The organism is Yersinia hibernica (assembly GCF_004124235.1).
Lineage (GTDB): Bacteria > Pseudomonadota > Gammaproteobacteria > Enterobacterales > Enterobacteriaceae > Yersinia > Yersinia hibernica.
Window position 1 is genome coordinate 3,110,640 of sequence record NZ_CP032487.1, and the last position, 922,746, is coordinate 4,033,385.

Consider the following 922,746-nt stretch of genomic DNA (forward strand, 5'->3'; position numbering starts at 1 on the left):
ATTGCCCTCCACTACTTTACCTGTGGCCAAATCCACCACCACCATGTCATTAACACTCATCACATCATATTCAACGCCGGAGGGTTTAATCACCACCAATCCGTGCTCGCGATCAATTCCACTGACATTTCCCCAAGTAAACGTCACGAGCTTATATTTTGGTAACGCTAAATTAGCGTCAAAAACCTGTTGTTTTAACTGTTCTAACATGATGCCACCTCATGAAATAATATTCAGCACGGCAATTAACCATCAGAAAAGTTGATATCATGAGGATTAAATAACCGCACTTGAACACACAACTCGTTATAAAGAGTTGTCATTGGCAATTGAGCTTATGAATCAGAGAAGTTATTAATTAAAAAAATAATTAACTGAAACATTTCACTCAACGCCATTATTTGCCGGGAGTTCATATATTCCAAATATAATACCCGGCGGCAAACTAACCTAACCTTATTGATGGCTAAATTAAAGCGGATGGCGGCTAGCTTATTAGCAAACAGAAGGATTCAATCATACTCAGGCAAGTTCGGGCATTTCCACAATGCCCGAACTTGTGTTTTTATTACCAGTATTGACCATCAGCAAGACAAATAAGCCTTTTATGTTAGATGTAAGTCACACTTACTGTGAAACAACAAGCAAGGTAAAATAAATAAATGCGACATTATTCACATTAAGTCAGCGAGAAATCCCCCTTAAAGCAATACTTGAATTCAGTCACTGTATAAACAGCAGATAAATACCAATATAGCAGCATGAATGTTATAGGTGCTTTTTAGCTTTAAGCACGAAGACAACTGCTGAGGTAAGCATGTTACAAGCCGAACGTTATAAAATCATTTGTAACCATGTGCAGCAGCACGGCTCAGCGCTAGTGACGGAATTATCTGTCTTATGCCAAGTCTCGCAAGAAACTATTCGCCGCGACCTGACAGTGCTGGAAAAAAAGCAAAAACTGATCCGCAGCTTTGGGGGCGCGGTGGCGCTGGATGGCCCTGACCTTTCCGTCATTGATGTCACCGAGACCCACTACAGCCTTAATGCTATTGACCGGGCCGAATCTTTCCGTAAACGTACGGAGGAACATCCTGATATTAAAATGAAAATTGCTAAAGCGGCACTACAATTTATTCATCCGGGTGACTGTATTTTACTGGATAACAGTAGCTCTTGCTGGTTTTTGGCGCGGCAAATACCGGACATTGAAATTACCGTCGTTACTAATTCAGTGAAGATTATTCAGGCCTTGGCCTGCCGTGATAAAGTTCGGATTATTGGCATCGGCGGTGAATACTCGGCACGCCATGATGATTTCCATGGCCCTGTAGCAGAAAATGCCATACGCAACTTCCAGATAAATACTTTTTTCTTCTCTTGTCAGGGGATTAATCAGGAAAGTGGGGTGCGCGATGGAAACGACATTAACGCGAAATTAAAGCAAGTTATGTTGCAAGTCTCGGGGCAAAAAATATTACTGGCGGACTCCAGTAAATTTGACCAGTACGCATTTTGTAAAATATGCATGTTAGATGACGTCGATATTCTTATTACCAACCGATTAAGCTCGCAAAATTATCGAAGCGACAATCCAAAATTAAATATCATTGAATCAGATAAGTAACAAAATTATTCATCGGAATAATAGCGTCAACACCAGAGAAATAGTCACACAATAAGAATAAGCCAAGTTGCCTTATATATATTCAATATAAGGCTGGATGTCTTGATGCTTACCAATGGTTCTTTCAGAGGATTTAATAATGAAAAAGTTAATCTTACCTTGTTTAATAACCGCATTATTTGCTTCCCATTCAGCTTGGGCTGATGACAGTAAAGTGCCACAAAAAGCCAATAAGCCGTTCACGATGGGCGTTGTGGTCAAAGTGGGCGGGATCCCGTGGTTTAATGTGATGGAACAAGGCATTAAAGAAGAGGGTCAAGCTTTGGGTGTCAATGCTTGGCAGGTCGGGCCAACCACCGCCGACCCAGCGGAGCAAGTCCGTGCAATTGAAGACTTAATTGCCAAAAAAGTCGATGTCATTGGTGTTGTTCCAAATGATGCCAAAGTGCTGGAGCCGGTGCTGAAACGCGCTCAGGAAGCAGGCATTAAAGTCATTACTCATGAATCACCAGGCCAAATCAATGCTGACTGGGATTTTGAATTGCTCGACACCCAAAGCATGGGCGCTAACCATATGAAAGATATGGCGCAATGCATGGGTGAAGAAGGCAAATATGCCATGTTTGTTGGCAGCCTGACCGTGCCATTAGTCAATGAGTGGGCGGATGCCGCTATTGCTTACCAAAAAGCACATTATCCGAAAATGGTGCTGGTTGAAGACCGTTTCGGTGTGGCTGAGTCAGTCGATGATTCCATGCGTACAGCCAATGACTTGCTATCTAAACATAAAGATCTGAAAGGGATTATGTCATTCGGCTCACAAGGCCCGATTGGCGCAGGCCGTGCCATTGATAAACGCAAGAAAAATGACACCACTTGCGTGTTCGGTACCTTCACTCCAGGCCAGGGTATCAAACTGTTAGAAAAAGGCGCTATTGATGGTGGCTATATTTCCAACCCAATGGTGGCCGGTAAGGTCTTCGTGCAAGTCGCCACCGCCATGATGAACGGCGAACCAATTAAAGATGGTGTCAAGCTGGGTGATATGGGTGAAATCAAAACTAAGGGGAATACCATCCTCAGTGATAACCCGGAAAAACTGGACATTGAAAACACCAAACGTCTGGTCAAACTTGGTTTGTAAACCAAGCCCTATCTAGCCAGTATCGCCGGGTACTGACCTGCCCGGCTCTTATTTCGGCCCGTGGTCTTAAGGCCGTTTTCCGGGGAACTGCACGATGACTTATATTTCTGATGCTGATAAAGAAGTGCCGCTTATTACGCTGAAACAGCTCTCAAAAAGCTTTGGCGGACATCAGGCACTTAAAAATATCACTCTGACGTTGAATAAAGGCGAAGTGCACTGTTTGGCCGGAGCCAATGGCTGCGGCAAAAGTACGCTAATAAAGACCATCAGTGGCGTGTATGCCCCTGATGACGGCAGTGAAATTATTATCGACGACAAATCACACTCGCGGTTAACCCCAGATCGCGCCCGCGATTTAGGCGTGCAGGTTATCTATCAAGACTTGTCGCTGTTCCCTAACTTGACGGTTGCGGAAAATATTGCCTTTGAATACAACCTGAAAGGTTATTTTGGTTGGTTCAGCAAGACCAAAATCAAGCAGAAAGCCGGTCAGATTTTACAAGAACTGGCATTTACCATCGACCCTGACGCGCTGGTACAAAACCTCCCTATTGCGCAACGCCAGCAAGTCGCCATCTGCCGCGCGCTGGTCGCCGATGCCCGCTTGGTGATTATGGATGAGCCAACCGCATCTTTGACACGAACAGAAGTAAATCAGTTGCTGCGCACAGTCAATTATCTGCGCGACAAGAACATCACCGTGGTGTTTGTCAGCCATCGGCTGGATGAAGTGAAAGAGATTTCAGACCGCATTACCGTCATTCGTGATGGGGAGAAAGTCGGCACCTGGCCGGCGAGTGAACTTTCCGTGGGGCGAATTACCGAGCTAATGACCGGTTTAACCATCACCCACCAACAGAAATTACCGAATGCCGAACAGGGCAAAGTGGTCTTGCAGCTCGCTAACCTCAGCCGCAAAGGGCAGTTTGAGAATATTTCCTTTAGTCTGCATCGCGGCGAAGTTTTGGGGCTGTGTGGTTTGCTCGGCTCCGGGCGAACTGAACTGGCCTTGAGTCTGTTTGGCATCACCCATCCTGATAGTGGTGAAATTGCTATTGATGGCAACCGCGTTCACCTCAAAAATAATACCCGCGCCATTGAACTGGGTATCGGCTATGTCTCGGAAGACCGCCTGACTCTGGGCGCGGTGCTGCCACAATCGGTCGCCGACAATATGATGCTGTCGATCTTGCAGCGTATCCGCACCCCGCTCTATCTCATTGATGAGGCTAAGAAAGAGGCTCTGGTGCAAGAGTGGGTAAAAGATTTAGACATTAAAGTCACCCACCCGGATAACCCGCTGTCGACCTTATCTGGCGGGAATCAACAAAAAGTGGTGCTGGCGAAATGGATTCTGACCAAGCCGAAAGTCTTGATTCTTGACTCCCCGACGGTGGGGGTGGATATCGGCGCGAAAGACAGTATTTATAAACTGATTCACCGCCTGTCTGGGGTCGGTATCTCGGTGCTGCTTATCTCCGATGAAGTGCCGGAAGCCTATTATAACTGTGACCGTATCCTGCATATGAAACAGGGGCGCATCGTCAATGAATTGATCCCAAATCAAATAACTGAACAACAGCTTGCGGAGGCTATCAATGCCTAATATCAGCAGACTCAAACCGCAATCCGTTGAAGGGTGGCTGGCCTGGGTTATCGTCATTATGCTGGCCCTGTTCTCCCTGCTTAGCAGTGAGTTTCTCTCCATCCAAAACTTATTAGACCTGACTGAAAGTTATGCTGTTACCGGCGTTTTTGCCTTGGGGCTTTTTGTGGTGCTGGTCACCGGCGGTATTGATATCTCCTTTGCTGCCGTGGCCTCGGTGGTGCAATACGTGGTGGCATCCTTGCTACTCAATGATGTGATTGCCAGCCCAGTCTTGTGCCTGGTCATCGCCATCTCCATCGGCATATTGCTCGGGTTTGTTAATGCGGTACTGATTTACTACCTGAATATTGTTTCCATCATTATCACCATAAGTATGCAATCGCTGCTGTTTGGCCTGCTGATGTGGATAACCAATGGCCACAGCATTTATGACTTACCGGACTGGTGGATAACCCAACGCGCCATTCTGCCCTTTACCTTTAACGGCGAGAGTTACCAGATTGGCTTGCCACTGGTCATTATGCTCACCATCGCCCTGCTCACCTGGCTACTGCTGAATAAAACCCATATTGGCCGTCAATTATATGCCGTCGGCGGTAGCCCGGAATCGGCGCGCCGCATCGGTATCCGCGTGTCACTGCTTTACCTGTTTGCTTATGGCTATTTAGGGGCAGCCGCTGCCATCGGCGGCATGTTACAAACTTACCGAATGAGTGAAGTGGTGCCAAGCGCGCTGGTGGGTGGCGAATTGGATGTTCTGGCCGCGGCGGTCTTAGGTGGGGCCAGTTTATCAGGGGGGCGTGGCTCGGTGATTGGCACACTGATGGGCGTCTTCCTGATTGGTATCCTGAAAAATGGCCTCAACCTGATCGGCGTTTCCAGTTACTTCGTCAACATTGTGATTGGCATGGTTATCATCGCCGCCATTTGCGTCACCCATTACAAAAAACGTAAAGAAACTGATGTTGGCTTTGTCTGACAGGGGCATGTTATGAAAAAGAATACGTTTTTCCATATTGACGGCACCATCGCTGGCCTACTGAGCATTTGCGCACTGGCAACACTGGCATTCAGTTTGGCGATGCCCGGCCGCTTCTTTAGCGAAAATACTTTTTTAAGTATCGCATTCCAGCTGCCAGAGCTGGGGCTGCTGACCTTCGCGATGTTTGTGCCGATGCTCAGCGGCGGGCTAAATCTGTCCATCATCGGCACCGCTAACCTCACTGGGCTGTTTATGGCTTGGCTGCTTATCCAATATGTTCCGGCAGATGCCAGCAGCGCAACACAGCTGATGTGGCTGACCATCGCCCTGCTGGGGGCCGCAATGATTGCCGTCATTATCGGAACATTGACCGGACTGATGATTACCCGCATCGGCGCGCATCCGATTCTGGTGACATTAGGCAGCATGACCATCATCAGCGGTATTGGGGTTTATCTGACCAAAGGGGCCGCACTCAGCGGTATGCCGCCGATTGTCCGCAGCATGGGCTCCGAGGTGGTGATGGGCATTCCTATCCCAATGATTATTTTCATCATCGCCTCACTCGTCTTGGCACTGTTACTTGGCAAAACCCGGCTGGGTAAAACCATCTATATGTGCGGCAGCAACATCAACGCCACTTGGTTCAGCGGCATCCGCACTGACCGCGTGATGATTGCCATCTACTCCATCTCCAGCCTGTTATGTGTGCTGGCGGGCCTGATTATGATGTCGCGTTTTAACTCAGCGCGCATGGGGTATGGCGACTCTTATCTGTTACTGACCGTGTTGGCTATTGTGCTCGGCGGCACCAACCCGTTCGGCGGTGTTGGCAAAGTCAGCCATGTGTTTTGTGCGCTGCTGGTGTTGCAGGTCATCGCCACCGGCCTGAGTCTACTGGGCGTCAGTTTGCATTTTAATCTGGCGGTCTGGGGTATCACACTTATCTTCGCACTGGCCTTTAAATTCTTTAAAGAGAAATGGAAAGCGCAACGCGCCATGAAAAATAACAGATTGAAAAACTTCAGTAAGATTGCAATAGGGAAAACAGAATAATGCGAATTCACCCATTAGGAATCTATGAAAAGGCGCTGCCTGCGGGCACCAGTTGGGTTGAAAAGCTGGCGCTAGCAAAATCCTGCGGTTTCGATTTTGTCGAGATGTCGGTTGATGAAAGTGACGAGCGGCTGGCGCGGCTAAATTGGAGTGGTGAGGAGCGCATGGCTATTATCACCGCCATCCAACAAACCGGGGTGAGGATCCCAACACTTTGTTTGTCGGCACATCGCCGCTATCCGTTTGGCAGCCGTGATGCCCAGACCCGTGAGCATGCGCGTCATATTATGTTGCAGGCTATTCGTTTGGCGCAAGACCTTGGTATCCGCACCATTCAACTGGCGGGTTATGATGTTTATTACGAGCCACAAGACAGCGAAACCATCAGCCGCTTTGAAGAGGGCATGGCGTGGGCAGCCCAACAAGCCGCGGCCGCCCAAGTGATGTGCGCGGTAGAAATCATGGATACCCAGTTTATGAACTCCATCAGCAAGTGGAAGGCGCTGGACAGTAAAATTGGCTCGCCATGGTTTACCGTGTATCCCGACATTGGCAACCTCACTGCCTGGGGCAATGAGGTCGATACTGAACTGGCCAGTGGCATTGACCGAATTGCCGCCATCCATCTAAAAGATACTTTTGCTGTCACCGCAGATTGCCCGGGGCAATTTCGTGATGTACCTTTCGGCGAAGGCTGTGTCGACTTTGTTAATCTGTTTAAAACCTTGCGGCGTCTGAATTATCGCGGCACCTTCTTGATTGAGATGTGGACGGAGAAATCCGCCGAGCCGTTGCTAGAAATTATCCACGCCCGCCACTGGATTGAAGACAAAATGCGCCTGGCGGGCTGGGGTCACGATGCTTTACCGGCGACGAGCTAAGGAGCCATCATGAGCCACTATTTTCTCGGCATTGATCTTGGCGGCACAGTCACCAAAGCCGGGGTTTACACCGCCACGGGCGGCGAGATTGCGGTGACAGAACAGGCTCTACCGGTGCTTAGCCCACAAGCCGGGTTTTGTGAGCGCAATATGGCGGAGTTGTGGGTGGCGACTTGCCAGGTTATCCGCCAAACACTGCGCGATGCACAAACCGTGGCTGGCATCTCGGCTGAAAATATTCACGGCGTCAGTTTCTCCGCTCACGGCAAAGGGCTGTATTTGGTGGATAAACAAGGCCAGCCGGTGCGCCATGGCATTGTTTCCTCCGATTCGCGGGCGCAAGCTTTAGTGAGCCACTGGCAACAAGCGGGCAAAGCTAATCAGGCTTATCAGCTCAGCCTGCAACAACTGTGGCCATCACACCCAGCAGCGCTGCTGCATTGGCTCAAGGAAAACGAGCCAGAAAACTATCAGCGCAGCGGTTATGTGCTAATGGCGCATGATTATATCCGCTACCGCCTAACGGGTGAGTTCACCACCGAAGAAACTAATATCTCTGGCAGCAATCTTTATAATCAATACAGCGGCAATTTTGACTCGCAATTGATGAAAATCTTTGCCATTGAAGAAGTTGCTGAGAAAACTGCGCCGATTATCGGCTCGGCGGATTTGGCCGGATATGTCAGCCAACAGGCGGCGCAAGATTGCGGCTTAAAAAGCGGGACGCCGGTATTTGGCGGCATGTTTGATGTGGTCGGTGCGGCATTAACCTCTGGCTTACATGACAGCCACCAGCTCAGTGCCGTGGCCGGAACTTGGTCAATCGCCACCCGGGTCTTCGCCGGGGTTCAGCCCTCCGACTACCCTTATGTATGGGGGAAATATTGCATCCCCAACAGCTATTTCGTCCACGAAGGCAGCCCCACTTCCGCCAGTAATCTGGCCTGGTTTGTGAAGCAATTTTTGCCAAATGTGCCAAACAGCTATCAGACGCTGAATCAATGGGCCGAATTAGGTTATGAAAAGTCAGAGGATATTCTGTTTTTCCCGTGGCTGTATGGCTCCAATCACAGTGCCAATCTCAGCGGTGGCCTGTTAGGACTCAGTGGGCACCACACGATTCAAGATATTGTTTACGCGATTTATCAGGGAATTGTCTTTTCACATCTGTTGCATCAGGACAAAATTCTGGCGCTGGGGGATAACACTGACTGCATTCGCTTTACCGGTGGCCCAACGCATTCCGCCATCTGGATGCAAATGTTTTGTGATGCCAGTAACTTACCATTGGAAATTGTTGATATTCAGCAATCTGGCTGCCGGGCTGCGGCCCTGTGTGCCGCGGTAGGCAGCCACTATTACTCTGGTTTTGCACAAGCTATCGCCGCCAGCCCACCGCCCATCACTCGCCTACTGCCCAATGCTGAAAAACATCAGATACTCCGCGCGCGTTTCGCCAAATTTAAGCGCATTGCCGAGGCCTTAAGTTCGGTGCTGTAGCCGCACAATATTCAGAATTTCGCGGTAAAACTCCCCTAGATAGCAGAGCTATCTGCTGGCGGTCGGCCAGTGTCCCATCATCATGCTGCCAGAGCCATCGATAAGTACGGAAAATGAGATCCACCCTTTATAAAGAGGGTGGAGCCGTCGCTTAGCGCTGACAATTTATAGTAAGATCATGACCAAAGTCATAGACCCCGTTTTTTGGGGCATTGCTAAAAATAGACCGGCTTAGTTCTGCTAATGATTGTTTCTGTTATCGAACGCTTTCGCTAACTGATGTTGAATGTGAGAAAAATATGTCAAACAAACCGTTCCACTATCAGGATCCCTTCCCGCTCAAGGAAGACGATACTGAGTATTACCTTGTCAGTAATAATCATGTCTCGGTTGCACAGTTTGAAGGCCACGACATGCTCAAAGTCGAGCCAGAAGCCCTGACTCTCCTCGCCCAACATGCTTTCCACGACGCCTCATTTTTGCTCCGCCCCGCTCACCAAAAACAAGTTGCCGCGATTTTGGATGACCCACAAGCGAGCGAAAATGACCAATATGTTGCTCTGCAATTCCTGCGCAATTCAGAGATCTCGGCCAAAGGGATTTTACCGACCTGCCAGGATACCGGCACCGCCATTATCGTCGGGAAAAAAGGCCAACGTGTCTGGACTGGCGGTAATGATGCCCAAGCGCTTTCCCGTGGCGTGTATAACACTTTTATTGAAGATAACCTGCGCTACTCGCAAAACGCGGCGTTGGACATGTACAAAGAAGTGAATACCGGCACCAACCTGCCCGCACAAATCGACCTGTACAGCACTGAGGGCGAGGATTACAAATTCCTGTTTGTCACCAAAGGCGGCGGCTCCGCGAATAAAACCTATCTGTATCAGGAAACCAAAGCGCTGTTGTCTCCGGGCAAGTTGAAAGACTATCTGGTTGAGAAAATGCGCAGCTTAGGAACAGCGGCCTGCCCGCCATACCATATCGCCTTTGTTATCGGCGGCACCTCGGCTGAAAGCACCCTGAAAACCGTCAAGCTGGCTTCAACCAAATATTACGATGGTTTGCCAACACAGGGGAATGAGCACGGCCAAGCATTCCGCGACATTCAACTGGAGCAAGAATTGCTGGCAGCCGCGCAGGATTTAGGTCTGGGCGCGCAATTTGGCGGCAAATACTTTGCTCATGATGTGCGGGTGGTGCGGCTGCCGCGCCATGGCGCATCCTGCCCGGTCGGCATGGGGGTATCTTGCTCCGCCGACCGCAATATCAAAGGCAAAATTAACCGCCAAGGTATCTGGCTGGAAAAACTGGAGCAAAATCCAGGCAAATATATTCCTGAGCATTTGCGCCACAGCACTGAGGGCAAAGTGGTTAAAATCGACCTTAACCGCCCAATGCCGGAGATTCTAGCAGAGCTGTCGCAGTATCCGGTTTCGACCCGCTTATCATTAACCGGCACGATTATTGTTGGCCGTGATATTGCCCATGCCAAATTAAAAGAGCGGCTGGACAATGGCGAGGGTTTGCCGCAATACATTAAAGACCACCCCATCTACTATGCAGGGCCGGCCAAAACCCCAGAAGGTTATGCTTCGGGTTCACTTGGCCCAACCACTGCCGGGCGCATGGACTCGTATGTCGACCTGCTGCAATCCCATGGCGGCAGCATGATAATGCTAGCAAAAGGTAACCGCAGCCAACAAGTGACAGATGCCTGTCACAAGCACGGCGGCTTCTATTTAGGCAGCATCGGCGGCCCAGCCGCAGTTTTGGCGCAAAACAGCATTAAGAGTCTGGAATGTGTGGAATATCCTGAATTAGGGATGGAAGCCATCTGGAAAATTGAAGTGGAAGACTTCCCGGCCTTTATCTTGGTGGATGATAAAGGTAATGATTTCTTCCAACAGATTCAGGCCTCGAAATGTAACCGCTGCGGTTAACATCAAAAATCCAGCCTCGGTGGTGGCGCCGGGGTTGGATTCATGAAAGATAAAAAACTGACTAAAAAGCAGACAAGCATTGGAATAATTTTCAAGCACCCTACTGGTGCAATTTATTAACCTGCACCGCCATACTTCGCCGGCTCCGCGACAACAATCCCCCAGCTTTATCATTACTCACCCGCAGTTAGCACTCACGGCCCTGGATGGGATTCATGAGCCATTTTTGTGCAACACAAAGCCCTGATTTAGTGCAACAGTTTTCAATTTTACTATTTGATTTTTATTGAAAATTCTTCGTTGACAACCACGCGAAATGCTTTTTATAGTGACCCTGACTTCTCCGCAAGAACGCCAACGTTGTCGGCTTGTGGTTATGGCAATAGAGCCCTCGCAATGTCATCTGACTTTGCCGGGCTTTTTTTTTGGCTTTTTTTCAGACCCACATTTTTTAACCAATGCCAGGGGTATTTACTTATGTCTAGAATAAAATGGTCCAGAATAAAATGTCATCACGCCGCACTCTCAATCGCGATGGCCGCAGCCTTTGCTGTGACCTACTCAGGAATGGCCACGGCGGCAGAAAAACCGGTAAAAATTGGTTTATTGGAAGATGCATCCGGTAACTTTGCCTTACCGGTTATCCCCAAAATTCATGCCACAGAACTGGCGGTAGAAGAAATTAATGCCAAAGGCGGCATACTCGGACGCCAAATCGAATTGGTCAAATACGATACGCAATCCGATAACACCCGCTTTCAACAAATGGCGCGCCGCTTAATTAAAAATGACAAAGTGGATGTGATATTCGGGGCATTCTCCAGTGCTTCGCGTGAAGCTATTCGCCCGATAATGGATCGCGAAAAACAGCTTTATTGGTATAACAATCAGTATGAAGGCGGAGTATGTGACTCCAATGTTTTCGTCACCGGCGCAGTGCCAGAGCAGCAATTCTCAACTTTGATCCCGTGGATGATGGAGAAATACGGCAAAAAAGTTTACACCATTGCCGCTGACTATAATTTTGGGCAAATCTCTGCCGAATGGGTGCGCAAAATTGTTGAAGAGAATGGCGGCACCATGGTCGGTGAAGAGTTTATCCCACTGAGTGTGTCGCAATTTGGCCAAACCATTCAAAACATTCAGAAAGCCAAACCTGACTTCGTGATGACCTTGCTGGTTGGGGCGAACCAATCCTCCTATTATGAGCAGCAAGCAGCGGCAAAACTGAATTTGCCGATGGGCAGTTCTGTTAATGTCGGCCAAGCTTATGAGCATAAACGTTTTAAAGCCCCAGCACTGAAAGACATGTATATCACGGCTAACTACATTGAAGAGGTGGATAGCCCGGCCAGTAATGATTTCAAACAACGTTTCCACGCCAAATTCCCGGACGAGCCTTACATTAATCAGGAAGCCGCCAATGCCTACGACGCGGTTTACCTCTACAAAGCCGCAGTTGAGAAAGCGGGCAGCACTGAGATGGATGCCGTACGTAAGTCACTGGAAAGTGGCGATATCTGTACTGACGGCCCATCAGGAAAAGTCTGTATCGATCCGAAAAGCCATCATTTAAGCCACACCATTTATCTGGCTCACGTCAAAGACGACCACTCCATTGAAATCCCTAAAGTCTGGGCGGACATCAAGCCGTATTGGTTAGGTGAAGCTGGCTGTAACTTGCCGGTGAAACCGGATAACAGCCAATACACCCCATCATCTCCGCCGAAAAAAGCCTAAATCTGGCTTCTTTGTAGGGAAGTGACCGTCAGTGGCGGGCTTCCCTGTGTTCTCCATTTTCAATGGTGTCATTCAGGACACCGGGGATTGCCAAACGATGTTAACGCTATCCTTTCTTTATTCGGTGATTTATCAGTTTGGCGATAACTTCGCCTATCTGGTGCTGGCAGCACTGGGGCTGGCGGTTATTTTTGGCATGATGGGCGTGATTAATCTGGCACATGGCGAATTCATTATGTGTGGGGCTTACGTCACCATTCTGATGAATAAAGCGGGCCTGCCGCTGCCCTTTGCCATGCTGGCCGGCACCTTGGCTGCGGCGTTCTTTGGCGGGGTAGTCGAGCGCCTGGTGGTGCGCCATCTCTATGGCCGATTGTATGACTCAGTGGTCGCAACCTGGGCTATCAGCCTGATTGTACAGCAAAGTATGCTGCTGATTGCCGGCCCCTCATTAGAGGGGTTGTCAACGCCGTTCGGCTCTTTCACCCTCGGTGAATACTCCTTTGCCACTTATCGCGCGTTGCTGCCCTTCTTCGCCATTGCCATCTTAATGGTGCTCTATTGGTTGTTTTTCCACACCAATTACGGCGTCTGCGCCAGGGCCACCATCCAAAACGCCCGCATGGCCTCCTGCCTGGGGTTAGAAACGGGCCGTATTTATACACTGACATTCGCACTGGGTGCGGGGCTGGCCGGGCTGGCGGGAGCAATTTATGCCCCAACACTGACCGCCGTTCCCACCATGGGCAGCAGCTTTATTGTGCAAGCCTTTGTTTCGGTTGTGGTTGGTGGCGCAAATGTGCTGGTTGGCACCATTCCTGCAGCGATTGCCTTAGGCGCGATACAGACCGGGCTGAATTCCTGGTATGGGCAACTGGCCGGGCAAATTGGTTTACTGGTCACCGCAGTGTTGGTTATCCGCTTATTACCCAACGGGGTTGGCAGCCTATTTACCCGTAACCGCTAGGAGCTGAATGTGACTACGAATTCTTTTCATTTATCGACGGCAAAGCACCGCTCGCCGTTCACTACTCGGCGGATGGCACTGCTTATTCTGGTGGGTGCACTGGCGCTGCCGTTAGTGGTTGATAGTGCCATGATAGGCGATTTCTCCTACTTCCTGCTGTGGACTTTCTGTGCCATCGGGCTGGCCGCAATGTGGGGGCATGGCGGTATTTTATCTTTCGGCCAAACCGCGTTCTTTGGTCTTGCCGGTTATACCTACGGCGTGATGACGCTGAATTTTGGCGACGGTGTGCTCGCCACCTGGTCAGGCCTCGTCATGGCATTGTTGGTGGCCGCAGCCGTGGCCGCCGCTCTGGGCTATTTGATGTTTTACGGCGGGGTAACCGGCATTTTTATCGGCATTGTGACCCTGTCTTTCACTCTAGTCTTGGAAACCTTTATGTCACAAACTGCAGGCCCGCAGTGGGCTATCGGTAGCGCGCGACTGAATGGTTTTAATGGCATGTCAGGCATGCCGCCCCTCTCCCTGCCATGGTTTGACGGCGAGTTACTGACACTGGAGGGCAATGCATTCTATTACCTGATTATCTTGTTACTTGCCGGGGTCTATTGGGGGGTGCGGCGGTTATTGCGCTCTAATTTTGGCCTGACGCTGGCCTCTATTCGTGAGAACCCGCGCCGGGCAGAAATGCTTGGGATTGATATTCGCCGCTACCAATTACTGGTGTTTGTGCTCGGTGGCGTGCTCTCCGGGCTATCCGGCGCGCTATATACCCTGTGGGGGTCTTACATTACGCCATCGTCCATGGGGCTGACTGCCGCAGCCATGCCGGTTATCTGGGTGGCAACCGCCGGGCGTAAGAATATTTTCGGCACGGTGGTCATCACCGCCCTGTTGGTGTGGTTATCCCAATGGTTGGCGATTTATGGCAGTGAATACGCCATGATTTTACTCGGTGCCATTCTGCTGTTTGTGGTGCTGGCCGCACCCAATGGCTTATTACCTTGGCTGGCCGAGAAAATCACCCGCTGGTCTGCCCCCCGCCTGAAAAAAGGGGAATCGCTATGAATCAGCTAGCACCAGAGTTGATCCTCGAAACCCGTGGCCTGAGTAAGCGCTTTGGTGGCATTCAGGTTATCAATCAAGTTGATTTACAAATACGTCGCGGTGAAGTGCGTTGTGTCATTGGCCCGAATGGCGCGGGGAAAAGCACTTTTTTCAAATTGCTGACCGGTGAACACATTCCCAGTGATGGGGATATTCGTTTCTTCAATCGCCGGCTGAATACCTTAGCCCCCTTCCAGCGCATTCGAATGGGCATGAGCATTAAGTTCCAGATCCCCGGCATCTTCCCTGAACTGACGGTGGAACAACATTTGCAATTATCACTCAGCCATTTACGCCCTGAAGTTCGCGCGCAAGCAGTCAGTGTCGATGAGCTATTAGAGCGCTTTAAACTCACCACGGAATACCACCAGCTGGCCGGTAATTTGTCTCACGGTAAAAAACAGTGGCTGGAAATTGCCATGGCGGTGTCACTCCAGCCAACTTTACTGATGCTCGATGAACCGGTGGCGGGCTTATCTATCGATGAAACCTATCTCACTGGCGAGTTGATTAAGCAGATGCAAAGTGACGGCCTGACACTGATGGTGGTGGAGCACGACATGACATTCGTGCGCCAGATTGCCTCGCAGGTCACCGTCCTCCATGGCGGGCAGGTTTTTGCTGACGGTAATGCAGCTGAAGTGCTGGCGCGCGAGGATGTGGCGGATATCTATTTGGGGAAAGCGGTATGAATAACGTGGTGTTACAAATAGAGGCGCTGACCGGCGGTTATGGCGGCGGACAAGTGCTCAATGGCGTCACCCTGCAACTGCATGCAGCCGAGGTCTTGGGCCTGATTGGCCGCAATGGGGTGGGGAAAACCACACTGATGCGCGCCTTAATGGGTGCCGTGCCCGCCAAACAGGGCCGCATTATTTTAGCTGATGACATTGATATCACCCAGGCCACACCGCAGCGCCGTGCTCGCCTGGGTATTGGCTATGTGCCGCAAGGGCGCGAAGTGTTCGCCGGTTTGACTGTAGCGGAGAATCTGCAAGTGGGAATGCAGTTTGTCCGTGAACACCGTGAGTTTGCTAAAGACCTGTTAGAGCGGGTGCTCGACTACTTCCCCATTTTGCGCCAAAGACTCAAACAAAAAGCCGGCACCATGAGTGGTGGCGAACAACAGCAATTGGCTATCGCCAGAGCATTGGTCGGCTCCCCCAAAGTCTTGCTGCTCGATGAGCCCTCCGAGGGGGTTCAGCCCTCTATCGTCAATATCATCGCCGACACATTAGTGCGAATTGCGCGCGAGCTACATGTGGCGGTGATTTTGGTCGAACAGGATATCGCGATGATCCAGCGGGCTGCACAACGTTGTGCGGTGATGGATAAAGGTCAAGTGGTAGAAACCCTGTCACAACAACAACTTTCTGATGATCTTTTAATGCGCCGTCATCTGGCTCTGTAACCAAATGCCCTTATTACGTGGAGAATTACTAATGAAATGGCTAGAAGAATCAATCATGGTCAAACGCGGTGTCGGTGCGGGACGTAAACCGGTGACTCACCATTTGACGGAAGAAATGCAGAAAGAATTCCACTACACCATCGGCCCCTACTCGACGCCAGTGCTGACCATTGAGCCCGGTGACCGAGTCATTGTGGATACGCGCGATGCCTTTGAAGGGGCGATTAACTCCGAGCAAGATATCCCAAGCCAACTGCTCAAAATGCCGTTTCTCAACCCACAAAATGGCCCAATCATGGTCAACGGAGCCGAGAAAGGGGATGTGATTGCGGTCTACATTGAATCCATGCTGCCACGTGGTGTTAATCCGCACGGTATCTGCGCCATGATCCCGCACTTTGGCGGGCTAACCGGCACAGATTTGACCGCCATGCTCAATGACCCGCTGCCAGAAAAAGTGCGCATGATTAAGCTCGACAGTGAAAAGGTCTACTGGAGCGAGCGCCATACCCTGCCCTACAAGCCGCACATTGGCACCTTAAGTGTGTCACCGGAAATTGACTCCATCAATTCACTGACTCCGGATAATCACGGCGGGAATATGGATGTGCCAGATATCGGGCCGGGCAGTATTACCTATCTGCCGGTGCGCGCCCCTGGTGGCCGTTTATTTATTGGCGACGCCCATGCTTGCCAAGGGGATGGAGAGATTTGCGGCACCGCGGTGGAGTTTGCCTCAATAACCACCATCAAAGTGGATTTGATTAAAAACTGGCAGCTCTCCTGGCCGCGCATGGAGAATGCCGAAACCATCATGAGTATCGGCAGCGCCCGCCCCTTAGAGGATGCCACCCGCATTGCTTATCGTGACCTAATTTACTGGTTAGTAGCCGATTTTGGCTTCGAGCAATGGGATGCTTACATGCTGCTCAGTCAATGCGGCAAAGTGCGGTTGGGTAACATGGTCGACCCTAAATACACCGTCGGCGCGATGCTTAATAAAGCGCTATTGGCACCATAATTCCTACCCCGGTGTAAGCCGGGGCCTTTTTCACGTTTGCTCAATCGCCATTTAAACTGACATAAGCAGGTGCATATGGGTTCAGAGACACCGGTCAATATTGGCTTGCTGTACTCCTTCAGTGGTGTCACAGCGGCCCAAGAACTATCGCAATGGCGCGGTGCGACACAGGCTATTGCCGAAATTAACCAACATGGCGGCATCAATGGCAGGCCACTAAAAGCAATTCATTTTGACCCACAATCTGACGATGCACAGTTCCGCGCCCTCGCCGAGCAATTAATCGTCGAGCACGAGGTGAATGTGATTTTTGGCGGCTATACCTCCAGCAGCCGCAAAGCAATGTCACCGGTGGTAGAAAAATATCGTCGGCTGCTGTTCTATTCGCAACTGTATGAAGGATTTGAGTTTTCCGAGAATATTTTCTATGGCGGCGCGGCTCCCAACCAGAACTGTGTGCAATTGGCCGACTATCTGAGCGGGCAGTTTGGCGCGCGGGTCTATTTGATTGGCTCGCGCTATATTTACCCCTACGAATGTAATCGCAATATGCAGGAGTTAATTCTGCAACGCCATGACGGCGCAGTGATTGGCGAGCGCTATCTGGATCTGAATGCGCCTTATGAGGCTTTTTTGCCCATCATCGAGGAGATAGCCAAAAAGCAGCCCGATTTCATCTTCAGCACCGTGGTCGGGCAGACCGTTCCTTTCTTATATCAAGCTTACCAAGCTGCGGGATTAGACCCTAGCCGCATGCCTATTGGCAGCCTGAATACATCAGAAACTGAGATTGCCATTATGGGGGCCGAAGCCGCACAAGGCCATTTCAGCTCTGCCCCCTACTTCCAAAGCATTTGCACGAAAGCGAATCAATCAGCGCTCAAGCAATTCCATCAACAATTCGGGCCAGAATTCACCACGGATATGAATTGGGAAGCCACTTACAGCCAAGTGCATCTCTTCGCTAAAGCCATGGCCGAGTGTGGCAGTGACCACATCTATCCGCTGTCTGCCGCACTGCGCGGGAGCCAATTTGATGCCCCACAAGGTCGCATTCGTATTGACCCGCTGAATCAACACACTGGCTTATATCCGCGCATTGGTGTGGCGAATGAAAATGGGCAATTTACCATCGTGCAAGAGTCGCGCCGTATTGTTGAACCCGACCCCTATATGACCAACCAGATTCAGGGCGATTGGGTGACGAAACTCACGACAGTGGGGTATCCGCATGCGACCTAGCGACAGCAGAATCAGTGCGACAGCCTTATTACTCAGCCGCGGGATCCGCTGTGTGGTATTACACCCCGATGACGAAGACGGCGAGACACTCACGAATCATTTACGCCGCATGGGGTTTAAGGTGCAAGCCTTCTGGCCCATCCCTGAGCAGCTGCCCGCAGATACTGACCTGATTTTCTATGCATTACAGTCAGATAACCCCGAGCCGGACGTGTCATGGCTCGACCACCATAAGCATGCCCTGATAGCGGTAATTGCTTATGAAAACCCAACATTTATTGATCAAGCCCTCAATATGGGGGCCGGAAGCACCATCACCACCCCGATTCGAGCCTCTGGTTTACTGTCAGCCATGGTGCTTGCTTTGCATCATGCCCAACAGCAGCGGCAGATGAGCGCCCAGATTGAACGGCTGGAAAAAAAAGTGCTGGGGATCCGCCAAGTCAGTGAAGCCAAAGCCATCCTGATGCGGATGCACAGTATTGGTGAAGAACAAGCTTATGAAATCCTGCGCCATCAGGCCATGGATAAACGCATTACCGTCGAAGAGATCTCATGCTCATTAATTCAGGCCAATGATATTTTTTCCTGGACGACACCCGGCGCGGCCAACAGCCGAAAGAATTGAGTTTAAATTGCCCGGTATTTTCTCAACATAGTATTCATTATTTATGAGGATAATCATGTCAATAGCACCGTATCTTGCCGCTGCAATCCAGTTCGAACCCTTGATGTTTGCCAAAGAAGCCAATGTGCGCCAATTACTGGCATTAGTAGAACAAGCAGCACAAAAAGGTGCACGCCTGATTACCACGCCAGAAATGGCGACCACCGGTTATTGTTGGTTTGACCGGCAAGAAATCGCGCCCATGGTGGAAACCGTACCGGGAGAAAGCACCGCCCGCTTTACTGAATTAGCACAGCGTTATCAATGCTATATCGTGCTGGGGATGCCGGAAATTGACTCACAAACAGCCCTCTATTACAACAGTGCCGTCCTTATCGGGCCACAAGGTGTTGTTGGCTGCCATCGTAAAAGCCACCCCTATATTTCAGAACCCAAATGGGCAGCCGCAGGGGACGTCGGGCATCAAGTCTTTGATACCCCGCTGGGGCGTATTGGCATGCTGGTCTGTATGGATATTCATTTTCCCGAAACTGCGCGCTTGCTGGCACTGGACGGTGTTGACGTCATTTGCCACATCAGCAACTGGCTGGCAGAGCGCACGCCCGCCCCTTACTGGATAAGCCGAGCCATGGAAAATGGCTGTTATCTGCTGGAAAGTAACCGCTGGGGATTAGAGCGCGGCGTCCAATTTAGCGGGGGCAGCTGTATTATTGCACCCGATGGCAACATTGCTGCCGTGGTGGACAATGGCGATGGGATTGCCTACGCCAAGATTGATATCAACCGCAGCCGTCAGCGCCAAGTGATGGGCGAGTTAGTATTCGAGCAGCGCCGCCCAGACCATTATCACACACTACTAAGTGACAGTTTTTTGTGGAACCCACAAGATTTCTTTGGCCTTTACGGGCAACAGCCCCTCCCCCCGGGCAAACAGAGCCGTATCACTGTGGCGCAGTTCTCCTCAACCGAACAAGTGGCGGACAACTTGGCGACCATTACCGCCATGACGGAGGAGGCGGTTGCACAACAAGGTAGCGAGCTAATTGTATTCCCAGAACTCGCCCTGACCGGTTATCACTCTGGTGCGGCTCATGCTCAAACCCCGCAAAGCCCCGCAGTGCAAGCATTAGCCCGTTTATCTATGAAATTGCGAGTGTATCTGGTGGTGGGAATGGCCGAAAAACAACAGGATAAATGCTATAACACCCAGCTGCTGTTTGGGCCAGAGGGCGTCATTGGCTGCTATCGGCAAATACATCTTTCTCAAGCATGCCGGCAGTGGGCCAGTGCAGGGGATCACTGGCGCGTATTTGACACCGCCCTCGGCAGGATAGGATTACTGTTGGGCCATGACGCGCTGTTACCCGAATCGGCCCGTATTTTAGCCCTAATGGGATGCGATATTATTGCCTGTTCCGCAGCACTCTCGGCCGGTTTCACCGCCGCCCATACGGGCAGTTCCGTCGTGCAAAATTACCCCATCCCCACTGGGGCCGACCCGCTACATTGGCACTTATTCCGAACCCGTGCGGGGGAAAATAATCTTTATTTGGCCTTTTCTAATACCATTGATGGCACCACTGGACAAGGAGGATATAGCGGAATATTCGGGCCAGAAACATTCACTTTCCCGCGCCTTGAACGGCTGCTTTGGCAAGAGTCACGCGCGGTCACGCAAATCATTGATACGCGGTCTATGGCCGGCAGTGCTTATCCAACCAATGTGGTGCGCCGAAAAGATTTGGTCGCCATGCGCCAGCCCCATCACTATAAGCCGCTGCTAAATTAAGCGGCTGTCGCGAAAACTCCCGGTTAATGATGCCGGGAGTTGTAAGTTATAATCTCAATCTGCACATATGTGCAGAGCCCACCACATCACACAAAATAAAAATGTGATCAAAATCCAAAATTTGTTCAGAATAAAGTGGGTGAACACAAAAACCACTTTCCTATTTATTTAATATAAATCAATCCATTAAATATATTTGCACAGGTGTGCAATATCTGAAATTAATTCCAGTGCCGATATTAGTGAATTATTGTGCAACTTAGATAGAGGGCATTATTTTGTGCTTTTGACTTAAAAAATAGAAAGTGATTATATCAAGTCATAGATAACTTAATGACATTTGCACAAATGTGCAAGAGGCTGAAATGGAAAAGAGCGACGATCTGCGCCTAATGGTGAAAATTGCACAAATGTATTACGAGCAAAATTTCACACAAGCGGAGATAGCGCGGGCGCTGGGAATTTACCGCACCAGCATCAGCCGAATGCTTAAAAAAGTACGCGAACAAGGTATTGTGACTATTTCAATCAACTATAACTATAACGAGAATTTGTTGTTGGAACAGCAGTTAAAATCGCGCTTTAAATTGCGGGAGGCAATTGTCGTCTCTTCAGAGCAGGATGCATCACCGGAACATCAACTAATACTAATGGCCAAACAATGCAGCGCACTGCTGAATAGAATTATTGAAAATGGCGATATTCTGGGCTTCTCTTGGGGTAGTGCGATTGCCACATTGGTTGAGCAGATGGATACCTCCCCAGTGTCGCGCCAATTGACTTGCATCCCGATGGTCGGTGGCCCCTCCGGTAAATTGGAAAGCCGATTTCATGTGAATACACTGGTCTACAGCGCAGCCATGAAATTAAAAGGCGAATCATTACTGATCGACTTCCCGGCAATTCTGGAAGAAAGTGTTATCCGCGATGGTATTGTGCAATCTCAGCATTATCAGGCTATTGCGGATTATTGGCAGCGGCTGGATATCGCTATATTCGGCATTGGCTCACCCAATATTTCTGGCAATTCTACCTGGCGCGCCTTTTACGGTAGCGATGTTATTGACCACTTTAATGACCGACAAGTGGCGGGTGATATCTGCTCACGCTTTTATGACTTACAAGGTCATCCGGTTGAAACTTATATTTCGGATAAAACCATTACTATTCAATTAGAAAAAATTAAGAGAGCCCGTTATTCGATTGGGATTGCCCACTCCCACGAAAAAATCAGCGGGATCATCGGTGCTATTAAAGGAAAGTACATTAACAGTTTGGTGACCACTAAAGAAACCGCCGAGGAGATATTAAAACTCACGGCTTAATATATTCAGTAATAATAAGACAGGGGGGATTCCCCTTAAAACTTAAAGACAGTTTAATAAATTATACTTTCGGTATGTGGCCGAGTATTACCCAAAATTAGATAAGCAGGAAAATATCATGAGTGATTGGCTAAATTTAAAAGATAAAGTCGTTATTGTCACCGGTGGTGCATCAGGGATTGGCTACGCAATTGTCGCAGAATTATTGACAGCAGGTGCCAAGGTACAATTAGCTGATATTAATCCGCTCGAGGGTGAGATTAAAAACAATCCACAACTGAGTTTTATTCAGCTCGATATTTCTGACCGTAATAGCGTACAAACAGCAATAGATAACATCCTGACTCAACATGGGCATATTGACGCACTGGTTAATAATGCAGGGATTAATCTTCCGCGCCTGTTGGTCGATCCGAAACAAAGTCATAGCCAATATGAGCTGAAAGATAATGAGTTTGAAAAAATGGTCAATGTGAATCAGAAAGGGGTATATCTGATGTCGCAGGCTGTAGCGCGCAATATGGTGGAGAACAAAAACGGCGTCATTATTAACCTCTCCTCGGAAAGTGGATTAGAGGGCTCAGAAGGCCAAAGTTGTTATGCCGCCACTAAAGCTGCGCTATATAGTTTTACCCGTTCATGGGCTAAAGAACTGGGGAAATATGGTATTCGCGTAGTGGGAGTAGCACCCGGAATTCTTGAAAAGACCGGGTTGCGGACACTCGATTATGAAGAAGCTCTGGCCTATACCCGTAATATTACGGTAGAGCAATTGCGCGACGGTTATACCAAGAATGCCATCCCAATTGGCCGGGCAGGGAAATTATCAGAAATTGCTGATTTCGTGACCTACCTATTATCCGAACGCGCCAGCTATATCACTGGAGTGACCTATAACATTGCTGGCGGCAAAACTCGCGGCTAACAGGAGAAATAATGGTTAACGTCATTTTTTGTGCTCACGGCGATTTAGCGGTTTCGATGCTCAACTCAGTCAATATGGTGTATGGCGAAACACAAAATATTACCCCGCTGCTGTTTAACCGTGGTGAAAACGCCGAAGACTTAGTGATAAAGATGCAGGAGGCTATGGCAAATAACCCAAATGATACCTGGCTGATTGCAGTAGATTTACAAGGTGGTAGCCCTTATAACGCGGCTGCACGCCTGGCATTCAGTAATAATCATATCCATGTTGTGAGTGGATTATCTCTCCCCTTAGCACTGGAAATTGCGGATAACCAGCAAGTAATGGCGGCGGAAGAACTGACCGAATATTTACTCGATATCGGTACACAGTGCGTGCAGTCATTCCGTCACCAACAAAGTAGCGCAGAAGAAGAGGCTGACTTTATATGAAAATCAATCTGGCAAGAATTGACGACCGGCTAATTCATGGTCAGGTCACTACAGTTTGGGCTAAAGAAGCCAAAGCCGAGCGCATTATTATTTGTAGCGATGAGGTTTATAACGATGACATCCGAAAAACACTATTAAAACAGGCTGCTCCTCCGGGAATAAAAGTTAATGTCGTGAATATTGAGAAAGCAGTGGCTGTTTATCACAATCCAAATTATAGCAATGACACTGTTTTTTATTTATTTACCAATCCAACTGATGTTTTGCGACTGGTGGATAATGGCGTGAACATTGATGTAATTAATATTGGTGGCATGGCTTTTAAACAAGGAAAAACACAATTAACCAAAGCGGTATCAGTTGATCAAAATGATATTAACGCTTTTTATGCATTAGCGGAGCGTGGTGTTCATTTGGATTTACGGGTGGTCACTTCCGACCCGGATGTGGATGTGATTAAAAAATTACGCGAGCTGGAGTCTAAATAACGCCATCTGACTTGAGAGAGCAATAATAATTCAGGTTTTATTAAAAATTTAAATCCGATTACTTAATCTGGACAAAAAACCATTTTTATCTCGTTCAATCCGAGCGGTTTTATATTGTCCAAAGGGGACACCATGGAAATAAGTTTACTACAAATAATCTTAATCTTTATTTTCTCATGTATTGCCGGTATCGGCAGCGTGCTGGATGAATTCCAAACTCATCGGCCATTAATCGCCTGCACTATTACCGGCTTGATTCTTGGCGATATGACCACCGGCGTTATCCTCGGCGGTACTCTGGAATTAATTGCTCTCGGCTGGATGAATGTGGGGGCGGCGCAATCTCCTGACTCCGCGCTTGCCAGTATTATTTCAACTATTTTGGTTATTGTCGGCCACCAGAATATTGCCACCGGGATTGCCATTGCTCTGCCAGTGGCAGCAGCAGGTCAAGTCCTGACGGTTTTTGCCCGCACAATTACGGTGGCATTCCAACACGCGGCAGATAGAGCGGCGGAAAAAGCTAATTTTGCCATGATTGATTTTATGCATGTGTCGGCATTGCTGGTTCAGGCCATGCGAGTCGCCATTCCAGTCTTGATAGTGTCTATCTTTGTCAGCGCCGATACCGTCAGCCACATGCTTAGCGCCATTCCCACCGTGGTGACCCATGGGTTGCAAATTGCTGGCGGCTTTATCGTCGTCGTCGGTTACGCCATGGTGCTTAATATGATGGGCGTGAAATACCTTATGCCTTTCTTCTTCCTCGGTTTTATTGTCGGAGGCTACCTCGGTTTCAGCCTCCTCGCATTCGGCGGTATCGGTCTAATTATTGCTTTGCTGTATATCCAGTTAAACCCGCTTTATCAGAAACCGGCGGCACCTGTCGTCCAAGCCAGCCAAGCCAAACTCGATGAATTAGAAGATTAGGAGATGCCGAAATGACCATATTAAACAAACGATTAACCCGTTCTGATCTGTTTAAAATGTTTTTACGCAGTAACTTGCAACAGGCCTCTTTTAACTATGAACGTATTCACGGCCTGGGCTTTTGTTATGACATGGTGCCAGCAATCAAGCGTTTGTATCCATTGAAAGAAGATCAAATTGCCGCCCTGAAACGCCATTTAGTGTTCTTCAACACCACCCCGGCAGTTTGCGGCCCGGTCATTGGCGTAACTGCGGCGATGGAAGAGGCGCGTGCCAATGGTGCGGATATTGAAGAAGGGGCAATAAATAGTCTGAAAGTTGGGCTGATGGGGCCGTTGGCTGGGGTTGGTGACCCGCTAATTTGGGGAACCTTGCGCCCAATAACGGCTGCTTTGGGCGCTTCTTTGGCACTAAACGGCAATGTACTGGGGCCAATTCTATTCTTCCTGTCCTTCAACTCGGTGCGCTTGGCATTGAAATGGTTCGGCCTGCAATACGGCTTCGTCAAGGGAATCAATATCGTCAAGGATCTTGGCGGAAATTTACTGCAAAAATTGACCGAGGGTGCCTCAATCCTGGGCTTGTTTATTATGGGGGTATTGGTCACCAAATGGACAAGCATCAATGTGCCGCTGGTGATATCGAAAACACCCGGCCACGACGGCACAACCGTGACCATGACCGTGCAAAACATTCTGGATCAGCTTTGCCCTGGTTTATTGGCGCTGGGATTGACTCTATTAATGATGCGCTTGCTCAAACGCAAAATTAACCCTATCTGGCTCATCTTCTCCCTGTTTGGCCTCGGAATTGTAGGCTCATGGCTTGGCATTCTGTCCTGATTTAATGCCGGGGAGTTTTTTTATTCGATCGGCTGTTTTTATATTTAAAAAATAATTGAGGTGGTTCCAAATGAAAACTAAAGCACTGCGTTTATATGGCAAAAATGATCTGCGCCTGGAAAGTTTTAATTTACCGGAAATGGGCGATGATGAAATTTTGGCCACAGTGGTGACTGACAGTATTTGTCTCTCTTCGTGGAAAGAAGCTAATTTGGGTGCTGACCATAAAAAAGTACCTAATAATGTAGCTGAGAATCCAATTATTATTGGCCATGAGTTTTGCGGCGATATTCTTCAAGTCGGTAAGAAATGGCAACATAAATTCAAACCCGGCAGCCGTTATGTCATTCAAGCCAATCTACAATTGCCAGACCGCCCAGATTGCCCCGGATATTCTTTCCCTTATGTGGGCGGTGAAGCGACCCATGTGGTTATTCCCAACGAAGTCATGGAACAAGATTGTTTACTGCCCTATGAAGGTGAAAGTTATTTTGAGGGTTCACTGGTAGAGCCACTTTCTTGCGTTATCGGCGCATTTAATGCCAATTACCATCTAATTCCTGGAACTTATCAACATAAAATGGGGATCAAACCTGGCGGTAATGTGTTAATTCTTGGCGGCACGGGCCCGATGGGATTATTAGCCATTGATTATGCTTTGCACGGGCCGATTAATCCGCAATTATTGGTTATTACAGACCGCCATCAGCAAAAACTGGATTATGCCGCTCGGTTGTACCCGAGTGAGCCGCAGACTCAGGTACATTATCTTAATACTAAACAAACTGCTGACCAGTTTGAACGTTTAATGGCCCTGACGGATGGCAAAGGCTATGACGATATTTTTGTTTTCGTGCCGTCAGCAGAATTAGTCACATTGGCATCTAGCCTATTGGCACCGGATGGCTGTTTTAATTTCTTTGCTGGCCCGCAGGATAAGAATTTTATGGCGTCGGTTAATTTCTACGATATCCATTACTCCTTTACTCATTATGTCGGCACTTCTGGGGGCAATACCGATGACATGCGGGAAGCGGTGAAGTTAATTGAAGCGAAGAAGGTCAATGCCGGGAAAGTGGTCTCTCATATTCTTGGACTAAATGATGCGGCGGACACCACATTGAATTTACCGCAAATTATGGGTGGTAAGAAGTTGGTTTATACCGGCAAAAATATGCCACTGACCTCATTAAGTGAACTGATGAGCACAGAGCAAGACTCGCCGTTATTACAAGAGCTACAAACTATTTTGCGGAAAACCGACGGGTTGTGGTCAAAAGAAGCTGAAGATTTTGTTTTGGCGCGCGCCCAAGAGATTTAGTTTTTTAAGCAAGGGCGGTCAGACACTACCGCCCTCAACTCACGGCTCTGGCAGATGTTTTGCCGTCGACTCATCGGTGTTGGCATCATTGGCCACCGCATTAAGCAGCACATCCAATAGGCCCGGGAAACGGGCATCAATATCGTCGCGCCGCAGTGATAACAAACTCTCACGCCCACAGGGCCGTTGCCAAATAACACCACTTTCCCGCAGCACGCGCCAATGGTGGGTTAACGTCGATTTAGACAGCCCCTGAACCAGAGTGCCACAGGCATGTTCGCCCCCCGCAGCCAGCCTACTCACCACCGCCAGCCGCAGTGGGTTACCTAAAGCCGTCAGCACATCTTCCAAACGGATCTGCTCACGCTCAGGGTGATTTGCAATCATAGTGTTCCTATTGATAAGTGACAATTCGCGGGGAAACGCCCCTGCAAACTGCCGAATTGGGTCATATCGAACAACCTCAGGCGGCGGCAATATAGCCTATACTGCATTTTGACCCTACTAATAATTCTAGTGCAATGATGAGAGCCATCTCAATCATTACCCACCGCTATTATTGCACACTTTCAGAACAAATAATCCAATTGTACGTGTATATTCGTACGATTGGATTATACTGATGGCGATCACATGATCATCGGCAGTTATGCTGAACATAAACTCACAACTTCCCGGCAGAGCATCAAACCGCCCGCCCCGAAATTGCCATCATCTTTAAGGACTTAATATGGCACGTAAAACTCCTATCGAGCGCTATCGCAACATTGGTATCTCAGCCCACATCGACGCCGGTAAAACCACCACTACCGAGCGCATTTTGTTCTACACCGGTGTCAGTCATAAGCTGGGTGAGGTACATGATGGCGGCGCGACTACTGACTGGATGGCACAGGAGCAGGAACGTGGCATTACCATTACATCGGCTGCCGTGACCTGCTTTTGGAAAGGTATGGACAGAACCTTACCCGAGCACCGTATCAATATTATCGACACCCCTGGGCATGTGGATTTCACCATTGAGGTGGAACGTTCCATGCGGGTACTCGACGGTGCCGTCATGGTGTATGACGCGGTTGGCGGTGTACAGCCACAATCCGAAACGGTTTGGCGTCAGGCCAATAAATACCGCGTTCCACGTTTGGCATTCGTCAATAAAATGGATCGTCCCGGCGCTGATTTCTTCCGCGTGCGGCAGATGATGATTGACCGCCTGAAAGCTAACCCGGTGCCGATTGTGATTCCAATCGGCAGTGAAGAGCACTTTCGCGGCGTGGTGGATTTGCGCTTGATGCGCGCCATTATTTGGGATGAAGCTTCCCAGGGCATGACATTTAGCTATGAGCCAATCCCAGAAAACTTACTCGCGACCGCCAATCAATGGCGCGAAAAAATGGTCGCCGAAGCCGCTGAAGCTTCAGAGGCGTTGATGACAGAATATCTGGAAACCGGCGACCTTACGGTAGATGAAATTACTCAGGGTCTGCGTATTCGCACCATTGCCGGTGAAATCCAGCCAATGATGTGCGGCAGTGCCTTTAAAAACAAAGGCGTGCAGCGCATGTTGGATGCGGTGGTTGAACTCATGCCATCACCGGTGGATATTCCGCCAGTCAGGGGCACAGATGAAGACGGTAACGAAGTGAGCCGCAAAGCCGATGATAATGAAAAATTCTCGGCGCTGGCGTTCAAACTCATGACCGACCCGTATGTCGGTCAACTCACTTTCGTGCGCGTCTATTCTGGTGTTCTGAGCAAAGGCGACAGTGTTTATAACCCGATTCGCGGCAAAAAAGAGCGTATTGGTCGCATCGTTCAGATGCACGCCAATAACCGGATTGAAGTGGATGAAATCCGTGCCGGTGATATCGCCGCTTGTGTTGGTTTGAAAGATGTCACCACCGGGGAAACACTGTGTGACCCGGATGCGGTGATTACGCTGGTGCGCATGGAGTTTCCAGAGCCGGTGATCTCACAAGCGATTGAACCGAAGACGAAAGCTGATCAGGAGAAAATGGGGATCGCGCTGCAACGGTTGGCATCGGAAGACCCGTCGTTTCGTATCCGTACGGATGAAGAGTCCGGCCAGACCATTATCTCCGGCATGGGTGAATTGCATCTGGAAATCATTGTCGACCGCATGAAACGTGAGTTCGGCGTGGAAGCCAATATCGGTAAGCCGCAGGTGACTTACCGCGAAACCGTGCGCAAGACCGTGACAGATGTCGAGGGGAAATTTGTTCGTCAATCCGGTGGTAAAGGGCAGTATGGCCATGTGGTCTTTACTCTCGAACCACAGGAACCCGGGAGCGGCGTGGCCTTTGTCGATGCGACCAAAGGCGGCGTGGTGCCTCGTGAGTTTATCGGAGCCGTCGAGAAGGGGGTGCTTGAAGCGACCAATACCGGGGTTTTGGCCGGTTATCCGGTGGTGGATGTGAAAGTCACCTTGACGTTCGGCTCCTACCACGAGGTGGATTCATCCGAGCTGGCGTTTAAAATGGCCGCCATCTTTGGTTTCAAAGAGGCCGCCAAACGCGCTTCTCCGGTTATTCTGGAGCCGGTCATGAGTGTCGAGGTGGAAACACCGGAAGAATATGCCGGTAATGTGATGGGCGACCTTTCCTCTCGCCGTGGCCTGGTTCAAGGGATGGAAGAGATGGTCGGTGGCGGGAAAATAATTCGGGCGGAAGTACCGTTATCTGAAATGTTTGGTTACTCCACGGTATTGCGCTCTATGTCACAGGGTCGTGCAACTTATACCATGGAATTCAAGCATTACGCCGAAGCACCGCGCAATGTTGCCGATGCCATTATTGCCGCGCGAGGCACGAAAGCTTAGCTCAATCCGACCAGTTAAGTCATAAACCCAAGCGCCAGCGGATAATCATTCTGCTGGCGTTTTTTATTAACGACTTGTTTATCAACTAAATGGCGACCCGCCGGCTTATCTCTACCACCTGATTACTCGGTAAATGATAGTAGTTGGTCACATGAGTACAATTTCTGACCATAAAAGCAAAACTGCTCCGCTGCCATGCCGGTAACCCCCTGCCATCCTCACGCCCGACAATGGTTTCGTGGCCTAAATAGTAGGTCACATCATCTAGCTCAAATTGGCAATCCATACCGGTAATACTTTGTAATAACAGCGGAATATGTGGCCGCTCCATGAAACCATATTGTGCCGTGCCACGCCAATAATCCGGCGCTTGCTCGGTCACCACCAGCCGCTCCGTCACATCCACCCGGGGGACATTCAAAATAGTGATAGTCAGTGATAATACCTTCTGCTGTAGGGCACGATTGCGGGCCACATGCCAGCGCATCACTGGAGGAATATCATTCTGAGTTCGAGTTAAAAACACGGCCGATCCCGGTACGCGAGGGATGTTTTTATCGCGAATGTGAGTAAAAAATTCGTCAATGCTCATCACTTTTTCGCTAATAGCTTGCGAGGTTGCTTTGACCCCACGGTGCCACACCAGCATCACGGTGCAGACCACCGCCGCCAATAGCAGAGGAATGTAACCGCCTTCGAGCACTTTAATCAGATTGGCAATAAGGAAGCAGGCATCGATAACTAAAAATCCCCCGGCCACTAAAGCACTTGCCCACAAATTCCACCGCCATATTTTGCGCATCGCCACAAATAACAATCCGGAAGTCATCAACATAGTCAGCGATACGGCAATACCGTAAGCTGCCGCCAGATTTTCAGAGGATTTAAAAAACACCGCCAGAAAAACAGTCACTATCATTAATAGCCAATTTATCGTGCCAATATAAATTTGCCCATAACTCTCTGCCGCCGTCTGTTTTATTCGCAAACGTGGTAACCAGCCCAGTTGAATAGCCTGACGGGTCATGGAAAATGCCCCAGTAATAATCGCCTGGCTGGCGATAATAGTGGCAAGAGTGGCCAAAATAACCAACGGAATTTGCATTATCGGCGGGCACAAGCGGAAAAAGATATTATGTGAAATATCTGCACCCGCCAAAATTAGAGCGGACTGACCGGCATAATTCAGTAATAAACTGGGAAATACCAGGCCAAACCACGCCATCCAAATCGGCTTTTTGCCAAAATGCCCCATATCGGCATACAAAGCCTCCGCCCCGGTGACACAGAGGAAAACACCACCCAAGACAAGAAAACTGATAAAACCATTAGAGAACAAAAAGTTAATGCCATAGTAGGGGTTAATCGCCAGCAGAACAGCAGGATGTTGCACTATCCCCCATATCCCCAGCCCTGCAATAGCAAAAAACCACAGCGCCATGACCGGGCCAAAAATTTTGCCTATTTTCGCGGTACCAAAAGGTTGAATGGCGAATAATACCACCAGAATAATGACTGTCGCGGGTAAGATATAGGGTTGTGCATGTGGAATAACAATATTGAGCCCTTCAAGGGCGGAAAGTACCGATATCGCCGGGGTAATGGCACCATCGCCGTAAATTAGCGCAGCACCAAGTAAGGCGGAAAAAATAACCCACCGCTGCCCTTTCCCCTTCCGCACTAATAAGGACATGAGAGCCATAATGCCCCCCTCACCATTATTATCAATGCGCATGGCGAAAATGGCATATTTTATTGATGTCACCAGAATTAACGTCCAAATAATTAGTGACAGCAATCCCAGAATAACCATGGGAGTTGGATTATTGCCCGATAATAATAAAACGGTCTTTAAGGTATAAAGTGGGCTAGTCCCGATATCACCGAAAACCACACCGAGCGCGCCCCCTACCAGCATAATATTGCCAGAAGGTTTTTGAGGGATAACTTTATGGGTAATCAATGCCATTTTGTCCATAACAACATCCCTTTAGCGGTTTTTTACGGTGATTTGTTTGAGTTCCTCTATGAATAATATAGACCCAAAGATGGTGCGCCACATGCTGCCGATGGCAAAAGAACTGGTCTGGACACCATATTGGCAATTTGCAAAATAACAGAATTAGAAAGTGACCGGCGTATTTACCCACAGCACTTTGGCCACAGACTCGCCAATATTACGGTAACCATGGGGGACATGACTGGGGAAATAAAAAGAATCACCTACACCGAGGGTATAAATCTCTTCACCTAAATAGAGTGCAATTTCCCCCTCCAACACATATCCCATCTCCTCGCCATGATGCTCTATCTGCCCATCACTGGCGACACCCGGCTCAATAATATGAATATTCCCCTGCAATAACCCGCCTTTATGGTGATGCGTTAGATTTTCCAACGCAATTCCTCCTTTTTTATTCCGGTGAACAAAGCGCTTACGCACCCGCTGCTCCGGCTGCAAGACTGGTGAGTCAGCTACCCAACTTTCTGCCATCAAATCTGAGATATTGGTTTCCAGTGCGCTCGCCAGCCGGTGCAACATCGCCAGTGAGGGGGACGCCACTTCATTTTCCAATTTGGACAATAAACTCTCTGAGCATCCCACTTTCAGTGCCAGCTGCTTTAGCGTGATGTCTTGTGCCAAACGGGCATGACGTAAACGCATTCCTAAATCAGATAAAACAAAACCGCCGCTATCACCGTTTTTTTTCATAAGTTGCTATCTGCTCTGCTCAAAGAGACTCAAACGCCCGGCGTATCCGTGCCGGGCCACATGCTGAATATGCTGATTTGGTGCTTATTCAGTGACACTAAAATGCACATCCTGCGGGTTACACCCATTGATTGGAACAATGTCTTGCGGGCAAGCTGACATCACGACGATGCAATCCAACTCGGCGCGGATCTCAACATAATCGCCCGCTTTACTCACCGTGGGTAACCAGGAAATGGTGTAATCCGGGTTGACGGGGGTATTCATCCACAAATTCAAAGGTTGTGGCACTTCTTTAGCCCTCAACCCGATAGCATTCAGCGCCAGGCGCATATTATCGGCACAACTGTCGTGGTAATCAGTGATCCCCATATTGCTATAGCGATAAAGGTCACAAGCCGCAATCAGGGTATCGTGCACGCCCGGCGAGGTATCAGTCAGTAGTGTGCCAATGGCACGGCGCTGATTGGTCACTAGGGCATCTCCCGGTTGAGGAATGATTTTATCAATAAATGCGCGAGTATGTTCCATTGATGAAAACTCACTCAGATCAGCGCTATTGAATAACCAGGTATCACACACCTGACTGCCGTGGGTGTTCGTGATGCGGATAACCTGCCCTTTGCTCAAGCGCACCGCCCGGCCACAGCGGGCCGGTACTGTATAGGTTTCGCCGAGAACCGGCGTGCCGTCGGCGGAGATTGGTGCGGATAAGGTGGCATTAGTGCCCAGTGCGCTACCGTTGTCTTTTTCACAGCAAGCGGGGTAAGTGTGGGTGCTCATGGTAACTCCTATGGGTTGATTTGCCAGTTCTGTCAGGCAGCAGGCGAGTGCCTTCGCGCCAAGGTACAGATACTGAGGGTCTGTATATTCAGCCGGGTTATGGCTGATGCCGTTATGGCTGGGGACAAAAAACATGCTGGTCGGACAATGGCTGGCCAGATGCATCGCATCGTGAAATGCACCGGAAATCAGGGTCGCGGCCTCTATCTGTAGCGCCTGAGCACAAGCATATTGTTGCGCCAGTAACTCAGAATTGAATGCCACCGGTGGGTGAGCGAAAATTTGCTCAACCACCACGTTACATGCAGAAATTTGCTGCATCCAATCATCAAACTGCGCCAATATCAGCGGGTCGGCATGGCGAAAATCGAGGGTGAAAGTGGCACGTCCGGCAATGGTATTAATGGCATTGGGCTCAATCTCCCAGCGGCCAAAAGTCAGGCGCAGCTGTTCCGCTGGCAATGTGGCAGTCAGTTGCTCCAACTGAGAAACCGTCTGGCGTGCCAGTGACATAGCATCTTTGCGATCCGCCATCGGGGTGGTGCCGGCATGAGCGGACTGCCCCAGACAGGTCACTTGGTACCAGCGCACCCCTTGAATACCCTGCACCACGGCCAAAGGTTGATTCGCCTGCTCCAGTATCGGCCCTTGCTCAATATGCAGCTCGACAAACGCCGCCATTGGCACCGTAGTGCGCCGCGGCAATTGCGCAAAACGTTGATGACAGTTTGCGAGTGCTTGCGCCAACGTCATCCCTTGCGCATCCTGATTATGCAGATAACCGGCCAGGCGTTGCGGCTGAACAAAAGCACTGGAGCCCATGGCCCCGGGAGAGAAACGGCTGCCCTCCTCGTTCATCCATACCGCCACTTCAATGGGGCGCAAGGTGCTGATACCCGCTTCAGCCAAGGCACTCAAGCACTCCATACCGGCAATCACGCCATAGCATCCATCAAGATTACCGCCGCAAGGCTGAGTATCAATATGGCTGCCAGTAACCACCGGTGGTAAATCTTCGCGCCCCGCGCGACGGATAAACAGGTTGGCGCTGTCATCGGTCATCACTTCGCAACCCAAGGTATAGGCCCAATCAATGAGCCAAGCTCTGGCATCTAATTCCTCGGCAGATAAAGCCTGCCGATTCACTCCGCCATGCGCTAATGCCCCAAAGCGAGCCAATTGTGCCAATTTATCCATCAACCGCTGTTGGCTGACATAACCGGCTAAGCGCACACCAACAGAATTAAGCATGCCCGGCCTCCGCTTCATCCAGTTGCAGCGGGCGTTTAAACCACGGCGCTAGGAATGATTTCAATCGGTCGGTTTGTGGTTGGCGAAATAGGGTTGCTGGTGCGCCGGCTTCAATAATTGAACCGTCCGCCATAAACACCACGCGGGACGAAATTTTGGCAGCAAAGGACATTTCGTGCGTCACCATCACCATAGTCATCCCATTGTTTGCCAACACTTTAATCACATCGAGCACCTCTTCTACCCGCTCGGGATCAAGGGCGGAGGTCGGCTCATCCAGCAACAGCAACTCCGGCTCCAGCGCCAAAGCTCTGGCAATGCCCACCCGCTGCTGTTGTCCACCGGATAGCCGTGCTGGGCGAGCCTCGGCTTTGTCCGACATCCCCACCTGCGCCAGCGCCGCCGCCGCTTTTTTTCGCGCAACTTCACGCGGCAGTTTTGTACCCAAAATCAGCGGGGCACAAACATTTTCCAGCACCGTCATATGCGGCCACAGATTAAATTGCTGGAAAACCATCGCCAGCGGGCGGCGCACTTCAGCAATTAATGCCGCACTGTCACGGTGCTTCGGCTCACGCCCAGCACTGCTGTAACCCAGCAATTGCCCCTTAATCAGCACTTCGCCCTCGTCATAGGCTTCGAGAAAATTCATGCAACGTAATGCGGTGGTTTTCCCCGATCCGGAAGGGCCAATTAAGGTGACAATTTCACCGGCCTTTACCGTCAGATTGATGCCGCTAAGCACCCGATTGCCCGCAAAGGATTTACCCAGATGACGTAATTCAATAATAGGTTCGGCATTCATGATGTTATCCCTCGATGGCCCGCTGGCTAAGTAGGCGAATTCCGACACTGACACCTTGCGCCAGCAGCCAATAACTGAGGATAAGCAAGGTATAAGGCACGATATAAGTGTATGTATTAGCGACGATTTGCCCGGTAGTCATGGTCAGCTCTGGCACCGTGATAATCGATGCCACCGCACTCTCTTTAATGGTTAAAATGAACTGGTTCCCCAACAGCGGCAGACTAAAACGCAATGCTTGCGGGGTTTGGATATACCAAAAACTCTTCCATGCTGAAATATCATGCACTTGCGCGGCTTCTAGTTGCCCGAGCCCAATGCTTTTCCATGCTGTGCGAAAGATTTCACCAAAGTAGGCCGAGCTGTAAATGGCCAGTGACAACACGGTGGCTTCGATGGCACTGAGCGTGATGCCAATGGCGGGTAAACCAAAATAGAACACCGCCAGCTGTGCCAAATAGGGTGTGCCACGAATCAGCCACACATAAGTGCGCCACGGCCAGAACAGCCACCGGCGATGCCGACACACCGCGTGTAAAATGAACCCGGCGAAGGCCCCGATGAGCGCCGCACTCATGCTGATTGCCAGTGTGACCCCCAATGCACGGGCAAAGTCCGGCACATAAAGAAAGAAGTCGTTCATCGGCTCTCCTTATGCCAGCACCGTTCCACATAGCCGCCTAGCAAGGCCAGCAGGCTGGTCAACACCAAATAAGACAACGCAATCGCCACATAGACCTCCAGCGGGCGGTAGGTGGCCGACGCCAATTGCTGCCCTACCCGCATCAAATCGGTAATGGCAATCACCGATACCACCGCAGAGGCTTTGATCACATCGATTAACTCTGAAATCAATGACGGCATGGTGATGCGCAACACTTGGGGGATCTGGATGTGCCACAGCATCTGGCGCGGGCTGAGTCCACACATGGCGGCGGCCTCCAACTGCCCCGGCGGAATGGCATTGAAACCGCTGCGTAAAATTTGCGATTGATAGGCAGCGGTGTTGAGTGTTAAAGCCATCACCGCCGCCAAAAAGCCGGGCAGCGACAGCCCCAATTCTCCTGGCAGATAGAAGCACAATAAAACCTGCGCCAGCACCGGGGTGCCACGGAACAAACTGATATAGACACGGGCGAATCCTCGGCCCAATCGTGAGCGGCCACTTTCCATCAGGTAGACAACCACACCGATAAAAAAACCGGCAACAATGGCTACCATACACAGCGAGGCGGTGGTCAGCGCGCCGTCTATCAACATCGGCAACCAAGCCGTCAGCAATTGGAAAAATTCCCCCATCATCAATCCTCTTACAAGCTCGGTGCTGGCATCTGATCCGCTGGAACATCCATCACGAAGCCGAACCATTTCTGCTGCAATGCTTTCATGGTGCCATCGCGGTTGGCTTCACTGATGCCGTCGCTGAACAGTTTGACCAAAGTGGCACTGTCATCCCCTTTACGTCCGACCCAGCCAAAATAGGTGATTGGCCCTAACATCGGTTTTAATGTGGTAAACACCCCCGGACGGGTTTTGATTAATGGGCCAAGATTCGCCAGTGACTGGGCGACGCCATCCAGCCGTTTGTTCGCCAAGTCAGCATAAGCTTCATCGAAAGAGACATATTGCTTGATCTCCTTGATACCCGGCTTACCGCTGGCTTTCAGTTTGTCATTAAATTCTTGCAGCACCTGAAGCTGGCCAGAGCCGGCTTGAGATCCCACCACTTTGCCACTCAAGTCATCTAAGGTGCTGATAGAATTGTCATTATCACGTTTGAGCAATGCCACGGTGGACTCAGCAATTGGGACGGTAAACGCGAAATGGTCCACGCGCTGCTTATTCACTGTCACCGCGGTGACAACAAAATCGAACTTCTTGGCATCAAGGCCGGGCAATATGCCCTGGAAAGGCAGATCAAGTTGCTTAACCTCAACACCCGGCAGTTTTTTCTGCAAAATATGATTCATTAAATCAACGTCATATCCCACAATCTTGCCATTCTCTACTGACTCAAAAGGCGCATAACGCGCTTCGGTGGCGATGGTTATCACCTTGTCAGCTTTAATTTTGTCCAGCAAATCTGCGCTGTGAGCAGTGGCAGAAAATACGCTGGCAGCACACAGCATTGCCCAGCACAAAGGTATTGCCTGTTTACGTCGTGTCATGATTGCCGCCTCATTTAAAGTGATGTGAAGTGTATTCAAGTGACTTGAATGTAATGACATAAGCATGAACTATGCCAGCGGGCATAAAGTGAAAAGAGTAAATGGCGGAAAGTGATATAACTAACTGAAATTAAATTAGTCTTTTTGGGTTATTGCTTGATAACTAACACGGGCAGGACAGCAAGAAGAGAAAAAGTCATCGACCAATACACACTCAGCGCACAGAAAAAGTGCAAATTTGTGCTTTTTCTGTGCATCACATGAAAATCCAATTTAGACATTCAATCGTGGGCGGGAGGAATCGGCTTTTCTGCAGGGGGAATAGAGGGAATTAGGTTTGCATCATTAGACGTACTTTTTCTAACATCATCCTTGCCAAGCAGGTAACCCGCGATCGCACCAAATAAACCAAGGATCGGTGCTAATTGGTTGTTATCATACCCAGTCACACATAAATAGGCAGAGAAGGAAATGATTAGAATGATGGTATACATCTTTAAAATATATCCGCCACGTAATTTGCATTTAATCAAAATATAAGTAATCAAAACAAGAATAAATGCAGTAAATACCAATATACTCGTAGACAATGACATCACCAGCTCTGCACTCCAAATCGGCTTTGTATTGTTTGCCATATGGCTCACCGTGTCAGCATTAAAGGTTTTTGCCATCTCTTGCGAGGCTGAATTAAGAGTATCAATAGCATCAGTCATGATTATTCCCCTACTATCACTTTTGTTCCTTTGACTCAATCTTAGCTATCCTCTGATTGAGTTCATTAATAACGCGAGTTTGAGCATCAACAGTTTTTTTCATGCTATCCAATCGTGCTGATATATTAGCCAGAGTTTTATTATCCTCTGGCGATTGAATAAGATGACTTATTCCAGGAGCACTGAGCGGAACCGCGGGTACAGGTACCATCACCACATTACCGAGATTGGGGGCTTTAGGTGTTGTTATAGCCGCTGGCTCACAACCACGGCATTTGGTCGAATCAGAAACTACGCCAGAGATTTTCGTAGTGTCTTTATCATCAGTGTTATCTTGCCCATAAAGTAAGGAAGGAGAAATAAAAAACATGACATTAAATAGTAAGAATAATAATCTACGCATATTCCCTCCAGTAACTTAGACACAAAAAGAGCATGAACAGTAAGTTAACAACAGTCATACATTTAAAAATAATGTTTACCGAACAAAATCACCGGACAGTTAGGCGGTTACGATAAACTACTTAAACCATAATAGTATTTTTGCAGCGAGCTTTATCAATTTTGCCGCTTTGTCGATAACCACAGCGACATCATTAATATTGTTTATAGCTTCATTAACGGCATCGGTTATTTTTTGCGATGAATTTTTTATGTCGGATATAATAGCCACATCCGCCGGGGATATTTTATCCAGCTGAGCGAGAGCCGTGCTTAGTTGATTATTTTTTGATACCAATGTCCAATATTCCTCAGGATCAATGACAACATTTTTATCATCAACAGGCCATTTGGCAATCAGTAAACTATTCTTCCCCATAGCTGAAATCAGTGCATTTTCTAAATCATCATTTAGTGACATTTTTATTACCTCGCTTTATTAAAAAATAATTATACTTAACAATTAGTTGGCATTAACTGAACTGTTGAATTTTTTATACTGGTTAACATAAGCACTGATTTGCTCTATCAATATCAATAAATTAGCATCAGAGAGACTGTTATCATTGACTTGATCGGTTAATTTTTGGTGCGCATCTTTTATGTTATCTAGATTTTTTATTAATCCAATTTTGAAATTACTCTCACTTGCCTTACTTAGTTCACCTTCTTTTTGATAAAAATAATTAAGCTCATCATAGCGGCTATTAAATTTTGTATATGTTTTTATGTAATTATAATCTATAACTTCCTTTGCAAAAATGTCTCTTCTTGTGTAATACACCTTGCTAATAACATCACCATTGGCTAAATCATTAACCAGAATTTTATGAATATTTCCTATTAGCACATTAGCTTCATTGACAACTTTCTTAATCTTTTGATTCCTATAGTAATCAATACTTGCTATCGCAGCAGTATCAATAGTTGATGAGATAGCGGCAATTTGCTTTGCGGTAATCACCTCATCCTGTCTATTAAAGGTTGTTTTCAAACTGTTGTTTATCTGAGTCAGTGAATGATTAAAATTCGTCGATGCCTTATTGATATCCTCAACATTTCCCGCTGCAGCCAACTTAACCAATAATACCGAGTACAGAGCAAGTACGTCATTAACAGTAGTCAGTTGCTCTGACGTTTCAATAATTTTTTGCTGCTCCTCGCTCTTGCTATCAAGGGCTATATTTAGCTCAGGAATATAGGGGGTATCTTCGCTAAACTCGATATTTAAAGTAGTATTAGCCTTTGCAATTTCAGCTATTTTTCTTACTTTAAACGTGTTTTTATATTCAGTAATCAACTGTCGATTTATTTCTGCCGAAGAATTGGTCACTGTGGCAAAGTCTTTGATTGCTCCACTGGTTTGATCTGCACAAGCTGCTATTAATAGTGACAATATGATGATGAGTATTCTCATTTAACACCTCTGACTTATAGATTATATAAATCAAATAAACCATCTCGCATATCAAACAAGATAGAACAGGAGTTACATTAAGACTCTTTATAGTTGGATTTAAGTATATGGCTAAAAAACAAACAATATAAACCTAAAAATAAAATAATATTTAGTGACCTGCTTTTAGCACTAAAAGTAGGTTTTAATTCTTACGAAAAAGAAAAGTAATGAATTAACAGCGGGGGAGTTTCTATAATTCAGAACAAAATAACCATGTAAATAAAATGGCTATTGCGCGCTAGTAACTTGATGATCCTGCTCAATATAAAGTTATTTCATTAGCACTGCTGTTAATAGCGGACGGTGATTTACTCTTTTTTAAGTTCTACAGTAGAACTTCAGTAGAAAATCTTGCGTTGCTGATAACAACAGTGCTTTTGCTATTTTTACCCCGTTATGGCATCAAATCTTCGCCGTCGCGAGGTATTTCTCCATCTCTTCAGCAGGTACCATCCCGCCGCCAGTTGCCCACACTAAATGAGTGGCATTCTGCATTTTCTCGGCACTAAAATGATTGTCTTGTAAATAACCGCTACTGGCGCTGACCCGCACCGGGCCTGGCATACCCGCCAGTGCTGAAGGCTCCAGTTGGATACCTTCATGCCGGTTAAGCAAACCCAGCAGGTCATACATTTCACCATCACTTAAGGTATAAAAACCATCCAGTAAATGCGCCATAGCGCGGCCAACAAATCCGGATGCCCGCCCGACCGCTAGACCATCTGCTGCAGTAATATTATCGATACCGATGTCTTGCACAGAAATATCATCATGCAAACCGGTGTAAACGCCCAATAACATGCAAGGTGAATGGGTCGGCTCAGCAAAAATACAATGAACATGATCACCGAATGCCAGTTTCAAACCGAAAGCCACGCCACCGGGGCCGCCCCCCACGCCACAGGGGAGATAGACAAATAACGGGTGATTTTCATCAACCACTATCTGCTGCTCGGCAAACTGTTTTTTCAGTCGACCGCCCGCCACCGAGTAGCCGAGGAATAAAGTGGATGAGTTTTCATCGTCGATAAAGAAACAATTTGGATCAGATTCTGCCTGTTTACGCCCTTGTGCCACTGCTACGCCATAATCTTGCGCATACTCCACCACATTGACACCATGTTCTCGCAGTTTGCGTTTTTTCCATTCACGGGCATCAGCTGACATATGCACACTAACACTGAACCCCAATTTGGCACTCATGATGCCAATCGACATGCCCAGATTGCCAGTAGACCCCACGGCAATGCGGTACTGGCTGAAAAACTGGCGGAAATCATCAGAAAACAACTTGCTATAATCATCAGTTTCCGCCAGTAAACCAGCCTGTAATGCCAGTTTTTCCGCATGAGTTAAGACTTCATAAATGCCGCCACGCGCTTTAATAGAGCCGGAAATCGGCAAGTGGCTGTCTTTCTTTAACAGCAAACGGCCGGTAATTTCTACCCCATAGCGCTGTTGCAAAGCCTGTTGCATGGCTGGAATGGCCACAATCTCAGACTCGATAATGCCTTTTGTCTGCTGTGTTTCAGGGAATGCCTGGCACAGATAAGGGGCGAAACGCTGTAAACGAGCCTCAGCATCCGCAACATCGCGTTGCGTTAGCCCGACGTAAGGCAGCCCTTTTTCAAGAGTGGTCGCCTGCGGGTTAAACCAGGTCACCTCCTCTAAATTGATAAGATTTTTGACCACAGGATAATCGGTAACTAATTTATCAATTTCAGTGCTTTTCATAGAATGTCTCTTTGCGATCATATGATGTAAGAAAGTAGGAAAGTGGTGCCTAATGCAATTACCGACGCGATAAAGGTCGCGGTGGTATAATATTTAAATGTCTCGCTCAATGTTGCGCCGCAATATTGTTTTACCAGCCAGAATAGCGAGTCAGTGACAATGGTGAAACCAATAGCACCAGAGCCAATAGCCAGAGTAATAATTTCGGGACTGACATTGGGATACATTGGTAATATTGGAGAAACAATGGCTGTTGCCCCCATCATCGCCACTGTCGCCGAGCCCACCGCCGCATGCAGAATCAGCGCCACCAGCCATGCCAATAGAATTGGGTGCATATCTAGGTTTGATAAAATCACTGCTAATGAATCTGCCAGCCCACTGGCTTTTAATATTCCGTTAAATGCCCCTCCGGCACCAATGATTAACAGAATATTGGCAATAGAAGAAAAACTCTCTTCAGTTTTTGCCAGCAATGTACTCATAGCCATATTTTGTCGGATGCCTAATGTGTAATAGGCAACAAACGCCGCAATGAACATGGCAGTAATCGGATTACCGATGAACTCTAATATTAAATATGTCGGCGTGCCCTTTTCCATATTCAGCTCTGCGGCAGTTTTCGCCAGCATCAGAATAATCGGCAGTAAAATGGTAAATAAAGTGGCACCGAGTGACGGCAGTTCATCCTCATTACGCACTTTCACTTCAGAGAATGCTTGCGGCACGGTTTTAAAGGGCAGCCGCTTGCCGACAATACGTAGGAACAGTGGCCCGCCAATTAAAGATGCAGCCAGCCCGACCACCAGCCCATAAACAATCACGGTGCCAATATCAGCCCCTAAAGCATTGGTCACATACATGGCCGCCGGATGTGGTGGCACCACACAATGCACCGCCATCAATGCGGTACACAGCGGAATAGCCAATTTCAGCAGTGAGGTGTTGGTTTTTTTGGCAATGGAAAATGCTAATGGAATCAATAAGACAACACCCACTTCAACAAAGAGGGTGATACCGCAAATAAGCCCAACCAGCACCATGGTCACATCCGGTGATAGCCAGCGGCAGCGCTGTAAGGTGATGCCGATGCGCTCAGCTGCACCGGATATTTCCATCATTTTCCCTAGGATAGTCCCCAACCCAATCACTGCGGCCAGGAAACCCAAAGTGCCACCAATTCCGTTTTCAATGGCGCTCACCATCTTCAGCGGGTTCATGCCCATTAATAGCCCGACATAAAAACTGGCTAATAGGAGCGCAAGAAAAGGATGTATTTTCAGTTTTACAATGGTGAAGATAATGATAATGATGCTCGTTAATAACGTCCCCACCACCCATATTTGTGAGTCCATAGCCAACCTCTTCTAATAATAAGTTCTGTACTTATTGAATAAGAATTAGCCGATACTGACAAATGATAAAAAACAGCTTTCAGATGATCCAGATTGAATCAAATATGTAATATTGGTCAAAGTTTTGTGGATGATTCAGATTTGAATCACACCAGCTAATCCTAAGCGCGTACTTTGCTGGCCATTGCGCTAAACTATTTAGACAAGTAAGAGTGTTTGAGAAGCCGCTATGTACCGAGAAAAAAGCTATATCGCCCGCAATAAATTACTGAATGGCTATCAGTTATCTAAACTCTACACCTTTGAAATTGCCGCACGACATAGTTCGTTTGCGCTAGCGGCCGATGAGTTATCCATTAGCCCCAGTGCCGTTAGTCACCGGATTAATAGCCTCGAAGACGAATTGGGGTTCAAACTGTTCCAGCGCTTTCATCGCAAAGTCGAACTTACCAGCGAAGGCGAGCGGGTATTTTGGGTGCTGAAATCATCATTGGAATACCTTAATCAGGAAATCCTGGAAATAAAAAATCAGGAACTGTCTGGCACACTTACGGTGTATTCTCGCCCCTCAATTGCCCAATGCTGGTTAGTCCCCAAACTGGCCGATTTCGCCCAGCACTATCCCGCCATCAGCCTGAATATTCTGACCGGTAATGAGAATGTCAATTTCCAAAGTGGCGGCATTGATTTAGCTATTTATTTTGATGATAAAACCCCGGAAAAATTGTCCTACCAACACTTGATGGATGAATCTATGGTGCCGGTATGCAGCCCGGAATATGCAGAGCAACATCAGCTGTATGGCAATCTGAATAATTTGCGGCAATGTACCTTGCTGCATGACCGGCAAGCCTGGAGTTATGATTCCGACAGCTGCGAATGGAATACTTGGAGCCAACAAGTCGGTTTTGATCTCGACCCGCTGCAACGCAGTATGGGTTTTGACCGCTCCGATTTAGCGATTATTGCTGCTATTAATCATGTGGGTATCGCCATGGGGCGCAAAAAACTGGTGACTAAACGGTTGGAAAACCAAGAGTTAATTATGCCGTTCCCCGGCATGGAAGTGAGGTATGAGCAGCGCTACTACATCTCGACTCTCTCTGACCGGCAGTGGCCTAAAATTAATGCTTTTATTCAGTGGCTAAAGAAGATGGCTGAAGAGTCTTGAAAATTAGGCGCTCCCTAGCAGAAGCGCCCAACAACATTATGACATTTGGGCCGCTTTCTGTGCCAAGTCACGGCTGTACTGACGACTGGCATCGACCAGCATATGGGTATAGGCGGTTTTTTCGCAGTCGGTGGTTAAATCGGTAGTATTCAGGGTTTCTAATATTCGGCCGTGTTGCATCACTGCAACGCGGTGACACAGATGCGCAATAACACCCAAATCATGAGTGACCATCAAATAAGTTAGCTTCTCCCGCTGCTGTAATTCCGCCAGCAGATTCAGAATCTCAGCCTGTACTGACACATCCAGTGCCGAGGTGGGTTCATCCAGCAGCAAAACCCGCGGTTCGAGGATTAATGCCCGCGCGATAGCCACCCGCTGGCGCTGCCCCCCCGATAGTTGGTGCGGATAACGTTGGCGAAACAAGCGGTTAAGGCCCACTTTCTCTAAAATACTGTCAATCCGTTGGTCGCGATCACCAATGCCATGGATAACCAGCGGCTCGGAAAGAATGTATTCGATAGTATGGCGCGGATGCAGCGAACCATAGGGGTCTTGAAACACCATCTGGACATGACGACACCGGTCACGTTCAATTCGATGCGCCAGAGGAATTTGGTTCAGTGTGAGCTGCCCAGTCCAGTGGTTAAATAGCCCTGCCAAGCATTTCAGGACGGTGGTTTTACCCGAGCCAGATTCCCCCACCAAACCAAAAATTTCGCCGTCGTTCACCGCCAAATTCACATCAAACAGCACCTGATTTTGCAGGCTACCCTCGCCAAAGATAAGGTTAAGGTTATTGATTTCAATCATCGGATTTGCAGACATAACGGGCTCCTTAACCATTCATCCAGGCCGGATCGCGCACCATCACCGGCAAACGGTCGCGGCGATTATTCAGATCCGGCAAAGCATTGAGCAGGCCACGGGTATAGGGGTGCTGCGCATTATCAAGGTCACAAGCAGCAATAGATTCCACCACCCGGCCGGCATACATCACCAGCACCCGGTCACAGAAACTACGTACCAGATTGATATCATGACTAATAAAAATCAGCCCCAGCCCGCGCTCTTGCACTAAATCATCCAGCATCGCCAAAACTTGTAACCGCACCGATACGTCCAGCGCCGAGGTGGGTTCATCGGCAATCACCATTTCTGGCCCGGTGATAAGCATCATAGCAATCATGATCCGTTGCCCTTGACCGCCAGAAACTTCGTGTGGATACAAGTTATATACTCGCTGGGGTTGACGAATACGCACCACTTCGAACATGGATAACACCCGCTCCTTGGCCTCTTGGCGCGACACTTTATGGTGCGCCAGATAAGCCTCCGCCACTTGATCTCCGACACAAACCACCGGGTTCAGCGAGTATTTGGGGTCTTGCATAATCATCGACATCCGCTTGCCGCGCACTTCACGCATTTTAGCTTCACTGGCGTGCAGTAAATCCACTTCGGCAAAGCGCAATGTGTTGGCATGAATCTGTGCACTGGCCGGATGCAATTTAAGTAGCGCCCGCCCGACGGTGGATTTCCCCGACCCGGACTCTCCCACAATCGCCAATTTCTCTTTGCCAAGCGCGAATGAGACTCCGCGCACCGCATCAGTCACCTGTTTACCATTGACGAAGCTCACCCGCAGCTCGTCCACCTCTAACAAGGACGCTGACTTATTCTGTTCTGGGATCGAGAATGTCACGTAGGCCATCTCCTAAGAAGTTAAATGCCAGGCTATTCAGCAAGATAGCTAAGCCAGGGATAGTCACCAGCCACCAGCACTCCATCATGTAGCGCCGGCCACTGGAGATCATCGCCCCCCACTCAGGATCCGGTGGCTGAGCCCCCAAACCGAGGAAGCCAAGCCCCGCTGCGGTCAAAATAATCCCGGCCATATTCATCGTGATACGGATAATCACCGACGGCAGACACAGCGGCACGATGTGGCGCAGCAAAATACGCAGTGGCGAGGCCCCCTGCAATTTCACCGCCGAGACAAAATCTGCATTGCGCAACGAGAGGGTTTCGGCGCGCGCCAAACGGGCAATGGGTGGCCAGGCGGTCAATGTTATCGCGATAACCACGTGTTCCAAGCCGGGGCCTAAAGCGGCGACGAATGCCAGCGCCAGCACCAAACTGGGGAAAGAGATGAAAATATCGGTAATGCGCATCAAGATGCTATCGACCTTGCCACCAAAGTAACCCGCCACCACGCCGAGCAGCAAACCGATGGGTCCAACAGTCACTGATACCAATGCCACAATATATAATGTGGTACGCGCGCCATAAATCAGCCGGCTGTATTGATCCCGACCAAACTCATCAGTGCCAAACCAATGTTGGCTGCCGGGGGCTTGCAATGCATTGCCGAGATCTTGTGCCAGCGGGTCATGAGTTGCTAGCCATGGAGCAAAAAAAGCCACCACTAATAACAAACCGATAATAGACACGCCAATGGCAGTCAGGGGATTTCGCATTAAAGTGTGGAAGAAATTAACAACCCGCCGTAGCCCGCGCTTCCAGCCCTGAGTTTTTATTTCAAGACGCGCTACGACATTATCGGGTTCAGAGGAAAGCATCATTGATTCGTCCTCGGGTCAAAGATCTGATACAGCATGTCAGACAGTAAATTCAGCGAAACAAAGATAAGCCCAACCAGCAAGACACAGCCCATCACCGCATTCATGTCGCCGAGTAATAAACTGCCGGTCAGATAAGAACCAAAACCAGGCCAAGAGAAGACGGTCTCGATCAATACCGCGCCCTCCAGTAATGAGCCGTAAGCCAGCGCCACCACCGTCAGTAATTGCACCAAAATATTGCGAAATGCGTGGCCCCATAACACCTGAAACTCAGACAACCCTTTCACTTTGGCGGTAATAATGTATTCCTGTGATAACTGCGCCAGCATAAAGCTGCGAGTCATGCGGCTGATATAGGCCAATGAGTGGAATCCCAGAATAGTGGCGGGGAGCAAGAGGTGGTTGACGGCGCTGCGAAATACCTCCCATTCACCAGCCAGTGCCGAATCAATCAGTAATAATCCGCTACGTCTATCCACCAAACCGTCATAGGCCATATCAACCCGCCCGGCTCCACCGACCCAATTAAGCCAAGCATAGAACACCAGCAGCCCCATCATCCCGACCCAAAAAATCGGGGTTGAATAGCCAGCCAGACTGATAAAACGCACCATATAATCAGCAAATTTGCCGCGTCGTGCTGCTGCCATCACCCCTAATGGGATACCCAGGCCCGCGCCGACCAGAATCGCCATGGTGGCCAACTCAATCGTGGCTGGGAACACGCGGATAATGTCATCGGCTACCGGCCGGCCGGTAAGTAAAGCATTGCCGAGGTCACCGTGGATGAGTGAGTTAAAGTAGATAAAGAACTGTGTCCAAAGCGGCTTATCCAACCCCAGTTGCAGGTAAACCTGCTGATAGGTACTTTGGTCCGCGTCTTGGCCGACAATCGCCAAAACTGGGTCAATCGGCATCACCCGACCAATAATAAAAGTCAGAATCAATAAGCCAAATAAGGTCACGGCCACCTGCAAAAAGCGCTTGGATAAACGTCGCGCCATGCCATGCGGTGCAAACCAGTCTGAAACCTTCATGCTATCCTCCCAAAACGGGCAAAGCCTACTGACCCCCTGCCCACGGTTTAGGTTACGTGCCGTGAATTATCGCTGCTTATACACCTGTAGCAGGCGGGTAGTGGTTGATGGATGCGGCACGTAATCGACCACATCTTTGCGCACAACAACCGAATCAACCATTTGTGAAATCGGCAAAATGGCCGGGAACAGTGCGTCGTAGCGCTCCTGTACTTCCACGTACATTTGCTTTTGCTTGGCCGGGTCTTTCTCGATTAATGCGTTATCAATCAAATCATTCAGTTGCTTATCATAGAAAGAGGTGCGCCAGCCTTGGAAGTTAGTCAACTTAGCGGCATCACTGTTATCTGGGTTATAAGCAACCGAGCGCAGGCTGGAGTGCGGATGCGGATCAACGCCACCACCACCACGGCCGACCAACATGTCGAACTGGCGATCACGCATTGCACCGTAAACCTGATTACCAGTGCCGGTCAGAATTTTGGCCTGAATCCCCGCTTGGGCCAGAGTGGATTGCACCGAAGTGGCAACATTGATGAACGGCGGGTCAGACAACACCCGTAGGGTCGTGGTGAAACCGTCTGGATAACCCGCTTGTGCTAGCAATTCCTTGGCTTTCGCCACATCAAGTTTATAGCCCGGGTCCGGCAGGGTGACATCCATTCCTTTCTGGATTGGGCGCTGATGGAAAATCCCATAGCCCGGCATTATGGTTTTATTAATTCCATCATAATCAATAAGATAACGTACTGCCTCGCGCACTTTCGGGTTAGCGAAATGCGGTTCTTTCAAGCTCATTGCGACATAATAAAGGGTGCCACGCTGTACTTCGTCTACTTGAATGTCAGGATTACTTTTCAGTGCGTTGATATCGGGTACCGACATACCGCTGGCAATATCAATATCCCCTTTTTCTATCATTAATCGCAGCGCTTGTGACTCCGTCATATGGCGGAATATCACGCGCTTCATTTTGGCATCACCCTGCCAATAATCGTTGACTCGGCTGATGCGCAACACATCTTTCGCCTGCCAAACATCCAACTTGAATGGGCCAGACCCGGCCTCATTGGTGGTTAGCCAACCATTGCCCCAGTCACCGTTTTTCTCATGTTGTATGACAGTCGCGCTATCCAGAATTGACCCACTGCCTAACGTCGCCAGTGAATAAATCACCAATTTCGGATCCGTCGGTTTCGGTAACTCAATCTCCACTGTGAGAGGGTCTTTGGCGCGAATCAATTGCTGCACATTATCAGCGGTGAAACCGTAGGATTTCCAGGTGGTGGCTTGCGCCAAGTTCAGGTGCATCAGGCGCTTCATTGACCAGGCAAAATCGGCAGCGGTCACCAGATTACCTGAGTGGAACTTCATGCCATCGCGCAAGGTAAACGTAATTAACTTGCCATCATCACTGATTTTCCATGCAGTCGCTGCGCCCGGCAAAATCTTGCTGGGAGTGTGTGGGTCTAATTCCACCAGCGAGTCATACATATTAACAATGATTGAAACTGCATCATTGCCCGTCATCGCCGCAGGATCGAGTGACAGTAAGTTATTCATATTCATGCCAACAATCAGTTGATCATCGGGTGTTTTGGCCACACTGACGCCAGTCGACGTCAGTGTGATCAGTAGGGTAAGGAGGAGTGTTCTTACTATTATTATCGCGTTCATGGACCATCTCCGGTAAGAAAAGGCTAGATCTGAATGCTTGTTTTTATAGGTCGATACCGCGTGTTATATGTCCCTTAAGTCCTGAGTGCTGCCGCTAATATCTGGCGGTTTCAAGAACGGAGGGTATGAGCGTCGATATAGTCGAAATTAATATCTTCACCGAGTCCCGGACGGGTCGGTAAAGAGACATAGCCATCGTGGTCCATCGGGTCAATAATGCTATTTAGATAAGCGGCAGGCTCTTCGTAATCAAGGAATGGATGCAGCAACCCGCGCTCATACCAACGGCAATTACGGATAGCCCCGACGACCGCCAAATTAGGCGCGCCGTTACCGTGGATTTCACAATCCATACCGAAAGATTCCGCCAAATGCGCCACTTTCAGGCAAGGAGTTATCCCCCCAACGCCCTGAACACCGGCGCGTAAAATGTCGCACGCCCCGGCTTTCACCCAGTCAGCACGGCTAAAGTATTTACCCGCCAGACTTTCCGGCCCAATGATGTCTATTTGTAGGTTTTCTCTCAGCCAGCAATAAGACGCCATACTCTGTTCTTCCATCGGCTCTTCAAACCAACTGAAATTCAACTTTTGCAATTCACGGCCGATGTAAAGTGCGTCGCTGCGGCTATACCAATGGTAACCATCCAGCATCAGCGCAATATTTGGCCCGACGGCTTCACGCACCGCAGCACATGCGCGAACATCCATTTGCGGACTTGGCGCAAAGGAGACCGGAGGCATCCAGGTATGCAGCTTAATGCCCTTATAACCACGAGCGACCAACTGCTCAGCAAAGCGCGCATATTCATCCGGCGTGGATAATCCCCCGGCGAGTTCATCACCACACATGGTGCTGCCGTAGGCCAATACTTTATCGCGATACCCACCCAGCAACTTATAAACCGGTTGGCCCAACTTGCGCCCCAACAAATCCCAGATGGCTTGTTCAGCAATCGCCAGCGCCCGGTCGGTTAACTGATTGGCACTGCCCCGCTGCCAATGCACCAAATCATTCCACAGCCGCTCGCGATCAAATGGGTTCTGCCCTAGCAAAACCTTTTTAAAGAAACTGTTGATAATGTGTGGGCGAATCACTTCCGGTGGGGCAAATGCATAACCACAATCCCCCTCGTCAGTGGTTAAGGTCAGCATGGCCATTTTTGCCAATGATTCCTCGCCGGGATGTGAATGCCCTGCGGTATCAGAAACACGCCGGGTTGGATAAGAAAAAACGGTTACATCTACGGATATTATTTTCACCTAATTACCTACCTTTAGAGTTCATCTGGTTTCAGTCAGCTCAGGAGTGACTTCACTGATTTTTCCTGACTAAAAGGTCGCCATCCCTGTGAGTTCAAAAAGCTAATCACTTATTTTTAATAATGTTTTAAACACCTAAATTATTAGAACGTCAGATCTTTTAAAATGGAATGCAATTTCACTCAACCAGTATTGAAGATAAAGGTAAATTAGTCATTAGGAAATTGGCTGCAAAAAAAGCTAAAAAAGCAGGGTTTTTTGGGCAAGTGCATAAATTGTTGTGAGCAATATCACGATGAACTGGGGGAAGAGTGTCAGACATCACAAAAACCGACGCAATCGCGCCTGTCGTAGCTACTCGCTATTTTTATCTTGCGCCACTGTTTCATCATCAATAGACACAGGCTATATCAACGATAGGCAAAGCTGCCCTACTAGCTTGATAAAGGTCAACCACTGCTCAGCACCGCCCAGCGATAATCCCATTTTATAAATATGGTTATTGACAGGATAAAACCATAAATGTGAAAGCGAATGACCGCTTTCCACCCGACAAAGGAGTGCTGCTGTGATAAGAAAATGGCTAATTGGCGGAGGAATACTGATAGTTGCAGGTTATCTTAGTGTCGCTGGGTATATTTACATAACAGATAACGCACGCAGCCACGCATTAATCAGCGAGGAAAAAAAATTAACTCACGTTACCACCCCCTCGGTGAGCAATATAAAAATACCCCATCAACAGATAAGTGATCTGTTTTATCAAAAGGGCTGCGATTATTGTCACACTCGCAGTGCCTCATTGCCGTTTTATGCCGCCATTCCGGGTGTAAAACAACTCATGGATTACGATATTCAACAGGGTAGCCAATATTTCTCACTGGAGCCTACCTTATTAGCAATTAAAGAAAATCGCACGGTACCTGAAGCGGATTTAGCTAAAATCGAATCGGCTATTGTTCGCGAGCAAATGCCCCCACAACGCTTTGCTGCTTTGCACTGGTCTTCAGGTCTCAATGCTGAAGAAAGAAATCAAATTCTGGATTGGGTTAAATCGCAACGAGCAGAATATTACCCTGCCAATAGCAGCAGTGATATGCAACAGCTAATATTGCAACCGCTACCAGATGCCTTACCCGTCGACAGTCAAAAAGTCGCATTGGGTTCCCGTTTATTCCATGACCCACGTTTGTCCAGTGATAACACCGTTTCTTGCGCCAGCTGCCATTTACTCTCAAAAGGCGGGGTCGATAATCTGGCAACCTCAACCGGTGTTAATGGTCAGAAAGGGGGAATTAATGCGCCGACAGTATTCAATGCCGTGTTCAATGTGCATCAATTCTGGGATGGTCGCGCCGCTGATTTACAGCAGCAGGCCGGAGGCCCCCCATTGAATCCGGTAGAAATGGCATCAACATCGTGGGATGACATCATTAATAAACTGCAACAGGATGCGCAGCTCACACAGGAATTCGTTCAAGTTTATCCGCAAGGCTATTCCGAGCACACCATCACTGATGCTATTGCCGAATTTGAGAAAACTCTGACCACACCGAATAGTCCTTTTGACCGCTATTTGAAAGGTGATGCAAATGCCCTAACAGCCAGCCAAAAAAATGGCCTGGCATTATTCCAGCAAAATAAATGCGATACCTGCCATGTCGGTAAAAATATTGGCGGGCAATCCTATGATCTGATGGGATTAAAAGGTCAGTATTTTGCTGATCGGCCAAAAGATCTGACCGCCGATGACTATGGACGTTTTAATGTCACTAAAGATCCTCGCGATATGCACCGTTTTAAGACACCGGGTCTACGTAATGTGGCTCTGACGGCACCTTATTTTCACGATGCTCAAGCCGAAGATTTAAATCAAGCGGTTGAAATGATGCTTAAATATCAGGTGGGCACCAGTCTGCCACCCCAAGATATTAAAGATATTGTTGCTTTCCTCGAAAGTTTGACTGGGGAATATATCCCACATCAATAACAAGAAGTCATAGTAATAAATATCCGTGGCGTCATTCAGCTGCGGATATTCCTCTTGATAACACCATATCCTCATTACGCCCATTCAACATTAACTGACGAAGTTAGTCCTAGCCAATTTATGATAGATAGGAATTTTCTTGTAACTAACTGGTAAAAAATGAGTTTCCGATAAAAGACATTGCCAAAAAATAAGACCTCGAGCTATTCTCATCCTTACTTATAACAAAATGTAACAAAGATCACCCAAGGGAAATTAAGTATGGATCGTCGTACACTTTTAAAGTCATCAGGTTTATTACTGGGAGGATTAACGTTAGGTAGCTTTATTCCTAGCGCTCAGGCAAAAAGCACTAAAATAGCCCCAAAAATACTGATCCCCAGTGAGCAGCACCCGCTATTACTTAATTTTAATGAAAACTCGTTGGGAATGTCGCCTAATGCACATCAGGCGATTATTGATAGCCTGCCTACGGCATTCCGTTATCCAGATGCGGCCCGCGAAAAATTGATTACCAACATAGCGACAGAATACCAGCTCCAAAATGAAAATGTCTCTTTGGGTAATGGCTCTTCAGAGACTATTCAGGCAGTAATTCAGGCAATTATTCGTCAGGCTGAACAAGATAAAACCCCCATTCAGCTAGTCGTTCCAGACCCAACATTTAACTATGCCGAGCTCTATGCCAAACCTTTTGGTATCCCGATCGAGAAAGTTGTTTTAACCCAAGAAATGGCATTTAACCTACCAGCAATGCAAAAGAAAGTTGCTGATTTCAATGGCCGTTCGATAGTTTATCTGTGCAACCCTAATAACCCGACAGCCACCATCACACCATCGAATCTTATTGATGATTGGGTTAAAAATGCCACGCCGGAAACACTATTTATTATTGACGAGGCTTATGCCGAGTTTGTCAGTGATCCTGCTTTTCGCAGTGCCATTGCATTAGTGCAAGCAGGCCACAAAAATGTATTGGTGACCCGAACATTCTCGAAAATATTCGCGCTGGCGGGCCTAAGAATCGGATACGGTATTGCGCATCCACAATTGATTGCGGCAGTAGAAAACTTTGTCTCATTGGATAATACCAATACCGCAGGAGCCGCAGCGGCATTGGCCTCATTGCAGGATAAATCTTTTGTGCAACAAAGCCGCCAGTCGGCTGATCAGGCACGCCGTATAGTGACTCAGGCACTGGATCAATTAAAATTGGCTTATCTTCCCTCTCAGGCAAATTTTATATTCCACCAAGTTCCCGGGGATGTAAAAACCTATCAAAAACGCATGAAAGAATATCATGTATTTGTCGGGCGTGAATTTCCCCCGGCGGTTGGTTGGAATCGTCTTACCTTAGGAACACCAGAAGAAATGATGTCTTTCGTCACTGTGCTGAAAACGTTCCGCGCTAACGGTTGGGTATAACAACCATTATCTCGTGTCATCAACTGATAAAGGGGAGGCTATTTCCTCCCCAATCATCCTACGAACACTTTTATAAAAATAATAGGGATAAAAATGAATAAATTATCTTTGGGCATAATGGTCGTGGCATTAATCAGCAGTCAACCCGTGTTGGCAAAAAGTTGGCAAGAAATTAAACAAAGCGGGGAATTACGTATTGGTGTACCGGGTGACTATGCACCTTTAGCCTTTCACGATAAACAGGGGCAACTGGTCGGCTACGATATTGACATGGCAAAATCCCTAGGTGAAAGCCTAAAGCTAAAAGTCAATTTTGTACCCAGTAGTTGGCCAACGCTATCTGATGACTTAGCGGCAGACAAATTTGATATTGCCATGGGCGGTGTCACTGAAACGCCTGCGCGTGCAGCACAATTCGCATTATCCAGCCCAGTGGTTAAGAATGGCAAAATTGCGTTAGCCAATTGTCAGCAATCCAAAAAATTCCCCACGTTAGAATCTATTGACCGCGCAACAGTGAAAGTTATTGTCAATCCGGGAGGGACTAACCAATCTTTTGTCGATACTAATATTAAGAAAGCACAAGTTATCCGCACTAAAGATAACGTGGCTAATTTGCAGGGGGTCCGAGATCAAAGTGCAGATATTATGTTCACTGACTTAATTGAAGGGGATTATTACCAAAACAAAGAACCGGGCGTATTTTGCGTCGCAACGACTGGAATATTACCCGGCACAGGCAGCTATAAAGTGTATATGATGGCGCAAGATAATCAGCCTTTACTCAGTGAAGTAAACCAGTGGCTAAATGGCGAAACAAAATCCACATTAGCCCATAAATGGCATATTTCTGAATAAGTTATTTCTGTATGCCAGCTCACTGGGCTGGCAATTATGTGTCTGCGCAATGTGATTGCCCTCCATGGCAATGCTCATCACGATATTAAGCCGTTAATCCGCCATCTAACACCAAGGTTTGGCCGGTCATATAGCGGCTGTCATTGCCTATCATAAAGGCGCTGACACGAGCAACTTCTTGTGCATTACCCAAACGTCGTAATGGGATCTGTTTACGTAATCCTTTTAAGGCATCCGCAGGCATGTCGCGTGTCATATCACTGTCAATTATCCCTGGAAGCAAACAATTCACCCGAATATTAAAGCGCCCCATCTCAAGTGCCAGCGAACGACCAAGACCCAGCATTGCCGCTTTACTCGCGCCATACGCGCTTTGTCCAATATTGCCTTTGATGGCGGTCACTGAAGACATCAACAAAATTGCCCCCTCGCCCTGCATCATCATTGGTGGCAATAGATGTTTATTCCAGTAAAAAATGGCATTGAGATTGGTATCCAGAACATTGCGCCAATTATCACCATTCTGTTGGATATGTAAGCTATCACCGGTAATGCCCGCGTTATGAATGACCGCGCCGGGCGGGCCATATTTTTCTAACAATTGTGGGGCTAGCGCATCAACTTCCGCTTCATTACTGCCGTCACAGCGATAACCAGTGACCCTACCGGCGAGCCCTTCACAGCCGTCGATGACATCACGGCTCTGTTGTTCACCATTGCGCCAGGTAAAAACAACATCCCACTCTTTGGCCAGCTCTTCGACCAATGCGCGGCCAATGCCACGGCTTCCCCCTGTAATTAACACCCATTGCCTGCTCATAATATTATTTCTTCTGCTCGGCCAACTTCTGGCAAAGTTCGCCTAAAGTCATGTCTGGATTGTCCATAAACATCTCAGCATTTAGCGTCGCGCCAAATTCGCGTTTTGCCAGCACCATCAATTCAACATAATCGAGACTGTCGAGTTTTAATTGATGCAGGGGCATGGTTGGCGACAAAGCCGACATTTCTAAGTCTTTGGCGTCACACAACATTTCACATACGGTGTCATAAACGTGTTGATACTTTTCCATGGTCTTATCCTTTTTTAATGCGCGGCTGACGGCCACGTTTTCAATGTTACCGCGGTGGTAATTAATGGCCCTAAATCTGAACGGGCTGCAATAGCCGCACGCAAGACCCAGCCATCATCAGGGTTGCCGACGATAAGTGTCGGCTCGATGGCGTAGTGCAGTGCACTGCGGACAAATATATTCGGGTTATTAATGCGCAGTAAATCCGCACTAAAATGCACATCATGATGAGTCTGGATAACCGGCACAGACTTGAAAACATCAATCAAGGTCTCGGCTTCAATCCCCGGTAATACCTGTTTGGCGGTCGCCAATGTTTGTGGCGCGGCGACCAGCAATTTAAACAGCAGCGCATCAAAAAAACCCCAACACTCAGCAGGTTGCGATGCATCGCCCGAGAATTGCTGACTCAATTGAAAAACATCGTCCGCCGCCAAGCAAACCCAGGGTTGCTGGTCGGCCTGCACCAATGCTGGCGCACTGCGCAGCTTGCCGGTAAAACAACTTTCACCACTGCCAATATCAATCAAATTACCACTCGCCTGCCCGGCGGCTTCACCGACTTGCAATTGATACGAGGTATGGCACTGTACGGGCTGGCGTAATCTGGCATTAAAACGCAGAAATTCCACTGGCGGTAAGAGCGGTAATAACGCGGCGCTAAGCTGATATTTAATATCCAGCATCGCGCGCATCCCGTGGACGGTGAGTTGTTGCAGCCCCAGGCGCTGTGCATGTTGCAGATCAAAATGGATCGGATTGTAGTCACCGGAAAACTCAGCCCAACGTTCAGCATCACTGAGGTTGTAGTTGTAGTTAAAGGTCATATTCAAGCCAGCCCAATAACCAATGCGGCATTGGCCCCACCAAACCCGAAGCTCAGGTTTAGCGTATTGCGCAAGGCTTTTGGCCGATGCCCCTCACTGATGTAATCAAGATCACACTGCGGATCCGCATTTTTCAGATTACAGGTGGCTGGCATCAACTGATGTTGCAAAGCTTGCAGACAAATAATGGATTCGAAGCTGCCCGCGGCTGCAATCAAATGGCCAGAATAGGATTTGGTGCTGGACAGTGGCGTAGTATAAGCCGCTGCACCAAAAGCCTGTTTAATCGCTTGAGTTTCATTCAGATCATTAAGCTGAGTCGAGGTGCCGTGCAAATTCACGTAATCAATCTCATCGGCATTCAAACCCGCTTGCTGCAAGGCATGCTGAATAGTTTTTACCCGAGCCACTTTGTCTTCCGCCGGTGCGGTGAAATCAAATGCATCGGAATAGTTACCGTAACCTTTAATTTCGCCCAAAATATTGGCACCACGGGCTATCGCCCCGTCGCGCTCTTCCAAGCACAACACCGCCGCGCCTTCGGACAAGACAAAACCATTGCGATCCAAACTAAATGGGCAACTGGCTTTGCTGGCATCGTCTTGTTCGCGCGCCAATGCACCTAAAATATCGATATTCCATACCGCCGCATCACTGCGTAGCGATTCCCCCGCCCCCGCCAACATCATGGAGGCTCGCCCACTGCGAATGATTTCAAATGCATCGCCAATGGCAATCGTGCCCGTCGCACAGGCGGCAATGGGAGAGTTCTGATAGCCACGTAGCCCCCAGTACAAACTGCATGCAGCAGTACCGGCATTCGGCATCGACAAGAAACAGCCGAACGGTGTGCCCAGCCCGGTTTCCAGATAACCTTCATAGTTATCATGAGTTTCGTCTTGACCGGCCCAGCCGCTGCCAATGATGGTGCCGCAATCAAGCAAATCGTAATAATCCGCCGGGGACTTCTCAGCGAATGCCATCGCCATTGCTTCGCGGGCGGCAGCCAGTGCCAGCCGGGCATAGCGCGGCAGGCGGCGGCGGATAGCGGCAGGAACTGACTTCAGATTAGGTTCAGCATCCAGCAGGCCAAAAAAGCGCGATTTGATCCCCTGCTCAGATTTATCGTAAAAACGATAACCCAATTTGTAATCCATAATGGCGGCCCAGCTTTGTTCCGCAGTCATGCCCATCGGAGTCACACTGCCGTAACCGGTGACAACCACCCGGCGCTGTTTAACTGTATTCGTCATGATTTAATTCCTTTACTGTCCCTGCTGTTATCAACACCGCCACCTAGTGCTAACCATAACTTCATGGTGGCATTCAGATAGTTATATTGAAGTTCAAGCAAACTGGTTTCACTGGTCAGCAGGGCATCCTGCGCATCCAGTAAGGTCTGAAATGAAACGGCACCTGCTTGATATTGGCTGTTCGTCAGGCTGAGTCGACGTTGACTCAGTTGCAGGTTCTGCCACTGATTTTGTTTTTGTTGCTGATAACTCAACCGCGCCGTCATGGCGTCATCGACATCCTTAAGCGCGCTGTAAACTTTGCTGCGAAAATCTACCGCCGCCAATTTCACATCCAGCTTTGACTGCTCGATGGTGAGCTGCACCGTGTTCCACTGTAAGAAAGGCAAGGCGCTGTTAACACTGAGTGTTCTGCTCGGGTTGCTAAACCATTGGGAAAACACCGCGCTACCGGCATCCAACGTCGCGCCCAGCGAAAGTGTCGGGTAGAAATTCAGTTTCGCCACATCCGAACCGGCTAATGCCGCGCGCAAACGCCACTCGGCGGCCTGCACATCTGGGCGCTGAGCAATGATTTGTAATGGCACACTTTCCGCTATCGCCACTTGCTGCTGTAAATCCAGGGATTGGCGCTCGGCCTGACGATAATCGGGCGCGCGGTTAAACAGTAATGCCATGGCATTACGTGCAGCTTCGCGCTGTTGTTCGAGATTTTGATACTGATTCTGGCGCTCCAGTAGGGTCTGTTGTGCTTGCAACAGTTCAATTTCACTGGCATCCCCTGCCGCCAATCGTGAGCGCACTATCTTGAGCGTATCTTGTGAGATAGCCAGTGCGGCCTGCTGGTAGCCCAACTGCTGATTGAATTTAGCAATCTGCCAATACAGGTCAGCGGTGGTGCCAATCAGTGACAGTGCGGTCTCCTGCCTATCTTGCTCGGTTGCATTGACCAACCAGGCAGATTGCTCACGGGCACGGGCCAGTTTGCCCCACAGATCCAACTCATAACTCAGCCCAAGCGAGGTGCTGTAGCTCTCTCGCGGCTGAGTATTTTCATGCAGCGAGCGCGTGTTACTGCCCGCGCCGGTCAAGGTGACATCCGGAGTCAAGTTGGTATTGGTCAACCCCGCCGTCAAACGCGCCTGCTGTAACTTCAAGCCCGCGGCCGCCAAATCGTTATTGCTCACTAACATGCTACTGATGCTGGCTGACAATTGCGGGTCATCGAAATTCTCCCACCAGTGCACACTGTGATGCAGGTATCCACCGCCCGTATCTTTAACCCGCCATTCATCGGGAACTGATAGCATGGGCCGCTGATATTCACTTTTCAGTAATGAACCACAACCCGCAATCACTAGGCTGCTCAATACTAAGGCGATAATCCTGATGTTGATTAATTTCCTCATTCTCGAGCCAATGCCTCCGTGGGATGCAAACGAGCAGCATTGCGCGCTGGGAAAAAGCCAAATCCCAACCCGATAAGCGCAGAGAAACTGCAAGCCAAGACCAACGGCGGCCAAGTGAAAATCATGGTGAATTCTTGCGTGGCCCAGGAGAAAACCACCCCCGCCAGCGCCGAGCCAATAATCCCAATCAGGCCACCGAGGGTGCAAATTACCACCGCTTCAATCAGGAACTGGGTCATGATGTCGCTCGGGCGCGCACCGACCGACAAGCGAATGCCAATTTCATGGGTGCGTTCAGTCACCGACACCAACATGATATTCATCACGCCTACCCCGCCCACCAGCAGTGAGATAGCAGCTATCGAGGTTATCAACAGTGTCATTGAGTCAGATGTTTTTTGAATCGCTTTGCTCATCTGGTCATTGCTCAGAATGAAAAAATCCCGCTGCCCGTGGGCGCTTTCCAGCACCTTTTCAACATCATGTTGCACATCATTCAGCCTGTAACCATCGCGGACCCGCACAGCTATTGATTCCAATGGAATATCACCTGAAATCCGCTCAGTCAGTGAGGTATAAGGCATCCAAGCGGCCAACAGCCCGCCGAATGACGATCCGCCGCGTTTGGCCACCCCAATCACACGCAATGGAATGCCATCGAGTTGAACAATCTCGCCAATCGGGTTTTCCCCGCCAGCAAACAGGGTATCGCGCAGTTCAGGTTGCAAGATAACCACCGGCTCACGCGCATTAACGTGGTGTTGGGAAAAACCATCGCCCGCCATGAAACTCAGCCCTTTCGCCTGAAAGAAACCGTTGCTGACCCCGGAGAGTGAAATCATCACTTGCTTGTCGCCACGAACAGCGGCGACCATTTTACTGACCACCGGAGACAGACTGTCGACGTAAGGTTGGTGACGTAGCAGCTCAACATCCGCCAGCGAAAGAGAACGCTCAAAATCAGGGCGCGGTTTATCCCACCCTAGCCCCGGGCGAACATCCAAATTACTGGTACCCAATTGACTAATTTCATTGAGAATTTCCTGTCGAGCGCCCTCACCTACCGCCATAGAGGAGACCACCGACGAAATGCCGATAATGATGCCAAGCATCGATAAAAAGGCACGAATTCGATGCCCAAGCAGCGCGCGCCACGCCATTTTGATAGCCTCTCTAACACTCAGCCACCAGTGCGGGCGGCCAGTAGCCACCGGGCTTGGCAATGCGCTCTGAACGACGGTCGTACCCACAGCCTCATTATTGTTATCAGCAATAATTTCACCGTCACTAATTTCGATAATGCGCTGCGCCTGATTGGCAATATTGCGGTCGTGGGTGACGATAATAATGGTGTGGCCGGACTGGTGCAGGCTATGCAAAATCCCCATCAGCTCCTGGCCGCTGCTGCTGTCGAGCGCACCAGTGGGTTCATCCGCCAGAATAATACCGGCACCATTCATCAAGGCACGGGCAATACTGACCCGCTGCTGTTGACCACCGGAGAGCTGCGCCGGTTTATGCAGCAAATGCTGGCCCAGCCCCAAACGGCGCAACAGATATTCCGCCCGCTCTTGGCGCTCGGTCGCCGTCATGGCGGTATAAAGCGCCGGGATAACCACATTCTCAGTGGCGGTTAAATACGGCATCAGGTGGTAGCGCTGAAAAATAAAGCCGATGTACTGGCTGCGTAATTGCGCCAGTTGCTCACTGCTGGCCTGCCGCGTTGAGATAGAATGAATCGACATCTCACCCTCGGTGGGCTTATCCAGACAGCCAATAATATTCATCAATGTTGACTTACCCGAGCCAGAGGCCCCAATAATTGCCACCATTTCACCACGGTGAATCGACAATGAGATATTTTTGAGCACCGCCACAGATTCTGCACCAGAGGCAAAATGGCGATAAATTCCGTTGAGCTGAATCAACGGTTTACCGTGAGGATCCGCAGGATGAACCGCATTAATGTTCATTGCTAGCCCCCATTGGCGTCCCCAACAGCAGCACCTGCTCACCCTGCGCCAGCCCCGCTTTCACTTCGGCAAACTGACTATCGCGCAAACCAACAGATACCCAGCGCACCGCGGTCTGTTTGTCTTTGATAACCTGAACGCGATAGCGCTTATCAGGTTGCTGCTCACCCAATGCAGACAGTGGCACCCGCAGCACATTTTTCGCCTGTGCGGTAATAATAAATACCTGAGCAGTCATTGATGTGCGCAATAGTCGGGCGTGGTTGGCAATGTTAAATATGCCGTTGTAATACACGGCTGAGGGTTGCTGACTATTCGCTGAACCGGAGCTGTCCTCACGCAAACTTTCTGCCGACGCCTCCTGAATGGCATCCATTTGGCTCTCATAGCGGCGCTCGGGGTCAGCGACCACATAGAACCACAGCGGCTGCCCTGCTTTCACTTTGAGAATATCGGTTTCTGAAATGCGCGTGTGTACCGTCATGGTATCGACATTCGCTAACACCAAAATGGTCGGTGCAGTTTGTGAAGAGACAATGGTTTGCCCCTCTTTGGTGACGATACCCAGCACCTCGCCATCAATAGGTGCCATGATGCGGGTAAAGCCCAGATTGGCTTTTGCCGTTTCCAATGCCATTTGGCTTTGCACGATTTGTGCTTCATTAACATGCAATTGCGCGAGCTGGCTGTCGTATTGTGCTTGGGCTTTTTCCAGCGCACTTTTGACACCGGAGCCTTCCTTTGTCAACGTCTGCTGACGGCGGAACTCAAGCAAATATTGGCGCAACAGAGCCTGGCTCGCCTGCTTCTGGGCTTGCGCGCTCTGTAATTCTGCTTCCGATTTGCGCAGCTCGTTTTGCTGCAAGGTCGGGTCTATTTCCGCTAATAACTGACCACGGGTAACACGGTCACCCTGTTTGACATAAAGTTTGGTTAACTGGCCATTGACCTGCGCCCCAACATTCACCTGCAATGAGGGTTTTAAACTGCCAGTGGCCATGACATTTCTTTCGATATCGCCAAGGCCAATAGTCTCGGTTAACGGCGGCACCTCTTGCTGGCGACCTGATAACGACAGGGCAATAACACCGCTGATAATCAGTAGCAATATCATCAACAGGGCCAGGATGAGTTGCCGCTTCTTGTTCGTCAGTTTGGTACGCATTAGTTAACCGCCGCAGGTGTCAGGCGGCTTAATGCCACAGGTTGAGCATAACGCACCAATTGGCCGTCATTTAAACGGAAAACCCGGTCAAACATCGGCAAGACACTTTCACTGTGTGTCACGGTTATCAACGTTTTTTGATAGTCACGACAATGCGCAAGCAAAGCTTGCATCACCTGTTGGGCGGTATTTTCATCCAAGTTAGCGGTGGGTTCATCCAGCACCAAAACCGGGCAGTCGCTGTACATGGCGCGAGCCAATAATAGCCGCTGGCGCTGGCCCAAAGAGAGTGCAGCATGGCTTTCGCGCACCAGCGCGTTGACGCCGCCAGGCAACTTATCGATGACATGGCTTAATTGCAGCCCGTGTAATGAGCGCTCAATTCGCTGGCGTTTTTCGCTATCCAGATGCCCATCAAATAAAGTGATATTTTGTAATACCGAGGCATTGAACAAGATATCTTCCTGACTTTGCAGGAAGAACAGCGCATGTGCCTGTTGGAAATCAACCGCTTCCCCATCGACCAATACCTGCCCTTGCTGTGGCGGCATCAACCCTGCCATCACTTTCAGCAAGGTACTTTTCCCAGCACCAGATTCACCAATAATTGCCACACTCTGCCCGCGCGTGAGTGATAGCGATAAATCGCGCAATACCGGCTGGCTGGCATCGTAGGCAAAACAAATGTCCTGATAGACTAGCGAGTGGGCAAATGTCGGCGGCGCTTTGGGCACTGATGAACTCTGCTCCGGCGGTGTTGGTTGCCCGGCTGGGAACAGATCGCGCGCGCGGATATCAATGACATGTAATTGGTTTTTCTGCAAAATTGCATAGAAAATCTTGGTGATATACGAGGTAAAAATCTCGCGCACAAAACTGTAGGCAAAGAATTCGCCCAAGCTCAGCGTCCCTTGCTTCAATAGCGGCAGGGCCAGCAGCATAAAGAACACCATTTCCAAACTGCCAATCAGCTGATACAGGCTATTTTTAACCTGATCGTAGATTTTCTTTTTCTGTAACGCGCTAAACAGTGACAATGCCAAGCCGGCAAACACCCCCTGGCGTTGGCTGGACAAACCGGCAGATTTAATGGTGGAAAAACCCTGAATGGTTTCCAGAATAAAATCACTTTGCTCGGCACTTTTTACCTGTAATTGCTGGGTGTAATAACGGTCACGGTAAATAGCCCAAATACTGATAAGGCCCATGAGCATGACGCCGATAGCAGATACCATTGCTAACAGCGGGCTCATATAGCACATCACCGCCAGCGCAATCGCGCCGATTATCCAGTCAGTGCGCAGGCCGTTATCCAGTTCGATTTTTTGGGTAGCAGCCATCTGCCAGTTTGAAAACCGGCTGAAAATGTCACCCGGCGCTCGCTTATCAAAGAAATTAAGCGAATGGCTGAGTAAACGGGAGAAGCCCGCCACACTGTTGAGCACCACAAAGTGTTTAATATAACGCTCAGTGATATATCGCACACAAAAAGCGAGTGATGTGGAAACCACAAAAGCCAGCAGAAAATAGAAATAAGGGAAATCTTTATCGCCCGCCGAGGAGAACACATCATTAATGGCACTGCTTACCATGGTCGGCATAATAAACAGCGTCAGCGAGATCAAAAATGCCAGCGTCATCAGCCAGTAGATACCGCGAATACTGGCGGTTTCTTTCAAGCTCATGCAATCAAGCGCACTGAGTCGCTTACTGTGTTCAATCTTTTTCAGCGCATCAGGCGAGGCTGGCGTTTCCGTATCCAGCACCAGCGCATAGCCACTGATTTCAGCTTTTAATGCATCCAGCGGTAATAATTGCTGCCCGATAGCTGGGTTCATCACACAGACATAGTTACCTTTGCGATAAGCCAGCAGCACATAGTGGTTAGCACCATAATGCAAGATAGCGGGCAGCGGTAAAGCCGACAGTTCCTGATGTTCAAACACCACCGGATAAGCCGGTATGGCCAACTCAGACAAAATAGTACAAAGCGTGGCCAGTGACGTGCCATGCCCAGAGGCAGGATAACGCTCACGCAAGCTTTCCAGCGGTGCATTGATGCCTTGCGTCTCTGCCAGCATCGCAATACAGGCCAAACCGCATTCATTGGTTTCGCTTTGAAAAACTAGCGTTGGGATTATCTTTTCCATTTTCTACTATTCTTGGTAAGTGACATTATTCATTAATAAAAAATAACGAATGTGAGTGCCATAGCAGCCAATCCTGCGGATGCTGCGTCATTGATGTTTCAATCAATTCAGGTAATTTATTTTTCACTTCCCGCGCACTAAGTGCAGGATAAATTTGTATTTTTATTTCTTTGTCGTAATACAGATAATAAAAAACCACTTGGGCGGAAAGTGCTCTTGCCAAGCGAATAATACCGCTGTGTAAATTGGCCGGGCGATTAAACAGTTGGCAGGGCATTTTTGCCGTTTCTGCTGGCTGGTTATTGACGGTATAATCCGGCGTAATATCGGGAAAAATCATAATGTTGCGCTTATGTTCCGCGGCTTCCATGATAGCGTCCATCAGGTTACCGGCGATTGCACGGCTGTCAGCATGGATGGAACAATAGGAAATATTCACGCCACCCATCTGCCGTGCCTGCTCTTCATAAGCCTGCGCACTGGCTGAAACAACCACGGTGGCCTGCCCCGGATAGGTATTAGCGCCCACCATGCCAGCCAGTACATCAGAGACCATGTGCAAGGGCGCGAGAATAACCGGCGAACCCGCTTCATGCAGAGCTTTCACCTGGTGGTTTAAGTGCTGAGTGCACGCCGCTAACTGGGCCAAAACCTGCCGATTTTGGCCATAAGTGGCGGCCAGTTCCAATACTTGGCGGCGCTGTGCGGTACGAATAAAACGCTTGGCAGATGGGCTAATTTGGCCATTTAGCAAGCACTGGCTGTTCGCCGCCGCCACTCGCGCCAGATTTTTCTGACGCCGTGAAACCAAGCCTAAAGCCCGGCGCAAAGCACCGAGCATCAGTAAGAAACGATAATCACCGTGCCGTAGCAGCCAAACCGCTATATTGGCCTGCCCGCGGGCAAGTAAGCGCCCACTTAAAGCCAGCTTATCCAGCTGGTTTCGCCAGGCAAAATAGCCCCATACGGCTAACAGTCTCATTATTTCTCCAGCGCCTTATCGTGCTCGAGTAATGACAAGAGATGGTCTGAGAATGCAGGGAATTCACGGTCCTGCAGTGCTATCCATTTTTTGCCAACAATAAAGGACGGGGTGGCGTCTATCTTGTAATGCGCGGTCACTGCCGTCATATACGCGATCAATTCTTTGACTTCAGCCGACTGGCTCACTTGCTGATATTTAGCGACATCAATGTCATTGGCTTTTAGCCAGGTTTCGAGTTGGTTGCTGTCACTCAGGTCAATGTTGTCTTCGAGCACCGCTTTATATGCACTTTGGCGATGTTGCGGTTCAATACCCATGACGGATAAAGTAGCGAAAATAGGTGCGAAGCGCCCCAGACCCGTGGTTTTATCACTGCTGATATGCAGGCGAACAAAACGCGTCCCTTCTGGCATGCGGTTTTCTAATTGGGTGACATTCTCTTCATTAATGGCGCAGTAATGACAGCCATAAGAGAAAATCTCGATAATAGTTTTATCGTCTTTAATGGGGCTGTTTTCAATGTCACTGCCGCTGACAGCGAATAGGGTTTCCTGCGCATCTTGATTGAGGACGAAATAGTGGAAATAGGCCGTTGTTATCAATGAAGAAATAAGGATAACTAACAGTGTGTAGCCTATAAAGAATCCCTTACTCCTAAACATATTTTTTTCAGTAGACATAGTCAGTTTTATTCACAATCAGAGTTCAGGTAAGACATAAACACCATCAGATGACATATATGCCCGCAAAATAATCTTTCTAATATTCAGTTAATGCGAAAATTCTTGAATTTAAGCATCGATAACACTGGTTAAAAAACAAATCAGGCAAGTACAGTAATACCTCCCACACTTGCCTGGGATACAATTAAATATCGATAAAAACTAACGAATACTTAATTAACGGCAGTTAGCGATATTGCTAGGTGCAGAAGTGGTGCTTAATACTTTACCGTGCTTATCAGTACAAGTAGTGACTGCCTTGCAAGTTGCAGTTGTACCGCTAGTCTGCCACTGGAAAGTATCTTTACAAGTTTGACCAGTACCACCAACGATTGTATTTGCAACTGCCATGTTCATTTTTTTCATGAGAAAATCCTTAAAAGAAAAATTTATAGCCTATTTATTTAATAGCCCATTGAAGTATGCGTTTCATTTTTAGGTTATAGCTAAAACCCAATTAATCTAACGCGACAAATTTATACTATATTAATGCAATACATTACAACCTAAAAACAGTATTTATTTAATATGGATATATATAAATAAATACCACGGGAGATTCCTGCCATATATAACAGTAACCACGCCGACTGACAAATATAAAATAGCGAATTAAAGACGCTATTTTATATTCATAATAATTATGCACTCAACTGATGAGTGCATATCAATTTCAATTTAATAATATGACATAATTACCACGCCGCTACCGGAGAAATTACCTGCATCAGGTAATGCTGGAGCATGCAGTGTTGACTCAATCAGGAAAGATGAATTCCCCACTCCAGCAGTGACCGAAACACCATTAGACAAATCCTGGCCCGATACTTTCAGTGTTGATGTTAAGTTACCATTCTGCCCAAGGTTAATACTCGTTCCCCCTACCAGAGTTAATTTCACTGTTGTGCTGACCGTACAATTGATCACTATCGGTTCACTTTTTATTGCGCCATTTACATCTTGCTGATTAAGCGAACCATGGTTTATATAAACATCACCGGTAACTTCGCAGGTTTCTGGCGTCGGCGGAACCGCGCCACAATAAGAGCCTGGAATTAAATTGCCGGTAAAGTTTAAATCGCCAGCACCTTGCCAATATATGATGCCAAAACAAGTATTTGATGAGCTCAACACCGGGGTTATTGTAGCCCAAGTTCCCGAGGCTCCATTCCTGGCAACAAACGCATTCCTCATCGTTTCTGCCGTTGCCCCCTGACCAACAGTGACTCGTGTTAAAGCAGAGCTCGGGTTAACACACCGCTCACTTTCAAGAGTGGAATAGTGACATATTGCCACTGAGCAAGATGACGATGAACAAAGTACAGTATTCAGCTCCTCAGTTGGCCAAGAGAATGTTCCAGTATATTGGCCGCCGATTCGCGTTTGTGTCGACACCCAGGCACTGGCCTGGCTATAAAGCGGAAATAAAAACAGCACGCAAGCGATTAGCCAGCAATATTTATGACTTAAGCGCATATTAGGCTGTTCCATTCGTTTAAGTTCCATTGTCTCTATCCGCATTTAACCTGTTGATAATAAATTTCAGCGTTAACATATTCGTGTTGAAATAAAATTAGAGGGGGAATCCCATTAATAATATTGCAGATTAAATGTCGCGACTGCATTGAACTCACCGCGTTTAATAGTACGTTGAGATATCGCCTCGGGTTCACCGCGAACATAAGCTTTCAAGGTAATAATGTTATTCCCTGTATCAAGGGCGATATCGTCACTCGACTGATTCAGATATAAAGGTTTCCCGGCGATTGTTTCCAGACCAATAGCGATGCCAGCATCACTTTCATCAACAGCCAACAACCCAGGTAAATTAACACTATCATTACCCGTAAACATAATATTGGCAGTGGTACCTAAGCTGATATCACAATCTACCAAATGTATTTGAAACTGTTTTCCCGAAGTACGCTGATTCGAATACAAATATTTATCGATGATAGTACCAAAGTTCAAACTAATTGCTTCATCACCAGGGCGAATAGTGCAAGGCTCGGCAACTAATGCGCCGTGAAAACGCATATTGTCAGCAGCGAATGCAGGGGCCGCACCCAAAATATTTAAAATTAGAATGCTAAGAAGAATTCGCCCACGGCACATCAGTAGATTTAAATTAGCCATCATTTGATCCTATTGATAATCCACTAATAATGTAGCGGTAGCCTCAAAGCTGCCTTCACTTAATGTTGCACCGGTAGATTTAACGGGTACGGCTTTAAGTACTGGCGGGTTATTTTTGTCATAACTAATACGGGTGTTCAGTGCAAAAGGAACGCCATTTTTTAGTATCCGAATGCCCAAGTCCTGAACATCAGTTTGTATTGCAGTGGGATCAAATGTAGTGACAGATGCGCTCACTATTGTCAGGCCTAATTCCAAACTGCTACTGACCGTTTCACAAGTCATGCTGTAAGGCACATTTTGGGTATAATTAATGCCATCAATCTTGTTCACACCCAGATTTTCTCCGAATGGCACATCTATAATATTCCCGCTATTAATCACACAAGGTGGTGGATTAATTAATGTGCCGGAAAACAGCATGTTGTCTGCATAAGCCAACGTACTGCCGAATGTCAGTGCCAGCGCAGCGGTACAGTGTGAAATCAGTGAATTAATTTTCATTACTGGTACTCCACAACCAAAGTTGCTGTGCCGGAGAAATAGCCCGTGTTCAACGTGGCATTTGTTTGTTTAACCGGTACTGCCTGCAATACAGGAACATTCGGATAAGTAAAATTGGATGACGCGTTAAGTGCCAGTGGCTGTCCATCACGTATCAATTTGATTCCCAAGGCTGAGTTAGTGGTGCTCAAAACCGTGGTATCAAAATTCGCGCCATTGCCTTTAATACTCAATTTCAGCGCATTGGATGCCGCCGAAGTACAGTTCAACGTATAGGTCACAGGCGTTGTATAATTAACACCGTTAATATTCGACGTCAGAAGGTCATCACCAAAGTTGACGTTAATCGTGTTATTGCTGTTAATCACACAAGGCGGCGTGGCAAAAATAGTGACCGAGACATTGACTGCCGCAGTTTTATTTAATGCCCATGCTGAGCTACTCAAAAATGTCGCCGTGGCTACGATGGCGGTCATCCCTATGATGGACATCATGGCCATCGGGGCCAGCCGGGTAACTATTCCCCTACCAACAACAGTCATCCCATCTTCCTTATTCATCGTCCAGCCTGACATTCGCCCACTCTTTTAATGCCGTACCCGAAAACGCATTGTTATTTGATGCTTTCGACCACGGAACATGTGCTGCCCGTACAACCAAATATCAGTTTTGGACGGCCACCAAAATCATTGACATAAGTCAGCACCGGCTTACTGCCTAATGCAGCGGCGCTGACATCCAACATGCCCTGCGCTTTGGGTGCGATCATCAATGGCTTAAAATCTGCTGCTGTTTTGCCATTTTTGCTCTCACTGGCATCAACTAGCGTGATGTAATATGGCGTCGGGTTATTAACTTGGTAACGGTCACCCTGACGAGTCAGCTGTAACTTTTCCTGCCAAGGTGTCGACATATCGGCCTTTTGTGGCACGATACCGGCGGGGCGATAGAAAAGTTTGATGCGCGTTTGCAATGCAATCTGCAAGGTATTGGGCTTGTCCGAACGTGGTGGAATTTCACGCAGGTTAAAATAGAACAAGGTTTCCCGGTCTTGCGCCAATTGATTCACCGCAGGCAAGCTTTGCACTTTTAACTGGCTCATCGCGCCGGGTTCTACACGCTGAACCGGTGGAACCACCGTCAACGGAGAATTGATCTTGTTACCCTGCTCATCTTCAATCCATCCCTGTGCCAGATAAGGCAATTGCTTATTCTGGTTGCTGATATTCAGACTGATAGACTTATCGCCGCCATTAAGGATTACCCGGGTTCTGTCCAGAGCAATCGCGGCTGTTGCTTGCTGAGCCATAAGTGCCGTCACCAAAATGGCGGTGATGCGCAATTTGTTATTCAATTTCATTACCTTTTCCTTCGAATTAATCTTGTCAGAACCTGCTGGTGCCGATCGTTTTCTCTCTGTCTGAACGGGCGGTTATCCGCAGGTCCATGACCAAACCTTTCTACTGTTGTGGTGCCGGAGGCTTATCACCCGCCGCTATCGGCTGGCAAGGCAACAACAGATTCGTCAGCACTGCCGGAGAAAGTGCCTGCGGTAGGGTGATGCGGCATTGCGCCTGCCCATTCCAGTTTACTGACATGCTTTCACCGGCGTTGATCCCACTGAGATAAGTTGAGCCATCGTCGTTAACAATACCGGTCTCTTGCTGATTTTCATTTAATACGGTGGCCCCAAATGGCGGGGATGTGCCATCAGGCATGCGAATCATGGCCATCGCTTTTTCGCCGGAAATCACATTAAAGCGGCGATAACCAATAGCACCTTCAGTCAATGTGACTTGTGCTACGGTTCCTCTGGCCTCAACATCATCCGCCAGGTTGTCGATATCTATACTGGCCCGGTTGCGGTAATAACTATTCACATCACCGACTACCGCTTTACCAAACTGGTTAGTTCGTATTGATGAGCCATAACCTTGAACTGGCACACCGGCCACACCTTGGGTATCAAGCAACAACCGGGTTCCACCCAAGGTATTTACGCGGTGTAAAGCCCCGCCTTCAGCGGTAATGGTGGCCCCGCCCTGAATGCCTAAACCAACAGAAGAGTATTGCCCTTCCTGATAACTGGCATTGGCATTGATGTCGGCACTATTGCCAATGTGGTTATAGTTACCACTAACCAATGCGCCGCTACGTGCTACGCCGGTATTGATCTGGTAGTTATTGTGGGCATCCAAACGGTCGGCATATCCCACTCGCTGGCTATTTTCACGGCCACTCACCGTCGCGCTGTAACTGATGGTTGCGCTGTTACCGATTGGCATAGACATGGACAAATACACCCCGTCATCATTGCTATCGTTATAACGGTTACGGTATGCCGAGAAGGTCATACTGATATTTTTCATTTTGCCGATATCAAAATAGCGAGAGAGCGACAAGTTATAGCGGTCATTCGCCGAGCGATCCCAGTAGGTCTGGTGGCTATAGTTCAAGTACGCGCTCAGTCCCAGATCCTGAAATTGCTGGTTGAAGCTGATGGTGTACATCTCTTTATTGCCACCGACATCATTACCGCGATAGCGCGCATCAAGATATTCAGTCATGCTCATAAAGTTACGTTCAGAGAAGCGATAGCCAGCGAATGTCACCTGACTGCCTGTTTCCTGAAAGTTTTTCGAATAGTTGACCCGATAAGAGCCACCACTCAAGGTGCCGTGCTGCGGTAATGTTGCCCATGACTGGGTCATATCAACCGACACCGCACCAAATTCCATCAAATCACGGCCGATCCCCATGGATGCCGCTTGATACTCGTTTTCACCACTGATCCCACCACCAAACAGTGACCAGCCGCTGTTGATCCCCCAGGAAAACTCCCCGGTACCAAACACCGGCCCTTCAGCCCGATGCCCAATATCTGACGGTTTGCCCGCCGCTACGCGATAGCGCACCATGCCAGGGCGGGTCAGATAAGGAATACTGGCGGTATTCACTTGAAATTGTTGAACTTGTCCGTCAAGTTCTTCGACCCGCACATCCAAGGTGCCAGAAACAAAACTGTTTAAGTTCTGAATCCGAAAAGGGCCCGCCGCCACCAGAGTTTCGCTCAATACCCGCCCTTGCTGGCTGACAATAACTCGCGCATTGGTTCGTGCAACCCCTGTAATTTCAGGGGCATAGCCACGCAGATTTGGTGGCAACATATTGTCATCCGTCGCCAAGCTAGCACCGCTGAAGCGGAAGCTATCAAAGATGGCCGAGTTCAGAAAATCCTCGCCCAACGTCAACTTGGCCCCCAAACTCGGGATAGCTCGGTAGGCGTAATAACGGCTCCAATCCCATTGACGTTCTGTTGGCGATCCAGAAACCTGATCAATACGGGTCTGCCAATCAGCACGTAACCGCCAAGCACCTAAGTTAGCGCCGGTCGTCCCGTTCCCGCTCAAGGTGTTATTACTGGTATTGTTGTTTTGCTGGCGGTTCAACTGCCCTAACAGGTTGTAGTCGAACAGCACACCGGGGATACCCTCCTCCCAGCGAGAGGGGGGATCCCAATTCGGTTCGCTATATTCCAACCAAGCTTGCGGCACACTCAAATGCAACGATGAAGTTGCCAAATCACCTTCCACCGTCAGGCCGGGTAAGCTACTGATATCTAGACATTCCCCATCACGCAACCAGGTCAACTTTTTCAAGTTTTCTTCTTTCAATGCCAGTAACTCAACTAACTGGGGTGATAAACACGCCTCACTCTTTTTTGGGTCTTTCTCTGAGACGTAGAACACCACCGGCTGCTCGTTGAGTTCCTGCTTATTCATACTAACCAATAAGTTATAGTTCCCAGGCATGATGTAGCCACGTTGGGAAAACTGGCTCAGGTCAAAATTGGCGCGGTCTTTGGTATCCAGCACATCGGTATTAAACTGAATATCATCGCTGGCAAACACGCCATAAGCATTGCCACTTAATGCAACTGCAATTAAAATTCGCAATAAATCACGACGGGCAAAACCGGAGGTGATGGAACGAGCGGATACCATGGGATATGTCACCTTACTCATTGAAATCAGTAATAATCCAATTTGAAACGAACGCTGGAATGATAAGTTCCAGCACGCAGCGTCTTGCCATTGCCCACTAACCGCAGGGCATAATTGAGTTTCATATCAGCAGGGATAATATTTATCTCCGGTGACTGCACCCCAGGAGTTGAAGCATTGCCTTTATCATCAATGATTTGCATTGCTATCCCTTCGGCATCACCGTTAACCGCAAAATTATTACCATCCGCCGCTCCATCAAATGTCACGACAAAATGCTGCTGGTTAGATTTGTCGGGATCCGGGTGGACGATGGTGCAATCCAACAAACGAATCTCAAACGGGTGTTCATCTCCAACGCCGTTCTGAACCAATTGACCGATAGGCAAAGTCGCCATATCAATGGTCTGTTCCAAACTCCCCGGATCTATCGCACATGCAGTATCAGTAATACTTCCTTCCATACTCACGCGGCCCCAATCTGTTTTCATGGGATCTGCCATTACCGGCAAACTCAGCAATGACGCCATCAGTAAGGAAGGAGGCACTATCAAAAAAAATGACCTGGACATAAATCACCTAGCTCATCCAACATGTCTCTTTCTCAAGAGGAAAAGACATGCGGAAAAATCCGCATGCCCAATTAGAAAAGAGTTGCTTATTGGTAAGCCAGGGTGAAGTCAGCAACGCTTGAGAAGCTACCTGGTTTTACAGCGCCAGATGCAGTGCTACCTTGCAGGTATGCAGAGAATGCCAGAGTGTTGTTGCCAGCAATCAGAGTCTGTTCAGCAGTTGGTTGGCCCAAAGTAATAACAGAACCAGTACCGTCAACGATTGCAATACCAGCGCCTTCAGCTACGCCAGTGATCCCCAACAGGCCAGCTACTGCTGCTGATTCTGCACCGCCGAAAGTGGTGGTTACAGTGCTCAGAGTAGTGATGTCACAGTTTTCCAATCTGATTTTGAAATCTTTAGGAGTTGATTTGCCACCGTTCTGCAGAGCAACGTTAGAGATTTGGCCCATTTCAACAACTTGGTTATCATCATTAGCGGCGATTGAGCATGGAGCATCAATGATAGAACCGTTGAAAGTTACAGTGCCTTTACCTTGATCAGCAGCATTAGCTACAGAAGCAAAACCTAATACTAAAGCAGCAGCCAAGATAGTTTTATTCAGTTTCATTACGTGATTCCTTTATACACAATTAAAATTTTGCCCGCTGATTTACCTTAATGGAATCAAGGTAAATACCGCATCGAAGTAGTTTAAAAATAAAAATTCATGCAGATTCTTATCGTTAAGATACGAAAAGATAAACCGCGAACTGCACAGAGCCATAAAGTCAAAATGGAAGCATTGAAGAATGCCTGCATCTTAATAAAAAATTTAAATAACGATAGAGCCCTTTTTGTTCGACGCTGATAATACAAATATAGTGCTAAAGTTCATAGCAATTTAATTCAAACAACTAAAATTCAGAGTGTTTAACTTAATTAACTAATTTAAAACAATAATATCGATAACTTTGATCGATAAACAATGCACCATCGACATATACAACTACAAAAATGAGAAAATCGACACATTAGATCGCTAAAAGTCGTTTTTTCGAAATTAAAGATTGCTTATTCCATAGGTCAAATTATAATCGACATTAAATTCTTGTTATTTTAACGCCTAAAGCAGAAAAAGCTTTAAAATAATACATTTAAACCTCTACAATTCCTTTATAATTTCAAATTTCAGCGAGTTTTCACTATATAGAAAAACACTTAAGATATTGAATTTTATGGTGTATTTACTTTAAATTAAAATGATTACCTTCGTGATAAAACAAGGGTTTTTATTTTCAATAGGAATTAAAGAAAATACTTATTCGATACATAACTTGGGTCTAACCGTTAACTTTCGACTATCAAAAACCGAGGGGATAAAATAACAACTATAAAAACAATCAAAAATAAATAAGATGATATACCGCATTGTGTGTGAATATTCTTTTTGATTGTAAGAATAATCATACAACCAAGTGGGAAATATAAAACTCACAGTGAGAATATAAGAAATAAAAAATAAGATAATCTTAAAATATAAACATCATAAGGAATTAACAAATGAAACCTAAGGATCAACGTAAAGAAGAAGTCATGGGTATATTAGAAGAACAATGTAATTTTCTAAAAGAACAGTTCATTGAATCGCCGCCCCCGGTTATCAATTGGCCAAAGACAAGAGAGCTTGCCGACAAAGCGCAGCTGGATATTTATACGGCAAGGTTAGTATTAATGAAGCTGGTCGATGAAAACAGGGTGAAAATGTCAGAGACCAAAGTGATGAACTCATTACGCTGGTTTATTGCTCATCCGACTGAAAAATAAATCTGGCCCCCTTTATTGAGTATCTATTATTCAATGCACCGATCAGTGAGTGAACTCGATAGCAGTGAACTCAGTGTCAGAACAAAGTAACCATTTGAAAATAATGAAATTATCATTTATCAAACCCATTAAGCAGAACCTTTCGGCGAAAAACGTTAACTTTATTGTTTTGGCGCTTATGGCTGTCACATTTGCCACCATGCTGCACTATGAAATCAATCGAGGTGGAGCCGGGCTGCACCTGCCCCACAACATTGTCATCTGGGCGATGATGGCGCTGTTGGTAATAGCCCTCTACTTGCCACAAAATGACGAGGCCGAGACAGGAGATGCTCCGGGTAAGCGGTGGTTACTGTTTGGTGCGCTGATGATAACGATCCCAGGGTTGTGGCCGGCATCGTTGCCGCATGTTGGAGCCTGGTTACCTCGAATTCTCGGCTTGTGGGGCGGGATAATATTGTTGCTTGGGTTGTTTCGGCTGCAGTTCAAGCAGAGTACACAGCGGGGCTGGCTGCTGCTCATACTGCTGTCGACTTGGGGCCAAGCCATACTGACATTATTGCAATGGTTTGTTTTTACAGCAAATAATTGGATGGAATTTGATACTGCCGAGCGCCCTTACGGCATTTTCCAGCAAACCAATATCCTGGCCAGCTATCTGGCCACCGGTTATGCCATCGCAGCCTATCTGTTTATGGTATCGGGCAATCGAATGATTCGTGGCATAAGTGGCCTAACTCTGCTGGTTTTCCCCGGCATGCTAATGCTATTGCAGTCACGAATTGGCTGGCTTGGTGGCGCGATAACCCTGTTATTGCTGTCTCTCTATTACTGGCGTCAGCACAAAATGGCCGGGTTATGGCTGTGCAGCCTACTGAGTTTACTGGCCGCTTTTTATCTGCAAGAACACCTAATGGACAGTGAGCTGGTATCAAAAGACAGCAGTAATAAAGACCGCTGGCTAATACTCGAATACACCTGGCGCATGATACAGCAGCATCCATGGCAAGGTTGGGGTTACGGCAACTTTGAATCGGCCTTTGCCCAAACACTTGCGCAGGCCGGCGCGGTACCCAATCACTATACCTATCCTTCTCACCCTCATAATGAAGTGCTTTATGGATGGGTCGAGGGCGGCATCGTGGCTGTGGTGGGGATGCTGATATTGGCTGCTGGCTATATCAAGCCACTATTGATTCAGCCAAGGGCAGTTTTCCCTCTGTGGGTGCTGACTTTACCCATAGCTTTGCATCTGATGACTGAACTGCCTCTTTATCAATCTGCAGCTCACTGGCTGGTGCTTATCTTATTAGGCCGGTTGATGATGTCCGAGAACATATTGTCATCAACCATTTATCCTGCCACTCAATGGCGGCGTTGGTTGGATGGCCTGATTGTGCTCGGTGCATTATGTACTCTGCTATTTATGGTCACGGGCTTCAAAACTGGTCGGGTACTGACTCTGAGTGAAAGGCGCGGTTTGGTTGACATGCACCCATTAGATAATTTGATAAATCCCTATATTCAGTGGGAAAGATATCAATACATTCGGCATATCAATCTGTTACTGCAATTTAACCAAAACCCTGACCCTGCCTTGCTGACACAGTTCAGGGTATGGGCAGAGCAATATCTTCAATTACATAATGATCCGAATGTTTATCAAAGCCTTATCATGATTACTCAGTATCAAAATGATCTCGCCCAAGCTCATCAACTGCGCCAAACAGCACATGCTTTGTTCCCCGAAAATCCGGTGTTCAAGTAGCTATCACCCCATCTGCGGGCAGATTGCCACATAGCCCCTTAAACTAAGGGGATTATCTGCTTGGTTTGAGAAAGGTCTTGGCTTTTAGGTATGTCAGTTTTCAAGCTGCTGGGCTAGTATATTGGCTGGAAAAAGGACTTAACTAGAAAACATAACCGCATGAATAATACTGAGAAGCTAGATTCCCACACCCCGATGATGTATTGGGGTGTTACTACTGATAAATAAAGATTATTTTGATAAAATTAATAAAAACCACGTTTTAACCTACACTTACATAACCAATTGATTTATCTGTTGTTACTACCCTGCTGTATTTTGACAGATTAGTACGTGCAGTTTACAAAACACTGCACAGTGACACCAAAGGTGAATGTACAGATAAAATTCTGAACTACTTTATCCACTCGGCAAGAACCGCCTCAAGCTTCGCCAACGCCTGAATATGCTTATCTTTTGATATACGCCCGATATTTTGCAACTTCCACTTAACCGCTGGTAGATTCTGAATCTGATCTTCAGGAGCTAGACTCCAGTCCGGTTGGCCACTTTTGAAAGACATCAAAAAATCATAATCCCGTTGCGTGAATTGTGCTTTGAGAGCAGTAACCATTAATTTGGGTATCGTATTGAGTTCTTCCAGAGAGACCGCATCGAATGTCATTCCGTTAAATTCATTCGCATATAGCTCAGAAATATCTTTCCAGTGGGGATTTAGTACCTCTGATAATGGGCGTGGGTGTCCCAGTAGATAAGTGATGAAACCATTAAAGATGTGGCGATCAATACCCTGCGTTTCGAGTAGTATTTTGACGTCATAAAAATCCCGGGGATGCTGCCTGTCCATGGCGGCACAAAGCTTACCACCATAAAGGTCAGCAAGGGAGACAACCTGAATGGTAGCAAAACCGAATTCATCCTCTACTGCGTCAACAACGTCACGCTCCTCAGGAGGATACAGCGTACCTCGCGCGACAGGCAAAACTTCTATCTTTATCTTGACCCTACTCCAAAATCCTGGGGGCAGGTCAATCTGGCCTACTTTTTCATGGTATAGATGTCGAACCCCATGAATCTATAGTACACTTCACTGCTAGTAATACATGTTGTTTATGAGGAATTATGGCTACTGTGACCTGCTCCCCGTTGATTAACACACCCCGATGTTAGTAATGTCTTCATAAGCCACATGAGGACATCCCCATGAAGAAGCGTTTTTCCGACCAACAGATCATCAGTATTCTCCGCGAGGCTGAAGCCGGGGTATCCGCCCGTGAACTCTGCCGCAAGCATGCCATTTCCGATGCCACGTTTTACACCTGGCGTAAAAAATATGGTGGTATGGAGGTGCCAGAGGTTAAGCGCCTGAAGTCACTTGAGGAAGAGAACGCCAGACTCAAGAAGCTGCTTGCCGAAGCCATGCTGGATAAGGAGGCGCTTCAGGTGGCCCTGGGCCGAAAGTACTGACGACAGACCAGAAGCGGGAAGCCGTGGTGTTGATGTGTGATGCGACCGGTCTGTCGCAACGTCGTGCCTGCAGGCTGACAGGTTTGTCCCTGTCGACCTGCCGCTACGAAGCGCAGCGTCCGGCGTCGGATGCACATTTATCCGGACGCATCACCGAACTGGCACTGGAGCGCAGGCGTTTTGGCTACCGCCGCATCTGGCAGCTGCTGCGCCGCGAAGGGCTTCATGTTAATCACAAGCGCGTGTACCGGCTTTATCATCTCAGTGACCTGGGAGTAAAACGTAGACGACGTCGTAAAGGCCTGGCAACAGAACGTCTGCCGCTGCTCCGCCCGGCGGCACCTAATCTGACCTGGTCGATGGATTTCGTCATGGACGCGCTGGCCACCGGTCGCAGGATCAAGTGCCTGACCTGCGTGGATGACTTCACGAAGGAGTGCCTGACGGTGACCGTTGCCTTCGGGATTTCAGGTGTGCAGGTCACGCGTATTCTGGACAGCATTGCGCTATTTCGCGGCTATCCGGCTACGATAAGGACCGATCAGGGCCCGGAGTTTACCTGCCGCGCGCTCGATCAATGGGCCTTTGAGCGTGGCGTGGAGCTGCGACTTATCCAGCCCGGCAAGCCGACACAGAACGGATTTATTGAGAGTTTCAACGGACGCTTTCGCGATGAATGCCTGAATGAACACTGGTTCAGCGAGATCAGCCATGCCAGGAAAACCATCAGTGAATGGCGTCAGGATTATAACGAGTGCCGCCCGCACTCCACGCTGAATTATCAGACGCCGTCTGAATTTGCGGCGGACTGGAGAAAGGGTAATTCTGAGAATGAAGGATCCGACATTACTAACTGAGCGTTGTATTTAATCCTGGGGGCAGGTCAATTACCCGAGCCAGTGAGGATGCTGCCAAAGAGTCAGTACTTTATAATGGAAATAATCTAACCACTGAATTGTTGGTGAAGGCTATAAAACGTAGGCAGGAAAGTAGACAATAAGGGATGCAATGACTACCAGTAAACAGCACATTTTATTAAACGGATATGTTTCTCCCGAAAACTATCGTTCGAGAAGTACAGGTCGAAGTCCACAAATCTTGGCTAGAGATAGAATCCCCCATGGAACATCATTATTAAGTCAATACAATCATATATTAGTTCATTATGATGAGAAACCAAAGGTCCCTCCCATTACTGATGAATGTGGAATTTACGTAAAACTCGTCAGTTTCGAACTTTGTGATCTCCCTATTGATAAAATCGATAATTCATACTTTAAGCTTTGTTCTTTAGTTAGGAGAGCTAGCCGAGAAATTGCCATTCTATACATTAGTGAAATAAATAGATCTAAATTCATTAATAAATTAAATGAATATTTAGATCCTTTGAGAGATGGTGCAGAGTTCCCTAGGAACCATCTATTAATTGATAGTATAGAGGCCATTGAGTTAGCTGATATTACTTCTTTCTGGACAGACAAAGTTGAGCTTATACCTGCCGATCACAACGAAGATAAATGGTTTGGGTCACGTATTCAATGTGTAGATAGGGTCATTGCAGGTAATGCTCACGCTCAATGAACGTGCCGATTATCTTGTCATGCATTTCTGCCGATTTTGAGTACCCAGGCGTTTTGCGATTCAGTCGTTTTAACCGGTTACGAAGATTCAGGTTTTCGCGTTCAATCCGCTGGGTGTAAAGCTTACCTGTGATGTCTTTTGTAGCCGGTAACATCTCATAAGCACTGAAGTTGTCTGTACACCAGAAGGCGACTCTGAAGCCCGACAGTAAACCCAGTAATTTGCACTGCGTCATTTTGCTCCTGCGCCCAAAAGCATGAGCAACAATACGTTTGAGACGAGGCTCCCATGCATACCACAGCCAACGCTGACGCTTTTTATTGCCAACAAACGACCACATTTCATCAACTTCACAGATAAGCTGAATTTGCAGGTTATCCAGAGGAAGCGTGGTTACAACTCTCGGCGAGAGTTTTTTAGTGTGCGCACAACGGCATTAATGCTGATATGTAAAGCTCGGGCAGTGTCTCGAATACCGGCATTGTTCATTGCAAGGTCGACAATTTGTGATTTCATGCCGGGTTGGCAGGCGCGATAAGCATAATCGAGCTGGAAAGTACGGCAGCACGACTGGCACCGATAGCGCTGAAGTTTGGCCTTACCCAGGCCATGCTTTTTAACAGATTCGATTTGCTCACAAAACGTGCATTTTACGTCAACTTTAGCCATCAGATGCACACTTCAAAAAGAGTGATTCTACCGCATGATCAACACATTGAATACTTGACCGAAATTGAGGCTGTATTTGGCCTTTAATTCTTTTTTCATAGCCGGATAGTGATAACTATTCGGCTCTAGAAGGCTTACCGTAAATGGATAAAGGTTGGTTTGGTCACTTATCGACAAAGTCGCTTATATTTATCTGCAACACCGAAAAAAATAGAGAAATATACAAAGCAGTACAAACCTCATGAAATATGAAAAACTCACCAACCATCGATTACTAATACTAAATAATTTATAATTTGAAGTAATAACCTCGTTTTAATCTTCAAATAAAAAACCAATTAAATGCCTTTAAGTCGGATATTTCTTACAAATATCTTATTCTCCGTATGATATATCCTACGGAATATGTGAGTTATTTCTTGTATTTTCTTATATCGTGAAAACACATTGAAAATAACTTTTATGTGGGCATAATGCGCCGAAATATTATTTTAGCCATTATTCTGCCCCAGCCGGGCAATGAGGATGTGCCCTGTGCTGCGTGCCTATTATTATCCATTAACATCGGGTTTATTCATCCCGCTGCTGATTATTTCGTCTTCGAGCGACTCTGCAGAATTACCCTCTGCTCAGCAAAGTATCCATCAACAAGAACGGCAACGTGTTTTAGAAGAACGCCTTTCGCCTTCAGTGCCAGATGTGCGTTTATCCGAACCCACAGCGTCTTTGGGCCGACTGGTTTTTCCCATCGAGAAACCTTGCTTTGCGATTGACCATGTGACACTCACGGGTACCGAGCCCTTGCCGCGCTGGCTGCCATTACAACGCCTCGCCAATCAGGCGCAAGGCCATTGTTTGGGCGCGAAAGGCATTAACCTGCTGATGAGCGAGATGCAGAACCGCCTGATCGACCACGGTTATGTCACCACACGCGTGCTGGCTCCGCAGCAAGATTTGAACCGTGGCACGCTGGTGCTACACGTGGTGCCCGGCAAGATACGCCATGTGGCCCTGACACCCGAGAGTGATCGCCATGTCACGCTGTTCACCGCCTTCCCTGCCCGCGCCGGTCACCTGTTGGATCTGCGCGATATTGAACAGGGGCTGGAGAATCTCCAGCGCATCCCCACGGTGCAAGCCAGTATGGAGTTGATCCCCGGCGATGCCCCCGGTGAGACGGATATTGCCCTGAGCTGGCAGCAGAGCAAAATGTGGCGACTGGCGGCGTCACTGGATGACTCCGGCACCCGCAGCACCGGCCGTTATCAAGGCGGGGCGACGCTGTTTCTGGATAATCCGCTCTCCCTGAGTGACCAGTTCTATGTTTCTGCCGGCGGCTCCATTAAAAATCGCGGCGATAAAGGCACCAATAACCTGACCGGCCATTACTCGCTGCCATTCGGCTACTGGACGGCCGGATTGACTGCCAGCAGTTATGACTATCACCAGACTGTCGCGGGCCTCAACAGCGACTATCACTATCGGGGTGAAAGCGACAATGTGACGCTGCAACTCAGCCGTTTGCTGCACCGCAACGCCAGCCAGAAAACCACCTTCACCTACGATGTGCTAACCCGCTCATCGAAAAACTACATCAATGATACCGAAGTGGAAGTCCAGCGCCGCCGCACCTCGGCTTGGCGCGTCGGGCTACAACATCGCCATTTTATCGCGCAGTCCACGCTGGACGCGGGGATTAGTTATCAGCGCGGCACCCGCTGGTTTGGCGCGGTGCCGGCGCAGGAAGAATATTTTGGCGAAGCCACTGCATTGAGCAAAATTCTGCGACTGAATGCGCAACTGGATATTCCTTTTACGATCCAGCAACAAAACTTCCATTACAACCTGCAATACCAGCGCCAGAGCACCAACACGCCACTGACCCCGCAGGATCAGTTCGCTATCGGTGGTCGTTGGTCAGTGCGCGGGTTTGACGGCGAACGCACCCTCAATGCCGATCGCGGCTGGACGGTACGCAATGATCTGGGCTGGTATACCCCGCTGCCAGGGCATGAGCTGTATGTCGGTGTTGATTATGGCGAGGTGGGTGGTCGCAGTGACCCTTATCTGCTGGGCCAACACTTAGCGGGCGGTGCTGTCGGTGTGCGTGGCCACGTGTTTCATACCCAATATGACCTGTTTGCCGGTAAACCCCTGTCTAAACCCGATGGCTTCAAAACCGACTCGGTGACCCTCGGCTTTAACCTGAACTGGCAATACTAATGTACCTGATGAGTCCTGACTTTTTGAGAATGAACCATGAATAAAAACCTGTACCGAATCGTATTCAACAAGGCGCGAGGCCTGTTGATGGTGGTCGCGGATATCGCGGCTTCCGGTCGGGCGGCTTCGTCGCCCTCGTCAGGTGTGGGTCATACTCAGAGCCGCCGTATCAGTTCTTTATCAACATTAAGCTTCAGCCTGTTATTGGCATTGGGCTGCGTCTCATTATCCGTGCAGGCCAATATTGTCGCCGATACCAGTGCACCGGGTAACCAGCAGCCGACCATTATCAACAGCGCCAACGGTACGCCACAGGTCAATATTCAAACGCCCAGCAGTGGCGGGGTTTCTCGCAACGTCTACAGCCAGTTTGATGTCGATAATCGCGGGGTGATCCTCAATAACGGCCACGGTCCCAATCAAACGCAAATCGCCGGCGTCGTTGACGGTAACCCGTGGCTGGCGCGCGGTGAAGCCAGCGTTATTCTCAATGAGGTTAATAGCCGCGACCCCAGCAAGCTCAATGGTTATATCGAGGTGGCCGGGCGCAAAGCGCAGGTGGTGATTGCCAACCCCGCTGGCATTACCTGTGAAGGCTGCGGCTTTATCAACGCCAACCGCGCCACGCTGACCACCGGTCAGGTGCAACTCAATAACGGCCAACTGACCGGCTACGATGTCGAACGGGGCGAAATTGTTATTCAGGGCAACGGTCTGGACAGCAGCCGTCAGGACCATACCGATCTGATCGCGCGCTCCGTCAAAGTGAATGCCGGTATTTGGGCCAAAGAACTGAATGTCACCACCGGGCGTAATCAGGTGGATGCCGCGCATCAGGCCATTAATGCCAAAGCCAGCGATGGCAGCCCGCGCCCTACCGTGGCAGTGGATGTCGCCAGTTTGGGCGGCATGTACGCCGGTAAAATTCGCCTGATCGGTACTGAAAGCGGTGTCGGCGTGCGCAATGCCGGAAAGATAGGGGCTTCAGCGGGTGATATCACGATAACCGCCGATGGCATGCTGGTCAACAGCGGGCAGATCAACAGCGCCCAACAACTGACGGTGAAGACCACTGGCGAGATAGAAAACGCGGGGGTGCTGTATGCGCAGGGCAACACCCAACTCACCACGGCAGGCAAACTCAGTAACACCGGTACCCTTGCCGCCGCCGGTGACACTTCGCTGCGCGCCGCTGAAGTCAATAGCAGCCGCCACTCCGTCTTAGGGGCGGGCGTTAAATCCGACAACAGCCGCATTACCAGCGGCACACTGCGTGTTGAGGCCAGCGGAAAGTTACTCGCGCAAGGGAAGAATATTAGCGGGACGGCGCAGCACTTCACCGGGCAAAGTCTCGATCTCAGCGGCAGCCAAACGCAAAGCAGTGATTTGGCGCTGACCGCCCAAGGTGGGGATATCGATCTCACGGGGGCAGACTTGTCGGCCAACCAACTGTCCGCCTCGACCGCCTTGATGTTACGCACTGACAGCGCCCGTTTGGTTGCCGAGCAAATGACGCTCGACACTCATTCACTCTCCAATGTGGGCGGCGTGATAGCGCAAACGGGAGCAACAGATTTTAACCTGAATCTGGCCGGTGCGCTGGATAACCGTGGCGGCACCCTCCTCTCTAAGGGCAATATCGCCATCAATGCGCAGCGCCTAGACAGCGATCGTAGCAGCCTATTGGGCGCGGGTGTGCAAAGTGATGGTCGCCTGATGGATGCAGGCAATCTGAAAGTCACCACCCGGCAAGAATTAATCGCACAAGGGCAAACCATCGCCGCAGGCGCCATGACGTTAGCGGGCAGCCGGGTTGATCTGAGTGACAGCTACACGCAAGCCCGTGAGATAAACATCACTGCCACTCAGGGCGATATCAGCACGCAACGCGCCAATATCACATCCCTTGGCGCACTGACCATCAATGCCAACACGAATGCCGGTCAAACCCTCGATAACCAGAGCGGCACATTGGCGGCGAACACCATGTCGTTGAATCTGGGTCAGTTGGACAACCACGCAGGCAAGATAACGGCCAGCGAGGATCTGAGCATTCAATTACAGAGCGATTTCAACCATCTGGCGGGTTCTACCCTTCAAGCTGGGCGTGATTTCACTTTGACCACCGCTGGCGATGTGACCAATAGCGGGCAAATGCTCGCGGGTGGCAAACTCAGCACCGACTCAAACAGCTTACTGAATAGCGGCACGATTATTGCAACGCAAACCGATCTCAAAGCTGTGGGCGCATTGATAAATAGCGGCGATATCTTGACCAGCGGCCTGCTCAATACTGACGTTAACACCCTATTCAATACCGGCACCCTGATCAGTGCCGAAGCCACTCTCCAAGCACGTGAGCGTATCACCAATTCCGGCCCTAACGCCCTGATGGGTGCCACCGATGAGAATGGCACCTTAGCCTTGCTAGCACCGGTGATTGAAAACAGTGATACCGTCACTGACACCGACACGGCGCCAACGACCACCATTTTAGGGATGGGTAACGTCATTCTGGCTGGCGTTTTAGACAGTAATGGCCTCTACCAGCAAGCTGCTCAGGTACTCAATATCTCTGGCTTAATTGAGTCAGGCAAAGATCTGCTGGTTTACGCCAATACGCTGACCAATCGCCGCCATATTCTCACCGCTAACAGTGATTTTGTCGTGGCCGACACGGTGAATGGCTCGGCTTATTGGACGGAAGATAACCCCGATATTCCGGGGGGACGCTATGCTGAGCCCCCTCATGGTGGCTCGATGAACAGCGATTATATCGGCACAGATTATACGTCGACTATCGCCTATAACAGCATCGATAACATCAGCCCTGAAGCGCAACTATTGGCTGGCGGGAACTTGACCGCTCAAGTCGGCACACTGGAAAACTACTGGAGTAAAGTCAGTGCGCAAGGCGAGATTGATCTGACCGGTGTCACTGTGCAACAAGATGGTTGGGGGAATGCGCAACGGCTGATCGAAAGAACAACCTCCACAGGCGTGTGGCGTTATCGTACCTATAAAGGTGATTTATGGGGTACCGCTTGGGGTCCGGAGGTGAGTGAACAGGCGACCAACCAATACGCCTCCAGCCTCACCGCAAAAACCATCAGTGGCAGCGGGAGCACTATCAATAATGGGGCCAACCCCGGTGCTGTTACGCCTCCCGGAGGGAGCAGCAATACTGGCAAAGATCTGGCTGTCGAATTTAACGGTATCTCCCTGACACAACCTAATGGTGGGCTGTATCAGTTCAGTACTGACTACACCGTCAACAGCCAGTATCTGATAGAAACGAATCCTGCCTTTGCCAACCTGAATAACTGGCGCGGATCAGACTACCTTCTCCAGCAATTGAATAATGACCCGAATGTGATATTCAAACGGTTGGGAGATAACGCCTATGAACAGCGTTTAGTACGCGACCAGGTGCTGGCGTTGACCGGCCAGGCTGTGGCCAATGATTACCGTAGTGCGCAGGAACAGTTCGAAGCACTCTTTGCGGCGGGCCTGGAGTACAGCAAAGCGTTCAATATTGCCCTTGGTACTCACCTCAGTGCTGAACAAATGGCGGCATTAACCACCAATATCGTGCTGATGGAAAGCCGTGAAGTCGCCGGGCAAACCGTGCTGGTGCCGGTGGTCTATTTGGCGGGCGTGAAGCCGGGTGACCTACAGGCTAACGGATCATTGATTGCAGCAGAGAATATCACGTTAACCGATATGCAGGGGTTCAATAACTCAGGGGCGATGATCGCCACCAATAACCTGAACCTCAGCATGGCGCAAGACATCACACTCAATAACCGTGGCGGCTTACTTCAGGCCGGTGGCAATATGTTACTCAGTACACTGAACAGTGATATTGACCTGACCGGCAGCCGATTAACTGCCACCAACCTGCAACTGGACAGCGGCCGCGATATCATTTTGCGCACCGCCAGTGAGCAACTCAGCAGCGATAATGGGGCTGTCCAGCGCAACCAAACCGTGCTGGGGCCGCTGGCGAGCATCAATGTCAGTAACAACGCGGTTATCAATACTGAACGTGACTTTATCATGCAAGGCGCTGGCCTCAATGTCGGCCAGGATTTGCAGGTCAATACCGGCGGCGACTGGCTACTCAATACAGTGGAGACCCGCGACCAGATAACGGCGAATTCTGGCCGTAGCAGCTCGACCAGTGAACATATCCGCCATCTGGGCAGCGAAGTGAATGTTGGCGGTGCGCTGACCGCTAACGTCAACAATCTGACCGCCGTGGGGGCCAATATTAATGCCGATACTATTGATGTGCAGGCACAAAATATCAACCTGAGTGCCGCAGCGGACAGCCTGCAAGTGACCGGTGAATCTTCGAGCAAGCGCCATGCCAGCTCAGTGGAACTCTATGATGAAACCCTGCGTGGCAGCCAGTTGAATGCCAAGGGCGACATCAATTTACAGGCGGCGCAAGACATCACCCTCAGCGCCAGCGCGATACAAACCGACGGTGCGCTAAAGCTGGCGGCGGGCGGCGATATCACCCTCACCACCCAGACTGAGCAACATGATGAACAGCGCAATCATACCGGCACTAAAAAAGGTCTGGCCTCCAGCACCACCACCCGCACCGAAGACAGTATTAGTCAAACCTGGGCGGTAGGCTCCATGCTGTCAGCCGGCTCTATCGATGTCAGTGGTAAAAATATCGCGGTCATGGGCAGTAATGTGGTGGCCGACAACGATATCAATCTGCGGGCGCAAGAGAACATTATCGTCGGCACCGCGCAGCAGAGTGAAAGCGAGTCTCACCTGTATGAGCAGAAAAAATCTGGCCTGATGAGCACCGGCGGTATTGGGGTCACGGTCGGCAGCAACAGCACCAAAGTCACCGACACCGGTCAATCAATTTCCAATGTCGGCAGCACCGTCGGCAGCGTACTGGGCAATGTCAACATGACTGCCGGTGAAGACCTGACGGTAAAAGGTTCTGATGTGTTAGCCGGTAAAGATATCAATCTGACCGGGAAAAACGTCAGTATTCTGGCGGCAGAGAACCAAAGTAGCCAAACCCACAGTGTCGAGCAAAAATCGAGCGGCCTGACACTAGCCCTGTCTGGCGCAGTCGGCAGCGCCCTGAACACCGCGGTGACCACCGCCAAAGATGCCAGTGAAGAAAGCAATGGCCGACTGGCGGCATTGCAAGGTGTCAAAGCGGCGCTGAGTGGTGTACAGGCGGTGCAAGGCGGGCAGTTGGTGCAGGCGCAGGGAGGCGATGCCACCAGCATGTTCGGCGTCAGCGCCTCATTAGGCTCACAAAAATCCTCCTCACAGCAGCATCAGGAACAGACCAGCGTGACCGGTTCGACCCTGACGGCGGGCAATAATCTAACCATCAACGCAACCGGTGATGGCAACCCAACGAACGGCGATATCGTGGTGCAGGGCAGCCAACTCAAAGCCGGTGGCGATACCACTCTGGATGCGGCTCGTGATGTGTTGCTACTCGGCGCGGCCAATACACAAAAAACTGACGGCAGTAACAGCAGCAGCGGCGGCAGTGTTGGCGTCAGTGTAGGGTTAAATGGCGCCAGTAGTGGCCTGAGTATCTTTGCCAATGCCAACAAAGGACAAGGCAATGAGCACGGTAACGGTACGACCTGGACGGAAACACAGATTGACACGGGCGGCACACTGTCGCTCAGCAGCGGCCGTGATACCTCATTAGTGGGCGCTCAGGCGAGTGGCGAGACTGTCAAGGTGGATGTCGGCCGTGACCTGTTGCTGCAAAGCCAGCAGGACAGTGATAACTATGATTCGAAGCAGACCAGTACCAGCGGCGGTATCAGTGTCGCGGTGACCGGAGGCGGTTCAGCCAATCTGAGTATGAGTCAGGACAAGCTGCACAGCAATTATGACTCGGTGCAGGAGCAGACCGGTATCTTCGCAGGCAAAGGTGGCTTTGATATCACCGTTGGTGAACATACCCAGTTGGATGGTGCCGTGATTGCCAGCACCGCCGACAAGAGCAAAAACAGTCTGGATACCGGTACGCTGGGCTTCAGTAACATCGAAAACAAAGCCGATTTCAAGGCCGAGCATCAGGGCGGCAGCCTGAGTACCGGTGGCCCGGTGGGGTCTGACCTGCTGAGTAATCTGGGCGGCGTGGTGCTGTCGGGTCTGGGCAATGATGGTCATGCCGAGGGCACGACGCAAGCAGCCATCGCTGATGGCACTATCACTATTCGCGATACCGATAAACAGCAGCAGAATGTCGATGACCTGAGTCGCGATACCGACAACGCCAACGGCAGTATCGGCCCTATCTTTGATAAAGAGAAAGAGCAGAACCGGCTGCGTGAAGCGCAGCTTATTGGCGAGATTGGTGGTCAGGTCAGCGATATTGTTCGCACTCAGGGCAGAATAGCGGAAGAAAAAGCGCTGAAAGACCCAGAAGCGATTCAGGCGGCGAAAGAGGCACTGGCCCAAAAAGGTATTCTGACGCCAACGGAAGAACAACTGACCAATCAGATCCGTAATACCGCCATGGCCCCTTATGGCACTGGCAGTGCCCTGCAACAAGGCATTCAAGCAGCGACGGCAGCGATACAGGGGCTAGCGGGCGGTAACATGGCGCAGGCACTGGCGGGCGCCTCAGCACCGTATCTGGCGGAAGTGATTAAGAAAAGTACCGGCGATAATCAGGCGGCTAACGCCATGGCACACGCCGTGCTGGGTGCAGTCACTGCCTATGCCAGTGGTAACAGTGCATTGGCAGGCGCTGCGGGTGCAGCAACGGCAGAACTGATGGCACCGGTGATTATCGCGGCGATGGGCTGGGATAAGAACACTCTCTCGGAAGACCAGAAACAGACGGTCAGTGCACTGGCAACACTGGCAGCAGGGCTGGCGGGTGGCTTGACCGGTGACAGCACCGCTGATACGGTTGCGGGTGCGCAGGCTGGGAAGAATGCGGTTGAGAATAATGCGCTGGGTAATAAAAAGGGCTGTGGCCTTGATCCACTCGCATGTAGAGACCCGTTGATAGAGGGCGGAGGTATTCGTGGTAGTGGCATATCAGCCAAAACACCTACAGGCTCAAAAGGAAATGTGCTCAAAGTTCAAGATGGATCTAATAAACCAACTACTATTAACGATAGGCAATTTTCAGGACATGCTTTAGATCGTATGCAAAAACAAGGGATTACACCAAGTGTTGTAGAAAATGCTATCAAACCTGAAAATGCAGTTAAGGGAAAAGCACCAGGAACTACGGCATACCATGATAAAGTGAATAATATTACGATAATAGTTAATGAAAATACTGGTCGGATAGTGACTGTTGATTTTGGGCTAATAAAACAATGATAAAAATAACTGATTTTCTTGTGACTGATTATGATATGAGACAGATTAGTCTCATGAAAGAGTTGGTAGATAGCTATGAAAAAAAAGAGCTCGATCTAATTACTTTAATTAATAAACTGAGGGCTTTGCTAGATTGTTTACAAAATGTAAATATTGAATGGAAACAGTGCTTTCATGAAAATTGGTTTACTTTAGAGCAAATTTATGCGGTTTCTTTAGATGAAAGTAAGCCCGTAAGTGAATATAATGACTATTTGATTGAACCTATTGCTAATATTATAAAGTTATTAAACTAAAGAGGATAACAGACGAGAATGGCATAAAAAGACGTGGGGGAAGCCACATTTTTTATGCCGTCATTAATGGGAATATTTAATCATTGACCCACGATTTTTCATGCTCTCCAACATGAACAATTTTATCTGTTGGCTGCCTAAATAACTCGCAGCGCCACTTTTGCTAACTTCTTACGTTAATGCGACAGAGCCACAGATTTCAGCCTTGACAAAGTAACCCCTGCCCCATGAGAATCGCCAATTTTTGGCTTACAGGATATAAAAAATGCAGCGTTTCAAGTATGTTCGAGCTCTACTTTCTCTGTTGGGAGGGATGCTACTTTTAGGTTGTGGCAATATTACTCATAAGTATTACAATACTGATATAACTTACAAAAAATACAATGAAACCAAACATGAGTTCAGCCCTCTGCCAAATACATCAGGCGGTGCAATGCTCGTCATTAGATATAATTCACAATTTACATTTTGGGTAAATCATGGAAGGACTTACCGGAGTGTCGGTGGCATGGGATGGGTATCCCAAAAAAACTATAAAGACAACATGATATTATTTGAAGACTTCATCGCTTGGGCAAATTCATCTGCTGAACTGCGTGAATCAAAGCGCAGCGAATTAAATAACAGTTCGCTATTTAAAGATAAAGAGATTGCATTTGGCTATTTTAAGGATGGAACACCTGCATTCATTGATAAATATGACGGTAATATGGCTTTTGAAAGATTATACCTGCCGAGCATATATGCATATTACAGCAAAGAAAGCATAGCGGAATTACTAACGACATCCCGCATAGCTCTGAATAAGATAAAATAGCATACAGTGGAGAATAACTTCCTGAGTGTGACTCAACTTGATAACTTAGCGCAGAAAGCCAGGACGTGTGAGGGTGCAGCCTGTCAGCAGGTGATTCAGGATATGGTAGATACCAACCTGAAACAACAAAAGGAAATGCTGGAGTTCTGTAACAGTCAGCCTGATCAATGTGCGGATAAGTACGGTTATCTGGTTGATCAGTGGGATGTATTCGATCAAGCCATCAAGCAGTTGGACGCTGATGGCAAGTTGCCTAGCGAGTTCAAGAACTACCTGTCAGCGGTGTACAGCTCTGGCATGGAAGCCGAGGGGACGATTGCCAGTTTAGGGTGGCAACAGAAATTCGAAGCTCTGGGACTGGACAAGGATACAGCGGCAGCAATGGCGGCTACTGTGCCTGCGCTGATTGCAGCCAAAGGGCCGAAAGGCAGCTCATTGCCTAAGCCTAATTCGACTCCTGCAGCTAATGGACTGAATTATCAGTCCAATCCTAAACATACACCGGGGCAACCAGGTTATAGCTTTAAAGCTGGAACAGAACCTAAAAACTCGATGGATCTATTTGGATCATCAGTTGCTAGTGGGAAAAAAATGTACGCGAAAGATGCAGAAGGTAATGTTCATCAATTTACAAATACAAATGATGGAACTTGGCATTGGTCAGGTAGTACAGGTGACAAATCGGCACCGTTAAATAAAAACACAATCCCATCGGATGTTAAAAAACAGTTAGACCTACCTAAGAAGGGGTGGTGATTATGGTTTTTGGTGATCCAAATAAGTTCGCAATTTTAATGGACTATGTGCCGCTCTGGAGTTCAGAAGGTGGATACAAAAATGGTCTATTTCACTTCATTATTGATGGAAAATTTTTTCCTGATTATGCAAGCGTGGCTACTTTAAGCGGTGATATCAGTTGTTTGTCGGATGATAATGCTTTGATTACCGTTCCTGAAAATGAGTATTTATTTAAAGCGGAAAAATTAGATTCTTTCTCAAAAATAATGAGTGCAATGCTTCCTAATCTATTAGATCCGGATGCTGAGGTATCAAATGATTTTGAGGAGGATTATCGTTACCAAGCTTCGACATATAATTTAGAAAATGATACGTGTTATGTATTTTCTGTTGGTTTTATGGGTGAAGTGAGAATATTAGCTGCTCAGGTTAGCTACTTAGATGGTAATGATACTGAAGGTTATGAGTGGAAAAACTATAACAACCTTGAGGTACATGAAGTTATTTTATCTAAGGATGAAGTACATCGCATAGTTAGTGAAGTAAAAGCAAAATATGAATTAATCTAAACAAAAAATCCCGGCATTAAGGCTGTGATTTTATTTTATAGATCAACAAGTTAATGCTCTTCTGCCTCTGTTGCTGCAAAGCCAGCAAGACAGCGACCGTTACGATTCGAAGCAGCAAGACGCCAGTGTCGGTGGCAGCTTCAATTTCGGTTCGATGACCGGCAGCGCCAGCATCAATGCCAGCCAGGACAAGATGCACAGCAACTTTGATTCGGTGCAGGAACAGACCGGCATTTTTGCAGGCAAAGGCGGCTTTGATATCACTGTCGGCGAGCATACTCAGCTTGACGGCGCAGTGATTGGCTCCACCGCTACCGCCGATAAAAACACACTGGATACTGGCACGCTGGGCTTCAGTGATATTGAAAATAAAGCCGATTTCAAGGTTGAGCATCAAAGTGTGGGCATCAGCACCGGCGGCAATATCGGCGGTCAGTTTACCGGTAATATGGCCAACGGCTTGCTGACGGGCGTCAACAATGAAGGTCACGCCGATAGCATCACCCATGCGGCAGTCTCCGATGGCACCATCACCATTCGTGATACCGAGAAGCAACAGCAAAATGTTGATGACCTGAGTCGCGATGTCGAGCACGCCAACAACGCCCTGTCGCCTATTTTCGACAAAGAGAAAGAGCAAAACCGCCTGCGGGAAGCGCAGCTGATAGGTGAGATAGGCAGCCAGGTCAGTGATGTTATTCGGACGCAAGGGAAAATTATCGCCACCAAAGCGGCGAATGAAAAAATGCTGGATGTGAGTGAAAAAGATAAGGTAGACGCCAAAGCACAGTGGGAGAAAGCCAATCCGGGTAAAGTTGCAACGGCTGAGGATATCAACGGGCAGGTTTATAAAACGGCTTATGATCAGGCGTTCAATGAGTCAGGCTATGGCACAGGGGGTAAATTCCAGCAGGCGGCGCAGGCAGCAACTGCGGCTATCCAAGGTTTGGCTGGCGGAGATATGGCGAAAGCGCTGGCGGGAGCCTCTGCACCGTATCTGGCAGAAGTTATTCACAATATGACTACTGACCCGGTCACGGGTAAGGTGAACACCGAAGCTAACCTGATGGCACACGCGGTATTGGGTGCTGTTATGGCGCAGGTAAATGGTAATAATGCGCTGTCAGGGGCATCTGGTGCATTAATGGGTGAATTTATCGCACAGCAGCTTTATCCCGATATCCCACGCAATGAACTGAGCGAAGAACAGAAACAGACCATCAGTGCACTGGGCACATTAGCAGCAGGGCTGGCGGGAGGCTTGACGGGTGACAGCACCGCTGACGCAGTTGCCGGAGCGCAAGCTGGGAAGAATGCGCTTGAGAATAATAACCTTGCTATCTTGCGTACCGGTGCAGCCGCTTGTGCAGAGATAGCCGTTTGTAGCAAAGCGGTCATAGACCTTGGATTTGGTGCTCTCATCGGTGTTGGTGTTGCCACATCGGCGATTGAAGAACTTTCTGGAGTACAGAAAACCAATGTTATGCTGGCTGCAATGTCAGGTGATCAAGAACAGATAGATAAACTGTCACCTTCCGAGCGAGCAGCTTACGAAGAATTAAAAAATAGTAAGGGTTTAATTACTGTATTCCCAACTCCAGTTGATGATCCCACAGGCGGTAAGCTGATAAATCCTGCGCCCGATCAAAACAAGGGAACGGCATTGGTGACACCAGATAAAAGTGGCGAGAATGGTGCTACCAATACTGGTAATATGGATGGCAAGCCAAATACTGGAGGGAATACGACAAGTACCCCCGTTGCCGAACAAAACAAGGACGATTTGGCATATACATCAGAAGGCAGCCGCCCTGCTAATTTATCTCCAGAGGATGCTGGTAGGGCTGGTGCATTTAATGAAGCTAAACGGCAGTCTGGAATCCCTGTAAGCCAATCACCAGATAGGGTTTTACCTAATGTAGATAAACGCGGTAATCCTCAGCCTGGTCAAATATATGAGTTTGATGTTCCTAAACCTGGTGGAGGTACTCAGACTATACAAATTAGAGATGATGCTGGTGGACATTTCTTTGGTGAACAAGATACCCAGAATAGAGGCTCTCATTTCAATGATGCACAAGGTAATCACTATGACTATTGATACTATTGTCAGATATGCTGAGAATATAAATAATCAAAATGAAATAGCCAATTTTCACGTATTAGGTATACCCAGACGAAATGTTGCAGCTGTGAGCTGGGAACTACCAAATGTAAGTCGTAAAGACGGCGCTATCCATCTTTTAAGCGAGATGCTAAAAAAATTGACTCGTAACAGTTCAAATGTAACTATTTATATACATTTACAGTTATCAAGTTTTCAACCAGATTCGGCTATTGTTCGATACAAAAAAACTTGGGGATTGCTGAAGTCAAGAGGTTATGACATTGATTTCTTGTTAAACAAGGAGAGTTTTATAGCTTGTACTCCTAACGGTTTAATACTCTCTGGTGTATGTCATTGTCCGCTGCATTTACTCGCTTGCCTAAAAGATATACTAAACTCTGAAAAAAAAATATTTTTTGCTTTCACCCATTCCGACATATCAAAGGATGATGAAAGAAATATGACCTCAGAAACTGAATGGATGGATTTCTTTTGGTCAAATAATGGGGTCATTTTTATGATATTAGGATCATTTGATGAGACTAACTGTGAAGTGGTTGCCTTGGGAAGAGATCAGGATATTACTATATTAAAACAATAAGCATATGTAGTGGCTCACAAAATCAGGACATCCTTATAGCCTCTTTCCACTGATTTTCATACTCGCATGGCGATAAGCTGGCTAATTTACTGTATCACTCGGATCAATGCAGCCACTATACCAATAGGAATTTCAGGCAGTTACTGTGGAGATATAAAATAAAGCAAAGCCTGAGTTCCTGGGATAATAGCCCGCTGGAGCATTTTTTTAGAAGTCTGAAAACGGAGTGGGTGCCGGATAACGGTTACGTGAATTTTAGCGAAGCCAGCACAGCGATAACGAATTACATAACGGGATATTACAGCCAGCTCAGACCTCATCAATATAATGGTGGTTTGACGCCAAATGAATCAGAAAGATTGTTCTGGAAAAACTCTAAAGCCTTGGCCAGTTTTACTTGACCACTACACCTGTCGAAAATAAATCCTCCTGCCTCTCGCCGCTTCTCAGAGTAGAGATGGTTCGGCTAATAGTGCGGTGAACTCACACTGATGTAGGGAACTGGCTTTGCCTAATAATGACATTTTTTATCTTTTTGATTTAATATGTATTTCTAATAAAAAAGAGACCCAATAGTAACCTGCTTAACCGTCTGAGTCTTTTGGCTGCCTAAGTGCTCCATAACAGGTCTGCCAAGGGTATCAGATATAATTGTTCAATCTTTTATCGAGAATAGTGCTTTTATGATGAAACAAATATTTTTAGCCTCCACCTTAATAACCGCATTTTTATTAAGTGGATGTGCCTCTGAGTCCTCGCGGTCGTTAGAAGTGGCGAAAGTCGCCTCTTACGGCACGCAATATAACGGCCCACGCAGCCCTATTTCTGTGGGTAAATTTGACAACCGTTCAAGCTATATGAGCGGGATATTCTCCGATGGTGTCGATCGTTTGGGGAACCAGTCAAAAACCATTCTAGTGACACACTTACAACAAACTGGCCGCTTTAACGTATTAGAGCGCACCAATATGGAAGAGCTGAAAACCGAAGCGGCCATTTCAGGGCAAAGCCAGCAATTGAAAGGTGCGACATATGTCGTGACCGGTGATGTGACCGAGTTTGGTCGCAAAGAGACGGGCGATCGTCAGTTATTTGGCATTTTGGGTCGGGGTAAATCTCAGATTGCCTATGCCAAAGTGAATCTGAATATCATCAATGTGAAAACCTCTGAAGTGGTGTTCTCTTCACAAGGCGCTGGCGAGTATGAACTCTCCAACCGCGAAGTGATCGGTTTTGGCGGAACAGCAAGTTACGACTCGACCTTGAATGGTAAAGTGCTGGATTTGGCTATCCGTGAAGCCGTCAATAATTTGGTTGCTGGCATTGAGTCCGGTGCATGGCAACCAGCAAAATAAACATTAATGGTAAAATAATTTTTAATCACGAGTATGGATACCGCAACATGAAATTAGTGAAAAAGCTCTCTTTGGTGCTGGCTGCCGCTGTATTGGCGGGGTGTGCCACAACACCTAAACCTATTTACAACTGGGATAACTACCAAACAACGATTTATGATTACTATAAATCGGATGCCAGCCCTGAACAGCAAATTGCCGCTTTAAAAGAGAATATTGAAAAGTCACGCGCGAAAAACATGCCAGTTCCTCCGGGCTTACATGCTCATTTGGGCATGCTGTATGGCAATACCGGGCATACAGATTTGGCGATGGCTGAATTCAATACCGAGAAAACGGCATTCCCTGAGTCTGCTCCGTTTATGGATTTCTTGATGAGCAAGGATAAAGGGGCATTTAAATGAAATCTATTTTCGCAATCTGCGCGGTCATGATGGCGCTACTGTTGACTGGCTGTGCCAAACCAGTACAGCAGGACTATTCTGCATTTAAGCAAAGTAAACCAAAGAGTATTTTGGTCTTGCTGCCACAGAACCAATCACCAGAAGTTTCTGCCAGCCATGGCATGCTGTCTCAGGTCACTTATCCACTCTCTGAGGCGGGCTATTACGTGCTGCCCGTTGCTGTCGTGGAAGAGACATTTAAGCAAAATGGCATGACGAATGCGGGTGATATCCATGCTGCCAGCCCGGCCAAACTGCATAAAATCTTTGGCGCAGATGCGGTGCTGTACATCACTGTGGTGCAATACGGTACCTCTTATCAGATTATCACCAGTGATACTCGTGTCACAGCGAATGCCAAACTGGTTGATTTGAGAACCGGCAAATTGTTGTGGAGCGGCAGTGCTACTGCGTCCAGCAATGAAGGCGATAACTCTTCTGGTGGTGTCATCGGCATGTTGGTGCAAGCGGCGGTCACACAAATCAGCGATACACTGACTGATCGTAGTCATGATATTGCCGGTGTTACCAGCACCCGTATGCTGACGGCAGGAACGCCTAACGGCATTCTGTATGGTCCGCGTTCACCGAATTACGGTAAAGATGCTCAGTAACTCTCTTTAATGCCATGCCCCCTGATGTTGCGGGGGCATTTGTTCCCTCACCGTAACCATACAATCAGCTTTACTGGTTACCGACACAGCGATTTAACCAGTGTGTTGCATCCATCGATTGAACTCACAGCTCCTGGCGGTCTGTAATTTTTAGCTATAACTTGCTGAAGAAAAGTTCCCGTAGAACCTTAGTGTTTCTGCACTAACTCCAAATATGGGTGGTTCCAGATGATTTCTTCGCTGCTGACTACCCCATCATGCTCAATCGAGCCGCATACGCCTGGATTTTGCAAAATACACTCATACACAGCCTTACTTTCAATACCTTGGATCATATGCGAGAGGATACTGCGACGGTCGCTTGCCATAATTTTATTCGGCTTAATCATATATGACTGACGGACAGCGTTACGGATTGCCCGCCCACGCCCCGGACAATTAACGCCCTCGTCAATGTACCGTTCTACCAGCTTCTTCAGTGCTTTCTTTATAGGCCGGACAAACTCCCGCCATTCGTCGGCTTTCTCAACCGCCAGCTCATAGCCATACATTTCACATAGCGTGTTAAACGCGGCGCTGTCCTTATGTTTACGGAACTCACCAAGCGAGTAAATCAAGGTATAAATAAGCCGCTTAGCGGTTTTCTCATCAACGTTAAACCGCTGCATAACCTTCTTTTTAGTGATCTTCGCCAGGCGTTTACAACTGATGCCATACCTTTCCAGCTCATGCCGGAGGATTGTCAACTGGCTACTCTTGATATCGTAGTTATACCCTTCAAATACTGCCCACTTAATCACTGATTTCATCGCCTGGAAGCCTCCATTCTTCTCAAATGAGCGGGTTCCCGTGTCCGCCAGCTTGTACTCAGGGAAGTACTCAACCACCAGAGGAACGCTTGAGATCAAGTTGCACCCACGCTCTGCCAGATGTTGCAAGAAATGTACCTTGTGCAAGGCTTCCCGCTCATTTTTAGGCACATAGGCTTGCAACTTATCAAGGTTGATACGTAAACCGCCCATACTGAGGTATACCTGACGCATGTATTGCTGAGTTTCTCGGGATACATGGCGCGTAGCATGCTTAGGCTTATTAACCTGTTCGAGTGCTTGCTGAATCAGCTGCTCTTCCGTCATGACACCACGGTCACGCTGCCGCCTCCCAGTATTCAGGTAGATATAGCGATCCGTGCGTTGTTTGTACTCAACCGGCGATACACCAAACCAACGCTTAAGTGATGCCTTCGACAATGCAAAGATGCGACATTTCGCGTGCTCGAAACGGTGGTCCTTAAAATCAATAATGCCGGATTTTTTAAGCAACTCAAGTGCCCTCTTACAGCAGAGATATTTCTTCTGCTTAAAAACAAAAGGTAATTCCTTTTTACCCAGCTCATTGAATATTGGCGAATATTGCGTCCAGGAGTTAGTTTCTTCTGTATCTTCGGCATAAAGGAAGTTATTGCAGATTAGATGTTGTAGAAACCTCTGGATTTCAAGGTAAAAAGAAGGCGACTGACGCTGGTCTTTTCCAATAAAAGGAATACGATGAACATCTTCAATGAATTTATCATAGGTCTCCAGAGTAACAAGAATAGCACGCTTAATAATATAAGGTTCGATTTTACTTTTACTTTTACTTTTACTTTTACTTTTACTTTTACTTTTACTTTTACTTTTACTTTTCATACTGCCTTTATTATTTTTTTAATGTAAGCCATAACTGTGCCTCTTGAATATTCAATATTGAGATTAAGGTAATGATTGATTTTCCATATAACGTTAGATGCATAACACAATAAATACGCATGTATATTTACAACATAAATTACATAATATTTTTCCGAAGTTGAAACCTGGAATGCCATCTTCTACAAAGCACAAGACTAATAAATCTAGAAAATAAATATACTTGGCAACCACGCGGCCAATTTTATCTCATATTACCCATATCACCACTCACTCACGCTCTTCACGCTATATATATGTGCTGCTGCACCCTATCACTATTAATATGGCACTGACATATACATACTATATAGACAGAATAGAGAGTTATACCTGCTGGTGAGCCTGACGAATATGCTAACCGAATGATTAACCAAAGCACAGAATCTGGAATACAAACTCAGATTCTGTGCTATAGCAGAACACGATGATCCTTGCGGTTAATACCGATATTAGAATGTTGTGAAAAGAAATAAATACAATCGCCGGTTTCCCCCTACATTGTACGAGATGCCGATCTGACGCTCAACAACACCGGTAGTTAGCCGGTCAGCCACAACAAAACCTGGTCGCGTTGAGCGGTCAAAAGGCGGTCATTTCTCCTGGTAATTTGAAGAATCAACCTGGAGTACCCTCGAAATTACTCACGGTGATCTAGGATAGTAGTTAATCCAGATCACCCCAATGAGTCGGTCACGTATTCAATATGTAGATAGGGTCATTGCAGGTAATGCTCACGCTCAATGAACGTGCCGATTATCTTGTCATGCATTTCTGCCGATTTTGAGTACCCAAGCGTTTTGCGATTCAGTCGTTTTAACCGGTTACGAAGATTCAGGTTTTCGCGTTCAATCCGCTGGGTGTAAAGCTTACCTGTGATGTCTTTTGTAGCCGGTAACATCTCATAAGCACTGAAGTTGTCTGTACACCAGAAGGCGACTCTGAAGCCCGACAGTAAACCCAGTAATTTGCACTGCGTCATTTTGCTCCTGCGCCCAAAAGCATGAGCAACAATACGTTTGAGACGAGGCTCCCATGCATACCACAGCCAACGCTGACGCTTTTTATTGCCAACAAACGACCACATTTCATCAACTTCACAGATAAGCTGAATTTGCAGGTTATCCAGAGGAAGCGTGGTTACAACTCTCGGCGAGAGTTTTTTAGTGTGCGCACAACGGCATTAATGCTGATATGTAAAGCTCGGGCAGTGTCTCGAATACCGGCATTGTTCATTGCAAGGTCGACAATTTGTGATTTCATGCCGGGTTGGCAGGCGCGATAAGCATAATCGAGCTGGAAAGTACGGCAGCACGACTGGCACCGATAGCGCTGAAGTTTGGCCTTACCCAGGCCATGCTTTTTAACAGATTCGATTTGCTCACAAAACGTGCATTTTACGTCAACTTTAGCCATCAGATGCACACTTCAAAAAGAGTGATTCTACCGCATGATCAACACATTGAATACTTGACCCAAAAATCCTGTTGATATCCGTTTAAATAAACTGAACCGTAACCAGCTAATGTTTGGCTAATATTAGCTTGCATGCGCGAACGTTTATTCGCACGAGTTTGGGGATGATGATAGTCATTAGCTTCAGCAAAATCATAATATCCTTCTGTCGAATAGCGATATCCTGCCAGTGTAACGGTTGTTCCACTGGTTAATAAACTTTTTGCATACTGAAAACGATAAGATTGTCCGTTAGATTGAGACTGATCCTGCACATCAAAATTTGTTCTGGCATTAGTGACATCAACAGAAAAAGCCCCTATTTCTCCTAGATTTAACCCAGTACCTAACGCAATTGCGTTATATTTATCAGAGTACAGCCCACCACCATACAATGTCGTATTCCACGGCAGCCCGTATATTAATGTAGACTGAATAAAACTTGGTTCTTTCGCATCTGGCGTGTTGGCACGATATTTACCTGTACTCAGTGAATACTTAAACTGGCCATTCCGCTGCATAATCGGGACAGATGAAAATGGTGTAACAAACGTCTGTTCACTGCCATCCAATTCTGTCACTGTGACTTCCAAATTACCACTGACTGATGTTGGATAGAGATCATTAATCTCAAAAGGCCCTGCCGGAACATGAGTTTGATAAATAACAAACCCATTTTGTCTAACAGTAACCTTAGCATTGCTCTGAGCTATTCCCCGAATAACTGGGGCAAATCCACGCAAGCTATATGGCAACATATTTTCATCTGAGGCCAGACGAACACCTTTAAACTGAAAGCTGACGAAGATATCACCAGAGGAGTTAGTTTCGCCTAGTGTTAACTGACTCCTTAAAAAAGCAATATCCCGTTCCATATAAGTATGGATATTTTCCCATTGGTGGTGACTCTCACTTTGAGAATAGACAGAATAGTTACGTAAACGCCAAGCCCCCATATTAAGGCCATTGCGTAAGCTCAAAAACTCGGCATGCTGATCTTCTTGATCGTTATGCCATGTTTTAGAACCTGTTAAACCATAATTTAAGGTAAATGCAGATACCCCTTGATCCCAGGACTCTGGAGATATATAGCCGCGAGCCGTCGTTTTCATCGCAATCTGCGGTATATTAATAAACAATTTCTGCTGTGCGAACTCAAACTTAGCTGTCGCATCAGGAATATAGTTTTGCAGTGAAGTGATATTAGTATCATCACTTAACGTTGATAATGCAGGCGAGTCTGAATTCACTCCCCACTCAATCAACTGCCCCTTCGTCAGCTCAGGAACCAATTGATTGCTATCATCTACGATAAAGTTTATTTCATTTAGTCCAATAAAATCATTGTTGATATAAACATCAACATTGTATTTCCCCGGCAGTTGTCCTTTCGATTGTGAGAACACAGATAACGTATCAATATCAGCAATACCTTGCATGCCTCTTTTATCAAGTGAATAAGGGTTAAAGTAGTCTTCTGCTCTGGCCGCCGTACCCCACCCTCCTGACACTAATACTACTGAAATAAGTAATGAAAGTGGGAGACAGCGTATTTCCCTTTTATTTAACAAGAGCAAATAAGAATTTTTTCTATTATATGAATATCTTTTCATAATGGCTCATGATTATTATTTAAAGCGATATCGCCACCCTTTATGGCTTATCATCGGGCTATGGTATGACAGGAGTAAGGACTCAATTCGTATTTGTCTCTCTTGGCGTTGTTCCACCATAATCATTAATTGCTGACCAATTCACCTTCAATAGCGCTGAAGATGTTTGTGTTGGTAACTCCCATGACTGTTCACTCTGAGGTGCAATCATTCCGGGATTAGTTATCTTGGCACCGTTAACATTCAACTCGCTAAATGAAACATAAAATGGCGTCGGATTATGAGCATAAATTTTATTTCCATTGCGTTTGAATGTTATCTTTTTATAGGCAATCGCTGCATCTTTTGCATTTAAACTTGCCGGGCGATAAAAAAGTTTAATTCGGCTATTGACAGAAATGCTTAGCTCATTTTTAGCATTCGGATTAGAGGTTGGTATAGATTTAATATTTAACCAGTAAACCGACTCTCTGTTGTCAGGTAGATCGCCTGTTTTGACGATACGTAGCGAGTTTGTTGCATCTGCATTTAAGCGAAATAAAGGCGGTGTCACGATAAAAGGAATCGTATTATCCTGTTGAATACTATTATTCTCGGCATTTAACCAGGATTGAATAAGAAACGGATTACTGTCCGGATTGTGAATCGACACCGATGACTCTTTTTTATCACCATTATAAATAATGCGAGTTCCACCAATGACAATCCCTGCATAGGCATGGTAGGAAAACGTAATAAGCAGCAAAGGAAATATATATTTTTTAAAATTTGATAATGTCATTATCAATCCCCAGAAATTAATATTGGCCCCACTAAAAGGTCATGAGGCCATAAAATCAGTAATTACTCGTAAGAAATATCAATGGTGACATCGGCATTAGCCTCACCTTGGCCAACATCAGATCCAGTCGTCATATAGCTCGCATAAATAGTTTTCTCACCCGCTTGCGTTGTTAACGGGATTGCTAAATCGCGTGTATTCGGTGTGATAATATCGGCTGTATTAGAAGAACTATAAAGCGCGATCCCTACATTACTTGCAGCACCAGCTCCGGTTTGAATAGCAAACAATTCCGGGTTAGTTGCATTCACTGTGCCATTAAACTGGATATTAGCTTGTGTTTTAGAAGGGCAACCAGACAAAGAGATTGTGATAGGTTTTAAATCAGTCGTTGCACCAACATTACCTTTGTAATTAGCAACGTTCCAAGTATCCAATATAACACTGGCAGATGAACTACCCGTGGTTGTTGAGCCATTAACGTTTATCTCACAAGGCGAATCAGTAAATGCGCCGCTAAACTGAATAGTGCCGTCTATCGCAAAAGCTGAACTAGATAATGCTAACAGCGATATTGCGATGAATCCTTTATTCATTTTTAAAACCCATTCATAATAAATCTAATAAATAGAAATTAATTTATGTCAAAAATAATTATTGACTTGAATATCCTATGATTTGGAAGTTGAGGATAATAAACATTTCTAAGCTAATAAGATATCAGACAGGCATTATATTTTTGAAAGCAAACACCTACAAACGTAGGTAAATCCCACCATTGAAAAGCAATGATTACCAATAACACCTAAATAAATCAAATCAATTAACTAAAATAGACATCTCTAATTAATAACCACCCAAAAATCTTAACCACTTGAAAAAACAATAACTTTATTTTTAAAAATTAGAATTCACATTCTTTATAAAAAATGATTTTGAGAGTTTACATAGCACTTTAAATTTGACTACGATTCAAGTACTAAATCTTATGCTTAATTCAACGTTATTTATTAAAAATAAACTCACATCTTTTTAGATATCAAAATACAAATAACAATATTTACCCTCTCGATGACCGCTGAATCTTAGTCATCAAAATTGACGCGATTATCTTATCAGTACGAACTAATGAAAAAATAAAGCAGCCAGCCAAAACGACAGATTAATTTCTATTCTTTTGATAAACAAGCCAATCATCTCTACGGGCTCTAAACCACAAAGAATCACAAGATATAGTAAGATAATGACATTATGTCGTGGTAAATAAAACGCCTCTTACTGACTTTAATCACAGTCTGACTATCCTTTAATGTGATAAAAAGTGTAAAATAGACGAACATCAGCACAGTAGTCTTTTATTTATCACTTTTTACATTTATTAATTTTAATTTCAAGAGGTTAGCGTGATGGGTTTACCAAACTGTCCAAAATGCAATTCTGAATATACATGGCAGGAAGGGGAAAAACTGAATTGCCCAGAATGTGGCCATGAGTGGTCGGAAAATAGTGATTCCGCAGCAACCGAAGAAGGTCTGGTTGTTCGTGATGCCAACGGTAATTTGCTGGCTGACGGTGATGCCGTCACTGTTGTTAAGGACTTGAAAGTAAAAGGGAGTTCTTCAACTCTGAAGATCGGCACCAAAGTGAAGAGCATCCGCCTAGTTGAAGGTGACCACAATATCGATTGCAAAATCGATGGTTTTGGCCCTATGAAACTGAAATCTGAGTTTGTGAAGAAAAGCTAATAGCTTAACCAGCAACTTTTCCCCTTGCTCGGTGCTGTTTGCGGAGCAAGGGGCGATTTGTAGTTATCCCCATAACAGCAACTTCTCTTCTTTTTAATGCAATATTCGCATTTCCCTATTAAACAACACATAACTGAAGTTACCATTCGCGTGGGTTGAATCAACCCCAGTAAAAACCGAAAACATCTGAATGGTTTCTTCTCACCCAATCGATATATAGAGTAATATATAGCGACTATGTAATGATAACGCTATATATATGATATAAAGCACAATAGAGGGGATCATAGTGTACTTGTATATGTTTTATCTCGGTGGAAATGCGAAAAAATCCAATATTGAGGTTCATGATATTCAGTTTGTAGCTGCAAAAAATCCAGAAGATGCTTGGCCAGCACTTAGGGCCGCTTGGTTCGGCGATCCAGATAAAATACATATCGATGGATATGCACGCATTACCTGGGTCGATGGTTACGCTATAACTCTTGCTGATACATCCCCCATTGATAGCAATAAGCTGTTTTTTGTTAATGTCGGTGCTTACCATCCTTCGGTGCTTGCCGAGTTGCATGCTTTCGATCTGTTTGTGGCGCATGATGTCCAGCAAGCCAAAGTGAAAGGGCTGGCATCACTGCTTAATGGCGCTCTGCAGCAGCATAAAGACAATCTCAAAGAGGTCGATGATTGCCTACTTTTGGACAAGATTGATAACTTATATGTGCACCTTACCCCATCGGCTAGTGGTAAGAATTTCACCCCAGAATGGCAAGGTTATCAACCTATTGGAGCCTAATTACAGGTTTCTGTCTTAGCATAAAATGGAATGGCGACTGAGGGGCCTCTGTGCTACCACGCAGCCCCATTCCACTCCCAATCTACCAATCCCCTCGCTCTCCCAAATACATTTAGATATATCTTTTTTGCATCCACCTCTTGCTAATTTCGATATATCGAACTAGATTAGATATATCGAAACTGTTTCGATATATCTAAAGGAGATTTATTATGTTTGGTTTTTCAAAACGTGGTCTTCATTGTGGTGAAAATCACCATGAAGAGCAGCATCGCGGCGGCGAAAGAATGCGTCGCGGCGGCCGTCACCATATGGCAGCGGAAGCGATTGAAACGGCAAGAGGCGGCAGACGTGGGCGTGGTGAAAAAATGCAACGCCTGTTTGAACACGGCGACTTGCGCATTGTTCTGTTAGCATTACTTAATAAAAAGCCCAGCCATGGTTATGAGCTGATTAAAGCTATCGAAGAGGCATCTTCAGGTTTATATGTGCCAAGTCCAGGTGTTATTTACCCAACACTGACCCTATTAGAAGAGCAGGATTTTGTTATTCCAGTGGCCACAGGCAATGGCCGTAAAAGCTACCAAATTACTGATGCCGGTAAAGCCGAATTACAGCAAAACCAACAAATGGTTGATATTATTTTTTCGCGGCTGGCCCAAGTAAATCGCCGTCCTGAGGGTAATATGGCTGAAGGTATTTCCGATGCAATGCATCGTTTACGTCATATTCTGCGCAGCAGTATGATGCGCTCGGATGTTACGCCAGAGCAGGTTGAGAATATTAATGCTGCTTTACTGACAGCCGTCGAAGCCATTGAAAAAGAGTTAGCGCCCAATGCGGCTGAAACTCATGAGCCGGAGAAAAAATAATGCCGGGTTACCGTTATCGAATCACTATTGAGCCACTAACCGACCGCAAAGGTGAAGCCATTAATAAAGCTCCGATAACATTCGAAGCCGAGAATCACGATGAGATCCTCGGCATCATCGAGCGGTTACAGGCGCGTGAAGATCTGGACTTCGGTAAGGAGAAAACAGCCGCATTTGCACTTGGTCTGAAACTGTTTTCAGAGACAATGATGGAGAACCGCAAGCACCCGATATTTGCCCCATTGCGAGCTGCGTTTATGGATTTTATGCTCAACTTGAAGAAAGGTTCGACACGCGATCGTTCCGAGTGACACACCAAAAATATAAGATAATGCGACAGCGAATTCGCCGGGAATATAAGCCCTACACTCTATTCCCGACGAATTGTTTAACTCAAATCAGCGCCATGGCTGGCAATAACTTTTTTATACCAATAGAAAGATTTCTTTTTCTTGCGGGCCAAAGAACCATGCCCCTGATCATCACGGTCAACATAGACAAACCCATAGCGCTTACTCATTTCCCCGGTAGAGGCGGAAACTAAATCAATGCATCCCCATGAAGTATATCCAATAACCGGAATACCATCATCGATGGCATCTGCCATTGCTTTAATATGCTCGCGTAAGTAGCTAATACGATAATCGTCTTCGATCTCGCCCTGAGAGTTAATTTCATCCTTGGCCCCTAGCCCATTTTCAACTAAGAAAAGCGGCTTTTGATAGCGGTCATACATCATATTCATGGTGATACGCAGACCTAAGGGGTCAATACCCCATCCCCATTCACTGGCCTGTATATGTGGATTTTTCAAAGATTTTACGATATTAGCCGCACTGCTGTTGTGTTCATTCATATTCGCCGCAGCACAGCGCGAAGCATAATAGCTAAAAGAGACGAAATCGACGGTGTGTTTGAGAATATCGTCATCTCCCTCCTGGGTCGTAATGGCAATGCCTTTCTGTTTGAAAAGGCGTTTTGTATAAGCGGGATAAGCCCCACGGGCCTGAATATCAATGAAAAATAGATTCTCACGGTCTTTTTCCAGCGCTGCCCAGACATCCTCAGGTTTACAGGTGCGCGGATAAAAGTTTCCGCCGGCCAACATGCAACCCACCTGATTATCAGGATTGACCTCATGCGCAATTTTCGTCGCTAATGCGCTGGCGAGCAGTTGGTGGTGAGCGGCTTGATATTTTACCTGTTCCTGATTTTCATCCGATTCAAATGCCAGCCCCGCGCCAGAAAATGGGCTATGCAGCAAAATATTAATTTCATTGAATGTCAGCCAATACTTCACCAAACCATCAAAAGCTTCAAAACATGTTTGAGCATAACGAGTGAAAAACTCAACCATTTTTCGGTTGCGCCATGAGCCATATTCCGTCACCAGATGCATAGGAACATCAAAGTGACATAGAGTTACCAACGGCTCAATATTGTGCTTTTTACATTCATGAAACAGCTCCCGATAAAAAGCGATACCCTCCGCGTTAGGAGTCATTTCATCACCCTTAGGGTAAATCCGGCTCCATGCTATTGATGTGCGAAATACGGTAAACCCCATTTCAGCCATTAGCGCAATGTCTTCTTTATAACGATGATAAAAATCAATGGCTTGATGACTGGGGTAAAACTCATCCGCTCTTAAGGCAAAGCGTTTTTCCTGCCCTAATTTCACGGCTAAGCGGTGTGGCCCGTGAGGGATCATATCCACTGTTGTCAGCCCTTTCCCACCTTCAAAGCAAGCACCTTCGGCCTGGTTTGCGGCTAATGCGCCGCCCCATAAGAAACCGTCGGGAAATATTGCTGCTGGCATTTAATACCTCTTTATTTAGTTAATTTTTACTGCATGGTGCGAAACAGTAGAGTCGGCGAAAGCCGCGCGGCCATCAGCACTGTCTTCAACCGGAATATCTTCAAACCCGAGTAAGAGTGTGGTCACAAAAGAAATGACTATCGCCAACATCATGACGCCGAATACCCATACAATACTCATAGGATTTGCCGGGTCGAAGAACTGAACACTGGTAAATAATCCCGGTGATGCCATTGAATGGCTGGCTAATCCGCCAATTCCCGCCACTGCACCACAAATAAATCCACTGATAAGGCTGGCTATCAGTGGGCGTTTAAGCCGCAATGCCACACCATAAAGTGCCGGTTCAGAGATACCGGCGACAATCGCGGAAGCCGCCGCAGCCAGCGCTGTTTGGCGCAATTCTGGGTTTTTGGTGCGCCAAGCCACCGCCAACGATGAGCCACCCAGTGATAAATTGGCCCCAATTTCTGATGGCATAACCATGCCCTCTTTCCCAGTTTCGGCAATAGTTTGAATAATCGTGGGGGTAAAAACACGATGCATGCCGGTCATGACCAGCAATGGCCAAAGTGCCCCCATAATCGCCACAGAAAGCCAGCCCAGATAATCATGCACGCTATAGACCAAAGAAGAGATGCCACTGCCAATCCAGATGCCCAATGGCCCAATAAACATGATGGCGATAGGTGCTGAAATCAGCACAATCAGCATTGGTTTAAGGAAGTTTTTAGTCACTGCTGGCGTAATGCGGTCAACCCACCGCTCAATATAAGACAGCAGCCAGGTCATACAGAGTGCGGGGATAACAGTATAAGTGTACTTCACCGCAGTGACAGGAACCCCCATAATGGCGCGCGTCGAGCTAAGTAACCCTTTGTGCAGAGTGAAAGGAAGTCCCCTTATCCGCAAAATGCGTAATTAGCTATCATATTCATATAGTTATAAATAGTTTTCTGACTGGAAAGATATTGTCTTTGGTCATTTCCAGACATATAGGTAACCGGTTCCACATGAGAGTCTTAAAATACGAAGTGGATTTCAAGATATGAATTTATTCTATTTCCATTCTGTGATGCTGATCGACATCGACGTCATGAACAGCGGATGCACTCTGCCGCTGGCCAAGCCACTAATGCTGCGAACAGCTCTGCAATTTCAAGGACGAAGAGTATAGAATGACAGTAATTTCAACGTGTCAGGATGGGCCTATGTCTACAATGCAAGAAGTGGCAAAGAAAGCCGGTGTTTCAAAAGCCACGGTTTCGCGGGTTTTGTCGGGCAAAGGTTATGTCAGTGAAACAACGAAGGAGCAGGTGTTTAAAGCCATTGAAGAGACCGGGTATCGGCCAAATTTGCTGGCAAGAAATCTGGCAACCAATAAATCTGAGTGTATTGGCTTAGTGGTAACCAATACTCTGTATAACGGCAGCTACTTCAATGAAATACTGTCTCAAGCTGCACAAAAATTAGAAAATAATGGCCGTCAGTTAGTGCTGGTTGATGGAAAACACAGCGCGCAAGAGGAACAAGAAGCTATTCAGTTCCTGCTCGACCTACGCTGTGATGCAATAATAATTTATCCGCGCTTTTTAACCGTTGATGCCATGGATCTTATAATTGATAAATATAAACAGCCGATCATGGTGGTTAATAGGAAGCTGCGGAAAAATCATAGCCACTGTATTTTCTGTGACCATAAAGGCTCCAGTTATAATGCGACTAAATATCTTATTGAGCGAGGTCATCGGGATATCGCTTTTATTACCGGCTCACTTGACTCCCCGACCGCAATTGAACGCCTCTCTGGGTATAAAGCAGCATTCGCTGCATTTTCTCTCCCTGTTCAGGAGAGGCTTATTGTGCAAGGAAAATGGACACCAGCAAGTGGTACTGCGGCGGTAGAATCATTATTAACTCACCAAGTTGCCTTCAGCGCAATTATCGCCAGTAACGATGATATGGCCATTGGTGCAATGAAAAAGCTCAATGAAGCCGGCTTAAATGTTCCTGGCGATATTTCCATCATTGGGTTCGACAATATCCCTATTGCGCCTTTCCTTCTCCCTTCATTATCCAGTATCAAAGATCCCGTCAGTGGTATGATAAATGAAGTTATTAATCGCTTAGTGTCGATGCTGGATGGCGGATATTTATCCAATGAAAATATATTCCAATCCGAGCTAATCATCAGAGATTCAGTCAGCCATGGGCCTTTTTTAGCTCACTCACAGCTCAAGAGCGATGACTTAATATAAGTGATAAAAAAGGAGCCAAAGGCCCCTTTAAATAAAATACGGATATTATTTAGCTCGGACGCCTTCGACTGACAAAATCAGCTCGACTTCCTGTGAAGCAGGGCCTAAGTCAGTGGTGATATTAAAGTCTTTCAGCTTAATATTACCATTAGCTTCGAAACCGGCGCGGTAACCACCCCATGGGTCATTCCCCTGACCAGTTAACTTACTTTCTAATGTCACCGGCTTGGTTACGCCATTTAATGTCAGGTTGCCCACGACAGTATAACCTTCAGCATTTTTCTTCACTTCGGTCGATTCAAACGTCGCCTGTGGGAATTTACTGACGTTCAAGAATTCTTTACTGCGTAGGTGTTTATCACGCTCAGCATGATTGGTATCTACGCTATTTGTGTTGATTACCACTTTCACTTTATCCGCAGCAGGATCTTTCTCATCAAAAGTGAAAGAACCATCAAAGTCGTTAAAACTGCCATATAACCAGCTATAGCCTAAGTGTTTAATCCGGAATTCGATAAAGGCGTGCTGACCTTCTTTATCAATTTTATATTCGGCGGCTACGGCACTACCTGCGGTAAACATCAGTGCGCCTACAGTCAGGCCCAATAGGGTCTTATTAAACATGCTTAATTCTCCATAATACAGTTGGTTAGTCGGTGCTACGTCCCAGCATCCGTTTAAGGGTAATATCACCATCAATAAAATGATGCTTAATCGCGGCCAGCCCATGTAATAGTGAAAGCACTACAACAGCCCAAGCCAGATAAAGATGCACTGTCCCGGCAGTATCGGCCTGATCCGGTAAGTTAGTTAATGTCGCCGGCACAGTAAACCAGCCAAAGACATTGATAGGTTGCCCATCAGCCGTCGAGATCAAATAACCGCTAAACATAATCAAAAATAAGAAAATATATAAAATCAGATGCGCCAATATCGCACTGACTCGCGTAAAACGGCTATAACTTGATAGTGGCTTTGGCGGCGGAGAAATAAAGCGCCAAACTACCCGAAATAGCATTACAGCGAAAAGTATACAGCCAACACTTTTATGTATTTCAGGCGCTTGATGATACCAACCATCATAATAGCCTAAAGTCACCATCCATAATCCTAGAGCAAACAGCGCATATACAGTCAGTGCAACCAGCCAATGGACACTAATAGTGATACGCCCAAACTGCTCCTTGGTGTTTTTCCAAAGCATAATGCTTCCCTTTTGCTCAATTCATAGAACAATAGTCAAACATTATGAAACATAAAATCAACTCTTATTTGATATAAGATATATTCTCGCAACACCCGTCAGTTAATTTGCAAAAGTTTATAATTACTCGGTCAATATAACTGTCGGACTTTACTTAACCTGACATTTGCACGATAGCATGGAAATTATTCATCGAGATCGTTTAATCAAATAAAGCGAGAAAGCACAGACAATCTCGCCTCAAATAAAATCGATTACTTAAATAACCCACGCTGATTATGCGGTTCACAACGCAAATATTGTTGCGCAACTTTAATGGTGGCACCTAATTTAGCCGCCGCATGCCATGGCCATCTCGGGTCATAGAGAATACCACGCGCCAGGGCGATAAAATCGGCCTGCCCGGTCGCGACAATCGCTTCAGCTTGTTCCGGTTCAGTAATCAGCCCGACGGCCATAACCGGCGTTTTAACCGCTTCTCGCACTTTTTGTGCTAATGGCACCTGATAATTTGGGCTAATCGGAATATGTTGATCCGGCGATAATCCACCACTGGAGACATGAATATAATCACATCCTAAAATCTCTAATTGTTTTGCCAATACAATGGACTGTTCAGTATCCCATCCACCATTGACCCAATCGGTGGCAGAAATACGCACTCCGACGGCAATTTCTTTACTGAGAGCGGCGCGTATTTCACTCAATATTTCAATCACCAAGCGCATACGATTTTCCAGCGAGCCGCCATATTCATCGTCACGTTGGTTGGATAACGGAGATAAGAATTGATGCAGTAAATAACCATGTGCAGCATGGATTTCAATAAGTTCAAATCCTGAGTCCACCGCGCGTTTTGCGGCTGCAACAAATGCAGACTTTATCTCGCCAATACGCGCGACAGACAAGGCTTGCGGAGGATGGCGATCGCCAAATGGCAGCGCTGATGGGGCCACAGTTTGCCACCCGCCCTGTTCAGCGGTAATTTCCCCCCCCCCCCCGCCATCCCATGGCAGCGCCGATGATGCTTTACGGCCAGCATGCCCCAACTGGATACCTAATTTCACCGGCGAATAACGGCGAATAGCATCAATAATCGGGCGAAGCGCTTGCCCATGCTCATCATCCCAGATACCCAAATCTTTGCCGCTGATGCGCCCTTGTGGCTCTACCGCGGTGGCTTCAATAATGAGCAGACTAGCACCTGATAGCGCCAAATTACCTAAATGAATCATGTGCCAGTCGCTCGGGAAACCCCACTCAGCCGAATATTGGCACATCGGTGCCACTACAATGCGATTTTCCAGGGTTAATTTGCCCAGACTGGCCGGAGAAAATAATTGGCTCATATATTTTACCTTTAGATGAGCAACAGCCCCTTACTGAGGAGAATGTTGCAGTGTCCAGTTCAGCACCTGTGAAGCTAACTGATTGCTTGCTAAGCCAAAAGCATCAACCACTTCATTCATCTGCGCCCCTTTGATGGGTTGGCGAATATCAAAGTGGCGAGTCGCGATGATTCTACGGTCTGAAATCCTCACTAAGCGGGCATCAAAACGGATCAACACCTCACTGCTCCCCGCTTGATATACCCCCTGAAATGCTGATAAATCGCCACTCAACTCAACATCAGCTTGCAGGCTATCATCATCACTGCTGACCGCGGGAATACGGCCATCAGTGCGGAACTCCTGAATCAGGCGATTACGCACCAAAATAGGGGCGGGATCAGTCCAGCGCGAATTTTTATAGACCGCAATTTCCTGTCCTTCGGGCTGAACAGCAATACGCGAGCTATTGATAAACTGATTGGTCGCCGGTTGTGAAACGCGCAGTGACCAATTGACCGTCTGCGCGCGCGGTGCGGTTGCCGCAGCAGGCACCGGCAATAGATAAACCTGTGATACCGGCGCACTGGGTAAAATAGTGCATGCTGACAACAACATAGCCAGTGCGGATAACATCAACAGCCCGACACGACGGCGGGCGCAGTACATTATCTTCAGAGAGATCATCGAGGCGTAAACTCCTGTGTTCTTTCACGGCCGCGCAGCAGAGCCGCCGGGTTTTCTTCCAAACGGGAAACAGCAGCACGCAGTGTCGCTAATGTTCTACGCAACTCATCAACAGCTGGCCCCAACTCATTCATTCCTTGCATACCATTATTGAGTGAAGTTTGATTTTCACTCACCAGCTTATTGAGAATAATGCTGGTATTTTGCAGCGATGCCATGGTCTTAGCGGCATCAGTCATCAGCTGTTTCCCCTGCCCATCCATCAACCCATTGGCACTGCGCAGCAGGCGATTCGTTTGTGTCAATGTCTCATTGGCTTGTTTGCTGGCCTGCGCCAACTGCTGCAACAGGGTACGAATATCTTGGCGTTGATCGGCGACGGTTTGGGTGACAAGAGCAAGATTGTCCAATGTTGTCACCAGCCGCTGCTGATTATCGGGTGCTAGCAGCTGATTTAGGCGCATCAGCACTTCATTCGCATTGCTCATGAAACTCTCACCATTCGACAGTAATTGGCTCATGGGTGACGGAGTGGCAATGATAATAGGGACTTCCCCATCTTGGCCCTCTAATAACGGGCTCGACGAGGTGCTGCTGCTAAATTGGATGTTCGAGGTGCCAGTGATGCCCGCCACCGTCAGCCGGGCCTGTGTATCCTCGCGAATTGGTGTGGAAGCTGACACCCGGACACGCGCCCAAACCTTATTGGGGTTTTCACTGTCCAAACGCAGTTGGGTCACCTCGCCGACCCGAATGCCACTGTACTGCACGATACTCCCCTGAGACAGGCCACTCACCGGTTCATTAAACACGATATCGTATAGCTTGAACTGGCGATTAGCCCCGGCGTTTGTCAGCCATAGGCAGAATAACAGCGCCGCGCTGACCACAATGAGAGTGAACAAACCAATGACAACATGGTGAGCACGGGTTTCCATTTACAACCTCTCTTCAGTATTAAGTGCCGCCGCAGCCTGATAAGCAGCCCGGCCACGTGGCCCATGAAAATACGCCTGAATCCAGTCATCATCGGTTGCAGCCACCTTATCCAAGGTATCCACCACCAGCACTTTCTTTTGTGAAAGCACCGCCACGCGGTCACAAAGGGTATAGAGCGTATCCAAATCGTGGGTGACCAAAAACACCGTCAAATTTAGCGCATCACGCAAGGTGCGGATCAAGCTGTCAAACGCCGCCGCGCCAATCGGATCAAGGCCCGCTGTCGGCTCGTCGAGAAACAGAATATCTGGGTCTAATGCCAGTGCCCGAGCTAAAGCAACACGTTTAACCATGCCACCTGACAATGAGGCCGGATATTTACTGCCCGCCCCCGGCGGTAACCCCGCCAAGGCGAGCTTAACCTGCGCTAAGCGCTCAGCCTCACCACGCGGCAGCCCCGCATTTTCGATTAATGGCAACGCCACGTTTTCCGTCACTGTCAGAGAGCTGAATAATGCGCCCCGCTGAAACAATACACCAAATCGGCGTTCAACCTGGGAACGCGCTTGGCCCGACAATGTCATTAAATCCTGACCAAACACATGAATCTGCCCCGCAGTTGGCCGACGAAGCCCGACAATGCTGCGTAGTAACACCGACTTACCGGTACCCGAGCCCCCCACGACGCCAAGAATTTCGCCGCGCTGTACATCAAGATTGAGATCCTGGTGCACACACTGCTTGCCAAAACAGTTAACCAGATTACGAATTTGAATGATTGGCTGTGGCGTCATATGGCTCACCATCCCATTTCCATGAAAAATAGCGCCGCGACGGCATCAAGCAGAATCACCACGAAGATAGAATGCACCACACTGGTGGTGGTATGCACCCCGACAGACTCGGCACTGCCAGTGACTTTGAACCCCTCCAAACAGCCAATAATGGCAATCAGGAAGGCGAAAATAGGCGCTTTGCTGATCCCCACCAGGAAATGCTGCAATCCGTTACTGTTTTGCATAATCGACAAGAACATGGTGGGCGAAATATCGAGTGTCAGGGCACAGACCACCATCCCGCCAAAAATGCCGCAAACCATGCCAATGAAGGTCAGCATGGGTAAGGAAATCAACAGCGCCAAGACCCGTGGCAGCACCAATAACTCAACCGGATTTAGCCCCAAAGTTTGGATAGCATCAATTTCCTCATTGGCTTTCATCAGCCCGATTTCAGCAGTAAAGGCACTGGCAGTGCGCCCTGCCATCAAAATGGCAGTGAGCAGTACGGCAAACTCACGTAAAAATGAAAACACCACTAAATCGACGGTAAAAATACCCGCACCAAAAGTGGTTAATACCGTGGCACCGAGGAAAGCAATGACGGCCCCGACCAGAAAAGTCAGCAGCATGATGATGGGAACAGCATTCAGACCTATTTGCTGAATATTGGCAATCAACGAAGTCATTCGCCAGCGTGATGGGCGGAAAGCCGTGCTGAATAAAGTTTCAAGAGTCAGGCCGACAAAACCCAATAATGACTTAATATCTTGCCATAAATTATCGACCGAACGGCCAGTGTTCGCCAATAACTCAAGCCAAAATGACGGTTTTTTTTCTGCGGGTTCTGATGCTAAATCCGGCAATACACGGCTGACAGTTTGCAGCAAAGTGCGCCGTTCTTCGGGCAGTTGAGGGGCAAGTTCACGCAGCTTACTGATGCGATCTTCACCGAGCAACAACGCTAATAAGGTTGCCCCCGCGGTATCCACCGCGCCCAATTGGCTAAGATCAAAGACCAGCGTCTGGGGCTGATTCGCGCGAAATTGCGCCACAACTGGCTCCAAAACGCGGTAATGCGCCAGCACCCAATCTCCTTTGATAGAGACCCGGACAGGTTGAACTGAATTGTCGATATCGAGTTGTGCTGTGAACGGCCGCGCGGTCATAGAGAAAGCCTTACTCTTTATTGGAATACGGTTTTGACATCATTCACCTATCAAAACTCAAATCGCTACCTTAAATAGGTATATCACACACTTGACTAAGAGTAATGACTAAAGAGTAAGGAGTATTAACTGATGGGAGACTTAATCTCGGGCCATTAATAGGTGGCCTTGTCGCGGCGCGCTTTTTCCCACCGCGACACAGGCTTTCCCGGCATGGCAAACCAAACCACGACGGCCAGCAGAATCAGCAAACCGCTGGCGGTACCTAATACCAAACTGTGCGAGGCGGAAAAAGCCTGTTTGGCACTGGTGAGCAGGGCATCATTCCCACCGAGGCTATTCACCACCTGAATAGTTTCACTGATAGAGGCACTGGCCTGCGCCACCAAATCCGCCGGCAAATCTTCTGGCAACGCAATAGAGGCGGCATAGGCGCGTGACAGCATCAAACCAAAAATTGCTACCCCAAGCCCAGCCCCTAGTTCATAAGCCATCCCCTCAACCGCCCCTGCTGCACCGGCTTTTTCTGGCGGAGCGGCACTCATAATGGCCGCCGTGGATGCCAATAGTGAAGCCTCAATACTGAAACCAAGCACTATCATCCAGCCCCATGCCAAATAAGCTTCAGTGGCAAAATCAGTCCAAGCCAGGCCCAAAAAACTTAATGAACTGAAAGCAATCCCGGCGCTGGCAACGGTGCGCAACCCCAATTTAGCCACTAACCAACCGGATATCGGCCCGCTCACTCCGCTGGCTATCATCAGTGGGAGCAAAAACATCCCTGCCTCAAGCGGCGTTTTGCCTAACACAAACTGCAATTCTTGCGTCAGAAGTAATTCAAACCCGACCAACGTTATCATTGCCGTCATCGCCATGACCATACCGACAGCAATCACTCGCTGACTTATCAGACGAAAATCAATCATCGGGGCTGATGTCAATAATTGATGGCGCACAAAAGCCAACAACATCCCGCCCCCCAACAGCGCGGACAGGGACGTCATCAAAGGATCCCCGCCCCCGCGTATCCCCGTTTTAGCCGCATAAACCAACAGCAGGATCGCGGTTATCAAAACCAGCGCCGGCGCGACTCTCCATGTTTGTTCCGTGCGCATCGGCTGATGAGGAATAACGGCCAGCGTAGCAATAATTACGGCAATAATAATGGGGACATTAATTAAGAATACGGCCCCCCAATAAAAGTATTCCATTAATAGCCCACCGACCAGTGGCCCCATCGCCGCCCCCATGGTGCCAATTGCCACCCAAATGCCTAATGCCAATGCCCTCTCGCGTTCATCAGTAAAGATATGGCGCACCGCAGACAACGTGGCGGGTAGGATCATTGCCGCGCCAATCGCCAACAAGGCACGCGCAGCAATCAGTGCCGCCACCGAGGGGGCCAATGCCGCCGCCAGAGAGGCCAGCCCGAACAGTACCGACCCCAATAAAGCCAGGCGTTTAAAACCGATGCGATCACCGAGCGCCCCCATCGGGAGTAATAAACACGCCATCACCAGCGAATAAATATCAATAATCCACAGCAATTCACTGCCGGTGGCAGACAACGCGATACCCAGCCGTGGTGCCGCCACATGCAGTACGGTTGCATCAATAGACACAGGGAGATACATCAGGATAATAACGTAGAAAATCAACCACTTTCTAGACATACAAACACACTCAAAGAAGGCATAGGTTAAAGTTGAACACTTGTTCAATATCACAATAATAGCGTAAAGTTGAACTAACGTCCAATTCATCACATAATGATGAAAATACTTATGAGCATGATAAAGGAGCTTCTTTGGCCTATTTGAACCGCGAAGAGCGCCATGACACCATTTTGCAAGCGGCGATGCGGGTTGCCATCACCGAGGGGATAAACGCAACCACGGTGCGCCGTGTTGCCAGTGAAGCTGGAGTGGCTGTCGGTCAGGTGCATCACCACTTTGCGTCGGTTTCACGACTGCGCGCGGATGCTTTTTTATTGTTGGTGAAACAATCTTTGGCCGCATTTACGCTCAGCAGCCAAAACTTGCCAGCCCAGGAGCGGGTGCTTCGAGTGCTGGGTTATCCACAAGATGAAGCGGGTAAACGAGAAACCCGGCTATGGAATGAAATCTCCATACTGGCCGAACGCGATGAGCTGATTAGAGCAGCCTGCGCCGCCTCAATGTCTGACTGGCATCAGGCCACGCTAGACGTGATTAACGCCGGGATCGACACTAATGAATTTCGCTCTGATATCAATGCCAGTGATGTCGCATGGCGTCTGATTGGCTTGGTTTGTGGTCTGGATGGGTTGACGCAATTTCCTGAATTAGGCTGTTCGGAAGCCGAGATATTGCGCCATTTAGCGACCATGATGAAGATCGAGTTACTTAAAAACCCTTAACTTAACACCAGCCTTAGTGGGTATCTCACCGCGGGCTTTGCCAGAGATACCGGCTATAATGGCTATTTGACCCACCCATTCCCAAAGTCATTGGCGTTGCCGCGAGCTTACTCAGGCGGTGGCAACATCAAGGAAGAAAGGGATTTTTGAGAGCCAACTATGACTCAACAATCTACTGTCGCCGATGTTATCTATTACAACGGCACAATTTACACGGCCGATGCCAATAACCGGGTTTGCAGCGCAATCGCGCTGGGTCAGGGCTATATTCTGGCCACCGGCGGCGATGAACTTATCCAACAGTTTGCCGCCCCGAAAACGCAACTTATTGACCTGGCTGGCAAGTTTATGATGCCCGGTCTTATCGATAGCCATATGCACCCGTTTTGGGGTGGGAAACAGCTTATCGGTTGTAATCTGAATTATGCCGCACTGAGTGTTGAGCAGACATTGGAAATCATCCAGCAGCATCTCGATAATGACCCCTTTAAGGGCGAAAATGACTGGCTGACTGTCCGGGCCTGGCAACGCCAAGCGATGACCCCAGTGGGGGCTGATATGAGCCGAGACGCACTGGATTCACTGCGCACCCGTCGCCCGATAGCGCTATTTTCCAATGACTGCCATACACTGGCGGCCAATAGCCGCGCCCTTGAGCTGTTGGGGATTGATGAAAACACCCCCGTCCCACCGGATGGCAAAATTGCCCGTGATGCCAACGGAAAACTCACCGGCATCTTGGAAGATGCTCCGGCGATGCGGGCCTTTGACAGCATCCCTTCCGCCACGCCAGAAAAGAATGTGCAGATTGCTGCCCATGTGCAGCAAGTCCTGAATGCGCAGGGTGTCACGACAGTGATGGATACCCGGGTATTTGCCGAACAATTATTAGCTTTCCGTCAGTTATATGAACGTAATGAACTGACTTTACGGGTTCTCGGGGCAAAAGAAGTGACGCCAGATAGCCTACAAGGGCCGGAAGATGCCGCTCGCGTGGTACAGGAAGTGGTGGAATTTGGCCGCCAGTGGGGCAGTGACGAATGGGTGCCAGCACCTGGTTTTGCGGTCGATCACCTGAAACTGTTTATCGACGGCGTGCTACAGCCCCCCACCATGACAGCGGCTCTGCTGGAGCCTTATCGCGCCAACCACGGCACGGTAGCAAATCCAGACTGGCAACCCACTGATCATTATGGCGATCTCTATTTTACTGCGCCCGTGGTCAATGCGGTTATTCTGGAGTGTGCTCGTGCGGGCCTGCACCCTCACACTCACACTGTCGGTGATGGCGCAATCGAGATGGTGCTAGATGCCGTGGAACAGATGCGCGCCGCCGTGCCGGGCAAAGATATTCGCCCCGGATTAGCCCACAATGAACTGGTCGCAGCTCATCAATATCACCGTTTTGCCCAACTAGGGGCCACTGCGGTGCTCTCTTTCCAATGGGGTGGCTTGCCGGGGGTGCTGATTGATGAAGAGCGCGAAATGCTGGGCGAAACCCGCTTCCAACATCTGGAACCGGCAGCCCGTTTCCTCGATGCAGGGGCACGAATTGCTTATGGTAGTGACTGGCCAATTGATCGCTTAGATGAATGGTACAATCTACAAGTGGCAATGACCCGCCGTGCCTGGCATCTTGACGGCAGCCCAGCGGGCCCACGGCTGGATAATGACCGGGATTTGACGCTAATTGAAACCCTGCGCTGCGCCACCATTGATGCGGCTTACATGATTGCCAAAGAGCAATATATTGGTTCACTGGAAGCAGGAAAATTCGCCGACCTGATTATCTTGAAAAATAACCTGTTTGAGCAATCGCCAGAGACGATTTATCAAACTCAGGTGGAATGCACTTTAATCGGCGGTAAAGTGGTTTATCAGGGCGCATAACCGCCCGTTAAGCCAGTTCTGGCTCACTGAGTTAACTCGGTGGGCCAGTAAAATCAATGTAACAGTGCCACACCAGCAGGAAGTGATTGGCGTTCGTTTAAACCTTGTGTCAAAATCCGCTCCTTTATGTTTTACAACTGCATAAAAATGCAGCTTAGCGGTGCTTGTATACACCAGGAGATGATACGGTAATGCCACAAAATATTCAGTTGCGCAGAGTGCTTAAAACCCCCGCGCTGGTCGCTTTCGGGCTCGCCTATATGGTGCCTTTAGGCGTATTTACCACCTATGGACAGGTGACTGTATTAAGTCAGGGGCATTTACCTATTGCCTATCTGGTGACGGTTATCACCATTCTGTTTACCGCCCTCAGTTATTGCCGAATGACCAACGCCATGCCGTTATCAGGTTCTGCCTATTCTTACGTGCAGCGTAGTTTTGGTGGAAAAACCGGTTTTCTGGTGGGTTGGGCGCAAATTTTGGATTATCTGTTCCTGCCAATCCTTAATTATTTAGTGTTAGGCATTTTCTTGCACGAGGCATTCCCGGCCATTCCCGCTCCGGTGTTTATTATTGCGTCAATTATCAGTGTTAGCCTGTTAAATATTCTAGGGGTGCGTTTGCTCACCTCGGTGAATTTCTCGCTGATCGCGGCACAGATGATTTTTATCATACTCTTTATTGCTCTTTCTTTCAGTCAAGCAGATTTAAGCCCGGCGGCGCTAATGAAACCGCTGCTGGTCAATGCCGGTGATATGTCGGGCTTATTATCTGGTGCCGCCGTGCTTTGCCTGGCATTTCTCGGTTTTGATGCCATCGCCACCATGGCAGAAGAAGCACATGATGCCAAACGAACCCTGCCACGGGCGATTCTGTTTACCGTAATCAGTGCCGGCACCATCTTTATTGCGGTGTCTTATGCCGCGCATTTGGCCTATCCCGACTGGAAATCATTAATTCCTTATCAGGATACTGCCAGCCTGATTATCTCCGAGCATGTCGGCGGTAAGTGGATGTATAACTTCTTTATGGCCACTTATCTCACCGGAGTTTATGCCTCAGCGATGACGGCGCAAACCAGTGTGTCGCGCATCTTTTATGCCATGGGCCGCGAGGGAGTATTGCCGCGCAAAATTTTCTTCCATTTGCATCGCAAATTCCACACCCCATGGCGAGCCATACTCTTCGTGGCCACCATCTCGCTGCTGGCACTGTTCCTTGACCTGAACTTAGTGGTGTCGATGATAAGTTTCGGGGCGCTCGGCGCATTCACCTTTGTGAATTTGAGTGTTATAAAACACTTTATTTTCAATGAGAAACGCCGCGGTGCTGCTGCCATGTTCAAATACGGGCTGTTGCCACTGATGGGGTTTGTGATGTCAGTATGGCTGTGGGTTCACCTTGAACAGCGTGCGCTGGAGGTGGGTTTGCTGTGGTTGCTGGCGGGCTTTATCTACTTGCTTTGGCTGACTCGCGGCTGGCGTCAGTCTCCGCCATCCGTTCATCCAGATGATATTTCCCATCTGATGTGATGAGTCACATTGCCGAAAATGGCCACTTTGAGTGGCCATTTTTATGTGATGCGACTGACGAGCTGGCCGGAAAACTCCTCCACCATCCTATAGCGTTCTTGCCCGGCCTACCGACTCCCCTAGCTGCCAAACCGCCATGGCATAATGGGTGCTGTGGTTGTAGCGGGTAATGGTGTAGAAGTTGGGCAAACCATACCAATATTGATAACCGGTGCCGACATCAAGGCGCAACAAACTGGCTTCTTGATATTCACCCAGTGAACTGGTTGGACTTAGCCCTGCGGCAGACAATGTTGAAACCGGATATTTGGTCTTAAAGCCATTATCAAGATTCGGCGCTTGCCCATTGGCAGGTATCGCGACCGCCGCCCCTTTGGTCCAGCCATGAGCTTTGAAGTAATTCGCCACACTGCCGATAGCATCCACAGGGTCCCACAAATTGATATGACCATTACCATTAAAATCAACGGCATAATCTTTGAATGAAGATGGCATAAACTGGCCATAGCCCATCGCACCGGCATAGGAACCCCGCAGACTGAGCGGGTCATTGCCCTCAGCTCGCGCCATCAGCAGAAAAGTTTCCAGCTCGCCAGAAAAGTATTCCGCGCGGCGCGGATAGGCAAAGGAGAGTGTTGCCAGCGCATCAATAATGCGAGTTTTGCCCATCACCCTGCCCCAGCGAGTCTCAACGCCAATGATACCGACGATAATTTCTGGCGGGACGCCGTAGGTCTCATAAGCGCGTTGCAAGGCATCTTCGTATTGATTCCAGAAATTCACGCCATTCTGCACATTGTCTGGAGTAATGAATTGGCTGCGATAGCGCTTCCAGGCCCCATTCGGCCCAGATGGTCGGCCAGACGTCGGCGCTTGTTTATCCATTAGCCGAATAACAAAATCCAGCTTTTTAGTTTGCGCCAATACATCATGCAGCTGCTGACGTTCAAAACCATGCTCACGCACCATTTTATCAACGAAACGTGCGGTATCCGCATTGTAGGCAAAATCACCGTCTGGCACGTGCCCCACATGTTGCGGCTCAAGTAAAAAACCGCTTTGTGTCAGGCTATCTGACGGGGTCGCCGCGACCGGTGGCGTCGGTTTGCTGCTACAGGCGGAAAGCAATATGAGTAACGGAAGAGTGACAGCCAAATGACGCATCATATATCCATAAACCATGCAAAAAAGTAATGACTATGTTAAGTCATTGTCTGTTACGAACAAACAGGAAAATGCAGGATTACCACGGGTTATTGCTAAAGAAACCGCAGACAAAATAGACCTACAGACCAGAAATTACCCTACAAAACCCCTTTAATCATAAGGACTTACAGCCGCGCCAAGGAAATATTTAGTAGCAAATAACACGAATGATTTTCACTATCATTACTGATTTTTTTCTATACAATCGTGCTGTTTTGCCGTCGCATAATCCGCTCGTTTTCTTCTTTGACCTGCTAAAGGATGTCTTTATGAAGTTACGTTTATCCTCTTTCGGCCCTATCGCTCTGTTAACTTCCTCAATGGTGCTGGCGTTTTCCGCCCATGCCGCATCCACTGACGAGGGTATTGTGGTTTATAACGCCCAACACGAAAATTTGGTGAAATCCTGGGTTGACGGCTTTACCAAAGACACCGGTATTAAAGTGACCTTGCGCAATGGTGGCGACAGCGAGTTAGGTAATCAGTTGGTCCAAGAGGGCAGTGCCTCGCCGGCAGACATCTTTCTGACTGAGAATTCCCCTGCCATGGTGCTGGTCGATAATGCGAAATTGCTCGCACCATTAGATGCCGCAACACAGGCTCAAGTGGCGAAAGAATATCGCCCTGAACATGGTCGCTGGACCGGCATCGCCGCCCGCAGCACCGTATTTGTCTATAACCCGGAAAAAATCAGTGAAGCTGAACTGCCTAAATCCATTATGGATTTGGCCAAACCTGAGTGGAAAGGCCGCTGGGCTGCATCACCATCAGGGGCTGATTTTCAGGCTATTGTGAGTGCGATGTTGGAGCTTAAGGGCGAAAAAGCCACGTTAGAGTGGTTAAAAGCCATGAAAGCCAACTCTACCGCCTATAAAGGCAATAGCACGGTCATGAAAGCGGTGAATGCCGGCCAAATTGATGGCGGAGTTATTTATCATTATTATCGCTTTGTTGATCAAGCCAAAACAGGTGAGAACAGCGGCAAAACTCAGCTACATTACTTCAAACATCAAGATCCCGGTGCCTTTGTGAGTATCTCCGGCGGCGGTGTATTGGCTTCAAGTAAGCACCCAAAAGAAGCTCAGGAATTCATGAAATGGATAACGGGGAAATCTGGTCAGGAAATGTTGCGCACCAATAATGCATTTGAATATGCTGTCGGTGTTGATGCCGCCTCTAACCCTAAATTAGTGCCGCTCAATGACCTGGAAGCACCGAAAGTTGAACCGTCTAAACTGAACAGTAAGAAAGTGGTTGAGTTGATGACAGAAGCAGGATTGCTGTAATCATACCAGCAACCTGCTAATAACCTGTATTTTAGCCCGTCGCGTTCTTGAAGCGATGGGCATTTAACACGCCGAGCGCCTTAACGATTATGGCCAATATAAATCCTGATGCTATTCCTCTGCCGCTCAGTCAGGCAGCTCAACGGCACTATAACCGCCGCCCCGGCTTTGGGATTGTGGCCATTGCCGTGGCGCTTTCATTGTTATCCCTGCTGCCGTTATGGTTTGTTATTGGCATTGCGATTGATACCGGTTGGTCGACGGTCAAAGCTCTGGTGTTTCGCGCTCGAGTAGGTGAATTACTACTCAACACCGCATTATTGGTGGCATTCACCTTACCGCTCTGCGCCATTATTGGTGTCACATTGGCATGGCTTACCGAACGCACAAACTTACCTGGTCGGCGGATTTGGTCACTGCTGGCTATCGCCCCACTGGCAGTGCCTGCATTTGTGCAAAGCTATGCATGGATTAGCCTGGTGCCCTCAATGCATGGGCTTGGCGCGGGCGTATTTATCTCTGTTATTGCCTATTTCCCTTTTATTTATCTGCCTGCTTGCGCGGTATTACGTCGCCTCGACCCCGGGCTTGAAGACGCCGCCGCCTCATTGGGCAGCCCCCCGACCGCGGTATTCTTTCGGGTTGTCTTGCCACAATTAAAACTAGCGGTTTGGGGTGGCTCGATACTGATTGCGCTGCATTTATTAGCTGAATATGGGCTGTATGCCATGATCCGCTTTGATACCTTTACCACCGCCATTTTTGACCAGTTTCAATCTACATTTAATGGCCCTGCGGCCAATATGTTAGCCGGCGTTCTGGCGCTATGTTGCCTGGGATTATTGTTAATCGAAGCCAGCAGCCGAGGCTATAACCGCTACGCTCGGGTCGGGTCAGGCAGCGCGAGGAGCCAAACGGCTTATTCAATGGGAACCACCCTCACCTTACTGTGTCTCATGTTGCCACTGGTAATGACCGCCCTCTCACTCGGGGTGCCCTTTATCACGCTGACTCGCTGGCTCTACATCGGCGGCATGGATGTTTGGTTGAATGCTGAATTGTTGCCCGCGTTGAAACAAACGCTAATATTGGCATTCAGCGGTGCGCTGATTATCACCTTATGCGCCATCCCCATGGCATGGCTATCCGTGCGCTACCCAAGCCGTTTACACCGTGTGATGGAAGGTTGTAATTATGTCACCAGTTCACTGCCCGGCATTGTGGTCGCGCTAGCGCTGGTGACTATCACCATTCGCATCGCACGCCCGCTGTATCAAACTGAACTGACACTTTTATTAGCTTATTTATTGATGTTTACCCCCCGGGCCCTGATCAGTTTACGAGCCGGTATTGCACAAGCTCCGGTCGAATTGGAAAATGTGGCTCGCAGTTTGGGCAAAACTCCCGCGCAAGCTATCTGGAGCACCACGATGCGACTGGCCGCGCCGGGTGCGGGTGCGGGCGCAGCTTTAGTGTTTCTGGCAATATCCAATGAACTGACCGCAACCTTATTATTGGCCCCCAATGGTACCCGAACACTGGCAACCGGGTTCTGGGCATTGACCAGTGAAATAGATTATGTTGCCGCATCACCCTACGCGCTGCTCATGGTGATACTATCCCTGCCGCTAACCTGGCTCCTTTATTCTCAATCTCAACGTACGGCGGGATTATGAGCACGCTTGAACTGCAACAAATCAGTAAATCTTACCAATCGGTCACAGTCTTAGACGGGATTGATTTGCACATTACTGCGGGCAGCCGAACAGCGATTGTCGGGCCGTCCGGCTCAGGAAAAACCACCTTACTGCGCATTATTGCCGGTTTCGAAACCCCGGATAGCGGCTCGGTGATATTGCAAGGGAATCCGCTATTTGATAGCACAACTCAGGTGCCAGCCCATAAACGAGGGATTGGTTTCGTCCCGCAAGATGGCGCACTGTTCCCGCATTTTACGGTGGCGGGCAACATTGCTTATGGCTTGACGGGCAGCAAACAGGATAAAGCCCGGCGGGTTGATGAGTTAATGGAAATGGTGGCATTGGACAGCCGCTTAGCTCAACTTTGGCCGCATGAAATATCTGGCGGACAGCAACAGCGAGTGGCGCTCGCCAGGGCATTGGCGCAACGCCCAGTATTAATGTTATTAGATGAGCCATTTTCAGCGCTGGATACCGCCTTACGAGCATCAACCCGCAAAGCGGTAGCGGAGCTGCTGGCGCAAGCGAATATTGCCTCCATTTTAGTGACCCACGACCAAAGCGAGGCACTGTCGTTTGCCGACCAAGTCGCCGTGATGCGCGCGGGCAAACTGGCTCATGTTGGCCCGCCGCAAGAGCTCTATTTGAGGCCAGTGGATGAGCCGACCGCCACATTTTTGGGTGAAACACTGATTCTCGACGCACACATTGATGCCGGATGGGCCGATTGCGCGTTGGGTCGCATCAAGGTTGACGATGCAAAACGCCATGGTCAAACACGTATTATGCTGCGCCCCGAGCAACTGATTCTTACCCCGCTGCCCGCTGGCCACCATTATCCGGTTCACTGCTTGGCTAAGGTTATTGGCATTGATTTTGCTGGTTTTATTTCGACGCTCACTTTATCTATTATTGAACACGACCAAATCGTAGAAATCAAAACTATTAGTCGGGAAGATATCCGCATTGGCCTAGCCGTTGATTTGACGATAGTCGGCCAGGCTCATATTTTTGCTGACTAAGTGACTAACGACACATTTTTGCCAGAGCATGCCGATAAAACATGGCCATAAGCACGATTGCCACTCTGTTCGCCCCCGCAGATTGCATTATGCTATTGAAATGGCAAATATCGGAGTTGTACAAAATGGATCAAATTCACGTCATCATATTGACCGTCGGACTATTTGTACTCACATTTATCAATCCTGGAGCTAACTTGCTTGTTGTGGTGCAAACCAGCCTCAGCTCCGGTAAAAATGCCGGTTTACTGACAGGGCTAGGTGTGGCGTTGGGCGATGCGATTTACTCTGGATTGGGGTTATTTGGGATGGCCGCACTGATCACTGAGGGGGGAGCGCTATTCTCGGCAATTAAAATCGGTGGCGGTTTATATCTGATGTTATATGCCTACAATATGGTGCGCCACCGTCAGAAACTGCACCTGGGTATCGGTAGCATCGCCCCTTCGCCTGCAACCCCTTGGTATATTTACTTCCGCCGTGGTCTGTTGACTGATTTATCTAACCCGCAAACCGTGTTGTTTTTTATTAGTATTTTCTCAGTAACCCTAACCCCGACAACACCAACCTGGGCCAAAATAGTCGCCTGGCTCGGCATTGTATTGGCCTCTATCCTCTGGCGATCATTACTCAGTATGGCATTCTCTCGCCCTACGGCCCGCCGCGCTTATGGTAAAGTTCAGCATCTGTTAAGTGGTATTATCGGAGTCGCGGTAGGAGCTTTTGGCTTGCGCTTAATTTATGAAGGAATAACGCGTCGCTAATAACAAAACATTCAGTTAATTACTACCATAAAAGCCTCATTGGGGGCCTTTTTGCGCCAGCCGTAACTGTCGATACTCCAATACGGTCAGCACGATGACCGCCAGATCCAGTATGGTTATCAAAATCAAAAGCACCGAGTGGGTAAAGGTATAGCGATAGAGTTGATAGACAATAAATAAACTAAAAATCACTATCGCCGCCGGATAATAACCCAATTTTTTGCGCCACAATCCAATAATGACCCATAGCTTAACAATCCCATGAATTAATAAATACAATGCGGCGAAATGCAGACTGCTAATGGAAAGGCTCTGTGCCGCATGCAACAAATAATTGGCAACTACATCGCCACGATCTTCGATAAATTCAACTTGGGTGATGCGGTGCAGTATATTAAGCAACAACTGAGGGGTGACAAAAAAGGTTAGAATGCCCGCCATAACCTCCATGATGGCTAACATCGCTTTCAACAGTAGACTGACTTCAAACACAGCATGGATATTCTTTTCCCCGAAGAGATTATTACGCTCAAATCGGTTTTTCATATTCAACATCGTGCTGATTCCCTGCGTGGTAATACTGTAAAGAGTATTTTAAGAATAGCAGCTTACGTGGTGCCAGTTAAAGCACCACGTCATTGACATATTAACTGCTAGCTTTCGCCCACTTAGAAGGTAATGACCGTTTTTAAACCCGTTACCCATGCATCTTGCGTCTGGTTAACCCCAGCTGGAGAATGCCAATATTGTAAATCTGGCTGTAATTCCAACCAAGACGTCACTCGGAAACGGTAATAAAGCTCAGCAGTAATAGAATGTCCCGGCACTGGCGAATAAAGGGGATTTGCATAATCAGCAACATGATTAATTTGATTCTGATAGCGCTGATTATCCCGATAATAATCACTCAATTTAACCATCGAGACCCCAAACCCCAGCCAATCCTGGGGTCGGCTATCAAATAAGCCGCGATATCGAACCCCGGTAGAGGCCGCATAGTGCATATAATTCGTCCGTTGGTCTGCCAGTGACATGCTGTAAAACACACTTAAGCCACGGCTCGCATCGTCTTGATGTTTTGTGACTTGCTGATTAAACCCGCCGTAAAAGAACCAAGTATTATTGTGGTAGCGATAACCATCGGGATCGCCAGCACTAGGTACACCAGACACGCCATGATAAAGATCTCGTTGCTCGGCATTGGTATATAAAAGCCCCAAATTATAAATACCGGGCAAGCTCTGAAACGCATTAGTTTTTAATTCCAATTCCAGTGGCAATAATATGCCTTTGCTGCCCTTGGTTGACCAACTCCATGCCCTGCCACGGCTTGGTGCATCAGGGTTCTGCTCCATAACCCCGGTTTTTAGAGTCAAATTATCGGTCAGTTTATATTGCAACGTAGTCCCCCAATAATGGACATTCCAGTTAAACCAAGTCAGTGAATTTGCGGATTTACCACCACATAATCCTAACGTCTGAAAGTCACAGGGAATAACTTGATCAAAATCCTGCACTTTATTCATTAAGCCAATGCGCCAATGTAACTTCTGGTCAGCAAAGCTGCGGGCAAAAGTTAACCATCCCAGACGAGTAATAGATTGGCCACCAAAACTTTCTTGCGACAGATCCGTTATATTTACCCGAGGATCTTGTAGCCTATCACGTGTCAGGTTGTTATCGTGATTACGGTTAACAATATTCCCTTCAATGACTGCATCTGGAATACCGGTATATAACTCGAGGTCTTGTTGAAAGGTTAATGAAAACTGGTCTATATAAGAAGCTTGTTTATTATGATTATAACCACCACCGGCGTTATATGATAATTGACTCAAATAACCAAGTGAATAATTAAAACCATGATCTGATAAAATAGGCCGAATACCTAACATATTCCCCAGCAATCCTTCTTGCTGTGGTTCAAATCCTAATGCTATTCCCTGCCACTGTGGTGTTGATTGTTCAATATACTCACCACTGCCAGCTAAACCCTCACTCAATGCCGGTGAAGAGAGTAAAATTGTTGAGGTTAGTAAATAAAATGCAGCAGAATTCATCTGACGAGTCAGAGATAAAATTGGTTTCATTATTTTCCCTTTTTAGAATAATTAGCGCACCCGATATAAAGTGAGTGCGCTATACCTCAGAGGATTAGCGTTTTAGTGCCTCGCCATGACTCTGAATAACATCACGATACCAATAAAAACTCTTCTTACGGCGACGTTCCAATGAGCCGTGGCCACTATCATCACGATCGACATAAATAAAACCGTAGCGTTTGGATAATTCAGCTGTTGAAGCACTCACTAGGTCAATCGGCCCCCAACTGGTATATCCCATAACTTCAACACCGTCTTTAATAGCTTCAGCGACCTGAACTAAATGGTCATTGAGATATTCAATGCGGTAGTCGTCCTCAATATTACCATCGGCATTCGGGCTATCTTTTGCTCCCAGGCCATTCTCAACAATAAATAGCGGCTTTTGATAACGATCCCATAATTCATTTAGCAAAATACGCAAGCCATCGGGGTCTATCTGCCATCCCCATTCCGAACTGGCAAGATGCGGGTTTTGTACCATGCTGAGAATATTACCTCTGGCCTTACGATTTAATTCTTCATCAGCGGTCACACAACCACTCATGTAATAACTAAAGGAAATAAAATCGACAGTTTCTTTTAAGGCTGTTTTATCTTCAGCCGTAATCTCAATACTAATATTATGCTGTTTAAAATAACGCGCCATATAAGAGGGATAATAACCCCGCACTTGCACATCACCAAAGAATAGCCATTCGCGATTCTGCTGTAGTGTTTCCAACACATCCGCGGGTTTGCAGGTTAATGGATACATCAATCCTCCCAATAACATATTACCAATACGGCCATCAGGAATAATTTGATGTAATGCTGCAACCACTTTAGCACTGGCAACTAACTGGTGATGAATCGCCTGATAGACTTCACTTTTACTGCTTTCCTGTTCTAATCCTACGCCAGTAAAGGGTGCATGGAGTGACATATTTATCTCATTAAATGTCAGCCACAATTTGACTTTATGCTGATAACGCTGAAATACAGTGCGAGCATAATGTTCAAAGAAACCAATTGTTTTACGATTACCCCAGCCACCATAATTCTTCACTAATCCATAAGGCATTTCATAATGGGATAAAGTCACCAGCGGCGTAATATTATATTTCGCCATTTCATCAAACAACCGGTCGTAAAATGCCAGACCAGCTTCATTCGGTTGCTGTTCATCGCCTTGTGGGAAAATACGAGTCCAGGCAATAGAAATTCGTAAACATTTAAATCCCATCTCAGCGAATAGCGCGATATCTTGTGGATAGCGGTGATAGAAATCGATAGCCACATCTTTGACATAATTATCACCACTGACACGAGGAATAATGTCACCGAAAATACCGAATGGTTGTAAATCAGAGGTGGATAATCCTTTTCCATCAGTGAGGTAAGCCCCCTCTACCTGATTTGCCGCAATAGCGCCGCCCCACAGGAAGTTGTCTGGAAATGCATGTTTCATTAGTTTTCTCCTGAATTAGTATTAACGAATCACGGTTAATAACGGTGTTTGCTCTGTAATGGATAATCCTTTAGCCGGTAAAATATCTTGGTAATCTTCACTATTACTAATAATGACGGGGGTCGTCAGGTCATAACCCGCGGCAGTGATAGCCACACAATCAAATTCCAGCAACAAATCACCGGTATTTACTCGGTCCCCCACATTTACATGTGCAGTAAAATATTGACCTTCGAGCTTGACGGTATCGATACCGACATGAATAAGAATTTCAGTACCAAAATCGGACTCAATGCCTATTGCATGGTGCGTTTTAAATAAGGATGCCACGACACCAGCAACCGGTGAAACAACCCGCCCATGTTGAGGAATAATGGCAATTCCAGCCCCTAATAGACCACTAGCAAACGTCGTATCATTGACGTCGGTCAATGCTAGCAACTGGCCACTGATAGGGCTGAATACCACTTCTCCCAGCCCCTGATGATTCTCAGTTATAAACGCAGACTGAGATAAACTTTCAGTTTCTGGTACAGCAATAGGGGCTGGCAGACCAAAAAAGAATGTGCCAATCGCGGCAAAAATTAAGGCTATCAGGGTACCAATAATCGCGCCCCATACACTCGCATCAATACCTGTTGCAGGAATTATCTGGGCAAAAGAAAATATGCTGGCCAGACCGAATGAATAAACATGGGCCTGGCTATAACCGACGATAACGCCACCGATAGCCCCGCCGATGCAGCCAAATATAAAAGGTTTTTTCGTCGGTAATGTCACCCCATAAACCGCAGGTTCAGTAATACCAAATATGCCAGCAGTAAATGCCGAACCAGCCAATACCTTCATTTTTGCATCACGAGTGCGTAAGAATACGCCAAGCGTGGCCCCCACTTGCCCCATGACTGCCGGTAATAGCAGCGGCAACATGGCGTCATAACCCAGCACACTCAGGTTATTAATCATCAACGGAACCAGCCCCCAATGCAGGCCAAAAATAACGCAAATCTGCCAGATTCCAGCCAATACCCCGCCGGCAATAGGGGGGGCTGCAGAATAAATAAGCTGAAAACCTGTAGCTAATAAATGACTTAGCCAAGTCGCCAGCGGGCCAATCAACAAAAAGGTTGCCGGAACAGTTATTGCCAAACACAGCAATGGGGTGAAAAAGTTTTTAATACTACTGTGTAAGATTCGGTTGAATCCTTTTTCTAATCGGCAACTGACCCAAGCGGCTAATATGACTGGAATCACTGATGAAGTGTAATTGATAAAAGTGACTGGAATACCGAGGAAATACACCGCCGCCGCATTTGGTTGCCCCGCTGCATTAAAGGCGGCCAACATCAGGGGATGCACTAAAGCACCACCAATCGCCATGGTAATGAATGGATTGCCACCAAATTTCTTACCGGCGGTATAGCCTAATACCAGTGGAAAGAAATAGAACAGTGAGTCACTGGCTGCGAATAAAATCATATAACTGCCGCTGGTTGGCTGTAACCAGCCACAAACAACACTTAGCGCTAAAAAGCCTTTAAGAATACCGGAAGCGGCTAATATTCCGAGTAACGGAGTAAAAATGCCCGAGATAATATCGATACTATGGCTGAGTAAATTCTCTTTCTGACTTCCTGGCTGATGTTCATTTTCATCGCCATCAGATAAACCGGCTTGCCGCAATAATGCCTGATAAACTTCACTGACATGATTTCCAATAACGACTTGGAACTGTCCACCACTCTCCACCACCATAATAACGCCCGGATTCTTTTTCAGCGCTAGTGCATCTGCCCGCGAACTGTCCTTGAGTTTGAAGCGTAAACGAGTAGCACAGTGGACAACACTGTTAATATTGCTCTTACCCCCGACTCCGGCGAGGATCTCGCTGGCAACTGTTGTGTATTGCATAATATTATCCTTCGATGGAGCAATTATTTATTTAGTTAAACAAATATTCAGGTCATTAAATTCGAGCAAAAAAAAACCTGACTGTGCTCCGTATCGTAATTAAGCGATACAAACACATTCAGGTTTTGCCTGCCGTCGGCAGTAACAATCCTTTATTTTAGTCAAATTTCTCTTGCTGACAGTTTAATCTGGCAAGCTAAAACATTCCCGTCGCACCCGCTCAATATGAATAGTCAAAAACATCAATTCCTCTTTGCTCAACTCCTGCCGATATTGCAATTTAATATGTTGTTGAATTTTACCGGCACAGCGATATGCCTCGCCATAATTCTCTTTTATTGCATCATGCAGGGAATCATCATTGCTGGTAACACCATTGCGCCCTAACATTCGCTGTGAAAAAAATTTCAGGTGTGTCACAAAGCGATGATAACTCAGCCCATTCTCGTCATATTCTAATTTAAACTGATATTTCACGATGTGCAGAATCTCCTGCATCACTTTCGTGACCTGCATGACTTCGGGCATTTCGCCGTTAAGTTGCGCATTGACCAAATGTAGTGCAATAAATCCGGCCTCATCTTCACGCAATTGTACCCCTAGCCGTTGTGCAATGATTTGCACCGCTTCGCAGCCCAATGCAAACTCCTTTGGATACAGGCGACGAATCTCCCACAGCAATCCATTCGTAATATCCAAACCTTGTTTATGGCGCTCAATAGCATAGAAACAGTGGTCAGTGAGCGAGATATAGAGGTTATCTTGTAGCTTACCCAACTTAGATGTTGCCAAGGTGATAATACAATCACATGTAATCATCACTTCTAATGGAATACAGCTCAGTAACTCACTCAGTCGCGAGACCAATTCATTATTTTTCAGAGCAAACACTTTTTCTATCAATGTGTTATCCAGCAACTCGCCGGGGTGTTTTTGAAAGCCAAGACCTCGGCCCATAATCACCTGTTCTTGACCATGCTGGTCAAGAATAATAACTACATTATTATTAAGTATTTTAGCAATTTGCATGCGTTAGCCCTGAAAACAAAAAAACCCGACTCAGCAGCATTCATCAAGCCACTCAATCAGGTTTTGCCCGCCATTGACGGTAACAATCCAACTGCGATTAAATTAACAGGTTAATACCTTACTGCAAGCAGGCAGAGATAAAAATCGTGATACAGATCTCCTCTTGCGCCAGAAAACAAATCAACATGCTATTTTAGCGACGATAACTATTGCCTAATTCCATCCATAATTCATCTTATACAGGTGAAAACAGCAACGAGTAAGTGGCAACTATTTATTAGGATTTTTCTCAAAACAATTAAGATAAATTAAATAAACCCAATAAAAAACCAACAGAATTAATATACTCACCTACATGAGATTGATTCTTTATCACAAATTTTAGCGATTTTAAATATTAAATTTATGTATAGAAAATAGTTAATTCATCGCAGTAAATCATTAATAACCTTCGACAAGCTCACATAAACCACGCCCATACTTTCGTTATACCGCCTTAATTGATTTATATCATATAAAAGTAACAAATTATTTCCTAATGTGGGGCATTACAGTTCCATTCTATTTTTTATTTTCGCCAAGATAATGTCTTTCGCAAAGGTAATGTCGATGAATAACTATAAAAAACCTATCGCCGGTTTGCTGAGCCGCCGTGAATTTATTCAAACATCTGCAGCAGTGACAGGGGCGGCAGCAATTGCCGGTTCAATCACCCTCCCTTTCTCAGTACAAGCGGCACCCGAACAGACTGCGCCGGTAAATAAAGAGAGCATTAAATACAGCGCTTGCTTAGTCAACTGTGGGAGCCGCTGCCCGCTAAAAGTGTATGTCAAAAATGGTGAAATTATTAAGATTGCTAATGAGGCAATTTTTGATGATTCCACATTTGGCGAGCATCAAATTAGGCCGTGTTTACGCGGCCGTTCGGTGAGGTGGAAAACCTATAATCCTGACCGGGTAAAATATCCCATGTTGCGCGTGGGTAAACGCGGTGAAGGTAAATTCAAACGAATCAGTTGGGATGAAGCCACGACTATTGTGGCTGACAAGCTAAAAAATACTATTGAGCAATACGGTAATGAAGCAATTTATTATCAATATGGTTCAGGCTCTACCGGAGCTAATTTACAAGGCCGTAATGCCTGTAAAAGAATGCTAAGTTTACTCGGTGGTTTTTTGGATCAACACGGTACTTACTCCACAGCACAAATTAATACCGTGATGCCTTATATTTATGGTAATGCAGATGAAACGCTACTGGATGAAATTAAAAACTCAGATTTAGTTGTTATGTTCGGCCATAATCTGGCGGAAACTCGCATGTCAGGTGGTGGGCAATATATAGAAGCGGTTCATGCACTGGAGAAGAGTAAAGCTAAAGTTATTATTATCGATCCACGGATGACAGACAGTGTTACCACACTCAATGCCGAATGGATCCCGATATACCCGGGTACTGATGCTGCTCTGGTCGCCGCGTTGGGTTATGTATTAATTAAAGAAAACTTAACAGATGAGAATTTCCTGAAGGAATATTGTGTGGGTTGGGATGCCAGCACATTACCTGATTCAGCCCCAGCCAACAGTTCATATAAAGATTACATTTTAGGTTTGGGTATCGATGGAGTAGAAAAAACGCCGGAATGGGCCAGCGAAATAACCGGCATTGCTCCAACCCGTATTATCCAACTTGCACGCGAGTTAGGAAATGCCCGTGCTGCTTGGATTTCCCAAGGTTGGGGTATTCAACGTAGTGCCAATGGTGAGCAAGCTGCGCGCGCCATTATGATGCTGCCGTTAATGACCGGAAATATCGGGCGAGCAGGAACCAATACCGGTGCCTGGGGTGGTAATGTCAAATATCCGGTACCAGGATTTAATATTCCCAATCCAGTAAAAACTGCCATTCCCTGTTTTATGTGGACTGATGCTATTTTCCGTGGCACTGAGATGACGGCTAAAAATGCCCATGTGAAGAATAAAGATAAACTGGATACCAATATTAAGTTTATGTGGAATTACGCCAGTAATGTGATAGGAAATCAGCATTCTGACCTGAATAAAACTCATCGTATTTTACAAGATGAATCACTGTGTGAATTTATTTTAGTGTGGGAAAACCACATGACCAATTCGGCTAAATATGCAGATTTATTATTACCCGATGTCACTTCAGTTGAATCAAATGATTTGATTGATAACTCTTATGCCAGCGGAGCCTATCACTACGTAACTCGGCTGCAAAACGCCATTGAGCCGATGTGGGAATGCCGCCCGTCTTATGATGTTCTGGCCGAAATTGCCACCAAATGCGGGATTGGTGCCGCTTTTACCGAAGGCCATTCCCAACAAGAATGGATTGAAATCAGTTATAACAAAATGCGAGAAAAGAACCCGGCGTTACCCCCTTTTGCGCAAACTAATGACCAAGGCATTATTGACCGGATCTATGCGGATAGCAGTCAATATATTGCTTTGAAAGACTTTCGCGATGACCCGCACAATCACCCATTAAAAACACCATCAGGCAAAATTGAAATCTACTCTGAAGCCCTTGCCACCCTGGGGAAAGAGTGGCAATTGACCCCCGGTGACCGCATCACCGCCGTCGCCGAGTATAGCCCGACTTTTGAGGGGGTCAGTGATGTCGAAACCCTGAGAAGCTACCCGCTACAAATGACCGGTTTCCATGTCAAAGGCCATTGCCACTCCTCTTATTACAACGTGGCAATGTTGCGCGAAGCTATCCCTCACCAATTCTGGATGAATCCGATTGATGCAAATGCCCGCGGGCTACAGCAAGGTGACATGGCTGAAATTTTCAACGATCGCGGCCGCGTCCGTATAGCCGTCAAAATTACCGAGCGGGTCTTACCCGGTGTTATTAGCGTCCCGCAAGGAGCATGGCGCAACCTCAATAAAGAGGGCATTGATGTGGGCGGCTGTATCAATACTTTGACGACATTACGCCCTTCGCCATTGGCGAAAGGTAATCCACAACACACTAACCTCGTGGAAGTTAAACGCGTATAAGGAGTTGAAAAATGAAGCAATATGGTTTTTTTGTCGACTCCACCAAATGCACCGGGTGCAAAACCTGTCAAATCAGCTGTAAGGATGAGAAGAACCTGGATCTCGGGCCGAAGCTGCGCCGGGTATATGAGTATGGCGGCGGTCATTGGGTGCAACAGGGCAATATGTGGGTACAGAATGTTTTTAATTATTACTTATCCATCGCCTGTAATCACTGCTCGTCACCCACCTGTGTTACCGGCTGCCCAACCGGCGCGATGCACAAAAGAGAAGCCGATGGTTTGGTGGTGGTCAATCAGGACTTATGTGTTGGCTGCCGTTATTGCGAGATGCGCTGCCCATATGGTGCGCCGCAATTTGATGCCAAGAAGAAACTCATGACCAAGTGTGATGGTTGCTATCAACGGGTTGGAGAGGGGCATAAACCAGTCTGTGTCGAATCTTGCCCACAACGGGCATTAGATTTCGACGAAATCACCGTCTTGCGCGATAAATACGGCGAAGAAAATGCTGTCGCCCCCTTGCCGCATGCTCATCTAACACACCCGAATCTGGTTATCAGAGGCCATCGTGATGCCAGACCTTCCGGTGACACTTCAGGCCGTATCCAAAACCCGGCGGAGGTCTAAAAAATGCATGAATTACCCTTAGTATTCTTCACCGTGCTGGGGCAAACCGCGGTCGGGTTATTTGCTTTAGTGTTGTTAAGTCATAAGCTTGGAATGACCAGCGCACAACAACTCAAGCAGGCCAATATTGTCGGCCTGATTCTGATGTTAGCGGGCTTAGCCATTGGTGCTCTGCATGTTGGCCAGCCCTTGCGGGCGATGAACATGTTACTCGGCGTCGGCCGCTCCCCCATGAGCAATGAAATAGTGCTCAGTAGCCTGTTTGTAGCGATGGCGTGTGGCACCGTTTTTTTCTCCACTATCGTGAAAAACTCGCGGCTGGCCGCACTGTGCAATATGGCCACGGTTATTTTCGGATTGGCCTTTGCCTGGTCAATAACTCAAGTTTATCAATTAACTACAGTGCCTCACTGGGATACGGCGTACACCTCATTACAACTGTGGATGACTGTCCTGGTTGGTGGCGGTGCTTTCGCCATCCTCACGGGCGCACGTCAGCTGGGGGCTAGCGCCTTATTAGTCGGCGCTATCGTGACGTTGGTGAACAAACCGGGCTATTTAAGCTTCCTTGGCCAAAGCTCGGCGCAACTCAGTAGCCAACAGGCGCTATTTTGGGGAGTGCAAATTCTGTTGCTGACTTTGGGTATTTTCGTCGCCGCCGCCGCATTGCTGAAAGATAGCATTCCCCGAGCCACACTGGCAGTCAGTGCATCAGCGCTGGTGATGGGTGAATTGGCCGGGCGCATTGCTTTCTATAACTTGTGGCAAATCCCGATGTGACTTAACGCGTTGATAATTAAAGTAACGGATTAGCCGCCTTTCTCTGCGGCTAATCAAAACGAATATAGCCGGGCCAGAAGAGAACATATTTTGATGCTATTAGACACTACCTTGCCACGTATTCTTGGCGCGTGTTTTTACTATCCACCACAGTCCGATGCGGTACAGCGCCTGTGGCCGTTACTGTCACAAATGACCGACCTTTTCCCCTGGCCCAATCCAGCAAAAATTGCTCATGACTGCCAACAGATACCCAATATCTTGCCAGAGCAATTGGAATATGACTTCTCGGTGTTGTTTGAAGGGCAAGGTGAAATGCCCGCCCCGCCCTGGGGTTCCGTTTATCTGGCGAGAGAAAACATCCTAATGGGGGAGAGCACCCTGAAATATCGTGAATTTCTCTTCACCTTGGGGTTGGCAAGCCAGAGTGTTATTCATGAGCCAGAAGACCAGTTTGGTTTAATGCTTTTGGCTTGGGTGTATTTAATTGAGCACCCACATATATCTCCGCCACATTTATCTCAACAGCACCCCGGCGGCGCGGCCATTACACTGCTCACCGAGCACTTACTGCCGTGGGCCTACCGCTATCTTGAGTTGGTCAAAAATGCACAACTGGAGTATCCGGTTTATCCGCTATTGGCTGAAATTACCGAGTGTTACCTGAAAACGCTGCAAACGGAATTGGGTTTATTCCCGCCCCCTCATGAGCTATATCGGTGATCAAGAAAAATCGATGAACAGAGATGAGCGCTACTACAAAGCTTATATGGAAAGCCGGGTTATCAGCCGCCGCGGGCTATTTCGTGGTTTATTAAAAGGCGCGGCTGGCGACTCCCCCACGACATTACCCGCAACTGGCCCTCACCCGGTGATGAAACATCCCTGTCAAAACACCTATATTTATTGTGACAGCTGTGCCGATTACTGTGAAAAACAAGCATTATTCTGGCAACCCCACCAGCCGCCCAGCTTAATCAATGAACAATGTAACGGCTGCGGTGAATGTGTGGCTAGATGCCCGGCAATGGCGTTGGAAATGTGCGAATAAGCCCGCGGTGATACCGGCAACTCTTATCCATCATGGTATTGGCAATCTGGAAGACTGCCGCATCCAGCAACTTACCGGTTTTTAAATCAACCCGTTTTGCATGCGCGGTTGAGTGAATGTACTAAATAGATAACCTCAGTTTGCTGATGTCAGTACAATGCTCGTATCTTTACCCACAGGAGCCACACCGTGCACCATTACCCAGCCAGCTATGCCTATGATGAAACCAGCGGCGAATATCATATTTATTATCGCGACTTCCCGGAGTCAGGTTCAGTGACATACTCGGTCAATGACGTAGAGTTAGAAGCGCAAGATGGCATTAAGAATGGCATCGCGGCACAAATGGAAGAGCAGCTTGCTGTCCCTGCCCCATCAGCATTACAACCGGGCGATATTGCTATTCACGTCCCCATTTTGGTGCGCCTGAAAGCCGAGTTACACAATGCCATGCTGACCACCAAAACGCGCAAAGCGGATATGGCTCGCAAGCTGGGCCTGAATGCCGCGCAGATGGATCGCCTGCTTGATGTGTATTACGCCTCCAAAGTTGAAGCTTTAGAACAAGCCCTTTATTTACTGGGCTTTGAGGCTGATGTGGCGGTCAGCAAGATAGGAGAACCGCGCTAAGGCAGCCGTTAGCGCTTAAATTTAAGTCAAGAGAGTAACAAATTGTTATTAGGCGATAATTTAAAAAAACGTTAATAGCTTCACACTTCAATATATTGACTAATATTAGTGACTATTTTTACACGAAAGTGTGATCTGATGCATAAAATTACAGTATTGAAAATTGCTCTCTATTGGGATTACATTAGCGCCATCAACTCGCAGACAGTGGCTGAGTGACTCAGGCTGGCGAGGTAACTCCAAGGGGGAGTTGTACAATGAAATATTTCTTTATGGGCATCTCAATTATGTTGGTGGTTTGGGTTGGCACCTTCATGATAATGGTCGAGTAATACGCCGCTGATCCCACCACCTGACATCGAATAAAGGGCGCATTTGCGCCCTTTATCATTTTTAGCCGCTATATCATTTACCCGGCATCATTCTGCGCAGAGTATCATCACGGCGAATATAGTGGTGATAAAGTGCCGCCAATGCATGTGCCCCAATCACGAAGTACCCTAAATTGGCAATTAATTCATGTGTTTGTTTTAGATAAACCCGCGCCTCATCATTGGGTGTCACCCACTGTGGAACTTGCCACCCCAGGAAAAACCAGGTTTTCCCGCCATAGGCTTGCGCCAAAACACCCAATATCGGCAAGGATAAAAACATCAGATATAGACACCAATGTAAAATATGCGCACCTAATAGCTGCCAGTCAGGGAGTTTGGGGGTGATTGCCGGTGTCACATGGCGGCGGCGTAGCCAGAGCCGCGCGAGCATGAGCAGCCAGACGGAAATACCAAAATTAAAATGCAGGTTTTTCATCAATGTTCGATCTTCATCAGGCACCGAATCACTGAGTAGCATTGCTGCATAGGTTAAAATGACCATTAGCAACGTAAGCCAATGTAAGGTTATTTGTGATAATGAATAACGATTTCTCATAGCCACACGCCCCACCAACATAACTCAATGAATAATATACCCTAAATAACTCAAGTTACAGGAAAGCAGCAAGCGATTTGAACCGTATGACACCGGCAACTTGCGAATAAGTATGGTGTAAAACAAATGAAGAAAACATTAAGGGCAAATCAATAACATGTTGAAGAGTGATTTTTTATGCTGGCCAGAGCCCTCAGCTGCCAGCCAGAATAAGTTTGTGTGACGGTAAAAATGGCTCGCGGATTAAACCGTCTCTTCTGGCGCGGCGGGTTTACCCGGCATCAGTAAACCATCAGCCCGGAACATACTTTTGATTCCACGAACAGCTTGGCGAATCCTATCCTGATTCTCAATCAGTGCGAAACGGACATGGGTATCACCATAATCCCCAAATCCAATCCCTGGCGAGACACAAACTTTTGCATCAGATAACAATCGCTTAGCAAATTCCAATGACCCTAAACTTGCGTAAGGTTCCGGAATTTTAGCCCAAACATACATGGATGCTTTCGGATTTTCGACCATCCAGCCTGCCTCATGTAGCCCGCGCACCAAAGCATTACGCCGCTGACGGTATTGTTCGGCGATATCACGGACACATTGCTGATCCCCCTCTAGCGCCGCGATCGCCGCGACCTGCAATGGGGTAAAGGTGCCGTAGTCGTGATAACTCTTAATTCGCGCGAGTGCATTGACCAACTCAGGGTTACCCACCATAAAACCAATACGCCAACCCGCCATATTGTAACTTTTTGATAGGGTGAAGAATTCTACCGCAATATCTTTCGCCCCCGGCACCTGCATGATTGATGGGGCTTGCCAACCATCATAAACAATATCGGCATAGGCCAAATCATGCACCACCAGCACGTCATATTGCTTCGCCAGCGCGACCACGCGTTCAAAAAAGTCCAGTTCCACACATTGCGCCGTCGGGTTAGACGGGAAACCAAGGATCATCATTTTTGGTTTAGGAATGGTTTCACGAATAGCACGTTCCAGTTCACCAAAGAAATCAATGCCTTCGGTCAAAGGCACGGAGCGAACTTGCGCGCCCGCAATCACCGCACCATAAATATGAATGGGATAGCTGGGATTTGGCACCAGCACGGTATCACCGTGATCTAAGGTGGCCAGCATCAAATGCGCCAGCCCCTCTTTTGATCCAATGGTCACAATCGCTTCACTTTCAGGGTCAATATCCACCTGATAGCGGTCGGCATACCAGCGAGAAATAGCTCTGCGCAGGCGTGGGATCCCCCGGGAAGTAGAATAGCCGTGAGTGTCTTCACGTTGTGCAACACTGCACATTTTCTCAACAATATGTGGCGGCGTCGGGCCATCCGGATTCCCCATACTAAAATCAATAATGTCCTCACCACGGCGGCGAGCGGCCATCTTGAGTTCAGCCGTGATATTAAAGACATAGGGGGGAAGACGATCAATACGTGTAAAACGGCGTTTGGATGAAGATTCAGCCATAATTTCCTCGAGGAGACGTTAGCGCCCGGACCGTCCGAGCGACGCTGACCAACAAATGGTCTGTTGATGAACATATCCTAGCGTTTAATCACTGTCGAGTGGCTACTAGCAAATATCTCACTCATCGGAGTTCACCCTGGTAGTGCGAATTCACCGGCCAACAACCCCAATACCCAATCATCACACCACTGCCCAGCAAGCTGGTAGTTATCACGCAAAGTCCCCTCCAGCTGAAAACCACAGCGCTCCAGCATTTGCCGTGAAGCCTGATTTCCCACAGTGACAGTGGCTTTCATTTTATGAAATTGACATTGCTGAAAACCAAACGCCAAAACTGCCAACAGCGATTCTTTAGCAAAGCCCTTGCCCTGATAACACGGCAAGATGGCATAACCGACTTCGGCTTGCTGTAGCGGCAGCCATTCGGCCAGAAAACCAGTGAGCCCTATGGCCTGCCCGCTTTGTTTTTCGCGCACCACCAAGCATAACCAGTGGTTGGCAGTTTTCTCCCACGGCATTAAACGTGATTCAAAACGCGCCCTAATTTCCGTCATTTCCATCGGATCCGAGATATAACGCTGAACCACGGGGTCTTGATATAGCTGTAAGAATAGCGGCCAATCCTGTTCATTTAGACTATCTAGCATCAGCCGTGGTGTTCTCAATGAAATTGACGGACGACCAAACATGGGGATCACAGGCACTATTTTTCCCTTAATTTGAAGAGGTTGAGCAGCAAAAGGCGAGAGAAAATTAAAGAGGAAATTTCATCAAAACCTCATCCCTTTATTCTTCTCCATTTTAGCTAAATAATATTCACCTCAAGATAACAAAAAATCAACAAATGGTCAGCAAAGTGCAAACCATTACGACCGGACGGGCCAAGTCGCGAGAGCAACTAACGCCCACGCAACTTGAAATGTGATGGATATATTGGAGAATCAATATGATGGCTTCCTTACAAATAGACGATATTCCCGCGGCAATCAAAGCGGTGAAGCAACAATTACGTCAAGCACTCCCTCATTATCAACAGGCCTTCCAAGCCGTGGAAGAGAATATCCGCCAGCAAGTCACTGAAATCCGCCGTAGCTTGGCTCAAGGCGAAAATCCGATTCCGCGCATTTATGCTGATGATATTATCAATGGCAAAGTATCCGAAGAACAAAAAGCACAAATAAAACAACGAGGTTGCTGCGCTATCCTTGGTGTATTCCCGACGGCGAAAGCCGCAGCCTGGAATCGTGATATCGGTGATTATCTGGATCGCAATAATTTTGTCGAACGACTGAAGAATGCCGCCGAAGACAACTATTTCGGCACCCTGGCCGCCAGCAAACCGCAAATTTATGGCATCTACTGGTCCGCCCCACAAGTTGAAGCTCGCCAAGATGCGCGCATGAATGCGGTGCAGATATTCTTAAATAATCTGTGGCAAACCGAGAGCCACGGCAAGCAACACTTTGATGCTAATCGGGTGGTCACCTATGCTGACCGCACACGGCGTCGCCCGCCGAAATCTTCATCTTTAGGCTTGTCACCACATGTGGACGGCGGCTCCATTGAACGCTGGCTGGATGAGAATTTCCGCCATGTTTATCGCCATGTATTTTCCGGTGAATGGCAGAAATACGACCCCTTTGCGGCAGAGGGTCGCCCGGAAGTGCGGGAATTCCCATCCCCCGCTGTGTGCTCAATGTTCCGAACTTTCCAAGGTTGGACAGCGCTGACACCACAACGTACCCATGCCGGGACGTTGAATGTGATCCCGATTGCCAATGCAATGGCCTACATCCTGCTGCGTGCTTTGCAGGATGATGTGGCTGACGATGACTTATGTGGTGCCGCGCCGGGGCGTGCATTATCGGCTAGTGAACAGTGGCATCCTCTTTTAATGGAAGCCATTTCCCCAATTCCAGATTTGGAAGCTGGCGACACGGTATTTTGGCACTGTGATGTGATTCATTCAGTGGAGAATGAGCATAATGGCGAGTTTGACAGCAATGTTATGTATATCGCCGCGGCCCCGTGGTGTGAAAAAAATGCCGCTTATTTACCGCGTCAATTAGCCAGCTTTATTGATGGCCGCTCCCCACCAGACTTTGCCGCTGATGATTTCGAAGTCGATTTCACCGGTAGAGCCACTGCCGATAACTTGACGGCCATCGGCAAACAGCAGCTGGGCATGACCGAGTAAGCTGACTCAACCGAGTAGCCCGCCGGGGATTATTTCCTCGGCCGGCTCTGAGTTGTTTAGCTCAACAGCACGGATAAAGTAGCAGTCACTCCCCATTTTCCTTATAGTTAGCCGCCCATTCGCCTCAAGATTTGATAGATTCGAACTGACAATCCCAAATTGTTGCCAAGAGAAAATAGCGTGCACCAAATATTTGAAATGCTACTGGCGGTGTTTGATCGTGCCGCACTAATGTTAATTTGCTTGTTCTTTCTGACCCGCACCCATCTATTTCGCCAGTTACTGCAAAAAGAAAAACACACGCCGCTAGAATTAGCCGCCGTGACCGCAATTTTCTCGCTATTTGCTATTTTTGGCACTTATTCCGGCATCAATGTCGAAGGTTCGCTGGTTAATGTGCGAGTGATTGCCGTCATGTCCGGTGGCATTCTATTTGGCCCATGGGTGGGGATTATTACCGGACTTATCGCGGGTTCTCATCGCTACTTAATTGATATTGATGGCATTACTTCGGTTCCCTGCTTAATTACCAGTATTATTGCAGGTTTAATGTCGGGTTATATCAACCTGCACATTAAAAAAGAGCGGCAGTGGAGCATCGGCATTTTAGCTGGCATGATTTGTGAATCTCTGACGATGCTTTTGGTGGTTATTTGGGCCAAACCGACCGCTCTGGGTATCGATATTGTGTCTAAAATCGCGATTCCGATGATTTTAGGCGCAGTGTGTATCGGATTGATCGTGCTGCTGGTACAAAGTGTTGAGGATGAAAAAGAGGTTATTGCCGCCCGACAAGCAAAACTGGCATTGGATATCGCCAATAAAACCTTACCTTATTTTCGTCATATCAACGGCGAATCATTACGCAGCGTATGTGAAATTATTCGTCATGATATCAAGGCTGATGCCGTCGCCATCACCGATACTCAGCATATTTTAGCTTATGTCGGTGTCGGCGTGGAGACCTATAATATTGGTCATGAAATAATCAGCGATATTACTAAGGAAAGTATTCAACGCGGTAAAATTACTATCCGTAATAATGATGAAGTCCACCGCACCCCGCAGATTCATTCCCTTATCATTATCCCTTTATGGGAAAAAGGCGAAGTCACTGGCTCGCTTAAAATCTATTATTGCCATGCGCATAAAATCACCTATTCACTCAAAGTGATGGCGGTGGGTTTATCACAAATTATTTCGACCCAAATTGAGGTTTCCCGTATTGAACAACTGCGTGAAATGGCCAATAAAGCGGAAATGCGCGCGCTGCAAAGTAAAATTAACCCACACTTTTTATTTAATGCGTTAAATGCAATTTCCTCATCAATTCGTATTAATCCAGATACCGCACGGCAATTAATCATCAACTTATCTCGCTATCTGCGCTATAACCTTGAACTGAATGATGAACAAATTGATATTCGCAAAGAACTGCATCAAATTCAGGATTATATTGCCATTGAGCAAGCACGGTTCGGCAGCAAATTGACCGTTATTTATGATATTGATGATGATATTGCTCTAAAAATCCCCAGTTTGCTGATTCAACCACTGGTGGAGAATGCCATCGTGCATGGTATTCAACCTTGTCGCGGCAAAGGGGTGGTGGTGATTGCTGTTAAAGACTGCGGCAGCCAAATAAAAATTTCAGTGAAAGACACCGGTAATGGGATTAACCAGGAAACCATTGAGCGCGTGGCAAATAACGAAATGCCAGGTAACAAAATTGGTTTACTCAATGTCCATCATCGGGTGAAGTTACTCTATGGGGAAGGTTTACAGATACGTCGAATGGAGCCAGGCACCGAAATTTCTTTTTATATCAGTAAAAATGGTAGCAAGATCCATTTAGAGCCGAGTATTCAGCCGGAGCTTAACCCGTGAAAGCAATTATTGTCGAAGATGAGTTTCTGGCTCAGGAAGAATTAAGCTACCTTATTCGCCAGCACAGCAATATCACTATTGAAGCAACCTTTGAAGATGGGCTGGATGTGCTTAAATATCTGCAAAACCATCAAGTTGATGCTATTTTTCTCGATATTAACATTCCATCGCTAGATGGTGTTTTGCTGGCGCAAAATATCAGCAAATTTACCCATAAACCTTATATTATCTTTATTACCGCTTATAAAGAACATGCGGTAGAAGCCTTTGAAATTGAAGCTTTTGACTATATTTTGAAACCTTACCACGAGTCACGTATTGTCACTATGTTGCAAAAGTTGGAAGCGCTGCATAAACGTGATCGGCAAAATACAGAGCAAACCAGCAGCCCCAGCCATCGGGCGGCCGCGCATACCATCAATCTGATGAAAGATGAACGTATCATCGTCACGGATATCAATGATATTTATTATGCAGCGGCGCAGGAGAAGGTCACACTGGTTTATACTCGACGTGCAGAATTCATTATGCCGATGAATATCACTGAGTTTTGTAGCCGCCTGCCTACCGAGTACTTTTTCCGCTGCCACCGCTCTTATTGTGTGAATTTAGCCAAAATTCGCGAAATTGTGCCGTGGTTTAACAACACCTATATCCTCCGACTCAGTGATTTGGACTTTGAAGTCCCGGTGAGCCGCAGCAAGATAAAAGAATTCCGGCAATTGATGCGCCTTTAAATGCATTTCATTCCCTGCCGAGTGCAGCTCATTCCACTTTCGATCTATAGCGATTAGCCCGCCCGTATACTGATTTCATTCGGCGGGCTGATAACACCTCCAGACCAGATCTTCGGTGCTCCATCAGCGCGTAATTTTTAGGCTCCGACACTATTGCTCACGGTATCCCCTCAGCAATAGCCACATTCGGGCCATATGCATTGCTGTTTAAGGAGTCCGGCATGAGCAGTAAACCGGTAAATCGTTGGCTAATTGTTATTGGCACCATCATTGTTCAGATGGGTTTAGGCACTATCTATACTTGGAGCTTATTTAATCAGCCGCTAGGGGAGAAATTCAGTTGGTCATTGGGGGCGGTTGCCACCACATTTTCTATCACCAGTTTCTCGCTGGCTATTGCCACTTTATTTGCTGGCCGTCTGCAAGAGCGCATTGGTATCCGTAAACTGACACTGATTTCCGGCATCATTCTCGGCTTGGGCTTAATAGCCAGCTCCTTCGCCACCTCACTTGGGATGATTTACCTGCTGGCGGGTATTGTGGTGGGTTTTGCCGATGGCACGGCCTACATCACGACGTTGTCGAATCTGATTAAGTGGTTCCCAGAGCGCAAGGGGTTGATTTCTGGTATTTCTGTCGGAGCATTTGGCACCGGTAGCCTGTTGTTCAAATATGTGAATGCCAGTTTGATTGCCAACCAAGGTGTATCGCTGGCTTTTTTCTATTGGGGCATTATCGTGATGGTCTTGGTCGGGGCCGGTTCTTTCTTATTGCGGGAGAAAATCGCCACGCCACCCACTACCAACCTGCAATCTCCCCGGATGGGCCGTGATTTCAGTGTCAAAGAGATGCTGGCAGTCAAAGAGTCTTATTTCCTGTTTATTATCTTCTTCACCGCCTGTATGAGTGGCTTATATCTGATTGGTATTGTGAAAGATTTGGGGGTGCAACTGGCAGGAATGGATTTGGCTACCGCCGCCAATACGGTGTCGGCCATCGCCATTTTCAACACCGCGGGCCGCATTATTCTGGGAGCGCTATCAGATAAAGTTGGCCGCCTACGGGTTATCAGCTTCACCTTGCTGGTGACCACCTTAGCCGTATCAGTGCTGAGCTTTGCCCCACTGACTCACGCCCTGTTCTTCTTGTGTGTTGGCGCGATTGCCTTCTGCTTTGGCGGTAACATCACCGTGTTCCCGGCCATTGTTGGCGACTTCTTCGGCCTGAAAAACCACAGCAAAAACTATGGCGTTATTTATCAAGGGTTTGGTCTAGGTGCGCTGGCGGGGTCATTTATTGCGGCACAGCTGGGCGGATATCACGCGACTTTTATTGTTATTGCCGCGCTGTCGGTGCTCTCCCTACTATTGACCCTGATTATCAAACCACCCAAAGGGGCTACAGCTGAAGTGGCGGAGAGCTCAACCGCTCCAACCGGAATCACCGCCAACAGCCATGCATAACAGTTAATGTTGTCTAGTCATAAAAAAAGCAGAGCCTCGGCCCTGCTTTTTTGTTTTACCTGCTTCAAGGATGAAGAGTATGCCCTAACTTCTGACGTAAATATGCCCCCGCCCCCAGCAAACCGGGCTGCTGATGAGTAATCATGTAGACTGGGATATCCTGTAAGAAATCTTTGAAGCGGCCTTTATCTTCAAAAGCACCGCGAAAACCGGATGCTTTAAAGAATTCCATAAAGCGAGGCACAATACCGCCGGCGATATACACGCCGCCAAAAGTGCTGAGATTCAAAGCCAGGTTGCCGCCAAAGCGCCCCATAATCACACAAAACAGGGCCAATGCGCGGCGACAATCGGTGCAACTGTTAGCTAAAGCCCGCTCAGTTACATCTTTCGGGGCCAGGTTCTCAGGCAGTCGCCCATCAGAAATCACAATAGCCCGGTATAAATTGACCAGCCCAGGGCCTGAAAGCACGCGTTCAGCAGATACATGGCCCAGTTCCTGGCGCAATACGGCCAAAATCCGGTCTTCTTCTTCACTATTGGGGGCAAAATCCACATGCCCCCCCTCACCCGGCAAGCTTATCCAGCGGCTATCCACATGAACTAAATGTGCCACGCCCAAGCCTGTGCCCGCACCATAGACCGCAACCGGTTTACCTGGCTGTGGCGCTGTGCCGCCAAATTGCAGGACATCCTGCGCGGATAACATCGGGATCGCCATTGATACTGCCGTGAAATCATTAATGATTTCTAAGTGCTTCAACCCCAAATTTTGCTGCATTGCGGCAATAGAAAATGCCCATGTATGATTAGTCATGGCGACCCAATCACCTGTAATCGGGCAAGCAATCGCAATACAGGCGTGCTCGACAGTCACTTTATGCTCGGATAAATATTGCTTAATGACAGCTTCCAGACTGTCGTAATCCAATCCTGAATATGTTTTTGCTTGTGATATTTCGCCCGTCGCCACAGCGCAAAGCGCCAGACGGGCATTAGTGCCGCCAACGTCACCCACCAGGGCATAGCTTGTCATCAGAAACTTCTCCGTTACTGGTATTCTTAATTTCAACTATGCTCACTGTAAAATCAGGTTGCGGAAACAACAATCTCAATACTGGAAACCGTTTCGCTTTGGGATAAAGATCACATAAAAACGTTTCAGCAGCGGAATATTGCCGCTGCTGCGGGATAAAACTGCGGGGTAATAAGCCCAAAAATCAATTTGAGCCACGGCCTTTATTGGCCGCGGGGGTCAATATCGCGGACTGGCGTGGGCGGATAATTCGCGCCCGTAAACTGTCATAGGCCCAGTTATAAAACATGGTGTAAGGCAGGAAGAATAAGAAGAAACCAATCTCCAGCATAAATGCCTGTAACAGTGATATTCCCAAGGCAAAAGCCGCAATCGGCAAACCAATCAGGATAAATCCGCCCTCAAAACCCAGTGCATGCAATGCGCGCACTCGTAACGTTTTGGCCACCCGGCTCACCGGCCAGAAGTAGTCAAATAGGCTGTTGTAAATAATATTCCACAGCATCGCCACTGAAGAGAGAAGCACGGCCAATGTTCCCATTTGCAATATGGAGCGATCAAGCAGCCATGCCCCGGCTGGCGCGCAAATGGCGACCGCAATCACTTCAAAACCAATAGCATGGATAACGCGCTCAAATACAGATTTGCGATGAACTTGCATAAAACACCCACTTAATTAATCAATAACAGATTGTCGGGGGTGATTATCATCGCTTTTTAAGATAGATTAAAAATAGAACCCATCGATAAAATAGATAGTTTATGCATTACTCTCCCGAAGCCCTGATAGCATTTGTCGAAGCCGCGGCACTTGGCTCTTTCTCCGCGGCAGCCCGTAAGCTGCGCAAAAGCCAGTCGACCATCAGCACCGCAATTGCCAATCTGGAGGCAGATTTAGGGCTGACATTGTTTGACCGCCAAGCTCGCCAGCCGGTGTTAACTGACCATGGGCGTCGGGTGCTCTCTCATGTGCAGGAAATTCTGGCCGCCAGTGAACGGTTGGATAATCTATCAATCCGTTTGGCAGGCCAAGTTGAAACCCGACTGACTTTTGTTTTGTCTGATACCTATCAGCCCACCCATCATGAAAATCTGCTGCGCCGCTTTGAACAGCGCTATCCTGATATCGAATTTGAGTGTTTGATTGCCGAGGATGACGATGTCATTGATTTGCTGCAACTCAGGCGAGCTCATATTGGCGTAGTGGAAGTTCAGCATCATTATCCACCGGATATTGCTGCCACCCGATTATCTGCTCAAACTGAGATGGCAATATTTGTCAGAGCGGATCATCCACTGGCACAATGGCCGCAGGTTCACCCGGAGCAATTAGCCACCACCCGACAACTTCGTCTCAATACCTATAACCGCACCGAACGCAATCAGTCACAAGGGCTAATGTGGTCAGCTCCCAGCTATTTGATGTTGCTGGAAATGGCGGAGCAAGGCTTCGGTTGGGCTATTTTGCCGCGTTGGTTGGTTGAACAATATAGCCGTAACAAGCTGGTGTCGATTGCGGCCGTGGGTTGGCCAAAAATGATCTCAATTGATGCCGTTTGGTCGAAAAAAAGCCCACCCGGGCCGGCGGGCTATTGGCTGTTAGATCAGTTGACCGGTAATATCAATAGCCCCGAGTGAGGTCAGGTTGCCGTATTGCGGGCCTGAAGAGATTTGGCCACATTAACCAATAATTCAGGGGCATCCATTGGTGGCAAAACTACCTCGATAAATGCCAACTGTTGGCAATGGCCGATTTCTATCAATACCTGTTGCAGCTCATCTACCTGCGTAACACGACGTGTAAAGGTTTGTTTACCCAAAGCCAATGCCTGGGGTAGGTGCGTCCAATCCCACTGAGCAATATCGTTATAGTGCTGATGTGGCCCATGAATAGCCCGCTCCACCGTATATCCTTGGTTATTAAGCAGAAAAATAATAGGGGCTAATCCGTCACGCAACATTGACCCCAACTCTTGGATAGTCAATTGCGCTGCGCCGTCACCGATAAGCAAGATCACTCGGCGCTGAGGTTGTCCTACCTTCGCGCCATAAGCCGCCGGTAAACTAAACCCAATTGATCCCCATAATGATTGCGAAATAAATGTGCATCCGGTGGGTAAATGCAAACTTGCAGCGCCAAAACATGAAGTCCCCTGATCGGTAATCACAATATCGCCGGGCAGGAAAAACGGCTGGATATGATGCCAAAATGCTTGTTGGCTAAGCAAGTGATGTTGCGCAACCTGCTGTATCGGATGAGGATTAACTGGCTGCTGCCATTCATTTTGTAAAGTCTTACATAACTGATGTAATGCCGCCACCGCCACGGTCATCGGGATTTGGTTGAAAACTTTGCGCCCGATACGCACCTGCTCCGGCTGAACATCAATACAATTATCTTGATTAATATGCTGGCTAAATCCGCTAGTAATGGTATCGACAAACCACACCCCGACCATCACTAAAACATCAGCACCTTCAATATATTCTTTGACTTTGCTATCACTGGCCGCACCGGCATAGGTCCCAAGAAACAGCGGGTGAGATTCATCCAACAGCCCTTTACCCATCAGCAAGGTTGAATGTGGCAGATTCACGTCTGTCAGCCAATTATTCAGCGACTGTCGGGCACCAAATCGGTCGGCCAAGAAATCGGCTAATAGCGCCACGCGGCGTGCTGACTGCAATTTTTCACGGGCGGCATCAATAAATGCCTGCAAAGAGGATGGGGATAAAATAGGTTGAGAAAGCGCCAAAGCGCCCAAGTGCATGGTCACATCGGCCTGTGCAACATTGCTGGGAAGTTGGAGATAAACCGGGCGTCGCTGGGATAATGCAGCCACTAACACGCGGTCGATTTCTGCCACAGCATTTTCAGCCGTCAAACTGGTTTGTGCGCAGCTAATCTCTTTCGCCATATGAGCAAAATGGCCAAAATCGCCGTCACCTAATGAGTGGTGGAGCAACAGACCAGCCTGTTGTGAAGGTAAGGCCGGGGTACCGACAATATGAATGACTGGAAGATATTCAGCATAACTGCCAGCAATACCATTGATAGCACTTAACTCCCCGACCCCCACTGTGGTAAGCAATGCAGCCGCAGGCATGACTCGGGCATAACCATCCGCAGCATAGGCGGCATTAAGCTCATTAGCACATCCCATCCATTGGATAATCGGGTGGCTAATAACATGGTCTAGAAAGTGAAGATTAAAATCACCAGGAACACCAAAGAGATGCCGGATACCCACTTGTGCCAGTCGATCCAGTAAATAGTCTGCGACCTTATAGTGACTCACCATGACCACACCACCTTAATGATTATTATTGTCAAACAAGTATTATGCAAAACATAAATAAATCTAATGTTTTATAATTATTAATTAGCTTGCGTGGTGTAACTATTTTCTGACATCTCATTTCCGTTAATACTGGATATAAGCTCTGTGATCGCGCTAGCTTATGCCATCAGTGGAAACGTATACATTAAAGTGCGGTTTACTTTTATTAATAAGGAGCATCATGGTCTATCAGGCAGCGTCCTCCCGCTATCAGGAGATGGAATATCACCGTTGTGGCCGTAGCGGATTAATGCTGCCGGCCATTTCTCTTGGTCTGTGGCACAATTTTGGCGATAACACACTATATGAAAATAGCCGTAATTTGATTCATCGCGCTTTTGACCATGGTATTACCCATTTTGATTTAGCCAATAACTACGGCCCACCGCCCGGTTCAGCCGAGCTGAACTTCGGCCGGATCCTGCATCAAGATCTGCGCCCTTATCGTGACGAACTGATTATTTCATCCAAAGCGGGTTACACCATGTGGCCCGGCCCTTATGGTGATTGGGGTTCAAAGAAGTATCTGATTGCCAGTATCAATCAAAGCCTACAACGTATGGGTTTGGATTATGTTGATATCTTTTACCACCATCGCCCTGACCCTAATACCCCGTTGACAGAAACCATGGCGGCACTGGATTTGCTGGTGCGTCAGGGCAAAGCGCTGTATATCGGCCTGTCTAACTACCCCGCAGCACAAATGCGCCAAGCCTGTGACATTCTCGCGCAACTCGGCACCCCTTGCCTCATTCATCAACCCAAATACTCCATGTTTGAGCGCGGGATTGAAGCCGATTTGCAGGATACATTGGATGAATATGGCGTCGGGTCTATTGCTTTCTCGCCCTTGGCTGGCGGTTTATTAACTGACCGCTATTTAGCCGGTATCCCATTGGACTCACGGGCAGCCAGCGACAGTAAGTTCCTTAATCCTGAGCAACTTTCAGTAGAAAAGTTGGCTAAAGTTCGCCAATTGAATGAACTGGCACTGGATCGTGGGCAGAAATTGTCACAGATGTCTTTAGCTTGGGTGTTACGCGGGGGCCGGGTAACGTCAGCACTGATTGGTGCCAGTAAAACCAGTCAAATTGATGATGCCGTCGGCATGTTGGCCAATAGCGAATTCAGTGATACAGAAATAAAAACCATTGAAGACATATTAGTGTAAACGTTCTCTTTTCGTCCTCAACAGGGGTGCCAGGCCCCTGTTACCGCCTTTCATTCACTCAGCCCACAGATAAATCCTAAATAGATATTTTACAGTTTTATCCGAATCTCAGCGGGCGGCTTACTATTTAAGATAACGCCATAGCCCATAAGGTCAGGCAAGGATAAATAATGTTTACAATGCTAAAGCTAAGTGTCGTGAGGCCGAGAAGAATAAGGCCGCTGCTGCTCATAACCCTATTAGCTTGGTTCCCGCTGATTCCGATGGCCAATGCCGAGAGTATTGAGTTGCTACCCAGTATTTCTTTACACATTGGCGAGCAAGATAACAGCGGTAATTATTGGGATGGTTATGACTGGCGTGACCGCCAATGGTGGCATGACCATCAAGGGCGAGATTTAGGCGAGCGTAATCGTCATGGTCATTATTGGGATGGATACCGTTGGCAAGATAGAGATTGGTGGAAAAAAAACTATTACTATCGCGAAGGGCGCTATTGGAAATATGACAAGCATTATGATAAGCATGGTAAAAAACACCATCGCGGCAAAGGCCACGGTCATCATCATGACAACTAAATGAAATACTCCGGTGGGTTTGTATCCACAACCCGCCCGAGTGATAAATTAAAGCAGACTGATGAGCAGATAAGCATTTAATCCAATCACCACCAGTACAATCAGCTGCCCCAAAACCTGAATCAGTTTTGAGTTAGTCATATCGCCCATTAATTCTTTATTGCCAGTAAAGGCCAGCAATGGCACCAGCGCCAAAGCAATACCAAAACTCAGCAAGACTTGGCTCATGACCAATATCCGCGTCGCATCCATTCCCATCAAAATTACAATAAATGAGGGCAACATGGTGACGGAACGCCGCAGCCAAATAGGGATGTAAAACCGGACAAAACCCTGCATAACCACTTGACCGGCTAAGGTGCCGACCACCGTGGATGACAACCCGGCGGCCACTAAGCTCAGGCCAAAAATGGTCGCCGCGGCATTACCCAACAGTGGCTGTAAGGTTAAATAAGCTTGCTCAATCTCAGCAATACTGCCGTAGCCGTTGAAATGGAATGCTGCCGCAGCAGTCGCCATCATCGCCAGATTGACGAAACCTGCAATCGTCATGGCAATGGCGACATCCAATTTGGTCGAGGCATAACGATCCGCTTTAGAATTTTCCCCGGCAGTTTGTGTCAATGATGAATGCAAATATATGACGTGCGGCATAATAGTGGCACCCAATACCCCGGCGGCCAAAAATACCGCATCCCGATTAGGTAAGTCGGGGATAAGCATCCCTCTGCCTAATGCCGCTATTTCAGGGCGCGAGAAAACCAGCTCCACAATATAAGCGGCGGCAACAAACAGCAGCAAGCCACCGATAACCAACTCAAGGGGTTTTTGCCCGCGCTTTTGCAACATGAGAATAAGGAAAGTCGCGATACCGGTTAGCACCGCCCCCTCGAGTAGCGTCACTCCCAATAGCAATTTGAACCCAATGGCGGCCCCAATAAACTCGGCCAAGTCAGTTGCCATTGCAATTATTTCGGCTTGCACCCAATAAGCCCATACCGCAGGGCGCGGAAAGCGGTCACGGATATGTTCAGCCAGGTTTTTACCGGTAGCAATACCGAGCTTGGCGGAAAGAAGTTGGATAAGCATGGCCATGATATTGGCCCAAACCACCACCCACAATAGGGTGTAACCGAATGAAGCACCGGCCTGAATATTGGTGGCAAAGTTGCCGGGATCAATGTAGCCAATAGCGGCGATAAAAGCCGGCCCCATCAGGGAGAGTTTAATCCTCCTTGATGTACGGCGGGGCGTATCGACAGCACGACTATCCAACATTCAATATTACCCTTGGAGAATTTACGGCTACTTATTATCATCAATAATATATAAATGATAATAATTATCAAGCGCATTTAGAAAAGCGAAATTTATCACTCTGATAGCTAATACCGCATAATCTGCCAAGGCGTCACCGTCAGTTGCCAGTTTTCGCAAAATTGGATGAAAACTGCATCGCAATTTCCGAGACCGAACACTACAATTATTCAAACTAGCATATTTACACTATCGCTGTAGCATATTATTAACATGCTATTTTTTGTGATCAACCCCACTAATTTGTTTGCATTTATGAAAGTGAATTTCTATATTTGCAACATACATCTCGTTTTTAATGTAGCCGTTACATAAAATGACCACCGAAATCTAGACTGCCTCTAATTTGGAGCACATACATGTCCCATATTTTACAGTTTGCGTTGGCCTTAGTTGTGGTGGCCATATTAGCATTAGCGATCTGTAAGGATCGTAAAAGCATCCGCATTCGGTTTGTTATTCAATTGTTAGTTATTGAGGTGCTGTTAGCGTACTTCTTCCTTCATTCGGAAGTTGGATTAGGTTTTGTGAAAGGATTCGCCGGCTTATTCGACAAATTATTGGGATTCGCCGCTACCGGCACCGATTTTGTCTTCGGCAATATGGGGGATAAAGGTCTCGCGTTCTTCTTCTTAAGAGTGCTGTGCCCTATCGTCTTTATTTCTGCGCTGATTGGTATTCTGCAATACATTAAAGTGCTGCCCGTCGTTATTCGCATCATTGGTACTTTGTTGTCCAAAATCAATGGCATGGGTAAGTTAGAATCATTCAACGCAGTCAGTTCACTGATTCTGGGCCAGTCTGAAAACTTTATCGCCTATAAAGATATTCTGGGCAGAATGTCTGAAAAACGCATGTACACCATGGCGGCAACAGCAATGTCGACAGTCTCCATGTCGATTGTGGGTGCTTACATGTCAATGCTGGACGCAAAATTTGTGGTCGCAGCACTGGTGCTTAACATGTTCAGTACCTTTATCGTGTTGTCGTTAATCAACCCGTATAAAGCAGAAGATGAAGAAGAGTTGCAACTAAGCAATCTGCATGAAGGCCAAAGCTTCTTTGAAATGCTGGGTGAATACATCCTAGCTGGTTTCAAAGTCGCCATTATCGTTGCGGCCATGTTGATTGGTTTCATTGCATTGATTGCAGCAATGAATGCACTGTTCAGCCTGCTGTTCGGCATCAGCTTCCAGGGTATTTTGGGTTATGTCTTCTTCCCATTTGCCTGGGTGATGGGTATTCCTGCTCACGAAGCCTTGCAAGTGGGCGGCATTATGGCAACCAAACTGGTTTCTAACGAATTTGTGGCAATGATGGACTTGCAGAAAGTGGCATCTGAATTGTCACCACGCAGTGTGGGGATTCTGTCTGTATTCCTGGTTTCATTCGCTAACTTCTCTTCTATCGGTATCGTAGCCGGTGCGATTAAAGGCCTGAATGAACACCAAGGTAATGTGGTTTCTCGTTTTGGTCTGAAACTGCTGTACGGCTCTACACTGGTCAGTGTGCTGTCCGCCTCTATTGCGGGCCTGGTACTCTAAGTATCAGAAAAAAAATCCCTAAAGAGGCGCTACGGCGCCTTTTTTTATGCCTGTGATTCACAGTCAAACCATTCACTCCAATGATACCTTATGGGGAGCTAGCAGGCCGGGAGTATAAGTAAGTCAGATTGTGCGCCATGCACACTTTTATCGCGTTGATTTGTATTGGATATTGCTATTTAGATTAATGCTGATGCGTTTCACTCGAACCTGAGCGCAAGCATTGCTCAAAATTGACATGCAACTTTGTCTTGTCCACGAGATATTGGCTCGTATGAACTTCTGAGTTTAGGGGGGAATGGTTAAGATACTTGCTATAATGGTGGGTCGTGCGGGATTCGAACCTGCGACCAATTGATTAAAAGTCAACTGCTCTACCAACTGAGCTAACGACCCATTATATATAACTGAAAGTACAGAAGTGGTGGGCGATACCAGATTCGAACTGATGACCCCCTCCGTGTAAAGGAGATGCTCTACCAACTGAGCTAATCGCCCACTTCTATGACTGTAATGCTGTAAAACAATGAGCGATGAGTGGTGGGCGATACCAGATTCGAACTGATGACCCCCTCCGTGTAAAGGAGATGCTCTACCAACTGAGCTAATCGCCCTCATCTATCTCACTTAATGCTTGTATTTCATTGACTTCACAACGCGTCGAGTTTGGTGGGCGATACCAGATTCGAACTGATGACCCCCTCCGTGTAAAGGAGATGCTCTACCAACTGAGCTAATCGCCCCGCCGTGTTGTTGGAGTCGCATTATAGGGATAGTTCGAAGTGAGTCAACGGTTTTTAAAACGAAAACAATCGTTCGCCGCAAATTTAAACAGGATGCGATATTTATCGCCGCTGTAGGCACTTCTTTAGCCGGATCTATCAGTAATCATCAATTGCATGCCGGTAACATCGTTGAGGAATTACCTCATGGTGGTAGAATGTCGCCTACTTTTTCGAATTTACAGCAACAGCCAGCGTTTGTTAGCTGGCGCAGCGTAATAAGGCATCGCACCCAATGAAAATTAAAACCCGTTTTGCCCCCAGCCCTACTGGCTATCTGCACGTAGGTGGCGCACGTACTGCGCTCTATTCCTGGTTATTCACCCGCCATTTAGGTGGTGAATTTGTTCTGCGCATTGAAGACACTGACCTTGAGCGCTCAACTCAGGAAGCCATCGACGCCATTATGGATGGGATGAACTGGCTAAATCTGGATTGGGACGAAGGCCCGTATTTCCAAACCAAACGATTCGACCGCTACAATGCGGTGATTGACCAAATGCTAGAGAATGGCACGGCATATAAATGTTATTGCTCTAAAGAACGTTTGGATGAATTGCGTGAAACCCAGATGGCGAATGGCGAAAAACCGCGCTACGACGGCCGCTGCCGCGATAGCCAGTGCAGCCATGGTGCTGATGAGCCTTCAGTCGTGCGTTTTCGTAACCCGCAGGAAGGCTCCGTTATTTTCGACGATAAAATCCGTGGGCCAATTGAATTCAGCAACCAAGAGCTGGACGATTTAATTATCCGCCGTACCGATGGTTCGCCAACTTATAACTTCTGTGTGGTTGTTGATGATTGGGATATGGAAATCACCCATGTTATCCGTGGTGAAGACCATATCAACAATACTCCCCGCCAAATCAATATCCTGAAAGCGCTGGGCGCGCCGGTTCCTGAGTATGCCCACGTCTCAATGATTCTCGGTGATGATGGCAAAAAACTGTCCAAACGCCATGGTGCCGTCGGTGTCATGCAATATCGCGATGACGGCTATCTGCCGGAGGCTCTGCTGAACTACTTAGTGCGTTTGGGTTGGTCTCATGGTGATCAGGAGATTTTCTCTGTCGCCGAAATGACCGAGTTATTCACTCTCGATGCCGTCAGCAAATCAGCCAGTGCTTTCAACACTGAAAAACTACAGTGGCTAAATCACCATTATATCAATAGCTTGCCACCAGAGCAGGTTGCAGTGCACCTGTCATGGCAAGTTGAACAACTGGGGATTGATACCCGTAATGGCCCAGAGTTGGCAGAGATTGTTAAACTGCTCGGCGAGCGCTGTAAGACATTGAAAGAAATGGCCGAATCTTGCCGTTACTTCTATGAAGAGTTTGACGAGTTCGACGCTGACGCCGCGAAAAAGCATTTACGCCCTGTGGCGCGCCAACCACTTGAAGCCGTCAGAGCTAAACTGGCCGCTATCACGCAATGGACCACTGAAAACGTCCACAACGCCATTCAGGGCACTGCAGATGAGTTAGGTCTCGGGATGGGCAAAGTCGGCATGCCACTGCGTGTTGCGGTCACTGGTGCCGGCCAATCACCGGGGATGGATGTCACTGTCCATGCCATCGGTCAGGCACGGTCACTGGCGCGTATTGATAAAGCTTTGGCCTTTATTAGCGAACGCGAAGCGCAGCAATAAATCAGCCAGTTAATGCTTAAGGTGGCTCAAGCAAGCCACCTTTTTTTATGCTTGAACAGCCGCAAATAATCTCTTTATTCTGCTGTTTGCTCACTGATTTGGCGGCTTTTTCAGCGCTTAGCGCGAGAAATTGAATTAGCCGTTGACACTTTTTCAGCGGTTTCATATCATGCGCCCCGTTCACACGATTTATTATGTGCGCATTGGGGCTATAGCTCAGCTGGGAGAGCGCTTGCATGGCATGCAAGAGGTCGACGGTTCGATCCCGTCTAGCTCCACCAAATTTCTGGTTTGATAAATATTTAATAAAATTTTCAAACTTGATAAATGGGTGGCATCATAGATAAATCAGTACGAACAACCACATCTGTGGGGCTATAGCTCAGCTGGGAGAGCGCTTGCATGGCATGCAAGAGGTCGACGGTTCGATCCCGTCTAGCTCCACCACCCTTTAAAAGACCGGCTTATAGCCGGTTTTTTGCTTTTTAGCGCTGGTCATAATGACTCTCCGATTTATCCTGCTATCCTGTTGAATCTCCAGACTCATTGATGACCGAGGGAATAGCCCATGCCCCCGCAGCAACAAATTATCCACTGGCTACGTGCCGACCCTTATCGGATGCATGCATTGTTGCTTGCCCGCGAACTCGGGCTGCATCAATGGTATCTGGCGGCGGGATTTGTCCGCAATTTGGTGTGGGATAAACTGCATGGCTACTCTTCACCTACCCCACTTAATGATATTGATTTAGTCTATTTTGATGAGGAGGATGCCAGCGAACAGCGCGATTTACAGCTCGAAAAACAATTACTTCAGATGCCGCCGTTTCAGGGCATCCCCTTGCCGTGGTCAGTAAAAAATCAAGCCAGAATGCACCTGTACACTGGCCGCTGGCCCTATACCAGTACCGAAGATGCCATCAGCTATTGGGTTGAAGTTGAGACTGCGATTGGTGCCAAGCTTACAGCAAATGGCGATATTGAGCTGCTTGCCCCCCTCGGTTTGGAGGCGCTATTTGCCCACACTATCACGCTAAACCCCAAAAACGGTGAAATAGACACCTACAACCAGCGGGTTAAGAGCAAAGGTTGGCAGCGACATTGGCCGCAATTGCGCTTGGTGGTTTAGCCCCGCCAATCCTATTGTGGCACTCAAAGAGCAGGTAAGTGATAAGTTAGTGATAAGATTGTGTAAAACAGCCCTTAAGAGTTAAAGGTCAATATCTCGGCGTCGATAAGCATTATTCCACCCACGTTCTCTAAGGAATAATAATGTCGAATACCATTTCCACCGCAACCGTGTCTGTCAGCAGCAGTAGCGCTTCGGACAGCAGCAGCGCAGCACAAATTAAATCTCTTAATCAAAAAATCCAGAAACTCACTGAAAAATTAAGCACCTTAAAAGATTCGGGTTTGACTGCTGATGAGCTACAAAAACAGCAGCAACAAATTCAGAGTCAAATTGCCGCACTGCAAGCTCAAGTCGCCCGTATTGAAGCAAAAGAGGCCGAAAAAACCAAAGAGGGTGATAATAATACCGTGAGTGCAAGTGCAGCGACCGGTGATGGCGTCAACCGCCCGTCGGCCCAGAACCAGATTGATGTTTATATTTAATGCGGTTTATGCCCGATAAATATGCCCAGGGTGATGAGCGGAATGCCGCCCAGCGCCCTATTTTGCCGCCGGATTAGCTGCGTTTAAGCGGTTTGACCAAACTCTCCAGCCCTTCAATTTTAATGGCCAGCGTGATTTCCATCAGCATCCCCAGCTTACCTTGCGGAAATTCGCCCTTACGCGCAAACCACAGCAGATACTCTTCAGGAAGGTCAATTAATACCCGCCCCTGATATTTACCAAAGGGCATTCGGGTATTAGCAATCTCAAGCAAATTTTCTTTTTCCATATCACTCGCCCCTGGGATAATAATTATTCACCCAATAAACGGATCATTTCCGCCTCATCAATAACTTTAATCCCAAGTTCCTGTGCTTTAGCTAATTTTGACCCCGCAGCTTCGCCCGCAATCACCAAATCCGTTTTTTTGGACACACTGCCACTGACTTTGGCCCCCAAAGCGGTTAGGCGGTCTTTGGCGTCGTCCCGTGAGAGGAGGGTCAGTGAGCCGGTCAGCACCACTGTTTTACCCGCAAATGGGCTGTCAATCTCTTCGGCAATAATTTGCTGCGGTTCCGGCCAACTGATCACTTTCTCCAGCGCTTCTATCACTTTCTGATTGTGTGCTTCACTGAGGAAGTTCACTACGTGCTTGGCCACCACTTCGCCGACGTCGGGCACACTTTTGAGTGCTTCAATATCAGCCGCGCGTAAATTTGCCAGATTGCGGAAATGGGCGGCTAAATTGGCGGCGGTCGCCTCACCGACTTCGCGAATCCCCAGGGCATAGAGGAAGCGCGCAAAAGTGGTCTGCTTCGCCTTTTCCAGCGCCATAATCAGATTTTGTGCCGACTTTGGCCCCATCCGCTCCAGCCCTGTCAGCTTGCCTGCGCTCAATGTGAATAAATCAGCCGGGTTCTCAACATATTGTTTTTCCACCAGTTGCTCAATAATTTTATCCCCCATCCCCTCAACATCCAGCGCCCGGCGGGAGACAAAATGTTTTAGCGCCTCTTTACGTTGCGCCGCACAGAATAGCCCGCCGGTACAGCGGGCCACCGCTTCGCCCTCCACCCGCTCGATGTCAGAGCCACACACCGGGCAGTTTTGCGGGAAAGTAATGGCTTTGGCATCCTGAGGGCGCTGTTCCATTACCACACCGACCACCTGCGGAATGACATCCCCGGCCCGGCGAACAATCACAGTATCGCCAATACGCAAGCCCAGCCGCTCGATTTCATCAGCATTATGCAAGGTGGCATTGCTGACGATCACCCCGGCCACCTGCACCGGTTCCAGCCGCGCTACCGGCGTAATGGCCCCGGTACGCCCCACCTGAAATTCGACGTCACGAACTTGGGTTATCTGCTCTTGGGCCGGGAATTTAAAGGCGGTGGCCCAGCGAGGCGCGCGCGCCACAAAGCCCAGTTGCTCTTGTAAATCGAGGGAGTCAACTTTAATCACCACACCATCAATATCAAAACCTAAACTAGCGCGGTCTTGTTCAACTTGGCGATAGAAAGCAATAACTTGCTCACTGCCAGTACACAATTTGACTCGATGACTGACCGGCAAGCCCCAAGCTTTGAATTGCATCAGCCGCTGAATATGGCTGCGCGGCAGTTCGCCATCCTCCAGTAAACCGACACCGTAACAGAAGAAAGTTAATGGCCGTTTGGCCGTGATGCGCGGATCAAGCTGGCGCAATGATCCCGCCGCCGCATTACGCGGGTTGGCAAACACCTTGCCCCCTTTGCGGCGCGCTTCTTCATTGAGTTGCTCAAAACCGGCCTGTGGCATAAAAACTTCACCACGAACCTCGACGCGTCGTGGGATGTTATCCCCATGTAAACGCAGTGGAATAGCCCGGATGGTGCGCACATTGGCGGTAATATTCTCACCGGTGGTGCCATCACCACGGGTTGCCGCCCTGACCAGCTCGCCCTCTTCATACAATAAACTGACGGCCAATCCATCGAGTTTTAGCTCGCAACAGAACGTTAGCGGCTCCGCCGTTTTCAGCCGGTCATGCACCCTTTTGTCGAATGCCAGATAACTCTCTTCATCAAAAACGTTATCCAGCGACAGCATCGGGACTTCATGTTTAACCTGTTCAAATGCATCAAGCGGGGCGGCCCCCACTCGCTGAGTTGGTGAATCATTGGTAATTAATTCAGGATGTTGTGCTTCCAAATCGCGCAATTGTTGCATCAGGCGATCATATTCAGCATCAGGAATTTCTGGTGTATCCAGCACATGGTATTGATGTTCGTGATGGCGCAGTGAGGTTCTTAGTTGATTAATTTGCTGAATTATTGATTCCATAGCTCACCATCAAAGATAAAAAACCCCCGGCATGCGGGGGTTCGGGTTAATTCGATTCATTGCGAGGCAACATTATCAGGCGCTTGCGTTGGCATCCAATACTTCGCGGATGCGGGCCTTATAGGTTTCCAATTTTTGCGGGGTCATCATGCGGCGCTCATCATCCAATACCACACCACCGACATCATCGGCAATACGTTGAGCTGATTGCAGCATCAACTTGAAGTTTTGGTTAGCATCGCCATAAGACGGCACCATCATAAACATTGAGACACCCGGTGTTGAGAAGTCTGACATGGTGTCAGGGTCAAAGGAGCCGGGTTTCACCATGTTGGCCAAGCTGAATAATACTGGGCCACTGCCGGCGGGGCTAAGATGGCGATGGAAAATCCCCATTTCACCAAACTGGAAACCAGACTGCAGCACACTTTGCAGCAAGATTTCGCCGCCCAGCGCACCACCGTGGTGGGCAGCAACATGCAACACCAAAACGGTTTCTTTCAGTTTTTGCGGTTTCAGCTCACGAGCAGGTTCCGGCGGTGATTCCTCAGGCTTCGCAGCCACAACAGCTGCATGTTCAGCCACCTGTTGTGGTGCTGCGGGACGCGATGGCGAATAAGATTCTTCAACCGAGCCCAGCAAAGGATCACGCTGTGATTCATGCGGTGGTTGCTCAGCAGATAGCCCACCCAAAAGAGGGTCGTCATAATCTGTTTGCACTGAAGCAAAAGGTTTCTGGCTAGCGGCCGCCTTAACCTGTACCGGCTGAGTCTCAGTATGCTGAATAACCGGCAATACATCGTCGTCGTCATCAATATGATTAAACGAAGGCTTCTCTTGTGGATGAGCAGTGCGGACGCGCACTTCTCCCACCCCTTCATCGAGACTCTCGATCGGGGCTTCAACACGTTCTTGTTTCGGACGTTTAACTGGGCGATCGCGAAAAAGTGACGAGCGTTCTTTACGGCTGGTCCATAAACCATGCAATAACAACGCTATTATGGCGATCGCGCCAACAACGATTAATATCAGACGCAAATCCTGCATCATTACTATCTCTGTTGTTCCAATACATTGCCACCGCGGCAAACATTCACCCTTTAACTCTATTTCCCAACGAACACAAGTGCAAGTCCGCGCTCAATTTTCTTCAAAGAAAGATGATTATGCTAGATGTTTCGCTCACTTTTCATACAATATGCGACTATGCAGTGGGAAATCATACCGATATGATACACCGGTCAATGAGCTTATAGAGAATAGAATGGCATGGTATATACGCAAAAAGTGGTAAAAAAGGTCAGTGGTATCCATTATTTTGCCCAAGGATGGCGGTTAATTTCCCGCCCGGGTATTCGGCGATTCGTCATTTTGCCCTTACTGGTGAATATACTGCTAATGGGAGGGGCCTTCTGGTGGTTATTCAACCGGATAGGTGACTGGGTTCCCCAGTTGATGAGTTATGTGCCTGACTGGTTACAGTGGCTCAGTTACCTGCTGTGGCCAGTGATGGTGATTTCAGTGCTGCTGGTTTTCAGCTATCTGTTTAGCACCATCGCCAATTTTATTGCCGCTCCCTTTAACGGTTTGCTGGCCGAACAGTTAGAAGCCAGTCTGACCGGCAAACTATTGCCTGATACCGGTATCATGGGGATCGTGAAAGATTTGCCACGGATTATGGCGCGTGAATGGCGCAAATTAGCCTATTACCTGCCCCGAGCACTGGTGCTGCTGTTGCTGTATTTGGTGCCGGGTATCGGCCAAACACTGGCACCGGTTCTGTGGTTCTTGTTCAGCGCCTGGATGCTATCAATTCAATATTGTGACTATCCATTTGATAATCATAAAGTGAGCTTCCAGCAAATGCGCAGCGCTTTGCGTCAAGATAAGGTCGATAACCTGCAATTTGGCGCACTGGTCAGCTTATTCACTATGATCCCATTCCTTAACTTGGTGATTATGCCAGTGGCTGTCTGCGGTGCGACTGCAATGTGGGTTGATCGCTATCGCGACCAGTTTATTCCACCAGCACGATAATTCTGCATGGGCGCGCTCATTGCGCCCTTGTTATTGGGATTAAAACTTATTTCCTAATAACATATAGATATACCAATTACTTACTTCCATAGCCATAATGTTAGCGTATGATTTGAACGTTTCCTACATTTTCATAGAGTTAAAGGACGGGCTATGAGCAAGATATATGAAGACAACTCTTTAACAATCGGCCATACGCCGCTGGTTCGTCTGAACCGTATCGGTAACGGGCGCATTTTGGCAAAGGTTGAGTCACGCAATCCAAGTTTCAGCGTTAAATGCCGGATCGGTGCCAATATGATTTGGGATGCCGAAAATCGTGGCATTCTGACCGCAGGCAAAGAACTGGTTGAGCCAACCAGTGGCAATACCGGTATCGCCCTGGCATTTGTTGCCGCCGCGCGCGGTTATAAATTGACCCTGACCATGCCCGAAACCATGAGTATTGAGCGCCGCAAGTTACTTAAAGCATTGGGGGCCAATCTGGTGCTGACTGAGGGCGCCAAAGGGATGAAGGGGGCGATTGCCAAAGCAGAAGAAATTCAAGCGACCGACCCAGACCGCTATATCATTTTGCAGCAATTTAGTAACCCAGCAAACCCGGAGATTCACGAGAAAACCACCGGCCCAGAAATCTGGGAAGATACCGACGGTGAGGTGGATGTCTTTATTGCCGGTGTAGGTACCGGCGGGACTCTGACCGGTGTCAGCCGCTACATCAAAAATACCAAAGGCAAAGCGATTACAACGGTTGCGGTGGAACCCACAGATTCCCCAGTTATTACTCAGGCGTTGGCGGGGCAGGAAATCAAACCTGGTCCACATAAAATTCAAGGTATTGGCGCCGGTTTTATTCCCGGTAACCTCGACCTGAGTCTGGTGGACCGTGTGGCTTTGGTCACCAACGATGAAGCCATTTCCATGGCGCGCCGTTTAATGGATGAAGAAGGTATCTTGGCGGGTATTTCTTCCGGCGCAGCCGTTGCGGCAGCGGTCAAGCTTTCTGAAGAAGATGGCTTTACTGACAAAACAATTGTGGTTATTCTTCCGTCCTCGGGTGAGCGCTATTTAAGCACGGCGTTGTTTGCAGATTTGTTCACTGAGCAAGAGCTGCAACAGTAGTTAGGCCGTCGCACTAAATGCTAAAAAAGCACCCTTATGGGTGCTTTTTTTGTGGCACGCGTCAAAGTTTTTACTACATAAAGATTGATTTTACCCTCTGGGTTTAGTATTTAACCGGTCAATTATTTTGATACGCGAAATTAATCGAATACTGAGCGACTCTCTGGCTGAATCGATTTATCAATTATGCAACACAACAAAAAATGTCATCACTGAACGCTGATTGAAGACATAACGCAAAGAGAGCATTATTCTTAGTTGCAGCAGTATCGATTTTAAACCTGAATTCAGGTTGTATCGGAAACTATCTTTGTGACTTACCTGCGCTTGAGGCATAGTCATACGCGGGTTGAAAGAGAGTTATACGCGCACCAATACAGGCTAAAGTTTGGGTTTTACACTAAACTTTAGCTCCACAACATAAATCCAATAAGTTGGGGAAATACAATGTTCCAGCAAGAAGTTACTATTACTGCACCAAACGGTCTACATACCCGCCCTGCTGCCCAGTTCGTAAAAGAAGCAAAAGGCTTTGCGTCTGAAATTACTGTGACCTCTAACGGTAAAAGCGCTAGCGCGAAAAGCCTGTTCAAACTACAAACTCTGGGCCTGACCCAAGGTACTGTTGTTACGATCTCTGCTGAAGGCGAAGATGAGAAGAAAGCTGTTGAGCATCTGGTAAAACTGATGGCAGAGCTTGAGTAATCACGCGCTCTTTTTTAGTTAACACCAGTCAAGAGTAAGGTAGGGTTATGATTTCAGGCATTTTAGTATCACCGGGTATTGCTTTTGGTAAAGCACTTTTACTGAAAGAAGATGAGATTGTCATCAACCGGAAAAAGATCTCTGCTGACCAAGTGGAGCAAGAAGTCGAGCGTTTCAAAACTGGGCGGACTAAAGCTGCTGAGCAGTTGGAAGCGATTAAGACCAAAGCTGAAGCAAGTCTCGGCGAAGAGAAAGCGGCCATCTTCGAAGGGCATATCATGCTGTTGGAAGACGAAGAGCTTGAGCAGGAAATCATAGCCCTCATCAAAGATGATAAGCAATCTGCTGATGCAGCGGCTTATTCCGTCATTGAAGGCCAGGCGAAAGCACTGGAAGAACTGGATGATGAATATCTGAAAGAACGTGCGGCTGACGTACGTGACATCGGAAAACGTCTGCTGAAGAATATTCTCGGCCTGACTATTGTCGATTTGAGCGCAATCCAGGATGAAGTCATTCTGGTTGCAGCCGATCTGACCCCGTCAGAAACCGCACAGCTTAATCTGGATAAAGTGTTGGGGTTCATCACCGATTTAGGTGGCCGTACCTCTCACACCTCAATTATGGCGCGTTCGCTAGAATTACCGGCTATCGTCGGTACCAGCGATGCCACCAAACAAATCCAGAATGATGACTATTTGATCCTTGATGCGGTCAATAACAAAATCTATTTAAATCCAACTGCTGAAGTCATTGAGCAGTTAAAAGCGGTGAAAAACCAGTACATCACCGAAAGAAATGATCTAGCCAAACTGAAAGACCTGCCAGCCATCACCCTAGATGGCCATCAGGTTGAAGTCGTTGCCAACATTGGTACGGTGCGTGATATCGCCGGTGCTGAGCGCAACGGCGCTGAAGGTGTTGGTCTGTATCGTACCGAATTCCTGTTCATGGACCGCGACTCACTGCCAACGGAAGAAGAGCAGTTTCAGGCTTATAAAGCCGTGGCGGAAGCCATGGGCTCGCAGGCGGTTATTGTCCGGACTATGGACATCGGCGGTGATAAAGACCTGCCGTACATGAACTTGCCAAAAGAAGAAAACCCATTCCTGGGCTGGCGCGCCATCCGTATTGCTATGGATCGCAAAGAAATTCTGCACGCGCAGCTACGTGCTATCTTGCGCGCCTCGGCGTTTGGTAAATTGCGTATCATGTTCCCGATGATAATTTCGGTTGAAGAAGTGCGCGAACTAAAAGCAGAGCTTGAACTGCTCAAGAGCCAATTACGTGAAGAAAATAAGGCCTTTGATGAAACTATCGAGGTCGGTGTGATGGTTGAAACACCTGCGGCGGCGGTTATCGCTCGCCATTTAGCTAAAGAAGTTGACTTCTTTAGTATTGGGACAAACGATCTAACTCAGTATACTCTGGCAGTAGATCGTGGCAATGAGCTGATTTCTCATCTCTATAATCCAATGTCACCATCGGTATTGGGCCTGATCAAACAGGTAATTGATGCATCTCACGCTGAAGGTAAGTGGACCGGTATGTGCGGTGAACTTGCTGGCGACGAACGTGCTACACTGTTGCTATTGGGCATGGGGCTGGATGAGTTCAGCATGAGTGCGATTTCGATCCCACGCATCAAGAAAATTATCCGTAATACGAATTTCGAAGATGTGAAGGTGTTGGCGGAGCAGGCATTAGCTCAACCAACAGCGAAGGAATTGATGGATTTGGTTACCACATTCATCGAAGAAAAAACGCTCTGCTAATTCCACGATACTGGAACGCTGCCCAATATAAATACTTAGGAGAAGATCATGGGTTTGTTCGATAAACTGAAATCACTGGTTTCAGATGATAAAAAAGACAGTGGCACTATTGAAATAGTCGCTCCGTTGTCTGGTGAGATCGTCAACATCGAAGATGTTCCTGATGTTGTGTTTGCAGAGAAAATCGTTGGTGATGGCATTGCCATCAAACCTTCAGGCAATAAAATGGTTGCTCCTGTTGACGGCACCATCGGTAAAATTTTCGAGACTAACCATGCTTTTTCTATCGAATCAGACAGCGGCATTGAGCTGTTCGTCCACTTCGGTATTGATACTGTTGAACTGAAAGGCGAAGGCTTTAAACGCATCGCTGAAGAAGGCCAGCGCGTCAAGAAAGGTGATGTTGTTATTGAGTTCAATCTGGCCCTGCTGGAAGAGAAAGCCAAGTCAACTTTGACACCGGTGGTTATCTCTAACATGGACGAGATTAAAGAACTGATTAAACTGTCTGGTAGTGTCACCGTGGGTGAGACGCCAATTATTCGTATCAAGAAATAATTTTATACGAATGAGAAATGGCGCCTGCGGGCGCCGTTTTTTGTTTGCTAGCTGGCTATCCAGCGCGGAACTCGCAATGTAATCACTAACCCGCCCTGTTCACCGTTTCTTGCTTCAACCTGCCCGCCATGCGCCAAAATCACCTTACGGGTAATCGCCAGCCCTAAGCCGTAACCTTTACCTGATACGGCCGACATCACGCGCACGAAAGGATCGAAAATGCTGGATAACTTACTCTCATCAACCCCCGGCCCTCGGTCAGAAACTTGAATCTGAAAATTCTTATCAACCACTGAAAGCGCCACTTTGACCTGTTGCCCTTGGGCCGAGAAACGCAGCGCATTACGGACAATATTATCAAGCGCTCGCCGCATCAATTCAGCATTCCCTTTGACGGTATAGTCAACTTGCGGTGTCACCTGTAGCAGGATGTCAACCCCCGGCACCTGTGCCTCATAGCGGGCATCGTTGACTACCGCAGTCACTAACTCATGCAGATCAAAATACTCTTCATCATCGGCGATATTGTGATTTTCGGCGCGTGATAATGCCAATAACTCACCAATCATCTTATCGAGCCGTTCAGACTCATGCTCAATGCGCTGCAAAGAAGTTTCGACATTATTCGGGTTCTGATGTGCCAATCCGATAGCTAATTGCAGACGGGCCAGCGGGGAACGTAACTCATGGGAAACATCATGCAGCAGTTGCTCGCGGGCGCTGACCAACTCGCTCAGCCGCTCCGCCATTGAATCAAAATCCCGCGCTACTTCGGTCAGTTCATCATGACGACGGCGCATGACAGGTAATAGCCGCACAGATAAATCCCCCTGTGCCACCCGTTCAAAACCGGCGCGCAATAGGCGCATGGGCCGCGTTAGGTTCCAGGCCAGTAATGCGCTAAAGAATAAGCCGCCCAGCACCCCCATCCAAATCATGGGGATCGGAATGTTCAGTATTTCACGGCGATCGCCCTCTTTCGGCTGATTAACTTTCCTAACCCCATCAATATCGTAACGAATGCGGTAGTGCTGACCATCAAGGCCTGTAACCCAAGCCGTCACTTCTTGGCGAGAAAACTCAGGTTCGCGCCCTTTAGGAGGCAACGCCTTATCCGGTGATTCTACCGTCACTGGGGGTATTTCTGTTGTCGGTAAAACCGAAAAATAGTTTTTATCTGCCTCAGGCCAGTTGGCAACCATGGAATTGAGCGCAGCTAATCCCCCACTTTGTAATACTGAGGCCGCGGAGGCGACCTGTAGTTTAGCAATTTTGCGTACCATCTCGCGCTCAGGTGGTTCATGGCGATTACCGTAAAAGGAAAACACCAGCCATAACATCTGAGTCATCAAAATAAAAGTCAGCCAAAATCCTAACAGAATTTTCCAAAACAGCCGTCCGCGCATACTCTACCGACCCCACTTATGGCGATTATCTGATGCGATAGCCAATGCTGCGTACCGTTTCAATATTTAATGTGCTCCCCGGCAATGCTGCCAGCTTCTGTCTGATATTGCTGATGTGCACATCGACACTGCGGTCATACGCCTCTCGTGGCCGCCCTAGCCCTTTATCAGACAACTCATCTTTGGTGACGACACGCTCGGGTGAGCGCAACAACAGTTCCAGCAAATTAAACTCCGATGCGGTCAAATCAAAAGGTTTACCTTGCCATTCACTACTGCGAGTCGACGGGTTAAGGACTAAATCACCCTGTATAATGACACTGTTATCAGCCGACGATACATCGGGATGCTCGTCAAAACGACGCAATACTGCACGCAGCCGTGCTATCAATTCACGCGGGTAACAGGGTTTGGGCATATAGTCATCAGCCCCCATTTCCAGGCCGATGACGCGGTCGATATTATCGCCTTTGGCTGTCAGCATAATAATGGGCAAACGGCTTTTTTTACGCACTTGGCGCAACACATCAATTCCACTCATGTCAGGCAACATAATGTCGAGGATGAGGGCGGTATAGTCCCCGGACAAAGCACCTTCAATGCCCTCTTTGCCGGTTAATACCAATTCGGCATTAAACCCTTCGCCGCTCAGGTATTCTCTCAACATAGTACCCAATTCCACATCATCATCGACTAACAAGATTTTCATGTATTCACTCTCCTACCTGATTTCGGCTATTTTCATGTCTATTTCACTCGCGCGCAGCCGGTTTTACTCAATCCTTACATATCCTTGAATTTCACTTAACTCACACCCATCGGCCTTGGCGGTAAATTATCCCCGGACATTTGGCTTCACTATTTTCTTCATTGTGGTTCAAGGAATTTTGATTGATTATGCGAAAGGTTACCGGATCGAAAAAGCGCCTTATCGGGCTGGCTATTGTAATGCTGGTCGCCAACGGGGTACTGCTTTTTAGATTGCTGTCACCGCCAGATAAACCCGGCTTTATCACCGCCCCAGCAGAAATCCGCACTCTGGAACAAACCGTACTGGCAGATGGCACTATCAAAGCCCAAAAACAGGTCACGGTGGGTGCTCAGGTTTCGGGGCAAATCAAAGCTCTCCATGTCACCCTAGGTCAACAGGTTGAAAAAGGCCAGTTAGTGGCTGAAATTGATGATCTTACTCAGCAAAATGCCCTAAAAGATGCACAAGAGGCGCTGAAGAATGTTTTGGCCCAGCGCGCAGCCAAAGTGGCAACCCAGAAAAATAATCAATTAACCTATCAGCGCCAGCAGCAAATTCTGGCCAAGGGTTTGGGGGTGCGGGCCGATTTTGATAGCGCCCAAGCAACCTTAGAGAGCACTGAAGCTGAAATTAAGGCCTTGGATGCCCAAATTGCACAGGCAGAAATCGCCGTCAGTACCGCTAAACTCAATCTCGGTTACACCAAAATCAGTTCGCCGATTACCGGCACCGTGGTGGCGATTCCGGTTGAGGAGGGGCAAACCGTCAATGCGGTGCAAAGCGCCCCCACCATTATAAAAGTTGCGCAGCTCGACACCATGACCGTCGAGGCACAGATTTCTGAAGCTGACGTGGTAAAAGTCAGCGTCGGCATGCCGGTTTACTTCACCATTTTAGGCGAGCCAGAACAGCGCTTTAGCGCCACATTGCGGGCTATTGAACCCGCGCCCGACTCTATCAACGATGAAACCACCACCACCTCATCAAGCTCGAGCAGCAGCTCCAGTTCGGCCACTAGCGCCATTTACTATAACGGCCTGTTTGATGTCGCGAATCCCAATGGGGCATTACGGATTTCGATGACAGCGCAGGTGTATATCGTGCTGCATCAGGCCAAAGATGCCGTGGTTATCCCGGCCACCGCATTGGAGAGCAGCAATGGGCATTATCAGGTTCAACTTGTTGATAAAAATGGAAAAATAAGCTACCGCGAAGTCACCGTCGGGATAAACAATAATGTCGATGCCCAGATTCTCTCCGGTTTGCAAGCCGGGGACCTGGTGATTGTGAGTCAGGCGAGTGGCACCACCAGCAACAATAAGGCCCCGCGTATGGGGCCACCAATGGGGATGTAACTGATGCCCACTCTCAATCTCGGTAAAACTCTGCTCCAACTCGATAATGTCAGCCGCTGGTTTGTGACGGGTGAAGAAACGGTTCAGGTGCTGAAAAATATCAATCTGACCATCTACAGCGGTGAAATGGTGGCGATTGTCGGGGCATCTGGCTCTGGTAAATCAACCCTCATGAACATTCTCGGCTGTCTGGATAAACCCAGTTCCGGCGAGTATCTAGTGGCAGGGCGTATTCCCCAGCATTTAGATAGCAATGAATTAGCCGAATTACGCCGGGAACATTTTGGCTTTATTTTTCAGCGCTACCATTTACTCAATGATTTGAATGCTCGGGAAAATGTCGAAATTCCGGCGATTTATGCCGGTGTTGACCAGCAAGAACGCCGCCAGCGCGCCGCCTATCTACTCACCCGCCTTGGATTAGTCGACCGATTGGATTATCACCCCAGCCAACTTTCCGGCGGGCAACAACAGCGAGTCAGTATTGCCAGAGCATTGATGAATGGCGGGGAAGTGATTCTGGCGGATGAACCCACTGGCGCACTCGATACCCACAGTGGCAGCGAAGTCTTAAATATTCTCAAGGATTTACATCTACAAGGTCATACCGTGGTGATTGTCACCCATGATATGTCGATTGCCGAACATGCTCAGCGGATTATCGAACTCAGAGACGGCGAGATTATTGCTGACCGGCAAATGCCGCCAGCCGCGCAGCCAGAGCCGCTGGCCACAACCCGTGCCATAGCAGCCCCAGAGATTGCCAATAAAGCGCCACTCACCCCGTGGAAGGCGCAATGGGACCGCCTACAAGAGGCGTTCAAAATGGCGCTGTTAGCGATGTCCGCCCAGCGCTTGCGCACCTTGTTGACCATGCTGGGGATTATTATCGGCATTGCGTCGGTGGTCTGCGTCGTGGCATTGGGTAAAGGCTCGCAACAACAGGTACTGGCGAATATCAATGCCATGGGCACCAGCACCTTGGAGATTTTCCCCGGTAAAGATTTCGGGGATATGCGCTCAGCCGCCATCCACACATTGCGGGCCACTGATGCGGATGCTTTAGCCCAACAAGGTTATATCCATAGTGTGACGCCGACGGTCTCCACCAGCACCACCCTGCGCTATGGCAATCAATCAGTCAGCGGCACGGTAAATGGGGTTGGCGAGCAATATTTTCTGGTGCGCGGTTACACCATCGACCAAGGCATGGCGTTTAACCGCGCCAGTGTAGATAACTTAATGCAGGAAGCGGTCATTGATGAAAACACGCGCGCGGAACTGTTCCCTAACGGGGAGAATCCACTCGGCAAAGTTATCTTGCTCGGCTCCCTGCCCTGCCGGGTGATTGGCGTAGCCGCCAAGAAACAGAGTGGTTTTGGTAGTGACGAGAATCTCAACGTGTGGATCCCCTATACCACCGCGATGAAACGCATGCTTGGCCAATCCTATTTAAAGAGCATCACCGTGCGGGTGAATGATGATATTGACTTGGCCAATGCCGAGCAAGGTGTGACCAAGCTACTGACTCAGCGCCATGGGACTCAGGATTTTTTCGTCATGAACACCGACAGCATTCGCCAGACCATCGAGAAAACCACCTCGACCATGACATTGTTGGTATCGATGATTGCGGTTATCTCATTGGTGGTCGGTGGTATTGGGGTAATGAATATCATGCTGGTTTCTGTCACCGAGCGCACCAAAGAGATTGGGGTGCGCATGGCGGTTGGTGCGCGCGCCAGTGACATTATGCAGCAATTCTTAATTGAAGCGGTGCTGGTGTGTTTGCTGGGCGGAGGGCTCGGCGTTGTACTCTCTCTGGGGATCGGCCTGCTATTTAGCCAGTTCAGCTGCAGCTTTTCGATGGTTTACTCCGCCACATCCATAACCACCGCATTTGTCTGCTCCAGCTTAATTGGCGTTGCCTTTGGTTTTTTCCCCGCCAAGCGAGCGGCACAGATGGACCCGATCAGAGCATTGGAACGCGAGTAACTTCAGTTGTAAGAGTATTGATGCTAATTTCGGTTAATACTCAAGGAGTTATCCTTGTTGCTATGCAGCTTCAACCGAATACCTCCTACTCAAATACGCCGGTCGATAAATAGCGATCCCCGCGATCACAGATAATCGCCACGATAACCGCACCGGGGTTATCAGCCGCAACCCGTAATGCTCCGGCCACTGCCCCACCGGAGCTAACACCACAGAAAATCCCCTCTTCTGTGGCCAGCCGGCGCATGGTCTGCTCGGCAGAGGCTTGGCTGATGTCCAACACCAAATCAACCAGCTCAGGGCGGAAAATGCCCGGCATATATTGCGCTGGCCAGCGGCGAATCCCCGGAATGCTGCTGCCCTCAGCCGGCTGCAAACCAATAATAGTGACATCCGGATTCTGACTTTTCAGATATTGGCTCACACCGGTAATGGTGCCGGTAGTGCCCATGCTGGAGACAAAATGGCTAACTGTCCCGGCGGTTTGCTGCCAAACCTCCGGCCCAGTTCCGCTAAAGTGCGCGTAAGGGTTATCGGCATTATTAAACTGATCCAGCACCTTACCCTGCCCGGCGGCCTGCATTTGCAGTGCTTGATCCCGCGCGCCTTCCATCCCTTGCTCACGGCTGACCAAAATGAGCTCGGCACCGTAAGCGCGCATGGCGGCTTGGCGCTCCAGACTCATATTTTCGGGCATCAGTAATTTCAGCTTATAACCTTTGATGGCGGCAATCATCGCCAGCGCAATGCCGGTATTGCCGCTGGTCGCCTCAATCAATACATCACCCGGCGCAATTTCTCCGCGTAATTCTGCACGTTGGATCATCGCCAGTGCCGCCCTGTCTTTCACCGACCCCGCCGGATTGTTGCCCTCCAATTTGACCCAAATCTGGGCATTCAGCCCTTGGCTCAAACGTTGCAATTTGACCAGTGGAGTGTTGCCGATACAGTGTTCAAGGGTTGTCACGTTAATTACCTATTAAAATACCGTTCCTCCTTGCCGTGGTGTGCGCTGCTTTCACGAACCCGAATCACTGACTGACGTAAGCTCATCGGGACTCACTCATTAGCTGCCTGGCTACCACCGCAATGACTTTGGGTATGATTCTGTGTCTACAAAAAGAAGAAAAACTTATCAGGCACTTTGGGCTAAAGCAATGGGTTGCAATAATTGATCGCCAGAATATAAGCGGGCATTTAATCCGCCAACATAGTAGCGATTGCCGCGTACCGGCGCGTCAATATTGCCCTCTGGTAGCACAACACTGATAGGATCTTGATGCCAGCCAATAGGCTGCACTGTCAGTTGCCAGAAATGGCCACGTGGGCTGACTTCCAGTACCTGAACCGGCAGCGGGCAGCGGTCACTCGATTCGGTACTAACCTCCATCTCCCAAGGGCGCAGGAAGAGATCCACACTGCCTTGGTGCATTGGCGCTAAATCCAGCGGCCAATGATGAGCACCGATAAATAATTGCGAACCACGGATTTCACCGCTCAGGCGGTTAACTTCACCGAGGAATTCCAACACAAAACGGGTTGCAGGATAGCGCCACACTTCATCGGGTGTGCCGACCTGCTCAATATTGCCCTGACTCATCACCACCACCCGGTCTGCGACTTCCATCGCCTCTTCTTGGTCGTGGGTCACAAAAACACTGGTGAATTTCAGCTCTTCATGCAGTTGGCGTAACCAGCGGCGCAGCTCTTTACGCACCTGTGCATCCAGTGCGCCAAAAGGCTCATCCAGCAGCAGAATTTGCGGTTCAACCGCCAGCGCACGCGCGAGTGCCACCCGCTGTTTTTGACCGCCGGAAAGTTGTGATGGATAGCGGCTAGCCAGATGGCCTAATTGCACCATTTCCAGCAGTTGCGTAACTTTCTGGGTGATAGCTGCCGCATTGGGCCGCTCACGGCGCGGTAACACCGTCAAACCAAACGCAATGTTATCGAACACCGTCATATGGCGGAACAGCGCGTAATGCTGGAAAACAAAGCCAACCCGCCTATCGCGGGCATGCAAGCGGCTGACATCAGTACCGTGGAAACTTAAACGCCCCGCGTTTTGGTTCTCCAGCCCGGCAATAATGCGCAATAAAGTGGTTTTTCCCGAACCGGAAGGGCCAAGCAAAGCCACCATTTGGCCCGAGGGAATATCCAGTGAGATGTTATTCAGGACTTTGGTGCGACCAAAATACTTGCTGATATTATCAATCTCAATGCTCATGCTTTTGCTCCTGTTCGAGGCGAACAACTTGACGTGCTAAGCGCCATTGCAGGCCGCTTTTCAGAAAAAGGGTCACTATTGCCATCAGAGTCAGTAATGCCGCGGCGGTAAATGCCCCAGCGGTGTTGTAATCCTGATGCAACAGCTCAACTTGCAGCGGCAAGGTGTAGGTCTCGCCACGAATTGAACCGGATACCACCGAAACCGCACCAAACTCGCCAATAGCGCGGGCGTTGGTCAGCACCACGCCATACAGCAATGCCCAGCGGATGTTGGGTAAGGTCACGCGGCGGAACATTTGCCAGCCAGAAGCGCCGAGCAATACCGCCGCCTCATCTTCCTGACTGCCTTGGCTCATCATCACCGGCACCAGTTCTCGCACCACAAATGGGCAGGTGACAAACACGGTCACCAGCACCATGCCGGGCCAGGAGAACATCAATTGGATATTGTGCGAGTCCAGCCAGCCCCCCACCACACCGTTTGAGCCGTAAAACAGCAGATACATCAGCCCGGCCACCACGGGGGAAACCGCAAACGGAATATCAATTAATGTCATCAATAACTGGCGGCCCGGGAACTCAAACCGCGTCACCAGCCAAGCCAGTACCACACCAAACACCAAATTGACCGGCACCGTAATCAGCGCCACCAATACCGTCAGCCAGATGGCGTGCAGCATGTCTGGGTCAGTTAAATTCTGAACCACCACCTCAAACCCTTTTGAGAATGCGGTGATAAAGATCCACACCATCGGGACCACGAGCAGTAAAAATGAAAACAGCGCGCCAATGGTAATGAGTGCCCACTTACCCCAATTGATAGGTGGGCGGGCGACGCCATTAAATTCCGAGATATCAGCCATTAGTGCCCGCCTATCCGCCGACCAAAGCGGCTTTGTAAGGTGTTAATAGCAAACAACAGCACCAGTGAAACCGCCAAAATGACGGAGGCAATGGCGCTGGCGGCCGGGTAATCAAACTCTTGCAGGCGGATGAAGATCATCAGCGATGTCACTTCCGTCTTCCAGGCGATATTACCGGCGATAAAAATAACCGCGCCGAATTCCCCCAGACTGCGGGTAAAGGACAATGCCGTCCCTGCCAACAATGCCGGTGCCAATTCGGGCATCACCACCCGGCGAAAACTCTGCCAGCGGCTAGCGCCTAAGGTTTCCGCCGCTTCTTCATATTCTGGCCCCAACTCTTCTAATACCGGCTGCACGGTGCGCACTACAAACGGAATGCTGGTGAACGCCATCGCCACCGCAATGCCGAGCCAGGTGAAAGAGACTTTAATGCCAAACTCATTTAACCAAGCCCCGTACCAGCCGGTAGTGGAAAACAGTGTTGCCAAGGTTAAGCCCGCCACCGCCGTCGGTAAGGCAAACGGCAAATCCATCAAACCATCAAGCAAACTGCGGCCGGGGAATTGATAGCGGGTCAGAATCCAAGCCATCAACATGCCAAATACCGCATTGAATACACTTGCCACGCCAGCGGCCAGTAAAGTCACTTTATACGCCGCGACCACCTGAGGGTTGGTAATCACCGTCCAGTACTGTGCCCAACTCATTTGGGCAACTTGCATCACTAATGCGCTGAGCGGTAATAACAAGATCAAACAGGTGTAAAGCAGGCTGCTCCCAAGGCTGAGGGTGAATCCGGGCAGAACCCGTTTACTGGATGCCGACAACATTACTGATGACCTTCTGCTAACAATTTATCCAGCACGCCACCAGTGGCGAAGTGAGTGCTCATCACTTGTGGCCAGCTACCGAACTGCTCTTCAACCCGGAATAATTTGGTATCAGGGAATTGAGATTTAGCCGCTGCCATCGCCGCTTTGTCATTGACGCGGTAATTAAAGCTGGTAATAACCTGCTGTGCCGCTGGGCTGTAGAGATAATTGAGATAAGCTTTGGCGGCTTTTTCGGTGCCATTTTTCTCGATATTTTTATCGACCCAAGCGACGGGGAATTCCGCCAAGATATCAACCGGCGGGACAATGACTTCATATTTGTCAGTGCCATACTCTTTGCGAATATTATTGACTTCAGACTCAAAACTGATCAGCACATCACCCAAACCACGTTCCACGAAAGTGGTGGTCGCGCCCCGGCCGCCAGTGTCAAAAACCACCACATTTTTCAGAAAGCGTTTCATCCAATCGCGGGTTTTGGCAGCATCCTGACCATTGGCTTGCTGAGTTGCCCCCCAAGCGGCCAGGTAGGTATAGCGGCCATTGCCAGAGGTTTTGGGATTTGGGAACACCAGTTTGACATCTTCGCGCACCAAATCATCCCAGTTGTGAATGTTTTTGGGATTGTCCTTACGCACCAGGAAAGCCATGGTGGAGTAGAACGGCGAGCTATTATTCGGTAAGCGGGTTTGCCAATCGGCGGGGATCAAATTGCCGCGGTCATGCAGGATTTGTACATCCGTGACTTGGTTATAAGTCACCACATCGGCTTTCAAACCTTGCAAGATAGCCAACGCCTGTTTTGACGAACCGGCATGAGATTGTTTGATAGTCAGCTTGTCGCCGGGGTTTTGTTGTTCCCACTGTTGCTCAAAACCGGGGTTCAATGCGGTGAATAACTCGCGGGAAACATCATAAGAGCTGTTGAGCAGTTCAGTGGCGCAGGCGGTTGCACTGCCGAAGATTAATGCGCTAAATAAGGCAACACGGGGCCATTCATTTTTCTTTATTGAAGTCTGTCTCATTTTGCACCTTATTCACTGAGTTTATCTGGCAGAGGTATCATTCAAAAAGAATGCTGTGCCGCTAAATTTCATTCAGTGTATTTATAACTAGGTGCATACCTATAACGCTTTTATATACCGTTTAGTGATGTGCAAGTATCAAATGCTCTAAGCCAGTCACAACGCTGGTCGCCAGCCCACTATTTTACTTATATCTGGTGATTAAAAAGCCCGGCAAAGCTGCACCGGGCAATAAAAAGGGCTTATGGGCTAAATGGTTACTTCTGCGTGACAGCACTCGCGCGGGTTGTCGCAACAGCGCCACTAAATGGCTTGCCATCAATTGCGTCCACCATCCGTAAGCCAGATGGACGAACCCAGCGCTGCACACGGGATGGCATATCAAAACCAATCAGCAGAATGACCACAAATGTTAGGCTGAAGGAAAGTGAACCCAATGCGGTACCCAAGCTAAGATGCTGAGCAATTGACGCCCCCAAAATAGGGGCTAATGCTCCCCCCAGCGCGCCGACGTTATAGGTAAAGCCCAACCCCGCAGCACGTTGTTCAGTATCAAAATAGCCCCCCAACAACTTTGGCAACAATCCGGCAATCCCTTGGCCCAGCATCTGTTGCAAGAACAACAATCCCCCGAGGAACAAGATGCTGCTGCCCTGAATCGCGAACAGCGGAATTATCAATAATTGTGAAATCAGCAAACTGGTGACATAAGCTTTACGTGTCCCCAGCCAATCGCCCAAGAAGCCGCCCACACAGCACCCCACCGCGGCACCAAACCCACTGAAGAACAATACGTTGCCCACAGTATGCGGGTCATAACCCAGATCCATTTTCAAATAAGTGGGCAGCAGTGCTTGAATCGGCCACGAGTAGAGGAAAGCACAAAATACCACCATCATCAGCATCACACCGGTTGGCCAGCGGTCACCACTGGTTTGAACCATAAAGTAGATGAATATCGCGGCACAAAGAATACCGAGAATCACTACCAGAGGTATCGATACCATGCCGGTGAAACAGGCATAGAGCGCGGCCGCGGCAAAGATTGTGAGCGCAATATTCAGGTAGCTCAAGTGACTGCGATACAGAATATCCACCATATTGCGGTCTTTAGTCTGTTTAGACTGCTGTTGTTTGCTTTGCGCTTTTTCCCAATCCTCGGCTTCGGGTAGATTTTTACGCAACCACAAAGCAAAGATAATTGGCAGCAAACCAATATAGAAAAGCATACGCCAGCCGAATGCGGGAACCACGTAACTATAGGCTTGCGCGGCTAACACGGCACCGATAGAGAAGCCAGAAATCAGGAAACCACTGGCTTTATTACGCATATTCTTAGGCCAGCTCTCCATCACATAAGTGGAACTGGAGCCATACTCCCCCGCCATCCCGATACCAATAATCAGGCGAGCAACAAACAGCGTGGTATAACCTGGCGCCAAACCACAGGCCAGCGTACCAAAGGAAAACAGCATAATACTGGTGATCATCGCCAATTTACGGCCATAGCGGTCACCCATAGCACCCAGCACTAATCCACCGAACCAGCGCGAAATAAAGGCCGCTGAAATCAGGCTTGTCGCTTGAATCAGCGTCAGACCAAACTCTTGTTTAATATCAGTCAGAACCAGGGTAATAAGAACAAAATCAAAGCCATCTAGGGCATAACCAATCCAGGCGGCAATAAATGCCTTCCACTGCGCAGGGGTGAGCTGCTTGTACCAGCGCAATGTTTTGTCTCCATGAGGTGGCTTGTCCGTATGGGGTTGTACTGAAGTGCTCATATCGTCGCTCTCTCCACCACCAGCTAAGTTCACTGGCAGAAACTGTTTTCCTCGCGGCAGGTAAACCATAGCAACTGATTGTTTAAAAACACTTAATCTGTCACTGCCAGACGGTTTTCGCCACATTTATATTTATGCGGTTTTACTCCAAACATAATAATTAAAAGGAGTAAAACTCCATTTGAGTGTATAAGATCAGCCCGCTATTTCAATCACAATGTGTCTAAAACGTGACAAAGATGGCGAAATGCTAGGGTGAATAAGATAAGCAACAGAATGAGGAGGTATTTACGGCCGCTGGCGGGAGATGTTGGCAGCAGCGGCAAACTATGACAGCAGAAATGGATTACCAGTCATTCATTTCGGCTAATGGCTTGGGTGGTTTTGCGTTTAATGCTTTCAGCCTGAGCCGGATCCGCTTTGACCAACAACGCATAAATCAGATCCAAGACAAACAGTTGGGCAATTTTGGTGCCGATGGAGTCGCCCTGCAATTGCCCCTGACGGTTGCCATTGATCAGCACAAAATCTGCCAACTCTGTAATGGTGGACCCCATATTGTGTGTGAGTGCGACGGTGGTGGCACCGGCCTGCTTGGCCAGCTTTAATGCATGCACAGTTTCAGCCGAGGTGCCCGAGTGGCTAATACCTATTGCCACATCACCGGGGCGCATCAAAGAGGCCTGCATATACATAAAATGGTTATTGGTGGCGGCATCAACCCGTAACCCAATACGCATCAATTTGCCTTTGGCATCTTCCGCGGTGATACCCGATGAGCCGACACCAAAAATGCAGATACGATCAGCCGGGCGCAGCAACTTAACCACCTGCTCGACACTCTCAAGAGACAGTAAATTCAGGGTTTCAGACAGCACATTATTAATGGCTGACTGTAACTTATTGCCAATCGCCAACGCATTATCGCCCTCTTGCACATCGGCATCTAGCAAACTGTTTTCACGATGATGGCGGGTGGCCACTTCAATAGCCAAGTCCATCTTGAAATCTTGAAAACCTTTATAACCCAGTGTCCGGCAAAAACGGATAATAGTGGCTTCGCCGGCCTGTGTCAGCGCAGAAAGGTCTGCAATAGAAAGTTGAGTCACTTTCGCCGGCTCCGTCAGGATATACGCGGCAATACGCTGCGCTGAGCGAGTCAGGCTATTTTGCATAGCACCCAAGGCATCAAGAATTTTACCTGGCTTAAATCGGGGAGCACCAGTTTTCACGCGAACACCTCAAGGGAAAGAGAATTGACAGGCAGGAACGTTTCTGGGGTGCATCATGACATAATTGGCTCATTTCGTGAAGAAAAATGGCGGAATTGTGCGCGGTGAGATCAATAAAAAAACCCCGGGGGGCCGGGGAAGATGTCAAAGATAACGTGCTTTTTTATTATCTAAAAGTCATAGAAATATTTTCTTTACAGTAACGAGCGATGAACTTTTACTACCGCTTTCTTGATAGTGCTAGAGCCGGCAATTTGGCACCCCGGCTTATGGGGTTCGCCCGGTAAAAACACCGCGAACATCCCCGGCCGCATATGTAATTGGCTTTTATCTGGAATGTCAGCAATCAGTTGGTAGTCATCGTCAGCATGATAAGGTTCAAGCTGCTCAGTCGGTGTCAGCACCGAGTATTCAATCCCCTCAATGCCGCTTATCAGCAGCTGAACATCGGCATAGGTTTGGTGCATTTCGGCTTTCTTACTCTCAGCCGGTTGGGTAGTAAACTCCATCACATTCATGAAAACAAGGTCACCGTCAATTTCATGACGCCCGCAACTTAATTCTGCTAATGGCGTTTTGGTCAAATAGGTTAACACCCATTGCAAACGCTCGGGTAGCCCACTGAAAAATGCTGTTTGTGTTAATGATCCGCTGATCATATTGGCCTCAAAAATTTTGGTCTGATGTGATGACTACAGTGATGATTTGGCCCACAATGCGGCCCCCAACAGCCCACTATCCTGCCGGTGATGCGCAGCTTGCACCGGCACCCGGTAGATTGCTGGCAATATCTTTTGTGCGCCGATGACCCGCTCCAAATAGCCGACAGCTAACCCAACACTCCCCCCCAGAATGACCACCTCCAGATCCAATGCCATTTTCATATCGGCCAGCATCTGAGCAATCGCAGCCGCCGAGCGGCTAATAATGTTTTCCGCCGGAATATTACCCTGCTGCGCTAATGCAAATACCTTGGCGGCGTCCACCGGCTGTTTCCAGCCCAGAGTTTCTGCGCCGATTGCGCTACCGGAGGCCACACTCTCAACACATCCTCGCCGGCCACAGCCACACAGTAAACCATGGGGATCAGACAAAGTGTGGCCAATGTGTCCTGCCAGCCCGTTTTGACCCACCAGCAACTTTTTATTCAGCACGATGCCGCCGCCCACCCCGGTGGAAACCGTCACAAACATCATGTTATTGACTGAAATTATATGGTCACAATCACGACTTAATGCCTGATACTCAGCCCAGGCGGCGGCCTGCCCATCATTGAGCAGCACACAAGGCAAGTCAGCAATAGACTGGATACAATCTTGTAAGGGAAAATCTGCTAATCCTCCCAGATTGGCTGGATTAAGTGCCGTCAAGCGGCCACCGCTGATAATCCCGGTTGAAGCAACAGCAATAAAATCAACTAGATGGCGATAGGGCGCAATTAATGTTTCCAGTGTGATAGCCAGTTGTGCTGCCCCTCCACGTGGTGTCGCCACCTGCTGACGGCCAATCAACATGCCGCTTTCAGTCACCACTGCCGCCGCAATTTTTGTGCCACCGATATCCAATGCCAACACTTTACCCATCTGGCCTAACCTCTTGCACCTATAGTGAATGTCATGACGATGATGGCATGACTATGGCAACTTTCCCGCCAAAACTCCATTAATATTTTAAATGAGGAGTAATACTCCAATTCAAAATACCTTCATTGACTGGGAAAAACCTCAGTACGGCGCCGCCTATGGTGCCAAGCTCGCAAGGTGTGCTTCACATTTTAGCTTTCTCACCATTGCACCTCGGCAATAAAAGATCTAACATAATGGAGTGAAACTTCATTTAGAATTTAATATCGGAGCAAAAAGCCGTGAGCAATCTGACTGTGAGTGACCAGATGATGAGTAACACAAATAATCTTCGCCACAAGCTCCAAAATGGACTGATTGCTTCTTGCCAGCCAGTGCCGGGCAGTGCCATGGATACCCCAGAAATTGTAGCAGCAATGGCATTGGCGGCACTGGCGGGCGGTGCAGTCGGCCTGCGGGTGGAGGGTATTAGCAACATTGAGGCCGTGCGTAAGGTGACTGATGCTCCCATCATCGGCATTATTAAACGCGACCTGCCCGACTCCGAGGTTAGAATTACACCGTGGCTGGAAGATGTTGATGCCCTGAGTGTTGCCGGTGCCGATATTATTGCATTTGATGTCACCTGCCGCCCGCGCCCGGTGTCCGTGGCAGCGCTGTATCAGCGGGTTCGGGCAACTGGCCGTCTGGCGATGGCGGATGCCTCCAATCTGGATGATGGTCTGCTGGCATTCCGGCTGGGCATCGACTTTATCGGCACCACATTATCCGGCTATACACAAAGCCCAGTTCCCGACCAGCCGGACTTGGCACTGGTTAAACAGTTATCCCAAGAGGGCTGTAAAGTCATTGCAGAGGGCCGTTATAACTCACCCGCACTGGCGGCGGCGGCAATATCTACTGGGGCTTATGCCGTCACCGTCGGCTCGGCCATTACCCGCATTGAACATATTTGCGGTTGGTTCTGTGATGCCATTCAACAACAAGTGCCGCCAGAACACGACGCCGCAAAACTGACTGGATGTTGATTGCACTGAATATTAGTCAATGCAATTGATGGAAAAAACTCAAGATTGATAGCGCTAAAAACTCGCGTGACCGACTGGGTCACCCACTCTGATTTATTAAGGATGCGTATGAAAAAGTTAACTGGCCTGATAGCAGCTCCGCACACCCCTTTTGATGAGCAGGGTGAGGTGAATTATCCCGTCATCGACCAAATTGCAGAGCATTTGGTGAATGATGGCGTGCAAGGCGTTTATGTTTGCGGCACCACCGGTGAGGGTATTCATTGCTCAGTAGAAGAACGTAAAAAAATAGCAGAACGCTGGGTAAAAGCGGCACAAGGCCAACTGAGTATTACCTTACATACCGGCGCACTGAGTATTAAAGATGCCGTCGATCTTTCTCGTCATGCTGAAACACTGGATATCTTCGCGACTTCCGCCATCGGCCCTTGTTTCTTTAAGCCGGGTAATCTTGATGACCTGATTGCTTATTGTCAGGCCATCGCGGCCGCGGCACCGTCAAAAGGTTTCTATTACTATCACTCTGGAATGTCCGGCGTGAATTTAGATATGGAACAATTTTTAATTAAAGCTGAATCAAAAATTCCCAATTTGTCAGGAATTAAATTCAATAATGCGGATTTGTATGAATTCCAGCGCTGCCTGCGAGTAAGCGGCGGGAAATTTGATATCCCATTTGGCGTAGATGAACATTTACCGGGTGGTCTGGCAGTCGGGGCGATTGGTGCCGTCGGCAGCACTTATAATTATGCAGCGCCTCTGTTCCATAAAATTATTGCTAATTTCAATGCCGGCAATATGGCCGCCGTTCAGCGTAGTATGGATCAGGTTATTGCACTTATTCGCGTATTAGTCGAATTTGGTGGGGTGGCCGCCGGAAAAGCTGCAATGCAATTACATGGGATTGATGCTGGTAATCCGCGCTTACCATTGCGCGCGTTAACCAAAGAACAAAAACAAACGGTCCTGAATAGAATGCGCGATGCTGTTGCTATTTAGAGCGGGCCAAAAATAAAGGCCGGGTACCCGGCCTTTCATTATTACAGCGACATTAATTTAGTCAGCGACGGCGCAAAATAATAGCTGCCGGTCACCGGTTTGCTAAAACCGAGTAATAAATCATGCTTCCCATCTACCGAGCCAAACATACTCAATAATTGCTGTTCAATATTGTGTAAACGCGCGCAATAGGCAATGAAATACAAGCCATGTTTGCCACTGGCGGTACCGTAAGGCAAGCTTTGGCGCAGAATTTTCAGCCCCTGACCATTCTCTTTAAGATCAACCCGGCTAACATGGGAAGTGTCGGGGCGCTGGTCTGATGCCAACTCTTGGCTGTCATGCTTGGTACGGCCGATAATTTGTTCTTGTTTGTGCTCAGGAATACGTTGCCACTTTTTCAGGTCGTGCTCATAGCGCTGAACCAAGACATAACTGCCACCAGCATCCTCTTCACCCTCAGCAATGACCGCAACCTCTGGCCGGCTGTCACCTTGTGGGTTCTCGGTGCCATCAATAAAACCGGTAAAATCACGCTCTTCAACCCAGCGAAAACCATGGGTCTCTTCTTCAACCGCAATAGCCTCGCCAAACGCGGCAACAGCGGCTTGCGCTAGGGTAAAATTAATATCTTGCCGTAATGACTGAATATGAATCAATAAATCACGCTGGGTGGCGGGGGCAATCATCGGGGCTTTACCTAAGGCAACAAAAGGTTTTAACTCTTGCGCCCCCTGACCATTGGACAGGTCATGCCAAATATCTGAACCAAAAGCAATAACAGCGCCTAAATGCTCATTAGGGTATTTTTGTTGTAATTCTTGTAGCGCCAGACAGAATTTTTTGCACCCCTGGCGAATGGCATCAAATTCGCCTTGCACTTTTGCCTCCATGAAAATGGCAAAACGGCAATGTTCCAGCAAAATGCCACTCTGAACTTGAGTCATTTTTCTTCCTCACTAAAAAACCATACCAATTATGCCGAATATCATAGCTGAAGCGATTAAAATAACCTTGCGTCAACGCAAAATAAAATTGGGCGGGGTGCCAAGACATTGAGTGAAAGGAGATAATTAAGGCGCCAAATATAAGTCGCGCCTTAATAGAGTGGCAATAAGACGATAATAATATTTATTCGCTTTTAGCGCGCCATATAATCTTGCTGACTTTCCAGCTTTGCAAAGTATCGTCAGATGGCATTAAGCCCTCTGGGCCATGCCAGTCGCCCGCAAATAAATAGCTGACATGCTGACTGTCTGGCGCAGCACATTCTATCTGCTCACTATCATCGCCAGTGCCTTTATGACAAACGCCAAAAGCTTTTTTATAGAGCTGGCTAAATGGCGTCCCAACACTCACACCCCATTGGCTCGGAATATCTTTATCCATAACGTCAATGCGCTCTACCGTGCCTTTTGGCTGACCGGAGATAGTCAATTTAATTTGATTTTCTTTCATTGCCTGGAAGAAAGACACTAACTTGCCATCATTGGTTGCCATACCGCTGCGCAGCCGATAATCACCTTGCAACCCTTCTTTGATGTCATTCTCACTTAAGGGCGTACTGGCCGTGATACCACCGACACCTTTATCCGTAACTTGCATGCGACTGCTGCCGCCAAACCAATTAAGCGGTGACAAACTTGACCAAGAAAAGCCGGACGTGGCTGAACACCCGGCCAGCAACAAAGGGGCCCCCAGTAATAACAAGCGCGCCCCTGACAACCGTGAGCGAATATTCATCTAAAGCTCCTTAAAAAACCACTGCATCCAATGAGCTTTTCTGCAAAGAACCTTTATCTTGCGAAGAACAATGCACAGAAGCAAAAGCATGACAGTTGAAAATGATAACCAGAGATTGGAGTCCAACACGCGGAAAAAGTGCCATAGCGCTGTAGCCTTTAATTATTCTTTCCCTTAAGCGGCATATCCAAACGAATGCTACCGAAGGGAAAGAAGCCGCCAAGTAGATTGATAAAATAGACTTTATCCCCATACATACTTAACCAACAGCCATATTCGGATTAGTTGGATATGTTAATAGGTCAATTCTAACGTAGTTTTGGTCTAGTATTGGTTAACCAGACTGGCACAGTTTCTGGTTTTAAATGTAATCATTCATTCATTGAAGGAGCAATAAAATGAAGAAGCTGACCTTAGCTGCAACCTTAGTTATGTTATGCAGCACACCTTTCTTGGCGCAAAGTGCGACAAACACCGCACAAGGTGGTTTTGATGGCCCAGCAACAACACAGACGCAACCTGTAGCACAAGGTGGGTTCTCCGGCCCGAGCGCCACGAATACGACAGTAGATAAAGTGAAAAGCATGCGCGATGATGCCCGCGTTACTCTGGAGGGGAATATCGTCGAGCGCCTGGGCCATGATACTTACACTTTCCGCGATAGCACCGGCACCATCACTGTTGATATCGACAGCAAACGCTGGAAAGGTCAAACCATCACACCACAAGATAAAGTCCAAATTGAAGGGAAAGTTGATAAAGACTGGAACTCTGTGGAAGTCGATGTGAAAAATATTACTAAGATTAAATAATTTTCTTTAACCTCGGGTACTGTATTTGTATCAATGCAGTGCCCGACATTTACATTCCCTCTTCATTCCCGACCCCACAAATAAAAAACCTCTCAACAATATTGGATGTAAATATATTTAATTAAACTACTGTGAAAACATGTTTATTATTTGTTTATTTTAACTGAACTAGAAATTGATTAGATTACAATGTATCAGGCATATCAAGACAAGTCGCCTGTAGTTATAAACTATAATCTCAGCCAATAAACCAGGAAAGAAAATGATAAATAATCACCATGCAACAGAGAATTCAGAAGTCAAAGTATTAAATGGGGAGTCAGTAGATGACAATTTCGAGATAGACTTAGGAGTGAATAGTTATGTTATTAGAGATTCTGGTGGCATTGACACTTTGACATTTAAAGACACCAAAATAGAAAACTTAGAATATTCTAATAGAGGTGGCCGTGCCTATATCCGTGATAAAAAAACTCAAAACGTTGTGACATTTGATGATAGCGGTTACGCCGAACGTAAGAGAAATGTAGATAAAGCCTATGATTCATTTAACTCGACCTATCAAAGTATTGATATGGAAAAGGCTCTGGCAATGGAGTCTGATACCGGTATCACTTTCCGTCGTGAGCTATTTGAATTCCATAAACTGTACGATTTTTATCAGCAAGGAAGGTTTCCAGCCGCGCTTCTTTCAGAATCTGTTGACCATGTTAATAGTAAACTTGACGAAATGATTGGTGTAGCTGACTCACGGAATAACAAAAATAGTTTAACTCTTTACACGACAATAAAAACAGCCTTTAGTGATTACACCACTCAACTGATTGAGTTAGATACAAATCATGCAACGGTTATTGAAAAAATAAACGTTGATGGTAAGATATATGATATAAAAGATGTGTTAATTTCCCCGGCATTAAATAACCCCTACACCGAACACCCCGAAAAAACCCCAAAAAATATTTCCGAACTTGCCGATATAACTAATATTAGAATGCTTAAAGATAACATCTCCGACTATACAGAAAAGGAAGTGGAAAACCTTAATGATGAGATATACTCAGCCGACACCATGATTGAATATATGGCAGAATTCAAAGATCTAGGTCAAGAGCTAGGAATACAAAGAATGCCTAATTACTATGATTTCAATCCTATGCCCAATATTGTTACAGTCCATTAATTATACGCCACATTCGAGATAAACTTTCCCTCCGTTTGGAGGGGAAGTTTATAGCTACTCCGTGCTCTCTTCTGCCACCTCAAGAATGAACGGGGGCGGGATTAACCCATGAAGAGCCTGATAATACGCCGCCATCGATGGTAATGGCTTGCCCTGTTAAATAAGTTGAAGCGGCAGAACTTAAAAAGAGTACGGCGCCAATCAAGTCATCTGGATTACCTAATCGCCCTTGCGGAATAAAGTTCTGGAACCATTTTGAACGATATTCGTCATCCCACAGTGGGCGGGTAAATTCGGTCTTAATAAATCCGGGTTCAATGGCATTAACTTGAATATTATCACCCACCCATTCGCGCGCCATTGCCTTGGTTAATTGGCTGACTGCCGCTTTTGATGCGGCGTACACCGAAATGGTATTAAATGCATGTTTCGCACTCAGTGAGCTGATATTAACAATTTTCCCTCCCCCCTGTTTCGCCATATAAGGTTGGACGGCTTGCGCCAGAAAATAGACACTGCGTAAGTTAATATCAATGATTGCATCAAAGTCTTCGGCGCTGACATCTTTAATGGGCTTTCGACGATTAACTCCCGCGCTGGTGAGCAAAACATCAATTTGCCCCAATTGCTCATACACGGTATCGACTAATTGCCGGCAAGCGGCGACATCACTCAAATCAGCAATTATTGATAAAGCTTTGCCCCCCTCAGCTTCAATGACATCTTGAATTGGTTGGATACGTGCAATATCAATATCATGTAGCGCCACAGTCGCACCGGCATTGGCCAATGCTTTGCTCAGCACACTGCCAATTGCCCCACCCGCGCCAGAAACCAAAACCACTTTGCCCCGTAAAGAAAATAACTTATCAATAATATGACTCATAAATACCCTCAAATTGTCAGCCGTCGACGCGACAGTCAGCATTGAAATAGACAGTCAGCATTGAGATAAATGTTAACAACGCCATTTTTGACTAAAATCTAGAGCTCCACTGGCCGCGCAGGGTCGAGAATCCATTCACTCCAGGAACCCACATAATGTTTGGCATCCCCCAGCCCAGCATGCGCCACTGCCAATAGATTCTGTGCTGCTGTCACCCCCGAACCGCAGTAAAAAATAGTGCGCTCAATCGGAATCTCGCCCAATAAACGAGTGTAATGCTGGCGTAATTCTTGCGGCGAGCGGAATAGTCCATCGCTGTCTAGCGTATTGGCGCGGTCGGCCAACCTAGCACCCAAAATATGCCCACGCACCGGATCATGATATACACCGCCGCCATGAAAACCGGCTTCTGAGCGGGAATCAAACACCGCCCATTGCAGGTTCTGGCGAACACTATCGACCTGCTCCACGTTGGCCAGGTAATCAGAGCGCTCTTTGGCTATGAATACCGCAGGGGCCGGGGCTGGAACCTCGGTGGAAAGGGGGTGGCCGCCATCAATCCATTGCGGCCAGCCGCCATCTAATACCGCCACAGCATCATGTCCCAACCAACGCAACATCCACCATGTCCGTGATGCCGCCATTAGTCCCCCACTGGCGTCATACACCACGACCTGAGTGTTAGGGCCAATTCCCCACTGGGAAAGCGTTTTTGCAAATACCTCAATTGGCGGCAGTGGTCGCCGGCCGGTCTGCCCAGGAATAACAGCGCCAGCCAAATCAGTGGCCAGATTGGCGTAGTGAGCGCCGGGAATATGCCCGGCCAGATACTGGTTTTGCCCCCAATTTTCATCATCCAGTGTGAAGCGCGCATCCAAAATGACCCAATGGCTATCCTGTAGATGCGCAGCCAATTCATTGGCTGAAATTATGGTTTTGTACGTCATATAACCCCCAGGTAAAAATAATCAGTCTGCATTTAGACCGGCAGGCCGGGTAGTGGAATATGTTCTGCAATTAACCCCTGTTCTCTGACTGAAAGCCAAAACTCTACTGGGATAGCATGCTGAAAATTCAATGAATTTTGTGTGACGTCAGTTGGCCGGGATGGGCCATACAGCACACTGGCAACAGCACTGAATGCCAATGGAAACTGCAAGGCGGCAGCCGCCAGTGGGACCGCAAAATCAGTGGCGACGGCCTGCAGTTTTCTGACTCTATCAGCCACTGAAAGCGGCAATTTGCCGTAGTCATAACGCGCGTCATCATGGATACCGGTCGCCAAGACCCCGGAGTTAAATACGCCACCAATGACGATGCCAGCCCCCTGCTGCTGCGCCCGTAACAGCTCGTCGGCATAGATTTGTTGCTCAAGTAAGGTGTAGCGCGAGGCCACCAGAAACACATCTAATGGATAGCTATCCAAAAAAAGGTTAATCATGCCCGGCTCATTAATGCCAGCGCCGAATGCAGCAATCTCCCCGGCTGCTTTCAACTCCTCCAGTGCTCTGAAGCCCCCCGATTCCAGCTCTTTTAACTTGGCACGCAAATCTTGTTCTTGGGGGAAATAGCCCGTATCCAAATCATGGATATATAAAATATCGACTTTATTGATCCCCAGCCGCTGTAGGCTATCTTCATAGGAGCGTAAAATGCCGTCATAGGTGTAATCGTGAACATGGTCAAAGGCCAGCCCACCTTGCCAGGGCGCGGTTTGAAATGTTTTTCGCGCGCCAGGTGCTATCAGCCGCCGGCCCACTTTGGTCGATAGCACATAGTCATCTCGATGTTTTCTATACAGAAATCGCCCAGTTCGGTGCTCCCCTTGACCTCGCCCATACCAAGGTGCGGTGTCATATAAGCGGATACCGCTCTCCCATGCGGCCGCCAGTGTCGCCTGCGCATCCTGTTCCGCAATCTCTTCGAACAACTCACCTAATGGGCATGTCCCCACCCCGACAGTCGGTATTTGAAACCCAGTTCTCCCCAATGATCGTGTGTTTTCTAACCCCATGATTTCTCCTCGCCATGCTTAATCTCTTGCGGGCTGAACTTGCTGCGCCGTTGAAGCGGACAAATAGGCCGCCTCGAGCAAACCGTAAGTCAATAAACTGTCCCACCCTGATGTTTCCGGTTCACGATGGTGGCGCAAACACGCAATAAAATGGCGTTGGGTATGCACCACACTGTCCTGAATCTGTGTCCAGGGCTCGCGCGTCCATAAACGCGCATCATGCTCAATTTTTTCTACTCTGGATTGGCCATTGGCGTGGACGGTAAGCACCTGATTGGCACCAATTAATAATGTGCCGGCCGTGCCTTCAATCTCGACCAATGTCTGTGGGAAAAGGTCTGGATGCCGTCGCGATGCATAGCTGAAATCAAGCACCGTCGTCGCGCCATTGTCATGTGAGAGCAAGATAGTGGCCGCATCTTCACCGGCAATACCCGCCTTAACTTGCTGGGTGCGGCAAAATACCCCATGAGCTTCGCCAAATAAAAACCGTGCCAAATCCAACAAGTGGATCCCGACGTCCATTATCATGAAACGCTTAACTTTTATTAGGTAGGGTTGGTTGGCATAGACATCAATAGCGGTGCGCCACGAGAGTCGGCCAAAGGTTAATGCCCCCAACTCGCCACTGTCGATAACCTTTCTGGCAGCTCTGAATACATTCTGAAAACGAAAATCCTCATGCACCATCAGCGGCACATTCGCCGCCTGTGCCATTGCCACCATCCGGCGGCACCCGTCCAAGTCCGGGGCAAACGGCTTTTGCACAATGACTGGAATATGATGTGATAGCGCGGCTTCCACCAAGGCTTCATGGGTTTCCATCGTGGTGGGAATATCGACAAAATCGAGCGTTTGCGTCGCGAATAGCGCGTTAACATCCGCAGTGTAATGCGCAATACCAAATGCCTCGGCCGCCGCTTTGGCTTTCTCAATATCCAAATCACAGACGGACACAATCTCGACATCGGCAATATCTTGCCAACCGGCCAGGTGGTTCTGGGCAAAAAATCCGCAGCCCACAACGGCCCCTTTTAGTTTTGCAGTCATAGCTTAATTTCTCTGATAACTGATTCTCGCCACTGCATAAGCATCTAAACTGATGCCCGCAGCGGTATCCAGCACGTCACTTTGCTGACGAAATCGGTCGGGTGATAACGCCGCCAGCTCACTGTGAGCCACATCCAAAATTCGCACCTGAGCCACACCGACATCAGCGAGGGTGACACTCACCGGCTCACTCGATAGATTGGCCAGCAACAGAATGTTCTGGCGGCTCTCTTGCCAGCCAATAACCGCCAGTTTTTCACTGCTTGATGCCGTAGCAAGGCGCGGTTTCCCATGGCCTGCCGCCAAATCAGCGGCCACATGAAATAACGGATACACCGGGCCATCACCCTGCTCATCCCACCACTCTCGGGCATAATTTTGCGGCGTTGAAATCACCCCAAATGGCCCAGTCGGTGCCGCCATAACTAAAGTATCCACCCCATGTTCGGCGATGATAGCGGCGTAACCGACATGCCAGGCCGCAGCAAATAAGCCGCGCTGACGGGGATCATTTTCCGCCAATCCCACCCGGGCAGAGTCCGGGTTAGCCACCGGGCCACTGCCATAGGGGTTTAGCCGCGCACCAATCCCAATCGGGCCGATGTGATAAGGCACATTTCTGATGCTCGGTTTTTCCGAGCCAGCAATCTGTTTTGCCGTGTGAATAATGTGTCTGGCGGAACGAATAATGTGGGGCAATGATTGCAAGGTTTCGATAACCGATGCATCGTCTGCCGCATGCACCGTAGGCGCGGTGGCGTGCGTGATAAAATCGAATGTTCCCACAGCGGGGCGCTTGCGGTTGAACTCCGTAAAAAAGGCCGGACTTCCACCACCGATGGGAATCCCCGGAAAGACTTTTTTAGCCTCGCGATAGATATCTCTATCAGAGGGGGATGGCGGGCGAATTTCACCGGGCTGGAATGAGCGCTCATCAATTTTAGGGAAAATCGCCACTGATATCGGCGAAATACCAACATCTTTTAGCAATTTTGCCGCCTGCGCTATCTCCGCTGCCGGGTCATGACTGGCGGTTAGCAGTAATTCAAACTCCACCGATAAATGGGTGCGGGAGGCCAGTTGGCTGGCGGCGGCGAGATGTTCAATCTGGTGCTGAGCCGCGGGGTCATAGCGCAGTAAAAAGTGGACTGGGCCAAGATTTGCCAGCTGCGGCGCGTAGGCCAGAGCATCCGCACTTTTATCAGCAGACAGCCCCAAACCAATGGCGGGTATCCGCTGCTCAGTGGGCGCTCCCACCGCTACGTAAACAGAAGCCGCGGAGTTAATCGCCGGCACATCAGCCGGTAAAGTGGCGTTGTCGCGAATATTCATGCTTACCGACTGGTGCAACACCTGCTCTGGCAACAGCTGATAAGGGTAAGGCAAGCCAATTGGGCGGCTGTATATTTTAAAAGACGCATCTGACCAATTACGATGATCTTCGGCTTCAAACGTATCGCCATCAAATCGGGTGGTTACCGACAGGCCCTCAACCGGCTGGTGGGTAATGGCGCGAATATCAAAGATAGGCTGCCCAGGGCTAATGGCATCAGGGATAGTTAACTCGGCGCTCCCGCCCGCGGCATGTTCGACCTGCACAGCGCTGCCCGCAAATCCGTCCAAAGGATAGAGCACGACAAATCCGGTACGGTTGGTTGCAAAGGGCGAAGCAGCAATAATCTGGGCGCTTGCCGACAATACCCCATCACTGCGCCCTGCAAAGCGCAGATTAACGCTGACCTGCTCATCGCCATTTATATAATTCGCCTGATAATTCACTTCGAATGAATCATCACCCTGCTGAATATCTAACCCGCTAATCTGCGGCTCAGGTGTGCCCCAACCCGGGGTGCGCACCAGAAATGTCAGCGCACGCAATACTTCAACCCCGCGCCAGCGAATCCAGCGCAAAGCGCCATTATCAAATTCGGCAGATAACCACTTTGCAGATAAAGTGTGTTTCGGCGTCTCTGTGGCAGAGGTGCCGGTCAGGAAGACAGCTCTACTCATCTTTTTTGCCTCTTGATAAAAATATCAAATGTCACGGCGGCAACAATAATGATGCCAATTAGCAGCTGCTGTATGTATGGCGAGATGTTCAAAATGACCAGGCCATTTAGCAGCACGCCAATCAGCAGTGTGCCAATCACTGTTCCCCCAATACTGCCGGTGCCGCCATATAAACTGGTGCCACCAATCACCACGGCCGCGATGACATATAATTCATATTGATTACCTGCCACTGCCTCCGCCGAATTCAGGCGCGCGCTCAGCAAAAAGCCCCCTAACCCGGCTAATAATCCGGTCAGCACATAAACACTGGTTACTACCCCTTTCACATTCAAACCACATAACCGCGCGGCTTCAGGATTGGAGCCAATGGCATAAACCGAGCGGCCATAACGGGTAAAATGCAGTGTCACTGAGGCGAGAATTGCCACCGCGGCAAAGACAATAACCGGCACCGGAACCGGCCCAACCATGCCGCGCCCCCACCAGCCAAAAGCATCATCAAAACCACTGACCGGGCTGCCGTTACTTATCATCAATGTCAGGCCGCGAAACACCGTCAATCCACCCAATGTCACGACAAAGGCGGGCACCATCAGACGAGCAATAATCAATCCTTGCAATGCCCCCGCTAAACCACCGGTGATAATCGCGGCCAATGCTGCCCATTGCCAGGCAATCTCCCGTGCATCAGAAAACAACATAAACTGGCCTTCAATACCGCCCTTGGCGACAACCGCGGCGACCATCCCCGATAAAGCAGCAATGGCCCCAACAGACAAATCAATGCCACGGGTCAAAATAATGAATGTCATCCCCACGGCGATAATGCCGTAGATGGAGACTTGTCTGACGATATTAAAAAGATTGATTGATGAGAGAAAACGCGGAGCTAATAAGGTAAATAGCGCCATTAACAGCACAAGAAAAATAAGCGGAGCATAACGCGCCAAAATAGCTTTCTTCTTATTGCGATTTTTATTTCCAATCAGGATTGTCGAACTCATAGTCATCTCTCTAATCCAATAAATTAATTCACACTGGCGGAATATGGCGCGTCATCAATTGCATGACATTCTCTTCATTGGCCTCATACGCCGACAATTCCCCAGTCAATTGGCCCGCCCGCATGGTGAGAATACGGTCACTGACGGCAAGAATTTCTGGCAAATCTGAGGAAATCAAAATGATAGCGACGCCCTTTGCGGCCATATCACGTAACAATCGGTGGACATCGGCTTTCGCAGCAATATCAACTCCGCGAGTCGGCTCATCGACAATCAGGAGAGCGGGGTTCTGTGCCATCCACCGAGCCAATACCACTTTTTGCTGATTGCCGCCCGACAGCGTGGCAATATCAGCGCCCAAACTGACCGCGCGTAGGTTTAACTGTTTTTTAAAATCAAGGAAGGAAAGCCGTTCACGTTGCCTGTCAATAAAGTGGCTGGCGGCAGGTGAAGGCGAGTAGATAATCGCGAAATTCTCCTCTACTGTCAGAGACATAAACAAAGCTTGCTGCTTGCGGTCTTCCGGCACCAAGCCGATACCAGCGGCAATCGCATCACGCGGAGAAGACGGATGAAAAGCTTTCCCTCGGATGCGTATTGTCCCACTCCCGATGGGATCTGCGCCAAATAGCAGCCGGGCAATCTCTGTTCTGCCAGCCCCCACTAACCCGGCAAAACCGACAATCTCACCGGCCTTCACTGAGAAACTGACATTACGTACATTGGCACTTTCCCCCCCAACCGCCGCACTCGATAAGTTTTCGACAGTCAGAATATTACGACCTGTAATACCGCGCGCAGAGCGGTCGAACTCAGCTAAATCACGGCCAACCATCAGCCGGACAAGACTATCAATAGAGACATCCTTGACTTCACCCTGCCCAACTAATTGGCCATCTCTCAATACGCTGTAGGTCTCACATAAAGTTTTAATTTCCTCAAGCCGATGGCTAACATAAATAACAGCCACCCCATTTTCAGAAATGGTACCCACCACCTGTTTTAATTTTTCGACTTCTGTAGGACTTAATGCCGCAGTAGGCTCATCCATGATAATTAATTGGGGTTTGGCTGTGAGTGCGCGGGCAATTTCAACCAACTGTTGCTCAGCAATACTTAACTCAGCAATCTTGCGCAATGGATTGATAGCTACACCAAGCAATGCCAATACTTGGCGTGTATCATTCTCAATGACTTTCCTACGAATAAAACCCCAGCGATTAACCGGTAAGTGCCCAGCAAAAATAGTTTCGGCGACGGTTAAATCCGGAAATAAACTAAATTCCTGATGAATCGTTGTAATACCCGCTTGCCAAGCATCCAGTGGTTTATTAAATGATGTCGAGTGGCCTTGTAAAATAATACTGCCGCCATCGGGTTGATACACACCACTTAATATATTAATCAGCGTCGATTTCCCTGCGCCATTCTCGCCTAGCAACGCTCTTATTTCTCCAGCCCGTAAAGAAAAAGAGATATTATCCAGTACCGTCTGACCAAAAAATAATTTGGTCAGATTCCGGACACTAATATATTTACCGCCATCCCAATTTTCGCCTAAAGAATCGGGATGAGACGATAATGACAAAGTCTCGAACGACATTATTTGACGAGCCCAATACGTTCTGCATCATTAAGATTTTTACTGGTAATAGCAACTGGAGTCACTAAAACATCAGCGGTTGCTGGGCGAGCACCAGTGCGAATGTAATCAGTCAGAATCTTGACCGCTTCACGGCCTTGTTTACCTGGATATTGATCAACTGTCGCCGTTAATACACCATCGCGGACTGCTTTTAATGCATCAGTTGAACCATCGTAACCAAAGATAGCAATTTTGCCTTTCAAACCACGCGCCTCAACAGCTTGAGCGGCCCCCAAGGCGCTGTCATCATTACCTGCGACAATAACTGTTGGGGTATTTGCCAAACCGGTTAACAGATTTTCTGTTACCGATAAACCTTGATCACGGTTAAAGCGCGCAGTTTGCTCCGCAACAAATTTGTAAAGTTCAGGATGCTTATCTAATGCATCATGTACACCTTTATTGCGGTCATTAGCTGTTTTGTCACCAGGGATTCCCTGCAAGTTAATAACAGTCGCACCCTGAGGGAATAATTTTTCTACCGCCTCCCCCTGTCGCTGCGCACCAATTAAATTATCTGCGGCCACATTAGCAATAACCTCTGGTACCCCATTGACCGGGCGGTCAATAGTCACAACCGAAATACCTTCTTTAATTGCATTACGTAATACCGGAGCCAAAGCAGTGGCATCTGCTGGAGCAATAATAATACCATCAACTCCTTGGACAATAGCTGCTTCAATATCAGCAATTTGTTTAGGTGCGCTTAATTGACCATCAGAGCGAATGACTTTTACATTGCCCAATTTCTTAGCTTCATCTTCAAGTTGTTCTTGTAGAAAAACAAAATGTGGGAAGCTGTATGTCAATGCTGAAACTAGAATCGTTACCGGCGCATCCTTACCTTTCGGCGCAGCATTGGCTGAGAATGCAAAGGTGCTCAGGGTAATAGCTAATGTAGTCATTAAATAAGTTATTTTGCGCATAAGATAACACTTCCCCGTTCATATAAAATTATCTAATATATAGAAATAAGAAAAAATATAGAAAGTGATAAATTAAAATCACTGTCAGTCTTTTTGGTAAAACAATATAATTTGACTATATCATGATGATGATTATTTAAAATGAAGTTCTACATGATATTTTCACATTTAAATATGCGAAAAGTAGGATATCAATTTCAATAAAAGTATTAACTAAAGAACAAAATGATATTTACGATATTATTGCGAAAATCTTATTTGAATGGAGCTAGCAATGAGCCGGAGTCAGACCAATAATATTAGCCAAATGCTTGACGATAAGCCAAGGAGCAAAATAGTGGGAGCGCGCTCCGCTGGCGCGCCCAACTCAAGCTAAACCCTCAATACTCCTGATCGACAATCAGCCGTTTGCCCAGCATGATGCTGTCTTGGGTTTCGTAATCCAGCTTTTCATACATGCCAATTACCGCGTCGTTATCTTCGCGCACCATAATATTCAGCTTTGGGCAGCCACGGGCGATAAGTTTTTTTTCCAGGCGACTGATCAGCGCATTGGCAAAGCCACGACCACGAAAATCGGGGTGAACCCCCAGATAATAGGCTGAACCACGGTGGCCGTCATAACCGCCCATTACCGAGCCGACAATCGCGCCGCTGACTTCCGCCACTAGAAATAATTCGGGGTCATGATTCAACTTCCGTTCAATATCCATTTCCGGATCATTCCAAGGCCGCAGTAAGTCACAATGCTCCCACAGCAGAATCACTTCTTCAAAATCACTTTGCTGAAATACACGGATTTCCATGGATATTCGCACCCTTGAGTAAAATGGATATGCTGATCATTACGCAATATTATATCACGCAATAATAAAGTGATATTTCCCATAGCGATAGTACGCAATGATATTTGAGAAGCAGCAGATAAACCTCATACCGCGCCCAACGCAATAAGCATTAATCCACACCGAGAGTACAACAATGATGGCAAATCGGGGTATACTTAGCCCCTGAAAATTTCCTGGTAACAAGAACCCCTCTAATGAATTTACCCGATATCGCCCAAATCAAAATCTATCTGCTGGATTTGCAGGATAGAATCTGCACTGTGTTGACTCAAGCCGATGGCAGCGCGAAATTCACAGAAGAAAACTGGGTGCGTGAAGAGGGGGGCGGTGGCCGCAGCCGGGTATTGGTTAAAGGGGCGGTATTCGAGCAAGCCGGGGTCAACTTTTCGCAGGTCTCAGGCGCGACACTACCTGCATCCGCCACCGCCCATCGCCCTGAACTGGCGGGCCGCAGTTTTCAGGCGCTGGGCGTGTCGCTCGTTATTCATCCACTCAGCCCTTATCTGCCCACCAGCCATGCTAATGTGCGCTTTTTTATTGCGGAAAAACCCGGTGAAGACCCCGTGTGGTGGTTTGGTGGTGGCTTTGATTTAACCCCCTTTTACGGTTTTGAAGAAGATGCGATTCACTGGCATAAAACCGCCCATCATTTGTGCCAGCCATTTGGTGAGCAAATTTATCCGCGTTATAAAAAATGGTGCGATGACTATTTCTATATTAAGCACCGCAATGAAGCCCGTGGTATTGGCGGCCTATTCTTCGATGATTTAAACAGCCCCGATTTTAATACCTGCTTTAACTTTACTCAGGCGGTTGGCAATGGTTTTCTTGATGCTTATATGCCAATTGTTGCGCGCCGCAAAGCATTGAGTTGGGGAGAGCGCGAGCGCGAATTCCAGCTTTATCGCCGTGGTCGTTATGTCGAATTTAATCTGGTTTGGGATCGTGGTACGTTATTCGGCTTGCAAACCGGTGGCCGCACAGAATCTATTTTAATGTCTCTGCCGCCGCTTGTGCGCTGGGAATATAATTATCAACCGGCGACAGATAGCGCTGAAGCGGCACTGTACCGCGATTTTTTGCCAGTCAAAGATTGGCTAGCCGCAGGAGAACATGACTGATGCAAATTTGGGTTGATGCGGACGCCTGTCCGAATGTCATTAAGGACGTGTTATTTCGGGCCGCAGACCGCACCAGCATAATGGTGACACTGGTGGCGAATCAGCCACTGAAAACTCCGCCCTCAAAGTTTATTCGTACATTGCAGGTGGCATCCGGTTTTGATGTTGCCGATAACGAAATCGTGCAGCGTGTCGAAAAAAATGATTTAGTCATTACCGCTGATATTCCGCTGGCGGCGGAGGTGATTGAGAAAGGAGGAATTGCACTAAACCCTCGCGGCGAACGCTATACTCCCGACACGATTCGTGAGCGGCTGAATATGCGCGATTTTATGGACACCATGCGCGCCAGTGGTATTCAAACCGGTGGCCCCAACACCTTAAATCAGCGCGACCGCCAGCAGTTTGCCAATGAGCTGGATAAGTGGCTCCAGCAAGCTCGCAAAGCCCATGGTTAAATTTGCCCTAAAAAAGAAAAAACCCGCACGTATAAAACGGCGGGTTTGATGCACAACACCAAAAATAAATCGTTATAACGGTTGGGTTTGCGCCTCTACCACCGCTAATGCCACCATATTCACGATACGCCGCACAGAAGCAATTGGCGTCAGAATATGCACCGGTTTTGCAACCCCCATCAGCACCGGCCCGACGGTCACCCCCTCAGAAGAAGTTACGCGCAGCAAGTTATAACTGATGCGCGCAGCTTCCATATTCGGCATAATCAGCACGTTGGCGGCCCCTTTCAGTGGGCTGTCTGGCATCAGGTTATGGCGGATACTTTCCACCAGCGCGGCATCACCGTGCATTTCACCGTCAATCTCCAATTCAGGTGCCATCTGATTCACCAGCTCGAGTGTCCGGCGCATTTTACGGGCTGCCGGGCAATTCGAGGTGCCGAAACTCGAATGTGATAGCAATGCCACCTTGGGTTCGATACCAAAACGGCGCACAGTTTCAGCTGCCATCAGCGTAATCTCTGCCAGTTGCTCCGGCGTGGGATCATCATTGACGTAAGTATCGGCAATAAAAGTGTTACCGGTTGGCAACAGCAGCGCATTCATCGCGCCCGCCACATGCGCACCGTCGCGGAAACCAAAGACTTTTTCGACGACATCATAATGCTCATGATAGGTGCCAATGGTGCCACAAATCATAGCATCGGCTTCTCCCCGATGAACCATAATGGAGCCAATCAGGGTTGGGTTACCAATCACGGCGCGGCGTGCCTGTTCCTGCGAGACGCCACGGCGTTTCATGATTTGATAGTATTCGTGCCAGTATTCATTAAAACGCGGGTCAGATTCATTATTGACCACTTCGAAATCTTTTCCGGCCGTAATTTGCAGACCCAATTTTTTCAGTCGGGTCTCAATGACACTTGGGCGACCAATCAAGATTGGATATGCCAGCCCCTGAGAAACCAGCTCTTGGGTCGCATGCAATACCCGCTCTTCTTCCCCCTCAGCCAACACCACCCGTTTTATCTCTTTTTTCGCCTGTGAGAAAATCGGCTTCATAAACAGGTTAGTTTTGTAGACAAACTCCGTCAGTTTCTCGACATAAGCACTAAAATCTGTGATTGGGCGCGTTGCCACACCGGAGTCCATCGCCGCTTTTGCCACCGCCGGGGCGATTTTCACAATCAAACGCGGGTCAAATGGTTTAGGAATGATGTATTCAGGGCCAAAGGAAAGGTCTTGTTCACCATAAGCCGATGCCACCACATCACTCTGCTCAGCCAATGCCAAGTCTGCAATTGCATGCACACAAGCCAGTTTCATCTCTTCGTTAATCGTGGTCGCGCCCACGTCTAATGCGCCACGGAAGATAAACGGGAAGCACAGCACGTTGTTGACCTGATTGGGGTAATCCGAACGGCCTGTACAGATAATCGCATCTGGCCGCACGGCTTTTGCCAATGGCGGTAAAATTTCAGGTTCCGGGTTCGCCAGCGCCAGAATCAGCGGGCTAGGTGCCATGGTTTTCACCATGTCTGGTGTGAGAACACCTGGGCCGGAGCAGCCGAGGAAAATATCCGCCCCCGGCACTGCATCGCCCAAGGTGCGCTGGCCGTTGTCTTCAATGGCGTAAGCCGCTTTGGTTTGCTCCATATTGGCTTCACGGCCTTTATAGATAACGCCCTTAGAATCACACACCGTGATGTTGTGATGCTTCAATCCCAAGGCAACTAACAAGTTCAAACAAGCAATGGAGGCAGCACCAGCCCCTGAAACCACCAACTTCACATCACTAATGTCTTTCTTCACGACCCGCAAGCCATTAAGCACTGCGGCGGTACAGATAATTGCCGTACCATGCTGATCATCATGGAATACTGGGATCTTCATGCGCTCACGCAATTTCTGTTCAATATAGAAGCACTCTGGTGCTTTGATATCTTCCAAATTAATGCCACCAAAGGTGGGTTCCAGCGAAGCAATAATATCGATCAGTTTGTCTGGGTTGTGTTCATCGATTTCAATATCAAACACATCAATACCGGAGAATTTCTTAAATAGAACCCCCTTTCCTTCCATTACCGGCTTACCGGCCAATGCACCAATATTCCCCAGCCCCAGCACGGCGGTGCCATTTGAAATAACAGCAACCAGATTACCGCGCGCCGTATATTTATAAGCCGCCAAGGGGTCAGCAGCAATTTCCAGACAAGGTGCCGCAACACCGGGAGAATAAGCCAGCGCCAAATCCCGTTGGGTCGCTAGTGGTTTAGTTGGCGATACCTGAATTTTCCCCGGAGTAGGATATTGGTGAAAATCAAGTGCGCTCTGTTTTAATTGTTCGTCCATCGTAGGTTCCCTTTGCTTTTATGCTTTGAGGTGGAATGACCAGTATAGTGAGTGAATTATCACAATCTATGAAGCAGGGCATACTCTGCATAACATTTTTGCATCAACAGAAGAATTTACTTATCAATCAGAGGGGATTATCAACATTCGGAGGGTTCAGTGCCGCAGGGTCACGGCAACAGAATAGCGCGAAGCACGGAATAGGAAGAATATTAATTTAATAAGCCGTGGATTTGGGCGTATTGCAATAGCATGATGGTTTTACCATCTTTAATTCGGCCATCGGCCATCATGGCAAGAGTTTCAGTGAACGGTAATTCGACGACCTCAATCACCTCATCCTCTACCCCAACGTCATCGGTAACTTTCTGGTCCGGATGATATTGTGCAGCAAAGAAATAGATAATTTCAGTGACGCCACCCGGTGACATATAGGCTTCAAATAACTTCTGTACTTTATCAACCTGATAACCGGTCTCTTCCATGGCTTCGCGGCGAATACATTCTTCGGGAGAGTCGTTATCCAGCAAGCCGGCGCAAGCTTCCAGTAACATGCCGTCAGGATTGCCATTCACATAAGTCGGCATGCGGAATTGATTCGTTAGCACCACAGTGCCATTAGCGCGGTTATATAACAGAATAGTCGCGCCATTCCCGCGATCATACACTTCGCGAATCTGCTGTACTGCCGTTCCATTATCAGTAACTAAATCAAAAGTATATTTATGTAGTTTGAACCAGTTTTTAGATAACAATTCACTCTGAATATTTTCAATTTTGACTGACATAAGACCTTCTTTATCTGGCTAATAATAATTAGCGTAATCTATCACTTGCGAGTTTATAAACTTCATTACGATCTCTTTTGCCAACGGCAAATAGGTCTTATCATGAAAAGAACACGCCAAGATTGCAATAAAAAACGCCCGGCTGACATCATGTCTACAGGGCGTTTGATTCGGGTGGGCGAGTGCAGCTAACACCGCTGCAGCGTCAAGAACTTAGGATAAATCCACAGCCATTGGTGTTGCAGCAAGGCAGCCAGCAAGCTCATCCGATGAGCTGACTCAAGTCAGTGATTCGGGTGGGCGAGTGCAGCTAACACCGCTGCGGCGTCAAGGGCGCAGGATTTTAGAATCCGGTCGGCACACCCTTCATATCCGGCAATTTATGGGCGATACCTTTATGACAATCAATGCAAGTTTTGCCCTCTTCAATGGCTTTGCTGTGCATTTTCGCTGCGACTGTTTTTTGCGCCGTAAAGTCCATATTGTCGAAATTATGGCAGTTGCGGCACTCTTGCGAGTTATTGGCTTTCATCCGCGCCCACTCATTTTCGGCCATGGTTAGGCGGTGGGCCTCAAACTTCTGCGGCGTATCAATCAAACCAAAGGTCTTGGCATACAACTCCTTGCTGGCTTTGATTTTACGTACCATTTTCGGCCCCCATTCATGGGGCACATGGCAATCCGGGCAGGTTGCCTTCACACCACTGCGGTTGCTGTAGTGGATGGTTCCCATATATTCCTGATAAACGTTGTCTTTCATTTCATGGCAGCTAATACAGAATTTCTCTGTATTCGCCATTTCCATGCCGGTGTTAAAACCGCCCCAGAAAATGATGCCACTGACAAAGCCAATCAGCAGTAGCGTCCCGAGTGCTAGTCGGCTAGGCCGACGCCACCACTGCCATAATCGCTTGATAATGCCGGGCTTTTTAGTCTCGTTCATTATTTTCTCTCACAATAGCTATCTCGCTTACTGACCAAAACCAGGGGCTGGCTGGAAGCTATTACCGACAATCGGCGCGGCATCAGTTTGTGGCACGTGGCATTGCAAACAGAAGTAGCGGCGTGGTGAAACTTCACTCGATACCTTGCCATCGCGGTCAATAAAGTGAGTTGGGCTAACACGCGGCGCACCGGTAGTGCGATAATGTTCAACACCATGGCATTGCAAGCAGCGGTTAGTATTTTTGCTGACTTGATAACCCTCTACACTGTGTGGCACCATCGGTGGCTGGTTAACATAGTTCAGGGCCATCCGCTGCTGCTGTTTTGGCATTTTTACCGTGCCCTCAGCCGTGGCAGAGACTTCCGGTGATTGGCTTAAATCCATCTCGACATTGCTGGCTGCATTGACAACCCCCGCTATCATCCATATCGCCAGTAGCGACATCACAGATAAAACCCGGCGATTTAATGATTTAACTATCTGGTTATTCATTATTTTCTCCTGAAAAACACCGTATCACGCGACAACCCGAACCAATTTCACTGCGCATTTTTTAAAGTCAGTTTCTTTGGAGAGCGGATCGGTGGCATCCAGCGTCAGATTATTCACCAACTGGGCGGCATCAAAGAACGGCATATACACCAGCCCTTGCGGTGGGCGGTTACGGCCACGGGTTTCTACCAGCGAAATCACTTCACCCCGCCGTGAAATCACTTTCACTTTGTCTCCGCGCCGTAAGTCACGGGCTTTAGCATCCAGTGGATGAATAAATAACACCGCCTCTGGGAAAGCACGATGTAACTCAGGGACTCGGCGGGTCATGGAGCCGGTATGCCAATGCTCCAGCACTCGGCCAGTGGAGAGCCACAGGTCATATTCCTGATCCGGGCTTTCGGCGGCGGGTTCGTAAGGCAGGGCGAATATCACCGCTTTACCATCCGGTTTGCCGTAAAAACGGACGTCTTCGCCGTTCGGCACGAAGGGGTCAAAGCCCTCGCGGTAGCGCCAAAGGGTTTCCTTGCCATTGACTACCGGCCAGCGCAATCCGCGTTCCTGATGGTAGCGGTCAAATGGGGCTAAATCGTGACCATGACCCCGGCCAAAATCGGCATACTCTTCAAATAACCCTTTTTGCAGGTAGAAACCAAAATCACGAGATTCGTCATTCAATTGGTCAGCCGGGATTTCACTCAACGGGTATTTATTCACCACATTGTTGGCAAACAGCACGTCATACAGCGTTTTACCGCGATATTCCGGTTTTTTGTTAATCAGCTCAGCAGGCCACACTTCCTCTACTTTGAAGCGCTTAGCGAACTCGACCATCTGCCATAGGTCGGATTTTGCCTCACCCGGTGCTGGCACTTGTTGACGCCAGAATTGGGTTCGGCGCTCAGCATTGCCGTAAGCGCCCTCTTTCTCAACCCACATCGCGGTTGGCAAGATAAGGTCAGCTGCCAGCGCACTCACCGTCGGGTAAGGGTCTGAAACTACAATAAAATTATGCGGATCGCGCCACCCCGGCATGCGCTCTTCATTGATATTTGGCCCGGCCTGCATATTGTTATTGCACATCACCCAGTAGGCGTTGAGGGTGCCATCTTTCAGTGCCCGGTCTTGCGCGACCGCATGTAAACCGACTTTTTCCGGAATAGTGCCCGCCGGCAACTGCCATTTGGTTTCCGCAATCTGGCGATGTTTTTCATTGGTGACGACCATATCTGCTGGCAGGCGGTGGGAGAAAGTCCCCACTTCGCGCGCGGTGCCGCAAGCGGAAGGCTGGCCGGTCAAGGAGAAAGGCCCAGAGCCAGGTTTAGAAATTTTGCCGGTTAACAGGTGCAGGTTGTAACACATGTTATTGGCCCAAACGCCGCGCGTATGCTGGTTAAAACCCATCGTCCAGTAAGAAACCAGCTTCACTTTCGGGTCCGCATATAACTGCGCCAGTGACACCAATTGGTCTTGCGGTACGCCGCTCATTTGGGCGGTTTTTTCGAGTGTGTACTCGGCAACAAAAGCTTTGAAATCATCAAAGCTCATCGGCTCAGAGGCATCACTGCCCGGGTTTTTAGCCGCTTTTTCTAATGGATGGGTGGGCCGTAAACCATAGCCGATGTCGGTCGCGCCACGACGGAAATTCACATGGCGGTCAAGGAAGCCCTGATCCACAGCATTATTTTGAATAATGTAATTGGCGATATAATTCATAATCACCAGATCAGTCTGCGGGGTAAAGACTATCGGGTTATCGGCCAGTTCAAAGCTGCGGTGTTCAAAAGTAGACAGCACGGCGATTCTGACATGGTCATTGGTCAGACGGCGGCTGGTCATGCGCGACCACAAAATGGGGTGCATCTCCGCCATATTGGAGCCCCACAGCACGAAAGCATCAGCTTCTTCAATATCATCAAAGCAGCCCATTGGCTCATCCATACCAAAGGTGCGCATAAACCCCACGACCGAAGAGGCCATGCAGTGACGGGCATTAGGGTCCAGGTTATTGGAGCGGAAACCGGCTTTCAGCAGCTTCGACGCCGCGTATCCCTCCCATACCGTCCACTGACCGGATCCGAACATGCCCACTGCCGTCGGGCCTTTTTCTTTCAGTGCCTGTTTAAATTTCAGCTCCATGATAGCAAAGGCTTGATCCCAACTTACCGGGGTAAAATCGCCCTCTTTATCATATTGCCCCTCTTTCATGCGCAGCAGCGGCTGAGTCAGGCGGTCTTTGCCATACATGATTTTAGGGAGGAAATAGCCTTTCACACAGTTCAGCCCGCGGTTGACCGGTGAATCAGGGTCGCCTTGAGATGCCACGATGCGGCCATTTTGCGTGCCAACCAAAACACCGCAGCCAGTACCACAGAATCGGCAAGGCGCTTTATCCCATTTGATTGCGTTTGTTGTCTCGCCCACCACGGCCTTGGCAACCGTGGGTATGGTCAATCCGGCGGCGGCGGCCGCAGCAACTGCGGCATTGGCCTTCATAAAATCCCGGCGACTGAGTTTCATGGCATTTCCTCACCTTGGCTTTCCTGCTGGTGATAAACCAGCGATACAGCCAGCACGCCATCCAAATTCCGTGCTGACTCAATATAATTCAGGAGCACGTCTGAGCGCGCTGCCTGCATCACCACCACCAATTTACCCAGAGCGGCATCACTGGTGGGTATTTCTGTCCCCGGAATCGCCAGCAGACTGTCGATTAGCGGCGCAATGCGCGCGGGTTTGGCTTGTAACACCAATCCACAGACATGCCATTCTTTATCCATCATCGTCACTCCGGGTAAGGGTTACTGCCTGGACTGGGCAACTGGGTACACAGGCACCACAGCCGGTACAGGCAGGAAGGTCTAATTCGGGCTGAGCAATGCCATTCAGCCGCGGACGAAATGTGATAGCCCGCATTTCACAACTGTCCTGACAACTGCGGCATTCAATATGGTGAAAAGATAAACAGCGGTCTGATATGTTGACTTTAAGTGACCATGCAGGCAGCGCCGTTGACAGAAAAACGCCCGCATCACACACCTGCACACAGGCTTGGCAGAAACTGCATTCGGCGCGCTGAAAATCTATTTCGGGGAATCCGCCACTGCCGGCAACCAACACGCCAGTTTCACAAGCGGCAACACAATCATGGCAACGGGTGCAGCCAGCAATAAAATCACTTTCCATTACCGACCAAGGTGGCCGGGTAACCGAGGATGGCTGTTTACCGGCAAACCAAAAGCCAGTCAGTAATTTACGCCGTGATAAATCAGTCATGCTGATATCCTTAACATCCACTGGCGCGCCCGCGTGTGCGTGAGAATATTGTTTATTTAAAGTTCAGTGGATTACACCAAACCATTTGATAATAATTCTTATTTGTATTAATAAAGAATTCCCCAGAGTTTAGGTATTAAATACAGAATAATGAGTAATAAAATAATTACTCTTTAGGGTTAATCGCTACTAGATATTGAGCAAGATCAATTAATTTAGTGGTTATTTACGCGGTTTATCACGGTTAAATCTATTTGCGTTATCACTTTTTTTATATAACGATTTGTTTAATGAGAATTGCTGTCAATGAGAAATGATAATCTGGCTATTATTCTGCAGATAAACTACCGCGGTTAAATGAATTTGATCGACGTTTTAAGGTACACTTAAAGTGTGGTTCAGCTAACTATGATGGATAACATGGTCGGCCAAATTGGCGGCCCCAAATAATCCACGTTCAACAGCCAGTCATTTAATGCTATCGGTTACAGGGACAATACTTATTATGACCAAAAGTCACACCATTATGATCGTTGACGATCATCCCCTCATGCGCCGTGGGATCAAGCAGTTACTTGAGCTGGATAGCACCTTTGATGTGATTGCTGAAGCCAACTGCGGCAACGACGCCATTACCGAAGCGGCTAAATATCAGCCGGATGTCATTCTGCTCGACCTGAATATGAAAGGAATGTCTGGGCTGGATACATTGAAAATATTGCGCCATGAGGGCATCGATGCGCGAATTATTGTTTTGACGGTCTCAGATGCACGCAGCGATGTATATGCCATGATTGATGCCGGTGCCGATGGTTATCTGCTTAAAGACAGTGAACCTGAAATATTGCTGGAGAATATCCGCCTGGCTTCAGCGGGTGAAAAAGTATTCAGTGATGCCGTCACACAGTATTTATCATCCCGAAATGAACAGGTTAATCCATTCGCTGAATTAACCGAACGTGAATTAGATGTTCTGCAAGAAGTGGCGCGCGGCATGTCCAATAAACAAGTGGCGTTTGAGTTACACATTTCAGAAGAAACCGTGAAAGTACACATTCGTAATTTATTACGTAAACTGAATGTGCGCTCGCGAGTCGCGGCCACCATCATGTTTTTAGAAAATAAAAAGTATTAACCGCTGCTTTATTATTTAATAGCAGCCAAGCAATTAGATTACTTAATGGCTGCTAAAATAAAATCATGGTTGTCTGCTATCCACTGTTTATTCAGTGGCCCCCAGCTATCCAGCCGGTAATATCCCGCATTATTGCGCACACCATCTTGTACAAATGTCATGCTAATGCCCAAACCGGGCAAGGCTTTCAAGATATCCTGCAATGTTCGCCGCGGCCAGCCTGTCAATGCCATCAAACCCGGCACATTCAATGGCTCACCTTGACTTATCAGCCAACACAGATAGAGACGACGGGCAAATACCGGATTGAGTTCCATATAACATCCTATTTTGAGTCACTGTTAATGAGTCTACCTGATACCAGAAAAAATACCTGTTTATCCCCGGCAGGCTTCAAGCTGCCCGTCCGTGGGTGGCCTTATTGCAGCACGAATTATTTAGGATATATGACTGTTATCGCCATCAATATCACCATCAAGCCGAATTAACTCGATTTTATCGAGGTTTTTTACAGCTTCTCCATATTTTCTTCACGTTTTCTTCAGCATTCCCACGTAAAGTGCACAGTGGATTTTGCTACATTTAACTTGAGAGGCTGGCACTGCATGGCAAATTTTTTCATCGACCGCCCGATATTTGCTTGGGTATTGGCGATAATTTTGTGTCTTACTGGCGCATTGGCAATCTCAACTCTGCCGGTTGAGCAATACCCCAATCTGGCCCCGCCAAATGTGCGCATCAGTGCCTCATACCCCGGAGCTTCAGCACAGACACTGGAAAATACTGTCACGCAAGTCATCGAACAAAGTATGACTGGCCTGGATAACCTGCTGTATATGTCATCACAAAGTAGCAACTCCGGCAGTGCATCAATAACATTGACATTCCAGGCGGGTACTAACCCGAATGAAGCCATGCAGCAGGTACAAAATCAGTTGCAATCGGCGATTAAAAAGCTGCCGCAAGATGTCCAACAGCAAGGTGTTTCCGTCTCTAAATCGGGTGATAACACCCTGATGATGGTAGCATTTGTTTCCACCGATGGCAGTATGGACAAGCAAGATATTGCCGATTATGTCGCCAGTAATCTGCAAGATCCATTGAGCCGTATTGAAGGTGTCGGCAGCATTGATGCTTTTGGCTCCCAATATGCCATGCGCATTTGGCTTGACCCCAATAAACTCAATAATTATCAACTTACTACCCAAGATATTGTCGCCGCTATTCAGTCGCAAAATAGCCAGATAGCCGTGGGCCAGTTGGGTGGGACGCCCTCTGTTGATAACCAAGCGCTAAATGCCACAATCAATGCTCAATCCCAATTACAAACCCCGGAGCAATTCAGAGAAATTACCCTGAGAGTCAATCAGGATGGGTCACTGGTGACCTTGGGTGATGTGGCAAAAATTGAAATGGGGGCCGAAAAATATGATTACCTGAGCCGCTTTAACGGGCAGCCGGCATCGGGGATGAGCATCAAACTGGCATCAGGGGCGAATGAACTGCAAACCGATGAATTAGTCAAAGCCCGTATCGCCGAACTGGCTCCATTCTTTCCACACGGCCTTGAAGCAAAAATTGCTTATGAAACAACCCCTTTTGTTAAAGCCTCGATTAAGGATGTGGTGAAAACATTGCTGGAAGCCATTTTGCTGGTTTTCTTGGTGATGTATTTGTTCTTACAAAACTTCCGCGCCACACTGATCCCAACTATCGCCGTCCCAGTGGTGCTCTTGGGCACTTTTGCCATATTGTCGGCATTTGGTTTCAGTATTAATACCTTAACCATGTTTGCCATTGTGTTAGCCATCGGGTTACTTGTCGATGATGCTATCGTGGTGGTGGAAAACGTGGAGCGGGTCATGAGCGAGGAAGGGCTTGACCCGCGCGAAGCCACCCGTAAATCAATGGGGCAAATTCAGGGCGCACTGGTGGGGATTGCCCTGGTGCTATCAGCCGTGTTTATCCCAATGGCATTCTTTGGCGGCACCACCGGGGCCATTTACCGGCAATTCTCCATCACCATTGTCTCTGCCATGGTGCTGTCTGTTCTGGTGGCATTGATTTTGACCCCAGCCCTGTGCGCCACCATGCTCAAACCCATCAAACCGGGGCACCATCAAGCTAAACGCGGTTTCTTCGGCTGGTTTAACCGCATGTTTGACAGCAATGCCCACCGTTACGAGCGGGGTGTGGCGCGCGTATTACACCACAGTGTGCGGTATATGTTGCTGTATTTATTGCTCCTTGGCGGGCTGGCACTGTTGTTTATCAAGTTACCGACGTCATTCTTGCCACTGGAAGACCGCGGTGTGTTTATGGCGCAAGTCCAGCTTCCCGTCGGCTCCACTCAGCAGCAAACATTAAAAGTGGTTGAGAAAGTCGAAAATTATTTCCTGACAGCCGAGAAAAATAATGTGCTTTCGGTGTTCTCCACCGTGGGCTCTGGCCCTGGCGGTAATGGCCAGAACGTCGCGCGCTTGTTTATCCGATTATCTGACTGGGAACAGCGCAAGGATAGCAATGACTCCTCTTTTGCCATTATTGAACGCGCCACTAAAGTGTTTAATAAAATCGCGGAGGCCAAAGTCTCGGTCAGCAGCCCACCGGCCATTTCAGGTTTGGGTGGCTCATCCGGTTTTGATATGGAATTACAAGATCACGGCGGGCTAGGTCACGACAAACTGATGGCCGCCCGTGATCAATTATTACAGCTGGCCGCCCAAGACCCAGCACTGACGCGCGTGCGGCACAATGGCTTGGATGATAGCCCACAATTGCAGATAGATATTGACCAGCGCAAAGCCCAAGCGCTGGGGGTGTCATTGGATGATATCAACAACACCCTCAAAACCGCGTGGGGCTCAACTTACGTCAATGACTTTGTAGACCGCGGCCGAGTGAAGAAAGTTTATGTCCAATCTGAAGCCACCGCGCGTATGCTGCCCGAAGACGTCAATAAATGGTTTGTGCGCAATAAAAGCGGCGGCATGGTGCCTTTCTCCGCGTTTTCGACCACGCGCTGGGAATATGGCTCACCACGGTTGGAGCGCTATAACGGCTATTCGGCATTAGAAATCGTCGGTGAAGCCGCGCCAGGGGTCAGTACGGGTACCGCCATGGCGGTGATGGAGGGGCTGGTCAAACAACTGCCCAATGGATTTGGCCTGGAATGGACGGGAATGTCCTATCAGGAGCGGTTATCTGGCTCACAAGCCCCAGCCCTTTATGCTATCTCACTGTTGGTGGTGTTTTTGTGTCTGGCAGCATTATATGAAAGTTGGTCAATCCCCTTCTCGGTGATGCTGGTGGTGCCGCTCGGGGTGATTGGGGCGGTGGCGGCAACCTGGATGCGAGGTTTGGAAAATGATGTCTATTTCCAGGTCGGCTTGCTCACCATCATTGGCTTATCAGCCAAAAATGCCATCTTAATTGTCGAGTTTGCCAGTGAGTTGAATAATAAAGGCAAAGATTTGGTGGCGGCAACACTGGAAGCTTCCCGCCAGCGCTTACGGCCCATTCTGATGACTTCACTGGCGTTTATCTTTGGGGTACTGCCTATGGCTATCAGCCAAGGGGCTGGCTCGGGTAGCCAACACGCGGTGGGCACTGGCGTGATGGGGGGGATGATTTCAGCTACGGTACTGGCTATTTTCTTCGTGCCACTGTTCTTTGTTTTGGTGCGCCGCCGCTTCCCGGGCAGGCCACCGCGCGCCAAAGAATAATATCCCGCCACCACTGAAAGATTACGGGATATAAAAAAGGCAGGAACTTTACAGTTTCTGCCTTTCTGCGAGCGATTCCTCGCCCCTGGATATATAATTAAGTCAATCGATAAAACAACAAAAGATATGAACTCTTACTGCCGGTTTATTCGCTTATGCCTTACGCAACATAGCATCGATAAACTCTTTCCACGTACCTAACTCAAAATCAACCATAACTTCCTCTCTAATTATCGCAGTTAATTATACGCCTATTTTTTAAACAGTCAAAATAGGTGTCGGCCGGCGTTGCGGTTGAAATGAGATCTGCTTCAGAAATATTGCGATTAGTCTTTTTACTGTGTTGCTCTGCGGCCCCCACTTTACTTGCCTGTTAGGTGATTACGGAGTAGCGTGCTCAGATAGATAAGGGCTAACGCCGTTTTTGACACCAAACATGCTTGGCAAAATACAGAGTAAAACCATGAAACACTCTATTGATTCGCTGAAAGAGTTGGGCCGTTATGCTGATGCGGTGGCAATGGCACAAAACTTGCTGCGCAGTGACCCCAATAACCCCAGTCTGCTGTATAAAATTGCCTCCCTCTATGACGTGCAAGGGCTAGAGTTGCAAGCCATCCCCTTTTACCGCGCGGCTATTGAGCATCATCTGGCAGGTAAAGAGTTACAGGAAGCCTATCTGGGGTTGGGCAGTACTTACCGGGCGCTGGGGCTATACCAAGAATCATTAGATACATTCGACACCGCGCTGGCCCATTTCCCGCAGGCAAAAGAGATAACATTATTTCGCGCCATGACACTGTACAATCTTGGTGAAACCAAAGAAGCTGTGGCCACCTTATTGATATTACTGGCTGAAACCTCAAACTATCAGGATATCAGTCTGTACCAAAAAGCGATTCGCCACTATGCCGCAAATCTTGACCATATTGGCTAAATTCCCCGGCCACACCGGCACCTTTAGGCGCTAATCATCCCATCGCCGTCTGGATTCAAACTCTATTTTCACGCATTATGGGCGAATAGCGCCGGACAGCCGCATAAGTGGCTGGCCTGATTTGCCATTCTAGCCGAGGTAATATTTTTTCATGTCAGATAACCCAGCCACCCCATTTCTGCGCCTGTATGGCATTAAAAACTGTGACACCATAAAAAAGGCCCGCCGCTGGCTGGAAGAACAAAATATTGCCTATCAGTTTCACGACTATCGTGTGGATGGGTTGAGTGACGAACAGTTGCAAGGTTTTATCGATAAACTGGGTTGGGAGCCATTACTAAATACCCGTGGTACCACTTGGCGTAAAATACCGCAGGCCCAGCGCGATGCGATTATTGATGCGCAATCGGCTAAACTGCTGATGCTTGAACACCCTGTTATCATCAAGCGCCCACTGCTAGAAGTCACTGATGGCGAGCTGCTACTGGGCTTCAAAATTGAAAATTATCAACTATTTACTCAGCAACACCCTCCCCATAACCAAACTGCTACTGAGGTGCAATAACATGATCTGTCCGGTAATCGACCTGGCCCAACAACTGATTAAACGCCCGTCGCTCAGCCCTCATGATGCGGGTTGCCAGGAGATCATGATTCAGCGCTTGGAGGCCATCGGCTTTACTGTCGAACCGATGAATTTTGGCGATACCCTCAATTTTTGGGCATGGCGTGGTGAGGGCGAGACACTGGCATTTGCTGGCCATACGGATGTGGTTCCCACCGGTGATGAAAGCCACTGGAGTAGCCCGCCGTTTGAACCAACCATTCGCGATGGCGTGCTGTATGGCCGTGGTGCCGCCGATATGAAAGGGTCATTGGCGGCGATGGTGGTGGCGGCGGAGCGTTTTGTTAGCGCCCATCCGCATCATAAGGGCCGCTTGGCATTTATGATTACCTCCGATGAAGAAGCTAAAGCCATTAATGGCACTGTCAAAGTGGTTAACGCCTTGATGGCAAGGAATGAGCGGCTAGATTATTGTCTGGTGGGTGAGCCGTCCAGTACCGATAGCGTCGGTGATGTCGTGAAAAATGGTCGCCGAGGCTCTATCACCGCCAACTTGCGCATCCACGGCATTCAAGGGCATGTGGCTTATCCGCATCTGGCTGACAATCCGGTTCACCGCGCAATGCCCGCCCTGAATGAACTGGTTGCGACACAATGGGATGAGGGGAATGAGTTTTTCCCGGCCACCAGCATGCAGATAGCCAATTTGCACGCCGGCACTGGCAGCAATAACGTCATCCCCGGTGAACTCTATGTGCAGTTCAACTTCCGCTTCAGCACTGAGCTGACCGACAGCCTGATTAAGCAGCGGGTTGAAGCCCTACTGGAGCGCCATCAGCTCAATTACACGTTGGAATGGGTGTTATCCGGCCAGCCATTCCTCACCGCCCGTGGCGCGCTGGTTGATGCCGTGGTGAATGCTGTTGAGCATTACACTGAAATCACGCCACAATTATTAACCACCGGCGGCACCTCAGATGGCCGTTTTATTGCCTTAATGGGCGCACAAGTGGTGGAGTTGGGGCCGGTCAATGCCACTATCCATAAAGTGAATGAATGCGTCCACGCGGCTGATTTACAATTGCTCAGCCGGATGTATCAGAGAATCATGGAGCAACTCATTGCATGACAGCGAATACATTAACATCACAGATGCTTACCGGGCGTTCAACAGAACATTTAGTGATGTTAACCGGCAATCACCGCATGCAGCCACTGGCGGTGGATGCTTTTCGGGCCATGCAACAGGCGGCAAAAGTGGCTGGTTTTGATTTACAGCCGGCCAGCACTTTTCGCGATTTTGACCGCCAATTGGCTATCTGGAATGGTAAATTTCGCGGCGAGCGACCAGTATTAGATAAAGACAGTCAGCCAATAGATATTTTGCGCCTTGATGCCGCCGCGCGCTGTGAAGCTATTTTGCGCTGGTCTGCCCTGCCGGGGGCCAGCCGCCATCATTGGGGCAGTGATTTGGATATTTACGACCCGTCACTGTTACCTGCCGGGGCAAAATTGCAACTGGAGCCATGGGAATACCTGACTGGTGGATATTTTTATCCATTGACTCAATGGCTTGATGCGCACATGGGGGAATTTGGTTTTTATCGGCCTTTTAGCGAAGACACCGGCGGTGTGGCCGCAGAACCTTGGCACCTGAGTTACCGCCCTCTGGCGGCAGCAGCGCAACATTTACTGACACCCGCCATTTTGCTGGAAGCTTGGCAGTCACAGGATGTGGCAGGCAGTGAGTGGCTTACCCGCCATTTACCCATGATATTTTCACGCTTTATAGGAAGTAACTCATGCATTGGCTAGCTGATTACTGGTGGATAGTACTCATCCTGCTGGTAGGGATTATTTTAAATGGCATCAAGGAGTTACGCCGCCTTGATCATAAGAAATTCTTGAGCAATAAGCCGGAGTTGCCCCCACACCGCGATAACAATGCGCAGTGGGATGACGACGATTGGCCGGATAAAAATAAGAAAAAGTAAACGGGTGGGAGCCGCGCTCCCCCCTGATTTAATGCTCGGCCAAGTCCTGGTGCAGATGGGTAATAGCGCGCGTTAACATCGGCTGATTAATGCTATGCCCGCTATTGGCCGCCAAATCCAGAGTCACAGTATTGCCCAGCGCGGTTAAGCTACTGGCTGCGGCTTTGGCCTGTTCAGCCGATATCACCCCATCCTGTTCACCATGAATCAGATGAATCACGACGTCAGTTATGGGTTGCTGCGGCAACGTGGCGAAACGCCCACTAAACCCAATCACGCGCCCGGCTAATTGCGGCTGCGCTTTTACCCCCTCGAGTGACATAATCGTGCCCTGCGAGAAGCCAATCAGTGTCGTGTGTGACGCATTCAAGCCGCTTTGCTGCTGCCAGTGGTGCACGGTGGCAATAAACTCGGGCATCACTTCATCAATACGCCCCTGGCGGCTCTGTTCAGTTATCCCTTGAACCGAAAACCACTGCCGCCCATTCCCCATGCCACTGGCAAATGGCCCATCAATACTGATAACCAGCGCCTGCGGAAAAGCCTGTGCAAAATAGCTGCCGACCGGTGCCATCCCTGCGGCACTGTCGCCAACCCCATGAAATAACAAAATTAATTGCTCAGGTTTTGCCGGTTGCTGCACCACAATGTGTTTCTGACTCATTGCGCGACCTTTAGTATCCAAATAATGATAATGTTAACTATACGCCGCTCGTGAGAGAGAGATATTAGGTTTTATTGATGGAGTTGGTGGGAATTATTGATGATGATACTGCCATTATGTGCAGTGATAAATGCCTGCCGTCATCACCCCGCCATGCCTTCGGCCGCCTCCTGCCGCCACTTTGCCACCAATGCTTTGCGCCCTGAAAGCCCTTGATTCTTAACAATCTCTGCTTGTGAAATGCCATGCTGCAAATATTGTCGCAATGCGGGCAGGGGTAATGTTGTCTGCAAGAGCAGCCGCTGTAAGGCGGGTAAACTCGCTTCTAATGGGCGACATGCAAAAGCAAAACCGGCCAATTCGCGCCTATCGTCGTCATTTAAGCGGGTGTCGGGTTGTTCTGGCAGTGATAATGATAAGGGAGCAGGAATATCAATCCATTGCTGTAACCAATACCAATCGCGCTCTAATTGCTGCCGTGCCGCCTCACAGAGCATTTTCCCGGCCAAACTCAGCGGCAATATGGCCATGGTTGCATAACAACCGCTACTGGCTTCTCTGTGGCTGCCAATGCGCACCAGTTGAAAACCACAAGCCCGCCAAAAACACTCTAATTCGGCGGTGTAGCCAAAACTGACGGAAAGAAAATCTAGCCCTTCCTGCTGTGCCCGCGCCTGCTCAGCGGCAATCATCTGCCGGGCAATGCCCTGTTGTCGCCAAGAGGGGGTGACCGCGACCCGACTGATTCGCCGGGATAATAAGATGGGCGCTTGCCATTGCCCACTGTGGGCAGCCAAGGATTGTGCCACCAAACTGCCCTTTGGCCGGCGTTTACCCGCCCAGACCGCATGGGCTAATGCACTCGCCAAACCGCCCTCATCCACCAGCCATAAAGCCCCGACCACGGCATTCGCAACCTTTGCTGTTGAAAAATGCATTCCGGGGGCATCCATCAAACGCCGTAAATCCAATGGCGTGGTGCGGTAATGGGCACTGGAGAGCAAGCCGTAAAAGCGCCGCAGTAATTCGGTATCCGCTAACCAATCTGACTGTTCACAGGCGCTGATCTTGACAAGTGCGGTGCCAGATGGGGTCAATGGCCGCCCGTCACCCTCAAACTTGTCATTAAATAACAGGATGTTATCGATAATCCGCTCCAGCGGATCATGGCTGGCCCAGCGAATGGGGTTGGTGAGTGTTAACGGGTGCCAATCATTCAAAGTGGCGCAAAACTTCAATAAAAATCCGCGCCCAGTTCCCTCATACCCCTGCACCGTGGTGGTGAGTAATGCCCGTGGGAAGTAGGCCAAAAGTGCTGACAACAGCGCCGTGGGGATGGCCGCAGCCTCATCAATCAATAACCAGTCGACATCACTCACATCATGCTGCCGACAGTAAGCTAACAGGGCATCAGGGGGCCAAAAACGTACCTTTCCCTCTGCTCGCTGGCTTAATACTTGGGTTGCCGCCTGACCCGGCCCGGTCACCCAATAATTGCCCGGACACTGCGCCACCAGCATGCCGGCCAGTGTTGACTTACCTCGCCCACGGGCTGCCGTCAGCACCCAAACCCCTTGTTTTGCGCGCATCAAGCGCTGAAGAATGCTGTGCTGCTCGGCAGTGGCAGCCCCATCTGGCGGCTGCCACTGTGGCCGGGAATCAAACACTGGCGTTGGCGCGAGCTGGCCCTGTCGCCACACCATCACATCGGGATCCGCCAGAAGTTGGCGCTGTAGATGGTTAATAAAGTTGGGCGTGGGGATGGCGGCATCCTGTTCACTCCAGCGCAAACTGTCAGTATCCGGTAAAAATGGCCAGCAGCCCCACTCTGGCGCTAACACCACCAGCCAACTTCCCGCCCGTAATGTCCCGGCTAACACCGCCAGCGCTTGCGTATTCAGGCCCGCAGTGGCATCAAATACACTGTGCAGCTGCTCTTGGCCCAATAACGTATGGGCCGCAGCCGGGTTTATGCTTTTGATGTTTGGCGGCGGATTTTCGCCCATCCACAGCCAATCGCCGGGCAATTGCTCACTTAGCGTTAGCGCCTGCTGGCGTGACCAATCAGCACGGCCACTGAGCACCAATAAACGCCGGTGTCCCTGCTGTGCCATCAGCGCCTGGCTGGAGATAATCCCTTGAATCACGTCAAGATTTACCAATAACTAGGGAGAGTAAGCCCGCGGCAATGAGTGGCCCAACCGGCACCCCACGGAACAAGGCAACCCCCAACACGGTGCCGACGAGTAAGCCGGCCACTACCGAGGGTTGGTGGGTCATCAGTGAGACGCCCCGACCGCCTAGCCAGGACACCGCCACGCCAACCACAATGGCTAGAATCGATTTCCACTGCACAAAGGAGTGCAATACTTCACTGGCACTGATTTTCCCGCTGGCAATCGGCGTCATGACACCAATGGTCAGAATCAATATACCGATAGTCAGACCGTATTTTTCTATCCACGGGAAAAACTGATTCAGCGGGGTAATGCGAACGGCGATTAATGCCAGAATGGCGAGTGTGACTGTCATGTTGTGGCTAATGATACCGAGTGCCGCCAACACTAAGAGAATTAATAAAGTTGGATCAAGAGCGGCCATAGTTCTTCTGCCTTATCATCATAGTTATCACCACCATGCAATAAAATGCCGGCGGCCAATACGCCGGCAGAAAGTCGCCCTATGATAGTCTCTGCTTACTTGAGGTTCTAGCGCTATTAGCGGTTGGCAAAGGTGTTGCAGCTATTCGGGTCGCCACTGTCGAAACCCCGTTTAAACCAGGTATAGCGTTGCGCCGAAGTGCCGTGAGTGAAGCTATCCGGAACCACGCGGCCCTGTTGTTGTTGCTGTAACCGGTCATCGCCAATGGCTTGCGCAGCATTCAGGGCTTCTTGTAAATCCCCGACATCCAGCACCTGTTGCTCCTCCATGGCTTTCCCCCATCCCCCGGCAAAACAGTCGGCCTGCAACTCCATTTTGACTGACAGGCGATTTGCTTGCGCCTCTGAAGCACCCTGCTGCTGTTGCCGCACTTTGGTGTCAATGCCCATCAAATGTTGCACATGATGCCCAACTTCATGAGCAATGACATAGGCTTGCGCGAAGTCACCGCCCGCACCCAGTTTATTTTTCATATCTTCATAAAAAGATAAATCGATATACACCGTGCTATCTGCCGGGCAATAAAACGGCCCCATGACTGACTGCCCAGTGCCGCAACCGGTCCGCGTTACCCCGCGGTACATCACCAGTTTCGGCTCTTGATAAGCACGCCCCATCTTTTGAAAAATAGGTTTCCAAGTATCTTCGGTGTCAGCCAGTACCACCGAGGTAAATTTAGCGTATTGGTCATCTTTGGCACTCTCGGGGCTTTGTGAACGCGGGGGTGACTGAGTCTGAGACATCGGATCATTGCCATTTAACAACGGCGTCAAGTCAACGCCGTAGTAACCCGCCACCAACACCACAATGAGGATGACAAGGCCACCTTTACCACCAATAGGCGGCCTAAAACCACCGCCGCCGCCCGATGAGTCACCCCGTCGGTCTTCTACATTGTCACTTTCTCGACGACCTTGCCAACGCATAGCTTTACTCCCAGATATATTCCTTACGTATTATCGTAGGAAATCTGTAAGGCTAATACCATTAAAAGTACAAATGATTAATGCAACAGCGGGGAGAGTTAATCAGGGGTATTAAGGGAAGATAAAGCTTATCTCCCCTTAGTGCGATGACGCAAAAGAAAACGTAATCGATTGCGCGGTTAGTCTAATTTAACGCCAATACGGTGTGCAACTTCCTCGTAAGCTTCAATCAAACCACCCAAGCTTTGACGATAACGGTCTTTATCCATTTTATTGAGCGTTTTCTTATCCCACAAACGGCTGCCATCAGGAGAGAACTCATCACCCAACACCACTTCACCGTTGAACAGGCCAAATTCCAGCTTGAAGTCCACTAGGATTAAACCTGCATCATCAAACAATTTACTCAACACGTCATTGGCCAAGTAGCTCAGCTCTTTCATCCGTGCGAGTTGTGCTTCGCTCGCCCAACCAAATGTCTTGCAATAAGACTCATTGACCATCGGGTCATGCATTGCGTCATTTTTCAAAAACAGATCAAACAGTGGTGGACTCAGTTCTACACCTTCTTCGATACCCAGACGTTTTACCAGTGAACCCGCCGCGCGGTTACGGATAACACACTCAACTGGGATCATTTCCAGTTTTTTCACCAGCACTTCGGTGTCCGACAGCAAGCGCTCCATCTGGGTAGGAATACCGGCCGCTTCCAATTTAGCCATAATAAAATGGTTAAATTTGTTGTTTACCATGCCCTTACGATCGAACTGTTCAATGCGCTGACCATCCAGTGCTGACGTATCGTTACGGAACTCCAACACCAATAGGTCAGGATTTTCGGTGGTATAGACGGTCTTCGCCTTGCCACGATACAACTCAGCTAGCTTTTGCATCTTATTACTCCAAGTCTTTTGGATAGAAATAGATAAAGGGGCCGCAGCCCCTTTGGTTTTATTGGGTATTTGTCGCACTTGTCTGGCTAAGTGCCGCCTGGAACACCGCAACCAGCGCATCATTCTGCGCCTGAGTCAGGGTATGCCCTTTAGGGCTGATGAACTGTAAGCTACTGCGGTTATCAAGATCACCGACTTGCAACTTATAATCACCTTCTGGCAATTCTGGGTCTTTGGCGCCCAATGCATCCCAACTGCTGCTGCTCATTGATTTAACGGTAACGTTAATCGAGCCTTGTGGGCGACTGCGGTCAGTGACCTTCATGCCAATCTTCTCAAGAGCAGCCGGTAGACGTTCCCACAGCACGGCATAAGGTGCACGAACAATCAGTTGCGGCAGGCCAGTATCATCACTGCCACTTTGAACATCAATAGTGCCGACTTTACGTGCTGCCTGGCTGCTTTCACTATCAGAGCGAACTTTATCCAAGCCTTCGATAATGGCATTTAACATCGCGCCATTGTAGCGCTGGATTTCGGTATAGCTGGTGATAGGTTTTCCGCCTTGTTGTAACTCAAGGGATTTCACCACCAAGGCCAGTTGATAACCTTGCTCCTGCACACTTATCTGATAACGGCCTTCAAACTGGACGTCTTCATCCGCGCGATTCCATTTAACCCAATCAGTTGTCAACGTTTGGTTGGCATCCTGACGGCTGGCAATCGCCCAGTTTCTGTCCTGAAGAACGCGGGTGACTTGCGCCCAGAGATTACGATTTTGCGGGCTATTTTCTAACAACAGCTTGCTGGTATCGTTAGCATTTTCAGCACGAGAGCCGCTTAATAATGCCAATGGTTGTACCGGAGGACGGATGTCCAACTGCTTGCCCACCGCACCTTGAGTGTTGACGGAACGGACATCATACTCACCATTTTGTATCGGCAGGATCATCCCGGCCGGTGAGTTCAGCGGCTTCAGCCCCGGAGCTTCAAGGTAAGATTCGTCACCGCCAACCTGGCGTTTGTAGCGTTGGTCGGTGGTGCAGCCTGCCAACAGCATGGCCAGTGAAACTCCCACAACCGTTACCACCGTCGACTTTTGCAATGATATTGCCATCAAATTTCCCTAAGAGTTACAGCAAACCTGCGCTTTTCAGCGCGTCTTCCACAACCCGTTTAGCCGGGTCAGTCAATGGAGTCATTGGCAGACGCAAAGTGTCATTCGCCATTAACCCCAGTTTCTTCGCGGCCCATTTCACCGGAATTGGGTTTGCTTCTACAAATAAATGCTGATGCAATGGCATCAAGCGCTGATTCAAACGGCGAGCTTGCGCAAAATCGCCCTGTGCAGCTAATGCACAAAGTTCAACCATTTCACGCGCAGCAATGTTTGCTGTCACTGAAATAACACCTTTACCGCCCAGTTGGATAAAGTCCAGACCACTCGCATCATCACCACTGAGCAGAATGAAGTCTTCATCATCAACCAGCACTTGGATCTGACTTACACGACTTAAGTTCCCTGTTGCCTCTTTAACAGCAACAATATTTTTAATCTTGGCTAAGCGGGCAATGGTCGGCGGTAACATATCGCAACCGGTACGCGATGGCACATTATAGAGAATTTGTGGCAAATCGGTACTTTCAGCAATGGCTTTGAAGTGCTGATATAACCCCTCCTGCATCGGGCGGTTATAATACGGCGTTACCGTCAGGCAGCCCACCACACCGGTATCATTAAACCGCTGTGTGAGCGAAATGGCTTCGGAGGTGGCATTAGCCCCGGTTCCGGCAATGACGGGAATCCGGCCGTCGGCCAGTTCGAGCGTCTGCATGACCACATCAACATGTTCGTCATGATTCAGCGTTGCAGACTCACCAGTGGTGCCCACAGAGACAATCGCCGCCGTTCCACTAGCTACATGATAATCGACAAGTTTTTTAAGGCTCGCACGATCGACAGCACCTTTGTCGTCCATCGGCGTGATTAGTGCAACTATGCTTCCTGTAAACATTCGATTTTCTGTAAATTCTGGACTTCCCATAAACATTGCCCACCCCCTCCTTAAACAAGTTCCTCATGGTACTTTTGACCTCTATCCAAAAGCAAGCAAACAACTGTGTTGTAAGCGCTTGGCAGCAGGTTTTTTTTATGTTTACCATGGTAACCCCAAAGAGCATGACAGGAAGAGCGATTTTGCCGCAGCTTGATGAACATTATCTGGTCATTACCGCACTCGGTGCTGACCGCCCTGGGATCGTCAATACTATCACCCGCCACGTCAGTAGCTGCGGTTGCAATATTGAAGATAGCCGGCTGGCCATGTTTGGTGAGGAATTCACCTTTATTATGCTGCTTTCAGGCAGTTGGAATGCGATAACTTTGCTGGAATCGACCTTGCCGCAAAAAGGCGCTGAGCTCGATTTACTGATTGTCATGAAACGCACCAATGCTCACAATCAGAAAGCCATGCCGGCCACCGTATGGGTCAAAGTTGAAGTGAATGACTCCCCTCATATTATTGAACGGTTTACCAATCTGTTCCATTGCCACAATATGAACATTGCGGAGTTGGTTTCCAAAACTCAACCGGCTGAAGGTGACATTCCTCCTCGGTTACATATCCAGATGAGTGCGCACAGTCCCGCCAGCCAAGACAGTTCAATAATCGAACACGCTTTTTATCAGCTATGTACAGAACTCAACGCACAAGGCAAGATTAGCGTTGTGAACTATCCACAGCATGACTCACGAATGGAGAGTTAGTAATGAGCCCATTGAAAGCCGGTGATATTGCGCCGAAGTTTAGTTTGCCCGACCAAGACGGCGAGCAAATTAGTTTGGCCGACTTCCAGGGACAACGTGTCTTGGTCTATTTTTATCCTAAAGCCATGACACCTGGCTGTACAGTTCAGGCCTGCGGTCTGCGCGACAACATGGATGAGTTAAAAAATGCAGGCGTTGAAGTGTTGGGTATTAGCACTGATAAACCTGAAAAACTGTCACGTTTTGCCGAAAAAGAACTGCTGAACTTCACATTGCTGTCTGATGAAGATCATCAGGTTGCTGAGCAATTTGGTGTCTGGGGCGAGAAAAGCTTTATGGGTAAAACCTATGACGGCATTCATCGCATCAGCTTCTTGATTGGGGTTGATGGGCGGGTGGAGCATGTATTTGATAATTTCAAAACCACTAACCACCACGAAATCGTTTTGGACTATTTGCGCCAAAGTGCCTAAATCGCCACCCTGCCCTATATTGACCAAAAAGAGCGCCTAGGCGCTCTTTTTATTGGCTCAATTTAGTGATTCGGGTAAGTGAACGCCGCTAACACCGCTGCGACGGCAAGGGCGCAGGGGATAGTTAATCGGCGTCAGGGATAAACTCCTCCGGCCAAGCATGAATCACCGCTTTAACCAGTGTGGCCAGGGGAATGGCAAAAAACACCCCCCAGAAACCCCACATGCCGCCAAAAATGATTACTGACAGGATAATAACTAGCGGATGCAAATTCACCGCTTCAGAAAACAGCACTGGCACCAGCAAGTTACCATCTAGCCCCTGCACCACTAAGTAGGCAATAAAAAGTGTCCAGAAATCCGCGCCAATCCCCCATTGGAATAGGGCGACCAGCACCACCGGGATAGTCACAATCACCGCGCCAATATAAGGAATTAACACAGAAAAACCGACCAACACCGCCAGTAATAGGGCGTAATTCATCCCCATCACGAAGAACACCAAATAGGTGGCGATGCCGACCACCACCATTTCCAGCACTTTTCCGCGAATATAATTCGTAATTTGCTGGTTCATCTCCAGCCACACTTGCCCGGCCAAACCACGATTGCGCGGTAAAATACGGCGCACAGCATTCAGCATCTGCTCTTTATCTTTGAGCAGGAAAAACAGCATCAATGGCACCAAAATCAAATAGATGGCTAATGTCAGTAAGCCGATTAATGAAGCCAGCGAGATTTTCACCACTGACTCCCCCATCCCAGAGAGCTTACCGCGCAAATTTTCGGCCATCATATCGACAATACCGGCATCGACCAATGCCGGGTAACGCGCAGGTAATGTCTGAGCAAATGCATTGAATTTATTCAGCATTTTCGGCATATCCGAGATAAGATTATTGCCCTGTTGCCAGACGGTCGGGGCGACAACAAACACCGCCAGCAGCGCAATACCCGCGAAAACGACCAGCACAATACTGGCCGACCACTGGCGCGAACAACCAATCCGCTGTAAGCGGGCCGTCGGCCACTCTAGCAGGTACGCCAGGACAATAGCCGCCAATAGCGGGGCCAAAATACCGCTGAAGAAGTAGAGAATACAGAATCCAACCAACAGAATGACCAGTAACGCGATAACCTGCGGGTCGGTAAAACGACGGCGATACCATTGTAACAACAGCTCTAGCATCCGAAATTGCTCCTAAATACCATGGGAAACCCGCAAATTGGCGAATTGCTTTCATCGCCCCGAAAACAGGGGCATAACCCGCAGGTCAGTTCGACACGTCAGCGGTCTTCTTATCACCGTTGCCTTAGCCGCCATTCCTTTATATAACTATTTCTTTATACCTACAGGCTGACTAAGATAGTTGCAAGATCCAGTAATGGATGATGAGCTTAACCTTTGACCTATTTAAGACTATTTTTGTGATCTAACTCGCTTTCGTGATGATTGTACTGGAGAGCAGAGCAAGGAAGAAGAACTCTTGCACATCTCGGAGTCTAATTGTCATTACATCAGTAGGGGCAACCTCGTTTATGACATATCAGTTAAATAAAACAGGTCAGTTAAACAAAGCAGGCCGGGCAAGTAAAACCGTGATAGCCACCTTGCTCAGTAGCTTGTTACTCACCGGCCCTGTAGCTGTCAATGCTGAGACACAGACGCAAGACTTGTTGCCTGATATTGGCACCTCTGCGGGTGCGACATTAAGTATTGATCAGGAAAAAGCCATGGGGGATTTTTATGTCCGCCAGATGCGCGCCAGTGCCCCACTGATTTATGACCCATTACTGACACAATACATCAATACGTTAGGTAACCGCTTAGTCGCCAATGCTTATTCAGTTCGCACACCATTTCATTTCTATTTGGTGAATAACGATCAGATTAACGCCTTTGCTTTCTTTGGCGGCAATGTGGTACTCCACTCAGCCCTGTTCCGCTATACCGACAACGAAAGCGAACTGGCATCCGTATTAGCCCATGAAATATCTCATGTTACGCAACGCCACCTGGCGCGCGCGATGGAAGAACAGCAACGCATGGCCCCCCTGACTTGGGTGGGTGTGCTCGGCTCTATTTTACTGACGATGGCCAGCCCACAAGCGGGAATGGCTGGCTTGAGCGGCACATTAGCCGGTGCTCAACAAGGTATCATCAGCTTTACTCAGGGTAATGAACAGGAAGCTGACCGAATTGGCATTCAAGTATTGCAGAGGTCGGGATTTGACCCGCAAGCCATGCCAAACTTCCTGCAAAAACTGGCTGATCAGTCACGATATGCATCCAAACCACCCGAAATGCTGCTAACTCACCCATTGCCCGACAGCCGCTTATCTGATGCACGTAACCGTGCTAATCAAATGAAACCGCACCCGATTGCCTCGTCGCAAGATTATCTGTTCGCCAAAGTCCGTATTTTGGGCATGTATGGTTCAGCGGAAAACAGCCTGACACCAGACTTACTTGAAACCTTAAGCAAAGGAACTTCGCGCGAACAGCTGGCTGCCAAATATGGCCAGGCCATTTTGCTGTATCAAGCAAAAAAATACGATGAAGCCCGTAATCAGCTACAACCGCTGCTAACACAACAACCGGGCAATATTTGGTTCCTCGACCTAATGACTGATATTGATTTGGGCCAGAATAAAGCAGCCAGCGCGATTAGCCGCCTGCAAGCAGCAATGGCGAAACAAAATGATGAGCCGGTATTGCAGCTGAATCTGGCCAATGCTTATGTTCAGGGCGGCCAACCGGCAGCGGCCATCAAAATATTGCGCAACTATACATTCAGCAACCCGAATGACCCGAATGGTTGGGATTTACTGGCACAAGCTGCGGCAGCACAGGGTCTGCGAGATCAAGAGCTGGCAGCGCGCGCGGAAAGTCTGGCATTGAGTGGTAAATTGACTCAGGCTATCGGCTTACTCAGTGACGCCAGTGCGCGGGTGAAACTGGGGAGTTTAGAACAAGCGCGCTATGATGCCCGCATTGACCAGTTGCGCCAATTGAATGAGCGCTTTCGTAAATATCAGAAGTCCTAAGGAAAGTATGATGAAAAACGTCACGATTTACCACAATCCGCGTTGTTCCAAAAGCCGGGAAACTCTCGCGTTAGTTGAGCAGCACGGAATTAAACCGCAGGTAATATTGTATTTAGATACCCCGCCCTCAGTGGCGACGTTAAAAGAATTACTGCAACAGTTGGGTTTCAGTGACGCGCGGCAATTAATGCGCACCAAAGAGGAGCTGTATAAAGAGCTGAATCTGGCGGATAAGGCCCTGACACAAGATCAATTACTGCAAGCCATGCACCATTATCCGAAACTGATCGAGCGCCCAATCGTGGTTTATCACGACCAGGCTCGGATTGGCCGCCCACCAGAGCAGGTGCTTGAAATTTTATAACCATGATTAACTAATTGAAAAATAATGATTTAGCCCTCCCCACTGTTATTGGGGGACAGGCAGCTAACACCGCGCCAATAGCGGGATTACAACCCCAGAATCTCTTTCACGAAAGGAATGGTCAACTTACGTTGTGCAGTAATAGAGGCGCGATCAAGCTGATCTAAGGTCATAAACAGAGTGCGCATTTCCCGATCCAGGCGTTTTAACAGAAAACGCCCCACATCTTCCGGTAACTCAAAACCTCGCAATTTGGCGCGTAATTGCAAAGCCTGCAATTTCTCATCATCTGACAAGGGCTGCAATTTATAGATTTGCCCCCAATCGAGCCGAGAGGCCAAATCAGGTAAACCGAGGTTCAATTGCCGTGGCGGGCGATCACCGGTTATCAATAATCGGGTTCGGCCAGTCTCTACAATGCGGTTGTAGAGATTAAATATCGCCATTTCCCACTGTTCATCACCAGCAATACACTCAATATTATCAATACAAACCAGTGCCAGCTGTTCCATACCATCCAGCACTTCCGGCACAAAATAAGCGCGTTTATCCAGCGGAACATAACCCACTGCCTCACCTTTTTGCGATAACTCAGCACAAGCAGCATGCAACAAATGGCTACGCCCGCCACCCTCGCGTGACCAGAAATAGATATAACTGCCATGAGACTGATGAACAGCAGACTGGATAGCCGCTAATAGGGACGGGTTCTCCCCCGGATAAAAACTAGCAAAAGTTTCATCATCGGGAAGATAGAGTGGCAGTGAAAGCTGTGCCGGCGTATTCAGAAGCACCTCAACCAACAAAACGGGCGGGAAAACATGGCAAGCTTACCACAAAAAATTACAACAGCATAAAAACCTGAACTGAGGCGAAAAACTGGCCGAACCGACAAGTGCGGCGCGGCCAGAGGTAACTTTTACTTAAGTGCCGGTTCGTCTTCTGTTGTTTCAATAATCTCTTCTTCAGTGCGAACCAAACTGATCACTTTGAACAGCAAGCTCAGGCCGATGCCAACAACTGTCGCCAGCGCCATCCCTTTCAGCTCAGTGGCACCAATATTCACTTTTGCGCCACTCACCCCGATTATCAGAATAACAGAGGTTAAAATCAGGTTTTGCGCTTTGTTGTAGTCCACTTTTGACTCAATCAGCACCCGGATACCTGACGCCGCAATGACGCCGTACAGCAGCAATGAAACACCGCCCATAACCGGCACCGGCACCGCCTGGATGGCGGCAGCCAATTTACCGATACAAGAGAGCATAATGGCCAGAACCGCTGCGCCACCAATAACCCAAGTGCTGTAAACACGGGTTATCGCCATCACACCGATATTCTCACCGTAAGTGGTATTCGGTGTGGAGCCGAAGAAACCGGAAATCACGGTTGAAATACCATTAGCAAACATTGAACGATGCAGGCCAGGGTCACGAATCAAATCTTTTTTCACGATATTCGCGGTGACCACCAAGTGCCCAATATGCTCGGCAATCACCACCAGTGCTGCAGGTAAGATGGTCAAAATAGCGAACCACTCAAAGCGCGGGGTATAGAACGTCGGTAAAGCAAACCAATGGGCATCGCGGATAGGAGTCAAATCCACCACCCCCATCACGAATGACAAGGCATAGCCGACCAGCACACCAATCAGAATAGGAATAATGGCAAAAAAGCCACGGAACAGCACCGAACCCAAAATAGTGACACCCAATGTCACCATTGAAATGATGATGGTGGTTGAATCGACCGTCACCCCTGGCGCGGGTAATAACCCCGCCATACCGGCAGCAACCCCCGCCAGTTCAAGGCCGATAACCGCAACAATCGCCCCCATTGCCGCTGGCGGGAAGAGCACATTCAGCCAGCCAGTACCGGCTTTTTTTACAATCAATGCCACCAGACAAAACAGCACGCCGCACATGATAAAACCGCCCAGTGCAACTTCGTACCCCAGTGGCAACAACAGTAATACCGGCGAAATAAAGGCGAAGCTGGAGCCCAGATAAGCCGGAATTTTTCCCTTACAAATGAATAAGTAAAGCAAAGTGCCGATACCATTAAACAACAGCACTGTGGCCGGGTTAATTTTAAACAGAATAGGAACTAAAACTGTGGCACCAAACATTGCGAATAAATGTTGAAAACTCAGGGGGATCGTCTGGAGCAGCGGTGGACGCTCGCTGACGCCAATGGTGCGACGGCTCATTTCTCTATCCTCTAATTAAGATTATGTGCATACTTTTCTAACTTAACATTGCAACGGAATTCGCCACACTGACTCAGCCAACTCACTGATTTTAAGTCAGCTTATTAGGTTTCACTTGTGTGCGGCTCTGCTGCAACGCCCAGTTGTTTAGGTATGAAGGGGTTTATGCAAAAAAATTATTCAAAAAAAAGCCGACTATCGAGTCGGCTATCATCTGTTATTTCGTTCCGAAAATCTTATCACCGGCATCACCCAATCCAGGGATGATGTAACCGTGTTCGTTCAACCCTTGGTCGATGGAAGCGGTGTACAACTCGACATCTGGATGAGCGGCTTCCAATGCTTTAATCCCTTCAGGGGCGGCAACCAGCACCAAGACTTTGATGCTCTTACAGCCGGCATTCTTAAGCAAATCAATGGTCGCAATCATCGAACCACCGGTTGCCAGCATCGGGTCAACCACCAACGCCATGCGCTCGTCAATATGCGACACCAGCTTTTGGAAGTAAGGTACTGGTTTTAGTGTCTCTTCGTCGCGATAGACACCGACCACACTGATACGAGCGCTAGGGACATTTTCCAAGACCCCTTCCATCATGCCCAAACCGGCACGCAGAATAGGCACTACCGTGATTTTCTTACCTTTAATCTGTTCAATCTCAACCGGCCCGTTCCAACCTTCGATGGTGACTTTCTCAGTCTCCAGATCAGCGGTTGCCACGTAAGTCAGCAAACTCCCTACTTCAGACGCTAACTCGCGAAAACGCTTTGTACTGATATCATTCTCACGCATCAAACCAAGTTTATGTTTTACTAGCGGGTGTTTCACCTCAACGATCTTCATTATTTTTCTCCCGGTTAGGCGGCTGGCGGCCAAAAAAATCGCGAGATTATACCGCCTTTTTTTTTGAACGCCACAATGAATAGCCTGATTCAGATCAATAGAAAATCATTATTAAGTCAAGCAAGCTAAAAATCAGCGTGATATCACAAGCTACTCGCAAACGTTTGCCTGCGCTGTTAGAATTGTCGCGTTTTCTTTCTATGCTTAAACCGCCAACCGCCGTGGGGACCTCGCAGTGACCAACAAAACCTCTCTCAGCTATAAAGACGCAGGTGTAGATATTGATGCCGGCAATGACCTTGTTGATCGCATAAAAGGTGTGGTTAAACAAACCCGTCGCCCAGAAGTGATGGGAGGATTGGGCGGGTTCGGTGCCCTGTGCGCTTTGCCGCAAAAATACCGTGAACCGATTCTTGTTTCAGGCACTGATGGCGTTGGCACCAAGCTGCGCCTGGCAATGGACTTGAAACGCCACGATACCATTGGTATCGATTTAGTCGCGATGTGTGTTAATGACTTGGTAGTTCAAGGTGCTGAACCACTGTTCTTCCTAGACTACTTTGCTACCGGCAAACTGGATGTGGACACTGCCGCCAGTGTGATTACCGGTATCGCTGAAGGATGTAAACAATCAGGTTGTGCACTGGTGGGTGGCGAGACCGCCGAAATGCCGGGGATGTACCACGGCGAAGATTACGACGTTGCTGGCTTCTGTGTTGGTGTAGTCGAAAAATCTGAAATTATTGACGGCAGCAAGGTCGCTCCGGGTGATGCTCTGGTAGCCCTAGGCGCCAGCGGCCCGCATTCAAATGGCTATTCACTGGTACGTAAAATTCTGGAAGTCAGTAACACCGACCCAGAACAGACTCAATTGGACGGTAAATCTCTGGCGGATCATTTGCTGGAACCCACCAAAATCTATGTGAAATCCATCCTTAGCTTGATTGAGCAACTTGATATTCATGCTATTGCTCACCTGACCGGCGGCGGCTTCTGGGAAAATATCCCACGCGTATTGCCACAAGGGACTCAAGCCGTTATCGATGAAGCGAGCTGGCAGTGGCCGGCGGTATTTAGCTGGTTACAGCACGCCGGTAATGTCAGCCGCCATGAAATGTATCGCACATTTAACTGCGGTGTCGGCATGGTGGTGGCGCTTCCGGCAGAACTGGCCGATATTGCCGTTGAGCAACTGACCGCGTCGGGTGAAAAAGCCTGGAAAATCGGGGTGATCGCGGCGGCAACTGAAAGTGACGAGCAAGTGGTGATTAATTAATCATTATGAAGAAAATCGTGGTTTTGATTTCAGGCCAGGGAAGTAACTTACAGGCACTGATTGATGCCCAGCAACAAGGGCGTATTTCAGGCGAAATTAGTGCTGTATTCAGTAATAATCCGCAAGCTTATGGGCTCGAACGCGCTGCACTGGCGGGCATTGCACAGCAGGCGCTGGATGCGAAAACGTATGCCTCGCGGGCCAGTTTTGATCTGGCATTGGCGCAGGCCATCGACCAGTATCAGCCTGATTTACTGGTGCTGGCGGGTTATATGCGCATTCTCAGCCCGGAGTTTGTGCAGCATTACGCTGGCCGGATGTTGAATATTCACCCCTCCTTACTGCCAAAATACCCCGGCCTACACACTCATCGCCAAGCCTTGGAAAACGGTGATCGGGAACACGGTACTTCAGTGCATTTTGTCACTGAAGAGCTGGATGGCGGCCCTGTTATCCTGCAAGCCAAAGTGCCGATTTTCAGTGATGATAGCGAAGAGGATGTGGTCGAGAGAGTGCAAACTCAGGAGCACAATATTTATCCGCTGGTGGTCAGTTGGTTCACTGATGGCCGGCTATTGATGCGAGATAATGCTGCTTGGTTGGATGGTGAGCGCTTACCTGTACAAGGCTACGCGGCGGAATAACGCCATTAAGATATAAACGCTAAAGGCGCTGCCATTTTTGGGTGAGCGCCTTTTTTAATTTCCTGTGCTCATACCTTATGCTGATAGTATAATTTCTAGGGCAGCAACCGCTGTCGTCACACGAGGAATAAGCATGTCTAGCACTAGCAGCGTCCGGTTACGTCCACTGGAACGGGATGATCTGCCGTTTGTTCATCAACTAGATAATAATGCCAGCGTCATGCGCTATTGGTTTGAAGAGCCTTACGAGGCCTTTGTCGAGCTGTCTGATTTATATGATAAGCATATTCATGATCAGAGCGAGCGACGCTTTATTATTGAAAGTCAGGGTACGAAAGCGGGCCTGGTCGAGTTAGTGGAAATTAACCATATTCACCGCCGTGCTGAATTTCAGATTATTATCGACCCAGCCCATCAAGGCAAAGGTTATGCCGGTTCAGCCGCCAGATTGGCAATGGAATACGGTTTTTCCGTATTGAACTTGTATAAACTGTATTTGATTGTGGATAAAGAAAATGAAAAAGCTATTCATATCTACAGCAAATTAGGTTTTGAGTTAGAGGGTGAGTTAAAACAAGAGTTCTTTATCAATGGCGAATATCGCACTGCCATCCGCATGTGTATTTTCCAGCCACAATATTTGGCCAAATATAAAACGCCATCGATAAAGAGTGCTTAGCCGATAGCCCGGTCATCCATTGGCACTGTAGCAACCCACGTCGCTTCAGTGCCAACCTCGCCGAATCAACCGTAGCGCCCAGTAATATAGTCTTCCGTACGCCGCTGATGTGGCGAAGTAAACAGTGCGTCGGTATCATTATATTCCACCAGCGCCCCCTGATGGATAAAAGCGGTGTAATCTGAAACTCTTGCGGCCTGCTGCATATTATGGGTCACTAGCACTACGGTATATCGCTGTTTTAATTCAGTAATAAGCTCTTCAATTGTCAATGTCGAAATAGGATCCAATGCCGATGTCGGCTCATCCAGCAACAGCACTTGTGGCTCAATCGCGATGGCTCTGGCTATCACTAAGCGCTGTTGCTGACCACTGGAGAGGCGAAACGCGTTTTCGCGCAGCCGGTCTTTGACTTCATGCCACAAAGCAGCGGCCCGTAATGAGCGCTCAACGGCATCATCGAGAACCCGCCTATCACCAATGCCCTGCAAACGCAGGCCATAGACCACATTCTCATAAATAGATTTTGGGAAGGGATTTGGCCGCTGGAACACCATCCCAACCCGCCGACGCAATGCCGCAACATCAGTGGATTTATCCGTGATAACTTCGCTACCAAGACGGATCTGCCCTTCAAAACGGCAGTTATCCAGTAAATCATTCATCCGGTTAAAACAGCGTAATAACGTTGATTTGCCACAACCGGAAGGGCCAATCAACGCGGTAACACGGTGCTTGGGCACATTAAAGGAAATATCGTGCAGCACCTGTTTGTCGCCGTAGAATAAATTGAGCTTTTCGACCGCCAAGGCAGTTTGCTCGTGAGTCAGTTGCTGCACATCAAACAGTGGCAGCGCATCCGGCATCAACAATCCCATATAGTGTCCTGCGGGTTAAAAAGTTCAGTCACAGCATTAAACCACGATATTTTTCGCGCAAATGGTGGCGAATACCAATAGCCGCTAAATTAAGGCCCACCACAATGATAACCAGCAATAACGCGGTGGCGAACACTAATGGCCGGGCCGCTTCTACATTGGGGCTTTGGAATGCCATGTCATATATCTGGAAGCTTAAATGCATAAATTTACGTTCTAAATGCAGGTATGGGAAAACACCGTCGACTGGCAAGAGTGGCGCTGATTTTACCACCCCCACCAACATCAGCGGAGCCGTTTCTCCTGCGGCCCGTGCTACCGCCAAAATTAGCCCGGTAATCATGGCCGGCGCGGCCATTGGCAACACAATATGCCACAGTGTTTCAGCTTTATTCGCCCCTAGCGCAAGTGAACCTTGCCGTAAGCTGGCCGGAATGCGCGATAACCCCTCTTCAGTCGCCACAATCACCACCGGCAATGTCAATAATGCCAGTGTCAATGCCGCCCATAATACGCCCGGCGTACCGAAGGTCGGGTTGGGCAGTGCTTCGGGGTAAAACAGTTTATCCAGTGAGCCGCCGATAAAATAGACAAAGAAACCGAGGCCAAATACCCCATAAACAATGGATGGCACGCCGGCTAAATTCACCACGGAAATTCGAATCATCCGAGTCAGCCAATTTTTCCCGGCATACTCATGTAAATAAACTGCCGCAATGACCCCCAATGGCATCACCACGATGGACATCAATATCACCATCAAAATAGTGCCAAAAATAGCCGGGAACACCCCGCCCTCAGTATTGGCATTCCGCGGGTTATCGGTCAGAAACTGATAGGTTTGCAGCGCAAAATGGCGCAGTTTCTGGCCAAAACTCATCGCATTGGGATACCAAGCACGGTTGATTTGGCTAAGCGGCAGTGGGTGAATTTGCCCATTCATATCCCGCAACAGCAGTGTGTAGCGATTTTGGTCTGCTTGCAGACCGCGTAATTTCTCCATCATCGCCAGATGACTGCGTTGCAGTTCGCCCCATTCGGCTTCAATTCGGTCTTGCGATTTACTGTCAAAATCACCGGTCATTTGCAGGCGTTTTTTCTGTAGTCGCAATGTTTCAAACTGTTGATTTAGCATGTTCATCTGGCGAAACTGGATATCTTTCGACTGCCTGACCAGCGCCTGTATCACCGGAATACGTTTTTGCAGCTCCTGGGCTAAATTATCGCCCACCACTGGCTGGCCGTTATCCAGCATTCCCGCGAGAAAACCATATGCAGCCCCATTATTTTGGCGGTCTAATACCAGCAAATCTTTGGGTTGGCGGCGTTGTTGAATATCCGTGTCCAACAGCCGGTGAAAATCCTGCCCTTGTATCTCACGGTTACCGGTTTTAATCAGATAGCGGGTCACGGTGTCACCCGCCTCTGGCGGTAAAATAATGCCCGCTTGCTCTAATTGCTGGCGCGGCAGAGGCTGTTGCTGATAAATCTCGCCAATCACTCTAACCGGGCCGGCGGCAGTTTGCTTTAGCTCAAACTCATAAACCGGGCTGGGCCAGAAATAGCGCATCCCCTGCCCTGCCAATAACAAAATTACCCCCAGTAAAGCTAACAAGCTGATACTCACCGCTCCGCCAGTCAGCCAGATCCACGGCGAGCCAGATGCAAACCACTTTTTGGTAAAACGGGCCATCAGGCAATCTGCTCCATTTGATAGCGTTCACGTAAGCGCAAACGAATGGATTCGGCGAGGGTATTGACCAAAAACGTAAAACAAAACAGCACTAACGCCGTCAGGAACAGCACCCGATAATGACCACTGCCCATCACGGCCTCCGGCATTTCAATGGCAATATTGGCCGCCATCGCGCGTAACCCTTGGAAAATGCTGCCATCAATAATCGGGGTATTCCCCGTGGCCATCAGGACAATCATGGTCTCCCCGACTGCCCGGCCAAAACCTATCATCAGCGCGGAGAAAATGCCCGCATAAGCAGAGGGCAAGACAACGCGAGTCAGGGTTTGCCACGGCGTGGCACCTAGCGCCAGAGAACCTTGGCTCAGTGACGGCGGCACACTGAATAGCGCGTCTTCTGCCAGCGAGAAAATGACCGGGATCAGGGCAAAGCCCATGGCAACCCCCACAACTAACGCATTGCGCTGAGAATAATTATCGCCCAACCATTCATGCAGCGGAATTCCTAGTGTCCATATCGCCAATTTCGGCCCTAACCAGAGAGCTAAAAGCCCCGTCAGCAAAATAACCGGTAGCAAGATAATGACATCCCAGCCGGCAGGCAGTTGGCGCTGCATTTTTTCCGACACTCGCGCACTGCCCCAGCCACACCCGAGAATCGTCAACGCCAGCAATGGCGGCAGCAATAAGATACCGGTCAGATAATGCTCAATCACCGGAGCCAACCAAATACCGGCAATCAACCCAATCACCACCGTCGGGAATGCCCCCATCATCTCAATCGTCGGTTTAACGATGCGCCGCAGGCCCGCCGACATAAAATAAGCCGTATAAATTGCCCCCGCCAGTGCCAGTGGGACGGCAAATAACATGGCGTAGGCGGCAGCTTTTAAGGTGCCAAAAATAATCGGTATCAGGCTAAATTTGGCTTGATAACTTTCTTGTGCTGAACTCGACTGCCAGACATAGGCCGGCTCTGGGTAATCTTCATACCACATGCGCTGCCATAGGCTGCGCCAACTGATATCCGGGTAGCGATTATCTAATTGATAAACAGACCAGCCGGCAGCATTCTCTACCAACAGACGCTCGCCCCAAGGAGAAAATGCTGCATGGGTCATCCCCTCAGCCAACTTATACTGCAACAAAGGCGCTGACTGGGTGCTGGAGAAGAGTGATAACTCGCCTTGTGGCGACAATGAAGCAAATACCCGCCGGGCATTTTCAGTCGTCAGTAAGCCCTTACCCACAGGAGTAAAGCGGCGAATTTGCGTTAGATGATATTGATTATCTGGCGCTTTGGGCACGTCAAACCATTGCGTGACTACGCCATCCGGCGCTTGAACCAGCAGTGACTTCCCCCCCGCCAGTAAAGAGAGTTGCAATGGCCCTTGCGACGGGTGCTGGTCATCCAATAAAGGGACAATTTCACGTAAAGTCAGCTCAGCACCGAATTGATAAATATACAATTGTTGACCGGAGAGAAGATAAAGCAAACGCCCGTCTGGGGCTAATAACAGCTGATTGATGGCCTTGGGCGCATCGGCCAGTTCAGTGAGCTGCTGGCCGCCGGCAGTCAATGTCGCCGCGATTAAACGGCCATCATTAGTGGTGGCCGCCAGAGCAAAGTGTTGTGGTTGCGGCTCCGCCACCACCAAATGACTCAGATTTTGCCCTTGCAAATCCAAAGAGCGCGGCTGTTCACCCAGCGGAAATTGCCAGCGCGGCGGTGTCGTTGAGAAGTCGGGTTGCAGCAAAATAACGCGGCCATCACTCAAGCCAATACTATACAAAGATTTGCCTGGAGCACGGCTGATTGATACTGGCGCTGGGGATAACTGCTGCTCACTGATAAGGCTCCCGGCGGGAAATTCACCCTGTGCTTTGAGGCGAATGAAAAAACCTTGGCCTTTGTTATCAATACGATACCCCACTCCCCCCTGCGCATCAGTCCCCAGAGCGAGAGTCGGCGCACTGCGATTTAGCGCAAATTGACTATGCAAACTCATTGAGGCAGGTTTAAAGAGCGGCAGGACGGCGTACAATAAATAGACGAAAATCAGCATTAAGGTCAGCAAAACCAGCAGGCCACTGCCCGTGACGAGCATATGCACCAGACGTTCAATAACAGCCCGGCGCTTATCTCTCCCTGATTGTGTGACTACGCCCGCTTGCTGCATATTTTTGAATGCCCCATGCCCTTAGGCCGCTATATCCCGTCGATGTTATCAGCCCAGCCGCAATCTATAATATATAGCGCCAGATAACCGAGCATTTTATGTCAGTTTTGTGGCGTTTGCATGACAATGTTGCTGGCGGCGCTCAATCAAGTTAACTCATGATATCTGTTGGACATTCTTGTCAATATTTCGCAATAATGATTGAGGACACTAAATACTCCCACAATAATCTTACTGGAGTTGCAATGGGTCAGGAAAAGCTCTACACCGAAAAAGAACTCAGTTGGTTATCTTTTAATGAGCGGGTATTGCAGGAAGCGGCGGATAAGAGCAATCCACTTATCGAGCGGATGCGATTTCTTGGCATTTACTCCAATAATCTTGATGAGTTTTATAAAGTCCGTTTCGCTGATCTGAAACGGCGCATTCTGATCAGCGAAGAGCAAGGCTCGGCTGTCACGTCCCGCCATTTGCTGAAAAAAATCCAAAGCAAAGTGGTGAAAGCGGATCAAGAATTTGACGGGCTATATAATGATTTATTGCTGGAGATGGCACGCAATCAAATCTTCTTGATTAATGAGCGGCAAATTTCCGAAAACCAGCAAATATGGTTAAAACAATATTTTAAACAGCATCTACGCCAGCACATTACGCCAATTCTGATTAATCACGACACGAATTTGGTGCAATTTTTAAAAGACGATTACACCTATTTGGCGGTGGAAATCATCCGTGGTCAGGACATTGCATACGCCCTGTTAGAAATTCCCTCCGATAAAGTACCGCGCTTTGTTAACTTGCCACCAGAAGCGCCTCGCCGTCGCAAACCAATGATATTACTTGATAATATTCTTAGGTATTGCCTTGATGAGATTTTTAAAGGCTTCTTTGATTATGATGCACTAAATGCCTATTCCATGAAAATGACCCGCGATGCCGAATATGATTTGGTCACCGAAATGGAATCCAGCCTATTGGAATTGATGTCCTCAAGTTTAAAACAGCGCCTGACGGCCGAACCAGTACGTTTTGTTTATCAACGCGATATGCCTGATGAAATGGTGGAATTACTGCGCAATAAGCTGGGGATCTCGAATGATGACTCGGTCATTGCTGGCGGGCGTTATCATAATTTCAAAGACTTTATCAGCTTCCCAAATGTTGGCAAAAGCAATCTGGTTAATAAGCCGTTACCGCGTCTGCGCCATGTTTGGTTTGATAAATTCCGCAATGGTTTTGATGCTATTCGCGAACAAGATGTGCTGCTGTATTACCCGTACCACACTTTTGAGCACGTATTGGAATTGCTGCGTCAAGCATCTTTCGACCCCAGTGTATTAGCCATTAAAATTAATATTTATCGTGTCGCCAAAGATTCGCGCATTATCGAATCAATGATCCATGCGGCCCATAATGGCAAGAAAGTGACGGTGGTGGTGGAATTGCAGGCGCGTTTTGATGAAGAAGCCAATATTCATTGGGCTAAAAGCCTGACCGCCGCCGGTGTACACGTTATTTTCTCTGCGCCGGGCTTGAAAATTCATGCCAAGTTATTCCTAATCTCCCGTCTCGAAGGCGAGGAAATTGTGCGTTATGCTCATATTGGCACCGGTAACTTTAACGAGAAAACCGCGCGTATTTATACCGACTATTCATTGCTGACGGCAGATGCCCGTATTACCAATGAAGTTCGGCGAGTCTTTAACTTTATTGAAAACCCATACCGCCCGGTCAAATTCGATAACTTGATGGTATCACCGCAGAACTCGCGCTTGATGCTGTATCAATTGATTGATCAGGAAATTATTCATGCTCAGGCCGGTGAAAGCGCCGGGATTACCCTGAAGATAAATAATTTAGTGGATAAAGGCCTAGTAGATAGGTTATATAGCGCCTCCAGTGCGGGAGTGAAGATCCGGTTATTAGTGCGAGGGATGTGCTCATTAATCCCCAATATGCCGGGGATCAGCGATAATATTCAGGTCATCAGCATTGTTGACCGCTTCTTAGAGCATGACCGGGTGTACGTCTTTGAGAATAAGGGCGACAAATTGGTCTATCTCTCTTCCGCTGACTGGATGACGCGCAATATTGATTATCGTATTGAGGTCGCAGTTTCATTACTGGATCCGCGGTTAAAACAGCGGGTACTGGATATTTTAGAGCTGTTATTTAACGACACGGTAAAAGCCCGTTATATTGATAAAGAACTGAGTAATCGTTATGTACCGCGTGGAAATAGGCGCAAAGTACGTGCACAGATTGCCATCTATGATTATTTAAAAGCACTGGAACAACCAGAGCAGTAAGGCGAAAACTATGCCGCTAACCAATAATTCAACTACCACAAAACCGCAAGAAATTGCCGCTATCGATTTGGGTTCCAACAGTTTTCATATGGTTATAGCCCGCGTCGTCAATGGTGCACTGCAGGTTTTAGGGCGACTGAAGCAACGGGTGCATCTGGCTGATGGCTTGGATAGCAATAATATGCTCAGTGAAGAAGCCATTGAACGGGGTCTGGCTTGTCTGGCTCTGTTTGCCGAACGTTTGCAAGGTTTCTCGCCAGATAACGTCTGTATCGTGGGGACACATTCACTGCGGCAAGCGGCGAATGCCGAGACATTCCTCAAGCGAGCCGCTGAGGTGATTCCTTATCCGATTGAAATCATTTCCGGTCAGGAAGAAGCGCGTCTGATTTTCATGGGCGTCGAACACACTCAGCCGGAGAAAGGCCGCAAATTAGTGATTGATATCGGTGGTGGTTCAACCGAGTTGGTTATTGGCGAAGACTTTGAACCTTTGCTGGTCGAAAGCCGTCGTATGGGCTGCGTCAGTTTTGCCCAACAGTTTTTCCCACACGGCGAAATTAATAAAACGAATTTCAAGCGCGCTCGGCTGGCCGCTGCTCAGAAGCTGGAGAATCTAGCTTGGCAATATCGAATTCAGGGCTGGCAATATGCTCTGGGGGCTTCTGGCACCATTAAGGCCACTTACGAAGTGCTAGTGGAAATGGGCGAGAAAGACGGTTTGATAACACCAGAGCGCCTCGAAATGCTGGTGGAGCAAGTGCTGCAATATAAACATTTCTCTGCACTGAGCCTGCCAGGGTTATCAGAAGATCGCCAATCCGTATTTGTGCCGGGCTTAGCTATCTTATGTGGCGTGTTTGATGCGTTAGCTATCAAAGAGTTACGTTTATCGGATGGCGCGCTGCGTGAAGGGGTGCTGTATGAGATGGAGGGCCGCTTCCGCCATCAAGATATTCGCCAACGTACGGCAAAAAGCCTGGCCGAGCACTACAATATTGACCGGGAACAAGCTCGTCGAGTGCTGGAAACCACGGAGCAGCTTTACACCCAATGGTTGGCACAAAACACCAAGCTGGTGCAGCCGCAACTTGAAGCATTGCTAAAATGGGCGGCAATGCTACATGAGGTCGGCCTGAGTATTAATCACAGCGGAATGCATCGTCATTCTGCTTATATTTTGCAAAATACCAACTTGCCGGGTTTCAATCAGGAACAGCAATTACTGTTGGCAACCTTAGTGCGTATGCATCGAAAAGGGATTAAGCTTGATGAGCTGCCGCGCTTGAATTTATTCAAGAAAAAGTATTATTTACCATTAATTCAATTATTACGTTTGAGTACTTTATTGAATAATCAGCGCCAATCAACCACCACGCCAGAAACACTGCGGCTGATAACAGATGACAGTCATTGGACATTACGTTTCCCGGCAGGTTATCTGACACAAAATAATCTGGTGCAATTGGATTTTGAACGTGAACAGGCTTATTGGGATGACGTGGTTGGCTGGAAGCTTCTTATTGAAGAAGAAGCACCGGAAGAGGTTGAGGCTGAAGCCCCTAAAGCATAAGCGGAACAAACCCTGACGAGCTGACTCAAGTCAGTGATGCGGGGGCCTAAGGGTAGCTAACTGTTGCTGGTATCAAACAAGCTGCGATTTCAAGTACCAAGGGTAAAAATGATGAAAAGAAGGCCCTCAACACAACTCACAAAAATCATCTTGCTGGTGAGCTTTCTCATTCTGTTTGGCCGCTTATTGTATGCGGGGATTGCTTCTGTTTCCCATCATCAGGAGCGGCGTGAAGCCCAGCGAGTCGAACAGTCTGTGGATGGCGAGCAGCCTGGCCCTCATGAGGCCGACTTCACACCCTAAATTTTTTCTATCTACTGTATTTACCCCAAATAATTCGAGTTGCAAGAGCGCGGCAATTGAGCAAATCCCCGGCGCTTACACAAGTAAGTGGCTGGGGTAAACAAAAGCAGCCAACGCACATGTAATTTGAAGCATGACGGATATAAAGGACACCTTATGCCAGTGCCGATTATTCCTGCGCCACTTTCTTCCATGGTCAAAAACAAAGCTAAAAATAATGCGAAAGAACTGGCGGAAATACGCAACCGAATACTTTCCTTATTACTGAATAATAAAGCGCTGGTCGACGGTATTCTTGGCCGGCAGGAAGAGCGCGAAAAACTCAGTGATGAGCAATTAGCGGAAAAAACATTAGAAATAAAGACACTGCTCAATGACTTACACGCAGCTGACCTGGCCGACTTACTCGAAGCTTTACCCAATGACGAACGTTTGGCATTGTGGCGATTAGTCAAAAATGAGCAGCGCGGTCAAACGCTGGTCGAAGTCTCTGAAACGGTGTGGGACACGCTCATCAAAGAGATGAGTGATAAAGACTTGCTAAAAGCAATGCGCACTTTGCATGTCGATGAACAGGCTTATCTGGCCGAATACCTGCCGCGCAACTTGATGGGCCGCCTGCTCACGTCATTGGATCCGACCCAACGGGCCAAAGTGCGCGAAATTATCCAATATGGCCGCGATACCGTCGGCCAGATGATGGATTTCGAACTGGTGACGGTACGGGCCGATATCACCCTAGCCACGGTGCAGCGCTATTTGCGTTATCGGAAAAATATCCCTGATGCCACAGATAAAATCTTCGTTATTGACCGCAAAAATACCTTACTGGGCGAATTGCCGCTGACTGCTGTGCTTCTCAACTCACCCAATACTCAGGTATTCCAGGTGATGGAAAGCAACCCGATCACTTTCCAGCCAGAGCAGAAAGCCGAAGATGCCGCCGGAGCCTTTGAACGTTATGACTTAATCAGTGCCGCAGTGATTGATGCTAAAGGCAAGCTGATGGGCCGCTTGACCATCGAAGAGATAGTTGACGTGGTTAATGAGGAGAGTGATACCACGTTAAGGCGCATGGGGGGGTTAAGCCCAGAGGAAGATGTGTTCTCCCCGGTAGGCCGGGCTGTGCGAACCCGTTGGTCATGGCTGGCAATCAATCTCTGTACTGCCTTTGTGGCCTCAAGGGTCATCGGGATATTTGAAGATACCATTTCGCAATTAGTGGCATTGGCTGCGTTAATGCCAATTGTTGCAGGTATTGGCGGCAACACAGGTAATCAAACTATCACCATGATTGTTCGTGCTTTGGCATTGCACCATATTCAGCAGGGCAATGTGACCTTCCTGATGCTCAGAGAACTGGGGGTAGCCCTGATCAATGGCTTGGTTTGGGGTGGAATTATGGGGCTTGTCACCTATCTACTCTATGGTGATCCGGCCATGGGCGGCGTGATGACGTTGGCGATGATCCTTAACTTGTTAATGGCGGCGTTGATGGGCGTGACTATCCCGATGACCATGGCCCGCTTAGGTCGTGACCCGGCGATTGGTTCCAGCGTCATGATCACAGCAATCACTGATACGGGTGGTTTTTTCATTTTTCTGGGGCTCGCCACCATATTTTTAGTTTAGCGATTATGCTAATAAATAATTAATTAATTGAACAGTGAGTACCCGAATCACACTCGTCAGTGCTCATCTAGGCTAAACTATTGAATGCGGTATATTTTTATGTGGTGGGATTTTCCTATCACAATCAAAGTAATGGCGAACAAAATAAGGCGTTCTATGGATCTCAGCGCGGTCGAAAAACCGGCTCCTGACAATAAAACAATTCTACACATTACTATCACCAGCATAGTGGTGTTTTTGTTCGCACTCTTTTGTATTCGGCTTTCTGAGCAATCAGAGAATCTGGCCCCCTTATGGTTCCCGACCGCAGTATTGATGGTGGCACTATTCCATCACCCGACGCGCTATTGGTCGTGGCAATTATTGGCGGCAGGAATAGCGATTATTGTCGCCAATTTTATTTTGTATGGTATCAGTTGGTTCCCACTGCCACTGACATTGATAAATCTGACGGAATCAGCCGTTGGCGCGTGGTTACTGCGGAAATTGCTCCAACCCAAAGACCCGCTAAATAGCCTCTTCAGCTGGCTCAAATTCTCCATTTGTACTGTGATTCTGGTTCCGCTGATAAGTGGGCTGGCCGCCGCTTGGTATTTAGCGCCGCAACACGGCAATTTTACCCAAGTGCTGACCGTGTGGTTTATGTCTGAAGCTATCGGCATGTTAGCCTTAGGCCCAGTTGGCTTGCTTTATCGCCGGGGTTATTTCAATCTCACCACCAAAAGTAAAGCGCTGTTTGACATGATCTGGATGATGACAGCCTCGCTAACAGCTTGTTATATCGGCCTGATTTACCTACCTTTTCCTTTTACTTTCATCATAATGGCATTGATTTGGGCCTCCATCCGGCTGCCGCGCTTTGAAACCTTTACTATCTGTTTTCTGGCGACATTGCTGATTGCGATGATGATTAATTTCAACCTGTTTACACTTCAGGCTGATACCAAACTGTCAGTCCAGGCGTTTTCTTTTATTCCCTTATTAATGGTGCTGATCCCCCCACATGCTATGGCAATGGTCATGCACGCCTTTCGGATGGAAAAAGAGCATATTGTTGAAAGTGAAAACCGCTTTCGCAACGCCATGGAGTATTCCGCCATCGGCATGGCACTGGTCTCGCCGGAAGGCAAATGGATGCAAGTCAACCAGGCACTGTGTAAGTTGCTGGATTATAGTCAGGACACCTTACTGACTCTGACTTTTCAGCAAATCACTCACCCGGAAGACCTCTCGGCAGACCTGAAATTACTTGATGACCTGTATCATGGCCGCATCCCCAGTTATTCGATGGAAAAACGTTACATCCGCCGTGATGGCGAAGTGGTGTGGGCATTGCTGGTTGTGAGTGTGGTGCGCGACCATGAGCAACAGCCGCTCTATTACATCTCACAGGTCGAAGATATTAATGATCTGAAAAAGAGTGAAATAGTTAATCGCCGTCTGATGGAGCGCATTACGCTGGCTAACGAGGCTGGCGGCATTGGTATTTGGGAGTTGGATGTCAAAAAACAGCAAATCAATTGGGATAAACGGATGTATGAACTTTTCCATCTTCCGTTCAATACCCCGGTTGATGATGCCGCCTGGCAGCAATACATTCACCCGGAAGATATCAACCGCGTTATTCGCGAATACAGCACCGCACTGGCACAACGCCAGCCGTATCGGCTCGAATTCAGATTATTGCTCCCTAACGGCAACATTGTCCATTTGCGCAATAATGCCAATATGATTTGCGATAAAAATGGCAATACTCTGCGCCTGATTGGCACCACCTTGGATATGACGGAAGTCAGAAATTTGACTGAAGCCCTGCATGAAGAAAAAGAACGATTACATATCACGCTGGATTCTATCGGCGAGGCCGTAGTCTGTACTGACCAAGAGATGAATATTACCTTTATGAATCCGGTCGCGGAGAAAATGACCGGTTGGGCCAACACCATCGCGCTGGGTCAGCCGGTACACCAGATTATCAAACTGACTGACGGGGTGGATGGGCCCACCATTAATAACCCGATAGAACATATCCTTACCCAGCGTCCTTACTCTTCACTGAATGAATCGATGGTATTACATCATCGCAATGGGCAGCATTTCGACATTCAAGAGTCCGTCGCCCCCTTGAAAACACTGGAAGGGACTCTTGTCGGGGCGGTACTGGTGTTCCAGGATGTGGGTGAATCTCGCGCAATGATGCGCAAACTCAGTCATAGCGCATCGCATGATAATCTGACTGGCCTGCCAAACCGCGCTAACTTTGACAATAAATTGAAAGCTGCCATTCAGCAAAGTGCGGATTTTGACCAGCAACATGCGCTGGCTTTCCTTGATCTTGATTATTTTAAAGCCATTAATGATACCGCCGGCCATCCTGCCGGTGATGCATTATTGAAAGAACTCAGCCAATTAATGCGCCAACATTTGCGAAATAGTGACTGCGTCGCGCGACTCGGTGGCGATGAGTTCGGTTTACTGATGCTCAATTGCACCCTGCCCCATGCCAAAGCCATTACCCAAAGTTTGGTTTCGATGATAAATGGCTATCATTTCTACTGGGAAGATAAACTCTACCGGATTGGTGCCAGCGCCGGTGTCACTCAAATCAGTAGCAGCAACAATCAGCGCAGCGAAATTATGACGCAAGCGGATATCGCCTGTTATACCGCCAAACACAGTGGCCGCGGCCAGGTTTATCTTTATCAACCCCGGCAAAAGCAGCTGTTAGCCCGCCAGCACGAACTGCTGAGTCGAGAAGATGTAGAGAATATTCTGAGTGACGATCAGCTGTTACTCCAGATGACCCCGACAGCACCGCCGAAAACGCCGCTCTCGGTCTGCTTCTATCAGGTCAGTTTCGAGATTAATCGGCCCCAAAATATGATTGTCAGCCAGTTTGCCTTTGAAGAGGCGGCGGCGTTGTATAACATTCAGCCGAAAGTTGACCACTGGGTATGTGAAAAACTGTTAGTGGAACAAGCGCAAGCTATTCACCGCAAAGGGCTGGCACTGGCGATTCCGCTGTCAGAAGTGGCTCTGCTCAAAGAAGATTTCCGCCAATCATTACTCAGCTTGATACAACAGACTATCTTGCCGCCACAAAGCCTGTATTGGATGGTCGACGAGTCCACATTGCTGCAATATCCGTTTGCGATTGGGAATTTTCTTGCCAAACTGCAACAACTAGGCTGTAAACTCATTGTTAAGGAGTTTGGCCATAATCTGAATGATTTTGAATTACTGGCTGAACACACCATCGATTACCTGAAATTCAATAGCGATTTAATTACTCAGATTCATATTAATCAAATGGATGAAGTGCTGATATCCATCATCAACGGCACAGCCCAACGCGCTCGTATCGCTACCCTAGCGGGGCCGGTAGAATTAGCCGCCACTCTCAACAAGTTAGTGGCTATCGGGGTTGATTTAGCCGATGGCGAAATGATTGGCCGCACTACCCCGCTGACCGAGGTGCTTAACAGCGGATATTTCGCGATTAAATAACCCAATATCCTGACGTGACGATTGCCCCACTGCTCACTCTAGGGTAAAGTCGCCCCCCTTTATTTGGCTTGGGGGCGATGATGTTCATTGGATTTGACTACGGCACAGCAAACTGCTCGGTTGCCGTGATGCGGGGCAATGATCCCGAATTACTGGTGCTGGAAAATAATGATGTCTATTTGCCCTCTATGCTGTGCGCCCCGACCCGGGAAGCAGTAAGTGAGTGCCTGCACCGCCACTGGCAGGTGCCAACAGGCAGTGATGAGAATCAGCAACTGTTGCGCCGGGCCATCGCCTTCAATCGCGAAGAAGATATCCCAGTGACCGCTGACAGCCTGATGTTCGGCCTGTCGGCGCTGGCCCACTATATTGAAGACCCCGAAGAAGTTTACTTTGTAAAATCGCCTAAATCTTTCTTAGGTGCCAATGGGTTAAAACCTCAACAGTTAGCGCTATTTGAGGATTTAGTCTGCGCCATGATGTTCCATATCAAGCGCCAGGCACAATCGGTCTTAGCCGCAGAAATTAGCCAGACCGTGATTGGCCGCCCGGTTAACTTTCAAGGTTCCGGCGGTGAAGAAGCCAACCGCCAGGCTGAGGGTATTTTACTGCGCGCCGCACAACGCGCCGGTTTTCGCGATATTGCCTTTCAGTTTGAGCCCGTCGCGGCGGGGCTGGATTTTGAAGCCACACTAAAAACCGAAAAAACCGTCTTGGTGGTGGATATCGGCGGCGGAACCACCGACTGCTCAGTGCTGTTGATGGGGCCGAAATGGCAGGGCATGGCCGACCGCCAACAAAGCCTGCTGGGCCACAGTGGCTGCCGGGTCGGCGGAAATGACCTGGATATTATGCTGGCGTTTAAGCAGCTGATGCCGCTGTTTGGCATGGGCGGCGAAACCGAGAAAGGGATTGCGATGCCGTCATTACCCTATTGGAATGCGGTTGCCACCAACGATGTTCCGGCCCAAAGCGATTTCTACAGCACCGTTAATGGCCGTTTTCTGCGCGATTTAATCCGTGAGGCGGCTAACCCACAGCAAGTTGAGCGGCTACTGAAAGTCTATCAGCAGCGTTTGAGTTACCGGCTGGTACGCGCCGCAGAAGAGAGCAAAATTGCGCTCTCGGAGCAAGAGCAAGTCACCGCAGCACTGGATTTTGTCCAAGCAGAATTGGGGCAAACCATCAATCAGCCGCAGCTTGCGGAAGCTATCTCCCAGCCACTGCAACGGATTCAAGAGCAAGTCAGCCTGGCGCTGGCCACCAGCCAAGTCACGCCAGATGTCATTTACTTGACCGGCGGCAGCGCCCGCTCCCCATTGCTGCGTGCTGCTTTAGCGCAACAATTGCCGGGTATCCCATTAGTGGGCGGCAATGATTTTGGCTCGGTTACCGCCGGATTAGCGCGCTGGGCGCAAACACTTTATCGCTAATATGGTTATGTTAATCTGGAGTCGATTATCCAGTGCGGTTGCCAGAACTTCATGGCGCAATTAACCACTGATAACCACGCCACAAAAGGGCCATAAATATGGCCCTTTTGTGCAATTACGTGCAGATATTCCCTTGGCAATTAATATTACACAGATAAATGGAATACTGAACGGCTCCCCGCCAATGACCTCATTTAAATCAAAAAACACCTATTCCGAACTCATTTTAAGGGCTATTCCGAGTTATTCCGCTCGCCATAAGCATTAGCGCCTTTGTTACTTTTTATTTTAATGAAAAATTCCAAGCCACTAATAACCAACCCCCACTTATTAAATAACTTTACTTTTCTTACCCCGCATTAATTCCAAAAAAAAACCTATTATCCTGATTCTGTTAGCCACTATATTAGCGACCAGAATGAAACGGCGACAAAAACCTTTCATTGCAATATAGGTCATTAGGGCCATACAACTTAACTATTCATTATCACGAAATATTTCGGATTGGAGTTTTATTATGAACATGAAAAATAAACTGATTGTTACTTCTTTACTGGCTGCCTCAGCATTTGCCTCAGTAGCAAATGCCGGTGTTTTTAATATTACCGGTTCTATTGCAGCAACACCTTGTGTTGCAACAGCATCTGTAGTCGATATTAAAATGCCATTAATTAATAAAGATAAACTGGGTGCTAGCGCAGGTAAATTCGCTGATAATTCCGCAACGGACTTGGTTATTAAACTGACCAATTGCCCGCAAGTGAAGCAAACGGCTACGGTCACCTTTACAGGTACGGCAGATACTAATGAGACCAAAGCGTTGAAACTGACCGGTGTGAGTGGTGTTGCATTGGCGCTGTTTGAAGCAAATGGCAATGACCAAATTGCAATCAATAAGGCAGCCAAAGGGCAGGCGATGAATAACAACGTGGCTCAGGATCTGAAATACGTAGCAAAATATGTTACCACTTCAGATACTTTTAAAGAGGGCAATGCTACTGCCACGCTAAATTTTGCTGTTGCTTATAACTAATTCTGCTCCGCACTAATAAGGTTCGCTACCCTTTGTCAGCAATACCTTGATTAGCGGTTATTTGTTGTGTCTTTACCGCCCCGATATTTTATTTGTCGGGGCAGTAAGTTTTATTCTTTATTTTGCCACTCAGGCAATAAATTAATCTACTCAGAGAGAACAGCCATGCCGTGGTTAAAATCGCTATTTTTTATCGCCTGCTTAACCGGTGTGATAAATTCATCTCAAGCTGGCGTATTAGTCGGCGGCACCCGCGTTATTTATGATGGTGCTAAAAAAGAAGCATCTTTATCCGTGACCAATCAGGATAAAAATATCCCTTATTTAATTCAAAGCTGGGTTGATAATACCGAGGCCAGCAATAATAAAAAAGTGCCATTTATTATCACCCCACCACTATTCCGCTTAGATGCCGGGCAAGAAAGTAACTTACGTATTCTGTTTAGCGGCGGCAATTTGCCACAAGACCGCGAATCGATGTATTGGCTGAATGTCAAAACCATTCCATCAAGTCAAAAGAGTGATGGCAACCAGCTATTTATCTCAATTAAAAACCGCATCAAATTATTTTACCGCCCAGCCGGTTTAGCCGGTAGCGCTGCGGATGCCTATAAAGCGCTGAGTTTCTCCCGCCACGGCAAACAATTGCAGATAAGCAACCCCACCGCCTATCACGTCTCCTTCCATACCCTGAAAGTGGCGGACAGTGAGATCAAAGGCGCGCTGATGGTGGCCCCGAAAAGCACCCTGAATGTTGACATCCCGGCAGGCGCTGCCGGCACGGTGAGCTGGCAGGTGATTAATGATTTTGGCGGCACTTCCGATGTTGCCACTGCCAGCTTATAACTCCGGATGATCACTATGACGCAACTTCATTCTGCTTTCCCGCCCGCATCACGGGCGTTAAGGCTGGCTATCCAGCTGGCTCTGGGGTTGACCGCCTTGTCTGCCCCGGCCTGGGCCGAAGATTACTTCAATCCCAGCTCATTAGAAATCAAAGACGCCAGTTATGCGGCGATTGATCTCAGTGTGTTTTCGCAGTCCGGCGCACAGTTGCCTGGCACCTATCGGGTCGATATTTATCTTAACGGCCAACAGCTAGAGACACGCGACGTCACCTTTATTACTGATAACGGCAGCTTACTGGCCGAAATCACCCCGCAGCAACTGGCTGATTTCGGAGTGAAAGTGGCCGCCTTCCCGGCGCTACAACAGCAGCCAACGGATGTGCCGGTAACACAATTGGGCGAATTTATCCCCGACGCCAGCAGCCATTATGATTTTAATCAACAGCGGCTGGATTTGAGCATTCCGCAGGCGGCGCTGAACAATCAGGCCCGCGGCTATATTGACCCGAAACAGTGGGATCAAGGTATCCCTGCGCTGATGGTCAATTACAGCCTGAGCGGCGCGAATAGCTGGCAAAACAACCAGCCGGGCAGCAGCAACCACTTTCTGAACCTGCGCAGCGGGCTGAACTGGGGGCCGTGGCGCTTGCGCAACTATTCCACTTACAGCCACAGCAGCAATAGCCAGCCCCAGTGGAATAACCTGACCAATACCTTACAGCGCGATATTCACGCCATCAAAGGCCAACTGACACTGGGGGACAGCTACACCCCCGGCGATATCCTGAGTGGGGTGCCTTTCCGTGGTATGCAGTTGGCCTCTGATGACAGCATGTTGCCCGACAGCCTGCGCGGTTTTGCCCCGGTAGTCCGCGGCATTGCAGACAGCAACGCGCAGGTCACCATTCGCCAGAACAATAATGTGATTTACCAAACCTATGTGCCGCCGGGGGCTTTTGCCATTGATGATCTGTTCCCCACCTCCTCCAGTGGTGACTTAGAGGTGACCATCAAAGAGGCCGATGGCAGCGAGCGCAGCTTTAAACAAGCATTTTCATCCGCGCCCATTATGCAGCGCGAGGGCAGCCTGAAATATGCTCTGAGCGCCGGTCAATACCGCAGCGGTGGCAAAGATAGCCCCACGCCGCACTTTGCACAAACCGCGCTGGCCTACGGCATGCCCTACGGCTTTACCCTGTATAACGGCTTATTGATCTCGTCGGATTATCAGTCCGCGGCGCTGGGGGTCGGGGTAGGTTTAGGGCGCATCGGGTCAGTTTCCGCGGATGTAACCCAAGCCAAAACTCGCTTTGAAGACGATAACACCCGACAAGGGCAATCTTACCGCCTGCAATATGCCAAAAGCTTCAGTGAAGCTGGCACGAATATCTCGCTGGGTAGCCACCGCTACTCCACCGAGGGTTTTTATGATTTCAGTGAAGCCAATCAACTGACCGGGGCGGGCAACATTAACTCGCTGGGGCGTAACAATAACAAGCGCAGCCGCACTCAGTTTCATATCAGCCAGTCGCTGAATGATTTTGGCAGTCTGTACCTTTCGGCTTATCAGCAGGATTATTGGCAGCGCAAAGGTTATGAGCGCAGTGCCACGCTGGGTTACAACATTTCGCTGCAAGGTATTAGCTATGGCCTGAACTACAGCTACAGCCAAACCCCCGGCCAGCTACAAAATGATCAGCGCGCCAGCCTGAGTATCAATATCCCATTGAGCAAATGGTTAGCCAATAGTTGGGCCAATTACAGTATTAACACCAGCAAAGGCGGGGCAACCACTCAGCAGTTGGGCCTCAGTGGCAGCGCGTTGGCAGATAATAACTTGAGCTACAGCCTGCAACAGAGCCGCACCCATCGCGGCGGTGGCAACAGCGGCAGCTTAAGCAGCAGTTACAGCGGGACCTACGGCCAGCTAAATACCGGTTACAGCTATGGTGCAAACAGCCACCAGTTGAACTATGGCCTGAGCGGCGGTGTGCTGGCGCATCCTTATGGCATCACTTTGTCACAATCCCAGAGCGACACCTTAGTATTGGTGCGCGCGCCCGGTGCCAGCGGTGTCGGTGTGGGGAGTGGCCGTGGGGTGAAAACCGACTGGCGCGGCTATGCGGTGGTGCCTTATGCCAGTGCTTATCGCCAGAACAGCATCGCGCTGGATACCCAAAGCATGGGCGACAACATTGATATGGACATCACCAGCCAAAACGTGGTGCCCACCCACGGGGCGGTGGTGCTGGCGAACTTCAAGCCGCGCCTCGGTAGCCGGGTGCTGATTAACCTCAGTTACCAAGGCAAATCAGTGCCGTTCGGTGCGATGGTGAATTTGCAAGATGATGAGGCAGACAGCGCCAATAGCAGTATCGTCGGTGATGACGGCCAGGTGTATCTCAGCGGTGTGCCGGATAACGGCAACTTGCAAGTGCAGTGGGGCCATCAGCAAAAGCAGCAGTGTCAGGTGAAATTCACCCTGTCGGCGGCCGAGGCCAATACCACCTCGGCAGTGCGCATATTGGATGCGGTGTGCCGGTAAATAAACGGATCAATAGGCTGATACATTAATTAGCCTATTGCCAAGATATGAGAAATAAAATCATCAGGTCATTATGTTAAATTTAATGAAAAAATATTTACCTAATATCAGTAACACCCGCAAAATTGGGCTGTTATCCACCTTCGCTATAGTCGGCTGTTTATTTATGTCCTCAGCCGCGCATGCTAAGAGTTGTTCAGCAATGGCCGGAAGCAGCCTTGTAACCAATGATAATTTTAAATTCCCACGTGGTTCATCCCTACAAAGGAATATGCCATTATTTAAAGCCAGTCAGCCTTTTAATTACATGTGCAGTCAACCTGATCAGAGTCAACTTAATAAATTCCACTATGAAATTAAAATTAACAGCCCCAGCAACCAAGATGGGTCCTATCCGACTAATATCCCCGGAATATCAATAAAATATACTATAGACTCTGGTCGCAATTGTGTGCCGGATGCCCATAATAAGTTAAAAGGCACTTGTTCTATAGACCAGAGGTCGAGGCCGGCCAACTTTAGACCAACGATTTCTTTGCAAACCAAGCCGGGTACATATATGGCGGGAAAAGTCTCTGTCAACCATGAGATGGATATTTATTATAGCTTTGGTAATGACCCACAGAGAAAACTCGGCACCTTACTCAGCGGCAATCTGAATTTTTCTTTTCAACGCTATGGCTGCACCGTGGATAACCCCACTATCAATTTTGACTTAGGGAAACAACAGAGTGGGGATTTTACTCGCATAGGCCCCCACAAGCATGAAATAAAAAAACAGATAGCCTTAACCTGCGATCCCAATACCAAATATTTCCTTCAAATTGATGGCGATGCTGAACCGAACTATCCGGGAGTGCTTAAATTAACGCCAGAACCCGGAGCTGCCCACGGGGTGGGTGTGCAATTACTTGTCGGTTACTATAAAGAGGCAGTATTTGGCCAACCTAAACAAATGGGGACTGCTGCTGCCAACGGCACGGATATAAAAGAAACTATCGATATCATCGCCCGCTATTATCAAACTGAAAATAGTGTCATCCCCGGTAAAGCCAATGCCAGCGCCACCTTTACGCTGACTTATCAGTAGCATAAGGGACTTGGGTTGCAGTTAAGGGAGCGGAAGGGCTGGTTTGCCCTCCGCTCAGTTGAGGCCAGCGAGACAACGTGATGATGGCACACCATCAACTGAAGCCGCAATCCCCACATAGCTTGACAATATTTTCATATTTCCTCCATTTTTGTCCTCTCAATCCCCGCTAAACTAGTAACATATCAAAATCGGTCATCTTGCAAGATGTTGTTGGCCGCATGCAATAACCTGACCGCTGGCTGATGGCGGCTCAACCCAGTTATTTACTTGCCGCGCACCTATATGTCGAAATCTATTGGGTATTAATTTTTTATTTTTGCACCGGTGTACATCACCAGACCAATACCATAAAAGGGACTCACCGCCATTATGAAAGCTCAAGCCAAACGCACTTCCCGATTATTGACATTATTGGGGGCAGTGGTGGCGATTATTGTTGCCGTGTTTGTCTGGCGTCATTTCAGTGCAGCCCCGCAGAATATTGCGCCTGGCGTGCAGCCAGCCGCGAGTGGCAGCAGCACCGCGCGCGCAGGGGGAAGACGCAATATGCCAATGCCCCCCGTACAGGCCGCGAGCGCCACCGAACAAGCGGTGCCACGTTATCTCACCGGTTTGGGCACGGTTAGCGCCGCCAATACCGTCACCGTCACCAGCCGAGTTGATGGTCAGCTAATGGCTATCCACTTCACCGAAGGCCAACAGGTTAAAGCCGGTGATTTACTGGTAGAAATTGACCCGCGCCCATACCAAGTTCAACTTACCCAAGCTCAGGGGCAATTGGCCAAAGACCAAGCCACATTGGACAATGCGCGCCGCGATTTGGCCCGCTACCAAAAACTGGCGAAAACCGGCCTGATTTCCCAGCAAGACCTGGATACCCAAAGTGCTTTGGTGCGCCAGAGCGAGGGCAGTGTGAAAGCCGACCAAGGGGCCATCGACAGCGCCCAGCTGCAACTGACCTATAGCCGCATTACCGCGCCCATCTCCGGTAAAGTCGGGCTAAAACAAGTGGATGTCGGCAATTACATTACCAGCGGCAGCGCCACTCCGATTGTGGTGATCACCCAGACACATCCGGTCGATGTGGTCTTTACCCTGCCAGAAAGTGATATTCCCGCCATTATGCAAGCGCAGAAAAATGCAGCAAAAAACCATGCAACGGTGCCGGTTGAAGCGTGGGATCGCACCAATAAACAGTTGCTGGCGCAAGGTTATCTGCTCAGCATTGATAACCAGATTGATACCACCACCGGCACCATTAAGCTGAAAGCCCGCTTTGCCAATGAGGACGACGTGCTGTTCCCCAACCAGTTTGTTAATGCGCGGATCAAAGTAGATTTACTGCAAAATGCCGTGGTGGTGCCCACAGCGGCGGTGCAGATGGGTAATGAGGGCAGCTTTGTCTGGACGCTCAATGATGAAAATAAGGTCAGTAAGCACTTAGTCACCACTGGAATTCAAGATAGCAAACAAGTGGTTATCAGCGCCGGGCTGGATGCGGGTCAGCGCGTGGTGACTGATGGTATTGATCGCCTGACGGAAGGTTTACAGGTTGAAGTGGTGACCCCGCGTTCGGCCGATGCCAGCCACACTAACACGGCGGAAAAGCCAGCGGCGCAGGAGCATGGCACACATCGCCGTGGCGGGAAACCAGCCACTGAGGCAGCGGCTGGCTCAGCTGCGGCTGCGGAGAAATCCTGATGCAAGTGATGCCTCCAACACCCGGTGGCGGGCCATCACGGCTGTTTATCCTGCGCCCGGTGGCCACCACATTATTTATGGTCGCCATTTTGTTGGCGGGGATTATCGGCTACCGCGCCTTGCCAGTTTCCGCTCTGCCCGAGGTGGATTACCCGACGATTCAGGTGGTTACCCTCTACCCCGGTGCGAGCCCGGATGTGGTGACATCCGCCATTACTGCGCCACTCGAGCGCCAGTTTGGTCAGATGTCTGGCTTGAAGCAGATGGCATCACAAAGTTCCGGTGGCGCGTCGGTTATCACCTTGCAATTCCAGCTCACTCTGCCGCTGGATGTGGCCGAGCAGGAAGTGCAGGCGGCGATTAACTCCGCCACTAACTTGCTGCCAAGTGACCTGCCCTATCCCCCAATTTACAGCAAAGTGAATCCGGCCGATCCGCCGATTCTGACACTGGCCGTGACCTCCAGCGCCATTCCGATGACCCAAGTGGAAGACATGGTGGAAACCCGTATTGCGCAGAAAATCTCGCAAGTGAGCGGGGTCGGCTTGGTCACCATTTCTGGCGGCCAGCGCCCAGCGGTGCGGGTCAAACTCAATGCACCGGCGGTCGCGGCACTGGGGCTGGATAGCGAAACCATTCGCACCGCCATCAGCAATGCCAATGTCAACTCGGCTAAAGGTAGCTTGGATGGACCGACCCGCTCGGTCACCCTCTCTGCCAATGATCAGATGAAATCCGCCGAGGATTATCGCGACCTGATTGTGGCTTACCAAAATGGCGCGCCCGTGCGCTTGCAGGATGTCGCCACCATTGAACAGGGCGCAGAAAATAATAAACTGGCTGCTTGGGCCAACACCGAACAGGCGATCGTGCTGAATATTCAGCGCCAGCCGGGGGTTAATGTGATAGCCACAGCCGACAGTATTCGTGAAATGCTGCCGGAGCTGATTAAAAGTTTGCCCAAGTCAGTGAATGTCAAAGTGCTGACCGACCGCACCACCACTATCCGCGCCTCAGTCAGTGATGTGCAGTTTGAATTAATGCTGGCGATTGTCTTGGTGGTGATGGTGATTTACCTGTTCCTGCGTAATGCGGCGGCCACCATTATCCCCAGCATTGCGGTGCCGTTGTCACTGATTGGCACATTCGCCGCAATGTATTTCCTCGGCTTTTCAATCAATAACCTGACACTCATGGCCCTGACTATTGCCACCGGTTTTGTGGTCGATGATGCCATTGTGGTGATTGAAAATATCTCGCGCTATATCGAAAAGGGCGAAAAACCGCTGGATGCGGCGCTAAAAGGGGCCGGTGAGATTGGCTTCACCATTATCTCCCTGACTTTCTCATTGATTGCGGTGTTGATTCCATTGCTATTTATGGGCGATATCGTCGGCCGGTTGTTCCGCGAATTTGCGGTGACATTGGCAGTGGCTATTCTGATTTCAGCGGTGGTCTCCCTGACTTTGACGCCAATGATGTGCGCGCGGATGCTCAGTTATGAATCGCTGCGCAAACAAAACCGCCTGTCGCGCGCCTGCGAAAAGTTTTTTGACTGGGTGATTGCCCATTATGCTGTTGCACTGAAAAAAGTGCTTAAACATCAATGGATAACTTTGGGTGTCGCGGTGAGCACCCTGGTACTGACCGTGTTGCTTTACTTGCTGATCCCCAAAGGCTTTTTCCCATTGCAGGACAATGGCTTAATTCAGGGCACCCTGGAAGCACCGCAATCGGTTTCGTTCAGTAATATGGCTGAACGTCAGCAGCAAGTTGCCGCCATCATCCTCAAAGATCCCGCCGTTGAAAGTCTGACCTCATTTGTTGGGGTCGATGGCACCAATGCCACACTGAACAATGGCCGGTTGCAGATTAACCTTAAGCCATTAAGCAGCCGAGCAGAGCGCATCCCAGAGATAATTACGCGCTTACAGGCCAGTGTGGCCAGCATTCCGGGGATTAAACTCTATCTGCAACCCGTACAAGATTTGACCATTGATACCCAACTGAGCCGCACACAGTATCAATTCACACTGCAGGCGACCTCACTGGAGGAACTAAGCACTTGGGTGCCAAAACTGGTGAGTGAATTGCAGCAACAAGCGCCGTTCCAGGATGTCACCAGCGACTGGCAAGACCAAGGATTGGTGGCGTTTGTCAATGTCGACAGAGACAGCGCCAGCCGGCTGGGGATAACCATGGCCGCTATCGACAGCGCTTTATATAATGCATTCGGCCAACGGCTGATTTCCACGATCTACACCCAAGCCAACCAGTATCGGGTGGTGCTGGAGCATGATGTCAAAGCCACGCCGGGGCTGGCGGCCTTCAATGATATTCGCCTAACTGGCAGTGATGGCAAAGGTGTGCCACTGAGCAGCATTGCCACCATTGAAGAGCGCTTCGGCCCGCTCTCTATCAACCATTTGAATCAGTTCCCGTCAGCCACCATCTCATTCAATCTGGCACCGGGCTATTCTCTGGGTGAAGCAGTGAGCGCGGTGACCCAAGCTGAAAAAACCATCCAGTTGCCTGCCGATATTATGACCCGCTTCCAAGGATCAACATTGGCGTTTCAGGCCGCACTGGGCGGAACGCTGTGGCTGATTATCGCCGCGATTGTGGCGATGTATATCGTGCTCGGTGTGCTGTATGAAAGCTTTATTCATCCGGTCACTATCTTATCAACCCTGCCAACCGCCGGGGTTGGGGCATTGCTGGCCTTGATGTTAACTGGTAATGAGCTGGATGTGATCGCCATCATTGGGATAATCCTGCTTATCGGCATCGTGAAGAAAAACGCCATCATGATGATCGACTTTGCGCTAGCCGCCGAGCGAGATCAGGGCATGACGCCATATGACGCGATTTATCAAGCCTGTTTATTACGTTTTCGCCCCATTCTCATGACCACCTTGGCCGCGCTGTTTGGCGCATTACCGCTGATGCTCAGCACCGGCACCGGGGCTGAATTACGCCAGCCGCTAGGGGTCTGTATGGTCGGCGGGCTAATTGTCAGCCAAGTGCTAACCCTGTTTACCACGCCGGTTATCTATCTGTTGTTCGATAAATTGGCGCGCAACTCCCATGGTAAAAATCGATATCAGCATCAAGATATTGATGCACCAGAATTACCGAGTGGGCGGGAATAGCCGTGAAATTCTTTGCTCTGTTCATCCAGCGGCCGGTCGCGACCACCCTGCTCACGCTGGCCATCACTCTCAGCGGCATTATCGGCTTTAGTTTATTGCCGGTATCGCCGCTGCCACAGGTGGATTATCCGGTGATTGCCGTGAGTGCCTCCATGCCCGGGGCGGATCCGGAAACCATGGCGTCATCCATTGCCACACCACTGGAGCGCGCACTGGGAAGAATCGCCGGGGTCGATGAAATGACCTCAACCAGCTCATTGGGCAGCACGCGGATTATTCTGCAATTTTCTCTCAGCCGCGATATTAATGGCGCGGCGCGTGATGTGCAGGCCGCACTCAATGCGGCGCAAAGTTTGCTTCCCTCCGGGATGCCCAACCGCCCGACCTATCGCAAGATGAACCCGTCGGATGCGCCAATTATGATAATGACCCTGACGTCGGACACCTTCAGTCAGGGTCAATTATATGACTTTGCCTCGACCCAACTGGCGCAAAAAATTGCCCAAACCGAGGGCGTCAGTGATGTAACCGTCGGTGGCAGCTCCCTGCCTGCGGTTCGGGTGGAGCTCAATCCTAGCGCCCTGTTCAATCAGGGGGTGTCACTGGATGCAGTGCGCCAGGCGATCAGCGCCGCTAACGTCCGTCGCCCGCAAGGTTCGATTGCTAACAGTGAGCAACATTGGCAGGTTCAGGCCAATGATGAGATTAAAACTGCCGCGGAGTATCGCCCACTTATCATTCACTACAACAATGGATCGGCGGTGCGCCTACAGGATGTCGCCAATATCGTCGATTCTGTGCAGGATGTGCGCAATGCCGGGATGTCCGATGGCAAGTCGGCCGTGCTGTTGGTGATAAGCCGTGAACCGGGGGCAAATATTATCGCCACCGTCGACCGAATTCGGGCCGAGCTTCCGGCTCTGCGCGCCTCAATTCCGGCCTCGATTCAACTGAATATTGCCCAAGACCGCTCACCGACGATCCGCGCCTCACTGGATGAAGTGGAGCAATCGCTGGTGATCGCCGTGGCATTGGTGATTCTGGTGGTGTTCCTGTTCCTGCGATCAGGCCGCGCCACCTTGATCCCGACGGTGGCGGTGCCGGTTTCGCTGATTGGCACCTTTGCCGCCATGTATCTGTGCGGTTTTAGCCTCAATAACCTGTCACTGATGGCGCTGACCATCGCCACTGGCTTTGTGGTCGACGATGCTATCGTGGTGCTGGAGAACATTTCTCGCCATTTGGAGGCGGGAGTCAAGCCGATGGTAGCCGCTTTACGCGGGGTGCGCGAAGTCGGTTTTACCGTGCTGTCGATGAGTATTTCACTGGTGGCGGTGTTCATTCCGCTGCTGCTGATGGAGGGGCTACCGGGGCGGTTATTCCGTGAGTTTGCCGTCACATTGTCAGTGGCGATTGGTATCTCGCTAGTGATTTCGTTAACCCTGACCCCGATGATGTGCGCCCATTTGCTCCGCGCCCAACCGGCTAGTCAGCAACAACGTATTCGCGGTTTCGGTAAGGTGCTATTAGCTATTCAGCAAGGCTATGGCCGCTCACTCAATTGGGTGCTGGGCCATACGCGCTGGGTGATGGTTGTGCTGCTTTCCACTATTGCCTTGAATGTTTGGCTGTATATCAGCATCCCGAAAACCTTTTTCCCCGAGCAAGATACCGGCCGCATGATGGGCTTTATTCAAGCGGATCAGAGCATTTCGTTCCAGGCGATGCAGCAAAAACTGAAAGATTTTATGAAAATTGTTAGCGCTGATCCGGCGGTTGACAATGTGACTGGATTTACTGGCGGCTCACGCACCAACAGCGGCTCCATGTTTATCTCACTGAAACCATTGAGTGAACGCAGCGAAACCGCCCAACAAGTGATTACCCGGCTGCGGGGCAAACTGGCAAAAGAGCCGGGAGCCAGTCTGTTCCTCTCTCCGGTGCAGGATATTCGCGTCGGTGGCCGTCAATCCAACGCCAGCTATCAATTTACGTTATTAGCGGACGATTTAGCGGCGCTGCGTGAATGGGAGCCGAAAGTCCGGGCCGCCCTGAGTAAGTTACCAGAGCTGGCCGATGTGAACTCCGACCAGCAAGATAAAGGCTCAGAAATGGCCTTAACCTATGATCGCGAAACCATGGCGCGGCTGGGTATTGATGTTTCAGATGCCAATGCCTTGCTCAATAACGCCTTTGGTCAACGGCAGATTTCCACCATTTATCAGCCATTGAACCAATACAAGGTAGTGATGGAAGTCGCGCCTCAATATACGCAGGATGTGAGTTCGCTGGACAAAATGTTTGTCATTAACAGCGAGGGCCGGTCAATTCCACTGTCATATTTCGCCAAGTGGCAACCCGCCAATGCCCCACTGGCGGTGAATCACCAAGGATTATCGGCCGCCTCAACTATCTCATTTAACTTGCCCGATGGCGGCAGCTTGTCTGAGGCGACCGCCGCAGTGGAGCGGGCGATGACGGAACTGGGGGTGCCCGGCACAGTGCGCGGTGTGTTTGCCGGTACCGCGCAAGTATTCCAGGAAACCTTGAAATCTCAGCTGTGGCTGATTATGGCGGCGATCGCCACGGTCTATATTGTGCTCGGGATTTTATATGAAAGTTATGTTCACCCACTGACCATATTATCGACACTGCCCTCGGCTGGGGTCGGGGCGCTATTGGCGCTGGAATTATTCAATGCGCCCTTTAGCCTTATCGCCCTGATTGGCATCATGTTATTGATTGGTATCGTGAAAAAGAACGCCATCATGATGGTCGACTTTGCTCTTGATGCTCAGCGCAATGGCAATCTCAGCGCCCGGGATGCCATTTTCCAAGCCAGTTTGCTGCGCTTTAGGCCGATTTTGATGACCACCTTAGCCGCCCTATTCGGGGCACTACCGCTGGTATTGAGCAGCGGCGATGGTGCGGAATTACGCCAACCGCTCGGGATTACCATTGTCGGCGGGTTGGCGATGAGCCAGTTGCTGACACTGTATACCACTCCGGTGGTTTACCTCTATTTTGACCGGCTGCGCAGCCGCTTTAGCAAAAAGCCGCTGATGAGGTTGGAATAATGGAAAACCCGATAAATTTCAAGACACTGCCAACACTGCGGTGGTTTGAAAAATGACGGGGATGACTCAAGCGACCTCCATCCGCTGGCAACTGTGGATAGTCGCTTTTGGCTTTTTTATGCAGACGCTGGACACCACCATCGTCAACACCGCCCTGCCCTCAATGGCGGCCAGTTTGGGCGAAAATCCGTTGCGCATGCAGTCGGTGATTGTCTCTTATGTGCTGACCGTGGCGGTGATGCTGCCGGCCAGTGGCTGGCTGGCCGATAAAGTGGGGGTTAAATGGATATTCTTCTCGGCCATTATCCTGTTTACTCTCGGCTCCTTGATGTGCGCGCAAGCGGAAACCTTGAACGAGTTAATTTTTTCTCTGGTTATTCAAGGGGTTGGCGGTTCCATGATGGTGCCGGTCGGCCGCCTGACCGTGATGAAAATCGTGCCACGCGAACAATATATGTCGGCCATGGCATTTGTAACCTTGCCCGGTCAGATTGGGCCATTAGTCGGGCCGGCGCTGGGGGGATTTTTGGTCGAATATGCCAGCTGGCACTGGATATTTTTGATCAACTTGCCAGTCGGCGTGGTCGGCACATTAGCCACTTTATGGTTGATGCCCAATTACACTACCCGAACCCGGCGCTTTGATATCAGTGGCTTTATCATGCTGGCTATCGGCATGGCAACATTGACACTGGCATTAGATGGGCATAAAGGTCTGGGCTTGCCGCCACTGGCGATCGCGGGCTTAGTCTTGTGCGCGATATTGGCCCTGGCGGGTTATTGGTGGCATGCCAAAGGTAACAGTTCGGCGCTATTCACACTGCGGTTGTTTAACCACAAATCCTATTCTTTGGGCCTGATCGGCAGCATGAGCGCCCGCATCGGCAGTGGTATGTTGCCCTTTATGACGCCGGTTTTTCTGCAAATTGGGCTGGGGTTTACCCCATTCCATGCAGGATTAATGATGATCCCGATGATTATCGGCAGCATGGGCATGAAGCGAATTATCGTGCGCGTGGTCAACCGCTTCGGTTACCGCCGAGTGCTGGTCAGTGCCACTTTGCTACTGGCGGTCGTCAGCTTGAGTCTCCCGCTGGTGGCGCTGCTGGGGTGGATGCTCCTGCTGCCGGTGGTGTTATTCTTTCAGGGAATGCTTAATGCGCTGCGCTTCTCCACTATGAATACATTGACTCTAAAAGATTTACCCAACCGCTTGGCCAGTAGCGGCAATAGCCTGTTGTCGATGGTTATGCAACTGTCAATGAGCTTGGGGGTCAGTACCGCCGGGATATTGCTCGGTGTATTTGCCCATAATCAGGTCGCGATAAACACCCCGGCGACTCACAGCGCGTTTCTCTACAGTTACCTGTGTATGGCCATTATTATTGCGCTACCAGCCCTGATATTTAACCGCGTGCCACCGGATACAGGCACTAATCGCAACCTATCCCGCCCGCCAGCTAAACCGGCCAACCGATAAAACAGAGGGAGATATCATGAGGGTAGGCATTACCGGAAAACTGTTCATGGCCATCTTCGCCACCTGCATGCTGGTGCTAATTACCATGCACTGGGGGGTTAGAGCCAGTTTCGAGCGCGGTTTTATCGATTATATCAAGCAAAGCAATCAGCAGCGCATAACCATGCTGGGTGATGCCCTCGAGGTGCAATACCAGCACTATGGTAACTGGGATTTTCTGCGCAATAATGACCAGATGATTTATCAAATCATGCGCTCTTTCGAGCAAAGTGGCGACAACAGCCGCAACCTGCCGCCACACGGCTGGCGTGCTCAATTTTGGGTGGTTGATAGCCACAATAACGTGCTAGCTGGCCGTTCTGGCCAGGTGCCCAAAGAGGCTAGCCGCCAACCTATAACGGTGAATAAACAAGTCGTTGGCTGGGTGATGTCGACCCCACCAGAAAAACTGACCCGCAATGCCGACATTAATTTTGACCAGCAACAGCGCCGCACCAGTTGGATTATTGTCGGCTTGTCGACCTTACTGGCCGCCGCAGTCACATGGATTTTATCCCGTGGCATGCTGGCCCCGGTCAAACGGCTGGTGGAGGGCACTCATCGGCTAGCCGCGGGTGATTTCAGTGCTCGAGTGGCAGTCAGTAGCCGGGATGAGCTGGGCCGCTTGGCACAGGATTTTAACCAACTTGCCAGCTCATTGGAGAAAAATGAGCAGATGCGGCGCGACTTTATGGCCGATGTTTCCCACGAGCTGCGCACCCCACTGGCGGTATTGCGCGGTGAGCTGGAGGCGTTGCAAGATGGTGTGCGCGCACCAACACCGGAGTCATTAGTCTCGCTACAAGCTGAAGTCGGGATATTAACCAAGCTGGTGAATGACTTACACCAATTATCGCTCTCTGACCGGGGGGCGCTGGCTTACCGCAAAACCCAACTGGATGCCACCCGCCTGCTGCAAATTGCCATCGCCAGCTTCCGCGGCCGTTTTGACAGCAAAAACATCACCATCACCGCCCAATTGCCAGAACAGGCGGTGATGTTTGGCGACCCCGACCGGTTAAATCAACTGTTTCACAACTTGCTGGAAAATAGCCTGCGCTACACCAATGATGGCGGCCGGTTAGCAATTACGGCACAGCAGGAAGAACAGACATTAACACTCTGCTGGCAAGACAGTAAGCCGGGGCTTAACGACGAGCAGTTGCAACGTATTTTTGAACGTTTTTATCGCACTGAAAACTCGCGTAACCGCGCCAGTGGTGGCTCGGGGCTGGGTTTGGCGATTTGCCATAATATTGTCGAAGCCCATGGTGGGAAAATCAGTGCTGAACATTCACCTATGGGTGGCTTGCGGATTACGGTAGTATTTCCGCTATTCCATTCACTAGGGTAATTCATTTCATGCAACAACAGCTTCAGTCTGGCACCGTATTGATTGTTGAAGATGAGCCCAAGCTCGGCCAGCTCTTGGTCGATTACCTACAAGCCGCGGGTTACCATACCCAGTGGCTCACTAACGGCGCAGAAGTGGTGGCCGCAGTTCGTCAGGCACCGCCAGCTATCATCTTGCTGGATCTCATGTTGCCGGGCAGTGATGGCATCAGTATTTGCCGTGAAATTCGCCGTTTTTCTGATGTTCCTATCATGATGGTCACCGCGAAAACAGAAGAGATCGACCGGTTACTGGGGCTGGAAATTGGAGCGGATGATTATATCTGCAAGCCTTATAGCCCACGGGAAGTGGTCGCGCGGGTAAAAACTATCCTGCGCCGCTGCCAACAACAGCGCGAGCAACCCAGTGATAATGCGCCACTGCTGATTGATGAATCGCGCTTTCAAGCCAGTTATCAAGGCCACCTGCTGGAGCTGACCCCGGCTGAGTTTCGTCTGCTGAAAATTCTGGCAACCCAACCGGGGCATGTTTTTAGCCGTGAGCAGCTGCTCAATAACCTGTATGACGATTACCGCGTAGTGACTGACCGCACTATCGACAGCCACATTAAAAACTTGCGCCGTAAATTAGAATCTCTTGATGGTGAGAAGCCATTCATTCGCGCGGTTTATGGAATGGGCTATCGCTGGGAAGCAGAGATTTGCCGGTTACTGTAATTTTCCTTCACAATATTGGCATTATGTTGGGGGTGCCCTCCATTCCGGCCAAGCTTGACTACACTCATAGGAGGTATCACCACCAACAGGAGAAATACTATGGCCACAGGTCATTATGAGATTAAGAAGGCAAAGAATGGACAGTACTTTTTTACGCTAAAAGCCAGTAATGGTGAAATTATTCTCACCAGTGAGATGTATGCCAGCAAGGCCTCCACTGAAAACGGCATATCATCAGTGCAAAGTAACTCCCCGCTCGAAAACCAATATGAGCTGAAGCACAACACCAAAAATGAGCCTTATTTTGTGTTGAAAGCGAAAAACCATCAGGTTATTGGTGTCAGCGAATTCTACAGCTCCGAAACTGCGGCTAAAAATGGCATTGCCTCTGTGATGAAAAATGGCCCAACAACAATCATTAAAGATTTAACGCTGTAACCTTATTGATTAGATAGCAATATTTTACTGACCTATTTTTGTACCCAATAGATTTCAAGGTGTAGGAAGGCGGCAAATAAGTGGCAAATGGGTCGCAGGCCGATTTGAACAGCATTGATGCTAACCCCGCCACCAGACCTGTAATTTGAAAGATAATGGCGACACGCGCGGGGCTACTGACCGCGCTTATTACCCCTCAAATTGATCCAGATCATTTAAACCTTACAAAGATTGTGCAATGGCTGATTTTCAAAGTTGCCAAGGTTACAATCCCCGGCTTTTAGCCACCCCCCTCGGGCGTGGTTCTGACTTGAACTCAGACTGAGAGCCGCTATATGTCGTTAACAAAATCGTCATCATCAACATCTGGTGCAAATCTGCCTTTTACCCCGGAATTACTCTCCCCAGCCGGTACCCTTAAAAATATGCGCTATGCCTTTGCTTATGGCGCAGATGCGGTTTATGCCGGTCAGCCGCGCTATAGCCTGCGGGTACGGAATAATGAATTCAACCATGAGAATCTGGCCTTAGGTATTCAGGAGGCACATGCTTTGGGTAAGCGCTTTTATGTGGTGGTCAATATTGCGCCCCATAACTCAAAGCTGAAAACCTTCCTGCGCGACTTAAAACCGGTGATTGATATGGGGCCAGATGCCCTGATTATGTCTGATCCGGGTTTGATTATGATGGTGCGCGAGGCATTCCCTCAGATGGATATCCACCTGTCGGTGCAAGCCAATGCAGTGAACTGGGCCACCGTCAAATTCTGGCAGCAAATGGGGCTGACCCGGGTGATTCTTTCCCGTGAACTATCACTGGAGGAAATCGCTGAAATCCGCGCACAAGTGCCGGATATGGAACTGGAAATATTTGTCCACGGCGCACTGTGCATGGCTTATTCCGGCCGTTGCCTGCTCTCCGGTTATATCAATAAGCGCGATCCGAATCAGGGAACATGCACCAATGCCTGTCGCTGGGAATATAATGTCCAGCAGGGTAAAGAAGATGATATTGGTAATATCGTGCATGTCCACCAGCCTATTGCGGTGAAGAATGTTGAGCCCACCTTGGGTATCGGCGCGCCGACTGACAAAGTATTTATGATAGAAGAAGCCCAACGCCCTGGTGAGTATATGACCGCCACTGAAGATGAGCACGGCACTTATATCATGAATTCCAAAGACCTACGTGCTATTCAGCATGTGGAGCGCCTGACCCAGATGGGAGTGCATTCGCTGAAAATTGAGGGGCGCACTAAGTCATTTTATTATTGCGCCCGTACGGCGCAGGTTTATCGCCGCGCCATTGATGACGCCGTGGCCGGTAAACCTTTCGACCCGACGTTACTGACCACATTGGAGGGTCTGGCTCACCGCGGTTACACCGAAGGTTTCCTGCGCCGTCATGCCCATGAAGAGCAGCAAACCTATGAATATGGCTATTCTGTTTCGGAGCGCCAGCAATTTGTCGGCGAGTTTACCGGTGTGCGCCGTGATGGTTTGGCTGAGGTGGTGGTCAAAAATAAATTCTCGGTCGGTGACAGTGTTGAACTGATGACTCCCAGCGGTAATATCCAGTTTACCCTTGAAAGTATGCAGGATAAAAAAGGCCAACCGGTGGATATCGCACCGGGTAATGGGCATATCATGTATTTACCCATTCCACAGGACATTAATGTGGAATATGGCTTACTGATACGGAATCTGAATGGGACAAATAGCCGCAATCCCCATGAAAAAGCATAAAAAAGTGCAATAACAAATAATGCCATCACCAAGATGGCATTTTTAGCAAATATTAGAAATGGATCACATCAATTATAATAACACTGGGGTAGGATAGCTTGAGTACAATCAAGAACTAAAAAAGTTTTAAAGCAAGACTAGGAACCACCTCCTTGGCTAGCCCAATCTCCCTTGGGCTGGCCTTTTCTTTTTATGACCATAACCATTTGATTATAAGTGACTTTCATCACGCCTTTATTATTAATGATTCTTGTTATGCAGTGAGATAATAATAAGAATAGCCGCATATTATGAATAATCCTATCCTAAATAAAATTTATCTTAGCTAAATAAGTACTCCTGTAAAAATAAAACCTCTTTTTATTAAGACCAACAATTACTGATATTCTCCATTATTTGTTGAATAATCTGATAGATAAATTAAACAATTATGGGTTACTGTTACTCTTATTGCAGAAATGATCTGGAGCAAGTTATGACCTCAATGCCACATACTCTTCTTATCCTCAATGGCAAAGAAGCGGGTAACCAAGATGTTCGCAATGCAGTCAAAAACTTGCGTGATGAGGGGGTCACTCTTCATGTTCGCGTAACATGGGAGCAAGGTGATGCCAAACGCTATGTCGAAGAAGCAGCAGTGCTGGCCGTCGAGACGGTGATTGCGGGTGGCGGTGACGGCACGATTAATGAGGTTGCCAGCGCGCTGATAACCTTGCCTAAGGAGAAGCGCCCCAGCTTAGGAATCCTGCCGCTGGGCACCGCCAATGATTTTGCCACCAGCTGTAGCATCCCTGCGCAAATAGAAAATGCCTTGCAGCTGGCGGTTAAAGGTCGGGAAGTGGCCATTGATATGGCGCAGGTGAATGACAAACACTATTTTATCAATATGGCCACCGGGGGTTTTGGGACACGCATTACCACGGAGACGCCGGACAAACTCAAGGCGGTGTTGGGCGGCGCATCTTACTTTATTCATGGCCTGATGCGCATGGATACCATTAAAGCCGACAGTTGTGAAATTCGCGGCCCTGATTTCGAGTGGTCTGGCGATGCATTAGTCATTGGTATTGGCAATGGCAGACAAGCCGGTGGTGGGCAGCCTCTGTGCCCCGATGCACTGATTAATGACGGCCTATTACAATTACGTTTGTTGATAGCAGAAGAGTTGCTTCCTGCCCTACTGGCCAGTGTCTTTAGTGGTGAGAAAAACAAAAATGTGATTGAGACATCACTACCTTGGCTTGAAATCACTGCTCCACATGACATCACCTTTAATCTTGATGGCGAACCTCTGTCAGGAAAAAACTTTCGTATTGAAGTTATCCCCAATGCCATTCAGTGCCGCCTTCCACCAAATTGCGAGCTGCTAGGTTAACTATTCTTATCTGGGCTAACAATGATTAGCCCATGATTATCCTCAATTTTATTACCTCCCGCGCCCCTCAGTCTACCTCGGTTAGAATTCGGCCATAGTTTAATCCTCTGTATTTTTCATACAAAAAACTTTCATTTCAGTTCAATTTTCTTTTATTTCTAATATTCACTTTGAAAGGTTTATCTTTCAAAGTGTGATCTACATGCAATAAATAGATCTAAAAAATGATTATGGTAGTGCACGTGGCGACAAACAAGATGCTGAAGTTCATGCTGATACCTCAGTGTTTTGACCCCGCTTTAGCACGCGGAACATTACATTTATCTTTAATAACAAAATTTTATAAAAACAGCCATAACCTCGATTACAGGAGAAACAGAATGATTGAACTTATAACCCATGGAGCCGAGTGGTTTATCGGGCTCTTCCAAAAAGGGGGAGAAGTTTTTGTTGGCATGGTCACCGGGATTTTACCTTTATTAATTAGTTTGTTAGTCATCATGAATGCGCTGATCAAATTTGTCGGTCAAGACAGAATTGAACGTTTGGCACAGCGCTGCGCGGGTAACCCTGTTTCCCGTTATCTGTTATTGCCACTGGTTGGTACCTTTGTATTCTGTAACCCAATGACATTAAGTCTTGGGCGCTTTATGCCCGAAAAATATAAACCCAGCTATTACGCGGCGGCGTCATACAGCTGCCACTCAATGAATGGTTTGTTCCCACACATTAACCCGGGCGAGTTGTTCGTTTACCTCGGTATTGCCAGTGGTTTAACCACACTGGGCCTGCCATTAGGCCCATTGGCGGTGAGCTACTTCTTGGTCGGGTTGGTCACCAACTTCTTCCGCGGCTGGATTACTGATCTGACGACGTCCATTTTTGAACGCAAAATGGGCATCCGCCTGGACCGTAACGTACAACTTTAATATTTAATTCAAATACATACTGTGTGGAGCAGATCATGAGTGAATTTATCCGGATTGAAAAAGGCGAAGGCGGTTGGGGTGGCCCATTAGAGTTGCCAGTCGTCCCCGGCAAAAAGATTGTCTATATCACTGCCGGTACTCGCCCGGCCATTATTGACCGCATTAGTGAATTGACGGGCTGGGAAGCGGTTGATGGATTCAAAGAAGGCGAGCCGCCGGCTGAAGAAATCGCCGTCGCAATTATTGACTGTGGTGGCACCCTGCGCTGTGGCTTGTACCCGAAACGCCGTATACCAACCGTCAACATCCATTCAACCGGTCAATCTGGGCCAATGGCGAAATACATTCTGGAAGATATCTATGTTTCCGGTGTTCGTGAAAAAAACATTCAGAAAATCAGTAAAACCGACAGTGCAGCAGCAGCCTCTAACACTGAATCCCCAGTAGAAACCGCCCCTAAAGCGGTAGAAACCGCCGCGGCCAAAAATGGCCGTGATTACGACACCACTAAAAAAATCACCGAGCAAAGTGACGGTTTACTGGCAAAAGTGGGCATGGGCATGGGTTCTGTGGTTGCCGTGTTCTTCCAGTCGGGCCGCGACACCATTGATACTGTACTGAAGACCATCCTGCCGTTTATGGCCTTCGTCTCGGCATTAATCGGCATCATCATGGCATCCGGTTTAGGTGACTTTATTGCTCACGGCTTAACACCGCTGGCCAGCAGCCCGATTGGGTTAGTGCTCTTGGCACTGATTTGCTCCTTCCCATTGCTGTCACCGTTCTTAGGCCCAGGGGCCGTTATTGCACAAGTTATCGGGGTATTGGTTGGGGTACAAATTGGTTTGGGAAATATCCCACCACAATTGGCCCTGCCAGCGCTATTTGCGATCAATGCTCAGGCGGCGTGTGACTTTATCCCAGTCGGTCTATCTCTGGCAGAAGCGAAGCAAGATACCGTGCGCGTGGGGGTGCCGTCCGTGTTGGTGGGCCGCTTCCTGACCGGTGCGCCGACAGTATTGATTGCTTGGGCAGCATCAGCCTTTATTTATCAGTAAAACATTATCAATAAGACCACAGCACTAGATTTTCTGTAATACATTCAACGGTTAAGGATGTACGTATGAATACAATTTATCAGACAACCATTATCAATATCGGTGACAGCGCCCGCGAGGCGCTGCTGGATGACATGCTCATCACCTTCCGCGAGGGGGCACCTAAGGATATTGAAGAGTTCTGTTTTATCCACCAGCACAGCACCACCGATGGGGAATTACAGGCGGGCAACATTATGGAACTGGCCGAGCAGCGCTATGTCATCACCGCCGTAGGGGACGTGGCGACACAGAATCTGCGCGAACTGGGCCATGTCACCATTCGTTTTAATGGTGATGAGCAGCCCGAGTTCCCTGGCTCCATCCATGTCATCGGCCCGACACCGGCGGATATCCCGGTCGGCAGCGCGTTGAAATTTATTCGCTAACTTATTTATTCATTTATATCCGACGTCATTGGAGTTGCAGTTAACACGGCTGCAACTCCAAGTACCGAGGATAAATTGGGAGGTCGTTATGTCACAAGTAGCAGTAGTGATTGGTGGTGGACAAACTCTGGGCGCGTTTTTGTGCCATGGTCTGGCCGAAGCAGGGTATAAAGTGGCGGTTGCTGACTTAAATTCCGACAATGCCCAGTTGGTCGCCGAGCAGATTAATGCTGAATATGGTGCAGGCAGCGCACAAGGTTTTCAGGTTGATGCAACCCATGAAAGCAGTGTGCAAATGTTGGCTAAAGCAGTCGATCAGCATTTCCATCAAACAAATCTGCTGGTTTACAGTGCCGGTATTGCCAAGGCCGCGCCTATCACTGATTTCCCGCTGGATGATTTTGACCGCTCACTGCAAGTGAACCTGGTCGGTTATTTCTTATGTGCGCGTGAATTCTCCCGCCTAATGATCCGTGATGGTATTGCCGGACGCATCATCCAAATCAATTCTAAATCAGGCAAAGTGGGCAGCAAACACAACTCTGGTTATAGTGCAGCAAAATTTGGCGGAGTGGGTTTGACACAGTCATTAGCACTGGATTTGGCTGATTACGGCATCACCGTGCATTCACTGATGTTAGGAAATCTGTTGAAATCGCCGATGTTCCAGTCACTTTTACCGCAGTATGCCGCTAAGTTGGGTATCAAGCCGGAAGAAGTTGAAAAATACTATACCGATAAAGTCCCGCTAAAACGTGGCTGTGATTATCAGGATGTTCTGAATACTCTGCTATTCTACGCCAGTGATAAAGCCGCGTATTGTACCGGCCAATCAATTAACATTACCGGCGGGCAAGTGATGTTTTAAAGCAATAGATTGTCAAGCCCGGCCACTGACTCGCACCAGTGGCGCGGGTGACAAATCTGCCCACTGCAGCCAACACCACAGAGGCGTCAAGACAAAAGGGTAAATTATGTCTCCTACATCCGCACTGATCAGTATTGTTATCATCGCCTGGGTACTTCAGATCTTGCTCGGATGGTGGCAAATCAACCGCTTTAACCGTGCTTTTGATAGGCTCTGCCAGCACAGTAAATCAGTCGGTGTCGGCCGCTCTGGTGGTCGTTTTAAACCCAGAGTCGTGATGGCGCTGGCTTTTGATCAAGATATGCGTGTCAGTGACAGCATGATCATGCGGGGCATCAGTGTTTTTGCCCGGCCTCGCACATTACCGCAGCTCCATGGGTTACATCAGCAGGATTTAATCCCGGATGTGATCTTCCCTACGGATACAGCATGTCAAACTGCACTATCATTAGCGATTAAACCGAAATCATGATATTTTCACAATGAAAGTTATTCTTTTTCATGTAAAAGTTATGCCTGAAAAAGAGGCAATGGAAATACTTGAGCAGGAATCGTTATGAAACCAAAGCAGCGACAAGTCGCTATCCTGGAATATCTCCAGCAGCACGGTAAAACGGCAGTTGATCAACTTGCCGCCCATTTTTCGACCACCGGCACCACAATCCGCAAAGATTTGACGAGTCTTGAAAATGAAGGGGCGGTTATCCGTACCTACGGCGGAGTGGTATTAAATCGCGATGATGTAGAGCAACCCATTGATCGTAAAACTCATATTAATACCGAGAAGAAAAAACAAATCGCTAAAGCGGCAAGTCAACTGATTAAAGATGGCGATAGTCTGGTTTTTGATGCCGGCAGCACGGTACTGCAAATGGTGCCGCACCTGACCAAGTTCAACAATATTACGGTGATGACCAACAGCTTGCATATCGTCAATGAGTTGGTTGAGCTGGATAATGATCAGACAATCTTGATGCCCGGCGGCACTTACCGTAAGGGTTCAGCCTCTTTTCATGGCAGCCTGGCTGAATCTGCCTTTGATAACTTTAGCTTCGATAAGCTGTTTATCGGCGCAGATGGTGTTGATTTAAAGGCTGGTGTCACCACGTTTAACGAAGTTTATCACGTCAGTACCGCCATGTGTCGCGCCGCCAGCCGCATCATTCTGCTGGTCGACTCTTCCAAATTTGGCCGTAAAAGCCCCAATGTCGTTTGTCCGCTAAGTGCCGTCGATACCCTGATTACCGATAAAGGTATTAGTGACGAGTATTTGCAGGAATTACAGAAAATGGGCATTAACATCATTCTGGTAGATAAAGATGACTAATCCATTGCTGACCTATGCCCGTGAAACCTTAGAAATTGAGCTAACAGAAGCCCAGCGCTTGTTATCACGTTTGGATGATAATTTTGTGCAAGCTTGTGAATTATTGCTCGCCTGCACCGGCAAAGCGGTGGTTTCTGGTATGGGTAAATCCGGCCATATTGGTAAAAAGATTGCCGCTTCACTGGCCAGCACCGGGACGCCAGCCTTTTTTGTTCATCCCGCCGAAGCATTGCACGGCGATTTAGGCATGATTAGCCCACAAGATGTGCTGATTTTTATCTCATACTCAGGGCGGGCCAAAGAACTGGATTTGATTTTGCCATTGCTGGCAGACAGCCATATTCCAGTGATTGCCATCACCGGGGGTAAGGAGTCGCCATTAGCACTTGGGGCGGCGTGTGTACTGGATATCAGTGTGGAGCATGAAGCCTGCCCGATGGGGCTAGCGCCGACATCAAGTGCTGTCAACACCTTGATGATGGGTGATGCGCTGGCTATGGCATTAATGCGTCATCGTGGTTTCAATGCTGAAGACTTTGCTCGCTCGCACCCCGGTGGCAGCTTGGGCGCGCGGTTACTCAACCGAGTTCATCATTTAATGAGAACCGGTGACCGTTTGCCCATGGTGAATGAGTCAGACAGTGTCATGGAGGCCATGCTGGAACTGAGCCGCACCGGATTAGGGCTGGTAGCGGTGTGTGACGCAAACCAACGGGTCGTCGGGGTGTTCACTGATGGTGATTTACGCCGCTGGTTAGTCAAAGGCGGCACCCTGCAACAACCACTAGGGGGCGCGATAACTCGCCCAGGATACCGATTGCCAGAGCAATGGCGGGCGGGCGAAGCTTTGGAAGCACTGCATCAGCATCATATTAGTGCCGCGCCAGTGGTTAACCTTGATGGGAAGTTAGTGGGTGCTATCAACCTGCATGACTTGCATCAAGCAGGTATCGGCTAATATTCTCATCATCTCTCCCGTTGCAGGTAGGTTGCCATTTTCCTGCAACTGGAGCAAAGCATCAAAAATCAGTGCCAGTTAGGGTCTTGCTCTAATTGCTTTTTCAGCATGGCTTGAGCACTCTCACTTGGGCGGCCCAACCATTGATAAGTAGCAAATTTACTTGGATTATCAAGTGCCTCAGGTTTGTTGTCTACTGAAACTCGCATCCCCCACGCCTGCCAAACTTGCTTTTTATCCCGGCTGAAAGCAACCCACATAAAATGATTACTGCAATCATGGGGTTTACAAATCCGCCCCACTTTATATTGCTGCCCTTCCCAGTTTATTACCTCATACGGCGCGGATGTCCCGACACCTTTACGCGCCCATGCCGGCAAATTTTTCTGGCTCTTGACCATTTTTTGCCAGCTATTTTTATACACTGGCTGTTGTAAAAGGTCGGCGGCGGTAGGAAGAGGTTTAGTTTCGACCGGCTGAACCGGCGTCGGGCCTGATGAGGACGCGGCAATAATTGCCGCCGGCTGCGCGAAAGCCCAGGAACAGGCACTGAGTATCGCCGCAGCAACAAGACAATGGCGGGTTTTGTGACCTTTCATTATCGAAAATCCTTATTATCTGATTAATCTACTCGCCAGGCATTCAACTGGCCTCGGTGCAACAAATTTGCATGCGTGATATTAGTTTGCATGTCTATGACTCTTAACTGTAGAAAAAGTTGATCCATAGCACGAATTTTCATCCCAATTCTCGTTATAGCGCAATCTGTATGACAGCTTGATGTAAGATATAAACCAGACAATCTTGAATTGATAACTATACTCGACATAAATTAAGTTGTAGGACGGCGGTACACAAGTCAGCGGGCTGCGGTCAATAATGCGGTTTTTATGGGCAAGCAACAACAGCAGCCAAGTCACTTGCAGCTTGAAATATAACGAATACATTCCCGAAAGAAGGCCATGTTATGTTGACCCTTGAGTTACCTGAAGCCCCCGAGAAACTGTATTACTCCGCCGGGGATGCCCATCCACTAGACAAGCTCGAGAGTGATAAAATCGTCCAAATGGTGGTAGACCTGGATGTCGCCAACTCTGACAGTGAGCATTATGTGACGGGTTGGATGGGGCTAAATAGCGTAGTGATAATCCGGAACTATCAAAATAAACGCGGCACTGCCAACGGCTTTGTAGTGAACAAAGGGGATAGCTATCGGCTCAGCATTCAGTCGATTGAATTTCGTATCCCTAAAGTGGTGTTATGGATGAGTTTTCGCCGCAAACCCCGCACCATGGAGTTAATTACCTACGAAACACTGGGCGACCAACCAAGTGGCATGCAGCAATACCGTAATATCCTCGACGAGGAATTACGCCAACAACTGGACAGTGATTGGCGTGGTCTGAATGATTATTTGGGTGCGGCTTGTTGGCAAATTGAAAATAACGTCCCATTGTGGCAACAAGCGCAGCAAGAAATAACATTGGATGCCATCAACCAGCTCGCTGCGGCCCCAGTTTTCCGGGCCAAAAACTTACAATCTGATGAAAATTATGCTGGCTTCTGGGCGGGAGAATACTTTTTTGCCGTCAGGCAACCGACTGCAGATAACCCATTGCCAGCATTACAGATTTCCTGGCGGGAAGATGAAAAAAGCATCGGCAGCTATCAGTTCGACTGGATCAAAGATGAAGCAGATAATCCGAAACTGTTACTGTGTATTCGCCCGCGTAAAGGTGCTAAAAGTTACTTGCTTAACCGTTTTGATGCTGATCATTTGCAGCGTGCCATCGCGATGTTTGCGATGACACAGCGCTATTTACTGACGCAGTAATCGCGGTAACGCCAAGCACTCAGGGTTACCACCATTGATGGAAATGATGTACCGGCCCGACCCCCTGCCCCACCTCGAGGGTGTCTGCCTGCTCCAGCGCCCCTTGCAGATAATTTTTGGCCGCACTCACCGTGTCCGCCCAATTGGTGTGCCGCGGCCGCAAGGCGGCGAGGGCGGCCGATAAAGTGCACCCGGTGCCGTGGGTATGTCGGGTATCAACCCGGCGAGTGACAAAACGCTGTTCGCCCTGTGCGGTGAACAGCCAATCCGGGCTTTCCTCACCACTCAAATGCCCACCTTTCATCAATACCCCCTGACAACCTAATGCTAACAATGCCCGCCCCTGCTCACACATTTCATGCTCATTATGTGCAGGCTGACAATTGAGTAATGCTGCAGCCTCCGGCAAATTAGGGGTTATCAGGGCCACCTGGGGAATCAGTAAACGGCGCACCGCATCAACCGCCTCGGGTGCCAACAATGGATCACCACTTTTGGCAACCATCACGGTGTCTAGCACCACAAATGGAATCGGGTAACGGCGCAGTTGCGTGGTGACAACATCGACAATCTCAGCATTTGCCAACATGCCAATCTTGGCGCTATCGATACGCACATCACTCAGCACAGAATCCATTTGAGCAGCAACAAAATCCGGCTCGATAGAGTAAACCGACTGCACACCACGGGTATTTTGCGCTACCAAAGCGGTGATAACACTGGTGCCAAAGGCCTGTAGCGCAGAAAAGGTTTTTAAATCAGCTTGAATACCCGCCCCTCCGCTCGGGTCAGTTCCGGCGATGGTGAGTGCATTAATTCGCTTCATGAATAAGCCCCCGCAGATATATCAGCAGGTAAGCAGGCCAATAGTGTGGTGGGAATGGGCATAACTGAAGAAAAAACGGCAGGTTGAAGCAACATATTCCTCCTAACCGGCGGTCAAGAAGGCGGTACCCAGCGGTGCCGAGACTTCCCTACGCTGGCATAATCCAGATCAGGTAATACGGGTAATATCTCAGCCATCCCACAATTTGTGACAGGCACCCCGAGTCAGAATTGTTATTATCACGGGCTGATGGTAGAAGATCAATCACCTATTAGCTCATCCAATGATTAGTGCCACCGATTATTTATGTAACCAGATGATAAATATAAAAATCATCAAATTTCAAGAGAGTGAGCGGCCGCCTTACATTTGGCCGCAGGCGGGCCTCAAACACCACGAGAAATAGTCATAAATCCAAGTAAGGTATAATACTGATTTATAAAGCCCCTTATTTATTTCAATAAAATTCACATGCTATAGTGAAAATTAATTCAGCGAAAAGGATAATAAATATGACAGGATTCACGACTGCAATATCTTCAGACCGACCACCAATACTTCGATTAACTTGGCGTAACTCGCCTGAAACACTATTAAAAAATCATGCTATTCACGAATTAATATCTCACTATAATAATGGTAGTGAAAATAAAAAAGCCGAAATAGAGAAATCAGCAATAAATCATATAATTAACATTTGCAGCAACCTTAATTATGTTGCTAATGACAACATACAAAATAAATCAGTTAATACCGCCACTAAGCTGGTTGAGTTTTTTTCAGGTCAAAATGACATTCGCAATAAAATTGAGTTAGCAAAAGAAATAAAAACCATTCGTCAGCTTGATTTTTCAGTGCTAAACAAAGAGGACATCAATGGTCGCCTCCAAACTCTCAAGCGTTATATTGATGTTATCCTGCCAGAGGAGAAAACTCAGTCTAAATATCTTACTCAACCAGAGAATAAATGCGCAGAAGGAAAACCACTCACTGAAAATATGCAAACCACGGCTCCAATCCGCAAATCAATAGATAATACATTATCCTGCAGGGTCAAAACCCAAGGAGAATATATTTCATTACAACCAGATTCAGGTGAAAATAAAAATAATGAGAATATTATTGCTCGGTTTTTTCCCAATTTAATAGCTTCTTTATTTTATATAAACTCCCCGCACAGATAGATTAAAAATAAGGGAGCCTAAGCTCCCTACTACATACTTATAAATGATTGATAAATGACTCTCGCGCAATGTTTTCGCATCGCCATATTTTATATTTTGCACTGATTGGTCAAACTGTCACAAGGGCTGAAATAAGGCCATTCTTTGATCAAAACCACCTAATACCCGCCACGGCTGGAAAAATTCCAGCTAATAGTGAATAACGTACACCATACTTTAATTATGACGGTGAGTTACTCCCCCACTCGATCAATACTTCAACACGATTGAGAACATGTGCAGCTTGATACCAAATTTTGCTGTATTCAGATGAGCTATAAGTATGTAAAAATTCAACTAATAGCGCTTTTGTTTGTTCTAATACAGCACTGTCAACGGGCTTATCTTTATTTTTCTCCAGAAGAGTGTCCAGTGCTTCAATTTTTTGCAAGAAAGCAGTCAGTTCATCAGTCCATTCATCGCTATATAACCTATATACTATTCGTATCAGTAACCAAGGAATGTAATAACGACTGAGATGGGTATTCTGTACGTGATAATCAGTTGAAGACCAACTGGTATCTGCTCCTGTGCAATGAGTATCCTTGTTATCAATTATGTTTTTTAGTTCACACACCCTCTTTTCCATATCAAGGCTATAAGCCAGTGCCTGATTACTAGTCAATATTGCATCCTGAGGTTTTCGCTCATTAAAATTGATAGCTTTGCCAATGAGCACCCCTGGTTTTGGCCCAATCAATGTACCACGATAGGTTGTCCTTTGCGGTTTATCATTGGTAAAAAAGTGCAGAACTTTATTTTCATACCCATTAACTAAATAGCGATAACCTTGGTCTGCCATAAAATTCCATCGATGAGTATACATATTATAAGCGACACCGTTATCACAATGATATGTAATGGAGTTATCACTATAGCTACTGCGATCATAGGAGAAATAAACTGCCAAATGTTCTTCATCACTATTATTTAGCAATGAAAGGCAGGATGTCTCTGCTAATTTCCTATCTTGACTTAACTTATTGTAAGCAAGCAAATATTGGGTTTCAGCATTATAGTAAATATCCCACCTTTTTTTCCCTCCGGACTCTAGATAGACATTAATATCATCAATTTCATCCAGATGGTGCGAAATGATATTGTGATGACCAAGACCATCTAAAACCCCAAGTGTTTCTTTATATTGGAGAAATGGCCTTACGGCCAGTGAGTTCAATTTTTCAATATAATGTTCATCAAACCAAATAGTATCTATACTCGTTACTGGCTGATAATGCTCTAGTTTTCGATTAGGATATTGATTAATAGAACTATCTTGAGCATCTAAATAAATATAGAATCCGTCATCGTCCAATAACAAAGGAGTGCCGGTAGCTTGATTAACCAAGGTGAATTTTTCTTCTATCTTTTTAGGAAACCAACGTTGCCCAGGGTTGGAAAAATCACAATAAGAAAAAGCGACATCAGCACTCCGCCTATCTCTTCGCAAATCTGTTACATGCAAACAATAAAGATTGCGATCAAACCCTTGCCCAGAAAATGCCGACATAATCTGTCCTGCATGACTATAAAATATAGATGAGCTCTGTCCATCTATATCTCTCGGTTGGTTTTCTCGGGTTAAGATAATACTGTGCCCTCGGCTAATAAAATAATTATAGCCAACATATTTCTCTGGAAATAATTCCGAGTGATAATTAAAGTGAATGCGTTTATTATCAGGATACAATTTTTTCGGTAATACTCGATAAGAACTGATATCTGACATTAACCCATAGTTAATCAAATCAGCAGCATTAGTATCTTGATAAAGTGACTTTGATTTCCCGGTAAATGAAAAATCACTAAAAACATCAACTTGAATATTTAGCGGAACCTTAATAGAAGATATATTGTTATTCCACTGACTAAAAAGCCATTCATCTTCAGTATAAGATGGCACACAAAACTTCTTTGAATCACTTTTTTCCAAATAATTATCGCTAGAATAAAAACACGTATTATCATCATTAAAACGATCGGACATTACATTAAATGAGATGAAAACCAATACATAAAACATCTTACTTGATTTATTAATATCCATATATCACCTCTAAAACAAAGCAAAAAGGAATATGCTATTTTTACAAGCTGGTATGTAATGACTTACCTTTTCATACTCACATAGAGAGACTGGCGTGGATAGAAAAACCCTCAAATAATTAACTCATTTTTTGTCTACAATAAAATATAAAAACAAAATATAGTTTTTATCTGAGCAAAAACATAAAATAAAAAAGCCTCTGAAATATCAGAGGCTTCAATTATGTTATTGAAAATATATTATCGAAAAAAAACGATGCTTATTCCCACTCAATTGTTGCTGGCGGCTTACCACTGATATCATAAACCACGCGAGAAATGCCATTGACTTCATTGATAATGCGGTTTGAAACGCGGCCCAAGAAATCATATGGTAAATGTGCCCAATGCGCGGTCATAAAGTCGATGGTTTCAACAGCACGCAGTGATACAACCCAGTCATATTTGCGGCCATCGCCCATCACACCAACAGAGCGAACAGGCAGGAATACAGTAAATGCTTGGCTCACTTTATTGTACAAATCCGCTTTATGCAGCTCTTCAATAAAGATGGCATCAGCCCGGCGCAGCAAATCACAATACTCTTTCTTCACTTCACCCAATACGCGCACCCCTAAACCTGGCCCCGGGAATGGATGGCGGTACAACATATCGTACGGCAGGCCCAGCTCCAGACCAATTTTACGCACTTCATCTTTAAACAGCTCTTTCAGCGGCTCTACCAGCCCCAGTTTCATCTCTTTCGGCAAACCGCCGACATTGTGGTGAGATTTAATCACATGTGCTTTCCCGGTAGCAGATGCAGCAGATTCAATCACATCTGGATAGATAGTACCTTGTGCCAACCATTTCACTTGGTCCTGCTTGCAGGCCTCTTCATCAAACAGCTCGACAAATACACGGCCAATAATTTTACGTTTTGCTTCGGGCTCATCAACACCGGCCAGTGCCGCGAGGAAACGGTTTTCCGCCGCAACATGGACAATGTTCAGACCGAATTTATCGCCGAACATTTCCAAAACTTGCGAGGCTTCATTCAAGCGCAGCAGGCCGTTATCCACAAATACACAAGTCAGACGTTTGCCAATAGCACGATGCAACAACATGGCCGTCACCGAGGAGTCAACGCCACCGGACAGACCAAGAATCACATGGTCTTCACCAATTTGCTCACGTAGACGAACAATCGCATCTTCAATGATCGTCGCGGGAGTCCATAATGCTTCACAAGCACAGATATCCAGAACAAAGCGCTCCAGCAGACGTTGACCTTGCTTGGTGTGGGTCACTTCAGGATGGAACTGCACACCGTAAAAATGTTTCTCTTCGTTAGCCATAATAGCAAACGGGCAGGTATCGGTGCTGGCGACCGTGACAAAATCAGCAGGGATCGCCGTGACTTTGTCACCATGGCTCATCCAGACATCCAGCACTGCTTCACCGGCTGGATTGATAGCATCTTTGATATCACGAATAAGTGCGCAGTCAGTTTTAATTTCAACCTGCGCATAGCCGAATTCGCGCTGATTTGAACCTTCAACTTTGCCACCCAATTGCATCGCCATGGTCTGCATGCCGTAGCACACGCCGAGCACCGGGACACCCGCAGTGAAAACATAATCCGGTGCGCGCGGGCTATCATGCTCAGTGGTACTTTCAGGGCCGCCGGAAAGAATGATGCCGCTGGGATTAAATTCGCGGATTTGAGCTTCGGTCACGTCCCACGCCCAGAGCTCACAATAGACGCCAATCTCACGAACACGGCGTGCCACCAATTGAGTATATTGCGAACCAAAATCCAGAATAAGGATGCGATGTTTATGGATATTTTTTGTCATGTGCGCCGCTTTTTAAAAAATAAATTTAGTGGTTACCAGAATAATTCCAGTCGGGAAAACCAAGCAGTCAGTTAACGCCCGCAGCACTGCATGTGCAGTTGACACAACGTCAATCAGCAATGCGGGCCGCGGACGATGACCAAACTCGCCGGTTGAGGCCGGTGGCATTACCCCATACGGTAGTTAGGGGATTCTTTGGTAATGGTTACGTCGTGAACATGGCTTTCTTGAATACCTGCACCACTGATACGAACAAACTCAGCTTTGGTGCGCAATTCATTGATGGTGCCACAGCCGGTCAACCCCATACATGAGCGCAGGCCGCCCATTTGCTGATGCACAATCTCTTTCAACAAACCTTTATATGCCACCCGCCCCTCGATACCTTCAGGTACCAATTTATCGGCAGCATTGTCGGTCTGGAAATAGCGATCTGAAGAGCCTTTAGACATCGCCCCCAAAGAACCCATACCACGGTAAGATTTGAATGAACGGCCCTGATAGAGCTCGATTTCACCCGGAGATTCTTCAGTCCCCGCCAGCATAGAGCCCACCATCACGCAGGACGCACCGGCTGCAATGGCTTTAGCAATATCGCCGGAGAAACGAATACCACCATCGGCGATAACCGGAATTCCAGTGCCTTCCAGCGCCTCAACCGCATCAGCAATTGCCGTAATCTGTGGCACACCCACACCGGTCACAATGCGGGTGGTACAGATTGAGCCCGGGCCGATACCCACTTTAACCGCGCTGACACCGGCATCAGCCAATGCTTTAGCCCCGGCCCCGGTCGCCACATTCCCGCCAACAATTTGCAGGTTCGGATATTTAGCGCGGGTTTCGCGGATACGCTGTAAAACCCCTTCAGAGTGACCATGGGAGGAGTCAATAAGCAGAACATCAACCCCCGCGGCAACCAGCGCATCAATACGCTCTTCATTGCCAGCACCGGCACCGACAGCAGCACCAACACGTAGCCGGCCATGCTCGTCTTTACAGGCATTAGGCTTGCGTTCGGCTTTCTGGAAGTCTTTTACCGTGATCATGCCGCGCAGATGGAAACTGTCGTCAACCACCAAGGCTTTCTCGACCCGCTTTTCATGCATTTTTTGCAGAACAACGTCGCGAGCTTCGCCTTCCTTAACAGTCACCAGGCGCTCTTTCGGGGTCATTACCGCAGTCACCGGTTGGTCTAAGTCGGTCACGAAGCGAACGTCACGGCCAGTAATGATCCCGACCAATTCGTAATCTTCGGTCACCACCGGATAACCGGCGAAACCATTACGGGCGGTCAGTTCTTTCACTTGGCGCAGGGTGGTGGTTGGGGTCACAGTCTGTGGCTCGGTAACCACGCCACTTTCGTGTTTTTTCACCCGGCTAACTTCTTCAGCCTGGCGCTCGATGGACATATTTTTGTGGATGAACCCTAAACCGCCCTCTTGTGCCAGCGCTATGGCCAGACGAGCTTCGGTTACGGTATCCATTGCTGCGGACAGCATAGGGATATTTAGGCGGATAGTTGCAGTCAGTTGGGTACCCAGTTCTGCCGTATTAGGCAACACTGTGGAGTGGGCTGGAACCAGGAGGACGTCATCAAATGTTAGAGCTTCTTTCGCGATACGTAGCATGGGCAATATCTCACCAAGGTGAATGTAAAAAGATAAAATATTGCCGTGGCATTATACAGAGCGTAATCGGTTGCCTCCAGCACTTTCTCATTATTTTTCTTGCCAAGCAGTTTGAGGCAGGTAATATCAATCAATTAAGTGCTTGTTTAAAAACTTGATCTAGGTCACATGTCACAATCTTCTGCGTCATCAATTTTTACTGTTAGCCGCCTGAATCAGACGGTGCGACAGCTGTTGGAAATGGAAATGGGCCAGATTTGGCTCACTGCCGAGATTTCCAACTTCTCTCAACCCTCGTCTGGTCATTGGTATTTCACCTTGAAAGACGATCGGGCGCAGGTGCGCTGCGCGATGTTTCGCAACAGTAATCGTCGGGCAACATTTCGCCCGCAAAATGGCCAGCAAGTGTTGGTCAGGGCCACAATTACCCTGTATGAACCGCGCGGTGATTACCAATTAATTGCCGAAAGCATGCAACCTGCCGGTGACGGGTTACTGCAACAGCAGTTTGAACAACTCAAGCAACAATTGGCCGCCGAAGGGCTTTTTGACCAAAGTTATAAACAATCGCTGCCCACCCCGGCGAAAAAAGTCGGGGTTATTACCTCATCCAGCGGCGCGGCACTGCACGATGTTTTGCAGGTATTACAACGCCGTGATCCTTCATTGCCGGTCATTATTTATCCCACATCAGTGCAAGGTGTTGATGCCCCGTTACAAATTGTTCGTGCTATTCAATTAGCCAACTTACGCGGTGAATGTGATGTGCTGATTGTCGGGCGCGGGGGCGGTTCACTGGAAGATTTGTGGAGTTTTAATGACGAGCGAGTGGCGCGCGCCATTTTTAACAGCCGCATTCCGATTGTCAGTGCCGTCGGCCATGAAACCGACATCACCATTGCTGACTTCGTCGCTGACTTACGCGCGCCAACCCCTTCAGCCGCGGCAGAGTTAGTCAGCCGCAACCAGCTTGAGCTAGTCAGGCAAATTCAGGGGCAGCAGCAGCGGATGGAAATGGCGATGGATTACTATTTGGCGCAGCGCAGCCAGCAATTCACGCGCCTTGAGCACCGGCTGCAACAACAACATCCGCATTTACGCCTGGCGCGTCAGCAAACACTGTTGCTGAAGTTACAGCGCCGATTAACCGAGAGCGCGCAAAGCCAAATTCGTTTATTAAGCCGGCGCACTGAGCGGTTACAACAGCGCTTGGTTCAAGTGCAGCCGCAAGGACAGATCCACCGTTATAACCAGCGGGTACAGCAGCAAGAATACCGCTTACGTCAAGCCTTGGAGCGCCAACTTAATGGTTATCGCCAGCGCTTTGGTATTGCCTGCTCACAATTGGAGACGGTCAGCCCACTGGCTACACTGGCCCGAGGCTACAGTGTCACGCAGACCCCTGAAGGCACCTTACTCAAGACTACCCAGCAAGTGCATACCGGCGATAAGCTCACCACCAGATTACAAGATGGTTGGGTGGAAAGTGAAATCACCCAGATTAACGTGGCAAAGAAAAATGTCGCCAAGAAGCCGCGCCAGCGTAAAGTCGCGGAGTAACACTCAGCCAGCACGATTTTTGCCCGCTAACCAAACCGCTCTGCCGGCCCATCACACCGTCGGCAGATAACTAAAGTGAACACGGCTTTTCGAAATCAGCCCATGCCCCTGCTGGCAAAAATAATCAACCGCACCGCACGCTTTCAATACTTGCAGCGGTTTGCCGCAATCAGGACAATCCGCCTGCTGTTGATAGCTACCATGACAGTTAGCGCAATGAAAGTGACCACTCACTTGCACCATTGCCAACTGGCAAACCGGGCATAATGCATCCATAACGTCTCTCCCAAGTGTTCGTCAAAACTTACATCACGCCCCATGAACGTAAGAAGTAAATCCCCAGGGCGGTGGTGAAAAATGAACCAACGGTAGTCATAGCAATAATATTTGCGGCCAGCACTGCATTCCCGCCCATTGCGCGGGTCATCACATAGCTACCCGCGGCGGTGGGGGTTGCAGAAAAGAGAAAAATTATTCCTAAAGTGGCCCCCCGGAACCCCATTAGCAATCCGCCCAATGTCATCAATATTGGCACCACGAATAATTTTGCTGTTGATGATAACGCCGCCACATTAGAGGAGCGGAACATGGCATGCCAATCGAGGCTGGCCCCAGTACAGAGTAATGCCAGTGGCAATGCTAAGGCTGATATATAACTCCCAGTCTGTACAAGCACCTGGGGAATAGGTAGGTCCGTTCGAGCATAAACCACACCGCATAACAGGCCAATAATCAATGGATTGGTGATAATGCTGCGCAATAATGCCAATTTACTGACTTGCCCACTTTGCCCAGTTTGCAAGCTACGGGTCAGTGTTATTACCGACAACATATTGAACAATAAGACTGTCACCGTCAGATACATTGACCCCAGCGCCACGCCCTCATTACCGTAAGCCGTCATGGCGAAGGCTAACCCCATAATGGCCGTATTCGCCCTAAAGCCGCCTTGCACGAATACTCCGCGTTCTCGCGGGTCTTTTACTAGCCACTTAGCCGCAATCTCAAGTAATAAAAAAGTCACTAAGGTGCCAACCGCACCATAGATAGCCAGGGGCAAGTTATCCAGCAGGTTAACGTGATTGGTGGCGACACTGAAAAATAGCAGGCAGGGCAGCGCCAGATTAAACACTAACTTGGTTGCGCCGTCGCAGAAACGGTCATCCATCAGGCCAAAGCGCCGCAACAGCACGCCGAGCAACATCATCAATAAGCTGGGGACAGTAACACTAAATGCAAAACTCCAGGTTTCCCAAGACATGGCTGACGTTTAACTCCTGTTATTTGCCGCTACGTGGCCCAGCACAGTGATTGCCAAAATGCAAAAAGCGCGGAATACCCGCGCTTTGCTGTAATTACTTCGCTTTTTTCAGGTGCGACATCAAACGTTTACGTTTCCGCATCTGGTTTGGCGTCAGAGTATTGCGCTTACCCGCAAACGGGTTCTCACCCTCTTTAAATTGAATGCGAATCGGCGTACCCATCACTTTCAGTGAACGGCGGAAGTAATTCATCAGATAGCGTTTGTAAGAATCCGATAAATCAGTCACTTGGTTGCCATGGATAACCACAATCGGTGGGTTATAACCGCCGGCATGAGCATATTTCAGTTTCACACGACGGCCACGCACCAATGGGGGCTGATGGTCTTCTTCTGCCATTTGCATGATGCGGGTCAGTAAAGAAGTCCCCACTCGCTTGGTTGAACAATCATAAGCCTCCTGAATGGATTCAAACAGGTTGCCGACACCACTGCCATGCAGGGCAGAAATAAAGTGAATTCGGGCAAAATCGACAAAACCGAGGCGCAGGTCGAGCATATCTTTAACCTGGGCGCGGGCTTCTTCCGTCATGCCGTCCCATTTGTTGACCGCAATAACAAGTGAGCGCCCACTATTGAGAATAAAGCCAAGCAGAGACAAATCTTGATCAGAAATACCATCACGGGCATCAATGACCAACAGCACGACGTTGGAATCTTCAATCGCCTGTAATGTCTTAATAACTGAGAATTTTTCAACCGCCTCAGTTATTTTGCCGCGTTTACGCACCCCAGCAGTATCAATCAGAATATATTCGCGCTCATCACGGGTCATTGGAATATAAATGCTGTCACGCGTGGTGCCCGGCATATCATAAACCACCACCCGGTCTTCACCGAGAATGCGGTTAGTTAGTGTGGACTTACCTACGTTAGGACGCCCGACAATTGCCAGCTTGATTGGCAGACTCTGAGGATCAAAGTCATCCTCTTCATCATCATCTGCGGGGATTTCATCTTCGTCAGCTTCCTGCGCAGCCCAATAAGCCGCGTTAGCTTCCTCTTCAGTCAGCTCTGCTTCAGGTTCTTCGGCATCCATATAAGGTGCCATAACATCTTCAATCAGTTGGGTCACACCACGGCCATGTGATGCCGCGATAGCATGTACTTCACCCAAACCTAATGAATAGAAATCGGCGGTAGCAGTATCTGGGTCAATACCATCAGTTTTGTTCGCCACCAGGAAAGTGGCTTTTTCACGACTTCGCAGATGCTGGGCAATGCCCTGATCCGCCGGCATCAGCCCGGCACGCGCATCGACCATAAACAGGACAATATCCGCCTCTTCAATCGCCAGCAACGATTGACCCGCCATCTTGGTTTCTACACCATCTTCTGTGCCATCAATACCTCCGGTATCGATAACAATAAACTCATGACCCTCGACCTCGGCACGACCATATTTGCGGTCACGCGTTAGCCCGGGAAAATCCGCAACTAACGCATCACGGGTGTGCGTTAAGCGGTTAAATAAAGTGGATTTACCCACATTCGGGCGCCCGACCAGCGCGATGACAGGTATCATTGTTGAAGCCTCATTACTTAATTTTCAAAGCGTTACAGCACTGTACCAAACATTCAACAGCGCAGTTTTTAGAAGACAAACGGCCCCTGAATATCAGGAGCCGCTTTAAACCCTTCATCCTTGAAGTTGCAGCGGTGTAACTGGCTGCAACGCCAAGATACTCGGGTATTAGCCTGTAGACAGGCGCTAAATCAGAATTAACGGGTGAACGCGTATACCGTGCCGCCTTTTGCCTGAACCAGCAACTTATCACTGGCAACCACAGGCGCACTTAGGAAACCGGAACTGTCTACACTCTGTTGAGCAACAAAACGGCCATCATCGGTATTCACCCAGTGCAGATAACCCTCGGCATCACCGACCACCAGATAGCCATTATACATCACTGGCGCAGTCAAGTTACGATGTAATAAATCGCTTTGACTCCAAAGGGTTATCCCACCCTCAGCTTTTAACGCGACAATACGGTCATTCTGATCGACCAGGTAAATACGGCCACCATCGACAATGATGTCATTGACTGAGCCCATTTCGCGCTTCCACAGAATCTGGCCGGAACGCAGGTCCAATGCGGTCAGATTACCGTTGTATGCAAGAGCATAAACAACACCATCGACCACAACTGGCGTGGTATCAACATCATTCAGGCGGTCAATTTCAGTGGTCCCGGTCACTTGGGAAATACGCTGTTGCCAGATCAACTGCCCCTGTTCCAGCATTACCGCACTGACGCGGCCGTTATCACCACCGACAATTGCAGCACCAAATGCAACCGTTGGTGCAGATTCACCACGTAGAGATAATGCAGGTGTATCCAGGTTTAATGTCCACTTAATCGCGCCGTCAGACTCATTCAGCGCTTGCAGCATGCCATTTGAGGTGTGGATCAGCACCACACCATCACTGACAACTGGGCGGGACAAGGCTTCGCCCGCAACCACAGTTTGCCATGCCACCTGACCATCATCAGAATTCAGCGCGTAAACTACGGCTTTCTCACTACCGACATACACATGTGCGCCTGAGGCTGTCACGCCGCCAGACAGCATGGCCGAACGGTTGCTGGTGAGGAAGTTAGTTTTCTCGGACAGATCAGTTTGCCAAATTTGCTTACCGCTATCCACTTCCATTGCCTTCACCAGACCTTTTCGGTCGGCGGCAAACACCGAAGTCCCCTGCCAGGCTGGGCGCAGATGAGAGTAATAATCACCGATGCCACTTCCCACAGACGTGCTCCACACTTTAGTTGGCGTGAATTGATTTTCAACTTTTGGCAGTGGTGACATGGTAACCACATCTTCTTCACTGTTGAACAGTGAACAACCACTCAATAGGGCAACAGATACCAGTCCTACTAAGAGTGTTTTACGCAATTGCATGGGAATACCCCTTAGCTGGACAAATTATTCAATTTCATGCGCAGCAGTGCTTGCAACGCCTGAGAAGCATTTGATTCGATACCTTTACTGTAAGCGGCACGTGCGCCTGCGGTGTCACCTTTGCTTAATAATGCATCGCCACGGACATCTTGCGCCATCGCAGTCCAGCCGTCACCTTGCACTGCATCCAGTGTCTTCAATGCTTCATCTGGTTTTTTCAATTGCAGTTGCAGACGAGCAAGACGTAGATTAATCAGCGACAGCAGGTTTTCATCTTTTGTCTGACCCAATGCTTGGCTCAGTTGCTGTGCTGCTTTATCAAACTCGTTTTGCTCAACAAAATGGTGAGCCAGCTCTAACCCGGCCAGTACGCCGTAGTTATTTTTGTTGCCCTGAACAAATTTTTCAGCAATAGCAACACCATCAGCGCTGTTCGCTGACAAAGCATTACTGGCTTGCTGATAGGCAGAGGAGGCTTCCGTCAAGACAGTGTTTTGATGACTCTGCCAGTAACGCCAACCCACTAATGCACCAATCCCGAGCACCACACCCACGGCCAGCGCTTTACCATTTTCACTAAAGAAACGGCGCACTGCATCAACCTGGTCATTTTCAGTGGTATAGACTTCCACGGTGTCTCTCTCCTTAAACCAACATCAAAGCCAGACGCGCAGCAACATCTGCTTGCGCCAGCGTTTCTTGTTCACCATTTCGTAAATCTTTCACGACCACTTGCTGTGCGGCCACTTCGCTTTCGCCAAGTATTAATGCAACGCGAGCGCCCCATTTATCAGCACGAGTAATTTGTTTTTTGAAATTACCGCCACCATAGTTAGTCATCAACTTTAGCGCGGGTAAATCATCACGCAAGCGCTCAGCCAACTGCATCGCGGCACTTTGCGCCCCCTCACCCGAAGAAATGAGATACACATCAACAGTTGCTGGCACGCTGAATTCTGGATTAACGGCCTGCACCAATAGCACCAAGCGCTCCAACCCCATGGCAAAACCGACCGCAGGGGTGGCACGACCGCCTAATTGCTCGACCAAACCGTCATAACGCCCGCCAGCACAGACAGTACCTTGTGCGCCCAAACTGTTGGTTACCCACTCAAATACTGTGCGGTTGTAATAATCCAAGCCGCGAACTAAACGCTCATTTACGGTATATGGGATACTGGCCTGGTCTAAAAGTTCACACAAACCGGCAAAATGTTGTTTTGATTCTTCATCCAGATAATCAGATAACTTAGGTGCATCATTAAGCAACAGCTGAACATCCGGATTCTTGGAATCCAGCACCCGTAATGGGTTGCTGTACATGCGGCGCTTACAATCTTCATCCAGCACATCAACATGTTGTTCCAAGAAAGTCACCAGCGCTTCACGGTAATCTGCGCGAGCATCCAATGAGCCGATAGAGTTCAATTCAAGCTGTACATGCTCTGAAATCCCCAAAGCACGCCACCAACGGGCGGTCAGTAGGATCAATTCCGCATCAATATCAGGCCCTTGCAGACCGAAAACTTCAGCACCTAATTGGTGAAATTGACGATAGCGACCTTTCTGCGGACGTTCATAGCGAAACATCGGGCCGATATACCACAGACGCTGTTCCTGATTGTACAGCAGACCATGCTCAATGCCTGCGCGCACGCACCCTGCGGTGCCTTCCGGGCGCAGTGTCAGACTTTCGCCATTGCGATCGTCAAAGGTATACATCTCTTTCTCAACCACGTCGGTGACTTCACCGATAGCGCGCTTGAATAACGGGGTCTGTTCTACAATCGGCATGCGAATTTCGCTATAGCCGTAGCCTGCCAGCACTTGCTTTAAGATACCCTCAATACGCTGCCATATGGCCGTATCGGCTGGCAGGTAGTCGTTCATACCACGGATGGCTTGAATGTTCTTTGCCACGTCTGTTCTCTGTAGTTTTATCCCCAATTCACTGATGTTGCCGCGGTGTCAGCTGCAATGCCAATGACATTGGGATAGTGCAAATAATAAAGCCGATTATAGAGGCTTGCCGCCTAGATATTCAATGGCGACAATTTGTTACCTCTGGCAGCACCAATATAAAGCGGGCCACGCCCGCTTTTTTGTATTCATCGCTAACAAATGGCCCTGAATGCTTATTTATCATCCAGCATATTGATAACTATTCGATTATTTGCATCAAGCATAGATGCCTTGGCCCGAATTTTAGCTTCCAACTGGTCAATCATCTTTTCGTTATCAAAACGCTCTTTCTGACGAACGCCATCTTCGTAGAAACCACTTTTGTTATGTGCACCTGTCACACCAATGGTCGACACCAATGCTTCGCCCGGCCCATTGACCACACAGCCAATGATAGACACATCCATGGGAGTAATCAGATCTTCTAACCGCTGCTCCAGCGCATTCACGGTGCCAATAACATCAAACTCTTGGCGAGAACAGGTTGGACAAGCAATAAAGTTGATGCCACGGGAGCGAATTCGCAGCGATTTAAGGATATCAAAGCCTACTTTAACTTCTTCCACCGGATCCGCCGCCAGCGAGATACGCAAAGTGTCGCCAATCCCCTCTGACAGCAACAAGCCCAACCCAATAGCCGATTTAACGGAACCACTGCGCGCACCACCGGCCTCAGTAATCCCCAAATGCAATGGGTTATTAATTTGTTTGGCTAATAAACGGTAGGAATTAACCGCCAGGAAAACATCGGAAGCTTTCACACTGACTTTAAACTGATCAAAATTAAGACGTTCGAGGATATCAACATGACGCATCGCGGATTCAAGCAGGGCTTCCGGCGTAGGTTCGCCATATTTCTCCTGAATATCTTTCTCCAGCGACCCACCATTGATACCAATGCGGATAGGGATATTGTGATGACGAGCACAATCAACCACAGAGCGAATACGGTCTTCCGAACCTATATTGCCAGGATTAATTCGCAAGCAATCAACGCCGTATTCCGCGACTTTCAGCGCAATCCGGTAATCAAAGTGGATATCGGCAACCAGCGGCACATTGGATTGCTGTTTGATTAACTTGAAAGCCTCAGCCGCATCCATAGTGGGTACTGAGACCCGCACGATATCGACACCAACACGTTCCAATGCCTTAATTTGGGCAACAGTCGCATCGACATCCGTAGTCTTCGTATTGGTCATCGATTGCACTGCTATCGGCGCACCATCACCAATGGGCACTTTACCGACGTAAATCCGAGTCGATTTACGGCGGATAATAGGGGATTCGTTATGCATTTACACACTCTCCTTTACAGTCGTGTAGTTTTCGCAACCAAGTAGTCTTTCAAAACCATAATCTTTCACAAGACAATGGCTATTGGTTAGAACCACAGAGTTGTTGGTCAAAAACACAATATTACTCTACACCGACAGTCAGGCGGGCTACGCGATTAGCCTTAATAAACTTACTCAAATCTACTGGGTTACCCTGATAAGTAATCGTTAATGCGCTAGGTGCACCAATGGTCAGTTTATAGGGCGCTGTCCCTGATAGATTTAGGGTCGCGCCCCCTTTTTGGATACCGCTAAATAATGTTTTCCCACTTGCATCAACAACTTGCAACCAACAGTCAGCAGTGAAGTTCATCACTAATGAGCCGACTGATGATGCAGCCCCTGCCACTCCAGCAGCTGCTGTAGGTAAGGGGGATTGCGCGCTAGAAACATCAGGCAAAGGTGCCTGACTGGGCGAAACAACGGCAGAATCCGCTGCAGTTATTCCTTGAGAGGCTGTGGTGTCGGTACGATTATTTGCCGTATCCGCAGGTGCTGCACTGCTCGTCGCAGGCGCAGTACCATTTGCTGTTGGCGTGGATGGCTCGCTATTCGCAACCGGAGTGGTATCCGCAGCTACAGCAGCATTGCTATTATCATCCGCCAATGGCACAGATTGCCCACCATTTTGCGACAGTTGAGCAGAAGATTGATCAGCCATAGTGACTATTTCTGCTTGCTGCGCCTGATGATTTTGCCACCACCATGCCCCTGTTAGGCCTAACACAACCAACACAATAAGCCAGGTGAAACTCATCAACCAGCCATCACGTTTTTTATGCTTTTTACCTAATGAGAAGCTTTGCATCGGAGCAACTTTTGCCGCTCTGATTGGTGCTTGTTTTGCTAACATTGGCAGCAGTTCATCCTCAGGAAGATGAACCAATTTAGCGTAAGAGCGAATGTAACCACGGTGGAATGTCGAGGCGAGATTAGCTTGTGCTTTATCCTCCTCAATATCACGGATTGTGGATACTTTCAGACACAGACGTTCTGCAACCATCTGCTGAGTGAGCCCTAGTGATTCACGGGCTTGACGCAGGCGCACACCTGTCGTCTCTGGAACAGTTTGATCTTGGGAGGCTTCAGTATTCATTAGCTAGAAAATGCTGGTACTGTTTGGATTGTGGAAAACTTCGCGCAAGCTGCTTGCCATAGCGTTGTACACTATCTTGACGGCCTGCTAGCGCGGCGAAACGAATTTGTAACCATAAACTTTCAGCACTGGCTGGCAGTATATGTTGATAAACATCCAGTAATAGTTGCGCCTGAGCGCGATTCCCTTCTCCAAAATACCGTTGAGCTTCTGCAAGCAGCGGCTCACCTTTGTCCGGATCATACTTCAGTGCCCGGCTTAAAAGCACCCGGGCCTGCTCATTTTGATTCGCCCGCAAAAAGCAATATCCCGCGTTTTCCAGACTATCTGCAACCTGACCGTAATCGGGTGACAGCAGCGCTGCGCTAAACTGTTGTTGAGCCGGTATATACTGCCCTAAACTACACAGAAACGCACCGTAATTATTCAATACCGTGCCATTTCCCGGAGCCAGTTTCATCGCTTGCTGATAACGCTGCTCTGCCGCCGCGTTTTCGCCAATGCGCTGTTCATAAAATGCCATACCCAATTGAGCGCGATAATCCTGTGGATCCGCGGTTACAGCCTTCTCAAGATTCTGCCGCGCAGCATTCAAATCACCTTGCGCCAGATATTCTAAACCCAGTTGTAATCGCGTTTGCCCGGCGGCGGGTTGACTCACTTTTTCCGGCGATGAACCGGAGCAGCCAGTCAAAATCGTGGCCATCAGGCAAACTCTCCACAGTTTAGTCAGCTTCATGCTTTCTCAATTATCCTTGTATGTGAAGATAAGTACCGATATCAGGTACTCATGTTATTCCCATTACTGACGTTTGAATAACCTTTTCAGCCTCGATTACTCAACAAATTATAAGTTGAATAACAAATAGTTATATGCCGTTAGTTGGCATTAAGAATCAGACTGCTTTAATGGCGATAGGTTCACCCGCCATTTTCTTTTTCAGCGTCCGTTTAGTGCGGTCAATAACTTCGCCTGCCAGTTGACCACATGCCGCATCAATATCATCGCCACGAGTTTTACGCACTATGGTGGTAAAACCGTATTCCATCAATACCTTAGAGAAACGATCCACCCGGCTGTTGGAGCTACGGCCATAAGGCGCTCCTGGGAATGGGTTCCATGGAATCAAGTTAATCTTACACGGCGTGTCTTTCAAACATTCAGCCAGTTGATGCGCTTGCTCGGTGCTATCATTGATGTGATCCAGCATAACGTATTCAACCGTAACTCGCCCACCATTGGCATTAGATTTTGCCAAATACCGACGTACCGCCGCGAGGAAAGTTTCAATATTATATTTACGGTTAATTGGCACAATTTCATCGCGGATATCATCCGTCGGCGCATGCAACGAGATAGCCAGTGCAACATCAATCATGTCACCCAACTTATCCAGTGCCGGAACCACACCTGAAGTGGACAATGTCACGCGGCGTTTGGATAGACCAAAGCCAAAATCGTCCATCATGATGTCCATCGCCGGCACCACATTATTCAAATTCAACAGGGGTTCGCCCATACCCATCATCACCACATTGGTGATTGGGCGAGTTCCGGTGGATTTTAGTGAGCCAATAATCTTCGCCGCCCGCCATACTTGACCAATAATTTCGGATACACGTAAGTTGCGGTTGAAACCTTGCTGGGCAGTTGAGCAGAATTTACATTCCAATGCGCAACCGACCTGAGAAGATACGCACAATGTGGCGCGGTCACCCTCGGGAATATACACCGTTTCGACTTGCTGGCCGCCCACTTTGATAGCCCATTTAATGGTGCCATCGGTTGAGCGCTGCTCTTGCGCGACTTCGGGCGCACGAATTTCAGCTACGCGCTGTAACTTGGCACGTAACCCTTTGTTGATGTCCGTCATTTGCTCGAAATCATCAAAGCAATAGTGATACATCCACTTCATGACTTGATCTGCACGGAAAGGTTTCTCGCCCATCTCGGCAAAAAATTCGCGCATTTGCTGGCGATTTAAGTCCAGTAGGTTGATTTTGCCGGTGGTTGGGGCGGTGGTGTCAACCGCGTTGTCAGACTGAGGGGCAGCATCAATTGACATTGATGCAGTTAATAATTGTTCGGACATAAGTTGTCGTGGCCTCGTTATTACACTTTACGGCGCTGCGCTTTAAACCGGGTACGGCTTTCGAAACGGCGATGAAAAATAGATGAATAAATAATAGAACGCCCCGGGAGAGATGTCTCCAGCGGGGCGCGGCATTGTACGAATTTTAAAGCATGGATTCCACGATTGGAAAGGCGCTAGGTCAACTTTATTGTTTCAGTTGATTAAATAACCACCATTCCTACACAGAATCAATTAATTAGCTGCGTGGAAAAATCTCATCCGCGGCGAAGAAGTAGGCAATCTCACGTTGGGCTGATTCGACAGCATCAGAACCGTGTACCGCATTCGCAGTGAAGCTATCAGCAAAATCAGCACGTAGTGTACCCGCCAGAGCATTATCTGGGTTAGTTGCTCCCATGATATCGCGATGACGCTGAACCGCATTTTCGCCTTCCAGAACTTGAACCATGATTGGGCCAGAGGTCATAAATTCAACCAAACCATCAAAGAACGGGCGACCTTTGTGTTCAGCATAAAAGCCCTCAGCTTGTTCTTTGCTCAAATGCAGCATTTTAGCAGCAATAATTTTGAAACCAGCACTTTCAAAACGCGCATAAATGGCACCGATGTCATTATTGGCAACAGCATTTGGTTTGATAATGGAGAAAGTACGTTCTAAAGCCATGATAACCTCTATTGGATTTCTAATATTGGCCGGACTCGGAACCCGCCCTGATAAGTAGCATAGCAGCATAATTAGCTTGGCTTGCAGGGTTCCTTTACTACAAAATTGTCCCGACCCTGTACAGTGGTCGCCGATTATATGTGGGTGTTCAGCCCTTGCATACTTGATTTACAACATTTTGTTAAAAAATATTTATCTTAATTACTCATTTTTATGCACAACTCACATTTCCCATAAAAATCAGTTTGCTGTACTGAGATTAAAGCCAATTGAATAAATATCAGATCCGGTTGAAAATCAAAGTTCATTGATAAATTTAAAACCCACTTTCTTTTTTACAATGGCTGATGGTTTGCTGATGACATCCGAGATCAGAAATCGTTTACCTTTTTTGCTCAGGTGATCAGCTAATGCGCGAATTGCAGCGGTCCCCGCACCTCTTATCACCCCCTCACTATCTGGGTGCAATACGTAATTCGGGTTGGTTAACGACCCGGCAATGCCAACATCTAATTCATTGATATCTATAGCCATTGTGATGCTAATTACTTGTCCTGCTAAACGGACAACAACATAGACATATTCATCCCGACTGCTTCTTATCCAACTCTGAGCAACATCACTGACCAAGCGCGCGGCTTCAATCGAAGTATCGTCGGTAGCATGCCAAGGCAGGGAAGTGCCACTGGCCGAGCTGCTGGCCTCAATAGTCGTCTCATCAGTAGCAGTATAAGTGCTGGGCGGCTTGTCTGTTGGTTTAACCGTCACTGGCTGGTGTTCTTCCGCGGTTGAAGTTGTTGTTTGTGGTGCTGCTGGGGGTCGCGATTGCGCTTGATAATATATTCTCCGCCACTGATCAATCACTGGCAGAATATTTTGTCGAGCGGTGAGTGTCTCGCTCGTCAACCCGCTAATCACATCTATTTCAAAATGTAACTCCGGCTTTTCTACCCACTCTCCCCCACTACGTATGCGCGGGACTGTTTCAGTAAATTGGAAATTTTGCAGCACTAACTCATAACGCCCTAGCGGTAACTCTTGCGCCAGCAGCGGCGAACGAGGTTCAGGTTCAGGTTCAGATTCAGATTCAGGTTTAGTTTCAGTTTCAGTTTCAGGTTTACTCTGCTGTAAATAATCAGCATAACTGAGTTGTGAGAAATCAAATGCCGTTTTCATATGAATAAAACGGGCATCGTTTTCAGCCAGGTAAGTTTGAACATTTTCAATTAAACGCTTTTCAACCTCGTTATTTTCAAATGTATTACCGGTGTTTCCCTCTCTCATAATATGCTCAATCACCCGACCAAAATTGTCCGCATTCCACTGCGTAAGGTCATCACCAAATAACAGAGTAAAATCGGTCAATATATCTAATGTCCAATCTACACAACCAGGAGTTAAGTCTCGAGGCTGATGTACATGGCTAACTGACTCACCTTTCGTAGAAATATAACAAGCCAATGTGGTTGCTGGCATAGTTAAAGCGCCGCCAATTACATCAGTAGCAATATGGGTTAATGTCCCTTCTGCTTGTAGAGAAAAATTTTCATAATGTGCTGTAAGTCCAAGAACATCGTTAGTGTGTATTTTTGGATAAGGCTTTGCAGATCCGGATATTTGTAATATTTTATCATCGTTACTGGCAAAAAAATCATGGACATTTTTTATAAACCTATCGACTTGATTACATTCTCCCTGCACCACATAATTATAAAGATTAATAATAGGAATCAACCAACAGGCGGCTTTTTCTGTAAAACTCCGTTCAGTTCGGGTAATATTTTTCTCTGCGCTAAGAACAATTTTATTAATAATAATCGGAGCATTATTACTTATCTTTTCAACCTTTAAATTAAAATCTACACGACCAAAATCGAATAAAGAACCGATTAATGGGGAGATATATACTGAACTAGCACCAATAGATTGAATAAATTGAATCTCAAAGTATTTTTTATGGAACCTAAATAAAAATGATAATGTATCACTATTACCGTTCAATTCAAAAGCAAAGTTATTCTTTGGGTGATTTTTATGAATAAAGAAGACAAACCCCCCTACAACCTTGATAAATTTATCGCCGAAAATTTCAATAGAATAAACGTCTTGATCACTAAAGCTAAAACTAATCAATGCATTTTTATATTTAATTCTATCATCAAGCCAATAAGTCCCAAAACTTCGCCCTAATGGAATAGATAACAGTCCTTTAACCACACAAAATTGATCGCAAATGAAAAACTCTTGCTGAGAAACCTTGATGCTAGTGATATCTTTATTCATCTCGAGCTGTTCTAATTCATCAGCCAAAAAATCACTCATTAAAACAAAATATTTACCACCGTAACCGTCATCCGTATAAACAGTGACTTGAGTGTCTTTGGGTATTTTTATAGAATTAATTCCATCATTAAACGGATTCACTATATGATGCTTTTGTCCATCAGCATACAGATCTATACTTTCATTGCCCGATAAGCAAAACGAATTACCATAAAATTTATCAAGCTCATAAAAACAAGCCGCACTCCTCACTTTAAAAGAGCTAATTTCATCATTCAAATTTGTCCAATGCATTAATAATAAAGACTCCACACTTTCTTTAAAAGTGAAAGTTTTCCCTGAAAAATTGTCATCTTTAAATACTGAAACAACCATGCCATGGGGGATCTCAATAGATGAGATACTGTCATTCCATTTTCCAGGTAGTATATCTACAGCATTACCCTCTGTAGTGCAAAGTGATTCACCTTGAAAGTTTTCATCTATATAGAAACAAATTTTTGGCTCACTAGAATATACGTTAGTGCTTAATATTAAAAAAAACAGCATCAGCAATGATAAGCAGTTATTCTTTATCATTTCCCCTCCCTATTTTCATTAACATGTCAAATTAAATTAACAGAGAATTATTAGCAATTGAAAGCAATTAAATTGAAAACTAGAAAAACATTAAAATACAGACTATCGTAAATTCGGATTAATTATTAATATATTTTTTATTATAAAAACATTACATTAAGAATAAATATAATGAATGAATGGCTGATTGTAATTAATTTCACCAGAGTTTGATGCTAGTCCAAGCGAAATGTTAAATTACTCACTTGACCACTTTCATCTAATACATTGAGTTGATAACGGCCAGGCTGAGACAATGTCTGAGTCCATGATTGATTATCCCCAGTGATGGCAACTTGCTCACCATTGAGGAACCACCAATGCTGCCCATAGCCGCCCTGTACTGCCAAGCGAAGGTCGAGGCGCGGTTGACCCGACAACCGCTTCACCACAGCACCGTCACGGATGCCCAAAATCAGTAGCGGGGCCACATTCATATCAATGGGTGGCGGGCATTCGCGGCTAGCAGCAGGCAAGCGGTGACTGCGGCGTTCGGTTACGGGTAACCAAGGTTCAAGTGGCAATGGCCATAAAATGAGTGCTGCCGGGGTAGCACCAGGGCAATCAGCCGCGACGCGCTGTTGCTGTGAATTTAGCCAAACAGTGAGTTGGCTACCTTGAATATTCTCCTGCCCCGCGGCCATCAGAGTCGGGGGGAGAGTGCCATCAAGCACCCAACTTTGTCGCCGTTGTCGGCAGTTACTGTCACCCATGGCCAATGGTTGGCCGCCCGGCCAACAAATCTCTTCCCGAGTGACCGATGAGGGGCGAGGATCAAGGGGTAACTGGCGGCCATTTTGCTGTAAGCGCGTCATCAACAAATTGTTGACTTGGTTAAGGATTGGCACCGCGGTGGCGAAACCAAATTGACCGGCGACCGGGGTTCCATCAGGCCGCCCAACCCACACGCCAAGGGTATAACGCGCATTAATACCTATCGCCCATGCATCACGATAGCCATAACTGGTGCCGGTTTTCCACGCCAAGGGGACACTGGCCGGTAAAATATCATCCGGCAATGGCCGGGCCTCTCCCGCCATGATGCGCCGGGTAATCCATGCCGCTCCCGGTGAAAATAGCCGCCGCTCTTGTATCTGCTGCTGGGGTTCGAAACGCAAGCTAGCCGCCATTCCGCCACGAGCAAAGGCGCTGTACGCCGCCACTAATTGGTCCAGCCGTGAACCGGTTCCCCCAAGAATAACCGCCAGGCTGGGTTCACTGTGCAGGGGAAAACGTAACTTCAGACCAGCATTGCGTAAATTAGCGGTAAAGCGTTTTGGGCCATAAGCTTCCAGTAATTGTACTGCCGGTAAATTCAGTGAGCGCACCAATGCCTCGCTGGCGCTAACCGGGCCATGAAATCCGGTATCAAAATTGCCGGGGCGATAATCACCAAAGCGGCGCGGCACATCTTGTAGCAGTGATTCTGCATGAATTAGGCCATCATCCAATGCCATGGCATACAGAAATGGTTTCAGTGTCGACCCCGGTGAACGCCAGGCACTCACCATATCGACATGGCCGAAGCGGCTATTATCCTGAAAATCCACTGAGCCGAGGTAAGCACTCACATTCATGGTGGTGTGGTCGACGACCAGCAACCCCAGTGAAGTTTTCTCGGGTAATTGGTGACGCCAGCCGTTGGCCATATCTTCTAATTGCCGCTGTAACCCAGCATCCAATGTGGTTTTAATCACTTCCCGCTGATTGCCACTGATTAAGCGCCGGGCCAGTAATGGCGCTAACTGGGGAACCTGACGCGGTGCCAGCCAGATTTCTTCTTGCTTAATATCAGTAACTTGCGCTGTAGGCCACACTTGATAATCCGCCAGCCGATTCAACACTTTATCGCGTGCCTCTTTAGCGCGTAGCGGGTAGCGGTCCGGCCGTAATCGGCTGGGAGCTTGGGGTAATGCCGCCAGTAACGCGGCTTCTGCGGGGGTTAATTGAGAGGGAGGCTTACCCAGATAAGTCCAACTGGCAGCGCCAATCCCTTGCAACGTGCCACCAAATGGGGCGCGATTAAGATAGATTTCGAGAATTTGTGCTTTGGAGAAGTGCCACTCCAGCTGAGCCGTTCGCCACACTTGGCGCAACTTACCGGCGAATGTGCGGGGATGTGGGTCAATCAGGCGGGCAACCTGCATAGATAATGTACTGCCGCCAGACAAAATTTTACCCGCACGCAAATCCTGCCAAGCGGCACGAATCAGCGCCAATGGGTTCACACCGGGATGCTGATAAAACCAGCGGTCTTCGAAGGTCAGCAGCGCTTGCAGATAATAAGGGGAAACCTCTGACAGGGTAACGGGATAGCGCCACACCCCGTCGGCATCAGCAAAACGCCATAACGGCGTGCCATCTTCAGCCACGACCACCCGTGCAACCTGAGCCTCAGTTAATGGCAGCGGCCAGCGCTTATCCGCCAGCCATAACACCGCCGGAGAGAGCACCGCAATCAACGCCAATATCCAAATTTTGCGGCGATGACGAGCAAAAAACGTTCGTTTCATCAATAGTATTCAGCGCCCCATTACAGTCGCTGACGGCCAACGGTAATGGGGAGTGAGCATTTACTCAGAAATTTCAAGCTGCGACACCGTGCTGCCCAGCGCCCGCCAATCCGGCACATACATGGACTCCACTTGAGGAGCCGGTACTTGATAAATACCCGGTGTCACTGCTCGCGCCAGATAGAGCAAAGTCGTATGCCGATATGAGTCGACATTCACTGCGGCAACGTAGCGGTCATCACGGAATTCCTGATGCTTAATATCCGACTGTTGCATATCCTGCAATAACTCCGTCACACTGGTGGCGCTTTCCCCTAAGCTGGCGCTGCTGTCCCCTAAATTTTGGTTTTCCAGCTCCAAACCGGCAGGTAGCAAATCAACCACCAGCGCATCGGGCACCCGTTTATCAGCCCACACATCTAAATGCACCAGAACTAACTCCCCGCTTTTAAGCTGGGATAATTGCAGCGGTTGACCATCAAGCCCAATATAACTACGGCTGATATGTAAGTTATTGCTAAATGGGGCGGGTGTTTGCTGCGGATAGCCCACAATATCCACACGGCTATATAGCGCCACCTCACCACGGTTGTGTAATTGCATCCCTCCCGCCAGTTGTGGTGCTGACCAGTGTTGATTCAAGGCGGTGTTTTGTGTCACGGCCGGGCTCAGCGCGATAGATTCCTGCTGTGGCGCTATCGCCACTTGCCACGGGGTCTCAGCGCTACTCATCAGGGTGCGGCCGGCCAAGAACAGTGCATTACTCTCCTGCGTAGAGAGATAATTGCGGCTCACCAGCGCATTAGATAAATCCAACAGCCGTGTATCGCGAGCTTGCGGCAACAGATTATTGTCCGTCAGCAAGGCCAAAATCAGCGCGTCATCGCGCAGTGAGCTGCCGTAATCCTCCAGCCAATAATCTTTATCACTGCGGGAGGTATTTAGCCCCTGAGCTATGGATTCTTTGGCCCGCGGCATGTCGCCCATCAATTTCAATGCCACACCTAATTGCACCAACGGCAGGCCGGAGCGCGCATCATTACTGCGGGTGTACAATTGGCGCAATGCCCCAAGGGATGCCTGCTGCTGCTGCGCCAATACCAAGCCCGCATAAGCTTGCACCGCAAAGCGCGTGTGCCCTTTCTGCTCACTGTAGCGGATCTCAATCTGAGTGGGATCCTGCAAATAACGTTGCAAGCGGTTGTTGGCAGCAGTGAGCGCCGCCGCTGGCACACTGTATCCTTGCTGGCTGGCGCGGTAGAGGAAGTCGGTGGCATAAGCCGTCAGCCAGAACTCTTCTGGGCTGTTATTGCTCCACAAACCAAAACTGCCGTTATAGCGCTGCATACTGAGCAGATGCTCAATACCGACATCAATACTTTTGCGCCGTTTTTCATCACTGTCAGCCTTAATACCCAATGCGGTCAGTTGGGCATAATTGCTGTATAATGAAGGATATAGCCCACTCACCGTCTGTTCCAAACAGCCATAAGGATAAGCATAAAGTTCAGTAATATAGCGCGCTAAATTCAATGGCGGCCGGCTGGTTATCAGCAGTTGCCCTTGCAGGGTTTCAGGGACCAACCCCTCGATGGCCTCAGCGGGTAGATTCCAGCTATCGCCGCTGCGCAGCACATTCGCGAAATGGCGAGTTTGGGCCGGATAAGCTGGCCGCACCCCTATTTTCCAATGATGCTGGTAATCCGGCAATTTTTCATCCGGCAATATCATGCCCTTGATAGTCAGCCCAATATCACCTTGACCAAAACCATTCAGCGCCCGCACCGGAATGAGCACCGTTTTGCGCTCACCATTGGCCAGCGAAATAGATTGGCTCGGCGCGCCGGTCAATGCCAGTAAATCGCTGGCAACCCAATTGAGTGACAGTCTCTGTGGCTGGCCGGACAGATTACTCAAATCCAATGCCAGTTGGGTACTGTCGCCGCCCGCCAAAAAGCGCGGGGTAGCCAGTTGAGCAATCAGTGGGGCGGCCACCACCACTTTGGCTTCCGCTTTGCCGAAGTCTTCATCACTCCAAGCTTGCGCCATCAAGCGCAGCTCGCCATTAAAATCAGGGATAGCCAGTTCAACAATGCCCTCGCCCTGCGCGTTTAAGGTAACCGGCTGAGCTTGCTGCGCCACAATAGTCACTTCGGTTATGGGCTTTTTACCGCCACGAGACAGCGCATCTTCATCATCACCATCGCCACCAAAACGTAGGCTCGCCAAGCGCCCCTGCCCTTCAATTAACTGACCATAAACATCATATTGATCAGCGCTATAGCGTTTACGGCCAAAGAAAGCATCATAAGGGTCTGGTGTGGTGTAATCGGTGATATTGAGAATTCCGCTGTCAACCGCAGACAGCAGCACCTGCACTTTTTCCGGTAATGGTGCGCCGCTGCGGCTGGCTTTCACTTTGACAGTTAACGTCTGATTAGGACGAATGCGCTCAGGTGATGCCAACTCCAGCGCCAGCTTGCGGCTTTCATCCACCAGCGGCAAGTGCAGCAAACCAATCGCCCGTTTTGGTGTGGCCTGTTGCGACTTATCACCAGGGCGAATCACTGTTGCACTGAGATACAAATCATGGCGATTCCAGGCGGTGTTAATCGGCACGTCAACTTCAGTGCCGCCCGCCGGGATGGTCACTTCTTGCCACCACAGTGGCCCGTCGCTGGACTCCACCAGCAGATAGCCATTACCCGCCGCCGGTGCTTCAATATGCAGTTTCACTTGCTCGCCCGGGCGATAAGCCGGTTTATCCAATGTCAGTTTGACCTGATCGGGCCGAACCGCGCCGCTGCCCGCCGTATTATCCTGCCAACTATAACCGGCCCAGAAACGCGAGCTGCTCACCAATTCATTATCTGGATTACTGACCTCGATACGATAAGCGCCCCACTCCACCGGGAAGCTAACTTTGGCGCTGCCATTGGCCGCAATATTCACTGATTGCTCGGCCAGTGTCAGATCTTTTTTATCATACAGTGACTGCCAACCATCACTTTCTGACCACTGCCAATAATAGTCGCGGCGTTCGCGCACCAGCTTGACTTTCAGGCCATTAACCGCCTGTTTTTCTCCCTCAGCATTGGCATAAACAATGTCAAAATCGGCGCTAGAGTCCTGATCAACCATGGCCTGTGACTTATAACTGTCACTGCGATAATCATAAACTTGCTGTTTGTTGAACAAGGGGCGAATGCCCACCAGCACATCCGCGGGCCACAATGCTTGCTCGGCACGGCGCGTCACCGGCCGCCCACCAGATTCCAGCAAACTGGCCTGTAAAATCAGTTTCAGCGGCGATTGCGCATTCTGCCAACTGTTGTCAACGTCGATATCCGCCTGACCGTTGCTGTCCAGCGTGGTATCGAACTCATCCAAGGTGCGCGAGAGATTTTCTTCAATAACCGAACCGAATTCAAAGCCAGGTAATGAAGCTACCGCTTCGCGCTGCGGCCGCAGGAATAATTGACCTTGTAGACGATTACCTGACGCCGGAGCGCCATACAGATAGCGGCCGGTTATCGCAAAACTGACGTCGCTGTTGGTGGCAAGCGGCGCTTCACTGGCGGCAATTTCTAGTGCCATGCGCTCGGGTAGGAAGTCTTCCACTTTAAATTTGTACAGCCGCGGTTGGTTGTCACCCAGATTCAGGCGCAATGACCATTCGCCGGTCGGCCCCCCCTCGGGAATGGCGTATTGGTATTGATATAAGCCCTGTTCTGGCTGCCAGACAAAGCTGCGCACCACTTGATTGTCGGGCTTGAGGATATCCACTTTGATTGGCTGGGTCGTCAGGGGTTTGCCGTCGGCATCACGCAGTAAGCCATTGACAATTAAAGTCTCTCCGGGGCGATACAGATCTCGCGGGCCAAAAACAAACAGCTGCTTCTGGAAACCTTCTGGCCCGCCAATCTCAAACTCAGCTAAATCTAATGCTGGTGCATTGAGGTCAATAAGGCTGGTCTGCCCGTTTTGCGAGGCCAGCAGCAATTTTGCCTGGGCATTTTTTTCCAGTTGCGCATGGCCCTGACCATCAGTTTCAGCCTGTTCCAGCACTTGGCCTTTCTCATCCAACAGTTGCAACGCCACACCTTTCAAAGCGGCTCCACCCGCCAATGCCTGAGCAAAGACATCTATCCGGTCATGGTAGCGGTGTAAGGAAACACCAATATCACTAAGCGTAAATAAGGTTGCGGCGTTGGTATAACTGTAGTGCCCGGCTTGTTGCATCACGGCCAGATAAACACCAGATTCTTGCAGCGGCTTGATATCAGCTAATGGCAGTAACAGTTTTTCGCGGGTATTTGCCGCGGGATTAAGGTCAAAACGGCCGCTATAGACCAGATCAGCCATTTTCAGCAACTCGTCCGACTCCCAGTTAGACAGCGCACTGCGGTACTGCCATGTGGCCAGGAAATTCGCCAGGCTATTTTGTTTAATGCGGAAAAAGTTGACATCAACACTATCAACATTGAGTGCCATCACCGGCAACCCCTGCGCCAATTTCCCCGGCAACAAAGAGCCCTTACTGGCAAAACCGACACTCGGTTTAATCTCGCGGGTGGTGATTTGTTGCTGTTGTTGCTCACCAAGCTGAGCACCGCCAATACCTTTCAAAGCACTGTCGACGGTCAGCAGCAATTTACGCTCAGGTTTAAGGTGGCGTAAGCGCAATTCCATCAAGTTATCGGACAGCTCCCAAGCCCCATCAATTTTTCCACTGACGGTATCAACCAGATGAACTTGTGAGGAAAAGTCTTGGTGGGGATCTAATGGCTGGGAGAAAGTCAGCACCATGGCACTGGCACCATCAAGTTGCAGCTCAGAGGCATCGAGCAATGTTAGCGGCTGGCCAGCATGCTGTTTGGCCAGTTCTGCCAATTTATTGGCATCATTAATTTTGCTGACTGGCGTTTTGACCACAGACTCACTGACCTGTGTTGCCACCGGCGCAGATGACGCAGCAACATCCTTATTTTTGTTCTCATCATCACAGCCCGCTAATAATAATATCGCGCTGACCAAGAGCACCATCTGACACCCTTTCATTCTCAACATTAACCGATGCAAACTGTTGTCATTCATATCTTGCTCCCTGGTTGATGGCAAGATTATAGCATTCGGCAAACAGGGAATATAGACCATCAACCATTGAGATTATTCTTATTACAAGTTGTGACTATTTTGGAAAAAACAATATTTATCTTAATGAAACCCCGAGAGGAAATGGTATTTAATATTTTTAAGAATAAAACAAAAACTCACCCACAACAAAACAACAGGGAAAACAGAAACCAAGCAACACCATGAAATAAAACAATAAAAATAAATTAACAGCTAAATCGCCATGCACAAAGATAAATAAAACAAATACAAAATAAAAAATTAACATTTTAATAAATAGAAAATCAAACCGACTTTGCTTATATTTTCTAAAAACCGACACATCATTATTGAGCATTTATATCAATTTAATAAACACCACCTTAAAATAGGGGCTATATAATTATGAATCCTAGCAACACATTTAATGCACACTTATTGTCATTATTCATTCTTATCTCATTGCTAGTATTAAGTGGCACCATTACGGCACAAACAGCCCCGATAACTGAGTTTCAGCACAGCAATTTTATTCACGCGCTATTGCTGATGCCAATGACACAAAAGTCGGGCGGTATTCAATTACTGTCTCAAGTTGAACAGAATACTATCAATAAGTTGCAGGATTATGTGACTCAATATCCGCTGGCCACTGAGCAAGCAGAACAAAATGTTAAAAATAAGTCTGAGACAGCCAACTCAGCAACAATAGCTAAACTGGCTGTAGACAAAATGATAAAGCGAATATCCAGACAACTAAAGACCCATTAAGATTTTGTATTGGATCAATACAGCTTAAGACAAACAGTGGAAACCTTGCTGGCCATCAATCTGGCATGACTGATAGGCCCTCAATAACAGGGTAGTTTCTGCCTATAGCATGATAACTGTGGCCCATAAAAAAAGGGCCATATCGGCCCCTTTTCCCATTAATGATTAGTCGACGGAATGACATTTCTCAGCCAACTGCCCCACTTGCGCTGATAAAATGCTTGAGTATGCGTCATCAGATAATGGCTGACTCCCCGCTCTTTCTCATTCACCACACAAAAATCTACTGGGCCATCATCCGGCGCATGGTCACTGGCTACATGACCCGCCTCTTGAATCAACTGATCAATTTCATCAATGGAACCATCCACCTCCAGCCCGATCAATAAGTTAGGTTTCTCGTCTACCGCCTTATCATGCATCAGTGCCAAAAATGCCCGCCGCACCGGTTTACGTTGGCTGAATAACTGGATCAAAGCATCGACCATGGCGGCTGGATATTCTTCCGGCTGCCCTAGCAGAATTTGGCTCTCTTTATCCACCACCATTTCAGCTGGCTGCGCCAAGCCACCATTTTCTAGCAGCATCGCCACTTCTTGTGGCCAGAACTCTTTACCGTGCTCTGATTTCGGATTCAAAAACAGATGCGCACCTTGCGTCATTTCAAATAACACCCGCACTGGCATAGCAATAAATGGCTGTTTTTCACTGTCAATCGGTTGATCTTCGGCGATATCCAACGCCTGCTGGAGCACCTCGACCGAGGTAAAGAATGGAATGACTGATTCACCATCCTGCTTTTCCCAATGCAGAATATTCACGCCATTGCCTGCCGTGAAGGTCATTTCACCATCCTCACCACTCTTATCTGAATCATCCACCAGCACTAAAACTGTGGCATCTAGCAGCGCGCGAAAAAAAGCGATGCGATGAATTGACTCCGTCGCGGCCAGTTTTAGCAAAGACTCCAGATTGTGCTCTGCATCATGGTGATGGTTATCGTGGCTATCATCAGGGGATTGCGGCAAACTCATGCTCAACTCCAGAAAAACAATCAAACAAAGGGACGCAAAATGCGCCCCAAACGTCTTTAAGTATCACTAAAACTTACTGTTTTGCTTTCGCTAACAACAGATTAGCAATGGTACGCACCCCTAACCCGGTTGCCCCCGCCGACCACTGTTCAACCGCGCTTTTACGGTAGGTTGCAGAACAGTCGATGTGTAACCAACCTTGCTGATAATTTTTCACAAAGTGCGACAAAAATGCCGCTGCGGTGCTGGCACCCGCGCTGTAAGCGGCCCCCGCGACATTATTCAGCTCAGCAAAATTAGAGGGCAACTGGCTGCGATGGAATTCTGCCAGCGGCAAACGCCAGAAAGGTTCGTGCTCGCTTTGCGCGCTGCTCAACAAAGCTTGCGCCAGTGCATCATCAAAGCTGAACAAAGCATGGTAATCATTACCTAACGCAGTTTTTGCCGCGCCGGTTAAGGTTGCAGCATCAATAATCAGCGGTGCATGCTGCTCAGAGGCATCAATCAGGCCATCAGCCAATACCAAGCGCCCTTCAGCATCAGTATTCATAATTTCAACTGTCTTACCATTGCGATAGCGAATAATATCACCCAGCTTAAAGGCATTACCGCTAACCATATTATCGGCGCAACATAGATACAATTTTACCCGCTCTTTTAACCCACGAGCCGCTGCCAATGCCAGTGCACCGGTCACTGTCGCAGCCCCTCCCATATCGGATTTCATTGAATCCATGAATGCGCTCTGTTTCAGGCTATAACCGCCTGAATCAAAAGTGATGCCTTTACCTACCAGACAAGCCATTACTGGCGCATCTGGATTACCGGTTGGGTTGTAGTCCAGTGCTAACAACACCGGCGCTCGGTCAGAGCCACGCCCGACTGTGTAAATCCCGGCATAGCCTTGTTCACGCAGGTCTTCGCCTTTGGTAATGCGATAGTTGACGGCATCGCATGATACCGAGCACAGTAAATCAATCGCGTTTTTTGCCAGTTGCTCTGGCCCCAAATCTTCTGCGGGGGCATTGATGGTATCGCGCACCCAGTCAATAATCTTTATCCGTTGTTCCAGCTCGGTTTTTTCGTCTACTGGCAGTTCTGCCCACGCCACACTGCGCTGGCCTTTTGGCCCACGGAAACCTTGCCAGAATGCCCAACTTTGCTCCAGACCCCAGCCCTCTCCGGCCAGTTTTATGTGTTTAATACCTTGCCCATCTATTTTACGGGCGGCGCGTTGAATGGCACCTAATTGACCGTTATTGGTCAGGTGAATGGTTACCCCCTCAGCATTGGTACTGAGTATTGCTTTCTCGCCCCAGCGGGCATCAGCTGGCTTATCGGATAGGGTTACTTGCATCATTTCTGTTGTCATGAACTACCTCTTCATTATTATTTTTTGCTGTTATTCAGCTGCTTATATACAGGTCTAGCTTGACTGCGGCGATGACCAATCTTGCTGTAAAATACCCGCCTTCGCGGGCTGTCGCTCTAAGGTATCAGATCAGGTACAAAAAAGGGCCGCTTACGCGACCCAATCTTTATCTATTCAAATTCATCTAACCAAACCAACAAAATCGCTTCGAGTATTTTTTCATTTGACCCCTGTGGGGAGTCATCGAAATCTTCTAAGTCACAAATCCATTGGTGCATATCAGTAAAACGTACTGTTTTCGGATCCATATCCGGGAACTGGTCGTAAAGAGCTTCGCCAATCGCGCGGGTATCTTGCCACGTTAAGCTCATATCAGTGCTCCCGTGCATGGTTAATAGTATAGCGCGGGATCTCAACCACCAGATCTTCGTCGGTGACTCTGGCCTGACAACTCAGGCGGCTCTCCGGCTCCAGGCCCCAGGCTTTATCCAGCATGTCATCTTCCAGCTCGCTGCTTTCTGGCAGGGAGTCAAAACCCTCGCGCACAATACAGTGGCAAGTGGTGCACGCGCAGGATTTTTCACAGGCGTGTTCAATATCAATTCCATTGCGCAAGGCGACATCCAATATGGTTTCACCTTGGGTTGCTTCCAGCACTGCGCCATCCGGGCAAAGATCTTTATGGGGCAGAAATACGATTTTAGGCATGATTAAACCTCATCCACAGAATGGCCAGCCAAAGCACGACGGATAGAAGCATCCATCCGGCGCGCGGCAAAATCTTGCGTTTGTGTATCTAACGCTTTTATCGCAGCTTCGATAGCATGTGGGTCAGTGCCCTGCATCTGCTGCTGTAATGCCGCTATCGCCTGAGCGATGGCGGTACTTTCTTGCTCACTGAGTAATGCTGCGTCTGCGGCCAGTGCGCCCTGTAAACTCTCTAGCACACGGGAAGCTTCGACTTGTTGTTCCGCCAGTTTGCGGGCGCCAATATCACTTTGCGCATTCGCCATTGAATCTTTAATCATCTTGGTAATTTCATCGTCAGACAGCCCATAAGAGGGCTTCACCTGAATCGATGCCTCAACACCAGTGGATTTCTCCATTGCCGTGACACTCAATAACCCGTCCGCATCCACCTGGAAAGTCACGCGAATATGCGCGCCTCCAGCTGGCAGCGGCGGTAAACCCCGTAAGGTAAAGCGGGCCAGTGAGCGGCAATCTTGTACCAATTCGCGTTCACCTTGTAGCACGTGGATAGACATCGCGCTCTGACCATCTTTAAAGGTCGTGAACTCTTGCGCGCGAGCCACTGGGATGGTGGTATTGCGCGGGATAACCTTCTCCACTAGCCCCCCCATGGTTTCCAGCCCTAGCGACAGCGGGATAACATCAAGCAGAAGCATGTCACTGTCGGGTTTATTTCCCACCAGAATATCTGCTTGAATAGCGGCCCCAATGGCGACCACTTTATCCGGGTCAATTGAAGTCAGTGGCGTGCGGCCAAAGAATTGCCCAACCTGCTCACGTACCAAAGGCACTCGGGTCGAGCCGCCCACCATCACCACGGCAAGCACTTCGTCAGCCGTGACGCCGGCATCTTTTAATGCCCGGCGACAGGCCATTAATGTGCGTTTCACTAATGAGGCTATCAGAGACTCAAACTGCTCACGGGTGACCTGCCCGTGCCAACCGGCAACAGAGACGTCAGCAACTTCAGCCTGGCTCAGCGCAATTTTGGCCGCAATTGCCGCATCAAGAAGCTGCCGCTGCACTCCATGATCATCACGGGAATCAATGCCAGCTTGCTCGCGCAGCCAATCTGCTAATAAGTGGTCAAAATCATCGCCACCCAGCGCAGAATCGCCCCCCGTGGCCAAAACTTCAAACACCCCACGGCTCAAGCGCAAAATAGAAATATCAAATGTCCCGCCGCCCAAGTCGTAAACAGCAATCACCCCCTCTTGACCGGAGTCCAGGCCATAGGCGATAGCCGCCGCCGTTGGTTCATTGAGCAAACGCAATACATGCAATCCGGCCAAACGGGCCGCATCTTTGGTGCCCTGGCGTTGAGCATCATCAAAATACGCCGGAACAGTAATCACCACGCCATCCAAATCCCCTGCCAGAGCAGTTCGTGCTCGTTGCGCCAATGCTGTAAGAATATCTGCAGAGACTTGCACCGGATTGACTAATCCACTCGCCGTCTGGATAGTCGGCAAGCCGTTTTCGCTCGGCTGGAATTGGTAAGGCAGATTAGGATAGCGCTGCATGATATCGGCCAAAGAGCGGCCCATCATGCGCTTGACTGAACTGATGGTATTGACCGGATCCAATGCGGCTAAATGGCGCGCATTCCAGCCAACATCGATTCCCTCTTGTTGATAATGAACCACTGAGGGCAAAAGATCCCGCTGCTGTTCATCGGCTAGGGTTTGCGCTTTACCGCTGCGCACTGTAGCCACCAGCGAGTTGGTGGTGCCTAAATCTATCCCAGCAGCCAACCGGCGTTGATGCGGCGCAGCTGTTAAACCAGGCTCACTAATTTGTAATAAGGCCATATTGAGCTTCCATCAATCTATAAAACTTTAGCGACACGCTCTAATAAGAAATAGTCGGGCATTGCATCATTAATAAATTGAATTTTATTTATTTTTATCAATCAGATGCAATTTTACTGCCCTATTAAATTCTCATGAAAAGTCATCAAACAGGCGCTCTTCTAACTGCTCAACCTGCTGGTGTAACTTATCCAGAAAACGTAATTTTCGTACCGTCTCTGCTGCTTGCTCCCATTGTTGCTGATTCAGTTGCTCAACCATCAGCTGGCTGCGCGTTTGGGTCATGAGTACCAAGCGGCGATTAAATTCAGCGAGTTGCGTCTCAGCATCAGAATTGCGTTCGATAGCATCAAGCTCTTCGCGCAACTCTAATTGCTCCATCAGAAACGCAGTATCGCGCATAGTATGTTGTTCATTGCCTAAATCAAAACCCTGCAAAGATAGCATATACTCAGCCCGTTTTAACGGGTGCTTGAGGGTTTGGTAGGCATCATTGATGGTGAGCGCTTGCTGTAACGAGGCCAAGCGCTCGCGTTCCGGCTGATTAGCAAAACGATCGGGGTGAAATTGGCGTTGCAATTCTTGATAGCGGGTCGCGAGTTGGTTGCCATCAATCAGATACTGAGCTGGCAGCCCGAATAATGTAAAATAATCCATAACATGCTCTGGGAGTTGTCGTGTTGACTGAGCTGAGATCTAAACAGCTCTCTTTAGCCAAGAGAGCTGTATTCGGCATCAAGTGCCTGAGATAGGAACAAAAACAGGGTCAAACGTTAAAGCTTTCGCCACACCCGCACTCATTTGAGACATTCGGATTGTTGAACTTAAAACCTTCGTTTAGACCTTCTTTGACGAAATCCAGTTCGGTGCCGTCAAGATAGACCATGCTTTTGCCGTCGACTATCACTTTCACGCCTTTGTCTTCAAAAACGATATCGTCATCGTTCATTTCATCAACAAATTCCAGGACATATGCCATACCGGAGCAGCCCGACGTCCGCACACCTAAGCGCAAACCCAGGCCTTTACCACGGTGATTTAAAAAGGCGCTGACCCGTTGTGCAGCACTGTCGCTGATTGATATCGACATACACCTTCCTCAACTCTGGAACCGGCTCATATTCTCGCTATCTTGCAAATTGCAAGTCAACTGGTGCGCAGCATCTTGCAATTTTTGGAGAAATGAGCCCGTTATTAATAACCTATACTACAACTACTTGGCAGTATGCTTGCTTTTGTAGTCAGCGATAGCTGCTTTAATGGCATCTTCTGCCAATATTGAGCAGTGAATTTTGACTGGCGGTAACTCCAGCTCTTCGGCGATCTGAGTATTTTTGATCGCTTCAGCCTGATCGAGAGACTTACCTTTCATCCATTCAGTTACTAAAGAACTGGAAGCAATAGCAGAACCGCAGCCGTAAGTTTTAAAACGCGCATCTTCAATAATGCCAGCGTCGTTAACTTTGATCTGCAATTTCATGACATCACCACAAGCAGGCGCGCCAACCATGCCGCTACCAATGGTAGGGTCTGCATTATCGAAAGACCCAACATTACGTGGGTTTTCATAGTGATCGATTACTTTTTCGCTATAAGCCATGAGATTACTCCTGAGTCTTAAAATCTGGAATTAATGGTGAGACCATTCAATGCTGCTGATATCCACGCCCTGCTTGAACATCTCCCATAGCGGAGACAAATCACGCAGACGGCCAATAGATTTACGTACCAGCGCAATGGCGTAGTCTACCTCTGCTTCAGTGGTGAAACGCCCCAGAGAGAAACGGATTGAACTGTGAGCCAGTTCATCGTTCATCCCCAACGCACGCAACACGTAAGAAGGTTCCAGACTCGCGGAGGTACAGGCTGAACCTGACGAAACAGCCAGATCTTTCAGTGCCATAATAAGCGACTCACCCTCAACATAGTTGAAGCTGACGTTAAGAATGCCAGGTGCGCCATTCTCCAAATCGCCATTCAGGTAAACTTCTTCGATATCTTTGATGCCGTTCCACAGCCGCAGACGCAGTGAGCGCAGACGCGCCGCCTCGCTTTCCATCTCTTCTTTGGCAATACGGTAAGCTTCACCCATGCCCACTATCTGATGCACTGGCAAGGTACCAGAGCGCATACCGCGTTCATGGCCACCGCCGTGCTGCTGTGCTTCAATACGAATACGTGGTTTACGGCGAACAAACAGTGCGCCAATGCCCATCGGGCCATAAACTTTATGGGCAGAGAAAGACATCAAATCGACTTTCAGCTTGCTCAGGTCAATCGGTAATTTACCCACGCTTTGGGTCGCATCGACGTGGAAAATGATCCCGCGACTACGGCACATTTCGCCGATTTCAGCGATATCCTGCACCACACCGATTTCATTGTTCACATGCATGATAGAAACCAGAATGGTATCTTCACGCATTGCCGCTTCCAGCTGCTTCAGGTCGATAATACCGTTAGACTGAGGCGCCAAATAAGTCACTTCGAAGCCTTCACGCTCCAATTGGCGACAGGTATCCAGCACCGCTTTATGTTCAGTCTTACAGGTGATGATGTGCTTGCCTTTCTTCTGGTAGAAGTTAGCAGCACCTTTAATCGCGAGGTTATCGGACTCAGTTGCACCAGAGGTGAAGACAATCTCACGAGGGTCTGCACCAACTAAGGCGGCAATATCATTACGTGCAATATCAACAGCTTCTTCTGCTTGCCAGCCAAATTTGTGGGAACGCGAGGCCGGGTTACCGAAAATACCGTCCAGAGTCAGGTACTGCATCATTTTTTCAGCGACACGAGGATCTACCGGGGTCGTTGCTGCATAATCCAGATAGATCGGTGTCTTTACTTTTGATTCTGTCATTGCTCTTATGCTCCGTACATCACTTCCAAAACGTAAAATTCCGCAGATTCTGCTTATGCGCGCAGATTGACGTTAATCGTCTCTTGCGGTCGGCCATTGGCCGTACGGCGCGTATCGTTATTTTGGCGATCCGCAACCTCAAGAATATCTTGGTTATTCACCAGTTCTGCCAATGTGATGTTGTTGAGGAAGCTGCTGATGCGCTCGCTCAAATCACGCCACAAGGTGTGAGTCAGGCAACGGTCGCCACCCTGACAACCCTCTTTACCTTGGCAACGGGTTGCATCGACTGATTCGTCAACGGCAGTGATAACAGCACCGACCGCGATTGCTGATGCATCTTTACCCAGCAGGTAACCGCCACCTGGACCACGAACGCTGGCCACTAAGCCATTTTTACGTAACCGTGAAAAAAGCTGTTCCAAGTAGGATAACGAGATCCCCTGACGCTCTGAAATATCTGCCAGAGGAACTGGCCCGTCCTGGGAATGTAATGCCACATCAAGCATGGCGGTCACGGCATAACGGCCTTTGGATGTCAGTCTCATAGCTAAAATTACCTGTTGGTGAGAACAAGCCAGAATTCTGACATTCTTGACTATTTTAGTCAACTATTTAACCTAGTAATTCACTCAAGTATTATTTAACTATTTCATTTTCAATAATATTGACTGAACTCTATAATAACCGTCTGATATACAATATTAATTTTTGTCGCCGTGACCATTGATACCCGTGATGCTTCGTGGGTATTTATCTTGTTTTTCAATAGATGTCAGCATCCCACGCAAGATATTCAGCTCTTGGGCCTCTGGTCGAGCGCGGGTAAACAAGCGGCGCAATTTGCTCATAATCTGCCCTGGATGAGCCTGGCGTATAAAGCCAGTATGAGACAAAACCTGCTCCAGATGCAGATAGAAACGTTCCAAATCATCAACTAACGGATATGGGGCTTCCTCTTCTTCTACTGCTGGTGCCGCCGCTTGTTGGCGATCAAGGAATGCCACCCGCACTTCATACGCCAGAATCTGCACCGCCATGGCCAAGTTCAGTGAACTGTATTCCGGGTTTGCCGGGATAGCCACATGATAATGACACTTTTGCAGCTCATCATTCGTCAGGCCAACTCGTTCACGGCCAAACACTAACGCGACAGGCGCATGTTCAGCTTCACGCGCACTGCGAACACCGCACTCGCGCGGCTCCAACATCGGCCAAGGCAAGGTGCGAGAGCGAGCGCTGGTGCCAACCACCAGACTGCATCCTGCCAGCGCTTCATCCAGAGTATCAACGATGGTGGCATTGCCAATCACATCGCTGGCACCCGCCGACAGCGCAATAGCCTGAGAATCGGGTTTTACTAAAGGATTGACCAGATATAAATTGGTTAATCCCATTGTTTTCATGGCCCTGGCTGTAGAACCCATATTGCCGGTGTGCGAGGTCTCAACCAAAACGATACGAATATTGTGTAACATACAAACTCTGAGGATAACGGGGAATCGGCATATCTTAACACAGACATAGGCATTTATCAGACTACCTGCTATACTACGCACCGTTTCTCGTTCTTTAACATCCTAGTGGAAGATACCCATGCATCCGATGCTGACTATCGCCATACGCGCTGCGCGTAAGGCCGGTAACCTGATTGCCAAAAATTATGAAACTCCGGACGCTGTTGAAGCGAGCCAGAAAGGCAGTAATGACTTTGTTACCAACGTAGACCGCGACTCAGAAAGTCTGATTGTCGACGTTATCCGTAAATCTTATCCCAAACACACTATTATTGGTGAAGAATGCGGTCATTTAGTTGGCGAAGACGATGATATACAATGGGTTATTGATCCACTGGATGGCACTACCAACTTCATTAAACGTCTCCCACACTTCGCAGTCTCTATCGCCGTTCGCATCAAAGGCCGCACCGAAGTTGCCGTGGTCTATGACCCAATGCGTAACGAACTGTTTACCGCGACGCGCGGTCAAGGCGCTCAGTTAAATGGCTACCGTCTGCGTGGTACTAATGCCAAAGAGTTAGACGGCACGATTCTGGCGACCGGCTTCCCATTCAAAGCGAAACAGCATGCTCCGGCGTATATCCGCGTTGTTGGCAAATTATTTGAGCAGTGTGCCGACTTCCGCCGCACGGGTTCAGCAGCACTGGATTTGGCTTATGTTGCCGCGGGCCGTGTTGATGGTTTCTTTGAGATTGGGCTGAAGCCTTGGGATTTTGCCGGTGGCGAACTGCTGGTGCGTGAATCTGGCGGCATCGTGACTGACTTTGCTGGCGGCCATAATCATTTCAGTTCAGGTAACATCGTTGCCGGTAACCCACGCATTGTGAAATCTATCGTTCAAGCAATGAGCGACGAAATCAGTGATGCATTGAAGCGTTAATTCTATACAAATAACGGTTTCATATCATAAAGCCAGTCTGGGTTAGCCGACTGGCTTTTTTATTGTCAGCCTTAGCGCCCAAAGGGCCTAACTCCGCCGATAAAGTCCGGTTGGCTGGAGAGATAAAGCAGAACTCCGGCAAACAACAAAATTAAGCCGCCGGTCAATGCCAACGTCGCCCAAGCTATCGCTCCCCAGGCCGCTGGAGCCCTTTTGCGGCTTAGATGCACCGCCAATCGCCGCGCATAATGCACGAATAATGCCAGTAACGAGATGGTCAATGAGGTGCCTAGCGCCATCGCCATCGCCGAAAGAATCCCCCACCAGTAAACCCCAATCACCTTGGCAAACAGCAGCACCATAATGGCACCAGAGCAAGGCCGCATCCCCATGGCCAGCACAATTGCCAAACGGGTACGCCAGTCATCGCCAGCTTGTAACTCTTGCGCACTCGGCATATGGCGGTGCCCACAGCCGCAACTCTCACTGTGAATGTGGCCCGCGCTCAGCGGCTGAATGCTTTGGATGCTGATTTTCTGCGGTCTCAGCGCCTTTATCTGCCAATAAAGGCGCTTTATGGCCCGCAAACATAACAAAACCCCAAGCACAATAACCAACAGAAAACTGCCCTTTTCCAGCCAGAAACTGCTTTGATGCAAATAGCGAGAGGAAAGTTGCAACATGCCCAACAGCACGGTCACCAGCAGGATAGCAACCCCGCCTTGCAATATCGACGCCGCAAAAGTGAGCTTTAAACTGTTTTTTAGCTGTGCCGGATGGGTTGCCAGATAAGTCACAATCACTATTTTGCCGTGCCCTGGCCCCATGGCATGGAGTACACCATAAATCAAGCTGAACATCATCAGCGCTAAGCCGGTCTGATGCGGGTGGGCTTTCACCTGTTGCAGTAGCTGGGCCAGCTGCTGATGCATGCTTTTTTGCCAAACCACGGTTTTGAACAACAGTTCCGGCCAATAAAGCCAGGCAAGCTGCACCGCACCGGCCAGCAGCACTAAAAATGCCAGTAGCGGCCATAAGTTGATGAGCCAATGTCTGGGCCGCGCAGCATGGGTGAAACCTACTGACATTGTACGGTTACCCGTTGGGCGAATTGTTTGCCAAGTTCCATATCTTCTCCCGGTGAGTCACTCTTATCCAAGGACAGGGCATAAGCCTGTAATGAGGCATTTGGATTGGGGGTGAATAAAGTTAATTTGCAGTTTTTTTCCATTTCAGCCGACAACCTTACCGCCTTATTACCGGGGTAAGTCATATCCACAAAGTAAGTGGGGTCGTAAGTCGAGATAATAAAAGGCTTTCCAGCCAAGGGTTGCGGCTCAGCCAAAGGCAAAACAAACGTCAAAACCGCCTGATGGCCCTTACGTGACAAATGATATTCTGTCGGCAAATTTTTATATTTCATCGGCTTACCGTCACGGTATATATCCGTGAAATAGTGCTGGCCCAGCACATTGGCCATCACTTCAGCGGCCAGTTTCTTCCAGATTTCGGAGTCACTTTTGGCATTTTCTGCGTCATATAACAGATCTGCAGAAGTTATTTCATCCATCGTCCAGACCATTTTTACCCCCACTAACCTCTCTTTTTCACTAACGAAAGTCGCATCCATGTCAATAAAGCTGTGCGGGTGGGCCGCAGCAAAGTGGCTATAAATAAGAGAGCAGCTCACTAACAGCAGGACTATCAGCCGCTTAACCCTAATTTTGTTATAATGTAACATAGACCACATGAATCAATCCTTGGAAATTCTGCAATAACTGTGATGTAAGTTGTAAGTCGATGTAAAAGCCCATGACCCCAGTAAACTGAATAGAATCTCTTTTGCTATGCTTAGTGATGATGAATAACCACACATCCATCACGGAAGGTTATATGCGCTTGGACACGTCTATTGTGCCCCAGTTATCCAGTCAGCCACTATCCGGCCAACAACGCCGCTGCCATATGTTGCTGATGCTGTTTATGCCCGCCAGCACAGTAAAGCTGGACACCATCAGCCAATTTAATGGTGTCGGGCAGCCAACTACCCGGCAAGATATAGCCGAGGTTGCCAATGAAATCCAGCGTTTCTACCATTTGCAACTGAGTACCCAGGCCAATAAGAGTTGCTTGATTGAGGGTAATCGGCTTGATAAAAGATTGTGCTTAATCCACTGGCTGCGCCGGGGAGTGCGCTATTGCCCTGAGTTTGTAGAACACCATTTCGCCCCCAGCTTATATGATGCGCTCTCATGGGATAACCGACTCATTTCAGAGGATTTACCAAAGATTATTACCCAATGCGAACCCTATCTGAGCCGCCAGCTTAATGAAAAGGATCGCCAGTTTTTGCAACTGTATTTGGCTTATTGCGCTTGGGAAAATCGGCAACATACTCTGCCAGAGTTATCCCTCACACAGCAACACTGGCTGACACGCAAACCCGCGCTGGTAGCGGCTGACAGCCTATTTGATTCATTTAATCCGCTGTTAGGTCATCCACTCGATAAAATCGAACGCGACTTGCTCATTCTGATGCTAACAATGATTAAGGCGCACAGTTATCACAGTAGCCAATCAGCGGAAGATGCGCGCCTGTTTAAGGCTATTGACCAGTTAGTTCTGCGTTTTCAACAACTTTCCGCTATGACATTGAGCAGCAATGAGATGTTAATGAGCCAACTTTTCGCTCACCTCGCCCCAGCTATTGAGCGCTGTTATTTTAATATCGGTATTGATAATTCATCACTGAAAGAGGTCAATCGCCAATATCCGCGGCTGTTACGCACAACCCAGCAGGCCCTGATAGCTTTCGAACAAGAGTATCAAATCCAATTTTCTCCTGCCGAAGTGGCCCTAATAGCCATTAGTTTTGGTGCCTGGTTAATGCAGGAAAATGCCTTACAGGAAAAACAGGTGCTGATGTTGACGCAAAATAATCCAGAATTGGAACAACAAGTTGAGCAGCAAATCCGTGAGTTAACGCTTTTGCCATTACATATTAAGCACTTGCCCACTGATACATACCTGCAATCGGGCGCACCCGCCGGCACCGCCGTGGTGCTAACGCCCTATGCAATGCAACAACCTGAATCCCTCCCCCCGCTGATTCAGGTGTTGTTGCCAATGAGTGAACAGCAAAATAAGCAGTTACGCCGTCTATTAGATGTGCCCTAATCGGCGAGATCTTCTGAGTTTGCTACCACCCGAGGGCGAATAAACAGTGCCGGTATGACTATCAATGCCATCACCCAGAACACCCCGCCTTGATAATGCTCGAACAGGAAGCCCGAAATAACCGTCATTACCGCAATGCCCCCGCCCATCGCCAGTGCAGAATAAACTGACTGCAAACGAATGACATCCGCCCCACGTCGGGCAGCAATAAAGCGCATTGCCGCCAGATGGCAAACAGTGAATGAGCCACAATGCAGAATTTGAATCAAGATGAGCCACGGCAACTCCGTGGTTGAGGCCATCAGGCTCCAGCGGATAATGCCACTCACCGCTGAAAGCAGTAACAGGCTACGGGCCGTCCAGCGGCGGAACAGGATATTGCTGAATGCGAACACCAGAATCTCGGCCACCACCCCCAGTGACCATAAATAGCCAATTGTTGCGGTGGAATAACCGGCCTCTTGCCAGTAAATTGAACTGAAACTGTAATAGCCGGCATGTGCGCCTTGTAATAGGGTCACACACAGTAAAAAGCGCCATACCTGCGGCTCGGATAACAACACTTTCCATCGGGTCGCCGTCACCTTGCGCTGTTTAATCTCCCCCTGCGGCATCACACTCGGCTTCAGCAATGCTCCCAGTAACATCGCTGAGACACCGAAAAGCAAACTGTAAAGAATGGCCGGATGGCCCCAAACAGAGACCAGTTTCCCGGTCAATGCAGAACCGATAACAAACGCCAGTGACCCCCAGAGCCGGACTTTGCCATAATCCATGGTTATCTGTTTTTGCCAAGTCGCCGCCAGCGCATCCGTCAGGGGCACCAGTGGGCCAAAAAACAGGTTAAAACCGGCAATAATTATCATCAGCCAAGCCCAACCATGGCCAAACCAAAAACCCACGGCACAGGCCAATGTCAGCAACGCCAGAATGCGGATTGCCGTGACCAGATGGGAAGGGTCTTTCACACTGGGGGCGATAATCAAGCTGCCGAGAAAGCGGGAAATTAGCCCGGCTCCCAGCAAAATACCAATGGTTTCAGGCGGTATCCCTTCGCCTTGCAGCCAGATGCCCCAAAAAGGCAGGAAAATCCCATAAGAAAAGAAATAGGTGAAATAGCTGAGCGACAGCCAACGTGTTGATTGCAGTACCATGAATCCCTCCGAGGTCAGCCCGCCACTGTGACAGAGGCCTCGTCCGCTCGCAACCTTGTCATTATGCAAACACATAATTTGAGATTAGCTTCACATTTACCTGCGGAAAATAATAAAAAACCCGCATTTCGCGGGTTTTTATTAGCAAAATCAATTGGCCGAAATTATGCGTAAACCGGGAAACGGGCGCAAATAGCCAAAACTTTCTGCTTGATGCGCTCGATGGTCGCTTCGTCGTTGATGTTATCCAACACATCACACATCCAGCCCGCCAGCTCGCGCGACTCTTCTTCTTTGAAACCACGGCGAGTAATCGCCGGGCTACCAATACGCACACCAGAAGTGACGAATGGGCTTTTCGGGTCGTTAGGCACGCTGTTTTTGTTCACAGTAATATTGGCATGACCCAACGCAGCATCGGCATCTTTACCGGTGATATTTTTATCAACCAAATCAAGCAAGAACAGGTGGTTATCTGTACCACCAGACACCACTTTGTAGCCACGTTCCAAGAATACCGACACCATGGCTTTAGCATTCTTAGCCACTTGCTGCTGATAAACTTTAAACTCAGGCTCCATGGCTTCTTTCAACGCGACCGCTTTACCCGCGATGACATGCATCAATGGGCCGCCCTGGTTCGCCGGGAACACAGAGGAGTTCAGTTTTTTATACAGATCTTCATCGCCACCTTTCGCCAAAATCAAGCCGCCGCGTGGGCCAGCCAATGTTTTGTGCGTGGTCGTAGTCACGACATGCGCATGTGGCACGGGGTTAGGGTAAACGCCCGCCGCTACCAGACCGGCTACGTGAGCCATATCGACAAAGAACCATGCGCCGATGCTATCAGCGATTTCGCGCATTTTTGCCCAATCAACAATACCGGAATAAGCAGAGAAGCCGCCGATGATCATTTTTGGTTTATGAATTTCGGCCTGACGCGCCATATCTTCATAATCAATTTTGCCAGACTCATCAATACCGTAAGGCACGATATTGTACAGTTTACCGGAGAAGTTAACCGGTGAGCCGTGGGTCAAATGGCCGCCGTGCGCCAGGTTCATCCCCAGAACTGTATCACCGGGTTGCAGCAACGCTGAGTAAACCGCCACGTTGGCCTGAGAACCGGAATGCGGCTGAACGTTGGCGTAATCTGCACCGAACAACTCTTTAGCGCGGTCAATAGCCAGCTGTTCTACAATGTCGACATACTCACAGCCACCGTAGTAACGCTTGCCCGGATAGCCTTCAGCATATTTGTTCGTCAACTGAGAACCTTGTGCCTGCATAACACGCGGGCTAGTGTAGTTCTCAGAGGCAATCAGCTCGACGTGCTCTTCCTGGCGCACCACTTCTTGCTCCATTGCACGCCATAGATCTGCATCATAATCGGCAATGTTCATTTCACGCTTTAACATCCGGCTCTCCTGACTTAGCTAACAAAATAGACCTAATGAACAGCCCTTCTGGGCTTTATGACACAGTGTAAACTGTTTGCCCCCCGTTAAGATAGGTCTTGACAGAGGTTTTTACGCAAACGATTGGCTCCAGTCTGCGTAAGGCTTTGACCTGTTCAGACTTCATCCAGCGCAACGGAATTATCCTCATATTCATTATGTGATTTTTTCATCTTCTGTGAACTGACGCAGTACGCTAATCCCTTATAAGAAGGATGCGTATTTACAAGTTAAGCCGCAAACTATAAGATGCATTTAAAATACATGTATTAATTTACACACTATAAACCCCAGAATCATTGGCATTGCCACAAAGATGAAAGGGACAAAATATTTAAGGAGCACCGCATGCTGGATAGTCAAACCATCGCCATCGTTAAATCCACCATTCCATTACTTGCCGCCACCGGCCCCAAGCTAACGGCACATTTTTATGACCGCATGTTCGAGCATAATCCTGAGCTCAAGCACATCTTCAATATGAGCAACCAGTTTAATGGTGACCAACGTGAAGCGCTGTTCAACGCCATTTGTGCATATGCGGCAAACCTCGAGAATCTGGCCGCTTTATTGCCAGCAGTTGAGCGCATTGCCCAGAAACATACCAGCCTAAACATTCAGCCCGAGCATTACTCGATAGTGGGTCATCACCTAATAAGTACCCTGGATGAAATGTTCTCCCCCGGTCAGGAAGTATTGGATGCCTGGACGAGCGCCTATGGGGTGCTGGCAGATGTATTTATTGCGCGGGAAAGCCAGATTTATCAACAAGGTGAGAACAGTTCTGGCGGCTGGCGAACTTTACGCCGCTTTCGCATCCTGAAAAAAGAGATGCAAAGTGATGTTATTTGCAGTTTTGTATTAGCCCCAGAGGACGGTGGCCGGGTGCTGGATTTCAAACCCGGCCAATATTTGGGTATTTATATTGAAGATGAGCGGCTTGAGTATCAGGAAATCCGCCAATACTCCCTGACTGCCGCCCCTAACGGAGAAACCTACCGCATTGCCGTGAAGCGCGAGGAGCAAGGAACTGTTTCTAATTATTTACACCGTGAATTGCACGAAGGCGACAGTATTCGAGTCGCCCCTCCACGCGGTGATTTTTTCTTGGATATTACGCCAGACACCCCCGTGGCACTGATTTCTGCCGGCGTCGGTCAAACCCCGATGTTAAGTATGCTCAATAGTTTGCATAATCAGCAACATGCCGCGCCAGTGCATTGGCTGCATGCCGCTGAAAATGGCCGTGTTCATGCTTTTGCCGATGAAGTTGCTGCGATAGCAGACAATATGCCAAATCTTAGCCGCCATGTGTGGTATCGCCAGCCAACGGCGCAAGATAATCACGGAAAGAATTATCACAGCACCGGGCTGATGGACCTCAGTTCACATCAGTGGCTGGCCGCCGATCCCAACAGGCATTATTACTTCTGTGGCCCATTAGCTTTTATGCAATTTTCAGGCCGCCAACTATTAGCGCAAGGAGTGGCTGCAGAGCGAATTCACTATGAATGCTTCGGCCCACATAAAGTCATTTAATAACTGAATTTTATTTCATTTCCCAGGGGTGCCATTCTGGCGCCCTGCATATTCGTTATAAAAAATCTGTCTACTTATTATTTCTAAATGTAGTAGAACGTGATTTAGATCTCATATATCCTCATTTAATATTGCCACGATGGGGCATTCGGATGAATGTCTAAATATTCATATAGCTGAAAATTAATAATGTGGCTGACATTATTCCCTACTATTTATTGCCCGGTAGCAGAGGGTAAATTAAGGCTGAATTGACCTACCATGAGTAAGAAGTTCATTAAAAAAGAAGGGTTGGCATTGGTATCCATGGCCCGCTATTTAATTGGCGAGCGCTCGGGTAATCGGCTTAAAACTATCGATGAATTATCCGATGATTTCGGTATCTCCGTCGGAGTGGTGCAACACGCATTAAAAGTGTTGGAAGCTGAAGGCGCTATCATCGTTGAGCGCCGAGGCCGAAATGGAACCTTACTTGTTGACTTGAATATGCCGCAATTACTGCAACAGGCTGATTTGGGTAATATGGTGTGCGCCATGCCACTGCCTTACACCAAACTTTATGAAGGTTTAGCCAGCGGCTTAAGAGAGCAATTTACTTTACTTCCGCTCTATTTTGCCCATATGCGTGGGGCAGAAGTGCGAATTGAATGCCTGATAGACGGCATTTACGATATGGCCGTTGTCTCGCATCTGGCGGCTAAAAGTTATCTGGAGCAAGGGAAAGTTACTCTGGCACTGAATTTAGGAAATGGCTCCTACGTGGATGGCCACCAACTTATTTGCCGCCGTGGCGAACAAAATAATATCCGCCGCGTGGGGTTAGATCCGCGCTCACCCGACCAATGTCTGCTGACTGAAATTAAATTCTCCGGACAAGCTATCGAATTAGTCGAATTGCCTTATAGCGACTGTATCGCGCATATAAATCGTGGTGATATTGATGCTGCAATTTGGAATCTGGCTGATAATATTCCTCAAGAAGATTTACAGGCAATAAAACTGCAAGGCGATGAGCGCTATATTCAAGCCTCGCAGGCCGTTATCCTTATCCGGCCAGATAACCATCCAATCAAATTGCTGCTGGAAAAAGGGATTAATGAAACATTATTGCTGTGCCACCAGCGCGCGGTACAAAATGGTGAGATAGAGCCTCGTTATTAATCCTATTACTCTGGCAGCAAGCTAAGTTATTTTCGGGAGGCCACTCTTTGAAGATTTGTATTGATGCGCGTCTGAATATTCTTTGTCAGTCAGGGGTTGTTGACCACGATATTGGTCAAGGATTAGATCAGGTTATCAACCGGTTAGAAAATTTCTGGCAGTTACCCGTCAGTGGTTATCAAGGGGAAATGGCAATCACCCATATGGCGAATGCATTAATGCGTACCCGCCGCGGTGAAGAGATCCATGCGCTGGATCCCGCAATATTAGCGGAAATTATCCAAAGCGAAGATATTCATTATATCCGGGAGATAAACCAAGATTTATTGGCCTTTTTTTCACTGAAACCGGCAGAAAATGAAATCGGATATTTACTCGCGAACCTTTACGGTCTATACCTTTCTAGTGACACCCCTCTCCTGCGTTAATATGGCTTATTAGGGGGCATGTCCGAAACACAACATCAGGGTCTTTTTATTATAAATATTCAAAATAATAATAATTTAACAAATATCATTATGCCTCGGGCGTTCAGGACATATAATGTTTTTAAAAACCCTATTAAAACAAAATGGTAAGCTTGTTGATGCCGTAATCTCATTCTATCAGCAGGGAAAAATCTGCCCTGATAGCTACGTCATAGATGTAGAACAAACTGAAGCGAATGCCCGCTTGCTGCTACAAACTGCACATCATCACCAGGTAAAACTGTATTTGATGAGCAAACAGTTTGGCCGTAATCCAGAACTATGCCGCCGCCTGCTGGCTTGCAGTTATCAAGGCACCCGTTATCACGGCATGGTGGCCGTTGATTTTAAAGAAGCGCGACAACTTTACCGCCATGCTATTCCGGTCGCCCATATTGGCCATCTGGTACAACCGCCATCTGCCATGGTGGCGGAAATACTCCGTCAGCGGCCGGAAGTCATTACTGTTTATTCATTGGAAAAAGCGCTGGAAATATCACAAGCCGCGCATCGCCAACATATTATCCAGCCACTCATGTTAAAGGTTTACCAATCGGGGGATTTACTCTATTCCGGGCAGGAAGCTGGCTTCGAGTTAAATCATTTACCCGCAGTAATTGCGGCGCTGCAAGAAATGCCGGCGGTGCGATTGGTCGGGATAACACATTTTCCCTGCATGCTGTATGACTCTCAATCGCAACAAACTTCGCCGACGGCCAATATGCACACCTTGCTGACGGCACGGGATATTCTGCAAGCACAGGGAGTGGCGATTGAACAGATAAATGCCCCTTCAGCCACCAGTTGCACCACTTTACCCCAACTGGCCAAACTGGGCATCACACACAGTGAACCCGGTCATGCCCTTACCGGGACGATTCCTGCCAACCAACAGGGTAACCAACCAGAACAAATTTCCATGCTGTATCTGTCTGAGATTTCTCATCATTTCTCTGGCAACAGCTATTTATTTGCGGGCGGTTATTATCGCCGTAGTCATGTGAAGAATGCATTAATTTGGCATAATAACCACTTCAGCCAATCCACTATATTGCCGATTGATAATGACAGCATTGATTACTGTCTGGGTCTGGCCGGTCAATTTCCACTAGGTAGCCCGGTTATCATGAGTTTTCGTACCCAAATATTCGTGACGCGCAGTGATGTTGTTTTGATTGATGGTATTCAAAGTGGCGCTCCCCATATCCTTGGCTACTATGACAGCCAAGGTAATACACTGGGTTAATCTGTAAAAAAGCCTATTAGCCCAATACCTGAGTTTATTTAATGTATTCCCATGATAGTCTTGACTATTCATATTCACTTTCTTTGGAGCCTGCCCGATGATTAATCCCAATGGATACACCTACGCGCACGAACATCTCCATATTGATTTATCGGGCTTTAAAAATAATCTGGACTGCCGACTAGACCAATATCAACCCATCTGTGATGAAATGTGTGAGTTAGTGAGTCAAGGGGTGGTGAATATCGTCGAAGTTACCAACCGGTATATGGGCAGGAATCCGCAGTTTTTACTGAATTTGATGCGCGACAGCGGCATCAATATCATCGCCTCAACCGGCTATTACACTGACAGTTTCTACCCGCCGATGGTCCGTGAGAGTAGCGCGCAGCAACTGGCGCAAACCATGATTGATGAAATCGAAGTGGGCATTGACGGCACTGAACTAAAGGCGGGTATCATTGCAGAAATTGGCACCAGCGAGGGCGTGATTACCCCTGACGAGGCCAAAGTTTTTCATGCCGCAGCGCTGGCTCATCATGCCACTGGCCTCCCCATCTCGACCCATACCAGCTTCAGCACTATGGGATTAGAGCAAATAGCGCTACTGAAGAAACACGGTGTGCCGCTGGCCCGTGTGGTCATCGGGCATTGTGACTTAAAAGAGCAACCTGAGCTTATTATGAAAATGATCGATATGGGGGTCTATGTCCAATTCGACACCATTGGTAAAAATAGCTATTTCCCTGATGAGCGCCGTGTCGCCATGTTAGTCATGCTCGCCGAACGCGGGTTATTGGATAAGGTCATGCTCTCCATGGATATTACTCGCCGCTCACATTTAAAAGCCAATGGTGGCACTGGATTTAGCTATTTAATTGATTCTTTTGTTCCCATGTTACTGGCCGCAGGGATTTCCCCCGAACAGGTGGAAATAATGTTGCGCCACAATCCTAATAAATTTTTCACCACGCAAGGAAAGTGATTATGAAGAAAATTGGCATTGCCGGGCTGCAGCGAGAGTTAATACGCGAAATGATTGAGCAGACGGCACCGAATACTTTTGAAACATTTATTCTCTCGGATATGGACGCCGCAGTAAAAGTGAAAGAGGGGCAACTGGATTATTATATTGGCGCCTGTAACACCGGGGCCGGAGCCGCATTATCTATGGCTATCGCGATTATCGGTTATAACAAAAGTGCCACCATCGCCAAGCCCGGAATTAAAGCTAAACCTGAGCAAATAGAAAAGTTTGTCACTGAGGGTAAAGTGGCGTTTGGCTTATCGGTCGAACATATTGAGCATGCTATCCCACTGCTAATTATACAATTGCGCTAAGGGGCCACCGTGGATTACATTCATATCATTGTGGTTGCCCTGCTGACAGGGATGACCGCGCTGCTTTCTCACCGCAGCGTCGCCGTGTTCCATGACGGCATCCGCCCCATTTTGCCGCAATTGGTTGAGGGGAATATGAGCCGGCGTGAAGCGGGCAGTATTGCTTTCGGCCTCAGTGTCGGCTTTATTGCCTCGGTGGGTATCTCATTTACTCTCTCCACCGGTTTACTTAACTCTTGGTTGCTGTTTTTGCCAACAGACATCATTGGCGTATTGGCTATCAATAGTTATTTGGCTTTCGCACTTGGAGCTGCTTGGGGGATTTTAGCGCTCACCAGCTTACCCGCCGTTAACACCGCACTGACCTCATTACCGGTGAACTTTATTGGCTCACTGGGGGAGTTGAGCAGCCCGGTTATTTCCGCCTTTGCCCTGTTCCCCTTAGTGGCTATTTTCTATCAATTTGGCTGGAAAACGGCGGTCGTTTCTGCCTTTATCGTGCTGCTAACCCGCTTACTGATTACTCGTTTTACCGGGCTATTCCCTGAATCCATTGAAATTTTCGTCGGTATGATTCTGCTTATCGGCATCGCTATCGCGCAAGACTTAAAAGCAAAAACCCACCTGGGAGGGGGTGGCGGGCACTCTGTTTTCGAGGAGCGAACCCAGCGAATAATTAAAAACCTGCCCATGTTAGCCATCGTTGGCGGGTTAATCTCTGCGGTGGCGAGCATGAAAATCTTCGGCGGCAGTGAAGTGTCCATCTACACACTGGCTAAAGCCTATGCGCCGGGCATCACCCCTGAAGAATCATTAGCATTAATCCATCAAGCATCATTGGCCGAGTTTATGCGCGGCCTCGGCTTTGTACCACTTATAGCCACCACCGCATTGGCCACTGGGGTTTATGCCGTCGCCGGCTTTACATTTGTGTTTGTGGTTGGTTATTTGGTGCCGAACCCATTACTGGCTGGGATAATTGGGGCGGTTGTTATATCGCTGGAAGTGCTGATGTTGCGCTCCATCGGCAAATGGCTGGGCCGTTTCCCCTCCGTGCGCAATGCTTCCGACAATATTCGTAACGCGATGAATTTGTTGATGGAATATGCCCTGTTAATCGGTGCTATTTTCGCGTCAATCAAAATGGCTGGCTATACCGGCTTTACTATCACCACGGCACTGTATTTCCTCAACGAGGCTATTGGCCGTCCGGTAATGAAGATTGCCGCCCCGGTCGTGGCAGTGATTATCGCCGGCATTGTGCTAAATCTGTTCTATTGGCTGGGATTATTCGTACCCGTGTGATCAACCTAATTCATTGATTTTTATTTTTAATATGTAAAAAAAGCCCGTTTGTGTAAACACAACGGGCTTTTTATTGCTGACCAAAGATGCAGAAATTAAATCGCTTCTTCGTCTTGCTCACCGGTACGAATACGCACCACACGAGAAACATCAAAGACAAAGATTTTGCCATCGCCAATTTTACCGGTCTGGGCAGTTTGCATAATGGCTTCTACACAGGTATCGACGATATCGTCAGCCACCACAATCTCTATTTTAACTTTTGGCAGGAAATCCACCATATACTCAGCGCCACGGTACAGCTCGGTATGCCCTTTCTGGCGACCAAAACCTTTTACTTCAGTTACCGTCATCCCGGTGATGCCCACTTCAGCCAGCGCTTCACGGACATCATCGAGTTTGAATGGCTTAATAATCGCGTCAATTTTTTTCATGGTGAATCCCAGTGTTACCAATTCTTGCGGCCAAAGCCTGATGTAATCGGATAGCGTCTATCTTTGCCAAAATTGCGGGCGGTGATACGCGGCCCAACAGCTGACTGACGCCGTTTATATTCATTGATATCTACCAGGCGGATAACTTTACGCACGATAGTTTCATCAAAACCGTCAGCAACCAAATCGGCGACCGACTTATCCTGCTCGACATACCCCTCGAGGATGGCGTCCAAAATATCATAAGGCGGCAGGCTATCCTCATCTTTCTGATCTGGGGCCAGCTCCGCAGACGGTGGGCGCGTGATAACCCGCTGCGGAATCACATATGAAACAGTATTACGGTATTCAGATAATTTAAATACCAGCGTCTTGGGCACGTCTTTTAGGACGTCAAACCCGCCCGCCATATCACCGTACAGTGTGGCATAGCCCACGGCCATTTCGCTTTTGTTACCGGTAGTTAATACAATACTACGGCGCTTGTTCGACAGTGCCATCAGCACCACACCGCGGCAGCGCGCCTGAAGGTTTTCTTCGGTGGTATCACGCGCAGTGCCAACAAACATCGGGGATAATTGCCCCATAAAGGCATCAAACATCGGCTCGATGGAGAGCACATCAAACTCGATACCCAAAATTTCCGCTTCTTCTTTGGCATCAGCGATACTGATATCTGCGGTGTAACGGAACGGCATCATCAATGCCTGAACCTTATCCTTACCTAATGCATCCACTGCAATCGCCAATGTTAGCGCCGAGTCAATCCCGCCGGATAACCCAAGAACGGCACCATTAAAGCCGTTTTTAGTCACATAATCACGTACCGCCAACACCAAGGCTTCATAGACTTGCGCCAATGGCGGCAGCTCTGCGGCTGGCGCCATCATCGGCACCACTTCACACTCATTGAGCTGCAATAAGCTGGTTTGTTCGGCGAATGCCGCCAGACGGTGAGTCATATTACCCGCAGCATCAAATACTTTGGAGCAGCCATCAAAAATTAGCTCATCCTGCCCACCAATCTGGTTGAGATACACCAGTGGCACGCCAGTACGCTGGCAATGCGCGGCCATCAGCGTTTTGCGAATATAAGGTTTTTCACGGTTATAAGGTGAGGCATTGATTGACAACACAATTTCTGCACCCGCGGCTTTGACGGCATCAACCGGGCCATTGAACCAGAGATCTTCACAAATCAGCAGCCCCAAGCGGTAACCTTTTAGCTCCACCACACAACTTTGATGGCCAGCAGAGAAATAGCGTTTTTCGTCAAACACGCCGTAGTTGGGTAATTGCTGCTTGAAATAGCGCGCTTGCAATTTACCATCAGCAAACAGCGATAACGCGTTATACAGATGGCCCTCTTCACGCCATGGGTGCCCGACTAACACCGCCGTCTGCAGCGCTGCCGCCTGCAGACGATCCAACTGTGCCTCACAACGTTGATAGAAATCATCACGATACAGCAAATCTTCTGGCGGATATCCAGATAGCGCCAGCTCGGAAAACATGACTAAGTCGGCCCCCGCTTTCTGCTGCTCATGTAGGGTTTGCAACATACGTTCAGTGTTGCCTTCGATATCGCCGACCAGCCAATTTAACTGGGCTAGTACTATGGAAAGTTTTCTGCTCATTTGTATTTAAACTCGGTTTGTCAGGGAACAATAGTGATTAGTCACTAACCATTATTATTCTTTAAAATCATTCGCATCTAGCTCATGGCGCGACAGCAATTTATAAAATTCAGTGCGGTTACGCCCCGCCATTCTTGCGGCCTGAGTCACATTGCCTTTAGTGATTTGTAGCAGTTTACGCAAATAATTCAATTCGAATTGATTACGTGCCTCGACAAAGGTCGGCAATGCGGTGTTTTCCCCTTCCAATGCTTGCTCAACCAAGGCTTCGCTGATAACCGGTGCGGAGGTCAGTGCCACACATTGCTCAATCACATTGACTAATTGGCGCACATTACCCGGCCAACTGGCGCTCATCAGGCGCTTCATGGCATCAGTTGAGAAACTCCGGACAAAGGGTTTATGGCGTTTGGCTGATTCGCGTAACAGATGATTAGCCAGCAGCGGAATGTCCTCTGAGCGCTCATGCAGCGCCGGAATTTTAAGATTCACCACATTCAGGCGATAATAAAGATCCTCACGAAACTCATTCTTTGCCATCGCTTTGGGCAAATCACGGTGAGTGGCGGAAATCACCCGCACATCAATACTTAAATCACGGTTGCTGCCCAGTGGGCGCACCTTGCGCTCCTGCAACACTCGCAGCAATTTTACCTGCAAAGACAATGGCATATCGCCAATTTCATCCAGGAATAGCGTACCACCTTCAGCGGCCTGAAATAGCCCTTCGCGGCTACTGACCGCTCCGGTAAACGCCCCTTTAGCATGGCCGAATAACTCAGACTCCAGCAATTGCTCGGGTAAAGCACCACAGTTGATCGCGATAAAGGCTTTCTTCGCCCGCGGGCTGGCGGCATGAATTGCTTGCGCCAATACTTCTTTACCGGTGCCACTTTGCCCATTGATAAGCACACTGACATCCGACTGCGCCACCATTTTGGCTTGCTCAAGTAAGCGCAACATTACCGGGCTGCGGGTCACTATATCTTCGCGCCAGCTATCATCACCGGCAGGAATAGAAAGCTCCAGCGCGGCATCAATTGCCTTATATAAGGCATCGCGATCGACCGGTTTGGTCAGGAAGCTAAATACCCCTTGCTGTGTCGCAGCCACCGCATCGGGAATTGAGCCGTGGGCGGTCAGAATAATCACCGGCATCCCCGGCTGATGCTTCTGAATTTCAGCAAAGAGTGCCATGCCGTCCATTTCATCCATGCGCAAATCACTGATAACCAGATCAATTTTCTCACGCATCAATAAACGCAATGCTTCCTGCCCACTTTCAGCGGTGGTGACATTAAAACCTTCGCTGGTTAAACGCATCCCCAACAACTTGAGTAAGCTGGGGTCGTCGTCAACCAGCAGTAGATTGGCCGGTTTGCGTGGCGTCATGAGATTCCTTATTGGTCGCGGGTGGGACGTCAGTTGGCGGTGCGGCTGGTGGTGTATAAGTATCTGCTGGTTTTTCTACCGGCTGCGGCACGGGTTGGGTGTCGGCTTGCGGTGCGGCAAGTTTATGCTCAACCGGACTGACATCCGCCGGTTTGGTGGGTTCTACTTTGGGCTGAGGTTTGGCCTCGACTGGCTTAGTTTCTGCTGACTTAGTTTCTGCTGGCTTAGTTTCTACCGGCTTAGTTTCTACCGGCTTAGTTTCTACCGGCTTAGTTTCTACCGGCCTAGTTTCTGCGGGCTTGGCAGCCGTGGCGGCTTTGCCATCAGCATCGCTTTCCGGGATCTCATTTTGCAGTTGCTTACGTGATGAAAGCTGCCGCTCGATATCGGTCAGATTTTCCAGTTTGCGAGTTGTATCCAGCAAATTATATTGCAGCCGAACCTGGCTTTCCCTCAAGCGGTCAATCTGCGCGTCAGACTCTTCTTGCAAACGCTGATAACGAGTGCGCTCTTCAGCCAGCGAAATGCGCATAACCTGCTGCTCACGCCACAGTTGAATCAAAGGACGCACCGCACCGGGGAAACTTTGGCTGTAACTGTTTAGGCGCTCAATCACTTGACGGCGTTCAGCTATTGAAGGCTCGGAACTGCTGACTAAAATGCCCTGTTTAAAGGCCGCTGACCACGTGATTGCGGGCAGTGTTTTCGCGAGCGCCCGGGCTTGAGTTGACCCCAAGCGCTCGGCACAATCCATCGCCCGTAGCCAGTAAAGTGAGTTTTCTAACGTCTCTTTATCATCCAGATTCCACAACACATCACAGGATAACGTCCGATAATCAACAATTTTCGTTTCCGGGATAACCATCTGAACAGCTTGAGAAAAACGGCTACTGGTCGGGTTATCAGTACATCCTGTGAGGAATAGAGGGGCCAGCAACACGGCTCGCCAAAAAATACCCGTGCCAAATTGACCTGCCGGCATTGCTGTCGCAGTTGGCATGTTGCTTGTTAAGGAGACGGTCTTTTTCATCAAGTTGCTTATAGACCATGTGTACATTATTTATTCATTCTCGGCGGTTAATGGCAATTCCACACGGAAGCAGACTGCGGCGTAATCCACTGACACCAATTGCAAGTCGCCCTGCATACGTTTGATGCAGTCCTGAGCAATACTCAACCCCAGCCCGCTGCCTTTGACGGCCCCTTTCCGCTGATGACTTCCTTGGAAAAAAGGCTCAAATATCATGGTTTCTTCCGATACCGGGATCGATGCGCCGGTATTGGCAATATCAATTTGCACGCGGTTATTCACCTGGCGGCTACTCACCCAAATGGTACCGGATTCCTCGCCATAGTGCACCGCATTGGAGTAGAGATTATCTAATACCCGCATCAATAGTGTCGGATCTGCCCAACAAATATCCGCCTGAAGGTTAGTTTCGGTGCGAATCATCTTGGCACGCGCGGGGAGACTATGGGCCGAAATCACGTCTTCAACCATTTCGACCAATTCAACATTTTCAAGCTCCCCGGGGCCATCGGCTAATTTACGGTTATAGTCCAAGAGTTGCTCAATCAATAATTGTAGATGGCGGCTACTATTATCAAGGATAGCGACCACTTCTTTTTGATCTTGGGTTAATGGCCCAGCCACCTCATCAGCTAATAATTCAGTGCCTTCGCGCATGCTGGCCAGTGGCGTTTTCAACTCATGGGAAATATGGCGCAAAAACTCATGGCGCTGTGATTCAAGCCAAGCTAAGCGCTCACTGAGCCAGATAATACGCTGTGCCAATGAGCGCAATTCGCGTGGCCCTTTAAACAATGTAGTATTACCCAGCGGCCGCCCTTCCCCTAGGCGATTAATCATTCGTTCGATACCCTTGACCGGCCCAATAATCATGCGGGTGAATAACACCACCAACAACACACTGACCAAAAACAGTAACAGGGATTGCCAGCCAAAAAATTGCCCGCGCTCGGCGATATCTTTTTGTAGCTGTTGTCCACGAGAGAAAATCACATCACGGGTGGCTTGCACCATTTCGGCATTGGAGCGGGAAAACTGCTCTAATAAGACCGAGGCATTTTGTTCTGGGCCACTATTTTTACATTGAATATCAGAAAGTTGTGTCAATAAGCCACGCAATGTCTGGTAATAGCGCGCATCAGGCAGGATGGCGGCATGAGTGTCAAGCATTTGAGCATACTGTTTGCGCTGATGCTGATAGAGTTTTGCCAGTGTCACGTCATCTAACACGCAATATTGGCGATAGCTGCGCTCCATTTCGAGTGCCACACTGGTCATTGCCTCACTGCGCCGGGCATCTGCCAGCGTTGTGCGGTTAATATCAGCCGCCTGAGTGCTAAGATGGTCAAGACTTTGATATGCCTGATAGGCCAGCACCAAGAGAGGGAGCAGCACCAACAGAAACGCCATGAGCACCAATTGGCGTAAAGAACGGGGGAACAAACGCCATCTTTTCAACGAAATCATCTCATTACCTATCATTCTGTTGTGATGCTAACTGACTCTGTCAGGATTACAATGCCTATCAGCCAATTAATATCGCCGTAGCCGAACCCGAGATAAAAAAAAAGCACTTAGCGTTGAGCAAAGTGCTTTTTATTAAGACGGTTTGTCCATTATCACCAGAATCATCATCAGACCTGCTTTTATTGTCAGTTGCAGTAAAAACGGGAGCTTTAGCTGGTTTTTGACCATAATCAGATGTGACAACGGGGCAATAAATTGCCCCGTCGCAGAATATGTGGATGCCCTTAAACATCGTCTCCAGTTTGATGAAGCCAAGGCAATCATCGGGAGGATGAGACGAATAGCATCCAGACATGTCCAAAATTGATGAACTACTCATCACAGCAGGACATAGGCGGCACCTCACTCAACGTGTCGTCCGATGCTTGATAATGTGCATTCACACAATATCGGTTTAGGTGGACGATAGGCGCCAGTCTTAGGCATCATTCGGTGGCTTATGAAGCGCATATTCCGCTTTACAGCGGGACTATCATAAAAAGTGAATGAGCAACTGATAGAGATAATGCAGGTAGCGTGCCAAGTTAAAAAATAAAAACTTAACACCATGAATTTAATTGATATTTATTTTAAAACTCTAGTTTTAATGTGAATAACACTGACCAGGTTTAGCCATTGACTGACATTTTGTCGCTAATCCCCGACACTCAACCAGCTATAAAATAAAACACATATAAATCAATGAATTAAATGTCTCTTTTTTGAGACAGAGAATGTATTGATTGTCGCGATTTACCGACATGCTCAATTAACATGCTAATAATCAACAAGTTAAATCAACCTCCATTAACTGAAAGGCTCGTCAACTTCTCCTCGTCTTCAACCTATCACCGCCAGTGTGCCGGCTGCGGTATAAATCATTATGCCGTTATAAATTATGTGATTTCATCACCACAACAAATGAATCATGCTAATGACCTGGCTCTGGTTCCTGATAAAAAACCACCAAAGCGCAGATCGCAATACTTATTAATAATTGTACTTTGGCAGTGACATTGTCATCAGAAAGATTTGCTGCCAAAAACTGTCGTTAAGTCATTGCTTCATTAAGTTCGAGTAACAGATATGCGAATAAAACCTAACCTATAACATTAACAATGTAGCTGGCGAATATTATCTAATAAATAAAATATAATTCTGCCATACAAAGGAATATACATTATGATAAATATCATAGCCGTATTACTTCATAGCATTATTCTTTTTTCTCCCTTAGCATCATCCAGCCTTAATGGTTTGTTTAGCAGCGCCAAAGCATATAATGCCGTCACTGCGGAGACTGGCCAGTTGCTAACCATGGTGGCAAAGCAGGAAATGAGCCGTTTAGTTAGCTTCGAAAGTGATATTTTTCCCGATTTTAATATTGAATTTACCGGCTCATATTATAATAAAGACTCAGCTGAGTATGAAATTTCGTTTACCTTGGAATCACAAGGAATACTAAATTATAACGCATATATCATCAACGATAGCGATATGGTAATGGATAATGATACCGGATATATTAATAACAATAAGAAGAGCATAAAGTTAAAAATGAGCAGTGTTCAACCGGGAACGTATCAACTCATTATTGAGATTGCTGATAATAAAAAAGAAACCAAGGTAAGAACCCGTACAATAACTATTATATAATTAGCCAGATAAAAATAAGGGGGCATAACGCCCCCTTGCCCCATTAAGCCAATTGTTTACGTGCATTACGGAACATACGCATCCACGGGCTATCCTCGCCCCACTCTTCCGGGTGCCACGAATGACTTACCGTACGGAAGACACGTTCGGGGTGCGGCATCATCACTGTTGCGCGGCCAGTAATACTCGTCACTGCCGTGATACCATGGGCGGAACCATTCGGGTTAGCTGGGTATTGCTCAGTGACCACACCTTGGTTATTGACAAAACGCAAGGCCACCAGATTGCTCTGTTCGATGATGGCCAAATGCGCAGCATCACGAACTTCCACTCGCCCCTCACCATGCGAAACCGCAATTGGCATGCGGGAGCCGGCCATATCCTGCATAAACAGTGATGGGTTGTTGGTCACTTCAACCAGACTGAAACGCGCTTCAAAGCGATCAGATAGGTTGCGAACAAACCGTGGCCAGTGCTCAGCTCCTGGGATAAGCTCGCGCAAATTCGACATCATCTGGCAACCATTACACACTCCCAGCGCCAGAGTTTCAGGGCGATGGAAGAAAGCTTCAAACTCATCACGCACACGCGCATTGAACAAAATCGACTTCGCCCAGCCCTCACCGGCACCCAGCACATCGCCATAAGAGAAACCGCCACAAGCCACTAAGGTCTGGAAGGATTGTAAATCAATGCGCCCCGCCAGCAAGTCACTCATATGCACATCTACCGCATCAAAACCGGCGCGGTGGAAAGCAGCGGCCATCTCAACGTGGGAGTTAACCCCCTGCTCACGCAGCACCGCCACTTTCGGCCGCGTTTGTTTAATGATGTATGGCGCAGCAATATCATCGGCGGGATCAAAGGTCAGTTTAACATTCAAGCCAGGATCAGTTTCATCCTGTTTGGCCTGATGCTCCTGATCTGCGCAATCTGGATTATCGCGCAGGCGCTGCATTTGCCAAGTCGTTTCAGCCCACCATAAGCGCAGAGTGCTGCGTTTTTCGCTGTATACCACCTCAGTGCCACTGCGGATATCAACGATATCACCGTCAACAGCACGGCCCAGATAATGCACACAGTTTGCCAAACCATGGTCTGCCAGCACTTTTTCTACCGCCGCTTGTTGCTCGGCACGCACCTGAATAACCGCCCCCAACTCCTCATTAAATAAGGCCGCCAGTGCATCGTCACCCAAAGATTGAATATCGACATGCACGCCGCAGTGGCCGGCAAAGGCCATTTCCGCCAGTGTCACCAACAACCCGCCATCTGAGCGGTCGTGGTAAGCCAGTAAGGCTTTATCGGCCACTAAGCGCTGCATGGCATTGAAGAAACCGGCTAATTGTTGCACATCACGCACATCAGCCGGTTTATCCCCTAATTGACGATAAACCTGAGTCAATGCAGTCGCGCCTAGGGCATTATGGCCCGCGCCTAAATCAATCAACAACAGCGCGTTAGCGCCCTTATCCGTGCGCAATTGCGGTGTGACGGTGTGACGAACATCTTCGACGCGAGCAAAGGCAGTAATCACCAATGACAGCGGCGAGGTCATTTCGCGCTGCTCGTCACCTTCCTGCCAGCGGGTTTTCATCGACATCGAGTCTTTGCCCACGGGGATGGTAATCTCCAGTGCCGGGCACAACTCTTCGCCCACCGCGCGCACGGCTTCATATAAGCCGGCATCTTCACCGGGATGACCGGCAGCGGACATCCAGTTAGCCGACAATTTAATGCGCTTGAGTTCGCCAATTTGCGTCGCGGCAATGTTAGTCAGTGCTTCGCCCACCGCCAAACGGGCGGATGCAGCAAAGTCCAGCAAGGCCACGGGCGCACGTTCGCCCAGCGACATCGCCTCGCCATAGTAGCTGTCCAGGCTAGCGCTGGTGACGGCACAATCAGCCACTGGAATCTGCCACGGCCCCACCATCTGATCACGGGTCACCATGCCGGTTACGGTACGGTCGCCAATGGTGATAAGGAAAGTTTTCTCGGCGACGGCCGGTAAATGCATCACGCGTTTGACCGCATCAGCAATGCTGATTTCAGCCCGTTGCAGTGCTTCACCCTGTGCTTGCAGGCGCTTGACATCACGCAACATTTTCGGGGTTTTGCCTAACAACACATCCAACGGCATATCTATTGGCTGGTTGCCGAAATGGCGGTCATTTAGGGTCAAATGTTTTTCTTCGGTGGCTTCACCAATCACCGCATATGGCGCACGTTCTCGGCGGCAAATTTCATCAAATTGCGCCAGTTGCGCGGGAGCAACCGCCAGGACATAACGCTCTTGAGATTCATTACACCACACTTCCAGCGGGCTCATGCCCGGCTCGTCGTTAAGGATGTCGCGCAGTTCAAACCGGCCGCCACGACCGCCGTCACTCACCAGCTCTGGCATGGCATTAGATAGCCCCCCAGCCCCGACATCATGAATAAACAGAATTGGGTTGTGGTCACCTAGCTGCCAGCAGCGGTCAATCACTTCCTGACAGCGGCGCTCCATTTCTGGGTTATCGCGCTGTACCGAAGCAAAATCCAGATCAGCATCAGATTGGCCGGAGGCCATGGAAGAGGCCGCACCGCCACCCAATCCGATATTCATCGCCGGGCCGCCGAGCACCACCAGCTTGGCCCCCACGGTGATTTCACCTTTCTGCACATGGTCAGCACGGATATTGCCAATCCCGCCCGCCAGCATGATGGGCTTATGGTAGCCGCGTAGCTCAGTGCCATTATGGCTGTTGACGCGCTCTTCATAGGTACGGAAATAACCCAGCAGTGCCGGGCGACCAAATTCGTTATTGAATGCCGCGCCGCCCAAGGGGCCTTCGGTCATAATATCCAACGCGGTCACAATGCGCTCTGGCTTGCCGAAATTCTCTTCCCACGGCTGTTCAAAGCCGGGAATGCGCAAGTTAGACACCGAGAAGCCCACCAAACCGGCTTTCGGCTTAGCACCGCGCCCGGTGGCACCTTCATCGCGAATCTCGCCACCAGAACCGGTAGCCGCACCCGGCCACGGCGAAATCGCTGTCGGATGGTTGTGGGTTTCCACTTTCATCAAGATATGCGCCGCTTCCTGATGATAGCCATATACCCCATTTTCAGGTGCCGCGAAGAAGCGCCCAACCTGAGAACCTTCCATGACCGCGGCATTGTCTTTATAGGCAGACAGCACGTAATCCGGGGTATGTTCAAAGGTGTTTTTGATCATCTTAAACAGCGATTTAGGCTGCTCAACACCATCAATTTTCCAGTCCGCATTAAAAATCTTATGACGGCAATGCTCGGAGTTGGCCTGAGCAAACATATACAGCTCGATATCCGTCGGGTTGCGCCCCAGATCAGTAAAGGCCGCCAGCAAATAATCAATTTCATCCGGTGCCAGCGCCAAGCCCAATCTAATATTGGCCTGCTCCAGTGCACTACGGCCCTGAGCCAGAATATCCACCCGTTGTACCGGGGCTGGCTGGTGATGGGAGAACAGTTGCTCGGCTTGCTGTAAATCGGTGAATACCGTTTCCATCATGCGGTCATGCAGCAGCGCCGACAATTGTTGCCATTGCTTTTCAGTCAGATGCGGGCCTTGGATATAAAAAGCCAAACCGCGCTCTAACCGCAGAACCTGCGGCAATGCGCAGTTGTGGGCAATATCGGTGGCTTTGGAAGACCATGGTGAAATAGTCCCCGGCCTTGGGGTTACCAAGAGTAAACGCCCTTGTGGCGCATGTTCAGGGAGAGATGGCCCATATTGAAGCAGCCGCTGGAGTCTGGCGTGTTCATCAGCACTTAATGGGGCGCTAACATCGGCAAAGTGAACATATTCGGCGTAGATATCATCGACTGGCAGATGAGCATCCTGGCAACGGGACAGCAGTTTGGTAATACGAAAAGCCGACAAAGCGGGCGAACCACGCAGTATTTCCATAATCTAAGTTTCTCTCGTCTTCGAAGCGACTGGAACAGCACTTCATTGGGCGCAACAGGGGAAAACGCGCGCCATTATAGTGAATCTAAGCCGCCGACGAAACCGTTTGCGTAGCTATTATTCATAATTGCGTCAGAAACCTCCGTCAGAGATGGCCATTACATGCTGGGTAAATAGCACGTAATTAAAGTTGCACACTGACGATTTGTTGCGCAAAATGCCACTCCACTGGGGATTTAACCATGTCGATTTTAAGCTTCACGACACATATATAAAGAGCGCTGCCGAGAGATAACTATTTGACGCGCATAAAATTAAATTACTTTTTTATTGGTGTAGTTGCCTTACTTCTGGCCCTCGCGCTATGGCCTAATATTCCGTGGCGCAGTGACCAAGAGGGGCAACTGGACCGCATAAAAGCCCGTGGTGAACTGCGAGTTAGCACAATAAGTTCACCACTTATCTACTCAACCGGAAAGGATGGCCCTTCCGGTCTCGACTATGAGCTGGCAAAACGTTTTGCTGACTATCTGGGGGTTAAGCTGGTGATGACCCCACATCATAATATCAATGATCTGTTTGATGCTTTAGATAGCGATGATGCCGACCTGATTGCCGCCGGGCTAATTTATAACAATGAACGCCTTAATCGGGCGCGCACCGGCCCTGCCTATTATTCGGTATCGCAACAGTTAGTCTACCGGTTGGGGTCTCCACGGCCAAAATCATTCAGTGACTTAAAAGGTCAGTTGATTGTGGCCTCGGGTTCAGCCCATATGACCACCTTAAAGCAGCTGAAACAAACTAAATATCCCGACCTTAACTGGGGCTCGTCCATCGACCGCTCAGGAAAAGAGTTATTGGAGCAAGTTGCTGATGGCAAACTCGATTATACCCTCGGTGATTCCGTCACCATTGCGCTGCTGCAACGCATTCATCCGCAATTAGCAGTGGCATTTGACGTCACAGATGAAGAACCGGTGACCTGGTATTTCCCACAAAGCAATGATGACAGCCTGTATGCGGCGATGCTTGATTTCTACAGCCAGATGGTGGAGGACGGCAGTTTGGCGCGGCTGGAGGAAAAATATCTCGGCCATGTCGGCAGTTTTGATTATGTCGATACCAAAACATTCCTCTCCGCTATCGACAATGTGCTGCCCACTTTCCAGCATCTGTTTGAAAAACATGCCGGTGAAATTGACTGGAAATTACTGGCGGCGATTGCTTATCAGGAATCCCATTGGAATCCACAAGCCACCTCCCCCACTGGCGTGCGCGGCTTGATGATGTTAACCCGCGCCACCGCCAGTGGGCTAGGGGTTAAAGATAGGGTTGATCCCGAGGAGAGCATTAAAGGCGGCTCTATTTACTTACAGCGCTTGATGCAAAAAGTGCCCGAGACCATTCCTGAAGACGAGCGCATCTGGTTCGCGCTGGCGGCCTATAACTTAGGTTATGGCCATATGCTTGATGCCCGCAAGCTGACCAAAAGTCAAAATGGTAATCCTGACAGTTGGGTTGATGTCAAAATGCGGCTACCGATGTTGAGCCAAAAACGCTACTACCCGAGCACCACTTATGGTTACGCCCGGGGTCATGAAGCTTATAGTTACGTCGAAAACATTCGCCGCTATCAGGTCAGTCTGGAAGGGTATTTGCAGGAAAAAGAGAAAAAAGCCGCCCAACATGCGGCGATTGAAGCCGAACTGGGTAAAGGTTATCCGGTGGTCGGCCCCGACTGGTCAGTCAATAAGTAGCCCACTTATGATTTGTGTTGTTTATTGATTAGCCATCATCCCTTGCGGCGCGTTTCAATGCTTTTTGTTGCTCGCGCCGCAAGCGGAAAAACGCACTCAATTGGTGCGAGCAAGCATCAGCCAGCACTCCCGCAGTTATCTCTATCTGATGATTCATCCCGGGATGGCGCAAAATATCCAGCAGTGAACCCGCGGCACCGGTCTTCAAATCCTGAGCGCCATACACTAACCGGCGAATCCGGCTGTGTACCATCGCCCCGGCACACATCACGCACGGCTCCAAAGTGACATATAAAGTGGCATCTATCAGGCGATAGTTCTGCACTGCTTGCCCACCTTGGCGCAACGCCATGATTTCGGCATGGGCCGTCGGGTCATTATCACGAATAGGCCGGTTCCACCCCTCACCAATGACCTGATTATCCAGCACCAATATTGCGCCCACCGGCACTTCGCCCTCTGCTTGCGCCCGCAGCGCTAATGTTAATGCTCGCCGCATCCAGTGCTCATCGCTGTATTCCGCTGGCGCAGTACATTCAGAAGACAAATTATTATCAGTAGACACATTAACCTCTCTAGCCCTGTTGGCGGCGTGCATTATACACAGCAATCGCGGCCCTCACTAAATTCACTATAAAGTAGCTCAATACATGACTATCGGTTAATGTGCCGACAGCATAGGAAATATTTCTGATATAAATGATATGCAACTATATGGAAGCCAGATCAATGAAGCTCAGCAAGAAAAATGCGGCCATCGTGCGCAAAGCCCTTGATGGATGGGCCAAAGAAGGTGTTATTCCTGCAGAAGAACATCAGCGCTTGCTGGCCAATGTTGATGTGCAACCTTTTGACTGGCGCAGACTGGCAGGTTATGCCTTCCTTGCCGCATTGGCATCACTGGTTATCGCGCTTGGCAGCCTGATGGCCGATACATTCTTATTAGCCTGGATTAGCCAGTTTTTCCGCTTTGATGCCCCGGTTCGAGTGCTTGTCACCGGTATCTTGGCGGCGGCTTGTTACAGTTCGGGCTTTTACCGCCGCCGCCGAGATGCCAGTAAAATCTACAGTAATGAGGCCATATTATTTCTCGGTGTCATTATGACCGCCGCGGCAATCGGCCAACTCGGCATATGGCTGGATAATGGCAGTGGCCGAATCTCCGTGTTATTGCTCTTGGGCACCCTTATCTATGGCGTGGTGGGTTGGTATGGCCGCTCGCCACTGGTATGGCTATTTGCCTTACTGTCACTGGGGAATACTTTTGGTGCAGAAACCGGTTATCTGTCCGGCTGGGGCGCATACTGGCTAGGAATGAGTTACCCCGTGCGCTTTATCGCCTTTGGTTTACTGCTTTGCGCCAGCGCCTTAACCTTACAGCCCCAATTAGCGGCGCGCCGGCTGGAGAGAGTGTCTCAAGCTATGGGGCTACTTTACCTGTTTATTGCCTTATGGTTGCTGTCAATTTTTGGCAATTACGGCGATATCGACCATTGGTATCAAGTACGCCAGATTGAACTGCTGCATTGGAGTCTACTCTTTGCGCTCGCGGCCGCCGCCGCAATCTGGCTCGGGTTAAAGCGCGATGATGCCATGCTGCGTGGTTTTGGCCTGACCTTCTTGGCCATCAACCTGTACACCCGCTTTTTCGAGTTCTTTTGGGATGCCATGCCGAAAACTATCTTCTTCCTGCTACTCGGGATCAGTTTATGGTGGTTGGGCAGACATGCCGAGCGGATCTGGCAGCTCGGCCACCACGAAAATGACGTAACTCACTAAAGCGCCTACGAATAAAACGGCAGTGGGCTTAGCCCCACTGTCGCGATCCGTCAGCCGCTTATTCCAATTGCTGTAATTCGCCGGTTTTACTCACCCGCCAGCGGTGCTCACAAAAATGCAGCAGTGGGTTATCTTGCTTACTGTCACTGTAGCCACTATGAAGTTGCAACGGAGCCCCTAAGCGCTGCTCTAATTGCACCACTTTCTCCGGCCCTAAGCAACGCAGTGGCAGCACCCAGCCCCCATTACGCCGAGCCATGCGGCTGCCCACCAGCCGTAAGCGGTGAATAAAATCTGAATCGTGATAAACCTGCTCGACCAGGCGTTGCGGCGAGCCAGTGATTAACCAAACTTGAGCATCAGTGCTGTCCAGATATTGGCGCAGCCGCATCATGACCACCGGGAATTCAGTGACTTTTTGGCGAAAATCATTCACAAAAAGTAACTCCAGATTCCTCAGATGGGCTTCCCGTCGGCCAAAAGTGCTCGCCCACAGCAACAAACTCATTGGCCATCGCGCACAGCGCCCACCCAGCAATAATCCCAATCCAATCACCGGCAACAGGGGGATGACCAACAATAGATTCAGTGGTAAATGGCGCAGCAGAAAACGCAAAAAGCTGCCAAACATATCCTGTTGATGCAACGTGCCGTCTAAATCAAAGAAGACCACGCGTTTGACACCTGCCGCTTGTGGCTCTGCCGCCATGTCTGCTTGCTCGGCATTCAAATTATTCGTCATTAAAATCCCATCAATTTCATCGATAAAAATCTAGCGCTATGGTGACCATCCTCGCGGCTAAATACAATATAGCAGCACTGACCTCAGTGGCTCGCGAGCACCATCAGCCAGCAATCTTACAATGCGGCGCGCAAATAGCCATGATGCTGCTGTAAGCTCTGACGGGCTTGTTCAGCACTGACGCCTTTTAGAATCATTAAAATGGCCGGTTTAACTTCAAACTCAGTTTGCGCCAGAGCATTTTCAGCCTCCACGCGGCTGGCTCCAGTCGCTTCCACCACAATGCGGCAGGCGCGATCCACTAATTTCACATTCGTTGCTTTCACATCCACCATCAGATTTTGATAAACCTTGCCAAGCTTTACCATCGCGCCGGTGGATAGCATATTCAGCACCAATTTTTGTGCGGTTCCCGACTTCATGCGGGTCGAGCCGGTGAGGGCTTCAGGGCCGACGACGGGCGAAATCTCGACCAGTGCTTCTTGTGCAATAGGGGAGCCTGGATTACAGGAAATAGCCGCGGTCGGGCAGCCAAGTTGACGAGCATACCGCAGCGCGCCGATAACATATGGCGTGCGGCCGGAAGCGGCTAACCCGACCACCATATCCGTTGCCGTCAACTGTAAATCTTGCAAATCTCGCTCGCCGAGCGACATATCATCTTCAGCGCCCTCGACGGCTGTGAGTAACGCGCCAGGGCCGCCCGCAATTAACCCAATGACTCGGCCATGAGGGACACCAAAAGTCGGTGGACACTCGGAAGCATCTAAAACGCCAAGTCGCCCACTGGTCCCCGCCCCCAGATAAATCAGTCGGCCGCCATTCTGCAAGGCTTTAGCTGCTAAATCAACCGCTTGAGCAATATTGGGGATCACCAAGCGAATCGCCTCGGGAACTTTACGGTCTTCATCGTTGATGCGGGTCAACATCGCCAATGTGGAAAGTTTATCCAAGTCCATGGTGGCTGGATTGCGACTTTCAGAAATCAAAGCGCCCAAGTTCATGATTTTTTCCTCAGTGGATTCTTTATTCATAATGGTTTAGTTGTAACTGAAAATAGACAAAAGCGCGTGTTTTCTTGTCCCATTCACCGGACTCGCACAAAAAAAGGGTGTTATGCTCCATCACTCGGCCTTTGACTTCATCATTGATGGGTATTATTAACCAACTTGGCAGAATAACAGCCCATATTCAGGAACTGATTTATGAGTAGTCTTCTTCGCATTCGTCAGCTCTATCCTACGCTGGCACAAAATGATCGTAAGTTAGCCGATTTCCTGTTGGCTAACCCCGAGCAGGCAAGCCATCTCAGCTCACAAAAGTTGGCACAGCAAACCGGTGTTAGCCAATCCGCCGTGGTCAAATTTGCACAAAAATTAGGTTACAAAGGTTTTCCAGCACTGAAGCAAGCATTGAGTGAGATTGTTGCTGTGCCTGAACAAGTCGTGACTCTGCACAATCAAATTTTAAGTACCGACAGCTTAAAAACCGTTGGCGAAAAGTTATTGGCCGAAAAAGCCGCCGCGCTACGAGCGACTTTGGATATTAATAGCGAACAGCGCCTCACTGAAGCATTAGCGATGTTACGGGCGGCGCGAAGAATTATTTTGACCGGCCTGGGAGCTTCTGGGTTAGTGGCGAAAGACCTGGCCTATAAGCTGTTGAAAATTGGCATTATGGCCGTATCTGAAACGGATATGCATGCACAGCTGGCTGCCGTCCAGGCCTTGGATGGCCGGGATTTACTCTTGGCTATCTCCTTTAGTGGTGAGCGCCGTGAGATTAATCTGGCCGCAGAAGAAGCCCAACGATGCGGTGCCAAAGTATTGGCATTAACCAGTTTTACCCCTAATAGCTTGCAGCAGCGGGTTGATCATTGTTTGTATACTATCTCGCAAGAGCCAGCAATTCGCAGTGCGGCCATTTCGTCTAGCACCGCCCAATATGCGCTGACTGACTTGTTATTTATGGCGATGATTCAGCAAGATCTTGAAAGTGCGCAAGATCATATTAAGCACAGTGCCGAGCTAGTGAAAAGACTGGTCTAAGGATACCAGAGGGGTATAATCCCCCGCTGTTAAGAATACCCGACCTAAGATAAGAGGAACCATGGCCCTGTTGATCACTCGTAAATGTATAAATTGCGACATGTGCGAGCCGGAATGCCCTAACGAGGCAATTTCCATGGGTGCAGAAATCTATCAAATTGACCCGATGCGCTGCACCGAATGTGTCGGTCACTACGAAACCCCAACTTGCCAGTTGGTCTGCCCTATCGATAATACGATTTCTATCGATCCCGCTTGGGTAGAAACTAACGAGCAGCTGTGGGACAAGTTTGTCCAACTGCACCACGCCGATCGTTTGTAATCGCGAGAACTTGGCTGTGAAGTGAATTATCAGTGCCTTTGCAGCAGCACTGATAATAAAATCGACATCAATCTGCTCTAAATAAACAGGCTGATCAGCAACACCATCGCCAAACCCACCACAGAGTTTGTCAACTCCAGCAAGCCCCAGGTTTTAAGCGTATCTTTAATCGACAGGTCAAAATACCCTTTAAATAGCCAGAACGAAGCATCATTAATGTGAGTAAAGGTGTTAGAGCCTGCCGCGGTTGCCAGTACTAACAATGCCGGATCGACGGAGGTAATAGTGTGGGTAACGGGATCCATCACTGCGGCTCCGATAATCCCTGCCGCTGTCATTGCTGACACCACCCCTTGCCCGGTTGAAAGACGGATCAGCACAGTAATCAGCCAGGCCATAATATAAGGCGACACACCACCAGCCGACATCAGCATGCCGATGGTATCACCAATACCGGTATCAATAATGACTTGCTTTAGCGCCCCACCCGCACCGATGATCAAGATGACCATGGCAATACCTTTCACCGCCCCTTCAAATGAGTGCATGACCCATTCCATCTTATGGCCACGCCCGGTACCGAACAGAACAAAGGCAACCAGCATCGCGATAAACATGGCAATCGGCGACGACCCCAAGAAGTTGAGGATAATGTACGAGTTTGTCCCTTTCACCAGCCAGATATTGGCAACAGTGGTGAAAATCATAATGAAAGCAGGGATTAACGGCACCAGAATCGAAGTACCAAACGACGGTAAATTGTTTTCATCCAGCGGATTATCCGCTTTCAGGAAGGTTGGTACTGGCCGCTCTAGATTGCCCAAGAATTTTGGCAAGATCAGCCCAGCACAAATAACAGAAGGGATGGCCACCAAAACACCGTAGATATAAACCATCCCCATATCAGCACCATAGGCACTAACCAGCGCCACTGGCCCGGGTTGCGGGGGGAACAGGGAGTGCGCGGTAGTGGCCGCAGCCACTGCTGGGATCGCCAATTTCAGGAATGGGATCTTGGCTTCGACGGCAATAGCAATGATCAATGGCGCTAGAATGATAAAGGCAACTTCATAGAACATCGCCAAACCAAAGATCAGGCCAATGATGATGACCGCAAACTCAACATATTTAAGCCCAAAACGGCGTAATAGTGTTTGAGCTATCTGATGAGCGGCACCAGAGTCGACCATGAGTTTACCAATCACCGCCCCAAAGACCACGATGATAGCCAGCTCACCGAGTGTCCCGCCAAACCCCGCTTTAATCGTATGCAGCAGTTTCAGCAGATCCATCCCGGCGAGAGTCCCCACCAGCAGAGCCGCTAAAAGCAATGCAATCATTGAGTTAATCTGATAGCGGATATTGAGCAATAGCATTAAGCCAATGCCCAGCACCACCCATAGGATATTAATCCATTCCATCTTTTATTTTCCCCAGTCGTTAAACATCAATTTTTTGGTATTAATTTTTATATTGGTCAGACCAAATTTAGTAACTTTTCAGTAGTGTAAAATCGCCATCATGCCGTGGGTTTTGAGTCTCCCCCCTATTTACGCGACCATATTATCTGTGACACCCACTAATTTGGTATTACAAGTATCACCAATTGGATGACCAAATGAAGTATTGGTTAACCAACTTGTCGGACTGATCGCAAAAATAAGATTTATTCCAGTGAGTTTGCACACGGCGATGAAGTGTAAAGTACACAAATTCAGAACAGAAAATGAGAAAGGTATGGGAGCAGCGACTTAGCGTTGAATGGTATAAATATTAAAAAAGGGCGGCATTTTCATGCTCGCCCCTTAATCTCAATTCACTGCATCTTGGCAGCAAGATGGGAATTTAACTCTCAATAATCACAGTGGCACAGGCATAGCGCCGTTCGTCAGCCAGGGTCACATGCAACGATTTGACCCCCAGTTCAGCCGCTAACTCTGCTGCCCGCTGATGTAAACGTAACGTTGGTTTGCCCAATGCATCGTTAACCACTTCGAACTGATTGAATGCCAAACCATTACGGATACCGGTGCCGAATGCCTTAGCGGCAGCCTCTTTAACCGCAAAACGTTTGGCCAAAAAACGGATTGGCTGCTGATGTTGCTGATAATGCTGCCATTCCGCTGGGCTGAGAATGCGCCGAGCCAGTTTTTCGCCACTGCGCTCAACCACTGCTTCTATCCGCGATATCTCAACAATATCAGTCCCTAACCCAAGAATGGCCATTAACGGCGCGCTTCCCGCATTAATACTTTCATATCGCTAACCGCAGCTGCAAGGCCCGACATAACTGCTTGGCCAATGATTGCATGCCCAATATTTAGCTCGTGCATCTCCGGCAACGCGGCAATGGGTTGGACATTGTGGTAAGTCAGGCCATGACCCGCATTGACTTTTAATCCTTTGCTGGCCGCATAGGCCGCTGCTTTAGCGATCCGCACGAATTCAGCCTGACGAGCCAAATCTGAACTAGCATCCGCATAGGCACCAGTATGGATTTCGATGTAAGGTGCCCCAACCGCCACTGCGGCATCAATTTGGCGCATATCGGCATCGATAAACAGTGAAACCAGAATACCGGCCTCAGAAAGTCGGCTTACCGCGACAGTCATTTTATCAATTTGACCGGCGACATCCAGCCCGCCCTCAGTGGTCACTTCCTGGCGTTTCTCTGGTACCAAACAACAAAAATGCGGTTGTAGCTCACAAGCAATATCAACCATTTCATCGGTGACAGCCATTTCCAGATTCATACGCGTCTGGATAGTCTGGCGCAGGATACGCACATCCCGATCAGTGATATGGCGGCGATCTTCACGTAAATGGACAGTAATCCCATCAGCACCGGCTTGTTCAGCGATAAAAGCGGCCTGGACAGGGTCAGGATAAATAGTCCCGCGTGCATTTCGTAATGTCGCAATGTGATCAATATTAACGCCCAGCAACAAATCGGCCATGACAGCCCTCCAGATATGAATGCATTTTTGATAGGTCAATAAGCATGCAAAAATGCGTGCCAATAAACGCGTAAGTATTGGGCAGTTTACACCGAGTAGGCTGCTAGCGGATAGGCTACTGTAGGGGAAAGTTGATGATGAGCAGCATAAAGCGTGGCACGGCTGAGACTAGGGCAAAGGTTCAGTTGGGGGCTTAATGACAAATTGGCGGAACAGTTCGCGGCTTTTGAGTGGCTTACCGCCCAAATAGGGTTTGAGCGCAATGCGCGTAAAACGCTTGGCTGCACGTAATGTATCAGCATCAGGGAATTCGCGATTCGCCAGCGCCAATAATTGCCGGCCGGTAAAACTGTAATGATCCACAACCAAGCTGGCAATAAACCCTTTTTCTTCACGGTAGCGGTAGGTCATGGTGTCTGATACCGGCTGACCGCTGCCAGCGCAATGCAGAAAATCAACGCCATAACCAAGATGGGCTAATATCGCCAACTCAAACTGACGCAAAGTAGACTCAGGCGAACCATCACTGCCTGCCAATGATTGCAGGCAATGCAAATAGTCGAAGAATAAAGCGGAGTAATTGGTTTGGTGTTCCAGCACGCGCGCGAGCAGTTCGTTGACATATAAACCGCTGTACAGCATCGCGCCACTCAGCGGAAGAGCCAGTGATACCGGCTCAGCACTACGTAATGTTTTGACTTCGCCTCGCCCCGTCCACCGCACTAGCAATGGCGTGAAAGGCTGTAAACAGCCTTTTAGATTGGAGCGGCGACCGCGCGCACCCTTTGCCAATACCCGCATGCGGCCCTCCCCCTCAGTGAATAAATCCAGCATTAAACTGGTTTCACTGTAAGGTCGCCCATGCAGGACAAATGCGCGTTGCCACCCCTCCATCGGCGAGCCTTATTTCAGGTCGTCGGTATAACCTAAGCTGCGCAATGCACGTTCGTCATCTGCCCAGCCCGATTTCACTTTCACCCACAGCTCAAGATGCACTTTGGCCTCGAACATCTGCTCCATATCCTGGCGAGCTTCGATACCAATGGTCTTGATTTTTGAGCCTTTATTGCCGATGACCATTTTCTTCTGGCCCTCGCGCTCCACCAAAATCAGCCCGTGAATATTATAGCCACCGCGCTCATTGGGTACAAACTGTTCAATTTCGACCGTCACCGAGTAAGGTAATTCCTCACCCAAAAAGCGCATCAGTTTTTCACGAATGATTTCTGACGCCATAAAGCGCTGGGAACGGTCAGTAATATAATCTTCCGGGAAATGATGCTCAGCTTCTGGCAGAAGCTTGCGCACAATGTTGGCAATAGTATCTACGTTCATGCCTTTTTCGGCGGAGATAGGCACCACATCAAGGAAATTCATCTGCTGGCTCAGGAACTGAATATGCGGTAACAGTTTGGTTTTATCCGTCACGTTATCCACTTTATTGATAGCCAATAACACCGGGCACTTCAGACTGCGTAGCTTGTTCACTACCATCTCATCATCAGCGGTCCAGTTGGTTCCTTCAACTACAAAAATCACTAACTCCACATCGCCGATAGAGCTGCTGGCCGCGCGATTCATCAAACGGTTAATCGCCCGTTTTTCTTCAATATGCAGCCCTGGGGTATCAACATAAATGGCCTGATAAGGCCCCTCAGTATGGATCCCCATAATCCGGTGACGTGTGGTTTGCGGTTTACGTGAAGTGATGGAGATTTTCTGCCCCAACAACTCATTCAGCAAGGTCGACTTGCCCACATTTGGGCGGCCAACAATTGCAACAAAACCACAATACGTTTTTTCTACTTCGCTCATTCAAGCTCCAACTGTTTCAGCGCTTGTTCCGCTGCCGCCTGCTCAGCTTTACGGCGACTTGAGCCGGTACCGATAACCGGTTCATTCAAGCCACTCACCTGGCAGTGGATAGTAAATTCCTGATCATGTGCTTCACCACGAACCTGCACAACCAGATATGAAGGTAATGGCAGATGACGGCCCTGTAAATATTCTTGCAGGCGCGTTTTTGGGTCTTTCTGCTTGTCACCTGGGCTGATTTCTTCTAAGCGACTGCGATACCAGTCAAGAATCAGCCGTTCAATCGTATGAATATCGCTGTCTAAGAAGATACCGCCAATTAAAGCTTCGACTGTATCTGCCAAAATTGATTCACGGCGGAAACCACCACTTTTCAATTCACCCGGCCCAAGACGCAAACATTCACCGAGGTCAAACTCACGGGCCATTTCGGCGAGTGTGTTTCCTCTGACCAATGTTGCTCGCATCCGGCTCATATCCCCTTCATCAACTCGCGGGAAACGGCGATACAACTCATTGGCGATAACGAAACTTAATATAGAGTCACCCAGGAACTCCAAACGCTCATTATGTTTGCTACTGGCGCTACGATGAGTCAGTGCTTGCAGCAAGAGCTCCTGCTGTTGAAAAGTGTAGCCCAGCTTCCGCTGTAGCCTATTTATTACGATGGGGTTCATGAGTTACCAATAGATCAAGAATGCGTCAAAAACTACAGCATACGGAACAGGTCTGATGGCCAATATGACCAAAGCAAAACTGTTTCGTTTGCAGTGGCTCCCATAAAAGAGCCAACTTTTATCGCTCGATAAGGTTATTCTACAACGAGTGGAAATATAATGCTGCGTTTATATGCCCTGCGGACTTGAAGTTACAGCGGTGTTAGCTGTTCTTACTCACCCGAATCACTGACTTCTGTCAGCTCATCGGGATTTGTTCGTTTGCTGCTTTGCTGTAATTTCAATGACTCAAGATATAGTCAATATTAATGTATTCCACCAATACGACTCAAACGCACACCTGTTGGCCATTCACCTTCTTGCTTTTCAAAGCTCATCCAAATAGCGGTGGCTTTACCGACCAGATTACGTTCTGGCACAAACCCCCAGTAACGGCTATCTGCACTATTATCCCGGTTATCACCCATCATAAAGTAATGACCTTCTGGAACAACCCATACGCCTAGTGGCTGATTAGGCTGCTGATAATAGGCCCCTAGCTGCTCCTGCCGCCCAGGAACGGTCAAAATCTGATGCGCCACCGGGCCGAGAGTCTCGGTACGCTCACGCAGACGCACGCCGCCATCGGGTACCGCTTGGTTTAACGGAATTTGGAAGAAACCAGCAGAGGCCTCGCCATTACCGCTATAACGGAATGTTTGAACAAAATCACTGGGCTCGGATGTACTGTAAGTAATTGGCAATGCAGTGTCACAAGAAGTGCCAGTATTACACGCAGGTTGAACCGTCACTTCTTTACTAATCGGATTATAACTTACCCGGTCACCCGGTAACCCCACGACGCGCTTGATATAGTCCAAACGAGGATCGAGCGGATATTTAAATACCGCAATATCACCACGCTTGGGATGCCCAGTAGGAATCAGCGTAGTTTGAGTAATAGGGTCTTTAATGCCGTAAGCAAATTTCTCGACCAGAATGAAATCGCCAATCAATAATGTTGGCATCATCGAGCCAGAGGGGATCTGGAAGGGTTCGTAAATAAACGAACGCACGATAAATACCAGAGCTAACACCGGGAAAATTGAAGCACAAGTCTCAATCCACCCAGGCTGTTTTGCCGCCGGTGCCAGAGTCTTGTTATCTACTGCACTCCCCGTTTGCGCCTTGATCTCCGCAGTTTGCGCATTCACTGCCGCAATTTTTGCCTGACGGGCCGGCCCCCATTTAAACCGCTCGAAGCACCAGATAATCCCTGTCACCAGCGTTGCAATCGCTAAAACCAAGGCAAATATGTTAGCCATTAAAACTCCTTATTTACTGTCTTTTCCGACATGCAGAATAGCCAGGAAAGCTTCTTGCGGTAATTCAACGTTACCGACCTGCTTCATGCGTTTTTTACCGTCTTTCTGTTTCTGCAGAAGTTTCTTCTTACGGCTTACGTCGCCACCATAACACTTCGCCAAAACGTTTTTACGCAACTGTTTCACAGTTGAACGGGCAATGATGTGGTTACCGATGGCCGCCTGAATGGCAATATCAAATTGCTGGCGGGGGATCAGTTCTTTCATTTTCTCAACCAGATCACGGCCACGGTACTGCGCATTATCACGGTGAGTAATCAGCGCCAGAGCATCCACCCGCTCATTGTTGATTAATACATCAACCCGCACCATGTCTGAAGTCTGGAAGCGTTTGAAATTATAATCCAGTGAGGCGTAGCCACGGGATGTTGACTTCAGGCGATCGAAGAAATCGAGAACCACTTCAGCCATTGGAATTTCATACGTCAGTGCCACCTGGTTACCGTGGTAAACCATGTTGGTTTGCACCCCGCGTTTCTCAATACACAATGTAATAACATTACCCAAATACTCTTGGGGCAATAGCATATGACATTCAGCAATTGGCTCGCGCAGTTCTTCAATATTATTCAAAGCCGGCAGCTTGGAGGGGCTATCAACATAAACCGTTTCCTGAGCCGTGGTAATCACTTCATACACTACCGTTGGCGCGGTGGTGATGAGCTCCAGATCATACTCACGTTCCAGACGTTCCTGAATGATTTCCATATGCAGCAACCCCAGGAAGCCACAACGGAAACCAAAGCCTAATGCTGTCGAACTTTCTGGCTCATAGAACAAAGAGGCATCATTCAAACTCAATTTGCCCAATGCATCACGGAAAGCTTCATAGTCATCAGAGCTAATCGGGAACAGACCGGCATAAACCTGTGGTTTAACTTTCTTAAAGCCAGGTAATGATTTTTCCGCCGGGTTACGGGCCAATGTCAGCGTATCGCCGACCGGGGCACCAAGAATGTCTTTTATCGCACAAACTAACCAGCCAACTTCACCGCAGTTCAACACATCACGATCAACACGCTTCGGGGTAAAAATACCCAAACGGTCAGCGTTGTAGCTCTGGCCCGTACTCATGACCTTAACTTTATCGCCTTTACGTAACGAGCCATTCTTGATACGAATTAATGACACGACACCTAAATAGTTATCAAACCAAGAGTCAATAATCAGCGCCTGCAATGGGCCGTCCGGATCACCCTCAGGCGGCGGAATATCACGCACTAGCCGCTCGAGAATATCAGGCACCCCTACGCCGGTTTTTGCTGAACAGCGGACAGCATCAGTAGCATCAATACCAACGATATCTTCAATTTCTTCAGCAACTCGTTCAGGGTCAGCCGCAGGTAAATCTATTTTGTTCAGAACCGGCACCACTTCCAGGTTCATTTCCATCGCGGTATAACAGTTAGCTAGGGTTTGCGCTTCAACGCCTTGCCCAGCATCAACCACCAATAAAGCCCCTTCACAAGCCGCCAAAGAGCGGGAAACTTCATAAGAGAAGTCAACATGACCAGGAGTATCGATAAAGTTGAGTTGATAGGTTTGACCATCTTTTGCGTGATAATCGAGTGTCACGCTCTGTGCTTTGATGGTAATACCACGCTCGCGCTCCAGATCCATCGAATCCAGAACTTGAGCGGCCATTTCTCGCTCAGTTAAACCGCCACAAATCTGAATAATACGGTCCGACAATGTCGACTTACCGTGGTCAATATGGGCAATAATAGAAAAGTTTCTTATGTGCTTCATTTATATGAATTTTTCTCTAGTCGTTGTCTTTAATTGATTATTGGTGGACACAGCGATGGACTCAAACCCAAAACTACCCACATAAATATGCACGCATCTTACACTGTATGTCAGCCTCGTGAAAGGCATCACACTTAGCTTGTTAGCTGATTTATGCTGTTAAAATGTATCAGCGCCTTTCTGCTAGTCGTTATAGTCAGGATACTGTCCCGTTTCAAAGAGTCATGCATTTCTATTTCAATATAAATCTTTATCTAATCACTTTAGGAAAATGCTCATTTACCCTATAGGGAAATACCCTAGAGTATTAATGTGATGTTGTAATAACCAAGTGAAATATCCTCTTGGCGGCCAGATGGAGAATATTATGATTGATGAAGGAAAAATACTTAGCCGCCATGAGTTGAGAAGTAAAAACTCAAAATTAACCATTGGTATAATAATATGTGTATTAGGGATAAGTTTTATAATAATTAGTTTATCAATGGCGACATCTATTTTCTCAACACCTTCTATCCTTTCAATATTATGTGTCGCTATCGCCGGGATATCGCTAAGTGCATTACTATACTCACGCTTATATGACACACCAATATTTACCTATTTCCTTTATGAAAAAGGTATCCGAGTATTTAATCATCACAGTGGGAATGTTTACTTTATATCATTTAACAAAATAAAATATATTTATAAGTATCACGCTGGAATAAACCCTAGTGGTAAAATTAATGCCATGGCATTCCGAACATCAAAAAATCAGCATTGGAATATTATTATTAATAACATAACCAATGCATACCCCCTGATAAACACGATAACTCATCAGCAAGTCATGCATGTCGGATTAATCAGCTTAGATACATTATCTCGGGGGGAAAACATCGTATTTGATGTCGTGCGAAAGAATGAAAATTGGCTAAACTCACTGATACTTAATTTCATTTGGCTGAAAAAAATGCCGATGGACACAAGCCAGCTCTCACTCAGTGCCCACTCATTGGTTACTACAAAAGGTGCAATTAACATTGAGGATATACTGCGTATTGAAACCTTACATGAAGCACATCACGATAAAATACGATTATTTGATGCGAAAGGTAGCATACTCTTTTCAGTAGATTATTCGTCTCTCATCAGCGCAGATCTTTTTATTGCCCTACTGGAACATATGATACAGAACAGAATACCAGCCTACTATGGCGAATAAATAATGCAGAATTACTCTTGCGGGATACGTATAGCTGTTGGAGGTAAGCCAATTTGCAAAACAGCTGGTTGATAATCACTTTTCTCTTCAATTTTAATCGCCACCGTTCGGGCCAACAAAAAACCCAAACTAGCCCCAGAAATAGCACCTAGAGCTGTAAAAGCATCAGTAATAAATAAAGCTTGAAACAGCGCGCCACCCGCAATCAGCCCAATTAATGGCGTTAAATAAACTAAAGCGGCAGAACGTAATAAGCTGCTTTCACTAATTCCAACCTCAACCTTTTGCCCAGGTTCAAGAGGTTGTGAAATAGCTATTTTTAACTGATGCTGTGACTCTGGCCCCAACTCATTTAATAAATGACTGCCACATCCAGTACGCGCATTGCAACTTCCACAACCAGAATGTGGCTCACAACGTAACAGTGCTATCCCATTGTGCCAAGAGATAACTGTCGCCCATTCCCTCATCATTTTGCAGACTCCAAAACCACACTATCAGCAATACGCTTCGCAGTCGAAGGAGGCAACTCTCCAACTACAGTGATTTCGACATTATTACGGGTTTCACTATGAACAGTGCGACGCCCTTGGCGCAGGGATTGTTCTGAGGGCGCATCTTTACCTACAGGGTTCACATTCACCGAGAAACTAAACAAGCCATCAGAATAGAGTCGTGATTCAGTTGGTGTATCCATGTTGGGCAATGTACGCCGGCTGTGTGAAACCTCGGTAACTCCCTCAGGAAGCCAACGTGGGGCCCAAGCAAAATCGACTTTATTTTTTGCCGGTAAAGCAAGCAAAGGAGGCAAAGACAGTTTTAATACCCCTTGCAGAATCTCTTGAATAGGTTCACCGACAGCAAATGAAATCACCCGAAACTGCTCGAGAGTTTCACCATCACGATCCAACAGATCTATTCGCATAGGAAGTTTTGTTGTCTCATCCATCCAAATAATATAACTGTATCGCGTACTATCGCGCGCAACGACTCGAATAACCTGACATGGCCTATCAGCTACTCGGGCACGGCCTAGGGCGATATAGTTATAGTGTTTGGCTAGTTTTTCAAAATCGGGGAATACAACAGAGGGCAAAGCATCAACAATGTGCTCACCGCTCAACGTAAAAGAGTCAAAGCCTGGCTCGAAATAACTTATTTCATTGCCGCGCTGTATGATTTCTGTACGTGGGCCATCCATACGCAGCAATTGTGCTAACGTTTTTTTATCAAGGATGGCATGGCGATAGCGAAGAGAATCAATCCCCTGCTTGTTAACATTTATGTAGGATAGCTCATAATTGAGCGATTTACTGGCAGCGCTCATGTCCTGCAGCATTGCTATCGGCGGAGTCTCCGCCGAAGCAATTGTTGGCATGAGCAGGCTGCCCGCCATTAAACAGACGGAAAACCAAAGTTGCTTCATTACTGCTGCTGCATTCCTAAGGACTGAGTTCCGGGGACCTGAATAGCGGCTTGAGTTGATGCTGCAGGCGCCTGCGACACCTCAGTTTGTGGCAAACGGCGCTGCAATTCGAAATCTTGCAATTGCGTCATCATATTAACGCGGCGACGTTGCTCTTGAACCTGATGCTGTTGAGTCGTCCCAAAAGAACCGTCAGCAGGCACACCAAAACTGACTGGCGATGCTTTGCCCATCATCGGTAACGTATTAAAAGCAGGAGCCTCTGACTGTAGATTGCCAGATTCAGGTTGGTTATATTGCTGAACGCCCACAATAACGGCGAGGGAAACACATGCAGCAACCCCCACTTGCGTAATCTGGCTGGCCCACGGCCGAACTTTTTGCCAGAAAGGCATTTTCTGCCAGACATGAGGTTGTGGCTGAGATTCAGGCACAGCAATAGGAACAAAACGAGCAGGCTCATTTTTGAGCGCCTCTGCGACACGGCTGGCGATATCCAGATGCAAGACTTCACCAACATCCCCCCGCAGGGTATCACGGATTAAATGATAGCTCTGCCAGCTTTGCTGTAATCCTTTATCTTTCGATAAAGAACCTATCAGCTCACTATCAAGAGTTTCTCCGTCCATCAGAGCGGAAAGCTTTTCTTTCTGCATGCCAAATACCCTTTGTGTGTCCGCTTATCGCTGAATCAGCGGCTGAACTTTATTATCGATAGCCTCTCTGGCACGGAAGATACGGGAACGAACAGTACCTACCGGACAGTCCATAATGACAGCTATCTCTTCATAGCTTAGACCATCTAACTCCCTGAGTGTAATCGCCATCCGGAGATCTTCAGGAAGTGACTCTATGGTTTTAAAAACTATCTGCCTCAATTCTTCTGACAACATTAAGTTCTCAGGGTTCGATATTTCTTTCAATGCACCCGCATTTTCGTAATTTTCAGCATCATTTGCATCCACATCACTGGATGGCGGACGCCGCCCCTGAGCAACTAAATAATTTTTCGCCGTATTAACAGCAATACGGTAAAGCCAAGTATAAAAAGCACTGTCGCCACGAAACGACTCTAAGGCACGATATGCCTTAATAAAAGATTCTTGAACTACATCAGGGACATCCCCCTGAGGTACGTATCGGGATACGAGGCTCGCAACCTTATGCTGGTATCGAATTACCAGTAAATTGAACGATTGCTGATCACCTTTCTGGACCCGTTCAACCAGCATCTGATCCGTTAACTGCTCGCTCATCCGAGGTGAACTCTCCCGAAATCTATCCCCACGCTAAAAGTAGTACTGCCAGCCATATCTTTATTTTCCTGAGCAAGCACACGCTTGGAGTTTATAAAATTTGCAAAGTTCCATGTTGCCAGATTATTTGTCTGAATATTCTTTAGACATCTTATAGCCATAGCTTTTGCTCTGGCAGATAGGCTAACATGAATTTCACTCTTCTTCTGCACACATCATACGATATGCAATCATCATCTGAACACGTTAGCGATGTATTGATCATCGGGAGTGGCGCTGCCGGTTTGTCATTGGCTTTGCGTCTCGCGCCACATTGTAAAGTCACTGTCCTAAGCAAAGGGCCTCTAAATGAGGGTGCCACTTTTTATGCTCAGGGCGGCATTGCTGCCGTTTTTGATGAAACCGACAGCATCAGCTCACATGTCGATGACACCCTGATTGCCGGGGCGGGACTTTGTGATAAAGAAGCCGTAGAGTTTATCGCCAGCAACGCCCGTTCTTGCGTGCAATGGCTGATTGACCAAGGTGTCCTTTTTGATACCGAAACCAATGCCAGCGGTGAAGAACGCTATCACCTTACCCGAGAAGGTGGTCATAGCCATCGCCGTATACTACATACCGCGGACGCTACAGGTAAAGAAGTAGAGACCACCCTAGTGGGCAAAGCAAGAGCCCACCCTAATATTTTCGTTAAAGAGCGCTGTAATGCCGTCGATCTTATCACGTCGAATAAAGTGGGTCTGGCGGGGACCAAGCGTGTAGTTGGTGCTTATATCTGGAACCGCGAATTAGAGAAAGTTGAAACTTTTCGCGCCAAAGCCGTGGTGCTAGCAACAGGTGGTGCCGCTAAAGTTTATCAATATACTACCAACCCAGATATCTCTTCTGGTGATGGAATTGCCATGGCGTGGCGTGCTGGGTGCCGGGTCGCGAATCTGGAATTTAACCAATTCCATCCGACCTGTCTGTTTCATCCGCAAGCCCGCAACTTTTTACTGACCGAAGCATTACGCGGTGAAGGAGCCTATCTTAAACGCCCCGATGGCAGCCGTTTCATGCTTGATTTTGATGCGCGGGGTGAACTCGCACCGCGGGATATCGTGGCGCGCGCCATTGACCATGAAATGAAGCGCCTCGGCGCTGATTGTATGTATCTCGATATCAGCCATAAACCCACTGATTTCGTGATGCAGCACTTCCCAATGATTTACGAGAAATTGCTGTCTTTGGGTATCGATTTGACAAAAGAGGCGATTCCAATCGTTCCAGCCGCACATTACACCTGCGGTGGCGTAATGGTCGATCAACATGGGCGTACTGATTTAGACGGGTTATATGCGATTGGCGAAGTCAGCTATACCGGCTTACATGGTGCTAACCGCATGGCATCCAACTCACTACTCGAATGTTTGGTTTATGGCTGGTCTGCTGCCGAAGATATTCTTATGCGCTTACCTACCGCCAAGTTGGCTCAGCATCTGCCTGACTGGGATGAAAGCCGTGTTGATAACTCAGATGAACGCGTTGTCATCCAGCATAACTGGCATGAATTGCGTTTATTTATGTGGGATTACGTCGGTATTGTGCGCACCACCAAGCGCTTAGAACGGGCCTTGCGCCGCATTAATACCTTGCAGCAGGAAATTGATGAATATTATGCCAATTTCCGTATCTCAAATAATCTCTTGGAATTACGTAATCTGGTGCAAGTTGCCGAGTTAATTGTGCGTTGTGCCATGGATCGTAAAGAAAGCCGTGGGTTGCACTATACCCTTGACTACCCAGAACAAATCGACAATCCCAAACCGACGATTCTCCACCCATAATACTTTTTCTGGGCGCAAAGTATCGCGCCCGACTTCCCCGCCCCCTCAGTCTTAGCCAGCAATTACTGCAACAATCCACTAGTAATTTAGATAAAACTCGCTGATTAGCGCACAGAATTCAGGCGAATAGACCCCTTCTGATTGGCGCAAATCCAACTGTTGAAGTTCAGTCTCACCAGCTTGACGTGATAATGTTAGCAGCATGCGGTGTAAAGGCTTGCCGGAGCGATCGCGAATATCAACCTTGCAACGAATAAACCAATGTTGTTGCTCAGCAAGACGCGCAAGTTCCGCCCCCAAATCGTGGGGCAAAATCACACAAAAAATACCGTCCTCGGTGATAAGTTGCTCAACACAGTTCAATAATGCATCGTGAGTTAAGGAACCGGTATAACGTGCGGTATCCCGAGCCTCATCGCGGCAAGCAACGGCGGGGGCAAAATAAGGTGGATTACTGACAATCAGGTCATACTGATGAAGATGATTGCTGGCAAACTGATGTACATCTTGCGCATAAATACAAATTCGCTCCGCCCATGGCGATTGCGCTGCATTGCTGCTCGCTTGTTGCGCGGCCTCGGGTTCCAGCTCTACGCCATCAATCATCACCTCTGATGGCGTACGCTGAGCAAGCATCAAGGCGATAAGCCCACTACCGCAGCCGATATCCAGCACTTTGCGCGTTTTTTCTACCGGCGCCCATGCTCCGAGTAGCACACCATCCGTGCCCACTTTCATGGCACACTGGTCATGCGCCACAAAAAATTGTTTAAAGGTAAAACCACCACGGCGCAACACCGTTTTTTTTCTCAATTGCTCGCCCATATTAGCCACCAGAATCTATAACCGGCGTAGCATAGGACAATATGACTGAAGGGAAAAGACATCATTACCGCTTAAACAGGTGAAGAATTCGGCTAACCCGTCTATAATCGGCGCCCCAAGTAGAGGAAGACCATGACTGTAACCAATTTTTCCGAACTCGATCTCGATGAACGCCTGATTGACGCACTGCGCGACAAAGGCTATGAGCGCCCAACGGCCATTCAAGCTGCGGCTATTCCGCCAGCTATGGATGGCCGTGATGTATTGGGTTCGGCACCAACAGGCACTGGCAAAACTGCCGCCTTTTTGCTGCCAGCCTTGCAGCATTTGCTGGATTTTCCACGCAAAAAATCTGGCCCGCCAAGAATTTTGATCCTGACGCCAACCCGCGAACTAGCCATGCAAGTGGCAGACCAAGCCCGTGAGTTGGCTAAACATACCCAACTGGATATCGCGACGATTACCGGTGGTGTGGCTTATATGAACCACGCGGAAGTCTTTAGTGAGAATCAGGATATCGTGGTGGCGACCACTGGCCGCTTGCTGCAATACATCAAAGAAGAAAATTTTGACTGTCGGGCAGTAGAAACGCTGATTCTGGATGAAGCTGACCGCATGCTGGATATGGGCTTCGCACAAGATATTGAAACCATTTCAGCAGAAACGCGTTGGCGCAAGCAGACCCTACTCTTCTCCGCCACACTAGAGGGTGACGCTATCCGTGAATTTGCGGAGCGCATCCTGACTGAGCCGGTAGAACTGGAAGCCGACCCATCACGCCGCGAACGTAAAAAAATTCAACAATGGTATTACCGCGCAGATAACATTGAACATAAAACCGCTTTGCTCGTGCATTTACTCAAGCAACCGGAAGTACAGAAATCCATTATTTTCGTCCGTACCCGTGAAAAGGTGCATCAACTGGTCAGTTGGCTGCGTGAAGCTGGGATTAACGCCTGGTTCCTTGAGGGCGAAATGGTTCAGGCCAAACGCACCGAAGCGGTGATACGTTTAAGTGATGGACGGGTTAACGTCCTAGTGGCGACCGATGTGGCGTCGCGTGGATTGGATATCGACGATATCAGCCACGTTTTCAACTTTGACCTGCCACTGACCGCCGACGTCTATCTGCACCGTATTGGCCGTACCGGCCGTGCTGGGCGTAAAGGCGTGGCTATCTCCCTAGTTGAAGCGCATGACCACTTATTACTGGGCAAAATTGGCCGTTATCTGAAAGAACCGCTGAAGCCACGTGTTGTTGATGAGTTACGCCCAACCAGCAAAGCACCAAGCGAAAAAACCACCGGCAAACCATCTAAAAAGGTTTTAGCCAAGCGCAAAGAGCTAAAAGAAGCCAGCAAAGAAAAAGCCAAGGTTAAGGTTCGGCATCGCGATGCTAAAAATGTGGGTAAGCGCCGTCAACCCAAAGATAAACCTGATACCAAGTAGTTTGCGGTCTCATTCAGCAAGCTAATAAAAAGCCGCTTATAAATAGCGGCTTTTGTTATTTATCAGGCAAATTTAAAACTATTGCTGATAAACCTCTGCCAATTTCTTACCACGAAGCCAGACATTCAATCGCTGATATTGTTGCTGCATTTCAGCACTCTGAATGTTCAAGGGAGTCATCGCTAAATATTGTTGGAATGTTGCGCCCTGCTTATTGCGCAATTCAGGATCAGCACCGGCTTTTAGCAAACGTAATGCTAAGCTTGGTGCATTACTTTTACCTGCAAGATGCAGCGGAGTATCTCCCAGACGATCAGCCAGATTCGGGTCGACGCCCGCAACCAACAGCAAGATCACCTGGATCTCCCGCCCCGCCATGACCGCCGCAGCCAAAGGTGTTGCCTGTGTCACGCTGTTTCTGACATCAGGGCGAGTGTGGCTCTCAAGTAGAATTTGCAGGTAATGCGCATCTTGCACACTGGCTGCAGTATGCCAGGCGGTATCCCCTTGCAGCCCCGGTTGACAAGGATCAGCATGTTCTTGCAGTAATGCCGCCAGACTTGCGGGTTGCTGATGAAGAATAGCCCACTGCATTAACGTCACCGCCTGTTCACCCTGCTGTTGCAGCAACACTTTATTCGCTAACTGATGGATCTGTTTCACATCGCCTCGAACAATCGCCTCTGCCATCGGCATAACTAACGGATCGGTAAAAGCGATATTAATCTCGGTCATTGCCTGCCCCTCAAAACTCATTAATGGCATCAAAACACCGTAGAGAGCATAGCGCAACTGGCGTTTCACTCTCATCGTCAGTGTTGATTCAGGCATACTGCCGCTCCCAAGGTTGTTGTTCACTCATCGAACTGAGCACTTTATCAATACTATGTGCTGCTAGGCTGCGTTCGAGGTGTTTATGTGGTAGCCAATCATTTATTCCAGAGAGCTTATCGTTATTCGCCAGCATGATTTTACGGCCGATAGCATCAGGAGTTAGTGAGGTCGATTCCTGCGTCTCTGTCAGCAAGTCATACTGCGCGCTATAGCGCCGCACGCCGCCATTCTCTGCCGACTGCCGGGCTTGAGCTGGGTTCATACCCAAACGGTTTAAGGTGTGGTCAGAAACACCGGCGGCATTAAATGTCACCGCAAACGTTCCACTCGCTAATGCCGCCGTGGCTGCCAACCCACCGCCCAATGAATGCCCGGTGATCACCAGGGCATCACCAAATGCCATCTTGGCAGTTTTTCCCAAGGCAACCGCCTGATTATATTGCATATCATCATAACCCCTTGCCTGCCGGATATTGCTGAGCCAATCGCGCATATCATTCGTCCCGGCAAAGGATAAAACATACTGCTGGTTATCACTGTAAATCCCCGCCAGAAAACCTGAGGCGCTATCAGATAAACTTGCTGGGTCAATTCCCACACTCATCAATGCATCGTCACTCAAACGAGTGAATCCGGCCAAACTACCCGCCACTGGAGCGTAAACATCTTTAGCGAGTAATGCTAATGAATAGTCAGCTTGCTGTGACTCTGCTCCACTTGATATTGGCGCACGGCCACTCGCCGCCGTAACACCTTCAGCGCGAGGTAAATTAAGGCCAGCCAGCATACTGTAATAGAGTTCATTCGCGGCCAGAGTGGAGGCGGTGATTTCCACTTGAGATCTCGCGACTGCGGCGAGCGGCAGAGCATCCTCTTTCTGGGCTTGTTCCGATGGTTTTACTTGGCTCATCACCCCTGCTAATGAAACAGGCCCAGCCAAACTAACAGAAACACTCATGCCAACTCCTTGTCGATAGATAATGCCAATATTGAGCTAGGCTCAGTCGCTTTATCTATCGACACATCGGATGAGTTCTTAAATATAATTAGTAAGATTTATTTATATAACTTGAATATTGTGATCCTAATCTAACTTCTCGATGAGTAAATTACAGATACAAAAAAGGGAGCCAAAGCGGCTCCCTTACTATTTTAGGACTTAACTGTTATGACAAGAATTACAGACTTTCAGTGAAAGTACGAGTAATCACATCACGTTGCTGTTCTGGGGTCAGTGAGTTGAAACGTACAGCATAGCCGGATACACGAATCGTCAACTGAGGATATTTTTCTGGATTTTTAACCGCATCTTCCAGTGTTTCACGGCGTAGAACATTAACGTTCAAATGCTGACCACCTTCAACACGCACTGTAGGCTGCACTTCTAACGGAACTTCACGATATTCGATCTGGCCTAACTCACTTGCCGGAACGATTTGATCTTCAGCATAGCCCGCTTTAGCGCAAACACAGCGCAGTTCAGATTTTTCATCATCCAACAGCCAGAAAGAGTTTAGCAAGGCTTCATTGTTAGCTTTAGTAATTTGAATACCAGTAATCATTTGGTGCCTCCGTAATACGGCTATAAATTCCAAGGGGGAGAAACTATCTTGGTTATTTGGTAAAACCATTGTTGTCTTATTGTTCTGTATACCAGTCAGACAGCTGCAATTCTTTGACTTAAATCAATCTTTTGACCACCACGACAATCACGCCAGCAGCAAATTTATGTTTTATATCAATTTTATCAATCCAACCAATAGCAATTATTTTTGTAAATTTTCAACATTTTTTGCATAGAATGGTCAAAAAAACACCATCACGTCACAGACTCAGGTTTAACGGTTTCACTCACCGGTTTGAACCGGTAAGCTAGTGCACATCAATATCTTACCGACACCAAGGAGAGTGTTTATGCCCGCTTCCCTTAGCTGGCACGATGTGATCGGCCAGGAAAAAGAGCAACCCTATTTTAAAGATACTCTGGCCTATGTCGCGGCAGAGCGCCATGCTGGCAAAACTATCTATCCGGCACAAAAAGATGTCTTTAATGCTTTCCGCCTGACCGAACTGGATCAAGTTAAAGTGGTTATTTTGGGTCAAGATCCTTATCACGGCCCTAATCAGGCGCATGGATTATCATTTTCAGTCTTGCCGGGTGTTCCTGCACCGCCCTCTCTGGTCAATATTTACAAAGAACTGGCGACTGATATCCCCGGCTTCCAGCGCCCTAATCATGGCTTTCTACAAAGCTGGGCCGAGCAAGGGGTATTGCTACTCAATACGGTGCTGACTGTTGAAGCAGGCAATGCACACTCTCACGCCAACCTTGGCTGGGAAACCTTTACCGATAAAGTCATTGCTGCATTGAATGAACATCGTGATGGCATAATTTTTATGCTATGGGGAGCGCATGCTCAGAAAAAGGGCCGTATCATTGATACCCAGCGCCATTTTATTTTAAAAGCACCGCACCCATCACCACTCTCAGCACATCGTGGTTTCCTTGGTTGCAAACACTTTTCACAAGCAAACCAACTCTTGCAGCAGCATGGTCAGCAACCGATTGACTGGCAACCTAAGCTGCCAACGGCAGAATAAAACGCCGTTCCCGCAAAAAAATCAGATAAAAAAAGGCACCGCAAAGGTGCCTTTTTACTGTCAAGACACCTTAAGCTTTCGCTTTAGATACCGCGACCATCGCCGGACGCAACAGACGGCCATTTAGCGTATAGCCTTTTTGCATCACCATCATGACCTGATTTGGCTCATGATCAGCAGATTCAAGCATTGTCATCGCCTGATGAACTTCAGGGTTAAACGGCACATTGGTATCGCTGACAACTTGAATACCATACTTACCTACCGCATCGAGCAATGATTTTAGGGTCAGTTCGACACCCTCTATCATCGCGGTCAATTCAGTATTGGTTTTGTCGGCAGTATCCAGTGCACGTTCCAGATTATCGATAACCGGCAATAATTCAGATGAGAATTTTTCCAAGGCAAATTTATGCGCTTTTTCAACATCCTGCTCGGTACGACGACGGATATTCTCAACTTCAGCTTTGGCGCGTAGCAAGCTTTCGCGCTCACGCTGTACGGCGGCAGCCAATTGCGCTTCAAGCTCGGCAACACGCGGATCTACACCTTCACCCGTCTCTTGTGTCGCTTCCACTTGCTGCTCTGCTGCATTTTCCATTTCTTCCGAGACTTGCTCGTTTGGTGTTTTCTGTTCTTTACTACTCATGGATATCTCCGCGTTTTAGCATTAATCTCGCTACTTGGCTTATTATGGGGATCAAAACCGGGGATTCAAGGGAACCGGTCATAATGTGGGGTAAAAGACGCCCCAGTGAGGAAAATCACGGCAATGAATAATAAAAGATTCAATTGTATTGGTATTGTCGGCCACCCACGGCACCCGGCCGCACTTGCCACCCATGAAATGCTCTACCACTGGCTAAACGCCAAGGGTTATCACGTCATGGTCGAACAACAAATTGCTAAAGACCTCAATCTAACCGACGCGGTCACCGGTAGCTTGGCTGATATCGGCCAAAAAGCTGACTTAGCCGTCGTGGTCGGCGGCGATGGCAACATGCTGGGGGCCGCTCGGGTACTGGCTCGTTATGATATCAAAGTGATCGGCGTCAACAGAGGCAATCTAGGGTTTTTGACCGATTTAGACCCCGATAATGCTCAGCAACAACTTTCCAATGTACTGGAGGGCGAATATCTCAGCGAACAACGTTTCTTGCTGGAAGCACAAGTCACCCGGACCAATCAGCAAAGCCGTATCAGTACCGCCATCAATGAGGTCGTTTTGCATCCTGGCAAAGTGGCTCATATGATTGAATTCGAAGTCTATATCGATGACCGCTTCGCCTTTTCGCAGCGATCGGATGGCCTGATCATTGCCACCCCAACCGGCTCTACCGCTTATTCACTCTCTGCGGGCGGCCCAATTTTAACACCAACATTGGATGCCATCGTCCTAGTTCCCATGTTCCCCCATACGCTGACGGCACGCCCACTGGTTATTAATAGTAGCAGTACCATTCGGCTTAAGTTCTCCCAAATCACCAGCGACCTGGAAATCAGTTGTGACAGCCAGATAGCGCTGCCTATACAGGAGGGCGAAGAGCTTTTAATCCGGCGCAGTGATTTTCATCTCAATCTCATTCATCCTAAAGACTACAGTTATTTCAATACATTAAGTACAAAATTGGGCTGGTCAAAAAAATTATTCTAAAAAGTGCCTCAAGGACTTTACTGTATATAAAACCAGTTTATACTGTATTCAAATACAGACATGTGTTTATGTACAGGAGATTTACCATGCTGGCCCAATTAACTATCAGTAATTTTGCTATTGTGCGTGAGTTAGAAATTGATTTTCAACCCGGGATGACGGCAATTACTGGTGAAACGGGAGCGGGTAAATCTATTGCCATAGATGCATTAGGGTTATGCCTTGGCAGCCGGTCAGACGGCAGTATGGTGCGTTTGGGGGCAACACGCGCAGACATTTGCGCTCGTTTCTCTTTGGTCGATACCCCATCAGCCCGCCAGTGGCTAGAAAACAATCACCTTGATGACAGTAATGAATGCTTGCTACGGCGCGCAATTGGCACGGATGGCCGCTCAAGAGGGTTTATTAACGGCACAGCCGTGCCCTTATCTCAATTACGTGAGTTGGGCCAACATTTGATCCAAATTCACGGCCAACATGCCCATCAATTGTTGCTAAGACCTGACCATCAAAAGCAATTGTTGGATGCTTATGCAGACCAATCAACTTTACTTGCTGAAATGAAAGCCGCTTATCAAGTTTGGCACCAAAGCTGTCGTGCTCTGGCACTGCATCAACAACAATCGCTAGAGCGCAATGCTCGTCATGAACTCTTGCAATATCAGTTAAAAGAGCTGAATTCATTTGCCCCACAAGCTGGGGAATATGAACAAATTGATATCGAATACAAGCGGTTGGCAAATAGTGGGCTGTTGTTATCACTCAGCCAACAAACCTTACAGTTATTGTCTGATGATGATCAGAATAATATTCTCAGCCAGCTTTACTCAGCCAAACATCAATTGACTGAACTAGCGGGAATGGACGAACAATTTAATAATCTATTGAATATGCTGGAAGAGGCCTCAATCCAAATCAGTGAAGCCAGTGATGAATTACGCCACTATGCCGAACAATTTGATATGGACCCTAATCGTCTATATGAACTGGAACAGCGGTTATCACGCCAATTAAATCTGGCGCGCAAACATCATGTTACACCGGAAGAATTGCCACAATTTCATCAACAGTTGCTGGATGAGCAAGAACAGCTCTCACAGCAAGAAAATGATCACGAACAGCTAAGTCATGCAGTAAATACTCACTATCAACACGCATTAGCCATTGCTAAGAAGCTACATGCAGAGCGCCTGCATTATGCGAACGAATTGGCATCGCTAATCACAGAAAGTATGCATGAACTCTCCATGCCACACGGCAAATTCACGATTGAAACCCAGTTTGAACCTGAACACCTTAGTGCCGAAGGAGCCACTCGAGTCGAATTCTGCGTCACCACGAACCCAGGCCAACCACTACAGCCGCTGGCTAAAGTAGCCTCAGGTGGTGAGCTTTCTCGTATCGCACTCGCGATTCAGGTCATTACAGCGCGTAAAATGGATACCCCCGCACTTATCTTTGACGAGGTCGATGTTGGTATCAGTGGGCCGACGGCAGCCATAGTGGGCCGCCTGTTGCGCCAGCTAGGTGAATCGACTCAAGTGATGTGTGTAACTCACTTGCCACAAGTTGCAGGTTGTGGCCACCAACATTTCTTTGTAAGTAAACAAACTGATGGCACTGAAACCGAAACCCATATGCATCGGCTAGATAAAAAAGCTCGCTTGCAAGAGTTGGCGCGTCTTCTAGGCGGTAGTGAAGTGACGAAAAACACCTTGGCAAACGCAAAAGAATTGCTTGCAGCATAGAAAAGATTAACTTTTTTCCTTTCTAGAGGTCATACAGGTGCCCTGTAAAGGTTTCCAACTGCTGCAAGGTCTATTATCATCGTCATCCTACGCCCTAAAGGAATGTGATTACTATGCGCTGTAAAATGCTGACTGCCGCCGCTGTGATGCTTGCAATGCTTACTGCGGGTTGTTCAACGCTGGAGAAGGTGGTCTACCGGCCTGATATTAATCAGGGTAACTATTTATCACCTAATGACGCGTCCAAAATTCATAAAGGTATGACCCAGCAACAAGTGGCATATACCTTAGGCACGCCAATGCTTCAGGACCCGTTTGGCACTAAAACCTGGTTCTACGTATTCCGTCAGCAACCTGGTCACGAGAAAGTCACACAACAAACATTAACGTTGACCTTTGATAGCAGTGGTGTACTGACTGATATCAAAAACGAACCAACGTTAACAGGAAATTAATTTATCCGAAGATTGCAAAATTAGTTGAAGAAGCGAATACGAATCCGTGTGTTAGGCGCAAAGCCTATCATTGCTGGGGTCATTACACGATAACACACGTTTTTCTTCAGCAGCAGTCTAGGGCTACAACAAGAATAAGGCGCAGATTGTGCCTTATTTTTTTGCTTGCTCGGCGCGCTGTCGGCGTAGTTCCTTCGGATCTGCAATTAACGGGCGATATATTTCAACCCTATCACCATCATTAAGCTTATCTGCAAGCTTCACTGGGCGACTGTAGACACCCACTTTATTGTTCGTCAGATCAATGTCTGGCCGCAATTCAAGTAGTCCCGAAGCTCTGATAGCCTCTTCGACAGTGCTTTCAGCTTCAAGTGAAACAGTACGCAAGTATTGACGTTCAGGTAAGGCATAAACTACCTCTACGCGAATATCAGGCACTGTAGACCTCTTTTGCTCGTTGAGTAAAAGCTTGCACCATATTACCAGCTAATTCCTTGAATATTTTACCAAAAGCCAATTCAATCAGCTTATTGGTAAACTCAAAATCGAGATGCAATTCAACCTTACAGGCATCCGCACTCAATGGCGTAAAATGCCACCCTCCCATGAGCTTACGAAATGGTCCATCAACCAGTTGCATATTAATACTCTGGTTATCAGTTAGTGTATTTCGTGTGGTGAAAGTTTTACTAATTCCAGCCTTGGCAACATCGACGGCGGCTGTCATTTCATTTTCAGTAGCATCAAGTACCCGGCTTCCAGTACAACCCGGCAAAAACTCTGGATAAGAGCGAACATCATTAACCAGTTGATACATCTGTTCTACGCTAAACGGAACCAACGCAGAGCGGGTAATCTGTGGCATAACATTTCCTGTGAGACATAAAACGCACTGATAATACCATTTATCTACCGCCAGACAAAAAATCTGCTAGGCATGCCATATAACAAATGAAATAAAATGCATAGGCATCCTGCGGGAAAGGATTTCATTCGTCTGCACATACAGTATAATGATCAACACTATGACAAAGAAAAAAGCATACAAACCCGGTTCCGCGACTATTGCGCAAAATAAACGTGCCCGTCACGAATACTTCATTGAAGAAGAGTTCGAAGCGGGTCTTGCATTGCAAGGTTGGGAAGTAAAATCACTGCGTGCGGGCAAAGCCAACATCAGCGATAGCTACGTTACGTTTAAAAACGGTGAGGCATTCCTGTTTGGAGCCACAATTACTCCGTTGAACGTGGCATCGACCCATGTTGTCTGTGAGCCAATGCGCACCCGTAAACTGCTATTGAACAAACGCGAATTAGACTCCCTGTTTGGGCGGGTCAATCGCGAGGGGTATACCGTTGTCGCACTCTCTCTCTATTGGAAGAATGCTTGGACAAAAGTTAAAATTGGTGTAGCCAAAGGTAAGAAAGACAACGACAAACGCGATGATATCCGTGATCGCGAGTGGAAGTTAGACAAAGCGCGCATCATGAAGCACGCAAATCGTTAAGTCACTGGCTTAGCAGGACATAGTTCTGTTATACTAGCGAAGTTCTTTGGGGCTGATTCTGGATTCGACGGGATTCGCGAAACCCAAGGTGCATGCCGAGGTGCGGAGGCCTCGTAAAAAACCGCAAAAAAATAGTCGCAAACGACGAAAACTACGCACTAGCAGCTTAATACCCTGCTTAGAGCCCTCTCTCCCTAGCCTCCGCTCTTAGGACGGGGATCAAGAGAGGTCAAACCTAAAAGAGCTCGTGTGGAAGCCTTGCCTGGGGTGGAAACATTAAAAATAATCAGGATAGTTTGTCAGTGGCGTGTCCATCCGCAGCTGGCCAGCGAATGTAATGATTGGACTAAGCATGTAGTGCCGACGGTGTAGTAATTTCGGACGGGGGTTCAAATCCCCCCAGCTCCACCACTTTTTGTTTTACCGAAGTCTAGTAAAGTCTACTAAGCCCGCATGGAACCAGCCTTGCGGGCTTTTTTACGTCTATTAAGGTCTACTGAGAATTGCTAGAAACCACTACTTATGGCACCCTCCTTGGGACCCAACACAAAGGGTCCAAAACTTGAGGGTCCCAAAATGGCAAAACTCGCAAAAAAACTCACGGATACTGAAATCAAAAGCACTAAACCTGCAGACAAAGAAATCAACTTGTTTGACGGTGATGGTCTAATGCTAAGAATCGCCCCCCTATCAAGGGGGGGAAAGAAAAATTGGTATTTCAGGTATGCAGTGCCAATAACTAAAAAGCGAACAAAGATAAGCCTCGGAACCTACCCCCACCTCACGTTAGCAAGAGCAAGAGTTTTGCGGGATGAATACCTATCTTTACTTGCCAATGGCATCGATCCACAAGTCCATAACAACGATAAAGCTAATGCATTAAAGGATGCTACTGAGCACACGCTCCAAGCCGTTGCTCGAAAGTGGTTAGATGAGAAGGTAAAGACATCTGGTATATCCAAAGACCATGCAGTAGACATCTGGCGTAGTCTTGAACGAAATATCTTCCCCGGATTAGGCAATATTCCTATCAAAGAGATCCGGCCTAAGTTATTGAAGCAGCATCTTGACCCAATTGAACAACGCGGTGTATTGGAAACTCTGCGCCGAATCATTTCCCGCTTGAATGAAATCTTCCGCTGGGCAGCGACAGAAGAACTTATTGAGTTTAATCCTGCTGATAACCTCGGTCAGCGTTTTAGTAAACCTAAAAAGCAAAATATGCCCGCCCTTCCCCCCAGTGAACTACCAAGATTTATGGTTGCTCTCGCGAATGCTTCCATACGGCTGGAAACACGTATGCTGATTGAATGGCAGTTGCTTACTTGGGTTCGCCCCGGAGAGGCTGTTCGTGCGCGTTGGGCTGACATCGATACAGAAAACAAAATCTGGAACATCCCCCCTGAATTTATGAAGATGAAACGTCCTAATAAGGTGCCGCTCAGCAAAGAAGCTCTTCGTATACTAGAAAATATGCAGCCTATCAGCAGCCATCGTGAGTGGGTATTTCCCAGCATAAAAACCCCACTGACCCATATGCATGAGCAAACAGCCAATGCAGCGTTAATCCGTATGGGTTTAGGTGGTGAATTGGTTGCTCATGGGATGCGGTCTATAGCAAGGACTGCTGCAGAAGAAAGCGGTAAATTTAGGACTGAAGTGCTCGAATCAGCTTTAGCTCATACCAAAAGCACTGAGATTATAGCCGCTTACAATCGTGCAGAGTATCTGGCTGAACGGGCAACACTTATGCAATGGTGGGGTGATTATATTCAAGTGCAGAAACATAAGGCTATTGCTGCGTGATAGTGATGCGATCTTACGGCTCCAACGAGATCTGTGTTAAATGACCCAAACAGAAGGTTATGGTCTTGGTTTTCGTTCTAAGGCTTGTAGCGCATTCTGATTTGGTGTTCCTCGTTGGGATAGGGCAGGACCCGCAAGACTTCTCTGGATTGCGGAAGGAGTTAGGGTTATTTAAAGTCTTCGCAGCAATGGAAGCTACATTGCCAGATGTTTGTTTTGTATTTTACTCATGGCCTGAATGCTTATAACAGAAGTATTGATTTGGCATATGTAGAGTCAAAACCTATAATTGACACAACATATAGTTTTCATGCTAATGTTTAATGATAAATGTTCCAATAGTAGCTTAGATGTTTGCTGGATAAAATTACAGTTGATTATTTATTCAGTGTATTATGTTGAAAATAACATATAAAATAATGCTATTAGGATGTTGTGACTATTGTCCTGTATTTATCGCATAGATTGTGACCTTAATTGAGTCAGCCTATGTCAAGAATGTAATCGACCGACTGACCGATAACATATGAGGTAAGGTGAGTTTCGCTTATACAAAACCAATTCTTTCAAAACGAAAAATTATAATAAAAATTAATAGGTTATGTCATTTTTTACAAAACTTTATCCGTGAGAACGCTTCCTTACCAATCAATCTCGTTAGTTATTTATTAACGCTGTATTGTGTGCGTACTTAAAGTGCATGATACTAAGCATATTTTTAATAATTTCTATAGGAAAATCATGAGTAAAGCACCCGTGGTTGTTGATCTTTTTTGCGGATGTGGAGGTTTTGGCCTCGGCGCCGAGTTAGCTGGTTTTGATGTAATTGCTGCGGTAGATATAGATGCCACGCTTCAATCAGCTTACACTCGCAATTTTCCTAATACTAAAGTTGTTAATGGTGATCTGTCGTCTATGGACGATGAAGTATGGGCTAAAATACTTTCTTCACAAAAGGTTGATGGTGTTATTGGTGGACCTCCATGCCAAGGATACAGTCGCATGGGACATTCAGATATAAATGATCCTCGCCGATCATTGATTCGACATTTTTTCAGAACAGTAAATATAATAAAACCTAAGTTCTTTATAATGGAGAATGTCGAAGGGTTAATGGATGAAAAAAATATTTATGAACTTAAGTCAGCATTAAAAACCCTAAATGAAGATTATAAAGTATTAAACCCTATAATATTAGATGCATCTAAATATGGTGCAGCGACGAAAAGAAAAAGAGTCGTAATTATTGGCTATATACCAAGCCAAATGGTTAAACAATTAGAAGAAAGTGACTTCGCTCCTATAAACTGTAAAACTAATACAGTAAGAGATGCTATAAGTGATTTACAATCTCCTTTAGAAAAATCAAAAAATAATGATAAAAATGATTTTGGCTGGAAAAAATATAAAGAAGTTAAAGATGAAAAACTTTCCGTTTATGCTTTAGATAAGAGGAAGCTTCCGCCTAAAGGCATGGGATGGTCAGTTGCTATAGAACGCTTGATCTCGGGAGAGATCAGCGGATTTTTAAATACTCAACATTCACCAAAGGTGAAAGAAAGATATTCGTCAATTAAACCGGGATCTGTTGATTCTGTTAGTAAGTCAAAGAGATTGTCATGGGATGGTTTATGTCCAACATTGAGAGCCGGAACTGGTAGCGATAAAGGTAGCCATCAGGCAGTTAGACCACTTCACCCAGATGATGGTCGCGTTATTACTGTAAGGGAAGCTGCAAGACTTCAAGGATTTCCTGATTGGTTTGTATTTCACCATACTAAATGGCACAGCTTCAGAATGATAGGTAATAGCGTTTCACCAATAATATCAAATTATATAATGAAATTAATGATTTCTGCTATAAACTGGGACAGTATTGACAAAGCTAATGTAGGATAATTATTATGGAAAATAATCTTGAAAAAGAACGTATATTAATTGCCACTGGTGTTAGTTCCACATTTCTTGAAGAGGCATTGACTAAAGATGTTACAACGTTAGAAGCTATATTTGATTTAGTAGATAATTCTATAGATGCTGCAAGAGAGTCATTAATAAAGAAAGGTGGAAAAAGAGGGAAAGATAATCTTCCTGAGTCTTATGAAGGGTATTACGTATCCATTAGAATAGATAATGATAGTATTAGAATATTAGATAACTGTTCTGGAATTGATCGAGAGACGCTGTCAAAACGTGCTTTATATACTAACAAACCATCTCAACATGAATATGGGATCGGTTTATATGGAATAGGATTGAAACGTTCATTATTAAAAATGGGAACAGACTTTTCTTTTTATGTTGATAATGGGGTAGAAGCATTTAAATCATATTTTGATAATAATGGTATCGGAGGAAACGAAGATCATCCAATATATGCTGATATAGTTCCTTCCAAAGGAAATGCAAAGTCATTATTTTCTGTTTCTAATATTAAAAATGAAATTAAAAATGATTTTCATAATCCAAGATGGTTTAATAATGCCGAAAGAGAGTTTTCACTAAGATATGGGATATATTTAAAAAAAGGATTTAAAATAATTTTACATCATGTAAAAAATAAAAAAAGAGTAAATGTAATTGGTATCGCACCAACGCTAAGAAAGGAGTGTGAATTCCCACCAACACAAGAAATTATTAATTTCGATGGCGTTGAAGTTATTATTGAAACAGGAATCCATAGTGACTACATATTCCCCGGAGAAGAAGGGCATAGTTTATCAAATAACAGGAAACTAACAGAGTTTTTTGGTATATATTTCTCTTGTAATGATCGAGTCATAGTTTCTGCAAGCACTGAGAAAGCTTATGGATGGGCATCGAAATGGCATTCAGAATATAATGGATACGTTTGCTGGGTAAAATTTATATCAAAAAATGCTGCATTATTGCCATGGAATACTGCGAAAACAGCATTAAGGACTGATAGTTCATTGTTTTTAGAGGTGAGAGATAGATTACAGCCAATAGCAGACCACTATAGGTCTGTTATTAAACAACGATATTATGGAAAGAAGAGAATTGACGGTGCTGATAGCATTACTAATCCAAGAGTTAATCCTAAATCATCGCCTATTGGCCCGATAATAAAACCAAGTCCTATTTCAAAACCCAAAGAACGGCCTAAAATAAAACCAAAAGCAAGGCCCACTGAGGACTTACCAAGAAATAGAGATATTCTTGTTGATTGGTCAAGAAATACTGTAAATGTTCCTATATATAGAAATAAGGAATATCATATTTTTGGTGAGTTGTGTCAATTATAGGTCGTGCCGCAGATTTAGTGGTAATGGTTAATTGTCAGATACCATCCGATGATCTTATCGTGCATTTCTTCTGATTTTGAGAAGCAGATAGTCTTGCGGGCTAACCGTTTGAGATGGGTTCGCAAGTTCAGATTATGTCGCTCTATCCTCTGGGTGTATTTCTTGCTGATAACATGACTGGTTGAGGACAATAAAGTGCGGTATACCGGCCAGGCATCGGTCATGTAGAAGGCAATGCTAAACTGGCTCAGCAAAACCAGAAGACGCTTTAATGTCAAAGCATTTCGCGGGCCAAATACATGGGCGATAACGCGCTTTCGGATGCGGTCATAGGCATAAAACAGCCAGCGTTGATTGCCTTTACAGCGGACATATGACCACTGCTCATCGGCTTCACAGCAGATAACCACCTCTGCGCTAGGCTCTACGTTTTGCGCTACCTGGTGCGGCGTAAGTTTTTTAGATGACGCAGAACGGTATTGAGGCTTATCCGTAGAACCCGTGCTGTATCGCGGCATCCGGAGCCGTTCATCGCCATATCAACGATGGCCTGATGGGTTTCGGGTTTAGCTCCGTTGTAGCGATAGCTGAGCTGGAAGGTCTTCAGGCATTGGTTACAGCGATAGAGCTGCGCCCCTGAGCCGGAGTGGCCGTTTCGGATAACCCCATGAGTTTCAGAACAGCGAGGACAAACCACATCAATCTTTGCCATCAATCATCCAAAGGGTAAAGAGTACACCAACACTAAGTTTGCGTCACGACCGAAATTATCATATTTTATTCTTCTACTTGGGATTGACACCAATTGAACTTTCATTTAGTGCGGGGGTGATATGAGTGACGTTATTATTTTTAGTCAGAGTTCACTATTTCTTTTTTCACTGCAAATTATTATTCGTAACAATTTAGTTCTGGGAGGGGATAAAGACAAGATAACAACTCACTTATTTTCTTCCTACGATAAATTCTTGCAGCAGATAGATACAAATAAAGGAAGTATTGTGATATTCGATATCGATGGTATCACAAAAGAAAATCAAAGTGTTATTTTTAGTAAAATAAATAGCCAGGAAAGCAACGTTCCCCTCATCGTATTTTGTCAATACGAGATAAACTCACTTTATTATCAAACCTTAAGTGAGGTGACTCGTTTCGTGATCAGTAAAACCACATCAATAGTAGAGATCACATCAATATTCAATAAACTTTTTCTTTGGATCAAAAAAAATAATGATGATAACACTCCATTGGATTTAAATGTTCAATCACATCCAAAGTTGTCAAAACGAGAAAAACAGGTTTTATACCTGGCCTCTATGGGCATGGACTATCAAAGTATTTCAGAACATCTCAATATAACCCGAAAGACTGTAAGCCATTACATGTCAAATATACGGGATAAATATGGCTATAAGCGAAGCTCTAATGTGTACTTCAGATACTGAATATATAACCTACTTGTGAATAAATTCACTATAGAACATCTAATTTTAAAATAAACGGTTTTGAATGAAAAAATTCACATCACGGATGAAGTGTTCATTTTAAGAGCAATGTATTGCTCATTTTACATATCTGCATTCATACCGTTTATTTTAATTTATCTGTCCAAGTCTATCATTACAACAAATCGACAATCTATGCTGTTTCTCGGCAACAATGGATAGGATATATAAATGATCAATCACGCGCGGCACTATCACCATAGTATGATGAATTTAAAAGGGAAATTTATCGATGACTAACAGATTTTATATGAAAATGAAATCAATAGTATACCGAATCACGGTCAAAAAACATTTTCATACGCAATGTTAGCCACTAGCTAAAAAATACCAATCGACAGCCAGGTATAAAACCCACTTGCTGCCGATTTTTACTTAGGCCTCATTCATATATCATAACATTGCTTGAGAGGGGCCCATTTTTTCTAGCAATAAAAATAAACTATATGTTCAATGAAGGATCGTAAACACCCACAGTGATATTCTCTAAGGGTTTCAGAAATACTGATGTGTAATTTGTATTATATCCTTGAACATCACTATACCCTGCTTTTTGATAACCAAAATTTGGATATATACCAAACCATTTATCTTTTGCCATTAATGGAAGCCAGTGTGAATCAAGTGCACAATGGACTTGCTTACCACCTGCATCTAACTTTCTGACAGCTTCACTCACATCATCGATTAGAGTCTGATAATAATCTTTATTCACTAGATAAGCACAGGAACAGTGGGCTGATTTCAACCGAAGAAAATGATTATTACTAACAAAAGGCATAACATGATAGTAATTTGCCGTCAGCATGGCAACATCCCATTTTTCTATTTTTAGCATAGAAAGAAAATCATTAGCTAGAGCTATGCTCTCAATGTCTTCATTGAAAACAATATCATCTTCAAGAATCAAAACATTATTCCAATCATGATCTCTGGCCATTTTCAGAACAGCTTCATGAGATTTTGCACAACCAATATAGCCTGGTTTTTCATCTATTGCCTCAAAGCGAATAACTTTATCTTTTGCTATATTAAATTTCTGCAGTAACTCTTGGATGTTGTCATCCCGATCAGGGCGAGTTTTAAGGTTAATATAAACAACTTTTTTCGACTAAAGATAAATCCAGCACTATGTTACTCATCAGTTTTATACCACTCCTATAGTAGAGTTTGATTATAATATTGTTTCTTATAAAGAAAAATAGCACTACTAAAAATTAGGATAAACGCCCGACACATTAATATATTTCTATTCCTTGTAAGCTCAATATGACTCAACTGACCTTTCTCAAGAAAAAGGTTGTCAGCTCAACAAAGTTCATAATTAAGCAGTACACCATACCCTAATTCAACTCCGGCCAAGTAATAAGCTTTAGTGTATCAGAAGATATTAACTGTAAATTAAAGGCAACAATATGCACGCAAAAATGTGCTGACCTCTTTATACACTGCTCAAAACGTTCTTAACTCCGCTTGACTGGTTTCAAAGTCATATGCACCTTCTATTGATAGATCGATAGGGTATGGATTCCACGCTATCAGTCCTCTAATTTCAAATTGCACAAGACCATTTCTTGCATTGTGCAATTTATTCACTACCAGAGATTCTGCAAGAACCCTCGGTTCGAAGCGGATTATTGCTTCACGGATAATTCGCTCAATCGTCATCCAGTTGTAGGGGGTTGAATATCGTCCAACCAGTGGTGCAATACCGTAATTTAATACTGATTTTGCTACCCATTTATGGCGCTGTTCATCAAGCTGATCATCAATATTGGCATTATTGAGTATCTCTGCGATATTTCTCTGCACCAGTTTTCGCATAGTCCGTGAGTCATAAAAAAATTTATCTTGAGGCTCAAGCAATTTTTTAGGATCATCATCAAGCAAACGTTCTAGCAAAGTAGGCAAAAACTGTCTTTTCTTTTCCATTACTTCGTCTGTCCGTTAAACCTAAACTCTTCAATGTCGAATAACGCGTATTCATTTTGGTCGGTAATGAACATTTTTCGCCCTGAAGCAATATAAAGAGTATCCGTCAATTGTTCCCATTCAGTTTTAAGACCGAGTCTGGTGTTATTATCAGCATCAGCGGTTAATGGATAACGTGCAGGTACGTAACCGAACCAAACTTTATCATTTACGGTAAGCTGTGCTGGTGCCCAAACCAGGTCGAGAATATTTTTAGGTTTGGAAACTGTCATTAATTGCACTTCGGCAAAAGGAACCCAGCGGTAACCGCCAGCACTGATAAATTCACAAACTGGCCCGATTCTTCCATCGCTATCAGTCATCCAGGAAAACGACTCTACAGAACCACTTTCCCCTATACTTTCAGGTGCTTGTAATAATGCCATCTGACGGAGTTCTTCACTTTTCACGTTATCGCCGTCATGCAAACATTGATTGGCCTGCTGCATCAATTCAACCCATTCAGGCAGGGCATGACTCAATGTTCCGGGGGCACGTTTCCCAGCCAATACTTCTTCACGCAACTTTTCACTCAACACCAAGTTCTTATAGAGTTCTGCTTGCTTCGTCATGTCAGGAGCTAACTTAATGAGCGTATCAAGTTGCAAAAGCGCTTTTTGCCATAATCCGTCAAGACAATAAAGTTTGAATAATAGTTCTCGAGTATCTGTATCTGTCGGCTTAGTTTTCAGCTTACTAATCACATCAGCTTGTATTGCCGCTAGCGAACTACTTTTCAATAATTCACCTAAAGTTGTTGTATTCATTATGTAGTTATATCCAAAATTAAAATTTATAAATGGCTATCAAGCCCTAATTTGTACAATTCCTGAAATACCAAAGCAGGCACACTACTTTTTTCTTTTGTTATAATATGTTCCGGAGCTAGCAATTTTAATAAGTCTACTTTTTCTTCACTTTGGGATGTTTCAAGATAATCAGTAACATCTAATTCCTTGGTAACTCTTTCAATCAGTCCACCTGAGTCTAAAATACATTCCGTCAGGGTTTTATCCTTCACACATTCTCTAATATTTTCCAGGAAACCGTCGTTAGCAGACAATTTTGTTGTTTGCTGTTGCTCTTTTTCAGAGAATTTCTGCCCCTGCTCACCCCACATAAGAAACCGCTTATACTCCAGCTCCAAGTTTTTCAGAGCATCTTGCTCCTTGAGCCCTGGAGTTAACGTCTCATTAACGTCATCAAGATAAGAAATATAATGGCCACCATGGGATAAGATATCTTCAATCTCAGGTAGATCGATTGCCTCAAACAGCGATTCTTGTTCCAGCATTAACTGGTCGTCGGTAAAACTCTGACTCGCAATTTGTCCTGAGGCTTTCTTGGCAGAAATAACAAAATGACCAAACTTAATCTCTGCGCCTAATGACAAGGGGTAGTGTTCACCTGGTGTCAACTCTTTGCCGTTGACCATGCAGATGAAATCGTTGCTGTGATTAACAATCATTGATGCAAACGAATGTCGGTAAAACCTTATTTCATTTTGGCCATCCCCCGCAGAATGGGGAGTAAACTCCCCTTTCTCCATACTAAAACAGATAGCATTGCTCTCTGTAATAGCATCATGAAGCTGGAACTGTTGCGGAATATGCGGCCAAGTCAATACGAGTAACATGACAATTAGCCGCCTATAAATACGTTGGGCGATCCGCTCACAACAACTGCACCGTCTCCAGCCAAATCGCTCACACGGGCTGCCGGCAACTTATTAATAAATACGGTTCCCGAACCTGTCACCACCGCGGTCACCCCAACCAACGAGGACGATGCTGCGCTTCCACCCGCAACAGCTGCGGGTTGCGCATTAATTAATACATTGGGTGAACCATTAGATATAGCACCACAACTGGTGGCATCACCCATTCTTGCTGCACAAAACATATTCGATCTCGCTTAACAAAATTACCGTTTAACAACTAGTTACCCCTCAGCATATCGGTGCGTCATATTTTCGCACCGAATATGCTGGGCCTATTTTCCTTAGAATCAAGGCGGAGGAGTCTGTTCATCCGTCGGCGTTGGCATTGGCGTCTCGGTCGGCTCTGGCGTTTCCGTTGGCTCTGGCGTCTCGGTCGGCTCTGGCGTCTCGGTCGGCTCCGGCGTCTCGGTCGGCTCTGGCGTCTCGGTCGGCTCCGGCGTCTCGGTCGGCTCTGGCGTCTCGGTCGGCTCTGGCGTTTCCGTTGGCTCTGGCGTCTCGGTCGGCTCTGGCGTCTCGGTCGGCTCTGGCGTCTCGGTCGGCTCCGGCGTCTCGGTCGGCTCTGGCGTCTCGGTCGGCTCTGGCGTCTCGGTCGGCTCTGGCGTTTCCGTTGGCTCTGGCGTCTCGGTCGGCTCCGGCGTCTCAGTCGGCTCTGGCGTTTCCGTTGGCTCCTGGCGTTTCCGTTGGCTCTGGCGTTTCCGTTGGCTCCTGGCGTCCTCGGTCGGCTCCGGCGTCTCAGTCGGCTCTGGCGTTTCCGTTGGCTCTGGCGTTTCCGTTGGCTCTGGCGTCTCGGTCGGCTCTGGCGTCTCAGTCGGCTCTGGCGTTTCCGTTGGCTCTGGCGTTTCCGTTGGCTCTGGCGTCTCGGTCGGCTCCGGCGTCTCGGTCGGCTCTGGCGTCTCGGTCGGCTCTGGCGTCTCGGTCGGCTCTGGCGTCTCGGTCGGCTCTGGCGTCTCGGTCGGCTCTGGCGTCTCGGTCGGCTCTGGCGTCTCGGTTGGCTCTGGCGTCTCGGTTGGCTCTGGCGTCTCGGTCGGCTCTGGCGTCTCAGTCGGCTCTGGCGTCTCGGTCGGCTCTGGCGTCTCGGTCGGCTCTGGCGTCTCGGTCGGCTCTGGCGTCTCGGTTGGCGTCTGGCGTTTCCGTTGGCTCCTGGCGTCTCGGTCGGCTCTGGCGTCTCGGTCGGCTCCTGGCGTCTCAGTCGGCTCTGGCGTCTCGGTCGGCTCTGGCGTCTCGGTCGGCTCTGGCGTCTCGGTCGGCTCCGGCGTCTCGGTCGGCTCTGGCGTCTCGGTCGGCTCTGGCGTTTCCGCTGGCTCTGGCGTTTCCGTTGGCTCTGGCGTCTCGGTTGGCTCCGGCGTCTCGGTCGGCCCTCTGGCGTCTCGGTCGGCTCCTGGCGTCTCGGTCGGCTCTGGCGTCTCGGTCGGCTCTGGCGTCTCGGCTGGCTCTGGCGTCTCGGTCGGCTCTGGCGTTTCGGTCGGCTCTGGCGTCTCGGTTGGCTCTGGCGTCTCGGTCGGCTCTGGCGTTTCCGTCGGCTCTGGCGTCTCGGTCGGCTCTGGCGTCTCGGTCGGCTCTGGCGTCACGGTCGGCTCTGGCGTCTCGGTCGGCTCTGGCGTCTCGGTCGGCTCTGGCGTCACGGTCGGCTCTGGCGTCACGGTCGGCTCTGGCGTTTCCGTTGGCTCTGGCGTCTCGGTCGGCTCTGGCGTCTCGGTCGGCTCTGGCGTCTCGGTCGGCTCTGGCGTCACGGTCGGCTCTGGCGTCACGGTCGGCTCTGGCGTCTCGGTCGGCTCTGGCGTCTCGGTCGGCTCTGGCGTCACGGTCGGCTCTGGCGTCACGGTCGGCTCTGGCGTCACGGTCGGCTCTGGCGTTTCCGTTGGCTCTGGCGTCTCGGTCGGCTCTGGCGTCTCGGTCGGCTCTGGCGTCACGGTCGGCTCTGGTGTCACGGTCGGCTCTGGTGTCACGGTCGGCTCTGGTGTCACGGTCGGCTCTGGTGTCACGGTCGGCTCTGGCGTCACGGTCGGCTCTGGCGTCACGGTCGGATCTGGCGTCACTGGTGGATCTGGCGTTTCGACCGGCGGAATAATCGGTGGTATCGGCAATGGCGGTAATGGCAACGGCAACCCAATACCACCATCCAATAACAAAAGCCCAGCCAAACTTGAAAGTGCGGCTAAACCACCACCTGCACCACCACCACCACCGCCACAACAATCATCAGAGTTAAGATGAATCTCTCCTCCCTGAATGATAACTTTCTTCTTGCCGACAATTTTGATGGTATCGGCGCTGAGCACTAACTCACCACCCGCACCAATTGCCACTGCGCCACCGGCAACCAATGTTGCCGCTCCACCAGCGGCCACCTGATGTGCGCCCCCCACAGAAAGTGCGTTGTAGCCCCCGACGTTAGTCAGGTTAGCGCCACCCACATTGGTCGCATTGGCCAAAGCTACATTCAGAGAATGGGTAGCCCCGACCACGACACTGCGCGCCAATCCTACTTGTATGGCAGAAGCTAACCCGATAGATTGCGCTGATGCACCGAGGACTGTTGATGTCGAATTGGCACCCACGATAACACTACGGTTAGCACCGATATTTAAGTCCGCATTCGCGCCAATAATCTGTTTTTCATCATTTTTCGTCAAACGCGCCATGTCGCGCTCAGCTTGCTCCCAGTATTGTTCCTGACCGGGTTTATCTTCAAAACGCACGCCGTTATAGTTGGTTAATCCGCCGCCAATAGTGCGGCTGACCATACCACTTTGTGTCGCATTGGCAGGTAAATCCCAAGGCGGTCGCGTAACGTTATTGTAGAGACTGCCACTCACCAACGGACGGTCGGGGTCGCCGTTAATACAGTCGACTAAAACCTCCTGACCAATACGCGGAATATAAATCCCACCAAAACTATTTCCTGCCCATGCTTGGCTAACACGCAGCCAGCATGAGTCTGATTCGGTATTCTTACCGTAACGGTCCCAGACAAAACGAACTTTTACCCGGCCATATTCGTCGGTCCAAACCTCTTCCCCAGCTGGGCCGACCACAATGGCGTTTTGTGGGCCGCTGGTTTTTGGTTTTGGTGTCAACTGTGGGTGACGATAGATTTTGGTAACCGGCTGAACCACAAAAGTGGTTTCATAATGGAACTCATCCCCACTCGATAACTGCGCCACTTCAACAACAGATAAACGGCTGGAGATAACCATGTATTCGCGGTTTGCTTTATCAACCGGAAAACCTTGCAGTTCAAAGTTAGCGCCGCAAACAATGCCACGAACTTCACCAGAACCCACCGCACGCGAACCCAGAGCACCACGCTCTTCAATACGAACACGGGCCAGATGTTCACCAATATCTGGCTGATCGTAATCACCAGGCCATTGATAAATTTCAAGATCATTAAAACTGGTTTTACGTGGCTTGCTGTCCATGGTTAGGATATCAGCACGCGACTTAGTAAAATCGTAGTCGTTATAGACCCAACGCCCTGTTGTCAGCGTTTCCTGAGTCTGGAATTCAGTAATATATTCTTCACCCGCTTTTGGTTCATCGGATAAATATTCAATCGTATGATAGGCTTCGCTGAAATAACGTTTATGCGCGCCAACATGATCCACAAGAATTAATTTTTGTTTATGGTCATCATGCTCAAAGAACCAATAAATACCCCACTCCTCCATCAAACGCTGGAGAAAGTTAAAATCGGTTTCACCGTATTGCACTTGAAAATCAAGTAACGGATATGTCGTCGCCAATCGTTTTTCAAATGGAAAGTTATAATCGGCCAATACTTCGTCAATTATATCGACCACACTCTTGTTCTGAAAAATTTTAAAATCAGACGTTAAGTTGGTCAGATAAAACCAAGGCCTCAAGACAATTTCAAACATTGCCTGGTTAGCGTCACGACCAATGAATCTGGCTTTCTCAACCAGACCGGAAATTTCGCGCGTACCTTTACCGACACCTTTGACATAATCAAGGCCATTACCATCCAACTCCATTTCAATGGTCATCTCTTTACCAATTAAGGCCTTGAGATCAACATTAGAGGCTGTTTGCCAAGGAATAGATGGATTAGCCGGTGTCTTTGCCGTGATGGTATATGAATACAAAGTCGAGAAGGCTTCCTCTCCTTCTAACTTTGACAGTACCAGCGCAGGCTCACCCAATAAATAGGGCATAGCCGGGCTGCTCAACTTTATTGTCCTTGACATACTAATACCTAATATCTGGTTAATTTTGCAAAATGCTAATGATACTTTTAATTTAATTGTCCATTTATCATGGCAATTCAGGCCATTCCATTACCTTTTCATACCTGTGTTCTCCCAAAAGTCGAGATTCTTTAACTTACGGTTAAATCACCAAATTTCATTAGTGTTATCATTCACTGCACTTGGGCATTGGAAACCTCTAAGCAGTTCGCTAATACTTTCATTGCCATAAGTTAAACCTGAAACTTCTAGTTCAACGCGGTCTTTGCCCATTAAAAATGTCAGGCGCTGCGTACCATCAGCATCTTGCTCTACTTCATGCGCCATATCGGCCCATTTCAGTATTGCCCATGGCCCACGCAACATAATGTCAGGCATCGCCGATGCTTCTTGACGCTGAGCCGTTAAACTCACCATCGTTCCCTGACGAATACCCGGCCATTTAAAGAATGAGGGGGTGATTGGGCCATGGGAATAACGCACAACATTGCCATCGAAATTCATAATAAGCTGCGTTATCGAAGGTGCTAAATAACGGACAGAGACGGAAAAGTCTAAAGCCACTTTTCTGCCTTCATTGCCATTAAATAATGCATCTTTGATAAGGGCTGCCTGTTCAAAGAATTCAAGGCCTTCACTACTTGCGCTGCCTTTATATCGCCAAGGTGTCGTCGTGGTATCAACTTTGCTTTCTAGGTTTTTCTTGAAATAACTATCCACAGTGCCATTAGCACCAAAGAAGCGCTCAAATTCATTCAAACTGACGACTTTTTTACTATCTGCAAAGGGATAACGCCCTTGCAAAGTATTGCGACAGATTTCGCCTATCCCGGTATCAATCGCTTTCGAGGTTTGGCTAATCACTTTATTTTCGAATTTCTGCGAAGAACCGGTTAATAAAGGTGCAATAATATTGCTAAACGGGTCTGGCCAAGTTTGCGACTCAATCGCCATGCGCTCTCCGCCATTAGACATCGGAGGAATATCGCCATATTCAAACGCACTATTGAGTACCACCAAACGGGTATATTGATCGTTTAATGCGCCGATAACTCGGCTCATTTGTGTCCCTTGCAGAATCGAAAGATTGCTGTCACGGCCACCATCACTCGGCTCACCATTCACAAATGCCCGTAAAGCATCGAAACGGCTGTCGACAAATTCTTGAACCAATTTATTTTCGCGAAAGGCGATTTTTTCCTGCACCTTTTTAGCTTGGTTAATGAGGTTTCCTTGATTTCTTATCGTTACATCATCAAGCAGCGTTTTGTCTTTTTCCTTCTCCACCAATGTGGTTTCTTTTACTGCCTGCTTTGCCAAATTGAGCAAAGGCGAGTTTTCAGCCACAAGTGTTCTCAATAAGGCGATATCCATCGACAATCCTTCGGCATGCTCTCCACTGTTAGCATCAACAGAAATCAGGCGCACACTGGAGAGAAAGCGTTTCCAGTACTGGGTATATTCTTTCAAATACGCAGTCAGTACATCTTGCTGCAGCGCTAGGGGATCAAATAAAGATGAGGCGGGTTGCCCCATCACCCAGCGATCTTCTTGCTGTAACTGCATCAGCAGAGGTGTAAGCTTTTTTTTAACCACCTGATGATAACCGGCATGGGTATACAACCCAGGAACCCCTTCATGCAGTAGCTCATCATCTGACAAGGTGAAAACCTGTGTTGCGTTTTCACCTACCATTTTGCGCAATGTCAGATTGGCCGGAGCTTCTCTGTTCAACTCAGATTGAACACGGCCCCAAAGTCTGGCGGTGACCGTTTTCTCCGCCAGCATTGCTCTTGCACGCTTAATCAGTTCACTATCAGCAGGCTGACCGTATTGCCGCCATTCTTTCTGGCTAAACAACATATTTAAATGAGAAGCAAAAATACCTTTCTCTTCATACGGCTCGATTTTTCCATTTTTCTGCCAAGCATTCGTCACTTGATCAACCACAAAATGTTGATCGAAATGTTCTTCATCCGTCAGCATTAAATAGGTTTTCAACGCGCTATATACCGCTTCGTTGTCCGCTGCATTGATAGCATTTTTAAGCGCAATTTCAGATTCTTGCTCAATCATCGGGAACAGATATTTTTGTAAGAAGAACTGATACAAACTGCTCGCCCCACGAGATATTGCGCCACCGGTATATAAGCCATAGCGCCATTCAAGATCTGGGTTTTCAACATCCAACGTACCGTATTCAGGTAATTGCTGGGTAGCATTCAACAACGCAGGTAACATCTGCTCATTGGTGGTTTTAACATAGCGGCTAACAGAGCTATCTAATTGCTCAAGTTTGGTACCTACCGCCCGTAAATAACCATCGTTATGCTGGAAACTCACTAAGAATGCCCACACCAACCACACGGCAACACCAATACAAGCAACATGCCCTAACAAGTTTTGGAAACGATATTTGGACTGTACCGTCAGGTTATAACTCACTAAATCGCCATCTTTGGTGATCACGTCACGGAACAGTTTCTTAAGGAAATATTGCTTCCCATAAGCAGCTTCACTAATTAACTGACCTTCGTCTTCATTTTTCAGAGAAATAGACGCCGGAGATGCTGGTTTATTATGGCCTATAACATTGCGCCACTTCTGAATAAGAGTACTGTTATTTAACAGTGCAATATTCGCGGGCTGACAACTGCTGACGAAATAAATCCCACGTAATGTGGTATGGAATTTTGTTTCATCAAAACGCGATGCAAAGAAAACATTTTGCAAAACTTCAGTAACCCGCTGGGATAACATTCTGAAATCCTGAGGCAGCGCATACATACCTTTACGATCAATAACAGAATATTCTTCCTGCTGGCGGACATGCATGTTGCTACTGATACGATTCTCAAGTAGCGTCAACTCACTGCTAATGCGCTGCCCAAGATCCATATCTGCTTGCCCTTTTCCCTCATTATAAGGAAAAGTAACACCCCAGATTTGCTCACGTTCTTCAGCAGTTAAATTGCGAAAATACTCATCAAAACCAGATAGTTGGTCCAGTTTCGTGATCACGACATATACAGGAAAACGAACCCCCAGAGCACCGCGGACATCATCTAAACGGGCCCGCAATGTTGCCGATAAATTAAGTAACTCAGCTTTGCTTTTATCCAAAATATCAGTGACAGAAATAGCCACGATCACGCCATTAACGGCTTTAACTGGACGATACTTTTTAAGCGCCTTTAAGATACCATTCCATTCAATCTGGTTCTCTTTACCCTCATCAATGTATTTACCAGCAGTATCTAAAAACAGAGCATCATTAGCGAATAAACATTCGCAATGAGACGTAGGCAAATTATCTTTACCAACGCGGTTTAGCTGTTCTGGTAATGGAAAATCTTGTCCTGAAGACAGGATCAAAGAGGTTTTTCCGGCACTCTTAGTGCCCATCACCATGAACCAAGGCAGCTCGGAACGCCAGTGGCTAGAAACAAAGAAACGTTTCCAGGTTGGGATTCCGCTATGAATGCGGCGCACATAATTTATGCCATTACGGATCATCGCATTAATTTCAGAAAGATCAGGCCCAACTTCAGGTTGATTTTTCTTCGGATTAATAAAATTATCCAATAATGCTGGATTAATAGCTAAAGCCCGCATAAAGCGCCACACACCATAAAGAATGGTGATAAACGCGATAAAGGCGATAATAGCGCCACGGCGTAACGGATTATCTAAAGGGTGGCTATCGCCAATCAATATAAATGGGGCAATAACCCAAACTGCGGCGCAAGCGGCTACCGCAAAAATAATAAATCGGGGCACGTTAAACCAGAAACCCAATAACAGGGCCAATGCCACCAATAAGAAAATAATTCTGGGTTCATAACCTTCGAGAGGTCGCACCTCGCCAAATCCGAGGAAAGGCCCTAAAAACCATATTACTGCGGCTAGCAATATAAAGCAGCTAACCAGTAATAGTCGTTTCATGATCCAACCAGAAAGCAATCGATTAAAATAAGACATTCTGTTCTCAATAATTAACAAATATTTCTACACGGCGGTTTTGTGAGCGCCCTGCTGCATCATCATTACTACCAACGGGCTGTATATCCCCTTTCCCCTCAAACCGAATTTTGTTTGTTGGGATACCGGCTTTCTCCATAAAGTGCGCGACATTGGCAGCACGCTTTTCAGAAAGCACCTGGTTATTAGGGAATCCAGGCTTATTAATTGGCATTGAGTCGGTATGCCCCACAATCAGGACAGCACCTTGTACGCGATGCACTTCTTGAGCAACGCGTTCGATGACACTCATAATTTCCGGCCGAACCTTATCGGAACCCACCTGGAACATCGTATCGCCTTTGAAAATAACTTTGCTTTGGCTGGTTGTTTCATCAACACTGACTAATTGCTTGGCAATTTCATCTTTTAATAAAATCGCCAGGCGTAATTTCTGCTCGGCGGCGGCAAGCGGTTGTTGTGTAATAACCGGGCGCTGCAATGCTGTCATTCTCTTCAATAAGTCACTTTCAGGTACCGAGAGAAAATATTTGCTGGTAATAAAAGTAGAAGCAATTAAGAAGCCACACAGCAGCATCGACACACGAACCGGAATAAAAATCCCGCGACGTTTTCGAAATTGCTGTAATACCAAGCCGTGGGGAGAAAGTGCTGATGGCACCGTATCTCGGGTACTTTGCAGTAGCGTTAATAACCCCTGGCGGATTTTGGTTAACTGCCGGTCGCCGTCTTCAATAATGCTGTAACGACCTTCAAAACCTAGCCCTAAAATCCGCAACAATATTTCTAAACAGTCGGCATATTCATGTGGACTCATTGAAAGACGCCCCACTAACAGGAAGAATTTATTCCCGCCGTCGTTATCGCCTTCAAAGTGGTTCAATAAGTTACTTTGCGACCAGCCAGACATCACGCCCCATGACATGGTGTGAGCCGCTTCATCTAATGCGGTACACAAACAGTAACGGACGATTGCCATTTTTTTCCATGAAATATCCGCTTCATCACAGACAACACTAAATAAGGTGAGCTCGTTTTTAAGCCCATCTTTTAAAATCTGAACCTGAGAAACATCCGCTATCGTTTCTGGCATTTCACTTAGCGCACGTAACAGTGGCTGCGCGGCTTCCAGTAATGGCGTAGAAGATGCTACTGCCTTGGCTACTCGTTGCTGTACACTCTCACCTCTGAGCTGAGCAGTATCATACGGCTGGAAGCCATGAGAACTGGCAGCTTTGCGATTGAAATCAGTGCCTTGATGGATATTATCCGTACTGTCGTTACTGTCCGTATAGGCATTTTGATCATCAAGCAAAAAGTGGCCCAATGCCTGTGGATTAGTATCCGCATCTCTGCTTATTTCAAAGGGAGACATAGGGTTTCCCCCATTCAATTCACTGCTGTTACTCATGAATCTCTAATCCCCCAGAGCTCCATTTTCAATGCAGGGAAATCACCGGCAACATGCAGTGCAATAGCTCCTGCATTGGAGATTTTGTCCCAAAACGGCCCATTCTTTATTAATTCAAAATAGACATACCCTGCGCTATACGGAATTTGCCGTGGTGGTACAGGCAAACGCTGCAATTCCAAGCCAGGCAAGTGTGAGCGCACCAATTCATGTAACTGTTGAGGGGCGCTGATTTTTGTTTGCACTGAGAATTGGTGCTGTAATACATCCATTGGTAATTGCGCATGAACGGCCAATACCAGATTGGAGAATGAGCGTAATTCATTAGGCAGCACAGAGGCTGACCAAACGCCATTTCCTTTTGGTTCCAGCGCGATCATCTGTCCTGCACGTACCAGGACCTGATTAAGCAACTCATGCACATCATCCACCAATGGGCGAATTGACGAGTAAAGTTTACCGTGATCGTATCCAGGAGCAGGGCGTGACCGGCGCGTTTTGGTGCGAATGAATGTAGATAACTCACCGGAAAACTTGGCTAGCTCCTGATATAACATGATCGGAGGCAGCTCAGGAATATTGCGCAGATGGTCGAGAACCGGCTCATATTTATTAAATATTTGCAGCAGTAAGTAATCGACAATTTCTGCGCTGGCGCTGGCTTTACCATCACTATTTGATAAGCGTTTAGCCAACATATCTGCGCGCATTTTGACCAAGCCATTAAGATGCATCAGCCACTCTGACAACAGTGAACTTGCCGCATAACCCGTAACCGGAGGAATATAATCCTCCAGATGTAGCAACACGCTGCCATCAGGTTGAATAGCTCTAACTTTGGTTAATGGCAGACCTATCCAAGACTCGGTCATTTCATTTTCAGACACGAGTTTGAGACGTAACCGCGACAGTTGCACTGGCTTAGGCCCCTGGCGAATCGCGTTGGTATCGCTAAGGTTAGCTTCATAGGCGTAAAAACGTGCCAGTGAACTCATATCGTGTTCATCAAAAATAGTTTCATCGCTGTTATCTAAACGCAGTGGAACTGCCAAATAGATAAGCTTGCCCAAATGGTCAGCGGTGATGGTCAATGGCTCAGGTAATTCAGCATGGCCAGGGATGTCAAAAGGCGTGCCATCGGGTAATACACCCTTCCCAGAGCGCAAGACTAATTTGCCATAGGAGAGCGCTTCGCGATCAATTTCATATTGTGCGAATCCCCAAAAAAATGGAGTAATAGTTGCCGCTCTTTTATGGGCATAATATTCCAAGTAACGCTCTTGCTGTTGAAAAAGTTGCGGGCGAAGAAAAAGCCCCTCACTCCAAACGACTTTGTTAGTTCTCACGACTTAATCCATTTTTTTAATTGATATTGACAGGCGCTCAACACGCACTTCCACGATAGGATCGTGTTCTGTTTCCCCTGACCATAATTTTTTGTACCAGGGTTGCACGCGTTTCTTGGGTAACGGGTTAATAACCGCTTTCCAATCTGCCTGTTCAATTTCACGGTAAGCAGCAACAACGCCGATGGCAGTGACTTCACTGTTTGGCGTCAGCTCTATTTTTTTAGTCTCATTGGGTAGCATGATTCCGTCATATACTTTCTCCATCTGTTCCTTTAATGATGGTGTGTTTTCTTCGGTAATAGTGAAGAAATCACTCGACTTAAATTCATCCATGCTTTTAAGGGTATAAACCGAGATCCTTAATGGATTGGCTACACCTTTATTATTAGGATTGATATCTTTTGTCGTCGTCAGCTCAACCACCAGCTTCTCAACCGTTTCTGGTTGAGGCTTCGAGCTACATGCCATGACCAATAAAGTGGCTAACGCCACCACACAATATTGTGTAATCCGACTAAAACTACGGATACTCTCTTTCATACTCAGCCTAATCAAATAAAAACATTAAGCTTTATCCACAATAATATAGTCACTGCAGGGTTAATTATTTGGTCCAAACTCATACCATGCCCCATTTTTACATCTATTGTGGATAAAGCCTGTACTGAGAGAACTTGCCACCGTTTAAAGTGGCAAGTTTAATATCTAAACTAAAGCAGCAATAAATTAGCTCTGCTGGTTAGCTTTAACATCATAGTTAGCAGAAATAACGCCAGACTTATGGCCTTCAGCATTCTGCATAACGTAGTCTTGAGTCATCTTAGTGAATGAGAAACGAACTTCTTCACGTGGACGAGTTTCATCTTCCAGAGAACCAGCCATATCAACACGAGTGATGATCACATCAGTAAATTTGATAGTCAGGTATTCCAATGGATCGCCACCAGCTTTACGCAGTACGAATTGGATATTCTTAATGTGTTTACCAAGCAAGCAGTAGCTTAATAAGTTCGGGCTAGCTTTATCGATATAATGCGTGAAGCAGAAATCGGAAACAGTTGCTTTACCTGAACCACCGCCTGAACCACTGTGCATATTAGAGTGCTGAGAAACATCCCATTTCCAAGCCAACACCTGAATTTCGTTTTTATGATTAGCATCTAAAGATTCGCCTTCGATACCATCAATTTTAATAAACATATCTTGCGCCATAATATTCCTCTCAAGCACTTTTGTTAATATCACTCAATGTCGAACATCAAGTGTAGGAAGGCCCACGCAATAGTTACGAAAACACTTCCATTTCCTAGAAAAATAAGCATTACAAATAGTTTGTTATTGACTATTACAATACTTTACCTATAAAGGTCACTTTTACGTCACTCAATAAATTGGATGACGTAAGACCTCGTGCGATATACTGCACGAAATTTAATTTTCACTTTTGATACGATAAATATAATTATATTTGCACCAATAGCCTGGAAACTGAAAATATCATTTCACAGCATCCAGATTAGGGTTAATACATTAAATTACGCAACATCTTTCAGTGAAGGCAATTTAGCAACCATACGCAGTGACACAGTCAAACCTTCCAACTGGAAGTGAGGGCGTAGGAAGAATTTCGCCTGGTAATAACCTGGGTTGCCTTCAACATCTTCAACAATAACTTCAGCCGCGGCCAGAGGACGACGTGCTTTAGTTTCGATGGAGGAGTTTGCCGGGTCACCATCAACATAGTTCATTACCCAGTCATTCAACCAGCGCTGCATTTCATCACGCTCTTTGAAAGTACCGATTTTATCGCGCACGATACATTTCAAATAATGGGCGAAACGTGAACAGGCGAACAGGTACGGCAGACGCGCAGACAAGTTAGCGTTCGCAGTCGCATCAGCATCATAGTATTCCGCTGGTTTTTGCAGTGATTGCGCACCAATGAAAGCCGCGTAATCAGTATTTTTTCTGTGAACTAGTGGAATAAAGCCATTTTTTGCCAGTTCCGCTTCACGACGGTCAGAAATAGCAATTTCTGTTGGGCATTTTATGTCAATTCCGCCATCATCGGTTGGGAATGTATGACAAGGTAGACCTTCAACCACCCCACCACTTTCCACACCACGAATCAGGGTACACCAGCCGTATTCTTTGAATGAACGGTTGATGTTAACAGCCATTGCATAAGCTGCGTTTGACCACACATATTTGCTGTGATCAGCACCATCAGTCGTCTCTTCAAAATGGAAGGCATCTACCGGGTTAGTACGAATGCCGTATGGCAAACGTGCTAAGAAACGTGGCATAGCCAGACCAATATAGCGAGAGTCTTCAGACTGACGCAGTGAGTTCCATGCCGCATATTCAAGGTTCTGAGTGAATATTTTGGTTAAATCGCGCGGATTAGATAACTCCTGCCAAGATTCCATTTGCAGTACAGAAGGCGCAGCACCAGTAATAAATGGCACGTGTGCAGAAGCGGCAACCTTACCAATTGAAGCCAGCAAATCAACATCAGGTGCTGTGTGATCAAAGTAATAGTCTGCAACCAGGCAACCATAGGGTTCGCCCCCTAATTGGCCATACTCTTCTTCGTATACTTTTTTGAATAATGGACTCTGATCCCAAGCCACACCTTTATAACGCTTCATGTTACGGCGCAATTCATCTTTAGAGATGTCAAGGAAACGCAATCTTAACTTCTCATCAGTCTCAGTATTATTTACTAAATAGTGCAGACCACGCCATGCACTTTCCAGAGACTGGAACTCCTGATGATGCAGAATCAGATTAATTTGTTCGGACAACTTGCTATCAATTTCAGCAATAATCGAGGCAATGCTCTTATAAGCATCGTCTGAAACTGTTACTGAGTTAGCCAACGCCTGCTCTGCTAATGTTTTAACAGCACCTTCAACGGCAGCTTTGGTTTGCTCAGACTTCGCTTTGAATTCTTTGGTCAAAAGCGAATTAAAATCGCTATATTCAGTCGCGGTAGCTACGCTGGCTGATTTATTTTTTGCTTCTAAAGTAGACATTATTCTTCTCTTCTTAATCAATCTTACTGCTGAGCATCAACAGCGGATTGCTCTGCTTTCGGTGCGGACGCCAGTGTTGCCAGTAATGATTTATCTTTTAGAAGTTTCATTACCAATTCTTCTGCACCGGCCTTGCCATCCATATAGGTTTGCAAGTTAGCTAACTGGGTACGGGCATCTAACAATTGAGACAGAGAATCGACTTTCTTTGCGATTTCATCTGGAGAAAAGTCATTAAGACTCTCAAAAGTAATATCGACCATCAATTGCCCTTCACCTGTCAGCGTATTTTTTACAGCGAATGCAACACGTGGTTTCATTGCCTTCATACGCTCATCGAAATTATCGATGTCAATATCAAGCAGCTTTCTATCCGCTACTGAAGGTAAAGGTTCAAGAGGTTTACCTGATAAATCAGCCAGGACACCCATTACGAATGGCAATTCAACTTTTTTCTCACTACCATATATTTCCACATCGTATTCAATCTGTACGCGTGGTGCTCGGTTCCGAGCAATAAATTTTTGGGAATTACTTTTGCTAACCATATGTGCCTTTTATTCAAAAAATAGTGTAAATATCATCAGGAAATAAACATCCTGAATCGCTATTGGAGAGGTCAAATGTAAAAGTAATATTTAACCGTTTCCCCCTACTTATAAACCAACTCAATACCTGCAGTTGTTCTAACCTGCCCAGGGGTTACCGTATTAGTACCTTTTGCATAATAACCCGCTAAAAAATAGTGAGTGACATCTTCACCTAAACTGGAAATAACATATTCCTGTACACTATTTTCATCGCCAACTACCATTTGTTGCCCTGCAGCTTTACTTAATCTTATTTGCGCATTTTTGCTAAAATCAACACCAAGCTCATTTTGCAAATTTCCGGTTGTTGCATCCGGCATCGTGCCACCTGCGCCGATAAAACGTAATGATACCGTTCTATTGACCGGACATTTCCTCAGTGCAATTTGAAATTGCTGTTTGCCCGCTTCTGTTTTGTCAGTTTTTAATTCGGTTACCGACAAAGTTGGTAATAAAACTGCCTCTGAAGACGAGCCATCATTAATACTGATTTCACAGGTATCTTCCAAATACTCACCGGTAAATGAAACCTGAACTTTACAATCTGCCATTCCAGCACATGAACTAGCTGCCTGAGCGGGCTGACGTGCTATAAAAGCCACAATCAGCAATAGCAAAAACGAGATAAATATCACTACAACATTACTTTTTAACCACGAAGACATACGACCTCCAACTGCGTTATTTGAGTGCTTTCTGTCTTCGCTTTAGTGTTCGCTTCCGTGCCTGAATGAATACGGCATTTATCTTTACCGCCATTCCTGATGACATTCAGTGGTTGTGATCCTGGCCCCCAACCTCGAATAAATGCCATCCCACCTTGCCCAACAATTCCCAGACTCGCCCCATCTGCATCCAATAAATCAGTCCCTATTGGGAGATACTCATTGTTTTCATCCTTAACAATCAGCATCAATGGATGACCAGTAATGGTTTTCATCTTGACGGGAATCATTGCTCCTGTTCTCGGTATAACCGTTTTTTCACTCTCCAGTATGTCAACCGATTCAGGTAAATCTTTGTAATCAATGGCAACTGTATTTTCGCGGTATGCTGTCATCGACGGCATAATGGCATACCCACGACTATCAATCTTCGCCCCGCGACCGTTATACAACTTAGCGCCAGCCGCCCCCTCGGCATGTACGATGGCAAATGGTGCTTCGCCAAGCCGTGGGCCAAGTGTCAATCCACCTTGGTGAGCCACCAAGCTGCCATTGGCTGATGCTGATAATTGGCGCGACGAGCCATTATTAACTGATGCGGTCATACCATACCGACCCACTCCAGACTGGTAACTCATGTTGCCCGTCACCGTTTTACTCGACGCAGTTTCACTCTGATTGCTATAGGATGTCCCGACGCCGTAAGAGAACTCACTCTGGTCACCCTGATTACCACTAGCATTCATCTGAACCAATGTATTTCCTGCATCATCACGACTAGCCATAGAATACAATGAGTTAAATAATGGCTTTTTCGTTATGGTGCCCCCCAACGGAATACTAATTGAGGCCATATAACTGTTTTGATACTCATTACTATTACTATTGTTGCTGTAGCTGCTGCTGCCGTTACTGGTTCGCATTGCTGTCAGTGCATAAGAGAAATAACGCAGTGAATGATTAAAGGTCACTGCATACTGCTGCGAAGCATTCTCATTTCCCCAATAACTGTAAAAGCTACTGTTCAAGTTAACCGCCATATTGTCCGCTACACGTTGCGAAACATTCACTGACAGACGGTTACGGGTACGAAAACCAATATCGTCGCTACCATTAGAGCTGCCATAGTGATCCAGACTCGCTTCTCTAAAAGTATAAAACCCGTGGGATGAGTACCGATAAGCCGCTAAGGTCAAGTTGGTATCGGTCTCACCTACATATTTTGTATAGTCAATTTTGTAACTATTACCGGATGAACGTTGGTCATCAGCTAACTCACTTCTGGCGTGGGTGACATCAAATGAAACACCGCCCACTGGAGTATTAAATGCATTACCTACCCCCACCGAACTGTAGTTTTCGGCTAATTGTGCCCCGCCATACAGCGTATATGTATTGCCCAAACCGTAATGATATGCCCCTTGAACAATAGCCGGATGCGCATCTATGGTACTGTCATTTAATTGGCCAACGGCTATACCGAACTGGGATACACCTTGGTAAAGCAACATGGGCGGTGCTGAAAACGGAATTCGTTGACTACGGGTGCGACCATCAGATTCAGTCACCGTCATCTCCAAATCACCACCGTAAGACATGGTGCCGATATCATTCAGTTCAAATGCACCCGGCGTCACTACCGTTTCATATATTGTTTGCCCCCGCTGAGTCACTGTGACTCTGGCGTTAGTTTCCGCCACTCCCCGTATCACAGGAGAATAATTGCGAATCCCTTCGGCTAACATCCGGTTGTCTGACGCCAACTGCACACCACGTAAGCCGAAAGTATCAAATAAATTACCTTGGGTATCACTGTCACCTAACGTTAATTGGCTCTTCAATGAAGTTACATCCGTGGCAGCAAAACCATACAAATTTTGTGTACGCATACCGCCGGAGTTTGTCCAACTGGTATTAAGGCGTTTTCTTAACCGCCACTCACCAATGTTGGCTCCGGTAATTAAACCGATATTGCCGATATATGAATTCGACTTTGTCCCGCTGTCGTTACCACCATTAAAAACACTATAAATGTTGCTGTTATAATCTAAAAAACCTACCGGCGCTCCCGCATCCCACAAGTTGGAATTTATATAGCCGCGCGGATTTTTGACTAAATTAAACTGTGGCACCGTGATTAAAAGTTCAAAATCCCCTGAGTCATAACGTATAGCGCTGTCTTTAATTAAATCTTTTAAGTTGTAACACTGATCTCTTGCAGCTTCTTTTGCTGTATCAGATATTTTTTTCGAACCATCCAGTTCAAATTTTAGACCTAACTCATCAAGCTGTTCCAATGTAAAACAAGGTTCAGCGGTCGACTCACCTGCAATGGATTCGAAGCGAATATTATACTTTCCGCGCACCTTACCATTTATAGAAACCATCACATTATAAACACCAGGTGACACTGGGTTTTCATTCATAAACCGCGCAACATCCACCCCTGCCCCATGAATAAAATCAGCATTAAACTCAACGGCTGTAATTTCAGGCTCATTACTTTCATTCACCGATGGTGCAGCTATAACAATCTTATTTAAGAAAAAAATCGCAGTTAAGATCGTAACCCAAAATCTCAGAAAATATTTGTAGGGTAAATTCACTAATTTATTAATTCTATTTTGTAAGTAGCGCATCATACATGAATGATTCATGAGCAAAAGCTCCCTGTAATACCAACGGATTACCATCTATTTGATGGCAAGAGCCTCAGATTCCTATCCGACATGCTCACCTTGCGAACGAAGATATTTATTGTTTTGTAACAATCACTCCTTTGCCTTGAACAAAGGACAAATTCTCTTCAACCGCTGCGCCGTAATCATTTAATAATTTGTAGTTCATAGCAGAAATGCCAGAAACTTTATTCTTAGGATAAAATACCAATGTTGAATGTGGTGCCAACATCTCTGTATTCAGATCCACTTTTTTTCCACCCGCAACCACATCGCCGGAGTCAAAGGAAAAATAATAAGGCGTCGGATTTGTTACTTTCACACCCTGGCCTTTTTGATTGTCATTAATCAATTCCCATTGCAGCTTTTCTTTTTGTTGTCCGCTATTACTATCTAAAGCTGTTGGACGATAGAAAATTTTAATCCGGGTACGAAAAGCTAATTCAAGTTTATTTTTATCACTACTCTCTTTTTGAACTGCCGGTATTTCTAACATGTTAAACCAAAATACGGATTCTTTATCCTGTGGTAGTGCCATACCATTATAAATCATACGTACACTCTGCCCTTTACCACCCTCAACACGAAATACGGGAGGAGTGACCATAAAGGGGGTCTTTACATCATTAATTTTGGTATTACTGCTGCCATCATCAACCCATACTTGTACTAAAGCTGGTTCCGCGCCTTTATTATTAGTACGTATGTTGACTTCTTTTTGATCGGCAGGGAATATCACACGTGTGCCGCTTATTGTCATTGCTGCATGCGCTGGGATACTGCTAGCAATCAGCGACAAACATAAAATAATTGATTTATAGAACATCATATTACCAAATAATAAGTTAGAGCTAGAAACTCAGTGGTACAAACCATTAGTCGAAACCTATTTAACAACAATTTGTTGTTATTTTCGGCTTTGCGACCCGATTAAGATCGGGCCGCAAACCTATCGCCCAACAGGGTGATTAGTTGTATGCCAGTACGTATTGAACTTTAGCAGTTACAACACCTGGAGTTGTTGCAGCTGTTGCATAGTAACCACCAGCATAAGACAGAGTGGTTGTACCAAGCTCATTCTCATCAGCACCATGGATCACAGCAAAATCTTCACCAGTATCACCCACACGGATCTGAGAGTTGTTGCTCAGATTATACAGGCGTACTTCAGCTTGAGTTGCTGCATCAGTAACTGCGCTGTTGGTCAGGTTACCGGTAGTCGAGTTAACACCGTCACTGTTAATTGCTTCGAAGTGAGCTGCAACCTTAGTTACAGTTTTCGGGCAGTCAATTACTGAGATAGTGAAGTTAGTAGAACCCGCTTCTTGACCTGTAGCTGCCAAGCTTTTAATTGACAGTGTTGGCAGGTCGACTACTACATTTTCTGTACCAGGAGCAATCTGGCAAGTTTCATTAATCAGTTTACCATTGAAGGTAACAGTACCATTAGTTGCAGCAAAAGCAGTTGTTGAAGAAACAGCCAAAGCCAGAGCACATACTGCCAGATTTACTTTACGCATTACTTTCATCCTTTAGATTACTTTCCAAAAAAAATATTATTAATTAAACACATATATAGTTAATACCTGTATAGACTAAGAACAGATATGACCTATCCTTCTTTGTTTTTCATTTATAGATGAAAAAACAAATATTTAGTTAGATAAAAAACACAATCAAAATAGAATTAAGATGATTATTTTTATCCTTTACAACATTAATTCAGTACTGAAACTAAAAATTTACTTTCTACTTTATCTACGAAAACAATCTGATTGGGCATCATATTTTGTTCTCGTAATATAAATTTACTAATTGCCGGTGTAATATTCTGCTCAATATAGCGAATAAGCATCCGTGCACCGGTTTCAGCCACCGAACAGTGATCAACAACATCCTCAACCACTGCATCACTGTATTGTAATACCAGTTGATGCTGAGACTTCAAACGCGCCCCAATACGCTCCAGATGCAACCTAACAATATGCTGTAATGCACTTGGTTGTAGCGGTAAATAAGGAATTACTGTCACACGCCCTAAAAATGCTGCTGGGAAAACTTTCAGCAGTTCAGGTTGTAATGCACTCAGTATTCCATCTTGCTCCGGCGCAGTATCTGGATCAGCAAACAAATTACTGAGCAGTTCGCTACCAACATTACTGGTTAAGAGTAAGATGGTATTTTTAAAATCAATAAACCGCCCTTCACCATCTTCCATTTGACCTTTATCAAACACCTGGAAGAATAATTCATGTACATCAGGGTGCGCTTTTTCAATTTCGTCTAACAGCACCACACTATAAGGTTTACGTCGTACCGCTTCGGTTAATACCCCACCCTCACCATAACCAACATAGCCTGGAGGTGAACCTTTTAATGACGAAACCGTGTGCGGTTCCTGATATTCACTCATATTGATAGTGATCATATTCTGTTCACCACCATACATACTTTCTGCTATTGCCAGCGCTGTTTCTGTTTTCCCCACACCTGAAGGGCCAACCAACATAAAGACACCCAGTGGTTTTCTTGGATCAGATAAACCTGCGCGCGCTGTCATAATACTTTCACCCAATTGCACTAGCGCATGGGACTGACCAATAACACGGTCTTCAAGACGTTGCGGCAATTCCATAACCGCACGAATATCATCTTTCAGCATCTGTCCGACGGGAATACCGGTCCAATCCGCAACAATACTGGCAATAACAGTTGCATTAACTTCAGTCTGCACTAACGGTAATACACTGCGTACTTGGGACAGTTGTTCTTCTAACTGAACCAATTGCTGCTGATGCTCCTGACGCTTTTCTTCATTAGGTGCTGACTCAGAAACCAACTCATACAGTTGCGTTCTTGCTGTCGTGATCGCCATTACCAGCTCGCGCTCGGCCTGCCAGCGCCCATCAAGTTGACTTGCTGCAGCTGAATGCTCAGCAATCTCAACCTGTAATTGCTGGGTACGATCGCCCTGCTCTTTACCAAAATGCTGCGCTTTTTCCAGTGACGAAAGCTCGGTTTGCGCCGTTTCGCTCTGGAATATAAGCTGCTGCAATTCTTTTGGCTGTGAGAACTGCGCGACCGCAACTCGAGCACAAGCCGTATCAAGCAGGCTAATCGCCTTGTCCGGCAATTGGCGCGCAGGGATATAGCGATGAGACAAACGCACCGCAGCCTGCAAAGCTTCATCCATAATCCACACACCGTGGTGCTTCTCTAATGCCGGAGTCAAGCCACGCAACATGGAGATTGCTGTATTCTCGTCAGGCTCATCAATCTGGAGCACCTGGAAACGGCGAGTCAGCGCCGGATCCTTTTCAATGTGTCGTTTAAACTCACTCCAAGTTGTCGCACCAATGGTACGTAACTGGCCACGCGCCAAAGCAGGCTTTAATAAGTTAGCTGCATCGCCAGTCCCGGCATTACCGCCAGAGCCGACCAGCGTATGTACTTCATCAATAAACAGAATGACTGGTTTTTCCGAAGCCACGGCTTCATCCAGCACGTTTTTCAGACGCGCTTCAAATTCACCTTTCATGCTGGCACCCGCAGAAAGGGCGACCACATCCAAAGCCAGCAAACTTACCTGGCTTAATGCAGGTGGCATCTTATTTTCCACAATAGCCAAAGCCAGACCTTCAACTACTGCAGTTTTACCCACCCCTGCTTCACCAGTAAGTAATGGGTTGTTTTGTCGACGGCGCAGCAAAATATCCACCATCGTACTGATTTCATGATTACGCCCTAGTACCGGGTCAATCTTGCCTTCACGCGCCAATGCCGTAAGGTCTGTTGTGTACTGAGACAATGTCCCATGACTTTTATTACCCATCGCATTACTGGCTTCACCGGGTAATGCACCGTCATACATCGCACTGCCATCGGTGGCAGCTTCACTTGCTTCTGGCGATGCCTGTGTAATGAAGTTCAGGTCGCTAGTTAATTGCTCCAGTGGGATTTTCTCCATCTCTGGGGCAATAGCCAAAAATGCACGGCGCAATTCCATATTAGTCAGCATCGCCAATAAAAGATGGCAGCCGCGAATACGCGTATCTAAATACTCTAAGCTGGCATAAACCCACGCCCGCTCAATCGCCAGTTCAATATGGTATGAAAAGTCAGAGATGCTGGTAGCGCCGGTGGGTAAACGAGCCAAAGCTTGTGCCAAACCGCGTTCAATATCATCTGCATTTAAAGCAAAATAACGAACAATTTGTTTAAGGTCATTATCATCCTGATGCCAAAGTTGGTTAACCCAATGAACTAACTCTACGTAAGGGTTACCACGTAATTTACAAATTGTCGTCGCACTTTCAATACCTTTGAAAAGAGTGGCATCCAGTTTGCCGAAAAGGTTTTTCCTCGTTATAGCCACGTTGTTTATCCTGGTCTTTTAACAGTATTTAGGTCTTATGTATTTTAGGTATATGCCTGCATGTCCACACGCACACTACGTATAATCGCGGAGTATTATATGATAATAGCAACACGTATTTTCTTGGGGCCTATAATAGGGGGGTTAATTAAAAAGAGAAAGTGTAATTATTAAATTTTATCACTTTTAAGATTTTCGCTCATATTATATATCGCAGAACGAAATATATTAAGATTATACCCACCAACTTAGTAGGCAAAATGGAAATAAGCACTGGGAAATTTCCTACAAAAAGGTATTCCCATAAAGAATGAATAAATAAATACCACAAAATCACCAAGTATAACATTCAGGCAAAAATCCTAAATATTCACTAACAGGAAAAGCAACCCCATTGATTTATAAGGATAAACAACCAATTTCACATTGTTATTTTTTAAAGCAAGTTGAGCCACGAATCATAGCATGTAATAATAATCTCACTAGTTATGGTTTACTAAATATAAAAAACCCCTTCATTACATCGCAATAAAATCAATATTAACACACTGACTCATGAAATTGACAAATATTGACGTGCGAAACTGACAAATACTGACATACGAAATTAATAAAGGCTGTTATCCGCCCAGTAGGGAATACGTTAAACCAAAATAAGTTAATATAAATAAACGTATTCTTACTACTAGAGATAAATAGCATAGGCATAATAACTGAGGCTGTAAATGGATCACAAATTTCTTGACTACTATAATAAAGAACTGACATTTATGCGCGAAATGGCGCAAGAGTTCGCTGATAAGCATCCTAAAATCGCTGGGCGATTGGGCATGCGTGGAATTGAGGTGGCAGATCCTTATGTCGAGCGGCTGATTGAGTCTTTTTGCTTTTTATCTGCTAGGACACAAATTAAGCTTGATGCTGAGTTCCCAAAATTCACTCAGCGTTTGCTAGATATTGTTTACCCTAACTACAACTCACCAACTCCTTCAATGGGAGTGATTCAACTCAAGCCCAATCTTAAAGAAGGTGACCTTACTCAAGGGTATAACGTTTTACGTGGCAGCTCATTCTTTACCCATATTGCTCCAGGCGAAACTACCCGCTGTGAATTTCGCAGTGGCCAGGATGTCGAGTTGTGGCCAATAGAGATAACGGAAGCACGTTTAAGCTCAATTCCGCCTGATATGCCCAATATGGAAAAACATCGCATAGCCTACCATCGGCTAAAGGGTGCCCTGCGCATTAAATTAAAACTCGTCGGCGACCTGAAGTTTTCACAGTTAGAGGGGCTTGATCGGCTGCCAATTTATATTAATGGTGACGAAAGAATAGTCTCTAATATCTTTGAACTTCTACATGCCAGTCATGTGGCGACTATCATTCGTGCCGGCCATGCGATGACAGCAAAAGATACAGTAATCAGTGAAAATCCGCTCGCTTTTGAGGGGTTAAGCCCTGACCAAAGCTTGCTGCCGCTCTCGTGGAATATTTTTCATGGCCATAATCTTATGCAGGAATACTTTACCTGCCGCCAGCGCTTCTATTTCTTTACCCTAACTCAACTCTCTAAGAGTCTGCGCGATAATCATACCAATGAAGCGGAAATTATTATTCTATTGGATCGCCTTCCGCAGGAGCTGGTGAGCCATGTTGCGCCATCTCGCTTTCTCTTAAATTGCACACCGGTCATCAATCTATTCCCAAAACGAATGGACAAGATTGAGATCAACCGCGCACTGAATGACTTCCATGTAGTGCCAGACCGTAGCCGCCCACTAGACTACGAGGTTTTCTCAATCAATAGAGTCTTTGGTCAACAAGCTGAAAGCAGTAAAGAGGTGGTATTTAACCCCCTCTATCAGACTCGTCATTGCGATAATGGTAACTTCGGCCGCTATTTTTCGATTACGCGCAAGCCCAGAACTAGCCAGAACAATAAGAGAAAGTATGACACCCGCACGCCTTATGACAGCACCGAGGTTTTTATTTCATTGGTTGACCAACAGGAAGCACCTTATGGTGATGACCTGCGCTATTTATCTATTGAGGCACAAGTAACCAATAGAGATCTGCCGCGCCTTATCTCAAGCAGTAATAATTTTGAATTAACCATGTCGAACTCAGCGCCGGTTCATGGTGCTCGCTTTGTTTTCCAACCCAGCGCACCACGGGCTCCTTTTGCAATAGATGAATCTGCATGGCGATTAATTCGCCAACTCAGTTTCAACTATCTGCCATTGTCGGATATGTCTCACTCCAATGGCGGTGAATCACTGCGCAATATGCTGCGGCTGTTTGTTAATGCTTCTGATCTTGAATCTAATACTCAAATTGATGCATTGGTTGGCTGTAAAAGTGAGCCGGTTATCCGTCGATTGCCCGGTAATGGCCTACTGGTTTATGGCCGGGGGATTTGCTGCACCCTGACTGTCGATGAAGATGGCTTCTCCGGTGTCAGCCCCTATCTGTTTGGTTTGATTATGGAAAACTATTTAGCGCGCCATGCTGCTATCAATGTGTTTACCGAAACTGAACTGCATTCGATGCAAAGAGGCCGTGTTGGTCAATGGAAAGCCCGCCCAGGGACACGAGGAGTTCTATGATGTCCCCCGATGAGAAGCTTCATCAGGAAAGTCAGGTCAACCTTGATGCCTGGTATCAAAAATCAGAACCTTGGAATGCCGGTTTCATCAGCATGATGCGGGTTAATGCTGCCCGTACACCCGATATGCCTGCCCCTGGGAAAGCCATGCTCCCCGAGCAGGAAACATTTCGTATTGGGCAAAGTGCCAATATGGCGTTCGCCCCCCGAGAAATAGCGCATGTAGAAATGAAAGACGGGAAGATGGATCTCCAGCTTTTCAGTCTTGGTATCTGGGGGCCACATGGTGCAATGCCACTGCAAATGACGGAGTTGGCCTACACCCGCGCCGAAGTGCATGACCATACCATGACTGATTTTGTTGACCTTTTCCATCATCGGGCATTGTCACATCTCTATCGCGCATGGTTTGTCTCTCAGGATACTTCTTCACTCGATAGGCGACATGATGAAAAGTTCTCTTTTTATGTCGCCAGTCTGGCGGGGCTTGATCTCAAAGAACTGGGTCACAGTGCGCTACCAGTACATGCTCAGCTCGCCTCATCAGCACATTTGATTCGTGAAGCACGTAACCCTGAAGGTTTGGTGGGGGCGTTGCAATATTACTTCGAAGTGCCGGTGAGCATGGTGGAATACGCCCAACAGTGGATCTTTCTGGACAAAGATGATCAGACCCAGCTAGGCGATAGCTCTTCAGCCATGCTGCTGGGGGACGGTGCCATTCTGGGCAATACCGTTTTAGACAGGCAGCATAAGTTTGAACTTATTCTCGGCCCACTCAGCTTAAAACAATACCTGCGGTTTAGCCCATCAGGCCAGGATTTACCGGTATTGCGTGAATGGGTACGTAACTTTGTCGGGTTTGAATATGCTTGGGAAGTGCAGTTGCTACTCGCGGCCAACGAAGTTCCCACCGCCAGCTTAATGGGCGAAAGCCAGCTGGGATACACCAGTTGGTTGGCAAGGAACGATACATCAGCCGATGTGAGTGGCATGAGTTTTGAACCTGAAATGCACCGCTATTAAAGCATAACCGCCCGCCCATCGGGCCAAGAGCAAAAGCTTAGACCATAGCGCTCCATGGCGCTAAAAGGAAGAAACATGAGTGTACAAAACATCGCTGAAAATACAGGTTATTACCGTAACCTGATGCAGCCGATTCCAGGAGAACACCCTTGTGGCCTGGATCTCGAATATGATGCGGCATTTTTACTGCTGCAGACCAAATTACAGCCCAAACTGACTGCCGAATATGGTGATTTTATTGAAGTCGCCGAGTCAATTAATTGGACAGATACCGAGAGAAAATGCCTTGAGCTGCTGAATAAAGCTCGGGATGTACGGCTGTTTATTATTCTCATGCGCTGCCGGATGCGTCAAATTGGCGTCAATGCAGTACAAGAAGGGCTGACCGCCTTAATCTGCTGCCTGAAGCTGTGGCCTGAAGACCTGCATCCCCAACTGCTGGATGAAGGTGAATTTGAGCCCTTTATGCGCGCCAACGCTTTTGCTGACTTAGAAGACATTGATGGCTTTATCGCCGATCTTCGCAACCAAATGTTACCCAAAGCTGCTGGTATGCAAATTTCAGTTAAAGAATTTGAAAAAGCGCACTCTTTTCCACGGGAAGAAGGCGCGCTGGACGAGGGTACCATGGAGGCGATTAAACAAGAATGGCTGGCCCGATCCGACAGCACGATTGCTTCATTGCAGCAAGCCTATGCATTACTGTTGGAACTCACTGCGCACCTGCGTGACTCACTTGGCAATATCACACCGGATTTTGTCAGGCTAACCTCACTGTTGCGTCATTTTGGTCGTGACGATATTGCACCAATAGTGGCTTTTGAAACTGCGGAATATCTCGCCGTTCCTGAGGAGGAAGAGAGTCAGCCATACGAACTGACCACTGAGCCATCAATGGCAGAAGTTATCGCGCCGGTAGTCGCCGAGATAGATGCTGCGGCCCCCTCTTTTCAACCACAACTGCAACCAACATTACAAGCTGCACCTATGCCGATACCAGTGCCACCACAGCCCCGGGGGATCCAAAACCGTGCTGAAGCATTATCCAAAATTATTGAAGTACGCCAATGGTTTGCAGCCGCGGAACCCAGTAGCCCGGTCATTGCTTTATTATCCCTTTCAGAAAAAACGATCGGCAAAAGCTTTGGTGAGTTACTTCAAATCATTCCTCAAGAACTGATTTCAAAACTTGACGCAGGACAGGAGTAACACGCCATGAAAAGGGAACTTTTTCTATTATTAGTGGGTGCCGCTATCACAGGGCAGGCACATGCCATTTGCACGATTGACACAACCAGCGACAAAGGTGGAGTGCTGCCGACAACCATGACGGTGTCCGCATTAACCATCATGATTGAGGCTGATGCACCCGCAGACACGTCAAAACCTATTGCTGAAGCGAATACCGCAATCCAAGGTGACAGAGTCAGTTATGTTGATTGCGCGGTCGGTAACCCATATGGCAAAAATGTGGCCCCACTGCTAGGTGCCAGCCTAGGCAATGGGCTGTTTGCCACCAATATTGAGGGTATTGCCATTAAACCTATGTGGAATAATGGGGGCGCCTTTGGGACATTTAATACCGCAGGGAACATGAGCTTTACTACCGATGTTGGTCGATGGACTTATCCTGTTAGTTCCTACTTCAGGATTGAGCTCTATAAAATAAAGGACAACCTATTATTAGATAACCCGGCTGGCCAAGTGGTTCTGCCCGGCGGTACTGCCGCTTATAACTGGGTTAATATTAATAATTTAGCCAACTTCGCCCAAAAACTGGATATTGGTCAAATCACCATAATCAGCACCCCATCTTGTACTTTTGAGGGGACGAAAGTTGTCGATTTCGGCCTCGTTACCTCAGGTAATTTGAGTAATGGAATAGAACGAAATCTGGATTTTGATATTACCTGCAAGACAGATTATGGCCAATATTCCGCAACAGCGGCAATTACCACACAAACCCCCACTGCTGATGGAAATTACATTAAGGTCAAAGATAACAATGGCCAAGATGATCAAATGCGCATAAAGATTAGCGACAGCAATGGGAAATTAATGGCAATGGATGGCAGCACCACCGAGCAAAAAGTCAATATTGTCAGTGCCACTCCAGCTGAATTTAAATGGAAAGCAACTCTGGAACCCGCAGCTGTCAACGCCAAGCCAGCTAACGGCCGCTTTAGTGCTGCTGCCGAAATAATTTTGCAAGTTAATTAACCCATTACAGAACACTACTAATTTTACACGGAACATTTATGCAGTCTGCATCTTCTATTTTTGTGAGCATTGCAAGTTATCGGGACTCTGAATTAATTCCGACATTGCATGACATGATAAATACCGCTAAACACCCAGAAAATCTCGATATTGCAGTTTTCTGGCAGGATGATAATGACATTAATACTTTTTTAAATCAGGGTATGCAACTGAACGAAAGTAAAACCTACCTTGGGTATCCATTACATCTGCTGGAATATAACGGTGCGCGCATACAGGTTTTAAGTGTGCATTATTATGAAAGTCGAGGGGCTTGTTGGGCCCGGCATATGGCAGAACAACTATTTGAAGACCAAGCTTATTTCTTGCAAATAGACTCTCACTGCCGGTTTATACAACATTGGGATCATGAAATGATCGCGGTGTTAAATAGCCTGCGGGTTAATAGTCCTAAACCGATTTTATCCAGCTATCCTCCCGGCTATGAACCTGGCGAGAATGAGAGCAGAAAAGATTATGTCAGCCGCTTAATCTTTAATACTTTTACACCAGAGGGCATGGTGCAAATGATGTCCGTGCCTTTTACTGAAGCTGCCCCCGTCCGTTGCGGTTATTTAGCTGCCGGTTTTATCTTCAGTGATGGCAGTTTTGTGCATGACGTTGCCAACGACCCGGATATTTTCTTTATGGGTGAAGAGATTGCCATGGCTGCCCGCGCTTTTACTCATGGCTACGATACTTATGCACCACATAAAATTTTGCTCTGGCATTTCTATACCCGGACTAACCACAGCAAAGTTTGGTCAGACCACAATAATGAAGCAAAAGAATCTGGTGCTATTGACCTTGCTTGGTGGGAAAGAGACAAAATCGCAAAAAGCCGGGTTCGGGCACTACTCGAATCTGAACAACAAACTATTGAACTTGGCCGCTATACACTAGGTACAAAACGTTCTTTACAAGAGTACGAATATCGCCTTGGCCTCAACTTTAAACAACGCACTGCACATCCTGATGTGACAGGCACCAATAAAGTTAGCTATTTCAATGAGCTGCCCACATCACATTCACAGTGGTTGCAGTCTTTGATTGTAGTTAATAAAAAAACACTAAAAATAGAAAAGCATGAGGCCGATTTTACACGTGAAGATGTTGAGTGGTGGCACATTGGTGTCTATGACCCACAAAATACACAGGTCACAGCTGAACAAGTCGATCTAAGTAATATGAAGAAAATTATTACTAAAATAGACGACTCAATCGTTGAGTTGAAATTAGCTTTTAATACCGAAAAAAATGTAAAACCGCACACAATCCGGATATGTCCTTATATACGGACGCAAGGTTGGGGTGAAGTTGTGGAGAAATCCTGGTGAAGAGTGAAGATATTTTTAAACAAATTTTAATCGCTGACACTTTATTGTCATTCAATGGCATTATTCCGTCGCTATCCGATTTTCAGCAAAAGCTGATAATGTTGATCACGGAATTTGGCCAGGCGCTTAAATCAGAGCAACATCCGCCAATCGAAATCGATCGCTTATGCCATCAACTTTGTCATTATCTTGATAAACGTGTTGACAGCATAATTAAAGATAAAGGGTTAAATTGGGATGGCTACTTATTATTAGATTACTTCTACGGATATAGTATGCCGCTACCGACTGATCACGTGAGCCTGGAAGCATTATTAAACAGCGATGATAAAATAATTTATCACTATGCATTCAAGATACTTCTGCTTTCGCGTAATTTGCCAGTTCGCGATATCAAATCGCAACAATTAATTGCACGTTATAGCCACAAGTTCGTACCACTCAATTTGGCTATAACTGACGATGAAATTAACGTAGAACCCGACCTCGTCGAAGTGGCATGCGCTATCAAAGCGCCGGTCGAAAATGTGCTCACTCCAGTACCAAATAGTCACTGGCGCTCTTTGAGCATCTCCTTCTTTGTTTTGACGTTAATGCTCTCCGCATTCTGGTTCTGGTGCGCTCGTTATTTAGGTGATATGTCTTAAATGTTTACGGTTAAACTCAATAAACCGCTATTGCTGCTCTGGTTGGCGGCCAGTGGTTTCTTAATAGCAAGTATAAATTTTCAGGGAAATACGTTCTGGAATAACGTTATTTTCATTATATTTCTAACTCTATTAGCGGTGACTGTCTGGTGGCATTACACCCTGAAACCGGTACAAACTCAATCAGAGCAGTCTAATTCGGAAAAACAGCCTCTCCAAGTGGAGACTCCACAGCCTACAGCTCAGGAAAATACGGTTATTTTAATCCTTGGTCCATACGCAGCTAAATGGTTTAGCAGCGCAGGCGCTAGTGATAATACTCGCTTTTCTGACCATGCGGTCTGGATATTAATTTCTGAACCAGAGACATTACAAAAACGGCTTAAATTTATTGCTGACAATCATCCTTCAGCTCAGGTTTTGGTTTTCTTTCCATTCCTACCAGATGTGCATGATAGTACGTCAATTATAATTTCACAGCTGACCAAATGGCGAAATAGTTTTGCCACATTGCCACTGCAAAACCCCATTTCTAGTGTATTGGCTATCTATTTACAATTAAGTGGGGAACGTCTCAGCCATAATCCGGATAATGCCTATTGGACAGGCAATATTAATCTTGCCAAGAAGGAAGAAGTCGATATTGCCAGTGCTTTTCAAGTACTAAACGATAAGTTTACCTTGCAAGATAACAACAGCACAGAATTCGCTTCTCAACGTAATGCGATGGCGCACCAATTGTTTATCTGGCTGAACGAATCCGGAATCACCAATACCCTACAAGCACTATTTTCCCACACGTCATTACAGTTAACTGATGTGATTTTGTCAGACAATGGCAAAGGATTTATCAAACATGGTGCCTGGTCAGCATGGCTGGAGAAAACTATGGGGATTCTGCCTGGTTTAGCCTCTGCTGTTTCACTGCCCCCATTGCCAAAAATTATTAATTGGCAAAAAAAACAAGTGATTCCAGTGGTAGAACCCGAAGTAATAGAACCACCTGCTCCAGTAAAATGGCTGTGGAGTTTGTGCTTTGCAGCAGTGCTATTAGCCTTTCATATGGCGCACACAGTGTCGCAAGAGAAGGTTTTCTCTCAGAAATTTAGCCAGCAATTAATCCCGTTAAATAATGTTAACGAGTTGTCTATCCAACATCTTGCTGAGAATCTTAAAGTGCTCGCCGACAAAGGAAAAATATTGTCCGCATGCGTAAATTCACCTGATATAACCCACTGGGGACTATCTCAATGTGCTCCATTATTGAAGCAAATAAACCATAAGATCGAAACTTATACAGATATTCCAGTGTTTAGTTCCGCCCAAATGGCACCACTGTTTGATTCAAATAGCAGCAAACTGAAACCGAACATGCAAACTAACAAGATACTGACATCTCTATTAAGTTTGCTAGAACATAATCCGGGCAGCAAAGTTTTAGTTGTTGGCCATTCAGATAATACCGGTAGCCCTTCAATTAATATGGCACTTTCTGAGCAACGTGCGCAGGTGGTTGCTGACTGGCTAATCAAACATAGCTCACTCTCTGCTAATGATCTGATTATTAGTGGAAAAGGTGCTTTAGAACCTGTGGCATCGAATGACACAAAGATAGGACAAGACCAAAACAGACGTGTTGAAGTGCTGTTGTTACCAATTCAAGATAAGAACGCGGGAGTAAAAATTCAATGAATGCTACATCTTCAAATTATTCGATTTATGAGGGCACTTTTCTAACAACGGCCCCGATCCTAGATCAATCAGTGAATATCTTAATGTTCAGGGATCCTGATAATCACGAATATAACATTATTATCAATCGTGCTGTACTGGTTGAACAGGAAACACCTGAAGCCTTCTGCGAAAAAGAAATGGAAGCATTACGTAATAAGCTGCCGGGTTTCCAAATTGAAGGTAAGTTACTAACCCATGAACTTGGCCCAGCCAAATTACCTGTAGTACAAGTAGCAAACAATTTTTTACAAAACGGGGAAAGGACTCGCCAAGTTCAGTCTATTGTGTTATTACCGCACCACCCCATTTCAAATCCAGATAGTCGTGTTGTACTTATTTTCACTTTAACAAGAACTGGGGGCGAATTTACTGAACATCAACGTAAACATTACGTAAAAATAATCAATAGTTTTAACCCAAAAGTAATATAGCCGATTAATATAAGAAAAAAATCACTTCACATATATATAATGTGAAGTGATTCTCATCTAAAGATGCATTGGCAATACGATAATTTCATTGATAATCATGACACTATATCGTTATTGATACTGACTTTTTATTTTCAATCTGCAATCCAGGTTTTATATGATATTTCGACCATAAACGAAAGTATTAACTCACATAAAAACCCAACAAAACAGATAGATATTAGAGCACATCATTGTTAACCGACCATTTTCGATATGGCCTAAAGTATAAATTTGCAGCTATGAACCTTAACTCATCCATTTTCTGGTAAGTTATATTTATAGTCACTAATATCCAAACTATTAACGTTATACTTCTCACATATATTACGGCGGTAATCAATGATTTTTTTATGAGTCGTCGAAAGTAATTCTGCTATCTGGTCATTATTTAATCCGAAAGTAATTAACTTCAATGTTTCCTGTTCTTTTTTTGTTAACACTGGCATTTCAGAACAATCACTATCCAAATTAACAACCTGACCATTATATTCCTTATCACAAACCCGCTCTATTGTTGTTATAATATTTAATATACTCGTAGTTTTATATAAAACGGCATTGTAGAAATTAGGTAAGATACGCAAATCCATTTTATTATCACATAAAACTATGACTTTAGATTTTTTCTTTATTTTCTTGAGCAAAGAATATGCACTTATGCAGTCAATTAATGTTATATCAACCAAGACCAGCATCGTATTTTTATTTATCGAACTGATAAATGAATCGATGACATCATAAGTCTCGACAATAACCTCTTTTAAACTCGGAGTATTAAATACGTGATAAAAAATACATTCAAATGAGAATGACAGTAGTTTACATTTACTAAACACTATAACATTCATATTTCCGCCCCTCTCACTTATCAATCATTTAATAATTGTAATTAATGAAAACTGAAGTAATTAATACAACCAATTTAAGACTATATATTTATGACATCTAGAATTTAATATTAATTTACAACAAAAACTGCATTATGTTGCACCCTAAAAACGCGTTTATTTAAGATCCAGTTAATACATTCCCTGTATAAATCACATATCCTTTAGGATAAAAAAACACTAATAAATAGAGTTAGATACAAATAAAAATCGCATCATTATTACCATAACCCTTCATATTCGAGGCGTAATTATAAAACTCTAATTTATTTAAAACACCTAACTTTTTAATTGCACTTCTACGATAACTCAATATTGTTTTCTCAGAACGATTAAGCATAGTAGATATATCGTTAATGCTATACCCATTACTAGTTAATTTAACCAGCCTACTTTCAGTTACTGAGAGTTGAATATTATCCTTTAACCCTAAAAATTTAATAATATCCTTACTCGTCATATTGCAGCAGTCCAAGTTAGCAACTTTAATTATTTTATTTATCTTATAAACAATATCATCGATATCTAACCTATCACTATTAAATGGTATGTTTATAGTCAACATTGATTTATCCAAATCATTAGTGTCCTGACCTGCAACGCCATGATCTTGATAGATATTAACTATTACCATAAAATCCTCAAATATCACATTGACTTTTTTATTTCCTTTTTTTTCATAAGAATCAATTAACAAATAATCATTGCCAGATCTTTTATTAAAAATCTTCTTTAATAAAGAAGTTAAACCTAATTTATAGAAGGTATTTTTGGTTATGATTGCCACTGATAACATTCACATATCCTTTATCTTTTATTACTTAAACAATGTATTTATTGATTAAGAATAGAAATAATCATATAAACAATTAGTATGATAATTTCTATTCTTAATCAGAGTAATTTTTAGCAGAAAAACTAAAAAGCATTACAGACTATGACTTGTGGTTAATATACAAGCTAAGCGTTTTCACTTATATATGTATATCCTACTAAACTATGCTAATTTGATCTTGACCCGCCATCTCCGGACAGCTTCTGTATCTTAGGTTAACGATGCCCGCTGCCGCCGGTATTCCCTCGGAGAGTGATACCCCAGCGCACTGTGCGGGTGGTTTTCATTGTAATGCGTGAACGCTGCTGCAAGGTTTCGCAGGGCTGTCCTCACATCCGGTTTTGGCATGAACGCGATATAGTCTTCCTTCATCGTCTTCACGAACCGTTCGGCCATGCCATTACTCTGTGGGCTGCTCACCGCTGTTGTGCAGGGCTCCAGATTCAGCTCTCTGGCGAACCTCCGCGTTTCATGCACGGTATACGCTGAACCGTTATCCGTCAGCCACTGCACTGGTGTGTCCGGCAACCTGTCGCCGAAGCGCTTTTCCACCGATCTCAGCATCACATCCTGTACGGTCGAACTGTCGTAGCCTCCCGTGCTCGCCGCCCAGTCTATGGCCTCTCTGTCGCAGCAGTCCAGCGCGAACGTCACCCTTAGCTTTTCACCGTTGTCGCAGCCGAACTCGAAGCCGTCTGAACACCAGCGTATATCGCTTTCTGCCACCGCGATTTTGCCCTTGTGTTCACGCTTCGGTCGCTCTGGTTTGTCATGTAACAACAACAGATTATGCTCGCTCATTATCCTGTAAAGCCGTTTGGCGTTCACAGGTGGCTGTCCCTCTGTGCGACGTTGCTTGCGCAGGATGCCCCACACGCGTCGATAACCATAACTCGGCATATCGCTGATGATGTCGAGGATCTCCGACAATATTTCAGCGTCTGCTTCGTCATTACGCCGGCTACAGCGTCTGTCCTGCCAGCTGGCAGAACGGTTAACTCGCAGTGACAGCTGCGCACGCGACACGCCCATGGTGCGGCTGACCAGGGCTATTCCCCGTCCTTTGGCAACAAGGGCGCGTGCGCTATCCATTTTCGCGACTGACCGTACTCCACGGCTTCTTTCAGGATCTCAACTTCCATCGTCTTCTTGCCCAGCAGGCGCTGAAGCTCCCGGACCTGCTTCAGAGCAGCAGTAAGCTCAGAAGCGGGAACAACTTCTTCTCCGGCGGCAACGGCGGTGAGGCTGCCTTCCTGATATTGCTTCTTCCACTTAAACAGCAGGCTGGGCTGGATACCGTGCAGACGCGCGACATGGGAGACATTCATGCCCGGCTCCATCGTTTGCTGGATAATGGCGATTTTCTCCTGAGGAGTTTTACGTTTACGGACTTCTTGCCCTAACAGGATACCGGTCATCTCAAAATTGGCGTTTAGTGTTAGACATATATTCAAGCCTATCTCTTATCTGGAGATACAGCTACTGTCTGGTGTTTCAGGGGGCTACATCATAAACTATGCTAATTACGTTAGACAGATAAATTTTAGCTACGCTATAAAAAGCGCATACGAGAAAATTTTACTTTCATTCATCACCAGTTCACACTGAGCTGTTTTATCGCAAATGTGATTTTCCTTGAGGAAACTGCCTTATTTGTTTATTGTAGTAAATCCATTTTTCACAGCGGGAATTATATATAAATTGCCTCACCAGTGAGTGACCACCTATTTTATTAGGTAATAAATTTTGTTCTAAAAACCTACTAATAAAAAATATTTTTGACATACTTATTTATTTAAAATTCTCATAAAAATTACTAAGGTAATATAATCAGATATCCCGTATATTTAATAATGTAATTATATACGACATTAAGATTTGTTAAAGACTTTCAATTTAGACCAAATAGTGCCACAAAACACCAACAAACAGAACATTTGACTTAAAAAATTACAATTTATATGATTTTAATCCAAATAAAGTAAATGTTTAGATTAAAGATTGTTTTTAAATGAAAATATCAGTTAAAAATATTCGCACAAATTTGTTATAATTAAGCATATCCCTACATAAGAGGTTAGTGATGCCTACACTCGCTGTAATCCTTAGCCCATAAAATTTACATATAAGATATCTCTGAGGATTGGTAAAAGATGCAACCGAAGATAAAACGAATGGTTTCTCATCAATCGCGATAATCTACGGATGGCTGATTAAGGAAGCGGGGAAGAGTATTTTGTTTTATTTTCAATCTATTACAATCGAGGCGTTAATCGGGCTTAGGGGAATAACCCGCATCTCAGAGTTCGTTGGAGGGCAAAACCTATCGTTGACCTAGCATTTCTATCTAAGATGCCAGCAAGCTCCCTATGCTGGCACTGTCTATCATGTTACTCACTGTCGCAGCGGTGATTGGTAGACTTATCTTTATAGTCATTTGTCTGACCATAGCATAAAGCTAAATACCCATAACAATTATCTGCATCTACATATGCAGGTAATCCTATGAGCTTAATAATTTTAGCGATAATCGCATAAATTGAAATTTAGCAATCAAGATATGACCCCAAAAGATAGCCACGATCGGCGATAGTTTGTTTTAATATCGGCGAGGTTAGAACTTCCAGTTCGGTGAGGCGTGGATAGCAATAACTACTGGTCATCAGGATTTTATCGATAAATGCCGGGTGGCACATTACTTCAATCGAGTTAACCGCATTCTCGTCAGCACAATCCAGTAGTTGTAAAAATGATTGTTCCGTCAGATCTTCGCCATAAAAACCAGCCTCAAACCACCCAGTGCTGCGGGATTTATTAAGTACAATATTTTGTTGTTGCGCCTCGCGGCGATCAATACGTAATGGCAGTGACTTTTCGTGAGCAAAAGACTCAATCAGTGGATAAATCTGAGGCAACATATGGACATGGTGATGGCTATCAATATGCGTGGGAAGGCGACCAAAAACAGCGATAAATTTATCAAACTGCGCGGTCAGCTCTTGGGCAATTTCATCCAGACTTAATTCACCAGCTTCCGCCCGCCCCCATAACCATTTACCCAATTCCCCCTCATCATCAACCAAAGACGACATTGCCGTTAAGGGCCGGCCATAAGTTAGGACAAAGTGCATACCCACTGGAAGCAATGGATTCTGCTTGCTCAGTTCTGCGGCATGATAAATATCCGCACAATTCATCATCGCGGTGGTTGATGAGACAATACCATGCTGAAATGCTTCAATAATCCCGTAATTTTGGCCTTTGCACAGACCAAAATCATCAGCATTAACAATCAGTAACTTTTCCATTGAGCATGCCTTGTTGGTCTATTCCGGTAGCAATTATCTGACCGGAGTCTAATCGGATAAACCCTCTCTAACGCAATTGAATTTCTTGCGATAGTTGCCTGGCGTAAAAGAGGTTAATTTCTTGAAGTTTTTAATAAATAGCGTGGTATCGCTGTATCCCGCGTCAAAGGCGATATCCGAGACAAAGTAATTCGTCATTTCAAGTTGAGTTTTGGCAAAATTGATTCTGATTTCATTAATAATTTGCATCGGTGTTTTCTGGTAATAACGTCGGGTGGCACGAGTCAGGTACTCTTGAGTTTTGCCCGAAAGCTCAATCATATTCACCAGCGCTTTCTCACCAAACATCGATTTATCGTGCATTTTGTCGATGCTGGTTTTTAGCCATAGCGGAATATCGTCATTGACCTCAGTCTCTTTATAATGACTAATGCGGTTAGTGACATAAAAGGTCAGTAACTCGACCAATTCTGTTAACTCGTCTTCCCTAAAGTGCGGTGCAGAAATAGCTGATTCGATATAAGAAAGAAAATCACCTTTTAGGCGATAAGCTTGCGAGGCAACAATGGGGCTAGGCAGCAGATGGAAATAGTGCTCTTCAAAAAAAGATTTTCTGATTCCCACATTTAAAATTCGCGTGGCACCAAAGTCATAGAAACTTTGATGGTGTGAACCCATGGGGATAAAAACGAAATCACCGCGCTCTAAAAAGACACGTTTGCCATTGATCTCCTGATAACACATACCAGTGAGTATCAGGGTATATTCATAATAATCATGCTGATGTAAGCCTGTCGCACTCTCCGTTTTGTTATAAATAAACAGATGGAATTCTTTTCCGTTAAAAAAGTCTTTTTCACGTACTAATCTGACTTCCATCTTATTTACCTTCACTCTCTTATTTGAAATAACGGATAAATTGGCGTGGTTCAACTTATCTTTTGATGTAACTCAATCAGTTCTGCGATTAATTCTCGGGCCAACATTGCGTTCATCAAATGATCCTGAGCATGTACCAATACCAAGGTGACACGGGTTTTTCCCTCACCTTGATCAGCTTCAATAAGCTGAGTTTGTACCAAATGCGCCTCATTTAATGCTTTGCGAGATTGCGCCATCAGCTCTGCCGCTTGAGCAAAATCACCTGTTTTGGCATGCTGCAACGCTTTATAGGCCAAACTCCGCGCCTGCCCTGCATTGATAATCAACCCCATGACCACATCTTCCAGTTCATCAGTAGGTTGTACATCATCAACGATTTTATCTAAATCAAACATACTGTTGTGACTCCGTAAATTAAAACTGTTAATTAAAGCCGTTTTGCCTTGCGACATCCGCAAACCAATAACCACTTTTCTTTATAATCCGCGACTGATCCGCAATATTCAATCGTACTAATCCATAACGATTTTTATAGGCATTTAGCCAAGACCAGCAGTCAATAAACGTCCACAGATGATAACCTTTGCAATTACTGCCTTCTTGCAACGCTTGATGTAACCATTGTAAGTGTTCGCGAATAAACTCAATGCGATATTCATCATCAACCTGACCGGACGGGGTAATAAATCGTTCTTCTCCCTCAACACCCATACCATTTTCCGAGATATAACATGGGATGTTGCCATAATTCTGTTTCAGATCTATCAGGATGTCATACAGGCCTTTTTCATAAATTTCCCAGCCACGATGTGGGTTAACTTTTCGCCCTGGCATCTCGTAAAAACTAAACAAGTCTTCCGGTGTTTTCACCTGCTCCCGTGCAGTGGGAATATCTTTCGCCTTGACTCTTCTTGGTTGGTAATAGTTAATCCCTAATAAATCAACGATACCATTGGTGATAAGTTGGCAGTCAGCCGGTTCAATATGTGGTAACAAATCGTGCTCACGCAATAATGCTATCAACTCATCCGGGTAAACACCTTTCGTGACAGGGTCAAGAAAGCTACGGTTGAGTAGCAAATTTGCACAATTAGCAGCCGATTTGTCGGGAATACTGTCTGAGCGAGGATACGTTGGGGTAAGATTCAAAATGATGCCAATATCGCCGCCCTGTTTTAGTTCCCTATAATTTTCAACAGCTTTGGCGTGTGCCAAGACACTATGATAGGCGACGGTCACCGCACGGCTAAAATCCACCACACAAGGATAATGTAAGTCGTTCAGGTAACCAGCTTCGACCGGCACAATTGGCTCGTTAAAGGTAAACCAATGTTTTACCCGGTCACCAAACAGGGTAAAACAGATTTTGGCATAGCGGGCATAGGCATCGACGACTGCGCGACTTTCCCATCCCCCTTTCTCTTGCATACACAGCGGCATATCAAAATGGTAGAGGTTGATAAAAGGCGTGATGCCATTCGCCAATAAAGAGTCAATTATCGCGTTATAAAAGGCAACGGCTTTAGGGTTAAGATCACCATCACCACTTGGAATCAGTCTCGACCATGAAATCGATGTCCTGAAAGTATTATGTCCTAATGTTTTTAACAGCAAAATGTCCTGCTGATAATTATCGTAAAAGGTGGAGGTCGTTTCCGGGCCAATTTGGCCATGAAAACGGTCTGGAGCAATGTCATACCAATAATCGAAAATATTTTGGCTCTTCCCATCCTGCAATGACGCCCCTTCAGATTGGGTTGCAGAAGTGGCGCTACCCCACCAAAAACTCTCGGGAAATTGATATTTCATTCCAGCCTCCACCCTCGTACGTTAAATAGGTTCTACAATTAGAATTTCAAGCTATCCGCTATTTCTTCTTCACTTTGAACTTCACGGTCTATCTCGTTTTGTGCTTTATTGGCAATAATCACAAACGGTAAATAAATCATTGTTGCAATACCGAGATTGAACAAACTTAATAGCATTGCAGCAATACTGCCATTGGTGTTAAAGAAAGCCCCTAACCCGACAGGCATTGTCCACGGCGCAATGTTGGTAATTGGCGGAATAAAACCGGTGTAATACGCAATGGAAGTAATGATGGCTAATACCGGCTGCACCAGAATAAACGGAATGAAGAACAGTGGATTCATAATAACCGGTAAACCAAACAGAATCGGTTCGTTAATTTGGAAAATACTGGCCGGTGCCCCCAGTTTTGCGACCTGACGATAATCTTCACGACGAGAACCAATAAAGATAGCAATAACCAGCCCAAGTGTTGCCCCAGTGCCGCCGAGGAAAATATAGGAATCAACAAAAGGTTTGGCCCACATATGGAATTCTTTGCCGGCCGCGACTGCCGCTGCAACCGAACCATATTGGGTATAAGTTGCCACGTTCTCCAAGGCAAACGGCATCATAATGCCACTTTCCAGCGCAGATAATGCCATTGCACCATGTATGCCGAAGAACCACAGCAGTGAGGAACACATCACATACACCCAGCCCACAACACTGCCCATTTTCGATAGCGGCGCTGAAATGGTGTCCATAATAATCTGGTGGAAGTTGGTGCCATGCAATCCAAGGGCATAAGCAATCACGCCCATAAAGGAGAGGATAATAAAACCAGGAATTAATGCAGAGAAAGAGCGAGAAACTGAAGTCGGCACACTGTCAGGTAGACGGATAACCCAGTTACGGCGCACGATAAAGGCGAACACTTCCGCCACGACCAAGCCGATGATAATACCGGATATAATATTTGCGCCACCTAACCAATTAGCCCCCACAGCATAAGCATCGCCAACACTGTATGGCGTCACAGTCATAAAAGCAGCAATGGCTAGAAGCGCTGAAGCCAGAGGATCGACTCTTTTCTCTTCAGCTAGGGCCATACTGATAAAAAATGGCGTCATTAGCGACATTATCCCGAGAGTACCGTTATAAACGTTGACGCCTATTGCTTTAAAACCATTGAGCGTGGTGATGGTATCCGCATCCAGACGGATGCCCATTGAGAAGAAGAATGACCCCTCGCCAAAACTTAAGAAAACGTTATTGATAAGAACAAACATGGCACCCGTCAGAGTTAACGGCATCAACCGGATAAACCCATTCTTGATAGCATTAATATGTTGCTGTTTGCCAATTTTAATGGCGAAGGGCAATATGGCCCTTTCCAGAGAATTAATAAATGCGCTCACAGTGCTCCCCTTATTGTTTTGCTTTTTTTATTGCGGCAACAGCAGCTTTTAATACCCCTAAACCATCAACTTTGCCGTACAGAATTGAATCAATCACTTCGACGGGCTTGTTAGGGAACATTTTGGTAACTTCTGGCAACATGTAAGCAATCTGTGGCCCTAATAGGATCACGTCTGCTTCTCTGCCATGTTGTGCTGCCAGTGCTTCCGGGTAAGCATTGATTATCACTGGCACTTCATACTTCTCTGCTTGCACTTTCATTTTGGAAACCAGTAACGATGTAGACATACCGGCAGAGCAAAATAGATAAATTTTTTTCTTTTCCATACCCAACACCTTTTGATGTTCAAAAGACACAAGTTATTCATATGCCAGTGCAATGGTGAATTCCCTTTATCTGAACTTTATCGTGCCCCTTGCCCAGCTCCATTGTTTCTGGTTGTCGGCAGTATACGGAGTTGACGGCCAACCCAGTAATTCCAGTGTGATAATAATCGTCTGTAATTGACTTTTCATATTGATAGCCTTCACATTTCTTAGTTATTACAATGTGATGGTTATCGCAAAATGATTATTTTTTCGCTCGGCGAATTAAGTTTAATTCATTTGTATTTCATGTGGTTAGTTTTTATTAGTCGATTTAGGAGCAACAAGGGATCGCGATAGAATCGATTGAAACTGATAAAAGGATAAATTAGGGAATCTTATTGGTTTGATAATCGTTTCATCCAAACTTTCTCACTTTTTGGCTAGATTCAGCGCATCGGCTTTATTCGTGAAGCGAAGAGCATCACCGCAGTGCTGTTCTCGACACACGAGTTAAGCTTCTTTAGCGGAAAAAATAGCCGATTTCTACTTAATACTCTAAAGTTAACAGGTGGTTGCATATTTATGGAGTGACTAATGGCGTTATTAGAATATAAAACACCAGCTTTTCGAGTGCATTTGCAGTTATTAAAATTACTCATACTCAGTGTGTTTATCTCAACGCCAGTGATGGCTACCCCCTCAGTCACTGTCGCGGAACTACAAGATGGGCTAGATCATCCCTGGTCGCTGGCATTCTTGCCGGATAATGAGGGGATTTTAATCACTGAACGTAGCGGGCAGTTACGATTATGGCATCAAGGAAAAGCGCTATCAAACCCCCTAAAAGGGGTACCTGCTGTGTATGCCAAAGGGCAAGGTGGCTTGTTCGAAGTGGCATTATCGCCGACATTTGCGCAAGATAGGCGTATTTATCTCAGTTTTGCCGAGGAAGGAAAGGACGGGAAAGCCGGGACAGCAGTGGGTTATGGCCGCCTTAATCCGCAAGGAACTGCCATTGAGAACTTCACTATCTTTTTTCGTCAACAGCCAAAACTATCCACTGGCAACCATTTTGGCGGTAAATTGGCCTTTGATGACCAAGGCCATCTCTTTATCACCTTAGGTGAAAACAATCAGCGCCTGACAGCACAGGATTTGAGTTTGCATCAAGGTAAAATTGTCCGTCTAACCCTCGACGGTAAAGTGCCAAAAGACAACCCTTTTGCCAATAAGTCACCGACAAGGCCAGAAATCTGGTCTTACGGCCATCGCAACCCGCAAGGACTGGCTCTTAATCCATGGAGTGGCGTGATATGGTCCAATGAACATGGGCCGAAAGGTGGCGATGAAATCAATATCCCCATCGCCGGGAAAAACTACGGCTGGCCATTAGTAACCCATGGCGTGAATTATTCTGGTTTGCCGATCCCTGAAGCCAAAGGTACACATCTTGATGGGACTGAGCAGCCCGCGTATTACTGGGAAAAGTCACCAGGGATCAGTGGAATGGCATTCTATGATGCTGCGCGTTTTCCTGTCTGGCAACATTCTCTGTTTATCGGTGCATTAGCGCAAAAAGAGTTGATTCGCTTGCAACTTGATGGCGATAAAGTGATTGCCGAAGAACGCCTGCTGGGGGATCGCGGCGAACGTATCCGCGATGTGCGTGTCGGGCCTGACGGCTACATTTACCTGCTGACGGATGAAAGTGACGGCAAACTACTAAAAGTCGGTCTTGCACCTAATAAATAATCCATAAGTCGCTCATGTCTTTCAGCAAAAAGCCGGATAATCTTCCGGCTTTTATATGATAACTGTCAGTGATCAGTTATGGCCAATTAACGATCCGAAGACGCCTGCCACAAATTGAGTTTCCCATCAGTAACATGCTGATCAATAGCACGTAATTCTTCTGCACTGAAATTCAGATTACCGAGCGCGGCACAGTTTTCCTCGAGCTGTTCTGGACGGCTGGCCCCAATTAAAACCGACGTGACACGCTTATCTTTCAACAACCAACTTAAAGCCATTTGTGCCAATGATTGCCCACGCTGTTCAGCCAATTCATTCAACAGCCTGATGCTGCGTAGATTTGCCTCTGACAACATATTTTCTTTCAACGAGCCGCCAGCTTCTTTTTTCATGCGGGAATCATCTGGAATACCATTGAGATACTTACCGGTTAATAGTCCCTGGGCCAAAGGTGTGAAAGCAATACAGCCAACACCATATTTATCCAAAGTATCTAATAGATTAGTCTGTTCAACCCAACGATTAAGAATATTATAAGAAGGTTGATGGATAAGCAGAGGGACTTTCCATTCCTGCAATAACGCCACCATTTTGGCGGTTCGTTCAGAAGAATAGGAGGAAATTCCGACATACAGGGCTTTACCACTTTGTACTGCCTGCGCTAATGCTGAGGCAGTTTCTTCCATCGGCGTATTTTCATCAACACGGTGGGAATAGAAAATATCCACGTAATCCAACCCCATCCGTTTTAGACTTTGATCTAAGCTGGCCAGCAGATATTTCCGCGAACTGCCGGCACCATAAGGGCCAGGCCACATGTTATAACCCGCTTTGGTCGAGATAACTAATTCATCACGATAAGGTTTAAAATCATCCTGCAATAACTTACCGAAATTTTGTTCTGCCGACCCCGGTGGTGGCCCGTAATTATTGGCTAAATCGAAATGGGTAATCCCCAGGTCAAAAGCTTTACGCAGCAACGTTCGTTGTGATTCTAATGTATTGTTAAAGCTAAAATTATGCCAAAGTCCAAGTGACAATGCCGGGAGCTGCAAGCCACTTTTTCCACAAAAACGATATTGCATTTGGTTGTAGCGGGAAGGATCTGTGTTGTAAGGCATGATAGCTTCTATCTCCGTTTATTATATTTTTGAAACAGCATTCCTATTTTAACCCTATCCCCCATCACTGCAAGCCCGCCCTCTTTCTACATAAAATCTTACGCTACAGTTTATATATACAAATGCTCTCTAGGCTTATTTGTACTACAATTATTACCACTCTAGTGAGTCACTATGGAGAGTTTTTTATGACAGCAATCGATGTCATGTGGGTCGGATTAGGTGGTGGTATCGGCTCACTTCTACGATGGTGGATAGGGCTGGGTGTCGGCAAAATATATAAAGGTAACTTCCCCCTAGGCACTTTTCTAATCAATATCTCGGGGGCATTTGTTATTGGTTATCTGAGTATTCTTTTTAGTGTTGACTGGCGTGATCGCTATGGCGATTTAATGAATGCAGCCGTGTTAACCGGTATTTTAGGCGGTTATACCACGTTTAGTAGTATGCAATTAGATGCAGCAAAACTGTCTACAACCCGAGGCCGAGCTATTGCTGCTGGATATCTGATTATTTCTGTATTAGTCGGTTTAGCTGCCGCCGCATTTGGTGCATGGCTAGCTTATTAATCAGAGAACTGATTTATTAATCGGAGAGAATTGCTATGCCGAATCTTATTATTTTAGTTTTTGTGGGTGGTGCTTTTGGTGCCATGTGTCGTGAATTTATCATGCTGTCAGTACCTCGACTGACTGATGGCTTTCCGATGGACATCTTTGCCGCCAATATTATCGCTGCATTTTTATTAGGGTTAGTGACCTCTTTCTTTAAAAATGGAAAAATTAATCAGTACGTACATTTGATGGTGGGTACCGGTATCATGGGCGGCCTTTCGACATTTTCCAGTTTTGTATTTGGTGCCGTCGAAATGATGAAAACGCCCAGTGGAATTTTAGTTTCAATCTGCTATTTAGTTGCCAGCTTAATTGTTGGTTTTATCGCCGTCGAATTAGGTTTAATAGTTGGCCCCAAAGAGAAACCGAAAGACCCACAAGCAGCCACTGAATAATTAAAACTCAGTGAATATCTTAAGTGATATAAAAACACCCTCACGATGAGGGTGTTTTAGGCGATTGAGGCTAACCCACTAAATTTAATCTAATTTTTGACAATTGCCAAAAAACATTTCTGTAATAAGAGAGTTATTGATAGCATCGCCATTTAAAGTTCTAACCAGCAGTTCACTGCCCAGTAATGGCAGTGAGAACACCATATCAGGGTTAACCCGTTTAACTTTCTTCATATTTTGTGTTTCATTGACTAATGCCAATGTTTTCGTATTCTCACCCGCTATCTCTTTTGCAGCCAGAATGGTAAAGGTGTTATCAGCATCACTATCACACAATGCAATAATATATTTTGCCTTGGCAGCACCGGCTAGTTTCAGTGTTTGTACTGAAGAGGGATCCCCCTCGATAATATCGGCATGCGGAGGAAAATTGTGCTGGCTGCCAACTGCGCAAACAACAGTGACATCATCACCCCGGTCATGCAGACCATTATAAACGTTGAGCGCCAAAGAACTGGAACCGACAATAATAAAGTGATTTTTACGTTCCACGTGATAAATCCTACCTTTAACTATGCGTTTAATATTATTACTGATTATCGGGCCGGCAATAGAAGCAATGGAAGTAGCAAAAACAGTAATACCAGCAATAATCACCGTAAGAGTGAACATTCTCGCCACCGTGGTGTGCGGGATAATATCCCCGAAACCCACTGTGGACATACAGACAATCGCAAAATAGAACGCCGTCGGTAAATCGGTCACTACCGGTGCGAACTCATCACCCATGTAAAGAGTGCCCAACATGCTGTAGACAATTAACGAAGAAACACTCGCGATCGCAAAGAACGTCGCACTACCAAGACTGTAATGATCAAACTCACGCCAATAAAATAGCAGAGCGACAATAACAATAAGTGAATAAGTCGTCAGTTTATTCTGATCCTTCAGAATAAAGATATTGATAGCAACGAGAGTAAACAACAATAACACCGTAAGGAACCATGCCGTACGGGTTTTCATCGATACTGCAAATGCCATTAATATCAGTAGTAGACCGATCATAAATCTTGGAATTTCAACCAATTCAAGAAAACTTAGCGCCTCCTTCCAAGTACTGAAATTGCTTACGGCATCTGTTGAATGAGAGATTGCCCGGAAAAGTACCGGGCTTAGCACCAGATACCCATTAATGGCGACCAAAATAGCCAACAAAAGCGGTATCGACACCTTAGTCTTAATTTCCTGTAATATTTTCATCAATAGAGTGAATAAAATTGTTATAGGTAAACCAAGTATAGATAAAAAACGATAAAAATCATGGTCAAATATGATTATTTTTGACTAAAATCAAATGATAATTCGGTTATCACTATAAAGAATTATCAGATTAGTCATTTTACATTTTGTAAAGTTATTCATACTCAACAATGAGTGAAATAATAAGTCTATAGTTGGCATTAATAGCATTTTGGTTAATAATATATAGGTTCACTGGCATATCGGAAATACTGGTGTTCATAAACTTGAGTGATCTCTATCACCCTTAATTCAAGTGTCTTAAATATCCATTCATATTTAACAGATAAATAAGGAAATAAGCATGTCCTACAAATCACTTCGTAATATTGCATTGACTGGTTTGTTACTTTCTGCTGCCGCAACAAGTTTTGCAGCAACCACTAGCGCAACAGCGACTACCCCGAGTGATATGACCTGCAAAGAGTTCCTGGATCTGAATCCTAAGTCATTTACTCCTGTCGTTTATTGGGTATTGAATTCTGATACTCAATATAAGAAAGGCGATTATGTTGATTTACATGAGACTGACACTATCGTGACACCGAAAGTGGTCGAGGTTTGTAAGAAAGCACCTGAAAGTAAACTCTCTGAGATTAAACAAGATATTTTAGGTTTTGCTAAAAAACATATGTAACCTAAAGTTTTAGCACTAAAACAATAGGTCAGGCGCTTATTACATGTAATAAGCGCCTTTATTTTTATAACGTGATAATTAGCGAGTAATGCTTAATTTGTCATAGCCGCGAACATAATAATTAACCGCAGAAATCACCCAGCACAGTATAAACATACCAATAATCCAGTAGCCTATCTCCCCTAAGTTTTCACTGATATTATTTATTGGTGCCCAAATACCACCGGTCAAATTCAGTTTATCTGCTATTAATCCCAAAGCTTCAATCCCACCGATGAAGAATGCAATGATAACTGAAGCTGCCGTGATAGTAATGTTGTAATACAATTTACGCACTGGTTTAGAAAAAGCCCAACCATATGCACCAATCATAACAAAGTTATCAAGTGAGTCGATCAATGCCATCCCGGAAGCAAATAAAATCGGGAAGACCATAATTGACCACAAATTCATACCGTGGGTGGCACTTGCCGCTGAGATCCCTAACACCCCAATTTCAGTCGCGGTATCAAAACCCAGGCCAAATAAAAATCCCACCGGGTACATATGCCAGCTTTTACTCACCAGATTAAATACACGTTTGAATATTCTGGCGAGAAAACCACCATTATTAGTCACCAAGAGGTCAAGCTCTTCGTCTTGATAGACATGCCCCGCTTTGACCTGTTTGAACTTTTTATAGACTGAAATCAGGATAGTTAAATTGAGGAAGCCAAATAACAGTAAAAACAAGGATGAAACCAGTGTTCCAATTAAACCACCGGTTTCGTGGAACCACGTCATATTATTTTTAAATGCCATCGCAGTCGCGGCGATAGCAAGTGACGCTAATATGACAATAGTGGAATGCCCAAGGGAGAAGAATGTTCCCACTGCAATCGGCGTCTTCCCCTGCTGCATAAGTTTGCGGGTAACATTATCAATGGCTGCAATATGATCGGCGTCAACAGCATGACGCAAACCAAAGCTATAAGCCAAGAATGCCATCCCCATTAATACAGCATTATCATTAAACTCAGTAAAAGCCCAAAGCCATGCCAGCCCATTAACAACCAGTAAACCGACCAATAAATAAATGGCGCGACGTTTAGTTTGTTGGTTGCCAAATGCGCTACGTTTCTCTAGTCCAACCGTCATGTGGTTCTCCAGAATAAAATCGCTATTGTCTATGTGCCGGCATCACATCTTTATTCGGAACCAAGAATAACCATGAGGCCAGAACAAATGGCATCGTCAACGTAGGAATGCCAATAGGTGACAGTAAGATATTCAGAGCGCCCTGTACGATCACTGTAAAAATAACGCCGATGATGGTATAGGCTAAAACGCGCCAGCTGGGTTTATTAAATGTTGAGCCTAGTGCGATGGCTGTCAATACCGCACTGAAAGCATAAAGCCCGGTATCAATACTGCTTGGATTCGCACCGAGGAACATGGCGGTGAAGAGCGCAAGTAACGATCCTCCTAGGGCAAATACTGCAGCCCAAAGTGATTCTACCGCCAGACCGATGACAAAAAGAATGCCACCAATCAAGCTACTGAGTAAAAAGACCTCAGAGATACCGTTAAACATACTAACAAAAATATTGCCCTCAGCAGCCGTTCCCGCAGCTAAAACAAATGGATGAGGGAGTGCAGGTGTTGGCAAGCCACTGCTTTGTAGCCCCGTAAAGGCATAACTGGCCAGTAATATCATCCAGGTAGTCAGAACAAAGGGAGCCGTTAACGCGGCCACTTTCCAAGTGTTTAAAATATCAGCGATACAAGCCATCACAATCACTGACACGATGCTACCCAGAACAATACAAGCCCACAGGGTCGGAGTGGCAACCAAAAATGTCGGTAATGCAGCCCCCACCAAGCACCCATTATAGCCATATAATCCTGCACGCCAGGATTTACGGTCGCGCATGGTCAACCCGGTGAGTGTGGCTACCACCGTGCCGAGCACACAACCGTAGGCCACCGCCGGATTGCCCTCACCATAAGCGCCAACAAAGATGGCGGCAAAAAAGAATAATCCTGTCAACGGGTTATTCTGAAACATGACTTGAGCACAACCGCGTAGCGTTGTATCGATAAATTCAATGAAAACATTTGAAGCACTCAGTTGTGCCCAGCCGGATTGATTGCCCGTTTTCGTATTCATTATTTTACCCTTCTAACTTGAAGCTACAGCTGTGTTAGCTGCACTCATTTATAATTGTAGTTACGCATTGTTGCAGCGCTGCTTTGCTGCAACACCGTATAACGTTGAGCATGACTTCAGCGCCATAAGAATTTTTCCGGCAATGTCACACCGAGAATCTCCTCACGCGCTATTTTCCAAAACTGTCGGATTTCATCCTTAACACCGGCACTGTCAATACCCAATGCTTTAAACACCAGTCCGCAATCATTGGGTAAGCGCGTCGCGCCACTGGCAATCCCGCCTTTGATGTCAAAGTGGGCGGGTACCCGCGCCAAAATGCGATCATGGTGCTCTTTGGGTGTTAATAAAATCACATTGCCAAATGCGTCAAATGTTTGCATTACCCCAATGGCATCCAGACTTTCTGACTTCGGCTCCAGCACATACTTTTCAACAAAGAGTTCTTTACCTGCCAAATTGTGCCCAGCAACTCTGGATGAATAAACATCAAAACCAAAGCGTTCGTCCGCATGGTGATATTTACGCCCAGACATCAGCACTTCCGAATAAATCGCAGTCGCCGTAGGATGAATATTAATGGTGGTATCAGTAATAAAACGCGAATTACGGTGCGGAATAAGGGGGTCGGGCATAAACTCCAGATACCCCCCCTCTTCCACTGTGAAATTCTGTATCTGCGATGCATAGTTCGCATTCATCATATGGACTTTGGTGGCTGACTGAGTGGTGACATGGGCACAAGCGCCGGCCTCCACAATTACATCGGTGGCCAACCGGTCCCCTTGTAAAATACACCCCGACGTCGAAATCATGGTGACACAAGGTAATTCGGGCATTTCCTCATCCCAATACAGCGCCTTTTGCACCATTGATGGCACGCGTCTTTCCATTTCTGCCAAAATACTGCGATGCTCACGTTTGGCGAATCTCAGCTTGAGATAGCCGCTTTTCCCTATGGCCCCGCTACGCATTTGCGCCGGTTCATCTTGATATTCCGCTAATTCCGGCGCGTTAACACCTAATGCGTGAGCGCGAACCCGTGAAGGAGTTTCCACGATATTCTGGCTCTGCGATGTCATGCATGCTCTCCTTGCGGTTCAACATGGGTAAATAGGAAATCGCGCATAATCATATCGACCAACTCTTCAATGCCCTGACCGGTTTTGCAGTTGGTCAGAATATAAGGGCGCTCACCACGCACCACTTTGGTGTCACTTTCCATCACATCCAGGCTGGCACCGACATACGGGGCAAGGTCAATCTTGTTGATAACCAGAATATCCGCCTGAACCAAACCAGGGCCATTTTTGCGTGGGATTTTTTCCCCTTCCGCCACATCAATAACATAGATATAGAAGTCGGCCAGTGCGGGGCTGAAAGTCAATGTCAGGTTGTCGCCGCCACTTTCAATCATGATAAGGTCACTGTCAGGGAAGCGCTCTTCCATCTCTTCTACCGCAGCGATATTCATACTCGGGTCTTCGCGCACTGCGGTATGCGGGCAGGCACCGGTTTCTACCCCAAGGATTTTCTCTTCATCCAGAATGCCTTTCAGGGTGCGTTTTACCTGTTTGGCATCCTCGGTGGTGACGATGTCATTGGTAATGATCAGTGGCTTAATACCCCGCTTGATCAGAATCGGGGTGATCACTTCGATAATGGCGGTTTTACCTGAACCTACCGGGCCACCAATACCAATGCGGGTAATCTTTTTGCGTTTATCGGTTGAATGGCTATTCACGGGGTAATCCTCTTCATTTTATCTGATATTAGTTAGGTACTTGGCGAATAAACTGTACTTGGTCAATAAACCCGCCCAGCACTCAGAATTCATTTTTATCGACTGGCTATGGCCAATCAGTTACTAAACAGGCGAACGTGTGCTTTTACATGCACCGCCGCCAAAACATCGACAATAGGGACATACGAAGACATCTGTTCAATATCGCCAATTTCGGCAATATCACAGAATTTCTCGATATCGTGGTTTAATTCAAACAAGATATGCTGTGTATCGAAATGTGTAACACGCATCAAACGCATGGCTGCACTTAATATCGTCATCGCTACGCCGTATTGATGCATCACGACCACTTCTCGCTGCCCAATTCCCTGCGCCGCCATAACCACCGCCTGAGTGACCGGATAAGTCCCTGCGGTATTGCCATTCTTTATCTGCTCCAGCCACCAGCTGATCAGCGGATGTTCCACGACATGGATGGACATCTCCGCCAATTTTTTTCCCATACGGGTGGCCATCAGCCGGCTTTCTTCATTTAATTTGCGATTATTCACCGCCCAATCGGCCCGGATAATGCCGTCGTTATCATTGGCCATTACTGCCCGGTGGGCGGCAACGACCCCCATTCCATCACAACTGGCGGCCTGCTTTAACGCCGTCAAGACAAAGCCTTTTAGTGTTGCTACGTCATGCACAACGCCAGTTTGAATGGCGGACTCCACACCATTAGAGAACGTAAAGGCCCCGACCGGCAGTACGGAATCACCAAATTGCATAATACGAATGAGATCTGATGCATTCATTGCGCTGCCTCCCTGCGTGAATCAGTGTTTATGGTCGTGGTCGTGGTCGCCGTGGCTATGACTGTGGTCGTGGTCATGGCTATGCGAATGTCCGTCGCCGTGGGAATGAATCGCGTGAACATGTAAGCCGGAGCCATGGGGTTCATCCAATGGGCTGGCGACATGAACATGAGTATCGGTATCTTCCGCCCCGCCAAACAACAGTCGGGCTTCAGAATTACTGAGTAACGGTAAAATTTCCGCCCCCTTCACAAAACGGAAAGGCAAATGCTGGAAACCATGAGTTCTCATGACAGAATCCATCATGGTAGTCGCCACCGTCAGCGGGACATACACCTCATTATTTTTCGTGACCGCCTTCCAGTGCTGGTTGCCCAAAGCATGCCCCAGCTCAAAGCAGGTTTTAATCAATTCATCCGGTGAACGGCTTTTCAGCTCACTCAGGTCAATGACCATGACATCACGTAAGTTGATCTGCACCACCACGGCAACACGGTTTTTTTCATCCCATGCCAGCACATCACCATCAGCCAGAACAACGTGTCGGTCGAGTGAAATACCGAGATCCAACCCCTGAGAGCTGAGTTTACGACAGCGGCTTTTTTGCGCTTCTCGTTGATCCAAAATCAAGAGATCAAAAGTGGCGTCTTTAAGCTTTTCCTGCCAAACCGGATCCTTTTTCACATTGCCAAGAATGTGCTCTATCAAAATCATGTTATTGACTCCTTGCCTGTATTTTTGGCAAAAGCCAGTTGCCCACAGTCATGAAATCCGTTTCTATGCCCCGCATCCCAGTGATTGTTCGCGGCTCATCCTTGAGCCTGATGACACTGACCATGGGCAAGCTGAAGACTTAATAAACTGGGCGGGTATAAATCAATACGCGCCCAGACGCTGCCATTAACTAAAACCTTCGCTCACTAAATCCTTTACTAACCAAAGAAATAGCGTTGATTCATTGACGCAGTCTCAATCGGCTCACAGGTGGCATGTACGCCATCCACTTTCACCGCGAAGGTTTCAGGATCCACTTCAATGTGTGGTGTTTGGTCATTACGCACCAAGTCATGTTTAGAGATGGTACGGCAGTTTTTAACCGCCATAACCTGGCGCTCTAGCCCTGCTTTCTCTTTCACGCCATCATCCAGTGCGGCCTGAGAAACGAAGGTGACGCAGGTGTCTTGCAGGGTTTTACCCATGGCACCAAACATTGGGCGATAAAACACCGGTTGTGGTGTTGGCAGTGATGCGTTCGGATCACCCATCGCAGCCCAGTTGATCATGCCGCCTTTGATAACCAGTTTAGGTTTCGCGCCGAAGAAGCGCGGATCCCACAACACCAGGTCGGCCATTTTGCCCACTTCAACAGAGCCAATAACATGGCTGACACCTTGGGCGATAGCCGGGTTAATCGTGACTTTGGCGACATAGCGCAAGACACGGAAGTTATCGTTACCGGCAGCATCTTCTGGTAATTTGCCGCGCGATGCTTTCATCGCATTGGCTGTTTGCAGAATACGCAACCAGTTTTCGCCAACACGCCCCATGGCTTGCGAGTCACTGGAGAACATGGAGATAACCCCCATATCGTGCAGAACGTTCTCTGCCGCGATAGTTTCCGGACGCACACGGCTTTCAGCGAAGGAGACATCCGCAGGCACATTCGGGTTGAGGTTATGACACACCATAATCATGTCAAACAGTTCGGCTTGGCTGTTAACACCGTATGGCAGGGTCGGGTTAGTCGAACTTGGCAAGACGTTAGGTTGGCTAGCAACACGAATGATATCCGGCGCATGACCACCACCCGCACCTTCAGTATGGAAGGTATGGATAGTGCGGCCCTCGAAGGCATCAATGGTATCTTCTACATAACCACATTCGTTCAGACTATCTGTATGCACAGAAACCTGAATATCCATTTCATCCGCCATCCGCAATGAATGTCGTATGGCGTTTGCGGTCGCACCCCAGTCTTCGTGAACTTTATAGCCAGCAATACCAGCAATGGCTTGTTCGATTAAAGGGCCACGTCCGTAAGAGTTACCTTTACCCAGAAGACCAATGTTGACCGGCAGACCTTCAACAGAGCGCAGCATCTGACGAATGTTCCATGGGCCAGGGGTCACCGTGGTACCGTTCGTCCCATCCGTTGGGCCAATACCGCCCCCAAAGAAGGTGGTCACACCATTGGATAATGCATGGTATGCCTGCTGTGGAGAAATGAAGTGAATATGGCTATCAATACCGGCGGCAGTCAGAATCAAATGCTCACCAGAGATGGCATCGGTGCTCACCCCGACCACTAATCCCGGAGTGACGCCGTCCATAACCCCTGGGTTACCACTTTTGCCAATACCGGCAATTTTGCCATCACGGATACCGACGTCGGCTTTAATAACCCCTAAGCGGGCATCAACAATGGTGACGTTAGTGATGACTAAATCCAGTACACCGTTATCGCGGGTCAGATGGTTATTCGCCCCCATCCCATCGCGCAATGACTTTCCGCCGCCGTAAACTGACTCTTCACCATATCCGCGCAGATCTTTTTCAATTTCGATAAATAGATTGGTGTCACCCAAGCGGATTTTATCGCCAGTCGTTGGGCCAAATAGACCCGCGTATTCTTGCCGAGAAATTTGAGGCATCTGTCGCTCCTTTCTTTTTCCGGTGCGTGTAATGGATTCTCTAATTACACGTATGCGAATTTCGATGATTTTTCATTGAGATAAGGTGTTATTTAGACGATGATTTGAAACCACGTGCAGCCGCACGGCGGATAGCCTCAAGCTTGTCCGGGCGCACACTATTCGGCACCACCCCTTCACCAGTCCAACCATCCACCAGGTTGTTAAAGCCATACAGTGTTTGCTTGCCACCAAAAGGAATTAATGACACTTCAGTTTCATCACCGGGCTCAAAACGGATCGCGGTTGTTGAAGAGATATTCAGTCTTTTGCCATAAGCCGCAGTACGGTCAAACTCCAGTGCGCGGTTAGCTTCAAAGAAGTGGAAATGAGAACCAACCTGAATGGGTCGGTCACCCGTATTGCGGACTTTAACTTTAGTAACCGGTTTATTCTCATTAAAGGTGATTGGGGTATCAGCTAAAATGCAACCGCCGAGTGGGGTATTCTGTTCTGCATTATCTTTAGTGCTTTTCTTCGCGCTCATGCTTTAATCCTCTGCAATATTCAGTTCAGGTTTTACTCGCATGTTGCCGTCACTCATTTAATAGGGTCGTGTACTGTGACCAAACGGCTGCCGTCAGTAAAAATTGCTTCGACCTGAACATTTGGAATCAGATCTGCCACCCCGTCCATCACATCATCTTTAGTGAGAACTTTACTGGCTTCTTTCATCACATCTTCGACGGATTTGCCATCTCTGGCCCCCTCCATTGCAGTCACTGTGATAATAGAAACGGCTTCCGGATAATTGAGTTTCAAGCCACGCGCTTTGCGTTTGAACGCCACATCAGACAACGTGTAGATCATGAGCTTTTCAACTTCTCTTGGGGTGAGCTGCATAAGCCCTCCTGTATCTGGTTAAGAAAGTGAAAGTGAGAAAAACAACCTACTAGCCCTATAACTAGTCTTGTCTATGAAGGGTTATCCCTTGTTATTACTGATAAATATCGGTTTCTAACATCTGTTAATGAGAATATTTCAGAATTTAAACGCATCCTCCGGTCTATCTTGTTAGATTCTTCGTTTGAATTCTGATGTGACATTTTAATTACCATCAACCGGCTACCCGATATTTTTCCTGTAATCCTTAATATCGAACAACTCACTGAAAAAAACAGAACCGCCCCCCATAGCAGATAACTGCAACAGGGGAATATAGACGTTATCCCGTCGGGTTCATTTGTGTGATGATTTTTTCGGGTAGGTATTTTTTACCGCGTTTAGTTATATCAATCAATAGCAAAAGAGTATTCATTAATATTTTTTTACTAAAATAGAAAAGAGCTACTGCATTTATCCACAGTAAGCAATACATAGGAAAACCAATTAATCGTCTGCGTTCTATAGCTAATGTCATAGCTACTAAATCCCTGTATTTAATACTCAATTGTGGTCTATTTTTTTGTTGTATAGGCGCCTATAAATCAATAAATTGCTATAAAAAAATCATCTCTAACCAATATAGACCAAAAACTGTAAAATTCATCATTAATTGCAAATTTAATAAAAAGAGCTATGTGCCATCGGCATCAAAACAAAAACTTACAAATAAAATCAATCAGTTAATTGACATCTTTTGTGAGTTTCAATTTGAAAAATAAAGTATTTGTGGAGAGATTCCCGTGATGTTTTATGCTAAAAAAGCATCACGCAAAAACTAGATGGTGAGAAATACAAGGAAATCCTGCCTAAAAAATGGTGTATAGAAACACATACTAGGATTATTTTTACATCCAGAATTAAATTTAAATTCACTATAACTGAATATTTTCTGACGCCGTGGATTAAGTGGTGAAAATGTACCCACCCGTAGAAATCATGGCTATCCTTCAATCAAGTAGATATTTATTTTGGTTATTTTAAAATTACGTGATCTTAATCAAGATATTTATAACCTTAAATCCATAAAAAGCCCTACACCTTGGGCCTCTATCACGCTAAATTATTATTCCACTGTTAAGATTTCATTTACCTTCTATTATTTGTCACAATATTTATCTTGTTTTTATCATTGCTAACCCGAGGTGAGGCTTAGCCAGGCTAGGTGGATAAAGCGGCTTTTTATTCTCTCTTTGCGGGATCCAAATACGCGAACACACTTTTTCTAATAAGGATTTGTTGTGACTGAAAACAATTAATCCTAACGGGCGTCTAGCAGACTCTTCCAATAAAACTTGCCAGATTTGTGCCTGAACGCGCGCGTCCAGTTGCGCGGTAACTTCATCGGCAATCAAATATTGGGTTCGGGGATCTAAGGCCCGCAACAGCGCAATACGCGCTAATTCTCCGCCAGAAAGTTCATCAGGTCGGCGCTTTAACCAGTCCGGATTAACAACCATTCGCTCAAGCCACTGGGCATCGGGTCGCCAGGCATCGTGCAGACTTTCTCCGGTTGTCCGGTAAGGATTGAAACTTTGTTCGGGATGCTGGGGCACCAATTGTATGGGGCAATAGCCTTTTTTCGCCAGCGGCGCGCCCTCGATGGAAATTTGCCCTGATGTGGCCGACTGCCATTGCGCCAACACCCGCCCTAAGGTGGTTTTGCCAAAACCACTGGGCGCTGAAATTCCCAATCGCTCTCCCGGTGCCAAGGAAAATGAGACTGAGTCCCACAGACATTTTCCCCCTTGTTCAATGGTCAGGTTGTCGACACTAAACATATTCTGCCACCTCCGTGGGCGATATCGGCTGGCTGACGAATTGCTGCTCCGGCAAGGCCGCCCACAGTGATTGCAACCACGGGCTCCCCTCGTTGTTCTTCAGCTCATCAGCACTCAATGTTTCGTGCAATTCACCTTGATGCAATACTGCAATTTTATCAGCAAAGCGCGCCGCCAGCGCCAAGTCATGTGTAACCCATAAAATACCGCGCCCTTGCTGACAAAAAGCGCGCAAATGCGTTAATAACTGGCAAGCATGCTCATCATCCAACCATGAAGTCACTTCATCCGCTAAGATGTAGCGGGCATTGGTCAAGGTCGCACAACTGGTCAGCACACGTTTTGCCATGCCACCGGAGAGTTGGCGAGGAAAATCATGGACTAACCCCGGCGCCAGATTATAGGTTTGCAACTGCATCGCGACATCCTCCAGCTTTAACTTAACGCCGCTGAGTTGCGCCGCTCGAGTCATTTGCGAACCCACTTTTATCAAAGGATTCAGCGCACTCACCCCTTGTGGGACATAACATAAGGTTTTACCACGCCGCTCGATTTTATCTTGCGCACACAAGACTTCTCCATCCAGGATAATCTCGCCATGACAGCGCATGTTCTCCGGCAATAAGCCCAGTGCACTTTGCAATAACAGACTTTTACCCTCACCACTGCCGCCCACGAGCGCGACCAACTCCCCGGGATTCACCTCCAAAGAAATATTGCTCAATAAAGGGTGCCAGGTTTTTCGGCCTAGCCAGCGATAATGGGCAACATCAATGGCAAACCTTGAAAATTTCAACATCAGGTTATCCTCACCCAGAGTTGTTGTAGTGATCGAGCAAACTGGTCAAATATCAGCACCAACCCGACCAAAATCAGTCCTGGGAAAAATGCCAGCCACCATGCCCCGCTGCTCAGATAACGCAGTGCATCTGCCAATAAAATCCCCAGCGATGGCTCATGAGGTGACAAGCCAAACCCCAGAAAACTGAGCGCGGCGCTGTGTAACACCGCATGGGGGAACATCAGTAGCGTCCCAACAATCCATTGTGGTAGTAATAACGGTAGCAGATGGTGACGCCAACGGTAAAAATTGCTGTTACCCAGCCGATGCGAGAGCATCACATAATCAGTCTCCCGAATACGTAAAATCTCGGCACGTAAAATCAAAGCAAGTTTTGGCCAATGAGTGAGGGCCACCGCCAGAATCACCCCGTTTTTTCCGCCTCCCAGTGTGAAACAAATCAGCACTAACAATAATAAGTGCGGTAAGGCCAGCATGCTGTCAATTAATCCGCGGATCAGATAATCCAACGTTTTATTCACCGAACATAAACTGGCACTCAGCATCGCCAGCAGGCCGCTGGCAAAAGCGGCAACCAAGCCAATTTGCAAACTGGTAGTCATGCCTTGAAAACAGCGCAACCACAGGTCGCGGCCTAAGCTGTCAGTGCCAAACCAATAGGCCAATGACGGCGGCTGGCGGCGAGCCATTAAATCCATCTGAATTTCAACGGGATATATTGCCCAGCCGTAGATAATTAAAATGGATAATAGTGCCAATGAAACAAAAAGCCGGAACAAAGCTCGGTTTGGGTTATAAGTCATAATTGTCGCGCCGCCCCCCTATTCAAGCGGTGTAACAGTGCGTTGGCAATACTATTACCGCAAAAGACCAAGATGGCGCAAAACATTACAATCCCCATTAATAGCGGAATATCGCCGTGTAACCCGGCATCAATGGTGGCCTGCCCCAACCCTGGGTAGGCAAAGACTTTTTCTGCTAATAAAGACCCGCCCAATAATTCACCCACAGAGGCAAATTGCAGACACAACGCCGGTGTAATGGCATGGCGCAAGATATGGAAATTGACCAATGGCCATCCTTTATCCCCCTGCGCTCGTGCGTAGCGAATAAACTCACTGTTCATCACTTCAGCGACTCGGGCTCGGGTATGCAAAGCAATATTCCCAACCCCCAGTAATCCTAAAGCCAGCATTGGCAAGATGAGATGATGCAGTTTGTCACTCCAGCTGGCAGTTTGTGCGTTACTCCCGGGTGTCCATGCACAGCAAATAGGGGCCCAATTCAGTTTCACTGCAAATAATGACAACAGTAATAAACCAATCCAGAAAGTCGGTAATGACGCCAATAAATATGACAAACTTGAAATAACCCGATCCGGCCAACGATTGAGATAGCGGCCCGCCGTCAAGCCCAGCAGTAGCCCGACAATGCCCGAGAATAACCATGCCGAAAATAGCAATGCAAACGAGGTAGTAAAACGTTCACCAATGACTTGTGACACCGGCGCGTTGTACAACATCGAGTAACCGAAATCCCCTTGTAGAACTTGGGTAAACCAGTGCAGAAAACGCTGCCATAATGGTAAGTCCAGCCCCCAGCGCGCCGCAATCAGTGGGTACTGTTCCGGCGGCACATGCAGCAGATCACTGCCGATATAGGCACGTATTGGGTCAACTGGCGAGAAACTCAGCAGCGTGAACGTGCCTACTGCCGTCACCAGCAGCAGGCAAGCTAAACGCAGGGCAAACAGCGAAATCCCCTTCATTACTGACAGGTCCATTTCCAGCTATCAAGGCTATTAAGTAGTGACCAAGAGCCGTGAATCTCCGGCGCTGCTTTACCTAAATCGACGCAATTATTGGCCAGGTAAGTATGCTGAATATTCAGCAACCATGCCCAGGCAGCATCACCCCGGATACCAGCACCGGTCGCCCCATCCCAGTCCACTTCCTGCCAAAATGGCACCGCTTGCTCCCAGGTTGGGGCATCCAGCGCTTGTTGCAAATGTTTATCAACCACAGGGTTTTGGTAGTAGCCCGGGTTATAATATTCCACGCCAGCGGCTTTACTGCTGTAGTGATGGTACAGCTCCATCGGGTCTAGGCTGCCCCAGCCAAACAGGGTTGGATTAGCATGCATATTACGCTCTACGGTTTCCCAGCTGCCGGACTTCAAATCAACCTCAATGCCAATCGGTTTAAGCATGGAACGTACCGCCTGCGCCAAGTCACGCCGAGTGGTATCGCCGCTGGTATACCACAGTGTGATTTTGGCCGGAACACCCTGTTTTTCTCTGATCCCCGCACTGTTTAGCTGCCAGCCCGCCTGCTCCAATATCTGTTTGGCTTTCTCAATATCGCCATCTTTGATAGCGGAGTCCGGGTTATTCCATGGCAGCCCCTGAACTCCGGTATAAGCCGGAATGGCATGGCCTTCCATGATTTGGTCAGCCAGCAGTTGGCGGTTGATGGCATAGTTAATGGCGCGGCGAATCGCGACATCGGCGGTAACATCATTACCAATCGGATAACCATGCATATCCTTTTTGCCCGCTGGAGTGGTCGGGAACACAATCCCCCGGTTTTCCACACTCGGTCTGACCCATAACTTCATGTTATTCACCGGGCCAACAGCCATAGATGGAGGAATACGAACTACACCTAGTTGCCCACTTTGGGCAGCGGCAAAAGCACTGTCTTCGTCAAGGAAGACAAAAATCAACTTGTCGAAATCATTTTTATTACCCGCATAGTAAGGGTTCGCTTCAACAATCATTTGTTGACCCGGCTGGAAACTGACTAAGCGGTACGGGCCAGCACCAATCGGCTTTTGCGCATAGGTTTTAGCATTATATTTATCAGCAGAAACAATCCCCAATGAGCCCAAAACGTTCACGAAGGTACTTTGTGGCGCTTTGAGTTGAACACGAACATTGAGGGGGTCAATTTCCTCTGCGCTGAGGAAGTTCCCCATATCCACCTTACCGCCGCTGGCGGCAGCATTGTTATAGGTGAATACCACATCTTTGGCGGTCAAAGGGGAGCCGTCAGAAAACTTGAGGTCAGGTTTGAGTGTCAGAGTCCAAGTTTTACCATCGTCACTGGTTTTATAATCACTCAGCAAAAAACCCGTCCAACTTAGGTCTTCGTTTTGTTTGAGTAACGGGCTATGCAGCAGCAGATAACTACCATGACTCCACCCTAACATGGGGTCAAAACCCTCGGTCGGTTCATCACCGATAGCCAATTGTAATGTGTGATTGGCCGCGCTGGCCGGAACAGAAAAAGCACTTAATAGAGCGGCGGTTAGTAAGGTATTTCGGAGCCATAGACGTTTAGACATGAATTATCCTTTGATAAATTAGCTAGCAAATATAGCGCATTGCCTGTCAGACCAAGATTCAATAAGTAATTAAGCGTAGCACTAAACATTAATATGGGTAACATACACCTTACCTAGCATTAAAAACCAATTTTTCCTTCATTTATTAGTGTTTTAAAGTATTTATGTGACAAATTCCAGATTTAGATGAGGAAAATCAAAAAAAACCGAGATGGAAATAAAATAAATTATAAATAAAATTGATCTGCATCTATAAAAACCACGGAAAAATATACAGATTAAAATGGTAGAAATAAGCGTTATCATGCAACTTAACAGCAAAAACCACCTATTAGTTCTTGGCTAACAAGAGATTTAGCCTATTGATTAGGCTGCTTATTAGTTAGTCTATTTAATCAGAACGCTGAGTAAGAGTTTAATCTCTGGCGTATGATTATTTCTCCGAATAATCATAGAGAGCAAGGCTCAATAAGGTAATCTCTAACAACAGAGATTATCCGCTAATTAAAATCTATCATAACGTGGGGGACGAGAGTGATTAAATAGACATTCCTGTATAAAGGAATGTCTTTAATGATCAATCTAGAATTGATTACTTTTCATTCACCACCCAACATTGAACGTAGAATAGCGCCAGCATCGTTAGCGGGAAGTTTCAATATTTGGCTATACATATCAATGGCCATATCGCAGATTTTTTCGCGATCGACTTCAGGAGCCGCAGGGTTCACAAACATCTGCAAATCATGACCATATTGCTGCTGCATTTTCCCCACGATGGCATTGAGCTTATTCTCATACTCTTGATTTTCTGGCTTTATTAATCCCCCGGTAGAGGATGTAAACAAGCTATTAACCGAATCCAAATCGCGCATGAGAAGCTCTTTAGGTAAAACTTTAGTGGCATTCACTCCGCCACTCACTTGCGGGAACAACGCCTTAAAACAGAGATGTTCACTGCGATTATTCGCCTGATAATAGCGCAGCTCATCCAAGATAATATTCATATAATCGATAACATTTTTATCGGGTGCATGTTGGATCCGTTGCATAGTTAGCTCTGCCACGGACTGCTTCATTTCATCAATCAGTTGTTGCTCCGATTGCCCTTCTTTCTTTGACTTGAGGAAGTTATCTATCAGTTGTGTATAAAGAGCCGGTTCTTGTTTTTTCAACGTTTGGAAGACAGGGAAACTCTCGAGTGATTGTTCTATTTGTGCTCGATCATTCCCGCTAAATTTATTCGGATTAATATATTGGTAATAAATAATATTTCCCACGACAATCGGGATAATAACCCACAGAATAGCACCTATCTTACCCAGTTTATTGCTATTACGTAATCTTGTGGTGATAAAGCCCAAAATCACAGCAATACCCGCAGATATCAAAACTTCCATCCAATTCACAACCCACTCCTTTATATTATGAATATTAAAATAGTGAAACTATTTAACATTGACTTATATTAAAAATATTAATATACCGCGAACACCTCACAATCAGAGACATGGACGAAAAATTTACTGGGGGGGTTGATACGTCATAGTGTAAAAATAATCACTAAATGGCAGCTCATAAATGGCATGGGTGCTGGCCAATAGTGGGGAAAGTATCCTGGACTCACAGCGTTCAGAGTCTTCAGTGGGATATTCGCGCTGGCAGTAACCCCGAGGGCTATCAATAAAACCCAATTTAGGCGTCCGTTTGAGCACTAAAACTTTGCCCTCACTAACCTCCGCCTGCGGTTCAATGAAAAAGAAGCTGAGCTGAGATACAAACGCGGTGATACTAATAGCCACCACCACGACCCATAGATAAACAGAGCGCATACAGAATTCCTGTCATGAATAAAGCCGCCGATACTCTACCAGTTAATTCACCATCAGTGCCAAGAATAATAGTCAGTAATAATCACCAGCCCTATGGTCCAAAATCATTCTACCGATAGGTTTATAACAATACATTAACCTTGCACTGAAGATGCCAGATACAGCGGTTGTAAGACTCTTTTCTTGCAAGCTCCCCATTTAACTTCGCTATATAGTTGATGAGAAGAAGCCAATCCACACCCCGTATTAATAAGGAAGCAATAAATGAGTCACCCACAGAGTATACGCTTTTCAGTCAGCAACAGAATAATACAGTTTAACCACTTGAGTAACCCATCCAAGCAAAGTGACATCAAACCCGCCGGTACTAAGTTCGCACATAAACTGAGTGGTCTGAGTAATACCATAACACCTCAACCTAGCGCGGCTAAAAAAATAACATTTCATTCAATACTAGGCACTGCTGAGAAAAATAATACCGCGTCTAAAGTAAGTATCGTCAAAACAGATAATCACGAGAAAGCACTCTCTCGATTAGATTATGTGATGATAAATCAAATGATGAGCGGTTTACCTCCAATTAATGGACAAACCTATGCCGAGCGCTTTGCCCTTGCTCTCAATCAATATCAAGAAATGAAAAATACAATTATAAGGGGATTTAGCCGCGAAAAAATGCCCCCCATTCCTCGGAATCAGGCCACTGTGCTAATGCCAGCAGCGCCAAAAGTCGCTGTAAACCTTAATTCAAATTTAAAACCAGGCGATATTCCGCCGCCACCGCCGCTGCCATCGACTCTGGTCGCGCCCGCATATGAGAGGAAAACAGTAATGCCTGCCAGTCAGCAGCAACTGGAGCAAAATGCAGCTGAGCAACGAAGTAAGATTGCGAAGAAAGGAACTATGAACCCCCTAGGCAAAAATAAGATTACTGAATCTGTCATAGCCGAACTTAAACAGAAACAGGCTTTAAGACGCTCTGCATAATCTCACCATACAAGATAAATTAAAGCCCTAAGTCAAAAACTTAGGGCGCTACTCCGCCGGGATATTATCCAGAAAAATACTGTTAAATATGACAGCCACAACTCACCGTATCACCGGTTTTATTAACAGCATCGCTCATAGGCAGCCCCTCATCACTCCAGCCCGTCACTCCCCCAATCATCTCTTTAACCGCATATCCCAATTGGCTTAGATTGATTGCAGCGCGATGAACACCATTACAGTGTGGCCCCGCACAATAAACCACAAATAATGTATCCATTGGAAAATCAACAAGTAAAGAAGCATCTATTAATCGGTGAGGAATATTAATCGCTCCTGGCACATGTGCCGATGCAAATGCCGCCTCACTGCGCACATCGACCAGCACAAAGTCCACAGTTCCCTGCTGCTGGCAGTGGTAAACATCCGAGCAATCAGTTTCAAAGGCTAAACGCTGAGAAAAATGTTGCAGTGCCTGTTCAGGAGGTGCCGGCGGCGTCTGGCTCACGATACTACTCATATGTTTTCTCCATTAAATATTCTGAAGAATCACTTTATGAAATAGAGATAGCCCATTACAGTGGCGAATATGACAATAAACCACTGAGATACGCCAATGGCACATTCCGCCCTGCCCAAACCTCACCAAGCGGTGAAACCAGATCCCGGTTTAGTTGCGATATTGGCTTATGACGGCCTCTGCCTGTTCGAATTTGGTATTGCACAGGAAATATTCGGCTTAGCGCGTCCAGAGTTTGATTTCCCTTGGTATCAGCATCAGGTGGTCGCAGTGGATAAACATATTTCCACGGCCAATGGCAGTCTCCACATTCACGTTGATGCAGGAATAGCCCTGCTGGAGCAGGCTAAAACCATTGTCATCCCTGGCTGGAGCAGCCCCGACACGCCCCCCTCCCCAGCCCTAGTTGCTGCTCTACAGCAAGCAATAACACGGGGAGCCCGCATAGTTACCATTTGTTCAGGTGTCTTTGTGCTGGCAGCGGCGGGGTTGTTGCGCGGCAAAAGTGCCACCACCCATTGGCGCTATACTGACTATCTGGCGCAGTGTTACCCTGATATTCATGTCGATGCGAATGTACTGTATGTCGATGAGGGGCAAATTATTACGTCGGCGGGAAGCAGCGCAGGCATCGATGCCTGCTTACATCTCATCACCCGCGATTTTGGTGCCCACATCGCCAACCAAGTAGCACGACGGTTAGTCATGGCCCCGCAACGTCGGGGTGGGCAACAGCAATTTATTCCCACCCCCGTTGCCAGAGAAAATCATCGAGATATGGCAAAACTGATGGAACAGGTGCGCGGGCGGCTAGGGCAGAATTGGACAATCAGCCAAATGGCGGCAGAGTTGGCGCTCAGTGAAAGAACCTTTTTGCGGCATTTTTGCGCGGCAACGGGTCAACCGCCTAAAATCTGGTTACAACACGAAAGAATGTATAAAGCGAAGGAGTTACTGGAGCAGGATAAAATTAATATAGCCGGAATAGCAGAATATTGCGGATTTCAAACTATTGAAGGTTTTAGGAATGCATTTCGTCAGATAGTGGGGATTACGCCCGCAGTATATCGGCGGCAGTTTAAATATATTTAGCAGAAATATTTTTGCTGATAGACATTTATTGCTAACCGCAGAAAACTAAAAATCCCACCATGGCGAGATTTTTAGAGTATGGCCATTTTATTAAATATCATTTAATGCAAATAACATGATTGACGATTTCATGGTCTGTCCCAGCCTATACCATCATCGCGTTCGCAACTATGTTACTCAGTAAGTTGACCTGCAATAAAAGACACACTCTAGCAGATGAGCTTATGTTCATATTTCGCTATACTGCCACTGAAAATCGGAAGCCGTGATAAAGGAAAAGCAATGACAATGCGTGATGACCTGCCCCCAGGATTAAATACAACGCTCAGTTAGTAATGTCGGATCCTTCATTCTCAGAATTACCCTTTCTCCAGTCCGCCGCAAATTCAGACGGCGTCTGATAATTCAGCGTGGAGTGCGGGCGGCACTCGTTATAATCCTGACGCCATTCACTGATGGTTTTCCTGGCATGGCTGATCTCGCTGAACCAGTGTTCATTCAGGCATTCATCGCGAAAGCGTCCGTTGAAACTCTCAATAAATCCGTTCTGTGTCGGCTTGCCGGGCTGGATAAGTCGCAGCTCCACGCCATGCTCAAAGGCCCATTGATCGAGCGCGCGGCAGGTAAACTCCGGGCCCTGATCGGTCCTTATCGTAGCCGGATAGCCGCGAAATAGCGCAATGCTGTCCAGAATACGCGTGACCTGCACACCTGAAATCCCGAAGGCAACGGTCACCGTCAGGCACTCCTTCGTGAAGTCATCCACGCAGGTCAGGCACTTGATCCTGCGACCGGTGGCCAGCGCGTCCATGACGAAATCCATCGACCAGGTCAGATTAGGTGCCGCCGGGCGGAGCAGCGGCAGACGTTCTGTTGCCAGGCCTTTACGACGTCGTCTACGTTTTACTCCCAGGTCACTGAGATGATAAAGCCGGTACACGCGCTTGTGATTAACATGAAGCCCTTCGCGGCGCAGCAGCTGCCAGATGCGGCGGTAGCCAAAACGCCTGCGCTCCAGTGCCAGTTCGGTGATGCGTCCGGATAAATGTGCATCCGACGCCGGACGCTGCGCTTCGTAGCGGCAGGTCGACAGGGACAAACCTGTCAGCCTGCAGGCACGACGTTGCGACAGACCGGTCGCATCACACATCAACACCACGGCTTCCCGCTTCTGGTCTGTCGTCAGTACTTTCGGCCCAGGGCCACCTGAAGCGCCTCCTTATCCAGCATGGCTTCGGCAAGCAGCTTCTTGAGTCTGGCGTTCTCTTCCTCAAGTGACTTCAGGCGCTTAACCTCTGGCACCTCCATACCACCATATTTTTTACGCCAGGTGTAAAACGTGGCATCGGAAATGGCATGCTTGCGGCAGAGTTCACGGGCGGATACCCCGGCTTCAGCCTCGCGGAGAATACTGATGATCTGTTGGTCGGAAAAACGCTTCTTCATGGGGATGTCCTCATGTGGCTTATGAAGACATTACTAACATCGGGGTGTGTTAATCAACGGGGAGCAGGTCAGTGAGATTGAAGTGAAGTTTCTTAATGCAATGAGTGAGTTGCAATCAACTTTTGAAAAGCAACACCAGACATGGCAGGCAAGTTACCATGCACTGCAACATGAGCTGGAGCAGTCAAAAGCGCGGGAAACAGCATTGCGTGCTAAAAATGATATGCTGCTTAGAAAGCTTAATACAGCGAACACCTTGCCCGAGCAACATTCGCTGGTCAGGCAGATAAAAATGCTGGGTGCCCACCTTGATGCACTGGCAAAAGATGCCGCTGCGTTTAATCATCATCTGAATAATCAACAGAAAAATAGTGATAATTTCAGTGGCGATAATCAGTAACTACTTCGTTGATTTATCGATATCGGCGATTTAACAGCCAGATAATTTTACGTTGTTAATTTCACCTTTTATGGCGCAAAGAAACACTACATGACATGGATAATTATTGCTGTTTTGATCGTGGTTTTTATTGTGGGCTATCGTGTATTGACATCTGATACCCGCAAATCCGTCGATACACTGGCTAATTTACTGAAGATAAAACCTATTTATATTGAATCAATGCTGCAAGAAATGGGGCCACGCCAAACACAAATGTTCATTCGCTCCACCAGCAATGGTTATGCTGAAGATGTCAGAAAGGCAGCTTATCTGGTATTTATCTACCAAACCTTTATCAAAGACCCCTCTGATGAAAATGTGACACAATGGCGAAATACGCTGATTCGTTCACATATATCCCCAATGCTAACAACCGAACATACTGAAGCAGCTCTGTTCTATTTCGCTGAACTGGATTTAGATGCCTTTGAATTAGCGCAATTTCGCCGTAATTATAATCTGCAATTTAATCAGGAAGCGGACGCCGTATTGCATTGATGGTGACATTACGGCGCAATGAAATTGATTGCGGCTGGCGATGAGGAAATTTACGGGAACATACTGTTCAGGTAGCGCAATAACATTTCTCTTGAGCTAAATCCATGGGCAATACCGTAGCGGTCTTCGGTTTCTCCCGCGAGATAAAGCGGAAACTCAACATATTTATTACTGATACGAAGTGTTGCCGTGGGTGTCGCAAATAATAAACTCTTATCTTTCTGCGCCGGGTGAATAATCAATGCCGTCCTGCCCATGCGGGCTTCCCGATTGACATACACGTAATGCTCTACTTTTCGATAACCGTAAGCCTGATCAACCGTATAATCTCGCTCAAAGCCGGCATTCTCCAGGACTTTAGCCACTTCATCTGGCCGTAAATACATTTACTTCCCCTCTTTTTAACTACTATTGAGCGACCTTACCGTAATAAATAAGGGAAACCACCTCTTTGTTGGCTCAAAGTGACTATTTCGGAATAGTCTACACGCCAAAGGCCACAAAATATCCCACTGACACCACAGCAGCTCAAGCCGAATAACACGACTTTTTTCGGCCCCAATAAATCAGCATATCGCCCGGCATGCGGGCCACTGAGCAAAGTGGCAAAATATTGGACGCGAATAAGCATGCCAGGCCCTTAACCCGTATAAACTCACGATTGAAATTGGATTTAAATAGGTTAATGGCGGTGGGGATAGCAGTATCAGTTTGGCATAGCCGGCTGATAAGCTGGAATAAAAAGAGAAAAGTGATATTCACAGATGATATAGAAAACAATAAGTTACCTTCATCAGCCACATATTTTGCACTGATGCTAGATGACGGAATCGGTGAGAAACAGCACGCAGGCAAGTAATACACCACACAGAGTCATCACACTGAAAATCAGTTCGAACAAATAGCGATTGATCATGATGATTAGCCTATAAAAAAAGACACCCGGTATTAACCGGGTGTCTGGAATTGGCTAGACTGCGCGGTGCTCAGTGGCCCGCATTCCGGCGTTATTATGCAGCTGGAGCAGTAGCTGATTTTTTAGCGGCTTTATGGTGTTTTTTAGCAGCCTGTGCTTTTTGAACTGGTGCTTTTTTCACTTGTTTTTTAGCAGCTTGCGCTTTTTGAGCCGGTGCTTTCTTCTCGTGTTTCTTAGCAGCTTGTGCTTTTTGAGCTGGTGCTTTCTTCTCGTGTTTCTTAGCAGCTTGTGCTTTTTGTTCTGTGGTTGCTTTGTGTTTTTTATGATGAGTTGCTTTAGCCGGTGCCGCTTTTTCTACAGCTGGAGCAGCAGTAGTGCTGGTTGCAGCTGGTGCTGCTGTAGCAGCCGCAGTTGTTTCAGCAGCGAAAGCAACAGAAGACAGACCCATAGTTGCAGCAACGATCAGCGCTAATACTTTTTTCATTTTTAAATCCTCAGAGTTTGTTTCGCTAAGCCCCCGGTGGGGCCGTTGAAAGAATCATAGAGGAATGGATTTTTTCTTTCCGTGAGTCATTGGTTTCGTTGAGTAACCAAATGTACAAAGCCATCGTGGTGATTATTTGCACTGTGCAATGGTAGATATATCCATTTACAATCAGCACCTATCAAGCTTACGTATCTTGGCGCGCAGTGAGTTACGCTAAATACACAACTCATGGCTTTCTCTGGAGCTGCATATGCCATCAAACCTCAAACTAAGCCGTGCGAATATGGCGAGTATTGGTTTCAGCAGCGCTATTTTACTGTCACTGCTGTGGATATTCGCCCGGCACTGGGCCGATTTTGTGCAGTACTGTATTAACTTTCAGATTTATATGCACCGCTATTTAGTGCTTTACCTGCTTAAACAGCAAAATAATCAAACCGGCGCGGGATTGATGCTAGCCCTGTTTAGCTTTATTTATGGCTTTTTACACTCTATTGGGCCGGGGCATGGCAAATTTGTTATTACCACCTATCTTGCCACCAGCCGCGAGAAAGTGACCACCAGTCGGCTTATTACTTTTCTCGGCAGCCTAATGCAAGGGCTGGTCGCTATTGCATTTGTGGTTATTCTTGGCGTGATATTCAATTTATCAATGGGTGAGCTTAGCCTTAGCCGCTTTTATGTCGAGAAAGCTAGCGCTCTATTTATTGTGTTATTTGGCTTGGTGCTTATTCTACGTGCCTCAGGTATCCGCCCATTCATGCTTTTTCGCCGCCAGCGCCAAGCGGTTATTAGCCATATCGGGCAACCGTTGGCCACCAAGCCCACTCAGTCAATACTGGCAGCGCCCTCTTCTCATCAGCACACTGAGGATTGTGCTTGTCGCCATATGCCATCAGCCGAACAACTGAATGGCGGCTGGAAAACCTACTTATGGGTTATTGCCTCGATTGGTATTCGCCCATGCAGCGGCGCAATCCTGATTTTAGTATTTGCCAATGCTATCGGTATGTTTACCTGGGGAATAATAGCCGCCATGAGCATGGCGCTGGGCACCGCGCTGTCAATCATGATAATCGCGACACTGGTTTATCATGCACGTGAAAAGCTGATTAGCATAAATAGTCAAATACTGAGCGGACAACTGATTCATGCCGCACAGATTGCCATGCTCATCGGTGGGGTGCTATTGATTCTATTCGGTTTAGTGCTGTTTAGCTCGGTCATACCCATCAGTGCAAACGGCGACTTTATCGCTGCAGGCTGCTAACAGTCTGATTCAATTTGCTCCTGCAGCCAATTTACTGGCGCGGTGATGGTCTATGCTTAATGCTCATCACAGAAAATGGAGAGTCAAATGTTCAAAAAATCAGAAAAGGTAGCAAGAGATCTCGACCAGGACGTGACCCTTCTGGCAGATACTCTTGACGATGTCTTGCGCTCATCAGGTGAAAAAACCAAAGAGGAGCTTACCAAGGTGCGCCAAAATGCCGAGGGGGTATTACGCGATGCTCGAGCGCGTTTCAGCGGCTCGACCAGTTTGCAACAACATGCACGTGATGTTGCCAGCAATACCGATAATTATGTACATGATAAACCATGGCAAGGTGTTGGGATTGGTGCCGCGATAGGCCTGGTTGTGGGTATGCTGCTCGCTCGCCGCTAATAGTGCCGGCCGATAAACCTACAGCCCATTCCCTCACTACTGTGTGTTTATCGGTGGCCCGAGTGATATTCACTGCGGGCCACTACTTTCACCACCATCGCTTTATCACGCCAAGCTACTGTTCCGTTTGACGATAAAATAATTTTGCTAACTCTGACTACCTGCCGCTATATCTGTGTTTCTGCAGCTCAATGGGTAAACCCCAGCAGCATATGCTCTTAACTCTCGGGCAAAAAAATATTTTAACTCACCTTTTACGGCCCAAATTGGCCACCAGCCCCGTGCTCACGGATGTGTCCCTGAGTTGTGCATGACTCGCGACCAAATAACTACATATAGTGTGGTTGAATTAAACCAATACTATATATAGTATTAAATCTATCATTCACGAGAATAAAATCGAGGCTGATAATCAGGGGCAGAGGGTCGAGGCACACTAACAATCTGCAAAATCCGCCTTTTCTTAAGATAAAAGGTAAATGCGAATCATGAGCATTATTATTTACAGTAAACCCGATTGTGTCCAGTGCAATGCAACCTATCGAGCGCTGGATAAACAAGGTATTGCTTATCAGGTCATTGATTTAACTGAAGACTCACAAGCCTTGCATTACGTGAAATCTCTTGGTTATCAGCAAGTTCCAGTGATTGTCGCCGGTGATGAGCATTGGGCTGGCTTTCGTCCTGACAAAATAACTGCGCTGGTTCAGGCCGTCGGGGCCTGATGAGGGCCATGAAATGAATCCGCTGGTGTATTTTTCCAGCTCTTCGGAGAACACTCACCGTTTTGTCGGGAAGCTGGAGCTCCCGGCAATACGCATCCCGATTGCTGGTGCGCGGGAAAAGCTACGAGTGGAGCAGCCCTATATCTTGTTAGTACCCAGTTATGGCGGTGGCAGCCCAGTCGGGGCCGTACCGATTCAGGTGATTAGATTTCTCAATGATCCCCATAACCGTTCATTGATTCGCGGTGTGATTGCTGCGGGTAACACTAATTTTGGCGACGCCTATTGCCTGGCAGGGAAAATTATTGCCCAAAAATGTCAGGTTCCTTATCTGTATCGCTTTGAACTACTGGGTACAGCAGAAGATGTGGTAAACGTGCGCAAGGGAGTAACTGAATTTTGGCAACGACAGAACTGAGAATCACCGACCCATCCCACAGTGAACTGGACTACCACTCACTGAACGCGATGCTGAACCTCTATGATGCAGACGGGCGTATCCAGTTTGATAAAGACCGCTTGGCGGCGCGGCAATATTTCTTGCAGCACGTTAATCAAAACACCGTGTTCTTCCATAACCTACAGGAAAAACTCGATTATTTGGTTGAAGAAGGATATTACGAGAAAGAGGTGCTGGATAGGTATGATTTCAGCTTTATCAAAAGCTTATTCCAGCAAGCCTACAGCAAAAAATTTCGCTTCCCCACTTTTCTTGGCGCATTTAAATATTACACCAGCTATACCCTGAAAACCTTTGATGGCAAGCGCTATTTGGAGCGCTATGAAGATAGAGTTTGCCTGGTTGCCCTGACATTAGCGGCCGGTAATCAGCAAGTTGCACGAGATTTGGTGGAGGAAATCATCTCTGGCCGCTTCCAACCCGCCACCCCCACATTTCTCAATTGCGGCAAAAAACAGCGCGGCGAGCTGGTCTCCTGCTTCCTGCTGCGCATTGAAGACAACATGGAATCGATTGGCCGCGCCATTAACTCAGCACTGCAATTATCAAAACGTGGCGGCGGAGTGGCTTTTCTGCTGACCAATATCCGCGAAGTCGGCGCACCCATTAAGCGCATTGAAAATCAGTCATCCGGTGTAATTCCCATTATGAAAATGCTGGAAGATGCTTTTTCCTATGCTAATCAACTCGGTGCGCGTCAAGGTGCGGGGGCGGTATATCTCCATGCTCATCACCCTGATATTTTGCGTTTTCTTGATACCAAACGCGAAAATGCCGATGAAAAAATACGCATTAAAACCCTGTCGCTGGGGGTAGTTATCCCGGATATCACTTTTGAACTGGCGAAGAATAATGAGGAAATGTACCTGTTTTCTCCTTATGACGTAGAGCTGGTTTATGGTGCCCCCATGTCTGAGATCAGTATCAGCGAAAAATACCGCGAAATGGTTGATGACAAGCGCATCCGTAAAAGCAAAATCAAAGCGCGAGAATTCTTCCAGATTTTGGCGGAGATCCAGTTTGAATCTGGCTATCCCTATATGATGTTTGAGGATACGGTCAATCGCGCCAATCCAATTAAAGGCCGGATCAACATGAGCAATTTGTGCTCAGAAATTTTGCAGGTTAATTCGCCCACTGAATACAACGATGACCTCAGCTATCGCCATATTGGCAAGGATATCTCCTGTAACCTTGGTTCGCTGAATATTGCCCAAACCATGGATTCACCAGACTTCGGCAAATCGATTGAAACCGCCATTCGTGGGCTAACTGCGGTCTCTGATATGAGCAATATTCGCTCAGTACCATCGATTGAAAAAGGCAATCAAGAATCCCATGCTATCGGCCTTGGGCAAATGAATCTGCACGGCTATCTGGCACGCGAACGTATTTTTTACGGCTCAGAAGAAGCGCTGGATTTTACCAATATCTACTTCTACACCGTGGCATATCACGCCATTCGCGCCTCCAACCAGTTGGCGCAGGAACGCGGCAGCCACTTTAAAGGCTTCGACCAATCAACTTATGCTTCGGGCCACTATTTCACCAAATATATAGCACAGCGCTGGCAGCCGAAAACGACCAAAGTTCAGGCGCTGTTTGATAAGGCGGGAATTTCCATTCCGGATCAACAAGATTGGGCTGCTTTACGCCAGTCAGTAATGGAACACGGGATTTATAATCAGAACTTGCAAGCGGTGCCGCCTACCGGCTCGATTTCGTATATCAATCACTCGACATCCAGCATCCACCCGATTGTCTCGCCAATTGAGATCCGCAAAGAGGGCAAAATTGGCCGAGTGTATTATCCCGCACCTTACATGACTAACGATAATCTTGAATATTATCAGGATGCTTATCAAATAGGGCCAGAAAAAATCATCGATACCTATGCCGAAGCCACCCAGCATGTGGATCAGGGGCTATCACTGACACTGTTCTTCCGCGATACCGCCAGCACCCGCGATATCAACAAAGCGCAAATATATGCCTGGAAGAAAGGGATTAAAACGATTTATTACATCCGATTGCGTCAGATGGCGCTCGAGGGTACGGAAGTTGAAGGCTGTGTTTCCTGCTCACTGTAATACACACCGCTGAATCAACAGAATCGGATTAATAAGGAAGTCATCTATGAATGCAATAAAAACAACAAAACACATCAGCGCCATCAATTGGAATAAAATTGAAGACGATAAAGACTTGGAAGTCTGGAACCGCCTAACGGCTAACTTTTGGTTGCCGGAAAAAGTCCCGCTATCAAATGATATTCCCTCCTGGGCTAAACTCACTGCTGATGAGCAACAGCTGACTATCCGGGTTTTTACTGGCCTAACCCTGCTGGATACCATCCAAAATACACTGGGTGCCCCGGCGCTAATTAAAGACGCGATAACCCCGCATGAAGAAGCGGTTTTTTCAAATATTAGCTTTATGGAAGCTGTGCACGCGCGCTCTTATAGCTCAATATTTTCGACCCTATGTATGACATCAGATGTCGATGAAGCCTATCGTTGGAGTGAAGAAAATACCCCGTTACAAAAGAAAGCCGATATTATCCTTCAGTATTATAATAATGATGACCCACTGAAGAAGAAGATTGCCAGCGTATTTCTGGAATCATTTCTGTTCTATTCTGGATTCTATTTACCCATGTATTGGTCTAGCCGGGCCAGATTAACCAACACCGCTGACCTTATTCGCTTGATTATTCGCGATGAAGCGGTTCACGGATATTACATTGGTTACAAATTCCAGAAAGGATTAGAAAAACTTGATAATAACCGCCGGCAGGAAATAAAGAATTTTGCCTTCGACTTGTTGCAGGACTTATATGACAATGAAGTACATTATACTGAGAGCCTTTATGATGGCGTCGGCTGGACAGAGGATGTCAAAAAATTCCTTCATTATAATGCTAATAAAGCACTCATGAATTTAGGTTATGAAGCCTTATTCCCCGCCAGCCAAGCTAATGTCAACCCGGCCATTTTGGCGGCATTATCACCAAATGCGGATGAGAATCACGATTTCTTCTCCGGCTCAGGTTCATCCTATGTGATCGGCAAAGCAGTTAATACTGAGGATGAAGACTGGGATTTCTGAGCTTCCTTCACCCGCATAATATTCCCCCTTTTTTCATGGTATGACAAAGGGGGGCATTTCCTACTCGTGCGCCAGCGCCAGCAGAGCCGCCCCAGCCATTAAAACCTAAACTTTCATCGAGCCGCCTATTTGGCTACAGGCCAGAGTATCAGGGGGATTCGGCGTTGTTCTCGATAAAAATATAACCCTCAATAATATTAGAAGTATATTACTGATATATGTGCAATATTCACACTATTAACGTTCCAATTAGCGGCCAGCTTCACCTGCGATATTAGTCCACTGATCAAAAGAAAAAATCCACAATATTAACGCCAGTAAATTAACGATTTTAAAAGGTATATATTGAGATAAAGACTATTGAAGCTTTGATTATAAGAACATTGAGGGTTGCCTCAGATTCTCACTGTGTTAGGGTATATGGCGTTTTATTTTTTCATCAGGACAACATCTTTCGAATAAACATAATTTAGAATTGACAGAGGAATACACCAGCTGCATGGCAATTAAACTCGAAGTGAAAAACTTATATAAAATATTTGGTGAGCATCCCGAACACGCTTTTAAACTACTTGAATCAGGTAAAAATAAAGAGCAGATATTTGCCAAAACCGGTTTGTCCGTTGGCGTTAAAGATGCCAATCTGGCCATTGAAGAAGGCGAGATATTCGTCATCATGGGGTTATCCGGTTCCGGTAAATCCACCCTGGTACGCCTTCTCAATCGTCTGATAGAACCCACTCGTGGTGAAGTACTGATCGACGGCGAAGATATTGCCAAAATATCCGATAGCGCCCTGCGCACCGTACGCCGTAATAAGATAAGCATGGTCTTCCAATCCTTTGCATTAATGCCCCACTTGAATGTGCTTGATAACACGGCGTTCGGTATGGAATTAGCGGGCGTCCCACAGCAGGAACGTCACGAAAAAGCCTTGGAAGCATTACGTCAGGTCAGTTTGGATAATTATGCTTATTCTTACCCTGACGAACTCTCTGGTGGGATGCGCCAGCGCGTGGGTTTAGCCCGCGCTATGGCAAATAACCCCGATATCTTATTGATGGATGAAGCATTTTCCGCACTCGACCCATTAATTAGAACTGAAATGCAAGATGAGTTGGTCAAGTTGCAGGCCAAACATCAGCGCACTATTGTCTTTATCTCTCATGACCTGGATGAAGCCATGCGCATCGGCGACCGCATCGCCATTATGCAAGGTGGTGAAGTGGTGCAAATCGGCACACCGGATGAAATCTTGAATAATCCGGCTAACGATTATGTGCGCACCTTCTTCCGTGGTGTCGACATCAGCCACGTCTTCAGTGCCAAGGATATCGCGCGCCGTCGCCCGGTATCTTTGATCCGTAAAACACCGGGTTTTGGCCCGCGTTCAGCATTAAAACTGCTACAAGATGAAGACCGCGATTACGGCTATGTGCTGGAGCGCGGGCAGAAATTTATTGGCGTAGTATCGATAGATTCACTGAAAAAAGCATTAGCAGAAAGCCAATCACTGGATAGTGCCTTATTGACTGACCCAGCACCGGTTCCTGCGGATATGCCCCTCAGTGAGTTGATTTCACTGGTTGCACAAGCGCCGTGCGCGGTTCCCGTGGTCGGTGAAGACAACAGTTTTGTCGGTATTATTTCCAAAGCCATGCTGCTGCAGGCCTTAGATAAGGAGACGCCAAATGAGTGATCAAATCCAGGTTGACAACCAAACAGTCAGTAACCCGTGGGCCACAGATACAGCAGCATCCGCCATGACAACCGATGCCCCTCAGACTTTGTCAGCCGCGGCTGACCCATGGGGAGCAAGCATGGCCGAGGGTAGCCGTGCAGCAAGCAGTGCCAGCCATGAGATTGCCGCTCAGAGCCAAGCGGCACAAAATACCGATTGGCTAAATAGCGCCCCGGCGGCGGCACCTGAGCATTTTAGCCTGATGGACCCATTCCACACCACTTGGCTGCCACTGGATTCTTGGGTCACTCACGGCATTGACTGGGTGGTGCTGCATTTCCGCCCGCTGTTTCAAGGCATTCGAGTGCCGGTTGATTTTATTCTCAGCGGTTTCCAACATTTATTACTGGGGATGCCCGCACCGGTGGCAATTCTAGTGTTTGCACTGATCGCCTGGCAGTTCTCCACCTTAGGGATGGGGGTGGCAACATTGGTGTCACTGATTGCCATCGGCGCTATCGGCGCATGGTCGCAAGCCATGGTGACACTGGCGCTGGTGCTGACCTCACTATTCTTCTGTATCCTCATCGGGCTACCGCTCGGGATATGGTTGGCGCGCAGTAATAACGCCGCACGAATCATTCGGCCATTACTGGATGCGATGCAAACCACCCCCGCATTTGTCTATTTGGTGCCTATCGTCATGTTATTCGGCATTGGTAATGTCCCGGGAGTAGTGGTCACCATTATCTTTGCTCTGCCGCCGATTGTCCGCCTAACCATTCTGGGCATCAAGCAGGTGCCGGAAGATCTCATCGAAGCTGCGCAATCCTTCGGGGCTAACCCACGCCAGATGCTATTCAAGGTGCAATTACCCCTAGCGATGCCCACCATCATGGCCGGTGTCAACCAGACCTTAATGCTCGCACTGTCGATGGTGGTTATTGCCTCGATGATTGCCGTGGGCGGTTTAGGTCAGATGGTACTGCGTGGTATTGGTCGTCTTGATATGGGGCTAGCCGCCGTCGGTGGTGTCGGTATTGTGATTCTGGCCATTATCCTTGATCGCCTGACACAGTCATTAGGCCGTGACCGCCGCAGTAAAGGGGTCGGCCGCTGGTATGCCACCGGCCCTATTGGGCTGCTCACCAAACCATTGCGCCACAACAATCCATCACGATAAATAAACTCAATTAATTGAGTTTAATGACAAAGTCGGAAAGAAGACCGAGATACTCGGGTCTAGTACAGCGTGGGGCACTCCGGTGGCTCACGCCACTACGCCCCCATCACTGTTCTCCCCCTAAAAATTGGCTTCATCAGTTATTTGTATGGGTCCAACATAAAATCCACACGCCAATCACTCACAGACATTAAGCATCATTGTCGCAGGCAGTTTGGCACTGCTCTGGTTCAAAATGGCAAGTAAAATAGCTTAATAAAGAGGAAAATTATGCGCACGACTGGAATCTGGGCCTTGGCCCTTACCACACTTTTCAGCACTCAGTTATCCGCCGCAGAATTACCGGGCAAAGGCATCACTGTCCAACCGCTGCAAAGCACCATTTCGGAAGAAACCTTTCAGACCTCACTGGTCAATAAAGCACTGGAGAAACTCGGTTACGACGTCCAGCCGACCAAGGAAGTTGACTACAATGTCGCCTATTCTTCTATTGCTGGCGGGGATGCGACTTATCTGGCGGTAAACTGGGAGCCGCTACATAACGACCAATATGCCGCAGCCGGTGGTGACAGCAAATTCTACCGCCAGGGTAACTATATTGAAGGGCTGGCGCAGGGGTATTTGATCGACAAAAAAACCGCCGATAAGTATCACATCACCAATATTGCGCAGTTAAAAGACCCGAAAATCGCCAAATTGTTTGATGCTAATAATGATGGCAAAGCTGACCTCACCGGGTGTAACCCAGGTTGGGGTTGTGAAGCCCCCATTAATCATCAAATTCAAGCTTACGGTTTGAGTGACACAGTGGCCCATAATCAGGGTAACTATGCCGCCATGATTGCCGATACCATCACGCGCTACAAAGAAGGTAAACCCATCCTGTATTACACTTGGACGCCATATTGGGTCAGTGACGTATTGGTTCCCGGTCGTGATGTCGTCTGGTTGCAGGTGCCGTTCTCATCCCTGCCGGATAAAACTATCGACACCAAACTGTCTAATGGCGCGAACTATGGCTTCCCACCCAGTGTGATGCATATTGTTGCCAACAAAAAATGGGCCGAAGCTAACCCAGCAGCCGCTAAGCTGTTCTCTATCATGAAATTATCAATTAATGATGTGAATGCTCAGAACATGCGAATGCATGCTGGTGAATCTTCAGATGCTGATATCGAACGTCACGTCAATGGCTGGATCCAAGCACATCAGGCGACCTTTGATGGTTGGGTAAAAACGGCCGCAGAAGCGGGGAATGCTAACACCGCACAGTAACTCAATGGCTTATTGACGTGTTACTCGAGGGGGCAATAATTTTTTGCCCCCGAAATGTCAAATGACAAAGACACTCCCAAAGTCATTAGCATTGCAGGTCAGCGGCAAGGAAGTACAGCAGCCGGCGGCTTCACATACGTCGCGGATTAGATACAACGAAGCCCTGAGTTATTGCTAACTCAGGGCTTCTAAATGTTGGCGGTGCGGACGGGACTCGAACCCGCGACCCCCGGCGTGACAGGCCGGTATTCTAACCGACTGAACTACCGCACCACGCTGCTGTTCCGGTTAAGAACGATTCGGATAATACGTATGCAATCCAATCTCGTCAACACTTTTTCCTGTAAAATAAGCCGTTTGCGCAGTTTTTCATCTGGATATTGCATTAATCTGCGCTGGTGTGCTCTGGGGTCTCCAGCGGCATCCGCCACAGACAACTCCCGCCCTTCTTCATCACTAAATCCAGACGCGATTCGTGGGCCGCTATCTCATCCTCTGCGGCATAGATTATTTTCAAGCCAGATGCTGGCCGGGTAATGCGCTGGATATCATCTGAAGCTTCATTTAGCGACTGATCAGCGTCCAGTGAAAAAGAAAGCGATGTCTGGCCGCCGGTCATCGCCAGATAAACTTCGGCCAGAATTTCGGCATCGAGTAACGCGCCGTGCAATGTACGCTTGGTATTATCTATCTGGTAACGGTCACACAGTGCATCGAGGTTATTTCGCTTGCCTGGGAACAGACGGCGCGCCAACAACAAGCTATCGGTGATGGTACAGAAGGTTTCCGTCTTCGGGATGTCCTGCTGTAACATCCGGAATTCATAATCCATAAAGCCGATATCAAACGCCGCGTTATGGATAACTAATTCAGCACCGCGGATAAACTCGATAAACTCGGGGGTAATATCCGCAAATGTGGGCTTATCAGCCAAAAACTCATCGCTAATACCATGAACACCATAGGCTTCAGGATCGACCAGCCGATCCGGTTTGATATAAACATGGAAGTTTCTGCCGGTCAGGCGGCGGTTGATCACTTCAACCGCACCTATCTCAATAATCTTATGGCCTTCATAATGAACGCCCAGCTTATTCATACCGGTGGTTTCAGTATCCAGAACAATTTGTCTGGTCGGGGTAACTTGCATATTGCCAGTGCTCATAGCGCTCGTTTATGTCAGACTTAACGTTTAATGAAACGGATAGGAAGAGTCTACCAGAGATGACTAAGCAGGTAGAAATTTTCACCGACGGATCTTGCCTTGGCAATCCGGGGCCCGGTGGTTACGGCGCAATTTTGCGTTACAAACAACACGAAAAAACCTTTAGCGCTGGCTATTTCCTGACAACCAATAACCGTATGGAGCTAATGGCGGCCATCGTCGCATTAGAGGCCTTAACATCACCTTGTGAAGTGACACTCAGTACTGACAGCCAATATGTACGTCAAGGTATTACCCAGTGGATTCATAACTGGAAAAAGCGCGGCTGGAAAACAGCTGACCGCAAGCCGGTGCGGAATGTTGATTTATGGCAGCGCCTGGATCTGGCCATCCAAGCCCATACAGTGCAATGGGAATGGGTAAAAGGTCATGCCGGTCACCCAGAAAACGAACGTTGCGATGAACTAGCCCGCCAAGGCGCGAATTCACCGACGTTAGCCGATACCGGTTATAACCCCGACTAACCTTTCAACCTTGGCGTTGCTGTCTAGTCAAGGTTGGTCGCGATAGCTTTTTGTTGCGCCAACAGCTCGGCTAAACCAGGGTTTGCGGGCACCGAACTTCATGGGATTAAACGTCAATGGGATCGTGCGCTTACGGGCAACAATCAAACTGACACAACCCAATGCCGGCAGATGGGTGCTGATAAAGCGCCCACCTTCTTTATGCCACGGCAACACGTGAAAACGCGACAAATGCAGCACTTCATAATTCAATAAGATCAGCCAATCCAACAGGCGCATCTGGGTAAACATGCGGCTAACATGGGGCTGCCGCTTTCGTAATAGCGGCACCAGCTTGCCAGCGCCGACTATGCTCATGGGATTAAAGTTACTGATAACCAGCCAACCATCATCAATGAGTACACGGTCCACCTCACGTAAAATACGGTGCGGATCAGCAGCATAAGCTAAAGTATGAGACAGTAAACAAGCATCGACCGATTTCTCAGCAAAAGGTAACTGATATGGGCTGGCCAAGACTTGCATATTTTTGCCCTGCTCCCCCACATTAACCTGATGGGAGATAGCACATTTATCGCTCGCAATTTCAGCGCTCAAATGACCGATTTTCAATAAATGGAAACCAAAGAGTTTCGGCCACCAGGGCTGCAATTGCTGCTCAATCGCCGCACGATAATACTCTCCCCAAGGTAACTCAGCCCAAGATGCGGGCACATCAATCTTTTGCCGTGTTTGCGCTGGTTTCATGTTTTAACATCTTCTTTCAAACTATGGCCAATAAAAGAGGTATCCAATGAATCTTATCAGCATTCCGGCATTTCAAGACAATTACATTTGGTTATTGGCCGATGCCCAAAAACACTGTGTCATTGTTGATCCCGGCGAATCAGCGCCCGTGCTCAGCGCTCTAAGTCAAGGCCAATACCTTCCTCAGGCCATCTTATTAACCCATCACCATAATGATCACGTCGCAGGGGTGGCTGATTTACGCCGCCACTACCCTGATATTCCCGTTTATGGCCCGCAAGAAACCGCCAATAAAGGGGCGACAATAATGGTAAATGGGGGCGATAACCTGACAATTGGTACTCAAAATTACCGCGTTATGGCCGTGCCGGGGCATACTCTTGGACATATCGCATACTACAGCGAACCTTATCTTTTCTGTGGTGACACACTATTTTCTGCAGGCTGCGGCAGACTATTTGAAGGCACTCCAGCACAAATGTACACGTCAATTCAACAGCTCGCGCAACTCCCTGACGAAACCTTAATTTGCAGCGCGCATGAATATACTCTCGCAAATCTTAAGTTTGCCCGCTTTATTCTGCCCTCAGACCAAGACATTGCCACATATCAACAGAAAATCATGCAATTACGGGCAAAAAACCAACCTAGCTTACCCGTAAAGTTGCAAACCGAGCGAAAAATTAATGTTTTTTTACGCTGTAATGACATTGATTTACAAAGGAAAATAGGCGTAATCTCGCCACCAGAGTCGCTTGTCTCAGTTTTTTCCGAATTACGCGCCCAGAAAGACCGCTTCTGAGCTTTTAGTTGTGTTTTTTATCGAAGCAAAGTATGATTGCTCGTCTTTTAAGCAACTACATTGACACACACATGAAGACCAAAGCGATATTTCTCGCCTCAGTCTTGCTTGTTGGGTGCCAGTCGTCAAAGGTGGGCGTTCAGGCTCCTGTACAGCATGCACAGAGTTTGTCTTCGGCAGGTCAAGAGAGTGAAGCAGGAGAGTACACAAATAGCGCCCGAGAGGGCAGCGCGCGATGGCTAGATAGTGAGAGTGGCCTCGCGCAGCAAGATTTGTGGAACTTCATTAGCGACGAGCTGAAGATGAAGGTTCCGGAAAATTCCCGGATCCGTGAACAGAAACAAAAATACTTAAAAAGTAAGAGCTATCTCCACGATGTAACATTACGGGCAGAGCCGTACATGTACCTGATAGTCGAGCAAATTAAGAAACGTAAGATGCCGATGGAATTGGTACTGCTACCCATAGTGGAGAGCGCTTTTGACCCACACGCGACATCATCCGCCAACGCCGCAGGGCTGTGGCAGATAGTGCCAAGTACCGGTCGAAATTATGGCTTGAAACAAAACCAATGGTATGACGGCCGCAGAGATGTGGTTGCTTCTACCAAAGCAGCGCTTGATATGATGGAGCGCCTGAACAAAATGTTTGACGGTGACTGGTTGTTAACAGTCGCTGCGTATAACAGTGGTGAAGGCAGAGTCATGCAAGCGGTGAAAGCCAATAAGGCAAAGGGTAAACCGACGAATTTTTGGGCATTATCGCTTCCTCGTGAAACGGCAATTTATGTCCCAAAAATGCTGGCCTTGGGTGATTTAATCAAGAACAGCAAGAAGTACGGTATAACCTTACCTGAACCCGACAAAGACCGTGCATTAGCGCGTGTTGATGTTGGTCAGCAGATAGAGCTAACTCAGGCGGCTGAGATGGCGGGGATGTCACTGACAAAGTTGAAATCCTTTAATTCTGGGTATAAGCGCAATGTAACGGCACCGAATGGGCATGGCCCTCGGTATATTATGTTGCCGAAAGCCCATGCTGAGCAGCTCAAAGATTCATTGGCAGATACTGATATTGCTGCGGTTCAACCAACCAAATTGGCACAGAACAGCACCAAATCAGCATCAAGTTCGCAGTATAAAGTTCGCCCCGGCGATACCTTATCTACGATTGCCAAGCGGTTGAATATCAAGACCAGCGATTTGCAGAGTTGGAACAACTTACGTGCCTCGAGCACCTTAAAAGTTGGGCAAACCCTGCAACTGGCAAGCAATACAGCCAGCAACAGCATCACCTATCAAGTTCGTAAAGGTGATTCCTTTGCCAGTATTGCCAAGCGTCACGGTGTAAATACCGACGATGTGATGCGATGGAATTCGGTAATCAGCAAAGCGAATAAATTAGTGCCCGGTTTGAAATTGACGTTGTTTGTTAACAACAAATCGACTCCGGATGCCTAACATTAGAATCGATATAACGCTGTTAAAAAGCACCCTTCGGGGTGCTTTTTTTATGGCTGGAATTCGACTAACAGCGGATTGTGATCAGAGGCACGGGTGACTAATACCGAGGCATCGGCCAGTGTCAGCCCACGGTAAAATACAAAATCGAGGGGTTTGCCAAATGCTCGGCTACGGTTATCTGTATGAAATTCAACTTCTTCCAGACCTGAGCCCTGAGCAAAACGTTGTAAAGCATTCACCCGTTGGCGACTCCAGGCATTGAAATCCCCCGCCAAAATAACCGGGCCTCGATGCATGGCAATTTGTTCACCAATCGGCTCTAGCTGCTTACTGTAAACATCGACACCAAGACTGAAATTAACGGCATGAATATTCACTACCATCAATAGGCGGCCATCATGAATAGGGTAAACAGTGATTAATGCCGATTTAGACAAGCGCAGCAGTGGCTCGCGCTCGCGCAGTGGACAACAGTAGACTGGGTGGGTGGCAGCTAACGTCATCACACCTGAGGGGTGCTGAGGCAGCGCAAAGGCTGGCACCTGATCTGCCGCTTGATAATGGGACGTAGCGAACCTCACCAGCTCAGGTGTTGTTTGTGCTTCTTGCAGCAACATCAGTTGAGCATCCCGCCCGAACTCTTTAAGCACAGACAGCCATTCAGCCCGCTGCTGCTTAAAGATATTCCACACCATAACCCGCAGACATTCTGTTGTCGGTAATGGTGCGCCTGGCGGTAACCCTTGCCCCAATTGATTAGCAGAGCCTGGGAAAATCTGTTCAACCGGTTGACCTGCAACATACCGCATTGCATATGTTCGTTTCGGCACTTTAATGGCCTATTCCTTATTCAAAATCACTCTGGCTGGTGGGATAACCGCAGCCGGTAGTCCTCTAATTATACGCTTAGATGCCCCGGTCAGTAATGTCTTTTCCCAGCTTATGATGCTTATCTTGGGATATCCAAAGTGAGACTCAATGTATGTCATTCATAATGCACTAATAAGGCTTCTATTAACAAAAAACCCGCCAAAGCGGGCTGATAGTGGGTATTTGAAATGAAGCCTAGCTTGTCGCCACGGGGCGCAGGGACTTTTTATCGAGTTTACCGCTCAGTGTCACCAGCAATAATGCCCCGATAACAATCACGCCACCAATCCATGGCGTTTGTGCCAGTCCAACCCGAGTCACCGCCTGACCACCGATAATCGAACCTAATGCAATACCTATGTTGAATGCCGCGATATTCAAGCCGGAAGCAACGTCAACCGCCTGTGGCGTATACTCTTGCGCCTTTTGCACCACATAGACTTGCAAGCCAGGGACATTACCGAAAGCAAAAATACCCATGACCAGTAAGGTAATCAGTGCGGCAATACTGTGGCTGGCACTAAATTGGAAAACAAATAACAGAGCAGCCAGTGCAGTAAAGATAAAGCTCAGCGCAGCTACTGCACCATGGCGGTCGGCCAGTTTACCTCCCCATATATTGCCAATGGCAACTGAGACACCGTATGCCAGTAAAATCCAGCTCACTGCGGCGGCTGAGAAGCCGGACAACTCCTGCATCACGGGGGCCAGGAAAGTAAACATCGTGAAGAAGCCACCATACCCTAATGCAGTAATTGCATAAATTAACAGTAAACGTGGGTGAGTCAGCACCTGCAATTGCTGTTTTATACTGGCTGAAACTTGCTGGGGAATGTTATTGGGCACCAAAATGGCACTGGCAATAGTTGCGACCACACCAATCAGTGATACCGCAAGGAAGGTTTCCCGCCAGCCGAAATGCTGCCCAATAAATGTTCCTAGTGGAACTCCGGTCACCAATGCCACCGTCAAGCCACCAAACATAATGGCTATCGCTGAGGCGGCTTTCTCTTTAGGGACTAGGCTGGTGGCAATCGTCGAGCCGATGGAGAAGAACACCCCATGAGCCAGGCCGGTTAATAAACGAGCTATTACCAATGCTTTATAGCCGGGGGATTGCCAAGCTAATAAGTTACCTAAAGTGAATAACACCATCAGGCCAATCAATAGCATTTTACGTGGAATTCGCCCAGTTAATGCGGTTAGCACCGGAGCACCAATAGCAACTCCAAGCGCATAAATTGACACTAACAAGCCAGCGGAAGGGACAGAAACTCCCAATTGTTCGGCAATTGTCGGCACCAAGCCAACAATAACAAACTCCGTGGTACCAATAGCGAATGCGCTGATGGTCAGCGCCAGTAAAGCAAGTGGCATTATTTACTCCAGAAATTCAGTTCAATTAAAACGGGTCAATTTGATAGCGGAGATTATGGACCTATGTTTAAATGACAAAAATGCTCAAAATATCAAAATATTTTTGCTGGAGTAACAACAATGAAAGCAAACTCAGATGAGCTGATTACTTTCGTCACCGTGGTGGAATGTGGCAGTTTCAGTCGTGCGGCGGAGCAGCTTGAACAAGCCAATTCGGTCGTGAGTAGAACAGTAAAAAGATTGGAAGGTAAGCTAGGTGTCACACTGCTTAACCGCACCACACGGCAAATCAGCCTGACGCAAGAAGGGGAACATTATTTTCGCCGAGTACAAAATATTTTGCGCGACATGGCGACAGCTGAAAATGAGCTATTAGACAGCCAATTAAATCCGAAAGGATTGCTGCGCATCGATGCCTCGACGCCAGTGGTATTGCATGTTCTGGCACCTCTGATGGCTGAGTTTCGCCAACGTTACCCTTTAGTCACTTTATCGCTGGTCTCATCTGAAACCTTTATTAACCTTATTGAGCGAAAAGTTGATATTGCTATCAGGGTTGGCACTTTGCAGGATTCAACCTTACGCGCCAGGAAACTCATGACCAGCTATCGCCATCTGCTGGCCTCCCCTGCTTATCTAAGACAATATGGCACACCACAAACGGTAGCAGAGCTACAGCATCATGTCTGTCTGGGATTTAATGATTTACCGGTGTTAAATCGTTGGCCACTCGCCGGCCCTGATGGGCAACTTTATGAAATAACATCAGATTTAACCTCAAATAATGGTGAGACCCAGCGCCGCCTCTGCCTTGAGGGCAATGGTATTGCCTGTCTCTCTGATTTTATGATTCAACAAGATCTACAACGTGGGGATTTGGTGCCAATACTGGCGGAACAGACCTTGCCGGTCGCCATGCCAATTAATGCGGTGTACTACAGTGACCAAGCGGTCAGTAATCGGCTGCGCTGTTTTATTGATTTTATCAATGAGCGCTTAGTTTCGGGCCTTCCTACAACATAAAAAAACCACCCTTGCGAGGTGGTTTGCTGCGTCATTTAAGCAGGAATTAATCCCACTGAGGTGCCAGACCTTCAGGGCTGACTAACCGAACGTCACTATCCAATGTAGCAATCAGGGCCATATCGTCCGCACTTAACTGTAATTCCTGAGCCAGCAAGTTACTGGCTAAATTTGTCACTTTAGTTGATGACGGAATAACACTGTAGCCAAGTTGCATTGCCCAGCTTAAAATCACTTGAGCAGGGGTGGCTGTGTATTTCTCAGCAATAGCCTTAATAACCGGCTCATCCAGTGCTTTACCATAAGCCAGTGTCATATAAGAGGTAATAGCGATACCTTGCTCCTGCGCGAACTTAACCACTTTGCGATTTTGTAATAGCGGAGAGAGTTCGATTTGGTTAGTTGCAATGGCCTCTGCACCCACAGCTGCAACAGCCTGTTTCATTAAATTAATCGTGAAGTTAGAAACACCAATCTGACGGGTCAACCCCAATGCTTTGGCCTGCACTAACTCAGCCATAAACTCGGCAACAGAAACTTCGTCATTAGGTGATGGCCAGTGAATTAAAGTTAAGTCCACATAGTCGGTTTTCAGCTTCTGTAAGCTTACTTGCAGGCTCGGAATTAATTTTCCTGGTGCCAAATTAGCAATCCAGATTTTGGTCGTGATAAATAACTCATCACGTTCGATACCACTTTCTGCGATAGCCTGACCCACGGCAGCTTCATTCTCATAGATTTGGGCTGTATCAATTGCGCGATAGCCCAATGTTAAAGCCTGACGAACAGAATCAATAACAACTTGATCTTGAAGACGAAAAGTTCCCAGACCGAATGCAGGTATGCTCATCATAATTCCTCATTTTGAACAGATAAGATTTTTTATCGTGGTTAGACAATAAATGATGTGTATTTAAAAGCGGGCTATTTACCGGGAGCTTTTTTGTTGGAGCTCGCGGTAAAAATCTGCAGCGATTATGCCAAGAGTTTTATTGCCTAAAAACACACCATTCAACACAATACTTTTGATAAAAAATCAACAATGAGGAAATTAATGACCATCACGGCCAGCGACGGATCACTAATGAAGTATTAATACCGCCAAAGGCGAAATTATTTGTCTGGAAGAACTCAGTATCAATATAGCGCCCTTCGCCCATCAAATAATCCAGCTCGCCACAGGCGGGATCCGGTTCAGTCAGGTTGATGGTCGGGGCAAAGCGCCCAGCTCTCATCATCTCCAAACTCATCCAGGCCTCAAGCGCACCACAGGCCCCTAGCGTATGGCCAAAATAACTTTTCAGAGAGGAAATGGGCGTCCGATGACCAAACACAGCCGCCGTTGCCTGACTTTCTGCAATATCGCCCCGTTCGGTCGCCGTGCCATGTGCACTGATATAGCCGATGTCAGCCGCACTCAGACCAGAGCTCAATAGCGCCTTTTCAATACAGATTTGCATAGTTTCTTTTTGTGGCTGAGTAATATGGCTGGCATCGCAATTAGTGTAAAAACCGATGATTTCGCCATAAATAGTGGCTCCACGCGCTTTGGCATGCTCCAACTCTTCCAGAATCAGCGTCCCGGCCCCTTCGCCAATAACCAAACCGTCGCGTTGACGATCAAAGGGCCTTGGGGATAGTTTGGGTGAATCATTCAGTTGGATAGAGTCAAGGAAGGATAATAATGAGTCTTTATTGAGAAGTATATTTAACAGATTAGGATTCTATAATGCAAAAAACCCCTGAATCTATGATTCAGGGGTTTTGCAATAAGTGGCGGAACGGACGGGGCTCGAACCCGCGACCCCCTGCGTGACAGGCAGGTATTCTAACCAACTGAACTACCGCTCCACCGATTCTTTTACGTGTATCTTCCCGATACTTACCCTCTTCAGGGCCAGCGCTCCTCGCTGTGCAAAACCGCCTCTGGCGATTTTGTCCATCACCAGATGTCACTCTGATAATGCGTGTTTGATGCCTGGCAGTGTCCTACTCTCGCATGGGGAGACCCCACACTACCATCGGCGCTACGGCGTTTCACTTCTGAGTTCGGCATGGGTTCAGGTGGTGCCACCGCGCTATGGCCGCCAGGCAAATTCTGTTTCAATCAACCCGCTCCATGATAATCATCACGCAGCCAGTTAATCCAATCTGTAAACATCGCTGAAAATCAAAATTCTCTCTAAAACACCTTCGGTGTTGTAAGGTTAAGCCTCACGGATCATTAGTACTGGTTAGCTCAATGCATCGCTGCACTTACACACCCAGCCTATCAACGTCATAGTCTTTAACGTTCCTTCAGGGGGCTTAAAGCCCCAGGGAAGACTCATCTCGAGGCAAGTTTCCCGCTTAGATGCTTTCAGCGGTTATCTCTTCCGAATTTAGCTACCGGGCAATGCCATTGGCATGACAACCCGAACACCAGTGATTCGTCCACTCCGGTCCTCTCGTACTAGGAGCAGCCCCTCTCAATCTTCCAACGCCCACGGCAGATAGGGACCGAACTGTCTCACGACGTTCTAAACCCAGCTCGCGTACCACTTTAAATGGCGAACAGCCATACCCTTGGGACCTACTTCAGCCCCAGGATGTGATGAGCCGACATCGAGGTGCCAAACACCGCCGTCGATATGAACTCTTGGGCGGTATCAGCCTGTTATCCCCGGAGTACCTTTTATCCGTTGAGCGATGGCCCTTCCATTCAGAACCACCGGATCACTAAGACCTACTTTCGTACCTGCTCGAGCCGTCACTCTCGCAGTCAAGCTAGCTTATGCCTTTGCACTAACCTCACGATGTCCGACCGTGATTAGCTAACCTTCGTGCTCCTCCGTTACTCTTTGGGAGGAGACCGCCCCAGTCAAACTACCCACCAGACACTGTCCTCACCCCAGATTATGGGGCCGAGTTAGAACATCAAACATTAAAGGGTGGTATTTCAAGGTTGGCTCCACGCAGACTGGCGTCCACGCTTCGATGCCTCCCACCTATCCTACACATCAAGGCTCAATGTTCAGTGTCAAGCTATAGTAAAGGTTCACGGGGTCTTTCCGTCTTGCCGCGGGTACACTGCATCTTCACAGCGAGTTCAATTTCACTGAGTCTCGGGTGGAGACAGCCTGGCCATCATTACGCCATTCGTGCAGGTCGGAACTTACCCGACAAGGAATTTCGCTACCTTAGGACCGTTATAGTTACGGCCGCCGTTTACTGGGGCTTCGATCAAGAGCTTCGCCTTGCGGCTGACCCCATCAATTAACCTTCCAGCACCGGGCAGGCGTCACACCGTATACGTCCACTTTCGTGTTTGCACAGTGCTGTGTTTTTATTAAACAGTTGCAGCCAGCTGGTATCTTCGACTGGCTTCGGCGCCGAGAGCAAGTCTCTTTACCTAATGCCAGCGTGCCTTCTCCCGAAGTTACGGCACCATTTTGCCTAGTTCCTTCACCCGAGTTCTCTCAAGCGCCTGAGTATTCTCTACCTGACCACCTGTGTCGGTTTGGGGTACGATTTAATGTTACCTGATGCTTAGAGGCTTTTCCTGGAAGCTTGGCATCAACTACTTCACCACCGTAGTGGCTCGTCATCACACCTCAGCGTTGATAAGCAACCGGATTTACCAAGTCACTCCGCCTACATGCTTAAACCGGGACAACCGTCGCCCGGCTAGCCTAGCCTTCTCCGTCCCCCCTTCGCAGTAACACCAAGTACAGGAATATTAACCTGTTTCCCATCGACTACGCTTTTCAGCCTCGCCTTAGGGGTCGACTCACCCTGCCCCGATTAACGTTGGACAGGAACCCTTGGTCTTCCGGCGTGCGGGCTTTTCACCCGCATTATCGTTACTTATGTCAGCATTCGCACTTCTGATACCTCCAGCAAACCTCACAGTTCACCTTCAACGGCTTACAGAACGCTCCCCTACCCAACAACGCCTAAGCGTCGCTGCCGCAGCTTCGGTGCATGGTTTAGCCCCGTTACATCTTCCGCGCAGGCCGACTCGACCAGTGAGCTATTACGCTTTCTTTAAATGATGGCTGCTTCTAAGCCAACATCCTGGCTGTCTATGCCTTCCCACATCGTTTCCCACTTAACCATGACTTTGGGACCTTAGCTGGCGGTCTGGGTTGTTTCCCTCTTCACGACGGACGTTAGCACCCGCCGTGTGTCTCCCGTGATAACATTCTTCGGTATTCGGAGTTTGCATCGGTTTGGTAAGCCGGGATGGCCCCCTAGCCGAAACAGTGCTCTACCCCCGAAGATGAGTTCACGAGGCGCTACCTAAATAGCTTTCGGGGAGAACCAGCTATCTCCCGGTTTGATTGGCCTTTCACCCCCAGCCACAAGTCATCCGCTAATTTTTCAACATTAGTCGGTTCGGTCCTCCAGTTAGTGTTACCCAACCTTCAACCTGCCCATGGCTAGATCACCGGGTTTCGGGTCTATACCTTGCAACTAGACGCCCAGTTAAGACTCGGTTTCCCTACGGCTCCCCTATTCGGTTAACCTTGCTACAAAATATAAGTCGCTGACCCATTATACAAAAGGTACGCAGTCACACCACGAAGGTGCTCCCACTGCTTGTACGTACACGGTTTCAGGTTCTATTTCACTCCCCTCGCCGGGGTTCTTTTCGCCTTTCCCTCACGGTACTGGTTCACTATCGGTCAGTCAGGAGTATTTAGCCTTGGAGGATGGTCCCCCCATATTCAGACAGGATGTCACGTGTCCCGCCCTACTCATCGAGTTCACAGCAAGTGTATTTTTGTGTACGGGACTATCACCCTGTACCGTGCGACTTTCCAGACGCTTCCACTAACACACAAACTGATTCAGACTCTGGGCTCCTCCCCGTTCGCTCGCCGCTACTGGGGGAATCTCGGTTGATTTCTTTTCCTCGGGGTACTTAGATGTTTCAGTTCCCCCGGTTCGCCTTGCATGGCTATGTATTCACCATGCAATAGTGCAACGAATTGCACTGGGTTTCCCCATTCGGGTATCGTCGGTTGTAACGGTTCATATCACCTTACCGACGCTTTTCGCAGATTAGCACGCCCTTCATCGCCTCTGACTGCCTAGGCATCCACCGTGTACGCTTAGTCGCTTAACCTCACAACCCGAAGGTGTCTTTCGACATCGTCGCATTGCGATTATTTGAGAGACTCTATGACAGGTTAATCCTTATCTCAGCACTTCTACGGAGAGATAAGTTTCAGCTGTCATGTTTCAATTTTCAGCTTGTTCCAGATTGTTAAAGAGCAATATCTTAAACACGACTTGTTAAAGTCATCTTTAAGTTATTTTCAGTTCATAAAGAACCGGTTGATAATGTCTTTCACACATTATCGGAGTGGCGTCCCCAAGGGGATTCGAACCCCTGTTACAGCCGTGAAAGGGCAGTGTCCTAGGCCTCTAGACGATGGGGACACAGGAAATTCCGACTAAATGATAAAATCTTAATCGTTTCTTGTGTCATTGTGAGTCAATACTCACAACATCAACAGGTGCTCTTGCTCGTTTACTTTCTATCAGACAATCTGTGTGGACACTGCGCAATGCGTATCTTTAGGTAAGGAGGTGATCCAACCGCAGGTTCCCCTACGGTTACCTTGTTACGACTTCACCCCAGTCATGAATCACAAAGTGGTAAGCGCCCTCCCGAAGGTTAAGCTACCTACTTCTTTTGCAACCCACTCCCATGGTGTGACGGGCGGTGTGTACAAGGCCCGGGAACGTATTCACCGTAGCATTCTGATCTACGATTACTAGCGATTCCGACTTCATGGAGTCGAGTTGCAGACTCCAATCCGGACTACGACAGACTTTATGTGGTCCGCTTGCTCTCGCGAGTTCGCTTCACTTTGTATCTGCCATTGTAGCACGTGTGTAGCCCTACTCGTAAGGGCCATGATGACTTGACGTCATCCCCACCTTCCTCCGGTTTATCACCGGCAGTCTCCTTTGAGTTCCCACCATTACGTGCTGGCAACAAAGGATAAGGGTTGCGCTCGTTGCGGGACTTAACCCAACATTTCACAACACGAGCTGACGACAGCCATGCAGCACCTGTCTCACAGTTCCCGAAGGCACCGAAGCATCTCTGCTAAGTTCTGTGGATGTCAAGAGTAGGTAAGGTTCTTCGCGTTGCATCGAATTAAACCACATGCTCCACCGCTTGTGCGGGCCCCCGTCAATTCATTTGAGTTTTAACCTTGCGGCCGTACTCCCCAGGCGGTCGACTTAACGCGTTAGCTCCGGAAGCCACGCCTCAAGGGCACAACCTCCAAGTCGACATCGTTTACAGCGTGGACTACCAGGGTATCTAATCCTGTTTGCTCCCCACGCTTTCGCACCTGAGCGTCAGTCTTTGTCCAGGGGGCCGCCTTCGCCACCGGTATTCCTCCAGATCTCTACGCATTTCACCGCTACACCTGGAATTCTACCCCCCTCTACAAGACTCTAGCTTGCCAGTTTCAAATGCAGTTCCCACGTTAAGCGCGGGGATTTCACATCTGACTTAACAAACCGCCTGCGTGCGCTTTACGCCCAGTAATTCCGATTAACGCTTGCACCCTCCGTATTACCGCGGCTGCTGGCACGGAGTTAGCCGGTGCTTCTTCTGCGAGTAACGTCAATCACAAAGGTTATTAACCTTTATGCCTTCCTCCTCGCTGAAAGTGCTTTACAACCCGAAGGCCTTCTTCACACACGCGGCATGGCTGCATCAGGCTTGCGCCCATTGTGCAATATTCCCCACTGCTGCCTCCCGTAGGAGTCTGGACCGTGTCTCAGTTCCAGTGTGGCTGGTCATCCTCTCAGACCAGCTAGGGATCGTCGCCTAGGTGAGCCGTTACCCCACCTACTAGCTAATCCCATCTGGGCACATCCGATGGCGTGAGGCCCGAAGGTCCCCCACTTTGGTCCGAAGACGTCATGCGGTATTAGCTACCGTTTCCAGTAGTTATCCCCCTCCATCAGGCAGTTTCCCAGACATTACTCACCCGTCCGCCGCTCGCCGGCAAAGTAGCAAGCTACTTCCCGCTGCCGCTCGACTTGCATGTGTTAGGCCTGCCGCCAGCGTTCAATCTGAGCCATGATCAAACTCTTCAATTTAAGATTTGTTTGATTTGCCACCGAAATGGCGATGCTCAAAGATTACTTTCTGCAAATATGCATTCGAACCGAAGTTCAAATGTGTACTGCTTTGGTCACTCTTCAAGACTTTGATTATTTCTGCCTGCCGAAACAGGCTTTGATATCGTCTTGCGAGTGCCCACACAGATTGTCTGATAAATTGTTAAAGAGCGTTCGTTACCCGTTGGCCTTGCGGCGAATCTTACGGTAACGCGGGAGGCAGATAATACGCTTTCCCGCTACAGAGTCAACCACTTAATCAGTTAATTTTCTCTGCTCTTCCCGGCTACTCTGTGAAGTTGCTCACAGCGCCGTGTCGATGGATGCGCATTATAGGGAGCCGCCTCAGAATGGCAAGGGTTTATATTAAAGTTTTTTCCGACTGCTGATTATTTGAACGCAACGACTATTTATGACGCATTTTTATTGCTTTTGGTAGCTCAGCCAGGCTATTTAGCACCCAATCAGCGCTAGCCTCACCTTCAGCAGTCACCGGCTTGCCGGTACGAACTAACACTTTAGTGCCAATATTCGCCGCCGCAGCTGCCTGCATATCTTCAATTTTATCGCCAACCATATAAGAAGAAGCCATATCAATGTTCAATTCATTTTGTGCTTGCAGTAACATGCCCGGCAATGGCTTGCGGCATTCACATGTTTCGCGGAACTCCGCTACACTGGCATCGGGATGATGTGGGCAGAAATAGATACCATCTAAATCAACACCACGGTCAGCAAGAGACCAATCCATCCACTCGGTTAGGCTTAAGAATTGCGCTTCAGTAAAGATACCGCGTGCAATGCCCGATTGATTGGTGACCAGAACCAAAGCAAAACCCATTTCTTTCAATTCACGGCAAGCATCAATGACACCGTCGATAAACTGAAAATTATCAATTTCGTGGACATAACCATGGTCGACATTAATTGTGCCATCACGATCTAAAAATATTGCGGGGACGGGCTGAGTCACTTATTTGCTCCTAAGGGCTGTCAAGCCCATTAGTATCGCATGTTTCATTGTCGATTGAGAATGGAAGAGAATCGGTGTTGCCAGTTGACTTAGCCGTCTAGACGCCTTAACATCCAATCCGTACTTTGGTTCTACTGAAGTTTACTTTTTATCTAGCCACGGAAACGACGATAAAATAAGAATAATATGATTAAACTTTCTCACATCAGCAAAGTGTTCCAGCAGGGTTCGCGCACGATTACCGCGCTTTCAGACGTGAGTCTACACGTCCCAGCTGGACAGATTTATGGCGTTATTGGGGCCTCAGGTGCCGGTAAAAGTACCCTGATTCGGTGCGCCAATATGTTAGAGCGTCCGACTAGCGGGCAAGTTCTGGTTGACGGGCAAGACCTGACCACCTTAACTGAGGGCCAACTGACACGCGCACGCCGTCAGATTGGCATGATTTTTCAGCACTTTAACTTACTTTCTTCCCGTACAGTGTATGGCAATATTGCATTGCCTCTTGAGCTGGACAATACACCACGTGCAGATATCAAGAAAAGAGTGACCGAGCTGTTGGATTTGGTCGGTCTGTCTGATAAGCAAGATGCTTATCCGGCAAATCTCTCTGGCGGGCAGAAACAGCGCGTGGCTATCGCCCGTGCCTTGGCCAGCAATCCTAAAGTTTTGCTGTGTGATGAAGCCACCAGCGCACTGGACCCAGCCACTACCCGCTCAATTCTTGAATTGCTCAAAGATATCAATCGCCGTTTAGGGCTAACCATTTTGCTTATCACCCATGAAATGGATGTAGTGAAACGTATTTGTGATCAAGTCGCGGTGATTAGTGAAGGCAAATTGATTGAAAAAGACAGTGTTAGTGAAGTGTTTTCTCACCCGAAAACTCCGCTGGCCCAACAGTTTATTCAGTCAACTTTACATCTGGATATTCCAGAAGATTATGCCCAGCGTATGACTCAAGAGCCAAGCACCGACCAAGTGCCACTGCTAAAACTGGAATTCACCGGCCAATCGGTTGATGCGCCGTTAATTTCACAAGCGGTGCGCCGCTTTAATATTGATATCGGCATTCTTAGCTCCCAAATGGATTATGCCGGTGGCGTTAAATTTGGTGTCATGTTGGCCGAGTTGCATGGCGACAATCAAGATGGCCTCGCGGCCATTAAGTTCTTACAAGATCATCATGTAAAAGTAGAGGTTCTGGGTTATGTCTGAGGCAATGATGTGGTTAATGGCCCGAGGCGTCTGGGAAACTCTAATGATGACGTTTGTCTCTGGTTTCTTTGGCTTTGTTCTAGGGCTGCCGGTTGGGGTGCTACTGTATGTCACGCGCCCAGGGCAAATTATTGCCAACAATAAGATTTACCGCAGCCTGTCTGGAGTGGTGAATATCTTCCGCTCTATACCTTTTATTATCTTATTGGTATGGATGATTCCTTTCACTCGGATGATAGTCGGTACATCCATTGGTTTGCAGGCGGCAATTGTGCCGTTAACTGTGGGAGCAGCGCCATTTATTGCCCGCATGGTGGAAAATGCCCTGCTGGAAATTCCATCCGGTTTGGTTGAGGCTGCTCGTGCCATGGGGGCCACCCCCATGCAAATCATTAAAAAAGTGTTATTGCCTGAAGCTCTTCCAGGTTTAGTGAATGCCGCTACCATTACTCTGATTACTCTGGTGGGTTATTCCGCTATGGGTGGGGCAGTCGGTGCCGGTGGCTTAGGTCAAATCGGCTATCAGTATGGTTACATTGGTTATAACGCCACTGTAATGAATACGGTATTAGTATTATTAGTCATTTTGGTTTATCTGATTCAGTTCAGTGGTGATCGGATCGTGAAAGCCGTTACCCACAAATAGTTATTAACATATAAGTCGTTATTAACACATAAATTACCCAGCGACGGCCTCACACAGCGGCGCATCTTAACGAATGTCTATAGAGGAAAGGATATGTCTTTAAAATTCAAATCTATCGCGGCAGTCAGTGCATTGATTGGTACTTTGGCACTGGTGGGTTGCGGCCCAGCGGAAAAAGATCCAAACCACATTAAGGTTGGCGTCATTGTCGGTGCTGAACAACAAGTTGCTGAAGTTGCTCAGAAAGTTGCAAAAGATAAATACGGCCTGGATGTTGAGCTGGTCACGTTTAACGACTATGTCTTACCAAACGAAGCACTGAGCAAAGGTGATATTGACCTGAATGCTTTCCAACATAAACCTTATCTGGATCAGCAAATTAAAGATCGCGGTTACAAATTGGTTGCTGTTGGCAACTCATTCGTTTACCCAATTGCTGGCTACTCTAAAAAAATCAAATCATTGGAAGAATTACAACCTGGCTCTCAGGTAGCACTGCCAAATGACCCGACTAACCTAGGTCGTTCTCTGTTACTGCTGCAAAAAGTGGGTCTGATTAAGCTGAAAGAAGGTGTTGGTCTACTACCAACTGTGCTGGATGTAGTTGAGAATCCTAAAAACCTGAAATTGGTTGAGTTGGAAGCTCCTCAACTGCCACGTTCTTTGGATGACCAACAAATCGCTTTGGCAATTATCAATACCACCTATGCAAGCCAAATCGGCCTGACACCGGCTAAAGATGGCCTGTTTGTCGAAGACAAAGAGTCACCTTACGTCAACCTGATCGTGGCCCGTGAAGATAACAAAGATGCGGAAAACGTGAAGAAATTCGTGCAGGCGTACCAGTCTGACGAAGTTTACGATGCAGCAAACAAAGCATTCAATGGCGGCGCAGTCAAAGGCTGGTAATGAGCAATTGGCTTTTTTACTGAATATCAAGTTTGTTAAATTCAGTGTTTGCTAAATATATTGCAAGACGGGCTCAGGCCCGTCTTGTTATTTGCATAATAGATTGCTTCAATAGCGCCTCTTAAATAAAAAGGCTGAGGAATTTCTATGCGTGCGTTACCTCTGTGTCTGTTAGCTCTCTCGCTAACTGGATGCTCCATGCTTCAATCAAAGCCATCCACCACAGAAAATCCGGTTAAGCAACCGTCCCCGGTTATCAAACCCAGCCCTACGGTAGCCCCGCGTCCGGCACCGGTAAAACTTTATAAAAGTGCAGAAGAGCTTGTGGGTAAGCCTTTTCGTGACTTGGGCGAAGTATCTGGTGAATCTTGCCAATCCACAGTGCAAGACTCCCCGCCGAGTATCGCCACCGCCCGTAAAAGAATGCAAACTCGTGCATCTTATATGAAAGCCAATGCAGTCTTACTGCATCAATGTGAAATACAAAGTGGTGTCCCTGGCTGTTACCAACAAGCCGTATGCCAGGGTTCTGCACTGAATGTTTCATCAAAATGAGTGTATTTTCTTTTCATCAGATCGGCGTCATCCGCTCGCCCTATAAAGAGAAGTTTGCCGTGCCGCGGCAGCCCGGTCTGATTGAAGATGGCGGTGGAGAGTTACAACTTCTGCCCCCCTATAACCAGCCGGAAGCTGTACGCGGGTTATCTGATTTTAGTCATGTCTGGGTGATGTTTGTTTTCCATCAAACCATGGACGGCGGTTGGCGGCCAACAGTTCGCCCTCCTCGCTTAGGCGGCAATGCCCGGATGGGCGTATTTGCTACCCGCTCCACATTTCGCCCCAACCCGATTGGTATGTCCCTAATCGAGTTGAAAGGGATCTGCTGCCAAGGGGGGGAAGTGATTTTGCAGCTCGGCAGTCTAGATTTAGTTGATGGTACGCCGGTCATTGATATCAAACCCTATTTACCCTTCGCGGAGAGCCAACCCCATGCTCGCGCGGGCTTTGCTCAAACCGCCCCTGATGCAGATATGCCAGTGAGCTTTTCCCACATTGCCGAACAGCAGCTAGTGCAGCAACAACCGCGTTATCCACATTTACGGCGTTTTATTTCTCAGGTATTAGCGCAAGACCCGCGCCCAGCCTACCGCAAAGGTGACAGTGAAAGCCGAGAATATGCTGTTCTGCTACTGGAATTTAACGTGCGCTGGCGGGTTATCGAGGGCCAAACGGAAGTGTTATCACTTGACCCACGCTAAATTTCGCCCTGCTCTCTTTTGACAACCCGCACTCGCTGGTAAACTAAACCACTTTTACTTTTTGGCTGCCTCTAATTGCAGTGCTAATGGAACCAAAACATCATGCGTACTAGCCAATATTTGCTCTCCACTCTGAAGGAGACCCCTGCTGATGCTGAAGTTATCAGCCACCAGCTGATGCTCCGTGCCGGGATGATCCGTAAACTGGCCTCAGGTCTTTATACCTGGCTGCCGACCGGGGTTCGGGTGTTGAAGAAAGTCGAAAACATCGTGCGCGAAGAGATGAATAACGCCGGTGCTATCGAAGTTTCCATGCCTGTCGTGCAACCGGCTGATTTGTGGCAAGAAAGTGGCCGCTGGGAACAATATGGCCCTGAGCTACTACGTTTTGTTGATCGTGGCGAGCGCCCTTTTGTACTCGGCCCAACCCATGAAGAAGTGATTACTGACCTGATTCGCGGTGAGATAAACTCTTACAAACAACTGCCGCTGAACTTTTTCCAAATCCAGACCAAGTTCCGTGACGAAGTTAGGCCGCGTTTTGGTGTGATGCGCGCGCGTGAATTCTTGATGAAAGATGCTTACTCTTTCCATACTACTCAGGAATCATTGCAAGAGACTTACGATGCGATGTATGCCGCATACAGTAAGATTTTCGAGCGCATGGACTTGAATTTCCGTGCAGTGTTGGCGGATACCGGTTCAATCGGTGGCAGTGCATCTCATGAATTCCAAGTGCTGGCCGAAAGCGGCGAAGACGATATCGTGTTCTCAACCGGCTCAGATTATGCCGCTAACATTGAGTTTGCTGAAGCGCTGGCACCATCGGCACCACGGGCGCTAGCGGCTGAAGAACTGCGAATCATTGATACCCCGAATGCTAAAACCATCGCTGAGTTAGTCGAGCAATTCAACCTGCCGATTGAGAAAACCGTGAAAACCTTAATGGTTCATGCTCATGAAGAGAGCGGCCATAAGTTAGTGGCTTTGCTGGTGCGTGGCGATCATGAATTAAATGAAATCAAAGCGGAAAAATTACCGCAAGTTGCTAAGCCGCTGACCTTCGCGACTGAAGAAGAAATTCGTGCAGCTATCGGTGCTGGCCCAGGTTCATTAGGCCCAGTTAACTTGCCACTGCCGGTTGTGGTTGACCGCAGCGTAGCGGTAATGAGTGATTTTGGTGCTGGTGCGAACATCGATGGCAAACATTACTTTGGCATTAACTGGGAGCGTGATTTGCCCCTGCCACAAGTAGCTGACCTGCGTAATGTCGTTGAAGGTGATATCAGCCCTGATGGTAACGGCACACTGCAAATCAAACGCGGTATCGAAGTTGGTCACATCTTCCAGTTAGGCACCAAATACTCAGAAGCCATGAAAGCGACGGTTCAGGGTGAAGATGGCCGTAATCAAGTGATGACCATGGGTTGTTACGGAATTGGGGTATCCCGCGTAGTAGCAGCGGCGATTGAACAAAATCATGATGACCGCGGTATTATTTGGCCAGATGCTATTGCCCCATTCCAGGTTGCTATTTTGCCAATGAATATGCACAAATCTTTCCGAGTAAAAGAACTGGCGGAAGAGTTGTACAACACCCTTCGCTCACATGGCATCGACGTTATTCTTGATGATCGTAAAGAGCGCCCGGGCGTGATGTTTGCCGATATGGAGTTGATTGGCGTGCCGCACAATATCGTGATTGGCGATCGCAATCTTGATAGCGAAGAAGTGGAATACAAAAATCGTCGGGTCGGTGAGAAGCAAATGATTAAAACTAATGAAATCATTGAGTTCTTATTGAGTCAAATCAAACGCTAATTAGCTATAAATATCAAGCCGCCAGAGTGTGAATAACAACTGGCGGCTTTTTTTTATTACAGCAACAAACGAGTTCTATTGGCTGTTACAGCTCTTATTGGCATTAAACTGAATATCGCCAGCCGGGATCAAAGTCTTATCTGACTGCCCCTCTTCCATTGATGGCCGCATATCAAAATGACCATTGAGGGTCAGGAACACAGGTTCCCCGACATTTTTACGCGCGGCTAAATAGCCCTTTTCCAATGCGATATTATTCTCCACTGGGAAGGTTTTTCCGGTAGCGCAGTCGGTAAATACCGCCGCATCAGCAAAATATTTATACATACCACTTAGCGGCATCGGCGTTTTAGGTAAAGACTGATCGCTGGGTACCAGCTGATAATTCAATTTGGATTCAATCGGCAGGCCTTGTTGATCAAGCATCACCAAGTTTTTACCCACCGGCCGGAAATAACGTTTTTCCCCCTGTGCATTAGTTAAAACCAATTTATCCGCTGTACGTGCCCACTGGCCATATTCAGCAAAGGCTGGGTCACCATTCTTATTGTCTGCAGAATGATTCGCACCACGATAAATCTCTTTCAAGACAAATGTTCCGTCACTGTCGAGAAATAATGAAGTATCCAAACCACTGCAATCTGCACAGGGTAAAACGCCCTGATAACTTTGCTGCATCGGTTGTAAAACCTGCTCAACCGGTTGGTGGCGGTTATTACAACCTAATAATGACAGCGCACCTACTGCCAAAAATAGCGTTATTGTTAATTTACTCACAGTCATTCTCCCGTACTGTGTCCGATATAGAAGTAATGAAACTGCGTAAGCTACCAATATGGGCAGATATCAGCATCATTCCTGATGTATTTTACCGCGCAGCGCTTTTGTCGCCCCTTTGCGGACTTTACTTTCGACTCGCCTAATTTTTGAACCCTTAGTCGGTTTTGTCGCACGGCGAGTTTTTTCTATCACCATAGCTTGGCGAATTAACGCCACCAACCGCGCTAATGCCGCCTCACGATTCATATCCTGGCTGCGGTATTCTTGCGCTTTGATAATAATGACCCCCTCGGCGGTCATCAAATGGCTATTTAGCAATAATAACCTTTCTTTATAATACTCTGGCAGGCTTGAGGCCTTGATGTCAAAGCGCAAATGAATAGCCGTTGAGGTTTTATTAACATGTTGCCCGCCAGCACCTTGAGCCCGGATAGCCGTCAATTCAATCTCGCTATCGGGTAGGCTGACATTATTAGATATAATCAACACGCTTATTGCCCATCGCCTTGCCATTCATCAAAACTAATTTCCAGATTATTCTCATCATCAGATAACCAAATAGTTCCCTCTTGCAACGTGGCTTGCAATGACATATTGCGCTGGGACAATGCTGCCAGCTTGGCCATCTTTTCATCATCAAGGAAGCGCACCCGAAGATTACGGTGCCCAGACAATTTGTCTTGAACCTGTGGCCACCACACTTTAGCGGCCCTTTCGCTGTATGCATAGAGCACAACTTGCTGTGATTGATTACAGGCTTTGCGCAGCCTTTTCTCCTCGGGAAGACCGAGTTCGACCCACAGTTCGATACCATTATGATCATTGTGACGCCAAATTTCTGGCTCATCATCAGCGCTCAAGCCCTTGGTAAACAGCAAGCGCTCATCAGCATGACAAATCCATGCCAGTAAACGTAGCATCATACGCTGGTCGGTTTCGGATGGGTGTTGCGCGATGGTCAGGTTAACATCCTGAAAAAAATTACGATCCATATCAGCAATGTTAACAGTGGCTTTATGGATGGTTGCTTTTAGTGCCATGGGTGACCTCTTAATTATCTGGCTGCTAGTGTACTTGATTCGGCCCGCTAGCTACCAGCCCGGGATAAGCGAGTTATTAGTGGTATCAATACTAAAAAGAAAGCTTAGTTCAGGATCTAATATCTCCAGCACTCCTGTGCTATAGTCCTTATAAGTTCAGAGTTTATCTTCGTAGGTTGACCGTGTGGCGTCCCCACAGAGAATCTACCGGGTTAAACTTTTCCAGGAGGATTACTGTGCAGCAATACTGTGAGTTAGTACGCCGTTTTTATGCACAAATAGCGAGTGGTGACCAGGGCTATGTGTCGGATGCACTGGGTTGTGTATTGAAAGCATTGGACGAAGTTGCGGCTAACGACGCACTCCCGTCCTCCGTTAGGGAACAGGCGGCCTTCGCCGCCGCTAACTTATTGGTGAGCGATTATGTCGATGAGTGAAGAGTATCAACCCATCAATTGTGATGACTACGATAATCTGGAACTCGCCTGCCAACATCACCTGATACTGACGTTGAAGTTGAGAGGCGGTGAGATCGTAGAAGGTAAAGCTAGCGATCTACTGCTGAGAAAAAAGGTCGAATACCTGATTGTCGAGCAGGAAGGGGCAATGCGTGAGTTACGTCTTGACCACATAGCCAGCTTCAGTCACCCCGAAATCGGGACTGTAGTCGTAAGTGCATCATAGTTTCTGCACCTTTAAGACGGGCCACTTTTCAGTGGCCCGTTTTGCATTCAGAGCTGACAAAAGGATGAACGAACGGCACCTTGCTAGATGGCGAGTGTAAGTGACTAAGGTTTCAAACTCGCATAATAAGCAGCCAAATCAGAGATATCATCGTCGGTTAAAGGAGTAACATAAGCCTGCATCACTCCTGCCTGGCCCCCCGTCCGCTCCCCCTTTTTATATGCTTTTAATGATTGCTCTAAATACATAGCATTCTGCCCAGCCAGGTTAGGATACATTGGTACAGAAACCTTGCCCTGTGCACCATGACAAGCAACACAGCTGGCCGATTTTGCACGACCGGCTTCAATATCATTTTTTGCTAGTGCCGAAAAACTACATAAGCTGATTACAACCAGACTAACGACCAATTTCATCATTGCTCCTCAAAAATTAACGATCTTATTTATTCTTATTATTCGATTCCGTTTTGGCCCAATGAAGGTACCAGCATGGCTCGTTTTCTTTAGCTTGCCCCATCTGAGTGACAAATACCCCTGCTGCGGCAATTAATTGCTCACCAAAATACAGCAGCGGAATGCGTTCCCGCTGCCATGGCGGAATACCTAACTCCTGCCATATTTTCTTAACATGGCGCGAATGATACCGCCCGACAATCTTGATTTCTCCTTGTAAACCAAAGCGTATGTTTAGCTCTTCGCCAATGGCGGGAACCTTAATGGCTTGTCCAGCTTCTGGCGCAAAACTCAACACCCCAAGGTGAGCGGGTAAAATCAAAGGCGCGGGTACAGCTGGCATTTGGTCAGGGGTTGCCTGGACTTTAGCCCAAGGCAGATATGATATTCTTATCTCCATCTGTGGCGGTAACAGATATAAATATTGCCTGAAACGACGAACCTGATGTGCACCAACAGTCAATTGCGGCTCGGCATCGGGTCTGGCCATCGCTACTTCCAGCCACAAACGCTGCAGTTGGCTCTGCGATGGCATTGAGGCACCTCGTTCAGCTAACCAACGGCGCAATAGCGCCGCGCGCTTAACTTCTGAGGCCAGTAATAGCCCCTCGACAGACAGTGCGCCTTCAGCATTTTGCAGCTGCTGCAAATTATCGGCCAGCAACTCATCCAACAGTTGCTCCTGCTCTGCACATAAACTGGCGCTGCGCGCTGTAGCTTGAGCAAAATGTGGCCAGCGCTGACTCAGCAAAGGTAAAACCCTTAATCGCAAAAAATTGCGATCAAAGCGATCATCCTGATTACTGTCGTCCTCAATCCATTGCAGTTGCTGCGCTATGGCATAACCCTCTAATATTTCACGAGAAAAACCCAATAATGGCCGCCATAGCTGGCTGTGAGCAAAAGGCATTTTAGCCGCCATGGCAGATAACCCCGCAGGGCCACTGCCGCGTTTGAGAGCCAATAAGAAAGTCTCACACTGATCATCTAAGTGCTGGGCAGTCAGCAGCACTTCATTGGCGGCTAAATGTGAGGAAAAAGCCGCATAACGCGCGGTTCTCGCCGCCGCTTCAAGGCCCGCATAGCGCTTATCAATGCTTACACGCACCACTTCCAATGGAATTTTCCATTGCCTGCACTGTTGCTGGCAATGTTTTACCCAACTGTCTGCCAATGGGTTTAGACCATGGTGAATATGAATGGCGCGGATATTCAAATCAGGGATAAGTTGATCACGCAGGCAAACCAATAAATGTAGCAATACACTGGAATCGAGGCCGCCGCTGAACCCAACCAAAACATGCCGATGTTGCGCCAATTGTGCAAACAATGGATTAAGTAACACATTGGGTGTAGCAGACATGGCGTTCATTTTATTCCGCTGTCAATTCATAGAGCTCCAGAGGTAAACCATCTGGGTCATTAAAGAAAGTAAAACGTGACTGTGTATAGCAGTCAATGCGAACTGCTTCGCAAATCACCCCGGCGGCTTCAAGTTCCCGCACTGCTTGCTCAATATCATCTACTTGAAAAGCCAAATGCCGTAAGCCACATGCTTCCGGGCGGCTAGGGCGAGCGGCAGGAGAGGGAAAGGAAAATAGCTCAATCGTGTACTGACCCTGTAACGCCAGATCCGCTTTCCACGAATCCCGCGCTGCACGATAAACTTCGCTCATGAGACTAAAACCCAAGACATCACAGTAGAATTTTTTGCTCGCTTGATAATCTGAACCAATGATTGCAATGTGATGAATCTGACGGATTGCCAACATATATCACTCCAACTTAGTCATTTATATTGAGAACATTGACCCAGTAACGCCCGTCATCATCGCGCTTGGCACCATGTATATCTGTTTCAAATCCAGGGTAATGTGCGCCAATAGCACAAAGCATTAGGAGGAAATCCAATACTGCGCGGCTCTCCTCGGTGATCATTTCCCCTGGCATGACCAATGGCACCCCCGGCGGATAAGGTAAAATCATGTTGGCGACCACTTTGCCAATCAAATCAGCCATGTCGCAAGCCACTATATTACCGCGGATCTGCTGCTGAAACATGTTATATGGCGTGAGTTTCATCTCCGGCAACACATTAAATGACTCGCGCATCAAACGGGGTAAATCATGCTGGCGGATCAATTGATGGATACCGGCTGCCAGATCCTGAATGCGCATGTGGCGATAAAAATCCGGATCTTCAGCAAACAGGTCCGGCAACATATTTTTGACCCGTAAATTGAGATCAAAAGCGCGTTTAAAATCAGTTAAACCACGCAATAAACTCATTGCCTTGGTTTTATCAATACCGATACTGAATAAAAACAGCAAGTTATATGGGCCGGTTTTCTCGACGACGATCCCGCGCTCATCCAAAAACTTTGCGACCAGTGCTGCAGGGATCCCTTCGGCTTCAAGCCCGCCCTCACTGCTCATTCCCGGTGTCAAAATAGTGACTTTTATCGGGTCAAGATACATATGGTCGGCATCAGCATGACTAAAACCATGCCATTTCTGCCCAGGTTGTAGTGGCCAGCTGGCTATTTCGTCGATATCTTCCGGCTGCCAAACATCGAAGAACCAATTATCACTCTCTGCCCGTAAGCGGCGGACTTCTTTACGAAAATGCATGGCCCGCTCAATGGAGCGCAAGATCATGCGCCGGCCTGGGTTGCCGCGCATCATTGCCGCCGCGGTTTCCGTCGAGGCAACAATACCGTAATTTGGCGAGGTGGTGGTATGCATCATATAAGCTTCATTAAAAGTGCTTTCATTGTAATCACCTTTAATATGAATCATGGATGCTTGAGAGAATGCGGCCAATAATTTATGTGTCGATTGTGTTTCATAGAATACTTTCCCCGCAATTCGCTCACCACTCATGCCACTCTTGCCCTCATAAATTTCATGAAAGTTAGTATAAGGAACCCAGGCGGAATCAAAGTGGATGGAGGGGACATCTAATGTCTGCTTAATATAATCAGTATTATAGAGTAAGCCATCATAGGTAGAATTCGTTATTACCGCATGCACGGGCCAACTGGCATTACTGGTCTGCGCAACTTTCGCCGTAATAGATTCTTGGGTAAATTCATGCTGCGGGATCCCACCTAAGATGCCATAAGCATTACGGGCGGGGCATAAATAGAGCGGAATAATATCGCTCATCATCAAAAGGTGGGTCAGGGACTTATGGCAATTACGGTCAATCAGCACTGTACTACCCGCGGGGGATGAGTACATGCCAATTATTTTATTTGCCGTTGACGTGCCATTCGTCACCATATAACTCTGTTCGGCATTGAAAGTACGGGCAATATACTCCTCTGCCTCCAGATGTGGCCCGGTATGGTCTAATAATGAGCCAAGTTCAGTGACGGATATTGAGATATCGGCTTTAAGCGTATTTGCACCAAAGAAATCATAGAATAAACTGCCAACCGGACTTTTTTGAAAGGCCGTTCCCGCCATATGCCCGGGGGTACAGAAAGTATACTTGCCTTCTTTGACATAATTAAATAGCGCCTTAGTTAAAGGCGGAGTAATGCTATCCATATACACTGTCGTATATTGTTCAATATGTGGTCGTGACGCAAACTTAGTGTTGGTGTACTCTTTACCCTTTGGATGATTGATGGCAAAGATTGATGTGGTTTGTCCTCGCTGTTCTGAAACTCATGGGGTTATCCGAAACGGCCACTCCGGCTCAGGGGCGCAGCTCTATCGCTGTAACCAATGCCTGAAGACCTTCCAGCTCAGCTATCGCTACAACGGAGCTAAACCCGAAACCCATCAGGCCATCGTTGATATGGCGATGAACGGCTCCGGATGCCGCGATACAGCACGGGTTCTACGGATAAGCCTCAATACCGTTCTGCGTCATCTAAAAAACTTACGCCGCACCAGGTAGCGCAAAACGTAGAGCCTAGCGCAGAGGTGGTTATCTGCTGTGAAGCCGATGAGCAGTGGTCATATGTCCGCTGTAAAGGCAATCAACGCTGGCTGTTTTATGCCTATGACCGCATCCGAAAGCGCGTTATCGCCCATGTATTTGGCCCGCGAAATGCTTTGACATTAAAGCGTCTTCTGGTTTTGCTGAGCCAGTTTAGCATTGCCTTCTACATGACCGATGCCTGGCCGGTATACCGCACTTTATTGTCCTCAACCAGTCATGTTATCAGCAAGAAATACACCCAGAGGATAGAGCGACATAATCTGAACTTGCGAACCCATCTCAAACGGTTAGCCCGCAAGACTATCTGCTTCTCAAAATCAGAAGAAATGCACGATAAGATCATCGGATGGTATCTGACAATTAACCATTACCACTAAATCTGCGGCACGACCCAATATGTTGCGCGATATCTTCAGCAGCATTCAGGGTATATTCAAAGAAATAAAGTGCCATGCGCATTTCATTTAAACTAACATCTAGTGACGATGTCGTATTGATAAATGCGTAAAGTGGGAGGTATTCGTTTAGCTCATTAATCTCAGTACAAAGCTCGGTACTATGCTGGTCCCAATCAAAGATAACACCAATAATTCGCGCGTTATGCTCAATAAGTTTGAGCAGATCACTGCGGCTCTTAGGATAGATTAGCTGAAAACCTCTGGCGAGCAGAGCATCATTCAACTCTCGTATAGGTTCATCTTTATAGTAAACCCCCATTGGCCCCATGATTGCGATGATATTCATTGGTGAATCCTCAAATTGCTCACTAATCATCTATAACAACATGAAAATTCAGCACAGGGTACCTTTTACCGGAAAATTATGAGGTTAAACATTATTTTGAGATAAATACCCATCAGTATCTTTGGTATTTAAAAAATTCTATTGGATTATTTAAACACGACCTTCACCACAAGAAAGGCTATAACATGGCATATTGACTTGATCGTGTTGGCCGGGTACTTATAAAAAAAATCCAGTACACAAAATATGTACCGGATTTCATTATCTGACTTCAGTGATAAACTCTATGGATAATGCGATTACTCAGCAATAACCATAATTCATCAGACGTTGATAGCGACGATTTAATAACTCTTCGTTATTCAGAACATCCAGATCACTCAGATCAGCCAGAAGTTGTGCTTTTAGTGAAGCCGCGATCGCGGAATAATCACGATGTGCGCCACCTAAAGGTTCGGGGATAACTGAATCAATCATCTTCAATTCTTTCAAACGATGCGCAGTAATACCCATGGCTTCAGCAGCTAAAGGTGCTTTATCAGCACTTTTCCACAAAATAGAAGCACAACCTTCGGGTGAAATAACAGAATAAGTGCTGTATTGCAGCATATTCACTTTATCGCCAACACCAATGGCCAATGCACCACCAGAACCACCCTCACCAATGACGGTGCAAACAATGGGCACATTCAGACGCGACATCTCACGCAGGTTGCGGGCAATAGCTTCCGATTGGCCGCGCTCCTCAGCACCGACACCAGGATAAGCCCCTGGCGTATCAATGAAAGTAATGATTGGTAGCTTAAAGCGCTCAGCCATTTCCATTAGACGCAATGCTTTACGATAACCCTCTGGTGCTGGCATGCCAAAGTTACGACGAATCTTCTCTTTGGTATCACGGCCCTTTTGATGACCAATGATCATCACCGGGCGGCCATCCAGACGAGCGATACCACCGACGATAGCTTTATCGTCGGCATAGGCGCGATCACCTGCCAGTTCTTCGAAATCAGTAAAGATATTAGCGATATAATCCAGGGTATAAGGGCGACCAGGATGGCGCGCCAATTGGGCAATTTGCCATGCGCCAAGATCCGAGAATATCTTCCGCGTCAGCTCGACACTTTTCTCACGTAGACGCTGAACCTCTTCGTCCAGATTAATATCTAATTTTTCGTCTTGACGGCTGACTGCAGTCAGCGAGTCAATTTTCGCTTCCAGCTCTGCAATCGGCTGTTCAAAATCAAGAAAATTCAGACTCATAGCATTCCTATTTTAGTCAAATTCCAGTTCCACCTGCTCATTACCTACCAGCGTTCGCAAATCTATCAATAAGCGATCGGTGGGCGTCACGCGCCATGTGGCTCCAAACCGCAGCCGGGCGCGAGCATCTTCCCGTTGGTAATAAAGATGCACTGGGATCGTCCCCGCTCGATGGGGTTCCAACGACTGACGGAGACGGTTCAAAAGCTGGTCATCAATTTGCCTGTCGAGCAGCGATATAGCAAGCCCACGGGCATATTTTTCACGAGCTTCACTGATATCCATTAACTCACGGGCGGTCATTTTAAGTCCACCACTAAAGTCATCAAAGCTGACCTGTCCAGTGGCTATCAGGATACGGTCTTTTTCTAATAAATGCTGATATTTTTCCAACGCATCGGTGAATAACATCACTTCCAAGCGCCCAGAGCGGTCATCTAGCGTGCAAATACCAATACGATTTCCGCGTTTTGTCACCATGACCCTTGCCGCGATAACCAACCCCGCCGCCATGGTCATTTTGCCCCGATCCGTCGGGTGCATATCTTTCAAACGCAGCCCACCGGCATAGCGTTCTATTTCCTTCAGATACTGGGTAATTGGGTGGCCGGTCAGATAAAGCCCCAGCGTTTCCCGCTCACCGTCTAAAACAATCTGCTCCTGCCACGGCGGCACATTAGCATAAGATTGCTCAACCTGCTCAGGTGCATCGGCTAAGACACCAAACATATCAACCTGACCAATAGCTTCTGCTTTGGCATGTTGGTCTGCCGCCTTTAATGCTTCGCCCAACGAACTCATCAATGCGGCGCGGTGCGGCCCCAGACGGTCAAAAGCACCGGACATAATCAGCTTTTCTAAAATCCGGCGATTGAGCTTTTTAGTATCAACTCTGGCACATAAATCAAATAACTCTTTGAAATAGCCGCCCTCTTTACGGGCTTCCAGCATCGCCTCAATCGGCCCCTCACCCACACCTTTGATGGCACCGATACCATAAACAATTTCGCCCTCATCATTCACATGGAAATGATATAAGCCGCTGTTGATATCAGGGGGCAGAATTTTCAGCCCCATACGCCAGCACTCATCGACCAACCCGACCACTTTATCGGTGTTATCCATATCGGCCGTCATCACCGCCGCCATAAATTCAGCCGGATAATGTGCTTTCAACCACAAAGTTTGGTAAGAAACTAAAGCATATGCAGCAGAGTGTGACTTGTTAAAACCATAACCGGCAAATTTCTCTACCAGGTCAAAAATCTTAATTGCCAGTTCACCGTCAACCCCTTGGCTTTTGGCACCATCTTCAAATACAGAGCGCTGTTTGGCCATCTCTGCCGGGTTTTTCTTACCCATCGCGCGCCGCAACATATCCGCACCGCCGAGTGAATAACCAGACAGAACCTGAGCAATCTGCATCACTTGTTCTTGGTACAAGATGATGCCATAGGTTGGCTCAAGCACCGGCTTTAGTGATTCATGCTGCCATTCAATATCAGGATAGGAGATTGCTTCGCGGCCATGTTTACGGTCAATAAAGTTATCAACCATCCCTGATTGCAATGGGCCGGGGCGGAACAACGCCACCAATGCAATCATATCTTCGAAGCAGTCAGGCTTCAGGCGCTTGATAAGGTCTTTCATCCCGCGAGATTCAAGCTGGAATACCGCTGTCGTTTCAGAACGTTGCAGCATATCGAAGCTTTTTTTATCATCCAGTGGGATAGAGGCAATATCAATCGGCTCTAAGCCAGCTTTAGCACGCCGGGCGTTAATCATCTCTAACGCCCAGTTAATGATAGTGAGTGTTCGCAAACCGAGGAAGTCGAACTTCACTAACCCGGCATATTCCACGTCATTCTTATCAAATTGGGTAACCGGGTTATTACCTTCGGCATCACAATAAAGTGGCGCAAAATCAGTAATTTTGGTTGGCGCAATAACCACCCCACCAGCATGCTTACCGGCGTTACGTGTTACCCCTTCCAACTTGCGCGCCATATCAATCAGCGCCCTGACCTCTTCATCTGCCTCATAGATTTCAGGCAGTTGCGGTTCCGCAGCGAAAGCTTTCTCCAGCGTCATTCCAGGGTCTGGCGGGACTAATTTCGAAATCCGATCCACAAACCCATATGGGTGGCCCAGCACCCGACCTACATCGCGGATAACGGCTTTGGCCGCCATGGTACCAAAAGTAATTATCTGGGAAACCGCATCACGGCCATACATATCCGCGACGTGCTCAATCACCAGGTCGCGTTTTTCCATGCAGAAGTCAACATCGAAGTCGGGCATTGATACCCGCTCCGGGTTTAGAAAACGCTCAAACAGCAGGTCAAACTCCAGCGGGTCAAGGTCGGTAATTTTCAGTGCATAAGCCACTAGAGAGCCAGCACCAGAACCTCGCCCTGGCCCTACCGGCACACCGTTATCTTTTGACCACTGGATAAACTCCATCACTATCAAGAAGTAACCAGGGAAGCCCATCTGGTTAATCACTTTCAGTTCAATTTCCAGCCGCTCATCATATTCCGGCCGCTTTTGTGCTCGAACATCTGGGTCAGGGAACAGGAGCTCCAGCCGCTCTTCTAAACCTTGTTTAGACTTTTCAACCAGAAAATCTTCAGTGCTCATATCGCCGGTTGGGAATTGCGGTAGGAAATATTCCCCAAGCCGAATCGTCACATTACAACGTTTCGCTATTTCAACACTGTTGGTCAGTGCCTCTGGGATATCCGCGAATAGCTCACACATCTGCTCTTCATCGCGCATAAACTGCTGAGGGCTATAGTTTTTAGGCCGCTTAGGATCAACCAGAGTGAAACCGTCATGGATGGCAACACGAATCTCATGCGCGTCAAAATCTGACTCATCAATAAAACGCACATCGTTAGTCGCCACCACGGGCAAGCCGCGCCCGGTAGCCAGCGCCACCGCAGCATGCAGGTAGTTTTCTTCATCCGGGCGACCAGTACGAATTAACTCCAAATAATAACTATTCGGGAAATGCTCTTGATAAAACTCAAGACACAAATCAACCTGAGCCTGATTACCCCGCAGAATAAACTTGCCCACATCTCCCATTCGGCCACCGGATAGCAGAATCAGCCCTTGTTTATGTTTTATCAACCAGTCGCGGTCGATAATAGGGCCAGCAGCACCATATCCGCGTTGATAAGCTTCAGATATCAGTAAGGTAAGATTTTGATAACCTTCATTATTACGTGCCAGAACAGTCAGATGAGCTAATTCATCACCCAGGATTTCACTTTGCACATAGAAATCTGCGCCAATGATGGGTTTGATCCCAGCACCATGAGCGCTGCCGTAAAATTTTACCAAACCACACAAGTTGGTAAAATCGGTAATGGCCAGAGCGGGCATGCCTAACGCGGCAGCTCTCTTCACCAAGGGTCCAATCTTGGCTAATCCATCGATCATGGAGTAATCGCTGTGAACACGTAGGTGGACAAAACGAGGTTCGGCCATATCCAGACACCAAAAATGAGTAGATTGAATCGTATCCTCAACAATTTATTGCCAAGGAATCATATCCATATGTTATGGATGTTGTTCTATGATTTACACCAGACCCAGCACACGCTTAACCGGGCCGAAACTACGCCGGTGATGCTCTGTCGCCCCAAAAGTTGCCAATTTATCTAAATGGACAGCGGTTGGATAGCCTTTGTGTTGTGCAAAACCATATTCAGGGAAATGAAGATCCAGCTCAGTCATTTCACGATCACGCGTGACTTTAGCCAGAATTGACGCGGCACTTATCTCTGCGACTCTGCTGTCGCCTTTCACTACCGCCAATGATGGCATCGGGAGTTTTGGGCAACGGTTGCCGTCAATCAAGACATAATCGGGAGCAATATGTAACTCGGCTACCGCTCTTTGCATGGCCAACATCGTAGCGTGCAAGATATTAAGGCGGTCAATTTCTTCAGGTTCAGCACGCCCAAGCCCCCATGATAAGGCCTTGTCGATAATTTCGTCATACAGTGACAGTCGGCGTTTTTCACTCAGTTTTTTTGAGTCTGCTAACCCCACTATTGGCCGCTTAGGATCAAGAATAACCGCCGCAGTGACAACCGCCCCCACTAAGGGGCCGCGCCCCACTTCATCCACCCCCGCAATCAGATTTGCCGGTGGATAAATAAAGATATCTGTCATCGTCCCGCTAACTCCAATACGGCCTGTGCTGCCTGTTCATCCGCACCACAGCGGATGCTTTGATGTAAAATCAGGAAGCGCTCTTTTAAGGCTTCAACCGCCTCACCACCTTGTAATAGCGGCAACAATGCATCAGCTAATTTCTGCGGCTGGCACTCTTGTTGCAACAACTCGGTCACCAGCTCTTCGCCAGCCAATAAATTCGGCAATGAGACATAAGGGGTTTTGACCAACCTTTCGGCTAACCAGAATGTGAAGGGTTTCATACGATAGCCAACCACCATAGGGCACTTGGCCAACATGCATTCTAGTGCAGCAGTACCTGAAGCTAGCAACGTCGCATCAGCAGCAATCATCGCCAGACGGGCCTTGCCATCCAATAAATGTACCGCGAGCTCTGGGGCAATCTCAGCCTTGATCCGCTCAAATTGCTCACGCCGCTTACTGTTCACAAGAGGAACCAGCACCTCTAAACCAGGCAACTGCTGCTTCAAAATAGCTGCGGTGCGTAGAAAATCACCACTGAGCATTTCGACTTCAGAATGACGGCTACCCGGCAACAATGCCAAACAAGGGGTATTTGCTGCAATGCCAAGCTCTGCTTTGGCCGCGTGTTTATCGGGAGTGAGTGGCATGGCATCCGCCATGGTATGGCCGATAAAACGGCAAGGGACATTGAAACGATCGTAAAACGCTTTTTCAAAAGGAAGAAAGGCGAGCACCATATCGGTCGCTTTGCCAATTTTGAAAACACGCTTTTGCCGCCAAGCCCAGACCGATGGGCTGACATAATGCACAGTTCGAATACCGCGCTGTTTCAAGCGCCCCTCGAGGGTAATATTAAAATCAGGGGCGTCGATCCCCACAAAAACATCCGGTGACAGTTCAGTAAAGCGCTGAGTCAGTGCTTTTCGGATTTTTAGCAGACGTGGTAAGCGCTCTAGGACTTCAACAACACCCATCACTGCTAATTCTTCCATCTCAAACCAAGCTTCACATCCTTCAGCTTGCATCAGAGGCCCTGCAACACCAACAAAACGCGCGTCAGGAACCTGAGCTTTCAGTGCACGAATCAATCCTGCACCTAAGATGTCACCAGAGGTTTCTCCCGCGACTAAACCAATAGTTAAAGGACGCCCGCCGCTTAACGGGCGATCAACAGGTAATGGGTTATTTTGCATAAATCAGCGAATAATGCCGCGAGTCGAACGAGCAAAGAAATCACTGAATGCTTGAACTGCCGGATATTGCTCCGCCAACTCGGCAATTTCAGGTTTCACTTCATCCAACGTCCGACCACTGCGATACAATAATTTGTATGCATTACGGATAGCATGGAGTGATTCTTTGTCGAAACCACGGCGTTTCAACCCTTCGATATTGATACCAAATGGCGTTGCATGGTTACCTTGAGCAATGACAAAGGGAGGCACATCTTGAGCAACACCAGAACAGCCGCCCACCATCACATGCGCACCAATCACGCAAAATTGGTGAACCGCTGTCATTCCGCCAATAATAGCAAAATCGTCAATTTCTACATGACCGCCCAATGTTGCGTTATTCGCCAGAATACAACGATTGCCGATGACACAGTCATGGGCTATGTGGGCGTTGATCATCAGTAAATTATCGCTACCTACTTTCGTTAATCCGCCACCTTGCACGGTGCCACGGTGGATAGAAACGCTCTCACGGATACGGTTACGGTCACCGATCTCAACACGAGTAGGTTCGCCTGCATATTTCAGATCCTGATTGGCTTCACCAATAGAAGCAAATTGATAAATCTGATTATCACAACCGATTTTTGTTATTCCATTAACGACGACATGGGATTTCAGTTCCGTGCCAGCGCCGATTTCCACCTGGGATCCGACAAAGCAAAAGGGGCCAATATGAACACCAGCGCCAATAATTGCACCTTCTTCGACGATAGAACTTGGATGGATAACGGCGGTTTTGTCAATCACGTATCAGGACTCCTTAACTTCAGGCTTTGCAACGGCTGCTGTTGCTGGTTTGCTACGCGCACACATCATTGTTGCCGTACAAACGATTTCACCATCGACTTTCGCAACACCAGTAAAACGGGTCAGACCACGGCGTTCTTTGACGAACTCTACTTCCATGATCATTTGATCCCCAGGTACTACCGGACGTTTAAAGCGCGCTTCATCAATACCAGCAAAATAATAAAGCTCACCTGGCTCAAGTTTGCCACGGCTCTTAAACGCCAAAATCCCGGTAGCCTGAGCCATCGCTTCTAATATCAGCACGCCAGGGAATATTGGCTTGCCAGGGAAATGGCCTTGGAAAAATGGCTCGTTGAAAGAGACGTTCTTCACTGCACGCAGAAATTTTCCTTCCTCAAAATCAAGGACACGATCTACCAGCAAAAATGGAAAACGGTGCGGGAGTAGATCCAAAATCTCTTCAATGTGCAGAGTATGAGTGTCAGTAGTCAAAATACTCTTCCTGTCTAAAAACTGATGCTATCAACAACACGGCCTGCATAGCCCCAAAAGGGAGGCATTAGGCAGGCCGCAAATTAGGAACTCTTTACACTTACTTTTGGCATCAGTTGCCAATAAGTTTGATTATTTGCTCAGAGTTTCGTGCTTGAGTGATTATTCTTTATCGATTTTGCGCTCAATAGCTTTTAAGCGTTTATTAATTCCATCAATATTCATCACTAAAGCAGCTGTTTTGCGCCAAACTTTATTGGGTTGTAGCGGAATACCGGAGGAGTATAACCCAGGTTCAGTGATTGGACGCATCACCATTCCCATTCCGGTGATTGTGACTTTGTCACAAATCTCCATATGACCATTGATCACACTTGCGCCGCCAATCATACAATAGCGTCCAACTTTCAGACTGCCTGCCATGATAACACCACCCGCAACTGCGGTATTGTCGCCAATCACAACGTTATGTGCAATCTGACATTGATTATCAATGATGACGCCATTACCAATAATCGTATTATCCAACGCACCACGGTCAATCGTTGTACAGGCACCAATCTCGACACGGTCGCCAATATGTACAGAACCAAGCTGTGGTATTTTTATCCAGTTGCCACGATCATTTGCATAGCCAAAACCATCTGCACCAATGACCGTACCGGATTGAATCAGGCAGTTTTGCCCAATGACAACTTCATGATAAACGGAGACATTGGCCCACAAACGGCTACCAGCACCAATGTGAGTATTCCTACCAATAAAACAGCCAGCACCGATAACTACGTTATCGCCCAGCACAACGCCAGACTCTATCACTGCATTTGCACCGATAGAAACGTTCTCTCCCAATCTCGCCTGCGGAGAAATCACCGCACTTGGGGCAATATCTTGCGCCGGTTGAGGAGTGGTATCCATTATCTGCGCCATACGTGCATAGGTTAAATAAGGATTTTTAACCACTAGAGCGGCAGATTTACAAAAAGGTAAGTCAGCCTCAGTCAACACCACGGCACCTGCATTACAAGTCGCAAGTTGTTCCTGATAGCGGCTGTTTGACAAAAACGTGATTTGCTCAGGCTCAGCAGAATGCATAGAAGCGATGCCGGTGATGACGAGTTCGCCATCACCGTGCACCTGTGCATCCAACTGCTGGGCTAAATCAGCCAGTCGAATTGAAGGCATGTTTTATTTAACCTGTTTCAGCACGTCAGCAGTGATATCTTTAGAAGAGTCTGCATATGCTACAGCATTTGCATCAATTACTACGTCATAACCACCTTTGCTGGCAACAGATTTAACAGCATCCTGAATACGGCTCAGAATTTTGTTACGTTCTTCCATCTGACGACGGCGATTATCTTGCTCAAAAGCCTGGGCTTTAGTAGAGAAAGTTTCACGCTGTTTCATTACGTCGTTTTCCAGCTTGGTGCGGTCACTGGCTTTCATGGTAGAACCATCACGTTGCAGTTTCTGCATTTTAGTCTGCAGATCGCGCTCCATTCCTTGCAATTCGGTTGCACGGCCTTTGAATTCATTTTCCAGCTGTTTAGCTACGGTTTCACGCGCAGGTAATTGTTGGAAAATGCTGGAAACGTTGACAATAGCAATTTTGTCTGCGGCTTGAACGCTGGCAGAAGCTGCCAATGCTAAACCAAGACCTGCGGCACACAACCACTTTTTCACTATAAACTCCTTACCATTACCCGTTTGTGTCAGAGACACCTTGAAGTGCACTTAATACAGAATAATACCAAAGATAGCGCCAGCCTAAGCCGACGCCACTTTAGGTTATTTCAACTACCAGTGCTGTCTTTAAAATTCAGTACTACTTTGCCAATCAATTACCAAGTTTTACCAATGTTAAACTGGAATTGCTCTGACTTATCGCCCTCGTAATCTTTAACCGGTTTAGCATATGAGAACACTAAAGGCCCCAATGGCGACATCCATTGTAGTGCTACCCCGGCAGAGACACGAATATTGCTGGCTTTACTGTAATCAGGAATACCTGCAGCTCGTGTTTCTGCGGTATTTTCCCAATTGGTATCCCATACGGTACCTGAGTCAATAAAGACCGAAGTACGGACAGAGTTTGAGTATTTCTCGCTAATGAACGGTGTCGGTGTAATCAGTTCTAAACTGGCCACCGCCATCGCGTTCCCCCCTACCGCATCGGTAGAGTTATTAACTGTAGCCCCATTATTGGCATAATACGCAGCTTTTGGACCGATGTTATTAGATCGGAAGCCACGAACGGAGCTAGCACCACCTGCATAGAAGTTTTCGTAGAATGGCATTTCTTTCGAACCGATACCGCCACCATAACCCAAGCGACCACGGCCCAATAGCACCCACGAACGATCTTCATCTAATGGCTGATATGCTGACGTATCGAATGTCACTTTGTAGAACTCATTATCAGAGCCCGGCACAGTCACTTTCGTATTCACCGATGATTTCACCCCCGAAGTTGGGAAGAAGCCACGGTCGAGGTTGTTATATGTCCAACCTAGGTTCAGCGTAAAGTCGTCAGTCGTAAAGCCTTCACGGCCAGTGTAGCCCGGTCGTTGTCCGACTGAATCCAGATATCGCCACATTGCAACCTGAGGCTCCATATCAGACAGGTCGTTATGGACGTAACCTAAGCCGACGCGCAATGAGTTATTTTCATTGATCGGAAAGCCTAAAGTACCGTCCACACCGTAGCTGCTGTTGGTATAGCCAGACAGGTCGGCGTTATCAGCTTTAAAATCATTATAGAAGATACGGCCGCCCAGACTAACACCATCAACGGTGAAGTAAGGGTCAGTTAAGGTAAACTCAGCATAGGTCTGGTAGTCATTTTTCGTGCCGTTAATACCGACAGTATTACCGGTACCTAACCAGTTATCTTGCTGTACACCGACCTGGAAGCTCACGCCACTTTCAGTACCGTAACCGATACCAAAGTTCAGGCTACCGGTGTTGCGTTCCTTAACTTTATAAGTCACATCAACCTGATCAGCCGTCCCCGGGACGCGTTGAGTTTCAACATCAACAGTCTCGAAATAGCCTAAACGGTTCAAACGTTCTTTACCGGCTTCGACTTGATCATTACCCAGCCACGCACCTTCCATTTGACGCATTTCACGGCGCAACACAGAGTCTTTACTCGTGTCATTACCCTCGAAACGGACATTACGGACATAGAAGCGATTACCCGCATCTACATTGATATGCAGTTTGACTGTTTTATCCGCATCATTAATTTCCGGCTGAGATACAACACGCGGGTAAGCATAGCCATAACGGCCCAACATCTTCTTGATGTCTTCTTCCATGCGCGTAACTTTACTGCCGTTAAACAGTTCACCCGGCTCAATCTTCGCCAGTTTATCCGCTTCAGATTGATGGCCCGCAAGATTACCGCTCACAACCACGCTGTTAAGCTTGTATTGATCGCCTTCAGTAATATTGATAGTGATATAGATGCCTTTTTTATCTGGCGTCAAACTCACTTGGGTTGAATCGATGTTAAAGCGAGCATAACCTCGGTCCAAATAGAAACTGCGTAAGGTTTCAAGGTCACCGGCCAGTTTCTGCTTCTGATATTTACGATCCCCAACCACGTTCCACCATGGCACTTCATCACGCAATTGGAAGCGCGAGATAAGTTCATCAGTTGTGAAACTGTGATTACCGACGATGTTGATCTGCTGAATTTTTGCAGATACACCCTCGGTAAAGACCAATTTGAGATCGACGCGATTACGTGGCAATGGCGTAACGACAGCCTTCACAGAAGCACTGTATTTACCCACGCTGTAGTAGAAGTCTTCGAGTCCTTTTTCAATGTTGGATATAGTGGTACGGTCCAAGGCTTCGCCAACCCGGACGCCAGAGGCTTCCAGATTCTGCTTCAGCATGTCATCTTTCACCGCTTTATTACCGGAGAAAGTGATGCTGGCAATCGTTGGGCGTTCTTTGACTTGAACAATCAGCGTATTACCATCGCGCAGGACGCGAACGTCCTCAAAGTTGCCTGTAGCAAACAACGCACGAATAGTTTGACCGATGTCATCATCACTGACGGTATCGCCTACGCGAACCGGCATATTAAGTAACGCCGCACCGACGGCGACCCGTTGCAGGCCTTCGAAATGAATATCTTTCACTACGAACCCGTCTGCACCGTATACGGTGGCGCTGCCAAACAGCAGCGACGCTATGAGCAACTTTTTCATCGCCATCGTTGTTATGCGTTCTTCCTAACCTATCCCCTGCCGTTAAAGACGGGAGAAATCATTGAAAAGTGCAAGCCCCATTAATAACACCAGCAAAATCGAGCCGATGCGATAACTGAAGTCTTGTACTCGCTCAGAAACCGGCCCACCCTTCAGCTTTTCTATCGCCAGGAAGAGCAGATGTCCACCATCTAACACCGGTAACGGGAACAAATTGATAATGCCCAAGTTGACACTGATTAGTGCCAAAAACATCAGGTAATACACCAACCCGTACTCAGCTGAAACCCCAGCACCTTGTGCAATAGATATCGGGCCACTCAAGTTATTCAGCTTAACATCACCAGTAATCAGTTTACCCAACATGTTTACCGTCAACCGCATCAACTGCCAGGTTTTATCCGAAGCTTGGTAGAGTGCGGCGAACGGGCCATATTGGCGAATCGTTTTATATTCATCCGGAAGCGGTATAACTTTCGGCACTACGCCCGCAAAACCCTCACTGCGGTTTTCTCCAACCGATTTTGTATCTGGTATCAAGGTTAAAGACAAGGGGGTACCACCCCTTTCAATATCTAACACCAGCTTTTGGCCGGGGTTATCTCGAACTTGTAAAACAAATGTTTGCCAACGATCCAGTAACTGGCCATCAACTTTAACTATCCTATCCCCTGCTTGTAAACCTGCCTTTTGTGCCGCTGATCCTGGTTGGACTTCCGCTAAGACGGATTCAATCTGCGGGCCGCGTGGAATAATCCCCAGCGCCACCACGGGATCTTGCTTATCTGGCTCAAACTGCCACTGGCGCAAATCCAAGGTTTTTTGCACCACATTGGCAGAACCAAATGGGGCAACACCGACTTGAGTTTGCTTATCGCCAATTTTTCCGATTAAAGCCAAGCGAACAGAATCCCAGTCAGGCGTTTCGATACCATCTACCGACTTAAGTTCCATTCCTGGAGAAATATTGGCTTGCGCAGCAATGGATTGTGGCGAAATATCACCCACAACCGGGCGCACACTTGGCACTCCAATGATAAACACCAGCCAGTAAGCAATAATCGCAAAAAGGAAGTTAGCAATAGGACCCGCACTGACGATTGCCGCGCGCTGTAACACAGTTTTGTTGTTAAAAGATTGATGGCGAAACTCTGGCGCAACAGCCTCTACGCGCTCATCCAACATTTTAACATAGCCGCCCAATGGGATAAGGGCGATGACATACTCGGTTCCCTGACGATCAGTCCGACGCCATAGCGCTTTACCAAAACCAATCGAAAAGCGCTCAACGCGGACACCACAGCGCCGCGCCACCCAAAAGTGGCCAAACTCATGCACTGTAATTAAGATTCCCAGTGCGATAATGAACGCGGCCAGGCTCCAGAGTATGCTCATCATATTCCCTAAACTCCCCGTCAGTGACGGATTAAAACACTAACAGCATTAAGCAGGCAAACACCGGCACAGCTGCGGTCAGGCTATCGATACGATCCAGTATCCCACCATGACCAGGAATCAAGTGACCACTGTCTTTGATTCCCGCTTCACGTTTAAACATACTTTCGGTCAAATCGCCGAGTACCGAGGCTAATGCGGCTACCACGGAACAGATTAACAGCTTTTCCGGGATGATATCCAACGGAGCGTATCGACCAAACAACCATGATATCAGAGCTGATGTCAGTAAACCGCCAATTAATCCTTCCCACGTTTTACCCGGAGAGACTTTAGGCGCTAATTTGTGCTTACCGAACAGTTTTCCGAACATATAAGCACCGGAATCAGCCCCCCACACCAAGAGCATCACGTACAACAGCCACCAGGCACCAATATTATGATCCTGAGCATAACCATACTGGCGTAGCGCGACCATGCCCCAGAAGAATGGGACAATCGTCAGAATGCCGAAAATTATACGTAAGAGACGTGAATCGCGCCAGAAAGCCGCAGAGCGCGGGTAAGTCAACACCAACAGCAATGCTGCGACCCACCAGCCCATAGAGAGCCAGAGCGGGATGCTCACTTGTGGAAGATGGGCTGAATGCTGGTAGGCTGGAAGGCTAAGCAGCATTGAGATCAGTAAAAAACCACACAGTATGGCGAGCCAAATACGCTGAGAACGACTGGCAAACCCGGCTAATTGACCCCACTCCCAAGCCGCAAGCATGCAGACGACGAGAGTGACGATAGCAAAACCAACCGGCGGAAGCAGGAACAGTGCACCAATGACAACCGGAATCAAAATCAAAGCAGTTATGAGACGATACTTCAGCAAAAGTTCCCCCTAGGATGCAGTGGCATCGATAGGTGTAGTTCCCCCGAAGCGGCGCTCGCGTTGTGCAAATGCATTCAGCGCACCTTCAAAGATATGTTCATCAAAATCAGGCCAGAGTACATCAGTAAAATAAAGTTCAGCATAGGCGATTTGCCACAACAAGAAATTACTGATGCGATGTTCACCACCGGTTCTGATCACTAAATCCACCTCAGATTGCTCATGCAGGCAGATATACGAGTTTAGCGATTCTTCACTGATATCTGTGGGTTGCAACTCGCCTCGCTGTACTTGCTCAGCTAAGTGACGCACTCCCTGAATAATATCCCAACGGCCACCATAATTGGCAGCAATGTTCAGTCTCAGACCGTCATTATTTGCTGTTAACTCTTCTGAGCGACGGATCCGTTGTTGCAAACGTTCACTAAATCGGCTGATATCGCCAATGACTGATAAACGAACATTATGTTTATGCAGGCTTTTTACTTCGCTGTCCAGAGCACGGACAAAAAGTTCCATTAATGCGGTGACTTCTTGAGCAGGACGATTCCAGTTTTCACTGCTAAAAGCATAGAGAGTGAGCGCATCTAGCTGGTGAGTAGCAGCAAAACTAACCGCCCTACGCACTGATTTCACTCCCGCTTTATGGCCGAAAACTCTTAACTTACCCTGTTTTTTCGCCCAACGCCCATTACCATCCATAATGATAGCTACATGGCGTGGCGTCGCGCGGGACAAGTTAGCCCTATCTTCATTTACAGACGACATAATGCGAACTCATTTCCTCAATAAATCAATTGTTCGTCCCGAACATTAGGCAGCAAGCTCACAAAAAAAGCCGTGTACCAAGTCACGGCTTCTTAAGTGACAGCCAAAAATAGACGGTTTAAATACCTTTTGGGCCACTAATCAACAGTCTAGCTGTCCATCAACGGTGCAGACTATATCACCTCAGCCTTGCCCTAACAAATTTCCGCGTCAGCCAATGAGACTTTTAGCAATTCAATTTCGCTATAACTTGAGCGGCCATATCACGGGCTTTACGGTCAATCACCAACACCTCGTCCACACTAGCAGGCTCTTGTAATGATAGCTGATCCACTACAGTACAATTGATAACTGCAATATCAGTGAAACGAATTTTCGAATCTAGAAATGCCATCACAGATATTTCGTTAGCGGCATTCAGTGCCGTTGTTGCCGCTTGCCCTGTATTCGAGGCCTCAATCGCCAGTTTCAGGCATGGATAACGCTGATAATCCGGTTCAGCAAAAGTCAGTTCGCGAATGTTACAGAAATCTAACGGCGCCACACCTGAGTTCACCCGCATTGGATATGCCATCGCATGCGCAATAGGTGTGCGCATATCTGGCGTGCCCATCTGCGCTAATACGCTGCCATCATGGTAGCGCACCATCGAGTGAATCACAGATTGAGGATGTAAAATAACCTCCACCTGCTCTGCGCTAGCATTAAATAACCATCGCGCCTCGATATACTCTAGCCCTTTATTCATCATTGTCGCTGAGTCGACAGAAATTTTACGCCCCATCGACCAATTTGGATGTGCGCAAGCTTGGTCTGGAGTGACATCTGCAAATTCGGCCAGTGGCGTTTCGCGCAATGGGCCACCAGAGCCGGTTAAAATAATGCGGGAAATACCATTATCGCTCAGTGAAGAATAGCCTAATTGAGACTGAACCCTCTCAGGTAAACTCTGAAAAATAGCATTATGTTCGCTGTCGATAGGGAGCAGTTGCGCGCGACTGTGCTTCACTTCATCCATAAAGAGCTTGCCACAGGTAATCAATGACTCTTTGTTGGCCAGCAATACTTGTTTACCCGCGCGGATGGCCGCAAGCGTAGAGGGTAAGCCCGCAACACCGACAATAGCCGCCATCACCTGATCAACATCATCGATAGCCGCCAGTTCACACGCGGCTTTTTCGCCAGAATAGACCTCAGTTCGTGAGCCATTTTCAGCCAACAGACGACGTAGCGCTATAGCTGATGTTTCGTCCGACATCGCCGCATAACGGGGGGCAAACTCGAGACATTGCAGTGCCATCTGCTCAACATTGCGGCCAGCAACCAATGCGGTGACTTTGAACAATTCGGGGTTAGCGCGCACAACACCCAGAGTGCTGTTGCCGATGGAGCCGGTAGAACCAAGAATAGTCAGTTGCTTCATGAGAGTACTCTGAATAACTGTTTTTATGATAGGCGAGGTATTCACCAACCTGCATAACAGGTGGAATAACGATGATCCCCAATCCCGATTTGTGGCGTTTCACTGCCGATAACATATTGTTTTAATAAAAATTGACCGGATGAAGCATCAATTACATAAAACATTGGGCCATCTAAAAACAAAGCGCCGCCTAAGCGACGCTTTGCCTTGCGAGTGAAGATTAGAAATCCATCAACTCGGCTTCTTTGGCAGCCAAGGCTGCATCAACTTTCTTGATGAATGCATCGGTCAATTTTTGCACATCATCCTGAGAGCGGCGATCCTCGTCTTCGCTGATTTCTTTATCTTTCAATAACGCTTTCACTTTATCATTAGCATCACGACGCACGTTACGAATAGAAACACGGCCTTGCTCTGCTTCAGCGCGAACAACCTTGATTAAGTCTTTACGACGTTCTTCAGTCAGTGGCGGCAATGGAACACGAATCACAGTGCCGGCAGAAGAAGGATTCAGACCCAAATCTGAAGACATAATCGCTTTCTCAACTGCGGCACTGAGGCTACGGTCAAAAACGGTCAGTGCTAAAGTACGGGAGTCTTCAACAACAACGTTAGCCAACTGACGCAATGGTGTTGGCGTACCGTAGTACTCAACCTGGATGCCATCAAGGATACTAGGGGAAGCACGGCCAGTACGAATCTTACTAATATGGTTTTGGAAGGCTTCGACGCATTTTTCCATGCGTACTTCGGTATCTTTTCTAATTTCGTTAATCACGTTGTGAACCCTTGAAAACTGATTACTTGGCAAGCTATAGCTTAAGTATAGCCGGTGAATATACAAACCAACAGTCGCTGGCTAAAGGGGCTTGCTCTTCAATCTAGATGCCCCTGACAGTGCAAGCAGTCGCTTATTTAGAGATAGCAGTCACTTCTTTAGTGATCAACGTCCCTTCATTCTCACCCATCACCACGCGGCGCAGAGCGCCAGGTTTGTTCATGTTGAAGACACGAATTGGCAGGTTATGGTCACGTGCCAGAGTAAAGGCTGCCAGATCCATAACTTTCAGCTCACGTTCTAAAACGTCCTGATAGGTTAACTGTTCGTACAGTGTCGCGTCAGGATTTTTCACCGGATCTGCGGAGTAAACCCCATCGACTTTAGTTGCTTTCAACACAACATCAGCTTCAATTTCGATGCCGCGCAGACAAGCCGCAGAATCCGTGGTGAAGAATGGATTACCTGTACCTGCAGCAAAAATCACCACACGGTTGTGACGTAGCAGGCTGATTGCCTCGGCCCAGCTGTAATTATCACACACACCATTAAGTGGGATAGCAGACATCAGGCGGGCGTTCACATAGGCACGGTGCAGTGCATCTCGCATTGCCAGGCCGTTCATTACGGTAGCCAGCATCCCCATGTGGTCGCCCACTACGCGGTTCATCCCAGCCTGTGCCAAACCGGCACCGCGGAATAAGTTACCACCGCCAATGACCACACCGACCTGAATGCCCAATTCGACCAGCTCTTTAACTTCTTGAGCCATGCGATCCAAAACGCTTGCGTCGATACCAAAACCTTCTGCGCCTTGCAGGGCTTCGCCACTAAGCTTAAGCAGGATACGCTGATATACGGGTTTTGCATTGGTTGCCATGGTGTTGTGTCCTGAGCAGCAGTAAAAATAAGGATTAGAGGCTTGACCGTCAGAACTTCAAAGCTATATTTTGCGTTGAAAACTGACCGGACTAAGATTATACCCTAAATAGTTCGAGTTTCAGGAAGGCGACAACTGAGCGTTCCTCAGGAGCTTACATCAGTCAGTGACTGAGGTGAACGAAAGCAGTCAACACACCTGTAACTTGAAGAATAGCGGGTATCGGGTAGATAAAATGGAACCGCCGATTGGCGGCCCCATTTTTAGCATTAAGACTGTTTGCTCATTGCTGCAACTTCAGCAGCAAAGTCAGTCTCAACTTTCTCAATGCCTTCGCCCACTTCGAAGCGGATGAAGTTTACAACGTCAGCTTTGTTCTCTTTCAACAAATCACCAACAGTTTTGCTTGGGTCCATAACGAAGTTCTGACCAGTCAGAGAAACTTCGCCGGTGAACTTACGCATGCGGCCTTCAACCATCTTCTCAGCAATTTCACGTGGTTTGCCGGATTCGATAGCAATGTCCAACTGGATTTGGTGCTCGCGAGCAACAACTTCAGCAGGAACATCTTCTGGCTTAACATATTCAGGTTTGCTGGCAGCGATGTGCATAGCGATGTGCTTAACCAGCTCTTCATCAGCGCCAGTTGCTGCAACCATAACACCGATACGTGCGCCGTGCAGATAAGTACCCAGAACATCGCCTTCCAGAACAGCAACACGACGAATGTTGATGTTTTCGCCGATTTTAGCCACCAGGTTTGCGCGTTGTTCTTCGAACTTAGCTTTCAGAACCTCGATATCAGCGATTTTGTCAGCCAGAGCTGCGTTGATAACTTCTTCGCCGAATGCTTTGAAGCCAGCATCTTTAGCAACGAAGTCAGTTTCACAGTTCAGTTCCAGAATCACACCGAATTTGCCGTCGGCTGAAACTTTAGCCAGGATGATACCTTCAGCAGCAATACGGCCTGCTTTCTTGGCAGCTTTAGCCTGACCAGATTTACGCATATTGTCGATGGCAAGCTCAATGTCGCCGTTAGCCTCAACCAACGCCTTCTTACATTCCATCATGCCTGCAGCAGTACGCTCACGCAGTTCTTTTACCAAAGCAGCGGTAATAGCAACCATTTCAATTTCCTCGGTTCTCTTGTGAAAACAAGATCTCACATTAGATACGCAAAGGGGGCCTATAAAAGGCCCCCTAACCAACATATTTCAATACCTGGTTAATAAGGGCTCACACCGAGCCTGACTTATTATTCAGCTTCTACGAAGCTTTCTTCCGCTTGAACGGCCAAGTCTTGAGAACGACCTTCATTGACGGCAGTAGCTACAGCGCTCAGGTACAGTTTAACTGCACGGATTGCGTCGTCGTTACCTGGGATGATGAAGTCAACGCCATCTGGATCGGAGTTAGTATCAACGATAGAGAATACCGGGATACCCAGGTTGTTAGCTTCTTTGATAGCGATGTGTTCGTGATCAGCATCAACAACAAACAGTGCGTCTGGTAAGCCGCCCATGTCTTTGATACCGCCCAGGCTGTTTTCCAGCTTGCTCAGTTCACGAGTACGCATCAGCGCTTCTTTTTTGGTCAGCTTATCAAAGGTGCCGTCTTGAGACTGGATTTCCAAATCTTTCAAACGTTTGATGGACTGACGAACAGTTTTCCAGTTAGTCAGCATCCCGCCCAACCAGCGATGGTTCACGAAGAACTGGTCGCAGTTGTTGGCAGCTTCTTTTACCGCTTCGCTTGCTGCGCGTTTAGTACCAACGAACAAGATCTTACCTTTACGGGAAGAGATCTTTTTCAATTCAGCCAGAGCTTCATTGAACAGTGGTACGGTCTTTTCCAGGTTGATGATGTGAACTTTGTTACGTGCGCCGAAGATGAAAGGCTTCATTTTCGGGTTCCAGTAACGGGTCTGGTGACCGAAGTGAACACCGGCCTGGAGCATGTCGCGCATGGAAACAGTTGCCATGATTAAAACCTCTATAGTATCAGTTGGGGTTATGCCTCCACGTGTCCCATAACGCCGACCCCATAAGCGATTGAAATAATCAAAAACTTTAGGGCACCCCGGCGTATGTGTCGACACGTGTGTGTTATTTACACATATGAGTGCGATTGGTATTACTCGGCTAACCGGCCCCTCTCCACCAGAACATCCCCAATAACATCTGGAATTGTCCAAGAATCAGAGTACGGTTTTCCGGCGCGCTTTATACCATAAATAGCCGCAACACACCACCTTTTGTTGCATTTAGTGTCGTCACTGCAAACGAAAGTTTGGCAGCAAATTACAGGGCTGGTACCATTAAGAAAGATTTTTGTTAATCGATATTTACCTGCTCATTTCGACCTCTATGCCCGGTAAGGGCGTAATTAATTAATGGCGGCTGAAACTCACGGCCCCTACGGACACTTTTGCATGGCAATCTCAATCAAAACACCTGAAGATATTCAAAAAATGCGCGTTGCTGGCCGCTTGGCTGCTGAAGTGCTGGAAATCATCGAGCCTTACGTAAAACCCGGCGTCACCACCGGCGAACTTGACCGTATTTGTCACGACCATATCACCAATCACCAGCAAGCTATTTCTGCGTGCCTCGGCTATCACGGCTTTCCGAAATCGGTCTGTATTTCAGTCAATGATGTTATCTGCCACGGCATTCCAAGTGATGAGAAAGTGCTGAAAGATGGCGATATCGTCAATATCGACGTTACCGTCATTAAAGACGGTTTCCACGGCGATACCTCCAAAATGTTTATTGTTGGTAAGCCCACTATCCTTGGCGAGCGCTTGTGCCGAGTGACACAAGAAAGCCTGTATCTGGCAATCAAGATGGTAAAACCCGGTATCCGTCTGCGCACCTTGGGCAAAGAGATCCAGAAGTTTGTCGAAGCGGAAAAATTCTCGGTGGTGCGTGAGTATTGTGGCCACGGGATTGGTGAAGGTTTCCATGAGGAACCACAAGTTCTGCATTACGATGCTGATGATGGTGGTGTCGTGCTGCAAGCGGGAATGGCTTTCACCATTGAGCCGATGGTCAATACTGGGGATTACCGGATTCGCACCATGAAAGACGGTTGGACAGTAAAAACTAAAGATCGCAGCTTGTCGGCGCAGTACGAGCATACTATTGTGGTAACTGATAACGGCTGCGAAATAATGACGTTGCGCAAGGATGACACCATCCCCAACATCATAACGCACGAGTAATAATGACAAGCCGGCCGCCGCCGGCTTTTTTATGGGCTGCACTGTTTGCAGGTCAACATTCATCAGGTAAACATAATGGCTGACAATCACACCGAGCACGCTGTCTCATCCGCAGTAACGAAAGTCATTCCTGAGCAGCCCGCACTACCGACGACCTACCTTGATGACGAGCTTAATTGCCCAATTCTCAAGCAGCGGTTAGAGGCTTTCCAAGTTTGGTTAGCTGATGCATTCAATGGCGGAATCAGTGCAGAAACATTAATTGCTGCACGCAGTGATTACATTGACCGCCTGTTGCAGCGGCTGTGGACATTCTATGGTTTTGATGACGTCCCAGAAACCGCACTGGTCGCCGTTGGCGGCTATGGCCGTGGTGAACTGCATCCATTATCTGATATTGATGTATTAATCCTCAGCAAGCAGCGCCTGAATGAAGAGCAGGCCCAGCAGGTCGGCCAGTTGATTACTCTGCTATGGGATTTGAAGCTGGAAGTCGGCCACAGCGTACGTACGCTGGAAGAGTGTTTGCTAGAGGGGCTGGCCGACCTCACCGTTGCCACCAACATGATTGAATCGCGTTTAATTTGCGGCGATGTTGCCCTGTTTCTACAGATGCAAAAACACATTTTCAGCGACAGCTTCTGGCCCTCACCCAAGTTTTTCCATGCTAAGGTGGTTGAGCAACAAGAGCGGCATAAGCGCTATCACGGCACCAGCTATAACCTGGAGCCCGACATCAAAAGCAGCCCCGGTGGATTAAGAGATATTCATACCTTACAGTGGGTGGCTCGCCGCCATTTTGGTGCCACCTCCTTAAGTGAAATGGTTGATTTTGGCTTTCTAACAAAAGCAGAGCGCAATGAACTTATTGAAAGCCAAAGCTTTTTATGGCGCATCCGTTTTGCATTGCATTTAGTCCTAACCCGCTATGACAACCGCCTGTTGTTTGACCGCCAACTGAGTGTGGCTCAGCTTCTGCAATATCAGGGCGAGGGGAATGAACCGGTCGAACGTATGATGAAAGATTTTTATCGTATGACTCGGCGGGTTAGCGAACTGAACAACATGCTATTACAGCTGTTTGATGAAGCTATATTGGCACTGGATACCAATGAGAAACCGCGTCCGCTGGATGAAGAATTTCAATTGCGTGGCAATTTAATCGACCTGCGTAATGAGAATCTCTTTATTGAGCAGCCCGAAGCTATTATGCGCATGTTTTACCTTATGGTGCGTAATCAGGATATCAAAGGCATTTACTCCACCACCGTGCGCCGTTTGCGCCATGCGCGCCGGCACCTGAAACAGCCATTATGCAACATCCCGGAAGCCCGCAAGCTGTTTATGGCTATTTTACGCCACCCTGGCGCGGTTTCTCGGGCCTTGCTGCCAATGCATCGCCACAGTGTTCTGTGGGCCTACATGCCGCAATGGGGCAGTATCGTCGGGCAGATGCAATTTGACCTGTTCCATGCTTATACCGTCGATGAGCACACTATCCGGGTGTTACTGAAGCTTGAAAGTTTTGCCGATGAAACCACCCGCCCTCGCCATCCCCTGTGTGTTGAACTTTATCCGCGTTTGCCTCAGCCTGAGTTATTGCTGCTCGCGGCACTGTTCCACGACATTGCTAAAGGCCGAGGAGGTGACCATTCAATTTTGGGCGCTCACGATGTGTTGGAATTTGCCGAGCAGCATGGATTGAACTCCCGCGAAGCTCAGCTTGTTGCTTGGTTAGTCCGCTGTCATTTATTGATGTCAGTGACAGCTCAGCGTCGGGATATTCAAGACCCAGCAGTCATCCAACAATTCTCCGCAGAAGTGCAAAGTGAAACCCGCTTGCGTTATTTGGTCAGCCTGACCGTTGCCGATATTTGTGCCACCAATGAAAACTTGTGGAACAGCTGGAAGCAAAGCCTGTTGCGCGAACTTTATTTCGCCACAGAGAAACAACTGCGGCGTGGCATGCAAAACAGCCCAGATTTACGTGAACGCGTTCGTCATCATCGGCTACAAGCACTGGCATTATTGCGCATGGATAATATCGATGAAGAGGCGCTGCACCGCATCTGGAGCCGTTGCCGAGCCGATTATTTCCTGCGCCATTCACCGAATCAATTGGCTTGGCATGCCCGACATTTACTGGAACACGACTCAACAAAACCATTGGTGCTGGTTAGCCGTCAGGCAACACGGGGCGGAACAGAAATCTTTATTTGGTGCCCTGACCGCCCATCCTTATTTGCCGCCGTTGTCGGTGAGCTGGATCGGCGCAATCTGAGTGTCCATGACGCACAGATTTTTACTAACCGAGATGGCATGGCGATGGATACATTTATCGTGCTGGAGCCCGATGGCAACCCATTGGCACAAGATAGGCACCCTATTATCATCCATGCATTGCAGCAAGCGATGACCCGACAAAACTATCAACACCCACGAGTAAGACGTTTATCGCCCAAATTACGCCATTTCAGCGTCCCCACTGAAACCAATTTCTTGCCAACACATAACGAACGCCGGACTTATCTGGAGCTCATTGCGCTAGACCAGCCGGGGCTACTGGCTCGCGTCGGTGATATTTTTGCAGATTTAGGGTTATCGCTGCATAGTGCGCGTATCAGCACAATTGGCGAACGGGTGGAGGATTTATTCGTATTAGCAGACAAAGATCGCCGGGCTTTAAGCATTGAAACCCGTCGTGAATTAGCACAACGGTTGACAGACACCCTCAATCCGAACGATAAACTGTGATACAAATACCTTTTTAGCGATTTATTTTCTTACAATCGACTACCCAGCATCATTGATGATTGTTGCTCATCCAGCAGCGACCTCAATGGAAGGGTAAAACATCAGGAAAGAGAACAGGATGCAGCAACTACAGAACGTTATTGAAACCGCCTTCGAGCGCCGTGCAGATATCACTCCGGCAAATGTCGATACCGTAACGCGCGAAGCGATTAACCATGTGATTGAGCTGCTGGATAGCGGCACACTGCGTGTCGCAGAAAAGATTGACGGCCAGTGGGTCACTCATCAGTGGCTGAAGAAAGCCGTGCTGCTGTCTTTCCGTATCAATGACAACCAAGTCATGGAAGGGGCAGAAACGCGCTATTACGATAAAGTCCCGATGAAATTTGCAGGCTATGATGAAGCGCGTTTCCAACGCGAAGGATTCCGTGTTGTGCCGCCGGCAACCGTGCGCAAAGGGGCATTTATTGCACGCAACACTGTCCTGATGCCATCTTATGTCAATATCGGGGCTTTTGTTGATGAGGGTACCATGGTCGACACATGGGCCACGGTTGGTTCTTGCGCACAAATCGGTAAAAATGTGCACTTGTCTGGCGGCGTTGGCATTGGCGGCGTATTGGAACCACTGCAAGCTAACCCAACCATTATCGAAGACAACTGTTTTGTCGGCGCGCGCTCCGAAGTGGTTGAAGGGGTTATCGTTGAAGAAGGCTCGGTTATTTCGATGGGCGTATTCATCGGCCAAAGCACCCGTATTTATGACCGCGAAACCGGCGAAATCCATTATGGTCGTGTTCCAGCAGGTTCTGTCGTCGTTTCTGGCAATCTCCCTTCGAAAGACGGCAGTTATAGCTTGTACTGCGCGGTTATCGTGAAGAAAGTCGACGCCAAGACCCGTGGGAAAGTCGGCATTAATGAGTTATTACGCACCATCGACTAAGATTGAAGATAGCGGGCTAATCCCCCGCTATTTTTTTGCCTTGTGAGTTAGTCACATTTTTTGGCGAAAATTACCGTCATAATCATAATCTGTGGAATATATACCTAAAGTAATTGGTATTTACAGGGAGACAGCAAACTCATCCCCGTAATACCCAATACGAAAGGGATAAAACTAAAAAGGTGGCGCTATGTATGACAATCTGAAAAGCTTAGGAATCACACAACCAGAAGATGTCGATCGCTATAGCCTGCGTCAGGAGGCCAATAACGACATTCTGAAAATTTACTTCCGCAAAGATAAAGGTGAATTTTTTGCTAAAAGTGTGAAGTTCAAATACCCACGCCAACGCAAAACTGTGGTTGCTGATAATGCGGGTCACGGCTACAAAGAAATCAATGAAATCAATCCAAATCTACGGTATGTCATTGATGAACTTGATCAACTGTGCAAGCGCGATCAGATTGAAGTTGATTTGAAGCGGAAAATTTTGGATGATTTACGTCATTTGGAAAGTGTTGTCGCCAATAAGATCTCTGAAATTGAATCTGATTTGGAAAAATTAACCAACGGCCGCTAAATCTGATTTTGGTATCCCTGGCGTGCTTGGCATTGCAGGTGAGTAAACATCGCTCCCACCTGCAATTTCAGGAATAAAGGGGATACCCCATAATGAATTCGAGTTGAATTCTGCAGGGTATTTTACTGAAGCAAACGGCCCCACTGCTCAACCCAAGAGGCGGAAATCACCTCTGGCTCAGGGTGTTCCATAGCATCAATTTCTAGCCTTTCACCAATTCTCGTCGCGCCCTGCTCTTGCAATAATTCATCAAATGCGCGCCCAGCACCACAAAAGTTATCATAACTGCTGTCGCCCAGTGCAATGACGCCGTAGCGTAATTCTGGCTGGAAACCAACCTTATCTCGTACTGCAACAAAGAGCGAAGCAATGCTGTCTGGGAAATCACCCTGCCCAGTTGTTGAGGTAACGACCAGCGCATAATGCTGGCGATAATACTGCCAGGCTTCTAAGGTTCCCTCATCAAACACTTTGACCTCGTGCCCTTGCTCTTTCAGTATGTTTTCGGCCTCTTCTGCAACTAATAACGCATTACCGTAGACTGTGCCGACAAAAATCCCGACCTGAGCCATAAAAATCATGTCCTTTTAATGAGAGAAATTATGCTCTATCCTGACCCGCTACCGCCTGAAACTCAACCCTTTCAAGATTAGGGGTAATGCCCAACCAAGCAAAACGTGACATCAGATGTTGCCAGGATTCATCCCAACGAGCGGTCAAACTCAGGGATTCCCCCGTCACTGGGTGAGTAAGATGCAAATGACTGGCATGCAGCATCAGCCGTGAGCAATCGAAATGTTCTGCAACCCCGCGATTTTGGCGCAAATCACCGTGGGTACTGTCACCAATAATGGGATGGCGGATATGCGCCATATGCCGACGAAGCTGGTGTTTACGGCCAGTTTCTGGCTTTAACGCCAATAAACTAAAGCGCGCAGTGTCATAACGCCCAATAGCAATGGGCACTTCCACTTGGGCCAGGGCCTGATAATGGGTGACTGAAAGCTGTGGCGCTTTATCTGGCCGCGCAAACTTATCCGCAATCTTGTCTAACTCTTCAGTCATTTCGTACTCAATAGTGCCATCTTCCAGCACATACCCGCGCACGACCGCATGATATATTTTCTGAATTTGATGCTGCTCGAATTGCAAAGAAAGAGCTCGCGCCACATCACTGGACAGCGCCATTAGCAACACACCGGATGTTGGGCGATCTAAGCGATGAACAGTATAAACATGCTGACCAATTTGGTCGCGTACCGTCTGCATCACAAATACAGTTTCGTTGCTATCTAACCAACTGCGATGGACAAGCCAGCCAGCCGGTTTATTGACCGCAACTATATGTTCGTCTTGATAGAGTATTTCCAGCATTAGTGAGTTTCTTTATTTAGCAGGTCATCTAAACGCTGTAATTCCACCAGCAGTACTGTGCAATCTGGCCGGCCCTCACCACTCAGCGCCTCTTCAAAATAGGGCGTAATCGCGAAACGAGTGGGAAGTGGCCCTTTCGCTTCCAGCAATGCATACATCCGAGGAATAAGTACCCATTGCAGCCACTGCTCGGCCGCCATGGTATCAATGCTGAAAGGCTCATGACTTTCAAAAGCCTCAATTTCGGGCGGAGCTGCTTGCCAAAGGTCAATTGCCCGCATGGCAAGCTCGATATTCTGTAGGCTCTGGCGCACCTGATTTTCTGTATTCATGATGATATTCTCGACCAAAAAACAACCATTCACCGGGCTGGTTCAACAGCGGCCAAGCATATCATTGAAGAAGAATATGCCCAAATTCACCCGCTAGATGACCACGGTGAATTAAGCAAAATACAGATAAAAAAAGGGGTACTGTTTTACCAGTACCCCTCTATTCGTTTTATAGCAATCCAGCTAAAGTGATGCTCCCTGCTCAATCCTTGAAAACTTTTCCGTGCGGTTATCCTAACCAGCAATCCATCGCGTTGTCCTACACCATCCCGGCGTTAATCCTGAAGTTATCCTAACCCACCAATCATCCTGGACTGGCTCTCAATCTCCATCCTGGAGGTGTCCTTTGTTTCATCCTGAAACATCCCTTCACTCATCCTAAGCAGTCCCTGTTTTCTTCATCCTGAAGTGGCACCATCCTGATACCGTCCTTCTCCACCGGATCCTAGCCGGCGAGTAAAGGATCGCTTAATCGGCAAAGAGAGACAAGGTACTGTAAGGGGAATGAGGGGGATGCTTTTATATATAAAAAAATGAATGTTTATAACAAAATGATTTTATTGAAGATAAATCTGGCACAATAATTTCACATAACAGGAATAGAAGTGATGTCTCACAACCGGTGTGCGAGATCTCTCACACCGATTGTGTTGGAATTAGCAATAACCATTTCTTTATTCAGGAAATACTGGACGTAATGCATCCAGAAAATGAGCCAGGGTTGAGGCCAATAATGTGCGTTTTCCGCGGCCAAACTCTTCTAATACAACATTGCCACTGACATTACACAGTGAGGCCATGGTCATTTCCGATGCTGTGGTCGCCAAAAACAGCGTCGGTGAGAGTTTCAGCCTTTTCTGGGTCACCAGATGGCCAATGAGATTTTCCTGTAAACGGATAAAATCATCTTCACTCCAAACTTGCAGCAAGGTAAAGCGGTGATCGCCTAAATCAGCATGCATATCCCCAGCATATTGCTGAGTGTAAAACTCATGAATATCTGGATGAAGCTGAATCTCTAGCGCCCGCTCAATATTGGCAAGATTGGCATCAACGGCGAAAGGTTGCGGCAACCAAAATACCTGATTATCCTGCGTTTCCACCGTGCAGGGAGAGGGAACGCCATACAACTCCTCACTGGCGGGTGGGCGGCCGGTTTGCTGCTGCCATAAATCAATGTAGCGCTGGGTAAAGCTCTTGAGTGCCGTTGAAACGTTCTGCTCCATTCTTCTTCTCTGCATCGCGGCGGCTTAAGTGCACCAAGGTGAGGGTCATCTTCACCTAGAAATACAGTTAAACGCGGCATTAATTGATAAACTATTGCTATTGTACCTTTCTCTTATCATGGGAACAGCATGTCTTCATATCAAGACCACAAAGCTCTGGCACAACTGACGCTGGGCAAACCCACGGCGTATCGCGATCACTATGATGTCACCTTATTGCAGGCCGTACCACGGAGCATGAACCGCGAGCCTCTGGGGTTATATCCCGATAACCTGCCTTTTCATGGCGCGGACATCTGGACATTATATGAGCTGTCTTGGCTAAACAGTAAGGGCTTGCCGCAGGTTGCGGTAGGTGAAATAAGTCTCAGTGCCGACAGTATTAATCTCATTGAATCAAAGAGTTTCAAGCTTTATCTCAACAGTTTCAACCAAACAGCATTTACTGACTGGGAAAGTGTACGCGGCACTTTACAACAGGATTTATCCGCCTGCGCTCAAGGGGATGTCAATGTCAGGCTATACCGGCTGGACGAATTGGCGCATCAACCGATCGCCAATTTCTCGGGAGAATGTCTGGATGAGCAAGATATCAGCATCGATAGCTATGAATTCAGCACCGACTACCTGCAAGGCGCTACAGGTAAAAATCACGTCGAAGAGAGCTTAGTCAGCCACTTACTTAAATCTAACTGCCTGATAACCCACCAACCCGATTGGGGCTCCGTGCAAATCAGCTACAGTGGCCCACAGATAAACCGGGAAGCCCTACTGCGCTATCTGGTCTCTTTCCGCCATCATAATGAATTTCACGAGCAATGTGTCGAGCGTATTTTCAATGATATCATGAACTTGTGTCAGCCAAAAACACTGTCAGTGTATGCGCGCTATACCCGCCGTGGGGGGCTAGATATCAACCCATGGCGATCCAATACTGACTTTTTGCCACCAACTGGCCGTCTGGCACGGCAATAAATGCGGGCATATACGCAACTTTATCACCAGTGACACGTTAGTATTGGCAAAAAGTCAGCGGCGACGTTAAGGTTAACTATAGGTTCCTGATGCTATTTTCAGTATAAAAATCAGTAATGGATACTTAATGGCCTCTCTGATATTCCGCGGAAAACAGAAAGCAGCACTCTGATACACTGGCACTACCACCCCTCTTGGGGTGTAAAGGAGTAACTTTGATTACACATATCAGCCCACTCGGCTCAATGGATCTGTTATCACAGCTAGAAGTGGATATGCTCAAACGTACAGCCAGCAGTGATCTGTACCGTTTATTCCGTAATTGCTCATTGGCTGTTCTTAACTCAGGTAGCCTGACAGACAACAGCAAAGAGCTTTTATCTCGCTATGAAACCTTTGATATCAATGTGCTTCGCCGCGAACGCGGTGTAAAACTCGAACTGGTGAACCCACCAGAGCATGCTTTTGTCGATGGGAAAATTATCCGCTCCTTGCAAGCAAACCTGTTTGCAGTCTTGCGTGACATTCTATTTGTGAATGGTCAAATTGTTAATGCTGGGCGTTTCCAACATCTGAATATGGAAAGCTCCAGCCATTTGACCAATTTGGTATTTTCTATTTTACGTAATGCCCGCGCACTGCATCTTGATGAAGATCCCAATATGATTGTGTGTTGGGGGGGCCATTCAATCAATGAAACCGAATACTTGTACGCCCGTAAAGTGGGCAGCCAACTGGGTTTGCGTGAATTGAACATCTGTACCGGCTGTGGCCCTGGAGCCATGGAAGCCCCTATGAAGGGTGCGGCTGTTGGTCATGCCCAACAACGTTACAGACAAGGGCGTTTTATTGGTATGACGGAGCCGTCAATCATTGCAGCAGAGCCGCCAAACCCGCTAGTCAATGAGCTGATTATCATGCCAGACATTGAAAAACGGCTGGAAGCTTTCGTCCGTATCGCCCATGGCATCATTATTTTCCCTGGCGGCGTGGGGACGGCGGAAGAATTGCTCTACTTGTTAGGTATTTTGATGAACCCGCATAACAGTGAGCAGGTTTTGCCCCTGATCCTGACCGGCCCGAAAGAGAGCGCAGATTACTTCAGAGTCGTGGACGAATTCATCATGAACACACTTGGTGATGAGGCACGGAAATACTACCAGATAATTATTGATGACCCGGATGAAGTCGCCCGTCAGATGAAGAAAGCGATGCCATTGGTGAAAGAGAATCGCCGTAATAGCGGTGATGCTTATAGCTTCAACTGGTCTATTCGTATCGAGCCTGATTTGCAACATCCATTCGAGCCGACTCACGAGAATATGGCCAATCTGGACTTATCGCATAATCAAGCACCAGAAAAGCTGGCCGCTGCATTGCGTCGTGCTTTCTCTGGTATTGTGGCCGGAAATGTAAAAGAAGTGGGGATTCATGCAATTGAAGCTCACGGGCCATTCAAATTACACGGTGACCCGTTGCTGATGAAGCACATGGACCAATTGTTGCAAGGTTTTATCGCGCAATACCGTATGAAGTTACCGGGCAGTGCTTATACACCTTGCTATGAGATTTGTAGTTAAAGAATAAATCACTGTCACTTGTCGCGCTGGTGCTAACTCTCGGCCAACGCTACCAGGGAGTTGCTTGAGCACCATCTGGCTCACGTTTTATAGCAAAGAGGGGGCCGATAAGATAGCCCTTATGGAATAGGTTCTAAAACAACCCATGCAAATCCACCTTCTTATTGTTGATGCCCTCAATCTGGTTCGTCGCATTCACGCAGTGCAAGGTTCGCCTTGCATTAATGCTTGTCAACATGGGTTACAACAGCTTATTTCACATAGCCGGCCAACACATGCAGTCGCCGTGTTTGATGAAGATGACCGCTCGGATAGCTGGCGTCATCAATGTCTGCCCGACTATAAAGCGGGCCGCTCACCGATGCCCGATAATCTGCAACAAGAAATGCCCCTTATTCGCGAGGCATTTATTTCATTAGGGGTGAATTGCTGGCATTCGCCGGGTAATGAAGCTGATGACCTGGCCGCGACATTGGCGGCTAAAGTCAGTAATGCTGGGCATCAGGTTACCATTGTTTCAACCGACAAAGGTTATTGCCAACTGTTAGCACCGAATGTACAGATTCGCGATTACTTCCAAAAACGCTGGCTGGATATGCCATTCGTAAAGCAAGAATTTGGCGTGTTACCGCACCAATTACCTGACTACTGGGGGCTTGCCGGCATCAGCAGCAGTAAAATCCCCGGTGTCGCAGGTATTGGAGCAAAAACCGCCGCGTTGTTATTGCAACAAGCCAATAGTCTGGCGGAGCTTTATCACAATCTAGACTCAGTTCCGGAGAAGTGGCGCAAAAAGTTGCAACAACATCAAGAAATGGCTTTTATTTGCAAACAAATAGCAACACTTAAAACTGATTTGCCATTAACTGGCAATTTGCAGCAGCTACGTTTAAATAAATGACCACAATCTAAAAAACCAAGGGGCCATTGGCCCCTTATGTATATCATCCGATGTTAGAAGCGCTCGTCACGGCGGCCTGGTGCACCAGACCAAATTCGCCGTACATGCACCGTGACTTCTTCACGGTCATGATAGAGTTGTTTGGCATGAATGTGAGCATTAATGCCATTTTCTTTTAGCTGCTCATCAATCATTCCTAAATTCTCCGCAACAACCTCAAAACGTTTTTTCATCGGCAACTTCAGGTTAAAAATCGCCTCACGGCACCACCCATTGACCAACCATTTGATAATAAGCTGGGTGACTTTAGCCGGTTTCTCCACCATATCGCACACCAACCAATAAATATTGCTGCGCGTTGGCTCATATTTAAAACCATCGACACGGTGATGTGTTACCTGCCCGGTATCCATCAAACTTTGTGCCATCGAGCCGTTATCAATGGCCTGAACCATCATACTGCGCTGCACTAATTGATAAGTCCAACCGCCGGGGCAAGCACCTAAATCCACAGCATGCATACCACTGGCTAAACGCTCTTCCCATTCATCAGCGGGGATAAACACATGGAAAGCTTCCTCCAGTTTTAAAGTCGAGCGGCTTGGCGCATCAGATGGAAACTTAAGACGCGGGATCCCCATATAGAATGGGGAGTTATTGTTGCTATATGAATAGCCAACATAGCAGCAACCAGGCGCTATAAAGAATACATGCACCACCGGCCGATGAGGATTCTCACGAGCAGACAGGATTTTTTGTTCGCGCAGGGCATTACGCAGTGGTACCGTTAACTTACGGCAAAACTTAAGTAACTCTTTGCTTTCATTGGTATCAGCAACTTCAACACGCAGTTCACCGGCTTTCTCGACAACACCAACTAACATGCCAACAATGGGAGAAACGCGATCTTCTGCTGGCAAATCCTTCAATAACTCACCTACCACCATCATCTGGCGCGCAAAAATCAATTCGCGGAAAGGCACTTCACGAATCAAACGATCTGCATCTTCCAACTGATAGCACTCAAACAGCACATAACCACTGTTTTCTTTCACCCGCGCAAAACCAAAGATTTCAAGCTGTGCTGCTTTGGCGGTAATTTCTGCTGCGCACTCTTTCTCAAAGCCAGCGCGGCAATATAAAGCAATTTTATTATTCATGGCGTTCTGCCCTTTTTCTTAGACGCAGCGCGCCAATCAACATCAAAATCCATCCCGCCAGAAAACATACTCCGCCCACTGGCGTGATATATACCCATAGTTTCAGGTGCGATAGCGCCAGGCAGTATAAACTGCCACTAAAAAGTAGCGTTCCGAGCGCTAACAAGGCCCCACTCCAGTAAAACCAAATACTTATCTGCCGTTGCATTGCAACAGCAAGTGCCAGGATTGCCAAAGTATGGAACCCCTGATACTCAAGCCCGGTACGGACCCAAGCCATTTCATTCGGCCCTAAAGAGGCACTCAATACATGGGCCCCAAAGGCGCCGAAAGCAACATAGAAAAAACCGCTCAGGGCGGCAAATATCAGCATTAAACGACCATTCATCGCCATTAACCTTAAATTAATATCGCTGGGTAATAATTAAAATTAGTTGTCGTAGCGAAAGCGTAGCTTTTCCTGCTCACTCGCGGCTCTTGCCAGTATCCATTGACGAAAGGCGGCTATTTTACCCAGTTCTGCCTGGCTGTCATGACAAACCAGATAAAAAGCATTTTTGCTGACCAAAACATCATTAAATGGACACACTAATCGGCCCGCCTCAATCTCAGATTGAGCCATAACGTTATTCACCAACGCAATACCTTGCCCATGAACAGCGGCCTGAACCACCATCGCACTGTGGCTAAATATCGGGCCTTGCTGCACATTAATCTGTGGCACCCCCAATTGACGGGTGTATGCCAGCCAATCTCGGCGGGAAGTATCATGCAACAAGGTATGATTAGCCAGATCTGCCGGTACTTTTAATCCATTCTCGCCCATTAATAGGCTGGGAGCACAAACAGGGAGCAAAAATTCAGCATACAGACGTTCAGTGCGCAAACCCGTCCAATTGCCCCGGCCATAAAATATCGCGACATCGACGTCATCGGCCAGTTTGTCCTCTTCCCTATCGACCGCCTGAATCCTGACGTCAATCCCCGGATAAGCCGCATTGAATCCCGAGAGGCGGGGAACCAGCCATTGAATAGCAAAACTGGGGGGCAGACTAACAGTGAGAGCGCCCTTCGCGCTACGGGCTTGCAGCTTGCGAGTGGCTTCATTGATAGAGGTAAAAATCTCTTTGATGTCGAGATAATAGTTTTGGCCCTCTTCAGTCAGCAGCAAAGAACGATTTCGGCGACGGAACAGTTTTAGTCCGAGGAAATCCTCCAATGACTTTATCTGGTGGCTAACAGCTGCTTGCGTGACAAATAATTCATCAGCCGCTTTAGTAAAACTCAGGTGGCGTGCAGCCGCATCAAAGACCCGCAAGGCGTTCAGTGGTGGTAATCGTTTTGACATGAATTGGATACTTTTTTATAACGGCTCACCTTCAGGCGAAACCCTTTGTTTACTTATTAGTTTTTATAATCCGAGACATTATAAATTGTCCGTTGATGATGTGCCAGCAAATACCTATAGTGGCGGCACTTCCCAAGCCGGAACGAAAAGTAGGTTTAGTATCCAGGTACTGAAATGCTTTTGGCTTTGTGGTTGTGATGTTGTGTTTGCAAATGGTCTGGTGTGCCAGACATAGTAGCTAAGCTACTGTTTTTTTTCACTTCCTGTACATTTACCCTGTCTGTCCATAGTGATTTTATGCAGCACCGCTAATTTTTGCGGTGCTTTTTTTTGCCCTATTTTCAGCGCTTAAATGTAAGCACCACTTTGTATTGCACAGAGTTAAGCTTAAATTTAAGTTGTTGCAGAGGGTTTCTAAGCCGAATCAGCCTGCTTTTTAAGAACAACTTCGGGGTTTAACTACTTGCCCTCAGCCATTTCTTTGACTTCTGAACGGTTAATTTGCTGTTCAGTGCCATTGGCATCGATGTAGCTTATCATCCCAGTGTCATCATCTACTTTAGGTTTACCATCAGCAACGATAGTGCGACCATCATTAGTGTGCATGACATAATTGCTTGAACAGGCGGCTAAGGTAAAAGTGAGCATAAGTGCAGAAATGACGGCAGCTGTCTTTTTCATGGGTGACTCCTTGCAGATTAAAATGCTAAAAAAATCGCTTTAATTACCAGACAAATGGTTATGTCCGTTACTATTCAGCATAACCATCTTGTGACATATTGCCAGTTATCAGGGCCATTTGTGGGCTAATTGCGGCTAAAATGAGACAGTTCCGAAGTGAACCAAAGGATGCGAACAATAGAATGAAGTCTTTTAATCCAACGGATTTTCGCCTGGAATTCCCGGCAATTAGCGATGAAATAATCTATCTGGATAGCGCAGCGACCGCCTTGAAACCACGTGCCATGATTGAAGCTATCCAGCTGTTTTATCAGCAAGACTCCGCCACAGTGCATCGCAGTCAACATCAATCGGCATTGTCATTGACCGTTCGTTTTGAAGAAACCCGCCAGCAGGTAGCAGACTTTATCAATGCGCCAGAAGCAGAAAATATTGTTTGGACCAGGGGCACCACCGAAGCCATTAATCTGGTAGCGCAAAGCTATGCCCGCCCCCGCCTACAAACGGGGGATGAAATCATTGTCAGTGAGGCAGAACATCATGCCAACTTAATACCCTGGCTTATGGTTGCGGAACAAACCGGTGCCAGAATAATTAAGTGGCCTATTGGCCTCGATTATCTACCTGATTTACAACAATTACCGCAGTTATTGAACCATAAAACTCGCATATTAGCGCTCGGCCAGATGTCGAATGTCACTGGTGGCCGCCCACCATTAGCAGAGGCCATTGAGCTCGCCCATCAATATGGCTGCATCGTCATGGTGGATGGCGCACAAGGAATTGTTCATAGCCCGGCAGATGTTCAAGCTCTTGATATTGATTTTTATGCTTTTTCTGCCCACAAATTGTATGGGCCTACGGGCCTTGGCGCACTGTATGGCAAGGCCGAGTTGCTGCAAGAAATGCCCGCATGGCAAGGCGGTGGCAAAATGCTCACTCATGCCTCATTTGGCGGTTTTACCCCCCATGAAGTGCCTTACCGCTTTGAAGCCGGGACGCCAAATATTGCCGGGGTGATTGGGTTATCGGCTGTGCTCAGTTGGCTGGAACATATTGATTTGGACGAAGCTGAGATTTATAGCCAACACCTAGCGACATTGGCGGAGCATAAGCTGGCTAAATTACCGGGTTTTCGTAGTTTCCGTTGTCAGCAATCAAGCCTGCTGGCATTCACTTTTGATGGTGTTCACCATAGTGACTTAGTCACATTATTAGCAGAGCAGGGCATCGCGCTACGCGCCGGGCAGCATTGCGCACAGCCATTAATGGCGGCGTTGGGCGTCAGTGGTAGCCTGCGTGCTTCATTTGCAGCCTACAATACAGAAAATGATGTTGAAACACTGTGTATAGCGCTCGGCAAAGCACTGGAATTATTGCAAGATTAAGCACCTATAAAAAACTTACTAGATAAATATCAACTGGCTATAACACGAGAATATCATGATTGCTCCACACCCTTTTGGTCGCGATATCACGGCGACAAAGTTACTCGAGACTTTCAGTGCCCATAAACAGTGGGAAGATCGCTATCGCCAGTTAATCTTGCTGGCCAAGCAACTTCCGCCATTGCCAGAATCATTGAAACAAAATGAGCTGGAGCTGACGGGGTGTGAAAATCGAGTCTGGCTGGGGCATGAGTGCTTGCCGGATGGCCGCTTACATTTCTACGGTGACAGCGAAGGCCGCATTGTTCGTGGGTTGCTGGCGATTATTCTCACCGCGGTAGAGGGTAAAAAGCCACAGCAAATATTGGCCGAGGATCCTTTGGCATTGTTTGAACAGTTAGGATTACGCCAGCAATTAAGCACCTCGCGCGCCAGCGGTTTGCAGGCCTTAGCGCAAGGGGTGCAAGCAATTGCCGCCCAATATAGCTAGCCAATTGGCGGCAGCGATGGTTAACCGTAGCGTTAAGTGATTGGGTTAATCATGGTGACTATTGCCCCTGGCGAGCCGCTTTTGCCATCATTTTTTTCAATGCATGGGACACCGCAACAAAGCCAAAAGTGGCGGTGACCATCGTCGCCGAACCAAAACCTGAAGTACAATCCATCTTCTTCGGCCCTTCAGCTGTGCTGCGCGATGCACACACCGAGCCATCACTCTGCGGGTAAACTAATGGTTCGCTGGAGAAAACACAATCGATCCCCAGTTTGCCTTTGCTGTTTTTCACCACGTTGAAATCATTTTTCAGCCTTTCACGCAGCTTCGCCGCTAAAGGGTCCTGAATGGTTTTCGCCAAATCCACCACTTCAATGCGGGTCGGGTCGATTTGCCCACCAGCGCCTCCCGTCGTCACTACCGGGATTTTATAACGGCGGCAATAGGACAACAGGGCTGCTTTGGGGCGCACACTATCAATGGCATCAATAACATAGCTAAAGTTTTTATCTAAAAGCTCTGCAACATTATCCGCAGTAATAAAATCATCAATACAAGTTACTTGGCATTCCGGATTGATGGCCAGAATGCGTTCCGCCATAACCTCTGTTTTAGCCTGCCCAACATGGCTGCGTAAAGCATGAATTTGGCGATTGGTATTAGTGACGCAGACATCATCCATATCAATCAATGTAATCGCGCCAATCCCAGTACGGGCCAGTGCTTCTGCCGCCCATGAACCCACACCACCAATACCGATAACGCAAACATGCGCCTGCGAAAAAAGTGCCAGTGCCTGCTGCCCATACAGGCGAGCAATACCGCCAAATCGCTGTTGGTAAGCTTCCGAATGGGCTGTGTTCATAGACTTGTTACCTTCATCACTGGATTACCTTTATAACAATACGAATACAAAAGCGGCCAGTTGGCCGCCTGAGAAAGAGTAAAATCAATCACATCAAACGGCCGGTTTACTGGCCCTGATTTTTCACCAATAGTGAAGCGCCATTACCGGATGACGCGGCGGTTTTGCCGCCTTGATAAGCGGTAAACAGTGGCCCGCTGCTTTGTGCATTTTTCAACACCCAAACCCGGCCATAGTGGTTGTAGAAACCGGCAGCTTGACCAGCTTCGTGGCCAATCCCCTGATAAATATCAAAATGCTGGCCTTTAATTGCGCCCCCGACATCCAGCGCCACCATTAGCCGCATCTGATAGTGCCCGGTGAATTTCCCCTTCTCGTCTAATAAGGGTACTTCGGCCAATAATGTAGTGCCCGCTGGGATCAGCGAACGGTCGGAGGCAACGGAGGCTTTAGCAATTAATGGGACGGCACTGGCCCCTTTCACCGGCGCGTACATTTCAGGTTTGAAGAAGACAAACGACGGATTTTGCTCTAATAACTCTCTAACTTCAGCTTCACTGTGTGTCTCTGCCCAATGGCGGATAGCTTGCATCGACATATCTGCTTTCGCCACTTCACCGCGGTCAATCAACACCTTACCGATACTGCGATAAGCATGGCCATTTTTACCGGCATAGCCGAAGAAAGTCAGTGGTCGTCCATCACCATAATCAACATAACCACTGCCCTGCACTTCCATCATAAAATTATCCACCAACGAATTGGTGTACGCGATAACTAATTTGCTGTTATCTAATGCGCCCGCATAGATAGCCGCCCGGTCTGGTAGCCGGCGCTTGCCTTTGGCGGGCATACGATAAAGTGGGTGGCGGAATTCACCTTGCGGGGTATAGCGGGCCTGAAGCACTGGGGTGTAATAACCGGTAAATTGCACATTACCGAAATTATCCACGCCCTCCATCTGATAGGCATTTAAGCCAAACAGACTTAATTTACTGGTATCTGCTCCGGCTAACATCCAATTTTCAACCGCATTGAATGTGCTGCTGTTGCGGTTATACAGACCCGGTGAAGATTGATTAATGACTTTCACCTGATCAGAGAAATCTTTGGCGTTGACTGGCTTACCTGTTGCGTGCGGCTCATTCACCAATTCCAGTGGATGTTCCAAACGCCCGTCTTTATATTGTTGCCCGCGATCAGTTGGCCGAGATTGGCAGCCAGCCAGAACAGCAATCATTATTCCACTCAGTAGGTATTTGCCCCAACGACTTGTCATTTCACGCCTTCTCTTACTTATTTTATCTACCGGCGAACGATAACAAACGCCTATAGATAAAGGAATCAGCATACAGAAAAAAATCCCTACCGCGCGGTGGGGAAAAAGGAAACAAATAGTTGATAAATTAATCGAAAAACCCTATTTACCTTAATTAAGTGGCAAAACTACTTGCAACAGATCTCATCCAGAGTATAGTGCGCTCAATCGGACGCGGGGTGGAGCAGCCTGGTAGCTCGTCGGGCTCATAACCCGAAGGTCGTCGGTTCAAATCCGGCCCCCGCAACCAATCGATACTGGCTACCAGCAGTATCAAATGTCGTTCGATAGTCTTGAAAGTTAAGACGAATTAGGTAAAATAGCGGTTCAGCAGTACAATATGTAGTGACGGACGCGGGGTGGAGCAGCCTGGTAGCTCGTCGGGCTCATAACCCGAAGGTCGTCGGTTCAAATCCGGCCCCCGCAACCAATTACATAAATAAGTCATAAAAAGTCAGATAGAAAATAGCATTAAGACGGACGCGGGGTGGAGCAGCCTGGTAGCTCGTCGGGCTCATAACCCGAAGGTCGTCGGTTCAAATCCGGCCCCCGCAACCAATTATTCAGCATTTTTTATCACCATAAAGCACCCTCAAGGGTGTTTTTTTGTTTCTGGCTTTCTCATTATCTCAAGCCCTGACCAGCAAGGGCTATTCTGCCCCTGCTGATATCAATCAATCTGACTAAACTCGAGCCACCGCCCCGCCATTCGCAAAATAGGCCTTGATACCCGCAAAGATGGATTCAGCAACTTGCTGCTGGAAATGGCTGGTTCGCAATTTCCTCTCTTCCTCCAAATTACTAATAAACGCGGTTTCGACCAAAATTGATGGAATATCAGGGGCTTTCAATACTGCGAAGCCCGCCTGATCAACCCGATTCTTGTGCAGTTTATTAATCTTCCCCATGCGGTTCAGCACTTCTTTACCAAATTTCAAGCTGTCATTGATAGTGGCGGTTTGCAGCAAATCAATCATTGTGTGGTCAAGATAGCGATCCCCACTCTTGCTCACCCCACCAATCTGGTCCGCCTCATTCTGTGTTTGTGCCAAAAAGCGTGCCGCCGTACTGGTTGCCCCTTTGGTCGATAATGCAAAAACTGAAGAGCCTCTGGCAGCCTGGCTGGTAAAGGCATCGGCATGAATCGAAATGAATAAATCCGCACGTAGCTTGCGGGCTTTAGCGACCCGCACTTTCAGTGGAATAAAGACATCTTCATTGCGCGTCATAAATACCCGCATATTCGACTCTTTCTTAATCAGTGCCTGTAAGCGGCGGGCAATTTGCAGCACAATGTCTTTCTCACGGGTTTTATTTCGGCCAATAGCGCCAGGGTCTTCCCCACCGTGTCCGGGGTCTAGCATGATAATAATCGGCCTATCCCGCCCGGCCTTACCCGCTTTCGGCGCTTCTGCGGGCAACGTGCGCTCCACATTGCCTTTGTTGTAATCTTCCAATAATGCCAACAGCGGATCATCCTCAGCCGAGGTGGTGCCCTCTTGCGGATACAAATCGACAACTAAGCGGTTTTTGAATTCAGCAAAAGGCTTAAGGGTAAATAATTGTGGGCTGATGCTTTGCTTCAACTCCAGTACCAGCCGGACGGTATTTTTATCAAACTGCCCTATTCGCGCCTGTTTCAGATATGGATCACTGGACTGAACTTGCTTGGTCATCTCTTTCAACACGCTATTGAGATGCACACCTTCAATATCAACCACAATGCGATCCGGGTTCGTCAACGCGAATTGACGATACTTAAGCGGTGTATTGGATTCCAGTGTGACTCGGGTATAGGTTGAGGAGGGCCAAATCCTTACGGCAATAATGTGTGAAGCAGCTGCAAATCCAACCCGAGTGACACTCAGTAGCCAGGCTGCGGCGGCACCTTGTAGTAAACGGCGACGCCCAGAATTATGATTTGAATCTGCCATGTAACTCCAAAGTCACTACCAAAATATGAATAAAAATCGAACAAAAAAAATTTACGAGGAAAAACTTTAACGAATCGATCCCACGCTGTCATCAGAAAAACATTTTTATGTTATTCAATTTATTAATACGCATGTGCCATACATATGCATTTAATAGCAATTTCTTGCTTGCCATCTTGATCAAAAAAGAATAAAAATACAAAAATACCGAATAAAAATTCAAAGAGGGCTTGCCGTGAAGGAACGTAGTACTGAACTGGTTCAGGGATTTCGCCACTCAGTTCCCTATATCAATGCGCACCGCGGCAAGACATTTGTTGTCATGCTAGGGGGCGAGGCGATTGAGCATGAAAATTTCTCTAATATCGTCAACGATATAGGTTTGCTGCATAGCTTGGGGATCCGGCTGGTCGTGGTATACGGCGCCCGCCCACAAATCGACGCCAATTTGGCACAGCACCACTACGAGCCGCTCTATCACAAACATACCCGAGTCACCGATGCCCGGACGCTAGAAATGGTGAAGCAGGCTGCGGGCTTATTGCAGCTGGATATCACGGCAAGATTATCAATGAGTTTGAATAATACCCCACTCCAAGGCGCGCATATCAATGTGGTCAGCGGCAACTTTATCATTGCCCAACCCTTGGGTGTCGATGATGGTGTTGATTATTGTCATAGTGGCCGTATTCGTCGAATCGATGAGGATGCTATTCATCGCCAATTAGACAATGGCGCTATTGTGCTGCTGGGGCCGGTTGCGGTGTCAGTCACTGGCGAGAGTTTTAATCTGACCTCTGAAGAAGTTGCTACTCAGTTAGCAATCAAACTGAAAGCGGAAAAAATGATCGGTTTCTGCTCATCCCAAGGGGTGACAGACAATGAAGGCAATATTATTTCAGAACTGTTCCCCAATGATGCGCAAAAGCGAATTGAAGATTTGGAGCAGGAAGGCGATTACAACTCGGGGACGGTACGTTTTCTGCGTGGTGCAGTAAAAGCTTGCCGCAGTGGTGTGCGCCGCAGCCATTTACTGAGTTATCAAGAAGATGGAGCGCTGGTGCAAGAACTGTTCTCCCGCGATGGGATTGGTACCCAGATTGTAATGGAGAGTGCAGAGCAAGTTCGCCGCGCCACCATCAATGATATTGGCGGCATATTGGAGCTAATTCGCCCGCTGGAGCAACAAGGTATTTTGGTGCGCCGCTCACGTGAGCAGCTTGAGATGGAAATCGACAAATTCACCATTATTGAACGGGATAATCTGACTATCGCATGCGCGGCACTTTATCCATTCCCCGAAGAGCAAATCGGCGAAATGGCCTGTGTTGCGGTGCACCCGGATTATCGCAGCTCATCCCGAGGCGAAATGCTGTTAAAGCGGGTCGCCAATCAAGCTCGGCAGATGGGTCTTAAAAAGCTGTTTGTATTAACTACCCGCAGTATTCACTGGTTCCAGGAGCGCGGATTTACACCCGCTGAAGTTGAGGTGTTACCGATTCAGAAGCAAGAATTGTATAACTATCAACGGCGTTCAAAAATTCTGCTGGCTGATTTGTAGCCACCGAGTGACACCAATGGGGCTAACTGCCCCTTGGGGTCATATCATTATCTCAGCGCATTCAAGCGGTCAACCAACCCGCTAACTCGCAGGGTGGGGGTGCGTATCGCATGGCCCAATACCGAATCGCTGCAATACAGTGTCAAACGCTGGCGGGCGCGAGTAATAGCGGTATAGACCAACTCTCGGGTTAATACCGGCATGAAATTATTAGGCAATACCAACGCGGTATGTTCAAACTCAGACCCTTGGGATTTATGGACTGTCATGGCGTAGGCTGTTTCATGGCTGGGAAGACGGCTCGGCTGCACAGATTTGATATTGCCGTCCGGCAGCTGGAAATGCACCCGCAACTCCCCCTCGCCATCATGCAAAGCAATGCCAATATCGCCATTGAAGAGGCCAAGAGCACTGTCATTAAGCTCAATCATCACCGGTCGTCCAACATACCAACGCCCTGATGGCCCTGGGGCGCGCTCAATTAACCGCTGGCGATGTAACAGCTGTTCAATTCGCTCATTTAAGCCGCTGACACCAAATGGCCCGGAGCGTAATGCACACAATAGTTGGTAGCGACCAAATGCTGCCAGCACATCAACAGCATCCGCACCTGCTGCCGCTAACTCCAGATAGTGCTGATAACCGGCAACACAATGTTCCAGCAGTACCTGATAGTCATCTGAATCGCCCAAAGAGAAACGTTCGATATCAGAATATGTTCCGTCTAAAATGGATAATGCCTCGCGATACCTTCCGGTATTCACGGCGAAAGCCAACTGCCCAATACCGGACTTTTCATCGAAACGATAGCTTTTACGCAGTAGACACAAACTATCACGAACATTGACGCTATCAGTCTGCACATCACCAATCGGGATACTTCCTGCCAATACACACCCCGTTAAGCGGGTTATTTGTTCAGCCCGCGGCTCGCTGTAACCTAACTCAGCAAAACGGCAGATATCCCCCAGAACAGCCCCAGCTTCCACCGAGGCCAATTGATCACGGTCACCGAGAAAAATCACCTGAGCTTTGGCGGGCAATGCGGCAATAAGTCGCGCCATCATCGGTAAATCCACCATTGATGCTTCATCGACCACCAGCACATCAAGATTTAACGGATTACCACGGTGATAGCGAAGGCGCTGACTATGGGGTTGCGCGCCCAACAAACGGTGCAATGTGGATGCTTGATCTGGAAATAGCCTGCGCTCATGGTCAGTCAGCGAAAGCTGGCGAGTCGCGTTACCCAATGATTCGGTCAAACGTGCGGCAGCTTTCCCCGTTGGAGCGGCCAGTTGGATACGTAAACGTTGCCCCTGACTAAGTTGTATCAGTGCCGTCAATAACTTAGCGACTGTCGTCGTTTTACCTGTTCCCGGCCCACCGGAAATCACGGAAATACGGCGGGTCGCCGCAACAGCGGCTGCGACTTTTTGCCAATCAACCCCAATGTCCGCCGGCCCAAATAGCCGGTCGAGTGTCTCTCTTAGCAAGATTTCGTTGACATCTCTGGCATCGTTGATAAGTGACACGGTGTTATCACTGGCAATAAAGCGCACCACATCCCCTTCGTATTGCCACATCCGCTGTAGATATAAACGGCCATTTTGCAAAACTAGCGGTGTGGGTTGTGAGCCATCGCTGACTGCTGAAGAGTGATTGAGTGCCTGCATCCACTGTAATTGATCCGGCGCACCTGCCGCCTGCCATAGCGCCTGTGATAACAGTGCTTGTCGCCCACCAAATAGCTGGTCGGGCTGCAAATAGCTCAGAGGCAAACACACATGCCCGGCCCCCGCCTCTGCACTGAGAACCGCTGCGGCCAATTGCAGCATTGGGGCGTTATCGCCGGCTATCATTCGTGAGAATTGAACATCCAACGGGCGTAGTAAGTGGTCACGAACCGCCTGCTCCAGTAATGTCATCATATTGATGCGCCCTCACCGGTGCTGGCGGTATTGCTTTTGTCACTCATATGCCGCGCTACCTCACAGCCACTGAATAAACAATCCATTCCCTCAATGAGCGCTTGTTCAGGCCGACAGCTAAAAATACCATTCCCCGGATGTTGCTTATCAACGCCGCGAAGGAAGAAATAAATCACGCCACCAAAATCGCGTTGATAGTCATAATTCGCTAACCGGTGGCGTAAATAACGGTGTAACGCCAGAGTATATAGCTGATATTGCAGGTCATAGCGATGCTCAGCCATGGCTTGGGTCATCGCCTCATCGGTATAGGCACTGCTGTCTTCACCTAGCCAATTTGATTTGTAATCCAATAAGTAATATTTCCCCTGCCAGCAAAAAACCAAGTCAATAAACCCTTTGAGCATCCCTTGTACTTGCTGAAAATCCAACTCCGGGCACTGGCGGGAAAGTGGGTCATAGCGCTTGATTAAGCTATCTAATTCTCTAGCTTGCAGCAGTTGGTCTATCGGTAAATAAAATTGTAACTCCGCCTGTTTGCTGTGTGGGGATAACTCCGCCAATCTCACCCCCGTTTCATTCAAGGGCGCTTGTACAATCGCCCTGAGCCATTGATACAGCATCGGCGACCACTGCTCGCCAAATCCTTGTTGCTGTAGTTGCTCTGTCAGCCAGTCTTGCTCAATAGGTTGGCTGAAATCCAGTGGTTCGAGTAAATCATGTAGGAACGTCCCCGGGGCGGCTCCTCGAGGGAAAGTATGAGGAGTTAACTGAGACTCAGTGATTAAGACTTGCTCACCCGCAGCATCAGTATCCAGTCGTGGTAACAGTTCCTGCAATGGCGTATTTAGTGCCTGCGATGTGCCACTTTTACCTGCACCATGTTGTTGTAGGCCGGAATAGCTGGTGACACGCCAAAAATCTTGTATTTGGCGGTTAAACTGACGCGCAGCCAGTGCGGGTAACTCTTCCGGCTGGGGCTGCCATGGCGTTTCGTCTAACTGCCCAGCTGGTGAAACAGAGATATCCCCACCAGCTAGCAGGGTTAGCTCTGCAAGGTTATCCGCCAGATACTGCGCATCACCCGCCTTCCCTCGCTGCACCAGATAACCTAGCGCACTCAGGTGCATGTCACTTTCACCCTGTTTTTTTCGCCCGCCTTTAATCAGCGGAGCAATCCCGACACTGCAATGATAAACCGCACGGGTGAGTGCTACATATAGCAGCCGTAGGTCTTCAGCCAGGCGCTCTTCTTCCGCCAAGGCCTGGCTCTCTTCATCAGCATTCAAATCCAGTAATGCCTCAAAGCTATGGCGGTCATGATAAAGCACGTCCTGCTGCTGTCGGAAATTACCAACAAAAGGTAGCCACACCAGCGGATACTCTAGCCCTTTCGATTTATGGATAGTAATGACCTGCACCAAATGGCGGTCACTTTCCAAACGTAATTGTTGATTATCAGACTGATGGTTGGGTTGTGCTATTTGTTGTGCGAGCCAACGGATTAGTGCGTGCTCACTATCAAGCTGAGATGCCGCTTCTTGCAATAGTTCACCCAAATGCAGCAAGTCGGTCAGTCGTCTTTCCCCACCCGGGGTTGCCAGCAGGTTTTCCGCTAAATGGCGGCGAGCCATAATCTCCCGCAGCATAGGGAGCACCCCGCGGCGCTGCCAATGTTGGCGGTAACCATCGAACTCATCAACCAAAGCATCCCAAGCCCGCTCATTGTGATTCAAATCATCCAGCATTCGTGCGTCCAACCCCAGCACGCCGGCGGCCATGGCGCTACGTAATGCCCGCTCCTGTTCTGGTGCCAGAACGGCTTGTAATAGCCACAGTAAATCCTTGGCCTCGGCAGTATCAAATACACTGTCACGATTAGATAAATAAACTGAGGGGATAGACAATGCACTGAGGGCATCGCGGACTAATGCCGCTTCTGCCCGGCTGCGCACTAAAATAGTGATATCAGATGCTTGAACCGGTCTTGAGTCGCTGGTTGTGACTAACTGAGCCAGCCCCTGCTGACCCGCAGTGAGCCAGTCGCGTATTTGAGCAGCACACTGGCGCGCCATTAATTGTTGGTACTCACTAACCCCAACACCCTCACCCGGCTGCAACCAGAAAGACAATGCAGGTTGTTTTTTCCCTTTTATTTCAAACGATAACCGCTTATTTTTTTCCGCAGGAGCAACATTGATAAATGGGATTTGTTTAAACAAGAAAGGAACATCAACTAAACCAAACAGCCGATTCACGGATTGCACCATCGGGAAGGATGAGCGCCAGTTAGTCTCTAATGTGTAGTGGGTACTTACTTCTGAGCGCGCACGGATATAAGTAAAGATGTCAGCGCCACGGAAAGCATAAATAGCCTGCTTGGGATCGCCAATCAACAATAAGCCGCACTCTCCCTGCCCACCATAGAGTGTGTGGAAAATACGATATTGTTGCGGGTCAGTGTCTTGAAACTCATCAATCATTGCGACGGGATAGCGAGAACGAATAGATTGAGCCAATAACTCTCCGCCCGGTTGCTGTAATGCCGCATCCAATTTACTGAGCAAATCATCAAACCCCAGTTCAGCACGCTGGCGTTTTTCTTGCTGCACTGAGGCACGTATCTCGCTGATAGCTCGGGATAAAATCAAGTCTCTGAGTGTCAAAGGTTGTTCATATATCCGGTCTATAGCACTGAATAAAGGGTGTTGTGGGGCCTCACCTTTTTTGGTTTTTTCCAATAATACTGATTGGCGAAATTTCTCTAACTCTTTGGGTAACTGATAATCACCCGTTTCTTGCTCCGCCCACAGCCCCACTTTTTCCAGCCAGTTAGGTAAATACCGGGCACTGTAACTGCGTTTATCAACCCCAGACCCGCTAATCAGCGCCTCCAACTCAAGCGCTGCAGCACGCCACTGCGCCTTAAGCTCATCAATTTTCACCACTATCTGCTGGTGCCGGCTGAGTATCGTTTCATTCTCTGCGGGCGCTTGGCGAAATTTAGGCGTTTCCCCCTGTAAATAAGCAGCGAGGTCTTTGAGTAGTGCTTCCGGGCCACTCCATTCTTGACTGACCGCGCGAGCAATTGCTAATGGCAGCGGATAGCAGTGACGCCGCCAAAAGTCAGCACAAGCTTGCCTGCGCAGTGGCAGTTCATCCTGCACCAAGGTTTGTTCAAACAAAATGCCCGATTCAAATGCATTGTTAGCAAGCATTCGCTGACAAAAGCCGTGAATAGTATAAATGGCAGCTTCATCCATCTGGCGCTCAGCCGCCAACAGCTGTGCCGCGGCCTCGCTCAAATCGGTGATTTCAGTTAATAAAGCCTGATGCATTGGGTCATCACTGACTCCCCGTACGCAGGCGATTCGCAACTGATGAATATTGTCACGAATTCGCCCTCTTAGCTCCTCAGTTGCTGCTTCGGTGAAAGTCACCACTAGGATTTCTTCAACCATTAAGGGGCAACTAAATGCAGCATTGCCCCCCAAACCAAGCAGCAATCTGAGATAAAGAACCCCGATGGTAAAAGTTTTACCCGTGCCCGCAGAGGCCTCAATCAGCCTCTCACCATACAAAGGGAGCGTTAGCGGCTCCAGCCGCTGAGGAGTCATTGATGTCATGGAGCCAATACCTTCTGCGGTAAGGTCGCTTGCAAGGCTGACGTTGTTGGATATGTCGTCCATCCTTTAAGCACCGCATAGCCACCCGTCGTTTGCCCCTGGCCTTTAACCTGAGAAAGTAGTGCCAAACCTTGTGGCTTGATAACCGCTTGCTGGAAGAAATCCGCCAATGTAATGTTCGTCAGCAGCTTCACCTGAGCAATCATTTTCTCACGGCTATCAAAGGCAAAATTATTACGATTAAAATCATTACTGTAGCGGCTGGCTTCTTCATCCAGCGTTTGTGGGCGTTGCAGTAATTGATTGATTAGCCCCTGCTTATATTGTTCAAAATCAGCTTGTTTCATTTCACGCAAACGTTTTTCAGCTTGTGGATAGAAAGCAAGATAGCGCTGATAAAGATAATCAGGTTGTTTGCTGTTACTTTGCAGCAGGAAACCCAAGCCCCATTGACGCCCAACCGACATCGGAAAAGCAAATACCGCATAACCGAGTTGCTCTGCTGTACGCAGTTGGTCATAGAACCAAGGCTGGACAATTTGCCCCAACAAGGCACTGCGCGCCATACCTTCAATTTCTGTATAACCGGTTGGAACGTAGACTGCGGCCAGCGCTGCATCAGAGCTACTGCCCAGTCTTTCCATATTGGCGAGCTGCGCTTTATCAACAATCACATCCTCGCCAGTCCACCAAGTTGTCCCAGCCAAACTGAGCTGTTTTTTCAATGATTCAGCTAAAGATGTTACTTGCGGGGCCGTCATATTACCGACTGCCAATACTTCCACCGCCGATTTTTTGAGCAAATCATCGCGATAAGTTACGATATCTTGCACACGAATAGTGTCCAGTAATTTGCGGCGTTCGCTGCGTTCTGAATAAGGAACATGAGACAGTAATTGAGCTGGCTGAATTGCCAGTTCATAAGCTTTGCCCTTCTCGGCGACTTCCAATTGCTCGCGATACCACGATTTGGCCTGCGCTAACCCCTCTTCTGTCGGTGTGAAACTGGAGTAATCTTCCACCAAAGACGTCAACAACTGCGGCATCCGTTGTGTAAAACCATTGGCACTAACATACAGACCATTATTCGGCGCGGTTGCAAAGCTTATCCCACCGATTGATGCCTGATAACTCAATTCATCCAGTGATAAGCCAGCCAAATAATCAGTCAGGGCAAAAAGAACTTGATGGCGGGCGGTGTCCAATGCATGCGGGTTGCGAAAAGCCACTGAGATATTGGCTTTCGGTTCGTCAGCAAAATACTGACTTGGCATGTAGAACACCCGTAACCCTGGCTGTTCCACAACTTTCTGCGGCCGGGTAATATTTTTATCTGCTTTGATTAACGAGAAGTTATCCGGAATATAAGGGTTAAGTGCCGGTAAACTCAGCGTGATGTCTTTCCCCAACTTCTGCCATTCCTGCATCTCTTGCGGGCTGATTCTATTGACCTGATAAGGGGCATCAACAAAATAAGCGACTTTGTTGTGAGGCTCTTCTGGGCTGACAAACCAAATACGGGCATTTTCTGGTGTCATTTCAGCCAGTCGGGCAGCAATGGCTTTCGCATCATATTGATCAGCCAGATAAGGGGCATCAAGCACATGGGCAACAGGCACCCGCAGCATCATGTCCACCAGCCACTCAATATAATCCATATCTCGCGTAATTGATGGATAGCGGAAATCCAGATTCAATACATGAGCGATTTCATCAAAATAGCTTTTTTTAATGCCATCTTTGTGCAGCATGTTGATGTAATCAAAAATGGCAGCTACCACGGTGTCACGATTAGCCAAACCTTTATCGGTGAGTGACACTGAAATGGAGAACACGCCGCCATTCCTGTCAACCATGGGATCCGCCCCAGCATTGATTGCATCTGCCAACCCTTGTTTTTGTAGCCAGTCAGACAAAGTATCTTTGCTGCGATTCCCTATCAAATAACTAATGTAGGTATCTGTTTTACTACGGAAATCTGCACTATTATTGTCAATGCGGAATTCTATTTTTAGCTGTTTACGGGGTTGAGCGGGAACATAGTGAATAATAATACCGGTTTGGTCCGGTGTGACCACAGGCACGGTAATCGGAGGGACTTTTGCATCCCGATTAGGAATTCGGCCAAAGGTATCCGCCGCTAATTGTGCTAATTGCGCCAAAGACTGATTGCTATAAAGCACCCCCACCATCAGGTTGGCTGAATAATAATGATGATAGAAGCTCAGCAGTTCGTCATGTAATTTACCATCCGGCTTATCTTTAAGTGTGTCTAGATTCCCGCCTGAAAAACGCGCACTTGGGTGAGCGGGATTAAGCGTTTCAGCATTCACCTGCGCCATACGCATACCATCGCGGGAACGAGCCATCGTCAATTCTGCATTCACCGCATTACGTTCACGGTCGGCATTAATCGGGTCTAGCAGTGGCTCTGCAATAGCATCTGCCAAACGATCAACCGCTGGGGCTAATGCATCATTTTCAATTTCAAGATAGAAAGCCGTGCGATAAGAAGCTGTGCTGGCATTATGGCTACCGCCATGTTTTTTCAAGAACTCAGAGAAACTGCCAGGCTCAGGGAAACGCTTAGAGCCCATCAGTAACATGTGCTCCAGATAATGCGCTAATCCAAGTTGGTTATTAGGATCTTCCAGTGACCCAACAGGTAACGCCAAGGCAGCCAAAGATTTTGGCGCTTGTGCATCAGAGACCAGCAACACCGTCATGCCATTAGGCAATTTTATCGCCTGATACTTACGCAGGTCATGTTCACTTTTGTGAATAGCTTCTGCCAGTGGTTGCCATGCCGGAGTATCCGCCCAACTCAGCGGAGCTAATAAACCTAATAAGAAAAATATGCCAATGATGCGGGCAAACTGTTTATGCATTCCGTTTCTCCCCTAACCCCTTAAGATTGCCGCTAAAACACCTATTCGGCTTCTGGTATTCAATATGTCCTAAAATCTGGTTTGCTAGCAGTTAGCTCGCTTTATTATGGCGGGCTATTGGTAATAAATAACGTTGAGTTTCGTGTAATATCATGTCGAGATGTTGGTTATCCATCAGGCGGAACACCCTTTGTATGTAGTGATCCTCGCACTCTCCAGCGATCCGTTGATCACCTTGCCAAACCTGTAATAGTTTCATTCGGGCCTTAGTTTGGGTTTCGTCATCCCATAAAATCTGGCCAGAATTACTATCAAAACACTGACTCAACCACGCCCAACCACTTTTACTCAACAGTAGCAGAGGTTCGCACATACCTTGCTGATATCCACTGATTAGCTGCTGAAAATATTGCCGTGCTTCGTCACATTCCAATGGGGCGTAGCGCCATTCCGTTCCTTTACGGCCATACATTCGGCTTTCACCCTTACCACCTGCGGCGCAATACACTAAATGTTCAATCCACAATAAAAGCCCATCGACTGCTGTTAATGCCGCAGGCCGCCAACGAATTAAACCATCCTCTTGAATCTGATGAATCCATCCCGTAAGAGTGATATCACCAAATTCAATATTGAGTTCAAGACTTTGATTTTCTTGACGCTCTGCACGGATCCGTTCAGCTAACGGCACCATTTCCTCTTGTTGGCTTTCCCAGTAAATCTCACCAAAAGAACCATATGGAAGATTGCCCGCAGCACGGGCGCGGGTGAATACCGTATTGATATCACTCTCTTCTATCAATGCATTCAATAGTTGAGTATTAAACTGATAACGATTGAGGTTATCTACGGTAAAAGGTTCTTCATCCGGTAACTCGGTTTCTTCAATAACAAAATTGACCCCAAGCCGTAATTGAAAGAATGCTCTCACCGGGTGGCGATAGAAGCGAATTAATTCATCAAGAGTAATTTCTGCCACCTGTTCAGGTGGTAAAGGCTGATTAAACTCGGGATGAGCCACCCCCTTGGACTCCGCTGAGGGTAGCCATTCAGCGGCGTAACTCTGTAACTCGCTATTAGGGATAAAGTTTTCCGCTGCAAACGGCATACGGGCATGCCAGCATAGCAAATGGTGTATGACCCGGTTGGCGCTGTCATCCGCACTGAGTTCCTCGTCGCCCGGTAAGTGATAACTTTGTGAAATGTATTCAATCAACTCACTCACCAGCACGGAGCAGTAGCGTTGACTGTTATCTTGGATTGAGCGCCCAATATAGCTGATGTAAAGCTGTTGCTGGGCGGAGAGTAATGCCTCCAAGAATAGATAACGGTCATCATCACGGCGGCTACGGTCACCACGGCGAACCTGCTTTGCCATTAAATCAAAGCCCAGTGGGGGCAAAGTTCGGGGATAAACACCGTCATTCATCCCCAACAAGCACACTACTTTAAATGGAATGGAACGCATTGGCATCAAGGTACAAAAATTAATAGACCCAGCCAGAAAGCGCTGGCTAATGCGCTCGTTATCTAAGCGCGAAGCCAGCTCATCGCGTAACAAATTAAGTGGCACGATATCCGGATATTGGGCAGCAAGGCCATAGCTGATAACTTTCTGCCATTGCTGTTCAATCAGCACCAATACCGCCTCCGTCTCATTATCTGGCTCAAAGAAGCTATCTAATAAGTGGCGGCATAATGGCAACCATTCGCTTAGTGTGCGAGCTTCACTTAATTGTTGTCGCCATTGGCTCAGTTGCATCAACATATCAGCCAATTGACCAGCAAGTTCAGCAGCTAAACCACTGGATTCATCATAAGGAAGTACCCCCTGCCAGTCACCGGCGCTACTGTCCATTGCATAGCCAAGTAACATTCGGGTGATACCAAAGTGCCAGGTATGCTGACCCGTCGCAGGCAAAGATAACTCCCGCACATTATCATCATCTAATCCCCAACGAATGCCAGACTCGCCCACCCATTGCCGTAAACGGCGCAATCCGTCTTCAGTAACACCAAATTTATTGGCTAGAGCAGGCACCTCCAGCAGAGCTAACACCTGTTCCGAAGTAAAGCGGCTCTGAGGTAAATCCAGTAGCGTAATAAAAGCTTGAAGTGCGGGATGAGCCTGGCTGGCTTTCCGGTCTGAAATCGCAAATGGCAAATAGCGAGCCCCGGTGGCATTGCCAAATGTGGCCTGAATATAGGGAGTGTAACTGTCAATGTCCGCGACCATCACAATAATGTCACGTGGGGTCAATTCCGGATCAGCCGCCAATAGCCTCAGAAGATTATCTTGTAAGACTTCAACTTCGCGTTGCGGGCTATGGCACACATGCAAGCTCAAAGAGCGGTCTGTTAGCGCCAATACACGCTTTTGATGGCTATGCGCTAAGGTTTCTGGTGTGGTGCCAATAACAGCGCCATCTTCCAGCTCCAACATGTCGTGCTGAATGCCATGTAAAAGGTTATCCGGCTCAATATCAACAAAAGCATGAACCTCTTGAATCTCATCAACCTGAGATAATAAATACATATGGTCACGCCCAAGCCGCCCCCATGAGGCTAACAGCGGATTACTGAGGTTTTGCTCACCATCAGCATTAAATAGCTGTTCTGCTTGTTCTGGGTGGCGAAACAGTTTTACTTCCGCCGACTCATGGCCCATCAATTCGCGGTAATGTCTGCGTTTACGGCTTTGCAATTTAGCCAGAAAAGCATAGTCCTGAATGTCACCCCAGAAATAACGGCATGGATTAGTAAACATCAGGTGAATATCAATATGTTTACCCAGCGCTTGCAATGCCTGTAAATAGATAGGGGGTAATGCGGATATACCACAAATAAAGACCCGTCTAGGCAACCCTGCTGGACAAACATCCGATTCGAGTAGTGTGTTAATAAAACGCTGATAAAGATTGGCGCGATGCCATTCCGGTTGTTCTAGCTGGCGGGTATAGCGCGCCAGTTCAACCCATAACAAAGCTTGCCACTGCTGGGCATCATCAAGATTATCAATCGGTTGACCACGCTCCCAACTCTCGAGCCATTCCGGGCGATATACCAGATATTGGTCAAAAAGGTCAGCTACCCGGGCAGCAAGTTGGTGAATTTTACGTTTATCACTATCGTCACTTAAATAGCGTTTCATGGCAGAGAATACCGGGTTTTCTAATAAGTCCGGCAGTAACCACATGAGTTTCCATGTCATGGCATCTTTGCTAAAAGCACTTTCTTTCGGGATCCCCGGTAATACTCGGGTAAACATATCCCAGATGAAAGTCGCAGGCAGTGGAAACTCAATATTAGCCGCAATGCTAAATTGTTGAGCCAATTGCATTTGGAGCCACTGGGCCATACCAGGGCTTTGAACTAGCACAATTTCTGGCTGGAAAGGGTTATCCAACGGTTCTCGTTCTATCAGCGCCGTCGTGAGCGCTTTGAGTAAATCCAATTGATTAGAATGATAAACCGTAAACATGATGACTCCCTTAAGGCACTATGGAGAATATCCATCAATGATTAAACCAACTGACTATCACTTGTGGATAAATCCTGAGATTTAATACTCTAACTTGATAATGAGTGAGCGCAATAGGTTATCTTCATTATCATATTTATACCTGCACGATTAACTCTCGATACTCCCCTTACAAAACCAACGACTTAATTCTGCCTGCTGCTTAGGGTGTATTCTTAGGGTAAATGTAAACTCTGCGCACTGCCCATCAGTTCGGCTTGTAATCTGATGATATTGCCAATTAGGCTTCACTCCCGAGATAAGTGTTTTTGCAGGTTCATTACTGCTGCTTTCAATGTGTTGGTGAAGTAAAGACCACGCCTGGCGTTGCTGCCACAAAGATGAGAACCCCTGCAAAAGAGCCTGATGGTATTGCAGCAATCCCAATAGAGAAACTGAGAAAAAAAGTGCCGCAATTAAGACCTCAGGTAGACTAAACCCCTGTTGAACAAGGGGATAGCCTATCTCTTTAGCGCGCTGTGATCTATTACAGCATCCTGTTAAGTACAAAATTTCTCCTCCTTATCCGGGCAAAAATCTAACCAGCCATGATCGACCTTAACCAGTTGGTGGGCTTCTTTACCACTCTTCTCTGAATGGAGTTTAACTCGTTGATAAAGCATTAGAGGTGGTTGACCGCCTAAAGATTGGCTCTCACCCCTGAGGATAAAAAAACCGGTCAGTGATGCCGGTTTAATACAGACCCTCAAACCAGATGGTGACTGTTCATGACAATGCCATGTTGAACCAAGGCCCCACGGCATACTAAATAGCCAATGCTGACTCATTCCCCAATTCAATGATGATGTTGCCTGATTAAAAGCCCGTAAATGATGTTGTTCCTCGGCGGTAATTTGCTGAATGTTATCTAATTGCCGATGTAAAGCTGACAGCAGAAATAAACCTAGGGCAAACAGAGTGGCGACAGCAGCCAAAGTACTTGAGCCCCGCTGTTTATCTGGTCTCATAAGTTATTCCCACGGATGCTATAACTCAGTTGATGATGTATTGCTGGATTACCGGTTTTTTGGCCCGCCAGTTGCACGCTATAAACCTGACCCGATGCTTGCTGTCGTATTCGGCTAACAGAAAAGTGCGTTATGGTGATATCTTGCGAATTAAACAGCTTTTCCCAACCTCTCCCTGAACAATTCAACTCACCACGCTGGCCTTCTAATGCTTTATTACGTAAGCGGTAACCAAAATATTCGGATTCCTGATGTTTCTCCCCCTCCCAGCGGCCATTGCGGTTAAGGTCATAAGCAACAATCAAACAAGAGTTTATAGCTTCCGTCGGATAGTGATGTATTGTCATCGCTTTTCCCTGACACTCTCCGTGACAAAATCCTGCCCGCCGCAGATCTTTTTCCAGCACCGCCATAATCTGGCTCATTGTTAACTCCAGATGATAATGCTGCTGCAATGTGGCTATTTGTTTGTGTAGTTGAGGAAAAGTCTTTGTGGCCGCCATAATAATCAAGCTGCCAATACTCAGTGCCAACATCATTTCTGGCAGAGTAAAACCTGTTATATATTTCTGTAAAAAATGGTCTGATATATCAGATCCCGACTTTGGTATTATTTCTTGCATAAATGAATACCTGATATTGATTGCTCCTCACTGCATAGCCTCATTCGCCCGCGACTGGAAAGAATTAACCGAATACGCCCTGCCGAATTATTAAGCATAATATTTCCTGCTTGTGCCGTATTTCTGGTACCAAAAAAACCTATTTCTTTTTTCAAGGAAATGGCGATAGCAACATCAGTATAGGGCGGAGTAAACACTGAATTTTCTAACAAAGCACAGGGAGTGACGGGTTTATCACCACTTCCTAAACACCCTTGTTGGCCTGGTTCTACCCACAATAAAACCGAGCTGTTATTGCGGTTAGCCTTGGCTTGCAAATGTGTTAAAAAGGCTAATAGCTGGCGAGCACTGTCCGCTAATCTCTCCCGCTGGCGATAATGATGCCAACTTTGTGTGCCCCAGGTGGCCATAACACCAGCTAAGGCAATGACCAAGAGCAATTCGATAAGACTAATGCCTTTTTGTTTTGTAAGAGTATCCCCTGGAATAACACGGGGTTTATTGAGCCGTAGGATAGTTTTCATGTCGCGAGTTTACGTCGTAAAAATTTGAGTTCCAGTCGTGCTTAACCAAGGCTGGAAGAGCTACGCAAAATGTTATTTATGACGACATGAATGCAGAAAATAGTGCGGTATAGTTCGCAATTTTATGAGCCGCGAGCAGAATAACAAAGTGAGGAGAATGACTATTTAGTGGGGATATTACCGGTTAATAGTGCAGATATAAAACCGGAGCCAAGCGGCTCCGGTAACAAGATTAGATAGCAACAGGGGCTTTAATGCCCGGATGAGGCTCGTAACCGTCAATTTCAAAATCATCAAATTGGTAATCAAACAATGAGTCAGGTTTGCGTTTGATAATCAGCTTCGGTAATGCCCGAGGTTCGCGGCTTAATTGCAGCTGTGTTTGCTCCATATGATTGCTGTATAGGTGTGTATCACCACCCGTCCAGACAAAATCACCGACTTCCAAGTCACATTGCTGCGCCATCATATGCACCAATAATGCATAGCTAGCAATATTAAATGGTAAGCCAAGGAACACATCGCAAGAACGTTGATATAGCTGACAAGATAACTTGCCATCAGCAACATAGAACTGGAAGAAAGCGTGGCACGGCGCTAAAGCCATTTGATCCAATTCACCCACATTCCATGCAGACACAATGATACGGCGCGAGTTTGGGTCTTGCTTCAGCTGTTGAACCACATGGCTCAGCTGGTCAATTTTGCGACCATCAGCCGCTCCCCAGGCGCGCCATTGCTTGCCATAAACCGGGCCAAGGTCACCGTTTTCATCCGCCCACTCATCCCAGATTGAGACGTTATTTTCTTTCAAATAGGCAATATTGGTATCGCCATTGAGGAACCATAACAGTTCATGGATGATTGAACGTAGATGGCAACGTTTGGTGGTCACCAGCGGGAAACCGTCTTGTAAATTGAAACGCATCTGATGCCCAAAAATCGACAGCGTCCCGGTACCGGTACGGTCATCTTTAGGAGTGCCTTCTTCCAGCACTTTTTTCATCAAATCCAGATACTGTTTCATGTTACCTCACGAAAGTTGTTGCGCAGGACGGCGATACGCCCAAATCATCATAATGATACCGGCCAGAATCATAGGCACAGACAGGATCTGCCCCATGCTGATCACGCCGTCGAACAAACCAAGTTGAGCATCTGGCTGGCGGAAACATTCCACAATAATCCGGAATGCTCCATAACCAATCAGGAACAGGCCTGAAACACTGCCCATCGGGCGCGGTTTGCGGATAAACAGATTTAGGATGATAAACAACACCACCCCCTCAAGAAGCATTTCATACAATTGCGAAGGATGACGTGGCAATACACCATATTGGTTAAAAATAGCCTGCCATTTAGCCGGGTCTGCAGCAACAATTGCAATATCTTCGCCCCGGGAAGTCGGGAACAACATAGCCCATGGAGTATCAGTTGTAACTCGGCCCCACAATTCACCATTAATAAAGTTACCAAGACGCCCAGCGCCTAAGCCAAATGGGATAAGTGGTGCAATAAAATCAGCAACCTGGAAGAAATGGCGTTTGGTACGGCGAGCGAACCACAGCATCACACAGATAACACCAATCAGACCACCGTGGAATGACATGCCGCCATCCCAGACCTTAAACAGGTACAGCGGATTATCGAGGAACATCGGTAGGTTATAGAAGAGGACATAACCGACGCGGCCACCGACAAACACCCCGAGGAACCCGGCATAAAGGAGGTTTTCGACTTCTTCTTTTGTCCAGCCGCTACCAGGCTTATTTGCCCGACGAACCGCCAGCCACATCGCGAAAACAAAGCCCACTAAATACATCAGGCCATACCAATGCAGGGAAACCGGGCCAATTGAGAAAATGACCGGATCAAACTTAGGAAACGCCAGATAGCTATTGATCATCTATCACCACGAAATATCTCTTGTTTTGAGAAGATTAATGTTCTGCCCAGTCAGGGCTACAGGTAGCGCATAATAGCATAGGCCAATGGCTGTCTGGGCGGCATCAAACAGAAAAGTTCTGTAAACCCGACATTCTATTTACCACCGCGAATCAAGCCTCCTAACCCTCGGCGCTCCATAAATGCGGCAGTTAAATGGCGTACATCAGTCGTCATTTGGGCCGTTAATACCCGCTCAGCCAATGCGGTTGCATCCACCAAATCAATATTACGCAGCAGATATTTAATTCGCGCCACACTGCGGCCATTCATACTGAGATTGCGATAACCCAACCCGACCAGCAACAATGCGCCCATCGGATCACCGGCCATTTCACCACACAAGCTCACTTGCAGGCCAGATTGAGTCGCCTGAGTCAAGATGTGGCTTAGCACTTGCAGCACCGCCGGGTGCAAGCTGTCATACAGTGAAGCTACACGGGTATTGTTACGATCCACCGCCAGCAAATATTGCGTCAGATCATTAGTGCCAATCGAGATAAAATCGACTCGTGATTTCAGATACGGCAACATAAAAATCATGGCTGGTACTTCAATCATCACACCCAATTTCGGTGGCGGCAACTCATAGCCCAGAACCTCCTGGACTTCACGCCCCGCACGATCAATTAGACGCTTTGCTTCATCAACCTCTTCTAAACTGGTGATCATCGGCAATAAAATACCCAGATTACCGGTTCCAGCATTGGCCCTAAGCATGGCTCTGACCTGGATCAAAAAGATCTCTGGCTGATCGAGAGTAACACGGATGCCGCGCCAGCCCAGGCAAGGGTTTTCTTCACTGATGGGCATGTAAGGCAGTTGTTTATCGGCACCAATATCCAGTGTTCGTAGCGTGACCGGTTTATTGGGGTAGAGCTGCAACATACCTTGATACTGCGCCACTTGCTCTTCCTCGGATGGGAAGCCGCTTTGTAGCATAAAAGGAATTTCGGTGCGGTACAGACCAACGCCATCAACTCGCCCACCCAGCAGTTGTTCATGCTCCGGGCTAAGGCCGGCGTTCAGCATCACCTGAACTCGCTCACCACTTTTCAGGGCCGCAGGCTGCTCGACGTCATCTTCCGCCAGTTTACTGAGCTCAATTTCTTCGCTGACCAGCCGTTGATACTCTTTGACCAGCACCGGCTCAGGATCAACCAGAACTTCACCACGATAACCATCAACAATCAGTAAACGCTGATTAAGTAACGCCGGTTGAATATCAGCGCCCATCACGGTCGGGATCCCCATGGCGCGCACCAAAATGGCGGCATGAGAGTTAGCGGCACCATCGCGCACCACGACACCGGCCAGACGATCCTGCGGCACTTCAGCCAACAGTGTGGCAGTTAGCTCGTCAGCCACCAGAATAAAGCGCTCAGGCCATTGGCTGGCCCCAGAGGTACTATCATCGAGATGGAACAGTAAGCGCTGGCCCAGAGCTCGCAAGTCACTGGCCCGCTCGCGCATATAGGTATCTTGCAGGCTGGCAAACTGCGCGGCAAATTGTTCAACCACTTGCTTAACCGCCCATTCAGCCACGGATCCTGCATCGATTTGCGCGAAAAGTTCGCGCTTTAAGCGAGCATCATTGAGCAAGTGAGAATAGAGGTCGAAAATCGCCGCGCTCTCTTTTTGTGAGCTGGCAGCAAAACGTTTACTGAAACGGCGGAATTCAGCCGCAGCCTCTTCTAGCGCCTGGGTTAGGCGCTCACGTTCTTGGGCCGTATCGAGGGTTGAGGCGGCATAAACCAAATCCAGGGAAGGCTGCGAAGTATCTTGCCAGCCTTCGGCAACCGCAACACCGGGAGCCGCCGCCAGCGCGCGGATCCGCGTTTGGCGGTATTGACCAAAAATCGCGTTAAGCTGGGATTGTGAAAGAATACCGGCCAGTTGAGTGGCCAGCGTGACCATAAACGACTCTTCGCTCTCGTCAAACTGACGATGTTCGCGTTGCTGAACCACCAGCACGCCGAGCAACTGGCGGCGATAAATAATAGGTACCCCGAGAAACGCTCGGAAGCGATCTTCTTTAACTTGAGGGACATATTTAAAACTGGGGTGACTTTGAGCATCCGCCAGGTTTATAGGTTCGGCCAAACGCCCAACCAGCCCGACTACCCCCTCGTCAAAGGCCAGCGTAATAATGCGACCGCGGGGTTTTTTCAACCCCCGCGTCGCCATTAGGTAATAACAACGGCGGTCATTGTCTGCCAGATAAATCGAGCAGACTTCCGTGTCCATCGCCAGACAAGTTTCATTGACCAACAGCTCTAACGCATCCGTTAGGCTGGTTGCCATCGCCACTTTCTCAACTATTTCTCGCAAACGCGTGAGCATGATCGGCTTAACTTAACCTCTTTTACGGCGATAAGCGGGTGGCACCCGTGGCGGAGCCGCCTCCTGCACAGGCATGACAATTGGCGCAAACTCTTTCATTACGCGACGATAAACATCCCGTTTAAAAGACACCACTTGGCGCACCGGATACCAATAACTGACCCATCGCCAGCCATCAAACTCCGGGGTGCTGCTGCGTTGCATGTTGATATCGGCTTCATTACACATTAACTGTAGTAGAAACCATCGCTGTTTTTGGCCGATGCATACCGGCTTTGTATCCCAACGCACCAAACGTTTGGGTAATTTGTAACGTAACCAGTTACGGGTTGAAGCCAGAATTCGGACATCCTTTTTGTTCAGCCCGACCTCTTCAAAAAGTTCGCGATACATGGCCTGCTCTGGTGTTTCTCCGGGGTTTATCCCCCCTTGCGGAAACTGCCAAGAGTGCTGACCGTAACGTCTGGCCCACAACACTTCTCCCTGCCGATTACAAATTACGATACCCACGTTCGGGCGGTAGCCATCATCATCGATCACCGGACTACCTCGATAAGCTTAAAACTCAAAGATGCTCTGATTGTTTCACACTAGCAACAGGCGGTAAACCACTGCTTATCTGCCAGTGAAACCTGATAACTCTGGGATAACTCACAGATATTGGCAAAGTTATAAACACCCTAGGGGTTACATCCCGCATTTTATTCACTTTTTCTGTGGATATAGGTGTGCAGAACTCTAGGGAAAAGCAGGTACAACTCATTTTAACGTAATTATACGTCAGAAATATCTAAAAAAATAAATGATTAATTTCAACAAAATAACAGGTTTCCCACAGGTATTCACAACACCAAAATGTGATCTATATCCGTTTTAGATCTGCGGCTGGCTAAAGATCCATCAATGTGGTTTTTATCCACAGATAATGCAGCAAAGTTAGGCAAAAAAGAGTAAAACTCGCAAAAAAACCTGCCGTCAAGGCTGTAAATTGAACCAGTGATCGTGATTTACTGCGGTTATCCAACAAATCTGTGGATAAATAGGTGTAAGATCCTGTTCATTATTGCTGTCAGTAGGTGTACAAGATAGCCCAAATAACAGTATTCAGCGCACACGAGGGCATAAAAATTCCTTTAAATCATGCTATTATTCACTTCTGCTGCGCTGGATAACAATACATCTACAGTCACTTTTATTTCAGCTTGTTTTTTAACCGACTTTAGCAGGTTGCCATTCTATGTCTGTTTATTCACTGCCCCCAGTCCCCCCCACTGATGAACATCAACTTTTTCAACGGGCTGAAGCATTAGCCGGTTTTACCCTGGGCGAATTGGCAATCAGGGCGGGTTGGCACATTCCTGCGGATTTAAAACGCATCAAAGGTTGGGTCGGTATGTTGCTGGAATTCTATCTGGGGGCGAGCGCCGGCAGTAAGCCTGAGCAAGATTTCGCCGATATCGGTATCGAGCTGAAGACCATTCCTGTCAGCGCTCAAGGTAAACCACTGGAAACCACTTTCGTCTGTGTCGCGCCACTCACGGGTAATAGCGGCATCACCTGGGAAAGTAGCCATGTGCGGCATAAGCTGGCCAGAGTATTGTGGGTGCCGGTCGAGGGGGAACGGCAAATTCCGTTAGCACAGCGCCGGGTCGGGACGCCATTATTGTGGAGCCCAAATGAGGAGGAAGAAGAGTTACTGCGCCGTGACTGGGAAGAATTAATGGATCTTATCGTTTTGGGGAAAGTTGAAACCATAACCGCCCGCCATGGCGAAGTATTACAGTTGCGGCCTAAAGCGGCCAACAGCCGTGCATTAACAGAGGCCATCGGCGAGCAAGGGCAACCCATCATGACGCTACCTCGTGGTTTTTATCTGAAAAAGACCTTTACTGGCCCGATGCTGGCTCGTCACTTTTTGCTTTAACGGATGAATCCTATTATTCCGATTAATCAATAAACGCGTATAATTGTATCTTTGTGTTTCCGTAAATTCAGTAAGGTGTAAGGCACAATGTTTGAATGGATTGCCGATCCAAATGCCTGGTTGGCGCTAGGCACACTGACTATCCTCGAGATTGTTCTCGGCATAGACAATATTATTTTCCTCTCTTTAGTGGTGGCAAAATTACCTAAAGCGCAGCAAAACAAAGCTCGCCGCATTGGTTTGGCCGGGGCAATGTTAATGCGTTTGGCATTACTTGCTTCCATTGCCTGGGTTATCCGCCTGACGGAGCCGTTGTTCACGCTGGCGGGCCATGGTATCTCCATGCGAGATCTCATTTTGCTGCTAGGGGGCTTATTCCTGATTTGGAAAGCCAGCAAAGAAATCCATGAAACCATTGAGGGCAGTGATACGGAGCACACCAGTAATGTCAGCTCTTTCTTTGCCGCCATCGTGCAAATCATGCTGTTGGACATCATTTTTAGTTTGGACTCAGTAATAACTGCGGTCGGGCTTTCAGACCACCTGTTCATTATGATGGCCGCCGTGGTCATCGCCGTGGGGGTAATGATGTTTGCTGCCCGGCCGATTGGTGAATTTGTGAACCGCCACCCATCAGTCAAAATGCTGGCTTTAGCTTTCCTGATTCTGGTCGGGTTTACACTGATGTTGGAAAGCTTCCAGATTCACATTCCGAAAGGTTACATATATTTCGCCATGTTCTTCTCTATGGGGGTTGAAACCCTGAATCTGATGCGCGGGAAAAAAAACAAGCCGGCGAAGTAAATCAACACCATTGCTCATGGGTGTGGTTAGCCACACCCATTTCATGCTTTTTTCTGCACTTTTACCTTACACACTTCCCCCTGCCGCAGTGCTTCGTTATAGTCGGATAAGGCGAGTTTGACTTATACCCACCATTATTGGCTCAACAATGTCAGTCACCAAGGGTATTAGCCTGATAATTTCAGACATTAAGGAAGGTCGGCAATGCAATATCATCGAATTCCCCACAGTTCATTAGAAGTAAGCCTGCTGGGCCTGGGCACCATGACTTTTGGTGAACAAAACAGTGAAGCCGATGCCCATGCTCAACTGGATTATGCCGTTGCAGCCGGTATTAACCTGATAGATACCGCAGAAATGTACCCAGTTCCCCCAAAACCAGAAACTCAGGGGTTAACTGAGCAATACATTGGCAGCTGGATAAAAGCACGCGGTAGCCGCGACAAAATCATTTTAGCCAGCAAAGTCTCCGGGCCATCCCGCGCAAACGATAAGCCCATTCGCCCCAACATGGCACTGGATCGAAAAAATATCCGTGTAGCATTGGAAGACAGCCTCCGACGCCTCAATACCGATTATCTTGATATTTATCAGCTACATTGGCCGCAACGAGAAACCAACTGCTTTGGTAAGTTGAATTATCGTTACAGTGAACAAACCGCCGTGGTCACCTTGCTCGAGACACTGGAAGCCCTGAACGAACAGGTGCGCGCCGGTAAAATCCGCTACATTGGCGTCTCTAATGAGACACCTTGGGGGGTTATGCGCTATCTGCAACTGGCAGAAAAGCATGATTTACCGCGTATTGTTTCGATTCAAAACCCCTACAGTTTGCTAAACCGCAGCTTTGAAGTCGGGTTGGCCGAGATAAGCCAACATGAGGGCGTAGAACTGCTGGCGTATTCCAGTCTGGCATTCGGCACCCTGAGCGGCAAATACCTTAACGGCGCACAACCCGCAGGGGCGCGTAATACCTTATTCAGTCGATTCACTCGCTATACCGGGCCACAAGCCCAGCGGGCCATTGCTGAATATGTGGCGCTGGCAAAACAACATGGGCTGGATCCGGCACAGATGGCATTAGCCTTCGTACGCCAGCAGCCGTTTGTGGCCAGCACATTGCTGGGTGCAACGACACTGGAGCAACTGAAAAGTAATATTGATAGCCAGAATGTGGTGCTGGGCCAAGAAGTCTTAAATGCATTGGAAGAGATTCATACCCGATTTACCTTCCCTGCCCCTTAATTTCTGCTCAGTTTAATCACAAAAAGGCCGCTAAAAGCGGCCTTTAGTTATTGAATTATTTAGCGGCCTTATGCCGCAATTGCCGCCACTGCCAGCCCCACAACAGCGCTATTGCTAGGGCGAAAATCACGCCAAAGCCAACCCCCACCGCCACCACTGGCACCCCGAGTTTCACCACCACCGAGAACAAGCCCAGCATCAGCAGCATCGCGGTGTTTTCACCGAGATTTTGCACCGCAATAGCATTACCGGCACCGACACTATTTTTACCGCGCTCCTGCAATAAAGCATTAAGCGGAACCACGAAGAAACCGCCTAAAATCCCGATAATAATCAATAGCAAATAGGCCATTGGCATACTGTGTTGCAGGGCGAAAATGGCGACCACAACACCAATCAACACTCCGGCGGGTAGGCAGCGTTTCACCGTTTTTAAGGTGACAAAACGGGCAGCAGCCCCCGCCCCCAGCACAATGCCAATAGCCACCATGGCATTGAGCAATGTTGGAGTGGCGTTATCGGCGATCCCCAGAGCGATTGGCACCCACAGCACCAGCAGGAAGCGCAATGTTACCCCCGCGCCCCAAAACAAACTGGTTCCTGCCAGTGAGAAGCGGGTTTCGCCATCGCGCCATAAAATGCGGCAAGCTGCGAAGAAACTGCCCGTCATAGCGCTTGGCCGCCATGAATGACCTGACCGGGCTGCGGCCAACTGTGGGATAAACAGATTCGCGATCACCGCAATAGCATAGACCAGCGCACATACGCCCAATGCCACGCCCAAGTGCCAATCCGCCAAAACACCGCCCGCCACCGACCCGAGTAAAATGGCGGCAATGGTTGACGCCTCCATCATGCCGTTGGCTTTCACCAACTGCTCGCCGGAGGTGATTTCCCCCAAAATGCCATATTTAGCTGGCGAATAAGCCGCAGCGCCGACCCCCACCAAGCTATACCCCAGAAACGGATTGAAGCCAAAACAGATAACCAGCGCGCCAGCCAGCTTCAAGCCATTTGCCACCATCATGACTCGCCCTTTGGCAAAACTATCGGCAAATTGCCCAACAAACGGCGCGAGAATGATATAAGTCGCGACAAACGCCATTTGCAATATTGGCTGGCTCCAGTCGGGATATAACTGCTGCTTAATGAGTGCCAGGGTGGCAAAAAGCAGCGCATTATCACCAAAAGCTGAGAAAAACTGCGCACAGAGGACGGCAATCATCCCCTTAGACAACAATGGCTTATCGACTAATTCTTGCTGACTCATGCGCTCATCTCCGGGTCTTGCGCCATCTTACTTAACGTCACAAAGTCAGGTTTGCCACTCCCCAGCAGAGGCAAGGCTTTCACCACGCGAATATCACGCGGCACTGACAATTCAGTGACCCCGCTTTCTCGTGCGGCTTTGACTAACTTTTCACGGGTCACTTCGCTGTCAGTGGTAAACAACACCAAAGCTTCCCCTTTGGCGCTATCTGCTTTCGTGGCTGCCGCATGCTGCCCTTGCGGGGAAACACGCAGTGCCAGCTGTTCGACACCCTCCAGTGATACCATTTCTCCGGCTAATTTAGCAAAGCGCTTCATTCGGCCACGAATAGCACAAAACCCTTGCGCATCAATAACCACAATATCGCCGGTGTCATACCAGCCCATTTCCTGCTCACCCTGAGCATTTTCAGCCGATGGCTGCTCCAGCACCCCCGGGTTTTCTACCCGCAAGTAGCCGCGCATAATATTAGGGCCACGTAATTGTAAACGCCCGCCCTGCTCAATACCCGGCACTTGAATCAGTCGGGATTGCATCCCTGGCAGAATGCGGCCCACCGTATTCACTCTTGCCGCCATCGGCACATTAATTGCCACGACGGGGGCACATTCAGTGACGCCATAACCCTCCAGAATACGAATACCAAACTTATCCTGCCAAATTTGTTTGGTGCTCTCCGCTAACTTTTCAGCCCCAGCCACCACATAGCGCAAGCGGGCGAAGTCATACGGATGGGCAAAGCGGGCATAATTGCCCAGGAAAGTGGAGGTGCCAAACAGGACGGTACAGTTACGGTCATACACCAGTTCAGGGACCACCCGATAATGTAGTGGGCTGGGGTAAAGAAATACACGGCTGCCAGTCATTAGCGGTGTGAATAATCCGACAGTCAGGCCAAAAGCATGAAACAGCGGTAGCGACGACATAAAACGGTCCCGCGGGGTGAAATCTGCAATGGTGCGGATCTGCTCGACGTTGGCTAATAAACTGGCGTGTGAATGCACCACACCTTTAGGGTTGCCCTCTGAACCGGAAGTAAACAAAATCAATGCGCTGTCATCTGCCTGTTGGGGCGTCATTGCCCGCCGCGGGCAGCATAAATGGAATAAAATCCATAACTTATCAGCTAACGTGACCGTGTCTTTTAAATCTTCCAGATAGACCCAATTGGCCTCTGAGACCTGTTCAGGCAGATGTGTCAGTTTGCCTTTTTCCAGAAACTGCCGCGAGGTAACAATAGTCTTTAATGAGGCCGCAGTCATGGCGCTTTTTAGGCCCTTAGCGCCCGATGTGTAATTAAGCAGCGCCGGGATTCGGCCTCGCAGTGTGGCACCGAAAATCGCCGCGGCCGTGATAGTGGCATTGGGCAGAAGCAGCCCAACATGCTCTCCCGGGGCCGTAAACCGTTGCAGGATACGGCTGACACCTAAGATTTTCTTTAGCAGCGTTTGATAGCAGTCTTCCTTAAAAGAAATATCTTCGATGCAGGGTTTAAAACTGCCATAGCGCGTTTGGGCTGATAATAGCGCTTCAAAGAGTGTTTCCCGCGGCACAATCGCCATGCGCGCGGCCATCATAATGGCGTGTAAGTGCTCACCCGCCAGCACTCGGCGGTCACGGGCTCGCGCGGCTTGCGGCATCGGTAAGGTGGTGGCGGGCAACACATGAATACTGATTTTCGGGAACCAGCGGACTTTGAGCACATCGCCCAGTCGGCCAAAACGGGTAAATTCCGGCCCTTCCAAACGGACAGGAACAACACAAGCCCCTGATTTTACTGCAACAAACGCCGCGCCATCATAGATTTTCATTAATGAGCCGGTCACGGTGATGCGCCCCTCGGGGAATATCACTACTGGCCTGCCCTGCTCGACCATCCTGACCAAGTGTTTGATTGCCATGGGTTTAGTGGGGTCAAGAGCGACAAAATCCACATAGGGCCGCAGCCAGCGCATATACCAGCTTTCAGTAAGGTTGGAATAGACAGCAAACACCGGTTTTATCGGCAGAAACAGCGCTAATAGAGCACCATCAAGGAAAGAGACATGATTGGGCGTGATAATCAGCTTTTGCTGTGAAAACTGGTCAGTGACACCATCAATGGTGACACGAAATAACCCGCGAAAAAGAGCACGCAGTATGCGATAACCCATGTCTATTTCCCTATAAGTCAATGAACAATGAATAAGAAAGGTGCAAAGAGGATACTATCATTCTGGCGGTTTTTTATGTAGGAGCGCACGGATAATTGGGCGGGGAGGGACAAATAAAAAAAAACCTACGCATCTGCGTAGGTCGGTGTAAATAAAAAACTGGCTTTAACACACAGCGTATGTTGATTATTCACCAATTAATACCTCTGGGATCACTACTGTATCCGTTTCTGTGAAACCTCAGCCAGCAAGCAATCGCAACATTTACGCGCAAAGTGTAACTAGGAGTGAACATTGTCAGTCAGCGGAAAAGGTTTGTAATTCATTGCGGTACATTAGTACAACGCCACCTCAACTAAACAGCTCATCGCATTCGGGCCTTGGGTCAAACGAGAAGTGCCAATATCCAATGTCAGCACGTTCGGATTACCAGATTGCTCCACTTGATGTTGTTTGCCACCAAAGCCGGGGTTAAACCAGGCTCCTGTTGCCATCAAAACCACCCCGCGGGTGACACCATCAGTAATACGCACCCCCGCCAAACAATTGCCGCGTAAATTACTCACTTTAACTTGGCTGCCCTCGGTAATTTCACGGCTGGCCGCATCCAGTGGATGCATCAAGAGTGTTTCGCGGCCCGCGGTTTTGTTCCCCTGAGCTAATGGTGCCGGATCAAGCTGGCTGTGCAGGCGATCCCCAGGCTGGATAGAGATCAAATGTAGCGGCCACTGCTCTGCCTGCGGGGCTCCCAGCCATTCAACCGGCGGCACCCACTGCGGATGTGGGGCAAAATCCTCATATTGATAGCTGGCGATTTTCTCACTGAATAACTCAATTTTGCCACTCGGTGTTTGCAGTGGACTTAGCTGAGGGTCAGCGCGGAAAGCATCAAAGAACACAAACTCCTTCTGCGGGGCGGGTAAATCCACATGGCCTCGCTGCCAGAAAGTATCAAAATCAGGCCACTCCACCCCATGAGGCAACTGTGCGACGCCGCATTCTTGATAAATATGCTTGATCCACGCCATTTCATCGCGCCCCTCAGTGAAGGTCGCGCGATAACCTAGCCGCTCGGCCAAATCGGCAAAAATATCAAAATCATGCCGCGCCTGATGCTGTGGTGCAATCGCCTGATGCATCGCTAATACATAACGATCCCGTGATGAGCCACCGATATCATTACGTTCCAGTGAACTGGTCACCGGCAACACGATATCGGCCATTTTAGCCGCGGGTGTCCACCAGATGTCCTGCACAATCACGGTATCCGGTTTTTGCCAGCCCTCCACCAGCCGGTTCAATTGCTGATGATGGTGAAAAGGATTCCCACCCGCCCAATGCACCAGATGAATATCCGGATAGGTATGGGTTTCCCCCTGAAATTGATATGGCTGCCCCGGTTGCAGCAGCATGTCACAAATACGCGCGACCGGAATAGCTAATCCTGATGGATTTTTCCCCACCGGCATGCTTGGCCCGGGGGTATCAATTCGTGGATTACCGACCCCATTCATTGAACCGTGACCAAAGGAGAAACCGCCACCAGGTAAGCCGACTTGCCCTAACATGGCTGATAACGCGATAACCATCCAGTAAGGTTGCTCACCGCGGTGTGCGCGCTGAACAGAATAAGAGCAGGTCATAAAGCTACGCACACCAATAAGTTGCTGCGCCAACTGACGAATTATTGCCGCCGGGATACCGGTAATTTCACTGGCCCAGTCGGATGTTTTCGCGATGCCGTCATTCACCCCGCGAATATAATCAGCCAATTGCTCATAACCCACACAGTGGCTAGCTAGAAAAGCCCTATCCTCAGCGCCAACTTGCTGAATTTCATACGCCAGCGCCAGCATTAATGCCACATCCGTGTTCGGGCGAATGGGGATCCACTGCGCATTAACAAAATCCGGGCAATCATCTCGCATTGGGCTGATGTTAATCACCGGCGTCCCTTTTTGCGCCAGTTTCTCCAGCCAAGGTTTCAATGAATGCTCCGCCGAGCCACCAGACGATACTTGCGCATTTTTCAGTGCCAGCCCACCAAATGCGATAAACAGTTCACAATGTTCAACCACACTTGGCCAGGAGGTTACTCGGCCAGTCAATGGGCTGAAGGTGCCTATCACATAGGGCAAGAAAAACTGCGCCGATCCCCAACTATAGTTACCGAGCTGGTCGACACCACCACCGCCAGTGAAATAAAAACGCCGGACTAATGAGCGGGCGTGATGTAAACGCCCGGCAGAAGACCAGCCATAGGAGCCGGTAAATAACCCTGAAGGGCCATATTTATCTCTAACACGGCGATTCTCCTCAGCGACTAAATCCAGCGCAACATCCCAGTCCACTTCAACAAAATCTTCCCGGCCGCGTAAAGTTCGATCACTTTTTTCCCGTTGCTGCAACCATGAGCGGCGCACCGCCGGTTTACGAATACGTTGGTCGGAATACACCATTGGCGCAATGGAATCCAATAGTGGCGAAGGGTTGGGATCATCAGCAAAAGGCTCGCAGCGGATTAATTTGCCATCTTCAACAACTGCGGTATAAGCGCCCCAGTGGGCAAGCTGGGGGTAACGGGTGATGGACATGGCTATCTCAGGCAATTAAATAGATCATAAAAGTAACATTTACCCGGCAGTATGCCCAAAGCACAATTTTGACTAAGCAGAATAGTTTTGGACTAAGCTGAAATGTTGTTTTGTAGTGGTGCTCCGGTGCTGCGGCTACCAGCCTCTGTGCAGCATCTCTCCCGGTCTGGCAACTTTATTTGTCGTCAGTCTAGATAATGTACCGAATTTCCTGTTCTGTGGTTTTTTCTCACCAAGTTGCGATCCCCCCCCCTTGCGGACCGCCACGTTTTCCGCAAAACTGAGTGATGTAAGCGATTACCCTGAAAATCTCTGGAAGAAAAATGGCCACTATTAAGGATGTTGCCAAGCTGGCGGGTGTTTCCGTCGCGACGGTATCTCGTGTTATCAATAATTCGCCCAAGGCCAGTGAAACATCAAGAAAGGCGGTCGGTGACGCCATGGAGCAGCTGCAATACCACCCGAATGCCAATGCTCGGGCGCTGGCGCAACAATCCACAGAAACCGTGGGCATGATTGTTTCTGATGTATCAGATCCCTTCTTCGGCTCTATGGTCAAAGCCGTCGAGCAAGTGGCTTATGCCACCGGCAATTTTCTGTTAATTGGTAACGGTTACCATGACGAGGAAAAAGAGCGGCAGGCTATCGAACAACTGATTCGTCATCGCTGCGCCGCATTGGTGGTTCATGCAAAAAAATTATCTGACGAAGAATTGACGTCATTGATGGAACAGATCCCCGGCATGGTATTGATTAATCGCACATTACCGGGCTTTGAAACGCGCTGTGTTGCCTTGGATGATCGTTATGGTGCTTGGCTGGCCACTCGCCATCTGATTCAACAAGGGCATAAGCGGATAGCTATTATTTGTTCCAACCATCAAATTTCTGATGCCATTGATCGCCTGCAAGGTTATCTGGATGCCCTTGAAGAATTTGGTCTCCCGGTTGACGACCGTTTAATTTCCTACGGCACACCAGATGAAATCGGCGGCGAGCAAGCAATGACCGACCTGTTGGGGCGCGGCAAACATTTCACGGCCGTCACCTGTTATAATGATTCAATGGCCGCAGGGGCATTGTCGGTACTCAGTGATAACAGTATTGACGTGCCGCAAGAGATCTCACTGATCGGTTTTGACGATGTGTTGATCTCACGTTATTTGCGCCCTCGCCTGACCACCATTCGCTACCCAGTGGTGGCGATGGCGACACAAGCGGCTCAATTGGCATTGGCGCTGGCCAATAACACCCCGCTGCCCGAAATCACCAATATGTTCAGCCCAACCTTGGTGCGACGCCACTCAGTCGCCAGCCCACAAGCGCCAACAGATGACTGAGGCGCTGGCCCTCCCGCATTAAACGTTCTCTAATGCGATAAGTTCTTCGATGGTTTGGCGGCGGCGGATTAAGCGCGGCTGCCCCTGCTCGAATAAGACTTCCGGTAATAGTGGGCGGCTATTATAGTTTGAAGACATGGATGCGCCATAAGCCCCAGTATCGTGGAAGACCAGATAATCGCCAATTTTACTGGCGGGCAATGCACGAGTTTCAAGCCCGCCGCCCGCTTCTTGAGTAAATACATCCCCTGACTCGCAAAGTGGGCCGGCAACCACAGTATCAATCAGTGGTTCAGCAGCAAGTGCGCGCCCATCAGCCGGCAAGAGCGAAATATGGTGATAACTGCCATACATAGCTGGCCGCATCAAATCATTAAAGCCCGCATCCACCAACACATAGTGGCGACGGCCCATATTTTTCACGGCCCGAACTTGTGCGATTAACACACCAGACTCCGCCACCAGGAAGCGGCCGGGTTCAATTTCAAGGCTAACAGGATGACCCAAATGTGCGGCAATTCTCTCGCGGGCGCGGTTCCATAAACCGTAATAATGCTCGGTATCAATCTCATCATCGCCAAATTGGTATGGAATAGACAGGCCGCCGCCGGCAGAAATAGCACTGATATCCTGCCCCAGCGCGATAACCTGCTGCACCATGGCATCACAGACCTGTTCCAGATGTTGGTAATCCACACCCGAGCCAATATGCATATGAATGCCCACCAGCACTAGGCCATATTGCTGAATTTTTTCAATAGCTTGTGGCAAATCTTCGTGCCAAATACCGTGCTTGCTGTTTTCACCGCCAGTATTGGTTTTCTGGCTATGCCCATGCCCGAAACCTGGATTGACGCGCAACCAAACCGGATGGCCGGGCGCATGTTGCCCTAATTGGTCAAGCATGTCGATGGAGCCCGCATTAACGGGAATATTTAATTCAGTCACCCGCAGTAATGTGGCCTGATCCAGTAAATCCGCGGTGAATACAATCTCAGCAGGTTCCTGTCCCGGCTGAAAACCGGCCTGCAGTGCGCGCTCAATCTCCCCCAACGACACCGAGTCGACTTTGACTCCTTGTGCGCGCATCAAACGCAAAATATGAATATTTGAACAGGCTTTCTGCGCAAAACGAATCACATCAAAATGACGTAATTGATTGATTTTTTGGCTAATGACATCACCATCATAAGCCCAAACCGGGCAGCCAAAACGCGCAGGTAAGGCCATTAGATTTTGGGCAGTCAGTGCCGTAGAGGTATCGTTAAGTGCGCGCGGCATAAGTCTTTCCTAATAATAAGCAACAATATAGGGGGCGAAAATATGGATTTCGCTGATGGGTTATTATTAACAACAGAATGCATGTTAGGAAAATATCTATTTACCCATAGTCTATTCATTTATGATATGGCATAGATGAGATTACCGCCACCGCAGGAGCATTGTGATGCCCGCTATTTCTTTACGACAAATAGAAATTTTTCATGGGGTTATGACCACCGGCAACCTGACTGAAGCGGCATTATTGCTCCAGACATCACAACCTACCGTCAGCCGTGAGTTGGCCCGCTTTGAGCAATTGGTCCAATTGAAACTGTTTGACCGCCTACGAGGGCGTCTTTATCCCACCGTACAAGGCTTGCGCTTATTTGAAGAAGTTCAGCGGTCTTATTACGGGCTTGATCAGATCAAACAAGCCGCCGAAGGGATCCGCCAATTTCAACATGCCCAGCTTTCTATTGCCTGCCTGCCGGTATTTTCACAATCACTGCTGCCCAGTGTGTGCAAACCCTTTATTGACCGCTATCCAGCCGTGAGTTTGAGTGTTATTCCGCAGGAATCGCCTTTATTAGAAGAATGGCTTTCCGCCCAGCGACATGACCTTGGCCTGACAGAAAACACCCAGACACCGGCGGGCACAGTGCGCCATGCATTGATGACGGTGAATGAGGTTTGTGTATTGCCCAGTGACCACCCATTACGGGAAAAAATGATTCTTACACCGCAAGATTTCCAGGGCGAGAATTTTATCAGTCTGTCAGTCACGGACAGCTATCGCCAGCTACTGGATAATCTCTTTGCGGAACAAGGTATTAATCGCAGATTAGTATTGGAAACTCACAGCGCAGCATCAGTTTGCGCGATGGTGCAGGAGGGGGTGGGGGTGTCAATTGTTAACCCATTAACTGCACTGGATTATATCGGTAAAAAAGGGGGAGACGGTGTTTGCGTACGGCCATTTAGTGTAGAAATTCCTTTTACTATCAGCCTAATACAACCAATCCACCGCCCATCATCAAGTTTGGTCGATACTTTTATCGAGCATTTGAAACAGCAGGCAATCACCTTCCAACAACGCCTAGCGGCGGTGATTGCCCAACAATATTAATTTGATATTTAAGCTGATGTGACCTTACTGGCGCTTGCGCGCGAAAAGGTAAACAGGCATAGCAGTAACCCCATCATCGCCAGTGCGGCGGCAGCCAGCGGGACTGCCGTCAATCCCAATCCTTGAGTAATCACCACGCCGCCGACCCATGCCCCCAGCGCATTGCCCACATTAAAGGCCGCAATGTTCAGTGTTGAGACCAAGTTAGGCGCTTTTTTGCCGTAAGTGACTACATTAATTTGCAAGGCAGGTACGGCAGAGAATGCCGCAGCAGACCATAAAAATAGTGTCACTTCCGCTGCTAATAATGAGTAGCTGGTCCAACTAAATAGGGCGGAAAATATTGCAATGAGTAAGAATGTCATCGTCAGACTCACAGATAAGCGCCAATCGGCCAGTCGCCCGCCAACAATATTCCCCAACGTCAGACCCACCCCCATCAACAATAATGTCCAGCTGACCCCGTGTTCAGAAACCTGAGTTACTTCAGTCAAAATTGGCGCGATATAAGTAAAGAGAGCAAACATGGCGGCGGCAAAAAAGACCGTCATCAGCAAAGATAACCAGATACCGCCACCGCGCAATGCTGCAATTTCCTTACGTAACTCGGTCGGGGCTTCCTCTTGAGCAGAGGGCAACTTGCGATAAAGTGCGGCCAATGAGAATAAGCCGATAACTGAAACAACCCAGAATGTCGAGCGCCAGCCAAAAGCTTGCCCCAAAGCGGTGCCCAAAGGTACGCCCAGCACATTGGCAAGTGTTAGGCCGGTAAACATCAACGCCACCGCAGATGCCCGTCGATTCGGAGCCACCAAATTCGCGGCAACCACGGCACCAATACCAAAAAAGGCCCCATGGCTCAACGCCGTAATAACCCGAGCTAACATCAGGAAGTCATAACTGTATGCCAGCGCACACATCAGGTTACCGACAATAAAAATCACCATTAATAACAACAGTGTCTTTTTACGCGGTAATTTGGCCGTCACAACAGCCATAATAGGTGCGCCGATAGCAACTCCCAGCGCATAGCCGCTGATTAGCCAACCCGCGGTTGGAATCGAGATGTGCAAATCACCCGCCACTTGGGGCAACAACCCCATAATGACAAACTCAGTGGTACCAATAGCGAAAGCACTCAGTGCTAATGCCAACAGCGCAACAGGCATATTAAAGCTCCCAGTCAGACAATATCTCCCCGTGGGGGACAACGGACAGATCAAATTATTGCCAGTCATAATGAATTAACCGGCACATGGTAGTGAGTAGCAAAGCAAAAATGGAGCAGATTGCCGAGTATTCCAGCAATAACCCTAAAGTTTATAATTAGTTAATTTCTTAACTTGCGATACCCATCGATTTCAATCTGACGAGTATAAATAGAAATAGCATGAGTTGATGAATAATGACTAGTAATGAACTAAGTTATAACTAGCCTGATAAGTAATTTCTCCTAATTTCTGGCGATAACCTAATGAAACAAAATATAAATTCGCGCCATCGCTGATGATAAAAATATGTTTGTGAATGTTACGGCACATCATTCTTACTCTCATGGTGCATATGCAAGCCGCTCACACGCGGTGGTGTCAAATAGGTAGCGGGTGGCTGGCAAACCACTCTACCAAAAAATCTAGCATCGACCTTAATGTGGCCGGCATTTGTCGGCGCGAAGTATAAATACCATAAATTCCCATCGCCTGTGGCTGATAATCTGGCAATAATCTTATTAACTCCCCACTGGCAATATAAGGTGCAGCGGAATAACTGGGCTGCAAAGTGACACCAGCTCCCTCTAATGCGCCACTGAGCAAAACGACTGATTCATTGGCGCTTAGATTTCCCCCTACCGCTACAGATGATTTAACGCCCTGCTGCTCAAAGTGCCATAAACTTTTACCAAAATAGGAGTAGGTCAGGCAGTTGTGGACGGCCAAGTCTTGCGGATGTTTTGGGACTCCCTTGGCGGATAAATAATCTGGCGCGGCACAAACAACTGAATAACAAGTCGAAAGCCGACGAGCAATTAAGTTGGGGTCTAAATCATTAGTAATGCGCAATGCCAAATCAATGCGCTCTTCCACCAAATTGACTGCCCGGTTATTCATTTGTAAGTCCACTGCAACTTGTGGATGACGGCGTAAATAGTCTGTGACGGCAATTACCAATGCACTTTGTCCGAGAGACTGAGAACAGCTCAGACGCAACAAACCGCGCAATTCATCATTTTCCTGCCCCGCAATTGAATCCATCTCCTTAGCAAATTCAAGCATATGCCGGCAACGTGCTAAGGTCGCCTCACCAGCATGAGTCAGACTCAATTTTCGGGTTGTCCGATGCAATAAACGCGCCCCTGCCCATTGCTCCATCTCGGCCAAGTAACGGGTCACCATTGCCCGCGACATCTCCAAGGCCTCGGCGGCGGCAATCATACTGCCCCGCTCGACAATGGCGACAAAAACCTCAGCTGCCGTGATCCTATCCATGATTAGCTCGATTTAAGCAACAAACAATTGCCTATTATCGGGTTTTTCTATCGAAATAAGCAATCTATTATCTACGCCATACCCAGTCACTCACAGGAAAATGAACATGCCAAATAAAACTCTATTGCCAGTGGCCTTTGCTAGCCTGACAGCTTTCGCTGCTATATCAACGGCTAATGCTGCTGAACAACTCAAAATGGAAGTCTATAACCCGGGAGAAAAAAGCATCTTCCCTGTTTCCTCTGAAATTATCAGCGGTAAAACGGAAGTCGCGCTGATTGATGCACAATTTCAGCGTAATGATGCCGAAGTGTTGGTAAAGAAAATTCAGCAAAGTGGCAAAAAACTGACCACGATTTATATCAGTCAGGCAGACCCAGATTTCTATTTCGGCTTGGATGTTATTACCAAGGCATTTCCACAAGCCAAGGTAATCGCAACACCGCAAACTATTGAAGAAATTAAAGCCACTAAAGACGGGAAAATAGCTTACTGGGGGCCAATTTTGAAAGAAAATGCCCCGACACAAATCATTGTGCCGCAAGCACTACGTGGTAATAGTTTTACGGTTGACGGGCAAAAAATTAATGTCGAGGGCTTAGATGGGCCATCACCCGAAAAAACCTTTGTCTGGATCCCATCATTAAAAGCCGTGGTCGGGGGAGTTGCCGTTTCAGGTAATATTCATTTATGGGTTGCAGATACTCAGACCGCCGAATCACGCCAGAACTGGCTGACAACACTGGAAAAAATCAAAGCCTTACAACCCGTCACTGTTGTTCCGGGGCATTATCTTGATAACGCACCACAAACATTAGAATCAGTGACCTTCACTCAACGCTATTTGACGACGTTAAATACAGAGATTCCTAAAGCAAAAGACTCTACAGCACTGATCGCCACGATGAAAAAACATTATCCTGAGCTGAAAGATGAATCCAGCCTGGAATTAAGCGCTAAGGTGCTTAAAAATGAAATGAAATGGCCGCAATAAAAGCCATTAATATTAATCGTCACTAAGTTTTTACATCATAAAGATAATCGAGGAAGAAATAATGACCGCCACAAAGTTACATTACATTTATGATCCACTCTGTGGCTGGTGTTACGGTGCTGCGCCACTGGTACAAGCCGCACAAAAAATTCCTAATCTTTTACTGGTATTACACGGCGGCGGAATGATGTCTGGCGAGAATCGTCGCCAGATAGATAGCCAATGGCGCGGTTATGTTATGCCTCATGACCTACGTATTGCACAGCTTACTGGGCAAACTTTTGGCGACAATTATTTTAATAATTTACTGAATGACACTTCGGCAATAATGGATTCCACTCCACCTATTGCCGCTATCCTGGCGGCCGACAAACTTGCCGCCCGAGGTGCAGAAATGCTGCATCGCATCCAGCACGCACATTATGTTGAAGGCCGCCGTATCGCTGAGGTACCGGTATTAACAGAACTCGCGACAGAAATGGGATTAGATAGTGACTCATTTATTAATGCCTACAGTACAGCTCTGGCGACATCCAGCCAACATATTGCTGAAAGCCGTACATTACTTGCTCAAGTACATGGCCACGGTTTCCCTACCTTTGCACTGGAAGACCAGCAGGGGAAAATAGTGCCCCTGCCTGCCAGCAAGTATTATGGAAACCCGTCTGGCTGGCGTGACTGGCTAAAAAGTATTATGGCACATTAAAAACTAACCTTGGCCTCATCATTAATATACTGAAGAGGCCATATAGCAACTGGTAAACAACAGCCGGCCACCTTAGTGATGATTAATATATCAATATTACTCGTCGAAGATGACAGATATACTTCAATCAATAGCATGCTTATCAATACGAGTCAGTAAACGTAAACTATTAACAGGATGCCCCTGAGATTGTTCCAGCAGCAGAGTATTATCATTTAAGCGGTAGAAAATAGGATGGCTTACAGCATAAGGTGTATTTAGGAAGTCACATAAATAGCGTTCTTTACCATTTTCAACAGATAAAGATAATACTTTACCGACAAAAATATTCTTCTTAGTATCTACTACATTAAAAACAATATTACGCCTGGCCTTAACACAATCATTCTCATCATATACATCCGCAGATGAATCTATTTTTCTTCTGATCACACTAACTCTTGAATGAACATGATAAATCTCCGGCACATTTTTAAAATCATAATTAACCTCCCAGTACCCCTCAATATCTTTCATTGGATGTATATAAGCATAAAAACATCCAAGTCCATATCCCCCACCCACCCCAAGGAAAATACCCAAGCACAATGTCTGTGTTATTTTTTTTCGCATGCTAGTACCCCAGTCTGGTATTTACAAGCAGTATATTCACCATTCTTTTGCTTTTTTAAAAAGACATAAGGATGTTTATTATAAGAAGATAAAAAATTCTTATCACTGATCTCACTTAAGTTCACTAGGATCGGTAGTTTTTTAACACTAATAATATTTACCTGATAGCTGTAAGATGTAATATAGAATGATACAAATAGACAAAGACAAAAAACTGTAAAAATAGCAATTTTCCCTAAAACGGGAATAGATCTAGAAGGTGATTTAATAATTCTATCTTTAGAACTATTTGAGATATTAACATTAGTTAGTTGCGAGTCTGTTGCTGTTACCTGAACCGTAAAATCAGGTTTAATACCAATACAATATCCTTTTTTGGGGATAGTAATAACTAGCTCATGCTCTTTATCATCCAGAGCATTGCGCAAATTACTAATGGTTTGTGTTAATGTATTATCGGTAAGGTAACTTCCCTTCCATACTTTCTCTTCAATATCCTCACGAGAAAGAGCAGTTGGGTAGTGAGAGCATAGCAAGGATAATATCTCTGATTCTTTATTTCTTATCTTGACTATCCTACCCATTTTACTAAGAGTTCTTTTCAATGGAGTAAAAATAATATCCCCTATAATTATTTCATTCATTCCATTACTCTCACTCAAAAATATAGCTTGAGAAACTAACAGAAATAACAACATGAGACCTTAACTTAAACGAATGAAAAAACAAAAAATAACAATTCCATCAAAAGTCAAAAGATAGAAAAAAACAAAATCACAAAATCTATCAATAAAAATCAAAAAATAATAAAAGCGTAACCCCAAAATATTTAATGGAAAATAAATCATTAATTATTGAAGCAATAAATTAATATACTCACCTAAAAAAAGATATCCAACTCCGGCTAAAGAGATATAAGGGCCAAAAGCTATATAATCTATTTTCTTATTAAGAAAAAAATTAGTAATAATGTATGCAGTAATACCAAAAAAAGAAGAAAAAAAGACTAAATAAGGTATGGAGGTTATGCCAAACCAAGCGCCTAAGGCTGCCATTAGCTTAAAGTCCCCATATCCCATCCCCTCAACATTCTTGAAAAATTTAAATATAAAATAGGGTAACCATAAGAATATATACCCCATTGCTGCCCCAAGGACAGAAAATGATAATGTTGAAAAAGTATTATTTATATTAAGGATGAGTCCACACCATAGCAATGCCAACGTAATACAATCGGGAAGAAGATAATGTTCTAAATCGATAAAGGTCAAAACAATAAGAGACCAAACTAATAATAGGCTGCAAAAAACTAAGTAAGTATCTTTCACAACAAAAACAGTAGTCAATGTTGAAATAGCCGTCAAGAGTTCGACACACACATATCGAGGGTTTATTTTCTGATGACAACATTCAGTCACACCACGCAAAAGCAACCAACCGAATAAAGGAATGTTGTATCTAAGCGGTAAATTTTTATAACAGTCCGGACAGAAAGATCTTGGAAAAAATAAATTAAACCTACTTTTTAAAATATGGGATTCTCTATTATTTACTCTATCCTTAGGATCGATATCAAGAATCATAATAGGAAGGCGATAAATAATAACATTTAAAAAGCTCCCAACACATAGCCCAACTACGGAGTAAAATAAAAAACAACTTAAATAATCCATATCAAAAATCATTATTTTATATACCTTACTATAGTTTTTTAAGTAGAATAATATTGCTATTAATATGATTACTATCTTTAATAAAACTTATATCAACATGACTGACTTCAATACCGACATCTTTTGAGAGCGCAAGAAAAACATCAAGCAATAGATTAAAATCTGCGTTTTCAATGCTAACTAAAATAGAATCGTGAGTTAATTCACTCATTTCAAACTCAGAAAAGTGCCCACTAAATAACGCTATCAAAGCGTCATTAATGCTTTCTTCAGAGTGTTGAGCGACACTAAAATCAGAAAATCTTTTCATTTTATTTATATCAGCAAAATATGAATAACTCATGAGATTATCATTTAACAAATAGTATTCTTCCGATAGTCTTCTGCTTTCAAAAAAATAAAAAACAGCTAAACTATAAAAGATAACAGTCATAATAAAAACAGTGGACACTGCCGCATTTCTAAATGTAAAGTAAATAGATATTTTTTTAAAATTCATAGACAGCATTCAAATATAACATTGCTAGTTCTATCGTCATTAGATGTTTCACTAACATTTAAATATTTATTTTCTTCATTTATTAAATTTAATAGCATCTCACCCCTATCAAACCCATCTATATTAAAAATTATTTTATTATGTTCATTATTAAAAGAAATACTATTGAGAATAACATCTAACTTGTCTACAGACATATTTGCAGCATGCAACAAACTAATAAATTCTGGTTTAACCATACTATTCTCTTGTGAGTAAACCCCATAATTAACATTATCGTTATTCATATAGTGATGTAATAATGGATACTGAGCATGGAAAATTTGCAACGCTTCATTTAGCATATAAATATCTCTTAATATATTACTTCTATCACACCAAGAATTTAAAAAAACAAATATAGATAATAAAAAACACAAATAAATGGTTCTGGAAAAAGAATAGGTTTTAATCATCTGTTTATTATGCCGATGATATCGGCCACTCAGTAAATTTGCATTACTATTTTCAATGTTTTCTACCATAATGCGTAATACATCGCAATAATTTGTAGAATGCGAATTTACTTCATCACTATAAGTGGGGTTAAATGTATTACCATCACCAGAGAAACAGGACGATAAACATAACCTTTTAAATATATTATCTCTGAGTACAAAACCTGAAACCTCACTGTCCCTTGTTAACCATTCGTTATCTAGTTTTATTGAGAAATAATTATCACCATCAAATGGTAGTGTTAATACATCTGGTATCATAATACTGGTATCTATACCGACATCCTCTAACCATCCCAACCAAAGACTCATTAATTCATGTTCGACTGCGGTTACATAACAAAAATAATTGTCCGATTTTAATACCACTATATGAAAGCCATCTATATTACTAACAATGGTTGGTTCCATAGAAAATGCAATTGAGCACTCTTTATTTAAAACTTCCTGACTTATTAACTTAATTTTCCTAAAAATAATAAAACTCGATGAAACTAGAATTTTTACATCATAATGGAAAAATGAAGAAATGCTGTTTAATTCCGCATGATTATCTATTCGGCCACATTCTCTATTCTTGCCCTCTTCCGTTGTTGTATACCAATAGATGGGATCACTTACATGACTGCCGAACCTAATAATTAGTGTCCCCTCAAGGAGGCCAATACTCTTGCTATTATTCATTAGAAATAAGCCTCCGACGTAACACGGTAATATTTTTCCCTTTCCCATGGAAAAAACTGATCAACTGGTAATTACCGTCTTCCTTAACTAATTTAAAGGTAGACATAAAGTAAAATTCATCGTGCGAAAAATTCAACATCCTATTTTCTAGTAATAGATTTACCTTATTGATATCGACTGCTGATTTTTTTACAATAAAATTAAAGAATAACTCAACTGTTTCCCATCCTTTATCAGGCTTAGATAATATTAACTTCGAAGTGTCACTTTCGTTAATGGTATTCATGAGAACCGCTTGTACTAACTTGCCGTGTGTAAATTCAAGCATATTTATATTAATTAGTAATGTATTATCTTGCCTAGAGCAAAATAACGGTGCTATTTTCAAAAAATCCACGTCATTAATATTGAGTAATTTATTAATTGAATTACTCAATTGCAGAGAATCCCCCATATAATTATGATCATACTCAATACTCATTAGGCTCGGATTAGCAGGGAGATGGTTATTTAATTTTTCTATTATCTCATTGAGTTCTGACGACGTTATCTTGTTTAACTGCAAGATGTTTCTTAGCACTAACCACGGGTAAAGTACATTATTATCAATACTATCGGAGTAGTAATTAAGAGTATTTACATTAAAACAGTTGGTCATATCAATTAGTCTATAACTTATCTCTTGGTCATCTAACCTGATAATATTCAGCGGATTTAATAACAGTTCAGCAAGATCAATAGAATACTCCTTAGTTGAGCTTTTCTTTAAGATAAAATTTAAAAGTATACTTTCCGCGCCGAGTAACAACTGTTTTTCAAATTGTCTCCTTTTACTTTTTTCACCTACCAAAATAGCATCGGATAGATAAAAATAAGTTGTAGAAAGCATTATACTTATCAGAAAAACAGTAGATAAAACCAGTAACAGAGCAATACCGCGTTGTTGCACTCTCTTATCCTTCATTAAAGGGAATGATTTAATAGCATAATAACTCTTTTTACTGTTCCAATATTTTCTAGCTCAATAACCAACTCAACCCCCTCCGGTAGATAGGCTGACTCATTCCACTCCTTTTGCCATCTATTTTTATGGTAAGCCTGAATACGAAATGCAGTAACACCATCAAGAATTTTAGAAACTTGAAGTTGTTTTCCATCTAAATTATACGACAGCTTTTCCAAGCTATTATTGATTAACCGATACCCTAATACTTGTGATTGTTCATAATAAATCATGTCAGTACTAATACCAATATCACATAAAAGTAAAACCCCAAAGTCATCACTCTCTAAGAGAAATCCATCTATTTTAATACCATTAATAATCATGTTATTAACTTGTGGGGTAGAATATATAATTGTATGTGAGATATCACGTTCTAACATGCCAATAACTCGCTGTAATCTATTTATTTGTTTTAATTTCTTATTAACGTTAATGCTTACTTTACTGGTAACCGCTATAGTCTGGTAAACAATTAAACTTATCAGAGTAAAAATCATTAGAGCCAATAAAACCTCCAACAATGTAAAACCTTGGATGAATTTTTTATTCATCAAGAGCACGATATCCTTGCAAGATATAATCAGGAGTACGGCTACCTTCCTGACTACGAACTTCGACTGTAATGATGCCAATAGATTGAGTCTTTATTTCTCGTGATTGCCAATACCATACTTTATTACTCATAACATCATGTCCACGTAGCCAATTTTCAGTTTGAGCTATCTTTGCTAAATTAATTTCCGCTATAATATTATCTGCAACCCAAGAGGCCATTACTTTATCTTCTAATGTTTTCACTCGTATTAGTTGTTCACTCATAACAACCATAATACCTATGCCAACAATAGAAAAAATAGCCAGTGAGAGTATAGACTCTAATAATGTAAAACCCGTGCAATATCGCAAGTAACTACCTATTTATAACTCGATAAAATTGTATGATTCATTAGCTATTATCCTTTTCCCTCGTCACTAACGATGTTAACCAATTTCCTATATCATCGTCAGTCCCGACTTCTCGATCTGGCCCGGCAGAGAATATATCAATATCCTCATGTCTACCGGGGTTAATCATTTGATAGGGATTACCCCATGGATCTTTGGGCAATCGCTTAATGTAACCACTCTTAGGATAAACTCGAGGTATGGGTAAATCTGTCGGCTTAGTAACTAACGAAACAAGGCCTTGTGACTCAGTGGGATAATAACCATTATCCAACTTGTACATATCTAATGTATTCTCTATCGCGACAATATCGATTAATGCTTTTTGCTGGTCAGCTCTATTCTTATTAGACATGACACTAGGGATTGTTAGGCTAGCAAGCAAACCTAATATAATAATAATCACCATCATTTCTAATAATGTAAAGCCGTACGACTTAATATTTACCATAGATATCCTTAAATGAAAATTATAAAATCATGCTATTCATTTCCAATATTGGCTGAAATATTGCCAAAACAATGAAAAGTATAAATACAGCCATGAACAATATTATTATAGGCTCTAACAATGTTACAAATATACTTATCTTATTAACGAGATCTTGTTCTTGCATATCTGTTATTTTTTCCAAAATGACATTTAGTTGACCGCTACGTTCACCGGATGCAACCATATGTAACACCATAGGAGAAAAAACATGACTATTAGCCAAAGATACTGACAAACTACTGCCCTCACTGACTAATCTCACCGAATTTTCGAGTTGTTTTTTTATATATAAATTAGTCACTATAGCACCACTAATCTCCATCGACTTTATCAAACTAACACTATTTGAACTCAAGACAGTCATCATCCGTAAGTAGCGAGATATATTTAAATCAAAGATTACCTTACCCAGAACTGGTAACTTCAAATAATAAAAACCGAAAAACATACTTATATTCTTTATCTTAGAGACTCCATATACCCCCAAGAAAAAAGCAACAAAAGCCGTCATTACAAATAAGACATTTTCTTCAAACCAATGGCTACTTACTATAAGAATACGAGTCGATAATGGCAGGAGTCTATCATGGTCAGCAAACTGTTCTATTATATTTGGAATTATTACCGATAGTAGTATGACTATAACACCGATAGATATTGAGACTAAAATTAGCGGATATATCAATGCCTGAATTATTTTATTTTTTATCTTATATACTTGCTCAATATGGTCTGCAAGATTAGATAATACCACATTTAACTGCCCGGAGACTTCGCCAGCTGCAATCATAGATCTGTAGGAAGAATTAAAAACAGTCGGAAATTGTGATAGTGAGTCTGAGAGTGAATGACCTTCAAGAATTTTTTTCCTTACCTCATAAATCGCTCTATTGATATAACTCTTCTCACTTTGTTTTTCAATTAATTCTAGAGCTTCACTCAATGGAATCGCTGCATTGACTAAAATAGAAAGCTTTCTGGTAATTAAAACAAGTTCAACACTACTTATTGTTTGAAAAATACGCATAAATCGAGCGCGTTGACTTGTATGTTTAATTTTTATATTTAGTAAATACAACTTTCTTTGATAGAGCATATGTCTAGCTGTTAATATATTATCAGCCTCGACTTTGCTTTTTATTTTCACCCCTTGACCATTGATGGCTATATAACTAAATACAGGCATGTTTATCTTCTAAACTGACTCTCATGACTTCCTCTATCGTCGTGAGACCAGCCATCACTTTATCAATCCCATCTTGTTCTAGGCTATGTATATATCCCTTAGCCAAGAGATTTAAATCAAGTTCACTTTTACCTTTATAAATACCCTCACGAAAATTGTTATCGATAATCAGTAATTCGTGCAGAGCTATTCGCCCACGGTAACCTGCTTTATTACATATATCGCAACCTACAGCATGGAACCCAGATCCCTCCACGGGGATTTGGTCATTAATACAAAATTCTTGTAATATTTCTTGTGGGTAGAGGTATTGTTGTCGGCATTCGGTACATAATCGACGAACCAGTCGCTGAGAGAGTACCGCCAATAATGAACTTGATAACATGAATGGTTCAACCCCCATATCTTTGAGTCTGGTTACGGCACCAATAGCACTGTTGGCGTGTAATGTTGATAAGACTAAATGTCCGGTTAAAGAGGCTTGTACCGCTATTTGCGCCGTTTCTACGTCTCGTATCTCGCCGACAAGAATAACATCAGGATCTTGGCGCAGTATTGCACGTAAACTACGTGAGAAAGTCATATTAATTTTCGTATTAACCTGAGTCTGAGAAATTCCTTCTATATCAAATTCAATGGGATCCTCCACTGTCATAATATTTCTCTCGCGTGCATTTATGCCCATTAAAGCAGCATAAAGTGTGGTGCTTTTACCTGCACCAGTGGGCCCAACAATCAATATAATGCCATGAGGTTTAAGGACTAATGATTGCATTAAATGACAGTTTTTTTGTGACATCCCTAAAGACTCCAGATTTAGTTTAAGACTATTCTTGTCTAGTAATCTCATAACCACGCGCTCACCATGATTTACGGGTAGTACAGAAACTCTCACATCCAAAGTTTTCCCAGCTAAACTTAGTGCAATGCGGCCATCCTGCGGGATCCGTTTCTCGGCAATATCTAACTTTGCCATTATTTTTATCCGTGACACTAATAATAACGCCACCCGTCGCTGTAGTTCTAATATGTTTTTTAATACACCATCAATACGAAATCGTATAATAATTTTCTCTTCGAAAGATTCCATATGGATATCTGATGCCAGCTCCTTAATCGCCTCAGCTAAAATGGTATTGATTAGTTTTATTACCGGCGCTTCATTATTACTATCGAGTAAATCTTCGCTAACAGGAAGCTCACCATCAAATGAGTAAATAGCTATTTCATCACTTATCGAATTCATTATTTTATGCGATTGTATCGAGTTATTTTGATATACAGTCGCAAGACGATTATCAAACTCATCATCACTTACAAAATGAAGCCCAGCAGGTCTTTTCCCGACTCTGTTACCTTCAAGTATTGCCTCAAGAGAAGCTGATTTACGGCAAATAAGTTGGTAGCCCTGCTCAGCGGGTGATAAAACCACCCCATTGTCCTTTGCCCAACTAAATGGTAATGGCAAGAATTCAGCTTTATCTTGAGTCATAATTTACTCCTACTCGTTGATAAAAATTTACTATGTCATTTTTAAGCGTATTAAAAGCATCATTATTTATTTTATTCGATACTATTTCAATTGGACGTGTTATGTCAGAATTAAGAGAGTTCAGGTTACTATGTTCTGTATATTTATCTGCTGTCACTTGGCTATAGTCACCTGTATCTCTAAGTATTGTTGGCCGAATAAAGAGAATTAGATTACTTTTTTCAACCTTTTCTTTACTTTGCCTAAATAAGCCACCGATCAAAGGGATATCGCCTAGAAATGGCAACTTATTTATTACCTTACTAATTTTCTTATCTAGCAACCCACCCACGACGACTGTTTCTCCACTTTTAACCAATACTGCATTATTAACAACTCTCTTATTAAAAACCGAACCCAGACTGTTAGCATTAACATCTGAACCATCGGCTACACTTGATACCTCTTGCCGAATTTCCAACAGGACGGAATCGCCTTTATTTATCTGTGGCTTAACCTTTAACATGACACCTACGGATTGTCTTGAAATAGAATTATATACCTTGTCTGTTGCTGTTGTTTGCGTCGAGGTTAATACGGGAACCTCTTGTCCAACATTAAATTCCGCCTCCATGTTATCTAACGTAACAATGCTCGGAGTTGCCAAAATATTGTTATTTGAATTAGTAGCCAATGCAGTAAATAGGCCATTCCAATTTCCTTTATAAAATCCTGCGGTTAATCCAGCAATCGCCATTGGTATCGAGTTTTTAATATTATCATTCTCGCTTCGACTATCTAATTTCTGAAGAAAATTAACGCTACCATGCAGTTTATTAGCCCACTGGATACCAAGATTTAGTCCCTCTCCATTATGGGTTTCTACTATAATTGCCTCCACTAATACCTGCGCACGTCTTATATCTAGCTTTTCAATAATCTGGTCTAACTCTTTCATTAGCTTTGGATGCGCTGTAATAACTAAAGCATTTGTTTGGGTCGTGCCGCAGATTTAGTGGTAATGGTTAATTGTCAGATACCATCCGATGATCTTATCGTGCATTTCTTCTGATTTTGAGAAGCAGATAGTCTTGCGGGCTAACCGTTTGAGATGGGTTCGCAAGTTCAGATTATGTCGCTCTATCCTCTGGGTGTATTTCTTGCTGATAACATGACTGGTTGAGGACAATAAAGTGCGGTATACCGGCCAGGCATCGGTCATGTAGAAGGCAATGCTAAACTGGCTCAGCAAAACCAGAAGACGCTTTAATGTCAAAGCATTTCGCGGGCCAAATACATGGGCGATAACGCGCTTTCGGATGCGGTCATAGGCATAAAACAGCCAGCGTTGATTGCCTTTACAGCGGACATATGACCACTGCTCATCGGCTTCACAGCAGATAACCACCTCTGCGCTAGGCTCTACGTTTTGCGCTACCTGGTGCGGCGTAAGTTTTTTAGATGACGCAGAACGGTATTGAGGCTTATCCGTAGAACCCGTGCTGTATCGCGGCATCCGGAGCCGTTCATCGCCATATCAACGATGGCCTGATGGGTTTCGGGTTTAGCTCCGTTGTAGCGATAGCTGAGCTGGAAGGTCTTCAGGCATTGGTTACAGCGATAGAGCTGCGCCCCTGAGCCGGAGTGGCCGTTTCGGATAACCCCATGAGTTTCAGAACAGCGAGGACAAACCACATCAATCTTTGCCATCAATCATCCAAAGGGTAAAGAGTACACCAACACTAAGTTTGCGTCACGACCAAGACGGCAACACTTATATCAGGATCAATAAAGACTATGTCATTAATCAGTCAGGTGAACCGTATGGAGAATTTTTTTTGCTTGTATTTTCTGGCCAAGAAGATGAAGCAAGAAGTTTTTTGATCACCTCACAGGATGTTTCAGATAATTTCGAGGAAAAAGAAGTTAAAGGGAAGATGATTTTACAGACCTCGGGAGAAAAGATACTGAATAATAAAAATTTTGAGATTTTAAATAAGAGTATGGCGCTTGATAAAATAGAACACGCTATTAAAAAATCAGACTTCAAGCGTAATCGTCTGTTCCTGGGGGCAACCAATTATATAAAACTATGCCCCGAGCAAATAGAACATGATTTTTTATTACCACTGGATAATGGGTATGCAGATCTGAAAAAGGAATTTTTCAAAAACAAGAAGCGCTTACAATCTACACTTTTTAATATCGAAGATGTTGTTGAAGGGATGAATAACATCCTAAAAACATCCGATCCCGAGGAGGCATTTGATATCTATGAAGATGTTATTAGTCAGCATATAGGGTCCTCCACAGGAACCTATATAAGCTTCGAAGTTGATTTTTTTAATGACGAAGATTTCTTAGCAGCAGTTAAAAATCATAAAGAAAGATTATCCGCTATTCGCGAACTGGGCCTGGAAAGTAGCTATTTTTCTCTTCTGAAATCATATGAAAAATCAGTGGCAAAGCAAACTGCAAACCTGCAATTAAGTCAAGGAGACAAAGTGGAGGTAACTATTAAATACGACGCGAAGACATTAGAAAACCCATCCATAATTGTTTCCAAAACAATTTATGAAGGGAAGTGCCCCTTTGTTGAAATCAGCACTTTGGGTCATCAGAAGCTATATTTTTGCCCATGGAACTGGATTTCATACGAGATCGGGAATGGAAAAGAGGTTTTCCCTGAAACTCCTAATGACTTCGAACGACAATATATTAGTTCTAGTTGGAAATATCGTAGACCATTTCAAGTTGCGATAGATAAACTTCTAATTGGAGAGGATTTAATCTCGCCTTGGATGAACTAAAACTAACAATTAGCTCCGCCTGACCACATACTGGCTGTACCTACCATTTTACGATAAGTAAAACGTTAACGTCTGCTCCTGGCACAAAGCGGACCGCCTGAAGCGTTGCGAAGTCTGCTATGAGCGAAAGGTGTACGCCCGCATAGCGTTAACAGGCGTCCGATATTTTAAAGTGGGCAGATTACTTAACACGCTTCCCCGTTTCGCCAATGACTTTCTCACCATCCTCTTTGTTAAATGCTCCTTTCTGACGTTCCGGAATGATATCCAGAACCAACTCCGAAGGACGGCAAAGTTTAGTTCCCAGTGGCGTCACTACAATCGGACGGTTAATCAGAATCGGATGTTGCAGCATAAAATCGATTAACTGGTCGTCAGTAAATTTATCTTCTGCAAGACCCAGTTCCTCAAACGGTTCGACGTTCTTACGCAACAAAGCACGGACGGAAATGCCCATATCTGCAATGAGTTTGACCAGCTCATCTCGTGAGGGTGGAGTCTCAAGGTAAAGAATAACGGTCGGCTCATTACCGCTGTTGCGGATCATCTCCAGCGTATTACGAGACGTGCCGCAGGCTGGGTTGTGATAAATGGTGATGTTGCTCATATCAGTATCTCATTACAAAGTGAAAGAGAGACGTAGCGCCAGCGCAGCCAGCGTTACAAACATCACAGGCAGAGTCATGACGATCCCGGTGCGAAAATAGTATCCCCAGGTGATGGTCATGTTCTTCTGTGAAAGGACATGCAGCCAGAGCAGCGTGGCCAGGCTACCAATAGGTGTAATTTTTGGTCCCAGATCGCAGCCAATCACGTTGGCATAAATCATCGCTTCTTTGATAACGCCTGTTGCGGTGCTGCCATCAATAGAGAGAGCGCCAACCAGTACAGTGGGCATGTTGTTCATGATGGAAGACAGGAAAGCCGTCAAGAAGCCAGTACCAAAGGTCGCGGCCCAAAGTCCTTTATCTGCCAGCAAGTTCAGCACATCGGAGAGATATTCTGTTAGACCGGCGTTACGCAGGCCATAGACCACCAGATACATCCCCAGCGAGAAGATGACGATCTGCCATGGCGCACCGTGAAGCACTTTGCCAGTGTTAATGGCATGGCCTCGTTTCGCCACCACAAACAAAATGACAGCCCCTACAGCAGCAATCGCGCTGACCGGGATACCCAACGGCTCAAGGACGAAAAAGCCAACCAGAAGAAGGATCAATACAATCCAGCCGGTTCTGAAGGTTGCCAGATCTTTAATCGCCTTTGCCGGTGCTTTAAGGAGAGCCAGGTCGTAAGTCGGTGGAATATCTTTGCGGAAGAACAGATGCAGCATCACCAGCGTGGCGATAATAGCGGCAATATCCACTGGCACCATTACCGACGCGTACTCAGTGAAACCCAGCCCAAAGAAGTCTGCAGAAACAATGTTAACCAGGTTGGACACTATAAGCGGCAGGCTGGCCGTATCGGCAATAAACCCGGCGGCCATGACAAATGCCAGTGTCGTGCCTTTGCTGAACCCCAATGCCAGTAGCATGGCGATGACAATTGGAGTCAGAATCAATGCCGCGCCATCGTTGGCAAACAATGCCGCCACCGCTGCGCCGAGCAAGACGATATAGGTAAACAGCAAACGCCCCCGACCGTTACCCCAACGAGAAACGTGCAGCGCCGCCCATTCGAAAAAACCGGATTCATCGAGCAGCAGGCTGATAATAATCACGGCAATAAAGGTCGCCGTCGCATTCCAGACGATATTCCACACAACAGGGATATCACCAAAATGGACTACGCCAGAGATCAACGCCAGTACTGCGCCCAATGTCGCACTCCAGCCGATCCCTAATCCCTTCGGTTGCCAGATAACCAACACGATGGTCAGGACAAAAATAGCGCCTGCCAGTAACATAAAACCTCCAGACAGGACGGCTCTGCCGCCCTGTGTATACAAAAAAATTAAACTGCCAGCTCTCTGAGTTTCTCGATGCCAGTGGGCTCTGATGCCAGTACGGGTACTAACGCTATGCGGCTTGCATGCTGGTTCTTCACAGCCTCGATTTGAGGAAGCTCTTGTCGGGCGCGCTGGCAAAGCAGTGGTGAATGCGTCTGTGCAATTGAAAGGCTGTTATTGATAATCCAGCCCCAGGGATGAATCCCCGCACGCTCAAGATCAGACTGCAGGTTTGCCGCTTCCAGCACCGGTGTGGTTTCAGGCAGAGTGACCAGCAGGACTTTGGTACGCTCCGGGTCCTGAAGCTGCATCATCGGAGTGGTAAAATGACCTTTATCCCCCATCTTCCTGGCAATCTCACGGTGATAAGCCCCGGTAGCATCAAGCAGTAATAACGTATGCCCGGTAGGTGCTGTATCCATGACCACAAACCGTTTACCCGCTTCACGAATCACCCTGGAAAAGGCCTGAAACACGGCAATTTCTTCAGTACAGGGAGAACGCAAATCCTCTTCCAGTAGCCGTTTCCCTGCTTCGTCCAGATCTCTTCCCTTCGTCTCAAGAACATGCTGGCGATAGCGTTCGGTTTCATCATGAGGGTTGATGCGGCTGACCTGAAGGTTTTTGAGGCTGCCGTTCAGCGTTGTACTCAGGTGCGCAGCAGGATCAGAGGTCGTGAGATGCACGTCAAATCCCATGTCTGCCAGCCTTACGGCGATGGCAGCAGCCATCGTGGTTTTCCCTACGCCACCTTTGCCCATCAGCATAATCAGGCCGTGTTCACTGCGAGCGATATCATTGACCAGGCCAGAGAGAGATAAGTTTTCAGGCGTGTACTGGATGTTCGTTACCGGGAGCGGTAATACCTCAGAACCGGTATCCAGCAGTCCCTTCAAGGCTGAAACACCAACCATATTGACTGGCTGTAGTAATAGGGTATCTGTCGGTAGCTCAGATAAATCGGCAGGAAGATTTGCCAGTGCCTCCTGCTCACGTTGCCATATCGCAGCGGCCAGGGCGTCATGTTCAGCTTCGGTTTTAGGCAGCACACCATTAATAACCAGGTACTGGTTTTTCAGGCCAATTGCAGCCAGTTCTTCATGGGTGCGGGCGACTTCCTGCAGCGTAGATTTTTGCAGTCGTGCAACCAGAACCAAGCGGGTACGTTCAGGATCGGATAACGCCTCTACCGCATGGGCATACTGCTCACGCTGCTTTTCCAGCCCGGCCATTGGGCCAAGACAGGAAGCACCATCCGGATTACTTTCAATGAAGCTACTCCATGCACCGGGAAGCTGGAGAAGGCGAATCGTGTGGCCCGTTGGCGCTGTATCAAAAATGATGTGATCGAAGAGGGTCAGCAGGGAAGTGTCTGTTAGCAAGCCAGTAAATTCATCGAACGCCGCAATCTCAGTCGTACAGGCTCCTGAAAGCTGCTCGCTGATACTGGTAACAACGTCATCAGGCAGAAGACCTTTGATAGGATCAACGATTCTGGCGCGGTATTGTTGAGCGGCTTCCTGCGGGTCAATCTCCAGAGCGGAAAGTCCAGGAACTACTGTCATAGGGCGAATGGTGTTACCGATAGCCTGGTCGAATACCTGTCCGACATTCGAGGCAGGATCGGTACTGACCAGCAAAACCCGCTTACCCTGTTCGGCAAGGCGGATAGCCGTCGCGCAGGAAATGGAAGTTTTTCCTACGCCTCCCTTACCGGTAAAAAACAGATAAGGCGGGATGTTCTGTAAGAATTTCATATGTCCTCCTGACATATCAGCAACAGGAAGTATTACCACCACAGCAACTGGTGGGAGCTAACCCTACCCTCTCCAGCGGTATACCAAACCAGCGAGCTATCTCAGCACGTTTTGGGTATCGCCCTGCCATCACCGTTTCACCATCCAACAGCAGTAGCGGAAGCCCTTCTGCTCCAGATGCTTCTAGGAATGCTTTCGCTTTCTCGTTCTGAACAAAGCTCATAGGCTGCTGTGCCAGATTGTAACGTTCAACCTGTACACCACGTCCTTTCAGCCACTGCACATCAGCAGAAAAATCAACCAGAACCTGATCGACATCTGAGCCACATACGCCGGTACTGCAGCACATTGCCGGGTCAAACACCGTTAACGTCTTCATTCTGAACACATCACATTCGTAAAATCATATATGTTCAGGCAAATTTTTTAGATGCAAACAGCCTTACCGCTACCAGAGCAGTTTGCCGATGCCAGCTTACGGGCGATGGCCTGTACATCGTCCTGTTGGCTTAACCAGGCCTGCTCAATCACCTGAGCGGCCCAGGAAGGAATATGCGGGGATAAGCGGTAGTGAACCCACTTGCCCTGTTTGCGATCCAGCAAAAGTCCACTTTCCCGGAGCATTGCCAGATGGCGTGAAATCTTGGGCTGAGACTGTTCTAGCGCAGCGCAAAGGTCGCACACGCACAGCTCTCCCATCTCTCTGAGCAGCAACACAATGCCCAAGCGGGTTTCATCGGAGAGATTTTTGAAGAGTTGTAAAGATGAGAGCGACATTATGACTCCTTTGCTGTAAAAACGTAGGGTACTCTTCACCCAAAAAAAATCAACCACACATCCGAAAAAACGAATGTGAACTCTCGGTGGAACAATCAATACTGTGTACTTCATTAATCAAACAACGATATGACCATCATTGATGTACGGAAATATCTACCGCCCAAAGCAAAGACGCCAATTTCATTCAACTTCATGAAGGGTTAGAAAACATCAGTTATCTGGTTCTTCCACTGATCCTCAGAGAGATATCGTGGCTTCCATTCCAGACCTTCCCAGCCACAAACTAAAAAGGAAATTGCAAATCGCTCATCATAATTTCCGATTAAGTTGGTTCCAACGTCAACCTTAACCACCAAACCAAGAGACTGAAGATACCCAATGGCTATCATTACTTCCTGGTAATTTATTGATAGTCTTGTTTTTATTGTTTTTAATGTTACAGAGGAATGCGAGCATCCGCGGGAACGCACCATGAGTAGGTACAAAAATAACCTCAGCGCATTAAGTTCGTGAAGGCTGCGGTTAGTCATAGACTCAAAGGCCGTGATTCTATTTTTTTCATCAATGACTCCTTTAAACGGTAGCTTACACCAGTGTCCATTGGCAGAGCTAAACCTGGCAACCCTTCGGACCCCATCTTTCCGTTCACAATTCAGCAAAATATACTTCTTCTTCCGATCACCAGAAACCTCAATAGCTTCAGAGTGTTCCAAGAAACGCAATCCATCGCTAACCAACTTTCTGCTCAATGAACAGAGTTGCGAAATCTGATCATAGGTGAGGTTAGCACTGTAAATACCATTTTCATCAATCTCAGATTTTAAGCAAATCAACATGAAGATTTTCAACGCCGATATACCTTGAGATATTTGGTTTTTTTTTAATTGTTTTAAGAGACCGCAATCTCTCATGATGTAGTAAGGCATTGGTTTCCATAGAAAATTCATATCACTTACCTACAACTATTGAGTAGACAAAAAGAAGGATGGCTATTGAGAGAGCCAACTTAGTGAGATCGTCAGAAATCACTGCTAACCTTTCAAGTAGTTTTACCATATTTTCCAATGACATACACACACCTCGCATCGAAATATTATCGCGTTTTTTCGAAGTATGCGCCGTTACTTAAAAGACTAAAAGTCTTTTAAGTAACATCTTTCTAGAAGAAAGCATAGAAATAAAAATATATTAATCAATTAGATAGTTCATTTTTATAGTTCACGAAGATACCATTACAGTTCATAAAGTACTGCTTTTTATAAATTGAGTATGATTCTACGGTAACTTGCCGGGGTATATTGCATCAGCTTCGAAGGTAGTGCGGAAACCCTTCATGAGGCAGCACCCTCTCTATGTGCGGATCTTTCCTTGAGCACAATCACAAACACATTTGTAATGGCATTGCACACATGGCAAAAAAACAATCTTCCTTTAGAAGGTTGCATCTGGATGATGAGAAATTGACGCCTCTATCTCATTCTGATTTGAAAATGCTTTTAAAAATTCATAAAACCATTACTATCAATAGGTTATTGAACAAACTTGGTGGTGTTATGTACCTGAAAATTTTGAAAGTATGGAATTTCCGAAAGTATGGCTCTTCGGAGGAGATTGATCTAAACAAACCAAATTTATGTTTGCACCTTAAAAAAGGCCTTAATGTTTTAATAGGTGAAAATGACTCAGGGAAGACAGCGATAATAGATGCTATTAAACTGGTTTTAAAAACACATAGTTTTGAATGGATCAAAGTTGACGAAAATGACTTTTATAAAAATACAGACCGACTTAGAATTGAATTAGTTTTTGACGACATGGAAAAAGAAGCCCATCATTTTAATGAATGGGTAGAATACCATCGTGACGGCGATAAGATACATCCTTCTTTGACGTTATCTTACGAAGTATATAAAAAGAATGGAAGGATAATACAATCAGATATAAATGCGGGAAGTTACAACCAAGGGAAAGCACTTAAAGCTGAAGCAAGAGAGTATTTAAAAACAACATATTTAAAACCACTTCGCGATGCTAACTTTGATTTAACTCCTAAACAAAACTCTAGACTATCACAAATACTTAAAACTCATGCAGCCTTTAATAACAAGGACAAAAACCATAGACTCCTTGATCTTTTTATAGAGTTCAACACTAACGTATCTCTTTATTTTGAAGGGAAAGATTCTCAAGGTAATATCATTCCAGATGACAGCAAAGGTAAGGAATTAAAAGATAAAATTGAGGGGTTCGCCAGGGATTTTATTGATGAATCTATATCGACTAATTTTGAAGTAACCCCAGCCAACATCAAATCGATTTTAGAAAAGTTAGCTCTGAAGATACAAGATGGCATTAACCCTGGCCTTGGGACATTAAACAAATTATTTATGGCTGCAGAGTTACTTCATTTAGAGGAGAGTGATTGGTCTGGATTAAAACTATGTTTAATTGAAGAACTAGAAGCACACTTACATCCCCAAGCTCAAATGAAAGTTATTGAATCATTACAAAAACATAATGACATACAAATATTAATTACATCACACAGTCCAAATCTCACATCTAAAGTTCACTTAGAAAACTTAATTCTTTGCCATTCTGGAAATGTTTTCCCTTTAGGGAAAGAGTATACAAAGCTAGATGTAGAAAATGGAGATTACCTGTATTTAGAGCGTTTTCTTGATGTCACAAAATCAAATTTATTCTTTGCCAAAGGGATATTAATGGTGGAAGGTTGGTCTGAAGAAATCCTCTTGCCAGCGATAGCAAAACTTCTAAAAAAACAAGGGGTAATTACGAAAGATTTTACTGATGCGGGCATAGCTGTTGTCAATGTTGCCAGCGCAGAATTCATACGTTTTAGTAAGATATTCATTAGGAATAAGGAACCGCTGATTCCAATACCCGTTGCAATAATCACAGATGTTGATGTTCGAGCCTTCGAAAGAAAAGTAATTAATGAGGATAAAGAAGATAAAGCAAAAAAAAATGAATATGATTATATAAAAATAGATGAGAAAATAATTGAAGAAGAATCAACAAGGAAAGTAATTGAAAAAGAGAATGAGTTCAATAGTCAAAATGTCAGAGTATTTGTAACAAAGCACTGGACTTTAGAATACAGTCTCCTAAAATCTCCAATTTTAGGCGAATACTCAAAAAAAGTCCTTTGCGATATGCACAAAAATATCAACAAAGATGATATTGAAAAAGAATTAGCAATAAAATTATTCAATAAAAGCCTATGTAAGACAGACTTTGCATATAAACTAGCTCAAATAATTGATCCATCCTCTGAAAAACACGATCATAGAATAGTCTTACAAGAAGATGACAGATATATCTCTTCGCTGATTGAAGGAGTAAAATATGTCTGTAATTAACATAAGTGATAATGATATTTTATATGCTGAATCCATTCTATTAAAAAATGGAGATCGTTTTGATCAAGAACGTAAAGATTTCATCAAAAATTTGCAAACGATAGATTTACAAGCAGTACCGGGCAGTGGGAAATCCACAGCGTTACTAGCAAAACTTCTTATACTAGAAAGATATATGCCATTTTCAGATGGCCGGGGTATTCTGGTAATTTCCCATACAAACGCTGCAATTGATGAACTTAAAAGTAGAATTGGAAAGTATTGTCCAAAACTTTTCACCTATCCTAATTTCATTGGAACTATACAAAGCTTCACAAATACTTATCTAGCAGGTCATTACCTGAAACTTAGATTTAATACTCAATTAAGAATAGTTGATGATCAACAATTCATTGACTCATTAATTAAATATTACACGAGAATCAAATGGGATGACAATTATGGAAAGTTAGCAAAGTTTTTTTACGGTAGAAATATCAAAGAAGCTAAACGACTCGGGAAAATCCTTGGTAATGAAGACAGTAAAAGTATAAATAAAATATGTGAACTTTTAATTGAAGAAAACATTAAAAAATTACACTTTGACTTTATAGAGAGAAAATTTGGTCGTGCCGCAGATTTAGTGGTAATGGTTAATTGTCAGATACCATCCGATGATCTTATCGTGCATTTCTTCTGATTTTGAGAAGCAGATAGTCTTGCGGGCTAACCGTTTGAGATGGGTTCGCAAGTTCAGATTATGTCGCTCTATCCTCTGGGTGTATTTCTTGCTGATAACATGACTGGTTGAGGACAATAAAGTGCGGTATACCGGCCAGGCATCGGTCATGTAGAAGGCAATGCTAAACTGGCTCAGCAAAACCAGAAGACGCTTTAATGTCAAAGCATTTCGCGGGCCAAATACATGGGCGATAACGCGCTTTCGGATGCGGTCATAGGCATAAAACAGCCAGCGTTGATTGCCTTTACAGCGGACATATGACCACTGCTCATCGGCTTCACAGCAGATAACCACCTCTGCGCTAGGCTCTACGTTTTGCGCTACCTGGTGCGGCGTAAGTTTTTTAGATGACGCAGAACGGTATTGAGGCTTATCCGTAGAACCCGTGCTGTATCGCGGCATCCGGAGCCGTTCATCGCCATATCAACGATGGCCTGATGGGTTTCGGGTTTAGCTCCGTTGTAGCGATAGCTGAGCTGGAAGGTCTTCAGGCATTGGTTACAGCGATAGAGCTGCGCCCCTGAGCCGGAGTGGCCGTTTCGGATAACCCCATGAGTTTCAGAACAGCGAGGACAAACCACATCAATCTTTGCCATCAATCATCCAAAGGGTAAAGAGTACACCAACACTAAGTTTGCGTCACGACCGAAAATTTCAAGTTTCAGGTGAATCAACCATTCTATTAAGTGACGAAAAAAACTTAAAGTTCAATGGATTAGAAATGTTATTCACTGATACATTCAAAAATGGAATTCTGTCTTACAGATACGCTTATCTCTTCGCCAATGAATTTATCACTACATATCCGAAAATAATTGATACCATTGGTAATAGATTTCAATATGCATTTGTAGATGAAATGCAAGATATGGACGCATTACAATATTCTCTTTTAGAGAATTGTCTTCATAATGGAAAAACAGTTTATCAACGCATAGGTGATAATAACCAAGCAATTTACAACACAGATAATGAAGAAAGTATAAACTGGGTTGGACGCCCCTCAACCTTAAATATTCAAGGCAGTCATAGACTTAGCTCACCCATTGCAAATGTTGTAAGTAAATTATCCCTTACACATGCCATAGTTATAGGAAATAATAATCAATCAAAAATAAAACCAATTATTCTATGTTATCGAAGTAAAGATATTAAAAAAGTCATACCAAAATTCAATGAGCTTTATGATTGTTATTTAAACTCAGGCCAAATCCCTAAGCTTGATAACCCGCTAAGAGCAAGCATTGCTTGGGTTGCAAAACCAAGGGAAGATGACAAACTATCTCTTGTAAACTTTATAAATATAGATAGTTTACCAGAACCAAAATCAAATGACTTAAATACATTGCATGACTATTTCCTTATATTATTAAGAAAAAGTAATGTGACAATAAGCGACATATGTGATTCATTAATAAATTCAACTCTATTTCTGCTGAAATCATATAGTATCAAAGATGCCAATGGTTATTTTCACACAAAAAAAACATTAATTGAATACATTAAAAAATTAGACGAAAAACATTATGAAAATTTAAAAAAACTTCTATATAGAGTAGCAAATAAGTTCATTCTGGGTGATGAAGTATATTTTGAAATGTCTAAAAAAACGATCATCTGGACATTCAAAAAGATTTCTGAAATTGATATTCAAGACGATAATTTCTTTCTGCAAGATGCAAAAAAAATAATAACCGCAACTCCTATCATTAAAGAAACACGTACTAAAAAAAATTCAGAACACTATACAGGTACAATTCACTCTGTTAAGGGACAGACACATTCCGCCACATTATACTTAGAAACTTATTACAAAAAAAACTATGAATCCTTTGTTCTAAAAGAGTTTTTTGAAGGCAAGAATTGTGTTGATATAACTAACAGCATTAAAGATGAGATTGATAAAATAGAGATTGAAATCACAAAATTAAAAAACGGACATGGAGAAAAAACAAGAAAAGCAAAAATAAAAACATTGCAAGCAAAAATAGTGTTAATTGAACGTTACGCAAAAATGATGTATGTAGGATTTTCAAGACCTCAGCACCTATTATGTTTTGCCATAGATGAGTCTAGGTTCAATCAATTAAAAATAGATACTGCATTATGGGATGTAATTAATGTATGAGTTTTATTTCTTAATACCCCCCCATGTATTTCATCAAAAAAACACATGTTTAGTAGGGCCGATTACGGCCCTGAGCTCTTGTAAACGCCCCTTAATCTATTTAAAAACTTAGATTGGAAGTAAAGATAGCTTGTAAAAATAATACACAATTAAAAAACCTCCTTTTATGAATGGTCCTTAGCCATTGCAATGGTGCGGTACTAGACAAGAAATAGTTATGGGGCACACTTTAAATTATTTTGCTATAAATTCCGCATACCACTGCATCATCTCCCTCCTACCCTCCAGATATTGAGCATGGTTATACGTTCCACGAATTGAGTTCTTATCGACGTGAGCCAGTTGTAGCTCGATCCAAGCTGAGTTAAATCCCTGCTCATGCAAAATGGTACTCATCGTGTGGCGGAATCCGTGCCCTGTAACGCGCCCTGCATAGCCGATGCGCCTTACCAACACAGTCAATGCCATATCACTCATCGGTTTCTTAGGATTATTACGTCCTGGGAACAGCAACGCTCCTGCTCCCGTCATGGGTTTAAGCTGATTAAGTAGGTCAATTGCCTGGCTTGATAATGGAACCAGATGAGGGCGGCGCATTTTCATTCGCTCTGCTGGTACGTTCCAAACCTTCCGCTCAAAATCAAACTCCTGCCACTCCGCTTGCCTCAATTCCCCAGGCCTTACTCCAGTCAAAATAAGTAATTGCATCGCTATTTTAACAAGTACACTACCTGCGTAGGTGTTCAGAGTTTGAAGAAACTCTGGCAATTCATCCTGGGTCAAAAATGCATAGTGCTCTTTCTCATGGGGAGCTACGGCGCTGGCTAGATCAGGTGCTGGATTGTACTCAGCTCTGCCAGTCACAACGGCATACTTCCAGACCTCTCCACAACGCTGGCGAACCTTACGGACCTTCTCAGTTGCTCCTCGAGCTTCTATCTTTGAAAGAACAGCAAGCAACTCCATCGGTTTGATACCTTTGATTGGTCGGTGGCCGATATAAGGAAATACATCCTTTTCAAAGGTTCTCAGCATTTCTTCGCGGTAGGAGACAGACCAGCGGTCATAGCGACGCTGATACCACTCCCGCGTGATAGCCTCAAATGAGTTTTCTGCGTCTTGTTGACGACTAAGTTTCTCAATTTTTCGTTCAAGAGAAGGATCGTTACCTGCGGCTAATGTCCTTTTAGCATCCTCACGCTTACTTCTGGCTTCAGCTAAAGAAACATCGGGGTAAACACCTATAGCGAGGAGTTTCTCTTTACCTAACGAGCGATATTTGAGACGCCAGTATCTTTTACCGTTCGGATTAACCAGTAGGTAAAGACCACCACCATCAGCCAGTTTGTAGGGCTTCTCTTTGGGTTTTGCAGTTTCAACCTGACGAGCTGTCAGCTTCATTGGGGGTACCTCTCAGCAGGGGGTACAATTATACCCCCATCCATACCCCCACATTGAGCTTGACCCTGGGGGAGTACAATTGAGTTCAATAGACTAATAGAATGCTATAACTGCTGATTTATCAAGGAAAAGTTGAGTTTGGTAGACTTCAGGGGAGTTGAGTTTGGAGCGGGCGAAGGGAATCGAACCCTCGTATAGAGCTTGGGAAGCTCTCGTTCTACCATTGAACTACACCCGCTTCGGTGTGCGGTTTGCATTATAACCGGTTCTTTGGCGTGGGCAAGCGAAGATCTAATCTAACCGCCGGTATTTTAAGCGATTAGATTAAACAAAGTATAATCACTGCTATTTTTACCAATAAAAAGGGCGCCGGAGCGCCCTAATAGATTCACTGTTGGCCGGAGTCTCTTATTTTACCGGACGCATTGCCGGGAACAGAATAACATCACGAATTGTATGACTATTAGTAAACAGCATCACCATACGATCGATACCAATGCCCAGACCTGCTGTTGGCGGCAAACCATGCTCCAGCGCAGTAACATAGTCCTCGTCGTAGAACATGGCTTCGTCATCGCCAGCTTCTTTAGCACTAACTTGATCAGCAAAACGCTGTGCTTGATCTTCAGCATCATTCAGCTCAGAGAAACCGTTACCAATCTCACGGCCACCAATAAAGAACTCGAAGCGGTCAGTGATAAACGGATTATCATCATTACGACGTGCCAGCGGAGAAACCTCAGCCGGATATTCAGTGATGAAAGTTGGCTGAATCAAATGGCTCTCGGCGGTCTCTTCGAAGATCTCGCATTGAACACGGCCCAAGCCCCAGCTCTTCTCAACCTTAACACCCAATGACTCGGCAATCGCCACCGCTTTGTCCATATCGTCTAAGTCAGCCACATTAGTTTCTGGGCGATATTTGCAAATGGCTTCTTTCATGGTCAATTTGGTAAACGGTTTACCAAAATCGAAGGTCTGATCGCCATACTGCACCACACTGCTACCCAATACTTTCTCAGTTAGAGTACGGAATAACTCTTCAGTCAATGCAATCAGGTCTTTGTAATCCGCATAAGCCATATAGAGTTCCATCATAGTGAACTCTGGGTTGTGACGCGGTGAAACCCCTTCATTACGGAAGTTACGGTTGATTTCGAACACACGTTCAAAACCACCAACAACCAAACGTTTCAGATACAATTCCGGCGCGATACGCAGATACATATCAATATCCAGCGCATTATGATGAGTCACAAATGGACGCGCTGAAGCACCACCAGGAATCACTTGCATCATAGGCGTTTCGACTTCCATGAAGCCTTTTTCCACCATGAAACTGCGAATACCTGACATTACTTGCGAACGAACTTTAAACGTATTGCGGGATTCGTCGTTAGCAATTAAATCCAGATAACGTTGGCGATAACGCGTTTCCTGATCAGCCAAACCGTGGAATTTATCCGGCAGCGGGCGCAGTGCTTTGGTCAACAAACGCAATTCACTACAGTGAATCGACAGCTCGCCAGTTTTGGTTTTGAACAGCTTACCGCGCGCACCCAGGATATCGCCCAGATCCCATTTTTTAAATTCTTCGTTATAAACGCCTTCCGGTAGGTCATCACGGGAAACATATAACTGAATGCGGCCACCAACATCTTGCAACGTCACAAAAGATGCTTTGCCCATGATACGGCGAGTCATCATACGGCCAGCAACAGTCACTTCAATATCCAGCGCTTCTAATTCTTCATTCTCTTTGCTGTCATACTCAGCATGCAGCTGGTCAGAGAGATGCTCACGGCGGAAATCATTAGGGAAAGCAATCCCTTTATCCCGCAGCGCAGCTAATTTTTCCCGACGAGCTTGTAACTCACTATTGAGTTCTTGCGCTTGCTCAGCGACTTGTGGTTTTTGCTCTGACATCTCAGTTCCTCATAGCCCGGCTTTCAAACTTGCTTCAATGAATTTGTCCAGATCACCGTCCAGTACCGCTTGCGTGTTGCGTGTTTCCACACCGGTACGCAAGTCTTTGATACGAGAGTCATCCAGTACATAAGAACGGATCTGGCTACCCCAACCAATGTCAGATTTATTGTCTTCTAGCACCTGTTTATCAGCATTTTTCTTTTGCATCTCAAACTCATACAGCTTCGCCTTCAGCTGTTTCATGGCTTGATCTTTGTTTTTATGCTGAGAACGGTCGTTCTGGCACTGAGTTACGATATTGGTCGGAATATGGGTAATTCGCACCGCAGATTCCGTTTTGTTGACGTGCTGACCACCGGCACCGGAGGCGCGGTAAACGTCAATACGCAAGTCAGCCGGGTTGATTTCGATATCAATATCGTCGTCAACTTCTGGATAGACAAAGGCAGAACTGAATGAAGTGTGACGACGCCCACCGGAGTCAAACGGGCTTTTACGTACCAGGCGATGCACGCCAGTTTCAGTACGTAACCAGCCAAACGCATAATCGCCGATGATCTTAATGGTGGCTGACTTTAAACCCGCGACATCGCCATCAGATTCTTCAATAATTTCGGTTTTGAAACCTTTCGCTTCAGCCCAACGCAGATACATGCGCAGCAACATGCTGGCCCAGTCCTGAGCTTCAGTGCCACCAGAACCCGCTTGCAGATCCAGATAACAGTTGGCGCTATCATATTCACCAGAGAACATCCGGCGGAATTCAAGTTGACCCAGCTTGCCATCAAGGACATCTAATTCGGCAACAGCTTCATTAAATGTCTCTTCATCGTCAGCTTCGATAGCCAACTCCAGCAAACCAGTCACGTCTTCCATGCCTTGATCCAGCTGATCAATAGTGGTGACAATCTCTTCCAGCGCAGAACGTTCTTTACCCAGAGCTTGAGCGCGCTCAGGTTCATTCCAGACGTCGGGCTGTTCCAGCTCGGCGTTTACTTCTTCCAGTCGCTCTTTCTTGGCATCATAGTCAAAGATACCCCCTGAGAACGGCGGTCCGATCAGACAGGTCCTGAATTCGGTTTTTTACCGGGTTTATTTCAAACATGGTTTAAAGTCTTACGTTAAGTCGTAGATGACGGAATGTCATTAGAACCGATAATTCTAACGGATCTGTACGACGGTTTATAGCAAGTTGACTGTATTTATAGCGCTATCTCGACGAATAGCGCTATAAGCCGCATTTAACCTGATACCAATTTATAGATTAATAAGGCCACAAGTGCTGAATCAGCAACTGGACACTGCGATTACCGCGATACTCATTAATATCGAGTTTATAAGCCAATTTTACTTCACGTATACTGCTGTCCGGCCACAGGGTGGTATCGATATTAAAAGCGATGCCATCGAGCAAAGGCCCGCCATTCAATGGCTCAATCATAAGCTTCAGATGGCGCTCCCCTACCAACCGCTGTTGCAAAATACGGAATTTGCCATCAAATATAGGTTCCGGGAAAGATTGCCCCCATGGGCCGCCATCTCGCAGCAACTCGGCGGTTCCCAGTGACAGCTCATTGCCTTTCAGTTCACCATCTGACCAGATAACGCCTTCTAACTGCGAAGCATCCATCCATTCACCGACTAAATCGGCAAAGCGCTGACGAAACTCATCGAATTTATCCTGCTCCAGCGATAACCCTGCCGCCATGGCATGGCCACCAAATTTTAGCATCAGCCCTGGGTTTAAGGTATCCAGTCGCTCCAAAGCATCCCGCATATGCAGGCCCGCGACACTGCGCCCAGAGCCTTTCAGCAAACCATCCCCCGCAGGAGCAAAGGCAATCACTGGTCGATGAAAACGCTCTTTAATACGGGAAGCTAGAATGCCAACGACGCCCTGATGCCACTCTGGGTGGTACATCGCAATGCCGTAAGGTAACTCAGTGCAGGTGCGCTCTAATTGGTCACACAGCTGCAACGCCTCAACCTGCATACCCTGCTCTATCTCGCGGCGCGTCTGGTTTAACGTATCGAGATCGATTGCCAGTGCCCTCGCCTGAGCAATATCATCACTGAGCAGCAATGCCACCCCAATGGACATATCATCCAGACGCCCGGCCGCATTGAGCCGTGGGCCGAGAGAGAAACCAAGATCATTGGCTGCCAATTGGCGAGCATCACGATTGGCAACTTCCAACAATGCACGAATACCTGGTCGGCATTTTCCCGCACGAATACGACTCAGGCCCTGATGCACCAAAATCCGGTTATTGGCATCCAGCGGCACCACATCCGCCACCGTTCCCAACGCCACAAGATCCAGTAATTCCGCCAGATTAGGCACCGCTAAAGCACGTTGTTCAAACCAGCCGCTGTCTCTAAGACGAGCGCGCAGCGCCAACATCAGGTAAAAGGTGACACCCACTCCGGCCAATGATTTGGAGAGAAAATCACATCCGGCCAAATTCGGATTAATGATAGCATCGGCTGCGGGCAAGGTTTCCCCGGGTAGATGGTGGTCAGTCACCACCACCTGAATACCCATGGCGTGGGCTAAATCCACCCCTGCATGAGAGGAAATGCCATTATCGACCGTAACAATCAGTTCTGCGCCCCGCGCAGCCACTTGCTCGACAACCTCGGGGCTCAGCCCATAGCCATCTTCAAAACGATTGGGTACCAGATAATCAACATTGCTGCCGCCCATGCTACGCAAAGCAAGGACGGCCAGTGCGGTGCTGGTAGCCCCATCGGCATCAAAATCACCCACAATGACGATACGCTGTCGAGAAGCCAATGCTTGCTGTAACAGAGTGACACCGGCATCAATGCCGTCGAGTTGCTGCCATGCAAGCAGGCCTTTTACACCGCGCTCCAGTTCTTCGGCACTTTTTACCCCACGGCTGGCATACAGGCGGCGCAACAATGGATGCAACTGCCCAGGCAGGTAGCTATCATCCGCCGCCTCACGACGACGAAGTTGAGTTTTCAATGTCACGGGCTATTAACCCGCGGCTTTTAAAGAAGCCTGATGCTTATTCAGCATCTGTAACATTTCTTTTGGCTCCAGATATCCCGGAACGATAGTGCCGTTTTGCAACACGATGGCCGGAGTGCCCTGAATACCGAACTGTACACCCAGCTTATAGTGCTCAGAAATATCGGTTTTACAGGTCGCAGGCGATATATCGACACCTTTCATTGCCTCATCGAAAGCTTTATTGCGATCAGCCGTACACCAGATAGAACGCATATCTTTTTCTGCTTGAGAGCTCAACCCCTGACGCGGGAATGCCAGATAACGCACGGTAATTCCCAACGCGTTATAGTCGCTCATCTGCTCATGCAACTTATGGCAGTAGCCACAGGTGATATCGGTAAACACGGTAACAACGTGTTTTTCCTGTGGGGCTTTATACACAATCATTTCGTTGCTCAATGCTTCCAACTTTTTCACCAGTATATGGTTGGTCACATTCACGGGTTGGCTGCCACTAACGTCATACAGCGGCCCCTGCAACAGATGTTTGCCATCAGCAGAGATATAAAGCACACCACTGTCAGTCATCACCGTGCTCAAACCAGGGATAGGTGATGGCTGGATGTCTGCTTTCTGAAGATCCAATTTCTTCAGCGTTTGTTGAATTGCGGCATCATCAGCATGAGCCAGGCTAGTGAGTGCGGTGATGATTATCGGCAGCAGTAATAAACTTTTTTTCATTTATAAATCCTATCTTTTTCCATACGGCATGGCTTTCATAAAACACAACTATGCACGCGGATGATGCTGTTGATGTAGCAACTTCAGACGTTCCGTCGCTACATGGGTATAAATCTGGGTCGTCGACAGATCACTGTGGCCCAATAACATTTGTACCACACGCAGGTCCGCACCATGATTCAACAGGTGGGTGGCAAAAGCATGCCGCAATACGTGGGGCGAAAGCCGTTCACTATCAATACCGGCAAGGATCGCATAGTGTTTGATTCGATGCCAGAAAGTCTGCCTCGTCATTTGCTGGCTGCGGTTACTCGGGAATAATACATCCAGCGATTGACCATTAATAAGCCACGGGCGGCCATGTTCCAGATAATTTTCTATCCAGTACACCGCTTCTTCGCCCAAGGGCACTAACCGCTCTTTGTTCCCTTTACCAATAACCCGCACTACCCCTTGGCGCAAACTAACATCGCTGATGCTCAGCCCCACTAACTCCGATACCCGCAGGCCAGTGGCGTACAGCACCTCCAGCATAGCCTTATCACGCAATTCCAGCGGGATATCGACATTGGGGCAGTTGAGTAGCGCATCCACTTGGGCCTCGCTTAAATCTTTCGGTAAGCGCTGTGGTAATTTGGGCGATGAAAGCAATGCTGTCGGGTCATCTTCGCGTAATTTTTCGCGGTATAAATATTGGAATAGCCGACGCATCGCACTGAGTAAGCGAGCAGAACTGGTGGCTTTATAGCCGCCCTCTATGCGCTCAGCAAGAAAGGACTGTAAGTCTTGCGAACCGGCGCGCAATAAATCACTGCCATGATGTTCTAACCATCCACTCAATGCATGTAAATCCAAACGGTATGAAGCCAGTGTATTCTCCGCCAGATTCCGCTCCAGCCACAGGGCATCAAGAAACTGTTCAATCAGCGGGTTATTTTGCTGTTGCATGCCTGTTTCTCTCTTTGATTGGATGGGTAGCCATTATGCCTGATGACGGGCCAAATCTGGTACACTCGATGCTATTCCTTATTAGTAATGCTATGGCTATACATTATGAAGATTGGTCTCTTTTACGGCTCCAGCACCTGCTATACCGAAATGGTGGCAGAAAAAATTCGTGATATCCTCGGTGAGGATCTGGTTGATTTACATAACTTAAAAGATGTCAGCCCCGGCCGGATGGAAGAGTATTCCATCTTAATTCTTGGGATTCCCACCTGGGATTTTGGTGAATTACAGGAGGATTGGGAAGCCATTTGGCCCCAATTAACTCAGCTTAATCTTAAGGGAAAAATTGTCGCCATGTATGGTATGGGCGATCAATTTGGTTATAGCGAATGGTTTCTGGATGCTCTTGGCATGCTGCACGACCATATTGCGCCGCTTGGGGTAAAGTTTATTGGCTTTTGGCCAACTGACGGGTTTGAATTTACCAGTCCGAAACCGCTCAGCGCTGACGGCAAACACTTTGTTGGCCTGGCATTAGATGAGGTTAATCAATACGACTTGAGTGAGGAGCGCATCGAACAGTGGTGTGAGCAAATTCTGCTCGAGATGGATGCCTTGCTTTGAGACCTTAAACGGGCACCTATTGTGCCCTTATTGATTTGATTTAGCTCGCTTACTTCCACAGCCGGAATGTATCTTGGCAGCCGCTTTCGGCCGTGACAACCTCGCTTGAAATCTCTTTGTCTTTCGTTTCACCGGCCATTGATTCAGGATTTTTCTGCCCGGTAAAACGTTGCGGGGAAGCAACTTGATACCAATCCAATCTTCGGGTCAGCAACATAACCGCCGCCAGAATAATAAACAGTAAGCCGGCGCCTAATAACAATGCATTGTCTTCTGATTGCAGTAAACCAAACAAAACGCCGTACAGTAGCAATAATCCACCGGCAAATAATGCACCGCGCAACCACCCGCCGAGCACCGCACTTAAATAGATAGCAATCAATAAGCTACAACTTAAGCTGGCGATGATATAAGCCAAAGTAAAACCAAGGTGTTCAGAGAATGCCAGTAACATCAGATAGAATAAAACCAATGCCGCCCCCACCAGCAGATACTGAATAGGATGCACCCGCAGCGACGTCAGGCTCTCAAACAAGAAGAAGCTGAAGAATGTTAAGCCAATAAATAGGATGGCATATTTAATGGCGCGCTCAGTGAGCTGATAGTGATCGACCGGTTCAATCAAGCTGGTGGTAAAGGCTGGTAATTCATTGAAATCAAAGCGTACATTGTCACCCGCAAAGTTAATATTCATGCTATTAGCCAGCCAGTTACTGCTCCAATGGGCGCGAAAACCTGTTTCATCAACTGTGCGTTGCAAGGGCAAAAACTCGCCAACAAAATTAGGGTGCGGCCAATTGCTTTGTAAAGTAAGTTCGCTGCTGCGCCCGACCGGCACGACCGCCAAGCTGTTGGTCCCCGCCAGTGTCAGTTTGAAATTAACATCGAACTTGCCCTGCCGAATCTGCTCTACAGTCAGCGGCGCATGTACCCCTTGCGCTGAGCGCCCCAGGAAGGCTCCCGGTTCGAAATTAATTTTTGTATTGCCCAAATTCAACGGCGAAATATGTTGAATACCCCGCGAGTCACTCAGTGCCAACACCAGCGACGGCATGCCAATAGTGACGCCCGCACGGTCCAAATCCTCTAATGAAGCGGGGTCAAACTGCCCATAAAAATAGAGTTCCCCTTGGTAGACTTGCGCTTTATAAATCCCCAACTGGCGCACTTCAACATCTGGCGCGCCGGTAACCGTCATCACCTCAGGCAATAAATAGCGATGGCGGTTAACTCGCTGCCCCTGTTTCTTGCCATCAACTTCGGTTTCAATCCATTCGCTGTAAGGCACCACAATCAGCGGGCCAAGGATTTTTTGTGCACGGCTGGTGCTGTCACTGACTTTATCAATCACACTTTGCCGATAACTGCTGCGCTCAGAGATAACATTCAGTAACATCTCTTTCGGGATCATCATCAACAGAATTAAGCCCAACAACGCGGCAATTTTCCAAAACAGGACAGATTTGAACATAATTTGCACTCCTTTTAAGGTCAGGGGAGCAGCTTAACTAAGTGAAGTGAAAGGAAAATGAGGCTATGTGAAGTGAAAGTGAAGTCTGCGATTTAAATCATCTCTAGCGGCAGAGTTAAACGAGCGCAAACTCCGTGTGGCGCATGGTTTTTAAGGCAAATGCTCCCTTGATGGATAGCGGCGACCTCACGCACAAAATTTAGCCCCAATCCGGTGCTTTTCGGGCTATTCGCCCTTGGCAACGAATAAAAGCGATCAAAAATCTTCTCTTGGGCATAGTCGGGAATACCGCTGCCCGAGTCTGCAACCGTTATCCGATATTCACTCGCGTGCTGCTCACCACTTAATGTCACCTCGCCGCCAGTTGAGGTAAAATCCAGTGCATTATCAATTAAATTAGTCAGCGCCTGACTCAGCAACAAAGCATCACCCGTTAATATCGCGCTATCGGCACGTATTAATCGCAAGCTAATGCCCCGACTGGCGGCTTGCGCTTCTTTGGCACTAATGGCTTGTTTGACAATATGATGTATTGCTAATGGCGACAGTTGCAAATCAACCCGGCTTTCCAGCCGTGCCTGTATCAGCATTTTGTCCACTAATTGCTGGATACGCGCACTTTGCTGCTCAATATTCATCAGAAAACGCTGCGCGGTGGCAGGTGGTGGAGATTCACGTAAGAGTTCCGCCGCCCCCGTAATCGCCGCCAGTGGGCTTTTTAACTCATGGGTCAAGGTATGCACATATTGTTCGATATAAGCTTTGCCATCTAATTTGAGCCGCATACTTTCCAGCGCACGAGCTAAATCATTCAGTTCACTGCTGCCCATTGCCGGTAACGCGGCGATTTGCCCCTCAGAAACCCGCTCGGCATATGCCACCAGCATGCCGATAGCGCGATTGATCCACCAGGCAAAACCCAATCCAATCAGTAGCGCAATCCCCAGCAAGATACCGCCAGCTAACAATATTTTACGTTCACTGCGCTTTATAACCGGGGCCATAGAAATATTGGGTTTGCCCACACTGAGCACACCAATAATTTTATTATCAACAATAACTGGCGCGGCCACATACATCACTGACGATTGTTCATCCTCAGGGTCTGTGCGGCTACTGCGGGCACCATACTCACCACGCAGTGTCAGCCACACATCATTCCAGCGCGAATAATCTTGCCCAACCGCTTTACCGGATGAATCAAAAATTACCTGCCCCGCGGCATTGGTCAGATAAACCCGGTATTCATTACGGTCTTTGCGGATACCCTCGATATTGGCGCCAATAGGCCGCAGATTTAATGAAGCGAAAGCTTGCGCTAACTGCCCCGCGGCGACGTTATCTTGCACCATATCTTGGCGAGCAAATTGCGCCAACAAAGTGGCGGTATCAACCAATGTCCCTTCAGTCGCGCGCCGCACGCCGGGCTTCACTTCCTGCACAAAAATACGAATGACAAAGTAACCGGCAATGGCGACTATCAAAAAATAACCCAGTAATAGACGCACGCCTATCTTCATCGCGGCTGGCTCATGTTCGGTATGTCAGGCTATAGCCCAGCCCGCGATGGGTGCGGATTGGCGATTCGTCATTGTGGGATATGCGCAGTTTTGAGCGCAAAGTTTTAATGTGGGTATCAACAGTGCGGTCTTGGCTCTCTTGCGCGTGAGCCCAGATAATATCCATCAGTTGCTGGCGTGAAAATACACGCTCAGGTGCCAACAATAAGGTTTTTAGTAGCAGATATTCGTAACGCGTCAGTGATAAAACCTGTTGATGATATGTGACTCTAGCCCCCGCTTCATCCAGGGTAAAATGGCCAAATTGATGCAGCGCAGTGGTGATAGCCGGTGTTTGTGATTTTTGTAAACGCCGTAGCACGGTGCGCACTCTGGCACTCACCTCGCGCGGTGAGAAAGGTTTGGCAATATAGTCATCGGCACCAATTTCCAGGCCGATAATCTTGTCTAGCTCGTCGCTACGGGCAGTTAAAAACACCACCGGCAGCTCCGGCACCAAAGCCAATATGCGGCGGCAAAGGTCAAACCCATTGATATCGGGTAAGCCCACATCAACTATCGCCAGCGCGGGTGGCCCACCGGTAAGAGCCGCAAGTGCAGGTTCCCCCCGGTCAAACCACCGGAGGGTAAAACCTTCACTTTCCAAGGTATAAATTAAGGTGTCGGCGATACTCGGCTCGTCTTCCACCAGCCAGATTAAGGGCTTCATTCATTGATACCTTTATCGACGCCAAATGAATGACGCAATAACAAGCATAGTTGCCGCCACTCTTCTTCAGACATACTGTCAGCCGCCAGCCATAAGCGCTTGCGGGTTGAGCGGCTGCTGGTCTGTTGTAAACTCAATAACACACCATAATGGGTGATCCAGGGCTGTTTAATGACAATCCATTCATGTCTTTTCCATAGCACCACCTTGCCGGGTTTCAGCCGGATTTCCCCCTGGCAAGACTTAATATTTTTCTGGCTGCGGATACACTCAAACACCACCAACGTCAGCAATACTAACCAAAGTGCCGTATAACCCTGAGGCCAAGGTGCCACTAGCGTGAGTATTACCAAGACGCCATGCGCTAATAAAGAGAAGAGTTGAGTGTGCCAGGATACCCGCAGGTCACATCGCCACTGGGCCACGGGCTTTATTTCGTGTTTGAATCAGTTTGACCATTTGACGCAGTTCGTTATCCTGCGGCTCCCCGTGATTCATCAGCCAGTTAAATAAGTCTGGATCATCGCATTCAAGTAAACGGATAAAGCTCTGTTTCTCGTTGTCACTCAAGCCATCATATTCATGTTCAAAAAACGGCATGATAGAGATATCCAGTTCGCGCATACCTCGACGGCACGCCCAGTGAATGCGGGCTTTATTATCAATTTCCATGTCCTGATTGACTCCTCAAAGAAAGATGCTGATGGGCTAAAGGCGCTGTAGTGCTGCTTTTTCAATCATATTCAGCACTCCGCCACAGAATCTGCAGCTATTGTACCTCAGATATCGCCGAATTCGGATATTGAATAATAATGGCTAATCTGTCGAATAACTGCTTGCAATGCTACCCGGCTATTTTACCATTGGGCATCGGTTCACTGTATCTTGCTGGCAGATGTACTTATCCGCAGATACTCTTTATTTTCAGGTAAACCATGGCTTATAACACTCCATTTACTGCACAACCACCGGTTGCCTCTTCCGCGCTGCCGTTAACCTTGATTTCACTTGAGGACTGGGCGCTAGTGACGTTAACTGGCACCGACCGTGTAAAGTATCTGCAAGGGCAAGTCACGGCGGATATTGATGCATTGCCCACTGACCAACATGTGCTTTGCGCCCATTGTGATGCTAAAGGCAAGATGTGGAGCGACCTGCGGTTATTCTATCGTGGCGAAGGTCTGGCTTTCATCGAGCGCCGTAGCGTGCTTGACAGTCAGTTAAGTGAACTGAAGAAATATGCCGTGTTCTCCAAAGTGGCAATTACCGCCCAACCTGATACCGTTCTGTTGGGTATCGCGGGTGCCGAGGCAAAAACGGCATTGGCGGAAATCTGGGCTGAATTGCCGAATGCCGAGCATCCGGTAATACAGCAGGGCCATAACACACTGCTGCATTTCTCACTGCCCGCCGAGCGTTTCTTGCTGGTGACCGATGCCGACCAAGCGCAGCAAGTGGTGGAAAAATTGTCTGGCCGCGCGCAACTCAATAGTAGTCAGCAGTGGCTGGCGCTGGATATCGAAGCGGGCTTCCCTATCATTGATAGCGAGAGTAGCGCACAATTTATTCCACAAGCGGCAAACATTCAGGCGTTGAATGGCATCAGTTTCAGCAAAGGCTGCTATACCGGGCAAGAGATGGTCGCCAGAGCAAAATATCGCGGTGCCAACAAGCGCGCGCTCTACTGGTTAGCCGGCCACGCCAGCCGTGTGCCCGCAGTGGGTGAAGATTTAGAATGGCAATTGGGCGAAAACTGGCGTCGTACTGGCAGTGTTTTAGCGGCGATTGCGCTCAGTGATGGCTCGGTATGGGTTCAGGCGGTGTTGAATAATGATCTGGCCGCAGACAGTGTGCTACGTGTGCGCGATGATGTCGAAAGTGTGCTCAGTATCCAGCCGCTGTCTTACTCGCTGGTGGAAGATAAATAATATTTAGCTTGAATGCGCAGAGGCCGGGTATTCGGCCTCTTAATATTAAAACCGCTAAACATAGAGATAAATTGCCATAAAGTGGCAGACACTGCCGCCCAACACAAAGCCGTGCCAAATAGCATGCGCAAAGCGAATCCGCTTAGAAGCATAGAAAACTACTCCCAAGGTATACAGCAAGCCGCCGACGGTCAGTAATGCCAGCCCGCCTATCTCCAGTTTTACCGCTAACTGATAAATCACAATTAAAGATAGCCAGCCCATGGTGAGGTAGGTAACCAGCGACAGCACTTCAAATCGGTGAGCAAAAGCCAGCTTGAATATCACGCCGAACAAGGCCAATCCCCAAATTACCGCCATTAAACCTCTGGCCAAGGGGGAATCTAACCCCACTAATAAAAATGGTGTATATGTCCCGGCAATTAATATGTAAATGGCACAATGGTCAAACTTTTGTAGCCAGAGTTTCGCCTGGCGATGTGGGATAGCGTGATACAACGTTGAGGCCAGAAACAGCAAAATAATACTGCCACCATACAAACTATAGCTGGTCAGCGCCTTAGTATCGGCTCCGTTATCTACTGCCTGCGCCAAAAGCAAAACCAAACCGATAATGCCGAATATCACCCCAATGCCATGGCTGATGCTATTGGCTATTTCCTCTGCCCATGGATAGGACGGTGTTATTGCGACCGTGGATGTGACCGAAGTCGGCGGCGGCGGTATCACTGATTTATTCTTCAATACTGGTTATCCTGAATAGTCATAGCGGCATAAGAGGACCGCGTTTAGGTTAACTGAGAATGATTCCAGTGTACACGTGTACGCTTAAATATTCTGTCAATACATGTAACCCGTCATGTCCACCGGATAAATCAGCAAAAAAACTAGGGCAATGGCTGATAATCAGTTAACTTTTGGCTGGTCTGTTCGTCATTTAAAATTGAGGCTTATTATGTCATTAGCAACCTTGAACTTTGGCCCACTGACAGAAACGATTCAGTTTCTGATGGAGATCGATAAGCTGAAAGACATCCAGCGGCGGACTAAAGTTATTGCGAGCTTGCGTCAGGAAAACTCGGCTGAGCACAGTTGGCATTTTGCTGTGGCGGCCATGAGTTTGGCCCCCTACGCAGGTCCGGATGTTGATATCAATCGCGTCATTAAAATGGCGCTATTGCACGATATCGTCGAGATAGATGCTGGTGATGTTATCGTCTATGACCTGGCGGCCAGAGCCGCCATTCATGAACAAGAAGTGGCTGCCGCCAAACGCTTATTTGGCATGTTGCCCCCAGCATTAGGCGCGCAATTTACCGAGCTGTGGGACGAGTATGAAGCGGAAGAGACGGCCAACGCGCGTTTTGCTACCGTGCTGGATCGCATTCTGCCCATGCTGATTAACCTGCATACTGAGGGGCAAAGTTGGATAGAAAATGGTATTCGGCTACAGCAAGTGTTGGATCGCAACCAACTGGTTGCTGAATATTACCCTGAAATTTGGCAGTGTTTACTGCCACAGTTGCAAGCAGCACAGCACAAAGGTTGGCTGAAGTAAGCCAATCCCCGCTTATTTCCCACCCGCTAAATCCAGCACACTGCCAGTGACATAAGAAGCATTATCTGACAGCAACCAGATAATTGCTTCTGCCACTTCATGTGGGTGCCCCCCACGTTTCATGGGCAACGAACTTTGTACCCGGTCAACTCGCCCCGGCTCCCCGCCACTGGCATGCATGTCGGTATAGATAAAACCGGGCCGAACCCCATTGACTCTAATGCCTTGAGCCGCCACCTCCAGTGATAACCCCGTGGTCAGTGTATCAATAGCCCCTTTGGAAGCGGCATAATCTAAATACTCCCCCGGCGCACCCAGGCGAGCAGCAGCAGAAGAGACATTCACAATCGCGCCACCATTGCCACCATGACGCAATGCCATGCGCTTAACTGCCTCACGACTACATAAAAAGTACCCGGTCACATTAGTGCTCAGCACTCGATTAATGCGTTCAGCCGTCAGTCCCTCGAGAGTCGTTTGCGGGAACAAAATACCGGCATTATTGACCAGTGCGGTGATCGGCCCTAGCTGTGCTTCAAGCTTTTCAAATAGCGCAATAACTTGAGATTCATCGGCAATATCGGCTTGTAGCGCCACTGCCAACCCACCGGCGGCGGCAATTTCAGCCACCACCTGACGGGCCGCTTGTTCATCATTGATATAATTTACCGCGACACGATAGCCGTGTTTAGCTAATAACAATGCCGTGGCACGACCAATTCCCCGGCTGCCCCCAGTCACTAATGCCACTTTTTTATGCATATTTTTGCCCCATTTCGATGTTAACTCTGCAAAGTAACACGCAACACCGCTCATTGTTATCGATTTTATACTGTGGGGCACATACCAATATTATCGGATTATTTATGCTGACTAAAATAAGCATCATGCTGTGCATTTAACTGCGGTTCCACACGATTAAGAACATGTTGTGGTGTTTCAGCCTCTAATAAACCCCATATTTTTTTAAGTTTAGTAATATAGGCTTCCAACGTATCGAAATCATCACCCGACTGTTCTGAAATCAAATAGATCAAGGTATCCAGTCGGACTTTAGTATGATCCACCACAGATTTACAAAAAGTGCAGCAAAATACATCTTTCACATGGGCGATAATACCCTCAGATGAGTAGTTGTATCGCCACGTGGATATATCAACTCGAATAATGGCATTATGCTCGATGACAATGAGATAAATATTTTGTTGTTTTTCACCGACTTGTTCATCACCCAATATACTAGATAAGCTCGTTTTAACCAGTTGTTTAAAGCCGTCGATGAGACCCTTTTCGCCAGTAAAGAAAGCATCCACAACTTTATTTATGGCGTCTGAAGCACCTGATTTTACATTACAGCGATATTCATCGTACCATCTGATTTCAGTATCAGGAATGACGCGAATTCTCTCTTCTGATGAAGGGTTTAAAAAAATCTTTTCCAGTTTTTCCTTCTGTTCGTTTAATTTTCCTTGCGCGGCGCTAACGAGAAATTGTAGTTGCTCCTTAATTGCCGCTTCATCGGACTGATCTAATAATTCACGAATCTTAGCCATACTAATAACCCTTTTAATTAAATAACAGATTAAAAGCATAGATGGAAAGAGTGAAATACGCCCAATTAATATAAAAATACTTTTCAATTAATAACAATCCAAATTAAATAACATTTAATAAATAAATTAAAATATAATAGTTAATTATTTTAAAAATCATTTAATAATATATTACAATCAAAAATACTTAGTGTTTCCTTCATTTCCCCCATCATAAAACGCAAAAAAAACCCCACAAAAGTGAGGTTTTTCAGTAACGCAGAAACCCAAAAGTGTTACCGGGTTGCCAATATCCAAACTATTCGTAATCAGCCATTGGCACACATGAGCAGAACAGATTACGGTCGCCATACACATCATCCAGACGTTTCACACTCGGCCAATATTTATTCTCCATCACCCCCGCGACCGGGAACACCGCCAGCTCACGACTGTAAGGATGCTGCCAGTCACCGACTAGCTCAGCTTGAGTGTGAGGCGCATTGACCAACGGGTTATCTGCCAGTGGCCATTGACCGCGGGCAACTTTCTCGATTTCCGCACGAATAGCCAGCATAGCATCGATAAAGCGGTCTAACTCGGCTTTACTTTCAGATTCTGTCGGCTCCACCATCAGGGTGCCAGCCACCGGGAATGACATGGTTGGCGCATGAAAACCGAAGTCAATCAAGCGCTTGGCAATGTCCATTTCACTGATGCCGGTCGCTTCTTTCAGTGGGCGGATATCCAGAATACATTCATGCGCTACCCGGCCATCATGACCAGTATAGAGCACCGGATAGGCTGCTTTTAGTCGAGTCGCAATGTAGTTGGCATTCAGAATGGCAACCTGGCTGGCTTGTTTTAGGCCATCGGCTCCCATCATACGGATGTACATCCAACTGATTGGCAAAATGGACGCGCTACCAAATGGTGCCGCTGAAACCGCGCCTTGTTGGGTCGTCATGCCATCAATTTGCACCACACTGTGGCCCGGAACAAATGGTGCCAAATGGGCTTTAACACCAATAGGCCCCATGCCGGGACCGCCGCCGCCATGGGGGATACAGAAGGTTTTGTGCAAGTTGAGATGTGAAACATCGGCCCCAATATAGCCCGGGGTGGTAATCCCCACTTGCGCATTCATGTTCGCGCCATCCAGATAAACTTGCCCGCCAAACTGATGAACTATCTGACAAACTTCACGGATAGTTTCTTCATACACGCCGTGGGTCGACGGGTAAGTCACCATAATGCAAGAGAGTTCATCCCCAGCTTCGCCCGCTTTTTGGCGCAAATCGTGTAAATCAATATTACCTTGTTTATCACAGGCCACCACCACCACTGACATACCGGCCATTTGTGCTGATGCCGGGTTAGTGCCGTGAGCAGAACTTGGGATCAAACAGATATGGCGGCTCGCCTGATTGCGACTTTCATGATAGCGGCGGATAGCCAGTAAACCGGCATATTCACCTTGCGCCCCTGAGTTCGGCTGCATACACACGGCATCATAACCGGTCAATTGCACCAACCATTGTGACAGTTGGCCAATCATTTGCTGATAACCCGCAGCTTGCTCCGGCGGGCAGAATGGGTGCAATTCGGCAAATTCCGGCCAGGTGATCGGGATCATTTCTGCCGCAGCATTCAACTTCATGGTGCAAGAACCCAGTGGGATCATCGCCTGATTCAGTGCTAAATCTTTGCGCTCCAAACGATGCATATAACGCATCATTTCGGTTTCACTGTGGTAACGGTTAAACACCGGGTGAGTCAAAATAGGATCTTTACGCAGCATAGACGGCTGAATTGACTGGCTATTTTGGCTGACCTGAGCATCAAGTTTATCAATATCCAGACCATGGTTATCACCGGCTAACAAGCTGAAAAGAGTCTGAATATCGTCGCGGGAGGTGGTTTCGTCCAGTGTAATACCCACAGCACCGTGAATATCAGTGCGCAAGTTAATACCGAAACTCAATGCGCGGGCCAATACGGCGGCTTTGTCTTTCACTTCAACAGTCAAGGTGTCAAACCAGTGCTGAAAACGCAGAGTTAGACCGGCTTGCTGCAAGCCCGCAGCCAGAATATCAGTCATGCGGTGAATACGGCCGGCGATGCGCTGCAAGCCCTGTGGGCCATGATAAACCGCATATAGGCTGGCGATATTGGCTAACAGCACCTGAGAAGTACAAATATTAGAGTTAGCTTTCTCGCGGCGAATATGTTGCTCACGAGTTTGCATCGCCATGCGCAATGCCGTATTACCGGCGGCATCACGCGAGACACCAATAATACGGCCCGGCATCGAGCGTTTAAACTCATCGCGACAAGCAAAGAAGGCGGCATGTGGGCCACCATAGCCCATCGGCACACCAAAGCGCTGAGCTGAGCCAAATACCACGTCAGCCCCCTGTTTGCCTGGTGCGGTCAATAGCACCAGGGCCATGATATCAGCGGCAACACTGGTCACTATTTTGCGTTTTTTCAGCTCAGACAGCAGCGCCGTGTAGTCATGCAATTCACCCGTGGTACCGACTTGTTGCAACAGCACCCCGAAAATACCTTCCAGCTCCAAAACTTTTTCGGCGCGGTCAACAATCACTTCAAAACCAAAGGTTTCCGCACGCGTGCGCACCACATCCAAAGTTTGTGGATGGACATCATCGGCAACGAAAAATCGATTAGCATCTTTGAGCTTACTGGCACGTTTTGCCAGCGCCATGGATTCTGCGGCGGCGGTAGCTTCATCCAGCAAAGAAGCGGAGGCCAGATCCAGACCGGTCAAATCTTGGGTCAGTTGCTGGAAATTCAGCAATGCTTCCAGACGCCCTTGTGAAACTTCAGGCTGATAAGGGGTGTAAGCGGTGTACCAACCCGGATTTTCCAGCATATTACGCAGGATAACTGGCGGTGTCAGCACTGGGCTATAGCCCATGCCAATATAAGATTTATAGCGCTGATTCTGGCTGGCAATCCCTTTAAGTTCGGCCAGCGCCTGATGTTCTGTCGCAGCATCACCCACCGGTGGCGGGCTGGGCAATTGGATATCTTTAGGCACAATCTGCTGGATCAAGGTACTTAACGAGCTGGCGCCAACGGCGGCCAACATCTGTTGCTGTTGCTCAGCGGAGGAGCCAATATGGCGCTGAATAAAAGCATCGTTATGTTCAAGCTGGCTGAGATTCTGAGTCATTTGCTACAAATTCCTGAATAGGGCATGGGACGGGAAATATTTAATATTCTTTATTAACCGCGCCTTGGAGAGGTTTTAGAAATACCCACAAAGCCGAATGAAGGGGAAACACGCCGTCTGGATGGTAGCGGTGTAAGCCACCGGAGTGCCCGTAGACGTGCTCTACCCCTAGCTCATTGCACTGATAGTTCACCTCAGGGCACTCACCTCAGGCTTTTTTCATTTATTCGTCGATAGTCGCCTGATAAGCCTCGGCATCTAACAAACTCGCCAACTCAGCTTCATCTGAAGCCTTGATGCTAAACAGCCAACCATCAGTGTATGGGGCGCTGTTCACCAGTTCTGGGGAGCTTTCCAGCTCAGTATTCACGGCAATGATTTCACCGCTGATTGGAGCATAAATATCGGAAGCGGCTTTAACTGACTCTGCAACCGCGCAATCGCTACCGGCGGACACTTCACTGCCCACCTCTGGCAAATCAACAAACACCATGTCGCCCAGAAGCTCTTGCGCATGCTCAGTGATGCCGACGCTATAAACACCATCGCCATCGGCACGAACCCACTCATGAGATGACGCATATTTCAAATCTGCTGGTACATTGCTCATTGCTGCTCCTTAAAAAGCGTAGAGCCAAAATATGTGGCTCGTAGAATTCGGAATAATGACAAATAAATTTACAGCGCGACCGGCTTACCCGCTCGCACAAAACCCGGTTTTGTGACCCGCACCGGCATTTCACGGTTACGGATTTGTACTACAGCACTGTCACCAATCCCGGCGGGAACTCGGGCCAGAGCAATACTAAAACCCAATGTGGGCGAGAATGAACCACTGGTGATGACCCCAACATGCTGGTTACCTGAAGCATCAGAAAAATGCACTGGCAACTCATTACGCAATACGCCTTTTTCAGTCATGATCAAGCCGACTAACTGTTCAGTGCCATTAGCCCGTTGCTGCTCCAATGCTTCACGGCCGATAAACTGGCGATCTTCTGGCAACCAAGCCACTGTCCAGCCCATGTTGGCCGCGAGCGGCGAAACACCCTCGTCCATTTCCTGGCCGTAAAGGTTCATACCGGCTTCCAAACGCAGTGTATCGCGCGCGCCCAGACCGGCAGGTTTTACCCCCGCGGCCAGCAGCTGTTGCCAGAATTCAACCACCCGCTCTTTGGGTAGCGCGATCTCATAACCTGCTTCCCCGGTATAACCCGTGGTAGCAACAAACAAATCATCAACCTGAATACCAAAGAATGGTTTCATTCCTGCAATAGTTTGCTGCTGCTCAGGGGTGAGTAAACTGGCGACTTTCTGTTGCGCGGTTGGGCCTTGCACCGCCACCAGAGCTAAGTCATCACGTACAGTGACCGCCACCTGATACGGCTCAGCATGCTGAGTTATCCACTCCAGATCTTTATCGCGGGTGGCGGAGTTAACCACCAGACGGAAATAGTCTTCGCGCAGGAAGTAGACAATTAAATCATCGATAACACCGCCGGAGGCATTCAGCATCCCGGTGTAAAGGGCTTTGCCCGGTTGGGTCAATTTGGCAACGTCATTGGCTAATAGATAACGCAGGAATTCGCGGGTACGAACGCCGTGTAAGTCGACAATGGTCATGTGCGAGACATCAAACATCCCAGCATCTTGGCGCACAATATGGTGTTCGTCGATTTGGGAACCATAATGCAACGGCATCATCCAGCCATGAAAATCTACCATGCGCGCACCGCACGCCACGTGTTGGTCATACAGCGGGGTCTGCTTAGCCATCTACTCTCCCTCAAACAGTTTCATGCAATGAGTGTTTGATACGCCAAAACTCACCATAAACAGGCATATACCCTGAATAATTCAGGTTGCAAGAGAGCGGCAACTCAGTGAGTCCCCTGGAGCTTACATCAGTAAGTGACTGGGGCGAACGAAGGCGGCCAACACACATGCAACATGAAATATGACGGGTCTACGCAAACGATACCTTTTGCCCCACGTTATCACCGAACTCATCAGGTAACCATAAGCTAAAATAGGCGATAGCAGGCATTAAGATGGCAAAAGACTAGGGGATTGTGCAGAGTTTTCCACTAAAAAACTGCGCACGGAGGCACAGAATTAACAATTAAACCGTAAAAACAGCGACTTTATATAACTAAATAACCCAAACCCTGTCAGATTCAACTTATCAGGCTTTAGTTATAAGTGAAAAAAACTAATGCGAAAAGTAGACTGGAATTAGATTATTTCAACTGAGGGGAGGCCATCTTAGTCATCACTCCCCCAATCGGGGTCATTGTTGCAGGCAGTGTGGATTTCGAGCACTGCCCCGATTCAAAATGACAAATAAAATAACCTTATTGGGGGAGTTCTAGCCAATCGGGTAAATCATTTAGCCCCATCGCCTGGCGCACTAACTGCGGCTTCACTCCCGGCAAGTTATCAGCCAGTGTTAACCCAATGTCACGCAACAACTTTTTAGCCGGATTACTGCCAGCAAACAGATCTCGGAACCCCTGCATACTGGCCAGCATCACTGCGGCACTGTGCTTACGGCGGCGTTCATAACGGCGTAGGTAAAGATGCTGCCCGATATCTTTCCCTTGACGCTGCAAGCGCCGCAGTTCAGAAACCAACTCAGCAGCATCCATAAAGCCCAGATTCACCCCCTGCCCGGCCAACGGATGCACGGTATGCGCAGCATCCCCCACCAGAGCCAGCCGGTGGGCGGCAAAACTGCGCGCATAACGCCCAGTTAATGGGAAGGTCTGGCGCTGGCTTTCAAGCTGGCATGGCCCCAAGCGCATATCAAAAACCATACCCAACTCACGGTTAAATTGTTCTGCCGGCAATGCCGCCAGCTCAACAGCACGTTCAGGAGGCACTGACCACACGATCGAACTAAGGTGGGGGTCACTAAATGGCAAAAATGCCAGAATACCGTCACCATGAAACACTTGGCGCGCGACCGCTTGGTGGGCTTCTTCAGTGCGGATGGTTGCCACCAGTGCATGATGAGCATAATCCCAAAATGTCAGTGGAATATCAGCATGTTGGCGTAACCAAGAATGAGCACCATCAGCCCCGATGACCAGTTTAGCACTGAGCATCCGCTCATCTGCCAGAGTGATAAATGCTTCACTTTCCCCCCAAGCGACCTGTTTGAGGCTGGCGGGAGCCAATAAAGTGATATCCGATAATTGGCTGGCTCGTTGCCATAATGCCTGCTGAATCACTTGGTTTTCAATAATATGCCCGAGATGGCTGAAACCATATTCATCAGCACGGAAAGCAATTTTGCCAAAACTGTCTTGGTCCCACACTTCCATACCGCTATAGGGGCTGGCGCGCAGTGCCAGGATGCTCTGCCATACGCCAATTTTTTGCAGTAAGCGCTCACTGGCTGCATTGATCGCCGAGACCCGAAGCGCCCACTCCCCTGTCACGGGCGCCGCTAGCGGCTCGGGTACTGGCTGATGCTCCAGAACAGCTACGCGCAGGCCGCTGCCTTGTAAGCCACAAGCCAGTGCCAAGCCGACCATTCCGCCACCGGCGATTACTACGTCATATGATTGCATACCGAGATATACCCCATGGAAATATGAACTTTATTTACCCGATAGATTTCTCGATGCATGAAAGCAGCAAGCGAGATAATCCCGATGAGTTTGCATCGGCCAGTCAGTCGGGTGATTAAGCGCAGCCAATACCGCGGCAACCTGAAAGATGACGAGCAAAGCTAGCGCTTAACCCATCCTAATGTCCGCCGCGCGAAAGTATCACGCAGGGTGGGCATCTGTTCCATCGACATGAGAGCAAGATTGCGCCCAACCACCAGCGGCCCATAGCGGTTGGCAAACAGGCGGATTAACCCATCTGTCACGCCGATAGTAGCCTGCTGGTCCTGCTGTCGCCGCTGTTGGTATTGACTGAGTACTGCATAATCGCCAGGATCACTGCCCGCTTGTGCAATGGTTTCAGCCAATGACATCACATCGCGCAGACCAAGGTTAAAGCCCTGACCGGCAATCGGATGCAATGTTTGGGCAGCATTACCCACTAATGCCAGACGATGGCTGACATGGCGCGAGGCCGTCAGTAATTGCAGCGGATAGCTATGGCGTTTACCTGCATGCAGGATTTTCCCCAAACGCCAACCGAACGCTCGCTGTAATTCTGCCAGAAAACGGGCCTCATCCCAGCTATCGACCTGCGGCTTATCTTCTTTGGCATGACACCAAACCAACGAACTGCGCCCCTGAGACATTGGGAGTAAAGCCAATGGCCCATGACGAGTAAAACGCTCAAAGGCACGCCCACGGGGTAATTCGGCGGTGGTGACATTGGCAATTACCGCAATTTGTTGATAATCCTGCCGCTGCCACTGAATATGGCAAGCATCCGCTAATGCCGAATGAGAGCCATCTGCCGCCACCAATAATTTAGCGCTGAGGTGTTGACCATTATCTAATGTCACGGTGGCCGATTCAGCCGTGCGGGCAACATCAACCACTTTGGCCGGGCAATGTAAAGTCACGCCCGGCGCTTTTTGTAACAAGGTAAATAGCCGCTTACCGGCATCAAACAGCTCAATAACCTGGCCCAACGCCGGAACGCGATAATCTTGCGCCCGCAGGTTCACAAAACCAGAATGGCCACTATCGCTGACGTGAACATGTTCGATGGCGGTCGCGCAATCGGCCAATGCCGACCAAAGGCCGATGCTATCCAGTTGCTGACACGTCCCCTGTGCCAGTGCAATCGCTCTGGCATCAAACCCTGGGTGCTGACGGCTTTCAGGAAGCTGGGCTTCGACCAATGCCACCGGCATCTTCCCTTGAGTAAGGGATGAAATCGCGAGCGCCAGTGTTGCACCGGCCATACCGCCACCGACAATTATCACGCTCATGAGTTATCTCGCCGCCGCCAAAAGGGCTTCAATGTCATCGGGATCTTTCACCACACTGGCGGTCAGATTTTCGTTACCATCGGCGGTAATCACGATGTCATCTTCGATTCGGATACCAATACCGCGATATTGCGGGGGAACATCCGCATCTGGCGCAATATACAAGCCCGGCTCGATAGTCAGCACCATGCCCGGCTCCAGAATGCGCCCGCGATCACTGTTGGTGTAGTCGCCAACATCATGCACATCCAGCCCCAACCAGTGGCTCAAGCCGTGCATGAAGAATGGCCGGTGCGCCTGCTCAGCAATTAACTGCTCGACATTACCTTGCAGGATGCCCAGCTTGACTAAGCCAGTAACCATAATCCGTACCACCTGCTCGGTCACTTCACGGATACTGGTGCCTGGCCGATATAATTCCAGTGCTTTGTTGATGGATGCCAGTACAATGTCGTAAATCTCTCGCTGTGCGGGGGTGAACTTGCCATTAACCGGGAAAGTGCGTGTGATATCACCGGCATAGCCCTGATATTCACAGCCCGCATCAATCAGAACCAAATCACCATCCCGCAGTTCACACTCATTTTCGGTGTAATGTAAAATACAGCCGTTCTCACCGCCGCCGACGATAGTGTTATACGCCGGATAACGCGCGCCATGGCGAGTAAATTCGTGCAGAATCTCCCCCTCCAATTGGTACTCGAACATCCCCGGCCGACAGCGTTCCATCGCGCGGGTATGTGCTAATGCGCTGATTTCACCGGCACGACGCATCACGGCAATTTCTTCCGCTGACTTAAACAGTCGCATTTCATGTAACCAAGGCCGCCAGTCAGTTAAGGTAGCCGGGGCGCGCAGATTCTTACGAAAACCGTTGCGCAATCTTTCCAGTGCAGCAAACACAATTTTATCCGCATAATCATATTGCCCCTGCGCGTGATAAATCACATCCAGGCGATTAAGCAGCAAATAAAGTTGTTCGTTGATATCATCAAAAGGTAGCGCCCGATCAACTGCCAGCTTAGTGGGGGCGGCCTCTTGCCCTAAACGACGGCCAAACCAGATTTCGGCAGTTAAATCACGCACCCGGTTAAACAGCACGCTGTGATTATGAGTCTCATCGCTTTTCACCAGAATCAGCACTGCTTGCGGCTCATTAAAGCCGGTCAGATAGCTAAAATCGCTATTCTGCCGATAAGGATATTCAGAATCCGCACTGCGCGTGGCCTCTGGTGCGGCAAAAATAATGGCGGCACTGCCCGGGGCCATCTTCGCCAACAGTGCCTGACGGCGATTCTGGTATTCTTGCTGAGTCATCACACCCTCCTGAAATATCCGGTTTTCATCATGCAACGCACCATATGGTGTGTTTTAGTGTAAGGTCGGCTTGCTCACTTGCGGGGCAGTCGGTTTCTCTTGAGTAAATTCGATATGGCACAAGATAGCCGCGACACGGACATACTCGATGACCTCTTCCAGTGATTGGGCCAGCTCTTCCTGATCCTCATCTTCGTCATATCCTAACTGAGCAATATTACGCAAATCATCAATGGCCTCGCCCACTTCATCTTTCACTTGCGCCAACTTCGGTTGCAGCATACCAAGCCCAAGGAGAAAATGGTTCACCCAGCCGGATAATGCATCAGCCCGGTCAAAAACAGTCACATCTTCCCCTTCAGGCAGCAGCAATTGGAACATAAAACCTTCGTTTTCCAGTGCTTCTTGTGTTGCTTCATGTAACTGTTGTAACGGCAAACTCAGGGTTTGTGAAAAGGCCGCCCCCTCATTGGTCAAGTCATGCACCATTGCGCGCCAGCCATCGTCTTTACTGCCTCCACACAGCATGCCGCTGATCAGGCCATGCATTTCAGCAGGGGTTAATGCCACTGCTTGCTGGTTCAAAGCCAAGGCAAGTGATTGGTAAGTTGGTAATGTATTCTCTATAGACATGCGTATTGGTCATCGTTGGCAGGATAAGTTCGTGTTATGCTACCACCAAGAAAGGTCGCTATACCAGAAAACGCAGCGCGCTATACCTATAGATTTCAAGATGCCGGAAGGCAGTAAGCAACCGCGGGTACATATTCGGGGCTTGAAAGATGTCAGGGATTAGGGGTTGAATCTTGGTATCGAGATATATATAGTGACGCCCGCTTTGCAGCTACGAGCAATTTGCCTCTGGTTTTCAGGGCTGGCGCGAAATTAGTCAGGAAGGTCGCATGTCTGCACAACCGGTAGATATTCAAATTTTTGGTCGCTCGTTAAGAGTTAATTGTCCGCCAGAACAACAAGATGCGTTGAACATGGCCGCAGAAGATCTTAACCAACGGTTGCAAGATCTGAAAGTTCGCACTAGAGTCACCAATACTGAGCAGTTAGTTTTCATCGCGGCATTGAATGTGTGTCACGAATTAGCTCAGGAAAGATTGAAAACCCGTGACTATGCATCCAATATGGAGCAACGTATTCGGATGTTACAACAGACCATTGAGCAGGCATTGCTTGAACAGGGTCGCATCTCTGAACGTCAGGATGCACAGTTTGAATAAATCTCTGTTGAATGATAGATTCAACAGTGAGTAAAGAATTTCTCTGAGGTGTTTGTCAGCGGGCCAGTCCCCTGAGCCGATATTTAATACCAACAGAATGTAGTGACTCCGTAACTGGTGCGCATGCTCGGTCCGCCGAGAAGCCTTAAGGTTGCGACGCTGCGTTCACCTTGAACCATGGGTTCAAGGGTTACAGTCTGCGACGGCATCTCGGAGATCCCTTTCTTATCGTGTAACTGGCACTTACCGGTTACTACGTTTGTAGTACAGGCAATTCTCTCCTTACTTAGTTAACAACTTGTTTTTTAAGTTAATAAAATGCCTTTAAATCCGCAATATGCCCTTGAGCGGCAAAAAATCCGTAGTGAAATTCGTGAGCGCCGGCGTCTATTGACACCCGAGCAACAACAGCAATCTGCTCACCTCGCCGCTAAACAAATCGCTTCGCACCATAAAATTCAGCAAGCCAATACTGTGGCAGTCTTTCTCTCTTTTGATGGCGAACTGGATACCGGCCCGCTTATCGAGTTGCTGTGGCAGCAGAAAAAGCAGGTTTATCTCCCTGTTCTGCATCCTTTTAGCCCCGGTCATCTGTTATTTCTCAACTATCACCCCGATAGTCTGCTTATTCGTAATCGCCTGAAAATCCTTGAACCTCAATTAGATGTGCGCGATGTTCTGCCGTTAAATCAATTAGATGTGGTGGTAACCCCACTAGTGGCGTTTGATAGTCAAGGGCAGCGTTTAGGTATGGGCGGGGGTTTTTATGACCGTACACTGCAAGACTGGCAGCAGGGTGGCCCCTATCCCATTGGCCTAGCGCATGATTGCCAGCGTGTTGAGCACTTGCCGAATGAACATTGGGATGTGCCGTTGCCGGAGATTGTGACGCCGGAAAAGGTATGGCGGTGGTGAGCGGGAATTTTCGACATAAAAAAACACCCGAAATCTCGCGATAGCGAATGTTCAGCCATTTATTAATAACTTAGATACCACAAATCCATACCCAAAAACCGTGACGTTGCAGCTAGGCAGCAAACAACGCTGCAACGCCAAAGACGAGGGTATATCAGTAGAGCAAACGCGCGCGAATAGTCCCTGGAATCGCCTTCATTGCCTGCAAGGCTTTTTCTGCATTTTCTGCATCATCAGTCTCAACATCAATGACGACATAGCCGATGTCAGCGCTGGTTTGCAAATACTGCGCGGCAATATTGACGTTTTGCTCAGCAAAGATTTTGTTGATGCTGGTCAGAATACCGGGGCGGTTCTCGTGGATGTGCAACAAGCGGCGCGTGTTATCACCATGAGCAGGCAAAGAAACTTCCGGGAAGTTAACCGCTGACAGCGTCGAGCCATTATCGGAATACTTCGCCAGTTTGCCCGCCACTTCATCACCGATATTTTCCTGAGCTTCCTGAGTGGAACCACCAATATGCGGAGTCAATAACACATTATCAAATTCGCATAATGGTGAATTGAACGGGTCTTTATTGGTAGCCGGTTCTTCTGGGAAAACATCAATTGCTGCGCCAGCTAAATGATTACTGCCCAATGCATCACACAGCGCAGGAATATCAACCACAGTCCCGCGTGAAGCATTAATCAGCAGCGCGCCCGGTTTCATCAGTGCCAACTGCTCTGGGCCAATCATATTCTTGGTAGAGTGATTTTCTGGCACATGCAAGCTAATCACATCACTCATATTCAGCAAATCAGACAAATGACGAACCTGCTGCGCATTCCCCAACGACAGTTTATTTTCAATATCGTAGAAGAATACTTTCATACCAACACTTTCAGCCAAAATACCCAACTGAGTACCAATATGGCCGTAACCAATAATACCCAGTTTTTTGCCGCGGGCCTCATAGGAGCCAACAGCCAGCTTATTCCACTCGCCACGATGTGCTTTGGCATTAGCAGACGGAATACCTCGGAACATCAACAGTAACTCGCCCAGTACCATTTCGGCTACCGAGCGGGTATTGGAGAAAGGTGCATTGAATACCGGCACACCACGTTTGGTGGCCGCATTTAAATCAACCTGATTAGTACCGATACAGAAACAACCTACTGCAACCAATTTTTCTGCTGCAGCAAAAACTTCTTCGGACAGATGCGTACGCGATCGGATCCCGATGAAATGAGCATCACGAATAGATTCTTTCAGTGATTCGGTGTCTAAGGCACCTTTATGATATTCAATATTGCTATAACCGGCCGCACGCAGATTATCAACCGTGCTCTGGTGCACCCCTTCCACTAACAGAAATTTAATTCTGTCCTTCTCCAGTGATACTTTTGCCATGTCCCCGACCCTATTTTCAGACTTCAGATGTGGCTGCCGATATCGAATGAATCCGGTCAGCACCCAGTCAACATAACAAATATTTCGTAGGCAGCAATACAAACGATTGCCTACCTGTCAGCATAACAACCAGCGCAAATGTTAATTTATGGAATAAAAAACTGGCGAAAAGTGAGTTAATGGCAGGTTAAGAAAATGAAATGATTAAATGTGATATATATCACCAAATTTAACCATTTTAAGAAAAGATATTTAAAGACAAAAATTATCAGGGTGCAGCCAATAAACCACACCCCGACCAAGGTTTAATGCATCACTTAAGCACGACCGTCTTAACACCGTCGGCGGTGCCAATCAGTGCCACATCCGCACCTCGGTTAGCAAATAACCCGACAGTGACTACCCCGGCTATCCCATTAATTTTATTCTCTAGCGCAATGGCATCCAAAATTGTCAGATTATGGACATCTAAAATAATGTTGCCATTATCAGTCACTACATTCTGACGATATTCCGGTAATCCACCCAATTTAACCAGCTCGCGCGCCACATAAGAACGCGCCATTGGGATAACTTCGACCGGCAGTGGGAATTTACCCAGCACACCAACCTGCTTGGAAGCATCGGCAATGCAGATAAACTGACGCGCAATCGCCGCGATGATTTTCTCGCGGGTCAGTGCTGCACCACCGCCTTTTATCATCTGCATTTGGCTGTTAATTTCATCAGCGCCATCGACATAGATATCCAATACATCGACTTCGTTGCAATCAAACACTTGAATGCCATAACTTTTTAGCTTAGCGGTAGAAGCATCTGAGCTAGAAACGGCCCCCTCAATTTGATTTTTGATAGAGCCAAGGGCATCAATAAAATGTGCCGCAGTAGAGCCGGTGCCGACCCCCACGATAGTGCCGGGTTTGACATAATCTAATGCTGCCCAGCCCACTGCTTTTTTAAGTTCATCCTGAGTCATGGTAAGTTCACGCCTTGATGTGAAAGAAAACCTAGCGTCATTATAGAGCATATACAGCAGAAATCGTTGCGATAAAGTCCAGTTAGAATCCGGTTAATTTTAGCTGGATCACAGTTATGTCGGTTTATTTGTGGCGAGCCCTGCGGTATTCCAGCATAGAAAAATGATCAAAATGTGGCATAGTGCGGTATTAACTTAAATATTTGGAGAGATGACTCCGATGAAACGCCCAGACTACCGTACGCTACAAGCGCTGGACGCGGTGATCCGTGAACGCGGTTTTGAACGCGCGGCACAAAAGCTCTGTATCACCCAATCGGCGGTATCTCAGCGCATTAAGCAGTTGGAAAACCTGTTCGGCCAGCCGCTGTTAGTGCGCACTGTGCCCCCCCGGCCAACGGAGCAAGGGCAGAAATTGCTCGCGTTACTGCATCAGGTTGAATTACTGGAAGAAGAGTGGCTCGGCAATGATAACGGCGGGGATACCCCACTGCTGTTGTCATTGGCGGTCAACGCCGACAGTTTGGCAACCTGGCTGCTGCCAGCTTTAAAACCGGTGCTGGCAGACTCCCCGATTCGGCTCAATTTACAAGTCGAAGATGAAACCCGAACCCAAGAGCGGCTACGTCGCGGCGAAGTGGTGGGTGCCGTCAGTATCCAGCCACAACCGCTACCCAGTTGTTTAGTCGATCAACTCGGCGCATTGGATTATCTGTTTGTGGCGTCCAAGCCCTTTGCCGAGCGGTATTTTCCCAATGGAGTGACTCGCTCGGCATTGCTGAAAGCCCCTGCCGTGGCTTTTGACCATTTAGATGATATGCATCAGGCATTTTTGCAGCAGAATTTCGATTTATCGCCAGGGAGTGTGCCCTGCCATATCGTGAATTCGTCAGAAGCGTTTGTACAGTTGGCCAGACAAGGCACCACCTGCTGTATGATCCCGCATCTGCAAATCGAAAAAGAGTTGGCATCCGGCGAACTGATTAATCTGACTCCGGGGTTATTGCAACGACGAATGTTGTTCTGGCATCGATTCGCGCCAGAAAGCCGGACAATGAGAAAAGTGACTGACGCCCTGTTATCTTACGGGCGTCAGGTATTACGGCAAGACTAGCTTATTTGGCTGCGGTTGTGGGCGTGTTAGCGCTGGTTTTCAGTTCAAACACCACATCAACTTGATCGTCGAAATGAATAGTTTGTTGCTCATAAGTTTGAGCAGCATCAGTGGCAGGTGCGGCTTCAGCACTCTTGAACATGCGCGCTACCGGCATCGGCTGGTAGTTAGCGACATGGTAACGAATGCTGTATACCGGCCCTAATTTAACCTTAAATCCGTCAGCTAATGCCCCCGCCTGGCTAATGGCATTTTCAATGGCTTTTTTACGGGCCTGTTCGCGGTAAGTCTCCGGGTTAGCGACCCCCAGTTTCACAGCACGAATCTCATTGAGGCCCGATTTTAGCGCCCCGTCCAGTAGCTCATTCAACTTATCCAGTTGGCGCAGTGTCACCTGAACCTGGCGTACTGCACGGTAGCCTTTCAGTACCGCCTCACCGGTTTTCTGGTAATCATATTCAGGTTGAGTGCGAATATTGGCCGCATTGATATCTTTTTTCTCAATGCCACTCTTGCGCAAGAAATCAAAATATTGCGCGACGCGAGTATCCGCCTGTTTTTTGGCATCTGCGGCATCTTTGGCAGATACACTGACTTCAATGGCGATAGTGGCGATATCTGGCGTCGCATCAACACTGGCGGTGCCGGAGGTGACAACATGCGGCCCTTCTGGCACTTCGGCAGCTTGAACTTGTAGCGCCAAAGGTAACGTCCCTAATCCCATCATTGCGGCCAAAGCCAATGTCTTCAACTTCACGGAGCCTCCTAATATATGCATGGCAAATTATTTATGCCCTGTCAGTCTGTGGTAGCGAGATAATCAGTGAATTCAATTAATCACAAACACATTTGCAGTTAATTACACTCACTAGCATCTCATTGACAAGGTGATTCATTTGCCGTCGGTAATGTGATTAACACATCAACCGTAGCATATCTTACAAAGTATGGGATTCAGATTAGTGATAAAAACTCACAGGTTTAAGCCCTGTTGCGCTAGCTGAAAAGCAATAAACCACATCACGCCGCCCACCAGCAAATTGATGACTCGCTGTGAGGTGGGGCGATTAAGCCATGGTGATAACCACGCCGCCAGCAATGCCAGACAAAAAAACCAGGCAACTGAGGCACTTACAGCGCCAAAAGCAAACCAAGGCCGGACATCCGGTAATAACTGCCCGCCCAAACTCCCCAGCACCACAAAGGTATCCAGATACACATGCGGGTTAAGCCAGGTTACCGCCAAGAGTGTCACCAGAATACGCCAGCGCCCTTGTGCCCCGGCAGCCACTGCGGTTGACGAACTGTCACCACGCCATGCAGACGTCAATGCGCCCCAGCCATACCAGAGCAGAAATGCCACCCCACCCCAGGTGACCAGCGCCAATAGCAATGGTGAGCGGTTTAATAAAGCGCTGCCACCAAAAATACCGGCGCAAATCAAGATAATGTCGCTCAGAGCACACAGCCCGGCACTCATTAAATGGTGTTGCCGCTTAATTCCCTGATTCATCACAAAAGCATTTTGCGGCCCCAGAGGCAAAATCATGGCAGCACTGAGAGCAAAACCCTGCAAAAAAACAGCTAACATACTGTTACCTTTAAATAATACTCAGAATCAACTGAGGGAATGGGAGTGGAGTTAGCAGCATATTACGGGGAGAAAGCCATCAGAGGAAATTGATATTTCTTATCAACTATAAGTAAAACTAATAATAGCTATTCTACCGCGCGCGTGAGCAAGAAGGGAAGAAAAACGGGCCAAATAGCCCGTATTGACTGAATTTATCGCGCCGCGGCTTTAAGCCGACGGGGTAGATTGCGCATTATCAACCTGATGCAAATGCACGTCCATCTGCGGATAGGGAATGCCAATTTTGTGCGCATCTAGCGCGCGTTTGAAGTTTTCCATCAAATCCCAATACACATCCATGGCATCGCCATTGGTCGTCCAAACACGCACGGTAAAGTTCAATGATGACGCCGCCATCTCATTCAGGCGGATGGTCACACCCTTGTCATGCATAATGCGTGCATCGGCTGCGATGATGTCACCCAGCACTTTCTTCACCACATCAATATCAGCATTATAGGCAACACCGATAACCATATCAGTGCGGCGATTCGGTTCACGGCTGGTATTGATGATGTTGTTCGCAATAATTTTACCATTCGGCACCACGATGATTTTGTCATCAACGGTACGCAAAGTGGTTGAGAAAATCTGCACCTGCACCACAGTACCGGCAACACCGCCCAGATCAACATACTCACCGGCCTTAAATGGACGGAAAGCGACCAGCAACACACCGGCGGCAAAGTTGGACAGGGAGCCTTGTAGCGCCAAACCCACAGCTAAACCGGCAGCACCGATGACCGCAATCACCGAGGCGGTTTGCACCCCAAGACGGCCCAGCACGGCAACAATGGTAAAGGCCAGAATGCTGTAGCGCACCATGGCCGCCAGAAAATCCGCCACAGTGGCATCAATGCCACGTAACTTCATGACCCGGCCCAACATGCGAGAAACCACCTTGGCAATGATGGAACCAACAATCAGGATCAACAGCGCCGCGACAAGATTCACGGCATATTGAATCAGCAAATCCTGATTATTGATAAACCACGAACTGGCCTCATTAATACTATCAACTACGTTTAACTCTTCCATTTTAACCATCCTACAAAAACTCCCTGCGGGAGAAATTACGAAAAAATTGCCGCCAATTGCTGGGCAACATGGCAGTCATGCTTATTTAGGGTAACCAACAATGGAATGTGTTGCCAATGTTGAGAGTAATAAATAAATATCAAAAACCTTGTTTGAAGTTTTATCTGCCGGTTTTCAACTCATAATAAAAATAGAGTATTTATAGAATAAACAGTAACTGGTGAGATTTAGTATGAGGGGTAAGCGTCATCCTTTTCATTCACTGCGAGAGAAATCCATGCCTAGAGTTAGACCCACCCTCACTCCCCTCAACCTGAGTCCTATTAAAAATAATCAGCCGCAAACAGACGTCGAAAAGCTACTAGAGTCAATTGAAAAACATAAGCAGATTTTAATATTGGCAAAAGACAGCAATGAAAATATAGCGCTTAAATATCAAAGATATAGTGATATCAACACACCGGAAGCAACCGCTATCATGGCACCCAACAATATTGATCTACCCGCCAACCATATACGGCTAGGAACAGATAAGGGGGTGATACGCAGCCAGTACCCTACGGTTGAAGGATTGACGGCTTTTAAGGCTATGTTAGCAGAGAAACGCATCACTATAGTGGTGGTTATTGCTGACAGTAATATGCTAGATCATTCGCAAGGCAAGTATCGAACAGAGCATCCCGCTTATTTTGCTAATAAAGAGAATCTGAAAAATTATGTTAGTCCGCCAGTCAATAATATTGAGATTGATTGTTATCAGATGCCACTAAAGGACGGTAATAACAAAACTATCCCTATAAATTTTGCACATATAAAAAATTGGCAAGATCGTACCGCTTTCGGGAAAAATGAAATTAGGGAGCTGGCTGAAATTGTTACAACCCTACACCAACGAGCACTTAATAATTTTCAAAAACAGGGCAGTCAGGCCGTTAAAGCTGATGTTAAAACACTACCTGTCATTCATTGTAGCGCAGGGGTTGGCCGTACTGGGCAATTGATAGCGGCTATGGAGTTAATCAATCCAGATTCAAGGCTAAGCTTAGAGTCCATTATTAAAACACTACGTGAAGAAGGTAACCCAAATATGGTTCAGACCTCCGCGCAACTGGATGTATTAATTGATTTAGCTGAAGACTTAAAAAAACCGCTATTGGCTAAATATGAATAACGCTCTAGGAGATAACCAGCATCAACCTCGCATCCAGTAAATTTTATTTAAGGCGTGCAACCCACAAAAAAGGCCCCGTAGGGCCTTTTAGATCTTCAAAGCTAAGCTAAATTACAGTACGTCGATAGCATTCAGTTCTTTGAATGCCAGTTCCAGACGGGCAATCATTGAAACCTGTGCTGCACGCAGCCATACACGTGGATCGTAATGTTTTTTGTTTGGCTTATCAGCACCTTCTGGGTTACCCAGTTGGCCTTGCAGATAGCCTTCATTCTTTTTGTAGTAGTTCAGAATACCTTCCCACGTTGCCCATTGGGTATCGGTGTCGATATTCATTTTCACAACGCCATAGCTGACCGCTTCTTTGATTTCAGCAGCAGTAGAACCTGAACCGCCATGGAACACGAAGTCCAAGCTGTTGTGCGGCAGATTATGTTTCTTAGACACATAATCCTGAGAATCACGCAGAATAGTTGGGGTCAATTTCACATTACCGGGTTTGTAAACACCGTGTACGTTACCGAAAGAAGCAGCGATAGTGAAACGCGGGCTGATAGCGTTCAGTTTTTCGTAAGCGTAATCAACATCTTGCGGCTGAGTATACAGAGAAGATGCATCCATATGGCTATTGTCTACGCCATCTTCTTCACCACCGGTACAACCCAGTTCGATTTCCAGCGTCATACCCAGTTTTGACATGCGAGTCAGGTACTTGCTACAGATTTCGATGTTTTCTTCCAAGGACTCTTCAGACAGGTCAATCATGTGAGAAGAGAACAGAGGTTTGCCGGTGGCAGCAAAGTGTTTCTCACCTGCATCCAACAAGCCGTCTAACCATGGCAGCAATTTCTTAGCACAATGGTCGGTATGCAGAATAACTGGAACACCGTAGTGCTCAGCCATCTGATGCACATGGTGCGCACCAGAGATAGCGCCCAGGATTGCGGCACCTTGCGGCACATCAGTTTTCACGCCTTTACCTGCGATAAATGCTGCACCACCGTTAGAGAACTGCACGATGACTGGCGCACGCACTTTGGCTGCTGTTTCCAGCACTGCGTTGATAGAGTCGGTGCCGACACAGTTAACTGCTGGCAGAGCAAAATTATTCTCTTTTGCCACGGCAAACACTTTCTGCACGTCATCACCTGTGATGACACCTGGTTTTACGAAATCAAAAATTTTAGACATGTAAGTTGTCCTGTTTCGTCGACTGAAGATAGCAGCTATCCGGGAGGATAGGCCCTAAATGTAAATCGGTTTTCGTACCACTCAAAGCCCGCAGACGATGAGCTAAAAGCGAAACGGGCGGCTCTCGCCCCCCGTTATCTAAATTACTGCTTAGCGCGCTCTTCCAACATCACAACCGCTGGCAGTTTTTTCCCTTCTACGAACTCAAGGAAAGCACCGCCGCCAGTGGAGATGTAAGAGATTTGGTCGGCAATACCGAACAAGTCGATTGCTGCCAGAGTGTCACCGCCGCCGGCGATAGAGAATGCTTCGCTCTCTGCGATGGCGCGAGCCACAATTTCAGTCCCTTTACGGAAGTTAGGGAACTCGAACACACCAACCGGGCCATTCCACAGAATGGTTTTGGCGTTTTTCAGGATTTCAGCCAGACGTTGTGCAGACACGTCGCCCAAATCCAGAATTTGCTCGTCATCTTTGATTTGGTTCGCAGGTTTCAATGTTGCGGTAGCTGTTTCAGAGAACTCGGTCGCAACACGCACATCGGTAGGAACCGGGATATCGCAAGTTTCCAGCAGGCGTTTTGCTTCTGGAATCAGGTCTGCTTCATACAGCGATTTGCCCACATTGTTGCCTTGAGCAGCAACGAAGGTATTGGCGATACCGCCACCAACAATCAGTTGGTCTGCAATTTTAGACAGCGCACCCAGCACCGTCAGCTTGGTCGAAACTTTAGAGCCACCAACGATGGCTACCATTGGACGCGCTGGGTTACCCAGTGCTTTACCTAATGCTTCCAACTCGGCAGATAACAACGGGCCGGCACAGGCGATAGGGGCAAATTTACCTACGCCGTGAGTCGAAGCTTGTGCACGGTGGGCAGTACCAAACGCATCCATGACATACACATCACACAGTGCGGCATATTTTTTGGATAGTGTTTCGTCGTCTTTCTTTTCGCCTTTGTTAAAGCGAACGTTTTCCAGAACCACCAACTCACCCGCTGCAATTTCAACGCCGTCCAGATAATCTTTCGCCAGACGTACCGGAGCAGACAATTTGTCTTTCAGGTAATTAACCACTGGCAACAAGGAGAACTCTTCGTTGTACTCGCCTTCGGTCGGACGACCCAAGTGAGAAGTAACCATTACCTTAGCGCCTTGCTTCAGTGCCGTCTCAATGGTCGGCAGAGATGCACGGATACGCGCATCAGAAGTCACTTTGCCATCTTTTACCGGAACATTGAGATCCGCACGGATCAGCACACGCTTACCAGCCAGATCCAGATCGGTCATCTTAATTACAGACATGGTGAATCCTCTTGTTGATTCTCTTTAAAGTTGCATAAGCTACACACCAACCTTGATGCAAACCGCAATAAATCACGGAGAAACAATATGTTAGCATGCCATACTAGAAACCACTTTTGGCCATCGCCAATGTCGTATCCAACATTCTATTGGCGAAACCCCATTCGTTATCGCACCATACCAACGTCTTAATCAGGTGCTGCCCACTGACTCGCGTCTGAGTGCAATCAACAATCGCACTGTGCGGATCATGGTTAAAATCCGTCGACACCAATGGTAATTCCGTATAGTCAACTATACCACGAAATGAACCTCTTGCTGCCTTTTGCAAAAGCTGGTTAACCTCAGCCACCCCAACCGGGCTTGTCACACTGACACTGAGATCAATGGCCGTGACGTTGATAGTTGGCACCCGCACCGAGATGGCCTCAAACCGGTCACAAAACTTCGGAAAAATACGGGTAATCCCTGCTGCTAATTTAGTATCAACCGGAATAATTGACTGGCTTGCTGCTCGGGTACGACGTAAATCCTGATGATAAGCATCAATAACCGGCTGGTCATTCATTGATGAATGAATGGTGGTGACAGTGCCGGACTCGATGCCATAAGCCACATCCAACAGCTGAATAATAGGAATAATGCAGTTCGTGGTACAGGACGCGTTGGAAACAATTCGGTGATCTGCCTGTAAATCCTGATGGTTAACACCATAAACCACCGTAGCATCCAAATCATGGCCACCGGGATGGGCAAACAGCACCTTTTTGGCACCGGAGGTTAAATGCGCCTCGCCATCGGCGCGGCTGCCATACACACCGCTACAATCCAGAACCACATCAATTCCTAGCTCACCCCAGGGTAACTGCTCAACTTCTGACTGATGTATCAGCCGAATAATATCGTCCCCGACGTATAATTTGTCACATTCCTGACGAACATCCCAGGCAAAGCGGCCATGGCTTGAGTCATACTTCAACAGATGGGCCATCCCTTCTGCGTTAGCCAACTCATTAATCGCAACAACAGAAATCTCTGCCCGGCGACCTGATTCATACAATGCGCGTAAAACGCTACGGCCAATGCGGCCAAAGCCATTTATCGCTATGCGGATTGTCATGTTACTCCCTGTTTCTGGTTATTATCATGCAACCCCATAGCGTACTTCAGCGCACCCTAAGATGTTAATCGTCTTATCACAATTCGGCCAGAATACTCCCGGTTTTTTCCTCAGCGAAATAAGCTTTAATAGAAATTGAATTATGACTGAAACGCTTCAGCCAGAATAAACCAAACTTATCATAAAAGGAATATCTGCCTGATAAAGGGCACAATTCATCCATCAATTGGCGAAAAAAAAGACCGCCGCAGCGGTCTTTTAACAGGTCAGTCACCGGGATTATCATCACCGTTCACAGTGATTCATCGCATTAGTAACGTCAGACTGCTTAACAACAATTATTTCAACAGCGCCTGAGCTTGCGCCACCACGTTTTCGACGGTGAAACCAAACTCTTTGAACAGCAATTCCGCTGGAGCAGACTCACCAAAGGTGTGCATCCCCACCACTGCGCCATTCAGGCCGACGTATTTGTACCAGTAATCTGCAATACCGGCTTCAACCGCAACACGCGCGCTAACCGCAGATGGCAATACCGACTCGCGGTAAGCGGCATCTTGTTTGTCGAATGCATCCGTTGATGGCATAGACACAACGCGCACTTTACGGCCAGCAGCAGTCAGTTGGTCAGCAGCAGCAACCGCCAGTTCAACTTCAGAACCGGTGGCAATGAAGATCAATTCTGGCTGACCCGCGCAATCTTTCAGCACATAAGCGCCTTTAGAAATGTTCGCTAACTGCTCAGCGGTACGCGGCTGTTGTGCCAAGTTTTGGCGGGAGAAGATAAGCGCACTTGGGCCGTCTTTACGTTCCAAGGCATACTGCCATGCCACCGCTGACTCAACTTGGTCACATGGACGCCAAGTGCTCATATTGGGTGTCACGCGCAAGCTGGCCATCTGCTCAACGGGCTGATGGGTTGGGCCATCTTCACCTAAGCCGATAGAGTCATGGGTGTAAACAAAGATGCTACGGATTTTCATCAGTGCTGCCATGCGCACTGCGTTACGGGCATATTCCACAAACATCAGGAAAGTTGCGCCGTAAGGAATGAAGCCGCCGTGCAGCGCAATACCATTCATGATGGCAGACATACCAAACTCACGCACACCGTAATGAATGTAGTTACCCGCCAGATCATCACTCAGTGATTTAGAGCCAGACCAGATAGTCAGGTTACTTGGTGCCAAGTCAGCAGAGCCGCCCAGGAATTCAGGCAATACCTTACCGAAAGCTTCCAGCGCATTTTGTGATGCTTTGCGGCTGGCAATTTTAGCAGGATTGGCTTGTAACTCTTCGATGAATTTCTTGGATTCAGCCGCCCAGTTAGCGGGCAGTTCACCACTGACACGACGTTTGAATTCAGCAGCCAGTTCTGGATATGCTTTAGCATAAGCGGCAAACTTCTCATTCCAAGCCGCTTCTTTCGCCTGGCCCGCTTCTTTGGCATCCCACGCGGCATAGATATCCTGTGGAATCTCGAATGCCGGGTATTTCCAGCCCAATGCTTCACGGGTCGCGGCAACTTCATCAGCACCTAATGGTGCGCCGTGCGAATCATGGGTACCGGCTTTCTTCGGTGAACCAAAACCGATAATGGTTTTGCACATCAACAGGGAGGGTTTGTCGGTCACTTTGTGGGCTTGTTCGATGGCCGCTTTTATCGAATCAGCATTATGACCATCAACACCACGAACAACATGCCAGCCGTAAGCTTCGAAGCGGGCAGCGGTATCATCAGTGAACCAACCTTCAACGTGGCCATCGATGGAGATACCGTTGTCATCATAGAACGCGGTCAGTTTGCCCAGCTTCATGGTGCCCGCCAGAGAACAAACTTCATGGGAAATGCCTTCCATCATGCAGCCATCACCCATAAAGGCATAGGTGTGGTGATCGACGATGTCATGGCCTGGGCGGTTAAACTGCGCGCCCAGAGTGCGTTCTGCAATCGCAAAACCCACAGCATTGGCAATACCCTGCCCCAACGGGCCGGTGGTGGTTTCTACACCCGCGGTATAACCATATTCAGGATGACCTGGCGTTTTAGAGTGTAATTGGCGGAAATTTTTCAGTTCTTCCATCGGCAGATCATAGCCAGTGAGATGCAGCAAGCTATAGATCAACATAGAGCCGTGACCATTCGACAAGACGAAACGGTCGCGATCAGCCCAGTGTGGATTGGTTGGATTATGGTTCAGGTAATCACGCCACAGAACTTCGGCAATATCTGCCATACCCATAGGGGCGCCGGGGTGGCCGGAATTCGCTTTTTGCACTGCGTCCATGCTTAGTGCGCGGATCGCGTTGGCAAGCTCTTTACGAGAGGACATGTTTTACTCCAGGTCGGATTAAAAAAAGCGTTCAAGAATACCATTTTCTCAGACTCAGCATTGAAACGGCAATCACTAAAACCAAATGAGCTATAACTTCCATATTTACGGCTAATGGAATCTGCTGATTTTCAGAATAAAGCTATAGCTGTAACGCCCAAGGCACGTTAACCTCGCTGCGTTTTTGGCCACACAATGAGTCAGCCGGGCACGTGGCGGGCTGAAACGTTCATCAATTTTGGGCAAGACCTATTGCAGACAGAGTAGAACAACTACCCCCGATTCAACAGCTATTAATGCAATAGTTAATAAGAATGTGATAGTCGTTGTTGGCAGCTACCCATAAATAGATAATTGCCTCTAATGCGTTATCGTCACACATAGAACTGACCTATTCACTGATAAAAATGGCATAACCACAGGAAGAAAGTGTTATGAAAATTCGTACCTCAATGATTGCCCTGAGCCTTACGGCATTACTTAGCGGCTGCCAGAATATGAATACCGATGGCTTGATGAAGTCCGGCGCTCAAGCTTTTCAAGCGGCCACCCTGAGTGATGCTGATGTGAAAAACCTCAGTGAGAAATCTTGTGCGGAAATGGATCAAAAGGCCCAAATAGCCTCCGCAGACAGCGCCTATGGTAAACGCCTGGCAAAAATTTCGGCGGCATTAGGCGATAACATCAATGGTACGCCAGCTAACTATAAGGTTTACGTCACTAAAGAGGTGAATGCTTGGGCGATGGCAAATGGTTGCATCCGTGTTTACAGCGGCTTGATGGACATGATGACGGACAATGAAGTCGAAGGGGTTCTCGGCCATGAGATGGGGCATGTCGCATTAGGGCATACTCGCAAGGCCATGCAAGTCGCTTATGGCACCACCGCGCTGCGCACGGCGGCAGCCTCCGCCGGTGGTGTTGCCGGGCAACTTTCCCAGTCCCAGTTAGCCGATATTGGCGAGAAATTGGTTAACGCCCAATTCTCACAAAAACAAGAAAGTGAAGCCGATGATTATTCATTCGATTTGCTGAAAAAGCAGGGTATTGATCCCAACGGTTTGGTCACCAGCTTCGAAAAATTGGCCACCATGGAAGCTGGCCGCAGCAGTAGCATGTTTGATGACCACCCGTCTTCACAAGCGCGAGCGGACCATATCCGCCAGCGTATCGCAACAGAGAAATAACACTCACCACCAATTTCATCTATGCAGCAAAACGCCCCTCTGTTGGGGCGTTAGCGCTATAGCTCAACGTGATGCTAGCCACTACTCACTGTTGCCAGCCAAATTAACTTCAATCTGATCACCATTGATCCGCACCGGATAGGTGCTTAAATCCCGATCTCCAGGTTCCCGCAAGCATTGCCCGGTTCGGATATCAAACAGCGCGCCATGCAAAGGGCACTCGACCGTTTCTCCCTCAATAAATCCCTGACTTAATAAGGCATTGGCATGGGGACAAATATCCTCCATCGCAAAATATTCCCCATCAACCAGATAAATACCAATCCTTTTTCCCTCAGCTTGGGCCGAGAAAGGAAAATCCGGTTTCACGTAATTGACTTTACAGACACTTATCCAACCCATTTCATTGCTCCCACATACCAACATGGTCAAGATAAAAGTCACCAATATTAGTGTGGTTGATATTGGCTTAATCGCCAATGGAAACGAGATATAAACAAAAGGACAAACCTGAGTTTGCCCTTTAAAGTGAAATGCTCCCGCAGTTAATACTTACTCATCTTCGAGATAAGTATAACCATACAAGCCAGATTCAAACTCTTCCATAAACTGAGCTTGTAACTCAGTGTCCAGATCGGTTTCTTTCACTTGATCAGAGAACTGTTTTAGCAACTTTTCAGGGTTCAACTGCACATATTCCAGCATATCCGCGACGGTATCGCCTTCGTCAGTCTGTTCAAACTCAACCGTACCATCAGGGAAGACATACACATCAACCGCGGCAGTATCGCCAAACAGATTGTGCATGTTGCCCAGAATTTCCTGGTAGGCTCCGACCATAAAGAAGCCCAGCAGCGGTGGATTCTCAGCATCATACGGCGGCATTGGCATGGTGGTTGCCACCCCATCGCCATCAATATAGTGGTCAATGGTGCCATCTGAATCACAGGTAATATCCAGCAAGACCGCACGGCGCTCCGGTGGCTTATCTAACCCCTCCAATGGCAAGACTGGGAAGAGTTGGTCGATACCCCATGCATCCGGCATTGACTGGAACAGCGAGAAATTAACATACAGCTTATCGGCCATACGTTCTTGCAGCTCGTCAATGATTGGGCGGTGTGCTCGGTTGCTTGGATCCAGCTGTTTTTGGATATCATTGCAAATGCTCAGATACAGCTCTTCCGCCCAAGCACGTTGGGTCAGTTCCAACATGCCATGCGCATACTGAGTGTGAACATCGTGCAAGTCCATTTGGCTATCGTGCAGCCATTCGCGCAGCGAGCGGCGATTCTCTGGCTCTTGCATTTCTAGCCAAGTGTCCCACAAGCTTTCCAGCGCACGTGGTGCATCAGCCGCCGGGGGTTGCGGTTCGCTGAACTCATTGCGCTCTACGCCGATAACATTGGAAACCAGCACCGTATGGTGGGCGGTAACTGCCCGGCCTGACTCAGTAATGACCGTGGGATGCGGCAAACCGTGCTCATTACAAGCATCACCAATTCCCCAAATAACGTTGTTGGCGTATTCATTCAGGCCATAGTTAACTGAACAATCTGATTGGGAACGTGTCCCTTCGTAATCGACCCCCAAGCCGCCACCCACATCAAAGCACTGGATATTCACGCCCAGTTTGTGCAGCTCCACATAGAAACGGGCTGATTCGCGCACGCCGGTGGAGATATCACGGATGTTGGACAGCTGAGAACCTAAATGGAAATGCAATAATTGCAGGCTTGCCAGACTGTTGGCTTCACGCAGCATGTCCACCAACTGCAATACCTGAGTCGCAGACAAACCAAATTTGGATTTTTCGCCGCCGCTGGCCTGCCATTTACCCGACCCCTGCGATGCCAGACGGGCACGGACACCTAAACGCGGCACAACATTCAGGCGCTCGGCTTCTTCCAGTACCATTTTGATTTCTGACATCTTTTCGATAACCAGATAAACCTTATGGCCTAATTTCTCGCCGATCAATGCCAGACGGATATATTCACGGTCTTTATAGCCGTTACAGACAATAACTGAGCGAGTCATCCCGGCATGCGCCAAAACGGCCATCATTTCCGCTTTGGAACCGGCCTCCAGCCCCAAAGGTTCACCGGAATTGACCAGCGACTCAATAACCCGACGATGCTGGTTCACTTTAATCGGGTAAACCAGGAAATAATCACCTTCATAGCCAAATGACTCACGCGCACGTTTAAATGCACCATTAATTGAGCGCAGGCGATGCTGTAAAATTTGTGGGAAACAGAATAACGCCGGCAAACGTTGCCCCTGCTCAAGCTGCATTCCTTTGACCAGTTCTGCCAGATCAACTCGTGCCTCACGAACATCTGGATCAGGGCAAACACTGATATGACCCAGTTCATTGACGTCATAATAGTTGCCACCCCAGTAGGCGACGTTATACGTGCTCAGCATCTTGCTGGCATTACGGTCATTCATGGCAACCTCCTGCATGGAGCGTAAAGAAACATGTGCGCCCGCAGCTGACGGACGGCCAATCAAGTTATCATCAGACATAATTCGCCTCTATTGCGATACTGACGATAAAGTCAGCCACTATCGCAGCTACAACCAGCAAGGACAACCCGCGTGAAGGCCAAATTGGCAGAATATTACGCTAAAAAGCATGCCTCACGAGCGGTTTATCACCCAGTTATTCATTACCCAATAGGGTAAAACACGTTTAAATGTAAAATACGTTTGACTGTAATGACGTATTGAGATTTTGTGAATCGGATTAGCCGCAAAGTCGTCAGGCCAGCCGGATTCAGTGCTGCAGGCAGTGATTAACCCGCCCGCGAATCCTGAGTCGCACCCATATGGGTATAACATCGGGTTGATGGCGTACAAGAAAGGAAGGTTGCAAGGGGAGATTGAACGTCAGAACGACGCAGCTGTTGATGTGCAGCAACCAGTAGACAACGGATCATTAATCCAACCACCTCCACGCATGCCGCTCATGATGAACGGACAAGACTCAATATAATAGACAATGTAGATAACAGTACGGTGACGCCGCCATTTTAGTGCTGATCACAAAGTGCAAAACACTAAAAACCTAACAATGAGCTAATGTCATCTTCTGCCATCTTCATCATTGCGTATCAAATAAGCTGCGCGCGCAGTTTATACCTATAACGCGAGCAAAATGCAAAATGAAAATAGCGTGTAACTGTATCAAGCGGTAAATAAATCAACTGGCAACTAATGAGAGAAATATCTTGATGCAAAAAGGGCTAGCATTAATAGCAAAAGCTGACCTAAAATAGACGTCCAGATGTTAATACATCCATCCATTTTAATTGCTAGAATGTCTGTTGCGCTCTAAGTATGGCGGACTTCTAAAGGGATAGACTGCTAAAGGCTTTGCCTAAAGGAGCGTTGTAAAGCGCAATGCAACAAAAAGCCCATCCTAATAGCGGCTCTAGTTGCTTGACTTCAATGCTATGCAGTGACTTTTCACTTGTATTCAAGGTAAAGAAAACAATGGCTAAACACCTATTTACGTCGGAATCTGTTTCTGAAGGGCATCCGGATAAAATTGCTGACCAGATTTCAGACGCAGTACTTGACGCAATTCTTGAGCAAGATCCAAAAGCACGTGTTGCCTGCGAGACCTATGTCAAAACGGGTATGGTATTGGTTGGTGGCGAAGTCACCACTAACGCATGGGTAGATATCGAAGAGATAACCCGCCGTACTGTGCGCGAAATTGGTTATGTTAATTCTGAAATGGGTTTTGACGCTAACTCCTGCGCCGTTTTAAGTGCGATTGGTAAACAGTCTCCTGATATCAACCAAGGTGTTGACCGCGCGAACCCACTGGAGCAAGGTGCCGGCGACCAAGGGTTGATGTTCGGTTACGCCACCAACGAAACCAGTGTGTTAATGCCAGCACCGATTACTTATGCTCACCGTTTGGTTGCACGTCAGGCCGCAGTGCGTAAGAATGGCACCTTGCCATGGCTGCGCCCGGATGCAAAAAGCCAGGTTACCTTCCAATATGACGACGGCAAAATTGTCGGTATTGATGCGGTAGTTCTGTCAACTCAGCATGCCGAAGACATTAGTCAGAAAGAGTTGCATGAAGCAGTGATGGAAGAAATCATCAAGCCAGTGCTGCCAGCCGAGTGGATAACCGCTAACACCAAATACTTTATTAACCCAACAGGCCGTTTCGTTATCGGTGGCCCCATGGGCGACTGCGGTCTGACCGGCCGTAAGATTATCGTGGATACCTACGGCGGCATGGCGCGTCATGGCGGTGGGGCATTCTCAGGTAAAGATCCCTCTAAAGTTGACCGCTCTGCGGCCTATGCAGCCCGTTATGTTGCTAAAAACATCGTCGCTGCTGGTCTGGCTGACCGCTGTGAAATTCAGGTGTCTTACGCCATTGGGGTTGCAGAACCCACTTCTATCATGGTGGAAGCCTTTGGTACTGAGAAGATCCCAGCGGATCAACTGACGGCGCTGGTGCGTGAATTCTTCGACTTGCGCCCGTATGGCTTGATTGAAATGCTGGATCTGTTGCACCCGATCTATCGCAAAACCGCCGCTTATGGTCACTTTGGTCGTGAAGAATTCCCGTGGGAAAAAACCGACAAAGCCGCCCAATTGCGTGATGCTGCTGGCCTGAAATAAGTTTCCGCCGGTCAAGTCTGAATAGCAAAAACCCCGCTAAGCGGGGTTTTTTTATACTTTTCTTTTTTCGGGCTGCCGATAGTGCTCAATAAAACTAAATATTGCCATGCCTGCCACCATGGCGGCGACAAAGATAACGCCTTTGTACATCCCTGCTCCCAGCAGCACCAAAGCTGGCCCAGGGCAAATTCCCGCCAAACCCCAGCCGATACCAAATAATAGGCTGCCACCCATTAATCGCCGATCAAGACGAGTGGAAGTGGGTAATTGGAGAGGTTTTCCCAGCAAGCTGGTTTGGCGTTTTTTAGCCCAACCAAAGCCTATCGCGGCTACCGCCACCGCCGCCGCCATCACCAATGCCAGCGAAGGATCCCACAGGCCATCAATATCAAGAAAACCAAGCACCTTGGCCGGATTCGCCATGCCAGCCACTATCAGGCCCAACCCGAAAACTAACCCAGCCAACAACGCAAAAAGTAAATTCATATTGCCTTCCTATCGGCTAAACGAATAGATGACGAACAAGCCATACAGTGGCAAAGCCGGTAAACATAAAACTCAGTGTCGCGACCAATGAACGCGGTGAAAAACGAGCTAAACCACAGACACCATGCCCGCTGGTGCAACCTGCGCCATAGCGAGTCCCCAGGCCCACTAACAATCCCGCGATGATCAGCACAGGTAAATCAGCATCAATCTGAATCATCGGCAAAGCAGCAAAGAGGGAGTAAATCAACGGAGCAATGACCAGGCCGATAATAAAGGCTACGCGCCACCAGATATCGCCTGTTTTTGGCGGCAATAATCCGCCTAAAATACCGCTAATGCCGGCAATACGCCCATTCCAAAGCCATAAAATGGTCACTGCGATGCCCAATAGTGCCCCACCTGCCAAGGCACTGTAGGGTGTGAAATTGGCCCAATCTATTGTCATACTCCCCCCTCTTGCGGGCAATAAAGTTGATATAGCACCTCAAGCAGCGCCAATACTTTGTCATCAGCGATGGAGTAAAATATTCGCTTGCCCTCTCGGCGGGTGTTTACCAGCCCATCACTGCGCAGCACCCCAAGTTGTTGTGAAAGGGTCGGCTGGTGAATGCCTAGTGCATCCTCCAGTTCACCGACCGCCTTTTCACCTTGGCTCAATTGGCACAGCAACAGGAGCCGATCCTCATTAGCTAATATTCGCAGCACGTCACAAGCTTGCCCTGCCGCGCGCCTCATCAGCTCCATACTGATCGTGTTGTCGCTATTCATATGCATCTCTGACATTAGAATTTCATTATATAACTTTATATTATATATTATTATATAATAATCCACTAAAAATAGCCGATGTACTGGCTTGCATCTGAATATCTGCCGTTTTATTCTTGCGCAGTATGAGTTCATTAAGAATCCCTATTGCGCTCCAGCAAGCTGTTATGCGCTGTCTGCGTCATAAATTACAGCTGGCGAATCAGCATCTTGGCACCCATTATTCGGAGCCAAAAATCAACTATCATCAACGTGGTACTAGCGCGGGTAGCGCGTATCTGCAATCCTTCGAAATTCGCCTCAATCCAATATTATTGTTGGAAAATCAGCAGCTTTTTATTGATGAAGTGGTGCCGCACGAACTGGCGCATTTGCTGGTCTATCGTCAATTTGGTCAGGTGGCACCGCACGGCCAAGAATGGCGCTGGATGATGGAACAGGTGCTGCAAGTTCCGGCCAGCCGCACTCATCAGTTTGAAGTGGCCTCGGTGCGCAGTAAGACTTTCAATTATCAGTGTAAATGCCAGCAGCACGCCTTAACTATTCGCCGTCACAATAAAGTGCAACGTGGCGAGAGTGAGTACCGCTGCCGCGAATGTGGCGAAAAACTGCAATTTGTAACAGTAAAAAACAGTTAGAGCCCCTTTTTACTTGTTATAAAACAGCAAGTTAATTTGCCATTCACAGCTATTATCTATAACCTGCCAGCTTTTCATCATCAGGCTGTTTTGAGATATGCTACGCAAGCTTCTGTTTCTGTTGGTTTTGTCCTTCCCGCTGTTTTCGCTGTCCGGTTACAGTCAAAGCATTAATAACTTTTCTCAAGCCAAAGTCGTGGCGGCAAAAATCAATCAAGATGCGCCCGGTAGTTTTTATTGTGGCTGCAAGATTGACTGGCAAGGTAAAAAAGGGATTCCAGACCTGGGGAGTTGCGGCTATCAACCACGTAAAAATGCCCAACGCGCCGCAAGAATTGAGTGGGAGCATGTCGTCCCGGCCTGGCAATTTGGCCACCAGCGCCAATGTTGGCAACAAGGCGGGCGCAAAAATTGTGCTAAAGACCCGGTCTATCGTCAGATAGAGACTGATTTGCATAACCTACAACCCGCTATTGGCGAGGTGAATGGTGATCGCAATAACTTTATGTATTCCCAATGGAACGGTGGCAACGGCCAATACGGCCAGTGTGACATGAAAGTCGACTTCAAAAATAAGCGGGCAGAACCCCCAGCACGCGCACGGGGGGCTATAGCACGGACTTACTTTTATATGCGCGACCAATATCAACTGCGGCTTTCCAGTCAACAAAGCAAGTTGTTCGAGGTGTGGAATCGCCAGTACCCAGTGACAAACTGGGAATGTCTGCGTGATGAGCGGGTGGCAAAAGCACAAGGGAATCATAACCCTTATGTACAACGGGCTTGCCAGCAGCAAAAAGGCTAATCTAGTATACTGGTCAATGTTTTCGTTTCAGGGCTCAAAATAACTTATGCGCATCCCCCGCATTTACCATCCACAACCTTTGCAGGCCAATACCACACTGGCGCTCAGTGATGAAGCCGCCAATCATGTCGGCCGCGTACTGCGGATGACGTCAGGGCAAAGCTTGCAATTATTTGATGGCAGTAATCAGGTGTTCGCGGCTGAAATCATCCGAGTCGATAAAAAAGGCCTGATTGTTCAACTGGCACAAGGGCAGCTAGAAGACCGCGAATCCCCCTTGAATCTGCATTTGGGCCAGGTGATTTCCCGTGGGGAAAAAATGGAGTTTACTGTCCAGAAATCCATTGAACTGGGGGTTAATGTGATTACTCCGCTGTTTTCTGAGCGCTGCGGCGTTAAGCTGGATGGCGAGCGCCTGGCGAAGAAAATTCAACAATGGCAAAAAATTGCGATTGCGGCTTGTGAGCAGTGCGGGCGCAATAAGATCCCAGAGATCCGTGCGGCAATGCCGCTATCTGAATGGTGTGCTGAACAAGATGACAGTTTGAAGTTGAATCTGCATCCCCGCGCCAGTCACAGCATCAATACCCTTCCCGCATCACTCAACAAAGTGCGGTTGTTGATAGGCCCGGAAGGCGGCCTTTCTGCCGATGAAATTGCCATGACAGCAAGCCTAGGATTTACTGATATCCTGCTAGGGCCGCGAGTCCTGCGTACCGAAACTACAGCCCTGACCGCCATCACTGCTTTGCAGGTGCGGTTTGGTGATCTGGGATAAAATTCGTTCCCATTAGGAGAGAAGAATGATCAAGCTCGGCATCGTAATGGACCCAATCTCGTCCATTAATATCAAGAAAGACTCCAGTTTCGCTATGCTGTTGGAAGCACAGCGCCGTGGTTGGGAACTGCATTATATGGAGATGGGCGACCTTTACTTGCGCGGGGGAGATGGCCGTGCCCGCACCCGCCTGCTGAGTGTGAAACAGGACCAAGACAACTGGTTCAGTTTTGGTGCAGAGCAAGACCTGCCACTGCATGACCTTGATGTTATTCTGATGCGCAAAGACCCGCCATTTGATACTGAATTCATTTACGCCACCTATATCCTGGAGCGCGCAGAAGATAAAGGGACGCTGGTGGTGAATAAACCGCAGAGCTTGCGCGACTGCAACGAAAAGCTGTTTACGGCATGGTTCCCAGAGCTAACCCCGGATACACTGGTCAGTCGCAGTAAAGAACATATCCGTAAATTCCATCAGGAACATGGCGATATCATTCTGAAACCCTTAGATGGGATGGGCGGCACCTCAATATTCCGCGTGAAGCAGGATGACCCTAACTTGTCCGTTATCATTGAAACTCTGACCGAACTGGGGAACCGCTTCTGTATGGCGCAGAACTTCCTGCCGGCCATTAAAGAGGGTGATAAACGTGTATTGGTGGTGGATGGTGAACCCGTACCTTACTGCCTAGCGCGTATTCCGGCACAGGGCGAAACGCGAGGTAATCTGGCGGCCGGTGGCCGTGGTGAAGCTCGCCCACTTAGCGAAAGTGACTGGAAAATTGCCCGTGCAGTTGCACCTGTACTGAAACAAAAAGGTTTAATTTTTGTTGGGTTAGATATCATCGGCGATCGCCTAACAGAAATTAATGTTACCAGCCCAACCTGTATACGCGAAATTGAAGCCGCTTTCCCGGATGTCTCGATTACTGGCATGCTGATGGATGCAATTGAAGTGCGCCTGGCGACTAAATAAACCGGTTGCTCACTCCAAAAAACTTGAAACCGCAGCCAACACCCTGCGGCTTCAAGGATAAAGTATCCCCACAGTCATTGGAGTTGCAGGTAGGCGGCAAGAGAATAAATCCCGATGAGCTTACTCAAGTCAGTGATTCGGGTGCGTGAGCGCAGCCAACAACCCTGCGGCTTCAAGGACAAAGGGGATCCGTGACTTTATCTGCATTTATCCGCATACTGACATGAGTTTCTCCCTTAACTCAGCGAATCCCCTATATAATATAATGAATTTACAGCATCATTTTCTTATCGCTATGCCTTCACTTCAGGACCCGCAATTTATGCGTTCAGTTATCTATATCTGTGAGCATAATAAAGAGGGTGCTATGGGTTTGGTGATTAACAAGCCTGTAGAGCAGTTCACGGTCGAAACTGTATTGAAAAAACTGAAAATCAGCCCCACGCCACGTGATCCCTCAATCAGACTGGATAAACCGGTGTTGGCAGGTGGCCCACTGGCGGAAGATCGCGGGTTTATCCTGCATTCGCCACAGGAGGGTTTCAGCTCCAGTATCCCTATCTCGCCAGATACCATGATAACCACCTCCAAAGATGTACTGGAGACATTAGGAACCCCGGAACAACCTAAAAATCTGCTGGTAGCGCTGGGCTATGCGGGCTGGCAACAGGGGCAATTAGAGCAGGAATTACTGGATAATGTCTGGCTGACCATTGAGGCGGATGCAAATATCCTGTTTCACACCCCGATTTCTGAACGCTGGCAAGCTGCGGCCAATAAGTTGGGTATCAATATCTTTAATATTGCGCCACAAGCGGGGCATGCCTGATGGCTAATCGCACAATTATCGCTTTTGATTTTGGTACCAAAAGTATCGGTGTTGCTATTGGCCAAGAAGTCACTGGCACCGCCAGAGCCCTGACCTCCTTTAAAGCCCAAGATGGCACTCCGGACTGGCAGAAAGTCGAAAAACTGCTGAAAGAGTGGCAACCTGATTTAGTTGTCATTGGGTTGCCCCTGAATATGGATGGCACCGAGCAACCGCTGACAGCCCGCGCACGCCGGTTTGCTAACCGCCTGCATGGCCGCTTTGGTGTACAGATTGCCTTACAGGATGAACGCCTCAGTACCGTCGAGGCCCGCGCTAATTTGTTTGACAGTGGCGGCTATCGTGCTCTGGACAAAGGCAGTGTCGATGCCGCTTCTGCGGTTATTATTCTGGAAAGTTGGTTTGATGAGCAGGCGGGCTAAGTTCCCTGCTTTGCGTTTTCCACTGGCTATTTCTACATTCTGTTTCCGCAATCTGGCCCCGCACTCCCAGCACAGCATGGCACCCATGCCTGCACAATTGTATACTGGGATTATGCCAATCAGCGGCTCAAAATATTGCACACCCTTTGCGGGTGTTTTTTACATTTATTGAGGTTTTCTCATGACAAAAGTAACTGTTGCTGCGACTCAAATGGCCTGTTCCTGGGATCTGCCTAAGAACATTGAAAATGCCGAGAAACTGGTACGTCAGGCGCATGCCAAAGGCGCACAAATCATCCTGATTCAGGAGCTATTTGCCGCCCCTTATTTCTGTATTGATCAAAGCCCGGAACACTATGCACTAGCCCAAGAGCTAGACAACAGCCCGCTTATCCAACATTTTTCCAAGTTGGCACGTGACCTGGCAGTCGTATTGCCCCTGAGTTTCTTTGAGAAAGCCAATAACGCGTATTACAACTCGCTGGTCATGATTGATGCCGATGGTTCAGTTTTGGATGTGTATCGCAAAACTCACATTCCTAATGGCCCGGCATATCAAGAAAAACAGTTCTTTATCCCAGGTGATACCGGCTTTAAAGTCTGGCAAACACGCTACGCCAAAATCGGTGTTGGTATCTGTTGGGATCAGTGGTTCCCGGAAACCGCCCGTAGCCTGGCATTGCTGGGTGCAGAAATCATTTTCTACCCAACGGCCATTGGTTCTGAACCTGCCTATCCTGAGATTGACAGTCAGCCGCACTGGACTCGGGTCCAGCAAGGTCACGCCGCAGCAAATCTGGTACCCGTAATTGCTTCTAACCGCATTGGTACCGAGAAAAGCAAATATATTGATGGCTTGGAAATGACGTTCTACGGCTCTTCATTTATTGCTGACCAAACCGGTGCGCTGTTGGCTCAAGCTAACAAAACCGACGAAGCTGTTTTAGTGCATGAGTTCGATTTGCAGGAAATCGCCGCGCAACGTGCGTCATGGGGGTTGTTCCGCGATCGCCGCCCAGAAATGTATCAAACTCTCGCCACTTCTGACGGCAAAACCCGGAGATAATTTATGTCTGCTCAAGACACTGTGTTACCAAAATCTTCGTCACCAGCCCTGGCGCGAACACCGCGGCAGGATGGCTTCTATATGCCAGCCGAATGGGCAAAACAAGATGCCGTCTGGATGTTGTGGCCATATCGTCAGGATAACTGGCGTGGCAAGGGCATCCCGGCACAACAGACGTTTGCCAAAGTCGCGGAAGCCATTAGCCGTACAACGCCGGTCTTTATGGGCGTGCCAGCTGAGTTTATGGCATCCGCCAAGGCCACTCTCCCTGCCAATATCACCTTGGTCGAAATGGAAAGTGACGATGCCTGGATGCGCGATACCGGCCCGACCATGGTCATCAATGGTGCCGGTGAACGCCGCGCGATTGACTGGCAATTTAACGCCTGGGGCGGGCTCAACGGCGGCTTATATGCCAATTGGCAGCAAGATGAGAAAGTTGCCGTTCAAGTGAGCGACTTCCTAAACAATGACCATTACAGCGCCCCGTTGGTGCTGGAAGGTGGCTCTATTCATACTGATGGTGAGGGCACCTTACTGACCACCGCGGAATGTTTGCTCAATCCAAACCGTAACCCGCACTTGAATCAGGCTCAGATTGAACAACTACTGAGCGAATACCTTGGTGTCACACATTTCATCTGGTTACAAGACGGCGTCTATAACGATGAAACTGACGGCCACATCGACAACATGTGCTGCTTCGTTCGCCCAGGTGAAGTTGCACTGCATTGGACTGACGATAAGCAGGATCCGCAATATGCGCGATCTGCTGCCGCCTTTGACGTTCTATCCAATGCGGTAGATGCCAAAGGTCGTAAGCTGAAAATCTGGAAGCTCCCCGCGCCGGGCCCACTGTATAACACAGAAGCCGAGACTTGCGATGTGCTGTCCAGCGACGCGGTGCCGCGCAGCGCTGGTGAACGACTGGCAGGGTCGTACGTCAACTTCCTTATCAGCAATCAACAGATTATTTATCCGCTGTTGGATAATCGCACCGATGGCCTGGCACATGACCTGTTGCAGCAGATGTTCCCAGACTATGCAATTGTCGGCGTTCCTGCACGCGAGATCCTGCTCGGGGGCGGCAATATCCATTGCATTACTCAGCAGATCCCTGCGGCCTAGTTACCCTTCATACCCAGAGCCGCAGCAGTGTGCGCGGCTCTATGTCAATTGACTATTATGATGTTCTGCCAATATCCCCTGTTTTTGCCGCCACGCGATACCCTGCTCAAAAGTTTGCATCCCCCATTGCGCTCCGGTCTGGATTACTGAGGGAAGTTGGTAAGTTTTACCTTCACGAATCAAATGACTGGCTGCCGTAGTCTGTGTCAGGATTTCAAATATGGCGGTACGCCCGCCGCCCACTTTATGACACAATTTTTGAGCAATCACGGCGCGTAAACTGGCTGCCAATTGCGCCTGAATCACTGTTTTTTCTGCCGCTGGGAAAACATCCACCAGCCGATCAATGGCTTGAGTCGCACTGCGGGTATGTAATGTGGCTAATACCAAATGCCCCGTTTCAGCAGCAGTTAGCGCTAAACGAATGGTTTCTTGATCCCGCAATTCCCCGAGCAAGATGATGTCGGGATCCTGACGTAGTGCCCCACTTAGAGCACTACTGAAAGAATGAGTATGACAGCCCAGCTCCCGCTGCTGGATCAAACATGATTGACTGCTATGAATAAATTCAATCGGATCTTCCAGTGTGATGATATGGCGCGATTGTCTCTGATTCATTGCACTTATCATCGCGCTCAATGTGGTGGTTTTCCCGCTACCTGTTGCCCCCGTCACGAGAATCAAACCATTCTCTTTCTCGATAAGTTGGCTAATTACTGGCGGGGCATCCAATTCATCCAGTGATGGGTTGGTTGCCGAAATGACACGAAAAGCTATCGAACGGCCCTGTTGTTGCTGAAAAATATTCGCCCGCAATCTTTGCCCGGCACTGGTGGTATAAGCGCAATCAACTTGCCCACTTTGCTGTAATTGCCTTTGTTGTACCTCATTCAATAAGTGCTGGCTGAGGCTATTTAGCCACCCCGCATGGATACGTGGCCAGTGAGTGAAGGTTTTCAATTCACCATCAATGCGTAATACCGGATGATAACCGGTACAAAGGTGCAGATCCGATGCATTATGATTTACACTAGCCGCCACCTTATTGGCAAAATCTTGTTCATCGAAGCCACTGTCGGCATGTTCAGGGTTTTCTAACTTAATGTATTTGGTGGAAATACGACTGAATACAGGGTTATCCGAATCTGTATCTTCGTCATTCAGACAGGTGAAATCCATATCAAACTCCTGGGTCCATATGAGCACAATTGAGCAGAATCTACAGGATGTCAGAGCGCAAATCGCAGCCGTGGCCCGCAATTGCGGGCGCTCTCCAGAAGAAATAGCCTTGCTTGCAGTCAGTAAAACCAAGCCTGTGACCGCTATCGAAGAAGCTATTACCGCTGGGCAATATGCTTTTGGTGAAAACTATGTGCAGGAAGGGGTGGATAAAATCCACTATTTTGCTGATAACGCCCCCACAACCAATCTTGAATGGCACTTTATCGGCCCGCTGCAATCCAATAAAAGCCGATTAGTGGCAGAAAATTTTGCCTGGTGCCATACCGTCGATAGACTCAAGATTGCACAACGTCTTAGTGCCCAGCGCCCGTCAGAAATGCCCGCGCTGAACATACTGATTCAGGTCAATATCAGTGATGAGCAGAGTAAATCCGGTATCGCACTGTCAGAATTGCCCGCTTTAGCAGCCAGTATCAGTGAACTGCCAAACCTGAATTTACGCGGGTTAATGGCTATTCCAGCACCTGAAACTGACTATCAGCGGCAATTGGCGGTGTTTAAGCAAATGAATCAGGCTTTCTTGACTTTAAAAGCCCGCTACCCTCAGATGGATACACTTTCCATGGGGATGACGGATGATATGGCCGCCGCTATTGCCGCCGGCAGTACTTTAGTGCGTATTGGCACCGCCATTTTTGGCTCCCGCGCTTAACCAGGTGGTTTCGAATCCCAAGGGGAATGAGGAGAATTCATTTAATGCAATATCGTAATATTACATTCATTGGTGCGGGCAATATGGCGCGCGCAATTATCGCAGGTTTAGTCGCTGGCGGTTATCCCGCTGAAATGATTAGTGTTTGTGCGCCATCGGCTAAAAATCGTGATGCTCTGGCCGCTGAATTTGGTGTCATTAGCACTGATGACAACATTGCGGCGGCGCAAAAAGCCGAGGTGGTGGTCTTGGCCGTCAAGCCTCAATTAATGGCTGCGGTCTGCTTGCCATTGCGGGAAGGTGTTGATTTTACGGGTAAATTGGTGTTGTCGATTGCCGCAGGTGTTCAGGTAGCGCGCTTTTATTCACTCTTGGGCGATAATCTCAGTTTGGTGCGAATTATGCCCAATACACCAGCATTGGTAGGAAAAGGGATGAGCGGCCTTTATGCCCCAGTGCAAGTCTCGCAGGGTGATCGTGATTTCACGACTTCACTGATGAGTTCGGTGGGTAAGGTTTGTTGGGTGAATGATGAGGACGGTATTAACCATGTTATTGCCGCCGCAGGTAGTGCGCCAGCTTATTTCTTCCTGTTTATGGAAGCCATGCAACAAGAAGCCGAGCAGTTAGGTTTTGACAGTGAAACCGCTCGTTTGTTGGTGCAACAAGCAGCCTCGGGCGCTACCGCATTAGTGGAAGCTAACCCTCAATTACCTCTTTCAACGCTACGTGAGCAGGTAACATCTAAAGGGGGCACGACCGCTGAAGCTATTCGAGTATTTAATGAACAGCACTTACCACAAATCGTTGCCAATGCCATGCAAGCTGCTATCGTGCGAGCAAAAGAGATGGAAAAGCTGTTCTAGCGGCAGCAAAAATTTACAAAATCCGACACTGCCCCTGTCACTTTATCGTTAAGATAGGGGTCTATAAGTATGCGAATACATTTTCATTTATACGTATACCCAAAAAATATTAAGGATAAGGACGAAAGCAACTCATGCTAACGCTGACTTTTCTGGCCAAAACGGTCATTGACCTGTATGTGATGGTACTGCTGTTGCGCATCTGGATGCAGTGGGTTCACAGCGATTTTTATAACCCATTCTCACAATTTGTGGTGAAAATAACCCAACCCATCGTTGGCCCATTGCGGCGGGTTATTCCCTCACTGGGGCCTATCGACAGCGCATCCCTGCTGTTGGCATTCCTGCTGATGACCATCAAGTATCCCCTGCTGGTGCTGATTCAGAGCGGTTCGATGTCACTCAGCCTGTACAACTTGCTGTTTGGTATTATTTCGTTGGTGAAAGCTGCCGGTTACCTGATTTTCTGGGTGATGATTATTCGTGCGCTGATGAGTTGGGTTAGTCAGGGCCGTAGCCCAATGGACTACCTGCTGTATCAGTTAACTGAACCCCTAATGGCACCGATTCGTCGCATTTTGCCTGCTATGGGCGGTATCGACTTCTCGGCAATGGTGGTCATTCTTATTCTGTATCTGATCAATTACTTAGGTATGGATTTACTCGGCGAGCTTTGGTTTGTGCTGTGAGTGCAGTCACCACTTTGCTCGATGGGCTGGCTCTCAGGCTCTATATTCAGCCGAAAGCCAGCCGTGATCAGATAGTCGGTTTACATGGCGATGAACTTAAAGTCGCCATTACCGCCCCACCCGTTGATGGTCAAGCTAATGCCCATTTGGTCAAGTTTATCGCTAAACAGTTTCGGGTCGCAAAAAGCCAAGTGATTATCGAAAAGGGCGAACTGGGGCGGCATAAGCAGATCAAAATTGTTAACCCGCAACAGATCCCGCCCGAAATTGCGGCACTGCTCGATTAATAAATACTTCCCACGAGAATTGGATGATTTATTATCAGCCCAAATAAAATTCAGGACTCTCCATGCAAAAAATAGTATTAGCCACCGGTAACCCCGGCAAAGTGCGTGAACTGGCCAACTTATTGGCCGATTTTGGCTTGGATGTCGTCGCGCAAACCGAGCTGGGTGTTGAATCTGCTGAAGAGACTGGCTTAACTTTTATCGAAAATGCCCTATTAAAAGCACGTCATGCGGCGCAAACTACCGGTTTGCCCGCGATTGCTGACGATTCCGGCTTAGCCGTTGATGCTTTGGCTGGCGCTCCTGGGATTTATTCCGCGCGCTATGCGGGTGCAGATGCCAGTGATCAACAAAACCTTGAGCAGCTACTGGTTGCATTGAAAGATGTTCCTGATGAGCAGCGCGGCGCTCAATTCCACTGTGTGCTGGTTTACATGCGCCATGCAACAGACCCAACCCCACTGGTATTCCATGGGCAATGGCCGGGTGTGATTGCTCACCAACCTGCCGGTGCAGCGGGATTTGGTTATGATCCCATTTTCTATGTTCCGGAGCTGGGTAAAACCGCCGCAGAGCTGACTCGCGAAGAAAAACAGGCGGTTTCCCATCGTGGTCAAGCACTGAAACTGATGTTGGATGCTCTGCGCAATGCTTAAATTACCGCCGCTCAGTCTCTATATCCACATTCCCTGGTGTGTGCAGAAATGCCCTTACTGTGATTTTAATTCCCATGCACTGAAAGGCGATGTCCCCCATCAGGAATATGTCGAGCACTTGCTAGCCGACCTTGATGCCGATGTGGCGCTGGTCAGTGGCCGCGAGATAAGCACTATTTTTATTGGTGGCGGCACGCCAAGTTTGCTCAGCGCCGAAGCTATGCAACAGTTACTCGATGGCGTTCGCGCCCGGTTGCCACTGGCCATCGAGGCTGAAATAACCATGGAAGCCAACCCCGGCGCGGTTGAAGCTGAGCGCTTTAGCGGCTATCAACGCGCGGGTATCAATCGCATTTCTATTGGTGTGCAAAGCTTTAGCGCCCAGAAATTAACGCGCTTGGGGCGTATCCACGGACCGGAAGAGGCTAAACGGGCTGCACAACTGGCAACGTCACTGCAACTGCGCAGTTTTAATCTGGACTTAATGCACGGCCTGCCGGATCAATCGCTGGAAGAAGCTCTGGACGATTTGCGCCAGGCTATTGCATTGAATCCCCCGCATTTGTCTTGGTACCAGCTGACCATTGAGCCCAATACCGGTTTCAGCTCACGCCCCCCCAAGCTGCCAGATGATGACGCACTGTGGAACATTTTCCAGCAAGGCCATCAGTTACTCAGTGCCGCCGGATATCAGCAATATGAAACCTCGGCCTATGCCAAACCAGGTTACCAGTGCCAGCACAATATCAACTACTGGCGCTTTGGCGATTATCTGGGGATTGGTTGCGGTGCCCACGGTAAAATCACTTTTCGTGATGGGCGAATCTTACGCACCATAAAAACTAAGCATCCCCGTGGCTTTATGCAGGGTAAATATCTGGATAAGCAATATGAAGTGGAGGCCGCTGACCGGCCTTTTGAGTTCTTTATGAACCGCTTTCGTTTGCTAGAAGCGGCACCGCGCGCGGATTTCACCCATTTTACCGGATTAGCTGAAAGCACTATTCGCCCGCAGTTAGATGCCGCATTAGCCAAAGGATATTTAGTCGAAACAGAGCAATACTGGCAGATTACCGAGAAAGGGAAATTATTCCTTAACTCACTGTTAGAACTGTTTTTATAAATCTGAGAAGCAAAATAACAGGTTCAGGCACTCTTTTAGACCTGAACCTGTTATCACCACAGCATTAGACTAATTTAATGCTTTCAGTAAATCCTTACGCTGCTGTTCCAAGGCCGTCACCCGCCCACAGACCTCGCGCCCGAACTGCTGAAAATCCTGTTCCTGATTGTTCCATTCATTTTGGATAGCTTGCTGTAAGCCGCCGAGATTGCCCATAATGGCTTGCAAAGGGTTATTGCCGCCACTACCACTGGTTGCCTGCTTAACCCCCATCTCATTCAAACTGTCTTGCAGCACGCCGCCCATGCTTTGTTGCACAATCTGGCGACCATCTTTTTCAACCTGATCAATAGCTTGATGATGGAAAGTTAACCCGTCACTGCGTTTCTCGATAATTCGGCTCATTTGTTGCTTAAGCTGGTCATTAAGGGTCGTCAGGCGGTTGCGGACATTACTGCTGCTGCCCAGCTGCTGAACAATCACTTTATCCAGTGAAATCCGTGCTTTTTCCAGACGTTGCTGTGCGCCATTGTCTATCCAAGGTAGGTCCTTGCGCAAGGCGGTCTGATAGCGAAAAGCCTGTTGGCGCTGTGCATCGCTCAAAGTTAATATCTTGCCATTACGGGTGATATCACCATCGGGCGAGATCTGTAAATTACCGCTGGCACCCACCACTTGCACAGATTGTGGGCTGATAATGACATCATCCTGCGGTTTGACACTGCACTGGTAATTCGCTTGCGCCTGCCAAGTGGTCAGCATCAATACCGCCAGACCTGCCGCTCGTAATGCTTTCATTTTAAGTAACATAAGACTCCTGAAAAGCTGTGCCATGTAATATTTCTATGGCGCTATCGCTATTTATAACCTGCTAACCCCTACCCTGCCAGAATTTACTTAGGGCCTGAAGGGGAGCTGTCCTAAAAAATAGAGCGGCCAATCCGCTGTGCCAGTAGCTCTAAGGCAGCAGTTCCGGCAAGAGAGTTCCCCGCGGGGTCTAATTCAGGTGACCAAACTGCAATACATAACTCCTCGGGCACAATGGCAATAATCCCACCACCGACCCCCGATTTACCTGGCATACCGACGCGAAAGGCAAATTCACCGGCTCCATCATACATACCACTGGTAATCATCAGAGCATTGATTTGCCGTGCTTGCATCGGGGTAAGCAACGATTCATGTCCGCTAATACTGCGTCCCTGATTTGCCAGATACACAAAGCAGCGGGCCAGCTCGACACAACTCAGGCGCATGGCGCAATAGTGAAAATAGGTCTGAAGCACCGTCAGCACATCATTGTGGAAATTACCGAAAGACTTCATCAGATAGGCGATTGCCGCATTACGGTCTGAATGCTCAAATTCCGATCGTGCCACACGAGAATCATAGCTAATGCTGTCATCATTCACGAGTTGGCGCACCACTTCTAGCATCCGTTGTTTGGGCGCACTGAGGCGGCTTTGCAGCATATCGCACACCACCAATGCCCCAGGATTAATAAAGGGATTGCGCGGTTTTCCCTGTTCTAACTCCAACTGTACCAGTGAGTTAAACGGTTGGCCCGATGGCTCTTTGCCAACCCGCTGCCAGACATCCTGTTCACCATAACGGGATAGTGCCAGAGTCAGGCTTAACACTTTTGAAATCGATTGGATAGAAAAGCGCTCATCGGCATCCCCCGCCTGATATATCGTGCCATCCAGCATACAGACCGCGATGGCCAATTTGTCAGCCGACACTTCGGCGAGTGCCGGAATATAATCAGCCACTTTCCCCTGACCAATCAGCGGGCGAACCTGCTGCAAGATATCCTCCAGCAAGGCATTATCTAAAGCTGCTGTCACAACAATGCTCCCAATAACTCTTCGGTAACCGTTTCCGCTAACTGCAACTAATAAAAACAAAGGCGCCTGCTTAGGCGCCCTTATTGATTATCTACCGCTAAAACGGAAGATCAATCCCACCAGATATCAAACAGCTCTGTGGTTTCTACATTTTTCAATTTACGATCTTCCAGCCATTTCGTCACCAGCGCACGGTGCTCATCAGTGCAATGACCAATCTCTTGCAGGCAAATCAGGCCTTCCCACTGCAAATAGCCGCTGCCATCAAATGCCAGCCCATTTGCTTCAATGACTTCATCGATAAATGCATCGACAGTTTTATCAATCACATCAACATCGGTACCTTCAGGGAAGGTCCACTGTACAGAAAAACCTAACTCCTGAAACTCGTCGATATGCATTTTTTTGCGTAAACGGCGACTGCGATTCTTAGCCATTATAATATCCTATTTGATTTTAATGGTATTTTTGAGTGTCTTAACTAAAATCTTAATTTTAACCTACACTTTAATAACCATCTGATTTTCAGTAGCTTATCAATATCACGAGTTTAGCAGATACGAGCAGCATGCGCCTAGCTTATCCTCACTCACTTGAGGTTTCATGCAGATGCTGCCAAAGCAGCCCGCGGTCGCTGAGACGGAACACCACGGTGGAATGGCGCACGGTGGCTGGCTGCCCGGGCAAACTTTGCTTTTCACTGTAGCTAATGACCGCACCTTCAGGCCACTGTGCCACGGTTTCAATATGGCTTAATTCAATTTTCAACCCTTGTTTTCCCGCTTTTTGTCCTTGAAAAAAGGCACTCAGCTCGGCAAAGCCCAACTTGGCACCGCCGATGGTTACCATGGAAAACGTTGGAGCAAAGTGTGCCAGCAAGGCTTGGATATCGCCTTCACCTTTTCCCAGCCAGTGCTCAATGGCGACATGGGCGGTAATGACTTCGTTAACAAACGGGTTCATATTGATTCCTGTTGTGCGTTGAGTTGACGCACGATAGCGTGATTATTAAAACGCAGACATAGCACGGCGGGTATCAGCGTACTGGCGGCGGCGAAGTAAAAACAGCCCGCGTAAGCACTGGCGGCGGGCAACACCTCTAGCAGCTTATTGAGCAGCAGGCTCATGATGGCGACCCCCAGGCAGAAACTTAACTGACGGTTGATGTTCCATAACGCGCTGGCCTGCGCAAGCTGTGTATTGTTCACCGCCAGAAATGCGCTGCTCTGAGCGGTACTGCTGCATAAACTACCGCCCAACCCCATCATAGCAAAGGCTGCCAGCAGTAAAGAAAACTGCTCCGCGCTGTGGATCCGGGTCAGTAGCAATATCCCCAATCCCTGAAGCAGACATCCCACAATCAGTAGCGGACGCGGGCCAATACGGTTGAACTGCTTACCGGTAACAGTGATGGCCAGCAGAGATGCAATCGACCATGGAATCATCAGGCTGCCGACGAGTATCGCGCGCATGCCCAGCTGATTTTGCAGCCAGAGCATCGTGACCAGACTCACTCCGATAAACATTCCCGGAATGCACTGATAAATTATCATCGCATAACGAAAGAGAGGCTCCTGAACCAGGCGCAGATTAAGCAGCGGTTGATGGTGGCGCAGGCTGTGGCGAACATAACCAGCAAACAGCAGCAGACCGCCGGTGAGCAGAGTCATACCTGATAACAGCTTGCTGTTCTCGGCAAGGTACGTTAAACCGAGCAATATCAGCAACAATGCCCCACAGCTACTCAGTAAACCGATGAAGTCGAGTTTAGTGTGGGAGGCGATAAGTGGTTCTTTACGCAGCCAAACTGCGGCGAGTATCAGAGCGAGCAAAGCCAGCGGCAGATTAGCGAAAAAGACCCAGCGCCAACTAAGACTCTCCACTATCAATCCACCCAGCGCAGGGGAAAGGGCCGGAGCCAAAAGACCGACCACCATGATGGCCGCAGTGAGTCTGGCGCGTTCGTGGGGACGGTAGAGCTGATAAGCCAGCGTTTGCCCTACTGGAATCAGCAGCCCGCCGCCCAGCCCCTGAATGGCCCGCCAACCGATCAATTGGCCGATAGACTGTGAGCTGCCTGCGCCGAGCGTCGCCAACAAAAACAAGCCAAGTGACAGCAACAACACTTGGCGCTCGCCGACGCGCTGGGCCAGCCAGGCACTCAGAGGGATAACAAGTGTTAGCCCGAGAATATAGCTATTGCTCACCCAGGCAAGTTCGCTAACCGACGCGCTCAGCCCATGAGCAATGGCGGGATAAGCCACGTTAGCGATAAACATATTGATTAAATCGACGAAAAAACCTAGCAGATAGACAGCGGAAACTTTGTTGCGATAGGACATGAAACCTCCGGTTAGAGGTCACAAGTGTAGCGGCATCTAAACTACGGGATAAGTCACCGCCGAAGCATTATACTGTCAAAATTATTTTGACAGTATAAGACATGACTCATGCTAAATCTGCAACGCCTGATGATCTTCGCCGCTGTAGTAGAAGCCGGAAGTTTCACCGCGGCCGCCACCGCCCTTGGGCTGACCAAGGCTGTTGTCAGTTTTAATATCAAACAGCTTGAAATCGACCTTGGCGTTTCGCTACTCGTGCGCAACACCCGGCGGCTGTCGCTGACTGATACCGGAGAACGATTTTATCCGCGCTGCCTGCGGCTGCTGGAAGAAGCGGAGAATATGCTGGAAAGCGTGCAGCAGGACCACGCCGGACTGAGCGGCATATTACGTATTACCAGCACGTCGGAGTTCGGTGCGTTGGTTGTCGTGCCCGCACTGGCGGCGTTTTCTCGCCAACACCCGCAACTGCGAATCCAGTATGTTTCGTCTTCTTATCATGCTGATTTGATTGCCGAGCGTTTTGACATCGCCATTCGCCTGGGTCAGCTTGCTGATTCCAGCCTGCGCGCCGCCCCCATCGACAGTTTCGCTATTTTGCCTGTGGCTGCGCCCGAGTGGCTGGCTGAGCACCCAATAAAGAACCTGGCCCAATTAGCACAGGCTGCCTGGCTTGCCCACAGTCGACTTAGCGCACCGCTAAGCTGGCAAGTGATGACGCCTGAACAGGGGCCAGTGTTATTTAAGGTGGAAAGCCCCCCGGTAATCATGGCGGATAGCGCTACTGCACTACTCGCTTTTGCGCTGCAAGGCTCCGGAGTGGCGCTGTTGCCGGACTGGTTGGTTCGCCCAGCCCTAGAGCGCGGCGAACTTTCAGTATTATTGCCTGACCACCAGTTCCCAAACCAGAGTATTTACGCGCTGTATCCAAATACGCGACGAGTGCCGGAGAAAGTGCGTGTGTTTATCGATTTTCTGCAGGCGCGGGTCGCCAATAACAGTTAACTCAGCCCGGCACCGCGTAACCACACACCTTAGCTTTCATCACACAGCCGTTATTCTGTCCTCTCAAACATCAAATCCCAAACACCATGTCCCAAACGCTGGCCACGTAATTCAAATTTTGTCAGCGGGCGCGAGTCTGGGCGGGGAACATAATCATTCTGTTCTGAAAGGTTACGATACCCGCTGGCACCGGACATCACTTCTAGCATATGTTCTGCATAATGCTGCCAGTCGGTCGCCATATGAAACACGCCACCCACTTTTAATTTACTTTTGACTAACTCGACAAAAGGCACTTGGACGATACGACGTTTGTTATGGCGTGCTTTGTGCCATGGGTCAGGGAAAAACAACTGAACCATGTCCAGGGATGCATCCGGGATCATATTTTCCAGCACTTCAACCGCGTCATGGCACATAACCCGCAGGTTATTCAGGCCCGCGTCATGCGCTGAACCCAAGCAGGCCCCCACACCGGGAGAGTGAACTTCTATCCCCAAGAAATTTTGCTGTGGATTACTAGCGGCCATAGTCACCAGCGAAGTGCCCATACCAAAGCCTATTTCCAATACCACAGGGGCTTCACGGCCAAACAAGGCCGTTAAATCAATAGGGGTTGGCTGATATTCTACGCCCATCACCGGCCAATAGTTATCGAGCGCCAGTTGCTGGCCTTTGGTCAGCCGCCCCTGACGGCGGACAAAACTACGAATACGGCGCATGGCTCGACCGTTTTCATCAAATTCCGGAGATATGACATCATTTATCATGGTGCTTTCTGTCTGTTAGTTGCGCATACGAACGCGCATTATGCAAAGATACGCCAGTTTATCAACTCTGACGGCTATAAGTACAAAATTAAGCTGTAAATAACCCAAACTGGCTAATTGAATGCTGCTAACACCGCAGTCGCGTCAAGGGTCAAGATTCCCCCCAAAATCATTGGCTTTACAGCAAGGCAGCAAGTGAACAAATCCCAATGAGCTTACAATAAGTAAGTGATTTGGGTGCGGGAACGTAGCTAACACCGCAGTCGCGTCAAGGATGAAGGGGGGTTTACAGTGTGATAACTCTATGCTGCAATCCAGCCCTAACTTATTTCTCTGCTGGATATCGATACCTGCTTATGATGCAAGCGCAACAATTCGCGCACGTGGTACTTGAGTGGTACCAACGCTTTGGCCGCAAAACATTGCCATGGCAATTGGATAAAACACCTTATCAGGTCTGGTTGTCGGAAGTGATGTTGCAACAGACACAGGTTGCGACTGTCATTCCTTATTTCCAGCGTTTTATGCAGCACTTCCCTGATATCCGTGCGTTGGCTGCTGCCCCGTTGGACGAAGTGTTGCATTTATGGACTGGGCTCGGTTACTACGCCCGCGCCAGAAACCTGCATAAAGCCGCTCAAGTAGTGGTTGAACGCCATCAGGGGGAATTCCCCACAACTTTTGACGAGATACTCGCGCTACCCGGTATCGGCCGCTCTACTGCTGGTGCTATTTTATCGCTCTCATTAGGGCAACATTTTCCGATTTTAGATGGGAATGTTAAGCGAGTTCTCGCCCGTTGCTATGCCGTTGAAGGATGGCCGGGTAAAAAAGAGGTCGAAGGACGGCTGTGGCAAATCAGTGAAGATGTTACTCCGGCCAAGGGAGTTGGCCAGTTTAATCAGGCGATGATGGACTTGGGCGCGATAGCTTGCACCCGCTCAAAACCCAAATGCGAGCTTTGCCCACTGAATATGGGATGTCTGGCTTATGCTAACCACAGTTGGACACGCTACCCGGGTAAAAAACCCAAGCAGACAATACCGGAAAAAACAGCCTATTTTCTGTTGCTGCAAAACGGTGCCCAAGTGTGGCTCGAACAGCGGCCTCCCGTGGGGTTATGGGGCGGGTTGTTTTGTTTTCCACAATTTGCGGAACAAGAAAACCTAGACAGTTGGTTGCAACAGCGTGGCCTGGCTAGCAGTAAGTTGCAGCAATTGACTGCTTTTCGTCATACCTTCAGCCACTTCCATCTGGATATTGTTCCCATGTGGCTGGATACTGCATCAGGACGTGGATGCATGGATGATGGGGCGGGTCTCTGGTATAACTTAGCACAGCCACCATCGGTAGGATTGGCAGCCCCAGTTGAGCGCTTATTGCATATGTTGGCAAAAACAGAGTTAGCAAAACAATAACGGGCAACACCAACTTCTAGCCAAATAGTTTTATTTGGCTATGTCGCCATAACAGAGGATTTAGCATGAGCAGAACGATTTTTTGCACGTTTTTAAAGAAGGATGCTGAAGGGCAAGATTTTCAGTTATATCCGGGTGAAATCGGCAAACGCATCTATAACGAAATATCAAAAGAAGCCTGGTCACAATGGATAACTAAACAAACCATGCTGATTAATGAGAAAAAGCTCAGCATGATGAATGTAGAAGACCGCAAATTGCTGGAACAGGAAATGGTCAATTTCCTGTTTGAAGGACAGGATGTTCATATTGAAGGTTACACGCCTCCGAGCCAGTAACCACTTGGGGTCTATTGACCCCACTGTTATCTCCTAACTCATTCAAATTGTAAGCAGGCTGGCAACTTGAAGTATGACGGGGATATTTTTCATCAATATATGGCTTGTAAGATGAAGAAAATTTTAGCTTTGCTGGTAATTGCACCTTTGTTAGTGTCTTGCTCGGGCAATAAAAATCAGGCAGAAAACGAAGCCTTTATCAAAGACACTAATGGTTTTGAGATTTTAATGGGCCAGTTTGCCCATAACATTGAAAATATTTGGGGATTAAAAGAAGTCTTAATCGCGGGCCCAAAAGATTATGTTAAATATACCGATCAATATCAAACCCGCAGCCACATCAACTTTGATGCCGGTACTATTACGGTTGAAACCATTGCCACGAACGATCCGGCGGCTCACTTACGTCAGGCGATCATTACCACCTTATTAATGGGCGATGATCCTGGCTCTATCGATCTCTATTCTGATGCTAACGATATCCAGATCAGTAAAGAGCCATTCCTCTATGGGCAAGTACTCGATAATAATGGCCAAGCTATTCGTTGGGAATGGCGTGCTGCGCATTTTGCCGACTATTTACTGCAAACTAAAATGCAAAAACGCACGTCTGGTTTGCATGTTATCTGGTCGGTAACCTTGCAATTAGTTCCTAACCATCTGGATAAACGTGCTCATAAATATCTGCCGCTGGTACGGCAATCGGCTGAAAGATATGGCGTTGAAGAATCATTAATTCTGGCAATTATGCAGACAGAATCGAGTTTCAACCCATATGCCGTAAGTGGCTCGGATGCATTGGGTCTGATGCAGGTTGTTCAGCATACAGCTGGGCGCGACGTGTTCAAAATGAAAGGTAAGAGTGGTCAACCGAGCCGAAGCTATCTATTTGATCCTGCAAATAATATCGATGCAGGTACAGCTTATCTGGCTATCTTGCAAAACACCTATTTAGGCGGTATTCAAAATACCACTTCGCGGCGTTATGCCGTTATTACCTCCTATAATGGCGGAGCAGGCAGCGTACTGCGGGTCTTCTCCAGTGATAAAAATCAGGCTGTGAATATTATTAATAATATGGCGCCAGGCGATGTATTCCAAACACTAACCACTAAACACCCATCCGGTGAATCTCGCCGTTATTTAGTGAAAGTGAATAGCGCACAGAAGAGCTACCGCCGCCGTTAACACCGCTGTAACTTCAAATATGAGGGATATAAATGGCACAGTTCACTGTGCCATTTTTTATGCCTAAAATTGTGATCAGCTAATAAATGTGCATACTTGAATAGCAACCATTCTCAATAATACGTTTATAGTATTATGCACTCCTCTACTCCCCACCACGGGCAGACTGAACAAATGGACTTTGGGCTTACCGCTTTCGAAATGATGGCAATCTTCTCCACCATGGTCATCGCCTATATTATTTTTGGCATCACCGGCTTTGGTTCGGCCTTAATTGCCAGCCCAGTTTTAGCACTATTTATTCCCGTCGCTAAAATTGTCCCATTGCTGGCCATTGTCGATATGTTTGCTGCGATTACCAATGTGGCACGTCATAGCCGCCATGCGGATATAGCTGAACTTAAGCGGCTGGTGCCCTTGATGATTATAGGGAGCCTCATTGGCGCAACAGTATTGCTACGCACCCGCCCAGATATTTTGCTATTGGCACTGGGCATGTTTGTTATTTTATATGCGATATATTCTCTCAGCCGACGTAAACCGCAGGGGCAATTCAAACCCATCGCCGCGATTCCTTTCGGCCTCATCGGCGGCATCTTTAGTGCATTATTTGGTAGTGGCGGGTTCATCTACGCTATTTACTTATCCGGGCGGATAGTCAGTAAAGACAATTTACGAATTACACAAACAACACTTATCGGTCTGAGCACTCTCACCAGAGTGATTTTATTTGCTCTGGCTGGCGTCTATATGGATTTGTCGATTTTATGGTTGGTCTTGCTGTTGGCACCGGGGATGTTAGTCGGATTGGCAATTGCGAATAAAATCAGCTTAGGAATCAGCCGAGAACAACTGATTAGAATAATAAATATCTTATTACTGATTTCAGGTACTGTTTTACTGGTGCGCTATTTCGGTTACTAATCCTCCCACATCAGACAGCCGACATCATTATCGGCTGTCTCCAATGCTCAGATCATTGAGTAATGACATAACCAAAAATACGCCGCCATTCCACATCGCCTTTTTCAATATAAACACCCTGTAATTCGGGTGAAAAACCCGGCAATAAATTGATGCCCTCTTCCAGCGCCAAGAAATAACGCTGCACTGCCCCTCCCCATATTTCACCCGGCACAACACACAATACGCCCGGAGGGTAAGGTAATGCACCTTCAGCAGCAATACGTCCCTCAGCTTCAGCAATAGGGATCAACTCAATATTATCGCGAACAAACTGGATATTGGCATCCTGCGGATTCATCACGATCTGGGGGAAACTGGCTTTGCGGAACATCTCTTTTTGCAGCTGTTTAACATCATAGCTGACATACAAGTCATGCATCTCCTGACATAACTGACGCAGCGTATAACCACGATAGCGCGTTTCATTCTTGCGATATATCGTCGGTAATACATCACACAACAATGCATCTTGCTCAATATAGCGCTCAAACTGTACCAACATTTCAACCAGATGTGCCATCTTGGCTGGGTTTTCGGCTGGAGTGAGCAGAAATAGAATTGAGTTGAGATCACATTTTTCCGGCACAATACCATTTTCACGCAAGAAAGTAGCCAATATTGCTGCAGGCACACCAAACTGGCTATATTGGCCACTACTGGCGTCAATGCCCGGGGTGGTCAGCAGCAGTTTACAAGGATCAACCAGATACTGATCTTGGTTATAGCCTGTAAATCCATGCCAACTTTCATCAGGTACAAAATTAAAGAAACGCGCATCATTGGCAATAATATCCGTGTCGTAATCCTGCCAATTCTTACCACCAACCGTCGGTGGAATAAATGGCCGTAATAGTGAGCAGCGCTCTAATAATAACTTACGGGTATCAATACCGAGCTTTACACAATCCATCCACATGCGGCGACCACTCTCACCGGAATGTATTTTGGCATTCACATCTAGTGCTGCGAATAAGGGATAAAACGGGCTGGTTGATGCATGCAACATAAATGCATTGTTAAAACGCTTATGATTACAGTGGCGTTTTTGCCCTTTGATGTGATTATCTTTTTTATGCACTTGTGAGGTTTGGGAAAACCCTGCCTGCTGCTTATGCACCGACTGAGTCACAATAATCCCAGGGTCGTTTTCGTTTAATTCCAGTAACAGTGGCGAGAAATCTTTCATCATTGGAATAAATTGCTCGTAGCCTACCCACGCCGAATCAAACAAAATGTAATCACACAAATGACCAATACTATCCACCACCTGACGTGCGTTATAGACCGTACCGTCATAAGTGCCTAATTGAATAATAGCTAATCTGAACGGCCGAACATCATCAGCACGTTCGGGAGCAACCTCATTCAATTGCTGACGTAAATAGCGCTCATCGAAACAGTGCGCATCAATACCGCCAATAAAACCAAATGGGTTACGGGCAGTTTCTAAATAAATGGGCGTTGCCCCTGCTTGAATCAGCGCTCCATGGTGGTTGGATTTATGGTTATTGCGATCGAACAATACCAAATCACCACGAGTCAATAAGGCATTAGTGACCACTTTATTGGCCGCCGAAGTGCCATTCAGCACAAAATAGGTTTTATCCGCGTTAAACACCTGCGCCGCATATTTTTGTGCATCTTTTGCCGCACCTTCGTGGATAAGCAAATCACCCAGTTTGACATCAGCATTACACATATCTGAACGAAAAATCGTCTCACCATAGAATTCAAAAAATTGACGACCCGCGGGATGTTTACGGAAAAACTCACCGCCTTGGTGCCCTGGGCACGCAAAGGTTGAATTGTTCATCTCAACATATTTCTTTAATGTTGAGAAAAAAGGTGGTAGCAGATTTTTTTGATATTCACTGGCGGCGACTTCTACCTGAGCATTGTAAAACGCTTTATTTGCCTCACCGAGTGTGATGACGCCTTTAATAAGAGGTAAATAATCCGCAGAAACCGTCTGTTCTGCCATGACAGCAACAAAAATAGGCATTGCAAAGCCCAAATCGTGAAGCTTTGACAATATACCGGCATTCGCATCTTCAACCGACATCACCACGGCGGCAACATCGGTAAAATCGGTTTGATTGAGGTATACCACTCCCCGCTGGCTTTCTACATAAGAAGCCAGACGAGCACTTGTTGCTATTTTTAACTGTGTCATGTCACTTACTCTCAAACGGTCAGGTATGAGGCTGCCACTTTGGCATATAGATGACACCACATTGAGAAACTTATGTGATGCCGGCAAGTTGATATCTATAAAGCACACTTATTCTGGCAGAAGTAAAAGCCCGAATGGTGAATAAATTGGTCTCAGCATCGACCAATAGACATCAGTAAAATCAGAGGGTTGGCTCTATCTTTAATAATGTCTAACAGTGAGCAACACATAGCCTTACCGCATGGAAGGGATAAGAGACTTAACAGAAGTGAAACAGAGGAAGTGGCACCTGAGGCGTTGAATATGCATTAAATCGTGTAAAACTGCCATAACCGCCCCCTGCTTAAATTCTCAAAATAGTATGGACTAGCGAAATGAATACTAACGTTAAATTCGCGCAATAATTGCATGTTTTAAGGGGTGATTCAATCTTTGTTACTCAATAAAAATGCATATTTTATGAATATCTAAGCTATTGTTTTTTAACGAACTGAAAAATAAAAAATCTATATATCAAGCAGATGAAATAGGTGTTAGTGATGAAAAAATCATCAACCCACTATTTTTTTAGCTATTTTCGCATAAAAAGAGAGCAACCGATCGCCAATATATGAGAAACTCATTGACGATTTGGTGCCAATACGGTTTAATGCGCCCCGTTGCCCGGATAGCTCAGTCGGTAGAGCAGGGGATTGAAAATCCCCGTGTCCTTGGTTCGATTCCGAGTCCGGGCACCAATTTCAGAGCCTGTTCGTTAAGAGTTGAGATCCTTAACGGGCATGACATAAGTACCCGAAACAGCGTCGTGTGATAAATATACTTATCGCATCGATTGTTGAACACTCGGGACTAAGAAGCCGGAGAGTGTTTAGACCACTCTCTGGCTTTTCTCGTCCTTCCGATAAGAATTCTTACAGTTTCTGACCGGTAGTGTCAATCTTATGTAAAGGAAAGCAGCATTTTTTTGCTTTCAATCACTTAGATTTGACTTAAGATTAATCTTGTCCGCCAAAAACCTCCTCTAACGCTATACGTAAACTGTCCATATTGCCTTCAACATACTCCAGCGTCACAGCCACACTTGAATGTCCCAACAGTGTTTGAACCACTTTCAGGTTACGGTCCGGGGATTTCATCATGTCAGTAGCAATGGTATGTCGGAAACGGTGTGGAGTGATGGTGCACTGACACTCCGTTGAGAGCCGGCGGAAAAAACCGCGCAGGGGTTGATAAGCCATCACATCTGTTAAGATATTTTTTCGCCCATCAAACCGGCTTGCGTTAAACAACATATCACCGTGCGTAGCACCACGCTCTGTGGCAGACAAAACTAGCCGTTCCAGTCTTGGCCGCAGTAATCGGGTTATAGGTACCCGGTGTTCCCGGTGATTTTTTGAGGCTTCCGGCCGTAAATTTATCCATCCCCCCTCTAGATGCACATCCTCAAGACGAATATTGAGCAGCTGATTCTGTCTCATTCCCGTGTAGCGAAGCGTATCTACCACACTGAGCCAGAACCAGGCTGGTCGCAGAGCTGAGCGAAACTTTCCAATCACACCTAAGCTTTCCTCTCTTTCCCTCGCTTCCAGCAGCAAATAGATTTTTTTTATCTCTGTCTGAGTGAGCGTTTTTTTCCGTTTAATATCGGGTCTGGCAATCACGCCATTAAAGGGATTGTCTTTTAGGGAAATAAATTCTTGCAGCAGCGCATGATTATAAATTGCACGCATATGAGCCACTTTGTTATTCCATGTTATCGATGACAGTCCCTGTTCACTTAAGACATGCCGCCGCCAGTTTAATACGGTCAGCCTGTTGACCTGACCAGGTGAAACCTTATCGCCTGTGTAACGTCTGAATGAATTAACAACCTTCCTGTAACTCCACTCTGTAGCGGGCCTCAATGTTTTGCTGAAAAAATAATCCTGCAGAATATCGTCATAATTAGTTGAATCCATTTCATTCTCCCTATTACTTAATTAAATAAGCCCTAATGCTATTTATTGGGTGACAACCACCGGCTGTCTGCGAGCACGACACCTGGTTTAAAGAGTTGTGAGGCCAAAATCATATAGCCTGACATTCGGGTAAATCGCCCTTCCCTGCTCTCACTCTCATATTTCCTGTAGATATATATCCCCTTACCACTCCTCGAATAATGCTTATTCAGTGCTTCAAAGCTTTTTTGGGTCTCATCTTTATCTCCCGCCATATTTTCCTGCGCGGCCAGGTACCGGTAAAAACAATCCGGTGTCTGAATAAAGACGTACTGCGCCATAGCATGCAGCAGGCTGTCCTGCCCATTCACACTTAAAGCGCCCTCCTCAATAGCATCAATCAGCCAACGCCAGAAATGTTCCCCCAGTGTGAGCGGCCCGGCAGGAGCAGGCTGCACCGGTACCGCCACCGGAAGACCATCAGCAGGACAGGCCTCATCCACGAGTCCCCCACCGGTCATTTTATCCAGCAACGTCAGCAACTCCCCCGGCGTACCGCCACCATGTTGCGACACCTCCCCCGGTTCAGCATCCTCATCACTCATCCCGGACTGGCTGATGGCAGAAACCAGCTCTGGCATGACCGAAATGACAGCCTCACCGCCCAGCAACTGAGTCTTATTATCATCGGTTACAGCAGAAACAATGGGACTGACAGCAGATTCAATTGAGGGATGTTCGGCAAAGTCTTGAGGCGCGCTCCCGCGTAAAGGTTCCGTATTTTCTGCTACCAATTTGAGTGAAGGTTGTAGAGATGTGCGCAGTGAAAGCAGCCCGCATTTTTCGCGGGCCTCGCTCACAGCAGCATGAAGAATGGCACCCGCAGGTTTATCACCCGACAGGTAACCCAGTAACGCGTCCGTCAGTGCCGGCCAGCGGGCTGCCCACCGTAAGCCCTCATAAGGTAGTAGGCGATAAGCCGATGCGGCAGCCCTCACTGTTGAATTCGTGGTCTGCTCACAAAATCTGACCCGCCAGGGCGCATCCGGTACCTCGAGCCCCGCATACCACCGGCGACCGTCTTCATGAAACACCGCCATTTGTTCAAGACTGCCCAGGTCATGCAGCAGTGCTGACCAAAAAATCGCCGTACACCACGCAGCACCCTGCTCAGCCTGTTCTTCCGGGGCAGCTCCCGGTGGCAGCATCCATCCCCGGGATAATCTGACGGCGCAAACGGCCACCTCCAGCGCCTCATCCAGCATGCCCCCCTCACGGGCATAGGGACCCGTGGATGATGCCGGTAATTGCTGGAGTCTGACCGCCAGTTGCTTAACAGGCTCCAGCCAGAACGCTTCCCAAACAGGCCTCGAGAAAGGACTGTTGTCCCACAGCTGTTGCAGCGCCTGCTGTCGGGCCGACGTGCCAAGAAGTATTTCAGCGCTTTGCGGTGAAAACCAGCCGCCAGTGCTGCGGTGATCCAGCACCTCCGCGCCCTGAGCCGAAGCCCCCTTTACCTGGTTATGTAACTTGCCTGCAATCCACTTTAGCATTGACGTCCCCCCTGCCAATCATCAGTAAAGGGGCATTACGCTATGCTTTGCCACTGTCCTGGCAAGCGGGAACTCTTTATTCATTATCTGCATTAATCCCTTGATCTTTATTTTTAGAAACTGCAGGAAGAGTTTCTGCAGGTCAGGAATAAAGGGATGTGCATAAATGTGGTTTTTCTTGTCACCGGGAAAGCACACACATGAAATCAGACACCGCCTGCCTGGCCCTCATTGTGGTCGGCTGGTTTTTTATCTGCGTCGTTATCACTACCACCATGACAAAGGGGACCCTCAGCCCGGACAGACTGGTTATGCTGGGCACCCTGTTTTTTACGCCTGCATTGCTCAAGCCGTTATCACGGTGCATGCTGTTATTCAGAAAGCCCCCGTTTGTCCTAATGAAAAAACAGCACAGGACCTGGCTGCACCTAAACCCCTGGCTCTCCACCGGTCAGCCGGGCCTCAGGGATATCAACCGGTATTGGCGGGCATTAACAGACACACTCAGCGCCGGGCTGGCACAACCCGAGTACACGATTATCCTGTCATCACACCTTCTCAGTTCCCGGCGCACAGCCCGGTTGTTACGACACTTTCCCGCCAAACAATACCGGTACCACGCGCTGAGCAGGCCAGTCAGCCGTGCAGAACGGTCAGGTTTGCAGCTTGAAACGCTGCTGAAAGAATGGCGTTGGTATTCCCCTTCCCTGTACTGCGGTGTCCTGATTATCCGCAAAAAAGACCGGAGGTGCTGACATGCTGTCCTGGAAACTCATGATGGCCACCGAACGCGCCTGTCGAAACGTCTGCGAGGGGGAAGAAGCCGCCGCGCATGACAATGACATACTGAGTATTTGTGATCGCATGGCTCTCTGGAGTGAGGGATTTATCGCCGGATGGCGTGAGGAAAATGCATGCATAACGCTCTCAGAACGGTTTCGTCAGAAGGTCAATCGATGGAGGCGATAACAGGAAAGGTCCCGAATGGAGTGAAGCCAGTAAAACCCTGACTGTACATGCTGATGTCGATACCACCGCATATGGCAGTTGCTGCGCCGCGAAGGGCTTCATGTTAATCACAAGCGCGTGTACCGCCTTTATCATCTCAGTGGCCTGGACGTAAAACGCAGAAGACGTCGTAAAGGGCTAGCAAAAGAACGTCTGCCGCTGCTCCGCCCGACAGCCCTCAATCTGACCTGGTCGATGGATTTCGTCATGGACGCGCTAACAAGCGGTCGCAGGATCAAGTGCCTGACTTGCATGGACGACTTCACGAAGGAGTGCCTGACGGTAGCCGCACCGCCTCTAAACCTTGAACCTCCGTGTATTCTTGTGCCTCGACATTGGTTGAATTGGAGTGCGTATTATTTAAATTCATAATGATTAAAAATTGTAAAAAACGGAGCGCTTTATTAATGCGCTCTGTTTGCCCTATGAGCCTAATTTTTGTTGTTCAAGATAGTTGAAACCATATCGTTACAGAATTTTTCTATTTGCCAAGATTCCAGGCTAATTATGGATTGATTGGCAGCATTAGCTGGGAATGAAGATATTGTGTGAGATATTTTATTGGCCTCACTAGGCATGTCATTTTTCCAGGCATTTCTTGCATATAAAAGGAAGTAAAGGTTTGCAGGGTTGTTTGGCATTGTTACAGTGAAAATATCACTTAGCCACTTCGAGGCATATCCGATATTATGCAAATCATGATAACTTAAATTACCATTTATAAAAGTCTGATAAGACTTGCAAACTAATTTCAAAGCCTTTTTATACTCTTTTAGTAATAGATAGCATTTCCCGATGTTTCCATAATGAGTAGAAAAAGTCATATCAATATCATCATTAGTTAGCTCGTCTAGAGACTTTCCTTCACAAAAATAATCAAGAGCTATCAATATGTTAGATTCAATACCTGAATCCCTTAAGGCAAGGTGGTATCGATGTTTTCCTGACCAACTATCTTTTTGCCCCAGAAGGTCTATAAGGTCTGCAGCACTTTTTCCAAAAGTTATCGACTTATCGAAATCTCCTTCAACCCAATATCTATGACACTTTGACGATTTGATAAGAATTTGATTTGAATCTGCGACCTGAAAAACGGATAAATATTTTTCGATATACTTGTCAAAAATATCATAACGACCGAACTCAGCAGATCTGGTGAAAAACGTGTCCATAAATTCATGAAAGCCAAGTATTTTGGTAATAAAGCTATGCGTCCATGAGACTCTATCCATAACTAGATCACATAGTCTTAAGAATTCTTCGCAATAACCTGATATCAGAAGTGAATCACATGTTAGTCTTATTTCATCGACAGCATTTTGCAATCGTCCTGCACTAATTAGCACTTCAACTTTCTTTATTAAAAAATCAATATCATCATGAGGCAATACTTTTCCGAATTTATTTTTTAAGAGAACGATATAGCCATCAAGATAACTCATATAAAGAGCAATATAACTTTCTTGGTCTCGTGTATCGTATTTACCCTTGATAAATTCCCTAACAAGGGGATGTAATTCTAAATACCCCTCACCTTCTTTTTCAACTATTAAATTTAATGATTTTAGAGATCGCAAACCTTTTGAGAATTGATTGTAATTAATTTTCTTAGCTACAATCTTAGATAACTCTTCTTGGGATTCCGCAATGTTACATATAGATAAAGTTCGAAGGATTATCTTTTCCCTCTCCTTTAAACCATCCCATAAATCTTCAAGTACGGTGGCAGAAACTATTGTGGAGAAGTTAGTATCATCTTTAGATAAATCTCTTTTTTCAATTTTCCCTAAAACCACATCTATTTGATTAAAGTTAACTCGCGACTGAGCTAATATCAACCCCATCCATAACGGATGCCCTTGAGTGTTCTGGTATAGTCTATAAGCTAAATGACTTAGTTCATTGCTTTTAATATTTTTATGATATTTTGATATCAACTCTGCAACTTCAGTTAATTTCAATCCCTCCAAACGTATTTGATAGGAACCTACCCCAGCGAAATGTATAAATGGGCGGCACGTAAAAATAAATCTCGAGTTATGTGGTGAAGAAAGAACATAGTCGAAAAACTTCTTCATATCACCAGTTGGCGTGAAACTCTGCAAATCAATATATTTATCTATATTATCAAAAACAAATATTCCTTTCCTCGTGCCTAGCAAATTGAAAAACTTATCGACCAAAAGATCCGTTTCTAGGCCAATAAGTGAATTAACTTTGATTTGGTTGTTAGAAACTAACTCTATTAGCTGATATAACTTTGTTTGGAAATTTAATTCTTCTTCTTTAAAATCCCTCCAGTCACAATAAACATACTCATTACGGTCAACATCTGTTAAAAATTTAGATGCTAAGGCTGATTTACCTTGACCACCTATTCCTGTTATAAAACAGGCCTTATGCGACAATTTTAATGCATTTAATTCATCAACTCTACCAGCCCAGTTCTCAATCACTGGAGGAGTATCATGACCCAGCGTCAACTGAAAGCCTTCATCATCATGTGATGATAATTCAGTAGTGTTAGAATGCAAATTGGGGTCAGTATTATTACTTACCGTATTCTTTTCTTCTATTATTGCAATCAAAGAGTCGATGTACTCAGGAAATAATTTGTAACTCCCAAGTTTTATAGTTTCAACAAAATCATGATTCACATCTTCAGTGGTAATAATGAAATGCTCACGACCAATGCCATTATACATTTTATTCAGGGAGTCAAATAGTTCGACGAGATAACTATCACTAAGACTATATCCGATGAATAAACAACTGTGTGTAGATAAAATCTTGTTCAACTGAAAATTTGCCAAACCTCCAGTTGAGGACCCTTTATATAAAGTATCATAATCAGATGTGAATATTATGGCATTATCTATCGCACTTGCACAACCATGTATTTTTAAAACAAAAGAATCTTCCTGATCTAACTTTTGAAGATTATAATTACTTGAGGTATCAACTTTATAGATACCAGTATTATACTCAATTAAGTAATCGTAATTTGTAGTGATAAATTTTTTACTCAATTTACTTAATTTATTATAAATTGGCGCTAATTTTTTTTCTGATACAGCTTTTTCGAAATTAATGTATACATCTCTTTTGTTCTTCTCTTTAATTTTATCCAATACTTCTAATGGAGAAAGGATTCCAACTTCGAGCGCATCTTTAAAAGCAGATCCTTTTTCAACATTTGGACTGTTCAATGTATCAAGAACAATTTTTTTCCATGTTGGCAATCCGGAGGAGAATGATAAGCCTGCACCTACGAAAATTATTAATTTATTATCTACTATGGCTTCTATTAATTGATTTGGAATCTTATTATCCATTATAACCCCATGAAGTATTATGTTTTTTAGCATTTGCATTTTAACTCTTAGTTAATTTTTTTTATAGTGTTTTGCTAACAAATTATGATGCTCAACTTTATAGAGTATGTTAATGCATATTGAATCGCCACAACTTTAGTAGCCATCTTTAAAGTGGTTAGTTATGACCATTAATCATAAGACGCAACTTCCGCTTCTCCTCATATCTGTCGGTCAAATACCCCACATTCAACATGAGAGGCGACAGTCTCTCAGTGTTGGACAGAAAAACCTGAGTATCCAGGTGAGGCAGGGAATTACGCAAGCGGGCGGAATGCCAACAATGGACGGGATCGTTCTGAGTGAATCGGGCACGCCCCCAAAATCCTGCGCCAATCAGAAACAGAAGGCGGCTGATGTTTCGGAAACTGAAAGCATAAGTGGAAGATGTGTTTGCAACTCCTTAACCATACAGTCAAACCGGCCACCAAATGATATCCAGCCCAGATGCGGGCTGGATATTAGCTTTTCCGCCAATCAGTTATCGCAATGGCCTGGCACGGCTAATTTAGCGTAAATATTAATCCCGTTCGATTTGAAAGCCGCACTTTCATCAAAAACAATCGCAACACTTTTAACAGGTCTAGTCAGGCCGACATACAATTTTGCGCGCGTATCATTGGTGAGAGCAGCAGAGTTATCCTGAAACCACTGAAGCATGGGTTTGGTCGGATAGATGACCACACGTTCAAATGTCAGGCCTTTAGATGTTCCAAAGGTAAAGACCGGATAACGTTCATCTACAGATCGTCTCTTATCCCAGCGAAGCTGAATGGGAGTAAACGCTTCCAGATAATGGTTCAGGAGCTTTTCAGGCAGCAGAAAAATGCCATCATGTCCAGAAAGGCCCCGTACGTTAGAGATTGATGGTGTGAAGTATGGATAAAGTTTGTTGGCAAAATCATTGATTTCATGGAAGCACCGAAAGTTCTCATTCAGCATTTTTCCATCGACCGTGACCCCTGCCGCCTTGTCATCAAAGAAATTCACGATGGCCGCTTTTTTGTACTTCGCATTTTTTTCGGTATTGACGGTGCTGTAAGTCGCCTGCCGCGGATCCCCGACCAGTGTAATTTTAATGGGTGACCTGAACAGTTTTTGAAGAATTTCAAGATCGTAACCGGCCAGGTCCTGAACCTCATCCACATAAATCTCATCAAAACATGCAGCCAGCCGGGCGATGACCTTTCCGCCTGACTTTTCATCACAGCGAAGAGAGAGCTTGGCCATTTTATCGGAGTAAACCTTAAAATCAGCGCTGAAATAGTGCAGTCTGAAATCTTTCTCCCCCCAGTAGATGGTTCTCCCAGCTACCTTATAAGGCCTTTCACCGGATTTGCTGCTGCAAAGGATCATGCCTTTGACATCATAGTCAAATAAACATCCCTGATAAGGTTTGATCCAGTGTTTAATCAGAAAGGAAAACCAGGTGATGACATATAAATTAGGCGGAACACATCCATTCTCTTTAGTGATTTTGACATTGATCTCATCCCGGCAGGCTTCGGTGAACGTGGTAATCAACACACGCTTTCCCGAGGTAACCATCTTTAATGCTTCACGGACCACAAAGGTGCTTTTACCTGCTCCTGCAGAAGCGATGATGACTTTGTTCATTTGATCGCATCCAGAATGTACTGCGGATACTGAACGCTGAGTGCCGCCGTATTAGTATAGTTAAATATTTTCAGCGCGCACTCTGTCTTGTTCGCACGCATGTAAATGTGCAATTCATCATCAGAAGCGTGTGCTGTCGCTAATATGGTATTGAGATTTACTCTACTGTTCACCTTCAGCAATTTAGGCTCGAGCGTGTTGTAATTGTATTTTTTTGTACCGACCATCAGCGTACCGGCATCAATAGTTGGGTCAAAACAGATGTCAATGTGCGGTTTTTTGTTCCCACCTAGATAGGCGTCATATTTTTTTTGAATCGCAGCAATATCGCCGTCATTATCCGTAACAACGCGGGTGGGTTTACCGATAATCGCGGCAATTTCCAGAAATCTCAGAAATGAGATCCCCACTGAAATGACTTCAATTCCGTCCTCAACGGGCAGACGGCCCTGATTCGCATCCATGTAGGCTTTCTGAACCACCAGTTCGTCCGAATCGCCTTCAACCAGAATCGCGCCCTTACACAGAACCATTCGCAGCGTGTCGTAACCCGCAATCTTTTCGAAAAATTCCTTTGTGCCCGGTGTAAGTGAAGCCAGCTTGGTCGTCTTGCGGTTTGAGAGAAAAATCAGATCGCCAAGGCCGAGTTTATTCGCAACGAAACTACTGTGAGTCGTAATGATGATTTGTTTACCTGCGCAGTTATCTTTAATGGTCTTAATGAGCAGATTCAGCTTGGTGTGCGACAGGTTATTTTCAGGCTCTTCAATCAGAATGACATTCGACTCTTTCGCTTTATTATGCGAGAGCGCCAGATTTGTCTTCACGATGCTTTGCTCGCCCTTCCCTATGTAGCTAAACGGAACATCATCTAGGCAGGTGATCAGGCTGGACTCCCATGCCTTTTGGGAAGAAAGCTCAACCGAGATGGTGACTTTTTTACTGGTAATTTTGCTCGCTGTGATGATTTTATTATTGATGGTTTCGATAGACTTGTCTGTTATGAAGGCCTCTTTCATTTTACGGTGCGATTGAGAAACACTGATAACCTCATCATCAGTCAGTAGGTCTTTAATTATTCTGCTGATGTAGACATCTGACCCGTTATTGCCTCTGGCCGAAGACGAGTCAATAAACGCTGATTTAAGAGGGATGTTGCGGGATAAAAGTGCGTCTCTGTTGAAACCTTTCCACTCAATATCGTAATACTCGATGGGCAGCGTCCTGATATCACCCGCTTTTAACAACGCCTCATAGGCTGCATTGTAGTCCTCGTTAAACTTGATTTTGAACACGACGCCAACCGAGGCAGATTTCAGGCAGTTACCGTCTCCTTCGAGGAAGACGGTGTCCGGTCCTTTTTTAAAGTGAAGCTCAACGAACAGTGCCGGAGGTGGCAGTTTAGCCGCTGTTGTGAGACTGGCCAGATAGTCCTTCACTAATTGATCGTTAAACAGATACTGACTGATGTTGTTCTTAACTGGTTTTCCCGCGTATAAACCCGTCAGCCCCAGATTAATCGCCTCAAGGATTGTGCTTTTCCCTGCTTCATTATCGCCAACGATGATGTTCACTGACTCATTGAACTCGATGGAGAATCGGTCTTTAAAACCTTTGAAACCCTCAATAATTAGCTTTGTGATAACCATCAACATCTCCATTACATATTATTCAGAATCAGTTCAGGAAAATTTTCCTGATGAAAAGTGGATAGGGATTTATGGCGGCAAGTTCAATGACAACCTAACTATTGACCTATTCTCCTTAAATTAAAAATACGGCAATTTTAGTAATGCCTCTATCGATTATGGAGGCAATTGTGAGCTTCCGCTCTTCGCTCTTGAGGGGCAACCATTGTGTCGCTCCGGCACAGAGCCGACTGAATGAAGACCTACATAAGTCGTCGTGGCGCAAAACGGAATTATGCTGAGAGTAATACGGTTAAATTTCTTATTCACTGGTTACCTCCTGCGGAACTGTCATGTCAGCATAGGCCGGCTTTTAAGCGCATGCTGCAGTTCCTCAGGCAGGGGCTGTTCAGAAACATATGACACATTTGATACCTTACAAGCAGACACTCATAAACGCTGCGGCTGGCAGAGTGAGCACAGGCAAAATGTGTGGCGAAATACAGATCGGTCGGCCTGGCGGGAAACAAAGCTACAACGTCATAATCATTTCGTGCCAGGCCATACCGCCGTGATCTGAAGCAGAAGGTCTAATATAGATGTAGCCAAATTTCTTATAGAACTCGATATGATGCGTTTTGCACATGAGATGAATGGATTTCTTGCCTTTCTCTTTCATCATATTAACGAACTCACGCATCATTAGGCCGGCGTAGACTTTATCCGAACTACGACAAACTGCTTCGGATGAAATAGCACTAGTTTATCCTTATAAAAAGGATCTTCTTGAGATCCTTTTTTTACGCCTTAATGTTGTTGACGCTGTCTGGCCTAGAACAATGCATCAAACAGGCTGTGTTCAGGAAAGGCAGCAACGTCAATGTGATCTCGTATGCCGATGACTTTGTGGTCACCAGCACATCGAGGGAACTGCTGGACGAAACGATAAAACCGCTCATCGTGACGTTTCTGAAGGAACGAGGGCTGGAACTCTCACCCGAGAAGACCGTCATCACGTCAGTCAGCGAGGGATTTGATTTTCTGGGTTTTAATATTCGCAAATACAGGAATAAATTGCTGATCAAACCCAGCAAGTCCAATGTACTGGCGTTTATCAGAAATATCAGGGCTGTCATCAAATCTCACCCAACAATGGTAACGGGCGAACTGATCCGTATTCTCAATCCCAAGTTACGAGGATGGGGAAACTATTACAAACACAGTGTCGCCAAACAGACCTTTGAGTATGTAGATAGTGAGATATTCAAGGCATTACGCCGTTGGTCAACGCGAAGACATCCGAATAAAGGTACGAAATGGGTAGTGAGAAAGTACTTTTTGCCGGAAAACTCGTGTCAGTGGCGTTTTCAAGGTGTGTGGCACGTTAATGGCCTCACGACGCGGGAATATCTGAGTCAGTTAGCCCAAATTCCTATCAGACGACATATCAAAATCAGAAGCGAAGCCACCCCTTATGATCCAGTGTATGCAGATTACTGGCAGTCACGCAAAGAAAATCAGGGGAGAAGCCGCAACAGTTGGTATGCAACGATAGAAACTGCATTATGAGAGGTATCACCGGGTAACGATAAATGCCTTTGAGAGGCTTGAGCGGAGTGCAGTGAAAGTTGCACGCTCCGTTCTTAGGAGCGCGCGGTCTGGTAACAGGCTGCGCTTATCCGACATATCAAGGGAAAAATCACCCCAGGGGATGATCTCCCCCCCAGGGCTAAGTTCACGAGACAGTCAATAAAGCAAGAAGTTACCCGTCATGCACGGCAACCCCCTTTAACACCTCGCCACAGCAGTCAAAGTGAATCAGTGAGACATCGAACCGTCTCATCAGCACGTAGACAAGCTTGCGTGCACTTTTGGAAAACCCACGCTTCTTCAGCACAAGCAGCGGAAAACTGTAGGCACTTAACCGCACCAAATAGCCGGTGCCGGTCAGATGTATCCACTCAGCATCCCCCCACTCACATCGCTGATGGCCAAGGCGACAGAATAACGCCGCATCCTGTTCAGTCAGATGTGCGGTGCTGCAAACGACGTACCGGTAAAGTTCCGCAGGTTGCACGTCTTCCACCGCGTTTGGGTTGAAGGCATCATTGTCACTAGCCATTTTACGCATCCTTCGCTAATGGCAAATCGGTCTGTACGTTCACCGGCAATGCATCTTCCGGGAAAGCCATCAACTGAGTCGAAAATGGCCCTACCCCATACTTACCGCTGTCAACATGGTCGCCGCGGTCATAGCAGTCATAACCCCGTATACCGTGCACCGGCTCCAGGTACCAGTGGCGGACCTCACAGTCGAAGACGGCTGAAAGCTCCCCCATTAATTCACTGGAAGGCGGGTACGAAGGTGAATCAAACTCCAGCCGTAAACTGTTTATACGGTTACGATGCCAGAGAACGTTATGACCACAGGGCCATTCCATCCCGTGGATCCGACTGTAAAGGCTGCCCGTACCGGACATCCCCACCAACAGACGGCTGTTGCCGTTAATCTCCGCGGCAAGCCGGGAAGGGATAATCATCAACATGTCGCAATGGCAGGCACGATCAGGCCTTTTCCCCAGTTTCTCCCAGCACGTCTCGCCGTCAATATGAAATGACCAGGTGGCCACACCAAACCAGTCAGCGTATTGCCGGGTCATCAGTTGCGTCATGACCTGGCGAGCGGCCGGAGGGATCGCCTCCCATCTGACAGCACCCAACCCTGACTGCGTCCAGATACGGTCAATCTGTCTGACAGTATCTGGATGGAGTACAGCATCTTTCTGCAGTAACTCCAGCCAGTGCTGAAAAGCCAGGTTTGAGGCGATGGCAGTGCCGGTTCCGTGAGATACCAGTCCTGGGAAAGGGGGGTATTCCACCGATTTGACCGGTTTAAGTATCCCTGCCGCACCGGCCAGAAACAGCTGAATGCTCTGCTGTACGGCGTGACGGTAAAGGGGAACTTCATCACCGGTGACCCACTGCAGCATGACGTCGATAAAGACTGAACGGCCGGTAATTTCCAGACGGTTTTTGCACCATTCAAACATGGTTAATTCTCCTCTTTTGAACATGAAAAGAGGGAGCCTCCCACAGGGGGAAGGTCTCCCCCGATGGGTAATGAAACGTTAAAAATGGGTCAGCCCCGAACTACGGGTGACTGATTACCCCGAGTGTTGCACCAGCCTCGAGGCTGGCAATCAGCTCATCGGACGCATTCAGATAAGGTGAACGTGGCCGGTAAGCAGAATCGTTGAGATGCGTCAGGTGGTACTTATCCACCAGGTCATTGATCGCCTCAAAAGGTTTGATACCCGCATTTTGCAATGCCTCAACGCAGGCTTCATCGCAGAAATCGGTATCGTTCAACATCAGTCCATAGTGCCTGACCAGCAGTACCGATGCAGTGGCCTGCCAGAGTTGTGGTGTCTGCATCAGGGTCTCCTTCACGCTACTTTTGAGTCGGTTAATGCGGCTTCAGTGCCGGGCTTCAGGTTTAACAAAAACTCTGAAGCCTCCCGCGCCTGCCGGCATGCCCGGAACAGCGCTCTTTTGTCTTCTTTAAGGGCTTTCAACCAACCACTGACGTAGCTGTCATGTTGCACCTCACCGTAAACGCCGAGCTCTGCACAAAGAAAGGCGCTGCCCATTTCCGCCACGAGTTCTTCAAACGCGTAAACCGGATCCCCAAACGTTCGGGTCGAAGAGGTTATCCCTTCGCGGTTCAGTCGCTTTTGATGACCACTGGCATGCACCAGTTCGTGAAGCAAGGTAGACCAGTAATCGGCCTCCGTAAAAAACTGCCCGGATGTCGGCATCACTATCTGATCCGCCACCGACCGATAATAGGCCCGATTTTGGTTCAGAAAATTAACGGTCACGCCGCTGGTATTGAATATGTCAATGACACGGCTCATCACCGGAGCGGAAACCGTCTGTGCCTCTTCCTCCGTCAGGAGAGAGGCCGATTCATCAGAAAGCGCTGCCGGCAGACCATCGCATTGCTGCGTGTTAAACAGTTGCAAGGGTCTGAGCAGGGTGCGAGACTCCATCACGGGCTTTCCGTCAGCATCGGTTAGCTTGATGCCCTGCTCATCTTCAGCCTGAACCTCAAACGGTTTGAAAATCACCGCCAGGCTACAGCTTTCTCCCGAACGGACGTGTCCTCCGGCAATTTGTGCCTGCCGAAAGGTGAGCCAGCGGTCGGAGATAAACCCCCTCTCCTCCGCGGCCATCCATAGCAAGGGAATATTGACCCCACTGTATGCCTTACCTGTTGTGGCATTCACCGGCAATGCACTGCCGACGGGCTTTTGGGCCGCACGCCAAGGTTTACGCCAGGGCGGCGTTCCGTTCTCCAGGGCGGCAACAATTTTGTCGGTTACCTGCTGATAAAGATCAGCACGTTCCTTTTTCGGTGCCCTGAGGGCAGAAGTCGTTTTTTTCATGGGATAAACCTCAAAAAAAGGCGTATCCCGGCCAGTGGCGGAATACGCCACGGTGAGTGGATAAAAAATTAGCGAAGTCACACCGGGAGAATGATTTCACCCTCAGGACTGACCGTATTAATGCGGTCTTTGAGTCGGGAGAACGCGCGCCTAAATTGTTCTAGGTCAGCCGCTTTTGCACGTTTGCAATCAGTGCGGATAACGTCATCGAGCACATACAATGCTGACAGGCGCCACGTCGCTTTTTCCCGATGGCCTACGCAGGCAAGAAAGTGTTTATGCGACTGATCAAACATCCGTTCAATACCGTTACGGAACTCTGCCACCGGGACAAACACTTTCTGAGGCGGCCGGGTTTCGTTATGCACTGTGTTGTTCAACGGTGTAATAAAGAAATCATGATGATCATTAAGGATCGCATTCCTCACACTTTGGGGTATAAAAAAGCTGAAGGAATAATCAATACCGGGAAGCAGGTCAACGACCCTGTCTTCCCAGCCTTCGTCACTCCGAGGGTCGAAACCCTCGGCATAAGCCATGTGCATATACCCCTGCTGTCGGTCATCTTCACCCCGGAGATAAAGGCCATAGCCATTTTCCAGCGTGAGTGTTTTGTGAAAGCCGGACGAGTGAGTTAAGACCTGACGCAAAGAAGCGGAAGTAAAACGAAACATCAGTGACCCCCTGTGGTTAACAGGAGAAACTTCCCGGGAGGAAGTCTCTCCGGGAAGTTTGGTCAGAAAAGTGGGTATCACACCCTGTTAAACGCGCCATCGCTATAACGATAACGGTACAGTGCCAGATCACGCGCCATTCTACGTGCGGCTTTCATGGCCTGGCGAGCAGAGCGCCAGTGACCACACATGCCAAAACTCTGCACCTGCCAGTCACGGGAACTGCACCCCCGACGACAGGCAACCAAGGCGGTAAATTGTCCGTTCCCGGTGGGGAGGACTTCGGGACGAAAACTGAGCTGCCCCGTCCGGTTGGTGAACCAGTCGTTGTCATGCTGCCCCAGCACATTTGAAAAATGCTCCAGGGTGACGGCCGCTTTATGTAAAAAAGAAATGAAGGTTTTCATGGGTGTTTCTCCAGCAGTGAAGCGGAGAAACCTTCGCCACTTGCGGGGGAAGTTTTCCCCGCATGGGTGATAAGCAATAAGATTTATTAAAAAATTAATCAGTAACCGATGGTGACGTTGAGGGATGAATTTCCATCAATGTTCCTCGTTCACTCTTCCCATAAACTCTCTTGGGCAATGTTTACGCCAGACTTAAAACCGTATGTCCAGGAGCCTTCATCGACTTCATGTCCAAGACGAATGAGATCGAGGGCGTAACGCTGAAACAGGCAATCTGGTATCAGTTTCAACTCGCACGCCTGCCCGAACTGTTCAGCCATCCAGACTATCTGCACAGCGCGAGATGGAAATCCATCGTCATCAATGTCATCGGGTACGCCACAGCGAGTCAGTGCACGTAGAGTGAGTAGCGCCGTCTCCATTTCTGAAACCAGCACGACAAACGCAACAGCAGACTGGGCACAGGTGCGAATTCGCCCGACGGTAATATCGTATGCAGACATAGCAAGGTCCTCAGTGTAAAGACGGCACCCAGCCCAATGGGAGCAAAGTCCCTATAGGGTAAGAAAACACGATGGCGAAGCGCCATGAGGTAATAGGTACGAAGAGTAAAACGCGTGAAGTGAGCCTTAACCCGAAGGTCTCTGTTTTCAAAGGTTAAACAGATTTAACACAACCGCCCGAAAGCGCCATCTCTCAGGTCATGATGGCATTGGCATGTGATTACCCGAAGGCGTCCCTCTCAAATCACCGGAACATTGGCAGTTGTCGGAGACAACGTGAGCAAATTTATCGTACACAATCGGTGCATCCTCAGCAATACCGTCAACACAAAGATTTTTCCATACGGTGTGATAAACCCAGGCCATAAACTCGTCGGAAGAAGCGCCTGAGATCCCAATCACACGTTGTTTAAATAAACCGTTTTCAACATCAACATGGTCAATAAACTTGTCTGTTATCTGGGTCTGATACTCCCGCCAGTCAGCACATAAAATAATGGCTGATGATATATCGGTAGTCAGGTCAATGGAGTCTGGCATGTTGACACCACCTTCATAAGTATAATCCCAGTACACCCGACCAATAATAGGATATTCTGCGAATACCACGACTCTTTGTTTTTATTCATCAGAGAACTCAATCAAAGAAATATTGCACCCCATCATCACAGTCAAGCCGGTAACGTTCCGCCCTCACCCTTTCAGTAAGATATTCAAGGTGAAATCTCCGAGCGTTAAATTATCAAAATAATCAGCGATAGATTCAATCGTACCCGTCAAATTAACCGGACTTTCATATTTAAATAAAATGATACACCCTGTCGTGAAATAAGCACTTCATAATATTGGCCATACTGGATGCCTCCTAATAATACTCTGAGCCAGATTAAATTCGTTAATATCATTCACCCCCAGAATCATTGTGCCGATAGTAAACTTGTTTAATATATCTTCCCCGCCCATCCCCATGTCCTAAATCCATTGAAACCATTGCCAAGACTTCACTATCATTGAAACCTTTCTCTTTGTGATATATTGAAAGTTCTCGGGCAAAATTATAACGCATACTGTGAGGTGCTTTCTCGCCATTCAAACCAGCCTTACGGAGAAAATAACGATACCGGTTAATAGCCTGATGAATGCTCGGTTTATCAATGAATTTACCCTTGCGCTCTGTGGCTTCTTTTTCAGCATAGCGAATTGCCCGACGGACTTCATCACGGTCTATAATAGTTGTATCCCGAGGACGGCCACCTTTAGTGCCAAATACAACACGAATAGATTTATCACCCCGTTCGACAGCTTGTTTCCAGGTTGATAACGATTTACAGGCTTCCACGGCTTCTTTTGTTCGTAAACCAAACACATAAGCCAGTCGCATCGTAGCCGCCACGCCGCGATCTTTTTTTTCAATTTCCGCAAATGCTTTTAAAAATTCATCCCGGGTTAATGCTGTTTTTGTGCCATCACGATTGACCCCGGAAATACCGAGAACCTGATTACTCAGTCGTTCATTTTTCGGATCGGCAAGACGATGTTTACCTGCAGCGTGGAGTATTCCTCTTAATACTGACATTTCATTTTGCAAAGTACGATTGCTCAGATTTAAACTCTTCCGATATTCCATATAACTTTCAACGTAACGAACTTTCAGCGCGTCCACACTGCGTAATTTGATGCCTGTATTTTTAAGATGGTCAAGAAAGTAACGTCCAATACGCTGACGATCTGCAATCGTGGCATATCCCCCAGCCCCCTTTCTGGCAAGCGATATGAACTCTTTCCGGAAACCCTCTATTTTGGAACGGGTACTTTTTTGTGCCATGACTTCCCCCTGCTCGGTATTCAAACAAAGCCTCTCTGCCCGGAACCACTCGTGAGTAGTCCCGGGCAGAAAGACTCACAACCATGACCAGTGCGTTGGTCAGCCGTCCATGCGTGTCGGTTAATTTGCCGTCCTGGCCGTCAGATACTGTGTAGCATGGCGAGGCTGTGTTGAGTTGTTGCAGGAGCCCGTTAAGCACTCTGTGCGACGGTTTAATGCTCCCCGTTCACCCGGTTACGGTGAACGCCTCAGTACCTGGACGATTTCCTCCTTTTTTCATGTGGTTAAGACTCTTAAAAAGTCATTGGTTGAAGTTTAGGTTTTGCGGACGTCCGTGAAAACGGACGCAAAACAGTGATGTAATGACAGAGACGATTTGGTGATTCTCGTGAAAACACCCTTAAAATCGCTTTTGAAGCCACGTATTACGTGGTGTTGACGTTGGCCGCCTGGCGGCGTCACTTGGTACTCGTTTCACTCGAACCCAAGTGACGCCGCGCTCCTCTGCTCTCAATGCGTACGTGGAAGATGCCAAATTTTCAAATTGGCATACCCACAGTCCACAAAGTTTGCAACCGGTCGTTGACGTCAAAGCATCAAATCAAAACGAGTAAACACTCGCAAAAAGGAGCTGCGAAGGGGAGTTCTGCGCTATACAGAAAATAGTGAAATGGGCCTTAATCGTTAAAAACGATCCTCGTTTTCAAAGGTTAAACGAGTTTACCGCCCGAAGGCGCCACCTCTCAGATTATGGTGACATTGGCATGTGATTACCCGAAGGCGCCCCTCTCAAATCACCAGGACATTGGCATGTTGCAGAAAGCAACGGTACAACACGGTGATGTTAATACTTTGAGGAGGAGCTATGCAAGGACCAAAACAACAAACTGATCCATCACTTCGGAGATCTTTGTTGGTTTTGAAGAAAAGGGTTATGTTCGTCGAGACTATGGCAGGGATGAGAAAGGAAGCGGGTTATATGGAGGAGGATGATATATGTAAACGCAATGAAAAAGAGCTGATAGACGCAGGGTTAATTCCCCCTAAAATAATAATTGAAGTTGTGCCGATATAATTTATATCATGTCATGTGTTTATCACTCTTTAATGCCATTATTATCATACAAAAAACCATAGCTTTATTCTTAATTTATTTACTGACAAAAAAAAGCCCGAAGATATTATTAGCGCTGGCACTTTCGTCTAGAACGGGGAGTTGCATGGAAATTCACTTCAAACCTCATAAACAAGCACAACTACTATAAAAGACAGTATCAATAACAATTAACTTACTGCACAAAAAACCAAGATACATCTATCGTTTCCCATATTATTCATATTGGCAAAAGACTAACTGAAACTCTGTAAATATGGTCAACCTCGACATTCTGTAAAAACGATTAAGGTCGCTAAGTTAGATTATTCAAGCAAACACACTCAGTATTCTGGATAGATATCCAGGTACGTTTTTAATACGGAGGCAAACGTTTCTATTTTCCCTTTGATAGCGCAATTTAGCATTTTTCTGTAATCTAGATGGCGAACCAGAAAAGGCTGAGCTGACTCGTAGTTTATACAACGGCCACTGTCCAATGCATTACAGGAACGACTGGTTCGGTGCGAAAAGAGGAAATAGCAGGAATGATACCCAATAACGGCAAATAATCTGTAAGCCGGATCGTCAATGCCCTTTCGTGGCCTGATTTCAAACGACTGGCGCTGACCGCCACCATCAGTAATGTGATCCCACAAGATGACCATATCAGCCACACCTATTTTTGAAATATTATAAAGGGTATTTCCTGCAAGTTTTTTTGTCTTTAGCCCCAAAAATCCAAACAGTACGTCCTGTTCGACACCACTAAGGGGTAATAACGTTCTGTAGTTATTCTTTTTTATTTTATTTAAAATATCGGGGTAATTATTATTACCGAACCTGCCAGTGAGCTCTCGCGCAACCCCGTCAAACTGTGATTCAAGGCACTGCAGCGCAATCAGCATCTCTTTCTGCCAGATGGCCGATGCAGCCTCTTCTTCCTGCAAAATTTCGCTGTTATTAACAGCGAACCCGTAACTAAAAGGTTCTGCTCTGGCCGGATACCAGACAACTGAATTCAACTCGACATCATTAGACGAGGCTACCCTGAGGAGGTTTTCTTTAACCAAAAAATCGTCGTTCACAGGAGGCATTGTCGGGAGTTCAGGCCGAAAATCATTCGGATAAATCTCGGCTATGACTTTCCTCACTGCAGGTGACAAATGACCTCTTAGGCTGGTATGGGATGCCTCTTTAGCATTCAAAACATTCAGTTGCAGAGGCCAGGGCTCCCTGCTATTCGGAACGGAGGCTGGTGTAGCCTCCCTGTACGTAAAAATATGCGGGTAACGCTGATGATATCTGACCGTTGAGGAAAACTTTTTATCTCCGGATGCAGAATACCGGTACATAATCCCCTCTTTGTCCAACCATTCGAAAAATACGGTATCCAGGCAATCTTCAAGTCGCCGATCAATGACCAACACATTCGGTTTTCCCGATATCCCCCCCGCATACTCATTTGAGTAATGTTGGGACCAGAAATCGCAAAGAAATTCGCCTGCTGAAAAATAAGTTTCCGTGAAAAAAAACTGGCGATAATAGAGAGGCAAGTGCTCAACAGAAATACCCGCGACATACACCTTACTAAGACCGTATTCATGCGCGTTCGCGATCATGTCACCAAAGCGTACAATTCCGTAATCTGGGCTCATAAAGACACGTTTGCATTCCTGCACAGTGAAATAGTGAACTCTCTGCGTGGCTGACATCGTAGTTTCTCTTTAATTATTCTAAATCCCGCTTATTACGGTGCAGTTTATCGCTTCGGTTAGCTCAGGGTGACATAGGGTGCGGTGAGTTACTTAGATTCATCTCCATCTGAACCTGTGATGCGACACGAAGCGGTTATCCTGATGGAGCCCATGCCAATAAAGACGCAATCTGCTTCAGTTTCCCCCGTTACGCTCGTGGGATAACGGTAGGTGTAGGTAAACCATCAATGAGGCGACAAACTGCACCTGTCGCAGATCAGCGCGGTGAAAGTGAGCCAACCCCATTGTTGCCACGCTGATTATAATCATGGCAAACATCCCGCCGTAAAGAGTTTCCAGAGTTTTGTCGGAGAAGATATCTCCGTCATCTCATCCAAATTAGACCAGTACACAGGCAGCCCCGCATAAACCCATTTCACCGTATTTACCGACTCGTTTTTTTACCACAACTAAAATACGTGATATGCCCTCCACGGATACTTCTACAGTCCGTATTGTAACGACAGGTAGCATGATGCCAAGCGACGCGACGCGACGCTGTTGTGCACTTGATTACGCAGGATACTCGCATCCAAGAAAGACGCTGACTCACCTAGTATATACCGTCACAATAGCAGGTGAGTAGTATGCCATGGCCACAACTGTGGATACTCATGAAGAAAAGATCATTTTCTTAACCAGACAGAAGGCATATATTTTCATCAACGAAGTTAACTCAATAACATACATTGAGGACTCCCCGAAAACGTACCAACATTAACGGTATGAAAAATGTGTTTCGCGTAATGTTAAAAGCAACCGTGGAAATCAAAACCCTCAGCGACTTTTTTAGACTAACGACTTATGCAAACCAAGACTTTCAGTAGTAATAACTATTACGTTTGTTCAGATAATAAATGATCACGTACCCGATAATGTTTATCACCATAAAAATGCCAAACTGCCACAAAGCCGTTCCGTACCACGAAATATCCATCTTGATCGGAAAATCTTCGCGGATACCCGCTTTGTAATCAAGAACAGGGAACAAACTGCACCAAAAAAAACTCACTATCAACGGCGTAGTATTCTTTATCACGTTAAATTCTGCGTAAAAATGCCATGCGATCAGTGCTGCAACGACTAAGCCCCAGACAAGCAGTCTCAGAGACGTACTCGATGCAGCGGCAAAACTGACGTCGAATGTCTTCATGATCCAGACACCAAACCCAACGAGAAGCAAAACGCCTAATGTAGCAAATATCATTTCAATATTGTTGTCATCTGAACGACTCATTTATGCTTTCCTTTTTTATTTAAAAAAACTCAATCGACTGTCTGCTCACTACTGGAGTTGAGCATAAATAACACGCAGTTACTGACCCATTGTCTTAGCTGCAAGATAAAACTATTTATCCTCTTTAAATCACGGGCATGTTGATGGGATACATATTTCAGACGCGTATATATCACTCTGATATTTCGCCGTTTCCGGCATCTGTTGCGCTGCCTAAACATGAATAAGTTGTTGGTTCCCTGCCCCAAATGTGGACAGTTTTACCCATTCTAACAGGCAATACGCTTGCCCGATTTATCATCCAGAAAATACTCTGGTTCATCAGGGATAATTCCATAACAATATCGGGGAGCTTCCCAGAGCAGACCGCTTAACACATTGTGGCCAGAATCTCTTTGCCGGCGGTTTGTTTTCGCCATACACGCAACATAAATTTATGTCCGCAGGCTAGACAACAAATATAGGGATTATCCAGGGGCATGACCGTTATCCCTTCCGTTATCAACTGTGTCGACTGGCAATTGATGCAATGAACACCTTGCTGTCCCGGGGTAAAACCCAGCAAATTACGGGGGTAAGGTGTTACCGGCGTATCACCGAACTCGGCCAGCAGAGGCCCCAGCCTTTTATGGTAAATCAAAAAAGCGCTTACTGAACGTAGTCCACACAACGCAAAAACCTGTGTCGGTCGCCACTGCGTCCATAACATAACCAATACCGCATACAGCCGCCGAAAATGCTCCGGGCGCATCCGGGAAAATAGGGTACCGGTGGTGGCTGTAAAGGGATTATCGCAGGCCGGGCAATAATACCCTTCAATAGACGAGACTGTTTTACGGGGACGAATGTGCTTATTCTGGCAGTAAGGGCAGGCATATACCGCACCCTGTTCGGGGTTTTGCGCATCCAGCCGCTCCACAGCATCTCTCAGCACCGGCTCCCGTTGCCAGACCTCCCGTAAATGTTGGTATTGCGCCTGGGTCGCATGAGCGAACAATCGGCTAAACCACTGGGGGAGCAGGATATCATTCTGTGGTGTGTTAATGGCAAACGGATCAACGCCCTTCGGTATGTCGGGATACATTACAAAATCAGCCTGGCAAACCTGACAGTGCACTTCAGGATTACCGACAGGCATCGTTTCACCATAGGCCAATTGCGTGGCGTTACAGGCAGGGCAATGTAGCCCTTGCTGCCCCGGGGTAAATCCCCGTAAATAACGCGGTTGCGGGGTTACCGAACGATGGCCGAGCAACGCCAGAATCGGCTTAAGCCGTTGACAGTACTGTTTCCATATCTGTTTGGATTTACAGTCACTTAACCAGGCGGCATCTTCTTCCCGCCAGGTCCCCCAGAGAGTCACCAATACTGCATAAAGTCGCGAGTGCCGAACATGATGTAAATCGAAGAATGGCGTATGGGTATACGGAGAACTGCACCGCAGGCACGCCCGGCAACGATATTCCTCCGGGCGGGTACTGGGGCTGATGTCGGTACAGTGACAATGTGGACATTGGGTTTGAATGATAAGCCCTGGATTACGCTTATCCAGCTCGACTGCCATCTCACGCAGTATCGGTTCGCTTTGCCACAATTGAGCCACACTGGCGTACTCCACCGCATCCAGATGCGAAAAAGCAACCGGATACCAGTCCGGCAAAGAGAGTTGACCAGAGGGGTTCTTATTTCCATTCACCTGATTATCTTCCGTAATAAATGAAGGTTTACTGAGTGTTAGAGGATGAGGCCAGCAACGCATACCGGTTCAGCAGTTGACTAAACCGGCTGTCTATCTGTTGGCGCAGTGCCGATGGCGGGGTCTGCCCTGACTCAGACTGTACCTGATACTGACGCAGCAACTCTTCCAGCGGTAAGGTTTTTGCCAGCGGCTGCTGTATCGCAAACACCACCGTTTTCAGCTCCGAAACCGTCATATAGCGTCCCTTCTTTTCATCCAATCCATTCAGTCGCTCTGCCAGTTGCCGCAAACGCTCTTGTGCCAAGGCATAGTGTTGCAACTCCACCAACGGCGCAGCACCGGCTTCTCGCTGTTGTTGCCATAATGCACTCAGTCGGTTGACCTCTTGACTGGCGGGCCACAGTTGCTGCGCTTGTGATAACACCCCATCCCCCCGCATTTGTGCCCATAACGGCGGTAACTGTGTCAGTTGTTCCAACTGTGTGCCACTGCCTTGCAGCACGGGGCCTGCCAATCGTGCCAACTCAGCATCTGAGGTTTGTTTTCTCAGTTCATCGATTGATTTGGCTGCCAGTGGCGCAGGCAATGGCGCGACGCTGGTCAGCAATGCCTCGCGCAATTGATTAGATGACAGCGACTGCCAGATAAAGAAACTCCCTGCCATCAGCACGGCCATCAGTGATAACCCGGCGACAAAACCGTGGCCCGCCTTCCAACGTGGTGGGGGTGGCGAAGGCGTCGACAATTCAACCTGAACACGCGTTGGGGCGGGTTCGTTGACAAGATAAACCAGTGGTTCACTGACCGCAGCCGACGAGAATGCCGGTTGTGGCTGTCGTTGTGGTTCAGAGACACCGGCATGCCGTACCGGAATACTCAATCGGTCTGGCGTATCAGCGGCGGCCTCGGCGCTCTCCAGACGTAGTGCGGCGTTATGCAACATCAGGCGCACCCCATCCAATTTACTCAGATGTTTGAGCTCCAGCGTTTGCAACTGCGTGCACAACTGTTCCAACGCACGCTCTGCCCGGTACACCTGAGCCAGGTCACCGTAGCATAACGTCATGGTGCGCCAAACTTGCTGCAACCGGTCACTCAACCAGGCCAATAACGCCACCCGCGCATGGGTTTGCGGTGGCCACAAGGCGCTCCATTGATGAGAGATTAATCCCGCCAACAGTTCCAGCCCCTCACACAACCCGGCAAGACCAGCAATGTGCGTGCGTGCCAGGGTAAAATCGACCGTGGTCTGCAATTCCACTCCGTTCTGGCGAAACAGCGCTAAACAAAGCTGCTCAACCCGCGCCCAATCAACATCCGGCCGAGCGGGATGATGTAACTTGCCCATTTCGTTACGTAACGCGCTGCATTCAGCCAAGTGGCGAGGATCTGTACCCGTTTTCAGGTGGTGTTCAGGTAAGAGTGTCATGGTAATAACTCAAGAAAGGTAAAAGTATCCGATGGTCAGTACAATGCCACTCGGGGATCACGATACTCTGGTTATCTGGGGTATCGAAGTCATGTCCAGCCTAGTATCTGTCGATTATATTCAGTGAGTCATTTCTCTTCCTGTAGACCTGTCCAAGCATCGCTCTGTAACAGGTTCCCAATACGCATTGAGATCCTTACTGTTTGCGCATTGTGTCCTCACATCCGGTGGTGGAGAGACCGCAGGTAATACAGGACTGTTGGCCTTTGGTTCGTTCACCGATCTCCCACTTTCCGCCGTTCTTGTTCCGTTCTCTTTTTTCTCAGAACGTGACTTTGCTTTTTTAACCGGGGTTGGCGTTGCATCCTGGCCAACATAATCAACCTGCCGACTTTGACCACCATGACAGTGATACTCACCCGTTTTACGGTTATTATGGCAGCCCTCGGCGTTGGTTCGCCCGGAATGTGCCATTGATGGCGTGTTGATAATGACACTGAGCAGTAGCGCCAGCCTAATGCCGGTGTGCAATTTCATCGAAATATCCTTATCAAAAACAGAAATAAAGAGTGAGGACGCCAGAGTCCAGAATCCGATAATGCACTTCAGACTCCCATTGTTTTATCAAGATACTGCTGTTTAAGATGACGAATCAACACCCGCCCTTCTGGCATAAATGCCGTGCCGTAACGCACCAATCCCAGCCCTTTTAGTTCCGCCTCAATGGCGTACTCCAGATGGCCGGGGGCGGTCTGCGGTAACAGCAGCACCTGCAAGCTTTTCAGACGCGGCTCGTATTTCAGCAATGCAGTGGATAGCGTGGTTAACAGCGCGTGTGCGCTGCCCGGCAATCCCTGTAGGATCTCGCTCATATCCGGCAGACCATAATCGGGCAGATGACTGAGTGTTCCCGCCCGGCAATTGAGAATGCGCTGCATATTATCCAGCACCGAGAGAATGACCTGATTAGCTTCACTGACCTGATGTAGTTCAAGCCCGCCAGTGAAATTGCCCAGCAATTGCTCATACAGTGACGGCGAGGAGGCGTCCGGCATTACTTTGTCTCCGCCCGCAATGTCAGGCTGTTATTACCCAACTCAAGGGTCCGAGGCTTATCGGGATGCAGGTCGTCCAGCGTCAGAATCAGACGCCAGTGGTCTTTGGCCATATCTGGATGGCGGAACAGCGCCACCACCGCCACAAACCGGGTATCTTTTTCCATCGGCATATCCAAGGTTACCGCACCGCCCGGTTTCACCACCACACTGCGGCTGGCCAGCAGGTCATCTTTAAGTGTCGCCTCCCCGTCGCTCGCCAGCTGTTGATACACCGTTTTTAAGAAGGTTTTATCATCACGTAACTGATAAATCCGCACCATCACCGGTTCCGATGATGAGTTCGCTTCGTGCTCATCGGTATTCAGAGCTTCACGGGCGGTAAAATCCAAATGCAGTATCTTTATCTGCTTATAAAACAGTGATTTTGTGGCAGACACGGTGCCATCAGTCACGGCTTGCGTCAGCCCACAGCCACTGAGCAATAAAACCAATGCTGAGATGCAGATTTTATTTTTCCAGGCGGCCCAAGTTTTATTTTTCGAAGTACAGATTTTATTTTTCGAAGTCGTAGCTAACACGTCGGTTTCCTTCTTGGTATTTCTGTGGAGTCAGTCCACTGTAGTGTCCCAGCTCCACGGTATAGTATTCAGGTATATCGTCTGACAGCGTATCGTCATCCAGCCCCAGCACCCCGGTCAGTCCCAACCTGACCGGCGTCTCATCCAACACCAACACCGGCAGCAACCGTGTTGCGACAGTCAGTTGAATACAGGCTCGATAGCGCCAGCCCAGATACACCCGCAACAGCACCAGAAAGTCGGTATACAATGGACCATCCGGTAACCAGTCACCGGCCTCGTCGCGATCTTCCGTCTGCAGAGAAATCAATAACTGACTGTTGGCATCGATGGCCTCATCGCCCAGTACGGTGTAACCGTCCAGCCAGTTGCCCCCTTCGTCGGCAAATGTCATCTGTGAGGTCAGGCGAACTGTGCGCAGGCAATGGGGCGTCACATCAGCCTGTGTAAAGGGGGCCAGCAGTCGCACCAGTGCCTGTACCCCTTCGGCAGTTCGCCCCGGTTGACGCATCACCCCCAGCAGGGCCAGAAAGCGTGATGTCGGGGTGGCAAAATGCTGCTGCGAACCTGGAATACCCATGCCAATCAGCCCCAACAGGCTTTGGGAGGTGTTATCTTTGCCGCCCGACTCAAAAGTGGCCGGATAGGAATATTTGCGCCAAATACGATAAAACTGCGTCATAAAACGATGGTTGAAAATATCGAGGAACCCTTCCAGCGCCTCATGCCCTTCGCGCTGCTGGGTGATATCGTCGATATAGGCTGTCGGCAGTGGCGAATCCACACCGTACAACCCCATAAAGGTGGTGCGCGCCGTCAGTGGTGCCTCAGGCTGCTCCGGGTCAGTTTCTAGCGCCTTCAGCTCACTGACCGGGAACCCCATGCCCGGATGCGGACGAAAACGCACCGGGTCATCCGCCGGGCTGTTGGTACTCCCCAGCGGCAAGGTTCCCGGTTGTTGCTCCAGCAACTGACAGAAACGGTAAAAATTGATCTGGCCGATATCTCGCTTAAGCCGGGTGATTAGCCGGGAATGCGGGTCGTGTGATTCTCTTCCCATTCCAAACGTTCTCCTGTCGGTTGCAGTATCAGAGTCAGGCGATTAAACAGATGAATATCGGTATACAGGGCAAAGAAGCGACTGAGCATTTCCCCGAACAGACAAATATCCCCGGTACCGGTAAAGCCGTTACTGTCGAGGGTGATTTCAATGTGTACCCCGCGCAGCAAGTAACCCCGTTCAAAGCGTTCAATCTCGCTGTGTTTGACCTCAGCGATAGCCTCCAGCCGACGGCGGTTCATTTCGTTGTCCGTCCAGTCATACAGCGCCAGCGTGCCGCGCAGCACTTCAGCGTTATCCATCATCCACAGAAAACTGCTGCCCAGATGGCTCAGCACCCGCCAGTGAAAACGGTCGCGGTTGGGTGGGTAACACGGCAATGACGGCGCCGACAGATTACGCACCCGCACCTGAGCCCCGGTGGATTTCACCGCGGTATCCAGTACCGTGCTTTGTAGCGCTTTACGCGGTAACTGCCCATTGGTGCCGGTCAGGCTCAGCGACAAGTTTTCATTATCCGGTACGCTGTGGTTATCAAACGCCTCGCCCCCCAGCACCAGCCAGGTATCGTGCAGCCCCGAAGGCCCGCGTTTGACTCGCGTATGGTAGTAATACTCCGGCGCATCATGGCGCAGCATCCCGCCCTTGTGGCGGAAACTGGTGAACGGGACATACACCTGATGCCCGCTATGGCGCGAGGATATCACCGAGTCCACCGAATAAATTTCGGTATAGCCGTCCTGAATGCGCATCGGGCGCAGCTGATATTCGGTCTGTAATGAAGAGAGCGACAGCGGGTCCGATTCCAGCGGGAACAGGTTAATCACCGGCACACAATGCAGCCGCAGGTTCTTTTCGGAGAATGAAAAATCATGTTCCCAGCGTTTTTCCAGCACCACATCAATCTCAAACCAGGGCAGTTCTGCTGGCAGTTCGACTCCCTCCAACCCCTTCAACGCAACAAACATAAACTTTTCGCGGAAGGTGAAGTACTCCAGCAGGAGCTGATAACCACTGAACGCACTGTCGGCCTTCGGCCACAAGGTATCCTGCTCACCGAACCCCAGCGGGGCAAAATAGCCGTCCAGCGGCTGGCGATCAGCCTGCCCCGGCAGACGGATCCAGAGTTTGGCAGTATTCAGGGTCAGCGCCTCATGCAGGGCGCAAGCCAGTGGCGCATCGGCATCAAAATAGAGCGGCAGGCGGCTCAGGTTGATACGGCTCCAGTCGGCCAGTGCGCTGCAATCAAAGCGCAGCCGGATAACCGATCGGCCATCGGGTTCGCTGTCCAATTCGGCACGGCGTAGTGTCAGCGGGAGCAAGTCCATATCCTGCGTGGTGGTGTAGCGGCAACGGGTTTCACGCTCCCCAATGGGGCGGGAAAGCACTTCAAAACCTTTGCTCACCCCCATGCGCTCTTTCATCCCCTGCCATTGTGGGGTGAACTCCACAATGGCAAGCGACGGAATGGTACGCAGGTAGTGCGGCCACAGCAGGCTGACCAACCCTTCAGTCAGCTCCGGCAGGTCATCATCCAATTTCTCCCGCAGTCGGCCCATCAGGAAGGCAAAGCCTTCAAACAGACGTTCCACATAGGGGTCACGCGCCCCGGCTTTATCCAGATTTAATTCGGCAGCCCGATCAGGGTGCGCACGAGCAAACTCTTCGCCCGCTTCGCGCAGGTAGCGCATTTCGGCGTCAAAATAACGCAGGGTTAAGTCGTCCATAATGATATTTTTCATTGTGCTAATGGAAAGGGTGAAATACAGGAAAACAGTGTTTCAGAAACAGCGTGGAACAAGGAAAAACACGTTTTTTATGCAATATTTTTCTTTTCGGTTATCCGCATAATACGGCCGCACGGGCCGGGTCGAGGGCCATAAGCCCACTGAGCAAGCTTTCCATTTCGATATGCAGGCGGGTTTTTTCACTGTCGCTGCGTTGTGCTTTCATCCGCAGCAGCTTCAGACTTCGGGCTTTGACTTCAAACGCCAGCCCCGGCTCCCACTGCGGCAAGGTTAGCAATGCGCCGCGGCTATCAAGCTCACTCAGCAGATGCAGTGCCATATCATTCTTGCCGTACTGCTCCGCCACGCGGGCCATCACCAAACGCAGCAGCCACTGATGGCGGGCAGTGGTAATACCCGGACGGGATTGCAACCAGTTAAGTGCGGCTTCAATCCCTTCACTGTCCGCCTGAGCCAGAGCTTCTGACTCCAGCAACAGAATGCCATCTTCACCGGATGACACCACGGCAGCAGGCTCGCTGCCCCAGCCCGACACCGACTCCAGCACCTGCTGGTTTATCCACCCCAGCGTCACCTCATCAGCAAACGGCGTGCCGTCACTCCAGCATAGCCCTTCCAGCCCCGGCTGCCGGGTCAGTAACAGACGTAAATCCTGGGTGATACAAGCTGCCCAGCCATCGAATGGGGCTCCCGCTTTACTGAGTGCCTGATGCAGATACCACTGCACATCGAGCCAGAAATGGTTGACCCCTTCGGCAAATATCGATTCCGCCTGTTCCAACAACTCCAGCCAGTTTTGTTGCAGATAAAGACGCTTGAGCAGCGCGCGATATTCCGGGCGCGGCGGTACCAGTCGGGTTCGTCCACTCACATCCAACGGCGGTGACTGGTGTACCGTATCCCAGCGCACGCTCTTGATAAGATGATGCCCGGAGAGCCATCCCTGCGGCTGGTTACGCAGGTATTTTGCTAACGTTTTAGCCTGGTCGAGCAGGTCACGCCCCGACTGGACTGGCCGCAACTCCGGTGAAACCATAGCAGTCTGGCCCTGACTCCCTGCCGATGATGACCCGCTGCTGTTTTGTGGCACCACCGCATTCGGTCCACCGGACTGCGCCAGACGATGTTCCAAGGCAAGATACAATCCACCAAACTGCGGACGGGATGCGTCATCCCAGCAGCTAAGGCTCTGTTCGATTAACGCCAGTGCGCCAACGATGCGTTCAAAATCCGCATTATCCACTTCAGGATAGAGCGACAAACTGTCCAGCACGCGAGAACTCGATAGCCATTCCAGCGCAGTTTTTCGACTGGCTGCGCGCAACGGATGCAGGGTTTCACCAAAACGGCTGATAAGCCCGGCCAGCAGTGCCAGTCCATCCGCCAGCCCAGCCTCGCCATCACGGTGTAAACGCGCCCAAATGTAATAGGTTGCCACCCGCACATCTTTGCCATGCAGGGTTAACAGTTTTTCTGCCAGCTCGCTGGCTAACGTAGTATCAGCACCTGAGAGTTTATTGACCTCTTCACGCATCTGCTGGAAGTCGTCATTGTAACTGAGGTCTTCTCCGCTGTGCTGGTCAGTCGTCACCGGCTGTAACCAGCGCTCCCAAAGTGTAACCTGTTGTTCTGCCTTTAATAACAGTGAATCAGGGGCCGCGGCACAGGCAGTGATCAGGGTATTTAACGTCGCCATCATGGCTCCTGTTGGTCAATATCAGGGGGTGACAAAAGAGATTAATCCTCTGTCATATCCTCATCATCGATCCGATCAGATGCCGCTGGGGGGGCGTTCTGTATCAGAAAAATTTGCGCAGGCAGGGTGAAGTTACGCAGTTGCAGTAGACCTAATGGGCCTTTGCCCAGCTCGGTGCGTAATATCCATTGCAGTGATTGGTTATCTGTGGTGGTGAAGGTCAGTTGATAACGCCCTTCATCCAGCTTTTTCTGTTTTGCCTGTTCCAGCCAGCGGATCAATCCCCATGTCCCCTGATAATCACCGTATAAACGGGCCCCGGAATTCACGCCAGTCCAGGTCAATAGCGTACCGGGTTTGTAGGTATCACCCGGCCAGCGGAAACTCTGCCAACTTTCCATCTGGTTGAAATAATGCAATTTCTGTCCATCAATCGCTAAATTGGTTTCCACCACATTCGGAACCGGACGTGCCAGTAGCTCAAAGCGCAGCCCCTGACTGCCGTCAGTGAACAGAATATCGGAGACTTGACTCAGTTGATTAATGGCCGCCAGAAAGTCCGGGTTAAACGTCAGCCCCTGGCTGTTCACTTTACTCGGAACCCAGCGTGTCCCTTCTTTATGCAGCACGCCACCCAGCTCACGGGTCAGGAAGCTGTCGATACGCCCGCTATCCTTACGAATAAATTCGGCCAGCATCGGCAGTGAAGCATCGCTTTTACTGGCGGCAAACGGGTAACGCCCGTCAAAGGCTGATTTCCAATTGGCCACCACCGCGTTTTTCCACTGGTCGTTAAGGCTGGCCGACGAAGGTTGCAACACGGTCTCCCACGCCTGCGTCAGCGGCTGAACAAACATCGTCTGCCCAAAACTGCTCCATTCCTCTCCCAGACTGGCGGCAATCAGGCTGCCGTACTCCTGCGTGTCCGTCAGGTCGACACTTTTCCCTTGGAAAACGGTCTGGGCCAGCACCTGCGTCATCTCTTGTGGGTTCGAGGCATTAACCACTTGCTGGAGCTTAAGCCGTACCCTAGTCACGCGGGTGAGTAACGTTTGCAGGCTCAGCGAGCTGTCGGACGACATCCTGTTTTGTGTATCGCCTTTACCCATCAATGCCAGCAGCGGGCCAAAGGTCTCGTCCAGCGGGCCTACTGGCCCATCGGCACTCTGGTCAATGGCCGGGGTCTGGTCTTTATGCATCAGTGCTTTGGCGGACTTCACCAGAGAATCCGATAACGCCTGATTCTGCTGCCCGGTCTGTCCTTGCCACGCCAGCGTGTTCATCAGCGCAATCAGCGGCGACTGGCGCACATCACTCATCAGCGTCAGTTGGTCAATCACATCCGACAAGTTATGCGCCTCATTCCAGTGCAAACTGTTGAGAAAACTCAGCCAACTCCCAGCAAAATCGGTGAAATAACGTTCCGTCAGCCGCTTTTTCAACGCTTCCGGTGAAATGTCTTCTGATATCGCACGGCGGTTATCACTCAATACCCAGTCAATTTCTTCGCGACGGGAGGCCACCGTTTTATCTATTGCCTGCTGAATTTGCTCATCCCAGGCCTTGCGGGTAAACATACCGGGCACAGATTCCGAGGTCTGGAACAGACGCTGAGCATCAGTGTCGCCGGTCATGTCCATCAGCGTCATGTCGGCATAGTTGCGACGCACCGATAGCAGCATGTTTTCATACAGCGTACTTTCTGCATTGCGCTGACCAATCTGCCCCAGCAAGACCTGCCGTACCTGGCTTACCAACCCGGTATCCAGTTTAATTTTCCAGTCCGGCTGAGCAGGCAGATTTTGCGCATAAAATTGCCATAAGTCTGGGGCCAGACTCTGCCACAGACCAGGAGACACACCGGCACGCGCAGGCTCGGTGGTCTGCATCACCTGTGCATAAAATGCAGCATCGGCTTTTTCCGGGCGTGACATCATCAAATAGGCCTTTAACTGGTCATAGCCTGTTTTTGCCAGTGCCGCACGTTGCGGGCTGTTAGCCGGCAGTTCCGCCAGTTCACTGAGTTTCTGATGCAGGCTTTGCGCGGTGGCATCCCTAAGAATGCGGTTGTTGGCCTGGCCATACCACGGCATCAGGACCTCAAGCAGCGGCGCATTATGATCCAGGCCAAAGCGCTGATACCAAGGTGCCCCCTGCGCCACGCGAGATTGTAAGCGCCCGATATCATTGCGCAGGGCTTGTAGGGCCATGAGTTGCTGGTCAGAGACCGCTTGCGACTGCGCCAGTTGCTGTGCCTGCTGCGCGGCAGAGACCATTTGGTGACGGTTGACCGCAAATGACACCACACTGCCCACGCCCCACAGCACTATCAGTGCCAGCAAGCTGTAGCACAATGTCTGCTCCCACGGCAGCCCGACACGGCGTCCACGGGCAGAACGACAGTCATCCAGTACCCCCTGCCAGCGGTCAGATGCAGTCCAGTTTTTCTCGTGCACATGCGCCGCCGATGTTGATACCGCCGGCAAACTGAACATCAACCCACGCAGGGGAATACGAGAGGCATACTCGGTAAACCACGGCGTCAGGCGCTGCCGCCAGCGGGTGGCGTCACCCTGCTCCAGCGACTGCGCCAGGCGCAACAAAAAATCGTGGTGTGGTTCGACAGAGAGCTGCTGCATCCCCTGCTCACGTAACTGAGGCAACAGAGCGCGCAGTTGAAGCTCAACCGCCTCTGGCGTGGCTTTCGCCGGGAACACCACCCCGACTGGCTGCTCCACCCGCGTATCCTGAGCCCACTCGCTGTCGCAGACCTGCCACAGATATACCGGTGGTTGATAACGCAAGGTTGCACCCATTTTTTCCAGGGTTCGCAAGCCGTTGTCCATCCACTGCGGAGTGCCACTTTGCGCGGCGGTTATCGCCCAAACAATGCCATCAAACGGGCGGCCACGGCGCAGTTTACGCCACTCACTCAGCCCGGTTTCATCGGCCGGATTTTGCACGCTACCACCGTGAACCAGCACCGTACGCTGCCCTTCCAACCAGCCCTGTTCCGCCAGTTGCGGTGCCAATGCGGCGATTTCGTCAGGTTCACCCACCACCATCAGCAGCCGGACTTTGTAGCGCCAGAACAGACCGTAACGGCGGCGCAGACGGGTTTTCAGCTTAATGGATTCAGAGTAGGGTGTTTTCTGTCGAGTGGCTTTAAGGGTACGTTTGGGGCCCTGAACTTTATCTTTGATGAGCTGACGGGCGGCAATAAAACCTAATGTCAGTACGCTCAGCGAGATAATCCAGATAAAGAGACATATCATCACCAGATTGCGCACTACATTCCAGTCGGTGGATTTTTGCTCCCCCCAGAACCACCATATCAGCCCTCCCAGAAAGATGACCAGCGTCAGCGTAGTGATAAAGATAACAACGGTAAGGGCCACTGATATTTCAGCAGGCTTATTTTCCTGATCCATAGGGTTTAACAATTCCAAGCGCGAGTGTGTGATTAGGATCGCGAGCCAGCCAGCCACAAGGCATTGCATGGTGTTCCGCGAAGAAGGCGGCAAGCGTTTGAGCCACCATCGATTCAATCTCAGCAAGCTCACCCCAGTTGAGATCCTGAACATGCTGAGTCACATTCCACCCCGTTTCGTTCAGGTCAGGAATAGGGGGTTGTGAAAATAAAAAGCTGGTATCGGGGGGCTGAGTTAATTCACTTTGATCTAATGCTCGCTGGGCAACAGCGACGATACTCTCATCAGGGGAAAGGTTAAAAACCTCTCCACGCGAGAATTGCACTTTACCTGTCTGACCCAGTCGCCACAAAACAGCGGCTTCCCCAGCCGGTAATCGGCTTTCATGTGAAGCCGGGAGTGAGCAGCATCCCGCACAGAGAAAGAAAGACTCAGGTGCCGAATGCGTAAACTCATCAATGATTTCTGTCATGCTTTCCTCACCTCGCCACACGACAGGATGCGCGGGTAACACGACGTCGGGAAAAGACAAGGCCATTTGCGTGGAAAAAACTAACCAGGACGCCGCTGAACCTGACCAGTAACAACGCAGCGGCGTTATTGCCAGTGGCCCCTGATGCTGCTCGCGCCATTGTAATACCAGGGTTTTCGCCAGATGCTTTTCTCTTTCCGTGATATCGACGGCAAACGAGTGCAGTAAGCGCAGTGCCTTGCCACCGGACTCAATACGGACGTCCGGTTGACGGTGATCGCGGTTAATCAGCCGTTGCCACTGGGTTAACGTTGTTCCGGCCGGCCCGATTAAGACCGCCTCGGTCAACGCAATATGCTGGCAGTGCCGCGCCCACCATTGCTGCTGAACCTGTTTCACTTCATGGTGATATAACTGCGCGTTATGCGTCGCAATGCGATAAAACAGGACGCGTAGCCCCCAGACCAACGCACTTAGCACGGTAATAAAGCCAATCACCATGACCACCTGGCCGTACCCTGCTTCCGGGTGACGTAGCAGTGCAGCGATACCGCCGGTCAGCAATAACACGGTTGCCCCGGCAGCCAGCCAGCGTTTACCTGTCGGCGGTCGGGCATGGCGGTAAGCGGGAAAGGTTGGCTGGGGTCTCATTGCTCTATCCCGACATCGGGGAAAGAACTCACCAGCGTGCAGCCACAGGCGCAGCGGTGCCCGTGTAACGCGACAGGCTGCCCGTCAACCTCTGAGATGGCACTGCCTTCCACAATGCGGGTCATACCATGGCGATGACACAGGGCTGCATCTCCTTTGCAGGCGATACCTTTACCAAAGCACTGGTAATGCCCCCCCAACACTTTGCCACCGTATTCCCGCAGGCTATCGCCCTGTCGTATGATATTTTTCATGGTTTAACTCCTGACTACGACGTCAGTAATGACTCCGCCTGTGCCCAGCGCGAGGCAATCATTGTTTTTGCCTGTTCGAGCTGTTGTTCACCGAGGAGTTCTTTCTGCAGACTGGCCACGGCACCAGGTGCCTGCGTGAATGCCGTCAACAGATCGGCTTCCGGCAACATGGGGAGTGGCTCTCCGGTAATTAAATCCAGCGCTTTGGCTTCCAGTGCCATCACACCCGCGGTACCTGCCAGTCCTGACAATTTTCCCGCCAGTTTTTTCTGTTTAAAGCTAAAGACAACTCCGCCTACCAGCGTGGCCACACCCACCACATTGCCCGCAATGGTCAGCAGTGACAGTTCTTTATTGCAGTTGTCGCCGAAGTAGACCATTCGGTCGCGGAAATAGCCGCCCCAGGGCTCGCGGCTACCAAAGGTGGCGTGCAGGAACCACGCACGGGAGTCATGAACTTGCTCGTCATATAAGTCACGAAGTAAGCCACTGGGTTGCTCGGCATTGCTCGCTTCGCCCTGCGGCGGGAACAGCACCTTGACATGCGCGTCGCCATCGGCTTTCATCCGTTTGAATTCTGCCCGCTCGTCATCGGTATTGATCAGGAAAATGGCCGTTTGTGGGATTTTATCCAGCACCAACTGCCAGGCACTGGTCAGGCTGCGTGATTCACCACGATAGTCATGACCAAATTCCTGAGCGGCCTGATAGAGCTGGGTTTTGGCGATATCTGGGTCAAAATCCTTCACCCCCGGTGGTAGGAGTGGGGCTGGGTCACCTGGGCGATGTTCAGCCAGTAATTTTTTCCTTTCTTTTTCCACATCCGCCTGTTTGGCATCGCGCGCATCTTTGGAAGCTTTGAGTTGCAAAGCGGTACCATCTTTATCATTTATTTGCTGATAAAACGGGGTGTTAAGCAGAGTAGCCCCAGCATAGCGATTAATACGCCAGGCAGTGATCCACCCCATCTGGTTATTCACCGCTTTTTCAAGCGTGACGCTGGCACGCACCGGTTCAAACTGTGCGGCCTGTTCAGCGGTTAACTCTTGTGGGGCTGGCGGCAAATTCAGTGTAACTTCACGCCAGGCGTTGAAACGGTTGATGAGATCCTTTGAAATGAAAAACTCTCTACCCACATCAAATGACATTTTACGCCATTCATCATGTGCCAACGCTGGAGATAAACTATCCTCTGGTACTTTAAGTGGCGCTCCGATAGCAAATGCAGCAGCATACATTTCATGTAATGCAATCTGCGATAACAAAAAACCATCATGTTTTGCATTTGCCTTGCCCTGATCGCCGGGAGGATAACCACCACCTAAATCAGAATGCATGCCCGGATAAACCACTTCCACGCTGTTGGATGGGTATTTGCCGTCGGTATGGCGGATAGAGTCCAGCGGGAAGCATAACCGCTGTTCATTAGACGAAATCAGATGCACACAACGTTTGATAAATCCGCCATAGGTGGCCTCATCGGGCAGTTCCTGAGTACCGTCGGCCCAGGCCATATGCCCTTCGGCAACCGGTGCCACATGGGCAATACCCACCGAGGCCACCGTATCCAGCAGCCCGAGGAACTCGACACTCAGTGGGATTTTTAAATCATTTATCGCCAAACATTGTTCCGGCTGTAGGCCTTCGGCTTCTGGTTTTGGCAACAACTCACTCAGCCAGCGGACAAAGGCGCGTGCCTCGGCGGCGCCGCGGGAAAAACCATATACATAGAGTTTGATGCCCAGCAGTTTCGGCTTGCCCGGCTCGGCCGGCGTCAGCGCGGTACGCAGCTTCGATTCAAGCTGTTTGAGCTGCTTACTGAACTCTTCATAGCGGTTATGTGACCCGCCGAATCCCAGGGATGCCCAGGAGGTATTCATGCCTTTTATCGCCGACAAGCAGGCGCTATTACTCAGTTCTTTCATGCCCATAGTAAGCATCAGAGCATCAATTAGCCGCAACAACCCCCAGTTTATCCGGTCTTCACCAAAGCGTGCCCCCGCCAGCCCGGTCATGCTGTATTCAAGGTCATTAATCTCGGGGAACGGGGTACCGACGCCGGGAATGTAGTATTTGAAATATTTTTTGCTGATGCTATCGCTGCTATCCAACGGTTCTTTTTCTGCGCCCCCGGCATAACCGGTGCCGATGGTGGCACGGAACAGCCGGGCAATATTGGTTGGGTGCTTAGGGTCGGACAAATACTGATCGTTGTTAAGGTTATTACCGGTGCCGTCGAAAAACAGGCTGATATGTAAAGTGTTACAGCATGGCGGTTCAACCCGCCGGTCTGCGGCCAAACACAGTTCCTGCCGGTAAGCGCGTTCCTGACTGTCCTGCTGATGGCAGTTTTTTCCCACCAGTGCCGCCTGAGTCGGTAACCGCCCTTGCGCCGGAAATTGCGCCGGATACCAGGCAATATCCTTTTCTGTGCTTATTTCGGACATACTTTTGGCTCCGGCATCTTCAGCGGTTCTTTAATTGGGTGATTAGGGCTGTTGTAGATGTAACAGGAGGTGGTAACTTTTACCTCATCACAAGGCATAAAATGTACTGTGATACCGCAGGTTTCTTGCCCGGTATAGTCCGGCACAGGTACCACTTTGCTATGCTGCCGGTTATTGGCACTCATTTTTTTTTCCCATGCCAAATACTTAGCATCATCACCGAACCCTGGAAATCCCTTCATACTGCTTTCACCACTTTCCCAGTCAATTCTGACTGTCATTCCCGGTCGTTCTTTAACCGGGTCAATTGGCCATCGGGCTGTTGTAGATGGCCCAGTGGGTGTGGTTGATGGCTTTGATGACACCCCCGCCGCCCTGTGCTTCTGCGCCGGGCTGGGTACACGCTGAGAGCAGAAAAAGCCCTGCCAGCAGGCTGAATTTGTTGAGTTTCATGTCACTGTTCCTTCCGTTGAGGTAAGACTGATGAATAACACGTGGCTTAGGATTTACCGCTCACCAATAAATCAGGAAATCATAAGCTTTTTGTTATCAGTGGGTTAAGCGTTCGAGAGACTTATTTCGGACATACTTTAGGCTCCGGCATCTTCAACGGTTCTTTTATCGGGTAATTAGGGCTGTTGTAGGTGGCACAGGAAGTGGTGACTTTTACCTCATCACAAGGCATAAAGTGTACCGTGATACCGCAGGTTTTTTGTCCGGTGTAATCAGGTACGGGTACCACTTTGCTATGCTGCCGCTTTTGAGCGTTTATTTCTTTTTTCCAGGCTTTATATTTAACTCTGTCAGCAAACCCTGGAAATCCGTCCATTTCACCGACACCACTCTCCCAATCAACTCTGACTGTCATCCCCGGGCGCCATGCCCCCGAGACGCCATAGCAGCAACCGCCGCCGCCGCCCTGATAAGGGCCGATAGCATCTATACCCGACTGGCCATCGATGCTGAAGTTATTGATAGCCCAATGAGTGTGGTTGATGGCTTCGATGCTGCCGCCACCACCTTGCGCTTCTGCGCCAGATTGGGTACAAGCCGAAAGCAGAAAAAGCCCCGCCAGCAGGCTGAATTTGTTGAGTTTCATGTCACTGTTCCCAAGAGGCGTTGCTTGACGAAATCGTCCCTTTCGTCATCCATCAATAACCCTGCCTCCGTGGCCGCCATCATTCCCTCGTAACAAACAGAGAACACTGTTTCCTGCCCCATTATTAAGGTATCTGGAACAGTGAGGTGTCTGAGTAATAGATTCACGTCACAGACACACATTAAATTTTCCAGTTGCCTGTCGTCGAGGATCAGCATAGATATCTCCTCCTCACGTTTGAGCAATGCGCCATTCCCTGCGATTTGACGGGGTTGGTTATCTCTGTCCAGCCAGCTCCAAAAAATAGCCGGGCGCAGAAGATGAGCTTGCTGGTTGGCATCGAGAATATGCGAAAATAGCAAAGGAAAAATTCGGGAGTCATAGAACCGAAAAATCCCCTCCTGGCTGCCACAGACCACGTTAGTACAGCGAGTTAAGTAATCAGCGAGACTGGCGAAGGGCCAGACCGAACAGAGCATTAATAATTGCCCTGTCCCGGCTAACTGCATGGCCAATTCAATCATCCATTGCCGCTGTAGCGTATTGTCGAGATCGATACGGATCAACAACGGCGCATCCTCCAAAAGTATTTCTTCAGGAAGGTCTTTAAACAAAGAGTCCCATTGAATGGCAGTTTCAAAGTTTGTGAGTGTCGGGAGCAACGAAAAGTCACTTCCCGCCTGATCGATAATCATATCGATGTGTTTTATTTTTAAATCGCTACAGGATGACTCAATTAATTCAACCCACTTAATAACCTGCTCGTTATTCATTGTTATGCGCTCCTTGGCACAAAGCCTTGCGCGAGTGCCTGTGCCTTTTTAAGGCACTCTTTACACACCGAATTGGGTAATTCTGGCAATGGGAAATCCTGGCTCGCCGGGGACTCCATTTTATGCATCCCTTTGAGGCTTAATAGTCCTGGCCCGTGGATCTCAATTTCACCCTGTGGTGTTAAACGGATATATGCCCCACCGCACCCCAGTGTAATGCCGTTCTTGGCGGTCAATTGCAGATGCCCTTGAGTTGACTGGACAGTGACATCTTTTAATGCCGTCAGGGAAAGTACATCGCCGTGTGACTCAACTTCTAATGGCCCTTTGCCTGAGACCAGCCGCATCCCTTCCTGTTGTGAAAGCAGAGAGACCGCTTGGGAGGCATTTGCCGAAAATCGCTGAGAGCTGGTCAGGTTTATTTCCCCCTGACTTTGCAGATACATTGCTTTGCCACTTTGCAGCAACAGACTTTCTGGCGTAACCGCACCAATACCCTGTGGCGCACTCATCAACAGGACAGGGCCTTTAAGCTGGGTTGAGTCAGTCAAAAGCTGCTTCAAACTGCTGTTCTCTGGCGGGAAATTATGATGCGTCTGAGTAATGCTTCCCCATTCCGTCATCTGGTTTAGCGCACCTTTCATCAAACTGATAGGTTGCGCCATCTCCAGCACCTGCCCCTGGGCTTTGGCCTGACCGTCGGCACTGATAAAGAGGCCCTTTTCTGCACGCAATGCACCAAAACTGTCGGTACGCAGCTCAAAACCTTCACCCCGAGGCTGTTTCTCGTTATCAACTAAATGCCCCAGGTTCAGTTGGCTTTTGCCGCCGTATTCGGTGCTGAGCTTGATGTGCTCTTTACCTCGTTCATCTTCAAGGCGCAGTTTATTATTCGACGGAGTGCGCAGTACGTTGCGTTTGTAATTACTGATGGTGACATGGTCGCCGTGCGCCGAGTCGTGCAACACAGAGGCAATATACGGCCGGTCCGGGTTGCCATCCTCAAACGCAATCGCCACTTCGGTGCCCGCCAGCAGCGGCAGGTGCAGGCCGTAGGTGTCACCCGCATACGGTCGAGCCTGACGAACCCACAAGCTTTCGTAACCCGGCTCCCAACTGTCACGGTCGAACATCAGATTGACACGGTAGCGCCCGTCTTTGTCGATATGACCATAAGTGTCGTTCGCAGTGGTGCTGGTCACCCGCGCCGGCAAGGTCCCGGCCATGGTCGGCTTGCGGATAAGTGCTGGACGGAAGCAATAATCTTCGGAGTAAGGGATGGCCTCAAAATGCACTTCATAGCTGCGGTCACGGCGGGCATAGCTGGTGATGCGGGTGATGACCACCCCTTTACCAAACTGTGCCGGTACATCGTTTCCGGTGACTTTCAGTTCCTGACCCGGCCCCAATGTCGCCGCATTGGCCACCCCCGAAAAACGCGCCTGATTATTGAGGTAACGTTCATGGCGCAGGCGGGCATAAAATGCCCCACTTTCACTTTCCGGCTCACGCCCCTCGCTGCCTGCGGTCAGGTAGTTATCGGCGTAATGATAAGCTTCGCCGTAGGTGGTGGTATCACCCCGAGTGATGTCTGCCCCGGCCGTCATATCGGCAGTCGCGATGCGGTAGTTGTAATCGCCGGTACTGACCGATTTTTCAACCACCTGATGAGCACTGGACAAGTCCCAGACCGACTCCACGGCGCTGTCGTGCATTCCCGAAGGTGGCACCGCTTGTAGCGTCAGCCCTGGCGGGTAAAAACGTTGGTCGTCGTAAAACTCCACCACATCAATATTAAGCTTGGGGTCAGCGGTAAAACGAAACCAGATCCCCACTTCCGCCAGCAGGCGGCTGATAAAGGTCAGGTCATCTTCGCCGTACTGCATCACCTGCTCGCGGCGCGGATATTCACGGGCCAGCGTGAAGACAAAATCCTGGCCGCGCATGTCATGGCGCTCACGCAGAATTTTTTCCACAATCTGCGGCACCGACATGTCCTGATAAATCCCGTTCTGATGGCTACGCGACAACAAAGCCAAACGCGGTTGCAGGCTCAGTTCGTAACGGCATTCATCTTTTGAAGCAGACAGGCGTTTAAATCCGGTCACCACGCCGTGGATCACTCGCTGAGTTTGCTGAAGCATCACGCCAAAGGCTTCGGCCACTGGGGCCGCCAATGTCAGTGACGCGTCCTGCATCAGCATCGTGGCCGGGTCAATCGCCTTGTCTGTGCTGGTGAATTGAATGTCGTAACAGAACGGCTGGCTTAAACTTTCGTGACCTTCAAAGCCCAGTACATCAACAGAGGCCGTGCTGTCGCGTACCACCAGTTTGTGGTGGCTATGATCAAACCGAATAGCAGGGAGAGAGGTATTCATTTTTCGCCTCCTTCAAATTCAAGGGTAATGCCGTCGGCTTCATCCCAGCCCAACGTCAGCGAGGTGGTGCGCTGTTGCTCGCTCATACGGCTCAGCAGTTGCTGGCTCAATACCGGCAAGATCTGCTGATTCAGCAGGCTGTCGATGTTGCGCGCACCGGTGTCCGGCAACAGGCAGGCGGCGACCAGCTGGTCGTACAGGCTTTCTTCAATCGTGCAGTGCAGGCCGTAATGTTTGTTCAGACGCTTGGCGACCTGCGCCAGTTTCATCTCGACGATGGTACGCAACGCGGTGGCATCCAGTGGCCGGTAGATCAGGGTCTGGAAGCGGGCTAATAGCGCGGGCTGGAAATGGTCGCGCAGGATCGGGCGCAGCAGCTCGTGTAAATCACTGTGCGTCGCTTCCGGTTGTTCATCCAGTAACTGCATCAGATGATCACTGCCTAAATTGGCAGTCATTAGGATCACGCTGTTACGAAAATCAATTTCGCGCCCTTCGCCGTCGCGCATAAAGCCACGGTCAAATACCTGATAGAACAGGTTAATGACATCGGCGTGCGCTTTCTCAACTTCATCGAGCAGCACCACGCTGTACGGGCGCTTGCGCACCGCCTCTGTCAGAATACCGCCCTGACCATAACCGACATAGCCCGGCGGCGAACCTTTGAGTTGGGAGACGGTGTGCGCTTCCTGATATTCGGACATGTTGATGGTGATCAGCGATTTCTCACCACCGAACAGTGTGTCGGCCAGTGCCAGCGCAGTCTCGGTTTTGCCCACCCCACTGGGGCCAACCAGCAGGAACACCCCCAGCGGGCCATTTTCGGACGTCAGGCCGGTTTTGGCGGCGCGCAGGCGTTGTGCCATCTCAACCAGTGCCGCATCCTGACCGACCACCCGGTTCGCGAGGTGGTTTTCCAGTTGCAACAAATCGGTCTGTTCGTCTTTCAGCAGGCTGCTCAACGGCACGCCGGTCCAGTCAGCGATAACCGTGGCGACGGTGCGGACATCAACATCCAGCGACAGCAGCGGCGCATTACCCTGAATCTGACTTAACTCTTCCTGCAACCTGGCCAGATGTGCCGCGTTGGCGATATCCTGACGCGCGTCGATAATCAGGGTGGTCAGCCGTTGCTCTGCTTCATATTGCTGTTCAAGCTGCTGCTGTCCAACCAGCAGTTCTGCGCGGCGTTGCTCTATCTCAGATAAGCGCGTTGAACCGATGTTCGGCAGCAGGAGCAAGTCCTGTTCGATGGCCTGTTGCTCCATCGCCAGCGCGGCCAGTTCGGCGTTAATTTCCATCAGCGCGACCGGTAGCGTGTCGATGCTCATGCGCACCCGGGCACCGGCCGTGTCGAGCAGGTCAACCGCTTTATCCGGTAGTTGGCGGCCGGTCAGGAAGCGCCGCGACAAGGTAACCGCCGCAGTGATAGCAGAATCCAGAATATGCACGCCGTGATGCTGGGCGTAGCGGCCCTTTAAGCCGCGCAGCATCAGGCTGGCTTTGGCGTCGTCCGGCTCGTCAACTTTCACCATCTGGAAGCGGCGTTCCAGTGCGGCATCGCGCTCAAAATACTGCTTGTACTCCGACCATGTGGTGGCAGCGATGGTGCGCAACTCGCCACGCGCCAGTGCCGGTTTCAGCAGGTTGGCCGCATCTGCGCCACCGGCCTGATTACCGGCACCGATGATGGTGTGGGCTTCGTCGATAAACAGCAACACCGGTGTTGGCGATTGTTGTACCGCCTCGATAACATTTTTCAGCCGCTGCTCGAACTCACCTTTGACCCCAGCCCCGGCTTGCAACAGGCCCAAGTCCAAGGTGCGCACACTGACGGTTTTTAAGCTATCCGGCACGTTACCTTCGGCAATACGCAGTGCCAGCCCTTCAACCAGCGCGGTTTTCCCCACACCCGGTTCACCGACCAGAATCGGGTTGTTTTTACGGCGGCGCGACAGGATATCAATCATCTGGCGGATCTCGCTGTCGCGACCAAAAATCGGGTCAATCTGCCCGGTTTTCGCTTTAGCAGTCACATCGAGGGTAAATTTATCCAGCGCCGCTTGCAGGGCGTCATTGAGTTGTGGCTGGCCGCTGGCAGAGGGAGTAGTCGCTGCCTCATTGGTCAGATTGACCGGGCCGTCTGCCAGTGCCGCAGCCTGCTGAACTTCAGGGCGCTCGTCGGATTGGCTGTCCAGCAGCGGTAACAGACGGTGTAACTGGGTAGTACTCAGGCTGAGCAACGGCCAGGCGGCATCGGCGGCCAGTAATGATGGCGAATTTATCAGAGCAGATAACAGATGAACGGAACGCACCGCATCGGCATCTTCCTGTAGCGACGCATCCAGCCAGGCACTTTTAATCAGTTGCTGTAACGCGGCTGACAACTGAGGTTTGCCCTGCACGGTGCGCGGCAACGTATCCAGATGGGCCAGCAACCCCTGCCACAGGCTGTCCATGTCCCACTCATAACGCCGGGCAATCACCGTGATATCGCCTTCACCCTGTTCCAGCAGTTTCAACAACCAATGTTCAACGGTTATCTCGGCATGGGCACGGGTCTGGCACAGGGTTGCAGCACCGGCCAGTGCCTGCGCACAATAGGGATTTAACCGACGTAATAAGTGTGCTGAATGCGTTGTCATAAATTCTCTTCCTTGTGTGTCATTTACCCTGTCAGGCACGCTACCGCCCATAGCCATAAACCAAGGCCCATAAGGTCATCTGATAAAATATCAATGCGTTTAGCGGAATACCGATGAGTCGATGCTTAGCTAAAAACACAAAAAAAGCAGACGGCGAACCGTCTGCTGGGTGTTATTACGCCGTAGCGCGTTCGTTCCAGGAATCGGAATGAATGATGTTGCCGTCTTTGAAGGTCCAGGTGATTTTTTCGTAGCGCAATTCCACCAGTTCCAGGTGATTGTGCTTCTCTTTAGCCGGATCTTTGACGTCGTGCATTTTCGGCGCGACTTTGACTACTTTGACGTTTTCCAGTTTGGTGTTGAAATATTCAACTTCCTGGCCTGCGTCATCAATGCGGTACCATTTGAACTCGGCGGTTTTCAGCGTCTGACCGGTGGTCACCGCTTTGTACAGATACGGGGTGGACGCATCGATTTCTTTGGTGAATACGAACGGGGTATGGATACGGGTACCGGTCAGTTTGCCGGTATTGTTATCGGTTGGGATGTACAGGTTATGGTCCTGTGCCACAATCTCAATGCTGCCTTCACGGCTTTGCACATCAACAGAACCCTTGATGTCCGCACCGCCGTCGTCTTTCAGCCACAGATAGACTGGAATTGCCATGTAAAACTCCTTGTTACTTACTGAGTGAGGCCGCGTGTTCCTGCGACCGGGTTACTGTTTCTGGCACCTGGCAGGCATCAGCCTGCGGTACCAGACTGATTTCGACCCGACGGTTGGCCGCACGGCCTTCCGCCGTATCGTTAGTCGCGACCGGGCGTGTCGCCCCGTAGCCTTGCACCGCAAAGCAGGTCGGCGAGACGTCGCTGGTTGACAGCATCCAATCGCGTAATGCTTCGGCGCGCTTAAGCGACAGAATTTGGTTGGCCGGTGCATCACCGGTAATGTCGGTATGCCCGGCGACCACAATCAACCAGCCCGGTTTGGCTCTGATATTCATCAATGCATCAACCAGCATCTTGATGCTGCCGGGCTTGAGTTGAAATTTGCCCACATCAAACAGTGACAGGCTATCAAGGCGGACTGTAGTGGGTGTTTCTTTACCTATCGCAGCCGGTGGTGGCACATAAGTTTTCACTGCGGCCAGTAAAGGCAGTCGCAGACGCCATCCTTGATACAAACCCAGTCCCAGACGCAGTGGCTCACCATTGCGGAACCCGTTATCAAGTTCCGCCGCATCCGCCCGTAATACCGCAACGGCCTGCGCTTTAGGGGCGTGATCGGTCATGGCAACACTGTAGTAATGGCGGATATCAAAGGTCACCCGCTGCAACAGTTGCCGGTTTTGCCAGGCACTGCTGCACAAAGCCACCATCACCGCCAGCGTCAGTAAGGTGACACCATGGCGCAGCACCCGACGACGTGACGACACGCCACTGCCAAGGGGAAGCGCTGAAAAGACAAAATCCGGCAAAGGTAATCCGCCATGTGCGGCCGCTGGCGGTGGATGCCAACCGGACACCTGTGTCAGCGAGGTATGGGCGGTTAGCCAATGTTGCCAGAGGGAGCTTTGCTCTATATCTGGCAGACCAGCAACCTGCTGCTGAATAATCTGCTGCACAGCGACCGGCGCCACATCCTCATTGCGCACTTGCAACACTGAAAACACCTGCATCTTCAACCAGCCATGATGGCTGCTGAACAACACCGCCTGTTTCAGTCGTTCCGCCTGTACTACACTGCTTTGTGCGCGTTGCCAGTCGGCCAGAGATCCCGGCGTCGAGACGGTTGACCAGAGCGTCAGCGGCGGTGTCTGCTGCTGTGACAGCCAAACCACATCACTGGCAACCGAAGTGGCCACCGTGCTGCTCACCAGTAAGGGAATGTGATGGCGGCTATCGCTACGCAGTTGCATCAGTTGCCAGCGCAGCTCTTGCAGATCGGTGGCCAGCAGGCGCTCATCGCTGCGTTGCTGCGGGTTCACCACCACCATCACCGCCAACTGAGCGGCCCATTCAGGCCGCTGCCACAGAAGCTGTCGGGTAAACAGTTGTAGGCTGTTTATCTCATCCACTCGCAGCCAGCAGCCTTGTGCCGTCTGCAGCATCCTCTCGGTGCCAAATAATGATGCCAGACCATCACCACAGACCAGCACCACCGGTAAACGGTGGTTTTCAGGGGGTAGCCCGGAGAACGGGGGTTTAGAGAGTGCCCTGTTCGGTTGACGTCTAGCCCGCCCTATCCCCACCAGACAAATAAGGGCAACCGGCAACAACATAAGCCAGCCGACTAACGGGGAGAAAGGCAAGAACGCCAGACACAATATGCCCGCCAGAAGACCCGCCCATAGCCATAACCCATATCGCCACAGCGGACTCATCACATTGGCCCCGGTAACAGTGTCGGTAACAAACCAGATAGCCAGTGGTCAAGACCCCACCACAGCAGCGCGACCATCAGCGCAGCCAACCCCAGTCGCACTGGCCAGTAACGCAGCCAGACCCCAAGACGGTTACGGGATGAGGCAGTTGCCAAGATCCCACGTGATGGTGAAAAGCTGAACGCCGGTACCCGTGCGGTCAGTTGGCTGACCAGTTGTTCCCGTTCAGGTACCGCAATAGAGCGATATCCCCCGAGGAACCCCAACATCAACACCCGGTGAAAACAGGTCAGTACTGCACTATCTGGTGCGGGCTCACGCAACACGGTGCGCATCTGCTCATAAAGCTGGTTACCGGCATCTAGAGTGTTGAAAAAATGCGCCTGCAAGGGCGAGTGACACCACACAAAGTAGGCATCATCCTGTACACCGCGGCCTTTCACAGTTTCATCCAGCAGAGCACATTGTGCGTACCTGATGTGCTGGCAACTTTGTTCGCTGTGGCCGGCGTCTTTCAGCGCCTGATGGACACGTTCAATGTCTGCAACACAGCGTTGCCAAAATGCCTGCCCTTCACCTTCGGAGCAGGCCATTCCCTGACGCAGGCTGATCACCTGCAGCCAGGTATCCTGTAGTAATGCATCAATATTCCCCGTAGGGGAGTGTTCAGTTATTTGATGGTTCATGCGCGCAACACCGCAAACAATTCCAGTTGGATCTCACCCAGCGTACCAGGCACATAGAACACACAAGCCCCTGCCTCCATCATCTGCTTCGCAGCAGGGTGGCTGAGATCAAGGGAGAAATACTGATTTTCCAGGCGCAAGGGGATGGCGGCAGGGACATGGCTCAGGGGACGCAGCGGGATCCCGCTCAGTGCAACATTCACCACATTACCGACATCATCCGGCGCGCCGGCTTTACACAACTGCGGGAACTGGGTTTGTAACTGCGCTGAAGACAGAGTGGAACGTACCGACAGATAGAAATCGGCCCCCTCACGCAAGCGAGGATCACGCAGGGTCGCTCGCCACTGATTGATACGCGGTTCATGCTCCAGCTCAATCGCCACCACCCGTGAAGGGAGGCTGGCTTCCAGCAGAATATTCAGCAAAGCAAATAAGGGAGGAAAGACGCGGGTCAGGTGTTCATGCTGATAGGCTGGGATCGCTGTCACCTCGTGTTCAAGGGAAAACGTCAGCAAACTGCCCGCCAGTCTTGCCAGTTCCTGATACAGCCGTTCTGGGTGGATCTGTGGATAACGCTGAAAATTCCCCAGCACCGGCTCAGCGCTGTTAAGGGCGTTGAGCAGCCAGAACAGCGACACATCCGCGACAGCAAAATCAGCCATTCGTGCATTGCTTTCCCGGCGCATGCCCATCAGACGCTGTAAACGCGCCCGAAGCTGCACCATCAGTAATTCCAGCTGTTCGCCACACCAGGCACTGGCCTGCAAGCTCAGCATAGGCGGGATAAAACGTGGATCCAGTGTCCAGCGACCTTGCGCATCCCGCAGCAAACGCGCCACCGGACAGACCTGATAATCGCCGTTTTCCTGACTGTCCAACCGCAGGGTCAGTTGGTGGTACATCACCGCGACCTGCTTTTTATCATCCCCATACTGATTTTGTACATCGCGCCAAGCCTGACGATGACGCACGGGCCGTTCGCCCCGCTCATCGGGTTGCAGGCAGTTACCCCCGTTGGCATACAGTTGTGGCATCGCCAGCATAACCGTGGCTTCGGTGGCCTCCGGCGGCAGATTCGCGGCCAGTGTCAGTGTCGGGGGCAACACATCAGCACAATCAGTGTCCACCAGGACACCGTCCTGAAAACGAAGGTGCAAACGTTCTGCTTTCAGGCGGCCTTGAGCCAATGCATCTAATGCAAAAGTGGCCTGAAGGACTCCCCAGGGATGCATGACGCCCATTTGTGCGATGCATTCATTGGTCCAGGCCTCCCAAGAAGCCTGTTGTTGAAATTGCTGCGGGGAAATCAGAACTCCGCGAGTCCACAGAGGACGTTCAATCTTCATGGGTACTTCCTTGCGTACAATCATGCCCGATGAATTTCAAATTACGGCAAGGGCATTCACCCCCGTCATTGACTGGGGTGAATGGGCATAGCCAACAATGCTGCAGTTTGAAAAATGATGACAATCAGGCTTTCGCCTTCGGCATCTGGGAAACCAATGACAGATTCACGTCCATACCTTCAACCTGGAAGTGCGGCACCGCATACAGCTTGACGCGGAAGAAGCCAGGGTTGTCTTCGATATCTTCCACCGTGACTTTTGCATCACGCAGTGGATGGGAAGCCTGCAAATCATCACCCGGATCAGTCATTTCCGTCACCAACCCACGGATCCAGTTATTCAGTTCCAGCTCCAACAGACGGCGGTCTTTGGTGGTGCCGATGTTCTCACGCTGAATCAACTTCAGGTAATGGGCAATGCGTGACAGCAAGAAGATGTAGGGCAAGCGGGCATTAATACGGCTGTTGGCGGTCGCATCAGCCGTATCATACAACGCCGGCTTCTGGGCAGAGTTGGCCGAGAAGAAGCACGAGTAATCACGGTTTTTGTAGTACGACAGCGGGATAAAGCCCAGATTGGCAAACTCAAATTCGCGCGTTTCCGGGATCATCACTTCTGACGGGATTTTGACCTGATTACCGGTACCCAAATCGTACAGGTGAATAGGCAGGTTGGTCACCGCGCCACCGGCCTGCGGGCCACGGATCTGCACACACCAGCCGTTTTTGATGAAGCTTTTCACCATATTGGCGGCAAAGGCAAACGAGGCGTTGGTCCACAGATAACGGTCATGGTCCGGCCCTTTCACCTGCTCTACGTAGTTAAAGCTGCGTACCGGCACCGTGTCCGGGCCGTAAGGCAAGCGCCCCAGCACGCGCGGCATGGTCAGGCCGATATAGCGGGAATCATCTGAGTCGCGGAAGGCTTTCCACTTGATGTATTCGGCACGGTCAAAGTAGTTACCGATATCTTTGATGGCGGCCACTTCTTCCATGTTCTCTTTACCAAAGAACTCTGGACCCACTGAGCCAATAAACGGCATATGGGCTGCTGCCGCGACCTTGGAGATATTGCGCAATAACGCGATATCTTGCGGGCTACGGTCAAACTCGTAGTTGGAGATAGCGGCGGCAATCGGCTCGCCACCGGGGGTGTCGTATTCCTGAATGTAAGTCTGGGTGTAGAGACCGCTTTGCACGATTTCAGGGGCGTCTTCAAAATCCTGCACCAGATGATCTTTACTGATATCCAGTAGTTCAATGCGTACGTTTTGACGGAAATCGGTTTGATCGATAAGGGATTTCACGCCATGCCAGGTCGACTCCACCCGTTGGAAATCAGGGTGATGCATCACCGCATCCAACTGGCGACTGATTTGGTCATCCAGTGCCGCAATGTGGCCATCCAGCAAGGTTTTATCCAGCTTTTCCACTTTTTTGGACGATTGCTTCAGCAAATCTAAAAAGACACTGACGGCGGCAGTAACACGCTCATCAGTGGTGGCATCGGCCATGGTATCGTTGTTCTGGAAAGCATCCAGCCCCGTCAATGAGGAGACCGGGCTCAGGTTGATTTTTTCAAATAAAGCGGCATAAACCCCCTGGGCTACGGGACGGTTTTTCTCTAATACGGTCGTCGCAGTACCCTGCGCAGCATTTTCCTGTACAGACATCAGCATATTCCTTTTCTTCTTTCTACAAGCAGCCAATCCGGCGATTAACAGTCTTTGGGGGCCAATGCCGCCAGTTCAGCACGCAGCTCATCGCTCAATGCTTCGTCTTTGAGGATATTTTCCAGTTCACGGCGGAAGGTGGCGTTGTCCAGCAAATTGGACTTGAGATCACGCAGCAGATTGCGCATTGCCAGCAAGGCACGCAGTTGTGGGATTTGACGGGCGACGCTTTCCGGTTCGAAATCTTTCATCTCGCGGAAAGTCAGGGCAACGGCGGTATCAGTGTTATCGCCTGCTAGCGTGTCAGGCACCGCCAGTTTCAGGCTCGGTTGGAATTCAGCCAAAACACTGTTGAAATTGTTTTTATTGATGTTAAGCTTTTCACGTTCGGACAGTGGGCGTTGTTCCTGACCGTTGCTGTAATCACCCATCACCAACAACTTCAAAGGCAGCTCCATTTTCTTTTGAGCGCCGCCTGTATGCAGGTCTAATTTAATATTAATGCGTGCTTTAGGTATCTCATTTTGGAAGCTTGAAGAGGACATCGACTTTCCTTATTAAGGGAAGGAAACTTAAAAAGCCACCACTGAGAAAATGAATAGAAATAATCTACATTATCCGGCACAGCATTCACTGCCCACTGATTAACTCGGTGTGCATTAAAGTAAAAAAACACTTTAGTAGATATCCCTATCCATTCATCGGATGGCATGAAACAGTATCAGACAGGTATTTTTCACACGCATTAGCATATCAATTAAATACCAGTGCGCGCAGTGTAGAAACATTAGCCATCTAACACCAACGAGTTAAATGTAACAAAAAGTAAATTTTAAATATTCATAAAAAACAGATCATCACCATGATGTGTAAGACATTTCTCACAACAGCAAGGTAAACCTCTACGAACAAAGAGATTAATAAACATCATAAAAATTAAACTGGGCGTTTATGAGAATCATTGTAGGAATATGCCTATAGATATTTTTTCCAGAAATGTGATGTGTATTCGGAGGATTTTAGAACCCGATAGGTTCACAAGAGGCTTATCTATTATTGCCGTGAATCAATTAACCTCTAATAACGTAAAAATGACTTATCGATGGGCAACGTCATTGTGAATTACAATGAGTCTACAAAAAGATATGAGTGGCAAACTTATGCAAATGAGCCCCCATTAACGTTGAGAAATACATTCGCCAACATGTAATGAGTACAAGCATAATATCCTGTTTGAGTATAGCCCCGTCTGCGCAGGACTCACCTTTCCCCGTGTTAGCACCCGTAAGAATACGGTCAGAAAATGAGTCTATGAAATCGATTATGCAGATCAATCAGTCGATATTGATCAGTTAATCTGATCAACTCAATATCGTTGTCATTCGTCATAGACAAGATAAGTGATTTTTTTATGCGTGATGGCTTCATCCCCTTCCAAAAAGCCAATCTGCAGATTTTAACGGTTACATTTGAAAGCATAAAATGGTGTGGACAAGTCATCGGCTCCCATATCGCGATAGATAATGGAACGCAATTATCATCAACCGATTATCCCGCGTTTTTATACTCCGTAATAGGTCTATAAGGATTTTACAGTCCAACTGAAATTCCAAAAATCGTCGAAAATTAATGAGATACACTTGATAGTGAGATACAGGCGATTTTTCGTAAAAAGATCGATAAAAGACGGGGCTCGTTCGAAACACCTACCCCGATAAAACATAAGTTGTCTGGTGTCGAAAAATGCTACAAAATGAAACTGCGCTCAAATGGCTTCAGACTCGCCTTTACCAGGCCATCGATACATCTGAAGGTCAATATGATGTCATTACCACAGTTATCACCCTATATCGCCGAGAAGACACCGACTATGCGCTTAAGACAAAACAGTCTAAAGAGTAGAAACTGTGAATCAAAAGAGGGCTGTTGCTATGAGCATTGAAAATGGCTTTGATCCGAAAGACCTGGAAGATATCTGCTCCAGGAAGCGAATCAAATTTAAAATGAAGAAAGCCGATTATAAAGAGCTAGGGTGTAATCTGCTTTTAGGGTCTGTAGATGTTTCTATTGGTTGCTTAGGTGCGGCAGCAATTGTTGCTGGCACTGTTGCTGACTTAAAAAACTCGTCAAAACATGCAAACCAAAACCACGAACTAAAAGATGGATTTCGTGATGGCCATAGTGGTGATGGTTATTATTTTGGTGACATAAAAAACGATGGCTAGCTATTCCCATGATAAGAATAGCTAGTTCATGTCACTCGACTAGTTAATTCGCTCCTTTGGTTACGGCTTTAGTTACTGCATCTTTAACCATGCCCCCACCTTGCTGCCCGGCATCTTGTGGCATGCTCCCACCTTTAGACATTGCCTGAGCTAACTCCCCAGCTTTAAAACCAATCCAGCCCAGCATCCCGATCCAGAACATCGGAAATACGATATACATCATTCCTAGTACCAAATTCATGATCCAGCCATCAGCGGTTGAGCTCACAAATTCGGCAAAAGGTACACTGCTGTTCGAAATGCCCTGCGCTGACATGCTGTCATACAAGATGGTGATCATCCTGTCATCAAGCCAGCCCGCCAGTTCCCACCAGAACGTGATAAACATCAGCGCAAACAGCGCGAACGAAATAGTCACTACGGTTTTCGGCTCATAAGCACTGAACATCATCAGCACTGGGATAACGATAATAATCATCATCTCCAGCAGCGCCTGTATCATCGGCAATGCCTGCTTCAGCGCATCAAAACCCGGCAAGGCTTCCGTTTGCTTAATCCCTACACCAATAGTCGAAACAAGCCGGGTAACGTTACCGGCTAACCCCGAGGTCGTATCACTGCTACCCACGGCATAAGTTTCCCCGCTCCCGCCTGATAATCCCACATTACGCGGACTCACCAGCCAGCGCAGGGCCATTTCCTCCCATTCAGCAGAACTAAACTTTCGCTTTAGCGCATTTTTTGTTGAATCATCAATATTGGCCAGCGCGCGGGCCTTCAGGCCGTTAGTACCGTCAGACCACCACTGTTTGCAAGTGGGATAGCCTCCTTTGCCGACATCGGGATAGCCGCTGTCTCGCGCATTGTCATACGGCCACTGGCTGCGGGGGCTGGTCGAGGTGTAATAGTCATAGTACCCGCCAGTATTGAGAAAATAGCGGCTCCCAATCCATCCAACAGCGTTGATGGTGGCGTCACTGAGCTGACTGTTGCTGTTTTTGAGCTTAAAGTACGACCGGGAATAGCACTGGTCGGCGAAGTCCTGCACTTCCTGCAGGACAATCGGATCCCGGATTTTGGTATTTTGTATGTCAAACCGCAATTGCCGGAGCTGGTCGCCACAGGGGATCGACGCAACCATTGCCTGCGTTATGCCTTTGGAGACCAGATGCAAAAGATACCACCACACCGGCACCTCGGCCGTCTTCCCATCAAAATCGTTAACCAGCCCTTTATAACCGGAGTTCTGCGGCGTGGGTACGCTCACACCACACTGTTTCGCCCGCGACGTGTCAAATTTAATGGTGCTGATATCGACCGGCAACAGCGGAATACAACAGAACAACATCACACAAAATGACACGTACAGGGCGTGCTCCACCCGGGGCAGAGCCAGAACGCCTTTATTGCCCTCATCCGCGCCCTCCTCCCGCACCTTCAGCCAGATACCCAGGACTTTGAAAACCAGAGGCAGCGCGAACAACCCCGTACTGAGCAGAATGTTCCACAGCGCGTTGTTCAGTATCCAGCCGAACAACACCAGAAAATACTCCAGAAAACTGTTAGCCGTCATCGTGCCCCCTTATGCCAGTACGGAACGCCAGGCAGCGAATTCGAGTACCAGAATAAAACCCGCCGCCGTCCATTCCAGACGACGGAGTGAACTTCCGGGTGATTTTTTCATGACCTGCGAGCGCACTCCACAACACCATGCCCACCCCAGAACGGTATAAAGCGTCAGTCGCCAGACAAACAGCCCATAGCGGCTCGCACTCAGCCAGTCCCGAACTATATGCCCGTCCGGGTCGAGTTCAAACAGCACCGAGGCGAACAGAAATAGCCCTACAGTCAAGGCCACAATGACCAGAACAATCAGGGCTAAACGGCCCGCGCCACCTAAGCGGGGCTTTTGTGGGTGGGACGCTGGCATATTCATGGCTGCACGCCTGATGTCTGGCCCATGTTGTTAAAGCCCTGGTCCTGGCTTCCACTGTGCTGCTGCAGTTTGCTGTCCTGGTTACGCGCCCCCTGTCGGTCGAGCGTGGTGAGCAAACTGTTATTACTGATGGCTTTTCGCAAAGTCATTTCATTGCTCAATGCGGCAATTTCACGGTCAAGGGCATCGACACGCCGGTCTCCTTCTGCCAACGCTTCCGGTTGATCAGCCGCATTCGGTTCGGACTGCCCGGTGGTCAGCATGCGCCGCATGGTCAGCGCCTGCTCTACCGTATCGGACATCGCCAGTTCTCCAGCAAGGCGCTGAACCAGTGCAGCATTGTCCGGGTCGTCTTTCAGAGACTGGATAACCCCGCGGGTCACCACCAGGCTGCCGGTTTTCAGTTTGGCCAGATTATCGGCAGTGGGGGCCTGTGAACCGCCGACCAGTTTGGACAACTGCTCAAGGTTTTCTTTGGTGGCATCTTCCAGTATTGGGGAGAAACCGGTGCCGGCCACCGTGCTGCCGGCGGCGTTCTCATCCCCGCCGCTGTTGCATTCGTTGGCCTCACGGCAGGTACGTATAGAACGGTCACCCAGCACTTTAACCACAGCGGTAGCCGCGGCCTCTGAATCCGGATAACGCTGGCATACCGACCCGTTGCAGCTGGATGCCCCCACGGTGGTGTTGCTGGTCACCGGCAGATTGTTCATCATGTTGTAGCCCGCTTTCGCCAGGTCGTGCGTCGGCTTGATCGCCGGTTGGCCTTTACCCCCGCGTTTCTGGCCCCCCATCCAGGTCGCACCATCTTCACCGGTCGCCTTCTGCAGTTTCTGGTCGCTGCTGACAGCGTCACCGTCGCTGGACGCCACGATATCTTTGTACTCCTCGGTCACGGCCGCCTGCGTCCATTTGTTCCCCATCGTGTAATCGGCCATTTTATTGGCCATGTTCTGACAATTGAGCTTGGATTTATCAAAACTCAGCCCGGCCTGCAGTACCCCGTTGGTCAACATTTCATACAGCCCCGGGTTAGCCCGCTGTATGACCATCGCCGGCATGCTGGCCACCGCGCCAGTGGCTCCCTGAATAACCGTCCCCATCAGGTCTTTAAACCCGCTGGTCACACCATTGAGCTGGTTACCGACCGTGGTTTTGATGTCAAAATTTCCGCACATCAGGTCACTGCTCAATCCTCCGTTCATCCCCAGGCGAGTCATGCTGTTGCGGGACGCTGGCGGAGATATCACCGAACCTCCACCAATTGAATAGAACAGGCCGTCACTGATGGCCCCGTTAGCGGATACACCGGTTGAGGAGGCCGTGACCTGCGCATACGCTGGCGACAGGCTGCTGGCAAACAGAAACAGTAAGGCCTGGGGCAACATCGGGTTGTTTTTTGTGTACATTGTCATAGCATGAGTCTCACGAAAAATCGGTGCTGTAGAGGAAAGTCTGCCCGCGACGTTTACAGCAACTGTAGGGCTGCCAGAGCGCCCAGGCGTAGTTCCCGTCCTGGGCAACCGTCGTGCCGGTATCAGGAAACACGGCGCAGGTGGTCGTCAATTGTGGTGAAAGGCGTTGCCATTTATGATTTTGGCTACCGGTATTCTCTTTCACCGGCGCCGGTGGCCAGTAGCCTGGTGATGGCTGACCAACCAGCGGCTGATAAACATGAAGCTGACCGTTACGGGTAATAACATCCGCCACGCGCTGAGCCACAACGGCGGCAGATTTGTAACTGTCCTGTTGCGTGACAAACCCGCTGCGCGGGTAAATATTGCCCCACATATTGGCGCCAGCCTGGCTGCCGAGCTCCCGCTGACCGGGGATAAGCGCTTCCGGGTACAGCGCTTCAGGCAAGCCACTTCGCCACACCAGGGCATCGAGGGAACTGACAAAATAAGGGATAAATGGCGTGGCGGCAGATTGACAGGAATACCCAGCAATCTGTCCCCCGATAAGCGTGGTGGCCGGGTGACCATACGCATCGGCATAATGAAAATGCAGGTTTTGTTTGCGCAGCCCAGCGACTTTCATTTCCTGCTGGCCGCCGCCGGCGATGACGCCGCTGAGTGCGCCCATCATGCCACTTTCCCCGTGACCAGCAACATCACTGACAGTGGCCATTTCCGTCCAGGGATTATCTCCCGGGCCGGAATACGCAGACACCACAGCCTCAGGGATAAAATGCTCGACCTTGACGGACGTTTTGACCGAGCAGCCAAAAGGCGTACACAGCAGCCAATAGCAGATGCCTTTCACCGTCCAACTGATGCAGGACACGCTGACCGCGCTGGAAATCAGGCTAGCCGTGTTGACGCTGGCCATACTCAGGCCGCTGCCGACCAATAATGTGGCCATCAGCAGCCGGCGGGAGCGCCGTGGAATAAGCGTCATTGGTGCGCCCCCCGCCAGTCGGCAAAATGCTGCATGGCTACACTGACGTCAGTGGTCCCGTAGACCACCCATTTATCGTCAAAAACCACCGCCGGAAAGTGGGTCAGGCCCAGCGACCAGGCTTTCATCAGACCCTGATAGGCACTGGCCAGTTGTTGTTGTTGCGCGATAAATGCCGGTTGACCCAGAACATCACGAGCCTGTTTTTCGGCCAGGGCCGCATTCGCCGGCAGGGTGCCAAATATATCTGCCTCCAATCGCTCAGGCGCATCAAGGTAAACCACCGGAATATCGGGGGAAGCAGATGAGACGGGATGGGTACTGTCGGTATAAATGACAGTACTGGCACTGGCAACTGCACACAGCCACAGTGCCGGCAGAAAGACGATGAGTCTTTTCATGGTGAACACTCCTTAAGCGGTTAACCCGCCTAAGGTGCGTTTATAACGGCCGGACGTCAGTAAACAACTCAATATCTGACTGTGAAAATTTATCCGGTTTACCCGTAAGTGTCCTGCTCTGCACGCCACTTTAGATAATTCGACTCCGCGTCAAAATGGCCCACAAAGGTAAAGCTCGCCGCAGCTGCATCACCCCTACCACACAGAGATGACACACCCTATCCCTAACGCGCCTGCGGCTTGTTCAACGGACGTCGGCAGCCCAAAAGATTTGAGCAGCCGTCGCCCGTTTCCGATCACCCCGCATTGGCTCCGTCAATATCCAGTGATTTCAGCAACCACATCATGTCAGTGGCATCCGGCACATTGATATACCACCGCACGCCCTGGGCATATTCATTATCATCAGGCCAGACCGTGTTACCGGTCAGCGTAATGAGCAGATCGAGCGTGGCACCGGCACGGTCACTCAGGTGCAGGGAAAGGCAATTGAGCAGTCCTACCCGGTGCGGCCGCAGAGAAAGGGTCAGCGGTGCAGGCAGACGCCGGCGGATATTCTCTCTCAACTTCATCAGTTGACGATGATCGCTTTCACCGATACGTGCATCCCCTTGTGGCGGCACATCAAACATGACGGCAAGACGCATTTCACTGTCGTTAACCACGGAGGGGGGGAACATTCCACGTCGTCTCATGCTGTCCTCATTTCAGTGAGTATTCCTCGTGCCTTGTCGAACTTACGGGCCACATGGAAAGCGGCCTCCAGTTCACTGCACAGATATTCGTTCATCAAGGCCCGCCGCTCGGCTTTTTCTTCTTTTTCTGTCATTCCCAACGCCAGATACAAGCTGGGCGGAACTGCCCTGAACAAGGCTTCCACCCGCTTGGCCAGCACCACCCCTTCGGTATAGCACCGCGGAAGCTTGGTCGCCGACAACAGCATGGCCTTTTGCTCAACGGTGAGTTTTTTAAAGCGGGCAATTTGCTCGACCTCATCCGGCGGCATGGTCAGACACAGCCACCATTCGGCCATGTTCAGCATTTTCTCCGCCGTATCAGGGTAGTCCGCCAGGTTCTGCGTCGCCAGCCACAGCCAGGCACCGAGCTTACGCCACATTTTTACCACCTTGGTCATATACGGTGACAGCAGCGGATTTGTGGTCACAATATGGGCCTCATCGATGACCATATTGATTTCTCTGTCGTGGTACTGGTCGCGCTCGGCAATGTTGTTCACCGTGTTGACCAGGGCAATGACCGCCACCGCCATCTGCGCCTCATAGCCCTCACGGGCCAGGGTGCCCAAATCAATCAGCGTCACGTCTGCCTCGGGCCACGGCGTGCCCGGACGGTTAAACAGCTCACCCTCGAAGCCTTCCGTGAACATCCGCAGGGCTTCAGACATTTCTTCCGCACGCGCCCGCCGGCTGGCCGTTCTGCGTTCTCGGCCATCGGTATCCAGTGAGTTATCACGGGCGATATTTTCCAGCGCGTACATCAGGTCCTCGGGCAACATCTGACGGTTTTCAGCAAATGACGTCCTGGCCGCAATCAGGATCGCCTCACGCAGCATTCCGCGGTCAGCGCGGGTCATGCGCGCTTCTTCCGCCGCTTCCCCGCCGGTGACCATCAGGCGCGCCGCAATCTCCATCTCTCCCAGGATGTCACGTTTCTCGTCGTCTTCGTCATCCTCAGCGCTGGCATCGAGCTCGGGCAGCGCTGACTCATCAATGACCAGTTCATCCGGTGAGACCTGCAGCAACAGATGAGCATCGGCAAACGGGGCCAAAGAAACCCCCTTCCCGGGCTTGACGCTGATTTTATTGACGGTCAGCCCGAGCGACTCATAATAATCCGCCAACAGCCCGAAGGAGTTACCCGCTTCCAGTAAAAACAACCGAGAGCGATGCACCGCCATCAACTGAGCCAGCGCGGCGCAAAGCGTGGCGGACTTCCCGGAGCCTGTCGGTCCAAACAGCAGTAAATGCGCGTTCTGTGTCCGGTCAAGCTTGTTCATCGGGTCGAAGGTCAGCGGGGCACCACCGCGGTTGAAGAAGGAAAACCCAGGATTACCGGTGCCAGTATCACGCCCAAACACCGGCAACAGACAGGCAAAATGCTGCACGAACGTCAGCCGGCTGTACCAGTGATTTTTATCCACCGCAGGGTTAAAACACATCGGCATTGCCCGCAGGTAACCGTTCAGCGGGGCCACATCGTGCTCCGGGTTCACCGGCTGCAGCCCGGCATTGAGCAGTTTGGCACTGATATCGAGATAGCGCTTATCAAGCATATCGAGGTCTGGCGCGCGAATAAGAAACGTCAGTGCAGAGCGGTACAGCTTATGCCGGTCACCCAGGTATTCACGGGCTTTTTTCGCATCTTCACGGGCACGGGTTGACTCAATATTTTCCCCCATGGCATTACGGCCAAGACGGTTAAACTCCTCTTCCAGCACGTCCTGAGGCTGGACAATCAACGTCATGGCAATCAGGGTGCCTTCCGGCATCAAATCCATCAGGGTATTGATATTCTCCCCCCGCCGGACTTCACCGGTCAGATGGCCCGTTTGCGGGGCACGGCGTAACCGCTCGACCGGCACAGCCTTATGCGCGACGTTGTCGAACCACCACACGCCGCGCTCGGCATCGCTGCGCGGGCGCGTAAACCACAGGGTTTCACTAAAATCGTTAAGAATAGGCAGGCTATTCGGCTCGCCATCGTCATGACGGGCGGCCCGGTAAAGCACTTCAGGCGCGACCCACTGCGGGCTGGGGTTAAACCAGCGCAGCAACCAGCTGTGGATTTGCTCCCCGTTTTGACGCTCACAGCGGATCCCAGCCCCAGCCAGCGCAGAGGTCAGGCGGTCACACACCTGATTTAACATCACAGCCGGTGGTAACGGGTCACGCGCATGCTTTTCGACGTAGCGGTAAATCACCATCCGCGTACGTCGGGTCTGGCCACGCCAGGGTGCACCTGTGACGATTTTGTCCTCAAAGAGCCCGTTCTCCACTGAAATGCTTTTCATATGCCGTTCGGTTTCAGCCAACCAGGCCTGCGTAAATTCAGTGCCCTGTGCCCAGGGTTTGACATATCCCCGCAGCTTATCCATATAGGCCGTCACGTCAGTTTCATCCTGGCAGTAAAACTGCACCACCCACTGGTTCCCATCGAGTTCCGGCAGGCTGTCCTGCAGTGCATCCTCCACCACATCCCGAATTTCCTCCAGGCGTTCGGCTGGGCGGCCTTCGGTGCCGACGGGGATCACTTCAAATACCGCCCCGACGGAGACGCCGTCATCCAGTAACAGGCACCGCCACTCAGGCAGATATTCCCCCCAGGGCATGTAATCGATAATAGAAGGCTGCTGGCAATAGGCACGGGCCTCATCCTGGTGTGTAAACCGCCCTTCACGGCTAAACGGCTCATGGCCCTCGACCGCAAAGGGGCCGCTGCCGGTAAGGTATGCTTCAGAGACATAGGATTGACGACGAAATAATGAAAACATTACAACTCTCCCGTGCGTTCGCCCGGCAGGGCATACTGAATTTGACTGTAGAAGGGAAATACCGTGCTGTAGCCCGGCACTGGGGCATTGCCCTCGGCAATGTGGGGGTAGACATACATCACCATGTCAGGATTAGGCAGCCGTGGGAAGGTCTGCTGAATCTCATTTTCCTGCGTGCGGCTGTAACTTTCTGCCACCGGCGTGGCGGTCCCGCGTTCCCTGTTGTTCAGTGCCCGACGCAAGGTGGTACGCCCTTCACCAGTAGCATGCGTTGTCGACGCGCCGTCATTCCACAGCTCGAGCATGGTACTGTCACCGGGGGGAAGCATGGCATCTTTACTGGTGCTGCAGCCGCCAAGCAGCATAAATACCAGGGCAACGAGCGGCCGTATTGTTCTCTTTTTCATGGTTCTACTCCCCTTTTTTGTAGAGCGCATCCGCGCTGGCAAAATCCCGAAAACAACGCAGCAAAAACGTGTCTATCTCCGGCCGCGGTAACACCCCTTGTCCGGCAGGCGCCGTCACTTAACCGCCGCCCATTTAATCAAGCCCTGTGCCAGCTTGGCTCAGGCTGAAGTCATATTTCACCTTGCGACCTTTCTCTTCGTAATCAATCGCCAACTGCTGGGTGATATGAACAGCCACCCTCATGCCCGGGGGCACATAGATGGCATCAAAGGTCTGTCCATAGCGGGCTTTGACCCACTGGGCAGTTTCCTGCATACCGCCCGCCAGCGCTTTCCCAACGACCGCCTGCCCGGCATCGCCGGTCAGCGTGGACGTCACACCGCCATAGGCATTCGTCTGCGCGGTATTTTGGTTCTGGGCCAGCGCATCGGCGGCGGCACCGCCCGCAGAGAGCGCAAAGAGCGTGGGCAAGTAGGTTGAGGCGTTTGATTTACGTTCACCGGCGAGGCAAGGAATACCGTTTTCGTCCGACAGCCAGCCGATACTGCTGGTATTGTTGCCATTGTTTGCGCCCTGACTGTTGGCCTGCCCGGCAGGCCGTGGCAGGGTGCGCACCGTGCCGTCAGTAAACACAAACGTAATGCTGGTCACCGAGCCGCGCACACAGGACAGCGTCCAGTCACCGGTCGCCGTACCGGACACGACTGCGCCCTGCACGTCCGGCAGGTCGATACCGTTCGCCGTCAGGTTGTCTTTGCCTATCAGCACTTTGAAGGGATATGGGTCGGTCACCTTGCCATCGATGGGGATACGGCCTAGCAACGCGGTCATCGCCCGGCTACCAATTAAAGTGGCGTTTTCCGGCAGGGTATAGACAGGATCGACGGGGCCCTCTGCGGCAGAGTTGCCACTGAGCGTTTTACCCGCGTTGGTTTTATTGGCCAGTTCGGTTTTCTGATGGGTGATGGCGTTATCATCCAAAAAGGAGGTTGCAAAAGAAAAACCGCTGGCGGTATTGGTATTGCCCTCCACCACCGGTTTGCCGCTGGTGTCCACCGCGACGCCGTCTTTAGGCTCAACCCACTGCAACCCCTCACTGTCTGTCGCCGGTGAAGGGTTCCCGGTTCCGCCGCCATCAAGCCCTAAGCCCACCGGAATATCACTGCCGACGGTGGTGGTATTTCCTGTCGCCGGCTGAGTGCCGTTGCCTTTATCCTGCAGCTTTTGCATGAGGCCCCCTATTTGCGCCGTCAGCGCCTGCACCTGACCATTCAGTTGGCCCTGTTCCTTATCTGCCGCTGACCGCGCATTGCTCACTGCCTGATTGATACGCTCATCGACATTCTGATTAGTCTGCTTCAGGTTTTTATTTTCATCCGCCAGGCTTTTATTGTCGGCATCAAGCTGATTTTGCCGTTTCGTCACCGTCTTCAGACTGCCAACCAGCGTACGCAGGGTATCCTGAGGCGTGTCACCCTCAATGCCCATCGCCTTCATGTCCTCGGGCGTCAGGTCAGACACAACCGCCCCAGCAGTGGCCTGCGCTTTCTTTTCACCGTGACCTGTTGAGCAGGATTTAACCCCGATAAACACCGTGCCAAGAATGGCCAGTGGCACCATGAGTTTGACTAATCCATTAGATTTCATTTTCATTGACGGGGACTCCGAGACTTTTTGGCGCTGGCCGGCGGTATGACTGGCTCGGCCAGGAACGCACCGTCTGGACGGCCTTGTGTGACCAGATAGAGCACCGTGGTATCTTCCGGTGTCCCAGCATAGCCTAACCACCGATGTTGAAAGGTTGCAGACACAAATTGTCCTTCCAGCTCACGGGGATCGAGGATAGTTTTTGACGCTGACGTGTTACGCACTTGCAGGGCAATCACGCTGTAACCATTAAGACTCCAGGCTGCCAACGGACTGACGGTCACCGGTGCTGAGGGATAAAGCGTGCTGACTCTGGAAGGCAATTTCAGCGCAACAGTACTGATGCCGGGTACCGCCTCCACGGTACGCAGGGGACCATAGAGGCTTTGGGCGGCATAACGTGTCAGCACCACAGGTAACGGCGCACTCAGCTTTACCGGTTTACGCCGCTGCGTCGTCGCCTCATTCTGCACCTGTGCAGACGAACCGCTGCTGCTGCTGGCACCGCTAACCTGGGTTTTATCACTGGCCGATGCCGATGACACCTCTCCGTCATACACCACCTGCACCGGTTCGCGGGTCGTTTTGCCGGGAGCAGCACTGACGTCGAGTAAAATAATCTCGCCATTTTCTTTGTTCTGCAGTTGCAGGCGCGTCACAGGAAAGGCGTCGCTGGCATCAAGATAGACGGCCCCGCCGCTGCTTTGAACCCGCAGTTTACCGTTAAGAGATGGCGGGAACCCGACCCGCACGTTTTTATCGACAAACACGATCCGCTCCTGTCCCACGTTAAGCGGCACCTGCAGGGGAACCCGCTCCCACTTCATCAGTTCCACGGCGTGGGCAGTACCGACCGTGGCCATCACCAGGCCCATTGTGGCCAGAATGTTCAGTTTCACTGAAATACCCCCGTTCTTTTCTCCGGTGCCTGAACCGGTATGGCTTCCAGCCGCTGCGGCACACCGTCATAGCAATCCATCGCCAGACCGAACGGATTACGCTCAGGGTCGCCCTCCCAGCGAATGACCTTGATCGGGTAACGCACCATCGCCCGCTTGACCGGTTCCGTGTGGTAATACTCGTCAGCCACCAGATCCAGACGGGCCCCCCATTCGTTATCGGATTTCATGTTGACACTTTTGCTGCTGTAACCCCGTTTGGGGACCTCATAGACCACGCGGACGCGGTCTTTCAGCTCCCCGCTGTTCGTGCGGTATTCAGCATCTTTATTCAGAAAATCCTGACAGGCCGGGGTCAGGTAGGGGCTCATCTGGGCAATTTTTGCCGGATAATCCACCTCACCGTCCTTAGGCCAGGCATTGAGTTGCTGAAAAATGTAAAATGCAAAGCTGTACACCGTGGAAGGGGGCACTTCCCACCACTTTTTGGTGCTGCCTGAGCGCAGGTCTGGCGGGTTATGGATAGTCAGATTGCGGGGAGCCATCATCCAGCCAGCGCTGGTTGTCACCAGTGCCACGAACAACATCGCGCACACCATACGCAGGGTGAAAATATGGTTGTCCCGGGCGCTGACCGCATTGCGAAAACGGCTCATAGCGTCCCTCCCCATTTAAAAGGTCGCGTACGGCGCAGCGCCCACGCCTGACTGTGAATGACCAGTACCCGACACAGCCCGACCTTCGCACGTAACACCTCCAACCGCCGCCAGACATAGTTATCCGGTTTTCCACGTTTGTAATTGCCGACCCAGCGGCCGCCCATAAACACCACGATGATAGGCATAATCAGCATGCAGGTCGGGATCGCAATCCAGCCCACGAAAGGGATAAACATCAGGGGAATGGACACCGGAATACCGAGCAGGAACCCCACCCCTGCCGCCAGCAGGAACTCACCGGCGGTGAAGCCTTTCCAAACAACGGGCGGCGTATTCAGACGGTCGGGTAAAAACGCGATCACGGCCATACCGCCCCCTTACAGAATGTCGCTGGCTTTGGTGACCAGCCAGATAACCACCACGAGGAGGATGACACCGATGATCACGAAGGTGCCGAACTCGGTCCAGGTCGCCTTACCCTGTCGGACGTGATGAAAACAACTGATGGCCGCGTTGGCGACCACGATGAAAGCTACGGCCGCAATGATGAGGCCACCGAGCGTCAGACCATCGCGCAGATAACCCTTGATGGTGGCGTACGTCCCGCTTCCTCCCCCAGTGGACGGCTGCTCAATAGGTGGCAGGTCAGCCAGGGCATTGCCGACGTAAAACAGGGCACTGCCTGAAATCAGCCCACACTTATTGCGAAAGAACGTCATTAACTTCATTGAATTATCCTTAACTTCAGTGGAAAAAGAAGAAGAGTGTCAGGAGCAGCATCACAACCAACCGGATAGCCGTCTCCGGCAACTTGCTCATGGGAATGGATTTCTCTGACACCCCGCGATAGGCGGTCACCAGCACCCAGGCGACAAACAGAAAAAGCACCGCGCCGAGGAGCCCCAAAATAAGCAGGTTGAGGGATGACGGCTCCATTCCGCCGCCGGTGCCGGCACTCCAGCCTGACTGCTGTGCAGAAGTCATGGACATTAGCGTCCCTCCTCGCCTCGGTACTGGCCGGTGACCGACATCGGCACTGAGGGCTGAGCCCGGGAAGGCTCCAGATAGTGTGCAATGCCCTGTTTCATGGTGGTGATGTCACGGGTTGCACTGAGGTAATCAAAGTAAAAGCGGACATCCTGGCCATTCTGATTAGCCACAACCCGTGCTCGGTCGAGGCCAGCCTGAACCTGGTCAAGCTGGCGCATCACCAGGGCCAGCTCATCTTTTTCGGAAGCCTGCGTCGGGAAAGAGCTGAGCCCGGTAATAGACAGCAGTAGTACACAGAGTCCGGGGGATAGGCGCATGGCGCTCTCCTGTGTGTTTGAGGTTGCGGGGAAAGACTGACGCAACCGCATAAGGAGAGCAGCAGGAAACTGTTTATGGTGGAGTGAAAATTAAAGTGAGGGACGCGGCGGCTAGCAGAGAATGTACTGCAATGGGTATGAGTCCTATAAAATGGAAATGCCAACGGTTAATTCGTCAATTATTTCGACATCAACCATCATGATTTCGTTGGACTAACCATTGCGGAATAAGCAAAAACCATTTGGCGTAACCAACTCGATATCATCGATAATAGCGTCGACCTGCTTGAATCCTGAACAAAAACTGGTTCATGCAAGTCACCTGTAGCTGAGCGTTCATCTAACCTAAATGTATTTGATTCGCCCCAAGGAACTAGCGAGGTACATAAAAATTTACTTTAATGGAGGTGATATTTTATGTAACCTATATGACCTATGTAACATAACAAATATCACATAGGTGATTGCATGTCGAAAGGTGATTCAGGCCGCATAGTTTTAGAAGTGGATCCGGAGTTAAAGAAAGCTCTCTATTCGGTTTTAGCCCATGAGCAACAAACATTGAAAGGCTGGTTCGTGGATAAAGCTAATAAGCACATAGAAGAAAAGAAACCAGAGCTTATAAAAAGTTTTTTAAAGGTAAATGATGAAATTTAAATCAGAACAGACGGTTCAAAAATTACGTGGTGGTTATTACACACCTCAAAATTTAGCAGACTATGTAACCAAATGGATTTTGCAAAAAAATCCTGAATCTGTTCTTGAGCCTAGTTGTGGTGATGGTGTGTTTATTCAGGCTTTATACAACAACGGGTGTAGCAAGTCACTCAAGCTCTCATGCTTTGAAATTTTTGATATCGAAGCACGAAAAGCATCTGATCTGTGTGAAAAGTTATGTTTTGAAAACTTCAGTGTGACAGAGGGTGATTTTCTAATTTGGGCTAACAAACAGTTAAACAAAACAAAAGGGCTGTTTGATGCAGTAATTGGTAATCCTCCGTTCATCAGATACCAATTCCTTGAAAAATCATTTCAAGAACAAACTGAACTGGTTTTTAAACAATTGGGCCTAAAATTCACTAAACATACAAATGCGTGGGTTCCATTTTTATTATCCACACTCGCCTTATTGAAGAAGGGTGGCCGCATGGCAATGGTCATTCCATCAGAGATCATCCATGTCATGCACGCCCAGTCATTACGTAGTTATATGGGCCAAATTTGTTCTAAAATTGTCATTATCGATCCGAAAGAGATTTGGTTTGAGGATACCCTGCAAGGTGCTGTTATCATCATGGCAGAGAAAAAAGATGATACTGACAAACCATCAGAGGGTGTTGGTATTGTTAATGTTAATGGTTTTGACTTCCTTAACGAATGTCCAGAATCTTTATTTAACCGGACATTAGGAATTAATGGTGAAACAATTGAAGGGAAATGGACTAAAGCAATTCTAGAAAAAATTGAAATCTCATTAATAAAAAAAATCATTAACCATAAGTCTGTTCATAAATTTAAAGATATTGCCAAAGTTGACGTTGGAATTGTTACCGGAGCAAATAAATTTTTTTTAGTCGATAACGAGACAGTCAATATATATGGTCTCGAAGCTTATGCTCACCCCATGTTTGGGCGCAGCCAACACTGCCCTGGTATCTTTTATGATAAAGCCCAGCATGAGTCTAACCAAAAGCAAAATCTTCCGACAAATTTTTTATATATTGAAGATAAATATAGTGAACTTCCATCAAAGGTGCAGGGCTATATTAAACATGGAGAACATGAAAAACTTCATGAGCGATATAAATGTCGCATCCGTAAACCTTGGTATAAAGTGCCATCTGTATACAGCACAGAAATAGGGATGTTAAAACGTTGTCATGAAGCTCCTAGATTAATTTTAAATCAAGTAGGTGCTTATACGACAGATACAGCTTATCGAGTCACCTCGAAATTTACTGATGCTGAGAATCTTGTCTGTAGTTTTTTGAACCCTCTTACAGCTATTACAGCTGAGTTAGAAGGACGATATTATGGCGGAGGTGTATTAGAACTTGTTCCTTCGGAGATTGAGAAAATTTACATACCAGTGATCAACGGTTATCAGCATAATTCTGTCGTCCTCAATCAATTAGTAAAAGACGGTAAAATCGAAGAGGCCATCCGTATACAGGGTGAAGCTATTCTATTGAAGCTTGGATTTTCTAGAGAAGATAATGATCAGCTTATGCAAATCTGGCAAAAACTCAAAAACAGGAGATTACGTAAGTAAGCAGTAACGAAAAAGCAGCTCATATGTACTAGCTCATACTAGAGCTGCTTTTTACACTTAAAAGGATTGATACAACTCTGAAATAGAAGGTATTTTCTCATCCAGACTGCCTAACGCAAATAGTCCTTTAATGAGATTCTCCATCTCTAGCACAGCTTTTTCAAACTGTCTTTCCAACATAATTTTTGAACGGTCATTAGCTTTAATAATCTCAGAGTACAGCTTATTCATTCTCTCCTGCAAGCTGGCTATTTGATCATGTTTTTCCTTCTCTACCATATTATCAAAAGTGATTTTTGGTATAGGCATGCGAGTTTGGACCTTTGTACCACGAGCGACAAAACCACCTCTAAATACTTCACCATAGATAGAAGCAAACCATTCCAAATACTTAGAAGATAAAATAGCTTGTATGTAATAGATTGAATAGGGGCAAGAATCCGGAACATTAATTATACTATAACCAGCTGTTCCGCCAGATGACACGAACGTTCGATGATTATCTATCGAGTATTTGTAACCATTTGACAGAATACCAACGATGATTTTTTGTGCAACATCGCAATTCTCAAGTGCTTGACTACGCCCGTATCTATACCATTCATTTGAGGTAGTAGGGCCAGGTTTAATAGAACGTTTGTCATTATCGAGGTATTCTCTCACAACATGAATAAAATCGAACACTTTTGGATAATTATCTCTTAACTCTTCATATTTGATAACTACAATACGATCAGCAACTTTTTGGTATGGATAAATCACAAATGCATTAGGTTCAACATCTTTATATGTGTAGAAATGATCATCACCTGATCGTGGTGTTTCAAAGTAAGGCCTTGTGAGCTCTTTTTCTACATGATGTACTTTGCCATTATATTCGAAGTAAATATAACCATTCTCAGTTTTAATTTCTTTATGAATATAATAGTCGTTAGCACTTGTCTGTATGCCGTTTGCAATTTCTTTCTTGCCTAAGATATCACCTAAAAGTTCGGAACTATTATACATTCGTTCTAGGATATGATTAGTTTCTTTTTCTAGTATCCATGTGTCAGAATCGAGTTTATCAACATCATAGGTGCTAGAATTTACGATATCATCTTCACGTGTAAGCCACTTTTTTAAATTTTTCACTTCGTAAAAGGTGAATTTTATTTGTTGCGATTTTTTCAGGAACAGTAAACAAGTATAAGTGGTTTTATTCTTGAACACTTGATTCGCACCAAAAGAGATTAGTTTACTGAGATATTTTTTATCCGTAAGTAGTTTTCGCAAATTTTTGCCTGCCCCCACCTTAGTAAATTTTGAAGGTAGAATATAGCCTAGATAACCATTATCTTTTAGCAAATACATTGAACGTTCTACAAACAAAAAATATTTATCAAACTGCTTGAATGCTGCTTTATATTTAATTTTATAGATTGGCAATTCTAAGGGAGTAAGCTGTTTCATATGCTCGGTTGCCATGTAAGGCGGATTACCGACGATCACATCAAATTGATGTTTAATGTTAAAAGGGTTAACAGTAAGAATGTCTGTACTTTTAACATTATCAGTTAAATCTATTAAGCTGTTTCCAAACAAGATATTTTGATCGATCTTGGGAAGAATAGGAGTATTTGGTTCAATTGTTTCTTTAGATTCATCTTCAAGAAGTTTTAAAAGCAGTCCAAACGAGCAGGCCTTCACAGCATTAAAGTCTTTATCTATACCATAGATACAATTAGTCAGAAGAGTTTTTTTAACGGATGATCTCAATTTAAAACTATGCTCTGTTAATTGTTGCAATCTAGATCGGTCATGTTCTATATAGTAATCAATTAGGATGTCTTGTAAAGTTTGGAACACCTCGAGAAGAAATGCACCTGAGCCACAAGCAATATCTGCAAATTTTGAATTCAATATTTCTTTATCTGACTTTCCTTTACAATATTCTATAACCGTATTTCGTATTATATCTTTTACAATGTGAACTGGTGTTGTAACCACATCCCTGTCAATATGTTCTTCTTTCGGCTGTAGTTCTATTACACCACTCTGATTGATACGAATTTTTTCACTCAGAAAAACTTCATAAATATTCCCTAGAATGTCAGAGGAAAACACAGAAAAAGAATAAGTACTTTGAGGAAAATATAATTGTTCTATAATAGTCCAAATGCATGAGTTTTTATTATTAATGAGTTCATTGATATAAGATAGAGCAAACAACCCTGAATTATATCGCTTATCAGAAGCCTGTAGCTTATAAACTAATGAATGAAAATCCTTGTTTTGTGCAAAATGATAGAGAGTTTCATAATCTTCAAGATCTCTATCCTCACAAACTCGAAGAAATACAATACTGTTTATGTAGTTCTGAGTTAAATCATTTAGCTCCTCTTCATTAAGTTCTGGTTTTATACCAATGAACTCATTTGCCAGCATCAAACGCCAACTATTAATCTGTTGTAAAAACAAATCATCTACACTAAAGCGAGATATTTTACTTTCAATATCAGCCCATTCTGTATCAAATCCACCTGAATAGACACATTCCCTGCCGATCAGTTTCTTAATCTCTTCAAAATTTTCGACAAGCTCAGTGTAATGGTAAATTTTTACCCTTGAATTCGACACTGAATCATCTTCAGAAACTTGATTTGAGCAGTCATATATTGCTGTATATTCAAAATTGGAGAGAACTGAAATTTTTAGTTTTGCAGTGAATCCGTAACGACGAACTTGTTTCGCTGGTTCCGAATCTGTATCAATATGAACGTTTGGTTTCTTTGCTTCTACAAAAAACTTACGCTCAGAAAAAAGACGAAAGGTGTAATCAGGCTTCTTCGTATTCTCGCCAACTTTAGAACGTAAACCCTCTTCAACCAAAACCTCACGTTCATTTGTTGATTTACCACTAGCGTTCCTTATATCCCAGCCTAGAATAACAAAAAACTGGTCTAAAAAGTCAGTCCGCAATTGAGTTTCGTTGTACCGAACAGAGCGATAATAGTCTAAGTTGCTATGATATCGATTAACTAAATTTTGTAATTTTTCCATTGCCTTATCTTAGATGTTAAATTGTCTATAATATTGATGGTACTAGAATCACTCAGTTTTCACGATTCAAATTCCCTTAAAAATAACATGCATACAAAACAGCCAGCAATAAAAACACACTAACAATATGTTTTAATTGAGATTTACAAACATTCATCATTATTGTATTCTGCTTTCGGCTAGTAACCTTCACTATACCTACTTTGCTGCTTATATTTTTTACGGTTCTCCCTACGTCGTTCAGTTGGCAATGTCTGCAACGCCATATCCAGACAATGACCGCGCCTACGTGTAATAGCCTCACGGGCAATTTCATCTTCAGTCTGGTCCCAAACATCCAGCCAGCGGCGCGCGGCACGGTACCACCATCCACGGAGTTCCAGCGACTCCGCAATATCATCTTCTAATCTCATCACTTTCCGCAAAATGCCCTGGGGCAGAGGTAGTTAAATAGTAAACATCTCAAACCAGCACATTCAGAGTCCATTACTATGATGAAGTTTGTGCAGTTCACAAATATTTTTTAAATGCCCCCGTAACAATGGAGAGCACCACACCCAACATCACCGCCGACGGTAATAGTAATAAATTGGGCCACACCGCCGTTGGCCACGCCAGATACAGCATGCAGGGACCGTACATTGCCGGTTTCACGTAGCGCTTGGCATGATGATAAACAAAACTTGACTCATAGCCCGCACCGTAACGCCGCAAATCCCGACGAACCAGGCCGTCCACGATACCCGTAATGCTCACCATGATGAACAGCGGAACCGACAACACTAGGATAGCCACCCGAATGGCAAAGATAACGGTCACATACACCGTCGCCTGTAAATAATCCCAGAGTGCCATCGCCAGCCAACTGCCCACCCGGTTCAGCGTCTCAACTGCCCCCTGGGATCCGTGCACCTGGCGGGCATCATTGAGCCAACCGATAAAGCCACTGTCCGCAAACACCCACTGATACCCTTGCTGTACCCAATGACTGATGAACGTCACCGGTTCAGATAACATCAGGCTGCGGGTAAATCCTGCCGACAAATAGCCACTTTCCGTCAGCATCACCTGCCGGCTGTGTTCTGCGCCTTCACCAACCCAGATAAAGGTCATGCCGGCATATTCTATGAGCAGGCTGACCAGAAGAGACGCCAGCAAGATCCCGATAATCTTCCAGGGCAGCAGCCAGAATAAGGTAATAAATAACCCAGATTGCTTGGGTGGTACCGCCTGCGGTTGCCTGGGTTGGACTTTCTCTTCCGCCATTATACCCCCGCCGCAACCGCATCCTGGAGGGGTGAGGCCGGCAGCGCATCAGACGGCAGGGCGCTACCGGTCCACCAGGTTTCACCGGTGCGGTAGTTCTGCTGCATGTACTGCGCGATCTGGCTGATGCTTTCAGGCATCAGGGGGTCATTGCCACTCCCCGGTAGCGGCATCCGGATTTTCCACAGGCGTCCGCCCTCCAGCAACGCAAATGCCTGCCCTTTGGGCAGGTTGATAATATCGGCCTCCGTTATCATCGGCATTCTGGCCAGCGTCACCTGATCCTGCACACTGCTGTTAAAATCGGTTCCCTCGCCAGGTCGGGAAATGTCGGTTACCCCGGACGTCAGGGTTTTGTTGTAGACATCCACTTCGGGTAACTGCTTGGTCAGTAACTCTGCCGTACTGTTCTCACGCACCCTCAGCATAATCAGCGAGTTAAAGTTACCCACAACCTGGTTGGCCTTCGCGCGGTTGCCCACACGCGCTTCAATATCAGAAAGTGTCTGAGTGTAAGCCGTTACCTGGATCCCCGCACCGCCCCCCTTGTTAATCAGCGGAATAAACTCATCGCCCATCAGCTCATTAAACTCGTCACAGTGCAGGTTAATCGGGACTTTCTTCTGCGTCGCCCCACCGGTTTCATCACCCAGCCCGAACTTATAGATATGGCCGGCAACCGATACTAAGTCGGCAAACATGCTGTTTCCGACAGCGGAGGCAACTTCTGAGTCCGACAGCGCATCGAGGCCGACGTACACAATCCCCTTCTTGCGGATCACCTCCTGCCAGTCAAAAATGGGCCGCGTATCCGCCATATCGTTGTAATCCGGAGCCAGAAGCGCAGCGGTCTTGCCGGTAGTCAGTTTCTCGAGCAGAGGCAGCAGGGACGCCACGATTTTATCAAAATAGGTCCGGTCATAGCGGACGGCGCTACGCAGGCCGTCCAGCACCGGATCCCACAGTTTTTTCCCTTCATCGGAGCTCAATGTCATTTCAATAGCCCACACTCTCAGCGCATTGGCTTGCCCCTGCATATTTCGTGGCAAATCCTTGTCCTTGAGCATGCCGGATGCCAATAAGTTGTCCACTTGATCCAGAAGATGAGGCGCACGGGATGCCAGCAAGCTCTCCACGTAAGTCTCATAGAGTTCGCCAATATTGGTTACATATCGCAGGATCAGGCTGTAATCCGGGCGTTGTCCGAGCGCGACCAGTGCCCGGGTGATAATATTGACAAAACGCCAGGCGAACTCACGAAACGCCGCCGAGTTACCTTCACCGGATAACTGCCCCGCTACACGGGAGGCGACTTCGGAGATACGGCTGAAGCGGCCGATGGCGTTATAACGCGCGCTGATATCCGGCCACCCCAGATGAAAGACGTAAAATTCCTTTTCCCTGCCCGCCCTCCGCGCCTCGGCCCACATGCGTTTAAGCAGATCGGCATCCCCCTTGGGGTCAAACATTACAGTGACATCTCCACGGCGAATATCCTGTGTGACCAGTACCTCCGCAAGGCGGGTTTTACCCACACGGGTCGTGCCGATCACCAACGTGTGCCCCACACGTTCGCCCAGGTCATACAACACGTCAACCTCGTTCAGTTCCACACCATGATAAAGGGGGCTACCGCCCACCGGCGGCAAAGGACGCACTGGGTTGAAAAGTGAATTCGTCTGAGTCAGCCGGCACAGCCACGGCAGGCTGTACTCCAGCCGTTTTTCCAAATCCCGGGCCATACGGTAGATAACAGAAGGCTGAACATAGTGCTCTGCTTCAGGACGGCGGGCCTCAAGCATGCGTTGGGTATGCTTTTGCGTCCACTGAAAACCGCGCCCCAGAAACAGGTAACGGTGGCTCACGGGGATCTGCCTGCTGCTTAACTCATAGCGTGGCAACCGCCTGATATTGCGCCGGTAGCGTAAAATACGCAGCCCCTGGCGGGTACGTTTGAGGGCCAGCACACCAAAACCGGCCGCGGTGACCCAACTGACAGAAGGAGCTAGCGCGACAGCCCAGGGAGCAGTCAGGCAAACGTAGGTCGCACTCCAGGCCGTTCCCGCCGTGTACAGCTCCACGGCCGGGCGCAAAAGGGATTCCATTACGTAACGATCACTCATTGACCTGCCCCCCCGAAAGTTCGGCGCAGTAACTCAGCTTCAGGAAATCCGACATCAATACACGTAAGAAAATCACTCATCGTTGCTTATCCTTCAGGCCAACCTTGTCGTACCCTTCCCCCTTCGACAACTGACTGAGCAATGAGTCATTCATCCGCCAGACGTACCGCCCCCCCTCCAGCACCGCGCTGGCAAGAAGCAGGATGCACCCGAGCTGGGTCCTCAAGCCGGCATCTCCAATACAGACGCTGATTACCTCACCCACCCGCGCAGCGGGAAGAAAAAGCCACAGACCTACAGTTAACGCCCCGACCATAAAAAGGGGCGTCACGATACAAACATGCCACAACACGCGCAGGCTAGCGCCGGCAGGGTCGACCAAAACCAGTCCTGTCGCCTCCAGACGGCTAAAACCCAGCATGCGCAAACGGCGGTATTCAACTAGAAATGATCTAATAATTATCACCATACCCTCTCGTTAATTTCCAGATTGCCAGCCGGGATTTCCCGCCAGCAGTTTTAATAAACGACCACCGCTTAACAGCGTGATGTCGGCAGAGGCAAACAAGGCGTCGCGGCAGCTCTCTCCGGTTCGTCCCGTATGAACAAAGAAGCCACGACACTGCTCCCGACGGACTAATGCACCAAAATCCCGAACATGGCTGGACTGAATGCAGGATGAAAATCGTTTAGCCTGGATCAACCATCGGCAGCCGTTTATCCATACCTGCCCGTCCGTCCCACCGTCACCGCTGTAGCGGGCATTGCGTTTGATCCGATAACCCTGACGGGAAAATGCCGTCAGGAGCATTTCCTCAAACACATAGGGATTGATTTTTCGCAGGTAAACGAGCCGGGCAGCGTCATCACGCAGTTGTGCAAGGCGGGAAAGAACACGGCACGCCTGCCGTTGGTAGCGGGCGTGCCGTCGCTGGCTTGCAGGGCGGCAGAGTAAAGACAGTCCCAGCAATACCGACGGCAGGAGCAACAGACTCAGCCACAGCGCAGGCCAACCTTGCCAGAGAGTCTGAATTAAGGCGGCTACGTAAAAACCGGGGCTCATTGTGCAAGCCCCTTTTCCGTAATGATCAGGGGGTAATGGGTCAGTTGCAGCCGCCGGGCCAGGTCACTGCCGGAAACGGGCACCATTTCGTTGTCCGGCGACCGCGACTGCAAGTCTTTCAGACGGGCAAGACTGGTCACATTCACCACAAACCCGGTCGCATTAAGCCGCTTCAAATCTCCCCCACGCTGCGTGAGCCACTGCCGAGACAAATCGTCATCGCCAATAATAAAGACAGCGGGCATACCGGGAAGATTAAGCGACCTTGACGTCACCGTACCCGGCGTAAGCTCTGGCGTATTGACCGGTAATGCCAAAGCCACGGATACCCGTGCGGGTATCGATGGCGAGTCCAGCGATTCGGGCGGAGTGAATTCCCCCGACTGGGCATTCACGGCGTCAAAATAAGCGTCCGTCGGCTCTCCGCCCAGAGAGCCCACCACAGTCAATGCCGTATAGCCCACAGTCGACACGCCAACAGCACACATCAGTACCATTACTTTCAGGATTTTCATTTTGGCTCTATCCAGGTGAATTGATTACTGACCCGTGCGACACCGCCCTGGGGTGATGACGCCAGAAGCCCTTGCCCCGCCGCCTGTACCGGTGCGAGCGTATCGAGCTTGCGACGGACAATGGCGATATACGTGGCCGCCGCTTTGCCGCCAGCGGGATGGTGATAACAGCCTGCCGCTTTTATCCAGCTTCCCGGACTGGCGTCATAGCAGGTGCGCAGAATATTCGCCGCGACACGCAGGTTGGTGTAAGGCTCAAAGGCATCATAAAACGAGGTAAACAGATGACCGTTCCAGCCCAGATTGACCTGGGCAATCCCCACATCAATACGTTTGAGCGGATATCGACGGATAAACTGCAGTAAAGCCTGCCAGGCGGCATCACGGGTCTCGAAACGATAACCTTTACCCGCCACGTTGATAGTCCAGGGCCATGGCCGTTCACCGTAAGGCAGACGCCGTGACGTTTCCGTCAAAGCCAGGGAATACAGCGATTCTGCCGGCACCCGGGCTGCGGCGGCAATCTCATGGTACGCAGGCGGGATTTGTTGCAGCGACTGACCACGCTGTGCAAAAACGCAAAACGGTAACAGCAACAGCGTGGTCATCAGAATGCGGCGAGTTGCCATCCGTTTTCCCCTTGCTGCAGGATCACCGGCATTTGCCCCTGGCCGTAGGTCAGCCACAAGCCTTTGTCGTGATTTAAGGTAACCTGGCGGCTTCTGACCCGGTCGACAGGAATGTGATGACTGACAGCCCATTGGCGTACCGTGTCGTCTTTGCCGTCACTGCCCACCAGGTAGATATCGACAGGGCGATTGTCGGCCAGCACGGCCGCCAGACGGACATCACAGCGCTCACAGTTGTCTCGCACAAATAATGCCAGGCGCCCGTTAGTGTCATGAGCCAGTCCGGAGGCATTGCCCATATTGACCGACAGCGCATTCGGATAGAGCCGGTTCCAGGCGACGTTCACTTCCCGCTGAAATGCCAGCTCCTTCTGCGTACGCTGATACTCCTCTTTCACCCACCGTTCCGCCAGACGACGACGCTCAGCACTGTTGTCACTTTCCACACCGAGTGTCGTCAGCGGATCAAGCCCCGGAGACTGAATACCCCGTTTACCCTGTTTCAGTTGCTGGTATTTCTGCCACTCGGTCTCACTGAGGCCCCATTGTTGGGCCGATTGCTGCGACTGAAGCTGTGCAGATTTATCGCGCAAGGTCTCCAGCACAGAGCTGCTGTCGGCAGCGATATTCACCGTATTTTTAGCGTTGTCTGCAACGGCGATGCGGGCAAAGAGCATCAGGCTGCAGATTGAAAAGAGAAGGCTTTTTTTCATTTGGGACCTCTACTGAGCGGTTAACCGCTGGGGTATACCGTTAACGGAGAACAACGCCTCATTGCCCTGGATGCTGCGAAGCTGCCATCCCCAGGCGTAGTCACCCGGTGACAGCAACAGCATTTCAGACAACGTGGTGGCGCCCTGGGGTGCCACCACGGCAAACGTCTGACCGCCACGTTGTTCAATGCCGGTCAGGATAAACGGCGCAGCCAGTGGCACAGTCCTGGCTGACCGATGAGGCTTTTTTGAAAAAGGGGTTTTCGGATTTTTCTCTGAGGACACCGTATTGCCCGCAGAAGTGCCGACGGCCTTTTCCACCCGGCTGGTTTTAATCGCCTCCAGGCTGGATTTTAAAGATGCAAACTCCAGAGCACGGGCTTGACTATCATCAAGCTCGTATTGCAGCGTTTTTTTCTGTTCATTGATTTGACTTTCCAACTGCCCGATTTTTTGGTTCTGGTCAGCGATTTTCCCGTCCAGAGTTTGACCCAGCGTACTCATGCCTTTCACCACACCGTCTTTCAACGCGAAGCGCTCATCTTGTTCAGTAATGTGTTTTTCCAGAATCGCCACAGACGTTGAAAGCTGACTGAGCTGACCGCTGCGAAACGCGGCTTCGAGAGAATTAAGCCGGATGTCCATCAAACTCAGTTGCTGAAACAACACCAGACTCAGCACGCCAGGCGCAATAATGACGATTGCCGCCACGCCGATGGCCACGCGTTTTAGCCATTTAGGCTTACGCATGGAAAACACTGGACGCCGAACGGGTGTGGAATGTGGGTCACCGGCGCTGTCGGTGGCCCCGGGCGCCAATGCCGGTTCTTGCTCAGGCAATGTTTCGGGGATCATTGCACATCATCCTTTCAGGTATTCAGAAAGGTGTAAGGTGCAAAAACAGCAGGGATAAGGCGATGCTTAACTCAACATCGCCATTTGATAATTAACGATTAAAGGGGGCTGACCAGCAGGCGGTCTTTGGCATTGACGCTGATATTACCCGGGGGTGGCAACCGTTCTCCCCGGCTGGCCGCCATGGCCTGAATACGTAAAAGTGCCACTGAGGCCGCATTGATAGCGTCCTCTTTCGTGGCACCTGAGATACACACATCTTCCAGGTCACGAAACCACAGAGTCACCCCGTCAGGAACATGGACCACATCAACGGGGTATGGCACAAACAACGCCGCAAATTTTTGCGCCTGACGCTTTCGGGTATCCAGTTTACTGACCAAATGTGTCGCCCGAAGGTGCGTATAGCGCTTAAGCATATTCATGGATTTATGACCGGAAATTGCCGCCACCTCCATGACATTCAGCGTACCGAGTTCAAACAACCGGCTGACGGCTTCATGGCGTAAATCGTGAAAGTGGAGGTCGTCAATGCCCAATTCATCCAGGGTGACACGCCAGGCACTTTTAAAACCATTGGAGGTGTAGCTAAATACCGGGCCCTGTGGTGGGCCCGCAAATTCACGTAAAACCTGTCGCGCCTTTGAAGACAACGGGACGTCCCGAGACGAACCGTTTTTGGTCATCGGCAGGTGAGCAACCCCCAGATGCAGATCGACATATTCCCAGGCGAGCGAGAGAATTTCTCCCTGGCGCATGGACGTTTCCAATGCCAGATAAAAAATGGCCAGCAGTTGAGGGTTTTTAGCCTTCAGGGCCCGAACTATCCTGTATTCTTCCGATGAGACCAATCGGCGCGTTCTCCCTCCGGAAATTGGGGGTTTACGCACATGCTCAATCGGATTTGACACACAGGTCCCCCATTCAATGCGAGCAATGTTATACATTGCCGAGAGGAGTGCCATTTCAAGACGAACGGTATTCGCACTGACGGTCCGCCCGGTGCGGGAACTGACGCTAGCAAGCCTGGCATCACGGTATTCTGCAATATCGACAGAAGTAATTTCATCCATAAACTTTGCAGCCAGCGGCATTCTGCGGATCACATTGACCCGGTAAAACTCCTGGAGTTGTCCGCGCTTATGAATAGAAACCGTCGCATAATATTTTTCCAGCGCCTTGCCTAACAGCATCTTTTTAAGTCGTTTTTTAACCACAGTGATGATCCTCAGCAAAAGAGAAAACATACCATCATCATGGTATTACGATACTGCCAATCCGGTGTGTGGAAAACGGCCAGTTACACTCCTCATGTCACGTTTTTTAGTGGTAACTGGCCTTATGAAACCAACATGGGTGCTCAAGCATTTTGCTCAATTAGTCAGCTATATAAAGGGGACGGTAGCTATGACCTCCCTGCCTGCACCTTGCGAAAGGACGCCTCTGGAAATTGGATTTTGTCTCAAAAAAGTGGCTCATCAAGGGTCTATTGCGATGCAGTTTGTTTCAAGTAATCAATGCATTAACCGTTTAGCAATCATGTGACATATCAAATCAAAGAACGTCGAACAGGTGTGGAATGTAGATCACTTGCGCTGTCAGTTACCCCGCAAGGGCGCAACTGTCCCACCGACTGGCTGGCATGGCCTGAATACGTAAAAGCGCTACTGAGCGCCGCATGGATAGTAGAACTACCACCAAAAGCCCCGATGTATGTACTCAGTGACAGAAATATGTGCCGACACGGATTGTGTCGGCACATATTCTTATCACTCACGACCTTAGTTAACTGGCGCACAGTAAAGATAACCCGCTGTGTACGTTGCGTAAAAACCACCAACGCCAACAACAACATGGTTAGCTGGACAGCGGCCACCATCCCCCACATAGACGGAGTATGCCGCGTTAAAGTTGATGTTCATTCCTCCAGAACGCCACACACCGGATTGGCAGGAAAGTATGGCCCCAGTCGCATCGCGGCTTACCAGCCCATTTGGGCTACAACCGTTGCCTGCGGTGTTGACTTGATCAAGCTGCAATACCTCCCCCGTAGACAAGCGACCATCAGCCCGGACGCTCCCCCCTCTGACCTGCCCCCCAGTGTAAATATTTTTATTATTGATGGCTCTGACCCAGTCGCTGTCCGTCATGGTAAAACCGCCGCCGTAAGTCTCATTAATCCAGCCTTTAGCCCCCCGGGTAATCAGCCAACCGTTATTACTGCGAATATCACTGCCAGCAGTAATACCGTTACCGGCCGTGACAGATGACGTCGCATTCACATTCCCCCCCTGGATCGTCCCCGCAGCGGTCACATTGCCACTGAAGTTTCCCGTCTGAGCATTTACCGTATTGGTATTATTGAGGTTGTTACTCCCCATATCGATATCCGTGTGCATGCGATTTAAGTCCGGTTTGCCCGTCACCGAGAATCGGTAGAGACGGTCACTTTCTTCCCGAGCAACGCCGAGTTCGTCGGACGGGATAAGCGCCCCCACATGACCGCTGGTTGTGCTCACACCAAAAGTGGCCAGGGACACACTCCAGCTCTCCATCGCACCGGTCACGTTGGCGCTTTTCCAGACATAGCCGCCCATGCCGTCAATATCAACGGAAATGTTTCTCAATGCAGTATAGGGCAACGTCGCCCCGCCCTGGGTTATCACCAGCGCCTGCAACTGGTCAGTATTGATAGCATTACGCGTGACCGCCGCACTGATTTGCTGACCGTCTGCCGTGGTATTGCTAAACCCCGCCTCCAACAACCCCGTATTTTTAAGCATGGTCGGGGTGACCATCACCGGTGCAGTCGTACCTGCTGCGGCCAGCAACGTATCATAGTAACGACCCACATACGTTTTCACCGATGCCCGGAACCGGGATAACTGCGCAGCCGTCACCTGCCATCCACGCTGCTGGATGTAGTCGTTGTAATAGCCCATTGACCATACTGCGACGACCAGAAGAATTAACAATCCGATACCGGTGCTCATCACCGCCCAGCCACGGTCGGCTGACCTACATTTCATCGACATACATCACCACATCAGTAAAGGATCAGAGACATTAAGTGCCATGGTCAGCAGCGCGCTGTAGCCCAGCCACGGCCCCATCGGACCGCCCTCGTGCGAGCCGGCATACCAAAGAGTAAAACCGACCAGGCCCCCCATAAGAGAGAGCAGCGAGACGGGCGAGCCAAACCACGCACCTAACCCGGCAGCCAGCCAGACATCGCCCAGCCCAAGGACTTCACGCTGAGCGAAATGCTCCCCAAGCTTGCGGACCAGCAAGCCGAAACTGAGCAGGGAAAGTGACGCTATAGCGTGAGAGAGCAGATCATGATAACCGGCGGCAACGCATAGACCGGCGAGCAGGAAGGGCCAGGTAAACTCCCGCGGTAACCACCCGGTCAGCGCGTCGATAAGGCTCATCCGGAAGACAAACAGCACAAATAATCCCGCTGTCATCAGCGTATACGGCCTGCTAAGCGACGACAGCATCAGCATCACGCTAAGGGCAGCAGCATGCAGCCAGATATGCCGTTTGACGGCCGTTACCTCTGGGGCCGGTGAAGCAGGATGCCCATAGTCAGCCATCACCCTGGCCACCTGCACACTATCCCGCCGAAAAATAAGCAACGCCAGGCAGAACAGTGGCAACAGCAGTGGCCACGGACCCAGGAGTGTCAGTACGCATACCGGTTCGCTCAAAGCGCTATCCCCCTTTCCTGTTTTAGGAGCCGCTTATAGATGGCATAAATCCGGTTGGCGTAAGATTCCCGTGTTTCATGGCGGTCCTGACGAAAACCGGCGTTGTAGGAGCCCAGGCAATTCCAACTGATCCCACATACCTGAAAATGCGACGCCAAAATCCGGGTGCCGATTTGCACATTCAGGCAAGGGCGCGTCAGCAACTCATTTTTACCCGCAATAACACCGTCGCGAACAAGTTCAGGAGTATGCGTGGAATTCACCTGCATCAGCCCGTAATCCCGGCTAATTTCACGCTTGGTTTTCTTATCACGATTGATGTTAATGGCGGCTGGATTGAGGCGACTTTCACCAATAGTGATGGCTTTTATCAGCAGCGGATCGACATGGTATTTCGCGCCGGCCGCATCAAAACAAAATGCGGCCGTCGGCTGGCACACGACCAAAAGCCAAAAACACAGAGCGCGTGCCATGCAGGACTATCCGTTCACCGTAAAGAGCAGCGTGTTCTGCCCAGTACCGCCACTGTCTTTGACACATTCCTTGGTGGCCGTTTCCGCTGACACATTGCCGTCGGTATGCGCCGTGCTGTTAATGCTGACGCTGGAATACGCGCCGTTACCCATCTGCTGCGCGATAGAGATACAGGCATCCTGCGGGATTTTGGCCGAAGACAGTGAAAAACCATTATTGAAGCCGCTGGCCGCCACCGGCGTCAGGATCACCTGTCCGCCAAAGGTGTTGGTCATCGTGGCAGAGCCGGAGGTCGCATCCCCCTGAATGGTCATGCCCCTCGCCCCACCGGCGGCAATGACGGTACCGGTCATGGTGCTGGCACTCGTGAAGTTGTACCCACTGCCCCCTTTAAAATTCCCACGCACATAAGTGATAATGCTTTGATAGTTTGTGGTTTCCATCGCCACGTCTTTCTTGGTCCACAGCCCCCACAGTTGGCTGGCGACGTACACAATGACAATGACCACCAGGATGGCGAGTGTGCCTTGTTCAATAATGCCCCAGCCCTGATGCGGAGTGCGACGAACGGATGACGGATGAACTGACATAAGAGATCCTTTAATGAGATGAATACTGGGTCATGTCCTGAATTTGCATCACCATGCCCATAATGAGTAAGAAGAAACCGATTATCAGAAACAGAGAGAAAAGCTTGGCAACATTGGCACGCCGGGCAACCAAACCGAGCACCTGCTCCAGCCACCGGTCGGCATAGTGACTGATGAGGGTAGAGGCCCCGTCCCCCTGACTCAGGATAGAGAGATAATTGGCCGCCTCCTGGCTGGGAAACTGGTATCCGCAGTCGCGCAGCGACTGACCCAGACTGGCCCCGTTTTTGATACCATCCCTGATGGCACCGTTGTCGGTACCGTCCATCACCGCATCGAGGCGCTCTTGCAGCCAGGGAGAGCCAAAATCATGCAGTATTCTGACGGCTTCAAGATGCGGCACCCCAGCTTCCAGCAAAGCGGCGATGTTCATCAGAAAAACGGCGCCCTGCAGGTCCTTATAGATTGACCATGGCATCAGTCGGTCAGCAAAACGCCGTAACCGGCCACGCCAGCGAGGCAGAGACCAGAACACCAGGGCAACAAAAGTCGCGCACCCCGCCGCCGCCGCCCCGCCATACGCGGAGGTAAATACCGAGACCTGACGCATAAAACCAAGAGAAGCGGTCCAGGTATCTGGGGAAGAAAGTTTACTGAGCGTCGGAATAAGCAGCCGGTTATTGACGGTCAGCAGGCCGCCGCCCAATGAAAGCAGTAAAATCGGGTAGACGGAGGCCATCAGGACCTGCCCCATGATCCGCCGGCGGGCCACAATCAGCTTGTCGGCCTGCTCCAGTGAACGCGGCACGCTGCCGCTTCGGATGCCGGCACTGATAAGGGCCGCTTCTTCCTGAGGGACCCAAGCCGTCAGCACGTCCGGCAGGGAATGCCCGGCGCTGTTATCCGCAATCGCCTCGAGACAATCGTCGATCAGATCAATGTAAGGATGCCAGCGACGGCCAAAGTCGGTGTGTACCTCACCGATCATCGTCAGCGCCTCTTTAAAAGATTTTTTGTTCTCCAGCAAAAAGCGCAGGGTCTCGTAAAAAGGCTGGCGATATTTCCCGGTAAATGACCGGCGGACAAGCTCATAGCGGATCCGCTGCAACAGATTCATCTGCTGAGCGCGGTAGGAAACCGTGGAGTGCTCAGACATCAGGCACCTCACAGGCGAGCAACTCATCCTCATCCAGCGGGCACACCAAATCACCGTCCAGGGGGTCTACCCGGCCTTCCGCAAGGCGTCTTAAAAGATGCGTGCACCGGCTGATCCCGTCAAGATGCTGTAACCAGTACTGACGCGCGGCAGCGGTGCCGTGCGACAGGAACAGCGTCATGAAACGCGCGTCAGGGCGGATAACTTCGGCAAGCACGGTACGGCCGGTCACGCCACGGCTGACAATTCGTCCGGTAAGCTCAACCGTCTTCTGACAATGTTTACAGCCTTCAGAATGACGAAACCACAGCTGTTCCGGTTGGCACACCCCTGACACATTGCAGTATTTCTCCAGCCTTTCCCGGACATCCACTGGCAGCGTTGGGGATTTTTCAGACCAGGAAATTCGGCAATGCGGGCACAGGGTCTGAACCAGTCGCTGACTGAGCAGGCCGACCATAATTTGCGGGTCTGCAATGAGCTGAATATTGACGCCCATCGACGCCATGCGGGGGATCGCACCGGTCGCGCTGGGTGCGTGGAGTGTATCGAAGACAATATGCCCCGACTCGACGGCATGGACAGCCGCCATCACCGAGTTACGCTCCTGCATTTCCCCGATAACGATGGCGTCCGGGTCAGAGCGAAGTGCGGCGGCGTTGGACTCCTCCCAGGCCTCAACCACGGCCTCACGCGCACTGCTTTTGGGTGTGACCGAGGTCTGGATGGCACCCGCTATGCGGCCTTCGACGGGGAATTCAATGGTCAGCAACCGTTTTTTACCCTGAGTGCGTGCCAGCCAGTGTCCGCTGAACGTGCGCAGCGTCGTACTCTTCCCTGACCCCGTTGGACCCGTCAGTGTCACCATGCCTTCGGGTATTCTCAGTATTTTCTCAACAAGCGCCTGTTGCTCGGGCAGAAAACCGAGTTGTGCCAGCGTCGGCACCTGGTGACTGTCGTCGGGAATGATACGCAGCACGACATATATACCATCAGGGGTCGGCATATGTTGGTAACGCGCGCCAAACACACCGGCACGTCGGGCATACTCAGAGGACACCCGGCCTTTTTGTGCCACATTTTCCAGAAAATCAGTGGTCAGCAGGTCGCACATCGACCGGTAAATGGTCGACACCAGGGAGAGCCCTTCGTCAAACGTCAGCTCATCAATAATTTCCAGTTCGCCGTGTATGCGCATTTCGATGACGGTGAGTTTTTCGTTTTTACTCAGCGTCAGGTGGATATCAGAAGACACCAGTTGCCCTGCAGCGGCCATATACGTCAGTACTTTTTGCTGGGTCGGACTGACACTGTCACCCAGAGCCTGCGGGCCAAAAGACAGCGTACTGTCGTCGGTGTACACCTGCCTTTCCCGTCGTGCGTTAAGTTCACTGAGCGACACAAACTCTTTAGTGGCCAGCGGGAATGCCCTGACCATATCCATCACCCACCGCTGAACCTGCGGATCGGCTCGGCGGTTAGTGTCAATCACCAGCCTGACGGCCCCCTTGCCTTCGGGGACATCCTCGGCCAGCACAAAATCCATGATTTCTTTAGCCGGTTGCATACTGTTTCCTTATTCAGAACGAGAGTTCTGCCCCGTCACTGAGTTTCACCGCATTCAGGGTGACTGATTTGACAGTCAGTTTGCTGCCGGGTAACTGATCGCCGACAGACACTTCAGTAATGCCGCCCTGAGGCAGCACAATGCGGGCATGCAACTGCGTGCCGCGGCCGTAGATTTCCTGTAGACGAACAGCGCCGGTGACGCTTTTCGGTGGGGCAGCGCTGACCGCCGGCTGGCCCGCGCCTATGGCAGGCTGCCCGGAAGGGATAAACGGCAATGCCGAACTCGCCGCCTGACTCACCGGGCTTTCGCTCTGACTTTCACGAAGTTGCCGCGTGAGCCTGGCGGTCTGTACCTGCTGCTCCAGAAGAAAGTTCCGGGACTGTATGGCCTCGAGCTGACCAATAGTCACATTGTTAACGTCGGCCAGACTGTCTGACGCCTGACTCTGCAGGCTGAATACCATAAGGCCAAGCAGCCCGACCCGGCGGATGGGGTTAACGTTGAGCATACAGACTCCCCTTAACGGTGTAGTCAAACTGCCCTTGCGGGCTTAACGTGAAAGCAATACTGAAGAGGCGCAGCCCGGTATCATCGCCGCCCGCCAGCATCCACTCCGGAGCCAGACGGGCATTCACCGTGAAGGTAAACTCCCGCCAATCCTGGGGGGGTGCGGTATTTGCCGCACCGGGGATGACGTCAGGGGGTTTGATTTCCGTGAACTGTACCGGAATATTGCGCCGCTGAAGGTGAGTCACAAAGCGCATCAGTTGCGTGTCCTGATCAGGCACGACCTCATCTCTCGCAGGTAGCACACTGACGGAATAAGGCACGTTGACGTCACCGTTCTGCCCGCCTTCTTTCAGGTTAAAGACCGCATTCTGGCCGAAAATCTGCCGAGACCGACGGGCAAAATCTTCCACCGTCGTGCCGGGTATCGCCACATACCGCAGACGCAGGCCGGTCTGCGTGCATTCCCCTGCTATCAGCCTCCAGCCCACGACCGACACGGGCAAGGGTTCGCGGGTAAACCAGCACTGACTGAGGAAAACCGAAGACGGTAATAACGCGGCCCACGGGTGCAAAGCGGGCTGGACTGCGGCGATTTTATTCGCTGACAGCGCCTGACGCGCCTTATATTCTGCCAGTGCGGCCGCCTGACGGGCCCGCAGGCCCGCATCATCCCGCCAGTAAACGAGAGCAACTGACACGCCTACCGCTAAAAACACCAGGGTCACCAACTTTCGCAGTGACGGGATGTGCCGCAGTTGAACGCGCCGCCGCTGTCTGCGGGTCAACGCACCGGTCAGCGTCTGCCAGGAACACGGCTGTTCAGGCGTGGCACTGCAATGCCAGCCACGCTGTGTATCCACCGGCTCATTGAACTCCATGAAGCGCTCACGGGCCTGGGTCACTTCCTGCAATGTCCCGACAACATCCCCCATGACGGAGAGACGCCCCCCGAGGGTGGCGAAAAACACCCAGCGGTCAGTGGCCTCATCAAGGCGATAAATGCCGTAACTGTTGCCCCCTTCCCGGACTAAGAATGCCGCGGCCAGAGAACAGAGCCGCGTACCCCGTCTGACTCGTGCTGGTTGGACAAACCCCACCATCCTGCCGGGCTTTCTGCCCGTTTGGATACGGTAAGTGTCCCCCGAGTGTTACCCCAAAACCCCAGCCCGGCCCCTTTTCATCCAGCCAGCGCAAACCGGCCAGCCAGCCGCTACGCCCCTGCATCAGCACCGGCTGAATATTTTGCACCCGGTTTTCCTTTTGTTTTCTCATGGTTACCTCAGCAGCACGGGAGTAATAAGAATAACGAGCGTCGTACGTGTAGATGATCCATTCTGCCCCCCACCCAACAGCCAGTTACCGGGCGTAAAGGTGCCCTGTTTGTCAGCCGACGTTGTCATCTGGTCAGACCCAGTTAATACCAGCGTCTGACCACTGCGCATGTTGACTTTCTGCGTCATGGCCTCCGTTGAGGTATTTGGGACATCATTGCGGGTGTTGCCATCTTTGCTGATAAAAGACTGGATCTTCGGTGGACTGGTATAACTGAAGGCGAACTGCAGTTGCACATCGCCGTTTTCCTGAATGTACGGCAACATGGTCATGAAAAGGCCGGTGGTCAGGGTCGTGGTGGTCATCGTCGAGGTGACGCCCACATTGGCCGTTGCCGTCGAACTTGAACTGGACAGGATCCCCTGCTGGTTGGAGAGCTGATACGGTACCGGCGTCAGGTTCGTCGTGGCCCTGGCCTGGCTAGTCACTACACTCACGTTCCCCTGCTCTGACAGGGCCTTGATAAGCAGTTGTGAACCCGAGAAACGCGCTGCGCCGCCAGTGGCAGTATCGAGAATAGCCAGACCCAAGCTGCTGGCTGACGAGGAGGCATGGGTGAAACTGCCGCTGAGGGTAGCACCAAAGTTATGCAGAGATTTGGCGACTAACCCCGTATCAATGCCGTTATTCTCCGTGCGGGAGTGCGTGTAACTGAGGATTTCGATATTCAACTGCACCTGGCGGTTCAGTACCGTATTCTGGTATTCAACATAGCGGTTAACACGGTCAAGCACTTCCGGCGTATCCGTCACCGTCAGCGTCCCGCTGGCAGAGGAGAGCCAGTAGCGCCCTTTTGCCGGTGTCAGCATCTTTTCAACGGTATTGCGGATATCCTCATAAAGATTACTGCTGAGGTCATACCCCGTCTTCTGCGCGGAGTTGACGTCGCCGGTCATGCCCGTTCCGGAGCCACCTCCCGTACCCAGCGTATTCCCCGCCCCTGAATTGATGCTGGCAGAACTGTCAATTTTGGTATTGAGGATAACCAACTGGAACGTCCGCGTATCCATCTGGTAAAAAACAATATTGCCCTGGTCATTACGCCAGGACAGGCCGAGACGGCTGGAGGCAATGTCCAGCAACCCGCGCAGGTTGCCCTGCCATTTCAGGCCAGTGAGCACCGGTTCTGTCACTGAGACGGAAGCTCCCTGCTGGGCCTGCCCGCCAATCTCGGACAGAGGAACCCTGCCGTTATCATCCGGCGCAGGCAGTTTGCCCGTCATTTGCTGTGTGGTGACGCTGCCGCCACCGGTGGAAACCAGCGTTTGCAGTGCATCAGGCGTGATGGTGACACTCAGCCCACACATGGCCGTAATACGCTGGCCAATCTCCGGTAAAGTCATCCCTTCAGGGCGGTTAATTGTTATCTGGCAATCGGGGAGCGATTTATCTTCCGGTGCCGCCACGACTGGGATCACCGGTCTGAGATTCACCCAGGGCTTGTCTGTCCAGGTGACGCTGTCCTGCGTGACTGATGTGCGGCTTTTGACTATGCGCTGCGCGGTATGCCCGTTTTCCTGCGCGGTGTGATCCATGCGATTAAATTCTGCACATCCTGGTAACATCACCAGCGCGGCCATTATCGCGACGTGGAGAGCGGTTCGGACAAGACGATACTTCAGCATTCTCGATCCCTTCAGTTGAGATAAATGACGTTGCCTTCCGCCACGCCGGCAGGAAGAGATAAACTCATATCGGTACCATCTGACATTTTCAGGCGCCCGCCCGATATTGTGCAGACTAGTGCAGACCCCACAGACTGACGATTAAGAGAATCCACCAGTCCCGGGCGGTCAACAGACCAGAGCCAGAGACGCCCGCCCTGCATAGCCGCCTGAATGCGGCTATCAGGCGCCGGAACCAGGCCAAACTGCCCAGTAGCCAAAGGCCCTTCAGCAAGCTGACGGGTATACCGCCAGTCATTGATTGCGCTGGCCAGCCTGAGGATATCCGTGGCAAGGAGGTCAGCACTGACCTGAATGCTCTGCTGCATCAGGCGGGATGTATCACGGTTCTGAAGATTTCCCACAATCAACAAAAAAATCATGGTCAGTGCCGCAATCGGGTAGCCCATTATTGACGTCCGGGCTGGTCACTAACGGACACCAGGCATTGCATACGGCTGGCTGCGGCATAAAGTGGTTTATCCGCCTGACGATACAGGTCAAAAACCTGAACCAACACCGACTCAAAATTGCCGTGAAATACCAGTGGGGCATCAATCCGGTAGTCCAGCGATACCGGCCAGATAACAACCCAGTTGCCCCCGTTGTCACACTTCGCACTCCCGGCCCAGCGGGTCAGCGTCTCTTTCAGCGTGGAGCCGACTTCGGCACGCCAGAGTTGACCGGATGGCACCACCACGGGTTCCCCCGGTGAAAATACGGGTTTTCCTGCAGGGGCTGATGGGCTTTGTGCCAGAAGGCCTGGGGGGACCAGAGAGGCCGGGGCATTTTTTACAGATGGCGAGGCCTTCACCGGGATGACCGGTGATACCGGTTTACCCTGGGACGGAGTGGCCTGTTGGGAAGGATACGCCGCTGCCACAGGTACCGCGGGCTGAGTCACCTGTGGCGTTGAACGCCTCACGGGGGTGCTGCCCTTCATCGCGGTAAGTACCGGTGAAGGCACGGGTACGCTTTCGGGCGTCAGTGCTGACTTAGCCTGAAGGGTGGCAGAAACAGGGTTCAGTGATGTGGCCGGATTTTGGGGGGTGACGGTGGACGAAGGCGCAGAGAACGGATTACCCGACAACCGCGGGGTAACAGTCGGTGTCTTTGTGATACCAGAATACGTCGCTGTCATCGTTTTCGGCGCAAAATCACGGTAGGCATCGCGCAGGTTAAAACAGACCTCGCGATTGACATCATCCACATGCAAACGCCAGGCGGGTCCGGCCAGCACCTGCAATGCCTCACTCAGACGAACAGGGCCGATTGAGCGCTGTACAGCCGGCAAAGGACGACTGAGCAACTCAGCAAAGACCGTGGAGGATGCCGGGCACAGCGAATATCCGGACTCCAGCAGCAGGTACCGCAATCCGTCGCCGACGGAGCGTACGAGCTGCGCCGGCATGGTGATATCGACCATCTGATTTAACGGATCACGCTGAGCGTCAGCGGGCCGGGTGCTGACCAGAGTATATTTGTCATAACGCACGACCTCAGGCGACTGGCTCTGGTATATGTCGCTGACGCGTGGGTTGGCGGGGATACGCATCAGTACGTCAGAAGAAGAGGTGCTGTTATTAGCGCACCCGGCGGTTAGCAATGACAGCGTCAGCCATGCCAGTTTGTGCCCAGGGTGCAGGGTCAGTTGTGCCATCAATGTTCACCGTGAGAATATTCCCAATAAGAGACGGATATTCTGACGGCGGCACAAAGTGGGACAACGTTAAACTCTTTCTGAGAACTGAAGAAAAACTGAATGACACCCGTCATGATAACAGGTGTGAAAAATGAAGGTGAAGGTATGGATTTATTGTGGTGGTTCCGGGCCTCGGAGAACCTTAAGGGATTTTAGGCGGAATGGAACATTACTGGGAGAAATTGGCTGTCTGAACCTGCTCAAAACGCCGGACAAACCGGCGTTTTGAGCAGAGGTATTCATTTAATTATTCAGGATAAAATTCGCTATCCATAATTTGCTCAAACGTCCACGGGCATGTATCCGGGAAAACGTTGCGGCTAATTTGAGTCTCACGCTCAGCAGCGATAATAGCATCGCTGTATGCCCCCTCAAGAGACTCATTGAGTTTGTGCTTGAGGCTTGGACTTTCTTTCAGGCAGCGGCTGACTTTTTGACGCTGACCAATAATCGTTAGCATCCAACTGCGGCTTCTTCGGCCTTCCTGGTATTTCCACTTAAGCAGGTGAGCAAGCAAGACTTCCAGACGGGATTCAAGCTCCCTACGTTCGCTGCGACCCATGCTCTCGATCTCCTCCAGAAGATTCTGTGTATCCAGTTCACTGAGGCTACCAGAACGAAGCAGGTCAGCCTGTTCCTGCGTCCAACCGTAAAAATCACTGTCATAACGGGTTGTCATAGTTCCTCCGTAGGTCTTACGTTACCGAGATAACGTTTGGCTCAAGCCAGAGTCATTTGGGTTTGTCTGTTTCTTTTGAAAAGGGCATGCCATACACGCACTTTTCATGGATGATTTATAGTCTGTCAGAGATAAATGCCCCCGTCAAAGACAGGCGCATTCGTTTATAAAGCCCATTCAGCCAAAACCTCTGGTTCCTGAACATCTAAAGCATCAGATTCAAAGCGTTTTAACACTTAAGAATACGGCATGTGAATAAACTGAGGGTTGAGATGTACCATCGAGATCGTCCAAAAAAGAGAACCACCCTGGAGGGAGAGTTCTCCCCACAGGGTAGATAGTTAAGATTAGCGATTAGCAATAAGTCAGTTGAGACCAGCTTCCAGTACGTAAAGCGTCTTCTGCTTCACCGCAGGTACGCCAGTATTCAACTGATTCACGTGAAAGAGGTTCCGCATTTTCAGAAGTGCCGAGATAAAACCCGGCACGACTTCTCATCACTTCAAGCGGCATTTTCTTTCCGCAGCACGTTAAGGCACGTTTCCCGTATTGCATGTTGAGCGCCTCTCAGGAAATACCATAAACAATACCGCGGCATACGCCATATCCGTAACCCAGGAACGGAATATCGTCGTCGAAATCCATTGGCGGTTCATTGCCCATGGATTGCGAAGCTGGCTGAGACGTCCCACTGTGTGCAGGTGCTGCAGAAGGCTGTTTACCGGCGGGCTGACCGTTTCCACTGGTGTTGGTGCGGTTATTGCTGCCCAGCATCTGCATGGTGCCCTGCTGTTTGACCACGATTTCAGTCGTCCAACGTTCGACACCGGCGTTATCTGTCCACTTACGGGTCTGCAACTGGCCCTCAATGTACACCTGGGAACCTTTGTGCAGATACTCTCCGGCGATTTCAGCAAGCTTGCCAAACATCACCACGCGGTGCCATTCAGTGCGCTCTTTTTCTTCACCTGATTGTTTATCACGCCAAGTCTCGGACGTGGCCAGAGAAAAATTAGCCACCGCCGCTCCATTAGGTATATACCGGATTTCAGGATTTTGCCCAAGAAAACCGACTAAAATCACTTTGTTTACGCCACGACTGGACATAATGAATTCCTCTTAAATAAGTTGAGAGGAACACACCCGTGGGTGTATTCCCACTGGGTGTGTATCCGTGTCGATTCAGAATGAATTGTCAGCGTAACTTTTAGGCTGTTCAGCATTCTGTCCTGGCGGGGTAGACGTCGGTTTTTCTGATTTATAAACAATCTCGCCGCCAATCTTTATCCACTCGACCGCAATCAGCCGGGCTTTTAAACTTGGGCGACTTTCGCCGGTATGATCACCTTTTTGTAAAGTGAACACATCAGCGGTGAGGCCGCTCAGAACAAAACCAATCAATACCTGTTTTTCTTCATCCACCGATTTTTGACAGCGACTGATGAGGGAAACACTTTCCTTGCCAGCAACTGTGATATCAAAACGCGTGTAGGACGCATTGTCTGTTGGGCCGGTCAGGGCATTAATCACGGCACAGGTGAATTCACCCGTTGAGCCTGCGACTTTACGGATATTGTTGAGATAGCCGATACCGGTGACGTTCAGATTAAAATATTCAGTCTTGGGCTGAGAGGAAGAATGTGTAGCGTTGTTCGAAGCTGGGGTATGTGCAGTTGCAGTCATGATGTTCTCTCCGGAGTAAAAATAAACAGGTAGCGGAGAAACAATCATCCCGTGCGGGAGAAAGTTTCCCGCAGGGAAGTCAGTAACCGTGTTACTGACTGGCTGAATAAGTGAAGGTGGCCTTAACCCGAAGGTCTCTGTTTGCAAAGGTTAAACAGATTTAACGTAACCGCCCGAAAGCGCCATCTCTCAGGTCATAATGGCATTGGCATGTGATCACCCGAAGGCGTTCCTCTCAAATCACCGGAACATTGGCAGTTGTCAGGGACAACGATTAGCCGGTTCAGTTTTAAACCACAGCGATGAGAAGTCAAGATAGCGGGTAGAAAAAATTTAGAAGGTGTGAGACATAAATAAACAGCGGCACCCTGAGGCACCGCTATTGTGATCTGCACCGTCGATCTGAGGTTAAGCTGTTTTCACAGCAGCTCCGGGGCGTGTTCAGGACCCAGCACGGTTTTCACGGAGGTTATGTGCCTTACAGACTCTTCTCTCAGGTGTGGGAGCGGTCTGTCAGACTGTTCCACCAAGACGCAATGCATGTAGCATCCGGGCAGACCGCAGTCACGGGGGCGGCTTCAGAGCCACGAGAAACATAGCAAAATACAGCCCCTGCCTGCAATCAGTTAATTCTGTTTTGGTTTGCGTGACGTAGACTTAGCCGTTTTTTTCTTCACCTGGTCGGGGACATTGACCACGCCTTTGCAGGCTGGGTATTTCTCACAGCTGTAAAATGCCCCTTTATCCCCCCGACGCAGCCGGGTTTTACTGCCACAGAGCGGACAAGCGGGCGTGGGCGGCAAACGGATCGCCACGTTCTGTGCCAGTCCCTGAGCGACCAATTGGCGTGTCCAGCCTGCCTGCCTGGCCATAAAATCATCCAGACGCATTCGTCCTGCGGCAACTTCGTCCAGCGCCTGCTCCCACAGCGCCGTCATACCCGGTTCTTTCAGCGGCGCTGGCAGGGCATCCATCAGATCCATAGCGATGTCGGTCGCCCGCAGATAACGCCCTTTAATAACGATATAACCCCGCTTAAGCAACGTATCAATGATGCCGGCGCGGGTGGCTTCCGTGCCCAGCCCGGCGTTCTCTTTGAGGACCTTTTTCAGTTGCAAATCGGTCACATAAGACGCCGCGTTCATCATTGCGGCTATCAGCGTATCAAACGTGAAATGCAGCGGGGCTTTTGTTTTAAGGGACTTCACCTCGGCCGCCGTCACGGTACAGAGGTCACCTTTATTGAGAGAGGGTAACGTATTACCCGCCTCATTCTGGTCTGTGTCTTTGCTGTCAGTCGCTGAACCGAATAACACTTTCCAGCCCAGCACCACAATGACCCGGCCCGTGGTTCTGAAAAGCTGCCCACCCAGGCTGAGATCAAGGCGAGTGACATCGCTCTCCATGAGAGGAAGAAGCTGGGCAAGGTAATGCTGGCGAATAAGCGCATACACCCGTTTCTCCGTATCATTCATTTTATTCAGGTCACAGGCGTGCTTCGTCGGGATTACCCCATGGTGCGCTGTGATTTTTTTGTCGTTCCAGATACGTGACTCAAAACGGGGGTTCAGCGTCGCTATCTGCGGGGCGAGTGACGGGTCGGTTTTCACCAGTGCGGTAAGAACCTGAGGGATTTCTTCACGCATCGACACTGGCAGGAAACCACAGTCACTGCGGGGATAGGTTGTCGCTTTATGGGTCTCATACAGGCTTTGAGCGATATCAAGTACCTGCTGCGGGGACATGTCCCAAAGTTTGCCACAGGCCTGCTGTAAAGTACCGAGCGAAAACGCCAGCGGGGCCGCTTGTGTCTCGCGCTTTTTCTCCTGCTCAATGACCTGGGCCTGACCAGACTGATGACACAACTGAGCCACCTGCTGAGCAATACCCTGATGAACGCACCGTTTCTCCTCATCGGTGTACATTTGGGCGGGTACCCAGTGGGCAACGAACGCGATGCCCCCGGCCTGCAGGGTCGCATTGACCTGCCAGTAAGGTTTCGGGACAAAAGCCGCGATATCTCTGTCCCGGTTCACCACCAGTGACAACGTCGGCGTTTGTACCCGCCCCACCGATAACACGCCGTCAAACCCTTTCTCACGGGCTTTGAGCGTATAGAGCCGGGTCAGATTCATGCCCGTCAACCAGTCAGCGCGGGCGCGCCCTAACCCGGCGTAGTACAGAGCCAACGTTTCGCTGCCGGGTTTGATGTTATTCAGCCCGGCGCGAATGCTCGGCTCATCCAACGCCGATAGCCAGAGCCGGCTTACTGGGCCTCGCCATTGGCAATAATCCAGTAATTCCCGGGCGATGACCTCCCCTTCGCGGTCGGCATCGGTGGCGATAACAACTTCATCCACCTGTTTCAGTAGTTTTGCGATAGCCTTGAACTGATCTTCCGTCTCCTTTTTCACCACCATTTGCCACTGTGCCGGTAACACGGGCAGGGCATCGATATTCCAGGGACGTGCAAACTGAGTGCCATACGCCTCCGGAGAGGCGTTTTCGAGTAAATGTCCGACAGCCCAGGTCACCGTCACTCCGGGTCCCTGGAGAAATCCGTTGCCTCGTGTAGTGGCACCGAGGACCGCGGCAATATCCCTTCCCTGGGAGGGTTTTTCACACAGGATAAGGCGCATAAGTTCCTCCTTTATCGTACCGTGCCGTTATTGCCAGCCCCATAACGGATCCGCAGGAGATTAACACTGGCTTCATGAACTGGCGGGGAGAACGCTGAACGGCGATTGCCCAGCAGCACGCCAATATCCGGCTCACCCAGCGCTGAAACGGCCTGATGCCACACCTCGTTATTCTCAGCAGCATCTTGTCGGGAAACCGGCAATGAACGATAAGGAACTACACTGCCATATATCTGGCGAAGCAATCGTCCGCCTTCACTGAGCAACTGATCACGTTTCGTGCGAGATACCAGCCCATAGTGCGATGCCTGAAGCACTTTCTTTGAAAACTGGTCAAAACCGATTAATAAATACACACAGCGATAGCCCAGGGGAGTATTGCTATAGACCTTAATATCCAGCGGCGCGACCACCCCCGCTTCCGTAAACGTCACTCCAAGAGGAAGTAACTGCATGTCCTTATCCAGACTATTAATTAGATTGGACATAATATGACTGGCCTCACTGATTTTATCTTCCAGTGCAAGCATCGCGGCATCCGCCCAAGGATTATTTTTCAGTGAATCCTGGTTGATCCGGGAGGCCAGGCTGAGGAAACGCGGCATTCCCATAATGGCGGGTTTACCTTTATTGCCCTCATCTCCCTTCTCAGCCCGCCGGCCTTGCCATAGGCCAATGGCATAGTGGCTGTGGAGCTCAATTTTTAACTCTGAGTGCAATGCACCCGTTCTCTTTTCAGTGCTATCTGCCATCGTTGTCACCGTCTCATCAGTTAAGAAGGCTCTGATAGTCCTGAAAATGTCAGGTCTCCAACAACGTAAAACTCTTCATCCGTTTTGGGAATAAACCCTGTTTGGTTATTTTTTAATCTTGTCGAGCCCCGCAACGAGGTTGTTTTTTAATCAAATCGTTCTACTGACAGTCACTTCAGCAAATCGCACCCTACTGGGTTTGGTCGTTTTTTAATCAATCCTCTGATGACAGTCACTTCAGCAAATCGTACCTTACTGGGCTTGGTCGTTTTTTAATCTTGTTGCGCCCCGCAACAAGGTTGTTTTTTAATCAACTCATTCTGCTGACAGTCACTCAGCAAATCGCACCCTACTGGGTATGGTCGTTTTTTAATCTTGTTGCGCCCCGCAACAAGGTTGTTTTTTAATCAACTCATTCTGCTGACAGTCACTCAGCAAATCGCACCCTACTGGGCATGGTCGTTTTTTAATCTTGTTGCGCCCCGCAACAAGACTACTTTTTAGCCGCTACAGTACCTCGAAGCATCGAGTTTCGAATATCAGCGATAACACTTGAAACACGTGCTGGAGAAGCCCGTTCTACAGGATGTGGCACCTCTGGCATGGGCATCAATGCGGTAGCTGTCCGTCTGACAGGTGGCGAAACCGTGGAACCCTCGGGGATCACCAGTTGTCCATCACGGGCCAGCTTGAGCATTTTCAGCATCCAGCCAATAGGGTTGGTCAACTGCCCGCGGCTCAGCTGGTTTTTCAGCATGCCCAATACCGCCGAGGACTGTGCTTCTGGTAAGGCGGCCAGTTGTGTGGTCAGCATCACCGCATCGTCAGCAGAGATTTTGCTTGTCAGCGATCCGGGTAATTCCGGCACTGATGGCCCCTTACCACCGTTCTCATCCGGTACGTACGTTTTTTTAATAATACCCTGTGTAGAAATACGTACGTTACAGTTCGATTTCCGAACTCCGGCGTAAGTGACTGATTGTAGACTGAGTTCGGTATCCGAACCTGGGGTAGACGGCCCCTTTCTATCACTGAGTTCGGTTTTCGAACTTGGGTTTTCATGACCGTTTTCTGCACTTTTTATACTGAGTTCGGGAACCGAACCCGGTTGATAAGCGCGGCGCAAACTGGCCATCTGTTGCGGTGTTGATGCCGAACCAAGGCGGCTTTCAATCATCGCCAGACGGGAATGGCGGTGACGCATTGTCGGATCATTGCGAATGTCAGCCAGAACGGCCAGTGCCGTCATGCGGACAGCCTTGTTCCGGTGCTGACAGCCCGATGCCACGAGATCAAGCCAACCTGGGTCAAAGGTTTCTGCATCGCGGCAACTGAGCGGTTCATCATGTTGGGCGTAAATGTTCCCTCTGACCCGACCACGCTCATCCCTGACCCGCTTACACAAGCTCAGCCAGCCGGTTATCCGCAGCATAAGAAGTACCCGGCTGATGGTCTCCCGGGAGGCCTTTTCTGCATGGGGGGAAGCAAGCTGCAGTTGCAATTCGTCATAGGTAGGAAAAACCGCCCCGTCGTTTTGCTGCGCATAGAGACGGATCATCACCCACGCCGTTTTATCCAGCGGCGACAGGCGGGTATCCATAAACAACTGACGAGGAAAGGCATCATGAACGTTGCCCAGAAAAAGCAGGCCGCTGCGTTCACGGGTAACATCGTTCTCTGCCGTTCGGCTGGCAAGGTTGTTCTGCATGCGTGACAGCGTAAATGCTACGATGCTGTCCGGTGGTAATCCCATCTCGCGTCCTCTTTAAGCCTGTCTGTGACAGTACTTCGGGGCCCAGAAGGCCCCGTCCCTGTGATGCTGCTTATCGTGCTGCTGCGTTCGACAACGCCCGCGCCACTATTTCCTGATTTCACGGTTGTACGTCTGATGATTCATCAGGAACCAGTGATGGCCGCCGTCTTTACTGAGCATCCGCCAGAAAGGACCGATATCCATCTTGAGATAACCACTTTCATCCAGACGCTTGCACACCTTTTTGCCGTTCTTAAGAGCGTCAACCAGGCATCGCGCCTTACGCCGAACGGCGGGAGTGACATGTTGCCGGGGACAGTAATCCACCAGTTCAATCATACGGTCTCCCGTTTATGGCCCTTGCGTTCGCGTTCCCGACACCAGGTGGTGACGCGCGTCCAGACGGCGGTTAAGGAGACATCATGCAGCTCAGCGGCAAGCATCATCACATCCAGCGCATCGTGGGAGTCCGGTGAGATGAGCCCCGATGAGTCCCACTGCGTCCAAATGCCGGCATCCGCCTCCTCATCCGGTGCCTGAGTCCGCCCCCGCGCCGTATCGATACCGTTCAGGCGTCGGCGGGCACTGACCTCTGCGGCACTCAGGCCAAAATAGGTTTGCATCAGCTCAATAGAGCCACCAAGAGCCAGTGCCCGGTCAATACGCTGCATCCGCTTCTGCTCAGTCCGCGACTGCTGGACGATGATCCAGAAGTTATCGTGATTAATGCTCAGATTAAGAACGGATACGCTGCTTTGCATCAGGTAATGCAGATCGTCAACGGTCAACTGACTCAGCTGACGCACTTCTTCAATCGTCATGCCCAGCGATTCGCAACGGCGGATATTGCCGGATTTCAGTTCCATAAGAAGATGTGTCAAAATTGCGTTTGTTGCCTGAGATAAGTTCTGGCTCACAGTAACCCCCCGTTAATCCCCAAATCCGCAAGTAACCAAAAATCCGTTATCCAGCTGGCAGAGCACACCAGTAAAATCAGCACATTACTCATCACCATTCCCTCCGGATATCGGGAGCAACAAGGCATGCGCCTTTGAGGGCTGACCGTTAATCCCCTGATTGATCTCTGCACGTTGCCCGGCTAACCACCCGGACATACGGGCTTTGGCATCCCCGCGACACCCTCTTGCCACACGGACGTTAACGTCTGACAGTTCCTGGTCTGCACATCGTTGTATCAGCCAGCTCCGCAGAACACCCGACTCCCTCTCTGAAGGCGCAAACGACTCAAGCACGTTCCATACCCCCACCACCCATCCCTCACGGAACTGGTCCGCCCGGTGACGTTTTGTCTGCAACTTGAGTCGCTTAAGCCGATAGGCGGTGCGCATATGAAACTCGGTGGCGTCTCTGAGCTGGCGGGATAAAACGGTAAAGACGTACAATGCCACCTCGGGACGCTCATTCAATCCATAAAAATGCAATGAGCGTCGCGGACGCGGTTGACCTGCGCGGTTGACGGTGTGGTACCAACTGAACCAGCAACGACATCCCGTTGCCATACATACGACGGCGGCCAGAGCATTCAGCCACCCCGGAATACTATAGGCATCGGTAAATACCTGATAACTCACCTGTTCATGAACGGCGGAAATCTCGACGTCATCTTGCGAAAGGTTATGTCGCTGCATCAGGATCTGGGCAAGGCGCACCGCACGGGCGGCCTCATACGCATTGTTGTTACGGGTGCCCAGTGCCATCAGCTTGCGGATACGACGCAGCAGCTTCTTATTGTCACTGATGGTCATAGCCCCTCCCGCTTCCGGTATGCTGATGGTATTCTCGGACTTCCTGACAGCCGACACAAAATCGGACACCGCGAACGGCCTGCCGCCGGGCCTCCGGGATGGTGGCTCCGCACTCCTCGCAGTAGTGTTGTGACGGCTTATCAGTACGCACGACATCGAGGATTTGACTCAGGCGGGCCCTGAGCTGCTGTTCTGTCACGGCCTGGGCCATTTCATCATTGAGATCAAAGGTCATGGGCACCTCCTTTCACTACATCGCGCTGAAGCTCACGCAAACGACGTAACACGCGGATAAGCCGCATCACCTTGACCACATGCAGATCGTCAAAAACGGGCTGGTCACTGATGGCTGGTGTTCCGAAAAAGTTGAGACAGAACATAAACATATTGAAAGGTTGATTCGGAATACTTCCTGTCATACCTGCCAGAAATAGCACAAATTCATTGCCGCTGTGCGCAGGGACGCTGTAGCCCGCCGCGCGTTCTGTCTTATCTTCATAAATGTTGTCTTCACAACCCATGCCCTCGGCCAGTTCAAACGCCAGCCGGTAAGCCATATCCTGCAGATGCTCGATATCGTCCTGTAATGCTGGGATGTGCCAGATATCATTGACCGGCTCCAGCCCCGTTGCCGCAAAGACCACGGAGGACACAGAGCGGTCGGTATCGTCAGAAGGTTCAGATAATGCGGAAAGCAGGCTGTCCGAACGAAAGCCTTGCGGGGCTTCAGTCTGCTCGCGGATAACGGCGGGGCCACCATAGAGATCTGGCTGGGTTTCGGTTCTGTCAGTGAGACGTTGCTGATCGCCATCCATCAGGACCTGTATGGAGGAAGGTAATGTCGGGACCCGCAACTCAGCCTTGTTATCTGGAGACGGCTCAGGTTGGGTGCCCACGCCGGTCAGGGTACCGGAACGCAGACCGGTGAGGTGCACTGTCCCATCAGGCTGAGGGGAAAACTGGGTGAGCGCTTTGCCTGACGGTGACGCCTGCGATACATGGACGACAGGCGGCTTAGGCGGGTCACCAAACATCTCCCGACGCTGCAGTTCTTTGGGGTCCAGTTCAATCAACCAGCGGTCATAATTCAGAGCGGGGTGCGGTAAGGCCTTGAGCAGTTCACCGATAAGCTCATCACGGAACATCTCTAAAGAATACGAATCGGGGTTATTGAATACACAACATGTATCAGAAAAAACCTCATCGAAATCACAGGCAGCAGATACATCAGGTGAGAATATTTTCCATGTCTTCTCAGACATTGAGCGTAAAGACAGTAAAGGTGTAACTTGAGAGCGACTTAATCCCGATTCAAGCAGGATCGGCATAAAGGGATATAAATAGGTTAAAGTATCCTCCATCCGGCTAATACCAGAAAAATGTATCGGGTAGCCCTGCTGATTGAGTAAATCCGACAGTTCACGCAAGGTGACACTTTTCCCTAACTCCTCTTCCCAAATAGTGCGCGCTTTATGGATACCAAAGGCCTTTTCAATATAGGTCAGGTCGCCACGTACTTCGTTTTCGGCCAGATGACCAATTACGCACTGCAGGCGGCCCGGCCACGGCTTAACAATGGTCTGAAATCGATAAAAACGATCCTCTCCAGTTTCCTGCCATAATTCGCACAGGATCTGATAGCGGGTATTACCTCCGTCGCTGAAGATATACACGTCCTCACCATCCGGATCTCGGGTCACCTTAGGGATAGAGTCCAGCCCGCGCGCACAGATTGAGGCTTTGATGGCATCATAGCGGGGGTTACGGGATGTACGCGGATTGTCGGGGTTTGGACGCAACTGATCTAACGTGAGCACCATCGCCATTTCACTGACCGGAGGAACCCGCGGTGAAACGTGACTTCCACTAACCTGCGAGGGTGATTTCCCCCGCTGTAGCATGGCATCGGAAAGATTCACTTTGTTGTATTTGCTCATCAGTACCCTCCCCCCTGAATAGCAGGAGCCTGAAGAGACTCAAAACGGGTAAAGCGGTTGTCAAAGCGCAATCTTACCGAGCCAATGGGCCCCTGACGTTGTTTGCCGATGATGACCTCAGCAAGACCTTTGTCTTCCGTATCCGGGTTATACACCTCATCACGGTAAACAAACATGATGACGTCCGCATCCTGCTCCAGTGCCCCGGAGTCGCGCAGATCACCGTTATTGGGCCGTTTATCGGCACGGGATTCCAGAGAACGATTAAGCTGTGAAAGAGCCAGAACCGGACATTTCATTTCCTTGGCCAGCGCCTTCAGCGAACGAGAAATCTCAGCAATCTCCTGCGTCCGGTTCTCCTGGTCAGGACAGCGCATCAGTTGTAAATAATCCACCATAATCAGCGAAGGCTTACCGTACTTACGGGCGCTTCGACGTACCCGTATGCGCAACATCGTTGGCGTCAGGTAGCTGCTGTCATCAATCACCAGCCGGTCGCGCCATTCATTCATAATGAGGCCGGCAGCACCACTGATGCGTGCCCAATCTTCATCGTGGAGAAGTCCACTCTTGAGACGCTGTAGTTCCACGTTCCCCAGACAGGAGAGCATGCGCATCAGCAGTTGTTCAGTCGGTTGTTCAAGGCTGTACACTTGAACAATACTGTCTTTTTGCTGTTCAAGTGCGCCGGTGACCATGCCCATCGCCAGCGCCGTTTTGCCCATCGACGGACGACCGGCCAGCAACACTAAATCACTGGCCTGCAGCCCGCAGGTGCGGGTATCGAGGTCATTAAAACCGGTCGGCGTGCCCGTTATTCCGTTCGGGGATTGATTGCGTATCTCCAGCTCACTGATAAGACGCTCCATCCCCTCAATCACCGAAGTGCCTTTTTCAGGCTCTGCTTTTTCAGCGATATCAATGATGCGTTTTTCAGCCAGTTCCAGAAGCGCAGAGATATCCGCGCGCGGGGCAGAAACCTCACGGGTCAGGTCACTGCCTAGCGCAGCGAGCTGACGTGCACGGCTGTACTTCGCCACAATTTCACTGTACGCCACAATATTGGCCGCACTGGGTGTGTTTTTACTGAGCGTGGCGGCATAGCCAAACCCGCCAATCAGCTCAAGCTGGTTCTGTTGCCCAAGGGACTCCGTCAGCGTGATAAGGTCAATAGGTTTGCCAGCATCAATGAGACGTTTCATTCCGCGGAAATAGATTTGATGCCCCTTGCTGAAAAAATCCTCAGCAGAAAGGATAAGAACAACATCATCCCAGCGATCGTTATCGAGCATTAAAGCACCCAACACACTCTGTTCAGCCTCAACGGACACTAGCCCACGCAGGGGTTCCATATTTGAATCAATCATGAAACACCTCCGAGGATTGGGCAAAAAAGGGTGCCAGACGGACAGTTGCTGGGAGTACACTCTCTTTAACTGGCTGCACGATTTCAGACCACCGAGTTTGGCTGCTCTGATCTGAAGATGCAGACAGCAGGCGTATATTCATTAACTTGATAAGTAATGTTCGAAACATCACCACCGAATTTATATTCATACGAGCGGGGAGCATCATTTTTCTTCCCCTTTTTCTGCCAAAGAATCAAAGCGGTCTCTCCACTCAGGAAAGAGTTCGCAGGCCAGTTGTCGCATGGTAGAAAATGCTGAATCACTGACACGCCCTGTTTTCTTTTCCAGCCGATGAGCAGGCTGACCCGCAGCATGCCCTTCGACATAAATTTCCAAGTCATAGATAAAGGTGCGGAGCAACGACACGCTGATTTGCTCGCTGTGAGCGCTGTACCTGCCATCGTTGATAATCTCTTCCAACTGCTGGTAAGTCTCACGAGCCAGACGGGTGTACTTCATGCAGTTAATCAGGATACGGATTTCGGGGAGTTTCAGGCCAAGTGCAGAAAAAGGCAGCAGATTTTCCATCATATTGATGGTGCCACGGATGAATTCCCTGACATCAGGCAGTACGGGTTTAACAACACCGATGGCCGTCCGCGTTGCCGCAAGAACAATCAGTTCAAGCATGATGGAACGAGCGCCCTGAGAATCAACGATGATGACGTCATAAGACTGGAAAAGGGGATGTTGCAGAACATTGCGTAAGCGTAAACGACCGTCAGGGGCATGCAGCATGGCGGTAGGAAGTTGGGCATGGGGATCGTTGGATACAATAATATCCAACCCCTCGATAATACTGTTGGAGATAATACTGGAGGGCTGGTTTAGATCAGCAGTCTGCATGAGCAACTCATACAAACCTTTGGGGGCTTCGTAGGTAAGGGAAAAAATACTGCTGGCCGTCGGCTGAGCATAGTCTCCATCGATAAGAAGCACTTTTAGCCCTGCATCGGCAAGAAAGCCGGCAAGGTTGGCGGCCTGAGTGGATTTACCTTCCCCACCCTTGGTAGAAATTACTGGAATTACATGCATTTAGGCACCTGATAATCTTCTCAGGATGCGAATTTACATTTAAATCACAAAACGTCAGAAAAACCAACAATTTGACACAGGGATTGAAAATCCCCGTGTCCTTGGTTCGATTCCGAGTCCGGGCACCACTATTTAAGCTGGTTTGTTACAGTGACTGAACATCAGTCTTAACAAGCGGGTGATTGGGTAGGAATACGATACGGTCGTCATTTCGCCACGTCGATTGAAAAAGTAATTAGCAATCAATTAGCTCACTTGTTAAATCAAGTGGGCTTTTATATTTTACGGTTACATAAAGTTTCCATTAACGTCAAATAAGCAAGAGTTAATCAGCCCTTCCCCTAACTCTACAACAACTTTTGCTCCCAAATATCCCGCAAGCTATCAACGCCCTCATCAAGATACCCAAAAGTCGCATAAATCAGAACGGCTTGTTCTGGAAAAACGCTAGACCCCTGATCAGCTTATATGACCGCCACACATGGAGCAGAGTATAAAACGAGAAAATGCACGGGAAAAGTACTGCGGCTGCTACGCAGGCGAGCTCACGCCAACGACGTGCTACTTTCTGGAGCAAGACCACCGGAATATTAAACGTCGGATGCGACCGATCTAGGATTCAAATCATTTCGACGAGTCCAGACGGCTCCTAGCCGACATCGAATGGGTTCACACGACACGAAAAGGGCAATATCAACACCCGCTAAGTGAAGGATTGCCCCCGCATAACAATCCTATTTGTTGGCGGCTTAAATAGCCTACAGCGCAACTTTTGCTAATTTCATGTTACTAATGCGACAAAGTTCCAGATACCAGCGGACACACTGAGCAATAATATTGAAGGCTTTTCGGATTAACGGTATGGGCAGGTAACATCGCAAAAAAAACAACATGTTACCTGATGACTCCTGAATGTGAAAAAACCACCTTTAAGAGCAATTCTTTTTTATTTATTTTTTATTTAAATTTTATTAAGACTCTATTTGTTTTGAAATCGATAAATTTCGATAACAATGAGCGAAATTAATGAATAGAGGCGAACGAACGTGCAAAGGTATGTTTTATGCAAAAAATATACTGATATTAAGGCTGGTACCAGAGTTCAACTGGTTTTAGCCATTTTACTCGTTTTGATTGGTTTAACGGGGCTAATATTTGCCCTGTTGTATTAGTGTCGGCATCGGCAATAGATGGCGCCAAGTATAAAACGAGAAAATACACGAAAAAAGTAGCTAAGAACACCTCAAGGGTGCGCTACGTCTATGACTCTTAAAATATAAAGACGCCTTAATACAGTTCTGGTTCAAATATTTATTTCACTTAATCGGACACCATTAATGCATAAATTCTATTGGACAAAATCATTCAAAATACCCTCGGGAGGCAAATTAGCAGCCCCATGCGCACAGCCGCGAACGCTCAAGGTTATTGCTTGGGTCAATATTCTATTCCAGTTACTGCTTCCTTTAAGTTTATCCTTCACGCCTACTATTGCCGCCGCGGCGACATCCAAGGCTGCCGCTATCAACAGCCCCACTGAATCTTATATTCTCGGCGTCGGCGAAAATGTGAATACTGTGGCTAAAAAGTACGGTATCTCTGTTGATGAACTGAAAAAAATCAATATATACCGCACCTTCGCCAAACCTTTTATGGCATTAACCGCCGGGGATGAAATTGATGTGCCCCGCAAAGTCTCCCCGTTCTCCATTGATAATCAAAAAAATATCAACACAGATATTTCTCTGGAAAATAAGCTGGCCGGTCATGCTCAAATCGGTGCCGCAGCATTAGCCAGTGGCCATATTGCCAAGTCCGGTGAGCAAATGGTGCGCTCTGCTGCCAACAATGAATTCAACAGTCAGGCACAACAATGGCTCAGTCAGTTCGGCACCGCCCGCGTACAAAAGCCATTGTGACCGATGCTGGCAATAACCTACTACCGGGCCATAGCGTGAGTTTTGCGGCCGACAATGGCGCGGCAGTGGTCACCGTCATTGGCACCACTGGGGCCGATGGGATAGCCACCGCCACAGTGACCAATATGACTGCGGGGACCACCTCGGTGACCGCTACCGTGAATGGCATAAGTCAGAACGTGGACACCACTTTTGGCCCGGACAATAACACCGCGCAAATTTCAGCAGCCAACCTAACTGTCGTGCGAGATAACGCTATCGCCGATGGCACCGAGACCAATGAGGTCAAAGCCATTGTGACCGATGCTGGCAATAACCTACTACCGGGCCATAGCGTGAGTTTTGCGGCCGACAATGGCGCGGCAGTGGTCACCGTCATTGGCACCACTGGGGCCGATGGGATAGCCACCGCCACAGTGACCAATATGACTGCGGGGACCACCTCGGTGACCGCTACCGTGAATGGCATAAGTCAGAGCGTGGACACCACTTTTGGCCCGGACAATAACACCGCGCAAATTACCGCAGCCAACCTAACTGTCGTGCGAGATAACGCTATCGCCGATGGCACCGAGACCAATGAGGTCAAAGCCATTGTGACCGATGCTGGCAATAACCTACTACCGGGTCAGACCGTGAGTTTCACTGCGAACAATGGGGCAACAGCGACCACCGTTATTGGCACCACTGGGGCCGACGGGATAGCCACCGCCATAGTGACTAATATGACTGCGGGGACCACCTCGGTGACCGCTACCGTGAATGGCATAAGTCAGAGCGTGGACACCACTTTTGGCCCGGACAATAACACCGCGCAAATTACCGCAGCCAACCTAACTGTCGTGCGAGATAACGCTATCGCCGATGGCACCGAGACCAATGAGGTCAAAGCCATTGTGACCGATGCTGGCAATAACCTACTACCGGGTCAGACCGTGAGTTTCACTGCGAACAATGGGGCAACAGCGACCACCGTTATTGGCACCACTGGGGCCGACGGGATAGCCACCGCCACAGTGACCAATATGACTGCGGGGACCACCTCGGTGACCGCTACCGTGAATGGTGTCAGCCAAACAAAAGGGGTTTATTTTACCCAAGTTCTTAATATTAGGATAGAAACGACCAAGGATAATGCAATTTCAGGGGAAGAGACCAATGAGGTCAAAGCTACTGTTTTAGACTCAGAAGGCAACAGAGTTGCCAATGTCAAAGTTGACTTTACCGCTTCATCCGACATTACACTCACGCCGTCTACTGGTATGACTAACTCCAGTGGAGAGATATTCGCTTCAGTATCTAAAAGCGGTTCGATAGGTGGCACAGCTACCATAACTGCCACTATTTCAGAACGCGCAGAAAATGACTCATTGCCTGTTAATTTCTTAACATTACGCCAAGTCAGTAGTGTCATCGCCCCAGGTAGTCAAAATTTTAGCTTTAATGAAGGGTTCCCAACGACCGGATATGCAAATGCCAAATTCCAAATAAACGCAACTGGGAATATAGCATCGAACACAAACTATACTTGGGCATCAAATGAAACCACGGCTATGAATGTTGATAATGAAGGCAATGTTACATTAATAGATAGTAACATTCGCAATAAATCGGTCAAAATAACAGCAAGAGATAATGTAAACGCCTATCGCTATGAGTTTAAGGTAACCAGTTGGTTTATGGTGGCGGCAGCATATAAAAAGTTTTCTGATGCCCAGGCTTTCTGTTCGTCCGCCGGAATGGTAATACCTTCACGGGGTCAATTGACTAAAGGTGAAGGTATACGTGGAATTGGTTCGTTGTGGTCTGAATGGCAGAGGCCAGCCAGTTGGGCTGCTGGTGATGTCAATACCGCGTATTGGAGTGATACCCAGCCTTCGGCAATGCCGGGCTATAGATATATGGTAAATATCGTTAACGGCGACGGTACTGCATACAAAGTAAGTGATGGTGCCTATTTGGAGTATGTATCATGTGTTAAGAATTAAGCGCATTCTGGTAAATTAGTTCTGGCATATGTGTTGGTAAATTAGCAACTGTTGGCTGCTTTTTTCGGCGGCCAACAGATAAAAGTATTATTCTGCTTCCAGTTAAACCTAACAACCGGCGCTATATCATCGCGAACATCGAGGTGGATTAAATCACCGGTTCTTATGCCAAATCAAACATCATCCGGTGATTGGATGCTTTACTGAATACTCTTCTTGGCTGACAGGAGTATCACCATGATTGATCACACCGGATTTCACGTCACCAATCTTGAAGACAGCAAACTGTTTTACAGCCGTGTTCTGGCAAGCCTTGGCCATATTGCCCGGCTTGAAATCCCAGATAAAGCCGTCGGTTTTGGTCCTGCCAGGCCCGATGAAGGGTCAGATCCGGGAGGTGCGTTCTGGATAACACAGGGCACCCCCTGCACGCCCCGGATGCACCTTGCCTTCAGCGCAAAAAATAAAGAGGAAGTGGACGCATTCCACTCTATCGCCCTCCAAGCCGGCGGAAAAGATAATGGCGTACCGGGATACCGGCCTCAGTATCACCACGGATATTATGCCGCATTTATCCTTGATCCTGACGGGTACAATATTGAGGCGGTTTACCACGAGACACGATAATCACTAGCGACTCGGAAGTATCTGGATTCCTCGTGGCTATGCACCGGTTATGAAAGAATATTTCTATTTAGCTGCGAATAAAAAGTAAAAGCCAATGGTCAGGGCTACTACTGCAGCCCTGTGCAGCCAAAAGGGTTCTGTACCATTCAGAATTCGTTAGAAAAACATCCTGACAGCGCAATAAATTAGCAATAGAGCCAGTATCCGATTAACCCATCGACCATGTCTGCGAAACAGTGATTGGAACAGATGGCCAGCCAGTGCCCAGACCAGATTCCCTACGCAGCCAATGACCGCGAGCAGAATGCTAACGGCAGTTACCCAGAAAATATCCTGCGTATAGGGCAAAACGAATGCAGACAGCGCGGTAATGCCGTAAAGAATAATCTTTACGTTGGCAAACTGCAGCCAGAAGCTGACCCAAAAGCTGAGGGGCCTCCCAGTACCACCTGAAGTGGCCGGTGAGCTGGTGGCAATTCGCCATGCAAGCCAGAAGATATACGCCGCTCCTATCCACACCAGCCACCGGGTGACTGACGGCAGCACACTGATCAAAGTATAGGTAAACATACCGCAAGCCAGCATAAGCACCAGGAAACCTGCACTCATGCCTGCCAGCACACGAAGGCTACGACGAAAACCATGCTGATTTACTGAACTAAGCGCCAGGATATTGTTAGGTCCTGGGGTCAGCGCGGTAATTAATGTATAGGTCAAAAAACCACTGATAATTGTTGGTGTCACTTGTATTCTCCTTGTTCCCGGAGCATATTAGCCGCCCATATACATTCAAAAAAGCGAATATTTTGAATGGCACAGTTTCAATATTTCGATGTTTTATGTGTGAGGAGGCTTTATGGATCTACGTCGTTTCATCACCTTTAAAACGGTTGTTGAAGAAGGATCTTTTGCTCAAGCCGCCCGCAAACTTTGCTGCACCCAATCAACGGTCACTTTTCAGATTCAACAGCTAGAACAGCAACTGTCATACCCGATTTTTGAAAAAGTGGGCCGCAGAATGGTGCTCACACCAGCCGGAAAATTGTTGCTACCGAGAGTAAGAGAATTGACTCGCGTATTGGAGGGAATTCGCCAGATTTCCGCCAGTGAGGAGGATGTGGCTGGTGACCTGCGGGTGATGGTCGGGGAAACATTACTGGCATATAAAATGCCGGATGTTCTCAGATTGTTCAGGATAAATGCGCCGAAAGTTCGCCTGTCGCTACAGTCAGTTAACTGTTATGCAATTAGAGACTCGCTCCTTACCGACAATACCGACTTGGGCGTTTTTTACCGCGTGGGGCATGATGATGCGCTACAGATGGAATATTTCGGGCAGCAGGAACTGGTGCTAGTGGCGTCACCGCAGCTTCAAGGATTTGATTTTACTAAGTTTGATCAGCATATTCCGGTAAGTTTCATTATCAATGAGCCTCAGTGTGTATTCAGGCAAATATTCGAATCCACGCTGCGAGAAAGAAAGATAACATTAGAAAATACAATTGAACTTTGGAGCATTGAGAGCATAAAAAGATGCGTGGCCAGCAATCTCGGTATCTCATTTCTGCCGCGTTTCAGTGTGTTGCGGGAATTGGAATCAGGTGAACTGAAAGAGCTGCCCTTCTCCTCCACATCACTGTCGATTACGGCGCTTTGCGCCCACCATGCCGGCCGAACGGTTACCCCAGCGATGAAAACATTCATTGATTGCATGCAACAATGCCTGGGTTAAGATATTTCCAGAACTGCCCGACACAGGGATTGAAAATCCCCGAGTCCTTGATTCGATTCCAGTAGACAGATAACAAAAGTTTACTGCGCATCAGAGGATGCGACCAGCAGTGCATATCGGTTTAATAACTGCGTAAACCGGCTGTCTATCTGCTGACGCAGTGCCGAAGGCGGGGTTTGCCCTGGCTGTGATTGCGCCTGATATTGCCGCAATAGCTCCTCCAGCGGAAGGGTCTTTTCCAGCGGCTGTTGGATGGCAAAAACCACCGATTTAAGTTCAGAGACGGTCATATACCGCCCTTTCTTCTCATCCAATCCATTCAGACGTTCTGCCAGCTGCCGTAAACGTTCTTGTGCCAGTGCGAATTGGCCCAACTCAGCCACAGGGGCGGCTGCGGCTGCTCGCTGTTGTTGCCAGAGAGAGGCCAATCGCTGGGCCTCCTGATTGGTTGGCCAAAGTTGTTGTGCCTGCGACAACAGCGCATCGCCTTGCGCCTGTGCCCACAATGGTGGCAATAGGGTTAATTGCTCGAGCTGCGAACCGGTGCCCTGCAACACCGGCTCAGCTAAAGCCGCCAATGCGGTGCCCGAAGTGTGTTTTTTCAACTCATCTATTGATTTGGCAGACAGAGAAACAGGTAAAGGTGCGGTACTGGCCAGCAATGCCTCCTGTAACGGATTGGCTGATACCGATTGCCAGATAAAGAATCCGCCGGCTACCAGCACCGCCATCAGTAATAAGCCAGCGACAAAACCGTGCTTAGCACTCCAGCGCGGGGCTGTAGGTGCCGGTAAAGCGACCTGAACTCGTGGGATGGCAGGTTCACTGACGATATAAACCAGTGGCTCACTGGCTGCCACCGGTGGGAATACAGGTTCGGGTTGAGATTCTGGGTCTGGTATAGCGGCATGCCGCGCGGGTATGCTTAATTGGGCGGAGGCATCAGAGGCCGCCTCGGCACTTTCCAAACGCAGTGCTGCGTTATGCAACATCAGGCGCACGCCGTCCAACTTACTCAGATGTTTCAGCTCCAGCATTTGCAACTGAGTACACAACTGTTCCAGAGCACGTTCTGCCCGGTAAATCAGCGCCAAATCACCGTAGCACGGAGTCATGGTGCGCCAGACTTGTTGCAGCCGGTCACTCAACCATGCCAATAACTCAATCCGGGCATGGGTTTGCGGTGGCCACAATCCGGTCCATTGATGAGAGACTAATCCCGCCAGCAGTTCCAGCCCTTCACACAACCCGGCCAGCCCAGCAAGATGAGTCCGGGCCAGAGTAAAATCAACCGTGGTCTGCAACTCAACCCCATTTTGGCGGAACAGCGCCAGACACAAATGCTCTACTCGCCCCCAATTAACATCTGGCCGAGCAGGATGATGTAACTTGCCTATCTCGTCACGTAAGGCGCTAAATTCAGCCAAGTGGCGAGGGTCGCCTCCGGTTTTGACAGTACGCCCAGCAGGCATCATGACAGTCATAGGTGTTCCTGTTGTTTAAGATGACGAACCAATACCCGCCCTTCCGGCATAAATACCGTGCCGTAACGCACCAATCCACGATCTTTCAGTTCAGCATCAATGGCATATTCCAGATGGCCGGGGGCGGTCTGCGGCAACAGCAACACCTGCAAACTTTTCAGTCGTGGCTCGTATTTCAATAATACATTAGAGAGGGTATCTATCAGTTGATGCGCCGAACCGGGCATACCTTGCAATATCTTAGTCATATCAGGCAACCCAAAATCTGGTAGATGTGAAATAGCTCCGGCTCGGGAATTCAAGATACGTTGGATATTATCTAGCACTGAGAGAAATATTTGGTCCTCTTCATTGACATCGCCGAGTGGTAACTCATCAGCAAAGTTGTTGGTAAGAACTTCATATAAAGAGGGGGAGCTTTGTTTCATATATCTACCTAGCTGAATATATATTACATTGATAACATGTCAGTGCAAAAAAAAAAATAATCGCTGACTTAATTCATAGAAAAACTTATCGCTACCATCACTTTCAGTGAAATAACACTTAATCACAAAAACAAAAGTCATAAATATAAATAGCCAGCAAATCTGACATAAGAAATAAACTTAGCCACCACCTTGGCTTAACTCTTAACGGAGCAACGGTGGAGTATAACTTAATGCTTTTAGTTTTAGTTACAAACATTCTATTTAACCAAACTAATGCTGAGCATCACTTCTACTTAATATGATTCTGTATTACCAACTGTCTTTCTTATTATTGATTTTATTTTTAATAGCAATACTTAACATCACAAAAAAACACCCCATCAATTCTATGATACTCTTGAATACACAGTTTTTTATTTTTCCCACACCCCATATTTTCTAGTCGAAAAAATAAAAACATATCCATTTACTACACTCCCCGCCATCAATATGACCCTGAGTGGATGCAATGAGTACCATTCAAAAAACAAATAACATATTCCAAAAAATAAAATTGCAAGGCCAATTCTAAACTCCACGAACAAAGTTACAAATAAAACAGGGGATGCAATCAATAAAAAATAGAAAGATATAAATATCATTCCAACACTTCTGTGGGAAGTAACACCAAACATACTCATATACAAGGCCGAGCCAAAGGTGTAACTACCAATCATAATGACCATTGATATAAAAAAATCATTAACTTTAAAAGAAACTTATTTTTTATTCCAAACACCATATTGGTCCAACTCCTCTTTTGATATGCTTTCTCCCAGAAGTGACGCATTTACTACTACTGATACTTCCGTAATTTCTACAGATGGATAGGTTTTACCAGTAGCTTTAGTGATATATGAAAATTTCTTGCTCGCATAAAGAGCCCCTCTCAGAACAAAAAAATTATCATATTCATTAGTGGAATCTGTTTTTTTGCATTAATGCGTCCCATGGTACTCCAGTGGCCCATGCCATACCTGTCTCTACTGTAGCTGTTATTGTATGGAATGTCCTATATGTACCTACAGAAAAAGGTATTTGACCTATAGCATCAGACCAGTATGGAAGGTTGTCGATCAATGACAGTAAATATTTATCTCCTCCATCAAATGCGTTCTTCCAATCGCCAGAACCATTATTTAGATAAGAAAGCAATGCCCTGTTGACTAGTGAAAAATTAGCAATATCCTTCCACGAATATACTTTGTATGCATCCTTCACATAATCTTCTTGATTTACATACAGCAATTCACGATAGTTATCGGCTAGAGGCTCGAACCATTGATATTTATACTGATCGTAGAGTACCTGAGCCGTCAGTACTTTAAGTGAGTCTGCCTCTCCACCGCGTAAAACAAATAGTACACCAGCATTTTTACGTGTCACAATTAAGATAATAGATCACAGACATTATGAATAAGAAAACTGACAAGTACGGATATTCTGCTATCTGATATTATTATTTAATCGACTATTTACATTCATGAAGAGTCCAGCCAGACCAACCATCATCTGAAGGATATAAAACATCAATACCAGACCATTCTGGTTCAATTTTATCTGAGAATTGATACTCCCAAAAATACCAAGCAGAACTTCTTATCTTCTCATTTTCTTTATTATAGACAACGAAAAATGATTGATTTGAAAATAACTTTAGCACTCGCCCCACCCCACCGTAAGGTTTATAGTTAGGAACATAAGTTATAAAGTAGCATAAATTATTTTTATTCCAATATTTATCACTTGGCGTGGCGTTTTTATATGCCAACACTTTAATTACAAATAAGGTTGCCATCATTAAAAAAATCAAAGACAAAAGAAAAAATATCGTATTTCTAATTTTTTTACGCATTTCATTTACTCCTTGAAATATATTCTTCTATATCAACAGAATTTAAATGAATAATAATATCCACAGGTATTTTTTTGACTTCTGAGTAAACGAAAAAATCCCCAGTCCTATCGCTAGATTTATATTTTTCTCTGTATTTAACGAAGGAGTTATTTGTTACCCGATAATAATTTTCACCATCATCTTTTATGCTCTCTCTTTCTAGAAACTCGCTCACAATACTTGGTTTTATGACTCCGCCCCACCCCCAATAACCTAACGGTTGATCGTCACCATCATTCATAAATTCGTATGTATCTCTCACATATAACCCTAGCTCTCTTATTTCTAATCGGAAGAAGCCATTTTTATCCGTCGCTATTATCATATTCATAAAAGCAACCTTTACGATGAATGAACCTAGTGCGCCATAAATATCATCTAGTTTATCGGTAGCCTTTTCCCACAAGGTACTTCCTATGGAAACATAGTTAAATTGAGATTTTTTATCTAACTCTATAGCTGACAAATCACTAAAATCCAGAAATTGTGTTTTTAATGTTTTATCTTTTCTATCCACAAGCCCCATATGATCCAAACGGCCAATAATAGCGATTAATCCATTTGTTAATTGATCCATCATCCCTTCTTTTCTTCCCAGATAACCATTATATTCACGTACATATGATATATTTCGTATGAAATTATCGATAACTGGCCCAACTCTTTGTGATGCAGTGTATAACCATTCAAATTTAATATCGTCAATTATATGTTTCTTATCTATTTTTTGCATGTCAACCTTGTTCAATTTTTCCTTTTTATTCATTTCATAATAAGAATCATAGAACCACTTTCTCATAAACCTTGCTGAAATAGTCCACCCCATACGATCCATTACTGTTGGAATATCTGTGATTTTGAAAACCTTAATGGGGATGGTTTGTTTGCTGTCTTTCTCATCTGTTAGTTTAGATGTAACGTTTAAATCACCCATAGATATTATCCTATTACTAAAGAATTTTGTTCTAAGATAGTTAGAACAATTTCAGACTCTTCGGTATGACTTAAAAAACCCGTAAGTCCGCTCTCACCTGTGACCCCTTTTGTTATGGTTCCTGAAGGTGATTTTAATACATAGCTGACTCCATCAATTGGCTGAAGAGTTCTATCGTCTAATAGAATAAAGCTCCGTTTATAACTATCAGTTGCACCAGGCATAAATGGAATTTCAAGCTGTTTTGTATTTTCCGCCGTCATCGCCGACCTTTTCACTTTCCGCACATATTGGCTCGTCGTGCCGTACTCTATTTTCCCTGGCTCTATTTTCAGATAACTGCCACCGCCGTTGAGAGTAATACGTTTTTTACCCGCTAATGAGATGTCAGCAGCAGAGGTGAGAGTGAGTTTCTTCTCGGCAAATAACCGCATATTGCTGTTCTGCGCCTGCATCTCGACCGGGCCTTCGCCCGATTTCAGGCTTAACTGCCCACTACGGGCAAACAGCCCCAGTTTGTCGCCGGTCAGCACCGTCATATTGCCCATCACCCCAGCACTGATGTCGCCTCCGGCATTTATCACCATGTTGTCACTGGCACTTAGCTGCATATTTTCACCACTGGCGAAAGCCACGCCCAATGGGGCCGAGAAATGAATAACTTCATTGAGCGGTTGCAGCCGCTGCGCAAACATCGCCCTCTGGCTGTCAATATCAGCCTTTAGCGCCTCGGCCTGCCCAGCGGCGGCTTTCAGTTGTTCAATCTGCTGCTGAAGATGGTCGATTTCTTTCAGCGCCACATCCATATCCAGTACTTTTCCGGTGGCTTTCTGCTGCTCGTCAGCACTGACAAACAATCCCTTAGCGGCGCGTATTGCCCCATATTCATCAGTGCGCAATTCGGCACCGGTTCCGCGTGCGGCCCCTTGAGCATCGACTAAATGGCCAGTATTCAGCTGAGTTTTACCAAATTCGGTGGCGAGCTTGATATGCTCTTCACCCCGCTGGTCTTCCATCCGTAACTTTGAGTTCGCGGGCGTTCGGAGGATATTGCGGGTGTGATTATCACGATTAACGTGATCCGGATATTCAGAATCATGCAGTGCATAGGCGATATATGGCAGGTCAATATCACCTTGGCTGAAAGCGACGGCCACCTCAGTGCCATCAATCAGCGGGGTATGCCAACCATAAGTATCACCAGCATATGGTTTCGCCAGACGCAGCCACAGATAAGCATACCCCAGCTCCGTGCTGTTACGGTCAACATCCAGTTTCACTCGGTAACGGCCGGTGTCATCAAGCCAGGCATAGAGGTCATTCTTCTCGCGACTCTCAATTCTTGCTGGGAGTGTGCCGTGGATTTCTGGCCGCGCTATTTTCGGCGGGCGAAAACAGTAACGCTCACTGTACGGGATGCCCCACACCGAGACATGCAGGCGTGAATCGCGGGCGGCGCTGAAGGTGGCGAGTGTGATAACCACGCCTTCTGTCATTGCTTCAATCACACTCCCTTGCGGCTCCAACACCATACCCGGTGTCAGGGTGGACGCATTACTGAACAGATGAATACGGGCCGACCTATTCAGTTCTCGCTCGTGATGAAGCCGGGCATAAAATGCCCCGCTTTCTGTTTCCGGTTCAGGGTCTGCATCATCACCTGCCGTCAAATAAGGGGCGCTATAGTGATAATGTTCACCTGTGGTTACCGCATCGTTACGCACGCAGACAGTGGCATCCAGTGGCGTGGTCGCTAAACGGTAGTTGTAGTCACGGATGCTGACATCCTGGGTGACAACATGATGCCAACTGCGGACGTTCCAAACAGACTCCACAGCACCGTCGTCAAGGCCAGAAGGTTCACTATAAGGAAGACGCACATCAAACTGGTAATGTAACTGGCTGTCGGCAAATATCAGCATTTCCTGCTCCGTTGCCAACTGCATTTCAGAGCGGAACCAAATACCTACCTCAGACAGCAGCCGCTGGATAAACTGCAAATCCGTTTCCCGCCACTGAGTTATCAACTCTCGCGGTGGATAAGTACGTTCAAGGCGAAAATCAAACTCTGGCCCTTCTAACCCATGTTTACGAAGTACCCACTCCACGACTTCAGGCACTGACTGGTTCAGGAAAACCCCACTGCTTTGGCTATGAGAAAGTAACGCCAGGCGGGACTCAAGGATGACACGATAGTGCGACTGATCAACCGAGCTGGACAGCCATTCCAGTTGCGTGAGCACCCCGTAAACCACTTTGCCGCTGCGCATCCGCAAAGTGGCATATTTCATCAGGACATGCTCTGGCGGAATATTCATCGCCGGAACGGTAAACTCAATATCCCAAGTGAAAGGCGTACTTAATGCCTCGCGCCCACGAAAGCGCAGTACATCCGGTTTCACTATGCTGTCGTTAATTTCCAGTACATAGTCGGACTGACCATCCAAAAGCCGTAACCGGTTATCCATAACGTTACCCCTTCAGCGGCACCAGAGTGAACCCATTACTGCCCAATTCAATGGTGCGTGGTTTGTCTGGGTCAAGTTCATCTCGGCTCAGAACCAGACGCCAAGTGTTTTCTTTCATATCTGGGCGATTAAACAACCCCACGATGGCAACAAATTGTGTGTTTTCATCCATTGGCATGTCCAGTGTGACATTGCCTTGTGGCATCACCAGCACAGACCTCGAGGCCAGAATATCGTCTTTAAGTGCTGTATCAGCATTACGCAGCAAGGTCTGATAGTCAGCCGAATCCACATTCTTGCGTTCTTTGAGTTGATACACTCGCACCATCGTCGATAACGGTGTTTGCTCACCGTCAGCATTAATCGCTGCACGGGGAGAAAAATCCAAATGCAGCGTTTTTATCTGCTTATAAAAAATGGATTTCGTCAAATTAACGGTGCCATCCTTGACGGTCTGAGTCAAACCACAACCCACCAGCGGGACACTCAGGGTAAGGAGAAGCAGCCGCCATCCAGTGACTAGTGTTGCCATTCAGAAATTCCTTTTATTGAGTTATGAAAAGAGGGGTGTTATTCAAAGCGGTAATGGCCATCTTCTGCCGGAGGCAAAGGCGAGCATGTCAGCCCTTCATAGCAGCCCAAGCTGACGGTGATAAATTGTCGGTTATCGTTGAGTTTTCCATTCTTCAGTCCGAGCAAGCCCGTGCGTCCCAATTGGATACGTCGGCTCTTTTCAAGCCGAGGCTCAGGCAGTAGTTTGACAGGCACGGTAAGGCGCAACCGCACATCACTGCGATAACCCAAGTAGACTCGCATTAGCGCCAGTAAATCGGTATGTAGCGATCCGCCGGGAAGCCAGCCACGGGCTTCTGTCGGATTAGACGTAAACAGCGTGACCTTTACACGACTATTCGCCTCTCTGGCTGTTTTACCTAATGTCGCCCGCTGCGATAACGACACTCTATTTTCGCGACTCAAACCACAAGGGGTAACGTGGATTTTAACCGGATCATGCTGAATGACCGTGGCCTCAGTATCCGGTGCCAATAGATTGACCAACGCGCGGATCCCTTCGGCATTACGTGTGGGCAACCTCATGGTGCCTAACAGAGCTAAAAAACGGGAAACGGGTGTAGCAATTTGTTCTGCCGTGCCAGGAATACCGAGCCCCACTAACCCCAACAAACACTGGGAAGTTGCATCTGTGCCCCCCGCCTCAAATGTCGCTGGGTAGGCATACTTTCGCCAAATACGATAATATTGGGTGGTGATGCGGTGGTTAAATATATCCAGAAATGCCGTTAGGGCTTCATGCCCTTCTCGGCGTAAGGCTATATCATCCAAGTACGTGCTAGGTAACGGGGAGTCCACGCCGTACATGCCAAGAAATGTAGTCCGTACGGTGGGCGGTAAATCTGGATTGTCTTCGTCGGTCTCAACAACTTTTAACTCGCTAACAGGAAATCCCATGCCCGGCCATGGGCGAAAGCGCACCGGATCGGTTCCTGGGTGGCTAGTCCCCCCAAGTAAAGGGGAATTCGGCGAAGCCTGCTCCAATAACTGACAAAATCGATAAAAGTTAACGCGCCAGATATCTTGACTTAATGCTTGTGTCAGCCCGGTACGTGCTGACTGTGGTTCTCGCACCATCTCAGTCGTTTCCCTGTGGGTTGCAGCACCAGTGTTAACTGGTTGAAAAGATGTATATCGGCATAGAGTGCGAAGAAGCGATGCAGCATCTCACCAAATAAATTCACATCGCCAATGCCGGCAAAATTATCCAGATTGAGGGTAACTTCGATATCCACGCCTCTGAGCATAAATCCCCGTTCAAAACGGCGAATAAGCGTGTGTTTTACCGCGACAATCGCCTCCAGGCGACGGCGATTCATCTCATCATCCGTCCAATCATAGAGCGCCAAAGTTCCTCGGAGTACCTCTGGGTTATCCATCATGCTGAGGAAGTTGGAACCGAGATGGCTCATCACCCGCCAGTGAAAGCGATCATTCGCTGGAGGGTACAGCGGTAAACTCGGTGCTGATAGATTAAGTACGCGAACCGGCACTTTGCCCGTTTTTACCACCCGATCCAGCAGGGTACTTTCCAGTGCTTTACGGGGGAGTTGGCCGTTAGTGCCAGTAATACGCATGGAGAGGGATTCTGATTTTTCTGCCAATTGCTCCATATCAAAAGAACGCCCGCCGAGGATAAGCCAAGTGTCATACAAGCCTGATGCGCCCCGCTTGACTCGGGTGTGATAGTAACGTTCCGGCGCATCATGACGCATCATGCCACCTCGATGACGAAAACTGGTAAAGGGCACGTACGCATGTTTCCCGTTTTTAACCGCGCCATGGATATTGTCTACGCTATATATTTCGGTATGCCCATCCTGAAGACGCAGCGGCCGCAATAGGTATTCGTTATCTAAGGGATTGAGTGTCAGCGGGTCGGCTTCTAGGGTGAAGAGGTTGATCACCGGAGCACAATGCAAGCGAAAGTTTTCAGTCTCAAACGGCAAGTCAGGCGACCAAGCTTCACTGAGTACAATGTCAATTTCGAACCAGTTGTTATCTGGTGTCAGGCCAATGGTTTCTAATCCATTCAGTTCCACAAACATAAACTTCGGCCGAAAGCTGAAATATTCCAGCAATAACTGATAACCGCTAAAAGCAGACTCGGCTTTAGGCCACAGCCTGTCTTTGTCGTCAAAACCCATGGGTTTGCACCAACCATCAAACATTCGGCGCTCAGTTCGTGTTCCCGCGTGACGGGCATACATAGTATGAACATGGCGGGTTAATGCCAGATGCAGTGCAGAGCTAACAGGGCTTTCCGCGTGGAGATAAATGGCAACTTTATCTAGCCCAGCTTTCGCCCAGTCCGTCTTTTCCGTACATTCAAAACGTAGACGTATGGCAGAACGTCCATCGGTTTCTGTCTGTAACTGCGCATCGGCAAGGTGTAGCGGTTGAAGTGTGACATCGCGAGTGGTACGGTATTGGCAATGGGTTTTATGTTGCCCTACAGGACGCGACAAAACAGAGAAGCCCTCCGACAGTGACTCAGCTTGGCGTAGATTGCGCCAATCGGGGGAGAACTCCACAATCGCCAAGGACGGAATGGTGCGCATATAATGCGGCCACAGCAGGCTGACAAGCCCTTCCGTGAGCTCGGGTAGGTCGTCATCAAGTTTTTCACGCATACGACCCATTAGGAAAGCGAACCCTTCAAATAGGCGCTCTACATAGGGGTCTCGACCACCCGGTTTATCCAAGTTAAGCATGGCTGCTCGGTCTGGATGGGCGCGGGTAAATTCTTTACCGGCTTCACGCAGATAGCGCATTTCGGCTTCATAGTAGCGCAGCGTTAAATCATCCATGCCAGAGGTTCCTAAAAATCATCAAAGAAAAAATAAAGTCAGCCACAAAGCACCATCGCTCGAGCCGGATCGATGGCAATAAGACCGGCCATCAATGTCTCCATTTCTGGTGTCAGTCGAGCTTTATCAGACTCGCTACGACCCGCTTTCATGCGCAGTAACTTCAAGCGGCGGGCCTGCACTTCAAACAGCAACGCCGGTTCCCAGTCGCTGAGTGTCAAGTGCGGCCCTGTCACAGCGAGTTCGCCGAGTAAATGCAGCGCCATATCGTTACGTCCATATTGTTCTGCCACCCTTGCCATCAGCAGCCGTATTAGCCAACGATGGCGAGGGGCGTCCATCCCTGGGCGCGTCTGTAGCCAAGTTATTGCGGCTTCTGGGCCTTCGCTATCCCCTTTTTCCATGGCTTCGGTTTCTAGCGTAAGCACATCATCAGCTTGGCTATTGGCAACACTGACCGGCGCATCATGGAAGGTCAGTTTATCTTCGCTCACTTTCTCGTTAATCCAGCTCAGGGTGACCTCATCGGCAAATGGTGTGCCATCGTTCCAAGCTAAAGTTTCTAATGCAGGGAGACGTTTCAGGAACAACCGTAGATCGAGCAAAATATATTCAGACCACACCTCCCAAGGCTGGCCGGCACGATTTAACCCCTGCCAGAGATACCACTGCACATCGAGCCAAAAATGGTTCACACCTTCGCAGTACATCTGGCTAGCCTGCTCAACTAATTCTGCCCAACTCTGCTGACGATATAGGCGTTTGAGCTGTGCGCGGTACTCCGGTTTTGGTGGTTGAAGTCGAGTACGACCGCTGGCATCCAAGGCGGGAATTTGGTCGACCGTATCCCAGCGCACTGTTTTCATCAGACGGTGTGAAGCCAGCCAGCCATGCGGCTGCTCCCCGAGCCAGCGGGAAAGTAATTTTGTCTGATCCAGCAAGTCACGACCTGACTGGACGCTAGACAACTGAGGAGAATGGCGGGTAACTACAGTGGATGCTGGCTCTTGAATGCTGCTGTTTTGCGGCACAAGCGCTCCCAGCCCACCGGAACGCGCCAAACGATTTTCAAGTGCAGTGCACAATCCAGCCAAAGAAGGTTGTTCATTCTCCGGCCAATGACTGACCGCAACATGCAAATGATAGAGTGCACCAGCCGTCAACTCAGCATCCGCACGCGTCACTTCAGGCCAAAGCGCAAGGCTGTCGAGCACTTTGGCACTATTAAGCCACTCCAGTGCGCTCTTACGCGCAACAGGGCGTAGCGGATAACAGGATGCACCAAAGCGCGTTATCATCGCCGACAGCAACGTTAAGCCCTCTGCCAGCCCTTTTTCTCCATCACGATGCAGACGTGCTTGGATGTACCAAGTTACAACACGGATATCTTTGGCGGTCTGGCAAAGGATTTTCTCTGCTAGCTGGCACAATAACTCTGGACTGGCCCCTGAAAGCTTATTGATTTCCTCTCTCATCGACTGGAAATCGTCTTGATAAGCGGGATCCTCACCGGTATCTGCCTCAGGGCTGATTGGCATCAACCAGTTACTCCATAGAGAGGCGGCGTGTTCGGCCAAGGAGAGGAGTTTCTGCTGTTCAGCCTTATCTGCTGCGCATACGGCTAATAATACTTCCGGTGAACTCATGCTTTTCCCCGCGAGTTTAGTTTTTTCATCACGCCCACAGACTCGTCACCGCGGTTATTCTGCATCTGCAATAAACGGTTCAATGCTCTCGGCCCCCGGTTCAATATTGAAAATTGACTCGGGCAGACGGAACCCTTGAAGTTTGAGGAGCGCCAGCGGCCCATCACCGAGCTCACTACGGAGGATGAACTTGATGGGATTTCCGTCTTGAGTCGTCCAAACCAATTGAGTTCGACCGCTGTCCAGTGGGGTCACTTGGGCCTTATCAAGTAAACGAATCAAGCCCCAGTTACCTTGGTTATCAGCATGCAGTCGCATGCCTGTATTCACGCCGCGCCAGCTAAGCTGAACACCGGGATAGTAGGTATTCCCCGGCCAAGTGAAACTCTGCCAACTCTCCATCTGGTTAAAGTAATCCAGACTCTGTTCATCAACCGTGAGTTGTATTCGAGCGATATCTTTAGATGGGCGCGCCATGAGTTCGAAATGCACACTGGCATCCCCTTGGGCGAAGACAATGTCTGAAATATCCGCTAACTGGTTAATCGCATTAAGGAAAGCAGGATTGACTGTCATCCCTTGGCTGGCTGCAGGGTCTACCACCCAGCGATTGCCTTCTTGATGCAAAATTCCCCCGAGGTTGGCTTTCAGGAATGCGGTAATGCGCCCTGAATCGCTGCGCAGAAACTGTGCCAGCAAAGGCAACGAAGCATCACTGCCCATCGCTTTAAATGGATAGCGACCAGCAAAAGCTTTATTCCACTGATCAACAATAGCATTCTGCCAACGGGCATTCAGGCTCCCAGCCGCTGGAGCCAGCACTTGTCGCCAGGCCAGATCCAGTGGCTGCACAAATAGCGCCTGACCAAAACCGCCCCATTCCTGGCCAAGACTGGCGGCCATCAAACTGCCATAGTCGCGAGTATCTGTCAGATCGATAGCTTTGCCCTGAAAGACCGTCTGGGCCAACATTTGTGACATTGCCTGCGGGTCTGGTGCGCTGGTAACTTGTTGAAGTTTTAGGCGAACCTGGGTGACGCGAGCCAGCCATGACTGAAAACTCAAATTACCATTGTTACCCGTGCCGTCTTTGCCTTCAATAACCCCTAACAATGGAGCAAATACGCTGTCCAGCGGCCCACGAGGCCCTTGGGCTTGTTGTATAAATTGCTTAGCGTTCTTTTCCCGCCCGATCAGTTTCTTGGCTGAATCTACAATTGAATCCGCCAATGCCTCACCTTTCTGGCCAGTTTTCCCTTGCCAGGCAAGCGTATTCATTAAAGCAACTAACGGCGATTGACGTACATCCGCCAGCAGGTTGAGCTGTGCAATGGCCTCAGAGAGTGAGCTTGCCGCATGCCATTGAATGCTGTTAACCATATTCAGCCAAGCATTACCAAAGTCAGTAAAATAGCGGTCCGTGAGCCGCGCTTTTAGGGCTTCCGGCGACATTTCACTCTCCGGTTGATGTGTTTTGTCCGTCAGTACCCAATCTATCTCATTGCGCCGGTTTTTCACCACATCCTCAATCGCCTGTTGGACTTGCTCTTCCCAAGCCTGGCGGGTAAACATGCCCGGAACAACTTCATCGGTACTGAACAATGTTGCCGCATCCGTATCACCGGTCATATCAGCCAGTGTTAAGTCTGGCCAGTTGCTGGCAATACGCTTGAGCATATCTTGATACAAACCCGCATCTGCATTGCGTTGCCCTATCTGTTTGAGCAAAATTTGGCGCACTGTACTGATAAGTTCGGTATCAGGTTTTATTTTCCATTCCGGATGTATCGGCAGATTTTGGGCATAAAAACCCAGCAGTTTCGGGGCCTGTGATTGCCAAGCTCCATCTGGCACGCCTGCTCGCTTCGGCCAGGACTGCATCATGTTTTTCGACCACCAAACCGCGTCAGCTTTATCAGGATGAGACAGCATCAGGTAGCTTTTAAGCAGGTCATAGGCGCGCTGTGTGCTCTGCACTCTGGCCTCGCTCGCAGGAGGCAACTGCACAAAGGCATTCAGTTGCTGATGAAGATGTTCAGCAGTGGCATCGCGCATCAGTTCATTGTTATTACGGGCATACAGTGGCCAGAGAGCGGCCAAAGTATCGCTATCTTGATTAAGCCCAAAACGGGTATACCAAGGCGCGCCTTTTGCCTCACGGTTCTGTAAACGAGCAATGGCCTGTTGCAGTACAAGTTGGTTACGCAGACGCTCTGGCAGTGGCTGTTTGATATCACCGGCCAGTCGGGCTGTCTCTTGCGCCTGATGTATTTGTGTCCGGTTGACACTCAGCGACAACAACGTACCCGCAGCCCAAAAAACAACCAGAGCCAAGAGTAAGAGGCGCAGCACCTTCAGCCCATCGACAGTCAATTTTTTCGCAGTAACATTTCGGCTGTCTTCTATCACGGCCTGCCAAGCTGGACTGTTCTGCCGAACGTGAGGTGTGATATCTGCGCCGACAAGTTCTGGGCTAATCATGAGGCCACGAAGGCGATAAGCAGCAGTCCCCTGCATCAGTCCGTTTAATAAGGCTGTCAGTCGGGCTTTTAGCTCACCTTGTAGACGGGAAGACAGTCGCAGCAACCAGTCATGACGGGAATCGTTCAATATCTGCGCCATACCGGCATGACGTAAACGGGGAACCAGCTCATCAAGAGAAGAAAGTGCCTCTTCTGGCGAGGTGCGTAATCCGAACAAAGTGCCTATTGATGCCCGTTCTCTTTCTTGCTGTGAACCGTCTTCTTTATCTATCAACCACAACCACACTGGAGCCTGCCAGCCCAGCACTTTATCGCTTCTCTGGCGGTTGCGTAAAAAGGCATCACGTTCGATTGCCGACGGGAGCGAGTCAGTATTGAGCACTTGCACAATGCCGTCTAGCGGGCGGCGTGGTCTCACCTGTTTCAATGAGGCCAGGAACCCACTATCCGCCAGCAACTGGGCATCACCCGCGTGAACCATAACAATGCCATCACCCTCCTGCCACCTATCACGCGTTAACCCTGGAACCGCTTTCTCAACATCAGCGCTATCTCCCTGTATTAACAGGATACGGACTTTATTTTTCCAGAAACGCCCATAGCGCAGGTGAAGGTGTTCAGTGAGTGACTCTGGGGCAAACTGTGCCCCGTCTTCATCGATGTGAGATCCAGACCCGTTATCTGCTTTGTCTGCCTGCTGGTTTTTATGCCAACGTACACGCAGACCGGCTTTTCCTGTGCGTTCGAACATACGTTCCACCGCCCAAGAAATGACCCCAACAACGATCACCAGCAATGCACAATACAGGGCGATCCCCGTGGCATCGTAAGGCCCGAATCCCGTCGCCCGGGCAGTTGCCTCCGGCCAGTACCAGAAAATCCCAGCGACAATCAGGATAATACACATTAAAAATAGAGCAACAGAGCCAATAACGGATGAGAGTTTCATGACTGATTTACACAATCCCTGATGATATTGCTGGCGTCACAGCACATAACTGATGACAAGAAGGTGTTGATTTTACTGCGACTATTTGCGGCTCTTCGTCGGCATGGCACTGGCGGGCCGCAAGGATCACTGCTTGCCAGGGGGCCGCCGTGCCAGCATAGCCAGCAACAGTATCAATATTGACATTACGCTGAGCCGTGAGCTCAGGGGCATAGCTTGCACAGGCCTGACTCCAGGTCTCGTCACTGGCTATCTTCCCTCCAGTGATCCAGCCCCTGAGCGGTGCAGTTTTAGGCAGTTTTCCCCAGAGCATTGCGTTGTTCAGAGCGTCGGGGAGATCGGCGTCTTTGCTGATTTGTGGGCGATGGATCCGAACAGAGGATGAAGACTGTTCTGGAAGTCGGTGGTTGCTCACTAACATGATGGTGATAGACTCACCACTGTCTTGTGGAGGAATATCATAAAGTTGTGCACTGATAACCAGCAATGCGCTAGGAATATCATGATGCCTGTCAAGCCAGTAATCCAGGATGCGAAAGCCCGAGAGGTTATGGATCCGGCGCAACGGATATTGAATACCTGAAATCAACGTATCCGTGATATCCGCAACACTATCACCGGCGTCAAATGCGATATAACACGGCATATCAGTCGGAAGGCGTGTCAACATATTCGCGGCATGGCCACAAATATCGGCCACATAACCATCCAGAATTTCAGCAGGTTTTCCGCTATCGGGTAAGGCTGAATGCCGTATGACACTCATGTTATCCCTTGCGAGGACAGGTTCAAGAATGGGAGACCTTTTGAGGGCGGCTAGATGCGTTTTCATCCCATCGGTTTCCAGCGCATTAATTAGATATTCACCAACAAGCCAAGCAGAACGCTGCCCTCGAGTTATTTCGGATGCAATGAGCTGGTCTCGCTCTTTATTCCATGAAGCCATCCCAACACGTTCAAGTTTGTATGCTATCCGGCGTAATGAAAAAATGCTTCCCCAGATAAGGACGGGCAAACAAGTTGCAGTAAACCAGAATTTGAAACCGGTCCTGTCACCAGGCCAGAACCAAAGTGTCATCCCAGCACCGATGAGAAAAATCATGACGCCGGAGATTATCCAGCGAACGGTGGCAGGTCGGGTAATATCCTGTGCTTTATCCGGGATTGCATCAAGATTGACAGGCATAATTAACCGACCAGCGCATCCGGTAGTGACGTAATAAGTGTACAGCCACAAGCACATTTATGGCCGTGGAATGCGACGGGAATACCGTTGTCCAGATAGTTTGGATTACCTTCTACAATCGTCGTCGGCCCATGGCCTTGAATCGGGCAGGAGACTTTATCGCCTTTACGAGCAACACCGAGACCGCCAAAAATCATGACATCGGAACCAGACTGAACGGCACCGCCATGAGTGGTTTTATCGCCGATACGGATAATTCCTTGCATACTTCCTCCCAAGGTTACTAATAGAAAAGTCATTAATTACTGACTTTTATTAATTTATATAGAGCCTCATGAAAAATAAATTATACCTAACGGACATTTTTAAATAATTATTTTTATAAGTAACATTGAGTGTTCTAACTTATAGAGTAATATATTCCAAGAACGCATCTACCAATGAATCAATTTACTGTCATAATTAAGTTTTCAATGGATAGTAGCCGTCTTATATTTATTTAATTTCTAGGTAACGTAACCTATGACACAACTCAATTTTAACTACATCCCTGCCAAATATAGAAACTCATATTATTTATAATAGATTGCATAAATTAATCACTTCACATTGTCGTAGTTAAAACCACTAAAGTACTTATATTTATTTAGATATTGAACAACCACCAATTAAAATCAGTCATATTAATCATCACTTTCCATTTTACACTCACCTGAAAATATTTTATTAAAATGATTTTCTTTAAAAACATATGCGTTATTCGAACATTTTTTATCGCTATAAGAAATATTTCCCACTTTTGATTTTGGAATATTCTCACCATTAATCCAAATCAAGTTACTATCAGGATAAAACTCGATAAAAAATGGATCTGGAGAAGGTGTTCCATTGTCTATGGTAGAATAATAGTTAGTATTCTCATTAAATAAAGGTAGCTCCGATATGACCTCTCCGTTTCTTTTATCGATAATCCATCCACAAACCCAGCCATTGACTCCACATTCCTTTGTTAATACTCCCCCCTTACTAATATATAGACGATAGTGTCCAGCGAAATTTACTTTTTCAGTAAGCTCTTTCTGCATTATGTCCTTCCACTTACTTGAGTAGTTTTGTTGTGTTTGCGTCAGCGTTATCCTTTTAGAAAAAAGACCCTTATTAATTTCAACTTTATTATCCTTAAATTCGGGAACATTTATTTCTTCCGAAAAAACTGACAATGGAGAAAATGCAATCAGAAATAAAAATAACTTACTTGCTTTCATTTTTTGAATCCTCGAGTACTCGAACCATGTCAGCAGGCTTTATATGAGCTTTATTTATCCCATCTCCAGAATAGTATGAAACCCCCTCAACCTGAGCGAATCTCTTTTTACGTATATTGTGCCCTTTTTTGTCTTTTTTAAATGAACCATCTGGGTTTTTTTCATACTCTGTTTTCGAAGGGCTTATTTCCTTTCCTTTACGTACTCCGGCTGAAGCAAACTCTTTTGACCAATCATAGATTGCATCTTCAACACTACCACTTCCTTCCAGATAATTTATAATAGCAGGACGTTTTAACTTAATAAGATAATCTTCAAATATTTTATCTTGCATAACTTCATCATAGAGTGCATTAACGTCCAAGTTTAGTCTTGTTACTGCTTCTTTTAATGTATTCGGTACAATTTGAAATCGTCCTGTAGCAAACAGACCATTAGATGTCGCATCAGCTTGAGAGTCCATAACTTCCTTAATGGTCATGCCTGTAAGGCTTGTTTTGTAATGTGCGGCATAAGTTATATGTACATTATATGCCGTGTAATCATTTTTAGATTCAACCTGACCAAGGAAGTCGGCGAATTTGCTGTGAGCCCAACCGTTTTTCTTTGATTCACATATAGCGTTTAAAAACATAACCGGATGAAAATGCCATACCGGAGATCCACTATTGAATGCATCAATCTTGCTCATCCATTCCATATCGTCCAACCATTGTTTCGCATAAGCAGTACGTAGTGGGTCATAATTCTGAAAAAACACGCTCCAGCGGTGGTGGCTACTACCACCGAACCATTCACTGTCGTGCTTCACTATCAGGCGGGCGGCTATATCCCTGACGCCCATTTCCGGGTGATGTACTGCGTTATACAGTTCTTTACCTGTAATTTCACCGTCACCGTCCGCATCGATTTTTTTGACCAGATTATTATAAAAGGTTGATACCTGTTTTTGTTGTATGCCCCGATCCTGGCCTAGTTGCTTAGAAAACCAGTCAAATGCTCCTTTTACCCAACTCTCGTTCATAGACTTCGATACATCGGGTGAGGGGTCTTCTTCCAAAGTAGTGAATCCCAGTTCCTTCAGGTCATACTGATGCAGCTCTTTTACATCTGCCTGTGCAATCCAGCTAAGTGGGCTGATTTCAAACCATGTCTTACCGTCTTTATCTTCCAGCGGATTACACTTATCGCGCGGGAGGATTATCCCACCATCTTTTAAAACAATGCACGACATTGATTTAAATGTGCTGTCCTTTCCTTTTCCTGCTTTCTGATAAAGGGACTTACCCGACAATACCTGAATATATTTTTTCCCACTGGTCACCTCTGCTGGGTTATTCAAGAAATTTGACATTCGAGGGTCAATACTGATGACCTCAATATGGGCATAATGACATGAGTTTACGTTACCTCTGCTAACAGGTGCGATATCTTCACCCAAGAAACCAATGGCATCGCCCGCTTCTATTCCCAGCGTTGTCGGCGGTTTCACTACCTCATCAAACTTTCCATGAGCTACTGCTTTTTGCATCCATACGGGCATCTGTAGATACTGATCGCCATCTGGCTCCATGTATTCAGGCATCACCGTAACCCAGAATGCATCTCCTTCAACGTTACCATCGCGATTCAGCTTTTTTGCAAGACCAAAGGGTTGAGTCTTATCTCCATTACGGAACTGCTTTTCCTGCAACACAATGACCCGCTGATCTTTCTTAATTTGTCCGAGTTTTACTGGGACAGTAGGGACCCCTTCGGATGAGGTGATACCCTCAAATTTATCCGCTTTACGCTGTGCAACCGCTGTTTTCGCTTTAAAGCATTTCCCCTTTGGGAAGGCAGACAAGGGCGCAAGCCCCATATATAGCGAGTAGAACTCCAGCCAACTATTCTCTTTTTCTATATCAGGCTTACAGATGGATTTCACCAATACAAATGTACTGGAGTAATGCAGTTCTTTACCGTTGTAATCGGCAGTCCGATAATCCCTGTTCAGACGCCATGCCACAATCTCTCCTTGCACCATACACTGTAAAGGAACTGCTGTTTCTACATTTTCTGCCGTCAGCACTGAGCTAGGGGCTGAGGTCTGACTCACGTGGATCCCTCCATGCCATAAGCAGTTAACTCCCGCCAACCATGAACCGTGGGGCTCACGCCCTATCAGCCCCATCATTTCGTCCAAAGTATTGTACTGGCTTCCATCTTGTTTACGGGCTGGGAAACATATTCTCATCGAACTGTTTGCCGATGTTTTGTTTTCCGTAGGTTGGTCATCAACAACATCTTTATGTCGATAGAATACATATGCAGGTTTTGCTTTTCGGTAGTCACCGCCGGGATAATATCCATTGTTCTGCTTAAAATCAGAAACCCATTGCTGGCCGTTAAACATAGCCATATGCCCGTGAGGATGGTCTTTCCTAATTTCGCCTACTGGAAAGTCTGATTTTCTTATCCCCTGAATAACAACAACATCTCCGGCAATATGACCGCTGTTTACATCAACGATCCGAAATCCCCTTTCGATGAGAGCACTGCCATAGTTTTTTGCCGAGACAATTGAAGGCCATGTGCTGATATCGCCTCCAGCACTGATAGCCCTTTTAACATAGCGAGCACAGTAACCTTCAGATGAAGGTTCAGCATTATCATTAAGATACTGAACAGCTTTAGATACGTCCCACATAACTCCTCCTTAAGTTATTGTACAGACTGTACTCGATTGATTTTCCAGCAAGTTGCATTGTTATCTACTATGACTTCATACTTCCTTTTGCTGTCATTCACGCCAAGTGTAAGCTCTACACGAGCTTCACGATTCGTTTGCGTCACTTTATGCGAATTTATGTGCTCAACCCACTCATCAAAAATATCTTGAGCATCTGTAAAATATTCTGCATCCAATTCATTATTCGATATTTCATATTGAAGATTTTTTAGTAATGAAGGAGATACCCATTTGGCCATATTCTCTTTATCTTCATGTTTTTTCGAAGTAAGAGGATAATTATCTGCACTTATCTCATTCAAATACCAACGATAAAAACTCGTAACGGTATCTTCTGGAGGTAAGCATGTTGTCTTAGCTGCATGTGCAAAACTGACTGAAAGTGATAACAACATAACGGAAAGAAAAATGTCTATCTGATGTCTAATTCTCACAAAATGTTCCTTAGCGTGACATGTTGCCATCTGTTTCAGGGGGAAGAAGCTCGAGAGATGTTTTGTCAAAGACTGGCACTTCTGTATTCAATGACGCGCCACTCATCGGTACCTGGTAGCGCGGAGCCTTCACAATATAATCCCCTGCCGAACCGTGCTCTATTCCGCTCTGGCTTAATTTAAGATACGAGCCACCGCCGTTCAATGTCAGCGTTTTCGGGGTTGTGATGATGATTTCATCCTCACTGCTGGTAATCGTAAGCTGCTGCTTGGCGAAGAGTGCCATGGTGTTGTGTTGTGCCTGAATCTCCACATCGCCCTGATTGGCCACCAGCTTCGCCCCCTCTTTATGAACAAACAGTCCCAGCGCCTTTTCGACGGAAACAGAGAGGTTTTTCATTGCGCCAATATCGAGGTGCTGCCCTGCATTTATCATGGTATTGCGCGTGCTAGTCAGTTGTAGATGTTCACCAGAAGTGATAGCAATCCCCAGCGGCGCACTCGCCAACATCACGGCTGACTGCAAGCCTGACAAGCGATCTTTTACCAAATTGAGCTGAGTCTGAATATCTGCAACAAGTGCACCTGCCTGTTCGGCAGCCGAGTTTAGCGCCTGCATTTCGCTATTAGCTTGGTTAATCAGGTTAACGGCCGGCGCCATTTCCAGTACTTCGCCTTGAGCTTTCAACTGGTCATCAGCGGTCAGGAAAAGACCTTTGGCTGCACGAACCGCACCATATTCATCCGTTCGCAGTTCAAAACCGGTTCCGCGCTGTTCACGCTGGCTATTGACTAAGTGCCCCATGTTCAACTGGCTCTTACCGAACTCGGTTGCGAGTTTGATATGCTCTTGCTGGCGCAGATCCTCCATCCGCAATTTATTATTAGCCGGTGTGCGCCAAATATTGCGGGTGTGATTGTTGCTAGTGACGTGGTCTGGATACTCAGAATCGTGCTGCGAATACGCGATATAAGGGCGATCTAAATCTCCGCTGTCAAACATCACGGAAACTTCTGTACCATCCAATAGTGGGGCATGCCAACCATAGGTATCACCCGCATATGGCTTTGCCATGCGCAGCCATAAATAGGCATACCCCTGCTCGGTACTATTGCGATCGAAATCTAGCTTCACGCGGTAACGGCCCTGACTGTCGAGCCAAGCATAGGTACCGCCTTTCTCGGTGCTTTCTACTCTGGCAGGAAGTGAGCCAGAAATGATCGGGCGGTTAAGTAGTGCGGGGCGATAGCAAACCGTTTCACTGTAGGGAATGCCCTCAAACTCCAGCCGGAAGCTGCTTTTACGTGAACCATGGCTGCGCACCGTCGTCACGACAATGCCGTCTTTTAAACCATCCGGTAGTGCGCCATCCGTTTCCAATACCTGGCCGGGGGATAACAGTGGGCTGGTTGAGCGGCCACGAACCGTCAATTGGCGGTTAAGAATGCGTTCATGGCGCAGTCGGGCATAAAACGCCCCCGTCTCAGTGCTTTCCGAGTCACCTTCTGCTAAGAACGGTTCCGCGTAATGATAGACTTCACCCGTTGTGACACCGTCAGAACGACTGATACTTTCAGCACTGTCCTGCGGGATAAGTGCCTGACGGTAGTTATAGTCACGCGTCGCGACACTGTCGCTCACTACGTTATAGGTGGTTTGGATATCCCACAGACTTTCCTGCCCACTGTCGCTCATACCTGCCGGGTTTCGTAGCGGGAGGCGGACGCCAAACTGGTATTGTTCCTGAGAGTCTTGAAAGATCACCACGTCCTGTTCAACGCGATTGTCCATTTCAAAACGCCAGTAAATACCAACTTCGGCCAGTAGGCGCTGCACAAATTCCAAGTCACTTTCACGCCACTGAGTAATGAGTTCGCGCGCGGGGTATTCCCGTGACAGACGGAACTCAAAGTCTGAGCCTTCAAAACCATGCTTACGCAGAACCTGCTCCACGACTTCAGGCACGGATTGGTTAAGGTAAATCTCATTGTTTTTCGTGTGCTTCAACAGCGCAATTCGTGGTACTAGCGTCAGTGAATACCGAGTTTCATCTGCTGAAGTCGAGAGGCGGCGAAAAGATTGCACCACACCATAGACAGTGCGCACTGGCAGCCCGGGGCCACCATGAAATACCGGGGCTTGGAAAGTAAAAGAGCCCGGCTTAAGCAGCAATGTGGCACAGGCAATATCAGATTCACTGCAAGTGAGTGAGACGCTATATTGCCATGGGCGGCTGAAAGACTCTTCGGCATGAAAACTTAGCACATCCAAGAAGTGCGGGCAGTCATGTACGCCCACATGGTAACGGGACTGCCCCTGAGCTTGCCTTAGCTGACTGGCGACATCACTCAATATAGAATTACTCACCTTGCGCTCCCCCGCCACCAAACTCCAGTGTGATTCCGTCTTCTTCATCCCAGCCCAATATCAGTGACGTGGTGAGCTGTTGCTCGGACAGGCGGCTTAACAGTTGCTGGCTCAGCACCGGTAAAATCTGTTGATTAAGCAGACTGTCGATGTTGCGCGCGCCGGTATCCGGCAACAGGCAGGCAGCGACCAGCGTGTCATACAGGCTTTCTTCAATCGTGCAGTGCAGGCCGTAATGTTTGTTCAGACGTTTAGCGACCTGTGCCAGTTTCATTTCGACGATGGTGCGCAACGCGGTGGCGTCCAGTGGTCGGTAGATAAGGGTCTGGAAGCGGGCGAGCAGCGCAGGTTGGAAGTGATCGCGCAGGATCGGGCGCAGCAGTTCGTGCAAATCGCGATGCGTGGCTTCTGGCCGTTCATCCAGCAACTGCATCAGATGGTCACTGCCTAAATTGGCGGTCATCAGGATCACGGTGTTGCGGAAATCAATTTCGCGTCCTTCGCCGTCGCGCATAAAGCCACGGTCAAACACCTGATAGAACAGGTTAATAACATCGGGATGTGCTTTCTCCACTTCGTCGAGCAGCACCACGCTGTACGGGCGTTTGCGCACCGCCTCGGTCAGAATACCGCCCTGACCGTAACCGACATAGCCCGGTGGAGAGCCTTTGAGTTGGGAGACGGTGTGCGCTTCCTGATATTCGGACATGTTGATGGTGACCAACGACTTCTCGCCGCCAAACAGTGTGTCGGCCAGTGCCAGCGCAGTCTCGGTTTTGCCCACCCCACTGGGGCCAACCAGCAGGAACACCCCCAGCGGGCCATTTTCGGACGTCAGGCCGGTTTTGGCGGCGCGCAGGCGTTGCGCCATCTCAACCAGCGCCACATCCTGACCAACCACACGCGTCGCGAGGTGACTTTCTAGCTGCAATAAATCGGTCTGTTCATCTTTCAGCAGGCTACTCAGCGGCACGCCGGTCCAGTCGGCGATAACTGTCGCCACCGTGCGGACATCAACATCCAGCGACAGCAGCGGCGCATTGCCCTGAATCTGACTTAACTCTTCCTGCAACGTGGCCAGATCCGCCACATTAGAGATATCTTGACGCGCGTCGATAATCAGGGCAGTGAGGCGTTTCTCTGCTGCATATTGCTGTTCAAGCGTTTGCTGCCCAGCCAGCAGTTCTGCGCGGCGTTGGTCAATCTCATGTAAGCGTATTGAACCGACGTTCGGCGATAAGAGCACGTCCTGCTCAATGGCCTGCTGCTCCATCCCCAGCGCGGCCAGTTCGGTGTTAATCTCCATCAGCGCAGCGGGCAACGTATCAATGCTCATGCGCACTCGGGCACCGGCAGTGTCGAGCAGATCAACCGCTTTGTCCGGCAGTTGACGGCCGGTCAGGAAACGTCGCGACAAGGTGACCGCAGCGGTGATAGCAGAATCTAGAATGTGCACGCCGTGATGCTCGGCATAACGGCCTTTTAAGCCGCGCAGCATCAGGCTAGCTTTGGCGTCGTCCGGCTCATCTACCTTGACCATCTGGAAGCGGCGCTCCAATGCAGCATCACGTTCAAAATACTGTTTGTATTCCGACCAGGTAGTGGCGGCGATGGTACGCAGTTCGCCACGGGCCAGTGCAGGCTTCAACAGGTTAGCGGCATCTGCACCACCGGCCTGATTACCGGCACCAATAATGGTGTGGGCTTCGTCGATAAACAACAGCACCGGCGTTGGCGATTGTTGCACCGCTTCGATAACATTTTTTAAGCGCTGTTCAAACTCACCTTTGACACCCGCACCGGCTTGCAACAGGCCCAAATCCAGTGTGCGCAGGCTGACAGTTTTCAGGCTGTCCGGCACGTTACCTTCAGCAATACGCAGCGCCAGCCCTTCCACCAGCGCGGTTTTACCGACGCCCGGCTCACCGACCAGGATCGGGTTATTTTTACGGCGACGCGACAGGATGTCGACCATCTGGCGGATCTCGGTATCACGACCAAAAATCGGGTCAATCTGCCCGGTTTTCGCTTTGGCGGTGACGTCCAGAGTGAATTTATCCAGCGCTGCTTGCAGGGCGTCATTGAGTTGCGGCTGACCACTGGCAGAGGTGGTGGTCGGGGCTTCATCTGTCAGATTAACCGGCGCGTCTGCCAGTGCCGCAGTTTGTTGAACTTCAGGGCGCTCATCAGATTGGTTATCCAGCAGCGGTAACAAGCGAATAAGTTGCGTCATACTCAAACTAAGCAATGGCCAAGCCGCATCAGCAACCAATAATGACGGAGCATTTATCAGCGCCGCCAGGAGATGGCTGGAGCGCACTGCATCTGCGTTTTCCTGCAACGAGGCATCCAACCAAGCACTTTTGATCAATTGCTGTAACGCGGCTGAGAGCTGAGGCTTGCCCTGCACCGTGCGCGGTAATGTCTCCAGATGGGCCAATAACCCCTGCCACAGGCTGTCCATGTCCCACTCATAACGACGAGCAATAACGGTGATGTCACCTTCACCTTGTTCCAGCAATTTCAATAACCAGTGCTCGATGGTTATCTCGGCATGGGCGCGGGTCTGACATAAAGTAGCGGCCCCTGCCAATGCCTGCGCACAGTAAGGATTTAATCGGCGTAATAGGTGCGCTGAATGCGTTGTCATAAATTATCTTCCTTGTGTGCAAAACCTGTGCGAAACCGGATAAGTCAGTAGGCATCGGGTACGCTACCGCCCATAGCCATATCCTAAATAAGGAACCGAGGCCCATAAGGTCATCTGATAAATTGTCAGTGTGTTTAGCGCAATACCGATAAACCGATGCTCAGCTAAAAACACCAAAAAGCAGACGGCGAACCGCCTGCTGCTGTTATTACGCGGTAGTACGTTCGTTCCAAGAATCGGAATGAATGATATTGCCGTCTTTAAAGGTCCAGGTGACTTTTTCATAGCGCAGTTCCACCAGTTCCAGGTGGTTGTGTTTCTCTTTCGCCGGATCTTTGATGTCGTGCATTTTCGGCGCGACTTTAACCACTTTGACGTTTTCCAATTTGGTGTTGAAATACTCAACTTCCTGGCCAGCGTCATCAATGCGGTACCATTTGAACTCGGCGGTTTTCAGCGTTTGACCGGTGGTCACCGCCTTGTACAGATAAGGGGTAGATGCATCGATTTCTTTAGTGAAAATAAACGGCGTGTGAATACGAGTACCGGTCAGCTTGCCGGTATTGTTATCCGTTGGGATGTAGAGGTTATGGTCCTGTGCCACAATCTCAATGCTACCTTCACGGCTTTGCACATCAACAGACCCCTTGATGTCAGCACCACCATCGTCTTTCAGCCACAGATATACTGGAATTGCCATGTAAAACTCCTTGTTACTTACTGAGTGAGGCCGCTTGTTCCTGCGACCGGTTTACTGTTTCTGGTTCCTGGCAGGCATCGGCCTGCGGCACCAAACTGATTTCGACCCGACGGTTGGCTGCACGGCCTTCCGGCGTATCGTTAGTCGCGATGGGGCGCGTCGCCCCGTAGCCCTGTACGGCGAAACAGGTCGGCGAAACGTCGCTGGTTGATAGCATCCAGTCGCGGAGCGCTTCAGCACGTTTGAGGGACAGAATTTGGTTGGCCTGCACATCACCGGTGATGTCGGTATGCCCGGCGACCATAATCAGCCAACCGGGTTTGGCTCTAATATTGAACAGCGCATCGACCAGCATTTTTGTACTGCCAGACTTGAGCTGAAATTTACCCACATCAAACAGTGATAGGCTATCAAGGCGAACGGTCTTCGGCGCTTGCTCTGCCATAGCGGTTAGCGCCGGCGGCGGGGGAATGTAGCTATCAATGGCCTGTTGAACGGCTAACCACAAACGCGGCCCAGGATATAAGCCCAAACTGTATCGCAGCGGTTCGCCTTGCCGTTGCCAACGTTCAAGCAACAAGGCATCTTGTTGAAGAACGCCAAGTGCTTGTGATTTAGCGACATAATGCTCCATGGGAATGGCTCGCCAACGTTGCAAATCTGCCCCAACGTGTTGGATCAGGCTCCGATTATTAGCAATAGAGAACCCGACTGCCGCCAGTGCACAGAACATAAGAAAGTGCACCAGACGACGAGAGGATCGCCCGCCTTGTATCGGCAAAGCATAAGGCGATAACAGGGGCAGCAGCGCATCAGGGAAACGCGCTGATGTTACCGAGTTCATCTGATTTTTAGGGAGATAGAGGCAGGTTCGGCGATAAAGCCAGTGAGCCCAAAGTGAACTATTTTCTCCGTTTGGATAACCGGTTCTCAGTGCAACGGCAAAAGGATATACCGGCGGATAAAGACGGTCAGTTTTCGCCAACTCATCCAGTAGGATTTCACGGATGAAGGTGAATGCCTGACTGAGGATTGGAAAAGTTGTCAAGCTGGCAGGTGTGAGTTGCCATTCTTGCAGGGAAACGGGGGCTTCATCAGTTGGGCATACAACAGTGTCGCTGCCGTGCACAATATTCCATGGTGTTTCAGATCCTGAAAACTGGCAGTTCAGAACCACAGGTAATTGCAAACCTGTCATCGATTTTATATGTTTAACCTGTTGGCGCAGTGTCTTAAGCGAAGCCCGCAAAACGGCCTCATCTTGATGCTTCCCCGGTAAGCAGGTATACATAATGGCAAGCTGCCCTAGCTGGTTAGGCTGCTCTGCTTGAATGTCACGGACAATACTTGTGAGTGCGCCAACATCGCCGACGCGCAGCCAGCAACCTTGACCAGTCTTCCTTAACGGTAACTCGCGGAAAAGTTCATCCATCCCATCACCACATACCAGTACGATGGGATTCTGATTTTCAATGAGGGGTAAATCTGGAGCAGCAAGGCCGGTGGTTGCGCTAAGATGACGACGCCACACGAAGACACCCGCAGTCACAATGATCACCAACGTGATCAATCCCTTTAACCAAGTTGCAATCGGGAAGAAGTTCCACATCAGCCATAACAACACAGTGGCACCGATGAGTACGTGAAACTCCCTAGAGACGATGGCTGTTTTACGCATTAGTGGCGCAACTCCGGCATCTGAGCAGACAACAATGTTTGCAACCAGTGATGCCCTCCCCACCAGACGCCCGCCGTTAGCACGACCGCGAAGATGACCCAAAACCAAACCGAGCGGAGCAAGCTATAGCGGCGACGGCCGGTTTTGTGAACTATCAGGGATAAACCGATATCCGGTGGTGAAACGCGTTCGCTCAAGGCTTTCAATGTCTCATCTCTCTGGGTCTGGCTCACCGTTTTCACGCTGTACAGCCCCTGAAAACCGAGAGAAAGTACCCGGTGATAGCACGTTAATACCGCCGCGATAGGCGCAGGCTGACGTAGTACTTCAGCAATGCGATCCCAGATAGCCTCCCCGGCATGTAGCGAACCAAAAAAACGGGCCTGAAGCGGTGCTGTTCGCCAAACACGCTGACCCTCATCGGCACTGACAGCCCCACTGTCATCTGCACCCACTGATTTACGGCTCATCACGGTCTCATCAAGCAGCGCACACTGTGCATAAGAGATATGCTCAATACTGGCGTCGTCGTATCCCGCTTTTTTTAGCGCGTCACGAACATTCTCAACCTGCTTTAGACAATTTTGATAAAGCGCATCACCATCAAGTGTGGCTGCACCATGGCGCAGCAAAGTGACTGTTAGCCAAGTTTCTGTCATTAGTTGGTCAATATCGATTTCTTGTCTCATGAACGCAACACCGCAAATAATTCAAGTTCCAGAGCGCCGAGAAGAGACGGGATATAGAACATGCACACCCCTTGATCGAGCATGTCTCGAGCCGCCACACTTTCCATGTCGAGAGCAAAATACTGATTTTCCAGACGTACGGGCAATGCAGCAGGGACTCGACTAACAGCAATCAGTGGAATGCCGTTAAGTGCCGCACTGTAGATCTCATTGACTTCATCTGGGGAACCGGCTTTACACAGCGCGGGGAATCGATCAGCAATTTGCCATGCGGGAATATCAGAACGGACAGACAGATAAAAATCAGCGTCTTCACGTAGACGAGCATCGTGTAAGGATGCTTTCCATGTTTGCTCATCAGGGCGTGACATTTCCAGAGCGATTACCCTAGATGGCAAGCTGGCTTCTAATAGGTTCGTGATGAGATCAAACAACGGCGGGAAGGTATTTCCTGGCTCGGCATGATCATACCCAGGTATCGCGTCAAGGTCGCTGTCGAGGGAGAAGGTCAGCATACTCCCGGCTAAACGAGCTAATTCAGCCCACACCTGCTCAGGATGCCGAGCGGGAAAACGTTCATATTCAGTCAGAACACGGGCATGAGAATTAAGGGCATTAAGCAGCCAAAAGAGAGAAACATCCGCCACGGCGAAATCCGCTAGGCGCTCGTTACTCTCGCGACGCATCGACATCAGATGCTGGCGGCGTGAGCGTAACTGGCGATTCAGCAAGACTAGCCGTTCATGTAGCGCGGGGCTGGCTGAGAAAAGCGCCATTGGAGGAGTGAATGTAGGATCCTGACGCCATCCACCCTGCCCATCACGAACTAAACGAGTCACCGCACAAGTCTTCCACGACTCATTATTTTCATGTTGATAGCGGACGGACAGATTAAAATGCGCCACGGCCATAGATTCTTCTTCAGGGCCAAAGATATCAGGGACGGTAACCCACCCTTCACGGTAACGTAGCGGACGCTCAGCAGCCGATGTCTCCTGTTGTACATTAGACATCCCCGTTTGCATCAACGGCAGCGCAACAACAACGGTCACCGATTCTTGACCAACGAGTTGTTCAGAATTCAGCTCACGGGCTGCCGGGGATAAATCACTGTTTAGCGTATCAACCAGAGTGCCATCAGGCAGCCAGAGCCGAAGATGCCGGATTTGCATCAGCCCAGACGCAAGCAAGCTGTCGTCAAACTCTATCTTTTCCGCCCCCCATGGGAACGGAGAGGCCAATGCTGACACGCCGGCACTTCTAAACGTTTCCCATTCAGACTGTTGCTGGAACTGCTGAGGGGACAGCAACGCCCCCTCGTTCCATAACGGACGATAAATTTTCATCGTATCTCCGTTTATGCTTTAGCCTTTGGCATCTGCGAAACTAGCGACAGATTCACATCCATACCTTCCACCTGGAAGTGCGGCACGGCATACAGTTTGACGCGGAAGAAACCGGGGTTGTCTTCGATATCTTCGACTGTCACTTTTGCATCGCGCAGTGGATGAGAAGCCTGTAAATCATCACCCGGATCAGTCATTTCGGTCACCAGTGTGCGGATCCAGTTATTCAGCTCCAACTCCAACAGACGGCGGTCTTTGGTGGTGCCGATATTTTCGCGTTGGATTAGCTTCAGGTAATGGGCAATGCGTGACAGTAGGAAAATATACGGCAAACGGGCATTAATACGGCTGTTAGCAGTGGCATCTGCAGTGTCATACAGCGCAGGTTTCTGAGCCGAGTTAGCGGAGAAGAAGCAGGAGTAATCACGGTTTTTATAGTAAGACAGCGGGATAAAGCCCAAATTAGCGAACTCAAACTCACGCGTTTCTGGGATCATCACTTCTGACGGGATTTTGACCTGATTACCGGTACCCAAATCATACAGGTGGATAGGCAAGTTAGTCACCGCGCCACCGGCTTGTGGGCCACGAATCTGCACACACCAGCCATTTTTGATAAAGCTTTTCACCATATTGGCAGCAAAAGCAAACGCGGCATTGGTCCACAAGTAGCGCTCGTGATCCGGGCCTTTCACTTCTTCAACATAGTTAAAACTGCGTACCGGCACCGTATCAGGGCCATATGGCAAACGACCTAATACACGCGGCATAGTCAGGCCAATATAGCGGGAATCATCCGAGTCGCGGAAAGCTTTCCACTTAATGTATTCTGCGCGGTCAAAGTAGTTGCCGATATCTTTGATGGCAGCCACTTCTTCCATGTTCTCTTTGCCAAAGAATTCTGGGCCAACGGAACCGATAAACGGCATATGGGCCGCCGCCGCAACCTTGGAAATATTGCGCAGCAGCGCGATATCCTGCGGGCTACGGTCGAACTCGTAGTTGGAGATGGCTGCGGCAATAGGCTCGCCGCCGGGGGTGTCGTATTCCTGAATATAAGTCTGGGTGTAGAGGCCGCTTTGTACAATTTCTGGGGCGTCTTCAAAATCCTGCACCAGATGGTCTTTACTAATATCCAGCAGTTCAATGCGCACGTTTTGACGGAAATCAGTTTGATCAATAAGGGATTTCACACCACGCCAGGTAGATTCCACACGCTGGAAATCGGCGTGGTGCATCACCGCATCCAACTGACGGCTGATTTGGTCATCCAGTGCGGCAATATGGCCATCCAGCAATGTTTTATCCAGCTTTTCCACTTTTTTTGACGACTGCTTCAGTAGGTCTAGAAAGACACTAACAGCCGCAGTGACGCGCTCGTCAGTGGTTGCATCAGCCAAGGCATCACTGTTTTGGAAAGCATCAATACCGGCCAGTGAGGAGACTGGATTCAGGTTGATTTTTTCAAACAAAGAGGCATAAACCCCTTGAGCTACAGCACTATTTTTCTCTAATACGGTCGTCGCACTACCCTGCGCAGTGTTTTCCTGTACAGACATCAGCATGTTCCTTTTCTTCTTTCGATTTACAAGCAGCCAATCCGGCGATTAACAATCTTTGGGGGCCAATGCCGCCAGTTCAGCACGCAACTCAGCACTCAGCGCGTCGTCTTTGAGGATATTTTCCAGCTCACGACGGAAGGTGGCGTTGTCCAGCAAATTGGACTTGAGGTCACGCAGCAGGTTACGCATTGCCAGCAGGGCACGCAGTTGTGGAATTTGACGGGCAACACTTTCAGGTTCGAAATCTTTCATGTCGCGGAAAGTGAGGGACACGGCCGTATCAGTGTTATCACCAGCCAGCGTATCAGGTACGGCGAGTTTTAGGCTCGGCTGGAACTCAGCCAGAACACTGTTAAAATTGTTTTTGTTGATATTGAGTTTCTCACGCTCAGACAGTGGGCGCTGTTCCTGGCCGTTACTGTAATCCCCCATCACCAGCAACTTCAAAGGCAGCTCCATTTTCTTCTGAGCACCGCCAGTATGCAGATCTAACTTAATGTTAATGCGTGCTTTTGGTATTTCATTTTGAAAGCTTGAAGAGGACATCGACTTTCCTTATTAACGGAAGGAAATTTAAGAAATCCACCACGGAGAGAATAAATATAAGTAATCTACATTAATATTCACCGCCCGCTGACGAGTTCAGTATGTATTAAAGTAAAAATGCTTCGTAGATATCTCTATTCATTCATCGGATGGCATGAAACATTATCAAACAGGTATTTTTCACACGCATTAGCATATCAATTAAATACCGGTGCGCGCAGTGTAGAAACATTAATTATATAACACCAATTAGTTAAATGTAACTAAATGTAACATTTCGTGTTTCATAAAAAATGCAACATCACACTGATGTATAAGATATTTCTCAATAAGAAAAATAACCCTTTGCGATAAAAGGAGTTAATAAACATTATGGAAATTAAACTGAATCTTTATGACCATTAATGTAGGAATATGCCTACAAATATTTTCTACAGAAATATGATGTGTGCTCAACGTATTTTACAAACCGATAGGATAAAAGAAGGCTTATCTATTACTACCGCAGATAAACTACCCGCTAATAAGGTAAAATAACTGAGAGATAAACAATAATATGGTGTACTGCACTATAAAAAAGATGCGCGTAGCAAATGTATGCAAGTAAGCTCCATTTGCGTTAAAAGGGGGTCTGTTAGAGTAATCCGCCAAGATTTCTCTTATTGCGGAGCATCAGATTATTGTGCGGAGATACTGAACTGCGGAGCAAAGAAAATTGTGGTTGCTGACCATATTCTCGATTATGTCACTAAAGTATTCAGTCTTACTGAGTCATTACAGCCTTCCGTGGCCATTTCAATAAAATCCCCCTAAAGAGTATCTGACTGAATTTATTCCGCTAACCTTTTGTTAAATAATCCAGAACATCTTGCACCCGATACCATTCCATCCAGATTTTATCCTCCAGTGGCTGCTGTGTGTGATTCTCCACCGCTGATACCAGTTCCAGCATCTCCAAAGAATCAAGATGCAAATCGAGAATCAAGCGCGATTGTAAATCTAAGCTTTGCGCTGCCCCTGCATAAGCGCGGATCTGAGCTAACTCTGATTTAAGCCAACATTCTTGGGAGCTTGTCTGGCTCATCATTTTGTCTCTAGCGGGTTAGTGAGCGGCTTATCAGCTGGGCTACTCTGACTGCGAACCTGATGTAAGTCACTCATTTTGTAGTCTATTTTACGATTTAAATCGCGAACTTGCCCACCTCGAGTCAATGTTACCGAAGTATCGCTGTATTTCTGCAGCGGGGCAAACCCGGAGGCATTTCCTCTCAAGCCAACAAATTGAGTCCCTTGAGCATTAAGCGAAGGCGGGCGTTTTGGCTGCGTGATGCTCACTACGGCCTGCTCCTGAATATTTTCCGCGCCATCCTTTTCAAGCTCAGGTGACGAAGTATTTTTCGCAGTCAACTGATATGAATCACTTTGTCTGTAAGTCTGTAACCCGCTGAGGTTGCTAGTCTGCCCCCCCCGAGTCAGTGTCACCGGTGGAACTTCGCTATATTTCTGCAGTGCTGGTGCTTTCGATGCCGCCCCCGTCAATCCCATAAATGCATTACCTTGAGGGCTAAGATGGCGTGCGGGTGAATCCTCTTTCTGGCTCACCTGATGTTTACTCCGCCCGCGTTTATACTGTGTAACTCTTTGAATATCAAGCATAGCTCGCCGCACCAATGCCGGAGATCGCAATGCTGAATCATCGACCTCATTGAATCTCGGGTTCGCTAAATCAGCCGTTTCAAGCTGTTCTTCTGTAGCAGGTATACTCTGTGGCTTATTATCCTGTGGCTCAATAACTGCATCAGTGCCAGGCACATAAAGAGTCGCTGTCGTAATATAATTTGGGGTGCTTGGTACGCTGCCATCTGGGGCCACCGGCCCTGGTGGTGACTTGTTATCCCCAGTGTTTATGACATTATTGATATGGATTACAATTGTCGGGCTTGGCGTGTTCTCTGAACTAATCCCAACATCAATGTTAGGACTTGCAGCATTAGCGCTAACTGACTGCCGCGTGCCATAGTCGGGTGCAGGTTCGGGTAGATGCGGGGGAAAGCCGACCCGCGGCGCATGCACATAAGGCGGTGATACTTGACTGTTCACAGTGTTAGATTGCGGAATCATATCAGCTATGAATTGCGTTTGCGCTTCCAACGCCTTGATCAATGAATCCATTTGTACAACTTTATAGTTCTTATCGCCCTTATTGTTGGAACTAGCCAATTGTTTTTTCAGATCATCAATTATCCCATTGTTTAAGTGATTTTGCTCAGGATAAAGATACTCTTCTACCGCCGCAGGATTGTCGCGTAATTCTTGCAGAGAATCTTCCGATATTATCCCTTGCAGCTTGGTAATAATATCCGGATAGACATATTGCTTACGGTACTCTGAACAAAAATTATCTAAAAGCTCCTGTTTCTTGGTGTCATTGCATGACTCCATTTTTTTAAAAAGAGCAGATGTAAGAAACCGCACTGCTTTACGCGCAGAATCCTTACTCTCGGAGCCCGGTGCTTCGGCCAACTTAACCATCGCATGATAGAAATTCCGTACGTGCCACGTCAGTTTTACATCCTTTTTAATCTCATCAGGTAACTGACTATATAGCGCCAATGCGCTTTTGGCTCCGAGCGCTATTTCTGAGCCGTGCAGACTGTTGCAATCACACTGATCCATCCCTTGGATAAATTTATTCAAATCCTGAGCGTCAGGATTATGACCTGTCAGACAACTTAAGATGCTAGCCGCTTGACTGTCCCTGTTTACATCCCCCAATGATCGGCCATTAGCAGAACTCTGGTTGAAGCTAATAATATTATTATTTAGCCTTTTTGTAGCAGAAAGTGGATAGGGTTGTTGATCACCAGACGAGATTCGGCAAATGTTATTCGCGGCAGAGTTCTGGCTATTAGAAGAAGAGCGGCCAGAAGAAACAACTCGGGCGCTGGGACTAAGAGCAACATTACTTCTTGTGACTGACATATTCATAACTTACTACCTTATTTAAATAGTATTAAGAACTTTATTGCACCGTGCGCCCCTTCAAAAAAGCGATGCTTTATTCTTATTGCTATTTTTAATATATTAAGATTCTCGCGTAATAATTATCAAGCAATACACAGCTTGAAATAATAGCAGGCCATAAACCTGCCACTATTTATTTATTGAATGTAGCCAGCATTATAACGATGTAAATCTTCCGTCATTTTTGTCAGCAACTGAATCATGGTTTCAAAAGTGCTATTATCCTGACGAAATCGTTCTAATAACTGAGAAACGCTACTATTAACCGAGCTTTTCTGGCTATCGATAGCGGTTTGTAGGCTCTGGAAAGATTGTGACTGCATATCACTCCCGCCCCAGCGAGAATCACTCTTTGCTATGCTGAGATATACATTTCTGATAGCGGACAAATTAGGAAAAATTTGGATTTTTCCATCTGACGGTAATCGTTTAACAATATAACCATCTCCTAGTTTATTTTGCCAGAAACTGAGTGCAGCATTATCTCCCTTAAAGGTACAAATCGCTTTTGTTGAATTATCATCAGGAGACCAGTTGTAATAATCATTAACATCACTCACTTTGAAACTTGTATATTTCTCAAATGTTTCACTCAATTTCTCCATAAATCCTTTGGGCTTAAAGTGTATCTTGCCATCTTTACCTGCGCTGATGAAATCACTTATTTTTCCAAGCCCGGTATTAACATCCTTCATAAACTCAGCGGCAGCCTCGTTAATTTTGGCGTAATTCTTCTGATAGTCCTCATGTATTGAGGTAATAAAGTCTTCCAGTGCCCCAATATGAGGTGGTGTTCCCTCCTTACCTGCAACGGCCCGCTTCACTCTACCTGCTGCTGCGCCGTAAGCATCACTACTTTGCTGTAAGCTACGATTTAACTGGCGTCCCGCCGCCAGAAGCTCATCGGGATCAAAATCCCCCTGCGAATATGACTCAGGCTCTGGGGAAGAGAGCAAGTGGCTATTACTGGCCAACACTTGTCGCGCAGTAGCATAAATATCGTCCTGAGATTGCGGCAGGGTAGATAACTCCATTCCCTGTAACGACATCGCCTGTGTATTGCCTGCGCCACTGGCTGTCATGGGCATCTTTGTGCTATGCATCAGCTCCACTGCCTGTTGAGGTACTGAAATAGAGATTAACATATCGACTCCTATTTAACCCTTCACCAAGCTTTGGTTAGTTCGAACGGTGCTATCACGCATGGCGCTGATATGGCCACGGATATCTTTCATCGCTTCTATACTCTTCTCAATCTGCTTCTCTTTATCACTGGCAATTCCGCGCGCCACATCTGCTGCGGTGTTCTGTATCATTTTATCCGCTTCAGCCTCTTTGACTGTCGAGGTATTAGACGCACTCACCAATTGACCGGCGTTATCAGACATACGCGTCATTTGATCAGTAACGCTACCGAAAGTGCGGTATTTGTTGGTCTGCTGTTCGTATTTCTGTGTGTGAAGATCCGCCTGGTTCTGTGCTTCATTAACCCGTTGTTGCTGCTGTTGCTTAAATTGCGCCGCTTGCGCCGGGCTTGGCGTGGTGGCTTGCTGCATGGGTTTGCCATCCGCGCCAATACGGGTAATGGTGCTCTTTCCGGTCGCTTCTGTTTGATGCATATTGAGTGACAGCTTTTTGGCATCAATACCGTGCTGATTGGCGGGTTTCAAATGATGTTTAACTGCCTGATTTTGCTTAAATAGGCCACCAGCTTGCAACCCGGTGCCGACGCCCGTAATCGCCATTGAGGTGGCAAACCCGATAACCGCACTATGGTAGATTTGCTGCCCTTCGCGGATGGTTGACTCTGCCGCTTTCTGAGTCATTTCAGCACTTAACGCGGAAAACATATTATTAATGCGGCGCTCGGAGATATTGAGATCCGCCATAACTTGGCGCAACATGCTGAGCAAAAAGCGCATCATGTCACTGGTTTGAATACCCACAAATTCCCGCTGCTTGGCTGCATCCGTGGATTCAACTTTCTTATCCCCCTCTTCCAGCCCTGTCCGCGCCGTATTCATCTCTTTCAACAAAGAGCTGCCCAGCAACATTTGAGCGGCAGACGCTAAATTGCGCTGCTCCGTATCATCCGCCACCAGTGCATCGAGCAAAGCGCGATTACCGGCACTCTTTTCGGTTATTGCGTCTTCCCGTTGCATCACTGTGGTCAATGCTTGTTTGAATCCCTCTGGCGTAGTTAATAATGCAACGCGTAAATCATCCAGACTTTCGATATTGTCCGGTGCTGCCAAGCCATCAAGCTGCGTCAACATCAAGTCATGATTCATAGCGGTCTGAGGAGCCGTCAACTGCGGTTTGCCAGCACCATTGGCGACATCGGTCATGGCTGCCGACTTAATATCGTGCAGGCCCAGTTTGCCGGTAGCATTTTGCGCAGCCTCCGAAGGAGCTGGCAATGGCGCAAGATTGGGATTAATCTTGATGCCAGAAAAAGTTGGAGTTTGTTGGATAGTGCTCATAAATATTTTCCCCTGAAATTAAACAAAGCTGCTTTTCATCATGTTGGCTTTTGCATTGCCAGATTCATTCAACGCCGTGATCATGCCCTCAAACATCTCATTGATCTGGTCATAGCTTTTAGACATGCTCTTAATTAATACTTTTAATAATTCGTCGATGGCCTGGATAACAGCATTGTTCAGCATCATATGCGCCAGCATCTCTTTCATATCGCGAATCAAGCTACTGGCATGTAAATTCAGCCCACCACTGACGACGGTATTGGTCACCCCTAGCGCCATATTGAGGCCATTCAGCCCCATTTCGACTTTACGGGCGGTTACATTAGCCATTTTGCCCGCGTTGCTGACCTTATCAGCGGCTTGTGCTGCATCGTCTGCTTTGTCGGCAATTTTGGCCAGCGGCTTACTCAGATTAGTGGCCTTACTCCCCACCTTGCCCATACTGTTGACGAACTCGCGAGGCAACGCTTTCACAGCACTTTTCATCAAGTTAGCTACATGTTTACTGGCATTTTTCGCCACTTTCGCCACCACCTGACCGGCATTTTTGGCAAATGAGGAGATAGAAAAGAGCGAAATTGCGAGGAATGCGACGGCCGCCAGCACCATGCCCATGATATTGCCGATCTCTTTGGCCTTCTCTTCCGGTACGCCGAACTGAATCAGCATATCGGTAATAGCTGATGAGATTTCCGTCGCCAGCATCTGCATCAAACTGCTGCCGCCGGTCTCTTCCAGCACAATATCGGCCACGGTCATAGCAATACCGATTGCCGCGACAGCTATCATCAGTGGTCCCGCAGTACCTAAGGAGGCGATGGTTGCCACAACTGACACCGCTAACATAATGTAACCAAAGATTTTACTGGCACAGGAGGCCGCTTTATTCGCCTCATCAGCTTTTCGCTGGGCCTCTTCAGCTTCTTTGGCTTTTTTCTCTGAATCTTTACGAGAGGCTTCATTGATGGTTTCCATCACCTCCTGCTGCTGGCGCATATTTTTAATGGAATCATCATTCAACGCTTTTTTCAGTTGCGCGGTGAGCAGTGTCAGTATGGCCAACGAATTCTCCCAGCGCTCACCCTCTATTTGTGGCGAGCGAACAGAGCTTTCGATAAAATTATTGATTTCTTTACGATTATTATCAGCCTGTTGCGCTATTTTGGTCGACTGATTCAGCGCTAGCTCATAGTTATTTTTAAGCTGTGCGGTGTTAGATTGAGCCGCCACCAGCTGGCCCTCTAACGCGGTGAGGCTATTGGCCAGTTGCTGACCACTGACCTGTAGTGCATGTTGCTGGCCGGTTAGCGTGCTGATTTTATCCGTCAGTAGCTGATGCTGCTTTTGCTCTTCAGGAGTCTGTACCGGCGTAGGCAGTGCCTTGAGATCTGACGTCGCCTGGCTCAGATTTTGCTGTACCTGTGTAAGGTTCTTTTCAGCATCAACAAGTTGCCCCTTAACACCTTGCTGCTGTTGCACCAGATTTTTCACTTCCTCTTTACTTTGCTGGAAAACCTGATTGCACTCCTTAGCCTTATTGTGTGCATTCTCTAGCTCACCGGTGCTCTTTTCCAACGCCGATAACAGTTTCTCTCCCTGAGCACGCAGAGCCGCGGATTCAGTATTAATCATTTGCAGACGGCCGCGCAGTTCACTCAGGTTGCCATCATGTAATAGCTGACGCAGTGTCGCCATTGAGCCAATCAGCGATGCTGTTGCGTTAAAGCCAGAGGCCTTGCTCGTGCTATTTGAGGCTGCACGCGCATACTTTCTGGCGCTGACATTTTCTTCTACCGGTTGCTTATAAGCTGAAGCCCCAGAGGCGGCCTGTGCCAAAGTCATCTTTGGCTTCATCAGTTGCGGCGCACCCTCGTGGCGATGACGTCGCTCCTGTTCCGTTGAAGCCAGCTCCCGACAAGCATCCTCCAGAGCCAAGAGACTTTTGGTGCTTTCATCACGTATCAGATTAATATTCGCACCCTGAGTAAATGTACGAATATTATTAATACGGTCACTACTGGCCTGCGTTATATCTACCATAGAATATATTTACCTTATTCAATCAGAATTATTCTTCTGCTGGTTCATTTTCTGTCAGGTTTTTCTTTAATGCAGTTAAATAAACAGAGGATTTTTGTTTCAGCTCTGGATCATTACTGCTATTGAAAGTACTTTCAAAACAATGCAACGCAGCACTACTTTTTTTCATCATCAAATTACATTGTCCGGCATGAAATAATGGGCGGTAGTCATTCTTTGCCAAGATAAAAGCTAAAGAATAAAGTTCCGCAGATTTTTCATAACGTTTGGTCAATTGATAAACCGCCGCTAATCCCATAACGTAATCAGTATTATAAAAATCATAAATACTGAGGAAACGGAAAAACGTTTCGGCCTCATCCAATTTACCTTGCTGATAAAACTCATAAGCATAAGCATAAAGCCCATCCATGGTGCTTTGTGGAATGCCATGAATATCTTTATAACTGGCGCCTTCCATTAATGCCTGGCAAAGTTCATCAAAAACAACATCCATATCTTCACTTTGATTTTGTGCTGCATCACTTTTCTGATTCATATATTCTCCTAATTAATCATATGAGGAATATGATGCAACGCTGATGTTTGCATCATAGACAATTAAAATGGGTAACTCTTATAAAAAACGATTCAAGTTAATGGCGTTAATTAGCGCCACTTTCTTACTGTATAAGCTCGTTGGCAATATTTTTTGCCTCAAGCTGCTTAAGCGCGGCATCAACATCAATGCCCATATTTTCCAGTTCAACACGGATCAGCCAGTTAATGATTTGCATAACATCATCCAACCCCTGTTCATCAATAAAACTGTCTTTGCGATAATTTCGCCATAACTGTCGAGCTAAAGGAATATCCCTTACAACTGGTACACCTTGTTGCTCTGCATAGGCAATAACTGCTTTTGCTTGTGATCCCCGAGTTTTCATCATAATAAATGGCAGTGGCGCTATATCAGTATTAAAATAGATAGCCATAGCAATATGTGTTGGGTTGGCCATGACAAAGGTTGAGTCACGAACATTCGATTTCACCTCCTCTGACAATAACTCCTGATGTAAGCCTCGACGGGTGCTTTTAATATGTGGATCGCCATCATTATCTTTATGCTCTTTTTTTACTTCTTGTTTTTCCATTTTTAAGTCTTTCATAAATAGGAAAAACTCAGTCAAAGTATCAATTAATAAAATAAGTAATGCCACGGCTAAGAATACGATGATAAAAGTAATACACAAATGTGCCCACTGACCAATCACCCCATTAATTGTGGTGCGGTAGAGCATAAATATCTCCTGCCGCCAAAGAATAAAGAACAATATTGCGGACATCCCAAACACCAACAAATACAGAAACGCCTTTACCAACTCTTTTAATGAACGCAGAGAAAATATTTTTTTAAAACCGGAAATCGGGTTTAGGTGAGAGAAGTCAATTTTTACTGCTTCTGTCGCTAAACGAAAACGGCTTTGTAGTAATGAAATAATGGCCCCCGGTAAAAAACAGGCCAGTAGCACCGGGACAACCGCCTGCAAAAATAAGCTGTACAATTTGTCTAGCAATGCCTCGACACCGATTGAAGAGGGTGAAAGCAAAATCTTTTGCAGTAAACTGCCTAATCCAAACAAGCTGGAGAAACCGGAAATAGCAAATACCCCAGCAACCAGCACCACGGCAGCGACCATATCCTTACTTTTAAAACTTTGCCCTTTCTTCGCCGAATCACGAATTTTTTTGTCTGTGGGTTTTTCTGTTTTTTCCGCCATGATATCTCTTCGTGATTATTGCGGCTTAACACCAAAAATATCGTGCAGCGGACTCAAAGAGATCATATTCGTCAGAATAGAGGGGATCTCATTCTGGAAATAGAGCAGGAAGACCATAAATGCAACAATAGATTTAATCGTTAATGATAAAGAAAAGGCATTAAGCTGCGGGCAAAAACGCGAATATAACCCCAGCGCGACCTCAGTAATAAACAATGTCACCAGTATCGGCGCGGCAAGTATTATGCTCTGTTGCACTAACTGATTAAGCCAACGCCCTAATGGCAGACTATCAAAATGGGAAAATCCGGCCGCAAAGGGCAACAAACGGTAACTCTCAGCAAGGGCCTGCGCTAATTGATACATTCCCCCTTGGGCAAGAAAGATCATCACCACAATATGGCTCACTAACACCGACATTTCTGAAGACTCTACGCCATTGGCAGGGTCAATAGTGTCACTGATGGTGGCGCCGCGCTGGTTATCTATCAGTTCACCAATAATATTGGCAATCAGAAAGGGTAAACTTAGGATGAAAGCCAGCACCAAACCGACAGCCAATTCATAAAGGATAATTTCACTGAGATTTATCTCTTCCCAATTAATTTCACGAGCAGAAAGTAAAGGCCACAAACCCAGCGCCAAAAAAAGGGCAACACAATTTTTGATTATGCCGCTATTCAGCAATTTGCTACTGAGAAAAGGCAAAAAAAAGAACAATGGCGCAATCCGTACCCAAGCCAATGCCAGCTTCATCAGTTCCGTCTGAAATGTAGAATAGAGCGACACGTAAAAAGCCAGCATCTCCTGATTCATCATCCCAATCCTGCTGGTGATAACGCGATAGTCAGCACTTCTGTAGCAAAATTCATTATCTTGTCAGATAACCAACCCGAGATCATAAACAGTGACCCAAACACCGCGAGCAATTTGATACCAAAAGGCAGTGTTTGCTCCTGAAGCTGTGTGACGGTCTGCACCAAGCCAACTAGCAGACCAACAGCGGTTGCCACCATCACCGGGATTGCCGAGAGCACCACAATAAGCAGCATGGCTTTATTACTGGCGTAAATAATTTCGTCCATAAGTGAGTTACCTTGCTAATGCTGCGCAAGCTCCATATATTGCATAATCAACCCCTTGGAAATCAGCGACCAACCGTCGATTGCCACGAACAAAATCAGTTTTACCGGAACAGAAATAGTGACCGGGCTCATCATCATCATTCCCAGTGCGAGCAGAATGCTGGAGATAATCAGGTCTATCACCACAAAGGGCAGATAGATGTAAAACCCAATTTCAAACGCTGATTTAATTTCGCTCAGTGCATAAGCTGGCAGCAGAGAAAATAGCGTTGGTTCGCGAGTATCCGCTTCCGCCATGGCTTCATCTTCACTGCGTCCCTGTTGCAACGATTCAAAAAAGTTGAGCAATTCCGGATCAGAGTATTTCTTTAGATATGCTTTGTAGCTACCAAGCCCACCTTCAACAAAATTATCCACTGATTCGACATTGCTAAAATCAATCTTTTCGGCGCTCATATAGTGATGCACATCTTGGATCACCGGCATCATCACAAACATTGATAACAGTAATGCAATCCCATTGAGTGCTAGGCTAGAGGGAACCTGTTGTACCCCCATCGCATTACGTACCATGATGAGTACAATCGATATTTTCAGATAACACGTTCCCGCCGCGATGATAAAAGGCAGTAAGGTAGAAAATGCGACAATCGCCAGTAAGGGGATATCCCCCGGTATCGGTGGCATAATGTTATTCCCCCAAGCTACCCTGGCATGCCAACCTTGTGACCTCCAGACCCAGTTCTTCGCCATCGCCGATATAAATCAGTTCCCCTTCAGCCACCAATTGCTTATTGGCGTAAACTTTCACTTCACGGTCTTTATCCGCACCGAGTGTGTATACCGCCCCCGGCTGGATCTGGCTCAACTCTTCAAACGGAATGTCGCTGTGGCCCAGTACAAAGGTCAATTTCACAGTCAATTTAGCCGTATCGAAACGGCTCACTACGTTTTCGGGTAGCACTTCATCCAGCGTGGTTACTGTGTCTGGTGTTGCCTGCATATCATCAATATTCTCTTCTACCACGAACACACCCTCTTGCTGTTTTTGAAAGCGCGCCACTGGGCGGCCCATTACGGTTAAATACAATTGCAACTGCTGAATACAGAGCACATCGCGTAACGCCAGTGACTGTAATAACCGGGCGCTGATGTGGCTGTGTCCCAGCACCCAGTCAACTTGCTGAGTAATACTTTTGTGTAACAATGACTTAGCGAGAGAAGCCTCCAGCAAGCTGAAAGGCGAGGCTATTAACACCGTCCCAAGCTGCGGTTCCTCCACAGTCAGCCACGGCTGGCTGACGGTTTCACCATCAACAACATCAAGGCTTTCCACACTAAATGTCTCGGCGAAAAAAGTGCGATTGTCATTTTCTTGTGTAAAAATTCCCGCAATACTTTGATTATCAAGCTCCTGCCAAGCACAACTACTCAGTTGAGGCCAGCAGAAACGGCACCAACTTTCCACCGGCACCAGCGCCGAAATTTTTTCTGTCGTGCTACTCAAACCCAATCGGAAGTAACGCTCCCCCGCTTGCGGTGTGATGGCGTTTCTGCTTGGCTGATAGCGCCGCTGCCAGCGCCCAACCTCAACCTGGCGCGCGCTGAGCCGGCGGATATTGAGCATCATGATGTTTCATCCTCTTGGTCTGGATGTTGCTGTTCACGCCGCGCTTCATCATGCTGTTCATCACGAAATTGCAGTGAATTCTCCGATGCCAACCAATGGTGTTTATCTTGCAGAGCATGCTGAACTTCCACACTATTGGTCATAGCTGTAAGCTCGCCGGCCCGCGACAGTTTGAGGGTGACCACCGGGCTGTTTTTCCACTGAGTAAAGGTGTAACTCAAGGTGCGATGCTCGGCGGCCGACTTAACCTCTGTTGCAGCAGACTCCGGTGCCGCAGACGGGAATGTCGAAGGTGCTGATTTCACCCCTTCAGACTGAGTCACTGTGGGGCTCTGCACGGCCGTTTGTGGTGCAATCGGCAACAAGGTTTGCTCAGGGCCGAATGCATTTTCCTTGATATCCAATCGCGGCAACTCACTGCGAGACTCAGACGAGGCCAACGGCATACTTTCAACCACCGAAGGGGGATTCTGGTCAGCGGCGGGGGAAAACTGCCCCTCTTTCTGCCCATCAGTTGCAGAAGAAGCCGGTGCCGTCTGCATCTCCAGATTATGTGGCGGGGAAAGCGGCTGCTCACTGTTATCGCTCTGGATAATATTCACCCGCGACTGCCCTTCTGGCGCAACTATACGGCTCACGCTATCCACTGCGGCGCGTGCGGGTAAAGCTGGCTGGCCGTTGTCACCAATGGCTCCTTTATTCTCCTTATTCTCCTTATTCTCCGAAATTTGCGGCTGCTCGACAGTCTCAAATCCCTGCCCCCAAGCATTCGGCTGCTGGATAGGCTTTGAGTCCGGCAACTGCGCGATATTCGGTAACGCCAACCGCGTACTCAACGGCGTACTGTTCATCTGTGTCATCGGAGAAAACGCCGAAGAGGCTAATTGCTCCTCTGCCTGTTTTTTGCGCTGTTTGGCTTTCGCCAGCAATTGCGCCATTTTTTTTTGTGCTTCCTGTTGGATAGATGTCACGGTCTGCTCACTATCAGTACGTAACATGGCTTGCCAAGGTCGAGCGGCAGCTTCATCTTTTCGGATATCAGGAAGGGCGCTACTGGCTACCTGCTTTATCGCCACCATATGTGGATAATTCCTCAATTTCGCATTGCTGTTGAAGCTCTCTATTTAAACGCTTTCTGTTACTTTCCTGCTTCAGATAAGTTCGGAATTTCTCACACCGGTTATCGGTTTCCCGTAATTGGCGCTGGACCTGCCTTTGTTTCTTCTCGAGTGTTATCTGTTCCGCTAGGATGTTTTCTAAGTCATATAGCTGACGGGCAATTTCAGCCAATAAAGCGGCCTTATGACGTTGGCGTTCAAAAAAAGCTTCACGGGTTAACTCCGCACTTTGGTCATACAGGCTGCTTTGAGCCTCCAGCACTTGGATGCGCGTGCGGATATCGTGCTGCTGCTGTTGTAGCGTCTGTAAGGAACGGCATAGTATCTGCTGCTGCTGTTTGACTCGCTCCAGACGCCGTTCCGTTAGGTTCAGCAGATTCTTTATCATCAGTCAGCCAGCTCATTGAGCTGATTGAGCGTGACAGAGAACTCACCGGCTTCTTCCATCTGTTGCTGCAAAAAACCCGCGATGGCATCTCTGTTATCCAGCGCATGGTCGTTATCGGTATTTTCACCGCGCTGGTACTCTCCGAGATCAAGATAGAGCTGAATTTGCGCCAATCGCCCAAGCATATCGCGCGTTTTCGCCGCGTCCTGGCGGTGTTGCGGTGCAGTGACCTTCGAGAACACACGGCTGATGCTGTTTAGGATATCAATCGCTGGGTAGTGACCGCGCCCGGCGAGTTGCGCGCTAAGGTAGATGTGGCCATCAATTATCGAGCGAATTTCATCGCCAATCGGATCAGACTCCTCCTCACTTTCCAGCAATACGGTATAAAAAGCGGTAATAGAGCCATGCTGTAATGCACCGGGGCGCTCCAATAACAGAGGGAGTTGTTCGAACACCGATGCCGGATAGCCGCGCCGTGCCGGAAGTTCCCCCGCCGCTAATGCCACATCTCGCAAAGCACGGGCATAACGCGTCATGGAATCGACAAACAGCAGCACGTCTTTGCCCTGATCACGAAAATATTCCGCCATCGCCGTTGCCAATAAAGCGGCATTACAACGCTCAACCGCCGGGCTGTCTGACGTGGCATACACCAGAATGGTTTGCGCAGCACGTGGTGAAGCTTGCAATTCGTGGATGAATTCCGTCACCTCACGGCCTCGCTCACCAATTAATGCGATAACACAAATATCTGCCACGGCATGACTCATAATCATGCTCATCAGGGAAGTTTTGCCGCTACCCGCTGCCGCAAAAATCCCCATACGTTGCCCTTGTCCACAGGTGAGTAGGCCATCAATCGCTCTGACCCCCGTCACCAGCGGAGTGGTAACCGGGCGACGTAAATTAACACTGACCGGCAGGCTATCAACCCGACACCGAGTGGTTAATCGTGGCTCTGGCGATACCATTACATTACTGAGCACGCCCACTTCCTCTCCGGCGGAGTTGTAAATTTTTCCCGCCAGATGCTCCCCCATCTCAAAGATAAAAGGCTGACCGGTAGGGCGAATAACGACTTCACGCGTCAATCCCTGCGCCCGACCAATCAAACTCAAGATAGTTAACCCCTCCCTAAAGCCAACCACCTGGGCTTTGGCAATCACTTCGGGCTGACGTAAATCCCGCTCAATTAGGCAGATTTCACCAATGAAAACCCCGCGAAGCGGGGCCTCAATTAAACAACCATGGATACGCGATGGGTGCGCACAGTTTTCAAAAAGATTCATAAATCAGGCAGTTAATAATGTGGTTATTCGATGACTGCGCTCATAAAACTCGCTTAGGCTGTCAGCAAATAACATCGGGTCATTCATCGCTTCCGCCCGTACAACAGCAGAAAGCACCAAAGTATCATCGACAAAATTCAATGACGGCTGCCCTACCTGAAAATTACGCGGGGTATATTCCAGTAACTCGCTTAAAAATGAATGACCGAGTGCTTCAAGATGCCCCATTTGGCACTCAGAAATATTACTCCACAAGATAATTTCGTCGGTCAACAGATCAACGTTAATAGGTGGCGCAGCATTCAATTCCAATTGAATAGTTGAATGACAATCAAGCTGTGGATTAATTAAATCCTGACGCCCTTCTGTCGCTAAAAAATTATTTAATACATCAACAAAGCGGTATTTCATATTTTTTTCCTACACTGTTTTAATTACATTTACTTTCACAGTCTCAGAGATCTCATTAAATGAGAGTACCTCCAGTTCCGGAAAACGGCTTTCAAGAATTTTTTTCACAAAGCGGCGTATATCTACTGGCACCAGTACATTCATATCGCGAATGGAGAGATAACTATTTTCGATTGCCAGAGCAAAAGCCTGAATAACCTCATCGGTTTTCTCCGGAGAAAGGCTGAGGAATCCGCCGCCTGACGCCTGACGAACCCCTTGGCGAATCATGTCTTCAAACTGGTTATTGATCATCATGACATTCAGACGCCCGTCTATTTCAAAACGAGAGGAAATATAACGGGCCAGCGCACCGCGGACATATTCTACTAACATCATGCTATCTTTTTCTTTGGGCACCCACTGCACCAGAGTTTCCAAAATCAGCTTCATATTACGGATGGAGATTTTTTCCATCAGCAACCGCTGAAAGACTTCAGTGATTTTTTGTACTGTAGCGTGGCGATAACACTCTTTTAATAATTCAGGGTATTTCTTTTCCAAATCGTCGAGCAGGTTTTTCGTTTCCTGAATACCGAAAAACTGGTCGTGACGCAAACTTAGTGTTGGTGTACTCTTTACCCTTTGGATGATTGATGGCAAAGATTGATGTGGTTTGTCCTCGCTGTTCTGAAACTCATGGGGTTATCCGAAACGGCCACTCCGGCTCAGGGGCGCAGCTCTATCGCTGTAACCAATGCCTGAAGACCTTCCAGCTCAGCTATCGCTACAACGGAGCTAAACCCGAAACCCATCAGGCCATCGTTGATATGGCGATGAACGGCTCCGGATGCCGCGATACAGCACGGGTTCTACGGATAAGCCTCAATACCGTTCTGCGTCATCTAAAAAACTTACGCCGCACCAGGTAGCGCAAAACGTAGAGCCTAGCGCAGAGGTGGTTATCTGCTGTGAAGCCGATGAGCAGTGGTCATATGTCCGCTGTAAAGGCAATCAACGCTGGCTGTTTTATGCCTATGACCGCATCCGAAAGCGCGTTATCGCCCATGTATTTGGCCCGCGAAATGCTTTGACATTAAAGCGTCTTCTGGTTTTGCTGAGCCAGTTTAGCATTGCCTTCTACATGACCGATGCCTGGCCGGTATACCGCACTTTATTGTCCTCAACCAGTCATGTTATCAGCAAGAAATACACCCAGAGGATAGAGCGACATAATCTGAACTTGCGAACCCATCTCAAACGGTTAGCCCGCAAGACTATCTGCTTCTCAAAATCAGAAGAAATGCACGATAAGATCATCGGATGGTATCTGACAATTAACCATTACCACTAAATCTGCGGCACGACCGAAAAACTCATTAATATGATGCAATAATAAAGTACCGATACAATCGATAATTTCACTAATATCATCACGTACCTGCAAACCCAACTGTTCAACTTCATTAATATCTTTAGCTGAAACCCAGCTACTAACAACACCATGAATATCACTGAAACGGGTTAATTCCATCCCCAGATAATCCAGTTCATCATTAACACTGAGCAGACGGAACCCCTCAAATAAAATATTATATTCACCGGCACTAATCTCATTAATCAGTACAATAATTTTATCGTTTGGTACTATCGGAGAATAATTAATAGCAATATCAGGAATCCGATAGCCATAGCGCACAAATATATCTTTCTTGATACGTGAAAGAAAACCATTATTCTCCAACTGTGCTTTATGTTCCTGGCTCACTGAAATAATTATTGGCAGCGTTTCCGGTACATATTCATCATCTGAAACTCGGTTTTGTCGGTGAGTTTCGCCTTCTGTTACCTCTGAACTGACGTCAGTATTATTTTGTTCTTCGCCGGAAAGACGTTTCTTCTCTTTATGCTTCTGATGATGGCGATACCACAACAGTGCCACCATTAAACCGGATAAGAACAGGAAAATTGATGTCGGGAACCCAGGTAAAAAACCAATAGCACAGACAATTATCGCGGTAATTATAATAGTGAAATCTTTGGCAAATAACTCAGAGACAATATTCTCCCCTAGATTTTTATCATTACCGCCCACACGGGTAACAATAAAACCAGCACTAATAGAGATAAGCAGAGCCGGAATTTGAGCTACCAGTCCATCGCCAATAGTCAGCAAGGTAAAAGTATTTAGCGCCGTAGGCATATCCATACCTAATTGCGCCATGCCAACGGAAATTCCACCAATGAGATTGACAAAAATAATGATGATCCCAGCGATTGCATCACCTTTTATAAATTTCATTGCACCATCAAAAGAACCGTAAAGCTGGCTTTCATTCTCCATCTCATTGCGTTTTTCTTTTACTGTCGCCTCATCTATTACACCAGCACGCAAATCTGCATCAATACTCATCTGTTTGCCCGGCATTGCATCGAGCGAGAAACGCGCTGCAACTTCAGCTATACGCTCGGAGCCTTTAGTAATCACGATAAATTGTACGATTGTAACAATGGAAAATACCACCATTCCAACAACCAGATTATCCTGAATAACAAACTCGCCAAAAGTAGCAATAATGTCACCAGCATCAGCCTCTAATAAAATAAGCCGACTGGTGCTGATGGATAGTGCTAATCGAAATAAAGTACTGATCAGTAAGATTGAGGGGAAGGAACGAAAATCCAGCACCCTTGTAATATAAAAAGACCCCATAAAAATCAGCACTGAAATCATAATATTCAGGCCAATCAGCAGGTCTACCAAAATTGTCGGCAATGGTATAATCAACATGGCAATGACCATTACCATGATGATTAACACCATCAGCTCCGGACGTTTATGAATATCTAATAATAGTCTTGTAAACTTAGTCATGGAATATCAATTTCTCCGTGAGGTAATACTTTTCTGGTTATAGAAAACTCCAGATTCATAAGGTGATTCATATGTTCTTTCAACCCATCAATAAAATATTCACGTTCTTCTAATGAGAGGAAAATACCTGTCGGCAATGTGGAAAACGCTATAATCAGAATCTGTAAAAAACGTGCGCGCATATCTGTGCTTAGTGCACCGAGTTGTTGCGAATAAAAGGCAATTAAGCCGTCGTTAAAACTCTCTTGGCCCCGAATACCGCGAGTGAACAATTTACTCAGCATTTTTTCGCTGCGCTGGCCAATAAAGGCAAAACCTGCATGGGAAAAACGTTGGCGAAATACATCATCCAGGGACTGCATCTCTCTTAGTCGACTGACCCGATTAAACAGGGAACCAAATTCGCTGACATTAATATTCCCCAAGGGTAATACTTGCAAATCGCAGGCTAAAGCTCGCGCCAGATAACGGATGATATTTTCACGTTCTTGGGCGGCCAACTCGTCCACCCATTGTTCATAGAGATAAATTGCCGGGCCGTCATAACTGAGAAACTCGCGATACAACATTCTCAAGTTGCCCGCCGACTGCTGCATTTTTTGAGCAAATGCTTTTGCCACCAGCGCGATATTGATACCCGCTTGAGCACTGCGGTCGGTGTCTTCTGCCTCTAGATGCTCGCGTAACTCTTCCATTTGCGCGAGCTGCTTGCGTTTTAACCGGCTCCGATGAATCAATGCAGCCAGAGCCATAAGTAGATCGCTAGTATCGGTAAAATACTGAAGCAAATAGGCGCGTAACTGCTGCGGTGTCATTAACTGGCGATTAAGAACGCCTTCAATGCGCAGAATTTTTTCATCCGCCTGAGCATCCAAAATACGCTCAGAAAAATGTGTCCATTCCTCTTTTTGGTCGGACATTGGGCCGCGACGGCGCACATGACTGGCCGCCAGCATAGACATAGAGGCATATTCACCGTTGTCATCAATAACACCCTGCCCATTTGCCGCGTCGTCAGCATCATCATTAGCTTTTACCGCAGAAGCGCTTTTATCACGCTGGCCCACCAGCAAACGCGAATTGCCTCCGACAGGCCCTATTGCCATGGCTGGCTCGTATACTTCTTGAGGAATTCAACGGTACCGCGCAACTGGCTATCATGTCGGTTCAGGCGTTCATTATCAGAGAACTGACGGCCGTCCCAAGCTTCGTTTTCACTCAGTAGACGCGGCTGAATCAAAAAGATACGGATCATTTTCTGTTGGTTGTGTGAACGGTACTTAAACAGATTACCCAGCAGCGGAATATCACTTAACAGCGGAATACGAGTTTCACCCTCTTCAACCTGATCTCGAGTGTATCCACCGATAAGCAAGCTTTTGTCGCGGCCAATACGTGCCACCGTATTGATGTTAGTGCGGTTAACCTCAGGCAATCCCGCGATATCGGCAAGCTTACCCGAGTTATCACGGTTCAATCCGCCATCTTCAATGTTGACTTCCATCTCAACACTCGCGCCACCGGAGAGACGCGGTAATACGCTGATCATCGTGCCATAGGTCACCTGCTGCAGTGACGCGACCCGCTCACCCTCTACACGAGCATAAAAACTGGTGTTGTTATCAAATAGTGCCGGAACATTCTCCTGTGTCAGGATCACTGGGCGAGAAACAATGCGGGCATTGCCGGTTTTACTGATCGCGTCAATTTGCGCTAGAAACGTTTTGCTATCACTCAACGTACTGCGGTTAAAAGTGACGGAACCGCCAGCCACACCAATATTCCCAGCTTCCCAGCGCACCCCTAAATCGTCCACTTTGCTTTGTGTCACATCGATAATCCACAGTGATAATTCCACTTGGCTACGGCTGTTATCCAGGGTATGTACAAGCTGGCGAACATAGCGAATCTGTTCCGCACTCCCTTTTACGACCAAACTATTGCTGTCAGGATATGCGACCAGCGAAAACGGGCTGCTGGTTTTCGCAGCAGCAGCTAGCTTCACCGCGCTGTTATTTCCGCTCACAGATGGCGGTGCCGGGAAACCGGCTTCAATATTCGGTTCCCCCTCTTTCGGCTGTATCGTCAGCGTGCTTTCCGCCGTACCACTGTTGCCTTGGAACAGCGCATTTAGTGCCGTTAACATCCCAGGAATGACGATATTCTGCCCACGCTGGTTGTAAGTACGATCAGTGACCGATGAGTGTTTTAACGGGATAACCGCCACCTCTCCCCCGCTAGCCAGATCTTCCTGCTTAATGCGCTCATCAAGATACGAAGCAGCCGCACTAATTAACTCCACATAAAGTGGTGGCCCTGAGACAAACAGTAAACGGTTATCGCCTTGGGTACGAACGGGAAAACGTTTATCGTAAATCCCAGTTTTCTGGATATAATTCAGCAATTGACCACTGCCCGCAGCCTGGGTGCGAACAATAACACTGCGCATTTCGCTGTTATCATAAACGTAAATCCCGGCACCATCGTCATACCACACCAGCGCCATACGCCGAGCCAATGCTTTAAACATTTCGTCAGCATTCGCTAGGTTAAAGTTCCCAGTCACCCGTTTTTGGGCCGCCAATTTGCTCAGAATTATCGGCTTTTCCAACCTTTCAGCCACCGCATCAAATAACTTACCGACCATGACGTTATTAGCGACAAAAGAGTCATTAACTTTTTCCTGCTCTACGGGTAACGCCGTCATTACCTCGGCATTGAGATAACTAACATTGCCCGCAAGTAAAAAGAGTGACAAACAGATCGCCCCTCTGCATTTAATTTTCATATAAAATAGACTCCAGACGTCGTATTTCTGAAGGGGTTAACCCCAATTCTTTTTTCAGGTCATTGGTAAAATGTGAAGCGGAGCAATACCCGGCATCAAGACCCACTTCAAGGATTGAATCCTCACTCTCTATAAGTTGTAATACGGCGGATGCCATACGAACTCTCATCATTTTTTTCTTGGCCGTAGCCTGAAAATTTTCTCTATATAGCTGCCTAAAATAAGCCGAAGACACGCCATAACGCTGACTTAAATAATTAATACTGACGTTATCTTTCTGTTCTGAGGAAGATAAAATAAAACACATTATTCCGTATGCCTCATATCTCCTTAACATCTCGCACCAAGTATTAAATTCCACTTGGTTACGCAGAATGAGATCAATAACAATATTATTGACTGATATGTTACTCATACCATCGGGTACATTAATGGAAATAACCTCAGCCCACGGTTGCGCCGTTACCGATTTTTTTCCGCTATGATCTAATAATGATTTACCCATTGCTGAATCAATTGTTGCCAAGAGCTCGATCAGTTTGGCAATGGTAATGCTGTGCAACAACCAATGAGTTTTATCTCCCTCAATATTGCAAGGGCTAGTGCAAATAAACAGCGAAGGCTCAGTAATCATCACGCTTTTATCGGAATAAACCGAACGAAACCTCAGCGGTATGGTTTCTCTCTTAGGAATAGCCAACACCAGGCTATCCTCTAGGGATAAACAATGGCCCGACTGTATTATCGGCTTAATATCATTATTTATTGCTGCCATCGTTCTTCGCCTCCAGCTTGTTATTTGAGTTGCAACACAATGAACGATGACGTCAATTTATTAAACGGAATCACTAGGAATAGCCATGACTCCCATAGGAAATCCACTCGGTAAGAAATAGTCAGGCTAATTCCGCTGACAAAAAATTCGCACTCGGCTTTACTTGTCGCCAATTTGGTTCAACAGGAAAATATGATGAGGGACACAGAACACCGCGTCTTGGTAATGAAGATTGCCAGTGGCCCATTAAGCGGTAATGAATTAATGCTCAAAGTGGGCAGCCATCGGATAATTATTGCTTCTGAGCAAGCATATAAAACTGAAACCGATAATGACGGCTTCACCACCTATTATGTGCCTGGTGAGCAAGGTCATTACGAACTGACAATTGTTTGCGACCATGACACGGCCTCAGTGCCTGAAACAGAAAACATTGATCAATGGTATCTCGTGCTGAGTGGCGATTGCCCCACTATTAGACAGCCGATTGTATTTCAGGAAGTGATGCTGACCGAACACTTTCCGGTCGTGATTAGGATGCTCGACACCCCGTGGAAGGACGCGAAAGATTTGTCTGTTTCAGCGCCAATGACAATGTTGGAAACAGCAGAAAAACATGTCAGTGCTCCGCTATCGGCACGACGTAAACTTAATCCAACTTATATTGCTGGGATAACACTCGCACTGCTCGCGGCCTTAATAAGTTGGCAAGTGCTTAACAACAATAACCAAGCACGGAAAGTGAAAACACTGGAAACGTTGCTTCAGGGCAGCAGTTCCCCAGTGGCTGTCACTACCGGTGAAAATGGTCAAAGTCTGGTGCTGGTGACAACACAACGTGATTTGGACTGGAGTACACAACGTCTGCTAAGGGAACATTATCAAGAACCGGTGACAGTAAAAAAAATCATTACTCTGGAAAAAGAGATAGAAAGTCAGCTTAGCAAACAATTACCGGGGCTGTTGAAAGTGGATTTATCGCTCCCTTGCCAGCCGGTTACTCGCTGGTTGAAAGGCAACTATCCTGCACCAGATGATAAACTTATTAAGCAGACACTGACGCGTTTTCTCGGTTGTCCGGTAAAAAGCCAAATAGAAAGCTATAGCTCAGCTGAGCTTTTACGCCAGGCAGAACAAGGCCTGACCAAAAGTAATGTGCCTTGGCGCGTTAATAATAAAAATGGCACCTCTATTTTTATTATTAACGCAGATCTGAACGATGAACAGGCTATCTCGGTAATTGATTTTTCCGAACATTTTATCCAGCGGTATGGAGTACGTCACATTCAGTTTTCCATCTCGCTGGCCACTAATCATCTGGCCGGAAAGTCGCTCGTTAATAATCCGAACGGCTATGTTCTGTTGGATAATAATCACTGGTACTTTAACCCAGTGGCATTTTAAAAACTCATTTTAAATAACAAGGATATATTATATGGCTGTACCTGGACTTGAATCTAACGGTAATTGGAGCACCTCTGCATTTGAAACGGTGGATACGACATCAACAAGTAACTGGGGGATGCAATACCGCAGCGGTGCATTGCTCAACACACGAGTGAAGGAACTGGCAGACCAACTGAAGAGCGCGCTTTCTGATACAAAAAATGAAATGGACAACCCTATTGTCCTGGCGAAAATTTCCGCACTTAATGGGCACTACAATAGTGCACGCCAAGCGCAAAGCAATATTATGAAGTCTATTAAAGACACATCTCAGGCTATTATTCGTAATATGTAATTTTATCATTACGTAATATTCCCTAGCTGGAATATTACGTAATTATCAAGGATGGCTTATGTCAATGTTTATTAATATTTCCCCCGCGCTGCTGCCCGTAGCAGAAAACACTATACCGGCGATGCCACCAAGCGGCTCCGTAGAAGGTCGGGTCAGAAATCTATTTGCCAGTTACAGCGTTAATGCCAGCCAGGAAAAAGCCGCGATTATTAATCAGGTTAATAATGGCGATGCCACTAACCCGGCTGAATTATTGCAATTACAACATCGTGTCGGTAACTATAGCCTCGGCATCAATATGATTAGTACGCTCACCCATAAGAGTGTTTCCGCGATCGACTCTGTATTAAAAGCCCAGTAAACCATGAATAAGCTGACAAAATTTCTGGTAATAAGTGCTATTTGGCTGCTGTCTGGTTGTGATAACCAGACTCTGCTCACTGAACTTAGCCAGCGCCAGAGCAATGAAGTATTGGCCGTCCTACAGGAAAATGGCGTGGAAGGAACACGGCGGGAAAATGGCAAACTGGGTAATTCCATCCGGGTAGCGCGCAGTGATTTTGTTACCGCCGTGGACTTATTACGTTTGTACAATTTGCCCTCCAAAGAGTCGGTGGAAATTATTCAGGCGTTCCCCGGGGATTCATTGGTGGCATCACCACAGGCCGAACGTTCACGTCTGCTTTCTTTAATTGAACAACGTCTGGAGCAATCTTTGCTGACGATTCCTGGCGTAGTGAACGCCAGAGTGCATGTCAGTTATCCCTTAAGTAGCAACAACCGAGTCAAGCAGCCGCAGCAAATCTCGAGTCTGGTGACCTATGCCGGGAATGAAGCGCCTAAAATGATGATGAGTAAAATTAAATTATTTCTCACCAATAGTTTTGCTGAGGCCAGCTTTGACAATGTTTCGGTCGTCATCGTCGAACGCCCGCCATTGCAGCGCCAAGCCAAGAGCGAGCCGGAGTTTCCGGTCTCACCGGTGTTGTTGATTGCTATTGCCACGGCACTGACGGCGGGAGCTGGCGCACTGTTATTACTCTGGCGTCGCAAGCAACAAAACGAGGCCAAAGAGGTGCCATCAAACAGTACGGAGCAAAAGTCATGATGGTCAATCCCGGCAAGCCCAGCTTCATTTGCCAGTATGACATTCTGCTGGCTCCGGGTAGTTACTTTCACGCAGAGCACAGCGGCATTGATTATCCCGCCCTACCTCAGGTATTACAGCAAGCCCACAATCGGCGCTTGCTGAGGCAGTATCAACTGCCTACACCTGATAGAAATACGCCGCTGTTACCCGATTTTATTGCTGAGTCTTGGGCAGAACTGCCCAAGGTTGCCTGGGCGCTGGGGGTGCTGTTGCACCCGGCACCGCTCCCGTGGTGGGCGGAAACATCCCAATATGCACAGTTGCATCAGGGCATAAATGATAATTTTCGCCAGCCGCAAGAGGTGCCATCATCGCCGCAAATCCTTCTAGCAACAGGAGCGGCGCAGCTACTCGCGGGTCTGAGCCCTTTTGGCCGCGAGTATACTGCCCGCGCGAGTTATATGTTCAGTTCCATAACTCGGCAACTAATGGAAACGCCAGTGAAAAATGCCCTCCCATGGAATGTGATTGAAGGAGCTTGTCGTTATGTCACAACAATCTGAACCGGATATCCGGCAAACAGCCCAGGAAAAGGTCTTGATTAAACATCAGGCCATGAAAGCAAGCCGCTATCAAAAAGTGTTGATAACTCAGGCAAAAAAACAGGCCGCAGAGCACTGTCAGTTGGCTCAGCAAGAAGCACAGGAAATCCGCCATATTGCTTATCAGCAAGGCTACCAACAAGGGCTACAAAAACTGTTGGCTGACCTGCTGCTCGGGCTGGAATCAAGTCAGCGCCAATATCAACAGGCACTGGCCAGCAGTGAAGAGCAATTGCAGACTTTGCTCACGGAAATATTCAGTGACACTCGGATGTATGAAATTGTCAGTGACCACTTTATCCGACAGCATCCTGAATATCCGCAGACGCAAATACATCTTCCGCCCTCATTGTTGCACAAGCTAAAACCTACTTTGGCGGAAATAAAGCACCTCACCATACTGAGTGGCTCGGAAAAAAGTATTGCGCTGGAGATAGATAATGAAATTCTTCATTTTTCCCCAGAAAGTGCGACGCAGCGTATATTGCCCCATATTTTATCCCTGCCCGCGCGCTGTACTATTTTGCAGACGCAACAGGTTTTGTACCGCAATTTTTCAGAACAACTCAATCAATCAAGAGAGCCGCATGACAATTTCAATACTGAACTCCACATTGAAAATGATAACAACAACCACGGATGCTAAACCCGTTCCTCGCCATGACAATATTCAACTGCGTGTCGCACAGGCATGGCAAGAAAATACCATGGAGAAAAATACGCCCACTGCTGAATCACAATTATCAGCAATGGGTCAATCTGACGTCAGCGAATTTATTGAAAGCTTACGTACCACACAAGACAAGCAAGCACTTTTCGTTCTTCTCAACCAAAAGTTGAGAAGTTTACCGTCAATAGAACGCGAAAAATTTATTACTGAGCTGGTCGGAGCAATCAAAAACTCTGAGTTACCGGAAGACAAAAATTTACTGAAAGAGAAGTTTAACCCAGCTTATTCTATGTATATTTCAGCCGATATTTTCGCTAACCAACTGAATCAAGAATCTCTCGCTAAAATGGGCAAAATGCCTGATAGCGATGATGAAGAGTCAGATGATATTTAAATTTATATTCCTATGAAAACTGTTATTTACTACTTATCAATTATTATTTTCTTGAGCCCTGCTCTAGCAAATGCATCTTGCTTATCTAATGCCGCTAAACGCTGGGATATACCAGAGATCATTCTCGAAGCAATTATCCTCCATGAATCTGGCGGTAAGCCAAATGCACGCAATATTAATAAAAATGGTAGCCACGATTAGGTCGTGACGCAAACTTAGTGTTGGTGTACTCTTTACCCTTTGGATGATTGATGGCAAAGATTGATGTGGTTTGTCCTCGCTGTTCTGAAACTCATGGGGTTATCCGAAACGGCCACTCCGGCTCAGGGGCGCAGCTCTATCGCTGTAACCAATGCCTGAAGACCTTCCAGCTCAGCTATCGCTACAACGGAGCTAAACCCGAAACCCATCAGGCCATCGTTGATATGGCGATGAACGGCTCCGGATGCCGCGATACAGCACGGGTTCTACGGATAAGCCTCAATACCGTTCTGCGTCATCTAAAAAACTTACGCCGCACCAGGTAGCGCAAAACGTAGAGCCTAGCGCAGAGGTGGTTATCTGCTGTGAAGCCGATGAGCAGTGGTCATATGTCCGCTGTAAAGGCAATCAACGCTGGCTGTTTTATGCCTATGACCGCATCCGAAAGCGCGTTATCGCCCATGTATTTGGCCCGCGAAATGCTTTGACATTAAAGCGTCTTCTGGTTTTGCTGAGCCAGTTTAGCATTGCCTTCTACATGACCGATGCCTGGCCGGTATACCGCACTTTATTGTCCTCAACCAGTCATGTTATCAGCAAGAAATACACCCAGAGGATAGAGCGACATAATCTGAACTTGCGAACCCATCTCAAACGGTTAGCCCGCAAGACTATCTGCTTCTCAAAATCAGAAGAAATGCACGATAAGATCATCGGATGGTATCTGACAATTAACCATTACCACTAAATCTGCGGCACGACCCACGATTATGGCTTAATGCAGATTAACTCAGTTCATTTTAACTCACTAAAATCAAAAGGAATTATAGACTACGAACAAAGCCTGATGCACCCCTGCACCAATATTAAGGCCGGAGCCTATTTGCTGAGCCTGAAGTTTAAAAAGTATGGCTATAGTTGGCGTGCTGTCGGTGCTTATCATTCAGAAACCGCCCATCATAGAGATAGGTACGCAAGTAAAATTATGAAAATAGTCAGTGCTGGTCCTGACTTTTCCCATAAGAATGCGTCACTATTAACAACCACTCCCACCTTTTAATATCTCCAAAATAATGGGGAGCAATCCTCACCCCCACAGAGAGCACTCTCCAAACGAGTGGAGAGTATTCTCTAATATGCCTATATTCCCCCATCATCGTTGAGAACACTCTCTTGAGGAGGTATAAAACACCTCGTGAATCCTTAGTCGATACAAAAAGTGAGAATATGATGAACAATAATGAATTAACTCCACCTAATGTTATTTTATGCCAAGACGTTATTTTTAATTCGTGGAAACGTACTCTGACCCAGAAGGAAGCGGTTGTACTATTATCAGAAAGTGAAACTTGCTTATTAAAAATGCTGCTCGCAAAGACATGCAGCAAAAGGGAGGTTATGTATGAAATTTGGGAAAAGCGTGGCGTCATTGTGACTGAGAGCAGTTATTATAAACTTGTCAGACAATTACGTAGTTCATTTAAGAAAGCCAGACTTGATGAAAGCCTGATTGCGACTTTGCCCAGAATTGGTATTTCATATACGGGTACCAAGAAAACACTTTCTGCCGAGTCAACATCGATAGATACATTGAAGAATAAAATTGTGCGTAAGAAAAACATCATCGAGATCGCCATCACAAGCTGCACATTGGCTATTGCTGCAAGTTGTTCTTATCTTTACATTTTTACTGCAGGATAATCTGATGAAATATTTTTTTAATACGCGGAAAAATTTCTACTCTCACTGTTTTATTTTATTTCTGGCTCTGTTTTTATCCGGTTGCAGTCATTTGGCGGGTATAACTGGAAGCCATAATGGCGATTATCTTCAAGGAAATATTCAAAGCAGTCATGGAGAAATACCTGAAAATGCAACAATTACGCTGTCGATCACCCAGAGTAAGGCTGCAGGTGGCAAAGAGCTATCCCTTCAGGAGTACAGCATTGTAACGCCCAAAGAAAGCCTTACAATTCCTTTTCGCTTGCAGTTACCAAATGAGTTATCATTATCTTCGCAGCCTCTTAATATCAGTGTCAGGGTAGAGAAAGAGGGAGAGCTGATTATGATGAGCGATAGACTCACGCCGTTTCTACGTCAACCAGGTGAAAAGTTAATACTGACAGTGAATGACAGTTAGCGCTTGCCTCACTTGTTCAGAGGCCCGTTATGACACCAACAAAAACGTTAAAAATAGCCATGGTAGAAGATGAGCCTTTTAGTCGTCTTGCACTAATGGAGATATTAAAAAAATATCCATATCATCATAAAGAACCGCAGCAACAACTTATTTATAGTGACTTTTCGCTTGAGGTCATTGGTTGTGTCAGCAATACACCTGAACTCATCGAATTACTCAAAAATAGCCACGGGCTAGAAGTGCTGTTGCTGGATTATTCACTCGCCGCCAGCGAAACAGATATGGATGCATCTTTGCCCCAAGATGGCGCTGGGCTTATTAAACGCCAGCTTCAATTACATCCTGAATTGAAAATTATTGTTCATACTGCCCATAAAAGTTTGGCAGTGGCCCGCTTGGCCTGGCAAGCCGGCGCTTGGGGTTTTGTACAAAAAAGCAGTGACATTCAGGAGCTATTTTTTGCTATTTCATATGTCGCCCGCGGTAAGAAATTTTTCCCCATTGAGCTGGCGGCACTGCCTCAGTCAACACAACAAGATGTACACCATGCCCTAAGCGAGCGTGAAACTGAAGTGCTGAGAATGTTACTCAATGGCATGAAGCAGAAAGACATTAGTGTCAGCCTGAATATCAGTTTTAAAACCGTGTCCAATACTAAAACGCGTGCCTTCAAAAAGCTGGGGCTCACATCAAATACTGATTTCTTTAAGTATGCTCATGAAATTTCTCTATAAAACCTATCTGATATTGGCGTTTATCTTACTGTCATCAACAGCCAATTATGCCGCAGCCACCATCGTTTTTTCGCCGGAAGAGCAGCGCTATATAGAAGCGCACCCGGTGGTGCAATACGGTATTTTCCCTCATTTTTATCCTATTGAAGCTTTTAATAGCACTGGTGAGCATATTGGGTTAACGCGGGATTATATTGATTTTATTGCCGCCGCCACCGGAATAAAATTTCAGCCAGTGTCCAGCAACAGCGGTAGTGAATCTTTTCGTAATCTAGAAACCGGTAAGGTCTCGCTACTCACCAGTACATCCAGTGCATTTGCCCAATCCAAGGGGCTAGTAAACACTGTTCCGATTTTTTCCACCTGGCCGGTTACTATCACACGTAAAGCCACGCGTCATATCGCCACTTCAGAAGATATCGCTGAGGGCTATGTTTCCATCACCGATTATCTCTCGTTAATTGAGTGGTTTACCAAACGCTATCAAGGTGTCAATTATAAAGTCTCCAATTCACCCGAGGAGACCGTCGGCGAGGTCATTAGAGGGCGAGCTGAAGCTGCTGTCGTCCTCGCCCCTACTGCTTTCTATTATATGAATGTCATATATCCGGGGCAGTTAAAAATGTCGCGGCCTCATAATGCCAAGATTTTCCTAGTGATGAGTGCGCGGCCAGAAGACCAGCTGTTGATTGATATTATTAACAAAGTGATTGCGTCCATCTCTCCCCAGCAGCAAGCCGAACTGATGGAAAAATGGATTATCAGAAACAATAACCAGGAACCGAGCCAGGCTTGGTCAAATATGTACGGCTATGGCCTAGCGGCGGTCTTGTTGTGTTTCCTGCTCCTGGTGGTTTATCGTAACCGGCGGCTAAAAATGGATCTTATCCGACTGGGCTCAAAAAATAATCTGGAGCTGTCGGTTCTGGCGCATGAATTGCGCACGCCACTTATTGGGATTCTGACCGCCTGTGAAGGACTGGTGCGCAAAATATCATCGCCCAGCCAGCGGGATAGGCTCGCGAATGTCATTCACGTGACCCGGGAATTACTCGATAATCTTGATTTGTCACTGGATTACGCCAAAATCAATGCAGGCTCAGTGCAACAGAATCCACAACCGCATTTACTGGCCGAGCTGTGCGATACCACGGTTAAGTTGTTTATCAGTTTTGCCGAAACCCACGCCACCACATTGCAGGTTCGCTATCTGTCAAAACAGTATTTTTTGCCCCATCTGATTGATGGCGCACTGCTTTCTCAGGCACTGAACAATATCGTCAACAATGCCATTAAGCACACTCATTCGGGTATGGTATTGATTGAATGCTCATTGTTGCAGGTCGATGGTAAGAAAATGTTCTGTATCGAGGTGCTCGACACTGGCACCGGGATCCCTCATAAGGTGCTGGCACGGCTGTCGGAGCCGTTTTATCAGGGGAAATTATCGGGCGCTGCCCGCGATAGCAATCCCCGCCCCAAGGGCACCGGGCTTGGGCTATTTGTCGCCAAGAAAAATATGCACCTCACCGGTGGGCATCTGACTATCGCCAGTCAGCCCGGAGTCGGGTCGCGCGTGAGGCTGACTTTCCCCTCGGTCCCGGCTCATTACGCGATTGAAAATTCACTGCCTGAGGGGCTGCATATCATACTCTCGGCTGATATTCCTCCGGCATTCAGTGGCGAGATAAGCCAGATTCTCGAGGGGTGTGAAATCCCCTATTATTCCTCTGCCGAGCCACTTCCGACCTCGGCGCGCGGGCCGGCGATTTATCTGCAACTGGATGAGCAACAGAGTCACTGGCAATTGCGCAATCAACAAGGTGAATCAGCCCGCGTGCCCCACCCACTGTATGCCTCAGCATTTTATCTTGCCCTGAGCAATCTGTGTAATGAGGATCAAGCGCTGGAGCTTATCAGTGATAATGCCGGGCTGCACACTGCGGATATCATTACACAGTCACATCGTCTGTTAGTGGTGGAGGACGAGCCATTGCTGCTGGAGGTTCAACAAGAATTGTTTAGCAGCATGGGCTTTCAGGTTGATGCGGTGGCAGATACGCAGCAGGCTTATCAGAGCTGGTTACAACACCACCACAGGATTATTGTGACCGACTGCCGGTTGGATGAGAGTGACGGTTTTGAACTGGTGCGCCACCTGAGAAGGTTGATGCAAGACACTCCTGAGCCAATATTGATTATCGGTCAGTCAGCCTCACTGAAAGCAGAAGATGCCCAGCGTGCTCGCGAGGTCGGCATGGATTATCTGCTACAAAAACCCATTGCCCGTGAACAATGGCAGCAGTTGATACATGACTATTTTGCCTCAAAGGAGAAAGATCATGACTAACCCAACTTTCAGTGCTCGATTTCGCGCCAGCATTCGTGATTACCTCGCTAATATTGAAGAGGCTATGGAGAAAGGAGACCTCGCGGCAGCACAAAAAATCGGGCATAAAATGCTGGGATTATGTCAGCTCTTTGGTACCCCTGAGCAGGTCGCTTTATGTGAGGCTTTGGAAAATGCCCATAGCTTGTCTTGTCTGCAACAGACACTGCCACAGTTTTATGCTCTGGTAGATAACGACGATAATAAGTGATAAATAGCCCGGCATTGCTGGCCGGGTGCAAAAAAAAATAACAGTATATATTCTGGCTGGATTATCGCCCCAAAGTATATTGCGCGTGAAATTCTCCTCTATATTGAAAGTTAGTGAACTTCTCAATAATTCATAACTTTTTCAAAATTCGCTTCTTCCAAACAATCCTATTAACACTAAAAAAACACTGCCACATGTCATCAATTTAATTTAAGCGTGTTTAAAAAAATTAAATTTAAGATAACTCCCACAAAGATTGGAGAGTATATACGGTTTAATTTAATAATAAACTTAGCTAAACTGTATTTGAAATACGGTAGACATGAGCAAGCATTGAATAACACCCTTTAGTATTGTTCATCATTTCATTTTAATAATATGTACGTAGTAGTTAACGCCCTCGTTTGCCGCTTTTATAGCGGCATTTTTTAATCGGATAGCAGCATGAAAAATAAATATTCCTGTAAGCAAGTCGTTTTACATTGGGTTTCTGCATTGGTCATTATTTGGGCTACGGTGTCTGGCTTCTATGTCGGGCTATTCGATGTCTCTCCCGAAATGAAGTCTCTGACGGGGTTTATTAATGTTTCACTGACTACATTGCTGATCCCGGTGTTCATCGTTCGAGTGTACTTCTATTTTACATCAGAAAAACCAGAAGAGATTAACACTACCAGATTTACCCAATTCATTGCTCATGCTGTCCATTTCATTCTTTACTTGAATATCGCCATAGTATTAGTTACCGGGGTATTGATGATGGAAAGAGATATCGATTTTTTTAAGCTCTTTATTATCCCGCAGCCTATTCATAATGTCGCTGTTACTGCATTGTTCCACACTATTCATATTTTTTCCTGCGCAACACTTGCTGCATTAGTGTTACTACATATCGCGGCAGTCATTAAACATGAACTGAGCGGTAAGAAAGTGCTTAGAAGAATGTCTCTCTAGTGAGTCTGTCAACAGACTAAATTGAATACATAAGCTAAGGATAAAAAATATGTTAAAGATAGAAGAATACATTCAATTAATTAGCGATGAGAGCCTCACTTATAAAGATATATTTACGCTACAGTGTTCAGCCAACAAGTTGTTTATCCATGATAGTCAACAGACTATCGCCTTGAGTGAGGGCCAAAAAAGGCTTTTGGTTGCTTTACTTAAAGGAATCAACTGTAAACGACAGATCATTAGCCTGGTTTGGTATGAAAACCATCAAAGAATCAGTGATAACAATTATCATCAGATTGTATTCCAATTACGTGCATTATTGCAGCGCTATAACATCTCAGGGGAGCTGATTGTGACGGTTCCTCATTATGGTCTTAAATTAAATGAGAGGCTGATAAGTGTTAACAATGTGAGTTCTGCTACAGAAATAGCTACACGCCAAGAAAAGGCAAGTCATCAGGTACCCAAACGCAACATAAATTCGGCAATCACGCGAATTTTCAATTTTGGGCGTTCATTATTTATATCTTAATTGCTGGGCATAATTTGATTATAAAAAATTATTTACACTCACTTGGCCTAGTAACATATTTCAATCCTACAGTAAGAAATATTGTGGCAATTCTATTGCTTATTATCTTAATTGTACTGCGTATTGAGCAGCATCTCATGCCACTTTGGTTAGCTTCCACGAATGAAAAGGGAGATACACTCGTGGTAACAGCACATGAAAATAGTGCTAAAAAATATGAGAAGGTTGAACTAAACAGGCTGAATTTATTTTCAGCGGCTGAGGGGAATTCACGAGTAAACCCTTATCGCGTGGGGTATTTAACCGTCGATGATCCATTACTGTTGCAAGCTCCGCGCAGTAATCTGGCAGTGAATTTGGTTGGCGTTCTGAGTAGTAGCCTGCATGAGAAAAGCATTGCCATTATTGAACAAAACAAACGCCAGAACTCATATGTCCAAGGTGAGAAACTACCTGAGAATCAGGCTGTAGTGATAAAAATATTTGACGATCGCGTCATTATTAATCGCCAAGGATATTACGAAGCTTTGCTATTAGACTCACATTAACAGCCTTAGAACCTGGCTCATTATTAGATTAAAGATGAAAAAATGATATTTTATCGAGATGTAACCTTAAAGTCTTTTCAGAATTTCAATACGTTATATCAGCGAGTTTTATTTATTGGCGCTGTTGTGATTTTTTTGATTTCTACACTATACACACCACAGGTTGGTGCTGAGACCTTTTCCGTTAACTTCAAGAATACTGATATTAATGAGTTTATAAATACTGTCAGTAAAAATTTGAATAAAACTGCCATTATAGACCCGGCGGTAAAAGGCAATATTAGTGTGCGTAGCTATCAGGAGTTAGAACCTGAGCGTTATTATCCATTTTTTCTAAGTGTCTTAGAAGTTTATGGTTTTACCGTGGTCAATATGCCCGGTGACATCATCAAAATCATTCCTGCAAAAAATGCGAAAGGTTCTGCAATTCCTTTAATCGAAGGAGAGAATCCAGCAGAGGGTGATGAAGTCATCATGCGCGTGGTTTCACTACACAATGTGGCTGCCAAAGAGCTGGCCCCGCTGCTACGCCAATTGAACGATGCCGCTTTCGGCACCGTCGTTCACTATGACCCGTCAAATGTCTTGCTATTAACTGGCCGGGCGGCAGTCGTTAATCAGTTGGTGGCTATCATTAAAAATGTGGATAAAGCAGGTGACCACACTGTTGAAACCATCAAATTACAATATGCCTCGGCAACCGAAGTGGCGCGCATCGCTGAAGCGCTGCATAAAAGCAGTGGGAAAAATGCCAACGGCAGAATGTCCGCTAGCATTGTCGCGGATGAGCGCACCAACTCCGTGTTAATCGGTGGCGAAGAGCAAGTACGCAATCGCATGATTAGCACCGTGCAAGAGTTAGACAGACAAGGTGATATCCACGGCAATACCAAAGTTATTTACCTAAAATACGCCAAAGCAGAGAGCTTGGTCGATGTCATTAGTGGCGTCAGCAGTCACTTACAGAAAGCAGCTGGCCAATCGGCCCCTACTATTGCCATGATGAAAAATGTGGTGATAAAAGCCGATGTACAAACTAACTCTTTAATTATCAATGCTGCTCCCGACCAATTGCGTGATCTTGAACAAGTCATTACTAAATTGGACATTCGCCGGGCGCAAGTTTTGGTCGAAGCCATCATTGTCGAAGTTCAGGATGATGACAATTTGAGTTTGGGGATCCAATGGTTCAATCGCCATGGTGGCGGCAGCCAATTCCCAGATGCCGGCGCATCTGCCAGTTCAATGAATTCCAGTGATATGGGAAGCTCACTTAAAGGTATCACGGGCTTGGCAACCGGTTTTTATCGCGGGAACTGGAGCGGTTTATTTACGGCACTGCGCACTAATAATCATAACGATATTTTGGCTACCCCCAGTATTGTCACTCTGGACAACATGGAGGCCGAATTCAGTGTGGGCCAAGAAGTGCCTATTTTAACCGGCTCCCAAACGACTACCGGCGATAATATCTTCAGAACAGTGGACCGTAAAAGTGTCGGGATAAAACTGAAAGTAAAACCGCAGATCAATAAAGGTGACTCGGTGTTACTGGAGATTGAACAGGAAGTCTCCAGTGTCGCCGCGAAAGCCCCCAGTGGCACCGGAGATCTCGGTGCGACTTTCAATACCCGAACAGTGAAAAATGCGGTGATGGTGGGCAGTAATAATATCGTGGTGGTTGGCGGATTGCTCGATAGCACTAACCAAGATGTTGTCAGTAAAGTTCCCTTACTGGGGGATATTCCCGGTGTTGGTTTTCTGTTCCGTTCAACATCACAGAAAACAGTGAAACGTAACCTGATGCTATTTATCCGTCCAACCATTATTCGTGAACAAGACAGTTATATTGATGCCAGCCAGCAAAAACTCGATAAATTTAAACAAGAGCAAGCAGCAGATGGAGGCACTAACGGGCAGCGAATCAATGAAAATCTGAACAAAGCTCTCTCTGATAATCATTATCTAAGCGATTTGCAGCATGATGTCGCCGCCTTTTACCTCAAGGGGGCGCGATGAGTCAGATATCAGCCGCGCTACCACCGCTGCCTTTTGCCTGGGTACAACAGCATGGCGTGCTGTATCAGCAGCATCCGCTGTTCGGTGAGCAACTCTTGTTTCGCCAAGCCGCCAGCTCACAAGCTTTACTGGAAGCCCGACGGATTCTGCCGCTTTGCCAGTTGCAATTCGTCAGTGATGAAGTATTTGAATCTTGTATGGTTGCTCATTACCAACAGGATTCAGATCAAGCTCGCCAAATGATGGAAAATCTGGGTAATGAAATTGATTTTTGCCAATTGGTTGATGCTCTCCCACAAAGTGACGATCTGCTGGATAGCGATGATGACGCGCCTATTATTCGCCTGATAAATGCAATGCTGGGCGAAGCGATTAAAGAGGGCGCGTCAGACATTCATATCGAGCCTTTTGAACGCCAATTAGCCATCCGTTTTCGTATTGATGGCGAGTTGCGTCACATTCTCTCTCCGCCACGCCAACTGGCGGCCTTGCTGGTCTCGCGAATTAAGGTCATGGCCAAGTTAGATATCGCCGAAAAACGCTTGCCTCAGGATGGCCGCATTTCTCTGCGAATTGCTGGCCGGGCCATTGATATTCGTGTTTCTACCCTGCCCTCCAACCACGGCGAACGTGTCGTTATGCGTTTGCTGGATAAAAATAATATGCGGCTCAATCTATCTCATTCGGGGATGGCTGAAGATAAACAAGCGCGGTTCGGCGAGCTACTGAAGCAGCCCCACGGAATTATCCTGGTGACCGGCCCAACAGGGTCAGGCAAAAGTACCACGCTGTATGCCGCACTCCAACAAATCAACAGCCAGTCACTCAATATTATGACGGTCGAAGATCCCATCGAATACGATCTGGACAATATTGGTCAAACTCAGGTTAACCCCAAAGTCGACATGACGTTCGCCCGAGGTTTGCGGGCAATTCTGCGCCAAGACCCTGATGTCGTCATGATTGGCGAAATTCGTGATACCGAAACCGCACAAATTGCGGTACAGGCCTCACTTACTGGGCATCTGGTGCTCTCAACGCTGCACACCAATAGTGCCAGCGGTGCTATCGGGCGCTTGCAAGATATGGGGGTGGAGCCCTTTTTGCTCGGCAGTTCACTCATCGGTGTTTTGGCGCAGCGGTTAGTGCGCACACTATGCCAGCACTGCAAAACGAGTGAGCAGGTCAGTGTCGATTTTCTTCAACGTTTCGGATTTACGCCATCGGATAACGAGCCACACAGTCTTTATCATCCCGTTGGCTGTGAACATTGCAATTTCACGGGCTATCGCGGCCGTACCGGCATTCACGAACTGATGCAAGTCACGGATTCCTTGCGCGAAGCCATTTCTCAGGGATGCAGCGAAGTCGAATTAGAGAAAAGACTACATCGCCAAACTCAAAGCATTCGCCACGACGGTATCGAAAAAGTGCTGGCCGGAATAACCAGCCTTGAAGAAGTTTTACGTGTAACCAGAGCCAGCGAACCATGATTCAGTACCGTTATATGGCCATCACTGCGACAGGGAAAAAACGACGCGGAACACTGAGCGCCGAGTCCCCGCGTGCTGCACGGGCGCAATTGTGTGAGCAACAGCTGACGCTAATTAGCTTGAAGCCAGACACCGGCACATCGGCACATCGGCAGCGCTTACGCTATCCTGGCGGCGTACCCAGGACAATATTCGTGGTAGCGACCTGGTGTTACTCACTCGCCAATTATCAACATTGGTTGCAGCGGCGTTACCGCTAGAAGAAGCGCTGCTGGCACTGGCACAACAAAGTGAAAAACCGCGCCACAAAGCATTGCTACAGCAAGTCCGCAACAAAATATTGCAAGGCCAATCGCTGGCGGATGCCTTGGCCGCGTTCCCGAAAACGTTCACTTCCCTGTTCCGCACCATGGTCGCCGCCGGAGAGGCTTCCGGTCATCTTGATAAGGTCCTGCTGCGGCTGGCAGATAATGCCGAACAGAGCCAAAAATTGAAAAGCAAAATGCTACAGGCCCTGATCTACCCGCTGGTGCTGACGGTGGTTGCCATTGCCGTGGTGGCAATCTTACTGACCGCCGTGGTTCCTAAAGTCGTCGAGCAATTTATCCATATGCAGCAGGCTCTGCCGCTTTCCACTCGCCTTCTTATTTCCATCAGTGATGCATTGAGGGACTTTGGTTTGTGGGCGTTATTGGCTTTGGGGCTAATAGCTCTCGGTATCCGCCAATGGTTAAAACCCGCACACAATCTGATGTGGTGGCATAAAAAAATGCTGCATTTACCGTCGATTGGCCGGGTGGTTCTCGACCTCAATCTTGCCCGTTATGCCCGCACGCTAAGCATTCTTAACGCCAGTGCGGTGCCACTCTTGGAAGCGATGCATATCAGCGCTTCAGTGTTGGTAAATAAGTATGCGCGTCAGCAGCTTATTGACGCCAGCGACAGAGTTCGTGAAGGCAGCCGCTTGGCATTGGCACTGGAAAACACCGGCCTGTTGTCCCCAATGATGCGCCATATGATCACTTCCGGAGAAAACAGTGGTGAGCTCGACAATATGCTGGAGCGCGCCGCCGACATTCAGGAAAACGCCTTCGTCAACCGCATGACGATTGCACTGGCGCTATTTGAACCGTTGCTGGTGGTCAGCATGGCCACCGTGGTGCTGTTTATTATCCTCGCCATACTACAACCCATCTTGCAGCTCAATAGCATGATGGGATAACCCCTTATTTTAGTGACTCAAAGGAATACTATCTCATGAAAAATCAACCTGTTGTGTTGAAACGCAAACACGCCCAAGGGGGCTTCACCTTACTGGAAATCATGGTGGTGATCGTCATTCTTGGCGTGCTCGCCAGCCTCACTATTCCCAGCCTGATGGGGAATAAAGACCGGGCCGATAACCAAAAAGCGCTCAGCGATTTAGTCACACTGGAAAACGCATTGGATATGTACAAGTTGGATAATAACCGCTACCCCACAACCGCTCAGGGCCTGCAAGCTCTGGTGACCAAGCCGACGCTGGCACCGGTGCCGAGAAGTTATCGGGCTGAGGGCTATATCCGCCGTCTACCGGCAGACCCTTGGGGCGCTCCATATCAACTAACCAGTCCAGGGGAACATGGCGTGGTTGATATCTATTCCGTCGGGCCAGATGGGGCGGCGCAGACTGATGATGACATTAACAACTGGGACATTGGCACTGATGCCGGAGAACAGCCTTAATGCATGCGATAAAGGTAACAACCGTTGCCCGCGGCTTTACATTAATGGAGGTCATGCTGGTGCTGCTATTACTGGGCAGTATGGCAACCTTGGTACTCAACATCCTGCCCTCATCTCGCGAGATAAACCAAGAGAGCGACCGGTTGGCGGTGGCGCTGCAATGGGCGGCACAGCAAGCAGAGCAGGATGGAAAGATTTATGGTCTCTCTGTTTCCAGTGATAAATGGCAGTTAATGACCCTCAATAACCGCCCTCATAACAAAGGAGAAAGTTATCTGTGGCCGCATCATTACTGGCACCCAATCAAGCATGAGAAATTAAAGCAGCAGCGCCAGCTCCCTGGTGAGCTGACCCTCGAACTTACCCTGCAAGATAATTCGCTCCCACTCAGTTCGATGTTGGAGGATGACTTGATTAATGAGCCAAAAATTGTCTTTTTCCCCGGCGGGGAACGTTCACAGTTCGAACTCATATTAAGTGAGCCGAATGGCCAAATCCGACGTATTACCGAGCAAGGCGTACTGTCTGACGAAGCACAAAGGATTGCAGCGCAATGAATTGCCGTGGCATGACATTACTGGAAGTGCTCGTGGCCTTGGTGGTGCTGGCGTCGGCCGGTTTAGCCATTATAAAGAGCACCGGCGAGCAAGTCAGAAATCTCAGTCATCTTGAAAAAAAGCAGTTTGCTGCTTGGGTGGCAGAAAATCAGTTGGTCAGGTTACGTCTGCAAAATGTCTGGCCAGCAGAACATTGGCATGAGGGCAAAAGCACCATGGCAGATATCACTTGGCACTGGCGCTGGCGGGGAGTTGCGACATCGGATGCCCAAGTGCGAGCACTGGAAATTGAAGTTAGTCAGAACGAACACTATAGCGCGCCGTTATCTGGGCTACGTAGCTATCAGGTTAAATCATGAATCAGCCAAAACAGCAGGGTTTCACTCTGTTAGAAATGATGCTGGCCATTGCTTTATTTTCTATCGTTTGCCTGGCCGGTTACCAGTTGCTGCAAGCCGTTTTGCGTAATAGTGAACTGACGCAACAGCACGCGGCCAGGTTGGCTGAGCTCCAGCGCGTCTTTAATCTGATGGAGCATGATATTTCCCATGCACGAATACGGCCGGTAGCCGCTGCGGCATTATCTGTACCAAATGATTTTCACCTGTCGCGAGCAGGGAAAAATAGCAGCCTGACACTCGTGCGTGATAACTGGCGCAATCCCGCGGCTTTTCTCCCGCGTTCTAATCTGGAGAAAGTGACCTGGTATTTTCAGCCGGGCAAGCTTGAGCGTCTGAGTCACCACCAGCCCGATAGTCAGCAAACCCAGCCGACATTGAGTGTCACACTCGACAATGTTAACGCCTTTAAACTGCGTTTTTGGTCGCAAGGCCGCTGGCTAGAGAGTTGGGACAGGGGCCAAAACTTACCCGAAGGAGTTGAGATCACATTGGAAACTGGCGATTTAGGCCCCTTGCAACGGGTTATATTCCTGACGGTGAATCATGAAAAAACATAACCAACGCGGGATGGCGATGCTGGTCGTGCTAATGATAACCGCCATGATGACCATCACTGCCGTCAATATGAATGACTATTGGTTACGGGCGCTTAATCGGGCGGCTAGCACGCAATTTTATCAGCAGAGTAAATGGTTGCTGCTCAGTATGGAGTCACTGGTTCAACATCAGCAATTATCCCGCTTGCCGCAAGATAAAATTCATTTAGGCCAGTCTTGGGCAAAGCCTGAGCAGCAGATCTCGCTGGACGGTAATCAGGTTAATTTTAGCCTGCGCGATCGTCAGGCCTGTTTTAACCTTAATGGGATTGGCCAAAGTGGCGAAGTTGGTGAAAAGTCAGAGACGCCGACACAAGCCCCAGCCCCCCCCTATTCCCAACAGGTTTTTCAACACCTGTTGTTAGCACAGGGTTTAGATGCAGCCGAAGCACAAAAAATAACATTGGCGCTGGCTGACTGGGTAGACAAAGACACTCTTTCCCGCAGTGGAAATCATGAAGCTGACTTGTATCGTGATAGTCGCCCCAAGCTCATCCCGGCGAATCGCCCAATGCTTGATACCAGCGAATTCAGAGTGCTGGCCGGAGTCAATCAGGCACTATTTCTGCGTTTAAAACCGCTGATTTGCGCCCTACCCAACCAGAATTTACACATCAATATTAATACGTTATCGCAAACTCAAGCCCCGCTTCTGGCTGCACTGTTTCTCGGCGAAATGTCGCTGGAAGAGGCACAACAGCTGATTGAGCATCGCCCGGCCACTGGCTGGAACCACATCAACGATATCAAACCTTTTATTGCGGTCAACAATGCCGCGTTTGCCAAGGCACAAACCGCCATGTCATTGACCAGTAACTACTTTGAACTGTTGCAGTGGCTGGATGAAGAGCAACAAAGCAGCAGAATGCGCAGCTTATTCCAACGTCATGAGCACGTTATTCAGGTTCTTTCCCGTCAATACGGCCATAGTGATTGAAATGAAATTTATGTTATTAAAGAAAAATAAAAAAGTATGCGATGAATTATTTATCTCGCTCGCCAGTCAAGCAGGGCAGCCGGTTTATTGGTATCACCAGCCTCGGCAGGGAAATGCCCAAGAGGGGCAATTGGCCGATGAAACAGCCTTACATGAGCTGTTGCCTCTGGCGAAAACCAGCCAGATAACATTATTGATTCCAGCGAAAAATGTGCTGTTCAGCACTCTCACATTCAATGGCAAATATCGCCGCCAACACCAGACGGCATTGGCTTGGCAACTGGAGTCATTATGCCCCGGTGATGTCGAACAATTGCATCTCACCGTGCTCCAACAGCACGGAACACAGATATCTATCGCGGCAATAGATAAAAACCAATTACAACAGTGGCTAGGCTGGTTGCGCAGCGCAGAGTTGACCGCCACAAGGGCGTTACCTGATGTGCTGGCACTGCCATCCCCGACCGCCAGTTGGAGTGCCGCCAGTTTTCATGGTACTTGGTTGATACGCCAATCGGCTGAACAAGGTTTCAGTGCGGATGAAGCAGAACTGGGGTTTATTCTCAGCCGTTACCCCAAACTGCCCGCTATTTTAAGCTATAGCCAGCGCCCAGCAAGTGAGTCGACGTGGATGCAAAAAACCGTTCGCCCCACCTGGCCGCTTTTGGCCCAAGGTGCACAGAAAAATACACTCAACCTGCTGCATGGCGATTTCACTCCACCCCGCCACTCGAGCAAGCCGCGCGGCAATAAATTGCTGGCAGCTTTAGCCGCATTCTATCTGCTGACCTTCGCCATTGAACCCGGTTTACAGGGATATCGCACACAGCAGCAAGCAGAACAAATACAAGAGAAAACACATCAGTTATACCGGAGTAATTTCCCAAATGCGGCACCATTCTCGCGGGGGGTTCAGAGCATGACTCAACAAATTAATATGTTAGAGCAAAACATTCCGTCGCCCGGTCTGTTGCATCGGCTGAGGGCGGCAATGCCAGTGCTGCAATCGTTGCAAAGTGCAAAAACACAGTCCATGGAATGGCAGAGTGACACACTGGCGTTAACATTTAATCTCTCTGAGCAAGAACTCTTGTCACGTATTCCGCGTCAATATTCTCAGGAACTCAGCCTCACCCCCCATGCAATAGACCAGCAGCACACCGTGCTAACCGTCAAAGGAGCTCACAATGATGACAAAAATTAAGCAACGCTGGCAGAACTACAGTAAACGCGAGCAAATAATTTTTTCCCTCGGGGGATTGGTATTGCTAGGGCTGGCCCTGAGCCAAGGCGCTATTGCTCCACTCAATAATTATCGGCAACAAAGCGAACAAAACCTGCGCCAGGCCCAACGAGATTTTGCCATGTTGATGCAGCAACAGGACAGAATAAGCCATCTGCACGCGCAACGTCCGCTTCAATACACACTGTCGCTTGATCGGGCGGTACACGAAAGTGCACGCCAGAATAATCTCAAGATAATCCTACAAGAAACCCAAAAAAACCGGGCCGTACTCGCCCCTCTGGTTATCCCCTTTCCTCAGTTATTAAGTTGGCTGGAGCTGCTTGAGACAGAATACGGCATCCAGGCCCGCCATTTAAAAGTCGCCATTGATGAGGACAATCCGAATCAGGTTTATATCTCCTCATTAGTTTTGCAACGCACTGCGGCGGTCATATTATGATGAATACACTGTATATTGCTCAGACAATCGCGCCACTTTGGTGGGGCGGTTTCGCCTTTCTTGGCCTGTGTGTTGGCAGTTTTCTTAATGTCGTCATCTATCGACTGCCACTTATGGTCATCCACGGTAATCTGCCCGATTTCAATCTTTGCCTACCTCATTCCCACTGTCCTGCTTGCCAAACTTCATTGAAATGGCGAGACAATATTCCTTTATTCAGTTGGTTACGATTGCGGGGGCAATGCCGTCACTGTCAGGTGGCGATTCCGGTACGTTACCCATTGGTGGAACTCGTAACCATGCTCGTCACATTATTAATAGCAGCGATTATTCCATTAGGCAGCCCGCTGCTAGCAGCACTGCTGCTCAGCTGGGTACTCATCGCACTCATCATGATTGATATCGACCATCTGTTATTACCGGATAACCTGACCTTGCCACTGCTATGGGCCGGATTATTTTTTCACTTGTTTGACAACACCTTACCGCTAAGTGATGCAGTTATTGGCGCGGCAAGCGGGTATTTGATTCTATGGTGTCTTTACTGGGCATTCTGGTGGGTCACCCGCCGAGAAGCCCTCGGCTATGGCGATTTTAAATTATTAGCGGCATTGGGAGCATGGTTGGGATGGATGGCATTACCGTCTTTACTGCTTATCGCGTCACTAGCAGGGATTATTTTTGCGCTTACTGCCCGCCTGTTTAGGGGCAGAGCACTGAATACAGTGCTCCCATTCGGGCCATTTCTCGCGCTCAGTGGCTGGCTGCTATTTCTACAATACTATCGCTAAGATGATTAATGGCTGTTGGTGTGGCGTTGTGCTTCATCCACAAAATCCACCATCAGTAAATTAAGTTCTGTACACAGTGGTTGCTCTGCTTTGTTCTCTTTCACCAACGCCAAATAGCGTTCCTGACTATGCTCACCCAGTAATTTATAAGCAGGAACGCTGGTATCCCAGTGCCGAGAGGCCGCCAAATTCAATGCTGTTTTGACCAGCACCGCCTCCTTGGGTACATCTGTTCGTTGACACTGTTGTTGTAAATAATGTGCCCCGGCAATTAAAGCGGACAATTGTTTGATCTGCTGCTGGGCGGTGGGCTGAGGTTTTTTATTCACTGGTTGCTGGCAACCGGCCAATAATACCAAAGGCAAAAACCAAGATAGCTTACGGGTAACTGATAACATTTTTTAACTCATCAATAATAAGGAATTGATAATTTTAAATCAGGTAACCCACCCAATACACCATTACTTCCTTATTAGCCAAAATAAAACACTTCAAATTTTGGAATACGCTAATTCCTTATTAGTAAGATGACCCAATAGACCTGAAAATATCGGACTATAATAGACCCGCCATGCGTACTTTTTTAGAACTTCCCATTGAAATTCGTTCCAAAACAATAAATTATCAAGGTTTAACTTATATAATGACAAAAAGTTTCCCCATTCTATTCAATTCACTTACATTTTATTCCGCCGGCAATATTACTCACTGAGAAATATCTACCCGCTAAAAATATCATTCATAAATAGAAATACAGTTCCGATGAAATGACTCAATGGAACTCACTTATATAATAGGAAAGCGATAAAACATGAAATTGAATAAAATTATGTTAGCTATGGTTGTTATGTCTATTAGCGCCGGCGCTATGGCACATGGCTACATCGAAACTCCTCCATCACGTAACTTACTGTGCCATGCAGATGGTAAAAACCTGAATAAAGATTGTGGCGCCGTACAGTATGAACCGCAAAGTTCTGGTGAAACCGCCGATGGCTTCCCGGGAAAAGGCCCTGAAGACGGTAAACTGGCGAGTGGCGACAACTGGGTCAGTGTCAATCTGAACCAGCAAACCGCAACACGTTGGCATAAAGTCGAAATGAAAGCGGGTGTTCAAGAGTTCAAATGGAGATTCACTGCCGCGCATCCTATTAGCGACTTCAAATATTACATGACCAAGCAGGATTGGAATCCTAACCAACCTTTGACACGTGATTCACTCGATCTGACGCCATTCTGTGTTATTCCAGGTGGCCCAGCAGTGTCAACTGGCTCGACTTCTCACGAATGTGATGTCCCTGAACGTACCGGTTACCAAGTTATCTACGGCGCTTGGGATGTTTCTGATACCCCTGGCACCTTTTATCAAATGATCGATGCAGACTTCGGTAGCGCATCTGGCGCAGTTGTGAATTCCGAATGGTCGACCAAAGTCGGTAACATCGACCCACGTGATAATTTAAATGTCGGTGACACCGTGAAACTGCGCATGTTCGACAAGCAGGGTGAACGCAGTGACCTTGCCGTGGAAATGACCATTACAGATGCGCAAGACGGCAAGAAAAATAACTGGGGTTACCTGCTGGCCAACAAAGTAAACAGCAGCAACAAAAACTTGCGTGCGGGTAATAAAGATGCTTCCGGTAAGGTTTCTGCGGCACACGGTCATAACGCAATTTATATCAATGCCAACAGCGAAGTGGTTCGGGTTGAAACTCAGATTGACAAAGCTCAGGTTGATGCTGGTACAGAAGTACAAGCAAGTTTCTCTGCCAATGGCATGAAGAAACAGTATCAAATGGCTGCGGGTGCATTGACCATTCATTTCGATCTGGAAACCATTGGCAACATGGATTTGGTTGCGCAAGTCTTCGCCTCAGACAATTCCGTTAAAGGTAACAAAGAAATTAGTTTGGAAAATGCCTCTCAGCATGTCTCCATTGCAATGAATGATCTGAAAGCAGGTAAACACACCTTGGTGATCATCGGTACCGACGCCCAGGGTAAATCTCAGCAGCAGAGCATCACCTTTATGGTTAAAGGCGAAGCTGAAACTGTGAAACCTGAAGTTAAGCCCGAAGTTAAACCTGAAGTAGATGGCGCTGACAAACAATGTCATGCACCAGCTTGGAACAATAAATCCACCTACAATGCCAAAGATAGCGTGACACATGACGGCCGTATCTATATGAGCAAATGGTGGGCGGATGGAAGTTTTGTCCCTGGCGATGCTGCCGTAACAGATACAACAGGCGATGGTTCTGGCTGGGGTAAAGTTTGGGAAGATAAAGGCGCATGCTAATTAAGTAATATTAATTCTGCGTTATAACCAGAGGCAGGGATTTCCCTGCCTCACTCGTTGACAGATTATTTATATTATTTATACCTAATGAATTTGAGTTTGCAGATTAACAGCAAACCAATCAATGACGATAAACCTACGCCAGTCAGTCATTCACATGAATAGCACTGTCGCCCTACCCACCTCAAGTGCAACAATATAATGTTATTGGAAATTCTATGACCGTAATCTCCACCTCTAGCCGAGCTGCCTGGTTGGCATTGGTATCACGCCTGCATTTTTACATTGGTCTTTTTATTGCGCCTTTTATCTTTTTTGCCGCATTAAGTGGAACCTTATATGTTATTGCTCCCAATATTGAAAAAATACTGTATGCCGAGCAGCTCTATCCTAAATACGAGGGCGTTGCACACTCATTAATGCAACAAATTACTGCCACCCAAAGTGCCGCGGGGGAGAATGCGCAAATTATCGCGGTTCGCCCGGCCCCAACTGATGGCGAAAGTACCCGCGTTATGTTTAGCGCTGCGGGGCTAAATACCGGTGAAAGTCGCGCGATATTTATCGACCCCGTCACTTTAACTATTTTAGGGGATATGGCGGTATATGGCTCAAGTGGCTCTTTGCCTTTTCGCACCTGGCTGGACAAATTACACAGTGGCGCGTTATTTGGCTCTTTAGGCAGAAATTACAGTGAACTGGCCGCTTCATGGATGTGGGTTGCGGCGTTGGGCGGAATCATCATGTGGGCCGCACAACGGCGGCAAAAACGCAACTTAATTAAAGCAAAACAAAATAATCGCCGCCGCCATATATTACTCGGCTTGACACTACTGCCTCTGTTGCTATTTATCTCCGTAACCGGCCTAACATGGTCAAAATGGGCGGGCGATAATATTTCAGTATTACGCACCACTTTGGCATGGAAAACGCCATCATTAAATACCGCATTAACCCCCCCATTATTGAGCGCTACATTAACAGCAAAAGTATTGGGCGCTGATGAGCCACATGCCCATCACTGCGATTCCCATGCCCCGGGTATGGCTATGCCAGCCAACCAGCTTTGGCGTTATGACAGCGTATTAGCACAAGCCCGACTGGCGGGCATTGACGCGGCAAAAGTTGAAATTCGCCCCGGCAGTACAGCTAATCATGCATGGACGGTTGCTGAAATAGACCGCAGCTGGCCCACTCAAGTTGATGCTCGCGCCTTTAATATCAAAACGATGCAGGTTGTCGATCAGTTGAATTTCGACCAATTCCCGCTGGTGGCAAAATTAATTCGCTGGGGCATTGATGCCCATATGGGCATCCTATTTGGTGTGATAAACCAGCTCGTACTGGTATTTTTTGGCATTGGGTTATGCAGCACTATTATTATCGGTTATTGCATGTGGTGGCGACGCCGACCTAAGCATCAGCGCTTCCCGATGCAAGGTTCGCTGATGTCCTCATTAGGGCGCTTATCCCTGAAAGGGAAAATCTTGTGCCTATTTCCAACCCTGGTGCTGGCTGTTAGCCTGCCACTGATGGGAGCCAGCTTGGCAATATTCCTAATCCTCGACGGCCTGTGTTGGCTCAAAGCACGTCAGACCAAAATACCGATTTGAAAATTAACGGGCTGGCAACTTAACTAAAGAAATCGCTCTGAAGAAATTTCAGAGCGATTTAATCACCACTAAAATTAACGAAATAATATTAATTGGAGATAAATAATAATTTTTTATAAAAATAATATTTCAACTTAAATTAAAATATATATTTTACCCAGCCAGACATATCCCACAGAATATCACCGTCAGGATTATACTGATTTTATTACCACCGCCACTGTAATGAATTTTCAGCTGAAATTTAGCTTCAGCAGCGGCCCTCTAGCAATCAGGAGCCGCTAAATCCGCGCTACTCACCACTATATTCCAGTGCATTCGACGGTGAACAATGGCGGTAGTTTATAAATGACTGTGTTATCTAATAAGCTATTAGAATAAAAATGTTAGTGTTTTTGATTCGAAAAATGAAAGTGCAACGCTAAAAATGAAAGCATAGGTACTGGACGTGTGGCAGGCTTGGGTTTTTACACCCTTACAAGGCCATATTATGACTATGTTGACAAAGAATAAAACCGAAATATTAAATATAAATATTACTGAGTTATATATTGCTAGTAAAAAGAATTTAAATAAAGATGAAATAGTTTGCAACAAACAACTTAAAATCAGTGACACATTGAGCTATATTAGTAATAGCAAATGTAAAATTAAAGATAAAATCATCAATATACCGTTTTTTAATCTATTTTCAAATAAATTATCAAGCATAATTAATTATATTCACACTGGTGGAGTCGAAAGTAAACTCAATAAAAAATCAATTAAATATAAATTTCGAGAAATTATACATAAAGATAAAGAGAAAAAAATTAACATAATGATTGCATCATTTAAAAAAGAGCTAAGCATAAAAAACCAACTGAATAGCGAGCCTCGAACTGAACCTTTCAACCAGAAGGAAATAGCCATTCAAAACATGGCTAAACTAATAAATCATATTGAAAAAAAACCTGAATATTTATTGCAAGAAGGAATACTTCGAAAGTCTGCAACAGCCCATGGAATAAACAAGATTAATAATATTCTTAAAAGCACCGAGAATACTACTATATGTGAAAATTTTAATCCCACTGATAATATCAATGTCCATGCCGTTTTTGCTGTACTAAAAGCACAATTAAAACTCGCATTAACTTTTCGCGATAAAATGGACATATTAAATTTTGCAAAAGAGTTTGATGAGAAAAAAAATAATTACACTATCCAATCGATAGATGAGCTACCATTGCCAATACAAAAAATTATGCCGTTGTTTATTAAAGTAGTTAGGAATAAATATGTAAATGAAATGAGTGCTGATAATATAGCGATAGTAATTGCGCCAGATATTTCACCAACAAATGAAAATACAAAACAGAATATGGAACGCACTAGGAAAGTCATCACATTCCTAGCTAAGTTGATAGATACGGAACATAGAAAATCCCCTAGGAACCCAACAGGTCCACTGTCCAAAATTTCACTATCTCCGATACAGAGTGGCTCTTTACCACATTAAAAATAACCTATTAACATTGCATCGCCTTCTTCCTTGCGGGGAAGGCGTTATTAGCATTTCGGTTTAAATAACTTTTCTGACAAACATTTCAGCTCCAAACAAACTCATCATTCAGAATTTCCCCTCCCCTTTATCTGTATTGGGTAAAAGACGATGAACACACACTCGCCATGGGTATCCCTAGCAGCAAGTTGTTTTTGCCTTCTGTGTGCGGGAGGATAAATTCTACCTACAGTAGTGGCCATGGATAAGTTCAGGTACAACACATTAATTGACTTATTCTTTTTTATCAGCCGCAATGGTATTACCATGCTACAGCGCTGAGATAGAGTTGATTGCATAGACTTAAATTTAATGGTTTGGACTACCATTAAAGTATTTGAATTATTGTTATATAGGAAAAGTAACGTATGAATAAAAATCGGATATCTAAAATTCTATTGGGTGCCATCGCTTTTATCGGCACGATTACGCTAATTCCTACCGTGCAAGCTTGTACTAGAGCGGTATACTTGGGGCCGGAAGATTTAGTGATAACAGGCAGATCAATGGATTGGAAAGAAGATCTTCACTCTGATCTGTGGGTCTTTCCCCGAGGAATGGAGCGCACAGGAAATGCGGGGCCAAACTCCGTGGCCTGGACATCAAAATATGGTAGCGTGATCACCGCAGCCTACAACATCGCCACGACTGACGGAATGAATGAAAAGGGCTTGGTGGTTAATATGCTGTGGTTGGCTGAATCCCAATACCCAGAACCCATCCCCACTAGACCCAATATTTCGCTGGCGGCATGGGGGCAATATGTTCTTGATAATTATGCTACCGTCGATGAAGCCGTTAATGCCTTTAAGAAAGAGCCTATTACTGTATTGACCAGTAAAGTACCTGGCCAAGAAAGACTCGGTACCATTCATCTAGCCCTGTCTGATGCAAGTGGTGATAGCGCTGTGTTTGAATATATTGATGGCAAACTCACCATTCACCACAGCCGGGAATATCAAGTTGTGACGAATTCACCAACCTATGATAAACAACTCGCCATCGACTCGTATTGGCAAAGAATTGGTGGTACCAACATGCTGCCAGGCACCAATAGCTCCAGTGATCGTTTTGTTCGTGCCCAGTTTTATATTAATGCGATCCCTAAATATACTGATAAGCAACTGGCTACCGCGAGTGTACTGAGTGTAATTCGCTCTGTTTCCGTTCCTTATGGTATCAGCACTCCCGATGAGCCTAATATCTCCTCAACCCGCTGGAGAACGCTATCGGATCAGAAAAATAAAATTTACTATTTTGAATCCACGTTAATGCCAAATACATTCTGGGTTGATTTTACTAAGGTCGATTTTTCAAAACCCGGTGATGTCAGAAAACTGAAGTTAAATACTCCTCAAGCTGCTCAGTATACTGGCGATGTTTCAGCACACTTTCAGCCAGAAAAACCATTTGTATTTGAACCTGTTACGCCAGCAACATAGCGAATTAAAGAAGCTATATCTTTTTATTTTAAATACAAAATATACATCGCGCCTACTGCTGTAGGCGCATATCGTCTCAAATACCTCTTTTTATCGATATCCTCTTAAAAGATCTAAAACTATATTAATTTAGCTAGTCTAATTAGATTTAAGTATGATATTAAAAGTATCAGTAAATATATTGCGACCCAAAAAATCATTACAGAGTAATCATACCACCCATTAAATTATCAATACTTTCACCCTATCATTCTGATAATAATAAACTCTCATTTAAAGCAAATATTATCAACAAGTTAAAGCAACCTATTGTTTGGTAACCCATATTGACAGCAGCAGGGAGAAAATCCATACATGAATATATTTAATTGAAATTATCACTACACCTGTAGTCATATCACTACATCAAAATAATCCTAGGCTTATTGTTATTAATAAAACATTACAATATGATCTACCGACAGTATTACTGCACCTCTTAAATAATAACTGGAAATAAAAATGATCGTGGTGAAATTTCAGGGTCTGGATAACTATGCCTGCATGGGGTTATATGCTCTTTGTGAACAATTTTTCGGTAACCAGAATATACGTAAGAATGACTTATCAACCGAGAAAGATGAGTGCGATGATACCGTCATTCTGTTTCGTTCCAAGTTAGCCAGCTTATGTGAATGTACTTGTCATCTGATAGAAAAAAATATGGTAGTGATTACTGTGTTAGATGAAGGTTGGGACAGAGAGTCCTCGAAAGGTGGCGTATTTATTTCTTTGTCAGACCCTGTCAGAATGTTTGAAGATGTTATTCGCAGAAATATCGAGATACACCAGTACAAATCGCTGTCTAAGAGGTGTCTATATTGTCAAATGATAAAGAATCTGTCTAAAGAGGATATAAATGTGATCTCTATGCTGAGAAAGGGGCTACAGCCCTGTGTTATCGCGTCAGTGTTAGGGACTAGCCATAAAACGGTTAGCTACTATAAACATCGCATTATGAAAAAAGTGGGTACTCAAAATACAGTAGAACTTCACCGCTTTATTTCAGCACTAGCGAGGTAAATGTAACTCCGCCATCACTAAATCTGTTATTCCCGTGACCAGTAACTGTAATGAAAGTGTCACCAGAATAATCCCTGAAATACGTGCTAGCGTGTCCATTGCTCCAGTGGAAATCCGCCCATGCAGCGGGCCTGATACCAAAAATGTCAGCGCAATTGTCGGTGCCATCATTAATATCACCGCAGAAAGTGTCATCATTCCTTCTAACGTACTATTGTGTGCGGCAGAGGATATTCCCACAGCAATCGTCCCTCCTCCCATCGATAACGGAAATAGCAACGGCACCACTGCAAGGTCGCTAACTCTTTTAGGTGTGTCATTATTTAATTCATTATTGCTTTGTTCCGCTTTCGTGCCGCGCATCATTAATGGCCATCCTTGAAACAGTAATGCGGCACCACCGGTAACCGTCAAAGCATGTGCACTTAATCCTAAAGCCACGAGTATGTAGTTACCCAGCCAAATAACAAAGAGCATAATCACGACATATTCAAATGCCACGCGCCAAGCTAATCGCCGCAAAATAGGCCCGGAGACACCATCCAAAATAATTGCAGCAGTGGCCATCGTCGCAGGGGGGCTGAACATGGATAAGAAAGTAATATAGAGCAACAGAAACTGAAGTAACCACTCTTCCATTTTATTTTCCTCTAATGACTTAGAAACAGACCATGCAATAGATTCACGGCCCCCTGCAAAAAATCAATATAATCCGTATTGTTAGCTAATGCAGCAGAGCCAATGGTTCTGAGGTGTTGGTCATTTTCCCCATCACGAAAGCCAAATTAGCCGCGGCGACCAAAGAGGCGGCATGCGCATCAGTGCTCATTTGCTGTGCATTCAGCAACCCATTTGCCGCCTCATTGGCAACTGTTATGGTGCCGACACCATTGCGATAAGACTCCAGCGCCGCGTCGTAAGTAATAAATGAGGTTTTCACCAAATTTAATGCCGCTTGATTGGATTCAAGCGCTGATCGCAAAGTATCTGCCGCCACCACAATTTCACGAACAGCTAATTCCTGCGTTTTCTTAAACCCTTCAGCTGCAACCGCCGCTCGGGATTCCGCCTCTTTAACTCTGGCCGCACGTATCCCTCCATCATAGAGGGGAACACTGACACCGACTAAGATATTGGAAGATGAGGTTTGTTGGCTGATACCCGGCAGCCCCTGAATGTCAAAACGCCCATCCCCCCCCGCGACAGCCCCGGCAAGATACACTTTCGGCAAGAAATCAGCTTCCGTGGCTTTGACCCCCGCTTGGGCGGCTTCAACCGCCGCATAACTGGCTAATACATCGGGGCGTTGGGAAAGGGCCAGCCGAATCATATTTTCGGTCGGCGCGCTGGTCACATCCGGTAAAGCACGGTCTTCAGCATAAGCGACATTGATGTCCAATGACGGGGAAACCCCCATCGCCCCCAATAGGGCCTGATAAGCATCGCGCTCAGTCCCTTTTGCCACCACCCGACGTAGTTCGGATTGGGCAACCTGCTGTCGTGCCAGCGCCACTTCTACTGTTGTCGCAATGCCGTTTTTTTGCCGCTCTTGCGCAGCATCTTGAATTTTTAAGCTATTTTTCAGCGTTTGTTCGGCTATCTGCCGCTGGGTTTGTGCTGCGCCATATTGAAAGTAAGTGCGAGTCACATCATAAATGAGTTTCTGATGCATGCCATTAAAGGTCACATTGGCAGCATAGGAAGTATGTTTAGCCGCATCAAGCAATGCGCTGCGCTGGCCAAAATCGAAGATAAGCCACTGTAATGCTAAAGCCGGTACCACTGCGCTGCCAGTGGTTTTCAGATCCTTCTCGTTGCCGATAGCATAAGGCAATGGTGTGGTTGTGCTCTGGTAGCCACCAATCACACTTGCTGAAATGATGGGTAGAAATGTCGCCTCCCCCATTCCAACCACCAGAGCTGCCTGCCGCGCCTGCTGCCAGGCAATACGGGTATCAGGATTTTGATTTTGGGCGATATCAATCAGCTCGGGTAATGAATAAGCATGCGCGCGTTTTATCGCCGGCGGCGAGGCTAACTCCGCCACCAGCGGATTCGCTGGGACAGAGAAGTTACCTGCCCCCACAGAGCCCCCCGCATTCGCATCCGGCGTCCAGGGTTCAGTATAAGATGTCGGTGCAAGATCCAAACGATCTGTGGCACAACCGGCTATCAACATGCTCAAACTTAATGCCGAGCAAGTCAGGCTAATTTTGGCTATCCGGGCCATCAATACAGCGTGCGTCATCATGTCATCAAGTTCCCAGGAGTTCCTCAAGCCGCTTTATACGTTGTTGAATAGTCAGATCAATCGGCGATAATTCTGGCCGTAATGAGCCGCTATCCTGTCCTTGCTCATCAAGTAATGTCGCCACATCGCCACCTACCGAGAGCCGACGCAGCTGTTCCACATCCGATAGCGATTTTTCCGTGGGTAGAAACAACACAGGGCACAATTTCCCCATTTCTGCCAATATCGCTTGTAAGCGCATGCACTCTTCTCGTGAAGGGCGTAATTGCATGGGCTCAAAGGGGATTAGCGCCAGCTCTTCTTGCGCGTTGGTAATTTCTGCTTCAACATTGGTGGCTTCTCTTAGTGCTGCAGGTCGTGCATCAGGTGACAACGCAGCCAAACTTGTCAGTCCCTTCAATGCATTACTGATATGGATACGCACCGCGTCTACAATAGCCACCGGCCATAGCAGGGTAAAGATGACATACACCACCAGATTGCCCAGCAAAATACCGAGCACCCGATCAAGCGCCACGCCCAGGTCGGTACTCGGCCCAAAACCTTGCAACACGGTTAGCAGGAAAGCCAGCCCTATCTGCACACCAGCATAGGCGATGCGCTCACTGCCGCATGACACCCAAGCGGCCAATAGAATGCAGCCAAACACCAACGCCATCAATTGCCCAATATCACTCAGGTGGGGAATGATAAAGATAATCGACAGCACCCCCATCAATGCCCCAATCAGGCAACCAATGATGCGCAACACCAGTTTATGCACCGTCTCACCGGTCGTCCCTAGCGCCGCTACATAACAAGTTATCATGGCGGTATGAATGTCTTGCCAGTCCAATGCGGTGTAGACCAGATAGCAAATCAGAGCCGCAGCCGTGGTTTTCAGTGCAAAACGTTGATGGACGGGGTTCGTCAGCGCATCTGCGGCAAAGAATGAAGACTTCGGGGCCGCCAAATCTTGCCCATTATCAGCATTCGCCAGAGCTATTAATGAGCGGCTGATTTCCTCGATTTCATCACCGGCATTGCCAATAACAACATGGGGGATATCAGCAAGATTACCCGCGGCAATCGCCTGTGCTGCATTGCTACAATAGGCCGCCAGCTCGAAACGCACATTTTCTGGTGAAGTCGCAGGTAAAACCGAAGTTGCCAACAGTAGCCGGTAAGTGCTTTTCACGGCACTTTCAAGCCAAGCGGCTTCGGCTGCGGGCCTAAGGTGGAAAATACGGACAAAAAGCGCCCGCTGCTGATGCTCACTCTGCCCTTCTTGTAGCAGCTCCTTTACCTTATCCATAGTGGCAGCATCGGGTTGTCGCAATGCCTCAGCCACCGCCAATAATCGTTCGGATAAACAGTCTCGTAATAACCGCTGTGGCATGCGACCCAAGAAAAGGTTAAAGACAATCAGCAGTAACATCGGGGAAACGGCCATTAACCAGGCATATAACAACCCGCGCGTGGCTACCTCCCCCATGGGAATGTCACTGAGCAGCGTCATGACAAAAGCAATCACCAGCGCAATAATACTGCCCACCGGGCCAAGCTTACTGGCTGAGCCAAGATAGAGAAATAAAAACGAGCTGACAATCAAAGCCGCCATGCGCAATGGCGCAGCTTCCAAAGTGAAGTGGATAAGCAGAAATACCAACCCGACCACCAGCGATACCAATATCGTGATAGCGATGGCCATGACCATGCTCTCGACGCCATCCGGTTTCATCACGAAAATAATGAGATAGCAGCTAATCGCCGATTCCGGAATGCCGTATACCATGGCTATCATGGCCATCAATGCGCAGAGCGCCGCCACTCGCCAGGCCTGAGCTACGCGCCCGGGGAAATAGGCTAAATCCGCTTTTGCCTGACGGAGTATGCCGCCAAGTGTCCCGTCAGCAACCGTCGTCATTACGCACGATAACCACAGCAGTCGCCCCGATTCGCATCAAGTCCTCCGGCGGTTTTTCCAAACTGATTCTCACCGGGAAGCGCTGCACAACACGCACCCAATTCAATGATTTAGGCACATAAGGCAAGACTCGCGGAACATTCAACATATCCTCAGAACTCACGCCCCAACCAATCCCCTCAACCCGCCCTTGTATCGCGCGCTGTCTGTCCGCCATGGCATACACGGTAGCGCAGTCGCCTACCTTAATATTTTTCAACTCGGTTTCACGGAAAAAAGCCGAAGCATGCCAGTGCTCGGTATTGATAAGAGTAAAAATAGCTTGATCCGGGGCAACGAATTCCCCCGCAGAAACAGTCAGCCCCACCACCCGGCCATCATGGGGCGCACGTATTTCGGTATTGGCCAGTTCACGTTCGGCGATAGCCAGCGCCGCACGCCGCGCCGCCACCAGCGCTTCAGAAGCGGCGGTACTGCTGACCAGCGCTTCAGCCGCAGAGGACTGTTTTAAAGCCTGTTTTAGGCTAACTTCGGCATCGTGTTTTGCCGTGGCCGCATCATCAACCTGCTGGGCGGTGACATAGCCTTTAGAGAGCAAAGGTTGCAGCCGAGCCAATGTTTGAGTGGCCAACTTGAGATTGGCCTGCGCCCGCACAATCTGCTCATTGGTGATAGCTGCATTGGATTGTTCAGCGACCACCGTCCGTTGCTGGGTATCGTGGGCGGCCTGCGCCATTTTTAACTCAGCCTGTGCTTGTTCGACTTGTAGCCGATAGAGATCCGGCTCGATGGTAAATAACAGGTCGCCCCGCCGAACTTGGCTATTTTCCGCAACATTAATTGCAATAATACGCCCTGGCACCGAGCTGGCGACATGGACGACACTGGCCCCGAGTTCTGCATCCTCAGATAACGGGTTCAAGGTGGTTTGCCGCACTGAAAGCCAACCAGATATCACTGCCGCGATAATGATAATGCCAGTGACAATCAGCGCCAGCTGCCGCTTGCGCCCACTCCCTTGTAGTTTATTCATATTTATGATTCATCGCGTAAACAGTAATAGGGAACAGATGAATGCCACAGCCAGCGCCAGGCAGACATACACCAACAGCCGCCATGGCAGCACCTCATCAATACCCACGCGAATAAACAAAACGCGAGCCATTACCGCTACGATTATCCCGATAAAAGCGCAAGCCATCCATGAGGGAAAGTAAGAGCCAACTAAGGAAAATAAGGGAGCCTCACCTCCTGAGCAGCCACTCAACGCGATAGCCGATAACAGAACCCATGGCCCACGCCATAGATTCTGTTGTGCGGTGTTCAAAAAAAGCCATAAAACCCACTGCGGCTTCCTGAGGGAAGTCATCTTATTCATTGAACAGCCTCAATTAACACGTGACACCCCACCAGAAAGTCAGGTTTATGGCCCCAGACAATGACTAGTGATCGCCTGCCAAGGTGTTTTTGAATATTTGCCCATCTTTCATAATTACCCGAAATGCTTTCTCTGGTTGAGCAATAAGTTGAATATCATCGAGTGGATTGCCCTCGACTAGAATCAAATCAGCCAACGCGCCATTTTCCACCACGCCCAACTTACCGGGATAAGGATTTCTTGGGCCGGAGAAAGCACAAAGTTCAGCATTAACACTGGTCGCCATCTTGAGAATTTCAAGCGGTGAATACCAACGAACTAACTTGGCTAATTGCGCCCCTTGCCGGGTTGCCAGCCGGGCATCAAACAGTGTGTCGGTGCCCCATGCAGTCTTGATGTTATATTTCTTCGCCAACATATATGCCGTATCCGTACCCGCAACCATTTCGAGTTGTTTGGCACGGGAAGCCGGGGTTGGGGTTGGCACGGCATCTTCATCATCAAGGAAAGGTTGCAAGCTCCACCAGATGCCTTTTTCGGCCATTAGCTGCACAGTTTCCTCATCCAACAACTGGCCATGTTCAATACACTTAACCCCGCCTTTGATAGCCATAGTGACGGCGCGGGGGGTATAGGCATGGACGGTTACATAGGTGCCCCAGTTTTCAGCTGCGGTGACTGCAGCCTGGATTTCTGCTACCGAACCTTCCGTCACATCAATGGAGTCGTACATAGAGCTGACACCACCACCAGCCATATATTTGAGTTGCGATGCACCCCGCATCAATTGCTCTCTGGCACGCAACAGCACCTGATCAGCTCCGTCGGCAATCGCGGTCATTCCCACGCGCTCGGCATAACTCAAAGGATCAGAGGGTGTATGAGGCAATTCGCCCAATAAGCGAAAATCGCCATGCCCACCGGTTTGGGTGATGAAAGCGCCTGAAGGGAAAATTCGTGGGCCTGTGGCTATTTGTTCATCAATGGCACGTTTTAAGCCAAAAACTGGCCCGCCCATATCACGTACCGTGGTGAAACCGCGCATCAAAGTGGCATCGGCTTCAGCAATAGCCAGTGCCTGAATGTAGTTAAAATCTGCCGTCATGGCTGTCATCATCGACGGACGAGCCATAATGGCATGCCAGTGTGCATCAATCAGCCCCGGCATTAATACGCCGCCACCACCGTCAATCAACTCCACATCTGCTGAGATAGGCGCATCCGCAGGTTCTACTGATTTGATTTTATTGCCCTCGACTAATACGCGTAGCCCGTCCCGCAAGTGGTCTGAAACACCATCAAAGACGCGGACATTAATAAAAGCCATAACGCGCACAGCATTGGCTGCGATATCTCTTTTTTGCGGCTTTGTCCCCGGAACCGCCGCTGCAACCGCTGCCGGAGTAATCGGGGTTGATTGGGCTGCTTTCTGAGAAAATACCGTATTGATGCGCACAAATGCTGGGCTATTACAGAGGCAACCTTCGCCATGAGTATGGGGGAGCTGAATTAATGGCATGTGAGACATAAAGTTCTCCTTAATGAACTGTCCCCCAATCAATAATCAGAGGGCACGCTCTCGATCATAGAACAAATTTGCTCGTAACAGATTATTTTTACAACACAAATTAACTAGAGATAGTGATAGAACTCTTACCCTGACACAATAATACCGGTAACCGTATTTTTATTGTTTCCCGGATTAGTCGAAAAAGTCATCTATATTTTCCGTTTTAGGCAAAAATGCAGATGGCATATAATCATTCACGATTATCATCGAGCCTATTAATTCTTATCTTATTTAGCAAGTCTATAATTTTCTCAATGCGCCATCCTCGACTACATCAAGACTTGGCAACCTTTACTTATTTATGCCAATATACATATCATATATGTTTCGTATAGGTTCGTTATGGGAATCGTTAAAATCTCTGATTTAATGCATGAAAATCTGCGCATCGCGAGTCAGGCCATGAGTCGGTCAATAAACGCGCAGGCCGAGCACTGGCTCAAGATGGGGATGCTCACTGAGCTTTACCCTCAGCTGAGCCATCATGAACTTGCTCGAGCATTGGTTCAGGTGGAATTACAGGGCGGAGCAGACATTGCCAAAATCATCCTGAGCGAAACTCATATGCCTAATAAAGAAGAGAACGCGCAATGACAGCAGTAAAAATCCACTCACCAGCAGAAATTGAAATGGCGCGCGCCGCCGGACAAGCCGCGGCAAAAGTCTTGGAGATGATAACACCCCATGTTCAAGCAGGGGTGACAACTGATGAGATTGACCGCTTGTGTCACGACTATATTGTTAACGAACTGAAAGTTATTCCAGCAAATATTGGCTATCACGGCTATACCCGCACAGTTTGTACCTCGGTAAATCATGTGGTCTGCCATGGGATCCCGTCGGATAAAAAACTTAAAAATGGCGATATTGTGAATATTGATGTCGCAATTATTAAAGATGGCTGGTATGGCGATACCAGCAGAATGTATTTTGTCGGTGAACCCTCAGTTAGAGCTAAACGTTTGGTGGATATAACTTATTTGTCAATGGTTGCCGGGATTCAGGTTGTCCGTCCAGGAGCAACACTCGGTGATATTGGGGCGGCGATTCAACAGGTGGCGGAAGGCGCTGGGTTTTCTGTTGTGAGGGAATATTGTGGTCATGGTGTGGGGCAGGAATATCATACCGACCCACAGATTCTGCACTATGGGACGCCAGGAATGGGCATGCCGCTTAAAACGGGGATGATTTTTACAATTGAGCCCATGATTAATATCGGGAAAGCCGCCACCAGTGTACTTTCTGATGGTTGGACGGTGGTCACCAAAGACCGCTCGCTTTCCGCTCAGTGGGAACACACCATTGCTGTGACAGAAACGGGCTATGACCTGCTGACACCATGGCCTGAGGGCACCGGCGAGTATCCGGCAATCTAATGCTCATCTTATTCGTGGCGGCCAGTTCTGCCACGAATAAAAGTGATGTCACCGCTCAGTGTCTCAACGGTAATACACCGCGATATGCTGATCTTGCACTTTTTCTATTCTGATTTTTATATCAAAAATTTCCTCGAGAATACCCGGCTTCATTATTTCTTCGGGCGCTCCACGATAAATGACCGCGCCATCTTTCATGGCAATAATATGGTCAGAATAGGCTGAAGCAAAGTTGATATCATGAATAACCAATATAATCGTTTTGTTCAATTCATCAGCCGCACGCCGTAATTGCTTCATCATCGCAACACAATGCTTCATATCCAGATTATTTAATGGCTCATCGAGCAGGATATATTTTGTATCCTGGCATAGCACCATGGCCACATATGCGCGTTGCCGCTGTCCACCCGATAATTCATCAAGATAGCGGTCTTTCAGCGGCATCAGATTGAGAAATTCCATCGCCGCATCAATATACTGGCGATCATCTTCATTCAGCCGCCCTTTCGAATAAGGGTAACGCCCAAACCCAACCAAATCCGCTACTGTCAATCGGCTGGTGAAATGGTTTTCCTGCCGCAGGACTGACAGGATAGTTGCCAGCTTATCCCCTGAGGTTTTGGCAACATCCAGTCCATTAAACAGAACGCGCCCGAGGTCGGGAGTCAGTAACCGGCTCATAATTGACAATAATGTGGACTTACCCGCGCCATTTGGCCCGATGATTGATGTTACTCCACCAGAAGGAATACTCTCATTTATATTATTGAGTACCGTTGTATTCTGGTATTTTTTATAAATATCCGTTATTTCAATCACACCGGAGCCTTTTTTATTAAAAGATAAATAAACAGCGCGCCACCGACAAACTCAATGACTACGGAAAGTGTTCCCGACATGTTAAGCAAACGTTCGAGGATCAATTGCCCACCTACCAGAGTAATAACCCCCAACAGGAAAACCCCTGGCAGCAAATATTGGTGCCGGAATGAACCCACCAGCGGATAAGCCAGATTGGCAATAAGCAAACCTAAAAAGGTTAGCGGCCCAACCAGTGCTGTCGATATAGCCACCAGCAATGAGACAAGCAACAAAATAGTCGTAATTTTTTTCTGATAGGCAACACCGAGATTAATCGCGGTATTTCTACCCAAGGCGATAACATCCAGACAATGGCGCATGCGCCAAATAGTTATTGCCACGATAATAATTATCCCAGTAGAGAGAGCAATAATCTCCGGGGCCGCCCGGGTAAAGGTGGCGAAGACCCTGCCTTGCAGAACAGCAAACTCCCCTGGGGAGAGCAGGCGTTGCATCAAGCTAGACAAACTGCGGAACAGAGTGCCACACACCAACCCAACCAATAATACCTTGTGCAGGTTTATCCCGACGCCGGTGAGCAACCAGCGATAGAGAAATACTGAAAACAGCAGCAGTAAGGCCGATTCACAGAGAAATTTTCCTGTTATTCCTAATACCCTGAATCCATTGGCATCGACAAAAAAGATCAACATGGTTTGGATTAAGATAAATAGCGCTTCAAGCCCCATCACTGACGGTGTCAAAATACGATTATTCGTCACTGTTTGGAATAACACGGTAGCAATGCCGGCAGCAAACGCGACCAATACCATGGTGGCTAAAATAAGGCCGCGATGCACCAGAACATACTGGATATTGCCCCTGAGATTAATTGTCATAAAAAGGATAATTGCGCCAAGGGCAATAATGCTTAATAACAATAATCGCTTGGCCGGCGAGTTTAATGTTTTGCTTATCTCTTGGAAAAGAGGGCGTGGTGCAGAGTAGTCATTAGCCTGCATGGCGTTTTGTCCTAACAATTAATAATAGGAAAACGAGTGCGCCAATTGCGCCCAGAATAACGCTGGCAGGAATTTCAAATGGATAACTGACTAACCGACCAATAATGTCACAGAACACCACTAAACCGCCGCCACACAGCCCCACCCAAGGTATAGTCCGGCGCAAGTTATCCCCCATCGCCATGCTGACAATATTGGGCACAATTAACCCCAGGAAAGGCAGCACGCCAATCACCACCACCACCACGCCACTTGTGATGGCAATAATGGACATCCCCATCAGCATAACCAGCTGATAATTCAGGCCGACATTGACGGAAAAATCCCGCCCCATTCCGGCGACAGTAAAACGGTCGGCTATCAGGCAGGCAATCAACGTCAGTGCGCCCACTATCCACAATAGCTCATAACGGCCTTGCAATACCCCCGAGAAATCACCTGATTCCCAGCTGCCCAATGATTGCAGCAGATCAAACTCCATTGCCAGGAACGTCGTCACGGCGCTAAAGACCGCCCCCAGCATAATGCCGGTCAGCGGCACCATCAGCGCCGATTTCATTCTCATTCGTGCCAGCAACAGCATAAAAAGCGCCGTGCCGCCCATGGCAAATACGGTGGCCACCAACATCTTAACCATCACGGGGGCGGCGGGGCTAAACACCATGACCAGCAATAAGCCAAGACTGGCCGATTGGGTCGTGCCAGCAATAGAAGGCTCGACAAAGCGGTTTTGGGTGAGCATCTGCATGATAAGGCCAGCGACACTCATAGCACTGCCCGCTAAAACCAGTGCCAAGGTTCGCGGCACGCGGCTTATCAAAAAGATGTCGCGCATGTCGGGGTCTGACCAGACCTCGGCCAGTGTGACATTCCCGGCACCAATGAATAAGCTGCATGTCATAAGGCCCAGTAAAATAACTAGGCCAGCTATAAAGCTAAGATTTTTCATGGGTCATGAATTACTGCGCGGCGGCTTGTTTATCCAACACAGCGCTGATTTTATCCATCAGTTGCATATAGCTCTGCACCCCACCGGCAATATAGAGCGAGGCCGAATCAAGATAAATCACATGATCATTTTTCCAAGCTTTAGTTTTACGAATCAGTGGGTTATCTAGAATCTGTTGCGCCGACTGATTTTCAGTGCGCCCAATCGCATTATCGCGGTCAAGGACGAACAACCACTCAGGGTTAGCATTCAGAATAAATTCGGAAGTCACCACGTTGCCATGATTACCAGCTTCAGTGAAGCTGGCCGCGGGCGTGAAACCCAACTCGTCAAAAATAAAGCCAAAACGCGAACCTGGGGTATACGCCGACATCTTACCACCACTGACCATCACGACCATGGCCGAACCAGCATTAGCCGATTTCTGTTTGATGGCGTTGATCTGAGAGGTAAATTTCTCCATCAACGTTTTTGCCTCGTCCTCTTTACCGAAAATAGAGGCTAATTGTTCCGTGCGCTGAGTCAGGCTTTGGGTAAAGTGCTTAGGATCGATATCCAGCGCGATGGTTGGCGCAATGGCACTCAGTTTGTCGTAGGCATCTTGCGCACGGCCACCCGCGATAATCAGCTCAGGTTTAGCCTGGCTAAGCACTTCATAATCTGGTTCAAATAATGTGCCCGCGTTGAGATATTCTGCACCACTGTATTGGGATAAAAATGCCGGAAGATGTGTGCTGGTCTGAGGGACACCGGCAACTTTGATGTGCAAAGCATCGGCAATATCCAATAACGAGGGGTTCAGTATGATAACTTTTTGTGGATTAAGCGGAACCTGGGTGGTGCCCTGAGCATGTTCGATACTGATTTTTGCTGTTTCTTCAGGGGTTGTCGATGCATCATCACATCCGGTAAGCACAGCCGTTACTGCCAGTAATGATGAAAATAAAGCTAAACGTAATCGCATTTTCTCTCCTGAAAAGTGGGGATGTGGACATCCTTGATTGGGAACGCCAATGATTTGCATTACTAATATCAGGATAATACCTATCTATGCCGACAATTAATAGAGAGAAAAACCCATGAATAAGATGCGGGCTTGGCAGAAAAGTGTGGCGGTTATGTGAAGCGCTCATATCTCAATATCTACGCGGCGCTTTCCCGCCACTGACCAAGAAACTGCAGGAAATAGAGAATATGACAAAAGTCATTATTGGTAATTAATTACTTTCCGATATTTATCGCCAAAAAACATACGTTTAAACATGGAGTTATCTGGCTAATAGCACAATAAGGCCAAATAATAATCTTTATATGGTGTCTGTGGCAGAGATTATTAATGTGATGTTAATAAATGGTTATCCCATATTCGACTGAGTATACTGACTGACGTGCTTATTCATTACTCGGGTATGAAAAATATGTCGAATTATGCTTTACGTAGTACCATTTGGATTGGGGTATATCTGTTTTTTATTCTTGCCCCCTTGCTGGTGTTACTCACTGGGACATTACCCCCCGCCCGAGATTTTTGGACTGAGCTTTCTATTGCTCTTGGTTATGCCGGGCTGGCTATCATGGGGCTACAATTTGGCCTAACTGCTCGCTTTCGCTACGTGACGGAACCCTGGGGTGAAGATATTATTTATCACTTCCACCGGCGTATTTCACTGATTGCCGTCGGGCTGGTTATCGCCCATCCAATCATTCTCTTTGTTGCCCGCCCGGAATTACTGGCATTACTGAATGCCATGGATGCCCCATGGCGCGCCCGTTTTGCGGCACTGTCGACTTATTCACTGATTGCTTTAGTCATTACCGCATTGTGGCGGGTGCAGCTCAGGATCCGTTATGAAATCTGGCACTTATCCCACATTATTCTAGCCGTGATTGCGGTTATTGCCGGAATTGCCCATATGGTCGGTTGGGGTTTTTATCTCGATGACCCGTTAAAAAAAGCACTCTGGGTGGGGCTGATTCTTTTTTGGTTTGGATTGCTCTTATATGTGCGCATCGTCAAACCACTCTTTATGCTGCGCCGGCCTTTTCGGGTGGTGGCGGTGCGTAAAGAGCGTGGCGATACCACCACCCTCGTCATGGAACCTGAGGGTCATAGTGGTTTTCATTTCACTCCGGGTCAGTTCGGATGGCTAACAGTTTGGGGCAACCCATTTAATATCACCGGACACCCGTTTTCATTTTCATCCAGTGCACAGGCCAGCGGCGGGCGTGTCGAGATGTCGATTCGCAATTTAGGCGATTTCACTCGTCATATTGCTCAGATACCGGTTGGCCAGCGGGTTTATCTGGATGGCCCTTACGGCGCATTCACCCTAGGTAATCCTGCTGATATGCATGTCCTGATCGCCGGGGGGGTTGGCATTACCCCCATGATGAGCATGTTGCGCACGCTAGCGGATCGTGGCGATCCGCGCCCTGCCTTGCTGCTCTATGGCAGTAAAGATTGGGAGTCGATTACATTTCGTGAAGAATTGGAAACCTTACAACTGCGGCTTAATTTGCAAGTGGTGCATGTGCTGTCAAACCCGTCGGCGGATTGGGCGGGAGAGAAGGGATTCATTGATGCTGAAGTGTTCAAACGCCACTTACCGCCCCCCTATGCCAGTCATGAGTATTTTATTTGTGGCCCGAATGTGATGATGGATGCCATTGAAAAAGCACTGGCAGAAATCAATGTGCCAATGTCGAAATACCATTCTGAGCGCTACAGTTTTGCCTAAGGAGTTTATCTATGCGGCGTTTGTTTGCTGACCGGCTAGTGATTGCCACAGCCGTTATTGTCATAGTCGTTGCGGTGCTATTTGCTTGGTTGCGCGTCGCCGGGTAAAGCGCTTATTTATATCCACGGTTTTTATGGCCGCCAAAAAGAGTCGCCCTCTGTTGCCTGAATATTTGCGGGCTTTATCGTACTGGCCCGCAAATTTCGTGCAAAACCCGAACAGTTATATGACGATTTCGTGAACAATATCTAAAGAAATGATAATTAGTTTGATCTATCTACGCGGGTAGATACACTAAAAGCACGGGATAAAATTAACGTTATCTAATGTTTCCTCGTCACAGCCAGTTTTGCTGCTTAACCTCCATGGCTGAGTAAAGGCGAATAAACACACGAATAAAAATGCGTGAACATGATGCTTCAACACCAGGGGAACTCTTTTAATGACTTCACTAAATAGCTCGGCGGCAGGCAATGCTCCATCAGAGAGCATGGCTGCGGAAGAGCGTTTGGCAACGCCAGAAGGTCGCAAAGACTTTTGGCGCGCCACCTTTTCATGTTGGCTTGGTACGGCCATGGAATATGCAGATTTTGCATTGTATGGTTTAGCAGCTGGCATAATATTTGGTGATGTCTTCTTCCCTGAAGCAACACCTGCTATCGCGTTGTTATCCAGTTTTGCCACTTACTCTGTCGGCTTTATTGCCCGCCCCATTGGCGCGCTATTGTTTGGTAGATTAGGTGATCGCAAAGGCCGAAAAGTCGTGATGATTACGACCATCACCTTGATGGGCGCTTCCACCACCATGATTGGCCTTATTCCAAGTTATGCCTCTATTGGCTTATGGGCTCCGGCCTGTCTGGCATTCTTGCGCTTTATGCAGGGGCTGGGCGCGGGCGCAGAACTGTCTGGCGGTGCTGTGATGTTGGGGGAATATGCCCCCGCTAAACGGCGCGGTTTGGTCTCTTCCATTATTGCATTGGGTTCTAACAGCGGTACGCTGCTGGCGGCCTTGGTGTGGTTGTTGGTCTTGCAGATGGACAAACAAACACTGCTCGATTGGGGCTGGCGTATTCCATTCCTGTCTAGCATTTTAATCGCCGGAGCTGCGCTATTTATTCGTCGTCATATGCGGGAAACCCCAGTATTTGAGCGCCAAAAATTGGTGCTGGAACAACAGCGCCAGCAAGCATTGGCACTGAGTCACCAGCATGCCGCTGAAGTGGATAACCGCACATTCTGGCAGCGCAGCAAATCATTTTGGATCATGGTGGGCTTGCGTATCGGCGAGAACGGCCCGTCCTATCTCGCGCAAGGCTTTATGATTGGTTATGTCGCCAAAGTGCTGATGGTGGATAAGTCGGTGCCGACCATAGCGGTATTTATTGCTTCCTGTCTGGGCTTTCTGATCATTCCACTGGCAGGCTATCTGTCAGATCGCTTTGGTCGCCGCATTACCTATCGCTGGTTCTGCTTGTTATTGATAATCTATGCTTTCCCGGCATTTATGCTGCTAGAAACCCGCGAGCCTATTATTGTGATGGGGACTATCATTGTTGGGATGGGTTTAGCATCACTCGGTATCTTTGGTGTGCAAGCCGCCTGGGGTGTGGAGTTATTTGGGGTGACGAACCGCTACACCAAAATGGCGGTCGCAAAAGAATTAGGCTCCATACTCTCCGGAGGAACAGCGCCATTAATCGCAGCAGCCATGTTGACACTCACCGGTCACTGGTGGCCAATCGCGCTCTATTTCGCCGTAATGGCAGGGATTGGTTTTGTCACCACATTCTTTGCACCAGAAACACGTGGGCGTGATCTAAACTTACCGGAAGATGCAATTTAACACCGAGAACCCCTCTATATGCTCTAAATAGCTCAAGTTGCAGGAAGATTGCCAGCGGCGGCCCCACACAGGCGAGGCCGCCAGATGGACTCAGTCGGGAGAGCCGCTCGTGCATATGCAACTGGAAGCCTGACGAGTATAGTGATGTAACTGTCTGTTATTTGCAGAGATATCCTTCAGGGGTGCTTAGCATAGAGGTCACTTTGGTCAACCCGCAATCTCATCGAGTTACACGTTCTGATGTCGCACGAGAAGCCGGCACTTCGGTGGCGGTAGTCAGTTACGTCATTAATAATGGGCCACGGCCAGTTGCGCCCGCCACCAAACAGCGGGTGCTTGATGCCATTAAAAAAACCGGTTACCGCCCCAATGAAATAGCCCGTTCATTAGCTCGCGGGACCACCCAAACCTATGGTCTGATTGTCCCCAATATTTCGAACCCTTTTATCTCATCAATGGCTCATGCTCTACAACGTGAAGCTTTTGCCAACGGCCAAGTGCTGTTATTGGGTGATGCGGGTGATGACCGCCAGCGCGAACGCGAATTGATCAATAACCTACTGCATCGTCAGGTTGATGGTTTGTTGTATACCAGTGTTGACCGGCATCCCTATATTGAATTGATTCAGGCGACGGGCACACCTTTTGTCATGCTCGACACCGTCGATACTGCGCAACAGATCTGTGCCATTCGTGTGAATGAACGCGCGGCGGCGTTTCAGGCCACCCAGCACCTGATTGAACATGGTCATCGTGATATCGCTATTATTTGCGGGCCACTGGATATGCTCAATACTCAAGATAGGTTGAATGGTTGGCGCGATGCACTGCAGCAAGCCGGGCTGAATGTGCATAATAAGTGGATTTTCCCGACCACATATACCCGCCCGGGTGGTTATCAAGCTGCGCTACAAATGCTGAAAGGGCTTTTGCCACAAGCCCTGTTCGCGACCAATGAATTACAGGCATTTGGCTGTTTGCGCGCCATGGCCGAGCATAATTTGACCGCCCCGCAAGATCTGGCGCTCATCTGCTTTAACGGCACCATTGAGTCTGAATATAACGTGCCGTCATTGACCACCGTGCGCCAGCCTGTGGATGCTATGGCAAAAACCGCCATTGAGATGCTAAGACTGTGGGACGGTACACCGACTATGCGCGAATTCGATTTTTCGCTACAAATCGGTGAGTCCTGCGGTTGTGCCAAATGCAAAGAAGTTGATTTCCCACTATAAAAGATAAAAACATGCGTTTAATTATTGATTGTGACCCAGGAAATGGCGTACCCGGCGCCAATGTCGATGATGGCTTAGCACTGGCTGTTGCCATCGCCGCACCGGAAATAACATTAGAATTAGTGACTATCGTGGCGGGAAATACCCCAAGCGAGGTCGGATTTTCTGTTGCCCATGATTTAATGGCCCGTTTGGGATTAAATATCCCCATCATTCGGGGTGCATCACAGGCACTGGTCGAGCCCGCAGCACTTTGGCGCGACAAGCTGGATAATGGCGCAGCCCGAAATGGATTAACTGCACTTTGGCAACAAACATCACCCCCGCCTGTTGTGGCTTCCAGCGCGCCATTAGCAGCCCATGCCATCGGGGAATTAATTTGCAATAACCCCGGTGAAATAACCTTAGTGGCTATCGGCCCGCTGACAAATATCGCCCACGCCCTGCAGCTTTACCCACAAATGGCGTCATCGGTGGCAGAAATTGCTATCATGGGCGGTGTATTTAATGTCGATGGCTACCTTAAAGACACTAATTTTGGTATCGATCCCGAAGCCGCCCATGTGGTGCTGACCAGTGGGGCAAACATTACCCTGGCACCTTTGGATGTCACCACGCAAACTCAACTGCTGCATCAGGATTTAGATAAGCTTGCGAAAATTGACTCGCCACTGTGCCGTTATCTGGTCGAAACACTCCGTCCGTGGATAAGTTACTCGATGCAAACGCGCCAACTGCCCGGCTGTTGGGTTCATGATGCATTAGTCATCGCCCGGTTACTGGACCAAAGCATCGTGACCGCGACCAGCGATTATGTTGATGTCATACTAGAAGGCGCGCTGACCCGCGGGATGACGGTGCGCTTTAGCCCAGAAAATCTGCGTCTGGATGTCGGTATTCCAGCACCGCGGGGTAAACCAATAAAAATTCTGCAATCTGTTGATAATAAAAAGCTCTTGGAGACCATTTATCAATCCTTGAGCAATTTCACCTAATCTGATTGGAGCCACTCACTACAACTGAGACTGACTATGCTGACACTGCTTCATCTGCTTTCTTCTGTCGCCCTGCTGGTGTGGGGAACACATATCGTCCGCACAGGTATCATGCGGGTTTATGGTGCTGATTTGCGCCGGGTGCTGAGTGCCAGTATCCAGAAAAAACCCACGGCATTTATCGCCGGGATTGGCGTCACGGCGCTGGTGCAAAGCAGCAATGCCACGGCGTTGTTGGTGATTTCATTTGTATCGCAGGGGCTGATTTCATTGTCCCCCGCATTGGTGATTATGTTAGGGGCCGATGTGGGGACGGCGCTGATGGCGCGGGTGCTCACCTTTGATCTCTCCTGGCTGTCACCATTGCTGATTTTAGGCGGGGTGATTGTCTTCCTCGGTCAGCGAAAAGCCCGAGTGGGCCAAATGGGGCGAGTGTGTATTGGCCTCGGGCTGATAATTCTCGCCTTGCAACTGATTGTCACCGCTGCCGGCCCGATTACACAGGCCACGGCGGTTCAGGCCATTTTCTCCTCGCTGACCGGGGATACTATTCTGGCGCTATTGATTGGCGCGCTGTTTGCCATGATAAGTTATTCCAGTCTGGCCGCGGTGCTGCTAACCGCGACACTCGCCGCCACCGGTCTGGTTCCGCTGAATATCGCGCTTTGCATTGTGATTGGCTCCAATTTGGGGAGCGGATTGCTGGCCTTGATAAGCAGCCGTGGGCAAAATGCGGTCTCCCGCCAAGTGGTATTGGGGAGCCTGCTGTTTAAAGTTATTGGCTGTATTTTGGTGGTTCCTTGGGTCAATATGTTAGGCAAATGGCTGTTCGAGCACAACTTACCCGCCGCCGAAGTGGTCATTTACTTCCACGTTTTCTATAACCTGCTGCGCTGTTTGTTGATGTTGCCATTTGTTGAAGTAATGGCTCGTATGTGCAGCCGCTTGGTTCATGATGATCCCAATACGGCCCAGCCCTCGGCACCGCGCTATTTAGATATCACGGCGATTGATACCCCGTCACTGGCATTAGCAAATGCGGTGCGGGAAACACTGCGGATGGGCGATGTACTGGAACAAATGCTGTTTCGCTTTAAAGAGGTGCTGGAGGGTAATAAACAGCAAAAACATGAAGTTGGCCTGTTAGAAGACGAAGTCGACATGCTGTATAGCGCGATAAAACTCTATTTGGCGCAAATTCAGCAAGATGAATTGGGCGAGATTGATTCACGTCGCTGGGCCGAAATTATTGACACCGCCGTCAATCTTCAGCAAGCAGGCGATATTATTAGCCGCATGACATCCGATGTTGCTGCTAAATCGCTGAATGCGCGCAAGCCGTTTTCAGCCGAAGGCTTTGAAGAGTTAAACACTCTGCATGCCCGGCTAGTCACTAACCTGGATTTAGGGATGTCGGTATTTTTGTCGCGCGATATCAATAATGCCAAGCGCTTGCGCCGTGCCAAGCACCGTTTTCGCTTGTTGAACCGCCGCTATTCCCATGCTCACGTCGAGCGTTTGCACCAACAAAACGTCTTGAGCATTGAAACCAGCAGTCTGCATATGGGGCTATTGGGGGATATGAAGCGCTTGAACTCACTGTTCTGCTCAACGGCATATCATGTATTGGAAGTGCAGGAAGAAGCATTGGATTAAATGCCTAATATTAGGGGAGAGTGATGAATTCGCTCGCCCCTAACGGGCTGTTTACGCGGGTTATTCAGCCGCAGACCGGCAGATAGTTCGCGTCAGTTCATATGATTTAACAAAGGAACTGATTGGCAAAAATTTAAATGGCAAATGGAAGTTATGCGCGCCAGTGAAATAGTTCGGCGCTAATAACCCTTTGCTCGATAGTATTAAGTATTCTGGTTTACCGATTTTCCTGCGGTTCTACTGATGACATGTTCTGTCCTTTTTCTTTAAAGAGGCCATAGCCAAAACAAAGCGGACAGAAAATTCTGTCGCGATAGAGTGATTGCATGATATGGAAGAAGATAAAACCAAAAGTTAAGGTATTTTCGTATCTATAACAGCCCACTCCCCATCAGCAGGCTATTATTTTAATTTTGAAAACGCGCTTATTTCTTCAATTGTAATGTCGTCATACACGTTTGGCTTTCAGCTTGGGTCGCAAAAGGTGACGTAGCTTTAAGACCTTGATAAGTCACTTCAATTGTCCCTTCCGTGTTACGGGGTAACCATACTCCAATAAAACCATTGTGGTAGCTGGTCAGTTTATCCTGCAAGATAACCTTCCCCGCTTTATCAGTAATTTTCACATCGAATGCAGTATTAGCTAATTCGCCACGGCACCCAGAGAGACTGTGGTTAAAGCAGGGGTGGGTTTGGTTTATATAAGGCGCAAATGAGAGATAGAATTTATCCCCCAACGGGAAAGAAAACTGCTGTTGCCCGTCCGATAATTTCAATTCAGTCCCGGTTACCGCAGCAGAATATGCCAAAGGGCGAGATTGTTCAGATTGATCGATGGCCTCAATCATTTGTTCAGTGGTTTTTCCAGATAAACCATGCTGAGCCAAAAATTCCGTTTGAGTTGTCGCCGAGGCAAAGTGACTGAAAGTGATGGCGGCAAAAGCAACAAGCGCCCAACGTGTTACCGCAGCAAATGTTTTATTCATTATGTTAAGCCTTAAATAAGCGAAATGTATTTTATAAAGTAAGGCATAATCTAAACCCTCCCCTTAGGGGAGGGTCAAAGGCATATTTGAATAGAAAGGTAAACCATTGTATAGAAGTGATTTCTATTGACCTAAATCAAATTGGAAGTGTGATATTCCCCGCGATTCTGATTAATTAATATCAGGGTGCTGAGCAATCAAGTTCTTTCTCTTTTTCTCAAGTTCGGCAATTTCCTGATCAATATCTTCTATATTCTGTTCGATGTTATCATGGTGTTCCTGCAATATTTCTTTAGCTTCAGCTTTATCTGAAGCTGCCGGAGTGGCCCCTTTCAGTGGCATATTCGCAGTTTCTTTCATAAAGACCCCAGTCACTAAGCCAATAACCGCCACCACCATCAAATAATAGGCCGGCATAAACAGGTTTTGTGTGGACTCAACCAGCCAAGCTGCTGCGGTTGGTGTTAGGCCTGCAACCAATACCGAGATATTAAAAGCAATAGCCAAGGCGCTATAACGTATATGAGTTGGGAACATCGCGGGTAATATCGATGCCATCACGCCGGTAAAGCAGTTAAGTAAAATTGCCAGAATCAACAGGCCAAAAAATATCAACCCGATAATACCGCTGTTAATCAAAATGAAGCTAGGGATGGCCAGAACAAACAACCCAATACTACCGAAAATAACAAAAGGTTTGCGACCAAATCGGTCACTCATTAATCCCATAACCGGCTGAACAAATAACATACCAAGCATAATAGCGATAATAATTAATACACCGTGGTCTTCAGAATAGTGCAGACTATGGGACAGATAGCTCGGCATATAGGTCAGCAGCATGTAATAAGTGACGTTGGTTGCGATCACCATGCCGACACAGATAATCAAGTTTTTCCATTGTTTGGTTAGAATTTCACGGAAAGAGACTTTCGGTGGCTGAGCAATATTATGACGTGAGTCATTATCAATTTTATCCACGTGCTGCTGGAAGGTGGGAGTCTCTTCAAGCGCATGGCGTAAATAAATACCAATTAGCCCTAATGGTGCCGCCACAAAGAATGGAATGCGCCATCCCCATTCAAGGAAACTGGCTTCCCCCACAATACTGGAAATTAACAGAACAACCCCGGCCCCCAGAACAAAACCGGCAATAGAGCCAAAATCCAGCCAACTGCCGAGGAAACCACGCTTTCTGTCCGGTGAATATTCAGCAACAAAAATAGCCGCACCGGTATATTCGCCACCGACCGAAAACCCCTGCGCTAATTTTGCTAATAACAGCAGTATGGGGGCCCAAATACCTATCGAGGCATAGGAGGGGATCAGCCCAATACAAAATGTACTGACCGACATAATAATGATGGTGACAGACAGAACTTTTTGTCGCCCATATTTATCACCCAGCGCACCAAAGAATAAACCGCCGAGTGGCCGAACCAAGAAAGGAACAGAAAAGGTCGCCAATGCTGCGATCATTTGAATGCCGGGGTCTGCACCGGGGAAAAACACCTGGCCGAGGGCGAATGCAACAAAACCATAGACACCAAAGTCGAACCATTCCATGGCGTTACCCAATGCCGCAGCAGTGATAGCTTTCTTCAGCTTGGCATCATCAATGATAGTAATATCATTGATTTGCATAGGTTTAATACTCTTTCTTCGTAGTCCCATTTTTTCTTCCTTATGTTCCCAATAGTGCCACTGCATAAAGTATGAAAATGATGACGTGCAGCAATACTCAGTAAAAAAATCAAATTTTCGTAAGATGTTTATAAGAATAGTTTTAAGACGAGGAAATTGCGTAGGGTGTTTCAACACTAAATCATTAGATAGATTAACTTATTATCACTCAAAATGCATGTTTGATAATCATAAAATCCCGTTAAAAGCAGTTTTAAGTGCTGCAATTTACTGATAAACAAGATTAAAAAACTAAAAACACAATAATTCCATAAGTAAGTCTTATATGCAGCTCCCGGCCTGATGCCATTAATGTTCAAATATTCAGCAGTATAAACACCAGCCAAGCCCCAGCAACAATACAGCCAGGGTTAGATGAGCATAAATATCCATCAAAATAATGATATTTATTGCTGCTCTCGATAGGGCAATGAAAACAACAAAAAGGCGGTGAGTTAATACACTGAACTTTTTCAAGTTGGTGTTTCAACTCACCGCCAGTCATCCCACTTTAGTGCCGCAAATCATATTCTCATTGATTAATGCTGCGGGTCTTTATCCGAAGGCTGTTTGCCTTTTTTGGTCCATTCTCGCAGCCGCTGAATGTGCAAATACAGCGCAGGAATAAACAAAATCCCCACAGCAGTGGCCATCAGCATGCCGCCAAACACGGTAATACCGATAATCTGGCGGCTCATCGCCCCCGCGCCACTGGCAAAGACCAGCGGCATCACGCCGAGAATAAATGAGATTGCCGTCATCATCACCGCCCGAAAACGCTGCCTTGCTCCATCTTGCGCCGCCTGAGCAATCGTCGCGCCCTCCTCGCGCCGGGCTTTGGAGAATTCGACAATCAATATCGCATTCTTGGCCGCCAGCCCTATCAAAAGTACCAAGCCGATTTGTGCATACACGTCGTTAGCAAAACCCATAGCTGATAACCCTGCTACCGCCCCGCCAACAGCAAACACCACCGACAGAATGACCACCAGCGGGATACTCCAGCTCTCATACTGAGCAACCAAGAACAAGTAAGCAAATACCAATGCAGCCAGATAAATAAACATCACCTGCCCGCCGGTTTGCTGCTCCTGCCATGACATCCCGCTCCAGCTATAGCTGTAGCCTTGCGGTAAATTCTGCGCCAATAGCGCTTCCATTGCCGCCATTGCCTGCCCCGAACTGGCCCCGTCGGCGGCAGAACCACTCACCGCGACCGAAGGGAATTGGTTGAAATTGCTGATAAAAGGCGCGCCAACCGACGGCGTCAAAATCACCAGATTCGCTAAGCTGACCAAAGCACCATTATCACTACGTACATTCAAACTATTGATCTGCGCAGTTCGCTGACGGAAATCCATATCATTTTGTAATTGCACCCGGAACATGCGGTTATTGATAGTGAAATCACCGGCATTCATTCCGCCGAGCGAAGTTTGTAAGGTCTGGAAAATGCGGCTGACCGGCACTTGTAATAATGCCGCGCGCGCGCGGTCGATACTCAGATTAATTTCCGGTACTGAAGCACTGAATGTCGTGAATACTCGGCTCAGTTTTGGGTCCTGATTGGCGGCAAAAATAATCCCCTGACTGACTTGCGCCAGTTCCTGCGGTGTCTGCCCCAGCAGTGCTTGAATCCGCAAATCAAAACCGGAAGCACTGCCCAAACCTGCAATCGCCGGTGGATTGACAGCCATAATCATCGCCGAGGGAATCGCCGCCAGATTAGCCTGAATATTCGCCAATACCTGATTAATATGTGGCCGTTGCCCCCACGGTTTGAGCATCACAATAGCAAAACCGGCATTAGGTGAATTATTACCGCTGAGCAAACTAAAGCCGGTAATTTTTATGACATCCTCAACAGCATCATTGGCGGTTACCTGCTGGTACATTTGATCCATTACTGTCTGAGTGCGATTTAGAGAAGCACCATCGGGTAGTTGTAAACTGACGAAGAAATAACCTTGATCCTCTTCCGGCAAAAAAGAGGTCGGCAGGCGGGTATACCCCCACCAGGTCGCAAAACCCACCAGCAGCAGGGCGGCGACACTGAATACGGCACGGCTACTGATTCGCCCCGTCAATGCGACATAACCATCGCGGGCACTGTCCAGCCCGCGGTTAATTCCCCCAAAGACGCCGGTGCTCGACAGTGTGCGGCGCTTGAGTAATACCGCACACAGTGCCGGGCTTAATGTTAAGGCATTGATACTGGACAAAATAACTGCGGCCGAGAGCGTGACGGCGAACTGCCGATACAGTTCACCTACAATGCCCGGTAAAATGGCGATGGGCACAAATACCGCCATCAGCACCAGTGTGGTGGCAATAATTGGCCCAGCAATCTGGCTCATTGCCTGCTTGGTTGCTTGCGCGGGGGTGAGATTCGGGTCATTGGATAATAAGCGCTCGACGTTTTCGACCACGACAATGGCATCATCCACCACGATGGTCAGTGCCAAAATAATAGCAAACAAACTGAGGGTATTGGCTGAGTAACCAAAGACATACAGCACAGCAAAAGTGCCCAGCAGTGAAACCGGGATGGTGAGCGCGACAATAAAAGTCGCCCGCATACTTTGTAAAAACAGATACACCACCGCCAGCACCACAATCAGGGTCAAGGTCAGTGAAAGCGCAATTTCATGCAAGGTGGCGGTGACAGGTAAAGTCGAGTCATAGTTGATTTCATAGGTCAAATCCGGCGGGAAAGAGGCCGCTAGACGGGCCATTTCATCGCGCACACCATTTGCCACATTTAATGCATTCGCGCCGGGTACCGGGTAAACCACTAAAAATGCCGATTCAGTCTGGTTTTGCGCGGCACTGACTTGATAATTCTGCGCCCCTAATGCCACTCGGGCAACATCACCCAGCCGAATCATACCGCCTTGTGGATTGCTGCGAATAATAACATTAGCAAATTCTTGTGGGTCGCTCAGCCGCCCCTGGCCGCTGATGGTCAGGGTTTGTTGTTGGTTGGGCATCGATGGCGATGAACCAATCTGCCCAGCTGCAGCCTGTACGTTCTGTTGTTGTAATGCTGCGATAATGTCTTGCACGCTAACATTTAGCGACTCCATAAGTTGTGGATTCAACCAAACGCGCATACTGTAATCGCGGGCCCCAAAGACCTGTACATCACCGACACCATTGATTCGCGCAATAGCATCACGCAACTGTATGCTGGTGTAGTTACTGACAAATAGGGCATCGTGGGTCTGCTTCGGTGAAAAGACACTGACCCCCAATAACAGGTTAGAGGCCCGCTTCCGCACTGAAATACCATTCTCATTCACTTCCGCTGGGAGTTGAGCACTTACCTGAGAAATGCGGTTTTGCACCTCAACTGCCGCCATATCCGGATCCGTGCCGCTGGCGAAAGTGATACTCAGTTGATAGCTGCCGTTATTGCCACTGGTGGACTCCATATAGAGCATATTGCTGACACCATTGACCTGTGCTTCCAGCGGTGATGCAATAGCTTGCGCCACATCGCGGGCGCTGGCCCCCGGATAAACCGCACTGACTGACACCACTGGCGGCGTGATATCAGGGTATTGCTCCACCGGGATCACATGCAATGACACCCAGCCAACAATGGTTATCACCAGTGCAATAACAATGGCGAACTTGGGACGACGGATAAAGAAATGCAGCATCTGGCCCTCCCCTTAGTTCGCAGTTAGCGGCGTAGCAACACTGGCGCTCACCGTCATACCAGGCCGAACATGTTGCAGCCCCGACACAATGACGCGCTCGCCCATTTTTAGCCCATCTTTCACTTCATATTGTTGTTCGAACTGCTCGCCAAGAGTCACGGGGCGCACTTCCACCTGATCCTTATCTGTGACCACCAAAACAAAATGGCCCTGCTTATTCTGCTGCAATGCGGCAATCGGGATAGCGGCGACGGCTGTTACTGTTTCTGCGGCCAGTGACACATTGACGACGCCACCGGGTAATAATAGATGTCGCGGGTTATCAAAACGGGTGCGGATAGTCACAGTACCGGTCTGTTTATCAATTTGATTATCAACAGATTCAAAAACACCACTTTCTGGATACTGTTTACCATTTGCCAACTGAATACGCGGAGTGAAATGCTCAAACGCCAAGGCACTGTTTTCATTGCTTAAAGCAGCGCCTGCCGCTGACAACTGATAGGTGGCCGTGATGTAATCTCTTTCATTAACAGCAATTGCCACCCGGATAGGACTGAGCTGCACAATACTCACCAATGTGCCACTGGCCGGGTTAATCAAACTGCCGACATTAAAGCGGCTGTGACCAATTTGGCCTGTAATCGGGGCATAGATGCGGGTGAAACTGAGTTGCAGCTGCTGAATTTGCAGATTTGCTTGCGCCTGGGCTACTGCCGCCCGGCTGATATCCCGCTGCGCCTGGGCTTCATCAACTTCAGCCTGACTAACTGAGCGGTTATTGCCCAAACGCTGCAAACGGGTGAGCGTCACCTGCGCATGGTTGGCGCTGGCGGTTGCGCTGTCTAATTGTGCTTGCGCCTGAGTGACGGAAGCCTGATGCAAAGCGGGATCAATTTCATACAATAAATCCCCCTGTTTGACCATCTGCCCTTCAGTAAATAATCTGGCCGCAATAAACCCCTCAGTTCGGGTGGTGACATCCACCGCCTGAATAGCTTCTACCCGCCCGAGAAACTGCAATGCACTATCTGGCGTCACAGAGGTCACAACCGCGACAGTCACTGCAGGCAAAGGTGCCGCAGCCATGGCGCTATATGAGCTAATCCCCAGCATTAACACCACGATATATGCGAGTTGATGATATAGCCGAGCACATAGGGCGTGCTGCATGTTAAATGCTCGCGGGTTGCGAACCAAATTCAATGTCAACATGGTCATTTATTCCTTACTCTCGGCGGGGCAATTAATGTGGATAGGGCATAAACCAAGCTTAGTGGGATTAATAATAATCTGAAGTCACTTTAACGTCTTGCGACAAAATTTCATATCGCACACTGAAACCTAAACAGCAATCAATTGCCCACGGATTTAGAATGATACCCGCTGGAAGTAATGGGAAAAAAATTCCACGCACACTCTCAATTTGGCGGAGAAATAAAGTGGCGTATGGTAAACCGCCCAAATATTGGCACTTTGTGCATACTCAGGCATCACGCGGACTAAAGAGCCATTTTGTAATAACGGAGCAACATCCCACAGTGAACGCAGCATAATACCGCGCCCGTTAAGCGCCCACTGCAAAACTATCTCGCCGCTGTTAGATGAAAGGTGACCCGATATTTTTACCGATTTCTTGCCCTCTTTACCTTCCAGTTCCCATACCCCAACCGATTGATCCCGCTCTTGGGTAAACAAACAGTCATGTTGTTGTAATTCTTGCAACGTCGTCGGTGTACCCTGACGTTTTAAATATTCTGGAGAAGCACAAATAATACGTTGGTTTTTTGTCAGCATGCGGCTGATATAACTTTCTGAAATAGCATCATTGACTCGGATATCAAGGTCAATGCGGTCTTTAATCAAATCGATCTGCTTATCAAATAATTCAAAATGAATTTGTAGGTCAGGATAACGCGCCATTAACTCGATAATAGCGGGTGCAATATAGTTACGACCGAAACCAAAACTGCAACCGATCCGCACTTTTCCAGATGGCTGCTCTTTGATTTGAGCCACTTGGTTTTTTAACACAGTTAAACGTTCCAGAATATCAAGAGCGGATTGGTAAGTCAGAACACCGGTTTCCGTAAGCACCACTCCTCGCGAAGAGCGATGCAATAACTTAACGCCGAGTTGCAACTCAAGTTGTTGGATGCGTTTGGTCACAAAAGCAGGCGTTTGCCCCAAATTTTCCGCCGCAACCAAAAAGCTACCGCTATTAACCACTGCAATTAATACCTGGAGGTCTTTAGGTAAGGGATAGTGATCGAGACTCATTACGCTATACCTGCATTGAAATATTCATATTGATACTCTAGCGCGTTGTGATATAGCTCGACCAATTAATAACCATAAAATTTTGATGTGTATAACTAACACTGTCCTGATTGATATTTTTAGTTATTTTTGTGTTGGTTATTTGTTACTTAACGCCTCAATTATGTAATTTATTTATTTCTATCTAAATAACCTATTTTTTGCTAACTCAAGATTTATAAAGAAAAAAGATAATTCACGTTTTGTTAATTGAATAATCACAGCTAAAAACTTAAATAACCCCTACTTTCTGTGTTATTTTGTTTTGACTGCCGGTAGCACGATAAAAAATAAATAGAGCAAGCCTTTATTTAGTCATCATTTAATGGCGAAAAACCATTATTTATGCTGGAGAATATTTCATGAGCATAATTGAGCAAAGCGATGCTGTCACCAAACTCACTGATATTATTGCTGACTTTACCGCAATGATATCCACTCGTATGCCCGACGATGTCGTCGATAAATTAAAACAACTTCGTGAATTAGAAAATGAAGGTATGGCAAAAATAATTTATCACACCATGTTTGATAATATGGAAAAGGCCATAAAATTAAACCGCCCTGCCTGCCAGGATACTGGTGAGATAATGTTTTATGTCAAAGTGGGGGCCAAATTCCCTTTATTGGGTGAATTACAAAACATTCTAAAATCAGCAGTACAGCAAGCCACAATAAAGGCCCCATTGCGACATAATGCTGTTGAAATATTTGATGAGGTTAATACCGGTAATAATACCGGAAGCGGCGTACCTTGGGTCACATGGGATATTGTGCCGGATAATACCAGTGCAGAAATTGAAGTTTATATGGCTGGCGGTGGCTGTACATTGCCCGGCCGTTCTAAAGTTCTGATGCCGTCTGAGGGCTATGAAGGAGTGGTGAAGTTTGTTTTTGAAAACATCTCAACATTAGCCGTGAATGCCTGCCCACCCGTCTTGGTCGGCGTTGGTATCGCCACCTCAGTAGAAACTGCCGCGGTATTATCTCGCAAAGCTGTATTGCGGCCAATAGGCAGCCATCACTCTAATCCTATTGCTGCCGATTTAGAACGCCGCCTGGAAGAGGGCTTAAATAAATTAGGTATTGGTCCGCAAGGTTTAACCGGAAAAGCATCCGTTATGGGGGTTCATATTGAATCCGCGGCACGCCACCCATCCACAATTGGTGTTGCTGTTTCTACCGGTTGTTGGGCACACCGGCGCGGAACATTGTTAGTTCATCAGGATTTAACATTCGAGAGTATCTCCCATACTCGAGGTGACCTATTATGAAAAAAATATTAACGACCCCAATTAAAGATGAAGATTTAGTCGATATTAAAGCCGGCGATGTTATTTATCTCAATGGGACTTTAGTGACATGTCGTGACGTGTGTCACCGCCGCCTAATCGAATTAAAACGTGAAATTCCCTTTGATTTAAGAGGGAAAGCTATTTTCCACGCCGGACCTATTGTCAAAAAGAACGGCGATAAATGGGAAATGATTTCAATTGGGCCAACCACCAGTATGCGAATGGAAAGTTTCGAAAAAGAATTTATTGAACAGACTGGGGTTAAATTAATTGTCGGTAAAGGTGGCATGGGGCCAAATACCGAAGAGGGCTGCAAAACACACAAAGCTTTACATGCTATTTTCCCCGCAGGTTGCGCGGTATTAGCCGCCACTCAAGTCGAAGAAATAGAGGAAGTCCATTGGACAGAACTGGGTATGCCAGAATCACTTTGGGTTTGTCGGGTAAAAGACTTTGGGCCACTTATCGTGTCTATTGATACTCACGGTAATAATCTTATCGAAACCAACAAAAAATTGTTTGCAGAAAAGCGCGATGCCATCGTCGATGAGATCTGTGAACATGTTCATTATATTAAATAATAATGATAATCAGGAGGGCTTGCCCTCCTTTATTTATAAAAGGATATGACGATGGCAAAGTTAAATTTGTCATGGCGATTATTAGCACCAATATTGGTGGCTATTATTATCGTTTTATTTCCTTCACCCAGCGGGCTACCTGAGCATGCATGGCTATATTTTGCGATTTTCTTTGGTGTTATTGTTGGCCTTATTTTAGAGCCGGTGCCCGGTGCTGTTGTGGCCATGACAGGCCTGGCTATTATTGGCGTGCTCTCCCCTTGGTTGCTTTATAGCCCAGAACAATTAGCTGAACCGGGCTTCAAATATACCGCCAAAGCATTATCGTGGGTGGTATCTGGTTTTTCAAACTCAGTTATCTGGCTGATATTCGCTGCATTTATGTTTGGAACCGGTTATGAGAAAACAGGTTTGGGCCGACGTATCGCATTGTTATTAGTTAAAAAAATGGGCCATAAAACCCTGTTTCTGGGTTACGCCATCATGTTTTCAGAATTACTTTTAGCACCGGTCACCCCGTCCAACTCGGCACGAGGGGCTGGAATCATCTATCCTATTATCCGCAACCTACCGCCACTTTATGATTCGCAGCCCAATACTCCTGGAATACGAAAAATTGGTTCATACATCATGTGGATGGGTATCAGTGCCGACTGTGTCACCAGCGCAATATTTTTGACCGCAATGGCCCCCAACTTGTTGTTAGTCGGTTTACTCAAGTCCTCATCTGATATCACGCTGTCTTGGGGCACTTGGTTTATTGGCATGCTGCCGCTGAGCATATTATTGATAATTCTGGTGCCATGGTTAGCCTACGTACTTTACCCACCTGAAATTAAGCAGGGAAATCAAGTACCTGAATGGGCCAAAAAAGAGCTGGAGATAATGGGGCCGCTGTGTCGGCGCGAGAAAATAATGTTAGTGCTTATGATTGCCGCACTGGTGTTATGGATTTTCGGCTCCGACTTTATTGATGCCGCGATGGTGGGCTATTCAGTCGTGGCTCTTATGCTGCTAACCAAAGTTATTACTTGGGATGATATCATCAGCAACAAATCAGCTTGGAGTGTCTTCTTCTGGCTAGCATCGCTGATTGCCTTAGCCACAGGGCTTAATCAAACCGGTTTTATCTCTTGGTTCGGTCATCACATTGCCGGTAGTTTGTCCGGTTTCTCATCAACAGCCATTATGATTTTACTGGTCACTATCTTCTACGGCTTGCGTTATTTCTTTGCCAGCGCAACAGCTTATACCTCAGCATTAGCTCCGATGATGCTGGCCGCTGTATTAATGATTCCGGAAATACCTTTGATGACATTCAGCTTGATGATCGGCGCGGCCATAGGCTTAAGTAGCATCACAACACCTTACGCGACTGGCCCGAGCCCCATTTATTATGGTAGTGGTTATTTACCAACCGCTGATTATTGGCGCTTAGGTGCGATATTTGGCGTGTTGTTTCTGGTGCTGCTTTTATTAACCGGATTAATTTGGATGCCTTTGGTTATTTAACTCTCAACCCGCCTTGTTCAGCCAGAACAGGGCGGGCAATAACCTGCTATCATTATCTCCTCACTGACCTCACTTCTTGAGTTAACACCATCCTGGCACTGCACCAATAGATTCGTGATACATTGCCTTTGGAAGGTAAACCGCAAAATCCGCTTTATTCTTATTCATTTTTGCTGAAAAAATAGCAGAGCAACACCATGTTATCCTAAGCTCAAATAATAACTCAGCGAAGTTATGTTAGTTTATATTACTTTAGAGTCTTCACTTTCTGCTGATTAAACAGATCTTGTCTAAGCATGCCCAGTAGGCTTTTAGGTACAGAAAAGCGGTAAGCAGGGGTGAGGCCACGGACGGGCCGAATAATGAGTGCAGCCAACACACCTGCAATTTGAAAAATGACGGGTATAAGGGAATTCACTATGACAGACTCCATCCCACCTGAGTCACGGGCAAGAGGAGAAAACGTTTTTTTTGCCAAACGAGCCTTGCGCACCATGGCTTTGCTCGTGGGGGCAACGATTATTATTGCTGCTGCCGGCATTATCTACATCGCGTCACAATTAAATGAGCAAGCGGTATCTCAAAGCCGCTTTCTGGTGGAAAAAGCATGGGAAATGCACCAAAAATCCATAAAAACCAGAATAAAAGATAATGCTTTTTGGGGGGATGCTTATGAACACCTGCATGTCACCGTAGACACTGACTGGGCTTTTGTCAGCCAAAATCTGGGGCCATCACTTTACACAAACTTTGGTTATGAAGGTGTTTTTGTTATTGATGGGCAAGGGAAAACTCGCTATTCCGTCATCAATGGGCAGTTGGTAAGTGCCCATCTGGATGAGTGGCTCGGCGAAGATATTACGCCGTTTATTGATTCCGTGCGTCATCAGGCAGAAAATCAGTATGCCGCCACGGAAATCATCAATGTTGCTGGGCTGCCGACCATCGTTGCTGCGGCCGCCTTAACCACCGGTAATGACCCTCAAGTTAAACCTGTTGCTGGCCCGCCATCAGTTCTGGTTTTTATCAATATATTAACCCAAGCTGAGTTAAATACCTTGGGGGAAAACTATGGTATTCAACAACTTCGCATTGCGCGGGATGCGAAAGATGCCGTTGCCACCCCGTCAGTACAATTATCGTCAAATGATAACCATGACGTAATACTGCACTGGAACCAGAGCATGCCGGGCGCACAGTTGCTCAACATTTTGCTCCCATTATTGGCGCTGGTTGCCCTGATTCTTGGGCTGAGTGGCTGGTTGGTGCTACGGCGAGCCTTGTCTGAGGCCCGTGCTGCCGATGATAACAAAGCCGCTTTGATTGCGAGCGAAGAGCGGTTTCGCCACGTGGCTGAAGCTGCCACCGATTGGCTATGGGAAACTGATGCCGACCTGCGCATCACCTATTTGTCCCAGCGATTTTTGACCATTACCGGGCTCAGTGTCGAGCGCTGGCTAGGCCGCAATCTTGACTCATTATTACATTGCGACGTTATCCCACTGCGATCCTGGCTGCAATATACGCATTTGACGGATTCCCGCAATGAACTGCAATGCACATATGTCTCGGCCAAAGGCGATAAACGTATTTGCCGAATTTATGCCAAACCCATTATCAAAAATGGCGATAATATCGGTTTTCGCGGCACCGCCTCTGATATCACCCGAGAGATAGAAGCCCAGGAGCGGATCCAGCATCTTTCGCTGCATGATACGCTAACGGGTTTACCCAACCGCCTGCGCATGAAAGAGTTTCTGGAAAATAAACTGCACAACTTAACGGCATCACCACATCCGTTGGTCATCCTCAATGTTGATTTGGATAAATTTAAGCCGGTTAATGACACTTTTGGCCATATTGCGGGTGATCAGGTGCTACATCAGGTCTCCGAGCGCCTGAGAAGCTGTTTGCGTGACCAAGATTTAGTCGCGCGCCAAGGCGGGGATGAATTCATTTTGATTATTACAGGGCTTTCTTCAACCAAAGAAATTGAACAGCTCTGCACACGTGTTATTACGCGAATTGAAAGTCCGTATGTCATTAATGAAAAAGATATTTTCATCAGTGCCAGCATTGGTATTGCACTGGCACCACAGGACTCAATGCAAGCTGAGGAGTTATTACGCTTTGCTGATATTGCTATGTATGAGGCCAAAAATAGCGGCAGCAGCCGTTGGAGTTTCTATTCCAGCGAAATGAATGACCGCTTAATGCAGCGCAGTGAATTAGAGCGTTTTTTAGGTCGTGCCGCAGATTTAGTGGTAATGGTTAATTGTCAGATACCATCCGATGATCTTATCGTGCATTTCTTCTGATTTTGAGAAGCAGATAGTCTTGCGGGCTAACCGTTTGAGATGGGTTCGCAAGTTCAGATTATGTCGCTCTATCCTCTGGGTGTATTTCTTGCTGATAACATGACTGGTTGAGGACAATAAAGTGCGGTATACCGGCCAGGCATCGGTCATGTAGAAGGCAATGCTAAACTGGCTCAGCAAAACCAGAAGACGCTTTAATGTCAAAGCATTTCGCGGGCCAAATACATGGGCGATAACGCGCTTTCGGATGCGGTCATAGGCATAAAACAGCCAGCGTTGATTGCCTTTACAGCGGACATATGACCACTGCTCATCGGCTTCACAGCAGATAACCACCTCTGCGCTAGGCTCTACGTTTTGCGCTACCTGGTGCGGCGTAAGTTTTTTAGATGACGCAGAACGGTATTGAGGCTTATCCGTAGAACCCGTGCTGTATCGCGGCATCCGGAGCCGTTCATCGCCATATCAACGATGGCCTGATGGGTTTCGGGTTTAGCTCCGTTGTAGCGATAGCTGAGCTGGAAGGTCTTCAGGCATTGGTTACAGCGATAGAGCTGCGCCCCTGAGCCGGAGTGGCCGTTTCGGATAACCCCATGAGTTTCAGAACAGCGAGGACAAACCACATCAATCTTTGCCATCAATCATCCAAAGGGTAAAGAGTACACCAACACTAAGTTTGCGTCACGACCGTTTTTTACGCCATGCGATTAAACATAATGAATTTAGCCTGTACTACCAACCGCGCTATCGCATTGAAGGAACGAAACTTACCGGTGCCGAAGCTCTAGTGCGCTGGAATCATCCGGTATTAGGGTTGCTGATGCCGGATCAATTTATTGCTCTGGCGGAAGAAACAGGGCTGATTACTGCCATTAGTGACTGGACGATGCTACAAGCCTGTCAGGATGCCGCAACATGGCCTGAATCACTGATTATTTCAGTCAATATTTCTGCTATTGAATTCCGGAACCAACGCCTGATTGAGCGTGTACGGCAAATTTTGCTGCTGACCGGGCTACCAAGTCATCGGCTGGAACTGGAAATCACCGAGCGGATAATGATTGAAGATGCGGATGGGGCATTTAAAACCATGACAGCATTGAAAGCCCTGGGAGTGCGTTTATCAATGGATGATTTTGGTACCGGATATTCATCACTCAATTATCTGCGCCGTTTCCCATTCGATGGGCTGAAGATTGATAAGAGCTTTATCGATGAGCTCACACAGTCCCATGAAGGGGAATCTATTGTTGAAGGCATTATTAATCTTGGACATGCTCTGTCTATGACAGTAACCGCCGAGGGTGTCGAAACGACGGAACAACTCAAGCATCTCCAACAGCTAATGTGTGATGAGGTTCAGGGCTACTTATTAGGTAAGCCAATGAAATTAAATGAGTTATTAAACCTCACCCACCAAACAGACTAGGTCGGATTAAATGTCAATAGGGGCCACTCAACCTCAATACCACGGGTTCAAAGAGGCTGAGTGGCCACCACAGGTTACGGGGTAGCTTGGCTTTTTGCCTTGAAATTAATGATGTCGTAGACCAAGGTATCCATCGTACTTTCCACTTCGTCCGCTGTAATCGGTGACCCGCTATTACTCACGTCCTTACCATAAGCCTTGCGCACCACAACAATGACTGGTTTACCGGTATTGGAGTCGATAACCTGTATCTCTAGATAGAGCGCCGTGCGTTGGCCACGATTACCTGTCGCCGCCATGGTTCCGGCAATCACCGCCGCTATTGGTATCATTTCATAGACTTCAATATCTTTATCTTCAGCAGAAACCGCGGTAATCGCCCCCCGCACAATCAAGGTATTACGTTTTTTTGGCGAGTTGACTAGCGGTAATTGCCGGCTAACCGCCTCTTTAAGTCTTTTATTCGCGTAAGCCAATACTTGATCTAACGTTTTCTGACTGACTCGCTGAGTAGGTGTTGATCTCGGGTAATAAACTAGCGGAGTATAATAAACACCAGTATATTGTTTGGCATTAAAATTAGGCGAAACCCATCGCAATATTTTCTGACCACTTGCGGATTCTGTCTCTTGTAATTTGCTGTAATCACTGAGGAAACCAGAGTATTGCGCACTGGTCGTCACTTTTGAGGCGCATCCTGCCACTAATATCCCGACGGCAAATAGCGCCGCTATCTTATAACTATTCAGAATGGCCATTATATTTTCCTATATGTTTATTAGGGGACTCAAAACAGGTATGTAGAAAAAGACCAAGAAGACAAAAAGATGAGAATGTTCTCCATTTAAATTTTAAACCATGGAAAAACATTTGCTGAATATAAATTAAAAGCCTCCGCAGAGGCTTATATTAGATTTAATCTGAGAATAAAACTGTGGTGAGAAGGAGATAAAATCAAGCAGAATTAATACGCCAAGGTGTCCAATTGATACAAGCCATCAAGGAATGCAGGAATAAAGCTCCCCGGCCCGGCAACGCGTTGAGATACCTGCCCGCCCACTTGCGACATAATCCGGCAAGCGGTGGCAACATGGTGTAGACGATCACCTTGCAGCGCACTGAACGCCGCCACCACCGCAGAGAGCGCACACCCGGTACCGACCACCCGAGTCATTAGCTTATCACCGCCAGTCACCGCAAAAACACGCTGACCATCAGTGATGTAATCAACTTCACCGGTTATTGCAACGACCGTCCGGGCCTGTGTTGCCAATTGACGAGCAGCAGGCAAAGCCGCCAGTGAAGTATCCACGCTATCAACCCCGCGCCCCATCGTTGCGATGCCACTCAATGCCATGATTTCCGACGCATTACCGCGTATTGCTACAGGCTTGAGCAGAAGTAATTCTTTAGCAAAATCAGTGCGATATGCCAGCCCACCGACAGCAACCGGGTCCAGCACCCAAGGAGTCCCCACCTGATTGGCGGCGCTGATTGCCGCCAACATGGATTCCGCTCGCGCCCGATGCAACGTACCAATATTGATAAGTAAACTGTTGGCCATGGCACTAAATTGCGCCGCCTCTTCAGGTTCAACCACCATCGCCGGAAAAGCCCCCAACGCCAGTAGCACATTGGCAGTAAATGACTGCACCACTTCATTCGTCAAGCAATGCACTAATGGGGGAGTGGCTCGAAATTGTTGCAGACTGGCGGCGGCCAGTGTGTCAGGGAATAGAACCGGTGTGACTGATGTGTCAGTGTGAATAGTCTTCATAATGCCCCCACCAGCGAACAAGAGGGGGTATCGGTGTTTAAGATACCTCGACTTCCCTCCGCTGGCATAATCCAGATCAGGTCATACGGGTATTATCTCAGCCCCCCTGTTACGAGGTGGCACCCCGAGTCAATGAACTTCATTTTTAACACAACCAGCCATACTCATCACCCAGAATTATTCTATTCTGCAAAGTTTTAGTGGCTGGCATTAGCATATTATTAGCTGCGCGCAGCGGCGATCAGCGCCTGCCCCAGCGCTAAGCCACCATCGCCGGCCGGCAAGCGCTGCGGCATCAATAATTTGAAGTCATGCAGTTGCTCGCTGAGTAATTCGCGCAGTAAGCGGTTATGTAACACACCGCCAGAAAATGCAATGGTATCAATATTATAACGCTGTGCCGCTTGGCGAGCCAATGTGGCGAAGCCCTGTGCCAGTGCGAAGTGGAAAGCATAAGCCCGCTCAGCCGGTGAGGCATCAAAAGCCAGCCATTGCTGCCAGAAAGTGGCTAAGTCCAATTGGTGAGCGCGCAGTGGCAAAGTGACGGGCGGAACTGTGCGAGGACTTTGCCATGCCAGCGCCTCCAACAAACAAGCGGCCTCGCCTTCCCAACTGATAGCCTGTGGCACAATATTCAGCGCCGCCGCCACCGCATCAAATAATCGTCCCGCAGATGAAGCCGGCGGTGCATTAATGCCACGCGCAATGGCCCGCACCAGCACTTCAGCTTGCGGCAAAGGGATTGCCGCGGCTTGCGGAAAATGTTGCCAATTCGGCACAAAGCGCTGCAATTGCGCCAATAAATTGCGCCATGGCTGGCGAGAAGCCAGATCCCCGCCGGGTAAGGCCACCGCAGGCAAACCGCCCACATATTCACAATTCTCATAATCTACCCGCAAACATTCGCCGCCCCATAAATGACCATCAGCACCATACCCCAGCCCATCCAGCGCCAAACCGATTACCGCCCCACCCTGGCGCGGCCAGCCATGTTCCGCCAAACAAGCGGCCAAATGCGCATGATGATGCAGTACTTCGATACAAGGAATATTCTGCTGTGCAGCCCACTCTTTACCGAGCCGGTGACTGACATAACCGGGGTGTGCATCCACCACCATCGCCTGTGGGGTGAAATGATAAATATCGCAAAATAGCGCTAATAATTGCTGCTGTTGCCGCGCAATATCACCATCGGTCAGATCCCCCAAGTGCTGACTCAGCACCGCATTGCTGTCACGCAGTAAGCAGAAAGTGTTTTTCATATCAGCCCCGAGGGCCAACATGGCCGGTTGCTGACTAAATCCCGGCGGCAGCTCGAAAGCATCCGGCACATAGCCCCGGGCGCGGCGCAACATTTCCGCCCCATATGGGGTAAAACGCACCAGCGAGTCATCGGCCCGCTGCACAATGTCCCGGTCGTGCAATAGCCAGTGGTCGGCAATCTCATTCAGCGCGCTTAAGGCCTGTTCATTACTCAGGGCCGGTGGCTTGCCGCTGCCATTGCCGGAGGTCATCACCAATGGGCGCGCGACCTGTTGCAGCAGCAAATGTTGTAGCGGATTGGCGGGCAGCATGATGCCGATTTCCGCTAACGTTGGGGCAATGGCGGCGCTGAGTGGGCTGTTTGGTTGCTTAGCGGCTAAAACAATGGGGGCCGCCGGGCTGCGTAATAAGCGCAATAAAGATTTATTATCAGCATCTTGCACACAATTTTTCAGCCAGTTCGTATTGGGTAACATCACCGCCAGCGGCTTGGTGGGCCGCTGTTTACGTGCGCGTAAACGGGCCACCGCCGCGGAATTGGTCGCATCGGCGGCCAGATGAAAACCGCCCAATCCTTTGACGGCCACAATGTCACCCGCCAACAGCGCAACAGCGGCTTGCTCCAGCGCAGAGAAGCCATGGGCCACGGCCTGCCCGTCCGCTCCGGTTAGCCACAGTCGCGGGCCACAATCCGCACAAGCATTGGGCTGAGCATGGAAACGGCGGTCTGCGGGGTGGTCATATTCGGCCTGACACGCCGCACACAATGGGAACTTGCCCATGGCGGTATAGGGCCGGTCGTAAGGCATGCGGTGGATAATAGTAAAACGCGGGCCACAATGGGTGCAGTTGATAAACGGGTAGTGGTAGCGGCGATTGGCCGGGTCATTCATTTCACTCAAACACACATCACAAGTTGCGGCATCTGGCACAATTTGAGTATCCATCTGCCCAGCCCCGCTGTGATGAATCACGAAATCCTGCGGGGGTTGTTCCCAGTGATAGGGTGCGCTGATGAGGCTATCAATGCGCGCCAATGGTGGGCAATCTTGCGGCAATGCCTGCAAAAAATCGCTCACTGCGGGTGATTGCCACAAATGAACCGTCACTCCGGCGCTGTCGTTGCTGACATCACCGTGTAGCCCGAAACGATGCGCAAGTTGCCAGATATAGGGGCGAAATCCCACCCCTTGCACCTTGCCTTTGATCCGCAGGCAGAGGCCGTTTTTATCCACAGAAACTCCAAACTAACAAATTCTAGGCAGCGGTTCGTCTAGCGGCAAATCCAGCCGGCGCGAGACACCAAATGCACCACATAGACGCACGTGTTGACTCTCCGTGACCTGCCCGATAACGGCAGCATCCCGGCCGAGTGGATGGCGATGTAACTCCGCCAAGACCGCATCTTGTGCTTCAGGCGAGACGACCAGCACCAACTTACCTTCATTGGCAAAATTGAGTGCATCCAGCCCCAGTAATTCGCAAATACCGCGCACCGCCGGTTTCAGTGGCAAATCCACTTCATTGATTTCCATGCCACAGCCACTGGCGGCAGCAAACTCATGCAAAATGGCGGTAACCCCACCCCGCGTAGCATCGCGCAACGCCCGCACACCGGCAATGTGGCGCAACGGCGCAATGAGCGGTGCCAGTAGGGCGCAATCACTGACTAATGCCGCCTCCAGCCCTAAATCTTCCCGTAGATTCAAAATAGTCGCGCCGTGATCGCCCACCGTGCCACTGACAATTATCCGATCGCCCGCACGGAGCAGCGCGGTGCCCCACTGGATAGCCGAGGGGATCACCCCGATACCCGTGGTATTAATGAAAATTTTATCAGCCGCACCGCGCTGCACCACTTTGGTATCTCCCGTGACTATCTCAATCCCCGCCTGCTGGGCAGTGGCCGCCATTGATTGCACAATGCGCTCTAAATCAGCCAGTGGCAGCCCCTCCTCCAGAATAAAACCGCACGACAAATAACGCGGTGTTGCGCCACTGACCGCCACATCATTCGCCGTGCCGCACACCGCCAACTTGCCAATATCGCCACCGGGGAAAAAAATAGGATCGATGACATAGCTGTCCGTCGATACTGCCAGCCGATCGCCGAGTGCAGTAAGATCCGCCAGCGCAATACGCGCCTGATCTTCGCGCTCATTCAGTGCTGGGTTAGAAAATGCCGCCAAAAATAGGGATTCGATCAAACTCTGCATGGCCCGTCCACCACTGCCGTGGGCTAGGGTAATTTCTTTTTTATTCATTGAGTTATGGCCTAATTATTGACTTAGATAGCTAGCGGTATTGGTAATAAGCGGCACAAGCCCCTTCAGAGGAAACCATCAGCGCCCCAAATGCATTATCTGGCGAGCACTCGCCACCGAACAAGGGGCATTGATCTGGCTTACAACGCCCAGTCAGCACATCGCCACAGCGGGATCGCGGGTCATCCGCCACTCGGTGTTGCTGTGGATTGAAACGCCGCTCAGCATCAAAATCCTGATATGCCACACTGAGTTGCACACCGGACTCGGCGATTTCGCCTAATCCGCGCCATTCGCTGCGGTTTTTTGCCATAAACACTTCGGCCAGCGCTTGTTGTGCCAGTAGATTGCCGCTGTCTGGCACAATACGGCGATATTGATTTTGTACACAACACCGCCCGCTGACCATCTGCTCTAGCAGCATGACCAACCCCTGCAAAATATCCAGCGGTTCAAAGCCGGTGACCACCAGCGGTTTATTGAATTGGCTGCAAATAAAGTCGTAGGGGGTGGTGCCGATCACCATGCTGACATGGCCGGGCGCAAGGAAACCGTCGATTCGCACATCAGGTTGTTGCAGTAAGCTGCGCAGGGTCGGGATGATGGTGATGTGCTGGCAGAACACAGTGAAATTCGTCAACTCAAGCCGTTTGGCTTGCTGCAATGTGAGGGCAGTGGCGGGCATGGTGGTTTCAAAACCCAGGCCGAAAAATACCACTTCGCGCGAGGGGTTATTCTGCGCCAGCATCAGGGCATCCAGTGGCGAGTAAACCACGCGAATATCCGCTCCGTGCCGTTTGGCATCCAGCATTGAACCCTGGCGGCCCGGTACTCGCATAGCATCGCCATAAGTGCAGAAAATCACCTCCGGATGGGCGGCAATCTCCAGACAACTGTCAATCCGCCCCATCGGCAACACACACACCGGGCAACCCGGCCCATGCACAAACTCCAGCCCGCCGGGCAGCAGTTGGTCAAGACCAAATTTAAAGATTGCATGGGTATGACCGCCGCACACTTCCATGATCTGCAACGGCCAGCGCTGTTGGTCCGCCAACTGCGGCAGTAAGTTTTCGATACGGCTCAACAACGCCGTCACTAATGCCGGATCTCGAAACTCATCAACGTAGCGCATCATTGGCCTCGCTGGCGACCTCATCTAAATCCAGCCCAACAGCTTGCATATGTGCTAACGCCGCCAAAGTTTGCTGGGCTTCTTCTTCATCAAGTAAGCTCATGGCAAACCCGACATGTACCAAGACCCACTGGCCCAGTAGGTCAGTCGGTGATTCGTCGCACACCAACGCGATATTGATTTCGCGTTTTACGCCACTCACTTCCACCCATGCCAGTTGGTGGATATCGTCACCCACCGCCACAATTTTGCCGGGTACGCCTATGCACATCGCTGCGCCTCCAGCCACTCCAGCCACAACTCCATCCCCTCGCCACTGCTGGCCGACAAAGCAATCACCTGAATATCCGGGTTCACCTGACAGGCATAGGCAATGCATTGCTCAATATCAAAATCCAGATACGGCAACAGGTCGATTTTATTGATAATCATTAGAGTGGAAGCGGCAAACATATGAGGGTATTTCAGTGGTTTATCTTCACCCTCGGTCACTGAAAGCACCGCGACCTTATGGCGCTCCCCCAGATCAAAGCTGGCCGGGCACACCAAGTTGCCGACATTTTCAATAAACAGCAGGCTATCATTGGCAAGCCCCAAGCGGTGGGCAGCATCATGCACCATCTGCGCATCAAGATGGCAACCTTTGCCGGTATTCACCTGAATCGCGGGTACACCGGTGGCACGAATGCGCTCGGCATCATGAGTGGTTTGCTGGTCACCCTCAATCACCGCGCAAGGCACTTGCCCGGCCAACAATTGTAAAGTGGTGGTCAACAAGGTGGTTTTGCCGGAACCGGGGCTGGAAACTAAATTCAGCGCCAAAATATGTTGCTCGACAAAATGCTCGCGGTTATGGCTGGCTAAATGGTTATTTTTGCTCAGTACATCTTGCTCGATTTGCAGCAAGCGGCGCTGCCCCATCCCCGGCGCATGGCTACCGGCTTCGCCCTGCCCATAATGCAGCCCAAGCTTATCAGCATGAACCTGCGGCGTGAAAGGCTCCACCGCGGGGGCATCAGTGTCGTCAGGTTCGGCGGCAGTCAGCGGCTCTGGCGCTTTACCATGATAGTGATGATGAACATCCCCTTGATGGTAATAATAATGGTGATGAACAATGACCGGCTGCGCGCCTTTAGCGACATATTTATTTTTATGTTTATGCTGAATTTTTGGCGGCTGGGCCGCACTTTCATGATGATCGTGGTGGCCGTCATCGTGATGATGGTGGTCGTGATGATCGTGGTGGCCGTCATCATGGTGATGATTGTCGTCGCCCTCGATCTTTCTCTCGCCGCTGGCGCAACCACAAGTCGTACACATAGGAATTCACTCCTTCAGAATTATTCCACTTCTATCTGTTTTACCTGCAAATGGCTGCCGCTCTCTACTTGCAGAGCATGGCTGCCACAATGCGGGCACCCGGCATCATGCCGCTCAATCTGTACACTGGTGCTGCACTCCCAACACCAGGCAACCGCAGGCAAGTAGCGCAGATGCAATTGGCAATCTGCGGCCAGTGTCTGGCGGCTGGCCGCCTCAAAGCTAAAGCGCAAAGCGCTCTCTTCAATACAGGAGAGCGCGCCAATTTCCAGCCAAACTGCGGTGATTCGTTTGGCACCGTGCAATTGTGCCTGTTTCTCTATCAGCTCCAGTGTGCTGAGACACAAACTGATTTCATGCATGCTGATTCGTTATCTGGCTGACTTTATTAAACAAAGCGCGCCGCCGTGGATTAGCCGGGGCATCGGCATCGGTGACTGGCAGTGAGAGCGCCATGCGCACACTTTGCTCCGCCAGTTGTACCGCCCGTTCAGCACTGAGCGCGGTGTCCAGTGGCGACATCAGCGAGCGGCTTAAATACTGGCCGCAGCCCGCAATTTCGCTGGTGGTAAACCCAATAGTGCCGCAAGGTAGCGCCAGCATCAGGCGCTCTCCCACCATACGGCGCTGCCAAGATTGCTGCGGCCCCGGCAATACCACCAAACTCAGCATCCATGGAGTCAATAACGCACCAATCCACTGCTGCTCAAATAACTGAAATCCACAGGCGCGCAGGGGAATGTGGTCGCGATAAAATGGCAATTTGCACATTTCATCGGCCGCTATTTGGCTAAACACCTGCTCCAGCAATTGCGCCGGATTTTGTGCATGGCCGGCAATAACATCAGACATGACTTTCTTCTCGCGCTTTGAGGGTAATCCCGCTGGTGCGTAATGCCGCCAGAATCTGTTCCAACGCCGGTTCAATGGCTCGCGTGACCGTTGGTGTCAGGCCGATATTCGGAGCCAGTGACTCCGGCACCACCCCCACCAGCGTTAACTGACGTGGAAACTCGCCGGTCAGTTGCAATGCCATCAACACATCACATAGCCCCAACTGATGCGGCGACACTTTGCGGCTGAACATTGCGGGGATTTCTTTATCGCGTAATACCGCCACCGTCCCCGGTGGCTGCCCAGTCAGCACCGCATCGGCAACAATCAAATGTTCACGATTGGCCATAGCTTCCATCAGCTCCAGCCCCGCGGTGCCACCATCCAGCACCTCGACTCCCGCTGGCAGGTGAAAGCGCTGTTCCAGCGCTTCGACAATTCGCACCCCGACCGCTTCATCACTGAGTAATAAATTACCTATACCTAATACCAAAATCCCCATCACAGCACCTTGACTTTGGTCACTTCGTTGCCCGTTGTATCAACAATATGTACCGCACAAGACATACACGGGTCGAATGAGTGAATGGTCCGCACCACTTCCAGTGGTTTGGCAGGATCAGCCACCGGAGTGCCCACCAGCGCTTGCTCGTAAGGCCCCGGTTCATCATTATAATTACGCGGCCCGGCATTCCAGGTTGATGGCACCACCGCCTGATAGTTGCCGATTTTGCCATCTTTGATAACCACCCAATGGGACAACATGCCGCGCGGGGCTTCTTCAAAACCGACCCCACGAATTTCGCCCGTCAGGGGAATGTCAGGTTTGATAAAGGTTTCCACATCACCGGTGCCAATGTTGGTGACCAGCGCCGTCCATTGCTGGGCCAGTGTTTCATGCAATACGCAGCAATGCACCGCCCGGCCAATGATGCGCCCCAGCGTTGAGGGCAATTGTTCAGCCGTGATAGCCTGCCCGCTCAGTTTTTGGTAAGCCGCACCAATGTCAGTGAAATGCTGTTTAGTCGGCGCGTGCCCGGCGGCCACCCCGCACATTAGCCATGCCAACGGCCCCACTTCGACGGTTTTGCCGTAAAAAGTCGGCGCTTTTACCCACGAATATTTGCCATCCTCCTGCCAGCCGGTGTAGTTCGGATTGGTTTTTCCCTCCCACGGTGCCAGCGGCTCGTCATCTTGATACCAAGCATGTTTGCCACTCTCGGCAATGCCTTTTATCAAATACGGGTCGTTGTGATTGGCAATCGGGCGGAAAGCACCATTTTCCAGATATCCCCCCGGTAACAAGAAAGTTTCCCCTTTGCGATCAATAGGTAGCTCCGGCACGCTGAGATAATAATCCGCCCCTTTACCCAGATTAAGCCAGCCCGGATAGTGGGCGGCAATCACCGCGGTATCCACTTTATAAACCTGCTCGATAAAGCTGCCCAGCCGGTCAATAAAGGATTTCACCAGCATCAGGCGCTCTAGGTTAAGCACGCTCGGCATATCCAGATTAATCGGATTGGCCACCCCGCCCACCGCCAGGTTCTGAATATGCGGTGTTTTGCCACCCAGCACCGCCACAATGCGATTGGCATCGCGCTGACACTCCAGCGCTTGCAGATAATGCGCCACGGCAATCAAATTGACCTCTGGCGGCAGTGCCATGGCCGGATGGCCCCAATAGCCGTTAGCAAAAATACCGAGCTGGCCGCTGGCGACTAACTCTTTGATTTTCTGCTGCACACGGGTAAATTCTTCCGCACTGTTCAACGGCCAACTGGACAATCCACTCAGCATGGCCGCCGCCTTTTGCGGCGAAGCTTGCAACGCGGAGGTGACATCCACCCAGTCCAGCGCCGACAATTGATAGAAATGAACAATATGGTCATGAATACTGTGCGCGGCCAAGATCAGGTTGCGAATATGCTGGGCATTGACCGGCACTTCCAGCCCTAATGCATTTTCCACCGCCCGCACCGAGGCAATGGCATGAATAGTGGTGCAGACGCCACAAATACGCTGCACAATCATCCAAGCATCGCGCGGATCATTACCTTGTAAAATCTCTTCCATGCCACGCCACATGGTGCCGGAGGACCAAGCCTTAATAACCTTGCCGTCCTCAATTTCGCAGTCGATCCGCAGGTGCCCTTCAATGCGAGTGACGGGATCAATGGTGATGCGTTGGCTCATGCTTTACCTCTGTCTGATTATTCTTATGTAACTGCCCGTGAGCCGGAAGCACCGGCAACAGTCGAATCAATAAAATGTAGGCGCAGACCTCAATGGCGACGAAGCCGATGGAGATCAGGATTTCACTGGTGGTGGGGAAATAGCGGTAGCCGCCGCCGGGATTAAAGGCCAAAAGTGAGTAATTGAGCCGCCATAGGGCTCCGCCGCCAATCATGCAAAGCGCGCCAATAAACAGCAGGCGGCTGTCTTGTCTGGCTTGCGGGATGCGGAAAATCAGCAACGGCAAGGCCATCAGGATGATTTCAGCCCAGAAAGCAATGGCGTAGCGGTCAAAGTGCCACAAATATTCCGTCTTATGGCGCACGATAACTTCACCCAGACGCAGCATGATAAACAGCAGCAAGAATACGTCGATGATCGTGGTTAATCGTGTGAATAACGGCGCTTCATCAGCTCCCCGCCCCCGCAGCCCGGCCTGTACCAGAGAACCTTCGAAAATAACAATTGAGAAGCCCAAAATGGCGGCCGTCAACAAAGAGAACAGCGGCAACATTTCATAGCTTTGCCACAGCGGATGAATCTTGGCCCCAGCCGCTATCATCAACGATCCCATTGAAGATTGGTGCATGGTTGGCAGCAATGCGCCGAGCGCGATGACAAAAAACATCACTTTATTCAGCCGCTTGAGTGACACTTTCCAGCCCAAGCGCTCAAATAGCGCCGGGGCAAACTCCACGGCCATGACACCAATGTAAATCGTCATACAGACCGCGGTTTCGAACAGCACCGAGTTGACATTGAAGTGCCCGGGAATAAAGAAGTAGGGCAAATTCCAGTAGCGGCCCACGTCGATGGTGATGGAAAGCCCACCGAGCGCGTAACCAAACAGACTGGCAAGCAGCGCCGGGCGCACCAGTGGGTGATATTCCCCGCGATTGAACACATAAACTGCCCATGCCAATGCCCAACCGCCGCAGGCCAACCCGGTGCCGACCAGTAAATCAAAAGCAATCCAAATGCCCCACGGGAAGCCGCCATTCAAATCACTGACTGACCCAAGCCCAAGCACCAAACGTTTGACAATCAACAGCGCGCAAAGCACCACAAAAGGCGCTAACAGCATCACCGGCCAACTGACCAGCCGCCCACCCAATGGGCTGGATTTATGCATCGTCATCTGAGCCTTCCTTTTTATCCTGCTTGTCCGCATCACCCTCTTTGCGCTCATCGCGCGTGTTGCGATGCACTAAAGCGGTGACACCGGCCAAGACCGCCAGCGGCAGGATCATGCCTTTGTACAATGTGTGCTGGACATGCTCGGAGCGCGCGCCCGTCGCCAGTTCTGCTAATGGCGGCAAATCGAGCTTCTCGGCCGGAATGCCCGCCAACACCAGAACCTGGGTACCGCCGCCCTCTTTCTCGCCATAAACATGTTGGTCATAATGAGGGACTGGATGCTCGTAGGTGTCATGGGCACTGAGAGTTTGGCGCGGGAAACGGTAATTCTCACCTGGTTTGAGCGTCAGCCGGTGTTGCGCCTCTGACAGCAATTCCTCACGGGTGCCAAATATCACCGCCCCGGTCGGACACACTTCAACACAACCAGGCAAGCCGCCTTTATCAAGCCGCTCGATACCTTTCTGGTTACATAATTCGCATTTATGAATTTTGCCAAAGGGGTTGTGGTAATCGTATTTCGGCACATTGAATGGGCAGCCGACCATGCAGTAACGGCAACCAGTGCAGACGTCGGGGTCATAGTGAACAATGCCAGTTTTGGCATCTTTGCGCAGCGCACTGACCGGGCAGACAGAAACACAGTTGGGGTCAACGCAATGCATGCATTGCTTTTTGATATAGGCATAGCCATCTTCCAACTGATCTTTATGAATGCCCGCGCCGCTAGTCCAGACCTGAATGATATTGTTGGTATAGGGGCTGAGCTTGTCATTGTCTGACCAAAGGGCCTCGCCACTGGCATAAATCTCACTATGATTGACCTGCTGGCATTTGCTCACACACGCCTGGCAGCCAACACATAATGTGGAGTCATACAACATCCCCAGCGCACCGGGGATCGGTGGACGATTTTGTACCTCGGCTTTGCTACTCGGCGACAACCCCGCCAACAGCATGCCACCAGAGGCTAATTTGAAAAAGTGACGTCGATTCACGGCTATTCCTCCCGCGATGAGTGATCGTCATCTTTGCGGCGCTGTTTCTGTTGCCGCCCCAGCTCTCGCACCGTCATCAGACTGACACCGGCGACCAATCCGACCACACCGCCGAGTAACGCCGTCGCGGTAGTCGAGATATCACCGCCCTCAGGGTTGTGAATCAGCGGTTTTTCAGCACGTGGCGTCGGGTTCTCAACATTCGCCAGTTGGGCAATACCTTTAGTAAAACCGATGCCTTCTTCATTACAGCCATAACAAGGGTGGCCAATACCGACCGGCCAGATGCCTCCGCCGATATCACAGAATTCCAGCGTCGGGCAGTTGCCATAGGTTTCCGGCCCTTTACAGCCAAGATGATAAAGACACCAGCCCTGCCGATGACCTTCATCACCAAACTGACGGGCAAAGCGCCCGGCATCAAAGTGT

At 48.0% G+C, this 922,746-nt stretch carries 811 protein-coding genes, 14 tRNA genes, 3 rRNA genes, 2 other RNA genes, 21 pseudogenes and 2 riboswitches (2 of these 853 running past the window's edge); of the genes and pseudogenes, 314 read left to right on the forward strand and 537 right to left on the reverse strand.

From position 1 onward, the window contains the following. On the reverse strand, positions 1-210 hold the start of the coding sequence (locus tag D5F51_RS14700) for an L-ribulose-5-phosphate 4-epimerase (RefSeq protein WP_129197547.1). It extends 495 nt beyond the left edge of the window; the window shows 210 of its 705 coding nt (coding positions 1-210); it begins with the start codon at positions 208-210; its stop codon lies off the left edge, out of view. Positions 211-817: 607 nt separating this feature from the next. On the opposite strand from D5F51_RS14700, the gene D5F51_RS14705 reads away from it, so the two are divergent. The 24 genes from D5F51_RS14705 to D5F51_RS14820 all read left to right on the forward strand — a co-directional run bounded on the left by D5F51_RS14705 (position 818) and on the right by D5F51_RS14820 (position 26,915). Beyond that, positions 818-1,627 (forward strand): DeoR/GlpR family DNA-binding transcription regulator, encoded by an 810-nt coding sequence (locus D5F51_RS14705; protein ID WP_087768532.1) that lies wholly within the window; start codon positions 818-820, stop codon positions 1,625-1,627. A gap of 139 nt (positions 1,628-1,766) precedes the next feature. Continuing rightward, positions 1,767-2,771 (forward strand): substrate-binding domain-containing protein, encoded by a 1,005-nt coding sequence (locus D5F51_RS14710; RefSeq protein WP_087768531.1) that lies wholly within the window; start codon positions 1,767-1,769, stop codon positions 2,769-2,771. A gap of 94 nt (positions 2,772-2,865) precedes the next feature. After that, complete coding sequence (locus tag D5F51_RS14715) at positions 2,866-4,380, forward strand: sugar ABC transporter ATP-binding protein (protein WP_025379361.1); 1,515 nt, start codon at positions 2,866-2,868, stop codon at positions 4,378-4,380. After that, positions 4,373-5,362, forward strand: a complete 990-nt coding sequence (locus D5F51_RS14720; protein ID WP_129197549.1) for an ABC transporter permease — start codon at positions 4,373-4,375, stop codon at positions 5,360-5,362. The genes D5F51_RS14715 and D5F51_RS14720 overlap by 8 nt, the downstream gene beginning before the upstream one ends. 12 nt (positions 5,363-5,374) lie before the next feature. Continuing rightward, positions 5,375-6,421: an ABC transporter permease gene (locus D5F51_RS14725; RefSeq protein ID WP_129197551.1), complete on the forward strand. Its 1,047-nt coding sequence runs from the start codon at positions 5,375-5,377 to the stop codon at positions 6,419-6,421. Next, positions 6,421-7,302 (forward strand): L-ribulose-5-phosphate 3-epimerase, encoded by an 882-nt coding sequence (locus D5F51_RS14730; RefSeq protein ID WP_129197553.1) that lies wholly within the window; start codon positions 6,421-6,423, stop codon positions 7,300-7,302. Before D5F51_RS14725 ends, D5F51_RS14730 begins: the two co-directional genes overlap by 1 nt. 9 nt (positions 7,303-7,311) lie before the next feature. Then, positions 7,312-8,802, forward strand: coding sequence for an FGGY-family carbohydrate kinase (locus tag D5F51_RS14735; protein ID WP_129197555.1), 1,491 nt, complete (start codon positions 7,312-7,314; stop codon positions 8,800-8,802). A gap of 299 nt (positions 8,803-9,101) precedes the next feature. Next, positions 9,102-10,745: a class I fumarate hydratase FumA gene (fumA, locus tag D5F51_RS14740; RefSeq protein ID WP_025379365.1), complete on the forward strand. Its 1,644-nt coding sequence runs from the start codon at positions 9,102-9,104 to the stop codon at positions 10,743-10,745. 534 nt (positions 10,746-11,279) lie between these two features. Then, entirely contained in the window at positions 11,280-12,485 is a 1,206-nt protein-coding gene (locus D5F51_RS14745; RefSeq protein ID WP_087768529.1) for an urea ABC transporter substrate-binding protein, read from the forward strand. A 97-nt stretch (positions 12,486-12,582) separates the two neighbouring features. Further along, positions 12,583-13,452, forward strand: a complete 870-nt coding sequence (locus D5F51_RS14750) for an ABC transporter permease subunit (protein ID WP_025379367.1) — start codon at positions 12,583-12,585, stop codon at positions 13,450-13,452. A 9-nt stretch (positions 13,453-13,461) separates the two neighbouring features. Beyond that, the gene (locus D5F51_RS14755; protein WP_025379368.1) at positions 13,462-14,520 is read left to right on the forward strand and encodes an ABC transporter permease subunit; all 1,059 of its coding nucleotides are present in this window, start codon (positions 13,462-13,464) and stop codon (positions 14,518-14,520) included. Then, positions 14,517-15,251 (forward strand): ABC transporter ATP-binding protein, encoded by a 735-nt coding sequence (locus D5F51_RS14760; RefSeq protein ID WP_025379369.1) that lies wholly within the window; start codon positions 14,517-14,519, stop codon positions 15,249-15,251. The genes D5F51_RS14755 and D5F51_RS14760 overlap by 4 nt, the downstream gene beginning before the upstream one ends. Further along, on the forward strand, positions 15,248-15,970 hold the full coding sequence (locus D5F51_RS14765) for an ABC transporter ATP-binding protein (protein WP_025379370.1): 723 nt from the start codon (positions 15,248-15,250) through the stop codon (positions 15,968-15,970). Before D5F51_RS14760 ends, D5F51_RS14765 begins: the two co-directional genes overlap by 4 nt. A gap of 31 nt (positions 15,971-16,001) precedes the next feature. Next, positions 16,002-16,991 (forward strand): acetamidase/formamidase family protein, encoded by a 990-nt coding sequence (locus D5F51_RS14770; protein ID WP_025379371.1) that lies wholly within the window; start codon positions 16,002-16,004, stop codon positions 16,989-16,991. A gap of 75 nt (positions 16,992-17,066) precedes the next feature. Continuing rightward, positions 17,067-18,233, forward strand: coding sequence for a transporter substrate-binding domain-containing protein (locus tag D5F51_RS14775; RefSeq protein WP_129197558.1), 1,167 nt, complete (start codon positions 17,067-17,069; stop codon positions 18,231-18,233). Next, positions 18,223-18,861, forward strand: coding sequence for an ANTAR domain-containing response regulator (locus D5F51_RS14780; protein ID WP_025379373.1), 639 nt, complete (start codon positions 18,223-18,225; stop codon positions 18,859-18,861). Before D5F51_RS14775 ends, D5F51_RS14780 begins: the two co-directional genes overlap by 11 nt. Positions 18,862-18,916: 55 nt before the next feature. Beyond that, complete coding sequence (locus D5F51_RS14785; protein WP_129197560.1) at positions 18,917-20,650, forward strand: nitrilase-related carbon-nitrogen hydrolase; 1,734 nt, start codon at positions 18,917-18,919, stop codon at positions 20,648-20,650. A gap of 365 nt (positions 20,651-21,015) precedes the next feature. After that, the gene (locus tag D5F51_RS14790; protein WP_025379375.1) at positions 21,016-21,975 is read left to right on the forward strand and encodes a sugar-binding transcriptional regulator; all 960 of its coding nucleotides are present in this window, start codon (positions 21,016-21,018) and stop codon (positions 21,973-21,975) included. 118 nt (positions 21,976-22,093) lie between these two features. Next, positions 22,094-22,900: an SDR family oxidoreductase gene (locus tag D5F51_RS14795; protein WP_129197562.1), complete on the forward strand. Its 807-nt coding sequence runs from the start codon at positions 22,094-22,096 to the stop codon at positions 22,898-22,900. A gap of 11 nt (positions 22,901-22,911) precedes the next feature. Further along, a complete protein-coding gene (locus D5F51_RS14800; protein WP_129197564.1) occupies positions 22,912-23,334 on the forward strand; it encodes a PTS sugar transporter subunit IIA in 423 nt (140 codons plus the stop codon). Continuing rightward, positions 23,331-23,822, forward strand: a complete 492-nt coding sequence (locus D5F51_RS14805; protein WP_129197566.1) for a mannose/fructose/sorbose PTS transporter subunit IIB — start codon at positions 23,331-23,333, stop codon at positions 23,820-23,822. The genes D5F51_RS14800 and D5F51_RS14805 overlap by 4 nt, the downstream gene beginning before the upstream one ends. A gap of 132 nt (positions 23,823-23,954) precedes the next feature. Continuing rightward, positions 23,955-24,752, forward strand: coding sequence for a PTS mannose/fructose/sorbose transporter subunit IIC (locus D5F51_RS14810; RefSeq protein WP_129197568.1), 798 nt, complete (start codon positions 23,955-23,957; stop codon positions 24,750-24,752). Between the two features lie 11 nt (positions 24,753-24,763). Then, on the forward strand, positions 24,764-25,594 hold the full coding sequence (locus D5F51_RS14815) for a PTS system mannose/fructose/sorbose family transporter subunit IID (protein WP_025379380.1): 831 nt from the start codon (positions 24,764-24,766) through the stop codon (positions 25,592-25,594). A gap of 70 nt (positions 25,595-25,664) precedes the next feature. Then, the gene (locus tag D5F51_RS14820) at positions 25,665-26,915 is read left to right on the forward strand and encodes a zinc-binding dehydrogenase (RefSeq protein ID WP_129197570.1); all 1,251 of its coding nucleotides are present in this window, start codon (positions 25,665-25,667) and stop codon (positions 26,913-26,915) included. 39 nt (positions 26,916-26,954) lie between these two features. On the opposite strand, the gene D5F51_RS14825 is transcribed toward D5F51_RS14820, so the two are convergent. After that, positions 26,955-27,302, reverse strand: coding sequence for an ArsR/SmtB family transcription factor (locus tag D5F51_RS14825; RefSeq protein WP_129197572.1), 348 nt, complete (start codon positions 27,300-27,302; stop codon positions 26,955-26,957). Between the two features lie 343 nt (positions 27,303-27,645). Between D5F51_RS14825 and fusA the strand changes: the two genes are divergently transcribed. Continuing rightward, positions 27,646-29,754: an elongation factor G gene (fusA, locus tag D5F51_RS14830; protein ID WP_129197574.1), complete on the forward strand. Its 2,109-nt coding sequence runs from the start codon at positions 27,646-27,648 to the stop codon at positions 29,752-29,754. Between the two features lie 85 nt (positions 29,755-29,839). On the opposite strand, the gene D5F51_RS14835 is transcribed toward fusA, so the two are convergent. From D5F51_RS14835 to dsdX, 14 genes and pseudogenes are all read right to left on the reverse strand, one after another. Further along, positions 29,840-31,723 (reverse strand): potassium transporter Kup, encoded by a 1,884-nt coding sequence (locus tag D5F51_RS14835; protein ID WP_391592409.1) that lies wholly within the window; start codon positions 31,721-31,723, stop codon positions 29,840-29,842. A gap of 153 nt (positions 31,724-31,876) precedes the next feature. Next, positions 31,877-32,467, reverse strand: a complete 591-nt coding sequence (locus D5F51_RS14840; protein ID WP_100273973.1) for a cupin domain-containing protein — start codon at positions 32,465-32,467, stop codon at positions 31,877-31,879. 84 nt (positions 32,468-32,551) lie between these two features. Continuing rightward, complete coding sequence (locus D5F51_RS22925) at positions 32,552-33,250, reverse strand: DUF1989 domain-containing protein (protein ID WP_025379386.1); 699 nt, start codon at positions 33,248-33,250, stop codon at positions 32,552-32,554. Next, positions 33,219-34,501, reverse strand: a pseudogene (locus tag D5F51_RS22785) (M20 family metallo-hydrolase). Before D5F51_RS22785 ends, D5F51_RS22925 begins: the two are co-directional and overlap by 32 nt. Further along, complete coding sequence (locus tag D5F51_RS14855) at positions 34,494-35,309, reverse strand: amino acid ABC transporter ATP-binding protein (RefSeq protein WP_129199359.1); 816 nt, start codon at positions 35,307-35,309, stop codon at positions 34,494-34,496. Before D5F51_RS14855 ends, D5F51_RS22785 begins: the two are co-directional and overlap by 8 nt. A 1-nt stretch (position 35,310) precedes the next feature. Beyond that, a complete protein-coding gene (locus D5F51_RS14860; protein WP_025379388.1) occupies positions 35,311-35,949 on the reverse strand; it encodes an amino acid ABC transporter permease in 639 nt (212 codons plus the stop codon). Then, positions 35,946-36,608, reverse strand: a complete 663-nt coding sequence (locus D5F51_RS14865; protein WP_162301747.1) for an amino acid ABC transporter permease — start codon at positions 36,606-36,608, stop codon at positions 35,946-35,948. Before D5F51_RS14865 ends, D5F51_RS14860 begins: the two co-directional genes overlap by 4 nt. 8 nt (positions 36,609-36,616) lie before the next feature. Then, the gene (locus D5F51_RS14870) at positions 36,617-37,474 is read right to left on the reverse strand and encodes a transporter substrate-binding domain-containing protein (protein WP_129197578.1); all 858 of its coding nucleotides are present in this window, start codon (positions 37,472-37,474) and stop codon (positions 36,617-36,619) included. Between the two features lie 281 nt (positions 37,475-37,755). Beyond that, positions 37,756-38,190: a hypothetical protein gene (locus D5F51_RS14875; protein WP_129197580.1), complete on the reverse strand. Its 435-nt coding sequence runs from the start codon at positions 38,188-38,190 to the stop codon at positions 37,756-37,758. A gap of 16 nt (positions 38,191-38,206) precedes the next feature. Next, positions 38,207-38,593: a hypothetical protein gene (locus D5F51_RS14880; protein ID WP_129197582.1), complete on the reverse strand. Its 387-nt coding sequence runs from the start codon at positions 38,591-38,593 to the stop codon at positions 38,207-38,209. Between the two features lie 117 nt (positions 38,594-38,710). Continuing rightward, positions 38,711-39,052 carry a hypothetical protein gene (locus tag D5F51_RS14885; protein WP_129197584.1) on the reverse strand — a complete coding sequence of 114 codons (342 nt, stop codon included), beginning with the start codon at positions 39,050-39,052 and terminating at the stop codon, positions 38,711-38,713. Positions 39,053-39,094: 42 nt separating this feature from the next. Then, the gene (locus D5F51_RS14890) at positions 39,095-40,048 is read right to left on the reverse strand and encodes a hypothetical protein (protein WP_129197586.1); all 954 of its coding nucleotides are present in this window, start codon (positions 40,046-40,048) and stop codon (positions 39,095-39,097) included. A gap of 444 nt (positions 40,049-40,492) precedes the next feature. Next, positions 40,493-41,824: a D-serine ammonia-lyase gene (locus tag D5F51_RS14895; RefSeq protein WP_129197588.1), complete on the reverse strand. Its 1,332-nt coding sequence runs from the start codon at positions 41,822-41,824 to the stop codon at positions 40,493-40,495. A 17-nt stretch (positions 41,825-41,841) separates the two neighbouring features. Further along, the gene (gene dsdX, locus D5F51_RS14900) at positions 41,842-43,179 is read right to left on the reverse strand and encodes a D-serine transporter DsdX (protein ID WP_025379396.1); all 1,338 of its coding nucleotides are present in this window, start codon (positions 43,177-43,179) and stop codon (positions 41,842-41,844) included. A 229-nt stretch (positions 43,180-43,408) separates the two neighbouring features. Between dsdX and dsdC the strand changes: the two genes are divergently transcribed. Next, entirely contained in the window at positions 43,409-44,350 is a 942-nt protein-coding gene (dsdC, locus tag D5F51_RS14905; protein ID WP_129197590.1) for a DNA-binding transcriptional regulator DsdC, read from the forward strand. Positions 44,351-44,386: 36 nt separating this feature from the next. Here dsdC and D5F51_RS14910 read toward each other — a convergent pair whose 3' ends face one another. From D5F51_RS14910 to D5F51_RS14935, 6 genes are all read right to left on the reverse strand, one after another. Then, positions 44,387-45,163: an ABC transporter ATP-binding protein gene (locus D5F51_RS14910; RefSeq protein WP_025379398.1), complete on the reverse strand. Its 777-nt coding sequence runs from the start codon at positions 45,161-45,163 to the stop codon at positions 44,387-44,389. 25 nt (positions 45,164-45,188) lie between these two features. Continuing rightward, positions 45,189-46,064 (reverse strand): ABC transporter ATP-binding protein, encoded by an 876-nt coding sequence (locus tag D5F51_RS14915; protein ID WP_129197592.1) that lies wholly within the window; start codon positions 46,062-46,064, stop codon positions 45,189-45,191. Further along, a complete protein-coding gene (locus tag D5F51_RS14920) occupies positions 46,027-46,932 on the reverse strand; it encodes an ABC transporter permease (RefSeq protein WP_129199363.1) in 906 nt (301 codons plus the stop codon). The genes D5F51_RS14915 and D5F51_RS14920 overlap by 38 nt, the downstream gene beginning before the upstream one ends. Further along, entirely contained in the window at positions 46,932-47,972 is a 1,041-nt protein-coding gene (locus D5F51_RS14925; protein ID WP_025379401.1) for an ABC transporter permease, read from the reverse strand. Before D5F51_RS14925 ends, D5F51_RS14920 begins: the two co-directional genes overlap by 1 nt. Positions 47,973-48,038: 66 nt before the next feature. Then, positions 48,039-49,541, reverse strand: a complete 1,503-nt coding sequence (locus D5F51_RS14930; RefSeq protein ID WP_391592410.1) for an ABC transporter substrate-binding protein — start codon at positions 49,539-49,541, stop codon at positions 48,039-48,041. Positions 49,542-49,759: 218 nt separating this feature from the next. Further along, entirely contained in the window at positions 49,760-50,911 is a 1,152-nt protein-coding gene (locus D5F51_RS14935; protein WP_129197596.1) for a mandelate racemase family protein, read from the reverse strand. A 568-nt stretch (positions 50,912-51,479) separates the two neighbouring features. Here D5F51_RS14935 and D5F51_RS14940 point away from each other — a divergent pair. From D5F51_RS14940 to D5F51_RS14950, 3 genes are all read left to right on the forward strand, one after another. Beyond that, entirely contained in the window at positions 51,480-52,901 is a 1,422-nt protein-coding gene (locus tag D5F51_RS14940; RefSeq protein WP_129197598.1) for a cytochrome c peroxidase, read from the forward strand. Between the two features lie 261 nt (positions 52,902-53,162). Then, the gene (locus D5F51_RS14945) at positions 53,163-54,326 is read left to right on the forward strand and encodes a pyridoxal phosphate-dependent aminotransferase (protein WP_025379404.1); all 1,164 of its coding nucleotides are present in this window, start codon (positions 53,163-53,165) and stop codon (positions 54,324-54,326) included. Between the two features lie 93 nt (positions 54,327-54,419). Beyond that, positions 54,420-55,184 carry a transporter substrate-binding domain-containing protein gene (locus D5F51_RS14950; RefSeq protein WP_162301748.1) on the forward strand — a complete coding sequence of 255 codons (765 nt, stop codon included), beginning with the start codon at positions 54,420-54,422 and terminating at the stop codon, positions 55,182-55,184. 85 nt (positions 55,185-55,269) lie between these two features. Here the strand turns inward: D5F51_RS14950 and D5F51_RS14955 are convergent, their stop codons facing one another. From D5F51_RS14955 to D5F51_RS15045, 19 genes are all read right to left on the reverse strand, one after another. Beyond that, positions 55,270-56,004, reverse strand: coding sequence for an SDR family NAD(P)-dependent oxidoreductase (locus D5F51_RS14955; RefSeq protein WP_025379406.1), 735 nt, complete (start codon positions 56,002-56,004; stop codon positions 55,270-55,272). Between the two features lie 4 nt (positions 56,005-56,008). Continuing rightward, positions 56,009-56,257: an acyl carrier protein gene (locus D5F51_RS14960; RefSeq protein WP_025379407.1), complete on the reverse strand. Its 249-nt coding sequence runs from the start codon at positions 56,255-56,257 to the stop codon at positions 56,009-56,011. 14 nt (positions 56,258-56,271) lie between these two features. Further along, positions 56,272-57,090 (reverse strand): MaoC/PaaZ C-terminal domain-containing protein, encoded by an 819-nt coding sequence (locus D5F51_RS14965; RefSeq protein ID WP_129197602.1) that lies wholly within the window; start codon positions 57,088-57,090, stop codon positions 56,272-56,274. After that, positions 57,087-58,337: a beta-ketoacyl-[acyl-carrier-protein] synthase family protein gene (locus tag D5F51_RS14970; protein ID WP_025379409.1), complete on the reverse strand. Its 1,251-nt coding sequence runs from the start codon at positions 58,335-58,337 to the stop codon at positions 57,087-57,089. Before D5F51_RS14970 ends, D5F51_RS14965 begins: the two co-directional genes overlap by 4 nt. After that, entirely contained in the window at positions 58,334-59,746 is a 1,413-nt protein-coding gene (locus D5F51_RS14975) for an efflux transporter outer membrane subunit (RefSeq protein WP_129197604.1), read from the reverse strand. Before D5F51_RS14975 ends, D5F51_RS14970 begins: the two co-directional genes overlap by 4 nt. After that, a complete protein-coding gene (locus D5F51_RS14980) occupies positions 59,743-61,719 on the reverse strand; it encodes an ABC transporter permease (protein WP_129197607.1) in 1,977 nt (658 codons plus the stop codon). Before D5F51_RS14980 ends, D5F51_RS14975 begins: the two co-directional genes overlap by 4 nt. Then, positions 61,709-62,884 (reverse strand): efflux RND transporter periplasmic adaptor subunit, encoded by a 1,176-nt coding sequence (locus D5F51_RS14985; protein WP_129197609.1) that lies wholly within the window; start codon positions 62,882-62,884, stop codon positions 61,709-61,711. The genes D5F51_RS14980 and D5F51_RS14985 overlap by 11 nt, the downstream gene beginning before the upstream one ends. Beyond that, positions 62,884-65,034 (reverse strand): peptidase domain-containing ABC transporter, encoded by a 2,151-nt coding sequence (locus D5F51_RS14990; RefSeq protein WP_129197611.1) that lies wholly within the window; start codon positions 65,032-65,034, stop codon positions 62,884-62,886. The genes D5F51_RS14985 and D5F51_RS14990 overlap by 1 nt, the downstream gene beginning before the upstream one ends. Before the next feature lie 25 nt (positions 65,035-65,059). Continuing rightward, positions 65,060-66,016 (reverse strand): lysophospholipid acyltransferase family protein, encoded by a 957-nt coding sequence (locus tag D5F51_RS14995; protein ID WP_129197613.1) that lies wholly within the window; start codon positions 66,014-66,016, stop codon positions 65,060-65,062. Beyond that, a complete protein-coding gene (locus D5F51_RS15000) occupies positions 66,016-66,681 on the reverse strand; it encodes a DsbA family protein (RefSeq protein ID WP_025379415.1) in 666 nt (221 codons plus the stop codon). Before D5F51_RS15000 ends, D5F51_RS14995 begins: the two co-directional genes overlap by 1 nt. A 237-nt stretch (positions 66,682-66,918) precedes the next feature. Beyond that, on the reverse strand, positions 66,919-67,107 hold the full coding sequence (locus D5F51_RS15005) for a DUF4762 family protein (protein WP_129197615.1): 189 nt from the start codon (positions 67,105-67,107) through the stop codon (positions 66,919-66,921). 312 nt (positions 67,108-67,419) lie between these two features. Beyond that, entirely contained in the window at positions 67,420-68,247 is an 828-nt protein-coding gene (locus D5F51_RS15010; RefSeq protein WP_025379416.1) for an MrpH family fimbial adhesin, read from the reverse strand. A gap of 84 nt (positions 68,248-68,331) precedes the next feature. Then, positions 68,332-68,877, reverse strand: a complete 546-nt coding sequence (locus tag D5F51_RS15015; protein WP_129199367.1) for a fimbrial protein — start codon at positions 68,875-68,877, stop codon at positions 68,332-68,334. 9 nt (positions 68,878-68,886) lie between these two features. Beyond that, the gene (locus D5F51_RS15020; protein WP_129197617.1) at positions 68,887-69,381 is read right to left on the reverse strand and encodes a fimbrial protein; all 495 of its coding nucleotides are present in this window, start codon (positions 69,379-69,381) and stop codon (positions 68,887-68,889) included. Then, the gene (locus D5F51_RS15025; RefSeq protein WP_129199369.1) at positions 69,381-69,923 is read right to left on the reverse strand and encodes a fimbrial protein; all 543 of its coding nucleotides are present in this window, start codon (positions 69,921-69,923) and stop codon (positions 69,381-69,383) included. The genes D5F51_RS15020 and D5F51_RS15025 overlap by 1 nt, the downstream gene beginning before the upstream one ends. Before the next feature lie 71 nt (positions 69,924-69,994). Then, the gene (locus D5F51_RS15030; RefSeq protein WP_025379420.1) at positions 69,995-70,741 is read right to left on the reverse strand and encodes a fimbria/pilus periplasmic chaperone; all 747 of its coding nucleotides are present in this window, start codon (positions 70,739-70,741) and stop codon (positions 69,995-69,997) included. Positions 70,742-70,841: 100 nt separating this feature from the next. After that, positions 70,842-73,385: an outer membrane usher protein gene (locus tag D5F51_RS15035; RefSeq protein WP_162301749.1), complete on the reverse strand. Its 2,544-nt coding sequence runs from the start codon at positions 73,383-73,385 to the stop codon at positions 70,842-70,844. A gap of 26 nt (positions 73,386-73,411) precedes the next feature. Further along, positions 73,412-73,915: a fimbrial protein gene (locus D5F51_RS15040; protein WP_162301854.1), complete on the reverse strand. Its 504-nt coding sequence runs from the start codon at positions 73,913-73,915 to the stop codon at positions 73,412-73,414. A 128-nt stretch (positions 73,916-74,043) separates the two neighbouring features. After that, positions 74,044-74,568 (reverse strand): fimbrial protein, encoded by a 525-nt coding sequence (locus D5F51_RS15045; protein WP_025379423.1) that lies wholly within the window; start codon positions 74,566-74,568, stop codon positions 74,044-74,046. A 932-nt stretch (positions 74,569-75,500) separates the two neighbouring features. Between D5F51_RS15045 and D5F51_RS15050 the strand changes: the two genes are divergently transcribed. Together D5F51_RS15050 and D5F51_RS15055 are read left to right on the forward strand one after the other, a co-directional pair. After that, positions 75,501-75,764: a FaeA/PapI family transcriptional regulator gene (locus tag D5F51_RS15050; protein ID WP_025379424.1), complete on the forward strand. Its 264-nt coding sequence runs from the start codon at positions 75,501-75,503 to the stop codon at positions 75,762-75,764. A 103-nt stretch (positions 75,765-75,867) separates the two neighbouring features. Beyond that, positions 75,868-77,532 (forward strand): PglL family O-oligosaccharyltransferase, encoded by a 1,665-nt coding sequence (locus D5F51_RS15055; protein WP_281279609.1) that lies wholly within the window; start codon positions 75,868-75,870, stop codon positions 77,530-77,532. 394 nt (positions 77,533-77,926) lie between these two features. Here the strand turns inward: D5F51_RS15055 and D5F51_RS15060 are convergent. Beyond that, a pseudogene (locus tag D5F51_RS15060) lies at positions 77,927-78,532 on the reverse strand (nucleotidyl transferase AbiEii/AbiGii toxin family protein); the annotation flags it as partial. A gap of 203 nt (positions 78,533-78,735) precedes the next feature. Between D5F51_RS15060 and D5F51_RS15065 the strand changes: the two are divergent. Then, a protein-coding gene (locus D5F51_RS15065) for an IS3 family transposase (protein WP_129197622.1) occupies positions 78,736-79,856 on the forward strand; the annotation gives its coding sequence in 2 pieces (ribosomal slippage) (positions 78,736-78,994 and positions 78,994-79,856; 1,122 coding nt in all). Between the two features lie 151 nt (positions 79,857-80,007). After that, positions 80,008-80,580: a hypothetical protein gene (locus D5F51_RS15075; protein ID WP_245994806.1), complete on the forward strand. Its 573-nt coding sequence runs from the start codon at positions 80,008-80,010 to the stop codon at positions 80,578-80,580. On the opposite strand, the gene D5F51_RS15080 is transcribed toward D5F51_RS15075, so the two are convergent. Further along, positions 80,552-81,249, reverse strand: a protein-coding gene (locus D5F51_RS15080) for an IS1 family transposase (RefSeq protein ID WP_129197624.1) whose coding sequence is annotated in 2 segments (ribosomal slippage) — positions 80,552-81,000 and positions 81,000-81,249 — 699 coding nt in all. Because the reading frame shifts where the segments join, the coding sequence is not laid out codon by codon here. The two genes, D5F51_RS15075 and D5F51_RS15080, sit on opposite strands and share 29 nt — an antisense overlap. A gap of 525 nt (positions 81,250-81,774) precedes the next feature. Between D5F51_RS15080 and D5F51_RS15085 the strand changes: the two genes are divergently transcribed. The 13 genes and pseudogenes from D5F51_RS15085 (at position 81,775) to D5F51_RS15140 (ending at position 98,362) form a co-directional block, all read left to right on the forward strand. Then, positions 81,775-83,472, forward strand: coding sequence for a ShlB/FhaC/HecB family hemolysin secretion/activation protein (locus D5F51_RS15085; RefSeq protein ID WP_162301750.1), 1,698 nt, complete (start codon positions 81,775-81,777; stop codon positions 83,470-83,472). A gap of 36 nt (positions 83,473-83,508) precedes the next feature. Then, positions 83,509-90,822: a hemagglutinin repeat-containing protein gene (locus tag D5F51_RS15090; protein WP_281279610.1), complete on the forward strand. Its 7,314-nt coding sequence runs from the start codon at positions 83,509-83,511 to the stop codon at positions 90,820-90,822. Next, entirely contained in the window at positions 90,819-91,118 is a 300-nt protein-coding gene (locus D5F51_RS15095) for a hypothetical protein (protein WP_162301751.1), read from the forward strand. Before D5F51_RS15090 ends, D5F51_RS15095 begins: the two co-directional genes overlap by 4 nt. A 265-nt stretch (positions 91,119-91,383) precedes the next feature. Then, positions 91,384-91,935, forward strand: coding sequence for a hypothetical protein (locus D5F51_RS15100; RefSeq protein ID WP_129197629.1), 552 nt, complete (start codon positions 91,384-91,386; stop codon positions 91,933-91,935). A gap of 102 nt (positions 91,936-92,037) precedes the next feature. After that, positions 92,038-92,691 carry a hypothetical protein gene (locus D5F51_RS15105; protein WP_129197631.1) on the forward strand — a complete coding sequence of 218 codons (654 nt, stop codon included), beginning with the start codon at positions 92,038-92,040 and terminating at the stop codon, positions 92,689-92,691. Positions 92,692-92,693: 2 nt separating this feature from the next. After that, the gene (locus tag D5F51_RS15110; RefSeq protein ID WP_129197633.1) at positions 92,694-93,242 is read left to right on the forward strand and encodes an immunity 42 family protein; all 549 of its coding nucleotides are present in this window, start codon (positions 92,694-92,696) and stop codon (positions 93,240-93,242) included. Positions 93,243-93,309: 67 nt separating this feature from the next. Continuing rightward, positions 93,310-94,581 (forward strand): annotated as a pseudogene (locus tag D5F51_RS22515) (VENN motif pre-toxin domain-containing protein); the annotation flags it as partial. Between the two features lie 156 nt (positions 94,582-94,737). Further along, complete coding sequence (locus tag D5F51_RS22930; protein WP_342770932.1) at positions 94,738-95,343, forward strand: HNH/endonuclease VII fold putative polymorphic toxin; 606 nt, start codon at positions 94,738-94,740, stop codon at positions 95,341-95,343. After that, a complete protein-coding gene (locus tag D5F51_RS15120) occupies positions 95,333-95,950 on the forward strand; it encodes a hypothetical protein (protein WP_050878946.1) in 618 nt (205 codons plus the stop codon). The genes D5F51_RS22930 and D5F51_RS15120 overlap by 11 nt, the downstream gene beginning before the upstream one ends. Before the next feature lie 86 nt (positions 95,951-96,036). Beyond that, positions 96,037-96,351 (forward strand): annotated as a pseudogene (locus D5F51_RS15125) (integrase core domain-containing protein); the annotation flags it as partial. 282 nt (positions 96,352-96,633) lie between these two features. Continuing rightward, positions 96,634-97,305 carry a CsgG/HfaB family protein gene (locus D5F51_RS15130; protein ID WP_129197637.1) on the forward strand — a complete coding sequence of 224 codons (672 nt, stop codon included), beginning with the start codon at positions 96,634-96,636 and terminating at the stop codon, positions 97,303-97,305. A gap of 47 nt (positions 97,306-97,352) precedes the next feature. Beyond that, complete coding sequence (locus D5F51_RS15135) at positions 97,353-97,709, forward strand: DUF4810 domain-containing protein (RefSeq protein WP_050878944.1); 357 nt, start codon at positions 97,353-97,355, stop codon at positions 97,707-97,709. Beyond that, positions 97,706-98,362, forward strand: coding sequence for a DUF799 domain-containing protein (locus D5F51_RS15140; protein ID WP_050878943.1), 657 nt, complete (start codon positions 97,706-97,708; stop codon positions 98,360-98,362). Before D5F51_RS15135 ends, D5F51_RS15140 begins: the two co-directional genes overlap by 4 nt. Before the next feature lie 188 nt (positions 98,363-98,550). Here D5F51_RS15140 and D5F51_RS22795 read toward each other — a convergent pair whose 3' ends face one another. The 5 genes from D5F51_RS22795 to D5F51_RS15165 all read right to left on the reverse strand — a co-directional run bounded on the left by D5F51_RS22795 (position 98,551) and on the right by D5F51_RS15165 (position 104,534). Beyond that, positions 98,551-100,050, reverse strand: a complete 1,500-nt coding sequence (locus tag D5F51_RS22795) for a hypothetical protein (protein WP_245994807.1) — start codon at positions 100,048-100,050, stop codon at positions 98,551-98,553. A 757-nt stretch (positions 100,051-100,807) separates the two neighbouring features. After that, a protein-coding gene (locus tag D5F51_RS15150) for an IS1 family transposase (protein ID WP_129196014.1) occupies positions 100,808-101,505 on the reverse strand; the annotation gives its coding sequence in 2 pieces (ribosomal slippage) (positions 100,808-101,256 and positions 101,256-101,505; 699 coding nt in all). Positions 101,506-101,543: 38 nt separating this feature from the next. Further along, a complete protein-coding gene (locus tag D5F51_RS15155) occupies positions 101,544-103,157 on the reverse strand; it encodes a fimbria/pilus outer membrane usher protein (protein WP_129197639.1) in 1,614 nt (537 codons plus the stop codon). Between the two features lie 82 nt (positions 103,158-103,239). After that, positions 103,240-103,938, reverse strand: a complete 699-nt coding sequence (locus tag D5F51_RS15160) for a fimbrial biogenesis chaperone (protein WP_129197641.1) — start codon at positions 103,936-103,938, stop codon at positions 103,240-103,242. Positions 103,939-104,000: 62 nt separating this feature from the next. Then, complete coding sequence (locus tag D5F51_RS15165; protein ID WP_025379000.1) at positions 104,001-104,534, reverse strand: fimbrial protein; 534 nt, start codon at positions 104,532-104,534, stop codon at positions 104,001-104,003. Between the two features lie 807 nt (positions 104,535-105,341). On the opposite strand from D5F51_RS15165, the gene D5F51_RS15170 reads away from it, so the two are divergent. The 4 genes from D5F51_RS15170 (at position 105,342) to D5F51_RS15185 (ending at position 107,659) form a co-directional block, all read left to right on the forward strand. Further along, entirely contained in the window at positions 105,342-105,683 is a 342-nt protein-coding gene (locus D5F51_RS15170) for a zinc ribbon domain-containing protein YjdM (RefSeq protein WP_162301752.1), read from the forward strand. 289 nt (positions 105,684-105,972) lie between these two features. Continuing rightward, positions 105,973-106,476 carry a DUF1543 domain-containing protein gene (locus D5F51_RS15175; RefSeq protein ID WP_167480529.1) on the forward strand — a complete coding sequence of 168 codons (504 nt, stop codon included), beginning with the start codon at positions 105,973-105,975 and terminating at the stop codon, positions 106,474-106,476. A 212-nt stretch (positions 106,477-106,688) separates the two neighbouring features. Beyond that, entirely contained in the window at positions 106,689-107,348 is a 660-nt protein-coding gene (locus D5F51_RS15180; RefSeq protein WP_129197643.1) for a PadR family transcriptional regulator, read from the forward strand. After that, positions 107,348-107,659 (forward strand): DUF3861 domain-containing protein, encoded by a 312-nt coding sequence (locus D5F51_RS15185; protein ID WP_129197645.1) that lies wholly within the window; start codon positions 107,348-107,350, stop codon positions 107,657-107,659. The genes D5F51_RS15180 and D5F51_RS15185 overlap by 1 nt, the downstream gene beginning before the upstream one ends. 77 nt (positions 107,660-107,736) lie before the next feature. On the opposite strand, the gene D5F51_RS15190 is transcribed toward D5F51_RS15185, so the two are convergent. Both D5F51_RS15190 and D5F51_RS15195 read right to left on the reverse strand, forming a co-directional pair. Continuing rightward, positions 107,737-109,167 carry a 6-phospho-beta-glucosidase gene (locus tag D5F51_RS15190; protein ID WP_129197647.1) on the reverse strand — a complete coding sequence of 477 codons (1,431 nt, stop codon included), beginning with the start codon at positions 109,165-109,167 and terminating at the stop codon, positions 107,737-107,739. Positions 109,168-109,182: 15 nt separating this feature from the next. Next, positions 109,183-110,016: pseudogene (locus D5F51_RS15195) on the reverse strand (PTS transporter subunit EIIC); the annotation flags it as partial. Positions 110,017-110,378: 362 nt separating this feature from the next. On the opposite strand from D5F51_RS15195, the gene D5F51_RS15200 reads away from it, so the two are divergent. Further along, entirely contained in the window at positions 110,379-111,425 is a 1,047-nt protein-coding gene (locus tag D5F51_RS15200; protein ID WP_129197649.1) for a LacI family DNA-binding transcriptional regulator, read from the forward strand. Between the two features lie 45 nt (positions 111,426-111,470). Here the strand turns inward: D5F51_RS15200 and D5F51_RS15205 are convergent, their stop codons facing one another. The 8 genes from D5F51_RS15205 to D5F51_RS15240 all read right to left on the reverse strand — a co-directional run bounded on the left by D5F51_RS15205 (position 111,471) and on the right by D5F51_RS15240 (position 119,201). Beyond that, positions 111,471-112,049: a YceI family protein gene (locus D5F51_RS15205; RefSeq protein WP_025379008.1), complete on the reverse strand. Its 579-nt coding sequence runs from the start codon at positions 112,047-112,049 to the stop codon at positions 111,471-111,473. 25 nt (positions 112,050-112,074) lie between these two features. Beyond that, a complete protein-coding gene (locus tag D5F51_RS15210) occupies positions 112,075-112,629 on the reverse strand; it encodes a cytochrome b (protein ID WP_129197651.1) in 555 nt (184 codons plus the stop codon). Positions 112,630-112,883: 254 nt separating this feature from the next. Further along, positions 112,884-113,978, reverse strand: a complete 1,095-nt coding sequence (locus D5F51_RS15215; protein WP_129197653.1) for an NADH:flavin oxidoreductase/NADH oxidase — start codon at positions 113,976-113,978, stop codon at positions 112,884-112,886. A gap of 30 nt (positions 113,979-114,008) precedes the next feature. Continuing rightward, positions 114,009-114,644, reverse strand: coding sequence for an ABC-type transport auxiliary lipoprotein family protein (locus D5F51_RS15220; protein ID WP_025379011.1), 636 nt, complete (start codon positions 114,642-114,644; stop codon positions 114,009-114,011). Continuing rightward, the gene (locus D5F51_RS15225) at positions 114,641-115,582 is read right to left on the reverse strand and encodes an MlaD family protein (protein ID WP_129197655.1); all 942 of its coding nucleotides are present in this window, start codon (positions 115,580-115,582) and stop codon (positions 114,641-114,643) included. The genes D5F51_RS15220 and D5F51_RS15225 overlap by 4 nt, the downstream gene beginning before the upstream one ends. Then, a complete protein-coding gene (locus tag D5F51_RS15230; protein ID WP_162301753.1) occupies positions 115,583-116,389 on the reverse strand; it encodes an ABC transporter ATP-binding protein in 807 nt (268 codons plus the stop codon). Continuing rightward, complete coding sequence (locus tag D5F51_RS15235; protein WP_129197657.1) at positions 116,383-117,528, reverse strand: MlaE family ABC transporter permease; 1,146 nt, start codon at positions 117,526-117,528, stop codon at positions 116,383-116,385. Before D5F51_RS15235 ends, D5F51_RS15230 begins: the two co-directional genes overlap by 7 nt. 155 nt (positions 117,529-117,683) lie before the next feature. Then, entirely contained in the window at positions 117,684-119,201 is a 1,518-nt protein-coding gene (locus D5F51_RS15240; protein ID WP_129197659.1) for a SmvA family efflux MFS transporter, read from the reverse strand. A 134-nt stretch (positions 119,202-119,335) separates the two neighbouring features. Here D5F51_RS15240 and D5F51_RS15245 point away from each other — a divergent pair, with 134 nt between their 5' ends. The 3 genes from D5F51_RS15245 (at position 119,336) to D5F51_RS15255 (ending at position 123,348) form a co-directional block, all read left to right on the forward strand. Beyond that, positions 119,336-119,926 carry a TetR family transcriptional regulator gene (locus tag D5F51_RS15245; RefSeq protein WP_129197661.1) on the forward strand — a complete coding sequence of 197 codons (591 nt, stop codon included), beginning with the start codon at positions 119,336-119,338 and terminating at the stop codon, positions 119,924-119,926. A gap of 159 nt (positions 119,927-120,085) precedes the next feature. Then, positions 120,086-121,816, forward strand: coding sequence for an amidohydrolase (locus tag D5F51_RS15250; protein WP_129197663.1), 1,731 nt, complete (start codon positions 120,086-120,088; stop codon positions 121,814-121,816). Positions 121,817-122,007: 191 nt separating this feature from the next. Beyond that, positions 122,008-123,348 carry an APC family permease gene (locus D5F51_RS15255; protein WP_129197665.1) on the forward strand — a complete coding sequence of 447 codons (1,341 nt, stop codon included), beginning with the start codon at positions 122,008-122,010 and terminating at the stop codon, positions 123,346-123,348. A gap of 87 nt (positions 123,349-123,435) precedes the next feature. On the opposite strand, the gene mltB is transcribed toward D5F51_RS15255, so the two are convergent. Beyond that, positions 123,436-124,512: a lytic murein transglycosylase B gene (mltB, locus tag D5F51_RS15260; RefSeq protein WP_162301855.1), complete on the reverse strand. Its 1,077-nt coding sequence runs from the start codon at positions 124,510-124,512 to the stop codon at positions 123,436-123,438. A gap of 311 nt (positions 124,513-124,823) precedes the next feature. Between mltB and D5F51_RS15265 the strand changes: the two genes are divergently transcribed. The 4 genes from D5F51_RS15265 to D5F51_RS15280 all read left to right on the forward strand — a co-directional run bounded on the left by D5F51_RS15265 (position 124,824) and on the right by D5F51_RS15280 (position 129,326). Further along, a complete protein-coding gene (locus D5F51_RS15265) occupies positions 124,824-125,840 on the forward strand; it encodes an iron ABC transporter substrate-binding protein (protein WP_025379019.1) in 1,017 nt (338 codons plus the stop codon). Between the two features lie 89 nt (positions 125,841-125,929). After that, positions 125,930-127,516, forward strand: coding sequence for an ABC transporter permease (locus D5F51_RS15270; RefSeq protein WP_129197669.1), 1,587 nt, complete (start codon positions 125,930-125,932; stop codon positions 127,514-127,516). Then, a complete protein-coding gene (locus D5F51_RS15275) occupies positions 127,513-128,562 on the forward strand; it encodes an ABC transporter ATP-binding protein (RefSeq protein ID WP_129197671.1) in 1,050 nt (349 codons plus the stop codon). The genes D5F51_RS15270 and D5F51_RS15275 overlap by 4 nt, the downstream gene beginning before the upstream one ends. 125 nt (positions 128,563-128,687) lie before the next feature. Next, a complete protein-coding gene (locus tag D5F51_RS15280) occupies positions 128,688-129,326 on the forward strand; it encodes a LysE family transporter (protein WP_129197673.1) in 639 nt (212 codons plus the stop codon). Positions 129,327-129,362: 36 nt separating this feature from the next. Here D5F51_RS15280 and D5F51_RS15285 read toward each other — a convergent pair whose 3' ends face one another. From D5F51_RS15285 to licT, 5 genes are all read right to left on the reverse strand, one after another. Continuing rightward, on the reverse strand, positions 129,363-129,881 hold the full coding sequence (locus D5F51_RS15285; protein WP_025379022.1) for a DUF2127 domain-containing protein: 519 nt from the start codon (positions 129,879-129,881) through the stop codon (positions 129,363-129,365). Between the two features lie 113 nt (positions 129,882-129,994). After that, complete coding sequence (locus D5F51_RS15290) at positions 129,995-131,416, reverse strand: carbohydrate porin (protein WP_129197675.1); 1,422 nt, start codon at positions 131,414-131,416, stop codon at positions 129,995-129,997. 64 nt (positions 131,417-131,480) lie between these two features. After that, a complete protein-coding gene (locus D5F51_RS15295; protein ID WP_129197677.1) occupies positions 131,481-132,878 on the reverse strand; it encodes a glycoside hydrolase family 1 protein in 1,398 nt (465 codons plus the stop codon). Positions 132,879-132,899: 21 nt separating this feature from the next. Beyond that, positions 132,900-134,789 carry a PTS beta-glucoside transporter subunit IIABC gene (bglF, locus tag D5F51_RS15300; RefSeq protein ID WP_129197679.1) on the reverse strand — a complete coding sequence of 630 codons (1,890 nt, stop codon included), beginning with the start codon at positions 134,787-134,789 and terminating at the stop codon, positions 132,900-132,902. 183 nt (positions 134,790-134,972) lie between these two features. After that, entirely contained in the window at positions 134,973-135,818 is an 846-nt protein-coding gene (licT, locus tag D5F51_RS15305; protein WP_129197681.1) for a BglG family transcription antiterminator LicT, read from the reverse strand. Positions 135,819-136,427: 609 nt separating this feature from the next. Here licT and D5F51_RS15310 point away from each other — a divergent pair. The 7 genes from D5F51_RS15310 to ypdK all read left to right on the forward strand — a co-directional run bounded on the left by D5F51_RS15310 (position 136,428) and on the right by ypdK (position 142,273). Continuing rightward, complete coding sequence (locus D5F51_RS15310) at positions 136,428-138,851, forward strand: DmsA/YnfE/YnfF family dimethyl sulfoxide reductase (protein WP_129197683.1); 2,424 nt, start codon at positions 136,428-136,430, stop codon at positions 138,849-138,851. A gap of 11 nt (positions 138,852-138,862) precedes the next feature. Continuing rightward, positions 138,863-139,480 (forward strand): DMSO/selenate family reductase complex B subunit, encoded by a 618-nt coding sequence (locus D5F51_RS15315; RefSeq protein WP_025379026.1) that lies wholly within the window; start codon positions 138,863-138,865, stop codon positions 139,478-139,480. 3 nt (positions 139,481-139,483) lie between these two features. Then, positions 139,484-140,260, forward strand: coding sequence for a dimethyl sulfoxide reductase anchor subunit family protein (locus D5F51_RS15320; protein ID WP_087768662.1), 777 nt, complete (start codon positions 139,484-139,486; stop codon positions 140,258-140,260). Positions 140,261-140,353: 93 nt separating this feature from the next. Next, positions 140,354-140,983, forward strand: coding sequence for a molecular chaperone TorD family protein (locus tag D5F51_RS15325; RefSeq protein WP_129197685.1), 630 nt, complete (start codon positions 140,354-140,356; stop codon positions 140,981-140,983). Between the two features lie 13 nt (positions 140,984-140,996). Further along, on the forward strand, positions 140,997-141,311 hold the full coding sequence (locus D5F51_RS15330; RefSeq protein ID WP_129197687.1) for a 4Fe-4S binding protein: 315 nt from the start codon (positions 140,997-140,999) through the stop codon (positions 141,309-141,311). A gap of 189 nt (positions 141,312-141,500) precedes the next feature. After that, complete coding sequence (locus tag D5F51_RS15335) at positions 141,501-141,941, forward strand: type II toxin-antitoxin system HicB family antitoxin (RefSeq protein WP_025379029.1); 441 nt, start codon at positions 141,501-141,503, stop codon at positions 141,939-141,941. A 257-nt stretch (positions 141,942-142,198) separates the two neighbouring features. Then, on the forward strand, positions 142,199-142,273 hold the full coding sequence (gene ypdK, locus D5F51_RS22670; protein WP_086017141.1) for a membrane protein YpdK: 75 nt from the start codon (positions 142,199-142,201) through the stop codon (positions 142,271-142,273). Positions 142,274-142,346: 73 nt separating this feature from the next. Here ypdK and D5F51_RS15345 read toward each other — a convergent pair whose 3' ends face one another. From D5F51_RS15345 to D5F51_RS15355, 3 genes are all read right to left on the reverse strand, one after another. Beyond that, the gene (locus D5F51_RS15345) at positions 142,347-142,871 is read right to left on the reverse strand and encodes a cytochrome b (protein ID WP_129197689.1); all 525 of its coding nucleotides are present in this window, start codon (positions 142,869-142,871) and stop codon (positions 142,347-142,349) included. A gap of 243 nt (positions 142,872-143,114) precedes the next feature. Continuing rightward, positions 143,115-144,353 carry an alanine transaminase gene (gene alaC, locus D5F51_RS15350; protein ID WP_129197691.1) on the reverse strand — a complete coding sequence of 413 codons (1,239 nt, stop codon included), beginning with the start codon at positions 144,351-144,353 and terminating at the stop codon, positions 143,115-143,117. 131 nt (positions 144,354-144,484) lie between these two features. Next, the gene (locus D5F51_RS15355; RefSeq protein WP_162301856.1) at positions 144,485-145,000 is read right to left on the reverse strand and encodes a GNAT family N-acetyltransferase; all 516 of its coding nucleotides are present in this window, start codon (positions 144,998-145,000) and stop codon (positions 144,485-144,487) included. 302 nt (positions 145,001-145,302) lie between these two features. On the opposite strand from D5F51_RS15355, the gene D5F51_RS15360 reads away from it, so the two are divergent. The 4 genes from D5F51_RS15360 to D5F51_RS15375 all read left to right on the forward strand — a co-directional run bounded on the left by D5F51_RS15360 (position 145,303) and on the right by D5F51_RS15375 (position 150,637). Then, entirely contained in the window at positions 145,303-146,550 is a 1,248-nt protein-coding gene (locus D5F51_RS15360; protein ID WP_129199379.1) for a DUF1479 domain-containing protein, read from the forward strand. A 180-nt stretch (positions 146,551-146,730) separates the two neighbouring features. Further along, a complete protein-coding gene (locus tag D5F51_RS15365) occupies positions 146,731-148,437 on the forward strand; it encodes a sensor histidine kinase (protein ID WP_129197695.1) in 1,707 nt (568 codons plus the stop codon). Continuing rightward, a complete protein-coding gene (locus D5F51_RS15370) occupies positions 148,434-149,174 on the forward strand; it encodes a LytR/AlgR family response regulator transcription factor (protein WP_087768659.1) in 741 nt (246 codons plus the stop codon). The genes D5F51_RS15365 and D5F51_RS15370 overlap by 4 nt, the downstream gene beginning before the upstream one ends. Before the next feature lie 221 nt (positions 149,175-149,395). After that, the gene (locus D5F51_RS15375; RefSeq protein ID WP_129197697.1) at positions 149,396-150,637 is read left to right on the forward strand and encodes an L-lactate MFS transporter; all 1,242 of its coding nucleotides are present in this window, start codon (positions 149,396-149,398) and stop codon (positions 150,635-150,637) included. 64 nt (positions 150,638-150,701) lie between these two features. Here D5F51_RS15375 and glk read toward each other — a convergent pair whose 3' ends face one another. Beyond that, entirely contained in the window at positions 150,702-151,673 is a 972-nt protein-coding gene (gene glk / locus D5F51_RS15380) for a glucokinase (RefSeq protein ID WP_087768657.1), read from the reverse strand. Positions 151,674-151,857: 184 nt separating this feature from the next. Beyond that, positions 151,858-152,334, reverse strand: a complete 477-nt coding sequence (locus D5F51_RS15385) for a multidrug/biocide efflux PACE transporter (RefSeq protein ID WP_129197699.1) — start codon at positions 152,332-152,334, stop codon at positions 151,858-151,860. A gap of 101 nt (positions 152,335-152,435) precedes the next feature. Here D5F51_RS15385 and D5F51_RS15390 point away from each other — a divergent pair, with 101 nt between their 5' ends. After that, on the forward strand, positions 152,436-153,311 hold the full coding sequence (locus tag D5F51_RS15390) for a LysR family transcriptional regulator (protein WP_129197700.1): 876 nt from the start codon (positions 152,436-152,438) through the stop codon (positions 153,309-153,311). A 2-nt stretch (positions 153,312-153,313) separates the two neighbouring features. Here the strand turns inward: D5F51_RS15390 and D5F51_RS15395 are convergent, their stop codons facing one another. Further along, complete coding sequence (locus D5F51_RS15395) at positions 153,314-154,975, reverse strand: alpha-keto acid decarboxylase family protein (RefSeq protein ID WP_129197701.1); 1,662 nt, start codon at positions 154,973-154,975, stop codon at positions 153,314-153,316. A 220-nt stretch (positions 154,976-155,195) separates the two neighbouring features. Here D5F51_RS15395 and D5F51_RS15400 point away from each other — a divergent pair, with 220 nt between their 5' ends. Continuing rightward, positions 155,196-156,185: an aldo/keto reductase gene (locus D5F51_RS15400; RefSeq protein ID WP_129197703.1), complete on the forward strand. Its 990-nt coding sequence runs from the start codon at positions 155,196-155,198 to the stop codon at positions 156,183-156,185. Between the two features lie 170 nt (positions 156,186-156,355). Then, positions 156,356-156,763, forward strand: a complete 408-nt coding sequence (locus D5F51_RS15405) for a DUF2502 domain-containing protein (protein ID WP_129197705.1) — start codon at positions 156,356-156,358, stop codon at positions 156,761-156,763. 48 nt (positions 156,764-156,811) lie between these two features. Here D5F51_RS15405 and D5F51_RS15410 read toward each other — a convergent pair whose 3' ends face one another. Further along, positions 156,812-158,041, reverse strand: a complete 1,230-nt coding sequence (locus tag D5F51_RS15410; protein ID WP_129197707.1) for an Nramp family divalent metal transporter — start codon at positions 158,039-158,041, stop codon at positions 156,812-156,814. 398 nt (positions 158,042-158,439) lie between these two features. Between D5F51_RS15410 and D5F51_RS15415 the strand changes: the two genes are divergently transcribed. Continuing rightward, entirely contained in the window at positions 158,440-159,624 is a 1,185-nt protein-coding gene (locus tag D5F51_RS15415) for a NupC/NupG family nucleoside CNT transporter (protein WP_025379037.1), read from the forward strand. A 320-nt stretch (positions 159,625-159,944) separates the two neighbouring features. Here D5F51_RS15415 and D5F51_RS15420 read toward each other — a convergent pair. The 4 genes from D5F51_RS15420 to D5F51_RS15435 all read right to left on the reverse strand — a co-directional run bounded on the left by D5F51_RS15420 (position 159,945) and on the right by D5F51_RS15435 (position 160,367). Beyond that, positions 159,945-160,020, reverse strand: a tRNA-Lys gene (locus D5F51_RS15420). Between the two features lie 26 nt (positions 160,021-160,046). After that, positions 160,047-160,122, reverse strand: a tRNA-Val gene (locus D5F51_RS15425). A 40-nt stretch (positions 160,123-160,162) separates the two neighbouring features. Beyond that, positions 160,163-160,238, reverse strand: a tRNA-Val gene (locus D5F51_RS15430). A 53-nt stretch (positions 160,239-160,291) separates the two neighbouring features. Beyond that, positions 160,292-160,367 (reverse strand) — tRNA-Val (locus D5F51_RS15435). Between the two features lie 274 nt (positions 160,368-160,641). Here D5F51_RS15435 and gltX point away from each other — a divergent pair. Further along, the gene (gltX, locus tag D5F51_RS15440) at positions 160,642-162,057 is read left to right on the forward strand and encodes a glutamate--tRNA ligase (RefSeq protein ID WP_129197709.1); all 1,416 of its coding nucleotides are present in this window, start codon (positions 160,642-160,644) and stop codon (positions 162,055-162,057) included. 16 nt (positions 162,058-162,073) lie between these two features. Here gltX and D5F51_RS22605 read toward each other — a convergent pair whose 3' ends face one another. Beyond that, positions 162,074-162,223, reverse strand: coding sequence for a hypothetical protein (locus D5F51_RS22605; protein WP_025379039.1), 150 nt, complete (start codon positions 162,221-162,223; stop codon positions 162,074-162,076). 39 nt (positions 162,224-162,262) lie between these two features. Between D5F51_RS22605 and D5F51_RS15445 the strand changes: the two genes are divergently transcribed. The 4 genes from D5F51_RS15445 to D5F51_RS15460 all read left to right on the forward strand — a co-directional run bounded on the left by D5F51_RS15445 (position 162,263) and on the right by D5F51_RS15460 (position 163,671). Then, positions 162,263-162,338 (forward strand) — tRNA-Ala (locus D5F51_RS15445). Positions 162,339-162,428: 90 nt separating this feature from the next. Then, positions 162,429-162,504, forward strand: a tRNA-Ala gene (locus tag D5F51_RS15450). A gap of 121 nt (positions 162,505-162,625) precedes the next feature. Beyond that, a complete protein-coding gene (locus D5F51_RS15455) occupies positions 162,626-163,186 on the forward strand; it encodes a nucleotidyltransferase family protein (protein ID WP_025379040.1) in 561 nt (186 codons plus the stop codon). 143 nt (positions 163,187-163,329) lie between these two features. Next, positions 163,330-163,671 carry a FlxA-like family protein gene (locus D5F51_RS15460; RefSeq protein ID WP_129197711.1) on the forward strand — a complete coding sequence of 114 codons (342 nt, stop codon included), beginning with the start codon at positions 163,330-163,332 and terminating at the stop codon, positions 163,669-163,671. 73 nt (positions 163,672-163,744) lie between these two features. Here the strand turns inward: D5F51_RS15460 and D5F51_RS15465 are convergent, their stop codons facing one another. The 3 genes from D5F51_RS15465 to zipA form a co-directional block, all read right to left on the reverse strand. Beyond that, positions 163,745-163,960, reverse strand: coding sequence for a DUF3820 family protein (locus D5F51_RS15465; RefSeq protein ID WP_025379042.1), 216 nt, complete (start codon positions 163,958-163,960; stop codon positions 163,745-163,747). A 23-nt stretch (positions 163,961-163,983) separates the two neighbouring features. Next, the gene (gene ligA, locus D5F51_RS15470; RefSeq protein WP_129197712.1) at positions 163,984-165,996 is read right to left on the reverse strand and encodes an NAD-dependent DNA ligase LigA; all 2,013 of its coding nucleotides are present in this window, start codon (positions 165,994-165,996) and stop codon (positions 163,984-163,986) included. 75 nt (positions 165,997-166,071) lie between these two features. Further along, positions 166,072-167,046, reverse strand: a complete 975-nt coding sequence (gene zipA / locus D5F51_RS15475; protein WP_129197714.1) for a cell division protein ZipA — start codon at positions 167,044-167,046, stop codon at positions 166,072-166,074. Positions 167,047-167,265: 219 nt separating this feature from the next. On the opposite strand from zipA, the gene cysZ reads away from it, so the two are divergent. The 5 genes from cysZ to crr all read left to right on the forward strand — a co-directional run bounded on the left by cysZ (position 167,266) and on the right by crr (position 172,193). Beyond that, entirely contained in the window at positions 167,266-168,033 is a 768-nt protein-coding gene (gene cysZ / locus D5F51_RS15480; protein ID WP_025379045.1) for a sulfate transporter CysZ, read from the forward strand. Positions 168,034-168,186: 153 nt separating this feature from the next. After that, a complete protein-coding gene (gene cysK, locus D5F51_RS15485) occupies positions 168,187-169,155 on the forward strand; it encodes a cysteine synthase A (protein ID WP_025379099.1) in 969 nt (322 codons plus the stop codon). 447 nt (positions 169,156-169,602) lie between these two features. After that, positions 169,603-169,860 carry a phosphocarrier protein Hpr gene (ptsH, locus tag D5F51_RS15490; protein ID WP_004712628.1) on the forward strand — a complete coding sequence of 86 codons (258 nt, stop codon included), beginning with the start codon at positions 169,603-169,605 and terminating at the stop codon, positions 169,858-169,860. A 47-nt stretch (positions 169,861-169,907) separates the two neighbouring features. After that, entirely contained in the window at positions 169,908-171,635 is a 1,728-nt protein-coding gene (gene ptsI, locus D5F51_RS15495) for a phosphoenolpyruvate-protein phosphotransferase PtsI (RefSeq protein WP_025379100.1), read from the forward strand. Positions 171,636-171,683: 48 nt separating this feature from the next. Continuing rightward, on the forward strand, positions 171,684-172,193 hold the full coding sequence (gene crr, locus D5F51_RS15500) for a PTS glucose transporter subunit IIA (protein ID WP_004392561.1): 510 nt from the start codon (positions 171,684-171,686) through the stop codon (positions 172,191-172,193). 47 nt (positions 172,194-172,240) lie between these two features. Here crr and D5F51_RS15505 read toward each other — a convergent pair whose 3' ends face one another. Further along, positions 172,241-173,599, reverse strand: coding sequence for an ATP-binding protein (locus tag D5F51_RS15505; protein ID WP_129197717.1), 1,359 nt, complete (start codon positions 173,597-173,599; stop codon positions 172,241-172,243). Positions 173,600-173,624: 25 nt separating this feature from the next. After that, a complete protein-coding gene (locus D5F51_RS15510) occupies positions 173,625-174,308 on the reverse strand; it encodes a response regulator transcription factor (RefSeq protein ID WP_129197719.1) in 684 nt (227 codons plus the stop codon). 188 nt (positions 174,309-174,496) lie between these two features. Here D5F51_RS15510 and D5F51_RS15515 point away from each other — a divergent pair, with 188 nt between their 5' ends. Together D5F51_RS15515 and D5F51_RS15520 are read left to right on the forward strand one after the other, a co-directional pair. Next, positions 174,497-175,705 (forward strand): efflux RND transporter periplasmic adaptor subunit, encoded by a 1,209-nt coding sequence (locus D5F51_RS15515; protein WP_129197721.1) that lies wholly within the window; start codon positions 174,497-174,499, stop codon positions 175,703-175,705. 3 nt (positions 175,706-175,708) lie between these two features. Continuing rightward, positions 175,709-177,700 (forward strand): MacB family efflux pump subunit, encoded by a 1,992-nt coding sequence (locus tag D5F51_RS15520; protein WP_162301754.1) that lies wholly within the window; start codon positions 175,709-175,711, stop codon positions 177,698-177,700. An 85-nt stretch (positions 177,701-177,785) separates the two neighbouring features. Here the strand turns inward: D5F51_RS15520 and cysM are convergent, their stop codons facing one another. The 9 genes from cysM to D5F51_RS15565 all read right to left on the reverse strand — a co-directional run bounded on the left by cysM (position 177,786) and on the right by D5F51_RS15565 (position 187,252). Beyond that, positions 177,786-178,667 (reverse strand): cysteine synthase CysM, encoded by an 882-nt coding sequence (gene cysM / locus D5F51_RS15525; protein WP_129197723.1) that lies wholly within the window; start codon positions 178,665-178,667, stop codon positions 177,786-177,788. Positions 178,668-178,835: 168 nt separating this feature from the next. Continuing rightward, entirely contained in the window at positions 178,836-179,927 is a 1,092-nt protein-coding gene (gene cysA / locus D5F51_RS15530) for a sulfate/thiosulfate ABC transporter ATP-binding protein CysA (protein ID WP_129197725.1), read from the reverse strand. Then, on the reverse strand, positions 179,917-180,792 hold the full coding sequence (cysW, locus tag D5F51_RS15535; RefSeq protein ID WP_087768719.1) for a sulfate/thiosulfate ABC transporter permease CysW: 876 nt from the start codon (positions 180,790-180,792) through the stop codon (positions 179,917-179,919). The genes cysA and cysW overlap by 11 nt, the downstream gene beginning before the upstream one ends. Beyond that, entirely contained in the window at positions 180,792-181,625 is an 834-nt protein-coding gene (gene cysT / locus D5F51_RS15540) for a sulfate/thiosulfate ABC transporter permease CysT (RefSeq protein WP_025379107.1), read from the reverse strand. Before cysT ends, cysW begins: the two co-directional genes overlap by 1 nt. Next, the gene (locus tag D5F51_RS15545; RefSeq protein WP_025379108.1) at positions 181,625-182,653 is read right to left on the reverse strand and encodes a sulfate ABC transporter substrate-binding protein; all 1,029 of its coding nucleotides are present in this window, start codon (positions 182,651-182,653) and stop codon (positions 181,625-181,627) included. The genes cysT and D5F51_RS15545 overlap by 1 nt, the downstream gene beginning before the upstream one ends. A gap of 257 nt (positions 182,654-182,910) precedes the next feature. Further along, entirely contained in the window at positions 182,911-184,437 is a 1,527-nt protein-coding gene (locus D5F51_RS15550; RefSeq protein ID WP_162301755.1) for an MFS transporter, read from the reverse strand. A gap of 353 nt (positions 184,438-184,790) precedes the next feature. Beyond that, a complete protein-coding gene (locus D5F51_RS15555; RefSeq protein WP_025379109.1) occupies positions 184,791-185,669 on the reverse strand; it encodes a MurR/RpiR family transcriptional regulator in 879 nt (292 codons plus the stop codon). A gap of 194 nt (positions 185,670-185,863) precedes the next feature. Further along, positions 185,864-186,328: an N-acetylneuraminate anomerase gene (gene nanQ / locus D5F51_RS15560; protein ID WP_129197727.1), complete on the reverse strand. Its 465-nt coding sequence runs from the start codon at positions 186,326-186,328 to the stop codon at positions 185,864-185,866. 33 nt (positions 186,329-186,361) lie between these two features. Beyond that, positions 186,362-187,252 carry an N-acetylmannosamine kinase gene (locus tag D5F51_RS15565; protein ID WP_129197729.1) on the reverse strand — a complete coding sequence of 297 codons (891 nt, stop codon included), beginning with the start codon at positions 187,250-187,252 and terminating at the stop codon, positions 186,362-186,364. A gap of 311 nt (positions 187,253-187,563) precedes the next feature. Here D5F51_RS15565 and D5F51_RS15570 point away from each other — a divergent pair, with 311 nt between their 5' ends. Continuing rightward, the gene (locus D5F51_RS15570) at positions 187,564-188,280 is read left to right on the forward strand and encodes an N-acetylmannosamine-6-phosphate 2-epimerase (protein WP_129199385.1); all 717 of its coding nucleotides are present in this window, start codon (positions 187,564-187,566) and stop codon (positions 188,278-188,280) included. A 108-nt stretch (positions 188,281-188,388) separates the two neighbouring features. Then, a complete protein-coding gene (locus D5F51_RS15575; RefSeq protein WP_129197731.1) occupies positions 188,389-189,279 on the forward strand; it encodes a dihydrodipicolinate synthase family protein in 891 nt (296 codons plus the stop codon). 41 nt (positions 189,280-189,320) lie between these two features. On the opposite strand, the gene D5F51_RS15580 is transcribed toward D5F51_RS15575, so the two are convergent. Both D5F51_RS15580 and D5F51_RS15585 read right to left on the reverse strand, forming a co-directional pair. Beyond that, positions 189,321-190,226, reverse strand: a complete 906-nt coding sequence (locus D5F51_RS15580; RefSeq protein ID WP_025379114.1) for a Dyp-type peroxidase — start codon at positions 190,224-190,226, stop codon at positions 189,321-189,323. A 184-nt stretch (positions 190,227-190,410) separates the two neighbouring features. After that, on the reverse strand, positions 190,411-191,022 hold the full coding sequence (locus D5F51_RS15585; protein ID WP_025379115.1) for an RpoE-regulated lipoprotein: 612 nt from the start codon (positions 191,020-191,022) through the stop codon (positions 190,411-190,413). A 398-nt stretch (positions 191,023-191,420) separates the two neighbouring features. Between D5F51_RS15585 and D5F51_RS15590 the strand changes: the two genes are divergently transcribed. After that, complete coding sequence (locus tag D5F51_RS15590) at positions 191,421-191,834, forward strand: YgiW/YdeI family stress tolerance OB fold protein (protein ID WP_025379116.1); 414 nt, start codon at positions 191,421-191,423, stop codon at positions 191,832-191,834. A 262-nt stretch (positions 191,835-192,096) separates the two neighbouring features. Continuing rightward, positions 192,097-193,017, forward strand: a complete 921-nt coding sequence (locus tag D5F51_RS15595; protein ID WP_129197733.1) for a hypothetical protein — start codon at positions 192,097-192,099, stop codon at positions 193,015-193,017. Positions 193,018-193,096: 79 nt separating this feature from the next. On the opposite strand, the gene D5F51_RS15600 is transcribed toward D5F51_RS15595, so the two are convergent. From D5F51_RS15600 to D5F51_RS15640, 9 genes are all read right to left on the reverse strand, one after another. Continuing rightward, complete coding sequence (locus tag D5F51_RS15600; RefSeq protein ID WP_245994808.1) at positions 193,097-193,903, reverse strand: SDR family NAD(P)-dependent oxidoreductase; 807 nt, start codon at positions 193,901-193,903, stop codon at positions 193,097-193,099. Between the two features lie 98 nt (positions 193,904-194,001). Beyond that, positions 194,002-194,850 carry a sulfurtransferase gene (locus tag D5F51_RS15605; protein ID WP_129197737.1) on the reverse strand — a complete coding sequence of 283 codons (849 nt, stop codon included), beginning with the start codon at positions 194,848-194,850 and terminating at the stop codon, positions 194,002-194,004. Positions 194,851-194,882: 32 nt separating this feature from the next. Next, complete coding sequence (locus tag D5F51_RS15610; RefSeq protein WP_129197739.1) at positions 194,883-195,917, reverse strand: aldo/keto reductase; 1,035 nt, start codon at positions 195,915-195,917, stop codon at positions 194,883-194,885. Positions 195,918-195,935: 18 nt separating this feature from the next. Next, the gene (locus D5F51_RS15615; RefSeq protein ID WP_129197741.1) at positions 195,936-196,967 is read right to left on the reverse strand and encodes a Gfo/Idh/MocA family protein; all 1,032 of its coding nucleotides are present in this window, start codon (positions 196,965-196,967) and stop codon (positions 195,936-195,938) included. A gap of 3 nt (positions 196,968-196,970) precedes the next feature. After that, positions 196,971-198,977: a D-apionate lactonase family protein gene (locus D5F51_RS15620; protein ID WP_129197743.1), complete on the reverse strand. Its 2,007-nt coding sequence runs from the start codon at positions 198,975-198,977 to the stop codon at positions 196,971-196,973. Continuing rightward, positions 198,974-199,984, reverse strand: coding sequence for an ABC transporter permease (locus tag D5F51_RS15625; RefSeq protein WP_129197745.1), 1,011 nt, complete (start codon positions 199,982-199,984; stop codon positions 198,974-198,976). The genes D5F51_RS15620 and D5F51_RS15625 overlap by 4 nt, the downstream gene beginning before the upstream one ends. Before the next feature lie 28 nt (positions 199,985-200,012). Continuing rightward, positions 200,013-201,587: a sugar ABC transporter ATP-binding protein gene (locus tag D5F51_RS15630; RefSeq protein ID WP_129197747.1), complete on the reverse strand. Its 1,575-nt coding sequence runs from the start codon at positions 201,585-201,587 to the stop codon at positions 200,013-200,015. After that, the gene (locus D5F51_RS15635) at positions 201,587-202,555 is read right to left on the reverse strand and encodes a substrate-binding domain-containing protein (protein ID WP_129197749.1); all 969 of its coding nucleotides are present in this window, start codon (positions 202,553-202,555) and stop codon (positions 201,587-201,589) included. The genes D5F51_RS15630 and D5F51_RS15635 overlap by 1 nt, the downstream gene beginning before the upstream one ends. Positions 202,556-202,935: 380 nt before the next feature. Continuing rightward, positions 202,936-203,361 (reverse strand): GNAT family acetyltransferase, encoded by a 426-nt coding sequence (locus tag D5F51_RS15640; RefSeq protein ID WP_005166566.1) that lies wholly within the window; start codon positions 203,359-203,361, stop codon positions 202,936-202,938. Between the two features lie 236 nt (positions 203,362-203,597). On the opposite strand from D5F51_RS15640, the gene hemF reads away from it, so the two are divergent. Together hemF and D5F51_RS15650 are read left to right on the forward strand one after the other, a co-directional pair. Then, positions 203,598-204,524 (forward strand): oxygen-dependent coproporphyrinogen oxidase, encoded by a 927-nt coding sequence (gene hemF, locus D5F51_RS15645; RefSeq protein WP_129197751.1) that lies wholly within the window; start codon positions 203,598-203,600, stop codon positions 204,522-204,524. Then, complete coding sequence (locus D5F51_RS15650; protein WP_025379126.1) at positions 204,524-204,982, forward strand: YaiI/YqxD family protein; 459 nt, start codon at positions 204,524-204,526, stop codon at positions 204,980-204,982. The genes hemF and D5F51_RS15650 overlap by 1 nt, the downstream gene beginning before the upstream one ends. A 72-nt stretch (positions 204,983-205,054) precedes the next feature. Here D5F51_RS15650 and maeB read toward each other — a convergent pair whose 3' ends face one another. The 7 genes from maeB to napF form a co-directional block, all read right to left on the reverse strand. Next, the gene (gene maeB, locus D5F51_RS15655) at positions 205,055-207,334 is read right to left on the reverse strand and encodes an NADP-dependent oxaloacetate-decarboxylating malate dehydrogenase (RefSeq protein ID WP_129197753.1); all 2,280 of its coding nucleotides are present in this window, start codon (positions 207,332-207,334) and stop codon (positions 205,055-205,057) included. 212 nt (positions 207,335-207,546) lie between these two features. Then, positions 207,547-208,122, reverse strand: coding sequence for a GDP-mannose pyrophosphatase NudK (gene nudK / locus D5F51_RS15660; RefSeq protein ID WP_129197755.1), 576 nt, complete (start codon positions 208,120-208,122; stop codon positions 207,547-207,549). A gap of 343 nt (positions 208,123-208,465) precedes the next feature. Further along, on the reverse strand, positions 208,466-209,065 hold the full coding sequence (napC, locus tag D5F51_RS15665; protein WP_087768723.1) for a cytochrome c-type protein NapC: 600 nt from the start codon (positions 209,063-209,065) through the stop codon (positions 208,466-208,468). A 27-nt stretch (positions 209,066-209,092) separates the two neighbouring features. Beyond that, complete coding sequence (gene napB / locus D5F51_RS15670) at positions 209,093-209,560, reverse strand: nitrate reductase cytochrome c-type subunit (protein WP_025379129.1); 468 nt, start codon at positions 209,558-209,560, stop codon at positions 209,093-209,095. A 24-nt stretch (positions 209,561-209,584) separates the two neighbouring features. Then, complete coding sequence (gene napA / locus D5F51_RS15675) at positions 209,585-212,080, reverse strand: nitrate reductase catalytic subunit NapA (RefSeq protein WP_129197757.1); 2,496 nt, start codon at positions 212,078-212,080, stop codon at positions 209,585-209,587. Further along, positions 212,077-212,343, reverse strand: coding sequence for a chaperone NapD (napD, locus tag D5F51_RS15680; RefSeq protein ID WP_129197759.1), 267 nt, complete (start codon positions 212,341-212,343; stop codon positions 212,077-212,079). The genes napA and napD overlap by 4 nt, the downstream gene beginning before the upstream one ends. Then, positions 212,333-212,836 (reverse strand): ferredoxin-type protein NapF, encoded by a 504-nt coding sequence (gene napF, locus D5F51_RS15685; protein ID WP_129197761.1) that lies wholly within the window; start codon positions 212,834-212,836, stop codon positions 212,333-212,335. The genes napD and napF overlap by 11 nt, the downstream gene beginning before the upstream one ends. A 505-nt stretch (positions 212,837-213,341) precedes the next feature. Here napF and D5F51_RS15690 point away from each other — a divergent pair. Beyond that, the gene (locus D5F51_RS15690; protein ID WP_129197763.1) at positions 213,342-213,971 is read left to right on the forward strand and encodes a response regulator; all 630 of its coding nucleotides are present in this window, start codon (positions 213,342-213,344) and stop codon (positions 213,969-213,971) included. Between the two features lie 38 nt (positions 213,972-214,009). Here D5F51_RS15690 and D5F51_RS15695 read toward each other — a convergent pair whose 3' ends face one another. Continuing rightward, positions 214,010-214,288, reverse strand: a complete 279-nt coding sequence (locus D5F51_RS15695; RefSeq protein WP_025379133.1) for a winged helix-turn-helix domain-containing protein — start codon at positions 214,286-214,288, stop codon at positions 214,010-214,012. 288 nt (positions 214,289-214,576) lie between these two features. On the opposite strand from D5F51_RS15695, the gene acrD reads away from it, so the two are divergent. The 6 genes from acrD (at position 214,577) to D5F51_RS15725 (ending at position 221,192) form a co-directional block, all read left to right on the forward strand. After that, on the forward strand, positions 214,577-217,696 hold the full coding sequence (gene acrD / locus D5F51_RS15700; protein ID WP_129197765.1) for a multidrug efflux RND transporter permease AcrD: 3,120 nt from the start codon (positions 214,577-214,579) through the stop codon (positions 217,694-217,696). Between the two features lie 463 nt (positions 217,697-218,159). Continuing rightward, positions 218,160-218,633, forward strand: coding sequence for a tetratricopeptide repeat protein (locus D5F51_RS15705; RefSeq protein ID WP_025379134.1), 474 nt, complete (start codon positions 218,160-218,162; stop codon positions 218,631-218,633). A 151-nt stretch (positions 218,634-218,784) separates the two neighbouring features. Then, complete coding sequence (locus D5F51_RS15710; RefSeq protein WP_129197767.1) at positions 218,785-219,198, forward strand: ArsC family reductase; 414 nt, start codon at positions 218,785-218,787, stop codon at positions 219,196-219,198. Between the two features lies 1 nt (position 219,199). After that, positions 219,200-220,327, forward strand: a complete 1,128-nt coding sequence (dapE, locus tag D5F51_RS15715) for a succinyl-diaminopimelate desuccinylase (RefSeq protein ID WP_129197769.1) — start codon at positions 219,200-219,202, stop codon at positions 220,325-220,327. Further along, positions 220,324-221,013, forward strand: a complete 690-nt coding sequence (locus D5F51_RS15720) for a M15 family metallopeptidase (RefSeq protein WP_025379137.1) — start codon at positions 220,324-220,326, stop codon at positions 221,011-221,013. The genes dapE and D5F51_RS15720 overlap by 4 nt, the downstream gene beginning before the upstream one ends. Further along, positions 221,001-221,192: a YpfN family protein gene (locus D5F51_RS15725; protein WP_129197771.1), complete on the forward strand. Its 192-nt coding sequence runs from the start codon at positions 221,001-221,003 to the stop codon at positions 221,190-221,192. The genes D5F51_RS15720 and D5F51_RS15725 overlap by 13 nt, the downstream gene beginning before the upstream one ends. A 28-nt stretch (positions 221,193-221,220) precedes the next feature. On the opposite strand, the gene ypfH is transcribed toward D5F51_RS15725, so the two are convergent. The 7 genes from ypfH to dapA form a co-directional block, all read right to left on the reverse strand. Next, on the reverse strand, positions 221,221-221,856 hold the full coding sequence (ypfH, locus tag D5F51_RS15730) for an esterase (RefSeq protein WP_129197773.1): 636 nt from the start codon (positions 221,854-221,856) through the stop codon (positions 221,221-221,223). 143 nt (positions 221,857-221,999) lie between these two features. Continuing rightward, positions 222,000-224,003 carry a tRNA(Met) cytidine acetyltransferase TmcA gene (locus tag D5F51_RS15735; RefSeq protein WP_162301756.1) on the reverse strand — a complete coding sequence of 668 codons (2,004 nt, stop codon included), beginning with the start codon at positions 224,001-224,003 and terminating at the stop codon, positions 222,000-222,002. Between the two features lies 1 nt (position 224,004). Beyond that, positions 224,005-224,457 carry a DUF441 domain-containing protein gene (locus tag D5F51_RS15740; protein ID WP_025379141.1) on the reverse strand — a complete coding sequence of 151 codons (453 nt, stop codon included), beginning with the start codon at positions 224,455-224,457 and terminating at the stop codon, positions 224,005-224,007. A 116-nt stretch (positions 224,458-224,573) separates the two neighbouring features. Next, positions 224,574-225,443: a KPN_02809 family neutral zinc metallopeptidase gene (gene ypfJ / locus D5F51_RS15745; protein WP_129197775.1), complete on the reverse strand. Its 870-nt coding sequence runs from the start codon at positions 225,441-225,443 to the stop codon at positions 224,574-224,576. 179 nt (positions 225,444-225,622) lie between these two features. Beyond that, complete coding sequence (gene purC / locus D5F51_RS15750; protein WP_025379143.1) at positions 225,623-226,336, reverse strand: phosphoribosylaminoimidazolesuccinocarboxamide synthase; 714 nt, start codon at positions 226,334-226,336, stop codon at positions 225,623-225,625. A 58-nt stretch (positions 226,337-226,394) separates the two neighbouring features. Then, complete coding sequence (bamC, locus tag D5F51_RS15755; protein WP_129197777.1) at positions 226,395-227,453, reverse strand: outer membrane protein assembly factor BamC; 1,059 nt, start codon at positions 227,451-227,453, stop codon at positions 226,395-226,397. A 16-nt stretch (positions 227,454-227,469) separates the two neighbouring features. Beyond that, a complete protein-coding gene (dapA, locus tag D5F51_RS15760; protein WP_087768746.1) occupies positions 227,470-228,351 on the reverse strand; it encodes a 4-hydroxy-tetrahydrodipicolinate synthase in 882 nt (293 codons plus the stop codon). Positions 228,352-228,533: 182 nt separating this feature from the next. Here dapA and D5F51_RS15765 point away from each other — a divergent pair, with 182 nt between their 5' ends. After that, positions 228,534-229,103 carry a glycine cleavage system transcriptional repressor gene (locus D5F51_RS15765; RefSeq protein WP_129199389.1) on the forward strand — a complete coding sequence of 190 codons (570 nt, stop codon included), beginning with the start codon at positions 228,534-228,536 and terminating at the stop codon, positions 229,101-229,103. A gap of 2 nt (positions 229,104-229,105) precedes the next feature. After that, entirely contained in the window at positions 229,106-229,576 is a 471-nt protein-coding gene (gene bcp, locus D5F51_RS15770) for a thioredoxin-dependent thiol peroxidase (RefSeq protein ID WP_129197779.1), read from the forward strand. 124 nt (positions 229,577-229,700) lie between these two features. Here the strand turns inward: bcp and D5F51_RS15775 are convergent, their stop codons facing one another. Further along, positions 229,701-230,765 carry an AI-2E family transporter gene (locus tag D5F51_RS15775; RefSeq protein ID WP_025379147.1) on the reverse strand — a complete coding sequence of 355 codons (1,065 nt, stop codon included), beginning with the start codon at positions 230,763-230,765 and terminating at the stop codon, positions 229,701-229,703. Positions 230,766-231,115: 350 nt separating this feature from the next. Between D5F51_RS15775 and bepA the strand changes: the two genes are divergently transcribed. Continuing rightward, positions 231,116-232,624, forward strand: a complete 1,509-nt coding sequence (bepA, locus tag D5F51_RS15780) for a beta-barrel assembly-enhancing protease (protein ID WP_162301757.1) — start codon at positions 231,116-231,118, stop codon at positions 232,622-232,624. Positions 232,625-232,634: 10 nt separating this feature from the next. Continuing rightward, positions 232,635-232,988, forward strand: a complete 354-nt coding sequence (arsC, locus tag D5F51_RS15785; RefSeq protein ID WP_129199393.1) for an arsenate reductase (glutaredoxin) — start codon at positions 232,635-232,637, stop codon at positions 232,986-232,988. A gap of 86 nt (positions 232,989-233,074) precedes the next feature. On the opposite strand, the gene hda is transcribed toward arsC (D5F51_RS15785), so the two are convergent. The 3 genes from hda to upp form a co-directional block, all read right to left on the reverse strand. Beyond that, entirely contained in the window at positions 233,075-233,782 is a 708-nt protein-coding gene (hda, locus tag D5F51_RS15790; protein WP_050136575.1) for a DnaA inactivator Hda, read from the reverse strand. A gap of 125 nt (positions 233,783-233,907) precedes the next feature. Then, positions 233,908-235,197 carry a uracil permease gene (uraA, locus tag D5F51_RS15795; RefSeq protein WP_025379151.1) on the reverse strand — a complete coding sequence of 430 codons (1,290 nt, stop codon included), beginning with the start codon at positions 235,195-235,197 and terminating at the stop codon, positions 233,908-233,910. Between the two features lie 217 nt (positions 235,198-235,414). Continuing rightward, on the reverse strand, positions 235,415-236,041 hold the full coding sequence (gene upp, locus D5F51_RS15800) for a uracil phosphoribosyltransferase (RefSeq protein ID WP_025379152.1): 627 nt from the start codon (positions 236,039-236,041) through the stop codon (positions 235,415-235,417). 235 nt (positions 236,042-236,276) lie between these two features. On the opposite strand from upp, the gene purM reads away from it, so the two are divergent. From purM to speG, 3 genes are all read left to right on the forward strand, one after another. Then, a complete protein-coding gene (gene purM, locus D5F51_RS15805) occupies positions 236,277-237,317 on the forward strand; it encodes a phosphoribosylformylglycinamidine cyclo-ligase (protein WP_129197781.1) in 1,041 nt (346 codons plus the stop codon). A 5-nt stretch (positions 237,318-237,322) separates the two neighbouring features. Next, positions 237,323-237,961 carry a phosphoribosylglycinamide formyltransferase gene (gene purN, locus D5F51_RS15810; RefSeq protein WP_025379154.1) on the forward strand — a complete coding sequence of 213 codons (639 nt, stop codon included), beginning with the start codon at positions 237,323-237,325 and terminating at the stop codon, positions 237,959-237,961. Positions 237,962-238,094: 133 nt separating this feature from the next. Next, a complete protein-coding gene (gene speG / locus D5F51_RS15815; protein ID WP_025379155.1) occupies positions 238,095-238,640 on the forward strand; it encodes a spermidine N1-acetyltransferase in 546 nt (181 codons plus the stop codon). Between the two features lie 65 nt (positions 238,641-238,705). On the opposite strand, the gene pstB is transcribed toward speG, so the two are convergent. From pstB to D5F51_RS15830, 3 genes are read right to left on the reverse strand one after another with little or no spacing between them, the layout of a single operon-like run. Continuing rightward, positions 238,706-239,518 (reverse strand): phosphate ABC transporter ATP-binding protein PstB, encoded by an 813-nt coding sequence (gene pstB, locus D5F51_RS15820; RefSeq protein WP_025379156.1) that lies wholly within the window; start codon positions 239,516-239,518, stop codon positions 238,706-238,708. Positions 239,519-239,546: 28 nt separating this feature from the next. Continuing rightward, positions 239,547-241,211 carry a phosphate ABC transporter permease PstA gene (gene pstA, locus D5F51_RS15825; protein ID WP_129197783.1) on the reverse strand — a complete coding sequence of 555 codons (1,665 nt, stop codon included), beginning with the start codon at positions 241,209-241,211 and terminating at the stop codon, positions 239,547-239,549. Next, positions 241,211-243,394, reverse strand: a complete 2,184-nt coding sequence (locus D5F51_RS15830) for an ABC transporter permease subunit (protein ID WP_129197785.1) — start codon at positions 243,392-243,394, stop codon at positions 241,211-241,213. Before D5F51_RS15830 ends, pstA begins: the two co-directional genes overlap by 1 nt. A gap of 245 nt (positions 243,395-243,639) precedes the next feature. Here D5F51_RS15830 and ppk1 point away from each other — a divergent pair, with 245 nt between their 5' ends. The 26 genes from ppk1 to gutQ all read left to right on the forward strand — a co-directional run bounded on the left by ppk1 (position 243,640) and on the right by gutQ (position 280,315). Continuing rightward, positions 243,640-245,703 carry a polyphosphate kinase 1 gene (gene ppk1, locus D5F51_RS15835; RefSeq protein ID WP_129197787.1) on the forward strand — a complete coding sequence of 688 codons (2,064 nt, stop codon included), beginning with the start codon at positions 243,640-243,642 and terminating at the stop codon, positions 245,701-245,703. Between the two features lie 10 nt (positions 245,704-245,713). Further along, positions 245,714-247,276 (forward strand): exopolyphosphatase, encoded by a 1,563-nt coding sequence (gene ppx, locus D5F51_RS15840; protein WP_025379160.1) that lies wholly within the window; start codon positions 245,714-245,716, stop codon positions 247,274-247,276. A gap of 111 nt (positions 247,277-247,387) precedes the next feature. Continuing rightward, positions 247,388-247,579 carry a YfgG family protein gene (locus tag D5F51_RS15845; protein ID WP_025379161.1) on the forward strand — a complete coding sequence of 64 codons (192 nt, stop codon included), beginning with the start codon at positions 247,388-247,390 and terminating at the stop codon, positions 247,577-247,579. 156 nt (positions 247,580-247,735) lie between these two features. Continuing rightward, positions 247,736-249,211, forward strand: coding sequence for a magnesium transporter (gene mgtE / locus D5F51_RS15850; protein WP_087768731.1), 1,476 nt, complete (start codon positions 247,736-247,738; stop codon positions 249,209-249,211). A 156-nt stretch (positions 249,212-249,367) separates the two neighbouring features. After that, positions 249,368-252,718, forward strand: coding sequence for a diguanylate cyclase (locus tag D5F51_RS15855; protein WP_162301758.1), 3,351 nt, complete (start codon positions 249,368-249,370; stop codon positions 252,716-252,718). Positions 252,719-252,798: 80 nt separating this feature from the next. Then, a complete protein-coding gene (gene yegD / locus D5F51_RS15860; protein ID WP_129199395.1) occupies positions 252,799-254,151 on the forward strand; it encodes a molecular chaperone in 1,353 nt (450 codons plus the stop codon). Between the two features lie 523 nt (positions 254,152-254,674). Further along, complete coding sequence (locus D5F51_RS15865; protein ID WP_129197791.1) at positions 254,675-255,184, forward strand: fimbrial protein; 510 nt, start codon at positions 254,675-254,677, stop codon at positions 255,182-255,184. Between the two features lie 165 nt (positions 255,185-255,349). Next, positions 255,350-256,030: a fimbrial biogenesis chaperone gene (locus D5F51_RS15870; RefSeq protein ID WP_129197793.1), complete on the forward strand. Its 681-nt coding sequence runs from the start codon at positions 255,350-255,352 to the stop codon at positions 256,028-256,030. Between the two features lie 6 nt (positions 256,031-256,036). Further along, the gene (locus D5F51_RS15875) at positions 256,037-258,577 is read left to right on the forward strand and encodes a fimbria/pilus outer membrane usher protein (RefSeq protein WP_129197795.1); all 2,541 of its coding nucleotides are present in this window, start codon (positions 256,037-256,039) and stop codon (positions 258,575-258,577) included. 85 nt (positions 258,578-258,662) lie between these two features. Then, complete coding sequence (locus tag D5F51_RS22800) at positions 258,663-259,667, forward strand: fimbrial protein (protein WP_245994810.1); 1,005 nt, start codon at positions 258,663-258,665, stop codon at positions 259,665-259,667. 372 nt (positions 259,668-260,039) lie between these two features. After that, positions 260,040-261,371, forward strand: a complete 1,332-nt coding sequence (locus D5F51_RS15885) for an MdtA/MuxA family multidrug efflux RND transporter periplasmic adaptor subunit (protein ID WP_129197799.1) — start codon at positions 260,040-260,042, stop codon at positions 261,369-261,371. Further along, positions 261,371-264,523, forward strand: a complete 3,153-nt coding sequence (locus tag D5F51_RS15890; protein ID WP_129197801.1) for an MdtB/MuxB family multidrug efflux RND transporter permease subunit — start codon at positions 261,371-261,373, stop codon at positions 264,521-264,523. Before D5F51_RS15885 ends, D5F51_RS15890 begins: the two co-directional genes overlap by 1 nt. Positions 264,524-264,525: 2 nt before the next feature. Continuing rightward, positions 264,526-267,600, forward strand: a complete 3,075-nt coding sequence (gene mdtC, locus D5F51_RS15895; RefSeq protein ID WP_129197803.1) for a multidrug efflux RND transporter permease subunit MdtC — start codon at positions 264,526-264,528, stop codon at positions 267,598-267,600. A gap of 52 nt (positions 267,601-267,652) precedes the next feature. Beyond that, positions 267,653-269,080, forward strand: coding sequence for an MFS transporter (mdtD, locus tag D5F51_RS15900; protein ID WP_162301759.1), 1,428 nt, complete (start codon positions 267,653-267,655; stop codon positions 269,078-269,080). 16 nt (positions 269,081-269,096) lie between these two features. Next, positions 269,097-270,473: an envelope stress sensor histidine kinase BaeS gene (gene baeS / locus D5F51_RS15905; protein ID WP_129197805.1), complete on the forward strand. Its 1,377-nt coding sequence runs from the start codon at positions 269,097-269,099 to the stop codon at positions 270,471-270,473. 8 nt (positions 270,474-270,481) lie between these two features. Beyond that, entirely contained in the window at positions 270,482-271,189 is a 708-nt protein-coding gene (gene baeR, locus D5F51_RS15910; RefSeq protein WP_025379173.1) for an envelope stress response regulator BaeR, read from the forward strand. Positions 271,190-271,288: 99 nt separating this feature from the next. Further along, entirely contained in the window at positions 271,289-271,627 is a 339-nt protein-coding gene (locus tag D5F51_RS15915; protein WP_129197807.1) for a YegP family protein, read from the forward strand. Positions 271,628-271,962: 335 nt separating this feature from the next. After that, positions 271,963-273,372 carry a prephenate-dependent tRNA uridine(34) hydroxylase TrhP gene (gene trhP, locus D5F51_RS15920; RefSeq protein ID WP_129197808.1) on the forward strand — a complete coding sequence of 470 codons (1,410 nt, stop codon included), beginning with the start codon at positions 271,963-271,965 and terminating at the stop codon, positions 273,370-273,372. 484 nt (positions 273,373-273,856) lie between these two features. Continuing rightward, positions 273,857-274,747: a lipid kinase YegS gene (gene yegS / locus D5F51_RS15925; RefSeq protein ID WP_129199399.1), complete on the forward strand. Its 891-nt coding sequence runs from the start codon at positions 273,857-273,859 to the stop codon at positions 274,745-274,747. A 380-nt stretch (positions 274,748-275,127) separates the two neighbouring features. After that, positions 275,128-275,676 (forward strand): PTS glucitol/sorbitol transporter subunit IIC, encoded by a 549-nt coding sequence (gene srlA, locus D5F51_RS15930; protein ID WP_025379177.1) that lies wholly within the window; start codon positions 275,128-275,130, stop codon positions 275,674-275,676. 35 nt (positions 275,677-275,711) lie between these two features. Next, complete coding sequence (gene srlE / locus D5F51_RS15935; RefSeq protein ID WP_129197809.1) at positions 275,712-276,734, forward strand: PTS glucitol/sorbitol transporter subunit IIB; 1,023 nt, start codon at positions 275,712-275,714, stop codon at positions 276,732-276,734. 65 nt (positions 276,735-276,799) lie between these two features. After that, positions 276,800-277,162, forward strand: a complete 363-nt coding sequence (gene srlB / locus D5F51_RS15940) for a PTS glucitol/sorbitol transporter subunit IIA (protein WP_025379179.1) — start codon at positions 276,800-276,802, stop codon at positions 277,160-277,162. An 88-nt stretch (positions 277,163-277,250) separates the two neighbouring features. Continuing rightward, the gene (gene srlD / locus D5F51_RS15945; RefSeq protein WP_129197810.1) at positions 277,251-278,030 is read left to right on the forward strand and encodes a sorbitol-6-phosphate dehydrogenase; all 780 of its coding nucleotides are present in this window, start codon (positions 277,251-277,253) and stop codon (positions 278,028-278,030) included. A 106-nt stretch (positions 278,031-278,136) separates the two neighbouring features. After that, positions 278,137-278,502: a transcriptional regulator GutM gene (gutM, locus tag D5F51_RS15950; RefSeq protein WP_025379181.1), complete on the forward strand. Its 366-nt coding sequence runs from the start codon at positions 278,137-278,139 to the stop codon at positions 278,500-278,502. Between the two features lie 84 nt (positions 278,503-278,586). After that, positions 278,587-279,357 carry a glucitol operon DNA-binding transcriptional repressor SrlR gene (gene srlR, locus D5F51_RS15955; RefSeq protein WP_025379182.1) on the forward strand — a complete coding sequence of 257 codons (771 nt, stop codon included), beginning with the start codon at positions 278,587-278,589 and terminating at the stop codon, positions 279,355-279,357. Then, positions 279,350-280,315, forward strand: a complete 966-nt coding sequence (gene gutQ, locus D5F51_RS15960; protein ID WP_129197811.1) for an arabinose-5-phosphate isomerase GutQ — start codon at positions 279,350-279,352, stop codon at positions 280,313-280,315. Before srlR ends, gutQ begins: the two co-directional genes overlap by 8 nt. Positions 280,316-280,383: 68 nt before the next feature. On the opposite strand, the gene D5F51_RS15970 is transcribed toward gutQ, so the two are convergent. Then, entirely contained in the window at positions 280,384-280,914 is a 531-nt protein-coding gene (locus D5F51_RS15970) for an inhibitor of vertebrate lysozyme family protein (protein ID WP_129197812.1), read from the reverse strand. A 368-nt stretch (positions 280,915-281,282) separates the two neighbouring features. Here D5F51_RS15970 and D5F51_RS15975 point away from each other — a divergent pair, with 368 nt between their 5' ends. Continuing rightward, positions 281,283-282,149, forward strand: coding sequence for a hypothetical protein (locus D5F51_RS15975; protein WP_162301761.1), 867 nt, complete (start codon positions 281,283-281,285; stop codon positions 282,147-282,149). 25 nt (positions 282,150-282,174) lie between these two features. Here the strand turns inward: D5F51_RS15975 and thiD are convergent, their stop codons facing one another. Next, positions 282,175-282,975, reverse strand: coding sequence for a bifunctional hydroxymethylpyrimidine kinase/phosphomethylpyrimidine kinase (gene thiD / locus D5F51_RS15980; RefSeq protein ID WP_129197813.1), 801 nt, complete (start codon positions 282,973-282,975; stop codon positions 282,175-282,177). A 128-nt stretch (positions 282,976-283,103) separates the two neighbouring features. Further along, a riboswitch (TPP riboswitch) is annotated at positions 283,104-283,207 on the reverse strand. 280 nt (positions 283,208-283,487) lie between these two features. Here thiD and D5F51_RS15985 point away from each other — a divergent pair. After that, positions 283,488-284,159, forward strand: a complete 672-nt coding sequence (locus D5F51_RS15985) for a hypothetical protein (RefSeq protein WP_129197814.1) — start codon at positions 283,488-283,490, stop codon at positions 284,157-284,159. Positions 284,160-284,379: 220 nt separating this feature from the next. Here D5F51_RS15985 and D5F51_RS15990 read toward each other — a convergent pair whose 3' ends face one another. The 3 genes from D5F51_RS15990 to guaB form a co-directional block, all read right to left on the reverse strand. Continuing rightward, positions 284,380-286,245 carry a hypothetical protein gene (locus D5F51_RS15990; protein ID WP_129197815.1) on the reverse strand — a complete coding sequence of 622 codons (1,866 nt, stop codon included), beginning with the start codon at positions 286,243-286,245 and terminating at the stop codon, positions 284,380-284,382. 259 nt (positions 286,246-286,504) lie between these two features. Continuing rightward, positions 286,505-288,082 carry a glutamine-hydrolyzing GMP synthase gene (guaA, locus tag D5F51_RS15995; protein WP_025379189.1) on the reverse strand — a complete coding sequence of 526 codons (1,578 nt, stop codon included), beginning with the start codon at positions 288,080-288,082 and terminating at the stop codon, positions 286,505-286,507. A 167-nt stretch (positions 288,083-288,249) separates the two neighbouring features. Beyond that, positions 288,250-289,713, reverse strand: a complete 1,464-nt coding sequence (gene guaB, locus D5F51_RS16000) for an IMP dehydrogenase (RefSeq protein WP_087768739.1) — start codon at positions 289,711-289,713, stop codon at positions 288,250-288,252. Between the two features lie 168 nt (positions 289,714-289,881). Between guaB and xseA the strand changes: the two genes are divergently transcribed. Beyond that, a complete protein-coding gene (gene xseA, locus D5F51_RS16005) occupies positions 289,882-291,273 on the forward strand; it encodes an exodeoxyribonuclease VII large subunit (protein WP_129197816.1) in 1,392 nt (463 codons plus the stop codon). Positions 291,274-291,324: 51 nt separating this feature from the next. Here the strand turns inward: xseA and D5F51_RS16010 are convergent, their stop codons facing one another. The 14 genes from D5F51_RS16010 to D5F51_RS16075 form a co-directional block, all read right to left on the reverse strand. Then, positions 291,325-291,549 (reverse strand): zinc ribbon domain-containing protein, encoded by a 225-nt coding sequence (locus D5F51_RS16010; RefSeq protein WP_025379190.1) that lies wholly within the window; start codon positions 291,547-291,549, stop codon positions 291,325-291,327. A 28-nt stretch (positions 291,550-291,577) separates the two neighbouring features. Then, positions 291,578-292,534, reverse strand: coding sequence for an AEC family transporter (locus D5F51_RS16015; protein WP_025379191.1), 957 nt, complete (start codon positions 292,532-292,534; stop codon positions 291,578-291,580). A gap of 94 nt (positions 292,535-292,628) precedes the next feature. Beyond that, entirely contained in the window at positions 292,629-294,119 is a 1,491-nt protein-coding gene (der, locus tag D5F51_RS16020; RefSeq protein WP_129197818.1) for a ribosome biogenesis GTPase Der, read from the reverse strand. Between the two features lie 197 nt (positions 294,120-294,316). Then, complete coding sequence (bamB, locus tag D5F51_RS16025) at positions 294,317-295,498, reverse strand: outer membrane protein assembly factor BamB (protein WP_025379193.1); 1,182 nt, start codon at positions 295,496-295,498, stop codon at positions 294,317-294,319. An 11-nt stretch (positions 295,499-295,509) separates the two neighbouring features. Further along, positions 295,510-296,130 (reverse strand): YfgM family protein, encoded by a 621-nt coding sequence (locus D5F51_RS16030; RefSeq protein WP_129197821.1) that lies wholly within the window; start codon positions 296,128-296,130, stop codon positions 295,510-295,512. Between the two features lie 13 nt (positions 296,131-296,143). Beyond that, positions 296,144-297,418, reverse strand: a complete 1,275-nt coding sequence (gene hisS, locus D5F51_RS16035) for a histidine--tRNA ligase (RefSeq protein ID WP_025379195.1) — start codon at positions 297,416-297,418, stop codon at positions 296,144-296,146. A gap of 215 nt (positions 297,419-297,633) precedes the next feature. Then, entirely contained in the window at positions 297,634-298,758 is a 1,125-nt protein-coding gene (gene ispG, locus D5F51_RS16040; protein WP_129197823.1) for a flavodoxin-dependent (E)-4-hydroxy-3-methylbut-2-enyl-diphosphate synthase, read from the reverse strand. Positions 298,759-298,879: 121 nt separating this feature from the next. Next, positions 298,880-299,893, reverse strand: coding sequence for a cytoskeleton protein RodZ (gene rodZ / locus D5F51_RS16045; protein ID WP_129197825.1), 1,014 nt, complete (start codon positions 299,891-299,893; stop codon positions 298,880-298,882). After that, the gene (gene pilW / locus D5F51_RS16050; protein WP_129197827.1) at positions 299,883-300,632 is read right to left on the reverse strand and encodes a type IV pilus biogenesis/stability protein PilW; all 750 of its coding nucleotides are present in this window, start codon (positions 300,630-300,632) and stop codon (positions 299,883-299,885) included. Before pilW ends, rodZ begins: the two co-directional genes overlap by 11 nt. A 157-nt stretch (positions 300,633-300,789) precedes the next feature. Beyond that, a complete protein-coding gene (gene rlmN, locus D5F51_RS16055) occupies positions 300,790-301,959 on the reverse strand; it encodes a dual-specificity RNA methyltransferase RlmN (RefSeq protein ID WP_391592414.1) in 1,170 nt (389 codons plus the stop codon). A 265-nt stretch (positions 301,960-302,224) separates the two neighbouring features. Next, positions 302,225-302,653, reverse strand: a complete 429-nt coding sequence (ndk, locus tag D5F51_RS16060; RefSeq protein WP_049607618.1) for a nucleoside-diphosphate kinase — start codon at positions 302,651-302,653, stop codon at positions 302,225-302,227. 297 nt (positions 302,654-302,950) lie between these two features. Further along, positions 302,951-305,512 (reverse strand): peptidase inhibitor family I36 protein, encoded by a 2,562-nt coding sequence (locus tag D5F51_RS16065; protein ID WP_391592413.1) that lies wholly within the window; start codon positions 305,510-305,512, stop codon positions 302,951-302,953. 218 nt (positions 305,513-305,730) lie between these two features. Next, positions 305,731-308,067 carry a peptidoglycan glycosyltransferase PbpC gene (pbpC, locus tag D5F51_RS16070; RefSeq protein ID WP_162301762.1) on the reverse strand — a complete coding sequence of 779 codons (2,337 nt, stop codon included), beginning with the start codon at positions 308,065-308,067 and terminating at the stop codon, positions 305,731-305,733. A 60-nt stretch (positions 308,068-308,127) separates the two neighbouring features. After that, the gene (locus D5F51_RS16075) at positions 308,128-313,164 is read right to left on the reverse strand and encodes an alpha-2-macroglobulin family protein (RefSeq protein ID WP_129197833.1); all 5,037 of its coding nucleotides are present in this window, start codon (positions 313,162-313,164) and stop codon (positions 308,128-308,130) included. Positions 313,165-313,587: 423 nt separating this feature from the next. On the opposite strand from D5F51_RS16075, the gene D5F51_RS16080 reads away from it, so the two are divergent. Continuing rightward, the gene (locus D5F51_RS16080) at positions 313,588-313,953 is read left to right on the forward strand and encodes a hypothetical protein (RefSeq protein ID WP_129197835.1); all 366 of its coding nucleotides are present in this window, start codon (positions 313,588-313,590) and stop codon (positions 313,951-313,953) included. Between the two features lie 158 nt (positions 313,954-314,111). On the opposite strand, the gene sseB is transcribed toward D5F51_RS16080, so the two are convergent. The 11 genes from sseB to trmJ form a co-directional block, all read right to left on the reverse strand. Then, on the reverse strand, positions 314,112-314,987 hold the full coding sequence (sseB, locus tag D5F51_RS16085; protein WP_129197837.1) for an enhanced serine sensitivity protein SseB: 876 nt from the start codon (positions 314,985-314,987) through the stop codon (positions 314,112-314,114). Between the two features lie 73 nt (positions 314,988-315,060). Further along, entirely contained in the window at positions 315,061-316,359 is a 1,299-nt protein-coding gene (pepB, locus tag D5F51_RS16090; protein ID WP_129197839.1) for an aminopeptidase PepB, read from the reverse strand. Positions 316,360-316,529: 170 nt separating this feature from the next. Then, the gene (iscX, locus tag D5F51_RS16095; protein ID WP_025379206.1) at positions 316,530-316,730 is read right to left on the reverse strand and encodes a Fe-S cluster assembly protein IscX; all 201 of its coding nucleotides are present in this window, start codon (positions 316,728-316,730) and stop codon (positions 316,530-316,532) included. 1 nt (position 316,731) lies between these two features. After that, entirely contained in the window at positions 316,732-317,067 is a 336-nt protein-coding gene (gene fdx, locus D5F51_RS16100; RefSeq protein ID WP_004707904.1) for an ISC system 2Fe-2S type ferredoxin, read from the reverse strand. 2 nt (positions 317,068-317,069) lie between these two features. Further along, positions 317,070-318,920: a Fe-S protein assembly chaperone HscA gene (gene hscA / locus D5F51_RS16105; RefSeq protein WP_129197841.1), complete on the reverse strand. Its 1,851-nt coding sequence runs from the start codon at positions 318,918-318,920 to the stop codon at positions 317,070-317,072. Between the two features lie 132 nt (positions 318,921-319,052). Continuing rightward, positions 319,053-319,577 (reverse strand): co-chaperone HscB, encoded by a 525-nt coding sequence (gene hscB, locus D5F51_RS16110; RefSeq protein ID WP_129197843.1) that lies wholly within the window; start codon positions 319,575-319,577, stop codon positions 319,053-319,055. A gap of 109 nt (positions 319,578-319,686) precedes the next feature. Next, positions 319,687-320,010, reverse strand: coding sequence for an iron-sulfur cluster assembly protein IscA (iscA, locus tag D5F51_RS16120; protein WP_025379208.1), 324 nt, complete (start codon positions 320,008-320,010; stop codon positions 319,687-319,689). Between the two features lie 123 nt (positions 320,011-320,133). Continuing rightward, positions 320,134-320,520: a Fe-S cluster assembly scaffold IscU gene (iscU, locus tag D5F51_RS16125; protein ID WP_019212182.1), complete on the reverse strand. Its 387-nt coding sequence runs from the start codon at positions 320,518-320,520 to the stop codon at positions 320,134-320,136. 30 nt (positions 320,521-320,550) lie between these two features. Continuing rightward, on the reverse strand, positions 320,551-321,780 hold the full coding sequence (locus tag D5F51_RS16130) for an IscS subfamily cysteine desulfurase (protein ID WP_129197845.1): 1,230 nt from the start codon (positions 321,778-321,780) through the stop codon (positions 320,551-320,553). 53 nt (positions 321,781-321,833) lie between these two features. Next, positions 321,834-322,328, reverse strand: a complete 495-nt coding sequence (gene iscR / locus D5F51_RS16135) for a Fe-S cluster assembly transcriptional regulator IscR (RefSeq protein WP_004707916.1) — start codon at positions 322,326-322,328, stop codon at positions 321,834-321,836. 156 nt (positions 322,329-322,484) lie between these two features. Further along, positions 322,485-323,258: a tRNA (cytosine(32)/uridine(32)-2'-O)-methyltransferase TrmJ gene (trmJ, locus tag D5F51_RS16140; protein ID WP_129197847.1), complete on the reverse strand. Its 774-nt coding sequence runs from the start codon at positions 323,256-323,258 to the stop codon at positions 322,485-322,487. A gap of 118 nt (positions 323,259-323,376) precedes the next feature. On the opposite strand from trmJ, the gene suhB reads away from it, so the two are divergent. Further along, positions 323,377-324,180, forward strand: a complete 804-nt coding sequence (gene suhB / locus D5F51_RS16145; protein WP_025379211.1) for an inositol-1-monophosphatase — start codon at positions 323,377-323,379, stop codon at positions 324,178-324,180. 71 nt (positions 324,181-324,251) lie between these two features. Here suhB and D5F51_RS16150 read toward each other — a convergent pair whose 3' ends face one another. After that, positions 324,252-325,268, reverse strand: coding sequence for a nickel/cobalt transporter (locus D5F51_RS16150; RefSeq protein WP_129197849.1), 1,017 nt, complete (start codon positions 325,266-325,268; stop codon positions 324,252-324,254). Beyond that, positions 325,259-325,921 (reverse strand): DUF1007 family protein, encoded by a 663-nt coding sequence (locus tag D5F51_RS16155; RefSeq protein ID WP_186368195.1) that lies wholly within the window; start codon positions 325,919-325,921, stop codon positions 325,259-325,261. Before D5F51_RS16155 ends, D5F51_RS16150 begins: the two co-directional genes overlap by 10 nt. A 152-nt stretch (positions 325,922-326,073) precedes the next feature. On the opposite strand from D5F51_RS16155, the gene csiE reads away from it, so the two are divergent. Beyond that, a complete protein-coding gene (csiE, locus tag D5F51_RS16160; RefSeq protein WP_129197853.1) occupies positions 326,074-327,357 on the forward strand; it encodes a stationary phase inducible protein CsiE in 1,284 nt (427 codons plus the stop codon). On the opposite strand, the gene D5F51_RS16165 is transcribed toward csiE, so the two are convergent. Further along, complete coding sequence (locus tag D5F51_RS16165; RefSeq protein ID WP_129197855.1) at positions 327,354-328,511, reverse strand: 3-phenylpropionate MFS transporter; 1,158 nt, start codon at positions 328,509-328,511, stop codon at positions 327,354-327,356. The genes csiE and D5F51_RS16165 overlap by 4 nt on opposite strands. Before the next feature lie 164 nt (positions 328,512-328,675). After that, complete coding sequence (gene glyA / locus D5F51_RS16170) at positions 328,676-329,929, reverse strand: serine hydroxymethyltransferase (RefSeq protein WP_129197857.1); 1,254 nt, start codon at positions 329,927-329,929, stop codon at positions 328,676-328,678. A 387-nt stretch (positions 329,930-330,316) separates the two neighbouring features. Here glyA and hmpA point away from each other — a divergent pair, with 387 nt between their 5' ends. The 7 genes from hmpA to D5F51_RS16205 all read left to right on the forward strand — a co-directional run bounded on the left by hmpA (position 330,317) and on the right by D5F51_RS16205 (position 337,027). Continuing rightward, positions 330,317-331,507 carry an NO-inducible flavohemoprotein gene (gene hmpA / locus D5F51_RS16175; RefSeq protein WP_129197859.1) on the forward strand — a complete coding sequence of 397 codons (1,191 nt, stop codon included), beginning with the start codon at positions 330,317-330,319 and terminating at the stop codon, positions 331,505-331,507. A 261-nt stretch (positions 331,508-331,768) separates the two neighbouring features. Then, positions 331,769-332,668 carry a GntR family transcriptional regulator YhfZ gene (gene yhfZ, locus D5F51_RS16180; RefSeq protein ID WP_025379218.1) on the forward strand — a complete coding sequence of 300 codons (900 nt, stop codon included), beginning with the start codon at positions 331,769-331,771 and terminating at the stop codon, positions 332,666-332,668. A gap of 47 nt (positions 332,669-332,715) precedes the next feature. Beyond that, positions 332,716-333,096, forward strand: coding sequence for a PRD domain-containing protein (locus tag D5F51_RS16185; RefSeq protein WP_129197860.1), 381 nt, complete (start codon positions 332,716-332,718; stop codon positions 333,094-333,096). A gap of 115 nt (positions 333,097-333,211) precedes the next feature. Then, positions 333,212-334,381 (forward strand): YhfX family PLP-dependent enzyme, encoded by a 1,170-nt coding sequence (locus tag D5F51_RS16190; RefSeq protein ID WP_129197862.1) that lies wholly within the window; start codon positions 333,212-333,214, stop codon positions 334,379-334,381. Between the two features lie 97 nt (positions 334,382-334,478). After that, positions 334,479-335,366 (forward strand): phosphotriesterase-related protein, encoded by an 888-nt coding sequence (locus D5F51_RS16195; protein ID WP_129197864.1) that lies wholly within the window; start codon positions 334,479-334,481, stop codon positions 335,364-335,366. A 2-nt stretch (positions 335,367-335,368) separates the two neighbouring features. Further along, the gene (locus tag D5F51_RS16200; RefSeq protein ID WP_025379222.1) at positions 335,369-335,722 is read left to right on the forward strand and encodes a DUF2620 domain-containing protein; all 354 of its coding nucleotides are present in this window, start codon (positions 335,369-335,371) and stop codon (positions 335,720-335,722) included. 9 nt (positions 335,723-335,731) lie between these two features. Beyond that, a complete protein-coding gene (locus tag D5F51_RS16205; protein WP_025379223.1) occupies positions 335,732-337,027 on the forward strand; it encodes a YhfT family protein in 1,296 nt (431 codons plus the stop codon). Positions 337,028-337,122: 95 nt separating this feature from the next. Here the strand turns inward: D5F51_RS16205 and glnB are convergent, their stop codons facing one another. From glnB to D5F51_RS16230, 5 genes are all read right to left on the reverse strand, one after another. After that, complete coding sequence (gene glnB / locus D5F51_RS16210) at positions 337,123-337,461, reverse strand: nitrogen regulatory protein P-II (RefSeq protein WP_002231018.1); 339 nt, start codon at positions 337,459-337,461, stop codon at positions 337,123-337,125. A gap of 14 nt (positions 337,462-337,475) precedes the next feature. After that, positions 337,476-339,098, reverse strand: coding sequence for an NAD+ synthase (locus D5F51_RS16215; RefSeq protein WP_129197866.1), 1,623 nt, complete (start codon positions 339,096-339,098; stop codon positions 337,476-337,478). Between the two features lie 54 nt (positions 339,099-339,152). After that, positions 339,153-340,490 carry a two-component system response regulator GlrR gene (glrR, locus tag D5F51_RS16220; RefSeq protein ID WP_129197868.1) on the reverse strand — a complete coding sequence of 446 codons (1,338 nt, stop codon included), beginning with the start codon at positions 340,488-340,490 and terminating at the stop codon, positions 339,153-339,155. Then, the gene (gene qseG, locus D5F51_RS16225; RefSeq protein WP_129199405.1) at positions 340,453-341,472 is read right to left on the reverse strand and encodes a two-component system QseEF-associated lipoprotein QseG; all 1,020 of its coding nucleotides are present in this window, start codon (positions 341,470-341,472) and stop codon (positions 340,453-340,455) included. The genes glrR and qseG overlap by 38 nt, the downstream gene beginning before the upstream one ends. A 78-nt stretch (positions 341,473-341,550) precedes the next feature. After that, positions 341,551-342,987 (reverse strand): sensor histidine kinase, encoded by a 1,437-nt coding sequence (locus D5F51_RS16230; protein WP_162301763.1) that lies wholly within the window; start codon positions 342,985-342,987, stop codon positions 341,551-341,553. A 1,221-nt stretch (positions 342,988-344,208) separates the two neighbouring features. On the opposite strand from D5F51_RS16230, the gene D5F51_RS16235 reads away from it, so the two are divergent. Continuing rightward, positions 344,209-344,682, forward strand: coding sequence for a hypothetical protein (locus D5F51_RS16235; protein WP_129197873.1), 474 nt, complete (start codon positions 344,209-344,211; stop codon positions 344,680-344,682). Positions 344,683-344,725: 43 nt separating this feature from the next. On the opposite strand, the gene purL is transcribed toward D5F51_RS16235, so the two are convergent. Next, positions 344,726-348,616, reverse strand: a complete 3,891-nt coding sequence (gene purL, locus D5F51_RS16240) for a phosphoribosylformylglycinamidine synthase (protein ID WP_129197875.1) — start codon at positions 348,614-348,616, stop codon at positions 344,726-344,728. 299 nt (positions 348,617-348,915) lie between these two features. On the opposite strand from purL, the gene mltF reads away from it, so the two are divergent. Beyond that, positions 348,916-350,376 (forward strand): membrane-bound lytic murein transglycosylase MltF, encoded by a 1,461-nt coding sequence (gene mltF, locus D5F51_RS16245; RefSeq protein WP_100273965.1) that lies wholly within the window; start codon positions 348,916-348,918, stop codon positions 350,374-350,376. Positions 350,377-350,404: 28 nt separating this feature from the next. Here mltF and tadA read toward each other — a convergent pair whose 3' ends face one another. Next, positions 350,405-350,974: a tRNA adenosine(34) deaminase TadA gene (gene tadA / locus D5F51_RS16250; protein ID WP_129199407.1), complete on the reverse strand. Its 570-nt coding sequence runs from the start codon at positions 350,972-350,974 to the stop codon at positions 350,405-350,407. 131 nt (positions 350,975-351,105) lie between these two features. Here tadA and D5F51_RS16255 point away from each other — a divergent pair, with 131 nt between their 5' ends. Continuing rightward, complete coding sequence (locus D5F51_RS16255; protein WP_129197877.1) at positions 351,106-352,155, forward strand: DUF2157 domain-containing protein; 1,050 nt, start codon at positions 351,106-351,108, stop codon at positions 352,153-352,155. A 58-nt stretch (positions 352,156-352,213) separates the two neighbouring features. On the opposite strand, the gene yfhb is transcribed toward D5F51_RS16255, so the two are convergent. Next, positions 352,214-352,897 (reverse strand): phosphatidylglycerophosphatase C, encoded by a 684-nt coding sequence (gene yfhb, locus D5F51_RS16260; RefSeq protein ID WP_162301764.1) that lies wholly within the window; start codon positions 352,895-352,897, stop codon positions 352,214-352,216. Positions 352,898-353,013: 116 nt separating this feature from the next. Next, positions 353,014-353,901, reverse strand: a complete 888-nt coding sequence (gene murQ, locus D5F51_RS16265) for an N-acetylmuramic acid 6-phosphate etherase (RefSeq protein ID WP_129197879.1) — start codon at positions 353,899-353,901, stop codon at positions 353,014-353,016. 201 nt (positions 353,902-354,102) lie between these two features. Between murQ and D5F51_RS16270 the strand changes: the two genes are divergently transcribed. Together D5F51_RS16270 and D5F51_RS16275 are read left to right on the forward strand one after the other, a co-directional pair. After that, on the forward strand, positions 354,103-354,945 hold the full coding sequence (locus D5F51_RS16270) for a MurR/RpiR family transcriptional regulator (protein WP_129197881.1): 843 nt from the start codon (positions 354,103-354,105) through the stop codon (positions 354,943-354,945). Positions 354,946-355,006: 61 nt separating this feature from the next. Then, positions 355,007-355,267, forward strand: coding sequence for a YfhL family 4Fe-4S dicluster ferredoxin (locus D5F51_RS16275; RefSeq protein WP_025379234.1), 261 nt, complete (start codon positions 355,007-355,009; stop codon positions 355,265-355,267). Positions 355,268-355,344: 77 nt separating this feature from the next. Here D5F51_RS16275 and gntP read toward each other — a convergent pair whose 3' ends face one another. The 8 genes from gntP to lepA form a co-directional block, all read right to left on the reverse strand. Then, positions 355,345-356,688, reverse strand: a complete 1,344-nt coding sequence (gntP, locus tag D5F51_RS16280; RefSeq protein WP_025379235.1) for a gluconate permease GntP — start codon at positions 356,686-356,688, stop codon at positions 355,345-355,347. Between the two features lie 424 nt (positions 356,689-357,112). Continuing rightward, positions 357,113-357,493 carry a holo-ACP synthase gene (gene acpS / locus D5F51_RS16285; RefSeq protein WP_025379236.1) on the reverse strand — a complete coding sequence of 127 codons (381 nt, stop codon included), beginning with the start codon at positions 357,491-357,493 and terminating at the stop codon, positions 357,113-357,115. Then, positions 357,493-358,224, reverse strand: a complete 732-nt coding sequence (gene pdxJ, locus D5F51_RS16290; RefSeq protein WP_087769370.1) for a pyridoxine 5'-phosphate synthase — start codon at positions 358,222-358,224, stop codon at positions 357,493-357,495. Before pdxJ ends, acpS begins: the two co-directional genes overlap by 1 nt. A gap of 168 nt (positions 358,225-358,392) precedes the next feature. Beyond that, positions 358,393-359,118 (reverse strand): DNA repair protein RecO, encoded by a 726-nt coding sequence (gene recO / locus D5F51_RS16295; protein ID WP_129197883.1) that lies wholly within the window; start codon positions 359,116-359,118, stop codon positions 358,393-358,395. Between the two features lie 9 nt (positions 359,119-359,127). Continuing rightward, positions 359,128-360,039: a GTPase Era gene (era, locus tag D5F51_RS16300; protein ID WP_129197885.1), complete on the reverse strand. Its 912-nt coding sequence runs from the start codon at positions 360,037-360,039 to the stop codon at positions 359,128-359,130. Beyond that, entirely contained in the window at positions 360,036-360,716 is a 681-nt protein-coding gene (gene rnc / locus D5F51_RS16305; protein ID WP_025379239.1) for a ribonuclease III, read from the reverse strand. Before rnc ends, era begins: the two co-directional genes overlap by 4 nt. A 305-nt stretch (positions 360,717-361,021) precedes the next feature. After that, complete coding sequence (gene lepB / locus D5F51_RS16310) at positions 361,022-362,020, reverse strand: signal peptidase I (protein WP_129197887.1); 999 nt, start codon at positions 362,018-362,020, stop codon at positions 361,022-361,024. 9 nt (positions 362,021-362,029) lie between these two features. Then, complete coding sequence (lepA, locus tag D5F51_RS16315; RefSeq protein ID WP_087769372.1) at positions 362,030-363,829, reverse strand: translation elongation factor 4; 1,800 nt, start codon at positions 363,827-363,829, stop codon at positions 362,030-362,032. A 367-nt stretch (positions 363,830-364,196) separates the two neighbouring features. On the opposite strand from lepA, the gene D5F51_RS16320 reads away from it, so the two are divergent. Beyond that, positions 364,197-365,036, forward strand: a complete 840-nt coding sequence (locus tag D5F51_RS16320; protein ID WP_129197889.1) for a hypothetical protein — start codon at positions 364,197-364,199, stop codon at positions 365,034-365,036. An 11-nt stretch (positions 365,037-365,047) separates the two neighbouring features. Here the strand turns inward: D5F51_RS16320 and rseC are convergent, their stop codons facing one another. The 4 genes from rseC to rpoE are packed head-to-tail and all read right to left on the reverse strand — an operon-like array spanning position 365,048 to position 367,718. Next, positions 365,048-365,509, reverse strand: a complete 462-nt coding sequence (gene rseC / locus D5F51_RS16325) for a SoxR-reducing system protein RseC (protein WP_129197891.1) — start codon at positions 365,507-365,509, stop codon at positions 365,048-365,050. Continuing rightward, positions 365,506-366,462 (reverse strand): sigma-E factor regulatory protein RseB, encoded by a 957-nt coding sequence (gene rseB / locus D5F51_RS16330; RefSeq protein ID WP_129197893.1) that lies wholly within the window; start codon positions 366,460-366,462, stop codon positions 365,506-365,508. The genes rseC and rseB overlap by 4 nt, the downstream gene beginning before the upstream one ends. Then, complete coding sequence (gene rseA / locus D5F51_RS16335) at positions 366,462-367,118, reverse strand: anti-sigma-E factor RseA (protein WP_025379243.1); 657 nt, start codon at positions 367,116-367,118, stop codon at positions 366,462-366,464. Before rseA ends, rseB begins: the two co-directional genes overlap by 1 nt. 24 nt (positions 367,119-367,142) lie before the next feature. After that, the gene (gene rpoE / locus D5F51_RS16340; RefSeq protein ID WP_005159396.1) at positions 367,143-367,718 is read right to left on the reverse strand and encodes an RNA polymerase sigma factor RpoE; all 576 of its coding nucleotides are present in this window, start codon (positions 367,716-367,718) and stop codon (positions 367,143-367,145) included. Between the two features lie 224 nt (positions 367,719-367,942). Here rpoE and nadB point away from each other — a divergent pair, with 224 nt between their 5' ends. Then, complete coding sequence (gene nadB / locus D5F51_RS16345) at positions 367,943-369,544, forward strand: L-aspartate oxidase (RefSeq protein ID WP_025379244.1); 1,602 nt, start codon at positions 367,943-367,945, stop codon at positions 369,542-369,544. Positions 369,545-369,622: 78 nt separating this feature from the next. Here nadB and trmN read toward each other — a convergent pair whose 3' ends face one another. Next, positions 369,623-370,369, reverse strand: coding sequence for a tRNA(1)(Val) (adenine(37)-N(6))-methyltransferase TrmN (gene trmN, locus D5F51_RS16350; protein ID WP_162301765.1), 747 nt, complete (start codon positions 370,367-370,369; stop codon positions 369,623-369,625). A 132-nt stretch (positions 370,370-370,501) separates the two neighbouring features. Here trmN and srmB point away from each other — a divergent pair, with 132 nt between their 5' ends. Then, positions 370,502-371,818: an ATP-dependent RNA helicase SrmB gene (gene srmB / locus D5F51_RS16355; RefSeq protein ID WP_025379246.1), complete on the forward strand. Its 1,317-nt coding sequence runs from the start codon at positions 370,502-370,504 to the stop codon at positions 371,816-371,818. A gap of 78 nt (positions 371,819-371,896) precedes the next feature. Here the strand turns inward: srmB and D5F51_RS16360 are convergent, their stop codons facing one another. The 3 genes from D5F51_RS16360 to grcA form a co-directional block, all read right to left on the reverse strand. Continuing rightward, entirely contained in the window at positions 371,897-372,553 is a 657-nt protein-coding gene (locus D5F51_RS16360) for an ankyrin repeat domain-containing protein (RefSeq protein WP_129199411.1), read from the reverse strand. Between the two features lie 88 nt (positions 372,554-372,641). Continuing rightward, positions 372,642-373,610: a Tle-like phospholipase domain-containing protein gene (locus D5F51_RS16365; protein WP_129197897.1), complete on the reverse strand. Its 969-nt coding sequence runs from the start codon at positions 373,608-373,610 to the stop codon at positions 372,642-372,644. Between the two features lie 220 nt (positions 373,611-373,830). Beyond that, entirely contained in the window at positions 373,831-374,214 is a 384-nt protein-coding gene (gene grcA, locus D5F51_RS16370; protein WP_005188661.1) for an autonomous glycyl radical cofactor GrcA, read from the reverse strand. 352 nt (positions 374,215-374,566) lie between these two features. On the opposite strand from grcA, the gene ung reads away from it, so the two are divergent. Beyond that, positions 374,567-375,253, forward strand: coding sequence for a uracil-DNA glycosylase (gene ung, locus D5F51_RS16375; RefSeq protein ID WP_129197899.1), 687 nt, complete (start codon positions 374,567-374,569; stop codon positions 375,251-375,253). 70 nt (positions 375,254-375,323) lie between these two features. Here ung and grpE read toward each other — a convergent pair whose 3' ends face one another. Continuing rightward, positions 375,324-375,902, reverse strand: a complete 579-nt coding sequence (grpE, locus tag D5F51_RS16380) for a nucleotide exchange factor GrpE (protein WP_025379250.1) — start codon at positions 375,900-375,902, stop codon at positions 375,324-375,326. Positions 375,903-376,025: 123 nt separating this feature from the next. On the opposite strand from grpE, the gene nadK reads away from it, so the two are divergent. The 3 genes from nadK (at position 376,026) to bamE (ending at position 379,110) form a co-directional block, all read left to right on the forward strand. Then, positions 376,026-376,907, forward strand: coding sequence for an NAD(+) kinase (gene nadK, locus D5F51_RS16385; protein ID WP_129197901.1), 882 nt, complete (start codon positions 376,026-376,028; stop codon positions 376,905-376,907). Between the two features lie 86 nt (positions 376,908-376,993). Then, positions 376,994-378,655, forward strand: a complete 1,662-nt coding sequence (gene recN, locus D5F51_RS16390) for a DNA repair protein RecN (RefSeq protein WP_162301767.1) — start codon at positions 376,994-376,996, stop codon at positions 378,653-378,655. 113 nt (positions 378,656-378,768) lie between these two features. Then, positions 378,769-379,110, forward strand: coding sequence for an outer membrane protein assembly factor BamE (gene bamE / locus D5F51_RS16395; protein ID WP_025379253.1), 342 nt, complete (start codon positions 378,769-378,771; stop codon positions 379,108-379,110). A 153-nt stretch (positions 379,111-379,263) separates the two neighbouring features. Here the strand turns inward: bamE and D5F51_RS16400 are convergent, their stop codons facing one another. Both D5F51_RS16400 and D5F51_RS16405 read right to left on the reverse strand, forming a co-directional pair. Then, complete coding sequence (locus D5F51_RS16400) at positions 379,264-379,548, reverse strand: RnfH family protein (protein WP_025379254.1); 285 nt, start codon at positions 379,546-379,548, stop codon at positions 379,264-379,266. Then, the gene (locus tag D5F51_RS16405; RefSeq protein ID WP_025379255.1) at positions 379,541-379,975 is read right to left on the reverse strand and encodes a type II toxin-antitoxin system RatA family toxin; all 435 of its coding nucleotides are present in this window, start codon (positions 379,973-379,975) and stop codon (positions 379,541-379,543) included. The genes D5F51_RS16400 and D5F51_RS16405 overlap by 8 nt, the downstream gene beginning before the upstream one ends. A 160-nt stretch (positions 379,976-380,135) precedes the next feature. On the opposite strand from D5F51_RS16405, the gene smpB reads away from it, so the two are divergent. From smpB to D5F51_RS16430, 5 genes are all read left to right on the forward strand, one after another. Then, a complete protein-coding gene (gene smpB, locus D5F51_RS16410) occupies positions 380,136-380,618 on the forward strand; it encodes an SsrA-binding protein SmpB (protein ID WP_129197905.1) in 483 nt (160 codons plus the stop codon). A gap of 48 nt (positions 380,619-380,666) precedes the next feature. Next, positions 380,667-381,029: a transfer-messenger RNA gene (ssrA, locus tag D5F51_RS16415) on the forward strand. A gap of 165 nt (positions 381,030-381,194) precedes the next feature. Then, positions 381,195-382,424: an integrase arm-type DNA-binding domain-containing protein gene (locus D5F51_RS16420; protein WP_129197907.1), complete on the forward strand. Its 1,230-nt coding sequence runs from the start codon at positions 381,195-381,197 to the stop codon at positions 382,422-382,424. A gap of 741 nt (positions 382,425-383,165) precedes the next feature. Further along, positions 383,166-384,323 (forward strand): DNA cytosine methyltransferase, encoded by a 1,158-nt coding sequence (locus tag D5F51_RS16425; RefSeq protein ID WP_129197909.1) that lies wholly within the window; start codon positions 383,166-383,168, stop codon positions 384,321-384,323. A 5-nt stretch (positions 384,324-384,328) separates the two neighbouring features. Next, positions 384,329-385,690 carry an ATP-binding protein gene (locus tag D5F51_RS16430; RefSeq protein WP_129197911.1) on the forward strand — a complete coding sequence of 454 codons (1,362 nt, stop codon included), beginning with the start codon at positions 384,329-384,331 and terminating at the stop codon, positions 385,688-385,690. 14 nt (positions 385,691-385,704) lie between these two features. Here the strand turns inward: D5F51_RS16430 and D5F51_RS16435 are convergent. Continuing rightward, a protein-coding gene (locus tag D5F51_RS16435; protein ID WP_100273935.1) for an IS1 family transposase occupies positions 385,705-386,402 on the reverse strand; the annotation gives its coding sequence in 2 pieces (ribosomal slippage) (positions 385,705-386,144 and positions 386,144-386,402; 699 coding nt in all). Between the two features lie 121 nt (positions 386,403-386,523). Between D5F51_RS16435 and D5F51_RS16440 the strand changes: the two genes are divergently transcribed. Continuing rightward, complete coding sequence (locus tag D5F51_RS16440) at positions 386,524-387,135, forward strand: LuxR C-terminal-related transcriptional regulator (protein WP_129197913.1); 612 nt, start codon at positions 386,524-386,526, stop codon at positions 387,133-387,135. 502 nt (positions 387,136-387,637) lie between these two features. On the opposite strand, the gene D5F51_RS16445 is transcribed toward D5F51_RS16440, so the two are convergent. The 18 genes and pseudogenes from D5F51_RS16445 to tssH (D5F51_RS16550) form a co-directional block, all read right to left on the reverse strand. Continuing rightward, a complete protein-coding gene (locus D5F51_RS16445) occupies positions 387,638-388,135 on the reverse strand; it encodes a glycosyltransferase family 25 protein (protein ID WP_245994811.1) in 498 nt (165 codons plus the stop codon). A 512-nt stretch (positions 388,136-388,647) separates the two neighbouring features. Continuing rightward, positions 388,648-389,127, reverse strand: a complete 480-nt coding sequence (locus D5F51_RS16450; RefSeq protein ID WP_129197915.1) for a type VI secretion system baseplate subunit TssE — start codon at positions 389,125-389,127, stop codon at positions 388,648-388,650. Then, positions 389,127-389,933: a type VI secretion system accessory protein TagJ gene (locus tag D5F51_RS16455; protein WP_129197917.1), complete on the reverse strand. Its 807-nt coding sequence runs from the start codon at positions 389,931-389,933 to the stop codon at positions 389,127-389,129. Before D5F51_RS16455 ends, D5F51_RS16450 begins: the two co-directional genes overlap by 1 nt. A gap of 26 nt (positions 389,934-389,959) precedes the next feature. Next, positions 389,960-390,802, reverse strand: a complete 843-nt coding sequence (locus D5F51_RS16460) for a TagK domain-containing protein (RefSeq protein WP_129197918.1) — start codon at positions 390,800-390,802, stop codon at positions 389,960-389,962. Between the two features lie 5 nt (positions 390,803-390,807). Further along, complete coding sequence (locus D5F51_RS16465) at positions 390,808-391,068, reverse strand: PAAR domain-containing protein (protein WP_129197920.1); 261 nt, start codon at positions 391,066-391,068, stop codon at positions 390,808-390,810. A 1,503-nt stretch (positions 391,069-392,571) separates the two neighbouring features. Beyond that, a pseudogene (locus D5F51_RS22935) lies at positions 392,572-395,061 on the reverse strand (type VI secretion system Vgr family protein); the annotation flags it as partial. 180 nt (positions 395,062-395,241) lie between these two features. Beyond that, a complete protein-coding gene (tssM, locus tag D5F51_RS16495; RefSeq protein ID WP_129197922.1) occupies positions 395,242-399,075 on the reverse strand; it encodes a type VI secretion system membrane subunit TssM in 3,834 nt (1,277 codons plus the stop codon). Between the two features lie 7 nt (positions 399,076-399,082). Next, the gene (tssL, locus tag D5F51_RS16500) at positions 399,083-400,486 is read right to left on the reverse strand and encodes a type VI secretion system protein TssL, long form (protein ID WP_129197924.1); all 1,404 of its coding nucleotides are present in this window, start codon (positions 400,484-400,486) and stop codon (positions 399,083-399,085) included. Continuing rightward, positions 400,483-401,832, reverse strand: a complete 1,350-nt coding sequence (gene tssK, locus D5F51_RS16505) for a type VI secretion system baseplate subunit TssK (protein ID WP_129197926.1) — start codon at positions 401,830-401,832, stop codon at positions 400,483-400,485. Before tssK (D5F51_RS16505) ends, tssL (D5F51_RS16500) begins: the two co-directional genes overlap by 4 nt. 3 nt (positions 401,833-401,835) lie before the next feature. Then, positions 401,836-402,375: a type VI secretion system lipoprotein TssJ gene (gene tssJ / locus D5F51_RS16510; RefSeq protein WP_162301769.1), complete on the reverse strand. Its 540-nt coding sequence runs from the start codon at positions 402,373-402,375 to the stop codon at positions 401,836-401,838. Between the two features lie 186 nt (positions 402,376-402,561). Beyond that, a complete protein-coding gene (locus tag D5F51_RS16515; RefSeq protein ID WP_042569160.1) occupies positions 402,562-403,047 on the reverse strand; it encodes an Hcp family type VI secretion system effector in 486 nt (161 codons plus the stop codon). Positions 403,048-403,370: 323 nt separating this feature from the next. Then, the gene (gene tssC / locus D5F51_RS16520) at positions 403,371-404,873 is read right to left on the reverse strand and encodes a type VI secretion system contractile sheath large subunit (protein ID WP_129197930.1); all 1,503 of its coding nucleotides are present in this window, start codon (positions 404,871-404,873) and stop codon (positions 403,371-403,373) included. A gap of 23 nt (positions 404,874-404,896) precedes the next feature. Next, the gene (gene tssB, locus D5F51_RS16525) at positions 404,897-405,421 is read right to left on the reverse strand and encodes a type VI secretion system contractile sheath small subunit (protein WP_129197932.1); all 525 of its coding nucleotides are present in this window, start codon (positions 405,419-405,421) and stop codon (positions 404,897-404,899) included. 104 nt (positions 405,422-405,525) lie between these two features. Next, positions 405,526-406,128, reverse strand: coding sequence for a fimbrial protein (locus tag D5F51_RS16530; RefSeq protein ID WP_129197934.1), 603 nt, complete (start codon positions 406,126-406,128; stop codon positions 405,526-405,528). Beyond that, positions 406,113-408,785 carry a fimbria/pilus outer membrane usher protein gene (locus D5F51_RS16535; RefSeq protein ID WP_129197936.1) on the reverse strand — a complete coding sequence of 891 codons (2,673 nt, stop codon included), beginning with the start codon at positions 408,783-408,785 and terminating at the stop codon, positions 406,113-406,115. Before D5F51_RS16535 ends, D5F51_RS16530 begins: the two co-directional genes overlap by 16 nt. Positions 408,786-408,882: 97 nt before the next feature. Further along, positions 408,883-409,632, reverse strand: coding sequence for a fimbrial biogenesis chaperone (locus D5F51_RS16540; protein ID WP_129199413.1), 750 nt, complete (start codon positions 409,630-409,632; stop codon positions 408,883-408,885). 142 nt (positions 409,633-409,774) lie between these two features. Then, entirely contained in the window at positions 409,775-410,335 is a 561-nt protein-coding gene (locus D5F51_RS16545; RefSeq protein ID WP_129197938.1) for a fimbrial protein, read from the reverse strand. Between the two features lie 188 nt (positions 410,336-410,523). After that, positions 410,524-413,181: a type VI secretion system ATPase TssH gene (gene tssH / locus D5F51_RS16550; protein ID WP_129197940.1), complete on the reverse strand. Its 2,658-nt coding sequence runs from the start codon at positions 413,179-413,181 to the stop codon at positions 410,524-410,526. A gap of 725 nt (positions 413,182-413,906) precedes the next feature. On the opposite strand from tssH (D5F51_RS16550), the gene tssF (D5F51_RS16555) reads away from it, so the two are divergent. From tssF (D5F51_RS16555) to D5F51_RS16590, 8 genes are all read left to right on the forward strand, one after another. Beyond that, complete coding sequence (gene tssF / locus D5F51_RS16555) at positions 413,907-415,787, forward strand: type VI secretion system baseplate subunit TssF (protein ID WP_129197942.1); 1,881 nt, start codon at positions 413,907-413,909, stop codon at positions 415,785-415,787. Then, positions 415,787-416,812, forward strand: coding sequence for a type VI secretion system baseplate subunit TssG (gene tssG, locus D5F51_RS16560; RefSeq protein ID WP_129199415.1), 1,026 nt, complete (start codon positions 415,787-415,789; stop codon positions 416,810-416,812). Before tssF (D5F51_RS16555) ends, tssG (D5F51_RS16560) begins: the two co-directional genes overlap by 1 nt. Positions 416,813-416,887: 75 nt before the next feature. Next, a complete protein-coding gene (locus D5F51_RS16565; RefSeq protein WP_129199417.1) occupies positions 416,888-418,021 on the forward strand; it encodes a type VI secretion system protein TssA in 1,134 nt (377 codons plus the stop codon). A gap of 6 nt (positions 418,022-418,027) precedes the next feature. Beyond that, on the forward strand, positions 418,028-419,032 hold the full coding sequence (locus D5F51_RS16570; protein ID WP_129197945.1) for a fimbrial protein: 1,005 nt from the start codon (positions 418,028-418,030) through the stop codon (positions 419,030-419,032). 38 nt (positions 419,033-419,070) lie between these two features. Continuing rightward, on the forward strand, positions 419,071-420,408 hold the full coding sequence (locus D5F51_RS16575; protein ID WP_129197947.1) for a GlcNAc-transferase family protein: 1,338 nt from the start codon (positions 419,071-419,073) through the stop codon (positions 420,406-420,408). Beyond that, entirely contained in the window at positions 420,405-421,055 is a 651-nt protein-coding gene (locus D5F51_RS16580) for a hypothetical protein (protein WP_129197949.1), read from the forward strand. Before D5F51_RS16575 ends, D5F51_RS16580 begins: the two co-directional genes overlap by 4 nt. After that, complete coding sequence (locus tag D5F51_RS16585) at positions 421,056-422,747, forward strand: OmpA family protein (RefSeq protein WP_129197951.1); 1,692 nt, start codon at positions 421,056-421,058, stop codon at positions 422,745-422,747. Further along, positions 422,744-423,220, forward strand: coding sequence for a DcrB-related protein (locus D5F51_RS16590; RefSeq protein WP_129197952.1), 477 nt, complete (start codon positions 422,744-422,746; stop codon positions 423,218-423,220). The genes D5F51_RS16585 and D5F51_RS16590 overlap by 4 nt, the downstream gene beginning before the upstream one ends. 293 nt (positions 423,221-423,513) lie before the next feature. On the opposite strand, the gene D5F51_RS16595 is transcribed toward D5F51_RS16590, so the two are convergent. From D5F51_RS16595 to D5F51_RS16635, 9 genes are all read right to left on the reverse strand, one after another. After that, positions 423,514-424,110 (reverse strand): LuxR C-terminal-related transcriptional regulator, encoded by a 597-nt coding sequence (locus tag D5F51_RS16595; RefSeq protein ID WP_129197954.1) that lies wholly within the window; start codon positions 424,108-424,110, stop codon positions 423,514-423,516. A 232-nt stretch (positions 424,111-424,342) separates the two neighbouring features. Next, positions 424,343-424,945 carry a helix-turn-helix transcriptional regulator gene (locus D5F51_RS16600; protein ID WP_129197956.1) on the reverse strand — a complete coding sequence of 201 codons (603 nt, stop codon included), beginning with the start codon at positions 424,943-424,945 and terminating at the stop codon, positions 424,343-424,345. A gap of 249 nt (positions 424,946-425,194) precedes the next feature. Continuing rightward, positions 425,195-426,402 (reverse strand): IS3 family transposase gene (locus D5F51_RS16605; protein WP_129197958.1). Its coding sequence is split into 2 segments (ribosomal slippage): positions 425,195-426,081 and positions 426,081-426,402, totalling 1,209 coding nucleotides; the frame shifts between segments, so codons are not numbered across the junction. 1,128 nt (positions 426,403-427,530) lie between these two features. Further along, a complete protein-coding gene (gene chbG, locus D5F51_RS16610) occupies positions 427,531-428,292 on the reverse strand; it encodes a chitin disaccharide deacetylase (protein WP_129197961.1) in 762 nt (253 codons plus the stop codon). Between the two features lie 48 nt (positions 428,293-428,340). Further along, positions 428,341-429,186, reverse strand: a complete 846-nt coding sequence (gene chbR / locus D5F51_RS16615; RefSeq protein ID WP_281279613.1) for a transcriptional regulator ChbR — start codon at positions 429,184-429,186, stop codon at positions 428,341-428,343. Between the two features lie 35 nt (positions 429,187-429,221). Next, on the reverse strand, positions 429,222-429,569 hold the full coding sequence (gene chbA / locus D5F51_RS16620; RefSeq protein ID WP_129197965.1) for a PTS N,N'-diacetylchitobiose transporter subunit IIA: 348 nt from the start codon (positions 429,567-429,569) through the stop codon (positions 429,222-429,224). A 28-nt stretch (positions 429,570-429,597) separates the two neighbouring features. Beyond that, a complete protein-coding gene (locus D5F51_RS16625; protein ID WP_129197967.1) occupies positions 429,598-430,983 on the reverse strand; it encodes a glycoside hydrolase family 1 protein in 1,386 nt (461 codons plus the stop codon). 38 nt (positions 430,984-431,021) lie between these two features. After that, the gene (gene chbC, locus D5F51_RS16630; protein WP_129197969.1) at positions 431,022-432,383 is read right to left on the reverse strand and encodes a PTS N,N'-diacetylchitobiose transporter subunit IIC; all 1,362 of its coding nucleotides are present in this window, start codon (positions 432,381-432,383) and stop codon (positions 431,022-431,024) included. 10 nt (positions 432,384-432,393) lie between these two features. Continuing rightward, a complete protein-coding gene (locus D5F51_RS16635) occupies positions 432,394-432,711 on the reverse strand; it encodes a PTS sugar transporter subunit IIB (RefSeq protein WP_087768820.1) in 318 nt (105 codons plus the stop codon). Positions 432,712-433,287: 576 nt separating this feature from the next. Between D5F51_RS16635 and D5F51_RS16640 the strand changes: the two genes are divergently transcribed. After that, on the forward strand, positions 433,288-434,445 hold the full coding sequence (locus D5F51_RS16640; RefSeq protein ID WP_129197971.1) for a PQQ-dependent sugar dehydrogenase: 1,158 nt from the start codon (positions 433,288-433,290) through the stop codon (positions 434,443-434,445). Positions 434,446-434,531: 86 nt separating this feature from the next. Here the strand turns inward: D5F51_RS16640 and mgrA are convergent, their stop codons facing one another. Then, complete coding sequence (mgrA, locus tag D5F51_RS16645) at positions 434,532-435,566, reverse strand: L-glyceraldehyde 3-phosphate reductase (RefSeq protein ID WP_129197973.1); 1,035 nt, start codon at positions 435,564-435,566, stop codon at positions 434,532-434,534. Between the two features lie 188 nt (positions 435,567-435,754). Between mgrA and D5F51_RS16650 the strand changes: the two genes are divergently transcribed. Together D5F51_RS16650 and crcB are read left to right on the forward strand one after the other, a co-directional pair. Further along, positions 435,755-436,135, forward strand: coding sequence for a fluoride efflux transporter FluC (locus D5F51_RS16650; RefSeq protein ID WP_087768817.1), 381 nt, complete (start codon positions 435,755-435,757; stop codon positions 436,133-436,135). A 35-nt stretch (positions 436,136-436,170) separates the two neighbouring features. Then, the gene (gene crcB / locus D5F51_RS16655; protein ID WP_129197975.1) at positions 436,171-436,575 is read left to right on the forward strand and encodes a fluoride efflux transporter CrcB; all 405 of its coding nucleotides are present in this window, start codon (positions 436,171-436,173) and stop codon (positions 436,573-436,575) included. Positions 436,576-436,659: 84 nt separating this feature from the next. On the opposite strand, the gene kch is transcribed toward crcB, so the two are convergent. Beyond that, on the reverse strand, positions 436,660-437,835 hold the full coding sequence (kch, locus tag D5F51_RS16660; protein ID WP_087768815.1) for a voltage-gated potassium channel protein: 1,176 nt from the start codon (positions 437,833-437,835) through the stop codon (positions 436,660-436,662). 343 nt (positions 437,836-438,178) lie between these two features. Here kch and hdeB point away from each other — a divergent pair, with 343 nt between their 5' ends. Continuing rightward, positions 438,179-438,511 carry an acid-activated periplasmic chaperone HdeB gene (gene hdeB, locus D5F51_RS16665; RefSeq protein ID WP_087768814.1) on the forward strand — a complete coding sequence of 111 codons (333 nt, stop codon included), beginning with the start codon at positions 438,179-438,181 and terminating at the stop codon, positions 438,509-438,511. 78 nt (positions 438,512-438,589) lie between these two features. Here hdeB and D5F51_RS16670 read toward each other — a convergent pair whose 3' ends face one another. The 16 genes from D5F51_RS16670 to D5F51_RS16750 all read right to left on the reverse strand — a co-directional run bounded on the left by D5F51_RS16670 (position 438,590) and on the right by D5F51_RS16750 (position 454,539). After that, the gene (locus D5F51_RS16670) at positions 438,590-439,648 is read right to left on the reverse strand and encodes a HoxN/HupN/NixA family nickel/cobalt transporter (protein ID WP_129197977.1); all 1,059 of its coding nucleotides are present in this window, start codon (positions 439,646-439,648) and stop codon (positions 438,590-438,592) included. A gap of 22 nt (positions 439,649-439,670) precedes the next feature. Continuing rightward, positions 439,671-440,660: an urea transporter gene (yut, locus tag D5F51_RS16675; RefSeq protein WP_129197979.1), complete on the reverse strand. Its 990-nt coding sequence runs from the start codon at positions 440,658-440,660 to the stop codon at positions 439,671-439,673. Positions 440,661-440,776: 116 nt separating this feature from the next. Next, complete coding sequence (locus D5F51_RS16680) at positions 440,777-441,742, reverse strand: urease accessory protein UreD (RefSeq protein ID WP_087768811.1); 966 nt, start codon at positions 441,740-441,742, stop codon at positions 440,777-440,779. After that, a complete protein-coding gene (gene ureG / locus D5F51_RS16685; protein ID WP_087768810.1) occupies positions 441,739-442,404 on the reverse strand; it encodes an urease accessory protein UreG in 666 nt (221 codons plus the stop codon). Before ureG ends, D5F51_RS16680 begins: the two co-directional genes overlap by 4 nt. 116 nt (positions 442,405-442,520) lie before the next feature. Continuing rightward, entirely contained in the window at positions 442,521-443,207 is a 687-nt protein-coding gene (locus D5F51_RS16690; RefSeq protein ID WP_087768809.1) for an urease accessory protein UreF, read from the reverse strand. A gap of 21 nt (positions 443,208-443,228) precedes the next feature. Further along, the gene (ureE, locus tag D5F51_RS16695) at positions 443,229-443,921 is read right to left on the reverse strand and encodes an urease accessory protein UreE (protein WP_129197981.1); all 693 of its coding nucleotides are present in this window, start codon (positions 443,919-443,921) and stop codon (positions 443,229-443,231) included. Positions 443,922-444,139: 218 nt separating this feature from the next. Beyond that, a complete protein-coding gene (locus D5F51_RS16700; RefSeq protein ID WP_087768807.1) occupies positions 444,140-445,858 on the reverse strand; it encodes an urease subunit alpha in 1,719 nt (572 codons plus the stop codon). Positions 445,859-445,946: 88 nt separating this feature from the next. Continuing rightward, complete coding sequence (ureB, locus tag D5F51_RS16705) at positions 445,947-446,384, reverse strand: urease subunit beta (protein WP_087768806.1); 438 nt, start codon at positions 446,382-446,384, stop codon at positions 445,947-445,949. A gap of 53 nt (positions 446,385-446,437) precedes the next feature. Continuing rightward, complete coding sequence (locus D5F51_RS16710) at positions 446,438-446,740, reverse strand: urease subunit gamma (protein WP_002215288.1); 303 nt, start codon at positions 446,738-446,740, stop codon at positions 446,438-446,440. A 1,154-nt stretch (positions 446,741-447,894) separates the two neighbouring features. Then, a complete protein-coding gene (locus D5F51_RS16720; protein ID WP_129197983.1) occupies positions 447,895-448,560 on the reverse strand; it encodes an ATP-binding cassette domain-containing protein in 666 nt (221 codons plus the stop codon). After that, the gene (locus D5F51_RS16725) at positions 448,553-449,359 is read right to left on the reverse strand and encodes an ATP-binding cassette domain-containing protein (protein ID WP_129197985.1); all 807 of its coding nucleotides are present in this window, start codon (positions 449,357-449,359) and stop codon (positions 448,553-448,555) included. Before D5F51_RS16725 ends, D5F51_RS16720 begins: the two co-directional genes overlap by 8 nt. Further along, positions 449,359-450,165 carry an ABC transporter permease gene (locus D5F51_RS16730; protein WP_129197986.1) on the reverse strand — a complete coding sequence of 269 codons (807 nt, stop codon included), beginning with the start codon at positions 450,163-450,165 and terminating at the stop codon, positions 449,359-449,361. Before D5F51_RS16730 ends, D5F51_RS16725 begins: the two co-directional genes overlap by 1 nt. Further along, positions 450,162-451,130, reverse strand: a complete 969-nt coding sequence (locus D5F51_RS16735; protein ID WP_087768801.1) for an ABC transporter permease — start codon at positions 451,128-451,130, stop codon at positions 450,162-450,164. Before D5F51_RS16735 ends, D5F51_RS16730 begins: the two co-directional genes overlap by 4 nt. Beyond that, entirely contained in the window at positions 451,130-452,707 is a 1,578-nt protein-coding gene (locus D5F51_RS16740; RefSeq protein WP_129197987.1) for an ABC transporter substrate-binding protein, read from the reverse strand. Before D5F51_RS16740 ends, D5F51_RS16735 begins: the two co-directional genes overlap by 1 nt. Before the next feature lie 599 nt (positions 452,708-453,306). After that, positions 453,307-454,116, reverse strand: a complete 810-nt coding sequence (locus D5F51_RS16745; protein ID WP_129197988.1) for a DNA gyrase — start codon at positions 454,114-454,116, stop codon at positions 453,307-453,309. Between the two features lie 114 nt (positions 454,117-454,230). Continuing rightward, positions 454,231-454,539: a DNA-directed RNA polymerase subunit beta gene (locus tag D5F51_RS16750; RefSeq protein ID WP_129197990.1), complete on the reverse strand. Its 309-nt coding sequence runs from the start codon at positions 454,537-454,539 to the stop codon at positions 454,231-454,233. 264 nt (positions 454,540-454,803) lie between these two features. Between D5F51_RS16750 and D5F51_RS16755 the strand changes: the two genes are divergently transcribed. Further along, on the forward strand, positions 454,804-455,526 hold the full coding sequence (locus D5F51_RS16755; protein WP_129197992.1) for a hypothetical protein: 723 nt from the start codon (positions 454,804-454,806) through the stop codon (positions 455,524-455,526). Between the two features lie 82 nt (positions 455,527-455,608). Here D5F51_RS16755 and D5F51_RS16760 read toward each other — a convergent pair whose 3' ends face one another. Beyond that, positions 455,609-456,046: a rhodanese-like domain-containing protein gene (locus D5F51_RS16760; RefSeq protein ID WP_025379299.1), complete on the reverse strand. Its 438-nt coding sequence runs from the start codon at positions 456,044-456,046 to the stop codon at positions 455,609-455,611. Positions 456,047-456,142: 96 nt separating this feature from the next. On the opposite strand from D5F51_RS16760, the gene ftrA reads away from it, so the two are divergent. Further along, positions 456,143-457,138, forward strand: coding sequence for a transcriptional regulator FtrA (gene ftrA / locus D5F51_RS16765; protein WP_162301772.1), 996 nt, complete (start codon positions 456,143-456,145; stop codon positions 457,136-457,138). A gap of 325 nt (positions 457,139-457,463) precedes the next feature. Here ftrA and D5F51_RS16770 read toward each other — a convergent pair. Further along, positions 457,464-458,584 (reverse strand): IS3 family transposase gene (locus tag D5F51_RS16770; RefSeq protein WP_129197252.1). Its coding sequence is split into 2 segments (ribosomal slippage): positions 457,464-458,326 and positions 458,326-458,584, totalling 1,122 coding nucleotides; the frame shifts between segments, so codons are not numbered across the junction. Positions 458,585-458,636: 52 nt separating this feature from the next. On the opposite strand from D5F51_RS16770, the gene D5F51_RS16775 reads away from it, so the two are divergent. Then, positions 458,637-458,984, forward strand: coding sequence for an MbeD family mobilization/exclusion protein (locus tag D5F51_RS16775; protein ID WP_261372965.1), 348 nt, complete (start codon positions 458,637-458,639; stop codon positions 458,982-458,984). A gap of 90 nt (positions 458,985-459,074) precedes the next feature. After that, positions 459,075-459,524 carry a DUF1198 domain-containing protein gene (locus D5F51_RS16780; protein WP_025379302.1) on the forward strand — a complete coding sequence of 150 codons (450 nt, stop codon included), beginning with the start codon at positions 459,075-459,077 and terminating at the stop codon, positions 459,522-459,524. Between the two features lie 50 nt (positions 459,525-459,574). Here the strand turns inward: D5F51_RS16780 and D5F51_RS16785 are convergent, their stop codons facing one another. The 3 genes and pseudogenes from D5F51_RS16785 to asr all read right to left on the reverse strand — a co-directional run bounded on the left by D5F51_RS16785 (position 459,575) and on the right by asr (position 460,924). Beyond that, a complete protein-coding gene (locus tag D5F51_RS16785; protein ID WP_025379303.1) occupies positions 459,575-459,910 on the reverse strand; it encodes a DUF2002 family protein in 336 nt (111 codons plus the stop codon). 107 nt (positions 459,911-460,017) lie between these two features. Next, positions 460,018-460,158, reverse strand: a pseudogene (locus D5F51_RS16790) (MFS transporter); the annotation flags it as partial. Positions 460,159-460,534: 376 nt separating this feature from the next. After that, positions 460,535-460,924 carry an acid resistance repetitive basic protein Asr gene (asr, locus tag D5F51_RS16795; protein WP_129197994.1) on the reverse strand — a complete coding sequence of 130 codons (390 nt, stop codon included), beginning with the start codon at positions 460,922-460,924 and terminating at the stop codon, positions 460,535-460,537. A 253-nt stretch (positions 460,925-461,177) separates the two neighbouring features. Between asr and D5F51_RS16800 the strand changes: the two genes are divergently transcribed. The 9 genes from D5F51_RS16800 to proX all read left to right on the forward strand — a co-directional run bounded on the left by D5F51_RS16800 (position 461,178) and on the right by proX (position 471,025). Continuing rightward, a complete protein-coding gene (locus D5F51_RS16800; RefSeq protein ID WP_129197996.1) occupies positions 461,178-462,197 on the forward strand; it encodes a nickel/cobalt transporter in 1,020 nt (339 codons plus the stop codon). An 87-nt stretch (positions 462,198-462,284) separates the two neighbouring features. Then, positions 462,285-462,593, forward strand: coding sequence for an ElaB/YgaM/YqjD family protein (locus D5F51_RS16805; RefSeq protein ID WP_025379307.1), 309 nt, complete (start codon positions 462,285-462,287; stop codon positions 462,591-462,593). A gap of 488 nt (positions 462,594-463,081) precedes the next feature. After that, positions 463,082-463,318 carry a redoxin NrdH gene (locus D5F51_RS16810; protein ID WP_129197998.1) on the forward strand — a complete coding sequence of 79 codons (237 nt, stop codon included), beginning with the start codon at positions 463,082-463,084 and terminating at the stop codon, positions 463,316-463,318. A 13-nt stretch (positions 463,319-463,331) separates the two neighbouring features. Next, positions 463,332-463,736, forward strand: a complete 405-nt coding sequence (gene nrdI / locus D5F51_RS16815; RefSeq protein WP_129198000.1) for a class Ib ribonucleoside-diphosphate reductase assembly flavoprotein NrdI — start codon at positions 463,332-463,334, stop codon at positions 463,734-463,736. After that, complete coding sequence (nrdE, locus tag D5F51_RS16820; protein WP_129198002.1) at positions 463,718-465,868, forward strand: class 1b ribonucleoside-diphosphate reductase subunit alpha; 2,151 nt, start codon at positions 463,718-463,720, stop codon at positions 465,866-465,868. The genes nrdI and nrdE overlap by 19 nt, the downstream gene beginning before the upstream one ends. Before the next feature lie 46 nt (positions 465,869-465,914). Continuing rightward, positions 465,915-466,886, forward strand: a complete 972-nt coding sequence (gene nrdF, locus D5F51_RS16825) for a class 1b ribonucleoside-diphosphate reductase subunit beta (RefSeq protein ID WP_129198004.1) — start codon at positions 465,915-465,917, stop codon at positions 466,884-466,886. A 499-nt stretch (positions 466,887-467,385) separates the two neighbouring features. Continuing rightward, positions 467,386-468,585: a glycine betaine/L-proline ABC transporter ATP-binding protein ProV gene (gene proV, locus D5F51_RS16830; RefSeq protein WP_129198006.1), complete on the forward strand. Its 1,200-nt coding sequence runs from the start codon at positions 467,386-467,388 to the stop codon at positions 468,583-468,585. Next, entirely contained in the window at positions 468,578-469,750 is a 1,173-nt protein-coding gene (proW, locus tag D5F51_RS16835) for a glycine betaine/L-proline ABC transporter permease ProW (RefSeq protein WP_129198008.1), read from the forward strand. The genes proV and proW overlap by 8 nt, the downstream gene beginning before the upstream one ends. Before the next feature lie 270 nt (positions 469,751-470,020). Beyond that, positions 470,021-471,025, forward strand: a complete 1,005-nt coding sequence (gene proX / locus D5F51_RS16840; protein WP_025379313.1) for a glycine betaine/L-proline ABC transporter substrate-binding protein ProX — start codon at positions 470,021-470,023, stop codon at positions 471,023-471,025. A gap of 196 nt (positions 471,026-471,221) precedes the next feature. On the opposite strand, the gene D5F51_RS16845 is transcribed toward proX, so the two are convergent. Both D5F51_RS16845 and dnaQ read right to left on the reverse strand, forming a co-directional pair. Continuing rightward, positions 471,222-471,298 (reverse strand) — tRNA-Asp (locus D5F51_RS16845). Positions 471,299-471,410: 112 nt separating this feature from the next. Continuing rightward, a complete protein-coding gene (gene dnaQ / locus D5F51_RS16850) occupies positions 471,411-472,175 on the reverse strand; it encodes a DNA polymerase III subunit epsilon (protein WP_025379314.1) in 765 nt (254 codons plus the stop codon). Between the two features lie 74 nt (positions 472,176-472,249). Here dnaQ and rnhA point away from each other — a divergent pair, with 74 nt between their 5' ends. Then, on the forward strand, positions 472,250-472,714 hold the full coding sequence (rnhA, locus tag D5F51_RS16855) for a ribonuclease HI (RefSeq protein WP_129198010.1): 465 nt from the start codon (positions 472,250-472,252) through the stop codon (positions 472,712-472,714). A 27-nt stretch (positions 472,715-472,741) separates the two neighbouring features. On the opposite strand, the gene D5F51_RS16860 is transcribed toward rnhA, so the two are convergent. Then, positions 472,742-473,461 (reverse strand): class I SAM-dependent methyltransferase, encoded by a 720-nt coding sequence (locus tag D5F51_RS16860; protein ID WP_129198012.1) that lies wholly within the window; start codon positions 473,459-473,461, stop codon positions 472,742-472,744. A 46-nt stretch (positions 473,462-473,507) separates the two neighbouring features. Between D5F51_RS16860 and gloB the strand changes: the two genes are divergently transcribed. Together gloB and mltD are read left to right on the forward strand one after the other, a co-directional pair. Beyond that, positions 473,508-474,263, forward strand: a complete 756-nt coding sequence (gene gloB / locus D5F51_RS16865; protein WP_129198014.1) for a hydroxyacylglutathione hydrolase — start codon at positions 473,508-473,510, stop codon at positions 474,261-474,263. A 71-nt stretch (positions 474,264-474,334) separates the two neighbouring features. Further along, positions 474,335-475,723, forward strand: a complete 1,389-nt coding sequence (gene mltD, locus D5F51_RS16870; protein ID WP_025379318.1) for a murein transglycosylase D — start codon at positions 474,335-474,337, stop codon at positions 475,721-475,723. Positions 475,724-475,773: 50 nt separating this feature from the next. Here the strand turns inward: mltD and D5F51_RS16875 are convergent, their stop codons facing one another. Both D5F51_RS16875 and D5F51_RS16880 read right to left on the reverse strand, forming a co-directional pair. Then, positions 475,774-476,556 carry an endonuclease/exonuclease/phosphatase family protein gene (locus D5F51_RS16875; protein ID WP_025379319.1) on the reverse strand — a complete coding sequence of 261 codons (783 nt, stop codon included), beginning with the start codon at positions 476,554-476,556 and terminating at the stop codon, positions 475,774-475,776. A 235-nt stretch (positions 476,557-476,791) separates the two neighbouring features. Further along, positions 476,792-477,973, reverse strand: coding sequence for an MFS transporter (locus D5F51_RS16880; protein WP_129198016.1), 1,182 nt, complete (start codon positions 477,971-477,973; stop codon positions 476,792-476,794). A 120-nt stretch (positions 477,974-478,093) separates the two neighbouring features. Between D5F51_RS16880 and yafC the strand changes: the two genes are divergently transcribed. Beyond that, a complete protein-coding gene (gene yafC, locus D5F51_RS16885; RefSeq protein WP_129198018.1) occupies positions 478,094-478,996 on the forward strand; it encodes a DNA-binding transcriptional regulator YafC in 903 nt (300 codons plus the stop codon). Positions 478,997-479,042: 46 nt separating this feature from the next. On the opposite strand, the gene dkgB is transcribed toward yafC, so the two are convergent. From dkgB to gmhB, 8 genes and pseudogenes are all read right to left on the reverse strand, one after another. Next, positions 479,043-479,846 (reverse strand): 2,5-didehydrogluconate reductase DkgB, encoded by an 804-nt coding sequence (gene dkgB, locus D5F51_RS16890; protein ID WP_129199423.1) that lies wholly within the window; start codon positions 479,844-479,846, stop codon positions 479,043-479,045. Positions 479,847-480,057: 211 nt separating this feature from the next. Next, positions 480,058-480,657 (reverse strand): annotated as a pseudogene (locus D5F51_RS16895) (beta-ketoacyl-[acyl-carrier-protein] synthase family protein); the annotation flags it as partial. A 113-nt stretch (positions 480,658-480,770) separates the two neighbouring features. Then, positions 480,771-480,847, reverse strand: a tRNA-Asp gene (locus D5F51_RS16900). 125 nt (positions 480,848-480,972) lie between these two features. Beyond that, positions 480,973-481,088 (reverse strand): 5S ribosomal RNA (gene rrf / locus D5F51_RS16905). 111 nt (positions 481,089-481,199) lie between these two features. Then, a 23S ribosomal RNA gene (locus D5F51_RS16910) occupies positions 481,200-484,106 on the reverse strand. A 241-nt stretch (positions 484,107-484,347) separates the two neighbouring features. Beyond that, a tRNA-Glu gene (locus tag D5F51_RS16915) sits at positions 484,348-484,423 on the reverse strand. A 143-nt stretch (positions 484,424-484,566) separates the two neighbouring features. After that, positions 484,567-486,109: ribosomal RNA gene (locus tag D5F51_RS16920) — 16S ribosomal RNA — on the reverse strand. The 16S, 23S and 5S rRNA genes sit together here with 2 tRNA genes alongside, the layout of an rRNA operon. A gap of 427 nt (positions 486,110-486,536) precedes the next feature. Continuing rightward, on the reverse strand, positions 486,537-487,103 hold the full coding sequence (gene gmhB / locus D5F51_RS16930) for a D-glycero-beta-D-manno-heptose 1,7-bisphosphate 7-phosphatase (RefSeq protein ID WP_129198020.1): 567 nt from the start codon (positions 487,101-487,103) through the stop codon (positions 486,537-486,539). A gap of 186 nt (positions 487,104-487,289) precedes the next feature. On the opposite strand from gmhB, the gene metN reads away from it, so the two are divergent. The 6 genes from metN to proS all read left to right on the forward strand — a co-directional run bounded on the left by metN (position 487,290) and on the right by proS (position 492,956). After that, positions 487,290-488,321, forward strand: a complete 1,032-nt coding sequence (gene metN / locus D5F51_RS16935; RefSeq protein ID WP_129198022.1) for a methionine ABC transporter ATP-binding protein MetN — start codon at positions 487,290-487,292, stop codon at positions 488,319-488,321. Next, positions 488,314-488,967 carry a methionine ABC transporter permease MetI gene (locus tag D5F51_RS16940; RefSeq protein WP_025377310.1) on the forward strand — a complete coding sequence of 218 codons (654 nt, stop codon included), beginning with the start codon at positions 488,314-488,316 and terminating at the stop codon, positions 488,965-488,967. Before metN ends, D5F51_RS16940 begins: the two co-directional genes overlap by 8 nt. Before the next feature lie 93 nt (positions 488,968-489,060). Then, the gene (locus D5F51_RS16945; protein ID WP_129198024.1) at positions 489,061-489,876 is read left to right on the forward strand and encodes a MetQ/NlpA family lipoprotein; all 816 of its coding nucleotides are present in this window, start codon (positions 489,061-489,063) and stop codon (positions 489,874-489,876) included. A 147-nt stretch (positions 489,877-490,023) separates the two neighbouring features. Further along, positions 490,024-490,431, forward strand: coding sequence for an Rcs stress response system protein RcsF (rcsF, locus tag D5F51_RS16950; RefSeq protein ID WP_025377308.1), 408 nt, complete (start codon positions 490,024-490,026; stop codon positions 490,429-490,431). Beyond that, positions 490,428-491,135, forward strand: coding sequence for a tRNA (N6-threonylcarbamoyladenosine(37)-N6)-methyltransferase TrmO (tsaA, locus tag D5F51_RS16955; protein ID WP_129198026.1), 708 nt, complete (start codon positions 490,428-490,430; stop codon positions 491,133-491,135). Before rcsF ends, tsaA begins: the two co-directional genes overlap by 4 nt. Positions 491,136-491,237: 102 nt before the next feature. Next, entirely contained in the window at positions 491,238-492,956 is a 1,719-nt protein-coding gene (gene proS / locus D5F51_RS16960) for a proline--tRNA ligase (protein ID WP_129198028.1), read from the forward strand. A gap of 75 nt (positions 492,957-493,031) precedes the next feature. Here the strand turns inward: proS and nlpE are convergent, their stop codons facing one another. The 3 genes from nlpE to D5F51_RS16975 all read right to left on the reverse strand — a co-directional run bounded on the left by nlpE (position 493,032) and on the right by D5F51_RS16975 (position 494,776). Continuing rightward, a complete protein-coding gene (gene nlpE, locus D5F51_RS16965) occupies positions 493,032-493,733 on the reverse strand; it encodes an envelope stress response activation lipoprotein NlpE (RefSeq protein WP_162301773.1) in 702 nt (233 codons plus the stop codon). 75 nt (positions 493,734-493,808) lie between these two features. Beyond that, positions 493,809-494,225, reverse strand: coding sequence for an alternative ribosome rescue aminoacyl-tRNA hydrolase ArfB (gene arfB, locus D5F51_RS16970; RefSeq protein WP_129198032.1), 417 nt, complete (start codon positions 494,223-494,225; stop codon positions 493,809-493,811). A gap of 2 nt (positions 494,226-494,227) precedes the next feature. Next, complete coding sequence (locus D5F51_RS16975; RefSeq protein ID WP_025377304.1) at positions 494,228-494,776, reverse strand: YaeQ family protein; 549 nt, start codon at positions 494,774-494,776, stop codon at positions 494,228-494,230. 236 nt (positions 494,777-495,012) lie between these two features. On the opposite strand from D5F51_RS16975, the gene D5F51_RS16980 reads away from it, so the two are divergent. Both D5F51_RS16980 and rof read left to right on the forward strand, forming a co-directional pair. Continuing rightward, positions 495,013-495,213, forward strand: coding sequence for a YaeP family protein (locus D5F51_RS16980; protein ID WP_004391680.1), 201 nt, complete (start codon positions 495,013-495,015; stop codon positions 495,211-495,213). Beyond that, positions 495,200-495,460 (forward strand): Rho-binding antiterminator, encoded by a 261-nt coding sequence (gene rof / locus D5F51_RS16985; protein WP_025377303.1) that lies wholly within the window; start codon positions 495,200-495,202, stop codon positions 495,458-495,460. Before D5F51_RS16980 ends, rof begins: the two co-directional genes overlap by 14 nt. A 104-nt stretch (positions 495,461-495,564) precedes the next feature. Here the strand turns inward: rof and D5F51_RS16990 are convergent, their stop codons facing one another. The 4 genes and pseudogenes from D5F51_RS16990 to D5F51_RS17005 all read right to left on the reverse strand — a co-directional run. After that, the gene (locus D5F51_RS16990; RefSeq protein WP_025377302.1) at positions 495,565-495,879 is read right to left on the reverse strand and encodes a c-type cytochrome; all 315 of its coding nucleotides are present in this window, start codon (positions 495,877-495,879) and stop codon (positions 495,565-495,567) included. A 22-nt stretch (positions 495,880-495,901) separates the two neighbouring features. After that, positions 495,902-497,287 carry a tRNA lysidine(34) synthetase TilS gene (gene tilS / locus D5F51_RS16995; protein WP_129198034.1) on the reverse strand — a complete coding sequence of 462 codons (1,386 nt, stop codon included), beginning with the start codon at positions 497,285-497,287 and terminating at the stop codon, positions 495,902-495,904. A 1-nt stretch (position 497,288) separates the two neighbouring features. Next, positions 497,289-497,687 (reverse strand): VOC family protein, encoded by a 399-nt coding sequence (locus tag D5F51_RS17000; protein WP_025377300.1) that lies wholly within the window; start codon positions 497,685-497,687, stop codon positions 497,289-497,291. A 13-nt stretch (positions 497,688-497,700) separates the two neighbouring features. After that, positions 497,701-499,494: pseudogene (locus tag D5F51_RS17005) on the reverse strand (lysine decarboxylase LdcC); the annotation flags it as partial. A gap of 55 nt (positions 499,495-499,549) precedes the next feature. Between D5F51_RS17005 and D5F51_RS17010 the strand changes: the two are divergent. Continuing rightward, positions 499,550-500,247, forward strand: a protein-coding gene (locus tag D5F51_RS17010) for an IS1 family transposase (protein WP_100273935.1) whose coding sequence is annotated in 2 segments (ribosomal slippage) — positions 499,550-499,808 and positions 499,808-500,247 — 699 coding nt in all. Because the reading frame shifts where the segments join, the coding sequence is not laid out codon by codon here. Positions 500,248-500,263: 16 nt separating this feature from the next. Here D5F51_RS17010 and D5F51_RS17015 read toward each other — a convergent pair. From D5F51_RS17015 to rpsB, 18 genes and pseudogenes are all read right to left on the reverse strand, one after another. After that, positions 500,264-500,614 (reverse strand): annotated as a pseudogene (locus D5F51_RS17015) (Orn/Lys/Arg decarboxylase N-terminal domain-containing protein); the annotation flags it as partial. Positions 500,615-500,917: 303 nt separating this feature from the next. Next, a complete protein-coding gene (gene accA / locus D5F51_RS17020) occupies positions 500,918-501,877 on the reverse strand; it encodes an acetyl-CoA carboxylase carboxyl transferase subunit alpha (protein ID WP_050098126.1) in 960 nt (319 codons plus the stop codon). A gap of 12 nt (positions 501,878-501,889) precedes the next feature. Continuing rightward, positions 501,890-505,372, reverse strand: coding sequence for a DNA polymerase III subunit alpha (gene dnaE, locus D5F51_RS17025; protein WP_129198036.1), 3,483 nt, complete (start codon positions 505,370-505,372; stop codon positions 501,890-501,892). A gap of 93 nt (positions 505,373-505,465) precedes the next feature. Beyond that, positions 505,466-506,062: a ribonuclease HII gene (rnhB, locus tag D5F51_RS17030; RefSeq protein WP_129198038.1), complete on the reverse strand. Its 597-nt coding sequence runs from the start codon at positions 506,060-506,062 to the stop codon at positions 505,466-505,468. Then, positions 506,059-507,243 carry a lipid-A-disaccharide synthase gene (gene lpxB, locus D5F51_RS17035; RefSeq protein WP_025377296.1) on the reverse strand — a complete coding sequence of 395 codons (1,185 nt, stop codon included), beginning with the start codon at positions 507,241-507,243 and terminating at the stop codon, positions 506,059-506,061. Before lpxB ends, rnhB begins: the two co-directional genes overlap by 4 nt. A gap of 3 nt (positions 507,244-507,246) precedes the next feature. Then, positions 507,247-508,035, reverse strand: coding sequence for an acyl-ACP--UDP-N-acetylglucosamine O-acyltransferase (gene lpxA / locus D5F51_RS17040; RefSeq protein ID WP_025377295.1), 789 nt, complete (start codon positions 508,033-508,035; stop codon positions 507,247-507,249). A gap of 3 nt (positions 508,036-508,038) precedes the next feature. Further along, on the reverse strand, positions 508,039-508,530 hold the full coding sequence (fabZ, locus tag D5F51_RS17045) for a 3-hydroxyacyl-ACP dehydratase FabZ (RefSeq protein ID WP_025377294.1): 492 nt from the start codon (positions 508,528-508,530) through the stop codon (positions 508,039-508,041). 162 nt (positions 508,531-508,692) lie between these two features. Further along, a complete protein-coding gene (gene lpxD, locus D5F51_RS17050) occupies positions 508,693-509,715 on the reverse strand; it encodes a UDP-3-O-(3-hydroxymyristoyl)glucosamine N-acyltransferase (RefSeq protein WP_025377293.1) in 1,023 nt (340 codons plus the stop codon). A 3-nt stretch (positions 509,716-509,718) separates the two neighbouring features. Further along, positions 509,719-510,216: a molecular chaperone Skp gene (gene skp, locus D5F51_RS17055; protein ID WP_025377292.1), complete on the reverse strand. Its 498-nt coding sequence runs from the start codon at positions 510,214-510,216 to the stop codon at positions 509,719-509,721. Between the two features lie 158 nt (positions 510,217-510,374). Continuing rightward, positions 510,375-512,762: an outer membrane protein assembly factor BamA gene (bamA, locus tag D5F51_RS17060; protein ID WP_025377291.1), complete on the reverse strand. Its 2,388-nt coding sequence runs from the start codon at positions 512,760-512,762 to the stop codon at positions 510,375-510,377. A 36-nt stretch (positions 512,763-512,798) separates the two neighbouring features. Then, positions 512,799-514,154, reverse strand: a complete 1,356-nt coding sequence (rseP, locus tag D5F51_RS17065; protein WP_025377290.1) for a sigma E protease regulator RseP — start codon at positions 514,152-514,154, stop codon at positions 512,799-512,801. Positions 514,155-514,182: 28 nt separating this feature from the next. Next, positions 514,183-515,031, reverse strand: coding sequence for a phosphatidate cytidylyltransferase (cdsA, locus tag D5F51_RS17070; protein ID WP_129198040.1), 849 nt, complete (start codon positions 515,029-515,031; stop codon positions 514,183-514,185). Positions 515,032-515,040: 9 nt separating this feature from the next. Beyond that, positions 515,041-515,799 (reverse strand): (2E,6E)-farnesyl-diphosphate-specific ditrans,polycis-undecaprenyl-diphosphate synthase, encoded by a 759-nt coding sequence (ispU, locus tag D5F51_RS17075; RefSeq protein WP_129198042.1) that lies wholly within the window; start codon positions 515,797-515,799, stop codon positions 515,041-515,043. A 226-nt stretch (positions 515,800-516,025) separates the two neighbouring features. After that, positions 516,026-517,222 (reverse strand): 1-deoxy-D-xylulose-5-phosphate reductoisomerase, encoded by a 1,197-nt coding sequence (ispC, locus tag D5F51_RS17080; protein WP_025377287.1) that lies wholly within the window; start codon positions 517,220-517,222, stop codon positions 516,026-516,028. 220 nt (positions 517,223-517,442) lie between these two features. After that, positions 517,443-518,000 carry a ribosome recycling factor gene (frr, locus tag D5F51_RS17085; protein ID WP_025377286.1) on the reverse strand — a complete coding sequence of 186 codons (558 nt, stop codon included), beginning with the start codon at positions 517,998-518,000 and terminating at the stop codon, positions 517,443-517,445. Between the two features lie 133 nt (positions 518,001-518,133). After that, positions 518,134-518,880, reverse strand: a complete 747-nt coding sequence (gene pyrH, locus D5F51_RS17090; protein ID WP_025377285.1) for a UMP kinase — start codon at positions 518,878-518,880, stop codon at positions 518,134-518,136. A gap of 269 nt (positions 518,881-519,149) precedes the next feature. Further along, entirely contained in the window at positions 519,150-520,007 is an 858-nt protein-coding gene (gene tsf / locus D5F51_RS17095; RefSeq protein WP_025377284.1) for a translation elongation factor Ts, read from the reverse strand. A gap of 128 nt (positions 520,008-520,135) precedes the next feature. Further along, positions 520,136-520,861, reverse strand: coding sequence for a 30S ribosomal protein S2 (gene rpsB / locus D5F51_RS17100; RefSeq protein WP_025377283.1), 726 nt, complete (start codon positions 520,859-520,861; stop codon positions 520,136-520,138). A 450-nt stretch (positions 520,862-521,311) separates the two neighbouring features. Here rpsB and map (D5F51_RS17110) point away from each other — a divergent pair, with 450 nt between their 5' ends. The 4 genes from map (D5F51_RS17110) to D5F51_RS17125 all read left to right on the forward strand — a co-directional run bounded on the left by map (D5F51_RS17110) (position 521,312) and on the right by D5F51_RS17125 (position 526,380). Then, positions 521,312-522,103, forward strand: a complete 792-nt coding sequence (gene map / locus D5F51_RS17110) for a type I methionyl aminopeptidase (RefSeq protein WP_025377282.1) — start codon at positions 521,312-521,314, stop codon at positions 522,101-522,103. Between the two features lie 75 nt (positions 522,104-522,178). Continuing rightward, a complete protein-coding gene (gene glnD, locus D5F51_RS17115; RefSeq protein WP_025377281.1) occupies positions 522,179-524,857 on the forward strand; it encodes a bifunctional uridylyltransferase/uridylyl-removing protein GlnD in 2,679 nt (892 codons plus the stop codon). 118 nt (positions 524,858-524,975) lie between these two features. Next, entirely contained in the window at positions 524,976-525,800 is an 825-nt protein-coding gene (dapD, locus tag D5F51_RS17120) for a 2,3,4,5-tetrahydropyridine-2,6-dicarboxylate N-succinyltransferase (protein WP_129198044.1), read from the forward strand. Positions 525,801-525,990: 190 nt separating this feature from the next. Beyond that, positions 525,991-526,380: a DUF3461 family protein gene (locus tag D5F51_RS17125; protein WP_004706707.1), complete on the forward strand. Its 390-nt coding sequence runs from the start codon at positions 525,991-525,993 to the stop codon at positions 526,378-526,380. A gap of 122 nt (positions 526,381-526,502) precedes the next feature. On the opposite strand, the gene D5F51_RS17130 is transcribed toward D5F51_RS17125, so the two are convergent. The 4 genes from D5F51_RS17130 to syd all read right to left on the reverse strand — a co-directional run bounded on the left by D5F51_RS17130 (position 526,503) and on the right by syd (position 529,312). Then, complete coding sequence (locus tag D5F51_RS17130) at positions 526,503-526,952, reverse strand: flavodoxin (protein WP_025377279.1); 450 nt, start codon at positions 526,950-526,952, stop codon at positions 526,503-526,505. 28 nt (positions 526,953-526,980) lie between these two features. Further along, complete coding sequence (truC, locus tag D5F51_RS17135; RefSeq protein WP_129198046.1) at positions 526,981-527,754, reverse strand: tRNA pseudouridine(65) synthase TruC; 774 nt, start codon at positions 527,752-527,754, stop codon at positions 526,981-526,983. Further along, positions 527,754-528,086 (reverse strand): YqcC family protein, encoded by a 333-nt coding sequence (locus D5F51_RS17140; RefSeq protein ID WP_025377277.1) that lies wholly within the window; start codon positions 528,084-528,086, stop codon positions 527,754-527,756. Before D5F51_RS17140 ends, truC begins: the two co-directional genes overlap by 1 nt. 674 nt (positions 528,087-528,760) lie before the next feature. Then, positions 528,761-529,312 carry a SecY-interacting protein gene (syd, locus tag D5F51_RS17145; protein WP_129198048.1) on the reverse strand — a complete coding sequence of 184 codons (552 nt, stop codon included), beginning with the start codon at positions 529,310-529,312 and terminating at the stop codon, positions 528,761-528,763. 129 nt (positions 529,313-529,441) lie between these two features. On the opposite strand from syd, the gene queF reads away from it, so the two are divergent. The 3 genes from queF to xni all read left to right on the forward strand — a co-directional run bounded on the left by queF (position 529,442) and on the right by xni (position 532,768). Further along, positions 529,442-530,287, forward strand: coding sequence for an NADPH-dependent 7-cyano-7-deazaguanine reductase QueF (queF, locus tag D5F51_RS17150; RefSeq protein WP_025377227.1), 846 nt, complete (start codon positions 529,442-529,444; stop codon positions 530,285-530,287). A gap of 215 nt (positions 530,288-530,502) precedes the next feature. Further along, positions 530,503-531,867 carry a nucleotide 5'-monophosphate nucleosidase PpnN gene (gene ppnN, locus D5F51_RS17155; protein WP_129198050.1) on the forward strand — a complete coding sequence of 455 codons (1,365 nt, stop codon included), beginning with the start codon at positions 530,503-530,505 and terminating at the stop codon, positions 531,865-531,867. Between the two features lie 145 nt (positions 531,868-532,012). Beyond that, the gene (gene xni, locus D5F51_RS17160; RefSeq protein ID WP_025377226.1) at positions 532,013-532,768 is read left to right on the forward strand and encodes a flap endonuclease Xni; all 756 of its coding nucleotides are present in this window, start codon (positions 532,013-532,015) and stop codon (positions 532,766-532,768) included. Between the two features lie 53 nt (positions 532,769-532,821). On the opposite strand, the gene rlmM is transcribed toward xni, so the two are convergent. The 4 genes from rlmM to D5F51_RS17180 form a co-directional block, all read right to left on the reverse strand. Next, positions 532,822-533,928 carry a 23S rRNA (cytidine(2498)-2'-O)-methyltransferase RlmM gene (gene rlmM / locus D5F51_RS17165; RefSeq protein WP_129198052.1) on the reverse strand — a complete coding sequence of 369 codons (1,107 nt, stop codon included), beginning with the start codon at positions 533,926-533,928 and terminating at the stop codon, positions 532,822-532,824. Beyond that, positions 533,921-534,316 (reverse strand): DUF423 domain-containing protein, encoded by a 396-nt coding sequence (locus D5F51_RS17170; protein WP_025377224.1) that lies wholly within the window; start codon positions 534,314-534,316, stop codon positions 533,921-533,923. The genes rlmM and D5F51_RS17170 overlap by 8 nt, the downstream gene beginning before the upstream one ends. A gap of 42 nt (positions 534,317-534,358) precedes the next feature. Continuing rightward, positions 534,359-535,276, reverse strand: coding sequence for a transcriptional regulator GcvA (locus D5F51_RS17175; protein WP_025377223.1), 918 nt, complete (start codon positions 535,274-535,276; stop codon positions 534,359-534,361). Between the two features lie 459 nt (positions 535,277-535,735). Then, on the reverse strand, positions 535,736-535,957 hold the full coding sequence (locus D5F51_RS17180; protein ID WP_025377222.1) for a YgdI/YgdR family lipoprotein: 222 nt from the start codon (positions 535,955-535,957) through the stop codon (positions 535,736-535,738). Between the two features lie 182 nt (positions 535,958-536,139). On the opposite strand from D5F51_RS17180, the gene csdA reads away from it, so the two are divergent. Together csdA and csdE are read left to right on the forward strand one after the other, a co-directional pair. Continuing rightward, positions 536,140-537,345 carry a cysteine desulfurase CsdA gene (gene csdA, locus D5F51_RS17185; protein ID WP_162301774.1) on the forward strand — a complete coding sequence of 402 codons (1,206 nt, stop codon included), beginning with the start codon at positions 536,140-536,142 and terminating at the stop codon, positions 537,343-537,345. A gap of 55 nt (positions 537,346-537,400) precedes the next feature. Further along, entirely contained in the window at positions 537,401-537,835 is a 435-nt protein-coding gene (csdE, locus tag D5F51_RS17190; RefSeq protein ID WP_186368177.1) for a cysteine desulfurase sulfur acceptor subunit CsdE, read from the forward strand. A 58-nt stretch (positions 537,836-537,893) separates the two neighbouring features. Here the strand turns inward: csdE and tcdA are convergent, their stop codons facing one another. Beyond that, positions 537,894-538,703 (reverse strand): tRNA cyclic N6-threonylcarbamoyladenosine(37) synthase TcdA, encoded by an 810-nt coding sequence (tcdA, locus tag D5F51_RS17195; protein ID WP_129198057.1) that lies wholly within the window; start codon positions 538,701-538,703, stop codon positions 537,894-537,896. A gap of 106 nt (positions 538,704-538,809) precedes the next feature. Next, on the reverse strand, positions 538,810-539,982 hold the full coding sequence (mltA, locus tag D5F51_RS17200) for a murein transglycosylase A (RefSeq protein ID WP_129198059.1): 1,173 nt from the start codon (positions 539,980-539,982) through the stop codon (positions 538,810-538,812). A gap of 212 nt (positions 539,983-540,194) precedes the next feature. Between mltA and D5F51_RS17205 the strand changes: the two genes are divergently transcribed. The 3 genes from D5F51_RS17205 (at position 540,195) to D5F51_RS17215 (ending at position 540,579) form a co-directional block, all read left to right on the forward strand. Continuing rightward, positions 540,195-540,271: transfer RNA gene (locus D5F51_RS17205), tRNA-Met, on the forward strand. 103 nt (positions 540,272-540,374) lie between these two features. Beyond that, positions 540,375-540,451: transfer RNA gene (locus D5F51_RS17210), tRNA-Met, on the forward strand. A gap of 51 nt (positions 540,452-540,502) precedes the next feature. Next, a tRNA-Met gene (locus D5F51_RS17215) sits at positions 540,503-540,579 on the forward strand. 125 nt (positions 540,580-540,704) lie between these two features. Here the strand turns inward: D5F51_RS17215 and amiC are convergent. Further along, positions 540,705-541,955, reverse strand: coding sequence for an N-acetylmuramoyl-L-alanine amidase AmiC (amiC, locus tag D5F51_RS17220; RefSeq protein WP_129198061.1), 1,251 nt, complete (start codon positions 541,953-541,955; stop codon positions 540,705-540,707). Positions 541,956-542,190: 235 nt separating this feature from the next. On the opposite strand from amiC, the gene argA reads away from it, so the two are divergent. Then, positions 542,191-543,516, forward strand: a complete 1,326-nt coding sequence (gene argA, locus D5F51_RS17225; RefSeq protein WP_025377215.1) for an amino-acid N-acetyltransferase — start codon at positions 542,191-542,193, stop codon at positions 543,514-543,516. A 47-nt stretch (positions 543,517-543,563) separates the two neighbouring features. On the opposite strand, the gene recD is transcribed toward argA, so the two are convergent. From recD to rppH, 12 genes are all read right to left on the reverse strand, one after another. Then, a complete protein-coding gene (gene recD, locus D5F51_RS17230) occupies positions 543,564-545,447 on the reverse strand; it encodes an exodeoxyribonuclease V subunit alpha (protein ID WP_129198063.1) in 1,884 nt (627 codons plus the stop codon). Continuing rightward, positions 545,444-549,073 (reverse strand): exodeoxyribonuclease V subunit beta, encoded by a 3,630-nt coding sequence (recB, locus tag D5F51_RS17235; protein WP_129199425.1) that lies wholly within the window; start codon positions 549,071-549,073, stop codon positions 545,444-545,446. The genes recD and recB overlap by 4 nt, the downstream gene beginning before the upstream one ends. Then, complete coding sequence (gene ptrA, locus D5F51_RS17240; RefSeq protein WP_025377213.1) at positions 549,070-551,961, reverse strand: pitrilysin; 2,892 nt, start codon at positions 551,959-551,961, stop codon at positions 549,070-549,072. Before ptrA ends, recB begins: the two co-directional genes overlap by 4 nt. Before the next feature lie 91 nt (positions 551,962-552,052). Next, the gene (gene recC / locus D5F51_RS17245) at positions 552,053-555,442 is read right to left on the reverse strand and encodes an exodeoxyribonuclease V subunit gamma (RefSeq protein ID WP_129198065.1); all 3,390 of its coding nucleotides are present in this window, start codon (positions 555,440-555,442) and stop codon (positions 552,053-552,055) included. A 150-nt stretch (positions 555,443-555,592) separates the two neighbouring features. Continuing rightward, positions 555,593-555,946 carry a prepilin-type N-terminal cleavage/methylation domain-containing protein gene (locus tag D5F51_RS17250; protein WP_129199427.1) on the reverse strand — a complete coding sequence of 118 codons (354 nt, stop codon included), beginning with the start codon at positions 555,944-555,946 and terminating at the stop codon, positions 555,593-555,595. Between the two features lie 35 nt (positions 555,947-555,981). Then, entirely contained in the window at positions 555,982-556,449 is a 468-nt protein-coding gene (locus D5F51_RS17255) for a YgdB family protein (protein WP_025377210.1), read from the reverse strand. After that, positions 556,446-557,072, reverse strand: a complete 627-nt coding sequence (locus D5F51_RS17260) for a prepilin peptidase-dependent protein (protein ID WP_129198067.1) — start codon at positions 557,070-557,072, stop codon at positions 556,446-556,448. Before D5F51_RS17260 ends, D5F51_RS17255 begins: the two co-directional genes overlap by 4 nt. Then, entirely contained in the window at positions 557,060-557,596 is a 537-nt protein-coding gene (locus D5F51_RS17265) for a prepilin peptidase-dependent protein (protein WP_129198069.1), read from the reverse strand. The genes D5F51_RS17260 and D5F51_RS17265 overlap by 13 nt, the downstream gene beginning before the upstream one ends. A gap of 232 nt (positions 557,597-557,828) precedes the next feature. Next, positions 557,829-558,623, reverse strand: coding sequence for a thymidylate synthase (gene thyA / locus D5F51_RS17270; protein ID WP_129198071.1), 795 nt, complete (start codon positions 558,621-558,623; stop codon positions 557,829-557,831). A 6-nt stretch (positions 558,624-558,629) separates the two neighbouring features. Next, positions 558,630-559,502 (reverse strand): prolipoprotein diacylglyceryl transferase, encoded by an 873-nt coding sequence (gene lgt, locus D5F51_RS17275; protein ID WP_025377207.1) that lies wholly within the window; start codon positions 559,500-559,502, stop codon positions 558,630-558,632. Between the two features lie 134 nt (positions 559,503-559,636). Further along, a complete protein-coding gene (gene ptsP, locus D5F51_RS17280; protein WP_129198073.1) occupies positions 559,637-561,883 on the reverse strand; it encodes a phosphoenolpyruvate--protein phosphotransferase in 2,247 nt (748 codons plus the stop codon). Positions 561,884-561,895: 12 nt separating this feature from the next. Further along, on the reverse strand, positions 561,896-562,423 hold the full coding sequence (gene rppH, locus D5F51_RS17285) for an RNA pyrophosphohydrolase (RefSeq protein WP_025377205.1): 528 nt from the start codon (positions 562,421-562,423) through the stop codon (positions 561,896-561,898). Between the two features lie 697 nt (positions 562,424-563,120). Here rppH and mutH point away from each other — a divergent pair. The 3 genes from mutH to D5F51_RS17305 all read left to right on the forward strand — a co-directional run bounded on the left by mutH (position 563,121) and on the right by D5F51_RS17305 (position 565,856). After that, entirely contained in the window at positions 563,121-563,807 is a 687-nt protein-coding gene (gene mutH, locus D5F51_RS17295) for a DNA mismatch repair endonuclease MutH (RefSeq protein WP_129198075.1), read from the forward strand. Between the two features lie 87 nt (positions 563,808-563,894). Beyond that, positions 563,895-564,611 carry a TerC family protein gene (locus tag D5F51_RS17300; RefSeq protein ID WP_025377203.1) on the forward strand — a complete coding sequence of 239 codons (717 nt, stop codon included), beginning with the start codon at positions 563,895-563,897 and terminating at the stop codon, positions 564,609-564,611. A gap of 204 nt (positions 564,612-564,815) precedes the next feature. After that, entirely contained in the window at positions 564,816-565,856 is a 1,041-nt protein-coding gene (locus D5F51_RS17305) for an NADP(H)-dependent aldo-keto reductase (protein WP_129198077.1), read from the forward strand. 55 nt (positions 565,857-565,911) lie between these two features. Here the strand turns inward: D5F51_RS17305 and lplT are convergent, their stop codons facing one another. From lplT to D5F51_RS17320, 3 genes are all read right to left on the reverse strand, one after another. After that, complete coding sequence (gene lplT / locus D5F51_RS17310; RefSeq protein ID WP_129198079.1) at positions 565,912-567,126, reverse strand: lysophospholipid transporter LplT; 1,215 nt, start codon at positions 567,124-567,126, stop codon at positions 565,912-565,914. Further along, positions 567,123-569,279, reverse strand: a complete 2,157-nt coding sequence (gene aas, locus D5F51_RS17315) for a bifunctional acyl-ACP--phospholipid O-acyltransferase/long-chain-fatty-acid--ACP ligase (protein WP_129198081.1) — start codon at positions 569,277-569,279, stop codon at positions 567,123-567,125. Before aas ends, lplT begins: the two co-directional genes overlap by 4 nt. Before the next feature lie 335 nt (positions 569,280-569,614). Further along, a complete protein-coding gene (locus D5F51_RS17320) occupies positions 569,615-571,873 on the reverse strand; it encodes a molybdopterin guanine dinucleotide-containing S/N-oxide reductase (RefSeq protein WP_129198083.1) in 2,259 nt (752 codons plus the stop codon). A gap of 323 nt (positions 571,874-572,196) precedes the next feature. Here D5F51_RS17320 and galR point away from each other — a divergent pair, with 323 nt between their 5' ends. Then, positions 572,197-573,213 (forward strand): HTH-type transcriptional regulator GalR, encoded by a 1,017-nt coding sequence (gene galR, locus D5F51_RS17325; RefSeq protein WP_025377198.1) that lies wholly within the window; start codon positions 572,197-572,199, stop codon positions 573,211-573,213. An 18-nt stretch (positions 573,214-573,231) separates the two neighbouring features. Here galR and lysA read toward each other — a convergent pair whose 3' ends face one another. Further along, the gene (lysA, locus tag D5F51_RS17330) at positions 573,232-574,494 is read right to left on the reverse strand and encodes a diaminopimelate decarboxylase (protein WP_087768756.1); all 1,263 of its coding nucleotides are present in this window, start codon (positions 574,492-574,494) and stop codon (positions 573,232-573,234) included. Positions 574,495-574,660: 166 nt separating this feature from the next. Between lysA and D5F51_RS17335 the strand changes: the two genes are divergently transcribed. Next, a complete protein-coding gene (locus D5F51_RS17335; RefSeq protein WP_129198085.1) occupies positions 574,661-575,602 on the forward strand; it encodes a LysR family transcriptional regulator in 942 nt (313 codons plus the stop codon). Positions 575,603-575,610: 8 nt separating this feature from the next. On the opposite strand, the gene D5F51_RS17340 is transcribed toward D5F51_RS17335, so the two are convergent. Both D5F51_RS17340 and D5F51_RS17345 read right to left on the reverse strand, forming a co-directional pair. Beyond that, positions 575,611-576,771: an MFS transporter gene (locus tag D5F51_RS17340; protein ID WP_129198087.1), complete on the reverse strand. Its 1,161-nt coding sequence runs from the start codon at positions 576,769-576,771 to the stop codon at positions 575,611-575,613. Positions 576,772-577,191: 420 nt separating this feature from the next. Continuing rightward, on the reverse strand, positions 577,192-578,088 hold the full coding sequence (locus D5F51_RS17345) for a LysR family transcriptional regulator (RefSeq protein WP_025377194.1): 897 nt from the start codon (positions 578,086-578,088) through the stop codon (positions 577,192-577,194). A gap of 106 nt (positions 578,089-578,194) precedes the next feature. Between D5F51_RS17345 and D5F51_RS17350 the strand changes: the two genes are divergently transcribed. Beyond that, a complete protein-coding gene (locus D5F51_RS17350) occupies positions 578,195-579,082 on the forward strand; it encodes an MBL fold metallo-hydrolase (RefSeq protein WP_129198089.1) in 888 nt (295 codons plus the stop codon). Positions 579,083-579,143: 61 nt separating this feature from the next. Then, on the forward strand, positions 579,144-579,788 hold the full coding sequence (locus D5F51_RS17355; RefSeq protein WP_129198091.1) for a DsbA family protein: 645 nt from the start codon (positions 579,144-579,146) through the stop codon (positions 579,786-579,788). 123 nt (positions 579,789-579,911) lie between these two features. Here the strand turns inward: D5F51_RS17355 and D5F51_RS17360 are convergent, their stop codons facing one another. The 13 genes and pseudogenes from D5F51_RS17360 to D5F51_RS17420 all read right to left on the reverse strand — a co-directional run bounded on the left by D5F51_RS17360 (position 579,912) and on the right by D5F51_RS17420 (position 590,564). After that, positions 579,912-580,400 carry a hypothetical protein gene (locus tag D5F51_RS17360; protein WP_129198093.1) on the reverse strand — a complete coding sequence of 163 codons (489 nt, stop codon included), beginning with the start codon at positions 580,398-580,400 and terminating at the stop codon, positions 579,912-579,914. Continuing rightward, on the reverse strand, positions 580,385-581,044 hold the full coding sequence (locus D5F51_RS17365) for a winged helix-turn-helix domain-containing protein (RefSeq protein ID WP_129198095.1): 660 nt from the start codon (positions 581,042-581,044) through the stop codon (positions 580,385-580,387). The genes D5F51_RS17360 and D5F51_RS17365 overlap by 16 nt, the downstream gene beginning before the upstream one ends. A 207-nt stretch (positions 581,045-581,251) precedes the next feature. Then, positions 581,252-582,085: a prepilin peptidase gene (locus D5F51_RS17370; RefSeq protein ID WP_129198097.1), complete on the reverse strand. Its 834-nt coding sequence runs from the start codon at positions 582,083-582,085 to the stop codon at positions 581,252-581,254. Between the two features lie 16 nt (positions 582,086-582,101). Further along, positions 582,102-582,572, reverse strand: coding sequence for a hypothetical protein (locus tag D5F51_RS17375; protein ID WP_129198099.1), 471 nt, complete (start codon positions 582,570-582,572; stop codon positions 582,102-582,104). Further along, on the reverse strand, positions 582,569-583,753 hold the full coding sequence (gene gspL / locus D5F51_RS17380) for a type II secretion system protein GspL (protein ID WP_129198101.1): 1,185 nt from the start codon (positions 583,751-583,753) through the stop codon (positions 582,569-582,571). The genes D5F51_RS17375 and gspL (D5F51_RS17380) overlap by 4 nt, the downstream gene beginning before the upstream one ends. Next, positions 583,746-584,702, reverse strand: a complete 957-nt coding sequence (locus D5F51_RS17385) for a type II secretion system minor pseudopilin (RefSeq protein ID WP_245994813.1) — start codon at positions 584,700-584,702, stop codon at positions 583,746-583,748. Before D5F51_RS17385 ends, gspL (D5F51_RS17380) begins: the two co-directional genes overlap by 8 nt. A gap of 14 nt (positions 584,703-584,716) precedes the next feature. Next, positions 584,717-585,310, reverse strand: coding sequence for a type II secretion system minor pseudopilin GspJ (gene gspJ, locus D5F51_RS17390; protein ID WP_129198103.1), 594 nt, complete (start codon positions 585,308-585,310; stop codon positions 584,717-584,719). Then, entirely contained in the window at positions 585,303-585,665 is a 363-nt protein-coding gene (gene gspI / locus D5F51_RS17395) for a type II secretion system minor pseudopilin GspI (protein WP_129198105.1), read from the reverse strand. Before gspI (D5F51_RS17395) ends, gspJ (D5F51_RS17390) begins: the two co-directional genes overlap by 8 nt. Before the next feature lie 40 nt (positions 585,666-585,705). After that, a complete protein-coding gene (gene gspG / locus D5F51_RS17400) occupies positions 585,706-586,155 on the reverse strand; it encodes a type II secretion system major pseudopilin GspG (protein WP_129198107.1) in 450 nt (149 codons plus the stop codon). Positions 586,156-586,174: 19 nt separating this feature from the next. Next, entirely contained in the window at positions 586,175-587,383 is a 1,209-nt protein-coding gene (locus D5F51_RS17405; protein WP_129198109.1) for a type II secretion system F family protein, read from the reverse strand. Continuing rightward, positions 587,370-588,875 carry a type II secretion system ATPase GspE gene (gspE, locus tag D5F51_RS17410; RefSeq protein ID WP_162301775.1) on the reverse strand — a complete coding sequence of 502 codons (1,506 nt, stop codon included), beginning with the start codon at positions 588,873-588,875 and terminating at the stop codon, positions 587,370-587,372. The genes D5F51_RS17405 and gspE (D5F51_RS17410) overlap by 14 nt, the downstream gene beginning before the upstream one ends. Beyond that, positions 588,862-589,851 (reverse strand): annotated as a pseudogene (locus tag D5F51_RS17415) (type II secretion system protein D); the annotation flags it as partial. The gene gspE (D5F51_RS17410) and the pseudogene D5F51_RS17415, both read right to left, overlap by 14 nt. 15 nt (positions 589,852-589,866) lie before the next feature. Further along, positions 589,867-590,564, reverse strand: a protein-coding gene (locus D5F51_RS17420; RefSeq protein ID WP_100273935.1) for an IS1 family transposase whose coding sequence is annotated in 2 segments (ribosomal slippage) — positions 589,867-590,306 and positions 590,306-590,564 — 699 coding nt in all. Because the reading frame shifts where the segments join, the coding sequence is not laid out codon by codon here. Between the two features lie 128 nt (positions 590,565-590,692). Between D5F51_RS17420 and D5F51_RS17425 the strand changes: the two genes are divergently transcribed. Next, positions 590,693-591,664, forward strand: coding sequence for a hypothetical protein (locus D5F51_RS17425; RefSeq protein ID WP_206197184.1), 972 nt, complete (start codon positions 590,693-590,695; stop codon positions 591,662-591,664). A 181-nt stretch (positions 591,665-591,845) separates the two neighbouring features. On the opposite strand, the gene arsC (D5F51_RS17430) is transcribed toward D5F51_RS17425, so the two are convergent. The 6 genes from arsC (D5F51_RS17430) to D5F51_RS17455 all read right to left on the reverse strand — a co-directional run bounded on the left by arsC (D5F51_RS17430) (position 591,846) and on the right by D5F51_RS17455 (position 597,099). Further along, on the reverse strand, positions 591,846-592,271 hold the full coding sequence (gene arsC, locus D5F51_RS17430) for a glutaredoxin-dependent arsenate reductase (protein WP_046449094.1): 426 nt from the start codon (positions 592,269-592,271) through the stop codon (positions 591,846-591,848). Between the two features lie 12 nt (positions 592,272-592,283). Next, positions 592,284-593,573, reverse strand: a complete 1,290-nt coding sequence (gene arsB, locus D5F51_RS17435) for an arsenite efflux transporter membrane subunit ArsB (protein WP_129198111.1) — start codon at positions 593,571-593,573, stop codon at positions 592,284-592,286. Positions 593,574-593,620: 47 nt separating this feature from the next. Then, the gene (arsA, locus tag D5F51_RS17440) at positions 593,621-595,372 is read right to left on the reverse strand and encodes an arsenite efflux transporter ATPase subunit ArsA (protein WP_129199435.1); all 1,752 of its coding nucleotides are present in this window, start codon (positions 595,370-595,372) and stop codon (positions 593,621-593,623) included. A 16-nt stretch (positions 595,373-595,388) separates the two neighbouring features. Further along, complete coding sequence (gene arsD, locus D5F51_RS17445; RefSeq protein ID WP_047660533.1) at positions 595,389-595,751, reverse strand: arsenite efflux transporter metallochaperone ArsD; 363 nt, start codon at positions 595,749-595,751, stop codon at positions 595,389-595,391. 47 nt (positions 595,752-595,798) lie between these two features. Continuing rightward, positions 595,799-596,149, reverse strand: coding sequence for an As(III)-sensing metalloregulatory transcriptional repressor ArsR (gene arsR / locus D5F51_RS17450; RefSeq protein WP_123267964.1), 351 nt, complete (start codon positions 596,147-596,149; stop codon positions 595,799-595,801). 203 nt (positions 596,150-596,352) lie between these two features. Continuing rightward, positions 596,353-597,099 (reverse strand): hypothetical protein, encoded by a 747-nt coding sequence (locus D5F51_RS17455; RefSeq protein WP_245994815.1) that lies wholly within the window; start codon positions 597,097-597,099, stop codon positions 596,353-596,355. 462 nt (positions 597,100-597,561) lie between these two features. On the opposite strand from D5F51_RS17455, the gene D5F51_RS17460 reads away from it, so the two are divergent. After that, the gene (locus D5F51_RS17460; protein ID WP_206197185.1) at positions 597,562-599,535 is read left to right on the forward strand and encodes an ATP-dependent nuclease; all 1,974 of its coding nucleotides are present in this window, start codon (positions 597,562-597,564) and stop codon (positions 599,533-599,535) included. Then, positions 599,522-600,214: a UvrD-helicase domain-containing protein gene (locus D5F51_RS17465; RefSeq protein WP_129198114.1), complete on the forward strand. Its 693-nt coding sequence runs from the start codon at positions 599,522-599,524 to the stop codon at positions 600,212-600,214. Before D5F51_RS17460 ends, D5F51_RS17465 begins: the two co-directional genes overlap by 14 nt. On the opposite strand, the gene D5F51_RS17470 is transcribed toward D5F51_RS17465, so the two are convergent. After that, positions 600,155-600,852 (reverse strand): IS1 family transposase gene (locus D5F51_RS17470; RefSeq protein ID WP_100273935.1). Its coding sequence is split into 2 segments (ribosomal slippage): positions 600,155-600,594 and positions 600,594-600,852, totalling 699 coding nucleotides; the frame shifts between segments, so codons are not numbered across the junction. The two genes, D5F51_RS17465 and D5F51_RS17470, sit on opposite strands and share 60 nt — an antisense overlap. Before the next feature lie 125 nt (positions 600,853-600,977). Between D5F51_RS17470 and D5F51_RS17475 the strand changes: the two genes are divergently transcribed. Then, positions 600,978-602,384, forward strand: a complete 1,407-nt coding sequence (locus D5F51_RS17475) for a UvrD-helicase domain-containing protein (protein ID WP_129198116.1) — start codon at positions 600,978-600,980, stop codon at positions 602,382-602,384. Between the two features lie 234 nt (positions 602,385-602,618). On the opposite strand, the gene D5F51_RS17480 is transcribed toward D5F51_RS17475, so the two are convergent. The 7 genes from D5F51_RS17480 to xerD all read right to left on the reverse strand — a co-directional run bounded on the left by D5F51_RS17480 (position 602,619) and on the right by xerD (position 610,383). Beyond that, complete coding sequence (locus tag D5F51_RS17480) at positions 602,619-603,785, reverse strand: tyrosine-type recombinase/integrase (protein WP_129198118.1); 1,167 nt, start codon at positions 603,783-603,785, stop codon at positions 602,619-602,621. A 164-nt stretch (positions 603,786-603,949) separates the two neighbouring features. Then, positions 603,950-604,023, reverse strand: a tRNA-Gly gene (locus D5F51_RS17485). 170 nt (positions 604,024-604,193) lie between these two features. Beyond that, on the reverse strand, positions 604,194-605,711 hold the full coding sequence (gene lysS / locus D5F51_RS17490; protein WP_025377106.1) for a lysine--tRNA ligase: 1,518 nt from the start codon (positions 605,709-605,711) through the stop codon (positions 604,194-604,196). 9 nt (positions 605,712-605,720) lie between these two features. After that, a protein-coding gene (prfB, locus tag D5F51_RS17495; protein WP_100273850.1) for a peptide chain release factor 2 occupies positions 605,721-606,819 on the reverse strand; the annotation gives its coding sequence in 2 pieces (ribosomal slippage) (positions 605,721-606,743 and positions 606,745-606,819; 1,098 coding nt in all). 159 nt (positions 606,820-606,978) lie between these two features. After that, entirely contained in the window at positions 606,979-608,712 is a 1,734-nt protein-coding gene (gene recJ, locus D5F51_RS17500; protein ID WP_129198120.1) for a single-stranded-DNA-specific exonuclease RecJ, read from the reverse strand. Positions 608,713-608,718: 6 nt separating this feature from the next. After that, a complete protein-coding gene (gene dsbC, locus D5F51_RS17505) occupies positions 608,719-609,435 on the reverse strand; it encodes a bifunctional protein-disulfide isomerase/oxidoreductase DsbC (protein WP_129198123.1) in 717 nt (238 codons plus the stop codon). Positions 609,436-609,483: 48 nt separating this feature from the next. Then, positions 609,484-610,383: a site-specific tyrosine recombinase XerD gene (gene xerD / locus D5F51_RS17510; RefSeq protein WP_025377110.1), complete on the reverse strand. Its 900-nt coding sequence runs from the start codon at positions 610,381-610,383 to the stop codon at positions 609,484-609,486. 105 nt (positions 610,384-610,488) lie between these two features. Here xerD and fldB point away from each other — a divergent pair, with 105 nt between their 5' ends. Then, on the forward strand, positions 610,489-611,007 hold the full coding sequence (gene fldB, locus D5F51_RS17515; RefSeq protein WP_025377111.1) for a flavodoxin FldB: 519 nt from the start codon (positions 610,489-610,491) through the stop codon (positions 611,005-611,007). Positions 611,008-611,056: 49 nt separating this feature from the next. Here fldB and creD read toward each other — a convergent pair whose 3' ends face one another. From creD to sdhE, 5 genes are all read right to left on the reverse strand, one after another. Beyond that, on the reverse strand, positions 611,057-612,478 hold the full coding sequence (gene creD, locus D5F51_RS17520) for a cell envelope integrity protein CreD (protein ID WP_129198124.1): 1,422 nt from the start codon (positions 612,476-612,478) through the stop codon (positions 611,057-611,059). A gap of 92 nt (positions 612,479-612,570) precedes the next feature. Beyond that, positions 612,571-613,998 (reverse strand): two-component system sensor histidine kinase CreC, encoded by a 1,428-nt coding sequence (gene creC / locus D5F51_RS17525; RefSeq protein WP_129198126.1) that lies wholly within the window; start codon positions 613,996-613,998, stop codon positions 612,571-612,573. Positions 613,999-614,008: 10 nt separating this feature from the next. Next, positions 614,009-614,707 carry a two-component system response regulator CreB gene (gene creB, locus D5F51_RS17530; RefSeq protein WP_129198128.1) on the reverse strand — a complete coding sequence of 233 codons (699 nt, stop codon included), beginning with the start codon at positions 614,705-614,707 and terminating at the stop codon, positions 614,009-614,011. Next, on the reverse strand, positions 614,704-615,132 hold the full coding sequence (locus D5F51_RS17535) for a protein YgfX (RefSeq protein ID WP_025377115.1): 429 nt from the start codon (positions 615,130-615,132) through the stop codon (positions 614,704-614,706). Before D5F51_RS17535 ends, creB begins: the two co-directional genes overlap by 4 nt. Further along, entirely contained in the window at positions 615,113-615,379 is a 267-nt protein-coding gene (sdhE, locus tag D5F51_RS17540) for an FAD assembly factor SdhE (RefSeq protein WP_025377116.1), read from the reverse strand. The genes D5F51_RS17535 and sdhE overlap by 20 nt, the downstream gene beginning before the upstream one ends. Positions 615,380-615,642: 263 nt before the next feature. Between sdhE and ygfZ the strand changes: the two genes are divergently transcribed. Beyond that, positions 615,643-616,635, forward strand: coding sequence for a tRNA-modifying protein YgfZ (ygfZ, locus tag D5F51_RS17545; RefSeq protein WP_129198130.1), 993 nt, complete (start codon positions 615,643-615,645; stop codon positions 616,633-616,635). Between the two features lie 54 nt (positions 616,636-616,689). Here ygfZ and trhA read toward each other — a convergent pair whose 3' ends face one another. Further along, positions 616,690-617,379 (reverse strand): PAQR family membrane homeostasis protein TrhA, encoded by a 690-nt coding sequence (gene trhA / locus D5F51_RS17550; RefSeq protein WP_129198133.1) that lies wholly within the window; start codon positions 617,377-617,379, stop codon positions 616,690-616,692. A gap of 211 nt (positions 617,380-617,590) precedes the next feature. On the opposite strand from trhA, the gene D5F51_RS17555 reads away from it, so the two are divergent. After that, complete coding sequence (locus tag D5F51_RS17555; protein WP_025377119.1) at positions 617,591-618,193, forward strand: HD domain-containing protein; 603 nt, start codon at positions 617,591-617,593, stop codon at positions 618,191-618,193. A 12-nt stretch (positions 618,194-618,205) separates the two neighbouring features. Here D5F51_RS17555 and D5F51_RS17560 read toward each other — a convergent pair whose 3' ends face one another. From D5F51_RS17560 to D5F51_RS17600, 9 genes are all read right to left on the reverse strand, one after another. Next, positions 618,206-618,955 carry an SDR family oxidoreductase gene (locus D5F51_RS17560; protein ID WP_025377120.1) on the reverse strand — a complete coding sequence of 250 codons (750 nt, stop codon included), beginning with the start codon at positions 618,953-618,955 and terminating at the stop codon, positions 618,206-618,208. 98 nt (positions 618,956-619,053) lie between these two features. After that, positions 619,054-619,746, reverse strand: coding sequence for a hypothetical protein (locus D5F51_RS17565; RefSeq protein ID WP_129198135.1), 693 nt, complete (start codon positions 619,744-619,746; stop codon positions 619,054-619,056). Positions 619,747-620,044: 298 nt separating this feature from the next. Further along, entirely contained in the window at positions 620,045-622,924 is a 2,880-nt protein-coding gene (gene gcvP / locus D5F51_RS17570; RefSeq protein ID WP_025377122.1) for an aminomethyl-transferring glycine dehydrogenase, read from the reverse strand. A gap of 223 nt (positions 622,925-623,147) precedes the next feature. Continuing rightward, positions 623,148-623,534 (reverse strand): glycine cleavage system protein GcvH, encoded by a 387-nt coding sequence (gene gcvH / locus D5F51_RS17575; RefSeq protein ID WP_025377123.1) that lies wholly within the window; start codon positions 623,532-623,534, stop codon positions 623,148-623,150. Between the two features lie 68 nt (positions 623,535-623,602). Beyond that, on the reverse strand, positions 623,603-624,700 hold the full coding sequence (gene gcvT / locus D5F51_RS17580) for a glycine cleavage system aminomethyltransferase GcvT (protein ID WP_129198137.1): 1,098 nt from the start codon (positions 624,698-624,700) through the stop codon (positions 623,603-623,605). Between the two features lie 578 nt (positions 624,701-625,278). Next, positions 625,279-626,499: an FAD-dependent 2-octaprenylphenol hydroxylase gene (ubiI, locus tag D5F51_RS17585; protein ID WP_087769419.1), complete on the reverse strand. Its 1,221-nt coding sequence runs from the start codon at positions 626,497-626,499 to the stop codon at positions 625,279-625,281. Between the two features lie 161 nt (positions 626,500-626,660). Further along, positions 626,661-627,830, reverse strand: a complete 1,170-nt coding sequence (ubiH, locus tag D5F51_RS17590) for a 2-octaprenyl-6-methoxyphenyl hydroxylase (protein WP_129198139.1) — start codon at positions 627,828-627,830, stop codon at positions 626,661-626,663. A gap of 3 nt (positions 627,831-627,833) precedes the next feature. Next, positions 627,834-629,147, reverse strand: coding sequence for a Xaa-Pro aminopeptidase (pepP, locus tag D5F51_RS17595; protein ID WP_129198141.1), 1,314 nt, complete (start codon positions 629,145-629,147; stop codon positions 627,834-627,836). Positions 629,148-629,201: 54 nt separating this feature from the next. Continuing rightward, complete coding sequence (locus tag D5F51_RS17600) at positions 629,202-629,780, reverse strand: YecA/YgfB family protein (RefSeq protein ID WP_129198143.1); 579 nt, start codon at positions 629,778-629,780, stop codon at positions 629,202-629,204. A 269-nt stretch (positions 629,781-630,049) separates the two neighbouring features. Between D5F51_RS17600 and zapA the strand changes: the two genes are divergently transcribed. From zapA to D5F51_RS17615, 3 genes are all read left to right on the forward strand, one after another. Beyond that, entirely contained in the window at positions 630,050-630,379 is a 330-nt protein-coding gene (gene zapA / locus D5F51_RS17605) for a cell division protein ZapA (protein WP_004706812.1), read from the forward strand. A gap of 37 nt (positions 630,380-630,416) precedes the next feature. After that, positions 630,417-630,600: non-coding RNA, 6S RNA (gene ssrS / locus D5F51_RS17610), on the forward strand. Between the two features lie 97 nt (positions 630,601-630,697). After that, entirely contained in the window at positions 630,698-631,294 is a 597-nt protein-coding gene (locus D5F51_RS17615; protein WP_129198145.1) for a 5-formyltetrahydrofolate cyclo-ligase, read from the forward strand. A 154-nt stretch (positions 631,295-631,448) separates the two neighbouring features. On the opposite strand, the gene serA is transcribed toward D5F51_RS17615, so the two are convergent. Both serA and rpiA read right to left on the reverse strand, forming a co-directional pair. Continuing rightward, positions 631,449-632,690, reverse strand: a complete 1,242-nt coding sequence (serA, locus tag D5F51_RS17620; RefSeq protein ID WP_129198147.1) for a phosphoglycerate dehydrogenase — start codon at positions 632,688-632,690, stop codon at positions 631,449-631,451. A gap of 313 nt (positions 632,691-633,003) precedes the next feature. Then, positions 633,004-633,666 (reverse strand): ribose-5-phosphate isomerase RpiA, encoded by a 663-nt coding sequence (gene rpiA / locus D5F51_RS17625; protein WP_129198149.1) that lies wholly within the window; start codon positions 633,664-633,666, stop codon positions 633,004-633,006. A gap of 220 nt (positions 633,667-633,886) precedes the next feature. Here rpiA and D5F51_RS17630 point away from each other — a divergent pair, with 220 nt between their 5' ends. Further along, positions 633,887-634,780, forward strand: a complete 894-nt coding sequence (locus D5F51_RS17630) for a LysR family transcriptional regulator ArgP (RefSeq protein WP_005163344.1) — start codon at positions 633,887-633,889, stop codon at positions 634,778-634,780. 1 nt (position 634,781) lies between these two features. On the opposite strand, the gene D5F51_RS17635 is transcribed toward D5F51_RS17630, so the two are convergent. From D5F51_RS17635 to mscS, 3 genes are all read right to left on the reverse strand, one after another. Beyond that, entirely contained in the window at positions 634,782-635,537 is a 756-nt protein-coding gene (locus tag D5F51_RS17635; protein ID WP_129198151.1) for an oxidative stress defense protein, read from the reverse strand. A gap of 216 nt (positions 635,538-635,753) precedes the next feature. Then, entirely contained in the window at positions 635,754-636,371 is a 618-nt protein-coding gene (argO, locus tag D5F51_RS17640; protein WP_129198153.1) for an arginine exporter ArgO, read from the reverse strand. Positions 636,372-636,581: 210 nt separating this feature from the next. Beyond that, positions 636,582-637,451 (reverse strand): small-conductance mechanosensitive channel MscS, encoded by an 870-nt coding sequence (mscS, locus tag D5F51_RS17645; RefSeq protein ID WP_129198155.1) that lies wholly within the window; start codon positions 637,449-637,451, stop codon positions 636,582-636,584. 277 nt (positions 637,452-637,728) lie between these two features. Here mscS and D5F51_RS17650 point away from each other — a divergent pair, with 277 nt between their 5' ends. Next, a complete protein-coding gene (locus D5F51_RS17650; protein ID WP_129198157.1) occupies positions 637,729-638,622 on the forward strand; it encodes a protein-tyrosine phosphatase family protein in 894 nt (297 codons plus the stop codon). 111 nt (positions 638,623-638,733) lie between these two features. Here D5F51_RS17650 and fbaA read toward each other — a convergent pair whose 3' ends face one another. The 4 genes from fbaA to tkt all read right to left on the reverse strand — a co-directional run bounded on the left by fbaA (position 638,734) and on the right by tkt (position 644,573). After that, complete coding sequence (fbaA, locus tag D5F51_RS17655) at positions 638,734-639,813, reverse strand: class II fructose-bisphosphate aldolase (RefSeq protein WP_025377134.1); 1,080 nt, start codon at positions 639,811-639,813, stop codon at positions 638,734-638,736. A gap of 143 nt (positions 639,814-639,956) precedes the next feature. Beyond that, positions 639,957-641,120: a phosphoglycerate kinase gene (gene pgk, locus D5F51_RS17660; RefSeq protein ID WP_025377135.1), complete on the reverse strand. Its 1,164-nt coding sequence runs from the start codon at positions 641,118-641,120 to the stop codon at positions 639,957-639,959. A 103-nt stretch (positions 641,121-641,223) separates the two neighbouring features. Further along, positions 641,224-642,240 (reverse strand): erythrose-4-phosphate dehydrogenase, encoded by a 1,017-nt coding sequence (gene epd, locus D5F51_RS17665; protein ID WP_129198159.1) that lies wholly within the window; start codon positions 642,238-642,240, stop codon positions 641,224-641,226. A gap of 338 nt (positions 642,241-642,578) precedes the next feature. Further along, positions 642,579-644,573, reverse strand: a complete 1,995-nt coding sequence (tkt, locus tag D5F51_RS17675) for a transketolase (protein WP_025377137.1) — start codon at positions 644,571-644,573, stop codon at positions 642,579-642,581. Between the two features lie 434 nt (positions 644,574-645,007). Between tkt and loiP the strand changes: the two genes are divergently transcribed. Continuing rightward, entirely contained in the window at positions 645,008-645,760 is a 753-nt protein-coding gene (loiP, locus tag D5F51_RS17680; protein ID WP_129198163.1) for a metalloprotease LoiP, read from the forward strand. A gap of 81 nt (positions 645,761-645,841) precedes the next feature. Here loiP and D5F51_RS17685 read toward each other — a convergent pair whose 3' ends face one another. The 3 genes from D5F51_RS17685 to D5F51_RS23015 all read right to left on the reverse strand — a co-directional run bounded on the left by D5F51_RS17685 (position 645,842) and on the right by D5F51_RS23015 (position 648,705). Then, a complete protein-coding gene (locus tag D5F51_RS17685; protein ID WP_025377139.1) occupies positions 645,842-646,162 on the reverse strand; it encodes a non-heme iron oxygenase ferredoxin subunit in 321 nt (106 codons plus the stop codon). Between the two features lie 150 nt (positions 646,163-646,312). Then, entirely contained in the window at positions 646,313-648,292 is a 1,980-nt protein-coding gene (speA, locus tag D5F51_RS17690) for a biosynthetic arginine decarboxylase (RefSeq protein WP_025377140.1), read from the reverse strand. Positions 648,293-648,561: 269 nt separating this feature from the next. Continuing rightward, positions 648,562-648,705, reverse strand: coding sequence for a hypothetical protein (locus D5F51_RS23015; RefSeq protein WP_155409025.1), 144 nt, complete (start codon positions 648,703-648,705; stop codon positions 648,562-648,564). A gap of 556 nt (positions 648,706-649,261) precedes the next feature. Between D5F51_RS23015 and metK the strand changes: the two genes are divergently transcribed. After that, a complete protein-coding gene (gene metK, locus D5F51_RS17695) occupies positions 649,262-650,416 on the forward strand; it encodes a methionine adenosyltransferase (RefSeq protein ID WP_025377142.1) in 1,155 nt (384 codons plus the stop codon). Positions 650,417-650,467: 51 nt separating this feature from the next. Here the strand turns inward: metK and D5F51_RS17700 are convergent, their stop codons facing one another. The 3 genes from D5F51_RS17700 to D5F51_RS17710 are packed head-to-tail and all read right to left on the reverse strand — an operon-like array spanning position 650,468 to position 651,673. Beyond that, on the reverse strand, positions 650,468-650,902 hold the full coding sequence (locus tag D5F51_RS17700) for a DUF6691 family protein (RefSeq protein ID WP_129198165.1): 435 nt from the start codon (positions 650,900-650,902) through the stop codon (positions 650,468-650,470). A gap of 16 nt (positions 650,903-650,918) precedes the next feature. Further along, complete coding sequence (locus D5F51_RS17705; RefSeq protein WP_129198168.1) at positions 650,919-651,350, reverse strand: YeeE/YedE family protein; 432 nt, start codon at positions 651,348-651,350, stop codon at positions 650,919-650,921. Then, positions 651,347-651,673 (reverse strand): ArsR/SmtB family transcription factor, encoded by a 327-nt coding sequence (locus tag D5F51_RS17710; RefSeq protein ID WP_162301776.1) that lies wholly within the window; start codon positions 651,671-651,673, stop codon positions 651,347-651,349. Before D5F51_RS17710 ends, D5F51_RS17705 begins: the two co-directional genes overlap by 4 nt. A gap of 125 nt (positions 651,674-651,798) precedes the next feature. Here D5F51_RS17710 and D5F51_RS17715 point away from each other — a divergent pair, with 125 nt between their 5' ends. The 8 genes from D5F51_RS17715 to aguA all read left to right on the forward strand — a co-directional run bounded on the left by D5F51_RS17715 (position 651,799) and on the right by aguA (position 658,318). Then, complete coding sequence (locus D5F51_RS17715) at positions 651,799-652,311, forward strand: SprT family zinc-dependent metalloprotease (RefSeq protein ID WP_129198170.1); 513 nt, start codon at positions 651,799-651,801, stop codon at positions 652,309-652,311. Between the two features lie 97 nt (positions 652,312-652,408). After that, entirely contained in the window at positions 652,409-653,116 is a 708-nt protein-coding gene (gene endA, locus D5F51_RS17720; protein WP_087769424.1) for a deoxyribonuclease I, read from the forward strand. A 46-nt stretch (positions 653,117-653,162) separates the two neighbouring features. Further along, a complete protein-coding gene (gene rsmE / locus D5F51_RS17725) occupies positions 653,163-653,894 on the forward strand; it encodes a 16S rRNA (uracil(1498)-N(3))-methyltransferase (protein WP_129198172.1) in 732 nt (243 codons plus the stop codon). Between the two features lie 25 nt (positions 653,895-653,919). Beyond that, the gene (gene gshB / locus D5F51_RS17730) at positions 653,920-654,873 is read left to right on the forward strand and encodes a glutathione synthase (protein WP_129198174.1); all 954 of its coding nucleotides are present in this window, start codon (positions 653,920-653,922) and stop codon (positions 654,871-654,873) included. Positions 654,874-655,138: 265 nt separating this feature from the next. Beyond that, on the forward strand, positions 655,139-655,702 hold the full coding sequence (locus tag D5F51_RS17735) for a YqgE/AlgH family protein (protein ID WP_025377150.1): 564 nt from the start codon (positions 655,139-655,141) through the stop codon (positions 655,700-655,702). Further along, positions 655,702-656,124: a Holliday junction resolvase RuvX gene (ruvX, locus tag D5F51_RS17740; protein ID WP_025377151.1), complete on the forward strand. Its 423-nt coding sequence runs from the start codon at positions 655,702-655,704 to the stop codon at positions 656,122-656,124. The genes D5F51_RS17735 and ruvX overlap by 1 nt, the downstream gene beginning before the upstream one ends. Before the next feature lie 181 nt (positions 656,125-656,305). Further along, positions 656,306-657,190 (forward strand): N-carbamoylputrescine amidase, encoded by an 885-nt coding sequence (gene aguB, locus D5F51_RS17745; RefSeq protein ID WP_025377152.1) that lies wholly within the window; start codon positions 656,306-656,308, stop codon positions 657,188-657,190. A 3-nt stretch (positions 657,191-657,193) separates the two neighbouring features. Beyond that, positions 657,194-658,318 (forward strand): agmatine deiminase, encoded by a 1,125-nt coding sequence (aguA, locus tag D5F51_RS17750; RefSeq protein WP_025377153.1) that lies wholly within the window; start codon positions 657,194-657,196, stop codon positions 658,316-658,318. 39 nt (positions 658,319-658,357) lie between these two features. Here the strand turns inward: aguA and D5F51_RS17755 are convergent, their stop codons facing one another. Continuing rightward, positions 658,358-659,497 carry a type IV pilus twitching motility protein PilT gene (locus tag D5F51_RS17755; RefSeq protein WP_129198176.1) on the reverse strand — a complete coding sequence of 380 codons (1,140 nt, stop codon included), beginning with the start codon at positions 659,495-659,497 and terminating at the stop codon, positions 658,358-658,360. A 19-nt stretch (positions 659,498-659,516) separates the two neighbouring features. On the opposite strand from D5F51_RS17755, the gene D5F51_RS17760 reads away from it, so the two are divergent. The 6 genes from D5F51_RS17760 (at position 659,517) to hemW (ending at position 663,833) form a co-directional block, all read left to right on the forward strand. Beyond that, positions 659,517-660,212 carry a YggS family pyridoxal phosphate-dependent enzyme gene (locus D5F51_RS17760; protein WP_129198178.1) on the forward strand — a complete coding sequence of 232 codons (696 nt, stop codon included), beginning with the start codon at positions 659,517-659,519 and terminating at the stop codon, positions 660,210-660,212. 44 nt (positions 660,213-660,256) lie between these two features. Then, a complete protein-coding gene (gene proC, locus D5F51_RS17765) occupies positions 660,257-661,078 on the forward strand; it encodes a pyrroline-5-carboxylate reductase (protein WP_129198180.1) in 822 nt (273 codons plus the stop codon). 134 nt (positions 661,079-661,212) lie between these two features. Beyond that, positions 661,213-661,767, forward strand: a complete 555-nt coding sequence (locus D5F51_RS17770) for a YggT family protein (protein ID WP_005157142.1) — start codon at positions 661,213-661,215, stop codon at positions 661,765-661,767. Then, positions 661,764-662,054, forward strand: a complete 291-nt coding sequence (yggU, locus tag D5F51_RS17775) for a DUF167 family protein YggU (RefSeq protein WP_025377157.1) — start codon at positions 661,764-661,766, stop codon at positions 662,052-662,054. The genes D5F51_RS17770 and yggU overlap by 4 nt, the downstream gene beginning before the upstream one ends. A gap of 62 nt (positions 662,055-662,116) precedes the next feature. Continuing rightward, positions 662,117-662,710: an XTP/dITP diphosphatase gene (locus D5F51_RS17780; RefSeq protein ID WP_025377158.1), complete on the forward strand. Its 594-nt coding sequence runs from the start codon at positions 662,117-662,119 to the stop codon at positions 662,708-662,710. Beyond that, positions 662,703-663,833 (forward strand): radical SAM family heme chaperone HemW, encoded by a 1,131-nt coding sequence (gene hemW, locus D5F51_RS17785; RefSeq protein ID WP_129198182.1) that lies wholly within the window; start codon positions 662,703-662,705, stop codon positions 663,831-663,833. Before D5F51_RS17780 ends, hemW begins: the two co-directional genes overlap by 8 nt. Before the next feature lie 69 nt (positions 663,834-663,902). On the opposite strand, the gene D5F51_RS17790 is transcribed toward hemW, so the two are convergent. The 5 genes from D5F51_RS17790 to D5F51_RS17810 form a co-directional block, all read right to left on the reverse strand. Further along, positions 663,903-664,643 (reverse strand): YggN family protein, encoded by a 741-nt coding sequence (locus tag D5F51_RS17790; RefSeq protein ID WP_129198184.1) that lies wholly within the window; start codon positions 664,641-664,643, stop codon positions 663,903-663,905. A 110-nt stretch (positions 664,644-664,753) separates the two neighbouring features. Then, positions 664,754-665,680, reverse strand: coding sequence for a glutaminase B (gene glsB / locus D5F51_RS17795; protein WP_025377161.1), 927 nt, complete (start codon positions 665,678-665,680; stop codon positions 664,754-664,756). A 110-nt stretch (positions 665,681-665,790) separates the two neighbouring features. Then, positions 665,791-666,117, reverse strand: coding sequence for a YggL family protein (locus D5F51_RS17800; protein WP_025377162.1), 327 nt, complete (start codon positions 666,115-666,117; stop codon positions 665,791-665,793). Positions 666,118-666,265: 148 nt separating this feature from the next. Continuing rightward, positions 666,266-666,643: a nuclear transport factor 2 family protein gene (locus D5F51_RS17805; protein WP_129198186.1), complete on the reverse strand. Its 378-nt coding sequence runs from the start codon at positions 666,641-666,643 to the stop codon at positions 666,266-666,268. Then, the gene (locus D5F51_RS17810; RefSeq protein WP_129198188.1) at positions 666,640-668,022 is read right to left on the reverse strand and encodes an MFS transporter; all 1,383 of its coding nucleotides are present in this window, start codon (positions 668,020-668,022) and stop codon (positions 666,640-666,642) included. Before D5F51_RS17810 ends, D5F51_RS17805 begins: the two co-directional genes overlap by 4 nt. Before the next feature lie 108 nt (positions 668,023-668,130). On the opposite strand from D5F51_RS17810, the gene D5F51_RS17815 reads away from it, so the two are divergent. Further along, a complete protein-coding gene (locus tag D5F51_RS17815; RefSeq protein WP_129198190.1) occupies positions 668,131-669,027 on the forward strand; it encodes a LysR family transcriptional regulator in 897 nt (298 codons plus the stop codon). Positions 669,028-669,077: 50 nt separating this feature from the next. Here the strand turns inward: D5F51_RS17815 and trmB are convergent, their stop codons facing one another. After that, positions 669,078-669,797 carry a tRNA (guanosine(46)-N7)-methyltransferase TrmB gene (trmB, locus tag D5F51_RS17820; protein WP_129198192.1) on the reverse strand — a complete coding sequence of 240 codons (720 nt, stop codon included), beginning with the start codon at positions 669,795-669,797 and terminating at the stop codon, positions 669,078-669,080. A gap of 356 nt (positions 669,798-670,153) precedes the next feature. Here trmB and mutY point away from each other — a divergent pair, with 356 nt between their 5' ends. From mutY to D5F51_RS17840, 4 genes are all read left to right on the forward strand, one after another. After that, positions 670,154-671,215, forward strand: coding sequence for an A/G-specific adenine glycosylase (gene mutY, locus D5F51_RS17825; protein WP_162301778.1), 1,062 nt, complete (start codon positions 670,154-670,156; stop codon positions 671,213-671,215). A gap of 65 nt (positions 671,216-671,280) precedes the next feature. Beyond that, entirely contained in the window at positions 671,281-671,553 is a 273-nt protein-coding gene (locus tag D5F51_RS17830) for an oxidative damage protection protein (RefSeq protein WP_004391023.1), read from the forward strand. A gap of 111 nt (positions 671,554-671,664) precedes the next feature. Continuing rightward, complete coding sequence (gene mltC / locus D5F51_RS17835; protein ID WP_129198194.1) at positions 671,665-672,741, forward strand: membrane-bound lytic murein transglycosylase MltC; 1,077 nt, start codon at positions 671,665-671,667, stop codon at positions 672,739-672,741. Between the two features lie 174 nt (positions 672,742-672,915). Further along, positions 672,916-673,665, forward strand: coding sequence for a sulfite exporter TauE/SafE family protein (locus tag D5F51_RS17840; protein ID WP_129198196.1), 750 nt, complete (start codon positions 672,916-672,918; stop codon positions 673,663-673,665). 52 nt (positions 673,666-673,717) lie between these two features. Here D5F51_RS17840 and speF read toward each other — a convergent pair whose 3' ends face one another. Next, positions 673,718-675,880: an ornithine decarboxylase SpeF gene (gene speF, locus D5F51_RS17845; RefSeq protein ID WP_129198198.1), complete on the reverse strand. Its 2,163-nt coding sequence runs from the start codon at positions 675,878-675,880 to the stop codon at positions 673,718-673,720. A 661-nt stretch (positions 675,881-676,541) separates the two neighbouring features. Here speF and D5F51_RS17850 point away from each other — a divergent pair. Beyond that, positions 676,542-676,617 (forward strand) — tRNA-Phe (locus D5F51_RS17850). A gap of 258 nt (positions 676,618-676,875) precedes the next feature. Here D5F51_RS17850 and D5F51_RS17855 read toward each other — a convergent pair. Beyond that, a complete protein-coding gene (locus D5F51_RS17855; RefSeq protein WP_099462406.1) occupies positions 676,876-677,838 on the reverse strand; it encodes a tyrosine-type recombinase/integrase in 963 nt (320 codons plus the stop codon). Positions 677,839-677,876: 38 nt separating this feature from the next. Further along, positions 677,877-679,370 carry a TraI domain-containing protein gene (locus tag D5F51_RS17860; RefSeq protein ID WP_099462404.1) on the reverse strand — a complete coding sequence of 498 codons (1,494 nt, stop codon included), beginning with the start codon at positions 679,368-679,370 and terminating at the stop codon, positions 677,877-677,879. 200 nt (positions 679,371-679,570) lie between these two features. On the opposite strand from D5F51_RS17860, the gene D5F51_RS17865 reads away from it, so the two are divergent. Beyond that, complete coding sequence (locus D5F51_RS17865; protein WP_245994816.1) at positions 679,571-680,125, forward strand: hypothetical protein; 555 nt, start codon at positions 679,571-679,573, stop codon at positions 680,123-680,125. A 274-nt stretch (positions 680,126-680,399) separates the two neighbouring features. Beyond that, positions 680,400-680,663 (forward strand): annotated as a pseudogene (locus D5F51_RS17870) (IS3 family transposase); the annotation flags it as partial. A gap of 146 nt (positions 680,664-680,809) precedes the next feature. Here the strand turns inward: D5F51_RS17870 and D5F51_RS17875 are convergent. From D5F51_RS17875 to D5F51_RS22815, 4 genes and pseudogenes are all read right to left on the reverse strand, one after another. Then, entirely contained in the window at positions 680,810-683,713 is a 2,904-nt protein-coding gene (locus D5F51_RS17875; RefSeq protein WP_129198200.1) for an SIR2 family protein, read from the reverse strand. 516 nt (positions 683,714-684,229) lie between these two features. Continuing rightward, positions 684,230-685,369 (reverse strand): UvrD-helicase domain-containing protein, encoded by a 1,140-nt coding sequence (locus D5F51_RS17880; protein ID WP_129198202.1) that lies wholly within the window; start codon positions 685,367-685,369, stop codon positions 684,230-684,232. Continuing rightward, the gene (locus tag D5F51_RS17885) at positions 685,366-687,018 is read right to left on the reverse strand and encodes an ATP-dependent nuclease (RefSeq protein WP_099462398.1); all 1,653 of its coding nucleotides are present in this window, start codon (positions 687,016-687,018) and stop codon (positions 685,366-685,368) included. Before D5F51_RS17885 ends, D5F51_RS17880 begins: the two co-directional genes overlap by 4 nt. A 511-nt stretch (positions 687,019-687,529) precedes the next feature. Beyond that, positions 687,530-687,718 (reverse strand): annotated as a pseudogene (locus tag D5F51_RS22815) (GNAT family N-acetyltransferase); the annotation flags it as partial. A 65-nt stretch (positions 687,719-687,783) separates the two neighbouring features. On the opposite strand from D5F51_RS22815, the gene D5F51_RS17895 reads away from it, so the two are divergent. Further along, positions 687,784-688,566, forward strand: a complete 783-nt coding sequence (locus D5F51_RS17895; RefSeq protein WP_245994817.1) for a group II intron maturase-specific domain-containing protein — start codon at positions 687,784-687,786, stop codon at positions 688,564-688,566. 193 nt (positions 688,567-688,759) lie between these two features. On the opposite strand, the gene D5F51_RS17900 is transcribed toward D5F51_RS17895, so the two are convergent. The 9 genes from D5F51_RS17900 to D5F51_RS17940 form a co-directional block, all read right to left on the reverse strand. After that, positions 688,760-689,119, reverse strand: coding sequence for a DUF5983 family protein (locus tag D5F51_RS17900; RefSeq protein WP_099462393.1), 360 nt, complete (start codon positions 689,117-689,119; stop codon positions 688,760-688,762). A 1-nt stretch (position 689,120) separates the two neighbouring features. Continuing rightward, complete coding sequence (locus D5F51_RS17905) at positions 689,121-690,047, reverse strand: DUF1281 domain-containing protein (protein WP_099462391.1); 927 nt, start codon at positions 690,045-690,047, stop codon at positions 689,121-689,123. Positions 690,048-690,147: 100 nt separating this feature from the next. Further along, positions 690,148-690,432 (reverse strand): TA system toxin CbtA family protein, encoded by a 285-nt coding sequence (locus tag D5F51_RS17910; protein WP_099462390.1) that lies wholly within the window; start codon positions 690,430-690,432, stop codon positions 690,148-690,150. Positions 690,433-690,443: 11 nt separating this feature from the next. Then, positions 690,444-691,445: an ArdC family protein gene (locus tag D5F51_RS17915; protein WP_025377174.1), complete on the reverse strand. Its 1,002-nt coding sequence runs from the start codon at positions 691,443-691,445 to the stop codon at positions 690,444-690,446. A 77-nt stretch (positions 691,446-691,522) separates the two neighbouring features. Then, positions 691,523-692,119 carry a hypothetical protein gene (locus tag D5F51_RS17920; RefSeq protein ID WP_245994818.1) on the reverse strand — a complete coding sequence of 199 codons (597 nt, stop codon included), beginning with the start codon at positions 692,117-692,119 and terminating at the stop codon, positions 691,523-691,525. A 77-nt stretch (positions 692,120-692,196) separates the two neighbouring features. Continuing rightward, complete coding sequence (locus D5F51_RS17925; RefSeq protein WP_025377176.1) at positions 692,197-692,526, reverse strand: hypothetical protein; 330 nt, start codon at positions 692,524-692,526, stop codon at positions 692,197-692,199. Between the two features lie 149 nt (positions 692,527-692,675). Beyond that, positions 692,676-693,029: a hypothetical protein gene (locus D5F51_RS17930; RefSeq protein ID WP_099462384.1), complete on the reverse strand. Its 354-nt coding sequence runs from the start codon at positions 693,027-693,029 to the stop codon at positions 692,676-692,678. Between the two features lie 198 nt (positions 693,030-693,227). Continuing rightward, complete coding sequence (locus D5F51_RS17935) at positions 693,228-693,569, reverse strand: hypothetical protein (RefSeq protein ID WP_099462382.1); 342 nt, start codon at positions 693,567-693,569, stop codon at positions 693,228-693,230. Positions 693,570-693,930: 361 nt separating this feature from the next. After that, positions 693,931-694,854: an integrase domain-containing protein gene (locus D5F51_RS17940; protein ID WP_099462381.1), complete on the reverse strand. Its 924-nt coding sequence runs from the start codon at positions 694,852-694,854 to the stop codon at positions 693,931-693,933. Between the two features lie 865 nt (positions 694,855-695,719). Between D5F51_RS17940 and D5F51_RS17945 the strand changes: the two genes are divergently transcribed. Then, the gene (locus tag D5F51_RS17945; RefSeq protein WP_129198204.1) at positions 695,720-695,929 is read left to right on the forward strand and encodes a hypothetical protein; all 210 of its coding nucleotides are present in this window, start codon (positions 695,720-695,722) and stop codon (positions 695,927-695,929) included. Positions 695,930-696,291: 362 nt separating this feature from the next. Here the strand turns inward: D5F51_RS17945 and D5F51_RS17950 are convergent, their stop codons facing one another. The 25 genes and pseudogenes from D5F51_RS17950 to tssB (D5F51_RS18070) all read right to left on the reverse strand — a co-directional run bounded on the left by D5F51_RS17950 (position 696,292) and on the right by tssB (D5F51_RS18070) (position 728,995). Next, complete coding sequence (locus D5F51_RS17950) at positions 696,292-697,662, reverse strand: hypothetical protein (protein ID WP_129198207.1); 1,371 nt, start codon at positions 697,660-697,662, stop codon at positions 696,292-696,294. Between the two features lie 862 nt (positions 697,663-698,524). After that, positions 698,525-698,941: a hypothetical protein gene (locus D5F51_RS17955; protein ID WP_245994819.1), complete on the reverse strand. Its 417-nt coding sequence runs from the start codon at positions 698,939-698,941 to the stop codon at positions 698,525-698,527. 370 nt (positions 698,942-699,311) lie between these two features. Next, the gene (locus D5F51_RS17960; protein WP_245994820.1) at positions 699,312-700,700 is read right to left on the reverse strand and encodes a hypothetical protein; all 1,389 of its coding nucleotides are present in this window, start codon (positions 700,698-700,700) and stop codon (positions 699,312-699,314) included. Beyond that, positions 700,666-702,069 carry a VasL domain-containing protein gene (locus D5F51_RS17965; protein ID WP_129198211.1) on the reverse strand — a complete coding sequence of 468 codons (1,404 nt, stop codon included), beginning with the start codon at positions 702,067-702,069 and terminating at the stop codon, positions 700,666-700,668. The genes D5F51_RS17960 and D5F51_RS17965 overlap by 35 nt, the downstream gene beginning before the upstream one ends. 120 nt (positions 702,070-702,189) lie before the next feature. Then, on the reverse strand, positions 702,190-702,606 hold the full coding sequence (locus tag D5F51_RS17970; RefSeq protein WP_129199448.1) for a DUF1283 domain-containing protein: 417 nt from the start codon (positions 702,604-702,606) through the stop codon (positions 702,190-702,192). 68 nt (positions 702,607-702,674) lie between these two features. Then, positions 702,675-703,124 carry a type VI secretion system baseplate subunit TssE gene (tssE, locus tag D5F51_RS17975; protein ID WP_012104646.1) on the reverse strand — a complete coding sequence of 150 codons (450 nt, stop codon included), beginning with the start codon at positions 703,122-703,124 and terminating at the stop codon, positions 702,675-702,677. Further along, the gene (gene tssJ, locus D5F51_RS17980; protein WP_129198213.1) at positions 703,124-703,705 is read right to left on the reverse strand and encodes a type VI secretion system lipoprotein TssJ; all 582 of its coding nucleotides are present in this window, start codon (positions 703,703-703,705) and stop codon (positions 703,124-703,126) included. Before tssJ (D5F51_RS17980) ends, tssE (D5F51_RS17975) begins: the two co-directional genes overlap by 1 nt. After that, the gene (gene tssG / locus D5F51_RS17985; RefSeq protein ID WP_129198215.1) at positions 703,680-704,765 is read right to left on the reverse strand and encodes a type VI secretion system baseplate subunit TssG; all 1,086 of its coding nucleotides are present in this window, start codon (positions 704,763-704,765) and stop codon (positions 703,680-703,682) included. The genes tssJ (D5F51_RS17980) and tssG (D5F51_RS17985) overlap by 26 nt, the downstream gene beginning before the upstream one ends. After that, positions 704,729-706,492 carry a type VI secretion system baseplate subunit TssF gene (gene tssF, locus D5F51_RS17990; RefSeq protein ID WP_129198217.1) on the reverse strand — a complete coding sequence of 588 codons (1,764 nt, stop codon included), beginning with the start codon at positions 706,490-706,492 and terminating at the stop codon, positions 704,729-704,731. Before tssF (D5F51_RS17990) ends, tssG (D5F51_RS17985) begins: the two co-directional genes overlap by 37 nt. 112 nt (positions 706,493-706,604) lie before the next feature. Continuing rightward, complete coding sequence (gene tssA / locus D5F51_RS17995) at positions 706,605-708,209, reverse strand: type VI secretion system protein TssA (protein WP_129199449.1); 1,605 nt, start codon at positions 708,207-708,209, stop codon at positions 706,605-706,607. Between the two features lie 41 nt (positions 708,210-708,250). Next, the gene (locus tag D5F51_RS18000) at positions 708,251-711,640 is read right to left on the reverse strand and encodes an ImcF-related family protein (protein WP_206197186.1); all 3,390 of its coding nucleotides are present in this window, start codon (positions 711,638-711,640) and stop codon (positions 708,251-708,253) included. Further along, on the reverse strand, positions 711,624-712,763 hold the full coding sequence (locus D5F51_RS18005; RefSeq protein ID WP_129198219.1) for a hypothetical protein: 1,140 nt from the start codon (positions 712,761-712,763) through the stop codon (positions 711,624-711,626). The genes D5F51_RS18000 and D5F51_RS18005 overlap by 17 nt, the downstream gene beginning before the upstream one ends. Next, the gene (locus D5F51_RS18010; RefSeq protein ID WP_025377078.1) at positions 712,760-713,017 is read right to left on the reverse strand and encodes a PAAR domain-containing protein; all 258 of its coding nucleotides are present in this window, start codon (positions 713,015-713,017) and stop codon (positions 712,760-712,762) included. Before D5F51_RS18010 ends, D5F51_RS18005 begins: the two co-directional genes overlap by 4 nt. A 14-nt stretch (positions 713,018-713,031) precedes the next feature. Beyond that, positions 713,032-715,464 (reverse strand): T6SS phospholipase effector Tle1-like catalytic domain-containing protein, encoded by a 2,433-nt coding sequence (locus tag D5F51_RS18015; protein WP_129198221.1) that lies wholly within the window; start codon positions 715,462-715,464, stop codon positions 713,032-713,034. Continuing rightward, a pseudogene (tli1a, locus tag D5F51_RS18020) lies at positions 715,452-715,917 on the reverse strand (Tli1a family immunity protein). The gene D5F51_RS18015 and the pseudogene tli1a (D5F51_RS18020) overlap by 13 nt, the downstream one beginning before the upstream one ends. Positions 715,918-716,038: 121 nt before the next feature. After that, a complete protein-coding gene (gene tli1a, locus D5F51_RS18025; protein WP_129198223.1) occupies positions 716,039-716,563 on the reverse strand; it encodes a Tli1a family immunity protein in 525 nt (174 codons plus the stop codon). Then, positions 716,560-717,336 carry a toxin Tle1 chaperone Tla1 gene (gene tla1 / locus D5F51_RS18030; RefSeq protein ID WP_129198225.1) on the reverse strand — a complete coding sequence of 259 codons (777 nt, stop codon included), beginning with the start codon at positions 717,334-717,336 and terminating at the stop codon, positions 716,560-716,562. Before tla1 ends, tli1a (D5F51_RS18025) begins: the two co-directional genes overlap by 4 nt. A 2-nt stretch (positions 717,337-717,338) precedes the next feature. Then, positions 717,339-719,714, reverse strand: coding sequence for a type VI secretion system tip protein VgrG (gene vgrG, locus D5F51_RS18035; RefSeq protein ID WP_129198227.1), 2,376 nt, complete (start codon positions 719,712-719,714; stop codon positions 717,339-717,341). Continuing rightward, complete coding sequence (tssH, locus tag D5F51_RS18040; RefSeq protein ID WP_129198229.1) at positions 719,711-722,359, reverse strand: type VI secretion system ATPase TssH; 2,649 nt, start codon at positions 722,357-722,359, stop codon at positions 719,711-719,713. Before tssH (D5F51_RS18040) ends, vgrG begins: the two co-directional genes overlap by 4 nt. A 175-nt stretch (positions 722,360-722,534) precedes the next feature. Next, a complete protein-coding gene (locus tag D5F51_RS18045) occupies positions 722,535-723,026 on the reverse strand; it encodes an Hcp family type VI secretion system effector (protein WP_002210014.1) in 492 nt (163 codons plus the stop codon). 13 nt (positions 723,027-723,039) lie between these two features. Continuing rightward, positions 723,040-724,743 (reverse strand): OmpA family protein, encoded by a 1,704-nt coding sequence (locus D5F51_RS18050; RefSeq protein WP_129199453.1) that lies wholly within the window; start codon positions 724,741-724,743, stop codon positions 723,040-723,042. Next, the gene (gene tssL, locus D5F51_RS18055) at positions 724,743-725,429 is read right to left on the reverse strand and encodes a type VI secretion system protein TssL, short form (protein ID WP_083162569.1); all 687 of its coding nucleotides are present in this window, start codon (positions 725,427-725,429) and stop codon (positions 724,743-724,745) included. Before tssL (D5F51_RS18055) ends, D5F51_RS18050 begins: the two co-directional genes overlap by 1 nt. Next, positions 725,426-726,778, reverse strand: coding sequence for a type VI secretion system baseplate subunit TssK (tssK, locus tag D5F51_RS18060; protein ID WP_050292348.1), 1,353 nt, complete (start codon positions 726,776-726,778; stop codon positions 725,426-725,428). The genes tssL (D5F51_RS18055) and tssK (D5F51_RS18060) overlap by 4 nt, the downstream gene beginning before the upstream one ends. Before the next feature lie 124 nt (positions 726,779-726,902). Beyond that, on the reverse strand, positions 726,903-728,456 hold the full coding sequence (tssC, locus tag D5F51_RS18065; protein ID WP_050292347.1) for a type VI secretion system contractile sheath large subunit: 1,554 nt from the start codon (positions 728,454-728,456) through the stop codon (positions 726,903-726,905). A 38-nt stretch (positions 728,457-728,494) separates the two neighbouring features. Further along, entirely contained in the window at positions 728,495-728,995 is a 501-nt protein-coding gene (gene tssB, locus D5F51_RS18070) for a type VI secretion system contractile sheath small subunit (RefSeq protein WP_038630827.1), read from the reverse strand. A 1,386-nt stretch (positions 728,996-730,381) separates the two neighbouring features. Between tssB (D5F51_RS18070) and D5F51_RS18075 the strand changes: the two genes are divergently transcribed. Continuing rightward, on the forward strand, positions 730,382-730,675 hold the full coding sequence (locus D5F51_RS18075) for a hypothetical protein (protein WP_129198231.1): 294 nt from the start codon (positions 730,382-730,384) through the stop codon (positions 730,673-730,675). 43 nt (positions 730,676-730,718) lie between these two features. Here D5F51_RS18075 and D5F51_RS18080 read toward each other — a convergent pair whose 3' ends face one another. The 8 genes from D5F51_RS18080 to D5F51_RS18115 all read right to left on the reverse strand — a co-directional run bounded on the left by D5F51_RS18080 (position 730,719) and on the right by D5F51_RS18115 (position 739,330). Then, positions 730,719-732,248: a conjugal transfer protein TraG N-terminal domain-containing protein gene (locus D5F51_RS18080; protein WP_129198233.1), complete on the reverse strand. Its 1,530-nt coding sequence runs from the start codon at positions 732,246-732,248 to the stop codon at positions 730,719-730,721. A gap of 9 nt (positions 732,249-732,257) precedes the next feature. Next, entirely contained in the window at positions 732,258-732,611 is a 354-nt protein-coding gene (locus tag D5F51_RS18085) for a hypothetical protein (RefSeq protein ID WP_129198235.1), read from the reverse strand. Beyond that, on the reverse strand, positions 732,608-734,020 hold the full coding sequence (locus D5F51_RS18090; RefSeq protein ID WP_425471895.1) for an integrating conjugative element protein: 1,413 nt from the start codon (positions 734,018-734,020) through the stop codon (positions 732,608-732,610). The genes D5F51_RS18085 and D5F51_RS18090 overlap by 4 nt, the downstream gene beginning before the upstream one ends. Positions 734,021-734,036: 16 nt before the next feature. Beyond that, a complete protein-coding gene (locus D5F51_RS18095) occupies positions 734,037-735,011 on the reverse strand; it encodes a TIGR03756 family integrating conjugative element protein (protein ID WP_129198237.1) in 975 nt (324 codons plus the stop codon). Further along, positions 735,008-735,412, reverse strand: coding sequence for a TIGR03757 family integrating conjugative element protein (locus D5F51_RS18100; protein ID WP_129198239.1), 405 nt, complete (start codon positions 735,410-735,412; stop codon positions 735,008-735,010). The genes D5F51_RS18095 and D5F51_RS18100 overlap by 4 nt, the downstream gene beginning before the upstream one ends. A 296-nt stretch (positions 735,413-735,708) precedes the next feature. Beyond that, positions 735,709-736,107, reverse strand: a complete 399-nt coding sequence (locus tag D5F51_RS18105; protein ID WP_129198241.1) for a hypothetical protein — start codon at positions 736,105-736,107, stop codon at positions 735,709-735,711. Next, on the reverse strand, positions 736,104-738,923 hold the full coding sequence (locus tag D5F51_RS18110) for a conjugative transfer ATPase (RefSeq protein ID WP_099462332.1): 2,820 nt from the start codon (positions 738,921-738,923) through the stop codon (positions 736,104-736,106). Before D5F51_RS18110 ends, D5F51_RS18105 begins: the two co-directional genes overlap by 4 nt. Further along, the gene (locus D5F51_RS18115) at positions 738,923-739,330 is read right to left on the reverse strand and encodes a TIGR03751 family conjugal transfer lipoprotein (RefSeq protein ID WP_245994824.1); all 408 of its coding nucleotides are present in this window, start codon (positions 739,328-739,330) and stop codon (positions 738,923-738,925) included. The genes D5F51_RS18110 and D5F51_RS18115 overlap by 1 nt, the downstream gene beginning before the upstream one ends. On the opposite strand from D5F51_RS18115, the gene D5F51_RS22820 reads away from it, so the two are divergent. Then, positions 739,251-739,421, forward strand: a complete 171-nt coding sequence (locus tag D5F51_RS22820) for a hypothetical protein (protein ID WP_245994978.1) — start codon at positions 739,251-739,253, stop codon at positions 739,419-739,421. The two genes, D5F51_RS18115 and D5F51_RS22820, sit on opposite strands and share 80 nt — an antisense overlap. Before the next feature lie 42 nt (positions 739,422-739,463). On the opposite strand, the gene D5F51_RS18120 is transcribed toward D5F51_RS22820, so the two are convergent. From D5F51_RS18120 to D5F51_RS18150, 7 genes are read right to left on the reverse strand one after another with little or no spacing between them, the layout of a single operon-like run. Next, the gene (locus tag D5F51_RS18120) at positions 739,464-740,984 is read right to left on the reverse strand and encodes a TIGR03752 family integrating conjugative element protein (protein ID WP_129198245.1); all 1,521 of its coding nucleotides are present in this window, start codon (positions 740,982-740,984) and stop codon (positions 739,464-739,466) included. Beyond that, positions 740,981-741,853 carry a TIGR03749 family integrating conjugative element protein gene (locus D5F51_RS18125; protein ID WP_129199457.1) on the reverse strand — a complete coding sequence of 291 codons (873 nt, stop codon included), beginning with the start codon at positions 741,851-741,853 and terminating at the stop codon, positions 740,981-740,983. Before D5F51_RS18125 ends, D5F51_RS18120 begins: the two co-directional genes overlap by 4 nt. Positions 741,854-741,873: 20 nt before the next feature. Further along, a complete protein-coding gene (locus tag D5F51_RS18130; protein WP_129198247.1) occupies positions 741,874-742,533 on the reverse strand; it encodes a PFL_4703 family integrating conjugative element protein in 660 nt (219 codons plus the stop codon). Further along, a complete protein-coding gene (locus D5F51_RS18135) occupies positions 742,530-742,904 on the reverse strand; it encodes a TIGR03750 family conjugal transfer protein (RefSeq protein ID WP_129198249.1) in 375 nt (124 codons plus the stop codon). The genes D5F51_RS18130 and D5F51_RS18135 overlap by 4 nt, the downstream gene beginning before the upstream one ends. A gap of 9 nt (positions 742,905-742,913) precedes the next feature. Then, the gene (locus D5F51_RS18140; RefSeq protein WP_099462322.1) at positions 742,914-743,264 is read right to left on the reverse strand and encodes a TIGR03745 family integrating conjugative element membrane protein; all 351 of its coding nucleotides are present in this window, start codon (positions 743,262-743,264) and stop codon (positions 742,914-742,916) included. 16 nt (positions 743,265-743,280) lie between these two features. Beyond that, a complete protein-coding gene (locus D5F51_RS18145) occupies positions 743,281-743,526 on the reverse strand; it encodes a TIGR03758 family integrating conjugative element protein (RefSeq protein ID WP_099462321.1) in 246 nt (81 codons plus the stop codon). Then, the gene (locus D5F51_RS18150) at positions 743,526-743,843 is read right to left on the reverse strand and encodes an integrative conjugative element protein, RAQPRD family (protein WP_129198250.1); all 318 of its coding nucleotides are present in this window, start codon (positions 743,841-743,843) and stop codon (positions 743,526-743,528) included. The genes D5F51_RS18145 and D5F51_RS18150 overlap by 1 nt, the downstream gene beginning before the upstream one ends. 468 nt (positions 743,844-744,311) lie before the next feature. Between D5F51_RS18150 and D5F51_RS18155 the strand changes: the two genes are divergently transcribed. Further along, positions 744,312-744,500, forward strand: a complete 189-nt coding sequence (locus tag D5F51_RS18155; RefSeq protein WP_129198251.1) for a hypothetical protein — start codon at positions 744,312-744,314, stop codon at positions 744,498-744,500. Then, positions 744,487-746,115, forward strand: coding sequence for an N-6 DNA methylase (locus D5F51_RS18160; RefSeq protein WP_245994826.1), 1,629 nt, complete (start codon positions 744,487-744,489; stop codon positions 746,113-746,115). The genes D5F51_RS18155 and D5F51_RS18160 overlap by 14 nt, the downstream gene beginning before the upstream one ends. A 57-nt stretch (positions 746,116-746,172) precedes the next feature. Here the strand turns inward: D5F51_RS18160 and D5F51_RS18165 are convergent, their stop codons facing one another. The 23 genes from D5F51_RS18165 to pilL2 form a co-directional block, all read right to left on the reverse strand. Beyond that, the gene (locus D5F51_RS18165; RefSeq protein ID WP_129198252.1) at positions 746,173-749,157 is read right to left on the reverse strand and encodes an Eco57I restriction-modification methylase domain-containing protein; all 2,985 of its coding nucleotides are present in this window, start codon (positions 749,155-749,157) and stop codon (positions 746,173-746,175) included. 179 nt (positions 749,158-749,336) lie between these two features. Beyond that, positions 749,337-749,570, reverse strand: coding sequence for a PerC family transcriptional regulator (locus tag D5F51_RS18170; RefSeq protein ID WP_129198253.1), 234 nt, complete (start codon positions 749,568-749,570; stop codon positions 749,337-749,339). 97 nt (positions 749,571-749,667) lie between these two features. Continuing rightward, on the reverse strand, positions 749,668-750,423 hold the full coding sequence (locus D5F51_RS18175; protein ID WP_129198254.1) for a TIGR03747 family integrating conjugative element membrane protein: 756 nt from the start codon (positions 750,421-750,423) through the stop codon (positions 749,668-749,670). Then, a complete protein-coding gene (gene traD / locus D5F51_RS18180; protein WP_129198255.1) occupies positions 750,423-752,546 on the reverse strand; it encodes a type IV conjugative transfer system coupling protein TraD in 2,124 nt (707 codons plus the stop codon). Before traD ends, D5F51_RS18175 begins: the two co-directional genes overlap by 1 nt. 76 nt (positions 752,547-752,622) lie before the next feature. Beyond that, the gene (locus tag D5F51_RS18185) at positions 752,623-753,015 is read right to left on the reverse strand and encodes a hypothetical protein (RefSeq protein WP_129198256.1); all 393 of its coding nucleotides are present in this window, start codon (positions 753,013-753,015) and stop codon (positions 752,623-752,625) included. Positions 753,016-753,024: 9 nt separating this feature from the next. After that, complete coding sequence (locus tag D5F51_RS18190; RefSeq protein ID WP_129198258.1) at positions 753,025-753,609, reverse strand: restriction endonuclease; 585 nt, start codon at positions 753,607-753,609, stop codon at positions 753,025-753,027. Continuing rightward, entirely contained in the window at positions 753,606-754,124 is a 519-nt protein-coding gene (locus D5F51_RS18195; protein ID WP_162301779.1) for an integrating conjugative element protein, read from the reverse strand. The genes D5F51_RS18190 and D5F51_RS18195 overlap by 4 nt, the downstream gene beginning before the upstream one ends. Then, the gene (locus D5F51_RS18200; RefSeq protein ID WP_162301780.1) at positions 754,121-754,753 is read right to left on the reverse strand and encodes a lysozyme family protein; all 633 of its coding nucleotides are present in this window, start codon (positions 754,751-754,753) and stop codon (positions 754,121-754,123) included. Before D5F51_RS18200 ends, D5F51_RS18195 begins: the two co-directional genes overlap by 4 nt. After that, positions 754,732-755,430 (reverse strand): TIGR03759 family integrating conjugative element protein, encoded by a 699-nt coding sequence (locus D5F51_RS18205; RefSeq protein WP_162301781.1) that lies wholly within the window; start codon positions 755,428-755,430, stop codon positions 754,732-754,734. The genes D5F51_RS18200 and D5F51_RS18205 overlap by 22 nt, the downstream gene beginning before the upstream one ends. A 45-nt stretch (positions 755,431-755,475) precedes the next feature. Further along, entirely contained in the window at positions 755,476-756,321 is an 846-nt protein-coding gene (locus D5F51_RS18210) for a plasmid transfer protein (RefSeq protein WP_129198263.1), read from the reverse strand. A gap of 98 nt (positions 756,322-756,419) precedes the next feature. After that, on the reverse strand, positions 756,420-757,568 hold the full coding sequence (locus tag D5F51_RS18215) for a site-specific integrase (protein WP_129198265.1): 1,149 nt from the start codon (positions 757,566-757,568) through the stop codon (positions 756,420-756,422). 534 nt (positions 757,569-758,102) lie between these two features. After that, positions 758,103-759,356 carry a shufflon system plasmid conjugative transfer pilus tip adhesin PilV gene (gene pilV / locus D5F51_RS18220; RefSeq protein WP_129198268.1) on the reverse strand — a complete coding sequence of 418 codons (1,254 nt, stop codon included), beginning with the start codon at positions 759,354-759,356 and terminating at the stop codon, positions 758,103-758,105. A gap of 3 nt (positions 759,357-759,359) precedes the next feature. Further along, on the reverse strand, positions 759,360-760,031 hold the full coding sequence (locus D5F51_RS18225) for a prepilin peptidase (RefSeq protein WP_129198270.1): 672 nt from the start codon (positions 760,029-760,031) through the stop codon (positions 759,360-759,362). Continuing rightward, a complete protein-coding gene (locus D5F51_RS18230) occupies positions 760,028-760,504 on the reverse strand; it encodes a lytic transglycosylase domain-containing protein (protein WP_129198272.1) in 477 nt (158 codons plus the stop codon). Before D5F51_RS18230 ends, D5F51_RS18225 begins: the two co-directional genes overlap by 4 nt. A 6-nt stretch (positions 760,505-760,510) precedes the next feature. Next, a complete protein-coding gene (locus D5F51_RS18235; protein WP_129198275.1) occupies positions 760,511-761,095 on the reverse strand; it encodes a type 4 pilus major pilin in 585 nt (194 codons plus the stop codon). Positions 761,096-761,105: 10 nt separating this feature from the next. Then, on the reverse strand, positions 761,106-762,251 hold the full coding sequence (locus tag D5F51_RS18240) for a type II secretion system F family protein (protein WP_129198277.1): 1,146 nt from the start codon (positions 762,249-762,251) through the stop codon (positions 761,106-761,108). Beyond that, entirely contained in the window at positions 762,244-763,818 is a 1,575-nt protein-coding gene (locus D5F51_RS18245; protein ID WP_129198279.1) for a GspE/PulE family protein, read from the reverse strand. Before D5F51_RS18245 ends, D5F51_RS18240 begins: the two co-directional genes overlap by 8 nt. A gap of 13 nt (positions 763,819-763,831) precedes the next feature. Further along, a complete protein-coding gene (pilP, locus tag D5F51_RS18250; protein ID WP_129198281.1) occupies positions 763,832-764,329 on the reverse strand; it encodes a type IV pilus biogenesis protein PilP in 498 nt (165 codons plus the stop codon). After that, a complete protein-coding gene (gene pilO2 / locus D5F51_RS18255) occupies positions 764,316-765,431 on the reverse strand; it encodes a type 4b pilus protein PilO2 (RefSeq protein WP_129198283.1) in 1,116 nt (371 codons plus the stop codon). Before pilO2 ends, pilP begins: the two co-directional genes overlap by 14 nt. Next, positions 765,319-765,603 (reverse strand): hypothetical protein, encoded by a 285-nt coding sequence (locus D5F51_RS22825; RefSeq protein WP_162301782.1) that lies wholly within the window; start codon positions 765,601-765,603, stop codon positions 765,319-765,321. The genes pilO2 and D5F51_RS22825 overlap by 113 nt, the downstream gene beginning before the upstream one ends. A 2-nt stretch (positions 765,604-765,605) precedes the next feature. Further along, positions 765,606-767,288 (reverse strand): PilN family type IVB pilus formation outer membrane protein, encoded by a 1,683-nt coding sequence (gene pilN / locus D5F51_RS18260; protein ID WP_129198285.1) that lies wholly within the window; start codon positions 767,286-767,288, stop codon positions 765,606-765,608. 11 nt (positions 767,289-767,299) lie between these two features. After that, positions 767,300-767,737, reverse strand: coding sequence for a type IV pilus biogenesis protein PilM (gene pilM, locus D5F51_RS18265; RefSeq protein WP_129198286.1), 438 nt, complete (start codon positions 767,735-767,737; stop codon positions 767,300-767,302). Next, complete coding sequence (pilL2, locus tag D5F51_RS18270) at positions 767,737-768,933, reverse strand: PFGI-1 class ICE element type IV pilus protein PilL2 (RefSeq protein WP_245994969.1); 1,197 nt, start codon at positions 768,931-768,933, stop codon at positions 767,737-767,739. The genes pilM and pilL2 overlap by 1 nt, the downstream gene beginning before the upstream one ends. Here pilL2 and D5F51_RS22830 point away from each other — a divergent pair. Continuing rightward, positions 768,848-769,033: a hypothetical protein gene (locus D5F51_RS22830; protein ID WP_245994979.1), complete on the forward strand. Its 186-nt coding sequence runs from the start codon at positions 768,848-768,850 to the stop codon at positions 769,031-769,033. The genes pilL2 and D5F51_RS22830 overlap by 86 nt on opposite strands. Positions 769,034-769,276: 243 nt before the next feature. Here D5F51_RS22830 and D5F51_RS18275 read toward each other — a convergent pair whose 3' ends face one another. The 14 genes from D5F51_RS18275 to D5F51_RS18340 form a co-directional block, all read right to left on the reverse strand. Next, positions 769,277-769,708 carry a DUF29 domain-containing protein gene (locus D5F51_RS18275; protein ID WP_129198290.1) on the reverse strand — a complete coding sequence of 144 codons (432 nt, stop codon included), beginning with the start codon at positions 769,706-769,708 and terminating at the stop codon, positions 769,277-769,279. Positions 769,709-770,062: 354 nt separating this feature from the next. Continuing rightward, positions 770,063-770,263, reverse strand: coding sequence for a hypothetical protein (locus tag D5F51_RS18280; protein ID WP_129198292.1), 201 nt, complete (start codon positions 770,261-770,263; stop codon positions 770,063-770,065). Positions 770,264-770,275: 12 nt separating this feature from the next. After that, positions 770,276-770,815 carry a single-stranded DNA-binding protein gene (locus tag D5F51_RS18285; protein WP_129198294.1) on the reverse strand — a complete coding sequence of 180 codons (540 nt, stop codon included), beginning with the start codon at positions 770,813-770,815 and terminating at the stop codon, positions 770,276-770,278. A gap of 75 nt (positions 770,816-770,890) precedes the next feature. Next, on the reverse strand, positions 770,891-771,391 hold the full coding sequence (locus D5F51_RS18290) for an STY4534 family ICE replication protein (RefSeq protein WP_129198296.1): 501 nt from the start codon (positions 771,389-771,391) through the stop codon (positions 770,891-770,893). Positions 771,392-772,017: 626 nt separating this feature from the next. After that, complete coding sequence (locus tag D5F51_RS18295) at positions 772,018-774,030, reverse strand: DNA topoisomerase III (RefSeq protein ID WP_129198298.1); 2,013 nt, start codon at positions 774,028-774,030, stop codon at positions 772,018-772,020. A gap of 11 nt (positions 774,031-774,041) precedes the next feature. Continuing rightward, positions 774,042-774,782: a PFL_4669 family integrating conjugative element protein gene (locus D5F51_RS18300; RefSeq protein WP_129198300.1), complete on the reverse strand. Its 741-nt coding sequence runs from the start codon at positions 774,780-774,782 to the stop codon at positions 774,042-774,044. A 493-nt stretch (positions 774,783-775,275) separates the two neighbouring features. Then, positions 775,276-776,535 (reverse strand): STY4528 family pathogenicity island replication protein, encoded by a 1,260-nt coding sequence (locus D5F51_RS18305; RefSeq protein ID WP_129198302.1) that lies wholly within the window; start codon positions 776,533-776,535, stop codon positions 775,276-775,278. A 105-nt stretch (positions 776,536-776,640) separates the two neighbouring features. Continuing rightward, positions 776,641-776,874, reverse strand: coding sequence for a ParE family toxin-like protein (locus tag D5F51_RS18310; protein ID WP_264189800.1), 234 nt, complete (start codon positions 776,872-776,874; stop codon positions 776,641-776,643). Next, positions 776,871-777,452, reverse strand: a complete 582-nt coding sequence (locus D5F51_RS18315) for a DUF2857 domain-containing protein (protein WP_129198304.1) — start codon at positions 777,450-777,452, stop codon at positions 776,871-776,873. Before D5F51_RS18315 ends, D5F51_RS18310 begins: the two co-directional genes overlap by 4 nt. A gap of 84 nt (positions 777,453-777,536) precedes the next feature. Then, positions 777,537-778,301 carry a DUF2786 domain-containing protein gene (locus D5F51_RS18320; protein WP_342770226.1) on the reverse strand — a complete coding sequence of 255 codons (765 nt, stop codon included), beginning with the start codon at positions 778,299-778,301 and terminating at the stop codon, positions 777,537-777,539. Then, positions 778,288-778,536 carry a TraR/DksA C4-type zinc finger protein gene (locus tag D5F51_RS18325; RefSeq protein WP_129198306.1) on the reverse strand — a complete coding sequence of 83 codons (249 nt, stop codon included), beginning with the start codon at positions 778,534-778,536 and terminating at the stop codon, positions 778,288-778,290. Before D5F51_RS18325 ends, D5F51_RS18320 begins: the two co-directional genes overlap by 14 nt. Then, positions 778,526-780,238, reverse strand: coding sequence for a ParB family protein (locus D5F51_RS18330; protein WP_129198308.1), 1,713 nt, complete (start codon positions 780,236-780,238; stop codon positions 778,526-778,528). The genes D5F51_RS18325 and D5F51_RS18330 overlap by 11 nt, the downstream gene beginning before the upstream one ends. Further along, positions 780,238-781,605, reverse strand: coding sequence for an SPI-7-type island replicative DNA helicase (gene dnaB-PI / locus D5F51_RS18335; protein ID WP_129198311.1), 1,368 nt, complete (start codon positions 781,603-781,605; stop codon positions 780,238-780,240). Before dnaB-PI ends, D5F51_RS18330 begins: the two co-directional genes overlap by 1 nt. A 204-nt stretch (positions 781,606-781,809) precedes the next feature. Further along, positions 781,810-782,682 (reverse strand): ParA family protein, encoded by an 873-nt coding sequence (locus D5F51_RS18340; protein WP_129198313.1) that lies wholly within the window; start codon positions 782,680-782,682, stop codon positions 781,810-781,812. 568 nt (positions 782,683-783,250) lie between these two features. On the opposite strand from D5F51_RS18340, the pseudogene D5F51_RS22835 reads away from it, so the two are divergent. From D5F51_RS22835 to D5F51_RS18355, 4 genes and pseudogenes are all read left to right on the forward strand, one after another. Then, a pseudogene (locus tag D5F51_RS22835) lies at positions 783,251-783,435 on the forward strand (DDE-type integrase/transposase/recombinase); the annotation flags it as partial. A gap of 584 nt (positions 783,436-784,019) precedes the next feature. Then, positions 784,020-784,601 carry an inverse autotransporter beta domain-containing protein gene (locus D5F51_RS18345; RefSeq protein ID WP_245994827.1) on the forward strand — a complete coding sequence of 194 codons (582 nt, stop codon included), beginning with the start codon at positions 784,020-784,022 and terminating at the stop codon, positions 784,599-784,601. Next, on the forward strand, positions 784,556-786,589 hold the full coding sequence (locus D5F51_RS18350; RefSeq protein ID WP_129198315.1) for a beta strand repeat-containing protein: 2,034 nt from the start codon (positions 784,556-784,558) through the stop codon (positions 786,587-786,589). The genes D5F51_RS18345 and D5F51_RS18350 overlap by 46 nt, the downstream gene beginning before the upstream one ends. 237 nt (positions 786,590-786,826) lie before the next feature. Continuing rightward, complete coding sequence (locus D5F51_RS18355; protein ID WP_129198317.1) at positions 786,827-787,216, forward strand: VOC family protein; 390 nt, start codon at positions 786,827-786,829, stop codon at positions 787,214-787,216. A gap of 156 nt (positions 787,217-787,372) precedes the next feature. Here D5F51_RS18355 and eamB read toward each other — a convergent pair whose 3' ends face one another. Beyond that, complete coding sequence (gene eamB / locus D5F51_RS18360; RefSeq protein ID WP_129198319.1) at positions 787,373-787,960, reverse strand: cysteine/O-acetylserine transporter; 588 nt, start codon at positions 787,958-787,960, stop codon at positions 787,373-787,375. Between the two features lie 112 nt (positions 787,961-788,072). Between eamB and D5F51_RS18365 the strand changes: the two genes are divergently transcribed. Continuing rightward, positions 788,073-788,948, forward strand: coding sequence for a LysR family transcriptional regulator (locus tag D5F51_RS18365; protein WP_129198322.1), 876 nt, complete (start codon positions 788,073-788,075; stop codon positions 788,946-788,948). Positions 788,949-789,028: 80 nt separating this feature from the next. Here the strand turns inward: D5F51_RS18365 and D5F51_RS18370 are convergent, their stop codons facing one another. The 40 genes from D5F51_RS18370 to D5F51_RS18570 form a co-directional block, all read right to left on the reverse strand. Beyond that, positions 789,029-790,423, reverse strand: a complete 1,395-nt coding sequence (locus D5F51_RS18370; RefSeq protein WP_129199469.1) for a VasL domain-containing protein — start codon at positions 790,421-790,423, stop codon at positions 789,029-789,031. 5 nt (positions 790,424-790,428) lie between these two features. Further along, positions 790,429-790,860 carry a type VI secretion system baseplate subunit TssE gene (gene tssE, locus D5F51_RS18375; RefSeq protein ID WP_129198324.1) on the reverse strand — a complete coding sequence of 144 codons (432 nt, stop codon included), beginning with the start codon at positions 790,858-790,860 and terminating at the stop codon, positions 790,429-790,431. A gap of 957 nt (positions 790,861-791,817) precedes the next feature. Next, complete coding sequence (locus D5F51_RS18385; protein ID WP_129198328.1) at positions 791,818-792,288, reverse strand: hypothetical protein; 471 nt, start codon at positions 792,286-792,288, stop codon at positions 791,818-791,820. An 85-nt stretch (positions 792,289-792,373) separates the two neighbouring features. Next, positions 792,374-792,757 carry a hypothetical protein gene (locus tag D5F51_RS18390; protein ID WP_129198330.1) on the reverse strand — a complete coding sequence of 128 codons (384 nt, stop codon included), beginning with the start codon at positions 792,755-792,757 and terminating at the stop codon, positions 792,374-792,376. Between the two features lies 1 nt (position 792,758). Further along, a complete protein-coding gene (locus tag D5F51_RS18395) occupies positions 792,759-793,733 on the reverse strand; it encodes a DUF6402 family protein (RefSeq protein WP_129198331.1) in 975 nt (324 codons plus the stop codon). A 5-nt stretch (positions 793,734-793,738) separates the two neighbouring features. Continuing rightward, the gene (locus D5F51_RS18400; protein WP_129198333.1) at positions 793,739-796,201 is read right to left on the reverse strand and encodes a type VI secretion system Vgr family protein; all 2,463 of its coding nucleotides are present in this window, start codon (positions 796,199-796,201) and stop codon (positions 793,739-793,741) included. Positions 796,202-796,205: 4 nt separating this feature from the next. Then, complete coding sequence (tssJ, locus tag D5F51_RS18405) at positions 796,206-796,733, reverse strand: type VI secretion system lipoprotein TssJ (RefSeq protein WP_129198335.1); 528 nt, start codon at positions 796,731-796,733, stop codon at positions 796,206-796,208. Positions 796,734-796,771: 38 nt separating this feature from the next. Then, positions 796,772-797,851 carry a type VI secretion system baseplate subunit TssG gene (gene tssG, locus D5F51_RS18410; RefSeq protein ID WP_129198336.1) on the reverse strand — a complete coding sequence of 360 codons (1,080 nt, stop codon included), beginning with the start codon at positions 797,849-797,851 and terminating at the stop codon, positions 796,772-796,774. Then, positions 797,815-799,584: a type VI secretion system baseplate subunit TssF gene (gene tssF / locus D5F51_RS18415; protein WP_129198338.1), complete on the reverse strand. Its 1,770-nt coding sequence runs from the start codon at positions 799,582-799,584 to the stop codon at positions 797,815-797,817. The genes tssG (D5F51_RS18410) and tssF (D5F51_RS18415) overlap by 37 nt, the downstream gene beginning before the upstream one ends. A 38-nt stretch (positions 799,585-799,622) precedes the next feature. Next, entirely contained in the window at positions 799,623-801,230 is a 1,608-nt protein-coding gene (tssA, locus tag D5F51_RS18420; protein ID WP_129198340.1) for a type VI secretion system protein TssA, read from the reverse strand. Positions 801,231-801,284: 54 nt separating this feature from the next. After that, positions 801,285-804,662 carry an ImcF-related family protein gene (locus tag D5F51_RS18425; protein WP_129198342.1) on the reverse strand — a complete coding sequence of 1,126 codons (3,378 nt, stop codon included), beginning with the start codon at positions 804,660-804,662 and terminating at the stop codon, positions 801,285-801,287. Positions 804,663-804,669: 7 nt separating this feature from the next. After that, positions 804,670-805,848 (reverse strand): hypothetical protein, encoded by a 1,179-nt coding sequence (locus tag D5F51_RS18430; RefSeq protein WP_129198344.1) that lies wholly within the window; start codon positions 805,846-805,848, stop codon positions 804,670-804,672. 2 nt (positions 805,849-805,850) lie between these two features. Further along, positions 805,851-806,114: a PAAR domain-containing protein gene (locus D5F51_RS18435; protein ID WP_129198346.1), complete on the reverse strand. Its 264-nt coding sequence runs from the start codon at positions 806,112-806,114 to the stop codon at positions 805,851-805,853. A 417-nt stretch (positions 806,115-806,531) separates the two neighbouring features. Next, positions 806,532-807,113 (reverse strand): hypothetical protein, encoded by a 582-nt coding sequence (locus D5F51_RS18440; protein WP_129198348.1) that lies wholly within the window; start codon positions 807,111-807,113, stop codon positions 806,532-806,534. Beyond that, positions 807,100-809,802, reverse strand: a complete 2,703-nt coding sequence (locus D5F51_RS22635) for a hypothetical protein (protein WP_206197187.1) — start codon at positions 809,800-809,802, stop codon at positions 807,100-807,102. Before D5F51_RS22635 ends, D5F51_RS18440 begins: the two co-directional genes overlap by 14 nt. Before the next feature lie 14 nt (positions 809,803-809,816). Then, positions 809,817-810,278 (reverse strand): DUF3828 domain-containing protein, encoded by a 462-nt coding sequence (locus tag D5F51_RS18450; protein ID WP_162301783.1) that lies wholly within the window; start codon positions 810,276-810,278, stop codon positions 809,817-809,819. A 10-nt stretch (positions 810,279-810,288) separates the two neighbouring features. Continuing rightward, positions 810,289-812,646 carry a type VI secretion system Vgr family protein gene (locus D5F51_RS18455; RefSeq protein ID WP_129198352.1) on the reverse strand — a complete coding sequence of 786 codons (2,358 nt, stop codon included), beginning with the start codon at positions 812,644-812,646 and terminating at the stop codon, positions 810,289-810,291. Next, positions 812,639-815,296 (reverse strand): type VI secretion system ATPase TssH, encoded by a 2,658-nt coding sequence (gene tssH, locus D5F51_RS18460; RefSeq protein WP_129198354.1) that lies wholly within the window; start codon positions 815,294-815,296, stop codon positions 812,639-812,641. The genes D5F51_RS18455 and tssH (D5F51_RS18460) overlap by 8 nt, the downstream gene beginning before the upstream one ends. 208 nt (positions 815,297-815,504) lie before the next feature. Beyond that, positions 815,505-815,996: an Hcp family type VI secretion system effector gene (locus D5F51_RS18465; RefSeq protein ID WP_019211904.1), complete on the reverse strand. Its 492-nt coding sequence runs from the start codon at positions 815,994-815,996 to the stop codon at positions 815,505-815,507. A gap of 13 nt (positions 815,997-816,009) precedes the next feature. Beyond that, positions 816,010-817,674, reverse strand: coding sequence for an OmpA family protein (locus tag D5F51_RS18470; protein WP_129198356.1), 1,665 nt, complete (start codon positions 817,672-817,674; stop codon positions 816,010-816,012). Then, on the reverse strand, positions 817,674-818,363 hold the full coding sequence (gene tssL / locus D5F51_RS18475) for a type VI secretion system protein TssL, short form (protein WP_129198358.1): 690 nt from the start codon (positions 818,361-818,363) through the stop codon (positions 817,674-817,676). Before tssL (D5F51_RS18475) ends, D5F51_RS18470 begins: the two co-directional genes overlap by 1 nt. Continuing rightward, positions 818,360-819,709 (reverse strand): type VI secretion system baseplate subunit TssK, encoded by a 1,350-nt coding sequence (gene tssK, locus D5F51_RS18480; RefSeq protein WP_129198360.1) that lies wholly within the window; start codon positions 819,707-819,709, stop codon positions 818,360-818,362. The genes tssL (D5F51_RS18475) and tssK (D5F51_RS18480) overlap by 4 nt, the downstream gene beginning before the upstream one ends. Before the next feature lie 11 nt (positions 819,710-819,720). Continuing rightward, on the reverse strand, positions 819,721-821,274 hold the full coding sequence (gene tssC, locus D5F51_RS18485; RefSeq protein WP_129198362.1) for a type VI secretion system contractile sheath large subunit: 1,554 nt from the start codon (positions 821,272-821,274) through the stop codon (positions 819,721-819,723). A gap of 42 nt (positions 821,275-821,316) precedes the next feature. Continuing rightward, the gene (gene tssB, locus D5F51_RS18490; RefSeq protein WP_129198364.1) at positions 821,317-821,817 is read right to left on the reverse strand and encodes a type VI secretion system contractile sheath small subunit; all 501 of its coding nucleotides are present in this window, start codon (positions 821,815-821,817) and stop codon (positions 821,317-821,319) included. 838 nt (positions 821,818-822,655) lie between these two features. After that, positions 822,656-822,904, reverse strand: a complete 249-nt coding sequence (locus D5F51_RS18495; RefSeq protein ID WP_245994829.1) for an acyl carrier protein — start codon at positions 822,902-822,904, stop codon at positions 822,656-822,658. Further along, a complete protein-coding gene (locus D5F51_RS18500; protein ID WP_129198366.1) occupies positions 822,901-824,805 on the reverse strand; it encodes a hypothetical protein in 1,905 nt (634 codons plus the stop codon). The genes D5F51_RS18495 and D5F51_RS18500 overlap by 4 nt, the downstream gene beginning before the upstream one ends. Positions 824,806-824,978: 173 nt before the next feature. Beyond that, positions 824,979-825,986: an IpaD/SipD/SspD family type III secretion system needle tip protein gene (locus tag D5F51_RS22640; protein WP_186368196.1), complete on the reverse strand. Its 1,008-nt coding sequence runs from the start codon at positions 825,984-825,986 to the stop codon at positions 824,979-824,981. A 12-nt stretch (positions 825,987-825,998) separates the two neighbouring features. Continuing rightward, a complete protein-coding gene (locus D5F51_RS18510; RefSeq protein WP_129198368.1) occupies positions 825,999-827,324 on the reverse strand; it encodes an IpaC/SipC family type III secretion system effector in 1,326 nt (441 codons plus the stop codon). 18 nt (positions 827,325-827,342) lie between these two features. Beyond that, positions 827,343-829,367 (reverse strand): type III secretion system translocon subunit SseC family protein, encoded by a 2,025-nt coding sequence (gene sctE, locus D5F51_RS18515; protein ID WP_129198370.1) that lies wholly within the window; start codon positions 829,365-829,367, stop codon positions 827,343-827,345. Positions 829,368-829,395: 28 nt separating this feature from the next. Next, positions 829,396-829,905, reverse strand: a complete 510-nt coding sequence (gene sicA / locus D5F51_RS18520) for a type III secretion system translocator chaperone SicA (RefSeq protein ID WP_129198372.1) — start codon at positions 829,903-829,905, stop codon at positions 829,396-829,398. A gap of 124 nt (positions 829,906-830,029) precedes the next feature. After that, positions 830,030-831,127, reverse strand: a complete 1,098-nt coding sequence (locus D5F51_RS18525; protein WP_129198373.1) for an EscU/YscU/HrcU family type III secretion system export apparatus switch protein — start codon at positions 831,125-831,127, stop codon at positions 830,030-830,032. Positions 831,128-831,142: 15 nt separating this feature from the next. Then, the gene (sctT, locus tag D5F51_RS18530; protein ID WP_129199473.1) at positions 831,143-831,943 is read right to left on the reverse strand and encodes a type III secretion system export apparatus subunit SctT; all 801 of its coding nucleotides are present in this window, start codon (positions 831,941-831,943) and stop codon (positions 831,143-831,145) included. After that, the gene (gene sctS, locus D5F51_RS18535; RefSeq protein WP_129198375.1) at positions 831,943-832,212 is read right to left on the reverse strand and encodes a type III secretion system export apparatus subunit SctS; all 270 of its coding nucleotides are present in this window, start codon (positions 832,210-832,212) and stop codon (positions 831,943-831,945) included. Before sctS ends, sctT begins: the two co-directional genes overlap by 1 nt. A gap of 15 nt (positions 832,213-832,227) precedes the next feature. Next, positions 832,228-832,890: an EscR/YscR/HrcR family type III secretion system export apparatus protein gene (locus D5F51_RS18540; RefSeq protein WP_186368197.1), complete on the reverse strand. Its 663-nt coding sequence runs from the start codon at positions 832,888-832,890 to the stop codon at positions 832,228-832,230. Positions 832,891-832,903: 13 nt separating this feature from the next. Beyond that, positions 832,904-833,842, reverse strand: coding sequence for a FliM/FliN family flagellar motor switch protein (locus D5F51_RS18545; protein ID WP_129198377.1), 939 nt, complete (start codon positions 833,840-833,842; stop codon positions 832,904-832,906). Next, a complete protein-coding gene (locus D5F51_RS18550) occupies positions 833,839-834,921 on the reverse strand; it encodes a SpaN/EivJ family type III secretion system needle length determinant (protein WP_129198379.1) in 1,083 nt (360 codons plus the stop codon). Before D5F51_RS18550 ends, D5F51_RS18545 begins: the two co-directional genes overlap by 4 nt. Continuing rightward, positions 834,893-835,348: a hypothetical protein gene (locus tag D5F51_RS18555; RefSeq protein WP_129198381.1), complete on the reverse strand. Its 456-nt coding sequence runs from the start codon at positions 835,346-835,348 to the stop codon at positions 834,893-834,895. Before D5F51_RS18555 ends, D5F51_RS18550 begins: the two co-directional genes overlap by 29 nt. Further along, on the reverse strand, positions 835,348-836,640 hold the full coding sequence (sctN, locus tag D5F51_RS18560) for a type III secretion system ATPase SctN (protein ID WP_129198382.1): 1,293 nt from the start codon (positions 836,638-836,640) through the stop codon (positions 835,348-835,350). Before sctN ends, D5F51_RS18555 begins: the two co-directional genes overlap by 1 nt. Positions 836,641-836,643: 3 nt before the next feature. Continuing rightward, positions 836,644-837,051, reverse strand: a complete 408-nt coding sequence (locus D5F51_RS18565; RefSeq protein WP_129198384.1) for an InvB/SpaK family type III secretion system chaperone — start codon at positions 837,049-837,051, stop codon at positions 836,644-836,646. Between the two features lie 9 nt (positions 837,052-837,060). Beyond that, a complete protein-coding gene (locus D5F51_RS18570; protein ID WP_245994830.1) occupies positions 837,061-837,648 on the reverse strand; it encodes an FHIPEP family type III secretion protein in 588 nt (195 codons plus the stop codon). A gap of 38 nt (positions 837,649-837,686) precedes the next feature. On the opposite strand from D5F51_RS18570, the gene D5F51_RS18575 reads away from it, so the two are divergent. After that, a protein-coding gene (locus D5F51_RS18575; RefSeq protein WP_100273935.1) for an IS1 family transposase occupies positions 837,687-838,384 on the forward strand; the annotation gives its coding sequence in 2 pieces (ribosomal slippage) (positions 837,687-837,945 and positions 837,945-838,384; 699 coding nt in all). A 12-nt stretch (positions 838,385-838,396) separates the two neighbouring features. On the opposite strand, the pseudogene D5F51_RS18580 reads toward D5F51_RS18575, so the two are convergent. The 4 genes and pseudogenes from D5F51_RS18580 to D5F51_RS18595 all read right to left on the reverse strand — a co-directional run. Continuing rightward, a pseudogene (locus tag D5F51_RS18580) lies at positions 838,397-839,905 on the reverse strand (FHIPEP family type III secretion protein); the annotation flags it as partial. Next, complete coding sequence (sctW, locus tag D5F51_RS18585) at positions 839,902-841,011, reverse strand: type III secretion system gatekeeper subunit SctW (RefSeq protein ID WP_129198386.1); 1,110 nt, start codon at positions 841,009-841,011, stop codon at positions 839,902-839,904. The pseudogene D5F51_RS18580 and the gene sctW, both read right to left, overlap by 4 nt. Next, the gene (sctC, locus tag D5F51_RS18590) at positions 841,002-842,693 is read right to left on the reverse strand and encodes a type III secretion system outer membrane ring subunit SctC (protein WP_129198388.1); all 1,692 of its coding nucleotides are present in this window, start codon (positions 842,691-842,693) and stop codon (positions 841,002-841,004) included. The genes sctW and sctC overlap by 10 nt, the downstream gene beginning before the upstream one ends. Then, positions 842,683-843,468, reverse strand: coding sequence for a helix-turn-helix domain-containing protein (locus D5F51_RS18595; protein WP_129198390.1), 786 nt, complete (start codon positions 843,466-843,468; stop codon positions 842,683-842,685). The genes sctC and D5F51_RS18595 overlap by 11 nt, the downstream gene beginning before the upstream one ends. A 192-nt stretch (positions 843,469-843,660) precedes the next feature. Here D5F51_RS18595 and D5F51_RS18600 point away from each other — a divergent pair, with 192 nt between their 5' ends. The 28 genes and pseudogenes from D5F51_RS18600 to D5F51_RS18740 all read left to right on the forward strand — a co-directional run bounded on the left by D5F51_RS18600 (position 843,661) and on the right by D5F51_RS18740 (position 865,878). Beyond that, on the forward strand, positions 843,661-844,872 hold the full coding sequence (locus D5F51_RS18600; protein WP_245994834.1) for a PrgH/EprH family type III secretion apparatus protein: 1,212 nt from the start codon (positions 843,661-843,663) through the stop codon (positions 844,870-844,872). 31 nt (positions 844,873-844,903) lie between these two features. Further along, positions 844,904-845,209, forward strand: a complete 306-nt coding sequence (locus D5F51_RS18605) for an EscF/YscF/HrpA family type III secretion system needle major subunit (RefSeq protein ID WP_129198392.1) — start codon at positions 844,904-844,906, stop codon at positions 845,207-845,209. A 58-nt stretch (positions 845,210-845,267) separates the two neighbouring features. Next, entirely contained in the window at positions 845,268-845,570 is a 303-nt protein-coding gene (gene sctI / locus D5F51_RS18610; RefSeq protein WP_245994836.1) for a type III secretion system inner rod subunit SctI, read from the forward strand. Between the two features lie 3 nt (positions 845,571-845,573). Continuing rightward, positions 845,574-846,317 carry a type III secretion system inner membrane ring lipoprotein SctJ gene (gene sctJ, locus D5F51_RS18615; RefSeq protein WP_129198394.1) on the forward strand — a complete coding sequence of 248 codons (744 nt, stop codon included), beginning with the start codon at positions 845,574-845,576 and terminating at the stop codon, positions 846,315-846,317. Further along, positions 846,314-846,862, forward strand: a complete 549-nt coding sequence (locus D5F51_RS18620; protein ID WP_129198396.1) for a hypothetical protein — start codon at positions 846,314-846,316, stop codon at positions 846,860-846,862. Before sctJ ends, D5F51_RS18620 begins: the two co-directional genes overlap by 4 nt. Further along, positions 846,846-847,547: an HrpE/YscL family type III secretion apparatus protein gene (locus D5F51_RS18625; RefSeq protein WP_129198398.1), complete on the forward strand. Its 702-nt coding sequence runs from the start codon at positions 846,846-846,848 to the stop codon at positions 847,545-847,547. Before D5F51_RS18620 ends, D5F51_RS18625 begins: the two co-directional genes overlap by 17 nt. Continuing rightward, positions 847,489-847,965, forward strand: a complete 477-nt coding sequence (locus D5F51_RS18630) for a hypothetical protein (protein WP_245994837.1) — start codon at positions 847,489-847,491, stop codon at positions 847,963-847,965. Before D5F51_RS18625 ends, D5F51_RS18630 begins: the two co-directional genes overlap by 59 nt. A gap of 251 nt (positions 847,966-848,216) precedes the next feature. Further along, positions 848,217-848,914, forward strand: a protein-coding gene (locus D5F51_RS18640; protein ID WP_100273935.1) for an IS1 family transposase whose coding sequence is annotated in 2 segments (ribosomal slippage) — positions 848,217-848,475 and positions 848,475-848,914 — 699 coding nt in all. Because the reading frame shifts where the segments join, the coding sequence is not laid out codon by codon here. Next, a complete protein-coding gene (locus D5F51_RS18645) occupies positions 848,915-849,226 on the forward strand; it encodes a lytic transglycosylase domain-containing protein (RefSeq protein ID WP_281279630.1) in 312 nt (103 codons plus the stop codon). Between the two features lie 170 nt (positions 849,227-849,396). Beyond that, on the forward strand, positions 849,397-849,867 hold the full coding sequence (locus D5F51_RS18650; RefSeq protein ID WP_129199483.1) for a winged helix-turn-helix domain-containing protein: 471 nt from the start codon (positions 849,397-849,399) through the stop codon (positions 849,865-849,867). A gap of 4 nt (positions 849,868-849,871) precedes the next feature. Beyond that, the gene (locus tag D5F51_RS18655; RefSeq protein ID WP_129198402.1) at positions 849,872-850,306 is read left to right on the forward strand and encodes a hypothetical protein; all 435 of its coding nucleotides are present in this window, start codon (positions 849,872-849,874) and stop codon (positions 850,304-850,306) included. 29 nt (positions 850,307-850,335) lie between these two features. Then, the gene (locus tag D5F51_RS18660) at positions 850,336-851,040 is read left to right on the forward strand and encodes a response regulator transcription factor (RefSeq protein ID WP_129198404.1); all 705 of its coding nucleotides are present in this window, start codon (positions 850,336-850,338) and stop codon (positions 851,038-851,040) included. Further along, positions 851,024-853,390: an ATP-binding protein gene (locus D5F51_RS18665; protein ID WP_129198406.1), complete on the forward strand. Its 2,367-nt coding sequence runs from the start codon at positions 851,024-851,026 to the stop codon at positions 853,388-853,390. The genes D5F51_RS18660 and D5F51_RS18665 overlap by 17 nt, the downstream gene beginning before the upstream one ends. Continuing rightward, the gene (locus D5F51_RS18670; RefSeq protein WP_129198408.1) at positions 853,383-853,640 is read left to right on the forward strand and encodes an Hpt domain-containing protein; all 258 of its coding nucleotides are present in this window, start codon (positions 853,383-853,385) and stop codon (positions 853,638-853,640) included. The genes D5F51_RS18665 and D5F51_RS18670 overlap by 8 nt, the downstream gene beginning before the upstream one ends. Before the next feature lie 444 nt (positions 853,641-854,084). Then, complete coding sequence (locus tag D5F51_RS18675) at positions 854,085-854,594, forward strand: cytochrome b (RefSeq protein WP_129198410.1); 510 nt, start codon at positions 854,085-854,087, stop codon at positions 854,592-854,594. Positions 854,595-854,643: 49 nt separating this feature from the next. Beyond that, the gene (locus D5F51_RS18680) at positions 854,644-855,126 is read left to right on the forward strand and encodes a winged helix-turn-helix domain-containing protein (protein WP_129198412.1); all 483 of its coding nucleotides are present in this window, start codon (positions 854,644-854,646) and stop codon (positions 855,124-855,126) included. An 83-nt stretch (positions 855,127-855,209) separates the two neighbouring features. Continuing rightward, positions 855,210-855,674 carry a type II secretion system protein N gene (locus D5F51_RS18685; RefSeq protein ID WP_245994839.1) on the forward strand — a complete coding sequence of 155 codons (465 nt, stop codon included), beginning with the start codon at positions 855,210-855,212 and terminating at the stop codon, positions 855,672-855,674. A 42-nt stretch (positions 855,675-855,716) separates the two neighbouring features. Continuing rightward, entirely contained in the window at positions 855,717-857,693 is a 1,977-nt protein-coding gene (gspD, locus tag D5F51_RS18690; protein WP_129198416.1) for a type II secretion system secretin GspD, read from the forward strand. After that, positions 857,690-859,186: a type II secretion system ATPase GspE gene (gspE, locus tag D5F51_RS18695; RefSeq protein ID WP_129198418.1), complete on the forward strand. Its 1,497-nt coding sequence runs from the start codon at positions 857,690-857,692 to the stop codon at positions 859,184-859,186. The genes gspD and gspE (D5F51_RS18695) overlap by 4 nt, the downstream gene beginning before the upstream one ends. Next, positions 859,183-860,408: pseudogene (gene gspF, locus D5F51_RS18700) on the forward strand (type II secretion system inner membrane protein GspF). The gene gspE (D5F51_RS18695) and the pseudogene gspF overlap by 4 nt, the downstream one beginning before the upstream one ends. 35 nt (positions 860,409-860,443) lie before the next feature. Further along, the gene (gspG, locus tag D5F51_RS18705) at positions 860,444-860,911 is read left to right on the forward strand and encodes a type II secretion system major pseudopilin GspG (protein ID WP_129198420.1); all 468 of its coding nucleotides are present in this window, start codon (positions 860,444-860,446) and stop codon (positions 860,909-860,911) included. Beyond that, positions 860,911-861,468 carry a type II secretion system minor pseudopilin GspH gene (gspH, locus tag D5F51_RS18710; protein WP_129198422.1) on the forward strand — a complete coding sequence of 186 codons (558 nt, stop codon included), beginning with the start codon at positions 860,911-860,913 and terminating at the stop codon, positions 861,466-861,468. Before gspG (D5F51_RS18705) ends, gspH begins: the two co-directional genes overlap by 1 nt. Continuing rightward, on the forward strand, positions 861,465-861,827 hold the full coding sequence (gspI, locus tag D5F51_RS18715; protein WP_129198424.1) for a type II secretion system minor pseudopilin GspI: 363 nt from the start codon (positions 861,465-861,467) through the stop codon (positions 861,825-861,827). The genes gspH and gspI (D5F51_RS18715) overlap by 4 nt, the downstream gene beginning before the upstream one ends. Beyond that, entirely contained in the window at positions 861,824-862,426 is a 603-nt protein-coding gene (gene gspJ, locus D5F51_RS18720) for a type II secretion system minor pseudopilin GspJ (protein WP_129198426.1), read from the forward strand. The genes gspI (D5F51_RS18715) and gspJ (D5F51_RS18720) overlap by 4 nt, the downstream gene beginning before the upstream one ends. Further along, positions 862,413-863,402 carry a type II secretion system minor pseudopilin GspK gene (gene gspK / locus D5F51_RS18725; protein ID WP_129198428.1) on the forward strand — a complete coding sequence of 330 codons (990 nt, stop codon included), beginning with the start codon at positions 862,413-862,415 and terminating at the stop codon, positions 863,400-863,402. Before gspJ (D5F51_RS18720) ends, gspK begins: the two co-directional genes overlap by 14 nt. Position 863,403: 1 nt before the next feature. After that, positions 863,404-864,606 carry a type II secretion system protein GspL gene (gene gspL, locus D5F51_RS18730; RefSeq protein WP_129198430.1) on the forward strand — a complete coding sequence of 401 codons (1,203 nt, stop codon included), beginning with the start codon at positions 863,404-863,406 and terminating at the stop codon, positions 864,604-864,606. Next, the gene (gene gspM, locus D5F51_RS18735) at positions 864,590-865,087 is read left to right on the forward strand and encodes a type II secretion system protein GspM (RefSeq protein ID WP_245994841.1); all 498 of its coding nucleotides are present in this window, start codon (positions 864,590-864,592) and stop codon (positions 865,085-865,087) included. The genes gspL (D5F51_RS18730) and gspM overlap by 17 nt, the downstream gene beginning before the upstream one ends. Then, positions 865,084-865,878, forward strand: a complete 795-nt coding sequence (locus D5F51_RS18740) for a prepilin peptidase (protein WP_162301786.1) — start codon at positions 865,084-865,086, stop codon at positions 865,876-865,878. Before gspM ends, D5F51_RS18740 begins: the two co-directional genes overlap by 4 nt. A gap of 5 nt (positions 865,879-865,883) precedes the next feature. Here D5F51_RS18740 and gspS read toward each other — a convergent pair whose 3' ends face one another. Continuing rightward, positions 865,884-866,276, reverse strand: a complete 393-nt coding sequence (gspS, locus tag D5F51_RS18745) for a type II secretion system pilot lipoprotein GspS (protein ID WP_129198432.1) — start codon at positions 866,274-866,276, stop codon at positions 865,884-865,886. A gap of 413 nt (positions 866,277-866,689) precedes the next feature. Between gspS and gbpA the strand changes: the two genes are divergently transcribed. From gbpA to D5F51_RS18770, 5 genes are all read left to right on the forward strand, one after another. Continuing rightward, entirely contained in the window at positions 866,690-868,180 is a 1,491-nt protein-coding gene (gene gbpA, locus D5F51_RS18750) for an N-acetylglucosamine-binding protein GbpA (RefSeq protein ID WP_129198434.1), read from the forward strand. A gap of 218 nt (positions 868,181-868,398) precedes the next feature. After that, the gene (locus D5F51_RS18755; protein WP_129198436.1) at positions 868,399-869,793 is read left to right on the forward strand and encodes a PepSY-associated TM helix domain-containing protein; all 1,395 of its coding nucleotides are present in this window, start codon (positions 868,399-868,401) and stop codon (positions 869,791-869,793) included. 448 nt (positions 869,794-870,241) lie between these two features. Further along, positions 870,242-871,294, forward strand: coding sequence for a RhoGAP domain-containing protein (locus D5F51_RS18760; RefSeq protein WP_162301787.1), 1,053 nt, complete (start codon positions 870,242-870,244; stop codon positions 871,292-871,294). 410 nt (positions 871,295-871,704) lie between these two features. Then, positions 871,705-872,778, forward strand: coding sequence for a linear amide C-N hydrolase (locus D5F51_RS18765; RefSeq protein ID WP_129198440.1), 1,074 nt, complete (start codon positions 871,705-871,707; stop codon positions 872,776-872,778). A 501-nt stretch (positions 872,779-873,279) separates the two neighbouring features. After that, positions 873,280-873,840, forward strand: coding sequence for a helix-turn-helix domain-containing protein (locus D5F51_RS18770; RefSeq protein ID WP_129198442.1), 561 nt, complete (start codon positions 873,280-873,282; stop codon positions 873,838-873,840). Here the strand turns inward: D5F51_RS18770 and D5F51_RS18775 are convergent. From D5F51_RS18775 to D5F51_RS18800, 6 genes are all read right to left on the reverse strand, one after another. Beyond that, the gene (locus D5F51_RS18775; protein WP_129198444.1) at positions 873,829-874,479 is read right to left on the reverse strand and encodes a MarC family protein; all 651 of its coding nucleotides are present in this window, start codon (positions 874,477-874,479) and stop codon (positions 873,829-873,831) included. The two genes, D5F51_RS18770 and D5F51_RS18775, sit on opposite strands and share 12 nt — an antisense overlap. 85 nt (positions 874,480-874,564) lie before the next feature. Further along, positions 874,565-876,091 carry a TolC family protein gene (locus D5F51_RS18780; protein ID WP_087768295.1) on the reverse strand — a complete coding sequence of 509 codons (1,527 nt, stop codon included), beginning with the start codon at positions 876,089-876,091 and terminating at the stop codon, positions 874,565-874,567. A 4-nt stretch (positions 876,092-876,095) separates the two neighbouring features. Continuing rightward, entirely contained in the window at positions 876,096-877,997 is a 1,902-nt protein-coding gene (locus tag D5F51_RS18785) for an FUSC family protein (protein WP_162301788.1), read from the reverse strand. Beyond that, on the reverse strand, positions 877,981-879,030 hold the full coding sequence (gene mdtN / locus D5F51_RS18790; RefSeq protein WP_129198446.1) for a multidrug transporter subunit MdtN: 1,050 nt from the start codon (positions 879,028-879,030) through the stop codon (positions 877,981-877,983). The genes D5F51_RS18785 and mdtN overlap by 17 nt, the downstream gene beginning before the upstream one ends. A 9-nt stretch (positions 879,031-879,039) precedes the next feature. Beyond that, the gene (locus D5F51_RS18795) at positions 879,040-879,375 is read right to left on the reverse strand and encodes a YtcA family lipoprotein (RefSeq protein WP_162301789.1); all 336 of its coding nucleotides are present in this window, start codon (positions 879,373-879,375) and stop codon (positions 879,040-879,042) included. A gap of 64 nt (positions 879,376-879,439) precedes the next feature. After that, positions 879,440-880,903 (reverse strand): metal-dependent hydrolase family protein, encoded by a 1,464-nt coding sequence (locus D5F51_RS18800; protein ID WP_129198448.1) that lies wholly within the window; start codon positions 880,901-880,903, stop codon positions 879,440-879,442. 384 nt (positions 880,904-881,287) lie between these two features. On the opposite strand from D5F51_RS18800, the gene D5F51_RS18805 reads away from it, so the two are divergent. Together D5F51_RS18805 and map (D5F51_RS18810) are read left to right on the forward strand one after the other, a co-directional pair. Further along, complete coding sequence (locus tag D5F51_RS18805; protein WP_129198450.1) at positions 881,288-881,539, forward strand: ParD-like family protein; 252 nt, start codon at positions 881,288-881,290, stop codon at positions 881,537-881,539. Beyond that, positions 881,536-882,321 (forward strand): type I methionyl aminopeptidase, encoded by a 786-nt coding sequence (gene map, locus D5F51_RS18810; RefSeq protein WP_129198452.1) that lies wholly within the window; start codon positions 881,536-881,538, stop codon positions 882,319-882,321. The genes D5F51_RS18805 and map (D5F51_RS18810) overlap by 4 nt, the downstream gene beginning before the upstream one ends. A gap of 63 nt (positions 882,322-882,384) precedes the next feature. Here map (D5F51_RS18810) and D5F51_RS18815 read toward each other — a convergent pair whose 3' ends face one another. From D5F51_RS18815 to D5F51_RS18830, 4 genes are read right to left on the reverse strand one after another with little or no spacing between them, the layout of a single operon-like run. After that, the gene (locus D5F51_RS18815; protein ID WP_129198454.1) at positions 882,385-883,143 is read right to left on the reverse strand and encodes an iron ABC transporter ATP-binding protein; all 759 of its coding nucleotides are present in this window, start codon (positions 883,141-883,143) and stop codon (positions 882,385-882,387) included. After that, positions 883,140-884,147: an iron chelate uptake ABC transporter family permease subunit gene (locus D5F51_RS18820; protein ID WP_087768301.1), complete on the reverse strand. Its 1,008-nt coding sequence runs from the start codon at positions 884,145-884,147 to the stop codon at positions 883,140-883,142. The genes D5F51_RS18815 and D5F51_RS18820 overlap by 4 nt, the downstream gene beginning before the upstream one ends. Beyond that, entirely contained in the window at positions 884,137-885,096 is a 960-nt protein-coding gene (locus D5F51_RS18825; protein ID WP_129198456.1) for an ABC transporter permease, read from the reverse strand. Before D5F51_RS18825 ends, D5F51_RS18820 begins: the two co-directional genes overlap by 11 nt. A gap of 10 nt (positions 885,097-885,106) precedes the next feature. Beyond that, a complete protein-coding gene (locus D5F51_RS18830) occupies positions 885,107-886,060 on the reverse strand; it encodes a siderophore ABC transporter substrate-binding protein (protein WP_129198458.1) in 954 nt (317 codons plus the stop codon). A 454-nt stretch (positions 886,061-886,514) separates the two neighbouring features. Here D5F51_RS18830 and D5F51_RS18835 point away from each other — a divergent pair, with 454 nt between their 5' ends. The 5 genes from D5F51_RS18835 (at position 886,515) to D5F51_RS18860 (ending at position 893,566) form a co-directional block, all read left to right on the forward strand. Further along, positions 886,515-887,834: a ferredoxin reductase family protein gene (locus tag D5F51_RS18835; protein ID WP_129198460.1), complete on the forward strand. Its 1,320-nt coding sequence runs from the start codon at positions 886,515-886,517 to the stop codon at positions 887,832-887,834. A gap of 442 nt (positions 887,835-888,276) precedes the next feature. Further along, the gene (locus D5F51_RS18845) at positions 888,277-889,680 is read left to right on the forward strand and encodes an MFS transporter (RefSeq protein WP_129198464.1); all 1,404 of its coding nucleotides are present in this window, start codon (positions 888,277-888,279) and stop codon (positions 889,678-889,680) included. A 182-nt stretch (positions 889,681-889,862) separates the two neighbouring features. Next, entirely contained in the window at positions 889,863-890,915 is a 1,053-nt protein-coding gene (locus tag D5F51_RS18850; RefSeq protein ID WP_162301790.1) for a LacI family DNA-binding transcriptional regulator, read from the forward strand. 11 nt (positions 890,916-890,926) lie between these two features. Then, positions 890,927-891,910 carry a nucleoside hydrolase gene (locus D5F51_RS18855; RefSeq protein WP_129198466.1) on the forward strand — a complete coding sequence of 328 codons (984 nt, stop codon included), beginning with the start codon at positions 890,927-890,929 and terminating at the stop codon, positions 891,908-891,910. Between the two features lie 36 nt (positions 891,911-891,946). Further along, complete coding sequence (locus D5F51_RS18860; protein ID WP_087768308.1) at positions 891,947-893,566, forward strand: Na/Pi cotransporter family protein; 1,620 nt, start codon at positions 891,947-891,949, stop codon at positions 893,564-893,566. 60 nt (positions 893,567-893,626) lie between these two features. Here the strand turns inward: D5F51_RS18860 and D5F51_RS18865 are convergent. The 6 genes and pseudogenes from D5F51_RS18865 to ttdR all read right to left on the reverse strand — a co-directional run. Then, a pseudogene (locus D5F51_RS18865) lies at positions 893,627-893,767 on the reverse strand (peptidase T); the annotation flags it as partial. A 224-nt stretch (positions 893,768-893,991) separates the two neighbouring features. Next, complete coding sequence (gene cueP / locus D5F51_RS18870) at positions 893,992-894,552, reverse strand: copper-binding periplasmic metallochaperone CueP (protein WP_087768309.1); 561 nt, start codon at positions 894,550-894,552, stop codon at positions 893,992-893,994. Positions 894,553-894,723: 171 nt separating this feature from the next. Further along, positions 894,724-896,226, reverse strand: a complete 1,503-nt coding sequence (gene proP, locus D5F51_RS18875) for a glycine betaine/L-proline transporter ProP (protein WP_087768310.1) — start codon at positions 896,224-896,226, stop codon at positions 894,724-894,726. Positions 896,227-896,774: 548 nt separating this feature from the next. Beyond that, positions 896,775-899,900 carry an efflux RND transporter permease subunit gene (locus D5F51_RS18880; protein ID WP_129198468.1) on the reverse strand — a complete coding sequence of 1,042 codons (3,126 nt, stop codon included), beginning with the start codon at positions 899,898-899,900 and terminating at the stop codon, positions 896,775-896,777. 12 nt (positions 899,901-899,912) lie between these two features. After that, on the reverse strand, positions 899,913-901,115 hold the full coding sequence (locus D5F51_RS18885) for an efflux RND transporter periplasmic adaptor subunit (RefSeq protein ID WP_129198470.1): 1,203 nt from the start codon (positions 901,113-901,115) through the stop codon (positions 899,913-899,915). A 156-nt stretch (positions 901,116-901,271) separates the two neighbouring features. Continuing rightward, positions 901,272-902,180 (reverse strand): L-tartrate utilization transcriptional activator TtdR, encoded by a 909-nt coding sequence (ttdR, locus tag D5F51_RS18890; protein WP_129198472.1) that lies wholly within the window; start codon positions 902,178-902,180, stop codon positions 901,272-901,274. Between the two features lie 401 nt (positions 902,181-902,581). On the opposite strand from ttdR, the gene ttdA reads away from it, so the two are divergent. The 4 genes and pseudogenes from ttdA to D5F51_RS18915 form a co-directional block, all read left to right on the forward strand. Next, a complete protein-coding gene (gene ttdA, locus D5F51_RS18895; RefSeq protein ID WP_087768314.1) occupies positions 902,582-903,493 on the forward strand; it encodes a L(+)-tartrate dehydratase subunit alpha in 912 nt (303 codons plus the stop codon). Next, positions 903,490-904,095, forward strand: a complete 606-nt coding sequence (gene ttdB / locus D5F51_RS18900) for a L(+)-tartrate dehydratase subunit beta (protein ID WP_087768315.1) — start codon at positions 903,490-903,492, stop codon at positions 904,093-904,095. The genes ttdA and ttdB overlap by 4 nt, the downstream gene beginning before the upstream one ends. Before the next feature lie 51 nt (positions 904,096-904,146). After that, complete coding sequence (locus tag D5F51_RS18905) at positions 904,147-905,607, forward strand: anion permease (RefSeq protein WP_129198474.1); 1,461 nt, start codon at positions 904,147-904,149, stop codon at positions 905,605-905,607. Between the two features lie 419 nt (positions 905,608-906,026). After that, a pseudogene (locus tag D5F51_RS18915) lies at positions 906,027-907,859 on the forward strand (sensor domain-containing diguanylate cyclase); the annotation flags it as partial. Between the two features lie 6 nt (positions 907,860-907,865). Here D5F51_RS18915 and D5F51_RS18920 read toward each other — a convergent pair. After that, positions 907,866-908,563, reverse strand: a protein-coding gene (locus D5F51_RS18920) for an IS1 family transposase (protein ID WP_100273935.1) whose coding sequence is annotated in 2 segments (ribosomal slippage) — positions 907,866-908,305 and positions 908,305-908,563 — 699 coding nt in all. Because the reading frame shifts where the segments join, the coding sequence is not laid out codon by codon here. 47 nt (positions 908,564-908,610) lie between these two features. On the opposite strand from D5F51_RS18920, the pseudogene D5F51_RS18925 reads away from it, so the two are divergent. Then, a pseudogene (locus tag D5F51_RS18925) lies at positions 908,611-909,354 on the forward strand (putative bifunctional diguanylate cyclase/phosphodiesterase); the annotation flags it as partial. Positions 909,355-909,428: 74 nt separating this feature from the next. On the opposite strand, the gene D5F51_RS18930 reads toward D5F51_RS18925, so the two are convergent. The 14 genes and pseudogenes from D5F51_RS18930 to hybO all read right to left on the reverse strand — a co-directional run. Then, the gene (locus D5F51_RS18930) at positions 909,429-910,112 is read right to left on the reverse strand and encodes a DUF3313 domain-containing protein (protein ID WP_129198478.1); all 684 of its coding nucleotides are present in this window, start codon (positions 910,110-910,112) and stop codon (positions 909,429-909,431) included. A gap of 206 nt (positions 910,113-910,318) precedes the next feature. Further along, entirely contained in the window at positions 910,319-911,131 is an 813-nt protein-coding gene (gene thiM, locus D5F51_RS18935; protein WP_129198480.1) for a hydroxyethylthiazole kinase, read from the reverse strand. Positions 911,132-911,167: 36 nt separating this feature from the next. After that, a riboswitch (TPP riboswitch) is annotated at positions 911,168-911,268 on the reverse strand. 84 nt (positions 911,269-911,352) lie between these two features. After that, positions 911,353-913,629, reverse strand: a complete 2,277-nt coding sequence (gene hypF / locus D5F51_RS18940; protein ID WP_129198482.1) for a carbamoyltransferase HypF — start codon at positions 913,627-913,629, stop codon at positions 911,353-911,355. Between the two features lie 12 nt (positions 913,630-913,641). Further along, positions 913,642-914,658 (reverse strand): hydrogenase expression/formation protein HypE, encoded by a 1,017-nt coding sequence (hypE, locus tag D5F51_RS18945; protein ID WP_129198484.1) that lies wholly within the window; start codon positions 914,656-914,658, stop codon positions 913,642-913,644. 31 nt (positions 914,659-914,689) lie between these two features. After that, entirely contained in the window at positions 914,690-915,793 is a 1,104-nt protein-coding gene (gene hypD, locus D5F51_RS18950; RefSeq protein WP_129199496.1) for a hydrogenase formation protein HypD, read from the reverse strand. Continuing rightward, entirely contained in the window at positions 915,780-916,064 is a 285-nt protein-coding gene (gene hybG, locus D5F51_RS18955) for a hydrogenase maturation factor HybG (RefSeq protein WP_129198486.1), read from the reverse strand. Before hybG ends, hypD begins: the two co-directional genes overlap by 14 nt. Continuing rightward, positions 916,055-917,113 carry a hydrogenase nickel incorporation protein HypB gene (hypB, locus tag D5F51_RS18960; protein ID WP_129198488.1) on the reverse strand — a complete coding sequence of 353 codons (1,059 nt, stop codon included), beginning with the start codon at positions 917,111-917,113 and terminating at the stop codon, positions 916,055-916,057. Before hypB ends, hybG begins: the two co-directional genes overlap by 10 nt. Positions 917,114-917,133: 20 nt before the next feature. Then, positions 917,134-917,475, reverse strand: coding sequence for a hydrogenase maturation nickel metallochaperone HypA (gene hypA / locus D5F51_RS18965; RefSeq protein ID WP_025376925.1), 342 nt, complete (start codon positions 917,473-917,475; stop codon positions 917,134-917,136). Then, positions 917,468-917,965, reverse strand: a complete 498-nt coding sequence (hybE, locus tag D5F51_RS18970; RefSeq protein ID WP_025376924.1) for a hydrogenase-2 assembly chaperone — start codon at positions 917,963-917,965, stop codon at positions 917,468-917,470. The genes hypA and hybE overlap by 8 nt, the downstream gene beginning before the upstream one ends. After that, positions 917,958-918,449: a HyaD/HybD family hydrogenase maturation endopeptidase gene (locus D5F51_RS18975; RefSeq protein ID WP_025376923.1), complete on the reverse strand. Its 492-nt coding sequence runs from the start codon at positions 918,447-918,449 to the stop codon at positions 917,958-917,960. The genes hybE and D5F51_RS18975 overlap by 8 nt, the downstream gene beginning before the upstream one ends. Then, complete coding sequence (gene hybC, locus D5F51_RS18980) at positions 918,449-920,143, reverse strand: hydrogenase 2 large subunit (RefSeq protein WP_129198490.1); 1,695 nt, start codon at positions 920,141-920,143, stop codon at positions 918,449-918,451. Before hybC ends, D5F51_RS18975 begins: the two co-directional genes overlap by 1 nt. Next, positions 920,121-921,320, reverse strand: a complete 1,200-nt coding sequence (gene hybB, locus D5F51_RS18985) for a Ni/Fe-hydrogenase cytochrome b subunit (RefSeq protein ID WP_162301792.1) — start codon at positions 921,318-921,320, stop codon at positions 920,121-920,123. Before hybB ends, hybC begins: the two co-directional genes overlap by 23 nt. Then, on the reverse strand, positions 921,307-922,317 hold the full coding sequence (hybA, locus tag D5F51_RS18990) for a hydrogenase 2 operon protein HybA (protein ID WP_025376920.1): 1,011 nt from the start codon (positions 922,315-922,317) through the stop codon (positions 921,307-921,309). The genes hybB and hybA overlap by 14 nt, the downstream gene beginning before the upstream one ends. 2 nt (positions 922,318-922,319) lie before the next feature. Beyond that, positions 922,320-922,746, reverse strand: a pseudogene (hybO, locus tag D5F51_RS18995) (hydrogenase 2 small subunit); it runs 706 nt beyond the window's last position.

Bases quoted from the DNA above. Each gene is read 5' to 3' on its own strand.
- D5F51_RS18930 (WP_129198478.1), bottom strand. From the start codon at position 910,112: ATGGCCATTCTGAATAGTTATAAGATAGCGGCGCTATTTGCCGTCGGG.
- lgt (WP_025377207.1), bottom strand. From the start codon at position 559,502: ATGATCAATAGCTATCTGGCGTTTCCTAAGTTTGATCCGGTCATTTTC.
- D5F51_RS18105 (WP_129198241.1), bottom strand. From the start codon at position 736,107: ATGAGACGACGTGGAATGTTCCCCCCCTCCGTGGTTAACGACAGTGAA.
- mltA (WP_129198059.1), bottom strand. From the start codon at position 539,982: ATGACAAGTCGTTGGGGCAAATACCTACTGAGTGGAATAATGATTGCT.
- D5F51_RS18470 (WP_129198356.1), bottom strand. From the start codon at position 817,674: ATGCGTAAAACAGCCATCGTCTCTAGGGAGTTTCACGTACTCATCGGT.
- nanQ (WP_129197727.1), bottom strand. From the start codon at position 186,328: ATGATCAGCGGATCATTAACACAAACAGCATTTTTCAGTGGGCTACCC.
- D5F51_RS15510 (WP_129197719.1), bottom strand. From the start codon at position 174,308: ATGAAAATCTTGTTAGTCGATGATGATGTGGAATTGGGTACTATGTTG.
- tssB (WP_129198364.1), bottom strand. From the start codon at position 821,817: ATGTCCTCTTCAAGCTTTCAAAATGAAATACCAAAAGCACGCATTAAC.
- gcvT (WP_129198137.1), bottom strand. From the start codon at position 624,700: ATGGCTAAGCAGACCCCGCTGTATGACCAACACGTGGCGTGCGGTGCG.
- D5F51_RS14865 (WP_162301747.1), bottom strand. From the start codon at position 36,608: ATGATGGGGGAATTTTTCCAATTGCTGACGGCTTGGTTGCCGATGTTG.
- D5F51_RS17800 (WP_025377162.1), bottom strand. From the start codon at position 666,117: ATGGCTAAGAATCGCAGTCGCCGTTTACGCAAAAAAATGCATATCGAC.
- D5F51_RS18045 (WP_002210014.1), bottom strand. From the start codon at position 723,026: ATGGCAATTCCAGTCTATCTGTGGCTGAAAGACGACGGCGGTGCGGAC.
- lpxD (WP_025377293.1), bottom strand. From the start codon at position 509,715: ATGCCTTCAATTCGACTGGCTGATTTAGCCCAGCAGTTGGATGCACAG.
- mdtD (WP_162301759.1), top strand. From the start codon at position 267,653: ATGACGGGGATGACTCAAGCGACCTCCATCCGCTGGCAACTGTGGATA.
- D5F51_RS14970 (WP_025379409.1), bottom strand. From the start codon at position 58,337: ATGACGAATACAGTTAAACAGCGCCGGGTGGTTGTCACCGGTTACGGC.
- D5F51_RS18755 (WP_129198436.1), top strand. From the start codon at position 868,399: ATGACCGTAATCTCCACCTCTAGCCGAGCTGCCTGGTTGGCATTGGTA.
- gspS (WP_129198432.1), bottom strand. From the start codon at position 866,276: ATGTTATCAGTTACCCGTAAGCTATCTTGGTTTTTGCCTTTGGTATTA.
- pbpC (WP_162301762.1), bottom strand. From the start codon at position 308,067: ATGAAACGAACGTTTTTTGCTCGTCATCGCCGCAAAATTTGGATATTG.
- D5F51_RS16465 (WP_129197920.1), bottom strand. From the start codon at position 391,068: ATGTTTTGTGCAGCAAGAATGGGTGATGCCACCAGTTGTGGTGCTATA.
- tssM (WP_129197922.1), bottom strand. From the start codon at position 399,075: ATGTCTTATTTTAATCGATTGCTTTCTGGTTGGATCATGAAACGACTA.
- D5F51_RS18975 (WP_025376923.1), bottom strand. From the start codon at position 918,449: ATGGGGATTTTGGTATTAGGTATAGGTAATTTATTACTCAGTGATGAA.
- D5F51_RS17555 (WP_025377119.1), top strand. From the start codon at position 617,591: ATGTCATTAGCAACCTTGAACTTTGGCCCACTGACAGAAACGATTCAG.
- D5F51_RS15085 (WP_162301750.1), top strand. From the start codon at position 81,775: ATGTGCCCTGTGCTGCGTGCCTATTATTATCCATTAACATCGGGTTTA.
- tssL (WP_129198358.1), bottom strand. From the start codon at position 818,363: ATGAGACAAGAAATCGATATTGACCAACTAATGACAGAAACTTGGCTA.
- D5F51_RS17630 (WP_005163344.1), top strand. From the start codon at position 633,887: ATGAAACGCCCAGACTACCGTACGCTACAAGCGCTGGACGCGGTGATC.
- D5F51_RS15975 (WP_162301761.1), top strand. From the start codon at position 281,283: ATGTTGACCCTTGAGTTACCTGAAGCCCCCGAGAAACTGTATTACTCC.
- D5F51_RS22825 (WP_162301782.1), bottom strand. From the start codon at position 765,603: ATGAGAAAACAAAAGGAAAACCGGGTGCAAAATATTCAGCCGGTGCTG.
- D5F51_RS18880 (WP_129198468.1), bottom strand. From the start codon at position 899,900: ATGCTGCATTTCTTTATCCGTCGTCCCAAGTTCGCCATTGTTATTGCA.
- D5F51_RS15720 (WP_025379137.1), top strand. From the start codon at position 220,324: ATGACAGCGAATACATTAACATCACAGATGCTTACCGGGCGTTCAACA.
- ypfH (WP_129197773.1), bottom strand. From the start codon at position 221,856: ATGAGTCAGAAACACATTGTGGTGCAGCAACCGGCAAAACCTGAGCAA.
- D5F51_RS18675 (WP_129198410.1), top strand. From the start codon at position 854,085: ATGAAAAATAAATATTCCTGTAAGCAAGTCGTTTTACATTGGGTTTCT.
- D5F51_RS18670 (WP_129198408.1), top strand. From the start codon at position 853,383: ATGACTAACCCAACTTTCAGTGCTCGATTTCGCGCCAGCATTCGTGAT.
- D5F51_RS14785 (WP_129197560.1), top strand. From the start codon at position 18,917: ATGTCAATAGCACCGTATCTTGCCGCTGCAATCCAGTTCGAACCCTTG.
- D5F51_RS15140 (WP_050878943.1), top strand. From the start codon at position 97,706: ATGAAATCTATTTTCGCAATCTGCGCGGTCATGATGGCGCTACTGTTG.
- D5F51_RS17960 (WP_245994820.1), bottom strand. From the start codon at position 700,700: ATGCGTTGCTGGCCTCATCCTCTAACACTCAGTAAACCTTCATTTATT.
- D5F51_RS17255 (WP_025377210.1), bottom strand. From the start codon at position 556,449: ATGAGACCAGATAAACAGCGGGGCTCAAGTACTTTGGCTGCTGTCGCC.
- ppk1 (WP_129197787.1), top strand. From the start codon at position 243,640: ATGGGTCAGGAAAAGCTCTACACCGAAAAAGAACTCAGTTGGTTATCT.
- D5F51_RS15020 (WP_129197617.1), bottom strand. From the start codon at position 69,381: ATGAAAATTAATTCACTGATTTCACACTGTACCGCTGCGCTGGCACTG.
- D5F51_RS18565 (WP_129198384.1), bottom strand. From the start codon at position 837,051: ATGAAATACCGCTTTGTTGATGTATTAAATAATTTTTTAGCGACAGAA.
- D5F51_RS15045 (WP_025379423.1), bottom strand. From the start codon at position 74,568: ATGAAACTGAATAAAACTATCTTGGCTGCTGCTTTAGTATTAGGTTTT.
- tssK (WP_129198360.1), bottom strand. From the start codon at position 819,709: ATGAAAATTTATCGTCCGTTATGGAACGAGGGGGCGTTGCTGTCCCCT.
- D5F51_RS18130 (WP_129198247.1), bottom strand. From the start codon at position 742,533: ATGAGCCGTTTTCGCAATGCGGTCAGCGCCCGGGACAACCATATTTTC.
- D5F51_RS15345 (WP_129197689.1), bottom strand. From the start codon at position 142,871: ATGAGAAATCGTTATTCATTATCACAAATAACCTTACATTGGCTTACG.
- D5F51_RS15190 (WP_129197647.1), bottom strand. From the start codon at position 109,167: ATGCCAGCAGCAATATTTCCCGACGGTTTCTTATGGGGCGGCGCATTA.
- bepA (WP_162301757.1), top strand. From the start codon at position 231,116: ATGACATATCAGTTAAATAAAACAGGTCAGTTAAACAAAGCAGGCCGG.
- D5F51_RS15565 (WP_129197729.1), bottom strand. From the start codon at position 187,252: ATGGGTAAAGTGTTGGCATTGGATATCGGTGGCACAAAAATTGCGGCG.
- gspE (WP_129198418.1), top strand. From the start codon at position 857,690: ATGAGTCAGATATCAGCCGCGCTACCACCGCTGCCTTTTGCCTGGGTA.
- D5F51_RS15135 (WP_050878944.1), top strand. From the start codon at position 97,353: ATGAAATTAGTGAAAAAGCTCTCTTTGGTGCTGGCTGCCGCTGTATTG.
- D5F51_RS16575 (WP_129197947.1), top strand. From the start codon at position 419,071: ATGCAGTCTGCATCTTCTATTTTTGTGAGCATTGCAAGTTATCGGGAC.
- D5F51_RS16365 (WP_129197897.1), bottom strand. From the start codon at position 373,610: ATGAGTGTTTCTGTTAGTTTGGCTGGGCCTGTTTCATTAGCAGGGGTG.
- D5F51_RS18015 (WP_129198221.1), bottom strand. From the start codon at position 715,464: ATGTCCGAAATAAGCACAGAAAAGGATATTGCCTGGTATCCGGCGCAA.
- D5F51_RS15400 (WP_129197703.1), top strand. From the start codon at position 155,196: ATGGTCTATCAGGCAGCGTCCTCCCGCTATCAGGAGATGGAATATCAC.
- D5F51_RS18300 (WP_129198300.1), bottom strand. From the start codon at position 774,782: ATGGCAGATAGCACTGAAAAGAGAACGGGTGCATTGCACTCAGAGTTA.
- D5F51_RS17455 (WP_245994815.1), bottom strand. From the start codon at position 597,099: ATGAATTTTCTATGGAAACCAATGCCTTACTACATCATGAGAGATTGC.
- D5F51_RS17175 (WP_025377223.1), bottom strand. From the start codon at position 535,276: ATGTCAAAACGATTACCACCACTGAACGCCTTGCGGGTCTTTGATGCG.
- recO (WP_129197883.1), bottom strand. From the start codon at position 359,118: ATGGAGGGGTGGCAACGCGCATTTGTCCTGCATGGGCGACCTTACAGT.
- ypfJ (WP_129197775.1), bottom strand. From the start codon at position 225,443: ATGCGTTGGCAAGGTCGTCGAGAAAGTGACAATGTAGAAGACCGACGG.
- iscR (WP_004707916.1), bottom strand. From the start codon at position 322,328: ATGAGACTGACATCCAAAGGCCGTTATGCCGTGACCGCCATGCTTGAT.
- D5F51_RS18545 (WP_129198377.1), bottom strand. From the start codon at position 833,842: ATGATGCTCAATATCCGCCGGCTCAGCGCGCGCCAGGTTGAGGTTGGG.
- D5F51_RS18395 (WP_129198331.1), bottom strand. From the start codon at position 793,733: ATGGGTGATTTAAACGTTACATCTAAACTAACAGATGAGAAAGACAGC.
- map (WP_025377282.1), top strand. From the start codon at position 521,312: ATGGCAATCTCAATCAAAACACCTGAAGATATTCAAAAAATGCGCGTT.
- D5F51_RS16155 (WP_186368195.1), bottom strand. From the start codon at position 325,921: ATGTTACATTATAACAAAATTAGGGTTAAGCGGCTGATAGTCCTGCTG.
- creB (WP_129198128.1), bottom strand. From the start codon at position 614,707: ATGAAGCCCTTAATCTGGCTGGTGGAAGACGAGCCGAGTATCGCCGAC.
- tssJ (WP_162301769.1), bottom strand. From the start codon at position 402,375: ATGAAAGAGAGTATCCGTAGTTTTAGTCGGATTACACAATATTGTGTG.
- D5F51_RS15210 (WP_129197651.1), bottom strand. From the start codon at position 112,629: ATGCTTTGGAAAAACACCAAGGAGCAGTTTGGGCGTATCACTATTAGT.
- D5F51_RS15215 (WP_129197653.1), bottom strand. From the start codon at position 113,978: ATGAGCCAATTATTTTCTCCGGCCAGTCTGGGCAAATTAACCCTGGAA.
- D5F51_RS18885 (WP_129198470.1), bottom strand. From the start codon at position 901,115: ATGTTGACATTGAATTTGGTTCGCAACCCGCGAGCATTTAACATGCAG.
- D5F51_RS16810 (WP_129197998.1), top strand. From the start codon at position 463,082: ATGAGCATTATTATTTACAGTAAACCCGATTGTGTCCAGTGCAATGCA.
- hybB (WP_162301792.1), bottom strand. From the start codon at position 921,320: ATGACGATGCATAAATCCAGCCCATTGGGTGGGCGGCTGGTCAGTTGG.
- metN (WP_129198022.1), top strand. From the start codon at position 487,290: ATGATTAAACTTTCTCACATCAGCAAAGTGTTCCAGCAGGGTTCGCGC.
- D5F51_RS15025 (WP_129199369.1), bottom strand. From the start codon at position 69,923: ATGACTGTTGTTGGTAGGGGAATAGTTACCCGGCTGGCCCCGATGGCC.
- D5F51_RS14735 (WP_129197555.1), top strand. From the start codon at position 7,312: ATGAGCCACTATTTTCTCGGCATTGATCTTGGCGGCACAGTCACCAAA.
- speF (WP_129198198.1), bottom strand. From the start codon at position 675,880: ATGACACAGTTAAAAATAGCAACAAGTGCTCGTCTGGCTTCTTATGTA.
- D5F51_RS14895 (WP_129197588.1), bottom strand. From the start codon at position 41,824: ATGAAAAGCACTGAAATTGATAAATTAGTTACCGATTATCCTGTGGTC.
- D5F51_RS15290 (WP_129197675.1), bottom strand. From the start codon at position 131,416: ATGAAACCAATTTTATCTCTGACTCGTCAGATGAATTCTGCTGCATTT.
- xseA (WP_129197816.1), top strand. From the start codon at position 289,882: ATGTCACAATCTTCTGCGTCATCAATTTTTACTGTTAGCCGCCTGAAT.
- D5F51_RS14705 (WP_087768532.1), top strand. From the start codon at position 818: ATGTTACAAGCCGAACGTTATAAAATCATTTGTAACCATGTGCAGCAG.
- D5F51_RS14870 (WP_129197578.1), bottom strand. From the start codon at position 37,474: ATGACACGACGTAAACAGGCAATACCTTTGTGCTGGGCAATGCTGTGT.
- tssG (WP_129199415.1), top strand. From the start codon at position 415,787: ATGTCCCCCGATGAGAAGCTTCATCAGGAAAGTCAGGTCAACCTTGAT.
- sctJ (WP_129198394.1), top strand. From the start codon at position 845,574: ATGAATAAGCTGACAAAATTTCTGGTAATAAGTGCTATTTGGCTGCTG.
- D5F51_RS15855 (WP_162301758.1), top strand. From the start codon at position 249,368: ATGGATCTCAGCGCGGTCGAAAAACCGGCTCCTGACAATAAAACAATT.
- D5F51_RS15845 (WP_025379161.1), top strand. From the start codon at position 247,388: ATGAAAAGAAGGCCCTCAACACAACTCACAAAAATCATCTTGCTGGTG.
- D5F51_RS18800 (WP_129198448.1), bottom strand. From the start codon at position 880,903: ATGTCTCACATGCCATTAATTCAGCTCCCCCATACTCATGGCGAAGGT.
- sctN (WP_129198382.1), bottom strand. From the start codon at position 836,640: ATGAATCTTTTTGAAAACTGTGCGCACCCATCGCGTATCCATGGTTGT.
- loiP (WP_129198163.1), top strand. From the start codon at position 645,008: ATGAAAATTCGTACCTCAATGATTGCCCTGAGCCTTACGGCATTACTT.
- D5F51_RS17355 (WP_129198091.1), top strand. From the start codon at position 579,144: ATGACCGCCACAAAGTTACATTACATTTATGATCCACTCTGTGGCTGG.
- tssC (WP_129197930.1), bottom strand. From the start codon at position 404,873: ATGTCTACTTTAGAAGCAAAAAATAAATCAGCCAGCGTAGCTACCGCG.
- metK (WP_025377142.1), top strand. From the start codon at position 649,262: ATGGCTAAACACCTATTTACGTCGGAATCTGTTTCTGAAGGGCATCCG.
- bamC (WP_129197777.1), bottom strand. From the start codon at position 227,453: ATGGCAATATCATTGCAAAAGTCGACGGTGGTAACGGTTGTGGGAGTT.
- ung (WP_129197899.1), top strand. From the start codon at position 374,567: ATGCCCGCTTCCCTTAGCTGGCACGATGTGATCGGCCAGGAAAAAGAG.
- D5F51_RS22635 (WP_206197187.1), bottom strand. From the start codon at position 809,802: ATGTGGGACGTATCTAAAGCTGTTCAGTATCTTAATGATAATGCTGAA.
- D5F51_RS18825 (WP_129198456.1), bottom strand. From the start codon at position 885,096: ATGAAAAATCTTAGCTTTATAGCTGGCCTAGTTATTTTACTGGGCCTT.
- endA (WP_087769424.1), top strand. From the start codon at position 652,409: ATGCTACGCAAGCTTCTGTTTCTGTTGGTTTTGTCCTTCCCGCTGTTT.
- tssL (WP_129197924.1), bottom strand. From the start codon at position 400,486: ATGAGTAACAGCAGTGAATTGAATGGGGGAAACCCTATGTCTCCCTTT.
- D5F51_RS15250 (WP_129197663.1), top strand. From the start codon at position 120,086: ATGACTCAACAATCTACTGTCGCCGATGTTATCTATTACAACGGCACA.
- maeB (WP_129197753.1), bottom strand. From the start codon at position 207,334: ATGGACGAACAATTAAAACAGAGCGCACTTGATTTTCACCAATATCCT.
- xni (WP_025377226.1), top strand. From the start codon at position 532,013: ATGCAAATCCACCTTCTTATTGTTGATGCCCTCAATCTGGTTCGTCGC.
- D5F51_RS15640 (WP_005166566.1), bottom strand. From the start codon at position 203,361: ATGGAAATCCGTGTATTTCAGCAAAGTGATTTTGAAGAAGTGATTCTG.
- D5F51_RS17685 (WP_025377139.1), bottom strand. From the start codon at position 646,162: ATGGGTTGGATAAGTGTCTGTAAAGTCAATTACGTGAAACCGGATTTT.
- guaA (WP_025379189.1), bottom strand. From the start codon at position 288,082: ATGACAAAAAATATCCATAAACATCGCATCCTTATTCTGGATTTTGGT.
- recN (WP_162301767.1), top strand. From the start codon at position 376,994: ATGCTGGCCCAATTAACTATCAGTAATTTTGCTATTGTGCGTGAGTTA.
- D5F51_RS17905 (WP_099462391.1), bottom strand. From the start codon at position 690,047: ATGTTTGAATGGTGCAAAAACCGTCTGGAAATTACCGGCCGTTCAGTC.
- D5F51_RS17615 (WP_129198145.1), top strand. From the start codon at position 630,698: ATGCCTTTAAATCCGCAATATGCCCTTGAGCGGCAAAAAATCCGTAGT.
- D5F51_RS15270 (WP_129197669.1), top strand. From the start codon at position 125,930: ATGGCCAATATAAATCCTGATGCTATTCCTCTGCCGCTCAGTCAGGCA.
- napC (WP_087768723.1), bottom strand. From the start codon at position 209,065: ATGAACGAGACTAAAAAGCCCGGCATTATCAAGCGATTATGGCAGTGG.
- gltX (WP_129197709.1), top strand. From the start codon at position 160,642: ATGAAAATTAAAACCCGTTTTGCCCCCAGCCCTACTGGCTATCTGCAC.
- D5F51_RS15630 (WP_129197747.1), bottom strand. From the start codon at position 201,587: ATGTCGTTCGAGACTTTGTCATTATCGTCTCATCCCGATTCTTTAGGC.
- D5F51_RS17970 (WP_129199448.1), bottom strand. From the start codon at position 702,606: ATGAAATTGCACACCGGCATTAGGCTGGCGCTACTGCTCAGTGTCATT.
- gspL (WP_129198430.1), top strand. From the start codon at position 863,404: ATGAAATTTATGTTATTAAAGAAAAATAAAAAAGTATGCGATGAATTA.
- yhfZ (WP_025379218.1), top strand. From the start codon at position 331,769: ATGAGTAAGAAGTTCATTAAAAAAGAAGGGTTGGCATTGGTATCCATG.
- gloB (WP_129198014.1), top strand. From the start codon at position 473,508: ATGAATCTTATCAGCATTCCGGCATTTCAAGACAATTACATTTGGTTA.
- D5F51_RS14775 (WP_129197558.1), top strand. From the start codon at position 17,067: ATGGGTTCAGAGACACCGGTCAATATTGGCTTGCTGTACTCCTTCAGT.
- srlE (WP_129197809.1), top strand. From the start codon at position 275,712: ATGAGTGAATTTATCCGGATTGAAAAAGGCGAAGGCGGTTGGGGTGGC.
- D5F51_RS18145 (WP_099462321.1), bottom strand. From the start codon at position 743,526: ATGTCCATGACTTCTGCACAGCAGTCAGGCTGGAGTGCCGGCACCGGC.
- srmB (WP_025379246.1), top strand. From the start codon at position 370,502: ATGACTGTAACCAATTTTTCCGAACTCGATCTCGATGAACGCCTGATT.
- tli1a (WP_129198223.1), bottom strand. From the start codon at position 716,563: ATGAAACTCAACAAATTCAGCCTGCTGGCGGGGCTTTTTCTGCTTTCG.
- D5F51_RS18120 (WP_129198245.1), bottom strand. From the start codon at position 740,984: ATGAAAATGAAATCTAATGGATTAGTCAAACTCATGGTGCCACTGGCC.
- D5F51_RS16940 (WP_025377310.1), top strand. From the start codon at position 488,314: ATGTCTGAGGCAATGATGTGGTTAATGGCCCGAGGCGTCTGGGAAACT.
- lepB (WP_129197887.1), bottom strand. From the start codon at position 362,020: ATGGCTAACATATTTGCCTTGGTTTTAGCGATTGCAACGCTGGTGACA.
- gspJ (WP_129198426.1), top strand. From the start codon at position 861,824: ATGAATCAGCCAAAACAGCAGGGTTTCACTCTGTTAGAAATGATGCTG.
- hscB (WP_129197843.1), bottom strand. From the start codon at position 319,577: ATGGATTATTTTACATTATTCGGGCTGCCAGCTCAGTATCTGATTGAT.
- D5F51_RS15315 (WP_025379026.1), top strand. From the start codon at position 138,863: ATGAAGCAATATGGTTTTTTTGTCGACTCCACCAAATGCACCGGGTGC.
- D5F51_RS16230 (WP_162301763.1), bottom strand. From the start codon at position 342,987: ATGATTTCGTTGAAAAGATGGCGTTTGTTCCCCCGTTCTTTACGCCAA.
- D5F51_RS16150 (WP_129197849.1), bottom strand. From the start codon at position 325,268: ATGTCAGTAGGTTTCACCCATGCTGCGCGGCCCAGACATTGGCTCATC.
- D5F51_RS22930 (WP_342770932.1), top strand. From the start codon at position 94,738: ATGTCAGGTGATCAAGAACAGATAGATAAACTGTCACCTTCCGAGCGA.
- D5F51_RS16800 (WP_129197996.1), top strand. From the start codon at position 461,178: ATGCCATCAAACCTCAAACTAAGCCGTGCGAATATGGCGAGTATTGGT.
- D5F51_RS18085 (WP_129198235.1), bottom strand. From the start codon at position 732,611: ATGAATATGCCAGCGTCCCACCCACAAAAGCCCCGCTTAGGTGGCGCG.
- D5F51_RS15230 (WP_162301753.1), bottom strand. From the start codon at position 116,389: ATGGTGAGCCATATGACGCCACAGCCAATCATTCAAATTCGTAATCTG.
- D5F51_RS17810 (WP_129198188.1), bottom strand. From the start codon at position 668,022: ATGTCCTATCGCAACAAAGTTTCCGCTGTCTATCTGCTAGGTTTTTTC.
- lysS (WP_025377106.1), bottom strand. From the start codon at position 605,711: ATGTCAGAGCAAAAACCACAAGTCGCTGAGCAAGCGCAAGAACTCAAT.
- D5F51_RS18775 (WP_129198444.1), bottom strand. From the start codon at position 874,479: ATGGAAGAGTGGTTACTTCAGTTTCTGTTGCTCTATATTACTTTCTTA.
- csdA (WP_162301774.1), top strand. From the start codon at position 536,140: ATGAAGTCTTTTAATCCAACGGATTTTCGCCTGGAATTCCCGGCAATT.
- D5F51_RS17305 (WP_129198077.1), top strand. From the start codon at position 564,816: ATGCAATATCATCGAATTCCCCACAGTTCATTAGAAGTAAGCCTGCTG.
- dapD (WP_129198044.1), top strand. From the start codon at position 524,976: ATGCAGCAACTACAGAACGTTATTGAAACCGCCTTCGAGCGCCGTGCA.
- tssB (WP_129197932.1), bottom strand. From the start codon at position 405,421: ATGGTTAGCAAAAGTAATTCCCAAAAATTTATTGCTCGGAACCGAGCA.
- proP (WP_087768310.1), bottom strand. From the start codon at position 896,226: ATGGGACTACGAAGAAAGAGTATTAAACCTATGCAAATCAATGATATT.
- tssF (WP_129198338.1), bottom strand. From the start codon at position 799,584: ATGGATGATTTAACGCTGCGCTACTATGAAGCCGAAATGCGCTATCTG.
- crcB (WP_129197975.1), top strand. From the start codon at position 436,171: ATGCCGAATCTTATTATTTTAGTTTTTGTGGGTGGTGCTTTTGGTGCC.
- D5F51_RS18090 (WP_425471895.1), bottom strand. From the start codon at position 734,020: ATGTACACAAAAAACAACCCGATGTTGCCCCAGGCCTTACTGTTTCTG.
- D5F51_RS18845 (WP_129198464.1), top strand. From the start codon at position 888,277: ATGACTTCACTAAATAGCTCGGCGGCAGGCAATGCTCCATCAGAGAGC.
- zipA (WP_129197714.1), bottom strand. From the start codon at position 167,046: ATGATGCAGGATTTGCGTCTGATATTAATCGTTGTTGGCGCGATCGCC.
- D5F51_RS17345 (WP_025377194.1), bottom strand. From the start codon at position 578,088: ATGGATAGGATCACGGCAGCTGAGGTTTTTGTCGCCATTGTCGAGCGG.
- srlA (WP_025379177.1), top strand. From the start codon at position 275,128: ATGATTGAACTTATAACCCATGGAGCCGAGTGGTTTATCGGGCTCTTC.
- D5F51_RS16130 (WP_129197845.1), bottom strand. From the start codon at position 321,780: ATGACAGAATCAAAAGTAAAGACACCGATCTATCTGGATTATGCAGCA.
- pilV (WP_129198268.1), bottom strand. From the start codon at position 759,356: ATGTCGATGAAATGTAGGTCAGCCGACCGTGGCTGGGCGGTGATGAGC.
- D5F51_RS18805 (WP_129198450.1), top strand. From the start codon at position 881,288: ATGGGAATCGTTAAAATCTCTGATTTAATGCATGAAAATCTGCGCATC.
- gspM (WP_245994841.1), top strand. From the start codon at position 864,590: ATGATGACAAAAATTAAGCAACGCTGGCAGAACTACAGTAAACGCGAG.
- ubiH (WP_129198139.1), bottom strand. From the start codon at position 627,830: ATGAGCGTGATAATTGTCGGTGGCGGTATGGCCGGTGCAACACTGGCG.
- dkgB (WP_129199423.1), bottom strand. From the start codon at position 479,846: ATGAGCATACCTGCATTCGGTCTGGGAACTTTTCGTCTTCAAGATCAA.
- D5F51_RS15865 (WP_129197791.1), top strand. From the start codon at position 254,675: ATGAAAAATAAACTGATTGTTACTTCTTTACTGGCTGCCTCAGCATTT.
- pstA (WP_129197783.1), bottom strand. From the start codon at position 241,211: ATGGCCCGTTTTACCAAAAAGTGGTTTGCATCTGGCTCGCCGTGGATC.
- D5F51_RS17875 (WP_129198200.1), bottom strand. From the start codon at position 683,713: ATGGATAATAAGATTCCAAATCAATTAATAGAAGCCATAGTAGATAAT.
- nadB (WP_025379244.1), top strand. From the start codon at position 367,943: ATGCAATCATCATCTGAACACGTTAGCGATGTATTGATCATCGGGAGT.
- tssK (WP_050292348.1), bottom strand. From the start codon at position 726,778: ATGAAGATTGAACGTCCTCTGTGGACTCGCGGAGTTCTGATTTCCCCG.
- D5F51_RS16680 (WP_087768811.1), bottom strand. From the start codon at position 441,742: ATGACATCGCAGAGCCAGAATATCGTGGAAACTCCTTCACGGGTTCGC.
- D5F51_RS16640 (WP_129197971.1), top strand. From the start codon at position 433,288: ATGGCGTTATTAGAATATAAAACACCAGCTTTTCGAGTGCATTTGCAG.
- D5F51_RS14710 (WP_087768531.1), top strand. From the start codon at position 1,767: ATGAAAAAGTTAATCTTACCTTGTTTAATAACCGCATTATTTGCTTCC.
- D5F51_RS16320 (WP_129197889.1), top strand. From the start codon at position 364,197: ATGATTGATGAAGGAAAAATACTTAGCCGCCATGAGTTGAGAAGTAAA.
- D5F51_RS18370 (WP_129199469.1), bottom strand. From the start codon at position 790,423: ATGATGCCTGCTGGGCGTACTGTCAAAACCGGAGGCGACCCTCGCCAC.
- rnhB (WP_129198038.1), bottom strand. From the start codon at position 506,062: ATGACAGATATCTTTATTTATCCACCGGCAAATCTGATTGCGGGGGTG.
- D5F51_RS16405 (WP_025379255.1), bottom strand. From the start codon at position 379,975: ATGCCACAGATTACCCGCTCTGCGTTGGTTCCGTTTAGCGTAGAACAG.
- D5F51_RS16590 (WP_129197952.1), top strand. From the start codon at position 422,744: ATGAATGCTACATCTTCAAATTATTCGATTTATGAGGGCACTTTTCTA.
- ygfZ (WP_129198130.1), top strand. From the start codon at position 615,643: ATGGCTTATAACACTCCATTTACTGCACAACCACCGGTTGCCTCTTCC.
- pilW (WP_129197827.1), bottom strand. From the start codon at position 300,632: ATGAAGCTGACTAAACTGTGGAGAGTTTGCCTGATGGCCACGATTTTG.
- D5F51_RS16015 (WP_025379191.1), bottom strand. From the start codon at position 292,534: ATGTCTTGGGAAACCTGGAGTTTTGCATTTAGTGTTACTGTCCCCAGC.
- D5F51_RS16235 (WP_129197873.1), top strand. From the start codon at position 344,209: ATGATAAATATCATAGCCGTATTACTTCATAGCATTATTCTTTTTTCT.
- D5F51_RS15465 (WP_025379042.1), bottom strand. From the start codon at position 163,960: ATGGAAAAAGAAAATTTGCTTGAGATTGCTAATACCCGAATGCCCTTT.
- D5F51_RS16200 (WP_025379222.1), top strand. From the start codon at position 335,369: ATGAAGAAAATTGGCATTGCCGGGCTGCAGCGAGAGTTAATACGCGAA.
- D5F51_RS17790 (WP_129198184.1), bottom strand. From the start codon at position 664,643: ATGTTACTTAAAATGAAAGCATTACGAGCGGCAGGTCTGGCGGTATTG.
- purL (WP_129197875.1), bottom strand. From the start codon at position 348,616: ATGGAAATACTGCGTGGTTCGCCCGCTTTGTCGGCTTTTCGTATTACC.
- D5F51_RS16785 (WP_025379303.1), bottom strand. From the start codon at position 459,910: ATGTATTTACGGCCAGATGAAGTGGCTAAAGTCCTGGAGAATGCCGGC.
- D5F51_RS18325 (WP_129198306.1), bottom strand. From the start codon at position 778,536: ATGACCTTTGATCTCAATGATGAAATGGCCCAGGCCGTGACAGAACAG.
- D5F51_RS17760 (WP_129198178.1), top strand. From the start codon at position 659,517: ATGAGCACAATTGAGCAGAATCTACAGGATGTCAGAGCGCAAATCGCA.
- D5F51_RS16010 (WP_025379190.1), bottom strand. From the start codon at position 291,549: ATGGATGCATTATGCCCGGTTTGCCAGTTGGCAATGGTGCAAGTGAGT.
- fbaA (WP_025377134.1), bottom strand. From the start codon at position 639,813: ATGTCTAAAATTTTTGATTTCGTAAAACCAGGTGTCATCACAGGTGAT.
- D5F51_RS17915 (WP_025377174.1), bottom strand. From the start codon at position 691,445: ATGAAAAAAACGACTTCTGCCCTCAGGGCACCGAAAAAGGAACGTGCT.
- D5F51_RS17560 (WP_025377120.1), bottom strand. From the start codon at position 618,955: ATGCATAAAAAAGTGGCATTAGTGACTGGGGGCAGCCGGGGAATTGGT.
- baeR (WP_025379173.1), top strand. From the start codon at position 270,482: ATGCAACAACAGCTTCAGTCTGGCACCGTATTGATTGTTGAAGATGAG.
- D5F51_RS14825 (WP_129197572.1), bottom strand. From the start codon at position 27,302: ATGATTGCAAATCACCCTGAGCGTGAGCAGATCCGTTTGGAAGATGTG.
- rpiA (WP_129198149.1), bottom strand. From the start codon at position 633,666: ATGACTCAGGATGAACTTAAAAAAGCAGTGGGCTGGGCAGCATTAGAT.
- D5F51_RS18795 (WP_162301789.1), bottom strand. From the start codon at position 879,375: ATGAATAAGATGACTTCCCTCAGGAAGCCGCAGTGGGTTTTATGGCTT.
- tssG (WP_129198215.1), bottom strand. From the start codon at position 704,765: ATGGGAAGAGAATCACACGACCCGCATTCCCGGCTAATCACCCGGCTT.
- tssC (WP_129198362.1), bottom strand. From the start codon at position 821,274: ATGCTGATGTCTGTACAGGAAAACACTGCGCAGGGTAGTGCGACGACC.
- D5F51_RS17130 (WP_025377279.1), bottom strand. From the start codon at position 526,952: ATGGCTCAGGTCGGGATTTTTGTCGGCACAGTCTACGGTAATGCGTTA.
- recB (WP_129199425.1), bottom strand. From the start codon at position 549,073: ATGACATCAATGACTCCTCAGCGGCTGGAGCCGCTAACGCTCCCTTTG.
- D5F51_RS17370 (WP_129198097.1), bottom strand. From the start codon at position 582,085: ATGATTTTTGATATGGATTATTTAAGTTGTTTTTTATTTTACTCCGTA.
- D5F51_RS15635 (WP_129197749.1), bottom strand. From the start codon at position 202,555: ATGCGCAAAATAACTTATTTAATGACTACATTAGCTATTACCCTGAGC.
- D5F51_RS15990 (WP_129197815.1), bottom strand. From the start codon at position 286,245: ATGGATATTAATAAATCAAGTAAGATGTTTTATGTATTGGTTTTCATC.
- D5F51_RS17880 (WP_129198202.1), bottom strand. From the start codon at position 685,369: ATGAACAAAGTCATCATCGCTTCTGCAGGAGCAGGTAAAAGCACCTTT.
- sseB (WP_129197837.1), bottom strand. From the start codon at position 314,987: ATGAGTTTGCCGCAATCCCCTGATGATAGCCACGATAACCATCACCAT.
- D5F51_RS15915 (WP_129197807.1), top strand. From the start codon at position 271,289: ATGGCCACAGGTCATTATGAGATTAAGAAGGCAAAGAATGGACAGTAC.
- D5F51_RS15395 (WP_129197701.1), bottom strand. From the start codon at position 154,975: ATGGTGAGTCACTATAAGGTCGCAGACTATTTACTGGATCGACTGGCA.
- D5F51_RS16080 (WP_129197835.1), top strand. From the start codon at position 313,588: ATGAATCCTAGCAACACATTTAATGCACACTTATTGTCATTATTCATT.
- D5F51_RS22795 (WP_245994807.1), bottom strand. From the start codon at position 100,050: ATGAAAAGTAAAAGTAAAAGTAAAAGTAAAAGTAAAAGTAAAAGTAAA.
- hmpA (WP_129197859.1), top strand. From the start codon at position 330,317: ATGCTGGATAGTCAAACCATCGCCATCGTTAAATCCACCATTCCATTA.
- tcdA (WP_129198057.1), bottom strand. From the start codon at position 538,703: ATGAACACAGCCCATTCGGAAGCTTACCAACAGCGATTTGGCGGTATT.
- D5F51_RS15875 (WP_129197795.1), top strand. From the start codon at position 256,037: ATGATCACTATGACGCAACTTCATTCTGCTTTCCCGCCCGCATCACGG.
- nrdI (WP_129198000.1), top strand. From the start codon at position 463,332: ATGAATCCGCTGGTGTATTTTTCCAGCTCTTCGGAGAACACTCACCGT.
- D5F51_RS15710 (WP_129197767.1), top strand. From the start codon at position 218,785: ATGTCAGATAACCCAGCCACCCCATTTCTGCGCCTGTATGGCATTAAA.
- rodZ (WP_129197825.1), bottom strand. From the start codon at position 299,893: ATGAATACTGAAGCCTCCCAAGATCAAACTGTTCCAGAGACGACAGGT.
- D5F51_RS14950 (WP_162301748.1), top strand. From the start codon at position 54,420: ATGAATAAATTATCTTTGGGCATAATGGTCGTGGCATTAATCAGCAGT.
- D5F51_RS18160 (WP_245994826.1), top strand. From the start codon at position 744,487: ATGATGAAATTTAAATCAGAACAGACGGTTCAAAAATTACGTGGTGGT.
- D5F51_RS17865 (WP_245994816.1), top strand. From the start codon at position 679,571: ATGAAATCAGACACCGCCTGCCTGGCCCTCATTGTGGTCGGCTGGTTT.
- dnaB-PI (WP_129198311.1), bottom strand. From the start codon at position 781,605: ATGATTGATTCAAATATGGAACCCCTGCGTGGGCTAGTGTCCGTTGAG.
- D5F51_RS17300 (WP_025377203.1), top strand. From the start codon at position 563,895: ATGTTTGAATGGATTGCCGATCCAAATGCCTGGTTGGCGCTAGGCACA.
- D5F51_RS15625 (WP_129197745.1), bottom strand. From the start codon at position 199,984: ATGAGTTCGACAATCCTGATTGGAAATAAAAATCGCAATAAGAAGAAA.
- rof (WP_025377303.1), top strand. From the start codon at position 495,200: ATGTCGATGAGTGAAGAGTATCAACCCATCAATTGTGATGACTACGAT.
- D5F51_RS17815 (WP_129198190.1), top strand. From the start codon at position 668,131: ATGCTAAATCTGCAACGCCTGATGATCTTCGCCGCTGTAGTAGAAGCC.
- D5F51_RS17180 (WP_025377222.1), bottom strand. From the start codon at position 535,957: ATGAAAAAGACAGCTGCCGTCATTTCTGCACTTATGCTCACTTTTACC.
- D5F51_RS15390 (WP_129197700.1), top strand. From the start codon at position 152,436: ATGCATTACTCTCCCGAAGCCCTGATAGCATTTGTCGAAGCCGCGGCA.
- D5F51_RS15000 (WP_025379415.1), bottom strand. From the start codon at position 66,681: ATGTTTAGGAGTAAGGGATTCTTTATAGGCTACACACTGTTAGTTATC.
- D5F51_RS16725 (WP_129197985.1), bottom strand. From the start codon at position 449,359: ATGTTGAAATTTTCAAGGTTTGCCATTGATGTTGCCCATTATCGCTGG.
- D5F51_RS18050 (WP_129199453.1), bottom strand. From the start codon at position 724,743: ATGAGTCCGCTGTGGCGATATGGGTTATGGCTATGGGCGGGTCTTCTG.
- D5F51_RS18140 (WP_099462322.1), bottom strand. From the start codon at position 743,264: ATGAAGTTAATGACGTTCTTTCGCAATAAGTGTGGGCTGATTTCAGGC.
- thiD (WP_129197813.1), bottom strand. From the start codon at position 282,975: ATGAAGCGAATTAATGCACTCACCATCGCCGGAACTGACCCGAGCGGA.
- hypA (WP_025376925.1), bottom strand. From the start codon at position 917,475: ATGCATGAAATCAGTTTGTGTCTCAGCACACTGGAGCTGATAGAGAAA.
- D5F51_RS18650 (WP_129199483.1), top strand. From the start codon at position 849,397: ATGAACAATAATGAATTAACTCCACCTAATGTTATTTTATGCCAAGAC.
- gcvP (WP_025377122.1), bottom strand. From the start codon at position 622,924: ATGACTCAGAATCTCAGCCAGCTTGAACATAACGATGCTTTTATTCAG.
- D5F51_RS15515 (WP_129197721.1), top strand. From the start codon at position 174,497: ATGCGAAAGGTTACCGGATCGAAAAAGCGCCTTATCGGGCTGGCTATT.
- D5F51_RS23015 (WP_155409025.1), bottom strand. From the start codon at position 648,705: ATGATCCGTTGTCTACTGGTTGCTGCACATCAACAGCTGCGTCGTTCT.
- D5F51_RS18660 (WP_129198404.1), top strand. From the start codon at position 850,336: ATGACACCAACAAAAACGTTAAAAATAGCCATGGTAGAAGATGAGCCT.
- rlmN (WP_391592414.1), bottom strand. From the start codon at position 301,959: ATGTCAATTGATGCTGCCCCTCAGTCTGACAACGCGGTTGACACCACC.
- D5F51_RS14945 (WP_025379404.1), top strand. From the start codon at position 53,163: ATGGATCGTCGTACACTTTTAAAGTCATCAGGTTTATTACTGGGAGGA.
- tssE (WP_129198324.1), bottom strand. From the start codon at position 790,860: ATGAAACAAAGCTCCCCCTCTTTATATGAAGTTCTTACCAACAACTTT.
- iscU (WP_019212182.1), bottom strand. From the start codon at position 320,520: ATGGCTTATAGCGAAAAAGTAATCGATCACTATGAAAACCCACGTAAT.
- D5F51_RS16450 (WP_129197915.1), bottom strand. From the start codon at position 389,127: ATGGAAAAGAAAAGACAGTTTTTGCCTACTTTGCTAGAACGTTTGCTT.
- rseB (WP_129197893.1), bottom strand. From the start codon at position 366,462: ATGAAGCAACTTTGGTTTTCCGTCTGTTTAATGGCGGGCAGCCTGCTC.
- D5F51_RS15520 (WP_162301754.1), top strand. From the start codon at position 175,709: ATGCCCACTCTCAATCTCGGTAAAACTCTGCTCCAACTCGATAATGTC.
- D5F51_RS18190 (WP_129198258.1), bottom strand. From the start codon at position 753,609: ATGAGCCCCGGTTTTTACGTAGCCGCCTTAATTCAGACTCTCTGGCAA.
- D5F51_RS15890 (WP_129197801.1), top strand. From the start codon at position 261,371: ATGCAAGTGATGCCTCCAACACCCGGTGGCGGGCCATCACGGCTGTTT.
- D5F51_RS16255 (WP_129197877.1), top strand. From the start codon at position 351,106: ATGAAGCTCAGCAAGAAAAATGCGGCCATCGTGCGCAAAGCCCTTGAT.
- ptsI (WP_025379100.1), top strand. From the start codon at position 169,908: ATGATTTCAGGCATTTTAGTATCACCGGGTATTGCTTTTGGTAAAGCA.
- D5F51_RS17770 (WP_005157142.1), top strand. From the start codon at position 661,213: ATGCTAACGCTGACTTTTCTGGCCAAAACGGTCATTGACCTGTATGTG.
- D5F51_RS16445 (WP_245994811.1), bottom strand. From the start codon at position 388,135: ATGGCCAGAGATCATGATTGGAATAATGTTTTGATTCTTGAAGATGAT.
- smpB (WP_129197905.1), top strand. From the start codon at position 380,136: ATGACAAAGAAAAAAGCATACAAACCCGGTTCCGCGACTATTGCGCAA.
- D5F51_RS15055 (WP_281279609.1), top strand. From the start codon at position 75,868: ATGAAATTATCATTTATCAAACCCATTAAGCAGAACCTTTCGGCGAAA.
- gspJ (WP_129198103.1), bottom strand. From the start codon at position 585,310: ATGAATAAAAAATTCATCCAAGGTTTTACATTGTTGGAGGTTTTATTG.
- aas (WP_129198081.1), bottom strand. From the start codon at position 569,279: ATGGGTTATCGCATACTGCGTGCTCTTTTTCGCGGGTTATTTCGTGTC.
- gspD (WP_129198416.1), top strand. From the start codon at position 855,717: ATGATATTTTATCGAGATGTAACCTTAAAGTCTTTTCAGAATTTCAAT.
- tla1 (WP_129198225.1), bottom strand. From the start codon at position 717,336: ATGAATAACGAGCAGGTTATTAAGTGGGTTGAATTAATTGAGTCATCC.
- D5F51_RS18830 (WP_129198458.1), bottom strand. From the start codon at position 886,060: ATGCGATTACGTTTAGCTTTATTTTCATCATTACTGGCAGTAACGGCT.
- D5F51_RS14720 (WP_129197549.1), top strand. From the start codon at position 4,373: ATGCCTAATATCAGCAGACTCAAACCGCAATCCGTTGAAGGGTGGCTG.
- pilN (WP_129198285.1), bottom strand. From the start codon at position 767,288: ATGCTGAAGTATCGTCTTGTCCGAACCGCTCTCCACGTCGCGATAATG.
- D5F51_RS18655 (WP_129198402.1), top strand. From the start codon at position 849,872: ATGAAATATTTTTTTAATACGCGGAAAAATTTCTACTCTCACTGTTTT.
- ureE (WP_129197981.1), bottom strand. From the start codon at position 443,921: ATGATTTTGATAGAGCACATTCTTGGCAATGTGAAAAAGGATCCGGTT.
- D5F51_RS18280 (WP_129198292.1), bottom strand. From the start codon at position 770,263: ATGCAATACGGGAAACGTGCCTTAACGTGCTGCGGAAAGAAAATGCCG.
- D5F51_RS16670 (WP_129197977.1), bottom strand. From the start codon at position 439,648: ATGACGGTTGGACTAGAGAAACGTAGCGCATTTGGCAACCAACAAACT.
- D5F51_RS15985 (WP_129197814.1), top strand. From the start codon at position 283,488: ATGACAGGATTCACGACTGCAATATCTTCAGACCGACCACCAATACTT.
- D5F51_RS17965 (WP_129198211.1), bottom strand. From the start codon at position 702,069: ATGACACTCTTACCTGAACACCACCTGAAAACGGGTACAGATCCTCGC.
- D5F51_RS18075 (WP_129198231.1), top strand. From the start codon at position 730,382: ATGAGCATTGAAAATGGCTTTGATCCGAAAGACCTGGAAGATATCTGC.
- D5F51_RS17860 (WP_099462404.1), bottom strand. From the start codon at position 679,370: ATGCTAAAGTGGATTGCAGGCAAGTTACATAACCAGGTAAAGGGGGCT.
- D5F51_RS17855 (WP_099462406.1), bottom strand. From the start codon at position 677,838: ATGGATTCAACTAATTATGACGATATTCTGCAGGATTATTTTTTCAGC.
- D5F51_RS17950 (WP_129198207.1), bottom strand. From the start codon at position 697,662: ATGTCAGCCACGCAGAGAGTTCACTATTTCACTGTGCAGGAATGCAAA.
- D5F51_RS17930 (WP_099462384.1), bottom strand. From the start codon at position 693,029: ATGTCTGCATACGATATTACCGTCGGGCGAATTCGCACCTGTGCCCAG.
- thiM (WP_129198480.1), bottom strand. From the start codon at position 911,131: ATGAAGACTATTCACACTGACACATCAGTCACACCGGTTCTATTCCCT.
- D5F51_RS17000 (WP_025377300.1), bottom strand. From the start codon at position 497,687: ATGTTGGCAATCCGTCAGATTCATCACATTGCAATCATTGGTTCAGAT.
- D5F51_RS16805 (WP_025379307.1), top strand. From the start codon at position 462,285: ATGTTCAAAAAATCAGAAAAGGTAGCAAGAGATCTCGACCAGGACGTG.
- D5F51_RS14810 (WP_129197568.1), top strand. From the start codon at position 23,955: ATGGAAATAAGTTTACTACAAATAATCTTAATCTTTATTTTCTCATGT.
- D5F51_RS14790 (WP_025379375.1), top strand. From the start codon at position 21,016: ATGGAAAAGAGCGACGATCTGCGCCTAATGGTGAAAATTGCACAAATG.
- D5F51_RS18400 (WP_129198333.1), bottom strand. From the start codon at position 796,201: ATGGATAACCGGTTACGGCTTTTGGATGGTCAGTCCGACTATGTACTG.
- D5F51_RS18195 (WP_162301779.1), bottom strand. From the start codon at position 754,124: ATGAAAATCCTGAAAGTAATGGTACTGATGTGTGCTGTTGGCGTGTCG.
- D5F51_RS17340 (WP_129198087.1), bottom strand. From the start codon at position 576,771: ATGCCTGTTGCGCTGTTGGCATTAGCACTGAGTGCTTTCGCTATTGGT.
- sctS (WP_129198375.1), bottom strand. From the start codon at position 832,212: ATGGACGAAATTATTTACGCCAGTAATAAAGCCATGCTGCTTATTGTG.
- D5F51_RS16190 (WP_129197862.1), top strand. From the start codon at position 333,212: ATGTTTTTAAAAACCCTATTAAAACAAAATGGTAAGCTTGTTGATGCC.
- lplT (WP_129198079.1), bottom strand. From the start codon at position 567,126: ATGAGTCAGCAAGAATTAGTCGATAAGCCATTGTTGTCTAAGGGGATG.
- dsdX (WP_025379396.1), bottom strand. From the start codon at position 43,179: ATGGACTCACAAATATGGGTGGTGGGGACGTTATTAACGAGCATCATT.
- ttdA (WP_087768314.1), top strand. From the start codon at position 902,582: ATGAGCATAATTGAGCAAAGCGATGCTGTCACCAAACTCACTGATATT.
- tkt (WP_025377137.1), bottom strand. From the start codon at position 644,573: ATGTCCTCTCGTAAAGAGCTTGCCAACGCGATCCGCGCACTAAGCATG.
- grpE (WP_025379250.1), bottom strand. From the start codon at position 375,902: ATGAGTAGTAAAGAACAGAAAACACCAAACGAGCAAGTCTCGGAAGAA.
- tssA (WP_129199449.1), bottom strand. From the start codon at position 708,209: ATGGCGACGTTAAATACCCTGATCACTGCCTGTGCCGCGGCCCCTGAT.
- D5F51_RS14840 (WP_100273973.1), bottom strand. From the start codon at position 32,467: ATGAAAAAAAACGGTGATAGCGGCGGTTTTGTTTTATCTGATTTAGGA.
- D5F51_RS16425 (WP_129197909.1), top strand. From the start codon at position 383,166: ATGAGTAAAGCACCCGTGGTTGTTGATCTTTTTTGCGGATGTGGAGGT.
- murQ (WP_129197879.1), bottom strand. From the start codon at position 353,901: ATGAACTTGGGCGCTTTGATTTCTGAAAGTCGCAATCCAGCCACCATG.
- gspG (WP_129198420.1), top strand. From the start codon at position 860,444: ATGAAAAATCAACCTGTTGTGTTGAAACGCAAACACGCCCAAGGGGGC.
- D5F51_RS16440 (WP_129197913.1), top strand. From the start codon at position 386,524: ATGAGTGACGTTATTATTTTTAGTCAGAGTTCACTATTTCTTTTTTCA.
- D5F51_RS14715 (WP_025379361.1), top strand. From the start codon at position 2,866: ATGACTTATATTTCTGATGCTGATAAAGAAGTGCCGCTTATTACGCTG.
- D5F51_RS18330 (WP_129198308.1), bottom strand. From the start codon at position 780,238: ATGAGCAAATACAACAAAGTGAATCTTTCCGATGCCATGCTACAGCGG.
- D5F51_RS17565 (WP_129198135.1), bottom strand. From the start codon at position 619,746: ATGGCTAAGATTCGTGAATTATTAGATCAGTCCGATGAAGCGGCAATT.
- mltB (WP_162301855.1), bottom strand. From the start codon at position 124,512: ATGCGTCATTTGGCTGTCACTCTTCCGTTACTCATATTGCTTTCCGCC.
- dapA (WP_087768746.1), bottom strand. From the start codon at position 228,351: ATGTTTACAGGAAGCATAGTTGCACTAATCACGCCGATGGACGACAAA.
- ptrA (WP_025377213.1), bottom strand. From the start codon at position 551,961: ATGCATAAACAGTTTGCCCGCATCATTGGCATATTTTTCTTATTAGGT.
- gutM (WP_025379181.1), top strand. From the start codon at position 278,137: ATGTCTCCTACATCCGCACTGATCAGTATTGTTATCATCGCCTGGGTA.
- D5F51_RS16735 (WP_087768801.1), bottom strand. From the start codon at position 451,130: ATGAAGGGGATTTCGCTGTTTGCCCTGCGTTTAGCTTGCCTGCTGCTG.
- ttdB (WP_087768315.1), top strand. From the start codon at position 903,490: ATGAAAAAAATATTAACGACCCCAATTAAAGATGAAGATTTAGTCGAT.
- der (WP_129197818.1), bottom strand. From the start codon at position 294,119: ATGATACCTGTCATCGCGCTGGTCGGGCGCCCGAATGTGGGTAAATCC.
- D5F51_RS15870 (WP_129197793.1), top strand. From the start codon at position 255,350: ATGCCGTGGTTAAAATCGCTATTTTTTATCGCCTGCTTAACCGGTGTG.
- tssL (WP_083162569.1), bottom strand. From the start codon at position 725,429: ATGAACCATCAAATAACTGAACACTCCCCTACGGGGAATATTGATGCA.
- srlD (WP_129197810.1), top strand. From the start codon at position 277,251: ATGTCACAAGTAGCAGTAGTGATTGGTGGTGGACAAACTCTGGGCGCG.
- D5F51_RS18365 (WP_129198322.1), top strand. From the start codon at position 788,073: ATGGATCTACGTCGTTTCATCACCTTTAAAACGGTTGTTGAAGAAGGA.
- thyA (WP_129198071.1), bottom strand. From the start codon at position 558,623: ATGAAACAGTATCTGGATTTGATGAAAAAAGTGCTGGAAGAAGGCACT.
- D5F51_RS17805 (WP_129198186.1), bottom strand. From the start codon at position 666,643: ATGAACCCGTTTGTTAACGAAGTCATTACCGCCCATGTCGCCATTGAG.
- D5F51_RS22605 (WP_025379039.1), bottom strand. From the start codon at position 162,223: ATGAAACCGCTGAAAAAGTGTCAACGGCTAATTCAATTTCTCGCGCTA.
- pilO2 (WP_129198283.1), bottom strand. From the start codon at position 765,431: ATGGTGGGGTTTGTCCAACCAGCACGAGTCAGACGGGGTACGCGGCTC.
- D5F51_RS14750 (WP_025379367.1), top strand. From the start codon at position 12,583: ATGTTAACGCTATCCTTTCTTTATTCGGTGATTTATCAGTTTGGCGAT.
- nadK (WP_129197901.1), top strand. From the start codon at position 376,026: ATGAATAATAAAAGATTCAATTGTATTGGTATTGTCGGCCACCCACGG.
- ureB (WP_087768806.1), bottom strand. From the start codon at position 446,384: ATGAGCGCGAAGAAAAGCACTAAAGATAATGCAGAACAGAATACCCCA.
- sctC (WP_129198388.1), bottom strand. From the start codon at position 842,693: ATGAAAATTAAATGCAGAGGGGCGATCTGTTTGTCACTCTTTTTACTT.
- D5F51_RS18340 (WP_129198313.1), bottom strand. From the start codon at position 782,682: ATGCATGTAATTCCAGTAATTTCTACCAAGGGTGGGGAAGGTAAATCC.
- D5F51_RS15775 (WP_025379147.1), bottom strand. From the start codon at position 230,765: ATGCTAGAGCTGTTGTTACAATGGTATCGCCGTCGTTTTACCGACCCG.
- crr (WP_004392561.1), top strand. From the start codon at position 171,684: ATGGGTTTGTTCGATAAACTGAAATCACTGGTTTCAGATGATAAAAAA.
- vgrG (WP_129198227.1), bottom strand. From the start codon at position 719,714: ATGAATACCTCTCTCCCTGCTATTCGGTTTGATCATAGCCACCACAAA.
- pgk (WP_025377135.1), bottom strand. From the start codon at position 641,120: ATGTCTGTAATTAAGATGACCGATCTGGATCTGGCTGGTAAGCGTGTG.
- sctT (WP_129199473.1), bottom strand. From the start codon at position 831,943: ATGAATCAGGAGATGCTGGCTTTTTACGTGTCGCTCTATTCTACATTT.
- glyA (WP_129197857.1), bottom strand. From the start codon at position 329,929: ATGTTAAAGCGTGAAATGAACATTGCCGATTATGATGCAGATCTATGG.
- D5F51_RS18440 (WP_129198348.1), bottom strand. From the start codon at position 807,113: ATGAAAGCAAGTAAGTTATTTTTATTTCTGATTGCATTTTCTCCATTG.
- hybE (WP_025376924.1), bottom strand. From the start codon at position 917,965: ATGTCTGATGTTATTGCCGGCCATGCACAAAATCCGGCGCAATTGCTG.
- cysA (WP_129197725.1), bottom strand. From the start codon at position 179,927: ATGAGCATTGAGATTGATAATATCAGCAAGTATTTTGGTCGCACCAAA.
- epd (WP_129198159.1), bottom strand. From the start codon at position 642,240: ATGACAATCCGCATAGCGATAAATGGCTTTGGCCGCATTGGCCGTAGC.
- D5F51_RS16530 (WP_129197934.1), bottom strand. From the start codon at position 406,128: ATGTCTTCGTGGTTAAAAAGTAATGTTGTAGTGATATTTATCTCGTTT.
- D5F51_RS15595 (WP_129197733.1), top strand. From the start codon at position 192,097: ATGATAAATAATCACCATGCAACAGAGAATTCAGAAGTCAAAGTATTA.
- D5F51_RS17900 (WP_099462393.1), bottom strand. From the start codon at position 689,119: ATGGCTAGTGACAATGATGCCTTCAACCCAAACGCGGTGGAAGACGTG.
- grcA (WP_005188661.1), bottom strand. From the start codon at position 374,214: ATGATTACTGGTATTCAAATTACTAAAGCTAACAATGAAGCCTTGCTA.
- purC (WP_025379143.1), bottom strand. From the start codon at position 226,336: ATGCAAAAGCTAGCTGAGTTGTATCGTGGCAAGGCGAAGACCGTCTAT.
- D5F51_RS17940 (WP_099462381.1), bottom strand. From the start codon at position 694,854: ATGGCACAAAAAAGTACCCGTTCCAAAATAGAGGGTTTCCGGAAAGAG.
- D5F51_RS18080 (WP_129198233.1), bottom strand. From the start codon at position 732,248: ATGACGGCTAACAGTTTTCTGGAGTATTTTCTGGTGTTGTTCGGCTGG.
- D5F51_RS14990 (WP_129197611.1), bottom strand. From the start codon at position 65,034: ATGGAAAAGATAATCCCAACGCTAGTTTTTCAAAGCGAAACCAATGAA.
- D5F51_RS14890 (WP_129197586.1), bottom strand. From the start codon at position 40,048: ATGAGAATACTCATCATCATATTGTCACTATTAATAGCAGCTTGTGCA.
- srlB (WP_025379179.1), top strand. From the start codon at position 276,800: ATGAATACAATTTATCAGACAACCATTATCAATATCGGTGACAGCGCC.
- D5F51_RS18425 (WP_129198342.1), bottom strand. From the start codon at position 804,662: ATGAAACTCTCATCCGTTATTGGCTCTGTTGCTCTATTTTTAATGTGT.
- D5F51_RS15330 (WP_129197687.1), top strand. From the start codon at position 140,997: ATGAACAGAGATGAGCGCTACTACAAAGCTTATATGGAAAGCCGGGTT.
- glnD (WP_025377281.1), top strand. From the start codon at position 522,179: ATGGCTGACAATCACACCGAGCACGCTGTCTCATCCGCAGTAACGAAA.
- D5F51_RS16730 (WP_129197986.1), bottom strand. From the start codon at position 450,165: ATGACTTATAACCCAAACCGAGCTTTGTTCCGGCTTTTTGTTTCATTG.
- gshB (WP_129198174.1), top strand. From the start codon at position 653,920: ATGATCAAGCTCGGCATCGTAATGGACCCAATCTCGTCCATTAATATC.
- traD (WP_129198255.1), bottom strand. From the start codon at position 752,546: ATGAGTGATCGTTACGTAATGGAATCCCTTTTGCGCCCGGCCGTGGAG.
- D5F51_RS18305 (WP_129198302.1), bottom strand. From the start codon at position 776,535: ATGGGATTACCACCGGACAGCATCGTAGCATTTACGCTGTCACGCATG.
- D5F51_RS16760 (WP_025379299.1), bottom strand. From the start codon at position 456,046: ATGAGTAGTATCGTGAGCCAGACGCCGCCGGCACCTCCTGAACAGGCA.
- proS (WP_129198028.1), top strand. From the start codon at position 491,238: ATGCGTACTAGCCAATATTTGCTCTCCACTCTGAAGGAGACCCCTGCT.
- arsC (WP_046449094.1), bottom strand. From the start codon at position 592,271: ATGAGCAACATCACCATTTATCACAACCCAGCCTGCGGCACGTCTCGT.
- D5F51_RS18510 (WP_129198368.1), bottom strand. From the start codon at position 827,324: ATGAGCACTATCCAACAAACTCCAACTTTTTCTGGCATCAAGATTAAT.
- D5F51_RS15050 (WP_025379424.1), top strand. From the start codon at position 75,501: ATGAAACCTAAGGATCAACGTAAAGAAGAAGTCATGGGTATATTAGAA.
- D5F51_RS15325 (WP_129197685.1), top strand. From the start codon at position 140,354: ATGCTATTAGACACTACCTTGCCACGTATTCTTGGCGCGTGTTTTTAC.
- ligA (WP_129197712.1), bottom strand. From the start codon at position 165,996: ATGGAATCAATAATTCAGCAAATTAATCAACTAAGAACCTCACTGCGC.
- tilS (WP_129198034.1), bottom strand. From the start codon at position 497,287: ATGAACGCCATGTCTGCTACACCCAATGTGTTACTTAATCCATTGTTT.
- yegD (WP_129199395.1), top strand. From the start codon at position 252,799: ATGTTCATTGGATTTGACTACGGCACAGCAAACTGCTCGGTTGCCGTG.
- D5F51_RS18430 (WP_129198344.1), bottom strand. From the start codon at position 805,848: ATGCCTGTCAATCTTGATGCAATCCCGGATAAAGCACAGGATATTACC.
- D5F51_RS16570 (WP_129197945.1), top strand. From the start codon at position 418,028: ATGAAAAGGGAACTTTTTCTATTATTAGTGGGTGCCGCTATCACAGGG.
- D5F51_RS22640 (WP_186368196.1), bottom strand. From the start codon at position 825,986: ATGTTAATCTCTATTTCAGTACCTCAACAGGCAGTGGAGCTGATGCAT.
- D5F51_RS18780 (WP_087768295.1), bottom strand. From the start codon at position 876,091: ATGATGACGCACGCTGTATTGATGGCCCGGATAGCCAAAATTAGCCTG.
- trmN (WP_162301765.1), bottom strand. From the start codon at position 370,369: ATGGGCGAGCAATTGAGAAAAAAAACGGTGTTGCGCCGTGGTGGTTTT.
- D5F51_RS18770 (WP_129198442.1), top strand. From the start codon at position 873,280: ATGATCGTGGTGAAATTTCAGGGTCTGGATAACTATGCCTGCATGGGG.
- D5F51_RS16700 (WP_087768807.1), bottom strand. From the start codon at position 445,858: ATGCCTCAAATTTCTCGGCAAGAATACGCGGGTCTATTTGGCCCAACG.
- mgtE (WP_087768731.1), top strand. From the start codon at position 247,736: ATGCCAGTGCCGATTATTCCTGCGCCACTTTCTTCCATGGTCAAAAAC.
- D5F51_RS17755 (WP_129198176.1), bottom strand. From the start codon at position 659,497: ATGGATTTCACCTGTCTGAATGACGAAGATACAGATTCGGATAACCCT.
- D5F51_RS17700 (WP_129198165.1), bottom strand. From the start codon at position 650,902: ATGAATTTACTTTTTGCGTTGTTGGCTGGGTTAGTTTTCGGGTTGGGC.
- D5F51_RS15225 (WP_129197655.1), bottom strand. From the start codon at position 115,582: ATGGAAACCCGTGCTCACCATGTTGTCATTGGTTTGTTCACTCTCATT.
- uraA (WP_025379151.1), bottom strand. From the start codon at position 235,197: ATGAGCCGTCGCACCATTGGCGTCAGCGAGCGTCCACCGCTGCTCCAG.
- rnc (WP_025379239.1), bottom strand. From the start codon at position 360,716: ATGAACCCCATCGTAATAAATAGGCTACAGCGGAAGCTGGGCTACACT.
- D5F51_RS18210 (WP_129198263.1), bottom strand. From the start codon at position 756,321: ATGATCCCCGAAACATTGCCTGAGCAAGAACCGGCATTGGCGCCCGGG.
- D5F51_RS14760 (WP_025379369.1), top strand. From the start codon at position 14,517: ATGAATCAGCTAGCACCAGAGTTGATCCTCGAAACCCGTGGCCTGAGT.
- D5F51_RS15235 (WP_129197657.1), bottom strand. From the start codon at position 117,528: ATGACCGCGCGGCCGTTCACAGCACAACTCGATATCGACAATTCAGTT.
- hemW (WP_129198182.1), top strand. From the start codon at position 662,703: ATGCTTAAATTACCGCCGCTCAGTCTCTATATCCACATTCCCTGGTGT.
- speG (WP_025379155.1), top strand. From the start codon at position 238,095: ATGTCTAGCACTAGCAGCGTCCGGTTACGTCCACTGGAACGGGATGAT.
- serA (WP_129198147.1), bottom strand. From the start codon at position 632,690: ATGGCAAAAGTATCACTGGAGAAGGACAGAATTAAATTTCTGTTAGTG.
- D5F51_RS16740 (WP_129197987.1), bottom strand. From the start codon at position 452,707: ATGTCTAAACGTCTATGGCTCCGAAATACCTTACTAACCGCCGCTCTA.
- D5F51_RS18165 (WP_129198252.1), bottom strand. From the start codon at position 749,157: ATGGAAAAATTACAAAATTTAGTTAATCGATATCATAGCAACTTAGAC.
- D5F51_RS15005 (WP_129197615.1), bottom strand. From the start codon at position 67,107: ATGAAAAAAATGAACATGGCAGTTGCAAATACAATCGTTGGTGGTACT.
- D5F51_RS18495 (WP_245994829.1), bottom strand. From the start codon at position 822,904: ATGATGAGCCAGACAAGCTCCCAAGAATGTTGGCTTAAATCAGAGTTA.
- D5F51_RS18000 (WP_206197186.1), bottom strand. From the start codon at position 711,640: ATGGATCAGGAAAATAAGCCTGCTGAAATATCAGTGGCCCTTACCGTT.
- D5F51_RS18115 (WP_245994824.1), bottom strand. From the start codon at position 739,330: ATGAAAAAGAGAACAATACGGCCGCTCGTTGCCCTGGTATTTATGCTG.
- D5F51_RS16270 (WP_129197881.1), top strand. From the start codon at position 354,103: ATGAGTAGTCTTCTTCGCATTCGTCAGCTCTATCCTACGCTGGCACAA.
- D5F51_RS14800 (WP_129197564.1), top strand. From the start codon at position 22,912: ATGGTTAACGTCATTTTTTGTGCTCACGGCGATTTAGCGGTTTCGATG.
- D5F51_RS17780 (WP_025377158.1), top strand. From the start codon at position 662,117: ATGCAAAAAATAGTATTAGCCACCGGTAACCCCGGCAAAGTGCGTGAA.
- D5F51_RS18765 (WP_129198440.1), top strand. From the start codon at position 871,705: ATGAATAAAAATCGGATATCTAAAATTCTATTGGGTGCCATCGCTTTT.
- D5F51_RS16710 (WP_002215288.1), bottom strand. From the start codon at position 446,740: ATGCAGCTCACCCCAAGAGAAGTTGAAAAGCTCATGATCTACACGTTG.
- gspI (WP_129198424.1), top strand. From the start codon at position 861,465: ATGAATTGCCGTGGCATGACATTACTGGAAGTGCTCGTGGCCTTGGTG.
- D5F51_RS18170 (WP_129198253.1), bottom strand. From the start codon at position 749,570: ATGAGATTAGAAGATGATATTGCGGAGTCGCTGGAACTCCGTGGATGG.
- pdxJ (WP_087769370.1), bottom strand. From the start codon at position 358,224: ATGGCCGATTTGTTGCTGGGCGTTAATATTGATCACATTGCGACATTA.
- hscA (WP_129197841.1), bottom strand. From the start codon at position 318,920: ATGGCCTTATTACAAATTAGTGAGCCTGGTTTAACAGCTGCGCCGCAT.
- D5F51_RS15075 (WP_245994806.1), top strand. From the start codon at position 80,008: ATGACTACCAGTAAACAGCACATTTTATTAAACGGATATGTTTCTCCC.
- D5F51_RS22830 (WP_245994979.1), top strand. From the start codon at position 768,848: ATGTCGCTGACGCGTGGGTTGGCGGGGATACGCATCAGTACGTCAGAA.
- D5F51_RS14915 (WP_129197592.1), bottom strand. From the start codon at position 46,064: ATGGCCTACGTGACATTCTCGATCCCAGAACAGAATAAGTCAGCGTCC.
- D5F51_RS16635 (WP_087768820.1), bottom strand. From the start codon at position 432,711: ATGGAAAAGAAAAAAATTTATCTATTTTGCTCTGCCGGTATGTCTACA.
- D5F51_RS18320 (WP_342770226.1), bottom strand. From the start codon at position 778,301: ATGACCATCAGTGACAATAAGAAGCTGCTGCGTCGTATCCGCAAGCTG.
- yafC (WP_129198018.1), top strand. From the start codon at position 478,094: ATGAAAGCAAACTCAGATGAGCTGATTACTTTCGTCACCGTGGTGGAA.
- D5F51_RS16460 (WP_129197918.1), bottom strand. From the start codon at position 390,802: ATGTTACTCGTATTGACTTGGCCGCATATTCCGCAACAGTTCCAGCTT.
- D5F51_RS14795 (WP_129197562.1), top strand. From the start codon at position 22,094: ATGAGTGATTGGCTAAATTTAAAAGATAAAGTCGTTATTGTCACCGGT.
- D5F51_RS15650 (WP_025379126.1), top strand. From the start codon at position 204,524: ATGCAAATTTGGGTTGATGCGGACGCCTGTCCGAATGTCATTAAGGAC.
- D5F51_RS15160 (WP_129197641.1), bottom strand. From the start codon at position 103,938: ATGACATTATCAAATTTTAAAAAATATATATTTCCTTTGCTGCTTATT.
- pyrH (WP_025377285.1), bottom strand. From the start codon at position 518,880: ATGGCAACCAATGCAAAACCCGTATATCAGCGTATCCTGCTTAAGCTT.
- tssJ (WP_129198335.1), bottom strand. From the start codon at position 796,733: ATGGCAACACTAGTCACTGGATGGCGGCTGCTTCTCCTTACCCTGAGT.
- D5F51_RS15580 (WP_025379114.1), bottom strand. From the start codon at position 190,226: ATGACTCAAGTTCAGAGTGGCATTTTGCTGGAACATTGCCGTTTTGCC.
- D5F51_RS16275 (WP_025379234.1), top strand. From the start codon at position 355,007: ATGGCCCTGTTGATCACTCGTAAATGTATAAATTGCGACATGTGCGAG.
- alaC (WP_129197691.1), bottom strand. From the start codon at position 144,353: ATGGCTGAATCTTCATCCAAACGCCGTTTTACACGTATTGATCGTCTT.
- D5F51_RS18435 (WP_129198346.1), bottom strand. From the start codon at position 806,114: ATGCAAGGAATTATCCGTATCGGCGATAAAACCACTCATGGCGGTGCC.
- xerD (WP_025377110.1), bottom strand. From the start codon at position 610,383: ATGCAACAGCAAAATAACCCGCTGATTGAACAGTTTCTTGATGCCCTG.
- D5F51_RS18125 (WP_129199457.1), bottom strand. From the start codon at position 741,853: ATGGGCCTGGTGATGGCCACGGTCGGTACTGCCCACGCCGTGGAACTG.
- purN (WP_025379154.1), top strand. From the start codon at position 237,323: ATGAAGAAAATCGTGGTTTTGATTTCAGGCCAGGGAAGTAACTTACAG.
- gcvH (WP_025377123.1), bottom strand. From the start codon at position 623,534: ATGAGCAATGTACCAGCAGATTTGAAATATGCGTCATCTCATGAGTGG.
- mltC (WP_129198194.1), top strand. From the start codon at position 671,665: ATGAAGAAAATTTTAGCTTTGCTGGTAATTGCACCTTTGTTAGTGTCT.
- arsR (WP_123267964.1), bottom strand. From the start codon at position 596,149: ATGTCGCTCTCATCTTTACAACTCTTCAAAAATCTCTCCGATGAAACC.
- tssF (WP_129198217.1), bottom strand. From the start codon at position 706,492: ATGGACGACTTAACCCTGCGTTATTTTGACGCCGAAATGCGCTACCTG.
- D5F51_RS17475 (WP_129198116.1), top strand. From the start codon at position 600,978: ATGTTATTCACTGATACATTCAAAAATGGAATTCTGTCTTACAGATAC.
- D5F51_RS16565 (WP_129199417.1), top strand. From the start codon at position 416,888: ATGAGTGTACAAAACATCGCTGAAAATACAGGTTATTACCGTAACCTG.
- D5F51_RS18275 (WP_129198290.1), bottom strand. From the start codon at position 769,708: ATGACAACCCGTTATGACAGTGATTTTTACGGTTGGACGCAGGAACAG.
- D5F51_RS14955 (WP_025379406.1), bottom strand. From the start codon at position 56,004: ATGAGCAGGCAATGGGTGTTAATTACAGGGGGAAGCCGTGGCATTGGC.
- gntP (WP_025379235.1), bottom strand. From the start codon at position 356,688: ATGGAATGGATTAATATCCTATGGGTGGTGCTGGGCATTGGCTTAATG.
- D5F51_RS15410 (WP_129197707.1), bottom strand. From the start codon at position 158,041: ATGTTGGATAGTCGTGCTGTCGATACGCCCCGCCGTACATCAAGGAGG.
- pepP (WP_129198141.1), bottom strand. From the start codon at position 629,147: ATGACTCAGCAAGAATACCAGAATCGCCGTCAGGCACTGTTGGCGAAG.
- queF (WP_025377227.1), top strand. From the start codon at position 529,442: ATGTCTTCATATCAAGACCACAAAGCTCTGGCACAACTGACGCTGGGC.
- D5F51_RS18835 (WP_129198460.1), top strand. From the start codon at position 886,515: ATGTCGAATTATGCTTTACGTAGTACCATTTGGATTGGGGTATATCTG.
- lpxB (WP_025377296.1), bottom strand. From the start codon at position 507,243: ATGCAAAATAACCCATTACCTGTTGATCGCCCGTTAAGCGGCGGGCGT.
- D5F51_RS16455 (WP_129197917.1), bottom strand. From the start codon at position 389,933: ATGAATACAACAACTTTAGGTGAATTATTGAAAAGTAGTTCGCTAGCG.
- tssH (WP_129198229.1), bottom strand. From the start codon at position 722,359: ATGACAACGCATTCAGCACACTTATTACGTCGGTTAAATCCCTATTGT.
- tssE (WP_012104646.1), bottom strand. From the start codon at position 703,124: ATGCCGGACGCCTCCTCGCCGTCACTGTATGAGCAATTGCTGGGCAAT.
- D5F51_RS18185 (WP_129198256.1), bottom strand. From the start codon at position 753,015: ATGGTGATAATTATTAGATCATTTCTAGTTGAATACCGCCGTTTGCGC.
- D5F51_RS14765 (WP_025379370.1), top strand. From the start codon at position 15,248: ATGAATAACGTGGTGTTACAAATAGAGGCGCTGACCGGCGGTTATGGC.
- nudK (WP_129197755.1), bottom strand. From the start codon at position 208,122: ATGTCAGTCAAAATTGAAAATATTCAGAGTGAATTGTTATCTAAAAAC.
- D5F51_RS14880 (WP_129197582.1), bottom strand. From the start codon at position 38,593: ATGCGTAGATTATTATTCTTACTATTTAATGTCATGTTTTTTATTTCT.
- accA (WP_050098126.1), bottom strand. From the start codon at position 501,877: ATGAGTCTGAATTTTCTTGATTTTGAACAGCCGATTGCAGAGCTGGAA.
- lysA (WP_087768756.1), bottom strand. From the start codon at position 574,494: ATGCCGCGCGCACTTAACGATACCTCTACGGCACTGACTGCCCAAAAT.
- D5F51_RS18310 (WP_264189800.1), bottom strand. From the start codon at position 776,874: ATGATTGAACTGGTGGATTACTGTCCCCGGCAACATGTCACTCCCGCC.
- trmJ (WP_129197847.1), bottom strand. From the start codon at position 323,258: ATGTTACACAATATTCGTATCGTTTTGGTTGAGACCTCGCACACCGGC.
- D5F51_RS16075 (WP_129197833.1), bottom strand. From the start codon at position 313,164: ATGAATGACAACAGTTTGCATCGGTTAATGTTGAGAATGAAAGGGTGT.
- D5F51_RS15130 (WP_129197637.1), top strand. From the start codon at position 96,634: ATGATGAAACAAATATTTTTAGCCTCCACCTTAATAACCGCATTTTTA.
- D5F51_RS15275 (WP_129197671.1), top strand. From the start codon at position 127,513: ATGAGCACGCTTGAACTGCAACAAATCAGTAAATCTTACCAATCGGTC.
- D5F51_RS18230 (WP_129198272.1), bottom strand. From the start codon at position 760,504: ATGGCACGCGCTCTGTGTTTTTGGCTTTTGGTCGTGTGCCAGCCGACG.
- D5F51_RS15505 (WP_129197717.1), bottom strand. From the start codon at position 173,599: ATGCGCGGACGGCTGTTTTGGAAAATTCTGTTAGGATTTTGGCTGACT.
- D5F51_RS18175 (WP_129198254.1), bottom strand. From the start codon at position 750,423: ATGGCGGAAGAGAAAGTCCAACCCAGGCAACCGCAGGCGGTACCACCC.
- D5F51_RS14985 (WP_129197609.1), bottom strand. From the start codon at position 62,884: ATGCGTACCAAACTGACGAACAAGAAGCGGCAACTCATCCTGGCCCTG.
- D5F51_RS18500 (WP_129198366.1), bottom strand. From the start codon at position 824,805: ATGAATATGTCAGTCACAAGAAGTAATGTTGCTCTTAGTCCCAGCGCC.
- D5F51_RS18855 (WP_129198466.1), top strand. From the start codon at position 890,927: ATGCGTTTAATTATTGATTGTGACCCAGGAAATGGCGTACCCGGCGCC.
- D5F51_RS15040 (WP_162301854.1), bottom strand. From the start codon at position 73,915: ATGGCGTCATTGCTGAGTTTGCCGGTAATGGCAGATCCCATGAAAACA.
- recD (WP_129198063.1), bottom strand. From the start codon at position 545,447: ATGATGACATTACTGGAGCAGGCGGTTCGTGACCACTTACTACGCCCG.
- D5F51_RS18350 (WP_129198315.1), top strand. From the start codon at position 784,556: ATGGCTCAGTCAGTTCGGCACCGCCCGCGTACAAAAGCCATTGTGACC.
- bglF (WP_129197679.1), bottom strand. From the start codon at position 134,789: ATGCAATACACAACAGTTGCCAGCGAGATCCTCGCCGGAGTCGGGGGT.
- D5F51_RS17170 (WP_025377224.1), bottom strand. From the start codon at position 534,316: ATGAATGGTCGTTTAATGCTGATATTTGCCGCCCTGAGCGGTTTTTTC.
- hdeB (WP_087768814.1), top strand. From the start codon at position 438,179: ATGTCCTACAAATCACTTCGTAATATTGCATTGACTGGTTTGTTACTT.
- sdhE (WP_025377116.1), bottom strand. From the start codon at position 615,379: ATGGAAATTGATAATAAAGCCCGCATTCACTGGGCGTGCCGTCGAGGT.
- kch (WP_087768815.1), bottom strand. From the start codon at position 437,835: ATGAAAATATTACAGGAAATTAAGACTAAGGTGTCGATACCGCTTTTG.
- D5F51_RS18390 (WP_129198330.1), bottom strand. From the start codon at position 792,757: ATGCGTAAAAAAATTAGAAATACGATATTTTTTCTTTTGTCTTTGATT.
- iscX (WP_025379206.1), bottom strand. From the start codon at position 316,730: ATGAGCTTAACGTGGCAAGATACCCGCGCGATTGGCGAAGCTCTTTAC.
- rseC (WP_129197891.1), bottom strand. From the start codon at position 365,509: ATGATGAGGGAATGGGCGACAGTTATCTCTTGGCACAATGGGATAGCA.
- D5F51_RS18600 (WP_245994834.1), top strand. From the start codon at position 843,661: ATGATGAGGGACACAGAACACCGCGTCTTGGTAATGAAGATTGCCAGT.
- D5F51_RS16545 (WP_129197938.1), bottom strand. From the start codon at position 410,335: ATGAAAGTAATGCGTAAAGTAAATCTGGCAGTATGTGCTCTGGCTTTG.
- D5F51_RS16860 (WP_129198012.1), bottom strand. From the start codon at position 473,461: ATGAAACCAGCGCAAACACGGCAAAAGATTGATGTGCCCGCATCTTGG.
- gutQ (WP_129197811.1), top strand. From the start codon at position 279,350: ATGACTAATCCATTGCTGACCTATGCCCGTGAAACCTTAGAAATTGAG.
- dapE (WP_129197769.1), top strand. From the start codon at position 219,200: ATGATCTGTCCGGTAATCGACCTGGCCCAACAACTGATTAAACGCCCG.
- aguA (WP_025377153.1), top strand. From the start codon at position 657,194: ATGTCTGCTCAAGACACTGTGTTACCAAAATCTTCGTCACCAGCCCTG.
- D5F51_RS17335 (WP_129198085.1), top strand. From the start codon at position 574,661: ATGCCCGCTATTTCTTTACGACAAATAGAAATTTTTCATGGGGTTATG.
- D5F51_RS15035 (WP_162301749.1), bottom strand. From the start codon at position 73,385: ATGGTATCCGCTCGTTCCATCACCTCCGGTTTTGCCCGTCGTGATTTA.
- D5F51_RS14910 (WP_025379398.1), bottom strand. From the start codon at position 45,163: ATGATTGAAATCAATAACCTTAACCTTATCTTTGGCGAGGGTAGCCTG.
- ppx (WP_025379160.1), top strand. From the start codon at position 245,714: ATGCCGCTAACCAATAATTCAACTACCACAAAACCGCAAGAAATTGCC.
- cysZ (WP_025379045.1), top strand. From the start codon at position 167,266: ATGGTATATACGCAAAAAGTGGTAAAAAAGGTCAGTGGTATCCATTAT.
- aguB (WP_025377152.1), top strand. From the start codon at position 656,306: ATGACAAAAGTAACTGTTGCTGCGACTCAAATGGCCTGTTCCTGGGAT.
- D5F51_RS18110 (WP_099462332.1), bottom strand. From the start codon at position 738,923: ATGTTTTCATTATTTCGTCGTCAATCCTATGTCTCTGAAGCATACCTT.
- D5F51_RS14725 (WP_129197551.1), top strand. From the start codon at position 5,375: ATGAAAAAGAATACGTTTTTCCATATTGACGGCACCATCGCTGGCCTA.
- D5F51_RS15545 (WP_025379108.1), bottom strand. From the start codon at position 182,653: ATGAGACAGACTTCAATAAAGAAAAATGAATGGCCCCGTGTTGCCTTA.
- D5F51_RS16720 (WP_129197983.1), bottom strand. From the start codon at position 448,560: ATGTTTAGTGTCGACAACCTGACCATTGAACAAGGGGGAAAATGTCTG.
- D5F51_RS15185 (WP_129197645.1), top strand. From the start codon at position 107,348: ATGCCGGGTTACCGTTATCGAATCACTATTGAGCCACTAACCGACCGC.
- D5F51_RS15575 (WP_129197731.1), top strand. From the start codon at position 188,389: ATGAAAAAGTTAACTGGCCTGATAGCAGCTCCGCACACCCCTTTTGAT.
- D5F51_RS17125 (WP_004706707.1), top strand. From the start codon at position 525,991: ATGTATGACAATCTGAAAAGCTTAGGAATCACACAACCAGAAGATGTC.
- D5F51_RS15295 (WP_129197677.1), bottom strand. From the start codon at position 132,878: ATGAAACATGCATTTCCAGACAACTTCCTGTGGGGCGGCGCTATTGCG.
- D5F51_RS18005 (WP_129198219.1), bottom strand. From the start codon at position 712,763: ATGAGACCCCAGCCAACCTTTCCCGCTTACCGCCATGCCCGACCGCCG.
- yut (WP_129197979.1), bottom strand. From the start codon at position 440,660: ATGAATACGAAAACGGGCAATCAATCCGGCTGGGCACAACTGAGTGCT.
- tadA (WP_129199407.1), bottom strand. From the start codon at position 350,974: ATGCACGCCGCCAACAGGGCTAGAGAGGTTAATGTGTCTACTGATAAT.
- yegS (WP_129199399.1), top strand. From the start codon at position 273,857: ATGCCACATACTCTTCTTATCCTCAATGGCAAAGAAGCGGGTAACCAA.
- bcp (WP_129197779.1), top strand. From the start codon at position 229,106: ATGAGCCCATTGAAAGCCGGTGATATTGCGCCGAAGTTTAGTTTGCCC.
- D5F51_RS18550 (WP_129198379.1), bottom strand. From the start codon at position 834,921: ATGGTGGCGATAAAGCAGGTAGCCAGTAGCGCCCTTCCTGATATCCGA.
- D5F51_RS14875 (WP_129197580.1), bottom strand. From the start codon at position 38,190: ATGACTGATGCTATTGATACTCTTAATTCAGCCTCGCAAGAGATGGCA.
- D5F51_RS16360 (WP_129199411.1), bottom strand. From the start codon at position 372,553: ATGACCGAGATTAATATCGCTTTTACCGATCCGTTAGTTATGCCGATG.
- csdE (WP_186368177.1), top strand. From the start codon at position 537,401: ATGATTGCTCCACACCCTTTTGGTCGCGATATCACGGCGACAAAGTTA.
- D5F51_RS15110 (WP_129197633.1), top strand. From the start codon at position 92,694: ATGGTTTTTGGTGATCCAAATAAGTTCGCAATTTTAATGGACTATGTG.
- D5F51_RS15460 (WP_129197711.1), top strand. From the start codon at position 163,330: ATGTCGAATACCATTTCCACCGCAACCGTGTCTGTCAGCAGCAGTAGC.
- D5F51_RS15355 (WP_162301856.1), bottom strand. From the start codon at position 145,000: ATGCTAGATAGTCTAAATGAACAGGATTGGCCGCTATTCTTACAGCTA.
- lepA (WP_087769372.1), bottom strand. From the start codon at position 363,829: ATGAAGCACATAAGAAACTTTTCTATTATTGCCCATATTGACCACGGT.
- D5F51_RS14745 (WP_087768529.1), top strand. From the start codon at position 11,280: ATGGCCGCAGCCTTTGCTGTGACCTACTCAGGAATGGCCACGGCGGCA.
- argO (WP_129198153.1), bottom strand. From the start codon at position 636,371: ATGTTAGCTGTTTTTTTGCAGGGTTTTGCTCTCAGTGCTGCCATGATT.
- glk (WP_087768657.1), bottom strand. From the start codon at position 151,673: ATGACAAGCTATGCCCTGGTGGGTGACGTTGGCGGCACTAATGCCCGT.
- bamB (WP_025379193.1), bottom strand. From the start codon at position 295,498: ATGCAATTGCGTAAAACACTCTTAGTAGGACTGGTATCTGTTGCCCTA.
- D5F51_RS16515 (WP_042569160.1), bottom strand. From the start codon at position 403,047: ATGGCGCAAGATATGTTTATTAAAATTGATGGTATCGAAGGCGAATCT.
- D5F51_RS18355 (WP_129198317.1), top strand. From the start codon at position 786,827: ATGATTGATCACACCGGATTTCACGTCACCAATCTTGAAGACAGCAAA.
- D5F51_RS15155 (WP_129197639.1), bottom strand. From the start codon at position 103,157: ATGAAAAGATATTCATATAATAGAAAAAATTCTTATTTGCTCTTGTTA.
- hypD (WP_129199496.1), bottom strand. From the start codon at position 915,793: ATGCGCTACGTTGATGAGTTTCGAGATCCGGCATTAGTGACGGCGTTG.
- arsA (WP_129199435.1), bottom strand. From the start codon at position 595,372: ATGAAATTCTTACAGAACATCCCGCCTTATCTGTTTTTTACCGGTAAG.
- ispU (WP_129198042.1), bottom strand. From the start codon at position 515,799: ATGTCGTCTGTAAATGAAGATAGGGCTAACTTGTCCCGCGCGACGCCA.
- D5F51_RS16755 (WP_129197992.1), top strand. From the start codon at position 454,804: ATGAGTCACCCACAGAGTATACGCTTTTCAGTCAGCAACAGAATAATA.
- D5F51_RS14805 (WP_129197566.1), top strand. From the start codon at position 23,331: ATGAAAATCAATCTGGCAAGAATTGACGACCGGCTAATTCATGGTCAG.
- D5F51_RS16625 (WP_129197967.1), bottom strand. From the start codon at position 430,983: ATGAAATATCAATTTCCCGAGAGTTTTTGGTGGGGTAGCGCCACTTCT.
- amiC (WP_129198061.1), bottom strand. From the start codon at position 541,955: ATGGCAGATTCAAATCATAATTCTGGGCGTCGCCGTTTACTACAAGGT.
- ttdR (WP_129198472.1), bottom strand. From the start codon at position 902,180: ATGAGTCTCGATCACTATCCCTTACCTAAAGACCTCCAGGTATTAATT.
- D5F51_RS15570 (WP_129199385.1), top strand. From the start codon at position 187,564: ATGAGTAACACAAATAATCTTCGCCACAAGCTCCAAAATGGACTGATT.
- napA (WP_129197757.1), bottom strand. From the start codon at position 212,080: ATGAAACTCAGTCGCCGGGATTTTATGAAGGCCAATGCCGCAGTTGCT.
- D5F51_RS14930 (WP_391592410.1), bottom strand. From the start codon at position 49,541: ATGAATATGAATAACTTACTGTCACTCGATCCTGCGGCGATGACGGGC.
- D5F51_RS15105 (WP_129197631.1), top strand. From the start codon at position 92,038: ATGGTAGATACCAACCTGAAACAACAAAAGGAAATGCTGGAGTTCTGT.
- D5F51_RS17935 (WP_099462382.1), bottom strand. From the start codon at position 693,569: ATGCCAGACTCCATTGACCTGACTACCGATATATCATCAGCCATTATT.
- D5F51_RS18150 (WP_129198250.1), bottom strand. From the start codon at position 743,843: ATGCGCCTATCCCCCGGACTCTGTGTACTACTGCTGTCTATTACCGGG.
- mgrA (WP_129197973.1), bottom strand. From the start codon at position 435,566: ATGCCTTACAACACAGATCCTTCCCGCTACAACCAAATGCAATATCGT.
- D5F51_RS14925 (WP_025379401.1), bottom strand. From the start codon at position 47,972: ATGAAGGTTTCAGACTGGTTTGCACCGCATGGCATGGCGCGACGTTTA.
- mltD (WP_025379318.1), top strand. From the start codon at position 474,335: ATGAAGACCAAAGCGATATTTCTCGCCTCAGTCTTGCTTGTTGGGTGC.
- D5F51_RS22820 (WP_245994978.1), top strand. From the start codon at position 739,251: ATGGCATCTTTACTGGTGCTGCAGCCGCCAAGCAGCATAAATACCAGG.
- ruvX (WP_025377151.1), top strand. From the start codon at position 655,702: ATGGCTAATCGCACAATTATCGCTTTTGATTTTGGTACCAAAAGTATC.
- D5F51_RS15220 (WP_025379011.1), bottom strand. From the start codon at position 114,644: ATGATCTCTCTGAAGATAATGTACTGCGCCCGCCGTCGTGTCGGGCTG.
- D5F51_RS17460 (WP_206197185.1), top strand. From the start codon at position 597,562: ATGGCAAAAAAACAATCTTCCTTTAGAAGGTTGCATCTGGATGATGAG.
- tssB (WP_038630827.1), bottom strand. From the start codon at position 728,995: ATGTCCTCTTCAAGCTTCCAAAATGAGATACCTAAAGCACGCATTAAT.
- fusA (WP_129197574.1), top strand. From the start codon at position 27,646: ATGGCACGTAAAACTCCTATCGAGCGCTATCGCAACATTGGTATCTCA.
- bamA (WP_025377291.1), bottom strand. From the start codon at position 512,762: ATGGCGATGAAAAAGTTGCTCATAGCGTCGCTGCTGTTTGGCAGCGCC.
- D5F51_RS15830 (WP_129197785.1), bottom strand. From the start codon at position 243,394: ATGCAGCAAGCGGGCGTAGTCACACAATCAGGGAGAGATAAGCGCCGG.
- D5F51_RS18555 (WP_129198381.1), bottom strand. From the start codon at position 835,348: ATGATAAAGAATCTGCTGAACCTAACGGAACGGCGTCTGGAGCGAGTC.
- D5F51_RS18595 (WP_129198390.1), bottom strand. From the start codon at position 843,468: ATGGCAGCAATAAATAATGATATTAAGCCGATAATACAGTCGGGCCAT.
- pilP (WP_129198281.1), bottom strand. From the start codon at position 764,329: ATGCTCAACGTTAACCCCATCCGCCGGGTCGGGCTGCTTGGCCTTATG.
- D5F51_RS14975 (WP_129197604.1), bottom strand. From the start codon at position 59,746: ATGAGGAAATTAATCAACATCAGGATTATCGCCTTAGTATTGAGCAGC.
- hypE (WP_129198484.1), bottom strand. From the start codon at position 914,658: ATGAATAAAAAAGAAATTACCCTAGCCCACGGCAGTGGTGGACGGGCC.
- D5F51_RS14995 (WP_129197613.1), bottom strand. From the start codon at position 66,016: ATGAGACTGTTAGCCGTATGGGGCTATTTTGCCTGGCGAAACCAGCTG.
- D5F51_RS16535 (WP_129197936.1), bottom strand. From the start codon at position 408,785: ATGAATCATTCATGTATGATGCGCTACTTACAAAATAGAATTAATAAA.
- D5F51_RS16780 (WP_025379302.1), top strand. From the start codon at position 459,075: ATGACATGGATAATTATTGCTGTTTTGATCGTGGTTTTTATTGTGGGC.
- D5F51_RS15610 (WP_129197739.1), bottom strand. From the start codon at position 195,917: ATGGGGTTAGAAAACACACGATCATTGGGGAGAACTGGGTTTCAAATA.
- rcsF (WP_025377308.1), top strand. From the start codon at position 490,024: ATGCGTGCGTTACCTCTGTGTCTGTTAGCTCTCTCGCTAACTGGATGC.
- guaB (WP_087768739.1), bottom strand. From the start codon at position 289,713: ATGCTACGTATCGCGAAAGAAGCTCTAACATTTGATGACGTCCTCCTG.
- D5F51_RS17715 (WP_129198170.1), top strand. From the start codon at position 651,799: ATGAGTTCATTAAGAATCCCTATTGCGCTCCAGCAAGCTGTTATGCGC.
- hypB (WP_129198488.1), bottom strand. From the start codon at position 917,113: ATGTGTACGACTTGTGGTTGCGCCAGCGGCGAGAGAAAGATCGAGGGC.
- sctW (WP_129198386.1), bottom strand. From the start codon at position 841,011: ATGGCAATAGGGCCTGTCGGAGGCAATTCGCGTTTGCTGGTGGGCCAG.
- D5F51_RS16945 (WP_129198024.1), top strand. From the start codon at position 489,061: ATGTCTTTAAAATTCAAATCTATCGCGGCAGTCAGTGCATTGATTGGT.
- D5F51_RS14885 (WP_129197584.1), bottom strand. From the start codon at position 39,052: ATGTCACTAAATGATGATTTAGAAAATGCACTGATTTCAGCTATGGGG.
- D5F51_RS15590 (WP_025379116.1), top strand. From the start codon at position 191,421: ATGAAGAAGCTGACCTTAGCTGCAACCTTAGTTATGTTATGCAGCACA.
- cueP (WP_087768309.1), bottom strand. From the start codon at position 894,552: ATGAATAAAACATTTGCTGCGGTAACACGTTGGGCGCTTGTTGCTTTT.
- D5F51_RS18465 (WP_019211904.1), bottom strand. From the start codon at position 815,996: ATGGCAATTCCAGTATATCTGTGGCTGAAAGACGATGGTGGTGCTGAC.
- D5F51_RS16595 (WP_129197954.1), bottom strand. From the start codon at position 424,110: ATGAATGTTATAGTGTTTAGTAAATGTAAACTACTGTCATTCTCATTT.
- proV (WP_129198006.1), top strand. From the start codon at position 467,386: ATGGCAATTAAACTCGAAGTGAAAAACTTATATAAAATATTTGGTGAG.
- napD (WP_129197759.1), bottom strand. From the start codon at position 212,343: ATGATGGATAAAGAATGGCATGTCTGTGGATTGGTGTTACAAGCCAAA.
- D5F51_RS15885 (WP_129197799.1), top strand. From the start codon at position 260,040: ATGAAAGCTCAAGCCAAACGCACTTCCCGATTATTGACATTATTGGGG.
- D5F51_RS18295 (WP_129198298.1), bottom strand. From the start codon at position 774,030: ATGCGCCTTATCCTGTGTGAAAAACCCTCCCAGGGAAGGGATATTGCC.
- nrdF (WP_129198004.1), top strand. From the start codon at position 465,915: ATGAATGCAATAAAAACAACAAAACACATCAGCGCCATCAATTGGAAT.
- pstB (WP_025379156.1), bottom strand. From the start codon at position 239,518: ATGGGATTGTTGATGCCGGATGCGCTGCCACTGTTTGATGTGCAGCAA.
- iscA (WP_025379208.1), bottom strand. From the start codon at position 320,010: ATGTCGATATCAATCAGCGACAGTGCTGCACAACGGGTCAGCGCCTTT.
- D5F51_RS15740 (WP_025379141.1), bottom strand. From the start codon at position 224,457: ATGGCCGCTCTTGATCCAACTTTATTAATTCTCTTAGTGTTGGCGGCA.
- bamE (WP_025379253.1), top strand. From the start codon at position 378,769: ATGCGCTGTAAAATGCTGACTGCCGCCGCTGTGATGCTTGCAATGCTT.
- D5F51_RS18135 (WP_129198249.1), bottom strand. From the start codon at position 742,904: ATGGCCGTGATCGCGTTTTTACCCGACCGTCTGAATACGCCGCCCGTT.
- hemF (WP_129197751.1), top strand. From the start codon at position 203,598: ATGAATTTACCCGATATCGCCCAAATCAAAATCTATCTGCTGGATTTG.
- D5F51_RS15695 (WP_025379133.1), bottom strand. From the start codon at position 214,288: ATGGAACTCAATCCGGTATTTGCCCGTCGTCTCTATCTGTGTTGGCTG.
- baeS (WP_129197805.1), top strand. From the start codon at position 269,097: ATGAGGGTAGGCATTACCGGAAAACTGTTCATGGCCATCTTCGCCACC.
- tssC (WP_050292347.1), bottom strand. From the start codon at position 728,456: ATGCTGATGTCTGTACAGGAAAATGCTGCGCAGGGTACTGCGACGACC.
- D5F51_RS15375 (WP_129197697.1), top strand. From the start codon at position 149,396: ATGAGCAGTAAACCGGTAAATCGTTGGCTAATTGTTATTGGCACCATC.
- D5F51_RS18740 (WP_162301786.1), top strand. From the start codon at position 865,084: ATGATGAATACACTGTATATTGCTCAGACAATCGCGCCACTTTGGTGG.
- rnhA (WP_129198010.1), top strand. From the start codon at position 472,250: ATGACTAAGCAGGTAGAAATTTTCACCGACGGATCTTGCCTTGGCAAT.
- arsC (WP_129199393.1), top strand. From the start codon at position 232,635: ATGAAAAACGTCACGATTTACCACAATCCGCGTTGTTCCAAAAGCCGG.
- proX (WP_025379313.1), top strand. From the start codon at position 470,021: ATGCGCACGACTGGAATCTGGGCCTTGGCCCTTACCACACTTTTCAGC.
- gspG (WP_129198107.1), bottom strand. From the start codon at position 586,155: ATGGTAAATATTAAGTCGTACGGCTTTACATTATTAGAAATGATGGTG.
- D5F51_RS14960 (WP_025379407.1), bottom strand. From the start codon at position 56,257: ATGGAAAAGTATCAACACGTTTATGACACCGTATGTGAAATGTTGTGT.
- D5F51_RS18860 (WP_087768308.1), top strand. From the start codon at position 891,947: ATGCTGACACTGCTTCATCTGCTTTCTTCTGTCGCCCTGCTGGTGTGG.
- rpsB (WP_025377283.1), bottom strand. From the start codon at position 520,861: ATGGCAACTGTTTCCATGCGCGACATGCTCCAGGCCGGTGTTCACTTC.
- D5F51_RS15415 (WP_025379037.1), top strand. From the start codon at position 158,440: ATGTCCCATATTTTACAGTTTGCGTTGGCCTTAGTTGTGGTGGCCATA.
- rseP (WP_025377290.1), bottom strand. From the start codon at position 514,154: ATGATGAGCATACTCTGGAGCCTGGCCGCGTTCATTATCGCACTGGGA.
- dnaQ (WP_025379314.1), bottom strand. From the start codon at position 472,175: ATGCAAGTTACCCCGACCAGACAAATTGTTCTGGATACTGAAACCACC.
- recC (WP_129198065.1), bottom strand. From the start codon at position 555,442: ATGTTTACGGTTTATCATTCTAATCAATTGGATTTACTCAAAGCGCTC.
- speA (WP_025377140.1), bottom strand. From the start codon at position 648,292: ATGTCTGATGATAACTTGATTGGCCGTCCGTCAGCTGCGGGCGCACAT.
- D5F51_RS18620 (WP_129198396.1), top strand. From the start codon at position 846,314: ATGATGGTCAATCCCGGCAAGCCCAGCTTCATTTGCCAGTATGACATT.
- D5F51_RS17480 (WP_129198118.1), bottom strand. From the start codon at position 603,785: ATGAAGCTGACAGCTCGTCAGGTTGAAACTGCAAAACCCAAAGAGAAG.
- napF (WP_129197761.1), bottom strand. From the start codon at position 212,836: ATGACTGATTTATCACGGCGTAAATTACTGACTGGCTTTTGGTTTGCC.
- D5F51_RS16195 (WP_129197864.1), top strand. From the start codon at position 334,479: ATGATTAATCCCAATGGATACACCTACGCGCACGAACATCTCCATATT.
- D5F51_RS17705 (WP_129198168.1), bottom strand. From the start codon at position 651,350: ATGACAATAGATTGGGCCAATTTCACACCCTACAGTGCCTTGGCAGGT.
- acrD (WP_129197765.1), top strand. From the start codon at position 214,577: ATGGCAAATTTTTTCATCGACCGCCCGATATTTGCTTGGGTATTGGCG.
- ndk (WP_049607618.1), bottom strand. From the start codon at position 302,653: ATGGCTTTAGAACGTACTTTCTCCATTATCAAACCAAATGCTGTTGCC.
- ftrA (WP_162301772.1), top strand. From the start codon at position 456,143: ATGGCACATTCCGCCCTGCCCAAACCTCACCAAGCGGTGAAACCAGAT.
- D5F51_RS15585 (WP_025379115.1), bottom strand. From the start codon at position 191,022: ATGAATATTCGCTCACGGTTGTCAGGGGCGCGCTTGTTATTACTGGGG.
- tssF (WP_129197942.1), top strand. From the start codon at position 413,907: ATGGATCACAAATTTCTTGACTACTATAATAAAGAACTGACATTTATG.
- D5F51_RS17350 (WP_129198089.1), top strand. From the start codon at position 578,195: ATGCCAAATAAAACTCTATTGCCAGTGGCCTTTGCTAGCCTGACAGCT.
- syd (WP_129198048.1), bottom strand. From the start codon at position 529,312: ATGGAGCAGAACGTTTCAACGGCACTCAAGAGCTTTACCCAGCGCTAC.
- pilM (WP_129198286.1), bottom strand. From the start codon at position 767,737: ATGGGCTACCCGATTGCGGCACTGACCATGATTTTTTTGTTGATTGTG.
- D5F51_RS18290 (WP_129198296.1), bottom strand. From the start codon at position 771,391: ATGACTGCAACTGCACATACCCCAGCTTCGAACAACGCTACACATTCT.
- qseG (WP_129199405.1), bottom strand. From the start codon at position 341,472: ATGCCGGCAGGTCAATTTGGCACGGGTATTTTTTGGCGAGCCGTGTTG.
- asr (WP_129197994.1), bottom strand. From the start codon at position 460,924: ATGAAAAAAGTATTAGCGCTGATCGTTGCTGCAACTATGGGTCTGTCT.
- D5F51_RS16690 (WP_087768809.1), bottom strand. From the start codon at position 443,207: ATGAATGCATCAGATCTCATTCGTATTATGCAATTTGGTGATTCCGTA.
- era (WP_129197885.1), bottom strand. From the start codon at position 360,039: ATGAGCGAAGTAGAAAAAACGTATTGTGGTTTTGTTGCAATTGTTGGC.
- dnaE (WP_129198036.1), bottom strand. From the start codon at position 505,372: ATGGCCGAACCTCGTTTTGTCCACCTACGTGTTCACAGCGATTACTCC.
- mscS (WP_129198155.1), bottom strand. From the start codon at position 637,451: ATGGAAGAGTTAAACGTAGTTGATAGTATTAATGAGGCCAGTTCGTGG.
- rlmM (WP_129198052.1), bottom strand. From the start codon at position 533,928: ATGAATAATAAAATTGCTTTATATTGCCGCGCTGGCTTTGAGAAAGAG.
- fdx (WP_004707904.1), bottom strand. From the start codon at position 317,067: ATGCCTAAAATCGTATTTCTGCCCCATAAAGATCTTTGCCCGGATGGC.
- D5F51_RS15095 (WP_162301751.1), top strand. From the start codon at position 90,819: ATGATAAAAATAACTGATTTTCTTGTGACTGATTATGATATGAGACAG.
- D5F51_RS15705 (WP_025379134.1), top strand. From the start codon at position 218,160: ATGAAACACTCTATTGATTCGCTGAAAGAGTTGGGCCGTTATGCTGAT.
- D5F51_RS15970 (WP_129197812.1), bottom strand. From the start codon at position 280,914: ATGAAAGGTCACAAAACCCGCCATTGTCTTGTTGCTGCGGCGATACTC.
- D5F51_RS18215 (WP_129198265.1), bottom strand. From the start codon at position 757,568: ATGTTTTCTCTTTTGCTGAGGATCATCACTGTGGTTAAAAAACGACTT.
- D5F51_RS14980 (WP_129197607.1), bottom strand. From the start codon at position 61,719: ATGAACATTAATGCGGTTCATCCTGCGGATCCTCACGGTAAACCGTTG.
- D5F51_RS18905 (WP_129198474.1), top strand. From the start codon at position 904,147: ATGGCAAAGTTAAATTTGTCATGGCGATTATTAGCACCAATATTGGTG.
- cysK (WP_025379099.1), top strand. From the start codon at position 168,187: ATGAGCAAGATATATGAAGACAACTCTTTAACAATCGGCCATACGCCG.
- D5F51_RS17650 (WP_129198157.1), top strand. From the start codon at position 637,729: ATGCCTAGAGTTAGACCCACCCTCACTCCCCTCAACCTGAGTCCTATT.
- D5F51_RS16215 (WP_129197866.1), bottom strand. From the start codon at position 339,098: ATGAGCAGAAAACTTTCCATAGTACTAGCCCAGTTAAATTGGCTGGTC.
- gspE (WP_162301775.1), bottom strand. From the start codon at position 588,875: ATGACTCAAGATAAAGCTGAATTCTTGCCATTACCATTTAGTTGGGCA.
- D5F51_RS15165 (WP_025379000.1), bottom strand. From the start codon at position 104,534: ATGAATAAAGGATTCATCGCAATATCGCTGTTAGCATTATCTAGTTCA.
- D5F51_RS22925 (WP_025379386.1), bottom strand. From the start codon at position 33,250: ATGAGCACCCACACTTACCCCGCTTGCTGTGAAAAAGACAACGGTAGC.
- D5F51_RS18625 (WP_129198398.1), top strand. From the start codon at position 846,846: ATGTCACAACAATCTGAACCGGATATCCGGCAAACAGCCCAGGAAAAG.
- D5F51_RS17925 (WP_025377176.1), bottom strand. From the start codon at position 692,526: ATGAAAACCTTCATTTCTTTTTTACATAAAGCGGCCGTCACCCTGGAG.
- D5F51_RS15600 (WP_245994808.1), bottom strand. From the start codon at position 193,903: ATGAGTCATATTATTGATAAGTTATTTTCTTTACGGGGCAAAGTGGTT.
- D5F51_RS18095 (WP_129198237.1), bottom strand. From the start codon at position 735,011: ATGACGCTTATTCCACGGCGCTCCCGCCGGCTGCTGATGGCCACATTA.
- mutH (WP_129198075.1), top strand. From the start codon at position 563,121: ATGTCTGTTTATTCACTGCCCCCAGTCCCCCCCACTGATGAACATCAA.
- pepB (WP_129197839.1), bottom strand. From the start codon at position 316,359: ATGACAACAGAAATGATGCAAGTAACCCTATCCGATAAGCCAGCTGAT.
- D5F51_RS16600 (WP_129197956.1), bottom strand. From the start codon at position 424,945: ATGTTATCAGTGGCAATCATAACCAAAAATACCTTCTATAAATTAGGT.
- D5F51_RS14835 (WP_391592409.1), bottom strand. From the start codon at position 31,723: ATGGCATTGATTACCCATAAAGTTATCCCTCAAAAACCTTCTGGCAAT.
- mdtN (WP_129198446.1), bottom strand. From the start codon at position 879,030: ATGAATAAACTACAAGGGAGTGGGCGCAAGCGGCAGCTGGCGCTGATT.
- D5F51_RS15725 (WP_129197771.1), top strand. From the start codon at position 221,001: ATGCATTGGCTAGCTGATTACTGGTGGATAGTACTCATCCTGCTGGTA.
- D5F51_RS15180 (WP_129197643.1), top strand. From the start codon at position 106,689: ATGTTTGGTTTTTCAAAACGTGGTCTTCATTGTGGTGAAAATCACCAT.
- D5F51_RS18155 (WP_129198251.1), top strand. From the start codon at position 744,312: ATGTCGAAAGGTGATTCAGGCCGCATAGTTTTAGAAGTGGATCCGGAG.
- D5F51_RS18240 (WP_129198277.1), bottom strand. From the start codon at position 762,251: ATGTCTGAGCACTCCACGGTTTCCTACCGCGCTCAGCAGATGAATCTG.
- D5F51_RS16975 (WP_025377304.1), bottom strand. From the start codon at position 494,776: ATGGCACTAAAAGCAACCATCCATAAAGCCACTGTTAACATTGCTGAT.
- arsD (WP_047660533.1), bottom strand. From the start codon at position 595,751: ATGAAGACGTTAACGGTGTTTGACCCGGCAATGTGCTGCAGTACCGGC.
- gspL (WP_129198101.1), bottom strand. From the start codon at position 583,753: ATGAATAATAGCAAGAGTATTGGCCTCCTTGAGGGGACACTAATTATT.
- D5F51_RS17365 (WP_129198095.1), bottom strand. From the start codon at position 581,044: ATGAATGAAATAATTATAGGGGATATTATTTTTACTCCATTGAAAAGA.
- licT (WP_129197681.1), bottom strand. From the start codon at position 135,818: ATGCAAATTGCTAAAATACTTAATAATAATGTAGTTATTATTCTTGAC.
- ptsH (WP_004712628.1), top strand. From the start codon at position 169,603: ATGTTCCAGCAAGAAGTTACTATTACTGCACCAAACGGTCTACATACC.
- D5F51_RS15010 (WP_025379416.1), bottom strand. From the start codon at position 68,247: ATGGAACTTAAACGAATGGAACAGCCTAATATGCGCTTAAGTCATAAA.
- rseA (WP_025379243.1), bottom strand. From the start codon at position 367,118: ATGCAGAAAGAAAAGCTTTCCGCTCTGATGGACGGAGAAACTCTTGAT.
- creD (WP_129198124.1), bottom strand. From the start codon at position 612,478: ATGTTCAAATCTGTCCTGTTTTGGAAAATTGCCGCGTTGTTGGGCTTA.
- mutY (WP_162301778.1), top strand. From the start codon at position 670,154: ATGATGCAAGCGCAACAATTCGCGCACGTGGTACTTGAGTGGTACCAA.
- srlR (WP_025379182.1), top strand. From the start codon at position 278,587: ATGAAACCAAAGCAGCGACAAGTCGCTATCCTGGAATATCTCCAGCAG.
- D5F51_RS15320 (WP_087768662.1), top strand. From the start codon at position 139,484: ATGCATGAATTACCCTTAGTATTCTTCACCGTGCTGGGGCAAACCGCG.
- D5F51_RS16585 (WP_129197951.1), top strand. From the start codon at position 421,056: ATGTTTACGGTTAAACTCAATAAACCGCTATTGCTGCTCTGGTTGGCG.
- gspK (WP_129198428.1), top strand. From the start codon at position 862,413: ATGAAAAAACATAACCAACGCGGGATGGCGATGCTGGTCGTGCTAATG.
- D5F51_RS17260 (WP_129198067.1), bottom strand. From the start codon at position 557,072: ATGCAAGAAATAATACCAAAGTCGGGATCTGATATATCAGACCATTTT.
- trhP (WP_129197808.1), top strand. From the start codon at position 271,963: ATGTCGTTAACAAAATCGTCATCATCAACATCTGGTGCAAATCTGCCT.
- D5F51_RS14815 (WP_025379380.1), top strand. From the start codon at position 24,764: ATGACCATATTAAACAAACGATTAACCCGTTCTGATCTGTTTAAAATG.
- D5F51_RS14860 (WP_025379388.1), bottom strand. From the start codon at position 35,949: ATGAACGACTTCTTTCTTTATGTGCCGGACTTTGCCCGTGCATTGGGG.
- D5F51_RS15030 (WP_025379420.1), bottom strand. From the start codon at position 70,741: ATGAAATTGAATAACAAATTGCGCATCACCGCCATTTTGGTGACGGCA.
- D5F51_RS17840 (WP_129198196.1), top strand. From the start codon at position 672,916: ATGGACTTTGGGCTTACCGCTTTCGAAATGATGGCAATCTTCTCCACC.
- D5F51_RS17735 (WP_025377150.1), top strand. From the start codon at position 655,139: ATGAATTTACAGCATCATTTTCTTATCGCTATGCCTTCACTTCAGGAC.
- dsdC (WP_129197590.1), top strand. From the start codon at position 43,409: ATGTACCGAGAAAAAAGCTATATCGCCCGCAATAAATTACTGAATGGC.
- D5F51_RS18605 (WP_129198392.1), top strand. From the start codon at position 844,904: ATGGCTGTACCTGGACTTGAATCTAACGGTAATTGGAGCACCTCTGCA.
- tsf (WP_025377284.1), bottom strand. From the start codon at position 520,007: ATGGTTGCTATTACCGCTGCTTTGGTAAAAGAACTGCGTGAGCGTACT.
- D5F51_RS18285 (WP_129198294.1), bottom strand. From the start codon at position 770,815: ATGTCCAGTCGTGGCGTAAACAAAGTGATTTTAGTCGGTTTTCTTGGG.
- D5F51_RS17600 (WP_129198143.1), bottom strand. From the start codon at position 629,780: ATGTCTATAGAGAATACATTACCAACTTACCAATCACTTGCCTTGGCT.
- D5F51_RS15550 (WP_162301755.1), bottom strand. From the start codon at position 184,437: ATGAGCACTTCAGTACAACCCCATACGGACAAGCCACCTCATGGAGAC.
- D5F51_RS15310 (WP_129197683.1), top strand. From the start codon at position 136,428: ATGAATAACTATAAAAAACCTATCGCCGGTTTGCTGAGCCGCCGTGAA.
- proW (WP_129198008.1), top strand. From the start codon at position 468,578: ATGAGTGATCAAATCCAGGTTGACAACCAAACAGTCAGTAACCCGTGG.
- yfhb (WP_162301764.1), bottom strand. From the start codon at position 352,897: ATGACGAATAATTTGAATGCCGAGCAAGCAGACATGGCGGCAGAGCCA.
- D5F51_RS17830 (WP_004391023.1), top strand. From the start codon at position 671,281: ATGAGCAGAACGATTTTTTGCACGTTTTTAAAGAAGGATGCTGAAGGG.
- tssH (WP_129198354.1), bottom strand. From the start codon at position 815,296: ATGACAACGCATTCAGCGCACCTATTACGCCGATTAAATCCTTACTGT.
- D5F51_RS18680 (WP_129198412.1), top strand. From the start codon at position 854,644: ATGTTAAAGATAGAAGAATACATTCAATTAATTAGCGATGAGAGCCTC.
- D5F51_RS15605 (WP_129197737.1), bottom strand. From the start codon at position 194,850: ATGACGTACAAAACCATAATTTCAGCCAATGAATTGGCTGCGCATCTA.
- D5F51_RS15285 (WP_025379022.1), bottom strand. From the start codon at position 129,881: ATGTTGAATATGAAAAACCGATTTGAGCGTAATAATCTCTTCGGGGAA.
- D5F51_RS17955 (WP_245994819.1), bottom strand. From the start codon at position 698,941: ATGAGTCGTTCAGATGACAACAATATTGAAATGATATTTGCTACATTA.
- rsmE (WP_129198172.1), top strand. From the start codon at position 653,163: ATGCGCATCCCCCGCATTTACCATCCACAACCTTTGCAGGCCAATACC.
- truC (WP_129198046.1), bottom strand. From the start codon at position 527,754: ATGCTGGAAATACTCTATCAAGACGAACATATAGTTGCGGTCAATAAA.
- D5F51_RS17360 (WP_129198093.1), bottom strand. From the start codon at position 580,400: ATGCGAAAAAAAATAACACAGACATTGTGCTTGGGTATTTTCCTTGGG.
- fumA (WP_025379365.1), top strand. From the start codon at position 9,102: ATGTCAAACAAACCGTTCCACTATCAGGATCCCTTCCCGCTCAAGGAA.
- D5F51_RS15255 (WP_129197665.1), top strand. From the start codon at position 122,008: ATGCCACAAAATATTCAGTTGCGCAGAGTGCTTAAAACCCCCGCGCTG.
- D5F51_RS17920 (WP_245994818.1), bottom strand. From the start codon at position 692,119: ATGTTTCGTTTTACTTCCGCTTCTTTGCGTCAGGTCTTAACTCACTCG.
- glnB (WP_002231018.1), bottom strand. From the start codon at position 337,461: ATGAAAAAAATTGACGCGATTATTAAGCCATTCAAACTCGATGATGTC.
- D5F51_RS15015 (WP_129199367.1), bottom strand. From the start codon at position 68,877: ATGGCTAATTTAAATCTACTGATGTGCCGTGGGCGAATTCTTCTTAGC.
- gspH (WP_129198422.1), top strand. From the start codon at position 860,911: ATGCATGCGATAAAGGTAACAACCGTTGCCCGCGGCTTTACATTAATG.
- ispC (WP_025377287.1), bottom strand. From the start codon at position 517,222: ATGAAGCAACTGACTATTCTTGGTTCTACCGGCTCCATCGGCAACAGC.
- D5F51_RS15205 (WP_025379008.1), bottom strand. From the start codon at position 112,049: ATGTTTAATAAGACCCTATTGGGCCTGACTGTAGGCGCACTGATGTTT.
- D5F51_RS15615 (WP_129197741.1), bottom strand. From the start codon at position 196,967: ATGACTGCAAAACTAAAAGGGGCCGTTGTGGGCTGCGGATTTTTTGCC.
- zapA (WP_004706812.1), top strand. From the start codon at position 630,050: ATGTCTGCACAACCGGTAGATATTCAAATTTTTGGTCGCTCGTTAAGA.
- chbG (WP_129197961.1), bottom strand. From the start codon at position 428,292: ATGGAAAAGTTACTGATTGTTAATGCTGATGATTTTGGTCTGTGCAAA.
- fldB (WP_025377111.1), top strand. From the start codon at position 610,489: ATGAAGATTGGTCTCTTTTACGGCTCCAGCACCTGCTATACCGAAATG.
- D5F51_RS15240 (WP_129197659.1), bottom strand. From the start codon at position 119,201: ATGTCTAGAAAGTGGTTGATTTTCTACGTTATTATCCTGATGTATCTC.
- ispG (WP_129197823.1), bottom strand. From the start codon at position 298,758: ATGCATAACGAATCCCCTATTATCCGCCGTAAATCGACTCGGATTTAC.
- tssA (WP_129198340.1), bottom strand. From the start codon at position 801,230: ATGAGTTCACCGGAAGTATTATTAGCCGTATGCGCAGCAGATAAGGCT.
- trmB (WP_129198192.1), bottom strand. From the start codon at position 669,797: ATGATAAATGATGTCATATCTCCGGAATTTGATGAAAACGGTCGAGCC.
- D5F51_RS22800 (WP_245994810.1), top strand. From the start codon at position 258,663: ATGAAAAAATATTTACCTAATATCAGTAACACCCGCAAAATTGGGCTG.
- galR (WP_025377198.1), top strand. From the start codon at position 572,197: ATGGCCACTATTAAGGATGTTGCCAAGCTGGCGGGTGTTTCCGTCGCG.
- D5F51_RS18200 (WP_162301780.1), bottom strand. From the start codon at position 754,753: ATGGCAACTCGCCGCATTCTGATGACCACGCTGTTGCTGTTACCGTTT.
- cysW (WP_087768719.1), bottom strand. From the start codon at position 180,792: ATGGCTGATATCTCGGAATTTAATGGCGTCGCCCGCCCACCTATCAAT.
- D5F51_RS15100 (WP_129197629.1), top strand. From the start codon at position 91,384: ATGCAGCGTTTCAAGTATGTTCGAGCTCTACTTTCTCTGTTGGGAGGG.
- napB (WP_025379129.1), bottom strand. From the start codon at position 209,560: ATGAATAACCAGATAGTTAAATCATTAAATCGCCGGGTTTTATCTGTG.
- tsaA (WP_129198026.1), top strand. From the start codon at position 490,428: ATGAGTGTATTTTCTTTTCATCAGATCGGCGTCATCCGCTCGCCCTAT.
- sctE (WP_129198370.1), bottom strand. From the start codon at position 829,367: ATGGTAGATATAACGCAGGCCAGTAGTGACCGTATTAATAATATTCGT.
- D5F51_RS15690 (WP_129197763.1), top strand. From the start codon at position 213,342: ATGACCAAAAGTCACACCATTATGATCGTTGACGATCATCCCCTCATG.
- D5F51_RS15455 (WP_025379040.1), top strand. From the start codon at position 162,626: ATGCCCCCGCAGCAACAAATTATCCACTGGCTACGTGCCGACCCTTAT.
- glrR (WP_129197868.1), bottom strand. From the start codon at position 340,490: ATGACGCCACGCAAACCGGCCAATCTACTGCTGGTTGACGACGACCCC.
- D5F51_RS15385 (WP_129197699.1), bottom strand. From the start codon at position 152,334: ATGCAAGTTCATCGCAAATCTGTATTTGAGCGCGTTATCCATGCTATT.
- D5F51_RS14820 (WP_129197570.1), top strand. From the start codon at position 25,665: ATGAAAACTAAAGCACTGCGTTTATATGGCAAAAATGATCTGCGCCTG.
- D5F51_RS15265 (WP_025379019.1), top strand. From the start codon at position 124,824: ATGAAGTTACGTTTATCCTCTTTCGGCCCTATCGCTCTGTTAACTTCC.
- creC (WP_129198126.1), bottom strand. From the start codon at position 613,998: ATGAAGATAGGCGTGCGTCTATTACTGGGTTATTTTTTGATAGTCGCC.
- D5F51_RS15120 (WP_050878946.1), top strand. From the start codon at position 95,333: ATGACTATTGATACTATTGTCAGATATGCTGAGAATATAAATAATCAA.
- D5F51_RS18785 (WP_162301788.1), bottom strand. From the start codon at position 877,997: ATGACGACGGTTGCTGACGGGACACTTGGCGGCATACTCCGTCAGGCA.
- D5F51_RS17375 (WP_129198099.1), bottom strand. From the start codon at position 582,572: ATGAATTTTAAAAAAATATCTATTTACTTTACATTTAGAAATGCGGCA.
- D5F51_RS18665 (WP_129198406.1), top strand. From the start codon at position 851,024: ATGAAATTTCTCTATAAAACCTATCTGATATTGGCGTTTATCTTACTG.
- sctI (WP_245994836.1), top strand. From the start codon at position 845,268: ATGTCAATGTTTATTAATATTTCCCCCGCGCTGCTGCCCGTAGCAGAA.
- csiE (WP_129197853.1), top strand. From the start codon at position 326,074: ATGCGCTTGGACACGTCTATTGTGCCCCAGTTATCCAGTCAGCCACTA.
- upp (WP_025379152.1), bottom strand. From the start codon at position 236,041: ATGAAGATCGTTGAGGTGAAACACCCGCTAGTAAAACATAAACTTGGT.
- D5F51_RS18100 (WP_129198239.1), bottom strand. From the start codon at position 735,412: ATGAAAAGACTCATCGTCTTTCTGCCGGCACTGTGGCTGTGTGCAGTT.
- D5F51_RS17910 (WP_099462390.1), bottom strand. From the start codon at position 690,432: ATGCAGACACCACAACTCTGGCAGGCCACTGCATCGGTACTGCTGGTC.
- D5F51_RS16990 (WP_025377302.1), bottom strand. From the start codon at position 495,879: ATGATGAAATTGGTCGTTAGTCTGGTTGTAATCAGCTTATGTAGTTTT.
- D5F51_RS15280 (WP_129197673.1), top strand. From the start codon at position 128,688: ATGGATCAAATTCACGTCATCATATTGACCGTCGGACTATTTGTACTC.
- D5F51_RS17465 (WP_129198114.1), top strand. From the start codon at position 599,522: ATGTCTGTAATTAACATAAGTGATAATGATATTTTATATGCTGAATCC.
- ubiI (WP_087769419.1), bottom strand. From the start codon at position 626,499: ATGCAATCATATGACGTAGTAATCGCCGGTGGCGGAATGGTCGGCTTG.
- D5F51_RS16540 (WP_129199413.1), bottom strand. From the start codon at position 409,632: ATGTTCTATAAATCAATTATTTTATGTTTGTCGCTGATTGCTAGCAGT.
- D5F51_RS15360 (WP_129199379.1), top strand. From the start codon at position 145,303: ATGGCTTCCTTACAAATAGACGATATTCCCGCGGCAATCAAAGCGGTG.
- D5F51_RS18630 (WP_245994837.1), top strand. From the start codon at position 847,489: ATGACAATTTCAATACTGAACTCCACATTGAAAATGATAACAACAACC.
- D5F51_RS15620 (WP_129197743.1), bottom strand. From the start codon at position 198,977: ATGAGTAGAGCTGTCTTCCTGACCGGCACCTCTGCCACAGAGACGCCG.
- D5F51_RS16420 (WP_129197907.1), top strand. From the start codon at position 381,195: ATGGCAAAACTCGCAAAAAAACTCACGGATACTGAAATCAAAAGCACT.
- D5F51_RS16750 (WP_129197990.1), bottom strand. From the start codon at position 454,539: ATGCGCTCTGTTTATCTATGGGTCGTGGTGGTGGCTATTAGTATCACC.
- ptsP (WP_129198073.1), bottom strand. From the start codon at position 561,883: ATGCTCACGCGTTTGCGAGAAATAGTTGAGAAAGTGGCGATGGCAACC.
- D5F51_RS18235 (WP_129198275.1), bottom strand. From the start codon at position 761,095: ATGTCAGTTCATCCGTCATCCGTTCGTCGCACTCCGCATCAGGGCTGG.
- hybG (WP_129198486.1), bottom strand. From the start codon at position 916,064: ATGTGCATAGGCGTACCCGGCAAAATTGTGGCGGTGGGTGACGATATC.
- D5F51_RS18525 (WP_129198373.1), bottom strand. From the start codon at position 831,127: ATGGCGGAAAAAACAGAAAAACCCACAGACAAAAAAATTCGTGATTCG.
- sicA (WP_129198372.1), bottom strand. From the start codon at position 829,905: ATGAATCAGAAAAGTGATGCAGCACAAAATCAAAGTGAAGATATGGAT.
- tssG (WP_129198336.1), bottom strand. From the start codon at position 797,851: ATGGTGCGAGAACCACAGTCAGCACGTACCGGGCTGACACAAGCATTA.
- D5F51_RS16880 (WP_129198016.1), bottom strand. From the start codon at position 477,973: ATGCCACTTGCTTTACTGGCGCTGACCATCAGCGCATTCGCTATTGGT.
- D5F51_RS17885 (WP_099462398.1), bottom strand. From the start codon at position 687,018: ATGGTTATCACAAAGCTAATTATTGAGGGTTTCAAAGGTTTTAAAGAC.
- arsB (WP_129198111.1), bottom strand. From the start codon at position 593,573: ATGTTACTGGCAGGCGCTATTTTTGTCCTGACCATCGTGTTGGTTATC.
- chbA (WP_129197965.1), bottom strand. From the start codon at position 429,569: ATGTTTGATTTAGATAAAATCGTTGATGATGTACAACCTACTGATGAA.
- D5F51_RS17320 (WP_129198083.1), bottom strand. From the start codon at position 571,873: ATGTCCATCACCCGTTACCCCCAGCTTGCCCACTGGGGCGCTTATACC.
- D5F51_RS17265 (WP_129198069.1), bottom strand. From the start codon at position 557,596: ATGAAAACTATCCTACGGCTCAATAAACCCCGTGTTATTCCAGGGGAT.
- acpS (WP_025379236.1), bottom strand. From the start codon at position 357,493: ATGGCCATTCTTGGGTTAGGGACTGATATTGTTGAGATATCGCGGATA.
- hybC (WP_129198490.1), bottom strand. From the start codon at position 920,143: ATGAGCCAACGCATCACCATTGATCCCGTCACTCGCATTGAAGGGCAC.
- D5F51_RS18010 (WP_025377078.1), bottom strand. From the start codon at position 713,017: ATGAAAAATATCATACGACAGGGCGATAGCCTGCGGGAATACGGTGGC.
- cysT (WP_025379107.1), bottom strand. From the start codon at position 181,625: ATGTTGTCGGCATCCAGTAAACGGGTTCTGCCCGGATTCACCCTCAGC.
- rpoE (WP_005159396.1), bottom strand. From the start codon at position 367,718: ATGAGCGAGCAGTTAACGGATCAGATGCTGGTTGAACGGGTCCAGAAA.
- D5F51_RS14920 (WP_129199363.1), bottom strand. From the start codon at position 46,932: ATGCTTTCCTCTGAACCCGATAATGTCGTAGCGCGTCTTGAAATAAAA.
- D5F51_RS14780 (WP_025379373.1), top strand. From the start codon at position 18,223: ATGCGACCTAGCGACAGCAGAATCAGTGCGACAGCCTTATTACTCAGC.
- proC (WP_129198180.1), top strand. From the start codon at position 660,257: ATGCAATATCGTAATATTACATTCATTGGTGCGGGCAATATGGCGCGC.
- D5F51_RS16430 (WP_129197911.1), top strand. From the start codon at position 384,329: ATGGAAAATAATCTTGAAAAAGAACGTATATTAATTGCCACTGGTGTT.
- map (WP_129198452.1), top strand. From the start codon at position 881,536: ATGACAGCAGTAAAAATCCACTCACCAGCAGAAATTGAAATGGCGCGC.
- D5F51_RS15090 (WP_281279610.1), top strand. From the start codon at position 83,509: ATGAATAAAAACCTGTACCGAATCGTATTCAACAAGGCGCGAGGCCTG.
- D5F51_RS18245 (WP_129198279.1), bottom strand. From the start codon at position 763,818: ATGCAACCGGCTAAAGAAATCATGGATTTTGTGCTGGCCGAGGATGTC.
- D5F51_RS18205 (WP_162301781.1), bottom strand. From the start codon at position 755,430: ATGCTCTTTGCCCGCATCGCCGTTGCAGACAACGCTAAAAATACGGTG.
- D5F51_RS15405 (WP_129197705.1), top strand. From the start codon at position 156,356: ATGTTTACAATGCTAAAGCTAAGTGTCGTGAGGCCGAGAAGAATAAGG.
- D5F51_RS17945 (WP_129198204.1), top strand. From the start codon at position 695,720: ATGCAAGGACCAAAACAACAAACTGATCCATCACTTCGGAGATCTTTG.
- D5F51_RS16650 (WP_087768817.1), top strand. From the start codon at position 435,755: ATGACAGCAATCGATGTCATGTGGGTCGGATTAGGTGGTGGTATCGGC.
- D5F51_RS14730 (WP_129197553.1), top strand. From the start codon at position 6,421: ATGCGAATTCACCCATTAGGAATCTATGAAAAGGCGCTGCCTGCGGGC.
- D5F51_RS17405 (WP_129198109.1), bottom strand. From the start codon at position 587,383: ATGCCTGTATTTAGTTATATAGCCATCAATGGTCAAGGGGTGAAAATA.
- D5F51_RS18820 (WP_087768301.1), bottom strand. From the start codon at position 884,147: ATGCAGGCTAATGACTACTCTGCACCACGCCCTCTTTTCCAAGAGATA.
- D5F51_RS17710 (WP_162301776.1), bottom strand. From the start codon at position 651,673: ATGAATAGCGACAACACGATCAGTATGGAGCTGATGAGGCGCGCGGCA.
- D5F51_RS15200 (WP_129197649.1), top strand. From the start codon at position 110,379: ATGTCTACAATGCAAGAAGTGGCAAAGAAAGCCGGTGTTTCAAAAGCC.
- dsbC (WP_129198123.1), bottom strand. From the start codon at position 609,435: ATGAAAAAAAGTTTATTACTGCTGCCGATAATCATCACCGCACTCACT.
- D5F51_RS14770 (WP_025379371.1), top strand. From the start codon at position 16,002: ATGAAATGGCTAGAAGAATCAATCATGGTCAAACGCGGTGTCGGTGCG.
- D5F51_RS17140 (WP_025377277.1), bottom strand. From the start codon at position 528,086: ATGAATACAGAAAATCAGGTGCGCCAGAGCCTACAGAATATCGAGCTT.
- suhB (WP_025379211.1), top strand. From the start codon at position 323,377: ATGCATCCGATGCTGACTATCGCCATACGCGCTGCGCGTAAGGCCGGT.
- D5F51_RS16165 (WP_129197855.1), bottom strand. From the start codon at position 328,511: ATGGTACTGCAATCAACACGTTGGCTGTCGCTCAGCTATTTCACCTAT.
- gbpA (WP_129198434.1), top strand. From the start codon at position 866,690: ATGAAATTGAATAAAATTATGTTAGCTATGGTTGTTATGTCTATTAGC.
- D5F51_RS18345 (WP_245994827.1), top strand. From the start codon at position 784,020: ATGCATAAATTCTATTGGACAAAATCATTCAAAATACCCTCGGGAGGC.